Consider the following 922,746-nt stretch of genomic DNA (forward strand, 5'->3'; position numbering starts at 1 on the left):
GCAATCAAGGTGAGTAATCGCCGGGCTACCTGAGGAAAAATGACCGAGAGATTGAGGGCTGCTGAATACAGATTATTTGTGTTGGTCGTCCACTGTGCCAGTGTGAGAACAATGATCGCGATCGCCCCCATACCGAGTATGAAGAACATACGCATGAGATCGTCGATGCCCATGAGGCGAGAGAGGATGATCGTGATCAGGATGATGAACGAGTTTCCCACGAAGAAACCGAAAAATCCGGCGATCATGGCCTGCCGCGGAGTCTTAGCCCACCGGGCAATGTCGGGGGAGATGATGACTCCAAAGATGAAGATGCCTATCACGAGTGACACGGCTCCTCCGAAGGTGAATTCCGCAAGAGTTGGTTTGCCCAGCTCGCTCCCGCCGAAGCGCATGAATGCCAGGAACACTGCGATCAGGAGTGTTCCAATGAGTAGCGGAACTGCCCATTTGCTCAATCTCTCGAGCGCGCGATAGCCCCAGAAGGCCGTAAGCGTCATCATCGTACCTCCCGCGATGATAAGAATCGGCAACGGGACGTTCCATCCGAACAACTCTTCTACCGCTGTTTGTGCGTTGTTGGCGAAAAATCCCGCCTGTACACCGAACCAACCGACTGACGAGATAGCCATTGCGCTGGCGATGACGATCCCTCCCATCCGACCGAAAATTGATCGGGCGATCATCGCGCTCGTGAAACCTGTCGAGGCACCCACATAGGTGCACGCCATCGCAAGAAGTCCGAGCAGGATAGAACCGATAATGGTTGCTCCCAGGGCCGCTTCGAGAGATAAGCCAGCGCCGAGTTGGGCACCGAGGATCGTCCCCGAGATGTCGATGCCGACCGCGATCCAGATTCCTGCAATGGGCACCCACCCTTTCCGTTCTTCAGGGGGGACCGTGGTTCGTTCGTAGTCTGATCGAGTCCCGTTCTTGAAGACGCGAGAGGTGACTGTTGAGGTCTTGTTGTTGACATCAGTTGTCATCGTGATACCTTTCCGTGGGCCCGGAATTAACGCTCAGCGCTGAGGTCACGAAGCTCCAGGTGGAGTTCAACCGTTCGTCGTACAGATCCGGAGGGTAATGTTTTAGCTGCAGGAACAGCCCGTCCATGAGGCAGAGGAAGTGGGACGCAAAGGTGTCGGGATTCAGATCCACGAAGCTCCCGCGGTTTCGCCCTTCTACGTACGTGTCGCGAATATTCGTGAGAAGATCGGACTCTTCAGCACGAAACGGTGTTCTGAGTTTTGGATCCCATACCGGTCCTCCATCCGCCACCGCTCTGAGATGAAAATCGATGAGCTCGGGTCGATCGGTGTAGAAGGTTGGCACTCCGACGAGGAGCTGAAATAGCCTTTCCATCGGGGTGAGTTGCGCAGTTCTCTGGAGGAGGTCGACAAAGAATCGCCGATGTTCGGCTACCGCCGCGGTGTACACCTCAGCAAACAGTTCTTCTTTACTTGCAAAATGCGTGTAGATAGAGGGGGCCTTGATTCCCACCTCGGAGGCGATTTCCCTGAGGGAAGCTCCCGATAAACCTGCGTTCGCGAAGTGTCTGGTTGCGATCAGGAGTATGCGATCTCTAGTCATCGTCTTTGCCTAACTAACGTTCGTTAGGTAGAGCGTAGATGTTAGCTTTTCATCTGTCAAGAGATCGGAGAGAGAAAGATTCGCTTTTGTGCAGCGCCTCGAATTCAGAAAACTAAGAACGATGGTTCATAATTCACGACAGGCTCAAGCTGTAAAGCGGGTATTGAAAATCGGAAAAAAAGAAGTCAGAAGCTGAGCCTGGGAGCGTGCGGCGGGCCGCTCGGTATCGCGCCGGAGAGGTCTGCTTGGTCGCTCGTCTTGGTTCGCCCCAGCTGGATGCGACATTTATCTCGGTAACGTTGGCTTTGTGATGTTGGGGACGCAAACCTTCACGTAGCGGTTAAAGTTATGGGCAAGGTATTCTGTGTAGAAGCTGACTATTCTCATGATTGGAGCAAGCATGACCTACCCGGAAACAAACACTCCTCAAATAGACTCTCCTCGGAGGGACGTCACAAATGGCTTTGGTATCACGGGAATGGTGCTCGGTATCATTGCGCTAGTATTCTCGCCTCTACCCGTTATTAACCTCCTCGCGCTGATTCTTGCAATTCTTGGTCTTATTTTTGGCATTATCGGGCTTGCCGTGAAGGGACGTAGCAAGGGCACCGCTCTTGCGGGAACGATCATATCCACTATCGCAACCATTGTTAGTGTGACTTTGTTTATCGTTTACGCTTCCTTTTTTAATGCCGTGATACACGCGTCCGGCCTTATCAAAGAGGAGGCGGAGCGAATCGTTGCGCGCCATACCCCGGTATCCGTTGAGTATCAGATGACGGGCAGCGGCGCGGCAGACGTCTCGTTTTCATCGTATATTGATGGCGCTTGGGAGATGTATCACGAGCAGCCGCAACTGCCGTGGAGCACGGAGACCGACGGTAGGGTTGCTCATTTTGACGTGTTGAAGTTGAACGGGACCAATCGAGCGGACTCCACCGGTGAGATCAATTGCAAGATACTTATTGACGGCAAAGTTATTGCCGAAGAGACCAACAGCGGTTCTCTGGCTCGAGTAACCTGTCGGGTAACGGGCCGGCAAATTATCGCACAGGTCGACTAGGAGACGGGTTCTTCTCACCACAGGAGGGACGAGTCGGTTCGTGGGGTGCGAGTGTCGTCTCTCCTGCTGGTATGCGTGACCCTAAGCCCTAGCTTGCGGGAGCCGACGCAGACACCTGCGCGGCGGGGGCATGCGAGGGTGCGGGAGTTGTTGAGGACTCCGTAGAGTGGGCACCCGGACCCTGCCCCAGGGCGGCCGCCTCCATCAGCGTTTTGTTCTGCACCCGATCTATCCAGGCCAAAGCTAACGCCGAAACGATGAAGGTCAGGTGAATAATCACCTGCCACATAACGCCCTGGCTGGTGAAGAGAGCGTCGGCCTTTTCTGCCTGTGCGCCCTTACCCCCTATGGGGCCAACCTCAATGAAGGTTTTGAGAAGATGAATCGACGAGATGCTGATGATCGAGATTGACAGTTTGATCTTGAGCAGGTTCGCGTTGACATGTGAAAGCCAATCGGGCTCGTCAGGGTGCCCCTCAACACGAACCTTAGAGACAAAGATCTCGTACCCGCCAATGATCACCATGATGAGCAGGTTGGCAATCATCACAACGTCGATGAGGCCCAGCACCGTCAACATGATGGCAGCTTCGGTGATACCTTCTCCGCCCGCAAACACGCTCTCAATGAGATGCCACAGCTCGATCATAAAGACAACAACATAGACGGCCTGGGCAACAATAAGCCCGAGGTACAGCGGTGCCTGGAGCCAGCGGCTGGTGAAGATAATGTATCCGAGGGCTCTAGAGGTAGCGCCCACCGGTTTTTGGTGTCGGCCTGTTACTGGGGTGGTGGGGTGGCGTTGCAAAAGCTTCCTTCACGTTCTGGTGGTTAGACTTTAGTATTTTAGCGTCTGATTTTAATGATTTTGCTGAGAATTTTGGCTCGTTCCAGATGGCTGCGTATATTTAGTTGCGTGGCTACTCTTGACGACCTCCCGCTCCGCCCCGATCTTGTGGGGAAAAAACCCTACGGTGCCCCGCAGGATGCGGCATCTATTAATCTCAATGTGAACGAGAATCCGCATCCAATTCCCGAGGAGGTTGCGGCTGATATTGTGTCTTCTCTTGCGACAGAGGTGACTCGTGCCAACCGCTATCCCGACCGCGATTTTGGTGAATTGCGAGAATCGCTTGCCCGCTACCTGGGGCACGGCCTTACCGTTGATAACCTCTGGGCCGCAAACGGGTCCAACGAGATCTTGCAACAGGTGCTTCAGGCGTTTGGCGGCCCGGGTCGCAGCCTGCTGAGCTTTGTGCCTACCTATTCGATGTACCCGCTGCTTGCAAGCGGCACGGGAACCGAGTGGATCCCCGTCCCCCGCGGCACGGACTTTTCTCTCTCTGCCGAAGACGCTGTGGCCGCCGTGCGCGCACACACCCCGGACATCACAATTATCTGTACCCCCAACAACCCCACCGGCACCCCGATGCCGCTTGATACTATTCGAGCGCTCTACGATGTGACCAATGGGATTGTGGTGGTGGACGAGGCCTACGCTGAGTTTGGTTCGGAGGCCTACGAGTCAGCCCTCACACTACTGCCGGGCCGAGACCGTCTCCTCGTGTCGCGCACCATGAGTAAGGCATTTGCTTTTGCCGGTGTGCGTATCGGTTACCTAGCGGGAAACCCTGCGGCGATTGACGCTATGCACCTGGTCCGCTTGCCGTATCACCTCTCCGCACTCACCCAGGCGGCGGGTATCGCCGCGTTGCGGCACAGCACCACCATGCTCGCCGCGGTAGGCGCGATGCGCGATGAAAGAGTTCGTATCGCTCGTGCGCTGAGCGATATGGGATACACCGTGCACCCCAGTGAGGGCAACTTCGTGCTGTTTGGGGGAGTGAGTAACCCGCAGGCGACATTTGAGGCTTTGCGGGGGCAGGGCATCCTGATTCGTGATGTGGGAATCCCCGGACACCTCCGGGTAAGCGTGGGGACCCACAGCGAGACCTCCCTGTTCCTCGAGAAAATCGCGCAGCTACCTCGCTAAGGCCCGTGCGGTTATCCCGCTCACCACTCAGCGATAGGATGGAACGCATGACAGAGGAACTTGCGACGCGCGCCCCGAGAACCGCTAGTATTCACAGGAGCACCAGCGAATCGAGTATCGAGCTTGAGCTTAATCTAGACGGAACAGGTGAATCTCATATCAGCACCACGGTCCCGTTCTTTGACCACATGCTCAACGCCTTTGCAAAGCATTCCCTCACCGATCTCACGGTGAGAGCTACCGGGGACACCCACATCGATATTCACCACACGGTTGAGGATACCGGGATAGCGCTGGGTCAGGCGATCCTTGAGGCGCTCGGACGCAAGTCTGGCATTGCCCGGTATGGCGATGCGCTGGTTCCGCTGGACGAGGCGCTGGCCCAGGCTGTCATCGATATTTCTGGGCGCCCCTATCTGGTGCACAGCGGCGAGCCGCAGGGGTTTGAGTTTCACCTGATCGGTGGTCACTTTACCGGCTCTATGGTGCGCCATTTTTTTGAGGCGATTACCCTGAACGCGAGGCTTACCGCACACATTCGGCTGCTTGAGGGCCGCGACCCGCACCACATTGCGGAGGCGGAGTTTAAAGCCTTTGCACGGGCGTTTCGGCAGGCTAAAGCGTTTGATGCCGCGGTATCCGGGATTCCCTCGACTAAGGGCGCGCTGTGAGTTCGCCACGCGTTGTTGTTTTTGATTACGGCTCGGGAAACGTACACTCGGTGGTTCGTGCCCTGGAAAAGGCCGGTGCGGACGCCGTGCTCACCTCCGACCGCAAACAGGCAATGGAGGCTCACGGCCTGGTTGTTCCCGGGGTCGGTGCGTTTCAAGCCGTCATGAATCAGCTTAACGCGGTTCGCGGTACCGAATTGATCGATAGGCGTCTTGCCGGGGGCCGAGCGGTCTTTGGTATCTGCGTCGGTCTACAGGTGATGTTCGAGAGGGGAATTGAGCGGGGAGTTACTACGGAGGGTCTGGGGGAGTGGCCGGGACAGGTCACCCAGCTAGACGCACCGATTCTTCCGCACATCGGGTGGAGCCACGTAGAGGCTCCCGATAACTCGGTACTCTTCCGGGGGCTTGACCAGGAACGTTTTTATTTTGTCCACTCAAACGGTGCGCAGGAGTGGAGCCTCGATCCCCACCCGGCGATCCCGAGGCCCGCGGTTACCTGGGCGGAATACGGTTCCCGCTTTATCGCGGCAGTAGAAAACGGTCCACTGATGGCGACACAGTTTCATCCCGAAAAATCTGGGGATGCGGGTATTCGCCTGCTTTCGCACTGGCTTGGCACTCTCGGGTAAACCTGGCTAGAATTTCCCTTTGGGTGCGGACGCAATAATGCGGGCACCCCACGAATAAGTAGGACAGCATGAGCGAATTTAATAAGCGCCCTCGACTGGAACTTCTCCCGGCCGTGGATGTGGCGGGGGGTAAGGCGGTTCGCCTCACCCAGGGCGAGGCGGGAACTGAAACAAACTACGGTTCTCCCGTCGACGCGGCCTATGACTGGGTGGAGCAGGGAGCCGAGTGGATCCACCTGGTTGACCTGGACGCCGCTTTTGGGCGCGGGAATAACGCCTCGGTGATCCGCAAGGTGATCAAGCAGAGTCGGGGAGTGAAGATTGAGCTATCCGGTGGCATCCGTGATGATGCGAGCCTTGAGGCAGCCCTTTCACTGGATCCCAAACGGGTTAACCTCGGAACCGCCGCTCTCGAAAACCCCGAGTGGACTCGAAGCGTGATCGCGCAGTATGGCGAACTCATCGCGGTGGGTCTTGATGTGCGCGGTAATACCCTGGCGGCGCGTGGCTGGACTCGGGAGGGTGGCGACCTCTGGGAGGTGCTTGATCGTCTCGAAGACGCCGGATGCACACGCTATGTTGTCACTGACGTCACCAAAGACGGCACGCTTCAGGGGCCAAACCTCGATCTATTACGCAAGATTCTTCAGCGCACCCACCGTCCGGTTGTGGCGTCTGGCGGCGTATCAAGCCTGGACGACCTGGCCGCCCTGCGTGAGCTGGTTCCGTATGGGCTTGAGGGCGCCATCGTGGGGAAAGCCCTCTACGCGGGGGCGTTCACTCTGCCGGAGGCGCTCGACGTCGCGGGCGACTAGTTGAGAGAGAAATATGGCCGCAAAAAATCTGGGTTCCACACATCAGGCGGGTGCCCCCTCGCTCAGCCTTGGTGAGCAACCGCACGCGGATTCAGCGGGGCAGCCCTGGGCGGGACGCTCATTTGAGAGCAACGATTTTGCGGGTGACGATGGCAAGATGCCCGAGCAGCTGCGTGCCGCGCTGAGCGCCTTCCACAACAAACAGTCCGATATCACCGGTGTTATTGACGCTTTTCGTGAGTCGAGACTCCTGATACCCCTCATCGCGGAGGCGGGTGAGGTGGGTGTTACCCCGGCGGGGAAGGTTGTCGATAAGACGCAGGAGCTATCGATCGTGACGGTGGCGGCTCCGGACGGACGTAAGGCCCTCCCCGTGTTTTCATCTGTCGAGGCGATGGGACGCTGGAGCTCGGACGCCAGGCCCGTTCCCGCCGACGGCGTTCGGGTAGCCTTGGCCGCAGCGGGAGATGAAACGAGCCTGGTGGTGCTCGACCCCGGATCGGACACCCAGTTTGTGCTCCGTCGGCCGGCCGTGTGGGCTATCGCCCAATCGCTGCCCTGGCAGCCCGCCTGGAGTGACCCAGAGATCAACGCCGTGTTTGAGCGCTCAATAGCAGAGGTACCCGAGGTGGTTTCGGTGGAGCTTGCCGATGGTGACCCCTCGGCCACGCTTGTGGCTCCGGAAACACTTGTGACACTGCGGCTTGTCCCCGGCCTTGACCGTGAGCGTGTGGATGCCCTGTTGCTCTCTCTGCAGCGCCTCTGGGGGCAGAGCGAGGTGATCGCAGAGAGGGTAGACTCACTCGCCCTCAAGCTTGCGTCACAATAATTTTGGATTTTTACCTCTATAACGGAATTCTTTGGCGCGAGTGAGCGTTATTCCGTGAGGAGAGTGTTTATCCCACGCACACCAACCCTCGCAGAGCGGCCTGTAGGGATGACATGAGCGTAACTCAGTGACATATAAGTCGTTTTTATGAATCGCAGCCGGAGAATTAAAAGATCATGACAGAAAATACCTCACACACACCACTCCGAGCCTCGGTCGATACCGTCACGAAGGCCGGGGCATCACACGAGGGATGGGTTATCGGTCGTGGCCGAGCGGTAACAGCCCCCACTGGAAACCTAGCCCTTATCGAGACTCGTTGGCACACCTCCGACGGGCCAAACGCGGCCGAGGAACAGGTGGGGCAGCCGAGCAATATCACCGTTACCGATATTCAACGGACAAACCCGGACACGGGCGCTATCGAAACCGGTGTGCGGCTGTGGGACGCGACCTCCGAGGCAATTCAGAACTTCGATCACATCGACACGTTTCCCTTCAACCCCGAGTGGGTTGTGGAAGCCCAGTTTACGCCGGTGGATGCGGAGCGAGTCATCCCGTTTGAGCACATCCGCGACAACGGGGGGACCCGTGACCTGGTGGTCCCCGGAGATATCTCCCTCACCCTCGAGGGTGAGGAGTACACCCTCAGCGCGTTTGACGATAACGGCACCCTGCTCCTCGTATTTGCCGACCCCACCAACGGGGCGGCAGACTCCAGTATCGCAACCTACTCCCCGGGGCGTTTTCTGCGCATTCCCACCCAGCTTGCCCGGGGAGAAGCGGGAGTGGTTGTGCTCGACTTTAATCGGGCCTTTGTGCCCCCCTGCGGTTTCTCGCCGCACTACAACTGCCCGCTTCCGCCCGCCCAGAATCGTCTAAAAACAGCGGTTCTTGCCGGTGAGAAAAAAGTAGTGAATAAGTGACCGTCAGCGTCGATAAATAACCATCAACACGAGGAGCCCCCCACATTGAAGAAAAAACCCCTGCTTTTTGCTGCCCTGGGTCTGGCCACCGCCCTGATACTGAGCGGCTGCGCCGGTAGCGGCAACGGCGCTACAGCCGACGGTTCTCCCGATCCTAACGCGGTGATCGAGATCGGCTCGCTCTATGAGCCGGGTAATCTTGATAACACCGGTGGTGGTGGTCAGGGCGTAACGGAGGCGTTCTCGGGCAACGTATACGAGGGATTGTCGCGGATCAACGATGACGGAAGCCAATCTCTGCTGTTGGCTGAGTCGATCGACCGCTCAGAAGACGGCCTCACCTACACCGCCACGCTGCGCGAGGGGGTCATCTTCCACTCGGGAAAACAACTTACCGCAGCCGATGTCAAGTCGAGCGTGGAGCGGGTTATAGCCGAGGAATCAAAAGCCGCTCGCAAAAATAGTTTTCGGGTGATCTCGAGCATTGAAACCCCGGATGAGAGCACGGTCGTGTTTAATCTGAGCGCCCCCTCCATCTCCTTCCCCTATCTCCTCAGCTACGTGTGGGTCGTCAATAGCGAGGCTACAGACATCTCGGCCACCGAAGACGGAACCGGCCCGTACACTCTAGGCGAGTGGCGACGCGGAAACTCGCTCAGTCTTGAGCGTTTTGACCAATACTGGGGTGAGAAAGCCCAGAACCAAGAGGTGGTCTTTAACTACTTCACCGACGCAACGGCCCTCAGTAACGCACTGCTTACCGGAGCGGTTGATGTGGTCACGAGTATCCAAAGTCCCGACTCGCTGGCACAGTTCGAGGGTAACTCCGACTACACCGTTAGCGAGGGAACCTCCACTACCAAAGAACTGCTTGCCTTCAATAATAGGGTGGCACCCTTTGATAATACGCTTGTGCGCAAGGCACTATACTCGGCGATCGATCGTGAAAAACTTCTTGATTCGATCTGGGGCGGACACGGAACCCTCATCGGTTCTATGGTTCCCCCGAGCGACCCCTGGTACAAAGACCTGGTCGATGTGAACCCCTACGACGTTGATCTGGCTAAGCAGCAGCTTGCGGAGGCCGGTTACGCAGACGGTTTTGAATTTACCCTCGACACCCCAAACTACGACCCTCATCCCGTTGTTGCGGAGTTTGTGAAGAGCGAGCTGGCCAAGGTCGGTGTGATCGTGAATATCAACGTGATTACGGCGGACGAGTGGTACTCCAAGGTGTTTACCGAGAGAGACTTTGAGGCCACACTCCAGGAGCACGTGAACGACCGTGATGTGGTGTGGTACGGAAATCCTGACTTCTACTGGGGCTACAATAACCCCGAGGTGACCCAGCTGGTCACCGAGGCGGAGCAGGCAGCAAGCACCGATGAGCAGACCGAAAAACTCATCCGGGTTAACGAGATCACTGCCGAGGATGCGGCCAGCCTCTGGCTCTACCTGTACCCACAGATTGTGGTGGCAGCCAACAACGTCTCCGGTTACCCGGTGAACGGTCTTAACTCACAGTTCTTCGTCTACGACATCGTGAAGAACTAGACAGGGTTTAAGATTCATAGATGACCACCTATCTGCTTAGGCGACTGCTCTTTTTGCTGCTGTCCCTCATCGCGGCGATGGTGGTCATCTTTGTGCTGCTTCGACTACTTCCGGGTGACCCGGCAAACGCGCTGCTGTCGGTGGACGCAACCCCGGAGCAGATCGCGGCCGCGCGGGCCGAGATGGGTTCTGATCGTCCGCTGTTTGAACAGTTTGTGAGCTGGGTCGGACAGATTGTGACACTCGATCTGGGCAACTCCTTTGTTAGCGGTCAACCCGTGCTTCCCGAGGTACTGAGTCGGTTGCAGGTGACGCTGCCGCTCACCTTCATCTCCTTTGTCATAGCCACCATACTGTCGCTGGTCATCGGCTTTATTGCGGGATATCGCGCGGATCGCTGGTACGGTACGGTGCTCTCCGGCTTTGCCCAATTGGGGGTGGCCGTGCCCGTTTTTTGGGTGGGCATCCTTCTGGTGTGGGCGTTTGCGCTGGGTCTGCAGCTGCTTCCCTCCGGAGGCTTTCCGCGAACGGAGTGGGCAGATCCGGGCCGGGCTCTCACCTCCCTTATCCTTCCCGTGGCGACAATCGTGATTGTCATGACCGCCTCGCTCTCGCGCTACGTGCGCTCGGCAACCGTGGACGTGGTGGGGAGCGACTACCTGCGCACATCGCGGGCGCTTGGTTCCAGTTTTGGGCAGGCGATGCTGATGCACGGGGTGCGAAACGGCTCGGTTCCGGTGATTGCTATTCTGGGGATCGAGCTTGCCACCACGTTTCTTGGTGCCGTGGTGGTGGAGAGCGTTTTTACGTTGCCTGGCATCGGGAGCATGCTTCTACAGGCGATCGCCCAGCACGACTATCCGAGCATCCAGGCTGTTCTCTTGTTTAGCACGATCTTTGTGTTGCTGGTGGGTTTTATCGCGGATATTGCCCAGCGGCTGGTTGATCCGCGACTGCGCACAAGCATTTCGGGAAATAGGTGATCGTGAAATCTTCTCCCACCCTTATCATCGGTTCAATCCTCGCGGGAATTATTTTGATGTTGGCGATCGTTTCGCTCTTTTGGTTACCCTATAGTCCCGCCGACACGAGCGGGGGTCGCCTTGAACCACCGAGCGCCGAGCACTGGTTAGGAACCGACAGGCTGGGGCGCGACCTAGCCACCCAGCTCATGATTGGTGCGCGCATTGCCTTTCAGGTGGGGATCGGCGCGGTGGTGATCAGCGCAATTCTGGGCATCACGATTGGGCTCTGCGCTGCTTTTGCCTCCTCCTGGTTGGATGACGGTATCTCGTCGATTCTAGACATCGTTATTGCCTTTCCCACCCTGTTACTCGCCATGCTGATCGTGGCGGTACAGGGGGCCTCCACATGGTCGGTGATTCTTGCCCTAGGCATCGCGCTCTCGGCGATCGTGGCCCGCCTCACGCGGGTGGTGGCTCGGGGCATTCTCTCTCGGCAATACATTGTGGCCGCACGAATCTCCGGTACGGGCCGCTGGGGAACCATTTGGCGACACGTGATGCCCAATACCTGGCCCACCATCTCCGTTGCCCTGGCGCTTCAATTTGGTATTGCCGTGCTGGCGGAGTCGAGCCTGTCCTACCTGGGCTTGGGCGCGCCGCCACCAAACGCGTCGTGGGGACGCCTGCTACAGGAGGCGCAGGGAACCGTGCTGACCGCGCCGGTGGGGGCCATCGCCCCCGGAGTGGCACTTGTGATGCTGGTGATCGGCGTAAACTTTGTTGCCGACGGGCTCCGAGACGTTGTTGACCCCACTCGCAGGAGGTCACGATGACATCTATTCTTCGCATTGCCGATCTCAGCATCACAACCTCCACCGGTGCCCGTGTGCTCGACGGCGTAGACTTGGAGATCTCGCGGGGTGAGCGAGTGGGTCTCATCGGCGAATCGGGTTCGGGAAAGTCCCTCACCGCGCTGGCCTCCGTGGGACTCCTACCCCGGTCTATGAGCGTAACGGGCAGTATCCTGCTTGATTCCACCCAGGTGGTGGGAGCCTCGGAACGGCAGCTGATTCCACTGCGGGGAAGTGTTGCCTCGCTCGTTTTCCAGGAGCCCCTCACCGCTCTCGACCCCCTGATGCGTCTCGGTAACCAGCTCAAAGTACCGCTTCGACGGCATCAAAAAATCTCGGGTGTGCGCCTGGAGGATGCCGTTACCGCGGCGCTGCGCGAGGTGCAGATTGAGGATACCGAAAGAATCTCTCGCTCGTATCCGCACGAGGTTTCTGGTGGTCAGCGGCAACGGGTGGCGATTGCGCTGGCTCTTGCGTGCCTCCCGCAGCTTCTGATTGCCGACGAACCCACAACCGCCCTCGACGTCACCGTCCAGGCCGATGTGCTCGACCTGCTCGACACCCTAGTGAAGGAGCGCGGGATGGCCCTGCTCTTTATCAGTCACGATCTGGCGGTGGTGTCGCGGATCACGCGGCGGGCCGTGGTGCTCCAGCGGGGAAGTCTGGTAGAGGACGGCCCGATCTCTCGGATACTCTCCGACCCACAGCACCCTTATACACAAGACTTGGTGACAAGTGCGCGGGAGCTCGACTCCGTTCTCGACGGATTGGCAACGAGTGAACGCTCCGGCGCGGTGGGGGAGGAGACGCCTTGAGCGCACAATCGACACGGGATGACACGCACCCGCTGCTTGAGCTAGAGGGCGTGAGTTTCTCGTACCCCTCGGCATCCCGGGTGGTATTAGAAGACATATCGCTCGTTGCCAGCCGCGGTGTCAACGTGGGTGTTGTGGGCGAATCCGGTGCCGGAAAATCCACCCTCCTCTCGCTTCTTCTCGGGCTTCAAAAACCCACGCGGGGGCGGGTGTTGTTTCGCGGCGGGGATATTCCCGTGGGCGCGCAGCGGACTATGCGTGATTTTCGCCGCAGCGTACAGATGGTGTTCCAGGACCCCTACTCGTCCCTTGATCCCCGGCAGAGGGTGCGCGACATTATCGCTGAGCCCTTGCGCTCGCTGCGATTGGGGGACGTGTCGTCGCGCGTAAACGCGGTTGCGGAAGCCTTGGTTGCGGTGGGGCTCTCGCCGGACGCCGCTGCGCGCTACCCCCACGAGTTTTCGGGAGGTCAGCGCCAGCGTATCGCCATAGCCCGGGCAATCGCCCCCCAACCCGAGTTGCTGCTTGCCGACGAGCCGGTGAGCGCTCTCGATATGACAACCCGCGTGTCTATTCTGGAACTCCTGGGGAGCGTGGGAAGGGAGAGGAATATGTCCGTCATCATGGTGTCACACGACCTCTCTGCGGTTGCGACGCTATGCCAGCAGACGGTTGTGCTCCAAAACGGGCGGGTGGTGGAGCAGGGGAACACCGGCGATATCCTGGGTGCCCCCGCGGACCCTTACACGGCCCGGCTTGTGGCCTCGGTGCCGCGGCTGCCCGGGATTCGCGGCTAAAACACTGCCTGAAATATTGCTCCAGTGCGGGTCAGCCTGTGGCGGTGATTCGACCGCAGTGACGTGCTGCGCGGGCGCGTGTTCCACAACGGGTGGTGCACCAGTGTTGAAGTAGGCTTGGAGCGCCCTGGTGCAAGGGGGCTGTAGCGCCGTTGACCGGGTGACATCCCATAAGATTGCTTGTACGCTGTGGTTGTGGTGAGCGAAACAACGCTGTATAGACAAACTTTGACCACCTCTTTGGTTCGTAAGTTATCGAGTTCTATTCGGGGGCGTTTGATTCAGAGGGTAGGTGTCCGATGTCTTGGTGGATGATTGCAGGGCTGGTAGCTGTTGGGCTGGTAGCTTTGGATCGTTTGTTGCTCTGGTGTGAGTCTCGTGGGTGGGTTTTTTACCGTAAACGTAAGCCCACAGGAGGCGGTTCTGCAATCTAGGCATCGCAGTCGAGCTATTTCAACCTGCGCAACACAGTGTGGTGCAGGAGCTAGAAGAGCAGTCGCAACGTGTGGAAGAAGCAGAAGATGGAGCCCCGTTTGATCGGGAAAGAGCGCTTTTGCCCCCTGATCTGGCTAATCCACGTGTGAGCTGCGGGTTGGGCAGCTGTGGGAGTCCTTAGTTAACCGGCCCCGTCCACTTTTCGCCGGGCCCCTTGCCGATGGGGTCGGGAATGACCGAGGCCTCGCGGAAAGCCAGCTGCAGCGAGCGCAGTCCGTCGCGTAGGCTCCGGGCGTGCATATCGCTGATCTCGGGTGCACCCGCGGTGATGAGTCCGGCGAGGGCGTTGATGAGTTTGCGGGCCTCATCGAGGTCGATCTGGTTCTCGGGGTCGTCGGCGAGCCCACACTTTACGGCGGCGGCGCTCATGAGGTGAACCGAGGTTGTCGTGATGACCTCCACCGCGGGGACGTCGGCGATATCGCGGCCCGCGGATTCTGCCTCGCGCGCAGCCTTTTCGGAAAATCGTGCCTGATGCGCGGCCTCGTGTGCGGCGTTGCTACTGTCGGGACTTAGCGAGGGTGTGTCGCTCATGGAGGCTCTTCTTTCCGTGTCTTTTTGCACACTGCTGTGCGACTGTTATTTGCTCGGGGTTTCTGATATCATTTTTGAGGCTCTGGAACTTATATGTTTCAGTACGAAAGTGGATTATCTCCCACCCGCGCTTGACCGCTAATACAAGGTTACCGGGTAGATTACACTCCGCTTAACCGTTTCCGTCAGGTAATGGTGAGGTAGTTTAGGGTGTTATTAAAAGGTGCCGTACCCTCGGGTGCTGTTCCCAGGAAAGATGCTCCGATTTCGTAGCTTGCCCGATCCGATCGGTTGAGAGGCTATAGAAATTTTAGTTAGGAGCAACGCATCAGCGATCCCCGTACAAATGAACGTATCCGCGTCCCAGAAGTTCGACTGGTGGGAGCCAGCGGTGAACAGGTTGGCGTCGTGGCGATTGAGGTTGCCCTTCGCCTAGCTGCCGAAGCAGACCTCGATTTGGTAGAGGTTGCACCCAACTCAAAGCCTCCCGTTGCCAAGATCATGGATTATGGCAAGTTCAAGTACGAGGCCGCGCAAAAGGCAAAAGAGGCCCGTCGCAATCAGGCCAACACCGTCCTTAAAGAGGTGCGCTTCCGTCTCAAGATTGATACGCACGATTACGAAACTAAGCGTAAGCGTGCCGAGGGCTTCCTCAAACAGGGCGACAAGGTCAAGGCAATGATTCTGTTTCGCGGGCGTGAGCAATCGCGTCCCGAGCAGGGTGTGCGTCTTCTTCAGACCTTCTCTGAAGACGTTGCCGAGTTTGGAAGTGTAGAATCAAGCCCGACCATTGATGGGCGCAACATGGTTATGGTTATTGCCCCGCTCAAAAATAAGGCCGAGGCAAAGGCCGAGGCCAACGCAAACCGCTCAAATAAGCGTGCGCAGAGTAACCGTGCCGAATCAACCGAGGCCACATCCGAGGCTGATTCAGGCAAGAGCGCGGACGCGTCCGCAGAATAAGACTTTTGTCACCCGGTGACAAAACCAATAAGGAGAAATAATGCCTAAGATGAAGACCCACTCGGGCGCTAAAAAGCGTTTCAAGGTGACGGGTTCCGGCAAGCTGAAGAAGCAGCAGGCCGGTATGCGCCACAACCTTGAGGGCAAGTCCAGCCGTCGTACGCGCCGCCTTAACCAGGATCAGATTGTGTCCAAGGCTGATACTAAGGGTGTAAACAGGCTCCTCGGTCGCGGCTAGAACCCAGCGACACAGCCAAATTTTTAACGTAAAGGAAAACCAGAAATGGCAAGAGTAAAAAGAGCCGTCAACGCTCATAAGAAGCGTCGCGTTATTCTTGAGCGCGCAAAGGGCTACCGGGGACAGCGTTCACGCCTGTACCGCAAGGCAAAGGAGCAAACGCTTCACTCGTTTGTGTACCAGTACCGTGACCGTCGTCAGCGCAAGGGCGACTTCCGTCGCCTGTGGATTCAGCGCATCAACGCCGCATCTCGTGCAAACGGCCTCACCTATAACCGTCTCATCCAGGGTCTGGGTCTTGCCGGTATTGAGGTAGACCGCCGTATGCTTGCCGATCTGGCGGTGCATGAGCCCAAAACCTTTGCCGCTCTGGTAGAGGCTGCACGTGCGGCTCTCCCCGCCGACACCTCTGCACCAAAGGTTTCTGCTGAGAGCTAGAGCTCTCAAAGGTGCGTAAACCCCCTGTTTGCCGTGGCGGACAGGGGGTTTACGCATTGTCGGGAGAGTCCGCCCCATAGCGTCTTATCTTCGTCCGGGTCCGTATAGTTGACAATCGAATCGCTGAGGCGAGCAAAGCGTTAGGCAGTGAGCTGTTGTGCTGCCCGAAGTCCGCTGATCCAGGCGCCGTGCACGGTCGACGGATAGTCTTGGTCAGTTGCTTCCCCCGCCAGATATACTCGCTCGCCAATAGGGCGTGTGAGTGCGACCCGATCCTCCCGGGTTGCGCCCACCGGTGCAAAAGAGTAGGAGCCCAGGGCGAAGGGGTCGGTTGACCACTGAGTCGTTATTGTTGCGGTAGGGTTCGGAACTGAGTTTCCGTGGATGTCGCGGAGTACTTCAACCGCTGCCGCTTCCACATCAACCGGGTCGGCTCGTTCGAGCTCGCGCGCATATGTGCCGCCGTTAAACGCCATGAGTACGTCTGAGTGTGCGTGCTTAGGCGTAAGCCATCCGGACCAGTGAGCAGCCTGTGGATCAACGTACCCAAACCAGTCATGAGTGCTGTCCCAGAAGGGTTTATCAAAGAGCAGGAAAGTTTTACTGAGACAGCCTACGCCTAAGCGTTCTATGGCCGCTCGAGTATCTGGCTCAGGTTCTGGTGAGAACCTTATCTTTTCGGCCTGAAGAATCGCGAGCGGTACCGTTACTACGGCATAGTCGGCAGTAATGACGCCCGCGCTCGTGGTCAAACTGACCCCGGAGCTGTTCTGTTCTACAGCCGACACGGTCACGTTGAACTGAATGTCCAGTTTTTGTGCAATGGGAGCAAAGACTGCACTGTACCCCTCGGGGAGGAGCACGTCACGGCCTCCAAAATCGTCTGCCCCCTCTTCATCGACGAAGAATTTCGCTGATGTGATATCGGCATCAGAGGCGGTATCTATTTCGACGATACCGGCAAGGACAAACCTGGCGTATGCCCGATCGGATACAGAACCGTCATCGAATAGTGAGTGGGTTCTCAAAACATCGAGAATGGAAGTGTCTTCTGACTCGTAGCTGAGTGTTGCAAGGCTTTGTGTAATGGCAGAGTTCCAGTACTCGAGATCGAGAGTGGGGGCGGGCAACACGCTTGAGCGATGAACCTCAACATCGTCCTGGTCCGTTTCTATTAGTCGTGCTCCCGAAGCTCGGGCCAGGTCTGTGATTGGATTCCCCCGGGGATCATGGATCCAGGAGGCACCAAGATCGATTGTGCGCCCGTTCCACGTGGTGGTGTGTACTCGACCACCGCTTCGGAAGCTTCCCTCAAGAACGGTGACTTCTTTTCCTGAGGCCTGCAGGGCTGTCGCTGCAGACAGGCCGGCGACCCCTGCTCCCACAACTACCACACGATTTCCATCTCGGGTTTGTTGAGTTGAATCGGCGCATGCAGAAACTGCGTCAAGCGAAAAGGCGGCAACTGCACCGCCTAGCAGGGTGCGACGAGAGAAAAGAGGAAGGTTAGGCATAAGATCCTTCTGTGGATGTGTAAGTCACGATTCAAGTATTAAAGAGGTGTTCTTCGCCGATCATGGAACATCAATGTAACATTTATTCCTGAATCTGTGAGGCAGATCTAGCGTTGGACTTGGATATCGGCTTTTCTGTCGACCGCATCCGACCGTCATATGGAGGGTTTTGGTGTTCTAGCGGGGATCGGGTTGCGGTGTGTCTGTGGTGGGTTGGGGGTGTGCTTTGTGGCGTTGGGGAAGAAAATAGAGGAAGAGAACTGTGCCTATGATTAGGGCGCTGGTGATGAGGCCGAGGGGGGTTTGGAGTAGTCCCGTGAGGCTGCCGAGGTAGGGAATGACGAATATTGTTTTCCATACCTCGGTGACGGTGTAGGGGCGAGGGTCGTTTGTGTCGTTTGCATCTCCGCGGAGGATGAGGGTTGTTTCGCCGGCGGCTGTGTTGGCCTCCACGACGCGGTGGGTCACGAGGCCATCGTGATCGAGCCGCTGGGTGGTAACAACGTCTCCTATCTGTATTTCACTTGCCGCGGTTTTTTGCGCGAGGATCAGGGATCCGGTGGGGATTGCCGGCTCCATTGAACCGGTTGCCACGATTGCCGGCCTGATGTGGAAGATAAGGGCGACGAGAAAGAAGAGGAGACAGAGGGCGCCGATGATTGCCAAGAGGGTGAGAAGGACGGACCGGATAAGGCTGAGCGTGCGCATAGGGTAAACGGGTTTCTTTGTGACAGTGTGGTGTTTGGTGAGATGCGGTGGTTTAGGGTGTGGTGGACGTTCCTGTGAACTGTAGGGCGAGGGCGGTAAGGCCTCCGTTGAAGGATGGGGTCACGGAGCTGCTGAGGTGAATCATGACGGTGATGGTGGTGGTGCTTTGTGGGGGGAGGGGTGTGGTGAGGGGGGTTCCGTTGGGTAGGGCGGGGAATCCGAGGGGGGTGAGGGTGCCTAGGTTTCCTGATGCGTTTTGTATGGTTGCCCCCTCTTGCGGGTTGGAGGTGGAGTTGCCGACGATGAGTTCGTTGGTGAGGGAGTTGACGATGGTGATGCGGACGAAGGGCGTGATGTTGGGAGCGTTTCCGACGGCTCCTGTTCCTATGGGGATGACGGAGACCTGCGTTGCAGAGGGGAGAGTTTCTGTGTTGTTGAAGACTGTGGTTTGGAACGTGATGGTGCGTCCGGGGACGAGGGCGTTTTTGCCGGGGATGGGTAGGGTGAGGCTTTCTTCGGGATTGGCGTGGGCGATGGTGTTGTCTGGGAGAACCGTGGCGATGCTAAACGGGGGAGCACCGATTCCGGTTTGGCCTCCGAGCCGGAGTGCTGCGTTATCAATGCGGGTAGCTCCTGTGGTTCCGATTCCGAGGATGAGGAGGAGTCCCGCAGACATCCACAGCCACCTGGCTGCGGGGGGTGTGGAGCGTTTATGCTTCAGGGCGGTGTGAGACTTCCGCGAATTTTCTGGACGGGGTGAGCGATGCCGCCCCGGGTGCGAGTGGTTTTTCATGAGTCAACTCCGGGCAGCCTTAATAGTGTGATGGGTTGGGAGGGTGCGAGGGGTGTTGTGCTGACTCCCCAATTATTGCGAACGGAGGAGTGTGTGTTGGTGTTGGATCCGCTTGTTGACCCGCCCCAGAGGCGCATGTGACCGTCTGTTGTGAGGGCCATTCCCGTGTAGCCAAAGCCGCCGATGTCTGTAACGGTTGCGCCCAGGGCAACAATTTGTGTCGGTGTCTGGAGATTAGTGCGGGACATGGCTCCCGTCCAGGGGTCGGGGCCGCCCGCAAAGCTGTAGCGTCCGTAAATATAGAGCGAGTTATTTGTTCCGAGGAGCAGGACATATTCCTGGGTGGCGGCGAACTTTTGGATGCGAACATTACCGGGGAGTGCGAGAGGTGTGGGGGTATTGTTGGCAACGGGTGTGTTGCTAGCACGGCCCGTTCCCTGCTGAGACCCATTTCCCCAGGTGATGACTTGTCCGGTGTTGAGAAACATCTGATTACCAAAGGAGTGGCCGGTGAGGGTCTGGATCGTGCAGGTGTCCTGGGGGGAGCCAGCGACAGTTCCCGGGTTATTGCAGCCTGATTGTGCATACGTTGAGAGGGTATTGGAGCGCTGAGGAGAAAACACAATGCCGACAACGTTATCGCCAGAAGGAGAACCCGCAAAAGAGTAGCCATCGTTTGCTCTGCCCCACCACACAACGTTATTGTTTCCCATGACCGCCCACCCGTTCCAGGTGCCTGATCCAATGGAGTGTGCGCCCTGGAGGATGCGTTGGGGGGTGGGACTTGAGGCGGTTGGTGTTCCCTGGCCGGTGATGCCATGATCTTGTGCCCAGCCCCAGGTGTAGACGGCCCCGTTTTGGGTGAGGGCTATAAAGACTCCTGCGGTGGAAATGAGATCGACCACGGTGCCGTCACCGGTGGGTATGTTTACTCTTCCGGGGGTGAAGAAGGTTGCTCCGGTTCCGGGGCGCCCCATGACGTTGTTGACCTGGTTGCCGCCCCAGGTGTAGACAATTCCGTCGTGTGAGAGGGCTGCTATGCCGGTCATGTCGAAGTTGGAGGGGAAGAAATTGTCGTGGCTCACTCCGGCAACTTTGATAATTCTGCGCTGTCCACCCGGGCCGGTATAGCCGTCATTGGGAAGAATAACTCGGGAGGGGGGTGCGGTGCCGGGCACGCTAGCCACGCCTGTGCCGGAGAGTCCGTTCTCGCGGAATCCCCATACCCAGAGGGTTCCGTCCGTCTGGATCGACATCCCCGTGTTGGCGATGTAGGTGTTGGTCGCTTTAAATCCTGATCCTGCCGTGCGAAGAGCGTTTGGGCTGGTGCTGGGTGTGATAGCTGTGGCTCTGTCGGTGTAAGCGGCAGAACTGTGGGGAGTGTAGGTTATGCCGAGAGGGACAGTAACGATGAGAGCGGCGAGGAGAGCGAAGCGGAGGAGAGGCTTACGGCGAGTCATGGTTTTTGCCCTTTCTCTTTTGCATAAGCGACGTGATAGTGAGGTAGGTTCCGACTCCTAGTGTGAGGAACAGCAACCAGAAGAGGAATGGTGTGTTTGCGTGTCCGGTGAACGCGAGCCCGTCGTCGGGTTGTGTACCGGGTATGAGCGGTGGCTTTTGAGGGGTGTGTGCTGTGGCGGTGAGGGTGAATGTTAGTGTTTGGGATGCTCCTTGAAATTGGTTTCCCGTGGTGTTCGGAAGAGAGACTGTTGAATCGATAACGATTGTTTCTTGAGGATGTAGAGAACCGAGCGAGAGGGTGCGGTTGTGCAGCTCACACAGTGTGGTGTTGGCCGTGTGTTGCCCGTTCACCGTGACGGTGAGTTGGAGTAGCTGATCGATGGAGTCTTTTTGTTCACATGCGGGAAGGCGGGGCTCTTGGTCGTGGGTGAGGACGAGGGAAATTTCTGCGGGGGTGTTGCCGGGGTTGGTGGCGTTGAGGGCCCAAGACGAGGAGTGTCCGGGGAATGGCATGGGAACGGTTACTGATTCCGGGGTGAGGTGTAGTAGTGGATTCTCCACAGCGATTGCGGGGATTGGTGCCGCGCTGAGCCCGGTTGCGAGAAGGATGCCCCACAGGAGCAGAGTGGGCTTGGGGCGGTAAATAGTGTGCCGGTTCATGAGGTGGACCCGTTGAAATTGATTCCGAGCGCGAGAGTTCGGTTGAAAAAGTATGGGTTTCCAAGGGCCCCCGGCATGTTGATTGATACGGTAACGGTTTGGGGAATGTTCTGTCTCCAATTGTTGAGGATCACCGGTTGGGCATTGATTTGTGCTGCGGTGAGTGCGGTTCTTACCGGTGTGCCGTTGACCGAGACGGTGAAGAGGGCGACATTATAGGGGTCTGCGCCCGTGGGGTATCCGGGGTCTGGCGGCCGGACTCCTGTGTAGGCGTTAAACAGTTGTAGTGTGACCGGTCCCGAGGCCTCGGTGAGCGTGACGACGGAGAGGTCAAAAGTGGCGGTTCGAGGGGAGCCGATAGTGTTGATCAGTCCTACGTTAGAGGTGTCCACTACGTAAGCAGGGTTGTCCCCCTGGGTAACATTCCCGTCGCGGTCGATCAGTGCGATGTCGTATCGGCCTCCGATAGCACCTGCGGTACCAACGCCAAAGGTTGAGGTGTCGGTGAAGGCGGCCAGCGTGGTTGAGATGGTGGCCGGGAGGAGCCCCGCGATAGCGAGTATACCTGCGCAGATCTTTGCGTGGCGTTGAACGCGTGGGGGGCGTCGGGTATGGCGTGGCGTGTGGTCTTTGTGAGGCGGGTTGGCGCGCGGAATGTGATTTTTGTGTGATGAACGTTTGTGGTATCTATGAGCGGATTGCCTGTTCATGTATTTGTCCCGATGAATTGGAATTCCAGCCCGGTTTTTTTGTCTATCCATTCTTCGTCGTGTTGGGGGGTGAGTCGAATCTGGACATCGAGTATCGCGTACTCCTCCGAGATGAGTGTTTCTGGAAGGGAGATATGTGCCAGCTGGGTTGCGGGGATATCCTGTGCGATAGTGGTCTGTCCCTGTTTGACTGTGACAGCTAGCTGGTTGAAGAGGTATTCTCCATCAGCGGGGTTTCTACCGGGGATTGGAGTGGGGCGAAGTGAGAGTGTGATGCTTGTTGCGGTGAGTGGACTTTCGTTGCGCACTGCCATTCTGAGCTTGAGCGGATGGTCAGGCGTTATGGAATTCTCCGCGAGTTCAACGGTGTAGGAGCGGCCGGTGTGTCTGTTCCAGTCTTCTATTGTTGGTGTCCAATTGAGTTGTGCGTTTCCGATGGCAGCGATTCTCAAGGTGTTTTGCTCTCCCTGAAGCAGAACGCTGCTGCTTTGCCACTGGGTAATCATTGCGGAGGTGAGGAGGGCTGCGAGGCAGAGGAAGATTCCACTGCTAAGTATGAAACGTATTGGTGCTTTCACAACCCTCCTCCTCTCATCTTTGGTTGGCATGCGCTATGGGGTTAGGTAATTGAGGTGGCGTTGAAGTTTGCCTGCAGGAAGGCTCTGAGCCCGTTAAGCGAGTTGTCGGTGTGAGTAGACCCCGAGTCTGCTTGGGTGAGTAGGGTGATGGTGACCCTAACGGATGACTCCTCACCCGCGCCGAGGCGGTTCAGGGTGAGAGGGGTTCGAAAATTACTAAAGCTCTGTACCCCGGAGTCAATTGGGGAACCATTAAGACTTGTTGCTGGCTGGGTTACCTGAAACCGGAGACTTGCAAGATAGTTTGCGGAAGTGACGTCTGTTGGCGTGTCTGCGAGCTGAATAAGTCCCAGGGTGACAGCGGAATTAATGTTGGTTGAGTCGTTTCGGATGGGAATATCGACAGAGATCGAAGGACCGCCCGGAAAAATACTGTTTGCACCGGCGATAGCGATGGGTGCACCCCCGGGGGTGTTGGCTTCCTGCCAGGTATCAGGAATTATTGCGCCCGTCACGGGATCTGTTCCAACGACTTGAAAGTTGAACCCGTCGGTGCCTATGCCGCTAGCGCCAAGGTTGAGATTTGCAAAGTCTGTAAACACGGCACTGGTTACGAGGATTGCCACTCCCACGAGACTTCCCAAGGCGATAACTGCTCTTTTGCGTCCTTTTCGGTGTTGTGTGGTGGGAACTGGTGGTGGAGTATCGAGGAGCTGGAGGGGGGCGGTGGGAGTTGATGTGCTGTGAGCTGAGTACATGTTGTCTCTCTACAATCTGTGTTGTTTTACGGGGTTTCCAGGAAGGTCTTTGTGAAATTTGATCCAAGTGTAATTTATTGCTACGGCGTGCTCAATCAGTGATTTTTCAATATTTTTTAAATCAGCCTAAAAATTAAAATCTGATAGAAATTTGTCTCGGTGTATTAATCTTCATAAGTTATCTGAAGTAAACGCAGAAGGGGTTATTGGTTTCAGTCGCATAGGTTTTATATAAGCAAAACTAATGTTTATTAAAGTGAGGGTTATATATTCTTCTGATATCTCACAGAGTCTTGCGGTTATTGCCTTGCATTTAATATTTTTAAGATCATTAGTGATCGGCATAATTTTTAAAGTGTTGACGGACTTTATGTCGACTTTTTCCTTTGATTGAGGGGCCTTTCACCCCGGGCGGGTTTTTAACGCGCTGTGGGCTGTGGGCTGTGTTTGTGACATCGACTGTTGGTGCGGCTGCTGGTAGCTGTCGTGAGTGAGGGGGTTTCCGACGGTGTCTCTGTCTGGCATTAAACAGAGACAAGCTCCTATCGAGGGCCTTTCACGTAGTCCTGTGTGTGTTTGCCTTTACCGAGAAGTGATCTGATATTTGGGTGGGTTTTTATCGTGGGAGATAATTTTTTCTGTGGGGGAGTCGTCTCTTGGAATGTTTTTCAATTGACCAAACTTCACCCTAATTGTGTGGAGAATAATGCGAGCAAAGAGGAAATCTTTCCATCTCTGGGGAGAGAACGGAGTGGGGTTGTCAGCGGCAAGGCCTGCCGCGGCGAGACGGATGAGGATGCGCTGAAGTCGAATCGCAACCCCTGGCGACTGTGGAGGTAGTTATTCCACCTGCGGGCGCTTCAAGCACTACCGCGCGGTTAGCCTTTGAGGAAGGCCTGCTCATCTAGACTGAGAACATGCTTGAAAATCCCCGTTCGCCGCGTGTTCGTTCCATTGCTAGACTCGCCAAAAAAACTGTGCGCCAGGAAGCGGGCTATTTTCTTCTTGAAGGCCCGCAGGCCGTTCGTGAGGCGCTCACCTATAAACCCGAGTTGCTAAGCGACCTCTTTGGTACCCCCACCGCCGTGGAGCGCCATCAAGACATCACAAACCTCGCGGCAGAGGCGGGGCACGAGATCGAGTTTGTCACCGAAGAGGTGCTTGCATCCATGGCCGATACCGTTACGCCGCAGGGATTTATTGCGATCTGTCGCCAGTTTCCCACCGCGCTCAAAGACATCTTTTCCGAAGATCTTAAACTCATTGTGATCCTTCAGGAGGTCCGTGACCCGGGTAACGCCGGAACTATTATTCGTGCGGCAGACTCCGCGGGTGCCGACGCCGTGATCCTCACCGGGCGCAGCGTAGATCTCTACAACCCCAAGGTAGTGCGCTCGACCACGGGGTCACTGTTTCATCTTCCCGTTGCGGTCGATGCTTCGCTTGAGGACGTGCGTGACCGGGCCGCGGCGGTAGGGCTCACGGTGCTTGCTGCGGACACCGGCGGGGAAAGCCTGTTAGAGGCTCGCCGGGACGGAACCCTGGCACGGCCCACCGCTTGGCTCTTTGGGAACGAGGCTCGCGGGCTCAGCGACGAGGAGCTTGCCCTGGCTGATCGTGTGTTTACGGTGCCAATCTATGGGAGTGCGGAGTCTATGAATCTGGCCACCGCGGCATCGGTCTGTCTCTACGAGAGCGCGTTTGCGCAGCGTGGTTCTTGAGGGCATGGCCTGATTCCTCTCTTGCGGCCCCTCCAAGCCTTGCCGTTAGCTGAGTGTTGCGATGAGGAAGAGGTGCAAGAGGCTGGCTTCGTGGCGACGTGAGAACTCAACAATCAGATTGGACTCACTGTGAAGCCTCTATATAACTTCGCCCCCCGGAGAAGATAGGTAATCACCGGTACGGGTTGAGTAGTGCGGCATAGCCACAGGGGTGAATTATTGCTAAGTGTGGGTGAAATACGCAGAATATCTATTGCTATCAAATTAGTATTCTGAATGTAGAAAATTGTAGATAAAGTCGTGCAGTAACCATTTCATTGAAGTTTTAGTTTCTTACACATGTCTACTGCAATGGGGGAACTAAGCACAAATTGGTGATGTTCGTCTTGTTGTGTTTCAAAAGCTCTGATTATAAGGAAGTTGCCCACATGCAGAAACTGTCAAAGACATCTACTATCGCTGGGCTTGTGTTGGCCGGCGCGATGGTGCTATCCGGCTTCTTTTCTCCCGCGCGCGCCGAGCAGAATGGAGGGTTGCAGAGTATCCTGTCCCACGGTTCTCTTCCCCTCACGGACGCCGGGAAATTTTCTGATCAATTGTACTTACCAGAGGCTAACGGTCCCATTCCGGTCTTTGTTCAACTTAAAGGTCAGGGAGCGCTCAGTGTTCTAAAATCAACCAAATCACGGAACGCCGCCGAGCGGCGTGTGCACCAGGTTGAGGAGGCGGTCGAGAATCTTGCACAAGAAGCCGCGGTGCTAGATCCGGATTCCGCTATTCTCTACCCCTCCCACTATACGGTTCCTGGAATTGCCCTTAACCTCAGCGCTGAGTCTGTAAAAAAGCTGGCGGAACGCGACGATGTTGTGAGAATAACGGCGATACCCACCCTGGAAATACCTCAGCCTACGGTGGAGCAGGCCCCGTTTAACGCGCACTCAAGCATCCTGACTCGGGCGGTAGATGCCTGGAAATACTCGGGCAAAGCGGGTCAGGGGGTTAATATCGCGGTGATTGACTCGGGTGTTGACTACACACACGCTGCTTTTGGTGGCCCCGGCACCCCCGAAGCCTACCGGGAGGCAAATTCAACAATGGATGCCCCAGACCCCGCACTCTTTGACGGCAGTAAATACTTAGGCGGCTATGATTTTGCGGGACCAACCTATAACGCTGATCAGTCCTCGCCAAACTTCAATCCGGTGCCGGATCCGAATGCAAATCCGCTTGATGGGGTTGGAGGGGGTCACGGAACTCACGTCTCTGGAATCGCTGCTGGGTTTGGAGTGGATAGTGCACACAATACCTTCCGTGGAGACTACACAGCGCTTGACGCCGATAGTCTCCTGCAAGACTTTCACATAGCCCCGGGAGCCGCGCCCCTGGCTGGGCTATACGCGCTTAAGGTTTTTGGTGACCTAGGCGGCACCACGAACCTTGTTGGTGCGGCCATTGAGTGGGTGGGTAAAGAGATTGCACGGGGAACTAAAATTGATGTGGTCAACCTTTCGCTCGGTAGAGATTTTGGCGCTGTTGATAATCCGGAAAACGCTATGCTTGAAGCGCTCATGGATCACGGTGTTCTACCGGTTATGGCCGCCGGGAACGCGGGTGACATGACGGATATTGCGGGTTCACCGGGTAATACAGGGCGGAGCTTGGCGGTTGCCCTTTCGGCGAGTGGAGGTGAACTGCAGGATGCGATAGCGGTCACTGAGCCTGCCGACGCTGCGGCGGCCGGGCCGTACGGGGGAAAGTTCTCTCGAAATTTTACTGAAGATTTTAACCTCACAGCCCCTGTAACTCCCCTCATTGACAACTCGAACTATGAGGGCTGCTCACCCTATTCAGCCTCGGATGCGGTGGCCGTTTCCAAAAAAATTGTCTGGCTGGAATGGGATGAGAGTAGCATCACCTGTGGTGCTGATGTGCGGTTTGACAACGCTGCAGCGGCCGGAGCCGTGGGGGTTATCCTCACCTCAACACTGGATAACTTTGATGACAGGATTACCGGTAATGAGCTTATCCCCGGTGCACAGATTACCCACTCTGCCACGGTCGCTCTTCGGGGGGCGCTCGAAGCGGGTACACTGGTGATTCGCCTGGACGTGGCTGGTGCAAACACCTTACAGAGTCTGGACCCCTCAAAAGTTGACGTGTTGGTCCCGTACTCATCAAGAGGCGAACACGGTTCTCATAATGGCATCGTAAAACCGGATATTTCAGCCCCCGGATTTGCTGTCGTCTCGGCGGCTCACGCCACCGGATTTGATCGTCTGGTGATGAGTGGCACCTCTATGGCATCTCCCTGGGTGGCCGGTGTAGCCGCACTCACACGTGAAACACATCCCGGCTGGTCTGCAGACCGAATTAAAGCACAGCTGATCAATACCGCAACGACTGATATTACAACGCGTGGCAAGGAGCCGATCCCCTACGCGCCGACCAGGGCTGGCACCGGTAGGGTAGACGTTCTGAACGCCGTAAAGAACTCGGTTACGGTCGCCTCCGATAACAGCGGAGGTTTGGTCACAGCTTCGTTCGGGGTTGTGGAGGTTGGTGCTGATGCCGTGACCAAGACCCGCACGCTCACGATCACCAACTCCGGATCCACACCCGCGCACTATCGGGCTCAGTACCTGGCAAGAACACAGATGCCGGGTGTGTCATATAGCGTCTCGCCAAGTTCCATGAGTATTCCGGAAGGGGAGTCTGCCAAGATTACCGTCACCCTCTCCATTCCAGACCCGACGGCGCTGCGACGAACTCTTGACCCCACTATGGAGGCCGTGCAGGAGGGTATATTCCGAAACTATGTCGCAGACGCTTCCGGGGTGCTGGAACTTCAACCAACCGCTAACGAACACAATAGCCTCAGGGTTGCGGTTTTCTCCGCGCCCAAGCCGGTCAGTGATATGAAGGCAACCGGGTTGTTGTTCCCCGAAAGAGGTTCAGCAACGGGCACATTGTCTCTGGAGGGCCGTGGAATTGACCAGGGCACAGGTTCGGAAGCTTTTGCGTCAACTCTGGTACCGCTACAGCTTGGTGTCACTAACGATAAGCTCATCTTTGATCCTCATAATCCGAGTTTTAAGACATTGAGTTCGCTGAATGTCCGGGCGATTGGTGCGGCTTCAACGGCTCCTCAGCTTTCCGACCCTTCTCAGGGAACGGTAGCCTTTGGGGTAGTTGTTGAGGGGGAGTGGGGGTCGCTCAAACCGCATAGCACCCCGGTGGTGTCGATTGATATCAACCAGGACGGTACAGAAGACTATTACTCCTTTGTGCGACCGTATAGTTCATTCGGCACCTGGGTGGATACTCCCGTCGCATACACGGTTGAATCGTCCACCCAGAAGATCGTTGATATTCAACCGATCAACCTGATGCAGGGCAACGTATACACCAACCTCAACGACACAAACGTTTTGGTCATGCCAGTCTCCCTGAGAGCCCTCGGGTTCACCGTCGAGTCGCGGGAGACAGAGATCAGCTACCACGTCTACACCAACTCCCTTTACGCTCCTCGGTCTCCGGAGAATCCAGAAAGTTTCGTGGTGGATAGCACAGAAACGGTGAGTTTTGACGTGTTCAATCCAGAAATCTGGTTTGGCACTTTTGGTGAGCAGAGCGTTCTCTACAAAGATGAGAGCGGTACTATTCCCGTGCACAGGAGGCTTGACGCACTGGGTTCTGATCACTCCATAACTCACCACTCTCTAGAGGGAGGCGCTCCGGAGTCGGTAGATCCCCCGGAGGTACTGCTTTTGCACCTCGGTAATGGAGCGGGTGCTCGCTCCGCAATCATCCAACCGGTAGTGAGCCCGGGGGAAGGAGCAACACCGGACAACACTCTTCCCAGCGATAATGGTCACGGGGAAGATGGCCCGCTCGGGGATCGGGGCGTGCCTTCGGGTAATACGGTTGCGCTCAACACAAGTTCGGATGGCAAGGCCACTCAAAGCGGTTTACTGGCAACGACTGGTGCCTCTCACTCGCTGTTACCACTGGGCGTTGGGGGGCTCCTCATTGCACTGGGCCATACCGCGCTGGCCCTGAGACAAAGGGGATGGGCAGTCGAAGGGATGTAACCGTGGGTCATATGTGGTGGAGGCTTTGTGTCAAGACCGGCACGACTTGTACTAGACCTCTACTAGGGCTAGGCGGGGAAGAGCGCGTCTCCCACATACCCGCCCTTGGCGCATCCCGGGGGTATCGCAAAGACCGCCGAGCCCACGTGGGTTATCCACTCATTGAGCAGGTCTAGTTCGTCGAGCCTGCGCTGAATCGGGGCAAATTGGGTGAGGGGGTTGGCCTGATACGAGGCGAAGAGCAGGCCGGCGTTGCTATCGTGTCCCGCGGCGGGTGGTTCGTCATAGTTGTAGCTGCGCCGATAGATGCGCTCTGCCGGATTATCGGAGCGGGCGCGGCGCAGGTGCGAGATGTCGGAGATGACGGGGAAGCCGAGGGGGTCTTTTGCCGTGAAGTCGGGTTCGTCGTGTTCGTGAACTCCGGTGAGTGGGGCGCCGTTGTCGAGCCTGCGGCCCACGGCAGCCTCGCGGCCGCTACGGTCGAGCCGGTCCCACTTGTCGAGGTCCATGGAGATTCGGCGCAGGACCAGGGAAGTCCCTCCCACCAGCCAGGCGGGCTTTCCCGAGGACCACACCACCCGTTCGAAGTCTTCCGTTCCGGGGCGGGGGTTTGAAGTTCCATCCAGTTGGCCAAAGAGGTTACGCATGGTGGTACCCGGTTTTTGGGAGCCGCGTGCGCGGAGGAATCCGTTTTGGGTCCAGCGGAGGGTGGCAAAGGCGCGGGTGTCCTTCACGACCATGCGGGCGGCGTGGGCAACTGTTATCGGGTCGTCCGCCCCGATGTGGAGCAGGAGGTCGCCGTGGCTGAGGGCATCCTCTAGTCGATCTTGCGAGTACTGCGGTAGGGGTGCCAGCCACTCGGGGAGTGCCCCCGGATCGACCCGGCGAACGAGTTCCGGGCCAAATCCGAAGGTGATGGTGAGGCGGGCCGCTATGTGGGCAAGTTCCGGCTCGGAGTCGGCGAGGGCGGCCATGCCGGAGGTGAGCTTGATGGCGTCGTCGGTGAGTATTCGAAGCATTCTCTTGATGGCGCCGCGATCGGTTTCGGGTCGCAGGTCAAACGCGAGGTAGCTGGCGTGTGCCTGGGGCTCCGTAGCGATTCCCGCCTGGTGGACGCCGTAAAAAGGTTCGATGCTGTTATTGTCAATTGCTTGCGAGGCCGGGGTCGCGTTTGGTGAGCTGCTGGGTGGCCGCGACGAGTTCTGCACGGCCAGATCAACTCCGGCGGCGGTGAGGGCACCAACCCCGGCGGCACCTCCGAGAAGAAGGTGCCGCCTACTGAGGCCGCGACTATCACCGGCCTGAGAAGGGTGAGGGCTTTCCACGTTTAGTGACCGGTTCCGTGTGTATTGTTATCGGTGCCGTCGCTATCCGTGTTACCGGTGTTGCCCTCCGGGGCATACTCTTCGTTTGCCCCTGCATAATCCTTGATCGGTAGGGTGAGGGTGACAACCGAGCCGTTGCTCAGTGTGAGCGCGAGCTCGGCAGTTGCACCCGGGATAAGAGCTTCGTTCAGATCCATGAGCATGATGTGATCGGCACCGGGAACAAGAGAGTGTGTTTTACCGGCGGAAACGATAAAACCTCCGTCTTTTTCCTGCATCACCATTGTTCCGTTTTCATCGGGAACGACCTCGTGCATTTCAACGCTCCCTGCGACGGGACTCGTGGCGGAGGAAATGGTGATGTCCTGATCGGAGGAGTTCTCAAACACTCCAAAAAGTCCCGTCATTTCACCGTCGGTTGCCTTAATCCAACCGTCTTTAAAGGTGAGGGAACTCTCGCCGACCTTCTGCGATGCCGCGCCCGGGGTGACGGACGGCTTTTCTGTCGGGGCACACCCCGCAAACGCAAATATGGCTGCAGTCCCCAGCGTGAGGGCTGCCGTGGTTGAGATTTTTTTCGAACGAAATAGGGGAAGTTTAAACATGGGTGGGTATCTTTCTGACGTTTCGGGACGTCGAGGTTGGCCGTATCGGTCGGGACAAAATAGTAGGGTGAGCGCCTGGGGATTGAGGGGGGGTTAGTTATCACGCGCTGGAGGGTCGGTCGGCTTCTGCGAGGGGGCTTCGTCGTGTGCGGAAGTATCTGTTCCGTCCGGGGAGGAAGGCGCGCTAGCGCGGAAGCGGCGGCTAACTCGCAGCACAAGAGCCATGAGGCCCACGGCGATGGCCGCACCAAGGAGCGCGATGAACAGGGTTCGAAGTACACTGGGCAGCGATTTCTGAATATCTTCATCAAGTGAGGTGTTTTGCATCGCATCCGATGTTTTTTCGGTCTCCGGTGCTGTCTCGGATCCTACGGGTGGTACCGCGCTGGGGGTCGTATCGCCCCTCTCAGGTGTGCCGGTGCCCACGGTATAAACGAAGCTCCCGCTGATGGGGTGGCCATCGCTGGATACCACGCGCCAGGCGACCGTGTAGGTGTCATCCGCCGCGCCCGGTAACAGCTTTTGTGTGAGCAGGCGAGCATCGTGGGAGGGTTCACCGTCAATCCAGTCTTTGCCTGCACTATCCGTCACCCGAATCAAAGAGCCGATGTTGAGTATGGTGTCGGAGAACGTGAGGGAGACGTTTTCCGGGGCAGCGTCAATCTGTGCGCTATCGGAAGGCTGGGAACTAATCAGTCGATCGTGCGCGTGCGCAGGGGTAGCAACCGCGAGGGGAGCCGTCACTAATCCCAGTGCGGCACACAGCACTCCGCCCCAGCGTGTGGCGGTGTGGAGGGGCTTGCGTCCTCGCGAGGAGGCTCGTGAATTGTTCACAGAACAGCTCGTTTCTCTTAGTCTGTGCTTTTGACGACTGATTCAGCGCCACCCTGCGGTTGAGGGTGTCAGGAGACGCAGAAACGCTCAAGACCTATACGGTGTTCAGGGGGCCTGCACCGCTGTTAACGTTGAGACAGTCTGCGCTGCCGCGTGATTGTGCTCTTGTGCGAGGGTAAGCGGCGGGCCACGATATCGCAGAGTTGTGAACCACCGTCGTGCGGTGGCGAAGAGGTTGTGTTGGCCGAGGGAAATTCCCGCTCGGCGGGGAAGAATTATCAACCGGGGAACACTGGGCGAGGGGAATCGTGTGAGTAGGCGGGTGAGCCGGATAAGCTGTTCGACCGCGTATTCTCCTCGACGTAGGAGGAGGATTGTCGCGGTGGCGGCGCCCGCGTGGGCAACCCACATCCAGGTTCCGTGGGCATCCGTGGTGGTGTTGACTGTACCATCAGCGAGTGCGATCGAGACGGGGCTGAGCGAGTGGTCGTGAGGCCCCCGCGTCTGCTCGCCCGCCCGTGATGGCTCGGTGACGTAGGAGAAGAACAGGTGGAAGAGAGCCTGGCTGGTGCACACCGCAACCGTGGTTCGCCAGAGTGAGAGGGTGGTGCCCGCGCAGAGGATACACAGGGTTATTGCAATGATGAGAGACCCCGCAAGCCCGAGCGGTGAGGGGGCGTTGCCGCCCGCGACTAGGTGGGAGACCGCAGCCACGAGGGTGATAAAGACGGCGCCCACCAGACCGCGGCCTGTGCGCCGCTGTCTACTCATTCGTGTCACCCTCACCATACGATACTAATTATAAATTGAAAATGTTGCGATTCTCACTAATCGCGTGGCGGGGTTTAGGATTCCCTTTATAGTGCACAATCGTTTAGTAAACGTGCATGAGATGAGCATTAAATGCGGATGGAAACTCCGGTAACATAGGGTCTTGTGTCAGAGACCAATCCCATCACCGAAGAAGCCGTGGAGGCCGCCGCCGAAGAAGCGCTCGCAAGCCTGGCCACAGCTACAAACCTCGCGGAGTTCAAAGCCCTCCGTGCCGCTCACACCGGCGAAGGCTCGGCACTCTCCCGACTCAACGCGCAATTACGGAACGTGCCGTCCGATCAGAAGGCCGCGAGCGGCAAGCTCGTGGGGCAGGCGCGGGGGCGTGTGAACCAGGCCTTTGCCGCGCGCGAGGAATCGTTGCGGGTGGAGGAAGAGGTTCGTAAGCTCGCAGCCGAGAGTGTAGATGTTACCGCGGCTCCCGCGCACTGGCGCGCGGGAGCCCGCCACCCCCTTTCCACAATGCAGGATGCTATCTCCGACATCTTTGTCGGCATGGGCTGGGAGGTTGCCGACGGGCCGGAGCTCGAGAACGAGTGGTTTAACTTTGATGCGCTGAATTTCGCTCCGGATCATCCCGCGCGTGCGATGCAGGACACCTTCTTTGTGGAGCCGGTGGAGAGTCACCTTCTCCTGCGTACCCACACCTCGCCCGTGCAGCTTCGGGCGCTCCTCGCCCGCGAATTGCCCGTGTATGTTGTGGCTCCCGGACGGGTTTTCCGCACCGATGAGCTGGACGCTACACACACACCCGTGTTTAGTCAGGTGGAGGGTATAGCCATCGATCGTGGTCTCACGATGGCCCATCTGCGAGGAACCCTGGAGCACCTCGCACGTCAGCTCTTTGGCGACGAAGCAAAGATCAGGCTTCGACCCAACTTCTTCCCCTTCACCGAGCCCAGCGCCGAGATGGACGTGTGGCAACCGGGAGCTAAGGGTGGGGCCCGCTGGGTGGAGTGGGGCGGCTGCGGCATGGTAAACCCCAACGTTTTACGGGCGGCCGGTATCGACCCGGAGGAGTACCAGGGGTTTGCCTTTGGCATGGGAATTGAACGTACTCTCCAGTTCCGCAACGCCCTCAACGACATGCGAGACATGGTTGAGGGAGACATTCGGTTTAACACACAATTTGGAACGGTGGTCTAATCATATGCGCATCCCTCTCAGCTGGTTAGCCGAGTACGTAGACCTTCCCGCGGAAACCACACCGGAGCAGCTACACGCCGCCCTGGTGAGCGTAGGCTTTGAAGAAGAGGGCATTCACCGCTCCGAGGTACAGGGTCCCGTTGTTGTGGGTCAGGTGCTTGAGCGTGTGCCCGAGGAACAGACCAATGGCAAAACCATCAATTGGTGTCAGGTGCGGGTCGCCCCCGAGGGAGAGCGGGCTGCCGACGGTGGTGAGGACGTTCGTGGGATAGTGTGTGGTGCCCACAACTTTGAGGTGGGTGACAAAGTGGTTGTGACACTGCCCGGGGCTGTGCTTCCCGGAGGCTTTGCGATAGCCGCCCGTAAAACTTACGGCCACGTATCCGACGGCATGATCGCATCCGTTCGTGAATTGGGCATTGGTGAGGATCATGATGGCATTCTTGTGCTGTCTCGCATCGGCCTTGACCCCGAGCCGGGCGCCGACGCAAAACCGCTCCTGGGGCTGGATGACAGTGCCGTTGAGGTGAACGTGACTCCCGACCGGGGATACGCGTTCTCGATTCGGGGCATCGCCCGCGAGTACTCGCACGCCACCGGGGCTTCCTTCCGTGATCCGGTGTTTGCGATCACCCCCGGTGAAGTGTCAGGCTTTTCCGTGACGGTGAAGGACGAAGCACCCATTCACGGCAACATCGGCTCTTCCATCTTTACCACGCGGGTGGTTCGTGGAGTGGACCCCACCCGCCCCACGCCGCAGTGGATGGCCTCGCGGCTCGGCCTGGCGGGTATCCGTCCGATCTCGCTTGTTGTTGACATCACCAACTACGTGATGCTCGAATTGGGCAACCCCGTTCACGGCTACGACCTCGACAGGCTCACGGGTGGAATCACGGTGCGCCGCGCGCTCCCCAAAGAAACGCTGGTGACCCTCGACGAGAATACGCGCAAGCTTGACCCCGAAGACTTGGTGATAGCCGACGAATCCGGTGCTATCGGCCTGGCCGGTGTGATGGGAGGAGCCTCAACAGAGATCACCGACGCCACTAGCAACGTGCTGGTGGAGGCGGCTATCTTTGATCCCGTCTCGGTTGCGCGCACCCAGCGCCGCCATCGCCTTCCGAGCGAGGCGGCCAAGCGTTTTGAGCGCGGTGTAGACCCTCTGGTGCCGCGTGCCGCGTCACAGCGGGTGGTTGATCTGTTGGTTGAGCTGGCCGGGGGGACGGCTGACACTCTGGGATCGATGCTAGAAAACAGTGTCTCTCCTGAGCCGATCTTCCTGGCTGACGGGTTTGTGACGGGTCTGATCGGTGCCGAATTTACCGATCACGAGATTCACAGCACGCTGGAGCTCATCGGATCTACCGTGTCACCCTCCCCGGGTGGGCTCACCGTGACACCTCCCACCTGGCGTCCCGACCTCACCTTTCCCGCCGCGCTGGCCGAAGAGGTCGCGCGCATTATCGGATACGACAGGATTCCTTCGATTCTTCCCGTGGCACCGCCCGGACGCGGATTTACCCGGGAACAAAAGCTACGCCGCGCGGTTGCAGACGCCCTGGCAAACGCCGGAACCGTCGAAATACAGAGCTATCCCTTCACCTCCCCCGAGGCTAATAATCTTTATGGCTCGCCCGCGGGCGATGGGGTAGCGTCGGTGAAGCTGGCCAACCCGCTCGATAGCGAGGCCGGGGTGATGCGGCGCTCGCTGCTTCCCGGTCTGCTGCAGGCCGTTCAGCGTAACCACTCCCGGGGCCTCACAGGTGTGTCCCTCTTTGAACTGGGAACCGTGTTCCTGCCCGAGAGGGAAGAGAACTACGGTGTGACGGAGATTCCCCGGGTGGGTGAGCATCCGTCTCGCGAGGTTCTTGAGGCTATCCACGCGAGTGTTCCTCCGCAGCCCCGATTTATCTCGGCCCTCGCAACGGGGCCTGCGGTTTTCAAGCAGCCGGATCTTGAGCAGCGTCTTTTCGACTGGACTGATTCCCTAGATATCGTCCGCCAGATCGAGATGGCTTTGGCCGTGAATATTGAAGTGCGTCAGGGGAGTCACCAGGCTTTCCATCCGGGCCGCACGGCAGAACTTGTGGTGGAGCTTGACTCGTCGAAGATCGTTGCGGGGTATGCGGGTGAGCTGCTGCCGTCGATCGGCGGGGATATGAAGCTTCCTCACCGTCTAGCCGCGGTTGAGCTGAACCTTGACCTGCTGATTGCCGCTGCCCGCACTCGAGTGGACTACACCCCCCTCTCGTCATACCCTGCGGCGGTGCAGGATCTCACGCTGGTTGTGGCGGCGGAGACCCCCGCTGCGGATGTTCTGGTCGCGGTTGCCTCGGGAGCAGGAGAGCTTCTTGAGGATGCCCGTCTGGTGGACGACTATCGCGGAAGCGGTCTGGAGGAGTCACAAAAGGCCCTCACCTTTGCTCTTCGTTTCCGCGCGCCGGACCGCACCCTGACCGCGGCGGAGGCCAACGAAGCAAAATTGGCGGGCGTTGCGCTTGCCGTCACGCGCTACGGGGCTATTCTGCGCGAGTAGTCTCGGGCGCTCTTAAGCGGGTAGATTAGTTCTGTGACTTTTTCTGTAGCTGTAGCAGGGGCGAGCGGTTATGCGGGAGGCGAGGTGCTGCGGCTCCTGGCCGCGCACCCCGACTACGAGATAAAAACGGTGACGGCGCACTCAAACGCCGGTCAGTTGCTGGGTGATGTGCAATCGCACCTGCGTTCGCTTGCGCACCTGCGCCTCGTGGAGACCACGAGTGAGAACCTGACCGGACACGACGTCGTTTTTTTTGCGCTTCCTCACGGGGCCTCGGGCGAAATATCTTCGCAATTGGGTTCGGATACGCTGGCGATCGACTGCGGGGCAGACCATAGGCTAGAGCGGGAGTCTGATTGGGTGGCCTTTTATGGGGGTGAGTATTACGGGTCGTGGACCTACGGTGTTCCCGAGCTTCCCGTGACGGCGGGACGTCAGCGCGACAGGCTGGTGGGCACAAAGCGTATTGCCGCTCCCGGATGTAACGCCTCGACCGTTGCCCTCTCTCTGGCACCGGGCATTGCCGCGGGTGTGATTGAGTCCTCCGATATTGTGACGGTTCTTGCGGTAGGTCCCTCCGGCGCTGGAAAGAACCCGCGGGTTAACCTGTTGGCAAGCGAAATCTTGGGTTCCGCAAACCCCTACGCGGTGGGGGGAACCCACCGACATATTCCCGAGATTAAACAGGCGCTTCGCACGGCGGGGGCAACCGATGATCTGAGCGTTTCTTTCACCCCGGTGCTTGTCCCCATGTCGCGCGGTATATTGGCTACCTCCACCGCCCGCATCAGGCCGGGCGTGAGTGCCGAAGAGGTACGTTCTGTATGGGAGGCGGCCTACGAGGGAGAGCCTTTTGTGCAGGTTTTTCCCGAGGGGCGGTTTCCTCGCACGGCTGATACCCTCGGCGCCAATACCTGCCTGATGGGTGTGGCCGTAGATGAGGCTGCCGGGCGCGTTGTTATTGTTGCCGCTCTAGATAACCTGGTGAAGGGAACGGCCGGTGCTGCCGTTCAATCCGCTAATATTGCCCTAGGCTTGCCGGAGACTTCCGGCCTTAACACAGATGGAGTAGCTCCGTGAGCGTAATTGTTCCGGCCGGTTTTAGTGCGGCGGGTATTTCTGCGGGTCTGAAATCAACGGGGAAACCAGACCTCGCACTCGTTCACAACCTGGGACCACGCCAGGCTGCGGCCGCTGTTTTTACCAGCAATAGGGCGCAGGCACACCCCATTATTTGGAGCAGGCAGGTTATGCAAGACGGACGGGCGGCGGCGGTTATCCTCAACTCGGGTGGTGCCAACTGCTTTACCGGCCCCTTTGGATTTCGCACCACACATCTCACTGCAGAGACTGTGGCCGATCAACTGGGTGTTTCTGCAAGCGATGTTCTGGTCTGCTCAACCGGCCTCATTGGTACGGGAGGACAGGAGTTTCGCGACAGCATTGTCGGCGCGATCCCCACTCTGGTGGAGTCGTTGAGCCCTGAGAACACCACCGCGCCCGCCGCGATTCTTACCACTGACACCGTCGAAAAGACCGCTGTATTTCGCGGGGAGGGCTGGTCGATTGGGGCCATGGCAAAGGGAGCCGGAATGCTCGCGCCCGGCTTGGCCACCATGCTTGTGGTGATTACTACTGATGCCGACCTCACCGCGGTGGAGCTTAACCACTGCCTACACGCGGCCACCTCGGTGACCTTTGATCGTCTTGATTCCGACGGGTGTATGTCCACCAACGACCAGGTTACCCTCATGGCCTCGGGCGCGTCCGAGATTATTCCGCCGCTTGCGGAGTTCATGGTGGCCCTCACCGAGGTGTGTGATGATCTGGCACAACAATTGCAGGCGGATGCCGAGGGTTCCAGCCACAACATCAACATTGAGGTCGTGGGTGCGGCCACGGAGAACGACGCCCTGGTTGTGGGTCGGAGTATCGCCCGCAATAACCTTTTTAAAGCCGCGATTTTTGGCAACGACCCCAATTGGGGTCGTGTGCTGGCTGCCGTCGGCACTACCGATGCTGAGTGTGACCCCTATGACATTGACGTGTCCATGAATGGTGTGCGTGTGTGTCACCAGGGCAGACCGGATCGTCCGCGGGAGGAGGTTGATCTTACTCAGCGCGACGTGCATCTGCTGGTTGATCTACGCGTGGGGGAGCACACCGCCACCATCCGCACAAATGATCTTACCCACGAGTACGTTCACGAGAACAGCGCGTATTCTAGCTAATGCCCACAACATCAAGCACACTGAGCTACTCCGAGGCGGCCACAAAAGCGGGTGTTCTGATTGAGTCCCTGCCCTGGCTCAAAAAGTTTCGAGACCAGATCATCGTTATTAAGTTTGGCGGCAACGCGATGGTGAGTGAGGAACTCACCCGCACTTTTGCCCAGGACATTGTGTATCTGCGCTACGCGGGCCTCAAACCGGTTGTGGTTCATGGCGGTGGACCGCAGATATCGAGCATGCTCGATCGGCTCAATATTACAAGCGAGTTTCGGGGTGGCTACCGGGTGACCACGCCCGAGGCCATGGATGTGGTGCGCATGGTTCTCACCGGTAAGATTAACCCCGAACTTGTCGCCCGGATTAACGAGCATGGACCGCTTGCCACGGGAATTTCGGGTGAGGACGCGGGGCTTTTTCAGGGGCGAAAGCGCAGGCTCACGATTGACGGTGCCGAGGTGGATCTGGGTCGGGTGGGTGACGTGGTCACTGTGAATCCGTCGACGGTGCACGCGCAGCTTGAGGCCGGCCTCATCCCCGTAATCTCGTCCATCGCCCCCGACCGCGATAATCCCGGTCACGCGCTTAACATTAACGCGGATGCCGCAGCCGCTGCCCTGGCTGTCTCGCTGGGTGCGGCCAAGCTGGTGATCCTCACCGATGTTGCGGGACTCTACAGTGACTGGCCCGATAAAACCTCATTGGTGTCGGTGATTGAAACGCCCGAACTGCGACAGTTGATGCCCTCGCTCGAGTCGGGTATGGTGCCCAAGATGAACGCGTGCCTGGATGCGGTTGAGGGCGGTGTGGAAAAAGCCGCCATTATTGACGGGCGGGTTCCCCACTCTATCCTTCTTGAGATATTCACGCAGCGCGGTATTGGCACCGAAGTAATTAGGGGAAAAGATGACTGATCAGCGGTGGAAAGCGGAGTACAAGCGCAGCTTGGTACCCACCTTTAACCCCTCCGAGGTACTGAGCTATGGTAGTGGCAGCCATGTGTATTCCGAGTCGGGTAAGAGCTATCTAGATTTCCTGGGCGGAATTGCGGTGAACTCGCTGGGGCATAATCACCCCGACCTGGTGGCGGCTGTGTCTACGCAGGCCGCCCAGATGATTCACGTGTCCAACCTTTTTGCGTCGCGTCCCCAGATTGAACTGGCTGAGACGATCATCCGACACGCGGGCGTGGGCGAGAGCGCACGTGTGTTTTTTGCCAATAGCGGCACGGAGGCCAACGAAGCCGCTTTTAAACTGGCGCGCCTGCACGGTGGTACCGCCCGTCCTCGCATCCTCTCTCTGGAGAACAGTTTTCACGGTCGTAGCATGGGGGCGCTTGCGCTTACTGGCAAACCCGCCCTGCACGCGCCATTTGAACCGATGCCGGCCGGGGTTGTGCATATCCCCGCCACGCTGGAGGCCCTTGAGCTGGCTCTGGGAGGAGCCGATGCCTCGGAGGTGGCGGCAATTATTGTTGAACCCATCCAGGGAGAAGACGGGGTGCACCCGCTTCCCCACGGGTATCTGCAACGGGCACGAGAGCTCACCACTCGGGCTGGTGCCCTCTTGATTATTGACGAGATTCAAACCGGTGTTGCCCGCACCGGATCGTGGTTTGCCTTTCAGCACGAGGGGATTATTCCCGACGCGTTTACCCTGGCCAAGGGGTTGGGCGGCGGGGTTCCTGTCGGGGCACTCGTGACGGTGGGGCAGGCATCCACACTGTTTACTCCGGGCAGCCACGGCACCACGTTTGGGGGTAACCCGCTGGCAACAGCCGCGGCTAAAACCGTATTGGATGTGATTGAGCGGGACGATCTGGTGGCCGCGGCCCGCGTGCGCGGGGCGGAGATCACCGACCACATTCTGACTTTGAACTCTCCCTTTATCGAGGGGGTACGGGGTTCTGGACTGTTGCTGGGTATTGCCCTGACACGGCCCGTGGCTCAGCAATTGGTGGCGGCCGCGCTTGAGTGTGGGCTCATTATTAACGCGCCTAATCCCTCTACCCTTCGTCTGGCACCTCCGCTCACGGTGACTCCCGACGACACTGCCGAGTTTCGCGTGAAGTTGGGGCGGGCCCTCACCCTGCTGGAGGATAGCTGATTGAGTCTCGCGCACATACTGTAACCCATTATGTGTTGGTTCAACCGTCCCGCTAAGGTTGCTTTATGACCCGCCATTTTCTGAGAGACGATGATCTAACCCCCGCTGAGCAAAATGAGGTTCTTGAGCTCGCGCTCAGGCTTAAAACGAATCCCTATTCGTTGCGTCCGCTTGAGGGGCCGCAGACCGCAGCCGTTATCTTTGACAAAACCTCCACCCGCACGCGCGTGAGTTTTGCTGTGGGCATCGCGGATCTGGGTGGGAGTCCCCTCATTATTGACTCCCAAACGAGCCAGCTCGGCGGAAAAGAGTCGATCGAAGACACCGCCAAGGTGCTCTCGCGCATGGTGTCCGCCATTATCTGGCGAACCTACTCGCAGGAGGGCCTGCAAGAGATGGCCCAGCACTCAACCGTTCCCGTCATCAACGCGCTGTCAGATGATTTTCACCCCTGTCAGGTACTGGCCGATTTGCTCACCGTTCGTGAGCATCGGGGAGACCTAGCCGGTCTCACCCTCACGTACCTCGGAGATGCCGCAAACAACATGGCGCACTCCTACCTTCTGGGCTGTGCCACGGCGGGAATGAACGTGCGTATCGCGGGTCCCGAGGGGTATCTTCCCCGCCCGGAGTACGTGGCGGATGCCTCTGCCCTCGCGAGCACGCGCGGCAGCGAGGTGTGGATTGGGAGCGATCCGATCGAGGCGGTGACGGGTAGTGACGTGGTTGTCACCGACACCTGGATATCAATGGGTCAGGAGGCAGAGAAAGAGGAGCGCCTGCAGCTTTTTGGCGACTATCGGGTGACCGAAAAGCTCTTTTCGCACGCGCAGGACAACGCGATTTTTCTGCACTGTCTGCCCGCGTACCGTGACTACGAGGTGTCTGCCGAGATTATTGACGGCCCACGTAGCGTGGTGTGGGACGAGGCAGAAAACCGGGTGCACGCGCAAAAAGCACTCCTGGCCTGGCTTCTAACCCAGCGTTAGTCATAGCGATACCAACAAAATTGCCATGAGACAGAATCCGGATGTTTCGCAGACCCCCCGCACGGCTCCGGGCCGTTATGTAAGGTATTTCCGCAATAAGAACCGCATTGTGGGTCTTGATATGGCCCGGGGGCTTGCCGTTTTGGGGATGCTGGCCGCCCATCTGCTGATTTTTGAGGACTTTAACTGGGGAGATCCCGGCACCTGGGGTGACGTGGTAAATGGCCGTTCCTCCGTGCTCTTTGCGGTATTGGCCGGTATCTCGGTGGCGATCATCTCGGGGCGTACCCGGGCGGTATCCGGGGTACCACTGCTCCAGGCGCGGCTACGGATCTTCACCCGGGCGGTTGTGATTATTGCTATCGGTGGAATACTTGAGACTCTGGGAACCCCTATCGCAATCATTCTGCCGGTTTACGGAATGCTTTTTATCGCGTCGCTTCCGTTTTTGCGATGGCGGCCCTCCTCGGTTTTTGGGATGGCTGCCTCTCTCGCGCTGATCGGTCCCCTGGCAACAAATATCCTTATCTCTCTCTATTTGGAGGATGCCTATTCCTGGTCGTTTTTTGCGGATCTTGTCGTGCTAGGCGAGTATCCGGGACTCATCTGGATTGTGTTTGTGCTTCTGGGGCTTGGCGTGGGGCGGTTAGATCTGGGTGACCTTCGGGTCCAGCGAAGACTCCTGATTGTGGGGGTGTCGCTTGCTGTGGGAGGTTACGGAACCGGTGCGATATTGTGGGGTGTGATACAGGATCCTATGTTCTCTATCGAGCCCCACAGCGGATCAACCTTTGAGGTGGTGGGGGCATCGGGATTTGCCCTGGCGATTATCGGATTGTGTCTGCTTGTGCCCGCCCGGGCACGACCCGTTCTCTATCCGCTAGCGGCCACGGGAGCGATGGCGCTCACCTCCTACACCCTGCAGATCGTGGTCATGAGCGCCGTGGGTTATACGCGAACAGGCGAGTCAGCGACGCTATTTTTTGTGGTTTTGGCCGGGGTAACCCTGATGCTCTGCTCTCTGTGGATACAGGTGCTGGGGAGGGGGCCGCTTGAGTGGATGCTCACTTCGGTATCAAATCGTGCCGCCCGAGCCAAAGACAGTACACTGGAACAAGCCCCAGCCGGGCATACATTTTCATCATCCTCATAAGATAGTTCGGGTACCTCAGCAATGTCACAGAACAATTCTCCCCGCTCCGAAGCCGCGGCAGATACAACCGACACAAACCGTGCGGGTGAGGCGGGTGCTCTATGGGGTGGACGTTTTGCGAGCGGGCCGTCTCCTGAACTGCAGCGGCTCAGCAAATCCACCCATTTTGACTGGACCCTGGCGCACTACGATATCGACGGCTCCAAGGCTCACGCGGTTGCGCTCGCGGCGGCGGGATACCTGAGCGAGCGGGAGCTTGTGGATATGCATCGAGCGCTTGAGGTTTTGCGCTCCGATGTGAGCAGCGGAGTTTTTGTGGCGGACGACGACGACGAAGACGTGCACTCCGCGCTTGAGAGGGGCTTAGTTGAGCGTGCTGGCGCTCAGCTGGGCGGAAAGCTCCGTGCCGGTCGCAGCCGTAACGATCAGATCGCTACGCTCGTGCGGCTCTACATGCTGGATCACGAGGTGATAATTCGCGGTCTGCTGGTGCAACTCATCGATGTTCTTGTTGCTCAGGCCGAAGCTTATCCGGATGCGGCTATGCCCGGACGTACCCATCTGCAGCACGCTCAGCCCGTTTTGTTGGGCCACCAGCTTGCGGCTCACGCCTGGCCTCTTGTGCGCAACCTGGAGCGCCTGCACGACTGGAGATTGCGCGGTTCGCGCTCCCCGTACGGTGCGGGTGCTCTTGCCGGAAGCTCGTTGGGTCTCGATCCCGCGCTCGTGGCGAGCGAGTTGGGGCTAGCGGCCCCGTGCGACAATTCGATCGATGCAACCGCCTCGCGCGACACCACCGCGGAGTTCATGTTTATCTTGACTCAGATTGGCGTTGACCTTTCACGTCTTTCCGAGGAGATCATTCTGTGGGCAACCCGTGAGTTTGATTTTGTTCGTCTACACGATAGTTTTTCCACGGGGTCGTCGATTATGCCCCAAAAGAAGAACCCCGATATTGCGGAGCTTGCGCGGGGCAAATCGGGGCGTCTCGTCGGAAACCTCACGGGCCTGCTTGCCACGCTGAAAGCTATGCCTCTTGCCTATAACCGGGATCTTCAAGAGGATAAGGAACCGCTTTTTGACTCGGTGGATCAGCTCGAGGTTCTGCTCCCCGCGTTTAACGGGATGATGGCAACGCTCGAGTTTAATAGGGACCGCCTGGCTGAGTTGGCACCCCAGGGATTTTCCCTGGCAACCGATGTGGCGGAGTGGTTGGTGAAACAGGGTGTGGTTTTTCGTGATGCGCACGAGATCTCGGGAGAGCTGGTTCGATTCTGTGAGGAGCGCGGCCTCGAGCTTCACGAACCCACCGATGAGCAGCTGGCCGACGTGTCGCCGCATCTGAACGCATCCGTTCGTGAGGTCCTCACGGTGGAGGGGTCTATAAATAGCCGCATCGGTGTGGGGGGAACCGCCGCCGTGCGTGTACGCGAGCAGCTTGCTCACCTGAAACAGATTGCGGATCACTACCGTTAGCATACGATTCCCAAGACTCGCTCTCTCAGCGGTGCTGGGAGACCTTTGAGGGTGTGAAGCCTGCTTTATCGGGTGATCTTGTTCCTACGAGTGTCGGGGAATTATCGTTTGGGAGTGGTATCAGCGAGCCTCGATACATAACGGATACCCCATCCGGCAACTACAAAAATTGCGCCGAGGATTAACCAACCGACAGTTCCCAGTTCAAGTGCGGTGATGGTAACTACAGCGGGTGCGAACATCGCGCCTAGGGAGAACCCCATGTTAAACATTCCCTGGTAGGCACCCACTCTGTGGTGGTCAGCGAGTTCAAAACTGAGTCCCCAGGTGCCAGAGGTCGAAAATATTTCGGCAAAGGTGTGGAAGGTTACTGCGCCCACAAGAAGCACGATAGCCCAAACTGGTGAGATTTTCGAGGAAAATGCGTAGAGCAGGCAGGCCAGGAGCATTATTATCCCCGCCCAACTTGATATTCGCCCAGCATAGCGAACATCGTGTGTGCCTCGTGAAGCGGGAATTTGAAATGCTATAACAAGTAATGTGCTCAGAATGAGCGCTACAGAAACCATTATGTGTGGTGCGTCTGTGTGAGTCACGATCCACTGGGGGACTCCCACCTCGGCCAGACCGAACTGCATACCAAAAATCCCGGAGAAAATACTTAACCCTATATAGCGTGGGTTTCTAAAGGGAGAGATTCCTTCTTTGTGGGTGGGTCCTATTGGGTGCATATTATTCTCTGGTTGAGTTCGAGAGGGTGCGTCAACACGTGAGGGTAGACGTTTAAGCTGTAGGGCGCTCGCCATAAAGGTGGCCCCGGCTGTAACTAAAAGAGCATGGTAAGCGGTAGCGCTGTTGATAATGAGTGGGATAGTAGCAAAGCCGCCGCCCAACGCAATGCCAACATTTCCTATTGTGCGCAGGACGGCTCGCGTAGAGACACGATCCTCACCGGTGAAAGCTCGGGCGATAATGGCCGCACGTACGGATTCGGCTGAGCTGTGCATGGCCAAAACAGTAATTGACACAGCGAGGGCAGTGATAAAGTCATTGACAAAAACGTATGCAATGAGACCTAAGCCTTCGATTCCAATGAAAAATGTCACTAATAGTCGGGCGCTTAATCGATCCGCCAAGTACCCTGCTAAAAGAGATGTGATTACTCCGCCCCCCTCGGCGAGGAGGAGTATAAGCGCCACCTGGATAGGGCTCAGCTCGACAAACCGGGTGAGGTAGAGGACGTTCAGCGTGATAAATATGCCGCGCCCAACTGTACTCACGGTCGCTGCAAGCATGAGGGTGCGCAGTACCGGACTGGAGAGATTTTTCTTTATTTTCTCTGTGAAACTGGAAGGTGATTCTCTATCGAACTCGGTCATGTACGATGAACCCTTGCTTCGCCATCGGATGATAATGATACTCATAATTGAGCTTTTGATTTATACTATTGCAAACGATGATGACGTGAGTAAAAATTTTCTTGGACACCCTGCCTCGACCGGGTGGGCTGCCTGCTTCGTGAGTCCTAAGTGACGGCCCTTATGTGGTGAGGATAGTGTGAACTTTTCTAAAGGAGATGGCGTAGGTAGCGTTCCGGGGCATCGAGAAATCGCCTCCAACTCTGGATAAACTCTAAATCGCTGTAGTCTTTGCGTTGAATGCCCGATTCGCCGAGCTCAAAGATTTCTGCCTCGGGGAGGGAAGCAAGGACGGGGGAGTGCGTTGATATGATCACCTGGGAGTCGTGTTCGAGTAGTTGCACGATCTGAGCGAGGAGTGTGAGGCAACCATTGAAGGAGAGGGCCGATTCTGCTTCGTCGAATATCCAGAGTCCTCGAATGCTTGCCCTCGTGGTGAAAAACTCAATGAAGGATTCGCCGTGACTTTGGAAATTATGTCTTCCCCCATCAACCACATCCGCTATGTAGGTAAAGTGGCTGTGCATAGTCTCCGCCCGCAAGAACACACCTTTCTTTGACGCACCTCCATCACGGACCAGCTGGAGATTGCTTGCCAGGTTTGATTCGGTTCGTTCGGTGTGGTGCATTGCGTTATGGGTTCCGCCCTCAACATTCAGACCGAAGGCCTCCGCGATCGCCTCAACGATTGTGGATTTACCCGACCCGTTTTCTCCTACGAGCACTGTGAGGGGGGAGAGGTCTAGCCCCTCGCTCAGAATCTGGCGCACGGCGGGAATCGTGGCGGGCCATTTGTCTTTTGCTGCTGGGGCAAGCGCGTGCTCCTCGACTCTCCTGACGGGCAAAGGTGTGTGTTTGATCATGCTCGTTAGCATAGGTGACGCCGATGACAATCGTTGGACTCATCGTCCACTCGGATCAACGGCTAAACATCGAAGCGTGATTTCAGGAGATAGTGTCGTTTGGAAGTGTTACCACCCGGCTAAGCGTTGCTACGATAGGCAGGTGTCGAATATAAATGATGGGGTTATGACCCCCGCCCCTCAAGGCAACGATCCCAGTTTCGAATCTCTCTGGGATGAGCTTGTGTGGCGCGGACTCGTGCACGTTTCTACCGATGCCGAGGCCTTGCGCAAGCTCTTAGACGGGGATCCCGTCACTTACTATTGCGGTTTTGACCCCACGGCGCCGAGCCTTCACCTGGGCAATCTGGTGCAGCTCCTTTTTATGCGACGTCTTCAATTGGCCGGACACAAGCCTCTCGGATTGGTTGGTGGTTCAACCGGTTTGATCGGGGACCCTCGTCCTACCGCTGAGCGCACGCTTAATGCCAAAGAGACCGTCGAGGAATGGGTGGGGTACCTGCGAGCGCAAATTCAGCGCTTCTTGAGTGCCGAGGGCGCCAATGGGGTGCGAATGGTGAACAACTTGGAATGGACCGCACCGCTCAGTGCCATCGATTTTCTGCGTGAAATCGGTAAACACTATCGAGTGGGAAGCATGCTCAAAAAGGAGGCGGTGAGCGCTCGCCTTAACTCGGAGGAGGGCATTAGCTACACGGAGTTTAGCTATCAGATTCTTCAGGGTTTTGACTACCTTCAGCTTTACCGTACCTACGGCTGTGTCCTGCAAACCGGTGGGAGCGACCAGTGGGGCAACCTGACGAGCGGTACAGATTTGATTCGTCGGGTTGAGGGGGTAGGGGTGCACGCCATTGGAACTCCCCTCATCACCAACTCCGACGGAACCAAGTTTGGTAAGAGCGAGGGCAATGCCGTGTGGCTTGATTCGGCTCTAGTCTCACCCTACGCGTTCTATCAATTTTGGATCAACACCGATGATGCCGACGTTGTGACACGACTGAGGGTGTTTACCTTTCTGAGCCGTGCGGAGATCGAGCGTCTTGCTGTAGTGGTGGAGAGCGAGCCCTTTAAGCGGGAAGGGCAAAAGCGTCTTGCGTTTGAGGTTACCGCTCTTGTTCACGGTGTCGCGGCAACGCAGGCTGCGATAAACGCTTCCGCGGCGCTATTTGGTCAGGGCGATCTGGCATCACTTGATGAACATACTCTGGCTGCTGCTCTGGCTGAACTGCCGCAGGTGACGGCGGCACCTGGCACCCCAGTGGCCCAGCTCTTGGTTGATGCCGGACTCACCAAGAGTTTGGGTGAGTCTCGACGGGCGATTGATCAGGGTGGGGTGTACATTAACAACGCTGTGGTGAGCGTATCGGATGCGTCGCTGGAGACTGGTTCTCTTATCGGGGGCAAACATGCCGTGTTGCGTCGAGGCAAAAAGACCCTGGCCGCAATAACTTTGGGATAGACACCGCACGTTCGCGATTCCGGTGCCGCGCCGCCCTACAGGTCTGACGTGGCACCGCATGTCTCTAGTAACTACAACACCTGCTAGTGGGGTCGTTGCCGAAAAATCTTTATGCTTTTTTTATCCTTGCTCTGCTTATATTAGAGAGAAAGAGGTGGAAAATGCGTGTCTTGATTATTAAGGATGCGGTCTATCGAGCAAAAGCTGTGAGGGCTGGACTTCGCCTGGAAGTAATGCCGGTTGACGGTGCCGCAGTTGGGGCGGAGTATGCAGTTGTTACTGACCGAGACTAAAAATTTCGGGGGTGGCCTGTGAAGCTAAGCGAGAAAAAGCCTCACTATCGCCTTACCGTGCGTGCTCGTCTTGCTCTCACCTATTCCATCCTGCTGAGCGGCGCAGGAATTGTGATGTTCTCCATTATTTATGTGTTTGTGGGGGTGATTCCCAAATACAACTTCACTCCTTTGACCCAGACGATTGAAACCTCTCCTCAGGGGTATCCGGAGGCGGACTCGATCGGTGCGACTATAGAGGCGCAACCGAGCCTTATCAGCCTTGATTCACAGAACGATGTTCTCACCCTGCTGCTCATTGTTTCGATTATCGCGCTTATAGTGCTCGGCATCGCGGGTGCCTGGGTGGGATGGGTTGTTGCAGGGCGGATGCTGCGACCTCTGCAATACGTAAGCGCTGCAGCACAGCGAGCATCTGCAGGAGAACTGAATCACAGGATCGGATTATCGGGACCACGCGACGAAATATCGGATTTAGCGCATTCCTTTGACTCTATGATGACTGTGCTCGAGAGGTCGATTGCGACCTATCGTAGATTTTCCGCAAATGCTTCTCATGAACTTAGGACTCCACTGGCTACGTCTCGCACGATGATTGATGTGGCTCTTCTTACAGCCTCACCCGAAGAGCGCCCTCTCCTGGAGCGGTTACGGGAGATGAATGAGCGCAGTATTAAAACCGTAGAGGAGCTTCTTGACCTGGCAGAGATTGATTCCGCTGTGCAGAGAATGCAACCCGTTGACTTCTCTGATTTGGTTCGAGATGTTATGAATGAGGCGCAAGACGAAATTGCGTCTCATGGTCTTGACGCGGTATTGACCGTGGGGGACGAATCCCCTCTTATCATCCAGGGTAACCCCGTTCTTCTTCGTCAGCTGATTAACAATCTGGTGCAAAACAGTATTCATCACAATGTGCAGGGCGGTTATATTCGGGTGGAACTAACGCGTGATTCAATCGGTAGTGTTCTTCTCTCGGTGTCAAACAGTGGACAACGAATTACAGAAGAGCAGGCGAGGTATCTCTGTGATCCTTTTTATCGCGTCTCAGGCCGCACGAACAGTGACGGACACGCAAACCGGGGGCTTGGATTATCGCTTGTGTTGGCGATCACTGAGAGACACGGTGGGAACTTGAATATTGAGCCGTCTCCAACTGGGGGGCTCAGGGTGGGGGTGAAATTTGCTTCCTGAGAGAGTTGCGGGCGGTGAGGGGGTGATTTTCGTGGCGGGCTGACACAACTTATATTGCTTTTGAACGTTCAGGGAGGGTTGAGGCGTCACCTAGAGCAATGATTATGCGACAGGTGTTAGCTAATCTTTGAGGGAGTTACCCGGGGGGTTCAGCCAAGATCTAGTCTTGAGAGGGAAGCCCGTCACCTCTGCATTGTATTTACGACACTTCTTGTTTTGTTCCGGTTTTCTGCTTATATCCTTTAACCTGACCCGTTGAACTTGTTCTTCCGTCGGTTAAATCGCGTAAGAGTTTTCCTCTCACGCTGAAGAGGACGAGGTGAAATCTTATGTTTCTTGAGTGTGCGTGTGTTTGATCGTTAGGGGGTCAAACACACGCAACCGGGTGAAACAAGACTTATCTGGTCGCAAGAAGTGTTGTGCAAGGGAAACTCTTGCCATCGGGCAATTTCTTGCTTTTCCGATGAGAATAATGCCGAAATTTGATGAACCTTTATCGAATTATGCAGGTTACCTGTCTAATTATGCAGGTTACTTGTTTTTGTAAGAAGTCTGTAGGGTAGTGGTAACCCCGGTTGTGAGCCTTAACCCAGGTGAAAGGTCAAAATGAGACTTGATTCTTAGTAGGGAGCCGCGTATTCTTATCTACTAGGGTTGAGTCTTGGGTACTTGGCCTCGTCGCTACTATATTAGTTACGGCAGTACAATTGGGGAACTTTTTTGGGGGATCGTTATTAAGCCCTAACTTTGTTATGGGTTGCGCGTATGCTTCTTAAAAATGGGCTTTTAATGTCCTGCCTGAATATTAAAACATTTGGGAGAAAAATATTATGAATAGGCTTTCGAAAGGTCTTCTTGTCGGTGGTCTCGGAGCAGCGCTCCTGATTGGAGGGGGCGGAACGCTTGCACTCTGGAACGTAGCCGCGCAGAGCCAGGCCGGACAGCTTGCCCTGGGTAACCTTAACCTTACGGTTCCCGAGAATGGCCGCGCATGGCACGTTCTGGTGGCCGGTGAGTGGGAAGAGGTTGAAGATATCTCTACTCTGCGTCTGGTTCCAGGAGATTCGGTGCGTCTGACTCAGCCTCTGGCTGTCACCCTTACGGGTGACCGCATGAAGGCTGACCTGTCTATCGATGTGGCTAGTGCCTTTACCGAGGGTGTGACGGATGGCGGTACCGCTGAGGACTTCCTGGACATCTCGACGGCATTCCTCCCCGGCGGTGGTGCAACACTTCCGGTTGCTGACCCAGAGAACCCCAACGTTTGGCGCTTTGGCAGTGCCATTAACGGTGGAACCGCAACTTTCACACAGCAGGTTACCTTCACCTTCAACCCTGAAAACGCTAAAGATCGTGTTGGTGTCCTGTCTACCGTAGACCTTTCCAAGACAGACTTCGTTCTGGAGCAGGTCTTCGAAAACTCAGCCTCCTAATTAGGGGTTGTTATAAGTAATGTTGCTGGGTGTCTCACCCGGTGTGGCACCCAGCAACACAGCCGTTTGAGGAAAGGAATGTGGAAATGTCTGAACACGTATCGACTCACAACATCCTCAAAAAATGGTGGTTTTGGGTGTCAATCCTCACGATTTCTGCAGTAGCTGCTTTTCTTGCAGTCCCGAGTGGCGGAACCTTCGCTCTGTGGAGGGCCTCAGAAGTTGGCGCTAGCGACACCCTTACCCTAGGTAACCTCGCTTTTCAGCTTCGCGATAAAGATGGACAAAATCCGTCGCCGAGTGATCCCGCAGAAAATGCTCCTCCAAGCTACAGCTTCACTGATCTCACCGATTCAGCGAGCGATTTGATTCCAGGGAACACCGCTATTGGGGTGTTGCGTGCACACAACACCGGAACTACACCGCTCACGCTGAGTATTTTTGGCATTCGCTTTGAAGAAGAAATGACAGATACGCAGAGTGAGCTTCTTAACAAGCTAGTAATAGCCACGTGGCGGTCCGCGAGCGCGTCATGTGTCATCGGACCGTCAGAAACTTTTACGCCTTTTTCGGAAGTAGACGCCGAGAATCCGCTTGCTCTTGTTCCAGCAACCAGTGCGCTTGCACCGCAGGGTAGTACCTATGTGTGCGTTGCCGTAAGACTACTGGACGATGCTCCAAACTCTGTTCAGGCTCAGACAGTTCCTTTTGTCTTTGACATCCGAGCCGATCAGCATCGCTAACCAGCATATTTATATTACGTTCACATCATGATGAAAGTATCCGTCGGGGGGAGGCATATCGCACATGAGCATAAATACAACACACACTCGTGAACTACGCGTTCTTCCCGCTCGGCACTCTCACCAAGGTAGCTCCGATGAAAGATCACTAGAAGATGTGCAGACTCGTGAACTCTACATTCTTCCTCTCCCTACCCGACGTGAAACTAGACTGAGCGGTGGTTATAAAACCACAGCCGGGAAAACTGCGTCGACAAAAAAGGCTCGCACAAAAGGGCGGATAGCCTACGACGTGGTCATGACGACTATCTTCTCTGCTTTTGTTGCCGCTCTTGTCGTTGCGGTTGCCTCTCTTGTTGTGGTCCCGCGTTTTCTTGGGGCGACCTCTCTTACGGTTTTGACAGGTTCAATGGAGCCCACACTACCGCCGGGAACGATCGTGGTTATACAACCTCGTGCGGTAGAGGATATTCGTGTGGGTGATGTTGTGACCTATCAGTTAGAGTCTGGACGTCCCGAGGTTGTTACACACCGAGTCGTGGGAATCCGGGAAAATGCTTCTGGTGAAATAGCGTTCACCATGCGTGGCGATAACAATACGCTTAACGACCCCCGCCCTGTTATTGAGGAGCAGGTGCGGGGAGTCCTTATCTATGCGATTCCCTACTTGGGTCTCGTTGTCAACTTTTTAGACTCAAGTACGTCAGAGATTGGTGCAACGAGTGCTACTCTCCCCGATATGAACATCCGATTGATGTTACCAATACTTATTGGTGGAATTTTCATCTTTTGGGGCTTTGGGTATGTCATAACTCACTTCGTTGGACGTAAGAGTGCTCAGGAAGGAAACCACGAATGAAGCGGTTCAAACTTACCTTTGCTACGTTTGGGGCTGTGATTCTGCTTGCCCTTGGTGGTGCCGCCGTGGCCGCTCTGGGTCTTCAGCCTCCCGTGGTGCCCGCTGTGCCCCCTAAAATTCTGGTCAGTAATGACGGTGTGAACTGGGATACGCAGCTGAGTCGTCCTATTTTTAGCTCGGATTATCTTCTTGTGCCCGGAGAGAACTTCACAGAGTCGTTCTGGATTCAAAACGCATCGCAGCAGGACGCGGTGTTTTCGATTCAGGTGGGAAATATGCAGCTAGGCTCCGGATCGCAGGATGCCTTCTCCCTGTCGATTACGCCCTCTACTGAATCCAGCGTGCACACAATTGCCCTGGCAAGCTGTGCGGTAGCGCTCCGCGACGTTCCCCTTAAACAGGGAGAGAGCGTTGAACTCGTGAGCACGGTGAACGTTTCTCCTCATACATCGTTGGAAGCGCGTGGAGAGGGTGGTGCTGTTTTCGATATTCTTACGGCCCTGCACGGAGCGCCTCTCAATATTGAAGATGGTGTCTGCTTAGAACCGAGTGACGAAGACAACATTATTGTTGATCCACCCCAGCCTCCGGGTGATGACGACGTTACCCTACCTGAAGGGGGTAACAACGACAATGAACAGGGTAACGATGGCCACGAGCAGGGTCAGGATGCCAACGGGCAAAATGTCCGTGACCGGGACGGAAGCTTAGCTTTGACCGGTGTGTTTACCGGACTCTGGATTCTTCTCGCGGCGGCCCTTACCGCCAGCGGTCTATTCCTTGCGGCTCGTAAACGCAGGCAGGAGCAACAGACCGAGGACGACGCACCTCTCCTCTAAGCAAGGCAACTGGCCGGTCCAGTGCATAGGGACAAACACAGACGTTTGCTGTGTTTTCGTGGGGGAGAGCTTACTCCGCGAGTTTCTCGGGCGAGGAAGAAACATCCTCGCCATACTCGTCGAGCACCTCGCTGCCCTCGGTAACCGTTGTTGAGTCTCTCCACTTGTCGTGAGTGTGAAGATCAACATCTGTTTCGAGCGGTTCCTGCTCCGAGTGAAAACCCTCACCCTCCGGGTCGTAGGTACCGTCCTCCGGTTCGTAACCGTCATCCACTTGGCCAAAGCCATCAATGATCTCAAAACCGTCACGACGCTCTGAATCGAACCCCTGCTGCGAGTCATCCATGAGTTCCTCGTCGAGGTTGTCTTGAAGCTCCTCCGTGCGCTCATACTCTAGTGCCGACTCGATATCAAAATCATAGTCTCGCGCTGAGTCATCCATTCTGCTCATCGTCCGCATCTCCTTCCGCTTTGAGGCGGTGTTTAGATATTTCCAATGTAGACCTGTTTGTTCCTTCAGAACAGACCCGAGAAGAGATTGGAGGGACATATCGCTCCTAAGGATTATGGAGACTAAGCGTCTGGGACGAAGCGATACCCCATGCCTGGTTCGGTGAGGAGGTGTCGCGGGCGGGACGGCTCGGCTTCTATCTTTTTGCGGAGTTGAGCTATATAGAGTCGTAAGTAACCGTTATCGCCGGGATGAGTGGGACCCCAAACCTCGGTCAGTAGCGCCTCTTTTGTTACGAGCTTTCCAGGGTGCCGCAGCAACTGATGAAATATGAGCCATTCGGTGGGGGTTAAGCGCACGGGTTCCGAAGTATCGGAGGTTTTTCGGGTGACCTGTTTAGCGGTAAGGTCAACGGTGATGTCGCCAAACGTGATGACGGGATCATCAGGGGTGTTCGTTTGCCTTCTAGTGAGGGCACGGATGCGCGCCAGGAGCTCATCCATGGAAAACGGCTTGGTCACGTAGTCGTCAGCCCCCGCGTCGAGCGCCTCGACCTTATCGGCGGCTCCCGTGCGACCGGAAACAACAAGGATGGGAACCTGCGACCAGCCTCGAAGGCCCGCGATAACGTCTAGCCCGTCCAGGTGAGGCATGCCCAGGTCAAGCATCACCAGGTCGGGATGCTGCTCAATTGCCTGGTTGAGCGCCTCGGCACCGTCTGCCGCGGTAACGATGTTGTATCCCCGTGCCCGCAGGGTGACGCGGAGCGCCCGCAGAATTTGAGGATCATCGTCGGCGATCAGAATCTTCACGAAGTCTCCCTGTGGTGTTTTAGCGGTGTGGTGGGTGAAGGAGCAGACTGAGCGTCGTCTGTGGCAGCGCGAAGGCGAACCACCATGGTGAGGCCTCCGCCCGGAGTATCATGGGCTTCCAGGGTTCCCCCCATGCCCTCAACAAACCCCTTGGAAAGGGCAAGACCCAGGCCGAGGCCCGTCATGTTATCCGTATCTCCCAGCCGCTGGAACGGAACAAACATATCTTCCCGACGATTTTCGGGCACCCCGGGACCGCTGTCGGCTACCCTAATCTCTACATGTCCCGCAAAGTAACTCGCGGTGACCAGGACGCGCCGCTTGGGTGGCGAGTAGCGCAGGGCATTGGAGAGTAGGTTGACCACAACCCGCTGGAGAAGCCCCGGATCGGCGTATACCCTTGCAAGATTTGAGGGGAGATTAAGCTCCACCTGGGAGGGTCCCGTCTGGAGTTCGTCGAGTGCTGGAAGTATCACATCATCGATTTCTAGGGGGATGAGCGAAACAGCAAGCACACCAGCCTGGACCCGGCTGACATCAAGGAGGTTGGTGACCAGCTCCGAGAGAGAATCGAGGCTTTCCTCCGCCGTGGCGAGGAGCTCTTCCCGATCACCGTCTGACCACACAATGTCCTGCGACCGCAGGCCGCTGATTGCTGCCGTGGCGGCGGCGAGCGGGCGCCTCAGATCGTGGCTTACTGCCGCAAGGAGGGCGCTTCTCATCTGATCATTTCTTGTGAGTGGACCGACCGACTCGGCAGTTTTGGCGAGTGTGCTGTGCTCAAGAGCCGCGTCGATTTGAGCTATGATCACAGTGAGAAGGCGACGTTCCGAGGCCTTAAGATCGGGGCCGTGGAGCTCAAGTAGTGCGCCATCCGTAGCGGTTGCGTCCGAGGTTACCGGGATGACACTGCACTCGGTAGATTCTTCAAAATCACCGTCTTCATACCGGGTGATCCCGTCAACAATGAGTCGTACTCCGTTGAGTGAGAAAGCCTCACGAACGCGAGCGGTGAGAGCCTGAAGCGCATCCTGTCCGCGCAGCACGTTGCCCGCAACGCTCGCAATGAGTTCGGATTCCGCGGCGGCTCGTCGAGCAATTCGTGTCCGGCGCGCGGCCTGATCCACGAGGTAGCTCACGACTATCGCGTTCACAATATAGAGAAAGAGAGCGAGGGCGTGGAGGGGCTGGGCTACCGTGATGGTGTTAATCGGCTCAAGAATGAAAAAGTCTAGCGTAATCCCCGAGACGAGCGCGGCAAAAAGCGCCGCCCAAATTCCCCCAACTAGGGCTACCACCATCACAAGAAGTTGGTAGGTGAGCACATCACTCGTGATCGAATCTTCCGTGCGGAAAGTGACCAATAGCCAGGTAATCAGGGGCCAAGCCACTGCGGTAAGGGCAAAACCCGCTAGGCGTCTACGCCAGGTGAGAGAGCCTCGGCGCTGCGGCAGGACGGATCTGGTTCCTGCCGCGGAGTGGTTCACGATGTGCACGTCGATATCGCCGGAATTTTTGGTCACGGCATCACCGATGCCCGGACCACTCAGAGCGGAGAGGAATCGTCCCCTGCGGCTCAACCCAATGACGAGCTGAGTCGCGTTGGTCGCGCGGGCAAACTCCACGAGAGCCTGGGGAATGTCATCGCCAACAACCTGGTGATAACTGCCCCCAAGCTTGCTGACGAGCGACCGCTGTGAGGCGAGTGCACCCGGGGTGCTAGAGCTGAGTCCGTCCTGGTTAGTGACGTGCACCGCGAGGAGTTCACCCCCGGCCGAACGAGCCGCAATACGTGCTCCCCTTCGCAGCAGCGTTTCTCCCTCGGGACCTCCCGTGAGAGCCACAACGACCCGCTCGCGTGCCTCCCATTTGTTTTCTATTCCGTGTTCCGCCCGGTACGCCTTGAGTGCGCTATCAACCTCATCGGCTAACCACAACAGGGCCAGCTCTCTCAGCGCTGTGAGGTTACCCAAACGGAAAAAGTTCGAGAGGGCAGCGTCGATGCGGGACGCCGGATAGATGTGACCCTCCGACAGTCGATCACGGAGGGTCAGCGGTGAAAGGTCAATCACCTCAACCTGGTCGGCTGCGCGCAGGAAGGAATCGGGAACGGTTTCTCTCTGGGGAACCCCCGTGATCTGCTCTACCACATCGTTGAGTGATTCAATGTGTTGAATATTAACGGTTGAGAGCACGTTGATTCCTGCCGCGAGCAGTTCCTCAACGTCCTGCCAGCGTTTTTCGTTGCGGGAATCCGGCGCATTATTATGAGCAAGCTCATCAACCAGGGCAAACTCGGGGTGCCTCGTGAGCACCGCATCCAGGTCCATCTCCGTGAGCGTGACGCCCCTGTGCTCGGACACTCTGCGGGGAAGGACCTCAAGCCCCTCAACCATCAGCTGGGTTGCTCTGCGTCCATGGGTTTCCACCAGGGCCACTACAACATCCCTGCCCTCGTCGCGCAGGCGGCGTCCCTCCTCAAGCATCGTGTAGGTTTTGCCCACGCCGGGAGCCGCGCCGAGTAAAACGTGAAGCGTCCCACGGGTCATTGGTTAGTCATCCGTATCGTCAGGGGAGAGGTTGTGAAGGGCAATGTTTAATTCTAAGACGTTGACGGTGGACTCACCAAGGAATCCCAAGTCGCGCGGCTGGATAAAGGATTCCACCAGGGCACGAACATCACTGGCTGCTAGTCCGCGAGCTTCCGAAACTCGGTTCACCTGAAGAAGAGCGTAGTCCGGGCTGATATGCGGATCCAGGCCGGATGCCGAAGCGGTTAGAGCATCGGCCGGTATCTTTTCGGGGGATACCCCGTTCTCCCGTGCGAGCGTGGTGCGGAGACGCTCTATGGAGTCCACAAGCTCGGAGTTATTTGACCCCAGGTTGGACCCTCCAGAGCTTGCCGCATTGTGGTCAACCACGGATGGACGAGGCTGAAACCACTCGGGGCTGGGGTTCCCCAGAGAATCGGTAAAAGCCTGTCCGAGGAGTGAGGAACCCACAACTCTAGTGTTGTTGTGGACGAGCGACCCGTTTGCCTGCGCGGGGAAGAGAAGCTGGGAGGCCGCCGTCATGACGAGGGGATAACCAATACCGAGTATCACCGTGAAGATGAGCAGCACACGAAGGGCTACTGTGTACTGTTTGAAGTTGCTGCGAGACGCACTCATAATCCTGAACTTTCTTTGGTGTGTGATCTTGCTAATTTTCGGCTAAAAACCGGGAATCAACGAGACCAGAAGATCAATAAGCTTGATACCGATGAAGGGAGTGACAACTCCGCCGAGTCCATAAATAAGAAGATTACGGCTCAGAATCTTTTGAGCGCTCGCCGGGCGATAGGTCACCCCTCGCAGTGCAAGGGGAATCAACACGATAATGACAACCGCGTTAAAAATCACCGCCGAGATAAGGGCGGATGCGGGAGAGTGTAGTTGCATGACGTTGAGTACGGCAAGACCGGGGAAAACCGCCACAAACATGGTGGGGATAATCGCAAAGTACTTGGCAATATCGTTTGCAATGGAGAACGTGGTGAGTGCCCCTCGTGTGATGAGCAATTGCTTCCCGATTCTGACGATATCGATCAATTTGGTGGGGTCTGAGTCGAGATCAACCATATTACCGGCCTCTTTTGCTGCAGAGGTTCCCGTGTTCATGGCCACACCAACATCGGCCTGGGCCAGTGCTGGGGCGTCGTTGGTTCCGTCGCCCGTCATTGCCACCAGGTTTCCACCTTCCTGCTCGCGGCGGATGAGTGCCAGTTTATCCTCGGGTGTGGCCTCTGCTAAGACCTCGTCGACACCTGCCTCCTTACCTATTGCGGCGGCGGTGAGGGGGTTATCACCCGTGACCATCACCGTGCGAATTCCCATCGCGCGAAGTTCGTCGAAGCGCTCTCGCATCCCTTCTTTAACAATGTCTTTCAGGTAGACAACACCGAGAAGCCGCACCTCCCGGCCCGGCTGAGCCGAAGCGATAACGAGCGGGGTGCCCCCTCGCTGTGAAATTTTCTCTACTGTGCTGTTCAGGTCGAGAGACACGGTTTCGGAAATCGCGGTTGTGCTGGTCGCCCACGCTAGCACGGTCGAACCAGCGCCCTTGCGGATGAAACCGCCATCGGCCAGATCAAGTCCGCTCATGCGGGTCTGGGCGCTGAAGGGCACGATCTCGGCCTTCAGCTCTGCGGGCTCCTCGAACCCGAAAGAGCGGGCGAGCTGCAGGATGGACTTACCCTCGGGGGTGGAGTCCCCCAGAGAGGAGAGCGCTGCGGTGTGCACAAGCTCGGTATGATCCACACCGTTGAGAGGGATAAACTCTGCCGCCTGGCGGTTTCCGTAGGTGATGGTTCCCGTCTTATCGAGCAGAAGGGTCGTGACGTCTCCGGCAGCTTCAACCGCGCGGCCGGAGAGGGCCAGCACATTGTGCTGCACGAGGCGATCCATCCCGGCGATACCAATTGCCGAAAGGAGTGCTCCGATGGTTGTGGGGATGAGGCAGACAAGAAGAGCTATAAGTACGGGAACGCTTGCCGCGGCACCCAGAAACTCGGCCACGGGGTTGAGGGTGAGTACAACGAGGAGGAAGACTATCGACAGGCTGGAGAGCAGTATGTTGAGAGCGATCTCGTTGGGGGTTTTTTGCCGGGAGGCTCCCTCCACCAAGCCGATCATTCGGTCGACAAACGTCTCACCCGGCTTGCTCGTGATGCGTACGACAACACGGTCAGAGAGCACCCGGGTGCCTCCGGTGACGGCGCTTCGATCCCCACCGGACTCACGGACCACGGGGGCAGACTCCCCGGTGATTGCGGATTCGTCAATGGAGGCGATACCCCACACGATGTCGCCGTCTCCAGGGATAAGCTCACCGGCGGAAACCACTACCGCGTCCCCCGGAACTAGGAGTGAAGAGGACACCTGCTCGGTTGCCGCTTTCTCTGCTTCCGGGTTCTTGACCGCGTCGTAGGAGGTGATCCGAGTGGCGAGAGTGCTGCTACGGGTGTGGCGCAGACTATTGGCCTGAGCTTTTCCTCGCCCCTCGGCCACAGACTCGGCCAGGTTGGCGAATATAACGGTGAGCCATAACCAGGCGGCAATCAATCCGGTAAAAGAGAAAGGTACGGTGGAACCACCCGAGACCTGTTGTCCACCGATGAATGGTTCCGTCAGGGCTATCACCGTGGTGAGGGCAGCACCGATCTCCACTATAAGCATCACGGGATTGTGCCAGAGAACCCTAGGGTCTAGCTTGCGGAGTGCACCGGGGAGTGCCTCACTTAGCTGTTTCCAGGTGAATGAGCGTGTTGTTGTAAGGGACATTATTGGAGACCTTCCGCGAGGGGTCCGAGCGCCAGAATTGGAAAGTAGGTGAGCGCTGTGATGATAAGAGTGACCCCGATGAGCATTCCCGTGAAGAGGGGGGTGTTCGTGGGTAGCGTTCCGACCGTTCGAGGAATCCGGGGCTGTGCGGCCAGTGAGCCGGCGAGCGCGAGGACAAGCACGATGGGAATAAATCGGGCCAGGATCATGGTGACTCCAAGGGAAACGTTAAACCAGGGTGTATCGGTTACTAATCCGGCAAGAGCAGATCCATTGTTGTTTGCAGCCGAGGTGAAGGCATAAAGAACCTCCGACATCCCCCGGGATCCGGGGTTCAGAATTGATTCCTCTACGACACTGTCGTGAACGGCGGGGATCGCAAAGCTCAGTGCGGTTCCGAGGAGTATGAGGGTGGGGGTAACCAGGATGTAGAGGCTTGCGAGTTTCATCTGGATGGGGCCGATCTTTTTACCCAGGATTTCCGGAGTACGACCGACCAGAAGCCCCGCAATAAATACGGTGATCACCGCAAGAATGAGCATTCCGTATAGGCCAGAACCGACACCGCCCGGTGCGACCTCCCCCAGCATCATGTTGAGCTTGGAGATGAGTATGCCAAAGGCAGTATTGGAGGCGTGCATAGAGTTGACCGCTCCGGTTGAGGTGAGGGTGCTGGTTCCACCAAAGAGGGTGGAACCAGCGATTCCAAAGCGCTGTTCTTTGCCCTCGAGTGCCGCTCCCGCGAGCTCAGGAGCGGTGCCGGATCCCGAGGCCTCGGCCCAGGTGAGTAGACCGATAGAAACTATAAAGATAATGCCCATTGCCGCAAGGATTGCGTATCCTTGCTTATTGTTGCCCACCAGTCGTCCGAGTGTGCGCGGAAGGCTAAAGGGTATGGCAAGCATGAGGATGACCTGTAGCAGGTTGGTCCACGCAGTGGGATTTTCGAAAGGATGGGAGGAGTTTGCCGCGAAAAATCCGCCACCGTTTGTGCCCAGTAGCTTGATCGCCTCTTGTGATGCGACAGGACCGCCCGGGATCGATTGGGTGGCACCGGTGAGGGTTGTGACCTCTGTAAACCCGTTGAGATTCTGGATGACTCCGCCCGCCACGAGCGCAAGGGTTGCGAGGATCGTGAGCGGGAGCAGAAGACGCAGCGTGATCCGAGTGAGGTCAACCCAAAAGTTACCGACGGTTCCGTTTGAGACGCGGGAAAATCCCCGCACCAGGGCGATAGCAACCGCAATACCTACTCCGGCGGATAAGAAGTTTTGAACGGCAAGCCCCAGGAGCTGTACCGCGTACCCCATCGTGGTTTCGGGCGAGTAGGACTGCCAATTTGTATTGGTGATAAAGGAGGCGGCCGTGTTAAACGCGAGATCCGGTTCTACCGGGGGGAGACCCAGTGAAAGGGGAAGAATTGCCTGCGCGCGCTGTAGCAGGTAGAGCAGGAGCAGGCTCAATAATGAAAAAGCCAGGACTCCCCGCAGATAGGCTCTCCAGGTTTGCTCTTGTCGGGGATCTACCCCCACAAGCCGGTACAGGCCTCGCTCTACAGCAAGGTCTTTTCTGGATTCAACCGTGTGGGCTATATAGTCACCAAGGGGACGGTAAATGACTGCCAAGATAAGGAGGGCCGTTGCGCCCTGGAGAAGAGCAAAGTAGACATTCATTTGAATCGCTCCGGGTTGATGAGGGCATAGCCGAGGAAACCGATCGCTGCGATTGCAAGAACAATTGAGACGGCGCTAAAAATAATCATGACCTGTCGTTCCGCTCGCCGGTTGGGTGAGTAAAGGCGGGAGCCGCCTGTGCGGGGGCGATTATTACTCTGTTGATTCCGGCAGCCGCTTTGTTAATAAGGACAAAGAGGACACACGTACCAAGCAGAAATACGATATCAAGCACAAAAGTTCCATTCGGTTTATGTCGCACACGAGTGCACAGTTTTTACGTGGGTATAGAACGATTAGACACCCGAATGGAGAGGGTGAGGTCAGTCCTAACGGTTTCCTAACGTTCGGGTGTATATCCCTAACGCAATCCGAACGCTGCGATCTTTAGTCGTCGGAATTCTCCGTGTTGCAGAGAGCGAGAGTTGAGTGGAAACGGGAACATTAGTTATCGAAAAATATCTTCCATATAGATAGTTAATGAGACTATGCTACAGATAAGTAAGTAGTTTCCGAAGGTCGGTTTCACAACTGCTGGTGCGAAAGGAAGTTATTATCATGTGGTCAAACATCTGGGATTTTGTATGGGTTTTCTTCTTGGCATTTGTGCTTATCGCCTATCTCTTTGTTCTCTTCTCGATAGTTAGTGATATCTTTAGCGATCACAAACTCAACGGATGGTGGAAGGCTGTGTGGTGCATCTTCCTCATCTTCGTACCGTTCCTCACCGCCCTGGTATATCTGGTTGCGCGCGGACGCGGCATGGCCATGCGGCAGCAGAGTCGACTGGAACAAGCTCAGCGTGAGGGCGACGACTATATTCGCACGGTCGCGGGGAGTAGCCCATCCGATGAGATTTCCAAAGCTCGGGCGCTGCTTGATGCGGGAACCATCTCGCAGCAGGAATATGAGCAACTCAAGGCGCGAGCACTCGCGCACTAGATATCACTACCGGGGTTTCGTCTCATACATTCAGGGGGTGGCGCCTGCGCAAACACGTCACCTTCCGCGTGTATGAACGATTAATCCGGGGCCGCACGCGCGTAAAAACTTTTTCTAGAACCTATGTTACTTTTTAGGTCCCCTCCAGTCTTTAACTTCGTAACAACATTATCTGATTCAGTTTTATGGAGTTCCCCCAATTACACCATGGCTGATCGTTGTTGCGCGCGGTGTTGAATGGCTGTGATGCGCCATTCAACACCGCTTTATCCCGTTTCTTGAGGGTGTGTCTGTTAGTACATTGAATTTTTCAGTGTGTGCATAAGGTGCAGTGATAGTGTTTCTTCTAGGCCACCACAACACGACCGGAGACTTCCGATGGGAATTTTTGATTCAGCTCGCAATCTTTTTGCCCGCGATGAGGTGTCAACCGACTCGCCTGCCGGGGATTACTCGGATGCCTCGAGCCCTCTTGATCCCGCGGGAGACGCTACCCGTGAGGTACGGGCATTTGCCGAGGAAATGGATGCATCGGTGCAATCGTTTCGGGCGGACATGCAGAAGCTTATTGATTCAAATATCTCGGAAGCGGCATCGAAGGTGCGTACCTTCCTGAGCCCGGGGGAGGCTCCATCGATTGTATTTGTTGAGGGGGGTGAGCCTGTCGACGAGCGCGGCCCTGCCGAGGAGACCCAGTCTCTTGAGGAGCACGGCCCTGCCGAGGGAGAAGGCCCTGTCGACGAACATACGGGCGATGATCGTGCCCAGGAGAACACACCGTTGGGGGACCACGAATCTGTTGAGGGTCGCGAGCAGGGGGAAAGTCATGGGGATATAGACCTGAATGCACTGCTTGTCCCTGAGCTGGTTGAGCAAGCACACGACCCCAAGGGCCATCTAGATACAAAGGTAATCGAAACGGTTCCGGAAAGTGTGAGCTCTTTTGACGCTGCGCTGGTGGCACACTCCACGCCGGAACCCGAGACTCAGCCCCCGGGGTTAGAGATCAGCACAAAGGTGTCGGAGAAGGTTTCAAAGAAGACAAAGAAGCCTAAAAAGACTAGTACGCGCAAATCGCAGGACAATAGCCCCCAGGAAACTGCCGCGCAGTCAGACCGTGATAACGTACGATCAGTTTTTGGTGACCTCTTCGACCAGTAAGATATTGCAAAGTCCGATCCTGCACCAACCTTGAGGTGTGTGAGGTGCTGATCATCGGTCACGGTATCCCATGAGAGCTCTGGGGTGTTTTCGCTCCCTCTGCTCTCGACGCGTAAAAATCAGCGATTTAAAACAAAATTATTTTAATAATCCGCAATAATCTCCTGTATTATTTTAGCTTAGGCTCTCCTAAGTCTCGGTGAATGATTGGCCTCCGGTGCAGGTGGGCATTCCCGCTGCCCAGAAAGGTTTAATCTTGAAGTCTCCACGCACCATTACGGCCTTAGCTGCCATTTCTATTGTGACCGTGCTCGCGGGCTGCTCGTTGTCCAACGCTGCTGAACCTTCGGTGGGGGCTTTTGCCATGATTGATCACGTCTACGGCACTACCGTCATCTCGGAGAAGCCCGAGCGGGTAGCGACCGTAGCCTGGGCAAATCACGAAGTGCCCCTTGCGCTAGGGATCGTTCCCGTTGGTATGGCCAAGATGACCTATGGTGACGATGACGGTGACGGGCTGTTTCCCTGGGTAAAAGAGAAGCTCGATGAGCTTGGTGCGGACACTCCCGTGTTGTTTGACGAGACGGACGGTATCGACTTCGAGGCGGTTGCGGATACCCAACCTGACGTAATCCTTGCGTCTTATTCCGGTATAACGGAGGAAGATTACACGACACTCTCAAAGATTGCTCCGGTTGTTGCGTTCCCAAAAATTCCCTACGGTACAAGCGTTGACGAGATGATCGAGATGAACGCCACGGCACTCGGGCTGAAAAACGAGGGTGATCAACTCATCAGAAACCTTCATGAGCGGAGCAGACAGGCTCTTGCCGCAAACCCCGCTCTCGAGGGGAAGAGGGTGCTCTTTGCCCTCATCGATCCGAGTGATCTTTCCACGATGCCTGTGTACACACTGCCCGATACTCGTCCGGGGTTTCTGCGCGATCTGGGACTGCCGCAGCCCAGGATTGTCGAGGAACTTTCTGAGAATAACACCAGCTTTTTTGCCGAGGTGAGTTCCGAAGAAGCCGTCCGTTTTGACGACGTTGACATCATCGTCACGTATGGGAATCCGGATGGAGGCCTGCTCAACCAGCTACAGGCAGATCCGCTACTGTCAAAAATCCCCGCGATTGCTTCCGGTCAGATAGTGATCCTGCCCGACTCCACCCCCATTGCTACTGTCGCGAACCCCTCACCGCTGTCAATAATGTGGGGCGTTGACGAGTATCTGAGCCTTATCGCCAATGTGGCAGGAGCACGGTAAACTCACGGTGTCCACGGTTGTGGAGGAGCTATCGAATGCCACACGGATGCGTCGTATGGCTATTCGGCACACACTCACGATAGCGGGGCTATTGCTGGTGCTGGTGCTCTTCTGTGTCGTGTCTCTTATGCTCGGAGTGAACTCGGTGAGTCTCGATGACGTTTTCTCTGCTCTGGGCGGACGTGCTAATACGATCGAGGAGGCATCCGTGGTGCGGAGAATCCCGCGTACGTTACTTGCGGTACTTGTCGGGGCGGCTCTCGCCCTTTCCGGCACCGGTATGCAGGCGATAACCCGTAACCCGCTTGCCGATCCCGGTATTCTTGGGGTCACGAGTGGGGCTGCGCTCGCCGTCATTATTGGCATCGCATTTTTTGGGTTAGCAAACCCCCTCAGCTATATGGGGGTGGCAACCATTGGGGCTGCGCTTGCAGCACTCTTTGTGTACTCTATTGGTTCGCTGGGCCGTGACGGCCCCACTCCGCTCAAGCTGGTGCTTGCAGGAGCGGCAGCCTCCGCCGCTCTTGTGTCGCTCACAAGCGCTATTGTGTTGCCGCGGAGTAACCTCGCGCAGCGCTTTGAGTTTTGGCGCGTTGGTGGTGTGGGGGGCGCGACCTGGGAGAGCATTGTTGCAGTGATACCCGCGCTGAGTCTCGGAGCACTGATCCTTTTTGCCATGGCGCGCGGTATGAACTCGCTCGCTCTCGGTGATGAGCTCGCCGTGGGCCTCGGCGAGCGTGTGAACCGCACACGGATCATCATCGCCGCGGGTTCGGTGATCCTCGCCGCAGCCGCGACCGCTGTTGCCGGTCCCATAGGGTTTGTAGGGTTGGTGATTCCGCACCTGTGTCGCCTGTTGATCGGCCCGGATCACCGCTGGCTACTCCCGGTTGCCGCCACCACCGGAGCCGCGCTTCTTGTCGCGTCCGACACCATCGGTCGCCTCATCGCTCGGCCCCAGGAGATTGAGGTGGGTATTATTACCGCGATCATCGGGACCCCCTTCTTCATCTGGATCGTACGCCGCCAGAGGGTGCGTGAACTGTGAGTGTCTCCTCCCACGACGTTGTCACACAGATTAGAGCCGGAAGACGGCGGCGGCAGATCCGAACCCGATTGACGATGGTCACGTTGCTGATACTTGTGCTTGCGATATTTGCGCTATCACTCATGGTCGGACGCACGTTTTATAGCCTGGACGAGGTGATCGCCGTTATGCTCGGCGATACCGTGCCGGGAGCCTCCTTTACCGTGGGAGAATTGCGTCTGCCACGGGCTGTGACCGGCCTGTTAGCGGGGTTTGCATTTGGCGCCGCGGGTGCAATCTTTCAGGGAATGCTGCGTAACCCGCTTGCCTCCCCCGACATCATCGGGATCAGCGCGGGGGCCGGGGCCTTTGCCGTTATCGGCATTATCGCACTTTCGCTCAGTGAGACGGCGGTGTCATTTCTTGCGCTCGGGGGTGCGCTCTTCACCGCCGCTGCGATCTACCTGCTCTCAAATCGTAAAGGTTTTACCAGCATACGGTTCATCCTCATCGGTATCGGTGTGGGTGCCATGATGCAGAGTGTCATCTCCTACCTGTTATCCCGTGCCGCCAGCTGGGAGATCCAATCCTCCCTGCAGTGGCTTACCGGAAGTCTTAACGGCGCCACCTGGCAGAAAGTTGCACCGCTCGCATTTGCCTGTGTGGTGTGTGTTCCTCTGCTCGTGCTTGGTACGCGTGCTCTTGATCTGCTACGGATTGGCGATGATGCGGCCACCGCACTGGGTGTGCCGGTTCGGGTGACGCGGGTTGCCCTCATCCTCGCAGCCGTGGTGCTGCTCGCGTTTGCCACCGCGGCGGCCGGACCGATTGCGTTTGTTGCCTTTATGTCGGGTCCTATCGCGGCACGGCTTGTCACTCCCGGTGCGGCTCTGACGGTGCCCGCAGGGGTTGTCGGGGCGCTACTTGTTCTTGTCTCAGACCTGGCCGGACAGTATCTCTTTGGTGAGCGATACCCCGTTGGCGTGATCACGGGTGTGCTCGGGGCACCGTACCTGATTCTTCTCCTCATTCGCAGAAACCGCACCGGAAGTTCTCTATGACCACGTCACATCAGCTCGAAACCACCGCACTCACCCTCTCATACGGTGACCAGACGATCGTGCAAGACATTAACCTCTCCATTGCCCCCGGTAAAATCACCTCAATTATTGGCGCAAATGGCTGCGGTAAATCCACCCTGCTGCGGGGGCTTGCTCGGTTGCTGAAACCGGTCGGGGGACAGGTGGTACTCGATGGCATTGCGCTGCAGCAACACCCGTCAAAAGAACTCGCCCGGGTGATCGGGCTGTTACCGCAGAGTCCGATCACTCCCGAGGGCATAGTGGTTACCGATCTGGTCGGACGAGGTCGTCACCCGCACCAGGGAGCGATGGGCAGGTGGAGTGCTCGTGACTACGAAGCGGTTGCGGAGGCTCTCGAAGCGACAAGCACAAGCGACCTGGCTGATCGCTCGGTTGATGAACTATCCGGTGGACAGCGACAGCGCGTGTGGATCGCCATGGCGCTCGCACAGGAAACCGATATCTTATTGCTGGACGAGCCCACGACCCACCTCGACCTGGCCCACCAGATTGAAGTGCTCGACCTGGTCACCGACCTCAACCGTAACCGGGGCACCACCGTTGTCATGGTGCTGCATGACCTGGGTCTCGCGGCTCGCTACTCCGATACCCTCATCGCCCTTCGGCGGGGCGGGGTGTGTGCTGCTGGCTCTCCCACCGAGATAATCACCTCCGAACTTGTACGCGAGGTTTTTGGTCTTGAGTGTGAGGTAATCCGTGATCCCATCTCGGGAGCGCCATTGATTTTACCGAAAGGAAAGTATCATGTCCGCTGAAAATTCTTCCTGCAACGCCGCCCCAACACAGGGCACGGGCGAGGCTCGGGGGGACTCGCCCTTTACCGTCGTGAGGGCTCATGTCGAATCGGTTGAGACGCTCTCGCCCAATTTTGTGCGGATCGTCTTTATCGGTTCAGACCTTGTCGGTGTAGGCAATCCCGGTCACACTTACGATCAGCGCGTTAAACTTATCCTGCCGTCCACAAACGGGGTGCTGCCAGATATCACGGGCACGGGTCTGGGCTGGTATCAGGCCTGGCTTGATACCCCTGAACATCTTCGTGGTGTGATGCGCACCTATACGATCCGCGAGGTGCGTGTGGCTCCCGATGGCCAGACCCGAGTGGTCATCGATTTTGTCCTGCACTCGGATTCCGGTGACACCGGGCCGGCTTCGCGGTGGGCAGATGCGGCATCACCGGGCGATAGTATCCTGATCGCCGCCCCCCGTCGCGGGCGACTTGACGGAGGTGGTATCGAATATACGCCGGGAGACGCGCGGACGGTTCTGCTGGCTGGCGATGAAACCGCCGTTCCAGCTATCGCAAGCATTCTTGAAGACGTCTCTTCCAATGCGCGCGGTATCGCGTTTATTGAGGTTCCTGTTTCCGAGGATCAGCTTCCGCTTGTCGCGCCTCAGGGTTTTGAAGTGCGGTGGTTGCCGCGCGGTGAGCAGCCGCACGGGTCGCAGCTTATCTCCGCAGTGCTTGAGTATCTTGGCTCCTCTGTGGAGCGCACGCGGATCGAGGATATTAAAACGGAAGACCCCCTGTGGGAAACCCCAACGTTTTCGGGGCTGGGCGAAGCAGTGTGCCCTGGGGGAGAGTCGAGCGGAGAGCGCTTCTTTTGGATTGCCGGCGAGAGTGCTGTAGTGACCACTCTGCGCCGACATCTCGTGCGCGAGTATGGAATTGACCGTTCGCGGGTGGCCTTTATGGGCTATTGGAGACGTGGTGTGGCAATGCGCGGCTAGCGCGCGGGTCATGACACCTAGCCAGTGTGTTCCTGGTTGGGGTCAACGTTGGTTTTGGGATGTTCTTCTGGCGTGGGCTAGTGACCCTGAATGGGAACCTGTTCTGTGTCGGGGAGGGGACTCGCGTCTCGTCCACGCAGGTCGGGGCTCCACCGGCTCCCGATCGCTGCCGCACCACAGGCGATGAGTCCAAAGATGGTTGCAACGGCAAAGGCTCCGCTAGAGCCGACGGCGTCGATGAGGAAACCTGCGATTGCGGAACCGGTGGCGGCACCGATGAGCTGTCCTGTGCCCACCCATCCGTAAGCCTCGGCCGTTTCGCTGAATTTAACTGTTGACGACACCATGGCAAAGAGTACGGCCAGCGCGGGGGCAATTCCTATTCCCGCGATGAAGAGCATGATTGACAGCCACCACACGTTAAGCCATACGACCGTTAACGCGAGGCCTGCGGCAACGATAAGAAGGCGTCGAGTGAGCGACCAGGGGCTGATGGGAGTGTGTCCAAGGGCAAGTCCTCCCACCAGGGAACCCACCGCAAAGATGGCGAGGACAACCCCTCCCAGGAGGTCACCTTCGCCAAAATGAGACACGATACCCGCCTCCACCGCGGCCGCGGAAGAAATGAGAAGGAAACCCACCACTGTTGCCACCACGACACTGGGGCGCGAAAGAACCGCCCCCATTTTGCGACGGCTGCGGGGGATACGTACCTGCCCGACCTCGGGTGAGCTAATAAACCAGGTTCCTCCGAGGAGCATGATCACCATGGCGGTCAGGATTCCCGCCTGGGTTGAATACTGTCCGGCGACAAAAACCGTGACGACGGGGCCCAAAACCCAGATAATCTCTTGAGCAGATGCATCCAGGCTGAAAAGCGGTGTGAGCTGTTTTGAGTTAACCATCTTGGGGTAGATGGTTCGTACCGCGGGTTGTACCGGAGGTGTGGATAAGCCTCCCAGAAACGCAAGGGCCATGTAGAAGGGGAGGGGCAGTATAAACAGGGCAACGCTTGACACGCTGGTGAAGCACACGATCATCGTGAGCGCTATCACGCGTCGCATGCCCCACAGCCCCATCCACCTGCTGGTGAGAGGCCCCGCGATAGCCTGCCCGATACTTGCCGAGGCCAAAACCAAACCGGCGGAACCGTAGGAGCCTTCAACATGTTCGATGTGCATGAGGAAGGCGATTGACAGCATGCCAAATGGAAACCGGGCGGTTAGCTGTGCCGCAATTATGCGCGCAACACCGGGGGTTTTTAGGAGATCTTTGTAACCACTCACAGGAATCTAATCGTACTCCCATTTTGGGGAGGAAGATACCCGGGGGTTTGCAGCATCCTTGTTTTGACGGCGGGTGTGAGGAGGAGGTGACGATATGAGGAAGGTAACGGTTTAGAAAATTTTATTTACATTTTACTTGATTAGGCTCCTAGATACTAAGGTTTGCAATTTGTTCTGTTACTCTGTTACTGCGCAATGGCGCCGCAGCTAGCTTTTATGAAATTAACGGCTGATTTTTGCGGCTTTAATGTGAGTATGATGTGTGCCGAGGAGGGCAGCTCGTGGGTGTAAGAAGCGATCTGAAATCAAAAGTTATTGGCCTGCATGGCAACTCCCGTAAAAATAGTTATAGAAGACAGTGGCTGATTAAGCTTGTCTTTGGGGGACTGATAGCGAGTGTTTTGGTTGTCGGAGGCGTGCCCGGTGCCGGGGCTGAGCCCGGTGCCGGAACTGAGACTCGTGCGCAGACGGTGCCTGTGGATCAGGTGGCGGCTTGGGGCTGGAATTTCAATGGGCAAACGAGAGTTCCAGTAGAGCTGACGGGTAAAAACATTAAAGCTGTGGATGCGGGGGTTAACCACTCTATGGCTCTCACTGAGGAGGGAAAAATCTTTGCCTGGGGATCAGAGTCGTATGGAAAATTGCAGATTCCTGAGGTGTTACAAAGTAAAAGAGTGACGGCGATATCTGCCGGCTTTGACTTCTCGCTAGCTCTTACTTCGGAGGGAGAGGTTACTGGTTGGGGATTTAATACTTCCGGCCAAGCTGCGCCATTGCCGGAACTAAAGGGCAAGAAAGTTACTGCGATATCTGCCGGCCGCAGGCACTCGTTGGCTCTTACTTCGGAGGGAAAGGTTCTAGGTTGGGGGCACAATGATAAGGGCCAGGCACAGTCTCCTCCCCAGCTCGCGGGCAAAGTGGTTACTAAGATTGCTGCCGGGAATGAACAGTCGCTAGCTCTCACTTCAGAAGGAGAAATTGTATCTTGGGGGCAGTGGGACGGTAGGCCTTCGTGGAGCCCCCCACCCGTGTTAAACGGCAAAAAGATAACTTCGATTGCTGCGGGGGATTTTCATCTTTTGGCTCTCACTTCGGAGGGTACTGTCTACGCTTGGGGAGATAATACCTATCAGCAATTGAATGTTCCCGCCGCTCTAGAGGGTAAAGTGAGTCAGATAGTTGCGGGAGATGAGTTCTCTTTAGCGCTTACTCACGATGGAGCTGTCGTTGGTTGGGGTGTTAACGCTGACGGGCAAGCGCAGCTTCCTGCCGCTCTAGCGGGTAAAAAAATTGTGAGACTGAGCGCTGGGTCTTCCCTTTCATTGGCTGTGGTAGAACGTACGGGTCTCGCCAATGTAGTGGTATCTCCCGGGTATGTGCTGGCGGACGGGATATCAACTCAGACCGCTCGAGTCACCCTGCTTGAGCAGGGCACAAACAATCCATTACCGGGTGTATCGGTCGATTTTAATACTCCCTCAGAGGTAAACGCGTCGGCTCCCACCGCTGTGACTGATGATCAGGGTGTTGCGGAAATAACGCTGAAGTCTTCTACTCCTGGTGAGTACCCGGTGACGGCCAGCATCAGGGGCATACCTGTGTCTGCCGGATCCGGGGGTAATGATGTGGCTCGGTTTGGGTCGGTCCCGGTGTTGGATGCGGCATCATTCGGAGTGGGTTCGGGTTTTTCGGGTGAGTTTGCGATTCCGATTTCGGGTGTGCCCGAACCGGATTTGTCGGTGACCTCGGATGGTGGCGTGCTTCCTACGGGGTTAAGTCTTGATTCGAGGACCGGTGTGGTTAGCGCTGCGTTGTTTGTGCCAGGTGAGTATCCGTTTGAGATTACCGCGACAAATGTGTTTGGAAAGGTATCTCGTACCTATATGGTCACGGTGGACCCGGTGGGTGAGATCCCTCCCGGAACGAACCCCGGATTGAGCGTGTCATCTGGTTATGTGTTGGCCGATGGCAGGGGCGAACACACGGCGACGGTCACGGTGGTGACTCAGGATACGAATATTCCGGTTGCCGGGGTTCGGGTTGATTTTGCGGCGGCTGCGGGTGCTGTGGTGTCTGACGACCAGGCGGTGACGGATAGTAGTGGTAACGCGAGCGTCATGATTGCCTCTTCCACGACCGGTGATTATCCGGTAACGGCTCGTATTGGTGATGCGGTGCTTCCCGTAGTGTCCGGGGGTAACGGCACCGCTCATTTTGGGTCGGCCCCGATATTGGATGCGGCGTCGTTTGAAGTGGGTTCGGGTTTTTCGGGTGAGTTTGCGATTCCGGTTTCGGGTGTGCCCGGACCGGATTTGTCAGTGACATCGAATGGTGGGGCGTTTCCGGGGGCTCTTCCTGCGGGTTTGAGTTTTGATGAGGGAACTGGTGTGGTCAGTGGCACGTTGTTTGTGCCGGGCGAGTACCCGTTTGAGATTACTGCCACCAATGTGTTGGGGAGTGTGTCTCGTACGTATACGGTCACGGTGAATCAGGTGAATGAGATTCCTCCCGGAACCAGTCCTGGGTTGAATGTGTCTGCCGGGCATGTGTTGGCCGATGGTATGAGCGAGCACACGGCGACGGTGACGGTGGTGACTCAGGATACGAATATTCCGGTTGCCGGGGTTCGGGTTGATTTTGCGGCGGCTGCGGGTGCTGTGGTGTCTGACGACCAGGCGGTGACGGATAGTAGTGGTAACGCGAGCGTGACCGTTATGTCCTCTCGCGTGGGTGATTACCCGGTGGCAGCCACCATTGGTAACACGCCGGTGCCCGTTGTTCCCGAGGGGAACGCTGTGGCTCGGTTTGGGGTGTTGCCTGTATTGGACGCAATGTCGTTTGAGGTAGGTTCGGGTTTCTTGGGCGCGTTTACGATTCCGGCGTCGGGTATGCCTGCTTATGCCTTGAGCGTGACGTCGAATGGTGGTGTGCTTCCTGAGGGTTTGCAGTTCGATCCGGGCAATGGTGTGATCAGTGGCACGTTGTTTGTGCCGGGCGAGTACCCGTTTGAGATTACTGCCACCAATGTGTTGGGGAGTGTGTCTCGTACGTATACGGTCACGGTGAATCAGGTGAATGAGATTCCTCCCGGAACCAGCCCTGGGTTAGATGTGTCTTCTGATTATGTGCTAGCCGACGGCAAGGGTGAAAATACGGCGACGGTGACGGTGGTGACTCAGGACACGAAGACTCCGGTTGCCGGGGTGCTGGTTGAGTTCGCGACCTCTGAGGGTGCCACTGTGTCAGACGATCGGGTAGTGACGGATAACAACGGTAACGCGAGCGTCATGATTACCTCCACGAACGTGGGTGATTACCCGGTGACAGCCACCATTGGTAATACGCCGGTACCCGTTGTACCGGAGGGTAATGGTGTGGCTCGGTTCGGGTTAGCACCGGTATTAGACGAGGTATCTTTTGAAGTGGGTTCGGGTTTTTCGGGTGAGTTTGCGATTCCGGTTTCGGGTGTGCCCGGACCGGATTTGTCAGTGACATCGAATGGTGGGGCGTTTCCGGGGGCTCTTCCTGCGGGTTTGAGTTTTGATGAGGGAACTGGTGTGGTCAGTGGCACGTTGTTTGTGCCGGGCGAGTACCCGTTTGAGATTACTGCCACCAATGTGTTGGGGAGTGTGTCTCGTACGTATACGGTCACGGTGAATCAGGTGAATGAGATTCCTCCCGGAACCAGCCCTGGGTTGAATGTGTCTGCCGGGCATGTGTTGGCCGATGGTATGAGCGAGCACACGGCCACGGTCACGGTAATAAATCCGGATACTCAGGTTCCGGTTGCCGGGGTGCGGGTAGGGTTTACCGTTCCTGAGGATGCGGTGGTGTCGGAGGAACGGGTTGTGACTGATGACAAGGGTCAGGCGAGGGTCTCAGTGACGTCGTCTGTGGTGGATGATTACCCGGTGACAGCCAGCATCGGTGATGCGGTGATCTCGGTGGCTCCTGAGAATAATGGTGTGGCTCGGTTTGGGTCCGAGCCGGGACTAAACGAGTTATCGTTTGAAGCGGAGCCGGGTTCCTCGGTGACGTGGAAGGTTCCGGTGACGGGTATTCCTGCTCCGATGGTGTCGGTGACGGATAACGAGGGCGAGAATGTGGGGGTTCTTCCTCCGGGTTTGAGTTTCGATGCGGCAACCGGGGTGATCAGTGGAACGCTTACCGCAGCGGAAGATTCTGCAGCGGGTGCGAAGAATGTTAATGGTTCTGGGGTTCCTGCAGGAGTAGCGCAGGCGCGGGATGGGGTATCTGTCCCGCAGCTACGGGATATGGTGCCTGTGTTGCCTCTGGCTAAGGTCCAGGCGTATCCGTTTGAGTTGACGGCGGATAATCAATTCGGAAAGATTTCTCGTGATTACGTGCTGAAAGTGATTCAGAAAGACTCCGGTCTTCCTATAGTGACGTTGACTCCGGTGCAGCCTCAGAAATCCGCTGTCTTGGGAGCGGGTTCGGGAGTGACCGCGAAGCAATTGAGTAAGACCGGTGGTGAGACGGGGTTGTTCTGGACGGGAGCACTATTGTTGTTAGCATCTGGAGCGGTGCTGTGTGTCCGGCGCAGGCAAGAGCAATAAAAACCAGATCTGTGACGGGGTCGGGCCGTGTGTGTGGGAGAGCAAGCTGAGCTCTCTCTCACACGGAGTAGATCGGGGTAATCTACTTGCTCACCTACGGCGTGCTGTAAGTCGTGATTGCCTTGGTGAGGCGCTGTGCCGAGACGGTTCCTAAGGTAGCCGGGGCGTTTGTATCACTGTCTTCAGTGACCGGTGCGGGTAGGCCGTGATTACGTGAGGAGGAAAATGTTTATTTACATTTGGGTTATTTAGTGATCCTAATGCTAAGGTTTAGTATATATCCCGCTGCCTTATTGCTCGGCAATGGCGTCGTGGTTCCCCCTGTGATATGATCGCTGATTTTTGCGGCTCAAGTGTGAAGTTGATGTGTACCAAGGAAGGTCTCTCATGGATGTTGGAACCAATATGAACTCAGAAGCTGTTGGTTTGCAAGGCAACGTCCGCAAAAAGATCCACAGAAGACAATGGCTGGGCAAGCTTGTTCTGGGAGGCCTGTTTGCGAGCGTTTTGATTGCCGGAGCCGGGTCTGGTGCCGAAGCTGAGCCTAGCGCTGAAGCTGAGGCCCGTGCACAGGCGATACCCGGGGATCGGGTGGTGGTGGCTTGGGGCTGGAGTTTGAACGGGCAGACGCAGGTTCCAGCAGGACTGACGGGTAAAAATATCAAAGCTTTGGACGGAGGGGCATGGCACTCTCTCGCCCTCACTGAGGAGGGAAAAGTCTTTGCCTGGGGCGCAAACTCGATGGGGCAAGCGGTGGTTCCCGCAGAGTTAAGAAACAAAAAAGTGACAGCTATAGCTGCCGGTTATGCATTCTCGCTGGCTCTCACCTCGGAGGGGCGTGTTATTGCTTGGGGAGATAATTCTCACAACCAAAGCATACCTCCGCCTGCGCTCACGGGTAAAACAGTTACCGCGATAGCTGCCGGCTACGATCATGCGCTGGCTCTTACTTCGGAGGGAGAGCTGATAGGCTGGGGATCAAGAAACGATGGCCAAGGGCAGTCTCCTCCCCAGCTCACGGGCAAGGTAGTTACCGCGATAGCTGCCGGGGGCGACCAGTCGTCAGCCCTCACCTCAGAGGGAGAAAGTGTATCCTGGGGGCGGACAAACACCGGTTTACCCGTGGGGAGCCCCCCACCCGAGATGACTGGTAAAAAGGTAGTTGCACTTGATAGTGGGCGTTCTCATTTCTTGGCCCTCACCTCAGAAGGAACTGTCTACACCTGGGGCAGTAACGACCATCAAAAATTGGATGTTCCCGCAGGGTTAGAGGGTAAAGTCAGTAAAGTAGTCGCGGGAGATAATTTTTCTTTGGCGCTTACCCACGACGGAATCGTCGTTGCCTGGGGCGAAGATCAATTTGGTCAAACGCAGATTCCGGCAGATCTAACGGGTAAAAAAGCTGTGACGCTGGGCGCTGGATCTCACCATTCATTGGTAGCAGCAGAGCGCAAGGGCATCAGTGAGATAGCGGTATCTTCCGGATACGTGTTGGCGAATGGAGTCTCAACTCAGACCGCTCGAGTTACCCTGCTTGAGCAGGATACAAACGCTCCGTTACCGGGTATATCGGTTGATTTTAGCGTTCCCTCGAACGTGAGTGCATCGGCTTCTAGCGCCGTTACTAATGCTCAGGGTGTTGCGGAAATAACGCTGAAATCTTCTGTCATTGGTGAATATCCGATTAGAGCCAGCATTAATGGTATACCGGTGCCTGCTGCATCCGAGGGTAATGATGTGGCTCGGTTTGGGACGGCCCCGGTCTTAGACGAGTTAGTGGTTGAGATGGGTTCGGGTTTCCCAGGGGAGTTTACGATTCCGGTATCGGGTACGCCGGGGCCGGATCTGTCGGTGACGTCGAATGGTGGTGCGCTTCCCGGGACTCTTCCTGTGGGACTGAGTCTTAATGCGGGGACGGGTCTGGTCAGTGGTACGTTGTTTGTGCCGGGTGAGTATCCGTTTGAGGTGACGGCGAAGAACGCTTTGGGGAGTATGTCTCGTGCCTATACGGTCACGGTGTCCCCGGTGAGTGCGGTTCCTCCGGGGACTGCTCCGGGGTTGAGTGTCTCGTCGGGTTATGTGTTGGCCGATGGTGTGAGTGAGCAGACGGCGACGGTGACGGTGGCGACTCAGGATACGAACACTCCGGTTGCGGGGGTGCAGGTTGACTTCGCGGCTGCCACGGGCGCTGTGCTGTCTGACGACCAGGCGGTGACGGATAGCAGCGGTAAGGCGAGCGTGACGGTGACCTCCTCAAGCGTGGGTGATTATCCGGTGACGGCGACGATTGGTGATACGCCGGTGCCGGTTGTTCCTGAGGGGAATGGTGTGGCTCGGTTTGGGTTGTTACCGGTTTTGGGCGCGGTGTCGTTTGAGGCGGGTTCGGGCTTCCCCGGGGCGTTTACGCTTCCGGCGTCGGGTTCGCCTGCGTATGTTTTGAGTGTGACCTCGAACGGTGGCGTGCTTCCTGCGGGGTTGAGCTTTGATGCGGAAACCGGTGTGGTGAGTGGGACGTTGTTTGTGCCGGGGGAGTACTCGTTCGAGATTACGTCGACAAACGCGTTAGGAAGTGTGTCTCGTATCTATACGGTGACGGTGAATGAGGTGGATGAAGTTCCTCCGGGCACCAACCCTGGTTTGAGCGTGTCGCCTGGTTATGTATTGGGCGATGGAAAGGGTGAGCACACGGCCACGGTGACAGTGGAGAATCCGAATACGCTCGTTCCGGTTGCCGGAGTACTGGTTGACTTTGTGGCTGCCGAGGGTGCTGTGGTGTCAGATGATCAGGTAGCGACGGATAGCAATGGTAGTGCGAGTGTGACGGTGACGTCCTCTGTGGCGGGTGATTACCCGGTAACGGCCACCATTGGTGATACTGCGTTGCCTGCTGTTCCAGGGGGTAACACTGTGGCTCAGTTCGGCTCGAAGCCGGTCTTGGACGAGGTGGCTTTTGAGGTGGATTCAGGTTTCTTAGGAGAGTTCACGATTCCGGTGTCGGGTACGCCGGGGCCGGATCTGTCGGTGACGTCTAACGGTGGGGTGCTTCCTGCGGGGTTGAGCTTTGATGCGGAAACCGGTGTGGTGAGTGGAACGTTGTTTGTGCCGGGTGAGTACGTGTTTGAGATGACCGCGACAAACGTGTTGGGAAGTGTATCTCGCACCTACACGGTAACGGTAAACCCGATAGACAAAATTCCTCCCGGAACAAGCCCGGTGTTGGAGGTGTCTTCCGGGCACGTGTTGGCCGATGGTGTGAGTGAGCACGCGGCCACGGTCACGGTGATAAACTCGGATACTCTTGTCCCGGTTGCGGGGGTGCGGGTAGGGTTTACCGCTCCCGAGGACGCGGTCGTGTCCGAGAATCATGCTGTGACCGATGACAAGGGTCAGGCGAGGGTGTCGATGACCTCGTCTGTGGTGGGTAATTATCAGGTGACGGCCAGTATTGGTAGTACGGTGATTCCGGCGGCCCCGGAGAATAATGACCTGGCCCGCTTTGGGTCAAAGCCGGGGCTGAACGAGGTGTCGTTTGAGACGGAGCCGGGTTCGTCGGTGGCGTGGGAGGTTCCGGTGACGGGTGTTCCTGCTCCGGTGGTGTCGGTGACGGATGATGAGGGTGAGGGTGTAGGAGATCTTCCTCTGGGTTTGAGTTTTGATGCGGTAACCGGGGTGATTAGCGGAACGCTTACCGATGTGGAAGAGCCTTCAAGCGGGGTAAAAGAGTCCTCAGCCGGAGCGAAGAATGCTTCTGGAACTCCTGCTGGGGTAGTGCAGACACGAGATGCGGTGTCTGTTCCACAGGCACGGGACACGGTATCTGTACTCGCTCTTGCCAAGGTGCGAGAGTATCCGTTCGAGTTGACGGCGGATAATCAGTTGGGAAAGATTTCTCGTGATTATGTGCTGAAGGTTATTCAGAAAGACTCCGGTCCTGTCGTGACATTGACTCCGGCGCAGCCTCTCAAGACCCCCGCTCCGGGAACTGGTTCGGAAGATACCGCGAAGCGGCTGAGTAAGACCGGGGGTGAGACGGGGCTGTTCTGGGCGGGAGCGCTGTTGTTGTTAGTGTCCGGAGCTGCACTGTTTTTCCGGCGTAGGCAAGAGCAATAAAACCAAATCTGTTAAGGGGTCAGGCGGTGCGAGGGAGGGTGAAACGCGCTCTCCCTCGCACGAGCAGATCGGGGTAATCTATTTGCTCACCTACGGGGTGTTGTAAGCGGCGATTGCTTTGGTGATGCGCTGTGCCGAGACGGTTCCTGCGGTCTTGAGGTGCTGTGCAAAGAGGTTGACGCGGAATTCCTCGAGCATCCAGCGAATCTCATTGAGTTGCTCAGGCGCATCGGGCGCAGAAGGAAGCTGTCCGCCGATCTGTCGATACTTGTCTGTGAGCGTTTGGACTTCGGTCATCCACACGCGGTCCCTGCCGGGGTTTTCTACCAGCTTGCCTATCCGGAAGGTAACGGCCTGGGAGTAAACAGTGAGGCGTGGGAGCTGTGCTGTTCCGGTGCGCGAGATGAAACCGTCGTAGACCAGCTGGGCGAGCTGTTCTCGAGCGTCGGTGAGAGCCGGAAGCAGATGGATGCTGGTGTTTTTTTCGATGGCCCGGTGGGCGTCGCGGACCGCTCCCAGCACGGCGGTTGCGGTTGCAACGGTGGTGTAGGCGGAGTCGATGAGCTGTGCAGAGAAAATAGTGCGGATGCGTTCAAACTCTGCCTGCGACCAGACCAGTCCGTCTGTGGTGTTCTGGGTAATGGCGGCGTCCGCAACGGCAAGGCACACATCCTCCATCACCGCGTTGATGCTGCGGTAGGGGCTCGACGCGAGTAAGAGTTTCTCGTTTTGGCTGAGATGATTTTGCAGGTAAGAGACGGGGGAGGGTGCGCTCAAGACGAGCAGGCGTCGCAGGCCCTGCCTGCTGCTGCGGTGCTGTTCCTCGGAGGTGGTGACCAAGCGAATATCCACTGTACCCGCTGATTCCACCAGGGCGGGATACGCGCGAACCACACCGCCGCCGTGCCGCGACTCGACAACCCGTTCGAGGTCACCAAAGTCCCACGCGGTGATGGCGCGGCGCTCGATAGCGTGGGTGGGAGCGGAACCCGTGGTGACCTTTGTGACGCTCTCGCGCGAGGAACGGGCGTGTGAGGTTTGCAGCTTACGCAGATTTTTGCCCCGGGCAATCGTTTTGCCCCTGTGGTCAACCACGTGAAAAGACGGTCGCAGGTGTTCCGGAATGCGTTCAAGATCAAAGTCTGCGCGGGTAACGGGAAGCCCCACCACCCGCTGAATCTCGACCGCCAATTGCTCGGTGAGGGAACCGTTGGTGCTATTATCGGCGGAGTCTCCCATTCGCTCGAGGAGCTTCTGGGCCCAATCGGCGGCGGGAACAACCCCCCGACGGATGTTTTTTGGTAGAGATTTAATGAGGGCGGTGACCAGGTCGAGGCGAAGCCCCGGGACGAGCCTTTCAAAGTCGGAACCCTCCACCTGGGGAAGCAACGGGAGCGGCACCGTGATCGTCACCCCGTCATCCGTGGCCCCCGGTTCAAAGCGATAGCTGATCGAGAGCCGTTGATCTCCCTGGTGCCACTCGCGCGGAAACTCCTTTTCGTCCACCCCGGAATCCTGATCTTGTTGGATCAGATCGTGGCGCTGCATGGTGAGCAGATCGGGGGTGTCGCGCCGAGTTTTCTTCCACCACCCCTCAAAGCTGCGGGTGGACACAACATCTTCGGGGATCCGTGAATCGTAAAACTCAAAGACGGCCTCGTCACCCTGAAGGATGTCGCGGCGGCGAGAGCGCTCCTCCAACTGTTCTAGTTCCTCGCGGAGGTGCCGATTGTCTCGGTCAAATTGCTGGGGAGAATTCCACTCCCCGTCAACCAGTGCGTGCCGGATAAACAGTTCGCGGGCGTGGGCCTGATCAAAGCGTGCGTACTGCACCCTGCGCCTCTCCACTATGGGAACACCAAAGAGGGTGACTCTCTCGTAGGCTACCGCCGCGCCCTGCTTCTTTTCCCAGTGCGGCTCGCCGATGCTGCGCTTGAGCAGGGGGCCGGCAAACTCCTCGGCCCAGGCCGGGTTAATCGCGGCGTTGCTGCGGGCAAAAAGGCGGGAGGTCTCCACAAACTCAACCGCCATGAGGGCGGGCGGCGGTTTCTTGGCGAGCGCGGAACCGGGAAAGATTACAAACTTGGTGTTGCGCGAACCAATGTACTCCATCTGCGGTCTGCGGGGAGCTTTCTGTCGCCCGCCGCCTGCGGGGCTGCCGGAGCGCGTGTCCTGTACTCCAAGGTGCGAGAGCAGCCCCGTGAGTATAGAGCGGTGAATGCCGTCGGCATCCGTACTTGGGGCACCAACGCTGAGCTTCAGCGGTTTGGCCATTTGGCGGAGCTGGCGGTAAAGGTCGCTCCACTCCCGTACCCGCAGATAGTTGAGATACTCCGCTCGGCACAGGCGTCGAAACGCGCTCGATGAGAGTTCTTCTCGCTTCTCCTCCAGGTAGTTCCACAGGTTAAGCAGAGTGATAAAGTCGCTCGTCTTGTCGATGAAGCGGGCGTGGGCGGCATCCGCAAGCTCACGCTTTTCGGTGGGACGTTCGCGAACATCCTGGATGGTGAGCCCCGCAACGATCGCAAGAACCTCTCGGGACACCCCCTGTTTCCTCGATTCGATCACCATTCGGGCGAAGCGCGGTTCGATGGGGAGGCGGGCCAGGCTGCGGCCCACCGCCGTGAGGGTGAGGTTGCCCGTAGCCCTCCCGGGATCCGAGGGCTTGTGATTCGTGCCCTTGTGATTCGTGGCGTTGTGATCGGGAGTCTTGTGGTCCGAGGTTTTGTGACCTGTGCCCGCGTGGATTGCACCCAGCTCGCTGAGTAGGTCGATCCCGTCTTTAATGCCGCGTGAATCCGGTGGCGTGAGAAACGGAAAGTCGGACACGTTCCCCAGCCCCAGAGAGATCATCTGCAGGATCACGGAGGCGAGGCCGGTTCGGAGGATCTCCGGTTCGGTAAACTCCGGTCGCCCCAGAAAATCTTCCTCGGAGTAGAGACGGATGGCAATTCCGGGGCTGGTGCGACCGCTGCGCCCCGATCGCTGATTGGCGGATGCCTGAGAGACCGCCTCAATCGGCAACCGCTGCACCTTGGAGCGGGCACTGTATCGTGAGATGCGCGCGGTTCCCGCATCAATCACGTAGCGAATCCCCGGAACGGTGAGGCTGGTCTCGGCCACGTTTGTGGCCAGCACGATGCGCCTCTGTGCACCCGATCCGCGGGGCCTTTCGAAAACTCGGTGCTGCTCGGCGGCGGAGAGCCGACCGTAGAGCGGGAGAACCTCGGTGTTTGCAGAGAGCCGCCCCGCGCGGATGTGACCCTCAATAGCGTCGGAGGCGTCTCTGATCTCGCTTTCCCCGCTGAGAAACACCAGGACGTCTCCGGGGGACTCACGCGAGAGCTCGCTCAGGGCCTCACCAATTGAGTCAAAGAGATCTGGCTCCGCGGCAGCCGTTTTTGCGGGAGATAGTGATTGCTTTCGATGCGGTGTGGAACCCGCCGCCTCGGGTTCTAGAGCCTCGTCAACGAGGGGGCGATAGCGAATCTCCACGGGGTAGGTTCGCCCCGAAACCTCGATAACGGGGGCGTCGTTAAAGTGTCGGGAAAAGCTCTGGGGATCAATTGTCGCCGAGGTGATGATCACGCGGAGGTCGGGGCGTCTCGGCAGCAGGGTCTTCATGTATCCCAGGAGAAAATCGATATTGAGGCTGCGCTCGTGGGCCTCATCAATAATGATGGTGTCGTATCGGCTCAGGTCGCGGTCGCTATGAATCTCGTTGAGCAGGATTCCGTCGGTCATCACCTTGATCTGAGTGTGGGCGCTGGAGCGGTCAGTGAAGCGCACCTGGTATCCCACGCGATTGCCGAGCGTGTCGCCCAGTTCCTCCGCTATGCGTTCGGCAATGGTTCGCGCGGCGATCCGCCGGGGCTGGGTGTGCGCTATGCTCGTGCGGCCGAGGCTCAGCGCGATTTTGGGAAGTTGGGTGGTTTTTCCGGAACCGGTTTCCCCCGCAACGATCACAACCTGGTTCGCGCGGATCGTGTCGGCAATCTCCTCCCGGAGCATGCTCACGGGAAGCTCCGGCGGGAAAGTGATCGTTGTATCGGTGGAATTGGCGGGGCTCATGACTCAGCCATTATCCCACGGAAGGGGTTGCTGCGAGAGGTGGTTGCGTCCTCGGGAGGGGATGCAACCGTGGGATCGGCGCGTGCAACTCACGAGAAGATGCGGTTAGGAGCCCCGCGTGATGATGTTTTCTATCGCTCGTTCTGCCAGGGCCGTGACGGTGAGTGACGGATTGACCGTTCCGGTGCTGCCGGGAATCACGGCGGCATCAACCACATAAAGGCCGTTATGCCCGTGCACTCGACCGTAGGTATCGGTTGCAAGGCCAAGAACGGCCCCACCCAGCGGATGCGCGGTAAAGGTTGAGTTCACATCGGCGGCAAACGGAGGAAATCCCACGTTCACCCCGTTGGCTTGGGTGATGTGATTGTGAACCGCGCGCAGTGCATCGTTTGAATCGGTGACTCCGTCGCTGGGCCAGTCCAGTACAATGCTGCTGGTGGAGTGGTCGTATCTGAACGAGGCCCGGGTGGGGTTGAGGGTCATCGCAAGAGACCCGAGAAGGCCAATGTTCACGGGAAGGCCCGGAATGTACCAGTTTTCGAGGCTGAGGGGCATCCCGGACTCGTCAAGGATACGCGAGGCGGAGGGGGAGGCCTGGGTGAGGCCCGGCGAGAGTGAGAAGGTTCGCATCAGAGCGGCATCTCCATTGTTTCCCCAGCCCTCTCCCACGTGCTGATTCAGCCGGGGCAGCGTGCCCAGGCTACGTGCTCTCACAAGAAGTTCCGAGGTGCCGATGGAACCCGCGCCAAGGAAGAGCCTGTTGCAGGTGAGAGTGCGGGAGCGGGTGAGGGTGCCATCGGGTTCAACGATGTCCACCTGAACCCAAAACTTTCCGTCTGTCTGTTGCGCGATCGCCCGCACCACGTGGCGAGGATGGATGGTGACTCGCGAGGTGGCCTCGGCCTGGGCCAGGTAGTTTTGAAGTGAGGTCGTACTTTGTGCCGTTTGAGTTACCGTAGTTGCTCTCTCCGATAGTGGCTGATGCTCGCGAGCGGAGGGCGAGCTCCTGGCGAACGGTATTCCACTTAAAGATGGAGTCGAGCGGTTGGGGGTGTAGCCGGCCTGCGCGGCCTGAGCATCCCAGACGCGCGAGTGCCCAAATGGCGCGGTACTGTAGATGTCCGGCGGCACGGGGGAAGCGTCGAGCATTTTTCGCGCGAGGGGATAGTATTTTTGGTCCATCTCGTCGTAGTTCACACGCCCGGTAAAAACCGAGTCGAAGAAGCGACGTTCGGGCTGGATCAGCACCCCGGTAAAGACGATTGAGCCTCCTCCCACGGCAGCTCCGCGCCACACCTGCATCTGCTGGTACTGGGTGACGTCAAGAACCCCACCAAACCTGTCGAAGTACACGGGAATTCCATTAAGCCCGGTAAATGAGTTTCTAAACCACTGCGCGCGGCCATCGGGGAAGGTATCGTTGGAGAAAATTTTGCGCCAGGGATCTCGCGGCCAACGTGATCCACGCTCCAGCATGGTGACCCGTGAGCCGGATTCGGCCAGTCGAAGGGCGGTCACGCTGGCCCCAAAGCCGCTACCGATCACCAGGTTGTGGCTGTGCTCAGGCGCGGGGGAGGGGTATTGTAAATTTCCGGGACCTGAGATCGGTACCACGCGTTTTTGATCCAGCCTATGGTGGTGGGATTGACACCCGTGAGGGGTTTTGCACCCGCCGCGGTTGCCGGTTGTGTGAGACCTACTCCTGCCGCGAAGGCATCCGCTGCCGAGTAAGAAATGAGTGATCGACGTGAAATGCCCATGATGGTTCCTTTGTGATCTGGGGGAGGCAGATCCATCGGAATGAGCTCCGAGGGGCGATGCAAAGATGATTTTTCTCTGGTAATCGTTGACTATCAGTTATATAAATAAAAATTTATATAATCTATCTTTTTGTATTTAAGGTTGAATTATATTCATTCAATTCACTTATCAATTATTTTTTAGTGCTGTGTTGCGCTTTGATATTCCTTGCACACAATGGTGATAGCGTCCCGTAGAGCAGAAAACATAGCGGCACCTGAATTGATGAGTCTTTGAGTCCCCACTCCGTGGAACCTGGCTACACCTTCGGCATGTTCTTGGTCACGCAGTGGATCCCACCACCACCGCTGGCGATCTCGTCGATGTTCACCAGTTCGATCACCCGGCCGGGGTACAGGTCCTCCAGCAGTTCGCGGCAGTATCCATCGGCTGCGTCATCACCGAAGTGTGGAGCAACCACCGCACCGTTGATCGGCAGGTAGTTGATATAGCCCAGCGCCAGATCGTCGTTGTTGCGAGTATGTACGTTGTCGCGTCCGTCCAGCGGCGGTGGCAGCGTGTGCACCTGCAGGCGACGACCATCGGCATCGGTGGCCTTGCGCAGGATCCGCAGGTGCTCGCGGGTTAGATCGTAGTCGTAGGACTCCGGGTCGTTATCCAAATTGGCGATCACCACACCCGGACGCACGAAGCGTGCATAGAAATCCACGTGTGCATCGGTGATGTCCTTACTGACTATGCCGGGCAGCCAGATCACCCTGCGTAGGCCAAGGTTGTGCTTCAGTTCTGCCTCGATGTCCGCGCGTGACCGGCTCGGATTGCGGTTGTCGTTTACCCAGCAGCTTTCGGTAAGGATAGCTGTACCGTGGCCATCGACTTCGATACCGCCCCCTTCCCCAACTAGATTGCTCTCCAGAAGCGTTGCGCCGGTTACCTGTGCCAGCCATGGTGCCACCGCGCCGTCGTTGCGTGCACCCTGCTTGCCTCCCCATCCCTTAAAATTGAAATCAACCAAGCCTAACCTGTCTTTGCCGTCAGTGACGAAGCATCCGCCGTAATCACGCACCCAGATATCATCCAACGGTACCTCTAGGAACTCGGTGTTGTCGCTGCCGCAGTGGTTCTGTGCCTGCTTCCGCTGCGCCGGGCGGCACAGTACGCTGACCGGCTGGTGGTGGGCGATTGTGCGGGCCAGCCGGGCCACGGCCCTGTTCACCGCGTCTGCCTGTGTTCCCCACACGCGGGATTGCGCGGCGAAGGCCAGGAAAACTCGTTCCTGCGGGCCGTGCTCGTCAGGCATCCGCCAGGTAGCCGCTCCGGGCCCCGTCGAAGTCACGCGGTCCGGTAACTTGGCCAGGATCGGTGAGGTCAAACCACCAAGGCCGGTGACATAAGCCAACCGGGTGAGAAAATGACGACGACTATTCACGACGGACTCCATGGGTGGGGTGGGACCTAATACTACCTTGGCCACCTGTATTCCGTGGGAGCAGGCGTCCGTGCAATTGGAGACGGTGCGGCAGCGCCACACGTCCTCTTCTGTCATTGCGGATATCGAGGCACACGGGATGCATGTGACAGCTGACCTGAAAGTACCGCCTTGATTCCTCAAGGCCCAGGTGGGTTTGCCAGCCCACGGGTGCCATTCTCAGGGTGGAGGAGATACCGCCACGATCTCGAAAGAATCGAGACAAAACTAGGTCTCGCCCCAGTTCTCTTTCGCGCGTAGGCTAGGAACCATGGCTGAAAAAATCACTCCCTCGGTTCCTCATGTTGAGCTCAACAATAAAACTCGTATCCCTCAGCTCGGCTTTGGTGTTTTTCTTGTGGACCCGCCTGAGGCGCAGCGCGTGGTCACCGATGCCCTCGAGCTGGGGTATCGTCACATCGATACCGCCGCGATTTACAAAAACGAGGAGGGTGTGGGGCGCGCGATTGCCGCATCTGCACTACCTCGAGAAGACCTCTTCATTACCACCAAGCTGTGGAACACAGACCAGGGTAAAGACACGACTTTGCCCGCCTTTGAAGCTAGTCTAGACAGGCTCGGTCTCGACTACGTCGATCTTTATCTCGTGCATTGGCCCGCGCCGCAGCGCGACACCTACGTTGAGTCGTATCGGGTTCTTGAGGGCATCCTCGACTCGGGCCGTGCCCGGGCCATCGGCGTTTCGAATTTCCTCATTCCCCACTTGGAACGACTTCTCGCCGAAACCGGTGTGGTTCCGGCGGTGAATCAAATTGAACTTCACCCCTATTATCAGCGTCGTGATTTGGTTGAGTTTGGCCGTTCCCGAGGCATCCACACCGAGGCCTGGGGTCCGCTCTCGCAGGGAAAATCCGCTCTTCTCGAAGACCCTATGATAACGGCTATTGCCGCGAAGCACGGCAAGACCCCGGCTCAGGTTGTGCTGCGCTGGCACATCCAACGGGGTATTATCGTGTTCCCCAAAACAACAAGCAGAGCGCGCGCTGCTGAAAACTTCGATCTTTTTGACTTTGAACTCACCCCGGATGAGCAGGCGGCAATCACGAACCTTGAGAGGGATCTGCGTCTGGGAGCCGACCCGCTCGAGGTCAACTAACCGTCCGGGGTGGCTCTCCCCGCCCTGTTGTCAATTTGTGCGCACTGAGGTGCATCCGAACTCGCTGTTTTATTTCATTGTCACACTATTCGTAAAAACTCTATTAATGGCCGGATTTGGTTTACGTGTTTTGTAGTGGCAACATTATTGGGTGAACTCTCAGTCAACAGTTGAGGTGAGTAATCTCACCAAAAGATACGATAAGCGAAGCGTTTTAGACGGGGTAGGTTTTGAGATCCGTCCCGCCGAAATATTTGGGTTACTCGGGCCAAACGGTGCCGGAAAAAGCACAACGATTGAGATCCTCGAGGGGTATCGGTCGCGTGACGGAGGCTCTGTGCGGGTGCTTGATGCAGACCCCCAAACAGCGGGACTCGAGTGGCGGTCACGCATCGGAATTGTGGGGCAGAGCAGCCCGGATTTTGGGGTATTCACGGTTGCCGAACAGGTGAGATATTTTTCTCGCTTCTACCCCAATGCCCGACCCGTAGACGAGGTTCTGCGGCTGGTGGGCCTTGAAGATCGCGCCAGCGTGCGGATCAATAAGCTTTCCGGTGGGCAGCGACGTCGAGTGGACGTGGCGATTGGTATTGTGGGTCGCCCCCACCTGCTCTTTCTTGATGAGCCGACCACCGGGTTTGATCCCGAGGCGCGGCATCAGTTCTGGCAGCTTATCCGTCAGCTACGCGACGAGGGGACCACAATACTCCTGACCACCCACTATCTGGACGAGGCGGCCGAACTGTGTGACCACCTGGCTGTTCTTACCCGGGGGACCATAGTGCACTCGGGAACCGTGGACACCCTCGGTGGTGAGCACTCACGGATTCCCCTTGTTCGCTGGAAGGATGCGTCCGGAAATAGTCACGAGCAACGCACCACCGAGCCAACCCGGCTTGTTCACGAGTTAGCTAAGCAGCAGGTTGTGGGTGGCATGTCGGCAGCGGAGGCGATGGGTGAGATTCCGTTTCTTGAGATCGTACGTCCGAGCCTGGAGGATGTGTACCTTTCGCTTATCGGTACAGAGGCATCTACTGAGAAAGACACGGTCCCCACTACAGAAAAGAGAACGTCATGAGTACACAGGAACGAGCGTTTTCTGCCACGGGGGTGGGTCGTACCGTCTCGCTGGGAATAAGCCAAGTGGGATACGAACTGCGTCGCTACTCTCGATCAACCGGCCAGGTTTTCTTCACTTTCTTTTTCCCCTCCCTCATGTTTCTTCTTTTGGCGACGGCCTTTAGCGGCATGGGTGAGGTCGGTGTGCAGCCCGATGGTACGGGCGGGATAAGCCAGGCGGCCTATTTCTTGCCTGGAATGTTGGCCTCAGGAATTCTTCTGAGCGGTGTTCAGGGTCTGGGGATCGATATTGCTGTTGAGCGTTCCGCGGGAACTCTCAAACAATTGGGCGGCACCCCGCTCTCGCCCACGAGCTACATGATTGGTAAGGTCGGTCTTGTCCTTGTGAGTGGAATTGTGCAGGCCGCGCTCCTCCTGGGAATCGCTTTCTTTGTTTATCGGGTTGAGCTTCCCACGGAGCCGTCCCAGTGGCTCACGTTCGCCTGGATCTTCGTTCTGGGTATTTTGACAAGCACGATATTGGGAGTGGCTATTTCGGCCCTTCCTCGGGGGAGCCAGGATGCCAGTGCAATAATCGTCCCCATCGTTCTAGTTCAGCAGTTTATTTCCGGCGTGTATATTCCCTTTTATGTGCTGCCAGAGTGGTTGCAGAACGTTGCTTCTGTATTTCCTCTGAAGTGGATTGCACAGGGCATGCGCAGCGTGTTTTTTCCCGAGCACTTTGCTTCTATGGAGCAGAACGGGGAGTGGGGTCTGGGCTGGATAGCACTTGCACTGCTGCTCTGGGCCGTGATTGGCTTTGTGTTTACGCGTCTCACATTCCGTTGGGTGCGTGCGCGCTGAGCGCAGTGCTACCCCAGTAATGAAGCCCACGGGGCGGTAGCCCGCGTGCGAAACGCGTAGCGGTGACTGGGAACAGGCTTAACCCGCGTGGGTCACAAGCGGTGCTCCGGGGTCGCTGACCCACTCGTCGAGCGAGCCATCGTAGAGTGAAACCCTGCTGTGACCAATGAGAGTGAGGGCGAGGGCATCTGCGGCGGCCGCTATTCCTCCCCCGCAGTAGGTGACAACGTGATCCGCGAGGGTTGCCTCTCCAAGACGGTCGGCGAGGCTTTCCCTGTCGAGAAAAGTGTTGGTGGACTTGTCGAGTAGGCGGACGACGGGGACGCTCACGCTACCCGGTATGTGGCCGGGGCGCAAACGTGGGGCCACCTCACCGGTGAACTCGCGGGGCGGTAGCCCACACACGAGGGTGGCATGCTCTGTCCCGTTCACGACCCTCTCCACAAACTCTTTATCTACCCAGAGTTCGGGACGCTCCGTGGCCGTAAACTGCGCGGTGCGGGGCTCAACATGACCGAACTCAAGCGGGAAGTCCGCAGCAATCCACGCTTTTAATCCCCCGTCAAGAACGGCTACTCGGTCATAACCGAAGGCTCGAAACAGCCACCACACCCGTGCCGCAAAATGGCCCAGGCTACTGTCATAAACGATAACGCTCGTGGTGTTGGTGATACCGAGCGCCCCCACTGCTGCAGCGAACCTTTGAGCGCTGGGCCTGCTAAAAGCGTACCCTGTGGTGGGGTCGGAAAGCTCCGTAATGACATCGGCAAAAATAGCGCCGGGGAGGTGACCGCCGACTAGATATTCTTCATCCCCGCTCACATAGAGCGGTTTTCCTCCCGGTCCGTCTACGGGGAAGGCAGAGGCATCGAGAATAACGATATCGTCGGCACCCAGGTGATCGTATAGCCACTGGACTGAAACGAGGGGGCTGTCGGGTATCTCTGGAAGTGTCGTACTCATATGACCATGCTCTCAGGAGAACACGGTTAACCCCAACCCCTGTGCAAAATGAGGTCATAATTGTAAGTCCTAGATTAGTGAGTAATTTGTGTAACGACGAAGCCTATAAATAGGTAAATAATAAGTAAATTTTATAATTCTCTATGTTTATGTGCTTTATCTGCATATCCTTATACCTATGCATTCTTTTGTTTCTGCCCTTATGGTGGCGGGAGTAATGGTTGTTACTGTGGCCCTTCAGCCGGTGAGTGTTGTGAACGCTCGTGTGGAAGATTCATTCCACCTGGCTCAATCTTTTCCGGTCGAGATTGATCAAGCGGAGGGACAGCCTCGCGCCATTCTCTCTGAGAGGATAGACACCCCTATGTCTATCCCGGAGATGGAAGTTTCCGTCCACGATACGGCTGAGGTTGTGGATAAGTCTCGCCCCGGCCCGAGCGAAGGATTGGAGACCTCCGTTTCTGATCCGGTTGAAGAGACTGGGGGATTTGCCCCGGCTCCTGTTGAAAACTCCGGGGGCGGCGAGGAGCACCCTCAATCTCTTTCTCCGTAGAATCCTCAAGGGAACATCCGTGACACTGAAAAAACGGATGATCCGGAGGCCCCTGCTTCTCCGAAACAGGATGTGAAGGATATCGTGGGTACTTTACCGTCTGTGGACAACCCGAACGACACCGACAACCCGAACGACACGAACAACCCGAACGACACCGACAACCCGAACGACACGAACAAGCTGAACGATACCAACAACCCGAATAACACGAAGAACGGCTCTGATGGCTCGGGGGAGACCCGGCGTAACGACCCAACCGTCGGCTATGCACCGGCGGAGATAGGTGAGAATAAAGCCGTGCTCAGGGCAGTGATTAATCCGCGTAATAATGATGTATCGGTCGCTTTTGTTTACGGTTTTACCTCACTGTATAGCGTGCGATCCATGGAGAAAAATATCTCAAAAGATGAGAGCGAAGTAATGATCTCGGCTGAGATAGCCGGCCTTACCTGCTCCACCGCATACCACTATGCTGTTGTTCTCACCGGAGAATTTGGGCGGGTACAGAGCGGAGATTACGCTATCACCACGGGTATGTGTCGGAACAACCCGCATCCCGGGGATGATGTCGCGGGGTCCCTGCTCCCCATCACGAGTGGGTTTTCTCGTCAAGTCTCTTCCCCCGAAACCGGGGGAAATCTGGCCCAAACGGGTTTTGCCTCCGATCAGGGTCTGATTGCGGGCACCATGTTATTACTGGGCGGTGGGGCGGCTCTGGGTTATCGAAGTCGAACCTGGCGCCGCGTGCGTGGATCTTCAGACCGTGCTCGTATTCCCGCAAAGAACAAGTAGGACACGCCTCCTCTGCGGGTAGTGAGTATCTGGCTAGAGCACGCCGTAGTGGGTTCAGAGAGCAGGGATCCCTAACGAAGCGTTTTGCGGGAGGTAATCTGCCCGGTATCAAAACCGAGTAGATGGAGTCCCCCGTGAAAGCGTGCGTGCTCAATTTTGATACAGCGATCCATAACTACTGTGAGCCCTTTTTCTTCACCGTAGTATGCGGCTTCCTCGTTCCAGATGCCAAGCTGAACCCAGATGGTGGGGCTACCGGCGGCTACAACACTATCGATCACCGAGGGAATATCGCTTGCTCGGCGGAATACCACCACGATGTCCACCACCTCGGGGAGGGAAGCCAGATCCGGGTAGGCCTTTTCGCCGAGGATCTGATCGGCATTGGGATTGACAAAATATACTCGATAGTCGCTTGACTGCTGCAGGTAGGTTCCCACGAAGTAGCTGGAGCGGGCGGGGTTGGGGGAGGCTCCTACAATCGCGATTGATTTAGCCTGTCGGAGGAATCCCAACCTTTCTTTTGCGGTTGGGCCGAGCCAGGTCCGCTGCGAACTGAGTAGTTTAGCGAGGGGGGAGTCAGCCGGTAGGTCGCAACTCAGACCGTTGGCAAGCTGGGTGGTGGCGAGCTGTGAGGATGACGTCGCGTTCATAGAGACTCCTGTGTTGTGGGCTTCGTACCGGTTTTAACCGCTGCTGTGAGTGCTTGGTCAAGGTCGTAGATGATGTCTTCTGCGTCTTCGAGGCCAACGCTCAGCCGAACGGTGCCCGCTCCGATACCGGTGTCGGCGAGCTGCTGGTCGGTGAGCTGTGCGTGTGTTGTTGACGCGGGATGAATGATGAGGGTTTTGACATCACCAACGTTGGCCAGGTGGCTGGCCAGGTTGACGTTTTCGATGAGCGCGCGCCCCGCTTCGCGCCCCCCACGCACGGTAAAACTAAACACCGAGCCCGGTCCTCGAGGGAAATACTTCTGCGCGCGATCATGGTGTGGGTGGTGGGGGAGACCAGCCCACGAGACCGTCTCAACACGGCTATCGGCGTCTAACCATTCCGCGACTCGTCCCGCGTTATCAACGTGTGCCTGCATTCTGTAGGGCAGAGTTTCTACACCCTGGGCGAGCAGGAACGCGGAGTGTGGGGCCAGGGTGGGGCCGATATCGCGCAGTTGTTCGGCTCTGAGCCGGGTAAGAAAAGCGTATTCTCCGAAATTGCCGGACCACTTGAGCCCCCCGTACGCGGGGACGGTCTCGTCGAAGAGGGGGAACTTCTCGCTGTGCCAATTGAACCGACCCGACTCCACCACAACACCGCCGAGGGTTGTCCCGTGACCGCCGAGAAACTTAGTGGCGGAGTGGATCACTATGTCGGCACCCCACTCGATAGGGCGGTTGAGGTAGGGAGTGGCGAGTGTGGCATCAATGATGAGCGGGATACCCGCGGCGTGGGCTACCGCAGCGAGTCCCTCGATATCGGCAATTTGGCCGGAGGGGTTGGAGACGGACTCGGCAAAGATGAGCTTGGTATTCTCAGCGATTGCCGCGGCGTAGTCGGCAGGATCTGATGACTGCACAAAAGTTGTGTCTACACCAAAACGGCGAAGCGTGATGTCGAGCTGCGTGATAGAACCGCCATAGAGGTTGGAAGAAGCAACGATATGGTCCCCCTGACCCGTAAGCGAAGCAAAGGTAATGTACTGCGCGCTGAGTCCGCTCGCCGTAGCAACAGCACCGATGCCCCCCTCTAGGCTGGCCACACGTTCTTCGAAACTCGCAACAGTGGGATTCGACAAACGCGAATAAATGTTTCCGTATTTTTGAAGAGCAAAGCGTGCCGCAGCGTCCGCCGTGTCGTCAAAGACAAAGGAACTGGTCTGGTAAATGGGAAGGGCCCGAGCGCCCGTGATGGGGTCTGGGATATTACCCGCATGAATTGCGCGGGTGTGGAATCCGTATTCGCGATCTGCCATGTCACTCAGACTAGCGGCACCGGCGAATTTTGTGGGCCCTATCGTAACAATGTGAAACCGGCATTCCTGCGCGGGGGCAGGTTCTGGTTATGGGGCGCCTGCGGTGTGCTAGGTCGCGGAAATTTCGTTATAGCCCTCGGCGCGTTCCTGCCCGGTAAGCGTGTGGATCGCAGCCATGATGCGGTCGGTGGCCTCCCGGCGGTCTTTACCCGAGGCTGACGAGGACAGGCCAGAAAAATCGACAGGGGGTCCAAAGCTCACGGTGATAGGGCTTTTCTTCCCCGGTGTCCCGTCGGGGCGGAGTAGCCGCCCCCGATCCGAGCCGATCAGGCCTACCGGTATTACGGTCGCTCCCGTCTCTAGAGCAAGCCACGCGACTCCGGTGCGCCCTCGATAGAGTCGTCCATCACGTGAACGGGTTCCCTCGGGATAGATTGCAAAAGTGCCACCGGAACGCAAGATATCACGCCCAACGTTGAGGGACGTTTGCGCGGCACCACCCGCGCCGCGTTTAACCGGGACGGCGCCGATGGTGTTAAAAAACCAGCGCTGGATACGTCCGAAGACCCTAGCCCGTTCAAAGTAGTGGGACTTCGCGAGAAACTGTACCCGGCGGGGGACAGCGAGTGGGATAATAATGCTGTCGCGTGCGGCCAGATGATTGCTGGCAAAGAGCACGGCTCCCCGGGTAGGAACATTGTGTTTACCCACCACACGAATCCTATAAGCAAATCGTCCGAGGGGGGTGAGAACAGCCCGTCCCGCAAAGTAAACGAGCCCGGGCTTGGAGGATCCGGGGGGAACCTCGGATAGTTTTGCCGGGCGCTTCGATTCCAAACGAGTCATTCGCACACCCTACCTCCTTGGGTATTCCTTGAACGGAATGATGCGGGATGTGCCATCACCCGGGAGGTGAATTTTGTGGGCTTTGGAGTGGGGTGGAGAGTATTAACAGATAACCACGGGAAGATTAAACACTGTGGAGTGTGACGGCCCCTTGATAGGATGTTCGTGCACAACGCTTTGTTGACAGACTAAATAAGAATAGACAGTCTATCCCGTACGAATATCGAAATGAGACACGTTGAAGCTCCGAGTCGTTCCCGTCTTTATGGCAGCATTTGCCCTCACCCTTACCGGTTGTACCATTGCTGACGCTAACTTCACACAGCAGGCAAAAGAAGCAGGGTGTGAGATCCCGGCCTCGGGGAGTCAAAGCGACTCCATAAAAGTAACCGGGGAGTTCGGCGAACAACCCACCGTTGAGTTCAGTACTCCACTCAAGGTAGACGGTGTTCAGCGCACCATCTTGATCGAGGGTGATGGAGACATCATAGTCGAGGGTGACACCGTGAAATCACGACTGACCCTCGTTAATGGAGTAGATGGCGAGCAGATCGCCTCGGAGGAGCTAGACCTCCCCGTCGACAGTTCAGTCCTGCCCACGCCGGGATGGCTTGCAATCGCCGATTGCATGCCCGTTGGCAGCCGTGCTGTCACCACCATGAGCGGTGCTGATCTTTATGGTGAAACGGGTAACGAGACTCTGGGGATAACGGCCGAGGACAGTGTAGTGATCGTTGTAGATGCGCAGCGCACGGTCTTTAACTGCACGGGTGAGCTGCCCGATAACTTCCTGGATCGTGCCGAGGGAGAGAGTGCCTCGCTGCCCGATGGGTTCCCAACCCTTACACTGGCGGATAACGGCGATCCCACGCTGACCTTTCCCGAGGGTTTTGTGCCCGTCAACGAGCTGAGAATTGCAAACAGCATTAACGGCGAGGGCGAAGAGGTTCAGGAGGGCGACTGCGTTGTTGTGCACTACAAGGGTATGAACCAGGAGACCGGTGAAATCTTTGATGAGAGCTGGGCTCGCGGAAATCCCGCACAGTTCACCACCGACGGCGTTATCCCCGGATTCCGTGATGCGCTTGTGGGTCAGAACGTTGGCTCGCAGGTTGTTGCCCTCATTAACCCCGACAACGGCTACGGACCAGCCGTGGAGGGCGATGCAAAAACCGGAAACATTGCTTTTGTCGTTGATATCTTGGCGACAAATCGCTAAAGAATAATAAAGGCTCACGCCCGTTCCTGCACTGTGGTGAGGGGACGGGCTTTGTCTATTGGCGGGTCGACAGCGGTAAGAATCGTATGCTGTCATGATTAACCTATGCGTCGAGTGATAATTTTAGGTTCAACGGGTTCTATCGGTCGTCAAGCTCTTGAGGTTATCCGGGCAAACCCGCATGAGTTTCAGGTTGTGGGCCTCTCCGCGGGTACAGATCTTGCGGGCCTGCGAGCGCAGGCCGATGCTTTTTCGGTGGAAAATACCGCCCTTGGAGCGATGGAATCCGAGCATCTGGTGCGGGACACAGAGGCGGATGTCATCCTGAATGGAATCACCGGCTCCATCGGGCTGGGTCCCACGCTGGCCGCGCTTAAGGCCGGTGCAACGCTCGCTCTAGCAAATAAAGAGTCCTTGATAGTCGGGGGAGACCTTGTTGTCCGGTTGGCCCGTCCCGGACAGATTGTTCCTGTGGATTCGGAACACTCCGCAATAGCCCAGGCGCTTCGAGCGGGCGAGCAACACGAGGTGAGTAGGCTTATCCTGACCGCCTCGGGAGGGCCGTTTCGTGGTCGTTCTCGCGATTCTCTGCGTAACGTAACACCGGCGGAGGCCCTGGCTCATCCCACATGGGACATGGGAAAAATGGTAACCACAAACTCCTCAACCCTGGTGAATAAAGGGCTGGAGGTGATTGAAGCCCATCTGCTTTTTGGGGTTTCATACGATCGGATTGAGGCCGTTGTGCACCCGCAATCTATCGTGCACTCCATGGTGGAGTTTAGCGATGGTTCCACCCTGGCCCAGGCCTCACCCCCCGATATGAGACTTCCCATTTCGCTGGGGCTTAACTGGCCGCGCAGAGTAGCGGGTGCCGTCGCTCCGATTGATTGGGGCCGAGCCCACGAGTGGACCTTTGAACCCCTTGACCGGGTTGCGTTTCCGGCGGTTGAGTTGGCTAAACAGGTTGGCAGGGCTGGGGGAACCTATCCCGCAGTCTATAACGCTGCAAACGAACAGGCGGTTGAGGCCTTCCACAGGGGTAACATCGGCTACCTTGACATCGTGGATACGATAGCTCGCGTGGTTGATGCGCACGACTTTTCGGGAGAAGAGTTGACTCCGGAACTGCTGGCAGACGCGGAGCGCTGGGCACGGGTGCGAGCTGATCAGCTTATCGAGCGTGCGGGTTAGAGACGCGTCAGCGTCTCAGGCACCCAGCCGGAAGAACTGATTAAAAACTTCGGTGTCGTGCGCGAACTAACCGCGCACGACACCGTTATTATTTGCTACGGTACGGTAGCTACGAGATGCCCGCTGTGGCGGTCAACTCCTAGTAGTCATCCGTGCCGGGACGGGGCTCAACCTCAAGGATCTCGAGGAGTGCCGGATCGGTCAGAGGTGATTCACCCACAACCGGTCCGAAGTACTTTTCCATGAGTACTTCGGCATCAGCGACTCCCTGGCGGTCGCTCATCCACTCGATGAAGTCCATCGGGTCGGAGTTGGGGTACTCGCTGAGCGGCTTGAGTCCTTCGGGGGTGGGAACGTCGGTACGTGTGGGCCACGTAATAAACGTTGACTGGTATTCCTTACTGGTGATGAAGGCCAGGTAGAGCTTTGCCGCGGCGGGGTGCTTTGCCTGCTCAAAAATTGCTGTGCGCTGCACCCACGAGATAAAGGGATCTTCCTCGGGGATGATGGCAATGGAGCGCTCCTGCGGCCCGATCGCGTATCCCGTGAGGGTTGCCAGATATCCTTGCTGACCAACCAGAGGCCCGTTGGCCGCTGTTCCACGAATAAACGTGGGGTTTTGGTCGGCAAGCTGCTGCAGGTACTCCTCACCGTATTTTTCCACGATCTTCATGTACACGTACAAAACCGCGTCATCGTCGTGGGGGTAGGGAAGAATTAGCTTCTGATCCTTATACTCGGGTCCCAAGAAATCGAGGTAGCTTGTGGGAGCGGCTGTCAGGCCTTCCTTCGCGTACTGGGGGAAGAATGAGTTCACCCGGAGGCTCACAAAGGCACCATCGGGGTCAGCGTATCCCGGGAACTGTTTTGAGGCTCCCAGGGGCTTGAACTCGAGTAGTTCACCCTGCTCTTTCCACTTGTCAAAGTCGTGAGAGGTCTGGAGCTGTGCCACATCGGGAATGAGCGTGTTTGATGCGAGCTGCTCGTCAATCTTGACGTCGTGGAACTTTGACAGGTCTACCCTGAGATCAAGGTTGATCTCAGGGAATCTCTCGGTGAATAGGCGCCTCACGGTGTCCTGCTGGTCGGGGCTGTCGCCGCCCGCCCAGACGATAAGGTCTCCACCCTCGGCTACCGCGTCTTTGTAGAGCTGTTCCATTTCGGCGGTTTCTTCGGCTAGCGGGGTGCTACCAGGGGTAACTGGTCCCATGACCGGTCCGGAGGAAGTTGCTTCTGGTGTGCTCTCTGAGGATGACCCTGCACTGCATGCCGCGAGTCCCAGGCCCAGCAGGGCGAGTCCGGCTACGGCGGGTAATACTCGTTTTGTTACTTTCTTCATTGTTTAACTTCTTTCCCTAAAAAGACAAATAAATTATGAAACGTGTACTAACTGCACACTCGTGACACCTCCTTGTTGCCGAGACCCACCCTTCGATGGGGGCTCGCAATTCTGCAACAGCCTCGGACGCAGATTATTCCCGGGGCTGCATAAAACTTGTTCCAGGTTCAAAATGCGCAATTAAAGATCTTCTTATAGGGGCGGAATTCTGCCACCAACCATCAAATGTAACAATGTGGTTACAGGTCAAGGGGTGTTATTGTGTCCTGTGCTTGCGCGTCGTGAAATACAATGCATAGGCCAACCGGCTTGTTGGGCTGTTTTTCTTTTTGTCGACGCGCACCGCGATGCGTCGGGATTTTGTACCTCTTTGTATTGCGGTTGTTGATTGTGTTATCGGCACATTTTTTCCCGGCGCCCTGTGAGCACGAGCCTCTAGCGCATCCTTGTTGTGCACAGACTGGGGAAGATGCTCGAGCTACGAGCACAATTGGAAAGCTCTGGAGTTGTCCTGAATTATCAGTGCTGAGGGGGAAAGTAGTTGTACGATGAGCGGGTGGAAGTATTGCTTTATATTTTGGGTGTTGTGGTATTGGTTTTGGGGCTTGCCCTCTCAATCGGGCTACACGAACTGGGGCACTTGATACCCGCCAAACTTTTTAAAGTCAAGGTTACGCAGTACATGATTGGTTTTGGTCGTACCCTGTGGAAGAAACGTAAGGGTGAAACCGAGTACGGCATCAAAATGCTTCCCCTGGGGGGCTACATTTCGATGATTGGGATGTATCCACCGGCGCACAGCGGCGAAGAAGCTCGTGAATCCACCACAGGCTTTCTGAACTCGGTGGCCACCGAGGGCTCACGGGTGGTCAAGAATCGTCCGGGGGAGAGCGGTCACGACGATGCTGTGCACGCCCTGCGTGACGCGCTAGACGCAGACCCTCAGCTTGCAGAGACCCTGCGCCCCGAGGCCCTTCATGTTGATCCCGACCCGGCCAAAACAGATGCGGCAGATATCGTGGTTGAGGGGAAGGACTCCTCTCAGCGCGCCAACTACTTTGTGTCGATGGTGAACGAGGCCAGGGAGGTCAGTTCGGAAAGTATTGGAGATGAAAGCCACAACCGGGCCTTCTACAAGCTTCCGGTATGGAAACGCATCGTTATCATGCTTGGCGGACCCTTCATGAACCTGCTTCTGGCCGTGGTGTTCTACACAATCTTTCTGGTGGGTTTTGGGTTGCCCCAGTCAACCACAACTATCGGCTCGGTGAGCGAATGTCTGGTGCCCGCCACTAGCTCGGTGACCTCGTGTGCTCCGGGCGATGCTGAGGCCCCCGGGGCACAGGCTGGGCTACGTCCCGGTGACCGGATTGTGAGCATCAACGGTGAGCGGATAACCGAGTGGCAGCAGATTCAAGACACCGTTTCGGTGTCGCCCTCACGAGCCCTCAGCGTTGTTGTCGAGCGTGAGGGGTCGGAGGTTGATTTGAGTATTACCCCGGCGCTCAACGCGCGTGCGGTTCTGGATGCGGCCGGGCAGCCCGAGATGGACGCTGCGGGAAACCCCGTTACCGCTGAGGTGGGCATGATAGGCGTGTCACCCACAAGCGAACTGGTCAGGCAACCCGTCACGAGTGTGCTCCCCCAGGTGGGAAACAACATTGAATTGATGGCCCAGAGCATCATTAACCTTCCGTCGCGCATGGTCAACGTGTGGAATGCGGCATTTGGCACCGAGGAGCGCGACCCCACCGGCCCCGTGGGTGTTGTGGGAGTGGGACGTATGGCGGGTGAGATCGCAAGTCTCGATACCATTCCGGTTGCGGTAAAGATTCAGGGGATGGTGGGATTGCTTGCCTCGCTGAACGTTGCACTCTTTGTGTTCAACCTGATTCCGCTGATGCCGCTTGACGGTGGACACGTGGCGGGTGCCCTATACGAGAAAGTGCGTCGCACGATAGCCAAAATTTTTGGACGCCCCGATCCGGGACCGGTTGACACCGCCAAGATGGTCCCCGTTACCTTTGCCGTTGTGATTGTTTTGGGCGCCATGACTCTGCTGCTGTTTTACGCGGACATTGTGAGGCCCATATCGTTACTCGGTTAGTATTCGGTTTGCGGAGGTAGACTGTTCCAGTGGCTGCTGTAAATCTTGGTCTTCCTAAAGTTCCCCAAACCCTTTCCCCTCGCCGAGCGTCCAGGCAGATTAGCGTTGGTAGTGTCTTGGTGGGGGGTGACGCCCCCGTGAGCGTGCAGTCGATGACCACCACGCCCACAACCGATATTAACGCGACCCTGCAACAGATTGCTGAACTCACCGCGACGGGATGCGACATTGTTCGGGTTGCGGTTCCCAGTCGTGATGACGCGGAAATACTGCCCATTATCGCAAAGAAGAGTCAGATTCCGGTGATCGCGGATATCCACTTTCAGCCTAATTATGTATACGCTGCGATCGACGCGGGGTGTGCCGCGGTGCGGGTGAATCCCGGAAATATTCGCAAGTTTGATGATCAGGTGGGTGAGATTGCGCGGCGAGCAAAGGCTGCCGGTGTGAGCATCCGGATCGGGGTTAACGCGGGTTCTCTTGACCCTCGTCTGCTTCAAAAACACGGCAAGGCGACGCCCGAGGCTCTGGTGGAGAGCGCGGTGTGGGAGGCGAGTCTTTTTGAAGAGCACGACTTCCACGATTTTAAAATCTCGGTCAAGCACAACGACCCCATAGTTATGGTTAAGGCATATCGTCTTCTGGCAGAGCGTGGGGACTGGCCGCTGCACCTCGGGGTAACCGAGGCCGGCCCCGCCTTTCAGGGCACCATTAAATCTGCAACGGCTTTTGGTATCCTCCTGAGTGAGGGTATCGGCGACACGATTAGGGTGTCGCTCTCCGCGCCGCCCGCCGAGGAGGTGAAGGTGGGGTTGCAGATTTTGCAGTCCCTCAATCTGCGTGAGCGCAAGCTCGAGATTGTGTCCTGCCCCAGCTGTGGTCGGGCCCAGGTCGACGTATATAAGCTGGCTGACGAGGTGACGAGTGGTCTCGAGGGCATGAGCGTTCCTCTGCGTGTTGCGGTCATGGGGTGTGTGGTAAACGGCCCCGGAGAAGCTCGGGAGGCAGACCTTGGTGTTGCGTCGGGTAACGGCAAGGGGCAGATATTCGTGAAGGGTGAGGTTATCAAGACGGTACCCGAATCCGAGATCGTTGCAACTCTTATTGAGGAGGCGAATCGTATCGCCGCCGAGATGCCCGGGGATAACTCCAGCACAGGTTCTCCCGTTGTTACGGCCTGGGCAAACTAGGCCGCTAGCGCCCTTTCTGCTTCGGCCGTTGCCTAGGAGCTTGCCTCTGCGCTTCCCTCACGGCACTGTGATGAGTGCAGGCCATGCGCTTACTATCGTGTGACCGCTCCGTAGAGAGTGGTCACCATAAACACCAGCCCCGTACCCATCGCTGCAGCTAAGCAACCGAATACTAACAGTCGACGTCTGGGGTAATGCGAGAGGGAGAGAACCTGTCGAGGTGGGGAGGGGGGGTCATCCGTCCCTGGGTATCTTCCTGAACGTGAACGGGTGAGTGGCGTGTTGTGTTGTTGTCGGTGAATCCAGGAGCGTAATTCGCCGTAGCAGGACGGGTTGGCTAGTAGCGTGGGCCAGAGCTCGTGGTGATTTTTGGCAAGTTCACGAAGGGCGCTCTGCGGCGTTGCAGGGTCGGCTGCCAGTGTGTAGTGTCGGTTTTTTTCCGAGGACATCGCGGTGGTCTTCCTGAGCGATTCGAGAGCGCTGCCGCCAATCCGGAGTAGGGTATGCGGCTCAACGCAGAGAGCGGGGGTATGCAGTTATCTCAAACTTTGCGCGTGGCGCGGGTAAGTTCGTGTGGTCGTCAATTGTAACCGTTTGGTCAGTTCGTTGCAACGACTGGATTTAAATATCACACGACTGCGAGCTGTCTTGGTCGCGGTGCGGGTTGGAGGGGCGATCGCGAGCGCACGGGTTATCCGTGTTTCTCCGCTGCGGGCTATCGCGCGGTGCAGCTAACAATAAAAACAAGTTCTTCGACGATAAGGTAGTGGGGTGATCACTGACTACAGCCTCGACAGCAGCGGCGCCGTTTTGGGAGTTGGCGGTGTTGACGACGAGAGCACCGTTATCGGTGGACTTCGGGAGTCGGGTCGTATGTTGGGTTCTGCTCATGATGATTTCCCGGTAGACACGACTATCAACACACCTCGTGGCGGAGGAACCCGCGGGTCTGCGATTGAGGCTTTCCCTCCGCGCCTCGCAACCCCGCCCGTCGCGAGCGTGTTGTTTCCCGACGGAAACAGGTTGTGGCTTAACCGACCACTTGTACTGGGTCGCTGTCCTCAATCCTCGGGTGTCGTGGGAGGGACACTCTCGCAACTAATCCGAGTGCCTTCACCGCGTGGTGTGGTGTCTTCCACCCACGCCCAGATTCGGCAGGAGGGCGAAGTGGTCATTGTTACGGATCTTTATTCGACAAACGGCACCGTCGTAATATTTCCGCGGAAGGTTCCTCGTAGGTTGCGCCCGGGCGAGACCGTGGCCGTTGCCGAGGAAACTGTCATAGATCTGGGCGACGGTATGGAGTGTCGCATTCTTATACAAAACGGCGAGGAAAAATCATGAATGGTGTCGACGACCCTTACGGCAGTGCAGAGGTTGCGGTTGGGAATACCGGGGTAACCCTCACCCTGAGTTGGGCTGCTAAAACCGACGTTGGCCTGAAGAGACCGCAAAACGAAGACAGCCTTGTGGCGCATCCGCCCATATTTGCGGTTGCTGACGGAATGGGTGGACACGCCTCGGGTGACGTTGCAAGCGCCGCCGTTGTGGCTGCTCTGGGGCGCATTACACAGGTGCCCGTGGGGCCCGAGAGGATACGGGCAGAGCTGGAAAATGCTACGCGGGTAATAGAGGCTCAAGCAGAACTTACGGGGGCGGCAGGTGGCTCTACCTGCGTGGGGGTGGCAATCACGGAGAGAGACGGTCAGCCGTATTGGTTAGTTTTTAATATTGGAGACTCCCGCGTTTATGTCGCTTCGCCCGCAGGGCTGCGGCAGCTCTCGGTGGACCATTCCGTGGTGCAGAGCCTCCTCGATGCCGGTGAGATTAGCCTGGAAGAGGCACACACTCACCCCAAGAGGAATGTGATTACGAGGGCAATCGGGTTTGAAGCCTCACCCGTCCCTGATTTCTGGTTGATTCCCGCGATCCCGGGCGAGAGTATTCTGTGTTGTTCTGACGGCCTCACCAAGGAACTCAGCAACGAAGAGATCGCGCTGCGTTTCTCATCGGGGATGCAGCCTGATGTTCTGGTTGATCGCTTGGTCGTGGACGCCCTGGCTTTAGGCGGCAGTGACAACATCAGCGTCATCGTCGTTCGAGTCGATGCGGTACACCCCGCGTCTGAGGAACATCTTCCACCTGGGAGCGGCACATCCAAGGGTGTGGAGTCTGAAGATTGGGAGAGCACACTGCCTCGCTAGAGCGTTATCGTTATTCAGACTTCCCAACGTTTGAGGGTGTGGAATGCCTCTCTCGTGGTAGTTTGATACCGCGCGGTGTCATAAACTGAGTTGTGGATAATCGAATCGAAAATAGTATTAAAGATACGGTAAGTAGATCTGGTCGACAGTAAACATCCAGCGGCTCTGGGTTATGCTGTCTCCGGGGAGGCGAGCTATAAGGGTTCGCATTGAAAGGAATATCATGGCGGCACCATGCAGCTACTGTGGTCGCGAACTTGCGCCAAGCAGTATGTTTTGTGGGAATTGCGGACAGATCGTGCGCAAATCAAACATGTCATCCCCCGTGTCATCTTCAATGGAATCACCGGTGGCAGAGTCGGACCCGGCATCACGAACTGCAATTCCGCGCCCCCCGGCACCTCCGCGCGCGCCGGCTCCCCAGCGTTCGCCGGAGCCTTCGCGCTCGCAACCCACTGCCTCGGGCAGCGAGTTGCCGGTCGCAAAGCCTCCCGTATCGCTGGATACGGTGTCTTTTCCGCCGGAGGCACGTGCCCTTTTCAGGGCGGCGACTCCCGCGGCTCCGCAGCCCCCGGCTCCTCCCGCTCCAAGCGTTACCGAAGCGCAGCCTGCGGATGTCTCCACTGCGGAAAATTATTCTTCCGTGTTCGATACGCCCGTCGAACCGCTTATTTCCGAGGTTCCGCTGGAGGAAGACGCGGACGAGACCATCATTGTGAATAATCGCCAGGGGAATCCGACGGTTTCCTTCGTTCTTCAGCTCAGCACCGGGCAGGAGTTTGTTGTGAACGGCCCGTCACTGCTGGGAAGAAACCCCAAGCCACAGCCCGGGCAGATTGTCGAACACACCTGCGTTGTGCTCGATCCTGCCAGGTCCGTTTCTAAGACACACCTGGAGTTAGGAGTGGAGGGTGACCGGCTGTGGATTCGTGACCTGCACTCGGGGAACGGAACCCGTGTGAGAGAGGGCGGAGCTAAAGAAACCGAGATCAAACCGGACACCAGGGTTTTTGTGGGGCTCCGCACCCGGGTTGAAATCGGAAACGAATTTTTTATCGTTCTTGCGGGTTAGGGGGATTGATCCCCTGTGAATAGACACCCGTCAGGAAATCAATGCACACCCCGCCTCGCGTGAGGCAGAGCAGGAGCAGTAGGTTTTGAACGCACCCCAGCAGGCTAGCCCCCCGCAGTTATCGGGCTACCAGCACGTTCGGGTCTTGGGTAAAGGCGGGTTTGCGTACGTTTTTCTCTACGAACAAGATTTTCCCCGAGCCGAGGTGGCAATTAAGGTTCTGAATACCAAGCTTGCCGAAGCAAAAATGCGGGCCATGTTCCTCTCCGAAGCCAACCTGATGTCTCAGCTCAAGAGCCACCCGTCAGTGCTCACGGTGCACGCCGCAAGCATCGCACCCGACGGGCGCCCCTACCTGGTCATGGAGTACTGCCCCGCGTCACTGGGGAGCCGCTACAAACAGCAGCCCCTCACGGTGTCAGAGGTATTGCAGACGGGTATTCGAATCGGAGGAGCCTTAGAGACCGCACACCGCATCGGGTTCCTACACCGAGATATTAAGCCCTCAAATATTCTGGTTACCCAATATGGGCATCCCGTGCTGGCCGATTTTGGAATTGCCGCCACCATTGCAGCGGCCACCAACGATGGGGCTGAGGGCATGTCGGTGCCGTGGTCGGCACCGGAAGTTCTTAGGGGAACAACCGCGGGGACCGTAACAAGCGAGGTCTACGCGCTGGCCGCAACGCTCTTTACCCTTCTTCTGGGGCGCTCTCCCTACGAACTTCCCGATGATAGCAAGTACAAGAACCGGCGTGAGCGGGTTCGAGCGCGAATCGTGGGGCGGGATCGGGTCCAACCGCTGGGTCGCCGTGATGTTCCTCCCGATCTTGAAGCGCTATTGGTGACGGCCATGAGTAAGAACCCAACCCAGCGCCCCCAGAGCATGATTAGCTTTGTGTATAAGCTGCAGGAGATAGAGGCGCAGCTGGGATTTCCCCCGACCCCTATCGAGGTGGCGGATGACGTGCGGGTGCAGCAACGACGGCACGTCCTGACCGAGGATTTGTCTGACGATGTTCTTCCCACGCGGGTGGCGCTACGGGGTGAGCAACAACGATACCGTCACCACGGAGACCCCGGGGCCGCAGCGGCAAACGCCGATGTGAGCCTGACGGTTATCGACTCCGCCAGGATCCGGGCACCGCACGAAGCGAGCCTGCAACGCACCCGCAAAAGGCGCATGCTGCTCGGAGGATTGATCGGTGGTGGGGCTGTTCTCCTGACGGTTCTGGGTATTATTACCCTGGCGCTGGGTAGCAACTCGGATATCCCCGTTGTGAGCGGTATCACAACGGAGACCCATAACGGGGTTGTCGTTTTTAACTGGGATGCTCCCGGAGATGAGTCAGATCTTCGCTACCTGGTGCGTACCACAGGCGGTGACACCAGCAATCAGAGTGGCACTCAGTATCGAGCTACCGCTCAATCCGATGGGGAGCCGGTGTGTATTACGGTTACGGTGATTCGTGACGGTACTCCGGGCGTAACCAGCCCTGAGACCTGCGCTTCCGCGGAGGTGGGGCGGTGATTGTTTTCTGGATAAAGAAGCATCTCGGAGCTGTGATCAGCGGCCTGGCGGCAGTGCTAGTCCTTGTCCTGGTGGTTACCATCGCCATTGCCTCAAGCGGGTACACAACGCAGCGGGTTGATCTTGGTGATGCCAGCACCTGGGTCGTGAACGACGGTGAGCAGGCGGTTGGAAGGCTCAACACGCAGATATCCGCTCTCGATACGGCACAGCGCAGTGAGCGCCAGAACCTCACCGTGGTTCAGGGGGATGAGCTTGTGCTTCTCCACGCGGTCTCGCAGAGGGAGCTCAGTATCGTAGACGAGTCACTCGCATCTGTGGAGGAGGGTATTCAACTACCCTCCGATGCCTCCGAGGTTCTTCTGGCGGGGGATACCACCGTGATTCACTCGGCGCCGAGCGGACGGGTGTGGTTTGTGCCCAATCGCGCGCTCTCCAATTTTAACGCTGAGAGCGATGCCGATCTTGTTCTCGGCAGCAACTCTGCGGTGGCTGTCGATAGTACCGGACGCTTTGTGGGCTTCTCGGCCAGCAGTGAGATGCTGGAGCGCGACGTGCGTGGGGGCGGAAATGCCTCGCAGAGCACCCAGCTGAGTCTCGGTGGCGAGGAAGACTCTTACGCCGCGGCGGTGGTGTCCGGTCGCCCGGTTGTTCTGAACCTCAGCACGGGAAGCCTCAGCATTGACGGGCGTGCAGGCATTCAGGTCGATATCGCCGAGAATCCCGTGCTGATGAGCTCAAGCACCGCCTCCTCTGAGGTCTATATCTCTGATTCTCGAGGACTGTTGCGGGTGGGGCTCAACGGGGGTGGGGAAGAAAGAGTCTTCACTACCCCGGGTAATGTTGCGCAGCCGTCAGCCGCCCCCGCCGTTGTAGGAGAGTGTGTTCTTGCCGCCTGGCCCACGGGAGTGGCCTGGCGCTCCTGCGGGGGCAGCGAAGGAGAATCCCTGAATCTGGCGGATATGGACGCGGACGCCCGCCTCACTGTCGCTGTGCGGGCCAGCTACGCGGTGCTCAACGATGAGGTGAGTGGTCGTTCCTGGATGATCCAGGACTCGGGTCAGCTCGTGGACAACTGGGACAAGATTCTTGAGGAACTCGAGGAGGATCAGAAGCAACAGGAAAACGACCCCAGCATCCCTCCCGAAATTGATCCGGTGCAGCAACCGCCCGTTGCAAACGACGATGTTTTTGGGGCTCGCCCGGGTCGCGCAACCCCCCTGCCCGTCCTGTTGAACGACTACGACCCCAATGGCGATGTGATAGTAATCACTGAGACCGCGAACTTCCCCGAAAATATGGGCAGCATATCCATTATTGAAAACGGACAGAAGCTTCAGGTAACACTGGCCTCGGATGCGGCGGGAACGTTTGAGTTTCAATACACCATAACCGATGGCCACGGCGGACAGGATTCCGCAACCGTCACGGTTGAGGTTCGCGGGCCGCAGGAGAAAAATGCCCCTGTTCAGGCTCGGCCCACCGGTGATATTGTGGCTGCGGGAGGTCAGTTTGAGCGTGACGTTCTTGCGGATTGGTACCATCCCGATGGCGACCCCCTCTTCCTCGCGGACGCTGTGGCGGCAGATCCGGATGTGGTGACCTACTCAGCGCAGGGCACCGTCTACTATAAAGACTCCGGCTCGGGGGGCTCACAGAAGACGGTGGGCCTTGCGGTTTCTGACGGCACTCTCACAACACACGGAAACCTCAGCGTTGAGGTGGTCGCTGGTGCAGTGCCGATAGTGGCGGAGACCGTTGCCGCGGTGGGTAACGTGGGGCAGGAGGCAATTGCATACCCCCTGGAGTCGGTGCGCGGGGGTAACGGCGAGGTTCGGCTGACGGGGATTCCCGAAGACAACCTCGCGCGCGCGCAGCTCCGGGTCAACACCGACACGGGTGAGGTGGGGCTGACCGCGGATCAGCCGGGCTCCTACAACCTGGAGTATCGGGTGAGTGACGGGACGAGCAGTGCCGCCGGGAAATTGCGCTTTGAGATCACAGGTCCTCCCAATAACGACCTGCCCCCGGTGACGGTTCCCAGCTCGGTCTTTCTCTACCTGAACCAGACGGAGACGGTTGATGTCCTGGCCTCTAACTATGATCCCGCGGGAGGCGTACTACTCCTTTCTGAGGCCCATAACCCTCTTGAGAATCAGGGTCTTATCGTTGAGATCCTGAACCACGGGGTGCTCAGGGTTTCCCTGACGGAGCCCCTCGAGAACGGAAGTGTAGAGTTTAGCTACAGCGTCACAAACGGGCACCTTTCCTCTCGCGGCACGGTAACCGTTCTTCAGGTGGATCCTCCGGCAAAGGAGAAACCGCCCGTCGCAACCCCAGACCAGGCTAGAGTTCGGGTGGGGGAGGTCGTCGATATACCGGTTCTTGAGAACGACCTGCACCCGGATAACCTGCCTCTCACGCTAAGTCCCGATCTGGCGAGCAGCCTCCCGGAGAGCGAGGGACTACTCTTTGCCTCGGGGAGTATTTTGCGCTACCTTGCGCCGGATACACCCGGCGAATACACCGCATCCTATGTTGTTGAGAGTCCCGGTGGGGAGATCGCTTCGGCACCCGTCAATATCTCCGTGCGAGAAGCTGACGCGGAGAATAACAGCGCTCCCACACCCAGGACCGTGACCTCGAGAGTGGTCCAGGGCGGCACCGTGCGTATACCAATTCCCCTCACGGGTATTGACGCGGATGGCGACACCGTTGTTCTGAGCGGGGTAGAGTCGGCCCCGCGGCAGGGAATCGTGACTAGTACCGGAAAAGACTACATCGAGTATGAGGCGGGAGCGCGAAGCCTCGGAACCGATACTTTTTATTACTCGGTGACCGATAGCCTCGGTGCGGTAGGTACCGGGCAGATCCGGGTGGGAATTATGGAGACCTCGGGAGTGGCAGCCAACCCGATTGCACGAACCGACGTTGTTGCCGCCAGGCCAGACTCCACCCTCATCGTCAAACCGCTGGAGAACGATTCCGACCCCGACGGCGGGCAGCTTCGCATTGTTGCGGTGGAGGAAAAACAAGAGCTTCCCGCTGCCTTTGATGATGAGACCGTCACCCTGACAACACCCTCACAGGAGGGGGTCTATAGTGTTTTATATACCGTGCAGAATGAGTCGGGTGGGCAGAGTTCGGCGTGGATTCAGGTTGCGGTTCAGCGAGACGCCCCGCCGGCTCGACCGGTTGTTGACGACACCGTTCTCACTCTCACCGATATTACTGACGGCGGCGAAAAGATCTCGGTCGACGTGTGGGAAAACGTCTTTTACGCGGAGGGAACGGAGCGGGATCTTGACCTTTCGCTCGTGCCGGGTTGGGAGAGCGGCGCTGAGGTCAAAAATACGCGGAACCTTGAGGTTACCGTTGCCGAGCACAATCAGATCATCCCGTTTCGGATCAGCGTCGCGGACAGCCCCGAGATCGCAAGTCACGGATTTATCTGGGTTCCTGGAACCGCGATGGCGGTTCCAGAACGGCGCACAAACGCCCCCGAACTTACCGTTGCCAGCGGTGAGAGGCTCAGCATTAACATTAACGAACAGATTATCGCGGCCGAGAACAAGAGGGTAAGAATCACGGACCCCTCCACGGTGAAGGCTACCAACGGTAACGGGGCAAACCTGGCGCAGAATGAAACCAGCATCGACTTTGTTTCGGCACCGGACTATTGGGGGCCCGCGTCTGTCACTCTTGAGGTAACAGACGCTCCCGCGGGCTCTAACGAGGGTAAACGGGCAACCATTGTTCTTCCCATCACGGTGACGCCCACAAGCAATCAACCTCCCACGATTCGGGGTGCGGCCTTTACCCTTGAGCCTGCGCTTGAGCGCACGGTCGATCTGAGTAATCTGACCAGCTACCCCCACCCCGAGGACGAGGACCGCTTGGTCTGGTCCCAGCCGCAGCCGGTGAGTAACGGTGCCACCGCATCAATTCGCGGGGATCAGCTCACCGTTCGGGTCAACAACGACACCCCCGTGGGGACAATTATTAGCGTACCCATTGGTGTTCGAGACGATACCAGCGAGGTCGCTACCGCGAACGTGCAGGTTACGGTGGTGAGCTCTACCAAGCCCAAGATCCAAGCGTTGCCCGATACAGTTGAGCTTACCCGCGGAAGCAGCCGCACGGTGGATGTGCTCGCAAACGACGTGGGTCCGGAAGAGCTGAGACCCTTTACCGTGGTGGGGGTTGAGGTTGTTGGTACTGCTCGGGGGGTTACCGCAACCCCCAGTGCCGATCGCCGCACGATCACGATCAGTGCAACCGCGGATGCAGACATCACCACCAATCTGCAATTGAACTATCGGGTGCAAGACTCTACGGGACAGCCCGATCGGGTTGTAACCGGAACCGTTACGGCGATTGTTATCGATGCGCCGGATGCTCCCGGTGCTCCGAACCTCACGAGCTCCTCCTCGTTTCAAAACGACGGGCGGCTGCGTTTTAGCTTTACCGCCCCCAATTCCAACGGCAAACCCATCGAGAACTATATTTTGCGCAGCACCGACGGGAGTGTTGAGGTCAACTGCGGTCGTGATAGTTCAAGCTGTGTGGTCACAGACGGCCAGGCCCGGGCCGGGGTCAGCTATCAATTCACGGCAATCGCGGTAAATTCGGTCGGTCGGTCGGAGCCGAGCGCGCCGGGCACTTCCGTGATGATCGACTATGTTCCGGAGGCCCCCACCGGAATCAGCGCGACGGTTCCCGAGGCCAATAGCGAGTTTGCGCCGACCAATCAGGGGCTACTCAACGTTCAGTGGTCCCCGGGCGCGGCCAACAGGGGCAACCCGGCCTCCTCGTTTCGGGTAACGGTTCTTGACCGGACGGGCGGAACCGTGTGGGAGCGCGTGGTTCCCGCCTCGGGGTCGGGTGCGCACGGTGTCACCACGGATCGACTCCCCTACGGTCAGTACTCGATCAGAGTGGAGTCGCGTAACAACATCGACAGTGCAAAATACGGTGCGGTATCGTGGCGGTCCAGTACCCAGTCGGGATTTGAGACCAGACAGGCCCCCTCGGCGCCTGAAATCGTAACCTCCGTGTCCACCGACACAGTAACCGCAAACTGGAGTGTGGCGGCACCGGGTGGCTCAGCCATCCGCTCCGCCGTGGCCTGGTCGCCGGTTGACGGTGCTCCCGCCACACCGAGCTGTGCCGCCGCCAGAAACGGCGGCACGCAGACGCGAAGCGATCAGCGGGTCACAGCCAACGGCGTCTACACGGTGAGCGTTGTGGTGTGGAACGGGTGGGCCTGCAGCACCCACAGCGCGAGCGTGCAATACGTGAGCGTTCCCGGGAAGGCGGGGGTTCCCGGGGTAAACATTGTGCGCGAGGGAGACCAGGGCATCCCCCAGATCTCGCTACCCAGCGTCCCGGGTGCCCAGAGTTTTGTATACCAGGTCAACAACAACCCCTACCAGCTTGTGCCGCCCGACGGGCGAATCACCGGCTACGACCCGCACCGAGCAAACACCGTGCGGGTGCAGGCCTGTGGAGCTGCGGGCGGGGGTTATTGCGGACCGCCCAGCGATGCGTCGGCATCCTTTGCCCCCTATAATCTTGCGATCCGCTGGGAAAGTAACCCTGCCTTATGTCGGGTTGGGAGCGGCACCGTCACACCCGCGTTGCACGCGGCCGGAACTAATCTCCAATATGGGTACGCAACCTCGATCGGCGGACCCTGGGTCGGCGATTGGGTCTGGGGTACTCCCGTGCCCTCAAATGCCGCGCAGATTCTTGCGCGGGCAACCTTCACCTTTGGCGGTGCAACGGTAGAGACCCTTACCCCCTTGAGAACAGAGGCGTGCGCGCCCGTTACCCGGATAATGTTGCGTCCCGGCGCAGCGATTATCAGCCAATAGCCACCCATCACCCACTCACAAGGAGCACCCCGTTGTCCATGACACCCGAACAGGCCACCCGGTTTGCGGAGATCTTTAACCGAGTCACGCAGAACGTTGAGTCGGCTCTGCTGGGAAAAACACGCGTCATCCAGCTTGCGCTCACCGCGTTACTGAGTGAGGGTCACCTGCTGCTAGAAGATTTTCCGGGAACGGGAAAAACCTCGCTCGCCCGGGCCATTGCGCAGAGCGTTCGTGGGGTCAGTAGCCGCATCCAGTTCACCCCCGACCTTCTTCCCGGAGACGTCACGGGCATGAGTATCTATGACCAGCGGCAGGGCGAATTTGTGTTTCATCAGGGTCCCGTTTTTGCCAATATCGTTCTTGCCGATGAGATAAACCGGGCCAGCCCCAAAACCCAATCCGCTCTGCTCGAGGTCATGGAAGAGAGCCGCGTGACGGTTGACGGACGTACCCACACGGTGGGTCGTCCCTTCATGGTTATTGCAACCCAAAACCCCGTTGAGCAGGCGGGAACGTATCGGTTACCGGAAGCTCAGCTGGATCGTTTTATCATGAAGACAACCCTCGGGTACCCGGACCACCGTGCAACGCTCGCGATTCTTGAGGGTGCGGGCACCCGGTCGCACGATAGCGTTATACCCAGCGTGATCACCAGTGAAAACGTTGTGGAGCTTGCGGCACTTGCACAGACGGTGCACGTTGAACCCACCGTGCTCGACTACATTGCCCGACTGGTTGAGGCAACACGTTCCGCCCCGGAGGTTCGCCTGGGGGTGAGCGTTAGAGGGGCCCTCGCCCTGGTTCGCACCTCAAAAACGTGGGCTGCTGTGCACGGGCGTTCCTACGTGCTCCCGGACGATGTTAAGGCGCTCGCGGGTGTGGTACTCACCCACCGCCTGGTTTTGGATCCCGAGGCCGAATTTGACGGGGTTACCCCCGATAGCGTTATCGCCCAGTTACTGATGGACGTGAAACCACCCGTTGAACGTGGAACCGACGCGTGAGCGTGCGTCGGTCGGCGCACCGCAGTGATTATCAAAAACCCACCAAGGCGGACGCATCATCACTCTCCCGGCATTCTTCTCTCCGGGAGAATACCCTGGCGACCCGCGCACACGACGATGGTGCCCTAACAGCGCGGGCAGACACCGGACTGGGTCTCAGCACCGCTCGCGCCCGGGCTCGCGAGGCGGGTGTGGTTGGACAACTGCTTTTTACTCTGGGACGCCTGCGAATGGTGGCCTCGCTCGCGATCACGCGCGGGGTGTCCTGGCTCAGAGCAACCGTTACGGGGGTGGGGTGGGCGCTGCTTGCCATCGTCCCGCTCGGGCTGATAAGCGGCTATGCCTGGGGATGGGTGGAGGTGCTGTTTCTCGGATACGCCGCCGCCGCGCTGTGGTTGATAGCTCTACTCTTTCTGCTTGCCCGCGGTGTTTATCGGGTGGAGCTGGTCATGACGAGCGAGCGTGTGGTTGTGGGTGAGGTGGCCTCGGGCACCGCGACCATTACCAATCCCACCGGACGTCGTCTTTTTCCCGAGATGCTGGAGATTCCCGTGGGGGAGAGGCTTGCCGAATTTAACCTGCCCAGCCTGGCCTCGGGGGCAAATTTTCGTGGCGAATTCAGCATTCCTACGCTGCAACGCGGAGTGATTACGGTGGGTCCCGCTCGGTCGGTGCGCACGGATCCGCTCCTGCTTCTGCGACGTGAACTCGTGTGGACCGGTGGTTTGACACTCTTTGTGCACCCGGTCACGGTTGCGATTCCCAGCACAAGCACGGGCCTGGTCCGTGACCTGGAGGGAAATCCCACTCGGGACCTCACCACCAGCGACATCTCCTTTCATGCCCTGCGCGAGTACGTTCCCGGTGATGATCGCCGTCATATCCATTGGAAGAGCACAGCTCGCACGGGAGCGCTTATGGTGCGTCAATACGAACAGACTCGGCGCAGTCAACTGCTGATTCAGCTGAGTACGGCAAGCTCCGACTACCACACCGAGGAGGAGTTTGAACTCGCTGTCAGTGTGGTGGGGTCGCTGGGAATTCGGGCCATCCGTGATGCGAGAGACCTCGCAGTAACGGTTGGTGATGAGCTCTCGGAGTACGCACCCCGCCCCGCCCCCAGTGTGACTCGCTTGAGGGTCACGAGTCCTTCGCGACTACTGGATGATCTCTCCGGGGTGTCCCACAGCGAGCGCTCGATTCCGCTCATTCCTCTGAGCACGGTCTCGGCGTCTGCCGTCACCGCGATTTCCGTGGCGTTTATGGTGTGCGGGTCGATACCGACCGCGGCACAGATCCGTGCGGCCTCCCTCGCCTTTCCTGTCGACACCGAGGTGGTTGTGGTGGTGTGTAACCCGGGTATTGTGCCGAGTGTGCGCCGGGTAAGCGGTCTCACGGTGCTCACCGTCGGGTATCTGGACGACCTAGCCCGGTCGCTGGGAAAGTTAGCCGCATCATGAGGCGCACTACTCGTAGGCCTCTGACCCGAGACGTTCTTGGTAACGGTGCTTTTTTTGCGCTCACCATGGCGGTGGCCATTGGTTCTCTGTGGCCGATCTACCAGCACCCGCGGATGCTGGTTACGCTCGGGCTGGCACTTATCGCCGGGTCGATCGTGGCGATAATAGGCGCGCTTGCCCGGGTAAGAGCCTGGCTGATAGTTGTCATTACGCTTCTGCTCTACGTTCTCCTGGGGGCCGGAGTGGCGGTTCCTCACTATTCCATCTGGGGTTTCATACCGAGCCTCCGGGGCGCTCACGAGCTGCTCCTGGCTACCGTGCTGGGGTGGAAACGTTTGCTCACGATTGACGCACCGGTTGGTCAATACGAGGCTCTCCTCGTACCACCGTTTGTGCTTGTGCTGTTGGGAACCGTCATTGGGCTTAGCGTAATGCTACGCTCGTCCCTGCTACAGGCAGCGGGTATCATCGCGCCGATCACGGTTTTTCTTTTTGGCATCGTCTACGGTGTGGCTCATGTGCGCTCCCCGATACCCGGACTCCTCCCCGAGCAATGGCTCATGATTCAGGGATTTTGTGGGCTTGCGCTGGCTGTTGTGTGGATGCTGTGGCGGGCGAGACGACGGCGTTCACGTATCACCGCTCTGGCCTCCTCTCGGGACGGAGCCCCCACCGTTTCTGCTCAGGGCGTGTGGCCGCGCATTCGACCCGCTCTCGCAGCTGTCATTGTGTTGGTGATTGGTGGCGGTGTTGCGGCCGGGGCGGTGAGCGTGACTGCCCCGTCGTCGCCCCGCGATGTTCTCCGAGATAGCGTTCAGAGGCCCTTTGATCCGCGCGATTATGCCAGTCCCCTCTCCGGGTTTCGTGATTATCTGAGCGACGAAAAAATCTCCGAGACCATGTTTACCGTTGACGGATTCCCGGCGGGAGAGCGCATTCGCATCGCCACCCTTGACACGTACGACGGCGTTCTCTATCGCGTGGGATCCCCGGACAGCCCCAGTAAAACGAGTGACTTTACCCGGGTGCCGTTTCGGATTGACCAGAGCGCTCGCGGTGGAGAATCGACGGAGGTCGCCGTGGGTATCGAGGCCTACACGGGGGTGTGGGTGCCAACCACCGGTTGGCTTGAGTCAATTAGTTTTGCAGGCACCAGAGCCTCACAATTGAGTAATTCGTTTTTTTATAATGCCGCGGGAGGAACCGCCGCCGTCACCACGGGTTTGCGCGGGGGCGATAGCTACACGCTTCGAGCGGTGCTCACTGAACAGCCTTCGGTGGCTGAGCTTGCTGGTCTTACCCCGGGAACAGACTCGGTGCCGGACACCGTAGAGATGCCCCCCGTTATTGGTTCTACACTGAGGCAGTGGGCCGGTGACACCGTGCGGGGTGATACCGTACCGCCGGGTGAAAAGCTTGTATCTGCGATTGAGAAGCTCGGTGAGGGGTACATTAGCCACGGTGCTGAGGGGGAACCGTATAGTCGTTCGGGTCACGGGCTTGATCGGATTATCCAGTTTTTGGAATCCCCGATACTGCTCGGCGATGCCGAGCAGTATGCCGTGACATTGTCGCTGCTTGCTCAGGAGATGGGATACCCCGCCCGGGTGATCTTTGGTTTTGTTCCGGAGGAAGGAAGCCGGACCGTTAGGGGGGAGAATGTTTCTGCCTGGACCGAAATTAACACTCGTGAGCGAGGATGGGTCACGGTTGATCCTACTCCCGAGTGGCGTGAGGTGCCCGAGGAGTCCCCTCAGGAGCCCGAGAGGGTGTCCAACCCGTTGAGCGTTCCCCCGCCACCACCTCCCGAAACCGATGACACCGTGGTGCCGTATCGTCCTGAGGGGGAAGATCGGGAGCAGGACGGCGGTATGCCTACGTGGTTGGTAGTGTTCCTTGCGGTGCTTCTGATACTCGGTTGGGTTCTTCTCGTGTTGCTGGTGATCGCTTTGCCCTTTGCTCTCATTCTGTGGGCCAAACGTCGCCGCAGGCTTGCCCGTGAGCGGGCTTCCGATCCCCTGGCACGGATGACCGGGGCTTGGCGCGAGGCAGTTGACATTGCCGTGGATCACGGTGAACCGCGCCCCGGCTCCCTCACCCGTCTCGAGTATGCAAATGCCCTGGGTAATAATCGTGTTCGCGAGCTTGCACGAGCGGTCGATCGGGCGGTGTTTAACGCCTCCGTGGTTGACCCAGAGGCGGTGGAGGACTCGTGGTCTGCGGTGCGTTTGTTGCGTCACAACTGGGATAATAAGCTGACACGCAGGCAGCGCCTTGCCTCGCTTTTTTCGCTCCGCTCTTTTGGGCTGGGACGGCGGGTGCAACATCCCAAGACGGGGGATGCGTCGAAGACGGTGATGGGGGCGGGCGAAGCTGAGCCTGATTCCGACACTCTCACCTCCACAGGGTGAGCTGCCTCGGCGGTTCGATCGCGGCATAAGACCCGGAAGTATCGTGTCTATGCGGTGATATTTCCGGGTGATTTCTGATGCGGGGGTAAAGCGATACTATAGACGGGTGTCTACCCGCCTAACAAACTATTTCCTCAAGACTCTCCGCGAAGATCCCTCAGAAGCCGAGGTGATTGGCCACCGGCTCCTGGTGCGCGCAGGTTATATTCGCAGGCAGGCCCCCGGTGTTTTTGCGTGGTTGCCGCTGGGGCTGCGGGTAAAGGAACGTATTGAGCGTATAGTTCGAGAAGAGATGGGCGCCGCGGGTGCCCACGAGGTGCACTTTCCCGGGTTGCTCCCGCGTGAACCCTATGAGGTTACCGGTCGCTGGAGCGAATACGGCGACAATCTTTTTCGTCTGCAAGACCGCAAGGGCGCGGATATGCTGCTCGCTCCCACACACGAGGAGGTATTTACCCTCCTGGTAAAAGACCTTTATTCGTCATATAAAGATCTGCCGCTGTCAATCTTCCAGATTCAGGATAAGTACCGGGACGAGGCGCGGCCGCGTGCGGGTCTGCTGCGTGGCCGCGAGTTCACGATGAAGGATGCTTACTCTTTTGACTATACGGACGAGGGCCTCGAGAAGAGCTACCAGGCGCAACGAGACGCCTACGAGCGGATCTTCAAGCGCCTGGGTCTTGAATACGTGATTGTTCGGGCGGACGCCGGGGCCATGGGCGGTTCCAAGAGTGAGGAGTTCTTGCACCCCACCCCCGTGGGCGAGGACACCTTTGTGCGCTCCGCTGGAGGGTATGCGGCCAATGTTGAGGCCTACACCACGATCCCGCCCGCCGCGATTTCCTACGTGAACGCGGCCCCGGCCCGAGTGCTTGCCACCCCAGATACCCCCACCATTCAGACTCTGGTGGACCGGGCGAATACAGACCATCCTCGCGAGGACGGTCGACCCTGGACGGCCACTGACACCCTGAAGAACGTGGTTTTTGCCCTCATTTACCCCGACGGTAGGCGAGAACTGGTGGTGATTGGTGTTCCCGGTGATCGTGAGGTAGAGGAGAAGCGGCTTGAGGTCGCTTTCCCCTCGGCCGAGGTTGTTCCCGCCACAGAAGAAGATTTTGCCGCTCACCCCGCCCTGGTTCGCGGGTACATCGGACCGTGGTCCGAGGAGGGGGCGGTGTTGGGTGAAGAATCGGTAACGGGTATCCGCTATCTTCTTGACCCGAGAGTCTCTGAGGGAAGTTCCTGGGTGACGGGGGCAAACCGCGAGGGTGCTCACGTGTTTGGCTTGATTGCCGGTCGCGACTTTGTGTCCGATGGCGTGGCGCAGGTGGCAGAGGTGCGCGACGGGGATCCCGCCCCCGACGGTTCCGGCCCGGTGGAGCTTGCTCGCGGCATGGAGATTGGCCATGTCTTCCAGCTCGGGAGCAAGTACGCCGAGGCCCTTGACCTTCGGGTGCTTGACGAGAACGGCAAGCTGGTCACGGTGACTATGGGGTCCTATGGCATCGGGATTACCCGTATCCTGGCCATTATTGCCGAACTACACAACGACGAGCGGGGGTTGATCTGGCCCCGGGCCGTGGCTCCCTTTGATGTGCACGTTGTTGCCGCGGGTAAGGATCCGGCGATTTTTGAAGTTGCCGAGAGTGTTGTTGCGGGCATTGAGGGTTCCGGTTATGAGGTTCTTTTTGATGATCGACCAAAGCTTTCACCCGGGGTGAAATTCGCCGACGCAGAACTGATAGGTATCCCCTTAATCGTTGTTGTGGGGCGTGATGCGAGCGAGGGCTTTGTGGAGCTGTGGGATCGTCAAACAAATGAGCGTTCGAGGGTGGCCATTGCGGATCTTCCTTCCGCACTCAAGGCGGTCTAGTCTCGATTTTTAACCGGAAGATCACCACCTCACCTGTCCGTGTAGCTGTGTTCCGGCTGTTAGTGGTGTTGGAGCGGTAAAACTTCAGGTACCGTAGTTGAAGTAGCGCGCGTTTTTTTACGAGCGCTCGTAGCAGACATGACACATATGAATACAGAGGAGGCCAAACGTGGAAATCGATCTCACCGTTTTGCGCATGATGGAACGAGAGAAAGACATCCCTTTCACAGAATTGGTCCAGATCATTGAGCAGGCCATCCACACGGCCTACATTAAACACACGGCCGAAATCGATGCTGTTCCAGGGGAGACCCCGACGGTTCGTGTTGTACTCGATCAGAAGACGGGCCACCTGGCTGTCTTGGTGGAGGAACGCGACGAAGAGGGCAACGTTATCGGTGAGGTTGAGGAATCAACTGAGGAGTTTAGTCGTATCGCCGCTTTTGCCGCCAAGCAGGTGATCAATCAGCGCCTTCGTGATCTTGCGGACGATGCCGTTCTTGGAGAGTTCCGAAATAAAGAGGGCGATATTGTCGCCGGTGTGATTCAGCAGGGCCCCAATCCGCGTATGGTGCACATCGACCTGGGTACGGTAGAGGCTATTCTCCCGCCCGAGGAGCAGGTTGTGGGTGAGGAGTACTCTCACGGCGCGCGTATCCGGGTGTATGTTACTGCCGTGACCAAGGGAATTAAGGGTCCGCAGGTCACTGTCTCCCGAACCCATCCGGGGCTGGTACGCAAGCTATTTGCGCTTGAGGTTCCCGAAATTTCAAGCGGGGTGGTCGAGATTGTATCGCTTGCCCGAGAGGCCGGACATCGCACAAAGATTGCGGTACGAGCTAACGACCCCGGTATCAATGCAAAGGGGGCGTGTATCGGTGAGCTGGGGCAGCGGGTTCGTTCCGTCACGGCCGAGCTTAACGGTGAGAAGATCGATATTGTCGACTACTCAACCGACCTGCCCACCTTTGTCTCTAACGCCCTCTCGCCGGCTAAAGTGACAAGCTCTTTTATTCTTGATGCTGCCGCTAAGCAGGTGCGAGCCCTGGTTCCTGATTTTCAGCTCTCGCTCGCCATCGGCAAGGAAGGGCAGAACGCCCGTCTAGCCGCAAAACTTACGGGTGCCAAAATTGATATCCAACCGGATTCGATTTTAGAGGGGTAGATTGACACGCTTGACGCGTCACCTGAAGAAGCGCTCACGAGTGAGATTTTTGTGAGCGCTTTCGACGCGCATCAAGGTCCGATGAGTCGTGTGTCAAAAAGTCGGTGGGTTGTGATTTGGAGTGCGCGGGTGGGGCACGGATTGAGTCGCCTGCACAGGATCGAGACGGGCGGTACGCGCACGCGTGGGCTGCAGGAATTTTAAGATTAGGATCATACACGGGGTAGGAGAGTGATACGATGGTTCCGGTAAGAACGTGCATTGGGTGTCGTGCTCGATCCGAAACAAACGTCCTCCTAAGAATTGTCTCCGTTGATAACACTCTTGTTGTTGACGAGGACGCTGTTTTACAGGGACGCGGTGCGTGGATCCACCCCACAAATGCGTGTTTTTCAATGGCGGTGCGGCGTAAGGCTTTTGGTCGTGCGCTCCGTCAGTCGGGAACCCTCGACACACAACCACTAGAGAACAGGCTGAACGGCTAATGGAAAACTAATGAGCGGCTCGAAATGAGAACCGTCCGTTTATAATGGTCTGCGCCTGCCTGGGCGTGAGACCCCAGACAGGAGAAAAGTGGCAAACCCACGCGTACACGAAGTCGCCGCCGAGATGGGCGTCGATAGCAAGGTGGCACTTGCAAAACTTAAAGAGATGGGTGAGTTCGTTAAAGGACCATCCTCAAGCGTCGCACCGCCGGTAGCTCGCCGATTGAAGGCTGCCCTAGAGGCAGACGGTGCGGGCAAGAAACCCGAAGAGTCCGCAAAACCCGAGACATCGAATGCCGCACAAAAGCCTGCGGCAGCTAAGCCGGGTGCCGCTAAGCCTGCGGCCGCCAAGCCCGGTGCTAAAAAACCCGGTGCCACTCCCGGGCCGATGCCCGTCCCGCCCGGATCAGCTACTGAGAAAAGTACAGCCGAGCAGGTTGTTGATGAGGCTGCTCCCGAACCGACGCAGGCTAGGGTAGAAGCTCCCGCGGAGTCGGCATCAAGCTCCCAGGCGCCCGCAAAGGTTGAAGAAGCTCCCGGAACCGGATCAAGTGCTCCGCGCCCCGCGAAGCCGGGTGCTCCGCGCCCGGGTAATAACCCGTTTGCATCGAGCCAGGGCATGGGTACCCCCCGCCCCGGTGCTCCGCGCCCGGGTAATAATCCGTTTGCATCGAGCCAGGGCATGGGGGCGGCTCGTAAGCCCAACCCCGGCAACATTCCGCGTCCCGTTGCGCGTCCTCAGTCAACCGGCACGCCGGGTGGCGGTCGCCCGGGTCAGGGTCGTCCTGGCGGTTCGGGTCGTCCCGGTGGCGGCGGTCGTCCTGGCGGTCCGGGTCGTCCCGGTGGTTCAAACAACCGTCCCGGTGGCTTTACCGCCGCGCGTCCCGGCGTGGGAACGGGGGCTGGAGAGGGCGCTCCGGGTCGTACTCCGGGAGCAGGCTTCGCCGGTCGTCCCGGTGGCGGTGGTCGTGGTCGTGGTCCGGGCGGTGGAACCGCCGGTGCTTTTGGTCGCGGCGGCGGCCGGGCCAAGTCACGTAAGTCGAAGAGAACAAAGCGGCAAGAGTTTGAGCTGCGTGAGGCACCATCGCTCGGCGGTGTGAGTGTACCTCGTGGTGATGGCTCAACGGTTATTCGCCTTCGTCGCGGTGCTTCTATCGCAGACTTTGCCGACAAGATTGATACGAGTCCCGGCAACCTCATAACGGTGCTTTTCCACCTGGGTGAGATGGCCACCGCAACCGAGTCACTCGACGAGGCCACGTTTGAAATTCTGGGTGAGGAACTGGGCTTTAAAATCCAGATGGTCTCTCCCGAGGACGAGGATCGAGAGCTGCTTGAGGGCTTTGATATCGACCTGGATGCCGAGCGCGAAGAGGAGGGCGACGATGTTCTCGTTCCCCGTCCTCCGGTCGTCACCGTTATGGGACACGTTGACCACGGTAAAACCCGTCTTCTGGACGCTATCCGTAACGCGGATGTGGGTGAGGGCGAGGCCGGTGGCATCACCCAGCACATTGGGGCTTATCAGGTAAAAGCCCTTCACGAGGGTGCCGAGCGAGCCATCACTTTTATCGATACCCCCGGTCACGAAGCATTTACCGCTATGCGTGCCCGCGGTGCCCAGGTCACAGACATCGCGATTCTTGTCGTGGCTGCTGATGACGGCATCATGCCTCAAACGGTTGAGGCTCTGAACCACGCGCAGGCGGCTAATGTGCCGATTGTGGTGGCGGTAAACAAGATCGACAAGCCCGAGGCCAACCCGGCCAAGGTTCGTCAGCAGCTCACGGAGTACAATCTGGTTGCAGAGGAATATGGTGGGGACGTTATCTTTGTTGACGTTTCAGCTCGCGAGGGCACTGGTATCACCACCCTGCTTGATGCTGTCCTTCTGACGGCAGATGCGGGCCTTGACCTGCGTGCCAATCCCGACAAAGATGCGCGCGGCGTGGCTATCGAAGCCAATCTCGACAAGGGCCGCGGTGCTGTTGCAACCGTACTCATTCAGTCGGGAACCCTGCGCGTGGGTGATGCCATTGTTGCGGGAACCGCTTTTGGCCGCGTTCGTGCCATGCTCAATGAGCACGGAGAAACGCTGCGTGAGGCTGGACCGTCCCGTCCCGTTCAGGTGCAGGGACTCTCAACGGTTCCTCGTGCCGGTGACACCTTCCTGGTTACGGAAGAAGATCGCACCGCCCGTCAGATTGCCGAAAAGCGTGAGGCGGCGGAGCGTAACGCTCTGTTGGCCAAGGCTCGCAAGCGGATCAGTCTTGAAGACTTCACCCGTGCGCTTGAGGACGGCAAAGTTGAATCTCTTAACCTCATCCTCAAGGGTGACGTCTCGGGTGCCGTTGAGGCCCTCGAAGAGGCACTGCTTAAGATCGAGGTTGACGATTCCGTGCAGTTGCGCATCATCCACCGTGGAGTGGGAGCCATCACAGAGTCCGACGTTAACCTGGCCACGATTGACAGCGCGATCATCCTTGGATTCAACGTTCGCCCCGATAGTAAGGCCCGCGAGCGCGCGGCCCGCGAGGGTGTCGACGTGCGTTTCTACTCGGTGATCTACAATGCGCTTGAAGACATTGAGAACTCTCTTAAGGGACTCCTCAAGCCGGAGTACGAAGAGGTTCAGTCGGGTGTTGCGGAGATCCGCGAGGTGTTCCGCTCCTCCAAGTTTGGAAACATCGCCGGTGTCCTGGTGCGTTCGGGAACAATCACCCGAAACGCCAAGGCCCGTGTCATCCGTGAGGGTGTTGTGGTGGGAGACAACCTGGCCATCGAGTCGCTGCGTCGCTTTAAAGACGATGTCACCGAGGTGCGTACCGACTTTGAGGCCGGTATTGGTCTTGGAAAGTTCAACGACATCCAAATTGGTGACGAGATTGAGACGATAGAGCTCAAAGAAAAGCCTCGCGTATAGCCGGGCTTATACAGCTGCAGCGGTGTGGGATGTCACGGTTTTGGTGACATCCCACACACCACTGCTCGAGAATGTTGGTGTGCCCCACGGTTTTGTTGTCGATCGGCGCACGTGATGGAAGGATGAGAGACATGGCGGAGAACCCCAGGGCCAGAAAGCTGGCCGAACGTATTCAACAGATTATTGCCAAGCGTCTCGAAAAAGGTTTGCGTGACCCCCGCATGGGATTTGTCACGATTACCGATGTTCGGGTGACGGGCGATCTGCAGCACGCCAGCGTTTTTTACACGGTCTACGGTACCGATGAGGAGCGGGCGGGGAGTGCCGCGGCGTTGAAGGCGGCCACCGGTATGTTGCGCACCGAGGTGGGGCGCAACCTCACCACACGTCTTACTCCTCAGCTTGAGTTCATTTTGGACGGTATCCCCGAGAACGCGAACCATATTAACGAGCTTTTGCGCACGGCCTCCGAGCGTGACCGTGAGGCAGCGCAACTCGCAGCGCAGGCAGAATACGCGGGGGAAGCGGACCCGTATGTTAAGCCGCGTGAGGAGCCGGTAGAACCTGGCGACCAGGATCCGGGCGAACGGTAGTTTCGTGTTTCGATGATTGGGGCTGGCGTGAGTACTCCGCACCGTGAGCGGCGGTGTAAAACTTGTATAGTGCCAAAACCCAATTTGCTGACTTAACCCCGGTTTGAACACACGTTCAGTGTGGATTTTAGTCGGTAGTGCTAAAACACAATCGTCTGGCCGGATGATTTTAGCGTGGGAAGCTTCTGCCTATGATGGGTGTGTCATCATCCGAGACCCCCAGGAGAGAACATGAAAGCAAGAATATTTGCCATTCTAGGTATAGCAGCCCTATTGTCAACGGGTGCGGTATCCGCTAACGCGTTAGAATCGGGTACCTCCGTTCCCCCCGCAGAATCCGAAGTCAAGCAAACCTCGACACAGCTTATTGCCGTGGGTCGTGGTGATCTTGGAGAAGTAACGGTTGTGGTGCCCTATCGTTCTGCGGTGGTGGGAGACGATCTGTTCCGGGGTAAGACAATTACCCTCACCGCGCCCGATGGTTCTGTTTTTGAGGCTGTTTATACAGAATCCCGACACAATATTGGTGAGTTTAAGATTTTTGGAGAGCTGCCAGAGCGTGGGGTAACCTACTCGCTGAGCACCGATGGTTGGCTCGCAACGGGTTCTCCGTCTGCGATTGTGGGTGGACAGCCTCTCCCCGGTGACTGGGTATTCACCATTCGCTGGCCCCTGTAGGGTGGCACGTATCTGAGATATAACTACCTGTCCCCACCCCGGGAACTGTTCCGCAAAAGTTGGACCAGCTCGCCACGGGGTGGGGACTCATGTATTGACCGGTAGTCGCAGCGCTGTACCGATGAGGCCCCGCGAGTGTGGCGATGAGGTTATGCACGGTCGCAGGCCGGCTCTGTGAGGAGAATCGTGCGTGGCACAAGACGGTAAGCTTGAGGGGTGAGCATAGAGATAGAGATTGGACGCGCAAAGCGTGCCCGCCAGGTCTACGGTTTTGATGATGTGGCGATTGTGCCCAACCGACGCACTCGTGATCCCGAGGTTGTATCAACCGCGTGGAGGATCGACGCGTTTCACTTTGACACCCCCTTTATCGCAGCCCCGATGGACTCCGTGGTGTCTCCACAAACCGCAATTGCCATCGGTCAGCTGGGTGGCCTGGGCGTCTTGAACCTTGAGGGCCTGTGGACTCGATACGAGAATCCCGAGTCTGTGCTTGAGGAGATCCGTGAGCTTCCCGCAGATGCCGCCACCGTGCGAATGCGCGAGATTTACTCGCAGCCTATTAATCCCGAACTCATAACGGCGCGTCTAGCTCAGATTCGCGAGGCCGAGGTTCCCGTTGCGGGCGCTCTTTCGCCGCATCGAACCCAGGAACTATACGAGACGGTGGTCAACGCTGGGGTAGATCTTTTTGTTATCCGAGGAAACACCGTTTCCGCCGAGCACGTTTCTAACGACACAAAGCCTCCGCTTAATCTCAAAAAATTCATCTATGAGCTCGACGTTCCCGTGATCGTCGGTGGGGCTGCGACCTACACCTCTGCGCTACACCTGATGCGCACCGGTGCGGCGGGCGTGCTGGTTGGATTTGGCGGTGGTGCAAGCTCTACGACCCGCGCTACCCTTGGTATTCACGCTCCGATGGCCACCGCTATTGCCGATGTTGCCGGTGCTCGTCGCGACTATATGGATGAGTCTGATGGCCGCTACGTGCACGTTATTGCCGACGGTGGGCTGGGTAGTTCGGGTGACATCGTGAAAGCAATTGCCTGTGGGGCGGACGCGGTAATGCTGGGAACCGTCCTTGCCCGAGCAGAAGAGGCGCCCGGGGGAGGCTGGCACTGGGGGCAGGAGGCTTACCACGACGACCTTCCCCGAGGAAATCGGGTTCATGTGGGTACGGTAGCCCCCCTGGCGGAGTTGCTTGACGGCCCCGCAAATGTGGCGGACGGCTCGGCCAATCTGCACGGTGCCCTGCGTCGTTCGATGGCTACCACCGGTTATAGCGACCTCAAGGAGTTTCAGCGGGTTAACCTGGTGGTTCGCCCGCGTTCGTCACCATAACTTTTACCGTCACGAGTACCGCTGTCGGCTTGGTAGAATTATACGAGCTATTAATGTGCCACTAGGGAGTTAACCATGGCTGATGTGCAACGGGTAAAGCTCCCGGGTGTAGGAATCCTCCACACATTTATTACGGGTGACGGCGGAAAAGTGGGTGTGATCACTCACCGATCGGGTCATAGCGACCTGATCACCTTTTCCGATGAGGATGACGACGCAGACGCCACCAAGGTGTCTCTCCGTTTAAACGAGGACGAGGCACACACCCTGGCCGAATTGCTCGGTGGCACTCGAATCACCGAGTCTCTCTCCGTGCTGGAGCAGATGCCGGGTTTAAGTATTGACTGGTTTACCGTGGACTATGAGGATCACATCGCGGGCAAGCCCCTGGGGAACCCCGCGGAACACGGAACGGTGGGACTCACTGTGGTGGCCGTTGTGCGTGGTGACTCGGCCAATCCCGCGCCGAGTCCCGAGTTTAAGGTTTTCCCGGGAGATACTCTGGTCGTGGCGGGTAGCCCGGAGAAGGTTGCAAAGGCTTTTCACTTTTTCCGCACCGGTGAGCTAGCCGCTAAATCGACGACGGGGTCTGCCGGTGTTCCGCCAGGCTGAGCTACACGTAGGCCCCGACCTTATCAGCGTGGGGCTGATTTTTATCCTGGCGTATATTCTGGGGCAGCTCGGTAAGCGTATTGGTCTGCCAAGCATTCCCATCTACATGATTGTGGGACTTCTTGCGAGCCCGTTTTTTGTGTGGTTTCCGCTCGACTTTGCCTCTGAGAACATCCAACTTCTTGCGGTGATGGGCCTGGTGCTACTGCTGTTTAGCCTGGGGCTTGAGTTCGATCAGGACGAATTCTTTGGCAACGCGGGAAAACTTCTTATCTCCGGCGGCTCCTACATCCTCATTAACATGGGTGTGGGGTTGGCCTTTGGTTTTATGGTGGGGTGGGGAACCCGGGAAGCACTCATTATCGCGGGTATGACGGCAACCTCTTCAAGCGCTATCGTGACCAAGATGCTCATTGAGACCAATCGCCTGGCAAACCGAGAGACCCCCATGATTTTGGGGGTCACGGTTGTGGAAGATATTTTCCTGGCAATTTATTTGGCAATTGTTGGCGTGGTGCTGAGCGGTGAAACCGATGTGTGGGCCGTTCTGGGCAAGCTCGGTATCGCCTTTGCCTTTCTTGTGCTTATGTTTGCCATCGCCCGTTTTGCGGGTAAACACGTATCGAGGCTGTTTCGGACTAAAGACGACGAGCTTTTTACGGTGTTCTTCATCGGTCTAGCCTTTGCCTTCGGCGGGATCGGCGAGATACTTGGGGTCACGGACGCGATCGGAGCGTTTCTGATCGGTCTGGTGGTTGGTGCCACCAAGTACCACGTTAAAGTTGAGCAAATTACAATACCTCTCCGAGATATCTTTGGTGCGTTTTTCTTTGTAAACTTTGGTCTTACTCTCAACCCGACCACGTTTGGAGCGGTTCTTGTTCCGGTTCTTGTTGCGGTGCTGATGACCCTCATTCTGAACCTCATCGCCGGGCAGTTTGTGGCGTGGCTTAATAAGCTTGGGGTGCGCGAGGGTTTTAACACCACCGTTATTCTGCAGAATCGCGGTGAGTTTGCGCTTATCCTGGCCACGCTCTCCCTGGGGGCCGGCTTAGACCCGCGGATTCAACCGTTTGCGGGTATGTATGTGCTTATTATGGCGGTGCTGGGGCCGATTATGGTGGTGTATTCGGAACAGATTTTCCGGGTGATCTTCCCCTGGGAACGGCGGCGCCGAAACAAAAAAAGGGCCAGAGAGCGCCTCCTCGCTGCCGAAATCGAGCTGGTTGATGCGGCGGGAAGCTCCGATGTTTCTGCGGTGAAAAAAGCCGTAGAGAGCGTGATCTCGGCGAATGCTCGTGATGAGAGCGAAAAAGTTTATGGGCACGAGAGCAATACAACAGAGTTAGCGGGGGAAGGCTTTAGCAGTGGCGGGCAGGGAGCCTCCCCGCTGGATGGTCTGAGGCCTGCCCCGTCTCCTACTGGGGGCTCTTCTCGTGCGAAGACCGGCGGTGATGGCGATAGTGATAACTTCCGCCCGCGCAGAGAGCGAGAACCTGATTACTAATATGCACGATACCAAAGACAAGCCGTCCGCCCAGCACTCCACAGCAAGTGTGTCAGGATCTGGGGCGCAGCCCACTTTGCGGCAGGTGATGCTTCGTCCCCGTTGGATCGGAGCCCTCATCCTGGCGATTGCGGTCGCGGGTGGTTTTGCCTGGTTGGGTAATTGGCAATTAGAGGCAGCGCTCGTGAACCAGGAAGTGAGCCAAGAAAGCGCCGAGCGGGTGCTTCCATTGAACGAGATCACCGAGCCGGGTACCGCCGTGAGCGATGCTGCCGCCGGTCGGGTGGCAACCGTCACCGGCTACTTTGTTTCGGGAGATTTTGGTACGGTGGGGAATCGTGTGAACTCCGGAGAGATCGGTTATTGGGTGGTGGGTCACTTTGTGACGGAGGGGCCGAAGCCGAGCAGCCTCTCGGTAGCGCTCGGCTGGACCTCCACGAGTGCGGAGGCCGAGGCTGTGGTCACGCGACTGCACACCGCGGGGGAATCGGTGCACACCCTGGAGGGGCGCTACAGCGTTCCCGAAGGGGGAACCGTTCCCGCTGCGGACGAGAACCCCTTTGACGTTCTTTCAATGCTACCCGCGCAGCAGGCCAACCTGTGGAATGCCGTTGATGGCCCCGTTTATCAAGGGTTCCTGGTCTCGCACGAGAGCGTTCTTGGGCTTGATCCTATAGATTCGTTCCCCCCGCTGCCCCCGCAGTCTGTCAACTGGCTCAATCTTTTTTATGCTGCGGAGTGGATTGTTTTTGCCGGGTTTGCAATCTACTTCTGGTATCGACTCACGCGTGATGCTCTAGAGAAGGAGATAGACCTTCTTGGGCAGCAATCCACCCCGCCCCGCAGTGCGCGCGCTGCGGATGAGCGGGTAGACTAAATATTATGGCTCTTGAACCGCGTCCGGCTGATTATCCGCGCATCCGCAAGGCACTTTCGTTTTATAAGATCACGTCCGTCATCACCGGTGTGATGCTTCTTCTACTGTGCTTTGAGATGGTGTTAAAATACGTTTTCCACTACGAGATATTTGTGGGGGGGCCCAACGGGCTGCTGACGCTCGAACAGGTTCTTGTTGACCCCGAAGGGGGGCTCACCTCCAGCATGACAAGCGGGTATAACCTTTCCATGGGGATTTTGATTGCTCATGGTTGGTTCTACGTGGTGTACCTCTTTAGCGATTTCCGTCTCTGGAGCCTCATGCGCTGGCCCTTTATGCGTTTTCTTGTGATCGCACTGGGCGGGGTGGTGCCGTTCCTATCCTTCTTCATGGAGGTTCGTATCGCGCGCGAGGTAGACGCATTCCTTGCCGAGTCGCCACGCGAAAAAATCGACGTTTTACCCCTGTCAGAGACTCAAACGGAGGCTTCCTATTAATACTCAGCTGTTGGCGGTCAGTTCACGTCCGGTTCTTGTTGTTGATTTTGGTGCGCAATACGCTCAGCTTATCGCGCGTCGTGTGCGTGAGGCACACGTTTACTCAGAGATTGTGCCCCACACCGTGACTGCCGCCGAGGTAGCGGCAAAAAACCCGCTGGGCATTATTCTGAGTGGGGGACCCGCAAGTGTTTATGCGGAGAAAGCACCGCGTCTAGACAGCGAAATATTCAGCTTGGGCATCCCCGTTTTAGGTATCTGCTACGGCTTTCAGGTCATGGCGCAGGCATTGGGCGGAGTTGTTGCGCAGACGGGTGAGCGTGAATACGGGGCAACCGATGTTGCTATTGGCGAGGGCGGGGTGCTTCTCCACGGTCAGCCGACCGAGCAGACCGTATGGATGAGTCACGGGGACTCGGTTGTTACGGAGCCCGAAGGATTCACCGTCCTGGCTCGCACGACAACCACCCCCGTGGCAGCTTTTGCCCACGACGAGAAGCGTTTTTACGGGGTTCAGTGGCACCCCGAGGTGAAACACTCAGAGTTTGGGCAGAGTGTTTTAGAAAATTTCCTCCACCGCGCGGCGGGTATCGCTGCCGAGTGGAACTCCGGGAACGTGATCGCCGATCAGGTGGCCGCTATCCGTTCCCAGGTGGGCTCACGCAGGGTCATCTGTGGCCTTTCGGGTGGGGTTGACTCTGCCGTTGCTGCGGCTCTTGTGCACCGGGCGGTGGGAGATCAGCTCGTGTGTGTGTTTGTAGATCACGGCCTGTTGCGTCAGGACGAACGGCGTCAGGTTGAGGAAGACTATGTGAAGGCTACGGGTGTTCGCCTGGTTACGGTTGACGCCGGGGAACAATTTTTAGGTGCTCTGGCCGGGGTAACCGACCCCGAGCAGAAGCGCAAAATTATTGGGCGTGAGTTTATTCGTACTTTTGAACGGGCTCAGGCTGATCTGGTCGCGGAGGCCGCTGCAGGGGGAGACCCCATTGGTTTTTTGGTGCAGGGAACCCTGTACCCGGATGTGGTGGAGTCCGGTGGCGGAAGCGGTACTGCCAATATCAAGAGCCATCACAATGTGGGTGGACTCCCGGAGGATCTGAGTTTTGAGTTGGTGGAGCCGTTGCGGACCCTGTTCAAAGATGAGGTGCGTGCGATTGGTCGTGAGCTAGGACTTCCCGAGGCTATTGTGGGACGTCAACCTTTCCCCGGCCCGGGCCTCGGTATCCGTATTGTTGGTGAGGTGACCGCCGAGAGGCTTGAGCTGCTGCGGGCCGCTGATGCCATAGCGCGGGAGGAGCTTACCGTGGCGGGCCTTGACGATGAGATCTGGCAGTGCCCGGTTGTATTGCTCGCGGATGTTCGTTCGGTGGGGGTTCAGGGTGACGGACGCACGTATGGGCATCCCATCGTGTTGCGTCCCGTCTCCTCTGAGGACGCCATGACAGCCGATTGGACAAGACTGCCATACGAGGTGCTTGCGCGTATCTCAAACCGCATTACCAACCAGGTTCCCGGTGTGAATCGGGTGGTACTTGACGTGACCTCCAAGCCTCCGGGCACCATCGAGTGGGAGTAGGCACCGGCAGGGCTCGCACGTGGTAACCGTAACGCTCCAGAAGAAGTAAATAAGGCCGTCACAACCGTGTGTTTGCGTTCCTGCGGCTCTGTGCCGTGGTCTAGGTGAGCGCCATGAGGGTAATACCGACGTTAAACGCTATGAGGGCTGCCGTGAGAACGGTGAAGATAGAACCGAGAATTATTCCCCAGCGAGCGAGTTCCCAGCCTCGTTCTAAGTTCGTGCGGATTTGACGCTTGGCGATGACCCCAAAAACAATGCCGAGCCACCCCAAGCAGCAGATAATCGCAAGGACGGCCATGATGTTCATAGGGGCGTCCGGATCAACACGTGGTTTACCGTGTAGATCATAAGAGTCGGTGTCAGCAACAAAGGGCGCCGTCTGCGGGGCCTGGACGAGCGCCGCGAAGCTGGGCGTGGTGGTGGGATTTTCGTCAACGTGATGTGGGTCGGTCACCGATGCTTCCGCGGGTGGAAGGTACTGCTGGTTATTAGCTGACGCGGGGGTGCTGCGTAGGGCGTGAGCGGCAGAGAGCGTCTGTGCGGGGGCCGTTACTTCGTTTGGCTCCCGCACAGGAGCAACATCAAATATGGTGGCCTCACGCGGCGTTTCGCTACCCGACGCGTGGTGCTCCGGCGGAACACCGTATTGGTTGAGCCACTCAATAAGGCCGGGGTAGGCATTGGGGTGTCGCGTGATCTCCACCGTGAGGTAGGGGTGATCGTAGGCTATATCGGCTAGCTGTTCGGCCGTTGTCGAGGGGTCATTGACCTGACGGCGCGCGCTATCTTCATCGGTGGCCAATGTGACTCCTTTTGCTTAGTACCTCAAGACCCCACCTCAGCAGGCCAGAGCCTGCGCGTGGTTAGTCTCCCCGGAAGATAGCGATAAGACGCAGAACCTCGAGATAGAGCCAGATGATAGTGACCATGAGGCCAAATCCGGCCGTCCATCCGTACACACGGGGTGCCTTGGCCTCAACGCCGTTCTTAATGTACTCGAAGTCCATTACCAAGCAGTAAGCGGCCATCAACACCACCGCGATACCGATGAGGATGCCCCAGATTCCTTCGCGCATACCAAAGCCGGGGAGGACTCCAAACGCGATGAGGCCGAAGTTGAGGAGGGAGAAGAGCAGGTAACCGCCCATAGCGATCATGACGATTTTGGTCATGCGGGGTGAGGTGCGAACTTTGCCGCTGCGGAACAGCAGGAGCGTGATAGCAACAACGGAGAACGTTCCCACAACTGCCTGCGTGACGATTCCGTCCCACATGGCCTCAAACATCCCGGAGATTCCTCCCACGAAGACTCCCTGGAGGGCGGCGTAGAGAAAGTACAGGGGGACGGAGGGAGCCTTTTTAAACGTTGCGATAAGACCCACCACTAGGCCGGCGATTGCCGCACCAATGACGATGGGGAGCGAAGCAAACCACCAGCCGACAACAGCAAAAGCTACCACCACGGCAAAGAGTCCCGCGGTTTTCGCGATCGTGTCTTCGTAGGTCATGGGATCAGCAGAACCACCCACGCCCGGTTCAAACTTCTGCGTTGAGGGCTGATCGATACCGGCGCGATTGGGAGTTGCTGAGGGCTGAGAGTAGATCTTGTTGAGTTCCTCGGCAGAGAGGGTTTGGGCGTTACCGTTAAATACGGGATTGCGCGAGAGGGCGGGATTATTGCTTTGCATATTTTCACTTTCAGTTTTCTACCAAAGTCTCCTCCTATCGTAGCGGGAAGACACCGTGAAATTGCTGCGTCTTTGACAAGGCCGGGTTAATTGTGGAGGAGGACCGGCTGTGGGGCGGTTGAGATGTTATTGTTGCTCGCATGGCGATAGCGAGACACCCCCTCATCATTGGCCACCGGGGAGCTTCGGGATATCGCCCCGAACACACCGCTGAGGCCTATTCCCTTGCGATTGATCTGGGAGCAGACGTTGTCGAACCCGATCTAGTGGTAACGGCGGATGGGGTTTTGGTGGTGCGGCACGAAAACGAGATTTCAGATACGACCGATGTTGCGACGCATCTCGAGTTTGCGGATCGCCGGCGCACAAAAATAATTGATGGGAAAAAACGTACGGGATGGTTTACCGAAGATTTTAGCTGGAGTGAGCTGAGTACCCTGCGCGCAGTCGAGAGGCTTCCACGGGAACGAAAGTTGAGCGCCAGTTTTGACGGCCAGTTCCGGCTCTTACGTTTCTGTGATCTTTTGCAACTTTTGGGTGAGTGGAAGCAGAGGGGGCGCAGGGTTGGGCTGGCCGTCGAGATAAAGCATCCCACATATTTTGAGTCGATAGGGATATCCCTCGATGCTCTTGTCGCCGCAGAATTGGCGGCAGCGGGGTGGACTGATCGCTCAGAAGAACTCATTATCGAGTGCTTCGAACGACGTGTGCTCACCCAATTGCAGGTTCGGGGGGTGCGTGCGCAGTATGTGTACCTGGTGCACAGGGCGGGGAGCCCCGCGGATGAGACGGCGCAGAACGGGAAGACAAGACTCACCTTTACCTCATTTATCAAAGACGAGGGACTTGCTGAGCTTGCATCGGGTACGTCGCTCCACGCCCCGGTTCACGGAGTGAGCCTTATGAAGGACCTGCTTTTTGCGAAGGGTGCCGGCGGTAGTCTTGCCCATAGCGATGTTGTCCGCAGGACACACGACGCAGGGTTAGCCGTCTATACCTGGACTCTACGGCCTGAAAACCTCTTCTTGAACAAGAACTTTCGACGCGGAAGCGTCCTTTCGGAGTGGGGAAATTGGCGTGGTGAGTTTGAGTTCATCGTGAGCTCCGGGGTGGAGGGGGTTTTCTGCGACCACCCCGACTTGGTGAGGCAAATCCTCTCGGGAGACTCACCCGGTGACGGTGGTTCGTCGTAAACTTGTTTCACGATGACTCTTCCTCCTCTGTTTCATAATTCTCCGGATTCGCCCTCGGATCCGTCTGATGATCTTCTCAAGGGGCTTAACTCGGCGCAGGCGCGCGCCGTAGCCTATCGGGGGCCGGCCTTGCTTATCGTTGCGGGGGCGGGCTCAGGCAAGACCCGGGTGCTCACTCACCGCATCGCGAGCCTTATTCAATCGCGTGAGGCCTGGCCCAGCCAGATTTTAGCCATCACCTTCACCAACAAGGCCGCGGCCGAGATGCGCGAGCGGGTTGAGGATCTTCTGGGTGAGGCTGCCGGGGGCATGTGGATTTCAACCTTCCACTCGGCGTGTGTTCGCATTCTGCGTCGCGAGGCAGAACGCTTTGGATACCTCACGGGCTTTACCATTTACGATTCGGCAGACTCCCGGGCCCTGCTGAAAAGAATCATTAAGAGTCTCGACCTTGACCACCTGGGTCTCACCCCGGCCGGGGCTGCCGCGCGTATTTCCCAATTGAAAAATGAGCTTGTCGACGCAGACGCCTATGCGCGCACGGCCAATCTGTCCGATCCGCGGGAGCAGGCGCTCCTCGAGGTATTTCGGCGGTATACCGCCGAGCTTACCCGGGCAAACGCTTTCGACTTTGATGACCTTATCGCCCAGGTTGTCTATCTTTTCCGTTCCTTCCCCGAGATAGCTGCGCTGTACCAGCGTAGATTCCGCTATATTCTTGTAGACGAATACCAAGACACTAATCATGCACAATACTCGCTGATTCGAGAACTCACACGTCCGGTCGAGCCCGAGGTTGTCGCCGCCGCTGCGTTTGAGTATGCACCGCGCGACATCGCCGAGGACGGTTCTATTCCGGGCGCGAGTCTCACCGTTGTGGGAGATTCCGATCAATCGATTTACGCGTTTCGGGGTGCGGACATTCGCAACATCACCGAGTTTGAGCGCGACTTTGCCGGGGCCGAGGTGATCCTTCTTGAACAAAACTACCGCTCCACACAAAATATCCTCACCGCTGCTAACTCCGTGATTGCAAATAATTTTGATCGTAAAGAGAAAAATCTCTTTACAAACGAGGGAGACGGCGAAAAAATTGTTGGTTTTACGGGATATTCGGGCCATGACGAGGCCCGTTTTATCGCGGACGAGATCGAGGATCTCAGGCGCGATGGTCTCGGGTATAAAGACATGGCAGTGTTTTACCGTACAAACGCCCAGACGCGCGCTCTCGAAGAGATTTTTATCCGCGAGGCCATACCGTACCGTGTCCTGGGAGGCACAAAGTTTTATGAGCGGGCAGAGATAAAAGACGCCATCGCCTACCTCATCACACTGGCCAACCCGTTTGATGAGTATGCCCTCAGACGAATATTAAACACCCCCAAGCGGGGAATCGGCCCCATGACAGAAGCGCAATTGGCGGCCTTTGCAGAGGAGCAAAACATCTCTTTTCGCGACGCAATGCGCCGCGCGGGAGAGCTTGGTTTCGGCCCTAAGGTGCGGGGGGAAATCCTCAAACTTTCGGGAATCCTTGACCACGCCACTCACATGGCCCTGGAGGGAGCGGAACAGCTTGCAGACACCCTTGACGACGAGGGGCGCACCACACCCGAATCGCTCGGGGTCAAGACCACCCCGCTGAGCGATATCCTGGGCTACCTCATGGCTGAGACGGGATACCTTGACCTGCTGCGCAACAGCAAAGATCCGCAGGATGAAGCCCGCGCAGAAAACATAGACGAGCTTCTTGCCGTCACCAAGGAGTTTAGTCGCAATAATCCGGCGGGGACCCTCGTGGACTTTCTCACCGAGGTCTCTCTTGTCGCCGCTGCAGACGACCTAGACGACAGCAGCGGGACGGTATCACTCATGACCCTGCACACGGCAAAGGGACTGGAGTATCGGGCCGTGTTCATCACCGGGGTAGAAGAGGGCCTTTTACCTCACCAAATGTCAGCGGAAGAAGCCGGAGGACCCGCCGAGGAACGCCGCCTGTTCTACGTGGGGATTACTCGGGCCCGCGAAAAACTTTATCTTTCGCTGGCCATGACTCGGGCACAACACGGCGAGATTACGGCCGCAATGCCCAGTCGCTTTCTTCAAGAGATTCCCGCGGAGCTTATTAACTGGAAGCAGTCTCCCGGTGCCGTCACGGGCCGTGACGGCACGCAGTCGCGGGCGCTTAACGCGCCGCGAGGCGCTGCCGGATCCCGCCGCTACGGTGCATCATCGCACAGGAGGTCAAACGGCCAATCACACTCTACCGTGGAGTTCAGCTCGGGTGGCTCTTCCGCCGCTGTGTCCGAGCCCGCCTCGGGTAATATGAGTAGCAGTTTACAGCGCTGGCGGGAGGCAAAAAGAGCCAAAGCTCAAGCCGCCCGCGGCGGGGAGACTGCGGCTTTTCCCAACACCATTATGGGAAATCTTCAAGACAACAGCGACCTCGTTCTTGACACGGGTGATCGCATTCGACACAGCGATTATGGTGAGGGGCGTGTGGAAGACATCACGGGTGTGGGAACAAAACGAATAGCCCACGTGCTGTTTGACGAGGTGGGACCCAAAAAGCTTCTGATCCAAATCGCACCCATCACCAAAATTCCTGAGGTTGAATAGCAAAAAGGTTCAAAACCGTCGGTTTTAGTACCAGCCTTTTGCCTGAGAGTGTGCCCACGCTGCACAGGGCAGTTTATAACGACTGGCGATATAGGAGAGTCCCCAGAGGATCTGGGTTTGTGAGTTGGTGCGCCAATCAGCCGCGACGGTACCCATCTTGTCTCCCGGTAGAGACTGAGGAATACCATAGGCGCCACTTGATCTATTCATCGCGTCATAGCGCCAATTCGACTCTTTGTTCCAGAGAGGAACAAGACAGGAGGTAAATTGGTCGTCTCCCCAGCCACGCGCACGGACCTGTGTTGCTGCATAGGCTTTGGCTCCCGCCGGGCTATTATCAACTCCGGTGGGGGGCGGTGGCGGGTTAACCGGGGGAACTGCCGGTTGATTGCCTCCGCCTGAGCCGCCGTTACTCGGAGGCCTGCCGCCGTTTATAGGAGGTTGCGGCCTAGTCGCGGCGGCATTTCTTTCTGCCTGACGTTGTTGCTCACGGAACGCGGCCTGCTGAGCCTGCTCCTGGCGATAATCTTTTTCAACCTGTTCGGAGGTGCCCTGGAGCGTTGCAAGTTTGCTATAGAGCTCGTCTTGTTGCTGTTGCACGTTTGTTACAGCGGCGTTGGCCGCCGCACTGGCCTGCTCCGCCCGCTGCGCAGTCTCGGCAGCCGCGCGGCTGAGCTCTGCCTGTTGTCGGGAGGCGGCCTGCGCCTGCTCAGTGAGCGAGGATACCGTGTTGGCCGCGCTGGTTGCCTCAGCCGCGAGAATGGCGTTGCGAGAGGAGACCTGCTCAAGGCTGGCGAGGCGATGAAGAAAACGCTCGGGATCTGATGCGGTGAATAGTTCTGCTGTGAGTGCCTGACCCACCCGATTGGTATACAGGTCTGAGATCACAGCACCGGTGTTTCGCGTCGCTGCCTGAGCCTCCACCTTTGCCGTATCTAACTGCGCGGCGAGAGTCTGGGAGCGCTTTTCGCTCTCTGCAAGATCGCTTTGAGCGGTGACTGCCGCAAGCGAGGCGCTGACCGCTTCGTTGCCGAGCTGTCCCGCTGTGTTTTGTAGTGTGGTCAGATCTTTTTCGAGCGAAGATACCAGGCTCTGCGTCTTTGTAACGTTGCCCCGGGCCGCCAAGACATCGTCCCAACTCGGAGAGGTATTGGCTAATGCGGGGGTGGGGAGCCAGGCGGAGAAGACCAGCGGAACGGTCAGAGCGCTCGCGGTCGCACGGATGAGCGCCGTCCGTGACTGTTTGTTTTTACGGCTCACCATAGTTATCGAGCGTAACATTTTTAGGACGGCGAAGCACAGGGAAGCAGTAAACTATTGTGCATTTTCACACCGGAACAAGCGTCCTGCGTGAAGCAAGAAAACGAGAGATGTGGAAGAGGCTCTAGGGGAAAGATTACGAGATGTACAAGGAGAGACGAGTGGCGATCTCACTAGCGAAGAGACCAAGATGCCTTCCACGGGTGGATAAGGTTGCAACCGTGACGGTCAGTAAAACTTCAGGAAATTAAGCGGGACGCGAATAAGTATCGGTGGCTAAACACTGTATTGTTATTAGGCGCGGTGCGTGAGCTTTTTGTTCGAAAGCTCATATATTCCCGCATCCCACACTCACTAGTAGTGCGTTGACGCACCACAACTTTAACGTCAGCGCGAGATCATGGATTGGATAAGCGTGGATCTTTACGAGTACCAGGCACGAGACCTATTTGAAAGTTATGGGGTGCCGGTTCTTCCCGGCATCATCGCTGACACCCCCGAGGATGCCCGTGCGGCCGCTGAAAAACTCGGTGGGGTTGTTGTTGTAAAGGCTCAGGTCAAGGTGGGCGGACGAGGAAAGGCTGGCGGTGTTAAGGTCGCCCAGAATCCCGACGAGGCATACAGTGCGGCGCAAGATATCCTTGGTCTCGATATTAAAGGGCATACTGTTCAGCGTGTGATGGTGGCGGCCGGTGCGCGTATTGCTCAGGAATTCTACTTCTCGGTCCTCCTAGATCGAGCTAATCGTTCATACCTTTCGCTCACGAGCTTCGAGGGAGGTATGGAGATCGAGCAATTAGCGGTGGAGCGCCCCGAGGCTCTCGCCCGCATCGAGATCAATCCCAACAGAGGAATCGACTCGGCAAAGGCTCATGAGATCGCGATTGCGGCTCAATTTCCCGCCGAGTTGGTAGAAAAAGTGGCGTCCGTTATTGCGCAGCTCTACGAGGTGTATACGGGGGAAGACGCTACGCTCGTGGAGGTGAACCCGTTGGTTCTCACCGAAGAGGGTCACATCGTTGCTCTTGACGGTAAAGTGTCACTCGATGAAAACGCGGCTTTCCGGCACCCCAGCCACGAGACCCTTGAAGACAAGGGGGCATCCGATCCGTTGGAGGCCCGTGCAAAAGAGCTAGATCTTAACTATGTCAAGCTTGACGGTGAGGTGGGGATCATCGGAAACGGTGCGGGCCTTGTGATGTCAACGCTCGATGTTGTTGCGTATGCGGGCGAGCAGCACGGTGGAGTAAAACCGGCAAACTTTCTCGATATCGGTGGGGGCGCATCCGCCAAGGTCATGACCGACGGACTGGATGTTATTTTGAGTGACCCCCAGGTGAAAAGCGTTTTTGTAAATGTTTTTGGTGGTATCACGGCGTGTGACGCGGTGGCCAACGGTATTGTGCAGGCCCTGACAGTGCTGGGGAGCAGCGCCACCAAGCCCCTGGTTGTGCGCCTTGATGGCAACAAAGTGGAAGAGGGGCGTGCGATTCTTGCGGCGGCAAATCATCCCCTTATTACCCTGGCCACCTCAATGGACGATGGTGCCGATAAAGCGGCCGCTCTGGCCTCTCGCTAAAGCCTCACAACCCAAGGAATTGTAAAGTTATGTCTATTTTTCTTAATAAAAACTCACGCGTTATTGTTCAGGGCATCACCGGTGGTGAGGGAACTAAGCACACGGCACTGATGCTCAAAGCGGGAACCACTATCGTGGGCGGTGTAAACGCTCGTAAGGCGGGAACTACCGTTGTGCACGACGGCGGCGTTGAGCTTCCCGTATTTGGTTCGGTTGCCGAGGCCATCACAAAGACCGGTGCGGATGTTTCGATTGCGTTTGTTCCCCCGGCGTTCACCAAGGACGCTGTCATTGAGGCTATCGACGCCGAGATTCCGCTCCTGGTGATTATTACCGAGGGGGTTCCCGTGCAGGACTCAGCGGAATTTTGGGCTTATGCGCAAGAAAAGGGAAATAAAACCCGCATTATCGGGCCAAACTGCCCCGGAATCATCACTCCCGGTGAGTCTTTGGTGGGTATCACCCCCAATAACATCACGGGCAAGGGGCCGATCGGGCTTGTGTCCAAATCGGGAACCCTTACCTATCAGATGATGTTTGAACTGCGCGACCTTGGCTTTTCAACCGCTATCGGAATCGGCGGTGACCCCATTATCGGTACCACCCATATTGACGCGCTTGCAGCGTTCGAGGCCGATCCCGAGACCAAGGCTATTGTGATGATCGGTGAAATTGGTGGTGACGCCGAGGAGCGTGCGGCTGAGTTTATCAAGGCCAACGTGACCAAGCCCGTTGTGGGTTATGTTGCGGGATTCACCGCACCGGAGGGTAAAACCATGGGGCATGCCGGGGCCATCGTGTCAGGCTCGGCGGGAACCGCTCAGGCCAAGAAAGAGGCGCTTGAGGCTGCCGGTGTTCGAGTGGGTAAGACCCCCAGTGAAACGGCTCGTCTGCTTCGTGAAACCTACGCTGCGCTCTAAGGTTGCACCAAGAGACGGTTTTTACTGCGGTGCGTGGGGTGGTCGGTACTGCCCGATGGTGGGTCGCTCTGGGTTCGGGGTGTTGGTGAAACTTCACCCCGAACTGTCTGAGGGGCTCGGGCGTGTCCTCGAGTGGGAGAGACCTGTCTTTGAGGTAGTGTCATAGACACATGAAACGCGTTATCATGGCACTCGTTGTTGCCATCGAAGCTGTGGGTGTTCTCGCAGCCGGGCTCGGTGTGTCTTTTATTCCCCTTATCCTGCTCTGGATGACCGAGTATCAGCTTGGTTTTCCCTTCAGTAATGTTATTGGTTTTGCTGCCGCAACCTGGCTTTTGGCTCACCGGGTTCCTCTGACGGTTGAACTCAGCGATGTGGCGGTGCAGTCGTTGGGTACGGGAAGCGAACCTCTCAGCTTTGTGATTTCGTTGGCACCGCTTGGGATTACATTGATTACGGTGTGGGCCGGTGTTACCCTCGGTCGGAGGGCTTCCGCTTCGATACAACCTCTGGCCGGCATTGTGGGGGGTGTTATCGGTTTTGCACTGGGTGCCTGGCTAATTGGGGCGGTGCTGATCGGCGACGTGGTGGGTGTCACGGGTCACTACGTGTTGGCGCCGACGACCATCTATCTGATTAGCATTCTTACCGGTTTTTTCTACTGGAGTGTGCGTAACAACACCCCGCTCTACACGCGTTTTTTGGGATGGTACGAGGAAAGCGTGACCCGCGCGGTGGGGGCACACGTTCGCTCCGTCCTCAGCGGTATTCGGCTCGGTCTTACCGCGGGAGTTGGTGTGGTGGGAGTTGCAGCGGCTATTTTTGCCTGTGTGATCGTTGTTAAATACGCGTCTATTATGGCGCTTGGGCAGTCGTTACAGCCGGGGTGGGCCGGTGCTCTTACCCTCACCGTGGCGGAGGCGGCTCTGCTTCCCAACGCCGTTATTTGGACAGCTGCGTGGCTTCTCGGACCCGGCTTTGCCCTGGGAATTGGGAGTTCGGTGAGTCCCGTCGCAACGAATGTGGGTCCGTTGCCCGCTTTTCCACTTTTTGGTGCTATACCCGAGGGCACGCATAGCTGGGGGCTGCTCGGTGTTCTTGTTCCCGTGGTGATCGCGTTTGTTTTAAGTTACAGGGTTTTTGCCAACCTCCGTGATTACTGGGGTGGGCAGGTTCCGCTCTTGACCCCGGTTTTGAGCGCCTGTGGTGCCGCCGGAGGAGGGGCCCTTATCTTGGGTGGTCTCGCCGCGGTTTCCGGTGGTGCGATTGGCCCGCAGCGTCTCCAAGAGGTGGGACCTATGGGGTGGGAGGTAGCCCTCTGGGCCGCAATCTACATCGGAGCTGCCTCGCTGCTGGGATACCTGGTATCGGGAATTTCTGCGCGTGCTCTGCGATGGGGGCCGTTCCAAAACGACGATAGGATGTGAGGGTGCTTACTCTCCTCGTGCTGATTTCGGGCAGCGGTTCTAATCTGCGTGCCCTGCTGGAGGCCTCGGACGGGCCGGAGTGTCCGTTTCGCATTATCGCGGTGGGGGCGGATAATAATGCGACCGGGCTGGAACATGCGCACGAGTTTGAGGTTCCCACGTTTGTCGTGGAACCTCAGAAATTTGCTTCACGGGAAGAGTGGGGAAAGGGGCTTCTCAGCCTGGTACGGGAGTGGAAGCCGGATCTGGTGGTGAGCGCCGGGTTTATGCGTATCATTCCAGCCGGTGTTGTTACCGAGCTCACGCCCAACCTGATTAACACGCACCCCGCGCTGCTTCCGCTTTATCCCGGGGCGCACGCGGTGCGGGACGCGCTTGCGGCGGGAGCTACCGAGACCGGGGCGACCGTGCACATTATTGACGAGGGAGTAGACACCGGGCCTGTTATCCGGCAGTGTGTTGTCGCGGTTGAGCCGGGCGACACGGAGTTCATCCTGCACGAACGTATTAAAGTTGCCGAGCGCGGCATGCTTATTGATGTTGTCCACGACATCGCCACTAAAAAGATTGTATTAGAGGAGTTTGTTTACTAATGGTTAATGTTGTTCATGATGCCAATAGTTATCAGCATCAGGATCGGGTCGCTGTCAAGCGCGCCCTCATCTCGGTGAGTGACAAAACCGGTCTACTAGAGCTCGCACAGGCTCTGGTCAACACCGGTGTCGAGATCGTCTCAACAGGTTCAACCGCCGCCACTATGCGGGATGCCGGTTACCCCGTTACTGAGGTGAGCACCGTTACGGGGTTTCCCGAATCACTCGACGGCCGGGTAAAAACGTTGCATCCCGGTGTGCACGCGGGACTCCTGGCGGATTTGCGGTTGCAGGAGCACCGCGATCAGCTGCTTGATCTGGGTATCGAAGCATTTGAATTGGCCGTTGTGAATCTGTATCCATTTCGTGAGACGGTAGCATCGGGTGCCGATGCCGCTACGGTGATCGAGAACATTGATATTGGCGGTCCCGCGCTTGTGCGAGCCTCCGCAAAAAATCACGCAAACATCGCAATTGCGGTATCGCCCGCCCGCTACCCCGAAATTATTTCGGCTCTTGCCTCGGGGGGAACCACCCTCGCGCAGCGAGTGGCTCTTGCTACCGAGGCGTTTGCTCACACAGCCGCCTACGACAGGGCTGTTGCCGGGTGGTTTGCCGCTCAGGAGGGTAACTCCGCGCTTCCCTCGGAACTTTCCATTGAGGCTTTGAGGGTCTCGGAGCTGCGCTACGGTGAGAACTCACATCAGGCGGCCGCGCTCTACAAGTCTCCCGGCGGAAACGGCATCGCTCAGGCCAGGCTTCTGCACGGTAAGGAGATGTCCTACAACAACTACGTTGACGCCGATGCAGCCCTCCGCGCAGCATACGACTTTTCTGAACCGGCGGTCGCGATTATTAAGCACGCAAACCCCTGCGGTATTGCAATCGCTAGCGAATCCACCAGCGACCCCATTGCCGACGCGCATCTGAGGGCCCACGAGTGTGATCCCGTGTCTGCCTTTGGCGGGGTTATTGCCGCTAATCGCCCTGTTACGTTGGGCATGGCCAACGCCGTCAAGGATATTTTTACCGAGGTGCTGGTTGCGCCTTCCTTTCACGAAGATGCCCTTGCGGTTCTCACCACCAAGAAAAATTTGAGACTATTACAGCTGCCCGATGATTATAATCGGGAGACGCACGAGTTGCGCCAGGTATCCGGTGGTTTTCTGATGCAGAGTACCGACGTGGTGTCGTCACGCGCCACGGTTCCTTGGACTCTGGTTGCGGGCGAAGAGGCGGATGCCACGACCCTGGCCGACCTAGAGTTTGCCTGGATCGCGTGCCGCGCCGTGAAATCAAACGGGATTCTACTGGCGCATAACGGTGCCGCGGTGGGTGTGGGCATGGGGCAGGTGAACCGCGTAGACTCCTGCCGTTTGGCGGCAGAGCGTGCGGGGGAGCGTGCTCTCGGTGCGGTTGCTGCCTCCGACGCTTTTTTCCCTTTTGCCGATGGACTACAGGTTCTGCTTGACGCCGGTGTGAGCGCGGTTGTGCAGCCCGGAGGTTCGATTCGTGATCAGGATGTGATTGATGCGGCCCACACCGCCGGGATCACGATGTACTTTACGGGTGAGCGCCACTTTTTCCACTAGGTTTTGTGGGGCAGCTTGCTCTGCCCGGTCGAAGAATCCCCGTCTCGGGTTGCCGTATCAGCGCATGGCCGCCAGCTTCATGTTTACCCGATACCCGGCTCCCCGAGACGAGGCTACAAGCGGCGTTCCCTCTTTCAGATAGTGGGCGTGTGCGGCGTGGGCATGGGAATCCGGCGGGTGCCCATCCGCTCGCACCACACGCCACCAGGGGACGCTCGCTCCGTGATGAGCCATAATCTTGCCCACCTGCCGCGCCGCGCGAGACCCGAGCGTAGCTGCAACGGCACCGTAACTCATGACTCTTCCGGTGGGAATCTGAGCGACCAGATCAAGCACCGCGGCCGTAAAGTTGCGTGTGGAAGACTCGGGGTTATTAGTCGAGCGGGAGAGCGCCAATAACCTCTCCGTAGGTGGTTTCGCCAACGGGCACAAAACCTACCCGAAGGAAAAAATCTTCTGGGCTTTCGTCGCCACGTTCCCAAAAGACGTGGAGGGTGGAAAACCCTCGGCGCCGAGCTTCTTCTCCGAGTGCGCTCACAAGAAACTTTCCGACGCCCCTTCCCTGGGTGTCGGCGTCAACGTTAATGCGCCAGAGGCAGCAGCGGAATTCGGGTTGTGTGGCATCCGGGTCAAAGTTGCCGTGGATAAACCCGACAACCTGATCGCTTTCCATAGCCACCCGCTGCCAGGCGTGTGAGGGGTCGCTCACGGCCGCTGCCGCGGAGTACGACACCGGCACGATGTACTGTTCTTGGCCGGGTTTGAGCGTGAGTGTGTTTACAGCAACTATTGTTGCGGCCGATAGCTCTTCAATTCTCAGCTCAGTCATACTCAATAGGCTAGCCCAAAAATGCCCTGGACGCCCAAACATTTGTTTGGTGACAGCGGTTTTGATCCCGCTCGCGTGAGGATTTGTTGACGGCAGAACCGGGGGTCTGCCCCGTCCGCTAGACTAAAAACGGCTTTTGTGCCGAGACGATACTCGCGTCACCCTCATCACTGTGTGCCCGGGCGTATAAACACGGGCGGTATACACACCGATTTGACGCGACCAAACTACGGGAGTTCCATGTCAAAGATCAAGGTTGAAGGCACCGTCGTTGAGCTCGACGGTGACGAGATGACGCGTATCATCTGGCAATTCATCAAAGACTCACTTATCCACCCCTATCTCGATATTAATCTTGAGTACTACGATCTGAGTATTCAGAAGCGTGACGAAACGGACGACCAGATCACTATTGATGCGGCGCACGCCATCCAGCGGCACGGCGTTGGTGTGAAGTGTGCAACTATCACGCCGGATGAGGCGCGCGTGGAGGAATTTGGCCTCAAGAAAATGTGGAAGTCACCCAACGGAACCATCCGTAATATTCTGGGCGGTGTGATCTTCCGCGAGCCGATTATTATCTCCAATATTCCGCGTTTGGTGCCCGGGTGGAATAAGCCCATTATTGTTGGACGTCATGCGTTTGGTGACCAGTACCGGGCCACCGATTTCCGCTTTGCTGGACCCGGAAAACTGACCGTTGAGTTTGCTCCCGAAGACGGTTCAGAGCCCCTCAAGTTTGAGGTTTTCCAGGCCCCATCTGACGGCATTGCCCAGGTGCAATATAATCTCGACTCATCGATTCGGGATTTTGCTCGTGCCTCGCTTAACTACGGTCTGAGCCGTAATTACCCGGTGTATCTTTCCACAAAGAACACCATTTTGAAGGCCTACGATGGTCGTTTTAAAGACATCTTCCAGGAGATTTACGACACCGAGTTTAAGGAGCGTTTTGACGCGGCTGGACTCACCTACGAGCATCGCCTCATTGACGATATGGTTGCTTCGGCCATGAAGTGGGAGGGCGGTTACGTGTGGGCCTGCAAAAACTACGACGGCGATGTTCAATCCGATACGGTAGCGCAGGGATTCGGTTCGCTGGGACTTATGACCTCGGTGTTGGCTACGCCCGACGGAAAGGTTGTTGAGGCGGAGGCTGCGCACGGAACCGTTACCCGTCACTATCGTCAGCATCAGCAGGGTAAGCCCACCTCAACCAATCCGATTGCCTCTATCTACGCGTGGACGCGGGGCCTTATTCATCGTGGAAAGCTCGACGATAACAGCGAGCTGATTGAGTTTGCTGAGACCCTTGAGGACGTGGTGGTGAAGACCGTTGAGAGCGGCAAGATGACCAAGGATCTAGCCCTTCTAGTTGGACCGGAACAGCCCTATCAGACCACGGAGGAGTTCCTTGAGACTCTTTCGGAAAACCTGAGAGCGCGTCTGGCCTAAAAATTTGTGTGACGCTTGATGGGGTGCCCCGTGTGGGGTATCCCATGCGGCTATTATCGCCGTGGCGCAGGTTGTTGACGGTATCTCGGATGTGCTTGAGATACCGATCATAAACAGCCTGCGCCTTTGTTTTTGGCAAAACCGGGGGATTAATTTGCATTTATTTAGTTCGTAAGGTTTACTAACAAACATGTATCAGGGATTTGAGCGTGGACGCTCCGCTATCGCAACCGGGACTCGACGCGTGGGCCGCGCGCTACGGCCCGAGGGCAAAGTGCTGCCGGAACACGCCCGCAGCCATAACCGCTCTCTTGTCCTGCAACAGCTCTATCACACTTCTGGTTTGAGCCGAGCCGATATCGCCCGGATGACCGGCCTCACACGTGTGACCGTATCCGATCTGGTCTCTGAGATGATCGTCGAGGGCATCGTGATGGAAAATGGCCAGCGGGAAGATGCCCGTCCGGGTAAGCCGGCTACTCTTCTCGATATCAATCCCGATGCGTTTCATATCGTTGCCGTCGACCTGTCCGAAAAGACTAGGTTTCGCGGGGTTCTTGTCAACCTGCGCGGGGACATTATTGTGCGCTCCGAAACGCCACAATCGAGGGTTGAGGGAGATGCCGCGGTTGAGTGCCTGATGAGTCTCATAGACGAGCTGCAGCAGAGCACCACCAGCAAAATCCTGGGTATTGGGGTGGGCTCACCCGGTGTAGTAGACACCGCGGGTGTGGTGCGTAACGCTCCCAATCTGCGCTGGAAAAATCTTCCGCTGCAGAGCATCTTGAACAATCGTTTTAGGGTGCCGGTTACGGTGGCAAACGATGCCAACGCCGCAGTGCTGGCGGAACACAGCTTTAGCGACTCCGCACAGGACCTTATCCTTATTCAGGTGGGTGCGGGTGTGGGGGCCGGACTCATTGTTGACGGAAGCCCCATTATTGGTGCGGGTGAGGCGGCTGGTGAGATCGGGCACGTTGTGGTGGGTACGGACGGTGGACCCGAGTGTGCCTGCGGTAAAAACGGTTGCCTTGAGGCGTGGCTGTCGGTTCCTAACCTGCGGGCACAGCTGGGGCAGAAACCCACTGAAAAAGAAAAAGAGCGTGTGCTGGGTAACGCCGGTCAGCGCTTGGGCATTGCCCTCGCTCCGGTGATTGCCACGCTTAACGTTTCCGAGGTTGTTCTGAGCGGCCCCCGAGAACTCCTGGGTGGCCCGCTGAAAGAGTCCGCGAGCGAGACACTGCGCCAACGAATGATGCCGGAGATTCACGGTGATCTCCGGTTGAGTATGACCACCCTCGGTCAGGATATAGTCCTGCGCGGGGCAGCCGTTCTTGTCCTACTCGGACAACTCGGGATTTCTTGAGCTTCATGCAATCCCAGCGGCGAGACGAGTAAAACGCTCATCTCGACAGATACAAATAACATCCAAAAAATGAGGAATGTGACAATGAAGAAAAAGCTAGGAGCACTCGCAATGGTTGCGGCATCGGCCTTAGTGCTGGCCGGCTGCTCCACCGACGGTGGAAATGACGGGGCCGCGGGATCTGCGAGCAACGACATCACCCTGTGGGTCATGGGTGGTGACACCCCCGACGAGCTGCGCGACTATCTCAAAACCGAATACAACCGGGTAAACGGGGGAACCCTCACAATTGAGGAGCAGGATTGGACTGATGCCGTTGCCAAGCTCACAACGGCACTCCCAGATAGGGCAAACACCCCCGACGTTGTCGAATTAGGAAACACCTGGTCTCCCACCTTTAGCTCGGCTGGGGCCTTCAGCGACCTGAGCGATATATACGAGGAGCTGGGCGGTGACAGCCTCCTTCAATCGTTTGTGGAGGTTGGCGAGGTAGACGGCAAGCAGTATGCGCTGCCCTATTACTTTGGCTCACGTTATAACTTCTATCGCAAGGACATCTGGGAGGCCGCAGGTAAGACGGTTCCCACCACACTGGCAGAGTTTAACGAGACTGTTGCCTCGCTTCGTACCGATAGCATGTCGGGCTTCTACATTGGGGGAAGCGACTGGCGCAACGCAATCTCCTGGGTCTTTGCTAACGGCGGGGAGCTCGCCAAAAAAGAGGGCGACACCTGGGTTTCCACCCTCTCCGACCCCAAGACTATCGAGGGTCTGACACAGTTCCAGACACTGTTCACCGACGCGTCAAACGCGCCCGCAACCGAGGACGACAGCACCCCCTGGATCAACATTAATGATAATGCCGCAACGGGGCAGCCCGAGGCCGCAACAATCATTGCGCCCGGGTGGGCGAGTAACTCGATTGGAAATCCCGCAACAATAACCGACCCGGAGACCGGCGTAGAAACCGAAGGGTACGAGTGGGATGACGAGACGTTTGGAATCTTTGTTCTTCCCGGAGTTGATGGTGGGGCGGCTCCCGTTTTTGCCGGTGGCTCAAACATCGCAATATCGGCCGCGAGCGGTAAGCAGGAGGCCTCTCGGGCTCTCTTGAAGATCATCTTCAGCCCCGAGTACCAACGGATGCTCGGTGAGAACGGCCTGGGACCGGCAAACCTGGACTACTCGGACTCTCTTGGTGACGACCAGTTCTCTCTGGCGCTCATTAAGTCTGCAGAGAACTCCAAGCTCACCCCGGCAGCGCCCGGCTGGGCCGCGGTTGAGGGTGCTCAGCTGCCCGTTGAGTTCTTTGGCAAGGTAGCGGCCGGAGGGGACATCCCCGCCCTGGCCAAGGAGTATGACGAGAAGATCTCGGCACTCTTGAACTAAATAAACCGGGGCGGCCGATGGAACCGGTCGCCCCGTTCACCCGCGTGCATACGAGAAAGAAATCCGATGACGAGTGTAACGGCACCACCCAGTGCGCCCAAAAGCACACCCGGGGTACCCCCCAAAAAAAGAGTGAAAAAGGTCCCGCTTGCCCTGATTATTCCGGCGGTTGCCATCCTGCTTATCGGCATGGGGTATCCGCTGATCTGGCAATTGATTACCTCGACTCAGCAATTTGGTATTAGGCAGCAATTTGGCGCCCCCGCAGATTTTATCTGGTTCGAGAATTACATTGCGCTGGCCACCGATCCGCTCACCTGGACCATTGTGGTGCGCTCAATCGTCTTCTGTATCATCACCTCGGCAATCACAATTGCCGCGGGAGGCCTTCTTGCGATCCTGATGAAAGCGGCGGGAAAGGTTGGCCGCCTGGTATTACAGGTGAGCCTGCTGCTCGCCTGGTCAATGCCGATTGTTGCCGCGATGACGGTGTGGATCTGGCTCTTTGATCGCCGTCGCGGGGTTGTCAACTATCTGCTCGACATGATCCCCGGCGTCAATATGAACCGCTTCGACTGGCTGGAAAACCCCCTCACTTTTTTTCTGGTCGCGTGCATAATCGTGGTGTGGATGTCCGTTCCCTTTGTGGCCTTCTCGCTCTACGCGGGTCTCACCCAGGTGTCCGAGGAGGTGCTGGAAGCCTCCCAATTGGACGGTGCCACGGGTAAACAGCGGCTGCGCTTTATTATCCTGCCCATGATTCGCCCGGTTCTGATGATCGTGCTGTTGCTGCAGCTCATTTGGAATCTGCGCGTCTTTGCCCAGATCAAAGTCCTACAAGATACCGGCTCAAGCTCAAGCGATTTTGACCTGCTGGGGACCTACATTTACAAATTGGGAACCGGCGTTCAAAACTTTGGAATGGCCGCGGCGGTATCAATCTTTGTGCTCGCCCTAACCATTGCGATCAGCTGGTTCTACGTGCGCAGCCTGCTCAAGGAGGATGAGAACTAATGTCAACCGCTCAAATAAATCATGCAACCACCGCGAGTACTGGTCGCCACAACACGGTTGCTCCCCGGATTGGGAGCAAGAGCCGGGGCCCGAGCCGGGCTCGCCGCAGGGTGTGGAGTGTTGTTGCCATCGCTATTGCCCTGGTGTGGGTGTTCCCGGTTTACTGGATGCTCAACTCCTCACTGCTACCCAACCGAACCCTGCAATCCTTCGTTCCAACCTTTTTCCCCGTGGGAGGGTCGTTCCGAAACTTTGAGGCGGCAATAGCCGACGGCAGCTTCTTCAGCGCGCTGGGTATGAGCGTGAGTATTACCCTGATCGTGGTTTTTTTCTGCCTGCTTTTTGCCTTTTTGGCAGCCATCGCAATCAGCCGGTACCGGTTTAAAGGTCGGAAAAGCTTTGTGCTTGCAGTCCTTTTGGTGCAGATGCTCCCCGCGGAGGGACTCTTTATCGCCCAGTATCAAATGATGTCCTCGCTGGGATTACTCAACTCTATAGTGGGTGTGAGCATCATTTACACGGCCGCCGTGGTTCCCTTTACGATCTGGATGCTTCGCGGTTTTGTTGCGGGAATTCCGGCCGAGTTAGAGGAGGCCGCAATGGTCGACGGGCTCAGCCGCCCTCAGGCGTTTATGCGCATCACCTTTCCCCTTCTCGCTCCCGGACTGGTGGCCTCTGGCGTCTTTGCGTTCCTGCAGGCGTGGAACGAATTCACGGTTGCGCTGGTGCTTTTGCAGAGCGAGTCCTCACACACCCTTCCGCTGTGGCTGCGTGGATTTGTGCAGGCGGGGGCCACGCGCGAGACTGATTGGGGCCAGGTGATGGCAGCATCGACCCTTGTGGCGATACCCGTGATCATCTTCTTCCTCATCGTCCAGGGTCGTATGACCAGTGGACTGGTGGGTGGAGCGGTAAAAGGATAGACAACCCGTTCGAGTTACGGAAGGAATTCAGAACATGTCGAATATTCAGGATAGTGCCGAGGACGGTACCCTACAGCGTAGAATTGCGGGCACCATGCTGCCTGGTTTTGAAGGGGTGGAGCTTCCCGCCTGGGTGGAGAGGCGCTTGAGGGAGGGAATGGGGGGAGTGTGTCTTTTTGCCACCAACATTGGCACCCCCGATCAGCTTCGCTCCCTCACTGCCGCAATCCGTCGGGCAAACCCCAACGCGGTGATTGCGATCGATGAGGAGGGCGGAGACGTTACCCGGTTGCACCACAGCACCGGCTCGCCGTTTCCGGGCAATGCCGTCCTGGGACGGATCAATGATCTTCAGCTCACGCACGATATTGCGTATCGTGTGGGCCAAGAATTGCGGGTTGCCGGCTGCACCGTGACGTTTGCACCGGACGTTGATATCAATTCGAACCCGGATAACCCCGTCATCGGGACGCGTAGTTTTGGTGTGGCCACCGATCTGGTTTCTGCCCACTCGCACGCGTGGGTTCGCGGTGTGCAGCGGGCCGGTATCGCGGCGAGTGCCAAACACTTTCCAGGTCACGGAGACACCGCGCAGGACTCTCACCTGGCGCTTCCGGTGATCGACCGCTCGCTTGCGCAATTGCATGAGCGCGAGCTTAAGCCGTTTCGTGCTGCGATTGAGGCCGGAACCCAGACTATTATGACCTCGCACATCCTGCTGCCCCAGATTGACAGGGATACCCCCGCCACATTTTCCTCGCGTATTCTCCAGGGAATTTTGCGGGAAGAACTGGGCTTTGAAGGTGTTATTGTCACGGATGCTCTTGATATGGCAGGGGCCAGTGCCACCACCGGAATTCCCGAGGCGGCGGTTCGTGCGCTTGTTGCCGGGTGCGACCTTCTTTGCATCGGTACCGCCAATAGCGACGAGCAGATGGGGGAAATCTTAGATCACGTGACCGAGGCGTTGCGCGCGGGAAGGCTCGACGCGACGAGGCTTGCAGAGGCCACACGTCGCCTTGAGGCACTCTCTCGTTGGGGAGACTCTGTGCTTTCGGAACAGGACCCCGAGCCTGTCACGGTGGATACCGCCGCAATTATTAATTCTTTTGAGGTGCGTGATGATGTAACTCTTCCGCGGATACTGGATGGCGGGCAGCGCGTCCACGTTGTGGTGTGTGAGGGCGTCCCCAATATTGCGGTGGGGCCGCTTCCCTGGGGGCCTCAGGCAGAACTTGAAGCGCTTCGAGCGACGGGTTCTCACCCCTGGCCCCACCTCACACTCTACACGGTATGGGCGCGTGAAGAGCTTCCTTCGTTTGCGGAGATTGGGCGTGAAGACACCGTCATCGTGGTGGGACAGAACAACCACCGACACGAGACCAACCGTGCCGTTATCGAGGGGCTACGAGCTACCCGGCAGAACACCCTGGTTGTGGAAATGGGGTGGCCCTCAGCCGACCGCTCCTACGCGGATGTGGCAACTTTTGGTGCTTCCCGCCTAGTGGGACGGGCGCTTGTAGAGATGCTGAGAGGGGACAATCTGCCGTGAGAGTGGGTATAGACATCGGCGGCACCAAAACCGAGGCCGTCTTGCTCGACGCTGACGGACAGGTTGTGCACACCGTAAAGGTTCCGACCGGTCACGGACGTGAACAGGTTCTCAGCACCGCTGTGGGGGTTGCACGTGAGCTTGCCGCCCGATTTGAGGGGGACGTGACCGATTTTGCCTCAATCGGAGTGGGTATCCCCGGTCTGGTCAATCCCTCGGCTGGACGCATCGAGCACGCGGTTAACCTGGGCCTAGTCGAGTGGGAAATGGGCGGGGAACTGGGAGAAAAACTCGGTGTTCCGGTGACGCTCGAGAACGATGTGAACGCCGCCGCGCTGGGGGTTCATCGTGTGCTTGAGCAGGAACACAGGAGGTCTCCGGCGGACTCCTCAAGCCTGGCCTATCTTAATCTGGGCACGGGGCTTGCTGCTGGAATCGTTGTCGACGGTCACCTATGGCGCGGGGCAACGGGTGTTGCCGGGGAGATCGGACACATCCCCATTGACCCGTCCGGTGTGGTGTGCAGTTGCGGACAGCGGGGCTGCTTGGAAACGATTAGTTCGGGTTCCAGTATTATCCGCCAGTGGTCGTCGGGTGGTGGCCGGGCATTAGACGAGAACCCATCGGTAGATGGTTCGCCCGTGCGCACAATGATGGAGGCCGCACACGCCGGGGACCCCTTAGCCGAGGATATCCGCGATCGGCTTTTTGAGGGGGTTGCAACCGCCGTGCGCCTCCTGACACTGTCTGTCGACGCGCATCGCGTAGTCTTGGGTGGGGGCGTCACCAATATTGGGGATCCCCTCCTTCACGGGGTTCGGAGGGTGCTTCGCCAGCGGGCAGAGAGTTCTCCGTTCTTGGGGTCGCTCGCGCTCGATTCGCGTGTGCACCTCGTTCCCGATTCATCCCCCATTGCCGCGATTGGTGCGGCCCTGATAGGAGAGCCGCAGTATGGCTGAAGTAATCATTGTGAAGAGTCTGGATGAGGCTGGAGAGCTTGCTGCCCAGCACATTACGAGTCTGATTCAGAAGAAACCGGATGCCGTGTTGGGGCTGGCAACCGGATCAACACCCCTTCCCGTGTACAAAGCCCTCCACCGCCGTGTGCAGCAGCACGGCGTTGACCTCAGCCGCGTGCGCGGTTTTGCGTTGGATGAGTACGTGGGAATCTCTCCCGACCACCCGCAGAGCTATCGCACCGTGATCACCAACGAGGTGGTGACTCCTCTGGGGCTGAATCCCGATCTGGTGCAGACACCCCGGGGAGAACTCGCGGGGATTCGTAACGCCGGTGAGCGCTACGACGCCGATATTCGGGCGGCCGGCGGAATCGATGTCCAAATTTTAGGAGTGGGAACAAGCGGACACATCGGATTTAACGAGCCTGGTTCATCGCTGGGTTCACGCACACGGGTGACTACTCTCACCGAGCAAACACGGATTGATAACGCGAGATTTTTTGATTCAATCGACGATGTTCCCACACACAGTATCACCCAGGGCGTCGGCACGATCCTTGAGGCCCGTCATCTGATCCTTTTGGCCTTTGGAGAACGCAAAGCGGAGGTTCTGGCGCGGTGCGTGGAGGGCCCTGTCTCGTCGTCAATCCCGGGCTCGGCGATTCAGCTTCACCCTCACGTAACGGTGCTTGTTGACGAGGCCGCCGCCTCACAGCTGGTGCATGCGGACTACTATCGTCGCGCTTTCAGCAACGTGCCGGAGTGGTTGGCCGAGAGTTAGGGTCGAGGGGAAACGTATCTAGCTCCCCACGATGTGCCTGTCGGTGACGCGCAGGCGCTCACCGAAGATTCCGCCTATTGCACCAATGAGCGCAATGCTCACGAGGATAAGTGCGGGACCCCACGCCTGGTTATGATTGGCCGCGAGTATGGCGGTTGCAAGCAGGGGGAGAAACCCGCTAATGGCCCCGGCAATGTTGTAGCTGAGCGCAACTCCCGAGTAGCGTAACTGAGGGGGAAACATTTCGGTGAGCAGCGCGCCGGTCACGGCATAGGCTACCGTAACAGTCACGATGCCGAGGCACGCGGCAATAACAATCATGAGGGGGTCGGCGGTGTCAATCAGCCAGAAGAAGGGAAACGCCACCACACCGACAAACAGGGCACCCCACACCATCACTTTCCCGGGGCCGAGTCTCTCGGAGAGGCGTCCCGCGAGCAGTGTAACGACGATCTGAAACAGTGCGGCGACCAGGGTGGCGTTTACCATGACATCCCGGTTAATATCGAGCGTATTGGTGCCGTAGCTGATGAAAAAGATGGTGACCATATAAAAACCGCCAACACCGAGAAGCGCCGCCATGGTGGCCACTACTAGGCGGCCTGGGGCGTGACGAAACACCCCCCGGACGGGTGTTCGCGTTGTTCCTTTGTGGGCGAGGAGATCCTTATAGATGGGAGACTCTTCTATCTTGATGCGGATCCACAGGGCGATGACTAACAGGGGAAACGCGAGCAGGAAGGGAACGCGCCACCCCCACGCGTCGAAGGCTTCCGAAGGAAGGAGCAGCACCAGGGCGAATGCCCCGGAGGACATCAGCGTTGCAATTGGTGAACTCACCTGCACGAGGGCGGCATAGCGGCCCCGTGTTTTCATGGGTGCGTGTTCAATGGCCATGGTGACCGCGCCGCTCCATTCGCCGCCAACCGCAAGACCCTGTACCAGGCGCAATACGGTGAGAAGGATGGGGGCGGTGAGTCCGATGGTGCCAAATTCGGGTAGTAGGCCGATGAGGCCGGTGGCAATGCCAATCATTACTATGGTGGCAAGCAGGGCAGGTCTGCGACCGTAGCGGTCACCGATATAGCCAAAGATAATAGCCCCGAGAGGGCGAGCAGCAAAGCCCACGCCAAAGGTGGCAAAGGCCGCAAGTAGGCCCGCGGTGGGATCAAGATCGGTGAAGAAGAGTCGGTTAAAAACGATGGCGGCGGCTAGGCCAAAGAGATAGTAGTCGTACCACTCAAGCGCGGTTCCCACGAGCGCAGCCCGTGCAATTTTGCCCGCGTCGGCACCGCTTATGGTCGAGTCGTTCGAGTCGTCGCTCATGCGAATTTACCCGGAATGCAATGTTTATTGCACAAACTTCTGTGGAGTATTGTATGCACGGGTGCGAGTTTACTCTCTCGGCGATCTTCGCACCACCGTGCCCGGGCTCCCGGGTTCTCATTGAACGGATAATTCACTGATCTTTTTCCCCTGAGGTGGTTGCCCTACGGCGCATAAGCTTATAAGAGGGCTTTAGAAATTCCCGGGTGCTTACTCGCTCTACGTGCCCCTCTTACGCCGATGGAGCTTGCAGCCCTAGAGGGGTGTTATTAAGTCACGGGATAAGTACCACGTGTCCGCAGCTTTAGCATCAGAGATCGAAAGACTCATCACAAAACTCACATAAGACACAGAGGCGCGAAGCCGGTCGACTCACAAGAACGGCTCTATGCGACTGTATACTAGACAGCTACATAGGGCTAGAAACGAATTAGGGAGCGCCGATAATGCGACGGCTGAACGGTGAGACATGTGGCCGGTTGAGTTTGCGTCTCGACGCCCTCTATTGCATGCTGCTTGGCCTGGTGCTCATCGGGTTCTCAAAACAGGTTGCGGAGGGCGTGCTGCTGGCACCGTTTTTGGTCGTGAGTATCGGGATCGTCGTGGTCGTGTGGGCAGGCGGTATCGTGTGGATGCTTGCCCGGCTTCCGTTACGGGTTGTGCTTCGGTTGGTGATGATTGCCAATCTTTTCGCTGCCGGTGCTGTGGCATTCGTCTCGACCGTCGCTGCAACCGTGCTTGTTGTGGCTGCGGTGGCGGCGGTATCTGTGGATATTGCGATCTTCGCCGTGAGTCAGGCGGTTGCGCTGTGGGCGCTCCCCGCACAGGGGCGAAGGTTCTTGGGGCTGTAGCGGGGGAGAGCGAACAAGAGCAACATTCGATGGTCTGTTCACAGGGGCCCACTGGCAGCGGCGCTTGTAGCCCGAGAGCGGCAAGACCGTCTCCGGTGGAAATAGCGGCCGGGATGGTGGTAGTTCAGAGCATCGCCTTTGCCTCTTCTGATAAGAGTTAAGATGGACAGCCCCGAAAAGTATCCCTCGTAGCCCGTGCTACTCCTCTCCCGCGAGCAGGTCGGCAAGCAGCTTTTGCGTGAGCGCCGCATCGACGGGCACCGGGGTCTCGTTTACTCGGTTCAGGGGAACAACCAGGCGTCCGCTGGACACCATCCACAGGGCATCCGCTCGCGCGAGATCTGCCGTGCGCAGGCGTGCGTACTCCGTATCAAGACCGTGCTTTGCGGCGTGGGAAAAAACCGCCTGCTGCGTGGTTCCGGGAAGGATGCCGATTGAGGTTACGGGGGTAATCAGGGTGTTTCCCTCCCGTACGATGAGGGAGGAGGCCGGTCCCTCCAGAACATAGTCATCCGAGCTGATAAAGATGACCTCCTCGGCCCCGCGGCGAGCGGCCTCCCGCAGTACGGCCTTGTTAACCGCGTAGGAGAGGGTTTTTGCGCCCTGCAAAAGCCAGGGTGAGGTTTCGGCAACATCGCTACGGTATCCCCGGTCGAGGGTTATCGCGCGAAGTCCCACGGTTCGCTCCCGTGAGTAGTCGCCGTTATCGCTTGCGATCACCCAGGTGGTGAGGCCGCTTGCACTCTCAAGACCCCGGGTGACAACAATCTTCACCAGGATCTCGGGGAGGGGCGGGAGGGCCTCGACGGCCATGGTGATGGCGGTCTCGACAGCTTGATCGTCAAGCTCGGGCAGGTCAAGCATGCGCGCCGACCGGTTAAGGCGCTCGATATGGGGTGCGAGCTGTAGAGGCCAGCGAGCAAAAACCCCTATTGACTCAAAGATGCCGTCGCCGCGGGTGATTCCCAGGTCAAAAACGCTAATCTGTGGTTCGTCTGCACTCACCTGTCGAAAGAGCGGAGGCTCTCCGCCCCGCTCTGCACGGTCGATAAAGATGAGTACGGGATCGGTGCCTGTCATGAACCCTCGTTTCGCTGGCTGTCTTGCGGATGTGGATGAATACTAGCTCAGTGCCCGGCGGCCCGCAATGAGGCCCACCACGGCGGCAACAACTCCGATGCAGAGGGGGATGATAATGGGGGCTCCAATGTGGATGAGGCCGACTACGGCCGCGGCAATCAGCAACAGCTCTACCAGCCCCTGCGCAAAAACATCAACCGCTAGGATCGGTCGGGGTGAGAGAAAACACGCCCACATGAGCACCGCGATGAGGATGCTGCCAATACCCGCTGCGACGCCGGGCCAGGGGAGGGGCCAGGCCAAGAAGCCCCAGGCAGCAATGCTGACAAAGAGGGCAAGATGCACGATGGCGCGAACAATAGTAACGGCATCGATAGTTGAGGTGGCGTTTTGAGTCACCCATACAGTCTAGTGCTCAGGCACAGCGCTGCAGGGCCTGAGGAACCGCGCCTACCGGAAGATAATGGTGCGATCCCCATCGAGCAGGATGCGGTTTTCTGCGAACCATTTTACCGCGCGGCGCAGCGTTCGGCTCTCCTCGTCCTGACCGATGGCAACAAGTTCCGCCGGGTTTGCCGAGTGATCAACCCGCATCACATCCTGCTCAATGATGGGTCCCTCGTCAAGATCGGAGGTGACAAAGTGCGCCGTTGCTCCAATGAGTTTGACCCCCCGCTGATGCGCCTGTTTGTAAGGGTTTGCCCCCTTAAAACCGGGTAGAAAAGAGTGGTGGATATTGATCGCCCTCCCGCTCAGCTCCTCGCACAGCTCGGGACTCAGTATCTGCATGTAGCGGGCAAGCACAACCAGCTCAATGCTGTGCTCCTCGATGAGGCTCCGCACCCGATCCTCGAACATGGCCTTGGTTTCCGCGCTGTTGACCGGTTGCCACGAGAACGGGACGCCGTAGAAGTCTGCCGTGCGCTCGAGGGTGGGGTGATTGGCCAGAATGAGGGGAATCTCGATGGGGAGCTGTCCGCTACGCTGGCGAAACAGCAGGTCATTAACGCAGTGCTGGGCGGTGGATGCCAGGATCAGCGTGCGGGTGTGACGACCCACGGAGTCAAGCTTCCACGTCATTCCGTAGTGCTCGGTGATGGGGAGGAGCGTGGCCTCGAACTCTTCGCGGGTTGCCGGCGATTGAACCTGCAAGCGCATGAAGAAACGCCCGGTATCTTCGCTTGAAAACTGCTGGCTCTCCGTGATGTTCCCGCCGGACTGCACGACGGCCCCCGAGATGGAGTGTACGATTCCTGGCTGATCCAGGCAGCTCAGCGCGAGCACCCAGTGGTGGGAAGAATCACTCGTGAGGGGGGAGGTGGTCTGATTGTGCTGCGAAAGTGTCACCCTTGATAGGGTAGGCGACTTCGTAGCTTCACGCCACTCGCCGAAGAGTCAAGGGTCTTGCAAAATATGATTCTGCGCATAAGATAGTTCTTGGCCTGCGGTTATCGTGGGTCCTGGGTGCGCACATGAGCGCATAGACGATCCCCAGTGTATTTACCGGATGGGTTGTACCGATACGCAGCGTATCGACGAGCAACAGGTCTATGGCAGCACCGTGAGGGGTACGCCACGCATTACGGCGATCACCAGCGTGTGATTCGCCGGGAGCCTATTGAATGAACACTATGTCCGGTGATACCTCTGTGAGGTCACGTTTTCCCCTGGTGGGTCTGCTGATCCTCGCATCCGCCACCTTTCTTTCGGTAACCATCGAGATGATTCCCACGGGACTCATGCCCGAGATGAGCCGTGATCTGGGGGTCACGGAGGCCCAGATTGGGTTACTCCTCACCGTTTTTGCTTTTACCGTTGTTATCACGGTTATCCCCCTCACGATACTCACCCGGAGTTGGGGGCGCCGCACAATAATTATTGTGGCGCTCTCGGGACTTGCCCTCAGCACCCTGCTTTCGGCCTGGGCTCCCAGCTATGAACTTCTCGTGGTGGCTCGCTTTGTGGGTGGTCTTGTGCACGGGCTATTTTGGAGTGTGGTGAGTGCCTACGCCGGGTACCTGGTTCCGCGTGCTGACGTGGGTCGAGCAGTTTCCCTCATCGTCTCCGGTGGAACCCTGGCGTTTGTTCTTGGTGTGCCCATGGGAACCGCCCTGGGGCAGTGGCTCGGCTGGCGAGCAGCCTTTACGGTGATCGCGCTGGCCGCGGGTGCGGGAGCCGTGCTGGTGCGGTTTTTTGTTCCCGCCGTGAAGCGTTCTGCTCCTCCCACCGCTCGGCAGAGGCGCCAACAAGAAGCCCTGTTGCGCACGGGGGAGACACCCATCGTTCGCCCCTCCGTCTGGCGTGACGAAACCACCCTGGCAACCTTATTCATCTGCGGTGCGACGGCGCTTGTGATGATCGGACACTACTCTTACTACTCCTATATCGTGCCGTATCTCCTGGATGTTACCGGCATCAGCAGCGAGCTTCTTCCCGTGATGCTTTTTGTCTTCGGTATCGCCGGTGCCGTGGGGCTTGTTCTCCTGGGAACGATCTTTAGCTCCCGAGTGTCACTCGCCCTTCGATGGGCTCTTCTGGGTGCTTTCGTGGGGGTGGCCCTGATGGCCACGTTCTCCAACGTGCAGGGGCTTGCCATTGCCGCGTTTGTGCTGTGGGGGGTGGCGTTTGGAATGTTGCCGCCGAGTCTCCAAACCACCATGATCCGCACCTCATCTGAGCAGATTCGTGATACGGCCAGCGCGGCCTATACCCTCTCGTTCAACACCGGAATCGGTGGGGGTGCGCTTGTTGGCGCGCTCTTCCTCGGATCCCTGGGGTTGCAGGCGTTGCCCTGGGTAAACGCGGTGGTGCTCGCGATAGTTTTGGTTGCAACCCTGGTGGGTGTTCGCGTTTTTTCCCGGCGGCAGGCGGTGCTCTCCGCCTTACCTCCACGTCAGTAGCTGGTTTCTCGGCACCGGCAGGGAAGGGGCAGCGTTCGCAGCGGGTTGAGCTTGGACCCCTGTACCTTCGGCGAGTGGGTGTGGGCAAGCGATGGGCTTTACAAGGTCGACAAAACCTGCGTGGCGTTTCTGCGCTACAGCCTGATATGCTTGGCAGGTCGTAACTGGCGTACAGATGGTCACCATCGGGAAGCGACATTTATAGATCGGCCGCTCGCCTGGGCCGCATAAGTCTATGAATTCCACAATTATGGAGTGTCAAGTGAGACACGCTTGTGCCGCTGTGCGCGAGAAGTCATGAAGGAGACCGTATGTCAGAGAAATTACCCTCCACGTTCACGAGCCCGCTATCCGAGGTGGACCCCGACATTGCGCGGGTATTAAACCAGGAGCTTAATCGTCAGCGCGACTACCTCGAGATGATTGCGAGCGAGAACTTTGTTCCCCGTGCAGTTCTTGAGGCGCAGGGGTCTGTTCTCACCAATAAATACGCGGAAGGATACCCCGGTCGCCGCTATTACGGCGGGTGTGAGTATGTTGATGTTGCGGAGTCGCTGGCGATTCAGCGCGCGAAAGATCTCTTTGGTGCAGAACACGCTAACGTTCAGCCGCACGCGGGAGCTCAGGCCAACGCCGCCGCGCTCTACGCTCTGGCTTCGGTCGGCGATACCATCCTGGGACAGGAGCTTGCGCACGGCGGGCACCTCACCCACGGTATGAAGCTTAACTTCTCCGGGCGCAACTACAGCGCCACCTCGTACGGCGTAGACCCTGATACTTATCGTGTTGACATGGATATTGTGCGAGAGAAGGCGCTGGAACACCGGCCCACCGTTCTGATTGCCGGGTGGTCGGCATATCCGCGCCAATTAGATTTTGCGGCCTTCCGCTCAATCGCCGACGAGGTGGGTGCCAAGCTGTGGGTTGATATGGCTCATTTCGCGGGTCTGGTTGCGGCCGGTCTGCACCCGTCACCCGTTCCGCATGCGGATGTTGTAACCTCCACAGTTCATAAGACGCTTGCCGGTCCCCGTTCGGGAGTTATCCTGAGCCGGGCCGAATACCAGAAGAAAATCGATTCGGCGGTGTTTCCGGGGCAGCAGGGTGGGCCCCTTATGCACGTTGTTGCGGCCAAGGCAACCGCGTTTAAGCTGGCTGGGGAAGCAGAATTCCGCGATCGCCAGGAGCGCACCATTCGTGGTGCCCAGATTATTGCCGAGCGTCTTATCGCTCCCGATGCCGTAGCAAACGGTATCTCGGTTCTTACCGGCGGCACCGATGTTCACCTGGTGCTGGTAGATTTGCGTAACTCCCAGATTGACGGTAAGCAGGCCGAAGATCTACTGCACCGGGTGGGTATTACCGTGAACCGCAATTCGGTGCCGTTTGACCCCCGGCCCCCCATGGTTACCTCCGGGCTGCGCATTGGAACCCCTGCGCTTGCCACGCGCGGTTTCGGGGATAATGAATTTGCAGAGGTCGCCGAGATCATTGCAGCCGTTCTTAAACCAGGAGCCGATGTTGAGAGCTTGCGCGCACGCACCGCAAAGCTCACCAAAGATTTCCCGCTCTATCCCGGGCACGAAGAGTGGTAGCGGCGATCCTTGATGGCACGGCAACCGCCGCGGCGATCAAGGAAGAGCTGCGCGTTCGTGTTGCAGGCCTTCGTGATCAAGGGATCGTTCCGGGCCTCGGAACCGTTTTGGTGGGTTCCGACCCGGGATCTCAATGGTACGTTGCCGGTAAACACCGCGATTGTGCTGAGGTGGGTATTGCGTCGATTCGCCATGATCTTCCCGAAGACATTAGCGAGGCGGAGCTTGATGCCGTGCTAGATGATCTCAATAACGATCCGTCCTGCACAGGCTACATTGTGCAATTGCCTCTTCCGCCGCATCTCGACACTGATCGGGTGCTTCAGCGCATTGACCCGGCAAAAGACGCCGATGGGCTACACCCCACAAACCTGGGTCGCCTGGTTCTGAACGTCAACAGTCCTCTCGATACCCCACTTCCGTGTACTCCGCGAGGGGTGATTGAGCTGGTTGAGCGTCACGGCATTAGCTGGCAGGGTAAAAACGTTGTGATCGTTGGCCGCGGTATTACGGTGGGACGTTCAATCGGCCCACTATTGACGCGCCGAGAGTACAACGCAACTGTCACCCTGACCCACACCGGAACTCTTAACCTGGATGATCACCTCCGTCGCGCCGACATCATCATTGCGGCAGCCGGAGTCCCGGGAATTATCAGTGCTTTGGCGGTCAAACCGGGTGCTGTGGTTCTCGATGTGGGGGTGAGCCGGATCACCGATCAACATACGGGTAAGAGCCGAATCGCGGGAGATGTGGCTGCCGAGGTATCGGAGGTTGCGGGGTGGATCTCACCGAACCCCGGAGGCGTTGGCCCCATGACCCGTGCGCTGCTCCTCAAAAACGTTGTCGACAGCGCGGAGCGGGCTGCGGCGCAGCGTTGAGTACCCGCAGAGGGGAAGGCCCCGGTTAGGACACCGGGTGCCCGCCCACCCACACGCGTTGCACCTCAAGGTTCTCGCTGAGCAGTAACAGATCCGCAGCATAGCCCGGCTCTAACAGGCCAAATTTTTCACCGTACCCCACCGCTTTTGCCGGGGTGTGAGTGAGCGCGGTGACCGCGTCGTGCAGCGGGACTCCGGCCAGGTGTACCGCTACCCGGAGGGCGGCGTCCAGGGTGATGGTGGAACCCGCTATTGAGCCTCCATCATCGAGCCTGGCCACTCCGTCGGTCACCGTGACGGACAGGTCACCGAGTTCGTAGTGGCCGTCTCCCACTCCGGCAGCAGCCATCGCATCTGTAATGAGAGCAACGCGTCCCGGGGCCTGACTAAAGAGCATGGAGATTATCTCGGGACGCACGTGGATATTATCTGCGATAACCTCGAGAGTTACTCCGGGGGTATTAAGCGCGGCTACAACGGGTCCGGGCGCTCGGTGGTGGATGCCCTGCATTCCGTTAAACGCGTGCGTCAGAATGCTCGCACCGGCGGCAAATGCCTCGATCGTCTGTTCGTAGCTGGCATTGCTGTGCCCGATCGCCACCGCCACTCCACTGTTTACCAGGTGCCGCACGGAATCGAGCCCATTGCGAAGCTCGGGTGCGAGGGTAACCTGGCGGATGTGTCCGCGACCGGCGGCGAGCAGCGCATCGAGCTCGTCGGGGGTTGCCGCGTGGAGGAGATTCTCCTCGTGCGCCCCCTTGTGCGTGGGGTTCAGGAATGGGCCTTCCAGGTGGATGCCCAGCACGCGGGGGTCATCCTCTGTTTTTTGGGCGGCCGCGGCGGTTCGCGCTACTAGCTGATCAAGGGAAGCGGTGACCAGCGAGATAATGCTCCGTGTGGTTCCATGGGAACGGTGTAGGTTGAGTATGGTGTCAAACCCCGCGGGGCCCTCGTCGAAGCTTTGCCCAGCACCTCCGTGCACGTGGATGTCAATAAAACCGGGGGTGAGATAGGCTCCCTGAGCATCAATAATTTCTGTGTGTGAGCCGATGTTCTCTAATGAACGCCAGGAATCACCCACACCAGTTGATTCCACCCGGCCGTTTCTGCTCAGAACCCAGGCGTTGCTCATGGTGTGGGTTGGGGCGATTTTGTGGGCGGAGTGGATGAGAGTCTGGGGGTGTGGCGCGGGCATGCATCTAGCCTATTGTTTGAGCGATGGATCCGGATGAAGACCCTGCGGTGTAATAACTTTCAGGCCCGACTCACTGAGCTCTTCTCGCTGCTCCTGTGTGATCTCGGAATCGGTGATGATTCCCGTGAAGAGGTCCTGTTCTCCCACGCTGGCAAAAGCGCGCTTTCCGATTTTTTGTGAGTCGGCAACAACGTAGGAGCGTGTTGCACGCTCCGCCATGAGGGCGTTTACCGCGGCCTCGCCCTCGTCGTGGACCATCGCTCCGAAGCGGGGGTCAACCGCGTTTACACCGATAAATGCCATATCCATGGTGATCTGTGAGAGAACGTTTGTGGCGAGCGGCCCAAAAAGCTCGTAGGAGTGATTATGTACCACACCTCCGGTTACCACAACTCGCAATTGCGGGTGAAGAACGAGCTGCGCGGCAATGTTGATCGCGTTGGTAATGACGGTGAGGCTTGGCTCCGTGGAGGGCGTCATGAGGTCGGCTCGGGCGGAGAGGGCTTCCACTATCGCGGTTGTTGTGGTGCCGCCGGACAGGCCGATGACGTCACCGCGAGAGACGAGGGCACTGGCGGCGGCTCCGATATCTTTTTTCTGAGCTGATTGAACCGCGTTACGGTAGCGAATGGGAAGATCATACGCCACAGACTGTTTGATGGCACCCCCGCGGGAACGCAGCAGCAGGTGCTGCTTGGCCAGTTCGTCTAGGTCTCGCCGGGCCGTGGCGGCAGAGATTCCCAGTTGCGCTATGAGCTCCTCAATGCTGATGCGCCCCGCGTCATCCACGAGGTTCAGAATCGCTTTGAGTCGTTCGTCACGGTTCACAAAAATCCTATCGCTTGATTATTGATGATCAGTCGGCGGTGGTCCTGAGCGCAAATAATGCGTTGAGACGTGCGGCCTCCACCGAGAGGGCCACACGGGCCGGTCGAATGTATTTGCGCGAATCTACCATATCCGGATTATCTTCTAGTGTCTCACGGAGCGATGCTGTAAAAATCTTATTGAGCTGGGTTGATACGTTTATCTTGGTCATACCGCTGCGGATAGCCGTTACAATATCGCCATCGGGCACCCCGGAGGAGCCGTGGAGTACCAGTGGGACGCTGAGGGCGCGTGCGAGATCCCGGATGAGCTTGTGATCCACGGTTGCCGTGCGCTGTGTCATGGCGTGTGATGAACCCACCGCAACCGCAAGGGAGTCAACACCCGTTTCCTCGACAAACTTGGCGGCCTCGACAGGGTCTGTCCGCACACCGGGAGCATGGGCACCGTCTTTACCGCCAATCTCCCCAAGTTCGGCCTCCACGTGAACACCACGGGTGTGGGCGTACTCAACAACTTCGGCGGTCTTTGCGACGTTTTCTGCGTAGGGCAGTGCGGAGGCGTCAAACATGACTGAGCTAAACCCCAGGTGGATGGCCTGTCGAACCGTCTCGAAATTGTCGGCGTGGTCGAGGTGCACGGCGATGGGGGCCGTGGAGTTTCGTGCAATGGACAGCGTGGGAAGCGCAATGGTTTCGAGTTCCCCGTGATAGGCCGCACAGTTTTGTGAGATCTGCATGATAAGCGGGCCGCTGGATCGGGCAGCGCGGTCTAGAGCCTCGGCTGTTTCCAGGTGTATGACGTTAAAGGCGCCAATTCCCCGGTTGTGTGACCGAGCGTCTTCAATGAGTGATGCGCTGTTGACAAGGGGCATTCGTTGTCTCGTTTCTTGGTGGTTTTGTGTCTTGATGCTTGTTTTTTGGTATTCAGGAGGTGAAAGGGCCTGTGACTGCAAAGGTGCTGATGCTCACTCGTTCTGCCAGGGAGGTATGACGGGGAGAGAGTTCACCGGCCAGGGGCATGAGAACGGCCGAGGCAGACCAGGCAGTGGCGGTGCGCAGGGTATTTTCCCAAATTATCGGAGAGGAGGGGAACATCCGATGCGTCGCGGACAGGTGCCGTGCGAGGGCCGCGACGGCGGCGTCACCGGCGCCCGTCGGGTTGCCGGTGATTTGCTCGTTTATACGGGAATGCCACGCGGTAGCGTTGCCTGCAGTCAGGCAGATCATCCCCGCGCTGCCGAGTGAGACCACGGCGGCTTGGGCGCCCGCGGCAATGAGGGAAAGTGCTCCTTCTACGGGGTCTGTGAGTCCCGTAGCCTCAGTGAGTTCGTCACGATTGGGCTTGAGCACCGTTGCTCCGAGCGTTGCGGCGGTGAGAAGGGCCGGACCGGAAACATCAACGATGCTGGGTATTCCGAGCCGTTTTGTCGCGGAGAGGAGGGTTGCGAGAAGAGAGTCCGGTGTTCCTGGGGGGAGGCTCCCCGAAATGACCAAACAGCTGGCATCGTGCGTGAGGTGGTGCAGAGTGGTCTTCATCACGGTCTGCCACTCCTGTTCGGTGTAGCCTGCCCCACGCTCGTTCAGGAGGGTGGTGTCCTGAGCGGTGCGCTCGACGATGGCGATAGATCTGCGTGTGGCACTAGAAACCTCAACGGTCACGTGGGGTAGCGCACTCTTGGTGAGGTCATCGGCGTACTCTTGGCCCGTGAGCCCGCCCAGCGGCACAATCGCTAGGGTTTCCAGGTTTTGCGTGTTGAGCACGCGTGAGACGTTTACCCCTTTGCCGCCCGCGCGAGTGCGCGCGGTATCCGTGCGAATGCTTGTGCCGGAGGCGAATTGTTCAATTGAGTAGGTGAGATCGAGGGCGGGGTTGGGGGTAAGAGTGAGGATCATTCGGGGCCTCCCGCGCGAACTGTGCTCAAGGATCGACCGAGTAGGGCGGAACCGATGAGGCCGGCATTACCACCAAGGCTGGCACTCGCGATCCGCGGGTTCCTCTGCACCGCGAGGAGTGCACTCAACCGGGCGCGGATCGGATCAATCAGGGCCTCACCGGCTTCGGATAGTCCACCGCCAAGAATAACAACCTCGGGGGCGGTGATACTGGCGCACTGGCTGATCGCCTCGGCGAGGGCATCAACCGCTTCGTTCCACACGTCGCGGGCTACGGCGTCTCCACTCTCCATGAGACGCAACACCTCACGGGAGTCCGTGGTCGGGTTGCCGCTTCTCTCGTGATACTGTCTGGCGATTCCTCTGGCGGAAGCAATATCTTCCAGGAGGGGAATCGGGGCGTTCGGGGGAGTCTGGCCGAGGCGTGTGGCGGTGGTATTCGTGTAACTGGATACCCTTCCCTGGCCGATTTCTCCTGCATATCCTCCCGACACGACGGGTCTTCCATCAGCCACGATAGCGCCGGCGATTCCCGTGCCTATGATCATGATCACGGCATTGCGTGCCCCGCGGTGGGGACCCAGCGTAAGTTCGGCGAGTCCCGCGCTGCGTACATCGTGTCCGAGGGCAACAGGGAGTCCGAGCCTCTCGCTGAGGATGTCGCGGATCGGAACATCACGCCACCCCAGGTTGCGTGAGTAAACACAGGTACCGTTCTCCTCGTCAACGATTCCGGGCACGCTGATACCTGCGCTCGCGGGAACGACGGCGGGGTGCTCCTGTCGTAGTTCCGACAAAACCTGTGCAATAAGTGCGGCAACGGTATGCGCCTTATGGTCTCCGCCGCGTGCGGTGGGCACTCTACGCAGACCGATGAGCCGACCCAGCGTATCCATGAGCGAGATTTTGATATCGGTTCCGCCCACATCACAGGCAAGCACCGCGTGTTGGTGCTTACCAAGTGTTTCCGGGTGGGGCATATACATCGCGGAATTAGCTTTCCAGGATAACCGAGCGTGAGAGGTTGCGCGGTTGGTCCGGGTTGAGTCCGTGTGCGAGTGCGCGAGCCAGGGCGACACGATGAACCCGTACTAGTTCCGCGAGAGGGTCACGGGTCGTGCGCTCTAGGTGGGCACCCGTCTTCAGAACATCAGTTTCCAAACCCTCGGGGGCACTGTTGAGAAGCCAGGTGACACGTCCCGGTGCGGCGATAGCAATGGGGCCGTGACGGTACTCCATGGTTTGGTATGATTCGGTCCAGGTCTGTGATGACTCGCGCATTTTGAGGGCGGCCTCGTGGGCGAGGCCCAGAGCCCAACCGTGTCCGAGGAATGAGTACTGCTCCGCCTCCACGAGGGTGCTGTTGAGATCGTCGTCGAGTACCGCCTCAGCCTCGTAAATCGCCGGGGTCACATCTTCACCGAGGCTGACGCGCAGGAGGGTAAGGGCGGTTGTCGCAAAACGGGTTTGCACCACCGATTTCTCATCGGCAAAGGGAAGTTCAATAACGTCGTCGACAAGCTGAGAAAAAGAGGTTGTGGGGTCTCCCACGAGGCCCAGGGTTCGGGATGCCTTATGGGGCTTACCCAGCAACTCTAGAACCTCGCTTGTTGTTCCCGAGCGGGTCAGGAGTATGAGGACGTCGTACTCTCGGGTTAGCGGGTACTCCGTTGCGGTAAAAGCGTCTGTCACTCCGTGGCCCGCGGCCTCGCGGAGTGAAGCGTATGCCTGCGCCATGAACCAGGAGGTGCCGCAGCCGACCATGGCTACGCGCTGCCCGCGTTGGGGAAACGTTGTGATGCTTGGGGCGAGCTGGGCTGCCAGGCGCCACATTTCGGGCTGAGATGAAAGCTCTGCTGCCATATGAGTGCCCGGCGCAGCGGCATCGGGAATTGACGTCATGGTGGGTGGCCTCTCCTTACGAGTGGGTAATGTTTTTAAAGTGATCTTTTGTGATGAATAAATGATTGATTTAGATTGATAATAGCTTTTTTGCGTCATGATTTCTACGTCATTTTTGATTGGGTGCGGGCACGAGAAAAGCTAAGAGGAACTTAAATCTTCATGAAACCAGTTTTTAAAATGCTTTTAAGGGCTTATTTACTGCGATGTAACCAAAATGTGTCTTGACGTACGAGGGATAGTCGGTCATCATGTTTCAAGCACGTATGTGATTGAATGTGATTTTTGTTTAGGTATAACGTCACAATAAATCATTTGAATGTTCGTACACAGAAGAGACGCCGCTGCTCTCAGTGATGTTTCCTCAAAAAGAAGTCAAGGAAGTCTTGTGAAGAAAACAGTTCGCACGAGCACACTTGCGTGTGCAGTGATATCTACTCTGGCGCTGTCGGCGTGTGGTTTTGGCGGGGGAACATCGGGTGATTCGGGGGGAGCCAACACCATTAACCTGCTTGTTCCTACCTACTCCGACGGCACTAAGGGCCTGTGGGAAGACGTTATCTCTGGTTTTGAGGTAGAAAACCCCGACATCAACGTGTCTCTTGAGGTGCAGTCCTGGGACAATATCAACGATGTTATTAAAACCAAGGTTCAGGCAAACGCGGCTCCAGACATCCTCAATATCGATGCGTTTGCCGGTTTTGCGGCAGATGACCTGCTTTATCCTGCATCCGACGTTGTATCGCCTACGGTGCTAGACGATTTTCAACCTTCTCTTGCCCAGAACGCCTCCATCGACGGTGTGCAGTACGGGTTGCCGCTGATCGCCTCGGCACGCGCCATGTTCTATAACAAACAGCTTATGGAGCAGGCAGGGGTCACGGATATTCCGCAGACCTGGACCGAGCTGCTGAGTGCCTCCCAAAAGGTGCAGGCTCTCGGGAACGGCACCTACGGTTACGGAATGCCCCTGGGAAGCGAAGAAGCGCAGGCCGAAACCGGAATCTGGTTTTACGGTGGGGGAGGAGGGTATGGTGACGCCGCCCAGCTCACCATTGATGATCCCCTCAACGTAGCTGCCGCTGAAGAAATGAAGACGTTTATCGAGGGAAACGCTACCCAGCCCGACGCCGGCTCGAGCAATCGCACCCCCCTCATGAATGTTTTCATCCAGGGAAAAATTGGTTTTATCGTGGGACTGCCCCCCACCGTCGGACAGATCGACGAGAAAAATCCGGAGCTAGACTACGGCATAGCTCCTCTTGCCACAAAAGACGGGGTATCCATGACGCTCGGTGTTGCCGATCATCTGATGGCGTTCAAAAACGATGGACAAAAACAAGAGGCGATTAAGAAGTTCCTCGACTACTACTACAGCGCAGACGTCTACGTGCCGTGGGTGGAGGCGGAGGGTTTTCTTCCCACCACGCTCAGCGGATCGGACGCCCTTGCGGGGAATGAAACGCTCAAACCCTTCCTTGAGGTGCTGCCTGATGCTCAGTTTTACCCTTCCACCAATTCCGATTGGAGCACCGCTCAGGGGGCTATTCAGAGCCTGATGGGGCAGGTTGCCCAGGGCAAAGCCCCGGCGGAGGTACTGTCTCAGATTCAATCGCAAGTTGGCGGCAGGTAGAGACAATAACTAATGTCTAGTTCGGCGACGCATAAAGTCTCTCCCCGCTCCAAAGCCACTAGGCCCCCCAGAAGGCAGAAGCCCTTGGGGGAGGCGGTGCGGGCGCTACCCTGGGTGGGCCCCGCACTGCTTCTCATCATCGGGGTGGTGTTTTTCCCGGCGGGATATATGATCTTTGTCTCCACCCGCGAGGTGAGTCAATATGGGGTGGATCGGGGAGCCGCTGGTTTTGCGAACTATGCCGAGCTCTTTGCGCTTCCCCAGTTACCCGGTGTGCTTTTGCGAACGGCAATCTGGGTGATCGCAGTGGTGGGGCTTACCGTCTTGATCTCTCTGGCGCTTGCGCAGTTTTTAAACAAGCAATTTCCCGGTCGACGCATTGTGCGCATGTTTGTGATCGTCCCCTGGGCAGCGAGCGTGGTGATGACAACCACGGTCTTCTACTACGGGCTGGATCCCTTTTACGGAATCATTAACAAGATGATGGTGGATATCGGGCTTCTCGATTCCAGCTACGGATTCACAAAAAATGTGGTTTCGGCCTTTACCGTTGCCATTCTGATCGCTGTGTTTGTTTCTCTGCCCTTTACCACCTACACGATTCTTGCCGGCTTACAGACCGTTTCGGCGGAGGTTATTGAGGCAGCCCGGATGGACGGGGCGCGTCCCTGGAAAATCTACACATCGATCGTCCTACCGCAGTTGCGCGGCGCGCTTGCCGTTGCCGTGTTGATAAACATCATTAATGTTTTTAACTCACTGCCCATTCTCAAGATTATGACCGGGTCAATTCCCGGATATGATGCCGACACCATTATGACCCTGATCTTTAAGCTATTGCAGGTGAATCAACGTCTTGATTTGGCTAGCGCACTCAGCGTGGTGGCTTTTGGGACCGTGATTTTTATCGTTGCCCTTTACGTATGGATCGTAAAACCCATGAAGGAGACCGACGAGTGAAAGAGGCCACGACCGATACCGTGGATGCCGGGGTCGCGAAAAAAGGTAATGAAGCGAGTCGTCCTATCGCTCAGAATTTAGCAACGCTGGGTCGGGCAAAACCGTCCCCTGCTCCCGCCCGTCGCCGCCGACACTATGGTGATGACAGGGCCTCCGCGACGCGGGTGAGCATGCGAATGCTGGTGGGGTTTGTTGTCATCCTCGTATTTGTTGCTCCCTACGTGATTATGGTGCTTGGATCGCTTAAGAGTCGATCCGAGATTCTGAGTGTTCCCCCTTCTTTTCTGCCGGAAGAGTGGCGTTTTGATAACTACATCACCATGTGGTCCACCCCGGAGACACCCCTGGTGCAGAACCTTATCTCCACGATTGTCATCTCGGTGTGTGCGACACTGCTTGTTCTTCTGGTTGCGTTGCCCGCAGCCTACTACACGGCTCGTTTTAGGTTTCCGGGGCGACTTGTGTTTTTGTTTCTGGTGATTACAACTCAGATGTTACAGCCCGCGGTTCTTGCTACCGGACTGTTCCGGCAGTTTAATACGGTGGGACTAAACGATACGTGGTTGGCTATGATCCTGGTGAACGCCGCTTTTAACCTGTCTTTTGCTACCTGGATTATGCACAGTTTTTTTGCCGGTGTTCCCCGGGGTATTGAGGAGGCTGCTCAGCTTGATGGAGCGGGTAAAATGCGGGTGCTTTTTCAGGTGAACCTCCCGCTTGTTTGGCCCGGGATTGTCACCGCAATAATCTTTACCTTCGTGGCCAGCTGGAACGAGTTTGCAGCGAGCTTGGTTATTCTATCGACCGCTGGAAATCAGCCTCTCTCGGTGGCTCTTACCAAGTTTGTGGGTCAGTATGATTCGGCTTGGCAGTATGTTTTTGGTGCTTCTGTTGTTGCGATCGTTCCGGTAGTGATTCTCTTTATACTCATCGAAAAGCGTCTGGTGGGTGGTCTTGCCGCGGGTGCGGTTAAATAGAAAATGGCCCCCGCGGTCAGTGCCGCGGAGGCCTCTGTCAAGACAAAAATCCGGGGGGAATTTTCGTTTTGACAGAAATTAGAGGGTGTCATTTGCGGGCACGTACGCCCCTCGCACGTGCCACACAATCACAAGATGTTTAGTCGTAAGACCTAGAGTTTTATATGCAAATCCCCAAATACCCTATGTGAACTGGCTTCCCCTGTTAGCTTTTTTCACTTCATCTGTGCTGACTCAATAAACTTTACTTTCCATTTGGTCGATTTTGTAAGATACCAAGTGGTTTGGGTGTTTTAAGTGATGAATTAAGTGTATTTCACTCTTGCTTAAGGGTGAAATTAGGAGTTTCTTAGGTGTTTCTAAATTAATACCTATACGGGTGGGGTGTAAAAGCCAACGCGAAGGAGGATTGTTCTCCTGAGGGGTGCCGTCTAGGTTGCCGGAGAGCGATAGGGGTTGGGTGCGGACTGGGGGTCCGTCTCACCCGGGTAATTCGCGGTGAAATGGATAAGCTCCCTATCCAAGCCCTCTTTCCTCACTCGGACATCGAAATAAATTACCGTGTAAAAGATGGACGACAAGACGAGGAGAAGCACGGTAACCGCTGCTGTAAAGATGGCTGTGCAACTGTTTGTCAGGATGAAACCTAAACCTGCGAAATGGAGTAGCGATCCACCAAAGGCAAAAGAAAAGGATAGGGGTATTAAAAGAACGACTGCCGCTGTAGAAATTATGAGGACAAAGAGCAGTACCGCCCCAAGAATCCGCCAAAAATGGCCGTGTGTGAGTTTCCACGAGCGGGAGAGCGCCTCACCCAACCCCAGATTTTCGATCACAATCGCTGGCGTAACGAAGATGAGCTTGATTCCCAACCAGACTATGGTGAGGACGGCCAGAGGGAGCAGCACCGCCCACAAAAGGACGGCACCCCCGATAGCAAGAACTGTCTCGTGACCGGACGTCCTGGTCGACAGCACTAACAGGGCCAAGGGAGACAGCGCTATGAGTACCACGGCGGTGCCCACTGCGCTCATAAGTATCGTCCACAGGATGAGCGTCCAGAAACGTGGGCGGAGAAGTTGCCATATGCGGGCGAGTGTGGGCTTTCTGCCGAGGGCACCCTGAGTAACCCCGATTGATACCGCCCCGTGTATGAGGTTGGTGATGATCGCGACGAGGAAAAAATGTACAAAGCCCATAATAATAGCCACCAGGGCTACCCCGGTGAGGTGAAAACTCGCCTGTGATCGGGGTAGAAATGACTCGGTTATGGTGCGGGTAGAGTCGCACGACGTGAGGAGCACGGCAAAGCTTAGTAGCGCATAGAGGCCGGCCCCGACTCCAAAGATAGACCAGAGAACGCTGCGGAAAGCGGTAAACGGTAGCGTGAGAAAATCACCCAGGCTTAGCGGGCGGAGTGGAACCGAACCGGGCTGGAATGTGTTCTGGCGATTATTCCAGTGCCATTATTATCCATCTGCTTATCATTGCATATTTTATTTTCAATGTGTAGCGGTTACACCACGCTCAGCCAGGCACGACATAATAGAGAGTATGAATCCCCGTATTCTTGTAGTCGATGATGATACTGCCCTGTCTGAAATGCTAGGGATCGTTTTGCAGCGCGAGGACTACACAACCGTTTTTTGTGCGGATGGGACGAAAGCTCTTGAGGTATTTCGTGAGGAACGTCCCGATTTGGTGCTGCTTGATGTGATGCTTCCCGGGCTCAGCGGAATCGAAATTTGTCGGCTTCTCCGATTGGAGTCCGGTGTCCCCATCATCATGCTCACGGCAAAAACAGACACAACAGACGTGGTGCTCGGGCTCGATGCGGGTGCCGATGACTACGTGGTTAAGCCCTTTAACCCGGCCGAGCTGGTAGCGCGCATACGTACCCGGCTGCGACCCGCCGTGGTTGAGGCGGCAGAGGAGGTGCGGGTGGGTGACCTGGTGCTTGACGTGGTTGGCCATGAGGTTCGTCGGGGAAATGAGCTTATCAACCTGACGCCCCTGGAGTTTAATCTGCTGCTCACACTCGCTTCAAAACCGCAGCAGGTGTTTAGTCGGGAAACTCTTCTTGAACGAGTGTGGGGATATCAATATAAAGCGGATACGCGTCTTGTCAATGTGCATGTGCAACGCTTGCGGGCAAAGGTTGAAAAAGATCCTGAACAGCCCACCATTGTGACAACTGTGCGTGGAATTGGGTACCGGGCTGGTGCCATCATCGATTGAACCACCTCCCTCACCCACTGAGCGTGAGGCGGGGCAACCAACCGAAGCGATGCAGATACCACCGGGTTCGCGTTCTCGCAGACGTTTCTTGCGTAGTCTGGTACGCATCTACTCCCTTCTGAAAAGACGGTGGCTATCCTCCCTTAAACTGAGGACCATGACGGCTACCGGCCTGCTTACTGGTGTGGCTATTGTAGCGGGGGGAACCTATTTGCTCTTGAGCGTGGGGGGAGACCTCTTTAATACCCGGAAGCAGCAGATTCTAGCCGATTCTCTACGGGCCACGATATCCGCTCAGCGTATGCTTGATGCCTCCGACTCCTCGGAGGGTGGAGTTTCGCTGACAAACCTCACCAGAACTATGCGTAACGACGTGCGGGAAACTTCCGCGAGTCAAATGATCGCCCTGATACGCGTCCCGGGGCAGAATTTTTCGTTCGATGCCCCGCAGAACCAGGGCAGTGAAGGTTTCCCCATTAGCACTATCAGCGATGAAATGATTCATCGGGTGAATTCGGGAGAGGAATCGCAGTACTGGCAATCTGTCACTCTAAGGAACTCTCATGACGATTCCGAGTCTGCCGGCATTGTTGTGGGCTCCCGGATCACGTTTCCCGGCTCGGGAGGGGAGTACGGACTCTATATTGGCTACAGCCTGAGCGACGCTGAGCGAACGCTGAGCTATGTGCAGAGAACGCTCGTGGTCACAGGGCTTTTTTTGATGCTCCTCCTGGGTCTTCTGGTCTGGACAATCCTTCGCCTGGTGTTCCGTCCCATCGGTGTTGCCGCCGACACCAGTAGGCGTTTAGCGGCGGGTGAGAACGATGTGCGTATGCCTACCCAGGGAGACGAGTCTTTTGATGTGCTCTCACAGTCGTTTAACGATATGGCTGATAGCCTGCAGAATCGGATTAGCGAGCTGGCAAAGCTCTCCACCATGCAGCAGCGTTTTGTCTCCGACGTGTCACACGAGCTACGTACCCCTTTGACTACGATCCGTCTTGCCGGTGATGTGCTGTACTCGCAGCGAGAGAATCTTGATGCGGTGGGGGCACGAACCACGGAACTTTTGCGTACACAGATTGACCGCTTTGAAAAGCTTCTTGCCGATCTTCTTGAGATATCCCGCTACGATGCGGGATCGGTCACGCTCGAAACGGAGCCGACCAACCTGGTCAATCTGGTGGAGGACGCAGTGGAAGGTCTCAGGAGCTTGGCTGAGGCGGCGAACGTTCAGGTGTATGTGGTTGCTCGCGGTGGGTATCTTGATGCGGAGCTTGATCCTCGTCGGGTGACGCGTATCGTCAATAATCTTCTGGGTAATGCTATTGAACACGGCGAGGAACAGCCCGTTATCGTGACCGTTGATTCCAACCAGACGGCGGTTGCCGTCACGGTGCGTGACTTTGGAGCGGGCATGACCGAGGAGGACTCTCGGAGGGTGTTTGATCGATTCTGGAGGGCCGATCCATCACGAAAGCGAACCCTGGGAGGAACCGGCCTGGGGCTGGCAATTTCGCTTGAGGATGCGCTGTCGCAGGGAGGAAAGCTCGACGTATGGTCGGCTCCAGGCCGGGGAACCTGCTTTCGGCTGACGCTTCCACGCAGCCAAGCGGTTCCCATCGGCTTTTCGCCGCTTTCGCTTGATCCAGGACCGGACAACTCCTCTCTCGATACCAACGTAAACGTTATCGAAAAGGGCACGCAGGAGAGGGGAAAACCGTGAGCGGTAAGGTGGGCGTTGTGAGAATCGTATTGCTGCTCATGGCTATGGCGATCACCGTTACCGGGTGTCAATCGGGTATCCCTCGAAGCGGTGCGGTCTACGTAGGGGAACGGGAAAATATTACCGCGGAGCAACCCGTGATTTTTAATCCTGACGGACCCGCGCAGGGTGCCTCACCCGAAGAAATTGTGCGAGGATTTGTGCGGGCGGCAACCAGTTCAACCGGAGACTACGCGGTTGCCCGTGAATTCCTCACGACCAGTTTTTCTCCACAGTGGAATCCGTATGCGGGAGTTATTATCGATTCCGGTGAGCGTGGTTGGAGGGGGGAGAACAACCAGATCACAATGATGCTCACCCCGGTGTCGACGGTGAACTCACACGGTACAATGCGTTTTTCCCCCTCCGAACAAACCGTGGAGCAGGTTTTTACTCTGCTGCGGGAGGCGGGTGAGTGGCGTGTGAGTAGTGCGCCGGAGGGGATCGTGCTGGACGAGAGAACGTTCTCCGAGGTTTTTAACGAGCACTCATTGTATTTCATTGACCCCCTGACCGAGGTTCTTGTTCCGGATCAGCGTTGGTTTCTTCGGGGTGCTACGATTGCCACTCGAATTGTGACCGAACTCCTCAGTGGTCCCAGTGATCTTCTGGCCAACAACGTTACAACAACGGCCTTTCCTAGCGGAACCGTTCTGACCTCTTCCGTGCCAATCAGCGGGAATAATGCGCGAGTAGATCTGAGCAGAGAGGCGCTAGGCGCTGATGACCGTCAGCTTCAGTTGATGCTTGCACAGATAGAGAGCAGCCTGCAGGATGTCGCCGGTATCACCCGGGCTGAGATTATGGTGGGTCAGGTGGGTCTGCTCTCGGGTCCGACCGATCCGGCTCTGGTCACGCGTTACCCGCGGGTTCATAACAACCCTTTTATCCTTAAGTCCGGTGCTTTGGTCCTGGTAAATTCGGAACAGACTGATCTTCATAACCGCTTTGGCACTGCTGTTGCACAGATGGAACCTGAGGCGCTAGTGGTGCCCTCCGGGAAAGAATTTGTAGTTGTAAAAAATGCCGGTGGTATTAGCCTCGTCACAGAGCAGGGTACGACGCCCGTGGATACCCGCCCGGGGCTCATTAACCCGGTTGTTGACCCGCACGGTTTTGTCTGGAGCGTTCCTCGAGATTCGCCGCTCAGCCTGGCCATCGCTCCAACCCGGGGCGTAGCCACCGGTGCGATGCAAGCGACCTGGACTGACGCCTCTTCCATTGAATTGATGAGCATTTCGTTGGACGGAACTCGGCTTGTCACGGTCTACAGTCGCGGTGGTAGCTATGTGGTCGCGGCCGTAGGTGTTGTCCGAAATCAGGAAGGCGCTCCAACAGCGCTCACCGAACCCATAGAGATTCAGAGGTTAACGGAAACGCCGATCGATCTGGACTGGGTGGACGAAAACAGTGTTGCTGTGGCCTCGGGGGATCAGGTCTCTGGATATTCGTTGGGTATTGTCAGTATGGGGGGAAATGATCAGCAACCCGTTGCGCCGCAGAGTATCGCCTCTCTCGCGGGGGCAAACAGTATTTCCCAATTGCGTATTCTCGGCAGAAACGGTGAACTTCTGGAGTATCGGAACCCCGGCTGGCAAGCGGTGACGAGCGGAGTAACCCTTCTGGCCAAGCAGGCGTATCTCTTCTTCAATATCGATACGCCGCCATCCACAGGGGGATAGTTCCTCTGGTGCTCGGGGTGATGGGTGCCCACACTTGATATATGGCCAGCTCTCCTTCCCCACCACCTCGCTTCCTCCTGTCATCCCAGCGGGTGTGGAACACCTTGAGGGAGAGCCTGCGTGATGCGGTGGGGTTAGTGTTGCCTACCTGGTGTGTTGTGTGCGGCACCGAAAATCGCTCCGTGTGTGGGGCCTGTCGAGAGACAATCGTTTACCGCGAGAACCGCAGAAGTATCCCTGTTGTTGATAGGGCCGGAGCTGTTCGAGAGCTCTGGGTGTGCAGTGCCGTCGCCTATGAGGGGAATGTGCGGCGCATCTTGCTCGCGGTGAAAGAGGGCAGGAGTGACGCCTCGGGGGCTCTGGCGCCTCTTTTACGCCGTGTCCTGGGCGATGAGCTTGCCCGTCTGTATCGATCGGGTGCGAGCGCCGGCCGGGTTATTCGAGTCGTTCCGATGCCCTCCACCGCACGAAGCGAACGGTTACGTGGTTTTCGTCCGGTGGAGCTTCTTGTTAGGTCTGGGTCTCTTTGCGTTTTTGGTTTTTTGGAAGGAGCCTGGAGACAGGATGCGAGCCGGAGGGTGCGTCTCAAAAGATGGTTGCGGGTGCGTAGGAGAAGAAGAAAAAATCAGGTGGGGCTTTCGCGTACTGAGCGTCAGCGTAATGTTGACGAAACGCTTGTCGCCTCTTATCAATGCGCAACAAATTTTATTGTCATCGTTGACGATGTCATCACAACAGGGTCAAGCCTCCGGGAATCCTATAGGGCACTCTCAGAAAAGGGCGGAATTGTGCTGGGCGCAGTCACTCTTGCCCATACCCCGCGGCATCCTGTGTAAACGAGGTGGAAAATACCAGGCTCGGGGGTGTAGCGTTATTAGAAGGCGAGAAGTAATCGCTCACCCGAGGGCGATGAATCGCACAACAGGGAGGTTATTATGGAAGTCAACATCCGTGGTCGAAACGTTGAGATCACCGATCGTTTTGAAGAATATGCCCTCGCTAAGACCGATAAAGTTACCACTCTCGATGAGCGGGCGCAGGTACTAGAGATTAAGGTCTCACGTCGGAGCGAGCACAGTCCCAGTAATGGAGACCGTGTGGAACTCACCCTTATCGGACCGGGGCCGGTTATCCGTGCTGAATCAGATGGAAACGATAAGTTCTCCGCGTTTGATGCCGCTCTGAGTCGGCTCATTGAGCGAGTACGCCGGGCAAAAGACCGCAAGAAAGACAGGCGGGGTCGTGGACGAACCTCTCTCGGCGAGGCGGCCAATGGCGATTTCAGTATCGTGAGTCTTGTCCCGGCCGACGGCGAGATTCTTGAACAGGTAGCTGCGGGAGAAAATGGCAACGGCGGTGTCGCATCTACGGAGGTTCTAGAAGAGGACTACAATCCCGTGGTTATTCGAGCCAAAGAGTTTGACGCTACCTATCTCACCCCGGAAGAGGCGGTCGATCAGATGGAACTGGTCGGTCATGACTTTTACCTGTTTATCGAGGCCGAGACAAAGCGTCCCAGCGTTGTCTACCGCCGTAAAGGATGGGATTACGGAGTGATCGGTTTGAACCAGCAGATTGATCGCGCGGTGGTTGCTGGTTAGCGTAGGAGAACGGGTCTATCTTAACTGCGGGGCAGTCCGGTTGGCTGCCCCGCAGTTTTGTGGAAGGCGTGTTCGGTTCATAATTACAGGATGTGGAGTCCGGAGCGATTTCGCTCATAAAGAAAAATTAGGGGTTCCCATGCAAATTAGTTGTGAAACAGTTCGTCAGAGAGCATCATCCCGCTACGATTAGTAGAGTGGACAATTGTTGATTCAGACATGAGAGTTCACGGCAAAAGTGATTTTGCACGTTGCTGACGCGACGATGCAAGCGGTTGCTTTTGCATACGACAAGATGGAGAAAATCGGTGGCTTCAGTACTCGAAAAGGTTTTGCGCGTTGGAGAAGGACGCACTCTTAAACGTCTGCACAATCAGGCTAAGGCTATTAATGCCCTAGAAGAGAGTTTCAGTGATCTCAGCGATGAGGAGTTGAAGAACGAGACAGCGGATTTTAAACGCCGCTTTGAGGCAGGGGAGACCCTCGACGATCTCCTGCCCGAAGCGTTTGCGGCGGTGCGCGAGGCCTCAAAAAGAACCCTGGGACTGCGACACTTTGATGTTCAGTTGATGGGCGGTGCCGCGCTCCACTTGGGGAACATCGCAGAGATGAAGACGGGTGAGGGTAAGACCCTGGTTGCAACGCTCCCCGCGTACCTCAACGCGATCTCCGGTAAGGGCGTCCACGTGGTCACCGTGAATGACTTCTTGGCCTCCTATCAGAGTGATCTTATGGGCCGGGTTTTTCGTGCCCTGGGGATGACCACCGGTTGTATCGTTTCGGGACAGACCCCTGCGGTGCGGCGGGAACAGTATGAGGCCGACATCACGTACGGAACTAATAATGAGTTTGGCTTTGACTACCTGCGCGACAACATGGCGGGCAGCGTCGCAGAAATGGTGCAGAGAGGTCATAATTTTGCAATCATCGACGAGGTTGACTCCATCCTGATTGACGAGGCTCGTACCCCGCTGATTATCTCTGGGCCCTCATCGGGAGACGCCAACCGCTGGTTTACCGAGTTTGCTGCTATTGCCGCTCGCCTTGTCCCGGAGGAGGACTACGAGGTAGACGAGAAAAAGCGTACGGTGGGTATTCTTGAGTCTGGCATTGAGAAGGTCGAAGACTATCTGGGAATTAACAATCTTTACGAGTCGGCAAACACGCCCCTTATCTCTTTTTTGAATAACTCGATTAAGGCTCGTGCTCTATTCACCAAGGACAAAGACTACGTTGTTTTGAACGGTGAGGTTATGATCGTTGACGAGCATACCGGTCGTATCCTGGCCGGGCGTCGGTATAACGAGGGTATCCACCAGGCAATTGAGGCCAAAGAGCGGGTTCAGGTGAAGGCCGAGAACCAGATGCTTGCAACCGTGACCCTGCAGAACTACTTCAGGCTCTACGACAAGCTGGGGGGTATGACTGGTACTGCCGAGACAGAGGCCGCTGAGTTCATGAGCACCTACAAGCTGGGTGTGGTGCCTATTCCCACAAATAAGCCAATGGTTCGTATTGATCAGCCCGACCTGATTTATAAGAACGAAGAGGCTAAGTTTGCTCAGGTTGTCGAAGATATCGCTAAGCGCCATGAAAAGGGCCAGCCGGTTCTGGTGGGAACCACCAGCGTGGAGAAGAGCGAGTATCTGTCACGTCTTCTGGCTAAGCGCGGTGTTCGACACGAGGTTCTCAACGCTAAAAACCACGCTCGTGAAGCCGCTATTATTGCTCAGGCTGGTCGTTTTGGTGCGGTAACGGTTGCTACCAATATGGCGGGACGTGGAACCGATATTATGCTCGGAGGAAACGCCGAGTTCCTTGCGGTCAGCGAAATGACCGCAAGGGGTCTCAGCACACACGAGACTCCCGATGAATACGAGGCCGCCTGGGACGAGGTTTTTGATTCGGTGAAGGCCGCGGTGAAGACCGAGGCTGAAAAGGTTATCGAGGTTGGTGGACTCTACGTGCTGGGCACCGAGAGACACGAGTCCCGCCGTATTGATAATCAGCTCCGAGGGCGAAGCGGACGTCAGGGAGACCCCGGTGAGAGTCGCTTCTATCTTTCTCTCACAGACGACCTTATGCGCCTGTTTAACTCGGGCGCGGCAACCGCTTTGATGTCGCGGGGCAATGTTCCCGATGATCTTGCGATTGAGTCCAAGGTTGTCACAAAGGCTATTCAAAGCGCGCAGTCTCAGGTTGAATCACGTAACGCCGAGATACGCAAAAATGTTCTCAAATACGACGATGTGCTGAGTCGCCAGCGTGAAGCGATCTATGGAGACCGTCGCCATATTCTTGAGGGCGACGATATCGAGGATCGGGTGCAGGGCTTCTTGGACGACGTTGTCGCGGCTGTTCTTGATACTCATGCCGGCGACGGAACCGGTGACGATTGGGACTTTGACGCTCTCTGGACCGAGCTCAAGCAGCTCTATCCCGTATCAATCAGCATTGACGAGGTGATCGAAGAAGCGGGAAGTAAGGGTAAGATAAACCGCGACTTTGTGCAGCGGGAGATTCTCTCGGACGTTCACGTGGCATACGAAAATCGTGAACGTACACTGGGTTCTGAAGCAATGCGTGAACTTGAACGTCGGGTGGTTCTTGCCGTGGTTGACCGTCGTTGGCGCGATCATCTTTACGAGATGGAATATCTTAAAGAGGGTATCGGCTTGCGCGCTATGGCTCAGCGTGACCCTCTGGTTGAGTATCAACGCGAGGGCTACGCCATGTTCCAAAACAGCATGGGACAGATTAAAGAGGAATCTATGGGGCTCCTCTTTAACCTTGAGGTTCAGGTGAAGGCTCAGGATAATGCTGAACACTCGGTTGCTATTGAGGGCAAGGGTCTTGAGACCGATACTCCCAATCTACAAAAGCTGAGCTACACAGCACCGAGCGATGACGGTAGCGTTGAGGTGCGCAACGATCGTGGACAGCTTCAAAAGGCTGCCACCGAGAAGGCCCGTAAAAGAGCCACGGAGGGGGCTCAGACCGCTCCTCCTCAGGAGGAAGCAGCCCCTACGCGTCGTGGGGCTTTCGGTCAGCAGGAGTCGGCGGAGCCTTCAGCTCCCCTCAACCGCGCCGAGCGTCGGGCAAAAGGTAAAAAGTAATAGAGCCTACGAGCCAGCTATGACAAAGTCCCACCACCTTATACTCGGGTGGTGGGACTCTTGTCTGTCATATTTTCTTGGCCCGGAGATCTCCCGATTATCGTAGCCTGCGCGGTGGTTTTATTGCCGAAGAGTAACGACTGTAGGGATAACCCCCTAAATAACTTGGGTAGTTACCCTTATAGGCGCGTAACATGGCATGAAGATACTCTTAAAAAGATCGTTGATAAAAACGTTTGATGAACCTTAGTGAAAAGGAAATCCCGTGACAGATTCTGGTTCGCACGGCGCAATTAGCGCTGTTAACGTGCGCAAAACATACGGAAAAAAAGAGAATGCGTTTCACGCGCTTCGTGGAGTGAGTCTGAGTATCAACAAAGGCGAGCGTGTTGCTATCGTGGGTAAATCCGGCTCCGGCAAGAGTACACTTATGCATGTTCTGGCCCTGCTGGATACGCCCGACGAGGGGAAGATTTTCTTTGACGCTCATGATGTGACTACCTTGCGTACCTCACAGATTAATAAGATGCGCAATAAGCACTACGGTTTTGTGTTTCAACAGTTTTTTCTTAACGGGCGTCAGAGCGTGCTCGATAACGTTATGCTCCCGCTTGTTATTGGTGGGGTGCGACCTGCGGAGCGTAAGCAGCGGGCGCTGGAAGCGCTGGAGGCGGTTGGCCTGAGCGACAAGGTGAGGAACCGTGCTAACGACCTATCGGGAGGACAGAAACAGCGCGTTGTGATTGCTCGCGCGATTGTTAATGAGCCCAGTATTATCTTCGCCGATGAGCCGACGGGGAATCTCGATAGCCAAACCGGTAAACAGGTGGAAAAGATGCTTTTTGATATGAATAGAGACAAGGGAATCACTCTTGTAGTGGTCACCCACGATCACGAATTTGCCGCACAGTTTGACCGCCAGATCAATCTGGTTGACGGTCAAATCGTCTCGCAGGGTGGAGCCGCAGCATGAGATTCTCAGACACGCTTAAAATGGCCTCCAGCGGTATGTGGAGGAACAAATCACGAACCATCCTGACGATCGTTGCTATTTTTGTCGCGGCATTTACCATTACTGCCACCACAGCGATTGGCGCCGGTGTGTCAGCGTATATTGATAAGCAGATTAGCGGGTTTGGTGCCACCAATGCGATTGTCGTGACGGCTCAGGCCGATACGTCAGGTGACGGGCCAGCAAAGTACGATCCCAATGCCCAGGAAATGTTTGGGCGTAGTCTTGTCACACTGACCGAGGACGATATCACCAAGATATCGCAGGTGAAAGACGTCACTTCAGTGACGCCTGTGCAAACGGGTTCCCCTTCCTTTATCCAGAGCAGCGGCGAGAAATTCTCCCTGAGAACTCAACCTCTTCTTAAAGGGCAGAACGTTGATACCGTTGCCGGTGTGGAGCCTCAAAGCGGGGCCTCGCCCGAAATTATTATTTCGGTTCCCTATGTGAAGGCGCTTGGATTTGCTAGTGATCAGGATGCCGTAGGCAAGACTGTTACGCTGGGCGTGAGTAATCCTCTGACGGAGATTGAGACCTTTACCGCAACAGTGAGCGGCGTGATGAACGACTCGCTTCTGAGCGGAGGGCAACTGTTTGTTAACGATACCTTTCAGAAGAGAGTGACCGAGATCGTCCAGCAGGATCTTCCTGCCTCCGCAATCAACCGTTTCCCAACAGCTATCGCGTATGCCAGCAGCAGCGATCCTGAGGTTCTCACCCAGGTAAAGAAGGGTCTTGAGGATATCGGCTTTTCTGCGCAGACCCTTGAGGATCAGATTGGAGTTGTCAAACAGATATTTGATGCTATTACCATCGTTCTCACGATATTTGGCGTTATTGCCCTATTAGCGGCAAGCCTTGGTGTTGTGAATACCCTGTACATGTCGGTGCAGGATCGAACTAAGGAAATTGGATTGATGAAGGCGAGCGGGCTTTCTTCGGGCAAGGTCTTTGCGCTCTTCAGCTTCGAAGCGATGCTTCTCGGGTTGTGGGGCAGCATCCTGGGAATTGTTGCGGCCTGGGGTGCGGGTCAGGGTGTAAACAGCCTAGCCTCCAGGACCTTCCTTAAGGATCTCCCGGGATTTGACCTGATGCTCTATCCGGTGGAGAGCATGCTCATCATCGTTGGGGTGATCCTGCTGATCACCTTCCTCGCGGGAACGCTACCCGCACGACGTGCCTCGCGCCTTGACCCCATCAACGCGCTGCGCTACGAATAAAGAGTAATAACAAGGGGTCTGTGTCTTGCGAGTCATGGTTACGCGAGACACAGGCCCCTCATTTCGTTTCCTCTGGGAGCCGTCTTATTGGAGCAATCGCTCAGATAAGCCTAATCTTCAACGATGTTGAGGAGCACGTGGCCGCTCGACACGGTTGTTCCCACGACTGCCGAGAGATTGGTAATAACCCCGTCACGGTGGGCGGTGAGTGGCTGTTCCATCTTCATCGCCTCGAGAACCACCACAAGATCTCCCGCAACAACCCGGTCGCCGTTAGCAACCGCGGTTTTCACGATGGTTGCCTGCATGGGTGCTTTCACCGAGTTGCCCGTTGCGGTTGTGACCGAGCCGCCCGTCTTGCGGCGGGGTGCAGGCCCCCGGGTGAGGCCCTGATCGGCGTTGGGTAGCAGTGATGTGGGAAGGGTAACCTCCACACGGCGACCTGCAACCTCAACCACAACGTTTTGACGTGAGGGGGCAGCCGCTACACGGCCGGTTTCTCCCGACCACGGCTCGATATCGTTGTGGAATTCGTTTTCGATCCACAGAGTGTACACTCCGAAGTTGCCGTCTGCCGCGACAAAGGCGGGCTCACGGACGATTTTGCGGTGGAACGGCAACACGGTGGGGAGCCCGGCCACCTCAAACTCGTCGAGCGCGCGACGTGCGCGCTCAAGCGCCTGCTCACGAGTGGCCCCGGTCACAATTATTTTTGCAAGAAGCGAATCAAAAGCTCCCGTGACAACGTCTCCCTCGGTAACCCCGCTATCAAGGCGAACCCCCGGGCCGCCCCCGGTTTTAAACTGGGTAACGGGTCCGGGCGCGGGCAAAAAGCCGAGGCCGGGATCTTCGCCGTTGATACGAAACTCAAACGAGTGTCCTATTGCGACGGGGTCTTCGTAGTCGAGCACCCCGCCCTCAGCAATACGGAACTGTTCGCGCACCAGATCAATACCCGTAATCTCCTCGGACACGGGGTGCTCGACCTGAAGACGGGTGTTGACCTCAAGGAATGACACGGTTCCGTCCAGGGCTACAAGGAATTCGCATGTTCCCGCTCCCACATAACCAACCTCCGCGAGGATCGCCTTCGAAGCCTCGTAGAGTTTGGCGTTTTGCTCGTTGCTGAGGAAGGGGGCGGGTGCCTCTTCGACAAGTTTTTGGTGCCGACGCTGAAGGGAACAGTCACGGGTGGAAACCACTACAACGTTGCCGTGGCTATCTGCCAGGCACTGTGTTTCGACGTGGCGGGGTTTCTCTAAGTACTTTTCAACAAAACATTCACCGCGACCAAATGCGGCAACGGCTTCACGGGTGGCGGATTCAAACTGGTTTTCAACCTCGTCGCGTGTATACGCAACCTTCAGGCCCCGGCCGCCACCGCCAAACGCGGCTTTAATCGCAACGGGAAGTCCGTGCTGATCAACAAAGTCTAAAACCTCTGCAGCCCCAGAAACGGGATTGAGTGTTCCCGCTGCGAGTGGTGCGCCGACTTTTTCAGCGATGTGCCGGGCAGAAACTTTGTCTCCCAGTTTTTCGATTGCTTCGGGGCTCGGCCCGATCCAGGTGAGCCCGGCCTTCTGTACTGCGCGAGCGAACTCTGCGTTTTCGGCAAGGAACCCGTAGCCGGGGTGGACAGCATCGGCACCCGAGCGGCGCGCTACGGCTAGGATCTTCTCAATCACCAGGTAGGTCTCGGCGCTGGTGCTTCCTCCCAGGGCGTATGCTTCGTCAGCAAGCTGCGCGTGCATGGAATCACGATCCTGATCGGCGTAGATAGCAACAGAGGCTATTCCGCTGTCGGCGGCGGCACGGATGATACGAACGGCAATCTCGCCACGATTGGCGACTAGAACCTTAGAAATACGCGGCATAATTACTAAGCTTATTGCCTGCGACGCGTCCTTATTTGGATATCATCCACAATAAATAGAGGATTATGACTACAAAATCTACAAAGTCGCGGTTTTTTGGGGTGTATGAAAGCTTTTGTGCAGGGCGCTTATCCGATAATTACACTCGGTTCCACAGGTCTGGCCAAGTGTAACCCAGCTCACGTACCATTCCACGAAGCGCGGGTAAGGATAGCCCCACTACAGTGCTGGGTTCACCCACAATTTTTGTGATAAAAGCTGCACCCAGGCTATCGATGGTAAAAGCCCCCGCAACGTTGAGGGGCTCTCCCGTAGCAATGTATGCATCTATTTCGGAATCGGTAATGTCTGAACCGAAGGTGACCTCGGTGCTCGTGACAAACCCCGTTTCACCCCGAACACGACTCCCGGAGTAGTCGATCAACCAGTGCCCAGAGTAGAGAGTACCTGTTTTTCCGCGCTGCTCACGCCAGCGCTTTCTAGCGTTTTCTGCGGTGTGGGGCTTGCCATAGATAACCCCGTCGAGAACAAACGAGGAATCACCTCCCAGCACCAACCCTTCAATATCTTCCTCGTGAGCGTCTAGGTCATGCGGTGAGGGGAGAACCGCCTCGGCCTTAGCCCGCGCCAGAAGCTGAACGTAGTCCGTGGGGTTGAGAGCATAACCGAGGGAGGCTTCTGCCTTGGCAATAACGGCGTCCTCGTCCACGTGAGGGGGAAGAAGAACCGGTTCGATGCCGGAGGATCGCAGGAGGGCAAGGCGGGCTGGAGAGGTGGAGGCAAGGTAAAACTTCACCTCACCTACTCTATTCGCTTGCTGCCTTCAGCGTCAGCCCGGGTGGAGTGTGGCATGCTCTTTAGGTGAGTGAAAATACTAGACCTCGGAACACGGCGGATCTCAGCGTGGGTGAGGAGATTGAGCTTGACATTACCGGGGTTGCCCACGGTGGGATATTTATTGCGCGCCATGGGGGGCGCGTGGTCTTTGTCACCGACGCTATCCCCGGGGAGCGGGTGCGGGTGCGGGTGACGGAGGCGCGCAAAAAAAGTTTTGTCAGGGCATCCGTTATTGAGGTTCTGAGCGGGTCGCCGCACCGCCGCGATCACGTGTGGGGTTCCGCCAGTATTGCGCTCGACCCTGCGCATCGTGCGGGTGGGGCGGAGTTTGGTCACATCGCCCTTGATGAGCAGCGCCACCTTTTGGGAACGGTGGTGAGCGATTCCCTCAAACGTTTTGCGGGGATTGAGCGGAGCGCCGTGATCGAGGCGGCTCCCGGTGATGACGAGCATAACGGGCTTGGATGGCGTACCCGCATGCGAGTGCACTCCGATGGTCGGGGAAGTGTGGGGCCGTATGTGTCTCGTACGCATACTGTCGTTTCTGTTCCCGACTATCCCTTGGCGCGTCCGGGCGCTGAGAGGGTTGCGCTCGAGTTGGGGTCTTCTATAGGGGACGCACGCTCATTTGATGTGGCAGCCCCCAGCCTTTCCGCGCCGTATTCCATTGGAGTAGAAGGGACAAAACGAAGCTCACGCGGGAGCGGGGCGCGGATTCGGGAGAGCGTGGGGTCACGCGAGTTCGAGGTTTCGCGATCGGGATTTTGGCAGGTGCATCGTGAGGCTCCGCGAGTTCTCACTGCTGCCGTGCAAGACGCAATCAGCCCGGCTCTTTTTGATCCCGCAGCGGATAACTTGGACCTTTACGGGGGCGTGGGGCTTCTTGCCGCTGCCGTTCTCGACGGCTTTGAGGGGGTGCGCATCACCACCGTCGAGTCAGACTCGATCGCCACGGAGTGCGCGGTAAGCAACCTGCGCGATGCTCCCGGGGCAACCGCTATTACGGCCCGTGTTGACCGTTTTTTAGCCGAGAGAGCGCGCGCGGCCACCCGAGTCGACCACTCCCGTCTCCGTGCCGCCACGGTTGTACTCGACCCACCGCGCGCCGGTGCCGGAGCCGGTGTGAGTGAGTCCCTGCTGCGGATGCAACCCGCGCAGATAGTTTATGTGGCCTGTGACCCCGTGGCCTTTGCGCGTGATGCTAAGACCTTTGTCGAGGGCGGATACACGCTTACGGGGATACGGGGTTTTGATCTTTTTCCACACACGCATCACGTGGAGGTGGTGGCCTCGCTGGTTCGTAACGACCTACTCGGTTTCGCGAATGTCCCCAAAGACGGCCGCGGCTGAGCGGGCGGTGTGGGTCACCGTCGTCATATCGTCACCGGTAACCGTCACATGACCCACTTTGCGGCCACGACGAGGAAGCTTACCGTAGCTGTGTATTTTTGCGTTGGGATACCGGGTAAAGGCCTCAGGGTAGAGATCTTCCATAGTGCCCTCCGCGGGACCACCCAGCACATTAACCATCACGGTGTGTGGGCTGCGAAGCTCTGTGGAGCCGAGCGGTAAATCGGCGACCGCGCGCAGATGCTGCTCGAACTGACTTGTCACGGAGCCCTCAATTGTCCAGTGCCCACTATTGTGGGGTCGCATCGCCAACTCATTCACGAGAATACGATTATCGGTGGTTTCAAAAAGCTCAACAGCGAGCACCCCGGTAACCCCGAGAGCGTCTGCGATGCGTCGGGCAATGTCGGCTGCCACCCGGGCAACCTCGCCCTCGGAGCCGGGTGCGGGAGCCAAAACCTCCGCACACACACCGTCTTTTTGTATTGTCTCCACAACAGCCCAGGTTGCACTTTCTCCGCTGGGTCGTCGGGCGATGAGCTGTGCGAGTTCGCGGCGGAAATCGACGAGTTCTTCCACAAGAAGCTCACCACCCCTGCCGTCCTCGGCAAGCGTGGTAAACCAGTCTGCGGCCTCGGAAGCATCGGAGATCACCCGGACGCCTTTGCCGTCATAGCCACCCCGGGCGGTCTTCAGAACACCGCGACCACCGTGGCTCTCAAGGAAGCGGGCCAGAGCTTTCTGATCACTCACCCGCGCCCAGGAGGGTACTGGCAGTCCCAGCTCGGTGAGTTTTTCACGCATGAGGATTTTGTCCTGTGCGTAGAGAAGGGCGTCCGGCCCGGGATGCACGTGATATCCCCGGTGGACTAGTTCGCGAAGGATTGGTTGTGGAACGTGTTCGTGATCAAACGTGACCACATCAACCGTTGCAGCAAAAGAGGCGACGGTCTCGAGGTTACGGTAGTCACCCACCCGAGTGGCCGCGAGTGACGCCGACATGCCGGGTTCTTCCGCGAGCACATGGATGCCCAGGCCGGTATTGATTGCCGGGGGGATCATCATTCGAGCCAGCTGCCCGCCGCCGATTACACCGATAGTTTGTGGCATGGTGACCCCTCAGGTGGTTTGATGGTGAATAAGTTATCTTTTCTATTCTCTCGCAAAACCCGAGAGCGTAAAAAATCAGTTATTTACGGTGGATGATACGTGGTTGTCAGACGGATAGGCCGTGGGGAGGGTAGTTTCTGCGGCGTAAGAACGTTCGATGAGTTCGTGCAGCATCGACACGACCAACTCTGCCTGTGGAACATCGTTAAGCTTCAGGACGGAATCTGAACCAACCGCGAGGTGGATCGTTCCCGACCGATACAGTCGCTGAATAGCGTTTGACCGCAATTGCACCTCGCGGATCCGACCGAGTGAGACCTCCGAGCGTGACCGTACGATAACCCCGTGACGAATAATGATGCGCTTGGTGGTGATGGTAAACGTTGTACCGAGCCACGCGAGGTAGGGAAGAAGGCACAGCAGCAGGATGACCAGGGCCGCTCCTCCGAGCACGCTCAACTGTTGCCACTGCTCGCGAAACCACGAACCGTAAAAACCGGCCAGAGGGGCAACCACAAGGAGTACTATCGCGGGAAGAAAGAGGCGGCGTCCGTGGCGGCGCAGTCGGGCCAGCACAATTTCGGGTCGTACGTGGGCAGCCGTCGCCGGTTTAAGCGCCGCTTCAAGATTAGCGGCGCGGTATTCGGCTGACCCTGTGTCAGCGTTCGGTACGGATGCCATGCCTCTATTTTTACAGCATTCAACCGTGCGTGGGGTGCCCGACACCACGGGTATCTGTCTAAATAGGGAAAACTCCTGGCTTAAGAGAGAAAACCCCGCCGACAAGGTATTCCGTGGGATAACCTTGTCGGCGGGATCTGTGCTACTTCGTCAGCGTGACGAATGTAGGGTAGCGCGCTATGCGCTTACCTGGGCGGTGATGCGAGCACCCAGGTTCCGGTCGACCTCGGTCCAGTACCAGAGGAAGCGTTTCTTAACTTCATCGCGGGTGAGGCTGTTGTACTGACCGACGAGGGTCTCCGTGAGACGTTCCCGCTGTGCATCGTCAAAGACCTCGCGCACCAGTGTTCCCGCCTGCCCAAAGTCGTCGTCATCGGAGCGGAGGGTATATGCGGATCGCACAAGATCTCCATCACTTTCCCAGCCCACACCCTCGGCAGCCTTGTGCGGGTCCGCGGCGGGGCCGTTGGCTGAGTTGGGCGCGTAGACCGGAGTTTCTCCACCGGTGTAGAAATGACGCATCGAGCCGTTTTTGGAGTACGAGTTAACCTCGCTGGTGGGACGGTTCACCGGCAACTCGTTGTAGTTGGTGCCGATGCGGTAGCGGTGTGCGTCCGCGTATGAGAATATGCGGGCGAGTAGCATCTTATCGGGGCTCGCCTCAATACCGGGCACGAGGTGTGACGGGGCAAAGGCGGCCTGCTCGATCTCGCCGTGGTAGTTTTTGGGATTGCGATTGAGCTCGTACTCACCAACCGGAATCAACGGGTAGTCTGAGTGGGGCCAGATCTTTGTGAGGTCGAACGGGTTAAAACGGTAGGTCTTTGCCTCTTCGTAGGGCATAATCTGCACCGAGACACGCCAAGAGGGGAAGTTTCCGGCCTCGATATTGTCGTAGAGGTCTCGCAGATAGAAGTCGGTGTCCTCTCCCACAAGCTGTTGTGCTTCGGCATTACCAATGTTCTTCACGCCCTGATTGGAGTGGAAGTGGTACTTGACCCAGAAGCGCTCGCCGGCCGCGTTGATCCACTGGTAGGTGTGTGAACCGTATCCGTTCATCTCGCGCCAACTCGTGGGCAGACCCCGGTCTCCCATGAGATAGGTTACCTGATGGGCCGATTCGGGTGAAAGGGTCCAGAAGTCCCACTGCATATCCGCGTCACGCAGATTGGTGTGGGGTAGGCGCTTCTGCGAGCGAATGAAGTCGGGGAATTTGATGCCGTCACGAATGAAGAAGATCGGGGTATTGTTTCCCACGATGTCGTAGACGCCCTCCTCCGTGTAAAATTTCAGGGCAAAGCCGCGAACGTCGCGCCAGGTGTCGGGGGATCCTAGTTCTCCGGCAACCGAGGAGAAACGCTGGAGCAATTCCGTCTTGGTGCCCTTTTGAAAGAGGCTTGCGCGGGTGTATGCACTCAGATCCTCAGTGACGGTCAGGGTTCCGAATGCGCCGCCCCCCTTTGCGTGGACAACACGCTCGGGTACGCGCTCGCGGTTAAACTGGGCCAGCTTCTCAACTAGGTAGTGGTCGTGCAGTACCACGGGGCCGTTGGGGCCGACCGTGCGTGAGAACTCGTCGGAGGCGACGGCCGCACCCGTGTTGGTGGTGGTGTGTTTAGTCATTGTCTTTCCTTTCGCAGGTAGCGCACAGACCTCGGAACGTAAGGTCTGTTTCGATAATTGTCATGCCGTGAGAACTTGAAGGGACGAGGCACGGTGCGTGCCCCACAACACAGTCGATGTCCTCCACCCGGCCGCAGCTCACGCACTGGACATGGTGGTGGTTATCTTTTGTACGGGTTTCGTATTGGGCGCTACTGGAATCGGCTAGGTCTACTCTCCTCACGATTCCCGCGGTCGTGAGATCCTTGGTAATCCCGTGAATTGCCTGAAGCGAAACCGTACTGAGTGTGTGGAGAACACCGCGATAAATGGTCTCGACGTTTGAGTGCGGGTTGTGATCAATAAACGTAAGGACGGCTATTCGTTGACTTGTTGCGCGCAGGCCCACCCGGCGCAATTCGTTTGCCCAATCGGCATTTCGAGGATGAGTAACTGTGGTTTCAGCACTGAGCATGGGGCAATGCTATCAGGTTATTTTTAGTAATTCATAATAACTAGTGATTGTCTACAGCGCGTAAATGCACAACATCACCCGCGGAGACGATCAGAGGAGAGGACTCCCCACTTACCTCAACCACAAGACGTCCAGTGTTGTCAATGTCCCGTGCAAGCCCCACTGGTTTCCTGCCGTCGGGCAGGTGAACTATTACGTGTTGCCCCAGGGTTGCGGAGTCTTGGCGGAGTGTGACGAGAGTTTGTTGCGGCGGACTGTCTGTGTCTTCCCGTTCGCTCAGGAGGGCATCGGTGCGGGCAAAAAGCTCGGTGAGGTAGTGTGCGAGTATCGTGTCAATATCAACCGAGCGCGCGCCCTGCAGTCGCAGAGAGGTCGCTGTGGCCGTGGGTAACTCTTCGGCGGACATCGTGAGATTAATCCCTGTCCCGATGATGATTGTGTCGTTTGGTCCGACTTCGCACAGGATCCCCGCGACCTTCAATCCGTCTATCTGTACATCGTTTGGCCACTTGACGGAGACCTGTGACCGAGGAACGAGAGGGCGTAGCGTTGCGGCTAACGCGCTTCCGGTGACGAGGGGAACCAGGCTGCGCAGTGAGGGGGCGATCCGGCATCTGAGTGCAGAGACCGCAAGGCTTGTGTGGGGTGGTGTAACCCACGACCTGTCTAAGCGCCCTCGCCCCGATACCTGATTATCCGTAGCCACAACGCTCTTGTCGGGGATGACGTCGATTTTGTTGAGGTGCGAAAGATGGGCGTTGGTTGATCCGACGCGTTCGAGCCAGAGGAGTTGTGGGGTGACTATTCTGCTGAGAGGAAGCTCCATAGTGAGATTGTATCGACGTCGTTTAAAACGTGTTCCCCCTCAGAAATCTTTGAAAGTCTGGCTTGTGTCTGCGCGGGGTACGAGGGTTGCTGAGGTAAAAAAAAGGGGTTTCGTAGAAATAGTGAAGAAGATTCGGATTCTTTTGTAGAGGTTCTAATACCCCCTCGAGGCTGTCTTCCCGGGTAAAGTTGCAAGCGTGACCGCCAAAGAATCTTCAGCCGAACCCGATTTGTCCACCACCGCTGGTAAAATTGCAGATCATAGACTGCGATACAACGAGGCTGTGCACGAGAGAAACGCTAGAGCCGAGGCACGACAGCACCCCAAAGGTAAGATGACCGCTCGTGAGCGGATCGAAGAGCTGCTCGACCCCGGTTCTTTTGTCGAGTTTGATAAGTATGTGCGTCATCGCACCCACTCTTTTGGTATGGAGGACAATCGTCCCTTCGGTGATTCGGTGATTACCGGGGCGGGAACCATTCAGGGACGTCAAATCGCCGTCTATTCCCAGGATTTCACTATTTTTGGTGGGTCACTCGGCGAGGTTGCCGGGGAAAAGATCGTCAAAATTATGAACTTTGCGCTGAAAACTGGTGTGCCCATTGTGGGTATTCTTGATTCCGGCGGGGCTCGCATTCAGGAGGGAGTTGTTGCCCTGGGTAAGTACGGCGAGATTTTTCGTCTGAACACCATGTGTAGCGGAGTGATTCCGCAGATTTCGATCATCATGGGTCCAGCCGCCGGTGGGGCGGTCTACTCTCCAGCTCTCACTGACTTTGTGATCATGGTTGATAAAACCAGCCACATGTTTGTGACGGGTCCTGATGTGATTAAGACCGTCACGGGTGAGGAAGTAAGCTTTGAGGAGCTGGGTGGGGCTCTTACCCATAATAAGACATCTGGGGTCTCTCACTATCTGGCATCCGATGAGGGCGACGCGCTGGACTACGCTCGCACGCTGGTCAGCTATCTGCCCGATAACAATATGGCTGAGCTTCCCGTCTACGACAGTAATACGGCTTTTGAGATCACAGATGCTGATCGTCGTCTTAATACCGTTATCCCGGACAGCCCCAACCAACCCTACGATATGACAGCCATCATAGAGTCGATCGTGGATGGGGGAGACTTCCTTGAGGTGCAGCCCCTCTTTGCGCCGAACATACTGATTGGTTTTGGTCGGATGGAGGGTCGTACCGTGGGTATAGTGGCAAACCAACCCAGTGTCATGGCGGGCACCCTGAACATTGAGGCCGGTGAAAAGGCCTCGCGCTTTGTGCGCTTCTGTGACGCTTTTTCTATTCCGATTCTTACGCTTGTGGATGTTCCGGGATACCTTCCCGGAACCGATCAGGAGTGGGCCGGTGTGATTCGTCGCGGCGCAAAGCTCCTGTATGCATACGCGGAGGCAACCGTGCCCATGGTCACCATTATCACCCGCAAGGCGTACGGTGGTGCATACATCGTGATGGGCTCGAAACAGCTGGGGGCGGATGTGAACATTGCCTGGCCTACGGCTGAAATTGCCGTAATGGGCGGTGCCGGGGCGGTGAATATTCTGTACCGGGCGGAACTCAAAAAAGCTGCGGAAAATGGCGAAGACGTGGAAGAGTTGCGCACCCGCTTAGCCAATGAGTACACCTACGGTGTTGCCAGTCCGTTCTTGGCGGCCGAGCGGGGAGAGCTTGATAACGTGTTGGAGCCCGCCGGTACCCGTCTTGCGGTCCTCAAAGCGTTGCGGGGTCTGCGTGGTAAGAGGGCAGAACAGCCCACCAAAAAACACGGAAACATTCCTCTCTAGGGGGCGTTGTGAGAGACTACGATTCTTTGCCCGATATTGACGCGCACTTTGTGACGCGGAATGTTACCGATGAGGAGAGGGCCGCCGTTATTGCGGTGCTTTCGGTACTGAAGGTTCAAGAAGCTCAGAAAGTGCACTCGGTGATAAGTGCGGCTCGAGAACCCTGGAAGAGGAGCCAGCGGGTTCCAGAGGGAATTCCGGAGCATCGCGAGTAGAAGATTTTTCGGTGTTCTCGGCGCTCCGTGACAGCGCTCACCCAGGCTCACAAACTATTATCAAAGAATGGCCAAGAATTCTATGCGTGAGCCCCGAGTCGGGGTCGTTATGGGCTCCGACTCTGACTGGCCGGTGATGAGTGATGCGGTCCAGGTTCTGGTTGAGTTTGGTATTTCTCACGAGGTAGAGGTTGTCAGCGCGCACCGAACCCCCGAGAAGATGATTGCCTATGGCCAGGCTGCGGCCGGTCGTGGACTTCGAGCTATTATTGCCGGGGCGGGCGGCGCGGCTCATCTGCCCGGTATGCTCGCGTCGGTTACGACCCTTCCCGTTATCGGAGTTCCCGTTCCTCTGGCTCGGCTTGATGGCCTTGACTCGCTTCTCTCAATCGTGCAGATGCCCGGGGGGATTCCCGTTGCAACGGTGTCAATTGGCGGTGCAAAAAACGCGGGGCTGCTGGCCGCTCGCATACTGGGTGCGACCGATGATTCCCTCTCCCGCAAGCTTTCTACCTACGCAGCCGAGCTAGAGTCCCTGGTGGAAGCCAAGAACGAGGCATTGAAAAATAGTCTATGAATCTAGATAACCCGATTCGTTACCCCGATAAGACCTCCGTGGAGGTTATGACAAAGCGAAGCTGGTGGCTTGTTTTGTGGGGATTTCTTATACCCGGTTCCGCACAGGTCCTTGCGGGTAACCGTAAGCTTGGGCGTTTTGGTCTTGTAACCACGATCGTCATGTGGCTGCTTGTTGCGGCGGGCCTCATCACGTTTTTTGTTTCTCAGCAAACCCTCATCAGCCTGTTTACAATGTCGTGGTCTCTGCTGATTCTTCAAGTTGTGCTGGTTTTTTACGGTGTAGTTTGGTTTGTTTTAGCTCTCAACACCCTCACCCTGGTCAAATTTGTTAAGGTTCGTCCTCGGTCGCGTTTTCTTGTAGCCGGAGTTGCGGTTGTTGCTCTTTTTCTCTCCACGGGAGTGAGCGCGTATGCAGCCTATGTCACCAATGCCTCCTGGACACTCATCGGCAATGTTTTTGCCGGCGGTGTACGCGAGGAACCGATTGACGGACGCTACAATATCCTTCTCATGGGTGTTGACTCTGGTGACGATCGTGACGGTATCCGGCCCGACAGCATGACGGTTGTGAGCATCGACGCGGAAACCGGTGAGGCCATTATGGTAGGCATTCCGCGCGATTTTCAAAGTACGCCCGTCAGCGAAGAGTCACCTTTGAAGGACCTTTATGCCGCCGGTGTCTGTAATACAGATCCCGCAGTGTGTAAGGCAAACGGTATGTTCAACTACGTGAGTACCTACTATCCGGAGTTCTACCCCGATGCGGAGAAAAATGGTAGTAGTGTGGGCATCGAGGCCACAAAGGATGTTGTTCAGGGTATCACCGGAATCGATATACAGTACTACGTACTTGTCGATATGAAGGGCTTTGAGCAGATGATCGACGCCCTTGGGGGGGTAACGATTAACGTTCCTGAGCGGGTAGCGCTTGTTGGTTCAGAGCATAAGGGTCAGGTTAACGATTGGATTGAAGCGGGAGAGCAGACCCTGAGCGGCAATCACGCCCTCTGGTACGCGCGCTCGCGTTATCAGGCAAGCGATTGGGAGCGAATGGAGCGTCAGCGGCGACTTCAGATGGCGATTGTTGCACAGTTTACGCCGATGAACGTCTTGACTCGGTTTAAAGAAATTGCCAGCGCCGGATCGCAACTTATTCAAACCGATATTCCGGAGTCGATGCTTGCATACTTTGTCGATTTGGCGACAAAGACGAAAGAGCTTCCCATTGAAACCATTGAACTTACGCCGCCAACCGTTGATCCGGATAATCCCGACTACGACTACATCTACAGTCTTATAGCGGAGGCACTAAAACCAGGAGTTCCGGAGACGTCTCAGTAGTAGGGCGCGGGGTTTGCGGTGTTTTTAGAGTTCTGCGTGGAGTTGCCAGATCCGTTCGCCGGTCTCACGCCAGGTGAACGCTTTGGCTCGATCTGTTCCGAGTGTGGACAGTCTGTCACGAACGGTGGAGTCTCCCACCACTCGGGCGATCTCGGTGGCGTAGGCATCAACGTAATCGTCTGAGTTGAGAGTCGCGTCAACAGCCACCCCTGCACCGTCTGCAAGCTCGGTGTGGAGCGCGGAGGAGGAGTGAATAACGGGGGTACCCAAGCTAAATGCGGTGAGTATTTGTGAGTCGTATCGGTCACTCGTGCCGGGGGAGACGTAGGCTTTGGCTCCGGAAAAGGCCGTGCGCACCTGTTCTCCCGGGGAAGACTGTAGCAGGCGTACCCGGGTCTGATCAACGGTGTGCTGCTCAAGCAACGCGGTAAACTTGGTTGTGTCTATAGCGGAGTCGCTCACCACCACCAGGCTGAGCTCGGCCAGCTCGGGACGGGTGAGCGCCCGAACAATTGTGGAGAGGTCACTTGCTGAACCGAGATTTCCGTACGCCACAATGTAGTCCACGGGAAGATCCGGCGTGATCGGATTTTTGTCGGAGGTTGAGGCGTTAACAACTCGTGTGGGAGCACTCTCCCCGATTACGCGGACCCTGTCGCCGAAATTTGCGTACTGGGAGAGGTTCTCCGCAACGGTATGGGAGGGGACAACCACGGCATCAGCGTGCTTAAGCGCACGCTTTATCATTCCTTTAAACCAGAGAGAAAGTCCGGGAGAACAGCTGTCCGGGTGCGTCCACGGTGTGGTATCGCTAATGCTGACGGTGGTTTGTACCCCGTCGTTAACCCCGTCGTGGCGACGTAGAGGGGCAAGCATGCTGGGTGCGTGAACCAGCCCCTCGTGTGCACCTCCTGTTATTCCTACTGACCAGGAACGTGCCGTAGCCGCTCGATCACGTGGAAGTAGGATAACGGATGCCTGGGGGCAGAAGGACTCGTAGAAGGAGATCTCAGCGTTAAGGCCCTTCGGGAGGATAAGCTCAACCTGGCAATTTTTCGGGGTGGTAGCCACCAGGCTACGCGACACATCGTGAATGTGATCGCTGAGGTCTATGGATGCGGACGGCCACAGACCCTCGGCAACTATTGTGAGTGTTGTCATTGTTCTTTGGATGGGGTGAGGGTGAACGTGTCGGCTTCGAAGGCCGCGTGCAGCGCTTCCCGCCATGGACGCATCGGTGGTAGGCCAGCCGCTACCCAGGCGTCATGCCCAAGCACCGAGTAGCTTGGTCTGGGAGCCGGTCGAACAAACGAGGCGCTATCTGTGGGATGGACCCGTGCCGGATCTAGCCCCGCCTCCGAGAGTACGGCTTGCGCGAATCCTCGCCAGCTTGTCTTACCGGAGTTGGTGCCGTGATAAATCCCGGGGGCGGCATCCGAATCGATCAGTAGGGCGATCTGAGAAGCCAGGTCACGGGTCCAGGTAGGCTGACCAAACTGGTCGTCAACAACGGTAAACGTGTCGAGTTTTGCCGCGAGGTTGAGCATCGTCTGGGCAAAATTAGCACCGTTTTGGCCATATAGCCACGCGGTGCGAACGATATAGGATCCGTCAGGGTGCTCGGTAAGGACGCCTTTTTCTCCAGCGGCTTTTGTGCGACCGTATGCGGAGATTGGTGCGTGAGGAGTGTTTTCGGCATAGGGTGTGGTTGCCGAACCATCAAATACATAGTCGGTTGATATCTGCACCAGCTTAGCCCCCGAAAGCCGTGTTGCCCGTGCAAGATTTGTAGGCCCGGTTCCGTTGATCAATAATGCCGCGTCTTCATCCGTCTCGGCGTTGTCAACTGCGGTATAGGCGGCCGCATTGATCACAGCGTCATAGTCGTTGACAGCAGACCGTACCGCAGCCTCGTTGGTGATATCAAGATCACCACGTCCAAACGCAGTAACGTCGTGTTCTATGAGAACGCGCTGCAGGTCTTCTCCCAGCATGCCGTGGGCACCCGTAATGAGGATTCGTGCCATGGGCTTAGTCCAGGGCAGCGCGGGCCTTGAGCGGCTCCCACCAGGCCCGGTTATCGCGGTACCACTGCACCACATCGGCAAGGCCCTTTTCAAAAGGAACAAGCGGCTCGTAGCCGAGTTCAGCCTGAATCTTGCTGATGTCTACCGAGTAGCGTAGGTCGTGGCCGAGGCGGTCTGCAACGCGGTCTACGTAGCTCCAATCCTTTTCCGTTGCATCAAGCAGGAGTTGCGTGAGCTGCTTATTGGTGAGTTCTGTTCCTCCGCCAATGTTGTAAATCTCGCCCGCACGGCCACGGGTAACCACCATGGCGATACCCCGGGTGTGGTCATCAACGTGTAGCCAATCACGAATATTATTGCCCTCGCCGTAGAGGGGAACGTGCTTATCATCAATGAGGTTGGTCACAAAGAGGGGGATAACTTTTTCGGGAAAGTGGAAGGGGCCGTAGTTGTTGGAACAGCGAGTGATCGATAGATTGAGCCCGTGGGTACGGTAGTAGCTCCGGGCGAGCAAATCGCTTCCCGCCTTTGACGCGGAGTACGGTGAATTGGGTTCAAGTGGCCAATCTTCCGACCATGATCCCTCGGCGATTGATCCGTACACCTCGTCGGTGGAGACGTGCACAAAACGTTTCACCCCGTTGCGGAGCGAGGCGTCGAGTAACTGCTGGGTGCCCAGCACATTTGTTTCAACAAAAATAGTGCTGTCCCGAACGGAGCGGTCAACGTGGCTCTCTGCGGCGAAGTGGACAACCGTGTCAATTTCGGGAAGGAGCTGGTCGAGCAGGGCACCGTCGCGAATATCACCCTTGACAAACCTGTATCGGGGAGAGGAAGCTACCGAGGTGAGATTTTCAAGGTTTCCGGAATAGGTGAGGGCGTCAAGCACGACAACGTTCGAACCCTCAAGACCGGGATAGGCATCTTCGAGAGTGCGTCGCACAAAGTTGGATCCGATAAACCCAGCTCCACCAGTTACGAGTATCTTCATTGCGTCCTTCTTGTTCCGTAGGCTAAAGTACAAAGCTCATTCTAGCGACACACGGGTCAAAGATAACTGTAAACGCGCTTGTGTCCGTAGGAATTCTTGAAAGTGTGGGACTAACCGGTTTTTCTTTTGGTGAGGTTTCCGCGAACCCAGAGGCCCACCTTGAGGGCCGCTCTCAGAGGCCAAAGGAGGGGACCCGAATATTTTTTTGAGAGAAAACGTGCGGCGCTTTGGTGGTGTACTCGGAGCATGTATGAGCTGTCCCCCTGGGTAGAGTGGGCGCCCGTATGTGTGGCGGTGGCTGCGGGCTCGTATATATTTTTATAGCCTGCCAACCCTGTTCTGTACCCGAGGTCAACATCTTCAAAATACATGAAATAACCTTCATCAAAGCCGTCAAGTTCATCGAATATAGACTTGCGGATAAGTACGCACGCACCGGAAAGCCAGCCTGTTTCGCGTGCCGAATCTTCTTCGGATTCGTTATGATACTTGCTGCTCCACGGGTTTTTTTCCCAGATATTGGCAAAAAGGGCGTGGCCAATCCCTACCCGAAGCGAGGGAATAACTCGGGCCGAAGGGTAAACGCTCCCGTCGGGTTCAAGTATTTGAGGCCCTACGCAGGCGATCTGAGGGTCGCTTAAGGCGCGACGAAGCATGGTTTTTACGGCGTCAAGAGAGATTACGAGATCCGGGTTGCAGGCTAAGATCCAGCGTGCCGTTGTGCCGTATGCGGCGACGGCACGATTAATAGCTGCACCGTATCCGGGGTTTTCGGGGAGGGGCAGGTAAGCGCAGTCGAAGGTTGCGGCTAGGCTTTCTACCGAATCGGAGTTGGGCTTGTTGTCAGCTACAGCGACCCGAAGCCCCGGTAGGCTATCCTCACGAAGTGCGCTGAGGAATGGTTTGAGTACATCCCCCGAGCCATAACTCACGGTTACGACCAGAATGTCGCTCAGGTCTACCGGTTCAGGAAAATTTTTCTGAGACATTACGTTTCCATCTTAGGGGGCTTTGAACTCTACATACTAACCCCGTGATTTTTCCGTAACCCGACCGTGTGACTTGTGAAGAGACGGGTGTGGCCTACTATTGAATGGTGGATATTCGTGAACTTAACATACCTCACTCGTACGAGATCATCCCAAAACAGTTTCCTGATGATCGGGGAGTCTTCCTCGAATGGTATCGCAGCGACAAGCTCGCAGAGGCTGTAGGGCACCCGCTTCACCTCGCTCAGGCTAACGTCTCTGTCTCAAAAAGAGGAACAGTGCGCGGAATTCATTTCGCGGACATCGCACCGAGCCAGGCAAAATATGTTACGGCGGTGCACGGAGCTGTTCTTGATTTTGTTATTGATATTAGGGTTGGCTCACCCACCTTTGGTCAGTGGGACTCGGTCTTGCTTGACGACACGGATCGTCGTGCAATCTATATAGCTGAGGGACTGGGTCATGCGTTCGTTGCACTCACAGAAAATGCAACCGTGAGCTATTTAGTTTCTGCACCGTTTAACGCTGAGCGCGAGCATGGAATTAACCCCCTTGATAGTGAGGTTGGATTGGCGTTTCCGAAGGAAGCGGGAGAGCTGCTGCTCTCACCAAAAGACACCGAGGCGCCCAGCCTTGCAGACCTGGCGAGTGCGGGTCTTCTGCCCACTTGGGAGCAGGCTATAGCTTTTTACTCTGAACTTAACGCTGAAGGAGGCGTGCGATGAAGGGCATTATTCTTGCGGGTGGCTCAGGAACCCGACTGTGGCCGATTACAAAGGGTATCTCGAAGCAATTGATGCCTATTTACGACAAACCGATGATCTATTACCCCCTATCAACCTTGATGATGGCTGATATTAATGAAGTACTGATCATCACGACACCGGAGTATAACGATCAGTTCAGGGCTCTTTTAGGTGACGGATCACATCTTGGCCTCACCATTGAATACGCGGTACAGCCTTCACCTGACGGTTTAGCGCAGGCGTTTATCATCGGTGAGGAGTTCATTGGTGATGATAGTGTTGCCCTGGTTTTGGGAGATAATATCTTTCATGGAACCGGGCTCGGGTCTAATCTGCGTAGACACGGTGAGATTGAGGGTGCCCTTATCTTTGCCTATCACGTGAGTAATCCTACCGCCTACGGCGTGGTTGAGTTCGATGAGAATTTGAAGGCGCGGTCTATCGAGGAAAAACCCGCCGTTCCCAAGAGCAGTTATGCTGTTCCTGGCCTCTACTTTTACGACAACTCGGTGGTAGAGATTGCCAAAACTATTGAGCCCAGTGCTCGCGGAGAACTAGAGATCTCGACAGTTAATGAGCGTTATCTTGAACGGGGCGCTCTGCAAGTGCATGTTCTTGACCGGGGAACCGCCTGGCTTGATACCGGCACATTTGAATCAATGATGCAGGCCTCCGAGTACGTTCGTGTTATTGAGGATCGCCAGGGGTTTAAAGTCGGTTGCATTGAAGAGATTGCCTGGCGGGCCGGCTGGATCTCCGATGCTCAACTAAGCGCGCTGGCCTCACCCCTTAAAAAAAGTGGTTATGGACGATACCTGGCCCAGTTGTTAGAGGGGGGCAGCTAGGCGAGTAAGACGGCAGAATCGACCCTGATCAGGTCTGCGGGGGCACACCTCCTGCGGCTTCAGATCTCTCCACTGAATTATCCGGCGATCCGTCTCCCGAAAAATTCCTGTAAAACGGAGATATTTTTTCAGATTAGGAGCAACCATCTGTTAGCAGGACAGCCCGATTGAATTGGGAGGGAGGGCAAAAGCCGTTGTAATTCCTAAGGTTTCTACAGTTTGCAATATTGCTGCTTTCGGGTTATTCAAGGCATAGATCAGGATATTTGGGATAACATCATGATGTAAGAACCATTGAAATTGGTTAAGTAGGATTAGACCGTTCAGACTAATATTACGGAAGCTTCACTGAGCTTCTATCTGTAATACCGTGGTTGAAAACGTGCCTGACAGGGATGTTTGGAGTGTGCGTGAGTATCTCTTGGCACAGACTAAGAAGTTCCCCCGCGAATGATGTCACACGTGACGTGAAAGGAAGATGTGTCTGTGGTGAAACAGGGCAAGAAGGGGGTGGTTGAGCGTTATCGTCAGCTAGTAGAGCCACAAGAGAACGGATTGCCACAGAGACGGGTTATTGCTTATCCTCTTCTGTTTCTCGCCGCTCTCTTTCTGGTTTTTGTTGGCTTAGGTGTGACTGGCAGTTCCACCGGAATGCTTAACCAATTTTTTTCGAACTCTTCCGATGATCGGTTGATCCTGGGTGAACCACAGGCTATTCGAAGCGACGAATGGTCTGTGCAGACCTCCTGGACCATTTCGCAGGTTGAGCAGGGCCTCCCGTCTGTTAACCAGATTTTTCCCGGGGGAATGGATGCGACGGTGCAGCATGACTTACCCTCAGCGGACTGGTCGGTTGCTTTCAGACCTCACCTTTTGGGGTTTCTGTTTCTTCCCTTAGATAACGCAATGGCCTTCAAATGGTGGCTTCCTGGTTTTGGCATGATCGCTGCCGCTTATCTTTTCTTTATTGGTATTATGCCACGGCGCCCCTTAGCGTCTTCTGCGCTAGCTACGGGCTTATTTTTTGCGCCATTTGTGCAGTGGTGGTATCTTTCCGTCACAACGTGGGCCATAGCCTGGGCGTTCTTAGTAATGGCCGCTGTGCTCTGGGCGGTAAAGGGCGCCTCTGTGGGGGCACGAGTGACCTTAGCGATTTTGGCAGGTTATATAACGGTAACCCTGGGGACGGGAATTTATGTCCCATTTATCTTAGCCGGTGTTTTTCCTGCGCTTGCATTCAGTGTGGGCTATACGCTTGACAAATCGAGTAACAGGTTCCAGCCGTTCATCCGGAAGAGGTTCCATTCCCTCCTACCGCTGCTGATCTCAGGAGTGGCAGGAGTGGGCGTGCTCGGGATTTGGTTGCTCACTCGGTGGTCAACAATTCAGGGGTTCATGAACACTGTTTACCCTGGCGAACGGCTTACTCCTACCGGTGCTATGGAAATAAGCCAATGGATGGCTCTTTTGGCTGCCCCGTTTAATTATGGTCTGCAGGAAGAACAAAATGGCTCACTTGGTGCAAACGCAGCGGAAGCATCGACCCTTTTTATCAACGGGTTATTTCTTCTGATTCCGCTTATCTGGATTGCTGTGCGTCGGTTTCGTTGTTCGCGAGAGATTGATGCCGTTACCCTGTCAATGTCAATTCTGATGATTGTTTGTCTCTTGTTTCTTGCTGTGCCGGGGTGGGACCCGATTGCGCACTTGCTTTTCTTGGATAGATTCACCCCCGAGCGGATGTACCTGCTTTTTGGGATAGTAAGCATTATGCTCATGGCTATTTTAGCGATGAGAGTTGAAGAACTCCGTCAGGAAAAAGCAAGAAAACTGAAACTTATTTTTCCTGCTCTCTGTGCTACGTTGGTCGCGGGATTGTCTCTCTCCACAGTTGCTCTGTGGCTTCGTTTGCATAAATCGATAATTATCAGCCCAAAACTTTTCGGTTTTGACTCCTTCGTCACGCTTGCGGTTTTATGTGTGTTATTTCTCGCTGTCGTCTGGCTGAGTAGTGTGGGTCGTATAACCTGGGGTGCTACTATTTTCTTGGTCATGTCTTTTATCACAACTCTGGGTGTTAACCCCCTCTACCGTGGTGTTTATAGCTTGACCGATACTCCATTGCTTCAGACGATGCGGGAAGTGCAGGGTGATTCCGATGGTCGCTGGGTAGGGGTGGATGCGAGCACACCGATAAACGTCGCGCTCGTTCAATCTGGCTTGCCCGGATACAACGGATTTCAAAGTGCGCCCGCACCAGAAATGTGGGATCAGATTGATCCAGAAAAGCAGTACGAGTATGCCTGGAATAGACTAGCCAATGTGTCGTGGGTTGTGGGGGAAGGTGAGCCCTCCGTGACAAACCCTCACGCGGATCAGATCCGGGTAACCTTTGACTCCTGTTCAAGTTTTGCGCAAGAGAATGTCTCCTTTGTGCTTAGCGAATCAGAGTTGGAGCAGAGCTGTGTGCGACTGGTAGACACTGTTCAGGCAGGTCCCTCAACTTTTCGTATTTATCGAACGGTTGAACAGCCGCAGTAAGCTACTCAGGTTTGGGTCTGATGCTCCTAAATATGTATCAGATCCAAGTTATCTTCTTCCTCTAGATGTTACTTGTTCAGGTGTCAGAGTTCGAAAACTGTGGAATTAGGATTCTTTGGTGGTCTGTTTCTGCGCGGACTCCGCCAAGAAATCGTCATAATTCCTGATGTAATCATCGTTATCGTAGGGGAGAGACGCGAGTACGAGAAGGGTGGCGTTTGGGCTGTATTTATACTGCGTTCCCCAGGTCATCGCGGGCATATACAGTCCGAGATCAGGGGAGTCCAGAACATACTCTTCCCGTTTTTTTCCATCGTCTACGATCGCGTGAACAGAGCCGGAGAGACACACGAGAAATTGCTCGCATTTGCGGTGTGCATGAGCACCTCGCACCTCTTCGGAGGGAACATCGTGAACTGCGAAAAAGCGTTGGGGTTGAAACGGAATATGCTTACCCACTTCGCCCGCTACGAGCGATCCTCTCAGATCAATTGCGCGGGTGAGTTTTCCGAATCGAACGTCATCAGCTTTGCTGGGGTCGAGAAGATTTGTGCTAGAGGTTGGGGCTTCCTCGGCGTCTCGATCAGAAACGATCGAGGGCGTATTGACATAGCCTTTAATGCGGGCCGGGTTACCCACCACAATTGCGCCCGGCGGAACATCCCGGGTGACGACACTACCCGCACCAACCATGGCACCTGCTCCAATGGTTATGCCGGGAAGAATGGTGGCGTTAGCGCCAATAGAGGCACCTTTTCGCACGATTGTGGTGAGAAAACTATCTGGGTACTGCTTGCTTCGAGGGTGCTTATCGTTTGTGAAAGTTGCATTTGGGCCGATAAAAACATCGTCTTCGAGGGTGAGGCCGTCCCAGAGCTGCACGCCCACTTTTACCGTTACTCGGTCGCCGACTCGCACATCATTCTCGACGAAAACTCCGTCACAGATATTGCAATCTTTGCCTATCTGGGCCCCGGGTAAAATGTGTGCAAAAGCCCACACTCTTGTCCCGCTCCCTATCGCTGAAGATTCTACGAGCGCCTGGGGATGAAAAAAAGCTGTCATGACTCTCTTCTTTCGGGTAGTAGCAGCTGTTCTTTCGGCTCACGGAATAAAAACTTCCCACCGATGAACGTAAGTGGTGTTGTGAATAGGAGAACGGTCAGGCTGGTCATTGCGAGTTCTATGAACCCTTGAGGCTCGATGATCCTGATGATGAGCTGTCCAATTCCAAAGATAAAAAGATACCAAACAGCAAACAACGTCATCTGGCGGAGTTGTGCTTTGGCCCTAAAGACAATGCGAGAAGACCCAAAGGTGACCCAGGCTAATCCGATGATGAAGGCAATCGTATACGCTGCCCACGGGGCGATTATGATTCCTAAGCCAATAAATATTGCATAGGTAACAAGGGTGTTTGACCCTCCGACTATTATAAAGCGGATGATTTGTTTCACCATTTCGCTGTTTTTCTTAGACAGACTCATCGTTGAAAACCTCTGTGCTCATGAGAATAGAAGAGGGTCGATTTTTTGTATTCTCGTAGGTTCTCCATACATAGGTGCCGAGAATCCCTATTGCAAAGAGAATGCTTCCGGCAGAAAATAGCAGTACGAGCATAAGTGCGGTGTATCCCGGAACTGGAACGCTACCGAGAAGCCAGGACACGAAGACCGCAAAAGCAGCAACTATAGAGAGAATCGAACCGGTGAGTCCGAGTCCTAGAATCGCGGTAATAGGCATACTCGTGAAAGAGAAAACACTGTCAAGAAGGTAACTGATCTTTTTTCGCATCGACCACGCACTTTTTCCGTGCGTTCGTTCTTGCCGAGTGTAGGGGATCTCGATGCGGCGATACCCCAGCCAAAAAAGGAGACCAATCAGGCTAGAGTTTGACTCATTGAGCGCCCCGAGTTTATCGGCCACCGCACGCGTGGTAGCAAAAATGTCCACGCCACCGGGTGGCATATGGGGTTGCACAAATTTTCGATAGGTGCTCCAATAAAATTTTGATAGAGTGCGCGAGATGAGAGGGTCTTCTCTGCCCTCTCTTATGCCAACTGCCACATCCCACTCACCAGTTTTTAGTTGAGCAAAAAAGTCTTCGATCAATTCGCTGGGTTCTTGTAGATCGGCAGCCATTGCGGCGATGTACTGACCTCGGGCACTTTTGAATCCGGTTTTAATCGCGGGAAACGAACCAAAATTTCTGGAGTGAGCTAAGAGCTGCGAATTGAAAGTTGACTTGGGTAACAGATTTCGTAGTGTGTTGAGCGATCCGTCAGGCGAGCCGTCAACGACGAATACTGCCTCGAGCGGAGCATCTAGACGACTCTGCATCTGCTCAATTCTCTCGATCACATCAGGAAGACTCTCTTCGTTTTTATAAACGGGGATCACAATTGAATAAGTGATCGCGGATTCACTTTTCTGTGGGGATGAGGCTGGCATAGGGGCTAGATCGCCCGTAACGCTTCAGCAACACGATCGGTCTCGTGCTCCTCAAGCTCGGCAAAAAGGGGAATTGAGATAATATGCTCTGCGGCATACTCAGAGGCGGGGAGGCTATATGAGCCTTCTGGGGCGGTCGGCTGCTGATGGTCGCATATGGGATAGTGAATATCGGTTTTGATACCGTGGTCGTTAAAGATTTTTATCGCCGATTCTCTATCGTCAACAACAAGTACGGCCAGATGCCCGACAAATTCGCCTTCAACGCTGTTGAGAAGGCGTGCGGTAGTGGAGGAACTGAGGGCTCGTTCATAGAGTGCATGGATCTCACGCCGTCTGGCGTTCCATCCGTCTAATCGTCGGAGCTTGATCCGCAGTATTGCCGCCTGTAGCTCGTCGCAGCGGGAGTTCATCCCGCCCTGAACTGTTGTTCTGTATTTGGTGCTCCATCCGTATTGGCGCAGGCTTCTCACCCTGGTATCCAGCTCGGTGCGATTGGTGAAAATTGCACCGGCATCCCCGATGGCTCCCAAATTTTTTGTGGGATAGAAGCTGGTCGTGGAGATATCGGCGATGGAACCGAGTCGGTTCTTCCCAGAAAATCCACCAAAGGCCTGGGCGCAATCTTCGACAACGGAAATGCCCTGCGCATGAGCCCACTCGGTAATCTGAGTTATGTTTGCGCTTGCCCCATAAAGATGAGTTACAACGATGACAGAGGGTTTACGTCCGTACGTGGCATATGCGCTCTCTATTCCAGCCCTCACAGTTTCCGCGGTGAGTAGGTGGGTAGAAGGGTCAACATCTGCGTAGACGGGGATTGCTCCTACTAATCGGCAAGCCGTAGTAGTGTAGCCACCAGCATTTGCGCAGGTGAGAACGAGATCGTCACTTGTTGTGCCCAGAGCGAGTAGAGCAAGAACTAGGGCATCGGTTCCATTTGCGACCAGGGCAGCAGATTCGACGCCGATAAAAGAGGCCAACTCCTGCTCGAAGGCTTTGTGCTCAGGGCCCATCACATACCAACCGCTTGCGATAACCCGTGCTGCTGCCTCGGTTATTTCGTAGCGAAGATCGGTGTCCATCCGGGCCAGATCGTTAAACGGAACGGGCGCTTTTTCAACCCTCATAGTTCAGTCTCTTTCTGGCGTCTTTTTATAAACATCACTACAGCAACAGCACCCAATAATACCATCAAGCCAGAACCGAAGAGAATCCAACCCGCCGTTCTTCCCGGGGGGAGATAGCTGAGCGAAAGATCGAAATCTCCGGAGGGAAGTGCGATCTGAATTATGCCGTATGGGCTGAGCTGAGGGTCGAGAATTTCGCATCGCCCGTCGGCGAAGCAGGCTTGAGCCGACCAGCCGGGGAAGAAGGACTCGTTGAGGACGACAGTTCTGGGGCTGCTGAGGGAAAGCTGATAGGTGTACTCTCCAGGAGCGTATGAAATGGGTGTGGAATCGACTCCGCAGTCATTTTCGAGGACACAGGCGAGGAGGCTTTCTGCTGAGGTTGATCCATCGTCTGCAACGGCTAGAACTGTGCCTGGGAGCGCAAGAAAGGCGGCAAGCTCCTCCCGGATCTCGCTCTTGAGCAGAGCGTGTTCCAGAGTGTTATGGCTGTTTGAACGCTTAAGATTGATATAGCCCGCTATTGAGTACTCTGCGCTAAAGAAAGCGGCGTTTCCGCGATTGTCATAGAGATCATGGTCGCCAAAATTCGGTGGTAGGGGGGTGCGTGCTGGTCGCTGTGTGCGGTCACTCATGTTTTCAGCGCGCTGGCTAATCAGGTTATCGACTGTTTCTCCGTAGGCGGCAATCTCGGTGGGCACACGGTCTGATTTCCACGGTCCGGGTGTGCTGTATGCCCATAAGATGCCGGATGTTCCGGTAAGAAAGATCATCGCAAAAGAGAAGAGCGTGGTGACTGACTTCTGACCTGTGGTACCAAATTTCTTGTGATCAAGGGTGTGATTGAACGTGATGAACGCGGTTACGATGGCCAGTACCAGGCAGAGAAGAAGGAGCGCTGGTATGGTGTCGAGTTTCGAGTAGGGGCCGCGAATAGCGAGAATTCCAAAACCGGCGACCACTAACCAGGACGCAGCCAATGATATCAATATTCCCCGGCTCAATCGCGGCTGTTGCTTAGAGCTAGTAAGGGTTTTGAGTCCAGAAGAGGCTAGGAGAATAGCGGCTAATACGAGAAAGAGCTTGAAGTCGCTCATTGTGAACCGGCTCAGGCTTAGGCCGGGAAGGTTTCTCGTTGCTTCAAACCAGGGTAAGAAGGGCATTCCAAGAAGGAATGCGGGGACGCCGATGGCGAGTCCTAACTTGCAGAGGGGATCTGTCCAGCGAGCGAAGGCGGTGAGTGCCAAAACCGTTACTGGAACGAAGAAAGATCGCATGGTGACATCATTGGGAATGTCGTTCTGTACCCCGTAGCCGAAGAGCACCGTTCCAAGCACCGAGGGGCTAAAGACGGAGCTTTCACCGAAGGCGGAGCTTCCGTCATCGTTGAGTAGCGCGTAGGGAAGCAGTCTCGGCATGGAAAGCAGTAATGCGGCAAACCCCGACACGGCCAACGGTAGGATGAAGGATTTGATTTTTGGTCGATAGATGAGGCAGATAACGACTGTCCACGGAATGAGGGCATAAACAGCGGCAACGGTGGTTCCCGGATATATTCCAGTCAGGGCCTGCCAAAGGATAAGGCTTGATAAGGGAATCGACCACCATCTTTTCCATTTCCACAGGGGGGTAAACACGAGTAAGACCCAGGGCAGCCAAGCGTATGCTCTCGCGATATCAATATGGGAGGCGTTACTGAAGAAACCGACCCCGAAGAATAGGGCAACCGAGGCGAATAAAGATACAAAAAATCCAGACCGTAGTGCGCGCAGAAGAAAATACATACCGTATGCGCCAAACGCCACGTGTAGGGCAGCGAGAATAGCCGCCATGTGCATGCTGTATGGGCCGAATGCGGTGATTAACCCGGTGGGAAGGTACCAGGCGCTATTTTGCAGCCCTCCGGCAGACGGGTATCCGGCCCAGAGATAGGGCACCCACTCGGTTCGCTCAAAGAACCCTCCGTCTGTCCACCACACAAAAGCGTCGCCAGCATATGCCCCGAGGAAATCGTAGGGTGGAATAGCGTGCCCCGTATAGAAGGGGAGAAAAACGCTCAGCTGGAGAATAAGGATCAGCGCACTCAGGGTTATTCCCCGTCGGAGAGCCGTTGAAGAGAGAAAACTTTTAGCGTTAAGTAGTAGTGTTGCTGCTTGCGGGCTGATGACTGTGTTGCTCACGTGGCCTGTCTTATTTCTTGAACTTGGCACCATCATGCCTGAGGACTAGGGTGCTCGGTGTGTATTTGAGATCCGATGACCAAGGATATCCTACCGGATAGAGCTCGCTATAGAATCTCCTCTGTGAGTGAATGCTATGTTCAGCGGGGGTCTTTGCACGTGCAAACGCTTGGCAGGGCAACTGCATGGTTGGGTACCAGCACGTTTGAGCTGATGGTACGGGCTTGTGAGTCGCAACATAAGCTTCTGATCACGGTACTGTTACGGTTTGGCAGCCGAGGTTCGTGTCGTTGCCTGGCCCGATGTTTTTGGCGTAGGTGCAGATGGTGTTGGGGCCTTTTGTTGCGGGGATGGAGATGCTGTAGCCGTGGTTGTTTCCTGCTTCTGGGTAGAGGGCTCCGGTCGCGGGGAGGTATTCGTTTGCGACTGCGGCGTACCAGGTGGTGTTGTTGACGAGGAAGTGGATGTTGAGGGGGGCGGTTGGGGAATCGGGGTCGAAGGCCCAACCGTAGGTGTAGATCCGGTTGGGTGGGGTTGTTGTCGACACAATCTGACCAATCGGTGAGGTATCGGGTACTTCTACGGTTTGGCAGCCGAGGTTGGTATCGTTGCCAACGCCGATATTTTTGGCGTATACGCAAACCCGGTGCTGTCCCGGGGAAGCGGCGGCGGTAATATCGAATCCACGATTTGATCCGGAGCCGGGAAGAGAAGCCTCGGAGTCGGGGTTTGGCTTATTTGCAACCGTTGAGGCCCATGTCGTGCCAATAAGAATATGTATGTTTGTGTTCTGGGAAAAGTTGTCTGGGGAAACAGCCCAGCCCGTGAAGCGGATTGCCCCTGGCTGCGGGGTAACAGCACTGAGTTTTCCAACGGGTGAGGAATCGGGTACTTCTACGGTTTGGCAGCCGAGGTTGGTGTCGTTGCCTGGCCCGATGTTTTTGGCGTAGGTGCAGATGGTGTTGGGGCCTTTTGTTGCGGGGATGGAGATGCTGTAGCCGTGGTTGTTTCCTGCTTCTGGGTAGAGGGCTCCGGTCGCGGGGAGGTATTCGTTTGCGACTGCGGCGTACCAGGTGGTGTTGTTGACGAGGAAGTGGATGTTGAGGGGGGCGGTTGGGGAATCGGGGTCGAAGGCCCAACCGTAGGTGTAGATCCGGTTGGGTGGGGTTGTTGTCGACACAATCTGACCAATCGGTGAGGTATCGGGTACTTCTACGGTTTGGCAGCCGAGGTTGGTGTCGTTGCCTGGCCCGATGTTTTTGGCGTAGGTGCAGATGGTGTTGGGGCCTTTTGTTGCGGGGATGGAGATGCTGTAGCCGTGGTTGTTTCCTGCTTCTGGGTAGAGGGCTCCGGTCGCGGGGAGGTATTCGTTTGCGACTGCGGCGTACCAGGTGGTGTTGTTGACGAGGAAGTGGATGTTGAGGGGGGCGGTTGGGGAATCGGGGTCGAAGGCCCAACCGTAGGTGTAGATCCGGTTGGGTGGGGTTGTTGTCGACACAATCTGACCAATCGGGTCGTTCACCGCTCCTTGCGTGCTGCCAAACCAATCGTTGTAGAGTCGCCAAAAATTACGGTTTCCATAGGCTGAACAGCTATCGCCCGCACCATAGAGGTTATTGAGAGCGGCGGCGTTTGGCTGGTATGGAGTGTAGTAGTAGAGCGCTGCCGTAGCTTTGTTTTTGATGGTTACGGGTTTTGACCCACAGGCTGCATTCGGATTGTAGAGCACGTTACTTGCTCGTCCCACCGGGTACCAGGTGAACGTGTTTGTCGTACCGGGAGGATTACCATAGCGTTTGAACTGCCACGCTGCCATGTAAAGCTGGTTGTACAATCCACCCACGGTGGGGTCGCACCAGCCTGGTTTTGCCGGATTGTCTGGGCAGGCATAGCCCATCGCCCGGTCTAGACGCGCGTCCGTAGGGTTTCTATGGGTGACGAGCGACTGCTCTTTTTCGAGAGTCACCAGAAGAACTTTTGCACTTATGCCGCAACTGCTCTGAACCTTGTAGATAATTTCTGAGGTGAGCTCGTTAGGTGCTCCGCGATAAGCGTTGCACATAGGGTTAGCATCCCGTGTAGTGGTGTTGGTGCGTTTGACGTTCAGGCAGTTTCCGTTCAGGCAGCTTCCGACTTTTGCATCTAGAAAATTCTGAATCTGAGCCTGACTCATCGCCTGTGAGTTGTAGAAAAGTGTGTCGGAAATAATGTTTCCCGGGTCAAACTGGCTGCCGCTCAACGCTGAGGCCGGCTGTGTTGGGGTAACACCCGTGATCAACCCGGTTGTAAAAAGTGCCCCAAAAAGTAGAAGAGAAATCGACTTTTTGCGATTTTTTGATGTGAGAAAATTCATGGTATTTCTATGCTCTCGGGGTCGGAGGTGATGTCAAGGTTTTTCGAAGTGTAAGAAACGGTTACCACCCAGGTGCCGCTGGTCAGTGGCGGGGAATCAAGAGTAAGTGCTTCGCAGATCGTTGTTGTCGCGTCTGTAATAGCAGGAGATTGGGTTCTCTCTGTGCGTCTGTCCGTGCGCGCGGTGAGCGTGCAAACACCAGGGTCTTCGGAGGGAGAGGTAAGGAAAGCAGCCACACTGAGTTTTTTCGCTTCTTTATCCCACTCCCAGTTAGGAATGAACACGGAAGGGACATCTGCTTGGTTATTGCTGGGAAGCTGGTTCTCGGGTATTCCCTGCCCGTCTTGCGAGTATGTCTCTTCCGTCGGGACCAGGGCTGTTTCGGTTTCTGCCGCTGCGGTAGAGCCTGGCGTTGTGCGGGAGGAAGGCTTACCTGGCGTGCCACAACCGACCAGGGCGGAGCAGAGCACAGACACAGTGACGTATATAAGGCTTCGCCGAAGCGAGAAATTCTTTTGAGTTGGGTTGAAAATGATTTGCACCGATTAGGCCTCTGAGGATTGTGATGAGCAGGGGTATTGGGTCAAAGATGTCGGTTCCCTATTGAAAATTGTAGCGCTTTTGCGCGGATGATCCTGAGAATAAAGTTATAAGAATAGGAATGTTGCCCCTACAAACCAGTTGGAACGGTTCTGTATCGTAACTACCACCGAACGAGGCTCTTAAGAGTGGGCACCGACGCTGCAATGCCATAGGGCGCAAGCGGGCTTTCGGGCTAACACGCGTAAGCGTGTTTTAGGGCTGATGTGTTACTTGGGTTAGGGTTAAGGTTGAGTAGTCAAGTCTAGCTGCGGCTGATCGCATATACTTTTGAGGAGTAATTCATCGCTACGAGGAGACCGAGTGTGAGCCCCGCACAAACTTTAGTTGTTCAGTCCGTCTTGTTTCACAACGATCCTGACGACATCATTAAAGCGGCTGAGGCGCTGAGCGGGTCGATAGGACATGCAACCCAGAGCGAGCTCATTTCAACCTGGACCTATCTGGTAGGAGACTGTTCGCCAAAGCCGGCTCTCACCGACGACCACCTCTCGCGCATCGAAGACCTGGTGGCTAGAAGCGGGGGAGTATTTCGATACGAAGCATTTGGCGAGAATCTAGGATCAGCTGCTGGACAGAATAGGCTTGCCGACCTAGCAGAGTCTGATCTTATTCTTATTCTTAACCCCGATGCGATCGTTGCTCCGGATACCGTGACCAATTTGAATCGTTCGTTGGTCGACGGCGTAGGACTTGTGGAAGCGAGGCAGCTTCCACAGGAACATCCTAAGGACTACGAGAAATATCTCGGTGATACCAGTTGGGCCTCGACCGCGTGTGCCCTCACGATACGCGAGGCTTTTGAAAAAGTTGGAGGCTTTGACGCGAGTTCTTTTTTCCTGTACTGCGATGATGTGGACTATTCCTGGCAGCTCAAGCTTCGTGGGTATCGTGTGGTCTATGAACCCTCGGCGCGAGTGTTTCATGATAAACGCTTGACTCTCTCCGGCGATTGGCCCGTATCAACCGCGGAAATATATTATTCGGCAGAAGCAGCCCTCATACTGGCTTATAAGTACTCTCGAAACGACATTGTAGAGAACTTATTGCATGCTTTTGAGGAAGATACAAACGAACACGTTCAAAAAGCTCGACGCGTCTTTCTTCGACGTCGAGAAGAAGGACAATTGCCTGAACCCTGCGACACAGACCATCGGGTTGCCCGGTTTGTTGCCGGGAACTACGCGGTACACCGATTTTGAGAGATAGCTAGAGAATGAAAAATGATATGTCGCCGGATAGAACCGTTCAAGCATCCCTTGTTACCCTGTTCGACTCTTACCAAGAAACTGGCAGAGTAAGTTCTGGCCTGGCTGAAAAGTTGGATGCTCTTCGACGCTATTTGGTAAATCCCCATCTAGAGTTTCAGCCTTTTCTTTCGGTCATCATGAGAACACAGGGCAAACGTCTAGAACCCCTGAAAGATGCGCTACTGTGTCTCTATTCTCAGACGGATAGTGACTTTGAGGTGATCATTGTTGATCATGGATCCTCCGCTTTTGCCGCACGACAGGTTGCCGAGATCATAGGGTCTTATCCCCAATCGTTTCGCGATAAAATACGCGTTATTCGTGTTGAGGGGGGAACGAGAGGAACACCGTTAAACGTGGGAGTGCAGGCTGCGCACGGACGATTCGTGGCGGTTTATGACGATGACGACCTGATATTTGCGCATTGGGTGGAGTCGTTTCACTCAGCAGAGCGAGCTGGTGTTACTCGTCTAATGCGAGCAAACGTTGCGGTGCAGCAGGCCGTTCCTGAACTCTGGCCGCAGGATCAATCAGGCTTTCGCACGCTGTCCTGGCCTAAGGCCGATTATGCAAAGAGCTTCAATCAGGTGGATCATCTGATTATGAATCACTCTCCTTTCATGAGTTGGGCCTTTCCACGCTCGCTCTTTACCGAGTGGGGTCTTGTTTTTGACGAGACACTGAGCGTGTGTGAAGATTGGGACATGATTCTTCGAGGCTCTACCTTAATGGGGGTCGACGATGTATTACACCTCACCGCGATCTATCGCAAGTGGGAGGGAGCATCTTCTTCCTATACCGAACATGATCGAGCCTCCTGGCTCGCTTCGGAGGCTCGTGTCATCGAAAAATTGAATGAGAACCCCTGGGTTGCCTCTCCCGGTGTGGTCGAGGACATTCGGAAATATATAGCCGCGGAATCAGCGCTGCATCCTGTTATCAATACGATGCAAGTTACTATCAACACAATGCGAGACGAATATTCTGATGTGGTAAGCAGCCGTAGCTGGAAGATTACTCAACCGCTGCGTTGGCTATATCCAAAGCTCGCGGGTATTAAACGCCGTATTCGGCGTTTGCTGAGGCAACGTTAGCATGGGGTCGAGGGTCAAGTATGGCTTTCTCGGAGGAGGAAAACAGGCAGACGAGATCGAGGATTATCTTGATCCCGCTCATGCTAGTTTTCGTGCAGTAAGCCGCGAATATCTCGATCCGCGCAACCTCTCTCTCATAGATATTACTACGCGGCAGGAAGAACACTTGAGCACGCCTGTGATTGCTGCGGTGGGTGCTCCAGGATTAAAAAGGAAACTTGTTAACTTTTGGGCCGGGAAAACTTTTCTAACCTATGTTGCCGGATTTAGTAGTGTGAGTCCCTCGGCGACCATTGGTGATGGTTGTGTTATTGCTCCGGGAGCAATCATTACGAATCGAGTGACTCTGGGGCGACACGTGATGATTAACGTGAGTTCATCGATTAGCCACGATACGGTCATCGATGACTATTGCACGGTTTCTCCTGGAGCGCGTATTGCGGGCTCTTGTCGCTTGGCTGCCGGTGTCTTTGTCGGGGTAGGGGCAAATGTAGCACATGAGGTTTCAATTACCGAGGGCGCGATTATCGGTGCCGGAGCAACTGTTCTGAGCGATGTGACTGTGCGAGGGCTCTATGTTGGCACCCCTGCACGCAGGGTAAGAGAGAGCGAGGAGTGGTTGTATGAGCTATGAGGTTCCCTTTATTCGACCGGTTTTTCCTTTCCCCACCGATCTCTCTGTCGATTTTGAGGAGATTATTGAGTCAAATTGGTTTACTAACTTTGGTCCACGTGAGATAAGGTTTCGTGAGAAAATAGCCGATTATCTGGGACAAAACCTGCACGCTGTGACCTTCAACAACGCAACCTCAGGTATAATCGCTGCACTTTCGGCGGTTTTTGGTCCTGGCGATGGTACTAAAGGAATCATTATCCCATCCTTTACTTTTGCGGCGGGGGCCCTGTCCATTCAGCTTCTGGGGTACAAGCCCTTATTCATCGATATTGACGCAGATACGCTTCAGCCCTCCGTTGAATCCGCAATTCATATCGCTAGAGAAGGAAAGTGTGAGGTTGCGGGGGTTTTGCTGTGTAATACTTTTGGAATTGGAAATCCAGATATCTCAGATTGGGAAAATCTCTGCGAGCAAAAATCATGGCCTATGGTTGTTGACTCTGCCGCGGGGTTTGGCTCACGACATTCTGATGGAACCCTTCTCGGCGCAACCGGAAGATGCGAAGTCTTTTCGTTTCACGCGACAAAGCCTTTTGCCATCGGTGAGGGAGGGGCGGTTGTTACCTCAGATCCCATACTTGCCGAGAGTATGAGAAGTTTTTCAAACTTTGGTTTTGCCGATGGTCTCGGCTCAAACCAGGTGGGAATCAACGGTAAGCTACAGGAACTCAACGCGGCTCTGGGGCTCCGTCAATTTCCCAAGTTTGAGAAAGCGCTGAGCTCACGTCGCCTGGCCCTGAACCGATACCGTGAAGAAATTTCAGCGGATTTTTTTAGCTTTCCTCGAGGCATTGAACAATCTTCCGTGTGCTTTGCGAGCGTTATCACGGTAGATCATAAGACCCGAGAACGCGCTCGAGAGAGACTAATCGAAGAGGGAGTTGAGGCTCGGACCTATTATTCACCTGTTGTCGATAGACAACCGATTTTTGCCCCCTATCAAGATTTATCCGCACCCCTCCCCGTTACCGAAGATATAGCAGGACGAGTTCTTTCTCTGCCGATTCATGAAAACATGAAATCAGAAGATCTTGATCGTGTAATAAAAACGTTGAATGGCTTGTAAGTATTATGAATGAAAAAAGTATGAAAAATTCTGTGCCAACAGAAAAAACTAGCTTTGAGGAACACGTAAATAACGAACTTTTTATGCTTCGATCTGAGCTCGCTGTAATAAAAGGTGTTGGCCAGCGCTCGGCAGAACTCAACGCTGAAAAGCTTCAGAACATATACAACGAGTTAGAAAATATTAGGGTTGAATCGCAGAGAAAAGCTCGGCTGCAGGAGGCTGCGCAAGCGGGTATTCTCGCAATTGCCCAACATCATGAATGGCACCTAGACAATATTCGGTCGGTAAGAGATGATACTGACGCCAATAGAGAGAAGCTTGCAGCAATGAGGCTGTCTCCTGAATATGAAAGTGTATTTGAAGACAGAGAGCCGTTAATCACTGTTCGGATTGCTTCCTACACAAAAACTGAAGAGTTGATCGATGTTGCTATCGCCTCTGTTCAGCGGCAGACCTATGAGAATCTTGAGATTGTTATTGTGAATGATGGTCCGAACGAAAAAACGGCTCAGGCAATTAAAAAACTCGGCAATAAACGTATAAGGTATTTTGAGCTAGAACAGCGTAGCGCATATCCAGAGAATCCCCATAATCGCTGGATGGTTGCTGGTTCTCCCGGAATGAATCGGGCGGTTGAACTGGCTCAGGGAGACTGGATTGCGCCCCTAGATGATGATGATGCTTTTACCCCTGATCATCTTGAAAAATTGCTGGAACTAGCGCACACGGAGCGCGCTGAACTTGCATATGGTGCCCTTATTCAAAAAAATGTTATCAACGGGGAAGAAAATCGTATTTGGAGCTTTCCTCCCTCCATAAGTCAGTTTAGCTTCCAAGGGGCCATGTACCTGAAGCTCATGGACTTCTTTCGCTATGATGAGCAGAGTTGGATTGTCCAGGAACCCGGTGACTGGAATCTGATTCGCCGAATGTCTCTTGCGGGGGTAAAGATGGCGGCCATCAAAGATATTGTCGCTGTTATGTATGCCACTCCTTACACCCATAAGGAATCGAGTTGATCCGTGCCTCTCTCTATATCCATGTAAAAAATGCTGGACACTTTTTGCGATGGGAACTTCCGGAGTTTGCGCGCTATTTTGACCTAGTCGATGCTCCACGTTCAGATGCGCTTCTTTTGAGCTTTGGTCCTGATGCTCTTGATGAGGCAGCTCGACTTCCTGCGCTGCGCCGATTTGCCGTGCTTTTCCCTGGATTCTCCTATAATCCAGTGAGAAATATTGAGCTTCGAGAGCATCAGATCTCGATTATTGAAGAGTTTTTCGATGAGGTTTTTATTAACCCGGGACCTCTCGAAATTGCCTATTCAGGTTTGCAAAAAGTATCTCTCTACCCTTTTTCGATCGATTTAGAATTGATTAATTTCACCGGTCCTCGTCAACGTTTAGATTCGCTTCTTCATGTCTCCCACGATAACCCTCAGAAAGATTGGCAGCGTAGTGAGTCTGTCATGAAGAAAACAGGGTTAAAATATGAGGTTTTTCCTCCACGTAACCCTCAGGACTATGAGGAACTGGAGCGCTCGGAGATGTTATCGCGCGTTTCGGGACGCAGGTGGCGACGAAATAAACCTTTTTCACAGGGTGACGCTCCAAGCCACGCGGGCTATTTGAGTCATACACTGACCATGAAGAAATACGCTGAGTATGATGGTTTCGTACATATCGCAACTGATGTTCAGCATCCTGAGTTTATTGATGGAAAATATACAGCCTCTCTCATGGAAGCTGGTGCAACCGGTTCGCTTATATTCTGGCACGATACCTGGCAGCTTGGTAATGGACTTGAAACGGTATTTGCTCTCCCCTCCAATACGACCGAGGCTGCCCGTGAAATTCTTGAGATTAGAAAATCTATAAATGTTGTCGAAAGAAGTCTGGCGACACGTGAGGAAATGCTTGATGTCTTTAACCCTCAATCCTCGGTTCGAATTCGAGCGAACCAAATGATGGATCATCTTTCCTGAGGGGCGTGAGGTGAACGTGGGAATCGACCACGCACGATAGTTCCTATCGTCCAGGAATAACTCCGTGGTCGAGGAGTTCAGTCTCGCAGCTCAGGGTTCCCGAACTGCGACTATCTGCCTCGCGAACGAAAGAGGTCGCACGCTCCACGAAGCGTATCGGATGACCAGCACCATCAAGAAGACCGATCCGAACAAAATATTGTCCCGGACCAAAGTTTGGTTTCTTGAGAATAAAGGTGATTCGTCGATCTTTATTGAGATCTTTGAGTTCTTTACCAAGCCGTTGGCTGGAAGTTGCAAAAACCAGGTAACCGGAACTGTCGGTGATCTCTATTGATGCGATCCAGCTTGTGGCACCGTTCGGATGTGAGAAGTCGATGGTGATATCCAAATCGTCTTCTGCGCCGAGCGAGTCATCCGCCTCACGATAGAGCGGTCTTGCGGTTGCCCCAAGGACAAGCCCTCCTGAGGCCTCAGCGGCGGCCTCTTCGGGGCTTAGCCTGCTTACTCGCTGCTGTTCCAGCAACCTTCGGAACTCTTCCACCGCATGGTCAGGGTTGCCGTCGAACACGACTGAGCCGCGATCAAGCAGTATCGCTCGATCGCACATGCTCTGTACCGTACCAAGCGCGTGGGTGACGAGTACGATGGTGCGGCCTTCTTCTTGGAAAGAGCGGATCTTATCGAGGCACTTGTTCTGGAAGGCCTCGTCACCTACGGCAAGAACTTCGTCGATCAGCAACACGTCAGGATCGGTGTGTATGGCAACCGCAAAGGCAAGTCGGACGTACATTCCCGACGAGTAGAATTTAACCTGGGTGTCAATAAAATCTCCTATTTCGGAGAAGGCGTGTATATCAGCAAATCGGGCATCAACCTCTTCGCCGGTGAGGCCAAGGATTGAAGCATTGAGATAGACGTTCTCCCTGCCGGTGAGGTCGGGATGGAACCCTGCGCCGAGTTCGAGCAGAGCGGCTAATCGTCCCCTGTGCTGTACTGTTCCGCTCGTGGTGCTCAGGATTCCTCCAATCAGCTTCAGGAGGGTGCTTTTACCCGAGCCGTTGTGGCCGATGAGACCGACTGTGCTTCCAGCGTTGACCTCGAACGAAACGTTTTTGAGTGCCCAGAATTCTTTTTTGTGTTTTCGTCCGTTACGTCCGAGTGTGACGATGCGTTCTTTTAAAGAGTTATCCTGGCGCAGCATAAAATGTTTTGATACGTCGTGAACAGCAATAACCGTGGGCGTAGCCTGGGTTTTCATGGCGTGCCTTACTTCTGATTGTTATGTCGATAGGGGTGGGAATATTATAGGTAAAGGGCTAGAGTAATTGGGCAAAATTACCCTGGAGACGACGGAAAACCGCGTGGGTGCCGAAGAGGGCAATCAGGCTTAGTCCGAGTGCAACCCAGAGTGAGAGAAATAGGTTGTCTGGCCCGGGCTGGTCTGCTCCAGCAGTCCACATTGCCTTCTGAAAACCAAGCACAGCGAGTGTAATGGGGTTGTTTGTGTAGATGCTCATGAGGATGCCATTACCCAATTGCTGGTGAACAAGTTCCCAGGAGTACACGATTGGCGAGGCCCACATAAGAACCATCATTGCGACCTCTACCAGGTATTGAACATCGCGGAGGTACACATTGACTGCCGAAAGCAGAAGACTGAGTGCAAGCGCAAAAACCACAATCAACAGGACTGAAGGCACTAGATAGATCAGGTTAGCGCTCCAGGGGAAGGAGCCGAGGATAATGGTTGCGAGAATCAGAATACCGAATTGAATTGCTGAGTTGAACAGGGCAGAACCTAGTGAAGCCAGAGGAAAAATTTCTCTGGGGAGGTAAATTTTCTTGATCAAGCCGGTGTTCTCAACGATTGAGGAGGTTCCACCACTGACAATCTCGCTGAATAGCCCGTATATAGTGAGTCCCGCAAAAATAAAGATGGCAAACTCAGGAATATTACGGGCAGCTCCGAGGAACGTTCCCAGCACATAGTAATAGATAACCAATTGCGTGAGAGGCTTGATCAGGGTCCAGATAAAGCCGAGCGCGCTGTCTTTGTAACGCGCCTTTAGATCCCGCTTGATGAGGCGATCAAGCAGGTCTCGGTGGGCGAAAATATCACGAAGCGAGGCAATAAGGGATGCCCCCGAACGTGAAGCTGATACGCCACCGACAGTCACGAGCGGTTGCTTTTCGAGTGCCGCATAGCGTTCTTGGTTAGGCATAAGCTCCTATGTGTTTCATTTCTTTCAGAGGGATATAACCCCGTCTAAGTATAGAGGTATAAGATCGGTCCCCTCTGGACGGGCTAGGCGGGCATTACATGTGGTTGTTCATCAATCCATGTTGCAAGCATGTTAATGCCCTGTGCCAGTGTGTATTGTGGTTGCCAGCCGAGGACGGTTTGTGCGTTGTTCACGTTGGTCCATGCGTGGCGAACATCTCCCTCTCGGAACTTTCCTGTTACGTGTGGGGGAGGCGCCGCATAGTGCTGGGCGATTAATTCGGCTGCGCTTCGAATCGTTTGAAACTCGCCTGAACCGATATCAAGGGGAATTGGTGAGTTTGTAGTAACGGTTGCGGCAGCTATCAGGGCGGAGGCTACATCATCAATAAAAACAAAGTCTCGTCTGACTTCGCCATCTTCATAGAGTGGGATCGACCGGTTTCCCATCGCTATTCTACAGAATAGCGACATAATGCCGGTATAGGGGTTGATCAGGGATTGCCCCGGGCCGTAAACGTTTTGCAAACGCAGTATCATGGCCTCTACGCCCAAAGAGTTACACCAGGCGGTCAGAATATTTTCTTGGGCAAGTTTGGTAGCCCCGTAGACGCTGACCGGAGCGGGAAAAACGATCGGAGCGCTCATCGGGGTGGGCTCAGCATTTGGGAAATCCCATTCGCCCTGTTGTAGGGATGAGTGGGTTCGCTGGCGCGGGTAGAAAATACTGCTATCTTTTTTATTCTTCCACGCGCCCTCTCCGTAGACTGCCCGGCTGCTGGAAAGAACGATCCTAGTGGGCAATGGTTGCCCCCTCTGTTCTTTTGCGCGCTTGAGAGCATCGAGCATCTGTGTTGTGCCACCAACGTTGACATCACCGTGCCGACTCGACTCTTCAAGGGATTGCCCCGTCCCGGTCTCTGCGGCAAGGTGGATAATAACGTCTGGAGCTATCCCGGTCAGAAGCGTATCCCAGGCTTGAGGATCGGTAACGTCTGCCACCCTTAGCTCAACAGCGGCGTTGAGAGCAACCGGTCGCTGTTCGGTTTCGTGTATTTGGGGGTGTAGATTATCGATTGCGATCACTCGATCAAATAGTCGCACAAGCTCGTCGGAAATGGCGCAACCGATAAAACCTGCGCCGCCGGTGATAAGAACGGTTTGGGAACTGCTAATTTTGGCTTCTGGTTGGAGTGGCACGGAACACCTTTCATTCATGACTATCGTACCTGCTGAGGATCGTGCGGTTTGGTGACCCGATGGAAACCGAGTGGATTGAAACGGGGCGTGCTGAGTTTTGTCTGTTGTGGCGCGTAACATTCTAGCGAAAATTTCACAGAGGTTGTCCGTCCGGCTTCTGTATGTCGTGGTGAGTTGAGGCCAATACTTCAGAGCAAGTTCTGTTCCATAATGTTGGACGAGAGTGAGGAGAGTAATTACGATGTCTGCCCGGTCCCCGAATTTTTATTTGGACGTGCAACATCTCGCAGTCATGAATAATTCCAGCTTTTCCTGAAAGACTTACTTCCCTGTCATCCACCTAAGTATTTCGATATTGATTATTTATCTCACTAACAACCGATTGAAGCTGTGCCTCACTGATCTGGCTGAAGGTCTATACCCTTGGGAAATGTCGTTGTAGCCTGCCGTTGTGATGCTCATTTGTGTCTCGCTGCCACGAAGAAGTACGAACTCGCAAAGCGCGACTGTTGCTCGACCTCCGTATGAACAGCCTCACCAACACTTTTGGGCCTGAGAGTGATATTGTTTTCACCATCCCAAACATGCTGCGATTAGTGATCTCTCGGGGTCTTTCATGGATGAATACCCGGTTCTGAATATGCGAAGAATGCACCGTGTACCTCATGGGTTTCCGGGGCATTTCTGTCCTCGAAGCGATGCTCATCTCAGTGCACGGTGTCTTTGCTTGGGCCTATAAAAGAAGCTGTACATTGTTTCCGCACACATCCACAACTCTGAATCGTCAGGGAAATCCAACCGTATCTGACCTGCGATCATCCCCGGAATTCGTTTTCGTTTCAGTTCCCACATCATATGAGTCACGGCGCTACCCGTGGCGAGTCTGCGTGGCTGGTGTGAATGCACCGCTCGGGGACGTATCTTCGTGTCAACACGCCCCGCCCGAATAATGTGTGGGGGTGCGAGCATCGCCGCTATGTAAGGGGCCCCGGTAACACGGTGTAGGACGCGTTCTCGTGAGAGGGAGACCGGGAGTTTCTATGTATCTTGCGCATAACCCTCGACGAGCTTTGTCCTAGGTGCCGTGAGATGCGATGGAGCGACCAGTTCTTGTCGAGGCTTTTTGTTTTCTATTCGTTCGTCTAGATCGATATGCTAGTCAATGTGTGTTCATAGGAAGCGCAGTCCTTACAATTATTAGTTTAGAGATTGCCGATTAAGTTATTGTACGTTCGGCTAGAGTCCGGGCCGGGGACGTAAGACGCGACCAAAGCCAGCCCAGCTACTCCCGTGGGAGCAGGGGTATCGAGTAGTCTGAAACAGTGTCGCGGGTGTCAGCACCGTTTTGCAACATATTTTCGAGGAGAACAAGTGAGTCAATCGGCTTCGGCCCAGTGCCAACTTGGATGTACGCTGATTACGGGTGGAGCAGGCTTCATTGGCGCAGCCTTCCCATCTCTACTGCGAAATACGACGGAAGTAATTGCATTCGACAACCTACACCCTCAAATCCACGCGACGGGAAACCTGCTAGAGGCGCTGGATAGCCGTGCAACTCTTGTCGTCGGAGACGTTAGATCGGCATCTGACTGGAACCGACTTCTCAGCAATTTTACTCCCAAGATAGGTGTTCACCTCGCTGCAGAAACTGGTATCGGGCAGTCGCTCACCGAATCTACACGATACGCAACCGTCAATGTGGTGGGCGCTACCCAGATGCTCGACGGGTTCCGTTGTAGTGATGTGATGCCCGGTGGGATCGTACCGACAAGCAGCCGAGCTATTTATAGTGAAGGCGCATGGCAGGATACAGAAGTAACTAGCAGCTATCCCGGACAGCGCTCCTTCAACCTGGAAGCCGCAATCTTTCAACGACAAAACCTCTACGGCCCAGGTCGCTCCCTGATCAGTTCTTATATCGGGATCATGTCGGTCTTTTGTCGGATGGCGATGGCGGGAAAGACGGTCTCTCTCTATGAAGACGGCATTGTTCGTCGCGATTTTATGTTAATCGATGATGTCACCCGGGCTGTAGTTGCCGCAGCTTATGTGTCCGCAGTTCCCGATCTTCCTCTTAATATCGGTTTGGGAACCGTCCATACAGTCCCGGATGCTGCTCAGCTGATCAGCCCAGACTACAGCGCCCCTTCTCCTTACGTAACCGAAGATTACCGTCTTGGCGATGTCAGACATCTTTGGGTAGACAACGAACGTGCCAAGGTAAAGCTCGATTGGACGCCCCAACACGACCCTGCATACGGGATACACCGCTTTGCCAATTGGACCAACGAACAGCCTGATGTCCAGCCCGCATAGCCGAACCAGAACACAGGCCGGTAAACAAGCGAGTACCGCAGTTTTCGGTAAGCAACTTGACCCGAGAACCAACAGCCTCAACCTCATTCGTTTGGTGTTAGCTTCGACGGTGCTTTTCGCGCACACCTACTTCATTCTCGGAATAGACGTCGAAAAAATGCCGATATGGGGTGGCAAGCATCTCGGAGTATGGGCAGTAGCCGGTTTTTTCGCGGTGAGTGGCTATCTCATCACAGCAAGCCGCCAACGAACCCGCTTTGCAAACTTTCTTCTGCTTCGTATCGGACGTATCTTTCCAGCTTTTGTAATGGTGTTACTCGTAACTGCGGTACTGTTTGGGCCTATTGCCCACCTGGTCACTCGTGGCACACTTTTGGGATATCTGCGCACGCCGCCAAGTCCACTCAGTTACCTGTTTCAAAACATGTTTCTCGAAGTTCGTCAGTACGACATTGGTGATAGCCTCGCAACCGTTCCATACCCAGACGTTTGGAACGGCTCACTCTGGACGCTCTATTACGAGTTTCTCTGCTATCTCGTTGTGGGAGTGTTCCTCATCTGGCGCCGAGCTCGTAGCTCAGTTTGGCCCTTGATTGCGGCCTTCATTATCTCTGTGCTCATTTACATCAAGATTGATTTCGTATTGTCATTTCTTGATGGCAACACGTCATTTCGTCTGCTCGCGATGCTTCTTCCCTACTTTCTCGGCGGTGCCATCGTTCGAGTGCTGATGCCCTATATTGGTTTGCACTGGATATCTGGCGTCATTTCACTTGCTGGAGTGGTAATTTCAATCGGATACGGCCCAGCGTGGGCTGCTCAGCTCACCGCTCCCCTGCTTGCGTACGGAATTTTGTGGCTGTCTACAGTGATTCCACAACCCGAATGGATCGCCCGCAATGACATCTCGTATGGCGTATACGTGTACGCGTTCCCGATTCAGCAGCTTCTTGTTGTGTTTGGTTTGACGTTTCTTGATCTCTGGTCGTTTTCGCTCATCGCACTTGCAATCACAGCCGTGTTTGCCACCGCAAGCTGGTACCTGGTCGAACGTCCTGCCCTGAGGCGAACACGTACGGCAACCGGCAGAAATGCGGATCGTGCATCAGAACGAGAAATTGCAGAGTCGAAAACGAGAGAAATTAGAATCAATACAGAGATGACCTGAGTTCGAACGCAGCGGGCTTGCGACCGATCAGGTTCATTGCGAATACACTGACTCAATACGCATCGAAATTTTGCATGTGTTAGGTGGCATTTATCTGGCTTGTCCGTTGAAGACAGGCCTGAAAGGATAGCAACTAACCAGGCAAGGGACTCCAGAGGAAAAGATTTGCCTTCCCTGTTATTTTATCTTGCTAGGATTCATAGGTAGCTTCGTCACTTGTAAGGAAGAGGTAGTCCATGCCTAAATGGCATAAAGATGTCGTATCGGTAGTGCTCATAAATTATAAAGGTGTGGATGACACTATTGAAGCGATTAGTAACCTCCAAAATATTGATTGGCCCGAAGAACTTCTCGAAATTATCGTTGTCGAAAATGCCTCAGGAGATGGAAGCGAAGAGAGGCTTCGTTCTGAGGTCTCTGGCATTAAACTGGTCGTTACAGAAGAAAATCTGGGTTTTGCGGGTGGATGTAACTTGGGTGTTAAGCAGAGCACCGGAGAGTTTGTTGCCTTTCTTAATAATGATGCGAGACCTGACTCCGGTTGGATACGTGAGGCTATCGCGGTGTTTAAGCGTTCTTCAAAGATCGGAGCTGTGGCTAGTAAAGTCTTGGACTGGGAGGGCGAAAAAGTAGATTTTATTAGTGCAGGCCTCACCTGGTATGGCATGGGCTATAAACCTCTCACAGGTGATCCTGCCCCCAGAGTGCCGGATAAGACTGCTAACGTGCTCTTTGGGACGGGCGCCGCTATGTTTGTGCGTCGAGAAGTATACGATGAGCTGGGTGGATTCGACGAGCGTTACTTCATGTTCTTTGAGGATGTCGATCTCGGCTGGCGTCTTAACCTGGCCGGGTATCGCTTTGTTTATGAACCGTCATCTCTTGCCTATCATAAACATCACGCCTCGATGAACAAACATGGCTCTTTTAAAGAGACCTATCTTCTTGAAAGAAATGCTCTGTTTACTCTCTATAAAAATATTGGTGAGGAAGTACTGCATGAGCAGCTTGGAGCTGCTTTCGCCCTGGCGGCACGCAGAGCCGTCGCTCGCGGCGAGCTAGATTCGACATCGTTCGACCTGCGAAAGGGTGGCAATGATGACGCCGTCGAAGAGGTCTCAAGGACAACACTCGCAACCCTGTACGGCATTGATCAATTTGTCGAGGAGCTTCCCAGCATTCAAAAGTCCCGACAAGAAATACAGGCCAATAGGGTTGTTGATGACAGGGTGATCTGGAAGCTTTTTGGTGAGACCGATGTGCAAGCATTCCCTGGAAAACACTTCTCGAAGGGTTACAACAACATTGTTAGCGCTTTTGATGTTTTAGATGGTCCCACTACGCAAAATGTTTTGGTTATCGCCGGGGATCCCATCGGCGCAAAGATGGCCGGTCCCGCGATTAGGGCTTGGAATATAGCGGAAGCTCTTTCTGTGTCTAATGAGGTCACCCTGGTTTCTCTTGCGGGTGTCAGAGATGTTGAAGCGGATTTTAAAGTCGTTCATGTTGAACCTGGTGATGAAAGGTCAATGAAGGCTTTAGAAAAAGAAGCAGATGTTATCGTTTTTCAAGGGCTGGCAATGGCGCTTTTCAAGTGTATCCGCGAGACGGATAAAATCTTGGTCTGCGATATCTATGATCCAATGCACCTGGAGCATTTAGAACAGGGCAGAGAGCACGGCAACGCAGAGTGGACGCGCCAGGTTGCATCTGCTACTGATGTGTTAAATGAGCAGCTCGAACGAGGGGATTTCTTCCTCTGTGCTTCAGAACGTCAGCGACATTTTTATCTGGGACAGATGGCCGCACTGGGGCGAATAAATCCCGATAACTACAAAGATGATCCTGACCTTAAGCGCCTCATTAGTGTTGTTCCCTTTGGCCTTGACCGTGAGCCCCCGGTTCACCGCCGAGACGTACTTAAAGGAGTTCTACCGGGTATCGCTAAGGACGATAAGCTATTGCTGTGGAGCGGAGGGCTTTACAATTGGTTTGATCCGGAAACCCTGATTCGTGCGGTTGCTGATTTGAGTTCGCGCAAAGAAAATGTACGTCTTTTCTTCCAGGGGACAAAGCACCCACATCCCGGAGTACCTGAGATGTCAATTGTTGAGGAATCAAGGTCTCTCGCTACCCAACTGGGAGTCCTTGATAAGAACATCTTCTTCAATAGTTCATGGGTCGAGTATGCTGAGCGACAGAACTACCTGATGGAGGCAGACGCCGGAGTAAGCACCCATTTTGCCCATGTTGAAACCACTTTCTCTTTTCGCACTCGAATTCTTGATTATTTGTGGGCGGAACTCCCTATGGTTGTTACTGAGGGAGATCATTTTGCCGAGTTAGTCAGTTCTTATGAGCTTGGTGTTGTCGTGCGATCTGAATCGGTTTCCGAACTCTCTGAAGCCCTTGAAAAGGTTCTTTTTGATGATGAGTTCATAGCCAAGGCTCGTTCAAACGTCCGTAAGGTTCGCGAGAAGTATTTCTGGGGAAACGTTCTGGAGCCCCTCGTCGCATTTGTAGACGATGCAAAACCTGCTGAAGATCGCATCTCGAACGGTCACGCGGTAATGAGTGCTACAAAGGGCGGGAATCGTCACACTCGTAGACGCAAACGAGGCCTATGGCGAGATTTAGAACTTGTTGTCTTTTACCTTAAGAATGGTGGGCCTCGGGTTCTAGCGTCCAAGGTCAAAGCAAGGTTGAGTAATCGGACAGCTATCAAGGTTAAAACGAAGACGATCAAAAAGTAGCTAGACCCGTCTTCGGGGTGTCGCCACCGCCTGGGAATGTAGAGCTTGAGGATACTCACGTGCTGTGGCCGTTAAACGTCTCGTTGGCATACTAGGTGACCGGGAACGGCACAGTCCAGTCTTCTGTTTTAGCTGCTGAGGTCTTGGTGAAAAGCCTCGAGATGTTGCTTGCTCACGTTGTGAATCGTGAAGTTTTCTTCGATTAGCTTCTGGGAGGCACGAGAAAGTGCGAGGTGTGCTTCGTCCGATAATCGCAGAACCTCTATAACGGTGTCGGCTAGTTTCTTCGGGTCTGCTTTAACCTGTGATCCGTTTACAAACGGTGTGATGAAGAGGTGTTTACGGTCTTCGAGAATAACCTCAACAAAATTATGGGTATGGACACACGCAACAACGGGAACACCTGCAGCAAGAGCCTCCAAACTGGCGGTGCCAAACCCCTGGCCTTCCAGCTCGTGAATTTCCATCTTTGAGGCTGCCAGGTAATCGGGAATTTCGCTTTTGGGTTGAGCTCCCAGCGTGAGGACAGCGTGCGTTACGCCAAGTGCCTCTGCCTTGTGGAGAAATTTCTTATCATGGAGGCCGCCAACAATAACCACCTTGAGGTCAGGGTAGTGCTGCAGGATTTGGGGAAGAGCCTCCATCAGCGCAACTCTGCTACGCTGCGGGATCACATGGCCGATAGAAAGTATGATTGGAACATCGGGGGATAGCCCCATGCGTTCAAACCCCTTTTGTGCGTTTCCTCCGCGTAAAGCGTTGGGGTCAATGCCAACGGGAATATAGCTTTTAGCTCTGTGGGCTCCAGAATAACGTTTATCGATGTACTTGTCCATGAGTTCATCCATGACAACAAGCCTTGGTTTATGTAACCTCATCAGGGGTTTGACAAGAATAGCGTCTGCAACCTTAAAGATTGTGTTGTTAATGGCTTTGGGGCTGTAGAGGCGCGTGTGAATACTCAGTACGGTGGGAACACTGTGCTTTCGTGCCCACCATCCAGAGATCCAGGTGAGATCAAAAAATTGTCCGTGCTGATGAATAATGTCTGGCTTGAAACTGTCAAGAACCGAGAAAACTCGCTTTTTCACCCGAGGCGAAATAGTAAAAGCGATATCAAAGTTTGCTGAGAGTGGGTTCTTCGGGAGACGCCAAGAAGGAATTCGTATGATCGTGAGGCCGTCACGTTCTTCTTTGGCCGGAGTGTTTTTGTAGCCCGCGGTGAGAACTAGGACTTCATTGCCCTCTCGCGCATACTCGATGGCGAGACTCTCAGATAGGTGGGAACTGCCACCGGGGCGTGGCGGGAAGAAGTTGTTTACAACAACAATTCGCATACATGTACTTTCTGGCTTTTGTAAATTCCACTGAGATAGGGGCTATTGTAACGGGAAGTTCCTGGCTTGCTACACGCCGTGACGGCAGCCACACTACAGGAGCGGGGAGTAATGGGGGAATAGAACGCGCGTGGAGTCGTAAATTACAGTCTACCGACGATATTCTTAGCGATCTCCAGGGAGCTTGTAGCGGCGGGAGAGGGGGCGTTAAGGACGTGTAATTGATTTGCCATGCGCTGGATAATAAAGTCGTCTGCGAGGGAACCGTCACGCAGCAGCGCCTGTGCTCGGATACCGGAGGCGGAAGGAAGAAGATCTGCCGACGTGATGTCCGGAACAAGACGAGCAAGACTCCTGGCGAAGACCCGACGCGAAAGAGAACGGATGATTTCTCCTGCTCCATTAGTAATGTTTTTGGAGGCAAGACGGAGAAAGCCCGGGTACGTCATTGACTCAAAGGAGTCTTTGACGCTGATATCTTTCCACGTGTACCCTTCGCGGGCAAGTGCAAGCACTGCGTTTGGTCCCGCGTGAACAGAGCCATTGATCATTTTTGTCAGGTGGACGCCAAGAAAGGGTAGCTCCGGGTCTGGAACCGGATAGATGAGACCTCGAACGAGGTGACGACGTTCCGGGGTTAACTCGTAGTATTCGCCTCGAAAGGGCACGATGCGTGCCTCCGGTGTGAGTCCTGCCATCCGAGCAATGCGATCACTCTGGAGGCCCGCGCAGTTAATGAGGAAATCTGCTGTGACTTCACCCTGTGAATGGACAACGTGTGTTTTGTCGTTTTGTTGGCGGATTCCCGTAACCTCGGCGTTTGTCATGAGATCTGCGCCCTGTTTTTGTGCCAGCTGTGCCAGGGCGTTGGAAACATCGGTGTAGTTAATAATTCCGGTTGATTCAACACGGAGCGCCTGAACCGCCGATACTTCAGGCTCGTATTCGCGGGCCTCGGAGGCGGAGATCATGCGTGAGTGGGTACCGTTGGCCGCGGCCCTTTGCGCAAGTACCTCAAGGCGAGGAATCTCCTCCTCCGTAACCGCTACGATGAGTTTTCCGCACACATCGTGTTGTATTCCGTTTTCTTCGGCAAACCTGACCATGGAACTATTTCCCACCGTGCACATCACTGCTTTGAGGGAACCTGGGGCATAGTAGGGTCCAGCGTGGATCACTCCGGAATTATGCCCTGTTTGGTGTGTAGCCCACGTAGGCTCTTTTTCGAGAAGCGTAACGCTGTAGCCGCTGCGAGAGGCTAATTCGGCAACAGCTAAGCCGATAATTCCACCGCCGATGATAATTATGCTGGGAGAAGAATCCATGTTCGAGTGAGATACCTTAGTTTTTCATAGAAAATATGTCTGCAGAATGGGAGCAGTTGGGCCTTGCTTGGTGGTGCTGAGGGTAGGATGATAAACATAAAATATGGACTAAACACCCAGACCAAAGATAGCACGAGGTAATTTTGAACAGCACAATCGCACTCGGACAACCAACCGTAGGTGACGAAGAGCTTCAGGCAATTGCAAAAGTTTTTGAATCGGGATGGCTCTCAGGTGCGGGACCCACCTGTCAAGAGTTCGAGAGTAGATTTGCGCAGATAACTGGTGTATCGAATGTTCTTGCAACAAGTAATTGCGGTGCTTCTCTGTTCTTGGGATTGAAAGTGTTGGGTGTGAAACCCGGCGACGAGGTTATCGTTGGTGACTACACCTTTCCGGCTACCGGCCATTCCGTTGTCTGGACCGGCGCCACCCCGGTCTTCGTGGACATTCGTCCCGATATCTGGAGCATTGATCCCGCTCAGGTTGAGGCTGCTATCACTCCGCGTACCGTGGGCATCCTTGCGGTTGATGTGTTTGGGCAGCCAGCGGACTACGATGAACTTCGTAAAATAGCTGATAAGCACGGCCTCTGGCTCATGGAAGACGGCGCTTGCAGCGCCGGCGCAACCTACAAGGGGCGGCCTGCCGGAAGCCTCGCCGACATTGCCACCTTTAGCTTTCACGGGCGTAAGGGCATTACCGCTGGTGAGGGCGGAGCCTTAACCACTGATAACGCTGAGTTGACTGAGCACGCTCGTAAACTTCACACTTACGGAATCGCACCTACCGTTACTCGTGAGGGAAGCACAGACCTGCCCCAGCCCAGCTTTGACGAGGCTGGATATAACTACCGTCTCTCCGACGTAGCCGCCGCCATGATGCTCGCTCAGCTTGATCGTCTTCCCACGCTGCTGAATAACCGTCGTGCGGTGGCTGCTTACTATCACGAGCGGCTTAAATCGATTGATCGTGTGAGTGCTCCCGTCGCCCTCGACGATAGGGAACACCCGTGGCAGTCCTACGTGGTGACCCTCGACCCCGATGTCGACCGCGGGCAACTAGCTACCTACCTTAAAACGCACGGTATTCAGTGCAATTTTGGAACCTATGCGTCACACCTCCAGCCGGTTTACACTTTTGATCGGAGCCTTCCTGTTTCGGCCGACCTATTTAAGCGTCACCTGGCCATTCCCATGCACGCCAACCTCACAGAGATAGAGACTGAGCGTGTTATGGACGTACTGGCAGTTGCTTTGAAATAGTGCCAGTGCTGCGATTTATAACCACAATTTGTACATCAAAAGATAAAAAGAGGACTACAGAATAATTATGGCCAAGAAAAAAGTACTGGTTATTGGCGGTGCAGGCTTTATCGGGTTGCACGTTGTCGAGCAACTTCTTGACAAGGGATATGATATCCGCATCTTCGATAATATGGTTCGTGGAGATCGTGATCGCGCAAATCAATTAGTCGCTGACCGCGGCATTGAGGTTGTTGATCAGGATATCCGTTACGGTGCGGCAATCTATGATGCAATGAAAGGCTGCGATAAGGTGGTTCACCTCGCTGCCGACTCCATCAACAAGAGCCAGGCAGACCCCTACTCATCCTTTGCCATCAACGTTGACGGATCGCACAACGTTTTTGCCGCAGCTGCTGATCTCGGGGTTGAGCGAATCGTCTATGCTTCGAGCGCATCGGTTTACGGTGACCCCAAGAAGCTGCCCATGCACGAAGATGATGAGCTCGACCCCATTACTCCCTACTGCATCGGAAAGCGTACGGGCGAGGACATGCTCAAGTACTATCAGCGCCGCAGCGGGCTTTCCTGGATTGCATTACGCTTCTTCAACGTGTACGGTGAGGGGCAAAAGACCACCGCTTACTACACCTCGGTTATTAACCATTTTGTTAACCGTCTTAAAAATGGTGAGGCGCCCATTATCGATGGTGAGGGCAAGCAATCCATGGACTTTATCCATGTGAAGGACATCGCTCGTGCCGTGGTGCTCGCACTCGAGTCAGAAAAAGCGAACGTTGCCATTAACGTAGGTACAGGTATAGACACCACGGTGGCCGAGCTTGCCCGCATTCTTATCGATGCTGTTGGCGTTGACGTTGAGCCTCAGTTCAACCCGCGCGATGTGATCGTGTCACGTCGCGCCGCTGATACCACACGTGCTAAAGAAATTATCGGTTTTGAACCCACTATTGCCGTGGGGGAAGGTATGACTGCACTGATTCAGAACTCCTAGGCTTGACCGGCTGGTTTTTTCAACGTTCAAAGGCGGCTGGTACCGTGTATCTGCCGCCTTGGGTGTTTGCGACAAGTGGAGCATCTCAACAATCTATTGAAGGAATGAAGAATGAGCTTTCCAGCTAACCCCTACAATGAGCTTGCTTGGATTATCGGAGAACCGGTCATTGGTGAGGGAACGTGGATCGGCGCCTTTACTCTCATTGACGCCTCGGGGGGGCTTACCATTGGGAAAGGATGCGATATCGCTTCTGGCGTGCATATTTATACGCACAGTAGCGCAAAACGCTGTGTCTCAGGGCGCAAGTACAATGCTGTGGACCGAGCTTCGGTGACGGTTGGTGACAGGGTCTTTATCGGGGCAAACGCGGTTATCTCGATGGGCGTCACAATAGGTGATGAGGCAATTATTGCGGCCGGTGCCGTTGTTACCCGCGATGTAGCTGCGCGGACCGTTGTGTCGGGGGTGCCAGCTCGAAAAACCGGAATTGTTGATCTCTCAGATCCGATTGTCCCACAGATCGTTACTGTTCCTCTTACCTAGCCGAGCCCTATCTTTTTGCGGGTATTTTGAGCATTCGCTGCGGTGGTTGTTGGTTCAGCATACTCATTAGTTGTGGCGGGCAGACGTTTTTTAAGAATTACCACCGTAAGAACTGCAATACCCGCTGCTGCTAGGTCGGCAAGTGTAAACATGACACGTGAGACCAGGGTGATCGCTGTGGCTTGACTAGCAGTGATAATGAGAGCCATGCTCCCAACCAGGACAACCTCGCGTATTCCCACACCGGACGGGAGTATAAAAGCAAAAAGACTTATCGTGAATCCTAGGCTGATAGCCCCGGTGAGAAGGATAAAAGACATGAAAGTCGGGGAATCTAACGAATTCACGAGGATCCAGAGGTGACCACCGTAGGCTAAGTAACTAAATAGCGCCCAGCCCAGGGCTGAAGAGACCGTCTTAAACGACACGATATGGTCGAGTGGTGGTCGACGGAAAATTTTGAGAACTAGGCTAGCTAACCAGGTCATCACCCTGGGATGCAGGCAGGTGAGCCCCACGGGAAGAAGAGCAAATAGCCATAGTAGTTCGCGCTGATATTGGATAACAGCTGGTAAAGCTAACGCGCCCAGTAGGAGTGAGGCGACAACACCTATACCCGCAGCATAGAGGCTCGTGATGAGTATCCTGGGCCGTGAAATTCCGTATTGACGTCCGAGTTCCATCTGCATCAGGTATGACCAAACCGAGCCGGGGACGTATTTCCCGAGCTGACCGACGAGCATAATCTGTGCACCGCGCGGTACGGATACGGGGGCTCCCAAACCGTTAAGTACGCTTACCCAACTCATGGTTCCAGCGAATAGGCCGCTCAGGAGAAAAAAGAAAGATACCAGGAGGGATGGCCAGGAAATAAGCTTGAGCGCCTTGGAAACCTCAGACCACTGGCTCACGAGGTAGTAGAGAGCAAACCCAATAACAGCCGCGAGGAGGAGATAGCGAAGCACTAAAAATATTTTGGGTGCAGCGGCCTTAAATTTGCTGATCATAAAGTATTTTCACTTAGTGCTGTTCGGGCGTTGTCGTGTAACCTGTTCAACAACTTGGTGGGCAGGGAGAAGGGTTTTGCGTTCCCGTGAGGCTTCTTCGCTGTCATTGAGCACCCGCAGGAATTGATTGAACTGTGCGGTGAGGGGTTCTTCACTGCTAACAAGTTCGGGAATCTCTATAATAGTTTGTTGCCTATAGCCGAGTCCCTTATCAACATCGGTACCCGATACATGGCGATAAACGGTAATTCCGCGACGAAGAAGATCTACCTCGATTAAACGCTCCTGCTCATATATGGAGAGTTCGCGTGTTTTTTTCTGCCCTATGCGGCTTGCAGAAATACGTGCAAGGCCACCATGCTCAAACCCCAAGAGAGTTTCTGCGACATCTTCCGCATTCTGTAGCGAATCTGGATGATAGAAGCCAAGACGTGAGTCAATCAGGCTGGGCTCATCCTGCATGATCTGAATAGAGAGGTCCACATCGTGCACTAGCAAATCCCAGGCAACACCTGTTCTGATGCGAGGAGTGTATGGTGAGTGCCGAGTCGCAACAATGTGTAGGGGTTCGTGAAGGAGCGCTTGGGCTGTCATGACGGCAGGGTTATAGCGCTCAAGTAGTCCGCACATGAGGGGGAGATCACGGGTATCAGCAAGGGTGATAATTTCTTGCGTGTTAGCCAGACTATCGGCGATGGGCTTCTCGATGAGCAGGGCAGTATCTTGCTCGAGAACCTGTTTGGCGAGTTCGTAGTGAGCCTCTGTCGCGGCAGCGATGACCACAGCGTCGATGTTCTTGAGGCCTGGGAGTTCGGGAAGCCAGGTGGTGTTGTAGCTTTCCGCGACATGGTGCCCGACTGATTCGCGTGGGTCAATAATGTAGGTTAGCTCAGCACTGTTTGACTGGCTGATAACACGGGCGTGAAGACGCCCCATATTTCCGGCTCCGATGAGTGCGATGCGTGGGTTCGCGGTCACGAGGTAGCCCCCAGCACAGTGCGAACGGTAGTGACGATCTCGGCAATGTTCTCATCGGTAAGGTGCGCGTGAACGGGAAGCGATACCGCTTGGAGGGCGACGCTGGTGGCAACGGGGACAGCGGAAGCGCGTACAAGAGGGTGTGAGCGGTAAGAATCGTAGTCAAAGACCACTTTGGGATAGTAGACTCCACATCCGACCCCGTATTCTCTGAGCGCTACGACAAACTCGTCGCGTGTGATCGTTGTTTCGTCAGTGATTAGGACTGTGAATTGGTGCCAGACGTGTTCACGATCGGGTAGCTGGGCGGGAAGTTTAATCCCGGGTACACCGCGCAGGCCAGAGATGAGTTTTGCTGCGTTCTCCTGGCGAGTTTTGATCGTCTGACTATAACGGTCAAGTTGTGGCAGGGCAAGCGCTGCTTGAAGGTCGGTGAGGCGATAGTTGTTACCAACCGATTCGTATTCATATCGTGCCCGCATGCCCTGGTTACGGAGTACACGGAGGCTGTCTGCGATCTTGTCATCGTTTGTGGTAATCATGCCCCCCTCTCCGGTGGTGATATTTTTAGTCGCGTAAAACGAGAACGTACCAATGCCAAAACTCCCGGCTGCTTTACCATGATAGCGGGCCGCGTGTGACTGAGCGGTGTCTTCGAGTAGCACTAAGTTGTGCTTGTTTGCTATCTCTACCAAAGGATTCATGTCGGCTGTTTGTCCGTAGAGATGGACGGGAGCAATAACCCTGGTGCGTTCAGTTATGAGGGCCTCTACCTTGGTGGGGTCTATGTTGAAGTCGTTGTCGCGAATATCAGCAAAAACCGCGGTTGCTCCAGCCTCGATGATGGCGTTGAGCGTAGCCACAAAGGTGAAGGGTGAGGTAATAACCTCGTCACCGGGCTGAAGGTTTAGTACCTGAAGAGCTGCGATTAAGGCGGTGGTGCCGTTATTAACGGCGATCGCATGTTTTGTGCCGCACAGCTCTGCAAAGCGCTGTTCAAACTCAGCTACGACCGGACCCTGGGCGATGAGGCCGGAACGAATAACCTCCAGAACACGCTGCTCCTCTTCGATGCCGAACTGTACTGTAGTTATAGGAATCATGAAATCCTCTGATAAATCATTTTTACAGAGCACGCTCTAGAAAACGTGGCTCTTATAAACTTTACTGCGTGCCGGTGTTTTCTCAGAATCCAGGTTTCTCATAACCTATTTAAGGAAATAGCAATGAATTCAATCCACCCGACTGCCATAATACAGGGCGATATTACTATCGGAACAGGTAATGTTATCGGACCTTTTGCTGTTGTGACGGGACCTTTGGTGCTTGGAAACGACAACTGGATTGGGGCTGGCACGTTTATTGGTTCACCCCCTGAGGTGCGATCATGGCAACACCCGACAGAAACGCAGGATGCATCCAGCGGTAACGGGATTATTATCGGTAGTGGCAATGTGATACGGGAGGGAGTCCAAATCCATCAGGGATGGCGCGGAACTACCCGGGTGGGTAATGACTGTTTTATCATGAACCAATCTTATATCGCGCATGATTGCAATGTGGGCGACTCGGTTACGATGGCCTCGTCGGTTCTTCTTGCCGGTCACGTGGTTCTTGGCGAGGCATCGAATCTTGGACTCGGGGTGAAAGTGCATCAGCATCGCTATATAGGGCAGACGGCGATGGTAGGAATGGGCGCAGTTGTCACTAATGATGTTCTTCCCTGTGTAATCGCTTATGGAGTGCCCGCTAAGATGCGGGATGTGAATTCCGTTGGTATGGAACGGCGAGGCTACAGTGGAGTTGAGATCGCGCACGTGCGTCACGCAATTGCGGAGGCGGCTGATCAGGAGGAGATCATTCGTGCGTTCTCCACTCACATGTTGAAGCCGGGCTTGCTCTCCAGCGCGATCTCGCATTGGGAAGAGCGCAATGGCTCCTAAGCTGGCACGAACGTGCGAATCCTTCTGGTTCTTTATGACAAAGTGTACGCGCAACAATAGTAGTTGGCTGTGCGTGAGCGAAGACGGCTTTGGGACAGCTGCTTCGGTAAAGTTACTGATGAACTGCTAGGAGAACTGCACGGTATATGTCTTACAACCTTACGCCCGCTGAAGTGGAAACTAAATACACTGTTTCGGTCGCGCTTGCGACTTACAATGGTGCACGCTTTCTCTCACAGCAGGTTTTAAGCATTCTGGCGCAGAGCCACCCGGTTGATGAGATTGTTGTCTCCGACGATAATTCCACAGACGCAACCGTTTCTATCGTTGAGCTTCTTGTGGCGGAACACAACGCGGTCAATGCGCGGCCCCCCATTAGCCTGGTGGTTTTGCATAATAAACCCGGACTCGGGGTGACTCACAACTTCGAGCGCGCTGTGAGTGGGTGCTCGGGAGATATTCTTTTTTTGAGTGATCAGGATGATGTATGGCACCCAGACAAAGTGAAAAAAATGCTGGCTGTCTTTGGCTCCCACCCCAGCGCTCAACTGGTTTTCACTAACGCGCGCACGGTTGATGGCGTGGGTACTCCACTTGGCTATTCCCTTTTTGAGGCAATTGAATTGCAGCAGTCTGAACTGTACGGGGTTCGTGAGGGGAAGAGTTTTGAGGTACTGCTTCGACGTAACATCGTGACGGGTGCGACCGTGGCGTTTCGCCGAAAACTTCTTGACGATGCGCTGCCTTTTCCCCGGGGGTGGGTGCACGATGAGTGGCTGGCAATTATTGCGTCTGTGACTTCCTCGATCGAGGTGATGACCGAGGAGCTTATAGATTATCGTCAGCACGGAGCAAACGAGATTGGTGCGCTCAAGCAAGGGGTGGGGGAAAAGCTGAAAAAGCTTTTTTATCCGCGGCGTGAGCGTAATCAAAGTCTCTATGATCGAGCAATGGCTCTTCCTCCGCGGTTGCAGGCGATGAAGGGTATTCCCCCCAGCTTTTGCGCTGCAGCAGAGGATAAATTGACGCACGAGGATTTTCGGCGCGGATTACCCGGTGGCCGTCTTTTTCGGATAGGACCGGTTTTTCGTGAGCTTCAATCTGGACGCTACGATCGTTATGGCTACGGGCGTAAAGATGCGGTGAGAGATATTCTGCAACCTGATCGCTAGGGACGTGATCTTCAATCTGTGCTTGTTGGGGAGGGACTGCATCCGCGCCTCAGCCGGCCGAGGGGCAGGTGCTGCCGGTGCCTATTACAAGGGGGTATCTACTCGCTCTTCGCGCATAGCGTTGGCGTGCTCGTCGCGGTGGAGCCTGCTGCTGTTCACGTGCGCGCGTGCAAGGCTCTCTGCGCCCGCAACGTCGTTTTGGGCAACCGCGTCAAAGAGAGCTTGGTGTTCCTCGCTCACACTCAGAAGATCATCGTGTTGACCGTATAGCCACCGCATACGGCTACGAATTGACTCGGCGATTTTACTGAGTAGTTCGTTTCCCGCGATTTCGGTGGCAGCCTCGTGAAAATCGGCGGCTGCCCGACGTGACATGACGGTGTTAGAGGCCCTTGCTCCCGCTTTTTCTGTCTCGAGGATGGATCTTAACCGTTCCCGGCCATTGTCGTCACAGCGCTGTGCGGCCAGCCGAAACACCAACACTTCTAGGGCGGAACGTACCTCGTCAAGGTCAGCCACATCTTGGGGTGTGAACTCTCGCACCACCGCCCAGGTGCGAGGCCGGAGGGTTACCAGCCCCTCTGTCTCGAGGATCTTGAGCGCGTCACGGACGGGTACCCGGCTGACACCAAACTCGTCGGCAAGATCACGCTCGACAAGCTTGCTCCCGGGAAGGCGTAGGCCGTCGAGGATGTCGTTGCGTAACCACTCTGCCACGCGGGAGGACTCGGGTGTGTGTTCTTCTGTGACTGTCACTGCCTCATTCTCTCACACGGTCATTATGAGATTTTGTGGGGGTGTCTATGGGGGTGGGGGAAGAAGATTATGGGGTAGGGGAGCGAGGAGGCGTTTCAGAATAGTGATCACTACGAGTCCGAAACGCTTCCTCGCTTCGCGTTCATTGCAAAACTAAGACTTTTTGTTGTCTACAAAAACGATACCCTCCTTGAGGGTGCCCACAATTTCGGTTCCGATTTTGCGAGCCAGGAGATCATCGAGACGGTCAAGGGGGCCGATGAGGGTGCGTCCTCCGGCACGAGCTACTCGGATTGCTGCGTCCACCTTGGGTTTCATTGAACCTTCGGCAAAGGAGAGCTGCGAGATCGCGTCTGCCGATGCGGTGAGGATATCGCGCTGCTCGGGGGTTCCCCAGTTCTCGCTGACGTAGTCACCGTCGGTGAGCATGATGAGGGTGTCTGCCCCAACCTCCGCGGCGAGCGCGGCGCTGGCCAGATCCTTATCAACAACCGCCTGCATACCGATGTGGCGCCCGTTTGCCCCGGCACGTACCGGAACGCCGCCGCCGCCAACGCACACAACCAAGCTGCCGCCCTCGAGTAGCCGACGGATGAGCGGTGCCTGAACTATTGACTGGGGGTCCGGTGAGGGTACAACGCGGCGAAAGGCGTTGCCGTCCTTTGCGATGGTCCAGCGGTAGGCGGCAGCTGCTTCTGCAGCATCGTCTGCCGTGTACTGGGGGCCGATTAGCTTGGTGGGGTGATCAAACGCGGGGTCGTCCTCATCTACCAGGGTGGTGGTAATGACACCCGCAACTTCGCGTTCTCCTAGGAGGGCGTTGGAGAGTTCCTGCTGTACAACGTAGCCAATCATGCCCTGTGTCTCTGCCCCGAGAATATCGAGGGGATAGGCCGCGACATCCTGGTAGGCCAGATTTTGTAGTGCGAGAAGACCCACCTGGGGGCCGTTGCCGTGTGTGATCACCATCTCGCTCTGGCTGGCCAGGCTTGCCAGAGCCTCACAGGCTGAGCGCACGTTGGCGCGAAGGTGCTCGGCAGTCATGGGTTCTCCCCGTCGGGCAAGGGCGTTGCCCCCTAGTGCCACTACAACTCGCATGGATATCCTCCTTGTGGATTGTTGGAAGGCGCGTGGTCTCAAAGTATTGAGCCTGCGTTTGTGGTGCAGGTTCCTCCACGCGCTCCAAAATGGTAAATCACGTTAGTCAAAATGGTATACCATGTTTAGTGAGGGATGGTATACCGCCTGAGTGGCGGGGATTCTCCGAGAGAAAAAGGAAGTGGCTGCTGTGGGAGCATGCACCCTGATTGACGCGGTTTCAATTGATGCCGTAACAGCGATCAGGCTTTCCCATTTTGTGCAGAACCTCCCTCGGGAAAAGCGACTCGGAGCGGTGCACTCGGTTTACGAGCGTGTTGTAAATCTACTCGACCCGCAGGGCAACCTTCTTGCTCTCGCCTCTGCGGTACTTGATGATGCACCTCGAACTATCCGTATAGCCACCGCGGACTGGAATAAATTTTCGCCCGATGTGGGGGAACCCGTTGTCTTTGAGGCTGATGCTCTGGGCGTTGGGATCGAACGTTCGACCAGAATTGTGATGATACAGAAGGCTCAGCGGTGGGAACCCCGGACCGTAAGCCTCGGGAAGACCTCTCCTGAAACGCTCGACGCCATTGTGACGGTTATCGACTTAGTTCTTAAGGTTCCCGCGGAACGTTCCCGTTTTGAAGAGGCCAGTGCTGCTCTCCTCTCCCAGGGAATAAAAAAACTTGAGGCGGCAATTATGGGGGGAGCAGGGGAGGATCAGACCACCTCTGCGGTACGGCAGCTCTTGGGCCTGGGTGCAGGGCTCACCCCGGCGGGGGACGACGTTCTGACGGGACTTGTGCTCGTAGCTGCCCAACCTGGCACCGACCTGGCGTTTGCAAAACCGGTTATTGCGCGGGCGCTACGGGATGCGGCGGATCGAACCACAGCGCTCAGCGCTGCCACCCTGGAGGAGGCCGTGCTCGGGCGTTCGCGTCAACGTCTGCACGACCTGCTTAATCTATTCGCTCTGGCTGATAGATCACTGTCTGGCGACCCGGGTGCGGAGCCTGACTCTGAGGCGTATCGTGCCCGCCTTGAGGCGGCGCTGATTCGCGTACGGGACATCGGACACAGCTCCGGATTCGACCTGCTCGCCGGTATCCGTCTCGGGCTACGCCTCGAGGTGCAACTGCGTCAGCGTAGCAGTACTAGCGTGTCAGCCGCACACGATTTTAGGGGTCATAAAACCCCGGATGAATCGCAATCCGGTTCATAAATTCGAGGGAAAAGAAAGGAAATTGATGAATCAGATACGACCGATCGATGAGAAATATCTTGCAGCAGCGGCAGCCGGTGATTCCGCGGGAGTGCGCAGCGCGCTCGACGCAGGGGCAAATAAAAATGTGATCAATCGGGAGGAGTCAAGCGCCATACTGCTTGCCGCCCGTGGTGGCCATCACGATACCGTTCGGGTCCTGATTGATGCCGGTGTTGATATTAACGCCCAGGACCAAACCAGCTCAAACCCCTTTCTTTACGGGTGCATCAACAACGACTTTGAACTCGTAAAGATAATGGTCGAGGCCGGAGCTGACCTGAAGCGACTCACTCGCTTTGGCGGCAATGGTCTCACCCCCGCTGCCGAAAAGGGACACATTGACATTGTGCGTTACCTCTTGGAAAACACGGATATCAACGTCAATCTCACCAACACCCTGGGGTGGACCGCGCTGATCGAGGCGATCATCCTCGGCGATGGCGGGCCGGTGCGTCAGCAGACCATTGAGCTACTCCTCCAGCACGGAGCCAAACCAGAGATGACCGACGAGTGGGGCGTTTCCCCCCTTGAACTTGCCCGCAAGCGAGGATTCGACGAGATCGTGACCATCATCGAAAATCACCTATAAACCTCAGTTTTTAGCTGTTTCCCGAAAGGATACCAATGACCAGGCACATTGACATCAGAAAAAACACCTACCTCGACTCAGTCTCGCTCATGTCCATGAGCACAAAGGCTAATGCGATTGAGGGGGTAACCCAGGCCTTCCTCGCGATGGCAACACCAATGAACAAGGAGGTGCTCACCAACCTCGACATTGTTGACCCGGCGATCGAGGCGGCTAAACCCAGCGACCTCATGATTATTGTTGACGTGGCCGACGACGCCTTGGAAAACGCGATTGACGAGGTAGAGGATATCCTCGCGCGTAAAAACAGTGGCGGCTCGGACACAACAGAGATTCGCTACCGCACCCTCGACTCCGCTCTTGAGGAGGTGCCCGAGGCAAACTTGGTGCTCATCTCGGTAAACGGAGCCTTTGCCGCCCGAGAGGCGCGCAAGGCGCTTCACGCGGATAAACATGTGATGATCTTCTCGGACAACGTCTCGCTCGAAGACGAAATCGAGCTCAAGCAGCTCGCACACGATAAGGGCCTGCTCATGATGGGACCCGACTGTGGCACCGCGATCATCAACGGCACCGGAATCGCCTTTGCCAACGCAGTACGTCGCGGGTCAATCGGTGTTGTGGGGGCTTCGGGAACCGGCAGCCAGGAGGTCTCGGTGCGGGTGCACGACTTCGGCGGCGGAATCTCCCAGCTCATCGGGACCGGTGGCCGGGATCTCTCGGCCGAGGTTGGCGGGATTATGATGATTGACGGTATCAAGGCGCTTGACGCCGATCCCGATACCTCGGTTATCGTGATCGTTTCCAAGCCCCCGGCCGAGGAAGTAGCGGATCGTGTGCTTGCGGTTGCGGGTGCGGCCTCGAAGCCGGTTATCGTGGCTTTTCTTGGATCGAGTCGCACCGAGTCGGGATACGACAACGTCAAGCTTGTCTCGGGTACAAAGCCCGCGGCGCTCGCCGCGGTTCTTGCAACGGGAGTTGAGGAGTCCACCCTTGACCTGCATCCGCTGAACCTGCCGCTTATCGAGGAGGTTCGTGCCAAGCTTGCTCCCGGGCAAAAATATGTGCGTGGTCTCTTCTGCGGTGGAACGCTGTGTGACGAGTCGATGTTTGCCGCACTAGACAAGTTTGATGATGTCTATTCAAACATTCAGAAAGATCCCTCCCGTGTTTTGAGCTCCACCGACCCGTCGAAGGCTCACACCTTCCTCGACATGGGTGATGATGACTTCACTAATGGACGTCCCCACCCGATGATCGATCCCTCGTTGCGTATGCAGCGTCTGGTGCAGGAAGCAGATGATCCCGAAGTTGGCGTTATCGCCATGGACTTTATCGTTGGATTTGGTTCACACGAAGATCCTGTGGGCGTAACCCTCCCGGCCATTCGCGAGGCAAAGGCAAAGGCCGAGGCCCGCGGACAGCACCTAGAAATCCTCGGGTATGTGCTCGGCACCGATCTCGACACTCCCGCCGTGGGGGCGCAGATTGCGGCGCTTGAGTCCGCCGGTGTAACAATCGCGTCCTCCTCCACAAACCTTGGCCTCCTGGCCCGTGAATTTGTTATGAAAGGTGACAACTAATGAGCATCAACGACCTATTTGCCGCGAGCCTGAAGCCGGTAAACCTCGGACTTGATATGTTTGCTGACGACCTGGCCGAGCAAAACGCGGCCCCCGTCCGCATGGATTGGACCCCGCCCGGCGGGGGCGATCCCGAGGTAATCGCGGCCCTGAGCAAGCTTGAGGTCCCCCGCATTTCCGAAAAGATTGATGCCGCTAACCGGGTGGCGCTCGATCGGGTTCTTTCCGCGCAGCCCTTCCTCGAGGGCTTTGGGCAGGCAATCGACACCGTACCCGGTATGACCAAAAAGACGATCCTGCACGCGGGCCCGCCAATCTCCTGGGAGCGAATGAGCGGACCGATGAAGGGTGCTGTGACGGGTGCGCTTGTCTTTGAGGGTCTGGCTTCAAATCTCGATGAGGCTGCAGAGCTCGCGGGTAGCGGAGAGATTACCTTCTCTCCCTGTCATGAGCACCAATCGGTGGGTTCGATGGCCGGTGTCACCAGCGCCAGCATGTGGGTGCACAAGGTAACCAACCGCACCCATGGAAACACCGCCTACACCAATCTCTCCGAGCAGCTCTCGAAGATCCTGCGATTCGGAGCAAACGATCAATCCGTGATTGATCGCCTGAACTGGATGCGCGATGTGCTCGGACCGGTGCTCTCCTCCGCCATGGAACTCAACTCAGACGGATTTGATCTGCGCCTGATGCTCTCGCAGGCACTTCACATGGGAGACGAGGCGCACAACCGCAACGTTGCCGGTACAACGGTGCTGATTCAGGCCCTCGCCCCCTACATTCTGGAAACCGACTTCTCGACAAAAGAGAAGCGTGAGGTCTTCGATTTTGTAGCCTCCTCGGATTACTTCTCTGGACCCACCTGGATGGTTACGGCAAAGGCCGCCATGGATGCGGCAATCGGGGTGAAGGACTCCACCGTAGTGACGGCCATGTGCCGCAACGGAGTCGACTTTGGGATTCGAGTGTCGGGCACCGGAGACCAGTGGTTTACGGGACCTGCGCAGCAGGTTATCGGACCCATGTTTGCCGGTTATACGGAGGAGGACTCTGGGCTCGACATGGGCGATTCGGCCATCACGGAAACCTACGGTATTGGCGGATTTGCCATGGCTGCGGCGCCCGCAATCGTTGCCCTGGTGGGCGGCACCGTGCAGGAGGCCATGGGCTACTCCCGCATGATGAACGCCATCACTACGGGTAACAACCCTAACGTGACGATACCCGCGCTGGACTTTATGGGGGTACCCAGCGGGATCGATGTGCGCAAGGTTATGGAGACAGGCATATTGCCGATAATTAACACCGCCATTGCGCACAAAGAGCCCGGTATCGGAATGATTGGGGCGGGCATTGTTCACCCACCTGTGGAGGCCTTCCAATCGGCTCTCCTCACTCTTGCCGAGGTTATTGGAGATAACTAAGGTAACCCGGGAACGAGCGGGGCTTCGGCCCCGCTCCGCCGAACCCCTTAAAGTTCGGTATCACCTATGTATAGAAAGAAAGGGATAATGATGTCTACCCCCGACCCCCAAAAGGGTGGGCTTGTTGATACGGGAGCTGAAACGCGGGAGCTTTATGCTTCGCGGGGCTACGTCGATGATGTTCTGCCGGTCAGGCCTAAAGATCGTTCCTGGTCGATTACCCAGTACATTACCGTGTGGATGGGACCCATTCACAACATTCTGTCCTACTTTACCGTTGTCGGTTTCTTTGCCCTGGGGCTTTCCGCCCTCCAGGTGGTTGGGGCAATTCTTACCGCCGCCGTGATCGTGTCCATTGGATACATTCTTAACGGTCAGGCCGCGGCAAAGTACGGTGTTCCGTTTGCGATGCAGCTGCGTGACTCATTCGGGTCAAAGGGTGCTGTCATTCCCACCGTCATCCGTGGAATTATCGCCGGATTTGTGTTCTTTGGTATCACCACCGTGTCCAGCGCTCAGGCACTGGACGTTGTACTGGAGCAGATCTTCCCCGGATTTATCAACCTTGGTAACGGAGCGACGATCCTGGGTCTAGCCGTCCCCACCGCAATCACCTACCTCATCATGTGGGTTATCACGGTGGCGCTGTTTTTGAGCGGCCAGAAATTCCTCGCTAAGTTCAGCACCTGGGTGAACCCGGTGGTTTTTGTTCTCATCGTTATCGCGATGATCCTTGCGGTGACCAATGCCGGTGGTATGGGAGAGGTGCTTTCGTTCCGTCCGCTTGATGTTGACGTTACACCCCTTATTTTTATTACCTGTGTTTCTATGCTGGTATCAAACTGGGCGGGCCCGATTGTGAACACGGGCGACTACTCGCGCAACGCAAAATCTATGCGTGCACCGGCGGTGGGATTCCCCGTGGGCGTGATTGGCTCGTACATCCTGTTTGCGTTGGTTACCATAGCGTTTATGGCTTCTCTCCAGGCGGCGACCGGCGGTAATTTTGACATTAACCGTCCAACAATTTTTGTGGAGGCCATCAACTCGATCGGTAATCCGTTTGTTGTTGTTTTGCTTATTCTTGCGATGAACGTGGGTGCTGTTGCCTTTGTGGTCTTTGGCAATATGCTGCCCGCGGGCCTTCAGCTCACCGCTCAACTGCCGAAGCTGTTCTCGGTACGTACCGGCGCAATCCTCGCGGCCGTTATCGGAACGTTTATTCTGCCGTGGAAGTTTGTGGAGGCTACCGAAGCGCTATTCCTCTTCTATTCCTTCATCGGGTCGATGTTCGGTCCGATTGCTGGAATTATGCTGGCCTCCTACTTTATCGAGCGTCGTCGTACTCTTGATCTTGACCGGATATACGAGGATCCCAAGTCTGCTAGTCCCTATCCCGCCTACAACTGGCGTGCGATCGGGGTGCTGGCTGCGAGCTTTATCATCACCATGTCGGGCACGATTTTCACAAATGTTCCCTTCCTGGTTGAGGTCAAGAACCTGGCCTTTTTCTCCGGCCTGTTTATCGGTTTTGTGGGGTATTCGCTCACGATACTTATAGCCCGTCGTAAAAGCTAAACACTCTCTCACAGTTCCCTAGGGCGTTCCAGGTGAGCGCCAGAAAAGAGAAAATCATGAACACCACACCAACCCCCGAGGCCGTTGATAACTATTTCACCCGTGCCGCTGAGGTAACAGTCGAGGGTATGCGTGCGGGTACCGGTGGCCCTTTTGGAGCCACCCTTGTGCGTAACGGAGAGATCGTGGTCAGCGTGGGAAACACTGTCCTGCGTGATACTGATCCCTCCGGCCACGCTGAGCTGGTAGCCGTGCGCGAGGCGTGTGCAAAGTTGGGTACCCTTGACCTCTCAGACTGCGTTATGTACGCAACCTGTGAGCCGTGCCCGATGTGCGTGGCAGTTATGCTGTGGGCGGGCATCAGCACCTGTTACTTTGCCTCAACACGGGATGATGCCGCCGAGCACGGATTCTCCGACATGCACCTGCGCAACTTCTTTAACGGTAGTGATCGAACCCCCATGGATCTTGTTCACCTGAGCGAGGGCCGTGAGGAGAGCGCTCAGATCTGGAGCGAATTCCGCGCTCTGAATAGCTAAATAGTCCGAGTGATTCACCGCCTGCGGGATTAACGTCTGTGGGCGGTGTAGCGGTAACGCACGGTATCGTACTTTCGAGTGACCCCGCAGGAAACGGTCACCAGCGAGAGCCTGCGGGGTGACCTATGGGGTGCTGTCGGGTAGCGGGCGCAACCGCGTTCTCCACGACATATTCTGTGAAGCCAACGCGACCCCGATCACCACGAGTAACCATCCGGATCCCGTGAGTAGATTGCTCTCTGCAAGGCCTGTGATGGCAAGGGTCGTGATGATGAGTATGGGCCACAGATAGACGTCTGAACGCTTGGTTGTCGCGGTGAGAAACGAGCGGATAAAAGCCAATAACAGCGCGGCAATAAAAAGTATAAGACCCACCATTCCCACCTGCAAATACAGGTCAAAGAATGTTCCGAGGGCGGATTGGTGCTTAGTGCCGATATCAAAATTGATCGCAAAATAGGGCTGTGCGCCGCTCGGCCAGATCCCTACCCAGCCCCACCCCTCAAGCGGGCTCTGACGTGCGCTCGTGAGTACGGATTGCCAGAGCGTGAGCCGAACTTTAAGCTCGCTTGTGGCGTGTAAGCGGGCAACAATCTCGTTTCTGAGCAGCCAGGAAAAAATAGTAAATACCGCCACGAGCGCAAAGAACCCAATCTGCCAGCGTGTGCGTTCGGAAGCATTTCTCCGTCTAATGAGCAGGACCGCCCCAAAAACCAGGGCTACACAGAGTATAACTCCTGCCTGAATTACGGAGCGTGAGAAGAGTAAGAGTGAACCTGCGAGGATAAAGGAATAGATTGCCAAAGAGCGTTGGATGGCCCGTGTTTTAAGCTCTATTACGGTGGTGACAAGCGATATAACCGCCACAAAGGCTAGGGCATTCCTCGAGCCAAAAATACCTTGAATTGGGCCGCCATAGGCGAGGTTTCCCTCGACGCGCAGCAGTGAGAACGGGATATCGAGCAGAATTCCGGAGAGCAGTTCGACTCCCAGCGAGGCGGTCAGGAGGACCCTGAGGGTGTTCCCCAGTGCGCGAATAATTTGAATATGGTCGCGGTAAGACGCGATATACAGTCCCAGGAGCGCAACCCCCACCTGGTAAAGGAGTGAACTCCAGGTAGCGGAGGGTCTGCTTGACCACATGAGTGTGATGCAGCACCAGAGAATAAAAATCGTCAGTGTGAGGGGTAATTTTTCGCCCCAGGAAAGTTCTCCACGACGGAAAATAGCCGACAGGACGGCCAATATTACAAGCGTCAAGATCATGGCCGTGTATGCCGGTCCACCCATGATTCTCTGTATGAAGTGTGCTGCAAAGAGAACGCCAAAAATGGCGGTTGTGAGTACGGCGGCGAACTCCGCGCTCGAGAGGAAGCGTCGGGCAAACTCAAAGAGTTGCTGTAGCAGAGTCTGCATTGCGCTATCTTAGCGGAACATCCCGCCATGCGGGGATTGGTTCGTCGCCTGAGGTCGAGGGGACTTCGTAGTCTGTTTTTGTTTTTATGGCGAGAATGGTGAGCAATAACCAGCCGCTTTCGCTGAGTATTCGACTTTCGCTAAGCGATTGCACAATCAGGGCCGTGACGACGAGTAGGGGGAGCAGCGTAGAGGCGGCGTAGGGCAGTACCTCCCCCGGATAGCGCTGGGGGCGATCAATCGCGCGAAACCAGGAGCGCCACAGGGTGAGGCTTACCAGAAGGGCAAACGTGATGAGTCCAACAACCCCCAGCTGAAGCCACACGTCAAGCCACGCGTTGTGGGCGTGGGGGACAGGGAGGCCGTTGCGCGTGTACAGGTTGGTGTACGGTTCTACCCAGGTGGGCCAGTAGCTTACCCAGCCCCATCCAAATGCGGGTCGCTGTTCGGCCACCCGGACAACGGCGTCCCAGATATCGATTCTGCCCGTGAGGTCGCTGCTTTTACCGAGAATTGAGAGTGCCGGGCCCCGAATTAGGAATGCTATGGGGACCACAAGAGCCACCATGAGTCCAGCTGTGAGGTAGAGGGGCACACGAGATTCCGCCCGCACGGTGCGTGCCCAGAGCGCGAATCCCAGGGCAATGATCACCACAACAAGCGCGATGATTACGGTTGCCGGGCGAGTGAGCGCCAGGACAAGTAGCGAAACGAGCAGCCAAAATATCCCGGGTGTCAATCGGATGCTTCGCCCCGCGAGTTGGATTCCAAACACGATCAATCCGAGAAGGGCAACAAACCCGAGCATAACGCTGCTGCCCAGGAGACCCTGTATGGGGCCTCCCTCAAAAATGAGGTCGCGGCTCCACCACAGCAGCGGTGATACTTTTCCCTCCGGACGCTCGATCCATAGGGGAAGGACCCGGTCTCCAATAAACACTGATACGAAAATTTCAAAAAGAAGTGATAGCCCCAGTATGTATCGGATCGCAGTTCCCAGGGAGCGAATGAGCTCTGGCCAGGTGAGTACAAACGCCATACACAGGGCAACCGCGGTGGTGACTATCTGTGCGGACGCACCAAGCAATGACTCGAAAGGGTAGGCTGACCAGGCAATTGAGGCCACACACAGTGCTAGGAAAAGCCAGAGGGACTTTGGTATCCGATACCAGCGAAACTGGGGTGGTTTTACGGCGATAAAGGCCCAGATATTGAGAGCGGTGAGGACTACGGTTATGGTTATGAACCCGGGCCATCCCACGATGTTACGCACCGCATTTGCCCCGAGGGCGTGAATGAAGGTTACGATGGCAAGGGCGCTTATAGCCAATCTGGTTTTTGCATCGCTCATTCTAACGAGTGTAATGGGCCTGAGCGGTGCGAGGGGCAGCTTGGGAAGATAGTTGGTAGTCTCGCTCTTGGAGGACACAGGTGTTTGTTAAAATAGTGAATAGCCCGCGTGAATATGCGTGGGGGTCGATAACCGCGATTCCTGAGCTGATGGGGTTGGAGCCGACGGGCAAGCCGCAGGCGGAATTATGGTTGGGAACGCATCCCGGTTCACCGAGTGCGGTGGTGCATGAGGACGGTTCGGAAGAGCCCCTTGCGCGTTGGCTTGTCGAATCGGGAAACGCTGAGGAGCTTCCTTTTCTCTTCAAGATCCTGGCGGCCGCCCACCCACTATCACTCCAGGTTCACCCCTCACGGAAACAAGCTCGGCTGGGATTCACCCGCGAGACTCAGCTCGGTATTCCTCTCACCGCACCAAATCGTAACTATAAGGATCAAGAACACAAACCAGAGATTATTATTGCGCTGAGCGATACATTTGATGCGCTGTGCGGGTTCCGCTCGATTGCTCGCGTGAGGGACGATCTACTGAGAGTGATCCAGAGTGCGGCTTCCCCAGACCTGGCTCTCCTTGAAAAGGCCCTGCTGCTGCTTCGTGATGCCCCCGAAGCCTCGCCCGAGGAACGTGAACGTGTTGCTCAAGAAGCGCGGCAAGAATTTATTGTCTGGTTGTTTTCTCATTCCGCAGAGGCTGAGGACTTTATGCGTGCCCTTGAGGCTGCGTTACGCGGTGGTGAAAGCTCTCTGGTGGAAGAGTATCCGAACTTCAAAACCTTCCTGCACCTTCGGGAAGAGTATCCCGAGGATCCGGGGGCTGCTGTCTCTTTGCTACTCAACCGGGTCACCCTGACGGCGGGCGAGTCTCTGTACCTGCCCGCAGGGAATATGCACGCCTACCTACACGGACTTGGCGTTGAGGTGATGGCTTCCTCGGATAATGTGCTGCGTGGAGGACTCACTACAAAGCATGTGGATACCGAGGAACTGGTCAACATCTTGGACTTTTCTACGCTTGATACTCCTCGCTTGACAGGTGAGGGCGAGCACCCCGGAGTGATGAGATGGGTTCCCGATGTCTCCGATTTTCAGGTGTGGGGCATAGAAACGCTGAAAGATCGTCCGGCACGGGTGCAGCTTCCAGGCAGCAGTGCTGTCGGCTTTGTAACTCGAGGAGAGATAACGATCAATTATTCCGGTGGCAGTGTATCTCTGCAGCGGGGCGAATCGTTTGCTGGAATCCAGTCTCTTTCCGGGGCAGAAGAGATTGAATTTGAGGGAGACGGTCAGGCTTTTGTGGCCACAACGGGAGTTGTCTCGGGTGCTGAGTGATATAAAGCGGCATCAAAATTAAAAATATTCAACTGTTTTTCGCTCTGCGTGAGATGAGTTGAATCGTAACGATTATGTGTCGCCATCCTTGTATTTCCAGGGTTTATTAACCGATAGACATTTTTATGCCGTGTCGTAAAACTTCAATTCGACATTGAGGGTTTACTATTCTCGGCTTGACTTGATCGAATTACACCGATGTAATTGTGAAAGCGAGTTTTTGTGCCAGCCAAGCAGAAAGGGAAAATGTCGTGTCGGTTCCTGAATATCGTTCCGGAGTCCCGAGTGACTGGTTTATTGATCCCGTCCAGCTCGGAGTGCCGGGTGTTCGCAACCCAAATGAAGATAACGAACTAGCGTGGCAGGCAGACGCACTGTGCGCTCAAACTGATCCCGAGGCCTTTTTCCCCGAAAAGGGCGGATCCACCCGCGACGCAAAGAAAATCTGTGGTTCGTGTGAGGTTCGCTCGCAGTGCCTTGAATACGCTCTTGAAAACGATGAACGTTTTGGCATTTGGGGAGGTCTCTCCGAACGTGAGCGCCGCAAGCTTCGTAAGCGTGCCGTTTAACTTTTCGTTCTGATGCGAGCTTCGTTATGTTCGCCCGTGGGTTCTTGGCGTTCTTTAAGGCTCGTCATGAAATATCTGAGGAAATCTCCTTCTCCCTCGGAGTGCCGCGCGACTTTATCAATTATTGGCCCGTAGGCTATTCGTAATGCAAAGCCGAGTTACTGCCCTAGTTGTGGCCACAAATGGTGCCGCGAGACTTGAACGAACCCTAGAGGGTCTTACCCAGCAAACTCGTAAGCCCGACCGAATCATCCTTGTTGATAACGGATCAACCGATACCACCTCGGCTATCTTCGCTGATTTTCCTGCGGATAGGATCATCTCCACGGGAGAGGTTCTTCCGTTCGGGGCAGCCCTGAAAGCCGCTATGCAGTGGATGACCGATGAGGTCTCCAGTGGTGAATGGCTCTGGCTTCTTACTCACGATAGTTTTCCCGAGCCGGAAGCTCTTGAAGTCATTCTCTCTACGGTGCAGCGGGCTCCGTCTGTTGCTATTGCTGGACCCAAAATTACGTCGTGGGACAGACCTGACCACATCAGGGAAATCGGCCAGACTCTCACTCGTTTTGGCGCGCGTTGGCAGCTCAGCACGGAAGAACTAGATCAGGAGCAGAGGGACACTCAGCAAGACTCCCTGGCGGTGGGTCCCGTGGGTATGCTAGTGCAACGCCAACTGTGGGATCACCTTGGTGGCTTTGATCCAGCGCTTACCACTCATGATGATGGCCTTGATCTCTGCGTTCGTGCCCGTCTTGCGGGTTATCGGGTTGTTGTTGCTCCTGAGTCTCGAGTGCGATTCGCTGGGGACGGCGTCGCCGGGCCCCTCGTGAGTCGCAAGATGGCGATTGCTCGCCAAAACTATCGGGGTGCGCGTACTGCACAGCTACACCGTCGATTAGCGTACGCACCGGCATGGGCTGTTCCCTTTCACTGGTTATCCCTGTTGCCGCTGGCGATTGTTCGAATACTGTGGTACTTGTTGCGTGAGCTTCCCGGGCGTCTTCCCGGCGAGATCGCCGCGGCATTTACGGTTTTATTCTCCGGTCATAAGGTAGGAAACGCACGGCGCTCTCTCCGGTCAACAAGGACCGTGGGGTGGGACGCTATCAGGCCGCTGAGGGTCGATCAGAAAACCGTACGAACGCAGCAAATGATTGACCGTGAGGCGATTCTTGCCCGTCAGGGCCGGATTAAGCATGAAGCTCACTTTATTAGTACGGGTGGGCTCTCTCTGCTTACCGTGAGTGTTGTTTTCTCGTTTGTTCTGTTCTATTCGTTTTTTAGTACAACCGCCCTTTCAGGAGCCGGGCTACTTCCCCTTAGCAATAACCTAGGTGATCTCTGGGCCAGCACACAGTACGGATTGCAGGGCGGCGGCGCCGCGGTTGTTGGGCCCGCACATCCCTTTAACTTTGTTCTTGCGATTTTAGGGACACTCACCTTCTGGCAGCCCAGCTTCTCAATTGTTCTGCTGTATTTTGCGGCCATTCCTCTCTCTGCTCTCTCCGCGTGGTTCTGGGCCGCGCGGGTCACTGAACGTCCCCTGGCCCGGGGGTTTGTGGGGGCCGCGTGGATGCTGAGTCCGACCCTTCTTGCGTCTCTTGACCAGGGACGTATTGCGGCGGTTATCGTGCACATACTTCTCCCGTGCCTGGTGATGGCTCTCATGGGGGCGAGGAAGTCCTGGTCGGCTGCAGCAACAAGCTCACTTCTTCTCGGTATTATTCTTGCCTGCGCGCCCTCCCTCTTCCCCGCAGCAGCGGTGCTTTTTGTGGTGGGCCTCGCGTTTAGTGGTCGAGGCTTTGCCCGTGTGATAACGGTTGCGATTGCGCCGGTTGCACTGTACTTTCCGCTCGCTATTGCCGCCCTCTCACAGGGTAAGCCGCTCACAGCCTTTATCGACCCCGGCGTGCAGCTGCCGTTTGATCCGGCGACTCCCACGCAACTTCTTCTGGGATTCCCTACAGCGGGGCTTGCCGGTTGGAACACTGCCTTTGACACACTCGGTATCGGCCACTGGCCCTACACAATCATTGTTGCCGTTTTGGTGGCTCCTCTGGGGCTTCTGGCTCTTTTTGGTGTCGTCTTCTCGCGAGGGCAGCGGGCGGTAACCGGTCTATTGCTTGCGGGGGTGGGACTTGCTAGCGCTTTGCTTGTCAACCACTTTATTCTGAGCTCAGTGGGGGCAGAACCAGTGGGAACCTGGGCAGGACCCAGCTTGAGCCTGTACTGGTTTGGGCTCTTATCGCTTGCGGTTGCCACGCTCACCGTTCTTCCGAAGCTATCTGAGACGGTGACTGCACTATCTGGCCTCATGCTTTTTCTTGCGGTTGTTCCTGTTATCATCTCGATCTTTCTGGGGCACGGTGCCCTGCGTAGTGCTGACTACACTGTTCCAGCCGTAGTACGAGCTGCTGCCCAGAGTGGTCAGGACGTGGGAACCCTGGTGCTGACTCCACAGCCAGACGGAGGAGTACTCGGGGAGATTGTTCGTGGAACCGGTGCCACGCTGGACCAGAGGTCCACCCTGTCGTTTATGAGCGGTTCGCTGAACAGCGGCGAGCAAGACAAGATCGAAGTTTTGGGAGCTTTGCTCTCGGAGGGTTCTGGTAGCCAGCTCGAGAGACTGGGTGAACTGGGAATAAATTTTGTTGTCCTGAGTGACGTCTCGGAGGGCAAACCCATTGCGAGTACCCCGACAATTTCAGCAACGACATCACGAATTCAAAATGCCCTGGATAATAACTCCGACGTGTCCTCCGTGGGACCAACTGAGTTTGGGGATCTGTGGAAAGTGAGTGACGATGTTGCTGACTTTACCCCTCCGACTATGTCGCGTGTGCAAGAGACGTATGGACACTCTATTTGGCTTATTCAGATGATTGTTATCGCGGGACTCTTCCTACTGGCACTTCCCACCGGCGCGGTGGTTGAAAAACCGCCGAAAAAGAAAAAACGTAAGTCTTATGCGGGAACATCTTCTCAAAAGGTAGCTCCACCTCCTGTATCTGACAGCACAGTTGGCGGGGAAGCCTCGGCGGAAAAATCTGAAAAACCCTCTGAAGAGCTGGAAAAAGTTTCTGAGAGCGAATTGGCAGTGTCAACGCGTAAGTCTCGAAGAGCAACACGCCAAAAACAGTCAAGTAATGAGGAGAGTTCCGCCAAGGTCCGGCGGAAAAAACGAGAAGGAAAAGACTCCGAAATATCTGCGACAGTATCCGAGAATTTGGCTGCTGTCCCCGTTATTGATGCGTCTGTTGCGCCGGGGGCGTCTTCCGGGGTTGTCTCGGGCTCTGACACTGCTTTGGACGCTTCTGTGGAGACCCCGAGCGCTCCCGCTGTTTCCGAGGGAATCCCGAACTTTGCTTCGGATGGCTCTGACGCCGCCCCAAACTTGGAGGCACCCGATGCAATCTCCACTGTCGGGCCGGTACGTGATGATCGTGACTCAGCTGAAAAGCGTGACTACGAACAGGCCGCACATGACGAGTCAGACCTCGAAGACACCATCATCGAACCCAGAAAAATAGGGGAGGAGCCCACCGATGTCTAAACAAAAGAAGGCCCTGACCCTATCCGGAAAAATCGTAACGGGTGTTGTTGCGGGAGGACTCACCCTCGGTGCTATATATGCGCTGGGTATTGTCAACCTCCCCACGGTGGTGAGAGACCCTGCCTCCGCGACGATTGACACGACTGCCGCCTCACAGTCCGAGATTGCTTGTGTGGGCTCTGTGGTGGAGATTGGTTTTGATCCGGCAAACCCGCTCAGTATTCAAGACATAGGCGAAGCGCAGATAGTACAGTTTTCATCTGACTCTGCACCGCTTGATAGCTTTCTGATCGATAGAGTGGGGGTGAGCGAGCCGAACCCCGCAGCGCAACCCACGGCGGCCTCTCTGTCAGCGCAAGAACGGAGCACTTCGGCGATAGTTCAGAGTCAGACGGTGGAGAGCGAAACCGTACGCGGTTATACCGCATCCGCCTGCGCGCCCTCTCTGGCGGAGAGTTGGCTTGTTGCCGGGTCTACTGTGCTGGGCTCATCATCGCTTGTTTTGCTCACCAACCCCGGAGATGTCACCGCTAACGTGACCCTAACCGTTTACTCGGAGCAGGGACTTGTTGACGCCCCAGGTTCTAGCAACCTGGTTGTTGAGCCCAAGACACAGCGTGTGATTTCGCTCAACGGATTGGCTCCCAATATAAACGCCTCCGTTATACACGTTCAGTCACGCGGCGGAAAGATTGCAGCGGCTCTGCAACAAACGCTTTCTCAGGGTATTGATGCCACCGGGCTAGAGACATCTACAGCGGTTGCTGCCCCCTCGCAGAACCCACTAATCCCGGGTATTCGGGTCGTGGCGGCGGGCACCGACCACGCGCACGACGATCACGATGATAGCGCGAGGGTTCTTCGTCTCTTCTCACCGGTGAACAAAAACTCCACCGTGAAGGCTATCGCCTACGGGGCAGACGGATATTCGCAGGATCTTGGGACCTTCGAGGTGACGCCGTTGATGGTAAATGAATATGTACTCCCGGAACTTCCGGAGGGCGTCTATACAGTTGGGCTTGAAACAGAGGACCCTATGTTGGGGAGCGTTCGTTTGACCTCTGAGGGCGCCAACGGAGTTTATGATATTGCCGCTTTTCAGGCTGCCCAGGCCTTTGAAGGCCCCATGGCGGTTGCAGTTCCTTCGGGACCCAATCCGATTCTCAGTCTCTACAACCCGAAAGCCTCAAACGCAACCGTGAACCTCACTCGGGGAGATTCTCCGCAGACAATAACGGTTCCCGGGGGCGGGGCTGTGCAGGTATCGTTGGAAGAAGGTGCCGGATATGGTCTTGACGCTTCAGCACCCATCGTCGCCGGGGTCTCCCTGGCGAATAGCGGTGCTATCAGCGGCTACTTGGTGGAGCCTCCAGCTACCGATGCGGAACCGCTCACAGTGTATACCCGTTAGGGGAGAGACGCTTTAGTAATACCTATCGCCATTGGGCGGTAGGAGTTCCCAGGGTTCTTTGCCCAGGTACTCTGCTATCGCGCTGTACACCGCGTACTCGATGAACATTCGCCGTTGGAGAGCATCTTCCATGTGCAGGTCACCGGAGCGTTGTAGCGGCACTCGAAAGAACGTGATGCGTTTTGATGCTCTGGTGACGCGCCACAGCTGTGGTTTTTCCGAGTCTTTCTCAATACTGTCGGTCGGAACTGAGACAAAATCAAACTGTACGGAGTTGAGTTGTTCCGGCCACAGAGATCTCAGATATTCCACGGTTCCACCCGCGATGCGATCGAAGAGGGCGATCCTATTGTTGAGAATGGGAAGCTCGGGTCCGAGTACGGGCGAGCGCAGGTCTCGACCGTGGCGGGAGGAGAACGTTTCCCGTTGGGTAACACGGGAGGTTTCACGTCGAGAATCGCTCATGGCTCAACTTTACCCCCATCCGGGGTACCCTTGATGGGTGCATGCAAGACTGTGTTCCAAGACAACGTGTCAGCGTCCAGCTGTGTATTCCCTCACCTACGACTATCAGGGATGTTCAATAGCGATTGGTCCGTTGAGCTTAGAAGCTGACCCCAATAGCTACGATCTCTGCCAGACGCACGGGGAACACCTCACCCCTCCCAGCGGTTGGAAGCTCTATCGTCACGATCTTTTGCGCGGCGTAAATGCAGGGAACGGCATGCCGAGTACAACGGGTAGTGACTCCGCAGATAGTCATCGGGTACGTCAGTGAGTAGCATCGGTAGGGTTGGTGGTGGGCGGGGGCGGATAAGCTCCTCTGATGAAGACCTTCAGCGTAAACTCAACGCGCAAGCCCCTGTCATTACACATCTCTTTTCGCGGATTTCTCGGCTCTTTAATAACTATCGTCCACAATTGATTTTCATCGTTGTGCTTGTGTTGAGCGGGGCAGCGCTGAGTGTCATCCCCCCGCTTCTCATTGAATCACTTTTTGATGACGCGCTCTTCCCAGAGTCCGGGGTAAACATTCCTCTTCTGACGAACCTGGTTCTTTTAATGGTGGGACTCTACCTGGCCTCGGCGGCGTTGGGCGTATGGCAGACCTACCTCACGGCAACAGTGGGAAACAGCGTTATGGGTGAGTTGCGGGTGCGCATGTTTGAACACTTGCAGCGCATGGAACTTAATTTTTTTACGCGGACAAAAACGGGGACCATCCAGTCGCGGCTGCAAAACGATGTAGGGGGAGTAGCAAACGTTCTCACCAACGCGGTTTCCAACGTCTTGGGGAACACGGTAACGGTCATTGCGGCTGCCGTGGCTATGCTCCTGCTGAGCTGGCAAATGACCATTATCGCTTTTGTTCTCATGCCCGTCCTGGTGATGATTCAACGTAGAATCGGTCGGGTGCGGGCAAAGATTGCCTCTGCCACGGTGGAGTCACTTGCCGACATGACGGCCATCACCCAGGAGACGCTGAGCGTTTCGGGGGTTCTGCTTTCAAAGAGTTTTGACCGGCAGTCGTTCGAAACGGATCGGTACCGCGCCGCGAATCGGGCACAGATTCGCTTGCAGGTACGGCAGGCGATGAGCGGTCAGTGGTTTTTTGCAACCGTAAACATCATCCTGTCGAGTATTCCCGCCGTTATTTATCTGGTTGCGGGAGTGATGATTGGGAGCGGTTACGTTGAGCTCACCGCGGGAACTATCGTGGCCTTTACTGCCGCCCAGTCGCGGCTCATGTTTCCTCTATTGGGTCTGATGCGTGTGGCTCTTGACATGCAAACCTCCTCGGGCCTTTTTGCGCGGATCTTTGAGTATCTTGATATGACACCGGCCATTGTTGATCGCGAGGGTGCTCGGGTTCTCTCAGAGCGCTTGGGGGCGATTGAATTCACAAACGTGGCGTTTCGCTATCCCGTTGACGGGGAGGATAAGAGTCGTGGGGGCGAAAAGGGTGGCGGGAGCGAGAAAAGCGTCGGGTTTGAGATTGAGGCCTCCACGTCTGAAAACACCCTCGACGGGGTTTCTCTTCGAATAGAGGAGGGACAGTTTGTCGCCTTTGTGGGACCGTCTGGTTCGGGGAAAACAACGTTGAGCTATCTGGTGCCACGGTTTTATGATGCCACCTCGGGTTCCGTGCGTATCGGTGGGGAAGATGTGCGTGACCTTCAATTGAGTTCCCTTGTTTCTCGTATCGGAATTGTCAGTCAAGAAACCTATCTTTTTCACGATACCATTGCTCAAAATTTCCGTTACGCAAAACCGGAGGCCACCAACGAGGAGATCATCGCTGCCGCGCGGATGGCCAATATACACGAAACGATTGTGTCGTTTCCAGACGGTTATAACACGGTTGTGGGGGAGCGCGGGTATCGATTATCCGGAGGCGAGAAGCAGCGTGTGGCAATCGCTCGAGTTCTGCTCAAAGACCCGGACATCCTTATTCTGGATGAGGCAACCAGCGCTTTAGACTCTAACTCCGAACGAATCGTGCAGCAGGCACTAGACACCGTATCACGGGGACGCACCACACTGTCGATTGCGCATCGATTATCAACCGTGAGTGCGGCGGATCGTATCTTTGTGATGGAGAAGGGCCGTATCGTTGAGCAGGGAACTCACACGGAGTTACTGGGTGCGGGCGGGCTGTACACAGAACTCTACGAGGGACAGCGCCTAGACGGCTCGGGTGGGGTGCCCGGGGAGGTCGTTCCATGACGGCTTGGGTTTGTCCCCATATAACCCTGGGTATGGCTTAGGCTGTGCGAATGCGGCTTGGCTTCGTGCGGTAAAGGCTAGGTGCCCGATCAAACAGGCTCATGAGTGATCGGGTGCTTAGTATGTGGGTCCGGGGGTCGAACCCGCAACCGCGGTATGCAAAGGGTCTAGTGCACAAGCCTTCAGGAGGAACCAAGCAATAGTGAGTCACCAAACGTGGTTTCGTTGAGAAAATGTTAACGACATTGAAAAGCAATTCATGCTAAGGTTTTTCTGTTTAATTATTTTTCTGTATGGTGGAAAAGTGGTTTATACATGAAACCTCGCCGTGGTATGGTAGCTTGAATCGCAGCTTGTATTGTTGTGGCCGGGGCACTGTGTGTTGCGTCACCCGCATATGCTGCTGACGTGGATATTCCCGACGACAACCTGAGAGCGTGTATCAATACGCTGCTCGGTCAAGCTCCCCAGGATCCTATTACAGAGGCTCAAGCACAAGAAATAAGAATCCTTGTATGTCCTTTCCAGGGAATTATCAGCATTGAAGGACTCGAGTCCTTCATAAACCTCTTTAGCCTGAACCTGTACGACAACCAGATTAGTGATGTTTCCCCGTTGTCCACACTGGTCAACCTCACCCAGCTAGCCCTGGACAAAAACCAGATTAGTGACGTGTCTCCGTTGTCCACACTGGTCAACCTGACCCAGCTGGGCCTGTACGACAACCAGATTAGTGATGTTTCCTCGCTGTCCACACTGGTCAACCTCAACTACCTGTACCTGAACAAGAACCAGATTAGTGACGTTTCCTCACTGTCCACGCTCGTCAACCTCAACTACCTGGATCTGAAAAAGAACCAGGTTAGTGACGTGTCTCCGCTGTCTACACTCGTCAAAGTCTTCAACCTGTACCTGGACGAGAACCAGGTTAGTGATGTGTCTCCGTTGTCCGCACTCGTCAGACTTAGCTACCTACACCTGGACGAGAATCAGATTAGTGACGTGTCTCCGCTGTCCACACTGGTCAACCTCAACCACCTGTACCTGAAAAAGAATCAGATTAGTGACGTGTCTCCGCTGTCTACACTCGTTAACCTCAATTACCTGTACCTGGACGAGAACCAGGTTAGTGACGTGTCTCCGTTGTCCACACTGGTCCACCTCAACTACCTGTACCTGAAAAAGAATCAGATTAGTGACGTGTCCTCGTTGTCCACACTGATATCTATCATTGAGGCTGAGGGTCAAAGTATTGTTTTGCCCCCAATCGTGCAGGGTGATACTCAGGATAGTCCAGTGATTGGGTTTAGCGGTGAGTCTGATGTGCTGCCAGTGGTCTCAAAGACCGGTTCCGCAGAGGTTGCTTCTAATGGGTTGTCTTGGACGTATACAGCAGTCGGTTCTAATACCCTGACTTGGGATTGGCAGAACGGTGGCGGGTCAATTTTTTCCGGGACGATCACTCAGGAATCAATCTCGCTCCCCACTCCTCCAGTTCCCCAGCCAAATAACCCGCCGGTACCATCTGTAGTGAACCCGACACAACCCACGGTGAGCGGCCACAAGCACGGTGGTATGCTTGCGAGCACAGGTACTTGTGAACTGTCACTGCTGAGCTTTTTCAGTGGTGTGCTCACTCTGGCTGGTGCGGCACTCTATGGACGTGATCTGAGAATGCGTCGTCGAGTCTAAACTGTCATAAACACTACCTGTGCTTTGCCCTTATCTCTGGTGGTGCGAGCGCCGCGGCCATGCCGTAATCCACCGTCGTATGTTGTCAGCTTTTATCCACGTTTTTCCCTATATTGTTTAGCTGAGTACGCGCGTAATGATCACGCCGCTTACAGATGTGATTATTGCCATGCCTGCTACAGGAATCCAGGCTATGCGGTATAGCCGAAGCACCGTCGGCAAGAGTTTCTCGCGTTTTTGCAGGCTAACTTTGCCTATCCCGAGTAGAAACTGCATCTGATACTAGACAACTACCTGACCTACAAGACTCCCGAGCTTTACTAGTGGCTTCGGAAGCATCTTCGTATCCACGCCCCTTATCCACGCCCCTTGTACCCGAACATCGGGGTTCTGGTTGAATCTCGTTGAGGGTCTGGTTCGGAATCATCGATAAGTAGGCCATCCATCGGGGGATCTTAACCGGAGTGAAAGATCTCAACGCGAAGATACGACAGTTCATCGTTGGTTGGAATGACCCCAAGCACCCTGTCGTTTGGACTAAGGATCCAGAGGAAATCCTTGCGAGGTCGACCCCAAACAAACTTCAGCAATGCGACACTAGGGCGCTCATCCCAGACGATTACGGATCTTCACTACATTGAGCGCGAGCGGATTGTACGCGATTCTGGTTCCGTCCTGAGATCATTACCCCTGCTCTCTTCGGGATGGAAAACCAATTTCAAGTCGATGGATAAACGACGGATTGGGGAAAATAGATCATTTCGTAAAAATGAAAATCCCCCGATTTCTCGGGGGATTTCGGTGGGCCCGGCGGGGGTCGAACCCGCGACCCGCGGATTAAAAGTCCGATGCTCTGCCAACTGAGCTACAGGCCCGACTCATCTAACTTACCCTGTTTAGGGCCCAGATGCTTAATCGAGAGGCTGGTATTTTCAAATTTTTTACTCGGTGCGTGTGAACTATGCTGAATAATCGCGGAGCGGTAACTTTAACAGCTAGACTTCAGGCGAGTTTGATCTAATCTATATCCTGTGTTTGTGGACAATCTGGCATTTTTGGATCGTATGATCCAGGGAGATGTGAGGAAGGCGGGTGGCGTGGGGGAAAAGTTTGCACGGCCAATCTTACGACCCGGGCACGAGTTTGAGTGGTACGAGGGAGCAGAGGACCCCGCAGAGTATTACAGCGTCGCACGAAGCACCGCCTGGGCTCTGCTGGAAAGAGTACGAACAAGCTCTGCCCGCGAGACGATTGCTCAGGACATTGTTGAGCGTATGCTTGTTGCGGACACTCACGGAGGGCTGGGCGATATTGCCCAGCTATGGTCCCGGGCGAGCGCCCGCTCGCTCCCCGGCGCGCTGTGGCGACTCTATCTTGTCCGCGCTGTCGTGCGTAACGATCCGGAGGGAACGAGCTACACCTACCAACTGGGAGTCGACGCTTTGAGCACCATCGATCCCGTTGTGGCGGGTGCGGTCACCCCCACCGGCCCGACGGAAATCTCTGAGCTGTGCGATCGGATCCTGCGGGGTGTGTTTGATGGTGATCTGGCGATTGCCTGCGAGCGGGCAGCCGCCTTTGCCAGTGTTATGCGTACCGGGTATGTTGTGCTTGCACAGGGTGCGGAAGGGAGCGATCCAGAGCGTGCGCAGGGTCTCACTACCCGAGCCGCTCGCTACGCTCAATTTGCGGATGACTTCCGTGCGGTTGCAAAGCTTTGGCGCAGCAATTCGCTTGACTAGGTTGTGCGGATTCTCGGCGCCTAGTAGCTCTCATGAGATTTTTGTGAGTGGCACAGCTTTTTCTGTGGTGAGTGGGTTGGCTTGTGAGATACAATAATGAGGCCGGATCACAGTAACCCCGGGCTCCAATATTCGCCGCTTCGAGCGGCCTCTCGCCGAGAGGCGTTCTGTGGTTCGGCTTTTACAATCTTCCGGCTCTGCCGGGCGAAAGCAGATGCTTGTTCGTGAGCGTAGCGAATCAGGTAAAGCCGTGGTGGTTCTAACCAAATCGGCCGGACACGTAGTCTTCGGTGGCCTGATCGGAGGGCGTTGAAAAGATTGTGGTTGTGTCGTCGTACTCAATGAGTTTGCCGGGTTTTCCGGTGCCCGCGATGTTAAAGAAGGCGGTCTTATCCGACACCCGCGACGCCTGTTGCATGTTGTGGGTCACGATGACAATGGTGTAGTCCTTTTTGAGATTTTCAATGAGGTCTTCAATCGCGAGTGTCGAGATCGGGTCGAGGGCGGAGCAGGGCTCATCCATGAGGAGTACATCGGGTGACACCGCAATAGCGCGGGCGATGCACAGGCGCTGCTGCTGCCCTCCCGAGAGGCCCGAACCTGGTTTGTCGAGGCGATCCTTGACCTCCTTCCAGAGATTGGCTCCACTCAGAGATTTTTCAACCAGATCATCCGCGTCATTCTTTGTGATCTTACGGTTGTTGAGTTTTACCCCGGCCAGCACGTTGTCACGGATCGACATAGTGGGGAAGGGGTTGGGGCGTTGAAAGACCATACCCACCTGGCGGCGCACTAACACGGGGTCAACGCCGTAACCGTAGAGGTTATTTCCGTCGATCAGCACCTCTCCCTCGACGCGAGCACCGGGGATCACCTCGTGCATGCGGTTGAGTGTGCGAAGCAGTGTTGATTTCCCGCATCCGCTGGGCCCGATAAACGCCGTGACGCTTCGGGCGCTGATGGTGAGCGAAACATCTTCAACGGCAAGAAAAGAGGAGTAGAACGCGTTGAGATGATTGATTTCGATTCTTTTTGACACGGGGTTCCTTATGAGCGTGGGGTGGTTTGGGAGAGCACGGATTATCGGGGAAGTTTAGGTGAGAATATTTTAGCGATGACGCGGGCACCGAGATTGAGCACCAGCACGATGAGAATGAGGGTGAGGGCACCCGTCCAGGCCCGGTCAAGATAGGCTGAGACGTCGGTTCCCGGATTTGCATACGAGTTATACACGTACACCGGTAGCGTCATCACGGGTCCGCTAAACATGTTGTAGTTCATGCTGGCGGTAAACCCGGCGATGATGAGCAAGGGGGCGGTCTCTCCGATCACCCGCGAGATAGAGATCATCACTCCCGTGGTGATACCCGCCAGCGAGGTGGGAATCACCACCTTGGAGATGGTGAGCCACTTGGGAACACCGAGGGCATAGCTGGCCTCCCGTAGCTCGTTGGGAACCAGCTTCAGCATTTCCTCGGATGACCGGACGACCACCGGAATCATGAGTACCGACAGGGCCACCGCCCCTCCAAAACCCATGCGAACCCCGGGACCGAAGAAGATCGCAAAGAGGGCAAAGGCAAAGAGTCCGGCAACGATTGAGGGGATACCCGTCATCACGTCAACAAAAAATGTGATTGCCCTGGCCAGCCAGCCGCGCCCGTACTCGACCAGATAAACCGCAGTAAAGAGCCCGATGGGAACCGAGATGAGGGTCGCAAGACCGGTGATCTCCAGGGTTCCCACGACGGCGTGGATGGCCCCTCCACCCTCTCCCGTGACGTTGCGCATTGAGGAGCTAAAAAACTCGGGATCAAAGCGACCTATTCCGCCCGCCACCACGGTAAACAGTAGCGACACTAGGGGGATCAGGGCCAGAATAAAGGCGCTGACAATTAGGGTGGTCATGAGACGGTCGAGTGCCCGACGGCGGCCCTCCGCAAGCCAAGCAAAGATTGTAATGGATGCGGTGTAGAGCACCGCCCCGACAAAAACGACACCGAAATAATTAATCTCGAGCGGGGAGGCCTGCTTTCCGCTGTCAACAACGCTGGCAAAGTGTAGCAGCAGGAAGAGAAGCGCTGAGGTGACTAGGCTGCCGATGAGGAGTGTGGTGGGGGCCCCCCGGGGGAGTCGTCCCGCGGTGAGGGGATTGGGCTTTGTGAGGGGGGTGGTCCTACCGCGATTGAGGCCGCGATTGGAATTGCGATTGGGGTTGAGTGTGACGGTCGGCATGCTAGTTGGCTCCCGAAAACGCCTTGCGGCGATTGACAATGACGCGGGCAATGGAGTTCACCAGGAGGGTGATGGCAAAGAGCATGAGGCCGGTGGCGATGAGGGCGTTCACGTTGATACCAAAAGCCTCGGGGAAGTTTAGTGCGATATTGGCCGCAATGGTTGTGGGGTTTGTGGAGGTCAAAAGGGCAAAATCGATGACAACAGCGGGGGAGAGAACCATCGCCACCGCCATCGTTTCGCCGAGGGCTCGGCCTAGTCCCAGCATTGATGCGGAAACTATTCCCGTGCGACCAAAGGGAAGAACCGCCGTTTTGATCATCTCCCACCGGGTCGCTCCGAGTGCCAGTGCGGCCTCTTCGTGGAGCACGGGCGTTTGCAAGAAGACCTCGCGGCACAGTGCGGTAATAATGGGGAGGATCATCACCGCGAGGACAATCGCCACTGTCAAGATGGTGCGTCCGGTTCCCGAGACCGGGCCGGTAAACAGGGGAAACCATCCCATATTCTCGGTGAGCCAGGCATAGAGCGGCTGCACGGCGGGGGCAAGCACTTTGATGCCCCAGAGACCAAAGACCACCGAGGGAACGGCCGCGAGCAGATCGATGAGGTACCCCAATCCGGCGGCTAATTTACGGGGGGCGTAGTGTGAGATAAAGAGTGCAATGCCGATTGCGACGGGAACGGCGAAGAGGAGGGCAAGAGCAGATACCCACACGGTTCCAAAAGCGAGTGGGGCAACATACGCCCAAAAGCTATCGGGTGCTCCCCGCAGCTCTCGGGGGTCGGCGGTGAGCGCGGGGATGCTCTGGGCAACGAGGAAGACCGCAACGGCGGCGAGCGTTACCAGGATGAGAATCCCGGCGAAACGGGAAGTTCCTGAGTAGAGCAGGTCGCCCAATCGACGTTTGGCGCGCATCTGAGAGGGATGCCCCGAAGTGGTTTCTGCGCCCGCTGTGATGCTGTCGGGAGGCTCGGAACCGGCGTTGTGCGCGGTGGTCTTGCTCATACTGCTGATATCTCTCTTTTCTCCGAGGCTTTTCCGATCTGACTTTTTTGCCAGATCAATCGATTGGTGGCGCAGCACTGAGCCTGCTGGTGCCCCCGCCGTGTGTGGGAGGGGGCAGCAACAGGCTCGAGTGGAGACGCGATAAATCTAGGATATGGAGGCAACGACGGATCGAATCTTTTCACTGAGCGAGCCTGAGAGGGGAGCCGATCCGGCCTTCTGTGCCGCTTCTTTCTGACCCTCCTCGCTCACTACAAACTCGAGGTAGTCCCTCACAATTTCTCCGTGAGACGAGTTGGTGTACTCTTGGCACGCAATGATGTAGCTAACCAGAACGAGGGGATAGGTTCCCGGCTCGGTGCTGGTTCGATCAAGCTCGATTGCAAGATCGTTATCACCGCGACCGTTGATGAGGGGTGAGGCATCAACAACCGCCGCCGCAGCCTCTGGTGAGTAGGCCACAAACTCGTCACCAACCTGGAGTTTAGCAACGCTGAGGTTGCGCGCTGCCGCGGCTGATGCATCGGCGTACCCAATAGTGTTTACCCCGTTGGCCACAGCATCCGCTACGCCGGAAGTGCCCTTTGCGGCCTCCCCACCGGGGTAGGGAAAGGAATCGCTTGGTTTTTCACTCCAGATTTCGGGAACGTTTTGAAAGAGATAGTCGCTGAAGTTCTTGGTGGTGCCCGAGTCATCCGACCTATTGACTCGCGTGATATTGGCGCTCGGCAGTGTCGCGTTAGGGTTCAAAGCTACGATGGCGGGATCGTTCCACATCGTGATATCACCCTTGAAGATCATGGCCAGGGTGGCGGCGTTGAGGTTGAGATTATCAACTCCTTCAACGTTGTAGATCACCGCAATAGGAGAGATGTAGACGGGAAGGTTGAGGGGGAGAGTGTCGGGCTTGCACGAACCGAATGTGCCGGCAAGCTCCTCGTCGCTTAGAGCTGAGTCGGAGCCGGCATAGGCTGCACCTCCGGCGGCAAAGGCTTTGCGCCCCGCTCCCGAGCCGTCCGGCGAATAGTTGATGGTCACACTGGGATGCGCCGTTTGGAACGAGGCGATCCAGGCCTCCTGGGCGCTGCCTTGCGAAGATGCGCCGATGCCTGCGATAGTTCCGCTGAGCGAAGAGGACGAATCGCTGCTGTCACCCCCCTCGTTGGTAGCGCATGCGGTGAGGGAGAGGGCTGTGGTGACTGCGATTGCAAGGCTTACGCCTGCGGTGGAAAATCTCACGTACGGTATCCGTTCTTCTACGTCCGAGGGTATGTCATGTTGATAAACCTGGGCGGTTCACTCTGAACATTAAGCGCCGTCGGTGACTAGTTTTCCTCGCCAAGGTAAACGCAAGGTTAACGATAGGGGGACGCTTGATAACGGGGGTTGGGATGCGGGAGTTGAAGGGCTCTCGGATCGACACCCAGCAAACGCTTGTTTTCATGAGTCATTCGACTGTCCCTGGTTTTTGCTTCTTTCGCCGCATGTAGGGCGCCGATCCGTGGTATTTGTAATAAGTGGTCAACAAGACGAGCGGCTGATCCTCGTTGGTGTGCGCTCAGGTAAAAGATCTATTGATCTGATACATACCTACACGCGAGGGAATACTCATCACTGAGTGGTCCAAAGTTTCCGCGGGTTACCGGATCAAGCACCGACTCGGCCCATTCATCCATGCCAACAAAAGACTCTATGTATTTTGGGATGGTGAGCGAGTAGTAGAGCTGTTTCATTGCCTCGTCTAGACGTTTCTGGTCCTTTTGGTCGCTAGCGTCGAGGACTTCTTTCTTCCAGGCGCAGGACCAGTCGTGAAGAACCATCATTTCTTGGATGCCCTCCTCGTACGAGGCATTGGGGTCAGCTTTAAGGTCTTCGCGAACCCTTGCCGCGCTTTGCAGGGTAGCTCCCGGGGGTAGCGGAAGGTAACTGTATTTATCCAGTGCTTCTTGCACCGCTGCGGGGAGGCCTGCAGCGGAGAAAGAGTGAGTGCCTGCAGGCTCGTCGTTTGACCCTTCTGATTCAGCCCTTAACCTTTCTGGTTCAGCCTTGAGCTTTTCTGCTTCAACGCTTAATCCTTCTGATCCGGCGATTGAGGTGGGAGGGTTAATGAGTGATATTCCGAGCACCGTTGCACCTGCCAGAGCAATCCCCGTTGCCCCCACAATTGCCGTTCTGATCCATATGATCCGGCGCGATAGTCTATCTCTTCTTTGAGCCACAATGTTCCCTAATCTTGTGAAGGTTAATCAGATCGTGCTGAAGTAAATCATATCCTAGGCGGCCCCTGAAGGCTCAGCGTGTTACGGGGTGGCCAGAGCTCTCTTCGAGTGGGGCTGTTTAGATGGAAAAAAGAAGGTTTTTGGCTGGATATTAAGGTGGCCATTCCGCTCGGAGGCTGGGGATGTGGTGCTACCAACGCTTCTGTTCCTCGCACGCTAGCGAAGCAGCCGCGGATAGGTCTCGATCGAGAGGATGCCCGCGCTCGGGTTGTTGCGCGAGAAGTGAAAGATCGAGAACCCGGATACCGGCAGTGCGGTTGACTCGGCAACGTAGCTCCCCGGCAGGGACCCGGTGGCCAGCACCAGCTCACGTGCAACCTCGGGAAGCACCGGCCCGTGGCTGCACACAACCACGTTCTTTTTCTTGCACACGATGGTTCCAATGAGCGGACGCAGATCAAACTCGCCCGTCTCCCAGGCCTCCTGGCTGAGATCCTCGCTGTAGACAACCTTACGGTCAAGATAGGTGGACAGGGGTTCAACCGTTTGCCTGCAGCGAAGCGCCGTGCTGGAGCGTATCTTGTGTCGGCCAAACGCGGCGATGGTGGGAACAATCTCCTGGGCCTGAGCCTCACCCAACTCACTCAGTGGGCGTTCGGAATCAATGGGAAATTCCGTTCCCTGGAGTTCCGCTCTCGCGTGGCGAAGCAGGATAACCGAAAAAGTGTCGTGCGCCTTCCTCGTGAAAAGCTTGGCGAAGACATCAAAGATCTCTTTGTCCTGCCGATAGCTCAGCTCGGAACGCACCTCCTCGAGGGGCGTCCAGATGAGGGCGTCAACCTCTTTATTGGGGGTGAAAGTCGACCGCTGCACGGCCTTTTCCGTGACCTCTGCAGCCCAGTAATAAACGTGTTTTTCGTGTTTCTTAGAGAGCGGATAGCTGATAACACCCAGGTTGATTCCGAGCGAGACGCTGATGCCGGTTTCCTCCTTAACCTCCCGAACGGCGGTCTGGGGGAGGGTTTCGCCCGGGTCGACCTTGCCCTTGGGGAACGAGATGTCTCGGTGCTGGGTGCGGTGAATGAGTAACACCATAATGTCGTCACCAACCCGTCGCCAGCATACCGCTCCGGCAGCGTAAATATCTGTGGTCATCGGTTTCCCGTTCTGCGACGAGAGTGAGCCAGAGCCATTTGGACGTCCTGGAGGTCGCCGAGGGGAGCGCCCTTGCTATCAACGTGATTGCGGGTCCAGGTGCCGTCGGTTTCAAGCGCCCACGAGGCAATCGTGTCGCTGAAAGCGAGGGCAAACATCTCCTGAACCTGTGTGATGTGTTCGGGAGCCACCAGCTTCACCAGGGCCTCAATGCGGCGGTCGAGGTTGCGGTGCATCATGTCGGCGCTGCCAATTAGAACATCCTCATCGCCGCCGTTGTGGAACGCAAAAATTCTGGAGTGCTCCAGGTAGCGGCCCAGGATGGAGCGTACCCGGATGTTCTCGCTATATCCCGGCTGACCCGCCCGGATGCCGCAGGTGCCGCGCACCCACACATCGACAGGGACCCCGTCGTTGCTCGCCCGGTAGAGAGCATCAATAATGGTCTCGTCAACAATCGAGTTGATCTTAATCTTGATGCCGCTGGGGTGCCCCGCCCGCGCCGCCGCGGCCTCCGCCTCGATCCTGCCGAGCAGGCCGTTGCGCATGTGCAGGGGCGCAACGAGGAGCCGCTTGTACTTCTTCTCGATGGCGTAACCCGAGAGCACGTTAAAGAGCTTAGTGAGGTCTTTGCCCACGGTTTCGGAGGCGGTGAGTAACCCCAGGTCTTCGTAGATGCGGCTGGTTTTGGGGTTGTAGTTTCCCGTTCCGATGTGGCTGTAGTGCCGGAGCACACCCTTTTCTTCGCGGATAACGTGCACCAGCTTGCAGTGCGTTTTGAGACCCACTATTCCATACACAACGTGCACACCCGCTTTTTCTAGCTTGCGGGCCCAGGAAATATTGGCCTCTTCATCGAACCGCGCTTTGATCTCGACCATTGCGAGCACCTGCTTGCCCGACTCCGCCGCTTTAATCAGCGCGGCAACGATGGGACTGTCACCCGACGTGCGGTAGAGTGTCTGTTTGATTGCAAGAACATCCGGGTCATCCGCGGCCTGCTCGAGAAACTCCTGAACGCTCGTAGTGAAGGACTCGTATGGGTGGTGTACCAGAATATCCCGGCGAGAGATCACCTTAAAAATGTCGGGACGCTCGTTGTTGGAGGACGGCTTCAGCCACACGTTGGTGGTGGGAATGTGCTTGGGGAAGTGAAGCTCGGGCCGATCAATTTTTTGCACCTCAAACAGCGCTCGCAGGTCGAGGGGCGAGGGGAGAACATAAACTTCCTGCTCGGTGATATCAAACTCGCGCACCAGCAGGTTGAGGGTTTCCTCATCCATGTCTCCGCTGACCTCCAGCCGGATAGGCGGGCCAAACCGGCGGCGCAGTAGCTCTTTTTCAAGCGCCTGGATGAGGTTCTCGGTTTCATCCTCCTCGATCGCAACGTCTTCGTTTCGGGTGACCCGAAAAATGTGGTGATTCAGTACCTTCATCCCAGGGAAGAGGCGATCGAGGTGGTTGGCAATCAGGTCTTCGAGCGCGATATATCGTACGTAGTCGAGGGTTTCGCGCTTATCCACCCGGACGAGACGGGGCATCATCTGGGGAACTTTGAGTCGAGCAAACTCCTCTTTGCCCGTCTTGGTGTTTTGTATCCGAATCGAGAGGTTAAGCGAGAGCCCCGAGATATAGGGAAACGGGTGTGCGGGGTCTACCGCGAGGGGCATCAGGATGGGATAGATGTGCTGGGAATAGTACTGATAGAGGATGTCTTTGTCCGCCTGGTCGAGGGAATCCCAGGTGACCACGTGAACACCTGCTTGTGCGAGGGCAGGACCAACAAGCTCTTGGTATGCGTTAGCGTGTCTCTCCTGTAGCTCGTGTGCCTTCTTTGAGATGTCTGCAAGCACATCGTGCGGGGCACGTCCCACATTGGTGGGGACGGCGAGGCCCGTGAGAATCCTACGCTTGAGACCGGCTACCCGTACCATAAAGAACTCGTCAAGATTGCTAGCAAATATCGCCAGGTAGTTGGCGCGTTCAAGTACCGGCAGGTTGGGATCCTCCGCAAGCTCAAGCACCCTCTGGTTGAAGGCAAGCCAGCTGAGTTCGCGATCGGTGTAGCGGTTGGAGGGAAGCTCCGTGCGGATGGGGGTGTTGTCCGAACTTACGGCCGGGCCCGGGGCAGACGTCTCATTCATCTTTCTATCCTTGCACTATCCTCTGGGTTCTTGCGGTTTTGGGGACGGAACGGGCGCGGCCTCACGCCGATAGTGCACGCTGGTGTTTGCGGTCTCAAAGCCCGAGGAACGGTAGAGGGAAAGCGCGGGAGTGTTGTCTCCCTCGACATACAGCGTTACCCGTGTTACCCCCTGATCTCGCAGCCGTTGAATCCCGGCGTCGAGCAGGCGGCGACCCAGGCCGCGCCCCGCCGCATCGGGGGAGACCCCGATGGCGTAGATCTCGCCAGACGGACGGGTCTCGTCTCCACCCGGCGTGACCTTAAGCCAGTTGTAGCCCAGCATGGTTCCGTTTTGGTCTATTGCGAGGATAAAGTCGCCGGGACTAAACCACGGCTCACTTTCGCGTACAAGAAGATCTGCCACGGTTATCTGGCCCTGTTCCGGGTGGTCGGCAAATACCACCGCGTTGAGCTCTATCCAGGCGCGCTCGTCCTGTCCCGACTTAAATGCTCTGAGGGTGATGTCCTGATGATCTCCGATACCGCTGTGAACGGTTGTGTTGGCGGGGGGCTCAGAGAGTTCGGGTACGGGAGCCGAGAGCTGGAGAAGCGTGCGAATTGGTTTAAAATTATGTGTCTGCGCAAGTCGCTGAGCGGCAGGTGTGTGGCCGTGCGCCCAGGCGAGAACCTCACCCTGCGCATCGCGGAGAACCTCGTGAAGTAGGAGCGTGCCGAGTCCCATCCCCCGGTCGGTGGGGGCGATAGAGAGCTCAAGCGCCGTGCTCAGTAGGGGAGTTTCACTCGATGGGGCGCGGTCCCGTATTGACGTGCTGTACAGAGCGATTCCGCGTACCGCTGTGGGGGACTCCGCGTCATCCGTCGGTATCGCAATAACTGTTGCGGCACCCTTTTTCCAATCGACCAAGCCCTGATCAGAGAACGGGGGAATACCGTCTGACCCCGTAACCCGACTCACAAAATCATTGACGAGTTTTTGATGCTCCTCAAGATTTGCTGTCAGGGGAAGTGTCCGTGCTGCCTTCTTCGTCATTGTCGTCCTCCGCCAGATTAAATCGGTAGCCCACATTCCTTACGGTACCGATGAGTTGTTCTCGATCGCCCAGCTTGGCACGAAGCCGTCGTACATGCACGTCGACCGTTCTTGTTCCGCCAAAATAGTCATACCCCCACACCTCGCTGAGTAACTGCTCCCGTGTAAAAACGCGGTCGGGATTGGTGGTGAAGAAGCGTAGGAGTTCAAATTCTTTGTAGGTGAGATCGAGCGGTTTGCCTCGCACCTTTGCCGAGTAGTTGGCTTCGTCGACGGAGACGCCCGAGGCTTGAATGCGATGGGGTTCGCTCTGCACTGTGCTGCGCCCGAGTGCGAGCCGGATTCGTGCATCTATCTCTGCCGGGCCGGCCGTGTCGAGAATGATGTCACTCACGGGCCAGTCCACGCCGATCACGGTGAACCCTCCCTCCGTCACGATGAGGATTGCTGGAGTCTGCACGCCTGACGCGCCGAGCATCTTGCACAGGGTTTTTGCGCCGGCCAGGTCATTCCTCGCATCAATAAGAATCAGACCGTGGGAGGGGGCCTCACGCAGACGACCCGTGCTGGGTGGGGCGTATCGTACGTGGTGGTTGAGCAATCCCAGAGCGGGAAGGGGGTTGTCACCACCGGGGTTGGTGAGGACAAGAACCTGAGCCATTCACCCTCCCAAAACTAATTTCTTGCGTAATCCTACTCTTAAAACCTGGTCAATGCCCTGCGCCGGGCATCCTAACGTGTCACAATTAGGCCATGACAGATGCTCCTGTACCCTCCCCGGTCAACCCTGAACACGACAAACCAGGTAGCACAAACTACTGGCACTGGTCGCGCCTCGTTATAGTTTGGGGTGCAACCACCGTCGCGTCGGCACTCGTGAGTCTTTTGGCGAGTCCCGCTCTGCAGGTTGAGTGGTTCATCGTGGTCTTGAGTGGGGCAACGCTTCTGAGCTTTGGGCTGCAATTGGGCACGGCGCAGCGACAGGGTTTTATCGATCGGATAGCACTGAGCGTTGTCGGCTCCCTGTTCATCATCGCTTTCTTTTCTGTGCCCATTATTCTTGTGGCATAGAGCCGGAATCGTGCCCTAGACTGGAAACTATGGACCCGCTATTTGCACTTGAGTTATTTTTCCTTGGCCTTTTAGGTCTGGCTTCGCTTGCCATCACGTGGGTTGCCGGGATGGTGGTTTATAAGCTTTTTAAAGGGCAGCGCTAGGTCACTGCGTCACCCTCATGATAAACATTCGTACCGATATTCCTGCCGAGCTCGGCCCGTTGTCGTGGCTGATTGGGGTGTGGGAAGGAACTGGCGTTATTGAGTACTCGGTTGACGGCAAGCGTATTTCGCAAGAGTTTGGTCAGCGCGTCAGTTTTAGCCATGACGGCCTCCCGTACCTCAACTACAACTCGTATTCGTGGTTGATCGGCCCGAATCTGGCCGAGGAACCCGAGGGCGATAGGCAGGATGATGTTGCTCAGGCAGCCACCGCTCCCGACAAAGATGTGGCGTTAAATAGCGGCGCGGACACACAGACTCCGATGGTTGGGGTCGACGAGGTCTTTTCGCAGGGTGAACGCCCCCTCGTGAGCGAGATGGGATACTGGCGGTTAAGTCGGCCCCGGACCGAACACGATCCGGGGCCGGGTATGCTTCCAGGGAGCGGCGACACAGTTTATGGCACCGCCGAATCGGTGGAGGCCCTGCGTATCCCTCTTGCCGAGGGAGAGGGTTTTCCCCTTGAGGTTCTTCTGGTTCATCCCACGGGTGTGGGCGAACTGTACTTGGGAAGAATAGCGGGACCCCGTATCGACCTGGCCACAGACTACGTGATGCGCGCTGAGGGCGCTAAAGAGTACACTGCCGCCTCCCGCATGTATGGCCTAGTGGATAATCACCTGCTATGGGCCTGGGACATGGCTGCGCTCGGTCAGCCTCTCAGGAGTCACGCCTCTGCCCGCCTGGCAAAGCGTGATTGAACTCCTCTTTGGGTGGCGCAGGGCAAATTATGATTTTTATGGAATGCTCCGAGAGTGCAGAGTGTTGTTGTAAGAGTATCCAATAAAGATTGAGGTTGTTGTTGTGTCTGTTGAATCACAGAGTTCGCAGAGCGGTCACGCTACTGCCATGCGCAGCCCTTTTTTTACCCTCCCCAGGGCCATCGCCGACGGCGAAGCTGCCATCGATCAGTCTGGTAACCTCCCAGCTGCAGTACAAACCCCCGCACACTACGGCTCACCAAATCGCGAGCAGCGCGAGTTGGTAGCTGGGCGCGCGCTGGTCGACCTGGGCGATCGCGGGGTGGTAACCGTGACCGGTGAGGACCGACTGGCCTGGTTGCACAATATGACAACTCAGAGTTTGCTGGGGATAAAACCCGGAGACTCGGCTGAAACAATGATTCTGGGTCCTACGGGGCGCATTGAGCATGTGATCCACCTTTACGATGATGGAGACACCTCCTGGTTGATTGTGGAGGGTGATCAGACGGTGCCCATGGTGGAATTTTTGAACAGCATGCGTTTTATGATGCGGGTTGAGGTGGCCGATGTCACTCCAAAATTTACGGTGGTTGCGGCCCTCTATGCCTTTGACGTGAACGAAAAGAACTCGGGCGGCGCTGCCGTGGACTATCTTCTGTCTCGCGCCGAAACGACAAATGCCAGGCCTGTGGTGTGGCGTGACGCCTGGAACGCTCCTCCCACAGGGGGGTGGCAATACGCGCGTTTCCCGGAGGGTGAAGATCCACACCCCTCGATTCACTGGCGATACGTAGAGGCCGTGGTTCCTCGCGGGGGCATCACCGATGTGGTGGCGGATCTTACCGAGGCTGGTCTGAGCGCTGCCGGTTGGCACGCTCTGGAGGCTCTGCGGGTGGAGGCCTGGCGTCCGCGGCAGGGACACGAGACGGATGAGCGAGCAATACCGCATGAGTACGATTGGATGAGAACAGCTGTTCACCTGAGCAAGGGATGCTATCGAGGTCAAGAAACGGTTGCCAAGGTTCACAACCTGGGGCATCCTCCTCGTCGATTGGTGATGCTGCACCTCGACGGCACCGAATCAATCCTTCCCCGGCGCCGCGACCCTGTTTACCTGGTTTCTGATGACGGTCGTAAACAGGTGGGGGTCATTACCACCGCCGCACGCCACTACGAACTGGGTGGTATCGCCTTAGCCCTGCTCAAACGTTCTGCACCGATTGATACTGATCTCCTGGTTATCGCGGGCGACGCCGAGAGCCCTTCCGAGATTGCAGCCGCCCAGAACGTTATTGTGCCCCCAGATGCGGGATCCGTTGCCGATGTTCCGCGTTTGCCGCGTCTGAATAATCGCGCGGTGGATAAGTAACCCATGAGCTCAGGAAGAGATTCTGCGCGGGAGATAGATTTCGCACAGCGTGATAATCAGCGTGTGGTTCGTGTGAGGCAGGCTTTTCGATCACGAAGGCGCTTTGACCTGCGACGTGCGTCGGTGCGCGTGAGCGAGTCAAGCTTACCTATCTTGCAAATTACCGCTGCCTCCATCGTGTCCTATCTGATCGCGGTTTGGGTGTTCGGTCATCCGTATCCCGTTGTCGCCCTCATCGTGACCATCTCCACCCTGGGTCTTCAAAGAGATGCCAGGCCCCGGATGGTGTTGGAAACTGCGCTGGGCATGGTGATGGGAATAGCCCTCTCCGAGATATCGCTATTGCTTTTTGGGGTGGGGCTGTGGCAGCTTACCCTGGTTCTCATCGTGGTGCTTCTGGCGGGGAGGTTCTTTTCTGCCTCTCAGGGGTTTGCCGTTGTCGCTGCGATTCAGGCGGCGCTTGTACAGGTGCTGCCCGCGCCCGATGGCGGCCCGTTTACTCGGAGCCTTGACGGCCTGGTAGCGGGAGTTGTTGCGCTTCTCTTTACCGCGCTGATCCCGCGTGACGCACGCCGCGCTCCCAAGCGGGCTGCCCAGCGTTTGTTTGCGGAGTGGAACACCGCTCTGTCCTCCCTTTCCGCGGCACTGAACCTGGGGGATCCCTCTCAAGCGGAACGTGCGTTGAATCGGCTTCGAGGAACGCAGCGGATCATCGACCAGTGGGCCGAAGCGCTTGATTCTGCACAATCCTTGGCAAAGATTTCACCGTTTGCTCGGCGGCATGCGGCAGAAATTGTCGATCTGGTCACCATGCACAACTATATGGATCTGGCCACGCGAAATCTGAGGGTTGTGACTAGGCGCAGTGTGTCTAGTCTTGAAGACGGTGTTGCACGTCCGGAGCTTGCGCAGCTGGTCGTGTCTCTCTCTGCCGGTGTCTCTCTGCTGGGGCAGAGCATTGAGGATCGCACCCTCAGGCGTGCGGCCTGCGAGAACCTGGGGCTTTTGGCACCGCGGCTGGATCCGAAGGGGGCAGAGGCGGACGATTCCCTGAGAGACTGGGCGATTGTTCTCTCGCTACGGCCGCTTCTGGCCGATCTGTTTCGTGCTGCGGGTCTTAGTCCTGTGGACACACGAAAATTCTTATCCCATCTGGAATAATTTCTGATCTGAACGAGGTTTTAATAATCACTGCGGTATCCGTTAGCCGTAGAATAGCTACAGGTTTTTCGCACTTTAACGAGGACTAATAACGGGGAGGAGGGAGTGCTAGATGTCTTTTTCGATGTTTCTCAGCAGAATTGGGCTGAGGTTGACTCCTGCCCGTCTCAAGCCGCTCAGCAGCGTGGAATCGCTTGCGCGGTATCTTGGCAATCCCCGTGAGGCAGCCGCGGTTCCCGAGAAGCTCGCGAAATTGTGTTTCGTGGAGCACCGCGAGGTGAGAGGATTTCCCGTGGTAACCCTCACCCCGCGTAAAAATGCAAACGGAACACACGTGATCTACACTCACGGCGGTGCCTATGTGATGCCCATTGCCGATTATCACTGGGGTCTTATCACCGACCTGGTTCTACAGACACGAGCCACCATAACGGTTCCCCTCTACGGTCTTGCGCCGGATCACAGTGTACGAGAAGCTTACGAGATGCTTGATGAGGTATACGCTACGGTGTGCCGGGTTGCGCTGGGTGGTCTGGTAATTCTTGCGGGAGACTCTGCTGGGGGAGGCTTGGCGATCGGACAGGCCATCCGCTATCGAGACTCGGGTGTTCCCACTCCCAACGGAGTTATCGTCTTTAGTCCATGGCTTGATATTGAGATGAAAAACCCCTCCATCGACGAACTCACAAGATTCGACCACCTCCTGAGCGCCCCCGCACTGTCTGCGGCGGGAACGCTGTGGGCCGGTGGCCTCTCGACCAGAGACCCGCTGCTGAGTCCTCTCTTCGACTCGCTTGAAAGCCTGCCTCCCGTTTTCGTGTATCAGGGCGGGCGTGACATCCTCTTGGCGGACACTTTTGATTTCACCCGGAAAATGGCCGCGATTGGTGGAGACGTTGAGCTTCGAATCTACCCAACGGGATTTCATAATTTTTTTGCTGCGAGCACAACTCCAGAATCGAAGAAAGCGGTGCGACACGCCGCCCGCACCATAGTGCGGCTTTCGCGTCGTCAGGACACCGTTTCTATGCCTGTTGTACAAGCAGAGCAGGCCGTTTAAGGTTGAGAAATGATGCCGTGGGTGAGCTCTGATGCGGTCGGTGGACAACACTATCCTTACTTGTAGCCATGCATTTTGTCATTATTGTTTGTGCTCCCTGAGTGCACACGCGTTTTTACGTCTGTTCAAGTAAACTTAAAGACATGACTGAACCACTCACCCTTGTTTTACTTCGTCACGGTACGAGTGACTGGAACCAAAAAAATCTTTTTACCGGCTGGGTAGACGTAAAGCTCACCGAGCGGGGGCGTGAAGAGGCGGCGCGTGCTGGTTCCCTGCTTGCAGCCTCCGGGATACTTCCCGATGTTCTCTATACGTCGCTGCTGAGCCGGGCTATTCAAACCGCAAACATTGCATTGGACTCGGCCGATCGTCTCTGGATTCCCGTCAAGCGCTCCTGGCGACTGAACGAGCGTCACTATGGTGCCCTACAGGGTAAAGACAAAGCTCAAACACTGGCAGAGTATGGTGAGGAACAGTTCATGATTTGGCGCCGGTCTTTTGATACTCCACCCCCACCCCTTGACGATAATAGTGAGTGGTCCCAGGTGGGAGACGAACGCTATGCCGATTTAGGAAATGATGTTCCCCGCACGGAGTGTCTCAAAGACGTGATTGACCGGATGCTGCCCTATTGGGAGTCCGATATTAAGAGTGATCTTTCTGCTGGTAAGACCGTTTTGGTTACCGCCCACGGAAATTCGTTGCGGGCGCTTGTGAAGCACCTGGATGGTATTTCCGACGAGGATATCGCGGGCTTGAACATTCCCACGGGTGTTCCGCTGGTTTATAAGCTTAACCAAGACTTTGAGCCTCTTGGCCCGGGGGAATACCTTGACCCCGAGGCCGCCGCAGCCGGTGCCGCCGCAGTTGCTGCTCAGGGCAAGTAGTTTTGGTGTGTGCCCCTCTTTTGTATCGGGAGGGGCACGCCTTCACAATGAAACTAAACTTAGCTGTATTCGCCCGTTGCCAGGTACTGCACCTTCTTTGCTACTGAAACAGCGTGGTCTGCAAACCGTTCGTGGTAGCGACTGGCCAGGGTGGCGTCAACCACGTTGGTGACTTCGCCTTTAAAAGTATCGCTGAGTACCTTTTCAAAAACTTTGGCGTGCAACTCATCAACACGATCATCCGTGTTGCGAATGCTGTCGATGAGGTGGATGTCTTCGGTTTTAAGTAGTTCTGTCACCTGTGCCGCCATCTGCACATCAAGGTCACCCATTTCCCGAAAGGTTTTACCGAGACCCTTGGGGATAACACTCTCCGGGAACCTATAACGGGCGAGCTGTGCAATATGCTCGGCTAGTTCGCCCATGCGTGAGAGTGACGAGCTGATGCGCAATGCGCTGACAATGATTCTTAGATCTTTAGCGACGGGCTGTTGCCGGGCAAGGATTGTGATGGCTAGTTCGTCGAGGTCCGTGGTGAGGGCATCGATTTGCTGCTCATCCTCAATAACGGCCTCTGCCAGCGAGACTTCTGAGGTTTGAAAGGCTTGAGTTCCGCGTTGAATTGCAAGTTCTACAAGCTCGGAGATTTCAACAAGCCGGGTTTGAACCTCGCGTAATTCTTGCTGGAAAACTTCACGCATCGCGCTGGTGCCTTTCTGATGTTGTGGGTAAAAAAGTACATGACCCTTTGCCATTATTCGCTTATAAGGTTAACGGCTGGTTCCAACTTTCCCAATAGTGGATGAATTTCTCACCCTTGTAACCATAAATGCTGGGCAGAGATCAGATTGAGTCACTACGCTTGTAAACATGGAATCCGTTTTGCTGGTTCTACTATCTCTTGCTCTGGGACTGGTAGCGGGTGTTAGCGTTACCATCGTCGGAGTGATGGCAGCCCGGCGAGGAAGACAGACTCGTGACGCACATCATCCCACAGTTCCCACGGAGGTCGCCGATGTTGTTGAGGCGATTGACTCCTTTGCTGTCATACTGGATTCCTCTCTGAACATTATCTATACCAATAGTGTTGCTCAGGATAGCGAGCTTATTGGTGAAGAATTGCTGCGAAACGGTGCTTTGCAACGTGTGGCGGCCTCTGTTTTAGACTCCGGTGAAACCGTGAGGGTTGAGCTGAGGGACGAATTTGCCTCTGCGGATCGTCCGGGGCGAGAGGATGGGGTTTACCCACCCGGAAACTCGCCCGAGATTTCAGGTCACAATCTCTGGTTGCAGGGAACCCCTCTCGGGCCACGGTTTGTATTCATCGTGGTCGAGGACAGGGGAGAAGCCTGGAGACTTGAGTCGGTGCGTCGAGATTTTATTGCCAACGTGAGTCATGAGCTGAAGACGCCCGTCAGCGCGGTGGCGCTTTTGGTTGAGGCTATACAGGAGGCAGCCGACGACCCTGAGGCGGTGATCCGATTTGCCAAGAGGCTGGGAGCGGAGAGTGACCGGCTTGTCAACCTGGTATCAAACATCATCCAGTTGTCTGCTGCGCAGCAGCTTGTGCCATCAGCCCTGAGCGGTTTTGTTGAGGTTCGGGAGCTTCTTAAATCGGCAGTGGAGGAGCATCAGAACGTTATCGAACAGCGCAATATTACCCTGGTAACGGCGGCATCAAAGAATATCTTTGTCGCGGGAGATGAGAAAGCGCTTGTGACAGCGCTCTCTAACCTCGTGGGAAATGCGATCAAATATTCCGATGATGGCTCCCGGGTCGGGGTGGGGGTTACAGTGGTTGACTCCATGGTAGAGATTGCGATTACCGATCAGGGAGTAGGGATACCTGCGGAAGATGCTGATCGAATATTTGAGCGCTTCTATCGAGTTGATCCCGCCCGTTCCCGACAGACGGGCGGTACCGGTTTGGGGCTCAGTATTGTCAAGAACACGGTTCAAGGACACGGCGGATTGGTCAGGGTGTGGTCGCGCCCCGGTGCAGGCTCAACCTTCACGATTGTTCTTCCGCTCCGGGATCCCCTGGGTAGCACTGAGGAGGATGCCACCGCGGTGAAGAGGGAGGAGGCTCAGGGCACTGTCGGATTGCAAGCTGGTTCTGTCTGGGAACTTCCGAGGCCTCAGAAGAGTGCTCCGCAAAAGAAAAAGAAGAAGGCCGGAACTAAGCAGGAAGATAAAGCGGCAAAGAAAGCCGCAAAGTCTTCCAAGAAAAAGAAGGCACAAGCAAAACACGCGACTCACATCGCCAATCCTAAGAAATAAGCTGAGACAAATACGCTATCGGAGAGAAAACTATGACCCGTATCCTGCTGGTTGAAGATGAAGATTCTATTTCAGAACCCCTCGGTTATCTCTTGCGTAAGGAGGGGTACGAGGTGGATATTGTGCAGGACGGCCCCTCCGCGCTCGCGGCGTTTCCCACTATGAATCCTGATCTGGTTCTCCTGGATCTGATGCTGCCCGGTATCTCGGGTACCGAAGTGTGCCGTAGGCTCCGAACGTTTTCCAGGGTGCCGATTATTATGTTGACTGCCAAAGACGCCGAGGTTGATATTGTTGTTGGGCTAGAACTGGGCGCGGACGATTACGTCACAAAACCCTACTCTTCGCGCGAACTACTGGCACGAATCCGGGCTGCGCTGCGGCGCTTTTCAGACCTACAGGAGGACGATAGCGACGCTGTCCTAGCGGTGCAAGACATCGTCTTGGATACCAATCGTCATACCATTACGGTACGGGGGCAGGAGATAGCGACTCCCCTGCGGGAGTTTGAACTTCTCGAGGTTTTGATGCGTAACGCCGGGCGGGTGCTCACGAGGAGCCAACTCATAGACAGGGTGTGGGGAAGCGACTATTACGGTGATACAAAAACGCTTGATGTGCATATCAAGCGAATCCGATCACGAATTGAGGAAGAACCGTCTCGGCCTCGTCTGCTCCAGACTGTGCGTGGTGTGGGCTATCGCTTCGAGAAGTAGGAGGCAGGGTAGAGCGTATGCCCTAGTTTGTTGGGGCGGGGTTTGTCTCGGGTGCCTCCGTGGGGGTTCCGCCGAGGTTCTCGTCTGGAACAAACCCCTCGGGCAGGACAAACGGCTTATAATCTTGTAGCTCGCCGTCGAGGACCGGCACATTGAGCTGGGTTCCCGACTCGTCTCCGGTTTGGAAGTAGGTGAGGGCGATCGAACCGAGCGCAAGGTCAACACCCTCAAATACGATCTTCTCCTCGTCGGGGCCGCCGAGGCGGGTGAGTCCCGGGGCTAACGTGGTGGAGCGGTTGAATTTTTCACCCTCGAACTCCAGCTGTACGTTGAGCTTCTCATCCCTATCTGAGGTGTTGACGACACTGAATATGAGATTGAAAACACCTTCGTCTTCTCCCGCGATGAATATTGCGTTGCGAATCGCGAGCGAGCCGGTGTTTCCGCTGACCCCGTCGCTCGCGTCGTACCTGTAGGTGGTTGCCTGCGGGCTGATGAAGTTGCAGCCGCTTACGCCAATGGCAACAGCGGCAGCTAGGACAATAGGTGAAACGATGCGAGTCTTCACGTGGACCCTCCGTTGAATAAGTATGAGTTGTGCGCTAATTGTATCCGCCCAAAGGCAGCGTAATAACGATAGATAACTCTAGTGTAACCACGGATGTACTGGGAAACAGGTTAGGTAAACCTAAATGTTATCAGAGGAGTGTGGTATCCTAGATAGCTGAGCGAGGGAGTTATATTCTATGCAATTTGAGGTTGGCGAGACGGTCGTTTACCCCCACCACGGCGCCGCGAAGATCGTTGAGGTAAAAAATCGCACCATTGATGGTGTCGAAAAGGTATTCCTCAAGCTTGAGGTCAGCCAGGGTGATTTAGAGATCACCGTTCCGGTAGAGAATGTTGAGATGGTTGGTGTTCGTGACGTCATTGACAAAGACGGTCTTAACGAGGTCTTTGAGGTTCTCCGCACTCCTTTTACGGAGGAACCCACCAACTGGTCACGCCGCTATAAGGCCAACCTAGAGAAACTTGCCTCCGGTGACGTGATCAAGGTGTCCGAGGTCGTTCGGGATCTGTGGCGTCGTGATCAAGATCGTGGCCTCTCCGCGGGAGAGAAGCGTATGCTTGCGAAGGCTCGTCAGATTCTGATTTCAGAGCTTGCTCTTGCTGAGAAAACCGATGAAGAGGCGGCTTCGCTTGTGCTTGATGAGGTACTGGCGTCTTAGGCATCGCAGCTATCCGCGATTCTATGAGTGCCTGTAGCTTCAGTGAAACGACCTTCTGCCCGTGATGCTTCACTTCCTCGAGTCGCCGTTATTCTGGTGGCAGCAGGAAGCGGCACTCGTTTAGGGCTTGGAATCCCCAAGGCATTTGTGCCGCTTGCGGGGCGAACCATTCTCGAGTGGAGCCTCAGCGCCGTTGCGCAATCAGCCCGTGTGGCGCAGATTATTGTAGTAACGCCCGACGGTGAGCAGAGCTTTTCCGTTGAAGAAGCCCTGCGTAGTATCACGAGGGTGCGTCCTCAGACACCACCGGTATCCGTGGCGGTTGTTGCGGGAGGTGTAAACCGAACCGAGTCGGTGCGGGCTGGGTTGGCGTCTTTGATCCCAGAGATTGATACCGTTATGGTTCACGATGCGGCCCGGGCGGCAACACCCCCTGAGGTTTTTGATCGTGTTGTGAGTGCAATCTCTTCCGGCGCGGTCGGGGCGGTCCCCGTTCTCCCCGTGGTGGACACCCTCAACTCAGTGGGCAAAGAAGGCGTGTTGGGGGACATCGTTGACCGCTCTACAGTGGTTCATATACAGACCCCTCAGGGTTTTGCGCGGACGCAGCTTGTTGCGGCGTATAACGCTGTGGAGGGCCGGGAATTTAGCGATGATGCCTCGGTAATGCGTGCTGCGGGACATGAGATACGGAGCGTTACCGGTGATCAGAAATCTTTGAAAATTACCACACCACCAGACCTGGAAAGGGTGGCGTCATGGTTAGAAAAATCGATGGGAGGATCCCTGATGCGGGTGGGAACAGGAACCGATGTTCACCGTTTTGATCCCGGTGAAGAGCTATGGTTAGCGGGTCTCTACTGGCCGGAGGAATCTGGCCTAGCGGGGCACAGCGACGGCGATGTGGTTGCCCATGCGATAGTCGATGCCCTTCTCTCGGCCGCAGGGCTCGGGGATATCGGGGGTCTTTTCGGGACCGAAGAGGAGAAATTTCAGGGAGCACACGGCGAGGTTTTCCTCAAGGAGACAGCGCGCTTGCTTACACAAGAGGGGTTTATCATCCGTAATGTGGCGGTTCAACTCATCGGTGTCCGACCTAAGGTTAGCCCGCGTCGGCTCGAGGCTGAACGGGTTTTGAGCGAGAGCATTGGTGCTCCGGTGTCGCTTTCTGCAACCACCACCGACGGCCTGGGATTTACCGGACGCGGTGAGGGGCTGTGCGCGATCGCTACGGCTCTTATTGCGGTCGTGGACGGGTAGCATTTCGCTGGGCAACGTATTTGAGGGGATTCTGCAGGGTTCTATCTGCGTTTCTTGTAACACGGGCAGAACACACAAGTAGGCTTATAGAGTGACCCAGCGACTCTACGATTCAAAAACCCAACAGCTTGTTGACTTCTCACCCCGTGAGGTGGGCAAGGTAGGAATGTACGTCTGTGGCCCAACCGTGCAATCAGCCCCGCATATCGGACATCTCCGAAGTGCGCTTGTGTACGATCAGATGCGCCGCTGGTTCAGCTATCGGGGTCTAGACGTGACGCTGGTGCGTAACGTGACGGATATCGAAGATAAGATTCTGGATAACGCGGCGGTGGCCAAGTTAAAAGGGTCGTGCGAGGAATGGTGGGCGCTGGCCTATCGAATTGAGCGCCAGTTTAACTCGGCGTATGACGCCCTGGGTATTCAACCACCCACCTATGAGCCGCGGGCGACCGCAAACATTCAGCAGATGATTGATCTCATCATACGGATCATCGAGCGAGGCCATGCGTATCCTGCCGACGATGGTAGTGCCAACGTGTATTTTGATACTGGGTCCTGGGAACCTTATGGGGAGTTGACCCATCAGGACATCAACAAGATGGAACCTGCGGCAGACTCGGATCCGCGTGGAAAACGTAATCCGCATGATTTTGCATTGTGGAAGGCGCACAAGGCCCAGGAGCCGGAGTCCGCGGCGTGGGAATCCCCGTGGGGCAGGGGGCGCCCAGGGTGGCATATTGAGTGCTCAGCGATGTCAACCCGCTATCTCGGCTCGGCCTTTGATATTCACGGGGGAGGGTTAGACCTGCGTTTTCCGCACCACGAAAACGAGCTTGCACAATCGCGTGCTGCGGGTGACCATTTTGCTACCCATTGGATTCACAACGGTTTGGTGAACGTGAACGGACAGAAGATGTCTAAATCACTGGGTAACTCAGTCTTTGCTGATGATCTGCTGTTGCAGGCGCGCCCCCTAGCCATTCGATATTTTCTAGGATCTGCTCATTATCGTTCGAGCCTTGACTACACCCCGGAATCTTTGGCAGAGGCCGAGGCAGCGCTTAACCGCATTGAGGCTTTCCTCCGTCGCTGGCAACAGGAGGTGGGTGGTCTATCTGAGGAACAGCTTGACAGGGCTCGGGCGCCGGAGGCTTTTGGCGCGGCTATGCTTGATGACTTTGCGCTCCCACAGGCGCTTGCTGTGTTGCATGAGACCGTTCGAGCGGGCAATACTGCCCTTGACACCGGTAAGAAAGACAAGGCAACCGGCTTCTTCACGGGTGTGTGGGCTATTGTTAACGTTCTCGGTATTAATCCGCTCTCGGAGCACTGGTCTAGTGCGGATGATTCATCCGCGATAGCTGCGCTAGAAACACTGGTTGAACACCTTCTGGTTGAGCGTCAGCGGGCGCGAGAAAACCGTGACTATGAGACAAGTGATCGTATAAGAGACACGCTTAAGCGTGCCGGAATCACGCTCAAAGACACATCTATTGACAAAAATGCAAACGGTTCACACTGGAGTCTTAATGGTTAAGAAACCCCGCGCGGGTGCAGTCCGTAAAAAAAGTAGGGGAGCTACTGTTGGCTCCGGCGGTCAGGGACGTCAGGCGCTGGAGGGGCGAAAGCCAACTCCCAAAGCGGAGGATCGCCCCTATCACCCCGCTGGTAAGGCTAAACTGGCACGCGAACGCTATCTGGCCGCGGGTGGTAGCAAGAAAACGCAGAGAAAAACGGTTGATTCTGCAACCTCACGCGGTAACAAGCGTCGAAAAGAGGATGACGGCGAGCTTGTCACGGGTCGTAACGCAGTGCTTGAGGCGCTTCGCACGCGGCTGCCCGCCACAGCCCTCTACATCGCAATGAGGATCGAAACGGATGATCGTGTTCGTGAGATCACCAAGATTGCTGTTCGCCGTGGTATCCCCGTGCTCGAGGTTATGCGGCCCGAGCTAGATCGTATGTGCAGCGTCGATACGGTGCATCAGGGTGTGGTGCTCAAGGTGCCTCCGTATCAGTATGCTCATCCCCTTGAGATGGTGGATAAGGTTCTCAGCTCGAAGAGAACACCGCTTTTTATCGCAATTGACGGTGTAACCGACCCGCGCAACCTGGGTGCGATCATTCGATCCACCGCGGCTTTTGGTGGGCAGGGCGTTATTGTTCCGCAGCGGCGTTCTGTGGGTGTGACCGCCTCCGCGTGGAAAACTTCGGCCGGTGCGGCAGCGCGTATTCCTGTTTCTATGGCATCAAACCTCACGCAGACGCTTAAGGCTTATAAAGAGCGTGGGATTTTTGTTGTGGGGCTAGACGGCGAGGGTGAGGTATCGCTTCCAGGTTTCGAACTGGCAACCGGCCCTCTTGTGGTTGTTATCGGGAGCGAGGGAAAAGGGCTGTCGCGCCTAGTGAGCGAGACCTGTGATGTGATTCTTTCTATCCCTATTTCATCCGTAACAGAGTCGCTCAATGCCGGGGTAGCCGCCAGTGTAGCGCTGTACGAGATTGCACGGCAGCGCGGGGAAATCCCGGCTTCTTAGAAAGCGAGGAAGCTGAGCCTGCGATTCTCCTTTGCGCGGTATCTGGACTGAGATATGCGTGTGTTCTCGGTGCCGCAGCCGTATACAACCGTTGCGGCACCAAGACATGTCCGAATTAGAGGACGGCTAGGACGGTTGCTCGCCACCTCGTTTCTATCAGTTCTAACCGAATCGCAACCGACCGTGTTCTTGCTCGGGAGTGTATGAGCACGACTGCCTCTATAACGCCCTGTGCGGGACTGGAGTAGTGGATCTTTCCACACGCTAGCGGGATTCTGGAGGGGATTGTCCCCAAGGCCTGATATTTTTGCATACTGAGAATCTGGCGGCGTCGAATTACTGTGATCACCGAGGCTGATGCCCACCGCGCAATGGTTTCAATGTCTCGGGAACCAGCAATAATTTCTACGCTTCCCAGGGCAAGGTTGCGAAGAATCGGAGTGGGGTCGGGGAGAGCGGCTTCAACGGGTCGAACAATCATCGCCTTTGAGCCTGTTCTCTTGTGTATAGGTGACCGAGGAATACTCGTGGGTGCCGGCGGAGGCGTTGACGATATCTCGGGTGGGTTCTGCTGGGTGGGGGCGGAGATTGAGCAGAGCTGGTTGGTGCTCTGTGCCGGGGATATTGAACGCTGATCCTGCACGATCTGTGTGGCGGGTATCATTGGGGCCTTCTTTCGGGGGGTAACAACATAACACTCGATCGGTCACCGTGTGTGGCCGTGTAGGCAGGAAGCTCCTGCCGAGAGTCCTTGTAACTTACGCGATCTGATTAATCTCTGTACAGTACAAAAAAGCCCTGTGGACAAATGCTCTGTCCTCGGAATGCCTTGCTGTCTCGGTCGAACGAGACCGTTAGGCTGATGGTGTGTCTACACTCAGCGATCTCATTAGCCAACACGGTTCAAGTCAAGAGGGAGATATTGAGTGGCTTCACTCCCTCGTGAGGGACGGGCAGCTTTTAGCTGATCTGGCCTTTGCCGATGTTGTGTTTTGGGCACCCACAAACAACAAGAGTTTTATCGCGGTTGCCCATGCTCGACCCTCAAGCGCGGCCACGCTTTTCTATCGTGATGTTGTGACCTCGATGGTTCGGGCTGAGTGGCAGGAACAGGTTGGTGAAGCCTACTTAACAGGAAAGATTATTGAGTCTGCCTCGCCCGCCTGGTTTGAAGAGATGCCGATGAAGGTGCGCGCTATCCCGGTGACCCGCAGTTTCCGCGGGAACTCGGAAGGTCCGGCATCTCCCATCGCGGTGATCACCGCACACACAAACCTGAGCGATACTCGCACCCCTTCCAGACTCGAAGCGGCTTTTACTCGCAGTGCAAACGATATTTTCCAGATGATTGCGGTTGGTGATTTTCCCGATTGGGGAGCCCCTACCGGGCCACGGCGGGGAGCGCCACGCGCATCGGACGGTCTTCTGCGGCTTGATGTCGACGGCGTTGTGACGTTTGCGAGTCCTAACTCTCTCTCGGCTTTTAACCGAATGGGTTTTGTTGATGAGCTTGAGGGTGAGTCTCTCGCCGAGATTACCACCGCCCTGGTATCGGGATCACACACGGTCGACGAATCGTTGCCCGTTGTTGTGACGGGGAGAGCCCCCTGGCGCACCGATGTTGAATCCGGGGGTGTGACCCTCTCGATCCGAGCCATTCCGGTGAAGGCTGATGGTGTGCGGACGGGGGCGCTTGTTCTCACACGTGACGTGTCAGAGTTGCGCCATCAGGAACAAGAGTTGATAACAAAAGATGCCACGATCAGGGAGATTCATCACCGTGTGAAGAATAATCTTCAAACGGTTGCGTCTCTCTTGCGTATTCAAGCACGCCGAGCCCGCTCCGATGAGGCCCAGGAGGCTCTGGGGCAGGCCATGCGACGGGTTGCTGCGATTGCTGTAGTCCATGACACCCTTGCTATTGGAATATCACAGAACGTAGATTTTGACGAGGTATTTGATAGAGTCCTGATGCTTGTGGCAGAGGTTGCGAGCACACACAACACCACCGCGCATCCCAAAAAAGAAGGTGAATTTGGGGTTTTGCCGAGTGAATATGCAACACCGCTTGCCCTAGCGTTGACCGAGCTTGTGACCAATGCGGTTGAGCATGGCCTTGCGGGGCAGGAAGGAAGCGTTACCATTCGCGCGCTTCGCAATGAGGACAAACTGTGTGTTGCGGTCATTGATACCGGCCTGGGGCTCCCGGAAGGCCACGTGGGAACCGGCCTGGGCACGCAGATTGTGCGAACCCTGATTCAGGGCGAGTTGGGTGGAACAATTGATTGGCACACCAGTGTTGGTTCCGGTACGGAGGTTACCATTGAGATTCCGTTGCGCTGGTTAAAAGCCGCTGAGGAGACCGGCCGCGTCGACGCCTGATAAGAATAAATGGCGGATGCTCACACAGTAAAAGTTGTTCGGGAGGAATCGTGAAGGTTGTTTTTGCGCCGGACTCTTTCAAAGGGAGCATCAATGCGCTTCGAGCCGCACAGGAGCTTGCTCGGGGATGGTCTTGTGTTCGGGAACAGGATGAGCTTGTTCTTGCTCCGATGGCAGACGGTGGTGAAGGCACCCTTGAAGCCGTTCGGTCTGCGCATGAGGACTCCCAATTTATGCCGATTGTGGTGCACGGGCCGGACGGGCAGGCGGTGGATACCTCGTGGCTTCTTGTTCGCTCAGAAGCTGGGGACACGGGTGTCGTCGAACTTTCAAGAACCTCAGGTCTCACCCTGTTGAGTACTCCTCTGCCGCGGGATGCTCATACGATAGGGTGTGGCGAGGCGATAGGGGCGGCCCTCGACGGTGGAGTCTCACGGATTGTTGTTGCCCTGGGCGGTAGCTCGTCCTCGGACGGAGGCGTGGGCATCCTGAGCGCCCTGGGGGCGCGGTTCTTAGACGCTGGAGGCCAGGAGATTATGCCGGGTAATCGGGGAGTTGCAGCGATTGTTGCCGTAGACCTATCCGCTCTGCACCCGCTACCTCGAGAGGGGGTAACCGTGCTCACCGACGTGACAAACCCTCTTCTCGGCCCGCTGGGCACGGTCGCGGTTTTTGGGCCCCAAAAGGGTGCCCAAACGGAGGAGCTTCGGGCGATGGAGGAATCTCTTATTCATTTTGCACGTGTTACGGGTGGAGATGCTCAGCAACCCGGGAGTGGAGCCGCGGGCGGAGCCGGGTACGGCCTTGCCCTCTGGGGTGCACAGCTTGTCTCTGGCGCCGCTTTTATTGCGGAGGCGATTGGGCTTGCCTCGACACTTGCGGATGCCGATTGGGTGATCACCGGCGAAGGAAAATTCGATAACCAATCATCGGATGGAAAAGTGGCCACACACGTGCAGGGAATCGCCGACCGACTCGGTGTCTCCACCGCTCTTGTAGCGGGTCTCATCGATGCGGAATCGAGGGATTTTAACCATGCTGTATCGCTCACCCAGCTTGCAGGATCAAGTGCCTTGGCAATGGAAGCACCCGAGTACTGGCTCCAAAAAGCGGGGCAGCAGTTGGCAAAATTTGCTGATCAATAAGTCTTACGAGCGAGGATCAGCAGTGTCTGGTGGGGTTTGATCAGCTGGTGGTGGGGTCTGCTCGCCGGGGAGGTTATCCGCGGATGACGGCGTATCCTCGTGGGGCGAGTTCGTCGATGAGTTATCTTTGCGGCGCCGGAGACGCCCCGCTACAACCAACAAAGCCCCTACGAGCAGTACGGCAACCGCGATAATGATAAAAAGGGCAATGCTCTGTCCTGTCTGTGGAAGGGTGTTGCCGGCGGCATAATCAGGCCGGAGCGTGAACAGAGAAACGTTGTCGGCGTAAAGAAACATGCTCACACTGTAACAGTGAGAGCTGACATCGAGCGAGAAAACGGTGACTCATGTGGACAAACCGCGTGTAGATACAACACTTTTTGATGTTATCCGCGTAGGGTGGCGGTGTGTGGAGTGTAGAGAGACGGCGTAGGCCGGATGTAAACAGGCCGGAGAGTCTAACCCGTGAGGGAGACTCTGGAGGGCTCGCTTCTGCCGGGTTGCACGAACCTCATGGTAATGCCTCACACAGCTCCGAGAACCTAGGCGCTTCTACGATCTCTTCTCATGCGACAGCTGTCGATCCTCAGCCTGTTGAGTCTCCCATGCCGGGACAGGAGGGCGAGCCACACCTGCTTGCCGTTGACCATTTTGCTGAAGAACACAGAAAGTGGCGGGAGGAGCTAGCTCGAGTGGGTGGACAATCGCCGCTGCTCCACTTTGAGGATTCTCCGCGTACACGCCTTGAGCTTTCTACCACCCATCCCGGGGGTCTTCCACAGTTTATTACCGGGCAAAAGATTCTTCTCTCAAGCCTGATTCGTGACGATCTGGCACTGCGAAACGCGCGCCTTGCTGCGGGTGAGATCACCGACAAAGCTCTCGAAATGCGCAGTGTGCGGGGACTCGAAACCACTCACCTGGGCATTGGCCTTACCAAATGGCGGTTTGAGGGAGAAGACTTTACCGCGCCCGTTTTGATGCGGCCCCTGGCAATGCGTCGCTACGGTCGTGATTTCGAATTGAAACTTAAGTCTTCTCCATTTTTTAACCCTGCACTGGCGCGCATTCTTCAACATCAATTTGGAATGCACATTGATGTGGATAGCTTTGTTGCGCTGTCTCTGGAATCTGGCGTTTTTAAGCCCCAGCCAGTTATTGATCGTCTCCGGGCGATGACCTCACACATTGCAGACTTTGTGGTTCAGCCTCGACTGATTGTTTCCTCCTTTAAAGAGGTTTCGCACGGTATGCTTGCCGATGCCCGTAACCTTGACCACCCCGTTCTTAACGCTGTGGCCGGTAGTGAGTATGCGCGTCGTCAGATCGCGGAGTCGTTTGAGCCGGTACCCGTGGTCTCTCCCAACGACAGAAGCCCCGAGACCGATCGCTTACTTCTTGACACCGACAGCGAGCAAGATGAGGTAATCAGCCAGATTGAGGCGGGGCACTCCATAGTGGTGCAAACCTTGCCGGGTACCGGGGGAACCCAAACCGTAGTGAACGCGGCGGGGGCTTTGATCGCTCGTAATCGCCGGGTTCTCATCGTGTCCTCACGCCGAGCAACGCTTGACGGAATCAGCCATCGCCTCTCACGAACGGGGCTGAGGGGCCTGGCCATGAGTCCTCGCACCCTTCGTCGTAATCTTGTGGAATCTATTAATCGCAACGAGAGCGTGGAGTCCCCGCAGATGGGAGATATCGATGACGCTCTCGCCCGCCTGCGGCGGGTAATTCTGGATTATCAGGGAGCGCTCGAGAGGGTTGAGCCGAGCTTGGGCGTATCGCCGATTCAGGCGGTTCGTGAACTCACGCGACTCGCAATGAGCGATGACCCACCATCCACAACGGCACGCCTTGACAGTGTTGCGTTGGAATCGCTGTCAACCGGAAGAGATGATATAGCGAGGGACCTTGTTGAGGCCGCAACTCTTGGTCAGTTCCAGTACGGACCGGACGATTCTCCCTGGTACGGGGTAACATTTACCGCCACGGAAGATGCCAAGCGGGCTCACCGTACGGCCCAGGTGCTGCATGAAAATGAGCTTCCGCGGCTCATGAGCCTGGCGCGCACGCTGATCGAGCAGACATCGATGCGGCCGTTCCAGACCCTCGCCGAGTTGGGAACATATTTGCGATTGCTTATGGGGATTCGCGAGACGCTTGATCGTTTCACCCCCGAAGTTTATGATCGTTCGCTGTCAGAGCTTATTGCCGCCCATGCCACACGCGGGGGAGCCGACGAGATGTTACCCGCTAATCGCCGTCGCCTGCGTCGCCTGGCTCGTGAATACGTGCGGCCAGGGGTGAACATCACCGATATGCTGGAGCGCCTGCGTCATATCCAGCAGCAGCGAGTGCTCTGGCAGAGGTACACCTCGATTGCTGGCACTCGCCCCGAAGTTCCCGTCGGTATTTCTGATGTTTTGGTGAGCTACCAATCGGTCTACGAAAACTGTGCCCATCTTGACGAGGTCTTGGGCAATGTGGGAACCGATAGGGCGCTGAAAGATCAGAGTATCGAAGACCTATCCAGAAGCATTAGCGGCCTGGCGGATGAGTCTGAGGTTCTTCAGAACATTCAGGAGCGTACAACTCTCCTTGAACGGTTAAACCGGGCACACATGGCACCGCTACTGGAGGATCTATCGGCACGCCACGTCCCTGTTGACAAGGTTGCAACCGAGCTGGAGCAGGCTTGGTGGCAGTCGGCGTTGGAACGGATGCTGCAGACAGATAAGGCTTTGCTGAGCGCAAATACCACGGTGCTGGACAGGCTAGAGGCTGATTTTAAGCTGGTTGATGATGCTCACGCCTCCGCTAATGGACAGATAATGTCGGCGCAACGTGCCGCGGCGTGGAAGATCGCCCTGATTGATTATCCACAGGAGGCGCACTCGCTACGGGCCTTGCTTAAGGCTGATCGTGCCACGCCGGAGCACCTCATTCGCTCGGCTCCACACCTCATGGATCTGCTTGGTCCCATTTGGCTGATGAGCCCCTACGAGGTGTCGACGCTTCCCGAGGAATTGAAATTTGATGCGGTTCTTCTGGTGGATGCGGGCGCTAACACATTTGTGGAAACGGTGGGAGCTATTCGCCGTGCTCGGCAAGTTGTGGCGTTTGGTGACCCCATAACCCAGACTCCCTCGGCCTTTAAGATTGCGGTGACCTCCCCCGGAGAGGGAGGCGAGCCCGCTGTGGATCAGGCGGTTGATGAACTGCACGCGCAGTCCGCGCTCTCCGTGTTGTCGGAGCTTTTGCCCGGTTACAAACTTACCCGCAGCTATCGTGCCGGAGGCGAAGATCTGAGTGAGCTTGTCAACTCTCGATTCTATGGCGGGCAAATTATATCTTTGCCCTGGGCGGGAAGTTTTCTGGGTCACAACAGCCTTACCTATGATTTTGTTCGGGGTGGGCACGGTCTTCCCGACGCGGTAACGGGTGCGGTTGAGAGCACAGACGCGGAAGTCGAGCGGGTGGTGGCCCTGGTGTTGGAGCATGCCACTCAATATCCGCGGGAATCCCTCATGGTCGTTACCGCGAGTGCGCGCCATGCTGTCCGGGTTCACCAGGCGGTTCTCAGCGCTTTTTCGGGGCGCTCGGAGCTGGCTGATTTTCTGCTGGGGGATCGCTCAGAACCTTTTGCTGTTATGACCCTTGAACAGGCGAGCGCCCAGAGCCGTGATCGAGTTATTTTCTCGGTGGGCTATGGGCGTACACCGCACGGGCGAGTGCTGTCCAACTTTGGTTCGCTTACCCGTCCGGGTGGGGAACGGTTGCTCGCGGTTGCGATGACGCGTGCTCGTCGGGCATTAACAATCGTGTCGTGCTTCCACCCTGACGACCTTGATCAGAGTCGCCGACTGTACGGGGTTGCTGCGTTGGCTGAGGTTTTGGCAGCGGCTTCGCCCTCAGAAGACTCTCCGTCCTTGCCCGGAGAGAAAGATCCCATGCTGGTAGATCTGGCCGATCGTTTGCGCGCGCTCGGACTCACCGTGGTTCTTGACTATCGTGCAAATCTTCCGTTGGTGGCCTCCTACGGTGGTAAAGCCATCGCCGTTGAGATTGATTTCCCCCTGGTGAACTCTAGCCTGCGAGAGGCGCTTCGATTGCGGCCCGCTGTTTTGCGTCGACTGGGTTGGCACTACCTTCGGGTGCATAGCTTTGACCTGTTTAGCGATCCTGATTCCGTGGCGCTTCGGATTGCAAATGTTGTCGGGTATCACTCATCGTCATCGCCCGCGGCAAAACCTGCGGTGGAGGCAGCCTCACGGAGTGCTGGATAGGTGCGGATGAACGCTCAGAGCGGGAAAAGCGGCTCTGAGCGGGTTCGCAGGCCTTCACGTAGGGTAAACCGCCCGGCTCCCGAGGGAACCGATCTTACCCCTCAGAAAGGTGCGCCCGTGGTGCGGGCCAGTGAGGATAACGATCAGTCGTGGGGCGATCGTGACGAGGGTAACGATGGTGAGCTGAGGCTTAACAAACCACCCCACTGGGGGTAGCTCGGCATTTTAGAACTCCCGTCCGTCCCTGGCTGCCGCACACTAGGCGCTTGGTGATGAAGAACCTGATGTGGACTGTGCGGTTCCCGAGGAGTTGGAAGAAGAACCGCTGCCCCCTGAGGAGCCCGATGGTGTTGATTCAGACGCCTGTTTCTTGCCTTCGCCCGTTTTCGGCTGTGATGGCGTGCTGCCTCCGGTGCGAGAGTCTGTGCGGTAAAATCCCGACCCGTTGAAGGTCACGCCGATGGAGTTAAAAACTTTGCGAAGCTTGCCGCCGCACTGGGGACATACCGTGAGGGAGGCATCGGAAAACTCTTGGTAGATATCAAAGCTGTGTCCACATTCGGTGCAGCGATAAGAGTAGGTTGGCATGGGTGAAGTGATCCTTATTGTGTGCTTAAAATAAAACGTTGATGTGGAGGGGACTATCCCTGGGGGAGTTGAACGGTTTTAGTAGGAGTTACCACACCGCTGACAGGCTGGTCGTGTAAATCTTGTGGGACGCTGTCTAGAAACTCGCTGTCGAAGATAACAGCGTAGACGGGAGGGCGCTGGCCCATTGAGCCCAGTGTCTTATCAAAATAGCCTCGTCCCCACCCCACTCGCATTCCCTGGTCGTCCACCGCACAGGCGGGAATCAGCATAAGATCAACGTCGTTGACCGCGAGTGGACTCAACACCTCACCAACGGCCTCTGGGACGCCGAAGAGTCCCTCGGTTTCTGTGGAGCCGTCGCCCACCACCCAGTCGAGCAGTCCGTCTTCCCTGGAGATGGGAAAAAGAGAGCGAATATTGTGTTCGTGTGCCCAGGTGAGAAAGGGGCGGGTGTTTGGTTCGAAATTGCTGGGTAGGTAGCAGGAGATAGAGCGGGCTCCGAGTTTTTCTACCAGGGCGATGAGCTGGGCAGTGAGACCCTCTGTTGCCTCGTCGATGATTGTGGAGGGAGCGCTGCGTCGGCGCTCACGAATCTCCGCGCGTAGTGCCTTTTTCTGTCTATCCACGTCTTGGCTCATAGTCACTAGCTTATTAGCTCGGTAGCTATACCGGTGAACGTTGTCGCAGCAGGTCGGCAACTGTGAGAACTTGTGGACAGGATGGAGTTGGGTATTGTGGAGTCATGACATACCATGTGCGAAAAGCGGTTATTCCCGCGGCAGGACTGGGAACTCGCTTTCTTCCAGCAACAAAAGCTATGCCCAAAGAGATGCTTCCTGTTGTTGATAAACCGGCAATTCAATATGTTGTTGAGGAGGCGGTGGACGCTGACCTCAGAGATATTCTCATTATTACGGGTCGTAACAAAAACAATTTAGCCAATCACTTTGACAGCGTTCCCGAGCTTGAAGCAACACTGGTTGATAAGGGCGACGAGGGACGATTGGAGCGCGTTACAAAGTCTACCGATCTCGCCGAGGTTCACTTTGTCCGCCAGGGAGAACCGAAGGGGCTGGGGCATGCGGTTGCACGGGCACAGATGCACGTGGGTGACGAGCCGTTTGCAGTTCTTCTCGGTGACGACCTCATTGACCCCAGGGACCCGTTGCTCACTAAAATGATCGATGAACTAAACAACCGCAAGGCTTCTATTGTTGCGTTGATGGAGGTTGATCCCTCGCAGATACACCTTTACGGAGCAGCGGCCACCGTGGCAACTGATGATCCGGATGTGGTTCGTGTGACCGGGTTGGTAGAAAAACCGTCAGCGCAGGAGGCGCCCTCTAACCTGGCGATTATTGGTCGCTATCTTTTACGCCCCGAAATTTTTGATGTTCTCAAGCAGACCCTTCCCGGTAAGGGCGGAGAAATTCAGCTCACGGATGCCCTGCAATCCCTCGCCACCGACGAGAGCATTGCGGGTGGTGTCTACGGTGTGATCTTTCGCGGGCGACGTTACGATACGGGTGACCGAGCTGACTGGATTAAGGCGAGTATTCGTCTAGCGATTGAGCGCGAAGATATTGGTCCAGAGCTTGTGACGTGGTTAAAATCGTTCGTTGGCAGTCTTCCGTAAATAGCGAGGTATTATGGTTGAACTTGCTCCGACTCTAAACTTTAGAGATGTTACGGTGCGCCCCATACGTCTTCGGGATGCTCGAGAGGTTGAGCGGTTACTGCTTGAAAATCGTGGCTGGCTAGAGCGCTGGGAGGCGAGCTTGCCCGCGATTCCCGGGCCCCTGGTGACGCAGTTTAGCGTGCGCCAGGCTATTCGTAATCTACTTGCCAATGCGCGTCAGGGGCTCGGAATGCCCTATCTGGTTGAGTACCGAGGTCGGGTTGTCGGACAGCTCAGCGTTTCCGGTATCACGGGCGGGTCGCTCAATTCTGCCTCACTTGGTTACTGGATCGTTGAGGAGGTCGCAGGGCACGGAATCATTCCCACCGCGGTTGCACTCGTAACCGACTATTTCTTCCTTACCCGGGGGCTACACCGGATGGAAATCTGTATTCGCCCAGAAAACGGTCCATCGCTGCGAGTAGTACAAAAACTTGCGTTTCGCTACGAGGGTCGGAGGTATCGCTACATTCACATCGACGGTGATTGGCGAGACCACGAGTGCTTTGCTCTGGTTGCCGAAGAGGTCCCCGATGGGGTGCTGGCTCGCTGGCAGCACACGGTGAATACCCCCGCTGATTAAAATGATGAGATCCTCAGTAAACACGCCCACTAACGATACACCCGTAATGTAAAACGTCTCATACCCTGGAGGTATGACAGGAGACGTACTTGGTGGCGGTGTAATCGTTGGTATCGCTGCGCTGCTCTGGGCTGTCTATTTCTTGCCCCTGTGGATGCGTCGGCGGCAATTTGCCGCTACCGAACAAAACGCACTTCGAATACAGCGCACCCTTCGAGTGCTTGCAGAGTCAACGGAGGCTCCCCGCGAGATACACCTGGAGATAAATGCGAGGGAGGCCGCGGCTCAGGAACGCATTCTGCGTAGCGAGTTGGCGAAACAGGAGGCGGAACGCAAAAAACAAGTTTCTCAGGCGGAGGCCGAGGCCATCAGGGCCAGGCGTCAGGCCGAGGCTGCGGCCGCTGAGGCGGAGCGTATCGCAAAAATAAAGTCCTCACGGCTAGCTCGTGAGGCACAGTTGGAGGCAAAGAAGATGGCGGAGACGGAGGCCCGTGCGCGTAGCAGCCGGGATGCTCGGGGAGGCGTGGCGGAGAGAGAGGCACTGATCAAAGCTCGCAGGGCACGTGCTAGGCGAGTACGAGCATCAATCGCTTTTATCCTCTTGGCCGGGCTGATCACGGTGGTGATCGGCGCGGTGTCCATTGCGTTTGGTGGAACCGCTACCGTGCTTACCGTTGGCGGCGTCACGGTGGCTATGGGTCTTGTGGGTTTGAAAGTTGCTGCTCCCCGTCCGCAGCGGCTCACTCAAGCGCTTCCCTCCACTATCGTGCACGAGTTTGAGATGGGGGAGGAGGCTCCCGTTGCTGCAGCGGAAGAGCCGGTGGAGAAGGGCAACGATCGCCTGTGGGTGCCGCGTGAGCTACCCAAGCCCCTGTATCTGACCCGTGAAACGACCGCTCAAGAAGAGGTTCGGGTCCAGGCTCCGCAGCGTAATGCGACGGTAGTGCCTGACGACCTACGTCGTGCGGCAGAGCGTGCCGCACGGATCCCTCACATCTCCGCGCGCACCCCTGTTTCGAGGACGGATACGGCAGTATTTGATGTTGAGGCCTCTGATACGACATCTTCTACCGCGGGTTCGCGTCAGCAAAGTACCCAGCGTTCCGTAACCGGAAAGCTGTCGGATCCCGCACGATTGCGTTCAATGGGGGTTGTCGACACGGTTGATGAGCCCGGTCTTGCCAACCTTGACGATGTGCTGCGTCGTCGACGCAACGTTGGCTAGTTCTCGATCAACACAGAATAAGACGGAGCGGTTGAGGAACCGCTCGCAGGCGGGTATGTCGGCGGAGCCCGGGTTGCGGATGAAAGACGCGGCTCGAAAGACACACGGAAATCGGACCGTACGCATTGCGGCGCGAGTGGGTCTCATCGCAAATGGTGCCGTACACATACTGATCGGTGTTATTGCGTTTACTATCGCTCAGGGCGGCAGCGGTGACGCTGATCAGGCCGGTGCGCTCGGTGCTATCTCGCGCTCTCCGGGCGGTGCTCTTCTTCTTTGGGGCGCGGGGTTTGCGCTGGGAGGGCTTGCGGTGTGGCAATTGACGGGTGCTGTGTGGGTGAGCGCTTCGGGGATTTCAAAGCTTTGGTTGGGGCGGCTGAAGGAGATCGCAAAAGCGATGGGGTTTGCAGCCATGAGTTGGACAACGCTTTTCTTTACCCTGGGGGTACACTCAGATGCGGAACGCCGTTCGCAAGAGTTTAGCAAAATGATGTTGGGCACATTCGGCGGAGTAATCGTTTTGTTTCTCGTGGGTGCAATCATCATAGCTGTGGGGTTGGGGATAGCTTATCGGGGAGTGTCCCAGGGGTTTCGGGTTGAGATTAATTTTCCCGGCGGTATTCGCAATATAATTATCCGGGTGTGTGGTGTGGCCGGACACGTGACCAAGGGTATTGCTTTTGTCATTGTGGGTGGGCTTTTTATCGCCGCAGCAATCTTTGCAGACCCGGATCAGGCGGGTGGTTTGGACGGTGCTCTCAAATATGTTGCATCGTTGCCGTTTGGGTATTTTCTTCTGACGGCTGTTGCCTTTGGATTTGTGATGTACGGGTTTTATCTTTTTTCTCGTGCTCGATATTTACGAAACGAGCCTTAACACCCGCAAGGTGTCTCGTTACGTGGTAGTGTCTTCTTGCTGGGGCCTGTGGCGCAGTTGGTAGCGCGCCTCGTTCGCATCGAGGAGGTCAGGGGTTCAATTCCCCTCAGGTCCACCGTTGTGATGAGTCGGGACATATGTCTCACATGAGTCGCGACATATGTCACAGTCAACGGGAGTTCGGCCATCGGCCGGGCTCCCGTTGCTGATTTCGCCAGTAGCTGCGTGTGGGGTCGATGGTGTTTGTGGCGATGACGTCGCTGGTTTCGAGGTGTACGACGGTGACGGTGTGTTCGTCGATGAGGATGATGACTCGTTTTCGTGCGTGGGCGATGCCGATTCCGAGGTGGTGCATTTTTCCGGCTCGGCGTAGTGAGATCTTTCCGGCTGGGTCGACATGGTCGTATCTGATGCGGTAGTTCCCGTCACCTGGTGATTGGTGGGCGGGCAGTGCTTTTGGGTGTGCTCGGTAGGTCTGTCCTGGTGTGCGGCGGCCGAGGGCGCGGTGTGGGCGTTGTTCGTTGTATTCGTGTTGGAAGCGGTTGAGCTGGGTTTGTAACTCGTGCAGTGTTGCCGCGGGTGGTTGTGTGGCGAGCCAGCGTTTTTGTGTTTGGTGGAACCGTTCGATTTTGCCTTGAGTTTGCGGGTGGCCTGGGCGACCGTTCTTTTGGGTGATTCCTAGGAGGGGGAGGATGTGCTCGAAGGCGTTGCGTCCGCCGACGAAACGTGCGGTGTAGACGACGCCGTTATCAGTCAGTGTTGATGCCGGCGCCCCGTGCTCATCAACAAGCGTAAGGAATGTTGTGACGACGAGATCGCCTGTGACGCGCGAATATGCGCGGTTATCGAGGAGGTAGCGGGAATGATCATCGAGCCAGTTGAGGATCTCGATATCGGTGCCATCGGCGAGTGTCCAGTGGGTGAAATCTGATTGCCAGGTTTCGTTGGGGAAGTCGGCTTCGAATCGGATGTAGGAGTTTTTGGGGCGTTTGCGGGGTTCTGGGGTGATGAGGTTTGCGGTGTGGAGGATACGGCGGATGGTGGAGGTGGAGGGCGGGGTGTGGCCTTCGTGTTCCAGATGCCAGGCGATGGTGACTGGGCCGGCGTCGTGTCCGGCTGCGGTGAGTTGCTGGCGGAGGGTGATGATGCGTTCTTTGAGGTGTGGTGGAGTTTTTGTTGGGGGTTGGATTTTGGGCGTCGTGATTGGGGTTCGATGGCGTTGAGGCCTTCGGTGCGGGCTCGTTTGAGGAGTCGGTGGAGTTGGCGGCGGGATATTCCGTATTGGTCTGCGGCAGCGGTGACGGTGAGTTGTTGGGCGAGGATTTTGAGGATGGCGACGCGATGTTTGGACACGTCTTTCACTGTGACGTATGTCGCGACTCAGGTGTGCCGTGTCTTGTGTGACGTATGTCGTGAACTCAGACACCCTCAGGTCCACCGTTTGTGATGAGTCGGGACATGTGTCACGGTTGGTGGGGGTCTGGCCAGCGGCCTGGTTGTCGTTGCTGATTTCGCCAGTAGCTGCGTGTGGGGTGATGGTTTTTGTGGCGATGATTTCGCTGGTTTCGAGGTGTATGACGGTGACGGTGTGTTCGTCGATGAGGATGATGAATCGTTTTCGTGCGTGGGTGATGCCGATTCCGAGGTGGTGTATTTTCCCGGCTCGGCGCAGTGAGATTTTCCCGGCTGGGTCAACGTGATCGTATCTGATGCGGTAGTTTCCGTCACCTGTTGATGGGTGTCTGGGGAGCGTTTTGGGACGTGCCCGGTAGGCCTGCCCTGGTGTGCGGCGGTCGAGAGCGCGGTGTGGGCGTTGTTCGTTGTATTCGTGTTGGACGCGGTTGAACTGGGACTGTAATTTGTGCAAGGTTGCAGCGGGTAGTTGTGTGGCGAGCCAGCGTTTTTGGGTTTGATGGAACCGTTCGATTTTGCCTTGAGTCTGTGGGTGGCCAGGGCGACCGTTCTTTTGGGTGATTCCTAGGAGTGGGAGGATGTGTTCGAAGGCATTGCGTCCGCCGACGAATCGTGCGGTGTGGACGACACCGTTGTCGGTGAGTTTTGATGCCGGGGCCCCGTGCTCATCAACAAGGGTAAGGAATGTTGCGACGACGAGATCGCCTGTGACGCGCGAATATGCGCGGTTATCGAGGAGGTAGCGGGAGTGGTCATCGAGCCAGTTGAGGATTTCGGTGTCGGTGCCGTTGGCGAGGGGCCAGTGGGTGAAGTCGGATTGCCATGTTTCGTTGGGGAAGTCGGCTTCGAGTCGGATGTGGGAGTTTTTGGGGCGTTTTCGGGGTTGTGGGGTGATGAGGTGTGCGTGGTGGAGGATGCGGCGGATGGTTGAGGGGGATGGTTGAGGGGGGTGGTGGGGTGTGGCCTTCGTGTTCCAGGTGCCAGGCGATGGTGATGGGGCCTGCGTCGTGTCCGGCTGCGGTGAGTTGTGTGCGGAGTGTGACGATGCGTTCTTGGATGTGGGGTGGGGTTTGTTGGGGGTGTGTTTTCGAGCGTCGTGATTGGGGTGCGTTGGCGTTGATGCCTTCGGTGCGGGCGCGTTGGAGGAGTCGGTGGAGTTGGCGGCGGGATATTCCGTATTCGTCTGCGGCAGCGCTGACGGTGAGTTATTGGGCAAGGATTTTGAGGATGATGACACGATGTTTAGACACGTGTTTGACTGTGACGTATGTCGCGACTCAGGTGTGCCGTGGTGGGTGTGACGTATGTCGTGAACTCAGACAGTTGTGGAAGACAATACACAAAACTATCCAGAAAAAGCTTTAATTCTCTCTGATCCTTTCATAAATGATCAATAAAAACGGAATTAGATAAGTGTTTTGTTGCTTTGTTAAAAAATATTTAAATAATTATGGATTGCATCACAAGTTTAATATATAGTTTGATTTATAAGAATCATTATGCCTTAACTAATAAGATTGGAAAGGTTATGAAAGTATTGTCTTGCTTAGCAATATTGGGTACGGCACGTACCGCGATGGCAGCAGGAATAGGGAAATACTATTAATCTGTCATAGATTCATTTTTCGACGTAGATGACTCAGGTTCCAAAAAATCTACAACTGCGTTGAGATACGAATTCGTGTGAATTGATGAGCCTATTGCTCTGACGCACACGATCATTATTGTCCGCTATCCGATCGTGGTGAACCCATCAATCGTGTTGCTGCGCAATCAAACATGAGAGCTTCCGTCCTTGGAGGGCGAGTGCAAAACGTAGTTTTTTATGGGATGACCAGCTCTCCAAACACACGCTCTTGAGCTCTAACGTCTTTTCGTAGAAGCATCATCGAAGTGGGCAGTTTACTTCGTACGCATAATTCAACGAGGCCGAGCACTCGAGTCACAGATCATCTTTTGACTGAAAAAGGGGAAGGTCTAGCCAGCTGACTGTGTCATCTGTGCATGACAACAGGGTCCTAGGTCTCGCTTACTCTATCGCGGTATCGACTAGCAGTAAGATTTCGCACCCGTTATTAGAAGGAGTCAATGAACATGGATATAATAACTATCGGACAGGTCAGTATCGGAGCCTTAGTGGTGATCGTCGCAGCCGTCCTCCTTCGCGTGGTCGGCCGCAAGTAGGCCGTCGGTGAACTCTCGATCCTTGGAGGTAACACCCAGGTTCGTTCCGCTGCCCACCGTCCGTTATGCTCCGGCACGTTTCGTGACCGCCTCGGTTATCATGCTGGGTCTCGCGGCTGCCGTGTTCGGGTGGAAAATCCTCCACCAGGCACTATTCTCGGTTCAGATCGTTTACATCGTGTTAGTGATCTGGATTTCGATTCAGGTCTGCCTTGGTCTCCTTGATCGACCACGCGGTCATCACGGTAGCCGGAAGAACGTCGCAGCCGATTTTCTTGAGCTCAATGTTGTCGCGTTGGTTCCTGTCTATAATGAGGATCCGGATGCTGTCCAAGACTGTCTGCGTGGGTTTCTTCGTCAGACCCGACTGCCGAATGCCATCGTTGTGACCAATGACGGATCCTCGCCAGATATCGACTATAACGCTGTGCGAGCATGGTTCGAAGCCGCGAGCCAGGAGGCTGGCGTACGCGGAACCTGGCTGGAGCAAGCTAACGGCGGTAAGCGGAGCGCACAGATAGCCGGTGCCAGGATCGAACCTGATGCCGATATCTACATCACGGTCGATAGCGACAGTATCCTCGATTCTCGTGCCGTGAGTGAGGCTCTCCTGGCTTTCCAAGACCCCAAGGTTATGTCGGTGGCCGCGGTTATCCTGAGTACCAACTATCGCAGTTCGCTACTGGCCAGGGTGATGGATCTCTACACGGTTGGTCTTCAGCTCTTCGAGCGCTCTGCCTTCTCCCGGCTAAATTCCGTCTTGGTTAATTCTGGTGGATGTGCGTTTTATCGTGCCGAGATTATCTGGGACAATGTGGAAATCTATCTGGGTGAGACGCTGTTTGGCAAGCCGGTACACTTCTCAGACGATAGCCTGCTCACTCTTTTTGCTCTTGAGCGGGGGAAGGCCGTCCAGCAACTCAGCTGTTTTGCATTTACCCTCATGCCTGCCAAGTTCAGTCATCACCGGCGTCAGCAGTTACGTTGGATGCGCGGCTCCTTTATTCGCTCGGGATGGAGAATGCGCTTCCTTCCTATGAACCAGTGGGCTTATTGGTTGCATCTTGCCAAGTGGATTATGTATGCGACCATGACTACGGCATTATTCCTGCTGATCTTCACCGGAGGACTTCCGGCCGGCACCCTTGCGAGCGGCGCGGTCGCAGGAATAATTCTCTACACGGTGACCGTTGTGCGTTATCTATCGGTGATGCGTAGCGATCAGTCGACGGGGCAACGGGTCCTCACCTTTGCTACCGCGCCGCTCGCGGCGGTGTGGAGTTTAACATTTTTGCGTGTCCTCCGCTGGTATGCCATGATCACGGTTGGAAATCTTGGCTGGGGTACGCGCTCTCATATCGAAATACACGCTGGGGAAGGCAGGGAAGCATAATGAGAATTTCTGTGATTGGATGCGGTTACCTTGGAGCTGTGCACGCAGCGGCGATGGCATCGTTCGGCCACGAGGTGGTCGGTATCGACACCGACGAGAGGAAGATCTCGGCGCTCGCTAGTGGTAAGGCCCCGTTTTTTGAGCCCGGGTTGCCTGAACTGCTTGAGCAAGGTGTAGGGGCGGGGCGGCTACGATTCAGTACCGACCTTAGCGACGTGAAGGAAGCACAAGTCCACTTCATCACGGTCGGTACCCCACAGGCACCGGGCAGCCAAGCCGCCGACCTGCGCTACGTCGACGCAGTGTTTGAGGGTCTGCTCGATGTTGTAAAGCCCGGCGACCTGGTCGTCGGAAAGTCCACTGTTCCGGTGGGGACGGCCGAACGCTGGGCGAGGAGGTATGCAGAAGTGACACAGGACGTACTGGTCGCTTGGAACCCTGAGTTTTTGCGCGAAGGATACGCTGTGCGAGACACGATTGTCCCAGACCGATTGGTATATGGTGTGCCGTCGGGCATGGACGGGGAGCAGACTGCAGATATTCTCAATGAGGTCTACCGTCCTGTGATCGATGGGGGAACGCCGGTGATCATCACTGACTATGCGACCGCCGAGTTGGTGAAGGTTTCTGCGAACGCGTTCCTCGCAACCAAGATTTCCTTTATCAATGTGATGGCCGAGGTCGCGGAGGCGGCGGGTGCTGATGTCACGCAGCTGGCAGACGCAATTGGGTACGATGCCCGTATCGGACGTCGTTTCCTTAACGCCGGGGTCGGTTTTGGTGGAGGCTGCCTGCCGAAGGACATTCGGGCTCTCCAAGCACGGGCGTCAGAGCTGGGAGTTAACGCTGCGGTCAGTTTTCTTTCCGAGGTAGATCGTGTCAACCTTCGTCAGCGCGATCGGGTCGTTGGGCTTGCAACCGAAGTACTCGACGGTGAGTTGCGAGGGAAACGGATTGCCGTCCTTGGTCTGGCGTTCAAACCGCACTCCGACGACGTTCGAGATTCCCCTGCCCTTGATGTAGCTCGGCGTCTCATGGAGGGTGGTGCCGAGGTGGTGGCAACTGATCCTCAGGCCATCGAAAACGCGCGCCTGCAGCTTCCTTATCTCGGTTATGAGGTTGATCTCAACGAAGCGCTTGCGGGCGCAGATCTTGCCGTGTTGCTGACAGAGTGGCCCGAGTACACAAGGATTGACCCGGTCGCTGCAAGACAGACGATAGCGGTGCCGAAGATTATTGACGCACGCAATGCGCTTGACCCGGCGCCCTGGACTGCGGCAGGGTGGACTTATCGGGCGCCCGGACACTTAAATATGCGAGTAGTAACTCCGGTTTTATCGCCCTTGGCAGGCTAGATCTGTCTCATTCTGACTACTGCATTTTTGCTCGGCGATGGCGGACCAGCACCACAGTTGCCGCAGCGAGTAGGCTTCCGGCTGCGAGCAGCCCGAGCAACGATCCGTTTGAGCCGGTAGTTGCCAAGGAACGGTCTTTGTCGGTGGCAATCTGCGGTACATCGATAATGTACTCAAGGTCAACGTATTGGTTAAGGTCGTCTGACACACGGATGGTGAAACGCTCCTCGCCCGTAAATCCTGGGGTGACCGCGTACTCTACGCTGTCTTCTGCCCAGCGCGTTATTTTTCCAGAAGTAGGCAGAGAAACGATGGAATCTGGAGTTAACGGTCTCACATTTGTTCCCGTTACCTCGGCGAGCGGAGCCAGAACGACGCTTGTTTGTTTGGGGCCGAGTTCGATCCGTTTACCACTGCCAGTTGGCGCAGCCTGAATCGTCACCGTGTGTACGACTAGGACTTCTAGTCCGGGTACATCCTCGTTGAGGGGTGCTGTTGAGGCGGCGGCAGACGGGGTGCTTCGTAACAGTACGGTGAACTCGTAGGTTCCTGCATTTGCGCTGCCAGCGTTGAAGGTGACGTCAAACGTTGTCGGATCGATAGTGGCCGATCCGACAACGGGGGGTGTCGTCACGTGTGCTTCTACGACTATTCCACTCACCACTTCGGGCACAAAAGTGTGGGACCCGTGTTCCGGGACCACCGCTGCCATCGTGGTGGTTTCCAGTATCAGCGGCACCACAAAAAGTGCAACCGAGTTTCCGTTCTCGTCGAGGGATAGTGGGGAATTGGAGTGGAGTATCGTGATACCTTTTTCGCCGGCGCTGCTTGACTGTACGGTCGCCGTGTAGCTTCCAGTCACACTCGTTTCTGTGAAATTCGTAATGTGGCCTGAGCCGAGGCTGTCGGACGCCAAAGCCCGCAGGTCGGCTGCGCGTCCGGGGACACCGTTGCCAAAGGAGTCAGCCAGTTTCACCGTCACAATGTGTTTACCCGAGTCAGTGAGTTGGGGTCCCACAGAGACCGTGTAGGAGGTGTCAGCGCTGGGGATTGATACTTCCCCCGCTATGAACAGCGCACTACTGTTGCCGTCAGCGGTAAGCTCCTCTCTGCCGAAGGCAGCCGTGATCGCCTTCGGGCCGATCCTGGTTGAAGTCACCGTTGCGGTGTAGGTGCCTGAGTTTGTGGTCTCTGTGAAATTACTGATGTTTCCCGCTCCGAGTGCGCCACTCGCTGCTGCTGCTGTCAGGTTGGCGGCCTGTCCAGAGAAAGGGGAATCGAACTGATCTCGGAGTGTTACTGTGACCGTGTGCGAGCCGCTACCAACGGTTTCCTCGCCCGAAGACACGCTGAAACTGGCGTTTTTGAGGCTCGCCTGCTGCACCGTTACGGTGAACACCGCTGTGGCGCGCTGCCCAAGGTTGTCGGTGTGAGTCACCTCGAAGGTAAATACGCCACTGGTGCTTTCCGCCGTGTAGGTGATGCCCGATTCATCAACCGTCACCGTTCCCACTGATGGTTCCGCGGTTACTACTGACGACACGATACTCCCTGCTGTCTCAACACCGAGGGCGAAGAGTGTGGAACCACTCACCGGAATCGTGACGGCACCACCTGTTACCGCGGGTATAGCCTGTACCGTTAACAGCGCCGCATCGGTAATGACCTGCCCCAGCTCGTTCGAGAAGACCGCACGATACTGCGTGTTGTTAACCAGATCGGCGGAGAGAATTGTCAACGTTGGCGTTGTTGCATCCACAACGTCCGTCCACTCGACACCACCGTCGGTGCTGGCCTGCCACTGTACTGTGGGAGTTTCATCTCCTGATGCGGCAGCGTTCAACACTGCGGTACCCGTGGCACCCACGGTGAGATTTTGGGGGTGCGCCGTTACCGTGGGGGCGGTACCGTATTGAAAAGTCCCGACCCCAATTCGTCCTCGAGAAGCTGTTTCCCACTCTACCTGGACAACCCCTGACCGGTGGGGCGGGGAGAGTACTGAAGCGATACCATCTTCTATCTGGGCGCCCGGTACGTAATTTTCACCAAACCACACTCCCCGCAGCCCGTCGATCCCGGTCGGATGCGCAGCAACGGGTTCTACCGCATTCTCGGTCGTCTCGTTCCCTAACTGGCCATAAAGCCCCTGACCCCAGGAGAAGAGCTTGCCCGATTCGGTTATCACCCGTCCACCCTGCCCCGCCATAACCCGGAGAGGTTTCTCTTTCTTCAGTGCTCCGGTCATGATAACCGCTGTAGGGGTCAGCGCAGGCTGAAGCGTTCCATTACCTAAGCGACCATCCGTACCGCTTCCCCAGGTAAAGAGTTTTTGCGACTCGGTAATCACCGCGGTAACGCTAAAGCCGACGCTCAGCTGGGTTACGTGTTCTCCCGCCAGTTCTCCCGTGAGATCCACCGCTACCGGTACGCTGCTGTTCGCAGTGGTCCCGTTCCCTAGCTGGCCCAAAGTACCTGCCCCCCAGGTAACGAGCTTGCCCGATTCGGTGAGCACAGCAACAGATCCTTGGTACGTGTCGATCTGGATGACTTGCTCACCCGCAAGCGCTCCCGTCATACTCACTGGAACCGGGGTCGAAGCGTTAGAAAATGCTCCGTTTCCCAATTCCCCGGAAGTTCCGGAGCCCCAGGAGAATAGTTTGCCTGACTCCGTGAGCACCAATGCGTTACCAGTACCCATTGCGATCTGCGTAACCTGCTCACCCGCGAGTGCCCCCGTCATCGTGACCGGAACCGGGGTCGTCTGACGTGTTGGCGATGTTCTTCCGTTTCCGTTTGAGCCGGTGGTGCTATCCCCCCAGGCAAAAAGTTTGCCTGATTCCGTAAGAGCCAGTGTGTTGGACTGTCCCATTGACACTTGGGTCACTCGTTCGCCCGCGAGTGCCCCCGACATGTCCACCGCAACCGGAGACCTCCGAAGAGTGGTTGATCCGTCTCCTAAACGCCCATCGCTGTTCAGTCCCCAGCCAAAGAGCTTGCCCGACTCAGTGATCACCATACTCTGATCCCGCCGCGTGCTCAGCTGCGTGACCCGCTCGTTAGCCAGTGCGCCCGACATATCCACCGGAGTCAGGTTGTGTCGTGAAGTGGACGTGCCGTCACCTAATTGCCCGTTGGCATTACGCCCCCAGGACCATAGTTGACCCGACTCCGTTAGGGCCACTGTGTGAAATACCCCGGGAGTGATCTGTACCACTCGATCAATTGCATCGTCCACCGGAATATCAACCAGCGTATTTCCGGCAGTCGGGCCGGAGCCGAGCAGGGTATCGGCCGTTGGGTCGGGAGAGGTCGTTACTGTCGCCCCCGGCTCAGCTGTGTTCGTTGCCAGCGCTGGAGTGGCCATCCCGGCAAACACGAGGCCGATCAGCGTAAAGGCTGCTGTTGACTGAGTAAGTGCTCTACGGAAATGATGCATCTGGCTCTCTTATTACCCTCCCCTGGGGTGTGTCACTACGGTACCCAATACACCGTAAAGGCTTAAATGCCCACACTAATTGAAACCCTAATATCGATAATTATATTCCAGATTCTCGATAAATTACAATTTTCTCATTAAGTTTCATCGCCCTTACAACTTTGCAAAAACCAAGATGTTCTGTGACGTGAGGAAGGGGTGTGTCCCCTCTGTTGTGGGCGGGTGACGAGGCGAGTGGAGTGTGTACGTGCCACACTAGAGCGGGGAGGGAATCTCGTCATAAGGATTTCACTAGGATAGCGATTACGGGAAAAATAAATAGTAGGAGAAATAAATGACGTATGTTGCCGATGACGCTCGATACGACCGAATGACTTACAACCGCACGGGAAGAAGCGGGCTACATCTACCCGAACTCTCGCTTGGCCACTGGCATAACTTTGGCAATGATCGCCCTATCGGTACTCAACGTGCAATCATTAGGCGTGCGTTCGACCTGGGAGTAACGCACTTTGATCTTGCTAATAACTACGGGCCACCGGAGGGTTCCGCGGAGAGTAATGTGGGGCAAATACTGCGTGAAGATCTGTCACGCTATCGCGATGAGTTAATAATCTCGAGCAAGGCGGGCTACCACATGTGGCCCGGACCCTATGGGGACTTTGGGTCACGCAAGTATGTACTGTCGTCACTCGACCAGAGCCTGTCTCGTTTGGGTCTTGATTATGTTGATATCTTTTATCACCACCGTCCAGACCCTGAGACCCCCATTGAGGAGACCGCGGGTGCTCTTGCGCACGCGGTGAACAGCGGCAAGGCGCTCTATGTTGGTGTGTCTAACTATGACCCCGAGCAGACCGAGGCGATGGTACAAGCTTTGGCTGTTCACAATATAAAACTTCTGATTCATCAACCTCGCTATTCTATGTTTGACCGCCATATCGAAGGGGGACTCTTTCCTGTTCTTGAGCGGGAGGGAATCGGCGCAATCGTATTCTCTCCTCTGGCTCAGGGGCTTCTTACCGACCGTTATCTGAGCGGGGAAGTTCCGGCAGGGTCGCGTGCCGCCACAAGCCATTTCCTTTCGCCCTCACACATTAACGAGGAATATCTGAAGCGCGCTCGAGCCCTGAACGAAATTGCCCGGCAGCGAGGGCAGACACTGGCTCAGTTGGCGCTGAGCTGGATTCTGCGACAGCCGCAGGTCACCTCGGTGCTTGTCGGTGCGTCAAGTGTTGCGCAGCTAGAGCAGAACGTGGGTGCGCTTGACGCGCCGCGTCTCACCGCCGAGGAGCTGGAGGGCATTGAGCCTTTTGCGGTGCACGGGACAGGACTCTAGACCGCGGGCAACAAGTCTTCCTCGGCGGTGAACGGCGGGATTATTTCCTGCGAGCAATCGATGCAATACCTGCCGCTATAAAGAGCACTCCTGCCAAAACAAACCCGGCAACGGCAAGAACAGTGGGATGAGCGATGGCCGGGTTGATGGTGCGCACGATCACCACGCAAGAAAAGCCGATGAGAATGATGCCCCAGGCTATGGTTCCAAAGCGGGCCGGGAGCCGGGGGCCGGGGGCCTCCTGTTGCCTTGTATTCTCTGGAGGCTCTGTCGCTGCGGGGTTCTGTTGTCCTGCAGTTGTGGCATGTTCTGCTGTCTGTTCTTTAGGCGCCATGGGAAGTTCTGTTTCCTGTTGCCCCAAGGAGGTAGGAGTCTCCGGGGTGCTGTTCTCTGCGTTTTCGCTTGTACCGCTCATGATCTTTCTCCACCAGTGCTAGTACGGTTTCTCGTGTCAAGGCTGATGCTGCTGCTACCGAAGAGGGTCCACACTCTGACGGTGGTGGTGTTTTTTGGCATTGAGGTTTTCTGGGGGACAACTTGACCGTCTTTGAGGGAAATCCGATTGTTTACCAGGATTCCTTCCGTCTCCTCAATCTTGCCCCTGGCGTCAACTATTGACACCTCACCGATGGCAAAGTTGCTCTCAATAACAAATGAGGAGTGTGAGGGCACGATCAGAGTTGTATCGCCAAACGGTAGCCAGATATCCACAACGCCCCCCTTCTCCGAAGAATTATTACGGAGATCTCTCAGGTCCACACGGGGACTTCCCGCGATCATCGCAAATCCCTGGGGCTCAGAGGGGGTGGTGGATGAAACGGACCAGGAAGGCGAGCCCACAAGTGAATATTGGGTGTGGCCCGGGGGCAAGAAAGCCGCGACCAGTGTTGCAACAGTGAGAACAAAGGCCCAGAAGCCGAGGCCGTCGACCATCTTCCCGCGAATTCCAGCCACTATAACACCGAGGCCCACCACCGCTAGAGCGCTAGCAATTCCGATGGTGATATTGGCGTGGGCCGCGGCGTGGTTGAGTATCGAGTTGATGGTTGCCACGACGGCTCCGATGATAATTGCAGCGCCGAGAACAACCGCAATAAACCCTGCCCCCAGATGACCCTGTTTCCGCCAGCTTGGTTGATCGTCCATGTCATGTGGCTTGTGTGTCCAATCCCACTCGGAGCCGTGATCGTGCCAACTCTCGTCTTTTCCTGAGTAGTACTGCTCATGGGTCTGCTCTCGCATGCGTAATTTTTCCTCTTGTTCACGGAGACGGTCATCCAGTGCGCGCTGTTCTTTGCTCTGCGGGATTGCCGGGTTGCTGGTGAAGTGTGCGTTCTGGAGAGGCCCCAGGGTCGGGGTAAAGCTTGTGTCCTGCGGGGTTGCTGAGTGAGGAGCAAAGCTGGTTGTTCCCTGGTCGGGAGACCTGTGCGTTGTGCTGTCCTCCGACACGGTGTGCACCTTCTGTGCAGGATTTTTTTGTTGTGTTTTCTGAGCGAGAAACACAATAAGCCAGATTACGCCTCCCAAAACAATAAAAGACCAAATAGATTGGAAGCTGATGGTGAGCCAATTGGGCATTCCCCACCAGGAGGGGGGACCCTGCCACCACAGCCCCTGAAACCAGGGAAGAACGGATAAAAGAGCGATTGCTCCGGCAGCCCACACGGCGGGAGAGACCACGCCTCGCGCTGCCTGTTCCAGGTGTATAAGGCCGCGAGAATCGGGAAGGATGAGCCAGGCAATCGCGTACAGAAGAAGTGCCGGGCCGCCAAAAATTGCCACTACGAGAAAGACGCCTCTCACGATGAAAGGATCTATTCCGAGACGATAAGCGACTCCACTGCAGACCCCAGCGAGCCAGGAACTATCACTGCGAGTGAGGTCGAGACTGCGAACCCACGAAAAAAACGCTGAGCCCGGCGGCGGGTTTTTTGAGTCCGACGGCGGGGCACTCGGAGGAGGGGTGTACTGTGTCATGGTTCCAGCCTGCCGCATTATCACGAATCCGGCTATGGGGTAACACCCTGAGGCGACCCTGATTATCTTTTTGGCACGAGCGAATACTCCCGGAACATGCTTTGATAGCTGTGTGGAACATTCCAACACTATGACCCGACCACGCCTTCGGCTTGTGGCCGGAGTATGTGCGGGGGTTGCCCAAAACACCGGGATGCCGGTGGCTTTAGTGCGCACTCTTTTTGTTGTGCTGTCGGTAGCTGGAGGGGCGGGTATCGGTCTCTACGCTTGGTTATGGGCGACCACACCCACAGTCGAAGCCGAGTCCCTGACACTGAGCACGGGTCAGACCGCACAGGTGTCATCCACCCCGGATACGCGTCCGTGGAGGGAGTACCCCATCACCGAAATTTTCCTGGGAATTGCACTGCTGGTGGTAGGAATTGCCCTGTATGCACAGGCCGTGGGCTTTGAAACTCCTCTTGCGGTGGTTATCCCGGTTGTTGTGGTGAGTGCTGGCGCGGGTCTTGCCTGGCGCCAGCTTGATTCTTTGCGGCGAGGAAAAACCGCAAACGGCTCCAGCCTGATTGTGCGCACACTCGGATCCCTGGTTCTAATTACCCTGGGTATCCTACTCTTTTTTGTGACGAGCAGCGCGCCCAACGTGTGGACGGTAACTTTTGCGGTGCTGACGGTTCTCCTAGGCATTGTGGTTGTGGTTGCGCCCTGGCTGATTCGTCTGAACCGTGACCTGGTGGATGAGCGTGCCGCCCGCGCTCGCGATTTTGAACGAGCAGAGATCGCGGCGCACCTACACGACTCTGTTTTGCAATCGCTGGCCCTCATCCAACAGAAGACCGACGTTCACAGCGAGGCATCGCGCATAGCCCGTGCCCAGGAACAGGAGCTTCGTGATTGGCTCTTTGGTGAGGAAAAAACGGTTGAAGCCGATATTGCCGATCAGATCCGGCGCATCGCCATTGCCATAGAGGCTGATTTTGCGGTCCGTTTTGATGTGGTGGTGGTCGGCGAAAGCCCGAGGCACGGATATGAGGCCTTTGTCGCCGCCGCACGTGAATCCATGCTTAACGCGGCACGGCACGCGGGAGGTGCCGTCTCGGTGTTCCTGGAGACGGGAACCGAAGCACTCGAAATGAGTGTTATAGACAGGGGAGGCGGGTTTTCAGTGGCTGATGTTCCCGAGAATAGGCATGGGGTTCGAGAATCAATCGTGGGCAGGATGGAGCGGGCCGGGGGAACCGCGAGGATTAAACCCGGACCCGGTGGCGTGGGAACAGAGATCCGCTTGACTCAGCCTCACCGGGAGATAGACTCGGCCCACCCCCACTAAAGCGATATCGAGAGAAGAGGAAAGAGCGCCGATGACTGAGAACGCTAAGAACTCGGAGGATGATATTCCCACCGATAGTGATGTGAACCCTGCCCCGCAACAGAAGGAGGAAGAACCCATAACCGTTGTCATCGTCGATGACCACTCGATCTTCCGTAGCGGTCTGCGGGCTGAGCTAGATGCAGGTCTCAGGGTTGTGGCAGAGTCTGCCTCGGTTGATGATGCCGTGTCCGTAATTACCCAATTTCAACCTCGAGTTGTCTTGCTTGACGTTCACCTTCCCGGGGGAAAAGGTGGGGGTGGTGCCGAAGTACTCACACGCTCGGCTCCTTCGTGCCCAGACACCCTATTTTTGGCTCTCAGCGTATCGGATGCCGCTGAGGACGTTGTGCGGGTTATCCGGGCGGGCGCTCGCGGGTATATTACTAAAAGTATCTCGGGTCGAGAGGTGTCACAGGCGGTGCGTAGGGTTTCCGAGGGCGATGCGGTGTTCTCTCCGCGTCTTGCAGGTTTTGTGCTTGATGCCTTTGGTGCGGTATCGGGGGAGACCGCGCAGACCTACGATGAGCTAGATCGATTGTCTGCCCGGGAACAGGAGGTCATGCGACTCATCGCTCGTGGATACAGCTATAAGGAGGCCGCGTCCGAGCTATTTATTTCGGTCAAGACGGTTGAAACGCACGTTTCCGCTGTGCTGCGAAAGCTGCAGTTTTCATCCCGTCACGAACTTACCGCGTGGGCCCTGGAGCGTAAGCTGTTGTGAAGGCTTGCTTTGGAAACTACTCGTGTGTTTCTTCGTAGGCTTTATCTTTGTCGCGCAGGGCAACCGAACCAATGGCAATGGCTAGAGTGCACCCCCAGATGATCCAGGTAAGGATTAAACGCCAGTCACGGGGGCTATTCTGGGTCTTTTTCACGGTGCTCACCAGGCTTAAGAGTGAACCCACAACTCCACCGTTTATCAGATATTTTGAAACCGACATCTTGTCCTCCGTTTGATCAGCGATTTCAACGTTACCCTGTGAGAGTGGATGTTCCAACTGCGAGTCTCATCGTGACCTCGTGGGTGGTCGGTATGCGTCATACCGTTTGATTAGCGGTTTGGGCGGATGCCTGCTAAACGTTTCATGCCCCGTTGAAGACGGGTACCAAAAAGGGTAGATCGCGTGTGTTGCTGTGCGAACTCACGGGTTTCTATGAGCATTTTTAACCGTTCTTCGGGTGTTTTTGCCTTGCGCGTATTAACCTCAGCAACAACGTTTCCCGACCATCCCGAGGCTGCCAATGCCGCAAGAACCTGGGCTACCGGTTGATTGCCCTTGCCGGGAAGGAGATGCTCATCGAAGACTTTTCCCTCGTCAAGTGAGCCCGATCCGTCGCACAGGTGAATGTGTTTGAGTCGCCTTCCCAGGGTTGTCATAAGCTCAAATGCATCCTGGCCGGAGAGAGCCGCGTGTGAGAAGTCGAGGGTCGTTGCGTCGCAGTCAAACTGGGTGATGTCCCAGCTGGGTGAATAGGCCTTGACGCTTTTCCCTTTCACCCTCCATGGAAACATATTTTCTACCGCGATACGCACCTCGTACCTCTGGCTGATTTCTTCTACGATCTCTAGAAAGTTTTTGGCATAGTCCGCTTGCCATCGAAAGGGCGGATGAACAACCACGGTGTCTGTCTGAAGTCCGCGTGCGAGTTCAGCCGTTTTTTCAAGCTTCACCCGAGGATCCGTTCCCCAGACAAAGTGTGTGAGTAAAAGAACGGGCGCGTGTACCGAGAGAATCGGGAGTTCATAGCGATCAGAAAGCTCGCTGAGTGACGTGACGTTTTGGGTACGCACATCGCGCGTCACCATGACTTCAACACCGTCAAAACCGGCTTCGCGCGCCAGGCGAAAACCGTTCGGGAGGTCAAGTGGATACACGCTTGACGTGCTCAGTCCTAAACGAATCATCAGCATCCACACTAGTACCTCAAGCTGGACGTTGGGAGGGCATTTCTGTCGACGCAAAAAGCTTAGGGAAAGGTAAATATATGCGTTTGTGTAGTGTGCCTGGTAAAGTGTAAGTTCACAAAGGGAGGAACCCGTGAGCTTAAACCATCAGAATTCTCTGGAAATGGTTGCAACGCACGACTTCATATGTATCTCGAATCGACTACCCGTCGATAGGGTTATCGACGCTGACGGAAAACCAGGCTGGGCAACCTCTCCCGGTGGACTCATTACCGCGATGGATGCCGTTATGCGAGAGAAGGGCGGTGCGTGGATTGGGTGGCCCGGAGTTGCCGATGAGGAGTTTGAGCCCTTTTCCAAGGAACTTATTGATATCTATCCGGTGATGCTCACGGCAAAGGATGTTGAACAGTTCTACGAGGGATTCGCCAACGACACAGTGTGGCCTCTCTATCACGACGTTATTGTCCCTCCGGCATATCATCGCGATTGGTGGGTAACATATCAGCGTGTAAACCAGCGCTTTGCGAATGAGGCAGCGCGATTGGCTTCGCCTCACGCGATGGTGTGGGTGCACGACTACCAATTGCAATTGGTTCCGCGAATGCTGCGTGAGCTTAGGCCGGATCTGACCATTGGTTTTTTTAACCATATTCCCTTTCCTGCATATGAACTTTTTTCACAATTGCCCTGGCGTCGACAGATCATTAACGGTGTGCTCGGCGCCGATATCATCGGGTTTCAACGCCCAGCAGACGGTGGAAATTTTCGACGGGCCGTTCGTCGGCTCCTGGGTTATAAGACCAAGAATGAGCTTGTGTGGGAGCCGCAGTCAGATGGCGCATATCGCACCATCGTCGCGCGAAGTTTCCCCATCTCCATTGACGTCGCCGGTTTTGAGGCGATGGCAAAGTCGCCAGCTATTCAGGAGCGGGCGCGGGAGCTTCGGCATCAGCTCGGGCAAGATAAGGTGATCATGTTGGGGGTGGATCGTCTTGACTACACCAAGGGCATCCGTCATCGGATCAAAGCCTATAGTGAGCTTTTGGCTGACGGACGATTGAGCGTTGAAAACACCACCCTGGTGCAGGTTGCGAGTCCCAGCCGAGAACGGGTCGAAACTTACCGCCAACTACGCGATGAGATTGAACTTACGGTGGGGCGTGTGAATGGCGACTACGGGAGCATCGCTGATACCGCCGTGCACTATCTGCATCAGGGGTATCCTCGGGAAGAGATGGTCGCCCTCTACCTAGCTGCAGACGTGATGCTTGTAACCGCGCTCCGCGACGGTATGAACCTGGTTGCAAAGGAGTATGTGGCAACACGTTTTGATCGTCGCGGTACGCTGGTGCTCAGCGAGTTTGCTGGAGCATCCGATGAGCTGAAGCAGGCTCTTTTGGTGAACCCGCACGATATTGAGGGTCTAAAAGATCGTATTGTAGAAGCCGCTACCATGGGTGCCGCTGAGCAGGAAAGACGCATGCGTTCGCTGCGACGTCGGGTGGCAGATCACGATGTTGCACGGTGGTCGCAGTCGTTTCTGGACGCGATGGAGCGATCCCGTCTCCTCCGTGAAGCGGAAGAAAGGCGCGATGCCTCCGAGAGCGCTAGCACGGAATATGCCGTATCCGGGTCCGAACTTATCGGGGCTCTGGGAGACTTTTCACGACAAGAATCCGTGCTGGTAGCTCTTGATTTTGATGGAACCCTTTCTCCCGAGGTCGATCGGCCGGAGGATGCACGAGCCTTACCAGAGGTACAGAACTCCCTCGAACGGTTAGCCGCTATGAAGGGAGTGTCTCTTGCGCTTCTTTCGGGACGCTCTCTTGCCTCGCTGCGACACGTTTCCCGCGTGCCAGACTCTGTATACCTGGTGGGTTCTCACGGAGCTGAGGTCCACGACCCGGATACGGGGGAGGGCATGGGTATCAGCGAAGAGGAACAGCAATTGGTTTCACGTCTGGGGGCCGTGCTGAACGAAGCCGTTGAGGGCATCCCGGGAGTGTGGGTTGAATCTAAACCTGTTGGTCACGCGGTCCACACCCGGTTGGCCTCTGCTGATGATGCTCTGCGAGCCACAGCCGCGGCAGATTCCGCGGCAGATTCTCTGGGAGTCCTGCTGAAGGTTCGTGAGGGTAAGAACATCAGAGAGTTTGCGATTCGTGATGTGACAAAGGCCGAGGGAATCCGTTTACTCAAGAAGCGCGTGGGCGCGTTAGCGGTGCTTTTTGCGGGTGACGACGTTACCGATGAGGATGCCTTCCTGGCCTTATCGGACGGCGACGTGTCTATTAAGGTAGGCCAGGGGCCAACCGCTGCCACTCACCGGGTGTCCTCACCCGAGGCGATGGCAGAGGTGCTTCACAAGCTGGCGATACTCCTGGAGTCCAGATGAGAAACTACCGTCACCACCGACTCGGCTCGTAGTCTTTCAGGAAAACACCATAAAGGTCTTCTCCAGATTCACCTCGCACAATGGGATCGTATACCCGTGCGGCACCGTCTACCAGATCGAGCGGGGCGTGAAAACCCTCCTCCGCCAGACGAAGTTTAGTGGGGTGTGGCCTCTCGTCGGTGATCCATCCGGTATCGACGCTCGTCATGAGTATGCGGTCGGTGGTGAACATTTCTTTAGCACTGGTACGAGTGAGCATATTGAGCGCTGCTTTGGCCATATTGGTATGAGGGTGACCGGGGCCTTTGTAACCGCGATTAAACACGCCCTCCATCGCGGAGACGTTGACCACGTACGTTCTTTCAGCCTCTGCTGCGGCCATTGCGGCGCGAAGCTTGCTGATGAGGATAAAGGGTGCGGTTGAGTTGCATAATTGCACCTCGAGCAGTTCCAAGGGGTCGACCTGCTCAACGCTGGCAACCCAGCTGTTGCTGTCGACAGTGTCCGGGATGAGGCCGCCCGCATCGATTGCAGAACCGTCCCTGTGACGCTCTATTGAGGATGCACCGGGCACGAGCGCTTGCCCGGTGAGTTCTGCCGCGGTGCGCGATCCCGTGCCGCTCGCCACGGTGGAGAGAAGCGGATGGTCGAGCACAGACGTCTCCAGGGCGCGGGGGTGTGCAGTAGTGGCGTGGCCGAGGGTGAGTATCTCTACCGTTTGATTGTCGGGGAGGGGAAGAGCTTCCGCTTCCATCAGGGCGGAGTATGCGCCGGGGGAACGACGTACTGTTTGTGCCGCATTGTTGATGAGAATATCGAGGGGTCCCTGTGTCGCTACCGATTCCGCCAGTGCAATGACCTGTGCCGGGTCACGCAGGTCTATACCGACCACCCGCAGGCGGTGGAGCCAATCGGCGGAGTCGGGCATCGCGGTGAAGCGACGCACCGCATCTTTGGGAAAGCGTGTGGTGATGGTTGTGTGTGCGCCGTCTCGAAGAAGCCGCAGGGCAATATACATGCCGATTTTTGCCCGTCCGCCCGTGAGTAGCGCACGTTTTCCCGTGAGGTTGGTGCGGGCGTCTCGTTTCTTGTGGCTCATTGCCGCGCATTTTGGGCAGAGCTGATGGTAAAAAGCGTCCACAAGCGTGTATCGCTGCTTGCAGATGTAACAGGGACGAGCAACAATCAACTCACCCGCAACGGGTTGGTCGGTGCTACTTTGTAGGTCGGCCCCGCGTGTTTCATCATCGATCCTGTTGGGTGCTCCCGTGGCCGTTGTGGCGATCACAGAGTTATCGGCCTCTTGGACGCGCTTGCGTTTAAGCGCTCGACGAGAGATTTTAACCGATTTAAACATCTTTGCGGTGGCCTGGCGCACGGTGTTAAAGTCGGGGTCGCTCTCGTCGAGCTCGCTGAGCGTTGCAAGTACCCTGAGCGTAGTCTCAAGGTCTTCGGGGCTAATAGTTGAAGAGATCTCCGAGGGCATTACTCCATGATATCTCCCGGAGCGGTGTCGCCCTGGGCGTTAGCCTTTAGTGCATCGGGGCGGCAACGCGGCTCGGTGTAATAACCGGGAATGTGGGCGGATGCACCTGGCCAATCTCCTCCAGAACACGGATCACCTGACAGCTGTATCCAAACTCGTTGTCGTACCACACGTAGAGCACCAGATTTTTACCCGTGCTGATGGTGGCCAGACCGTCAACAATTCCGGCCTTACGAGAGCCCACAAAGTCAGTAGAGACCACCTCGTTGGAGTCGATATAGTCGATTTGTTTGTGCAGAGGTGAGGTGAGGGAGATCATGCGGAGATAGTTATTGATCTCTTCTTTGTCGGTCGGGTTGTCGAGCGTGAGATTGAGGATGGCCATCGACACATTGGGTGTGGGCACACGGATGGCGTTACCCGTGAGCTTGCCAGAGAGCTCGGGCAGGGCTTTAGCCACGGCTGACGCCGCGCCGGTCTCTGTGAGAACCATGTTGATTGCGGCGGAGCGGCCTCGTCGGTCACCCTTGTGGAAGTTATCGATGAGGTTCTGGTCGTTGGTAAAGGAGTGCACCGTTTCTACGTGCCCGTGTGCGATGCCGTACCGATCGTTGATGACTTTGAGTACCGGGGTGATGGCATTTGTGGTGCAGGACGCCGCCGTGATGATGCTGTCATCGTCGTGAATGGTGTCGTGATTGATACCGTGAACGATATTTTTGAGAGAGCCCTTACCCGGTGCGGTGAGAACCACGCGTGTGGCGCCGGGGGACTCAAGATGCCGGGACAGCCCCTCCTCGTCGCGCCAGCGACCCGTATTGTCTACAACGATTGCGTTGTTGATGCCGTACTGTACGTAGTCAACGCTGGTGGGATCATCTGAGTAAATCACCTGGATGTATATGCCATTGGCGCGGATAACGCTGTTTTTGTGGTCAACGGAAATGGTTCCGTCAAAGGGGCCGTGAACTGAGTCGCGGCGGAGTAGGTTTGCGCGTTTTTCCAGATCGTTAGAGGAGCTTTTTCGGACCACTATGGCTCGTAGTCGAAGGCCGTAGTCACCCCCGGAGTGTCCGATGAGAATGCGAGCGAGCAACCTGCCGATACGGCCAAAGCCATAAAGAACCACATCTGTGGTCTCGCGTCGTGATGGCTTATCCTGGCCCAGGACACTGCTCAGAGTCTCACCCAGATAGGACTCCAAGCTGAGGGAGTCTGTTGCTGTGCTTTCTTTGCTGGTGTAGTCGGAAAGGATCCCGGCCAGGTCGATGGAGGATGGCCCCGGTTCGAGCGCGCTGATTGCCAGTAGGAGTGGAAAGGTGTCGTGAACCGAAAGCTCCACGCTGTCTACACGACGCGCAAAACGATGGGCTTTGAGGATATCCGTAGCGGATTGATTAATGAGGCTTCTTCCGTGAATTGATGTGACCACCCCGTGTTCGCGATACAGACGACCGATAACCGGGATCATCGCTTCTGCAAGTTCTTGTTTTTCGAGCCAGTCGTTGAGGTGGGCATCGGATGCGTGTTTCACGTACTCTTTCCTTCTTCCTTGACGGTTCTCTCCGATTCTTTGTGGGAAATCGAAAGAGAAGATGTGATCCTACTTAAATAAGAAACGGGAACATGCACAAAAGATTATTAATCATTTGTGCAGTTCCCGTGCTATCTAGTTTAGCTGAGTGGACGACACCCATGCATCGTCGCAAGGGTGGAATACACGTAGCTACCCACTCACTAAGCTAAACGTGAGTTAAGGTTTGTTATCTGTTTACGGAGGGTCTCAAACTCTCGGGCGGTCATGTTAAGCTTTTCTGCGATCTCTACGGGTATTCCCTCGGTTTCCTTGCGCATAGCCCGTCCACGATCGGTAAGAGTGATGGATAGGGTACGCTCGTCCTCGGGAAGACGTGTGCGTGTCAGCAGCCCCTGCTGTTCCAAGCGCTTAATGAGCGGTGAGAGTGTTCCGGCCTCCTGCGAGAGTTCTTTGCTCAGATTGCTGAGCGAGAGAGACGCCCGCTTTTTTGTTGCCTCTGTTTTCTTCGACTTCTTTCCCTTTGCGGGCTTGCTGTCCGCATCTTTTTCTGCGGCTGCTGCCTCGGCAGCCTCAACCTCCAGCTCGTGCTCCCACAATTTTGCCAGCGCAAAGAACTGAGGGGGGGTTAATCCTACAGGGGCCAGAGCCTCGCTGTATTGATTTGCAATCTTTCGTGCTACGACGGTTAGGGTAAAACCAAGCTGGTTGTCGAGGGCTAGCTGGTCGTCATCTGTGTTGCTCACGGTCATCTCCAAAATTGTGCGAATTAAGTAGGACGATATTCTCGTCGCCCCTGAGAAAAGATGATAATACATATTTGTGTGTAAAACCTCTAAGGAGCACAAGTTTCTTAAAATGCTAGTGTAGGGTGAACATCAACGCTGTCTGTCAATACCGCACCCCAGGAGTGTCATGTCTGCAAATATTGAATCCAAAAAAATTGGAAGTGCAAAGCATGAGGGTTACGCCCACGGTGTCTCTCTGCTGTTGACAATACTAGCAGCGATCAGCAGTCTTGTTCTGGTTTTTGGCGGTTTTTGGGTGATGGGTCATGCTTTTGCTCAAGAGGGTTATGAGTTCATATGGTTCCTGGGGGGAATCCTGTCGGCTTCCCTTGGTCTCTGGGTTGCGTTTGGGATAACCCCGCGTTTAGAGCGTTAGGACGCACTTTAAACTCACCCCAATAAGAGCGGGTGAACTTTTAACACAACCCCACTATTTCGACACGAATAGCATTGGGTGTCTCCGCGTCTATCTGCTCAGCGATACACTCATACCATGTCTGAAATCGATATAAAGCCACGCAGCCGTGAAGTAACTGATGGTATTGAGAAAGCAGCCTCTCGAGGAATGCTTCGTGCGGTTGGTATGGGGGATGAAGACTGGGATAAGCCCCAGATTGGTGTTGCCAGTTCCTGGAACGAAATCACGCCCTGTAACCTGAGTCTTGACCGGCTTGCCCAAGGGTGCAAAGAGGGAGTGCATGCGGGCGGTGGGTACCCCCTGCAATTTGGTACGATTTCGGTCTCTGACGGTATCTCTATGGGGCATGAGGGAATGCACTTCTCTCTGGTCTCACGCGAGGTGATCGCTGACTCCGTAGAGACGGTCATGATGGCGGAGCGGCTTGACGGCTCGGTGCTTCTGGCGGGATGTGATAAGTCGCTGCCCGGGATGCTCATGGCGGCCGCCCGGCTGGACCTGGCATCGGTTTTTCTTTATGCGGGGTCGATTGCCCCCGGATGGGTCAAGCTGAGCGACGGAACTGAGAAAGACGTGACCATCATCGACGCGTTTGAGGCGGTTGGTGCCTGCAAGGCGGGCACTATGAGCGAGGAAGACCTCAAGCGTATTGAGTGTGCGATTGCTCCGGGTGAGGGCGCCTGCGGTGGTATGTATACGGCCAACACCATGGCGAGTGTTGCGGAGGCGATCGGTATGAGCCTTCCCGGCTCGGCCGCGCCTCCTAGCGCGGATCGTCGCCGCGATTACTTTGCTCACCGCTCTGGTGAAGCCGTTGTGAACCTTATTAAAAAAGGTATTACCGCCCGCGACATCATGACTAAAAAGGCCTTTGAAAACGCCATAGCTGTTGTCATGGCGTTTGGCGGCTCAACAAACGCTGTGCTTCACCTGTTAGCGATTGCTCGGGAAGCGGAGGTCGATCTCACTCTGGATGACTTTAATCGTATCGGTGACCGGGTTCCCCACATTGGTGATCTCAAACCCTTTGGAAAATACGTGATGAATGACGTAGACCGCCACGGCGGCGTCCCCGTCGTGATGAAGGCCCTGCTTGATGCGGGACTTATCCACGGAGATTGCCTCACGGTAACGGGTAAAACGGTTGCCGAGAACCTGGCTGATATTAATCCCGATCCTGTTGATGGGGAGGTGATTCGCACGCTTGATAATCCCATTCACGCAACGGGCGGACTCACGATTCTGCACGGAACCTTTGCTCCGGAGGGCGCCGTTGTTAAAACCGCTGGTTTTGATCTTGAGGTTTTTGAGGGCCCCGCACGCGTGTTTGAGCGCGAACGTGAGGCCATGGACGCCCTGACCGAGGGGAAGATTGGTGCTGGAGACGTTGTGGTCATTCGCTACGAGGGTCCCAAGGGTGGGCCTGGTATGCGAGAGATGCTTGCGATTACCGGTGCCATTAAGGGTGCGGGATTGGGTAAAGATGTACTACTCTTGACAGATGGCCGGTTCTCAGGTGGCACAACCGGACTGTGTATTGGCCATATTGCACCGGAAGCGGTGGACGGAGGTCCTATCGCTTTTGTTCGCGACGGTGACCTCATTCGGGTTGATATCGCCGCTCGCACGCTCGATCTACGGGTTGACCCTCAGGAGCTTGCAGCCCGCGCAGAAGGGTGGTCACCTCTTCCGCCACGCTATACCCGTGGCGTTCTGGCTAAGTACTCGAAGCTTGTACGCTCGGCTTCGGAGGGCGCCATTACAGGCTAGTGTGCGCCCCCTCTGCAGTTGTCGTGTGCCTTGGGGACTCATAGGCTTTTCTCGAAGACGTGCGATGGCAGCAATAAAAACCATAATTGTGAATCTCACATCACCCACAGAACCAAGTCGAAAGAAAAATTACGAATGACTACGGAATCACATCCAGCCATACCTACTCCGGGTGGTCGTGTGAATCGAAGCCACGCCGCCCCGCTTCCCGCCGGTGAACGCATCACCGGTGCGGAAGCCGTGGTGCGTAGCCTCGAGAACCTTGGCGTTAAAGATGTCTTCGGACTCCCCGGCGGTGCCATTCTTCCCGTGTACGATCCCCTGATGGACAGCCGGAAACTGCGCCATATCCTGGTTCGTCACGAGCAGGGTGCGGGTCATGCGGCTGAGGGTTACGCCTCCTCAAGCGGGAAAGTCGGAGTGTGCATAGCAACCTCGGGGCCGGGAGCGACAAATCTGGTAACCGCGATTGCGGATGCATACATGGACTCTGTGCCGCTTTTGGCGATCACCGGGCAGGTATTTTCGACCCTCATGGGAACAGATGCTTTCCAGGAGGCCGATATCGTCGGAATCACCATGCCCATTACCAAACACTCCATTCTTGTGACGCGCGCGGAAGATATTCAGCACGCGATAGCCGCTGCTTATCACATCGCTTCTACGGGTCGTCCCGGACCCGTTTTGGTGGACATTACTAAGGATGCTCAGCAGGAGGAGTTTGAATTTGTGTGGGCTCCCTCAGTTGATCTTCCCGGTTACAAGCCCGTAACCAAGGCCAATAGCAAGCAGATTCAGGCGGCCTCTCAGCTTATTGTGGAGGCTAAGAAACCCGTTCTCTACGTTGGAGGGGGCATTGTTCGTGCCGGTGCCGCGGAGGAACTCCTCGCTCTGGGGGAGGTGACGGGGGCTCCCGTAGTCACCACTCTCATGGCGCGGGGTGCTTTCCCAGACTCTCACCCGAGCCATCTGGGAATGCCGGGTATGCACGGAACTGTTCCCGCGGTGCTTGCACTACAGGAAGCAGACCTTCTGGTAGTTCTTGGTGCGCGGTTCGACGACCGTGTGACGGGTAAGGCGGCGCTCTTTGCGCCCCACGCCAAGGTGGTGCATGTCGATATTGATCCGGCAGAAATTTCGAAGATTCGTACGGCCGATGTTCCGATTGTGGGCGATGCTCGTGAGGTTTTGTCCGATCTGACCAACAGCGTTGATGCTCGGGCGAGGGAGTACAAGCCCGACTACTCGGAGTGGTGGGACTACCTCAACGGACTTCGGGAAAAGTTTCCCCTGGGATATGCCGAGCCCACCGATAACCTTCTTGCTCCGCAATATGTGATTAAGCGCATTGGAGAGCTCACCGGGCCCGAGGGCGTGTACGCGTCGGGCGTGGGGCAGCACCAGATGTGGGCCGCGCAGTTTATCAAGTATGAGAGACCCAATTCATGGCTTAACTCGGGCGGTGCGGGAACGATGGGATATTCGGTTCCTGCGGCAATGGGGGCTAAGGTTGCTCAGCCTGATCGGCAGGTGTGGTCGATCGACGGCGACGGATGTTTCCAGATGACCAATCAGGAGTTGGCCACCTGCGTGCTGAACAATATCCCGATCAAGGTTGCGATTATCAATAACTCGTCGCTCGGCATGGTGCGTCAATGGCAAACGCTGTTTTACGATGGGCGCCACTCGCACACCGACCTTAACACCGGGCACGGAACTATCCGAATACCCGATTTTGTGAAGATGGCGGAGGCATACGGCTGCTTAGGGATACGTGTAGAAACCGTTGAGGAGGTCGATCCTGCGATTAAGTTGGCTCTTGAAACCAATGATCGTCCGGTGGTGATCGACTTTGTCGTGAGCGCCGACGCAATGGTGTGGCCGATGGTTCCCCAGGGGGTCAGCAATAGTTATGTGCAGTATGCGCGCGATCACAGCCCGGTATGGGATGAGGAGGAATAAAAATGACCACGCACGTACTCAGCCTCCTTGTTGAGGATAAGCCGGGTCTTTTGACCCGTGTTGCGGGCCTTTTCGCCCGCCGAGGTTTTAATATTGAGTCGCTTGCCGTGGGGCACAGCGAGATCGAGGGGTTGTCGCGCATCACAGTTGTTGTTGATGTGGAGAGCCAGCCGCTAGAGCAGGTCACGAAACAGTTGAACAAGCTGATAAACGTGATTAAGATCGTGGAGCTTGAGCCCGGCCAATCCGTTCAGCGTGAGCACATGCTCATTAAAGTGCGGGTTGACAACAACACGAGGTCGCACGTTATTGAAGCGGTAAATCTTTTTAGGGCTCGTATCATTGACGTTGTAACTGATGCGCTCATCATTGAGATCACCGGTGATACCGGTAAAACTCAGGCGTTTTTGAAAGTTGTCGAGCCTTACGGTGTTAAAGAGATCGCCCAATCCGGGCTACTAGCCATGGGTCGCGGTTCAAAATCGATTACCGAGCGCGTTTTTAAATCTTAGAATCTTCACTTCACCGACCAGACCACAATTTATTAATCACAAACAAGGAGAAACACTCGTGACAGAAATCTACTATGACGATAACGCAGATCTCTCTCTCATCCAGGGAAAAAAGGTGGCAATCGTAGGTTATGGCTCCCAGGGCCATGCCCATGCGCTTAACCTGCGCGATTCCGGTGTTGAGGTTGTTGTCGGCTTGAAAGATGGCTCAAAGTCGATCACGAAGGCGCAGGAGGCCGGGTTTACCGTCAAAAACGTCGCTGAGGCGGCAGCGTGGGCCGACGTTATTGTTATCCTTGCTCCCGATCAATTTCAGCGTACGATCTACGCAGAATCGATTAAAGCTCAGCTCAGCACTGGCAAAGCGCTTGTTTTTGGTCACGGCTTTAATATCCGCTACGGCTACATCGAGGCGCCCGAGGGCGTTGACGTATTTATGGTGGCCCCGAAGGGCCCCGGACACACCGTTCGTCGTGAATTTGAGGCTGGCCGTGGTGTTCCCGTGATTGTTGCTGTGGAGAAGGACGCAACGGGTCAGGCCTGGGATCTTGCCTGGAGCTATGCCAAGGCAATCGGAGGCCTTCGCGCCGGCGGAATCAAGACCACCTTTACGGAAGAGACCGAGACCGATCTCTTTGGCGAGCAGGCTGTTCTCTGCGGAGGTGTATCGCAGCTTGTACAGTACGGTTTTGAAACTCTGACCGAGGCTGGTTATCAGCCGCAGATCGCTTACTTCGAGGTGCTGCACGAGCTTAAGCTCATCGTTGACCTCATGTGGGAGGGCGGAATCGCCAAGCAGCGCTGGAGTGTGTCAGATACAGCCGAGTATGGTGACTATGTCTCGGGTCCCCGCGTTATCGACCCGTCGGTGAAGGAGAATATGAAGGCTGTTCTAGCGGACATTCAAAACGGTGCCTTTGCCAAGCGCTTTATCGACGACCAGGATGCCGGCGCTCCAGAATTTATGGAGCTCCGTGCCCGTGCCGAAGCGCACCCGATCGAGGCCACCGGTCGGGAATTGCGCGCACTCTTTGCGTGGAGTCAGCAGGATGCCGACTACACCGACGGAAGTGCCGCTCGGTAATTTTATTGTGCAAACACTGAATGAATTCTGATTGACGACTGAATCATTTAGATTGCTTTGTGAGGGGCTTAGGGTCGCATTCTTCCGCAGGATAATGCGACCCTGGGTCCCTCGCTGCGTTGAGGGGTTCGAGCGTTTTTATATACAGGGTTCGCAAACGTTCAATAGTCTCATGAGAATGGGTTAGGTTGGGTATATGAGTCCGACCTCGTCAGCATCCGCAATTCATGTGAGAGCCCCGGGAAAACTCAATCTGTACTTTCGGGTGGGGTCCGTCATGAGTGACGGGTACCACGAGGTTGCCTCGGCCTACCAGGCAGTATCGCTCTACGAGGATGTGTGGGCAAGCCACGCGGAGGATTTTGTCGTGAGCTTTGGTGGAACGATTGACACCAGTGAGCTCAGTACCGGTTCGGATAATTTGGCGCTTCGGGCGGCTAAGATGCTCGCTCAACATAGCGGATACCGTGGTGGTGTGCACCTGCGCATCGAAAAAAATGTTCCTATCGCCGGGGGTATGGGTGGGGGGTCGGCAGACGCGGCCGCAACGCTTGTGGCCTGCGATGCACTATGGAACACCGGTTTACACCGAGATGAGCTACACGAGCTTGCCGCCCGCCTCGGGGCTGACGTTCCCTTTGCTCTGATGGGGGGAACTGCTGTGGGAACCGGCAAGGGAGATGAACTGAGTCCCGCGTTGGCTCAGGGTTGCTTCTTTTGGGTGTTGGTGACCGCTAAGAACGGATTGAGTACCCCATCCGTTTATAGAGAATTAGACCAGCACCGAATGCGGCACACCGCTGAGATTATTCCACCCCCCAAACAACCCGTGGTGGACTCGCAGGTGCTTCAGGCGCTGCGAGCGGGAGATCCCCACATACTTGCCGAGTGTATTCACAACGACCTCCAGGTGGCGGCCCTGAACCTGGCTCCGGAACTTGCGGGTCTTCTGGAGCAGGGGGAGGAGAGTGGAGCCCTAGCCAGCATCGTGTCGGGTTCGGGACCCACCGTGGCTTTTCTAGCCGAAGATGCCGAGTCCTCTATTGCGCTGCAGGTTGCCCTGAGCTTGAACGGGCACTACGCCGTGCGCGCCACGGGTCCGGTGCAGGGTGCGCGAGTTATTTCTATGACCTAGGGGTTTTCGACGCACTTATATGGTCGGTGTGTGGGTGGTTGTAAGGCGAAAATATCTAGCTTAGAGATGTGTATGTGATATTTTATGTTTCTTAACGTGTGTTGCGGTGACATAAAATTACTGGATGGGTGACAGGAATCGTTCAGGCTCGCTCGGTACGGTAGCATCATGAAATCCTTATTTCGTACACTTAGCTTCTCGCTCGGTGCGGTCTCGATGATCGTGCTGACCGCGTGTGCCGCTGAGTCCCCCCTAACCCCCCAAAAGATCACCCAGGCCCCTCCGGAGCCGCCGGTTCTTACGGCAGATGACCCGGTAGAGGAAATTGTAGAGGAGCCTCGATACCTTCTGGGGACCCTGTCCTTCTCCGACTCTCTTGCGATCATGGATCCCTCGATCAGAGAGGGGAGTGCGATTGTTGAATCGATTGTGGTGGGGGAGGCTCCCTGGGGTGTTGTAACCCACGTTGAACGTTCTTCTCGTGAGGAGGGCCAGAACACCTCCGAGACCGCTTCGAACGTGTTCGCCTACGTAGCCACGGCTGAGGGTCTGGCAGTTGTTGACCTGCAACAGAAAACTCGCACCGCCCTCGTCGCCTACCAAAACCAACCACGTTCTATCGACTATGGCGAATACCGTCAGGGTGGTTTGGGGCTTGCCGTTTCGCCCTCGGGAGATCGTGTTTACGTTGCGGTCAATAAGGGTGGAAGCACCTCCGCCCTTGAGGTTTTTGACACCGCTAGCGAGAGTTTTGTGGGGAGCGTCGACGTGGGGCTTCGTCCCTTTGATGTTCTTATCGCTCCGGACGGGTCGCAGGTTTATACGATTGATCACGATACTTTTACAGTGACTGTAGTGGATGCGGCTTCCCTGGCCACGCGGGCCATCGAGGTCGCGCCCTTTGGTACCGTCGGAGGCCTCGGTTCCTGGGAGAAACCGCACTATGGAGTGGTTGATGCCGACGGAAAAATCATGCTTCCCTACCAGGGTCAGGCATTAGCCATCCTCGATCCGGTCACTGGAAAATTCACGACAGAGCGGATGACCTCGAATACTCATCAGCACGGAGTCGCGCTCACCCCCGATCAGGCGTTGATGCTGGTTGTGGGGACCGGGGAGTTTGGGTCAGCCACGGCGGGTCCCTCCCTGACAGTACGATCGATGGCCGATGGCAGTGAGAGGGTTGTGCCCCTCACAAAACTGCACGAGACAGTGACCGCGTGGACCAACCCCGTTACCGGGACGCGCACGGCGGTGTTGGGCGGTGGCTATACCCGGGCGGGGTCGTGGGACGGTGCCACTGTTGTTGAGCTGGATAGCCTGGAGACCTACGAGATATCTGTCCCCGGGCGACCTCAGGTTGTGATCCCTCTTCCCGTAGAGGCTACTCCTCGCTAGGGTCGATGCCGAGAGCAGGGCACACCACTGCGGTGGATTCTCCTGACATAATTGAAGAAATGGGAATGGTTCGTCGCTGAGGAAGGTTAAGACTGACTATGACGGACGCGATTAAAGTTGATATCTGGTCCGATATCGCCTGTCCTTGGTGCTACATCGGCAAGCGGCGTTTTGAAGATGCAGTCAAAAGTTTTGGCGCCTCTCAAAACAGTGTCCCGGTAGAGATTGAGTATCACAGCTTCGAGCTAGCTCCGGATACGCCGGTAGACTTTCGCGGTTCTGAGATCGACTTTCTCTCTGGTCACAAGGGAGTGCCCAGATCCCAGGCCGAACAAATGCTGAGGCAGGTTACGGGTGTCGCTGCAAGCGTTGGACTCAACTATAATTTTGATGTTCTGCAGCACACCAAGACGCTCAAGGCGCACGAACTCCTGCACTTTGCCAAGAGTAGGGGAAAGCAGCACGAGGTAAAAGAACGGCTGTTGAAGGCTTACTTTGAAGAGGGCCGTCATGTTGGGCGTGTTGAGGAACTGGTTGCTTTGGCCTCAGAGGTTGGGCTTGATCCCGAGGAAGTGTTCGCCGTGCTCACCTCCTCACGCTTTGCCGTCGATGTCCAAAACGATATCGCGCAGGCCCAAGCGTATGGGATTAGCGGCGTTCCCTTTTTTGTTTTTAATGAGGCCTACGGAGTCTCGGGGGCCCAAGAGTCTGCCGTCTTTGCAAACGTTCTGGAGCAGATTGCTTTGAAAACAGCGGGTGAACCCGATTAGGAGCAGACTATGAGTACTCAGAGTAACGAATCGGTGAAGAACTCCGTCACGAATAAAACCCCTCTGCTTCTTTCTGTCCCCAACATTGATGGTCTGGTGGAGGGGGAGGGCATCTGCAGCGGTGACTCCTGCGCTTTTTAAGCGTCTGTTGAGTTTTAAATCATGTAAGAATCTAGATTTCTTTCCGTCTTTTTAACATGGGCGCAGTGAGCGTATTTGTTACTCGTCTGTGTTGGCAAATCCAGGGAAGAAAACGGAACATGACATACCTTTCAGATCAGATGCGTACCCAACTTGAGTCACCGCGGGAACTCTTTCACTCGCGGGCAAAACTGACAGTGCTCACCGTCTTTATGGGTGTGGTGGCTATTGTTCCGCTCTATGTTGTGAGCGCTGTCCTTCCGACCACACAGATCCGTGAAGAGATGCCGCTGGTCGACGCTATCTTATACTCTGTTTCTGCAATTACTGTGCTTTTATTTTTTATCCGGATCGTTCCTAAATGGGCCTCCAACGGTAGGCCGGTGATTACCGTGTCGCTTGGGGGACTTAACGTTTCGGGCAAGCCGGTTATGCGGTGGGATGACATCGTGATGAACGAGTGGCGAACCCATCGGGTCATGTGGATTAAGACGGGTGCCAAGCTGATTATTCACACCCACGATCGTAAAGTTGTTTGCGAGGTTATCACCCTGAACTGTAGCGCAGACGAGTATCTGCGGCTGTGCCAACTGTACGAGCGTGCCGCTGGCGGAACCCAAGCGATGAACTCAGAACGGCACCGCAGTGTTTGGACCTAGCTCAGAAGCGGGCGGCGGTGAGGTGAGGGTGAGGAAAAACTTCCCGGTGCCTGCATTTCTGTGCGTTGTTGTCGGGTGGACGGTTGCGGTACTTTTACTGATCATCGTGTTGGGCGCCCTGCTGTACGACATGCAATTCGATTTCTTTGATCTTACCTATCTGTACGTTGTCATCGTGCTTGCCGCGGCTTGGGGTAGTTACTACGTGCCTACTGTTGTTGCGTTTTTCGCTGACCCACGGTTATTGACAATTGATCGGATGTTTTTCATTTATGGATCACAAACGATCGCGTTTGAGGACGTGGTGGGGGTGGTTCACGACAGCGGTAAGAAGATAACCCGTATTCTGGTATCGGGGAAGCGTCCGATACGGTTACGGTGGCGAATATGGCGAGACAGGGTTCTATGGGCGGATTTGATTGAGGATCGCACCCTGGAAATACTTATTCTGTCAGCGCGCCGCAAAATTCATGCCGGGCAGCGGGCTCAATTTGGACAAAAGCTGGCGCTAGATTCTCGTAACCTGTATCTGGGTAGGCGCGGTGTCCCGGTGTCCAATATCACGGACATCTATTTTATGAACAAGCATGAAGCTGCCTACGCTTCTCGGTCGCTTGTTATTAATTCCGTATCGAGGAGACTCACGATTAACGAGCACAAAGTGGTGAACGCGCACGTGCTTGTTCATCTGTTTGAGCGCTTTCAAGCGGGGAGCTAGAGTTAGGAGATCGCGCTGCTAGACGATTTCTATTGCTCACAGCCCGGCAGACCCTTGCTATAGCACCCTTATCGGCGCGATCACTCGAAGACGTTTTCTCAGCGCGCAATATTGGCGGGACTCTAGCGGACGAGACCGTTATCGTAGGCGTGCGCAATAATTTGTGCGCGAGAGGTCAGTTTGAGCTTGCTCAGAACATTGCCCACATGAGTCTTGACCGTTGTCTCGCTGATAAAAGCGGTTGTGGCGATGGCGCCGTTCGTGAGTCCCTTGGCCACAAGAAGGTATATTTCTTTTTCCCGGGGGGAGAGCGCCGAGATGGCGTCCTCGGCAAAATTAGGTGTGGAAGCTCGTTCTTCGGGACGTTGTGAGTGCAGGCGAAGGATCTCCTCAACATCGGTCGGGGCAATAACGGCTTGTCCCTCATAAACGGTTCGAATAGCGGAGAGCACAAAATCGGGAGTTGCGCTCTTGAGGAGAAAACCGCTGGCTCCCGCGCGAACGGCGTGAGCCACTGCACCGTCGCGTTGAAAGGTCGTGAGTACGATAATTTGGGGTAGTGGCTCACCGCTCTGCGAAGCCTCGGCGAGAATCTTTGCGGTGGCATCAATTCCGTTGAGAATAGGCATTCTGACGTCCATGAGTATGACATCTGGGCGGGACTCCTTCGCGAGAACGACCGCATCTGAACCATTGTGTGCCATGCCAACAACTTCCAGATCCTCCTGAGAGTCAACAAGGAGTTTCATTCCTGCGCAGAACAGCTGCTGGTCGTCAACGATGGCTACACGGATCTTCTGAGCTATTGGGTTATGAAGATCTTGCGTTTGTGCGGCTGTCATCTTGCTGCTTCCTGTCTACGGTGTTTCTGGAGGATGGGTGTGTGAGTGCGGAGTCCTCTGCGCTAGTGGGTATAAAAGCCGTTACCATGAAGGTTTCTGGCGGTCCACTATCAATGCCGGCAGAGAGCCAGCCACCGGCAAGATGCGCCCTCTCGGTCATGCCCAGGATACCCCTTCCCTGAGACAGGGGAGCGTCCGATAGAGGCTTGGGCTGCCCATCCGGGTGGATACGCGAAACAATCGAGATAAAGAGTCCTGTTCCCTGCCAATCGAGTACCACGCGCACGGGAACTGTTACGTCAGAGTACTTGAGAGCATTGGTGAGGCTTTCCTGGACGATTCTGTATGCGGCAAGCTGCCTGGAGTCCGACATCTCGACGCTGGTGCCAAAGGTTTGGAGATCCAGCGTGAGCCCAGCTCCCGATAGCCTGCGATAAAGTTCGTCCAGACGTGCCAGAGTTGGGGCATCATCCTCGCCGATATCGGTGGTGAGCCAATCGATCAGTGTGCGTACCTCGGTGAGCGAGGCTCGTGCGGAAGAGGCGATATTCTTGAGAGAGTCCTGCATAACGTGGGTCTGATGGCGACCGGCGTAGCGGGCCCCGTCGGCCTGAGCAATAATGACGGCTAGTGAGTGGGCCATGATGTCGTGGACGTCGTGTGCAATACGGCTTCTTTCTGACGCAACCGCGATCTCCGTCTCTGCCAAGCGTAGCTCGTGTACCGACTCGCGAAGTTGCGCTTTATTGATGGCCAGACGGATACCCAGGCGCGCCGCAACGCTGAGGGCCCACACGGCTCCCGCGATCGCAAAGACAGAGATGCCAAATGTCAGGGTGTACCGCCACCCCATGAAGCCGTCCCAGCCCTGCTCAACGCTGAAGTCCCAGGTCCAGGTGGGCCAGGCATACCAGGGTGTGAGAAGAGCGGTAATGAGTATGGAGCCCACACACGCAAAGGCTAAAGAGAGCCATCGTATCCACTGTTTACCGGAAAAGGCCAATCGCGTCACAATGAGGAGGATGCCGAGATAGGCCGGCCAGGTTTCAGCCGTCGGTAGCTGAACCACAGCGAGGATTTGGGCGGTGAGTACCCCGAGAATAATGAGAACTGAGCCGAGCGGGGAAATAAAACAGATTGCGATGGACAGACCAATCGCGGTTATCCACGGATTGCCGTAGCTAACGTTTGTGAACCAGATGAGCAGAAAGAGAGCTCCCAGGGCGGGCATAAACCAGGTGATCAGAATCTGTTTATGTGCGCGGCTGAGACGCCCCTCTTCCTGCGAGAGCAGGGGTGTGTACAGGTTCGTGACCAAGCTCATGAGTAACTACGGTAAGGCTTGAAGCTGTGTAAAAGCACGATACTGCCGGAAATTGTGAGCCGTTTGCGCGGAAGGTCACGGTCGGCGGCGAATCAGCACAACCACATCATCAAGAGTTGCTGGTGTGCCATCGGGGGCCACAGTCCGGCGAGAACGTGTCTCGGAGAGAATGGTCTCCCACGCATCCGGGTCGAGTGCAAGCTGCGCGACCTCCTCTGATGGGCTGAGAAAATGGTGCTCGTGATGTGTATCCGCCCGGGGCGGGAAAGCCGCGTGTGAGGTAATGAGCAGGTGTCCGCCCGGTGCGATCTGCTCGGCGGCCTGCCGGAGGATGTCCTCGCGGGGTAAATCAACGGGGGAATGGAGGAAGCTTGCCGACACGAGATCGTAGGTGTCTGCTGGAAGTGTGCTCAGGTCGGCGGAGAGGAAGCGAGCGTGGGGTGGGGTGAGGCCTTTTGCCTCAGCCGCGGCCGCGGCGCGCTGGATGGCGGTGGGCGAGATGTCAATGCCGGTAGCCTCCCAGCCGTGCTGCGCGAGCCAGATGACGTCCGCTCCCTCCCCGCAGCCCAGATCCAGTGCGCGCCCGGGATTGAGGGTGCTGGCGATATCGGCGAGTACCGTGTTGACCCTGCCGGACCAGACACGGGCAGAGCCCGTGTATCGTTCCTCCCAGAAATCGGCGGGCGCGATCTCTTGTTGGGTTGTTGAATCGTGGACAGCGGTATCGAAGTCCCAGGCGGTGAGGGCTGTGTTGACGGCTCCGCCCGTCAACGCGCCGTTACCAATCGACACGGATACGTTTGCGGCGGGGCTGACGACGTTGCCGATCGCCCAGATTCGATTGTCGCTTGTTCTCCCTGTGGGATCAATGGTGAGAAATGCGCCAAACGGTGTTTCGCTGCGAGCAAGTTCCAGCGCTTCGAGAAAGTCATCGTGTGGCGTGGGGGCGCTCACGGTGAAGAGCGTATCAATCGCTACCTCGCGGCCGTCTTCGAGGCGCACAGCGGCGATATTCGTCCCCTCGCCAAGGATTTCCACGACCGGCGCAGGCTCGAGTGTGATACCGCGTGCGCGCAGACGCTGTCGGGTTTCAGGGGTGATCTCTCCGAGACCCGCACTGAAAAGGGTGACCCGGTCGCTCCACTGCCGGACGAGTTCGACTTGATGTGGACCGAGGGGTGAGGTGGTGAGGACCCCGAGGCGTCGATCGCGTACCTCCCATCCGTGGCAGTATGGGCAGTGCAACACACTGGTGCCCCACCGTTCGACAAGACCGGGAATGTCGGGGAGGCTGTCGCTTACTCCGGTTGCGACAACCAGTGCGCGCGCTACCCACACGTCGCTGTCGGTGATGACCCGCAGGCCGCCTCGTTTGCGTTCAACCTGTGTGATGGTCCCGCTTACGAACTCGACGCCGTAGCCCGCAGCTTCAGCCCTGCCTCGTTTAAGGAGTTCGTCCGGTGGTACTCCCTCCTGTCCCAGTACGCCGTGCATGTGTGTGGCAAAACGATTGCGCGGATTGCCCGCATCAACAACCAGCACGCGCCGACGTGAGCGGCCGAGCATGAGCGCGGCTGACAGCCCCGCTGGCCCGCCACCCGCAATGATCACATCCCACAAGTTCTCTGTCATATGTCCAGCATGTGCGGCATAATAAGATATTGCAAATAGATTTGCAGAAATAGCAAGGAGCCGAGAATGAATAACGAACTGGGACAGCTTGGTGCAAGGCTGCGTGCGATTCGCCAATCGCGCGGGCTGACGCTTGCGGAGCTCGCCGCGAGCGCGGAGATGTCAGCGAGTACGCTGTCGCGGCTGGAGTCTGGCAAGCGGCAGGCGAGTCTGGAGCTATTGCTGCCGCTGACACGACGGCTCGGGATTCGGCTTGATGACCTGGTTCCCGCCGAGACGGTGGATCCGCGGGTGCGGCGCCCCGTTATCCGTCGAGATGGGCTAGTCATAGTGCCTCTTGCGCCGGAATACTCGCCTCTTCGTACCTATAAGATTACCTATCCTGCGGGTGGTTTGCTGCCGGAACTGCGGGTGCATGATGGGTATGAGTGGCTCTACGTGCTGCAGGGGCGGCTCCGTCTGTGGCTTGGCGAGCAGGACCTGACGCTAGTCCGCGGGGAGGCTGCCGAGTTTGACACCCGTACCCCGCACGCTATGTCTGCTGCGGGTGGGCGGTCGGCGCAAGTGATCAGCATTTTTAACGAGGCTGGTGCTCGCATGCACACTCATACCACCCAGTGAATGGTGTGAGTATTCCTGCGGTGGAGTTGTGACATGGTGTTTTCGGTTGCAGTTGTAATCGGTTTCCGGGCGGTTGCGCGTGCCTCATCACTCCAATCGAATATTAAGATTAAGGCTTGCCTTGTTTATATACGGCGATCGCAGTATTAGAACATCGTTTTATGCGGTGTGCGTAACCGTTATTACCCACTACGAAAACAAGCCTTCGAAGGAAAACCAACGATCGCCTCTACCCACGAGAACACACCCCGAACGACGGTGCCGCGCTCGCAGGTCCCGCTTCTTCTCGGAGCAGTATTTCTTATTTACCTCGGCCAGATGACGCTCAACTCGATCGTTGCACCCCTATCGCGGGAGAGGCTCGCTGGCTAGCAGATCGGTGTCCTGCTGCTCACGGGACTCGTGTTGATTGTGTTCCGGTTACGCCGCGAATCTCGCCATGAGCTCATCGAGATACCCGTTCGGGTGAGTCCGTTTGAGAGCCGTGTGTGGCCGTTTTTGCTCGCCGGGTTCCTCCTTCTCGTTGTCGATGCCGGACCCGTACCTATTGTTGATCGTAATCTTGTTGATCGGCCTCGGTCTGGGAATCGCGATGCCCGGTTACACCGCCGGGCCCACCCTTCTTGCTAATCGCGAGGAACAGGGAGGCCTTGCCGAGTGGCTCCCACCGCTGGAACTGTTCTCTACGGGCTGTGGGCTGCGCTTCCCACCATTGTGGGTGCTGCGATCATTGCTGTTGTTACCCTTTTGTTCTTCTTCATGTGCGTTTCCGGCGTCTGCCCGATCACCTGGGGTAGCGCTGACGAGTGATCACTGGTGGGTAGCCGTTGGAGGGTGGGTGGTTAGGCGGCGACCCACAGAACGTTGGCGGTAACGGGGGGATACTCGTTGCGGCGTTTCTCAACCTGGTCACTACCTTTTCCAGATGGAGGCGATTGTCCAGGAGGGAAAAGAATCGATTAACTCGGTTGCAGATACCGCATCGGACAACCCGATACGGTAGGTGGGAATATGAGGTTATTCAAGCGATTCAGTGAGCTCAAACCAGCGCTCCTCGAGCGCAGCCTTTTCGCCTTCTGCCGTGCGTAGTGTGTTATTGATTGTGGTTAGTCCCTCGTAGTCGCTCTGATCGTGAGCGGCCATATGCTCATGAAGCTCGGTAATCTGTGCGGAAAGCCGCTCAATTTTCCTCTCGGTAGCATTGATCTCTTTTTGGGTGGTGCGCTCCTGCGCCCCTGAAGCTCGGCGGCGCTTCGCAGGAGGTGCGTCGCGTACCTTTGCGGTTGAGGAGTCGGCAGAGGCTGTTTGGGCCCCCTGCTCACGGAGCCGCACATACTCCTCAACCCCACCCGGCAAATGCCGTAGTCGACCGTTGATAATTGCGTATTGTTGGTCCGTCACCCGCTCTACCAGGTAGCGGTCGTGGGAGACCACGATCAGTGTGCCCGGCCACGAGTCGAGCAGGTCTTCCATCGCGGCAAGCATATCGGTGTCAACATCGTTTGACGGCTCGTCGAGGATGAGGACGTTGGGCTCTGCGAGTAACACAAGTAGGAGTTGTAGCCTGCGTTTTTGTCCACCCGAGAGTTCGCCAACCCGAGCCGAGAGGTGTTCCCGGGAAAAACCGAGCCGTTCGAGTAATTGCGCGGGGGTCAGCTCCTTGCCGTCTGTGACGTAGCTTGTTTTTGTGCGGGCCAGTACCTCTCGAACCCGGTCACCCGCGATCTCCTCAATTTCTGAAAACTGCTGATCCAGAATCGCTAGCTGCACGGTTTTTCCGTGTTTTACCCGTCCCGATGTGGGGGAGATCGTGCCCGCTATGAGCCCGAGCAGTGTTGACTTGCCCGCGCCGTTTGCACCCATAATGGCGGTGCGTTCCCCCGGAGCGATACGCCATTCGATATCACGCAGCACCTCGTGTGAGCCAAAGGTGACCCCGGCATCCAAAAGATCAACAACCTCTTTGCCGAGGCGGGCAGTGGCCATGCGGGAGAGCTCAATCTGATTACGCGGTGCCGGGACATCGGCGATGAGCTGGTTTGCGGCCTCAATACGAAACTTGGGTTTGGCGGTGCGCGCCGGTGCGCCGCGGCGTAACCAGGCCAATTCTTTGCGCATGAGGTTTTGCCGTTTTGTTTCTATTGCCGCGGCCTGCCGATCCCGCTCCACACGCTGCAGAATGTATGCCGCATAACCGCCCTCAAAGGAATCGACGGTGCGGTCGTGAACCTCCCATGTTGCGTTTGCCACCTCGTCGAGGAACCATCGATCGTGCGTTACCATCAGTAGGGCACCGGTGTTTTTGGGCCAGCGCGAGCCAAGATGTTTTGCCAGCCAGGCGATACCCTCCACATCAAGGTGGTTGGTGGGTTCGTCAAGCGCGAGCACATCCCACTCATCCACCAGCAGGGCGGCGAGCGCGACCCTGCGCCGTTGGCCACCACTCAGGGTGCTGATCGTGGTGCTCCAATCGAGATCCGTCACCAGACCCGAGATAACATCGCGTACCCGGGAATCTCCCGCCCACTCGTACTCCGGGCGATCACCAACGATTGTTGCACCCACGGTTGCCGCGTCGTCAAGAGTGTCAGATTGCTCAAGAACACCTATACGGATGCCTCCGCGTCTTGTGACCTGGCCGGAATTTGGTTCTATGCGGCCCGCGAGCATGCCCAGCAGCGATGATTTTCCATCGCCGTTCCGTCCGACTATGCCTACCCGGTCGCCCTCGTTCAGCCCGATGCTAACAGAGTCAAAAATAACCCGGGTGGGAAACTCAAGGTGAAGATTCTCTGCGCCAAGTAAGTGTGCCACCCAATGAGTTTACAGGTCGGTTGCGTCGAAACTATTGCGTAGCTTACGGAGCAGGGTGCCCAGCCGTGCCTGTTCCGTAGAGCTGAGTCCCGCGAGAAGCGACTCTTCCGCATCAACCAGGCGGGTTATTGCCGCATCTACACGAGTGAGTCCTGCCGTAGTCATTTTGACGAGTACACCGCGCCCGTCGTTGGGGTCGGTGAGGCGGGTGACCAAATCTCGCTCAGCCATGCGGTCAATGCGATTTGTCATGGTTCCACTCGACACCATGGTTGCCGAAACCAGGCGTTTGGGGCTCAGCGCAAAGGGTGGTCCCTCTCTGCGCAGCGCGGCCAACACATCAAACTCCCACGACTCAAGGTCGGAGCGGCTAAATGCGGTTTGGCGAATCCTGTTGAAGTGCTTAGCGATTCTTGTCACTCGCGAGAGCACGTGCAGGGGCGAAAAATCGAGATCGGGCCGTGCCTCGGTCCACGCATCTACAATTCTGTCAACCTCGTCGTCGCCCGTCATCTCGCGGTTCCTGTAGCTTTTGTCATAAACCCATTATGCGTTGTGTTCATCTCGAGGCAATATTTCTGGCAGACTTATACGTGTGCGTTTTTCATAACGCACATTCCGCCTTAGTGTAACGGCAGCACGGCACCCTTTGGAGGTGTTCGGTCCAGGTTCGAATCCTGGAGGCGGAGCGCACACAATGTTGATTGAAACGAATGCGCGGAGGACATGTGGTGTCAAACAGCCAGCTTGCGGTAGTGATTTTGGCTGCGGGGCAGGGTACGAGAATGCGCTCGTCCCTTCCGAAGGTGCTCCACCCGCTCGCGGGAATGCCCCTCATCGGGCACGTTCTTGACACCGCGGCCCAGCTTAATCCCGCGCACATCATTGCGGTGGTGCGGCACGATCGTGAACGGGTTGCTGCCGCCATTCTTGAGCACCTTCCCTCAGCAATGATCGTTGATCAGGATGAGGTTCCCGGAACTGGCAGGGCCGTTGAACTTGCGGTTTTGGCGTTGCCCGCGGAGTTTATGGGTCATGTTCTTGTGCTGAGTGGGGACGTCCCCCTTCTTGACGAGTCTGCCGCCCGAGAGCTTCTTGCCGCCCACACCCGCGAGGGGAATGCGCTCACCCTATTGAGCACGATTGTTTCCGACCCTTCAGGGTTGGGGCGCATTCTTCGCTCTGAAACGGGGGGCTTTGTGGGTATTGTTGAGCAGAAAGATGCCACGCCGGAACAGCTTGCCATTAACGAGACAAATGCGGGCGTGTATGTTTTTGAGCGAGACGCTCTTGCCCGCGCGCTCACCCGGATTAGTACTAATAACGCCCAGCAGGAAAAGTACCTCACCGACGCCGCCAGCGAGATTCTTGCCGAGGGCGGCCGCATCGATGCCGTGGCGATTGCTGATCACTGGCTTGTTGCAGGGGTTAACGATCGAGCGCAGCTTTCGGCCGCTGCCAGCGAGTTGAATTCCCGAATCATCCGTTCGTGGCAGATGGCCGGGGTTACCATACAAGACCCGGCAACAACGTGGATTGATAAAAACGCGCAGCTGGCTGAAGACGTCACGCTTTTGCCGGGAAGCCAGATTCTTGGGGCAACCGTGGTGGAGTCGGGTGCCATTATCGGCCCCGATACAACCCTCATATCGTGTGAGGTGGGCGCGGATGCGCGCGTGCGCAGAACAGATGCCGAGCTTTCCGTTATCGGTGCGGGAGCCGTTGTGGGTCCGTTTTCATACCTGCGTCCCGGCACGATCCTGGGAACCAACGGCAAAATCGGTGCTTATGTTGAGACAAAGAATGCCCAGATCGGTGAGGGTAGTAAGGTTCCGCACCTGAGCTATGTTGGTGACGCCACCATCGGTGAAAATACCAATATCGGAGCGGGAACAATAGTCGCTAACTATGACGGTGTTAAAAAGCACCACACCACGGTTGGTTCACACGTGCGTGTGGGGTCAAAGAACGTTCTGGTGGCACCGGTTACAATTGCAGATGGTTCCTATACCGGGGCGGGAACAGTGGTGCGCAAAGACGTACCATCGGGGTCTCTTGCGGTGAATGTTGCGCCGCAGCGAAACCTCGAGGGTTGGGTGGCCCAGAACCGGCCGAACACTGAAACGGCACGGGCGGCCGAGAAAAATGGAGATTAGTGAGATATGTCGGGTATTCAGGTTAGCGGCCAGAAACGATTGGTTTTAGTTTCTGGACGGGCTCACCCTCAGCTAGCCGCTGAGATCGCACAGGAGCTTGGTTCCGAGCTTGTTCCCACGGACGCCCGTACCTTTGCAAACGGTGAGTTGTACGCACGTTTTGACGAGAGCGTACGTGGCTGTGACGCCTTTGTCATTCAATCGCACACCACGCCCATCAACGAGTGGTTGATGGAACAGCTCATTATGGTGGACGCCCTCAAACGAGCCTCAGCCAAACGGATTACGGTTGTGGCGCCGTTTTATCCGTACTCACGCCAAGATAAAAAAGGTCGAGGACGTGAACCCATTTCCGCTCGTCTGGTGGCCGATCTTTTTAAGGTTGCTGGAGCCGATCGAATCATGTCGGTTGACCTTCACGCCGCCCAGATTCAAGGCTTTTTTGACGGCCCGGTTGATCATCTATTTGCGATGCCCGTTCTGCTGGAACATTTTCGTGAGAAGCTTGAGCCCACCACGCTTACCGTTGTTTCGCCGGATATGGGCCGGGCGCGGGTAGCCGATATCTGGAGTGATCGCTTGGGGGCACCGCTGGCGATTATCCATAAGCGGCGTGACCCGTTGGTGCCCAATCAGGTGAGCATCCACGACATCGTGGGTGACGTGAGGGGACGCTGGTGTTTGCTGGTCGATGACATGATTGACACCGGGCGCACAATCGCCAAGGCGGCCGAGGCTTTGAAGAACAACGGCGCTCGGGGCGTGACGATTGCCGCAACTCACGCAATCTTCTCCGACCCGGCTGTTGAGGTATTGAGCTCGGACTTTATTGATTCGGTGGTGGTCACGGATACCCTGCCAATACCTGATGAAAAACGTTTTGAAAAACTGACCGTGTTGCCAATTGCTCCGCTTATCGCGCGAGCCATCCACGAGGTTTTTGAAGACGGCTCGGTGACCTCAATGTTTGACGGTGCCGCATAGTCCGGTGTCAAACGAGAGGGGGCGTGCACATCATCACGATGTGCACGCCCCCTCTCGTTTGAGATTTTTTCTAGCTGAGTTCAACCTCGGTGCGGTTGCCGCTCCACAGGGTGTGGAATACTCCGGGGGCGTCTACCCGGCCGTAGGTGTGGGCTCCAAAGAAGTCACGCTGTCCCTGGATTAGAGCCGCGGGCAGGCGATCTGCGCGCAGCCCGTCGTAGTAGGCGAGCGAGGAGGAGAAGCCGGGGGAGGGGATACCCGCCTGTGCGGCTCCTGCAACCACGCGTCGCCAGGACTCCTGGGCGCGTGCGACGGCCTCTGTGAAGTAAGGCGCGGTGATGAGAGCGACCAAGCCGGGGTTCTCGCGGTAGGCCTCGGTGATGTGGTTGAGGAACTGGGCGCGAATGATGCAGCCGCCGCGCCAGATCATGGCGATATCACCCTTCCTGATGTCCCAGCCGTACTTTTCTGCCCCGGCTACGATCAGATCAAACCCTTGAGAGTAGGCAACGATTTTGGAGGCGTAGAGGGCGAGTCGAACGTCTTCAATAAAGGCTGCTTTATCCTCGATGTTCCAGGAATGCGCGGGTCCGGGCAGACCCACCGCGCGGGCTGCTGCTCGCTGCTCGGGGTGTGAAGAGAGACCGCGTGCAAAGACCGCTTCGGCAATACCAGACACGGGGATTCCCAGGTCGAGGGCTGCCTCTACGGTCCAGGTTCCGGTGCCTTTCTGCCCCGCGGCGTCCATCACGATATCAACAAAGGGCTTATCCGTTTTTGCGTCGACCTGCTTCAGTACCTCCGCCGTGATCTCGATGAGGTAGCTCTCGAGCTCACCGCGGTTCCACTCGGCAAAGACCTCACTGATCTCTGCGGGGGTAAGGCCGCCCGCGTTACGGAGAAGATCGTAGGCTTCGGCAATGAGCTGCATATCGGCGTACTCGATGCCGTTGTGAACCATCTTCACAAAGTGGCCGGCCCCGTCGGTTCCCACGTGGGTCACACAGGGCACGCCGTCAACAACGGCGGCTATCGACGAGAGGATGGGTCCGAGGGTTTTATATGACTCTACAGTGCCTCCGGGCATGATGCTGGGGCCGGTGAGCGCTCCCTCCTCGCCGCCTGAGATTCCTGCTCCTACAAAATGTATACCGCGAGCACTCACGGCTTTTTCGCGCCGGATGGTGTCGGTGAAGAGGGCGTTTCCTCCGTCAACGATAATGTCGCCCGGTTCGAAGAGTGAGGCTAGCTGGTCGATGACGGCGTCTGTTCCCGCGCCCGCCTGAACCATGATGATGGCGGTACGGGGCTTGCTGAGCGAGGCCACGAAGTCTTTGATTGTTTCACTCGCGACAAAGCCAGCTTCGGGGTGTTCCGTGGTGAGCGTTCGGGTGCGTTCGGGTGAGCGGTTATAGACCGCTACGGTATTGCCCTCGCGGCTGGCCAGGTTGCGGGCCAGGTTGCTGCCCATCACGGCGAGCCCTACAACGCCAATATTTGCTACTGCATGTGGCGAGTGGGTGGATGATTGGGTTGTGTCGGTTGACATTTTTTCTCCTTTAGATAATGGTTATGACAATTGTGTGGTTGGGATGCGCTCCATCATTTCATCGAGGGTGCGGCGCATCAGGCGTTGCATGGCGGCGGCAGATTCCTCGCCGTCGCCACTGGCTATGGCTTCGGCCACATCGAGGTGCTGTTGAAGTGCATCCTGGTGTGGCCGTGCGGACATGAGACCGTGGGTGGTGCGGCCCGTGAGGACCTCCTCGATGACCGCGTGTAGGTGTGAAAACATTTCGTTTTTGCTGAGGTTGAGGATAAAGCGATGGAATTCAATGTCGCGTTCGAGAAAGAGAGCGGTGTTGGCGGATTTACCGGCCGCCCACATTTCACCGGCGATGGACCGGATGGTGTCGGCGGATTCTGGTGTGATGTTTTCTGCAGCGAGCCTTGCGGCTTCGGGCTCTACAGCGGCGCGGAGCTGGGTGAGGGAGCGTAATTGATTGGCGCGATCGCTGCTCGCTAGGCGCCAACGAATGATCCGAGGCTCGTAAACATTCCAGTTGGTGCGGTGTTGTGGGGTGATGCCCACGCGCCGTTTTGATTCAACCAGGTTCATGGTCTGTAGGGCACGCAGACAATCACGCACCACGGAGCGCGAGACGCCGTATTGACGTTCGAGGGAATCGATGGTGAGAGTGTCTTCTGGAGTGAGATGACCGCTGATGATTGCTGACCCGAGTGAATCAAGTATCTTCTCATGAAGCTGACCCGTGTGGGTCGCTGTGGTTGAATGAGAGTGAGAAGAAGCCATGTAATAATCATACCTTTTAGATTTTATTATGCAATAAGTCATATCTTTATGGGCTGTTTATCCTGAGGGAAGCTGGAAAGGTGGGTATAGTGTCACGATCGATTGTGGTGATGGGGGTTTCGGGGAGTGGCAAGAGTGTTGTTGGTTTCCAGCTTGCGCGTCGGTTGAGAGCGGAGTTTGTTGATGCCGATGACCTGCATCCCCTTGCCAATAAGGAAAAAATGGCCGCTGGTATTCCCCTGGCTGATGCTGATCGCTGGCCCTGGCTTGATCAAGTAGCGAAGGTACTGGCGGATGCGGACGAAAAGCCCGTGGTTGTTGCCTGTTCCGCGCTCAGGCGTGTGTATCGTGATCGCTTGCGCGCGGGTGCGCCCGACATTATTTTTGTGCACCTGGATGGCACGCGTGAACTGATAGTGCAGCGCCTGGAGGGGCGTCATCACGAGTTTATGAACCCGTCGCTGATTGATTCTCAGATTGCAACGCTGGAGCCGCTTGAAGAGGATGAGGCGGGAGGTATTGTCTCGATTGGTCAGACGGTCATGGATGTTGCCGCTGACGCTTTTCTTGTGGTTGCCGCATCCGATCCTTCCGTTCGTGGCTAATCGCTGATCGATTGTTTTATTGTCTCGCTCCCGAAGGTATTGCCACCTCGGCCACTAACAGAGAACTGCCGCACCCCAAACCTATATAAGGGTCCGGGGTGCGGCAGTGCGAATAAGATGCTCTTAGCGACCGATCTCCTTGAGCCAGGTCTCAACGGTGCGCGGGGCAAGACCGATGAGGGTCTGTGCACTTCGCTCCTCGCTGATGACGGCTCCGGGGAGGGTGTCGAGGAAGTTGTACAGTGCGGTGACGCCCGCGGCGGCACCCTCGCCCAGGATGGGGATGAGTGCCTCGCCAAAGCCCTCGGGAGAGAATGCCGAGTACTCGATGGCGCGACCGTAGTGGTTGGAGAAGCCCGCAGCAAGCTCGGGTCCGGTGAGTCCAGGGAGGTGGCCTACGCCCACGATGCCCGTTACGTCGCTGCGCTCGAAGAGGGCAACAACGGCGTCAGCTACGTCGAGGTGTGATGACCAAGAGACCGGGAAATCACTGCGCAGAGGGTAGCGGAGGAGGCTGTCCTGAAGAACCGGCGGTAGCAGCAGGTTTTCAAAGAAGAGTTGCGGGGCAACAACCGCGTAGGAGAGGCCCGCGTTCTTTACTCCGCTGATAAGGTCGGAGTGGGGCGACTGATCCGGGTTGGAGCCGCTGGTCGAGATGATCACGCGGGCAGGCTTGGCCTGAGCGAGCGCGGCAACGATGTTTTTTGCGTAGGTGAGGCGTTCCTCGTCGCCGCCGAGTGGCAGGTGGATAAAGACGCCCTCGGCGCCGTTGTACACTGAGGCGAGTTGCTCAACCGAAGCGTAGTCTACCGAAGCAAACGAGGTGCCCTCGGGGACGCTCTTTGAGTTGCGTGCGACGGCTGTAACGGATTTGCCGGCCTTGAGAAGGGCGGCGATAACGGGGGCTCCTTGGGCGCCAGTTGCGCCGTGAATTATGTAAGTCATACTCCTATTAGTACAGCATATGCACCGGTTACTTCAACTGCACTAATGCTACACTTGCAGAGTGGCTACATATTTACCCGAGTGCGGTATCGCACGTTTCCTTGAACTCCTAAACGGTCCGTGGGCAACCCTCATCGTCCGTGAACTGCTGTCTGACGCTCCCCTTCGCTTTACAGAGCTGCGCAAAGCGCTCCCCGGCATCAGTCCGCACACCCTCACCAGTCGGCTCAGAAACTTTGAGCACTACGGCATAGTGACAAGAACCGTCTACCCAGAAATACCTCCCCGGGTTGAATATGAACTCACCGAGCGGGGGAAGGCCCTTCAGCCGGTTCTTGATGCCATGGCGGAGTGGTCCTTGACTATCTGCGATGTGGTAGAAGAGTCGGAACAGGATAGTGCAAAAGAAATCAATAAAATCGCTTAGGCGGCCTGCGGATTGCGGTAATAAGGCGGTTAGTGATGATACCGGGCAGATTTTACCTAGTGTGGATGGGCGTTGAGCGGGCACGAGAGAAAGGGGGGAGTGCGTCATCGTTCATCGCCCCTAGGGTGAGTAGCTTTTAGTTAAGATTGTTACTGGTGCTTACCTGGCGGTACCAGGAAAAGCTGGTCTTGGGAATCCTTTTTTGTGTTGCAAAGTCAACAAATATAAGACCGAATCGGTGACCGAACCCCGCGGTCCACTCAAGGTTGTCCATGAGTGACCAGGCAAAATACCCTTTTACCTGCGCCCCCTCGCGGATAGCCTCGTGAACGGCGACAAGGTGTTCTCGTATGAAGATGACCCGCTCGATATCGTTAATCTTTCCGTTGGGGTTGACATAGTCGGGGAGGGGGAGGCCGTTCTCCGTTACAAATAGGTTTATCTCTCCGTATTCACGGGTGATCTGGAGGAGGGAATCGGTAAGTCCGCTCGCATCGGGCGTCCAACCCGCCATTGTTCGTGTTTCTGACTTGGGCCGGACCTCTGTTGCGCCAATATCTTGCAGGTGGCGGAGGCGTAACCACTCGCCGGGAGGATCCACCTGCCTCACGAGATCGGTGTTGTTAATGCGCGAGAGGGAGGCGATGTGCCTCTTGAAGTAGTAGTTGATGCCGATAAAATCAACCGGTGTCCCGATTGTCGCCAGGTCTCCCGGCAGAATAACCTCATTCAGAGCTTCATAGCGGGAGGGATGATGAGCGTACTCGTTCGGGTAGGTGCCGCGCAGTACCGGACTTAAGACGGAACCGTTTGCGTGCGTGTGAACGGTATGGGCCGCGGCAATATCGTCGGGATGCTCGGTGGCGGGCTCTGTGGGGGCATATCCCGTGACGAGTCCTACACTCGCAGTTTTTGTATTCTTACGCACGGCGGCAACTCCGTGACCGTGCGCGAGGAGCATGTGGTGTAGGGCCTGTGCTCCCATGCGAGCGCTGCGGTGCCCGGGAGGAAACGTGCCCTCGCAGTAGCCCATCCATGACTCGTAATAGAGTTCGTTAACCGTCATCCAGAAGGGAACAGAGTCGCCAAACTCCCGGGTGAGGAGGTCTGCATAGTCGGCAAACCGCAGGGCAGTTTCTCGGGAGGACCAGCCGCCCGCAGCGCTAAATCGCTCGGGTAGGTCCATGTGATACATGGTGAGGGCCGGGGTGATGTTGCGTGTGTGTAGACCGTCTACGAGTCTTCGGTAGAAGTCGAGGCCCGTCTGATTGATTCGGTTGTTATCGGGGATTACTCGGGACCAGCTGACAGAAAATCGGTACGAACTTACACCAAGATCCGCCAGTAGGTCAAGATCCTGGTCGAGCCTGTGATAGTGGTCTGCGGCAATATCTCCGGTGTCTCCTCGATATCCCCGTGCCGCCAGGTAGGAGTCCCAGATGGAGGGGCTACGGCCGTCGGAGTGTGCGGCACCCTCAATCTGGTAGGCGGCGGTTGCCGCGCCCCATACAAACCCTTCTGGAAATGACAGTGTGCTCATGATGATTTCCTCTTAACGAAGCGGGGTTGAAGCCTGTGGCTGCGCGGGACGCTGTTTGCTCCCTGGATAAGGTCAATGAGGGTGCGAACGGAGGCCGCGCCGATCTCACCGAGGGGTTGCGCGAGTGTTGTGAGCGAGGGGTCTGTTGCTGTCGCAGCTACGTCATCGTCAAACCCCACCACTGACACGTCCCCGGGAACATCGAGGCCACCCTGGCGCAGGGAGCGTAGCGCGGAGAAGGAGATATAGTCGGCAAGGGCAAACACGCCGTCAAACCCTAGTCCCGTTTCGATTGCCCTGTTGATGGCGTGTGAGGTCTCTTGGGTGGGTGGGTAAGTTTCGTCGCTATACAGCACCATCGAGTTGAGACCGGCCGCTGCAAGGGTGTCACGGTATCCCGCGAGTCGCTCCTCAATAACCATTCCCTTCATACCGTGTGTTGGGGCGAGGGCGATAATCTTGGTGCGTCCTTGAGCGATGAGATGCTCTACAGCGGTTTTAGCGCCCGCATAGTTATCGTTGAGCCACACGTGAAATCCGGGATGTTCACGGGTGTCGTCGATCACGACCACCGGCTTCTTTGCTGCGCGTGTGCTCTCCTGCCAGCTATCATTCTCGGGTGTGACAATGACAAACCCGTCGACGGGAAGATCGTATACTCGCTCGAAGAGGTGTGTGAGCGGGCTGCTCGACGGAGGATTGTTTTTGCTGCTTGGTTCCACGGGGTTGAGGATCAGTGTGTAGCCCAGCTTGGCTGCCTCTGCGCTTGCTCCCTTAAGCAGGGGTTCCCACCACCCGATGATGCCGAGGGGTACAACAAAGCTGAGCGCTCGATTGTGTCCTGTTCGAAGAGCTCGTGCTACTGAGCTGACCGAATATCCCAGTTTCGTGGCTGTCTCCTGAACCGTGCGTTTTGTAGCTGGACTCACGTCGGGGTGGTTCCTGAGTGCCCTGCTCACGGTTGGTATCGATAACCCTGAGATTCGGGCGATGTCTGCCATAGTGGGCCGAGTACTACCCGTCTTGTTATTGAGCAACTATGCTCCTTTGCAATCGTTATCGCAATCGTTATCAGAATATCGTCAACAGTAGCTTTAGGTGTTGTCTTTGTCAACCGGAGAGTTCTAATTGGAGCCCATGCGTGTGGTTCCGGTTGGCGTGTTGCCGCGGGGAGGGGTCGATGCGGTAAAAAACTGCTTGACAATATCTTGCTATTAGGGGTAATGTGAGGCACATCGATATCTAGTAAGTAACATACTAAATAATCAGACAGCTGTGATGTAGCTCGATACAGAATGTGGGACTGAGCGTGAGCGATAGCGATAGCAACGATGTGACACACCGCAAGACCGGTGGGCGCTCTGTGCTTGAGCGGGCGCTATCGTCACAGAGCCGAAGCTTAACAGCTAACGACCACAGGGTTCTTAACGCGCTTATCAACAACGGGCCAATGGATCGTCCCGCGCTCGCGGCAGACGTGGGTATTTCTCGCCCGGCCATGCTTGACCTGGTTAAGCGATTAGTGTCAGAGGGGCTGATCCGCTCGGTCGGAGAATCCGAAACTGTCAGGCCTGGACCCAACTCTGTTCTTTACGCCGTCCGCCACGATTTGGCGATAACCGCGGGCATTGAGCTGCACCCTAGCTCCGCAGAGGCTCTTATCGCCTACTTTGACGGCACTGTTATTGGCCAGGCCTCAATTCGTGATGAGGGTTATAAAGAACCCGTTGAGCTTATTCGGCGGGTTCTTGAACTAGCCCTTGTTGATACACAACGTAGTATCGCGGACCTTTCGAGTGTTGTTATTGCGACCCCCGGCGTGGTGAGTCCCCATGGTGACATGAGCTTTGTGTGGGGGCAACCCGCGTGGAAAGAAGGACAGCTCGAGCGAATCGAGACGGCTCTTGGAGTGCCCATTCGTCTCGAAAACGATCTTAACCTGGCTGCCGTTGCGGAACATCGGCTCGGCGTAGCCCAGCAGATAGTGAACTTTGCCGTTATCAACTGTGGGGAGGGCATGGGGGCTTCCCTGATGCTCGGTTCAGAGCTTGTACGGGGTCTCAACGGAGCAGCGGGCGAGATCGGATATTTGCCCTCAATGGTAAGCCCTTTTACTGCCGCAGAAATTCCGCACGATAGCAAGACGGTTTCTCCGGACAAGGCCGCAGGATGCCCGCAAAATAGTAGCTACTCCGAGGATTTCCAAAGCTTCGCGGGAATATCAACGCTCACTATGCTGCTCCATGAGATGGGAGTTCCCCACGCCGACCCAGTGGAGTTTTTGGCCACCGAACAGAATTCGCCCGTGTATGAAAAGTTTGCGCAGGAGGTCGCTCGACGGATAGCCGTTGGTATCACCGCTGTGTGTGCAGTGGTTGATCCCGGGTTCATCGTTCTTACGGGTGTTATTGCGAGGGCCGGAGGCGACTCGTTGCTTCGCCTGCTGAGGTCTCACATGGCCAAGAACCTGCCGTTTCCCCCAGAGATTGTGCTGAGTGAGCTGCGAGAGCGTGCTGTCGTAAACGGTGCGCTTATTACTGCCCTAGACACGGTTCGTGCAGAGATTTTTGGTGTTGACCAAAAGTCTCCGCTACAAAAGCGTCGATCGTACCACCTCGGTGCGTGATTTTCCCCCTAAAAAGACGAGTTACGGCTCGCACAGCAAAGGAGCGGTGTATGTATACCAAACGTTTATTAGCCCTGGTTGGGATTCCGGCACTTGTCGTGAGTCTCAGCGGGTGTGGTATCGGCGGAGGCGGCGCAGACGACCAGAGCCGGGCGGGTAACTGTAACATCTCCGAGGAGGTCTCGTCATCGGAACCCCTTACCGGAGAGCCCACCGGGGAGATCACCTTCCAAACAACCTCGCTTAGGCAAGACTTTAGTGAATATTTTGAGGGCGTCATCGACGCTTTTGAAGCAGAATATCCCGGAACCACGGTGAACTGGCAGGATGACCCGGGAGACTCCTCCTTCACTCAGCGGCTGGTTTCAGACGCTCAGGCTTGTAAGCTTCCCGACGTTGTGAACCTCAACCAGGTCACTGCCTACGCTCTGCGCAAGGCAAACTTCCTCATGAACCTTGATCAGAAGGCTCCGGGATCGGGTGACAAGTTTGTTCAGAGCATTTGGGACTCTCTCCTCATGCCGGAGGACACCGATCACTACGTAATGCCCTGGTACTGGGGTCTGCTCTCGATTCAGACCTTCAACACCGATCTCATGCAAAAGGCAGGGCTTGACCCCAGCAACCCTCCGAGCACGATCATGGAACTCATCGCCGCGGCAAAAACCGTCGGTGAAAACTCCGGTGGAGAATTCTATGCGTTCCCCGCAAACCCGCACGATCGCCTTCCCAACGACTGGCAGCAGATGGACGCTCAAATCACCAACGAGGCTCAAACAGAGTTCACCTTTGCCTCGGATCCGAAGGTGCTTGCCTGGCTAGAGGGTCTGATCGACCTCTACGAATCAGGAGCGCTCCCCAAGGACACAATCTCCACAACCGAAGATGTTTCCACGCTTTACCAGGAGGGACGTATCGTCTGGGGCTCAAACAACGTGTCGGCTCTGCGCTACGTGCAGGAGGGGAACCCCCAGGTATACGAGACCTCCGATATTGCGCCGCTGCTTGATGCGCGAGGCACCTCCCTGCAAACAGGACAGCTCATCGGTGTTTCTTCAACCACTAAAAACCCGGTGGCGGCCGCAGCGTTTGCAAATTTCCTCCTGAGCGTCGAAAATCAGAGCGCCTTCATCTCCGACCCGCGTCTGCAGAACTTCCCCTCAACAACCGAGTCGTTTCAGATTCCCAAGCTCACCAACATCACGGGTACGGACGCTCTCGCCCGGGCAAACCGTCTGGCTGTTGAGCTTGCGCAGGAGGCGGAAAACTCCTTTCTTTACGCGTGGAGCGACGGTGTTCACACCACCGTTACCTCCGAGCTTCAGCGGGCCATGACCGGTGAGAAATCTGCCCAGCAGGCGCTTGACGATGCCCAGGCTGCTGCCAACGATATCCTCAAGCGGGCGGCACAGTAGACATGGCTTCTCAAGTACGAGGGCTGCACAGCGGTGCAGCCCTCTACCGAAAATGGTGGGTGCCCTATGTCTGGCTAGCCCCGGCGTTGGTGATGATCACAACGTTTGGAATATTTCCGTTTTTCAACACGCTTCTGCTCTCCTTCACCAACGCAAAACCGCTTGGTGGCGGCGGGAACTTCGTGGGATTTGAAAACTACTCGCGGCTGCTGAGCGACGCCTCGTTTTGGCAGGCAACACGAAACAGCGTAACGTATGCGGTAATCGCCGTTCCTCTTCTCGTCTTGCTGCCGCTCATACTCGCCTCAATTGTGCACAAGAAAATTCCCTTCATCGGATTTTTCCGGTCGGCGTTTTACACACCCGTTCTTGCATCGGTTGTTGCGGTCGGTCTTGTGTGGCAAAATCTGCTCAGCGAGCAGGGTCCGGTGAACACGGTTCTTAAAAATTTGAACGTCATATCCGAGGCGATCCCCTTTCTATCGAACAACACACTCATCCTCCTGAGCGCCATAGCGCTCACAGTGTGGAAGGGGCTCGGATGGTACATGATCTTTTACCTCGCCGCACTGGGTGGGGTCCCACAAACTCTGTACGAGGCGGCTCAGCTAGACGGGGCGGGACCGATCCGTCGATTTGTTTCGGTCACTATCCCGGGGGTGCGCCTGACCATGTTGCTGATTGGAATCATGTCGGGTATCGGCTCGTTGAGGGTATTTACCGAGATTTATATGCTCGGTGGAGCCACCGGCGGTCCGGGTGGTGGGGCACGCACGCTTCCGTTCTACATTAGGGATACCGCTCTGGACCCGATCACCGGAAACGCTGGTTACGGTGCCGCGGTGTCAATCGCTCTCTTTATCCTGACCGGCGCTCTAGCCTACGCAGCGCAACGCTTTGGAGGTGAGAAGGAATCATGAGGATACGCAATCGATACGGACGCCCGCGCGAGCTTATCGTGCGCTACGCGCTTCTCCTCGTGATTCTTAGCATCACGGTGGGACCCCTACTGTGGCAATTTTCATCGTCGCTCAAGGGAACCGGTGAGGCTATCTTTGGCTCGCAGGCCACCTTTCTTCCCACGAGCCCCACTATTGACGCCTACATCAAGGTTTTTCAATCCTTGCCCATCGGTATGTACATGCTTAACTCGCTCATCGTGTGCGTGCTGAGCATAACGTCGCAGGTTATTTTTCCCACCATGGCGGGCTACATGATGTCTCGAAAGGGCTGGCACGGACGTAAGTTTGTGTTTGCGATCCTCGTGATCTCAATGATGTTTTCGTTTGAGTCAATTATGGTTTCGCTGTTCATGATGACAAACTCTTTTGGGATCGTGGACACCCTGATCGGTGTGTGGCTCCCCAGCGCTATTTCCGCTGTGAACATCTTCATCATGAGGGCGGCATTTAGCGCGGTTCCCGATGAGGTTGAGGATGCGGCGGTGCTTGATGGGGCAAACGAGTGGCAACGGTTCTTTCGGGTGTATTTCCCGGCGGGGCTCGGAGCCCTCCTTGTTGTGGTGATCAACTCGTTTGTTTCGGCCTGGGATGACTTCCTGTGGCCCTTCATCGTGCTGCGCAGCGAGTCTAATTTCACTCTCACGCTGGGGCTGTCTCGGCTTGCGGAGTCATCACTCGGATTTGACGTTCGAATTGTGATGGCGGGTTCGATTATCGCAATTATTCCCGTTTTGATCGTGTTTATTATCTTGCAGCGCTGGTTCTATAAGGGCGTTGCACAAGGAGCAATCAAATGACAATTATTCATCCAACCCCACAGCAGCTAGAGTGGCAAAATCGCGGCATAGGTGTGTTTGTGCACTTTGGGTTGAACACCTATTTTGGTAAGGAGTGGAGTAACGGAACCCTGCCCGCTTCTGCGTTCAATCCGGTCGATTTTGATGCTGCTGAGTGGGTTCGGTCGATCCTTTCTTGGGGAGCAAACTACGTGGTGGTCACGGCAAAACACCACGATGGTTTTTGTCTGTGGCAAACCGACACCACTGACTACTCCGTGGCCAACTCGCCCTGGAAAGACGGACGGGGAGACATTATTGCGGAGGTTGCGGAGGAGTGTCACAAGCAGGGTCTCGGCCTCGGCCTCTATCTTTCTCCCTGGGACCGCAATACCCCGCTCTACTCGGACAACAAAGCCTACGATGATTTTTACATCGCTCAGCTCACCGAACTGTGTACCCGGTATGGTCCCCTCATGGAACTCTGGTTTGACGGGGCCGGTTCGGAGGGTCACGAGTACAACTGGCCCCGAATAATGAGCGTCATTGATGAGCATCAGCCTCACGCGATGGTCTTTAACATGGGCAAGCCAACTATTCGCTGGGCGGGTAACGAGAACGGTTTGGCCGAGGACCCGGTTGAGTACGTGGTTAACCACACCAAGATGAGCAACTACACCGTGGTGCTTTCTGAGTTCGCAGAAAACCTTTACTTGCCGCCGGAGTGTAATGTGTCGATTCGACGAGGCTGGTTTTGGCACCCCGACGACGCTCCTAAGACACTTGAGCATCTCTTGGGTGTGTACTATCGCTCCGTAGGACTCGGTTGTAATCTGCTCATTAACCTACCACCGATGCAAAACGGGCAGTTTGACCCGGCTGACACACAGCGTATGGATGAGTGGAGGGCCGAGCTAGATAGACGTTTTGCGCATCCACTGGTGGCCACAGTAACCGTTCAAGAGTCTCTGCCCGGTGATGCCCCCGGAACCACTCGGTGGGTCGCGCGGTTTCCCGAAGAGGTGCTGATAGACCATCTGCGGCTTGCCGAGTCCCTTGAACAGGGGCAGCGCATCGCTGAGCATCGCGTATACGCCAACAGTGCGTTGCTCTGTGCTGGGGGAAGCGTGGGGGTGAGTCGTCTGCAGGTCTTTGAAAGACAGAAGCTTCGTGAGCTCTCCATAGTTACGGCGGGGGAGAGTCCCCAGCTTGTCTCCGTGGAGGGCTTCTTGACGGGACACTCGGAACTTCCGAGCATCCCGGAGGACTACCAAGCTCCGACGGACTATCCAGTCGATTGAGGATGAGGTAGCTAAAATCTTCCGGAGCGCCTCTCTGGCACACTGTAGTGTGCATAGAAGTTAGGAGAGACTCGCCCCGGAAGATGCTGGCAGGTGTTCGGCGGGTTGTTGGCGGTACGCTGTCTCTCCAATCCTGCGAGGATGAGAGCATGAACGAATCACGTATCGTCCAGCTCCGCCAGGAGCGCGGCTGGACACAGGAAAAATTGGCCACCGAGAGTGGAGTTGGGGTTCGCACTGTGCAGCGGCTCGAATCGGGAAACGACGCGAGCCTTGAGACACCGTCGCTGATCGCCAAAGCGTTCAAGGTCACGGTCCGCGAGCTTTTTGTGACCATCGACAACACCTCTTTTAACGAGAGAGTCGAGTCGCTGGAGGCCCGCGCCAAAGTCCAACAGGTCGTACGGGATCGGACAAACGCGGCCTGGCGGTGGCTGTTTATCGGTGTGGGAATCGCGGTCAGCTTCGTGAGTTTTTCTCTCAGCGGCGCGTGGGGAGCGACCCTCTTTCTGATGTACTGGGCGGGCGGAACTCTGATCTTTCTCGCATTGCACCAACTCATTATTGAGCCACACCTCAACGAAAAATTTTCCTCTGTCCCAGAGTAAGAGAGCATTGCACGCTCCGGCGGGAGGTAGAGTCCTAGCCCGGGCGTGAGCCTGAGACAGTATCGATCATTCACTCGCGCTTGACCATTTGCTCCACCTGAGTTGACCGTTTTTTGGTGGTCTTGCCTATTTTGGCTCGGGGAATGGCTTGTTTACGCGAGAGTAGCAGCACGGTCGGGGCACTAAGGGGGGTGTCTGTACCCTGGTTTCATGGGTGAATACGTACGCCGTGTGAAAACCGGGTCAGGTGCGACCGCGGTGCAGATCGTGTCGAAAACGCGCGGGGTGCGCAGCATTATTGAACATATCGGTTCCGCGCACACTGATCTGGAACTCGAGTTCATGGTCCAGACCGCGAAAACTCGCATCAGGGAACGCGCTCAGGCTACCGGTCAGACAGAACTCCAGATCGATACCCCAGCCGATCCTGCCGGGCCGCGTATCACGATGCAGCACTCTTACTCGCGTGTGCTCTACGACACTCTCGTCAGCGTTTACGACCGGCTTGGTTTCACTGATGCTGTGAACGATCGGGTATTTCGTGACCTCGTGATCGCGCGTATCATCGAGCCCTCTTCCAAACTCGATACGATCCGTATCCTTGATAATCTCGGACTCAAAGCGCCCTCGTATAGTGGCATTCACCGGTCATTGAACCAGGCCGCGAAGGGCAACTATCGTGATAAGTTCTCTGCTGCCTGCGTCGCGTTCCGGGGGACTGAGCACCTCACGTTGGTGCTCTACGACGTCACCACACTGTTCTTCTACGTCGAGCAAGAGGATGAGTATCGCAAGCCTGGTCTCTCCAAAGAACGCAGGCTCGAACCCCAGATCGTGCTGGGGCTTCTCGTTGACGAACACGGGTTCCCGCTGCAGTTACATTCGTTCGAGGGGAACACAGCTGAAACGCTCACTCTCGTGCCCGTGCTCGACAGGTTTCGGGCGCAGCATCCCGAGGTGACGGTGAGTGTTGTGTGTGACGCAGGTATGCTCTCCGCAGCGAATCTTCTCGCGTTAGAGACGGCTGGTTACTCGTTCATTGTGGGGTCCCGGATCGCGAAGACTCCACCTGAGGTTACCGAGTATCAACACGATGGTTCTGAACTCTGTGACGGGCAGGTATTTGAGTGTCGACAGTGGTTTGGTCAAGGTGAAAGGCGGCGTGAACGGCGGGTGGTGTATCAGTACCGTGAGAAACGTGCCCGTCCGGATCTGCGTAATATCGAGAAACAACTCGAGAAAGCGAAAAAGGTCGTTGCCGGGACCACGCCTGTGAAAAAGAGTCGGTTCGTGAAGATCAGTGGCGCAGCCAAGAGCATTGATCAGGTTTTGGTGGAATCGGCTAGGCAGCGGGCGGGGATCAAGGGGTATGTCACGAATCTACCTGTCTTAACGGTGAGCGCGCTGAGGGTGATTGATGCATACCATCAGCTCTTCAATGTTGAGGCGTCATTTCGGATGGCGAAGACTGACCTCAAAGCCAGGCCGATCTATCACCGGCATCGGGAGAAGATCGAGGCGCATCTCACGGTTGTGTTCTGCGCGATCGCGGTCTCACGGCATATTCAAGAAGCAACCGGGGTATCGGTGAAGAAGTTCGTGCAGCAACTTGCCCGGGTACAAGACGGGGTGATCAGGATCGAGGGTGTGGAGCATATTGTTCCAGCCGCGATACCGGCAGAAGTACGTGAGCTATTGACCCGGCTCGGTGACTCGGGCGCGGGGCACTAAACCGGTCAACTCAGGTACTAGCCCGGGCGTGAGCCTGAGACAGTATCGATCATTCACTCGCGCTTGACCATTTGCTCCATCGTCAGTGCGTGCTACGCAAGCGCACGATAAAGAATCCGTGAGGGAGCGGATAACCAATTCAACGAGCGGGCCACTTCATGACGAGTTTCGAGGTGACCCGCTCGAAGTCTTTTGAGCGGTGAGGTCGCGATTATTTCTTGCTGGCAGGATTGCTGTAGCGCAGGGTCACAATTTGGAACGGACGAAGCCGCAGTACCTGTGTGTTGCTGTTATCCGTATCCCCATTACCCACGATAGTTCCACCGCCGGTGTCTTGAACGAGTGCGTCTGCCGGGAGAGGGCGTTCGAGGAGATCCGTTTCGACAACGCCGTTTGTCACAAAGTGGCTTGTGATTGTGGTCTCGACCGAAGCACCAGATGCCTCATAGAGTCGAACGACGAGGTCGCCAGATTGATCGTCCGCAAGCTTTATTGCCTCGACGATTACTCGGTCATCAGAAACAGTGACGAGTGGGTCAACGGGAGAGCTACCCTCAATCACACGCTGCGGGAGGTTGAGTTCATAGCCCGCCTGCGCCGCACCGATGACATCGACTCCCGGAACGATCGAGAACGAGAGTGTGTGGGTGCCCTGGTCGGTGTGTGGGTCAGGGAACTGGGGAGCTCTCATCAGGGAGAGGCGTACCGTTGTGGTTGTACGTCCCGTTGCGTCGGAACTGCGTGCGATGTCGTGACCGTAGGTGGAGTCATTGGCAATGGCAACCCCGTAACCGGGTTCCGCTACCTGTACCCAGCGGTGGGCGCAGATCTCAAACTTTGCGGCGTCCCACGAGGTGTTGGAGTGCGTTGGGCGGAAAACGTGTCCGTATTGAACCTCTGAAGCACTGCGGTCGGCGTGAACGTTGAGGGGGAACTCAGCCTTGAGCAGTTTTTCTGTCTCGTGCCAATCGACTGTGGTGCGTATATCAACCCGGGAGGAATCGTAGCGCAGGGTGATCACCTGCTCGACCGTCGAAGACCCGAATGAGCGACGTACACGTATCTCATCCGGGGAAATCTTTTCGAGGGAGTCAACCGACACAAGCTCTGTGACCGTGTTTCGGTAGAAATGCTCAATATCCCAGGCATCCCACATATTGGGAAAATCCTGGTGTAGATGTAGTACGTTTGCCGGACGATCGCTAGCAAGAACTTCCCTATTGTGACGGTGATCGCGGATTCGTGTGATTAAGCCTCGCCCGTCGATTTCCACGGAGAGTTGTGGGTTTTCTAAGAGAAATCCATCTCCGTGGGGTCGGACCGTGTCCTGCGCGGGAGAGGTATTGTCACGGAGAACTGCGCCGAGCGCTGGAACTCCGGCACGTTGGTGGGGCGCCGCATTGAATACTATAGTCTGGCCACCGGAGGGAGGGCCCGCCAGAGTTTGCTGGGCTTCTGTGATGAGGTTGAGGAGTTCAGCGGCAATTTTTTCGTAGGATTCTGCGGCTTCGCGGTGCACCCACGCTATGGAGGTCCCGGGCAAGATATCGTGAAACTGCAGCAGCAATACTTCTTTCCAGATCCGATCCAGGGTCTCGTAGGGGTAGGGAAAACCCCGTTGAATCGCTGCGGTGGAGCACCACAGCTCGGTTTCTCGAAGAAGGTGCTCGCTGCGGCGATTACCCTGCTTATTTTTTAGCTGGGAGGTGTAAACCCCGCGGTGATACTCAAGGTAGAGTTCTCCGCTCCAGGTGGGGGCAGCAGGATTTTCGTTTTCTGCCGCACTAAAGAAATCGTTGGGGGACTCTATGACTACCCGAGGAGATCCCTCAAGGTTGGCGGTGCGTTTAGCTCGTGCAAGCATCTCTCTGGTGGGGCCACCTCCGCCATCGCCCCATCCAAAGGGTGCGAGCGATCTGGTGCCGAGCCCTTTGTCACGATAATTACGGGTGGCGTGTGCGAGCTGTTCGCCGCTGAGTTCTGCGTTGTATGTGTCGATGGGAGGAAAGTGAGTGAAGATGCGGGTACCGTCGATACCTTCCCACCAGAAGGTGTGGTGGGGAAACTTATTGGTTTGGCTCCAAGAGATTTTCTGGGTGAGGAACCATCGCGACCCGCTGAGCTTAATAAGCTGGGGAAGTGCCGCAGAGTAGCCAAAGGAGTCGGGTAGCCAGACGGTTTCTGTCTCGATGCCGAATGTTTCTCTCAGGTAGTTCTTTCCGTAGGTAAATTGCCGTGCGAGGGCCTCGCTCCCCGGCATGTTTGTGTCTGACTCGACCCACATACCGCCCACCGGAATGAAGCGTCCTTCCTCAGCGTGCTTGCGAACGCGAGCAAACACATCCGGTCGATGGTTTTCCAGCCAAGCCAATTGCTGCGACTGCGACATGGCAAAGCGGAATTCTGGGTATTGGTCAAGCAGATTAACCACGTTGGAGGTGGTGCGGCCTACCTTACGCACCGTCTCGCGGATTGGCCATAACCAGGCGGAGTCGATGTGGGCATGACCAATCGCGCTTATCGTATGGGCGCTCTCGGAAGCTTTGCGGCCTAGAACCTCTATCAGTTCGGCGCGGGCTGCGGGAGCTGAATTATTGACATCCTGCAGGTCGATCCTGTCGAGGCTCCGTTCAATCGCGCGAAGGATCTCGTATTTTCGAGGATCGCCTTCAGAGAGTTCGGCGCTGAGCTGCCCTAGAACCTCAAGGTCGTTTCTGAGTTCCCACAGTTCCTGATCATAAAGGTTAATATCGGCGCGTTCGATCCGATAGAGGGGTTGAGTTCCCGCCGTAAATTTTTCACCGAGCGGGGTGGCAATCATCAGACCGTCGAGTCTTTGTAGCAGGGGGTTTGCCGCGGCTTCAACATACACCTCAAAGGCTCCACCGGGTGCGGTCTCAGCGTTGACGGGGATCCACTGGTTGCGCGGATTAAGCCCCTTTACTACGTTTCCACCCGGAAGATAAACAAGCCCTTCCGCGTGAAACCCTGGAGTATGGTCGCTAAAGCCCGGATTAAAAATTACCTCAAGCGGTTTGTCCCGATGCTCCGGGGGAATCGTGCCGGTGAGTCTGAACCAGGTTGTGCCCCATGCTGGTCCCCATGCGTCTCCCACTGCTATGGGCTGGTAGTTTTGACGAAGAGCGATGTCCGGCTCTACAGGTTCTCCCTGGCCACCCTCAACATGCCAGGCTGTGAGAGTGAGATCTGTGATCGGTCGGTGAATATCAGCCACGAGACGCTCGCGTAGCGCGCGGAAAAGGCGATCTTTAATAAAACGAGAATCATCGTGCATGATGGGATGCTCCTAGGTGACTGCGAGTCAGAATATGTGGTGGTTCAGGGGAGGACTGTTGTCTCGGTGCTGCTGCGCTGTACCTCACTCGGGAGAACAAGCGTCTTGATTCCGCGCGTCTCAAGGATATCTGAGTCGTGAGACTGTGATGTGAGCACCACCGCGGGGCGTTCGCCCTCCATTGCGAGTGTCATCCACGCGTTGAAGAATTCTCCGCCGGGAGCACACACGGAGCGATTGGGTGCGGTCGCCTCGTCTCCGACATCAAGAACCAGCGCTGTCGAGCGGGGAGCGGGACGAGTATACGAGTCGCGTGCGGTTGCTGCCGCCCGGGCAAACGCCTGACCCTGGGGTTTGATCGAGCGCGCGTTATCGAGCAACCCTAGAGAGTATTCCAGCGAGGGGAAGTCCGCGAGCGCGGTGCTCACATCGTGCGAACACCACCAGGTGACGCCCCAGAGATTATCGCAGTCGAGGGCGTGATTAATTGCCTCTTCGGTAAAACGTGCTGCCTGATCAGACTCAATGAAGGGGGCTGGTGCTCCTACTTCTTGTAACCAGACGGGGCGAGCGGGGTCGACCGCCCATCCCCGGGAAAGCTCTATAAGGTATTCGGCCAGTCGGGCGGACTGTTCGCTTGTGCCACCGTATTTTTGGGCGGTCCCGTTAAACACCCATGAGTGTACCGTTGTCATCGACCCGACCCGTGCCGCCAGGGCAGGGGTAAAAGAGTGGTTATTATCGAACCAGGCTGCGTCATACTCTGAGTGCTGGTGCTCTCGTCCCGGTGCACCAGTTTCGCACGCGGTCAGCACGGTGCGCAGCCAGTGCTCGGCCTCATCAATGCTCAGTGCGCTTACGTCGGGATGTGCGCTGGAGGCAAACTGGCTGAACTCATTGCCGAGGCTCATACCTAAGAAGTTGGGACGGTCGTCAAGAGCTCCTGCGAGTTTGGTCAGGTATTCCGCCTGTCCCGAAAGAACCCGATCATCGGTAAAAAGATTGGCTTTGTGCCAGGTAGACACCCACGACGGGAGAAAATCAAAGCTGGAGAGATGTCCCTGAAGGCCGTCAACACTTACGTCAAGATTTCGTTCGGCGGCGGCATCCACAACAGAGCGGATGTCTGTGAGGGCTTGAGGACGGATGAGAGTGCGGTTGGGTTGCACAAGCGGCCACAGGGCAAAAATACGAATGTGGTCGGCACCGACCTCGACGATGCTGTCGAGATCCTTTTTGACATCATCAATATTGAAGTCAAGCCAGTGATGAAACCAACCAACGCTGGGGGTGTAGTTAACGCCAAATCGAGGGGCGGGAAAGGAATCAGTCTGGGTGTTGTGTGACTGCGGGGCCATCTGAAGAAACTCCTCGTGAAGCGTCGATGATTCGTATGTGTTTGTGTGGGGGGAATGAAATCGTGAGACACATCATGATCAGCTTTAACTTAAGCGATTTAGTTGATATGTTGGACAATACATTAGGCGGTTTCGTTCCGTCTGTCAAACACGTCTCACGCGGGTTATGATCCTCGTAAACCAAACCGTTATTTTTGTGACATGCTCTCCGTGCGTACCGAAGGATTTTCATGACCGAGCGATTTGTTCTTGACCCCGAAACTATGCGTGTGTGGGAGGTAGCTGCGCGTCGTATTACTCACGCGACGGGTGATAAGAGCCTGGGGGAGCGCTTTATCGCTGCGATGACCGACACGCTACTCAAGACCATGACACTACGCAGCGATGGCACGGTTTTTGTTATTACCGGTGATATTCCCGCTATGTGGTTGCGTGATTCTTCGGCGCAGCTGCGTCCTTTCCTGCCCTTTATCCGTCAGAGCGCGCAGCTGCGCACGATGGTGAAAGGGGTTATTCGTCAGCAATTTGACAGCATGCTTCGTGACCCCTATGCAAACGCCTTTAACGATGGGCCAACGGGTGCTGCTTACGACGAGGACGACCTCTCAGGCAATCCCTGGATTTGGGAGCGCAAATATGAGATTGACTCTCTTGCTCTTCCCGTGCAGTTGTTGCACAGTGTGTGGCGCATCACCGGAGAAAATGACCTCTTTAGCGGAGCAGTTTATCGGGCATTTGAGTTGATTATTGAAACATGGCGGCGTGAACAAAACCATAGTCAAAGCTCGGATTATAGGTTTTACCGGGCAAAAGCTCCCGCGCTAGATACCCTCTCGCACGGTGGCCAGGGATCACCTGTAGCGGTGACGGGTATGACCTGGAGCGGTTTTCGTCCGAGCGATGATTCCTGCACGTACGGTTATAACATCCCAGCCCAGCTGGCAGCCGTTCGCGCCCTCGGGGAAATCTCACACATGCTCAGAGAGGTTTTTCGTGACGCTGAGACGGCTGATCGTGCGGACAAACTGCGTGAGGAAATCTGGGAGGGAGTTCGTAATCACGGCATTCTTACTCGGGAGGGTGGGGGGTTGCCCGTATTTGCCTATGAGGTAGACGGCTTGGGGAACGCGTTATTCATGGACGACGCTAACATGCCCAGCCTGCTCTCTCTTCCACTGCTCTCAAACGTTTCTTATCGGGATGAAACATACCTTGCGACTCGAGAGTTTGTTTTGAGCGCAGAAAATCCTTTTTATTTTACCGGTCGGTATGCCTCGGGCGTGGGAAGTCCGCACACGCCCGAGGGGTATATTTGGCATATTGCACTTGCCGTGGAAGCCCTGACAACACCGGATAGAAAACGAATGCGCGAGCTCATTGCGGTGATGTGCAAGACCGACGGTGGAACCGGCGTTATGCACGAGGGCTTTGACCCTGACGATCCCACCGCGTTTACTCGTCCTTGGTTTTCCTGGGCTAATTCGATGTTTTGTGAGGTTCTTCTCGCCTATTCGGGGCATCCCCATGTAGGGTTGGGTCGATAAGAAATAGCACGGTATGTATAGTTTAGAGTTGTTATTTTTTGCTCGTATAGAATTGGGCGAAAAATGAGCAGTTTTTGTCGTGATTTTGCATCCAGGCTGAATGGGCTGTGTGGTTAGAAAACAGCAGCGACAACTAGATCGGTGATGTTCGAAGTTATTGCAAGGAGTTGAAAGCTATCGTAGAGACACGCCCCACTATCGTAGATATCGCCCGACGCGCGGGAGTTTCCCCGGGAGCCGTGTCCTTTGCACTTAACGGTAAGCCTGGAGTGAGCGAGCAGACTCGTGCACGCATCATCGAAATCGCCCAAGAACTTCGATGGGAACCAAACAGGGCCGCACTATCTCTAGGCGGGGCTCCGGTTGGCTCAATGGGGCTTGTGATTGCCCGGCCGGCACGGATTGTTGGTGCGGAATCTTTTTTTGCGCAGCTTATCGCGGGGCTTCAATCGGCGCTTTCTCAGCACGGGACAACTTTGCAATTGCTTATTGTGGAAAGCATTGAGGCTGAGGCTGAGATATATCGTGCGTGGTGGCAGCAACAACGTGTTGACGGAGTGTTTGTCATTGATGTCCAGGCAGATGATCCGCGCATCACCGTTCTTGAGGCCCTGGGGCTACCCGCGGTCATCGCGGGAGAGCCTCTAAAACCCGGAAACATTCCCACCGTCTCTGCCGATGACGAGGAGGCCATGTTGACGCTGGTGGATTATCTATGTGAATTGGGCCACAGAAGAATAGCTCACGTGTCCGGGTTCCAGCAGTTTTTGCATACCCAGCGTCGGATGAAGGCACTGCAAGACTCTGTACAGCGCAGGGGGTTGCTCTGGGCCCAGTCATTTTCCACGGACTTTTCCGATTCTCAGGGGGCGCTGATTACTCGGCAACTCATGACACAGGAGACCCCTCGCCCCACCGCTATTATTTACGATAGTGATGTGATGGCTGTCGCCGGGCTTGGTGTTGCTGGAGAAATGGGTGTTGTTGTTCCGGGTGAACTGTCTATCGTTTCCTTTGAGGATTCGGCCCTCAATCGACTCACTCACCCGGCGATGACAGCGTTGAGTCGGGACTCCTTTGAGCTGGGAGAACTTTTGGCAAACACCCTTGTGAGCGTGGTTGAGGGTACGCTACAAAACCCGCGTGTACCTGCAACAATGCCGGTTTTATCAGTGCGAGGCAGTAGTGGTGCTGCCCCCAAATAACCTGGAAGGTTTGCACTAGGAAAAGCCGCGAGAGACGACATGTTTAGGGAAGAAGAGGACCGAGTGCAAGCATGAGGCAGAGCGCGAGAACTATCACGAGAGAGAACCGGAACATCTTACGAGCCCAGGAGTTATCATCCGTTGCGCGAATCCCCAGTATCCCGAGCCAGATCCAGTATGCGCCGAGCAACCCCATGACGATTGTGTATACAACCCCAACGTACCCAAAGACAGGAAGAAGCAGGGTTGATACGACAAACGCAATGGTGTAAATCAGTATCTGGTTTTTTGTGTTTTTGATTCCGCGAACGACAGAGATGACGGGAACACCCGCGCGAGCATACTCATCGTGACGATAGATTGCGATTGAATAAAACTCAGGCATTTGCCAGAGAAAGATCATGAGGAATACGAGGATTGCTCCCGCGTCGATACTTCCGGTTACCGCAACATAGCCGGCCAGTATTGGTGCGGCACCCGATATGCTTCCCACGAGGGTGCCGTGGATTGAGAGACGTTTGGAGAGCATCCCGTAGAGCACAACATAGACCACATACCCGCCCACTCCAACAGTGACCACCAGCCAATTAGTCCAAGCCATCAGTATGCTGAGGCCCGATAGCCCAAGAATGATGCAAAAGAGTGCGGCGTTACGTGCGCTTATAGCCCCGCTGACGGTAACGCGTTTTTTCGTGCGTTCCATAACACTGTCGATATCGCGGTCAAGTATGTTGTTGAGCACGCAGGCTGAGGCAATAACCAGGGTCGTTCCTATAGAGAGCGCAAGAAAGAGGAGAGGGTTAAAATGCCCAGCGCTTGCCAGGAGGAAGCCCGCAGCCGCGGTCAGCACGTTTCCGTAGAGAACTCCGGGTTTAGTAAGTGAGTAGTAGCGTGTCGCTTTATCGCGAAAGGTGGACCCGGTGGCGCGGGAAGCGAGTGCGCCGTCTGTTCCGTCTTTGTCGGTGGTGATAGGCGCTCCGTGTGAGGGCATACGAAAAGAACTCCGTCCAGGGTGAGAAAGCAGCTTCCAGGATATCGTTTATAGAGGCATCGGGGTGACCTGACGACCTTGTGCTGTGGCAAATACCTGTGAGAAGAGGCTCCTCAAGGTGGTTGTGTCTCCCGTTGCCTCGTCGAGGGGGAGTCCATCTAGGGGGCGTCTGAGGTGAGGGTGTAGGCAGCCTGCGGATTACCCGCGCTGGTGAAAGAGAGTGAGTAGCCCCAGCGTTCCATTTGAGGGAGAAGCAGAGGTGACCATAGGTGGTTCTAGACAGGTATTTCAGCCACTTCTATCACGTAGTTGCGAGTGTTTTTATAGCCAAATATGTTTGAGCCTCCCGAGTTGATCTCGTATTCCCCTGTTTCCGTTGGTACGCCGGAGAGCATTCCCGTCTGCGGGTTCAATTCCATCCAATCCGTTAGGATTTCGGTGATTGATAACGATGCTTCAGGCGAGCTTTGGGTGGTAACGACCTGGATATACGATGTATTCGTAACTACCTACGGCAAGTGTGTCACGTGTGATTTCAGCTGATGTGGTAAATGTGAATGTGCGGGACAGTCCGAGCGTATCGTCAGTACTCAGAATTGGTAGGGTTTCCGTCGGCGGTGGGCAGCATGATTGTGCCCTGGTCTCCAAAACGTGTGCGCACCTGCGTTTGCTATTACAATCGAGAGCACACTGTTTTGGTCAGGTGGGAGACTCCCCGGATATGCTTGAACGATTCGTTCGTTCGTGTTGTCCGCAACGTATACGACGGTGCTTCCTCCTGCGTCCTCCCCCCCGTGGTTATGACTGATGGCGAGAACGCTGGAAAATTTCGGTTTGACAGAGCAGCCGGGGTGAGACGTGCGTTTGTCTTGGCATCAATAATGATGAAGGGCTGTGATTGAGTATTGCCCATATATAACGAGGCCGCTCGACTCGGTGGTGACATCTTGGGTAATCGCTACACTGCTGTTGACAGCGACGTTAGAAAATGTTGAGACAACTCGTCTCGCAGCGAGGTCAATAATCTTGACCCTGTTGCTGCTTGCCTTATCAATCATGAGCACACGCCGTCGTGCCCGATCGGGAGCGTAAAGGATGTCGTCCCCTGGTCCCGGTGTGGGGTCGGGTTCATAGGTTGCTGCTGAATAGTGACGGCCGGTTACTCCGGTCGGTGCAATATCGAGTGTGAGGTCGGTTACTGTTGCCGAAGGTCGTTGAACAGATAGAATTCCTGCGTTTTCCGATGCCGTAACAAATGAGACGCTCTTGGCCGAGTGTGGATCGTGGGTCAAATTTTTACTGTCGCTGGGTCTCTGTTTGTTGAGGGGGCTGCAAAGTGGGCGGATGTTGTGGTCGCGATATCGATACTGTGTATATTGCTTGAGGAATGGAGTACAAATAGATAGCCTGATGCAGCTGTTGCGTCGGGTTCTCCGACCATAACAGTGTGCCCTTCCGTGGAGGGTAGTATCTTCACCATAAGGGTTTCTTTGGCGGTTGCCTCGTCAAATCCGATGATCTTTTGCTCCTGAGTGTTCTGTTGCTCCAGGAACGTAGACTACGTTTTCGATGGGAATTGTTTGAGGGAATGGTGGTAACCTAGGTTCCTGCGGTGACATTCAGAGAACTGATCTGGTAGGCACCAAACACGTCTCAGTCGACGTAGAGGTGCCCGGAATATGTGTAGATCCTAGTGATAGCGCTAGGGAAGATAAGCTCATAAAATTCCGATCCAAGAGTTTTGGGTCGTTGGAGCGTTGAGTTGCTGACCGCTCAGAAGCTTGGTCTGCTAGCTGAAGGTTCTTGAGCTTTGTTCGCTCGGATCGCGGCTCTGTGTTATTGCTTGGGCAAGTGTTAGTGTCGATGCAGGCAGAGCTGGGAGTAAAGCCCTGGCGGTTCCAATTCTCACCATTACTTTGCATAGTGAGAGATGCGTCTTAGTCTTTTTCGTGACGTTTGTATTAAAAATAGCAAATCTACATGCCTCTTTATTTTCTATTTCCTGAGCTGTCTTGTGATAGAGGGCATCCTTGAGTAATATCCCGCCTTGAAAGCCGCTGCTTTGCGGCGAAGTATGAGTGACTCTGTCGGGCGCGCGCAGAGGATGCTTTCCACAGGCAATTGGATTCAAGAATCCAACGGATTGCGATATCAGAAAATTTTTGGAAAAAATATATGAAATATGGGTCGAATCATATATCAAGAGTGCGTATGATTTTTAAGATTATAGGGGCTTCAGAATACTTTGTGTTGGTAAATGAAGAATCTAGGATGGCGCAGAGTAGATTGAATGAGCATAAAGATTTTTAGTGCATTTGTGTCTTGAAATAATAAAGCTCCCGGGCGTCATGAATAAAGTTTCATTTAGCATATATAACATATTGTTTAACATGCTTTCGTGTCATTGACGCTTGTTGAGATAACCTCTTATGATTATCGAGAGAACTAATGAAAGGCTATTCTGGGCTCTGCCAGAAGCTAGGGTATTCGTGAAACCCGGATAAGGAGCAGATGTGGATCCTGTGCCTGGTTTCGCATACAACGCTCGACGGGCTATCTCCTTGAGCTTCGTATCAATAATCGGCATTTCTCAAGCTCCCATTCCGCCCCTCCAAATCGAAAACCACACAGTAAGTTCTGCTCATATTTCGACACTTCCTTTGGTTGTCTTGGGCCCGCAGGGTTATCAGGAAGGTAAAAACTGCGAAATTTTCTCCTCGGGAATCGTTCTAAGCGCGCCTTATAAGGCGGGCCCTCAGGGGCTCTATGCTCCACGTTCCCAAAGCTTTTGCCCCCCGGTTAGTGCCGGGACAGGAAGCGTGGGGCGAAATCCATCCAATCTTGGAGCTCAGGGTCCCCAGGGTCCCCAAGGGCTTTCAGCACCACAAGGTGCGCTTGGTTCGCAGGGCGATCAGGGTTCAATTGGTGCGCAGGGTGTTCAGGGTCTGATTGGTGCGCAGGGTTCAATTGGTGCGCAGGGTGCTCAGGGTGCGCAGGGTGCTCAGGGTGCGCAGGGTGTTCAGGGTTCGACCGGTGCTCAGGGTTCGACCGGTGCTCAGGGTTCGACTGGTGCTCAGGGTGTTCAGGGTCTGACTGGTGCTCAGGGTTTCCAGGGTGATCAAGGTTTCCAGGGTTCGACTGGTGCGCAAGGTTCGACTGGTGCGCAGGGCGCTCAGGGTGATCAAGGTTTCCAGGGTTCGACTGGTGCGCAGGGTTCGGCTGGTGCGCAAGGTTCGACTGGTGCTCAGGGTGTTCAAGGTGCGACTGGTGCTCAGGGTTTCCAGGGTGATCAAGGTTTCCAGGGTTCGACTGGTGCGCAAGGTTCGACCGGTGCGCAGGGCGCTCAGGGTGATCAAGGTTTCCAGGGATCAACCGGTGCGCAAGGTTCGACTGGTGCGCAAGGTTCGACTGGTGCTCAGGGTTTCCAGGGTGATCAAGGTTTCCAGGGTTCGACCGGTGCTCAGGGTTCGACTGGTGCTCAGGGTTCGACTGGTGCGCAAGGTTCGACTGGTGCGCAAGGTTCGACCGGTGCTCAGGGTTCGACTGGTGCTCAGGGTTCGACTGGTGCTCAGGGATCAACCGGTGCGCAAGGTTCGACTGGTGCTCAGGGTTTCCAGGGTGCTCAGGGTTTCCAGGGTTCGACCGGTGCTCAGGGTTCGACTGGTGCTCAGGGATCAACCGGTGCGCAAGGTTCGACTGGTGCTCAGGGTGTTCAGGGTCTGACTGGTGCTCAGGGTTTCCAGGGTGATCAAGGTTTCCAAGGTTCAACTGGTGCTCAGGGATCAACCGGTGCGCAAGGTTCGACTGGTGCTCAGGGTGTTCAGGGTCTGACTGGTGCTCAGGGTTTCCAGGGTGATCAAGGTTTCCAAGGTTCAACTGGTGCTCAGGGATCAACCGGTGCGCAAGGTTCGACTGGTGCTCAGGGTGTTCAGGGTCTGACTGGTCCTCAGGGTTTCCAGGGTGATCAAGGTTTCCAAGGTTCGACCGGTGCTCAGGGTTCGACTGGTGCTCAGGGATCAACCGGTGCGCAAGGTTCGACTGGTGCGCAGGGTGTTCAGGGTCTGACTGGTGCTCAGGGTTTCCAGGGTGCTCAGGGTTTCCAGGGTTCGACCGGTGCTCAGGGTTCGACTGGTGCTCAGGGATCAACCGGTGCGCAAGGTTCGACTGGTGCTCAGGGTTCGACTGGTGCTCAGGGTGCGCAGGGTGTTCAAGGTCTGACTGGTGCTCAGGGTTTCCAGGGTGATCAAGGTTTCCAGGGTGATCAAGGTTTCCAAGGTTCAACTGGTGCTCAGGGATCAACCGGTGCGCAAGGTTCGACTGGTGCTCAGGGTGTTCAGGGTCTGACTGGTGCTCAGGGTTTCCAGGGTGATCAAGGTTTCCAAGGTTCGACCGGTGCTCAGGGTTCGACTGGTGCTCAGGGTTCGACTGGTGCTCAGGGTTCGACTGGTGCTCAGGGTTCGACCGGTGCGCAAGGTTCGACCGGTGCGCAAGGTTCGACCGGTGCGCAAGGTGTTCAAGGTCTGACTGGTGCTCAGGGTTTCCAGGGTGATCAAGGTTTCCAAGGTTCGACTGGTGCTCAGGGTTCGACTGGTGCTCAGGGTTCGACTGGTGCTCAGGGTTCGACTGGTGCTCAGGGTGCGCAGGGTGTTCAGGGTCTGACTGGTGCTCAGGGTTTCCAGGGTGATCAAGGTTTCCAGGGTTCGACTGGTGCGCAGGGCTCGACTGGTGCTCAGGGTTCGACTGGTGCTCAGGGTTCGACTGGTGCTCAGGGTGCGCAGGGTGTTCAGGGTCTGACTGGTGCTCAGGGTTTCCAGGGTGATCAAGGTTTCCAGGGTGATCAAGGTTTCCAGGGTGATCAAGGTTTCCAAGGTTCAACTGGTGCTCAGGGATCAACCGGTGCGCAAGGTTCGACTGGTGCTCAGGGTGTTCAGGGTCTGACTGGTGCTCAGGGTTTCCAGGGTGATCAAGGTTTCCAGGGTTCGACTGGTGCTCAGGGTTCGACTGGTGCGCAGGGTTCGACTGGTGCTCAGGGTTCGACTGGTGCTCAGGGTTCGACTGGTGCTCAGGGTTCGACTGGTGCTCAGGGTGCGCAGGGTGTTCAAGGTCTGACTGGTGCTCAGGGTTTCCAGGGTGATCAAGGTTTCCAGGGTTCAACTGGTGCTCAGGGTTCGACTGGTGCTCAGGGTTCGACTGGTGCTCAGGGTTCGACTGGTGCTCAGGGTTCGACTGGTGCTCAGGGTTCGACTGGTGCTCAGGGTTCGACTGGTGCTCAGGGTGCGCAGGGTGTTCAGGGTGCGACTGGTGCTCAGGGTTTCCAGGGTGATCAAGGTTTCCAGGGTTCGACTGGTGCGCAGGGCTCGACTGGTGCTCAGGGTTCGACTGGTGCTCAGGGCTCGACCGGTGCGCAAGGTTCGACCGGTGCGCAAGGTTCGACCGGTGCGCAAGGTGTTCAAGGTCTGACTGGTGCTCAGGGTTTCCAGGGTGATCAAGGTTTCCAAGGTTCGACTGGTGCTCAGGGCTCGACTGGTGCTCAGGGTTCGACTGGTGCTCAGGGTTCGACTGGTGCTCAGGGTGCGCAGGGTGTTCAGGGTCTGACTGGTGCTCAGGGTTTCCAGGGTGATCAAGGTTTCCAAGGTTCAACTGGTGCTCAGGGATCAACCGGTGCGCAAGGTTCGACTGGTGCTCAGGGTGTTCAGGGTCTGACTGGTGCTCAGGGTTTCCAGGGTGATCAAGGTTTCCAAGGTTCGACCGGTGCTCAGGGTTCGACTGGTGCTCAGGGTTCGACTGGTGCTCAGGGTTCGACTGGTGCTCAGGGTTCGACTGGTGCTCAGGGTGCGCAGGGTGTTCAAGGTCTGACTGGTGCTCAGGGTTTCCAGGGTGATCAAGGTTTCCAGGGTTCAACTGGTGCTCAGGGTTCGACTGGTGCTCAGGGTTCGACTGGTGCTCAGGGTTCGACTGGTGCTCAGGGTTCGACTGGTGCTCAGGGTTCGACTGGTGCTCAGGGTGCGCAGGGTGTTCAGGGTGCGCAGGGTGTTCAGGGTGCGACTGGTGCTCAGGGTTTCCAGGGTGATCAAGGTTTCCAGGGTTCGACTGGTGCGCAGGGCTCGACTGGTGCTCAGGGTTCGACTGGTGCTCAGGGCTCGACCGGTGCGCAAGGTTCGACCGGTGCGCAAGGTTCGACCGGTGCGCAAGGTGTTCAAGGTCTGACTGGTGCTCAGGGTTTCCAGGGTGATCAAGGTTTCCAAGGTTCGACTGGTGCTCAGGGTTCGACTGGTGCTCAGGGTGTTCAGGGTCTGACTGGTGCTCAGGGTTTCCAGGGTGATCAAGGTTTCCAAGGTTCGACCGGTGCTCAGGGTTCGACTGGTGCTCAGGGTTCGACTGGTGCTCAGGGTTCGACTGGTGCTCAGGGTGCGCAGGGTGTTCAAGGTCTGACTGGTGCTCAGGGTTTCCAGGGTGATCAAGGTTTCCAGGGTTCAACTGGTGCTCAGGGTTCGACTGGTGCTCAGGGTTCGACTGGTGCTCAGGGTTCGACTGGTGCTCAGGGTGCGCAGGGTGTTCAGGGTGCGACTGGTGCTCAGGGTTTCCAGGGTGATCAAGGTTTCCAGGGTTCGACTGGTGCTCAGGGTTCGACTGGTGCTCAGGGTTCGACTGGTGCTCAGGGCTCGACCGGTGCGCAAGGTTCGACCGGTGCGCAAGGTTCGACCGGTGCGCAAGGTTCGACCGGTGCGCAAGGTGTTCAAGGTCTGACTGGTGCTCAGGGTTTCCAGGGTGATCAAGGTTTCCAAGGTTCGACTGGTGCTCAGGGTTCGACTGGTGCTCAGGGTGTTCAGGGTCTGACTGGTGCTCAGGGTTTCCAGGGTGATCAAGGTTTCCAAGGTTCGACCGGTGCTCAGGGTTCGACTGGTGCTCAGGGTTCGACTGGTGCTCAGGGTTCGACTGGTGCTCAGGGTTCGACTGGTGCTCAGGGTGCGCAGGGTGTTCAAGGTCTGACTGGTGCTCAGGGTTTCCAGGGTGATCAAGGTTTCCAGGGTTCAACTGGTGCTCAGGGTTCGACTGGTGCTCAGGGTTCGACTGGTGCTCAGGGTTCGACTGGTGCTCAGGGTTCGACTGGTGCTCAGGGTTCGACTGGTGCTCAGGGTTCGACTGGTGCTCAGGGTTCGACTGGTGCTCAGGGTTCGACTGGTGCTCAGGGTGCGCAGGGTGTTCAAGGTCTGACTGGTGCTCAGGGTTTCCAGGGTGATCAAGGTTTCCAGGGTTCAACTGGTGCTCAGGGTTCGACTGGTGCTCAGGGTTCGACTGGTGCTCAGGGTTCGACTGGTGCTCAGGGTTCGACTGGTGCTCAGGGTTCGACTGGTGCTCAGGGTTCGACTGGTGCTCAGGGTTCGACTGGTGCTCAGGGTGCGCAGGGTGATCAAGGTTTCCAAGGTTCGACTGGTGCGCAGGGTTCGACTGGTGCTCAGGGTTCGACTGGTGCTCAGGGTGCGCAGGGTGTTCAAGGTCTGACTGGTGCTCAGGGTTTCCAGGGTGCTCAAGGTTTCCAGGGTGATCAAGGTTTCCAAGGTTCAACTGGTGCTCAGGGATCAACTGGTGCGCAAGGTTCGACTGGTGCTCAGGGTGCGCAGGGTGTTCAGGGTTCGACTGGTGCTCAGGGTGCGACTGGTGCTCAGGGTTTCCAGGGTGATCAAGGTTTCCAGGGTTCGACTGGTGCTCAGGGTTCGACTGGTGCTCAGGGTTCGACTGGTGCTCAGGGCGCTCAGGGTGTTCAGGGTTCGACTGGTGCGCAGGGCGCTCAGGGTGATCAAGGTTTCCAGGGTTCGACTGGTGCGCAGGGCTCGACTGGTGCGCAAGGTGCGACTGGTGCTCAGGGCTCGACCGGTGCGCAAGGTTCGACTGGTGCTCAGGGTTTCCAGGGTGATCAAGGGTTCCAGGGTTCGACCGGTGCTCAGGGTTCGACTGGTGCTCAGGGATCAACCGGTGCGCAGGGTTCGACTGGTGCTCAGGGTTCGACTGGTGCTCAGGGTGCTCAGGGTGTTCAGGGTGCGACTGGTGCTCAGGGTTTCCAGGGTGATCAAGGTTTCCAGGGTTCGACTGGTGCTCAGGGCTCGACTGGTGCTCAGGGTTCGACTGGTGCTCAGGGTGCTCAGGGTGTTCAGGGTCTGACTGGTGCTCAGGGTTTCCAGGGTGATCAAGGTTTCCAGGGTTCGACTGGTGCGCAAGGTTCGACTGGTGCGCAGGGTTCGACTGGTGCTCAGGGTTCGACTGGTGCTCAGGGTTCGACTGGTGCTCAGGGTGCGCAGGGTGTTCAAGGTCTGACTGGTGCTCAGGGTTTCCAGGGTGATCAAGGTTTCCAAGGTTCGACTGGTGCGCAAGGTTCGACTGGTGCTCAGGGTTCGACTGGTGCTCAGGGTTCGACTGGTGCTCAGGGTGCGCAGGGTGTTCAAGGTCTGACTGGTGCTCAGGGTTTCCAGGGTGATCAAGGTTTCCAAGGTTCAACTGGTGCTCAGGGATCAACCGGTGCGCAAGGTTCGACTGGTGCGCAAGGTTCGACTGGTGCTCAGGGTTCGACCGGTGCGCAGGGTTCGACCGGTGCTCAGGGTGCTCAGGGTGTTCAGGGTCTGACTGGTGCTCAGGGTTTCCAGGGTGATCAAGGTTTCCAGGGTTCGACTGGTGCGCAGGGCGCTCAGGGTGTTCAAGGTCTGACTGGTGCTCAGGGTTTCCAGGGTGATCAAGGTTTCCAAGGTTCGACTGGTGCTCAGGGTTCGACTGGTGCTCAGGGTTCGACTGGTGCTCAGGGTTCGACTGGTGCTCAGGGTTCGACTGGTGCGCAGGGTTCGACTGGTGCGCAAGGTTCGACTGGTGCTCAGGGTTCGACCGGTGCTCAGGGTTTCCAGGGTGATCAAGGTTTCCAGGGTTCGACTGGTGCTCAGGGTTCGACTGGTGCTCAGGGTTCGACTGGTGCTCAGGGTGCTCAGGGTGTTCAGGGTGTTCAGGGTCTGACTGGTGCTCAGGGTTTCCAGGGTGCTCAGGGTTTCCAGGGTGATCAAGGTTTCCAGGGTTCGACTGGTGCTCAGGGATCAACTGGTGCGCAAGGTTCGACTGGTGCGCAAGGTTCGACTGGTGCGCAGGGTTCGACTGGTGCGCAAGGTTCGACTGGTGCGCAGGGTTCGACTGGTGCGCAAGGTTCGACTGGTGCTCAGGGTTCGACCGGTGCTCAGGGTGCTCAGGGCGCTCAGGGTCTGACTGGTGCTCAGGGTTTCCAGGGTGATCAAGGTTTCCAAGGTTCAACTGGTGCGCAGGGTTTCCAGGGTGATCAAGGTTTCCAGGGTTCGACTGGTGCGCAGGGTTCGACTGGTGCGCAGGGTTCGACTGGTGCTCAGGGTTCGACTGGTGCGCAAGGTTCGACCGGTGCGCAAGGTTCGACCGGTGCTCAGGGTGCGCAGGGTGTTCAGGGTCTGACTGGTGCTCAGGGTCTGACTGGTGCTCAGGGTCTGACTGGTGCTCAGGGTTTCCAGGGTGATCAAGGTTTCCAGGGTTCGACTGGTGCTCAGGGCGCTCAGGGTGTTCAAGGTCTGACTGGTGCTCAGGGTTCGACTGGTGCGCAAGGTTCGACTGGTGCTCAGGGTGCTCAGGGTGCTCAGGGTGTTCAAGGTGCGACTGGTGCTCAGGGTTTCCAGGGCGATCAAGGTTTCCAGGGTTCGACTGGTGCGCAGGGCGCTCAGGGTGATCAAGGTTTCCAGGGTTCGACTGGTGCGCAAGGTGCGACTGGTGCGCAGGGTTCGACCGGTGCGCAAGGTTCGACCGGTGCGCAGGGTTCGACCGGTGCGCAAGGTGTTCAAGGTCTGACTGGTGCTCAGGGTTTCCAGGGTGCTCAGGGTTTCCAGGGTGCTCAGGGTGCTCAAGGTTTCCAGGGTGTGACTGGTGCTCAGGGTGCGACTGGTGCTCAGGGCTCGACTGGTGCTCAGGGCTCGACTGGTGCTCAGGGTGCGCAGGGTAATCAAGGTTTTCAGGGTGTGACCGGTGCTCAGGGTGCGACTGGTGCGCAAGGTTCCCAGGGTAATCAAGGTTTCCAGGGTGCTCAGGGTTTCCAGGGTGCTCAAGGTTCAACTGGTGCTCAGGGTGCTCAAGGTTTCCAGGGTGTGACTGGTGCGCAAGGTTCGACTGGTGCGCAAGGTTCGACTGGTGCGCAAGGTTCGACTGGTGCGCAAGGTTCGACTGGTGCGCAAGGTTCGACTGGTGCGCAAGGTTCGACTGGTGCTCAAGGTTCGACTGGTGCTCAAGGTTCGACTGGTGCTCAAGGTTCGACTGGTGCGCAAGGTTCGACTGGTGCGCAAGGTTCGACTGGTGCTCAGGGTTCGACTGGTGCTCAGGGTGTTCAGGGTCTGACTGGTGCTCAGGGTTTCCAGGGTAATCAAGGTTCAACTGGTGCTCAGGGTGCTCAAGGTTTCCAGGGTGTGACCGGTGCTCAGGGCTCGACTGGTGCTCAGGGTGCGCAGGGTAATCAAGGTTTTCAGGGTGTGACCGGTGCTCAGGGCTCGACTGGTGCTCAGGGTTTTCAGGGTAATCAAGGTTTCCAGGGTAATCAAGGTTCAACTGGTGCTCAGGGTTCGACCGGTGCTCAGGGTTCGACCGGTGCTCAGGGTTCGACCGGTGCGCAGGGTTCGACTGGTGCGCAGGGTTCGACTGGTGCGCAGGGTTCGACTGGTGCGCAGGGTTCGACTGGTGCGCAGGGTTCGACCGGTGTTCAGGGTGCGACTGGTGCTCAAGGTTCCCAGGGTGCTCAAGGTTCCCAGGGTGCTCAAGGTTTCCAGGGTTCGACTGGTGCTCAGGGTGCGCAGGGTGTTCAGGGTTCGACTGGTGCGCAGGGTTCGACTGGTGCTCAAGGTTCCCAGGGTAATCAAGGTTTCCAGGGTGCTCAGGGTTTCCAGGGTGCTCAAGGTTCAACTGGTGCTCAGGGTGCTCAAGGTTTCCAGGGTGTGACTGGTGCTCAGGGCTCGACTGGTGCTCAGGGCTCGACTGGTGCTCAGGGCTCGACTGGTGCTCAGGGTGCGCAGGGTAATCAAGGTTTTCAGGGTGTGACCGGTGCTCAGGGTGCGACTGGTGCGCAAGGTTCCCAGGGTAATCAAGGTTTCCAGGGTGCTCAGGGTTTCCAGGGTGCTCAAGGTTCAACTGGTGCTCAGGGTTCAACTGGTGCTCAGGGTTCAACTGGTGCTCAGGGTTCGACTGGTGCTCAGGGTTCGACTGGTGCGCAGGGTTCGACTGGTGCTCAGGGTTCGACTGGTGCGCAGGGTTCGACTGGTGCGCAGGGTTCGACTGGTGCTCAAGGTTCCCAGGGTAATCAAGGTTTCCAGGGTGCTCAGGGTTTCCAGGGTAATCAAGGTTCAACTGGTGCTCAGGGTGCTCAAGGTTTCCAGGGTGTGACTGGTGCTCAGGGCTCGACTGGTGCTCAGGGTGCGCAGGGTAATCAAGGTTTTCAGGGTGTGACCGGTGCGCAGGGTTCGACCGGTGCTCAGGGTGCGACTGGTGCTCAGGGTTCGACTGGTGCTCAAGGTTCCCAGGGTAATCAAGGTTTCCAGGGTGCTCAAGGTTCGACTGGTGCTCAAGGTTTCCAGGGCGCTACTGGTTCCCAGGGCGCGCAAGGCTTCCAGGGTTTTCAAGGTACGCAGGGCACTCAAGCCGCTAGCGGTGCTCAAGGTGCTCAAGGTGCTCAAGGTGCTCAGGGTTTCCAAGGCTTCCAAGGTTCGCAGGGAAATCAGGGCTTTCAGGGTTTTCAAGGCGCGCAAGGTACCCAAGGTAACCAGGGTGCTCAGGGTGCTCAGGGTTCCCAGGGAGGGATCGCAAAATTTTATCTTTCGACAGTAATCAATAATCCGCCGGATGGATCAACCGTCACGTTGAATACTGCGGAAGCAAACAACATCACAGCCTACGTGTCAAATGCTGCTGGTGTAATTACGTTGCAGCCTGGTACCTATGAGTTGAATGGTTCTCTTGGTGGGATTACTGATACGGCAGGTGGGAACGGTAAAGCGTACGGTGCCTTTTTTAACGTGACGGCTGGAACTTATATCGGACATGGAGGAACGAGCACTTCGGGAGCAGCAGCAGCCACTACTACCGGCGTACCAAATAATACAGCAAATGCTGTTATAACGGTTGCCGTAGCAACCCAGGTTGCGCTACGTGTAAACGTCACCACGGGAAATGTGCTGACGATATCCAACACGAGTGAATTCTCAACCGCCTCTTTAGGGCGCGCCTGGGTTACAGTAACAAAATTTTAAATACTATTGAAGAACCTGAATAGCTTATACAGTTTGAATTGTTGTCTAAAGTTATATTGGAAGGAATAAAATTGAATTTCAAAAAGAAAAATGCGACGAAGCTTAACGCCGTTCTTGCGACAATATTGCCGCTTGCCCTTGGAGTTGGGCTCGCTGCTTGCACCAGTACTGACTCACCAACTTCTGAAGCGACAACTGCTGCTTCGGGTTCCGAGAATAGCGCGGTTCAAGATCTTCTAAACCTCGGTATTAGCGAAGCTAGCGAAAATAAAGTTACTGAAGCTCAAAATACCTTTAATAATGTTCTTGCGTTGGAACCGGGGAATTACTTTGCGTTATACAATTTGGGTGTAATAGCCCAAAACGCTGGTAATAATGACGAAGCTATTTCGTATTACGATCAGGCCCTTTCATCGAATGCTAGTTATACGCCTGCCATGTATAACAAAGCGATAATTATTGAAGCTACTGATCAAAAACAGGCGATTTCTTTATATGAGGAGATTGTGGGTATTGATGATCAAGCTGCCACCGCGTACTACCGTCTCTCGGTGCTTTATGAGGACCAAGGTGACACGCAGAAAGCTGATGCGGCTCGGGCGAAAGCGGTCGAGCTAGATCCCACTCTTACATCTGAGTAAGCCTTGAGACTCAGCGATTTTGTGATCTTATGAACAGGAAAACTGCGCCGCTTTTTTCGGTATTTACTCCCTCTCACGATGCTCGTTTTCTTGATGAGTGTCTTGAGAGTCTTCAAGCTCAGACCAATACAAGGTGGGAGTGGATAGTACTCCTTAATAATGGGGCTCGTTGGCGTCCTGAAAACCCTGACCCACGGATACAAATTTATATTGATGATGAGATAAGCGGTATTGGGGCTCTCAAGGCATTGGCTTGTTCGCATGCAAAAGGTAAATATTTGGTTGAGCTTGACCACGACGATCTGCTCACACCCGATGCTCTGGAGTGCATAGAGAAAGCTTTTAAAAAGACTCCTAAGGCGTCCCTTGTATATAGCTATACTGCGCACATTACATCGAGCGGTGGCAGAGATGACAGCCGTTTTTCTGCCGCCGCCGGATGGGTCTACGAAGAGACAAAGATAGGTGATCGAGAGCTGATCTATGCTATCTCCATGGAGCCGACTCCGCATAATGTCTCATATATTTGGTTTGCGCCAAATCACGTGAGGGCTTTTCCGAGACGAGTCTACGAAAAAGTTGGAGGGTACGATGTTACTCGCGGGGTTCTAGACGATCAAGACCTTATGTGTCGGTTGTACCTTGAGGGAGAATTTCACCGAATAGAAAAGTGTCTTTATCTGCAACGGTTTCATCAGGGTAACACTCAGCATGACTCAGAAACTAATGCTTTTATACAGAAAGAGACAGTAGCTCTCTATGATCAGCGCTTCGAGAGGAATGCTCTTGCCTGGTCTAAGCGGAATGGACTTCTTAGTTTAGATCTTGGTGCTGCCCATAACCGTCCAGACGGCTATATGGGGGTGGATCAATATCCGGGCGAGAAGGTCGATATTGTGGCAACACTGCCAGGGCCCTTAGACCTTCCGGATAATTCGGTTGGTGTTATTCGGGCGGTTGATTTTCTCGAGCATGTTGTTGACAAGATTGCTCTTATCAATGAGATTTATCGACTGTTAGCTCCCGGAGGGATTCTTATTTCACAAACACCAAGCACGGATGGGCGGGGTGCTTTCCAAGACCCTACGCATGTGGCTTATTACAATGAGCATTCGTTTTGGTACTACACCGATGCAAACTATAGGAGATTCGTTCCGGAAATTGAAGCGAAATTTCAAGTTTCACGTTTGCAAACAGTTTTCCCCACGGAGTGGCACGCGGCCCATAATATTTCGTATGTTACTGCGAACCTTATCGCGTTAAAACCTGGGGTTCCTCGTAACGGTGGTCCTCTCAACATCTAAATAGATTTTCCGGAAATCTATTACCTGAAGAACGAGGTGGGGCTCTGCTGCGCTGATGGAAGATATTAACTTGTAAAGAGTGTACACTGGCTTTTATACTTCGGCGAGGGATGCGCGTAATAAGCGTGTCCGTTATCGACGCGGTGGATGAGGCGTAAGTCTTTCCTCACGCTGCGACCGGCGCGAGTTGAATCAAATAGACCCGAGCCTCAGGGCTCACGACTGAGGGGTTACGCCCCACGGAGGAAAAATGAGCAATAATACCGACCACACTCTTGGTGCAGAATACCGCACCAGCTTTGGTAAGGGTGCGGCCCGCAAGATTCGTGCGGCAGGAAAAATACCCGCTGTGATTTATGGGCACGGAACTGACCCCCAGCACGTAACCCTTCCGGGGCACGAGATTAGTCTGATCATCCGTAAGGCTAACGCCGTTATCAATCTTGATATCGAGGGAACCCAGCAGCTAACTCTCGTGAAAGATGTTCAGCGGGACCCCGTTCGTCAGATTATCGAACACCTTGATCTTCTTGTTGTGAAAAAGGGCGAGCTTATTGAGGCTGAAGTCCCCGTGCACGTTGAGGGCGACTCCTTCCCCGGAACGCTTGCAATGCTTGAGTTCAACACGCTTCGTCTTCTCGTAGAGGCAACTAACATCCCCGAGAGCGTTGTGGTAAACATCGAAGGTCTTGTTGAGGGCGATCAAGTTCTGGCTGGAGGGGTTGAACTACCCAAGGGTGCAAAGCTTGCCGATGAGGAAGACCTCCTCGTTGTTAATATCGTGATGCCACGAGCCAGCGTCGCTGACTCTGAGGAGGGTGAGGAAGAGGGAGCAGAAGCGGACGCTTCGTAGCCCCGCCGCATTCCATATAGTTCTGACTGTCGAACCCGCTGGAGGTAATCGTGAAAATTCGAGAACTTTTCCAGCGGGTTCGAGCCGTTAAACCGGTAAATGATCACCCCAGTAGTGTGCCCAAAATACCCGGTAGTGAGAGAGACAAAAACGTGGCTGAAACCTGGCTGATAGTGGGACTTGGTAATCCCGGAGCTCAGTATGAAAGAACCCGTCACAACGTGGGGCAGATGGTAGTGGCGGAACTTGCCTCACGGTACTCAAGTCGATTCTCGAAACACCGCGCCCACGCAATGGTTGCAGAGGCGCGGATCGCTCCTGGAGGTCCCAAAACAATATTGGCCATTCCTAATAGCTTTATGAATGTTTCGGGCGGCCCCGTGGCCGGATTGCTTAAATACTATTCGATTGATGTGGACAAATTGATTGTGGTGCACGATGAACTCGATATCGATTTTGACAGTATCAAGATTAAGCGTGGTGGAGGGCACGGAGGACACAATGGGTTGCGTGACATTGCCAAAGCTGTGGACAGCCCAGACTTTACTCGGGTGCGTGTTGGAATCGGGCGCCCACCGGGTCGGCAAGATCCTGCTGACTACGTGCTCCGGGAGTTTAGCTCGACTGAACGTCAATCACTCGCGCTTGTTCTCGCAGAGGCTGCGGATGCGGTGGAAGCCGTTGTGTCGGTGGGGTTACTCGAAGCTCAACAGCGATTTCACGCTCCGAAATCTTAGACCCTAGAAGGTTTACACTGAGCTGGATAACCTGGGTGCAGGTGTGGGTGAGTCGTAAGTAAGAAGAGGTTCGTGCTCCGTTCCCGAAGTGCAACACCCTGAGAGCCGGGGTAGTATTATGCGGTGACTCTTCGCGGAATTATTGATTCTCTCCTGCCTTCTGAAAGCTTTTCTCGAGCGCTTACCTACACGTCGGAAGACGCTGATTTTTCCCTCATTGAGGCTATTCGTCCACCCCTGTTGGCCGGTCTTCTTCAGCGCAGGGCATCGGTAAAACCTGCATCCGCTCTTTTTATCGTGACAGCTACCAGCCGTGAGTCCGAGAGTCTACGTGCATCACTTGCTTCTCTCTTGCCAGAAGCCACCATTCTCGAGTTCCCAGCCTGGGAAACACTCCCACATGAACGTCTGAGCCCCAGCACAGAAACCGTGGGTAAACGGCTCGCTGCGCTCCGTGTCATGAGCGAGTGGACACCGGAATTAGGAACCCACCTCATTGTTGTGGGGGCGGTGCGCGCTGCTCTTCAACCACTAGCCGATAACCTACTGTCTGTCGAACCGCTTAATTTTGTTGTGGGCGAACGTGGCTACGATCTCTCCGAAACCAGTAAAAAACTGGTATCCCTGGCCTACGCCCGGGTTGACCTGGTGACGCGGCGCGGTGAATTTTCCGTGCGCGGAGGACAGCTTGATGTTTTCTCTCCCACTGCAGAGCATCCGTTACGCATTGAATTTTTTGGTGATGAGGTGGAGGAAATTCGTGCGTTTTCAGTTACCGATCAGCGAAGTTTACCTCTCAAAATGACCGAGGCAATTCTTGCTCCTAGCCGTGAGCTGCTCCTGGATGAAGGTGTCCAACAGCGGGCACGGGAGTTGCGGAGCGAGTTTCCTAACCTGACAACAATGCTCGATAAGGTAGCTGAGGGTATTCCGGCCGAGGGCATGGAAAGCCTCACGCCCGTACTTGTGAACAAGCTCGTTCCCGTCACAGACTATTTACCGCGGGAGGCAGCGATAGCGGTTGTTTCGCCCGAGCGTGTGCGGACACGCGCGGCGAGTCTCTCTGAAACCAACAGAGAATTTCTTGCTGCTGCGTGGAGCGCTGCTACCTCCGGGGCAGAGGCTCCCATAGACCTGTCCGGGGGAGACTTCCTCACGCTTGAATCACTGAAGGACTCTCGGGCTGGCCGCCCCTGGTGGACCCTCAGTACGTTTCAACACGACCTGGAGGATCCAGCAGAGGCACAGGAAAACACTGAAAATTATGTGCGCATTACTGCGGACGCAATACCTAGTTTTCGAGGCAGCATGGACGGCGCGGTGAACTATGTGGGCGACCTGGTTCGTGACGGGTGGCGTGTACTTGTGACTGCAGCGGGACAGGGAACCGCGGCACGAGCTCATGACGTCCTCTTAGAAAATGAGATTCCTGCTCGATTGGTGCCGGATCTGAGTGGCTCCCCGGAACCGCTCGCGGCTACGCTTACTGCGGGTTCAATCGAACACGGGTTTGTGAGCAACGAAGCCAGATTTGCGGTTATCACCGAGGCAGAGTTCTTTGGTCGTAGCGTGTCCTATCAGGCTGGGCAGGTTAAGAAGCTGGCCAGCCGCAGCAAAAACGTTGTTGATCCTTTGCAGCTACGAGCGGGAGACTATGTGGTACACGAAACCCATGGCATCGGGCGTTTTATCGAGTTAACACAGCGTGAGATTACAACGGGTTCTGGGCGAAACGTAACTAAAACTCTGCGTGAGTATCTTGCGCTTGAGTATGCTCCCTCAAAGCGCGGCTATCCCGCGGACAAACTTTTTGTACCAACGGATCAGCTTGATCAGCTCTCGCGTTACGTCGGGGGAGAAGCGCCCGCACTGAGTAAAATGGGGGGTTCCGATTGGTCAGCGGCTAAGGGTCGTGCGCGTAAGGCCGTGCGTGACATTGCGGTTGAACTCGTGAAGCTATATTCGGCTCGGATGTCGAGTAAAGGTTTTGCTTTTTCGGCAGATACCCCGTGGCAGCGCGAATTGGAAGAGGCCTTTCCTTTTGTAGAAACTCCTGACCAGCTGACCACTATTAACGCTGTCAAGCGCGATATGGAGTCTCCCATACCCATGGACCGTCTGGTGTCGGGAGACGTGGGTTTTGGTAAAACGGAGATTGCTGTTCGCGCGGCCTTTAAAGCGGTGCAGGATTCGAAACAGGTTGTTATGCTCGTGCCCACAACACTGCTTGTCAAACAGCACTTTGAGACTTTTCAGGATCGCTTTGCAGGATTCCCCGTGCGTTTGCGGGCGCTGAGTCGGTTTCAAACTGATAAGGAAGCGCGAGAGGTCGTGCAGGGTCTTGCAGACGGCTCTGTCGATGTGGTGATTGGTACTCATCGTCTGCTCTCCGAGGGGATCATCTATAAGGATCTGGGCTTGGTGATTATTGATGAGGAGCAGCGCTTTGGGGTTGAGCATAAAGACATGCTCAAAAAATTGAAAACTAATGTAGATATCCTGGCGATGAGCGCAACCCCGATCCCACGCACCCTGGAAATGGCTGTTACCGGTATCCGTGAGATGTCTACCTTAGCCACGCCCCCGGAAGATCGACACCCGATTCTCACGCTTGTGGGTCCTCAATCGGATAAACAGATCGCGGCAGCTATTCGACGTGAACTGTTGCGGGAGGGACAGATTTTCTTTGTACACAACAGGGTGTCAAGCATCACGCGCACGGCAGCTCACCTTTCCGAGCTTGTGCCGGAGGCCCGTATAGCGGTGGCGCACGGTAAGCTCTCTGAAGCAACGCTGGAGCGGGTAGTTGTGGACTTTTGGGAGCGGAAGTTTGACGTTCTCGTGTCAACCACAATCGTTGAGACCGGGCTGGACATCGCTAACGCCAATACCATCATCATCGATCGCGCAGATAAGTATGGTCTGAGTCAGCTGCACCAGCTTCGTGGTCGAGTAGGTCGGGGTCGTGAGCGAGCCTACGGCTACTTTATGTATGATGCTGATAGGCCGCTGAGCGAAACGGCTCACGAACGGCTTGAGACTATAGCCACCAATAATGAGTTGGGTTCTGGAATGCAGGTGGCGCTTAAGGATCTTGAGATTCGTGGTGCCGGAAATCTGCTGGGTGGTGAGCAATCGGGACATATTGCGGGGGTCGGATTTGACCTCTATTTACGGATGATTGGGGAGGCGGTTAACACCTTCCGCGGTGAGGACGTGGCCACACTGACTGAGCTTACTCTGGAGTTACCGGTGGCAGCTCACATTCCTGAGGACTATGTGGATAGTGAACGCCTGAGACTGGAAGCCTATCAAAAGTTTTCTGCCGCGAGCTCCGCGAGTGCAGATGAAGACCAGTTGGGTCTTGTTGTTGAAGAGCTTGTTGATCGTTACGGTGCGTTGCCGGACGAGGTAGAGACACTTCTGCTGGTTTCGCAGCTTCGGCACCGTGCAGCCAAGCTCGGATTGAGCAAGGTGGTTGTGCTCGGACCCAACATCAAGATTGAGCGGGTAGAACTCCCCGACTCCCGCCAGCTTCGAATGCAGCGACTCTACCCTGGATCACGCTACACAGCCGCGACCGGGGTGATACAGGTGCCCCTTCCCGTTACCCACGGTGTTACTCTGACCGGTGTCGAACTGGTTGAGTGGGTGAGCAAATTGCTTGAGGTTATTATCCCAGACGCATCCGGCTAGGAATCAAACCCGAGTCCGAGCTTGTCCAGCGTTCGGAGGATAAAATTGCGCTTACCCTGGTTGTGATCGGCCTGATCCATTGACCACCGTGTTGCCTGCACTCCGGCGTAGGCAAAGGGTTCAGGCGGAAAGGGGAGTGGAACCTCACGAACCATCCGTAGGGCGGTTCGCTCGGTATGTAGTCCCTCGATCCGATCGAGCAGGACGTTGGCGGCAAAGCGTGTCGCCCCCACACCGAGTCCGGTGAATCCTGATGCGTATCCAATTTTTCCCTCGCGGGCCTGTCCATAGAAGGCACAGAACTGTGTGGAGCTGTCAATTGCCCCTCCCCAGCGATGAGTGAAGGTGACCCCTTCTAACTGCGGAAAAGTTGTGAAAAAGTGGCTGGCGAGCCGCTCGAAACTTTGCGGGCGATCATCATATTTAGAGTCGACTCGTCCACCATAGTTATAGATGGCATCGTAGCCGCCAAAGAGGATGCGATTGTCTCGGCTGAGACGATAATAGTGAAATTGATTGGCCATATCCGAGATGCCCTGGCGGTTTTTCCACCCAATGGAGTCCATCTGTTGTGAGGTGAGGGGTTCTGTCATCAGAGCGTAGTCATAGACAGGAACCGTGTGGAAACGATAGCGCTTGAGCAGTGACGGAAATGCATTTGTTGCGAGCACAACTCGTGACGCGGAGACGGGGCCCGCCGCTGTGCGCAGGTGTACCCGTCCGTTATCGAGTTCGGTGGGAGGTTCTATACCGGTTATCGGGGAACGTTCAAAGATCTTCACTCCGAGCTCTGTTGCCACTCGTGCAAGCTCCATAACGAGTTTTGCCGGGTGAAGCATGGCAACAGAGTCTTTGTCCCAAACACCTGCCAGGTATGTAGGGGAACTCACTTCTTGCTGTACTTCTTCACCGGAAAGATACCCCTCACCGCGTAGCTCTTTTTCCTGGTAAGGTTCGGTCGCGACGGTGAGCGCTCCCGTGCGTTCGAATTCACAATCGATGCTGTAGCGCTCAATCGCTGCCTCAATCTCGTTGAGATTTTGCCGACCAAGAGAATCGAGAGCTTCATACTCTTCAGGCCACCGGGCCCGACCATTTTCCTCGCCGTGAGTCAGGCTGGCATCACAAAAACCACCGTTTCGGCCGGAGGCCGCCCATCCCACATTTTGCCCTTCGAGAAGGATAACGCTGCGATTCGGGTTGCGTTCTTTAGCGAGGATTGCGGTCCACAAACCTAGATATCCGCCACCAACAATTGCAAGATCAAAGGTGGAGGGCCCTCGGTATCTTGGATATTTTGTTACTTGCGCAACATCATCAAGCCAGAAGGGGCGATTAACGCTGGGAGCGAGTGCTTCAAGAATTGTTGATTTTTGAGGCGCGTAACGCTCAAATACGGTTTGAGACATGGCCTATCATCCTTCTGTAGTTATTGGACACTCTCAATATTGATGCCTGGTCATCTTGAGAGCAATCAATACAGTAACTTTAGCAAGTAAAGCTTTAGATTTTATCTACATTGTAAGGAAATCATGATGCTGAGGGTGTCGGTACAGTGCGGTGGTGGCGTACTCGAATTCTTATCAGGATAACAGCCATCACAATCGAGATCGCAGAGCCCGCAAGAACCGCGAGCACGCCCTGATCAGCAACCTCACGGTCAATGCCAAAGGCAAGCTCATTCATGAGGAGAGAAACGGTAAATCCAATACCGCCGAGGGCTCCCGTGACAACTATGTCGCCAAAGCTCAAAACCGAGGGGTGGGTGGTACGTACGAACCTATCTGCGAGTAGTGTGGCTCCGACAATACCGATCAGCTTGCCGAGGGGGAGCGCAAACAGAATTGCCCAGAAGGGTGCCTCAAGCGGGGTCTCGGCTAGCACGGGAAGTGTTACGAGTGCTGCGGAGAAAGCAAAGAGCGGTAGAACGACAACATTGCTGAGAGGCTCGAGTACGTACTGTGCCTGAGTAGCCGGTTTTCCACTCATAGCAAATCCCAACATCACACCCGCGATAGTTGCGTGGATACCCGATTGGTATATCACGTACCAGGTGGCAAACCCCACAAGAATCATGGCTATGATCAGTGTGTACTCCTCAACACGATATCGCTTACTTCCCGGGTATTCGCCATTTTTGAGCCTGGCAAAGCGCTTGCTTAAAAAGCCGAAGAACACGCTCAGTATGACTCCGATGACAATGAGCCCAATTGAGGGATCCACAGTGAAGAATACGGCGATAAAGATAATGCCGGCTAGATCGTCAAGTACGGCCAGTGCGAGAAGGAACACACGAACCGTCGAGGGTAGTCCACGCCCCACAATCGCAAGAACGCCCAGGGCAAACGCAATATCGGTTGCCGTGGGGATGGGCCAACTGCTCTGGTAACCAGAGTCCCATGTGAAAATGATGTAGATTATCGCGGGAACAAGAACACCGCCCAGCGCCGCAATCGCGGGTTTAATAGCTTTGCCGTAGGAGTTAAGCTCGCCCTCACGAAACTCGTGTTTCAACTCAATAGCAACAATAAAGAAAAAGATCACAAGCACGGCATCGCTGACCCAGTGACCCACAGACATGCTAATTCCGAGAAAAGGGATACCAACCTTAGTGCCTTGAATATCGTGTGCGACGGAGGTGAGGGGACTGTTGGCAATTGCTAGCCCGAGGATGGCCGCTGTTAAAAGTAACATGGCGGACGTTCGGCTAGAGCGGAGCAGTCTCATAGGGGGCCTTTCTAGGGTCGAAAAATTTTTTATCGACCAGACTTCCCGATTCACCAATGACTAACTATAGTCGAATTTATTCATTGGTGGGGTCAGCATCAGGTTTGGGATGGGGGTTAGCCTCATGCTTGGAAGTGGGGCTAGCATCAGGTTTGGAAAGTGAGGCGGCATGGATGAGGTTAATGATGTGCAATCTGTGGAGGCGCTTGTCCAGACGATACATCGCCTAAGAATAGAGTGTCCGTGGCACGAGCAGCAGACAGCTACCACCCTTGTGTCCTACCTGATAGAAGAGTGTTACGAATTGATAGAGGCAATTGAGTCGGGCAACGCCGATGCCATTCACGAAGAACTTGGTGATCTTCTCTATCAGGTTGTTTTACACAGCGAAATCCTGGGTGAGAACACGGTGCAGCAGGCAGGGCAACAGCAGACCGTGATTTATGATGTGGTTGATCAGCTTGAGAAAAAGCTTCGCTATCGACACCCGCATGTTTTTGGTGACGCGGGTCCCACCACCGTGGGAGAGCTCAATGCCGGGTGGGAGCAGATGAAACAGAGACGATCAAAAGGAGCACCGTCCCGCATGATTCTTGAGGGCGTCCCGTTATCTATGCCCGCGCTTGCCCTGGCCGACAAGATACTTGAACGGGCGGAGCGCAACCAGCGAGAAATCAATGTGCAGCAGGGTGAGAGGCATACGCTGGAAGAAAACTTTGGTGATGCTCTACTTGAAATTGTGATTGAAGCGAGGCATCACGGAATAAGAGCGGAGGATGCGCTGCGCTCATCCCTGCGGAGGCTTGTGCAGGAGCTAGCGCGGCCGCCTGCGGGCGGTCTATAGAGCCCGCCTGTACAGACGTGGACACAAAAATTGTATAGTGCTATACACAGTGGGTATATTTAATCGTCATGGCGACACCCGTAAACCCACCCCGTGGGATGAGAGATTTTCTGCCCTCCGAAAAATCTCGCCGAGAGCACGTACTCAACACTATCCGCGGTGTTTATGCGATGCACGGCTTTGATGAGATTGAGACTCCCGTTGTCGAGAGCTCTGCTCGATTACACTCGGGGCTCGGCGGGGACAACGAAAAGCTGTCTTTTGGCATCCTCAAGCGTGGGCTCACCCCCGAGGATATCCGTACGGCAGCCGAGAACGGAAGCCCGGAATCATTGAGCGATCTGGGATTGCGTTTCGACCTCACTGTGCCCCTCGCCCGCTACTATGCCACTCATCGCGGTGAATTACCCGATGTGTTCCGCGCGATTCAGATTGCCCCCGTTTGGCGGGCTGAACGACCGCAGAAGGGACGCTATCGCCAATTTGTGCAGGCAGACATCGATATTATTGGTGAGTCGAGCCAACTGGCAGAGATCGAACTCATTACGGCCACATCGGCGGCGCTCGCCGAACTTGGCCTGCGTGAGTGCGTGATCCGGATCAATGATCGCCGTATCCTTTTTGGAATCCTGTCCTATTGTGGGTTCCCCGTTGAGACTCAGGAGGCGGCCCTGATCTCAATTGACAAGCTCGATAAAATCGGTACGGATGGTGTGATCGCCGAGCTGTCGGAGTCTGCCCCGGAAGCTTCGGCTGTGCTCGAAAAGATTCTTCAGGAGATTGAACCTCACGTTGTGAACGGAGGGGTGCCTCTCACCGAAGCGGGTATCCGCTCTCTTGTACCTGATACCGTCGACCCTGAGGCTGTGGCTCAGCTTGTGAGGTTAGGGGCAGCTCTCGCTTCAATCCCCGAGGGTATCGAGTTGCGCTTTGACCCAACACTGGTTCGGGGCATGGGGTACTATACCGGAACTATTTTTGAGGTCTCTCACCCGGGTTCGGGAAGCTCCGTGGGGGGCGGTGGTCGTTACGACGGTATGATCGGACGCTTTCTCGGGAAGGACGTTCCTGCCGCCGGTTTCTCGATTGGGTTTGAGCGCATAGTGGATCTGGTTGAGACTTCGGGTGATGGTGCGTCAGATGCGACGGTTCTTATTTCTGAGAAAGATGTAGACCCAGCTGTCCTCGTGTCGATTAAGACGGAACTGGTCGCTCAAGGCATCCGTACGAGAGTTGAAAGGCGTGCCAAGAACCTCAACGCTCAGCTAGAGCGTCTTGCGCAGGCAGGGTTTGGGCAGTTTGCGTTTGTCTCAACGGAAACCAAGAAGGCGGAGGAACTGCGGATCAAGCCCCTGCTGTAGGGCGCGCGTCTCAGGTTGCGGTGCATCACGGACGCTCAGCGTAGACTATAACGGAAAGCAAGCTTTCGGGAGCATTCGTTCTCATAACCACATACCTAAGAGGAGAAACCAGTGGCTTTTATCGATGCTGTTATCGCTCGTGAGATTCTTGACTCCCGTGGAAACCCCACGGTTGAGGTCGAAATTGGTCTTACAGATGGGACGGTTAGCCGCGCGGCAGTCCCCTCCGGTGCATCCACAGGTGCTTTTGAGGCGTATGAGCTTCGTGACGGTGATAAGAATCGTTACCAGGGTAAGGGGGTACGTCAGGCTGTTGCTGCCGTCTTTGATGAGCTCGCCCCTGCGGTCGAAGATTTCTCGGCGGACGATCAGCGCCTGGTAGATGCCGCGCTCATTGCGGCTGATGGAACCGAGAACAAAAAGCACAGCGGTGCAAACGCTATCCTTGGCGTGAGCCTGGCCGTTGCAAAGGCGGCAGCCGAGTCCGCGGGACTGCCCCTTTACCGATACCTGGGTGGGCCAAACGCGCACACACTGCCCGTGCCCCTCATGAACATTATTAACGGTGGATCGCACGCCGACACAGGTGTGGATATTCAGGAGTTTATGGCCGTACCGCTGGGAGCATCCTCCTTCTCTGAGTCCCTGCAGTGGGGTGTTGAGACCTACCACTCGCTCAAGAGTCTGCTCAAGAGCAAGGGCCTGGCGACCGGTTTAGGAGACGAGGGAGGCTTTGCGCCCGATCTCCCTAACAACCGTGAGGCCCTTGACCTTATCCTTGAGGCCGTGAGGCAGGCTGGCTTTACCCCCGGTAAAGACATCGCCCTCGCGCTTGATGTTGCCTCTAGTGAGTTTTTTGAGAAGGGGGCTTACCAGTTTGAGGGTAAGGCTCGTTCTGCTGAGGAAATGGCTGCCTATTACGCCGATCTTGTTGCTAATTACCCGCTGGTCTCTATCGAGGATCCGCTTGACGAAGATGATTGGTCGGGCTGGGTGCACCTCACCTCCGAACTGGGTAACAAGGTTCAGTTGGTTGGTGACGACCTCTTTGTGACCAACCCCGTTCGACTCGAGCGGGGCATCCGCGAGCGCGCGGCTAACTCTCTGCTTGTTAAGGTCAACCAGATCGGTACCCTGACCGAGACGCTTGATGCGGTCTCTATGGCCCAGCGCGCCGGATATACCGCCATTATTTCGCACCGCTCGGGCGAAACCGAGGACACCACTATTGCCGACCTGGCTGTGGCCACCGATTGCGGACAGATTAAGACGGGTGCTCCCGCTCGCAGCGAGCGGGTTGCAAAGTATAACCAACTTCTGCGCATCGAGGAGGAGCTCGGCGGGGCAGCTCAGTTTGCGGGCCGTGCGGCGTTCCCTCGATTCCAGGGCTAGTAACCACTTTTGTGTGAGGGGGCGGGGTATCGTACCGATGTCTCGCCCTCCTGTCGCCAGCGGAGGATTCAAGAATGAATAACACCCCTAAAACCAGACGCAGGGCCGCATCTTCTCGGGAGGAATCGGCAGAACTCGGATCCTGGGTAAAAGGCCTACGATTCTCCGGTTTTTCAATCATTATGATTGGGCTTCTCGTTCTCGGCGCATTCATTATCAGTCCGAGCCTGTCGATCTATCTTAACCAGCGTCAAGAAATTGCTGCACTCGAAATCAGCGTGCAGCAAAAGCAAGAGGCGCTTGATAACGCCAACGCCGAAAAAGAACGCTGGCAGGATCCCGCCTACGTGCGGGCGGAGGCGCGCAACCGCCTCTTTTACATGATGCCCGGAGAAAATCAACTGGTTATTATCGATGACGTAGAGATTCCTGCTGCTCAGGCGGCTCCCGCATCGGCGAATCTGCAACAGACCGAGACCAATTGGGCTAGGGCTTTGGGCTACTCAATTATTAGCGCGGGGATTACGCAGGGTGATGCCGCTAGCCTGGCTCCAGAGGGATCAAAACCGACCGAGGGTGGAATCGTTGATGACCAAACTCCCACCGAGACACCCGCAGATGAAACAGGGGAATAATGCCTCGACCACCGTTTGAACCCCCTACGCAGGCCGACATTAACACGGTTACGGAACAGCTTGGCCGCCCCGCCCGTAACGTGGTGGGCATTTCTGCCCGCACTCAAGACGGTGAACCCTCTGTGGTTTCCACGGCCCCGCGATTGGATGATGGAACCCCGTTTCCCACCTTTTATTATCTGTGTCACCCCGATGCTGTTGCGGCTGTCTCGAGCCTTGAGGCTAACGGATTTATGGCCGAAATGAACGATCTCCTGCGTGAAGACGACGAGATTCGAGCCCAGTATCAGCGCGCACACGAGAGCTACATCGCCGACCGTGAGAGTATCGCGGTTGTTGAGGAAATCGCGGGAATCAGCGCTGGAGGGATGCCTGATCGAGTCAAATGCCTACACGCTCTGGTGGGGCACTCGCTTGCCGTGGGGCCGGGAACTAACCCCATTGGAGACATCGCGTTACAGCAATCCGGCTGGTCTGGTAATAAATAGCTTCAGCATTCGGTAAACTAATCTGTGGTATTGGTGCGGTTGACACTGTAACTATTGTTTTCCCATGGGCGAAAGCGCCCCCCACAATCCTTAAAATCAGTGCTAATCAAGGAAGTGCTTTTGTGTCAAAGATCCTAATTGTTGGTGGAGGTTATGCAGGTTTCTACACCGCGTGGAAGCTTGAGAAGTGGCTTCGTGCCGGTGAAGCTGAGGTGACGGTTGTTGACCCGCTTCCCTACATGGCCTATCTGCCCTTCTTGCCCGAAGTGGCCGCCGGTTCAATCGAACCTCGTCACTCCGTTGTTGCTCGCCGCCGTCACCTCAAGACCACCAAGAGCATTGCGGGCAAGGTAACCGCGATATCACACGCTGATAAAAAGGTAACCATCACTCCGAGCGCGGGTGAGCCCTACGAGTTTGAGTACGATCACATTGTCATTGCCACCGGTTCGGTGTCGCGCACATTCCCCATCCCCGGGGTTGCGGATAACGCCATCGGCATGAAAACCATTGAGGAGGCGGTCGCTGTGCGTGACCGGCTTGTCAGTAACTTCGAAAAAGCTGCGGGCCTTCCAGCGGGACCAGAGCGTGAGCGCCTGCTCACGGTGACCATCGTTGGCGGGGGATTTGCCGGTATAGAGACGTTGGGAGAGCTACGCTCATTTGCTAATCTCCTGCTGGGACGTTACCCCGAGATCTCCTTTGAGGAGACCAAGTTTCACCTGGTCGAGGCGATGGGACGAATCATGCCCGAGGTGTCGCTTGAAACCAGCCAGTGGGTTATCAAGACCCTTACGGATCGGGGATCAACGATTCACCTGGATACACAGCTCTCCTCGGCGGTGGACGGCAAGATTGAATTGTCAACGGGCGAATCTTTTGAATCTAACCTTATTGTGTGGACAGCCGGGGTGATGCCCCGACCCTTCCTGAGAGGCACGGATCTTCCCATTGGAGAGCGTGGACACGTTCGGGGACGTCCTGACCTGCGTGTGGAGGGTGACAATGGCATCCTTCAGGGTGCTTGGACCGCTGGCGATACCGCAGCGATCCCCGACATCTCAGCAACACCCGGCCCCGGAGGATTCTGCGTCCCCAACGCACAGCACGCAGTTCGGCAGGCCAAGCTCCTTGCCCGTAACATCGTTGCTGATCTGCGTGGCGAGGGACTTCTCGATTACAACCACAAAAACATGGGTGCCGTGGCCGGTCTTGGAATGAATGTTGGTGTGTTCCAATCGGGCAAGTTTGCGATGAAGGGATACTTCGCGTGGCTTGCACACCGTTTTTATCACGGCCTTGCGATTCCCGCATGGGAACGTAAGTGGCGCGTTTTTGGGGGTTGGGTAGGCCACTTCTTCCTGCGCCATGACATCGTGAGTATTGAGGCGGTGCAGCAGCCACGTGCGATCTTTGAGGAGTTTGCCTCGCGGCCCAAGCCTCCCGCGGAGACAAAGCCTTAGCAGATTTTGGTCTGTCTTTCCCCGCTCCCGGGCGCTACAGCGCACGGGAGCGGGGAAAGACGGACCTCAGCCCTGCGAGAACCGGATGATTATTCGGCGCTGGCCCTCAGCGCATCACCGTCAAGGCGAAAAGTGGACCAGCCCGTCATCGGGCGCGCGCCCATCGAACGGTAGAAATCTATCGAGGGTGTGTTCCAGTCAAGTACCGACCACTCGAGGCGCTGATAGCCATTTGCTACACACAGCGAGGCGAGTGACTTGAGTAGCTGTTTTCCGTAGCCAGAACCCCGGTACTCAGGAAGCACAAAAAGATCTTCGAGGTAGATTCCGTGGGTCCCGGTCCAGGTGGAGTAGTTTCGAAACCACAGCGCGATTCCCACAATCTCGTTATCTCTGTCAACGACATGGGCGTAAACGGAGGGGGTGTCCTCAAAGAGAGCTCGGGTAATAAGATCCTCGGTGTTTTTTACCGCATCGGGCTCACGCTCGTAGATCGCGAGTTCACGGATACACCGAAGAATGCCTGCCGCATCGTGTGGCTCGGCATTACGCATCACCGCGCCGTCGGAAAGGGAGAGGGGAGAGAGTCTCTGCATTAATCCAGTGTAGCGAAAATGAAGCTGCGGATTTTGTTAGGTCTGTGCCGCATGGCGACTTAGAAATTGGAAGACCTCGGTGTCGTCTACTCCCGGAAATGAGCCCTGGGGAAGAGGAGAAAGGACGTGTGCGTGCATGCGCGCACTCGGCCAGGAGCTATCGGCCCAGCGATTGGCGAGATCTTGTGAGGGGCGGCGACAACAGGAAGGATCGGGGCATCGTGAAACCGTGCGGTTGGTCGTGTCACGTCCGCGAAACCACTTGGCCTGATCAAAGGGAACACCAAAGCTGATGGAGAAAGACTCTGTCTCTGTGGTTCCCGTCTGGACGGTACACCAGTAGGTGCCGGCCGGAGTATCGGTGTATTGATAGAACTCGCTTGTGCGATTGGTCTGTTCAAAAGCCGTGCGTGCGCCCCAGCGACGGCACAGTATCTGTCCTTCGATGGTTCCCGTGGGGTCTGCGGGTAGGGGAAGACCGTCGTTTTCATAACCTTTTTGGAGGGATCCGTCACCGTTCGATCGTAAAAAGTGCACCTCCAGATCCAGATGGTGTGTTCCCAGATTGGTAAAGCGCTGGGCCGCCGATTCGTGTGTTACCCCAAAGGCATCACGGAAATCTTCGATTGCCAGATTACGTTCCTTCTTTGCGGTGCTCAGAAACTCCACCGCTCGCTTTTGGGGGATAAGACAGGCTGCGGCAAAATAGTTTATTTCTAAACGCTGCTGTAAGAACTCGGTGTAGCTTGAGGGGCGGTCATGACCCAAAACGGCGTGGGCCATTGCTTGGAGGGCGAGTGAACGCAGACCGTGGCCGCCGGGTATGGAAGCTGGAGGGAGATAAATACGTCCGTTTTTGAGGTCTGTGATGCTGCGGGTAGAGTGGGGTAGATCATCTACATAGATGAGGGTAAATCCTAGTTGCTCGGCCATGATGGCCACCGTGCGGTGGGTGAGGGCTCCGGTGGTATGGTTGGCCTTGCGTAACAACTCCTCAGCGAGTTCTTCGATTTCGGGGATGTAATTATTGCGCTCACGCATTCGGAGGCGGCTCTCGGTATTGGCTCGTCGTGCCTCTTCCGGGGTAGCAATGGCTGCGCGGTCTCTGCGTTCAATTTCGCGGTGGAGGCCCACGAGTGATTCGAGAGCGTCATCGGGAATCGATTTTGTTCCGCGGATGAGGGGGAGCCCCAAGCTTGCGTATACCTGGCTGTGCTGGGCCTGATCCAGCTCTATCTCGAGAGCGGATCGTTTGTCTGGCGGTGCCGTGCTGAGTAGGTCCGCGAGGTCAATGTCTAAAATTTGTGCAATTTTCTGCAGCAGCGAGAGCTTTGGTTCGCGATGGCCATTTTCGATGAGGGAGAGCTGGCTGGGGGCCATGTTGATCTGCGTGCCTAATTGCTCAAGCGTGAGACTTGCTTTCATACGGAAAAACCGGAGGCGTTTCCCCAAGGTCAGAAGTTCCACTCGGGGGGCTTGCGATGATGAGAGGGTCATAGATTTTACTATATGTTAAAAAATGAGGTTTTTGATATCCAATTTGATGCTTATGATCTCGTTTTATGACGAATCATAGGGGTATGGCAAAAATTATTGCTAACACTGTATCGTGTTATTCGTTATCGATACGTCAGCAGGCAGGACTTTTAGGAGTGTCAGTATGACCGTCATTGACTCGCTACCGACTAGAACTGATCAGCAAATGAATCCGGCACATATCCACCCGGAAAAGCTTACGGATGCTGGTGCTTCTCCCACCACAACAAACCCAGATGTCCTTACCTGGGTGGAAGAGGTTGCGGCACTCACCCAGCCGGATTACATTCACTGGTGCAGCGGGACGCAGGACGAGTGGTCCCTGCTTGCGGAGGAGCTTGTGGCCACGGGAACGCTCATCCCACTCAACAAGAATTTACGTCCCGGAAGCTTTCTGGCCCGTTCTCATCCGAATGATGTTGCACGGGTAGAAGATCGCACCTTCATCTCCACCGAACGCGAAACGGATGCGGGGCCAACAAACAACTGGGTAGCTCCGGACGAGATGCGTCAAACGCTTAAGCCGCTTTTTAGCGGTTCAATGCGTGGGCGTACCATGTATGTTGTTCCCTTTTCGATGGGTCCCGTGGGGGGTGACATCTCACAGCTGGGTATTCAACTGACCGACTCACCATACGCTGTGCTCAACATGCGGATTATGACTCGCATGGGGCAATTGGCGATGGATCACATCACACCGGGAATCGAGTGGGTAAAAACCGTACACAGCGTTGGTGCACCCCTTCTTAACGATGCGGACGATGTTGAATGGCCCTGCAACGATACAAAGTACATTTGCCATTTTCCTGAGACCCTCGAGGTATGGTCGTTCGGTTCCGGCTACGGTGGGAACGCGCTCCTCTCAAAGAAGTGCTTTGCCCTTCGTATCGCAACCGTCATGGCACGCAAGGATGGCTGGCTTGCAGAACACATGCTGCTGCTCAAGTTGACAAGCCCGGCGGGTAAAGTTTTTCACATAGCGGCAGCCTTCCCCTCCGCATGTGGCAAAACTAATCTGGCCATGCTTAAACCAACGTTGCCGGGGTGGAACGTTGAGACCATCGGGGATGATATTGCGTGGCTTCGCCCGGGAACCGACGGACAACTGCGGGCGATCAACCCTGAGGCCGGCTTTTTTGGTGTTGCACCCGGCACAGGATATGACACCAACCCCGTCGCGATGAATAGCATCTGGGGTAACACGATATTCACGAACGTAGCTCTGACCGACGACGGGGATGTGTGGTGGGAGGGAATGACAAAGACCCCACCGGCTCACGCGATTGACTGGCAGGGGAACGATTGGACTCCTGACTCCGGTCGGTTAGCGGCACATCCCAACTCGCGATTTACCGTGCCGATTAAACAGTGCCCCACACTGGCGGAGGAGTGGAACGAGAGCGATGGTGTTCCCATCGACGCAATTCTATTTGGCGGGAGACGCGCCACCAATGTTCCGCTTGTAACGGAGTCTCTTGATTGGAAACACGGTGTGTTTATGGGTGCGACGGTATCGAGTGAAAAAACCGCAGCACAGGAGGGAACCGTAGGCGAGCTTCGTCGGGATCCCTTTGGAATGCTCCCTTTTTGCGGCTACAACATGGCTGATTACTGGTCACATTGGCTGTCTATGGGAGAACTTCTCGGTGATAAAGCCCCACGAATTTTCCAGGTTAACTGGTTTCGCAAGGGTGATGACGGACGCTTCCTCTGGCCGGGATTTGGCGAGAATACGAGGGTTTTGGAGTGGGTTGTACGACGTGTTTCCGGCGAGGTGGAAGGACGTGCAGTTTCTGTAGGAACCGTTCCTGCCCCGGGAGAACTGAATCTTGAGGGAATGACTATTCCCGAGAGGGATCTTGAGGAACTTTTTACTGTAGACCCCGAGCTCTGGTTAGCGGAGTGTGATCTTACTGAAGCTTATTTTGCGCAGTTTGGCGATAGAATTCCTACGGCTTTGCGGGAACAATTGGCTGATCTACACGAACGATTGGAGCGCTCTGCTCATGAGTAGATTTTGAACGGGTTCTTCCCGTACCCGTTCAGAAAGATAAACGCCGGGTGTGTCTTTGTTCCTGTGGGCGCACCCGGCGTTTTGTTTTATGGTCGTGTTCCTGCTCCGGTAAGTGCCTCCATCGTACTTACGGTGAGGAAAGCGGCACCCGTTTGGTTGGGATGCATGACACCGTCGGCGAGAGATAAGCCCTTCATGGTGATGCCACTAATGAATGAGTTTTTGTTAGAGGCGCAGGGAGTGTTCCCTCCCGAATCGCGAAATGTGTCAACAAATTGTGCGCCGTGCTTTGCGGCGATGCTTTTCTGCATATCATTCATCTCGATTTGAACCCCGTGAAGATATTCCGTATCGATGGTGGTGAAGGGGTAGGAATCTGGAAAGGTCTTGGGGGGAATAATCGTGAGTGCGGGGGTGAAACAACCTTTTGCATCCTGCGGGACGTGGATGGCTCCGGGGAAAAGAGCGGGGTATCCAACCACAAGAATCTTTGCGTTTTTTGCCGTCGCTGAAATCGTGGCGAGCAAGTTGTCAAAGGCAGGTTTAACGGTTTTTTCTAGTGTTTCCCTGAGCTGATCAATCCCGCCGTCGGGGGCATATTTTGCTTTGCAGTTATTGCCTTTACCGAGGATAAGGCTGCCCTGAGGTCCCCATGCGGCACACTGGGAAAGTACGGAGTAAAAGCCCATGTCATTGCCGCCTATTGTAACGGTGACCAGGTCGGTTTCGGGGGTGAGACTATTGAGCTGTGTCGGAGCAATTGCTCCGACAGTTGTCTTTTGGGGGACACTAACGATGTTTGCAATGGTTGCACCAGAACAGGTTGCATCATCAAGTTGATACCCAAGTGCTTGTGCAATGCGGTGCGGATAGTTATCGTGTGATTGCGAGCAACCAGCGGCGGGCAGGGGAGTATAGTTGCCAAGGCCAAACCCTGAGGCGTAGGAATCTCCCAGGGCAACGTAGCGTGTCGGTTTATTCTCTTGGGGGGAAGCGAGAGCTGAGGGTGCGTAGAGTGTTGATAAAACCAGTAGAGGAATTGTTGTGAGTGCGGGAATTGCCCAGCGGGCAGTGTGCTTTTTCATCAATCATCCTTATATTTTGAGGAAATAAATTATGCGAGGGGATGAGTGTGGATCAGCTTATAAGTAGGTCAATATAAAGATCAATGAGAGTTGTTTATACTTGCTTAAAATCAAGGTCGATTAAAAATTTTGTCACACATCTAAATATTTTTCGGTAGAACCTATTGCTCTGGGGCTGAATCAGATTAACCGCGGGCAATGACAGAAGAAACACCGGGAACCGGGCGCGGTGAGACATAAGAATACAACGTGCCGCCCGGAATTGTATTCTTGAGAATATTAATTGTGTGGCTGCAAAACTGTATGTACGTTACGCCGAATTGCAGCCACAACGCAAGTTATCTATATTGGCGAGTAGCTTCGCGAATCTGCTCAGCGAAGCGGTAAATATCGGCAGGAGTATCAACGGGATACCTCGTCTCAACCTTGTTTTCATCGAGAAGCCCAAGGTATTTTTGTGCGGCGTTGAAATGCAGCCTGGCGATTGGTTTGCGGTTGTTATCGTCAAGGAGGATGCCAAAATACGATTGGGTGTCGCGATGAACGATCCGCTCCGGGGAAACTTCGCTGCACGCTATAGCACGAACAACTTGGAAGCCCTCTAGTTCTTGGTCAGTTGTTACGATGAGGTTTTCCTTATCTGTTTCCCTGGCCAATTCGGACGGTTCTGTGTTCTCAGGTACCCCATCATCCATTGCAGCCTTGAGTCGATCGTTGATTCTGTCATTCAAAAATTGCTTTGAAGCCTTAGCGACAAGATCAACAAAGTACTCTCGCATCTTTGCAGTCAAAACCCCAGAATAAAAGCGGGCCGCGAGGAATTTCACCCAGTCTTCGTCCGCTGTCGTAAAAAGCCCAGCAAGAACCCGTCTTAGCTCTCCAATATATTTCAGATCCTCTGCTGCGCTGATTACAGATTCAAGGTCGAAAACATCTTTACGAAGCTTGTGTAACTCGGGAACTAGAGTTGCGTCAATATCTGATAGCGTGAGCGTGAGGAAGGGCTTTTCATCCATTCGGTTTGGTGCGTCAAGATCCGTAAAAAAATGATATTCATCACCATTTGTCAGAACTCTAATTCGGGCGTTTGCTGCAGCAAAGTAACGAAAAAGTTGGGAAGCATGTTTGACGTGCAGGGGCTCACCAATTTTTTTGCACTCGATTAGCACTTGCGCTGTTCCATCACGAATGATTGCGTAGTCAATTTTCTCACCTTTTTTGGTTCCAACGTCTGCCGTAAACTCGGGTACAACCTCAGAAGGATTAAAGACGTCATACCCTAGGACATGTGAGATGAAAGGCATTACGAAAGCATTCTTTGTTGCTTCTTCAGTCTCTATTGAGTCACGTTGATTGCTGATCTTCGTCGATAGGCTCGCTAAGCGTTCGGTGATTTCCGTGTACATTGCCTCTACTCATTGATAAAAGACTATTGCTCCTGATGTTAGTGATAATCAGGGGATTTCGGTAATCCACAGTGTATAGTTGAAGCTTTTTGTAAAATTGATGTACCCCCAGTCGGACTCGAACCGACACTGAAATGATTTTAAGTCATTTGCCTCTGCCATTGGGCTATGGGGGCTGGTGCCCTATACATACTAGCGAAAACATGTAGCTGTATTCTGCATTAAAGCACTGTCACGGGGTAAATATTGGACTTTTTATCGCGGGGGTAGAACGGTCCTGAAGGTTGGGCGGAATTCCTGTATCGGTCATTCTTGTTGCGCATCGACGGAGGGACCGTGTCTTAGACGCTGATGAGGCCCTTCGCAGTGAGTTCGGCAAGCGCCCTCCACGCGGTGAGCGGGATTCCAGAGGTCTCGTGTAGTCGAGCGGCGGCTTCTTCTACCGTGGGTACGGTTTTTCTGAGGAAGGGAACAAAACCCCACCCGGGTTCGGGGCGGAACGCAGCGACCGGCTTACCCTGTCGCGTGGCGCTACTCTCCATGATTGTGAGGATGTCATCGTATCGGGGACCCGCGTTGATCGCAGGAAAGCGCTTAGCATAGTCCCAGCGAACCCAGGCATATCGGAAAGCGCGACTGATAGTGACCTCATTGGCGCTTAAACCCTCAATCCCGACGTCTAGGCAACCGAGGGCAAGGCCCTCGCCAATGATGGTTTGTTGGCGGTTTTTGGTAAGCTGAATCTTCCGAGCCATTGTTCTCCTGACTACTTCGAAAATCAAGCCTATCGTGTGATGCCCGTCTCTTTGTTCATCCGGAAAGACTCGTTATTTCTTCAAATATCGGTTTTTGACTAGGCTCGACCCTACCCCCACTTAAATGAGAAGGAAGAGTGTTTATGGTTCTCATGAGACTTCTTGCCCATCAGCTGCGCCCCCACTGGTTATTGCTGGTGTGGGTTGTAGTTTTTCAACTTGCGCAGGCTCTCCTCTCCCTCTATCTCCCCACCCTTAATGCAAACATCATCGATCAGGGAGTGGCTAGGGGAGACACCGGCTACATCATGTCCACAGGTGGTTTTATGCTCGTGCTGACCCTGTTGCAGGTTATCTGCTCAATTACCGCGGTGTATTTTGGTGCAAAAACAGCCATGCGTGTGGGTAGGGACCTCAGAACCGCTATTTTTCATCGGGTGGGAGAGTTTTCCGAGCGGGAAGTTTCGCAGTTTGGTGCGCCCTCACTCATCACAAGAAACACCAACGATGTGCAACAGGTGCAAATGTTTGTTCTGATGACCTGTACCCTGCTGATCTCCGCACCGATCCTTGCCGTTGGTGGAATTGCTATGGCTATGCGGCAGGATCTTGAACTCTCCTGGTTAATTGCGGTGAGCGTCCCCGTTCTCCTCCTGGCAGTGAGCGCAATCATTGTGAAGATGGTTCCGCTTTTTCAATTGATGCAGGAGCGGATCGACAACGTCAACCGGGTGCTGCGCGAACAGCTTGTTGGTATTCGTGTTGTGCGCGCTTTTGTTCGCGAACCTCTTGAAACTCGCCGATTTGAGGTGGCCAACGAGGAAGTTACGGATGCTGGGCTACGGGCCGGTCGTCTTTTTGCTCTCATGTTTCCAGTAGTCATGCTTGTTCTAAACGTGTCAAGTGTGGCCGTGATCTGGTTTGGTGCTTTTCGCATTGAGGATCGCTCGATGGAGATTGGAACCCTCACAGCTTTTCTCACCTACCTCATGCAGATTCTCATGTCCGTCATGATGGCGACCTTTATGGCGGTGCTTGCCCCGCGTGCCGCCGTGTGTGCTAAACGGATCAGTGAGATCCTGCATACGGAATCATCGGTGACTCCTCCTGAAGACCCTGTGGAACCCTCTCAGCATAACGGAAGTATCACCCTAAAAGAGGTTGACTTTTCCTACCCCGGTGCAGAGCAGGCCGTCTTGAGTAATATTAGTTTTACCGCGACCCCGGGACAGACAACCGCAATTATTGGGAGCACAGGCTCGGGAAAAACCACTCTGATTAATCTGCTCCCGCGCCTTTTTGACGTGACCGGTGGGTCGGTTGTTATCGATGGGGTAGATATTCGCCGAATGAACCCTGAAAGTCTCTGGACCCGCATTGGCCTGGTCCCGCAAAAACCCTATCTTTTTTCGGGAACGGTGGCGAGTAATCTTCGCTATGGGCGGCCTGAGGCAAGTGATGAGGAACTGTGGGCGGCGCTTAAAACGGCCCAGGCGGAAGACTTCGTGCGAGCGATGCCGCACGGGCTAGAGTCGCTTATTGCACAGGGCGGCACAAACGTTTCTGGTGGACAGCGACAGCGTCTCGCAATTGCACGGGCTCTCGTAAAAAAGAGCGAGATATACGTTTTTGACGACTCATTCTCGGCTCTTGACCTTGCTACAGATGCTCGCCTACGGGCAGCGCTCGCTCGGGATATTGGGCATGCGACTCTTGTCATCGTGGCGCAGCGCGTGTCAACCATCGTCGGGGCCGACCAGATCCTGGTTCTTGAAGATGGAGAGATTGTGGGTCGAGGAACCCACGACGAGTTACTAGCAAACAATAAAACCTACGCTGAGATCGTTTCGTCGCAGCTTGTTGCAGAGGAGGCGCTGTGAGCAGCACGGAGAAAATGAGTGACGACAAAGTTCCTGCGCGTCCCTCGGGGCCGGTTGGACGTGGACCTATGGGACCCATGGGAGGTGGGGGGCCCGCGCAAAAGGCGTTGAATTTCGGGGCAAGCTCAAGACGTTTTGTGCGGCGACTTCGTCCCGAGCAGTGGAGAATGTATGTCGTCGGTTTTCTTGCGGTGGTGAGCGTTTTCTTCTCTGTGCTCGGCCCAAAACTCTTGGGTGATGGGGTAAATATCGTCTTTTCTGGCGCTATTTCTTTGTCGCTTCCCAAAGGGGCTACTCAGGCTCAAGTTGTTCAGGAAATGCGAACCAGGGGTGATAACCAACAGGCTGACATGCTCAGCAGTATGGAGCTTACCCCGGGACACGGGATTGACTTTGGAGCCCTGGGGCGAATATTGGTGGTGGTGTTAGCGCTATATATACTCTCATCGGTATTTAGCTGGATGCAAGCGTACATTCTTAACGGGATTGTGCAGAGAACCGTTTACCGCCTGCGTGAGGATGTCGAGCACAAGATTAACTCTCTACCCTTGCGCTACTTCGATAAAATGCAGCGGGGAGAGCTTTTGAGTCGGGTCACAAACGACATTGATAACATCTCCCAAACGCTTCAGCAGACCCTGAGCCAGGTGCTCACGTCGCTGCTGACGGTAGTGGGGGTAACCGTGATGATGTTTGTCGTGTCACCCCTGTTGGCTCTGATCGCGCTCATCACTATTCCGCTGACGCTCATCATTACCGTGTTGATTGCAAAGCGGTCACAGAAACATTTTGTGGCTCAGTGGAAATATACCGGTGAGCTTAACGGCCAGGTTGAGGAAGCCTTTAGCGGACACTCCCTCGTGAAGGTTTTTGGTCGTCACCGTGAGGTGGAGGAAGTCTTCCGAGCGAAAAATGAAGAGATGTATCGCGCTAGCTTCAGCGCGCAATTTATATCTGGAATGATCATGCCCTCGATGATGTTTGTCGGAAACCTCATGTACGTGGTTATTGCGGTTGTGGGTGGTCTCCGTGTGGCGTCGGGCACGATGCAATTGGGTGACGTCACCGCTTTTATCCAGTACTCCCGACAGTTCACGCAGCCCCTTACACAATTGGGGTCGATGGCCAACCTCTTGCAATCGGGAGTGGCCTCGGCCGAGCGCGTGTTTGAACTGCTTGACGCAGAAGAACAGTCGAGTGACGCAGATCCGGCAGAGAGTCCTAACAAAGACAAAGGTCGTCTGGTCTTTGAAAACGTAAGCTTTAGTTACTCCGAGGATAAGCCGCTCATCACCGACCTTTCTCTCGTAGCAGAACCCGGCCAGACCGTGGCGATTGTTGGACCAACCGGGGCGGGTAAGACCACCCTGGTTAACCTCATCATGCGTTTTTACGAGTTAAACTCCGGTCGTATTACACTGGATGGAACCGATATCGCCCGCATGACTCGCAGCGATCTACGCGGTCGTACCGGAATGGTTCTCCAGGACACCTGGCTCTTTAGCGGGACGATTCGTGAGAACATCGCCTACGGTCGTCCCGACGCCACCGAGGAAGAGATACTACACGCGGCAAAGGCTACCTACGTGGATCGTTTTGTTCGTTCGCTTCCCGATGGCTACGATACTGTGCTGAGTGACGAGGGATCAAACGTGAGCGCTGGAGAAAAACAGCTCCTCACCATAGCTCGGGCGTTTCTCTCTCACCCCAGCGTGCTCATCCTTGATGAGGCCACAAGCTCTGTGGATACTCGAACTGAGCTGCTGGTTCAAAAAGCCATGAGTGCCCTCCGAGCGGATCGAACTAGTTTCGTGATTGCACACCGCCTCTCAACAATCAGAGACGCCGACCTTATTTTGGTGATGGAGTCTGGAAGTATCGTGGAGCAGGGCAGCCACAGCGAACTTCTAGAAAAACGCGGGGCGTATCACGCGCTCTATAATTCCCAATTTGCGGGGGCGGTTACCGAAGAAAGTGACGGGAGAGAATAGCGAACGGGGGAGGGTTGGCCCCCAGCATATTGTCGCTCTCTACCGCCCCTCCTATCGGCACGGCCACGCTAGACAACGGGACGAATTTCGCCGACAATTGCATGCCCCCCGGTGATACTGAGATTTAACCGGGGTGCTACACGCTCAACCTCCGTGCGGGGAAGGGCACCTGCCTGAACTAGGAGCTCAAGCGCGGTTATGCTTGCCGCTCTCAGGCTACCGTCAAGTATCGTGAGTGCAACCGTTGTGCCGTTGGGCGCCCCCATAATCATGACTCCCTCAGCACCGAACTTTGCAAAGACTTTTAATTCGTCAATGACAACGCTATTGGGCTGTCCCGGGCCGGCAATGACCCAGCCGTTTGCAAGAATGTTTTTGTGTAGCTCTGCGGCGGTGCGATGGAGGGGAAACGGTGAACTCGACCGGGCCGTTACGAGCCTACGGGTGGCACGCGCAAGGCCGATTAGGCTGAGCGCGTAGACCGGGGCACCACAACCGTCAACCCCGGACACCGTTATTTTCTCGCCCGAAAAACGCTGCACCGTATCGCGGATATGAGCCTGAAGGGGGTGATCCTCATTCAGGTAGCTTTCGGTAGGCCAGTCGTTAACAACACAGGCAAGAAGCATTGCCGCGTGTTTGCCCGAGCACGCCATAAACATAGGGCTGGGATCAAGTCCTTCACGAAGCACCTGACCGCGCGCATCGCTGTCTAGAGGGATATCCGCCGGACACTGCAGAGCGGATGCATCGAGATTAGCGAGGTTAAGAATCTGCTGAACGAGCGCAAGGTGGCGTGCGGTTCCCGTATGACTGGAAGCGGCGATGGCGGAAAGCTCGGGGAGAAGAGAAACGTTGCTGGTGAGTACGGCAAGCGCCTGCAGAGGTTTGAGTGCGGAACGCGGAAAGATGAGGTCTCGTGGGTTGCCTAGCTCACGAATGATCTCACCCTCACTATTGAGGACAATGGCGGAACCCATATGGCGTGACTCAACAAACCCGCTGCGGGTCACAACGGCAAGCTGGGCCGCGTCACTCGGGCTAAAGATCTCGGTGCTCATTCAAACGAGTTTACCGTGAAAGGAAGCTTTTTACTCTGATAAACCCGCTTGCTGAAAACCCGTGCGAAGTGAGCGTGTGTTGTAGGGTGAGGGAATGCGCAGCGAACATCGTTACGAGGTAACCGTTGAGTGGCAGGGTAATAACGGGACGGGAACAAGCGGATATCGCGACTACAGCCGTAAGCACACCATTTATGCGAGCGGCAAACACCCTGTTGAGGGTTCTGCCGATAGCTATTTTTGGGGGGATTCCGATCGTTGGAATCCCGAAGAGATGCTTCTTGCTTCACTCTCCCAGTGCCACATGCTGTCATATCTGTATGTTGCTGCGCGAGATGGGATAGTGGTGACGTCATATCGTGACAGGGTGAGCGGTACCATCAGACTGGATGGGGGCGGTGGGGGAGAATTTACCTCGGCCACTCTCAGCCCCGTGGTAACGATCGCTGAAGAAGAGATGGCTTTGTCGGCGCGGACAGCGCATCAAATCGCGGGTAAGCTCTGTTTTATCGCCAGATCGGTGAACTTTCCAATTGCCTACGAGCCGGTCATTCATTATCAGGACTCTTCGGGAGAGGCTCGCGTGTAACATCAGTCTCTCAGGCCTTAGGATAGAGACTATGTCCAACGGTTCACCGTTTTTTATCACCACACCCATTTTTTACGTGAACGATGTTCCACACATTGGCCACGCCTATACCGAGGTTGCCGCTGACGTGCTGGCACGCTGGCATCGCCAAGCAGGAGACGATACTTGGCTCCTCACGGGCACCGACGAGCACGGACAAAAGATTCTGCGCACCGCAACAGCCAACGGTGTTACACCACGGGAGTGGGCAGACAAGCTGGTCGAGGAAGCCTGGCTCCCAATGCTCAAAACGCTTGATATCCGCAACGACGATTTCATTCGCACCACGGATGACCGCCACGGAAAAAACGTAAAGAAGTTCCTTCAGCATCTATACGACGGCGGGCACATATACGCGGGAGAGTTTGAAGCGCTGTACTGCGTGGGGTGCGAGGAATTTAAACCCGATAGTGAAATTGTGATGGGAACGGGTGAATACGAGGGCGTGAAGGTGTGCGCCATTCACTCCAAGCCGCTTGAGCTTTTGCAGGAAAAAAACTACTTTTTCCGAATGAGCGATTTTCAGGATCGACTGCTTGCCCTCTACGAGGAACGTCCAGACTTTATCCAACCGGCGAGCGCACGCAATGAGGTTATTGCGTTTGTTCAGCAGGGGCTTAAAGATCTCTCGATCTCGCGCTCAAGTTTTGACTGGGGAATTACAATTCCCTGGGACAGCACCCACGTAACCTACGTGTGGTTTGACGCGCTTCTCAACTACATCACTGCAGTGGGATACGGCGAGAACGAAGAGGAGTTCAGCAGACGCTGGCCCGCGCGCCATATCGTGGGTAAAGACATTCTGCGTTTTCACGCTGTAATTTGGCCCGCTATGCTCATGGCGGCAGGGATTGAGGTACCCAAGAGCGTGTTTGCTCACGGCTGGCTACTGGTCGGCGGTGAGAAGATGTCCAAGTCAAAGCTCACCGGAATCGCGCCGAACGAGATCACCGATACTTTTGGCTCGGACGCCTTCCGTTACTACTTCTCACGCGCGATAAGTTTTGGACAAGACGGTTCGTTTAGCTGGGAAGATCTGAACGCTCGCTATCATGCGGAGCTTGCGAACGGTTTTGGTAACCTGGCGAGTAGGGTGCTTGCCATGAACGCTCGTTACTACAGTGGGAGCATTCCCTCTCCGGGAACGATAACAGATGCGGACCGTGAGATTCAGAGTATCGCTGAGAGAGCGGCAATCGAAGCAAACAAAGCAATCGAAGCTTTCCAAATCCATGAGGCGCTTGCTCACGTTTGGACTGTGGTGGACGCTCTGAACGGCTACATTACAGATCAGGAGCCGTGGGCGCTCGCGAAGGACGAGAGTGCGCGTGAGCGTTTGGGAACAGTTCTCTATACCGCAACCGAGGGTCTGCGGGTTCTTGCCGTTTTGCTCTCTCCCGTTATCCCTCGCGCTACCGAGAAGCTGTGGGCTGCGCTGAACGCGGAGTCGGCTTTGGGCGCTCTGGTCGAGCAGAATATTCGAAACGCGGGGATCTGGGGACAGCTTCCGCCGGGTAATCCTGTGGAAGCGTTGGAAGTCCTCTTCCCTCGGGTAGAGTCCTCTTCCTAGAGCAGTGGGTCTATCACAATGAATGCAGATAAGCCCGTTCGAGTACGAGAAAAAACTGAGGGGCGTGACCTCAGCTATCCTCCCGTTCCAGAGAAGCTGACCGTTCCTCTCTACGACAACCACACCCATCTGGAGATTGAGGACGGGGAATCGGGTATGGATCCGAACGAGCAGCTCGACCGTGCTGAGCGTGTTGGGGTCCGCGGTATTGTACAGGTGGGTACGGATCTCGATACGAGTCGTTGGTCGGCCCGACTGGCCGCCTGCGATCGGCGGGTGTTGGCTGCTGTTGCGCTGCACCCGAACGAGGCTCCACGATTAGCAGAGCGGGGTGTTCTCGAGGAGCACATCGCCGGTGTTGCTGAGCTTGCAACGCAACCGAGGGTTCGTGCCGTGGGGGAGACGGGGCTGGATTTCTTTCGCACCGGTGAGGCGGGGCGAGAGAGTCAGTTGTACTCGTTTGAACAGCACATCGAGATTGCCAAGCAGCACGATTTAGCGTTGCAGATCCATGACCGTGATGCGCACGAACAGGTGGTCGAGACGCTTCTACGTGTGGGGGCGCCGGAACGCACCGTGTTTCACTGCTACTCGGGTGATGAACAGCTGGCCGCGATCTGCGCGGATAACGGATGGTATATGTCGTTTGCCGGAACCATAACCTTTAAGAACGCGGTTAATCTACGATCTTCGCTTCGTGTTGCTCCGCGGTCACTGATTATGGTGGAAACGGATGCCCCGTTTCTCACCCCCATGCCCTATCGGGGGCGCCCCAACTCTGCGTACCTTCTTCCACTCACCGTTCGTTACATGGCCGATGTTCTGGACGCGGATCTAGAGGTGTTATGCAGTCAAATTGCTTATAACACGGAACAGGTCTATGGGGATTGGGCGAGTGATGAGTGAGCGTGAGGCACACGTTACCCTTCTTGGACCAACAGAAATACGCGATCTTGCGGAACTGTTGGGGATAGTACCCACAAAAAAGCTGGGGCAAAACTTTGTTATTGATCCCAATACGGTGCGTCGAATCGTACGCACTGCCGGGGTGAGGACAGGGGAGAGCGTTGTTGAGATTGGCCCGGGGCTAGGATCCCTCACGCTCGGATTGCTCGAGGTCGGAGCTTCGGTGGTTGCGGTCGAGATTGACGGGCGACTCGCGGCGCAGTTACCAAAGACAGTCCAGCGCCTGGCTCCAGACTCTTCTCTCACGGTTATTCATCGTGATGCGATGCACGTTATCGAACTACCAAGCGCTCCGATGCGACTTGTTGCCAACCTGCCCTATAACGTATCTGTTCCGGTATTGCTGCACTTCATGGAGCACTTTCCGACGATTGTTGCGGGTGTTGTGATGGTACAGGCCGAAGTGGGGAACCGGATAGCCGCCATACCCGGCTCCAAAGTTTACGGTGCCCCGAGCGTGAAAGCTGAATGGTATGGTTCCTGGCGCACTCACGGACAGGTGAGTCGACAAATTTTTTGGCCCGTTCCTAACGTTGATTCGGTGTTGGTGGGTTTCGAGCGGCGTGAGAGACCGCTGGGTGACGAGGCTGAGCGCTTGGCTACCTTTACCCTGATAGATGCGGGGTTCCAGCAGCGGCGTAAGATGCTGCGACAGTCTCTGCAATCGGTGCTGGGTGATACCGCTACGGCGTCGGAGATCATTGAGGCCGCCGGGGTTCGCCCGGAAAGCCGTAGTGAACAGCTGACGGTGCATGATTTTCTTGCCATAGCGCGTATAGCCGATAGACACACAAAGATACACTAGGAAATATGGTGCAGAACACAGAGGGTACAGAGCCATCGGACGCTTCGGAAGCGGAAAATTCTGGCACAAAAAGCCGGGACCGTGAAGACTCCCACAGTGAGAATGCATCGCGGGGTTCGGGCGGCTGGAGAGTTGCCTCACCCGAGTCTTCTCGGTTGGGCGCGAGTTCAGACAGATCCATTCCATCCGTGTCGTCTAATGCGGCGGCTTCGGTTGCCGCCGCAATTGACTCGGTCAAATCTAATATGCACGAGGGTGGTGAGGGCTGGCAGGATGACTCTGCACCCGCCCTTGATGAGTTTGTGAAAAAAGAGAAAATAGGGTCTCGAACGAGCGACGCTGCGCTGGTTGTCTTGGGTATTCTCGCGGGTGTGTATATTCTCTATACTGTCGGTTGGGTGAGTATCGCCCGAGACTATGCCCTTTACTACTCGCTAGTGGTTACCTCCAGCGGGGCTGTGGGCGACGTTATGTACCAGATTTTAATTTGGCTCACAGCGGCAACACCGGCTATTTGGGGTGCCGCGGTTATTGTGCTGACAAAAGGGTCGTCCGTGTGGAAGCGGATTACCTGGCTTGCGCTGGGGGCCATATTCCTTATTCCGCTGCCCTCCCTCTTTCAGCAGGTGATTTACTAGTGTCTTCGAATTCTCAAGAAGTGAATGTGATCCGTGATGGTCGATATTCCCAGGTGACCAATGTGTCTGGACGGGCTGTGTCGCGGCGCAGTATATTGTGGACCTGGATCGTCTCGATATTATTTTTCTTCTTTTATGCCTTTGCTGTTTTTGCCGCCCTGGGAAATTTGATCGGCGTAACTCAGATTGCAAACGTGCTCGGGGCGAACATTTCTTTTGTGGGATGGATAGTTCTTATCATCGGCATTGTCTTTCCTCCCATTATCTTTGGGCTTGGCGTATGGCTGGGACGTAAACGCAGTGTTCTTTCGCGTGCGCTCGTCTTGCTCGCCGGTCTTGGTCTTGTAGCAATCGTGATGATTAATACGCTGCAGAGCATTCGACTTGGTACCTTCTTTATTTAGTAGACTCGAAACCACCTGCCCACCACCTGATCGTAGGAAATTTTATTTCCCTCATCCCCGCACCGAAAGATTTCCCCGTGACAAAACCGGTCGTGCTCATAGCCGAAGAACTTTCCCCCGCAACTATTGATTCCTTAGGGTCGGATTTTCACATTGTGAATGTTGATGGCACCGACCGTGCGGCGCTTCTCTCTGAAGTGGCCTCTGCTGATGCCATTCTGGTTCGGTCTGCTACTCAGGTTGACGCGGAGGTGTTGGCGGCAGCCCCGAACCTTAAGGTTATTGCCCGAGCGGGCGTTGGCCTTGACAACGTTGATATTAAAACCGCAACTGCCGGTGGGGTAATGGTTGTCAATGCCCCCACCTCAAACATCATTAGTGCCGCTGAGCTCACCGTGGGTCACATTCTCAGTCTTGCACGCCACATTCCCCAGGCACACGAGGCGCTATCCAGGGGAGACTGGAAGCGCTCCGCCTATACGGGCACGGAGCTTTATGAAAAAACGATCGGAATTATTGGGCTGGGACGTATCGGTGCCCTGGTTGCGGAACGACTTAAGGGTTTTGGTGTGCACCTTGTGGCATACGATCCATATGTAACCAGCGCCCGTGCACAGCACCTGGGGGTACAGCTGGTCACCCTCGACGAATTGCTTCAGCAGGCTGACTTCCTTACCATCCACATGCCTAAGACCCCCGAAACCACCGGAATGATTGGTGCTGAACAACTGGCGCAAATGAAGAGCACCGCCTATGTTGTTAATGTGGCCCGTGGCGGTCTGATTGACGAGGATGCTCTGTATTACGCGCTACAACAAAAAACTATTGCCGGGGCTGGGCTTGACGTCTATGTGCAGGAACCGCCGCGTGACTTGCCGCTTATCGGGCTCCCCAACGTGGTTGTTACACCTCATCTGGGGGCCTCGACCGACGAAGCGCAGGAAAAAGCTGGGGTGTCGGTTGCTAAATCAGTGCGTCTTGCCCTGGAAGGTGAGCTTGTTCCCGACGCGGTTAACGTTGCCGGTGGGGTTATCGATCCCTACGTCCGCCCGGGGCTTCCCTTGACAGAAAAACTGGGCCAGGTTTTCTCGGCGCTTGCGCACAGTCCGCTCACAAGCGTAGACATTGAGGTGCACGGGGAACTCTCTCACCACGACATAAAGGTACTACGTTTAGCCGCGCTTAAAGGAATCTTTACCAACGTTGTGAGCGAGCCACTTTCTTATGTAAACGCGCCCCTTATTGCCGAGCAGCGGGGTATAGAGGTTCGGCTTCTGAGCGATGAGGTTTCGGACGCTTATCGCAACGTTATAACCCTGCGTGGTGCCCTGAGCGATGGATCACAGATTTCGGTTTCTGGAACCCTCAGTGGACCCAAACAGATCGAAAAGCTTGTTGAGATTAACGGTTACGATGTGGAGCTTCCTTTTGCTGAGCACATGATTGTCTTTACGTACAGGGACCGCCCGGGAATCGTTGCTGCGTACGGACGTCTTTTGGGTGATGCGGGAATCAACATAGCGGGACTTCAGATTGCGCGTGACTCGGAGGCGGGTCGCGCCCTGAGCGTCCTCAGTATTGACTCACCGGCTCCGGATGAACTCCTTACGCAGGTGCGTGACGAGATTTTGGCTGACACTCTGCGCCAGATCGACATCATTAGTTAGGGTGTGCCATGAGGTGACACATCGCTGTAGCGTGCGGAAGGGTGGATGACGCCGTCTACCGAGTCTTCTCGAAGAGGAGAAGGGGCAGCAAGCGCGCTGTTACGAGGAAACGAGCGCCTGACGGGCGGTAAAAAGGCTTATCGCTCTGCTAGGCTAAAGGTGCTGCCTTTTGTGGGTAGTGTATAAAATATTGAGTGAAAAAACGAGTGCGCAGACAATGCGCTGGTCTTCGGTGGTGGGTCACTATGTCCTCGAGCGAGAGCACATAGTGGTTTTCTACTGTTGATCAGCAGCGATTAAAGCTGAACGTTGAGTGCGTGCTCCTCACCTAATTTAAAACAAGGAGAAAAACTCTTGGAAGGTCCAGAGATTAAATTTGCTGAAACCGTTCTTGATAACGGAAAATTCGGCACCCGTACCATTCGTTTTGAAGCCGGTCGTCTCGCGCAGCAGGCTCAGGGAGCGGTAGCCGCTTACCTAGACGAAGAGACCATGCTGCTCTCCGCAACAAGCGTGAGCAAACGCCCCAAAGAAAACTTCGATTTCTTCCCGCTGACGGTTGATGTCGAGGAGCGTTCGTACGCCGCCGGAAAGATCCCCGGATCCTTTTTCCGTCGTGAAGGACGCCCCTCAACAGAGGCTATCCTGGTGTGTCGTCTGATTGACCGGCCCCTGCGTCCTTCGTTTGTGGATGGCCTCCGCAATGAGGTTCAGATTGTCGTCACTGTTTTGAGTATTGCTCCGGGCGAGTTCTATGACGCCCTGGCCATTAACGCGGCTTCGGCCTCTACCCAGATCTCGGGTCTGCCGTTCTCGGGACCGATTGCCGGTGTTCGATTGGCGCTTATCGGAGATCAGTGGGTGGCCTTCCCTCGGGCAGCACAGCTTGAGGAAGCAGTGTTCGATCTCATGGTTGCCGGACGTGTTGTTGTTGCGCCCGATGGTAGCGAGGACGTTGCCATCATGATGGTGGAAGCAGAAGCAACAGAAAATAGCTGGAACCTTATCCAGGGAGGTGCACAAAAACCCAATGAGGCAATCGTTGCTCAGGGACTTGAGGCGGCAAAGCCCTTCCTCAAGCAGCTTGTCAAAGCTCAGGAACAGCTTGCCACTCAAGCAGCCAAAGAGGTCGCAGACTACCCGGTTTTTCCGGCATATTCAGATGAGACCTATGGGGCTGTGGCCGCGCTGGCCGAGGCCGAACTGGTTAATATCTATCAGATTGCAGACAAGGTAGAACGTCAAAGTGCTGACGACGCGCTGAAAGAGCGCGTCGTTACGGCAATCGGTGTCAAGATAGAAAATGGCGAGCTTCCTGAAGACGCCGCCGAACAGCTTTCTGCCGCCTACAAATCTGTAACAAAAAACGTTGTTCGTGGGCGTATCCTTGCCGAAGGCGTACGTATTGATGGTAGAGGCCTACGCGACATTCGTGCCCTGGATGCCGAGGTTCAGGTGATTCCACGTGTGCACGGTTCGGCTATCTTCCAGCGTGGCGAGACCCAAATTCTTGGTGTTACCACGCTCAACATGCTCAAGATGGAGCAGCAGATCGATTCGCTCTCGCCCGTGAAGGCCAAGCGTTACCTGCACCACTACAACTTTCCGCCCTATTCAACGGGTGAAACCGGTCGTGTGGGTAGCCCTAAGCGTCGCGAAATTGGACACGGATTCCTTGCGGAGCGCGCACTTGCACCCGTGCTTCCATCGCGCGAAGAGTTTCCCTACGCTATCCGTCAGGTTTCTGAAGCGCTGAGCTCCAATGGTTCCACCTCGATGGGATCTGTGTGCGCATCCACACTCTCATTGCTGAACGCCGGTGTGCCCCTCCGCGCACCCGTTGCCGGCATCGCCATGGGATTGGTGAGTGATGAGATAGACGGTGAGACCCGTTACGCTGCCCTCACAGATATCCTGGGTGCGGAAGACGCGCTCGGTGATATGGACTTTAAAGTGGCGGGAACAAGCGAATTTATCACCGCTATCCAGCTGGATACCAAGCTTGACGGCATTCCGGCTTCGGTTTTGGCGGGAGCTCTCACCCAGGCAAAAGAGGCTCGGACCACCATCCTTAACGTTCTTACCCAGGCGATCGATACTCCCGACGAGATGGCCCCCACGGCCCCCCGGGTGATTACGGTGAATATTCCCGTCGATAAGATCGGTGAGCTCATTGGGCCCAAGGGTAAGACAATTAACTCGATCCAGGATGAAACCGGAGCCGACATCTCGATTGATGACGATGGAACCGTATACATCGGTGCCGTTGATGGCCCCTCGGCTGAGGCTGCACGGATTCAGGTGAATGCTATTGCTAACCCGCAGAATCCTGAAATCGGGGAACAGTACCTGGGAACAGTTGTAAAGAACGCCGCGTTTGGTGCGTTTATTTCCCTACTGCCGGGCAAAGACGGCCTGTTGCACATCTCTGAGGTGCGCAAGCTTGCCGGAGGAAAACGGGTAGAGAACGTTGACGATGTGCTCTCGATCGGACAAAAGGTGCTTGTTGAGATCACCAAGATTGATGATCGTGGCAAGCTGTCGCTTTCCCCGGTTCTTGAGGAGGATGCGTCTGAGGCATCCACCGACAACAGCGGGGAAGCCTCAGAATAAAGTGCCTTCTGGGCGATAAGGCCTGATACAAGGTGGATCCCTACCGTAAAGGTAGGGGTCCACCTTTGCTTTACGAACAGATCCTAATCCGCAAGGGTGTCGAGGATTGGCCGCAAAACATCCAGGGTGCTGAGAGGGTTGATTATTGCAAAGCGCAGGATAGGCTTGCCCCGGTGCGAGCTAGGAGTGACAAAGCCTACCCCGCTTGTCAGAAGCTTCTGAGACCAATGGTTATACTGCTCCGCGCTCCACCCCACTCGGGTGAAGGCCACAACCGAGAGGGTAGGTTCCGCAACCAGTTCAAGGTGGGGCGTCTCACGGATCACCCGGGAAACGGCTTGTGCTGTCTCCGCGGTTGCGGCTATTGCCTCTCGATATTTTTTTGTGCCGTGTGTTGCGAGGGAAAACCACAGGGGCAAACCGCGGGCGCGCCGGGTGAGCTGAATAGAGTAGTCACTGGGATTCCAAAGCGCGTCGTTCTCGAGTGTGTCTAGGTATTCAGCATGCTGACTGTGGGCCCGATAGGCGATGCTTGGATCACGATACACCAGCGCACACGCATCAAACGGTGTGAAGAGCCACTTGTGCGGGTCAACGATAAAAGAATCTGCTCTTTCCGCACCTCGGAAGAGTGGCTTGAGCTCGGGAACAAGGATGCCTGCTAACCCGTATGCCCCGTCAATGTGGAACCAGAGGTCGCGCTCCTCGGCTAGGGCACCGATGCCTTCAAGATCATCAATAAGGCCGAGGTTTGTGGTGCCCGCTGTTGCGACAACGGCAAAAACGTTTGCCCCGCCGTCCGGCTGAGCGTTAAGCGCTGATTCGAGAGACTTGCGGGTGAGCTGGCCGTCGTTTGCGACGGGGACGGGGAGCAGATCAACGTCCATGACCGTTGCCGCGGTGCGCAGTGAGGAGTGGGCTTCACTGCTGCAGGCAATCATCCAGCGGGAAGGAAGGGAACGCCCCGAAGCCGTGCGCTTAGCCTGGGCACTATGGCGTGCCGCAACTAGCGCGGAGAGGTTGCCAATGGTCCCTCCCTGAGCAAAGACGCCACCCGCCCCCGGGGGGAGACCCACCTCGCTTGCGAGCCAACGCAGCACTTCGTTTTCTGCGTATACCGCCCCCGCTCCCTCCATCCAGGAGCCACCGTAGATACTGCTGGCAGAAACGACCAGATCGAACATTGTGGCGGCTTCAGTGGCGGCATTGGGGATAAAAGAGAGGAATCCGGGGTGATCGCTGGAGATGCATGATGGTGCAAGGGTGTTTTCGAATATCCTCAAAGCTTTATCGCCGCCGAGTCCATCCGGGGTGATGGTTTGTGGGATCCGCGTGGCCAGTTCTTCCGGTGAGAGGGGCGCATCAAGCGGCTGGTTGTGTGCCATGCGATCACGAGAATAGCTCAAAACACGCTCGAGCAGTGCTCGACTTTCTGGACTCTGCCGGTGCATCGAGGTTGCGGACGTGTCGGGGAGGCCTTCATCACCGTTTTGAGTCATAAATATAAGCTTTACACACCAGACTTCGCCCTGTACAGATCGACGAATGGTTGTCTGAGCCATTTCACTAAATTTTATTTATCGAACCGGTAAATTGATAACTCTTTGGTATAGATGGGCAAAAGGGGCCCCGGTCTGGCGTATCCTTCGAGCAGGGCAATAACTAGAATTTCTAGGAGAAATTATGAAGCGGTTTGCGCAGGACTCAGAGCCGACCGTAGTGCGCCGCATGAACAACCTGTTCTCAGAGTTGGTGCGGAAAAAATCTTCCGGAGATCAGCTCGACTCGGATAGTGAGCCTCTCGAGACGCCCGCACTGCAATTGCAGCAGAACCGTCCTGATGAGCTTCACCGTGCACCGGCCTCGCGAGAGACAACTCACACGGAACCCATCACAACCGCCCGTGCAGGAATCCGTCGCCCAATCGGACAGAGCGATCTTCGGGTCTATCCGGTTGCCCTGGGAACAAGTGTGTTCGGTTGGACGGTAGATCGTCAAATGAGCATGGGTATTCTTGACCGCTTTTTTCTGCTCGGTGGGAATTTTATTGATACCGCAGATAACTACGCTGCCGGTCAGAGCGAGATGATGATTGGCAACTGGCTTCGTACCCGCGGCACTCGCGATCGTGTGGTGTTGGCGACCAAGGTGGGGCAGAGTGTAGACAATCCCGGCCTGAAGCGTCAAGGTATCCTGCGAGCCGTGGAGGCTTCGCTGGAACGTTTGCAAACCGACCATATTGATCTGCTCTACTTTCACTTTGATGACCCTTTTGTTCCGCTGGAAGATAGCCTGGCTGCGGCGCACGAGCTGATTGAGAGCGGTAAGGTACGTTATTTGGGCGCCTCTAACTATTCGGGACCGCGCCTGATGGAGGCTCGCATCCTCGCGGCAAACGGTCTCCCGCGGTTTGAGGCTATCCAGGAGCACTACAACCTATTGCACCGCAAAAAATTTGAAACGGATGCTGCCCTGGCGGCGGGCAGCCAGCAGCTCGGTGTTATACCTCACTTTCCCCTGGCTCACGGTTTTCTTGGCGGTGAGTATCGCACTCGGTCTGACGGTGTGGGTAATGCGCGTCGTATGCGCGCGGGACAGCACATTAACCGCCACGGATTCCGGGTTTTGTCTGTCGCGGAGAAAATTGCCGCGCGGCACGGGGTCGGACCGGCAAGCATTGCGCTTTCCTGGCTTCTGGCAAAGCCCAATATCGTGGCACCCGTTGTGAGCGCGGATACCCTGGCTCATGTGGACGCCATGATTGCAAGCGCGGACCTGGGGCTCACATCTGACGAAAAGAATGATTTGGATCGGGTGTCGGCGAATGAAGTCAAGCTGCACTAGGCTTGATTCAATGACCGGAGCTGTTGAATTTCCATTAGACCTGCCCGAAATGAGCGTTTCGTTTGATGGCGAGACCGAGATTCGTCGCACTATTTTACCAAGCGGGGTTCGTGTTCTTACCGAGCACATGCCCGGCTCTCGGAGCGCAACGCTGGGTTACTGGGTAGCGGTTGGTTCGCGTGATGAGCAGTTTACCAACCATGGAGCTGCTGGCAGCCTGGGGTCAACCCATTTTCTTGAGCATCTGCTTTTTAAGGGTACGTATCAGCGGAGTGCCCTGGATATCGCTGTGAGTTTTGATGCGGTGGGTGGTGAGCATAACGCAATGACCGCCAAGGAATACACCTGTTACTATGCCAAGGTTCGGGACGAGGATCTTTCTATGGCAACAACAGTTATTGCAGACATGTTGACAGGTTCAATTATTGATGAGGCTGAGTTTGATACGGAACGTGAAGTTATTCTCGAAGAGCTTGCCATGTCCGATGACGATCCTGCAAACGTCGCGGCGGAGCGTCTCTACAGCGCTGTGCTGGGAGATCACCCCCTAGGACGACCAATCGGGGGAGACCGTGAGACCATCGCGGGTGCGACTCGGGAGGGGGTTTGGCAGCACTATCGCGAGCATTATGCGTCGTCAACACTGGTGGTTTCGGCTGCGGGTGCGGTCAATCATGATGCTCTTGTGAGGGAGGTTGTGGCCTCTCTCGATACGGCCGCCCACAAGCGTCCGGAGTGGTCGATAACTGCGGAGTCTGCTCCGCATGCCCGCCGCCCTTCTCTGACGACCCCCATTGTTCGAGGCGAAGAGCTGACCGAGATTGAGCGTCCGGGCGGACAGATTAACGTCATGATGGGTGTTCCCGGGTTGATCTCCAGCGATCCTCGTAGATTTGCGCTTAGCGTTCTTAACACCGTTCTGGGCGGGGGGATGTCGAGCCGCCTCTTTCAAGAGATTCGTGAGAAGCGAGGCTTGGCATACTCAACCTACTCGTTTTCTTCGGCCTACTCCGACACGGGACTTTTTGGTCTCTACGCGGGATGTACGCCCGACAAAGCTGGGCAAGTTACAGAGCTGCTTTACGATGAGTTTCTGCGTGTAGCCCATGACGGTATCACTTCCTCTGAGCTATCACGGGCCCTTGGACAACTATCAGGATCCTCGGCTCTTGCTTTGGAAGACTCGGACGTTCGTATGGGACGTCTGGCCCGAACGGATATCGGAACGGGAACTTTTTACGACCTTGACGAAACTCTTCGCCAGCTCGCTGCGGTTACTCCGGACGATGTCACTGAGCTTGCTCAGGAACTGGTATCACGCCCACTATCCACGGTTGTTGTGGGAGATCTGGGATCGGCACAGGCCGGACAAAAAATTCAGAAGGCTCTGGAGGAACGGCGATGACCCACACTCTATACCTGGTGCGTCACGGGGAACAAGTGGACGCTGAGCATGGAATACCCGACGGTTCGCTGTCTGCCCGGGGTGAACTGCAGGCGGAGGCGATCGCCCGACGCCTGCGGGGCATAACATTTGATAAGGCCTGGCACTCGCCGCTCAAGCGTGCGGAAGAGACCGCCCGCGTTATGACAGATATGCTGCCGCCGCTTAAATCCGAGCCCTCAAGCCTGTTGCTTGACTGTGTTCCAACGGGATGGGTCGAGGGCACTCCTGAGGTCTACCACTCGTATTTTAACTCGTACACCGAGGATGAGACAGTTGCGGGTCGTGCCCAGATGGGGGACGCTACAGCTGAGTTTCTAAGTCATAAAACGGAACATCGTGAGCTCATTGTGACCCATAACTTTGTGATCGGCTGGTTTGTGCGAGAGGTGCTTGACGCCCCTGAGTGGCGCTGGCTTGGACTCAACCAATACAACTGTGGTCTCACTATTATTCAACAGCGCCCCGGTCGGCCCTGGTCGCTTCTTGTATACAACGATATTTCGCACCTCCCCGCCAGTCTGCGGACCGGACTCCCCGACAATGCGGTTGATTAGAAGGGCAGGTAACCTAGGGATATGATTACACGCGTTGCTATTGCCGGTGCTTCCGGACGGATGGGGCAGTTGGCCCAAGCCATCGTGGCAGAACTTCCAGAGTTTGAGGTGTGTGCCAAGCTTGGGTCACAGAGTGCCCTGAGCGATATGCGTGATGCCGATCTGATTATTGATGTGACCTCGCCCGCAGCCTCCCCCGAAATTGTGGAGTATGCCGTGCGTAACGGGATCAAAGTTTTGGTGGGCACAAGCGGTTGGTCCAGCGAGAAGATCGCTACCCTGCGCACGTTACTGTCCGAGCATAAGGACGCCGGAATTATCCTCATCCCTAATTTTTCGATCGGTTCTGTGCTTGGCTCTGCCCTTTCGACCATCGCTGGGCAGTTCTTTGACTCCATTGAGATTATTGAGGCGCATCACGCGGCCAAAATTGACTCTCCCTCGGGAACCGCAGTGCGCACGGCAGAGATGATTACGGCAGCGCGAAAAACACAGGGACCCGTCAGAGCGCCCCATGTGGATCAGGCCGCCCGCGGTGAACAGGTCGCGAGCATCCCCGTGCACAGCCTGCGGCTATCCGGTGTGCTGGCAAAACAAGAAGTGATCTTTGGCGGCGTGGGGGAAGTCCTCACCATTACCCACGACACCCTCTCACCCAGTGCCTACGAATCGGGTATGAGGGTTTCGATTCAGGCCGCACGAGATGCGCGAGGGCTCACGGTGGGGTTAGACAGCGTGTTGAACCTTGATGTTTTAACGGGCATGTCCGGTGCTCGTGGCGGTCACGAGTCCTCCGAGACCGAGCGATGACGGCTATGAACCGTACGCTCGGTGGGGTGATTCTGATGACCGCCCTGCTTGGCCTGTATACGCTTCTTTTGGGGCAGAAAGCTGTGCTCCTTCTTCTCTCGGGGATTCCTGTGGGGGTGGCTCTCGGGGTTGCCCTCCTCTTCATGCCGCTCATCATGGTGTGGGCGATCTGGCGGGAGCTCTCCTTTGGTGTGCAGTCGAACCGTCTCTACCGTGAGCTCACGGAACGTGAGGAGCGCGAAACCACCCACCCGGACGAGACCGGGGATGAACGGGTGGGTCTTCCCCGGCAAACGTTGCCCACCCTGCCCAGCGGACGTGTTGATCGTGCCGCCGCAAAAAAGGCTTTTCCGCTGTATCAGGAAGCGGCTGAGTGCAACCCACAAGACTGGTCGGTCTGGTTCCGTCTAGGACTGATCTACGATGCGTGTGGTGATAGGCGGCGGGCCCGACAGACTATTCGCCGAGCCATCGAGTTGCGATCACGCTTTCCTATCACACCCTTTTTGGAGGTAGAGAGGGGGTACACCCCTTAGACCCTCCGATTGTTTGATAAAAGAGGCGAAACCCTCGACATCACCGGCGCTTAAAAAGTTCTGTGAGCAGCGGTGCAAGCTTGGGATCCTGGAAGGTGTAGCCCGAATCGAGGAGGCGCTGGGGCCGCACACGCTGATCGGAGAGAAGTAACTCGCGGGCAGCATCACCCAGCAGTGCAACGAGCGCAAATCGCGGCGCGGGAAGCCAATAGGGGCGCTTTACCGCGTGAGCCACGGCCCGCATGAGTTCTGAGGCTTGAGTTTGTTCCGTACCCACCAGATCAACCGGTCCAGAAAGTTCCGAAGTCACGAGGTGCAGTTGGGCGGCAACATGGTCTCGCAGGCTGATCCAGGGCCAGTACTGTGCACCCGAACCCAGCGGTCCGGCACCACCCAGCAGAGCAATACGTCTGAGTAGGGGGAGAACGCCACCCGTGCGAGACAGCACAACACCCGTGCGTAGGGTGATCACTCGAACGTGGGAGGGGGCAGCGTATGCCGCGGCTTCCCAGTCAACGCACACGTCGGCTAAGAAGCCGGTTCCGTGAGCGGAGGAATCGGTGAGTTCTTCGTGCGGTCGATTCCCATAGTAGCCAACCGCCGAGGCGCTGAGAAAGACCCGGGGAGGGGCATCCGAGCGACGCAGGGCCTGCACCAGGGTGTTGGTGGAATCGATTCTGGAGTAATAGATTTTCTTTTTATAGTTCGCACCCCAGGGGAGTTTACTCAGGGATGCTCCCGAGAGATTGACCAGGACATCCGCATCGTGAAGGGCGCGATCATCGATGAGGCCTGATGATGGGTCCCAGTGATACTCGTGCGGGTGCGCGGGATCGCGTCGCACCAGGTGGCGCACGTGATACCCCTCGGCGGTAGCCCGTTGAGTGAGTTCGTTGCCGATGAGCCCCGAGGCTCCGGCGATAAGAATTGTTTTGGGTTTTACGCCGTCGTTTTGGGCAGCGTCGTTGTGAGCATCAACCATATGCTAAGAATACGCGCTAATGTGTAGGGTTCCCAAGAGGCTGGTGCGGTCGTTTGGAGAATAATTCAGGGGAAGAAAATGTGCCGTGTGAGATTTCGTAACCGATTGTTTGTTTGCTGCTGATTATCTGAGGAGCGATTCCGACACAGGGTCGGATCTAAAAATCAGGAGCAAAAAATTAAATGAATCTATTTTCAGCTCGACGCACTCCCCGTGTGCGTCATGTTCTGGTTGGGAGTATCGTGTTGGCGGTTCTCGTAGGAAGTTGGGGTAGCGGAGCCGCATTTGCCGATACACACGAAAACGGTGGCGCGCGTCGAAACGACGGTGATAATACAGCGTTTGTGCGCTCCGCAATCAAAGATGGCCCGGCTAAAAACGTGATCCTGCTGATTGGCGACGGAATGGGCGATAGTGAAATCACCATCGCCAGGAACTACGCCTATGGGGCGGCTGGAAAACTTCCCGGGATTGATGCTCTTCCCCTCACCGGTCAGTACACCACCTACTCCCTGCACAAAGATGGACCGCTTCGGGGAAAGCCTGATTACGTTCCCGACTCTGCGGCTACGGGAAGTGCCTGGGCAACCGGTACAAAAACCTATGACGGGGCAATCTCCGTTGACATTAACGGTGTGCCGCAGCAGACCCTAATCGAGCTGGCGCGAGCAAACGGACTGCGTACCGGAAATGTGACAACCGCCGAGGTTCAGGACGCCACCCCTGCCGTACAGGTGGCACACGTCGGCTCGAGAAAATGTTTTGGCCCGGATAGCCGGAGCTGTGGCTCCGACGCACTTGAGCAGGGCGGATTGGGCTCGATCAGCGAACAGACTCTCGATACCCGACCCGATCTCACGCTCGGGGGTGGAGCGGCTTCTTTTGCGCAGCGGGCTAAAGCGGGGCCGTGGAAAGATCAGACACTCTTTGAGCAGGCAGAGGACCGCGGCTACCAGGTCGCGCGAGATGCGTCTGGTCTCTCACAGATCACCGAGGCAAACCAGGAAAAACCGCTGCTGGGAATCTTTACCGACGGGAATTTTCCGACACGCTTTGCCCCGACTACGGCAACCGTGGGAGGTGCCGATCACAGTGTGAGCTGCGAGCCTAACAGGGAACGTCTCTCCCCGGATCTTTCCCTGGCCAGCCTGACCAACAAGGCACTATCACTTTTGGATGTACAGGACGGCTCGGGTAAAGGATTCTTCCTGCAGGTGGAGGGTGCCAGCATCGACAAGCGAGATCACCAGGCAGACGCCTGCGGTCAGATCGGTGAGACCATCGACCTTGACGAAGCGGTGCGGGCGGCACTCGACTTTGCTGAGAAAGACGGTAACACAATGGTTATTGTGACGGCCGACCACGCTCACACCAGCCAGATTGTCGACAGCACTCCGCCCAAGAGTCTGAGTACCGCCGTGACCACCCTTGAGGGTTCGGTCATGAAGATCTCCTACGGTACCGCCGGGTCCGGGGAGTCACAGCAGCACACCGGTACACAGCTACGGGTTGCGGGTTATGGGCCGGGTGCGGCGAACGTCGTGGGGCTTATCGATCAGACGGATAATTTCTTTACGATTTCCTCTGCCCTTCAGCTATCGCGTAATACCGCCGACCTGAGTGCGGATGGAGAAGCGGAACTGACTAAAGAAACTTTTGCACCCGGAGAAAAAATAGACCTGACATTCCGCGGTCTGCGCGGTGACCGGCAGATCACGGGAGTGATCGCTTCGAATAGTGAGGTTCCCATCCCCAAAACAGATGTGCTGCGGGGTGCTGCCACGCTTTCGCTTGAGGCTCCCGAAGATCTGGGCGAGCACACCATAACCGTGACGGGTAGTCAGAGCGGGAAAGCGATCACCGCGCGTTTTGTTGTTACTGCGGATGGGGCATCATCACCTGGGGTAGCAGCGTCTCCCTCTTCTCCTAGTAACTCTACTGGGGTTGGTGATTTTGTTTGGAAATTTGGTGTGTCCCTGGCCACAACCGGCAGCGCGGCGCTTCCCCTCGTCCTCGCGCTAACCCTTGCCATCCTGGCTCTTGGTGGAGGTGTGATCCTGCGCGCTCGGTGGCGTTCGTAATCACCCAGGCATCCTGTGATGGGTGCGATGTTGTCGATAAGCTGGGAACATGACTGACACTGCACTCATCACGGGAGCAACCGCGGGTATCGGTGCCGAGTTTGCGCGGCAATTGGCTAGACGAGGCTGGAATCTGGTGCTTGTTGCTCGGAACGCTGAACGCTTGGAACACATCGCGGATGACCTGCAACAGAGGTTTCAGATTAACGTTGAGGTTATCACTGCGGATCTCACCCAGCAGGAACAGCTCAAAACGGTTGAGAATCGTTTGCGTGACCGAGCCCGCCCGATTGAGCTTCTGGTGAACAACGCGGGCTTTGGGTTGAAAAAACCCTTTGAACAAAACGATCTGGAAGAAGAACAGAGTCACCTAGATATTCTGCTCCGGGTGCCCATGCGACTCACCCACGCGGTACTCCCGGGGATGCTTGAGCGAGGTAAGGGCCGAATTATTAGTGTGGCCTCGGTAGCCGGTTTTATTCCGAGTGGAACGTACGGTGCTTCTAAAGCGTGGGTTATTAGCTTTAGCAGGTGGGCAAACATCTTTTATCGAGCACGAGGGGTAAAGATAACCGCGCTGTGCCCCGGGTTTGTTCGCACGGAGTTCCATGACCGAATGCGGGTGAGTACGGAACAAATTCCTGAGTGGATGTGGCTGAGTCCCGAGCAGGTCGTGTGGGAAGGTCTGAGAGACAACTATCGAGGCAGGGCAGTTTCGGTTCCCTCCGCACGCTACAAGATTGCCGTGGCTCTCACCCGTGTTTTGCCCGCGAGGGTTGCCGTGCAACGGACACGCAAGGACTCCTGAGTGCAGGGTTGCAGCGGACACGCCAGGACTCCTGGGCACAGGGTTCACCGAACGCATAGCAGAGAATATGGGTAAGATTATTGTTTTGACCGTTACATGGAACGCAACAGGTAGTGTGCGAGCGTAAAAGGTTTTACCCACGGCGTGCGATTTGGCACGCGGGTACGGCACTTCCGATAGCATTGTTGCGAGCGATCCTTCCCCCGAAAGCGATACCCTAGAGAGCATGGCACACGTAGAAAACCCATTCGGACAGGTGATGGTGGCTCTGATCACCCCGTTCACTAACGATGGTGAAGTTGATTGGCCCGCTGTGGAGCGGCACGTTGATGCGGTAACCAGTGCGGGCGCCGACGGTATTGTAGTCACCGGCACAACCGGTGAGACCTCAACCCTCACCGATGCTGAAAAGCTGAGGCTTGTTGAGGTGGCAAAGAGTGTTGCCGGTAATCGTGCCAAGGTTATAACGGGTGGGGGCTCCAACGAGACCGCCCATGCGATTGAGCTTTACAAAGCCAGCGAGAAAGCTGGGGCTGACGGGATCATGATTGTCACCCCGTACTACAACAAGCCTACGCAGGCCGGAATCCTGACGCACTTCCGTATGATTTCGGACTCCACAGACCTCCCCGTTATCCTTTACGATATTCCCGGACGCACGGGTGTACCCATCGCCTACGAGACTATCCTCCGCCTGGCAAAGCATCCCAACGTGGTTGCGATTAAAGATGCCAAGGGAGATTTTAGTCAGGCTAGTCGTGTCCTGAACCAGACTGATCTGCTTTATTTCTCTGGTGATGATGCTAATGTTCTTCCGCACCTCGCTATCGGCGCGAGCGGACTTATCGGGGTTACCGCAAATATTGCTGCAGCGCCGTATCGTCAGATAGTAGATGCGGTTAACGTTGGAGACCTGGCTTCAGCAACCGCTGTACACAAAAAGCTGGAGCCTCTGGTTCGAGCGATTATGACCCATGTGCCAGGAACGATTGCGGCCAAATACGTTCTTCACGGACTTGGTCGCATCAACAGCCCGCGTGTGCGGCTTCCACTCGTTGGTCCCGAGGAGTGGGAGGCATCACAGATTGAAGATGATCTCGCTCTTGTGGGGGACCTGCCGGGTCTTGACCTTAGTAATTTCCGCCCGGATCGCAACGCGGCCGCAGGTGGAGCCCTACCAAAGATTGCGGGAACAACCCGCTAGAAACAGGAGGACGTGTGCATAGCAACGTCTCAGAACCAGCACCACACTACGCTCCCGCGCCCCTTCGCGACGGCACCCTGCGGATTATCCCCGTTGGTGGCCTCGGCGAGGTGGGTAGGAACATGACCGTTTTTGAAATAAACGGCAAATTACTCATCGTCGACTGTGGTGTTTTATTTCCCGAGGCAAACCAGCCTGGAGTTGACCTAATCCTGCCAGATTTTTCGATTATCCGTGACCGACTGGATGACGTGGTTGCTGTTGTGCTCACACACGGGCACGAAGATCACATTGGGGCTGTTCCCTACCTGCTGCGACTGCGCGAGGATATCCCTCTCATCGGCTCTCAGCTCACGCTTGCTCTGGTGGAGGCTAAGCTCAAGGAGCACCGCATCACACCGTATACGCTCACCGTACGAGAGGGCGATGTTGAGCAGGTTGGGCCGTTTGAGTTGGAGTTTGTCGCGGTTAACCACTCGATTCCTGATGCCCTAGCCGTTGCCATAAAAACAGAGGCGGGGTCGGTTCTTGCCACCGGCGATTTTAAGATGGATCAGCTCCCGCTTGATGGGCGGCTCACCGATCTGCGGGCTTTTGCGCGTCTGGGAGAAGAGGGTATTGACCTCTTTATGGTCGATTCGACCAACGCTGAGGTGCCCGGATTTACACCGCTTGAACGCGATATCGGTCCCGTGCTTGATGAGGTGATCGCTAAGGCGCCGGGCAAAGTTGTTGTGGCGAGCTTCTCCAGTCATATTCATCGGGTGCAGCAGGTGCTTGATGCTGCGCATAATCACGGTCGTCGGGTGGTGCTGTTGGGACGCTCAATGGTTCGTAATATGAATATTGCTGCGGAACTTGGCTATCTTCGGGTGGAACCGGGAATACTGCTTGATCACCGCAAGACTGAGGGCACTCCCGACGACAAGATTGTCTATATGGGAACCGGTTCGCAGGGAGAACCCATGGCGGTTCTCAGCCGTATGGCTAACCGGGAACACAAGGTTGAGATTGGTGAGGGTGATACCGTCATTCTTGCGTCGAGCCTTATTCCCGGTAACGAAAATGCTGTATACCGAATTATCGACCGTCTTATTAAAAACGGTGCAAATGTGGTACACAAGGGTAACGCGAAGGTTCACGTTTCTGGGCATGCTGCTGCGGGCGAATTGCTCTACTGCTATAACATTTTGAAGCCGCGCAATGTGCTTCCAATCCACGGTGAGTTTCGACACCTGGATGCAAACGCGAAACTTGCGATTCAGACCGGGATTCCAGAGGAAAACGTATTGCTCGCCGAGGACGGCACCGTCATTGACCTGAAAGACGGTGACGCTACCATTGTTGGACAGTACGACCTGGGGTTTGTATATGTAGATGGCTCGAGTGTCGGACAGATCACTGAGGCTGACCTGAAGGATCGTCGTGTGTTGGGTGAGGAGGGTTTCATTTCGGTTATTGTGGTGGTGGAGTTTGCCACGGGACGCGTTGTTGTGGGGCCAGAAATCCATGCAAAGGGCGTGGCTGAGGGAGATAGCGTCTTTGAAGATGTAAAACCCAAGATTGTTGCAGCCCTGTCTGAGGCCGCGCAAAACGGCGTGCGTGATCAGCATGCGCTACAGCAGGTTGTGCGTCGCACGATCGGTCGCTGGGTGGCCCAGAAACTGCGTCGTCGGGCGATGATAGTTCCGGTTGTTATCGAGGCGTAGATGTCAAGGCGCTGTAGAGCGTCAGCGTTTGCGCTAGGAATTCTTAGGTGATAAAGGAAAAACGTGTCGCATTTTTTGCAAACCCCCGCGTGGGGTGAGTTCCAAAAGGCTTTGGGGCGAACGGTTGTAGAAGATTCGGGTGAGGGATGGCGCTATTTAGCAATCCTTGAGAAGGGACGCATTAACTCGCGTCTCTATACCCCCTACGGTCCGGTAGTGAATTCTCTCGATTACCTACCTGCCGCTCTTAGCTCGCTTGTGAGCGCTGCAAAAAAGCTTGGGGCTGTTTTTGTGCGGGTTGAGCCCCTGGTGATTACCCCCGGTGACACAGAATTATCCAGCGTGGTAAACGCTTTTGAGAGTGCGGGCCTGCGTCGAACCAATTATGTGCAGCCTGAGCAGACCTGGCGTGTTGATCTGACACAGTCCGAGGAACAGGTTCTTAGCGGACTCTCAAAAACCGGTCGTAACCTGTACCGTAACTACAGCAAAAAAGGCCTGTCGATTCGATCAAGCGATAGCCCCGAGGACGTTGAGGACTTTCTTCAACTGGTGAAGGGAGTGGCGGAGCAGGCTGATATTCGCCAGCATCCGGATAGTTATTTCCGTCGCCAGGTTGAAATACTTCTGCCTCGGGGCAATGCCCGTCTGTATTTTGTTGATTTTGAGGGTAGCCCTATTGCGGCTTCGCTTGTATATGATGACGATAACCGTCGATACTACGCGCACGCGGGAGCGAGCTATGAGCACCGCCGTTTGCATCCCGGCAACGTTTTAGTTACTCAGATGATGCTGGATGCTCGTGAGAGCGGGAAAGCTGAGTTTGACTTCTATGGTGTGTCTCCCGCCGATCAGCCGGATCACGCCTGGGCTGGATTTAGCAAATTTAAGCGATCCTTCGGAGGATATGACTACCACTTTACGGGTACGTGGGAGTTGCCTGTAAAGGTTGGGGGATACACGCTGTATCGTCTCCTGCGTCGCATTATGGACTAGTGGGGGCTTGAGCGTTTTCTTGTTCCTCGGGGACCCCTAGGGCGGATAAGAAGCGCGTGTGGAATCCTGCGATGTCAACGTTCTGCACTATTCGGATAACGCCGGGAGCTTTCGGGTTGGTCGGGGTCGGAAGGAACATGCGCTGATCACTCACAATTTGACCCCGTGAGATTGATCCGCGGAGTTCAACCTTGGCCTGCACCAGGCGGTATTCCGCGAGCTGCGGCTCCAACGCTAGGGCCAGAGCAAGAGGGTCATGTAATACGCAGGTTCTGTACCCAAAAGACTTTTCGTACGACTCGAGGTAGAAATCCATGATGTTCGCTGCAAATTGAGCTCGAGGATCGGTGCTTTTTTCAATCTGTCTGACCGCTTGGGCGGTGAGCGCGGTTTGTAGGGTTATTTCCAGTCCCACGAATAATACGTCCCAGGCAGCATCGATAACCACCTGAGCGGCCTCAGGGTCGTGCCAAATGTTTGCCTCTGCCACCGCTGAGGCGTTACCTGGCACACCCACGGCCCCTCCCATGATGACAACGTTTTTGATGAGCGCTGGTAGCTGGGGTTCGAGGAGCAGAGCGATTGCTATGTTGGTGAGTGGCCCTACCGCAACTAGGCTAAGTTTTCCCGGATTTTCACGTGCAAGACGGACGATAACTGCGGCGGCCTGATCCCCCGAGAGCGCACGTGCAGAGGGTGTGATTTTGGCGTCTCCAAGGCCGTCCTCACCGTGGACCGCTTCGGCTGTGCGTAGTGGTTGCGCGAGGGGTCGGGCAGCTCCAGAGAAGACGGGGACCTCTTGTTTGCCAAGGAAGTCTAATACGGTGACGGTGTTCCGGCTGCCGACCTCAACGGGCACGTTCCCGTGGGTAACCGTGCACGCCACGAAGTTTGCGCCGTGATGTGCCCCATACATCAGAGCGAGGGCATCATCAATACCGGTATCACAGTCGAAGATAAGGGGAAGTTTCATCTTTGTCACTCTTTCGTCGTTGATTTATGTATTTTTAATAGTTAATTTATATCTTGTTTATCACTAATAATAATTAGCTAATCATGGTTTATTTTCTTGAAGGGGAGGGGCTCGACCCGATTGTGGGGTGAGGGTCACGACGGTCGCATTTTTTGTGATTGCGCGTTGCCACGCAGAAGCGATCGTATTCTCAAACCAGAAAAGACGAGGGCAACTATCGTAATAATGTAGGGCATCATGAGGGCTATGTTTGAGTTTATTCCTGCGATTCCCAGGAGATCGGATAGTGCATCGGCCGCCCCAAATATTGTCGCCGCAACCATCGTTCGTACGGGTCTTGCAAGGCCGAATGTGAGAGCCGCAACAGCGATAAATCCTCGCCCGGCGGTCATATCGGCGGAAAACGCTCCGATGGTTGCCATCGCTAGTTGGGATCCGGCCAAGCCACAGAACACACCGGAAAGAAGCACACTCATAAACTTGACTCGCAATACGCGGACGCCTGCGGCCTGCGCGGCGGCTTGGTCCTCACCAGCAGCGCGGAGGTGGACCCCAAAACGGGTTCTGTACAGCAGGAAAGAACAGAGCGGTACCGCCGCGAAGGCTAACCAGACCAGGACGGTTTGATCGTTGAGGGTGGGGCCGAGCACAGGGATTTCAGCGAGTGGACCCAACGATATCTTGGGCAGTGTTATGGTCTTATCGGGTGGTGTTACCCCGGCATTACCGTAGAGGGTCACCAGAAGAAACACGGTGAGTCCGACGGCCAAGAGGTTAACCCCTATGCCCACCACAATCTCGTCGGCGTGAAAGTGCAGCACTATTATGGCAAAAATTAAGGCGAGAAGGGCGGCTGCAAGCACGCCCGCCACGAGCCCGATGAATGAGTTGCCCGTTGTGATCCCGACGCTAATCGAGGCAAAAGCACCCAGAAGCATCATCCCCTCAAGGCCGATATTGAGCACGTTTGCTTGCTGGGTAAGCGCTCCGCCCAGTGCCGCGAGGAGGATCGGCGTGACCTTTGCAAGGATAACCGCGAGGGTTGCCGCTGTGAAAAGCTGTGCGAGTAGGTCGTTCATGAGTTTGCCTCCAGCGATGTTGAGGTTAAACCGTGCCGTTTATGCAGGCGGAAGAGTCGGACGAGTCGTTCTCGAGTGTGCTTGTTGATGATGACGGTTGCTGTGATGAGCAGGATAATGAGACCCTGCAAAATGTTTACCAGGGGGTATGGAACCTCGGTATTGATCTGCATTCCGTTCGAACCGGACATCATGGTGGCGTAAAAGGCCGCCGCGAAGATTCCTGCCCAGGGATTGAGCCTGGCGAGAAGGGCAACGGTGATACCGAGGAATCCATATCCCGGTGAGAATATCTGTAGGAATTGTCCGCCGTTGGGGCCGAGGACAAAGAGGGAGCCGGCGATACCGGCGAGGCCCCCGGAGAGCGCCATCACCTGAACACTGAGAATCCTGGTTGATACCCCTGTGTAGGGAGCAAAATTATTGAGTTCACCAACCTGACGAACCCGTAGGCCCCATACGCTGCGGGTAAGAAGAAGTGCGGTAAGACACACCACGATAAGCGCGAGGAGGAGATCCGCTCCGATGCCGAAATCCTCATTAAAGAGGGGAAGCATAGCCTGGGGTGCAATGGGTGGGGAGGCGGCCATGGTGAGCTCTGGGTCTTTAAGCGGCCCCGTAACCAGGTAGGCGGTGAGTAGGACCCCTATTGAACTCATCATTAGAGTTGTGACGATAATGTCCACGCGCCATAGCGCAAAAAGGGTTCCGGGGATGCTTCCCCAGAGTGCGCCTCCGAGGAACCCCGCACCGATGACGACGGCGGTGAGAAGGGGCCCGGGGAGATCGGAGAGGATGTGGCCGACGAGTGCCGCCGAGAGTGCACCCAGATACAGTTGCCCCTCTCCACCCAGGTTAAAGAATCCCGCGCGAAATGAAAGTGTTACCGCCGTGGCCATGATTACCAGGGGGATGAACTGTGCGATGAGTGCTGCGATGCCGAACGAAGAACGGAAGCTTGAAAAGAACAGCTCATCGTACGCCCGAATGGGATTTTCGCCGATTGTGATGATAATTGCCGCGCCGATGAGAAGGGAAACCGCAACGGCTATGACGGGCTGCACGGATCCTTTTGCGAGGGAGCGCAGGAACCTCAGCATTCTCTGCCGCACAGGCTCTTTGCTCGTGTCCTGGGGGGAGGCTCCCGTCTGGTGCTCCGTGAAAAGAGGATATTCGGGGGTGTCCTCCTGTTTTTGCTCTGTGAGCAGGGGAGAGGTGGAATCTTGAAGGTGGTGTTCTTGTGATTGTTTTTCCTGTGCGGCAGCGTTTGGAAGAGCTGGAGGGACCTGTCCCGTCATGGCTAGGCCGATGGCCTCCTCCGTCATGGTGTGTCGAGTGAACTCCGCAATGATGCGTCCGCGGAACATCACAACGATGCGATCCGAGAGCGACATCACCTCGTTCAGGTCAGCAGAGACGAGTAACACGGCACTTCCTTCGTCGCGTGCCGCTATCAGAGAACTGTGCACAAACTCCATGGCTCCAACGTCCACCCCGCGGGTGGGCTGTGATGCGATGAGGAGGGAAGGGCGGGTGATGAGTTCTCTTGCGATAATCACCTTCTGCATGTTTCCGCCCGAAAGGTTTTTGATTGGTGTCGCGGGGTGCGCTCCCCGAATATCGAAGAGGGAAATCAGTTTTGCCGCGAATTTTTTGCTCCTTGCCGTGCTGATCCATCCCGCGCGAACCCTGGGAGGGGTTGCGTGCGTTGCTAGGACGTTATCTGCCACCGAGAGAGACGGCCCTGTCCCTACGCCCAGCCGATCTTCGGGAATATAGGCGAGGCCTTGTTTTCGACGTTGCGCCACCGATTCATGTGTAATATCGTGGCCGTGAAGTGTGAGCGTTCCAGAGTCTGTCCGGGTAAGACCAGCGATGATCGAGGTGAGTTCTGCTTGGCCGTTCCCCTCGACCCCTGCAATACCAAGGATCTCTCCCGAACGCAGAGTGAGGTTGAGCCGGTTAAGTACGGTAACTCCGCGCTCATTCACATGGGTCAGATCTTTCACCGTGAGGGTTTCCTGCGTCGCTTTCCCCGGGGCAAAGGAGCTACGCAGGAGGACCTCGCGTCCTACCATTAGTCGAGCGATGTCTGACTGTGTCATACCCGTCGACTCGTGTGTACCCATGTTCTGCCCATCACGAATAACTGTAAGAACCTGAGCAACGGCAAGTACCTCGTCTAGTTTGTGGGAGATAAACACAATTGCGCAACCAGCCGCGGCAAGTTTGCGAATAACGGCGAAGAGGTCTTCCGCTTCGCTGGGTGTGAGCACGGCGGTGGGTTCATCCAGGATGAGAATCTTTGTGTCATAGCTGAGTGCCTTGATAATTTCGACGCGCTGACGTAAGCCAATCGAGAGGTCTCTCACGAGCGCCTGGGGGTTGATCTCCAAGCCAAATTCACCCGCGAGCCTGTTCACTTTTTCTGCCATGAGTTTGGTGTCGAGAGTTCCCCATGATGTTCGCGGTTCGCGCCCCAGGAAAACGTTGGCCGCAACTGAGAGGGAGGGAACCAGTTTAAAATGTTGGTGAACCATACCGATTCCGAGTCGTGCGGCGTCCCGAGGACCTGCTATGGTCACTCGGATCCCGTTCACGAGGATTTCGCCCGAGTCGGGGATCTCGGTGCCGGCAATCATCGACATCAATGTAGTTTTCCCGGCCCCGTTTTCCCCAACGATGGCGTGTACCTGGCCGGGGAGCATGGCAAAGGAAATATTATTATTTGCGACTTTATCTCCAAAAGCTTTGGTGATGTTTCTTAGTTCGAGTAGCGCGCTCGGCACGACTGACCTCCCTACGGTTGAAAGCTAATGAGTTATGTGGGACGGTTTACAACGTGCTGGAAACTGTGATCTCTCCGGAGATGACTCTGTCTGCAAACTCGGCTATACGCTTCTGAATCTCGGCTGAGACAATGTCGCCGTTATCTTCGAAGATGAGCCCAACACCCCCGTTTGCCAGCCCGTATTCGGTGGTTTTGCCATAGGCCAGGCTTCCCTTTTGTGATTCTGCAACGGCGGTGCGTAGCGATTCTCCGATGTTTTTGACCATCGAAGCAAGGATTGCTCCCTGGTGGAATGAATTTTGGTTTGCGTCAACACCTATTGCGTAGCGCCCGCTGTCGTTTGCGGCCTTGAGTACACCCAACCCGCTGCCTCCAGCTACTTGAAAGATGACGTCTGCATTCTGGTTGAACATGGCTTGTGCCTGGTCATAACCCTTGTTGGAATCTGCATAGTCTCCGACAAACGAGTCGAGGACACGGATTGAGGGATCTACGGCGTGAACACCCTCGGTAAAGCCAACCAAAAAATCGCGGATGATCGGAACGTCTACGGCCCCCACCATACCCACCGTTTTGCTGCCCGAGGCACGTGGAAAGGATTCCGGATCTGAGGTGACAAGTGCGGCAAGAACTCCCGCAAGGAACGCGCCCTCGTTCTGCTTGTATGTAATTGAGGCGACATTGGGTTCTTTTACGACGTCGTCGTAGGTGATGTATTTTTGTTCGGGATGTTTTCGCGCGGTCTGGGTGAGAATGTCCGTCATAAACGACGTTCCGGTGATCACGATGTCGAATTGTCCTGTTGACACGGACTCAATATTGGATTTCCACTGGGCCGGATCTTCCTTCTTGCCCTCAATATTTTTGATCGTGTTGCCATCTTGTTCGATAAGTTTCATGCCGCGTGCAGCATCATCAAAAAAGCCCTGGTCTCCAAGGGGCCCGCTGAACACGTTCACAACGCTATAGCTATCTGTGTTCGTACCGGACCGTGGTGACTCTTGTTGAGCGCCACATCCGGTGAGGATGAGTCCCAGGATTGCGATGGATGCCGTGGTGGTGAATAAACGGGCTTTCATTTTGTGCTCCTTTGCAGGTTGCAGACGCTATCGATAGAGAGCATCTCTAGTGTGAGTGTGGTTGCGGCTATGGGTTGACGAGGTTGCGGACGGATTGTTGATTCGGCATGGCGGTTGTTGCGCCAAACGACTGCACGGAGAGGGCGCTTGCGGCAATAGCCCACTGGACGGCGTTCTCTAGGGAATTGCCGTTTGCTAGCGAGTCGGCAAGAGCTCCAACAAAGGTGTCTCCCGCCCCCGTGGTGTCGGTAACAGATACCGATGGTGGTAACCAGGAGGACGCCTCCTGACCGTTCCAGAGGTAAGCTCCGCGTTCTCCTAGTGTCACCACCAGCCTGAGGTGGGGTGGTAATTGTGTGCGGGCACGGGAGGTAAAGGCATCAACCTGCTGTGGGGCGGGGTGTTGAAAGACGCTGAGATACTCGGTTTCGTTGACAACGAGTACATCGGTGAGTGCAAGTAATTCTGGGGGAACCGGCCCGGCAGGGGCGGGATTGAGGATAAAGGTTCCGCGGCACAGTCTAGCTGCCTCGAGCGTTGCAACCAGGGGAACTTCGTATTGACAGACAACCACCACCGCCTGCCGAATGATATCGGAGGAGCCGTGTATGTCGTTCTCTGAGAGGGTGGCGTTTGCCCCGGGAATGATGACGATATGGTTTTCGGCGTTACGGTCTACCGTGATGAAGGCTAATCCCGTGGGTTGTTCGGAGTACCGGAGGGCTCGTGTGCTGACGCCTTCTTGAGTGAGAAGTCTTCGCGCGGTCTCTCCGTGCTCGTCATCACCGATTCGAGCGATGAGGGCGACGCTCTGACCAAGGCGTGCGGCAGCAATGGCCTGGTTACTTCCTTTGCCACCAGAAAACCGAGCAAAGCCAGTGGTGGGTATGGTTTCTCCTGCGCTGGGTAAGTGCTGTACCCGAGCAACAAGATCCGTATTGATGCTTCCCACCACCACGACCCGCGGTGCGGAATTGGGGTGGTGGGAGCGGGAATTTGTGTCCTGCATGATGAGCGGCATCGCTACTCCATTGGGTAGGGGGATAACTTCAGCGGGTGTGTTTTTGATGGACGAGAAAACGTTTTCTGGTACTTAGAGTAGGGTCTTAAATTCATGTTGTCAATACACATTATGTGTATAAGCTGTAATAAGAAATGGGTTCTACGCTGAGCGTGGTGAATAAATACGCGTGAACCGCATACTTTTGACGGAGGGTGCCAAAATGACGAAGAGGATTACGGTGGTACAGGTTGCGGAAGCGGCTAATGTTTCCCCGGCAACAGCCTCCCGTGCACTGGCGGGAAACTCAAGCGTGGACCCAGCGCTCGCAAAGCGAGTGCTGGAGGCGCGCGATCAACTGGGGTACCGGGCGAATTTCCTCGCCAGGGCATTGCGTACCAGTCGCACGGATACCGTGGGAGTCATCGTGCCCTCGGTGTCGAACCCTTATTTTCTCAGCGTCATTGAATCCCTTGAACTAGCCTTTGATGAGGTGGGGCGTTCTATTATCCTGTGTGACTCTCAGGGCAGCATCGAGAACGAGACCCGTCGAATTCACACCCTCCGCCAGCACATGGTTGACGGTTTGGTGATCATTCCGATGCGTAATCGACCCCACTCGGATGCGCTTGAGAACATTGCACGGACAATGCCTGTAGTGCTTTTCGACCGTTTTGTGCCCATCGGAGGCGTCGATTTTGTCGGCTCTGATGATGACTATGGCGTTCGGGAGAGTGTAAATCATCTGCTTCAAAGCGGGTGTACTTCGTTTGCTTATATTGGTTCTCAACCCGATTCGAGCACCGCCGAAGCTCGGCTTGTGGCCTTTCGAGCAGCTATGTTAGAGAGCGGTGAGGGAGTGCGTTTTTGTGAGTTTCTGGGAGGATTTAGCGCAGATTTTGGCCGTGAGGCTGCGCAGCGTCTGGTTCGTGATGGGTATGTTCCCGACGCAATACTCTGTGCTGCTGACGTGATTGCTATTGCGGTTCTTGACGTCTTACGGGGTTCTCACATCGCGGTTCCCGACGATGTAAAATTAGTGGGGTATGACGGTTTGTGGTTGTCCTCGATCTTTTCTCCCCGACTCTCCACAGTGGAGCACCCGCTCGATCAGATGGCGCATGCAACGGTGGGCTTGCTGCGGAGCAGGCAGGAGAATCCGCTCTTGGAAAACCGCACGAGGATCTTTCAACCGCGCTTGATTATTCGCGAGTCGAGTCGAGGTTCCGAGTGATGCGTTTTAGCGTGGAAAACCGCTGAAAATCCACACGCCGACCACATAAACGGGTTGTGTCTGAGGGGGCCTGTATTCTGTGACGCATGGCCACAAAACAACCGGCTGCTAGGCGCTCCTCGTCTTCTAGGGGGGCCTCAGCAAAAACAACCGCGACGAAAAAGAATTCGCGGACGCCCTCAGCGACCGCAAAGACAACCGTTCTTGCAGCCGAGGAAACTCCCGGCGTGCTCGCGCGCGCGTGGATGTCCACAGCACACGGTATTGGTGGGCTATGCAGGGCTTTTCGGGTTGAAAAGATGTCTCCTGAGGAGCGTCGAGACGGAATCCCTCTGCTCCTGATCGTATTGGCCATCGCGGGAGCCATAACCGAGTGGTTCCTCATGGGAAACCCGATTGCTGCCCAGATTGATGCGTGGACATTTGGTGGTCTTTTTGGCCGTGTAGCATTTGGGTTGCCCGTTATCATGGTGGTCTTTGCCCTGTGGCTCTTCAATAACCCCAGCAGCGTTCACGATAATCGTCGTATCGCGATTGGCGTTATTCTTCTGTTGCTCACGATCTCCGGTCTGTGTCATATCTTTGGGGGGCAGCCCGCTCCGAGCGACGGTATGCTCAGCCTGGCCGCTGCCGGGGGGCTTTTGGGTTGGATGATTGCGGCTCCACTCACTACCGTAATCACGGTTTATGGCGCGAGTGCGGTGATCATTATGTTGCTCGTGCTTTCGCTCTTCATCATCACAAAGACCCCTCCTAATCGACTTGGACAGAGGGCAGTGCAGGCCTACGCTTATCTTTTTGGAGCGGAAGGCAAACCTCCTGGTGAGGGGCAGGAAGACGCGCCAGTTTCTGCAAAGCTCACGCGTGCCGAGCGTCGAGCGAAGAAAGCCGAGGTGCAAGGGCAAGAGAGTGACCTCTCGGACCTTCTTGACACCGAAGACTCCGCTCATGCAGCTGGTGACCTGCCCTGGTGGCGGCGTAATTCTAGTCAGCGAGAAGAAGACCCCGCCTACGGTCAGCCGTCTGACGCAGAGGGGGTGACCGCGGTTCTTGGTACGGGGGGGAGCGGTGTACGGGGCTTTGACTCGGCACTTGAACCCGATCCAACCCTTGATAGTGAGGGCGTAACAGCCGCGTATAACGGTCTCTATCCCACGGGAATACTGGATGACCTCAAAAAAGCAGAAGACGCAGTGAACACACCGGGTGTCAGAGGATCTGCCTCGGGCCTGGCCGATGACGCCGAGTTTAACCTGGATGAGGGTCAGATCGAGGGCGGAGTTACCGATGAGCCCGCGCCGCGCCCACTTGTTCCCGTGGCCCCACTTATAGAGGATTCTTCGCCTGAAACTCAAAGAGAATACGTTCTTCCCGCACCTTCCTCTCTCGAGCAGGGCACTCCTTCCACGGGGCACTCACAGGCAAACGATGACATTGTTCAGGCGATAACCTCGGTTTTGGCTCAGTTTAAAGTTGATGCCACGGTGACCGGTTTCTCCCGAGGACCAACCGTTACACGCTACGAGATTGAACTTGGCCCCGGGGTCAAGGTTGAGCGGGTGACCGCTCTGAGTAAGAATCTCTCCTACGCTGTTGCGAGCAACGAGGTTCGCATTCTGTCTCCGATTCCCGGTAAAAGCGCCATTGGTGTAGAAATTCCCAATACCGATCGGGAAACCGTCTCGCTGGGTGATGTCCTGCGATCCTCTGTGGCTGCGCGAAGCACCCACCCCCTTGCAATTGGTGTGGGTAAAGACGTTGAGGGTGGGTACGTGGTGGCTAACCTGGCTAAAATGCCGCACCTTTTGGTTGCGGGTTCCACCGGTTCCGGTAAATCAAGCTTCATTAACTCCATGGTCACCAGCCTGCTCATGCGCTCCACACCCACAGACGTGCGCATGGTCCTTGTGGATCCTAAGCGTGTGGAGCTCACCGCTTACCAGGGAGTTCCACACCTGATCACCCCCATCATCACCAACCCCAAAAAAGCTGCGGAGGCTTTGCAATGGGTGGTCAAAGAAATGGATATGCGTTACGACGATCTCCAGAGCTTTGGTTTTCGGCACATCGATGACTTTAACGCCTCCGTTAAAAACGGCGAACTGGTATTACCAGAGGGTAGCCAGCGAAAGCTGAAACCCTATCCCTACCTGTTGGTGGTCGTTGACGAGCTAGCCGACCTGATGATGGTGGCACCGCGCGATGTAGAGGACTCAATCGTTCGCATTACGCAGCTCGCCCGGGCCGCCGGAATTCATCTTGTTCTGGCCACGCAGAGACCCAGCGTAGACGTTGTGACGGGCCTTATTAAGGCTAACGTTCCCAGCAGATTGGCCTTTGCCGTTGCAAGCGCCACCGACTCCCGCGTGATCCTTGATCAGCCCGGGGCCGATAAGCTTATCGGTCAGGGGGACGGGCTTTTTCTCCCGATGGGTGAGTCGAAGGCCGTGCGGGTTCAGGGTGCGTGGGTGAGCGAAGAAGAGATCGAGCGTGTGGTTAAACACGTGAAGGCCCAGGCAATGCCCGAGTATCGTCAGGACGTCGCAACCGCCGCCGCGAAAAAAGAGATTGATTCGGATATCGGTGATGACCTCGAGGTTCTGTTGGCTGCCGCAGAGCTTGTTATCTCTACCCAGTTTGGTTCGACGTCTATGCTGCAGCGCAAATTACGCGTGGGCTTTGCTAAGGCGGGACGACTCATGGATCTTCTTGAATCTCGCGAGATTGTGGGTCCCTCAGAGGGTTCAAAAGCTCGTGATGTCCTTGTCACTCAAGATGATCTGTCTCGCGTCTTGGCTCGCCTCCGTGGCGAAGAACCCGAGTCACCCGTATCAGAACCGGTCTCAACCTCAGCCGAGTCAGTGACCCGGGACGAACTGCCGGATGCGCTGCCACCGGAAGCAGCACCGAGCTCGCTCTCGAATTCACAACCGCAGGTGGCTATGGGATTCTCTGCGGATACGGGGGTTCCGGTAGACGCACAGCAAACCGACGTTATACAGATGCAGCCTGACGAAATGATGCGGAGCCTGGAGGGCGGCGCTCCGGCGGTGGACTACCACGATAACGACTCCAGCGATGGTTCGGATGAGGACGCCTGGGGACTTACCGGACGCCAATAAAGCCTTTCGGTTCTTGTGGCTGTGCCGATAATTTAGTCACGCTCGGACAATTTAGGCAATAGACTCACAGTGTGTCAGCAGAGGTCCAAAGTTCAGGTTCCCACCCCTCCAACTGGAACGCGCCAAACACTATTACCGTTGCGCGAATCCTTCTTACCCCACTCTGTGTGTGGCTGGTTCTTGCGGGCGGCGGCAGTCCAGACGCCTCTCGCTGGTGGGGTGCCGCGCTCTTTATCATCGCGATCTCTACCGATTGGGTAGATGGTTTTCTTGCCCGCCGCAACAATCAGGTAACGGACCTAGGGAAACTATTAGACCCAATAGCGGATAAGCTGCTGACGGGCGCGGCCCTCGTGTGTTTATCGATACTCGCGGAGTTGCCGTGGTGGGTTACGGTGATCATTCTTATCCGAGAGTGGGGGATTACGGTTGATCGCCTCATCAGGGCAGGAGGCCATGTGGTTATTGCGGCCGCCTGGCTGGGAAAGATCAAGACGTTTATGCAGGCAATTGCGATTTCTCTTGCCTTGCTCCCGCTTGCTTCCGTATGGGGTTCCTGGGTGGAACCCATTAACACCGTAACGATGAGTCTTGCCTGTGCGCTGACGATTCTGAGCGGTCTTGACTATGTGCGCACCGCTCTCGGTTCAACAAAACCGGCGCGCGGCTGAAACACGGCTGCTCGCTTATGCGAGCAATGCCCTCATCAAAGGATCGTGGCGAATGAATAATTGGAACTCAGGCGATTTCTTGTACGAGTCCTACAGTAATACGACCTCTCTACTGGCAGAGGAGATTTTAAAGGCTGCTGCTCGGAAGGACGCACGTGTTGCAACAGCCGAGTCGCTCACCGGGGGAATGCTGGCCGCCTCCCTAGTGAGTGTGGCGGGAGCCTCCACCTTTTTTAACGGGGGAGTTGTAGCCTATAACACCGAACTTAAACACTCGTTGCTTGGGGTAGAGTCCGGGCTGCTGAGTGATCACGGTCCTGTCCACCCTGATGTTGCAGAATCAATGGCACGTGGTGCTTATGAACGCTGCTCGGTGCGGGAACAAACCGCAATTATCGGGATCGCAACCACAGGGGTAGCCGGGCCTGATCCAGACGACATAAGCAACCAGCCGGTGGGAGTTGTGTTTATTGGGATTGCTAGTGAATCTGGTACCCGAAATGTGCGCTTGTTGTTATCCGGTACTCGAGAAGAAATTAGGCGTCAGGTGGTTGTGGCTGCGTTGGAGGAGCTTCTCCGGGAACTTTCGTGAATAATGGGTGTTATGAGCGAGAATTATGGGCATCTACCCGTTAAAGTTACTTGGGAATAGGAATCACATATTGAAGGTTATACTGTGTTGACACTTTCACCTTTTCCACAGTGAGATTGGTTAGAGTGGTTAGATAAATAACGTGAGGATGATTCTCATAGCGCAAACTATAGGTTTTAGGGAGGGTGAACGTGGTTCTCGTACGTCAGGAAATTGGTGACGTTCTCCGTGATTTTCGCCTTCAAAAAGGTCGGACTCTGCGGCAGGTCGCGGGGGAAGCCAGCGTTGCGCTTGGCTATCTCAGCGAAGTGGAGCGTGGACAGAAAGAAGCTTCGAGCGAAATTCTCGCCGCAGTAGCGGACGCACTCGGAACGCCACTCTCAATTATTATGCGTGAGGTTAGTGGTCGTCTGGCCATTATGGAGGGTATCGACCGGGTTACCGGTGACAGCGTTCCAGACACGGTTCCTGCTGATTTTGTGGCGGGTTTTGACTCGGATCTTATCCGACGTTGAACATGTTCTTCTCGGGAGCTAGAGATTTTGGTAGTGTCCCGTGCGGCTGAGTGAGTTTCGTCTGGCGGTGGCCGAAGAATTTGGTGATTCTTATGGTCAGACTCTTGTTCGGGATCTTGCCGTGACGGAATTGGGCAGTCGGACCGTAGGGGAGGCCGTTGAGTCGGGTGTTCCCCTTGAACGGGTGTGGCGGGCCCTCTGTAAAGAGATGGGGGTTCCGCCTGAGCGCTGGCACGGTCGGGGGCGTCCTGTGGCTCGTCAATAGAATTCGATTGTGCTCACTCTAGTGGGTGAGGTGTGTGGGCTGGTATCCAAAGGTTTCCTTGAGGGAATCCTGGATGCCAGCCCACTCGCTTTTTATGGTCTTTGAACGACACGCAAAAATCCTATTCGAATATTTGTTCGATCGTGATAGTCTCCTCAACAGGCAAAGGTTGTTCCACTGTTTTTAGTTTTTCCGTTTTCTCGTCGTCAATGTCGGGGGTCGGGTTTACGTTTAAATCAGCGGGCGAACCAGCGCCGATGCCCTGCCGTTAGTTTGAAGAAAGTGTCCAGCTTATCTCCGAGCCCGGCAGCCTGCGGGCAGCTACACCAAGCGATATTGCGTCGCACGATATATAAGGAGAACACCATGGCATCCGTCACAGATCGCGAAAAAGCTCTCGAGAGCGCGCTCGCCCAAATTGATCGTCAATTTGGCAAGGGTTCTGTCATGCGATTAGGCAGTGATGAACGAGCACCCGTTGAGGTGGTTCCCACCGGTTCAATAGCGCTAGATGTTGCGCTCGGTGTTGGTGGTTTGCCTCGCGGCCGAATTGTCGAGATTTATGGTCCTGAATCATCGGGAAAAACTACGCTTACGCTTCACGCGATTGCAAATGCCCAGCGTGCAGGGGGTATAGCCGCGTTCATCGATGCGGAGCACGCCCTCGACCCCGAATACGCAAAGAAGTTAGGCGTTGACATTGATTCCCTGCTCGTATCACAGCCGGACACCGGAGAACAGGCGCTAGAAATCGCAGACATGCTTGTACGCTCGGGGTCTATTGATCTCATCGTAGTTGACTCGGTTGCAGCACTCGTTCCAAGGGCTGAAATCGAGGGTGATATGGGCGATTCGCACGTTGGTCTTCAAGCTCGGCTTATGTCTCAGGCTCTCCGTAAGTTGACGGGTGGGCTCAACCAAACCAAAACGACCATGATTTTTATTAACCAGCTGCGTGAGAAGATCGGGGTGTTTTTTGGCAGTCCCGAAACCACTGCTGGTGGTAAAGCGCTCAAGTTCTACGCTTCTGTGCGTCTGGATATTCGCCGTATCGAAACCCTTAAGGAGGGAACCGAAGCGGTTGGTAACCGTACCCGCGTAAAAATTGTGAAAAACAAGATGGCTCCGCCCTTTAAGCAGGCCGAATTTGACATTCTCTACGGTATTGGTATTTCCCGTGAGGGAAGCCTGATCGACTTTGGTGTTGAACACGAGATCGTTAAGAAGAGTGGTTCCTGGTATACCTACGATGGTGATCAGCTGGGGCAGGGTAAGGAAAATGCGCGTCGCTTTTTGATAGAGAACCCCGCTGTGGCCAATGAGATTGAAACTAAAATTAAGACAAAACTTGGCATCGGAGAACCCTCTGTCGAGGGTGATTCCGGTGAAGAAGCGCCGATCTCACTTGAGAAGAAAATCGCTTCTAAGCGTGGGGCTTAGAAATACCCATCGTTTGTGTCCGGCTCACCGTTTCTGTGCGGGTAAATCCTGAAGTAGCGGGGGCCGGGCGGTTACTATAAGGAATATTTAAGAGGATATGGCAGTTCGTTTTGAACCAATAAACAACTCTGTTGCCGCTGTTTCTGCTCTCTCTGGGCGATCCCGGAGGGCAGAGGCAGCACCCAGAACTCGAGTGGCTCCTGAGGTATCACTGGAGAGTTCATCCGAGCTTCCCGCTCAGAAGCGCGGTGGTGCAAAAGCCCTCGCGAGATCAAGAATACAGATCGTTACCCCGGGCTTTTTAGCGCAGGGTGTCGAGACCAGAGAGTCTCTTTCCGCTCGGATTAAAGATTGTGCTCTGATGAAACTTGCTAAGAAAGCGCTGTCTGAGAGGGAAGTCCGTAATGTCATGATTGAGGCAGGGGCCGATGAGAGTCTTGCAGACGACCTCCTCGACGAATTTCGACGCAGAGGGTACGTTAACGATGTCGCTCTTGCTGCGAACCTTGTTGAGACTCTCATGCGTCGAAAAAAACAGGGTCCCGCCGTTATTCGTCGTGAACTATCACGTCGCGGCATTGAACAGGACGCGATAAACGTGGCTCTTAACGAGGTTGATGAGCAAGATGAGCTACAGCTTGTTGTAAGCGCCGCTGCTGATCGGGCTCGACGCATGGGGAGCATCGATCGTATGGTAGCCGAGAGGAGGCTCAGCGGTTACCTGCAGCGCCGAGGATATAGCTCAGACCACATTAGAATTGCGGTCGGTCAGGTCTTGGGTAACACCCGCGGCAAAAGTCACCCCGTGAGTTTTGAATAAAATACGGGATCAAGAGGGTTATCGTTCCGTGCACCGCAGCGTACGCTCTTCGCAACAGCAGTCGTATAAACTCCCCATAAAGGTAGCGTAAAATGAAGCCCATGACCCTGGTAGAAACTCCCACGCTAATAACACCGTCCTCCGCGGCTATTGGACGCGATGGGCAGCACCGTACCTATGTTGTTCGCACCTATGGATGTCAAATGAACGTACACGACTCGGAGCGATTGAGTGGATCGATGGAGGCGGCCGGATACATCCCCTCCACGAGCGAAACCGCAGACGTTGTTGTTATTAACACGTGCGCGGTTCGTGAAAATGCTGATAATAAGCTCTACGGCAACCTGGGTTATCTCGCCAGCGTAAAGCGCAAAAACGAAGGAATGCAGATTGCGGTTGGGGGGTGTCTGGCACAGAAAGACCAGGGCACCATCCTCAAAAAGGCCCCCTGGGTCGATGTGGTCTTTGGGACGCATAACATGGGGTCGCTGCCTGCTCTTTTGGAGCGGGCCCGACACAACGACAAAGCCCAAGTAGAAATACTTGAGTCTCTCGAGACCTTTCCCTCCACCCTGCCCACTAAGCGTGACTCAAGCTACAGTGCGTGGGTCTCAATTTCCGTTGGCTGCAACAACACCTGCACTTTTTGTATAGTTCCCTCTCTGCGCGGAAAAGAAAAAGATCGACGTCCCGGAGAGATCCTGAACGAAGTCCAATCCCTGGTCAATGAGGGAGTCACCGAAATAACGCTGCTTGGTCAGAACGTCAATACTTACGGGGTAGAATTTGGCAACCGAGGTGCCTTTGCGGAGCTTCTACGTGCATGCGGCAGTATCGAGGGGCTTGAGCGGGTGCGCTTCACGAGTCCTCATCCAGCGGCATTTACCGACGACGTTATTGAGGCGATGGCCGAAACCCCCAACGTTATGCCGCAGCTTCATATGCCGTTGCAATCGGGCTCCGACGACATTCTCAAGTCGATGCGGCGTTCATATCGGTCAAAGAAGTTTTTAGGAATCCTTGAGCGGGTGCGTGAGCGTATCCCCGAGGCAGCCATAAGCACAGACATCATTGTGGGCTTCCCCGGTGAGACTGAAGAGGATTTTCTTGACACAATGCGGGTTGTGGAAGAATCGCGATTTGCGAGCGCTTTTACGTTCCAATACTCCATCCGGCCCGGAACCCCAGCGGCGACCATGCCCGATCAGGTGCCCAAAGCGGTTGTTCAGGAGCGCTACGAGAGGCTCATCGCGCTGCAAGACAGAATCTCCCACGAAGAAAATCAGAAACAAGTTGGACGAACCCTTCAGGTTCTGGTGTCGAACAGCGAGGGACGCAAAGATTCGGCAACAAACCGTATGACGGGGCGTGCCGAAGACTCACGGCTTGTCCACTTCGAGGTTCCAACGGGAAGCGAAATCCCCCGTCCGGGAGATGTCGTGAGTGTCACCGTCACACAGGCAGCTCCGTTCCACCTGGTGGCGGAAGCCATAGAGGGAAAACCTCTTGTCGTACGTCGCACGCGATCGGGTGATGCCTGGGATAGGAGCCAGGCCGAGTCGTGCGGCGTCCCCGCCCCCGTGAATCTTGGAAATCCAAGCGGTAAGGCCACCGTGAATCTGGGACTGCCCGTGATTCGTTCCGCAACGACTCCTCTCTACGATGCGAACGACAACCTCCGCCTCTGATCGAGATCAAAAAATCGATACGCTACACGTTATAGTCGGGCCCACAGGAACCGGTAAAAGCGCCCTGTCGCTTGATCTTGCGGAGCGGATACATGCCACTGGTCGCGCAGCAGAAATTATCAACGCTGACGCTATGCAACTCTATCGGGGAATGGACATCGGCACTGCCAAGCTCACCTCCGCGGAACGACGTGGGATTACCCATCACCAGATGGATACCCTGGGGGTTACTGAGGAGTCCACCGTGGCTGCCTATCAGGAATCTACTCGTAAGATACTGAGTAATCTGGTGCAGCGTGAGATTGTGCCTATCCTGGTTGGTGGTTCCGGTCTCTACGTTTCATCGGTTATCTTTAACTTTGATTTCCCCGCCCGGGACCAGGCTGTTCGGGCGCGGCTTGAACGGGAGTGTGAAAAGCAGGGACCCGAAGAGCTTTTTCGACGACTGGCTGACCGCGACCCGGTTGCTGCTGCCAACATAGGTTCACAAAATATTCGCCGTGTTATTAGGGCCCTTGAGGTTATAGAGATAACGGGTGCCCCCTTCAGCGCGGCGCTTCCTCAGGAACCGGTACCGTGGATGCCTCTCAACATCGTGGGGCTTCATGAGGATCGTGCCGTGCTCACCTCGCGCCTAGACAAGCGGGTGCTGGACATGTGGGATCAAGGCCTTTTGGAAGAGGTTGAGGGGCTTATCCCGGAGGGTATTGAACACGGAATAACAGCCAGCCGAGCAATTGGGTACGCGCAGGCCCTCGCCCAGCTACGTGGAGATGCAACAAGAGATGAGGCAATAGCCCTCACCCAGAGTCTGACCCGCAGGTACTCCCGTCGGCAGGTGAGCTGGTTTAAACGGTATCAGGACCTCAATTGGATTCACGCCTCCGATCCTCAGCGTCTAGAACGTGTCTTAGCGCACCCCCCCGATAGACTAAAGAGATGACCAGCATCAACTTTGTTAAAGGGCACGGAACGGGCAACGACTTTGTGCTGTTTGCCGACCCAGACGGAACCACCGAGCTTACCCCGCAGGAAATCGTGTGGCTCTGTGACCGTAACTTTGGTGTTGGTGCTGATGGTCTTATCCGTGTTGTGCGTTCGGAAAACATTATTGATGGGGCACAATCACTCGCCGAAGACGAAGCTGCGGAGTGGTTCATGGACTACTGGAATTCTGACGGTTCGCCCTCTGAGATGTGCGGCAACGGCGTGCGTGTCTTTGCCCATTTTCTACTTACCGAAGGCCTCGCTCATAACGAACCGGGGGAGACCCTAGTTGTGGGTACAAGAGCTGGAGTGAAGGATGTCCAACGCAATAGAAACGGATATCAGGTTGATATGGGGCGCTGGAAGCTCGACGGGGGAGAACCTCTGGTTCGGGCGCGCGACCTGGATGTGGCCAGGCCGGGCCTCGGAATCAACGTGGGCAATCCCCACGTGGTGGTGGCACTATCAAGTGTAGAAGAGCTTGAGAGGCTTGATCTCAGCTCCGCTCCGCAGCTCACGCCGGAGGTCCCCCACGGTGCAAACGTGGAGTTTGTGGTTCCGGGGGATCCTCCCGTTGCTGACGGTGTGGGTCAGGTGAGGATGCGTGTTCATGAGCGTGGCAGCGGGGAAACCCTCTCGTGTGGCACGGGAGCTGTTGCCGCTGCGCTTGCTGTCCGCCACTGGGCAGGAAAAAATGCCCCCCACCACTGGAGGGTGGATGTTCCCGGGGGGCGCGTCGCAGTACGGATGTTTCCCACCGAAGAGGGTGAACACGTTGCTCTCTCGGGTCCGGCGGAGCTGGTGTTCCGCGGAACGGTCACCCTTCCGTAGCGGGACTTTCCGTGTCCAGGATAAAGGGCGCAAGTTCCGCGGCAAATTCGGGTGAGGCCAGCGCGTGAACCCGGGTTCCTCCCTCGTCGTAGCTTGTTTCCAAAACACGGTGTGAGTCGTGCAGGGTAGTGATCAGGTCACCTCGGTCGAAGGGAATCAACGCGGTGAGTTCAACGGCAGGGTCGGGGAGCATGCTGTCGATCGTCTCGAGAAGAGTGTTTATGCCCTCGCCCGTGCGAGCCGATACAAATAGTGACTCTGGTTCGAGCCCGCGTAAAACGGTTATGTCATCCGTGTGAACCAGATCGCTCTTGTTAAACACAATAAGTTCCGGTACGTTTCTGGCCCCGGCCTCGCCTAAAACATTCCGAACCGTTGCAATCTGGCTGGCGGGGTCGGGATGCGACGCATCCACCACGTGCAGGATAAGGTCTGCGTCGCGCGCTTCCTCGAAGGTGGACTGGAAAGCCTCGACCAATTGATGCGGAAGATTACGTACAAAACCCACCGTGTCCGTGAGCGTGTACTCGCGTCCGTCCGCGGTGTGAGAACGTCGGACGGTGGGGTCGAGGGTTGCAAAGAGCGCGTTTTCCACCAGCAGGCCAGCACTTGTGATGTGATTGAGTAGGCTCGATTTTCCCGCGTTGGTGTAGCCCACAATGGTAACGGAGGGTACCGAGTTGCGGCGGCGATTCGCGCGTTTTGCTTCGCGGGCTGGTTTCATTGCCGCGATCTGCTTGCGCAGCTTAGCCATCCGAGAGTGGATGCGTCGCCGATCTAGCTCAATTTTTGTCTCTCCGGGACCACGTGAGCCCATACCCGCCCCGGCTCCGCCAACCTGGCCACCCGCTTGGCGAGACATCGACTCACCCCAGCCGCGCAGTCGGGGTAACAGATACTCAAGCTGGGCGAGTTCAACCTGCGCTTTACCCTCTCGGCTTTTTGCGTGTTGGCTAAAGATGTCGAGGATTACCGTGGTGCGGTCGATAACCTTCACACCCACCACATCCTCAAGTGCTCGTCGCTGGCTGGGCGAGAGCTCGGTATCCGCGATGACGGTGTCTGCTCCCATCGCTTTGACCAGGTCTCGAAGCTCGTACGTTTTACCCTTGCCCAGGTAGGTTGCCGGGTCCGGGTAGGGGCGACGCTGGAGCAGTCCGTCAAGAACCATAGCCCCCGCTGTTTCGGCGAGTGCGGCAAGCTCGTGCATCGAGTTTTCTGCGTCGCTCAGGGACCCCTGGGAGTAAACGCCAATGAGTATGACGTTTTCGAGACGTAGCTGTCGATACTCGACCTCGGTGACATCTTCAAGCTCGGTGGAGAGTCCCGCAACCCGCCTCAGTGCGCTTCTTTCTTCGCGCTCAAGCTGGTCACCGTCGGAAGCTTCGCTGGCGTCCCTACCGTGTGTGTGGTCGAGCGCCTGCGCGGAGCCGTCGCGAAAGAGGCTAAAGCCGGAAGAGGTTGCTCGAGCCGCGTTGAGAACGCGGGTGACCCGTTCGGAGTCTTCACGCTCTTCCCCGTGACTGTCTGTGTCGAGTGGCAGTGGTTCGTGCGCCCCCTCTGATTGTGAGGTTTTGTGCTTGGCTTGGGCATCGGGCTCTGTTTGTGAGGCACCCTGTGTGCCAGCTTCTTTGTTGGAGGGGACGGAGTGGTCGTTTTTATCAAATGTGCCGTGGCTTTTAATCATTAATACTAAGGATACCCTTTGCGATGTGTCTGAAGGAAGTCTGTAATACTGAAACGTATGGCTGATGATCATTATTTCAGCACCAATCCGGATAGCGATTTTGTGCCCAGGAAGATATCGGTGCGTCTATCCGGGGACACATATGATGTAACAACGGCGGGTGGTGTTTTTAGTCCCGACCACATAGATCGGGGTACCGAGGCTCTTCTGTCCTACGCTCCCGAGGCGCCGAAAACGGGCAATCTCCTCGACCTGGGCTGCGGTTGGGGTCCCATCAGTCTTACTCTTGCGCTGGAGTCACCCGAGAGCACTGTGTGGGCGGTGGACGTGAATGATCGTGCGCTGGAGCTGGTCAGGATGAATGCACAGGCCCTGGGGCTGACAAATATTCGGGCGGTAAAGCCCGAGGAGGTTCCCCCCGATGTTGCCTTTGACACGATCTGGTCAAACCCACCCATTCGCGTGGGTAAAAATGTTCTGCACGACATCTTGTTGACCTGGCTCCCCCGGTTGAAAGAACGTTCGGATGCCTACCTGGTGGTTCAACGTAACCTTGGATCCGACTCCCTCCACCGGTGGTTAGGTACCACCCTCCCCGATGACTTTGCCGTCTCTCGAAATGCTACAAGCAAGGGGTTTAGAATTCTTCGCGTTCGACGCTGGTCGTAGGGCATCTTTGTCACACTCCGTCACACGGCGTTTGTGGTTTGGAAAACTGGGTTGTGGGGCTGCTAGTCTCCTACTTATTACCCGAACTTTTTGTGGCGCGGGAAAAGAATACCCGTGGCCGGGACCTGCAGACCAGCAGGATTGCGGCAAGACCAAAATCTGGAGGCAGCGTGATACTTCGTACAGAACCCGTGGGTTCGCTGCCTCGCCCCGCACGGCTCCAAAGCGCCCTCATCGATTTTGATAGTGGTCTCATAGAGGAGGCGGAGCTTCGCGCCGAACAGGACCGTGCCGTTTCTGACTCCCTGGAACGCTTTGCAGAAACGGGTTCGCCGATTATCACCGACGGCGAGCAACGAGCGCCCAGCTTTGCAACCTATCCCTTTGCCGAAACGCTGGGCGGAGCCGGGTTGAGCGAAAATCTCGCGCTTGACGGGCAATACTTTGCGATTTTTGAGGACGGCCACCACCGCCAGCTTCCCCGTCTCACTCGGGGACCCTTCCGCTACACGGGGTATGCTTCCCAAAACGTTGAAGAGGCCCGTTTGCTGACCTCGTTGCCCCTCAAGCAGGCCGTCATTGCCCCCTCCATGCTTTCTCTTCTCTACCCGCTTGACGGCCAGCTTGACGGTTATTCTCGAAAAGAATTTTTTGACGACCTGGTCAATGAGTGTGAAAAAGATATCCGCCTGTGCTTTATCGCGGGTGCGGAGAGGGTGTCGCTTGATTTCACAGAGGGGCGCTTAGCCCTGCGGGGTGATCCCCGTAACCCCTGGACCGGCCGTGCACTTTTGCACGAATTTATTGAGTTGAACAACCGGGTTTTTGATCGTTTTTCAGCGCAGGAGCGAGTGAATATCGGGCTGCACACCTGCCCCGGAAGCGACCTGGACTCCGCTCACAGCGCGGATGTCGACTATGCTCAGCTGCTGCCCGAGCTCTTTCAATTGAACGCGGGATATTTTTTGGTTCAGCTCGCGAGTGAGCTGGATCGTGAGCGTGTTTATCAGCTCATTGGAAAAACTCTGAGGCCTGAGGCGGACGGTATTGAGCAGCAGGTTCTTATCGGTGTCACCGATCCCAAAAATTCTCGTGTGGAGACTCCCGAAGAGGTGCGGGATCAGCTTGTTTCTGCGGCCCGCTTTATCCCGGCGGAGAGGCTCGGATCGACGGATGACTGCGGCTTCTCGCCCTTTAGCATCGATGATAAACCTCGTCATGCCTCACCGGATGCGGCTCGTAACGTCGCGTTTTCTAAGATAACGTCGCGCGTGCGAGGAACCCACTTGGCCGAAGAAGTACTGGGAGGGTCATGACACGCCCCACCGTGCCCTTCTCCTTTGAGGTTTTTCCCGCTCGAAGCAGTGCGGCGGCCCTGTCTCTTGGTCACACCGTTCAGCACCTGGCTGCTGCGGGACCAGCCTTCATCTCCGTGACATACGGTGCCAACGGTTCCAGCCGGGAATCGTCTCTTGAGCTACTCAAGTATATTCGACAGCACACGGATGCTCGCCCCTTGGCTCACCTCACTTCGATCGGCTCCACCCGCGCTCAGATTGAGCGGCTCGTGCGGGACTTCTGGGCGGCCGGGGTGTACGATTTTCTTGCACTCAGGGGAGATCCGCCTCGTGGTGTCGCCGAAGAAGACGTTGATCTGGGGGAGCTGCACAGTACCGTGCAGCTGGTGCAGCTTATCCGCTCGATAATCGAGGAACAGTCAGCGATCACCGGAGATATCCCTCACCCCGGCGGACAGGTGTGCATCGCGGCCTTCCCCACCGGGCACCCGAGAGCGGTGAACCCACGGGACGACATTGACGCCCTGCTTGAAAAGCAACGGGTTGGTGCCGAGTTTGGTATCACACAGCTTTTTTTCCACGCCGACGATTATCTTACCCACGTGGAGAAGGCGCGGGAAGCGGGCGTGACCATTCCCATCCTGCCGGGCCTCATGCCGGTATCCACCTCGGCACAATTGCTTAAGGTTGCCGAGCTTGCGGGGCAAGAAGCCCCGAGCGACCTCCTGGCGAAGCTTACCGAGGCTGGCGGATACGCACCCGAGTGTGGCATTGACCACACGACCCAGCTTGCCACGGATCTCATTGCGGCGGGAGCACCCGGCGTTCATCTCTACACCTTTAACCGACACCAATCCTCGCTTGCCGTTCTTCGTGAACTAGGGCTACTCACCACCCACCCATTTGAAAAGGAACTCGTATGACAACCTCCGCTCCCTTTCCCACCGGAACTATCCTGGGCTACCCCCGAATCGGTCGCCGCCGCGAGCTGAAACGCGCTATCGAGGCATTCTGGAAAGGCACCATCGATGCGGCCGAGCTTGAGAGCATCAGCGCGGATCTTCGTGCCGTTACCCGTGATCGCCTGGTTGCGCGGGGACTTGATCCGCTCGGCTCCGCCGTCCCAGAATCTTTTAGCTACTATGATCAGGTGCTTGACGCTGCTGTGACGGTGGGTGCTACACCGGCTCGCTTCTCCTATCTGGAGGATGCTGACGGGGCCATTGATCTATCCGGTTACTTTACTATTGCGCGTGGTGAGGGAGATCACCTTCCCGTCGAAATGACAAAGTGGTTTGACACGAACTATCACTACTCGGTTCCGGAGATTGGGCCCGAGACAAATTTTCACCTGGCCTCCGATCGCATTGTTCGCCATTTCGAAGAGGGTAAGGCTCAGGGATACGTGACCCGGCCGGTCATTGTTGGCCCTGTCACGCTTCTGCTCTTGAGTAAAGCGAGCGAGGGCGCCCCCGAAGGATTCCGCCCTATTTCTCGCCTGAGTGATCTACTGCCCGTGTACCAGCAGCTGCTGGTACGCCTCAGGGGTGCCGGCGTGGAGTGGGTACAGCTTGACGAGCCGGCACTGGTGAGTGAGAGTATCGACGAGGAGCGTGCCGCCGTGCTTGCGGCAGCCGAAGAGGCGTACCGTGTGCTGGGTAACGCGTCACACCGTCCCCAAATCTTTGTGGCAGCACCCTACGCGGCCCTTGATGATGCACTGCCCGTCTTGGCTAGCAGTGCGGTGGAGGCAATCGGTCTTGACCTGGTGCGGGGTTCTGTGCCCGAGTCCGTGCCCGGGCTGGAGGAAAAAACGCTTGTGGGCGGGGTGGTTGATGGTCGCAATGTGTGGCGGGGAGACCTGGAGGTTGCGTACGATAAGCTGGAGGCGCTTAGGGCCCTTAGCCCCAATGTCGCCGTGGCAACGTCGACCTCCCTCCAGCATGTTCCGCACGATGTAGAGGACGAGCCCAATCTCAGTAAACGCCTGAAGAGCTGGTTGGCCTTTGCCGATCAGAAGGTTGATCAGGTGGCTATCCTGGCTCGCGGCCTTGAGAGGGGTCGGGCATCCATTAGCGAGGAACTTAGCGCGTCCCGGAAAGCCCTGAACGACAGGCTTGCGGCGCCGGGGGTAAAAAACGAGGCGGTGCGTGCCCGTACCGGAGTTCTTGCGGATGCTGATTTCTCGAGGGTGGCATACGAGACCCGTCTTGAAGCGCAGAACAGGGCTTTTGCTCTCCCTGATCTTCCCACAACCACGATCGGTTCCTTTCCTCAGACCGGTGATATCCGCCGGGCTCGTGCGTCGTTCGTTCGCGGAGATATTACCCGCGAGCAATATAATGATTTCCTGCGCGATGAGATTCGTAGTGTGGTGAAGCTTCAGGAGGAGATCGGACTCGACGTTTTGGTTCATGGCGAGCCTGAGCGCAACGATATGGTGCAGTATTTTGCGGAAAACTTTGATGGTTTTGACGTGACTGTCAACGGGTGGGTCCAATCGTATGGAACGCGCGCCACTCGCCCGTCGATTCTCTGGGGTGATGTTTCCCGCCCGGCTCCGTTTACGGTTGAGTGGAGTGCCTTCACCCAATCGCTCACCGAGAAGCCGGTTAAAGGAATGCTCACCGGGCCGGTGACGATTCTGGCCTGGTCATTTGTGAGGGACGACATTCCCCTGTCGGAAACAGCACACCAGGTTGCCCTCGCGCTGCGTGATGAAATCAGCGATTTGGAGAACGCGGGGATAGGGATTATCCAGGTGGATGAACCTGCCCTGCGTGAATTGCTCCCGCTTAAGCTTGCGGATCAGCCCGACTATCTTCAGTGGTCGGTCGGAGCGTTCCGTCTGGCCACGGCGGGGGCAGCGGAGGCAACCCAGATCCATACCCACCTGTGCTACTCGGAATTTGGGGTGGTTATCGATGCAATTCGTTCCCTGGATGCTGATGTGACTAGCATTGAGGCGGCACGATCCAAAATGGAGGTTGTCCACGATATTCGTGCCAGCGGCTTTGATCACGGTATTGGACCGGGCGTTTACGATATTCACTCGCCGCGGGTGCCCAGCGTGAAAGAGGTGAGTGAACTCATCACCACCGCGCTGAGTGCCATTCCCGCACGTCAGGTGTGGATCAATCCTGACTGTGGGTTGAAGACCCGTGGATATGAGGAAACGCTTGAAAGCCTGAAGAACATTCTGGAGGCAACACGGGCTGCCCGAGTCTAGTGTTGGGTTATTACTGACCGTGCCCGCGAGATTGTCTCTAGTTTTGTGAGGGATCTCGCGGGTATTTCCCGTGGTTGCGAGGATTGTTTTGATGCTTCTGTAGCAGTGGCGATTTTAGACCGCGCGGAGAACTGCTACAACCTTGCCCAATACAGTGGCCTGGTCACCAAGAATGGGTTCAAACGCACTGTTTCGAGGTAGTAGCCAGGTGTGTCCGTCACGCTGCCGGAAGACTTTAACGGTGGCTTCATCGTCGAGCATTGCCGCAACGATATCGCCGTTTTCTGCCGTATTTTGCTGGCGAACAACCACAAAATCTCCGTCACAGATAGCGGCATCGATCATGGAGTCTCCCACCACCGTCAGCATAAAAAGCTCACCCTTGCCCACAAGCTGGCGGGGGAGCGGAACGATCTCCTCCACCATCTGATCGGCTGTGATGGGAATGCCCGCCGCGATGCGACCGACCAGAGGAACCATGGCGGCATCGCCAATGGGGTTTGAAGCTCCGCCGGGGGAGACATCAATTGTGGGGCTTGAGGGGGTTGCTGATGCTTCTTTTGGTGTCACGGGGGATTGTGTTGGTATATCGATGAGTATCTCGATCGCACGGGGGCGGTTGGGGTCTCTGCGCAGATAACCGCTGAGCTCGAGTTGATTAAGCTGGTGGGTGACACTCGAGAGGGACTTGAGCCCCACCGCATCGCCGATTTCACGCATGCTGGGGGGATAGCCCTGGCGACCTACCGCCTGTTGAATGACTTCTAATATAGCGAGTTGTTTTGGGCTGAGGTTTTTTCTGCGGCGGGTGCCGGGGCGAGATGCTCCCTTTTTGTTGTCTTCACTCATGGGTTCCTCGTTTTCTCGGTCGTCGCTCGGGGCGGGGGTCTCGTATCTCTACGCAGGTCTTGAGACGTGGGTCCCGGTGTCGGTGGTCTCTGGTTGAGTGTTCGGTGATGAACGTGAGCAGTTTATTCACTTTCCAGAGTATCTGTTTTCGAGATCCGTAACAAACACATGTTCGAATGTTTTGGTTTTATTTTTAGAGATATTCCGAAAATCAGCTTGATTATTTGAATAATCGAAGATATATTCGAAACATAGATTCGCATCTGGCCTTCCCGGCCGAGGGTCAGATGCGAAATCTTATAGAGAGAGGAACAGCATGAGTTCACTTACTAATTCTTCACAGGGTCCACTGTACGCAAATAGTCCGCAGGTGGGCAGCTCCGGCGTTCAATCCCCAAAGTCTTCTCTGGCTCAACATCACGCATCTGTTAAGACCCGCCTTCGCCTTACCCGACGCGGGCGTTTTGTTATCACCGCTTTCATCGCCCTGCTGCTTCTTGTTATTGGATTATGGGGATTCTTTTTTGCCTCCTCAACGGCAAATGCCGTTTCTGATCACAGCGACACCGCCTTCGACTATGTCACGATCCAGAGCGGTGAGACCCTGTGGGGCTTGGCAGAATCGCTCGACCCCTCAAGCGACCCGCGTGACGTTATTCACGAGATTATGTCGCTCAATAGGCTGGGTTCAGCTCAACTCGAACCCGGTCAACAGCTTGCTATTCCTGCTGCATACACGTTGAATTACTGAGTGTTTTAGAAGCAACTTTCCATCTTGTTGATCGTCAAAGTAGACGGGTAGCCTGGTACCTGTGGCTCATCAAGCTCTTATTCTGGCAATTCGTGATCAGCTTCAAGCTCAGGCAGACCCTGTTCGTGCTGAAGGTGCCCAACGGTATATGAAATCTGTTCAGCCATACTATGGCGTACGGGTTCCCGTGGTTCGGAAAATTGTTTCTGAGGCGTGGAAGAGATATCCGTGTGACTCTCCTGAAGAACTGTACGATACTGCCCAGGCTCTGTGGAGAAGCGCAGCCTATCGAGAAGAGCGCTACGCGGCTATTGATCTTACCGGATTGCGAATGGCGCGTGGGCGTCTTGAGTTTCTTCCTCTTTTTGTCGAGATGATCGTGACCGGTGCCTGGTGGGATCTGGTCGATGCCCTTGCCCGTAACAACGCGCGATTACTCGATGCACACCCACAGCAGATGATTCCCACGGTTCGAGCGTGGTCTACTGATTCTGATATGTGGCTGCGTCGATCCAGTGTTCTTTCTCAACTAGGCCGTAAGAAAGATACTGATCGGGAGCTTCTTTCCGAGGTAATTCTTGCGAATACTGGGGACAAGGAGTTCTTTATCCGTAAGGCTATCGGTTGGGCTCTCAGAGAATATGCCAAGACCGATCCCGAGTGGGTGCAGCAGTTTGTGAAGCATCATCAAGACTCGCTGAGCCCCCTCTCTACACGCGAGTCTCTTAAAAACATGTGATGCTGTGTGGCGAATGATAACTACAGCGGCTGAATAAGTTCGGGACCCGTCCCACGCAGTGGAGCCACCTCGTAGTGTGTTGTGTGCTGGGCGGCGGCTTGTGCAGAAGCAACTATTCTATCCACCAGGGAGACATCTCCTCGAACGTGTGGGTTCAACCAGGTGTCCCACGCGTGAGAGGGAAGAATGACGGGGGAGCGTTCATGGATGTGGGCGAGATTTTTGGGTGCCTGCATCGTAAGGATAGTCGCCGATAGCACCCAGCGTGCAGAATCGTGTCGATCTTGAGTGGGGTCCGCCCACCAGGAATAAAGTCCCGCAAATGCCATGGTTTCCCCGTCCGCTGAGCGTATATAGAAGGGGCGCTTTGATAAATCAGGTTCGGTGAGCCACTCATAGTAACCATCTGCCGGTATCAGGCAGCGTTTGTTGACCACGGAATCGCGAAAGCTGCGTTTTGTTGTGATGGTTTCTGAGCGTGCATTAAACGTCGGATAGGGGAGTTTCTTGTCGGCGGCAAACGACGGAATGAGCGACCAGCGGGCAGCCTCTAATCGTCGCGTGGTAGAGGTTGATATAGCGTTGGGGGAGCCCTGAATGCCAGAGAGTTGAGTCGCGGTGTCGACAAGGATGGGGATTGTGTCTGTCGGACGAATATTGTAGTTCGGTAGAGATATCTCCCTCGCAACAATGGCTGGACTCCACAGGGTGACCAGATCTTCAACCGTTTGGGCTACAGTAAATCTTCCGCACACACTTACGAATAATAGACCCCGAAGGGTCAAAAACCCACCCCGCCCGTCATGTCAGTAGTTCATGCTTTCATATCTTCAACGTGCCCACTCCCGCTGATCCCTTCAAAGTTAGGTATGTGTCGAAAAATGAGTGAATTGGTAACGATATTGTGTCCGCGGTGGTGCATTGAAGATCACGCAGGCGAGCCTCCCGAATCTGTGATTCATATGAGTCACACTCAGCAGGTTCCGCTTATTTCTGTGGCAAGAGTGAGTGCAAGCCACAGGCAAGCAGAGAGCACGGGAGCAGACGAGCTACGGGCTGTTGAGTGCGAGATTACGCTTTATCGCCTGGCAAGCTCTTCTGACGAGTGGGTGTATCTCGGTTGGGGATCTCCCGAGGAACCCGGAACGGGTATGGAGATAAGCCGAGAGAGCGCCGAGCGGCTTGTCCAAAAACTAACCGCTTTTATCAAGAAGGTTGGTGAATAGTTGATAGTAGGTGACTGGTGCTCCTAGAAGGTTCTCAACGATTCTGCCAATTCTGCAATAATTGAGGTCACAAGAGCAGTCTTTACTCTGCCGGGCATTGTTTGAATTTGTGCTTCTCTCTGCATCAAAATTGAGTTTTCTACCGGGATGAGTACAAGCCCTTCGCTGACCTGGGACGTCACGGCCAAGCGGGTTGCGAGTGTGATGCCAGCTCCGCTACGGGCGAAGGTAAGAACCGGTCCCAGCTGACCGGCCTCAAACACGATATTGGGAGTGAGCTTTTCGCTGAGAACAGCTACGTCAAATAGCTCACGCTGGGTCAGGCCGTGGTCGGCGAGAGCGAGACGATGCTCACAGAGTTCTCGAAGGGTGATGCTCTTATGCGACGCAAGGACATGATCGGGCGAGACCACCGCATAGGGTGGGGCCGGGACGGAGAGCTCCACAATAACATCGCGCTGTGGCCCTAGGGCAAAAACGACCGCCACATCCGCTCCTCCGTTAATAACCTGACGGGTTGCTTCTGCGGAGGGAAGAGCCTCCAGCTTAAACACAACCTCGTTGTATTCTGCGCTCATCCTGGCGATTGCTTCGGTTACCCGGGTTCCAGCCAGCCCCTCCGCACTTGCCACCCTGATAACACGTGTTTTACGAAGCTCAAGGTTTCTTAATTCTTCAACAACAGCGTCCCCCTCGGACTCGCTGCGTCGGGCGTGCATGAGTAGAAGTCGGCCAGCGCGGGTGAGCGACATACCGCGTGGGTGGCGTGCAAAGAGCGGAACTCCCACGGCACTTTCGAGCTTAGACACCTGTCGGCTGATTGCTGAAGGTGAAACGTGTAGCTTTTGTGCGGCATCCGTGACAGAACCGCTTTTGGCGACCTCGGTGAAGTAGATTAGCGCGGTTGGCAACATTTTCATTGGTGACCCCTAGCTTTGCGTTTTAATCAAGTCAGCTTGATAAAACGATACTGGATTCTGGGGTTGGAGATCTTTAAAATCGTGGCAAGCCATATGAATACGAGGAAATAAATTAGTGAACGTTAGATCTAAAATTCTCAGTGCATCCGAGGGAGAGATAGGTTCCGGGCGCTTTCTGTCCGCTCTGCAACGAGCGGTCTCGTATCAAACGGTGAGTGGTAGTGATGGGGACCGTATTCAGTTGAAGTCATACCTCGACGATTTTCTGAGCCCGATGCTCCGAGAGTTGGGGTGTGCTGTAGAGCGCTTTGATTCGTGGAACGGTGGCAAAAATTCCTTTCTGATCGGCAGCCGAATCGAAAATCCAGATGTGCCCACGGTTCTGTGCTATGGTCACGCCGATGTGACTCCCGGGCAGGAGGGCGAGTGGCACAATGATCGTGACCCCTGGCGGGTAACCGTTGAGGGAATCCGCTGGTATGGTCGAGGCACGGCGGATAACAAGGGCCAGCACCTCATTAATCTGACGGCACTCCACCTGGTTCTTGCTGAAAAAAGCTCTCTGGGGTTTAACCTGAAGTTTCTTTTTGAAGCGGGCGAGGAGATCGGCTCCCCTCTTCTGGCAGAGTTTGTTACCCAGCATCAGACAGAGCTTGCAGCGGACGTGTTTATCGCCTCAGACGGTCCCCGTGTTGATGCTGAAACCCCGACGATCTTTTTGGGTTCTCGGGGAAGCGTAGAGCTTGAGCTCACCGCTCACCTTCGTCCCGATTCATATCACTCTGGAAACTGGGGCGGTCTGATTCGTAACCCGGCCACAACCCTGGCTGCAGCCATCGGCACGCTTGTTGACGGGAACGGAAACATCAGGATCGAGACTTTATTACCCGACACGATTCCGGGTTCCGTGAGTCGACGTCTCGAAAAAATACGGATTCCCGAGCATCCACACGAGGGTGAATCCTACGACGGGTGGGGCGCGCAGTACCTGACGGCCGCCGAGCGGCTGTACGCGTGGAATACCCTAGAAATTCTGGCAATGAGTTCGGGGAATATAAGCGATCCCACAAACTCAATACCGGGATCAGCCTCGGCCCTCCTACAATTGCGTTTTGTATCGGGAACCGATGTTTTAGACCTGGAAAGCAGAGTTCAAGAACATCTGGATGCACGTGGTTTTGGCATGGTTCGTGTCCGTGTTTCTCCCGCATTTCCCGCAAGCCGAACCGATCCAGACAACCCCTGGGTGGACTGGGTGGCCCGATCAATTTTCCAAACGACCGGCGTGGAACCCAGCGTCTTACCCAACTTTGGCGGGGCGCTACCCAATCACGTTTTTGAAGGCATCCTGGGCCTACCAACTCTCTGGGTGCCGCACTCCTACCCGGAGTGTCTCCAGCACGCACCAAACGAGCACCTCCTAGAACCCCTGGTGCGACAGGGGCTTGCTATCGCCTGTGGTATTTTTTACGACCTCGGGAACGGTGGTCATCCGGCCAGGCGTGACCATCCGGCCAAACCGGAGAAGCATCGTCGTTCACCTGAAATACACCTCACACAGGCCCATTGAAACCATCCGACCCAACTCATCCCCGGATAACCATATTCAAAGGAGAATAACCATGAAATTACGCCGGCTTTTAAAGCTGATTGGCATTGCTGCCATCATGGCCCTAATCGCTGGGTGCACCACTGCGTCCCAGCAGGTCATGAACGACACGGGAGGATCCACCAGCGAAGATTCGATCCGGCCCTTTATCTTCGACCCCGAAACGGTGCCCTATGACGAGACCCTGGCTGCTCTGGTTCCACAGGAAATTCGTGACAGGGGAACCCTGATTATCGGGTCGGACACATCATACGCCCCGGCAGAGTTCCTGGGCGGGCCAGACGGACAAACCCCGATGGGGTTTGACGTCGACTTTGCCCACTCGCTCGGATCGATGCTCGGGCTAGATATTTCTTACGAGACTGCCGGGCTTGCAACCATTCTTCCCGCGCTGGGAACTAAATACGACCTGGGTATCTCCGCCTTTGCCATCACCCAGGAACGTCTTGGCGCGGTCAATATGGTTCGCTATTTCACCGCTGGTTCTATCTGGGCGGTGCAAAAAGACAACCCAAATGATTTTGACCCGCAAAACCTGTGTGGATCAACGCTGGGAGTGCAGACGGGATCGGTTCAGGAAACCTACATTCTCACCCAGAACGACGAGTGTGTTGTCGCGGGTAACTCCGCTATAGATATTGTCTCGCTCAAGAACCAAACCGAGGTGACAACCCGTCTTGTTGCCGGTGGGGTTGACGCGATTGCCTCGGGAGCAGCGACCATTACCTACGCGCTCTTGCAGACGGGCGGACAGCTTGAGCTGATAGGAGAGCTTTTTAACCCGGCTGAGGTGGGGATTGCCGTGGCAAAAGACAACGTCGAACTGGCAGAGCTCGTGGCCAGCGCGATGAATAAACTCATTGAAGACGGCTTTTATGGGGAAGTCTTGCAATCGTGGGATTTGGAAATCCTCGCTGTTGATGAGGCCGTTGTGAACCCGGCGCCCACACGGTGAGCGCTATGAAGCGGATGCGCGGACGCCAGACCCCTGATCATGACGGCCCAGAGCTCATCAACGCCGTCCCCGTGAAGCACCCGGGTCGTTGGGTGGGGGTTGCGCTTCTCCTGCTCCTTGTGGCCATGGTGGTGCACAGCCTCATCACCAATCCAAACTTCCACTGGGACGTTGTGGGAACCTACTTCTTTGACGTTCTGGTGATCCAGGGCATTGGATGGACCCTCCTTCTCACGGCGGTTGCGATGGTGATCGCCATCACCCTCGCGATCTTCTTGGCTTTTATGCGTCAATCGGATAACCCGATCTTTCGATATGTCTCGTGGTTCTGGGTGTGGTTTTTCCGCGGAACCCCCATATACACTCAGCTGGTTTTCTGGGGTCTTGTTGCGGTTCTCTACCCCAAGATAACCCTGGGTATCCCTTTTGGGCCCGAGCTTTTTCAATTCGACACCAAAGATCTCATTACCGCCGCGATAGCCGCGATGCTGGGATTGGGCCTGAACGAATCCGCTTACCTGGCAGAGATATTCCGGGCCGGTTTAAAATCTGTGGATCGAGGCCAAAGTGAGGCCGCCTCGGCCCTGGGCATGCGCAAGACCAAGATTATGTGGCGCATTGTCCTGCCGCAGGCGATGCGGGTCATTATTCCTCCCACGGGCAATGAAACCATCGGTATGCTCAAGATGACCTCGCTGGTGCTGGCCGTTCCCTTTACGCTAGACCTCACGTTTGTGACCAATAGCATCGCAAACCGAATTTATCTTCCAATTCCCCTGCTGATCGTTGCGGCCCTGTGGTACCTCATCATTACCAGCGTGTTGATGGTAGGGCAGCACTACGTTGAACGCTACTACGGTCGCGGGGTCGATAACCTGGTTCCCGCGCCTGTCACAACAACGCTTCCCGTGGTCGGGGCAGACTCAGAGGAGCAGAACGAATCCGGGGAACAGAAGAACGCACAGAAAGGCATTGTCTCGTGAGCACCCTGCAGACAGAACAACTGGTTCGTATTAAGGGCGTGCACAAGTATTTTGGTGAGCATCACGTTCTGCGCGGAATCGACCTCACGGTGAATCGTGGTGAGGCCTCCGTGATCATTGGCCCGTCGGGTTCGGGCAAATCGACGATACTGCGCTGCGTGAATCTTCTGGAGACCATCAGTGCCGGACGCATCTGGGTGGGCGATGACCTCATCGGGTATCGCGAACGTGCGGGGCGTCTATACGACCTCACCTCCAAACAAATCGCCGCGCAGCGGAGAGAAATCGGTATGGTTTTTCAACGGTTTAACCTCTTCCCTCACAAAACGGCGCTTCACAACATCATGGAGGCACCCATTCACGTTAAGAAACAACCCGAAAAGCAGGTGCGCGAACGCGCCATGGAGCTACTCGGTCGCGTGGGGCTCGCCGATAAGGCAGATCACTATCCCTCGCAGCTTTCCGGTGGCCAGCAGCAGCGTGTTGCCATAGCCCGCGCCCTCGCGATGGAACCCGAACTCATGCTGTTTGACGAACCAACGTCGGCACTCGACCCGGAGTTGGTCGAGGACGTGCTCAACGTGATGAAGGACCTGGCCCAGTCGGGCATGACGATGATCGTGGTGACCCACGAGATCGGTTTTGCGAGGGAGGTGGGCGACACCCTCACCTTTATGGATGCCGGTGTTGTGATCGAGAGCGGCGACCCTCGCGAGATGATTGCCAACCCGCAGCACGCCAGAACCAAAGCGTTCCTCTCGAAGGTGCTCTGAGCGGGTGTGGGGGTGTTTTGGTTGACATGCCGGTGAGAGAGGTTTGGCCAATTTGCTTCCGTCTTAGGATTGGGATAGAGTAAGTTCTTGTGCCGCGGGGTGGAGCAGTTCGGTAGCTCGCCGGGCTCATAACCCGGAGGTCGTAGGTTCAAATCCTGCCCCCGCAACCAAGAAGCCGCGGAATCTTTCGAGATTCCGCGGCTTTTCTCTTTGCTAGAGCGCGGCCCTGTCACGAAAGCTGAGCGAGCATGATGGGCGCTCCCGTCGTTCTCATCACTGTGCGCCTGTTGCTTTGCCGCTGTGTAGAGCTTGAGATTATAAGGTCTGTGCGTATCGGCGCCGTGACAAAGATCGAAGACTTCAACCACCAACCACCACTCAATCACAACAACTTCCCAACGACAGGAAAGAGCGGCGGAAACAGCTCCGCAGCGGAGGGATTTCGCGCAGAGGCATCACGCTCAGAATACGCACCGCGCAACTTCTCAAAGATACGCTGCCCCTCCACACGAAGCGCCTCGGTATCAACCCCCGGAAGCTTCCCGTCGCGCATTACCACGCTCCCATGTACCATACTGAAGTGGGCATCACGCCCGGTTCCCGCGAGAATCAGGGTGCGCACGGGGTCGTCAACTGCACCGGCACGAAGATCTGCGAGCGAGAACGCCACGAGGTCTGCGGTTGCCCCCACCGCAATCCTGCCCAGGTCCGGCCGTTTGAGCGCTCGCGCGCCACCGAGGGTGGCCGCCTCAATATACTCCGCCAGTGCCCCTCGCCCCAGGTCACCGTGCTGAAGCTTGGAAACCTGAACACCGGCGTCGATACCGCGAATGAGATCGGGTGGAAAGGAATCGGTCCCCAGCCCCACGTTGACCCCCTCCGCCACATATTGGGACAGCTTTTCAAGTTGGAACGCGTAGCGCGCGCTCGTGAGGGGGCAGTGGGCAATTGAGACCCCGGCATCCGCGAGTCGTTTCAGGTCGCCGCGATCCTCTCCGTGGACCTCGGGGTGAACATCAAGAAACACTCCGTGGGCGAGGATGGTGCGCTCATTGAGGAGACCCGCTTGCGCGAGCAGGTCAAGCGGGGCGGTGTTGCGGGTCTCGCAAAGAACCTGCCGCTCAGAGGCTATGCTCTGGGTCGCGTGCACCCGCACGAGCACGTTGCGGCGGGCGGACTCCTCCGCCGTGCGCGTGAGGATATCGTCGCTCACGGTCTCTATCCGACAAGGGACGAGGACGCCGGTTATCAGCGGGTCGTCTAGAGCCTGAACCGTCTCAAGAAATCGCAGGGCTCCGGTAAAACCGGCCTCGCCTTGGCGTTCATCCCAGAATATTTCGGGGATGCCGTCCGTATTGGTGACGTGCACCCCGGAGCGATAGGAGGGGCCGAGAAAAACGCGCAGGCCTAGTTTGCTGGCGGTGAGGGCGGTGTCGAGCAGATCGTCGTGTGTTTCGGCCCAGGCACTGTGCACCTCGCTTGCGATGGGCATGGCGCTCGTGATGCCGTGGAGGATAAGCTGCACCAGCGCGTAGCGGCGCATCGTGCTGCGCTCCTCCGGTGTGAGAACCTCCCGCGGGTTTCCCCGTGCGTACTCCGCCGACCAGCTCAACCGCGCCTCGTGATGGGGACTCCACCACGAGTCCAGGAGAAGGTGATCGATGTCGGCCAGACCCTCCAGATCGATGAGGCCGGGCAGGAGAACGCTCTCGCCCAGGTCGATCACCTCCGCGGCCTCCCGGAGAAGCTGCTCACCGCGCGCGCCGGAGGCAACACCGGTGATGCAGGAGCCGTGAACGGTCACAGTGGCATCGCGTAACTGCACTGTGTGTGTGCCGTCAAAAGCCACGACGTGAGCGGCTCGCAGGGCGTAGTTCATGACGAGAGCCGCTCTCGACGCACCGGTTTCCAACCCGGGCCGGGAACGGCGGCACGCAACGCCCTGGTGTAGGGGTGGGTGGGGTGAGCCAGAAGCTGGGCGGTATCACCCCGATCAACCACCGTACCCCGCTCCATCACGATCATCCTCTCGGAGATCTGGTTCACCACCGAGAGGTCGTGCGAGATAAAGAGGTAGCTGATGCTGCGCTGCGCACGAATATCGGCAAGGAGATTGAGGATCTGAGCCTGGATCGAGACGTCAAGCGCGGCAACCGCCTCATCCAGCACAATGACGTCGGGGTTAACGGCAAGCGCTCGCGCAATGGCTGCGCGCTGCCGCTGCCCGCCTGAGAGCTCCCGGGGATAGCGGTCAAAGAACTGCTCGGTGAGACCTACGGCGTCAAGGATTTTCTGCGCCTGAGCCCGGGAGGGTTTTTTAGTGTTTGCCGCGCCGCGGTGCAGCGCCAGGTTCGACAGGATCACGTCGCCTATCTTCTGTTTGGGGTTCAGCGATGAGTAAGGGTCCTGAAACACGTACTGCACATCGCGGGCACGGGCGCGGCGATCCGCGAGCTTCCGCCCGGCGGTGCTGCGGTCCTGCCCCTTGATCGTCACGGTGCCCGAGGTGATGGTTTCCAGCCCCACAATCATGCGGGCCACGGTTGTCTTGCCCGATCCTGATTCGCCAACAATAGCAACGCACTCGTTGGGAAAGAGGTCAAACGAGACGTCATCAACCGCGGGAACGCTGCCTGCGCGTTTGCCGTGTGGGGAGGGAAAGACCTTGCGAAGGTTTGAGACCCGGATGATGGGTTCGGGAGGTGCCGAGGCATTCACGGGGTGCTCCTTGTCTTAAGTTCGCTGTGAACCTGCTGGTTGTAGCTCATGACGGGTAACCGTTCAAATCGTTTCTCGATGCTGGGTCGGGCCGCTAATAATTCCATGGTGTAGGGGTGGGTGGGGTGCTCGTAAACGTGCTCTCCCTGCTCGACGATCTCGCCCGCATACATCACTGCGAGACGGTCGCAGCAGGCCTGCGCGAGCTCAAGGTCGTGGGTGATGAACAGCAGGGAGAGCCCGCGGGCACGTCGGTGCTCGTCGAGAATCGCCATGACATCGGATTGGGCGGTAACGTCAAGGGCGGTTGTTGGTTCGTCCGCGAGGATCAGCTGTGGTTCGGCCAGGAGCACACTCGCGATCATCACACGCTGGAGCAGCCCTCCTGAGAGTTCGTGGGGGTACTGCCGCAGGCGCCGTTCGGGATCCCGCACCCCGACTTCGTCGAGTATCTGCACCGCGCGTTTTGCCACCGCGTCGCGGGATTCGCCGCGGTTTCGCACGAGCGCCTCGGTGAGGAAGTCTCCAATTGTGTGCACCGGGTTAACGTGGGCGCGGGGATCCTGGAAGATCATCCCCACATCGTTGGCGCGATAGAGACGTAAGCGCTCCCTGCTCATGCCCATCACGGACTCTCCGTCATAGTGAATGGTTCCCCGCACCTGGAAGTCAGAGGTCAGCATCCGTATGATGGCGCGCGTGGTGAGAGATTTTCCGGATCCCGACTCACCAACCAGGCCGAGGGCCTCACCACGATTGAGGCTGAGCGTGACCCCGTTCAACAGCTTGAGTGTGTGGTCACGCGTGTGGAGGCTGGCGTGCAGATCCTGAATTTCGAGGAGGGGGCTGTTCATCGGGGACTCCTTGCCTGTGATGAGAGGCGATCGCCGAGCATCGTGATGCTCCACACGATGAGGATAATACCGAGACCCGCCACGATTGCCTCGGTGGGTTGGCCGCGCAGCGCCGAGTCAAACCCGCTTTTCACCATGATTCCCAGGTCTGAGGTGGGCGGTTGCACCCCGAGTCCGAGGAAGGAAACGGCGGCCAGATCAATCACCGCAAAACCGAGCGACGATACGGCCTGGGCCACGATCAGCGTCTGGAGATTGGGGAGCACCTGCTTGAGGTTGATGCCGACCCCGGACTGTCCCTGGAGCCAGGCGGCCTGAACGTAGGGCATATTGCGCTCTCGAAGGGCGGCCCCGCGCACCACCCGGGCAACGTAGGGAATATAACCTATGGCCAAGCCTATGACCACGGTTGTGAGGTTGGGGCCAAAGATGGCAACCGCGATGAGTCCAAAAACGATTCCGGGAACCGAGAAGAGCACGTCGAGCAGCCACGAAATGACGGTGTCTATTACACCGCCGTTCCAGGAGGCCAGGAGCGCAAGCAGTGTTCCACAGACGGTTGCGATGAGAATCACACACGTTGGCCCGAGCAGGGTGATGCGAGTTCCCCAAATCAGCCGGGACAGAATATCTCTCCCGAGGGCGTCGGCTCCTAGAAGGTGCGAGCTACTGGGACCCGTGAGGGAGGCAAAAAGATCGGGGTAGTCCGGGTCGTAGGGGGCAATCCACGGTGCAAAAACTGCGGCCAAAACAAAAATGGTGAGGATCACCAGGGCCGCTATTCCGGGCCCGCCGAGCTTGCGCGTGAGCAGTGTGAGGCGGCGCGGGGTGCGGGGTATGACCCGCGCTATTGCCAGCTGTGTTGTGCGTGGTGCGGTCATTGTCTGCTCCCCAGTGAGATTCTCGGGTCGATGAGGGTGTAGAGAAAATCGACGATTGCGTTGATCACCACAAACGCCACAACAAGCACCAGGATAACCGCCTGCACGATGGCAAAGTCGCGCTGCAGGATGGCTCGCACTAGCAGCGAACCGAGGCCGTCCAGCGCAAACACGTTTTCGATCACAACCGCCCCCGCTACGAGGGTTGCGATGGTGAGTCCCATCACGGTTGTGATGGGGATGAGCGAGTTGCGCAGAACGTGCCGTCTGATAATAATGGGGGAGCGTAGGCCACGGGCCACCGCAGTTTGCACGTGCTCCCGTTCTTTTTCTTCGAGTACCGATGCCCTGGTGATCCGGGCGAGATACGCCGCGCTTGCTACGGAGAGCGCAATCGCCGGGAGGGTCAGGTGCACGAGGGTGTTAAACCCGCCGCTACCGCTGCCGTTGGTGGGGAACCACCCCAACCCAACGGCAAACATGCTGATGAGGGCAACGCCGATCACAAAGGTGGGGGTGGCAAGCCCGAGGGTTGCAACCGTGGTGACCACTTGATCAATCCATCCTCCGCGGAGCGAAGCGAGCAGACCAAAACCGATACCGACGATGGCGATGATTACGGTTGCCATGGAGATCAGGGCCAGGGTGGTGCCCGCCCTTCCCTCAATGAGGTCGGAAACGCTTTGACGATAAACGATGGAGTTACCGAGGTCGCCTCGCAGCACATCACCCACCCAGGCAATATAGCGTAGAAAAAACGGGTCGTCGAGGTGGTACTGGGCGGTTACCTGGGCAATTTGTTCGGGCGTGCCCCCTCGGGGTCCGAGGACAAAACTCAGGGGGCTTCCCGGCGCCAGATACATGAGGCCAAACACCACAAAGGAGGTGACCAGGAGTACAAGCACTAGACTTCCCGCGCGGCGGAGAATAAAAGTTGGAATAGACACGGCTACTGCTGCCCGCCGATGGTTGCGGCCCACGGGTATGAAAGGTAAGCGATAGAGGCGGCAGCGCCCGATATCCTCTTGTTTTGCACAAGAATATTGGGCATGTAATTGAGTGGTGTCCAGGGGAGATCGCGGGTGACTAGCTCCTGTGCTTGGATAGTAGGCTCGGCGCGTGCGACGGGATCAAGCGTCTGTCTCGCCTCCTCAATAAACTCTCCCGCCTGGTTATAGTTGGTAAAGTTGTAGGCTCCGCCCGGAGTGAAGATCGCGTAGATATCGAGCGGATCCGGCACGTTGCCGTAGTAGGTTGTTAAGAATCCGTCGAGGCCCTCGCGGGCTTTCGGGTCAACGTAAATATTTCCGTACTGTTCCACCGGTATAACGCGGATCTCAATCTTTAATCCGATCGCCTGACCCGCCGCCTGGATGAGGTTCACCGTTTGCTCGTGAACAGCGGATGATCCCTGCACCGCAATCACAATCGGTTCAGAAATATCACCGGCCTGTGCCAGCAGCTCGCGGGCGCGATCAAGATCCGGGTCTGTATTGTAGGAGTCAAGCGCCTCCTGGAACAGCTCAGCTTCCGGGCCCGAACCAAAATAGTCGGGTCCCGTCAGGGTTGGCGCTGGCAGTGCCGCACCCTGAAAGACAACATCGGCAATGGCCTGACGGTCAAGCGCTGCCAGCAGGGCCGCGCGAACCTCAGGCTGTGCAAACGTGCCGGTTTCCTGCAGCGCTCGCAGTGTCCAGAAAACGTAGGACTTGCCGTAGGTGGTTGTGGTGTTATCGCTGTTCAACTGGCTGAGGCCGGCCGGGGGAAGGTAGAAATACTGTCCGTCTATGTCGCCGGAGCGAAGCGCATTGATGGCGGTTGTTTCATCGGCGATAAAGCTAAAACTGATTTGTTCCACGAGGGGAATGAGGTCGGTATCCCAGTAGTGTGGGTTTTTGCTCAGGGTAATCGCCTTCCCCGGCTCCCAGCTCGTGAGGGAAAACGGCCCGGTGCACTGGAGACCACCGCGTGGAGTACCAAAGGCTTCTCCAGCGGCAACGGCTGCGGATTGTGAAACAATTGCTCCCGCGGCCGTTGACATTGCCTGGGCGAAGAGGACATCGGGCTGGGTGAGCTTGATCGTCACCTCACGGTCCGCTGTTTTTTCGACCGAGGCGACGTTGAGGAAGTAGTCGGTCCAGTAGGTTGTTGAGCCCGGTCCGAGCTGGCGCTCGAGCGAGTAAACCACATCGTCCGCGGTGAGGGCAGAACCATCCCAGAAGGTTACGCCGTCACGAATCGTATAGATGTAGGTTTGTGGGTCGGGATTTGCAACGCTCTCCGCCAGCGCATTCTCTTCGGTGAGCTCCGGGGTGAGTCGGGTGAGCCCCTCGCACAGGTTGGCGTCAACCGTGTTTTCTGCGTAGTTAAAAGTGTGCATGGGATCTAGCGAGAGCGGTTCGTAGGGAAGGTTCCATGTCACCCGATCAACCGTGCCGGCACCGGACTCGGTGGTGGTTGCTAGTTTCGAGAAGTCGATGTCCAGGGTGCTTTGCCCTGCGCCACCGGAATTGGAGTCGGCGCAGGAGGTGAGAATCAGAGAAGCAGTGATAAAAGTACCGACTATAAGGAGGCGTGGTTTCAGCATAGGAAACTCCTTTGTTTCAGTGAGGGGGCGAATAGCGGTGGGGGAGTTCAGCTATCAGGGAGGCTTATGCTGTGTGTGTACACCTCGTTTCCATGACGGATGACGCGACTTGGCGCGGGGCGATCAACCACGAGTTCGGCGACGGAATTTGCCGCGAACTCAAGCCGTGTGTCGTTGCGTGTGTGTGGCCACGCGATAAGGTCGGGGACACCCATCATCTGCGCTCCCGAGATTGAGGAGAGGTGAAAGGCTCGCTCAAGGTCGGAGTCGGTAATTGCGCCGGTACGGTAGGCGAGAAGGTGTGCACGATCCACCATACTTCCGGTGCCAAACGGACTCCAGGAATCGCGAACCCCGTCGGAGCCGACGGCGAGCTGAACCCCGTGTTTCTCAAAGAGGTCAAGATTTGGAACGGGGTCTGGGCCGAGGGCGCAGGTTGTAATCCAGATTCCTGCGTCAGCAACACTGTCGAGGGTCCGACCCAAGCTGGGGAGGGAGCCATCGCAGAGTGCAAACGCGTGACCTATGGTAACGCGCCCTTCCCTACCACCGGCAAGAGTGCGGGTGGCGATATTGCGAATCTGTTCGAGCCCGATTTCTCCGCCGTCGTGAAGATGGATGTCGAGGTCGCGCCCGGCGCGATCGGCCAGTCTGAAGATGGCGTCTAGGTGTCCGTTAACGTCGCCCTCGAGTCCGTGGGGGTCGATCCCTCCGACGAGGTCGGCACCCGCGCTCAAGGAGGCCTCCATAATGTCGAGTGTGCCGGGGTTGGTCAGCAGGCCAAACTGAGGGAACGCCACGATCTGAACCGTGAGGTGGGGGGTGAGACGCTCGGCAGCGGCTCGGACACCCTCGATATGGCTGAGGCCGAGTTCGCTTGATACGTCAACGTGAGCGCGCATTGCGAGTGTGCCGTTTGCGAGTGCGTGAGAGAGCAGAGAAAACGTGCGCTCCTCCACGGTGAGAGGTAGGTCGAGCTGGGTTTCACGATCATTTTGGATGAAATCCGCGACGCTGTGCGCGGATTTTCGAGGAATCCACGGGCTGCCCCACCCCGTTTTATTGGGGTGAATGTGGGCATCGACGAGTCCGGGGGTTGCTAGGTGAGACCCCTTGATGATGGCGTCATTGTGCATCCTGATCCTCCTCCTAACGGGTATCGCCGTGGTGGCACATACGTTTTCATAAAAGATCAGTCATCTGATATATGATAACCATATCTTTCAAACAGAAAGCAAGAGTGTGAAACCAATTCAGCGTCCTACCTCGCTGGTTGATACCGTGGTCAACCAGATGCAGCGGGAAATAACCCGGGGAGCCTGGGAGATCGGCAGTAAGATTCCCTCCGAGAGTGAACTAACAGAAATGCTTGGGGTGAGCCGCTCCTCAATTCGTGAAGGTGTCCGCTCTCTTGTTCAGCTAGGTCTTCTTGAGACACGGCAAGGCGACGGTACTTATGTCATTGCTGATGATGCAACGCGGGTTGCGCTGAGTCGTGCTATCGATCATGCGGATATTCGGGAGGTTATCCGAGTGCGCCGCGCGCTCGACGTTTTAGCCGCGCACGAGGCTGCCGCCTCCCGCACCGAGTCTGATATCGTACGGCTTAAAAAACACCTGGTGGATCGTGCGGACGCTATAGCGCGGGGTGATATTGATGGGTTTGCTCGGCACGACGTTGCGTTTCATCTTGAGGTGGTGCGGGCCTCTGGTAATAGGCTTCTCGTCGGCCTCTATGCAAGCTTTGAACGATCACTGCACCTTTCAGTTGCAGATACTTTAGAGGTGTCTCGAAGGGTCGATCCTGATAATCACGGGTTTCATGAAGCCCTGTGTGACGCAATAGCGGAGGGGCAACCGGATAGCGCTGGCAAAGCCGCTTTGGGGGTTCTGGAGCGCCAGGAGCAAACTCTTAACGGGTAACGCTGACGATTGCGAAACCAAATAGTTTTACGCTTCACTGGCCTCTGAAGTGTTTCTGCTCGCGGTGGAACCTCATACTAAATCTCTTTTGAAATAAAAGCTGCTGTAGAGCGAGCCTGACTATTCCCTGTCTATGTTGTTTTTCTTGGTGTGGTTCATAGTGCTGTGTTTGATCGTGCCATTACCCCTATCGTTTTGATCCTCTTCTTCCTCCCGGCCCGGGGTTCCCCGCAATCTGGGGGCATACGCTTTGCCGCCGTCGGGCCGCTTGTTCTTGGTTTTGTTGTGCAGGTCGGTTTGTCTTAGAGCATAAACATCTCAATTCTGTTGGTTGCGGCCCGAAAGTAGCTTGAGTTTGGGTGTACCATCGCTCGTTTTTCTTTTACATAGAGTCTTGGGCACTATGGCTGCTAGCAAGAGACCTGTGAAGGTGACCCAAATAAAACGATGTGGTCTAGAGATTAGCCGTGAGGAGGCAGATTGTGGCGGTGATTTTACCCGGTTGTGGATATCTTCACGCTACAGCGTTTAAACAGTCGCGAAATCACTGGTGCAGGCGGTAAAAGCTGAAGTCGTATAACCAATCGTGAGCCGCTTGAGCTGCTTATCTACAGCGGCAAGAGTGCCTGCTGCTCCGCGCCATCGTATCGGTCATGATCGGTGTGTGTCTGTGACACCACAGCAGCTTTTTGCAAGAAGAGCAGCCACATCTAGTGGGTGAGTAGCCCGCGCGGGGTGCTACCCCGGTGGGGAGCAAAGTACACGGACACTGCACTGAGTAAGGAATCGGCTAGTAAAGGAAGAAAAATGACCAGGGCACGTGAGAATATCAATAGAAATCATCTCCGGCGGCAACTAAAATTAGGAAAGCCCCCATCCGAAAAACTTGCCTCTCTGCGAGCCGTATTTATTTCTTTTCTCTCCCTGGTCTTTCTGGCGGCTGGGAGCATTACGCTCTCATCACCTGCTCAAGCGGCTACGATCTTGGGGCCAGGGTTTGGGTTTGATGGTGGCCGTAGCATTTTTGGAGGCTACATTGCCCCGGATGGAAGCATTGCTTATTGCCTGGAGTGGGGTAAACCCGGACCGACCAATCCCGCTTGGGCAACCACTAACCAGGGTCCTGCATCTTCCTTTAACGGTTGGGGAGAGCTTGAGATCTCTCGAATTAACTATGTTGTAACCACCTGGGGGCAAACAGCAGATCCGGTGCAAGCGGCCGCGGTTGCTGTAACCATCTGGTCGAGGCATGCGCAGTCTCAGGGGGCTCAGGTATCAGATTTTTCGGATAGCCACCCGTATGTTTTTCAAGCCTTATCCGATCCCAATATACGCGCCAGGGTTTTTGAGTTGCGTGACATGATGACCCGGGCGGCAGATAACTATACGCCCGTGCCGATGCAGCCACACGGATTATTGAGCGTTGAACCCCACGATGCGGGGCATGATCGTGGATGGGTGAGTGTCAAAGACCTTGCCCCTGGCACGCGCGGGACGCTTGTTCTCGACGGGGCTGTTTTTGATGCCACCGGAAGCCCCTCGATAACCGGGGCCGAGAGCGGCTCACGATACTCGATTACCTATATGCCAACAGACGAGCAGCTCTCAACGGTGTCCACGACACTGACCGGAACCTTCACCATGCCCGGTAGGCCGGGAGATCACATTAATCTGTGGGTCACGCCGCCGAGGGGCCAAACCATAGGAACCCCGAGTTCTGCTCTTGAAGATTATCGTTTTTCACTGACCGTAACCGGTGAGCCTCGTGATCTGCGCTTTTCCCCGGTTGTGCAGACGCAGGTTCCCACGGTCATCGTTGAGAGAGGTGAACGTTTCACCGATACTCTTTATCCGTCTTTAGCCCCGGGGAGTCTTCCCTGGAGACGGCTCAGTAGTGGCAATTATCTTCCCATAACTCTGTGGTGTCAGGCATATGGGCCGCTACTTTCTCCGCCCACGCAGTCTTCGCTGCCCGATCCCGATGCTCCTGTGTTCGGTAAGAAGATTCTTATGAGTACGGAAGAATCTCCCGCAGAGCCCTGGAAGATTCCCGTGGACGTTAGTTTCGATGGGGTGGCTGAGCAAACCGGTTACTACACCTATGTTTGTGGTGTTGATGCCCATCAGCAACAGGATGCCCGCAGTGTTCAGGCGTTACCCACCGATTACTTTTATCAGCACGATTACGGACTCGTCGAAGAAACCCAGGTCACTCCAATGCGCGTGCGGTTTGATACACAACTTGACGCTGCGATGGTGGCTCCGGGAACCCAGGTCTCCGATGCTATTATCCCGAGAACAGAAAGCGGGGGATGGCTCGAAAGCGGGGACGGGATAATTCCCGTTACGCTGGAGGGAACCGCGTATTGGAGTGAGTCGCAACCCGAACGCTCGCAAACGGCACCGGACGGCACAGAGGTGGTGGGTACCTACTCAATGACACTTCTGGGTCTCCAAGAGGTTTTGAGCTCTCCTCTCACCACCCCCTATCGTGTCGGGTGGGTTACGGTTCAGTGGTGTATCCCCTCAGAGCTACAGCTGGAAAGCTATCAAGATTTAATAGAGGATTGGTGCGATGATTACGGGGTTCCGGCGGAGACAGTGAAGCTTGAGTGGCCACAAGTAGTGACGCAAGCCACCACGGAGGCGCTTGTTTCTCAGGAGATATCAGACGTTGCCACCGTCAGCGGGATAATGCCCACCAATCCAGACCTTCTGCTTAACCTGAGCTTTGAAGCTTTTCTACAGGAAGGAAACGGCGTAAAAACCTCGGGGCACCCTCCTCGATGTGAACCTGATAACAGGGTCTTTCGTACGGAGCAAGAACCCCTCGCGGTGGGGTCTACGGGCGACTATGTGAGTGCTCCTTACAGAACACAGAAAGCAGGGACATATTTTTGGGTTGAGACTCTCACCTGGCTCGACAAGCGTACTCAGGAGACCGGAGTTATCAGTGTGGGAGAGTGTGGTACACCCTCTGAAGCCACCATTGTCAGCAGCCCACCCGTACTAGCAACAACGGGAGAAGACGCTCTTTCGTTTTTAGTGACTGGCGGGATGATGATTGTCACGGGGATTGGTTTTGTCGTCTTTATGAGGCGAAAAAGCTTGCGCAAGAGCCGCTAAGGATAAATTTAAGAATATATATTTTAGTGTTTGAAATATGCGGAAGCAGGAGCATATAGTTAAAGCCAAGAAATGATTGGCAACACGTCGACCATCATACTCAGTTCAGGAGGAGGGCATCATGTCTGGTACCGCGGAGGAATACGCACGCTCGGTCAGATCAGGGATCAATGCCATTTGGTGGCTCTACCTGATTCGCGGGATCTGTGCGATTATCTTTGGAATCATCGCACTGAGTTCTCCGGGTGTGGTGGCCGGCGTGCTTGCCGTGATTATCGGCATCTACCTGATTATAGACGGGGTGTTTATCGCGGTGGGAACAATTGTGCGGCGGCAGAATATCCCCGGCTGGGGATGGGGCTTTACCCGCGGAATTGTGACGACTCTTGCCGGAGTCTTCATCGTGATTTTACCGACGTGGAGCGCGGCTATTGTTGGGTCGGTCATAGTCTGGACAATGATTATCCTCGCTCTTCTTGCCGGAGTGTACGGCGCTATTCGCGCCTTTCGTTCCCGCCGGTATAACTCTGTGTGGGGTTGGGGAATGGTCTCGAGCGTACTCACCCTGGTGCTCGGTATTATCTTCGCCATCCTGGTGGTCTCTAATCCCAGTTTCGCGGTTAAGGCACTTGTCTGGGTCGCAGGCTTTTGGGCCTTGATTGTGGGGTTGGTGCTCACTTTTATGGCTGTGCGAGTGCGTCGTGAGCTTCGTGAACTCGGCGAAACTTTCACAAATGCGGTGTGACCTTCTCCCCGTCGACGTGATTACCACCGTGCCCGTAGCGGCTGTGCAGTTTAGCCCGGGCCCAGAGCTTGCTGATAATTTGACAAAAATTATCTCCCTCACTGAACGTGCCGCCGAAGAAGGGGCAAAGCTGGTTCTCTTTCCTGAATACTCCCTGCACTTCACCCCAAGAATGAGCCGAGAAACAGTGACTCGGGCAGAAAGCGTTGCTGGCCCTTCGGTAACGGCCCTGCGCAATACGGCACACAGGCTCGATATCTATATGGTGTTTGGGTTTATCGAAAGTATTCCGGGGGAGAGCAATCGCGGCTATAACACGGTGCTTGCGATCAACCCCCGTGGAGAGATCGTCGCGAGCTACCGCAAAGTACACCTTTATGATGCCTTTGGACAGCGTGAAAGCGAGTGGATACTTCCCGGGGACATCGCTGAACCTCCCGTTTTCTGGATAGAGGATCTGGGGGTAGGGCTGCAAACCTGTTACGACCTGCGCTTTCCTGAGAGCACTCGTTGGCTTGTTGATGGAGGAGCAGAGCTTGTCCTCGTCCCTGCCGAGTGGGTTGCGGGAGACTTTAAAACCCACCACTGGAAAACGCTGCTTGCCGCGCGCGCCATTGAAAACACCGTCTATATTGCAGCAGCCAACCACACCCCGCCAATCGCAGTGGGCAACACGTCGATCATCGATCCCCGAGGACAAACACTGGCAACAATTGAGTATAGTGAGGGAGCGATTCGAGCCGAAATATCCCGAGAAACCCTCAACAGTGTTCGTAAGATAAACCCTGCGCTGGCGCTGAGAAGGTTTAGTGTGCAATCTGCGGAGTTTGATAAATAGCATCCCATAAGAGAATAAACAGACCGTACCCAGCGCGTTCACATAGAATACATAGCCATACGAAGCATCCTGTCATTGTGCGGAAGGAGCAATCAATGAATACACCAGAGAATCCCACGAACCCAGGATCGCAAAACCCAGAATCACCTCAACCTCACGGAGACCAGCCTGTTTCCGCAGAAACAGCGGCACCAGGTCCCGTTCCAGCATCAGGTGAGGTCCCCGCTGCGCCGACCACGGCACAGTCAGCACCCCCCGCAAGCCAACAGGCAGCATCATCGGGGAACGCAACGCAGCAACCCGCCTCGCAGCAACCCGCCCCCACTAATCAACAGCCTTATGGAAATCAGACTCACCCGTCCCCACAGTCCGCTCCGCAGCAAACCGGTCACTACGCTCCTGGCGCTCACGCTCCGGGGACTCACGCTCCCGGAGTCCAGGCTTCTGGAACCTACGCGGGTGTACAGCCTCCTCAACCTAATCAGGCCCCCCCGTTCGGTACCCCACAAGCGGGGCAGTTCCCACAGGGGGCGGCATTTGGAGCTGGCGCTGCGACGACATCTCCGAGCGCTCCCAGAAAGACAAGCCGATCATTCCTGGTGGTAGGAGGAATCGCGCTTGCCGCTCTGATTGGTGGAGTTTCCGGTGCGGGAATCACCGCCGCTATAAGTGCCCAAAACGACACCGTTATACGTGGTGAGAACGGACCCCAGACGATAACCGTAAACAATACCGACGAGGTCTCGGTTGTTACAGGAATTGCCGCTGAGGTTATGCCGAGTGTGGTCACTATTTCGGTTGCAAACGGCAGCAACGCGGGCAGCGGCTCCGGCGTGGCGATTGATGATGATGGGCACATACTCACCAACAACCACGTGATAACCCTTGATGGAGAAAGCGCAGAAGGAATGACCATACGCGTTCATACGAGCGACGGTCGAATCCTTCCCGCGACGGTTGTGGGAACAGACCCCATGGCCGACCTTGCGGTCATCAAGGTAGAAGATGCAAACCTTCCCGCAGTTGAGTTTGCCAACTCTGAAAAACTTAACGTGGGCGATCTGACGGTTGCCATTGGAGCGCCACTTGGCCTCCCCGGAACCGTCACGAGCGGTGTGGTCAGCGCACTAAACCGCGGTATCACGGTGGGAACCACCACTACTCCCACCGATCCGGAGAACCAAGAACCGAACCCCTCAGATCCCCGCAGCCCGTGGAACTTTGATCTTCCCGGACAAGTCCCGCGTTCCTCCGGTACCGTGAGTTACGTTGCGCTTCCCGTTATTCAAACGGACGCCTCCATCAACCCCGGCAACTCGGGCGGCCCGCTGCTCAACAGTGAAGGAAAGCTCATTGGTATTAACGTTGCCATTGCAAGTACTGCAGCCGCTGAAGACAGTACCGCAGGAAGCGTCGGCCTCGGCTTTGCAATCCCGTCGAACCTGGCTCAGCGAGTTGCCGACAGCATTATTTCGGGCGAACCAACATCGCACGGACTGCTGGGCGCAACCGTAACGGATTCTAGCCGGGATGCCAACGCAACGGTGGCGGGTGCTACCCTGAGAGACGTGAGTGAAGGCGGAGCGGCAGCGGCTGCTGGGCTTCGCTCCGGCGACACGATCGTAAAGTTCAACGGTATTCCCATTACCAATAGCACCGATCTCACCGCGCAGGTTCGCTATCTTCCCGGTGGCAGCAGGGCCGAGGTCGAGTACGTTCGTGATGGTAATACCCATACGACCGAGGTCACCTTGGGAACGCTCGACCAATAGCTGCTCGCCTCATTTAGCCCCTCAGGCATACGTTTTCTAGGGGGCGCGAAAAACTCCCAGCGCTTTGGGCGTGATATTAACCCCAGAGCCTGTGAAAACCCGCTTCCGCAGTGTGAAAGCTCGGAAGCGGGTTTTTCGGCGGGTGTCCGGTAGCTGCGCACCGCGCTCCTTGATGACTCGCTCCAAGGAAATAGTTATTAGCTATACGGTATTGTCAAACGCACGGGATGCTCTTCGGGCGCTAGATCAACAACGAATGTGAGGAATGAGTGGCACGGTTTACCTTCAATCAAGGAAACCTGCGCAAGCTTGCTTCCCTTCCCCTCTTCGCCCTCACCGCACCCGTGCGCTGGCTCACACCCCGATCAATGGATCGCTGGGTCATTGGCTGTGGTTCCGGTATCGGCGAGGGTGCTCTGGAAATTTATCGGGAGATTGAGCAGCGCTTCCCGGAGCACTCACTTGTCTGGCTGACACACGGGGCGGAACATCGACGTGAAGCTCGCAACCTGGGCATTCGAACCTTATCGCGCAATAGTTTTCGCGGGTGGTGGTACACCGTGCGGGCGGGAACGTGTGTGGTTACTCACGGTTTTGGCGACGTGAACCGCTACGGGGTGATGGGATCTTACCTCGTTCAGCTCTGGCACGGTATCCCGCTTAAAAAACTTCACCTTGATTCTCCTGTGACTACACAACTCCGCTTACCCTGGCCGTTTCAGCGAATCATCACGGGGCTCTACGGAAGAAGCACACGCTCGATCTCTCTTTTGACCACCGCATCACCATTAGCGGCAACACGCATGCGATCAGCTTTTAGGCTTGCACCTGAGCAGGTGACGATCACGGGTGACCCCCGCAACGATGTTCTTTTTTATGCAGATGCGGCAACACGGCGTAACCGAGCGCGTAAAACAATCGAAAAAGTTTTGGGGCTTACCCTAGGTCAGGAATCGTTAGTTTTATACGCTCCAACCTGGCGTGATGGAGATCCCGATCCGGTCTCGCCCTCGGATAGAGAATGGGATCAGCTTGCACTCCTCGCAGAAAAACACAATCTGCGTATTCTTGTGCGCTCTCATCCGCTTGGAGAAGGGGACTACAGACGCGGTACGCAGCGGAGCTCTCGTGTGCACCTTCTGGGGGCAGAAGTGCTGAGTCACATTACTCCGGTGCTACCCGCGTATGACACCGTCATCACAGACTATTCTTCAATCGCCTGCGATTTCTCCCTCACCGGGGGAGCGATCCTCTGGTTTGCCCCAGATCTCGTGTCCTATGAGCGCTCGCGTGGCTTCTACGAGCCCTATCGGCTTACCAGCGAGGGCAGCTACTCTCGCGACTGGAACGGTCTCTGCGAACAGCTAGACACGCTGTATTCACATGCGAATGCGTGGGAAGCAGCGTGCGCGCGTTCCAAACGCCTAGCGTATCGATACTTTTCTTTTGAGGATGCTCTGAGCGCTAGGCGGGTGCTCGACGAGGTGCTCACCCGGCGAGCCGCCTCCGTACTGCCAAACCTGACGGCGACCCCGCTTCCCCCGTCGAAGCCCGTCACAAAACCTCAGGCGAGAGATAACAACAGGGTTGCTGCTGATGAGCGCAGTGCCTTTGTCTCACCTGTCGAAACTCAGGTTTTATCAATCACCCCCTCCTCCAGGGACGAGCCTCCCGCCATTATTGTTCGTGGCACATCAGCCACGGGTTTGGTGCCACGCTCTCTTGTCCTCACCGGACAACAGGCGGATTTACCGGGTTCGATTACTGCCCTGGAACCGTTTGACGGTGACCGGATTACGTGGCAAGCCCGGATTGAGCTGCTTACTTCCTCACCCACAACGATATCTGCACAGGTCATCCGCGACAAAAATTCCCCCTCTAAAATGTTGCCACCACCCAGTGGAGAGTACGGGTTGTTAGCCCTCGGGGATGAGTCAGGCCCTTCCCCCGTTGATACAACGCTCACCTGGGTTGGGATTGATGCCAAGCCCGATACGTTGGTGAGTGTGGGGGAGTGGTGCTCGGTAACCTGTACGCCAGCGCCCAACGCCGCGGTGGTTATCAGTATTGGTCCACCGGTGTTTCCAGATGAACTCCTGGAGACGGTTCAGACCCAGCGTGAGGCTCGCTATCGATCTCGTCCGATAAGCGTCGAAGACGCGGTGTTCTTCGAGAGCTTCTACGGGAGGGTGGCAACCTGTAACCCTGCGGCTATTGATCGTGAGCTTGCGCAGCGAGCTCCCCACATCACGCGATACTGGAGTGTTCGTGACCTTTCCGTCGCGATACCGGAGGGAGCCATCGCCCTGGTGGAAGGGAGCGAGGAGTGGTGGAGAGTGCGTGCCTCTGCTCGTTTGCTGGTGGTGAACGACTGGTTGCGTAAGAGGTGGAAGCCTCGCCCCCACCAGACCGTGATGCAAACCTGGCACGGTACCATGCTCAAGCGTCTTGCTTTGGACCGCTCGCATGTAGGTCCCAGACAGGCCGTAGCTATTATCAGAGAGAGCCGTCGCTGGGATATATTACTCTCGCAGAATGAACACAGCACCCGTGTCTTTCGTCGATCGTATCGTTTTCGCGGTGCGATCTGGCAGATTGGTTACCCCCGTAACGACAGCCTGGTGACACGCGATGGTGAAGAAGCCAGGCACTCGTTGGGCATCCCGCTAAAGAGTCGGGTTGTTCTCTATGCCCCCACCTGGCGAGACGGTTCCGCCGAGCTGGTAGACACCATCGGTTTAGCCGAGATGAGTCGTGAACTGGGGGAGGAGTGGACGATCCTGGTTCGTGGGCATAGCCGAACTCACGAGTACGGTCGATACGAGGGAGATCGCAGAATCATTGATGTGTCACGCTATCCGGGACTTGATGACCTCATTCTCGCGAGCGATATTGTTGTGACCGACTATTCTTCGGTGATGTTTGATGCGTCTGTGGCGCGCAAGCCCCTGGTCTTTTACGTTCCCGATCTTGCCCACTATAAGAGCGACGAACGTGGTTTTACCTTTGACTTTGAGTCACGCGCTCCGGGACCTCTCACACGTACTCGGGAAGAACTTCTTGCGGCAATTCGTTCTCCAGAACAGTGGTACCCAGAATATGCCAAGCGTTATGAATCGTGGCGGCGTGAGTTTAATCCGTACGACGATGGTCACGCCGCCGAGCGCGTGGTTACACGACTGCTCGATGACGGGTATCTACCCTACCCGCCTACGCTATCCAAGTCGGGATCTGTCGGTTGAGTGTTGCCCGCCGCGTATCAAGCCGATCAGAAAGCCCGCCCCCCAGCTCAGGTGCATGGTCGCAAAAACCACCAGCGTGTAGAGGCGGTCGCGGGGGGTGAGCGGGCCCGATATCTTGAGCGACACCAGAAGCAGGGCGCACACATAGAGCAGGGGTCCCAGGTAGAGTGCACTGGCGAGGAGCGAGGGGATGCCCGAGACGATTCCCGTGGCCTGTAGTAGAGCCAGTACCACACACGCAAACCAGGTGAGTACGAGCGCCGGGGGAACAAAGAAGCGCCAGGGATTACGTCCGCCGTATCGTCGAACGAGTTCTGCCCGCCAGGTTCCGGTGGCAATAAACTGTTTGGTCAGGTGCTGCCACGTATCACGCGGCCAATAGGTCACTCGAAGGTCAGGGTCAAACCAGACGGTATAGCCAAGATTACGAATGCGAAGATTGAGCTCCCAATCTTCACCTCGGCGAATACTCTCATCGTAGAGTCCCGCCTCAAAAAGTACATCACGACGGAAAATGCCGAGGTAGGCAGATTCAGCGGGTCCTGCTTCTCTGCTCCCGTGGTAGGCCCCACCTCCCAGCCCAAACGGACTGTTGTAGGCGCGAGCTATGGCCTGCTGAAACGGTGTTCTTCCCTGTGCGTGCATGATTCCGCCCACATTGGCTACGTCTCGTGTGAGAAGTGAGTGCACGCCGTCGTGTGTGTAGTTTTTGCTGAGTTCCGAGTGGGCATCTACTCGAATAATGATGGGGTATTGACTGCGATTAATCGCAAGGTTGAGGCCAACAGGAATGTCGACACCGGGATTATCGACAAGGATGACTCGGGGGTCGTTGGCGGCAATAGACGAAACGATTTTGTTGGTGTTGTCGGTGGAAGGGCCAAGAGCAAGGATAACTTCCTTGGGGCCAGAATATTCCTGCAGGAGGATAGCGGAGACAGAGGCCGCAATATATTTTTCCTCGTTAAGAACAGGCACGATATAACTCACTCCCGGCAGGGTGGTGGGTAGTGAGGAATCCCGAGGTGGTGTCTGGCTATTGTGCACTACTCGATTTTGCCATGAACAGCTGAGATTATGTTTCCGCATCACGATTCGCTACCAAAGTGATACTTGGAAAGGCTACTTCTCCACGGTCTCGGTACCCTGGTAAAGATGAACATAGTGAATGATCTGAGGCGAACGATTGAGCTTGTCCAGCGCGTGATAAAACGTCGTCGGGATCGCAGGGAGACACTTGAGCTTTTAAGAGATCGGGGTGCGCCGCCGCCTCAGCATTTTAAGATTGTCGTCTATTTTGCTGACGATCGGGTCAACCTATATCAGATGAGGCAGTGGTATAGGCCGTTAGCTGTGCTGGCAGAGCAGTGGCCGGTGATGATTATTGCACGCAGCGCGGGTGGGGCGCGCATGATTATCGAAGAAACAAGCTTGACCGTTGCGTTTGCGCCACAGGTGTCCGATCTTGAGCAGATTGTGAAAGACCAGGACATTCGTATCGTTCTCTACGTTAATCAAAACACCCGAAACTTCCAGATGATGCGTTACGGGCGTATGTGGCATGTTTTTATCAATCACGGTGAGAGCGATAAAATGTATATGACCACTAATCAATTTAAGGCTTATGATTACAGTCTTATAGCGGGTAGTGCTGCGCGTGCTCGGCTGGAACGCGTCCTGTGGAATTACGATTTCGATACGCGCGCAATCCCCATTGGACGCCCTCAAATAGACCACTACGACGGCGAAGTTCCGTATCCGAGTGATGGTCGGGTGAGCGTTCTCTACGCCCCCACCTGGGAGGGGGACCGGCCAGCCGCGACATACGGATCAATTGTGAGCCACGGAGTAGAGTTGGCTACGCAGATCCTCGAGAGCGATAGACATCGACTGATCTACCGTCCTCACCCCAGAAGCGGTGTTGTGAGTGTCGAGTATCGAGAGGCGCACGCCAAAATTGTTAGCCTCATTGAGGAGGCAAACCGGATACGGCCAGATAGCCATCATGTTTACGACCAGAGCGCACAGATCGGCTGGCAGCTTTCCCGCACCGATGTCGTTATTACTGATATTTCCGCGATGATCTATGACAGGCTTGCGGTGGGCAAACCAATTTTCGTAACCCGCCCGGTTTCTGCGGAGGCTGTGGTTGACTCTGAAGGATACCTTTCACAGTGTGAGTGGTTAGAAGCCTCGGAGGCGCCCCAGGTGATCTATCGTGTCGACAAGCTACTTAACGATCTTGACGCTCAGGAGAGGCTGCTCTGGTGGTCCGAGCGATATTTTGGCGACATTACACCTGGTGCTTCTACACGGCGTTTTCACGCGGCGATCGAAAGAATACTTGATGATTGGCAGAGCTGGAACGATCGATCCTAAAGCGCGTTATCTGCGTTATACAGAGCGATGATATCTGTTATTGCTCCATCCGCTACGAGGGTGCCCTTGTCCAGGTAGAGGCCCCTTGTGCAAAATTTGGTGAGATCACGTTCATTGTGCGAGACCAGGAAGAGCGTCTTACCCTCGTCCAGCATTTCTCGAATCCTGACCTGACACTTATCGCGAAATGCTTTGTCACCAACCGCTAGCACCTCATCAACGAGCAAGATGGGTTCATCAAGCTGCGACACAACTGAAAACGCGATGCGCACCTTCATGCCGCTCGAAAGATGTTTATACGGTGTGTCGATGACCTCCTGAGTTGACCGTTTTTTGGTGGTCTTGCCTATTTTGGCTCGGGGAATGGCTTGTTTACGCGAGAGTAGCAGCACGGTCGGGGCACTAAGGGGGGTGTCTGTACCCTGGTTTCATGGGTGAATACGTACGCCGTGTGAAAACCGGGTCAGGTGCGACCGCGGTGCAGATCGTGTCGAAAACGCGCGGGGTGCGCAGCATTATTGAACATATCGGTTCCGCGCACACTGATCTGGAACTCGAGTTCATGGTCCAGACCGCGAAAACTCGCATCAGGGAACGCGCTCAGGCTACCGGTCAGACAGAACTCCAGATCGATACCCCAGCCGATCCTGCCGGGCCGCGTATCACGATGCAGCACTCTTACTCGCGTGTGCTCTACGACACTCTCGTCAGCGTTTACGACCGGCTTGGTTTCACTGATGCTGTGAACGATCGGGTATTTCGTGACCTCGTGATCGCGCGTATCATCGAGCCCTCTTCCAAACTCGATACGATCCGTATCCTTGATAATCTCGGACTCAAAGCGCCCTCGTATAGTGGCATTCACCGGTCATTGAACCAGGCCGCGAAGGGCAACTATCGTGATAAGTTCTCTGCTGCCTGCGTCGCGTTCCGGGGGACTGAGCACCTCACGTTGGTGCTCTACGACGTCACCACACTGTTCTTCTACGTCGAGCAAGAGGATGAGTATCGCAAGCCTGGTCTCTCCAAAGAACGCAGGCTCGAACCCCAGATCGTGCTGGGGCTTCTCGTTGACGAACACGGGTTCCCGCTGCAGTTACATTCGTTCGAGGGGAACACAGCTGAAACGCTCACTCTCGTGCCCGTGCTCGACAGGTTTCGGGCGCAGCATCCCGAGGTGACGGTGAGTGTTGTGTGTGACGCAGGTATGCTCTCCGCAGCGAATCTTCTCGCGTTAGAGACGGCTGGTTACTCGTTCATTGTGGGGTCCCGGATCGCGAAGACTCCACCTGAGGTTACCGAGTATCAACACGATGGTTCTGAACTCTGTGACGGGCAGGTATTTGAGTGTCGACAGTGGTTTGGTCAAGGTGAAAGGCGGCGTGAACGGCGGGTGGTGTATCAGTACCGTGAGAAACGTGCCCGTCTGGATCTGCGTAATATCGAGAAACAACTCGAGAAAGCGAAAAAGGTCGTTGCCGGGACCACGCCTGTGAAAAAGAGTCGGTTCGTGAAGATCAGTGGCGCAGCCAAGAGCATTGATCAGGTTTTGGTGGAATCGGCTAGGCAGCGGGCGGGGATCAAGGGGTATGTCACGAATCTACCTGTCTTAACGGTGAGCGCGCTGAGGGTGATTGATGCATACCATCAGCTCTTCAATGTTGAGGCGTCATTTCGGATGGCGAAGACTGACCTCAAAGCCAGGCCGATCTATCACCGGCATCGGGAGAAGATCGAGGCGCATCTCACGGTTGTGTTCTGCGCGATCGCGGTCTCACGGCATATTCAAGAAGCAACCGGGGTATCGGTGAAGAAGTTCGTGCAGCAACTTGCCCGGGTACAAGACGGGGTGATCAGGATCGAGGGTGTGGAGCATATTGTTCCAGCCGCGATACCGGCAGAAGTACGTGAGCTATTGACCCGGCTCGGTGACTCGGGCGCGGGGCACTAAACCGGTCAACTCAGGTTCTACACGGCGTTTTCACGCGGCGATCGAAAGAATACTTGATGATTGGCAGAGCTGGAACGATCGATCCTAAAGCGCGTTATCTGCGTTATACAGAGCGATGATATCTGTTATTGCTCCATCCGCTACGAGGGTGCCCTTGTCCAGGTAGAGGCCCCTTGTGCAAAATTTGGTGAGATCACGTTCATTGTGCGAGACCAGGAAGAGCGTCTTACCCTCGTCCAGCATTTCTCGAATCCTGACCTGACACTTATCGCGAAATGCTTTGTCACCAACCGCTAGCACCTCATCAACGAGCAAGATGGGTTCATCAAGCTGCGACACAACTGAAAACGCGATGCGCACCTTCATGCCGCTCGAAAGATGTTTATACGGTGTGTCGATGACCTCGCTAAGCTCTGCAAAGTCAATGATTTTATCAAAGAGCTTGTCGACCTCACGGTGTGTAAGTCCGTGCAGACCCGCCGTGAGATAAACGTTGTCACGTACTGTGAGATCACCCACAAAGCCGCCGGTAATCTCAATGAGGGGGGCGACTCCCGCGTGCACTCTTACAGAGCCCTCGTCGGGGAGAAGCACCCCCGCCACAAGTTTAAGCAGGGTAGATTTACCGTTTCCATTGCGTCCAACAACACCAATTGCCTCGCCCTGATTTACCGTAAAGCTGACGTCTCGGAGCGCCCAGAACTCATCGGGTCGGGACCGCCGGGTGGCCCCGGCAAAGAGGTCTTTAAAGTTGCGACGGCGCCGACGGTTCCGCTTGAAATGAATCCCGAGGTTTTCTGCAACTATCAGCGGCGCTGCCTGCGGTTTCCCCCTATGCTGATCACCCATCTAGAGCTCCTTCAAAGCAGTACCAATGGTGCGGCGGAAAACAAGAATCCCCAACACGAGAAGGATAGTCGTTATGAGGACTGATCCTCCCACAAGAAACCAGTCGAGCTGTTTGGGGAAGAACCCTGCGCGATAGAGCGAAAAGATGCCGCTGAGGGGGTTCAGCGCCGCCCAACTGTGTAGCGACTCCGGCAGGTTCTGGGTGCTGTAGATGATGGGGGAAGCGTAAAACATGAAGCGAAGTATGAGCTTTGTGGCGCGCTCAAGATCGCGGAAAAAGAGCACGAGGGGTGCCAGTAGTAGCCCAAGTGCAACGCACAATGCGGCCTGGAGGACAATCGCGAGTGGAAAGAGTAGCAGATTGAGGTTGACGTGAGCCCCGCTGAAGATTGCAAAGAGCGCCAGAATGGGGAGGCTGAGAAGGAACTCAATTCCCTTTGAGGCAACGATTCGGTTGACCCAGATAGAGCGGGGGAGAGAAATAGAACGAACCAGCTTGGCATCTCGGAGGAATGCGCGGGTGGAATCGGAAACCGCTCCATTAAACCAGACCCAGGGGAGCAGAGCGACGAGAAGAAACACTATATAAGGTTCCTCTCCCACCCCTCGCTGGAAAACCTGGGTAAAGATGAACCAGTAGATGAAAGACATGACCAGGGGGTCAAGAATCGACCAAAGGTAGCCGAGCGCGGAGGTTACGTATCGTACCTTGAGGTCGCGTTTGGTGAGCAGGATAAGGGGTCGCCAATAGCGTAATCGGTGGGCTAATAAGTGACCAACCGCGGCGTTTTCAGTGTCTGCGGTTTTGCTCAATGGGTTCCTCATAGTGGGGATACCCCACAGGTGTTACAGAAAAACTAGACGAAGAGATTTGCTCTTTCTAGGTCTTCCGCAAAATCGACCTCCACAGCATAGAGATCTGAGATATCCATCGGTTCTAATAGTACGCGATCGTGTTCTATTGCTAACTCTAGACCACGTTCGAAGTAATCGTCATTATGTACACGCGCAAGATGCTGCATGAAAGCTGCTTTATCGCGGGAGGAAATGTAATTGATACCCACGGCCTCGCCAAGCGCGCCCTGACGGATAGTTTTGGAAAGTTCTTTAATGAAGCCCTCGGCGGTGACGGTGTATTTCACCTCTTCATCAGATACCGAGGAGGTATTAACCGTGACCATTGACTGATCTCTGACAATAATTGAGGCTGCGCGCTGGAGCACGATCGGGTCAAAGACGACGTCACCGTTCATCCAGAGCACACCGCCCTTGTTTGAGGCCCGCAGTGCGCGCAGGAGGCTTTTGGAGGTGTTGGTCTGGTCGTATTGCTCGTTGTAAACGTAGTTCAGCTGGGGGAAGCGTTCCACAATGTGTTCGGATTTGTAACCCACGACCGCGGTAACGGGAATTCCTGGGCCGAAGCCCTCGTTGATGTTATCGAGTTGCTGTTGCATGATCGAGCGTCCGTCGCTCAGTTCCGTGAGCGGTTTGGGAAGAGTGCGTCCCAGACGGCTTCCCATGCCAGCAGCGAGTATGACAATCTGAAGACTCACGTTTTTCTCCCACTCGAAGTTTTAGGTGTCCCGCCTGCCCTGGAGTATATTTTGGTGACAGAAGGGTAACGGATGCGATAATAGTGCCTCCGTGCTCGTAAAAGACTACATAACGTCGTGCTGAATAGTCAGCTTAAAGTGACCACTGTGGCCAATTTGTGATAAATGGAGGGTTCTTGTTAAACCTCTGTGATATCCTCGCAAAGGATCGCTCGATTTGGTAAATTTGCTGAGTGGTTGCTGTGTTTTCGTCAGACTCTATCCGATGATATTTTCCTCGGAATAACAGAGCATTTGGCGACAGTGCCCGTTTGACGGACGCAATTTGATGTAGTAGAACAGTTATTCAGAAAAACAACCAAATCACAGATATAGAAGAGGCCTAAAGGTATTGGAAGACGCACGGGAGCGAGAAGAAGCCGACTCTCCCACACACAATGGTGATAACGTGGTGCCCTCTCAGCGTTCTCGCTACCGTGGACGTCGTCCACAACGTCGAGCCGCCTCATCGAGAATCTCTGACCCGGCCTTGCCCCCAGAGGGCCCCTCGGGGGAAGAACCTGATTTTATCGAACAGCTTGTGTCAGCTCGGGAGGTTAACGACTCCTTGTCAATTGCATCGATTGCAAGCGAGAATCCGCCCGAAGAAAATACTCCAAGAGTTTCAGAAGCCAGCGCCCCGGAGAACGCTGCCTCAATAGGCGGCACAACAGCTTCCGAAACCGGCAAACACGCCGCATCAATACCCGTAGAGGAAACCCGAGAGGGGGCTGTTACAGGTGCCGCTGAGCTATCGGCGCAGGCGCGCAATGATTCTCGGGTAGAGAGCTCTCAAGGGATGGAGCGTATCCGTCAAAGGGTTACACGGGTAGAGTCGAGTCCCGTCATGCTAAAAGCACGTGGCCTGTCCAAAAGATACGGTGCTGTATTTGCTGCGAACGGAATTGATCTTGACGTAAAAGAAGGATCCTTCTACGGCTTTGTCGGTCCAAACGGTGCGGGTAAAACCACAACGCTCTCAATGATCACAGGACTCTTAAAGCCCACTTCAGGAACAGTATCGATTCTCGAACACGATATGTGGAAAGACTCCCTAGAGGCTAAGCGCCTTGTTGGCGTTCTTCCTGACCGGCTGCGCCTTTTTGACAAGCTCACTGGGGCCCAGCTTCTGTACTATGCGGGAATACTTCATGGGCTTGACCCAGATAGGGTGAGCGAGCGGGCAGCAGAGTTATCGGCCGCACTGGGCCTGGAGAACGCACTGGGCCGTCAAGTGTCTGACTATTCAGCCGGTATGCAGAAAAAGATTGCCCTGGCCTCCGCGATGATTCATACCCCTCGCATTCTTGTTCTTGACGAACCGTTTGAGTCCATCGACCCTGTTTCTGCCGCAACTGTTACCGAAATGCTTGAGATCTTCGTGGAGGGTGGAGGGAGTGTGCTCCTTTCTAGTCACAGCATTGATCTCATTCAGCGGGTATGCGACCATGTGGCAATTATCGTCGAGGGAAACATCGTTGCCTCGGGAACTGTTGATGCGGTGCGCGATGGGATAAGCCTGGAGGACAGATTCACCAGGCTTACCGGTTCCGACGAAACCACAGAAGGGTTGGAATGGTTACGCGGATTCTCCGGTTAAGACTCAGCGTCCTAGCCAATTCATTTCACCGTAAGCATAAGGGATTTGGTCGTCTTGCCGCGTGGACTCTTATTGGGGCTATCCTCGCTGGCACGATTCTATGGCTGGGGTTGAATCGTAACCAGGAAATCCTTCATGATTTCCCCCAACTGCTCACAGTAGTGGGGTCTCTGGTTCTGGGGCTCTCCCTGATTGTCCCTCTATTTATGCGGGGTGCCGCCCTCGATCCGCGACAGTTTTCTCAGTATCCCGTTTCGAGAGGTTCTGTAGCCCGAGGGTTGGGACTTGCCAGCTTCCTGAGCGTTCCCACCGCATTGCTCCTCCTGGGACACATCGGTTATTTAATGATCTGGCGCGGAGAACCCGCGGTTTTTGTGGTTATTGTGTTGGGCAGTATTCTGACGTTGTGCGCGGCGGTTCTCTCGGCCCGACTCATGCGTACTCTCTCAACCTTTGTTTTTTACTCTGCGCGTGCTCGGGACTTTCTGAACATTATCGCCGCCGTATTGTTACTTGGTCTTTTGCCCGTTATCTTTGTGATTTTTACCATCGATTGGTCTCGGGCAGGGCAGCCCATACTTGATAGCATTGCGCAGAATCTGGGCTGGACGCCTCTGGGAGCTGCTTTTAGCGCCCCCTTTGAGCTGGTTCAACACAACACCGATGTTGCCTACAGTAAGTTGATTATCACAGCGGGGTACGTTGTAATCCTGGCTGTGCTCTGGCGGCTCCTCGTCCAGGTCATGATGACCAGGATCACGCGGCCCGCCCGACCTGGAATTGTCCGAGTGGGAATGGGATGGTTTGAACGGGTTAGTCCAACTCCCGCGGGGGTTATTGGGGCGCGCAGCATGACCTATTGGATGCGTGACCCCCGGTATCGGGTACCGCTAGCGATTCTTCCACTAGTGCCGTTTGCTATTATGGTTCCTCTCGCTGTGGCAACTATGCCTTGGAACTACGTTGTTCTTGTTCCCCTGCCGATACTGTGCCTTCTGTTGTCATTCTCCGTACACAACGATGTCGCCATGGACAGCACCGCGCTGTGGCTACACGTTTCAAGCGCAACACGCGGTATCGATGATAGACGTGGACGTTTATTGCCCGTGTTGCTTTTCGGAACGCCGCTGGTTGGGCTGGGAAGCATAATCACGCTGCTTTTCTCTGGCGATTGGCGAATACTCCCCGCAATTATCGGTGTTAACATCGGAATTCTTCTTGTGGGAACCGGAGTATCCAGTGTCATTTCCGTTTTGTTTCCCTACGCTGCCACCCGCCCGGGCGATAGCCCGTTTGTGCAGCCGCAATCGGTCGGCTCGCGCGCAGTGCTTGCCCAGCTCCTAAGCCTGCTGCTCACGATTATCTTTATTTTCCCCTCCGTTGCTCTGATGGTGATTGGGCTTCTGGTAAACCCTGTTTATCATTTCTGGTCTCTGGGTGCGGCGCTGGCCATCGGGGGAACCGTTTTTGCGGCGGGCCTGATCGGCGGCGCTCGTATCTTTGACAACCGATCTACGGAACTGCTTGCCTTTACAGAGACAGCAGACTAGTAGGGGAGAGGGAAGGCTTTTACAACTCAGGGTGCGGGCTGGTGCACGGTGTAAACTTGTTCCCATGAGTCAACTAGGAAATGAGCCTCTTACGGGTGGTGGCACTGATGTGCTGGATCGTGAGCTCGAAGAACTTCTGAACCAACACAGCAACGACGACGGTGACCATGAGCGTTTTTCACACTACGTAAAGAAGAACAAGATTATGGAATCTGCGCTTTCGGGTAAACCGGTGCGTGCCCTCTGCGGTAAAAAATGGGTTCCGGGGAGAGATCCCGAAAAGTTTCCGGTGTGCCCGGACTGCAAAAAAATCTACGAAAAGATGAAACCGGGAGAGTAGCTTCGCGAGGCGGGAGACTTCATCGTTGAAAATTCTCCCGCCCGGGTTAACACACGGGTGGCCTGCGTGATGCTCTAGAGACCGGGTGCCGTCATCTTGGTGACGTCGAGGGCTGTATCTAGCTGTTCCTCTGTAACCTCACCACGCTCCACGTAGCCGAGAGCCACAACAGCCTCTCGAACCGTGATTTTCTGAGCCACCGAGTACTTGGCGATTTTTGCGGCGGCTTCGTATCCAATAATTCGGTTGAGGGGTGTAACTATCGATGGTGAAGACTCGGCCAGGGCGCGGGCGTGCTCCAGATTGGCCTGAAGACCGTCGATTGTCTTGTCTGCGAGAACACGGCAGGAGCTTGCCAGCAATCGGATCGACTCGAGCAGTGCAGTGCCCATGACGGGTATGGCTACGTTGAGTTCAAACAGCCCCGACGCACCGCTCCAGGCGATGGTGGCGTCGTTTCCGATGACGCGGGCGGCAACCATCAGTACTGCCTCGGGAACAACGGGGTTAACCTTTCCCGGCATGATGGAGGAACCCGGCTGAAGATCGGGGATATGGAGCTCCCCGAGCCCGGTGTTGGGGCCAGAACCCATCCAGCGCAGATCATTGTTAATCTTTGTAAGACTCACCGCAATAACACGGAGCGCTCCGGAGGCCTCAACCAGGGCATCACGATTGGCCTGGGCCTCAAAGTGGTTACGGGTCTCGGTGATGGGTAGTCCGCTATCGTCGGCAAGCTTGGTGATAACCCTTTGCGGGAAGCCCGTGGGGGTGTTGATACCGGTTCCCACCGCCGTACCACCCAGAGGAACCTCTGCGACGCGGGATAGCGTGGAGGTGACCCGCTCAATCCCCAGGCGAATCTGTGCCGCATATCCACCAAATTCCTGCCCCAGTGTGACCGGGGTAGCGTCCATGAGGTGGGTGCGGCCGGTCTTGACCGCGTCTTTCCAGAGTTGAGCCTTTCTCTCCAGGGAGAGGGCTAAATACTCGAGCGCCGGGATGAGGTTGTTGATGAGGGCTCCGGTCACGGCAACGTGTACCGAGGTGGGGAAGACATCGTTGGAGGACTGTGAGGCATTCACATGGTCGTTGGGGTGAACGGGAGAGCCGAGGGAGTCGGTTGCCAATCGGGAGAGCACCTCGTTCATGTTCATGTTTGAGGAGGTTCCGGAGCCCGTTTGGTAAACATCGATGGGAAACTCGGCGTCCAGGCTGCCGGTGATGACCCGGTCCGCGGCCTCTGCGATGGCCTGCGCAATGTTGCTGTCAATGACACCGAGCTCGGCGTTTGCCAGGGCTGCGGCTTTTTTGATGCGGGCGAGAGCCGCGATCTGTGCGGGCTCCAGCGTTGAACCTGAGATGGGAAAGTTCTCGATGGCGCGCTGCGTTTGAGCGCCGTAGAGCGCGTCTTTGGGAACCCGTACTTCGCCCATTGTGTCGTGCTCAATGCGATACTCGTTGTTGCTAACCACTTTCGTGACATCCTTATCTTTTGTAGGGGCTGTAATGGAGATTTGAACTCTGGGGAGGGGACTCCCGATTGTTTTTAGGTGTCGGTGTTGATCGGGCCGATGGCCACGCTTGCATCAGCCCGTCCCTCAACCAGACGATAGTTAGCACCGACGATCCCCAAGCGGCCCTCAGCAACGGCCTCGCTGATGAGCTCGGACTCTCGCAGCAGTTCGGCGACGCACCCTCTGAGGTGGAAACGACCAACATCAAACGTATCAATTTTTTGGGGGTCGACGTAGGGAGTTGAGGGGTTATCGCGCAGCCACACTGCCTGAACGGCGGGAACAATGGGTCGAATTTGACCCGCAATCTTCGGTGGAAGGAGTGAAGGGTTTTTTTGTTGGGAGCTGACCGCCGCGGCAACAGCGCCGCACTCGTCGTGCGCCAACACAACGATGAGTGAGATTTTAAGCATTTCCACCGCGTATTCCAGCGATCCAACAACGCTATCCGACACGATGTGCCCGGCGTTACGAACCACAAAGAGATCGCCCAAACCCTTGTCAAAGATGATTTCTGCGGCCAAGCGCGAGTCCGAGCAGCCGAGAAGAGCTGTGCTGGGGCTCTGGCTATAGTGCGTGCGTGCGCGGTGCTCAACGTCCTGATGAGGGTGCTCGGGAACTCCCGCAACAAAGCGGTTGTTGCCCCTTTTCATTTCCTGCCAGGCCTCGGCGGGAGAGAGTCGTAGGGGAAAGTTACCGTCCGATGATGTTGCCACGCTAGCTCCCCTCTTCAGTTTTTTGCTCCGATGGTTCAGAGAGAATATGCTGGGCGATGCTCTCCGCCAGGATGCGGGTCTCTTCCGGGGAAGCGGTACCAAAAATGACGTAGTCACTCTTCCCGTCCGAGGCAGTGAGAGCGTAGATGACGTTGCCGCCGTCTGCCGCACTATCCCGATGATCGTACACCGTCCACAAGACCCCACCGATGGTTTCTGTTCCCGTGGCGTTTTTCTTGTCTAGCTGATCCGCAACCCACTCGGGGGTGGCATCAAGCCCCTGGCTCAGCGCCACAAATTCATGTTCGGGGGTAACCCACCCTACATACCATGACGTGACATTGTGAGCTGAGGAATGGCGTAGCTCAGCCGCATTTGACAGCCAACCCGTGGGAAGAGAGGGAGTAGCGAGGGTTTGTGTCACGCTGGGCTGCGCCTCCCTTGCTACCTCAACAAAGTCGATGTTCCGTTCGGTGGTGTAATTGCCGCGGGGAACCGCCAGGACGATGATCACCACCACCCCCAGCGTGGCTAGGAGTGAAAGGACCAGGTTATTGATTGTTTTGCGCTCGCGGTAGAGTCGCGAGTTTTCCGCCTTGCGGGCCGCCGTCTCCTCAGGGGTTTCCGGGCGCCCCAGTTCGGCCACTACGCGCGGGGGACGCTCGCTCATTCGTCGCCGGAGGGGGCATTGGTGGGCACAGTTCGGGCGGCCTCAAGGCGCTCTTTGGCACCGATAAGCCACTCCTCGCAACGAGCAGCAAGTGCCTCGCCCCGCTCCCAGAGGGAGAGGGACTCTTCGAGCGTGGCGGTGCCCTGTTCAAGCTGATTAACAACCGTGATTAATTGGTCACGGGCTTCCTCGTAGCTGAGTTCTGAAACGTCTGTGACGGAGGTCATGCCCACCAGTCTATCTAATTTAGGGTGTTTCAAACGCGGGATCACCGTTTGAGGTTGCGGCAATCTGTCCGCCGGGGAGGGTGAGCGTGAGCGTGGTTCCCGGGGGAGCCTCTTGCGGCTTACGAATGATGCTACCCTCGGCGGCCTGAACGATTGAGTATCCTCGATTGAGCGTGGCCCGTGGCGAGAGGGCTTTGAGCCGGGATCGCAGCTCGGTAGCTTCACCCTCGGCGCGTTCGATCGTGCGGCGGGCAAGTTCTGAACCGCGGGCCACGTAGCGTGTGACCTCCTCCGCTCGTGTGGTGACAATCCATTCGCTCTCGGCCAGTACGGGACGTGAGCGAACCTGCTCGATACGCGATACCTCGTGAGAGATCAGCATGGTCATGCGGGTCTGTAGCTGAGCGCGAGCCTGAGAGACGCGCGCAAGCTCCTCCGCAACATCGGGGACAACACGCTTTGCCGCGTCTGTGGGGGTGGAAGCCCGCAGGTCGGCTACCTCATCAAGCAGTGGGCGATCGGCCTCATGACCGATAGCGCTCACAATGGGGGTTGCCGCCGCCGCCGCCGCACGCACCACCCGCTCATCACTGAAGCCCAGGAGGTTTTGGAAATCGCCTCCACCACGCGCGATGATGATGACGTCAACCTGTGGGTCGCTATCTAGTTTTTCGATTGCCGCGGTTACTTCTGACGGCACTCGATCACCCTGAACAGCCGAGTGAACCACCCGAAACTGTACCCCCGGCCAGCGCAATTGAGCGTTGCGTAGAACGTCTTTTTCGGCGTCGGAGTCTTTCCCCGTAATGAGGCCTATGCGCTGCGGAAGAAACGGCAGCGGTTTTTTGCGCGAGAGGTCAAAAAGGCCCTCGTCGGTAAGCTTGGCACGTAGTCGCTCCAGGCGCTCAAGCAGATCGCCGAGGCCCACCTGTTTCATACTAAAAACCTGCATAGTGAGGGTGCCGCCCTTGACCCAAAAATTGGGTTTAACGAGCAACACAACGTGATCACCCTGTGCAAAATTTTCTTGGGGGAGCTTGGAACGAACAGAGGACCAGATTGTAAAGCTGACGGTTGCGTCCTGTTCGAGGTCCTTGACTTTGCCGTATACGTTTCCCGCCGACACGCTCCACTGGGTGACCTCACCCTCGATCCATATTGTGCCGAGGCGATCGATATACTCTCGAATCTTTGTGGACATGACCGCTACTGGCCACGGACTCTCTGCGGACGGTACCGATTCGGTCATTTAATACACGCTCCCATTCCTTGCTCAGAGGACTCGCCTAGACTGGATGCTATGACCATAGCTCAGCCCGACCAACGCACGATTGGCGCACCCGTTGTTAGTTTAGCGATGCCTCGTGTTCGAGGGCCTCGTAATCGTCTGAAAAATAATCCGGTTACCGGTGAGAAAAAGGTATTGCTGGCTGCCCCACGAGGGTATTGCGCGGGTGTGGATCGTGCGGTTGTGGCGGTGGAAAAGGCGCTGGAACGTTACGGCGCCCCCGTGTATGTGCGTAAACAGATTGTGCATAACATCCACGTGGTGAATACCCTGGAGCGAATGGGCGCGATTTTTGTGGAAGAAGTGGACGAGGTTCCGGAAGGGTCTCACGTGGTGTTTTCTGCCCACGGTGTCTCCCCGGCCGTTGTGCAGGGTGCGGCAGATCGGGGGCTACAGGCCATTGATGCCACCTGTCCACTCGTCACCAAGGTGCACCGCGAGGCCGTTCGCTTTGCAAAGCAGGACATGGAGATCCTGCTCATTGGTCATGATGGCCACGAAGAGGTAGAGGGAACGGCGGGTGAAGCTCCCGAGCACGTGACAATTGTAAACTCTCCCGATGCGGTTGACGATCTGGTGGTTAAAGACCCAGAGAAGCTGGTTTGGCTCTCGCAAACCACGCTGAGCGTTGACGAGACTATGGAGACGGTGCGTCGCCTGCGTGCCAAGTTCCCCAAGCTGCAGGATCCTCCGAGTGACGATATCTGTTACGCAACCCAGAACCGTCAGGTTGCGATTAAAAAGGTTGCCGCGAATGCTGACCTGGTCATTGTGGTTGGTTCCGCAAACTCTTCAAACTCAGTGAGGCTTGTTGAGGTGGCGCTGGAGTACGGCGCTCAGGCTGCCTACCGGGTGGACTACGCGCACGAGGTGAAGCAGGAGTGGCTCGACGGGGTCAACACGGTAGGGGTAACCTCCGGGGCTTCGGTTCCCGAGGTGCTTGTCCAGGAACTGCTTGATGACCTTGCAGATGCGGGATATTCGAGCGTGCAGGCCGTGGTGACGGCGGAAGAAGACCTCGTATTCTCACTGCCTAAGGAGCTCCGTAAGGATGCGGCGGGTAACCGCGATGAGCGTGCCCTGGGCGGACGCAATCGTGCGTAAATAAAGAACACGCTGCCGCAGTTGGTCAGCGCCTAATTGTGCAAAAGGAGCTTGAGCCTAGCAGCCGTATCCGGACGTTTTCGCCTGTCAGAGAAGCGAAGCAATCAGGCCGATTGACCCGATAGACAGCGCCACCAGACCAACGATCACAAGCACGGCAACCCCTTTGGCGTTGGCAAGCCATCCGAGAAAGCCGGAGCGCCCCCGTTCCAGTGTGTCTTCGTCCTCCGCGAAGGGGTCAAATCGCTCGCCGTCCTGGTCATTCTGGTTATCTATCATGCTGAAAAGTGATTCATAAGGGTCGGGTCCGCCGCTAGTGCAAGGAAAAGCGTGACAAGAAACAGGATGATCGACAGAATACCGCCGAGGAGTGGAACGTAAAATGCTCGGCGCTTGCGTACCAGCAGAACAACACTAATCGCCACGGTGATGATCCACAGGACGACCTGGCTGACCCTACCGAACATCACTATGCCCGCAAACTCTGCCGGTTCGGTGAAGTCGCCCAGAGAATACTGCTCGTACATCATCTGAAACGCCTGGGGCATCCCGCTCAGGAGTGCTACAGCAAAGGCTGCTCCCGCAAAAGAAAACATGAGCAAGATGGTGGTTACCACAAGATCAACGGAGTTGCGTTCTCTCGGCGGAGTGCCAAATTGCTGCTGTCGCGCGTTGACGTGTGCCGAGCCGGATAACGGCGCATGCTCGGGAGTACGCGCCGTTGAGGCATCATCCGGGATGGGTGGAGCACCGCCGGAGGAGACTCCACCTCCCTGCTCCGCACCCTCTGGGGTCCAAGACCAACCGGGAGGGGCGTACTCCCCATACTGTGGTTTTGGTCGGTTCTCGGGAGGGGAACCCGATCCGGGTTTATCGGAGGCGTTGTGAGTTGCCATTGTGTGTTTTATCCGATTGTTTTTCCAGCGGAGCCCAGCTGCTGAGTTGCCTCAACAACGCGGGCGGCCATGGCGGTTTCCGCGTTTTTCCCCCAGGCGCGGGGGTCGTACTTCTTTTTGTTACCGACCTCGCCGTCAACCTTAAGGACGCTGTCGTAGTTGCTGAACATCCAGTCGGCGATGCTGCGAGTAAAGGCGTATTGGGTGTCGGTGTCGATGTTCATCTTGATGACACCGTTTGCAACGGCCTCGGCGATCTCCGCCTCGGTTGAACCGGAGCCTCCGTGGAAGACCAGGTCAAGCGGCTTGGGGCCGTGTCCATACTTGGCAGCGAGCCCCTCCTGGATTTCTTTGAGTAGCTCGGGACGCAGCTTGACGTTGCCGGGCTTATATACGCCGTGCACGTTGCCAAATGTAAGTGCAGCCATGTAGCGTCCCTGCTCGCCAAGACCCAGAGCCTCAACCGTTGCAATCGCATCGTCAAGTGTTGTGTAGAGGCTGTCGTTGATGTCGTGGCTCACGCCGTCTTCTTCGCCACCCACAACGCCGATCTCAACCTCGAGGATGGCATTGATAGCCTTCATGCGGGGGAGTAGCTCTCGGGCGATCGTGAGGTTTTCGGTGAGGGGAACGGCTGAGCCATCCCACATGTGCGACTGAAAGATCGGCTCTCCGCCGGCTCGAACCCGAGCTTCGCTCGCCTCGATCAGGGGAAGCAGGAAGCCGTCCATGGCGTCCTTGGGGCAGTGGTCTGTGTGCAGGGCAATGGTCACGGGGTAGGCTTTGGCAACCTCGTGGGCGTATGCGGCAAAGGCGAGAGCCCCGCCCGCGCGGTTCTTGACGGTGTGACCCGCCCAGTAGTCAGCACCACCTGTTGTCACCTGAATAATCCCGTCGGAGCCAGCCTCGGCAAACCCCTGCAGGGCAGCACTGAGGGTTTGCGAGCTTGATACGTTAACCGCGGGGAAGGCAAACCCTTGTGTTTTGGCGGTATTGAGCATCTGCGCGTATTGGTCGGGGGTTGCGATGGGCATGCCGGGTCTCCTTGTATCAAGAGGGAATGGCGGGTATAAATTACCCGCAGATATCACCAGTCTACTGAAGCCGGTGGGGGAAGGAAAACACGGCCTCTTTTTGTCGGAGGGACGGTATGGGGTACAGGACATTCTCAGGTTTAGGTTGCCCGAGAGGGGACGTAGACTTAAGGATGGTGATTCACACCGTGTGTCGTTTGTGAGCGACTGAGCCCAAAAGGAGTTTTACACCGTGGCAAAAAATGTTGATGGTTCTACCAACCTGCGTCCCGATCGAAACCTGGCGATGGAGTTGGTGCGTGCCACCGAAGCCGCTGCTATTCGCGCGATGCCCTTTATCGGACGCGGCGATAAGAACGCTGCAGATGGTGCCGCGGTTGATGCAATGCGTCAATTTCTGAGCACCGTGAACTTTTCGGGAACCGTTGTGATTGGTGAGGGAGAAAAAGACGACGCCCCCTGGCTATATAACGGGGAGAACGTGGGAAACGGGACGGGACCCGAGTGTGATGTTGCTGTCGATCCTATCGATGGAACGAGTCTCACCGCGGCCGGTCGGCAGAACGCCCTTTCCGTCATCGCGGTTTCCGACCGGGGAAGTATGTATGACCCCTCCGCGGTCTTCTATATGGACAAACTTGTGTGCGGGCCTGACGGTGTGGGGATTGTTGACATTCGTCAGCCCATTGGCGAAAACATTCGTGCGCTTGCTAAGGCAAAGGGTGTGGGTGCCGAGGATATTCGAGTTGCGGTGCTTGACCGCCCACGTCACGAAGGCTTGATTGAGGAGATTCGTGCAGCAGGCGCCGGGACTCGCCTTATGCTCGACGGTGATGTTGCCGGGGGCCTTAACGCTGCCCGATATGAGTCCCGTATTGACCTGTGCGTGGGGGTGGGAGGAACGCCCGAGGGCATTATCACGGCCTGCGCGGTTAAAGCCCTCGGTGGCCTGATCCAGGGAAAGTTGTATCCGCGTGACGACGAGGAGCGCCAAAAAGCCATCGATGCCGGACATGATCTGGACGCTATTCTTGAGGCCAACGATCTGGTGCGCAGCGATAACGCATATTTTGTTGCCACGGGTATAACTCAGGGGGAGTTTGTAGACGGGGTGCAGCGTAAGGGGCCAATTATCCGCACGGATAGCGTGGTATTGCGCTCGAAATCGGGAACCCTTCGTAAGGTTCGAGCTGATTATCAAGCATCACGCTGGCTTTAGGGGCGGCGGCCAAGGGGGTAGTACCGCCTGCAGGGTGCGGGAGGTGTAACCCCTTTGGCCCAATCTTGAGGTTCGAAACTTTTTTACTCCGCAAACTCGGCAGCGGTGAGCGGTTTTGGTGAGGTTTCAACGGCCTGCTGTCGGGTGATGGATTTGTCATCGAGAGCCTCGAGCTTGCGGGCGGTAACCAGCACGCGGGATTCGAGAGAAGCCGCAAACTGGTTATAGCTGCTGACAGTGCTTTCAATCGCTCGGCGAAGCTTGTCCGAGTGCTCCGAGAGTGTGCCGATGCGTTGATAGAGTTCTTTGCCCAGTTCAAAGAGCTTTTTAGCATCGTCGGTGAGGGTATCTTGCTGCCAGGTGTGGGCTACGGTTTTGAGTACTGCCCACAGGTTGACGGGGGAGGCTAGCGCTATTTTTTTGTTGAAGGAGTAGTCGAGCAGCGTGGGGTCTGCTTCGAGCGCAGAGGAGAGGAGCGATTCGCTAGGTACAAAAGCAATGACAAACTCGGGACTCACCTCAAGACCTGCCCAGTAGGTGCGGTCGGAAAGGGCGTTAATGTGTTTCCGGAGAGCCTTGACGTGCTGCGCGATGAGAGCCGTGCGACGTGCGGCTTCTTCGCCCGTTGCGGTAAAGGGAATCTGGCTTGCCTCGATGTAGGAGCTAAAAGGAACTTTGGCATCAACTGCGATTGATTTTCCTCCGGGAAGATGTACTGTCATATCCGGTCTGCCCGCCCCGGCGTCTGATGTGAGGGAACTTTGCAGATCAAAATCAACCCGGTGGGTGAGTCCCGCAGCTTCCACCACGTTACGGAGCTGAGCTTCGCCCCACACCCCGCGAGTACTGTTATTGCGCAGCGCGCTGGCAAGTGACTCGGTTACCGCTCTGAGTTGCTGATCAGAGAGTTGAGCGTGCTGTAGTTGCTGCTCAAGCGCGCTGTATTGGCCTGCGCGTTCTCGCTCGAGTGTGCTTACCTTATCGTTCATCATGCGGAGGGTCTCACGCACCGGTTCAAGCTTTTGGAGGATGCGGCTCTCGTCTGCCCTCGCGTGACGCTCACGTTCGGTTGTCTGCTCCTGTTGATCGAGCAGGTGGGTAACCTGGGTACGCAGCTCAGAGGCGCGTGCCTCTGCGGCGGCAGCCTGTGCGCTCAGTGCGGCCACCTGCTCGTGAAGCATAGCTTCAACCGACGAGTGTGCTGCTGCTTGAGCGCCGCGTCTGCGAACAACGGTGAGTACTATATAGGTGAGAACCCCGCCACAGATAAGCCCGAGTAGAAACGAAAGAACGATATCCATGTTGGTAAGTGTGCCAGGAACAGCTGACAACCAGGTGGTGCAACGCTGTCTTCTGTAGTTCGAGTACGGATCTACCCCAGAGGAATGACTCCGATCAAAAGACCCACCCCGAGCATCACGAGCGATATCACTACCGCCCGCCATAACACCTTTCGGTGGTGATCGCCCAGATTAACGTTTGCCAGCGAAACGAGCAGGAGTATAGCTGGCACGAGCGGGCTCTGCAGGTGAACGGGTTGACCGATGATTGAGGCGCGTGCCATCTCAACAGGGGCGATACCAAATGAGGATGCGCTCTCTGCCAGCACGGGAAGCATTCCAAAATAAAAAGCGTCATTACTCATAAAGAAAGTCATGGGGATACTAAGGATTCCCGTGATGACGGCGAGGAAGGGACCAAACGTATCAGGTATTGCTGTGACCAGCCAACTTGACATGGCCGCCACCATTCCCGTTCCGTTGAGCACGCCAATGAGTACACCTGCGGCCAGTACCATTGACACCACACCAACCACGCTCGGAGCGTGGGCTACGATTGCCCGTGATTGCTGTTTTAACCCGGGGAAATTCACCACCAGAGCGATAGCCGAGCCCACCATGAATACGTAGGGCAGGGGGACCAAATCGGTAATGAGCATCCCCATAACCGCCAAGGTAAGCACAAGATTAAACCAGATGAGTCCCGGTCGTAATGTCTCGCGAGAGGGATCTAGCATGGTGTCTGTCATGACACTTTTGTCCTCGTTTATGAGCACGGACTGAGTGCTTAATTCCTCCGGGTTGGAATGCGCAAGCCGTTGAGTGTCTCCCCTGGTGAAAGGGGGAAGCCCCGCGAAACGAGAAAGCACTTCTTCCTGGGTAACCTGATCGCTGTTGAAAGGGGCTAGGGAGCCCAGACGTTTGCGCTCGCTCAATCCCAGAAACCACGCAAATATAAACATCACGACCAAGCCTGCGACCAGCGAGGGGATCATAGGAACAAAGACATCTGTTGGGGAGACGTTAAGGGCAGCAGCGGCCCGCACGGTAGGGCCACCCCACGGAATAATATTGAGCGTTCCGTTGGCAAGACCGGCCACACAGGTGAGAACAACGGGACTCATCCCCAAGCGTATGTAGAGGGGAAGCATGGCTGCGGTTGTGACGATAAAGGTAGTCGAACCGTCTCCGTCTAAAGAAACGGCTGCCGCCAAGATTGCAGTGCCCAGTACGACTCGAGCTGGGTCGTGGCCCAGCGTTTTTACGATAAACCGCACGAGGGGATCAAAGAGCCCCACATCGATCATGAGGCCAAAGTAGATAATGGCAAACATGAGAAGGGCTGCGGTGGGAGCAAGCCTTCCAATGGCCTCAAGCACCATCTCGCCCAGACCCATTCCCGCTCCAACAAAAAGCCCGAACACTGTGGGCACCAGGATGAGGGCAACCATCGGAGTGAGTTTTTTTGTCATGATCAAAACCATGAAGGTGATGATCATCGTAAACCCCATTATTACGAGCACTGTGGACCCCTACGTCGCCTTGGTCTTAACTATTTCAACCAACACTAGGTACCCTCTTCAATAAGCGTGAGGGTTATGAAGATAAGGATCGCCCTTTGCTCATACTATTAGTTTTGCTCTTTTTGCGCAGGCGCGGGAATCACTCTCTGACACGGCAGGATCGATAGGATAATACTCGGTTGGCGTATCGACAAAGGCGGTGATGTGCAAGTGGGTTCTTTTTCTTCCGTGACGGCCCCTCGACGGTTTCGTTTTGCCACACACGTGCTGATATTGCAGCTAACGGTTGTTCTTGCCATTGTTGTGGTGAGCTCCACGATTTTTGCCCTGTCTAAAGTACAGAGCTTGCAAGAAGACGCAAAGACTACAGCACTTGCTGTGGCGCAGAGTTTTGCCGAGGATGACAATGTCAGGGAGTGGGCTACGCTTTTTTCTGATACTCCTGGTGACCCTTCCAAGGAAGAACTGGCAAGTAGTTCTCTTGCCTCATTAGCGCAGGCCTTACGGAAGCGTACCGGTGCTCTCTTTGTGGTTGTCACCGATGATCAAGGATTGAGGCTTGCTCACCCTAACCCTGACGCTCTTGGGCTTCCGGTGAGTACCAGCCCTGAGGCGGCCCTGGCCGGTTATGAAACGACGTCGTGGGGAACGGGTACGCTCGGTGAATCGGTTAGGGCTAAGGTGCCCGTCTATGCGCTCGAGGGGGACCGGGTTGTGGGCGAGGTGAGTGTTGGGTTTTCTAGCGAAAAGGTTTTTGACAGTGTCTTTGGTGAGGCGATACCTGTTATCTTAACAGCGGCCCTGGCGCTTGCGCTCGGGATTGTGTCATCGATCCTCATCACTCGGCGGCTGCGACGACTCACTCTCGATTTGCAGCCGGAGGAGTTAGTTACTCTGGTTCACAACCAGGAGGCGGTGCTGAGCGGGGTGGACGAGGGCGTGATCGGGTTGGCTCCCTATGGGCGTGTGACGGTCTGTAACGATTTTGCTCGTCAGGTTTTTGCCCTGGACGGTGCCGTGGGCTCCCACATCGACGAGATGCGGCTGCCCGCGCAGCTTATGCGGGTGCTACACGAAACACCCGTTACCGAGCGGGTAGAATCGATGACCCTGGTGCTGGAACAGCGCATTGTTTTTGTTGATATCCGCCCGGTGTTTTGGGAGGAGACGGGACGAGGTGGACAATCATCGCGAGGCACGGGTTTCAGGGGTTCTTCTTCTGCGCGCTCGTCGACGCGGGAGAGCCTCAGCGACGCAGAAGGAAGAACGTGTTTGGGGCGGGTTATTGTGATACGGGACCGAACCGATGTGGAGGCCCTGAGTAGGCGTCTTGATGCTATTGCTGCTATGACATCCGCGCTGAGGGCTCAGCGACACGAGTTTGCCAATCGCCTTCACACGATTTCGGGTCTCCTCGCCATTGACCGACCCCAGGAGGCAAAGCTTTATCTTTCACGCATCCTGGAACACGGGCCTCTCCGATACCCCGTCACGAACCTGGAGCTTCTTTCCGAACCCTATCTGCAGGCTTTTCTTGGGGCAAAGGGGATTGAAGCTCAAGAGAAGGGCGTATCGCTCATGCTTGGACCCGAGACCCATATCTCTGGAGAGCTTATTGACGCTGAAGATGCCACCGCTGTGCTCGGCAATTTGATTGATAATGCCGTGGTCGCAGCTGTTGCGGGCATTAGTCCTGACGCCTGGATTGAAATTGAGGTCATGGACGTGGGGGAAGATCTACACCTTTCAGTTTTAGATTCTGGAGACGGACCGATCTGCGGGGAGGAAGCTATGCCCGGTGAGGGAATTGAATTGGTAATGGACACCCAGAGCGCAGAAATTTCTGTGCTGGCACAGGATACCGTTCACGGTCTGGGTCTCGGACTTCCGTTATCTCGTGATATTGCGCGCAGACGAGGGGGCGACGTCTGGTTTGTGCCGAGAGAGCGTGCTCGTAATCGTGGAACACTCTTTTGCGCGGTACTGCCGGGCATCATTGCTCCTCGGGCAGACCGCCCTCACCAATCTGAAGACGTGTCTTTTGCAGCTGAATCGAGTTTAACGTGAGTTCACAGAAATTAGGAGTGCTTATTGTCGACGATGATTTTTATGTGGCACATCTCCACCGACAATATGTGGAGTCTGTACGCGGGTTTGTGATTACCAAAACGGTTGGTTCTCTTGCAGCCGCACGAGAAGCTATAGTCGCGCAAAAGCCAGATTTAGTGCTGCTTGATGTGTACCTTCCCGACGGCAATGGCTTGGATTTTGCGCGGGAGATCGAGACGGATGTGTTTATACTGAGTGCTGCATCGGAGCAGAGTAGTGTAAAACGTGCGATGCGCTACGGGGCTCTTTGCTACCTGGTGAAGCCCTTTACCGCAGAATCACTGCGTGAGCGTCTCACAGGGTATATCCGGTATCGCAATATCTTGAGTTCCGCGGAATCGCTTACCCAAGAAACAATTGCTCGCGCACAGCGGGTATTTCACGCGGTGACCGCCGGTGGTGACGCCACACAGTCGGCCACGGAGCTTTCGATCCGAGAGGTTATCAATACCTCCCTCGAAGAACTCTCCGCTGTCGATGTGGCCTCCGCAGTCGGGGTATCACGAGCAACGGCTCAGCGCTATTTGACAGCCCTGGCAACAAGCGGACACATCCGAATGCGCCTGCGTTATGGTTCTGCCGGTCGCCCCGAGCATCGATACAGTTCTCTGTCCTCCTGACCTTGCCGTGGCCAGGAGGACAGACAGCTGTTTTCTCTTGTGTTAGTGATGGAAAGTTGGTTTGGTCGTCCTGGTGGGTAGGGGGCCGCTGAGCTGGTCGAGGAAGGCCACCTCTTCGTTGATCACGTTCAGGAGGGAGACCGCGAGGTCCATGCTCATCCCGTTTCTAACCACTATGCGTTGGACCGTTATGTTGTTGAGGTTATCGGGCATGGGGTAGGCAGGGACGAGCCACCCACGGGATCGAAGCCGGTCGGAAAGGTCATAGAGGCTCCAGTTCTTGGTATGCCCTTCTCGGAGACGCCAGGCAAAAACAGGGATATCAGAGCCATCGCTCCAGAGCTGAAACGCGGGGTTTTGGGAAATTCCTTTTGAGAGGAAAAGTGCAACATCCTGTGATGCCTGCTGGATAGCCCGATATCCCTCCCTGCCGAGCCGTAGAAAGAGGTAGAACTGGAGAAGTACCTGGGCTCCCGGACGGGAAAAGTTGAGGGCAAAAGTGGGCATGTCTCCACCCAGGTAGCTCACTCTAAAAACGAGGTCTTCCGGCAGGAGCTCTTCGTCGCGCCACACGACCCACCCCAGCCCCGGATAGACGAGACCGTATTTATGGGCTGAGGTGTTGATGGAGTGTACTCGGGGGATGCGGAAGTCCCACAGAAGGTCGGGCTGGAGAAAAGGTGCGATCATACCGCCGGATGCGGCGTCCACGTGAATGGGGATATCAAGGCCGGTATCCTGCTGGATTTTATCCAGTGCTTGGGCAATCTGAAGCACCGGCTCGTATTCTCCGGTATAGGTGACGCCAAGGATCGCTACGACTCCGATGGTGTTCTCGTCTACGTACTCTGCCAGGTTGTACCCGTCAAAGATGCGGTGTTCTTCGGAGAGTGGAACATAGCGGGGTTCAACGTCCCAGTAGTTACAGAATTTTTCCCAGCAGACCTGAACAGAAGAACTCATGATGAGGTTGGGTTTTTCTGTCGATTTACCAGCCTGACGGCGGGCCTGTTGCCAGCGGCGTTTGAGCGCCAGGCCTCCGAGCATGCAGGCTTCGGAGGAACCTATAGTGGAGGTACCAAGTGCTTTTTCGGGGTTGGGTGCGTTCCACAGGTCTGCAATGATGCGCCAGCCATAGTGCTCAATTGCTGCGGTTTGTGGGTATTCATCCTTGTCAATCATGTTCTTGTCAAAGGATTCCGCGTAGAGTTTTTCTGCTTGAGGATCCATCCACGTTCCCACGAAAGTGGCTAGGTTGAGTCGGGCGTTGCCATCGAGCATTGTTTCGTCATGCACGATTTGATAGGCGGTTTCCGGCAGCATCCCCTCCTCGCCGAGGGAGAATTTAGATGCCAGGGAGCTTTCTCCGGGACGTGAAAAGAGCGGATTAACAGAAACATAATCTTGATGACTGATCTTGTGTGTGTTCGACATTGGTGTCGCTCCTCAAGCTAATCTGTACGGAGAACGCCAGAGGGGCCCGACATCCTCATATTCAGCATGGCTTCAGTACACCAGGGTGTCAAGCTCTAGTGCAAGAATATTTAGTCGATGTGAGTTTGGGTCTACAACCGGTAAAATTCGGTTATTTTTTTCCCAGGAGACCTCGTCCGATAAATATGCCCAGCATGAGGACTCCGACGACCTCAAGGGCCAGCGCGATTCCCACGGCGGAGGGGGCACCGGGTGAAATGAGGACAAGCGCTATTCCTACAATGATCAGAACGGAACCGGCGATGGGAAGAATATAGGGCCTCATGCTCTCTATGCTAGCCGTTGATTTCGTCTCTCCCGCGGAGAGGCCCCGCTCTCAGCGTGGAAGACTCAGCGAGTGAACTTTCTCTTGAGCTACCGTGAAGCCCCTGTGAGTGCCCTGCAACGGTCATTTTACATAAGGTTAATGGAGCAGAATAGTTCAGGCGTTTGTCACTAAAGAAAAACGTTCGATCCCCCGAGGCAATGTGTGAGGAGCACCCGTGAAAATTCTCCGACAGGGAGTGCACCGTGAGATTTCTACGGAAAAGGAAGGTCGTTCGCCGCAGCATGCGCGTTCTACCGGGCGACGTAAGCGCGTCATCCTCTGGGTAGTAAGTACCGTGACGGTTGTGCTGTTTGCCTTTGCCGGATCGGCTGCCTGGGCGTATTTTCAGGTGATGGGGAATATCAAGGAAAACGTGGTGGCTCGTCCGGGAAAGACGGAGGAACCAGTCAAAATTCCTACCTGGGACGGGGCCGTTAACCTTCTTGTGATGGGTACGGATTCACGTCTTGGGCAAATAACCGGTGACTATGGAGACACTGGCGAGAGCGCTCGTGCCGATGTGATGATGGTGTTGCATATTTCTGCAGATCATAAGAACGCTACACTGGTGAGTGTTCCTCGCGATACCATGGCCGCAACCCCGCAGTGTACAAACACGGAGGGACAGGTGGTTCCCGCCAAGAGTGTGACGCAGCTTAACGGGGTTCTTGATGACGGACCCTACTGCATGATGGCCGCGGTTTCTCAGCTCACAGGGTTGCAACTAGACCATTTTATTGTGGTTGATTTTGACGGTGTTGTGAACATTACGCAGGCTATCGGAGGTGTTGACGTGTGTGTGACGGAGCCCGTGAACGATCCGTATTCCGGCTTGAACATCAGTGCGGGTGAACACAACCTGGCCGGCGCTGAGGCTCTGGCCTTTCTGCGGACCAGACACGGCTTTGGTGATGGAAGTGATCTTACGCGTATCAGCGCTCAACAGGTATTCCTTTCTGCGCTTGCCCGGAAAATAAAGAGTTCTGATGTTCTTACCAACCCGGTAGCGCTGTACGGATTGGTGAACTCTGTTTCTCAAAGTTTTAGTGTGGATGAGGCGCTGGGAAATTCGCAGAGCCTAGTGGGGCTCGCCTCCACCCTGGCAACAACGGATCTTGGGTCAATGGTGATGATTCAGCTTCCTGTGGAGGAGTATCCGGCTGACCAGAATCGAGTCCAACCGGTGAAAACCTTGGTCACGCAGCTGTTTGATGCGTTAAAGTCGGATGTTCCCGTGGTGCTTGCCGATGGTGCACCCACTCAGGATGCCGCTGTCCCGGGAGAGGCTCCCTCACCCCCTACGTCGGCTGAGACTCCCTCGCCTACGGAGTCTGCCACTCCCACACCCTCCACCGAGTTGCCGTCATCGGTGAAGGGACAGGTTGCCTCAAAGGTGACCTGCGCTCGCTAACCTTTCAGGGGGGGGCTGCTCCACCCAGACATAAACCCCTCAGGCACCGTCAGACAGTGTCGCCTGGTCTTTTGCTTCTGAACGGGGTGATGTCTTTGCGTCTTGCGCGGGGAAGATTACCTTTTGCACGATAATAATGGTCGAGGCGGCAAAGGGTATCGCAACGAGGGCACCGAGTACTCCGCCAATCGCACCTCCCGCAACGGCCGCGATAACAACCAGTGAGCCAGGGACAGCAACTGCTCGATTCATAATCCGTGGGCTGAGTATGTATGCCTCAATCTGCATGTAGATGATGTAGTAGATAGCCGCGGTAAGCGCTGTGAGCGGTGAGGCAAAGAGACAGATCAGGCTGATGACAACAGCTCCCGAGATTGTTCCTACCAGGGGAATAAGGGAAGCGATGAAAGCCATGAATGCAAGAAGAACGGGTAGAGGTGCCCCGATGATGCTCAGGAAGATAAAGCTGAGTACACCGTTGACGAGGGCCAGACTTACCTGTCCCACGACATAGCGCCCCACGGCCTGAGTGATCTCCTCGCTCACCTGAATGAATTGGGGGCGCTTTTTTGCCGGTACAAAACGGTATGAAACCTTCTTGATTGAGCGCAGGGAGGCAAGGAAATAGAGGGTGAGAATCATCACGATAATAGAACCGGTAAGGCCGCCTGCCACTCCGGCCCCTACCTCGAGAATTCCGCCGCCGACATTGAGCAGATTATTAGGGTTGCTCACAAAATCTTTGACGCTTTGAATTGCCGCGTCGACGTCAAGGAGCGTGCCAAATTGATTCTGGAAATCTTGGAGCCACTGACTATTACTGACATTGTTGATTATTGTGGGAAAGTCCGCAAAGAGTTTGGTGGTCTGCTGAACAATGATGGGAATTACGGCGAGCATGAGACCCGCAAAGGCGAGTAGCACCGCGATTACCACCGTGCCAATGGCTAGCCCGCGCGGCATTTTTTGTTCGAGCCAGGACACAAGGGGGTCGAGTCCGAGTGAAAGGAAGAGAGCGATCCCGATGTAAACCAGAACGGTTCCCAGCTGAGAGACGATACTGCCGATGAGTATCGCCACCAGAACACCGAGACCCCCAACCAGGCCAATACGGAACGCATTGATGTGTAGTGTGGGGGGAGCGGCAGCGCTGTTTGGTGTGCCAAAGTTGGAGGCGTTTGTGTGGGCGGGAGTGGGGGAGGTATTTTTTGGTGATGTACGCTTTTTCATAGTCCTCATTCTGTGTGTGCCCTATTAGGTTCTGAAACGTTGGTGGTGCGGTGTTGGATAACGTGAAGGTCGCTTTGACGTAGGTCTTTGGTGTTAGTTGAATCCTGCTACTACGTTGGCAAAGGGAATGAGCAGCCAGGGCAACAAAACGATGATGAGCACTATAGCTCCGATAATGGCTCCCGCCGCAGAGGCCCCCGCGCCGCCGAGCGTTTTATCCTGCTGCAACTGCTTGCGAGAGACGAGTCCAAGGACAACCCCCGTGCTCGAGAGGAGGATGGGGACAAGCGCGATGTCGCCGATGAAAAAAGCGCTGAAGGCACCCAGAAGCGCTGCGGTAGCAGCAGTAATTGCGGTTCCAGAATAGCGGGTTGGTGAACCTGCGGTTTTGTTGGTGCGTTGTGACTGACGGTGCTGTGGCTGGTCGGGTAGATTGCTCATTGGTTTCCTTCGTCTTTTACTACCGATCTGGTGTTGGGCTGCTCCACGGGACGTGAGCTTCGGAACTTCGACCGCGTAGTTTTTCGAGTTCCCGGCGCTCACGTTTGGTGGGGCGCCCCGCACCGCGATCACGAATCGGTACGGACGGTCTCTCCTCCAGCGCAAGGGGTGGTGGAGTGAGATCTTCAAAGCAGGTCGCTGCTTCCGACGGGCTCGTGCGTTTGGTGATGATTTTTTGTACCACGAGGATACGATCAAAGCCACGAATTCGAACTTTTACCGTATCCCCGACCCTGACAGTTTGGGCGGCTTTAACTCGGTTCTCGTTTACTCGAACGTGACCGGCTCGGCACGCTGTTGTGGCCTGTGAACGAGTCTTGGTGGCTCGCACAGCCCATATCCAACTGTCGACACGAGCCGAGGTGGGTGAGGTCATGGCTCGATTCTATCGTCCCGTGTGGGGACAACCTCTCCGAATTCTATTGCTCGCGAAAACGTTAGTGTGAGAGCATTAACGCTGAGCCAAGGATATGGGAGCCAGAAGCGTATGATCACCTTTGACGGGGTTACCAAAAAATTTGGATCCGGCCCCGCAGCCGTCGATAATTTTACTCTCGAGATTCCCTCACGAGCGACCACGGTTATTGTGGGGTCGTCCGGCAGCGGTAAAACCACCATCTTGCGGATGATCAATAGACTTATCGAACCCACAAGCGGTGTCATCCGTATCGATGGCGATGATATTGCGGCTCTGAATCCCGTATCTTTGAGACGGAGCATCGGCTATGTTATGCAAAATTTGGGGCTGCTTCCGCACCGGACGGTGGTGGACAATATTGCCACAGTTCTGTTGCTCACCGGCTCAAAGAGGGGCGAGGCGCGTTCGGCGGCCCGTGACCTGATGAACACCGTGGGTCTTGATCCTTCATTCGCGGACCGTTATCCCGCCCAGCTATCCGGCGGTCAGCAGCAGCGTGTTGGTGTGGCCCGCGGTTTGGCAGCCAACCCTAATATTCTTCTTATGGATGAACCCTTTGGTGCTGTGGATCCTCTTGTCCGCTCCGAGCTACAACAGGAGCTTCTCCGTATCCAGAGGGACCTGGCCAAGACCATCGTGTTCATCACTCACGATATCGAAGAGGCTCTGCTCCTCGGTGACTACGTCGTGATTTTGAAAAAAGGTGGTCACATCGCGCAGCGTGGAACCCCCGCCGAAATCATGGCTCGTCCCGTTGACGATTTTGTTGCAAGTTTTGTGGGGGTAGATCGGGGAAAACGATCACTTAGCGTGCGTCGGATGGGTGACAAACAGATCGTTGTTGACGGTAATAATCGAGTGGTTGGAACGCTGGGGGAGGTGGTCTCCGGTGAACTGGGTAGTGCAGAACGGTGAGCAGATCTGGCGGCTCACGCTTGATCATCTGGCGCTGAGTGTCCCGCCCATTATCGCGGGGCTTATTATCGCTCTTCCCCTCGGCTGGATTGCTCACCGCTATCGTCTTTCACGCAGCGTGCTCATGGTTGTGAGCGGCTTGCTCTACACCATTCCGTCGCTGCCTCTTTTTATTATGCTCCCGACACTTCTGGGGACGCGGATTCTTGATCCCCTCAACGTTGTTGTTGCGTTGACTATGTACGCTGTGGCCCTGCTATTGCGAACTGTTGCTGAAGCGTTTGACTCCGTCTCCGACGACGTGAGACAGTCTTCTGTGGCCCTGGGGTATTCCCCCGTGCAGCGGGTATTACGGGTGGAGCTTCCCCTAGCAATTCCCGTTATTATTGCTGGGCTTCGGGTGGTATCCGCGAGTACAGTAAGTCTGGTCACGGTGGGGTCAGTGATCGGAGTTTCGAGCCTCGGGTATTTTTTTATGAACGGGTTTCAACGAAGCTTCCCCACCGAGGTTCTGGTGGGTATTGTGGGGACCCTGTTGATTGCCGCGGTTCTTGATACGGCGATTGTTATCGTGGGACGTTTTCTTGTTCCGTGGAGCAGGGCGGTGACGGTGTAGATGGAGTACGTCTGGCAGGCTCTCGCTTGGATACCTGAGCATCTCTACGGTAGCGACGGGGTGATAGAGCGTGTTTATCAACATCTGCTCTATACCCTGCTGAGCGTTGTGATTGCCGCTGTCATTGCTATTCCCCTGGGGATTTACATTGGTCATACGGGACGCATGCGTTTTGTTGCCACCAGTGTGACGGGGGCAATGCGGGCGTTACCCACCCTGGGGTTGGTTGCTCTCTTTGGCCTCTATCTTGGTGCCGGGCTTGCCGCGCCCATTGCGGCGGTCTCCCTTCTGGCGATTCCTCCGCTCCTTGCGGGAGCATATGCGGGGGTCGAGTCAATCGAGAAACAAACCATTACCGCAGCCAGAGCGCAGGGGATGACTGCGTGGCAGATTGTCAGGGGGGTCGAGATACCGTTAGCTCTACCCCTGCTCTGGGGAGGACTAAGGTCTGCTGTGCTTCAGGTGATCGCCACCGTCACGGTTGCTGCGTATCTCCCCCTTGGGGGCCTTGGTCGCTTTATCTTTGACGGATTGCCCGTGCGGAACTACCCAGAAATGCTTGCGGGGTCGATACTGGTTATTGTGCTTGCTCTTGTCTGTGATGGAATTCTTGTCGTGGCATACGCGTTGTTTCAGCCACAGGGGGTAGCGGTGGCACTCGCAAATGATTCGCGTAAGCGGCGGCGAAATGATCGTAAAGTAGCCGTGGGCTGAAGGGCATCCAAATCTAGGAGAGGGAAAAAATTGAGAATACGAGCGCTGTTGAACGGTCGTCGCCCACACATCGGGTTGGCGTCTATCGCGGCTATAGCCCTAGTACTCACGGCCTGCTCTTCGGGAGACCCCTTTGCCTCGAACTCTCCAGGGGTAGCAGAAAACGAAACAATCACGGTTGGTTCTGCCGGGTTTGCCGAGTCCGAGATCATTGCGGAGATTTATGCTCAGGCCTTACAAGCGAAGGGCATAGAGGTAAAAAAGAACCTGAGTATTGGGCAGCGTGACGTGTACCTTGCGGCTCTCGCAGACGGTTCGATCGATCTTATCCCCGAGTACTCGGGCAATCTCCTGCAATTTTATGATGCCGAAAGCACCGCCTCTTCAAGCGAAGAAGTTTACGCTGCTCTCGGTCAGGCCATTCCCGATGACCTTCTTGTGCTGCAGCAGGCCCGGGCAGAGGACAAAGACTCCTATAATGTGACGACCGAGTTTGCAGCCGAGCACGACCTGAAAAGCCTCAGCGACCTTGCTGGGCTGGGGATCCCCCTTGTGGTGGGAGGAAATCCAGAGCTTCGGGAGAGGCCCTACGGTCCCGGTGGTCTCACCGAAGTTTACGGGGTTGCAAGCGACTTACTAAGCTTTCAGGCATACAACGATAGCGGAGGTCCGCTCACGGTGCGGGCTCTCATCGACGGCACGGTACAGCTAGCGGATATCTTTAGCACGGCTCCTGCCATCGCCGAGAATAAATTTGTCACGCTTGACGACCCAGAAAACATGATTCTCCCGCAGAACGTTCTCCCATTGATAAACAAGGGCAAGGCTGGCACAGATGTGGTGAAAGTTCTTAACGAGGTTTCAGCGCAGCTCACCACGGAGGATCTCATTGAGCTTAACTCACGTAATCAGGGCGAGGAGAAGGCCTCCCCGGCTGTCCTGGCTCGGGACTGGCTCGTAAAAAACAACCTTGATTAGAGAATTAGACAAAATTGAGAGCGACAAAAAGAGCCTCTCTTGGGAGGTGTTTTTCCCAAGAGAGGCTCGATAGTTTTATTGCTTACTCACTGATGTGAGCGAAGAGGAACCAGCGGTCTTTATCGAGTCCCTGGGCGATGGCAATCGCAACGTCCTGGCTGACCAGATCAATATCATCCAGCTCAGTGACCGCGGTATTAACCGTGGCAATTGCCGTATCGAGCTGCGCGATCATCTCGCGGATGACAACATCGGCAGGCTGGAAACCCGCACTCAAATCTGCGGTTTTAGTTTTCTCGGCCACCGTGCGGATGCGTCCGTCGAGAGGTAGACCCAGCGCAATGATGCGTTCGGCTGCGAGGTCAGCAAATTCTTGGGCGTGCGATACGATGCTGTCGAGTAACTCGTGCACCGCGATAAAAGCTGTGCCCCGGATGTGCCAGTGTGCCTGCTTGGCGTTAACCGCGAGGGCGGTGAGCTCAACGACCACAGGACTCAAGAACTGAGAAGTCCCCGAGGCTGCATCGGAGTTCGTGACCGCTTGGACTGTGGTGGGTGTTGCTTGTGTCATGCGAGTAGTCCTTTCGTAGCTGCTATCTACTACAACGCTACTCTTCCTGAAATAATTCGCAAGGAAGTTAAGGCTCATCTTATTGAAGCGTATGCTTACCTAATGTCTGGTTCGGGAGCCACAGTCTACCTGTGTGCTGGGCTGTATCGTGATTCCAGCATCGACTCTAATTGCTCCAGAGACTTTCCTTTTGTCTCGGGTAGAAAGAGGCACACAAAGATGATTGCGATCAGTCCTATCCCACAAAAGATAAAAAATGTCCCCGAAATACCGAGCCTGTCCACCAGGAGCGGAAAGAAAAAACCCACAAGAAAATTGGTGAGCCACAGAACTAGCCCGGCGAATCCAAACGCAAACCCGCGTATAGAGCCCGGAAAGATCTCGGAGAGCATAAGCCAGGTTACGGGTGAGATAGCACCCTGTTGGAAAAGCAGAAAAAGTATCGTGAGACACAGGATTGTGTAGGGCAGCGCCTCTGTTCCTGCAAAGAGCCGAGAAAAAAGACCAACCAGGAGGAGGGTCGTTGTTGTTCCACAGAGCCCGATAAGTAACAGCGGTCGACGACCAATCCTCCCCAGAAGCCAGATACCCACAAGCGTGGCAAGTACCGAGATAATGCCGTTGGCAATCTGTCCGGTAAGAGCGGCCTGCGTGGAAAACCCGGATTCCTGCAGGATCACCACACCGTAGTACATGATCGAGTTGACCCCGGTCAGCTGTTGCACCATTGCGATTCCCAGGCCGATAAAAAACACTCGGCGAATCCAAGTGGAGCGCAGAGCTGCGAGCGGTGTTGCCGTTGTCTCTCGGTTCAGTCGTGTGTAGTGCGCTATCAGCTCAAACTCGTGCTGAACCTCGCTCTCGCTGCTTCGTACGCGACGAAGGGTCTCCAGAGCCTCCCGGAATCTCCCATGCATCACAAGCCAGCGTGGACTTTCTGGAAGGGCGAGCATCCCCAGCCAGAGCGCGACGGCCGGGATAGATGCCACCATTAGCATGTATCTCCAGAGGTGATCCGCCTCGGGAAAGACATAAGCAAAGACAGCGTTTACGGTAAACGCGAGGAGTTGCCCCGAAACAATCATGAGTTCGTTTTGGGTGACAAGACGTCCACGACGCTGAGCGGGAGACACCTCGGCAAGATACAGCGGTACCGTTATGGATGCCCCGCCCACCGCAAGTCCGAGTACCAGGCGCGCAAGGATTAGGAGTTCAACGCTGGGAGCGAGGGCGCAGCTAACGGCCCCCATAAAGAAGAGGATGGCTAACCAGAGGATTAACCTGCGCCGCCCTCTCTTATCGGCGATTCGACCCCCGACCAGGGAGCCGAGAGCAGCACCAAGCAGCAGCGAACTCGTGACTAAGCCCTCGGTGAGTGGGGTGAGCCCCAGGTTGGGTTTCATGAAGGGAAGGGCACCCGAAATAACCCCGGTGTCGTACCCAAAGAGAAGACCGCCCAGAGAGGATATCGTTGTGATAATACGCAAAAAACGCGGGTCAGAAGCGCGACCATCCGACTTTTTGATAGTGAGTGGTGAGCCTTCCGTCATCGCGAGCCTTGAGGTGCGATAGGTCCTTGAACAGACCGCACAGAGGCACAAGAGACAGCGCGTTCAGAGGGTGCTGCGATCATGGGTTTTGACACACGCTACCGACTCACCAGCGTGGTTTCAAACGAGTAGTAATCGGTGCGATAACAATGTTGCCCATGTTCTATGGCCAGACCATCACTGTTATACGCGGTGCGCTCGGTGGTGAGTACGGGGCCGCCACTGTCAATTTTGAGGAGGGCCGACTCGCCCTCCATGGCACGACGGGCACCGATGCGTTGCTTGGCAACACGTAAGGAGGTTCCTCGAGCACGCAGAATGAGATACAGGCCGGTCTCTGTGAGCTCCTCCTCCGAGATGTCGAGGAACTGCTCCGGCAGGTGATTTTCGAGGATAGCGATGGGCTCGCCGTCCGTCATCCTCAAGCGTCGGAGGTGAAGCACCGGTGCGCCCTCGGGAATTACCAGCCGATGCGCGACCTCGGCTGTAGCAGGAGTCTCCCTGTGCAAGAGAACACGCGTTGTGGGTTTTTGATATCCCTCCCGAAGATCCTCGTAGAGGCTCGTGAACTCGACTCCGCGAGTTATCCCGCCGTGAACAACCTGTGTTCCCACGCCGCGGCGGCGTACGAGCAGGCCTTTTTCTACAAGCTCCTGGATAGCACGCCTAATTGTGGGGCGGCTCAAGCCCAAGCGCTCGCCGAGCGAAATCTCGTTTTCGAGGCGTGACCCGGCGGGAATCGTGCCGTCATGGATGGCCTGCTCTAGCCTGGATGCTACCTGGTAGTAGAGGGGGATTGGGCCGTTTCGATCGAGATCATCGAATAGTGACCCGAGCGAGACACCACGGTTACTCTGTTCCAAGTCGGTCTCCCTACCGTGTAAACGATTTTATTACTGGGCACAATTCTCTCAACTATCCTCAATGTTCTGACAATAGGCCCGAGGTGTGTCGGTTTGCCGAGATGCCCTTAATCTATACCGAGGTGATTCCCGGTAACCGAGGCGACCGAACACTCTTTACGGCAGGGGCTGCGGCTGAGCCCGTTTGTGTCGCGGTGCTCTGACCGCCGCTTTTGAGAAGCGTTTTAATCGCCACCCCGGTAGTGGCTGACAGCGCAATCACGTTGTCTGCTCCGTGTCTACGGTGGGCATCAACCACAATCGAGGCACACGCCTCGGCGTCGGCGAGTGCCTCGTGATGTTGAAAGTCTGTCACTCCGGCGGCCTGGGCAACCGCCGGCAACCGGTAGGAGGCAAGCGAGTAGGTTTTGCGCGCCAGCTGAACACTGCACAAATAATTGAGCCGGGGAACCGTTATTGCGGTGGCCTCGCAGGAGGCCCTTATGACGCCCATGTCAAAACTGGCATTGTGGGCAATAAGAACGTCGTTTTCGGTAAACTCAATGAGCCGAGAAAACTGTTCCTCCCAGCCCTCTGCGCCCTCTACATCCCGCGGTGTCATACCGTGGATACGGGTGTTCCAATCGAGAAAAGTGCCGTATTTTTCCGGAGGGCGAATCAGCCAGGACGCTCGATCGACGATTATCGAGTTGCGTACCTTGACAAGACCCACCGAGCAGGCAGAAGCACCGTGGCTATTAGCGGTCTCAAAATCAATGGCGGTGAAATCAACGGGCACACCCTATACTCGCACAGTTTTCTTGAGCTACCCGTGAGGAGGCCTTTGCCTCTCCGATGTCTCTCAATGAACTAAGCTTGATTCTCGTGGCTCTTACAATCGGAATCGTCGGCTTGCCCAACGTGGGAAAGTCAACCCTCTTTAACGCTCTCACCCGCAACGACGTCTTGGCGGCAAACTACCCGTTTGCAACCATCGAACCCAACGTGGGGGTAGTAAATCTACCCGATAAGCGCTTGGGGGTGCTCGCCGAGATATTCGGTAGCGAGCGCATCCTCCCCGCCCCCGTCTCCTTTGTTGATATCGCCGGAATTGTACGTGGCGCGAGTGAGGGGGAGGGGCTTGGTAATAAGTTTCTTGCCAACATCCGCGAGGCCGACGCAATCGCCCAGGTGGTGCGCGGGTTTAGTGACCCCGATGTGGTGCACGTTGATGGCGACATCAACCCCGCGAGCGACATGGAAACGATCAACACCGAGCTGATCCTTGCCGACCTTCAGACCCTGGAGAAGGCAATTCCCCGCTACGAAAAAGAGGTGCGGAACAAAAAGCTCGATCCGTCAGTCTTGGCCTCGGCCCAGGACGCTCAGAAAGTCTTGAACGAGGGTACCCCTCTCTCCTCTTCGAAAGTGGATCTGGAACCCATTAGAGAGCTGGGGCTTCTCACCGCAAAACCCTTTATGTACGTTTTTAACGTGGATGAGGCCGTGCTGGGTGACGAGGCCCGCCTGGCGGAGCTTGCCGAACTGGTTGCCCCAGCACAGGCTATCTTTCTCGATGCCAAATTGGAGAGCGAACTTATCGAGCTTGACGAAGAGGATGCGGCGGAATTGCTGGCCTCCACCGGGCAGAACGAGAGCGGACTCGACCAATTGGCACGCATCGGGTTTGACACGCTCGGTCTCCAAACCTACCTCACCGCAGGGCCCAAGGAGGCCCGCGCGTGGACAATCCCCAAGGGTGCCAAAGCCCCTCAGGCGGCGGGGGTGATCCACAGCGACTTTGAGAAGGGCTTTATTAAGGCCGAGGTAATCTCGTTTGACGACCTTGTGGCCACCGGTTCCGTGGCGGAGGCACGTTCACAGGGCAAGGCTCGGATGGAGGGCAAGGACTACGTCATGGTGGATGGCGACGTGGTGGAGTTCCGGTTTAACGTGTAGCTGATTCCTCTAGGTTTCGCTCAGACAAAGCATGATTTTTGATCTTTTCAGGCGTTGTGGCGTACCCATTCGGCGAGTTCGTCCCCCTGTCTCTAAAGCCACTCGTTGTCCTGAGCTCTGTTTCCAGCGCCGTGTGCTGGGCATCTCCATAGACACATCCCTCGTCCAGGGAGTGTCTCTGAGTGGTTTCCACCACCGCACTTGCTCTAAAGCGTTCTGCGCCATGAGCCATAACTCGAAGCGAGCGAGTTGATGGTTGAGCACAACCCCAAAACGCAGCTTGTGCTTCCTCAAGAGAGCGCTAATCCCTGTCTTCAAGCGCATCGCGAACCTCACGAGAGGGTGGTAGGTTTCCGTTATATCCGCTGCATCTATTCGCAGTGGTTCACGATTGTGCCGACTTTTCGAGGGGTTTTATCGAGTCCCTGATGTTATTTGGAACCTCGATAGATATATAATTTATCTCACAAAGGATCAAGGCGGGAGAGATCTATGCGGGAAATTACTGTTGGGTATGTGGTTGGAAGTCTATCGAGGGAGTCTATCAATAGAAAATACCTCAACACCCTGATTCAACGCGCGGACACGGACACCAAGTTCACCGAGATTCTCATAGCTGACCTACCCGTTTTTAACCGAGATATGGAGTCTCATCTTCCCCAGTCCGTTGTGGACATGAAAGCCCAGATCGCCGAGGTGGATGCCCTGCTTTTTGTTACCCCGGAACACAATCGCAGTATTCCGGCTGCACTAAAAAATGCTATCGATTTTGGTAGCAGACCTCCCGGCAGCAACGTTTGGAATGGAAAGCCTGCGGGGATTATTGGGGTTACCCGGGGTGCGATTGGCACGGCGGTTGCCCAATCTCACCTGCGCTCTATACTGCCAGTCCTGGGGGTGAGGCTGCTGGGGCATCCGGAAATGTACGTGAGAATTGGTGAGGAAGCCTATGACTCGGAAGGACATCTGAATGAGTCGCATGCAAAAAGAGCCGATAGGTTCCTCGAGAACTTTAGTGCGTTTGTGCGTCGTGAGATTCGCTGACTCACATTCGCTCGGTGAATTTTCGCTCTGGTGGGCACGGGCAGTTTTTATGAAATTGTTGTGGTTCAGGGTAAGTTTTCCCGCTAATTTTCCAGACAACACTCAGTAGACTAAGGCACAAGTTACAGCCGACTTTAAAGAGGTTAGAAAGGACCGCATTATCGTTATGTCGTCGCGACGCGAAGTGGCTCTGCCCTGGATCATTATCAGCGTTATTGCAGTTCTATCAATTGTTATGGCTCTGGTCTTTATTAACATTATTCGTCCCGATATATTTGGGTCCGGCCAAAAAGAACCTCAGCCTAAGCCCTCTCCCACAGCCACCCAGAAGGATGACATACCTGCGATTCCCTTGCCTCGCCCCACAACCGCAGCACCCGCGCCGCCCGCCGTTGACCCCGGACCAACTGCCACCATTCCCATTACTCAGTGGGGGATCCGTGTAGACATGCCACGTTCCCTGGCCCAACCCCAGTACACAATCTCGGGTAACACCGTGAATTTTCCCACGACCATGGCAACGGGGCTGCCTTCGGCGTGCGGAAACAGCCCTGAGGGGTGGGGGCTTTCCCGGTCGCAAACTCAGGATGCCCTACACACCCACAAAGTGGGTGACTTCTACTACGCTATTGAGTCTCCGGTTGCGTCCTGTCCGGCCAATACCGAACTGTACAATCAGATCATAGGCCTTTACGGTACGGTGCTGAACTCCATAAAGAGCTAGGGGGCAACAATCTCCCAGTTAGCAATGGGGCCGGGAACAACAGAAAAAACTGCGGCCTCCATAGGAACGGTCTCCGTATCGTGTACCGCTCGGAGATTCTTTGCTCGTTCCGGGCTGCGAACGTCTAGCTTGGTGAGGAGCCACTCAAACTCGTACCAGAGTTGACCCTGCGTAACCGGAATGCGTAACTCGGGATCCGGGGGGTTGAGTATGAGGGACCCGTTGAACGAGTAGCCGCGCGCGGTTGCCTCCTTGGAGAGCAGATGCAGGTAGGTTGCAATTGCGCGTTCGGGGTCTTTTGCCTCACGAAACCGCTCTAGCTGAGGGTGCCGGGTGTAACCCTTGGTCTGTCCCATTAAAACTTTTTGAGCTAAGAGGGTTTCGCGCCAGCACGCGATAAGACCAATCCTGTCGAGATACGAGGGGTCAAGGCTCCAGATTCGCATCTATCCAGGATAACGGTATGGATCTGAGGATGGGGCAGAATCCTGATCTTCGATTACCCTATAAGAATGATGAACCGTCAAGAAAAGCTGGTGCTCTCGCTAGCCGTCCTCGCGTCTTTTGTGGCTTTTCTCGATGGCTCCGTGGTGAACGTGGCTCTACCCGCCATTAGCGAGGAGATCGGGGGAGGGCTAGTCCTACAGCAGTGGGTGGTGGACTCTTACCTGATTACCTTGGGAGCGCTCATCCTGGTTGCGGGTTCGATCAGTGACGTTTTTGGCCGTAAACGTGTGATGTTTTATGGGCTGATTGGGTTTGCGCTCACCTCGATCGGTATCGGGTTCTCTCCCACGCCCGAGATGATTGTGATTATGAGGGGGCTACAGGGAATCGCCGGTGCGATGCTTGTACCCAGTTCGCTCGCCCTCATCACCTCAACGTTTCGCGATGAGGCTCAGGGCCGTGCCATTGGCATCTGGACCGCACTCACCAGCATTGCCATGCTGATTGGCCCCCTGGTGGGAGGTCTTTTTGTAGACGGCGGATCTTGGAGGGGAATCTTCTTTATTAACGTTCTTCCCGTCACAATCGCCCTCTTGGTGCTTGCCCGCATTCGGCATAAGGACGTTCGTATTCCCAATGTTCGGGTGGATTACTTGGGCGCGATCCTGTGTGTGGTTGGTCTTGGAGGCCTTGTCTTTGCGCTCATTGAGAGCCCCCGCCTGGGCCTGTATGATCCTCTGATCATGATGACCGGATTCGTGGGAATTGTCGCGTCCATAGGCTTTATCTGGCGGCAGAGGGTAGCGCGAGATCCCCTGATGCCCCTGTCCCTTTTTAAGACTCGTAACTTCCGTTGGGGCAATGTGGCTACCGTGCTGATCTACGGCGCGCTGAGCCTGAACGGACTGGTCATTGTTGTTTATTTGCAGGAGGTGGCTGGCCTATCCGCCACCCAATCCGGGTTGACCATGATACCCCTTACAATCCTGATGATTGCTTTGAGTCCTCGGGTGGGAAAGCTTGCCGGTCGTTTTGGGCCCCGGATATTCATGACGGTAGGACCGATTCTCTCCGGTATTGGAATGCTGTTTATGCTCACGATTCAGCCCCAGTTTAACTATTTCACCCAGTTACTTCCCGGTGTTCTCTTCTTTGGGGTGGGTCTCTCGGTGACGGTCTCCCCACTCACCTCAGCGATCCTCGGCTCGATTGATCCCGCACGGTCTGGTATCGCCTCGGCGGTCAACAATGCTATTTCACGCATCGCGGGTCTGCTCACGATAGCCCTCGTTGGGGTTATTGTTGGCGGTGACATCACTCTCGAGGGGCTACAGCGAAGTCTGATCTTTTGCGCGGTGCTACTGTTTGCGGGAGGAACAATTTCGTGGCTGGGGATTCGTAAGCCTGCCGTGTATGCTTGAGCCTATAACTTGATATCGGGCCGCAACACGATGCGGGAGAGCCGCGTAGCGCGGCACCGAAGGAGCAAGCCTCCCCGCCAATCTCTCAGGTAGTCGTACCGTATCGCTATTGGCCGCTCTGAAAAGTAGACAGCTTTTGTTGTCTCGCCCACGGTGAAAGCAGGCTACCGCCTGTGAAACTCTCAGGCCCATGACAGAGGGGGAGTTCTTAGTCGGTGGTGGCACAGTTGTTACCGCCAAACCAAACCGTATAACCTGTGTTGTATACCGTAAGGGAGAACTCTCATGTCCGAACGTCTGAGTCCGCTTCACCCCATCCATGAGCAAGCCGAGGCTACCTTTACTGATTTTGCCGGTTGGCAGATGCCGGTGCGCTATACGAGCGATCTTGCCGAGCACCACGCTGTGCGCGAAGCCGCCGGAATCTTTGATATATCCCACATGGCAGAGATCACCGTGTCGGGTGCGGATGCAGCCGCGTTTCTTGACTATGCGCTGGCCGGTAAACTCTCCGCAACAAAGGTTGGTCAGGCTAAATATTCCCTGCTATTAAGTGAGCGGGGTACGGTTATCGACGATCTCATTGTGTACAGACTTTCCGAAGATAACTACTTTGTGGTTGCCAACGCGGGTAACCGGCACGCCGCTGTTGAGGCGTTAGTAACGAGGGCCGCTCAGTTTTCTTTCGTCGAGGTGTCCGACCGAAGCGATGAATACGTTCTTGTTGCGGTTCAAGGCCCGCGTGCGCTCACCATCCTCCAAGAAACCAGCGGACTTGCACCCGAAGAGTCGCTCGACTCTCTCCGCTATTACTGGTCTACCGGGGCAACCTTTAACGGGCGCGACGTTCTTATCGGGCGCACGGGATACACGGGTGAAGACGGGTTTGAGATCTACGCTCATACGGACGACGCGGCTGCGCTGTGGAATGCGGTGATGGCAGCCGGTGCACAGCACGGGCTGGTTCCCGCCGGACTCGCCTGCCGGGATACCCTGCGTCTTGAAGCGGGGATGCCTCTCTACGGGCACGAGCTCTCGCTTAATGTTTTCCCCGTGCAGGCCGGCCTCGGGCGTGTGGTTGCGCTGTCCAAAGAAGGAGACTTTGTCGGGCGCGAGGGCACGGAAGCCGGCCCCGCCGACAACGCGAGGGTTCTGGTTGGTCTGGTGTCAGACGGGAAGCGGGCCGCCCGGGCAGATTACCCCGTCTTTACTCACGCTGAATCCGCACGGGCCATCGGCGTTATTACGAGTGGTGCTCTTTCGCCGACCCTCGGTTACCCCATTGCTATGGCCTATGTTGATCCGCAGTTTACTCAGCCGGGTACCGAGCTTTCTGTCGATATCCGGGGAAAACGACTGGGTTTTACTGTTTCCACCCTCCCCTTTTATACAAGAGAGAAGAAATAAACCGTGACTGTTCCAGAGAATTTTTCATACACCTCCGAGCATGAGTGGCTGCTGGTTGAGGGTGATACCGTCACAATCGGCATTACGCAGTATGCCGCTGACCAACTGGGAGATATCGTGTTTATCGAGCTTCCAGACGTTGGGTCGGAGGTGGCCGCAGCGAGCATTGTGGGTGAGATCGAGTCGACAAAGTCTGTTGGTGAACTCATCGCCCCGGCCAGTGGTACTGTGCTTGAGGTAAACCAGGCGGTGACGGACTCCCCGGAACTATTGAACAGCGACCCCTACGGTGCAGGCTGGCTTATCAAGGTTCGGGTAGAGTCAGCCCCACAAAACCTGCTGGATGCGGCATCCTATAGCGAACTTATCGAAGGATAGGGAAGACCGGTCTATGCTGAGTCAACGATTTATTGAACGTCATATCGGTACAAATGTGGACGATCAGCGCACCATGCTTGACGCGCTGGGCTATGCCTCTATTACTGATCTGCTTGATGCGGCTGTGCCGTCAGCCATTCGGGTGAAAAAGCCTCGCTCAAGCGAGGAGACACCCCCTTCCCTGCGGGAGAGTGCCCTGCCGCTGCCCGCAACTGAGACGGAAGCAATCGCGGAGCTGCGGGAGCTTGCCGCGCGCAACACGGTGCGTCGTTCGATGATCGGATTGGGTTACTACAACACGATTACCCCGGCGGTTATTAAGCGCAACGTGTTAGAGAACCCCAGCTGGTACACCGCCTACACTCCTTACCAGCCCGAAATCTCACAGGGTCGCCTTGAGGCCCTCATCAACTTTCAAACGATGATTGCCGATCTCACAGGCCTAGACACCGCCAACGCTTCGATGCTGGACGAGTCCACCGCCGTGGTGGAGGGCATGCTCCTGGCACGTCGAGCCTCGAAGCTTAAAGTGTCAACCTTTATCGTGGATGCTGAAACGTTACCACAGACAAAAGTGCTGTTAAACGCGCGGGCTGAACCGCTGGGCATCATGGTTCTGGAACGTGACCTGGCTCGTATCGCGCGGGAGAAAGCGTGGGATGAGCTACCGGAAGCGTTTGGTATTTTTATTCAGTACCCCTCGGCCCATGGACAACTGTGGAACCCCGCATCCGTCATTAAGAAGGTGCGTGAGGCCGGCGGAATCGCTATTGTTGCGGCCGATCTTCTTGCTCTCGCTCTTGTTGCCCCTCCGGGTGAGTTGGGGGCAGATGTCGCCGTTGGTACCAGTCAGCGTTTTGGTGTTCCGTTGGGCTTTGGGGGGCCGCATGCCGGCTACCTAGCCGTGCGTTCCGGTCTGGAACGCCAGATGCCCGGGCGCCTGGTGGGGGTGAGTCAAGACGCCGATGGAAATCCCGGGTATCGTCTCAGTCTCCAGGCCCGTGAGCAGCACATTCGCCGAGAGAAAGCCACCTCGAACATTTGTACCGCCCAGGTTCTTTTGGCCATTATGGCCTCCATGTACGCGGTGTATCACGGTCCCAACGGCATCCGCGATATCGCTCGTTCGGTGCACAGTAGCGCGGTTAAACTGGCTGATACGCTCCGCGCCGGTGGTGTAGAGATTGAGCACGCTTTCTTCTTTGACACCCTTGCCCTGCGGGTTGCAGACTCCGAAGCCGTGGTGAGGGCAGCGCTGTCTCGTAATATCAATCTGTACGCGGCTGATGCGACGCGCGTGCTGGTTTCGGTAGACGAGACCACGACCGAAGCAGATATCAGATCCGTAGCGCTTGCCTGTGGCGTAGCGGTCTCGGAGCCTGTGGACGATCTTCGTGAGGACAACCTCTCTGTCACGCTTGACGATTTCGCGATACCAGACGACCTTCGACGCGCGTCAGATTATCTGGGCCACGAGGTTTTCAACAGTTATCACTCCGAGACCTCCATGATGCGCTATCTCAAGCGCCTAGCGGATAAAGACTACGCTCTTGACCGCGGCATGATTCCCCTGGGTTCCTGCACTATGAAGCTTAACGCGGCCACAGAGATGGAGTCCGTGAGCTGGCCAGAGTTTGCCGGTTTGCACCCCTTCGCGCCCGAAGACGATGTGGCGGGAACACTTGAACTTATTATGCAATTGGAGCGGTGGCTCGCCGATGTCACAGGGTACGACACCGTCTCGCTTCAACCCAACGCGGGAAGCCAGGGTGAGTTAGCAGGACTTTTGGCTATCCGCGGGTATCATCGTTCGCGGGGTGAGCAGAACCGTACGGTCTGTCTGATTCCCTCGAGCGCACACGGTACCAATGCAGCGTCGGCTGTGCTCGCGGGAATGTCAGTTGTGGTTGTTGCGTGTGATGAGAAGGGGAACATTGATCTTGGCGATCTGCAGGCCAAAATCGATGCCAATGCCGACCGCCTTGCTGCACTCATGATTACCTACCCCTCCACACACGGTGTTTACGAGGGTGAGGTAGCGGCTATCATCCGGGCTGCTCACGATGCGGGTGCTCAGGTTTACGTCGATGGTGCAAACTTGAATGCCCTGCTGGGGTACGCACGCTTTGGAGATTTTGGTGGGGACGTGTCGCATCTTAATCTGCATAAAACCTTTTCTATCCCACACGGCGGTGGAGGACCGGGAATCGGTCCTGTGGCTGCCAAGGCTCATCTGGCGCCATTCTTGCCGGGGCACCCAATGGCGCAGCGCACCACGCACGCCATGTATAACAAGGCTGGTGGCTGGGAAGTTGTCGAGCACGGCGGACCTCCGGTGGCGGCGGCGCCCTACGGCAGTGCAAGTATCCTACCTATATCGTGGGCCTACGTGCGTATGATGGGTGAGTCTGGGCTGGTGGGCGCGACGGGAGCTGCTGTGCTCGCCGCAAACTACATCGCAACTAGGTTGCGTGAGTATTATCCCGTGCTTTACACGGGAGATAGTGGCCTGGTGGCGCACGAGTGTATTTTGGACCTGCGTCCCCTCAAGGAGGCCACCGGCATCACCGTTGAGGATGTCGCAAAGCGTCTGATCGACTACGGCTTTCACGCCCCTACTATGTCGTTTCCCGTTGCGAGTACTCTGATGGTGGAGCCAACAGAGTCGGAGAATCTCGCAGAGTTAGACCGCTTTATCGATGCCATGATCGCTATTAGGCGAGAGGCCGAGGCCGTGGGCCGAGGTGATTTTCCACCCGACGATAACCCCCTGCGTGGTGCTCCTCACACCGCACATGCTCTGATCTCAGGGGCATGGGAGCACTCTTACACGCGTGAGCAGGCCGCCTATCCGGTCGCCGGGATTGTAAGGAATAAGTATTGGCCCCCCGTGCGACGTATTGATCAAGCCTACGGAGATCGTAATCTGGTGTGCTCCTGCCCGTCACCTGAGGCATTTATCTAAAGACGAGTCTCTCCTGGCTGTTTTACAAGACGATGCACTGAGGCGACACGATTGAGTTTCCTTTCCGTTTTATAATTTTTCTGAATTTTACGGGATGAAATTTAAATATTGCGAATTATTTGCGATAAGAGCTACTTTTTGTGCGCAGAAAGCTCAAAAGTATCGTAATATTGATCAAGCTCAGGCTAATCGTTCTTCGAGTGTGCTGCTGCACGGTGTAAGGATATGGATCCGGTGTCAATTTAGTTTCTGAACTAAGACGACGTAATGAGGCGTCTAGCTCTGAGCTAATCGAACAGGTTGCAACTTCTGTTCAAATAAGGTGAAAGGCGAAATTTATGCGTTATGTGGTTGGATACACCGCGGATGAACGGGGCCGTAACGCGATTGATCTCGCTGTTGCTTTTGCCAGGGGACAGGACGCAACGCTCACTCTGGTGCTGGTTCTTCCCCCGGCAGAACCGTTTCAAGCGGTTTATCCTCCGGAGAGTGATTACAGCACCATTTTGATAGAGCAGGCTGAGGCCTGGTTGACCGAGGCCGTGGCAATGGTACCGGCGGGAATAACGGTTACCGCAGAAATTCGTTTCTCTCACTCGCTCGCAGAGGGGCTGATGGCCGCTGCCTCTGATCTGCACGCGGCCCTCATTATCATTGGGACGGGGAAGGGTGGCCTGTTTAACCGTTCAACGGTGGGCAAGGTCGCGCAGAGCCTTCTTCACGCCTCGATGGTTCCCGTGGCTATCGCACCTCAGGGGTACACGGCGTCCCGCGAAATTTCTCGAATTACCTTTGCTGTGGGAAACCGCGGCGGAGGGCAGGCGATTCGTGACGTGGGCATTACCTCCGCGAATCAGAGAGGAATACCACTTCGTGTCATATCTCTTCTTGCGCTGGATACCGATGACCCGGTTGTGCGTGAGCGTGCCTGGGCTCAGGCAAACGAAGCGCGCGAGAGCGCCCTGGAGCGTCTTCCCGCCGGATCAACGGTAACCGCGGAGATTGCTCAGGGCGAAACGATTGAGGAGGCCGTGACAAAAATCGAATGGAACAACGAGGAAGTCGTTATTGTGGGGTCTAGCCGACTTGCCGAGAGGAACAAGCTGTTCTTGGGAAGCACCGCCAACAAAATGATGCGCTCACTGCCTGTTCCCATGGTCGTGGTGCCCCGCGACTACGTTGTATCCGATGACCCTGGGCTGTCTGTCGCAGACGACACGGCGGAAAACACCAGGGACCCTAAAGAGAGTGGTAACTAACAGTGGCTAACGCGGTTAACATCAAAGTTGTTGAAGGTAGTGGCATTTCAAAGAAGGGTCTCCCCAAGGGAGCCGTTGGAGTATTGGGTGCCCTCGTTATCGGTCTCTCATGCTGTGCCCCGGCATACACTCTGACAGCCGCGGTTGGCCCCGCCGCCAGCGAGGTGGGTGTGCAGACCCCGGCAATCTTTTTGATGGGTTTTATTCCCATGTTTCTGGTTGCGCTCGGGTATCGTGCGCTTAACGATGCGATGCCCGACTCCGGTACCTCCTTCACCTGGGCAACCCGCGCCTTCGGACCCTGGATCGGATGGATGGGCGGGTGGGGCCTCATCGCGGCAACCGTGCTGGTGCTCTCTAACCTGGCGGGTATCGCCGTGGAATTTTTGTTTTTGGCACTGTCGCTACTGTTTGAAAACCCGGAGATAGCTGCGCTCAGCGACAACGTGTTGATAAACATCACCGTGTGTATTACCTTTATGGCCGTTGCCACCTGGATATCGTATCGCGGTATGGCCTCAACAAAGGTCTTTCAGTACCTCACGGTCTCGTTTCAGATGGCCATCCTGCTGTGGTTTATCATTGCGCTTTTTGTGGGTGCGGCCGACCACAAAGATTCGCTTCCGGTTGATATCTCGTGGTTTAACCCCCTTGAGGTGAGTAGCTTTGGGGCGTTCTCCGCGGGTATCGCGGTGTCCATCTTTGTGTACTGGGGATGGGACACCGTTCTCACCATGAACGAAGAAACCAAGGAGTCCCGGGGACGCTTCTCAACGGCAAGTAAAGCCGCAACAATTCTGATTCTTCTTCTGGTGGTGCTTTATGTCACCACGGCAACGGCTGCGGTCTCCTTTGCGGGGGTGGGCGACGGTCCGACCGGACTCGGTAACACAGCCATAGCGGAAAACGTCTTTGCGGCCCTGGCCAATCCGGTTATGGGTGGAGGCGCCATTTTCCTCGCCATTGCCGTTCTTCTCAGCTCGGTTGCGTCGATTCAATCCACCGCAATCTCGCCGGCCAGAACGCTTCTTGCCATGTCGCACTATAAGGCGCTTCCGCCCATGCTCTCACGCATTCACCCGCGCTTTAAATCTCCCCACTACGCGCTCATCACCTCGTCTGTCGTAGCCTCTGCGTTCTACGTGATCATGCGTCTTCTTAGTGAAGATGTTTTGTGGGACACGATAACCTCGTTGGGAATTATGGTGTGCTTTTACTACGGGGTAACTGCCCTCGCCAGCGTAGCCTATTTCCGTAAGACCGCTTTTGCCACCTGGAAAGACGCAATGGCCAAGGTCATCTTGCCGGGCATTGGAGGGGTCCTGCTCTTTGTGACCTTTATTCAAACCACGATTGACAGTATGGATCCCAACTTTGGTTCGGGCTCAGAGATTGGTGGTGTGGGCCTGGTGTTTATCCTGGGCGCGTCGGTCATTCTCACCGGCGTGGTGTATATGGTTGTGCAGTCTCTGCGTCGCCCGGAGTTCTTTCGCGGCACCATCCTCAAACGTGGCTATGATCTCCCTGAGGCGGAGAAGGAAAACGCACATGCTCACGAGCCGGAATATCTGAAAGATTAGCGGACCTGTGAGGACTACCAGCCAGCCGTGAGCACCCGGTCGAGGGTATCCACAAAAAATTGAGCGCTCGTCCGGGTAAAGCACAGCGGGGGCTTAACCTTGAGCACGTTACCGCGGTCACCGGTGGGCTGAACGATCACACCCAGATCCCGCATCCGGTTGCAAATGAGGGGGGTTTCCTGCGTCGCAGGCTCAAGGGTTGTCCCGTCACGAATAAGCTCAACTCCCAGGTAGAGCCCACTGCCGTGAATCTTGCCAATCATGGGGTGGCGGTTGGCCAGCTTATGAAGCTCCTCAAGGAGATAAGCGCCAACTACCCGTGCGTTTTCCTGAAGGGATTCGTTCTCTATCACGTCAAGCACAGCCAAACCTATGCGAGAACTCAGGGTACTTCCACCCGATGAGGAGAAGAAGGTGCCCTGGTTCGAGAGGGCATCGGCAATCTCTCGCCGGGTGATAACCGCGCCTAGAGGGTGCCCGTTCCCCATCGCCTTAGCAACCGTGACAATGTCGGGAACAACCCCGTGCTCTTCAAAGCCCCAGAAATATGTGCCGAGTCGACCGTAACCTACCTGAACCTCGTCCGAGATGACAACGCCCCCGCAACCGCGAATCGCGTCGTAGACGGTTGCCAAGTACCCCGGAGGCTGGGGGATGCCTCCGGCGTTACCGTTTCTCGGTTCCGCAATGTAGGTGCCGACGGGTGTGCCCCGCGAGGCAAGCATCTGGATAGTCCTCACCGCGTCTGCCGCATAGCGCTCCCCAGCGCCCTCGCCGCGGTAGATTCCCCGGTAGCTATTCGGTGCATCGAGCACGTGCACCCAGTCTGGACGAGTCTCTCCGGCTCGGGGGTTGTCCGAAGTTGACGTGGAAACCGCGTCAGAGGCGAGTGACCAGCCGTGATACGACTCGTGTACACACAGGACGTGTTCTCGAGAGGTATAGGCCTTTGAGAGGCGAAGCGCCAGGTCAACGGCCTCTGAACCGCTATTAACAAGTAGCACGGTATCAAAAGAATCCGGCATTTTATCCAGTAGTTTGCGGCTGAGCTGTGTCACGGCCGCGTAGTGGAATCGAGAGTTTGTATTGAGTCTGCGCCACTGGTCGGCGGCGACTTCGGCGACTACCGGATGTCCGTGTCCGAGTATTGTTACGTTGTTTACCATGTCAAGGTAGTGGCGACCCGCAGTGTCGATGAGGTGTTCCTTCCACCCCCGCTCAATCTGTGGAGGAGCGGCGTAGTAGTGGCTCTGGAGTGGCGAATACGCACTGGCCCGCTGTGCGAGTTCTTCCACCGGGTCTGTGGGTTGTACACGTTTTTCTGCGGGGAAAAGATCCTCCCCAACCAGGGTGGCGGGATCCTGATACACGGCCGACCACCCGGCAAACTCAGACATTTTGACAAAACGGGCGAGTGCGGATGGTTCCGCCGTGGTGTGGCGATCCCCGTCTTGTGATTGCGTGAGCAACCACACCGTGAGGGATCGTGTGCTTACGCCGAGGGGCATGCCTCTCTCGATTGGTGCTCCCACCTTTAACCCGCGAAGGGGGCGGATGCCGGAGAGCGCTACCGTATGCTCCCCGTCGTCTATACTGAGCGACCCCTCACCAACAAAGCTCACGGTGCCGTTAAAGGGTGACTCGACGGGGGCGGGATCTCGTAGATAAATCTCCATAGCAGTGGAGACACTGTGGGGTTCGTTTTCACTCAGGGGAGTAGCCCGGGTGAGGCGTGCCTCACCGTAGCGGGTGATCACCGCCTGCGACAGAGCGAGGTGTGCATTGATAATGCGCTTTTCCTCGTCCTCGGCGTTTAACCAGGAACCCGTGAGATATTCTGCGCTGCTGTAGGAAAGGTCGATTATGGCGGGCTTGCTGCCCTCAAGCGTTGGCAGGATACTGTGCGGTGCTGTGCCCTCGGAGGCGAATGCTCCGTCGCTGGAACCGAGGGGGAACCCCAGCGCCCGGCGCAGCGCAGCCTCGGCCACATCCCAGTCGTATTGCGCTGGAGTGTGAAATATTGTCCATTCCCGTTCCAGTGCCTCACGCGCATACTCGTTGTGTGGGTCAATCGCAACCTGCTGCTCACCGCTGACCACAAGAACCGCACCGCGCAGCACGATGAGCGGCCAGAGCGCGCTGATCTCCGCCTCTGAAAGCGGAGCCCGGCTGTGGAATTCCTCGATGAGAGGCATGATTGCCAGGGGGTTTGTGGGTTCGTGATGAAAGACCGCGGTGCAGGCAACAGCAAGTTCTGCCACGCGCCAACCGTAAGAGGCATCACCAAAATCGATGATTCCCGTGATGCGAGGCTGTCCTGAGGGCGAGAGCGCGGATACGACATTATCGTCGGTGAGATCCCCGTGCACAGCCTGAACGGGTAAAAACGGAGTTACCTTGGAGAGGAGTCGCTGCGCACGGAGCAGTGCGTCTTCGACTAGGGTCCTCTTATCTCGGTCGACAACACAGGGCAGTAGCGAGGATACGACCTCTTCGGCGTGACGTAGATCCCACTGCAGCGCCCGATCGAGCCCCGGATGCTGTAACGTGGCAAGCTGCTTGCTCACCGTTCCCACGAGGGAACCAAAATCACGTATCACATCGGGTGCCAGGTAGTCACTGTCGATCAGGGGAGAACCCTCGACAAAGCTGAGGAGCCTGAGTGAGTGAGGGGTGCCCTCGAGGGAGACCGCGGAAATATCTTTTCCCTCGAGCGAGGGGATTGGGCGAGGGGTGTTGATTCCACCGTCACCAAGATGCAGCATCACCGCGTTTTGTGACTCAATCTCATCGCGAGAGAAAGCAGAGTTGCTGATTTTGATCAGGTATTTCTCTCCGTCTTTTGCGGTGAGCAGAAAGTTACGGTCCTGCTGGCTGCCCAGCTCCCGCACGGTTCCCTCTATCCCAAAAAGGCTCCGTGCAAAATCATGAACCTGAGGTTCAGTAACTCGGGGACGGGGAAGCCCACCGTGGGTAGTGTTGGGGGCCGGGGTCTCTGGTGTCATTGTGCTCTCATCGTGCGATACTGGTTCTAGGAAAGTACTCTCCTCAATGATGATACCGATCGAGTCTTGTGCTCGACTAAGACTTGTGTAGGTAGATCCCCGGTATACAGGAATATCACACGCCAAAAAGGTCTGGGAACAGCGATATCGCCCACGCATACCCTACAAAACTCACAATATCGAGTATCCAATGCGCGACAATGAGCGGCCGGGTGCGCCCGTAACGCTGGTAACACACCCCAAACACAATACCCATGGCGACGTTGCCCACAAACCCCCCAAATCCCTGATATAGGTGATAGCTCCCCCGGAGAATGGCGCTTGTCAGGATGATGCTCCAGGGTCGCCAGGTTAGGTCGCGGAGCCGGGCAAAAAGATACCCCACCACGATAATTTCTTCGAGGAGAGCAGCCTTCAGAGCGGCCAAGACTAGCACGGGAATTGTCCACCAGAAAGTATCTAGGGGAGCGGGAATAACCGTCACGTTCAGATTGAGCGATCGGGCCCCCAGGTACAGGGCAATTCCCGGTACACCGATAACGGCGGCGAGAAGCAGGCCTCCCCAGGCATCCGACCAGCGAGGTCTGCCCGCCAGGCCCAATCGCGCGCAGTGCGGTTTGTTTTCCTGCCAGAGAAGGAAGATCACAAGCGCGACGGGGGCCAGCCCAATAAAAATTCCCGTTACCTGGTAGAAGAGGTCGAAGAGGGGGCTGTCGGAGAGCGACTGGTTGAGGGAGGCTGTCTGCTCGGAGAGGGACTCCTCCCGGGTGAGCCGATGAGCTATTGAGAGGATTGCGTAGATTGCGGATGCCCCGAGGGAGAGCATCAGCACTATGAGTATCTCCCAGCGAATGCGGGCGGGTGAAAGAGGCGCGTACCCCACCCCGGGTGATTCTCGGGCGTCGAATGTAACAGGCATGTAAATAACCTATGTCCTTGAGCGGGATTTATCCCGCATGGCGCGGTGCGTATTTTGTCCCATAAACGCAATAAATATGCGCTAATCTGGGGGTGAGGGAAGCCTCGGAGTGAATACAATTACGTAACTGTTGCGAGAGGATGCATTATGTACCCTCTTCCGAAGCTTAGTATCGTGGGTACCAACAGTTATGTGAGGGTGGCAAAAACTGCCAGTGCGCCTCGCAACACACAGGAGGAAATTGTGAAAATTTCACGCTTTAGTCTGGGGGCTGGTGCTCTCGCGGCGGCCGGATTGCTGGTGCTTTCCGGTTGTGCCACCGGCGGGGGAACCGGTTCCAACGGCTCGATAATTTCGGTTAATGGAACAGAGCCGCAGAACCCCTTGATCCCCACCTCTACCAATGAGGTCGGTGGCGGGCGAATCATCGACGTGCTTTTTGCCGGTCTTGTTTACTACGATGCCGAAGGCACCCCGCACAACGAGGTAGCCGAGTCGATTGAGAGCGACGACGCCACCACGTACACCATCAAGATTAACGATAATTGGACCTTCACGAACGGGGAGTCCGTTACTGCCCAGTCTTTTGTTGACGCCTGGAACTTTGGTGCGCTGTCCACCAATACACAGCTGAACGCTTCCTGGTTCTCTGATATCGCGGGATACGATGCCGTGAGTGCAACCGTTAACGCTCCTGACGGCGCGCTTGACGATGAGGGTGAGCCGGTACAGGTACCCGCTCCCACGGCCGAGACCCTCTCAGGTCTCAAAGTGGTGAGCGACACCGAGTTTACGGTTGAGCTCAGCGGACCACACAGTGACTTCCCGCTGCGGCTGGGATATTCAGCATTCTTCCCGCTGCCCCAGGCTGCGTATAAAGACATGGAAGCCTTTGGTCAGAACCCCATCGGCAATGGTCCCTACAAGATGAGCGGCGAGGGCGCATGGAATCACAACGTGGGAGCTTCTGTTGTTGTAAACGAAGACTATGAGGGTGGGCGTAAGCCTGTAAACGATGGTATTGACTTCACATTCTACGAGTCGCTTGATGCCGCGTACCAAGACCTTCAGGCAGACAACCTCGATGTGCTCGACACGATTCCCGCCAGTGCCCTTGAGGTCTTCCAGGATGACCTCAACGGCCGTTCGGTCAATAAAGCGTCCGCACTTTTCCAGGCTTTTGCTATTCCCCAGACCGTAGCGCACTTTGCGGGTGAGGAGGGGCAATTGCGCCGTGCGGCTCTCTCCCACGCCATCAACCGTGATCAGATCACCAGCGTGCTCTTTGCGGAGACCCGCACCCCCGCCGAAGATTACTCCTCACCCGTTGTGAGCGGCTGGTCGGACAGCATTCCGGGCAACGAGGTACTTGAGTACAATGTGGACTTGGCCAAGCAGCTGTGGGCACAGGCCGACGCGATCGCCCCGTGGAGCGGCACTTTCGAAATTGCCTACAACGCGGATGGTGGTCACCAGGTTTGGGTTGATGCCGTCGCAAACAACTTCAAGAACAACCTGGGTATTGAGGCTCAGGGTAGGCCTTACGCTCAGTTCAGCGAGCTCCGCAAGGATATCGTGAATCGCAGCATCAGCACCGCTTTCCGTAACGGATGGCAGGCAGACTACCCCGCGATCTCAAACTTCCTGGAGCCGGTCTTCCTTCCCGGAGGATCAGGTAACGACACGGACTACAATAACCCCGAGTTCAACGCGGCCATCGCCGCGGCCGCGGCTGAGCCCGATATTAAAAAGTCCACAGAAATGTACAACGCGGCGCAGACCATCCTTTTCCAGGATCTGCCCTCGATCCCCCTCTGGTACCAGAATGCAACCGGAGGCTGGTCAACAGCGGTGGAGAACGTTGAGTTCGGCTGGAACTCGGTGCCTCTTTACCACGAGATCACCAAGGGATAATTCTGATATAACTACATGAGCGACTACACTCGTTTGAGTAGTGGACAGCTGCGGAGCACGCGCTCTATGCGTGCTCCGCAGCTTGCCCGTGTGGAGAGGTTTGAGATTGTGAGAAAAATGTACGTTATTGAGGCGATGACACGCTGATGGCCTGGTACATCGGAAAACGCTTTTTGCAGATGATCCCCGTCTTCTTTGGGGCAACATTTCTGATCTACTTTATGGTTTTTGCCCTTCCCGGCGATCCAATTTTGGCGATGTTTGGGGATAAGACCCCGAGTCCCGCAGTGCTCGCACAGCTCCGGGCTGACTACAACCTGGATCAGCCCTTTATTATGCAGTACCTTCTGTATCTGCAGGGTCTGCTCACACTAGACTTTGGAACCACCTTCACCGGAAGACCGGTGGGTGACCTGCTCCTTGAGGCCTTCCCTATCACACTGCGACTCACCATCCTTGCGGTCACGTTTGAGGCCATAGCTGGTATCACAATTGGTCTGGTAGCGGGGCTCCGTAAGGGAAAACTCTTTGACGCGAGTGCGCTTGTGGTCAGCCTGTTGCTGATCTCTGTGCCCACGTTTGTTATTGGTTTTGTCCTGCAATTTGTGGTGGGTGTTCAGCTGGGGTGGGTCAGACCCACCGTAAGCGGTCGTGCAGAGTGGCACGAGCTTATTCTTCCGGCGCTGGTTCTTGCCTCTGTATCGTTTGCGTATCTGGTGCGGCTCACCCGCGCGAGCGTAATCGAGAACTCGAGCGCGGATTTTGTGCGCACGGCCACCGCAAAGGGCCTGAGCCGCCCCCGGGTCGTGAACGTTCACATTCTGCGTAACTCACTGGTGCCGGTTGTCACCTTCCTGGGCCTCGATATTGGGGTACTTATGGTGGGTGCAATTGTCACGGAGGGTATTTTTAACATCAACGGTGTTGGTGGAACCGTTTATCGGGCAATTACAAGACAGGAGGGAACCACCGTGGTCTCTTTTGTGGTGATCATGGTCATTATTTTTATGCTGGTCAACCTGCTGATCGACCTCATTTATGCCCTGCTAGATCCGAGGATTCGATATGCAAAATAATAAGACGGCAGATAATACACACTTTGTTGCCCCTTTTAGTGAAGATACAACCGTTGTGGTTGATCGGATTAGCGTGCAGGAGAAGGCTCGTAGTACCTGGTCTGACGCGTGGCGTCAGGTGCGTAAGCGCCCCATGTTCTGGATTTCGGCGCTATTGATTATCGCGGTTATTGTGGTGGCGCTATTTCCCTTCTGGTTTACAAACGTGGCACCCAACCACGGTTGTGATCTGAGCAATAGCAACGCCGGACCGCGGGCCGGACACATCTTTGGCTTTAATATGCAGGGCTGTGACGTGTACTCGCGTGTTATCTACGGCGCCCAATCGTCACTCACTGTCGGTCTGGTGGCAACCGCACTGGTCACGATTTTTGGAGGCCTGATGGGTGCCCTGGCCGGCTTCTACGGCGGTTTTTTTGACGCGATCCTCTCGCGCCTGGGAGATATCTTCTTTGCGATCCCCACCGTGCTCGGTGCCATTGTTGTGATGCAGATGTTTGCTGGTGCGCGCACCCCGCTGACCGTTGCCCTGGTTCTTGCCATGTTTGCCTGGCCGCAGATTGCTCGTATTATGCGCGGTTCCGTGCTCTCCACCAAGGGATCAGACTTTGTTATGGCCTCCACCGCGCTCGGGGTGTCGCGTTTTCGAATTTTGATTCGGCACGTTATCCCCAACGCGATTGCCCCCGTCATTGTGGTGGCAACCATTTCGCTTGGAACGTTTATCGTTGCCGAGGCTACCCTCTCCTTCCTGGGTATTGGGTTACCTCCGGACGTCATGAGCTGGGGTAATGATATTGCTGCGGCGCAGCAATCGATCCGTACAGCCCCTATGACACTGTTCTACCCGGCCGCTGCACTATCGCTGACGGTGCTGAGCTTTTTGATGCTCGGCGATGTGGTGCGCGATGCTCTTGACCCTAAAGCGAGGAAACGCTAATGGCCCAGACGTCACAGACAAACGGTGCAGAACCGCTTCTGCAGCTCCGTAACGTGGAGATCGATTTTTCTACTCAAGATGGACCGGTAAAGGCGGTTAAGGGAATCGACCTGACCGTAAACTACGGTGAGACCGTGGCTATTGTGGGGGAGTCCGGATCAGGAAAATCCACCACGGCCATGTCAATCATTGATCTCCTACCGGGAACCGGAAAGGTCACCGGGGGAGAGATCCTATTTGAAGGTAAAAACATTGTGGGGGCCTCGGCTCGTACGATGCAGGGGATTCGTGGTCGACACATCGGGCTCGTTCCGCAGGACCCTATGTCAAACCTCAACCCCGTGTGGAGCATCGGGTTTCAGGTGGAGGAGGCCCTCAAAGCCAACGGTTTTGAGGGCGATAAGGCTGCGCGCAAGGCCCGGGTGATCGAGGTTCTCGAAAATGCCGGACTTGCGGATGCCAAGTCGCGACTCCGTCAGTATCCACATCAGTTCTCAGGTGGTATGCGCCAGCGCGCCCTGATTGGAATCGGCCTGGCCGCAAACCCCAAGCTTTTGATTGCAGACGAGCCCACCTCCGCCCTGGACGTGACCGTGCAAAAGCGTATTCTTGACCACCTGGGAACCCTCACCGGCGATGCGGGAACCGCCGTGCTCTTTATTACCCACGATCTGGGTCTCGCCGCGGAGCGCGCCGAAAAACTTGTTGTGATGTACCAGGGGCAGGTGGTTGAGTCCGGGCCGTCAGTGGAGATTCTCACCAACCCCCGGCACCCCTACACGCAGCGTCTGGTTGCCGCGGCCCCGTCGCTGGCCTCCAGGCGGATTACTCGAGACATACCGCTTGAACAGGATGCGGGCGGAGCGGGTAGCCTGCGTGAGGTAGCGGTTCAGGTGCACGAGGTACAGGAGGCCGCCGCCAGTTCGAAGCCAGACTTCATTAGCGTTAAAAACCTTAATAAGGTTTATAAGATTCGCCAGGGTGGATTTAAAACCCAAGAACTGCAGGCTGTGAAGGATGTTTCCTTTGATATTGCGCGCGGTACCACGACTGCTATCGTGGGTGAGTCCGGTTCGGGTAAGTCAACGGTGGCCAAGATGGTGCTTCAGCTCGAGGAGAAGACCTCGGGAAATATTACGTTTGATGGCAGGCTTCTCGAAAAGTTGAGCCGCTCCGATCTGCTTCAGTTTCGGCGACGGGTACAGCCGGTGTTTCAGGATCCCTACGGTACTCTTGACCCCATGTATACGGTGGGTAACACCATTGCCGAACCGCTTAAAACGCATAAAATTGGCGATAAATCGTCTCAGCTGAGCCGGGTCCGGGAGCTTCTTGACCAGGTTGCTCTGCCCTCCGCGATGATTAATCGATACCCCAACGAACTCTCCGGCGGCCAGAGGCAGCGTATTGCAATTGCCCGGGCACTGGCGCTTCAGCCAGAAGTACTTGTGCTGGATGAGGCGGTTTCAGCCCTGGACGTTCTGGTGCAGGGGCAGATTCTGAATCTGCTCGCCGACCTGCAGCACGAGTTAGACCTCACCTATCTCTTTATCACCCACGACCTAGCGGTGGTGCGCCTCATCGCAGACAACGTGTGTGTGATGAAGCAGGGTGAAATTGTTGAGGCGGAAAACACCGATGTTGTGTTTGATAACCCGCGTGAGGAGTACACTCGTGATCTTCTTGCCGCTATTCCCGGAGCCAATATTCAGCTTGGTGTTTAGCGTTTGTGCCGGGGACGGTGCCGAGCGTCGTGCGGTGGCACCGTCTCTCTCGGTGCGACGCTGAGGCGTGATGACTCGCCGCTGAACCGTTAATTCGCGGGTGTGGATAGGGGGCTGGTGTCGCACGCCGTGGTATGTAACACCAGCCCCCTATGCGTATGCTGTGGAATTCCACCGAATCCTGTGTGTGATGGTGGCGAAAAATGGTGTTTAACCGCGTAGAATAGCTAGGTTGGCAATCGCCAGCGCACCCACTTCGCACCTCCTGAGGATACTTTTATGGCTTTGGCCACCCGCGATGACCTTCGAAACGTTGCGATCGTCGCCCACGTAGACCACGGTAAGACAACTCTTGTTGACGCCATGTTGAAACAGACAAACTCGTTTGACGCTCACGTTCAGACCGATGAGCGAGTCATGGACTCGAATGACCTTGAGCGGGAAAAGGGAATTACGATTCTCGCAAAGAACACCGCGATCCTCTATGAAGGAGAGCACGCGACACAGGGTCCAGTGACCATCAACGTTGTTGATACACCGGGACACGCCGATTTTGGTGGAGAGGTGGAGCGTGCGCTCAGCATGGTAGACGGCGTTGTTCTGCTGGTTGACTCCAGCGAGGGGCCGCTTCCTCAGACCCGGTTTGTGCTGCGTAAGGCGCTTGAGTCAAGCCTTCCTGTTATCCTTCTGGTGAATAAGACCGATCGTCCCGATGCGCGCATCGATGCGGTGGTCTCCGAGAGCCAAGACCTTCTTATCGGTCTGGCTTCCGACCTTTCGGAAGAATACCCCGATCTTGACCTCGATGCCGTTCTTGATGTTCCCGTGGTGTACGCGTCGGGTAGGGCCGGTGCTGCCAGCCGCAACAAGCCAGCAGACGGTTCTCTTCCCGACAACGACAACCTCGAGCCGCTTTTTGAGGCCGTCATGAGGCACGTTCCTGCGCCACAGTATGATGATGAACATCCTCTGCAAGCGCATGTGACCAACCTGGACTCCTCGCCCTTCCTGGGACGCATCGCGCTTCTGCGTGTGCACCACGGCACGATTAATAAGGGTCAAACCGTCGCGTGGGTTCGCCATGACGGCTCTGTGCAAAACGTACGGATTACTGAGTTGCTGCTCACCCGGGCGCTCACCCGTTACCCCGCAGAAAGTGCAGGACCCGGTGATATTGTTGCGGTTGCGGGCATCGAAGACATCACTATCGGTGAGACCATTGCGGACGCCGATGATGTGCGCCCACTGCCCATGATTCATATTGATGATCCCGCTATCTCCATGACCATCGGTACCAACACCTCACCTCTCGTGGGTAAGGTTAAGGGGCATAAGCTCACCGCTCGAATGGTGAAGGATCGCCTTGATCGGGAACTGATCGGTAATATCTCTTTGAAAGTTGTTGATATTGGACGGCCAGACGCCTGGGAGGTTCAGGGTCGTGGTGAATTGGCGCTGGCAATTTTGGTAGAGAATATGCGTCGTGAGGGTTTTGAACTCACGGTGGGTAAACCTCAGGTGGTCACCAAACGCATTGATGGTAAAATGCACGAACCCTTTGAGCACCTCACTATTGACGCACCTGAGGAGTACCTGGGTGCGATCACTCAGCTCCTTGCCGCGCGCAAGGGACGCATGGACAACATGGTCAATCACGGCACCGGTTGGATCCGTATGGAGTTTATTGTGCCCGCACGCGGTCTTATTGGGTTCCGGACGGAATTTATGACTACCACCCGTGGTACGGGTATTGCTAACGCCATCTCGCACGGTTATGAGCCCTGGGCTGGTGCTATCACAACCCGGGTCAACGGGTCAATTGTTGCCGACCGTTCCGGGGTAGCCACTCCTTTTGCCATGATTAACCTTCAAGAGCGGATGTCGTTTTTTGTCCAACCCACCGAAGAGGTTTATGAGGGTATGGTCATTGGTGAGAACTCACGTTCAGAAGACATGGACGTGAACGTTACCAAAGAGAAGAAGCTCACGAACATGCGGGCCGCCTCCTCTGATAGCTTCGAGTCTATGACCCCTCCTCGCGAACTCTCGCTTGAAGAAAGCCTCGAGTTCGCTCGCGAAGACGAGTGTGTTGAGGTCACTCCCACCGCGATTCGTATTCGTAAGGTTGAACTCAACGCGGCCGCCCGACAGCGCAACACAGCCCGCCTTAAAAAACAGAACGAGTAAAAACCTCAGGGAACTATTTCACGCACGGGCGATGAGCTTTACCACTCTTTTGGGGGATGGTGCATCACGCGCTATCTCTCAAAGAGTTGCTCTCCTATGTAGTGCGAACCAGAGGGAACCCCTCGCGGAATAGCAAAGAGAGCCGAGCCAATGTGCCGAATATACTCGTTGAGGGTGTCTTCGGTGAGGTTCTTCTGCACTGTAATGAACTGTCGTGGGCTCCGCTGAAAGCTAATAAAGAAGAGGCCCGCGTTAAGCTGTCCGAGTTCGTTGCTGCCGTCGACATAGTTGTATCCTCGGCGCATGATCCGTATGTTTTGATTAGCCTGGGGATGGGCAAGACGTACGTGGGCGTCCAGGGGGATTGCGGGGCCTCCTTCTGAGGTAACCGCTGTAAAGTTTGGTTCGGTAAATTCTTCTCCACCGGAGAGCGGGGCCCCCTCGCTTTTGTTGCGTCCGATAATGGTTTCTTGCTCCTGAAGCTTGACCCGGTCCCAACTTTCGATGAGCATCTGAATCTTGCGGACAATCAGATAGGTGCCTCCGTTCATCCAGGATTGATCGGCGCCAGGCCCCTCGTAGACGTGCTCCACCAGCGCATCCGTTTCTTGCGACACAATGTTGGCGGTACCGTCTTTGAAACCAAAAAGATTACGGGGAGTTTGTTGAGTTCGAGAGGTGGAGGAGGTGCGCCCGAACCCTAATTGTGACCAGCGAATCTGGGCCCGTCCAAAGGCAATGCGGCTCAGATTGCGAATGGCGTGAACCGCGACCTGGGGATCATCCGCGCAGGCTTGTATGCACAGATCGCCGCCACTGATTTTAGGGTCGAGGATATCAAACGCAAAGAGTGGGAGATCGGTAAGTTCGCTTGGTTTGCGGTGCGCGATACCAAAACGATCTGTGCCCGAAGCCTGCGTAAATAGGGTGGGGCCAAAACCAAATGTGATGGTGAGGTTGCTGGCTGGGAGTCCCAGAGCCTCGCCGGTATCGTCGGGGGGAAGCAGCGGAGGCCCAGCTACGGCACCCGTCTCGCTCACATCGAGCCCTCGGGTGAGTCGAGAGGCGGCGTAGGTCCAATCCTGAAGCAGTTCTATGAGGTCATTGCGTGTGGCTGTTGTAGTCATATCAAAGCTTGCAAAGTGCATTCGGTCTTGCATCGCCGTGGTAACCCCAGCCTGCTTCTCGCCAAAAAACGGGTATTGTCCGGCGCCTGGTGATGCCTGTTGCGACCCGGTGGTTATCGCAGCAATGGATGCTCCGCCGCCTACAAAACCCGCGGCTGCACTGGCGCCCATGAGTCCTAGGAGCCCTCGTCGGGACAGGCCGCGGCGGGAGGGGAACGGGTCGAGTGTATTCTCGTTGGGTTCTTCTTGCTGAGGTTGCTGCGGAGTTGTGTTCATATGAGGGTAAAACTATCTTTAGAGGGGCGGAGCTTTCTGTGTTTGTTATCTTGGTAGTACGAAGGTTATTGGGGAACGCCAAGAACGGTGTGTGTCAGTTTGGCGAGCGGCTCGCTGAGCGCGTTGAGTTGCGCCCCAAGCTCGTTGCGTTGCTGCTGCGTGACCGTGTCGTAGGAGACAAAGCCGGAGTCGTAATTTCCATATGTGTTGAGGAGAAATTTCATCGCGTCAAACTGCTTTTCTAGCGTGGATACGAGCTGGGAGCCCTCGTCTCCCCGGCTTGCGGCGATGTCTCGTACGTTACCAAAGGCTACTTCTGCGCCCTCAACGTTGGCATAGAAATCGTACAGATCAGTGTGCGAAAATTCGTCTTCCTCGCCGGGAAGCTTGCCATCGGGTGCAGCAACCTCATCAAGTAGGCCGATAGCTCCATTGGTAATGTCCCCGAGTGTAAGCTCAAAGTCGGCAGAGTTCACCGCCTCGTGGAGAGCACCGACGTCTGTTACCAGCTGTCCGGCGATCTGAGTGCGTCCCTCAGTGTCCAGGGCTGTGATATCTTCGGTTGGATAGTTCTTTTGAGCTTCGCTCAGCCACAGATCCATCTCGATTCTGTGGAACCCGGTGAACTCGATTCCTTCGGCTTCCGCTCCTGGCTTACGATAGTCGATTTTAGGATCGAGGTCACCAAACTGTTCGGCGGTCGGCTCAATACGCTCGTAGTTGATTCTGGTGAGGGGAAAGAGGGCCCGAGCGGTGTCGTCGTCGCCGCTGGTGTAGGCATCGGTGAGCTTTTGAACGTTGGGTACGAGCTCGGAGACTTGCTGTTTAACGTAGGAGGTGTAGTTGGCAACCGCCAGTTCTGCAGCCTCCTGATCGTCTTCGGAAAGCGTGATGCCCTCACCCGTGACCTTGAATTGTGCTCGACCAATTCCCTCCCCGATCATGCCGGGTTTGCACATGGTGTAGTAGGTTCCGGGCTGTGCAACCACGGTGAGATCCCTGCTTACACCGGCCGCAATATTTTCTACCTCCCCCACAATTCGAAGTTCGTCGTCCGCAAGAATGTAAAACTCCGTTACTCTATCACCCGAGTTCTTAACGGTAAACGTGATGGGGCCACTGCTGGAACTCGCCTGATCAACGGTGCAGGCATCGTTGGTGCTGTCGACCGCGATCTGGGTTGCCGATGAGTTTCCCCCGGGATTGTTGGGAACACAGCCCACAACTACCCCGATCAGGCCGATTGTGGCTAGTGCGCTCCAGAGTGCTCTCTGCTTCATGATTCTCCTCGGGTCGGGTTGACCGTGTTGTTTGCTGCGGTGGGGGCTGCAGTTGTAGTGGTGGTCTTCGAGATGGGGTTGTCTGTAACTGGCACGGACAAGGCCGTGGGATTAGCGTCTGTGGCATCGGCTAGTGTTGTGCGGTTGTGGACTTTGTAACTATTAGAGACACGACGATTACGCACAATTTTTGTCAGAAAGATACTGAAGGTGGGAATGATGTAAAGTGCCCAGACCCAGACTTCGAGCTTGGTCATCTCGGGCGCAAATCCTACGGTTCCTTTAAGAACGGTGCCAAGAATGCCGTCGGGTGCAATGATATGGGGAATACGGAAAGCCCATCCGGCCTCGCCGTATAGATGGGCGAGCCATGCTGGCGAATCGATCGGGGCCGCTTCAAACGGTCCGGGTAATACTCTGGCTTCCTGGAGATCGTGGACGCCGTAGGCCAGAACCCCGGCTGCAACCACAACCAAGAGCGCTCCGGTCCAGGTGAAAAAGGTCGAGAGGTTAATGCGAATCATTCCCCTGAAGATAAGCCATCCGAGCGCTACTGCGGCGGCTAAACCGAGCACGGCCCCTGTCAGGGCAAGGGGTGCGTCTCCCGAAGACTTTACCGCTGCCCACAGGAAGAGCGCAGTTTCGATGCCCTCACGCGCAACCGAGATGAACCCTACAAAAACGAGTCCCCAGCCTGCTCCGAGAAGAGCCTTGCTGAGGGAGGATTCTAGTTCGTTTTTCACGTTGTGGGCTGTTCGGAGCATCCAGAAAACCATCCAGGTGACAAAACCAACCGCGAGGATAGAGAGTGAGCCGCCGATAATCTCCTGGGCTTCAAAAGATAATCCGTAGGTGCCAAAAGTGAGAATAGCACCAATCGCAAGGGACAACGCTATCGCGAGGAACACCCCTATCCAGATTCGTTGCACCACGTCGTGTCGATTAATCCGGTGAGCATATGCAATGAGAATCCCCACGATGAGGGCTGCTTCGAGCCCCTCGCGGAGGCCAACCAGGAAAGTGCTGAGCACGGTGTCCCTTCTTGTTGTTTGTCGCGGAAAGTGTGGCATGCTTTGCTCGATGGAGGCGGGGAGAAGGGTGGCGGTCGTGTGCCCGGTGTATTGGAACGCCACGGTGTTTCAGCTGTAACATTTGGTTAGCCTGCCCTTAGGTGAGACTAATGGGTTTCATGCCATACTGTCCAGAGGTAATTTGAGAAAACATGAGTCTTAAAGGCGTATGATCGATGGGGTGAGCACAACTTATCTTTACCCGCCAGTAGATCAGCACACGGCTCAAACACCCTCGCCATTACCGCTGTGGGCGCGGGTGCTCTATATCGTTCTTACGGTCATTTTTGGGTTTTTCTACGGATCGCTGGGTTCTGTTCAGCACCAGGTGAATATTACTCTGGGCGAAATCGATCTGCCTCTTGGTCTCTGCGTGGCCCTACTCGGTTATATTGCAATTGTGAGCCTTTTTCGGTTGCTGTATCCGGGCATTGGTCGGGTATTGCAGTTTTGTGCGGGAGCTCTTCTAGCACTGGCGCTGTATAGCACACAGAGCGCGGGGGGAACCGTGCTTATCCCCAACAATACGTACGGCTGGATCTGGCTTGTGGGGACGGTGCTGATCAGTGCGATTGCGTTACTGTGGCCGCGTTCACACCGAGTAGAGTCAATCCCTACCGCCACCGGGTCGGTGATAGAGCAACGCTAGTCCCACCGAAGGGGTAAACTAGTAAGCACCGAATACCCGCCGAGAATTACGGAGAATCTGTGACCTACGTCATCGCCCTACCCTGCGTCGATGTCAAGGACCGCGCCTGTATAGATGAGTGTCCCGTTGACTGCATTTACGAGGGAGAACGCTCGCTTTATATTCATCCCGATGAGTGTGTCGACTGCGGTGCCTGCGAGCCAGTTTGCCCCGTTGAGGCTATCTATTACGAGGACGATCTTCCCGAGGAGTGGGCTGACTACTACCGGGCAAATGTAGAGTTCTTTGATGATATTGGTTCCCCCGGCGGCGCGGCAAAAGTGGGGCCCTACCCCAAAGATCACCCTCTTATCAGCGCACTTCCTGCCGGTGTAAACGACGGGGCTTAGGAAATGCTGGGACCCCTGCCCGATTACCCTTGGGATGCGATGGCTCCCTATGCCGAGGAGGCGCGGGCACACCCGGACGGGATCGTGGATCTTTCTATCGGGTCGCCGATAGATCCCACGCCGCGTAGTATTCGGGATGCGCTGGCCGCGGCCACTGACGCCCACGCGTATCCAACAACGGTGGGAACCCCGCGTTTACGTTCTGCGATATCATCGTGGTTTGAACGGCGCCGTGGCGTTGCGGGTCTTGCCCCCGGTGAGGTGCTGCCTACAATAGGTTCTAAGGAGCTTGTGGCGTGGCTACCATTTATGCTGGGCCTGGGGGAGAGCGATGCTGTGGTGCATCCGCGCGCTGCCTATCCCACGTACGCGATGGGGGCAGCGATAGCGGGGGCACAATCCGTCCCGAGCGATGACCCTGAAGAATGGCCGTCCAACACCAAATTGGTGTGGTTAAACTCCCCGGGGAACCCCGATGGACGGGTGTTGAGCATCCCTCAACTACGCCTGGCCGTTATGAGGGCCCGTGAGCTAGGCGCAGTTATCGCTGGCGATGAGTGTTATGCAGAACTTGGCTGGGATGCGCCTTGGGTAGACGCCCCCACCCCCTGCATCTTGGATTCTCGGGTTGTCGGGCAGGACCGTTCCGGTGTCCTATCTGTTTATTCTCTCAGTAAGCAGTCAAACCTGGCCGGATATAGGGCAGCTTTTATCGCGGGTGATTCCTTAATTATTTCCCGGCTGACCACGGTTAGGAAGCATGTGGGCATGATTCTCCCCGCACCTGTCCAGGAAGCCATGGTTGTCGCTCTGGAGGATGACTTGCACGTGCGAGAGCAAAAGGAACGCTATCGTGCGCGGCGTGATATTCTCAAGCCAGCTTTGGAGGCTGCGGGGTTTACGATCGATGCAAGTCAGGCGGGGCTGTACCTGTGGGCAACCGAGGGGCGGGATGCGTGGGAAACCATCGCCAGGCTCGCTCGGCACGGCATCCTTGCGGGTCCGGGAACATTTTACGGAGATTTTTTTCCTCGGCACGTACGTTTCTCGTTGACCTCCCCAGACCGCGGAATTGCCGCTGCCGCCCAGCGTTTGGCTCAATTTAGTTCGACGTAGAGAGTTTTTCGATCCATTTCGATTCAGCACACACGGCGCTAACACGCTAGTCTGGATCGGAGGGGAACCGACGTGAGTTCCTCCAGCGCTGTAACGCACACCACAAGAACTGACGGTTAACAACTGGAGGAGATGACGTGACTGACTCAGGTACAGGAACCGGCCACGCACAGCAGAAAGCGACCCTTTCTTTTCCTGGAGGGTCAGCGGAGTTTCCGTTGCTCGCTTCAGTATCGGGAGCCTCATCAATTGATATTTCAACGCTCACTAAACAGACGGGTTTGACCGCGCTTGATTACGGCTTTGTCAACACTGCGGCGACAAAGTCGTCAATCACCTATATTGACGGCGATAAGGGAATTCTTCGTTATCGTGGATATCCCATAGATGAGCTTGCGCAGAGTTCCACCTATTTAGAAGTGGCCTGGCTCCTGATTTACGGAGAGCTTCCCACCGCAGGGGAGCTAGAAAAGTTTGACGATAAGATTCGTCATCACACCCTGCTGCACGAGGATCTGAAACGCTTTTTTTCCGCACTGCCGCATACCGCGCACCCCATGTCTGTTCTTTCGAGTGCGCTTTCCGCTCTATCTACCTACTATGAGGGATCGCTGAACCCTCACGATCCCGAGCAGGTAGAAATAAACACCATCAGGCTCTTGGCTAAGCTACCCGTGATTGCCGCGTATGCTCATAAGAAGTCGATTGGGCAGGCTTTTCTTTACCCTGACAACTCGCTCGGTTTTGTCGACAATTTTTTAAAGCTTAACTTTGGCAACATGGCCGAGACGTATGATATGGATCCGATTCTCACCCGTGCTCTCGACCAATTGCTTATTTTGCACGCTGACCACGAACAGAATGCTTCAACCTCCACCGTTCGACTGGTGGGTTCCACCGGGGCAAATATGTTTGCTTCGGTCTCTGCGGGTATCAACGCCCTCTCCGGACCTCTGCACGGTGGTGCTAACGAGGCTGTTCTGAGTATGCTCGGACAGATTCGCGACTCGGGCGAGGGTGTCAAGAAGTTTGTTGAGCGTGTTAAAAACAAAGATGCTGGGGTGCGCCTCATGGGCTTTGGCCACCGCGTATATAAAAACTACGATCCTCGGGCCAAGATTGTGAAGGAAAGCGCCGATGCGGTGTTGGATGCCCTTGGGGTGACCGATCCTCTTCTTGACCTGGCAAAAGAACTGGAACAGATCGCGCTGAGCGATGACTACTTCATCGAGCGTCGACTCTACCCCAACGTTGATTTTTACACGGGTGTTATATACAAAGCTATGGGGTTCCCTACCCGTATGTTTACCGTGCTCTTTGCCATTGGGCGGTTGCCCGGTTGGATTGCGCAGTGGCGTGAGCTGAATGATGACCGTCAGACCAAGATTGGCCGTCCGCAGCAACTGTATCTAGGCAGTCCGGAGAGACATTTCAAAACGAGGGAAAGCTAAGACTTACAAGCGGCAGCTACCCCTCGTTAGCCGGCAGTCGGAGATTGACGCATGAGGTTCTCCGAGGGGTGCATAACCCCTGCGGCACAGTCGATAAGGCGTTCAAGTACAGTTCCGCGTCGGCACACGTCAGAGTCATTAAAGCTGAGGGTCTTCCAACTGCCCACTCGTTGATAGCTTGTTGGCGAGAGAAAGTGATGCGCCTCCAGGTGCGGGGGCAGGGTAAATCGCAGTGCGATGCGTGCGGATGGGTAGGTGAGGGGATAGAGTATGCTGCGCGGCACGGTGTTGCCTACCAGGGTTATCGGTGGCCCGGGCGGAAGGTCTTTGTGGGTGAGTTGGATTGTGAGCAGAGAGTCTCCCGCTGACTGGGCCGACTCGTTTAACAGGGGAAGAGCAGCGCGCGCTATTTTGGCGCCACGTGCACCGTGTCCCTTCTCTACTGCACTCTGCAGCTTAGCCCTGGTGCTTACCGGATAGCTTCCGCCGATGAGGCGGTCACCCCAGGCTACGGCGTATTCCAGGGTGTCTGCGGGATATATGACGCCTCCGGGAAGTCTCAATGACACCCCGAGGTTGTTACGAGCGGATCTTTGAGTCGACTCTGCCCAGCCAATCATGTCAAACCAGGTGCGCTCGGGCGTTGTGACAGGAAGAGACCTGAGGGAGGTTTTCTCTGAGTCGGGTAGCTGTCTGCTGTGACCGATGTAGGACCCGTTGGTACGCATCCTGTGGGGGCTATTAACCGTAACGTGCGGAGGGTGCGTGGGATCAAACTCTTCGGGAAGAATCATTCCCCACGTTCGGGCTGCAGTGTGGTGGCTGAACGCCCCGCCGGGTGGGAGGGGGAACGGAAGTAAAAATGCGTCTAGATCTGATACCGCTGACAGGTTGTGGGAGTTCATGAACCCAAGAATCGCAAACTTTATAGAATCGGTTCGGAAACTATCCACAGGTTTACACGGGTGTAATAAACCCTATGTTCTGTCACAGATTGCAGGTGTTTTTTCGGGGGCGCTACTGTCTGCGTCGCGGTGCTGTTACGTATGCAAAGCCTGATTCAGTACGACTCTCTCACCGCGACGGGAAACCACCTCGACCGCCCCGCTGAGGGAGTTTCGACGAAACAAAAGGTTATCGATACTCGAAAGTTCGACGGCTTTAACCGTCTTGGGGTTTTCCGTGTGATTAAACCCGTCGAGGAGCGTCACTTTGGTGCCTGCCGTAACATAGAGGCCTGCCTCTACCACACAGTTGTTACCGAGGGAGATGCCGATTCCCGAGTTAGCCCCGAGCAGCGACTCCTCTCCGATGCTGATGCGTTGAGTACCCCCGCCAGAGAGGGTTCCCATAATGGAGGCTCCTCCACCGATATCGGAGCCTGCGCCCACAACAACACCCTGCGAGATCCGGCCCTCAACCATTGATTGCCCGAGCGTCCCCGCGTTGAAGTTAACAAAGCCCTCGTGCATAACGGTTGTACCCGCAGCCAGATGAGCCCCGAGCCGAACCCGTGAGGCATCAGCGATGCGAACCCCCCGCGGAGTGACATAGTCGAGCAGGCGGGGAAACTTGTCTACTCCGGTTGCAATAATTCCCGCTCTCTTGAGGCTCGGTCGTAGGCGATCAAATGTCTCAGCGTGCACCGGGCCTGCCGTGGTCCACACAACGGTGGGGAGATGCGCAAAAATGCCGTCGAGATTAATGCTGTTGGGTGTGACAAGTAGGTGCGAGAGTAGGTGCAGCCGGAGATAGGCATCCGGGGTGCTTGCAGGTGCTTCGTCAAGATCAATACTCACTGTAACTATGTCTGTAGCGACGTCTCGGCGAGGATCTGGGGTTGCTAACTCCTCAATGTGGGATGGGGCGATCCAGCGATCACGGTGAGGGGGAATTGCTCCGAGCTGTGGCTCGGGGTACCAGGTATCGAGTATTTCACCGTTGGATGTGATCGTTGCGAGCCCATACCCCCAGGCCCGTTGCGTATGAGGAGTCATTGTTTAAGATTACCGTGACCCACCCGTGATCGGGGCCTCGCATCGGAGAGTTGTGGCTAAACTTAAACGATGAATTCATCATCGCGGCTAGATCTGGGTCAGACTTCCATAGAAATAACCCGGCAGCTATGCGATATCGAATCAGTTTCCGGAAATGAAAAGATGATTGCCGATGCTATGGAACAGGCCGTCTCGGGATATCCGCACCTAGAGGTTGTCCGTGACGGTGACTGCGTGGTTGCTCGAACCAGCGTGGGACATGCGCAGCGGGTTATCATAGCGGGCCATCTGGACACCGTGCCGGTAAATAATAACCTTCCCACCCGACAGGAAACTATCGACGGCGTTGACTATCTTTGGGGGCGAGGAACCGTCGATATGAAGGCCGCTGTTGCCGTGCAGTTAAAGCTCGCTGTAGAGCTCACCGACCCTCGGATGGACATCACCTGGATCTGGTACGACCATGAAGAGGTTAGTTCAGACCTGAACGGGCTGGGCCGCCTCGCTCGTAACAGACCTGATCTCTTTCAGGGAGATTTTGCGATCCTGGGTGAACCTAGCAATGCGACCCTGGAGGGAGGGTGCAACGGAACACTTCGTGTCGAATTGCGCACTCAGGGTAAAAGAGCCCACTCCGCAAGAAGCTGGGTCGGAGATAACGCTATTCACCGATCGGCATCGATTTTGTCCACCCTGGCTGAATACACGCCTCGCCAGGTTGCGGTAGACGGACTCGTCTATCGCGAGGGTCTAAACGCCGTGCGCGTGCACGGGGGAGTAGCCGGTAACGTGATCCCCGACGAGTGTGTGGTCGAGGTGAACTATCGTTTTGCTCCAAACCGCACCGGCGCCGAGGCGGTCGAGCACGTTCGGGAGATTTTTCCGGGGGCCGAGTTGACCGTGACCGATCTAGCGGAGGGTGCACGCCCGGGGCTTGAGGCTCCGCTGGCTCGGGCTTTTGCCGATGCTGTGGGCACCGAGCCGCAGCCCAAATACGGTTGGACCGACGTGGCCCGTTTTAGCGCGTTGGGTATACCCGCGGTGAACTACGGTCCGGGAGACCCCCTTAAAGCTCACGCTGATGACGAGAGAGTTGCTCTGTACCAAATTACAGAGAGTGAGGACGTGCTGCGCAGTTGGCTCCTGGCGGCAGACTAATCCGGGTAATGATTACGCACCGATACGGTTCTGCTCGTCGGCGGTTAGCGGGCCTCTACTCCCGCGTGCCCTGGTGGGCAAAAATTTTGGTTATCTTTGCTCTATCTCGAATCGTCTCGACCACGATGTTGCTGATTTTTGCAGCCCAGCAGCCTGCCGTTCCCGGATGGATATCGCAGCATCCCGGTCTTGTTGAGTACTCTGCTCTGTGGGACGGGCAGTGGTATTGGCGAATAGCCCTGTACGGCTACCCTGCCGAACTTCCGCTTGATAGCGGGGGAAATATCACCGAGAATGCCTGGGCATTTATGCCGGTCTTCCCCGTTCTTGTGCGGGCAATCTCGCTGGTGACGTTTTTGCCCTGGCCCGCTGTAGCGTCGCTCGTATCGCTCATATTTGGTTGTGCTACGGTGTTGCTGTTCTATCGTTTGATGCTGCGTTACATTAGTGAGTCCCAGTCTCTGTTTGCTGTGGCCCTGTACTGTTTTGCGCCGGTCTCTGTCCTGATTCAGGTGGCCTACGCGGAATCGATGGTTGCGTTTCTCCTGACGCTTGCGCTATGGCTGCTGGTACGCCGAGATTACGCGTGGATGTTTCCTGTGGTGGGCGTGATGTCTCTTACCCGCCCGGTTGGTCTTGCTTTTGCGCTGCTGCTTGGGCTCTGGTGGTTACTGCGTGTTCTACGACGAGCGCGGGACCCATTTCCCCCGCGAGAAGCTATTGTGACCGCTCTCCTCGGTTTGTTTACGGCGGGTATGGGCTTTCTCTGGCCCGCGGTCGCGTGGGTGGTGACGGGCTCGATAACTGCCTATACCGACACGGAGTTGGCCTGGCGTCGCCCCTATGTCGGAGATCAACATCTTGTACCGTTTACCCCGTGGTTTCAGGGTGCGAATTGGTGGGTCGGATCGTCCTGGGGCAGTATCTTGCTGGTGCTTGTTCTCCTTGCTGTTGTCGCCTGTTTCTGGCTTCCCCAGGTGCGTAGGCTCGGTATTGAGCTTCGGCTGTGGTGTATTAGTTACGGAGTTTATCTTCTGGCCGTTTTCTTCCCGCAATCGAGCACCTTTCGTATGCTCATGCCTCTCTTTCCTCTTTTGGGAGCAATTGCCCAGCCGTCTTCGAAGATATACAGAACGGTTCTTATTGGAATATCTATCTACGGTCAATGGGTTTGGAATAACTTTATGTGGGCAATTAGCCTCCACGATTGGACCCCACCCTAGGGGATAATAACCCCGGAAACGAAAGGTGAAAGTAAGTATTATGGGCGGTGTGTTGATGGTAGTATTCCAAAATCTCGAGGGGTTAATTAGAGAGTCCCCGCCCACAACCGATACAGTATTAGAGGAAGTAGAACCTAGAAAGGGGAGCGTCAATGGCTGCAATGAAGCCGAGAACTGGAGACGGGCCGATGGAGGCTGTCAAAGAGGGACGTGTAATCATCGTGCGTGTTCCCTTGGAAGGCGGAGGCCGATTGGTTGTTTCTATCAACGACGCCGAAGCAAAAGAGTTGCACGAGGCCCTCACCGGAGTGGTAAAGAACTAACGTACTCTTCGCGTGAGCGAGGGTGTGCAAAATATCGTGGTTGTGGCCCCGCTCATGTGTAGAGGGTTCATGATCTGACCGAGTAACCGTAGACCAACTTAATGAGCAATCAGCACCCACCCACTGAAAACCACCCGAGATACAGCACCCATCCGGTTTCCTATATGCGGCGGGGAACCCGCCTTCAGGGCCGCCGCCAGACAGTGTGGGACACTCACGCGGACTCCTACGTTATTGATGTTCCTCGGGAGTTTACCGATACCTCGGTGCGGTCGGACTATGTGTTTGACCCCGTAGAGCACTTTGGGCGCGAGGCCGAACTGGTTGTTGAAATTGGTTCCGGGCTTGGCGAAGCGGTGGTTCATCTGGCTGCGCAGGCGCCCGAGAAGAATTTTTTAGCCGTTGAAGTCTATAAACCGGGCCTCGCCTCCACCCTGGGGAAGATAGCAGGGAAGAAATTGAGTAACGTTCGGGTGGTGGAGGCGGATGCCGTTCACGCGCTGGAGCGGATGCTGCCCGCCGCATCTGTGACAGAGCTGTACCTTTTCTTTCCAGACCCTTGGCACAAGAAACGCCATCATAAGCGTCGGCTCGTGCGGGATAGCTTTGTGCCGATTGCGGCCCGAGTACTCAAGCCGGGTGGCGTATGGCGCCTCGCTACAGACTGGTCCGACTATGCTGAGCAAATGCGTGATGTGTTGGATCGGGCACCCCAGTTTGAAAATCCCTATGCTGAACGTGCCAGTGAATCTTCCCGGGAAGAGGGCCTCGGAGGGGGATGGGCTCCTCGATACGAGGGACGGGTTCACACCAGTTTTGAGAATAAAGCCCATCGAGCGGGTCGACGCGTCTTTGATCTTGAGTATGTGCGTCGTTAGTTCATATCGTTTTGTCGAGCTTTTTGTGATGCGGGCCCCTAAAACAGCCCGCAAAGGTCACAAACGCGTAATCTGAAGTAGGCCGTCACCCACGGGTAGCAGGGCTGAGACCACCTCATCCGTGGCCTCAAGCTCGTGCAGCAGCGCACGATAGTCAACAGAGACGCTATCTCGTATGGCCGGGTCAGCCACGCGGCCACCGTGAAGAATACGTGGAACGAGCACTGTTCCACCGGGGCGCACCAGCCTGAGGCCGTGCTCAACGTATTCGAGTAGAAGATCAGGGTTTGCGTCGATGACAACGAGGTCATAGCTGTTCTCGTTCATGCGTGGCAGAATATCTTCGGCCTTGCCATTGATGAAACGTAGCCGTGAGGGAGCTATACCCGCCTGTGTAAAAAGCGAGCGGGCGTGTCGATGGTACTCAGACTCGCTGTCAATGGTGGTCAGTGAGACATCATCGAGGCGTGATAGCAGCCAGAGACCACTTACCCCAAGACCGGTACCGATCTCTGCGATTGTGGATGCGCGAGTCATAGCAACAACGCTGGAGAGAGCTGAACCCACGGCGGGGGAAACGGGGGAGACTCCCAGCTCGATTGATAGTTTGCGCGCTTTTTCTATCACCGGTGATTCGAGGGGAAGGTCTTCGGCATACTTCCAATTATTTTCAATCTGGGACACGTTCTTCTCCGCGATAGGTTAGGTCACACTACTCCACAAGAGTACCCGCACAGAAACCCCCAGCGGGTAGCGGCACGCTGGGAGTGACCCCAACAAATGTGTCAATACTCCTGGGCAGTGCCCCGGGCGAATATAAAACGTATTACTGTAGTTGTGTGGGACTCACGTTTGAAAAGCTTATGGTGATCGGCTTACTCGCCGTTTTTTTGCTGGGTCCTGAGCGCCTACCCGAATACGCGGCTAAGCTCGCTCGGCTGATTAAACAGCTTCGTGTTATGGCCGATGGAGCCAAAGACCGTATGCGTGAGGAGATGGGGCCCGAATTTGACGAGGTTGACTGGAAAAAATTAGACCCTCGACAATACGACCCGCGCCGAATTATCCGGGACGCGTTACTTGAAGAGCAGCCGTCCCCCACCGCTCTTTCTCCCAACCGAGGTGTTGAGCTTCCAGCGGCCGGTGCGGGGGCGACGAGCAGAAGCTGGCCCTCTCCTATAGTGGATCAGAGCGCTCCGCTGAACTTCGACTCAGAGGCGACCTAGGAAGCCCTTTTGTACCCTGCGCGGGTGTGGCACGCAAGATTCTGTGCTCTCCGTGCCCCTGTGGGCGTGAGCGGTATTGCCTGATGCAGGACTTACCAGCCTGAAGGGCGCGCTCCGCCGCCTTCCCCGGTCGAAAACGGCAGTTTACGTCTTGTGAGATGACGTTTTCGAGACAGTATTGCTTCCGTTACCCGGTGTATGGCTTGAGAAGATGCGTCGTGGGGGGCGCTGAGTACCACGGGAATCCCACTATCGCCCCCCTCCCGTAGGGGGACGCTCAGGGGAACGCTCGCGAGTAGGGAAACCTCGTGGGGCTCTCCCGAAGAATCCTTTCCCTCGGAGAGACGGCGGGCCACCTCTGCGCCGCCACCCTCACCGAAGATATTAAGCACCTCGCCTGAGGGGGTAACAATTCCCGACATATTTTCAATAACACCGATTACTTTTTGCCCGGTTTGTCGAGCCACTATTCCGCTGCGTTCCGCAACATCGGCCGCTGCCGATTGTGGAGTTGTAACCACTAAGACCTCGGCTTGCGGGAGCAACTGGCCAATTGAAATGGCAACATCACCCGTGCCAGGGGGGAGATCAAGAAGAAGCACATCGAGGTCACCAAAATAAACGTCGGTGAGGAACTGTTGGATGGTACGGTGCAGCATCGGTCCACGCCAGGAAACCGTTCGCGAAGAGGCATCTCCTCCCTCCAAGAACATGCCGATAGAGATGACCTTTACGCCGTGGCCAATCGGGGGCAGGATCATGTCACCCACGCGCGTGGGCTTTTGTGCATGGCCCTGGTTATCGACCAGTCCAAGTATTCCGGGAATAGAGAACCCAAAGACATCCGCATCAATAATGCCCACAGAGAGGCCATTCTGTGCCAGATCAACCGCAAGGTTAGCGGTCAACGTGGATTTGCCTACACCACCTTTTCCGCTGGTTACCGCAAAGATACGGGTGAGGCTGTCACGCCCAAATTGCTGATTCCGTGCTCCTTTTCCCGCACGCAGGCGCTCAATCAGTGCGCCACGCTCCTCGCTTGTCATCACGGTGACGGTGATAGACGCCTCTGCAACACTGGGCACTCCGAGGACTGCCTCTGTTACATCGCGTTCGATCGCTCGTGCGGCGGGGCATCCCACAATCGTGAGCTTGATCGTCACGGAGGCGTTACCGTTTTCTACTGTCACATCGCCGACCATGTTCAACTCGGTGATGGGTTTACGAATTTCCGGATCGATAACGGTTGCGAGCGCCCTCCGGATGTTGTGAGCGACGGTTTCGGAAGCTGATATTTCTGACAATGCGTAAGCCTTAGAGGTCGCGCGGTGAGTGGGGATGGCGGGACGTTTCGAGGTCCTCGTGAGGGGGATCAAGCTCCTCAAGAAGGGTGCGCAGCTCGGCCCGGATAAAGTCTTTGCTGGCTAGGTCTTGGATGGCCAGCCGCAGCGCAACTACCTCACGCGCCAGATACTCGGTGTCGGCAAGATTACGTTCGGCTCGCTGACGATCCTGCTCCATCTGAACACGATCTCGATCGTCTTGACGGTTTTGCGCCAGAAGAATCATGGGAGCAGCGTAGGACGCCTGGAGCGAGAGGATGAGCGTGAGTGCGGTGAATCCCAGCGCGGCGGAGTCAAAACGCAGGCTGGTGGGAGTGTAAGTGTTCCAGATAAGCCAGCCGATGCAGAATAGTGTGAGCCCCAAGAGGAACCAGGGTGTACCCATCGCGCGGGCGATGCCCTCTGTCCAGCGGCCAAACGATTCGTTTCGTACCACGGTGAGCTGCGGTGAGCCGCGCCTGCGGCCCGCGCGGACGGGAGAATCAAAGTTATACTGTGAGCGTAGACGCGCCATCAGCGACCTCCCTTCAGATCACTCACAACAGACTCTTGCCTATCTAACCTGTCAGCGGTCTCGTAGCTGCGCCAGTCATCGGGTAAGAGATGGTCGAGCACGTCGTCTACGGTAACCACTCCCATGAGACGGTCATCAGAGTCAATGACAGGAACTGACACTAAATTATACGTGGCCAAGATGCGTGAGACCTCCGTGGCCGGAGTGTCCACACGTACCTCAAGTCCCTCGTCAACCAGATTGCCGAGCCGTTCGTGCGGTGGATAGCGGAGCATACGTTGAAAATGGACGATGCCAAGAAGCTTCCCGGTGGGGGTTTCGTACGGGGGAAGCGTCACACAGACCGCAGCAGCCATGGCGGGAGCGAGTTCGTGTTTGCTTATGAGGGCCAGGCCTTCCGCCACGGTTGCTTCCGCTGAAACTACGATTGGGTCGGGGCTCATTAAGCCTCCCGCGGTGTCGTGGTCGTAGGTGAGAAGCATGCGAACGTCGTCGGCCTCGTCGGGCTCCATAAGGGTGAGTAGGTGTTCGCCCTCTGCCTCGGGAAGCTGTGCGATCAAATCGGCGGCGTCATCCGCCTGCATGTTGTCTAGAACGTCCGCGGCTCGTTTATCGTTGAGCGAGGCGAGGATGACTATCTGGTCGCTCTCGGTCATCTCCTCGAGAACATCTGCGAGCCTATCGTCAGGAAGTTCAGCAACCACACTGAGCATCCTTTCCCTTGGAAGGTCGAGGAGGGTTCCCGCCAGGTCAGCCGGTTTGAGATCTGAATAGGTTGCGATGAGGTGCTCGGCGGATTGAGTCCCTCCCGGGAGGGTACGTTCCCGCACCTCGTTCCACGAGGCAATGCTCGTGTTTCCTCTGCTGAAAGGGGAGCCTCCGTTTCTGCGTTGGCGCACAAAAAGACTGCTGACCTCCCAGATTCCCGTTCGATTTTTTTCGATGGCTACGTCCTCAATGGTGGCCTCGCCACCTCCATTCACGAAGTCAACCGTACGCCCGATCATTTCCGAAATAATTCGTACCTCACCACCACGCTGTTCAAAACGGCGCACGTTAATGAGGCCGGTGGTAATGACCTGTCCTGCTCCGATAGAGGTGATCCTCCCGATGGAGACAAAAACGCGTTTTCGTCCGGGGATTTCAATGACCATTCCCACAACCCGTGGTGCCCCCGAGTTTCTATAAACAACAATCACGTCTCTCGCTCGCCCGACGCGATCGCCAACAGGATCAAAAACGCCACACCCCGATAGGCGCCCAACAAAAACTCTGCTTGTGCTCACACCACTAACTTACCCGGCAACTGAGCGTAGCGGGCTGCGAGCATAGATCGAGACACATAATAATAGATGGGTGACCTATGACCCGGTCCGTGCCACAATGGAGAGTATGAGCACACAATCGCCTATGTCAGCACGCGGACTCAACCAATTTCCCACCCTGCCAAAGGGAGAGGTCGTATCTTCGTACGACACCTACCATGAGGCGCAGCTGGCCGTTGATCATCTTGCCCGTGCCGATTTTCCGGTTAATCAGGTTTCTATCCTCGGCACCGATATTAAGAGCGTGGAGCGTGTGACGGGCAAGCTCAGCTACGGGAAGGTTGCCCTCATGGGGGCGCTATCCGGTGCGTATCTGGGCCTCTTCTTTGGACTCATCCTTTTTCTCTTTCAGCCAGAGAACGCTGGAATTTTAGCGATCTTTGCCGCGGCCGTTATTATCGGCGCCGGCTTTGGAATGCTCTTTGGTGTACTCTCCTACGCGATGAATCGCAACCGCAGAGACTTCTCCTCTGTGATGCAGCTCATCGCGTCGCGTTATGACGTGGTGGTTGACCCCGAGTACGTTAATCGAGCACGCAATATTTTAAATTCAAGCGATCAAAAATAGCCATTTTCTCTTAATGAAGAACGTCCTTGAGCTAGTAAGAATTTTTTCTTCTGTGTGACGTCTTCAAGAGCATGAGGTATTAAAACAGCAGGCGGGGCAGTTCTCGGTTACTGCCCCGCCTGCTCTCGCTCAAAGCGGCTAGCCGATGCGCGCGATCCAGGCCTCAACATCATCGACCGTGCGGGGAATTCCTGCGGAGAGGTTCTCTGCCCCCTCTGCGGTTACCAGGATGTCGTCTTCAATGCGAACCCCGATTCCCCGGAACTCTTCTGGGACGGTGAGGTCATCGGGCTGGAAATATAGGCCTGGCTCGATAGTGAACACCATTCCTTCTTCGAGGACACCGTCCATGTAGAGATCGCGCCGTGCCTGAGCACAATCATGAACATCGATACCCAGGTGATGGCTTGTGCCGTGAACCATGTAGCGGCGATGGTATTGAGAACCCTCTCTTAGCGTCTCCTCAAGGCTGACCGGGAGGAATCCCCACTCTGATGTGTGGCGTGCGATGACCTCCATCGCCCGAGCATGGATTTCGCGGAAGCGAATGCCCGGTCGCACAATTTTAAAAGCCTCATCCGCTGCCTCAAGAACGGCCTCATAGACGGCTTTTTGGGTGGGTGTAAATTTTCCGTTAACGGGCAGGGTTCTGGTGATATCTGCGGTGTAGAGGCTATCGAGTTCGACCCCGGCGTCAATCAGGATAAGATCACCGTCGGTGACTGTCCCATCGTTGCGGGTCCAGTGCAGGATGCACGCGTGTGAACCGCTGGCAGCGATAGTGTCGTATCCGACTGTATTGCCGTCGAGGCGTGCACGGGTGTTAAACGCGCTTTCTATCAGGCGTTCTCCGCGATCTACACCAATGATGTTTTTAAACTGGGCGATAATGTCGTTAAAACCGCGGCCGGTTGCGTCGACCGCATCTCGCATCTGTTGAATTTCGTAGCTGTCTTTTACTAAACGGAGTTCAGAGAGGTCCCGGCTGAGGGTTTCATCGGACAGCGTTACATCATCTGCGTCCGCACTGAACTCGGAGAGTGCTCGGGTTGTGATGCCGAGATCCGCAGCAACCTGTTTGAGGGAGGGCCGTGGCCCGATCCAAAATTCGCCAATCTCGGGGTTTGCGTAAAACTCCTCGGATTCGCGTCCCGCACGTTCCCGAAAGTAAAGAGTTGCCGTGTGAGCGTCACCCTCGGGGTCAAGAACAAGGATGGAACCGGGTTCGCTGTCTGCAGCCCAGCCCGTCAGATGGCTAAACGCCGAGTGCGCACGGAACCCATAGAAAGTGTCGTTCGAGCGCTGTTTCATCTCACCCGCACGTACGACAATACGTTTGCCCGGATACCGCCTTGATAGCGCTGTTCGACGGGCCGCCGCAAAGGGCGCCTGTGCTCGCTCGGAGGGGAGCTGGTCAGGGTGCTCCGCCCAGCCACTCATGATGTAGCGAGTGAACTCATCCGAGGTCGGTGTGGTGGAGCGGTTGCTGTTGTTAATGGCGACCGCATCCTCGTCTGTGGCTCCCGACGGGTGTAAGCTGCCGGTCGTCTGGGGGGATGCTGTTTTGGTCGCGTCGTTGGTCGCGGGAGTGGAGGAAGTCATAGTTTCCATTCTGCCATTTTTGGTGGGCGTGTGCTGCGGGATACAGATGCGATGTAGTCACTGCCTGGTGGAATAAAGTAAAGAATGAGTACCGTACTGTGTCGCACGGGTTATGGGGGGTATTAACGACGCGAGAGTTGTGCTACTACCGGCCGGTGGCGGCTCCCCGCGCGATCGTGCGTCTGGTCGATCTTGAATCCGTCAGCTTTCCACTCGGTTGTGTAGACAACCCGATCGATTGGGGTACCCAGTAGCGTCGGAAATGCTGTGGGCCAGGTGCCGAAGAAGGCCTGCCCTGTGGAGAGCGCAGCGTCAGTGCAGGTGTTTTTTATGCCGAAGTGGTCAACCGTTGCGTTAAAGTCACCCGCGAGAATTGTGTTTGGTCTCTGGCACACCGTGTCGATCCACGACAGGTCCGCACGCCATGTTTCCATTTTTTCGACCAGGGGTGAGTGCGTGTGTACCGCCACGAGTGTGGGCAGTGCGGGGTCGCCGAGCGGAGTGGCCACAAGAGAGGGCAGCGTGGAAGTATTGCCGAGGGTGTTGGTCATTTGGTAGCGGCCCAACTCCTCTGAAATGAGGAGGCTTGTTGAGCGTGCCGCTGCCGCCCCCGTGCTGATGTGGTGCACTGCCATGTGCGGCCCACCGAGCTGAACCACCGTGTTGGCTATCTGTTGGGCTGTATCCGCGGTTGTTTCAGGAAGTGAGAGCACCTGAAGTGAATTATCAACGGAGAAGCGGGCAACCACCTCTGAACTCACCGCATCGCCACCGATGTTCCAGGTGCCCAGGGTGAGCGAGGAGGGTGTTTTTGTCCCAAAACTATTGCCCCCGAAGCTCCGGGTAACCAGGATTGCGGTATTTGCAATCGCAAAGAGAATAAGTATGACAATGAGTCCCGCCAGAAACCCTCGAAGTGGTCGAATAATCACGGAGAGAATGGTGGCCAACACTATGACTGCAATAGCTGCGGCAATGGCCGCCCCGCGGAGGGCTATCACCTGCGCAAATCCTATGGTCTGCTCAAGGCCTGCTAGCTGTGGCCAGGTAAGGAGCACTCCCAGAACAAGGAAAGCTAGCAATAGAATTGCGGAAATGAATCGACCCATAATATTTTTATTCTAATGGTCTAGGCTGATAAATAACTCAACGCTAGTATCACGGCAAGTGTGAGTTTCTTGTGTAATGCAGTTTTTCAGTCGCAGCACGTGCAGAGTGGGTGGGTGTCTACCCGTGTGTGGCTAATCGCGTGAGTGTCGTAAGAGATTGAGGCCTGCTGATTGAGAAGCTCGGATCTCCCTTGTGCAACCCACGATTCAACACTCTTGACCAGCAGGGAAGCGGCCAATGAGGTTAGTGCGGCGGTGTGGGTTGGTGCTTTTCTCTCGAGCAATTGGGTTGCTATTGTTGGCCATTCGGGCTCGTTATCGCGCCTGTTCAGGTCAACGCAGAACAGGCAAGCGGTCTTGCCCGGGACAACGAGGGGGCCCACCCGAACGCTGCTATCCGAGAAGACCACCGGAACATGCGGAGTGTCGTGGTGAACCCACTGCTGATAAAGACGGGGCCGCACCGCAAAGTGCGCGCAGATGAGCATGAGCGGGAGCGACACAGCGGTGGTACTGCTTTGGAGTGGTGTTTCTAATGTGCGAGTGAAAGGGTGCTCGCGTGGAGTGGAGTGTGCGGAAGAAGCAAGGGAGACCTGTGCCCCCGCAGCGGTAAAAACAGCACGCATAATCTGATTATCAACGGATTCGGGATGAATGATGACGTTTACATTGCGAAAATTCTCTCGGTAGGAGGAGCCTCCGTGTGAGGATGTTTTCGTGTCACCACTGTGTCCAGCCGGCGGGATAAGTACGCTGGAGAGCTCCTTGAGGATCTGGTCGACCCGTGCTTGTGACAGACCCTGTGTGCGTGCCAGACGATGGAGATCTGATATGCGAGTGCCGTGTGCGAGCAGGCGAACAAGCTGCTCCTCTGCGCCATCGATATCGGTGATGACGGCGCGAGGGGAATCTATGCCGCATTGAAACGTAGAGGGCGACCTCCACACGAGCGGCCACCGAGAATCAATCTGTAGATACATGACGATATAGTGCCATGAACAGACGGAGGCTCTATTTTGTTTTCCACAGGGAATCGTGACTGATTCTGGGGCGACTGGTTTTCGCTATTTTTCTTCCTCGGGGCCGTCATCGCGAGAGATAATCCCACCGTGGTCGTCCTCTACGGGACGAGTGGTGTCTGTATCACTGAGAAGGTCGGCAAGCGCCTGTTCAAACTCATCTTTATCTGCGCTGTCGGCGTTTCCATCGATGAGTCCCAGACGCATAAGGAGTAGATCGGGGTTGTCAATCTCCTCAGAGGTGGGAAGAATATCGGGGTGGTCCCAGAGGTCATCGCGGACGGATGCCCCACCTAACTCGGTCACCCGCGCCCACATGGCGGCTGCTTCGCGAAGGCGTCGCGGGCGTAGCTCAAGGCCCACAAGCGTTGAGAAGGCGGATTCTGCCGGACCTCCGGTAGCGCGTCGGCGTCGAACGGTCTCGGCTATGGCAGCTGCGCGAGGAAGTCGGGAGGTGGCCGCGGCCGTGACAACGTCTACCCATCCCTCGATGAGGGCGAGCATGCTCTCTAGGCGAACGTGGGCGGCAAGTTGAGCTTCGGTTTTTTCCGGGATGAAAGCACCAGTTGTGAGTGCCTGACGGAGTTCCTCGGAGTTGCTCGGGTCGAAGTCAGAGGCAAATTCCTCAAGGCTATTCATATCTATGTGAATGCCGCGAGCGTAGTCGGTGATGGCACTGATGAGGTGCAGTCGGAGCCACTTTGCGTGCCTGAAGAGGCGCGCGTGTGCTAGCTCACGAACCGCCAGGTAGAGGCGTACCTGATCGATAGAGACATCAAGGCCATCGGCAAAATCGGCAATGTTTTGGGGGAGTAGTGTGGCGATATCGTGCTCAATGAGCGGCACCCCAATGTCGCCGCCAGACACCACTTCCTGTGAGAGTTGACCCACCACCTGACCCAGCTGGGTAGCAAAGAGGGCCCCGCCTATGTTTCGGATGAGTTTGCTGGCTCCACCGAGTGCCGCCTGTATTTCTTCGGGGGCGTTTTCCTGCATGGCGTCTGTGAGGGCGTTGGCGATGCTGAGGGCGACGGGCTCTGCGAGTGCGCTCCAGGTTGGCATGGTGCGGGTAATCCACTCGGTACGGGTGAGTAGGCGCGGGGCTTCCGCCAATTCGGTGATGTCTGTTGCTTCGCTGAGCCACAGGGCCGCGACCTGAAGCTCCTGGTCGAGAGAGGTCCTTTCCTCGGCAGTAATTTCGCGTGTTGTGGGGAGCGCAATGGACTTCGCATTGTTGAGCGAGAGAGACCAATCGATGCTGTCGTCTGCAGCGTTCATGGCGTTTTGCAGGTTAGAGAAGAGAGCGGCAAGAGCCGCCGGGTCATTGGGGATACCCGCAGCGCTGGCAAACTGTGCCGGGTCGATAGCCATCCCCTCGGGAAATCCTTCGACGGGTTTCCCCGAGAGAAGGTCGCGTAGGAGTTTCTGAAATTCGTCTTCTGGCGATAGGTTGTCGTCATCGGTTGGATTATTATCAGCCATGGTGTCCTCGCTCGTGTGGTGCGTGTAAGCTGTTGCCCTGTCCGCATGCTGAGTACGTCAAGGGTTTAGCGTTAGTATCTACGCTAGTCCGAGCAAGCTCTATTGGCGCTGAAAAAGCTTCTCTTGGAGCCAGATAGTGTTGTGCTAGCGGCGAACACGTTTTTGACCTCACGGAAGGATACCGGTGTCTCACGAAAGCTATTTTCCCCCAGAGACAGGCGCTACACCGAAGGGCGGGGGCTCAAAACCAACGGCGACGGTTCGTAAAAGACGCCGCATCTCACTGTTTTTGACGATCTGTGCGGGAGCAGCGATCGCCGTGCTTGCCCTGCTGCCTTCTCCATACGTTATTGAGCAGCCGGGGCCCGTTCACAACACCCTGGGGGTTACGGAGGTTGACGGTAAGAGCGTGCCGGTCATCTCCGTCACAGGGGCAGAAACCTATAAGGTAACGGGTCAGCTTAATCTTCTGACCGTTTCACTCGTGGGAAATCCCGAGGCGACTCCCAACTGGGTCTCCGTTGCACTGACCTGGTTTGACCCCGCCAAGCGGGTGATGCCACTTGAGGCTTTTTTCCCCGACACGGTGACTACCGAGCAGCGCTCCGAAGAAAATCGTGTGTTGATGGCCAACTCGCAGCAGACAGCAATTGCGGCTGCGCTGAACGAGCAGCAGATTCCCTTTATCACCAGGCTGACAGTGGGCTCGGTCTCGTCCGAGGGGCCCTCTGAGGGTGTTCTTGAGGTCGGGGACACAATTACTGCGGTAAACGGTGAGAGCGTTTCCACCATCACACGGTTACGTGAGCTCCTCGCGCAAAACGGAACCGAAGTCCCGGCCACTATCAGCATTGTTCGTGACGGAGTTCCGCAAGACGCGCTTGTAACCCCTACCACGTTGGAAACAGACACTGGAGAGAAGACTGTTGTTGCGGGTATAGGAGTGGTCGATGAATACGATTTTCCGGTTGACATTGAGATGCACCTTGAAAATGTGGGTGGGCCAAGCGCCGGCATGATGTTTGCGCTGGGCATTATTGCCAAAATGACCCCACAAAACCTCCCGGCGGGGAAAAACATTTCGGGAACCGGAACTATAACGAGCGACGGAACGGTGGGAAGCATTGGCGGGGCCAGGCAAAAGCTTTTTGCGGCGAACGAGGCCGGATCCACGATTTTTCTCCTTCCCCGGCAGAATTGCGCCGATTTGGGCGATGGCTTACCGGAGGGTACTGAAATCTTTGCTGTGGAGACGCTCTCCGACTCGATGAACGTTTTAAATACTCTGAACAGGGGTGAAGACACGGGGTCTCTGCCTCGGTGTCCAGCTAACGTCGAGTAGAAACGGATAGACTTGAGTTCCACCCAACAACTAGTGTAAAGGCCTTAGCTTGACTATTCCCGCAGATAGCCGACCAGAGACCCCTCGGAAGCGACGCTCTCCCCTGATAATTACCGCCATAATTGTGGGCGTTCTTCTGGTGGGATTTTTAGCCCTATCTGGCATTTTTGCCGATATTCTATGGTTTCAACAACTTGGGTTCTTTCACGTCATGGCCACCCAGTGGATAGCCTCGATTGCACTGTTTATTATCGGTTTTTTTGCCATGGCAATCCCGGTGTATATTGCAATTGAATTGAGCTATCGTAAGCGTCCCGTTTACGCCAAACTGAACGCTCAGCTAGACCGTTATCAAGAGGTTATCGAGCCGCTTCGTAAGCTTGCTTCTTTTGGTATTCCCATTGTCTTCGGAATTTTTGCGGGACTTTCAGCAGCCACCCGCTGGGAGAGCGCACTGGTGTGGATCAACCGCACTCCCGCGGGTGTCACCGATCCCCAATTTGGCCTTGACGTGTCCTTCTACATGTTTGAGCTACCTTTTTACCGCGGGGTTGTGGGGTTCGTTTCTGCGGTGCTTCTGATTAGCCTGATCGTCTCGATTGCGACCTCGTATCTCTACGGTGGTATCTCCATTACCGGCAAAGACTTCCGCGTTTCCAAGAGTGCTCGTATTCAGATTGCTGTTCTTGCGGCGCTCTATCTGATCGTTCAGGGAGTCAGCTTCTGGCTCGATCAGTATGTCACCATGACTACGGAAAGCAACCTGTTTACGGGTGCGGGGTATACCGAGGTGCACGCCACCATCCCTAGCCGGGCGATTATGGCGGGTATCGCGGTGTTGGTTGCCGTGCTCTTTATTATTACGGCGATTAACGGGCGTTGGCGTCTTCCCATTGTGGGTACGGCGCTGCTGGTCGTGAGTAGCCTCGTGATCGGTAACCTGTACCCCTGGGTTGTTCAGAGGTTCCAGGTGCAACCGAGTGAAAAAGCTCTTGAGACCGAGTATCTACAGCGCAATATCGATGGCACCCGGGATGCCTACGGGCTCTCCGATGTGGTTGTGGAGCCCTATGATGCCGTGACAACTGCTGAGCCGGGCGCTCTGCGCAACGACGCGGTTACCACTGCTAACATTCGAATTCTTGACCCGAGTATCGTGTCTCCCACTGTGGCGCAGCTAGAGCAGATCCGACCCTACTACAAGTTCAGCCCAACCCTGAGCGTTGACCGCTACATGATTGACGGTGCCGTGCAGGATGCTGTTGTGGGTGTTCGCGAGGTAAACGTCGAAAACCAGGAGGGTTGGGTTAACCAGACCCTGGTCTACACCCACGGATATGGCCTGGTTGCCGCCTACGGAAATCAGCGTTCAGCGGATGGGCTCCCCGTTTTTATGGAGTCGGGCATTCCCACCAGCGGTGTTCTTGGTGACTTTGAGCCGAGGGTGTATTTTGGCGAGTTTTCCCCGGAGTATTCCATTGTTGGTGGCACCGACCGTGATATTGAGTTGGATTTTCCCTCGGGTACCGACGGTGAGAACCAAACACGCACCACCTTCGCGGGTGACGGTGGACCGAAGCTCGACAACCTTTTTAAGCGCCTTGTCTACGCGTTAAAGTTCCAATCAGAAAAGATTCTTCTTTCTAGTGATGTGACGAGCGGATCGCAGATTCTTTACGATCGTGCCCCCCTCACGAGGGTGCAGAAGGCTGCACCGTTTCTTACCCTTGATACCGCGCCCTACGCCTCTGTTGTTGATGGTCAATTAGTGTGGATAGTTGATGGATACACAACCTCCGAGAGCTACCCCTACTCTAAGGTTCAGAGGCTGAGCGACCTCATTACCGACAGTGATACCGCGCAGCGGAGCCTGGCGTTTGACGACATCAACTACATCCGTAACTCGGTGAAGGCAACGGTAAATGCATATGACGGTAAGGTCACACTCTACGCCTGGGATGAGTCCGACCCTATCCTGGCAACGTGGATGAAGGTTTTCCCCGATACGTTTAAGCCGGTCTCAGAAATGAGCGGAGATCTGCTGAGTCACGTCAGGTACCCGTCCGATCTCTTTAAAGTTCAGCGGGCTATTTTGGGTGAATATCACGTGACGGATGCGGGTGCTTTTTACTCGCAGGAGGACGCCTGGCGCACGCCTAACGACCCGGTATCACGAGGTACCGAAGATGTGTTGCAGCCGCCCTATTACCTGACACTCTCGCCGGGACAAGATGCCGCGCCCACGTACTCGATTTACTCCACCTATATTCCTAAAGCAACGGGTGAGCGCACACGGAACGTGCTCACCGGTTATTTGACGGCTGATGCAAACGCTGGAAGTACCGCGGGAAAGATAGCAGACGGGTACGGAACCCTCAAGCTGCTCACCCTGCCCAAGGGAGATACGATTCCCGGACCGGGACAGGTTCAGAATAACTTCACCACCGATAACCAGGTATCGAGTGTTCTTAACATTCTCACCAACGGTGGCCAGACAGACGTGATCAGTGGAAACCTGCTCACACTGCCTGTGGGTGGCGGGTTGCTCTATGTACAACCCGTCTACGTCAAGTCAAAGGCTGAGACGAGCTACCCCGTGCTGCAGAAGATTCTGGTGGCCTTCGGTGACAAGATCGCCTTTGAAGACACGCTTGATCTTGCTCTTGACCAGCTCTTTGGTGGAGACTCAGGCGCTGTAGCTGGTGATATTGGGGTCCCCGGGGCCACAACGCCGCCCGCAGACGGTGCTACGGGTACCGACGGTGGCTCCCAGCCCCCGGCGACCTCAGCCGATAGCGATCTACAAGCGGTTCTGCAGGATATGAAGCAGGCCCTTGAGGCTCGTGATGCCGCTCGGGTTGAGGGCAATTGGACAGCCTACGGCGAAGCGGATGCTCGTCTTCAGGCAGCTTTGAACCGCGCTCTCGAGCTCGGTCAATAGCTCAACCATCACACAATACGGAAGGACGGCCCACGAGCGTGGGTCGTCCTTCCGTATTGTGTACTGTTTCTTCGTGAGGAACTAGCTGATAACATCGTTTGTGCGAGAGGGAGTATCCCAGATCGCCGTATCCGTCAATACGTTCCACACTAAGTATGTGGTTCCGGGTTCGGCGCAGCGTCTACCGTGCGCTGGGGAGAGACATTCGTGATCTTCACGTACCCAAGCTCATTTAACCTCTGAAAAGGAACCCTGTGTCAACTACTCTCCCTCTGTGGTTTGAGATTACCTCGATGGTGGTTCTCACCGTCATTCTTCTGCTCGACCTTGCGATAGTAACCAAGCGCCCCCATATTCCCTCAATGAAAGAGTCCAGCCTATGGGTGGGGTTTTATGTTTTCTTGGCGCTTCTTTTTGCCGGGGCAATGTTTTGGATTGGAGACGCTCAGCACGGGGCAGAGTTCCTCGCGGGATGGCTCACAGAATACAGTCTCAGCATCGATAATCTATTTGTCTTTGTGCTCATTATGACAAGGTTTGCGGTACCCAAGAAACACCAGCAGCAGGTGCTCATGGTGGGAATCATCCTTGCTCTGATACTGCGTGGAATTTTTATTCTTGTTGGCGTGCAGATCATCGAAAATTTCAGTGCTATTTTTTATGTTTTTGGTGTCTTTCTGGTCTATACCGCGTGGAAACAAATTCTTCCCGAGAAAAAGGGAGAGAGTCACAAAGAGGGTTTTGCCACCCGCGTGCTTCGCCGTCGCGTTAATATCACTGATGATTATGACGGCACTAAGTTCCGTACGACCATCGACGGAACTCGGTATTGGACCCCGATGCTTTTGGTGTTTATCGCCATCGGAACAACTGATCTCCTCTTTGCTATTGACTCTATTCCCGCGATCTTTGGAATTACGCAGAGTGGGTTTATCGTGTTTACCGCTAACATTTTTGCGCTCATGGGACTGCGGCAACTCTACTTCTTGCTCGGTGGACTCCTGGATAAGCTGGAATACCTTAAATACGGTATAGCGGTGATTCTGGCCTTTATCGGTGTCAAGCTTGTATTTCACGCTATGCATGTTAATGAGCTGCCCTTTATTAACGGCGGGCAAGCGGTGGAGTGGGCGCCAGAGATAAACACCTGGGTGTCGCTTGGTGTGATTGTGGTTGCAATGACCCTGGCGACCATTGCCAGCCTGATAAAAGCGCGCCGTAGGGGAGGGTCGGGTAGCAACTCTTCTGATTCTGGAATGCGGCTGGGGCATCCCTAGGCGGGCCTTTTGGCGATCTCGGAATCTTGTTGTGACGAATTAGTTGATCGATCCGGGCATTTATTGCCGTGAGAGCTGTAGGAAATCCGTCAGACGCGGATTGATATACGTGTCCCGAATTTTAGTTTTTCCGTTGACGAAACAGCGCGACAGGACTGCTCTGTGCGATTGGTTTGATGCTCCTTCGATATGATTAATGAAATATGATTATGTTTTGAAAATAACCAAAATATTACGCTTTTAAATTATAAAGTTCATAAAACTAACGCAAATCGCAATGATTCTTTTTATTAAATGTTGGAAACAGTTTTATTTCGGCTAGGTAACAAAGTGAAGTGGGGTGAGGTGCAGGGCGCCCGGTTGCCGCTAGTTTAGGTGGAATGAAAGATTCACGCGATGTTGCGCAACTTGGTGCTTTTGAGACGACCAGTAACCCTATCGTGGCTGCGATTGGTAAACCTCTGGTCGTCGTAGAGGGCGTCGAGAAATTCTACGGAGAGTTTCAAGCCTTAAAAGATATTAACCTCACGGTCAATAAGGGTGAGGTTGTAGTGGTTATTGGCCCTTCGGGATCCGGAAAGTCTACCCTGTGCCGTACCATCAACCGGTTGGAGACGGTGAGCGCGGGAGAGATCCTTATCGACGGCAAGAAATTGCCCGAGGAGGGAAAAGGCCTTGCTCACCTGCGTGCCGATGTGGGTATGGTGTTTCAGTCTTTCAATCTTTTTGCGCACAAGACCATCCTGGAGAACGTAACTCTGGGACCAATCAAGGTTCGCAAACAGAAGAAAGAAGACGCAGAGAAAGCCGCCCACATCCTGCTCGAGCGTGTGGGGGTTGTTGCCCAGGCAAATAAGCTTCCGGCTCAGCTATCCGGTGGCCAACAGCAGCGTGTGGCAATTGCACGTGCGCTGGCAATGAAACCCAAGGTCATGCTTTTTGACGAGCCGACCTCGGCCCTTGATCCCGAGATGATCAATGAGGTGCTCGATGTCATGGTGGAGTTGGCCGCGGAGGGCATGACAATGATCGTTGTCACACACGAGATGGGGTTTGCCCGTCGCGCAGCGGATCGCGTGGTCTTTATGGCCGATGGAGAAATCATTGAGGAGGCCGGTCCCGAGGAGTTTTTTACGAACCCCACGAGCGACCGCGCGAAGGATTTCCTCTCGAAGCTGCTCACCAACTAGGTGAGGCTATATCCACAATCGCTGTCTCACGGGCAGCACGATGAAAGGAAGATGTATGTTCAAAAAAGCATTGATGGTGGGAACGGGGCTGGCAGCCGCACTGACGTTGGCCGCCTGTAGCAACGGAACCCCCAGCTCCTCGAGTACTTCTGAGGCAGATTTTGCGGTAGTGTCCGACGTTGCGCTTGAGGGTAGCCCCACTTTTGAGGCCATGACAAAACGTGACGGTGTGATTATTGGTGTCAAAGAAGACCAACCCAACCTGGGATATCTCGACGCGGCGACAGGCGAACGTAGCGGGTTTGACGTGGAGATTGCTACATGGCTTGCCGCCTCGCTCGGCTTTAGCGCCGATCAGATAGAGTTTAAGGCTATCCCGAGCGTGAGCAGGGAGTCTGCCATCGTGAACGGTGATATAGATTATTATGTCGGAACGTACTCGATCACGGATGCCCGTAAACAGCAGGTTGATTTTGCTGGCCCCTACTTTGTCACGGGACAGGGGCTTCTTGTTGCTGCAGATAACACAACGATCAAGAGCGAGAGTGACCTGGCGGGTCAGCGTGTATGCTCGGCCACCGGCTCCACGCCGATTCAGAATATCAAGACTAATTTCCCCGACACCAAGACGGTCGAGTTTGACACCTATTCGCAGTGTGTCGAGGCTCTGAACGACGGACAGGTAGACGCGATCACAACCGACGAGGCCATCCTGATCGGTTACGCGGCGCAGGATCCTGAAAACCTTAAAGTTGTCGGCTCTCCCTTTACCGTGGAGGAATACGGTATCGGCCTGAAGAAGGGCGATGATGTACTGCGTGCGTATATCAATGAGACTTTGACCGAAGGGGGCGACACCTGGACGGCAATCTATAACAACACTCTGGGTGAGTCCGGAACCAAGGTTGAACAGCCTCAAGTAAACGCTTATTAGGTGGTGGGGCTGTGACACCTCAGGGTGTCACAGCCCCTCTTTCAACGTTTTTACATCCGTGACGGAAGGCGCCCCGGTGGATACGCTCTTTAATAACCTCGATGTGTTCACCGAGGGCTTCAAGAACACGCTGATTCTCTTTTTCTGCTCTGCAGTGATTGCCCTTGTCCTGGGCAGTATTGTGGGTGCTTTTCGAGTGTCCCCCGTGAGCTCAATGCGTGCGGTAGGAACGTTTTATGTGAACACGATTCGTAACACGCCCCTCACGCTTCTCATGTTTTTCTTTGCTTTTGGTTATCCAAAACTTCAGTTGCCCGAGATTAGCTATATGAATCTTGCGATTATTGCTCTGAGTATTTATACGGCTACCTATGTGGCGGAGACGCTGCGCTCGGGCATTAACACGGTTCCTGTGGGACAGGCAGAGGCAGCCAGAGCAATCGGTCTACCCTTCGGGAAAACCATGACTCTGGTCATTGTGCCGCAGGCTTTTCGTGCGGTTATTCCCCCTATGATGAGTGTTTTTATTGCGCTTTTGAAGAACACCACGGTGGCGGCCGGTTTTTCCGTAATGGAGGCCGGAGCCATCAAGAACTATCTATCGGAACGAGGCGAACCCGCCATTGTGGGTCTGTTATGGGTTGCCCTGATCTTTATCTTGCTTGTGAGCTTACTATCGCTGTGGCAGCGAAAACTGGAAAGTAAATGGAAGGTGGCGCGATGAGCAGCGTACTCTTTGACGCTCCGGGTCCCCGTGCCCTGCGGGTAAATCGGCTTCTGAACTGGTTGGTCCTAGCGCTGGTGGCGGTAGCGCTGGGCTTTGTTCTGTGGCAGTTTTATGAAACCGGGCAGTTTGATGCAAAAAAGTGGAGTATTTTTACCTATCCGCTCGTGCAGCAGGGACTGCTTGATGCCACCATTGCTACGCTACAGTCATTTGTTGTGGGTGCCGCCCTAAGCCTTATCCTGGGCTTTTTGCTGGCAATTGGACGTCTCTCTCGTCACGTGTGGGTTCGGGTGCCCTGCACCTGGGTGGTTGAGCTTTTTCGCGCCACCCCCCTGTTGATTCTGATGATGATCCTGTACTACGGCCTGCCGCCTCTGGGGTTCACATTCATCACTCCCTTTATCGCGGTCGTGATCGGTCTTACCCTCTATAACGGTGCGGTTCTTGCCGAGGTTTTCCGTGCCGGGGTGGAGTCGCTTCCCCGGGGGCAGAGTGAAGCCGGATACGCGATTGGAATGCGCAAGTCGCAGGTGATGTCAATTATCCTGATGCCCCAGGCGGTTCGGGCCATGTTGCCCGTGATCATTGCGCAATTGGTGGTTATCCTCAAGGATTCCGCTCTGGGCTTTTTAGTGACCTATCAGGAGCTTCTTTACGAGGCCAAGCGGTTGGGAACCCAGGTACAATTTGGATCTCCGATTATTCCTGCGGCGATTGTGGTGGGCGTGATCTACGTGGGCCTGTGTCTTATTCTGTCGGGTGTTGCAAAATGGGTGGAGAGGAGTTCACGGCGCAGTTCAAGGATCGGGCCCGGTCGCCCGGTCGCCGCGGCTGAACTCTAGCTGTAGGTTAACCTACCGAGGACAAACGAGTGATATCCTGTGGTAATGCAGTTCTCACGGCTTCTTCTCCTTAGTGGCCGCGACGGGTCCTAAATATTTTACGGACCGTACCCGTCGCGGAGTCTTGTCGTGGCCCGACTAGATTTCACGCCACTACTGTTGAGGAGCGGTGTGAACTACCCCGAGAAGAATACACAATGACTGAAAACAAAACCCATAAACCGCGTACTCTGGCTGAAAAGCTGTGGGACGACCACGTTGTTGTCCGTGGAGAAAATGGTACACCCGATCTCATTTATATCGACCTTCACCTGATCCACGAGGTGACAAGTCCGCAGGCTTTTGACGGATTGCGGGTTGCTGGTCGGCCGCTTCGTCGCGTAGATCTTACGATTGCCACGGAGGATCATAACACCCCCACCCTCAACATCACCAAGCAGATTGAGGATCCAACCAGTCGTATTCAGATCGAAACGCTCCGCAAAAATTGCGCTGAGTTTGGGGTGCGCCTCCACTCGCTTGGTGATGCCGAACAGGGTATTGTCCACGTAGTGGGCCCCCAATTGGGTCTCACCATGCCCGGCATGACCGTTGTGTGTGGTGACTCCCATACCTCAACTCACGGTGCCTTTGGTGCGATGGCCTTTGGTATTGGAACCAGCGAGGTGGAACACGTGATGGCCACCCAAACGTTGCCCCTCAAACCTTTTAAGACTATGGCTGTTAATGTTGAGGGGGAATTGCGCCCCGGCGTGACGGCCAAGGACATCATCCTTGCGGTTATTGCACAGATTGGCACCGGCGGGGGACAGGGTTACGTGTTGGAATATCGCGGTTCCGCGATTCGTTCCCTCTCTATGGAGGGACGCATGACCATTTGTAACATGTCAATTGAGGCGGGTGCTCGCGCCGGCATGGTTGCTCCCGATCAGACCACGTTTGATTATGTTCAGGGTCGCACTCACGCCCCTCAGGGTCGTGAGTGGGAAGAAGCACTGGCCTATTGGAAAACCCTCCCCACCGATGAGGGCGCAGAGTTTGACGCCGAAATATTTCTTGATGCGAGCGCGCTGGAGCCTTTTGTAACCTGGGGGACCAACCCCGGTCAGGGTGTGCCGCTGAGCGATTCGGTGCCCGATCCGGCTGAACTCAGCGATCCCAATGAGCGTAGTAATGCTGAGCGGGCGCTGGAGTACATGGATTTAACCGCGGGAACCCCGATGAAAGATATTCGGGTGGACACCGTCTTTCTCGGATCGTGCACCAATAGTCGAGTTGAGGATTTGAGTGCCGCCGCCGATATTATCCGTGGTAAAAAGAAGGCCGATAACGTGCGAATGATGGTCGTTCCAGGTTCGGCCAGGGTGCGCCTAGAGGCGGAGGCTATGGGGCTAGATCGGGTCTTTACCGATTTTGGTGCAGAGTGGCGATTTGCAGGATGCTCAATGTGCTTGGGGATGAACCCCGACCAGCTCGAGCCGGGGGAACGTTGCGCCTCCACCAGTAACAGGAACTTTGAGGGTCGCCAGGGAAAGGGCGGGAGAACTCACCTGGTATCGCCCCTGGTCGCAGCGGCGACCGCTATCCGCGGTACCCTATCGAGTCCTTGGGATCTTATTCGAGACGCAGAAATGGGCGTCACGCACGACGCTCCGGCGGCCTCCGAGGGAAAGGTCAGCGCATAATGGAAAAGTTCACCACCTTCACGGGTATTGCGGCTCCGCTCAAGCGCTCCAACGTTGACACCGATCAGATTATCCCGGCCGCCTACCTCAAACGGGTAACAAAGACGGGTTTTGACGATGCCCTATTCGCACGGTGGCGGCAGGAACCCGATTTTGTTTTAAACCAGGAGGCCTTTAAGAACGCTTCTGTTCTTGTTACGGGACCCGATTTCGGTACGGGGTCCTCTCGAGAACATGCCGTATGGGCTCTACGTGACTACGGGTTTCGGGCCGTCTTGAGCTCACGTTTTGGTGATATTTTCCGCGGTAACTCGGGGAAACAGGGTCTGCTTGCTGCCCAGGTAGAAGAAGAAAATATTGAGAAGCTGTGGGCGGCTATTGAGGCCCACCCCGGTGAGCAGATAACCATTAACCTGCTGGATCGGGTGGCTACAATGACTCAGCTGGTGGTGCCGTTTAGTATTGATGACTACACTAGATGGCGTTTATTAGAAGGACTTGACGATATAGCCCTTACCCTCCGTAATGAGCAAAAAATTACACAATTTGAAGCGCGCCGTCAGACCTGGCGGCCCCGAACACTCCCGGTGAAGTAAATTTTGACGAATATAAACACGATAGATAAAGATCTCGCATCAGATGCGTACAAGGCAGGAGCGAGAGTGGGACTTACCTCTGATCAAATCATCATTAACGGAGGCCTTCCTCTGCGAGGTCGTATCGAGGTTCGCGGTGCTAAAAACTTAGCCACCAAAGCGATGGTGGCGGCGCTGCTTGGTCAAACGCCAAGCCTCCTGCGTAACGTTCCCAATATCAGCGACGTTCGGGTGGTTGCGGGCTTGCTCTCCCTGCACGGCGTGCAGATCACGAAGGGTGATACTCCCGGGGACTATGTACTGGACCCCAGCAACGTTGAGTCGGCACACATGGCTGATATTGATGCCCATGCGGGAAGCTCACGTATTCCCATCCTCTTTTGTGGGCCGCTGCTTCACCGCCTGGGTGAGGCTTTTATCCCTGATCTTGGTGGTTGCCGTATCGGTGATCGTCCGATTGATTTTCACCTGGATGCACTGCGTAAGTTTGGTGCGGTCGTTGAGAAACTGCCGAGCGGAATCCGTATGACCGCCCCCGATGGACTGCGCGGAGCCAACATAGAGCTTCCCTACCCCAGTGTCGGAGCAACGGAGCAGGTTTTGCTCACGTCTGTTCTGGCCGAGGGTACCACAGAGCTGAAGAACGCGGCTATTGAACCCGAGATCATGGATCTCATCGCTATCCTGCAGAAGATGGGTGCCATTATTAACGTGGAACCCAATCGAGTGATCTTTATTGAGGGTGTTAAAGAGCTTGTAGGGTACAAACACTCCGCTATTTTTGATCGTAACGAGGCCGCCTCGTGGGCTGCTGCCGCTTTGGCAACCGAGGGCGACATCTTTGTGGGCGGGGCCCGCCAGGAGGAGATGATGACCTTCCTCAACATCTTCCGTAAGGTGGGAGGGGCTTTTGAGATCGAGGATGATGGAATCCGTTTTTATCACCCCGGAGGCACGCTCAAGCCCGTAGTGATTGAGACAGACGTTCATCCCGGGTTTATGACGGATTGGCAGCAGCCTCTTGTGGTTGCTCTCACAAAAGCCGAGGGAACCTCGATTATTCACGAGACCGTTTATGAGAATCGCTTTGGGTTTACCGATGCCCTCAACAAAATGGGTGCCGATATCACGGTCTATAAAGAGGGACTTGAGGGCTATCAGCGCCGGGTTGCGCGTCGAGACTTTGAGCAGGCAGCGGTTATTACCGGACCCACAAAGCTCCGCGGAGCAGACGTTGAGGTTCCTGATCTGCGCGGTGGTTTTAGCCACCTCATTGCTGCGCTCACCGCCGAGGGACAATCCACTGTGAGTAACGTTGGAATTATCTCACGCGGATACGAGGATTTCATTGGTAAGCTTCGTGCTCTTGGCGCGCATTTTATTTTTGAAGGATAGAGCGTTATCTCCTACGGGGTTCGCGGTCAGACACGTTTGCGGTATGTATCCGGTGAGCCGTGCTGCCTTGTCGAGATATGCCGGGTCGTATGCACCGTGGTGGTAGCAGATAAGGAATAATTAAAAGCGTGGCTAAAACTCAGGGCGCACCCCACGGTGCATTACACAGCACCCCCTCAAGTAGGAGCCGGGAGAAATCACGGCCCTCAATGTTTTGGGTGCTTGCAACGCTGATACTTCCCCTGTGGTCTCTTATGGTGGGGTATCGCTATGTAAACCGTGAAAAGCTCCCGCAAGAGGGTGCATTTATTCTCTCTCCGAACCACTATAGTGAGATCGATCCGATTGCCATGGGCGCCGCGGTGTGGCATCTGGGTAGGGCTCCTCGTTTTATGGCAAAGGCCAGTCTTTTTAAAGTTCCCGTGCTGGGTTGGTTCTTACGTAGATCGGGTCAGATTCCCGTGGAACGTTCCAATCGTGGGGGCACGGCCGCGCCGATCCGTGCTGCTGAGGAACTTGTTGAAAAAGGCCGTGGCGTTATTATTTACCCAGAGGGGTCGCTCACGAGAGATCCCGACCTGTGGCCAATGCGGGGCAAGACGGGGGCAGTGCGCCTGGCCCTGCAGCACGGTATTCCGCTGATCCCCTGCGCTCACTGGGGGACCCAAGAACTCATGCCCCGCTATGGCAAGAAAATCCGCCCTTTTCCTCGTAAGCGAATCACTGTGATTATTGGTGATCCGGTCGACCTCTCAGACTTTGAGGGGAAACCGCTCGATCAGAAGGCTTTTGCCGACGCAACCGACAGGCTGATGTCGGCGATTTCCGAATTGCTTGGCCAGATTCGATACGAAAAGCCACCCGCTGAGCGCTGGGATCCTAGCCAAAATAACCAGACAGAGACGGGTAAGTTTTGAAAGTCGAAGCTCCAGGAGTATCACGAAATACCCGTCGTCGTAGGGTTGCGGTTGTGGGTGCGGGGAGCTGGGGAACCAGTTTCGCAAAAATTCTTGGTGATGCCGGCTGTGACGTTGTGATGTGGGCGCGTAGGCCTGAAGTGGCGCAGGAAATCTCGATTGCCAAACGAAACAGTTCTTATTTACCCGGCATTAACCTGCCTCTCTCGGTTAATGCTACGAGCAGCCTGGCGGAGTCTGTGGAAGAGGCCAACCTGGTCTTTTTGGCGGTGCCGAGTCAGAAGCTTCGCGAAAACCTCAGGCTGCTTGAGCCCGCTCTGGCCGGAGATGCGGCGCTTGTGAGTCTTGTTAAGGGGGTTGAGAAGGGAACCAATCTGCGTATGAGCCAGGTGATTGAGGAGACCCTGGACATTGACCCCGATCGGATTGCCGTTGTGTCCGGTCCGAACCTGGCCCTTGAGCTTGCCCAGGAGCAACCCACCGCCGCGGTCGCCTCGTCGCGCAGCCTGCCACTTGCCCAGGCTGTGGCAATGGCGTCGGCCGCCCCCTACTTTAAAACGTTTGTTAATGTGGACGTGGTCGGAACCGAATTTGGTGGTGTTCTCAAAAACCTGATCGCCCTGGCGATTGGAATTGTTGACGGTGTGGGGCACGGTGAAAACACCAAGGCCTCCATTATCACCCGCGGTCTGGTAGAAATGACGGATTTTGCCGTTGCTTTTGGCGCCGAACCCACGACGCTTCAGGGGCTTGCGGGACTCGGGGATCTTATTGCCACGTGTCAATCGCCGCTCTCTCGAAACAACACCGCCGGGCGTCTTCTGGGACAGGGGTTTTCGCTGGACGATGTTGTGAAGCAGATGAGTCAAACCGCGGAGGGAATATCGTCCGTTGCTCCCATCCTTGCCCTCGCCCACAGCAGGGGGGTTGAAATGCCTATTGTGGAGCAGGTTTCACGGGTGATTAACGGAACTCTTTCCCCGGATCGCTTGGCCCCGCACCTCACCACCAAAGACGGCATACCCACCCCGGAAAGCCCTGAAGCCATTGCCCCCTCCCATACCGGTCGTTGGAAAAAACTGGTTCGATCTTTGAAAGGCAATCGATGACTGCGCAGAAAACACGAGTGGCCCTGCTTTTTGGCGGGAGATCGAGTGAACACCAGATTAGCTGTGCCACCGCTAGCGGGGTGCTATCGGCTATCGACCGTGAACGTTTTGAAGTTATCCCCGTGGGAATAACCGAGAGTGGGGCTTTTATTCTTGCGAACGATGACGCGGCTCAATTTGCCCTGAACCCGGATGACATGCCCCGGGTGTTGGACAACGGAACCCGCGTTCACTGGCCAGAAAACAGCGATGATCGTGAGCTCCGGGTAACAGATACTGAGGGAGAGACCCACTCGCTCGGAGACATAGATACCGTCTTTCCGCTTTTGCACGGCCCCTACGGGGAAGACGGAACGATCCAGGGAATGCTGGAACTTTTTTCGATTCCCTTCGTGGGATCGGGGGTTCTTGCCTCAGCTATGAGTATGGATAAGCACTTTGCCAAGCTCATCTTCCAGAGCGCGGGTCTGACCGTGACACCGTGGCGTACCGTCACACGAAGTGAGGTTCAACAGGATAAGAAAGCTGTTGTTCGCGCCATCGACGATCTGGGATTACCGGTGTTTGTGAAGCCCTCGCGGGCGGGTTCGAGTGTGGGTGTGAGCAAGGTGAGCTCGCTTGACCAGCTGGATGCCGCGCTTGAGGAGGCTTTTAAATCAGACTCCCGCGTGCTCATCGAATCCACCGTGGTGGGTCGTGAAATTGAACTTGCCGTTCTTGAGGGTCGCAAGCAAAGCCCCACCCGCGTATCGGTCGCGGGGGAGATTGTGGTAACCGGGCGTGACTTCTACGATTTCGAAGCAAAATACCTGAGTGTCCCCGGTGTGGATCTGGTCTGTCCCGCGAAGCTGACAGAGAGCGAGCTTGCCGCGCTACAGGAGCACGCCGCCCGTGCGTTTGACGCTCTGGGGTGCGAGGGACTGTCACGTGTTGACTTTTTTCTCACGCCGGACGGGCCCGTTATTAACGAGATTAACACCATGCCGGGTTTTACCCCGATCTCGATGTTTCCCACCTGCTGGCAGCTGTCCGGGGTGAGCTACCCCGAATTAATCACGGAGCTTATCGAGCTTTCACTTCAGAAAAGCTAGGAAATACTGAGCACCTCGATGAGGCGGATTAGGTAACCGTCAGGGTCCTGTACGAGGTATTCACTCTGTCCCTCCACCGCGTCTGCCGTTTGGTACCAGCTTTCAGAAATTTCGCGGAAAGCTGGTATCCCGAGTGAGTGTAGCCGTTTCTGTGCCGCGTGGACACTGGGAACCTCAATCTGTAGGTTTATTCCTCGACCCCTGGGTAGCTCGGCGGGGGCGGTGACCCAACTGGTAGCGTGATCCTCTTCGAGCATGAGCTGCGCTCCATCGAGATCAAGGTAGGCAAAGGGCGGATCGTCACGGGTAAACTTCACCGAGAAACCAACGCCGTCGGTATAAAAACGGAGGCTGGATGTGAGGTTGCGTACGGATAATTCGGGGACGAGGGGGTTCCACTTCATGTACTTATCCTAGGATGCCCGGCTCTCAGGCTGATGCTCTCGGACCGGCTGTGAGGTCCGCTTAGTTCCCTTTCGGGAAGCCTCGCTAGCTTCTTCCTAGGAGTCCTTATTCGCTCTCTCCGGGGAGGTTATTGAGATCGCGGGCCGAGGTGCAGGATCGTTCCTGCGGGAGTTTTTTGGCGCTCATCTCTAGGTCTACAAGAACGTTGCTGGGTACGATGGGGATGGTCCCTGCTGTATCAACAAAACCCTCGGTATCGATAACCACCTCAAGTCCCGGGGAGCGACCGTATGCCTCAAAGCGGTAGAGGGGAGCGCGCGAGTCATCCGTGATCCAGTCCACCCCGTTAATGGTTGTGCAGGGGAGTTCTGTGGGGCCGCTCGGTGTGATCCCGCAGTAGAGCAGAACGTTGGCGGGATTACCCCAGGCCGAGGTGGATTGCGCGTTGGTGCTGCGTTTGGGCATGTCGGCGAGTGTCTTGGGCAACTGCACCATGAGGTCTGCGCACGCGGGATCGTTTGCGTTTGCCGCGGGCTGTAGAGCGACATCACCCGCACACCCTGCGAGCAGGAGTGTCGCGACAGCAACCAAAGAAATGCCTGTGAGGGAACGCGTTCCTGGGCCGCGTCGAATGGGGTTTTGCACCACTTCAGGCTACCGTGTGTTTATGTCCCGAGTCACAGAGAACGCTGAACGTCTAATATCAGACCTCTCGGAGGGTGAGCTTTTAGCGCGCATCCTTCCCCATTTTGGGCGGGCGGAAACCCAGGTGGTGGGTCCTGGTGACGACGCGGCTGTGCTTTCCCCTCGGGGAGAGATCGTTGCGACCAGTGACCTGATGGTAGAGGGTCCCGATTTTCGCCGGGTGTGGCATTCGGGTTTTGAGCTGGGATGGAAGGCAGCCGCCACCAACCTCTCTGACGTTGCAGCGATGGGGGCTCGGCCGTCGGCGCTGACAGTTTCGCTGGCGATGCCCGCGAACCTTGCGGTGAGCTATGTGACCGAGATCGCGCGGGGTCTTGATGCCGCCTGCGCAACACTTGCCCCGGGTTGCGCGGTGGTGGGGGGAGACCTTTCTCGCTCGACCGTTCTCACGCTTGCGGTCACCGCGCTGGGCGACCTGGAGGGCCGCGCACCGGTTCTTCGCTCCGGAGCGCGGGTGGGCGACGTGGTGGCGGTGGCCGGTACGCTGGGTGAGGCGGCCGCCGGGTTGCGGCTTCTCTTTGAACGCTGTGTGGATGCCTTGGGGAACGCCACGGCTGACGGCCTTGCCGACCTATGGATGGCTTCCCCCGAACTTCTTGCGGCTCAGCTATCGCCAAGCCCCCCGGTTCCGTTGGGTGTTGTGGCGAGCGTGGCGGGGGCCTCCGCGATGATGGATATCTCCGATTCGCTCAGCCTAGACGCGTCCCGGATTGCGGCGGCAAGCGGGGTTGCTCTGAACCTTTATGCGGGTAAGCTGGGTGCCTACCCCGAAGACGCTCTCACCGGTGGTGAAGACCATGCTCTGCTTGCCACCTTTGCGAAGCGGGAGGTTCCTCCCGGTTTTCGGGTGATCGGTGAGGTGCTTCCTCCCCTCCGAGGTGTTGCGGTTTACCTGGACGGGGTTCCGTTTGCGCCGAGGGGATGGGATCCCATCATGCATCCGTGAGGATGTGGAGTCAACGGGATGATCGACACGATATGTTAGATTTTTCCGACCACACGCTCGTAAAATTATCCGTTCTAGAGTCTCTGAAAAAGGATTCAGTGCCCCGGAGGCGGGTCGGTAGGCTGCGAGGCGTATTGCAGGGCGGCCCAGAGTTCTGCCCGAGCGTTAAACGAACTCAGGTCTCGTGAGAGTAGGTGCTCAATCAACTCGATCCGATGCTTGAGGGTATGCCGGTGTATCGACAGATCGGCCGCGGTCACCGCCCACTGGCCGTTGTGGAAGAGCCAGCGCTGGGCGGTCTGTTCGAGTTGGCCACCGGTGTGGCGATCGTTTTCTCGGAGGGGTTCGAGTAGAGCATCGGCTACGAGTCTTGCAGGTCCCCTATCTATCAGCGACCACACTCCCTGATCCGCAAGCTCGCAAAATGTGATGTGTTCGGCTTCCGTCCCGTCGAGGGCGTGTGTGAGGCTTTGGCGGGCCTGGCTAATAAGGGTTCCCAGATCGCTCAGATCACCGGGGTGTGATGATCCGAGGCTGACAGATTTTTCTAGAAGGTAGCGCACCGCGGTAGTAAATCCTGCGGTACTGCACAGGATGATGAGGTTCTCGTCAAGGTCGGCATAAAATATGCTCCCAGCTGTGTGAGAGGCGATGCTATTGAGGCCGTCTAGGATAATCCGTTCTGTGGCGATGGGGAGGTCGCAGGCAATAATCGTCAGGGGCGTCTCGGGGAGTCCTCCCCAGAGCAGGTCCGAGATGTGGGAGGCGGTTTCGAGGTTACCGTCGAGCAGTGACCGTAGCGTTCCCGTGCGCAAGTGCCGACCCGCGAGCCCGAGTGCGTGACGCTGCTCCAGGGAGAGGCTGGCGAGCGCCACAACGCTTGTGATTACGGTGAGCGCCGCAGCATCGGGGGCGCTATCACCGCCGACCGCAAGAACACCTCGTAGCTGCCCGGTTGAGCCGAGGGTCTGCAGAGAGACTCGTCCGGTGTGTCGAGTGTTGCTTGCGCTTGATCGGTTTCCTGCGGCCAGGAGCTTGCTGACCTCCCCCGTGACATCATCGGCTAGGGCTGCTGTTAACGCAGAGTCGGGGAAAATGTGCATCGGGTTGCCTGCGATATCGTAGAGCGCAACCCAATTGCCCAGCTGCCGTGAGAGTTCGTGAAGCGATGCCGCGAGTCCGTCGTTCTGCAGGGCGGCCATGGCCACCGCCCGTTGTGCGCCAAGCGACCAGGAATCGCGAGCGTGTTTATCGGTATTGATCAGGTCTGCCGCGCGTTTAACTATTGCAATAAAAGGGGTTTTGTAGGGAACTTCAAAGAGGGGGAATCCGCGTTCGCTGCATGCTGCAACGAGGTGTGGTGGGACTTCTCCGCTGCTCACGTCGGTACCAAATCCGAGACCTCTCACCCCCCGGGCCACAAGCGCCGCAACGTATCTGCGGTATTCATCGGGGGAGTTGCCCGTGAACTGGGCTCCCGTGGTGAGCAGCACCGTTCCAGAGGTGAGGAAGGGGGTCGGGTCTTTGAGATCGGAGTTGTGGACCCACTCGATGGTGGCGTCTAGTCCGCTAACGGTACCTCGGGAGGGCATTTGCGGAGGGGCGTCAGAGGGGGCGTGCAGGGGATCGATCAGTACGCGCAGGTTGAGGGCCGTCTGTGCGAGGAGTGTGCGCAGGGTAATACTCATTGCCATAGTGTATAAAGAAAGCGGATCGAATATACATAATGGCAGTTTTTGAGTGGCGTTATGCACCTATATTTATTACAGAAACCTCATCATCCGCTGGCTTTAAAGGAGAAACCCACCATCATGAACGCGCCACTCGGAGGACCCACCCTCGCTCAGGAACGCAAGCTGGTTACCTCGATTCCCGGACCTCGTTCACAGGAGTGGTCCGCCCGTAAGTCTCACGCCGTATCCGACGGGGTGAGCGTGGGGCTCCCTGTGTATACGGTCGCCGCCGGCGGTGGCGTCATTGTTGACGCAGACGGTAACTCACTGATTGATCTTGGCTCGGGAATCGCAGTCACCGGCGTGGGCAACAGTGCCCCTCGTGTTGTCCAGGCCGTTCAGGATGCCGTAGCGCAGTTTACCCATACCTGCTTTATGGTAACCCCCTATGACTCCTATGTGAGAGTCGCCGAAAAACTCAACGAGCTGACCCCGGGTGAGCACCCAAAGCGTTCCGCCCTGTTCAACTCGGGGGCGGAAGCGGTTGAAAACGCAATCAAAATTGCGCGGCAATACACCAAAAAAACGGCTGTTGTTGCGTTCGACCATGCCTACCACGGACGTACCAACCTCACCATGGGTCTCACCGCAAAGAACATGCCCTACAAGAGTGGTTTTGGCCCCTTTGCCTCAGATATTTACCGCGCTCAGGTCTCCTACCCCTTCCGCGACGGCGCACTCTCGGGAGCCGAAGCCGCTAAAATCGCGATCGATCAGATCGAAAAACAGGTTGGTGCCGAAAACCTTGCCGCTATCATTATCGAGCCAATCCTCGGGGAGGGCGGTTTCATTGTCCCCGCAGACGGTTTCCTGAACGCCCTCGTCGACTGGGCGCGTGACAACAACGTGGTTTTTATCGCGGATGAGGTGCAAACCGGCTTTGCTCGCACGGGGAAAATGTTTGCCTCGGAACACTACGGTATCGTCCCTGACCTCATCACCACGGCAAAGGGAATCGCCGGTGGCCTTCCCCTTTCGGCCGTTACCGGACGCCAGGAGATTATGGATGCCACACACCCCAGCGGACTCGGTGGAACTTACGGCGGAAATCCCATCGCGTGTGCGGCTGCCCTGGCCACAATCGAAACCTATATCGAAGAGAAACTTGATGACCGTGCGGTTGAGATTGAGCACACTATCAGGGAGCACTTTGTTCGGTTGCAAGATACGGACGCTCGTATTGGTGATATCCGCGGACGCGGTGCCATGATGGCCGTCGAGTTTGTTAAAGAAGACGGCATCACACCCGACCCCGGGCTCACCGCGGCTATCGCTCGGCATTCACACCAGAACGGGGTTGTTGTGCTTACCTGTGGAACCTACGGAAACGTCATCCGTTTCCTCCCTCCGCTCTCCATCAGCAACGCGCTCCTTATGGAGGGCCTCGATGTGGTTGCCGAAGCTCTCAGCGTTAGCTAGCGTGGGAGTGTGAGACACTCCCTCCACAATTCCTCGAACAAAGAAGTCCTCACAGAGAGAAGAGAAACCGTGAACGGTAACACCCTCACAGAACGTCAAAACGACCTCATGAACCGGGTTCCCAGCGGACTGTACATCAACGGTCGGTGGGTAAACGCAGAGGCTGACAAAACCCTCACCGTGAGCAATCCGGCCACGGGAGAGGCGTTAAAAACCATTGCAAACGCGAGTCCCGCCGATGGCATCCGAGCGCTTGATGCCGCGGTCGCCGCGCAGGAGGCCTGGGCGGCCACAGCTCCCCGCACGCGGGCTGAGATTCTGCGCAGGGCGTGGGAACTTCTTCAGGAACGCCGTGACGACTTTGCTCTCCTGATGACGCTCGAAATGGGAAAACCCCTGACCGAGGCCAACGGTGAGGTCACCTACGGAGGCGAATTTCTCCGCTGGTTCAGCGAGGAGGCAGTTCGCATTAACGGTCGCTACGGCGTCAACCCGGAGGGAACCGGACAGATAGTCGTGTCGCAGCGCCCCGTCGGGCCCTGTTTTTTTATCACCCCCTGGAACTTCCCGCTCGCCATGGCCACTCGTAAGATTGCACCCGCGCTTGCGGCCGGATGCACGGTTGTGGTGAAGCCTGCGGAACTCACCCCCCTCACCACCCTCCTGTTTGCCCAACTGCTTGAGGATGCCGGTGTTCCGGCGGGTGTGGTGAACGTTCTCACAACCTCAACCTCCTCCGCGCTGTCTGGCCCCATTATTGCCGACCCTCGCCTGCGCAAGCTGAGCTTTACCGGCTCCACCCAGGTGGGCCGCAAGCTCATCGAGCAATCGGCTCAGGGCGTTTTGCGTACCTCGATGGAACTGGGCGGAAACGCGCCGTTCCTGGTCTTTGAGGATGCCGATATTGATGCCGCCGTGGACGGCGCAATGCTTGCTAAGTTCCGTAATATTGGACAGGCTTGCACCGCGGCAAACCGTTTTATCGTGCACGAGAGCATTGCCCAGGAGTTTGCCGCAAAACTTACTGAGCGGGTGAATGCGCTGCGGGTTGGGCCGGGTGTTGACGAGGGAGTGAACATTGGGCCCCTGGTCAATGCAGATGCGGTTGACAGCACCGAGTCCCTGGTTCGGGATGCCGTGGATAAGGGGGCAACCCTGGTCTCGGGTGGGTCGCGTATCGAGGGTGCGGGGCACTTTTTTGAGCCAACGGTGCTTATCAATCTTGCTCAAGACACCCGTCTTCTGAGCGAGGAGATTTTTGGGCCGGTTGTGGGCATCATCACCTTCACCAGCGAGGAGGAGGCGGTACGCCTCGCCAATAACACCGAATACGGCCTGATTAGCTACGTGTTTACGCGCGATCTCGCGCGGGGTCATCGCATGATCGAGCAGCTTGATGCCGGAATGATGGGACTCAACGCCGGTCTGGTTTCGAACGCTGCGGCACCCTTTGGTGGGGTTAAGCAATCGGGACTAGGCCGTGAGGGTGGGGCTGAGGGCATTCACGAATATCTCTCAACCAAATACACGCTTATTCCCAACCTTCCCGCCTAGGTTTATCGATTGTTCTCCTGTCGGGTTCTCGGGCGACTCCGAGTAGTTTTCTCGGGCACGACCCTTGTTGGTCGCTCACGCCTGTTCGGGTAGGGTTTCGTGTGGAAATCAGCGGCCCTCGGTGTCATTCTGCAGCCGGGGGCCGCGACTCTGAGAGTTCTATCCACCACAGCGTGGTTTCTCCGTAATCCCTGCGACGAAATTGGGTGAGAGTTGACGGCCATGCGGGCTCGGGAGAACGGGAACTCCGTTCAATGAGGGCGATCCCGTGAGGGCTGAGGAGATCGGCTATCCGGTCAAGATCACGCTGAAGAAGCTCTTCGCTCAGCTCGTAGGGTGGATCAACAAAGATCACGTCGGCAGCCACGGTGGCGGACTCCAGATAGGATGAAACGCCGCGTGCCACCACATTGATCCGGGGTGGGGGGTCTCCCGCACGTTCTCGAGGGTAGGCAGCTATGACGGAGCGAGCGTTCGTGCGGGCCACCGCTGCGGCCGCCGGGTTTTTTTCTACCAGGGTTGCACGTGAGGCCCCCCTGCTGATTGCCTCGAGTCCGAGTGCTCCGGAACCCGCGTAGAGATCAATAACGTGGGAGCCCGGGAGAACATTCCACGAGTCAAGCGCCGAAAAAATGGCCTCTCGCACACGGTCGCTGGTGGGTCGGGTGCCGGATTTGGGTACGTTTAGCCTGAGCGATCCCGCGTAGCCGGAGATGATTCTTGTCACCCTCTCGAGGGTACATCCTCTGTGGCGTGTGGGGCACAATCTCACAACGTTTTGAAATGTTTTTCTGTCGGCTGAGCACGTTACAGTTGATGTGTGACCTACTCAACCCTTGATACGTCCCTGAGTAAAGTGCTGGGGGGACGCACAGCAACGGCCTTCGAAAAGGCTTTTGGCTACACCAGCGTGGGAGATCTGCTGGGTCACTATCCCCGTCGTTACGCGAGTAAGGGCGAACTCACAAATCTGGCTCATTTGCCGCGTGGAGAAACGGTCACCATCGTTGCGGAGGTGCGTGATGTGCGGGAGCGCCCCATGCGTAACAAGCGTGGGGGTATCCTCGAGGTCAAGATTACAGACGGCACGGGCATCCTCACCCTCACCTTTTTTAACCAGTCGTGGCGCTCACAGGAGCTACGTGTTGGCGCGCGCGGAATATTCTCGGGCAAGGTTGGCGAGTATCGTGGGGTCAGCCAGCTTGCACATCCTCTATACGAACTTTTTGACGAGGGCGTGGGTAACGAGACCGCGGCCAAAGAGTCGTCAGATGAGGGCTCTAGTCTTAGGATAGAGCGCTTTAAAGATGCCCCCATCCCCATTTATCCGGCCACGGGAACAATCGCTAGTTGGCAGATTGAGCGTTCCATCGAGGTGATTTTTGACAGCCTGCCTCAAGATCTCTCGCTCATCCCCGATCCAGTGCCCGAGAGTGTTCGGCGTGCAGAAAAACTTGTTGGCTATGGCCAAGCGCTGAAACAGATTCACCGGCCTGAAAACGATGGTGAATGGCAGCCCGCCGCACACGCTCTACGCTTTCAGGAGGCCTTTCTCCTGCAGCTGGCGCTGCTTGAGCGCAGAGCGCTTTTGGCGGAGCAGCCTGCCGAGCCTCGACCGATACGGGTTGGGGGAGTGCTAGAGGGCTTCGACCGAGATCTGAGCTTTACCCTCACCTCCGACCAGCGGGTGGTGGGGGAGCGCATTTCTGCCGAACTCGCGGGAACTCGCCCCATGAACCGTCTGGTTCAGGGTGAGGTGGGTTCGGGTAAAACCTTGGTGGCGCTCCGGGCAATGTTGCAGGTTGCCGATAGTGGTGGTCAGGCCGCGCTCCTCGCTCCCACCGAGGTTCTCGCCGCCCAGCACTTTCGCTCCATTGTTCACACGCTGGGTCCAGATCTGGCGGCAAAACTTATCCCGGTCTTGGTCACGGGTCAGCTCTCTGCGGCGGAGCGTAAGCGGGCCATGCTCCAGGTGGCTTCCGGCAACTCCCGGCTCATTGTAGGAACTCATGCCCTGATGGCCGAGAGTGTGCAATTTTTTGACCTGGGACTCGTTGTGGTCGATGAGCAGCATCGTTTTGGTGTTGAGCAGCGCGAGGCTCTCAGGGCAAAGGCTCGCACATCCCCGCACACTGTTGTGCTCACCGCAACCCCGATCCCGCGCACGGTAGCCATGACCGTGTTTGGTGATCTTGACATCAGTACCATCCGGGAGCTGCCCGCGGGCCGGGCCGGCATTACAAGTCATGTTGTTCCCCTGGTGGAGCACCCCGGTTGGATTAATCGCACCTGGCAGAGGGTTGCAGAGGAGCTTAAGCAGGGCAGACAGGCGTTTGTAGTCTGCCCCGCAATTGCTCCGGCCAAGGGCTCCTCGTCGGGAAGCGAAACGCTTGAGCCCGATTCCGAGATACTGCTTGATGACGATGAACAACCAGAGAAGAAGACTCGATTGGCCACGGTTGAAGAGACTCTGGTGATGCTTCGTCAGCACCCACAGCTTTCTGGAGCCCGTGTTGAGGGTCTGCACGGGGCAATGTCCTCGGAAGAAAAAGACGCCGTGATGCAGGCCTTTGCTGAGGGAGAGATCGGAGTGTTGGTGGCAACCACCGTCATTGAGGTGGGGGTTAACGTTCCGAATGCCTCCACCATGGTGGTGCTCAACGCCGACCGCTTTGGCGTTTCACAGCTACATCAGCTTCGCGGACGTGTGGGACGAGGCCAGGTTCCGGGGCTCGCACTGTTTGTGACGGAGGCGATGGAGGGTACCCTGGCGCGTGAAAGGGTCGAGGCGGTTGCCTCAACCCTCGACGGTTTTAAGCTGGCCCAGGTTGATCTTGAACTACGTAAGGAAGGTGATGTTCTGGGTACCAACCAGGCCGGAGGTAAGTCATCCCTTCGGCTGCTGCGCGTGGTACGAGATGGTGCATTGATTGAACGAGCCCGTGAGCTTGCAGAAACCGTTCTGGCAGAGGACCAGGGGCTTCACAAGAATCAACTTTTACGGCGTGCCCTGGATCGTCGCCTGGACGAGACCGCCCGAGAGTTTCTCGGAAAATCTTAGCCGCGTCAGCCGGGGCTCTGTCTGCGCATCGCGGCGGGTAATACTGATGAGGGCCATCCTGTGGGTGGGTAGCCCGGGTTCCCGAAGTATTTTTCTTCGTGCTGTGCTTGCCCAGGGTGTGTTTGTCCGAAGCTCAAGTCCTTGGAATGCGCGGTTTAAAGCGGGCTTATCGCGGGATGATTGCGTGAGTATGGAACGGGTTTGTAAGGTATTGCTTGCGTCTTTTTGGGTTATCGGCGTAAACTGGATGCCGGCTGTGCTGATCTGCACGGCCTAGTGAAGATCATAGGTTCAGGAGGCTAGGATGACAACGATAGGGTCGCCTCGCTCCGCAACCGCGTTCACTGCCCCACACCCGTATCGGCGCATCGGTATACAAAATCCGAATAGCGCACTGGTCGATTAGGTTAAGCGGAGCCCTCGACTAAAACCATCGGATGCGGTGTGGGACGCATAGCTTTCCACACATTCGTTTGTGCATTGCGCAGAAGAGGTCATGGAACTCGCTCTCCCCACCAGCACAGATCTGTTCCCTACTACTGGGGTACTGGTCAGGCATGCTAACTATTATTAAAAGAATAAGAATACTAACTTAGAAATTGGATCAGAATATTTATGTCCGCCGCTGAATCTTCTCGGAGCACCCAGGCACCAGCTGCAGGGTCTCGACCGGGTACTTTACGCACCCTGCTCAGAATTTTTCCCTACGCCAAATCCGCTCTTCCCCGCATCATCCTTGGAATGGTTGCCGCGCTACTGGCAAGCCTGGTAGCCTTGAGCGTCCCCCAGGTGCTGCGCTGGTTAGTTGACGGACCACTGGCGGCAAAAGACCCCGGGCAGGTCTGGCCTGCGGCTCTGCTGGTTGTGGGTTTGGGGGCTGCCGAGGCCCTCTTGATTGCGCTTCGCCGCTGGTTTGTACTCACCCCGGGTACGCACATCGAGGCGCGTATGCGCAACGAATTTTATGAGCAGCTTCAGGACCTTCCCATCTCTTTTCATGATCGCTGGCCCAGCGGTCAATTGCTCTCACGAGCGGTCAGTGATCTTAACCTGATTCGGCGCTGGATTTCTTTTGGGCTTGTGCTGCTCGTTGTGAACCTGGTGACGATTATTGCTGGGCTTATCATCCTGGCCACCTGGAGTTGGATGCTCGGCCTTATCTTTTTGGTGTGCTCAATCCCCGTGTGGATATACGGTTACCTCTTTGAAAAGAAATACTCGGTGATTACCCGGTTAAGCCAGGATCAGGCCGGTGATCTAGCAACCTCCGTTGAAGAGTCTGTGCACGGCATCCGGGTGCTTAAAGCGTTTGGCCGTGGTAAACACGCGCTGAGAAAATTTGAATCACAGGCGGAGGAACTACGCGGCACCGAGATTTCCAAGGCAAAAGCGGTAGCCGGACTCTGGTTCTGGTTGATGCTTGTACCGGACATCGCTTTTGGCGCCTGCTTAGTTGTTGGCGTCTGGCTTGCCTCATTGGGGCAGCTCTCTGTGGGCGAGGTTGTGGCGTTTTTTGCCACCGCTACCGTGCTGCGTTTCCCCATTGAGTCAATTGGTTTTCTTCTCTCAAATACTTTTGACACTCGCACGGCGGCCGATCGTTTTTTTGAGGTGATGGATACCGCCAACACCATCACAGATCCCGACGAACCCAAAAAGATTAACCACCCCGCGGGAGAACTTGTTTTTGACGAGGTGCACTTCCGCTACCAGGACTCGCCGGAACGTTTCCCCGATCTGCTCAACGGTATCGATTTGGTTGTAAAACCGGGGGAGACAATGGCCCTGGTTGGTCTGACCGGAAGCGGTAAATCAACCCTGACCGCCCTCACCACAAGGCTTTACGATGTCACGGGTGGCAGCATCCGACTCGACGGTGTTGATGTGCGCGATCTGAGTCTTTACGATCTGCGCAAGCACATCGCAATGGCGTTTGAGGATGCCACGCTATTCTCGGCATCCGTACGCGAAAACGTGCTGCTCGGGCGTGACGATCTTGACCCGCATTCCGATGAGGCCGAGCGGATTCTGACGGAGGCGCTTGAGGTAGCCCAGGCTAAGTTCGTTCACGAACTCCCCGAGGGTGTTGACACAACGGTGGGTGAGGAAGGACTCAGCCTCTCGGGAGGGCAGCGACAGCGTCTCGCTCTGGCCCGGGCGGTAGCGGCAAACCCCCTGGTGCTGGTGCTTGACGACCCCCTCTCCGCGCTGGACGTGGATACCGAGGCGCTGGTAGAGGCCGCGCTGCGCCGGGTCCTTGCAACCACCACCGCTTTTGTGGTGGCACATCGACCGTCAACGGTGATGCTGGCCGACAGGGTGGCGTTACTCGAGAACGGTCGGATCACCGCGGTGGGTTCTCACCAGGAGTTAATTGCGACCAATGAACACTATCGTTTTGTTATTTCCAGTATGGAAGATGAAGAAAAAGAGGAGATTCTTATGGAGGTGAACCTGTGACTACCGCATCAGTACGGGGTGTAGACGGCGAGGAAAGGCACGACTTTACTCGCGTTGAGAGCAAACACATGAGAAAGCGTTCGTTGCGCCTACTCGGTTCCCTTCTGCGTCCGCACCGGGGGCGGATCATACTCGCGGCCATTGTGGTTGTGGTCAGCACTGCCGCTCAGGTATCGGGCCCGGCGATCATCGCGTTTGGAATAGACAGTGGACTGCCCGCCCTGCTTCTCGGGGACTGGTTTCCTCTCGCTGCCGCAGGCATCCTCTATCTGGTGATCGGGGCGATAGGTGCTGCGCTGATTGCCTGGTTCACGATCTTGAGCGCCCGGATCAGTCAGGCAATCCTGATTGATTTACGGAAGCGGGTTTTCCTGCACACCCAGAAGCTTTCACTCGAGTTTCACGAATCATACACATCGGGCCGTATTATCTCTCGTCAGACGAGTGACCTCGACTCAATTCGGGAGCTGCTTGACTCGGGAATTAGCCAGCTTATACAGGGCTTTCTCTACATGATTTTTGTGGCGATTGCACTCTTCTCTCTGGATTGGGTAAGCGGAGTGACTTTGCTCTGCGCCCTGATCCCGCTGTTCTTCCTGACGCGCTGGTTTCAGAAGCGCTCACAGAGGCTATTTCGTATTTCGCGAGTGGCTTCCGCTCAGGTAATTGTGCAGTTTGTAGAGACAATGACGGGAATCCGCGCGGTCAAGGCGTTTCGTAAGAAAAAACGAAATGAAAAAGAATTTGGCCGTTTGGTCGAGGCCTACCGCGGTGTAAACGCGAGGGTTATTCAACTCTTTGGTGTGTTTGATCCGGGCCTTATCATGATCGGTAACGTAACCGTGGGCATTGTACTGCTCATAAACGGGTTCCGTGTGGTTGAGGGACAGCTTGCCATTGGTGTGCTGCTTGCGGCCATCCTCTATACCCGCACGTTTTTTGACCCGATGGAGGAGATGGCAATGTTTTATAACTCCTACCAATCGGCAACCGCAGCCCTCGAAAAGATCTCGGGTGTGCTGGAGGAGGAACCCACCGTTCCTGACCCTGCCAAGCCGGTAGACCTCTGGGAGTCGGAGGGGCACATACAGTTTGACGAGGTCACGTTTGCCTATCAGGATGACCGCGTTATTCTGCCAAACTTCAGTCTCGATATTCCGGTGGGGCAGACAATAGCGCTGGTGGGCACCACGGGAGCGGGCAAGTCCACGCTGGCCAAATTGATCTCGCGCTTCTACGATCCGAGCGCGGGATCGGTGAAGCTTGATGGCGTGGACCTGCGCCAATTGCATCCAAAAGATTTGCGCCGCGCAATAGTGATGGTCACCCAGGAGGCCTACCTCTTTAGCGGTTCGGTCGCCGATAACATTGCGCTCGGTAAGCCGGATGCTACGCGCGAGGAAATAGTAGCCGCCGCCGAGGCGGTTGGCGCCGACGCGTTTATTCGGGGGTTACCAAACGGCTATGATACGGATGTAAATAAGCGAGGTGGTCGAGTATCAGCGGGGCAGCGCCAGCTTATTTCTTTTGCACGAGCGTTCCTGGCAAATCCATCAGTGCTTATTCTCGATGAGGCAACCAGCTCGCTTGATATTCCCAGTGAACGGTTGGTGCAGAACGCTCTACAAACACTGCTCGCGGATCGCACAGCCGTAATTATCGCGCACCGTCTCTCCACCGTTGCCATCGCGGATCGTGTGTTGGTGATGGAGCAGGGACGGATTGTCGAAGACGGTTCACCCGCGGCCTTGATCTCCGGCGAAGGACGCTTCGCGCAATTGCACGCGGCCTGGAGAAACTCGCTAGTTTAGCGCTTTGGTGCGTCCTCTTCCCGGCATGCCGCGGAAGGGGCGCACCAACTTACTTTGATATTTGTAGGTAAGCGCTTCGTAAATCATGAGAATTTCTTCAAAACCGGTGGTTGTACTCGTCATCCACTGATCGATCAGGATACCCTGGAGAGCATGAGTAGGATCGCTGTCGTTCCGGGATCGTTTGATCCGGTCACCCGTGGACACCTAGACGTTATTGAACGAGCCGCACACATCTTTGACGAGGTGCATGTGTTGGTGGTGCACAACCCCGATAAAGAGGCGCTTTTACCCATCTCGCAGCGCGTGTCGCTGTTGGAGGCTGCCATTCGTGATGCCGGTATGCCGGCAAACATTATTGTTGCCTCCTGGAGTGTAGGTCTCCTGGTCGACTACTGTACCGATGTGGGCGCATCCGTCTTAGTAAAAGGTATCCGCTCCCAGGTTGATGTGGCCTATGAGACGCCCATGGCCATTATGAATCGAAGCCTGGCCGGTGTAGAGACCGTGTTTCTCCTGCCTGACCCCGCGCACGCGCACGTGTCCAGTTCGCTGGTGCGACAGGTCGCCGAACTTGGCGGTGATGTGAGCCCTTACGTACCCGAGGCTGTTGCGAAGTTTTTGCGGAGCTAACGGTGTGGTGTTGTGGCGGGTAATGCTGCTATGACCAGCGCAAAATCCTTGTTCTCAGCCCACAATAAGCAACACGTGCAGGACTATCCCGAAGAATGAGGTTAATTCTCATGAAAATTCAGGTAAGGTATCAGGGTGTCAACCAGTGTTTATCGCGAGAATGTTCGTGACCTCGTCCACCATCCGGGTGAGATGCGGGAGCGTCATCAGCATATTGTCGTACCTGAGGAGTTGGGTGCGGGGTTGGTTACCGTAAAGGCGGGTGAGCCTCTTGATCTTGGTCTCCGACTGGAGTCTGTTCACGAGGGAATCTTAGCTACCGCGACGGTCGCTACCACGGCCCGGGGGGAGTGCGGACGCTGCCTTAGCGATCTTGCTCTGGAGGTTCAAGTCGAATTTACGGAACTTTTCGCGTATTCTTTAGATGAGGCATACGAGTATGAGGTTCAAGACGACCACGTGGATCTTGAACCGCCACTGCGGGATGCGGTAGTTTTATCGCTCCCGTTTCAGCCCGTGTGCCAGCCGGAGTGTTTCGGGCTCGACCCGGTAACGGGTGAAAAGCTCACCGAAGCTGAAGCCGGCAAAGCCCCGCAGGAAACCGATCCGCGCTGGGCTGCGCTTAAAAAACTGGCGGCTTCCCAAAACGAGGGCACAGACATCGAGTCTGTGCCGTAAGTACGAGAGAAAAGAGAGAGTAATGGCTGTTCCCAAGAGGAAAAAGTCTCGCGCAAACACCCACGCGCGTCGTTCACAGTGGAAGGCAGAGGTGCCCAAGCTGGTCAAGACCATAGAGAACGGTAAGACCGTCTATAGTCTGCCTCACCGCGCAAAGGTAGTCGAGGACTCAGCGGGTACACCGCTCTTCCTCGAGTACAAGGGACGCAAGGTAGCCGACGTCTAGTCGGTCGTAAGACCCGTGGCAGATAATCAAGAACACACTAGCGTTAGTTCCTCTGCCGTACCCGAAGAGCCGTTCATGGATTCACACAGTGAAGACATGCACGGCTTTTTGGCGCGTCTGGGGGTCGAATTGCCTGATACCCTCATCACTCAGGCACTCACTCACCGTTCGTTTTCATATGAAAACGGTGGTGAGCCGCACAATGAACGCCTGGAATTTTTGGGTGATTCAATTCTCGGACAGGCCGTGACGGTGAAGCTTTTTCAGGATAATCCTGATCTTAACGAGGGAATTTTGGCAAAGCGTCGCTCAAGCCTGGTCAGCAGTGCGGCCCTCGCGGAAGTGGCTCGGCATTTTAAGCTGGGCCAACACTTACGCCTGGGTCGAGGTGAGGAACTCACGGGAGGTCGAGAAAAAGACTCGATTCTCGCGGACACGGTAGAGGCCATTATCGGTGCGGTTTTTGTGGGTTGTGGTCCTGTGGTAGCCAATAACTTTGTGCTGCACCTGATCAAGCCGCTTTTGGCCGATCCCGATCGGTTCGGAGCAGCCATGGACCCCAAAACCAGTCTGCAAGAAATAGCCGCTGAGCGTGGCTTTTCGGCGCCGCAGTATACGGTTACGGGCGAGGGCCCGGATCACAACCGGATCTTTACCGCTGTTGTTTCGGTGGGTGGGAAAGACCGGGGAACGGGAACGGGAACCAGCAAGAAGCAGGCCGAGGTGGCCGCTGCACTGGCCGCCTGGACACTTTTCTCCCGGGACAAAAACGAGAGTGCCTGAACTTCCCGAGGTTGAGGTTGTCCGTCTGGGCCTTGAACCCGCGGTAACAAACGCTACCGCTCAGGCGGTGGAGGTTTTTGAGTCGCGCTCCTTGAGACGTCACGATTCGAATACCGGTTCTTTTGAGCATTTGCTGACGGGAAAAAAGTTCCGTGCGGCTGTGCGTCGGGGAAAGTTTATGTGGTTGCCGCTGGACGGTGAGCGGGCTTTGGTGATTCACCTCGGAATGAGTGGGCAGGTCTTGCTTCGCACTTCGGGTCAGCCGGTGGAAAAACTGCTACGGGTTCGTACTCAGCTTGAGCATCCGATACACGGCGAGCTCAATATGGACTTTGTTGATCAGAGAATATTCGGCTCGATGGCGATCGACCGAATGCAGCCCACTCCGGATGGACTTCCCGGTGGTGCTGGGTCTGCAGAGCCCATGATTCCCCAGCAGGTGTCCCATATTGCGCGGGACCCCATAGATCCCGCCTTCGACGACGAGTATTTTGTGTTTCGGTTGCGTCAGCGTCGCACGGGAATTAAACGTGCCCTACTTGACCAACAATTGGTGAGCGGCATCGGTAATATTTACGCGGATGAGGCACTGTGGGCCTCCCGAACCCACGGTGAACACCCCACCGAGGAGGTGTCTGTACGGCGGGCCCGAGCAATTCTTGCCGCCGTACGCGTGGTGCTCGCAAAAGCCCTGGCGGAGGGCGGAACAAGCTTCGATACCCAATACGTTAACGTCAACGGTCAGGCCGGATATTTTGCACACAGCCTGAACGCCTACGGGCGCACCGGTAAGCCCTGTTCCCGCTGCGATACCCCGATCCAGCGCATTGTAATTGGTGGGCGGTCGTCTCATTTCTGTCCGCGCTGCCAGCGGCGGCGATGACGCCGCGCGGCCTAGCCTGAGTCACTGGGATGCCTGAACCCCAAGGATTCTGTGGAGCTCGGTTTCGAGCTGCCCGTGATTAAAATCTGGCAGGGCGAGGTTTGTTGCGGTGCGTCCCGCGAGGGAACGATATAGCGTAGTGGTCGCGCGGAGGGCCCGAATAGAATCCTCCGCACTGAAACCGGCCCAGCATTGTTCGAGCGCCTGCTGCACCTCGGCATCCATCCACTGACGCATTCGTGCTCCGCGGTGGTGAGTATTAAACCCCGACCCGTAGCGCGCGTGATGGTCCCACTCGATCATTCTCAGCAGCTCTTTTTTGAGATCCGCGTCCCGGATCTTAGCTGACCAGGGCTCGTGGCGTACGATTGCCCGGGCCTGCATGAGTGCCGCCGCCCAGGCCCAGTTGATCGACTCGTTAAAGTCCTGAGCCGACGGTGGGAGCGCTGTTTGTTTGTGTAGGGAAAGAGAAGAGGCTATGTTGTCTTTGTCAAGCAGTACCCGGAACGCTTGGGATCGGGGGCGGGCGCGAAGCTGTTCGGGGGGAAGTAGTGTGAAGTCGATTTTTCCGCCTCGATAGTACACCAGGCGGGTGGGGTTGTTTTCGCCGTCTGTAAGTCGTTCAATCACAAGAACCTCTCCGAGGGCTCGCCACCAGGTTTCGTCGGTCAGTAGCGCGGGAACATCCGTGCTGAACACCTCAATGTCTCGGTCCGAAAGCGGGTGTGCCGTATGGGAGGCGGCCGATCCGGTCAGAACGAGTGCCCGTATGTCATCGCGAGTTGACGCCCAGTGAACCAGGGTGTTAATGACTTGGGTATAGTCCACTTCTTTATCTTGCCACGACTTGCGGGGCAAACCTCAACGCAAGATCACAAAAATGCCGGATAGCGAGTGTAATCCGCGCTAACTCCTGTAGCCTGGAACCCTGTAGACACGGTTTATAACACGCAGAGAGGGTAACGAGGGTGCATCTAAAGAGCCTCACGCTCAAGGGATTCAAATCGTTTGCCCAACCAACCTCCTTTATCTTTGAGCCCGGTGTTACCGCCGTGGTGGGCCCCAACGGCTCCGGCAAAAGCAACGTGGTAGACGCGCTCGCCTGGGTGATGGGGGAGCAGGGGGCTAAAACTCTGCGGGGCGGCAAGATGGAAGACGTCATCTTTGCCGGAACTAGCACCCGCGGGCCGCTCGGGCGTGCCGAGGTGCAACTCATCATCGATAACTCCGATGGCGCTCTTCCGATTGAGTACACAGAGGTTGCCATCAGCCGTACGCTTTTTCGCAACGGTGCAAGCGAGTACGCCATTAACGGTGAGACCTGCCGCCTTCTTGACGTGCAGGAACTCCTCTCAGATTCTGGTTTGGGGCGAGAAATGCACGTTATTGTGGGTCAGGGACAGCTTGATGCGGTGTTGCGGGCCACACCCGAGGAGAGACGCGGTTTCATTGAGGAGGCTGCGGGTATTCTGAAGCATCGACGCCGGAAAGAAAAAACGGTTCGTAAACTCGATGCTATGGAGACAAACCTCACCCGGCTGGGCGATTTGGCGGGCGAGATTAGGCGTCAGCTGAAGCCGCTTGGGCGTCAGGCCGAGGTCGCTCGTGAGGCTCAAACAATAGCGGCCGAGGTTCGCGATTCCAAGGCTCGTTTGCTTGCGGATGACGTGGTAACCCTGCGCCGTGAGCTTGAGGAGTTTAACCGAGGTGAGGCCTCACGGCACAGTGAGAGAATCGTCCTTCAGGAACAGCTAGAGCAAAAACAATTACGCATTGCCCGTATTGAGCAACAGCAGGTGGGGGATTCCGTTGATCGGGCGAGACAGACCACGTATGCTCTGGAGGCGATAGAGGAGAGGCTTAGGGGTCTCTTCACCCTCGCCCACCAGAGGCTTTCGCTGCTCGGTAGCCAGGCGGACATGCCCGATCTGGCGCCGCGTGTTACTCAAAGCTCGGTGGCGGATGCCGAGCTTGAGCTTGAGGACCTGGCCGATATGGTTCCCGAGGCTGAAGAGCGCTGGCAGGAAGCGCAGCACGGCACGGGTATTGCTCGCGAGGCGCTTGATGCTATTGATGAGCATATTGCTGCGCAGAGTGCACTCATGTCGAGTCACGATCTTGAAATATCCAAGCTCACCGGCCAGCGTGATGCTGCTCAAACCCGGTTGAGTACCGTGCGCGATGAGGTGCTGCGGCAGCAAAAAGCGTTTGAGGAGGCGCAGCAGCGTCACGCGGTAGCGATGCAGGAGCACGCTATCTTCGCGGAGCAGAGCGAACACGGCCTTGAGCACGATCAGGATCTTGACGATGCGTATCATCGCGCGCAAAAAACGGTGAGTGCGGCCGAGGCAGAGATTGAGCGGTTACGTGACCTCCTTCACGGTCACGAGCGTGAGCGTGAAGCGCTTGCCTCCAGGGTGAGCGCGTTATCGCTGGCCCTTGATCGAAAAGATGCCGGAGCAGCCCTGCTCACTCGAGAGCACCCCGGGCTTCAGGGTCGGGTTGCGGAACACGTCAGGGTGCAGCCGGGGTACGAGACCGCGATTGGCGCTGCTCTGGGTACGCTGGGCGAGGCGATTCTTGCCCGTGATCACGACTCTGCTTATGACGCTGTTGCCCACGCAGAGGCTCACGATCTTGGCCGGGTTGATCTTGTGATCGAGAGCGCCCCACACACCCTGATTGATGCTTCAGACATTACGGGTGTGGTATCTGCGGCGTCCGTGGTGAGCGCCCCCGGCGGTGTGCTCGGCATACTTTCACACACCCTCATTGCGGAGGATCTCGGCAGCGCCCGAGAGGCTGCCGCCACTATCGTGCGTCGTGCCGATCTTGCGCTGGTCACGATTGTGACGCTCAGCGGAGATGTTCTCACCCAGCAGGCTGTGCGTGGGGGGTCAGGAAACTCTCCCAGCCGGGTTGAACTTGTGGCCGATAGGGACTCCGCCGCGGAGCGTTTGGTCGAGGTGGAAAAAACCATTACGACCGCGCGCTACGAGCTTACAGAACAGCGGGAAACCGTGAAAATATCGAAAGAACAGGCGGCTCAGGCGCTGTCTGCTCTCCGTGAAAATGATGCGGCGCAGGCCGCGGTGAGCGAAAAGCTCAATCGGTTCCGGATTCAGGCTGAGGCGAGTGCTGCCGAAGCGGAACGTCTTGAGCTGGGCCTGAGCGTGGCGGCAACTGCGGTAGAGGAGGCCGAGCAGAGCCTAGCCTCGGCGATGCAGGCCCTGGATGAGGCAGCTTCGAGGCCGCGCCCGATTCTCGATGTGAGCGAGCGTGACGCGCTGCAAGCGGAACTTGAGGAGGCACGGTCTGCCGAGGTGGATGCTCGTCTGGGCTTTGAAACCGCGCGTGAGCGCATCCGCGCCGCTCAGGAACGAGTAGACGGTTTACGCACACAATACGAAAGGGAGCGCGAGCAGGCCGAGGAGGCGGCGCGTCTGGCCGTCATCCGGGCGCGTCAGATGGCTATTGCTCACGAGGTGGCCTCGGCTCTTCCCGAGGTGCTCGACTCGGTGGGGCGCTCGGTGGCGGAGGCACGTATTGTGCAGAAGCGAGCGGAGGAGGAACGGGCCGCGCAGAACGCCGAACTCACCGGACTGCGGCGTGAGGAGGCAGAGATCCGTGATCGTCTCCGGGTCTTGACCGACGATGTTCACACTCTTGAGCTTCAGATCTACGAGAAGAAGCTGGGGCTTTCCAGTCTGCTGGAGCGGGCCGGCAGCGAGTTTGGCCTGGTGGAGGAGGTTCTGATAGCCGAGTACGGGCCGGATCAGCTGATTCACGTTGGAGGGAAGCAAGAGCCCGAGGCTGTTTTGGAATCTGAGAGTGAGTCTGGGTCTGAGTCTGAGTCTGGGTCTGAGTCTGAGTCTGGGTCTGAGTCTGCCCCCGGGTCTGAGTCTCGCTCCGGAGTCTCGACGGATACCGAAGGCACTCCTTATGTCCGTGCCGATCAGGAAAAACGCCTGCGTCAGGCCGAGCGTAAACTTTCCGAACTGGGAAGAGTAAACCCGCTTGCCCTGGAAGAGTTTGCCGCTCTTGAGCAGCGCCATAACTTTCTCGCCGAACAGCTGGCCGATCTGAAAAACACCAGGGCTGACCTGCTCACCATTATCGGCGAACTTGACGAGAAGATGGAGGGCATTTTTACCGAGGCATTTGAAGATACCAAAGCCGCTTTTGGTGAGGTGTTTCCGGTTCTCTTCCCGGGAGGAACGGGTGATATCTCTCTCACCGATCCCGACAATATGCTCACAACGGGCATTGAAGTGTCGGTGCGTCCCGTGGGTAAAAAGATTGAGCGTCTCTCCCTGCTCTCGGGTGGGGAACGTTCTCTGGCTGCGGTCGCTCTGCTCATCGCGATTTTTAAAGCTCGCCCTAGTCCCTTCTACATCATGGATGAGGTCGAGGCCGCTCTGGATGACGCCAACCTGGGTCGTCTACTCACCATTTTTCAGGACCTTCGGGAGCACTCTCAGCTCATCGTTATCACCCACCAGAAGCGAACAATGGAGATCGCGGATGCCCTGTACGGTGTGTCCATGCGGCAGGATGGTGTCTCCGCCGTGGTGGGACAAAAGATCGCGCGAGAAGAATCCGTAGTGGAACCCACCGAGTAACCCGGGAGACCCCTTCCCTCGAGCTAAGATTGATCCTATGGCTGAAAAATCATGGTCCCTCGCAGGAGCCCTTCGCGGCATGTTTACTCGCGAAACCATCACCGAAGATACCTGGGATGATCTCGAAGAGGCGCTCATCACGGCAGACTTTGGCCCCGACCTTACCGAACGTATCACCGACGATCTTCGCGCAAAAGTTACCCGATACGGCACAACCGATCCTCAAGACCTCAGGCGTATGCTTCGTGAGACCCTCGAAGAGAAGCTATCCCTGCTAGACCCCACGCTCAACCTTCAGGAGCGTCCCGCCGTGATCCTGGTCGTGGGGGTTAACGGTGTGGGCAAGACCACCACCATCGGTAAGTTTGCGCGTTTTTTGCGTAATTATGACCGCTCGGTTGTTGTGGGGGCCGCGGATACGTTTCGTGCGGCTGCCGTTGAACAACTGGCGACCTGGGCTCAGCGTGCCGATGTTGAGATTGTGCGGCCCCAGCACGAGGGTCAGGATCCGGCCTCCGTCGCGTTTCAAACCGTGGAGCAGGCTAAACAAAACGGCACCGAAATGGTCATTATTGATACCGCCGGTCGCCTGCAGACCAAGGGGGGTCTAATGGACGAGCTGACTAAGATTCGTCGTGTGATCGAGAAGCAGGCTCCTGTTTCCGAGGTGCTGCTGGTGCTTGATGCCACAACGGGTCAGAACGGGCTGGCTCAGGCCGAGGCCTTTATTCAGCATGCCGGGGTAACGGGTCTTGTCCTCACCAAACTTGATGGCTCGGCAAAGGGCGGCTTTATCCTGACGGTGCAGGAGAAGACCGGTATCCCGGTGAAGCTCGTGGGGCAGGGAGAGGGGATCGGTGACCTCACCGGCTTCACCCCCCACGTGTTTGCGCAACAATTGGTGGGATGACGCCTTCCGTGTCGAAAGGTCGTCTAGGCTGGGTGGATGTCGTGCCTTGCTCTCATCTCTGACATCCACGGCAATACTCCTGCCCTTGTAGCAGTGCTGGAGGCGATCACCCGTGACGGCATCGAGCAAATTGTGAACCTGGGGGATATCGCCTCCTGTGGAGTCGACCCACGGGGCACGCTGGACGTGTTGCGTAAACGGCCGGATATTCTGACCGTGCGCGGTAATCACGAACGACAGTTCTTGACCCTCTCACGTGAGTATATGGGCGCATCGGATCGACTCGCGTTTGATCTGCTCACCTACGATGACCGCGAGCGGCCCGCAGGACTACCGGTTACGGTGGAGCCTGCTCCGGGTGTTCTTGCTTTCCACGGCTCACCCGATGATGACCTGTGCTACCTACTTCACACGGTCGACTCGGCGGTACCGGACTCCCTCCGTGAGGCCAATGATCAAGAAGTCTTGGAGAGACTCGGGGCATCAACCGACCGCTTTGAGGTGTTTGTGTGCGGGCACACCCACTGACAACGCACCAGGCGATTACCAAATGGTTCTCTAATCGTGAATCCCGGCAGTGTCGGCTGGCCTGCCTGTGAAGATGATACCCCTCTACCGCACCGCGTACAGGCTGGAGCACCGCAGGCGAGATACACGGTGATCGAGAAGACTGGCGCTAGCGGATGGCTCGTGGATGAACGCCGTATTGATTACGACTATGATGTTGCAGTTGAGTTTGCCATCCGCGACGGGCGAGACGATGTGGCACGCGCGCTTCGTACGGGCCAGGTTATCGAACGGCCTGAGCAAACTCGGAGGGCTGTTCCTGTGCTAGGCGGGCGAGGTGCGAAGGTAGCTCACGCCCGTGGGCTCGCATAGTCTGTGCCCAGAGGCGGCCCGCTCGATAGGAGGAGCGTACGAGGGGTCCCGCAAGCACACCCTTAAAACCGATGGCCTCGGCCTCCGTCTTCATCTCAATGAATTCCTCGGGCTTGACCCAGCGATCAATCGGAAGATGACGTGGGCTCGGGCGTAGGTATTGCGTGAGTGTGATGATGTCTGTGCCCGCATCGTGTAGGTCGTGTAGCGCCTGGCTCACTTCATCTCGCGTTTCTCCCATTCCGAGGATGAGGTTGGATTTGGTGATCATGTTTGCCTCGCGGGCCTGGGTGAGCACCCCGAGGGAGCGTTCGTATTCAAAAGCGGGGCGTATCCGTTTGAAGACCCGGGGTACGGTTTCCACGTTGTGGGCAAAGACCTCGGGTTTTGATTCAAAAATGATGTTCAGAAGTTCGGGTTTACCCGAGAAGTCTGTGGCAAGGAGCTCCACTCCCGTCTCGGGGTTAAGCTCGTGGATTTTGCGTACCGTTTCGGCGTGTAACCAGGCTCCTTCATCGGGAAGGTCGTCGCGTGCCACCCCGGTGACGGTGGAGTATCGCAGGTTCATGGCACGCACCGACTCAGCTACCCGCTGCGGTTCTTCGGCGTCGTAATCGGCCGGTTTCCCCGTGTCGATCTGGCAAAAGTCACAGCGTCTGGTGCATTGGGAACCACCGATGAGAAATGTGGCCTCTCGGTCTTCCCAGCATTCAAAGATATTGGGGCAGCCGGCCTGTTGGCACACCGTATTGAGTTTTTGCGATTTAACCAGATCGGTCAGTTCCCGATATTCGGGACCCATTTTGGCTCGGGTTTTGATCCATTCGGGTTTGCGCTCAATCGGGGTTTGAGAGTTACGAACCTCGAGGCGTAGTAGCTTGCGTCCCCGAGGAGCCTGTGAGGGAGTGGCCTCCGCGGTGGTGGGCGCGCCACATCCGCTACCCGGCTGAGTGGGGTTGACGGGAGGGGTATTGCTCATGGAAGCTCCTTGTTTATCTGCGAAGCGCTGCGTTCTCTGTGTGAAGTGCTGTTGTTTCGCCGATCCCAAATGAGGCGAGAGCCGAGGCGAGATGCGTGGTAACGGAGGGGGCAATATCCGTAGGTGATACTATCCGCTGAGCCTCAAGCGACACGGTGGTGACTCCGGCGTCGGAGATTCCACACGCTGTGATGTGTTCGTAGGGGGTGAGGCTATTGGAGCAGTTAAGCGCAAAGCCGTGCATTGTTACTCCGCGGGAAACGCGTAGGCCGATGGCCGCTATCTTATTGTGACCGGTACTCGAGGCGATCCAGACCCCCGAGCGCCCGTGAACCCGCTTGCCCACGATGCCGTGATCGGAGAGCGCGTTGATAAGAGCTGATTCAAGAAGTCGAACAAATCCCACCACGTTTTTTGCCTCCGGTAAACGCACGATGGGATAACCGATGAGCTGTCCCGGTCCGTGCCAGGTGATGCTGCCACCCCGATCCACGTCGATAACAGGTATGGGGTGTGAGGCGCTGGGGCGGTGTTTTTCTTCGGTGCGGCTTCCCGCCGTGTAAACGTTATTGTGCTCGCAGAGGATCACCGAGTTGGGACAGGTGTTGTCTGCAACAGCCCGATGGGTTACGCGTTGTAGATCTAGCCCCTTGCTGTAATCGAGGTAGGAGGGTGCGTACCCGGGTGTCAAGAATGAGACCATACGAAGTATCCTACTATTAATGGACGCTGGTCACTTAACGCGTTTTTGCTTGATATTTCGATACTTTTTCTGTGAGTGCCCTGTTAGTGTTTGCGGTGCGGCGGTGGATAGTAGACTGGGGGAGTCATGGCTACTTTTGGAAATCTCTCGGATCGGCTTGCCGACACATTTAAAAACCTTCGCACGAAGGGAAAGCTCTCTGCCTCGGATGTCGACGGCACCGTGCGCGAAATTCGCCGCGCGCTACTTGATGCCGACGTTGCCCTCGACGTTGTGAAGGGGTTTACAGGCTCGGTGCGTGAGCGTGCCCTCAGCGATGAGGTTAACAGGGCGTTGAACCCCGCGCAGCAGGTTGTCCAGATCGTCAACGAGGAGCTCATTCAGATTCTGGGTGGCCAGCAGCGCCGTCTGGAATTTGCAAAAAATCCACCCACGGTGATCATGCTTGCGGGCCTTCAGGGAGCAGGTAAAACTACCCTGGCGGGCAAGCTCTCACGGTGGCTCGCGGGAGAGGGTCACAAACCGCTCCTCGTTGCAGCGGACCTGCAGCGACCCAACGCCGTGACCCAGCTGAGCGTTGTCGCTGAGCAGGCCGGCGTAGCCATTTTTGCGCCGGAACCAGGCAACGGCGTTGGTGATCCCGTGAGAGTCGCAAAAGACTCCATTACCTACGCAAACGACAAAATGTACGATGTGGTTATCGTCGACACGGCCGGGCGCCTGGGCGTAGATGCAGAGCTCATGAAGCAGGCCGCAGACATTCGTCGGGCAATAGACCCCGACGAGGTTCTTTTTGTTATTGACGCGATGATTGGGCAAGACGCGGTTAATACGGCAAAGGCCTTTCAGGAGGGCGTCGACTTTACCGGCGTGGTCCTCACAAAGCTCGACGGTGATGCCCGAGGTGGTGCCGCGCTCTCCGTGGCCAGTGTGACCGGACGCCCGATTATCTTTGCCTCCACGGGTGAGGGGCTTGACGACTTTGAGCCGTTCCACCCCGATCGTATGGCAAGCCGGATCCTTGATCTGGGAGACATGCTCACGCTCATCGAGCAGGCGCAGCGATCCTTTGACGAGGAAGAGGCTCGTAAGGTTGCCGAAAAGTTCGCCACCGATACTTTTACTCTCGATGATTTTCTCAAACAGATGCAGCAGTTGCGCAACATGGGAAACATCAAGAAGATGATGGGTATGCTTCCCGGAATGGGACAGATGCGTGAGCAGCTTGATAATTTTGATGAAAAAGAAATCGGGCGCACCGAGGCCATCATCCAGTCGATGACCCCGGCGGAAAGAGCCAACCCCAAGCTTCTGAACGGTTCGCGCAGGCTGCGTATTGCGCGGGGTTCCGGGGCGACCGTGACCGACGTCAATGGTCTGGTAAATCGCTTTGAGCAGGCAGCCAAGATGATGAAAACGGTGGCCAAGGGAGGCATGCCCCAGATCCCGGGCATGGGCCCGGTCCCCGGTGGTGGTTTTGGTGGCGGGAAGCGCAAGAACGCAAAGTCAAAGAAAAAAGGCTCTCGCTCGGGCAACCCTGCAAAGCGTGCTCTTGACGCGCAATCAGCAGCAGCCGAACCTCCTCAGACCTCAGGCTCCGGATTTGGGCTTGGAAAAGCTCCGGGGAAGTCTCAGGGGCCGACCGAGGAGGAGATGGCCGCGCTGCAAAGAATGATGGGCAAATAGTTCTGCGATTCTTTCACGAAATCTGCCGCGTCAATTACCGTATCGGCTAAAAACATGACAGAATAGGTCGTTGAGTCTGAATCGCTCGACCCTCTAATCAGGCGGTTCAGAAATTCCTTTCAGAGCTTTCGCGCCGAGTGTAAACCCACGCAATCGGCCGCGGTTCATCCACACTAAAAGCATTTCAGGAGAAATTGTGGCTGTAAAAATTCGTTTAAAGCGTTTCGGAAAGATCCGTTCGCCCCACTACCGCGTTGTTGTCGCGGACTCACGCACCAAGCGTGACGGTCGTGTGATCGAGGAGATCGGCAAGTACCACCCCACCGAGGACCCGTCGGTGATCGAGATTGACTCGGAGCGGGCACTCTACTGGCTGGGAGTGGGTGCACAGCCCACCGAGCAGGTACTCGCTCTGCTTAAGCTCACGGGCGACTGGGGCAAGTTCAAGGGTGACAAGGATGCCGTCAGCACCGTTCGAGTAAAGGAGCCCAAGGTTCCTTTTGTCGCCGACGAAAAGAAGAAGCCCGTGCTGAAGCCCAAGACCGAGACTCCAGCTCCTAAGGCAGAAGAAACTCCCGCTGAAGAGTCGCCGGCTGAGGATTCCGCTGTGGAAGCAGCTGAAGAGAACAAGGCCTAGTTCGTGCTTGTTCCGGCTCTTGAACACCTCGTGCGGGGGATTGTTGATAACCCCGACGAGGTGCAGATCATTTCTAAGAGCGGCGGGCGCGGCGAGGTTCTTGAGGTGCATGTTCACCCCGAGGACCTCGGCCGCGTTATCGGACGCTCGGGTCGCACCGCGCAATCGCTGCGCACCGTTGTCGAGGCTCTGGCTGATGGTCGCCGTGTCCGTGTCGACGTTGTTGACACTGACAAATAAGACGGCTCGGTATCGTGGAGCGGAGCGGGGCTTGGCCCAGGCTGGTAGCACAAATAGATGAGCAGCGCTCGATTGGTGGTGAGTGAATAGTGGCGACGCGACGCGGCCGACACTCACCATCCGAAAATAACTCTCAGTTGCGGGTTGGTCGGCTCACCAAGGCTCACGGACTGAAGGGTGCGCTCAGGCTCGAACTATACACCGATGATCCCGAGCGCAGATTCTTTCCCGGCGCGGAATTTACTCTTCAGGTTCCGGAAACTTCTCCGTGGCACGGCAAAAAAATTCAGTTGCGAGAGCTTCGCTGGTATAACTCACACCCTGTCGTGTTTTTTGTGGGTGTGGATGACCGAACTGCGGCAGACACCCTAGTAAAGGCAATCCTGTGGATTGAGGAGGACCCCTCAGAGGCTGCGGAGAGTGACAACGCCTGGTATGCCCATCAACTCGCGGGGCTCGAGGTTCGGCGTGATGGGATCAGTATCGGTAGAGTGCTCCGAATTGAGCACATGCCTGCCCAGGACCTTCTGATCGTTGAGACCTCAGCGGGAGAGGTGATGGTGCCATTTGTATCGGCAATTGTGCCCACTGTTGATCTCGACGGTGGATTCATCACTGTTACGCCCCCTCACGGACTTTTTGAGGAAGAGACCACCTAGGCTCCTGTCTCACCCGATAGGCTGCTGCTCACAGAGAAATAGGTAACCATGAAGATAGATATCGTGAGTATCTTTCCATCCTTTTTTGATGTGCTTGATATTTCGCTGCTGGGCAAGGCCATGCAGAACAACGTTATTGATCTCACGGTGCACGATCTGCGGGACTTTACGTATGATCGCCACCGAACTGTTGATGACAGACCGTACGGTGGCGGAGCGGGGATGGTTATGAAACCGGAACCCTGGGGGAGGGCCCTCGATTTAATCCTGGAGGGTGAGCCAGGAAAATCCGCAGAGGCTCGGGTGGATGCACCGGGGGCCGCAGGTTTTCAGGCGAGTGCCGAGGAGAGTCGGGCGGAGGTCGAGGGTATCGCCGAAACCTCGGTGGACGCTACGGTTCATCACAAAGAGAAACTAGATTCACCCCTGGTGATCTTTCCCTCGCCGGCGGGTGAAGTTTTTCGACAGTCTATGGCCAAAGAATTGGCGGCTGAAAACCACGTAATATTTGGCTGTGGCAGGTACGAGGGGATCGATCAGCGGGTTTTTGAATACGCGCAGACTCGGGCGCGTGTCAGGCTTGTAAGCCTCGGGGATTACGTTCTTAACGGGGGGGAGGTGGCCACCATGGCTATGATCGAGGCGATCGGTAGGCTCATCCCCGGGGTTATTGGCAACCCGGAGAGCCTTGCGGAGGAATCGCACGAGGATGGGCTGCTTGAATACCCGAGCTACACTAAACCCTCGGTGTGGCGTGGATACGAAGTTCCCCCCGTGCTACTCGCTGGTAACCACGCGGTGATTGAGAGGTGGCGTCACGAGCAGAGCGTGGAACGGACTCGCCGCGTGCGTCCCGATCTTCTTAAAGAATAAGTGTGGCTATTGGTCTGTGCTCCGATTCCGTGGCATAATGGATCCTTGTGTCACCATTCGGCTCTGCCATGAGGGAACCGAAGAATTGGAGCGGCACGCACCATGATTTTATTAATAACCTATTAGTGTGCACTCGACTTGTGGCGGGTGCAGAGAGCGAAAAAACATGCAAAAGTTGGACTTTATTGATGAGGCATCGCTGAAGTCAGACATCCCTGATTTCCGTGCCGGTGACACTGTCAAGGTTCACGTGAACATCATTGAGGGTAATCGCACGCGTATCCAGGTGTTTCAGGGTGTTGTTATAGCTCGCTCGGGTCACGGTGTACGCGAAACCTGTATCGTTCGCAAGATCAGCTTTCAGGTTGGCGTGGAACGTACTTTCCCCATCCACTCGCCTGTGATCGACAAGATCGAGATTGTGAGCCGCGGTGATGTGCGCCGTGCCAAGCTGTATTATCTCCGTGAGTTGCGTGGAAAAAAGGCAAAAATCCGCGAAAAGCGCGAGGTCTAAATTTTATAAATACTCGGTTGGGCTCCACACAGTCATTAGACTGGTGTGGAGCCTAGGCGGTTAAATGACAACACAGGAACAGAAACTTCGATGAACACAGCATCTTCGCGGCGCCAACGTGGGGTGCTCGTTTTTCTTCGTGATCTCGCGATCATTATTCTAATTGCCCTTACGCTTTCCACCCTGGTAAGGACGTTCTTAGTTCGATCGTTTTATATCCCCTCGTCATCAATGGAAAATACCCTCCAGATTGATGATCGGATTCTTGTCAACCAGCTGGTTCCCAATGTGCAGGACCTTCAGCGTGGTGACATCGTTGTGTTTGAAGATCCGGGCGGCTGGCTCACTCCGCGCGCTGCTTCCACCACTCCGTCTCCTCTTCAATGGTTTCTTGAGCTGGTTGGTCTTTCCGCCACAGATAGCGGTGAACATCTGGTCAAGCGTGTCATTGGGCTTCCTGGAGACACCGTGGAGTGTTGCAGCCCTCTGGGGAAAATCCTGGTGAACGGCGAACCTGTTGATGAACCGTACCTTAAGCTTCCCTCATCGGACAGTCCGGCATCAGCGATTGATTTTAAAGTTACGGTTCCCGAGGGTTCACTCTGGGTCATGGGGGATAATCGTAATGCTTCTGCCGACTCGCGATACAACAGGGATAAGCCTGGTGACGGCTTTGTTCCCATCGAGAACGTCGTTGGCACAGCTTTTATGATCAATTGGCCGCTGAACCACTTCACCATTTTTAACAGTCGTGCAGACCTCTTTCACGATAAGTAGGTAGCTTGTGAGCTCGGTCCCCAGGAAGGCGCTTTCCGCAAAAAACGTTCCTCCCACGCTTGAGCTTGAGCACACCCTCTTGCAGCCCGAGGTTTCTCTTGTGATCGGATGCGATGAGGTGGGGCGCGGCGCTATTGCGGGTCCGGTGGCGGTGGGAATGGCGGCCTGCTCTCGGGCGAGCGGCAGGATTCCCGAGGGACTGCGGGACTCTAAGTTACTCACGGAGAAGCGCCGTGAAGCAGTCTACCCCGCTACGGCTGAGTGGGCGCTGTTTCGGGCTGTGGGGTACGCTTCAGCCCGGGAAGTGGATACTCTTGGTATTTCCGCCTGCCTGGGACTCGCGGGGAAGCGAGCGCTGATCACGATGTATGAGGCGGGAGCCACAGTGGGATCCAGCATCGTGCTTTTAGATGGCTCGCACGATTGGCTTTCCCCGGCGCTCTCTTCTCCACTTCGAGTACATACTCGGGTGGGGGCTGATCGTGATTGCGCGAGTGTTGCGGCGGCCTCGGTTCTCGCAAAGGTTGAGCGTGACCGTCTGATGAAGGCGCTCGATGAGAGGATGCCCGGCTACGGTTGGGGAAGCAACAAAGGGTACGGCTCCGCCCAGCACTACCGTGCTATTAGCGACCATGGAACCACCGAGTACCATCGAGTGAGTTGGCTCAGGGGTACCGGTTCAACCACTGACTAACTTTCACCCTAGGATTACAGTATGAACGAAGATGAGTTTGAAGATTATGAGCGTGAGGTAGAGCTTGCGCTATTTCGTGAATATCGCGATATTGTCACTCAGTTTCGTTATGTGGTCGAGACTGAGAGACGCTTTTACCTGGCCAACAGCGTTGAGCTAAAACGACAGGATGCCGGCAACGATTTTTACTTCGAGCTCACTATGAGTGATGTGTGGGTCTGGGATGTCTATCGCGCCGATCGTTTTGTGAAGTCTGTTCGTGTCTTGACCTTCAAAGATGTTAACGTTGAGGAGCTTTCAGACCACGAGTTTAGTATCCCGCAGGAGTTAGCTCTCGACGAATAAAACCCCCGAGGGCGATTCTCCTCAACACTGCCAATAAAAAGACGATTATCCACTGTTTGACGCTTCGCCTCGCGAACGGAAGGTTGCCCGTGGAATCCTGATAATCAGGAGGCACGTTATGGCATACAAAGATGATTTGGGACGGTGGGGTGAGTCGGTTGCGGCCGAATTTTTGCAAGAAAAAAACTACTCAATCCTCCACCAGAACTGGCGCAACAATATGGGAGAGATCGATATCATCGCGGTTTCCGGGGAAACCACGGTGTTTATCGAGGTCAAGACACGAAGCAGCACTCGATTTGGCCATCCCTTTGAAGCGATTACCACCGAAAAGCTTGCTCGGCTGCGGCGCTTAGGATGGGCGTGGTGTCGGTTACAAGAGACACCACCCGTAAAGATACGAATTGACGCGGTGGCGGTGTTAGGAGTACCCGGTCGTGTCCCCAGAGTTGAGCATCTGCGTGGTGTTTTTTAAATGACAGTTGCGCGTACACACAGTGTTGCCCTGACCGGGCTTGATGGGCACCTGGTAGAGGTGGAGGCAGACGTGTCCCAAAACCTTCCGGGTTTTGTCATCATTGGTCTTCCCGATGCCTCGCTTGCCGAGGCAAAAGAGAGGGTTCGGGTGGCAGCAAACAACAGCGGGTGCCCGCTCACCGATCGTAAGCTTACGGTTAACCTTTCTCCCGCCTCGTTGCCCAAACAGGGTTCAGGGTTCGACCTGGCAATCGCTATGGCAGGTCTTGCAGCCGCGGGAAGCGTGCCTGCCGCGTCCATCCGCGATGTTGTGCATCTGGGTGAACTGCGGCTCGACGGAAGGTTACGCCCGCTTTCAGGTATGCTCCCCGCCGTCGTTGCCGCCCGCAAGGCGGGTGCAAAAACGGTGATGGTTCCAATCGCAAACAGGGGCGAAGCCGAGCTTGTGCCCGACATCCGAGTCATTGCGGTGTCAACCCTGCGCGAGGCGGCAGCATGGCACGGTGGGCAATATCCCCCCGCACCGGCTGAACCTGCAGCACCGTCGGATGCCGCCCCCGTTACTCCTCCGACATCGGCCTCTATGAGAGTTGCCAGTGAGACAGCGGAGCGGCAGATAAAGAATATGAGCGCGCAACTGGAAAACGATGGCGACCTCGGGGACATTGTGGGCAATGAAGAGGCCGTATCTGCTCTTATCGTTGCGGCTGCAGGCGGGCACAACGTTCTTATGGTGGGGCCTCCTGGTGCCGGAAAAACTATGCTTGCGTCGCGGCTCATCGGAATCCTGCCCGACCTGAGCGAAGCAGAATCGCTTGAATCCAGCTGTGTGCATTCGCTTTCGGGGCAGAGCCTGGAACAGGGGCTCATTGTGCGTCCCCCCTTTGAGTCTCCCCACCACAGCATTAGCATTGCGGCACTTGTTGGTGGGGGCAGTGCTGTTATTCGTCCCGGGGCGGCGGCTCGGGCCTCGGGCGGGGTACTTTTTATCGATGAGGTTCCCGAGATGTCAGCCACCGTCTTAGACTCACTGCGGCAGTCTCTTGAATCACGGCAAATTGTTATTCAACGGGCACGGGCTACCGCCGTATTCCCCGCAAAGTTTCAGCTTGTCATGGCCGCCAACCCCTGTCCGTGCGGTAACTACGGGGTTCGCGACGGTGAGTGCGTTTGTACCCCGGCGCTCCGTCGCCGCTATCTGGGGAGAATATCCGGGCCGATTAAAGACAGAATAGACATTCACCTGAACGTGAATAGGATCACCACCGCCCAGTTGCGGGTAGCAGACGGCGCCCAGAGAATAACCAGCGCGCAGGCACGAAAACGGGTTGAACGGGCCAGAGCCTGTTCAGCGAGGCGATTGGCGGACACTCCCTGGAGAACAAACGCTGAAGTGCCAGGCTCCTGGCTGCGTGAAAGGCGGCAGCGTTTATCACTCGAAACAACCGTGAGTGTGGACCGTGCTCTCGAAAGGGGGCTCATCACCATGCGCGGATACGACAGGGTCTTAAGAATTGCCTGGACTCTTTGCGACCTTGACGCCGCTGCTTCCCCCACTAAAAGCCATGTTTCCCAGGCGCTTTACCTCAGGAGAGGGGTGTGAGATGGGCAAAAACATATTTGGGTTACAACGCTCACTTGTGTATCAATCCGTTCGGCAGCTCATTGCGCACGATCCCGTTCTTGGGGTTCCGGGTGAACCCCAAGACACACTGTTAGCAAGCGTAGAAAAGGTTGCGGAGGTTTTTGCGCGGTCCGTATGGAGCCGTCTGGCCGAACCAGGAGATAGGGTCTCCCACATTCTGATCGAGCAACTCGGAGCCGCCGGTGCGTTGAACCTTTTGCTTGAAGAAACAGAGGGCGGTAAAACATTTGGTTGCTTGGACTCCAGGGGTAAAGATAAATTTTCAGGACATGCAACAGCGCTAAAAACGGGGGAGCCAACAAGCGGTACGAGAGAAGAAGAGAGCGAAAAATCTCGAGTGGATGAAATCCGTGAGCTGTCAGTGCTCAGGACCTCAATGGAACGTTGGCGTCCGAGACTGGTGTCCTCGGAGGTGCTTCGTGGCGCCGAGATAGCCCAGCAGATTGGGGCACGAATCTGCACACCGGATTTTGGCTCGTGGCCAGCATCGCTCAACGACCTGAACGAGCATAGGCCCCATGCGCTGTGGATACGGGGGCAAAAACACCGAGGGAATGCACCGGCTCTTAGCGTGGTGGGAGCAAGGGCTTCCACGGGGTACGGGGAGCAGGTGACTGCTGAAATAGCCTCCGGGCTAGCAGCTCACGGCGTCACCGTGGTGTCGGGTGGTGCCTACGGGATTGATGGTATGGCCCATCGCTCAGCCCTGGCCTCACACGGGCATACGGTGGCAATATTAGCCGGGGGAATCGATCGACTCTATCCGAGTGGGCACGGGGATCTATTCACCCGTATTCTGCGTGAAGGAACTATCTTGACCGAAATGCCTCCCGGTTTTTCTCCCACAAAATGGCGCTTTCTGCAGCGTAACAGGCTCATAGCCGCACTGGGAAACGCAACGATCGTTTGTGAGGCCGGGCGGCGTTCAGGGTCCCTCAACACTGCGGGACATGCGGCGGCGTTGGGACGCCCTCTGGGCGCGGTTCCCGGCCCTGTCACATCAACCGCATCTGATGGGTGCCACCTCCTGCTCAGAGAGTACAACGCTATCTGTGTTACCACGGCTGAGCAGGCACGGGAAATCGTCATCCCTCTGAACTCCGACCCTGTTGTACACGATAGTGAAGCTCATGCACAATCGCCAGAATACCTGAGGCTATGGGATGCGCTCAGCACACGTCGGGCACGTAGCGTTGATGAACTCGCTCGACTCTCCGGGCATAGCCCTCCCGAGGTGAGGGCGTTACTTGCGGAACTCCTCTATGAGGGAGCCATCGCTGAAACCTCGGGTGGATGGAAAGCGGTGAAGCCGAGCACAATCAGAACCCCGCGGTTACGGAACCGGTGAGACCCGTCTCCCCGTGGAAGGGTTGGCGATTATGTGACAAGCGCAAACATGTTCCCCGGTGTTTACAATATTGTGGTGCAGAATAAACGTGTGAGCCTTGAACACTCTGCCGATAATTTTGTGGGATACCTTGCGGCTGAGCGAGGGTACTCAAAACAGACAGCTCGTGCCTACCGTTCCGATATTAGTTCGCTTCAGGAATATTTGAATACGCACTCACCTACGAAAAAATGGTTTGAGCTTGACGATCTTCGTGACTGGTTGTGGGACGCACAGAGTCAAGGAATCGCCAGGAGCACGCTTGCTCGTCGCACCGCGTCAATCAAGATGTTTAGCCGTTGGCTCTATAAAAATGGCTACCGTGATACAGACGTCGCCTCTCGGCTCACCGGTCCTAGGGCGGAGCAGCACCTTCCGCGTACGGTATCCCACTCTCAGATCGACACTATCCTGGCGATGCTTGCGGAACAGGCTAAAACGGAGGACCCCGTAGCGGAGCGCGATAGCGCCATCTTGGAGCTTTTATACGGTTCTGCGCTTCGGGTGTCCGAAGCTGTGAGTCTTAATCTTGGTGATGTTGACTTTGAGAGGCTTACCGTGAGGGTTACCGGTAAGGGTGATAAACAGAGGGTTGTGCCTTTTGGTGTTCCCGCGGCTTCTTCTTTGTATACGTATGCGGAGCACGGGCGGGCGCTCCTTCTAAACCAAAAAATCGTACACAAGCCAACAGGAATAACAAGCGCTCGTACCGAGGGGGGCGCATTCTTTTTGAGTCGGAGAGGCCTGCGGATGGGGTCGAGGTCGATATACGCTGTTGTTGCCCGTGTTCTTCAAGAGATTCCCGGTACCGGAGGTAACGGTCCCCACACTCTACGCCACACTGCGGCGACCCATCTTCTTGACGGGGGAGCGGATCTGCGAGCGGTGCAGGAAATGCTGGGGCACTCAAGCCTGGCCACCACCCAGATTTATACGCACGTATCGGCCGAGCGTCTAGCCCGCACTTATCGAGCTGCTCACCCTCGTGCATAGACGACTGCGTGTCCGATTTGATTTCACACTGGAGTCCCGCGCTGCCTATGCTCGCGCGTAGACGCCTGGAGGTCTTGTCCGGCTGGATCACAGAACGGGTCAACGTCTGCCTTGCGTGTGGATAGCTGGGCTGTGTTCTCGGTGCTGGCATTACTGAGGGATGCGACGGCAGCAGAACGGGCTTGCTCATCAGACCAAAGAGGATCATCGGGTTGAGGTATTCCCCGTTGAATCGTGCTCCGATGTGTATACACGTAGAGACGGTATCGTTGCAGTGTGAGTGGGAATCAACGGTGGCTATGACCTGACCGCGGGTGACAGCTTCTCCCGCTAAAACAAGCGATTGAACCGGCTCAAAACTTGAAATATAACCACCGGAGTGCCGAATAGATAACACTGCCCTGTCTACCACCGTCCCAGAAAAATGTACAACTCCGTCATCGGGCGCAGACAGCTGAACTGCGGCCCCGGTCTTAACATCGATCCCGCGGTGTCCGGCGGCGTAGGGAGTCTCCGGAGCGATAAAAGGCCTATGGAGTTGATAGGGGGCCTCAAGAGGGAATGACCAGGACGGGTGCTGCCGTCCGGCTTTCTCGGACTGAACTGCTAAGGGATCTGTGAAAATTGGTGGTCGAATCGCGAGTGTGAGCGTTGTGGAGGGTGCAAAACACAGGAGTATGCAGGGGAGGACAAAGCGATAAACGGTTTTGACCAATAGCAGTGATGATAAGCGTGGGAAGAAGGTCATGCACCATATGATGCCCCGTATGCGAAAAGGTAAGGGGATAAATACCGGAATAATACTGAGAGTTGAATAATCTCTTCCTGTGGAGGAGAGGTTATTGGGACGGAGGGGTGGTAGCATTGTTACAGCATCTTTGAATAAAAGATGACTACGCGTGCCCGCTGATAGGCATTCACAATATTCGGTCTTCCGCCAAACGTTCCTCACAGAACGTTTATGGAGAGCCATTGTGTGTCGGGCACCAGGGATCACTGCGTCGCAGTGATCGGTCAACCGAAACAAGCGCTCCATATTTTGGGGCGCAGAAAAGGAGAACGGCCATGGCCGTTGTAACAACTCGCCAGCTGCTCGACAGCGGCGTACACTTTGGACACCAGACCCGTCGCTGGAATCCCAAGATGAAGCGCTTCATCTTTACGGAGCGCTCAGGAATCTACATCATCGATATTCAGCAGTCGCTGAGCTATATCGACAAAGCGTATGATTTTGTCAAGACCACGGTGGCACACGGGGGAAGTATTCTCTTCGTGGGAACCAAGAAGCAGGCCCAGGAGGCTATCGCTGAGCAGGCTACACGCGTGGGGCAGCCGTATGTGAACCAGCGCTGGCTAGGTGGTCTGCTGACCAACTTCCAAACGGTTTCGCAGCGTCTTTCCCGCATGAAGGAGTTGGAAGAACTTGATTACGAGGGAACCACCAGCGGCTTCACCAAAAAAGAGTTGCTCCTCAAGAAGCGTGAACTCGACAAGCTGCACAAGAGCCTGGGTGGAATTCGCAATATGACCAAGACGCCCTCGGCGATTTGGATTGTTGATACCAAAAAAGAGCATCTTGCAATTGATGAGGCTAAGAAGCTGGGCATTCCGGTCATCGCAATTTTGGACACCAACTGTGACCCCGATGACGTTAACTACCCGATACCGGGCAATGACGATGCTATTAGAAGCGTTGCGCTGCTTACTCGTGTGGTTGCAGATGCCGCAGCCGAGGGCCTGGTTCAGCGTCACCAGAAGTCTGATGCCTCAGATGCCCCCGCTGAGCCTCTGGCCGAGTGGGAGACCGAACTCCTTGCTGCACCCGTGACAGAGACGGAGGAGGCCACCGCTTCTGTCCCTGAGGCACCCGCCGCAGAGGAGCCTGCAACAGAGGCCCCCGCCGCAGAGGGTTCCGCAGCGGATGACACAAAGTAATTTGCACGTTAATAACGAGGAGTTAAAACATGGCTAATGTCAGCCTAGAAGCAGTGAAAACCCTCCGTGAGCGCCTCGGTGCCGGAATGGTAGACAGCAAAAATGCTCTGATTGAGGCAGATGGCGACATTGAAAAAGCGGTCGAAATCTTGCGTCTTAAAGGCATGAAAGGTGTTGCTAAGCGCGAGGGTCGTTCAGCGAGTGAGGGGCTGGTAGCTGCCCAAGAGCACGGTAGTGCAACAACCCTGATAGAGCTCGTCTGTGAGACCGACTTCGTGTCAAAAAACGAGAAGTTTATCGCTTTGGCCAACACCGTTCTTGACTCAATTGTTGCCGCCGGCGCTCGTACCCGGGAGGACGCGCTTGCCGCCCCCCTCGGAGGGAAGACCGTCGCGGACGCGATTCAAGACGAGGCCGCAATTCTGGGAGAAAAAGTTGAGCTGCGCGGTGTTGCTGTTGTAGAGGGCGAGAAGTTTGCCGTTTACCTGCACAAGACCAACAAGGATCTTCCTCCTCAGGTTGGTGTGGTTGTGGGCTACTCCGGAGATGATGCGGAAACCGCCCGTGCTGTTGCGCAGCACATTTCGTTTGCCGACCCCCTCTACGTTTCGCGAGAAGATGTCCCCGCGGCGGATATCGAGCGGGAGAGGCAACTTGTCACCGAGATTGCTCAAAACGAAGGTAAGCCTGAGGCCGCACTGCCCAAGATTATTGAGGGGCGTATCAACGGTTTCTTTAAAACCATCGTTCTTATGGATCAAGACTATGCACGTGATAACAAGCAGAGCGTGAGCCAAGTTCTCGGCGATGCTGGTCTGACCGTGAGCGGTTTTGCCCGCTTTAAGGTTGGCGCTTAGGTTTCATCCTTAGCTAAAAGGAGTTCGGGTACGGCAACGACCCGGACTCCTTTTACTATGCACTCAGGCCTGCAACCGACTTTATCCGCCCATATCGGGTAATCTGTGAGTGGCTTATCTCGAACGTAAAGGAACACAATGCCAGAAACTAAACGTCGTCGCGTATTATTGAAGCTTTCGGGAGAAGCCTTTGGCGGGGGACAGCTCGGTGTCAATCCTGATGTTGTCAGCTCAATCGCAAAAGAGATCGCGCTGGCAACAGAGCAGGTTGAAGTAGCAATTGTTGTGGGTGGTGGCAATTTTTTCCGCGGTGCAGAGCTCTCGCAACGGGGGATGGATCGCGGACGTGCAGACTACATGGGCATGCTCGGAACCGTGATGAATGCTCTTGCTCTTCAAGACTTCATTGAGCAGGCCGGGGTAGGGTGTCGGGTTCAATCCGCGATCACTATGACCCAGGTTGCTGAAACCTATATCCCTCTCCGAGCAATTCGTCACCTGGAAAAGAGCCGCGTGGTTGTTTTTGGTGCTGGCGCGGGCCTGCCGTACTTTTCCACCGATACCGTTGCGGCTCAGCGTGCTCTTGAGATCAAAGCGGATATCGTTTTGGTCGCAAAAAACGGGGTTGATGGCGTCTACACGGCTGATCCCCGCCACGATAGTAACGCCACTAAAATTGATAATATTCATTATCAGGAGGCCCTGCAGAAGGGGCTCAAAGTTGTTGACTCAACAGCTTTTAGTCTGTGTATGGATAATCAGATGCCTATGCGTGTTTTTGGTATGGAACCCGCCGGTAATGTCACCGCGGCGATCCTTGGCGAGGAGATTGGTACCCTGGTACATTCTTCCTAGCCTTACTCCAGTAGACTTAGAATCGTTATTACACAATAAGGAGTTGCCGTGATCGCTGATGTCCTCACACAGTCTTCCCAGAAGATGACCAAGGCTGTAGAAGTGGCTAAAGAAGACTTTTCTACCGTTCGAACGGGGCGAGCAAACCCTGCCCTGTTTCAGAAGATTTTGGTGGATTACTACGGCACTCCTACCCCCCTTGACCAGCTTGCATCGCTCCAAAACCAAGATGCCCGCTCAATCATCATCACACCCTACGATAAGTCCGCCCTTAAGGCCATTGAACAAGCCATTCGTGACACACCAAATCTTGGTGCTAATCCCACAAACGATGGCAACATCGTACGCGTTACGATTCCCGAGCTTACCGAGGAGCGTCGCAAAGAGTTTGTCAAAATCGTTAAAGGAAAAGCGGAAGATGCCCGAGTGGTTATCCGTAACCTGCGCCGTAAAACAAAAGATGAGCTTGAGGCGTTAAAGTCCGAGGTGGGAGATGATGAGGTCGCTCGCGCCGAAAAAGAGCTCGAGTCAACAACAAAGTCGCACATCGACGCTATTGAAGACGCCTCTAAGCGTAAAGAAGCTGAGCTTCTTGAGGTTTAGCAGGCGTGGTTGAAGAACAGCGCCCGAAAAAGCGGGAGAAAAACGGTCAGGAGCGTGGCGATATCCACGCGCAATTTGGTGCCGCTCGCGATGAGATTCGAGCGCAATTTGAGGCAACTAAAGCTCATATTGATGCAACAAGCGCCAAAATAGAGGCAAAGGCCGGTCGTAACCTTTTTTGGGCGGTAGGGAGTGGGCTTCTTTTTGGTGCGGTTTTTCTTTTTAGCCTCTTTGCTCTTCCCGGTCTTTTTGTGATTCTTGTGGGCGCTATTGTTGGTGTTACCGTTCTCGAGTTCACCACAGCAGTGAGGACGGTTGGCCGATACGTTCCACGTTTGGGTGCTGTTCTTGCTTCCCTCGGCGTTGTCGCTAGCACGTATTATCTGGGTGCCGTGGGGTTGCTCGTTTCCCTGCTGTTCAGTGTGGTTGTTGTGACGGTGTGGCGCTCGATTGAACTCTGGATTCTTCCCAGCCATCGGTCAAGCACGATCAAGTTTGGTACAGATCTTGCCGCTGGTGTTCTGGTGCTTGTTTATGTGGCTTTTTTTGCGAGCTTTACCATTCTTTTGCGTCAGGGAACCAGCGGCGAGTGGTGGATATTCACTTTTGTTGCGGTTGTAGTCTCAATAGACACTGGAGCTTATATCGCCGGAATCACGCTAGGAAAGCACAAGATGACTCCGCGAATAAGTCCGAATAAAACCTGGGAGGGGTTTGTTGGCGCGGCCCTTGCTGGGCAATTAGCGGCTATCCTTCTCACCGTTTTTGCGCTGGGCTACCCCTGGTGGGCCGGTTCGATCCTGGGATTTGTGCTCTTGTTGACCGCCACGGGCGGTGACCTGACGGAGTCTCTCATCAAGCGAGATCTCGGAATTAAAGATATGAGTTCTTGGATACCGGGTCACGGTGGATTTCTCGATCGCTTAGACTCCCTTCTTCCCTCGGCAGCCGCAACCTACGGTGTTTATCTGGTGTTTGCACTAACTTAGCCCAGGCAATTCCGCGCGCCGAGTACCCTATATCCCCCGAAACAGTGCAGAATAGTCAGTGTGAGTACAACCTTCCCGCGTTCAAAAAATAAGAAGCAGGCTTATAACGCTGCACAGGTGGATGCTTTTTTGGCGGAAGCTCGCGAAGCATACAACCAGGATGCTGCGGGAAAAGTCTCGGTTACTGCCGCGGACCTGAGAAGAATCTCTTTTAGCCTTCAGCGTGGAGGCTATTCCGCACGTCATGTTGATGCTGCCCTTGATCGTCTCGAAGAGGTCTTTTTTGAGCGAGAAAAGCAATCTATTCTTCGTGACGGGGGGCAGGAGGAATGGGACGCGATGGTGCAGCAAAAGATTGAGGACGTCCGAAGTCGCTTAATCCGGCCCAAAAAATCGCGATTTTCACGGTCGGGACTGTTTGCAAACGGATACAATCGTTCCCAAGTTGATGCTCTCTCGGACAGGGTTGCTGCATATCTTGATGAGGGGGTTCCGCTAACTCTGACAGAGGTGCGAGACGCTACTTTTTTCCCGGAAAAACGGGGCTATCGTGAGGATCAGGTCGATTTCTTTCTGGACTATGTCATTGACATTATTCTGTCCGTTCGCTGAACAACCTAAGATGACACTGGCTTCTTCCGCGCCAATTGGATACTATGGAGCCTATTGTGGCTTTTCTTCGTAAATCTGTAGACGATTCTGGGGCACAGGCCTCTGGTCGTGTGTCCCCTGCCCTCTCCCGTAGAAATAGTTCTTTTGTTAAGTTCTCTTTTTCCGCGGTCGCAGCGATGGGTTTAGTCGTAGTAAACATGATCGGGCCATACTCCGCTTTTTCGGTTCAGTCGCAAGCCTATGATGTCATCCCTCTCTCGAAGAGCGATCGCCTGTATCAGACCTATGCGGTCGGTGACACCCTCGTTGCCGTGAGCGAATCCATTAGCGCCCAATCTTTTGAAGTGGTGAAGCTTCCAGAGCCGGAACCGGAGCCTAAACCTGAACCAGAATTGGGTTCGAAGGAGAAGGGGACTGGTCAAGCTCCACCGCAGGGAACGCCTGATCCCGGTTCTGCCAAGGCAATCGCCCTGAGCTATGTTGGCCCGGGAGCAGAATACGACTGCCTGGTTGCTCTATGGAATAAAGAGTCTGGGTGGAATCACCTCGCGCAGAATAAGAGTTCGGGTGCCTATGGAATTCCTCAGTCGCTTCCTGGAAGCAAGATGGCCTCTGCTGGTGCTGATTGGCAAACAAATCCGGACACCCAGATTCGTTGGGGTCTCGGTTATATTCAGGGGCGTTATGGAAGCCCTTGCGGAGCCTGGGCAAAATCACAGAGCAGTGGCTGGTACTAAGGTATGTCTCTCACCAGATAGACTTACGCTATGTCTCGCCCTCGCCGCTCCTCCCGTCGTTCGTGGCGACACTCTTCTTCTGCAGAAGAAGAGATTGACCTGAGCTATCTCACCCAAGGGTGGCGACGCACAGAAATCCGTGGCGGGTTTGAATGGAATGTTCAGCCGGTGTCCTCTTCTCGGGCGCTGAAAGAGTATCGTTGTCCCCGCTGCGAGAAGACTATCGATATTGGCACTGAGCACGTTGTCGTGTGGCGAGCCGATGGGGTCCTCGGCGATAGTGCCGACCTGGCCGCCAGACGACACTGGCATAATCACTGCTGGAATACGGGGAGATGACCATGGCTGAAGCCGTAGAAATCCGTAGTGGAACGGTTCTTGACGCGCACCGCACGGATATTGACTTGCATACGCGAGACGGGCTCACCCTGGTGGGAGAATTAGCCCTTCCCCGTGAGCGTCAGCCTCAGGCAACCCTGGTTACGCTCCACCCGTTGCCCACGGCTGGTGGTTTCATGGACTCGCACATCTATAAAAAAGCGTCGTTTCGCTTACCGGCGCTGGCTGACATAGCTGTTTTGCGTTTTAATACGCGCGGCACCGTGTCGCCACGGGGAACAAGTGAGGGGGCGTTTGGCGAGGGAGTTACAGAGCAGCACGATGTTGAGGCAGCGATGGCGTTTGTGGAGGATCACGAGCTACCAAAACCCTGGATCATCGGTTGGTCTTTTGGCACCGAGCTTGCCCTCAAATATGCGCAGAATTATCCCATCGAGGGAGCTATCCTGCTGTCGCCCCCGCTTCATAGAACCACCGAGTCCGAAGTCATGGCCTGGGCGCAGGACACTCGACCCATCGTTGCCCTCATACCGGAGTTCGATGACTATCTTAGACCTGAGGAGGCGGCCCAGCGTTTCTCAGTGGCACCAAATATCCGTGTTGTGCCGATTGAGGGCGGGCGTCACCTGTGGGTGGGGGAGACGCAAACCCGTCGGGTGCTTAACGAGATTGTGGGGTTGGTTAACCCGTCAGCTGCACCACTGCCACACACGGTTGACCCCGCGCTTGTTGTGACACCAAACCACAATATGCGCTAGCGCTCCTCTGTTTCTACCGGGGTATCCTGGTGGAGCGGTTCTTTGACCGCCTCTTTATCCGCACGCTCTGTCATATGCTGCGCGTTGGTAAGAACATCTCGCAGGCTCTCAAAGTAGCGGGCTACCGCACCGCGTTCAACCTTGAGCTGTGTCATACGTTCTTCGGCCGCAGCAAGGATTGTGCTGGTACGATCTTCCGCCTCAGAGATCATGCGATGTGCACGTTCTTCCGCATCGGTCACGATATCGTGCGCTGTTTTTTCTGCCTCATCGCGGATGGTGCGTGCCGCTGTTTGTGCTGACAGTGTGAGAGAGTCTAGTTCAGCACGTCGCTCTTCGGTTAGGGTACGGAGCTCGGTGAGGCGTGTGGTTGCCTCGTCCAGGAAGCCCTGGATTTCTGCTGAAGCAGCGTCGTGACGTTCAGCGAGCGCACGCTCCGCCTCGTCTCGTTTTGTTGCAAGTTCTTGAGCGGTCTCGCGTTTTTCTTTTTCAAGATCAGCGTTCATGCGCGCGACCGTCTCGCGGGTCTGGGTCACTTGTGAAGCAAGCTCTTCTTCTTGGCGGTGACGAATATCGGCGAGCTCAGAGAGGGTGTTGGCACGAAGCGTGTCGGTCTCAGCTTTGACCGCCGAACGGAGCGACTCTACCTCGTTAGAGAGAGAGGCACGTGTTTGCTCGCGTTCCGCTGCGAGTGAAATCTCGTGAGCCTCACGTTCTGCTTCGAGCGCACGGTCAAACTCCTCGCGCTCATGGGTAAGCGTGACATCGTGTTTGTTCTTTGAGATCTCGAGCGTGATTCGGTGCTCTTCTTGCTGCCGCCCGATTTCGGCCACACTGGCGTGCTGTCTCTCCGTGATGCTTGTGCGGGCTGCTTCTTCTTCCCGCGCGATTTTTTCAGCATGAAGGCTCTGCTCGTGTGCAAGCCGGGCACGATGCCCCTCTACCTCGTTTGCGAGAGTTTGTTCGTGGGAAGAGCGTTCCCTGGATATCTCGGCCGCTGACTCCTCGCTGAGGCGTGCAAGCTCCGCATTGTTTTCCTGCAACAGGCGCTCAGCCTCGTGCTGGGCACGTTCTGTGCTCATGGTGAGAGCTTGGTTATGTTCTTCACGCTCGGCGGTAAGTTGGGCATCAAACGCCGTGCGTTCGGCGCTCAGTTGTGCTTCAAATGCTACGCGTTCCGCTGCGAGGGCATTTGCCTGACCCGCTTGTTCTCGGGTCAGGAGATCGTCGTGTTCGGTGCGTTCTCTGATGATGAGCGCGTTATGTTCGGCTCGTTCGCGAGCAATTGCTTCGTCGTGTTCGGCTCGTTCGCGGGTAATGAGTGCGTCGTGTTCGGCTCGTTCGCGGGCGATTGCTTCGTTATGTTCTGCCTGTTCGCGGGCAATGAGTGTGTCGTGTTCGGTGCGTTCGCGGGTGATAAGCCCGTCGTGTTCGGTGCGTTCGCGGGCGATGAGTGCATTGTGGTCTGCCCGCTCGCGAGCAATTGCTTCGTCGTGTTCGGTGCGTTCACGAAGAATTGCCGAGTCGTGCTCGCTACGTTCAAGGGTAATTTTTTCGCTGTGTTCCGCGAGTTCGTTGGCGATAAAGGCGGCCTGTGCCTCACGCTCACGCTTAAGCTTGGACTGCACCCGATCGGCTTCGACCTGGAGGCTCTGGGTCTGTTCGAGGCGTGCGGCTTCGAGTTGTGTTTCGTGTGCAGCGCGCTCATCAGCGAGCGTCTGGTGCGCGGCAGACGCCTGGTCTGCCAGAAGGCGAGAGTGCTGATCTCGTTCGAGCGCGAGCTGGGCCTGCTGTTCCGCGGTTTTGAGGTTCAGCTCGGCTTCGTGCTCGCGTGCAGCGGTTGCAAGAGAATCCGCTTGCTCAGATCGAGCAGTGTCAAGCTGGAGCTGCTGAGCGGAGCGTTCCTCTTCGAGCCTAGTCTCGTGTTGCTCCCGTTCTCGACGGATAGTGCTCTCGTGTTCCGAGTATTCGTGTGCTATGCGAGCTTGGTGCTGAGATAGTTCTGTCTCAAGTTGAATGCGCTGGGTTTCGGCACGGGAGTCAAGCTCGTTTTTACGGATTGTTGCCTGCGCTTCTAGCTCGAGCCGGGCGCGTTCGGTTGCTTCGGTCAGTTCGGCACGAGAGCGTTCTGTGCTCTGCTGAAGCTCGGTACGTGCGAGCTGAAGATCACGCGTGTTCTGGTCGCGCTCCGCGGCGGTTAGACGGTCTCGCTCGTCTGCTTCAGCGATGAGGGCGCTGGCTTTTTGCTGGGCCGCAGAGAGCAATTCGGCGGCTTCCCGGTTGGCAGAGGTTCTTTCAGCCTCAGCAAACTGTGACGCGGCGGCCCGAACTTCGGCAGACTCGGCTGCTGCGGCGTGGCGAATTGCTTGTGCTTCACGTGCAGCTTCCGTGAGAAGCTCTTCTTTCTCGGAGTTTGATCGCGCGGTGGATTCTGCAATATCGCGTTTTGCACCAGCGATCAGGGTGGTTGCTTCTTCCCGAGCGTTTGTGACCAGTTGTTCGGCCCGCTGCTCTGCCTGCGAGAGAAGCCTCTGTGTTTCAGCTTCTGTGCTGCGTCGGAGTTTCTCGGCATCAAGGTCTGATTGGGCGATAACCCTGGCGGCATGTTCCTCCGCCCGCTGAAGGCTGTCTTCTAGCTTGGTGCCGAGCCCTGTGTATCCCGTGGATTCAAGCTCCTCTACCTCAATGGTGAGTTCACCTATGTGAGTTTTGAGAGCTTTTTGCTCGGCCAAGATCTCTTGGTTGTGCTGTTTGAGTTTTTCGATCTCGGCGTTTAGCGCGGATACTGCCCGATCAACTTCTTCACGGTCATAACCGCGAAATGACTGGTTAAAAATGCTCTTGTGTTCGGACACAGACCTTCTCCGTGGGACGTGGCGGGTTTAGGTTTCCGCTCAATTCATGATTTATGTGCCAATTCTATAGGTTATGGGGGCGGTTCTCTCAGCGCATAATTGTAAAATAAGTTGTTTTCAGGCTCTGTACACCTGGATGTCCCATACTTAATGGGACAAATATAGAGTAAATTGTATTTGTCAGGACTGTGTCTTTATTAAAAACTCGGATATCTTTGATAGACCCGTTTTACCCCACTCGCTCGGCAAGTCAATACCATTTTCCTGAGTGGGAAACATAAGGAGTTACATTAGGTGCGATATTTTTTCGCCATTACAACCCTCGTGCTGGCTGCTGTTTTCATTGTGCTTGGAATCGGTCAAAGAACATTCTTAGCGGGTCCTGCATCGGTTTCTCTGTCGGTTGAGGCTTCTGAGTCCGTGCGCTTTGGACTTATTCCACAGAATGTTCTCTCAAAGTACGAGGGCGAGCCGGTTGTCACGATAGAGACCACTCAGGGGGAGTCCTGGCTGGGGTATGGTCGGTCTGCGGATGTTGAGGCCTGGTTAACCGCGCTTCCACACGATGTCCTGGTTTCACCCGAGGGTGAAAAGAAGCTCTCGGCCCAACTCACCAAGGCGGATGTCGCGGCCTACGATGAATTGATCGTATCGACAGCGGTTATCACCGAACCTCAGACCCCCGCGGCTCCGCAGGAAGGGCCAGGGTCACCAGCCACCACAAGCCTAGTTGGTGGGGTGAACCCGAAGACGGTTTCACCGGTGGGGAGTGATTTGTGGCTCCAAGAATTTTCAGCGCCCGAAAAGCTAACACAGACCCTTGAAAAAGCTGAAGGAACCTCGGTAATAGTGGCTGCCCCGGAAGAGGGCTCTTCACTGTCAAGCATCTCGCTCACCTGGGATCTAGACCGTTCAACTCCGCTTGCAGGACCCTTCCTCGTGGGGGGAATTCTGTTGGGAGTTATCGGTGCAATTCTGTACCTTTTGGCGATTGACCATGATCGTCGCAAAACTCGTCCTCGCCGTGGAAACAACAAGACACTGGCTGGTTTACGTCGCCAATCGGCTCTTGTGGGGGTCAGTCCCAAGGGCATTGAAAAGGATAGACGGCGTTCCATAGGCCGGGGTCGGCTCAAGATGGTGATGGTGCCAGGCTTTCTTGTACCAGCCCTTCTCCTCACGGGCTGCTCACCAGACTATTGGCCCTCGTGGGACGAGAGCGCTCCGGAGCTCACTTCGCCTACCGAAACTGCGCAACCAACCGCGGAAGCGCAGATTGTTCCTCCCGCGGTGACTCGTCCGCAATTGGCCGAGATTATGGGTCGCATTGGCGCCGTTGCTGAAGAGGCTGATACGGTCATGTCTGCTGAGCTAGCGGCCACACGCTTTGCCGGTCCCGCACTGGTTGAACGAGAGGCTAACTACAAGATCAGGGCGGCCCTTCAAACTGCTGCACCGCCCTCGTCATTGACTGGAACCCTGGAGGATTATGAACTTCCGCAGAGCACCACAACCTGGCCCCGCGCTATTTTCTCGGTGGTGAAAGACGCGGCCCAATCGCAAAAACGCACCCACGGTGTTGTATTGATTCAGCAGACCCCACATGAGAACTATCACGTGAACTACGTTGTGGATATTATCGGAGGAACCGAATTTCCTAAGGCAGCGCCCGCGAATATCGGCACGACCAGGCTTGCCCCTGATTTTAAGGCGCTGGTTCTGCAACCGGGTCAGGTTGCGGCTGCGTACGGCGACGTTCTTAATCAGGGTGAGGCCTCGCCCAGCTATCCGCTCTTCTCGCTTGAGAGTGACGAGCTTGTTGAGAAGCAGGGCGTGCAGTGGAGACAGGCTCAAATAGCAGAGGTCTCCCAAGACAGTCGCCTGGGATCGGCAACGTTCGAAACGGTTCCAGGTTCTGGTGAGGTTGTGGCTTTTTCCATGGCTGAGCAGGGGGCCCTAGTCGCTGTCCCGCTTGATGATAAAGAAACCATTTCGCCGACGGACGCTCGTGCCGAAATTACTCTTGCGGGGGCACCCAGCCCGGCATCCGTTCTTGCGGGAACAGACAAATCTAACACCGGATTTGTGCTCACCCGTGGAATTCAGCTTCTGTTCTATGTTCCCTCGGGAGATTCAGGGCAGAAAATTAAACTACTTGGCTTTACACACAGCCTTATCCAGGCAGGAGTTAAATAAATGTCCGACCCCCGATTGAGCGGCCTCATGGCCGGTGGTGCCGTGGATCTTTCACCGCTGGTTAATAAAAGCACGGCACGCCCACAGCGGACTCCCGGGCAGCCCGGCGGCCTCTCTGCGGGAGCTTCCGGGGAGAACGGGCGGACATTACCGGTACCCTCACTCGTGATGGATGTCACAGATGAGACGTTTGCTCAGGTTGCGCAACTCTCAACGCACGTTCCCGTGATTGTTGAGCTCTATGCCGTGTCGGCGCAGCCCACCGCGCAGCTCGGACCGGTTCTTTCAAAACTCATCCGGGAGCTTGACGGTCGAATGCTGCTCGCTCGTGTCGATATCGAGTCTAATCCGGGCCTTTTGCAGGCGTTTCAGGCGCAGTCGGTGCCGATGGTTGTTGCTTTGCTCGCGGGTAAACCCGTGCCTCTTTTCCAGGGAACGGTATCGGAGCCCGAGATCGTTCAGGTTTTTAATCAGGTTATAGAGATTGCTGCCCAGTCGGGAGTTCAGGGCCGAGTAGAAGCTCAAGAAGAAGATACCGGTGAAGAGCCCGGAACTGCAGAGACTTCCGCTCCCTTGCCTCCGCACCACCAGGAAGCATTTGATGCGATCGAGAGGGGCGACTACGCCGCAGCGATAGAGGAGTATCGCAAGGCGATCGCGAGCAACCCCCGTGATACCGACGCCATTGCGGGTCTCGCGCAGGTGAGCCTACTCAATCGCCTGGCGGGCAAAACACTTGAGCAGATTAGGGCGCGTGCAGCCGCTGAGCCACAGAGTATTGAGGCTCAGCTTGACGTTGCCGATCTTGATGTATCGGGTGGGCATGTTGAAGACGCTTTTCAGCGCCTTCTGACGCTCTTTTCAGAATTAGATCAGGAAGGCAAAGATCAGGTTAGGGAGCGGCTCCTTGAGCTTTTTGACGTTGTGGGAACAAACGATCCGCTTGTGATCACCGCTCGTCGGAACCTGACTAACCTGCTGTATTAAACGCAAACTTCCATGTCTGTCTATCTTGACCACGCAGCCACAACTCCTATGCGTCCAGAGGTCCTTTCCGCGTATGTGGACGCGCTTTCTGTCGTGGGAAACCCGGCATCAATTCATAACCACGGACAGCGGGCAAAGAGGATGCTTGAGGAGGCTCGTGAACGAGTGGCGGCTACTATCGGTTGTGAACCTGTTGAAGTAGTTTTTACCGGTGGCGGAACAGAGGCCATTAACCTCGCGATTAAAGGTCTGTGGTGGGCGCGGCAGCAGGATCATGTTCGCCCTCATTTGCTGGTACCCGGCGGGGAGCACCACGCCACTGTTGATTCGGTGCAGTGGCTAACGCGCTCGGAGGGCGCGATTGCGGAGTGGCTTCCGGTCGACCACCATGGACGCCTAAACCCCGAGATTCTCCGTGAAGCTCTGCAAGGAACTGCGGGTTCGGCAGCCCTGACAACCGCGGTGTGGGGCAATAACGAGGTGGGAACCGTTCAGCCCGTTGCTGAGTTGGCAAAGATTGCCGCAGAGTACGGCGTCCCCTTTCACGTGGACGCTGTTGCTGCTCTGGGATACCTTCCCCTTAACTTTGCCGAATCGGGTGCCAGCGCGATGAGTATCTCCGCGCATAAGATCGGTGGCCCGGTGGGTATTGGCGCACTTGTGCTGGGAAGACGAGCTACCGTTGTGGCCCTGCAACACGGGGGCGGTCAGCAGCGGGGGCGTTCGGGAACACAGGATGTTGCCGGTGCGATTGCTTTTGCCGTTGCTGCCGAGCACGCACACGCAGAACTGGAAACCTTTCCCGCGAGGCTTGCTCACCTGCGTGACGAACTTGTTGAGGCGGTGCAGGCGGCTGTTCCCGAGGCAGTGTTCCGGGGTGCTCCCGCGGGAGAGGGGCGCTTACCCGGTAACGCGCACTTCACCTTTCCCGGCTGTGAGGGGGACTCATTGCTGTTTTTGCTCGATGCTATGGGGGTGTCCGCTTCAACCGGTTCGGCATGCCAGGCGGGGGTTCCTGAAACCTCTCACGTTCTTACCGCAATGGGCATCCCCGAGTCACAGGCGCGAGGCGCCCTGCGTTTTACTCTCGGACACGGCACAACCTCAGAGGACATCGCTGCGTTAGCTGAGGTTCTCCCCGGGGCTTACGAGCGGGCGCGAGCTGCGGGTTTGGCTTAGGAACATCGGTGTGTTGTCGCTGAACAACACTAAAGATCAGCATAACCGGTGAGAGATAGTTAGGATTGTTTAGGTGAAGATTCTTGCAGCGATGAGTGGCGGCGTTGACTCCGCGGTGGCAGCCGCGCGGGCGGTCGAGGCCGGACACGAGGTGGTTGGTGTTCATCTGGCTCTCAGTCGGATGCCCGGAACCCTTCGAACGGGGTCACGGGGCTGCTGCACCATCGAAGACTCGATGGACGCGCAACGAGCCGCCAACATTATCGGTATTCCCTACTATGTGTGGGACTTTAGCGATCGCTTTAAAGCGGATGTGGTTGACGACTTCATTGCGGAGTATTCGGCTGGGCGCACCCCCAACCCCTGCATGCGCTGCAACGAAAAGATTAAGTTTGCCGCTCTCCTCGACAAAGCTATTGCCCTGGGGTTTGACGCGGTGTGCACCGGACACTATGCCTCGTTGACCACGGATGCCCACGGTAATATCGAGCTACACCGTGCCAGCGCGTGGGCAAAAGACCAGTCCTACGTATTGGGGGTTCTGACCGCCGAACAGCTTAAATACTGTTACTTCCCCCTGGGCGATACCCCCTCAAAAGCTCTGGTGCGTGAGGAGGCCGAGCGTCGAGGCTTGGGCGTTGCGAATAAACCGGACAGCCACGATATCTGCTTTATCCCTGACGGTGACACGCGCGGGTGGCTCGCTGATAAGGTGGGTGAAAAAGAGGGTAATATCTTGGACTCCGAAGGCAACGTTGTGGGGGAGCACCGGGGCGCACACTCCTACACCGTGGGGCAGCGTCGAGGGTTGAGTCTGGGTCGGCCCGCGCCCGACGGACGTCCGCGTTTTGTTCTTGAGGTGCGACCCGTGTCTAACACGGTTGTTGTAGGCCCCAAAGAGGCGCTTGACGTCGGTGAGATCGCCGGTGGTCGCCTAAGCTGGGCGGGTCTTCCACAACCGCACCCAGAGCAGTGGTTTGACTGCGAGGTGCAGATTCGGGCTCACGCTGACCCTGTTCCCGCTCGTGCCCGGGTAGCCCCGATCGACCCGAATGCAGAGGTGTATAGGGTGGGAGCCACAGAAGAATTTGTCGTTGTTCCGGAAGAGCCGCTTTCCGGGGTTGCACCGGGACAGACCGCCGTTGTCTACGTGGGTACCCGCGTGATAGGACAGTTTACAATTGATCGCACCGTGAGTGCGACACTACCTCAATCCACTCTGGTTGACGCCGCTTCCGTGTAAAACGGGATTTAAGGAGTATCCGTGACAGTGAAAAACGGCACCGTTACTGAGGACACCCCTCACGAAGAGACCGGTCGGACGGAGTCTCCTCTGAACCGCCCCGGTTTTGCCGAGGCGCGAGTCGAGTGGAACGAGCTGGCCGATCGTATTCGAGGGCTACAATCGGCCTACTATGAGCGAGACGAATCCCTCGTGTCCGATGTGGAGTATGACGGGCTCATGCATCGGCTTGAGGAGGTCGAGCGACTCTTTCCCGAGCTCGCGGCTCATGATAGCCCCACCCGCCGGGTGGGAGGGGGAGTGAGCGAGCTCTTTGCTCCCGTGGTTCACGCCCAGCGCATGTATAGTCTCGACAATGTCTTTTCGATCGATGAGTTTCGATCCTGGGTGGAACGAGTGTCCCGCGATCTAGAGCATGTGCCCACTTTTCTCTGTGAACTAAAGATTGATGGACTGGCGCTTAATCTGCGTTATGAACAGGGCGTTCTGGTGAGCGCGGCAACCCGTGGCGACGGTGTCACGGGGGAGGACGTCACAGCAAACGTTCGTTTTATCCCGGGAATTCCGCAGAGGCTGCGTGGCGGGGGGCATCCGCCGCTCGTGGAGGTTCGTGGAGAAATATTCTTCCCCATCGCCGCCTTTGCCGATCTCAACGCGCGTCGTGAGGCACTGGGTGAGAAGGTTTTTGCCAATCCCCGTAATGCGGCAAGCGGCTCCCTCAGACAGAAAAGCGAAGGAAAATCCGCGGAGCGCCTGGCCCTGATGAGGGAGGGCTTTGAGAAACTGCGCCTCGTGGTGCACGGAATTGGTGCCTGGGAGAACCCCCCGGTCACCTCTCAATCCGATACGTATAAGCTGTTGGCCGACTGGGGGCTGCCCACATCCCCTTACGCTCGGGTGGTCAACAGCGCTGACGCCGCGGTTTCCTTCATCGAAAGTTTTGCCACCAAGCCTGAGAGCGTCATCCACGAAATCGATGGAACCGTTGTGAAGGTCGATGATCTGAAACAGCAGAGCCTGCTCGGTTCGACAAGCCGCGCTCCACGCTGGGCAATCGCCTACAAGTATCCGCCGGAACAGGTCAACACCAAGCTGCTTGACATTCGGGTGGGAATCGGACGCACCGGACGGGCAACCCCCTACGCCGTTGTTGAGCCGGTTTTTGTCTCGGGCTCAACCGTCAGCCAGGCAACCCTTCACAATCAAGAGGTTGTTAAGGCAAAGGGTGTGCTGATCGGCGACACTGTTGTCCTTCGTAAAGCGGGAGACGTTATCCCCGAAATTTTGGGTCCGGTTATTGAACTTCGCAACGGTAGCGAACACGCTTTTGTGATGCCGCTGGAGTGTCCGGAGTGCGGCACACCTCTCCGGGCGATGAAGGAGGGGGATATCGACCTGCGCTGTCCCAACGCTCGTAGCTGCCCTGCCCAGGTTCGTGGGCGGGTTGAGCACATCGGATCCCGCGGCGGCCTCGACATTGAGATGCTTGGCGAAGTTGGAGCTTTGGCCCTGACCCAGCCCCTTTACCCCGAACGAGCTCCGCTCGCGGATGCCTCCGGCATGGTGGGTGAGGCGGGGCTTTTTGACCTCCGTATCCAGGATATTTTCCCGGTTGTTGTGGTCGTACGGGACATGGAAACCGGATTACCTAAGCTTAATGATGATGGCTCTCAGCGTGCGATTACTCCGTTCCGCCGTCGCCGTGATCCCAAAAAAGACGGCGAGCTTGTTGCAGAGAATTCTGTCTTTTCTGGAGACGCAGATTCGGTTCCCTCTGCCAACGCAATTAAGCTGATTGAGAATCTTGAGCTCGCTAAGACAAAGCCGTTCTGGCGGGTGCTGGTTTCTCTGAATATTCGACATGTGGGGCCGGTAGCTGCCCGTGCACTGAGCGAGTGGTTTGGTTCGCTAGATGCGATCCGTGCTGCGAGTCACGAGGAGCTTGCCCAGGTTGAGGGCGTAGGGGACACCATCGCTGAATCGCTCATTGAGTGGTTTAGTGTCGACTGGCACCAGGAAATCGTTCGCAGATGGGCCGATGCGGGGGTTCTTTTTTCCGTTCCAGGGCATCCGGGGCCGGGTGCGCTTCAGGTTGAGGGCGGAGTTCTATCCGGGTTAACCGTTGTTGCCACGGGAACGCTGGAGGGCTTTACTCGTGACGGCGCTAAAGAGGCAATCATTGCTGCGGGTGGTAAGGCCGCGTCGAGCGTGTCAAAGAAAACCGACTACGTCGCGGCGGGACCCGGTGCCGGGTCAAAACTGGCTCGAGCGGAAGAACTGGGTATCCCCGTTCTGAACGCCGCCCAATTTGCCATTTTGGTGTCGGAGGGGCCTTCCGCTCTTGAGGGGTAGGGGCTTCTCCCCGATCCTAAAACTAGGGATATCACGCCGCACTGTGGTGATTATGTTTGTTCATAAAAACAGGGACTTTACACCGCAACGCCATGTTGTGAACAATCACGGGCGAGAGCTTAGTGGTGCAAAGTCCCTGCGTGGTTAGTGCGTGAGGTTTAGCGGTAACCTCTAGGTGGGCAGTCAAAAACCGTTGAGTTAATCATGATTTGACCTCCGCCGCTTTGCTCACAAGCATCATAGATGCTCAGCGAAAAAGAGATGAGCGCTATAACCGCAATTATGGCCACTATCATCGTGAGAACCGACAGAATAATTCCGATGATCGCGGGAACGTTCTTTGCCCCGGCTTTCTTGGACTGAACGAGTCCAACGATGCTGAGAATGAGGCCAATTAGCGAGAAGGGAATGGACAATACGAGTCCGACGATACCGATTGTTCGGCCGGGTACGGGATCCGATGCCTGTGGTGCAGAGAACCCCGGTTGTACAGGCGGAGCGGTGGGTAGCTGCTGACCCGGGTAGGGAGGTGCCTGCGATGGAACACCCTGGGAAGCATCGTAGGGAGGTGCCTGCGGTGGAACACCCTGGGGTATTTGCTGTGCTCCCTGGGCCGCGGCGGGGTCCTGCGGTGCGGCGTTGTACTGTGGGGAAGATGTTTGAGGCGTTACAGGCTGTTGCGGGATTGTTTCTCCCGGTGGGGCACTGTCGGGAGCAACGGGTGTGACAGGTGAGACTGGTGTGTCGGGGGTGACGGGAGATTCCGGTGGTTTTGCGGGGGAATCATCGGGCGCTTTCCCATTATCGGGTAGGGGCGGCTGAGTCATAATGGACCTCTCCTGAGTGAATTATCCTAATATCGCTAGATAATTATTTTCTTACGTTATAAGTACGAGAATACGGTATTTGCAACCTCAAGTGTTCAACGTGGTACATAAAACTACAAATTTATTATTTCGTTTCCGGCTCATTATTACTTCGTTTCGAAGAAAGCTTCCGCACGCGGAACGCCGTAGACTAGTGTTCATCCCTCGAACACAATCAGTGGAGAAGCATGCCTGAAACAGTACCAAGCCAAGAGATCACCACGGAGGTGGTGCGACACCTCGCAAATCTGGCCAAGATTCAACTTGACCAGGGTGAGGTCACCCAGCTCACTGCAGACCTGAGCCAAATTGTAGACAACATTGCAAAGGTGAGTGAGGTTGCCACAGACGATACTCCGGCGACAAGCCATCCGATTGTTCTGTCGAACGTTTCTCGTCCAGATGTTGTGGGCGATAACGTGCTCACTGCTGAACAGGCTCTTTCCGGGGCGCCGGAGAAACATGACAACTTTTTTGTTGTCTCCGCTATTTTGGGAGAGGAACAATAATGTCCCACGATCTTACACGTTTGAGCGCTGCTGAGCTCTCCTCACTGCTTGCATCTGGAGAAGTGAGCTCGGTTGAGATCACAGAGGCTCATCTGGATCGAATCTCGGCTGTTGAGTCGCAGGTTCACGCCTTCCTGCATGTTAATGATCACGCCCTGGTCACCGCTGCAAAGATTGACCAACAGCGTGCTGTCGGTAAGGAATTGAACCCCCTGGCCGGAGTACCCCTCGCGATTAAAGACGTGTTGGTGACCACCGATATGCCCTCCACAAGCGGCTCCAAAATTCTTGAGGGGTGGATGTCACCCTATGATGCAACCGTGGTGACCCGTTCTCGGGCGGCGGGACTCGTGCCCCTGGGCAAGACAAACATGGATGAGTTTGCCATGGGGTCAAGCACCGAGCACTCGGCGTACGGGCCCACCCACAATCCGTGGGATCTAGGGCGCATACCCGGAGGTTCGGGTGGAGGATCGGCCGCTGCCGTCGCTGCTTTTGAAACACCGTTGGCGCTGGGGAGCGACACCGGTGGCTCTATCCGTCAACCGGCACATGTTACCGGCACTGTTGGAGTAAAACCCACCTACGGCGCGGTGAGCCGTTACGGGGCGATTGCTTTGGCTTCTTCGCTCGACCAGGTGGGTCCGTGTTCGCGTAGCGTGCTTGATGCGGGACTACTGCACGACGTTATTGCCGGGCACGACCATCACGACTCCACTTCCCTTCGTGAGCCGTGGACCTCGATGGCCGCGGCTGCCCGCGAGGGGGCGAGCGGTGAGATTCTACGAGGGTTGCGAGTGGGTGTTGTTAAACAGCTACAAAACGAGGGTTTTCAGCCCGGCGTCTCCCAACGTTTTAACGAGTCCCTTGAGTTGATGCGTGCACAGGGTGCCGAAATCATTGAGATTGATGCACCTCACTTCGAGTACGCTGTTGCCGCCTACTACCTGATTCTCCCCGCGGAGGCCTCCAGCAACTTGGCCAAATTTGATTCGGTGCGCTTTGGACTCAGGGTGACCCCTGAGGGTGGTGGAACGGTTGATCAGGTTATGGCGGAGACTCGCGGGGTTGGGTTTGGTCCCGAGGTGAAGCGTCGAATTATCCTGGGAACCTATGCACTCAGCGCGGGCTATTACGACGCCTACTACGGCAGTGCCCAGAAAGTACGCACTCTTATTCAGCGCGACTTTGCTCAGGCGTTTGAGCGGGTTGATGTTATTGCTAGCCCCAGTGCGCCCACTACGGCGTTTAAGTTTGGTGAGAAGATCGATGATCCCATGTCGATGTACCTCAATGATGTCACCACGATCCCGGCAAACCTTGCGGGTACTCCTGGCATGAGCATTCCAAATGGGCTTGCTCCTGAAGACGGACTGCCCGTGGGCATCCAGTTTATGGCTCCCATTCGTGAGGACGCCAGACTGTACAGGGTTGGTGCGGCCCTTGAGGCGCTCCACGAAGACCAGTGGGGAGGTCCGCTCTGGGCCAAGGCACCAGAGCTCACGACCGGAAAGGACAAAAAATAATGGCAAAAGCCAAGCTGATGGACTATGACAAAGCCCTGGAGCTTTTTGAACCGGTTTTGGGTTTTGAGGTACACGTTGAACTCAACACGGCAACCAAGATGTTTTCGGGGGCTCCCAACAATTTTGGTTCCGCACCAAACACCAACCTCACCCCCGTGTGTCTTGGGCTCCCCGGCTCGCTGCCCGTGGTGAATGAGCAGGCGGTTCGCTATTCGATCAGTCTCGGTCTTGCTCTGGGCTGCTCTATTGCCGAGCACTCAAGCTTTGCTCGCAAGAATTATTTCTACCCGGACATGGCAAAGAACTATCAGATCTCGCAGTATGACGAGCCTATTGCCTACGACGGTTCGGTGGAGATTGAGCTTGCCAGCGGTCGGGTAGTGCATGTGCCGATTGAGCGTGCCCACATGGAAGAAGACGCCGGAAAATTGACTCACATGGGTGGTTCAACCGGGCGCATTCAGGGGGCTGAGTACTCTCTCGTTGATTACAACCGTGCGGGGGTTCCCCTTGTTGAGATTGTGACCAGGCCTATCATGGGGGCAGAATACGATGCCCCCGAGATTGGTCGTCAATACGTGTCAATTATCCGCGACTTGGTGGTGTCCTTGGGTATTTCAGATGCCAAAATGGAGCGTGGTAATCTGCGCTGTGACGCGAACATCTCGCTACGGCCTCGGGGACAGCAAAAATTGGGAACCCGAACCGAAACCAAAAACGTGAACTCGCTGCGTTCGGTCGAGCGTGCGGTACGTTACGAAATTCAGCGGCAGGCCCAGATACTGGCCGATGGCGGAAGCATTATCCAAGAAACCCGCCACTGGCATGAGGATACGGGAACAACCTCCGCGGGACGCCCCAAATCTGATGCCGACGATTATCGGTATTTCCCCGAACCTGATCTCTTACCGGTGCAACCCAGCGCGGCTCTCGTTGAGGAATTGCGCGCTGCCCTGCCCGAACACCCCACCCTGCGGTACCGCAGGTTGAAAGGCGAGTGGGGTTTTACAGACCTCGAGTTTCAGGATGTCCAAAACTTAGGACTCCTCACTGAGGTTTCGGACACTGTGTCGGCCGGGGCTTCCCCCCAGGCTGCACGCAAGTGGTGGAGCGGCGAGATTGCTCGGGTTGCCAATGCCCGCGGAGCGGAACCCTCCTCGCTTGTTTCTGCGAATAACGTTGCCGCGCTCGCTCAGCTTGTTGAAGCGGGAACGCTCACCGATAAGCTGGCGCGTCAGGTGCTTGAGGGAGTCATTGAAGGGGAGGGGACGCCCCAGGAAGTTGTTGATGCTCGGGGCTTGGCCGTTGTATCTGACGACGGGTCTCTCATTGCCGCAATCGATGATGCGCTGGCTGCTCAACCGGATGTTCTTGAGAAGATTCGTGATGGTAAGGTTCAGGCTGCCGGTGCGGTTATTGGTGCCGTCATGAAGGCTATGCGCGGCCAGGCTGATGCCGCACGTGTGCGTGAGCTCGTTTTGGAGCGTGCCCAGGCGGAATAGAACCTGAGTTGACCGTTTTTTGGTGGTCTTGCCTATTTTGGCTCGGGGAATGGCTTGTTTACGCGAGAGTAGCAGCACGGTCGGGGCACTAAGGGGGGTGTCTGTACCCTGGTTTCATGGGTGAATACGTACGCCGTGTGAAAACCGGGTCAGGTGCGACCGCGGTGCAGATCGTGTCGAAAACGCGCGGGGTGCGCAGCATTATTGAACATATCGGTTCCGCGCACACTGATCTGGAACTCGAGTTCATGGTCCAGACCGCGAAAACTCGCATCAGGGAACGCGCTCAGGCTACCGGTCAGACAGAACTCCAGATCGATACCCCAGCCGATCCTGCCGGGCCGCGTATCACGATGCAGCACTCTTACTCGCGTGTGCTCTACGACACTCTCGTCAGCGTTTACGACCGGCTTGGTTTCACTGATGCTGTGAACGATCGGGTATTTCGTGACCTCGTGATCGCGCGTATCATCGAGCCCTCTTCCAAACTCGATACGATCCGTATCCTTGATAATCTCGGACTCAAAGCGCCCTCGTATAGTGGCATTCACCGGTCATTGAACCAGGCCGCGAAGGGCAACTATCGTGATAAGTTCTCTGCTGCCTGCGTCGCGTTCCGGGGGACTGAGCACCTCACGTTGGTGCTCTACGACGTCACCACACTGTTCTTCTACGTCGAGCAAGAGGATGAGTATCGCAAGCCTGGTCTCTCCAAAGAACGCAGGCTCGAACCCCAGATCGTGCTGGGGCTTCTCGTTGACGAACACGGGTTCCCGCTGCAGTTACATTCGTTCGAGGGGAACACAGCTGAAACGCTCACTCTCGTGCCCGTGCTCGACAGGTTTCGGGCGCAGCATCCCGAGGTGACGGTGAGTGTTGTGTGTGACGCAGGTATGCTCTCCGCAGCGAATCTTCTCGCGTTAGAGACGGCTGGTTACTCGTTCATTGTGGGGTCCCGGATCGCGAAGACTCCACCTGAGGTTACCGAGTATCAACACGATGGTTCTGAACTCTGTGACGGGCAGGTATTTGAGTGTCGACAGTGGTTTGGTCAAGGTGAAAGGCGGCGTGAACGGCGGGTGGTGTATCAGTACCGTGAGAAACGTGCCCGTCTGGATCTGCGTAATATCGAGAAACAACTCGAGAAAGCGAAAAAGGTCGTTGCCGGGACCACGCCTGTGAAAAAGAGTCGGTTCGTGAAGATCAGTGGCGCAGCCAAGAGCATTGATCAGGTTTTGGTGGAATCGGCTAGGCAGCGGGCGGGGATCAAGGGGTATGTCACGAATCTACCTGTCTTAACGGTGAGCGCGCTGAGGGTGATTGATGCATACCATCAGCTCTTCAATGTTGAGGCGTCATTTCGGATGGCGAAGACTGACCTCAAAGCCAGGCCGATCTATCACCGGCATCGGGAGAAGATCGAGGCGCATCTCACGGTTGTGTTCTGCGCGATCGCGGTCTCACGGCATATTCAAGAAGCAACCGGGGTATCGGTGAAGAAGTTCGTGCAGCAACTTGCCCGGGTACAAGACGGGGTGATCAGGATCGAGGGTGTGGAGCATATTGTTCCAGCCGCGATACCGGCAGAAGTACGTGAGCTATTGACCCGGCTCGGTGACTCGGGCGCGGGGCACTAAACCGGTCAACTCAGGTGAGCTCGTTTTGGAGCGTGCCCAGGCGGAATAGAATAATTGGTTTCAGAAAGCGTCACACTGTGATCCGCGATTGGTGTGAGTGGGGTGACCTTCTCTCGAAACACCAATCGCGGATCACCGTTCTCGCTGTAAGTCACGACACCAATCGCAGATAAGGTCCCCTGTGAAGCCCGCCGGGGGTTATTGTCCGGGCGCAAGAAGGCTTTGTCGGATTTCTTTGCGCAGGATTTTACCGATGAGCGAGCGCGGTAGTTCATCCGCCACCTCTACCCTGCGCGGAACCTTATAGGGGGTGAGGCTTGTGTGGCAGTGATCGCGGATCGCTTGCTCATTAAACGTGTAACCGCTCTGCATCACAACAACGGCCACCACCGTTTCGCCGCCGTCTTCTCGGGGAAGACCCACAACGGCGGCATCTTCCACCCCGTCATAGGTGCGTAGGACGTCTTCCACTTCGGTGGGAGAGACATTAAAACCGCCCGTTACGATGAGTTCTTTCTTGCGATCTACAATCGTCACAAATCCGTCCTCATCAACCGTCACGATGTCTCCCGTGTGTAGCCAGCCGTCGGGGTTGAGCGTTTCGGCGGTGGCCTCCGCATTTTTCCAATAGCCGCTAAACACCTGAGGCCCTTTAAAAAGTAGTTCACCGGGCTCGCCGGGTTTTGCATCCTTCGTAGGATTCTCGATGTCCGCAAGCTTAATGTCGCAATTGTGCAGGGGGATGCCCACGGTGCCGGATTTACGCGCCTCGCTGAGCGGGTTACACAGGGCAACCGGTGAGGCTTCTGTGAGGCCGTAGCCCTCAACCAGCCAGCCGCTTGTAGCTGCTTCCCAGCGGCTCACCGTACTGCTGGGAAGATCCATTGCGCCCGAGATAGCACACAGGATTCCGTCGAGGTTAATGTCTCTTTTGAGTGCTGTCGCGGAGATACGATCATACATTGGTGGCACAGCGGGGAAGAAAGTGGGTACGTGTTTTTTGATTGCCGAGAGAACCAGGTCTACATCGAAGCTTGGAAAGAGCATCAGGCGTGCCCCGATGCTCATCGCAAAGGTGAGACACAGGGTCATCCCATAGGCGTGAAACATGGGGAGTACAGCATAAACACAGGGGTCTCCAACGTGCGCGGAGGAGATCCACGCCTGGCACTGCAGGGCATTTGAGAGCATATTGCGGTGCGTCAACATAGCTCCCTTGGGAGTTCCTGTTGTTCCGCTGGTGTACTGCAGGAGCGCGAGATCGTCGTGCTCGGGGCCGGGGATGTTTGTCGTTATCGGCGAGCTGCCGGTGAGCTGCGACCAGGGAGTGGTACCCGTTGTAGCGGCGCTCAACTGCGAGCGTTTTTCGCGGACCGTGGATAACGGCAGCCGAAGGAGGAAACGTTTGCTTCGTGGCATTGCGTCGATAAGGTTGACCGCGATGACCGTGTGGGGTCGAACGTCTTGGGGGAGTTCCTGGAGGGTTGTACACACTTTCTCCCAGGCGATCACAACTTTGGCGCCGTGGCTTTCAAATTGGGTGCGTAGTTCGCGGGGGGTGTAGAGCGGGTTGTGTTCCACGACTATGGCCCCGAGACGCAGCACCGCGTAGAAAGCAATCACGTGCTGTGGACAATTGGGTAGAACGAGAGCTACACGATCGCCCTTGCGTACCCCAAGGTTGTAGAGCCCTCCAGCGACTCTGTTGATGAGGTCGCCCATTTGACCGTACGTTGTGGTTGCACCAAAAAAGTCGAGGGCTACCCTGGCGGCATTGTGAGCGACGGACTCGGTTATGACATCAACGAGTGAGGTTGTGGGTATCTCAATTTCATCGCGGGCTCCCTCGGGGTAGAAACGTATCCAGGGGCGCTCTGCAAGGTGTGTCATGAATCTTTCCTGTTCTGAGGAAGCGTAGGGAAGGCAGGGGACACCACTTCTGATTTTGTCAGTGGTACATGGTTAGCTTAGAGGATGAGAGAGCGAGCAGAAGAGGCATCGATACTTCACATCGATGTTGATGCGTTTTTTGTGTCTGTTGAGCTACTCGATAAGCCCGAACTGAGGGGCCGTCCCGCTGTTGTTGCACACGAGACCGGGAGGTCAGTTGTCACGAGCGCAACCTACGAGGCTCGGGCGTTGGGGATACACTCCGCGATGCCTCTGGCCAGGGCGCAGCGTCTATGCCCCGGTCTTCTTGTTCTTGCGCCCCACATGGAAAAATACGCGGCCGCCTCTCGGGTAATTATGGATATTTTTCGTGACATTACGCCCCAGGTAGAGCCTCTGAGTATTGATGAGGCCTTTCTCGATGTGTCGGGCGCGCGACGTCTCTTTGGCAGTCCGACAAAGATTGCCCAGATCGTTCGACAGCGAGTTCATCAGGCTACGGGTCTCACCTGTTCTGTTGGCGGAGGGGCAAGCAAATTTGTCGCAAAGGTGGCATCGCAGCGGGCAAAGCCAAACGGTGTTCTTGTGGTCCATCCCACCCGCACGCTTGAATTTCTCCACCCGCTGCCGGTAAAGGCTCTGTGGGGTGTGGGAACGGTTACCAACGAGAATCTGCGCCGCCTGGGCATCCACACGATTGGCGAGCTTGCTCAAATTCCTCTTCACGCGCTGCAGAGCGCTCTGGGTGAGGTGTCGGCACAGCACCTCCATGATCTTGCTCGGGGTCATGATGCGCGAAGTGTGCAGAGCACACGCGAAGAAAAGAGCATTAGTTCTGAGCTCACTTTTGAATACGATGTTGCCGACCCCGAGGTTATTAGACAAAAGCTCCTGCAACTGTCGTTGCGGGTGGCAGCTCGCCTGAGGCACCTGGGGGTTGCCGCTAGAACCGTGGGAATCAAGATTCGCTGGCACGATTTTCGCACCGTCACACGATCACGCACGCTGGTGCAGCCCACCAGCGTGGGGCAGCAAATATACGCTGAAACTGTTGCCGCTTTCGAGGGGCTTAGCGCGCGAGGTCAGCACATACGGCTTGTTGGAGTTCGGGCCGAAAACCTGCTCGGTGCTGAGGCTGCCGAGATTGCACTGTGGGATCCTTACGAACAGTGGCGTGGAGTAGAAGCGGTGATGGATGACACTGCTCGTCGTTTTGGTCGACATACGGTAACCACTGCTTCGCTTCTGCGTGATACGGGCCGTATGGTTGATCCCCGCACGATTGAGGGCCCTGGAACTGGTGCTGAGCACTAACCTGTGCCCGAGCTGTTGTTGAGTAGTTCAAAAGATCCCCGGAGGATCTTGCGGGGACAGAGACGCGCGCTCAGTGATAGCGTAAGGAGTATGGAAAATATCACGGTAGAACTTGCAAAAATTGTTACAAAAACAGGGGTAAAAGCAGCCTATGGCGAGCCCATTGTTCTTGACGACACCACCGTTATCCCAGTGGCCTGTAGCTGGTTTGGTTTTGGTGCCGGCGAGGGTAAAGAAAAGTCACGGGAAGACGCCATTAGTGGTGGTGGCGGTGGCGGTGCGGCGGTTCCCGTTGGTAGTTATGTAAAGCGGGGAGACTCCCTTACCTTTCAGGTAAATCCGGTCACCGCTTTGGTCGCCGCGATACCTCTGGTGTGTGTTGCCGGTCGGGCTCTTACCCGTCTGATTCGCGCGCTAAAAAAATAGGGTGGTGAATTATGCGGCGGCTACAATCCTCGAATTTGTGAGGAGCAGACCCGCGCGAGCATTGACCGTGCTGATTGACGGACCCAGCGGTTCCGGAAAGACACAATTAACAAGCACCGTGCTTGCGGAGTGGCCCCACGAGGAGCCGCCACAACTGCTTCGTGTCGACACTGTGTGCCCCGGATGGGAGGGGTTAAGCCTTGGCTCGGAGTTGATTGTTACCGACCTTCTTCGTCCACGCGCTGCGGGTCTCACCACCCGTATTCTGACTTATAATTGGGTGCTTGGAGTCGCCGGGCCATATCGGGTGTTTCAGCCAGATAGGCCCTTGATTATCGAGGGGTGCGGGGCTCTCACCAGAGATAGCCGTCTTTTCGCGGACTATGCGGTGTGGCTTGAAGCTCCGCTGGCGCAGCGCAAAGAGCGTGCGATTCAGCGTGACGGTGAGATCTTTGCTGAGCATTGGGACTCCTGGGCTGAGCAGGAGAGACAGCTTTATTTTCGAGAGAATTCTCGTGCCCTTGCTGACGAGATATTTGACACGGGGAAATAGGGAAGTGGCGAATAAGTTTTAAACTTTTGATTCTTGTGAGTTGCCCTCAGCGATACTGAGCGTGCAGCAGGGCCTCGGTGAATTCTGCGAGCCAATCATAGACGGCACGTGTGTTTGCTTCCATATCATCAAAAGGCTTTTTGTTCAGGTCTTTTTCTGCTTCAATACCTAGGCGTGCAGCGAGAGCTAATCGCATCGCGGTGAGGGTTTTCACCCAGGTGAGAAGCGAGTCGGCGTCAAGCTGAATCGCAAGCATCCGCTCGTTGTCCATGCCCTTGACGGCGGGTAGGTCATCGTGGGTGAACTGTGAGTCTATGGGATCGGCGGGATCGGTAAAATATTCTTCGTCGAATCGAGCCGTACCCAATTGCACCAGAATACTTTCAGCCTCAAAAACCTTGCGGTCCACAATTCCCTGTTCTGTTACCTGCCGGAACTCGCTTGACTCTTGTTCGTTTTCGTAAGCATCGGGTAGCAGACGGGCAAGCGCCGGGTCCGTCGGCTTAGTCGATGCTCCGCCGATAGAAAGACCCTCGAGGAGAGGATCGGAAGTTTCCCTGCGGGGACTGTACTCGCGGTAGAGACTAAGAAGCTGGGTGACCAGGGTGTCCACTAGGTCGGCCTCATCCTTGTGAATGTGGAGCGTGGTGATTCCCTCACTGTTGATTCGGCTGATCTTCACGCTATGCACCGGCCTGACGTAGTGTAGACCATAGACCGTAATCGTGCATTGCCTCGACGTGCATTTCCATGGCTTCTCGTGTTCCTTCTGCGACAACGGCATGTCCGTTATTGTGTACCCGGAGCATGAGCTCTTCGGCTTGATCCTGGCTAAAGCCAAAGTGGCGTTGAAAGACAAACCTCACGTAGGACATCAGGTTAACCGGGTCGTCCCACACGATAGTTTGCCAGGGAGGTGCCGGCTTTTCGAGCAGGCGAGTAGAGTGTGTTGTTTCTGGCGCGGGACGCTGTTCCGGTGCGTGTGTCATCTTAGGCCCACCCCAGATCATGAAGTTTTTCGTCATCAATCCCAAAATAATGCGCAATCTCGTGCACTAGCGTTACATGAACTTCATAGCGGAGTTGCTCAACATTTTCGCAGATGGCTTGCAGATTGGATTTGAACAGTGTGATTCGATCGGGGGTTTCTCCGTAACCGTAGTCGCCGCGCTCGGTGAGGGCGAGTCCGTCGTAGAGACCGAGAATATCTGTGTTCCCGCCTTCGGGTAGGTCTTCGATAATAAAGATAACGTTGTCGAGGTTGTCCCGCATTTCGCTCGGAAGAGCGTCAAGCTCTTCCTCCACTAAACGCTCGAAATCTTTGTCAGAAATCTCAACCATGTCTTAAGCCTGACACATTTCGAGGCGCGAGGATAGCGTTTTACGCCCTTAAAGTGCTGTGTCAATAATAATGTAGATTACTTACTGGCAACAGATTGATTAGTGACGATTTTATATTCACCTCTGTAACGAATGGTGTTGCTGGCGAAAACAATTGATGAGGTTAGCCCTTCTAGACATGTATTGAGAGGGGCTAACCTCATCTTTCTGTGGGGTGGCTAACGGGGCTTGAACCCGCGACTTCCGGCACCACAAGCCAGCGCTCTACCAACTGAGCTATAGCCACCATGTGTCGTTTCTGTGAAACGACAACCCTACTAGTCTATTACATTTTTGAGGCGAATGTGCCCACTGTATCTGTTTAGAGAGTTTTTGGCGCCGTATTGTTTGGTTCAACGTCCTGAATAAATACGGTAGAGCGATAGTAGGCAAGCTCCTGGATTGATTCTAAAATATCGGCAAGTGCACGGTGTCCGCCGTTTTTATCGGGGGCGCTGTGGTATGCCGAGGGAAACCAGCGGCGCGAAAGTTCTTTGATCGAGGAAACGTCGATGTTCCTATAGTGTAAACGCTGATCAAGGGAGGGCATGTGGGCCGCGATAAACATGCGGTCTGTGCCGATGGTGTTTCCCGCGAGCAGTGGACGCTTACCCTCGGGAACATACTCATTGATGTAGTCGATGGCTCGTTTTTCTGCCTCTATAACCGTTACGCCGCGGGGAATCTCCGTGATGAGGCCGGAGTTAGTGTGCATTGTGGTGACAAAATCCCCCATACTGTCGAGGGCGGCGGTAGTTGGCTTGATGACAACACTGAGGCCCGCATCGAGCGGGGTGAGGTTAAAATCGGTGATGACGATGGCAATTTCAACAAGCTCGTCTATGCGGGGATTGAGGCCTGTCATCTCGCAGTCAATCCATACTAGTTGTTCGGCAGGTGTGCTCATAGGACTAGCCTATTCCCAACTTTTCACAGAGCATATTTGAGCGCTGCTTTTGGTCGTGTCGTCTAAGTTTGTGTATCACATGAGGGTGGGTTTATGGGTCTTTTGGGGAAGACACATCGTTTTTTAGGGTGCACGCGCTACTGCTCGGGTGTGCCCTGCTGATTGTGATGGTCTCGATTGTTGCGGGGGTCTGGGTGTGTGATGTTGCTCTGAGGAGTGCTGAGTCTCTGCGGGGCTTCCGGGGAGTGTTTGTGTGATCTAGTAAACTAAACTATATTGTTCGGCATGGCTAATAATCTTTCTTGCTTCTCCGAACTGCTATTTCTGGGGTGTATTGTGCCTGAGAATCACTTCTTCGTTAGCTATGGAAGAATTTCGAGAGATGGTTAGCCCACGTTGTGCTGCACTACACAGCACCGATACCGCTCGAGCTTCAGCTGTCTGGCGAGAGGGTTCTCGACGGTATAAGAGGTGGGTGGGGGCTTTTCTTCTTATACTGGGCAGCTTTGTGATGAGTGGATGCTCTCCCGCCTCTCTGTCGGAGGCGGAAAACAGCCGAGGCTCCACGGATTCCCGCCCGCTTGTTCTCACCACCTTCACCGTTCTTGCAGACATGGCTCGTAACGTGGCCGGTGAGCATCTCCGTGTTGAGTCCATCACTAAGGTTGGTGCGGAAATCCACGGATATGACCCCACTCCACAGGATCTCACCGTTGCAGCTGACGCCTCTCTCATCCTCGATAACGGATTTGGACTAGAGCTTTGGTTCAGTAAATTTGTAGCGGACCTAGATGTTCCTCATGCGGTTCTTACCGAGGGCATTGAACCTGTTCTTATCGGAGAAGGTGCGGCCGGGGGACAGATAAATCCTCACGCGTGGATGTCTCCCAAAAATGCCGAGATATACATTCAAAACATCGCCCAGGCTTTTATCGCTTTAGATCCGTCACACGCCGATGACTATAGGGTAAACGCGGAAGCTTATCACCAGCAGATTATGGCAGAGGGTGAGAGGCTGGTGCGGGTTACCCGGGCTGTTCCTGAGCAGAGCAGGGCGTTGGTTACCTGCGAAGGAGCGTTTAGCTACCTTGCTGAGGACGCGGGGCTCACAGAAAAATACCTGTGGCCGGTCAACGCTGAGTCGGAACCTACCCCTACGACAGTAGGAGAGGTGATTGATTTTGTGCGGGAAAATAATGTTCCGTCCGTGTTCTGTGAATCAACGGTCTCCGATAAGATGATGCGGCAGGTTGCCCAGGAGAGTAATGCTGCTTACGGGGGAACTTTGTATGTTGACTCCCTGAGCGAACCAGACGGGCCCGTCCCGACCTACCTCGATCTGATCAGCTATAACGTGGATCTTATTACGGCCGGGTTAATCCGGGGGACGGAGAGTTCTTGATGGGATCGGGACATGCGGTCGCTGCGGTTCAGGTGACCAACGCGACCGTGAAATATGGCAGTGTCATAGCTCTCAAAAACGCCGATCTTGAGCTTTTTTCGGGTCGGATAACGGGGCTTGCGGGGGTGAACGGTTCCGGAAAATCAACCCTCATGAAAAGCATCTTGGGGCTTATGGATCTTAACGAGGGAGCTATTACAGTCCAGGGCGGAAGCGTATCGGACGCACGCAGGAAGGCGCAGATCGCCTATGTTGCGCAGAGTGAGGCGATCGATGAGTCCTTTCCCCTCTCTGTTCGTCAGGTGATCGAAATGGGGCGTTACGGCGCTCTTGGACCTCTGCGAATGCTCAAAAAGAGTGACGCGGAACTGTGTGATCGGGCCATGCAGAGAACGGGCATCACCCACCTGGGGGACAGATTGATTGGTGAGCTATCGGGAGGGCAACGAAAACGTGTCTTTCTTGCCCGGGCAATCGCTCAACAGGCCAATATTATGCTTCTGGATGAGCCGTTCTCAGGTGTAGACATCACATCTCAAGAATCGATTATTGCCGTTATTCGATCGCTTGCGGCGGATGGTGTCTCAATCCTGGTCTCCAGCCATGATATTGCCTCTCTTGCGGATATCTGCGACGAGGTTGTGCTTTGGTATCAACGGTCTCTTTTTTCGGGGCCTCCTGAAACCGCTCTGAGCGAGCACAACCTGGCTCTGGCGTTTACCGCTGGTGCTGAAATACAGGTCACAACAGAGACAATGGAAAATTACTTATGAGCTTCCTCGAATTGATTATGGAACCTCTCGGCTATGTTTTTATGCAGAGAGCTTTTGCTATCACCGCGCTTGCAAGCATTGTGTGTGCGGTACTGAGCTGTTGGCTCGTACTCGTGGGCTGGTCCCTCATGGGGGATGCTGTATCCCACGCTGTTCTTCCCGGCGTGGTCATCGCATATACGCTGGGTGCTCCGTTTGCGGTGGGTGCCCTCATCTTTGGTGGAGGAGCGGTCTTGTTGATCGGTATTGTTCGTGGGAAGTCCCAGATCAAAGAGGATGCGGCAATTGGTATTGTCTTTACCTCTCTTTTTGCGCTGGGGCTCGTATTGATATCTATCGTTCCCAGCCAGATTGACCTCACCCATATTCTGTTTGGTAATTTGCTGGGTGCCTCAGCCAATGATCTCTGGCAGGTTCTTGTTGTTGCCGCCGTTGTGCTTGTCACCATTGTTCTTAAGAAACGCGATATTACTCTGTTTACTTTTGATCCCGTTCAGGCTCACACGATTGGACTTTCTCCACGTAGACTCAATGCGCTACTGCTCGGTTTGCTTGCCCTCACCGTGGTAGTTGCCCTGCAAGCCGTGGGTGTGATTCTTGTTGTTGCGATGCTCATCATTCCCGGGGCAACCGCATTCTTACTCACGCGGCGGTTAAATCGGATGCTCTGGGTCTCGCCCATGATTGCCACACTCTGCTCGATTGTAGGCATCTATATCAGCTACTACAGCAATGCCTCATCGGGTGGGATGGTTGTTTTGACCCAGGGGGTGGTGTTCTTTATCGCGTTTGTTGCTGTGCGGGGCCGTGCGCTGTTGTCTTTACGCGCAACACCCGCCTCTGCTGCCGTGGGGAACTCCACCGATCCTCGCGAAGAAACAGCATCAGTCGTGCCCGTCGTCACGGGAAAAAATCTTTAGCTCTACCTGTTGTGGCGAGAAGGTTTTTGAGTCCTACTCATCGGATTCATCCAGGATAGCTTTACGACGCTGCTTTTTGCGGAGCTTGAGAATCCGAAGGAGGCGTCGGATATATCCTTCAACAACCAGTAAGAGCAGTGCAAGAACTCCAATATGTGGAAAAAGTACGCCGATAATTCCAGCCACGATGAGAATAATGGTTGTGATGATACCGGAGGTGAGGCGAAACTCTTTTCCCGTGCCGCTCGCGCTGAGTTCTGGGTTTGACCTCACGATGTATGTTTGCAGGAGTTCTGCAAAAGATGTGAGCGCAACTGTTCCAATGTAGAGACCTATGGCCAGCGGATTCTGCGCGTTCGAGTCTGCAAGCACAGCGGTGGGGAAGGGGAGGAATACGATTGTGAGCAGCCAGAGTAGGTTAGTCAGGATAAGTTTCTGATTGTATCCCACAACGTGCTCGTAAAACGAGTGGTGAAACCTCCAAAACCACCCGACAACCACAAAGCTCAGGATAAAAGCGAAGAAAGAATACCATTTTTCACGGAAAAGAAAGGTGAAATCGGTGGAGGTGGATTCCTTAGCAACGTCAATGAGGGGAAGAACGAGGAGGGTGATAGCGATTGCAACTACGGCATCACTAAACCCGGTTATTCGACCGAGGCCTCGCTCGGTCTGATATTCCTGACTCGGTGGGGGTGGCGCTTCAGAACTCATACTAGTAATTATGCTTCCGAGGCAGGTTAAAGGGTAATTTCGTCTCTACAGACCCCAACACGGTCACGAAGGGTTGACCAAGCCTAGCGCTAGCTCTTTAAGCGTCTAGATTTTGCTATGTAAAAGACGCTTATGGCACCGCAAAGCACCGCTATTCCGGCAAAAACCAAGGATGACTGGAGTGGTTCAAGGCTCTCAATAGCCGCAAATATCCTGCCGCCACGCGTTTGAGACGCGGGGGCATCACTAACCATGACTTCCCAGATAGGTGTGTGCGGCAGAATCGCAAACCCAACGAACAGAACTGCTAATAGAGCGAATACTATTGCCGGTCCCTGAGTCGGGCGACTTTTCATTTTTGACATAAATCCATCCTTATTAGGCTCTTAACTTCACGCAAAAAAATACTTGAAGATTATAATGACCCGGTATTAGGCACTGATGTGTGGGTAATAGATAAAAGTTATAACCCCGCATAAAGACTCATGCCGCTCGGAAAGATAACACCTATTATATAAAGAGGAAATTCTGTACCGAAGAAGTAGAAAACTTGGTGGAGCGTGAGAGGGTAGCTTTTCGACGATGGGGACGGTGCATCGATGCGGTGAGGTGGAGTGTGTCTTTTCATGAGAGCGTGAAGGCGCTGCTCCTTCTCAGTCTGTTTGACAACAGTGCTTTGTATTGCAAGGCTTGATGATATGGCGACTAGCGACCGGACCGCGCAACTTCGTAAGGGAGTGCTTGAGCTCGCGATCCTCGCTGTGCTTGATACGGGAGAGTACTATGCCATTGAGATCATCGGGCAGTTGAGCGAGCAGCCCGCACTCACCGCGACCCCGGGGACGGTCTACCCTCTCCTTGCGCGCCTGGACAAAGCCGGTAAAGTGACGACTCGATGGGTGGAAGCGGGGGGTGGCCCTCCCCGCAAATATTATCGTTTGACGGATGAGGGTCGTGCTGCCCTTGCCGACGGCGCAACTGCATGGAGCGCATTGAGCGGGGCGATGCACTCCATTCTTCGCAGAGAGGGTCGCGTGTCATGAGGCCTTATCTGCGTGAGGTTGGCGTTCGCCTTGAACGACTTAGTCGAACCGATCGCCGCATCGCCCTCGATGCCCTTGACGCTCAGCTTGGTGAGCTTCAAGAAGCCAATATTGATCCGGTAGAGGCGCTCGGTACTCCCGAAGAGTACGCTATGGCGCTACTCGATGCGCTTTCGAGTGACACACCTATCGAAGAGCCGGCTCTACGGGTGCTTGGGCTTCCCCTTGAGACACGGGGTCCTATGAGTGCTGAGGTTCGGTCTCGTGTCTGGAACCCAGAGAGTCCACGCCTTGTGGTGCCACGACTGTTTGGAATCGGCTGGACCTTGAACCTCGGTGCTCTCGCTGTGAAGCTCAGATTGATTCGACCTGATGACGCTACGGGTGAAGTGGTTGAACAGATCCCTGAGTGCGCTGTGCGCACCGCGCAACTTGTGCCACTCCTTATCTCAGGTGTCACTGTTGGCACTCTAGCGCTTGCCTGGAGAAGGTTGCCCAACCAGGTTGCGTCTGGATTTAACTTGTGGGGCGGGCAGAGCCGCACGGGATCGAAACGGTCTTTGATCGGAGTCGCTTTATTGGGTGTTGCGCCAGCGCTGTGGGCCGCACGCAAGCGGATCCCGTCGGAGGATCGGCTCGTGCGCGTCGCAAGTGCAACAACGTTGGCTACGGTTTCAGCCTCGACCGTTGCTGCATCCATCCTCAAGGCGCGTCGGCCGCGTGGTCGATGGGGGCTGTTGGTGCCCGCCTCTCTTCCTCTAGGCGTCGCGTTATCGTTGGGTGTGATCATACTCCCGCTTCGGGCTGGTCTTCGTCGTGTCTGGCATTTAGCCAGGGCGACATCGGGCCGTGCCAGAGATGAATAATGAGGGTTTTTGACTAGATCCTCTCGGAACACTGTGAGACGTCTAGCGCTGATCGCACTATCCCGCAATTTCTTGTTTGACGTAGCAGCCGGGCCGGTATCCTGTGTCCGCTTTCTCGTCAGCGTGACGACCGAGCCGCGTTGGTGACGGCGTAGCGGTGTGAAGGACTTGATTTAACTAGTATGTAATGCAAGGATATAGGTAATGCATATTTACTGTATTATGTCACACTCACGTTCCTCGAGCCGCCCCCCAGAAAGCAGACCCTCATCATCGTGTTTCTCAATGTGATCGGGACGATCCTGTCCCTGATGATCGGACACCATCGTGCGATTCACTTCGCTTCTAAGTTCCCCGTCATCAAGGCGCCTAGCTCGACAAAGCAGCACGGTACACGTCGAGTGCTTGACGGTCTCGACTTCTGTATGAAACCTGGTTCCATGTTCCACCTTCTTGGTTCCAGCGGAGTCGCAATCCGGTGGCCAACCCTCACAGGGCTGACTCTCGTTCTATCGTGCTGCTCTCGATCGCCGCGCTCATCCTCCATCGAAAGGGAAGTCCGATGACCCAGCCGACTGTTAGCGCATCCCGTCTCACCAAGCGCTTCGGAGAACGTGAGGTAATCTCGGCCGTCTCGTTCTCGGTGACCCGAGGACGGGCGTTCGGGCTGCTTGGGCCGAACGGGGCGGGTAAGACCACCATCATCCGACTGCTCAACGGTCTACTGACCCCTGACGGCGGTGCCGTCACCCTCTTCGGGGAACGGGTGAACGCGCGAAACGCGGACGCACTCAGGCAGCGGATCGGCGTGCAGACGGACACAAATCTTTATGACACGCTTTCGGCCCGCGAGAATCTGCGCACGTGGGGTGCGCTCTACGGCATCGAGCAACGCTCTCTTCGTAGTCGTGTGGACGAGATACTGCACACTTTCGGTCTCACTCGTCGCGCAGATTCGCTTGTGGGAGAGTTCAGCAAGGGGATGCGACAGAAGCTCGCGATCGGGCGCGCGATTATTCACAAGCCTGATTTGTTATTCCTGGACGAGCCGACGGCAGGCTTGGATCCCGAAGCGGCCTCCGAGCTCATAGGTTACCTGAGAAAGATGATCCAGACACTGGATACCACTCTGGTTATTTCAACGCATCAGCTTGCGGGACTAGAGGCCCTGTGTGACGACATTGGCATCATCAAGCAGGGTCATCTCCTTGCTGCTGGACCTGTGGATGAGATGCTTCGGCAGGAGTGGCCAGGGAACCGCTACACCCTAAGTGTTAACGGCGACTATGACGTGGCCCACCGTATCGTGACTTCGTTTGCCACCGCAGACAAGACTGCGGGCAGTGAGATTGTGTTCCACACCGATGACGAGCAGACCATCTCTCAGGTTGTTGCAGCGCTCGTGCACGAAGGTGTTGGAGTGCGTGCGGTGATTCCACAGCACCCAACAATCGAAGAGTTTTACTTCACTACGCTTGATAAGGAGGCAAACGTATGACTATCCAGCCCGGTACCTCGCAACCCCTAAAAACTCGTGGCATTATCAGTTGGCAGCGTGTTGTCGCGGTGATGCGTAAAGACTGGCTTGAGATTGTGCGCAACAAGCAGATGCTTGCCTCTCTCATCATTGTGCCGCTCATATTTGCGATTTTGTTGCCCGCTGCGATCATCCTCATCGGAGGCTCCGGTGCCCTTGCATCCACGGTTGCGGGATTGCAGGGGTTCCTTGACAACCTGCCCGCAGGAGTTGCCCCGCCCGATTATACCTCTGAGCAGACGGTTGTGTACGCGGTAATTGTGTATTTTTTTGCACCTTTCTTCCTGATGATCCCCATCACGATTGCGTCGATTACGGCCTCGTCCAGCCTTGTTGGTGAAAAAGAGCGCCGTACCATCGAGGGATTGCTCTATACGCCGCTCTCTAACCGCGAGCTTGTGCTCGCCAAGGTGCTTGGGTCCATGATTCCCGCAGTTGTGCTTACCTGGATCGCGTTTGTGATCTACGCGGTGGTGGTGGGGGTGCTCGGTGCACCGATGATGGGTGGGATCTTCTTTCCGACCTGGACCTGGGCCGTGCTCATTGTGTTTCTCGTGCCGCTTGTTGGGTTTCTCGCGACCAGTCTGATTGTGGCGGTGTCGGGGCGCTCGACAACCATGCAGGGTGCTCAGGGTAGTGCGATGTTTATGGTGTTCCCGGTACTTGTTTTGGTTATCGGTCAGGCCACCGGCCTTATGCTCTTTAACGTGGCTATCGCCCTCATCGTGGCTGTTGTACTCGTTATTGTTGACCTGCTTGCGTTCTTGCTCATCGTTGCGAAGTTTCAGCGGGAGTACATCGTCACAAAGCTCTAGGTTTCAATTGTGATGAAGGCCGGATAGGGGCGACAGCTTGCTCCTCTGTCTGGTTTCTCGGCCCCTGTGCGCCCGGCATTTGCTGCACCAGATCTTGCCCTACGACGATTTTTCGGTCGACATTGAGCTGCACTAACCAGAGTGTAGCTCCGAGGACAGCGTCCGTTGTCTCTCGGACTGCATTGACACACTGACGCAAACGTGTCGGGAGTGCCTGTTCCAATTTTGTGAGAGGCGTGGGCGATACCGGACTCGAACCGATGACCTCTTCCGTGTGAAGGATGATCAGCTAGATTGTCACCGATTGTCATAGATACTCACCGAGTGTCACAACCTTCATTTTGCCCTGTAAAATCAAGGGATTTAGATTGTCATAGATACTCACCGAGTGTCATGGGATGTCAACCGAAAATAAAAGTTTGCCACTGATTTGCCACTTTTTGATACCATCGCGGAGAGTTTGGGATTTGCTTTAAGTTGTACTAACCTTCATAGACATAACACTTTCTACAGATAGGGATTCATCGACGATGTCTAATCACCAGAACTTATACTCACAGCAGGGCTGCATTGACTGCAAAGAATGCGAAAGAGGCGCAGGGTACATAGGGAGGAAAATCACGCTTTGGGCAATTGGTCTCCCAACAGTTGGGGTGGGGCTGATATTCCTGCCCTTCTTCAAGAAGTGCCAGTACTGCACTCACAATTCGTGGTGGAATAAGCATTACGGGCCTGATCTACGTCGCTCGGCTTCACCCGTACAGGCATAGTAGCGGTAGCTAAATAGCCCCCTGGAGATTGGATTTCCAGGGGGTTTTGTCATCCTCCCGCAAGAATGTTGAGTAATCTACACGATTAGTGTTGACTGCTCCACACAATGTGTGTATAGTAATAGACATGGAGATCACGAAGAGCATCGACTCAGACACCACCACCTACACCCTCTGGGTAGACGGCACCGAAGTCTCAGAGCTTATGCTCTGGACAGGCACCCGCGAGGTGGCAAACATCGAAACCGCGACCGCCTACCAGGGCCAGGGTTTTGCTCGCGCTCTCTGGGAGCACGCAAGCGCAGAAGCCGAGTGTTTCCACTCTCTCCCGCACCACCGCACCCACGAGGGTGACGCTTTCGCCCGTGCCGTCGGAGGAGAAACAATCTCCGAGGAAGACGGCTTTCAGGACGTGTGCAGCATCTGCACAGACCAGTAATGACACAAAGGAGCATAAAATGACTACCCACAATTTTGACCTTGACGCATGGCTCGGCGATACCGAAGCCACACCCGAGCAACGCGCAGCGCTCATCGAGGCGCTAGACGGGATCGAGAAGCGCTACCCCCACGCGGATCTAGAGGATTCCCGCACGGATGCTTCTCGCGGGGCGCTAGAAATCATTCTGGATAGCGAAAACCCCGAGCAGACCCTAGAGGATCTCGGGCTAGAGTGGCAGCGCGCGAAACTCAAAGAACGGGAGCGAATGGCTGTACTCACCGGGGCGATCATCGCTGCGTCTGCACACATGACAGAGGTTGATATCGCTCGGGTAGCGCAGGTAAATCGCACCACCGTGCGGGCGGCTCTGCGGAAAGACAAATAAAATGAGCACTTTTAATCTTCTTTCTGAGCCGTGGATTCCTGCTGTCACAGGCACAGGTATTGAGGATATTTCGATACGGCGTGCACTGACAGACAGCGGGGTAAAAAAGATTTTAGGAGACACCCCCGCACAACGCTACGCCCTACACCGACTACTGCTAGCTATCGTGCAGCGCACACTCTCCCCGGAGCAATGGGGGTCTGTGTGGGAGTCCGGCACACTGCCCCAGGCTACCCTCGATGCGTATCTAGACCAGTGGGGACACCGCTTTGACCTCCTCGACGAGGTCGCCCCATTTTTTCAGATTGCAGGTCTCACCTCGGCTGGACGAAAGCCCACGACCGGGGTTGGGGGGATTGTCCCGGGCGGGTTTTTTGCGATACAAAAACCTACCACCAAGATCACATTGGCGGAGGGTGCCCGGTGGATAGTCCACGCCCATGCCGCGACACCCTCCGGGATACGCCCCGGAACCGTGGATGATCCACGGGTTTCAGGCGGGAGGTCGTACCCGACCGCGCCCGGGTGGGCGGCCTTTTCAGGTGGGGTCTTTTTGGAGTCTGACACGCTCGTAAAAACGTTGCTAATGAATGTTGTGGATGATCTTCCCGGGGTTCCTGCATGGGAAGACCCCGTCGCAGGCACGGAATTTGCACCGCGCGAAGACCCGGAGGGGCTGGAGTTGTATACCTGGCAGAGTCGCCGCATTCTCGTGACCGGAGTATCACAGGGCTACATCACCGATGTACTGGTCTCTAATGGGCACCCGCTACAGGCCTCGTGGGGTGGACGTGATCCCATGGTGACGCTCCGCACAGACAGGGACGGGTCACGGCAGATCATCTCACCGCTGTGGGCGCTTATCCCTGACATACTGGGCGAGGGTGGCCCCCGGACGCTGCAGGCACTCCACACCCGTGGTCTTCCGGCACAGACCCCGCTGAGAGTGACGGGTGCACGGGTGGCTCTCGGGACAATGGGGTCGGTGGTGACCGATGAGGTGGACGGGGTTTTTGATGTGGCACTGGGAGATTTACGGTCACCAGGTGAGGGAGCTGGGGCTGTGGCCGTGGCAGCGCACGGGCTGAGAGCAATTTATCTCTCATTCTTGAAAGAGCTGTGGAAGATCACCAGCGACACGGCGACTTCTGCGGAGGGGGTGTATTTCTCCCAGATACTCGACCAGACCGTCACCGACACGCTTAAAACCCGTGATCGTATAGTTTTTGAAAACGGATTTCAGGATATCCTCCGTGAGGCCGATGACGTCGCTGCATCAAAAACCGACGGACACGATTTTGTGCGGAGGCAAAAAATTTACATGGTGTATACAGGTCTTCTCCGTAAGGCCGTAAAGCGTCTGCACTGGGGAGACGATCTTAGTGAGGCCCAGTATCTCCCCGTCGAAAAGCCTGTGGTTGACAAAAGCTAAGAGAGGTGATTTCATACATTTATGGCTGTTTTCCCTGCGTAGCAGGGGTGATCCAAGTTGACATTTTTAAGAGAATGTTTTCCCTGCGTAGCAGGGATGACCCGACTTGACATCTTTAAGAGAAGTTTCCCTGCGTAGCAGGGATGACCCTAATTTCGTACAGCTAGTCATATCGAGCTAACATTCCCCGCGTAGCGGGGCTTAAAGGGGGGTCACACTTTCGAGTGTGGCTCCCCTTCGTTTATGTGGAGGCAAGATTGCTCATGCTACTAGCATTCACTCACACAATAGTGTACACTGGTGTATATATACAGAAACGTACACTTTTGATAGGAGGTCTCTATGGCTACATCACCCCCCACTGCCAGCCAGCAGCTTTTTGCTGAGTTGTCCCTGGCCCTGGTAGAACCGTCCCGCGCGCTACTCGGTATGGATATAGCGAATCTTTTAGAGAATCGTCTTGCGGGCCGCACGGATTCGCTCCCCGACGAGGCTCTAGTAGAGCCAGAAATCGCCAGCGATATTATCTGGGCGATTCACCGTGGACTCCCGCCCCTCGCCTGGTGGAACACCCCGCTCGGGCTAGCCTGCGCACAGGGCGCTTTAGGAGCGCTGGACGAGCGGATTAGCTACCGTGATGCGGCTACTATCCTCGGGGTCAGCACCAGCGCCATACAAGGACTCGTCTATCGCAAAAAAATCGTCCAGCACGGTGACGGGATCGACCTAGCCAGCACACTCAAAAGACTTCTAGACAAAAAATAGTTACACCCTAAAAAATAATAAAGCCCCGGCGAGTGATCAGACTCCCGGGGCACGGACAGATCGAGAAAGGATCTATCATGAGTAAGAATATCACCTATAGCCGCAGCGAAATTGCCTACCAAATCGCGGAAACTCTTGACGAGGTGGGGGCCACTATTGCTGTCGATTCCACCTCCTACGATATAGAAAAAATCGTAGACACTATCACTATCCCCACTAAAACCGGGTGGGAGCTACGTCCCGAATTCGCGGATTCCCTCGACACCCTCGGCGACGATAGCAAGGCCGATGCCTTCTGGAACATTGTGGGACAGTGCGACATCAGCGCAGACCTCGCCGCAGCTGAGGAGGCACGCGACGAGGAATTTCACCAGCTGGTACTCTCTCACGCACAGCGCAGCCACCACCTCGAACTTTTTCCCCTTGTCATTGGGGATGTTACTCTTACGCTCCCCAACAGTTTCAGAAAGGGTGGGTTCACTGTGTGGCCGACCTCGGAGCATTTCTGGGGGCAAATCGATACCCCTCACGAAACCCTCACATTCGACACGAGCCTGGGGTCGTGGGGGGCACTCCGCGCCGCTATCACTCAGGCTCAGGAAGATTTCGAAGCGAGCGTCAAGGAGTCCTTGGAGATCTCGCGGACGCTCAAAAACCACACCTATGCAAAATTGAGAGAGGCAGAAATCGCTCTGGAGGAGGCTCGTCAAGAGCATGCCGAGGCCGTGGCCGCCTGGCAGAAAAACCAGGAACGACACGATGAGCTAGCGGGACGCACGGGCGGTCGCGATAAATAACCCGCAAAACAAAATATAGCCCGGGGAGAATGCTCACAATCTCACCGGGCTATATTATCCCCGCAAATGCAGGGCCAAATTGTTATCCGCATCGCTTTACTACAAGCAAAGTTCCAATAAATACGGATCATCCCCGCCAAGGCGGGGCACTTGTCAGTGTAGCACACGATCACGGTACAGGCACCTACCATATGGGCGGAGCACTTGGGGTATACTTATTTTGTAATCTTACGGTTGCATGGTTTTTGTGTAGTAACTATTAACCAAAAAACGCCCCGCCCTAGTCCGAAGACCAAGGCGGGGCGTTTTGTTTCTACTCTGCCGCATGCCGACCACGCGGCGTGTTTACTCCTGCGAGCACTGGCGCACCGGTACCGAGGATCGCCGCGACCAGAGATAGCCAGAGACCGCCGTGTTCAGCGGTCAGGACACCTATCGCTGTCAGGAGCGGTACGAGAGCCGCTGCGATACCGTATATCCACCGGCGTGCATTGTCTGATTTGATCCACATATTTTCTCCTATTGTTTAGCTGAGTACGCGTGTGATGATCACGCCACCCACGGATGTGATGATGGCCATGCCTGCTACAGGCATCCACGCCATACGGTGTACGAGAGCGGAGAGACGACGGGTTTCCTCTGCCTGATCCGTGAGCGCCTGGCGCAGATGGTCAATATCCTCAGTGTCACGAGCCTGCTCAGTGATGCGGGTTTCGAGTGCTCGGATACGGGCGCTGTGTGCGTCCATACGCTCATCCACCCGGGCTAGAGACTCCACCGCCGCCTCTAAACGATCGAGGCGACGTTCGGTTTGCTGGCCCTGTTTGTAGATGTCTCCGAGCGTGACGACGTGGCCCAGTGGTTTTGAGTCTGGCATTAGTAGCCCTCCTCGGCGGGTGGCACATACTCGGGATCGAGCGTGTACGGATCAAAATTTGCTGGTGCTGGGGACATCACTCTCCCCGCTCAGATCAATTGCTGCTGCCATATCGATTGCCGTCTGGATTTCCTCGTCTGTCCAAATGTCTTTCATGGGATGCTCGCTCATGATTACGCTCCTTTCGCTGATTGTCCGCCGAGAGCCAGAGAGACCCACACATCAAACTCCCGGTCGTTGCCGGTGATGTGTTTCGAGATGAGTCGCTCTGAGATCCAGACCTCCTCACTCGTGGACAGGTGCCGGTAATAACCTGCGCCAATCAGGGCAATTCCTCGGCCTGGTGCCTGAATTCTTATCATGTCTTCGTCTCCTAGTTCTGGTATGACTGGCGCTGGGCCAGTGGTGTGTAAGATTTCATTTGCTCGCGTCACGATCTGCTCTAGACGTGGATAGAGATACGGGCCAGGACACGCGGTTTGTGCTACCTCGCGATGCCCAATAATGCGTGTCCGATCTAGTGGCCCCCACCGGTAGCGGGTAGAGAGGTCAGCAGCGAGGAGTGCTAGTGTCTCGATCTGAGCGTCTGACACCGGCCACTCAGGAGCACCGCCGGTATTAACCGTCTCGATCGTGATCGATGGCGAATCGGCAGCATCCGATCCGCTCGTCCAGGCTCTGCGCTCCTCGGGCACGATGCCAACGAGCTGCCCTGTGGTGAGCAGGCAATAATTTGCGGATGGCGACGGGTGCGGGTGCGTGGATAGCCGCGCGACGTTGCCCTCGTTTGTGCCGCCCGCCGTGTGGTGAACGATCATCCGAGATATCGGTTTTGTACGCGCACTGTGCTTTTGTGATGCAGCGACGCGTGTAGCGAGATGTGAAAAAACCATGTTGTACCTCCTTCTTAAATGCAAAAACCCCGCACAAGGCGAGGTGACTGGGGGGACTCAGGGGCGGACGAAATCCAGAGACAGCCACGTAGGCTGTCCTGGTATGATGCCATAAGGCCCGTTAGTAGCTGTGGTGTAAATCCCGGGTGTGAGCACATCACCCGCTCTCAAGCGAATTTTGCGGGCGAACGAACCGAGTGCAGTGCCGCTTGACGGAGCGGGTTGTGTGGAAGCGACGAAATCGTCGGGCGTGGCGGCAGTCGAATTTAGCTTCACACCGAAAATTATGGGAATTTCTGTCACTACCTTAAAACCACCACTTAAGTCATACAACCCTGACCACGGGGCGACAAGACCAGATCGCCAAGGGGTGCTCCCCATGCCGCGCCCCTGCAAAGACCACGCCGCCGCGGAGCTTAGTATTGTCCACCCTGCCTTGAATTCTGCGCTGCTCAAAATCATCAGAGTGCCGCCGCCAGCCCACGTACCCCCGATACGGAGATATTTCACCTGATCTTCTAGGCAATAGGCTTCCGCCCCATCAGCAGGTGTCCACGCCGCTAGCTCCGTAGCGGTACGCACGATCACCACACCACCCGCAGTCGCAGTGTAGGGAGCGGTCTGCGTAATCACGACACCTGTACCCTGTGTTGAGGTAGCTCCTGCTGACACCTGGGCCACCGCCAGTTCTATCGCGCCGGCGGGAATCGCAGGTTTCACCAGAGATGCCACAGGCGCGACCGCACCCTGCACCACTACAACCTCAGGAGTCTGCGGAGCATCAGAGGACGGGGGGATGGCATAAATCACATCAAGCCGCGCGTTAGAGGTAGGGGCGGTTGTAGTCGCCCTGGATACTGTACCCGCCTGGCGCAGCACCGTAGCACCTGATAGCCGCGCAAAAGCCGCAGTAAATGTCCCCACCGAGTACGTCATAGTGGATGTCCCCACCACTAATGAAGGGGCGCGAGCATGGAGCAGCCCGGGGCGGATCACACCCGCAGCAGATCGCACAATCAGGCCGCCTACCTGTGCGGTCAGTGACGAATCTAGCCCCGTCACATTGCCCTCATCACCCTGGTCACCTTTCTCACCTTTTTCTCCCCGAGGGAGCGTGAGGTTCAGTATCTGCGTGGGATAGGTACCTGTGATTGAGGCGGACGCGGCCCCACCCGAGGGGGTAGAGGTTACCGCACCGACTTTGAGTTGGTTGTCACGTCCGCGCTCACCCTGACCGCCAGGAATACCAAATTCGATAATGTCTGTAATCTGATCGACCATTTTCAAACCTTTCTAGTGAGAGAGGTACAGATACCCGCTGACTACCTGTGTCGTAATATCGTCGAGGGTCACCCGCAGATGCCATACTCCCGTGGAGCGTGAAGCCCACTCAGGGCCAGCTAAAGACGAGGGATCTAGCTCAATCTGTATGAGGGAGTCATTAAAAATTCGGGCGGAAAATTCTTTCCACACCTCACCCGTGAGAGACTCGAATCGAACCGTAGCGGTACCCGCACGAACATCAACGAGAGTTTTTTCCTGTCCGTCATCCCGGTACCAGCGAAACCCAAAACTCTGACTCCTACCCACACCCACAGCGACATCCTGACGGTGCAGTGTAGGCCGCCCCATAACCCCGGACATGATTACTCCCTCATAAAAATAGCCTGAGCAGTGACCTGAGACACATTGTCGCTACTCGCCGGAAAGATCCCTGTGCCGTCTGTCCACATCTGAAAATGCACCTCGATCACCTGAGGAGGATTCGCTATAGACAGCCCGTGTGAGCTAGTGCATACATGGGCATCGCTTGCCACGCTATAGGTCGTTGATGCAAAAGATTCCAGCCCCGCGCTACCCGCTATGACGATACGTGATCTCACGCGGGGAAAAGAAAATTCCTTGGTATTGACCGCTGATCCCGACGCTATCGCCATAATACTCACCCGATTTTTCCCCGCAGGGCGTGTAATCCGCGCCACCGCTACAGTGGCCCAGTCAGCACCCAGCGCGTAGGCTCGGTTCTGCGCGAAATCCGTCACAGCCCACGGCAGCGACAGAAAAAGTTGTTCAAGCTCTTTCATCTGCGCCTGGAGTTTCGCGACGGCCTGAAAAGACCGTGTACCCCCTGCCGCGAGGGCTTCGCGTGTGGCTAGCGCAGCAGCTTCGCGGCCACGGCGTAGATCGTCAAAGGGGTCGGTGGTTGCGGGGTTATATCCCATTTCGTATCCTTGTCTGTACCGTCATCCAGTCAGTAGTGTCTCCACTGACCTCAAGAATTTTCAGTGGTAAGGTTGTGTGCCCTGTGTAGGGGTGTGCGATAGTGACATTGGCCCAATCTCCGGGCCTCACTGTATGCTCAGCGCTCACCCGGATCGGAAAAACCTCCTGTGTGACAGAGCCACGCACAATACCCTCAGCCACATACCCCTGGAGCGTCTCCAACTCGCTGACACTAGAGTGGGTGGTGTCCGCTGACTGCATGACTGGCCACCCCTGACGAGTGAGAGCATCCGACGAGGCCCGAGCGACCAGCACCATGTCATCACTACCACCACCCAGCCCCCAATAGTCTGTAGCCATACTGTCCGCTGACTCGTCTATACCCTCCAGCATTGCGCGACCCCCCGGAGCCGCGACATTCCAATTGTGTACCGTATCGATGAGTTCAGCGTCTCCACGCATCGTGAAAAACAATTTGCCGTCACGACCGATCTGCGGATCAAACCGCAATTCGGGGCCACCAATAACTTCGGTGAGCTGCTTGAGACGGTCACTTATATAGGCAAGGTCAAAACCGTAGTACGTCCGCACGTTTGCGCCGCCGGTGAGACCCGGTAGCGTAATAGGGAGCCGTCCCCATTTGAGGGATTCAGCGACAAGCTGCACCGCAATATCTACCAGAGAACCCGTGAATTCCAGTACCCATTCTGGTGAGGGATTTTCTTCATCTATCATCACCATGCCGTCCACATGGCGACTAGCTAGAGCGTGATTGAGAACAAGACGGTGCTCAAATATTTTCCACATGCCCGCCGCATTAATCGTGAGCTTTTGGCCGGCCAGATTACGTCTAGTCACTGGGCCAGCATGAATAATATGATCCCCCCGCATTACCGCCACGAGTGTGCGGTACGGATAGGTTTTAGCCCTCACATCCCATTGATCAGCTTCACGTGACCAATCAATCGTAATGTCAATACTCCCCGGGTCGTTGAGGGTTTGCTGCCATGAAATATCAGAAGCCGGGATTCTACCAATAAGGTTTCCGGTCATCATTTCAAAAGCCACGGCCTTGACTGGTTCTAGTGCCATGCGGGCCTCACTCTCATCTGCACACGAGCGCCAGAAGTCACCGAGACCGTAACCGGCGTAGTGCCTGGGGGTAATGACAGCACTGCATCATCAATCAACCCGCCAGCCTCAACCCCTCCGCTGTACGCGATTCCGTAGCGCGTATCAATACGAAGATCAGTAGCATTCCCTGCCCACCGAACCCTACGATCACCCTGCGTAAGCGTTAGATTCGTGACTCGCCCGGACACCTCGATAATCGGGTAGGTATCTGCCGTGCCGGGGTTCTGCACCGTGATCACATTTCCTATCGTGGGAAAGACCGCTTCGCGCCCATATTTCATCGGGTCGGGACATGTCAGCACGAGAGAAAACCCTGCCCGCCACGCGTTGATAGGGCGGAGAATTGGCTGTGTCCCCAGGAACCCTGTGACGCTACGCCCCCCGGAGGCATCCTGTACATGTACTGTCAGCTCCTGCGTGATGAGTGCTGCTAGCCGGTCACGTGCTACAGCCTCCGCTACCGCCGATGTTTTGTCGCTGTGGAAACCCCGGATCGTGAGAATACGAGGCCCCACCAGCAAATGAGCGGGCCAGTATCCGCCGTGCATTTGTGGGATCAGTACCGACTCAGCCCGAGGCGGGGCAGGCTCATACCACCCCTCCAAACCGTCTTTTTCCAGCCCCCAAATTCCGGGGCCAGGTGCCCGATTGAGTAGCGGCCCATCCACTAAATCGAGCACCCCGGACGCTGAAGAAATCGTCACTCTCATGTCATCTCCTCAACCGCTCTGCCACCACTGCCGCCACCAAGTGCGGATCGTTCGCGTACACGTTAATTGGCGTGCTACGCTCCTCAACTGCCTCGCTGGCCGGGGCGGTGGCGCTGCCTACTCCCGCAGCTCTCACCGAAACATCTCCCGTAAAAGCCGCTGACACCGAAGCCATTGCAGACTGGGCAAGGGCGGAAGCCGATTTAGCCTTATCTACCAGGAATCCGCCCAGGTCTGACGCTGAGGCCATCGCAACTTTCGCCCGGGCAGTGGCGGATTTAGCCATAGCCACCATGGAGTCACCCAATGCGGGCGCTAAGAAATTCACGCCCTTCACAACACCACGAACGATATCTCCACCCGGCCTGACCATTTTCCGAGCCGGGGATTTGATACCGAAAAAGCTTGTGAAACCTTCGAAAGCTGCACCGGCCAAATTAACCACCGCATCAATGATCGCGCCCACCATTGACCCCAGGCCCTTAATAATTCCGAGTACAATCTGTTTGCCCAGGTCGAGCCAGTCAACCCCCATGAGGCCGTTCCAGATTGCGCTAATAATCTGAGGGATCATTGCAACTATTTGAGGGATCGCCTTGATGAGTCCTGCGATCAGAGACACTACAAGCTGAATGCCCGCCGTGATGATCTGTGGGAGCATCGTCAAAAGCCCCGTAATGAGCTGCAAAATCAGCGTGATAGCAGCCGTGATGAGCATCGGGAGCGCATCAATCAGACCCTCGATCAGAGCGAGGAGCAATTGAATACCCGCCTCAATGATGAGCGGAAGGTTGTCGATAATCGCACCCAAAAGCTCCATCACCAAATCAATCACAGTCGCGACCCATGTTGGCAATGTTTCGAGAATCCCAGAAAGCAGAGCGAGGAGTAATTGTATTCCTGCCTCGATAATCAGAGGAAGACTTGAAATGATCGCGCTCAAAAGTTGCGCCACCAAATCAATTGCAGCTCGTATGAGTGCAGGCACCGCGACAATGATTCCATTCACAAGCGCCATGAGTAGCCGAACGCCCGCCTCAATAACCATCGGCAGACTTGCAACTAGCGCAGTCAGAAGCCCTGCAAGCAGCTGCACTGTGCCCTCTACCAGAAGAGGCAGCGCGGTCACTAATCCTTCTACGAGAGCTGTGACGAGCATTAACGCCCCGTTAATAATCATTGGCAGGTTATCGATAATCGCGGTGATTAGTCCCTGCATGAGGGTGACAGCCCCAGATACGAGGAGGGGGATTGACGCGACGATACCTTCGACAAGAGCGGTCACGATCCCGGTTGCTGCCTCCAAAATCACCGGTACCATCGCCAGAATCGAGGCGATGAGTTGCGGGATCATGGTTACGATCTTCTCTATGACGCCTGGTAGCGCCGCAACCATCTGATCAATCATCCCGGTAAGGCCCGAGACGATACCGCTCGCATCCCCGCCAGAGGACGCGACCACAGCCATGAGTACGCCGATAATTCCCAGAGGCCCAGCGAGCATCCGCAGCGGGCCAAGAAGGCCCGCGAGCACACCGCCAAACATGGGTAGCTTCGAGAGTAGCCCCACGATGCCGCCACCGGACAGGACAACCAGCGCACCACCGAGGGCAACCACGGCGGGGTGAAGACTCGACAAAACATCCTTGACTCCGCTGAACCCTGGGCCAGCTTTTCCTATGCTCGCGCCGAGTTTCTCAAACGTGGGTGCGAGTGCATCCACGCCCTGACGTAGCCAGGTCACCGCAGGAGTCACAATCGAGGTAATAGCGGTCGCTAAACCTGTCAGGATCGGGAGTACTGCTGACCCGATACGCACAGCCAGACCCTGAAAAGTAACGCCCAGGGTACGGACAGACCCGCGAAACGCACCGAACTTTTTCTTGTCCGTTTCATCCAGGACGATACCAAGCTCAGCGGCTTTACCCGTAAGCTCCGCGATTCCCTCAGCACCCCGATTAAGAAATGGGAGCATGGCGGTTCCTGACCGCCCAAACATTTGTACGGCCAGAGCGGTTTTCTCTGGCCCGTCCGCCATATTTTTAAACCGATTCGCCACCTCGGGTAGCAGATCAGACATTTCACGGATGTTACCTTTAGCGTCAGTAATCCTTGTACCGAGCTTCTGAGACATCTCAGCCGCAGCCTCAGATGAGTCCGAGGCTGATTCGAGCTTCCGCGAGAAAATCGTCAACGACGTATTCGCTGCCTCAGTATCCATGCCGGAGAGCTGCATAGCCCCACGCAGCCCCGACACCTGTTCTACCGTGCCGCCGATGATGCGCTGTAGAGCGTTTACCGAGCCGGTCAGGCTGGTAAACGCTTTGACACCGATAGCTGCGACCGCAACCAGGCTCGTGCCAAGTACGGTGGCCCCGGTAGTGATACCTGAGGCTATTGACTGTCCTATACGGACAGCGACAGCACCGACACTAGAGCCAATTTTTTGTAGCCCTGAGAGCATCGAGCTGCCAAGCGCAGCCATGCCGGTGAGTGCGGCACCACCCATACCCGACAGCCCACCCGCAACAGAGGAAACCACCCCGCGCGCAGCAGGGCCAACCACGCCACCCAGTTTCGAGAACATCCCCGAAACCTGCGTGGTGACCGGGGACATCCACGTAGAAACCTTTGATCCGAGCTGCACAAATGGCGTTGCGACTTTCATAGCCGCAGCCGCAGCGTATTGTCCCATCGGTGCAAAAGCCGACCCGACATAGCTGCCGATACCTGCCATCCACCGAGTAGACGATGACCACGCAGCAGCGAGTTTTCCGCCCACTGCTGTAGCCATCGACGTGAAACTTTTGCTCACAGCCGCAGCAGCATTGCGAGCTAACCCACCAAGCTTTGTCAGCCCGGTCACATCCGAGACGGCACGCATCAGACCACCCACAGACCCCGCAAGACCCGTAAAAGCAGACTGAGCAGCATTCGCATCCGACCATCCCGCACGAAGATTCTGAGTCATCGCACGAAACCCGCCACTGGTAGCAGTGGCCGCCGCAGCCGACGCGGTTGTCGCAGCAGTAAGCGCCGTCTGTGCAGCCTGTAGCCGCTGAGACGCAGCAGTCACCGCGTCAGTAGCCGCTTGGTGAGACCGCCTAGCAGAGGCCAGTTTTTCCTCAGCCGCGATTGCCCGGGCAGATCCCTCACCACTTTTAGCCACAGCCTCAACCAGCTGAGCCTCCGCCACGCGAACCTTGCCGGCCTCGTCTTGTTGTTTGAGGCGAGCACGTGACAGGGCAGTACTGGCAGATGTCACCTCGCGCTGCATACCGCGCAGCTCTGCCGCGCCCAGGTTGCCCGCACTCGCAGACAGTGAGGATTTCAGGTCGCGGCCGAGCATCCGCCCAGTACGCGTACCTACCTCGCTAAAGCCGCCTTCAACCGCTTTCGCGCCAGCCGCCCCAGCATCTTTCGCACCTTTTGAGACTGAGGATTTAAAGCCCTTCATCTCAGGGATGATGGCTATATGCGCTGATCCGACCTCAGACGACATGACTCACCCCCTTTGCGGTTATTGAAAAACAATCCCCGCATCAAGCTCAGCGGTAGCTATGGCGATTTCATCCGCAGATGCACCAGCCTCTTTTTTCCCCGGACGTTCAAGCGCCCATGGCATCAACTTTTTAGCGACATCAGGATTTGCAATCTGTGCACTCAGCGAAATAAGTTCACTCGTCGATGCCGGGTATGCCCACCCGGCAAGTTCCGCGCCTAAAGCGGTGCCGGGGTCGGATGCTGCCGCCTCGATAAGAAGCTTGGCTTCGCCCCACGAAAGACCGTCGCCCAGATCAGACAGCCCCACACCGAAAGTTTCGCGAAGCGTGCGAGCCGCCTCCAGACGATGCTCAGTAATGATCTGGGCGACGGCTATTATTCCGGGAGTGAAGCCTGGGAGATTCTCGTAAAAACATCAAAAAATTTGACTGCTAGAGCCATCGCTTCGGCAAGATTCTGCCGCGTAAATTCAGCTGCCGCTTTAGCCCCTCCGATTTTCGTCAGTAGAAGCTTGATCTGATCGACTGGGGAATCTGATGTTTCTGACAGCTCGTTAATAGTGTCAAGCGAAACGTTCAGTGGAAGCTCAATAATGGTGCCGTCAACGAAACGGCCTATAAAGTTTTTCTCTACAATAATGTACTTGATGTCCGGTGCTAATCCGGCGATAGCCTTAGCCTCGGCTTCCTCAGTCCAGCTATCAAAATCGTATACGGGTGGGGTGGTTTTTGTAGCCACGGGTTTCTCCTTTTCGGGGTCGGGTATCGGGTAGTAACGCTGGCCAGAGCGCCCCGATCACACTCTGGCCAGCGGTCTAGAAAAAGGTTTTACGCCACAGTCACTGTCGGGCTATCTCCGCCTGTCAGATCGACCGCTCCCACTGCGAGCACACTCGGCGACGGCAGAGACACCTCGTACGGATCAGTACCTGATGTGGTAATTCCTGTGATACCTGTCACGCCTGACAGACCAGTAAGCGCAGCCGTAATATTTGCGGGAGTCGCATTATGTGCGATTGGGGGAGTAGCCGCGCCACCCAGTATCAGAGAGAAGGAGCCTCCTGTGGGCTTGCCCGCAATGGCCACTGTCCAGGCGGTTTTGGCCGCCTCCGTGCTGGTGGGAGTGCCTAGCCACTGCCAGAACGGCGCGTTGTTAAACATGGCATGTTCCTGCCATGTGAAAGTCACCAGCGCACCCTCAACCGACCCGTGCTCCGATTTATCCGGCTCCACCGCCGTGACTGAAGCCACACCAATCTGCCGCTTTTCCATCCGATTTCGGTACTTAGTCACCACGAAGAGAATGAACTGGTTATCGGGCAGACTCGCGGAAACTTCGAGTACGCCGTTCTCATCAGGTTCTACCCCCTCGATGAGTCGCAGCACGGCAGCGTTTTGTTCAGCAAGGGCGATCTGAGTTTTTCTGGTACCATTACCCGCGAGGGTGTAGCCATTTTGAAAAAATAAAATTGGGTCTTCGTTTTCTCGTGTGGGGGCTGGGCCTCCGTCGACCTTATAAAGTCCCAGCTTTTTATACCCGGCGGGGAGGGTGATTGGACTCATCGCCAGTTGTGATTTCGATATAAAGTTTGCTGGAACCACGGGGGCGAATGCAGCCATGCCCGTGATCGGCACACCAACAGCAGAAAGATCATTTCCAAAAGAATCAGCAGCCATGAAAGTTACTCCTTAAATGTAAATGGGCCTCGACTATGCGAGACCCATATGATTGATTAGTCAGTGGCTCCATGAGCCGCTTACGACGTATTTCGCCGTGAGATATCGCCGCGCCACATCTAGCTTCTCGCCCACTGGATACGGGCCATTGCACCCGTCCCAATCAACCGAGACGATGGGTGAGCCTGGTACGAGCGGCAGCGACTTATCAAATAAAACCGAGGCGAGCCATATGCCAAGCCGGTTAGCTGGGTAGTCGTAAGCCTTGGTGCCCGCCAGCACAGATGCCCCCACCGAGCGCTCAAATGTCACCCAGTCGCGCGGAGGGCCAGAGTCATCACGAATCACAACCAGCGGACGCACCAAGGGTGCCTGTAACCCGTCAGGTTCTTTATTTCCGACCTCTAAATCATGACCGGCTAAAACAGCCTCGGCACGGATGTATTCAGTGAGCCACGCTTCGATATCTGGCGGCTCGACCCTCATTTCTTTGCCGCTCTCAGTGAACGGGCAAGATTACCGGTTTTCGCCTCAATGAGAAGCGTCTTTTCATCTCTGCCCACTACACGTAGCACCCGTCGATATTTTGCCTCGTGATACTCGATAGCGATCTTGTCTTTGTACTCACCCGTGTCTACCGGCGCATTCGCTTTAGCCTCAGCAAGCGAGCTCTCACCAGCTTCTTTTACAAGCTTTTCAACTTTTGGTGACCTAAGTGCCGTATCAAACCACTGCTTGTTTGGTCGAAAATTAACATCTCCACTGCGAGCCATAGCGCACTCCTCAGCCCTTGTCATTCTTAAGCGGCACCTCCCTGAAAGGCCGCCACCCCGTAAAAGGATTTACATCAGCAGAGGGAACAGCCTCGACTATGTAAACTTCACCGTCCGCGACAATCTGATCGCCCTCATGCACATCACTATCTGGTGGACAAAAAAGGCTTTTCATTGTCAAAATTTGGTTTCGTGTAGCACTCTGTGTAGACACAGAGGAGGACGAGGCTACCCATGCACCATGAATCTCCACCTCAACCCAGCTCGTCCCTGCGACGGTTCGGTCAGAGTTGTAGGGGTCTGGTATCCGCTCATGCCGCCGACGAATAACCGTCTGTCCAAACTCAAACACGCTGCCTCCTAAGTGCCGGGTTCCTCAGGCCACACCCGCGACACAATATCTCCCCGAGGAAAACTCCCCACAGGCCCCGTGTCAGACGAATCAGCAGAACACAGCGCTCGTAGAGTCGCGCGGTCATCCGGTGAAAAAACCGACTCCACGCTGACATACTCCACACCCGCAGACCCAACCCGCTGTGTTTTTATGAATCGAGACCCGCGCCCTGTTACCTCCCGAGCAATCGCTGTCAGGATAGCAATCGCCGTGTCACGATCACGCCCCGGTGGGAGGCTATCGAGACAGGGGGCGATGGTGCGTGCGTAGCCCAGCACACGTAGCGCGTCATTACTATCTGCACCCTTGATGTCTTCTGCATCAATCACACCATCACCCCTTGCTATCAGTCGCTTGCTTTGATCAGGCCAATCGAGACCCCATGCTGGATACTGGACTGGGCGAATTCAGCACCATTCACGACAGCACCGCGATACAGGTACCGCTCCTGTCCATCACTCATACGGAGGACTACAGCAGCACCGGTAACGGTGTAGAGGGTCGCTTTTGGTTCTACCTCGGCTGCCGCCGCGACGACCGCGGCCTTTTCAGCCTCCGCCGCCTTAGCCGCCTTCTCCGCAGCTTCCTTGGCAGCCTTCTCTTCTGCCGCCTTCTGCGCGGCTGTCTGGCCCGCCATCAGAGGCCCGTCCCTGTCAGCTTGACACCAGCGAGCGGCTCAAGAACCACCGGAACAGTCACACGGCGACCCCGAACCTTATAGCCCTCCGTGTCATCATCACGAATGATTTTCGACTCGACTCCGACGCCACCAGCAGAGGCGTAACCAGGCCCGCCAATTTTCTCCTCCGCCATGCCGCCGAGCTGATCGCGATCCAGCAGCAGTGGATCTGCCCCCTGGAAATGCGGCGTGGTCGCCCACGTCAGACCGAGGGCATTCACAGGAAGATTTCCAGCAATCGCAGTCTCGCCCTGCTCGCGAGGCAATGCTTTGTCATCAATGAGCATCGCAATAATCTCAGCGTACTGATCAGCGCGAAGCACCGCTGTTTCAAGTTCAAGCCCCGTGCCCATCTCGGCGCGTTCAGCTTGGATAGTGAGGATAGATTTGACGGCTTTCCCCGCACTAGTCCAGGGGCCAGCAGCAAACGAGGTGGTCACCTTCGAGGCGATCACCGCCATGGCAACCCGGTCAACGTGACGCACCACTGTGTTGGACACGCGAAGCAGTGCTTTATTGATGTATCCAATGCCCTGACGGGCGATCTTCTCATCGGAGATAATCGTGTCTAATCCCCACTTGATGGTGCGCGCAGAAGCAATTTCCCCGTCATCGAGCGTCACGAGGGGATATTCACCGAGTGGTGTGATCGCCTCCGGGCTGTCAGAGGCAAAAATCTCTTCTCCGGTCTCGTAGAAAATACCGCCCCCGGTTGCGTCAAGGCGTCCCTGTAAAAGGTAATCTGCAATGAACTGCATTTTTGTCAGGTCAGCGAGGCGTTTAGCAATCGCCTGCTTATTGGTGAGCAGCATGTGTAGCTGCTCCGTGGTGAGCTTCCCCTCGGGGTGCCTCACCGGATACGTGTAACCCATTTTTGTGTCCTCTCTTAGACCAGTACGTCTATAACGTCGTCAGCGGCAGCCGCAGCTTCGAGCGCGATACCGAGCTTGTTGGTGCCGCCCGTGGTGGCCTTACCACCTGCGGCTGCGGTCACCGTGGCACCCGCAGGGATGACACTAGCGACGGTGAGGCGCTGGACACCGCCAGCAAACACAACCACGTCGTCCCCAGCCGCTGCGTCGAACCCAGCAACGCCGACAACTTTCGCGGAATCCACCCCGGCGTGTGCAACGGTACGGTTGCCGGTGACTTCGACCAGATGGCCACCAGTGACAGCGGCGGAAGCCTTATACGTCACCGACTGACCGGGCTTGAATTTGGGCAGATAGTCACTCATCGGGTTACCTCCTCGGTATCAGCCCAGCCAGCCTGGGCAATCAGCGCCTGATCGGCAGAGAGGCCATCGTCAGAGTGTCCAATTTCTGCGACCGGCACGGCCTTATTTTCTGGAAGCGTCGCGAGGAAGGCCACGGTTCCGGCCTCATCATTATCAAGCTGCGCGCGAATCGCATCCTTCGATGCGGCGGCGATACGTCCCTGGCGGAGTGCCGCCGTCACGATACCGTCACGACGTGCGCTTTCCTGCTCCGCCCGTGCTTCTGCGCCTGCACGAGCATTCGCTTGCAGATCAGCCAGTACAGTCTCGTCAATTGCGGTGAAGCCAGCGGGCAATTCCGTTGCCTTGGGCGTTGGTTCGACCTGCTCCGCGAGACTCTCATCTACAGCAGCGAGAAGCTGCTCGTCAGAGATTGCGGCATCGGTCACACCGAGCCGCTCACGAAGCCCAGCCTTGAAAGCGTCAAAATCCATGACGTTCTCCTTTCGGTTGGTTTCACCCGGCTCGGTTGAGCGCGGGAGGTTTGGTGAGAGGGCAGCAACCCAAGCGCGCAGACGACTCTGGGGGCGCGTCTCCACGCTGTCCTCCACATCAAAATCGTCACTCTCGGGGGTGCCGAGCGTTTCGGTTTCACCGGCATCAGGGATAACCGCAATACGATCAGCCAGCCCTAGAGAGACCGCATCAGCCGCATTGAGCCAGGTATCATCGGCCAGCATTTCAGCCCAGTCTTTTTCGCCAGCTTTTGCGGTATATATCTCGACTAGTGACGACTCAATACCGTCAAGCACTGCCGCCGTTTTTCGCAGCTCGACAGCATTTCCGTAGGCATAAACAAGCGGCGAGTGAATCATCATTTGAGTGCCCGGGGACATCACTGTGTCTGCACATCCGGCAGCAATTACCGACGCTGCCGAAGCCGCTAAGCCATCTACAACAGCAGTCACCTTAGCCTTGTGGGCACGCAGCATATTCAGGATCGAGACCCCTTCAAAAACTTCACCGCCAGGCGAGTTAATGCGGAGGATAATCTGAGTCACCGTATCCGGGAGTGCGTCAAGCACCGTCCCCATATCTTTTGTAGAGATGCCCCAGAAACCACCCCAGGAATCAATAGGCCCGTACATACGTATCGTGGCCACTTTCCCATCCCCAGATGGTGCCGGGGTTGTGACAGCATTGAAAAATTCCGTCTTTGACTGTGGTAAATCTTGCTCACCCCAATACCGGTTTTTCCACTCAGTTTTTCTGTTCATGCCGCCTCCTCAGGCTTACTCGAATCCTCAGTATCTGGTGCTGTAGAGTCACGCACCGGTAGCCCATGTACTGTGCGCATATAAGCTTCCAGCGACCCATCAGGGGTGAGTGCCCCGCACTCGATGAGTGCCTTGATTGCCTCTGCCGTCACGGGATGCTCAGACCCAATCGGTTCAAACACCAGACGCGGAGCTGGTACGGACGACCCCCAGTTCAGATCCACCAGGTCTTCCACCACGTGCTGCTGCGTAATCTCCGCAATATGCTGAGCCACTGCGTTGAGCGAGTCCGTGAAGAAATTCGCAAAAGTTGATCCCAGCGCCCATGACCCGGTTTCTGTCCCGAGGTTCAAAAAGTGGGCGAGTACCGCGCGGGCAATCTGCTCATCGTGATACCTAATTGGCTCATCCGTCGCAGGCAACCTGCCCGAAACGCCTTTAAGGTCAAGGGTTGCACCGGGCGGTAGAGACGCACCGGCCGCTTCTCCCGCGCGGAATCCTTTCGCGAGTTTTAGCCCTGCTTCTCGCTCAGAGTTTAGCCATCTGTCGCGTTCTTCTGGGGTTGCTTTGTCCGGTACTGGTGCCCCCGTGTAGACGGGCACACCCAAACCGTTTCGTTCCACCGTGAGCGCCTGGGCGCGTAGCATCCGGTCTTTGAGGAGCCAGTTTTTATACGCTGTGCGTAGCAGGCTTTGTCCAGCCCAATTCGCGCCCTCCCGATCATTGACATAGGCAACAAGTCGATCGACAGGGATTCGAATATCTTTGCCCGTGGGACTGTGTTGTTCAATAGCGATTAGCCCGCCATCGGGTGCCACATCAATTTTTGAGATGCTACGGGGTGGTCTCCAAGCCAGCTTTCGAAGCCGCACGTGACTACCCTCAACGCGGTACACCTGTTCAAAAAAAGAATGCCCAAAAGGCAATTCGAGGAGTGCCATTCTTAGGTGCTCTCCCCAAGAGAATTTATCTTTTGTCCGCAGCGGCGCACTCGGCTTCTCGCCCTTGATCTGTAGTCCCAGATCAGTCGCCACCAGATCGACCACCTCAGGCGCAGCACCCGCCGGATCGATAGACCACTTTGCCCCCCGGATAGGAAGGGTTACAGCGCGAAGCACCGACCCGACTTGTGAGTCTTCCCGGCGCATCTGATCAAACACATCCACCGATTGTGGCCATGCCAAAGCGGGGTTTGTTTCGTGTGCCTCATCAGAGAGAACGCCCCAAGTTTTTAGCGGTGAGAGTTGATAGCCAAGCTCATCGGCCATAGGGAACCCCCTCGTTTCTAAAATGCGGCTGTCGCCAAATTCACATCATCTGGTGTCGCGTCATCCCGCGTGACAAGCTCCGCCGGTGGTGGCGGAGGTGGGGTAGGTTCAGGCTCAGGCGGTTGCAGTACCTCTAGCCCATATAAGGCGGCTGATTCAGAGGCTAGCCCGCTAATATCAATCGGCAATGACCCGTGTCGTGCCCACGCCTGGTTCTCGGCATATTTCGTGACCACACCACCCTGAACAGCAAGATCAATATCAGGCTGATTGATAGTGACTAGCTCACCATCACGTACCCGATCCCTGATACGTCCTGTGGCTAATGCAAATTCTGGGCCGCTCAGCGCGTGGACAATGAGCTTTGCTTCTTGGAGGGGTTTGACGAATTCCATTGCGGGGCATCCGATGCTTTGCAAAACCACCTCGCGGTGAGATGATTCCTCCGCAAGCTCAGCCATATACTCGGGAACCCACATCATCCCCGCTCGCTTCATCCGCACCATCACGAACGGCGTACCGTCCTCAGTGCGTGTCGCGGCACTGATCCATGTCATTGACCGATCAGCAGAGGTATCTACACCCCACACCGTACGAGAGCCCCACGGAATCACCACATCACTTACCGAGACATAGAGGTTACGGAAAAGCTTTACGTCAATAAACGAATCGACATTCACATCAACCCATTGGCATAAGACCTCTGTCCGATACCCCGCATCCGTCATTCCACGGATATCACTCAGAGCAGACTCCACCGTCATAGAGCCATAACCTATCGAGGGGTTCGCCTGCAAAATCGCAGAAACATCATCCTTCTCGCAGTCCTTAGGCGCAGACCATTCAAATAGCCCTAGCGAAACATCGTGCTCATTTGCGTACTCCTCAGCCGACATAATGCCGCCTTCAACGTACTTCTCCCACGCCGTTAGATCCTCTTCTGCCGCTTTACGCTGCTGCCTCAGAACAACCGAAGATGAGTCGCCAGCATTAGAAAACCCAATAAGCTGACCACCCCAAAAAGACTTCGTCGTCTGAGAAACCGCGTTCCACGCCACCCACGTTTTTTGCTCACGCATCTCATCCATTAACACCCGCGCTGCCGGTTTCCCACGAGCATTAGCAGCGGCACGAATCTCATAATGCGAACGGCTCCGAGCAAAAATTGACTCCTTACCGTTCGTGTCCAAAACTTTTGCCGTAGCAGATTGAAGAGAGGGAATCGCCAACGCCCCCTCCTCGTCGGTATCAGGCGTAGGATCACACCACGTTTTCACCATGCTCCACGGCTCACGGGCAATATCGAGGTTCTGAGCAACCCCCACAATTTTGAATTTCAGAGGTGGTACCCTCTCCGGATTCCGATCAGAATCCACATGCAGCCACCAGGCCGCCAGCACAGACGCGAGAGTCGTCTTTCCCTGCTGCCTAGCAACAAGGACGATCACCCGCCTAAACCGATACGACCCATCCGCCAAAAGTTCCAGCGCGTGGATGAGTAACCACTTTTGCCACGGGTAAAGCTCAATACCCAAAATCTCAAGCGCAAAATCAATAACCTCAAACCCCAAAGAGGTTTCCGGCGTCAACTCGCGCAGCGGTTTAGTCCATAACCTCGGCTCCGTGTAACCAAAACGCTTTCCCACGAAACCCCCAAAATCCCCTACGCGCTACGCGCTACGCTTCCTGCGTTTATCTTTAAAAGCGGACAGATCATCTGGCGGTTCTTCTGACTCTTCCGTCTCAGTCTTGGCTTTTGCGTCACCCTTTTGAGAAACCTCTGGCGCAGGTGTAAGCGCCTTGCGAAGATCTTTCAATGCCGACAGATACGCCGTTTGAGTACGCGAACCCGCGCCACCATCGAGCTGATTCGCAAGCTCTATTAGCAACTCCACTAAAGGAGCCTCCTCAGGCCGATGACGCAACCCCGTAGCCCTCAGCATCCGAGTAATCGCACTACGATGTGGGCCAGCCATAACACACCTCCAAGGGTGGTGTAAAAAACCTAAAAAAATCGGGGAGAGAGGCCCACTAGGCGCGGGAGGTGGGCCGTGTGTTGGTGTTTTGTAGATTTTTTGTTGATTTAATTTGTGTTTGTTATGAGGCTAATGATTTGGCCTTGTTTGTGTGGTGTGAAGCGTTGTATGTATGAGTGTGGTGTGGTGGTGATGATGTAGTCGTATGTGCGTCCTCGCATGTCGGTGCTTGCGTTGTGTGCGTTGATGATGGTGCCGTTGTGGAGTGTGATGCGAGATGCTCCGAACGCGTGGCGGTGTTGTTTGATGTTGTCGTTGGGTATGTGGTGGCTGAGTAGGGTGAGGTAGTCGGTTGCGATGGCGTGGGTGGGTGCGATGATGGCTACCCGTTGGGGTGTGCTTTGGGTGAGTATGAGTGTGGCTATCTGCTCTATGGTTAGTGCGGGTTGGTTTACGAGTGTGTTAGTCATGGGCTTCTCCTTGTGTTGTTATTGCCAGGGTGCCGCTGTGGTAATAGTAAGAAGGTGGGGTTCTTGCTTGAGTCCGAGGAGGTTAGTGAGTATGTATGTGGTGTCGTCGATGCCGTACTCTACGGTTCCCGGTTGGTGGTTACGTTGATGTCTGGGCAGAGTGCGGTAGCTGATGATGCGGTCGCTGGATAGTGGAAGATTAGCTCTGCCCTTGAAGCTCGCCGCCATACCCTCGTTGTTAACGATGAGGATTCTTTTCTTTGTTGCTGCGGGGTCGAGGAGCCACTGTAGTGCGAGGTGGGTCTTCCCTTCGTGTCTACCTCCGGTAATGATGTGGTGGGGGCCATCGCGTAACCCTGTGGGTTCCGCATGCTCCTGGTAGGCGTGGTAACGCTTTAACTTGTCCTCGTGTGCGGGTGAGGGGTTGAGGTGTAGCGCTGTGCCTATCATTCTGTCCGTAGTCATGGGGTGGCTTTCTTTCTTTTGCGCTCTGGGTTACCACCAGTCGGGCACAAGGTCACCCAGTCCTAGAGAGGGTGACCTGTTGCCGCGCTTGGAGTTGCAGAGTGTGTGTGAGTGGCGGAAGTTTGTCGGGTCTTCTTGTAGCTCTGGATGCTCTGACACTGTGTGAAAGTGGTCAAGCTCGTGGCTGTCGGGGGTGGTGCCAGGGGCAGCGTCGTAGTCAATGGGTTGGGAGCATAGCCAGCAGTTGGCTTCGGGGTTCCCCTCGGCGTGGAGGCGCTGGCCCTCTTCGTAGAATTCTTTGCGCAGCTTCTTCATGAGCCGGGTTGATTTGTGGTGCTGGCTCATGCGTACCTCGTGTGTTAAATGCGAAAGCCCCCGAGGTGTCAGCTCAGGGGCTTTGAGTTAGGTAGTTACAGCGTTGACAGTGCATAGTCGTGTGGGTGGTGGGGCACTCGGCATCATCCCCCCGGAGAGGTGTCGAGCGCCCCGCACAGTGACCCATTTATAACGTTAGGGGTGTCCAACGGGATTAGGTCAAATCATTTTTTTCTTGGGCGTGTCGCAGTCGGTGTTTGTGTAGGGGATTCGCCAGTGTTTTAGCGCGAAGCCAGGACAGAAGGATGTCTTCTCGTACTTGTGTGGCCCCGTCTTCTCGATAACGTTTTGGCATGCCTTGATCCATCCACCGACGTATTGTCCTGCGGCTACGACCCACCCGAAGGGCTGCTTCCCGCCGTGTCAACCATCTGGTCATATAACTCTCCCAGTGCCTCGTCTATGGGGTAGTCTGTCCCGCATCCCTCGCACTGCACCCCAATATCACCACCAGGTGCGGTAGACGCTGTCACCCGGTAGTTCAGGCAGATGACGCACATGCGTTTCCGTAATCGTCTGGTGCCCTGGTAGCGCCTACCGTAGCGGCGCATTAAATCAACCAGGTCATCGTGGTAGGCGACGACGGCGGGCATGTAGACGATGCTGGGGTGGTGGATAGCGAGCCACTGTGTAATCTCGGCTGCTATCTCTGCCGCTTTCTGTCCGTCCCAGGCCGTCGGGATACCCTGCGCGTCCTGCTGTCGTTCTGCGAGCTTTACCAGAGGCCAGGCAGGGCGGATACCCATAGCATCAGCCCAGTAGACCCCCCAGTTACAGAGTTGCGAGAACAGGCTAGAGGAGTCCTCCATTGCCTGTAGGCGGAACGGTAGCGGGTTCTCTCTTGTGCCGCTCACCGGCTCACTCACTCGACTAGTGATCCCCGGTATGATCTGATCTCTGATCTGTCCGATCAGTGCGGGGAGGTGGTCTAGCTGCCAGAGGATACGACCCCAGCACTTGCGACAGAGGAGACCCTCTGTAGCTGCTCCGCCACAGTGACGAGCACATAAAACACTGTCACTCATCGGCGGCACCTCGTATGCTGTGGAACGCGGTGTGTGTGGGGCAAAGAACTCGTAATACTTGCTCGCTCTCGCCGATGTACCACCCAAGCTGCTGAGCGCAATCATCGATACGAAGTAATTCCTCCGTCCAAATTTCTTCACCCTCGTTGCTCTGCAAAAGCGCACCACACTCAGGGTAGTCACATCCGAGAGTGTAAAGAATTTTTGCGTGTACACTCACTGCTTATCACCTCGCAGCCACTCACGGCGGATGAATCCACCGTCGATGAAATCTTCAGCCTCGAACTTGACCTCTGCCGCAATCAACCCTCGCAGCAGAGGCTCTACGAACGCCTCCTCGTTACCAGAGTCACCGACATCTGACGCAAAAGTTTTCACGATCCGCCAGATCTGATCTGCGGAGAGCTGTATCGTCCCGTCTGCCACTAGAGGGGCAGCAAAAGCGGCGGTGAGAGCCTCGCGAACCATCTCGCGATTACCTTTACCCCACTCGTCGTCAGGGTCATCAGCCCATTCGTCCCAGTGCTCGAATATTTTGCGACCTGCTGCGTTGATCTGTTCCTCGGTGGGCGGGGCGGTGGCGAGCACTGGGAAATTGCGTAGCACGATACCCGCTACGTCAACCATCTCCGCCGGGCCACTTAGCGCATAGGTAACGCTAATCCCACACTGACTAAGCGCGGCGGCTATCACCTTACCAAGAGTCATGCGTTGCGCCCGCTCGATCTGCTCCGGTGTTCGGGTATCAGTCATCAGTTTCTCCGTCCTTGTGCTCTTCACACGTTTGGCAGTCGTTTTCGCACCCGGGATCATACCAATGCGCGCACCTCTCGCACGGGCCACATGGCGCTGACAGATGGCACGAGCATTTGTGGCTGTGGTGCGCCGTAGGCGGGAGCGGCTGGTTGTATATGTTTTTTGGTCGGTGCATGATGCACTCTGGCTTGCGAACTGTTTCATCAGCTGTTGTGACTTCGTGCTCACTCGTCATTGCTTTCCCTTCGTCGAAACCAGGGGCATAGCGCCCCGTAAATGTTTGCGTAATACCCATCGAAATCACATGTTCCGCAAATGTCTCTGCCTTCGTGTGAGCAATCGCGGGAGTGCGGGTGAAAGGTATGGTTATCCACGTACACTGTCCCGTCGTACAAGATGCGAGCTTTCATGATCCTGCCTCCGTGTCTTCTTGCGCCTTACACCCAGAATTGGCATACACCTATATTTCGAGGCTCGACGCGATAGAGCAGCCAGCATACGCAGGAATTTTTCTTGGTCTGGTGTCACCTCGAGAGCAATTTCTGTCCAATCGTCACACCCCAGAAGGCCAATAAGGACGGGCTTTTTAGTGTCGTTCATGATTCCTCCCGGTGTGCGCATGGCTGGGGGAGGAGGGCAGCCACCTTATTCAGAGACCCCTTGATCATGACCATGCGGAGATCGAGGCGACCGGCGGCAATAGAGGCAGACGAAGATCCCAGTACTGCCGCAGCGTCCTGACATCTATCGCAGCGCGTTTTGACCGTATCGGCAAGGTCTTCGACTTGTCGAGCCAGACGGGATACGAGGGCATCTACCCTCAAGATATACTCTTCGAGAGTCATTAGAAATCGTCCTCTACACCCCACCCCTCAGGGGCACTCTTTGGTGGTAGCACATCAGACGCGTACATCAATGATTCCGGGTCATACCTGCCATTCGATAACGCCACGTCCGCATAGGTTTTGTCGTTGTATTCACGTGTTTTTACCGAGAGCAGCCCGCTGAATTTTGCTTTGTCTCCGACATTAAGACCGTGACCCTCACCAAGCCACACAGTGAGACGCTGTGTGTACTCCACTCCGGTACGTGACGTAGACACCTCCTCTACAGCCACTCCTTTAAGCCCTACGAGGCGAACAACCGTCGCCGCACTAGTTTGTACCTGCGCCATTTTTTAGCTCCTTAAATTGGATTCTGGGATATTGAGAGTGGGAGACCACGGACGCGAAATCGCCCGCGCAAACTTGCCCTCCCACTTGAGGGTCACGTCGCCCCGTTCACCGTGACGATTTTTAGCGACAATAAGTTTGATATCGTTCGGGGCTTTCTTCTCTTCGCGGTGCAGGAGAATCACCAAGTCGGCATCCTGCTCAATAGATCCCGACTCACGCAGATCAGCCAATTGTGGCTCACCTGATTTACGTCCCTCCACCGCACGATTAAGCTGCGAGAGAGCGATGACAGGAACCCCAAGATCACCCGACAGGATTTTCAGCGCCCGAGAGAACCCGGACACCTCCTGTTGTCGGGACTCTTCACGTTTGCCAGAGGTCATCAGCTGCATATAATCGACCACGAATCCTTTGAGGTCACCGCGACGAGCGAGAGATCGAGCATAGGATTTCACCTGTGTGATGGTTTCTAGATCATCAGCTACAGCAATGCGCGTTTTTTCGAGCTTTGCACCCAGCGGCGCGAGCATTTGCCAATGTGTCGGCATCATTTCGTTATTCATCAGCGATTGCATCGGAACCCGCGCAGTCTGCGCAATCAAACGCTTTTGCAGATCAGCCTCAGACATTTCGAGACTCACATACCCGACCGTGCCGGTCTCTGCCATCGCTGCCGCAATTTGCAAACTCAAAGCGGTTTTACCGATGCCCGGGCGGGCACCCACAATTGTGAGCGTGCCCTCACGCATCCCGCCGATAATGCGGTTCAGATCTACCCACGGTGTTTCCACAAAGCGCGGTTTTTCCTCTAGCGATTTATACAGGGCAGAAAGAGACTCGCCAATCATGCGAATTTCGCGCTTGGTGGAGCGTGATACGTCATCCACCAGGCCCCGCGCCCGCTCCACTAGCTCCGCCGGGGTACCCTCAGCGTCCCTCACTAGCTCGGCTATGCCTGATGCTGCCTGCGCCAGGCGACGAAGCTCAGCACGGTCACGCACAATATCTGCGTAGTACCCTGCGTTTGCAGCAGACGGGGTTATCTCCACGAGCTGATGGAGATACGCCGCCTCTACCACCCCCGTAGCACCAGTAGCCCGTAGATGATCAAAAACCGCAATCGGATCAGTCGGTGAACCCGCAGTCGCCAAAGCCACAATCGCCGCCGCAATCTGCTCGTGCCGCACCTCATAAAAATCTCCCGGCTGAACAACTTCCATCACCTCCCACACAGCCGATTTTGAGAGCATCATGCCGCCCAGTGCTGATTGCTCGGCCTCACGGTCATACTGGGCCTCACTCACTAATCTCACCCCGAATCTTCACGCCGAAACGCTGCTCAAGAGCTTCTTCAGTCAGCCCCTCAAAAATCGCTTGCTGCCAATCCGTGAGGCTGATCCCAGCAGCCTCCAACCATTTGTCGCGCTCCTCTCGCATCCGCTCAGCAGTCACATCACGCGCGGTAATCTCAGAAAACTCCGACACCAGAACCACCACATCCGCAGGCATAATCGGAAACCGCGACCGCTTGTAATGCTCCACAACCGCCCGCTCCGCCAACGCATAATCAAGATCACCAACCACCAAAGCCCACGCCCTGACCTGAACCTCGGTGTACTCACGCCGGTCAAAACTCTGCGCCAACGCCAATAGCTGCGCGACCTGCGAGACCTTCAAGGCGCTCCTCCTCCCTGAAACGCTCCACCAAACTCAAAGCATTCATACGTGACTGTGACGGCTCCGGCTCATCACCCCACCGATCCTGACTCAGCCACGTCGAAGGATGCGGAATAAATCTTTTCTCACGCGGCAAATTAGGATCAGCCGCATAACGCTTCACACCTGCCATCACCAGATCAAGACCAACCCGCGCCACAGCTTTTTCAAACTGCTTAAGAGCAGCAGCTTTCCCTACCTTTCTCGGATAGGTCGCCCAAAAAACATCAAACGCTGTTAAAGAGTCTTTGGGTTCATTTGGGTTAATGTGGGTTACCCCGTCAATGACGCCACTTTTTATACCGTCATTGTCGCCTAGGGTCGGCGCGAATGACGTGTTGGATTCTCCTACGCGACAATCTGACGGGTAGGACAAAATCAGTAAATATCGATCACTCGTCCGATACCCATCAGGGGTCTTCCTCTTCTCCCGAACCAGCGCCCCTAACTCCTCCAAAATTTGAAGCCGACGCTGTACCGTACGAACCGATAACCCAGTCATACCAGCCAGCCGCTCTTGCCCCGGAAAACACGAATTTCGCTCATCCGCCATATCAGCAAGAGCCAACAAAAGGAGCTTGTCCGATACCTGTAACCCTTCAACTTCCCAAGCCCAATTCAACGCTTTTATACTCACGCCGCATCCCTCCATTCCAAATACTCTTCGCCATAAACCGCGATCATCATCCGCCCCGCTTCCCTCAGCGAAATCGGCACCCGAGTAACACCAATAAGCTGAAACCAACCCGCCGGATAATAAACCGGCACCGAAGCCGCCGTAAAAGAGCCGATATTCCGGCGAACTTTCCACCCGTACCGCAACGCTTTTCGCTGCAAGCCCCCCTCAAAAAGCGCATTACACAGCGCACAAGCCGTAACACCATCCACCTCTAACGGCCGCCTTTTTGTACCGCCCATACCGACCGCTTGACGATGCTGAAAAGTCAACCCGTCAAATGCCAGACATGCTACACACCGGTGACGATCACGCAAGTAAACGTTTTGCCGCACAGTCCTAGTCGGGGCGCTCATCTCCGCCTCCTCCCAATCCTGATAAATTCCTTGTCACCTCTCACGATGACTATCTGCCGCCCGTCCCACTCCCACGGCCAAATCACAAACCACTTCACGAGTCCTCACCCCCTCCAATGCGCTGAAACTCCAAGGTTTCGCTGGGCCACATGACCCCACAACACCCGCACATAACCGACTTTGACGCGCTGAGAAGAACCTTCGTATCGGACAAACACGAGTCGCATACACTCGCGACAATCCGGCACACGCTAGGGCACAAGACGATGTACCACATCGCCATGCCAGTACACCCAGGAGTAAACAGCAAGCACTCAACCTTTGGTTCAAAATCAAGCTCATTAAGAACCTTCTGCTGCTCAGTCATTAGACTCAACACCTCTCTACGCTCGACGCGACCCCGCCAATTGATACGTAACCTCAACCTGCTTACTCTGCGTCTGCACAGCAGACTTTCGTGACTCCACCAAATCCGCACAGCTTTTCGCATACCGGTACGCAATATCCGCAATCTCAGCCGCCTCGCGCTCCTCATGCGTTGCTAGCAATACTGCTGCAGCACGCGCCGCCGCCGTGCCCGTTAACCCCTGACTTGCTAACGCTTCCGCTTTAGCGAGTTCGCGTTTTGCTGTAGTGCGAGTCCAATCAGCCTCATGCAAAATTAGAACGTTTTGCCCCGCGAGATACACCAACTCATCCAGATCTTGAATGATCGAATCCGGGGTTTTGATAGTGCCAGGCTCAGGCGGTTTTTTAGTAGCCTTCTCACGTATCCACGAAGCCCACTGCTCAATCTCCTCAGGGGCTTTTACCGGGCGCTCGGCCATTAGATAATCTCCTCACCCTCGTAAAGAACCTCACCCGTAGCCTCATCAACCACACCCGTACCAGGCTCTCGTACCGGCCACTCCGTGACAGGCTCCACCACAGTCTCCGGCTCCTGAGTAACCTCCGGCGCAGCGGTCTCGACCAGTTTTTGCTTAAGCTCACGCAAAAAAACGTTCAGGGTTTTGCCCGTCTCATCCACTGGATAATCCAACTCGCCCGCCATCTGCGCCCGCTCAAAAATTGGTCGTAGCTCATCCACCGTGGTACACGCCGTACCCTGACCTACCCAATCCTCAGAAAAAGTCTTCGGAGCAGCTTCTACAGCAGCAGGCGGCACATGAGGTTGTGCAGACTTCACCTTGCTCACCTGCTGCATCTCCTCAGTCCCATAAATACCACTCAAATCTTGCGGAAACGCCTTGCGTAACGCGAGCATTTCCGTACATTTTGCGAGCTGATTAGAGGGGTTCGTCAGCCACTGACCAGTCGGTTTAGCCTGCCCGCTACGATCTCTCGGCACATACCCTGCATATGTCGCTACCGCATACAACGGCTCGTCAAACCCGTCACGGCGCACACCAACCCGTGCAGCAGCAGGCGGCGTAGACTCATCAAGCCACACATCCACCCACACCACCCCGTCCGCTGTCCACTGCACCGGAGTCTGACCCCGATACTGATTTGACCGCTCCGCAATCAGCCTGAAACCGTCAATGCTCGCCTGAATACCCCACTTACCACCCCGCTCAATGCAATAAATCTGACGAGCCACCGGATCAAGCTGAGTGCGCCGACACTGAAAAAGAAACGCCTCAACCGTCGCTCGGGGAGCCTCAAACCTCTCCTTCTCCCACCGCCCGTTCTTCTGCACGTTCTTCCAGCCACGCAACCCGATCGACTCCATTAGAGCCAACTCGCTAGGAGTCCACGTCTGCGCGTCCCCACTCGCAGGGAGGAGTTCTATTGCTGTACTACCCATTGCTCTTACCCTTCTGCCTCGTAATCGTCAGACGCGCTTTTGTAGGCGCACCCGGCGACACTGTCGTATACTCTTTGGCTTTCTCAGCCCACTGGTCATGTACCGCAGAGAGCGCAGCATTAGCCGCATCTACCGCCGCCTGGGCCTGCTCCATACGCGCCCACAACTCCGGCTCGTCCTCACGAAGGGCAACCTCATCAACCTCTGTGACATCTGTCGGTACAGACGGCGACCATGTGAATTTGATCCCTTCCATAACCTCAGAAAAATCCTCAGTCACGTGCGAAAACAGCGCCTCCGCCGCTTGGTGAGCAGTCTCTTTTTCACGCTTCGCGGCAGACTCAGCGGCTAAAGCGTCAGCTCTCACCGTTCCCAGTCGCACCAATTCGACCTGCTGCTCCGACGAGAACACCGGAGCCTCTTGCATACCAACCTCAGCCAGTTTCTTATCCAGGCGGCCCAGTGTACGGTCAGCAGCCGCAATCATTTTCTCTAGCTCAACCTCAAGCTGTGGAGTCAAATCAATCCACTCAAATTGGAGATACAAAACCTCCGGCCCGTACTCGCCCCACGCCGACGGATTATCCATCGGGCGCAAATGCCACCGGGAGAAATTATTGTCATGTACCTCCCACGCATACAGCACACGCCGGGCACCCGTGCAATACATCTGCCAGAGCATTTGCCAGAGATAGCCAGCCCGGTCAAACGCAGTAGCACCGGGCGAAACATCATTTTTCGAGGTCTTAATCTCCCCGATAAAGACAGCCTCATCAAAATCAATACCGATCATGTCCGGTGTCGCCGCGTGACGAGAATTTTTCTCTGCATGAATCAAATCCCCGCACAGAGTCAGCCCAAAAGCCTCAAGCTGTGCAGCGATAAAAGGCTCTCTATACGTACCCCACTCGGTGTACTGATTACCCGTAAAGCTCTGCTCGCCCGTGACCTTCTCCCGCACGATTCGCGCCTTCTCAGCCGAAGAACCCGTATGCAAAACTTTCGCCTCAGTCGCCGTAATCACACCCCGACGAGCCTCCAACCACGCAGCCCGATCACTGTCATTACCCAGCACACGAACCTTCAAATCCACCAATGCCTGAGCCTCACACACAGCAGTCATTACTCCTCATCCTCCTCAAAATCAAGCGCGGGTATATCAAGCTCAGTAGGCGGCTCCGGTTCCCGAAGCACCTCACCGCCCCGAACGCCACACGCTTCTTCAAGAAGATCCCGCGCTACCACAGCAGCCTCACCCGTCAGTGGCTCAATATGGCGGAATTTCATCGTCGCCGTGCGCTCCTGCTTCGTGTCATCGTGCTTGAATCCGTGACGCTCAATAACCACCACCGCCACTACCGCCTCCGGTGTGGGATCTTCCAGCCACTCCTCAGTGAGAGTGGCCATCCCGTTCTGTGCCTCGGCAGGAACCTGACCCGAAATACTGATACCCATTTTTCTTACCCTTTCAATACCGGCCACGACGCTTTGTCGTAGGCCGTTTTTTGCTTTTCACTGAGAACCCCATCCAGAGGATGCCCCAACCAACGTGCGCCCATACTGGCCAAAACCAGTGCGTCCGCCACGTTGTCATCCGGGATAGCAACCCCCGGAAATCTCTCCTTCATCGCAGCAACCACCTGAGGCTTTTTCGCCGCACCATTCCCCGTGGCATACATCGCCCGATGAGGAGGAAGAACCGCCCCCACCGCCCCCCGTACCAATAGCTGATCCACCAAAAACCAGTAGAGGCCCACGCGGTCATTATGTGAGCCAAGTTGGCTTTTCGGGGTCGGTGCCTCAAGCACGAACAAATCTGCTTTAGATGGCACCGCATCAAGGATTCGTCTCGCCTGTATACGCAACCGCCGTCGCACCGAAGCGATGTCTTTCCCCATCGCCGCCGACTGGGCGCGAGTGGTTTTCACCGCACGGCGATCAAGATCAATCACCGCAATCCCCGTACATAACAGGGAAGGATCTATCCCCACGACAATCACGCCGACTCTTCTCCTCGATGAGCAACCCACGACCCAAAAACCAAAACCACACCCACCAGCGAAAGCCCATCAAAAACCCCAGAACCACGCGCCACCACAGCACCAGCCACAAAAACAGCCGCCACCATCAACCCCACCGACCACCTCACGATGCCCCCTCCAACGCTTTATCGATGACGCTAAAAAGCCGCTCATACACCTCGTCCACGATGGGGCGATCCTCCTCGATATACGCCATAACCCGCACCCACAGGCCCCGAATCAACTCCTGACGATGCAACGGAGGAGTGCCATACGTTTCCTCATACCCCGCACGAACCGCCCTAGAAAACGGCCCAATCGCCTTCGCGAGACGCGACCCCTCATAGCCTCTAGCCTCCAAATACGCCACCAAATCGAGCGGTTTTAGAGTCGCCCGGTCAAGAACCTGGGTAGCCCTAAAAGTGGCCTCTGTCGGTGTAATCAGCCCCCTATCCAGGGCGTGACGAATCTCCGCCAGACGCTCCAGCGCAAAAGAATTATTCACAATAATCTGCCTTTCAAAACCTGTTTTTGGGTATAGCGTCGCTAACCCCATGCGGAACAAAGGGGTAAGAAATCGCCGCTATTTTGCTGTACTCAGAGACAGCTACGAGTCGTGGTGCTCCTCTAACGGGACATACCACACCTCAGTAACATCCCCCAGACATCTCTTATGGGTGAGCCTCCCGCCCTCCCTGACAATCTGCTCTGCACGAGTCACCTCTTTTAGAGCGCACGAGCGACACCCGACGGCAATTACAGGACAAAAACAGTCCGCTTTTACGATGTGTGTCGCATGATTTTCACAGGGTGGATAATCACACGGTAGCTCCGCCTCAAAATCCAGAGACTCAAGAACCCCTGTATCCTCAACTGTCTGTGTCATTAGAATTCCTTCCCCTAATGCTTAGTCACGGGTAGTGCTACCGCACCTCAAACCACAGCGACAAAAACAGCGCTGCGGCAGCTATCGCACCCACCACGAGCACGACCAACACAGCCTTTTCAGAAACCTTCATGATCACTCCTCTCTTGACTTCTATTCGCGCGCCATTGAACCATCTGCCGTAGATGGCTCCATCTAGGCAGTTCATCTAGTACCCACCGGATCAACTCTGGTAGTACCGTGGCAGCCATAAACCCCACGCCAAACAGTAAAACAATCAGCCAATAATCCAACGCGATCACATCCCTTAATATGCGGCACTACTGCCCCTGTGTAATACCTCGATATCGTCCAATGCAAACAAAAAATGCTCCATTTACGACCGCTAAAGTATGGGATATGACTACAGAAGCACTCGGTGACTACGCATGGGCTGTTTTAGGTGTGGCCTCTACCGTGTCCGCAATCGTTGCCTCGTTCATTACCGTCCTTGTCACGCTTTGGCTACGAAAACGTGATCGGCCTGAACCAGATTGGATATTCACTTCCCTAGAAATACACAAAAATACAGCGTTACAGCAGCACCTTGCGTCACATCACGAGAGAAAAGACCCCGACCTTATGCTCATATTTACCAACGCTGGTGACGGACAAGCCTTTCAACTCTCTCTCGAAGGAATTGGATGTGATACCGAACTCTTTATCCCAGACAACACTGATGTTCGTGGATTCAGATTCTCCATGACTCTTGCACGTGTGCAACCACAGGAAGACTTTAGTGTTTTTATTTGGTTTCATCCACTCCACACGAAAGATCAGATAGGGGTGAAACTTCGGTGGCTACTTCCACCAACGCGCCACGGTCATTACGTCGAAAAATTGATCCTGTTGCATGATCCAGCAGGAAAAGAACATCTGACCCGGCAAGTACCTCACCGGTTTTCTCACCTTCTAAGACTATTTTCCTCATTCCGCGTAAAGACCCGTCATACAAAATAGCCGTCGAGTCATACACCATATCCTGCCGTGAAGCCACAGAGTACCTCAGACTAGACCGGTAAGGTTCCCCGATGTGTGAGTCGTGTCGATCGAGCACTATCACGAAAGCAGCAATGACCGGCATAAGTACACCGAACATTATGACGATGACGATGACGATGACGATGATCCATTCCATAGGTATTACCCTTTCCCTCTTATAAAAGCTGCACTACTGCTGCTGCGCGACGCTGGGAATCGAACCCAGGCAACCCCAAAACCGGCTCGCCGCTATTGCTGTCAATCCAGGGCACTCTCACCCCCTGTCAATCCAGCTACAAGACATACAGCGACCTAGCTGCACTCCTGCTCGCACTCCCCACCAGGCCCGGTACCTGACCAAACTCCTCGCGTACCTCTATACGCTCGAATGGCCGTGTGACGACTCCACCGCATTACTGCATGAGGAAGTGTGCCGCCGTATATAAACCTGGAAGGTTAGCCCTGTGGAATTATCAAAAAGCATGCGCCGTGAAGGCTTGGTGCCTGTGGCCGATCTGCGAGCGCACCACAGGCTGAGGTTTTAGATAGTGCTGTAGCTAGCCCCTAGCGATGCCAGGGGAAGAAAAGGGGGTGGTTTAGCGGGTTATGACCTTACGAAACCGCGCCAGAATCGCCGCCACACAGAGGGACGAGACGAACCAGACGAGACGATAGAAATAGCTGCTGTGGCTGGAACCGGTGGCTCCGCAGCCTGTGATAGTCCTATAGCTGACATTTCTGCTACGGTCTCAGGCTCTAGACGAGACCCAACACTGTCACTCATGATGCCCTCCTCTTCATCGGAGTAACGTTTTGCCTACACGGACACACCACACCATCCAGCCACGCGTCATAACACTCCGGCTTGATAGAGCGATGACCACCCTTGACAGGGGCACCACCCTTCGATGGCTGAGTCGCATGAAGACTACGAGCAGAAATCGCACGATTCACCGTACTCAACGATTTTCCCGACTCACGTACCACATCAGCTACAGTCATACGTGACACAATTCTTGCCTCAGATATAGTTGTCATAGACATAATTTCCGCCTTCTTTCAAGGGGTTGTGTCTGGCCCGGTGTTGCAGCACCGGGCTTTTGAGTTTTGAGAGTGTGTTGAAGGGTCCCCGCCCACACTCCCGGAAGAAGAAACAGGAGCGGGCGGGGTATCTCCTACACTGGTATCAACATCACGAGTCACTACCTCGTGATCATCCAGTGAAGGAGAAGAACAATGGCTCTTGAAGAGACCACCAACGATGCGCTTATCGAGATCCAGAAGAGCCTGCTGGAGATCACAAAGCCTCTTGTAGAGATCAAGGTGCAAACAATGGTGACGCCCAGGGGTGACACTGGACTCGACAGGGATACGCTTGACCTGGCCATCGACAGCATCATTAATCTGACTCGCCAAGTCGGCAAGCTCAGCCTGACGTTTGCGAGACATATATCGGATAACCGCACCCTTGACATCCTCGACAGCGAGATCGACGAATAATCCAAAACTGTCTGATCCCTCTCGAAGCTTCTCCCTGACGGCGCGTTCCTCTTGCAGATGCTTCGCGTAGATATCTTTGGCTTCATCGTCAGAAACGAAACGCTTACCCCCTAACTCGCTCTGGCTATCAGCGAGCTTGCGAGGGCGCTCCTCGAAATTGATCGCAAGCTTTAACTCTGCCTCATACTCATCTACTATTGATCGAAGCGCACTAACATACCGGTCTACACCATGAACTGCAGCAGTACTAATATGCTTAATATCTGCCTCAAGTACATCCCGAGGAACTGCATACGTGCCAGCTAACCGTTTATCAAGACGCGCATTCACGACAGATCACTCCCACCATTGGTCTCAGGAGCTTTCTTGCCTTTGCCGAGGTGCCTCAAGATATATTTAGCAGCAATTTCAGCAAAAGAACTAGCGGAAACCTCCCCGCTCTCATCAGGAAATATGTGAAACCGGGGGACGAACTCTGGGATCTCATCAACGCCAGTTCCCTGCGAGACGAGGTTAGACGACTGGACGAGACCAACAATCTCGACTGAAGCACTACCTATCTCGATGCGCAACACACCGTCTTTGTTGCTCATGCCGTTACTCCCACTAGCTTGAGGTGCGCCTGAGAGCCAAAACGCTTTGCAATTGCGGGCACCGCGAACTGACGTACATATAGGGTCTGTCGCACCTGCCCGTTATGATGACGCGGGGCGTTATGTTGGGGGCGTAGCTGGAACTTGTCCTTATGCTCAGCGTGTGCGCGATACTCGTAAACCGGCTCTAACTGTCCCTTGGCGTTGCTCCACCGCTGACCCAAATCCAGGCGATAGATCCACCCGGCTTGAATTAGCGCCTCGCGTAACTCTTTCTCACCCAGCGCAACCTGAGCCGCCGCAACACGAACCGTAATTACGTCATCGGATTCAGAGACGTACTGGTCGTGGTACTCGACTTTGGGGGCATCTGCGGCAATTTGAGCCGCCTGGGCCTTGATTGTTTTATCGGCCTCCAGTACCGCGAGCGCAAGAAGCTCAGAACCGGTTGGAACAGTAGGCGCAACGCTGTAGGAGCCGGTTTTGCGAATCTGGGGAATCACTTCGTGCGTGATCCAGCGCTTGAATGCCTTTGCTTCAGCTTTACGTGATCCCAGAACGAGGGCGTAAAGTCCATATTCAGAGATGTAGTTCACGGGGCGACCCTCATTTGAAATGAGGGTTACATCTTCAGTCTCAAGTCGAGTTAATGCTTGGGACGGGTTTCCAACCTCAAGCACCCGACATACGTCGGCCGCCATGAACCACGGCTCGTCATTAACCTCTATAACCCGCACCTGGTGTGAGTTGTAATTGAATGGTATTATCTGATTAGACATATTGATTTCCTTCATTGTCTGGCCCCTGTTGTAACCAGGGGCTTTTTCTTTTCTCGGTAATGCGGCAATTCGAAAGCCCTCACGATGCGATCTTTTCAACGCTCTTCTCGAGGTTCGCCGAGTTAATAATGATTTGCGGCTCTATCTCCAAAAATTCCGCTATTTTATCTATCTCCTCAAAAGTGAAGGGCTTGTCTCCCTTTAATCGTGAGTAGACAGCATTCCGACTTACTCCTAGTACGGACACAAGGTCGCTTCCAGAGCGGTCTCGTCTATGCAACTCCGCTTTTACCGCGCCTGGGATACGTGCGCTTAGCGTTCGGGGTTCGTTCTTCATGATCAATATAGTACCTAACTAGGTACACTATTGCAACCCAACTAGGTACACTCTTTTCAAAACGTTCCTAATTGGGTACACTGTACCTATGCGTGAAATTAAGAGAGCCGAAGGAGCGCCGAGCGCTTTCAGCATGAGTGTGATCGCCATGGTGGACGATGCCGTAGGAAGATCCGGCATTCCCGTAAAAAAAATCTTAGAAACTGCCGAAATGAGCAGGAATTACTACTACAAAAGATTGCGCGGAGAGGCTAGCTTCACCACCACAGACGTGGACAAGATAGCCAAAGCCTTAGGTATCGATCCCTTCGATCTACTCTCTGAGGCTTCAGTCCGGCGCAAGTGAATCAAATGTCGAGGCTGCTCTTTGTGTTGAGTACTTTGAGGCAACCCTTCTCGTTGCTTGGATTTTGTTTTTATTTTTCTCATATGGTGTCCTTTAGGGAGCGTTGATCTGATCATGGATATTCAAATAACGAAAACTAGCTGGAGCGATTGGCTCCACGAAGAACTGTCTGCTCGAAACTGGAGACAGGCCGACTTGGTAAGGGAGTCTGAGGGGCACATTAAACGCGACAGGGTTAGTAAATGGCTGGCGGGGAAAGAGCAGCCTAGCTACAGAATGGCTGCTGTTGTAGCTGACGTACTAGAGATTCCTTTCGATGAAGTGTTGCGCGTCGCTGGATACGGACTCATCCCCAGTAACTCATCCGATACTCAGAAATCCGCCGACTGGTGGGAATATGTGAAGAAAGTGGCTCCCAGTGACTCATCTTCAGATATAGCTCGAAAAGTGAACATCGACAGATCAGCAGTGACCCGATGGAGTCAAGGGGCGGGGGTTGCCCCCAAGGTTGCTGTGCAATTTGCTCACAAATATAACCGCCCCGTGGTCGAAGCCCTACTTGCTAGTGGGCTACTCAATGAGAGCGATGTGGCGGACCCGTCAATAGACCTAAAAGGCGCTAGCAACCAAGAGCTAGTGAATGAACTGGCGGATCGATTGGAAAAAACTCAACCTGCGATCAACAAAAGCAAGAGTTCTCCATGAGATCATTCCCCAACAGAGAACCTTGAAGACTAACAAGAATTTATGCAAGAAGACCCGTAAAGAATTAGGCAAGTGGCTCATAAAGCGTTCCTTCGCAAAAGAGTTTCAACAATGAATAAAAACAGAATATTAAAGTCTGATTGGAACTTAAAGATTCCGATTGGAGTTTTGTAGGATGCAAACAAACATAACCGCTCAGATTTGAAACTAAAATACCCACATGGACAAAAAAGAGTTAATGCAAGCCACCGCAGAGGCGCTAAGAATCGCAAATGCCCGCAAACGAAAAACCTATGAAGAAATTGCACTCGACAGCGGGCTATCCCTCTCAACTGTCTCTCGGCTCTTCCGAGGAGCCCGTGTAATCGATGTCGAGCAGATCCACGGAATCGCTTTAGCTTTAGATTTACATCCGGCATACCTCAGTGAGCAAATATTTTCTCTTCTCTTAGAGAGAAATGGCGAAAGTAACGCCCCAGAGCACAGAACATACCCTGGAAGCCAAGTGATCAACGCAACAAAAACAACGAGAAAATCTACGCAAACGATTCAGACCGCAGCCATGCGCGCCGAAGACATGCTAGGTCTCTAAAGTGAGTATTCTTTACACAATTGCACCACTAGCTCTAGGGATCGCGACCATTCTTCGGCTTCGATTATGGAATTCTAGACCTAAAACACGTGCGCTAACAGTTACCCTTGGTTCACTGGCTATTTCAATTACCGCACGTATGCCTTTCCTCGGCGATGATATTATCAACCCTGCCATCCATAAACTTACTGGTCTTGCAAACACAAGTGAGATTATCTCCCACACCTTCGTTATCGTTGGCGCGACCGGGCTTGCAATTATTGGCTCGCGAATGGCCGGGAAAACCTCAGCAAAACCATTCATTATCGCAGGGACAGCAATAGCACTGGTAATGATTCTTGTCTATCTCGCGTCAGACGCTTCAGTGGTTGAAACCCCTGACCTCACCTCTCTTGGTGGGCGCGGAGTTCTCATCTATTGGCTACTCTTCTCTGGCGGTCTCGGGATGGGCGTAATCGGCATCTGGTACGGAGCGCACGAAGCGCTCAAAGACGTTCTTAGTAGACACACCCGTATCGCTTTGCGTTTCCTGATCGTCGGCTCAATATTCGCACTCTTGTACCTGGGGTACAAGCTCATCTATCTCGCGTGGGATCTTGCCTCAATACCAGCCTTGAATGAATCCTACCTAACAATTTCATGGATTCTTGTGGGTGCGAGCCTTGTTGCATACGCCATCTCGGGCGGATTCGAGGGAGTTTTTCGCCTTCGCCAAAAATGGCTAAATCGAACCCATAAAAAGAGATAGGAACCTCTGATGCTCATAGTCGGTATTCTTCTTGCGACAAGCTCCATAATTACGGCTTTACTCGGGAACTTTCTCTTAAGCTTGTCGCTTGTGGCGTTTGCTCTAAGCCTTTTATTCAACTCCAGGGTTTTCTACGCTCGTATTGATCGATTTTTTGGCGGTAAAAACCGTGTCTACCTCGCAGTTCAGCTTTTTTTTCTTTTTGGGATGTTCTTTCTTAAGGCAACCTTTTTCAAACCGGGCCTTCTTGATATCCTTTTCGCACTAGTAGCAATTACTCTGATCCTTGTTTTCTTTAGTGCCTCAGACACGCCACAAACATTTCGGCGCGTAGAACCCTATCGAAAGCAAAGAGCAGTCATTGCCTACACTCAAACACTGAATCTCTATGCAGCCGCAGTAGCCGCCACCACAATAGGCAATTTGCTCACGCCACCCCCTACCCCCGGACAAATCATTCTATCTATTGGACTGCTTCTTGGTATTGTCACAGTCGTAGTCCGCTTCCTTGCTGAGGCTGTCCTGCGTTCTAGACCGCCTATCTTTCGAAAGATAGACAAAGCTCTCATACCCACCACAATGCTTCTGATCGCAGTCGGAGCTTTCCTCGTGGGAATAAGTCACATCTGAAAGGAACCCGGACTATGGCATGGGCTGAGAAGCTTCCCTCCGGTAAATACCGGGGCGGTTACCGCACCCCCGGCGGCAAGCGTAAATTCACTAGCGAGCGGTTTAGCAAAAAAGCCGAGGCGGAACGTGCCGCCGCCGCCCTTGAGGATGCGAGCCGAAAGCCCGGATGGCGAGACCCAAAATTAGGTTTCATTACGTGGGGGGAGTGGTACGCAGAGTGGCAAAAAGCCCGTGTCATAGAAAACAACACCGTCGCCAATGAGCAGAGCATGATCGACACGTGGATTATGCCCCACTGGGAAAACAAACCTCTAGCCGAAATTCGTAGACACGACGTACAGGTATGGGCAAATGTAATACGGGAAACCAATCGAAATTTCAACCCTGACGGCACTCTAAACGAGAAGAACCCCAAATACCCCGCAACGTCCTCTGTGCGTCGCTACCTCAACGTTTTTGTCTCATCGCTGTCAGCGGCTGTACACGCCGAGCTAATCGACTCCAACCCTGCGCTTAATATCAAACTGCCGCCCATGCCACCCGCACGAAAAGTTTTCCTCACGCATTCGCAATATGCAGCTATAGCGGGCCACATTGAGAGTAGCGCCGACCGTGCGGTCACTGACTGGCTCGTCGGCACCGGTGCTAGATGGGGCGAAATGGCCGGGATGCACGAAGCCCTATTCAACCCTGAAACCTCACTAGCCCGGCTGAGCGAGACGTGGGATGGCACAGAGATAAAACCCTACACAAAAGGCGTTAGGGAGCGCGACGTACCCGTTTTGGAGTGGGTACTTGAGTACCACACCCCCAGTAATCTCAAAACGTGCGGAGAGCGTCATCGTACGGGGGAGTGCCCCGGCCCCCTGATGTTCCCTTCGAAAAGTGGCAAGCCTCGTGATGATCGTAATTTCACGCGGGATGTATGGAAGCCAGCAGTGCAAGCGGCAGGCCTTCAAGAGCTGGGGCCAACCCTCAACGACTTGCGCCACACCTACGCCTCCTGGCTCATCCAGGCCGGAGTCCCCATTGAAAGAGTCTCCGAGCTGCTGGGTCATGCCTCGCTGCAAACCACACAAATCTACGCACATTTGAAACCCGTCGAGCTGAGCGACGTACAGGATGCCCTCCCTGTACCCACTGAAATTGTGCCCCCGGTCAGGCTCGCCCCAGTGACCGAATTGCGCCCTCACAGAGCCTCACAATAAAAGTTTGCCACTTATTTGCCACTTATTACAGAACAGCAAATAAAAGTCGTTCTGTGTTTTTCTGGTCTTATCAGGTGTTTTACTGGTGGGCGATACCGGACTCGAACCGATGGCCTCTTCCGTGTGAAGGAAGCGCGCTACCAACTGCGCCAATCGCCCTGAAGTGTAGCGTGTGTCATGCTACGACCACCAGCTTATCGATTCATCGCCGGGTGTGGAAATCGGCCCTATAGTGAGGGTGCGGGTGCCAGGTTACTGTCGAGCACACGGTTCAATTCCTGAGACTCTGCTCCGAGGGCAATGAGTTTCTGTCGCAGCTCATTGTACTTTGATACGTCGCTCTCTAGCGTCGTGCGCTCTGCCTCGAGAGCGTCGGCGCGGGAGAGGAGCCTGTTGCGCTCAGATTGAAACTCTGCCTGTGAAGAGAAGCTGCCGGATTGCGCACGATCGTTAAACGCGGCGATGGTCGCGTTGAGTGTGGTGATCGACTCTTCGTAACTTTGCCGGCGGGACTCGATGGAATCTCCGAGCGAGCGCATTTGCGCTTCGATTTCTTGTGCCTGTGATTGTAAGGAGGTGAACGCGCTGTGGTAGGAGTTAAAGAGATCGAGGATTATCTGTCGATTCGTAAAATAGGTGGCATAGTGTTCTTCGAGTTCCGCCGAGAGTCCCGATACCTCGGTTCCGAGAACTGAGTGGAGCTCATTAACGAATTGAGCCTCGGTGAGCTGATCATACACGGCCATGCGCTCTTTGATCTCGGGTTTTTCCGCACCGATACGTTCGTACTCGCTGAGGAGTATCCGGTTGAGATCTTCTTTCTCCGCGTCTGAGAGCCTAGAGTAAGCGGCATGGAGGAGTTCGTGCGCGGCGGTAACCTCAACTACGCCGTTTAAACGCTCGTCATCAATTTTAAAAAGGTGAATATTCTCACCGGTAAAGCAACCGAGCACGTGACCGCCATCGCCGTGGTTGACGTTGGAACACTGTTCGTTGAACAGCTGGCTTGACTCAAGGGTTGGCGAGGAGGCTAAAAAAACGAACTCTCCACGATCCGTGAGATTGAGGCGATCTTTTACCTCAACAACCTCGCTTGAGGGGGTAAAGGTCCACACGGTAACTTGATCGGTGATGTATTGGCGGTTAATATAACCCAGCAGTGCAATCGCGGCGACGGCGATAACTGCGATAAAAGCAATGATTCGGCCGCGTTTTCTTCGTGAACCCTCAGTCATGGTTCTTTCATTATGTCGGATTGCCCCGTGAAAACGCGCAAAAAGCATGAGTTTCAAGAAATACCCTCGGGGATTTTGTATCGTGGCCGTTCTTCGTATAGAGTTTTCAAGTACCCGAAATACGGGAAACGCGGATGTGGCGCAGCTGGTAGCGCATCACCTTGCCAAGGTGAGGGTCGCGAGTTCGAATCTCGTCATCCGCTCGAGTGAGTTCAGTAAACCAACTGAGCCGCTGGTGGAGTTCCACGATGGTGGCGTGGCCGAGAGGCTAGGCAGCGGCCTGCAAAGCCGTCCACACGGGTTCGAATCCCGTCGCCACCTCCACTCACTCGCAAGATGGGCGATTGGCGCAGTGGTAGCGCGCTTCCCTGACACGGAAGAGGTCGCTGGTTCGAACCCAGTATCGCCCACCCTATAGTTCTTAGTAGAACCCGCGACATTGGTTGTGGGGAGTGTGTTGAAGGGGCTGTCGAGGATTGCGGTGGCTTTTTCGTCTTCGTTGATGTAGATGCGGTGGAAGAACGCTTGGTTTGCGAGGCGTTTGACGTGATTGCTTGAGCGTTTGTACATGTGCTTGCTATTGGTGAGTAGTTTCAGTGCCTCGTGAAGGTTTCGGCGTGTGCTGTGGTGGTTTTCCTGTGCGCTATCGAGGCGGTTGTTGATGTTGATCAGGCCGGTGCGGATGCGGGTCTGGTGGTGCGTGAGGGTTTCGAGGTCGATGGCATCGGCGAAATGGGCGGTGAGGAGTTTCTCGCTTTCTTTTTGTAGTCGCGCGCGGGTGGCCGTCAATTCGGTGAGTTCTTGGTTGCGTGTGGTGAGGTGCTTATCGATGGCGTCGTTGATCTGGGGGTCTGGTGCACGTGTAGGTGACAGCGTTGTCAGGCAGCACCAAAAGAGACGCGGTTTTCTTCATAGGTCTTATTACAGATGACTGAGGCGTGAGGGGTTTCGTGTCACAAAAATACGTGTGATGCGTCCGTTCTCTGCCGTGCCAACTTGAAATGTGGCGGTGACAACATCATCTTTGCGAACTAGCAAAGAGAGCAGACCGTTGAGTTCAGTAAATTCGGGAATTGAATCCTGGTTTTTGTTCGCGATTCCCAGTAGAAATCGTGCAACGTTATTGGCCCCAATGACGGGTCGGCGGGCGGCCGAAACTTGTCCTCCGCTATCCGTAATGAGGACGACTTCTGGTGCGAGCAGGGAGACGAGCGACTGGACATCACCCGACTGTGTGGTGTGTAAAAAACGTTGAACAACGGCGGAGTGTTCCTCGGGGCTAACGGTGAAGTTGGTATGACTAGATTGAATCTGTCTTCGGGCCCGATGAATGATCTGGCGAGTTGTCGGCTGTGATTGCCCGATGGTTTCTGCAATGGTGGCGTAATCAAAATCGAAAACATCGTGCAGTAGAAACACGGCACGATCTCGAGGCGAGAGCTTTTGCAGAACCACCAGGAGTGCTGTCGAAACAGATTCTGCCGCGAGAACCGAATCTTCGGGGTTATAGGCTGACAAACCTGTTGCAGGAAAAACCATCGTGTGGGGTAGGTCGTCGGAAGGTACTGTTGTGTGAGACGGTTGGCAGGGTACCCAGTTCGTGGGTAGCGGGTCGGGAAGCCAGGGCCCAATATAGGTTTCTCGACGGTTGCGGATTGATCGCATGAGATTAAGGGCTTGGTTGGTAGCGATTTTTGCCAGATACGAGCGTGGATTGTTTATAACATCCGGGGCAGATACCCAGGAAAGGTAGGTGTTTTGGGTAACATCTTCCGCATCCGCAACGGTGCCGACAATGTTATAAGCCAGTGAGAATATCAGTGATCTGTGCTCAGTGAAGAGAGCATCTTTATCAACGCGCGGTGAGGCCTGGTGCATAACCACTAACTTTCCTGTGCAGCTAGAGAATCGATGCGTGTCTGTGTGCCGTTACTGTGAGATTTCCCCCGGGGCCAGGAGTACGAGCGAAAACGTTTACCCTCAATCCGTAACTCACGAATGGTGTAGCGACAAATCTGCTCCTTGAACACGGCAGCGAGGCGGCCGGAGAGAAAAGCTTTTCGGGGAGTATCATCCCCTCGTACAAACTGAATCACTGCATCTCTGCGCCCCAGGCTAATGCATTGAAATACATAACCGTGGGTGTGGGCGGTGAGTGGAGCGCCTTGTAGGCTCGCCAGAATATTTTCTGCCGCGTGGCTTCCAAGAGGCATCGCCGTTGCGCACCCCGGTCTGAGGTGGCGATAATTTTCGGTGTGGATGACCGCGGCATCACCTATCCCAAAAATCTGAGGGTGCTCGCGCACCCTCAGGGTGTGATCAACAACAAGACGGTTCTGTGAGTCGATAGGAAGGCCGCTTGTGGCGGCAAGCTTTGGGTACGTAAAGCCAACACAGCGAACGTGGTGCTCCGCCTCTGGGACGATCATGGTATTTTCGTGAATTTCGACCCGCAGTTTACGCAGCCCGTAACGAATTCGTGCGCGTGCCCGGGGTGATACTCCGGGGGCTAGTGCTCCGGTGCTGTGCAGAATTACCCTGAGACGGGGATGGCTCTCGGCCAACTCTGCAGCAGTTTCAATGCCCGTTAGGCCGCCACCGGCAACGAGTACTCGGGTTCCGGCTGGCAAGTTCGGGGCGAGGGAACGGATGCTGCTGGCTGACTCATAGTTCGCCGTGGATTGTTGATCAGGGGTAGGGTCCACCGTTTCACTCCCCACCGCATAGATCAGGGAATCAAAAGGGAGTGTGAGGCCGCTATTGAGGGACACGGTGTTCTCCCTGCCCTCTGTAACGTGAATCATCTCTGCGGTTCCCTGCACGATGCGTACCGCGGGATTCAATAATTTTCCAAACGGGATGGTTACGGACTCTCTGCTTCCCGCGGCGTATTCATGGAGCCGAATCCTTTCGACAAAATTGCTGCGGGTGCTCACAAGCGTTATCGTGAGTCGAGGGTACCGGTGTGGAGCGTCTTGGCTTGAGGCGAGTCGATTTGCCGTCATCACACCGGCATAACCGGCACCAATGATGACAACGTGATGCGAGTGTAAAGATTGTTTTTTCATCATATTCATGAGACACCCGAAGCGCTATTTTTGTGACACACAAATGTGGTTAGTGAGGAGGAGAATATCGGTTACGAAGCGAGAGGGGGGCTCATGCCGAGTGCAGGGGAGTTTCGAGTGCTGCACGCACAAGCGTCAGTGCGTTCTCCGGGGTGATACCTAAGCGCCGAATTTCGTCGGAAAAAGCTGCTGCGGCTCGCTGTGCTTCTTGTTGCACGGGATCTCCATACGGTGAAACAAAGGTGCCGTTGCGTCCTCTGGTCTCAATTATGCCGCGCGCCTCAAGGTCGCGATAGGCGCGGGCAACCGTGTTGGGGGCTACCCCGAGGTCGTCTGCGAGTTTTCGAACGGTGGGGAGTCTGGTCTCAGCGGCCAGGGCGCCTGAGGAAATGAGCGCTATTATCTGCGTGCGAATTTGCTCAAAAGGAGGGGAAGTAGATGCCGAACTGATAGAAATGCGCATCAATGGTTCCTCCTGCTGGTTGCGGCTAATATGCGATCACCGGCACTTCACGATTCTGTGAGCTTCTTTTACCCTAACAGCAAAAATATGATTTCTGACAGGGGGTGCTGAGGGTCAGCTTAATCGTCATAGCGTTCCTGCTTGACGACCTCTCCGGTTGCCGCGTTTATGTAGAGTTCAAAAAGACTGCCAGAATCGGCTTGAACTATGACCTCCCACACGATATTGGAACGGTGAGAGTCTAGATCAAGGTAGACAACACGGCCGGGAATGGTCTGTACCGCAGTTTCGATTGCCTGATGTGCGGTGACGGCAGGCGCGGTGGTCTGCTCTCGTGACAGCCTCAGGGGGGTTTCGCGGAGGATATCACCGCTTTCGCGATCCACGTAGAGCTCAACACCGGTGTTGTCGGTGCGCAAGATCCCAACCTCCCACACTTGACGTCCACGTTCCTGTTCTAAGCCCAGCTCTACAACAGCTCCCGGTGTCGCAGTAAGAGCAACGTCGATGGCGCGTAGCGCATCTAGCGCCCCGGGTGTATCGGCTTCATCCGGAACAATTATGTCGCTGGAGTCCTGTGGTGAGTTGGGCGCCGGTGGTGTGGTATCACGCGTCTGTAGCGGTGTTATTTGGACACAGCCGCTCATGCTTAATGATGTGGTCAGAACTAGTGCGCCAACAAAGTATTTTTTTCTACCTATTGAAGCCATGATTTCTCCATCGGTTAAGTATGTGTCAATAATGTTAACACGTTATCGATAGGGAAAGCGGTTATCCAAAGGAAATTGGCTGTATTTCACCTCGTCGTCTTAGTCGTCCCAAGAGGGCCACAAAGAGTCCCACAAGGAGAAGGCTTCCCCCGACCAGCGTTGGCAGTACGGGAGTGCCAGCACCGGTAGTGCTGAGGCCGCGATAATCGTTGGTGCTCGGTCCAGTTCCAACATCCGCGGGAAGCTCCGCAACGATCTTCAGGACAACGCTCGCCACAGCGTTCGACGTAAGACCGGTAAATACCAAGGTGTGATCGCCGTACTCAGTGTCCACGGGGATGGTGATGGAAGCGCTAAACACTCCGTCACCATTGGCGGTGATTGTCGCGAGGGTTATCGGTGTTGAGTGGAGAACAGCATTTACCTGTTCCCCAGGCGCATAGCCGGTACCGTTAACTATGAGGGTATCGCCGGGGCGCAGGGTGTCGGTTGAGACGGTGAGCTGCGGGTCGGTGATCACCACCGGCGGGGCTTGTACTATAAGGGTCGTATAAGCAGCGGTTGCTGAAATGTCGCCAATAGCATTTATTGGGTAGGCTCCATCAACCGCGTCTGAGGGAACGGTGAGTGCCGTGTTAAAGGCACCGGAGGGGTCGGTTGTGGCCCGCACGCTAATCTCCGGAGTGCTTGACAGCATAACCTCAACGTTTTCTCCCGGGGCGAATCCGATACCACTCACCGTGGTGACGTCACCCGGTGAGACCACACCGGGTGATAGCGAGAGCTCTGGGGCAAAGAGGCTCGCCTCAAGAACAGACGCAATAAGCGTTGTAGCGGTGCTCTTCTCCCCGTCGTTGGCCGTCACCGTAACGGTGTAATCACCCGCGGCCTCGTAGCTGTGGCTTCCGTGAACCCTGCCATCGACGGGGTTCACGGTGTCTGTAGCTGTGCCATCTCCCCAGTGCACGGTGGCGCGATAGTTTCCTCGACCTCCGGCGAGGCTTGCCAGATGCGCCTCAAACGGGATACCTGTGGTCTGTGGCGGTACCGCTTCAGAAGTGGCTACGAGCGGATCGGGTGCGCCCCTTGTGCCGTCTGAGGCAATCGCAAACACGTGAATCCGGCCTTCTCCACGGGCGGTGCCCGGCTGGTTGGGCATGGTGAGGGAGGCAACCGTCTTATCCTGGGGGATATCAAACGGTGCAGTGGCAAAAATAGCAACCATCGTGCCATCAACGTCGCCACCCCCGGCGAGGCGTCCCGGCGAGGTGCCCACCACGATATTACCGTAGAGCGGTGCACGTGCAGCACCGGCCCAGTCACCAAAGCTCAGATCGATGGGGGTGCTGGTGCCGTCGGTAAAGTTGAGTGTACCTGTAGCCTGTTGATTTTTTTGGGTACCGGTTCCGATCACGGAGATTTGGGTCGCTCCCGCACCAAGGTTAAGGTGAATGGTCTGTCCCCGCCCAGTAGCGTTATCCGGGTGACCCTCAGGAATGTCGGGTAGGTCGGCGGTGAGTGCTGTTCCTGGAACGGTGAGGGTTTGTCCCTGAACAAAACCAGAATCGGCAAGAAGTGAGCGGGGGAAGGCGTATCCGCCCTCGTCACAGTTACCACCGGCACCGGGGTCAGCGATGCACACGTTATCAAACGACCCGAGGAGCGTCTCGTCATGATTAATAACAATCGTGGTGAGGGTGCTTGCTTGTTTGAGTCCCTCAGTAGCGGTTACCTGAACGCTATAGGTGCCCGCTTCGGTAAAGGTGTATGGTGAGGCAATCCTCCAGGCTCCTAACGCCGAGCGTGTGAGGGTAGCCGGCTGTGCTCCCGCGCCGTCGAGGAAATCAACAGTGGCGGTGTAATCAGCTGGGTTGTTACTCGTTCCCCCGGCTAAGGTAGCCAGGTTGGCACCCACTTCGACACCGAGCGCTCCGTAGATATCGGAGGTGGCGGTGAGGACGAAGGGACTCTCCCTCGTGGGTGCAGCGGGGTCTGCGAGCAACTCTATTTCTGCGAGGGTTGCCGGAGTGCCCGTGGAGGTTGCTTCCAGGCTCAGCCGATAATGGGTATAAGCCGCCGAGGCTTCAAGCTGAAAAGGTCGTGTTTGAGTGCTCCAGGTAAAGATCTCGTTGCTGCGCTGATCAAGCGGGATCCAGGTAGAACCATCGGCGGAACCGGAAAGCGTCCAGCCTGAGGGGGAGCCCCCCTCCGCCCCGTTTGTCAGAGTGTATGAGGTAACCGTGACCGGCCCACTTGCCGAGGCCCACTCGATTGTGGGTGTCTCGCTGTTGAAGGTCACGCTTGAACGCGAATTGTCATCGCTGAGTGACCGAGCGGGGGTATTGTCGGAAACTGTGGTGGTGCCAAAAGCCGGTGCTGTGGCATCAACCAGGGGAACGCGCTCGGTTGCATCAACGGTCTCATTACCCCAGCTTGAGGGGTCGGGACCCAGGTTGAAGCGGAGGGTGCCACCTTTCGTCAGGGTCTCCTGCGGAATGGTTGCGCTAGACAGTGGATTCCCGTCAAAAGAAACCGATTGAACGTACACGTTCTCGGCACTGTTTTCGGGTGCCTCAATGACCAGGTCACGGCCGTTCTTCAAATGTACGGTTGCTTTGGTGAATAGGGGAGAACCGAGTACATACTCACCGGTGCCCACCGCAGTGGGATAGAAGCCGAGCGCCGAGAACACATACCAGGCGCTGGTTTCTCCGTTGTCCTCATCTCCCGCATAGCCCTGGCCGATATCACTGCCGACAAAAAGGCGTTGGAGAATTTCCCGCACGATTTCTTGGGTTTTTGCCGGTTGTCCCGCAGCGGCATACATATACGGTATGTGGTGTGAGACCTGGTTGCTCATGCCGAGCTGGCCCATTCGCACGTCGCGCGCCTCAATCATCTCGTGGATGACACTGCCATAACCGCCAGGGTGTGTGGCGGTTTCGGGCGTCGCAAAAAATGTGTCGAGCTTGTTAATCAGTCCCTCTTGGCCCCCATAGAGAGCGGATAAGCCCTCAATATCAAAGGGCGCGTGGAAGGCGAAATTCCAGCCGTTGGTTTCGGTAAAAGCACCTCCCCACTCCAGCGGATTAAAGCTGTCTGGGGCCTGTAAGAAGCTGCCGTCGGCGTTGCGTGACTGGAAGAAGTCTGCGGTGGGATCAAAAAGGTTGCCAAACGAGCGTGCCCGCTGCAGGAAATAGAGAGACTGTTCCCGCAGTTCTTCCCTGCGTTCATGGGGTACCTCAGGATCGTCCGCGAGTTTTGCGGCCATCTGACCAATTCCCTCGTCATTGATCAATCCTTCTAAGCCCCAGGACACGCTTTCTCCGGTGGAGGCCGGGGTATATCCGAGGAAGGTGGATTGATCGAGTCCCTTGCGGCCCACCGCGTTGGAGGTGGGTAATACGGTGGCATTTTTGAGCGCCGCATCGTACGTCTCGAGAGCGAGCGGGGTGTCAAGCGCACCGTTCAGATATGCGTCGGCAAAGGCCACATCAGAGCTTGTTCCCGTCATGAGATCGGCGTAGCCGGGGGATGACCAGCGGGCAACCCAGCCGCCGTCCCTGTACTGCTGAATAAAGCCGTCAACCAGATCTTTTTCTAGTTCGGGGTAGAGCAGAGAATACGCGGGCCAGGCCGTGCGATAGGTATCCCAAAAACCATTATTGACGTAGATCTTGCCGTCGACGATCTGGGCATTAGTGGTTGTTTCGGTGGCTGATCCTGTTTGCGGGGCCACAGGGCTTGCGTATTTGTAAACGGGTGACGACACACTACCGGTGTTTTCAAACTGCGAGTTGGGATAGAGGTTCATACGGTAGAGGTTGGAGTACAGGGTGGTGAGCTGCGCGGCGCTTGCGCCCTCGACCTCGATGACACCCAGACGTTTGTTCCAGGCGGCTTGGGCATTTTCCCTGATTGTATCGAAGCTGTGTCCTGCAACCTCAAGATCGAGGTTGTGTGCGGCCTGATCAAGCGAGATAAAAGATGTTGCTAATCGCAACTCTACAATTTTGTCGTCCGAAGTATCAAAGGAGGCGTAGCGGGCCGCCGAGCGATTGCCGGAGGCGGAACCTGCAGTGGAGGGGGTTTGGTCAAACTGACCGGAGATAAACATTCTGCTGCGACCCGCTGAGAGTCCGCTGCCACCGTCGACCCAGCCACTGAGGGTGCCGTCTGCCGTGATAGTGAGGGCGGAAGCTCCAGCCACCTGGTCAACCAGTACGCTGCCGGTGTCTCCGGTAAATTGGAAGCGATATATCCCGCCGTGGTCAGTGGGTGTGACCTCTGTGGCAATACCGTTGGTGAATTTTACGCTGTAGAGATCGGGGCGAGCAATCTCATGCTTATGGTCAAACTCGAGGGCACGATTTGCGAGCGTGCCGCTCGGGCTTTCGGATGAGGAGGGCATGATCGCGAGCTGGTTGCGGTCACCCATCCAGGGGCTGGGTTCGTGTGAGATACCGATTCCCTGTAGGCGCGGTAGGTTGACGGCGTTGTTTGCCGCCGCATACTCATAGAGCCAGGTCTGGCTTGCGGCGTTGGTCATTGGGGTGAAGAAGTTAAAACCGTTTGGTACCGCGGTGGCGGGGATATTGTTACCCCGGGAAAAACTGCCGCTGGAGAGGGTTCCCCTGCGTGTATCCACGTAGTTCACCAGACTTGAACCGTCTACCGTGGGGGCGGGAGCCACGCTGATGTCGTCAAGCCACCCGGAAAAAGCGCTTCCCGCTGACCCGTCGGGGTTATTGTAGCTGAAAAGTACCGCGCGAATGCTGCGACCCGCGAGCGGGGTAAGGTCTATTCGCACAGAGTTCCACTGGCTCGCATAGAGTGCCTTCTGTGTGCCCTGTGAGAGTGCGTTAGCGCCAAACCCGTTGCCGTCGTGGAGGCCTAGCTCGGAAAGTCTTCTGCCGTCATCAAGAACAAAATCGACGGCGGAATAGGTTGCGGCATACTTAAGATCGGGGTCAAAATCGGGAAATATTTTGTAGGAAAGTTCATCGCCGGAAGAGATCGCAACGTTTACCTCAAACAGCTTGTTGGTTGCGGCGGCGGCACCGTCGGCGATATGGCTGCCCGCGTAACGCAGTGAGTGTGTGCCGCTAAAACCCGCGGAGGGCTTCATGTTGTATCCGATTGTGGGACCCGTACCGATCTCGGTGATCATCGGTGTGGGATCATCCGGGGTGGTACTTCCGTCAAGAATGTCCCAGCTTGCCAATTGCAGCATTGTGCCGCTCTGCACGGCGGTGATACTCAACCGGTAGGAGGCGTAAGCAGTCTCGTTGGAAATGGAATAGGTGTTTGTGGTGAATCGATCTCCGAAACTCTCATCGGCACGGGTATCAAGTACCGTCCAGGCTGCACCGTCGTGTGAACCCTCCAAAACAAAATTGCGAGGATCGCGCGGGGGAGAATCATTGGCTGAGGTGAGCCTGTATTCACGCACCACCGCGGGAGTACTGAGATTGTAGGTCACACTGGCGGTGGGAGTATAAGCTAACCACTTGGTGATGGGGTTGTTGTCAGCAAGGTTTGTGGCCGTCTCGTTGGGTGCGTTTTCGGCACTTGCCGTGATACCGTTCACCGTGCTCAACAGGCTTCCGGGAGTAGAGCTGCGACCGGTCACGTTGGTCTGTTGGCCGTGGGGTGTTGATTCCTCCGGAGGTAGGTCAGCAGACTCAAACGAGTTGAGGAAAGATGGCGTGGTAGCCGCGGCCGGAAGGGCAGCGGTCAGACCCGAGGTGATGATTGCTGCGGCTGTAAGAAGAGCGATGCCGGCGATACGAAGACGAAGCGGGTTCAAGCGGGTTGTGCGGGGATGAGAAAGATGGTGGCCTGAGGGTAGCAATAGGGACGGCATTGTCGGGGGGACTCCAGTCATTTGTAGTGCCAGCACCTCTCTTCGGAGGGTGCAATTAGTGCTAGAACTATATCTACTGTATTTGTCTAGCTAATGTCAACACGGACGCTATGTGCTTGTGCCGCTTAGGGAGTCGATGTGACCTTTCTCTGATCAAATTTCCATAGCAGGTGAATAAGAAACATACCGAGAGCCCCGATCCCAAAGGAGATCAGTATCTGTGGCCACACGATTTCGTAGTGCAGTAATTCCCGTGTCCGCGGAACAAGAATCAGGGCGGCGAAGATACACTGCAAACCAAAAATCAAGAGAATTTTCCAGCCTCGCAGCGGTCGTGCTAAGCAAATGAGTATCCAGGCGCTCATCATCATGACAACGATGGCGGTGAGGGTGCTGGCCGCATTTGCGCTCACATCCAAGACATTGACCGAGAGCAGATAGCTACCCAGCATCATCCCCGCGAGTATTATTCCGGCTGGTATTGCAAACTTTAAGACCCTGCCGAGAAACCCACTCTGGTATCGCCGGCTATTGGGTGCCAGGGCGAGGAAGAAAGCGGGGATGCCGATGGTGAGGCTAGAGATCACGCTCATGTGGCGGGGGAGAAAAGGGTAGGGGAGCAGTAAGACGGTTACGGCAAGCGCGAGGAGAATCGAATAAACATTTTTCATGAGGAAGAGGTTCGCGACGCGCTCAATGTTGGCCATAACGCGGCGGCCTTCCGCAAGCACCTTGGGCAAGCGCGAAAATTTGTTGTCTAGGAGGACCAGTTCCGCCACTGCTTTTGTCGCGTGTGCACCGCTGGTCATGGCAATGCCGATATCGGCATCTTTAAGCGCCAGGGTATCGTTTACCCCGTCCCCTGTCATGGCAACCGTGTTCCCCTGCTGTTGCAGAGCCTGAACGATGCGGCGTTTCTGTTCCGGGCTCACCCTGCCAAAAATCTGTTCGGTGGTGACAATTTTTGTGAATGCGTCGTCGTCCTCGGGTAGGTTGCGTGCATCAAAAGCAGTACGGGCACCCATCCCCACCGCCTGAGAAACAGCAAGAACCGTTCTGGGGCTGTCTCCCGAGATGACCTTAAGGGTGACCCCCTGTCGTTCAAAATACTGGAGGGAATCGTGTGCGTCCGGGCGAATTTTTTCGCTCAGGACAATGAGTGCAGACGGAATCAGATCATCGGGCAGCGGTTTTGTCACATCCAGTGTCGAGCTGTTGTGCATGAGGACAAGAACCCGTTTGCCCTGGTCGGCAAAATCATCTGCCCGTTCTTTAAGAGGAGAGTCTGCCTGTGCAAAGAGAACCTCGGGTGCCCCAAGAATCCAGTTGGTGGCACCGTAGGAAATAGAGCTCCACTTGCGAGAGGAGGAGAAAGTAATTTCAGAGGAGGGTTCGCCCAGCGAGAGATCGTCAAAGCCATCACGAAGAGCCTCGTTAGTTGGGGAATCGCCCCGTCTCGCCATAATCGCAAGTACCCTCAGTACTTCTGTTCTTTGAACTGTCCCTGAGGTGATAATCTCGTCAAACTTAATTTTTCCCTCGGTGAGGGTTCCTGTTTTATCGAGTAGAAGCATGTTGACACGGGCCAATCCTTCGACCGCGGGAAGTTGTTGCACCAGGACTTTTTGTCGCACTAGGGCGAGTGTGGCCAGCATAAAAGCCATCGAGGTGAGGAGTACAAGCCCCTCCGGAACCATACCAACAATCGCCGCGATGGAGCGAACGACCGCTTCCTGCCAGGTTTTGTCACCGTTATATATCTGTCCCCAGATGAGTAGTGGGGCGACAATCACTATTGTCCAGGCAACGTAGGTGAGGATTTTATTGATGCCTGCCATAAGCTCGGAGTGGGCTTTTTGAAAACGCTTTGCCTGGGAAGTGATTTGATACGCGTAGGAATCTCTCCCAACCGCGGTTACTCGCATACATCCATTACCTGCGACCACAATTGAGCCGGAAAGAACTTTGCTTGTGGCGTGTTTAAATACGGGATCAGACTCACCCGTGAGTAGTGATTCGTCGATTTCGAGGCCGTGAGAGGAAATGATCTCGCCGTCCGCTGAAATTTGATCTCCGACCCTTATCCGTATCGTGTCGTCGAGCACGATGTCAGAGGTGGAAATTTCAACCTCTTGTGAGTCTCGAATGGCATGGATGGTGGGGGCATTAAGAATGGCGAGGCGATCGAGGGTTATTTTTGCGCGTATTTCTTGGAAGATGCCGATTGCGCTATTGATAACCGCGATGAGGGCAAAGAGCGCATCTATCGGTGCTCCCACAAGTATGACGGTGACAAAAAGGGTTCCGATGAGGGCGTTAAATTTGGTAAATACATTTGCACGAACGATGTCGAGGTAGGAGCGGCTCGTCTTGTCGTCAGTGCGATTAACCTGGCCGAGCGCGACTCGGTTGGCAACCTCAGTTTTTGTCAGCCCGGTAATCTCAGTCACAGTTCCTCAGTATATAAAGTGATCATGCTCTTGCGCTGAAAAGTTCATAGGAGCGGAGTGAGAAACTTTCCTTTTATTTCACCCTATAAATAATGAAAAAATGCCCATAATGCCCTGGTCTCCTGCTTGTGTTTTCTTTAGTGTGGACGGTATCCCGGTTATATGATCTAGGTTTAATAAATAGAGATTTGGATGTGTGGCCATCAATGAAATTATGTAGATTAAGGATTTGGCACATGAAAAAACATATAAGAATAGCAGCAGTCTTTGTTTCTCTTGGTGCTTTATTAACGGGATTAACCGGGGTGACAGCCCTGCCCGCTTCAGCAAATACAAGAGCGACCGTAGTCGAAATGTGGGGATACGGAAACCTGGGAGGAGACCCCCGGGGAATCATGGTCAGTGAAAGGGTGTTGAAGAATGGAAAGTTCATCGATGGGGGAGAATTTGACCCACTGGTTGACAGTCACGGAAATTTCAGTTTTCACGTCCCATTCACGATAAATGATGCTAATCCGCAAGATACATATGAATATGAGATCAGGATTTTCCGAGGGTTCAATCTTTTTAGTATTCCCGGACTGGCGTGTGAGGTTCGTAATCAACAAGGACAGCAGATTGCGCATCAAGAAGTTATAAATGCGTCGCGGGTGAGTTGTGTATTTAAATTGAACGATCTGAAATAGGTCGTGCTGTATGAGTGAGTAAGCATGAGAAACCGCCTGTGGTGGTCAGAGGTTATCTGTTCCACCACAGGCGGTTCATGCTTAGTTGGCAGGGTAATCCTTCGTGTGGGAAGACCCAACCCGACCTGTGTTTCTCGGGATGTATTAGCGCAGGCCGGCCTGTACCTGTCCTACCATGTTGCTAAACGCGGTAAGGCCGTTGAGGACGATGTATGCCTGTTCCGGCTCGATATAGGTAACGTTGCCGTTGCTCCACGCCGTGGTGGCGCGAACCGCATCGTTATCAAGAAGTTCTTGCGAGCGGGGGCCGTTCTCCCGGATCGCGATATCGCGATCAATCACAAACAACCGGTCGGGGTTTGCGTTGAGGATGAATTCGGCTGGAACGGGGCTGTCGTTTGTGGTTCCTTCAACGTCCTCGACAGCGGGTGCAACCCCGAGTAACTCGTGGATCCATCCGTAGCGGGAGGCTGTTCCGTGAGCCGAGATCTCACCGGCGCTTGTGGAAATGATGAGTCCGGTTCCGCTGGTCTGAGCAAGTTCCTGAGACTCGCCAATCTGAGTGTCAAGAGCCTTGAGGCGCTCCGCTGCTTCGTCTTCAAGCTCGAAGATTTCTGCGAGAGTCTCAACGTGCGAGCGGAAGCTATCGAAGTAGTTCTCGAAATCGAGGGAAAGGTCGATGGTGGGGGCTACCTCTGAGAGCTCGGGAAATACCTCTGCGGTGCGGTGGGAGATGATGATCAGGTCGGGATCGATCTCGTTAAGCAATTCGTAGTTGGGTTCAAAAAGGGTACCCACGTCGGGGTAAGAGTCGCTTAGGTATTTGCTGAGATAGTCCGGGATATTGGAGTGGGGCACTCCCGCGATCTCTACGCCGAGCGTGTCGAGCGTGTCGAGGGAAGCCATATCAAAAGTGACAACTTTCTCAGGAGACAACGGAACAACTGTGCTGCCCTGTGCGTGCTCAACGGTGATTTCGGCCACGGCTTCCCCGGTAGGAGTGGGCTCGTTTGAGGTTGCGGGTGAACAGGCAGCAAGTATGAGTGTTGAGGCGGTCATGACCGCAAGTGTGCCGGTTGCGCGTGCGAATTTTGGTCGCATGGGAGGATGCTCCGTTTCTATCGGTTTAGTGATGACCGGGGTGGTTCCACGCGACTGATCGCAAACAAAAATAATCTCGCGGGGTTGAAACCAAATGTATTATTAAAGGTTTTTCAGCCCGCGAGCATATTGTTATTGAAAAGTAGCCGTATCGAGCTCCCCCAAGTCTTAGCTCTTTGCTACATCATGATTTTGCCAAAAGAATTCTTAAAATCTTATGACTGTCAGTTTTTTCTCAGCTAGTGATTGCGCGCTGAGAGACGAGTAGGGCGTTGTGACCATCAAAATTCCGCGTTTTTTAGCGTGACCGTCATGATTATATTTTTATGGTCATTCTGCGCTAACAACAAAGGTAGTCGAGTGACGTCTAGAGTGTTTGATTGAACGTTTATGTTACGGTCATTATGTGACCAGATCTGCTATTGAAACCCTTTTAGTGGTGAAACTGTCATTGAGGATAGTGAGGGTTATGCGATTCACTGCGCTGAGGCGATCGGGAGGAGTAAGGATCAACTCTCTTGATCGGGGTGGCCGTGGTTGACACCGTAGCTCTGGGAACGTTGGTGGTGCTCGCCCTAGTCGACTCGACCACGTTTGGAACTTTTGCGATTCCGATATGGTTACTCACTGTGCCGGGTAAGCTCCGCATTGGGCGTGTTTTGGTGTATCTTGCCACGGTAACACTGGGGTACTTTATTCTGGGGCTCGTTCTGTTGCTCGGAGCAACCGCGTTCTTTGATGCCTACGGCGGACTGTTGGAATCAGAGGGGTTTTTGATTATCCAGCTTTTTGTAGGTGTTGCTTTTCTTGTTGTGAGTCAGCTAATGGGTAGTAAGAGGGCTCGTGAGCGCGCTGTTGCGCGCGCCTCCGCTGGTGAGGGAAAGCTTCTTAGATGGCGTCGTCGTATCATGAGCGACTCAGAAATGGGAGGTAATCCCGCGATTATCCTGATGGGTCTGGCTTTAACTGCCGTGGCAATTGAGGCCGCCTCGATGCTCCCATACCTGTTTGCTATTGGTGTTATCACCGATCTCGAGCTTGCCTGGCCCGTGGCCGGAGCGCTATTGCTGGCGTACTGCGTGGTGATGATTGCTCCGGCACTCATTCTCACGATTATTCGTTCCGTTGCGGTGAATGCGCTAACTCGGCCCCTAGAAAAAATGGATCAGTGGTTCACCAAGAACGGGCGAACCATGACCGCGTGGGCGATTGGAATTGTAGGATTCCTACTTGTGGTGAGGGCGATCTATGATCTCGGATGGTTTTGGTGGTAGGTTGCCTACGGAATAGGTCTTGCACGGTGGGGTTGGGTTTATACGTGCCACGGTCATAATTTGCTTGAGAGCATTTGTCTGGTATACATGCCCACCTACTTGCAGATGGTAACCGGTGCCAACGCTACCGAGGCTGGATTGCTCATGATTTCTACTATGGCGGTGCTTCTTGTGACGTCTGTTCTGATGGGTAGCTGGTGAGTTGCACCGGTCCCTTGCGGTCAGGGGCCTGGGCTGGGCATGAACATGCAAATTCTGATCCTTATTGTGCGAAACTCGTCTCCCGTCACTCAGGTGGGTACCGCGACGGCGCCAAACAACTACTTTCGGTAAATCGGTGCCTCGTTCGGTTCCGCGATCGTGGGTAGCCTATGTTATTGCTAACCTCATCGGGCTGCTGAGTGAGCGTATACCCGAGGAGGGGCAGAGGAGGAACAACCAACTCGTTATACCCCCGTGATCGTTCGGGAACTTCCCGTTCCTAATAGGGGTATTGTCATCGGTTCCTAGTAATAACGCGCTTGCCACTCTGCTTCTCGACATGGTTCCCCTCACGCTTATTGCCGCTATTGTGCTTTGTTTGTGCAGGAAAAGGCCCTGTCTACCGCGATCGAGCGGGGTGCTTCTCTTGAAGCTCAAGGCAACGAGGAGGAAGCGTATGCTTCGTCCGAGCTGAACGAAGAAAAAGTGCTGCGGCCTGCGGACTCGGTGTTCTTGAAGACCTCGAGAGACGCTCTGCCCGGTTGAGCGCCCCCGTTGAGTCCTGGCTGGTAACCGCGTCACAAGTCTTTCCTGACCAGGTCTCTGTGGAATTTATGGTAAGTATTCATGGCAACATTAACCAGATGATATGGGCTTCCCCTAGTGCAAGAAGGCTCAATGGAAATCTCTTGAGCGCCTTGCTAATATTGCATAAAATAGTGTGGTGCAGCCCATCACTGTATTGATCAAGGAGGATGCCGTGTATGACCCGTAGCCCGCTCCGATTGAGGCGTTCTGTGGGGTGTGAGGGTTGTGTTGACAGGGCCCGTCACAGTTCCGGGTGTAGAACGGCTACGTGAAATTATGGCGTCTGGTATGACGGCAAAGATGCTCGGTATTCGTTGGGTAAACACAAGTTCGCTTGTGAATGCGCTAGAGGTTGGTGGTGTGCTCTCTGATCTCTGGGCTGTTCGCTCAGAACAAGCCGGATCGGGTCAAGGTGCCACCTAAATATGTAATAACAGGCCTCGACCTATGGGGCCGTGGGCGCCATAGATTTGTATTGCTCGATTTAGTTGTAAATCGTTTACTGCAAAAATACCGAATCAGAGTTACTGGTTTTTCTCACTTTATGTTAATTCTGGGAGGTTTTTCATAAACGAATGCTTTCGATGGGTTACTCTTTGCTAAGAGAACCTTTGAGGATTTGGATTGTTATGTTACACAAAATATTGGATAGCGTGGAAAGTGCTACGGGCCAGACCTCTTGCCCTGGTGTTTCGAGGTCTGCAAGTCATCAAACTTTGCTATTAAGAGGTCACGCTCTAACAAAGCGATATGCCGTTACGATTTTTCTTGCTCTAGGTGTAAAATATTTTGTTATTATGCTGAGTGCACTGTTACCGACCCCGCGGATGGATACTAAGGCGAACCCTTGTGTCTTCCAATCCGCAGGTTTACCGCATGCGTAATTTTTTCTCCGCTGTTATCGGTAAGACTGTGCGGCAGGTGGCTCGGTTGCGCGGTGGTGGATCTGCGCTGCCTGGTCTTGTGGTCGAACGCCTGGACCCGGGATACCTTGCCAGGGTGCTTGGTCAGCTTCCTCACGGCGTTGTTGTTGTGAGTGGCACCAACGGTAAGACAACAACAACCAAGATGATTGTTGAGATGCTTGAGTCTCGTGGACTGCGTGTGTTTACGAACCGCACCGGATCCAACTTTTCTCGCGGAGTTATTGCCGCAGCACTGCAGGAGTGCAGTATCTCTGGCAAGCTTGACGCGGACGTCGCGGTGCTTGAACTCGATGAAGCCCACGCGATGTATTTTATTGAGCAGGTTAAGCCTCGCTTCACATTATTGCTGAACGTGCTGCGGGACCAGCTGGATCGTTTTGGTGAGATCGATACCACGGCAAAGTTGCTGCAACGGATCGCCGACGCGACGACCGAGGGACTGGTTGTGAATCGCGAGGATCGGCTCGTCGCTGAAATCGGGGAACGAACACGCACTCGTAAGATCTCTCCACCGCGGGTGCGGGAATTCGGCCTCTCGAACGCGCTGCTCTCTACCTTTCCCAGTGACGACGATTTTCATGCGGGTGTCGCGGAAGTCGCAGGTGCAGTAGAGCGACCCGACGCGGACGTGATGCTCATTGAGATGGATGATCGCGAAGCTGTGTTTCGCATTGACGGCCAGGACTTCCGCGCCGAGCTGCAACTTGAAGGACTCTACAATATTTTTAATGCGGCGGCAGCGCTCTCGACGGTGCGAATGGTGTTGCAAGACTCGGGTCTTGCCGCACAAGCTGAGGGTCATCGGGTGGAAACAGAGAATAAGATGTTGGTTTCCTCTCTCGCCGAGGTTCGTCCAGCCTTTGGCCGAGGCGAAAAACTGGTGTTGGACGGACAGCCTCTTAACCTTGTTCTCGTAAAAAACCCTGCAGGTTTCCGGCTTGCCCTCGCATCCTTTGATCCCGATGGTGTCGCTGTGATGATCGCAATCAACGATCAATATGCCGATGGCCGTGACATGTCGTGGTTGTGGGACGTCGATTTTACCTCGCTTGCAACGCGGGGAGTTGCGACCGTGAGCGGTACGCGTGCTTGGGACATGGCGTTGCGGTTGGAACACGACGATGTTCCGGTTGGCAGTGTCCAGGAGAACCTGAGTGAGGCACTACGTGAGTTCTGTGATGCTAGCGTTGATCAGCCTCGTCTCATCTATTGCACATACACCGCCATGCTTGCCCTCCGCAAAGAACTTGCCGAACTGACTGAAGTGGAGAATGTCTGGTGAGTGAAACCTCCCAAGAGCTTTTGATTGTCTCTCTGTACCCGCGTGATATGAATATTTATGGTGATCGCGGTAACGTGCTCGCCCTGACCCGTCGCGCTCGTGCCCATCGCTTTACTCCACGAGTCGTCGAGGTGAATCCCGGAGACGCTTTACCCGAGCACATTGACATTATGATCGGTGGTGGTGGCCAGGACTCCGGCCAAAGCCGGGTTGTCAAGGATTTGGCTCAGCGCGCTGAGACGATTCGGGATCTCGCAGCGGACGGCATCCCGATGCTGATGGTGTGCGGCCTGTACCAACTATTCGGTCACCGTTTCATTACGCACGACGGAGACGAGCTGATGGGCATCGGCGTGCTTGACGTTGAGACTCGCGGGGGAGCAGAGCGTATGATTGGTAACACCGTACTCGACTCCGAAGAATTTGGTGAGATCATCGGCTACGAGAACCACAGCGGTAACACGACACTGGGTCCGGAATCGCGTCCCCTGGGGCGGGTGATCCAGGGTGCGGGCAATAATCCCCATGACGGGGTGGAGGGTGCTCGATCAGCCAGTGTGATCGGTACCTATCTGCACGGATCTTTGCTACCGAAGAATCCCGCTCTTAGCGACTTCTTGATTGGCAAAGCAGCAACACGGCGCTACGGCTCATTTACCCCGGTCGCCGGGGAAGACCCCACAGCGCACCGCGCCCGAGAAAGTGCGAGGCGTCGCCCGCGGTAGTGAGTCGTTCGTGAGCTTCGGGGATGAAGCCTTCTATGGACCCTCGTGAGGTGTTGTTGCTTTCATCATCTGGGCAGGTAGCAGTGGCAAAACGTTTCACAAGTGTGGTCGGAGCATCGTCGTGGCCGTGTGTGAGGCAAACGGATTGACCAGACGCGCATATTATTCTCTTCCTTACGTTTATGCTAGCGTTTTGTTGGATGGTTATGTACTTGGCTCATCAGGGAGGGAATCTCATACATGTCCGCATCCAAACCAGAGCATATTGCCGACGAACTGCTTAAACGGCAAATACAGTACTACTCTGACCGTGCCCCCGTATACAACGATTGGTGGCTGCGAAAAGGTTCTTTTGACCAGGGCGACGAATTGAATAGGGTCTGGTTCGATGACATCAACGCTGTGTCGAGAGTGCTTGAAGACACAGAGCTGGGTCAGGAATGTATCGAGCTTGCACCCGGCACCGGAATGTGGTCTGTCAAGCTTGCGCCCCGCGTAGCCAGATTGACGCTGGTAGACGGTTCGCATGAGATGCTGCGCTATAACCCTGTTGTTGCGGAGCCGAATGTGCGCGTCGAAATTGCAAATCTTTTTGAATGGCAGCCTTCCCGGACCTACGATTCCGTGGTTTTTAGCCTGTGGGTCTCCCACATTCCCGAGGAGAGGCTTGACGGATTTTTTCAATTGGTCTCTAACCTATTGGTTCCCGGCGGTGCGATTTTTTTCATCGAGAATTTGCAGGGTGCCGACAGCGCATCCTGTGTAGAGGGAGGGGAGGGAGAGACAAGCGTGCGTCCGCTGAACGACGGACGCACCGCAACCATCGTGAAAAACTTTTTTAGTGACGAACGCCTGACCGAGTCGGCGGACACCGCTGGCATTGATCTCCAATTGCTCCATACCAAGTATTTTCTCGTGGGGCAGGGAACCAAGCGTTAGCCACGTGCGAGCCTGGTCGGTCCCACGTGTTCAGTATGGGCTTAGATCGGGTTAGCGACGAGGTTGACCGGCTGCCGCTGATCCGAGGAGTTATGCGCGCGGTGGACGGGTCTTTGTTGTCGTTTAAAAACTGGGGGGTGCTCAGCCTGTTTGGGTCTCAGCGAGGGAACGCTCGAGCAGCTCACGAAGCACGTCACGATCTATCCCGGTCAGTCTGGTGAGGTAAAGACATACTTTGCTGGCACGATGTTTACCGAGCTTCTCCATTAGATCGGGCCAGTGTTCTGAGAAGTCATTATTGAGATAGATCGTGTGCTGACGGGGGCCCGGTGCGAAAGCTAGCAGCGGGGCGCGACCCTCGTGTCCGCTCTCGTAACGGTAGGTGTATTCTCCGAAACCGAGGATGCGCTTTGCCCACACGACAGGTTCTTTGCCGCTCACTTCTTTGAAGAGTGTGAGCAATTCCTCGGCCTCGGTACGTCGGGGCCCTGTGGCGCGGTCGAGGACCTCTTCGATGGGAAAATCGGACGGGGACATCGCGGGTTGCTTCGTGGCCAATGGGTGCTCCTCGCAATCGTGATGGGTATTTCAAGTGTATAGCGACAGCACAATCAGCGGGATCGGTTATTTCAGCGAACTCTCTGCTGTCTGCGCTACCCAAAAGGTCAGGCTTTATTCTGGTTGCGGCGGGGGGTCTGCTGAGTGTGATTGCTTCGGTGAGTCGTATGGCTACTCCCCGTGCTGTGCCTCACTGGAGCTGATCACAATGGCGAGTGCACGCGCTCCTGAGCATTTGGGTGTGCAATTGAGGTTAGAACAAAAGCGAGAGAGTCAATAACTTCAGGAATTACTCGGTAGTGCGCCCATACTCCTCGCTTTTCGCGGGCAAGTATTCCGGAATCGGTCATGATCTTCAGGTGGTGGGAGACAGTGGGCTGTTTGATTCCTAGGGGTTTGGGCATATCACAAGCGCAAAGCTCCCCGCCATCGGCCGCCGCGATCATAGACAGTAGTCGCAATCGGGTTGGGTCGGAGATTACCTTGAGGATGCGTCCCAAATCATCAGCTTGGGTCGTGTTCAGTACGCGTTCAGCACCAGGGGCGCAGCACGTTATCTGTTCCACTGTCGAAATTACCATGAGATAACAATGACATACATATTGACAATCGTCAATGTCTGGTGCATGATATGAAGATATCGATAGCCATCAATATAAGGCTGCGTGGAACAGAATGGAGTAAACCAATGACCTCAGTAGTGCTCTTTGATTCGGAGTCGTGCTGCAATACCGCGAACGATGGTGGCGCTGGTGCGCGTGGAGTAGCCGAGTTCGTCGCTGCATCCAAACGGCTGGAAGCACGGGGTGTAACCGCTAGCAGGTTCACGCTCAGTTCGGCTCCGGAGGAGTTCGTGGCCAATACCGAAATTGCACAGTTGCTCGCTGCCAGTGGCGCGTCGGCACTGCCTGCTCTCGTGATTGACGGCGAGATTAAAGCCTCGGGCCGCTACCCAAGCATCGAAGAGCTTGTTGCCTGGACAGGTGTTAGTCTTCCCTCAAGTGAGACAACGCTGTCACTTGTGCAGGACGAGATAGCGTGCTGCTCGATCGAAACCCTTGCTCAGGCTGTTCGGTGAGCGCCCCCCTGGTCGCGCTTCAGGACGCGCCAAAGTTCCTGTTTTTTACCGGTAAAGGCGGCGTGGGAAAAACTTCGCTTGCATGCGCTGCAGCGGTTGCGTTGGCTGACCAGGGCAAACGCGTCCTACTCGCCTCAACAGACCCAGCTTCTAACGTGGGCCAGATGTTTGAACAGGCCGTTGGGGTTAGCGTCACACCTATCACTACCGTACCGAGACTGTCTGCGATAGAGATCGACCCAAACCAGGCCGCAGAAGCTTACCGAGAACGAATCTTGGGTCCCGTCCGTTCGGTTCTTCCCTCGGAAGTAGTAGCCGGAATCGAGGAACAGCTTTCCGGTGGCTGCACAACTGAGATAGCCGCATTTGACGAGTTTACATCGCTGCTTACAAACCCCAGCGTGCTCGCAGACTTTGATCACATTGTCTTTGATACTGCACCAACCGGACACACAATCCGGATGCTACAACTCCCCGCTGCCTGGACAGGATTCATCGAGAACTCTGACGGTGCCGTATCTTCGGTCGGCCCACTCGCTGGGCTTGCAAAGAACCGCCGACGCTACTCAGGAGCAGTGGATGCACTCGCTGACCCAACACAGACACTCCTAGTGTTGGTAACGCGAGCACAGACAAGTGCGCTGGCTGAGGCTGCCCGCACCAGCGACGAACTGCGCGAGTTGGGTATCAATCGGCAACACCTAATAGTGAATGGTGTTTTGCCCGCCCACGAAGCAGAAGGGGATGTAATAGCAGCAGCAGTGGTGGCCCGCGAGTCTGCCGCTATCAGTGCGATGCCCAAAAACTTGGCCGAGATACCACAAGATGATGTAACGCTACGACCAGAAAACGTTATGGGAGCCAATTTGCTCCGCAATCTTCTCCGGGAAGCACTCCCGGTTCCGATGCTCCCGGGTAGATCGGATGTTGAGCAAGTCAATATTGGATCCCTGGAGCCCTTGATTGATGAACTGGCGTCCGCTGGTCATGGCCTAGTCATGACGATGGGTAAGGGCGGGGTGGGGAAAACCACAATCGCGGCTGCAATAGCTGTAGGACTAGCCCAACGTGGGCACCAGGTTCACTTGACAACGTCTGATCCAGCCGCGCATCTCGATGAGACGATAGGTTCACCATCTGATCGAATCACTGTGTCACGCATCGATCCAGAGTCGGAGCGTGAGCGCTACAAATCACACGTCCTAAACACCCGTGGGGTAAATTTAGACACGCAAGGTCTTGCCGTTCTTGCCGAGGATTTAGAATCCCCTTGCACTGAGGAAATCGCAGTCCTCCAGGCGTTCGCTGGAACCGTTATCGAAGCTAGGAATAGTTTTGTCGTGATGGACACCGCGCCTACCGGGCACACCCTCCTGCTCCTCGACGCGGCAGGTGCGTATCACCGGGAAGCGATTCGTCAGCTTGGCACCGACGACAACACCCTGTCTGCCACTCTGGGGATACTTCAAGACCCCATAACCACCAAAGTACTCATCACAACCCTGGCGGAAGCAACTCCCATACTGGAAGCGACTGCTCTCCAAGAGGAACTCCGTCGCGCACATATCGAACCATGGGGGTGGGTAATTAACCAGTCACTAAACGGTCTCGAACTGGAATCAACACTTCTTGGGGCACGGGCCGCCTCCGAAGTGCCACACCTTCGAGTAGTTCTCGACACCCTCGCACGCCGTGTCGCCATCGTTCCGTTACAAGCGAGCGAGCCACGAGGAACAGTAGCGCTGACTGAACTCGCTTCCGCAGCGCTGACCACCGTCAACTAAATGTATTTGGGGTGTGCGTGTTATAGACCTGATCTGTAACACGCACACCCCGCTCTTGTCAGGCTCACCTAACAGGTGTAGAGGAAACGATTCGGTGTCTGGTTGTGTGTGACGAGATTACTGTACTCGATCTCACTGGAGCATTCTCAAAATTCACAAACCACGGTTAGGTGTTTGAGTACGTCTTGGGTGCCCCCGGCTGGATTCGAACCAGCGACCAACAGATTAGAAGGCTGTTGCTCTATCCCCTGAGCTACGGAGGCGACAAGGAATCATTTTAGCGCAATACGGTGCTGCACGTCGAAACGATTCCTCGGACACGGCGCAGAAATGTAATACTTAGCCCGTAACCCCCAGGGTAAAGGGTGCGCGAAGCAGCGATTCGGCGCGGGACGACGGTCCCACGAGAAGTTCAAACTCGCCTGCCTCAACGATACGATTGCCCGAAGCGTCCACGATTGTGCACTCTGAGGCTGGAACCTGCAGGTCGAGCGTTACGCTTTCGCCGGGCATCAGGTCCACCTGTCGGTAGGCCTTAAGCTCCTTCTCAGCCCAGCTCACGGAAGTGACCGTGTCGCTCACATACACCTGAACCGTTTCGCGAACGGGTCTTGTTCCCGTGTTATGGAGCGTAACCTCGGCCCGCACCGTATCCGTAAGGCCCAGCGCATCGCGGGCTATCCGCAGCCCCGAGTATTCCACCGTTGTGTAAGAGAGTCCTTCGCCAAAAGCAAAGGCTGGACTCTGGGTGAGATCCGCGTAGCGGGTTCCGTGCTGGCCACGAATCTGGTTGTAGTAGGTGGGCTGCTGGCCCGAGTGGAGAGCAAAGGAGATGGGGAGTCTGCCGCTGGGTTCGATAAGACCCAGGATGACCTCTGCGAGCGCCCGGCCACCCTCCATCCCGGGGTTGGCGGCCCAGATGAGCGCGGATGCTCCCAGCGCTGATTCGGGAAGAACCAGTGGTTTAGAGGCGAGTAGCACAACTATCATCGGGGTTCCGGTCTCTGCGAGCGCATCCAACAGAGCGACCTGACCGCCGATGAGTTCGAGTGTTGCGGTGGAGCGTCCCTCACCCACCAATTCGATGCGGTCTCCCACCACGGCGACCACGTAGTCCGCTGCCCGCGCTGCGGCTACGGCCTCTGTGATCATCTGCTCGTCCGGTTTGCAGGGTACAACAATCTGTGGTCGGGGCTGGCCGTCGGGAAAGAATTCGCCCTCGGGGTCGGGGGCGAGCGTGAGGATATCCGCCCCCTGAGCGTGCAGTACGTTCCAGTTGCTGGGGGAGAACTTCTGCATCCCGTCGAGCGCCGTGGTTATCATGTCTCGCGGGTGGCCGTTGGGGATCCAACCGGCCTGCCCCGAGGATCCAGCCCAATCGCCGAGTTGGGTCTGGGCGTCGTTTGCGAGCGGACCCACCACGGCGATTGTCTTGGGCTGGCCGGGTGCTGGTGTCTGCGTCGCGTTCTGCTGATGAGCGTTGGGGGTGTGTGCCTGTGACGTGCCTGCGTGAGCATTACGCACGGCTCGACCGGAGCTGTCCGCAACAAATCCGCCGTCAAGGGGGAGTGCTCCATCGTTTTTGAGGAGCACCAGTGAGCGTCTTGCGATCTCCAGGTTAACCTCCCTGTGTCCGGCGTTGCCGATCACTGATTGCCGGGCCGTGTCGGGCCGACGGGGGTCTTCAAAGAGTCCAAGCTCAAACTTGAGCGTGAGGATGCGCGACACTGCGGTGTCGAGGTCGGATTCTTTGAGGAGCCCCTGATCGACGGCATCGAGTGCTCCTCGGAAAAATTTCGGGGTTGTCATGACCAGGTCGTTCCCGGCCAAAACTGCCGCCGCTGCGGCGTGTGCGTAGTCGGGCTGCACCTGCTGTTCCCACACCAGGCGTCCCACGTTGTCCCAATCGGTGACGAGGGTTCCCGTATATCCCCACTCGCCGCGCAGCACGTCGTTGAGTAGCCAGTCGTTGATGGTGATTGGTACCCCGTCGGTGCTCTGGTAGCCGAGCATAAAGGTGCGGCAGCCCTCACGCGCCACGCGTTCGAACGGGGGAAGGAACCAGGAACGTAGCTTGCGCCTGGAGATATCTGCTTCGCTCGCATCCCGGCCGCCCTGCGTTTCGGAGTATCCCGCAAAGTGTTTAGCCGTGGCGAGGATGGCGGTGGGGTCGGTGAGTCCGCTGCCCTGGTATCCACGCACCATTGCGGAGGCGAGCTCACCGATGAGGAAGGGGTCTTCCCCAAAAGTTTCGTTAACCCGACCCCAGCGCAGGTCTCGTGAGATGCAGAGAACGGGCGAGAAAGTCCAGTGAATTCCGGTGGCGGCGGCCTCGATCGCGGTGATCTGGGCCGCCTTTTCGAGGAGCCCGATGTCCCAGGAGGCGGCCATGCCCAACTGGGTGGGGAATATGGTTGCCCCCTCCCAGAAGGAATGGCCGTGAATACAATCCTCACCCACCAAAAGAGGGATCTGAAGCTCGGTTTGGGTAACAAGCTCGTGTGCTCGGATGACCCGTTCGGGGGAGGTATGCAGGATTGAACCCACATGAGTGCGTAGCACATGGTCTTCGAGGTCGTCGCGGGCATCAAGCTGGAGCATCTGCCCCACTTTTTCTTCCAGGCTCATACGACCCAGGAGGTCCGCAACGCGCTCCGTAATGGGGAGAGAGCTATTGCGATAGGGGAGGTCTGTGAGGTTCACGATTTTTTCCTTACGGGTTGGGTGCGTACGGTGGTGACACTGCTTGAAATTTTGATACCTTTTTTACGCATGGCGCGGGCACGTTCACCCGCTGAGCGTAGGTGAGGATTCACATACTCGTCGATGCCAAAGTTAATCAGGGAGAGGGCCATCCCAAGAAGCGCAATGCACAGACCGGCAGGCACGTACCACCACCAGTAATCGGGAAATGCCCCGTTTTGCTGCGCCCAAAAGAGGATGGTTCCCCAGTTGAGATTGGTGATGGGGATGACTCCCACAAAGGCCAGGGTGGTGAGGCCCAACACGGCAGCAATAACCGTTCCCACGAAGCTTGAGGCGATTATTGCGGTGAGGTTGGGAAGCATCTCCACCCCGATGATCCGGTACAGAGGCTCCCCGTTGGCGCGGGCAGCCTGAATAAAGTCCCGGTTGCGCAGTGACATTGTTTGCGCGCGCAACACTCGTCCGCCCCAGGCCCAACCGGTGATCGCCAGTACGCTGGAAATGAGGAGCAGGCTGGGGTTTTGATACTGGGAGGCAACGATGATGATGAGGGGCAAAGCGGGGAGAACAAGAAAAACGTTGGTGAGGGCTGAGAGCGATTCGCTCCGCCAGCCGCGCACGTATCCCGCTGTGACACCGATCACCACCGCTATCAAGGTGGCGATAATTCCTGCGGAGAATCCGACCACAAGAACCCCGCGGGTTCCGTAGATAAGTTGACTGAGAACGTCCTCGCCCATGTGGGTGGTTCCCAACCAGTGTGACCCGGAGGGCGGTTGTCTCAGTGCACTGAAGTCCTTTTCCAACGGTCCGTAGGGTGCAAGCACATCACTGAAGATCGCAACCAGGGAGAAGAAACCGAGAATACACAGCCCGGTGATCGACTTGCCGTTGCGGAACATGGCAAAGGAACGGCCCATCCTTGCGAGGAAGGAGTTTTTACGCTGACCCTGCTCGGGAGGTTCAGACATGATAACGGCCTCGGTTGTGGGGTAGGTCATGGCTCAAGCCTCCATCTGTCGGGTGCGCGGGTCGAGGGCGGCGTAGGCGATATCCGCAATAATGTTTGCAACAAGAACGGCCAGTGTGATCACGAGGAAAAGGCCCTGCATGAGCGGATAGTCTTTTGCGTTTGTGGCGTCGAGTAGCAGTTTTCCTACCCCCGGGTAGGAGAACACGAGTTCCATCACGAGTGTCCCACCCACGATAAAGCCGAGGGAGAGCGCAAAACTCGAAAGCTGTGGAAGTATCGCGTTACGTGCCGCATAGTTCACCAAGACCCGACGCTGCGGGAGGCCCTTGGCTCGCGCCACCGTGACGTAGTCCTCATCCATGACGGTGATCATCATATTGCGCATTCCGAGGATCCAACCGCCGAGTGAGGCAACCACGATGGTGAGTGCGGGGAGGGTACCGTGCTGGATGACCTGGCCGATGAAGTCCCAGGTGAAGGCGGGTTGGCTGCCTTTGTCATAGGCGTGTGAGGCGGGGAACCATCCCAGCGCGGTAGAAAATAGTGCGATTGCAATAAGTCCCATCCAGAAGTAGGGAACGGTGGAGAAAAATGTGGCAAAGGGAATCACGAGGTCTGCCTTGCTGCCGCGGCGCCAACCCACATAGGAACCGATGGTTGTTCCCAGCACAAACGAGATCACGGTGGCAATTCCCACAAGCCCGATGGTCCACGGGAGCGCCGCGGCAATAACCTCGGAGACGGGGGCGAGCCCTTTAGAAAAGGAACGTCCGAGATCGCCGGTGAAGAGCATCCGCCAATAATCGAGGTACTGCTCAACCAAGGATTTATTGGTATCAAGCCCAAAGAGGGTGCGAAGCGACTCCACCGCCTCCGGGCTGATCTTGCCCTGGTTCTTTTGCAGGTATGCCGAGACGGGGTCACCCTTCATGATTCTGGGAAGAAAGAAGTTAATGGTGACGGCTGCCCACGCGGTAAAGAGGTAAAACGCGGTTCGTCGGAGGAAGAATCTCATTCGGGGGCTCCTGGGGATTTCTTGTGGCGGGGAGCCGCAAAGTGCTTATCGGGATCGGGGGAGGCGTTGCGCAGGGAACGGGTGTACGCGTGACGCGGTTTCAGGATAACCTCATCGGAGGGCCCCCTTTCCACAACCTGCCCGTGATTGAGCACCATGATCTCGTCGCTAAAGTGGCGGGCGGTAGCTAGATCATGGGTGATGTACAGCACGCCCAGGCGTGACTCCCGTTGGAGGTCAGCAAGAAGGTTAAGCACCCCGAGGCGAATCGATACGTCAAGCATCGATACCGGCTCATCGGCGATTAGCAGCGCGGGGCGCGAGGCCAGAGCCCGGGCAATCGCTACCCGTTGACGCTGGCCTCCGGAGAGCTCGTGTGGGCGTCGGTCAACAGTTTCGGCGGGGGAGAGGTTTACCCTTTCGAGAAGCCTTGTTACCTCGCTCGATACCTGATCTGACGGAACCACTCGATCCAGGCGAAGAGGTCGCTCAATATGGTGACGGATGGTGTGGTAGGGATTAAGCGACGCAAAGGGGTCCTGAAAAACCATTCGTACCTGCTGCCGATACGCGCGCAGCCCCCTACCGCGCCGCGGAATGGGTGTGTCATCGAGTAGCACCTCTCCGGAGCTTGCGCGTTCAAGCTGGGTGATGATCTTGGCAATGGTTGATTTGCCACTGCCGCTTTGCCCCACCAGGGCCAGGGTTTTTCCCGACTCAAGGGTGAAGCTCACCCGGTCGAGAGCGAGAAAATTACCGTTTCCCCGAACCCGATATCGTTTGGTCACATCCCGAAATTCCAGAGTGGTCATGCGCGGGAGCCTCTCACAAAGTCGCCGCGTTCGCCCTTTAGGCTGGGGAACGAGGCCAGTAGTTTTTGGGTGTATTCGTGTTGTGCGCCGGTGTAGATGTTTCTGGCCGTGTCCAGCTCGACGACCTCCCCCGCGCGCATGATCGCTATGCGGTCCGAGATTTCCAGCAGCATGGGGAGGTCGTGGGTGATAAAGATCACGGAGAATCCAAACTCCTGTCGCAGCTCTGAGATTTGCTGAAGAATCTCACGCTGCACCAGGACGTCGAGTGCCGTGGTGGGTTCGTCCATGATCATCAATTGGGGTTTTAGAGCCAGTGCCATGGCGATCATGACCCGCTGCCGCATTCCCCCCGAGAGTTCGTGGGGGAATGCTCGCAGCCGGTCACGACTTACACCAACGATGTCGAGCAGCTTGCCCGACTCCTCGGTACGCTCTGCCCTGCTCATACCTGGACGGTGAACGAGAAAAACGTCACCGAGCTGCTTGCCGATATTAATAACGGGATTGAGCGCGTTCATCGCCCCCTGAAACACCATGGATGCTTTGTCCCAGCGAAACGCGCGCATCCGTGTCTCACTGAGGGTGTTCAGGTCGATGTCTTCACCCGAGCTATCGTGAAAGATCACCGATCCCGAGGTGATAACCGCCGGGGGTTTAAGAAGTCGTTGAATACCGTACGCGAGTGTCGTTTTTCCAGAGCCGGACTCACCGGCCAGGCCGAGAATCTCGCCGCGTTCCAGAGAGAGGGACACGTTACGAACGGCCTCAACGGGGGGATCAACGTCGTACAGCACGCTGAAATCTGAAACCGTGAGGAGGGTGTCGATGGCCATAACTCTACCGATCTGAGGGAGCCGCAGTAAGCGTAGTGAGGATCAGTACGGCATTGGGTTGGGTGGGATCAGCGGGAGCGTAAGGATTTTCTTCTCCCGGCCAGCCGACGTAGTTTCTGGTGTTGTAGGAACCGATAAAGGGGCGCGTTCCGATAGCCATGGCGGGAACCTGCTCCACAAAGATCTGTTGGATCGTGTTGAGCGCTGCGGTACGGGTTTCTTCCTCGGGTCCGTTTGCGTAAGCAGCCAGGGCCGCGGTTGCCTCTGCACTATTAAAACGGCCGAAGTTGTAGTCGGCGCTCTCGCCCATCGGCTTCAACCAGCGGCCATCCATCGTGTCACTGTAGATGTCGTAGGGGGTTGCCCCGGTGTCTGTCCAGTGCAGAATGGCTTGGAATTCTCCGTTGCTCTTCATCTCCCACCAGGTGTCTGAATCGGGTGTGTTTACGGTGGTTTCTGCGCCCAGTTCCGTTGCCGCATCTGCAATCAGGCTGATTCCGGTGACATAGTCGTTCCAGCCTTGGGGAACGGAAAGCTCGAAGGAGACTGTTTCGCCGCTGGGATCTGTGAGGACGTCCTCTGACCAGGTGTATCCGGCATCCTCGAGTATGCTTCTCGCCTCTTTAACGTTTACGCGGAAGTTTTTTCCCTTGAATTCGGGTGCGATGAAAGGATCACCGGCTGGGGTGGGGAGTCCCGTGATCGAGGAGACCGAGGGGACGCTTCCCTCTCTGGCGATATCCTTGTGTTTGTCGCGGTCGATAACCAGATTCATTGCCTGACGGAAGGCTTGGTCGTTAAAGGGTTTGGACTCCGTATTGACAAACATCGCGTCTATGCCGAGCCCCGAGGCGGCCCAGTAGACGTTGTGCTCTGGATCTTTATCAAGGAATGCGGATTCCACGTTGGGAATAAAAGCCTGTGCCCAATCGGCGTCTCCGTTTGCAAGAGCCGTGGTGAGCGCGGTGTTGTCGTTGTATGAGACGTAGTAGAGGGTGGGCGCCGCGACCTCGCCGCCCCAGTAGTCATCGCGTGCGGTGAGTTCAACGCTCTGGGTATCAAATTGGCTCAGTGTGTAGGGGCCGGTTCCCACAGGATTTTTGTTGGTATAGGTGGCGGGGTCGGCGACGTCTTCCCAAATATGCTTCGGAACAATGTGCTTGTGTAGTGCCTTATCCTGCTTGACAAACATGGAACTGCCAAACGAGATCGTTACCGAGTTATCGTTCTTTACGACGTCTGTAATGTTCAGGGCTGCGGTGTCGAGTTCAGGGTTTTCCTGTAGCAGGGTGAAGGTGAACTCGATATCGTCTGCGGAGAAGGGTGTGCCATCGCTCCAGGTAACACCGTTCCGGGCGACAACTGTGAGGGCGGTGAAGTTCTCCGACCAGGTAATTTCCTCGGCGAGCCAGGGACGAGCCTCGGCGGTGGGATCAAGCAGATTGATCAGGCCGAGCGGCTCTAAAATGGCGTTGATATAGCCGAGTTTGAGGCCGGAGGAATCTCCCACCCAGGGGTTATTCGATTCGGTTGCGATTGCTCCATCCGGCTTTGCGATGGTGATAGTGGCCCCGTCCTGGGGGCTACCGCTTTGTGAGCTATCACCTGCGCAGCCGGTCATGACCAGCGCTGCGGCCAGCCCCAGTGCAACGAGGGCGGACTTCTTCGTCATATTTTCTCCTACCGTGGAGGGGCTTCAGCGCTGAGGCTGCTCTACCCCGCTTGTGACATCAGAAATGAGTTTTAAGACGTGGAGACAGCGGAGGACCTTCCCTGAGGAGTGGCCCCTAACTGCCACCGCTTCTCAATTTTTCTCGATAGTACGATACTTTTCATAGGTTACCAACTTGTAAGTAAGTTTTCAAATGTTGCTAAAGTAGATTGAGTATTATTTATATTTCTGTATTCATGACCCACAAAGAATTGCTGAGATATGGAATTGCTTTGTGATTACGATAGGCAAAGCGCCAATTCCCGCAATGGACATGCGGGATAGGTCAGGGCGGTTTGATGCCTAGTCACGATTTTTATAGAGGAGACCTCATGGTTGTTGGACAGAAAAAACCGCGTTCTCGACCCGAGACGCTGATAAAGCGACAGGAAATACTGAGGGCCTCTGTTGAGATATTTGGCAGTAAAGGTTCCGTAAACGGTACGCTTTCGGATATTGCTGAACACGTGGGCATGACCCACGCGGGCATCCTTCATCACTTTGGTTCCAAGGAACAACTCCTCTTGGAGGCCCTGCGATACCGTGACGAAAGCGACGTTGAAAACCTTGAGGAAAAACAGATACCCCACGGAATAGAATTTTTTCGTCACCTGGTTCACACAGCTTTTTCTAACGCACAGAGAGCGGGAATCGTTCAGGTTTATGCTGTTCTTTCCGCCGAGTCGGTCACGGATAATCACCCCGCTCGGGAATATTTTGAGGAGCGCTACCGCACTCTTCGCGATGAGGCGGTCGAAGCATTTCGTGTGATGTGCACCGAACGGGGAGTGGAGTCGTCCGCGTCAGTCTTACACGCCGCCGCGAGCATCCTCGCGGTTATGGACGGATTGCAAGTGCAGTGGCTTCTTGATCCGGGCAATGTGGACCTTGGTGGGGCGAGCGAGTTTGCGATTGAGGCGATTGTTTCTGCCGCTCTCAACCCGCAACAGCTCATTCTCGCGGAGGAAACCTCCTGATCGCTGTGCCCGCTTTTCCTGCTGACCAACTCCTTCTAGGCCTTTTGTCGGGGTAATAAAAAGCCACCGGATCCAATGTCTGCGGCTCCCCTTAGAGTTGATTTATGACGCAGATAATCTATAACACAGCAACTTCTCTCGACGGATTTCTCGCAGACAACAATAACTCCCTCGCCTGGCTCTTTGCGGTAGATCAGACGGGGGCTCCAAACAACGATGAGTTCATGTCACACATCGGAGTTCTTGTTCAGGGGTCAACCACCTATGAGTGGGTTTTGCAAGAAACACAATTGCTTGAGCGGCCAGATCAATGGCAGAATTTTTACGGGGATCGTCCCAGCTTTGTCTTTACTTCGCGTGAACTTCCTGTTCCCTTGGGTGCAGATGTGCGTTTTCTTCGTGGGCGGGTGGAAGATCACCTGAAGACTATTCGGCAGGCGGCATCGGGCAAAGATATCTGGGTTATGGGTGGCGGAGATCTGGTGGGGCAATTTGCCGATGCTGGTGCCCTGAACCGTATCGAGGTGACTGTTGCGCCGGTCACGCTTGGCTCGGGAGCGCCCCTGCTACCGCGAGCAATCGGTGCCGATCGGCTCACCCTCATCGAGGCGGCGCAGTACGGACAGTTTGCCAACCTGGTCTACGAGGTTGATACGCGCGTGAACAATCTGGGCTAAAAATTCAGCCACAGTAGCGCTCATATCCCTCCCCGTGTGACTAACATATTGAGTGGTGCCGAATGTTGTGCAGGGGGTGCTCTTCGGAGCAAAACCCAAAGATCAGCGAATGCAATTTTGCCCTTAGACTGAGGGTCATGTATCTACAGGAACTCTTCGGACTCAAGGGCCGTACAGCGTTGGTCACCGGCGGTAGCTCGGGCATCGGCAAGGCAATCGCTATCGCGCTTGCCCGAGCGGGGTCGGAGGTTTTTGTAGCGGCTCGAACCTCTACGGTCATTGAGCAGACGGTCACCGAGATCCGATCACACGGAGGATCTGCAACCGGTATCGTGTCCGATCTCTCCACCCGTGTTGGAGCACACGCTCTTGCCGATGCGGTTCAAGATGTCGATGTAGTTGTCAATTCTGCGGGTATTAACCTTCGCCCACCGATGTCTCAACTGGATGAGCCCACCTGGGACGCCACCATGGCGGTTAACCTTGAAGCGCCCTTCATTCTGGGGCAGCGTCTCGCACCCGGTATGGCAGCACGCGGGTACGGTCGCTTTATTCACATTAGTTCCCAGCAGGCGCATCGCCCGTTTGCCTCTAGCGGGGCATATGGGGTTTCCAAAGCCGCTCTAGAAGCCCTTGCCCGTTCTCAAGCCGAGGCGTGGTCAGGGCAGGGAGTAACTGCAAATGTTCTTATCCCAGGCTTCGTGCAAACTCCGCTCAATCGGCGATTAAGCTCAAAACCGGAAACCGTGAAGGCGCTTGCGGAACGCACCCTCATCGGGCGTAACGGGGTCGCGGAAGATTTTGCGGGAGCCGCGGTTTTTCTTGCGAGTTCAGCATCGAGCTATGTAACAGGCCAGTCAGTCGCGGTTGACGGAGGCTTCTCTGTTCACTGAAATATTGCTGAGGTGTGCAGTAGCTGGGTTTAGAGCGTTGTGAATACCTGGTTGAGCAAGACACAGGCTGGTGGGGCGTGCGGGACTTGAACCCGCGACCGACGGTAAAGGAATCACGCCTACTTAGGGATACATAGGCCCGTAATTCCGGCGATTTCAAGCTGTCGTGACTCTATGTAACCCTATGTAGAGAGTTCAATTCGTCGAGTAAACGTCGAGTAAACCCTCCCCTCCAGCGCCGCACAGGTTGGAGCGAGTGAGTTCCGGGAACCGCTCTGGGCTACACTAACTTTCGTAAATACAAAAACTTTCTAGCAGATAGGGAATCACAGGCGATGTCTAATCACCAAAACTTATATTCACAGCAGGGCTGCATCGACTGTAAAGACTGCGAGAAGGGCGCAGGGTACATCGGGAGGAAAGCCACGCTTTGGGCAATTGGTTTTCCGACCGTTGGGGTGGGTCTGATCTTTTTGCCGTTCTTTAAAAAAATGCCAGTACTGCACTCACAATTCGTGGTGTAATAAGCATTACGTGCCTGATTTGCGCCGTTCGGCTTCACCTGTGCAGGTGTAAATAGGTGGGTGTGTAGGGCGGTGGCTCCCTGCATAAAAAGCGCCCCGCCTACCGGAGTAGACGGGGCGGAGTTATCCAACTGGAGTAAGCTTCGTTTTGTCAGCGTAGTTGATAGACCAGGTGGTCTGCTGCACTATCGCCCAAAAGAAAAACAGCGGACACAGAAAAGACAGGTAAAGAGCACACAGATAACGTTAGTGATGCGTAGCGCTTTGCTCTGTTACGTTAATAGGTTCACTTTTTGATTCTCGATATAATGCCTGAAGGTAACGTGGTTTAATTATCCCCATCACCAGATATCTCGAGTAGGGCTCTTCACCTAAGATGCCTAGTCTCTTCCAGATATGAGCGGAGTATGCCACTCCGCTCAGCCCACTTACAACGAGAGCAAGCAGCGGTTGGAAAGCCGTTAGTTGAATCGCTGTGACTAAAAAGTACACAACAACCCCAGTTATTCCGAGAGACGCGAGGAAAGCTCCCAATTGAATCTTAGGAACTGAAGTTCCTGCCAAAAGGACCCCAACACACACTCCACTAACGAGCAAAATTAGAGTCTCCATACTGTGCTCCTGTCTTCAACCTATTGTTCTAAAACCTAGGATAATCGCTTACCTACACTCAGGTGACATCCACCGCATGGCAATAGGGGCGGGAACCGCCGCAATGAACACACAGCCATTTGCATTCTTGGCTAGAGTTGCCTGTGTGAAGTAGTAGCCGAAGCTTACATAGCAGGCCACTTGAATAGGACTTTTCGGAAGAGCGCCACAGAAGAAGCCGGCAGTGGTGAGACTGGCTAGGTCCCGAGTTTCTTTCTTACTGAAACCAGCACCATATGCGGCGTTGTACCACTGCCATGTTGGATCTGCGATAATTGGGTAGGCTGTGTCGCTGGTTGGTTCGACGATTTGAACAAGCTCTGTGCCACGAATCTCGTAGAACGTTGATACCTCTTTCCCATTCGCGTCACGAGCCCAAGCATCTCCCACGCTGAAGGCTTTGAACGCCCCATCTGAGTTAAAACCAACAACCCACATTGAACCATCTTCGGCAAATGTCGGTTGGAATCCCTCTCCGATTCCATAACTAAATTCGTGTGTGGAGGATGGGCTATTGATGATTGTTTGAACGCGCACTGCCCCGTTATGCATGGCTTGAACAGAAGCGTCTACTCGAGCTTAAAAGCGAGATTTTAACAGAAGTTACCTCTTGCCGAGCAGGAAAGGGCCGACAAGAGGTAACTTGTTTAGCTGTGCGGCGTGACCTGAAAAGAGTCGATGCGTCGCGATTCCCGATACATGCTACGCACATATCGGGAATTAACGCACTCCATCCACACCCACTTCCAATAGGTTACTGAAGGATCGATGTTTTCCCGTTTCCACAATAAGCCCGCATACAAAGCAGAGGCGAGTAATACTGTCACCACTAGGGTGAGGGTCTCAAAAAACGAGTTGTATCCCATTTGAACCATGAGCCATATAACAGGCACTAACAAAGCCAGCGTCGAGAAAAACTCTATCCAACGCATTCGAGGCACGCGAGAACTTGCAACGAGAACACCAATGGCTAAGCCCGCTAGACCGATAATAAGCATGTGGCTATCTCCTTGATACCATAAGTTTCTGTAACGCTACTATTTTACTTACATTCTTTTGAAATCCACCGCATCGCAATTGGAGCAGGAACCACCGCAATAAAAACGCATTGGTTTGCTCCTGCTGCAAGTGATGCTTGTAGAGCCCACGGTACGGCAACCGCCGCACATGCTGCGCTCAAGGGCTGAGGCAGGACTCCGCAAAGGCCCGCACCGGGGCCAGCGGCGTTGAGAGCTTTTGTTTCTTTTTTGCTGAAGCCCGCCCCGTAAGCAGCATTATACCACTGCCAAGTTGGGTCTGCTACCAATGGATACACCGCATTTTCATGCGGTTCAACTATTTGGATCAGATTGCTGCCACTAATTTCGTATCGAGTAGGTACGTCTGAGCCGTTAGCGTCTTTTGCCCAAGCCTCATCCACACTGAACGCTTGATACTCGCCATCATCGGAGAATCCAATAATCCACACGGTGCCATCTTCAGCTTTAACGGGCTGGAAGTTCGTGCCAAATTCATAGCTAAACTCATGGGTAGCATCCGGGTTTCTGATCACCGTCTGCACACGAACTTTTCCATCAGTCAACGCTTGTACAGCAGCATCGACGCTCGCGTCCGTTGCCTGATAAACAACGGTACCGTCAGAGGACATGTGTCCATTTTCTAGGTTCAGGTTTTGGGGGAGATTCACTTCAAGTGCTCCCTCTTTCCCCCCCCCCGCTGATTTGAATTGTGCCTGTTGGATCCACGGGAATATTAACCCCTGCTCCTTCATAGAACGAGCGGTTTGTTGATAGTTGTGAGACTTCCCCTTGATCCGGGGCAACCCGGTCAATCAAAAGAGCAACCTCTTCACTGATATTAGAACTTGCTTTTGCAGCCGTTGTGGTTGATGCGATTAACGCAAAGACTGCCACTGCTGTAGTAACTCCCTGAAACAGAACTTTCTTGTTCATGAATTCCTCTATCGCTTTCGATTATTTAAGTCAACTATGACCATGTTTAGGCTAGCAGTAAAAATGTACTGAAAACAAATGAACGGGCCTGCTGTACCGATCTAGCAGGAGGGCATCATTCATAAAAACTTTAAGTTCCTCAGATTCCTTGGGGGTGAAGGGTTCGTTATGAAGAAACCACTCCACCAGAGGTTTCCCCGCTTTTGAAATATGATTATTAGAGTACGAAAATTCCTGCGCATCTTGGGACATGAGCCTGACTCTAATACCCTCTCGGAACAAAGGTAAACTCAAAATCGCCCCGCCTACCGGAGCAGACGGGGCGGGGTGTTACTCTGCCGCATGCCGACCACGCGGCGTATTGACTCCTGCAAGCACTGGCGCACCGGTACCGAGGATCGCCGCGACCAGGAATAGCGAGAGGCCGCCGTGTTCAGCGGTCAGGAGCACTGAGTGGGAGCAGTACACCCCAAGAGATTTTCGTAAAGCTGTGGCAACACTGCTCGATCGCGAGCTAGGCGGCACCGCCGCACGGGATCAGCTTGGACACTCATCACAGACAGTCACCGATGATCACTACATCGAGCGAAATCGAAGCATTGAGGATCATAGTGACATTCTTCGCGTCATGTATATCGGAGAGTGACCGGATTCAATTCGTCGAGTAAACGTCGAGTAGGGCTAAAATGTCATCTTATAAACAAAAAAATATCCCGGAAATCCGGGGCAATTGGTGGGGCGTGCGGGACTTGAACCCGCGACCGACGGATTATGAGTCCGTTGCTCTAACCAGCTGAGCTAACGCCCCCAGCACCACATCAACGATACAGGCAAAAGGCTCAATCGATAAAATCCGAGTGTCGCATGTCGTTCAAAATTCCGAAAATTTCTGCTCGGCAGCACGATCATCAATGTGTGGAAACACCGTTCGCCTCTACCTGTGGGTGATGCTTAGCCAGTTGAATAACACCGACGATCGCCACAGAACCGGCAATAATAAATCCGATAATGGCCCAGAGTGGGGCAAAAGCGGCTTCTCCCAGCACAACAATTCCGATAAAAACGGCCACGAGAGGATCAATAACCGTGAGTCCCGCGATCACCAGATCGGGTGGCCCCGAGGAATAGGCATTTTGCACAAAATACATTCCGCTCACAGCCGCAGCGATGAGGGCGATCAGGCAGAGGAGGGTGAGCAGGTTAAAATCGCTCTGTTGAATACGGCCAATCACAACCTTGGCGAGGGTGGCTACAAATCCATAAACAACACCAGCCCCCACGATATAAAACATGGCCCGCATCCTGTGGCGAAGGAAAATAAAGGCCAGAAGGAAAAGCACCAAGACGAATCCGAGAATGATCAGGATGGTGACCAGATGCCCCTCAGTGACGGGCAGATCACTGGCGGTAAAAGCCGCAATAGTGACAAATACACAGACTCCAATAACACACATAGCGATGGCAACGCGGGTTTTATGGTTAAGTTTGACCCCAGACAGACGAGAGTTCAAGATAGCTGTTATGACAAGCGCAACCACGCCCAGCGGCTGAACAACGATAAGCGGAGAAAGCGTGAGGCTGCTCAACTGCAGCACAACAGCCATGCCCAGGAGAAGAGTTCCGATAACCCACGAGGGCCGCTTTAACAGGCTCCAAATCTGATTACGATTCAGGCCTTTGCGCGCCTTTTGCCCGGAAAGGCGCTCTACCTTGTTAACACCTCGGGACTGGTATTGAGCACCAAACGAGAGGAACACCGCTCCTAACAGCGCTAAAGGAATTCCCAAAAACTGTATTGGTGTGAGTGAAAATGTCTCGACTTCCTTTGCTAACTCAATAACTACCACTCTGTAACGCTACCGTGTTTCTCCTCGGTAAGCTTGTACATTATGGCAGTTCTTCCAATATGCATCTCTGGCGAGCCCGTTCTGCACCGTCCAGCAGAACCCATCACAGAGTTTGACGACAACCTTCGCACGCTTGTAAACAATATGTTTGAGACGATGGATCTGGCACCCGGAGTGGGTCTGGCCGCTCCTCAGGTGGGGGTGGGTAAACGGCTGTTTATCTGGTCCTACGAAGAGCAAGATGAGGGTCCCGTGCGTGGTATCGCGATTAATCCAACACTGTGGATCTCTCCTCCCTCCATCGAAGAGGTGGACGAGGAGACGGAATCCGAGGGCTGCCTTTCGTTTCCCGGGGAGCGCTTTCCTCTGCGCCGCTCTGATCGCATTCGCTTAGAGGCCTACGACCTGGACAACACACCTTTTACCCTCGAGGCTACGGGCTGGTACGCGCGCATATTCCAGCACGAGTATGATCACCTGAGTGGGCTGCTCTATACGGATCGTCTGGGGCACCCGTTCCATCGGGCTGCGGTCAAGGCTGGAAAGAAGAACGGTTGGGGAAGTCCTGGACAAACCTGGTTGCCCGGAGTTGATACTCCGGAGGGTTAGCTACTGATTAGTCGACTTTCGTAGCGTGTTTTTCCGTGTGAAAGAACCTGTTAAAACGCAACATTTTTCGGTCGGCGGCCCCGAGGCGGACGTACGCTCGACACGGCAAAGCCGTGATCCGAGGTTTTCTCCACCGCATCCAGCCAGTTCAGTGCGGCACGGCTCAGGGTTTCCATGGCGTTCGATCGTAAATCATGAGCTAGGTCTGGGGCATAGCTCTCCTGAGCCGCGATATGTGCCTTGACCCAGTGGTCGCGCATCCCGCTGATAAGCCGTGAACTATCCGTCTGTGGAAGTGAACGCACAAGCATAACCTGAAACACCATGCTTTCCCAAGGATCCCCGCGGTTAATGGCGGGGGAGTGTAACCACTCGTGTGCCAGGGCGTTTCCACGGTCTGACAGTTCGTACAGGGGAAGACCATCGTCGGTGTGTGAGCTCTGACGCACGCTACCGGAGGCGAGGAGACGTTCGAGCGTGCTGTAAATCTGCCCCACGTTTGTTGCGGTTTCACGGAGAACACGCGCATCAATTTCGTTGCGTAGCTGGAGTCCATACGCCGGGCCCTGCGTGAGAATTGCGAGGATGCCGTGTTTTATTGACATTGATTTCTTTCGTGTTGGGGGTGTTTTCCGAATCTAGTAGAACACAGAGTTTCTCTCTCAGCCAGATCACAGGGTTGTTTTTTCGGGTTTTTCTGTGCATAATCATGGTGTAACTGAACATTTGATGGCCATTATCCGGTGACTCGACGTTGGGGAAGACGAAACGAGTTGATCGGAGAAAAAATGGTGCTAACAAGTAGCCGCGGAGTACTTTTTGTGCACTCCTGCCCACGTGCGCTTATGCCTCACCTGGAGTGGGCCATGGGGCGCGCTATTGGTCATTCGACTAGATTCACCTGGAGAGAGCAAAATGCCCTACCGGGAACTCAGCGTGCCGAATTCACCTGGAAGGGGCCCGTGGGTACAGCCGCTGTGGTTGCCTCTTCTCTGCTGGGTTGGGAAGACTTACGCTTCGAGATAACCGAAGAGGCTTCACCCGGAATTGACGGTGGACGCTGGATGCACACCCCCCGCCTGGGCATTTTCCACATGCAACTCGACAGCGTAGGAAACGCCGTGATTCCCGAGGATCGTCTTCGCTATGCAATGGAGGTTGCCGGGTCCTCGGCCCACGAATTACAGCAGGAACTCAGGCTCGCCCTGGGACAAGCCTGGGACGATGAGTTGGAGCCGTTCCGCTACGCGGGAGACAGCCCTACCGTGGTTTGGCTCCGTCAGAGCGGTTGACCGCCGAGTTACACAAAAACGACGGTCAACCTTTTGTGTACCGAACGGGTACGCTAGACGTTGCGAAATCCGACAACAGCGTTGTGGCCACCAAATCCAAAAGAGTTACTGATGGCCAGGTGAGCCTGGTCCTTTAGGGGGCGGGGCGTCGTAACAACATCAAGCGGGATGTTGGGGTCCTGCTCCATGAGATTGATGGTTGGCGGTAGTGTGCGCTCTTTGAGGGCAAGGACAGTGAATGCTGCCTCGATTGCACCCGCACCCCCCAAGAGGTGACCGGTAGAGGCTTTTGTTGCGGAGACGGCAATGTTTTGAATGTGATCCCCAAATGTGCGCTGTAGCGCGTTGTACTCGGCGATGTCTCCGACGGGAGTTGAGGTGGCGTGCGCGTTGACGTGCGTAACATCCTCTATCCGAGCGCCGGCCAGCTTAATAGTTTCGAGCATTGCACGGGCTGCAGCGCTTCCCTCGGGGTCGGGGGCCGTAATGTGATGGGCGTCGCTTGTGACAGCTCCGCCAACAACCTCGGCATAAATCCGGGCCCCCCTGGCTAGCGCGTGCTCTTCAGTTTCGAGCACAAGGGCGGCTGCTCCCTCTCCTAGGACAAAACCGTCACGACTGACATCGTAGGGCCGAGAAGCGGTTGCTGGTTCGTCATTGCGAGTTGAGAGAGCCTGCATCGCGGCAAACGATGCGATGGGAAGAGCGTGAATCGCGGCCTCAGAGCCGCCGGTGATAATTACATCGGCGTATCCGGCACGAAGATGCTCAACGGCGTTAATAATTGACTCGCTGCTTGAGGCGCAGGCAGAGACCACGGTGCGGATTCCTGCGCGAGCGCCAAGATCCATTCCGACGGCTGCTGCGGGCCCATTGGGCATGAGCATGGGAACTGTGAGTGGTAGCACCCGGCGGGGTCCTTTTTCGCGCAGGGTATCCCATGCGTCGAGGAGGGTCCACACACCACCGATTCCGGTTGCCCAGTCGACTCCAAAACGTTCCGGAGTAATCTCTGGCGCGCCGGCATCCGCCCAGGCCTCACGCGCGGCGATGAGCGCAAACTGGCTGGAGGGGTCAAGGCGCTTTGATTCAAAACGCGGAAGGACATCAGCCGCAGGAACTTTTGCTTGCGCGGCAAAGGTGACGGGTAGCTCGTTTTCCGTCACCCACTTCTTCTCAATAGTGCTGGTACCAGATTCTCCAGCGAGCAGGGCGTCCCACGATTCTCTCATGGTTCCGCCGAGCGGGGTGGTGGCACCAAGGCCGGTAACAACAATTTTCATGGTCTACAAAACTCCCGTGAGTGTGAAAATTATGCAGCGGGTTGGATTCTGTCTTATGAACCGCACCCAACCCGCTGAAAGGGTCTTACGCCTGGGCGTTGACGATGAAGGTTACTGCGTCTCCAACGGTTTTGAGGTTCTTGACCTCTTCGTCGGGGATTTTGACGTCGAACTTCTCTTCGGCCTGAACCACGATGGTCATCATCGAGATGGAATCAATGTCGAGGTCATCCGTAAACGACTTATCCAGGGCAACAACATCGGTTGCGATTCCGGTTTCATCGTTAACGAGTTCGGCGAGGCCGGCGAGTACTTCTTCGGTGGACAGTGCCATTATTTTCTCCTTGAGTGGGGTTGTGACCGATAAACAGTGTATAGAGCAAAAAGGCTTATGGAAGCCTTATGATCTGCGCGCCGTAAACCAGTCCGGCGCCAAAACCGATTTGCAGGGCAAGGCCGCCCGATAGTTCCGGCTGTTCTTCCAATAGTCGGTGCATTGCGAGGGGAATCGAAGCGGCAGAGGTGTTGCCGGTGGTTTCAATATCGCGCGCGATGGCTACCGTATCGGGAAGCTTGAGTTGTTTGGCAAACTCGTCGATGATCCTCATGTTTGCCTGATGGGGGATAAAAGCGGCCAGATCTTCGGGTCCAACTCCGGCCGCTTCGAGGGCCTGTTTGGCAACCTTTGCCATCTCCCAGACCGCCCAGCGGAAGACAACCTGACCGTCCTGGCGTAGAGTGGGCCAGGGCTCTCCGTTGCGGAAGGCGAGGAGAGTGTGATTCATACCTACTGCGCTCGCCTTTGACCCATCTGAGCCCCACAGCGTTTGGGATATCCCGGCCTGCTCGGAGGGTCCAACAACAACCGCGCCCGCGCCGTCACCCAGGAGAAAAGAAATGCTCCGGTCGGTGGGGTCAACAATGTCGGAGAGTTTTTCTGCTCCGATCACGAGAACATGACGGGCAAGTCCGGTGCGAATAAATGAGTCTGCTTGGGCCACCCCGTAGGTGTAGCCCGCGCAGGCCGCCGAGATGTCGTAGGCGGCAGCCGGGGTTGCCCCCACGCGATCAGCAACAACTGCCGCCATTGACGGTGTCTGTTGCACATTGCTGATCGTGGAAATAAGTACCACATCGATGTCTGCGCCGATGAGTCCGGCCCGAGAGATTGCCTCCTGCGCGGCCTCCGTCGCTAGATCAACGGCTAGCACATCCGCTGTTGCCCGCTTACGTTCGATAATCCCGGTGCGCTGGCGAATCCACTCGTCTGAGGAATCTATGGGACCCACGAGCTCATCGTTAGTGACCGAGAGCGACCCGCGAGCGGCGCCCACGGAGAGGATGCGTGTAAACGGTGTGCCCGCGCTCTGTTGTAGTTGAACCATGTCTGTCCTTATGTCTTGTGGGGTTAGGCTTCGCTCGACGGGCCGCGAGAACTCGAAGCGATGAGTTCAACGGCGGTCTCAAGGTCGTCGGGTGTTTTAACAGCGACGGTGGGAATACCTCGTAGACCGCGCTTGGCAATTCCGGTGAGGGCACCGGCAGGGGTGAGCTCGATGAGGCCGGTGATACCCGCGTTCTGAAAACCAGCCATGCACAGATCCCAGCGAACTGGAGAAGAAACCTGGCTTACAAGAAGGTTGAGGAAGGAGGATCCCTCTGTGACGATGCTGCCGTCGTGATTGGTCCATAGGGTGTGGGTGGGGCTTGCCGGGGTGACGGAATCTGCAATTCTCTGCAGCTCGGCAACCGCAGACTCCATATACGCGGTGTGAAAGGCTCCCGCTACCTGAAGTGGAATAACGCGTGCGCCGCGTGGAGCGGATTCTGCCAGTGAGGCGAGCGCGTCAAGCGAACCTGCAGCAACGATCTGCCCGGCACCGTTCATGTTTGCGGGGGTAAGTCCCGCCTGTGTAATGGCCGCAAGAACGTCTTCTTCAACGCCTCCGACGACCGCTGACATACCAGTTTTTTCCAGGGTTGCAGCGTGGGCCATGAGACGCCCACGTTCCCGAACCAGGGTGAGGGCGTCTGCATCGGTGAGGATGCCCGCTGCCGCTGCCGCTGCAAACTCTCCAACGGAGTGTCCCGCCAGACCAACAGAGGCGGTGTCCGTGAGGTTAGTGAGGGCGGTCCATGCGAGAAGACTCGCGGCCACAATAAGGGGCTGTGCCACGGCCGTATCCCGAATAGTGTCGGCATCACTTGTGGTTCCGTGCGCAACAAGATCAATCTTGGCCAGCTCGGAGAGCTCGTCAAGACGTGTACGGTACTCGGGGACCGCGATCCACGAGTCGAGAAAACCTGGGGTTTGGGAGCCCTGTCCCGGGCACGTTACAACGATCACTGCAATAGTCTCGCAGATGTTACATGCTGATGCTGGATATTATTCACTAATAAAACCAAATACCTTTGTAGGAAACTTACATTCTTGTGTATTGCCTCAACGTCCGCGCTGATTTCCGGAGGCTATCGCCCCCACGATGAGGGCGCTCTGGAGAATGAGCGCTTCACGCGCGCCCGTAGCGTCCCAGCCGATTACCTCGGAGACCCGCTTGAGCCTGTAGCGCACGGTATTCGGGTGTACAAAGAGTTCACGCGCGGTAGCCTCAAGCGAGCGTCCATTATCAAGATAACACTGGAGAGTGGTGAGTAGCTCAGGTGAGGAATGCACCTGCAACGGCTCATAGATGCGTTCAATGAGGGTGCGGCGGGCCATCCCATCGCCGGCCAGGGCACGCTCTGGCAGCAGGTCATCGGCAAACACCGGACGCGGAGCGTCACGCCACGCCCGCGCCACCGCAATACCGGCCAGGGCCGCCCGTGCGCTTTTTGACGCGTCTACCAGGCTATCAACCGGGTGTCCCAGCACAAGCTGCCCGTCGCCAAAAGCAAATTCAAGACGCTGGGCAATCTCCATAAAGCTTAGTTTGGGTTCGGGGGTGCCCGCGATTTCGCCCTCACCGTGAGGGGTCTCCGCACGCCCGATGACAAGAACCAAGCGATTACCCTGAAGCCCAATGAGAACGTCGGCGCCGAGGTGCCGTGCCGTGCGCCGAATTTGGTCAACATCCACAGAGGGCGTACCGGTGCCCACCAGCACACAGGCTTCCCCATGACCGTGCCAGCCCAGAGCCGCAATGCGGCTCTGAAGTTCGTTATCTGATTCGCCGGTGAGGATGGAGTCGACAACCAGAGCCTCAAGTCGGGCATCCCAGAGGCCGCGTGCTTCCGCGGCCCTAGCGTAGACATCGGCCGCGGCAAAGGCGATTTCACGGGAATAGAGCAGTACACTCTCCTTGAGAGCGTCACTATCACCCTTTACCCTCTCCTCCACAACCTCCACAACAACACGGATGAGCTGAAGCGTTTGTTGCAGGCTCACTGAGCGCAGCAACTCCCGGGGAGCCGCCCCAAACACGTCTGAGGCGATCCAGGGGGTATCGTGGGGGTTGTCGTACCAGGAGATAAAAGAGGTGATTCCTGCCTGCGCCACCAAGCCGACCGCAGAGCGGCGGCTCGGTGGCATCTCTTTATACCAGGGGAGGGTCTCCTCCAATTGCTTGAGGATTATCGTGGCAAGCTCACCCGAGATGGTGCGCAACCACGCTAGCTCTTGTTCCTTTGTCCGTGCCACGGTCTACTGGTGCAGCTCTAGCTTTCGCCGCCGGCGTTTCCGGTCGTTCCCGCGTTGACATCGTGCAAGCGGTACTTTTCGATTGCCTGCGCCGGTGCATCGGCGGGCACCTCACCAGCAAGTGCTAGGCGCTGTAGCGCCCGAACTACGATGGAGTGCACATCAATCTTAAAGTAACGACGGGCAGCCGCCCTGGTGTCAGAGAACCCGAAGTCGTCGGCACCTAGCGTGGCGTAGTCGGCGGGAATAAACTGGCGAATTTGATCGGTTACTGAGTGACTAAAGTCACTCACAGCGATGACCGGTCCGGTTGCGCTTCCCAGCTTCTGGGTAATGTACGCGGTTTTTTGTGCGCCACCCGGGTTGAGGAAGTTGTGTTCATCGGCGGCAAGACCGTCACGACGAAGCTCCGACCAGCTGGTGACGCTCCACACATCGGCGGCAACCCCCCAATCCTCGGCGAGAATTTGCTGAGCTTCAAGAGCCCAGGGAACCGCAACTCCGGAGGCAAGAAGCTGGGTCTTTGGCCCGGAGACGGTGGCGTCGCTGAGCTTGTAGATACCCCGCAGCAGGCCTTCCACATCTAGGTTTTCGGGTTCCGCCGGCTGGACGATGGGCTCGTTGTAGACCGTCAGATAGTAGATAACGTTGGGGCTGGGGTGTGTCCCCCCGTACATGCGGGCGAGGCCATCACGCACGATGTGGCCAATCTCGTAACCGTAGGCCGGATCGTACGACACAACCGCCGGGTTTGTTGAGGAGAGAACTAGCGAGTGGCCGTCTGCGTGCTGCAGTCCCTCTCCTGTGAGCGTGGTGCGCCCCGCGGTGGCTCCGATGAGGAACCCTCGCGCCATCTGGTCACCCGCAGCCCAAAAGGCATCACCTGTGCGCTGGAAACCAAACATCGAGTAGAAAATATACACCGGGATTAGCGGCTGGCCCTGGGTGGAGTAGGAGGTACCTACCGCGGTGAAAGCGGCTGCGGCACCCGCCTCATTGATTCCCACGTGCAGCAGGATACCCTGCTCGCTCTCTTTATAGGCGAGGAGTAGTTCACGGTCAACCGAGGTGTAATGCTGACCGTTGGGGTTGTAAATCTTTGAGGTTGGGAAGTACGCGTCCATGCCAAAGGTGCGAGCCTCGTCGGGAATGATAGGCACGATCCGTCCGCCGAATTCTTTGTCCCGCATGAGGTCTTTGAGTAGCCGGACAAAGGCCATAGTGGTGGCGGCTTCTTGCTTTCCCGAGCCCTTCTTGGAGAGGGCGTAGGCGGATTCGGGGGGCATCGTTACCGGTACGTGTGTGGTGCGACGTTCCGGTAGGTATCCGCCCAGTTCTTGACGTCGCTCCCGAATGTATCGAATCGCGGGGTCGTTTGCGCCCGGGTGGTAGTAGGGGGGCAGGTAAGGGTTTTCCTCAAGCACAGCATCCGTAATCGGGATGTGCATAGTGTCGCGGAACTGCTTGATGTCGTCGAGGGTCATCTTCTTCATCTGGTGGGTTGCGTTACGCCCCTCAAAGTGTGGGCCAAGGCCGTAACCCTTGATGGTGTGGGCGAGGATAACCGTTGGCTGTCCCTTGTGCTCGTGAGCGGCTTTAAAAGCTGCGTACACCTTGCGATAGTCGTGGCCACCGCGGCGGAGTCCCCAGATCTGATCGTCGGAGTAGTTCTCAACCATTTTGAGCGTGCGCTCATCGCGGCCAAAGAAGTTCTCACGAATGTAGGCGCCGCTTTCAGCCTTGTAGGTTTGGAAGTCACCATCGGGGGTGGTGTTCATGAGCTTAAGCAGGGCGCCGTCGGTATCACGTCCGAGCAGGTCATCCCACTCGCGACCCCACACAACCTTGATGACGTTCCAGCCGGCACCACGGAAGAACGATTCGAGTTCCTGGATAATTTTTCCGTTGCCGCGCACAGGGCCGTCGAGGCGCTGGAGGTTACAGTTGATCACAAAGTTCAGGTTGTCGAGTTTCTCGTTGGCGGCCACCTGAAGTTGACCACGGCTCTCGACCTCGTCCATTTCGCCGTCACCGAGGAACGCCCAGACCTGCTGGTCAGAAGCATCCTTAATGCCGCGATTGGTGAGGTACTTGTTGAGCTGTGCCTGGTAAATGGCATTGATCGGGCCAAGGCCCATCGACACGGTGGGGAACTGCCAGAAATCTGGCATGAGGCGTGGGTGAGGGTACGAGGGAATGCCCCCGCCAATGTGAGATTTTTCCTGACGGAATCCGTCAAGGTTATCTGCGCTGAGGCGCCCCTCAAGAAAGGCTCGCGAGTAGATGCCGGGAGAGGCGTGACCCTGGATAAAAATCTGGTCCCCGCCGCCGGGGTGGTCCTGACCCCGGAAGAAATGGTTAAATCCGACTTCGTACAGTGACGCGGAAGAAGCGTAGGTGGAGATGTGGCCCCCCACACCGATTCCGGGGCGCTGCGCCCGGTGCACAAGCATTGCCGCGTTCCAGCGAATCCATGAACGATACTTGCGTTCGAGGTCTTCGTCTCCGGGAAACTCGGGCTCACTTGTGGAGGGAATGGTGTTGATGTAGTCGGTAGTGGGAACTTGCGGAACGTTCAGGTGCAAATCCCTGGATCGCTCCAACAGACTCAGCATGATTTCGCGTGCACGCGCGGGGCCGTTGGCCCTCACTAGCTGGTCAAGAGATTCAGTCCACTCGGCGGTTTCTTGAGGGTCCGCGTCATTACTGTTTACCGAATACGGGTCTTGGTTGTGTACAGCCACCCTGAGCTCTTTCTCTTCGCTACTGTCTCTGATGTGCTGATTGCACACCAGAAAGTATGGCGTTTTTGTAGATCGCCACGATGATAGATGCTTCAAGCCTATCGAGTATTCAATGTTTATGGGAACGCTCTTGGCAAGCCTCCAGGAAGATACTAGTATGTTGCTTTCGGCTCCCCGTTTACAACCCGGGTAGAGCCCTGAAAGGACTCATTTACCATGGCTCTCGAAAACGAAACTCTCGCCCCCGACTTTGAATTGGCAAACCAGTTTGGAGAGCGTATCCGGCTGAGCGATTTCCACGGGAAAAGGGCTGTTGCGCTCGTTTTTTTCCCCCTGGCTTTTTCAAATATTTGCCGGGGAGAGTTATCGGAGCTTCAAGAAAACCTTTCGCTTTTTCGCGACGGTCAGGTGGAACTGCTGGGGATTTCAGTGGATTCAAAGCATACGCTTCGCGCCTGGGCAGAGAACCAGGGTTACGAGTTTGATCTTCTGGCGGACTTTTGGCCCCACGGCCAGGTTGCTAAGGAGTACGGGGTGTTTTTGGAGGAAAAAGGATTTGCCAATCGTGCCACTTTCATCATTGATAAGAATGGTGTTATTCAGGCAAGCTTTGTGACGATCCCGGGGGAGGCCCGTGATATTCAGTCCTACCGTGACGCTCTGGCGGTTCTTGTGGACGGGATCCGAACGAACTAAGTTTCGTCAGAATCTTCTCCCTATCCGTCGTTCGAACCCTCTCGTGGTAAAAGTTTTTGTCTAAACGAGCCCGGAAAATCAAGGCGTTTTTTCTCGGTTAGGTTTCTTCTGATTTTCTCTGTACTATAGACAAGTTCGCTTCGTGCGGAAGAGGGCCTTTAGCTCAGCTGGTAGAGCGCCACGTTTACACCGTGGATGTCATCGGTTCGATCCCGGTAGGGCCCACTCGAGAAGGTTGAGACTGCTCGAATAGGTTCCCATCAAACATGTTTGGTGGGAACTGTTTTATCTGAAGAAGATGAGGTCTGGTCTTGCATTCCACAGAAGAAGAACTAGAAAAACAGGCTCGTTCCATCGTTATTGCAAAAATGACGTATAAATATGTTGTGCTTCTGTGGGCTCTGGTGATTGCCGGATTGGTACTCATCTGGTCTTTGACAACACCCGGGGGTTATTTCTGGCCGATGTGGCCCGCTTTCGGTATGGGTATCGCAGCAACTTTTTGGGGCCTTTCTCTCTACGGCAGGGGACCTTTTCACGTTAAGCAGAGTCAGGTTGAGAAAGAAATGGAACGCCTGCGTAGCCAGCAGGGTCGCTAAGAAGGACTTTTTTATACTGATTGAGGGTTGGTCGGGAGTGAGTGGCTAAAGTCCTCTTGGGGGATAGCTCAGGAGTGCGGGCTAGATTCACTGTGCTTGTTGTGTCGGTGCCCCGGCCGGTTTTTATCCGAAGAGGTGCGATTATCGGCTACGTCTATGTAGGCGGCCGCGGGGCGCGTTGAGGATGAGCACGCCTGTGCTCTGTCTGCTACACCGGGAATGGTCTGCTGTTGGATATGGCCTCGTAATTGTTTGCGATAAGAGTTTTTTCGACCTCGGTGAAAACTAATTTTCCTGAGTTTTATTTCGTCTAGATCAGACGGGTTCTTCAGACCAAAATCACCATCCTAAAACGATAAAAGCCCCGGGTCAGCTAGTGACGACCAGAGTGAAATTAATCACAGCACCGCTATCAGCATTGGTCAGCGTCACAGCTGTGCGTCCTGCGGCGAGTGGGGTGATGCCCGGATTTGTGGACAGGGTGCCGGTGTCGGTTGCGGGGACAAATGTAGCGATTGAGGGATCAGCGAAGGATGCCGACCAAGCAAGTGGTGATGCTCCGCCCGTGAGTACGAGGACGTTTGTCAATGGCACATCGACGGTTGTGTCAGACAGCTCTTGAGCGTCTCTCATGATCGGCGGAACCTGTCCGGTCGTCGGTGACGGGGTTGCTGCATTGTCGTCAGCAGTTGATGTGGGAGATGGTGAAGGGTAAGGCGACCCCGTACAACCGCTTAATGCGGCGCTCACGATGCCCACAACAGCAAAGATAGTCAGTGTTCGTGCACGTATTATCATCAACCCAGATTAACAGAAGAAAAGTTACGTGACGATATTTTTTTTATTACCTGCAATCAACCTGTCATTAATGGTGAAAAGATAATGCGACTCCGAGATTGTCGCCGCGATGACGAGTCGAATAACTACGAGCACGGCCGTGTTCTACGGAAGTTTGCCCACAGCGCTGTTGCCCGGAAATGTAAGAAGTTGGCGTCGATCATTTTAAAAGGTAGCCTGGCTAAAATAAGAGTCAAGGATATATAGGCTCTTACTTAGTCATAACCGTCGTGGCGTACCATATCTGCTGTTAGTGAGAAAACGAGGCTTTTCATGAGGTACCAACCCCACCGTCTGATTTCTGCCGATTTTACCCCGTGGCCATCACGCTCTGAACAGGCGGTTGTAGTTGCGGGACCCGAGACCGATCAAGCGGTAAACGCTATCGGATACGCCGTTTTTATGGAGGGTGATATCGCGCCTGCCCTGGGCCTTACTCGAGAGGAGCTGGTCGCAGCGGGATTTGAGGGTAAGGTTGGGCAAACGCTCGTGCTTCCCAGATCAGGTTCTGCCACAGTCATTGCGGTTGGTCTGGGGGAGAGAGATGAGCTTAGTCCCTCGAGCCTGCGTAATGCGGCAGCTGCCTTCAGCCGCGCCGGAAAACAGTACGCCCACATTGCCACCGATCTGGTGGAGGCGGCAACCACGGTGAGCGCCGACGTGGCAAGCACAGTGGTTGTTGAGGGTATTTTACTTGCCCGCTACCGCTACACCGAGCTTAAAACAAAGCCCGAGGTAACGCCGCTCAACCGTCTTGATCTGGTAGGACGATCCGACATTCTTGGGATTGAAAAAGGACGGGTGTTGGCGCGTTCAGCCGCTCTCGCGCGAGACCTCGCCGCCGCGCCTCCCGCCCATCTCACGGCAACAGCTTTTGCGGAGTTTGCTCGGGACATTGCCCCGCAATTTGGGCTTGTAGCAGAGTCTTTTGATAAGACACAGCTGATTGAACTTGGTTGTGGAGGATTGTTGGGGGTCAACGCGGGAAGCCGCGAGGAGCCCCGGATGATTAAGCTCACCTACACGCCCACTGAAGATTCCATGGGGCATCTGGCGCTGGTGGGCAAAGGAATCATGTATGACTCGGGTGGAATCTCGTTAAAGCCGGGCGATGCCATGCACCTGGCCATGAAGATGGATATGTCGGGTGCAGCGGCGATCCTGTCTGCGATGACAACTCTTGCAGAACTGGGGTGCCGTAATACGGTAACCGCCTATCTAATGTGCACGGATAATATGCCCTCCGGCTCTGCAACGGCAATGGGAGATGTCCTAACCATTCGTGGCGGAACAACCGTTGAGGTTAAAAACACCGATGCCGAGGGCCGCCTGGTGATGGCGGATGCGCTGGTTCTTGCGACGGAAGAAAAAGTGGACGCTATTGTTGACATCGCGACGCTCACAGGTGCCGCTCTGGTGTCGCTCGGCCCGCTCACATCCGCGCTTTTTGGTAATGATCAGTACCTAGTGGATCAGGTTCGGAACGCCTCCAACCTCACAGACGAAGGCGTGTGGCAGATGCCTCTCGAGCATCGCTACCGCGATCAGCTTGACTCCGACGTTGCCGACATCAGCAATCTGGGCGGTCCCTATGCTGGAGCCACCACTGCCGCGCTGTTTCTAAACGAGTTTGTGGGCGAAACACCGTGGGCCCACATCGACATGTGCGGCCCTATGCAGTCTGATAAGGATGACTTCTGGCGCTCAAAAGGGCCAACCGGTTACGGTGCCCGGTTACTTGCCGAAATGGCGCTGTCTTTCACCTCAGAGCGCTAATCCGTGGCCTGTGCTACCCGCGTACGAGCTTTATCTTGGCGGAAAGCAAGGGTTATTCTAGCGGGGACGTAGAGCTGTTTGGTGAGCACCTTTACGTCACTCACCAAACAGGCGGCTCTCCGTGCAAAACGGATAGACCTAGCGTGACCGCCTCACCCGGCGTGGGGAGACGACCTATCAGCCCGCTCCGCGGTGCCCTGCGACCGCCGGCTATCTTCTGCTTCTTGAGACAGCGCTATTTCTCGGTTTTTTGTGTTTCTTCCCCGATATTTTTGCGTAGATGTTGTTGCGTTTATAGGTCTTGTATCCGAATCCTGTTTCTCGTTGGGGGCTTCGCGGCCGAGGAAAAATCGGGGCATCCGGGACACTAAGCGTGACCATACGGTTGATGAGCCGGTGGGAACCTCAACCTGAGGTATTTCAACCGTAAAAGTGGTAATCTCTTCGGCGCCGCTGCGGATCGTGCGAAAGATAGCGGTGCCTATGAGGATGCCGAGCGCGATTGACAGCACCAGAGCGAGAGCCGAGAGGAATCCATAGAATCCCGCCTCAGTACCCGTTGCTCCGGTGAGTTCTATAAGGCTGGAGGCTCCCGGAACCAGCAACCAGAATGCCGGTAGAAATGTGATCTGGGAGGGAGCTCCCCGAGGAAACGTCGCAATAAGAAGGACAACGGGGGTCATAACTGCAGCACCAATAAATCCGCTGAGAGTGGGGCCCGCCACGAGCGAACCCAAGAACTGGGCTGTAAAGGTGACGAGTAGCGTAATGAGTACCCACCCAAACGTTGCGGTGGGGGAGGAAAAATGAAGGAATATCCCGATTGAAAAGAGGAGGAGACCAATAACCTGTGCCCACCAGGGAAGCGCGGGGGCCGAGTCGGGAACCGTGTACTTTGAAGCTTCCATTCCCAGAACCGTTCCTGCAGCAAGGATTCCGAAGGCGAGTAGTCCAAGCTGAACCACGCCAGTAACGAGGCGAGCCGCCCCCGAGATCATCTGACCTGACGCAAGCTCGACGGTTGCGGTGGTGAGCGCGCCACCGGGCAGAAAAGTGGCCAGGGGAACAATGAGTAGACGTAGAGGGTCGCCAATATCCAGGTGCTCGGCCAGGATAAATACGACAAAAGCACAGGCAAAAGCGGCAAACGTGGGAAAGGCGAGCTGTAAGGTGGGTGAGCGAATGAGTTTAGCCAACCCCACCCCCAGGCCCAGAAAGAACGCAAGAATAATTCCTTCTGGGGTGGGAACTAAGAGAAACGCCAGGCCGGTCGTGAGAATTGCGTGGCCGAGGGTGCGCGTTACCCAGTCAAATTGAGGTTTCATAGCGCCAATGTGGTTGAGACGCTTGATGCCCTCAATCGGATCGATTGCCCCGCGTTCGGCGCGGTGGATAAGTGTGTAGAGCTCTGCAATCTGATCAAATCGAAATGTAGTCCGGGTTCGAGAACGAATTGCTACCTTTCCCTGAACCACACCGCCGGTCTGAACGAGAATAACGGTTGGCAACACCACAAAGTCTGTATCGGGCGCGTTATAGGCCCGTGAAATAGTGGTGAGGTACTCGTTGATCTCGTCAACAGACTCATTGGCGGCAGTCATTGCCTCGGCCAAGCCCAGGAGAAACTCTCGGAGATTGGGGCGATCCTGAACGGGGGGTGAAGAGACCATAGCCATAAGCTAAGCGAACCACACTCTACGGTCGATCGTCCATTAACGAACCAAACTTGTGGAAAATTATGGAAATTTTATGGGGTCCGGGGTGGGAGGTAGAGGTGTGAAGTTGCTGCAAGAAGCGGCCCCTTAACCGCGAAGAATATCGCGGTTAAGGGGCCGCCGAATTAAAACTTGCGCCCTGATTCACCGGGTGTCGAGAGCGCTGGAGGTGATGCAGGTTAACTCTGCCCGGTGGGCTACCGAGCCGCTATGTTCACGAGCCAGGTCACACCAAACTTATCTGTGAGCATGCCAAACTTGTCACCCCACGGTGCCGTTGCCAGAGGCTGAAGAATAGTGGCTCCCTCGGAGAGCTTTTCGTAATAGGTGGTGAGATCGTGGTCATCTTCGAAAGGACCGCTGAGGGAAATCGAGTAGTTATCTCCCGGATTATACGGCATCGAGCTGGGGGTATCTGCTCCCATAAGAATAAGCCCACTGTGGGTAGTGAGCATAGCGTGCATAATCTTATTGGCTTCGGCGGGATCTTCGCTCGCTTGGAGGTCCCCAAATGTGTTAAGACTCAGGTCACCGCCAAATACGCTCTGATAAAACTCCATTGCCTCGCGAGCATTGTCACGAAAGCCGATATAGGGATTGAGGGAAATAGCCATGATGAAGTCCTTTCATACTTGTGCTTAGGATGCTCATTATTCTCTCTTTATGGAGACAATTCAAGACTTATATTCAAAAAACTATTGAGCAAAGAAGGTTGTGATCCACAGTCCCAGAGCGGCGGCTCCCACACAGAGCAGGAGCATTCCCGCTCCGCTGAGCACCGCAAAACCATAGCGTTTCTGCCTGATGTACTGAACTGTCTCGTAGCTCGCAGTGCTGAAGGTGGTGTAGCCACCAAGAAACCCGCTTCCCAACACAATTCGTAATTCCTCCGACGCTACCTGGGTAAGCACTAAACCCGTGAGTACTCCAAGGGCAAGTGAGCCAGACGTATTAATGAGGGTTGTTGCCCAAGAAAAGGATGTTTTTAGATGGAGACGAATGGCTGTATCGCACAAAAAGCGAAGACCTACGCCGAGACCACCCATCACCCCGGCCAGGAGCAAGAGGACGGGCGTCACAGCTGCGATCCTGTGCTTGGGTCGTCCCCGATTGAGCTACCCCTCGCGGGTTCGTCCCCGATGAGGCGCGTTTCCGGGTGAGCACGATCCAAACTCCGTGAGGACACGGCGATGCCGGTGAGGGTGGCAAGTGCCCCGAGAAAGAGGGTCCCTGCAGCATAACCAATCGCCTGCCAGAGGTGGTTGTTACCGATAAGAAGAACAGTGTCTATTGCTAGGGCACTATAGGTTGTAAACCCGCCGCAAAAACCTACCCCGAGAAGAAGCCGGAGTTTTATGGCTCGGTGAGGAGGCAGGCGAAGCAGTGTGACTCTTTCGTATAGATAACCAAGAATAAAAGCTCCGAGCATATTGATGACCAGGGTTGCGATCAGAACAGTCCAGGTAACCGTTTTCTGAATCGTCGTTGGGTCAAACATGACAAAGAGTTGAGTGATGGCCTCGCGTGCGAGCACGCCCACCGCCCCGCCGCACGCAACCAGCCCCAGAGAGCTGATGCTCACATTTTTCTTGCTGGCCATCTATGCAGACTATAACCCCCAAACGTCTTCCCGCAACGTGCACACACTCGATTAATATCCGTGGTGTGTCCGTGAAGTTTCGCTTTGACCTGCGTTCGTTTTCCGGTATCTACGACTTGTCAAGACACCCTCTATAAACTCAAATGTTGGGCGAGCCAAAACCCTGAAAGTATTGAGCTTTCGATGGTTTTAGAAGGTTTTTTCTGGCAACATTACAGTTATCGAGGGGGAGTAGTTCCCACAACACCGCATTCGTGCGGAGGCGGATATGTCGACATACTGGCCGTCAGGATGATGAGCCCGGCATACCACCCCGATAACGTTCGGGGCGAGCGAGACCTTCGGTCATTAACACTCGTGTGTCGCTTGAGCGATACCGGTCCCGACCGAAGGAAGAACCATGACCAGTACAGCACGAAGGCGGCTTCAGTTTCCCGTTGTTCCGCTGGGAATTGTCACCGCAGTAACGATACCTGCCGTTTTTGTGCGATTTGCCGGAATACACCTTGATCCCCTTCTCGGCGTTCTCATCTTTGGAGCTGCAATCGTGTCCGCCGCGTTTGCTCTTGCCTGGGCAGGACAGGCTGCGGAAATGGACATTTCCGGAGGATTGGCAATCGGCCTCCTGGCTATTATCGCGATTCTCCCAGAGTACGCCGTAGATCTTTATTTTGCTTTTAGCGCAGGCACAGATCCGTCGCAGGCAGCTTACGCCGCAGCAAACATGACCGGATCAAACCGTTTACTTCTCGGGTTTGGTTGGCCCTTTATACTTCTCGTCGCCTATCTTCTTTACCGTGTCACCCGTTCGGCTCGTTCCGCTGCAGTTAGCTCGTCTCAGCATCAGGGTAATAAGCTTCGTGACCCCGACATCTTGAAGAAGCCCTTTGCTATTCGTCTGGCCGCAGATAAACGGGTTGAGATTGGCCTTCTTCTCCTGGCTTCGCTGGTCACACTGATCATTCCCCTAACCGGCGAGATCCACCTGGCACTCGGTGTGTTTCTCCTGCTTATTTTCACCTATTACCTGTATCGAGTGTCGCGGGAGGAGACTGCAGAACCAGAACTTGTGGGGGTGGCTCGCTCCATCGGTGAACTCGCACAAAAACCCCGGAGAATCACGGTGATCCTCATTTTTGTGCTCTCCGCGATTGTCATCCTGTTACTGGCTGAATCATTTGCGGAGAGTCTGGTCGCGGGGGGAAAGACGCTTGGGATTGATGACTTCTTACTTGTGCAGTGGCTCGCCCCCCTAGCCTCCGAGGCCCCCGAATTTGTGATAGCAATTATTTTTGCCTTCCGAGGCAAATCCTCAATGGCCATTGGTATGCTTCTGGCGAGTAAAGTCAACCAGTGGACCGCCCTTGTGGGGTCGCTGCCGATTGCACATCTGCTGGGTGGTGGTGGCCCGGCTCTTCCCCTGGATGGGCGTCAGATTGAGGAATTTGTACTGACGGCAGCACAAACCTTCTTGGGGATCGGTATTCTCTTATCGTTACGCTTTTCTGCGCGCTGGGCCGCCATCTTGTTTGTGTTATTTGCGCTGACCTTTGTGTTTACCGGTCAGGAAGCCCGATACGCGGTTTCGATTGTTTACGCTGCGGTTGCGGTTGTGCTCTACATTACGCAGTGGCGCCAGCTATGGCCCACGCTTAAGGCACCGTTTCTTTTTGAGGATTCTTCCTCCCCGGAAGCAGGTGTGGAAACAAATCGGGCACGACCAGAGCATAGCAACAGAGGACGCTCTCATCCGTTCCCTGATGCGGAACTACTCGGTTCGGGCCACAATGGTAGGACACTGGAGGTTACTCAAGACCCCGTGGCTTACCGACCCCAGCAAGAGACGAGTGATCCCTGAGCGACCACGGTTTCCTACCACGAGTAATCGCGCCTCCTTGGACTCTGTGACGAGGACGGAAACGGGCGGGGCTTGAACAATCTTCTTTTCGAGAACCAAGTCGGGATACTCCTCGCAGATACCGGCGAGTGCTATAGACATAGCCTCCTCGGCAATCTCTCTCTGATTGCTCAGCAACTGTTCGCTCCAGAGATATTCTAGGCCGGGAGTAACGGGCGGCGTCCAAGCATAAACCGCCACCAGCTTTTGTCCGGTGCGATCAGCCTCCGCCGCCGCAAACTGAACCGCTTTTTCACTGGCCTCCGACGTATCGACCCCAACCACGACTCCGGAACGACCGCTATCCTGCTGCACCGGTATGATTGCGACGGGGGCTTGCGATACCGCGGCAACCTTGATTCCTTTGGTGCCAAAGAACATCCCCGGTATTTTGCTTCCCTTGTGAGTTCCGAGAACTACAAGGGAAGCGTTGGCAGACACTCGCTGAAACTCGCGTGCCGGGCTGCCTACGGTGATCTCGGTGAGGATCTTTACCTCGGGTTCAACGCCCTCAGCATAGGCTTTCTCGTCGGCCATCAGTTTTTCGGCAGCCTCCCGGGCTTCGCCGATGAACACCGGGCTGTCGGAGAGAAAAGTATCATCAACGATGTGAAATAACAGCACATCTGATCGTGTTGCCCTGGCCCGCTGCATCCCCCAGCTAATTGCAGAGCGACTCGGCTCTGAACCGTCTATACCAATTACGATGTGTTCTGTCACGGCTCGCACCTTTCGTAGGGCTAGCGATGGAGGAGTATAAGTCCGTATCGCTTCTTAGTATTAATGGTACTCGTCAGAACGTATAGATTTCTATCTTTCGTCCGCTTTTGTTTTACCAAATATTAGCGATGCTGGTTACATAGTACGCTCGACAGTATGAGTACACACACAACCTCGTCTCCCGTAGCACCCAGTCTTAAGCAGGTTCGCCTGGCTCTTAACACCCTGTGGCCAGAGGATAGCGCGGAAGAGTGGGATCGGGTGGGTTTGGTGAGTGGTGATCCCTCGTCAAAGATTGAAAAGATTCTTCTTGCGGTAGATGCTGTACGAGAGACTGTTGACGAAGCTGTGGACACGGGAGTTGATCTTCTTCTCACGCACCACCCGCTTCTTCTTCGCGGGGTCACCTCGGTTGCTGAGGATCGTTATAAAGGGTCGCTCCTAGCCGATCTCATCCGTGCGGGATGCGCCCTGATGACCGCCCACACCAACGCGGATATCCCAAGAGAGGGGGTATCTGATCGTATCGCCCAACTCATAGGCCTGATCGAGACACGAGCGCTTGTTCCGAGCTCACACCCGCGGGCAGAGGAGGGGACGGGAATTGGTCGTGTGGGGAACTTGGAACATCCCACCACACTGGGCCAATTTGCCCAGCACGTGGCACAGGTACTCCCGCCCACGGCGAGTGGTGTACGTGTTTCGGGTGATTACAATCGTCCAATCAACAGGGTGGCACTTTGCGGGGGAGCGGGAGACGGTCTGCTTTCCCATTCCGAGGTGCTCGCCTCCGATGTCTATCTCACCTCCGACCTGCGACATCATCCGGCGTCCGAGTTTCGTGAGCAGGCCCTTTGCTCGGGGGGACCCGCCCTGATCGACGTATCACACTGGGCCGGTGAGTGGCTGTGGCTTGATGGTGCGGCCGAGCGAATTCGCGAGCTACTCCCATCCGTCGAGGTTGTCGTGAGCGAGTTGAGGACAGACGTCTGGGATTTTTCGATCACACAGTAGTACCCCACAGTGGGTGATCTAAAGCCCGATAGTATGGGGGCGGCACCTAAATAATCTTTTTAAATCTGTAAGGAAATTCCCGTGAAAGCGTCGCCAGAGCAGCAGCAAAAACTTTTAGAGGTTCAGAACCAAGACACCCTGCTCGGGCAGCTTGCCTATCGCGAGAAAAACTTACCGGAAAAACAGGCACTAGAAAAACTACAGCCGAGCTTTCTCGAGGCCAAGGAGGCCGCTAACCAGGCCAGGTCTACCGTGGAAGTCACCCAGGCAGAGATTCGTCGTCTCGAGGATGACACTGCGCTTATTAGGGCCCGTCTGGTTCGTAATCAGGAGCGCCTGTCAAGTAGCGCGTCCGCTAAAGAGGCTGTTGCCCTCGAAGACGAGCTCAAAACCCTTACTCGTCGCACCAACGAGCTTGAAGAGGTTACCCTGATCGTGATGGAGCGGCTTGAGGCAGAGGAAGCGCAGTTACTTTCTGCTAACTCTCAGCTCAAGATGCTTCACGAAAAACAGGCTGATATCAAGAAGAAAATTACGGATGCCCTCACAGAGCTGACCGCTGAGCGGGAGCATGTTATCGCTCAGAGAGAGCAGCTAGCGCAAGAAATCGCCCCCGAACTCTTGGCGCTTTACGAAAAGACACGTCAGCGTTACGGCGTGGGAGCGGCTCTGCTCCGTGGCCGGGTATCCGAGGCAAGCAATATGACCCTCACGGAAGCTGACCTCTCAATAATTCGAATGGCCGCCCCTGACGAGATCGTCTTTGATGCGGGTAGCGGCGCAATTCTTGTTCGCACCGCGGAATCCGGTCTCTAAACCTCGACCAAGTGCATACCTGCGACCACATCGTCGCCGAAGCCTCTCCCGATCTCGGGTGCGTAAATTCTGTGACGACGCTATGATGGATCAGGTGAGTGGGTTGGCAAGACGGCCGCGTTGTCCGTGAGGACACCGAGGAACGTCCGGGCTCCACAGGGCAAGACGGTGGGTAACACCCACCCGGGGCAACCCGCGAGAAAGTGCAACAGAGAGTAGACCGCCCGCGGCCTTGGTCACGGGTAAGGGTGAAACGGTGGTGTAAGAGACCACCAGCGTCTGTGGTGACACAGACGGCTGGGTAAACCTCGTCTGGAGCAAGGTCAGACAGAGAGCGATGAGGCTGCCCGCCAAGTTCTCGGGTAGACCGCTAGAGGCGTGCGGCAACGTACGTCGTAGATAGATGGCCGTCCAACCGAAACATATCGGGGGACAGAACCCGGCGTAGTAGCCGACCCACTCACACTAAAGGCCGTCGGCACATGTGTATTACTGCGCGGGCTTTATCGTTGTCTGCCCCAATGCAGTATTGGGACAGAAGATACATTTAGCAGGGGATAGAGGGCACTATGCAGCGAGTGCTGCAGCCCCCATAATTCCAGCGTTATTACGCAGGGCGGCAGGGATAATAGGGGCTTTAAGCTTGAGCAGGGGCAAGAACTTCTCGTGACTCTTTGAGACCCCACCACCCACCAAGAAGAGATCTGGAGAGAACAGAAACTCTAGTTCACTATAAAAAAGCTGCAGGCGTTCAGCCCAGACCGGATACTCCAGCTCCTCTCGTTCTCTCACGGAATTGGCGGCGAATTTTTCGTATGATTCCCCCTGATAGGGAAGATGACCCAGTTCAAAATTAGGTATCAAAACTCCGTTATAGATAAACGCACTGCCAATTCCCGTTCCCAGAGTGGTAACGATGATGGCACCCTGCGTATCCCGTGCTGCCCCATATTTTACCTCGGCAAAGCCCGCGGCGTCCGCATCATTAATAAAACGGATGCGGCGACCGAGAGTCTGCGTAAAGAGCTTTTCGGCTTCAAAATTAATCCACCGCTTGGACACGTTTGCAGCCGAGTGAGTTTTGCCGTTTTTAACGATTGCGGGAAAACAGATACCCAGTGGTTTCCCCTCGGCCTCTTCGGGAAGTTGATTGACAATTTCCAAGACAGTGTGGGCGATTGCCTCAGGTTCTCCGTCCTCGGGAGTGGGAATCTTAAAGCGTTCGCTCACTAACTCTCCCGTGGTGAGGTTGACCAGGGCCCCCTTGATGCCGGTTCCACCGATATCAACTCCAATAGCAAGCTGTGAATCAGTCATGATTTTGTCTTTCTGAATGTCTAGTGTCCAAAATAAGCTTCGGGTGTTGGCCCGAAAAACAGATGAGATCTAAGGAAGCGTGAGGATGTCGGTGCCGCTTTCGGTCACCACAAGTGTGTGTTCAAACTGAGCCGTAATGCTTTTATCTCGGGTGGTGACGGTCCAGTCGTCCGCCCACATGTCCCACTCGTGGGTGCCCAAAGTAAGCATCGGTTCTATTGTAAACACCATTCCCGGCTGGATCACATCGTTAAAGAGAGGTGCAGAGTCGTAGTGGGGAATGATAAGTCCGGTGTGAAACGCAGCCCCCACGCCGTGACCGGTAAAGTCACGCACTACTCCGTAGCCAAAGCGCTTTGCGTAGGACTCTATGGCACGACCGATAATATTCACCTGGCGTCCTGGAGCAACCGCCTTAATACCGCGCATGAGGGCCTCCTGGGTGCGCTCAATAAGGAGATTTACCTCCGAGGAGACCTCACCTACGCGGAAAGTATAGTTAGTATCACCGTGAAACCCGTCACGATACGCGGTGATATCAATATTGACGATGTCACCCTCCTCGAGAACTGTGTTATCGGGGATTCCGTGACAGATGACTTCGTTGATGGAGCTGCACAGCGATTTTGGATATCCGCGATATCCGAGGGTGCTGGGGTAGGCATCGTGTGTGATGACAAACTCGTGGCCAATCGCATCAAGCTCATCGGTTGTCACTCCGGGAACGATGGCTTTACCTACCTCTTGAACGGCCTGTGCGGCGATACGTCCTGCCGCTCGAATCTTTTCGATCTCTTCTGCGGTGTAGGTGTTATTACCGGTGTAGGCGGGGGGTTCGTTGCGGCCCACATAGGGGGGACGGGGGATCGAACGAGGTATCCTGCGCTCCGGTCCGACAATACCGGGAACAAGATGACCATTTATATCTTTGGGCATAGGTTCTAGTCTAGGGTGTGGAGGAAGAATCCAACGAAGAGAGGACAACTATGTCGAAGCAAGAGCTTCTTTTTTGGTATAACAGACGAACCGGTGAGGTTGAGACCGGACCCCAGTCTCTTGCTATTGATCGAATTGGGCCTTTTAAAACTGCTGCGGAAGCTGCTCGTGCTCTGGAAATCATTGAGGAGCGTGCTGCAAAGTGGGCGCGGGAAGATGCCGAAGAAGACTGATATCTTTTCCCTCAGACACAATTTTATTCGCGGTGCCACGCGAGGCACGGAACAGAAACGTCCGAGGCAGTAATCTTAGAAGTATTCTGCTGATGAGGACACACAAGAAGGAAGTGCCACGTGGATAAACAACGAGATTTTGTTTTGCGTACGATTGAGGAACGCGGCATCAAATTTGTTCGGATCTGGTTCACCGATGTGGTGGGTACGCTCAAGTCTGTGGCAATTGCTCCGGCAGAGGTCGAGAATGCCTTTATTGAGGGCATCGGTTTTGACGGTTCGGCGATCGAGGGCCTCACCCGCTCTTTTGAATCCGACCTCTTAGCTTTCCCCGACCCCGCCACCTTCCAGATATTGCCGTGGGGTTCCGACACTGATCCTACCGCGCGAATGTTTTGTGACATCACAACTCCCGATGGTCATCCAGCGGTGGCAGATCCCCGTAACGTGCTCAAGAGAATGCTTGAGAAAGCGGCAGACAAAGGATTCACCTTTTACACCCACCCCGAAATCGAGTTTTATCTTTTTAAATCTGCCAAATACGGTCCCGACGGCCCCGAACCCGTAGATAACGCCGGATACTTTGATAACGTTCCCGGCGGCACCGCTCACGATTTCCGTCGCGAAAGTGTCAGGATGCTCGAAGACCTGGGTATTTCGGTGGAGTTTAGCCATCATGAGGCGGGGCACGGGCAAAACGAAATTGACCTTCGCTATGCGGATGCCCTTGCCACTGCGGACAACATCATGACTTTTCGCACGGTGGTGAAAGAGGTGGCGATCAACCAGGGAGTTTATGCAACGTTTATGCCCAAGCCGATGAGTCAGCAGCCGGGTTCCGGCATGCACACTCACCTCTCGCTCTTTGAGGGTGAGCGTAACGCCTTTCACGAGGCGGGGGCTGAGTATCGTCTTTCAAAAACTGGTCGTCAGTTCATTGCCGGTCTACTGCATCACGCCCCGGAAATCACGGCGGTGACTAACCAGTTTGTGAATTCTTATAAGCGTCTATGGGGTGGTGACGAGGCTCCCAGTTTTGTCTGTTGGGGACATAACAACCACTCAGCCCTTGTGCGGGTTCCCATGTATAAACCGAATAAGAGTCAGAGCGTTCGGGTGGAGTATCGTGGCCTAGACTCCGCCTCAAACCCTTATCTTTCCTTTGCTCTGCTTCTGGCAGCTGGCCTTAAAGGAATCGAGGAGGGGTATGAGCTTCCCCCGGAGGCAGAAAACAACGTGTGGCAGCTCACCGACGCCGAGCGGCGTGCGCTGGGGTATAAGCCGCTTCCGGCCAGCTTGGAGCATGCGATCTCCGCTATGGAAAGTTCTGAACTAGTGGCAGAAACTCTTGGTGAGCAGGTCTTTAACTACTCCATTTTGAATAAGCGGGAGGAGTGGAAAGGTTTTCGCTCGGAGGTCACGCCTTTTGAACTAAAAAATAACCTGGGCATCCTGTAGGTTTTCGCGTGAGTCGCACAACATCCCTCACCACCCTGGCGCGCGCGGGTTTTTCTGATCTTACTGCGGCGCGCGCGGGTCTTGAGGCTCTAGAGGGTTTTCGGTTGTACTCGCGCGAAGAATGGCTCGATTTTTTTGCGTTCAGTGCCAGCCCAGATTCGGCGCTTCATGCGCTCATCTCTCTCCTCAGAGATAAGCGTTCGGAGGCGGCTACGGCGTTGCAGGAGTGCCCACACAGGATCGTGCGGCTCCTGGGAGCCTCGAATGGAATGGGGGAGTTTTTCTACCGCCATCCGGAGGAGCTTGTGTATGTGTGTCGAGCAGATCTCAAGGTTCTGAACCGAGAGCAATACACCGCCTCGCTTCTGCAATCGGTCGGTTCTGTGGCTGGATTCTCCCGAGAGCTGGGACAGAATTCTCCGGAACTAGAGTGGGATGCCCTGCGGATCAGGTACCGTCGTCATCTGGCGATTCTTGCCTGTTACGATCTTGAATCCGCCAACCCCTGTGACGTATTGAGCGAGGTGGCTGGTGCGCTGAGTGACCTGGCGAGTGCCGCGCTGGAGGCCTCTCTCTCGGTTGCTCGCCGGATAGTTTCCAGTTCCGCCTCAGTAGGGCAGAGCTTTTCGAGAGAACAGGTAATGGCAACGCGGTTTGCGATCATCGGCATGGGTAAGGCGGGGGCCCGCGAGCTGAACTACGTGAGCGATGTTGACGTTATTTTTGTCGCCGAACCTGCCGGTGAAGCGGGCCCTCACACCGACAGGCTCCTCGCTATTGCTACGCGACTTGCAACTGAGACCATGCGTGGGATACAGGGTATATCGGGGGAGCCGGCCCTGTGGGAAGTTGACAGCAATCTGCGGCCGGAGGGGAAAGATGGCGCACTCGTCCGAACACTTCGCTCCCACGTGGCCTACTACGAACGCTGGGCCAAGGGATGGGAATTTCAGGCTCTCATCAAGGCTCACCCTCTCGCCGGTGACCGGGAGTTGGGGAACGCATATGTTGACGCCCTGCGGCCGTTAGTGTGGTCAACCGCGGCTCGGAATAATTTTGTGCTGTCGGTTCAGGAGATGCGAGTGAGGGTCGCAGAAAATATCCCTGACGAGGAGCTCGACTACCAGCTCAAACTAGGGCCTGGGGGGCTACGCGATATTGAGTTTACGGTGCAGCTACTTCAGTTGGTTCACGGGCAGTGCGACGAGAGTCTGCGAGTAAGGGCGACCATCCCCGCGATTGAGGCTCTTGCAGGAGGAGGGTACATCGGGCGCGTTGATGCCGAGCAGTTTATCAGTGCCTACAAAAAGCTACGGGTGCTGGAGCATCGTCTGCAACTGTACCGTCTGACGCGCACCGCTTTAATGCCCAGGGATGAGGAAGAACAGCGTCGGTTGGCCCGAGCCTCCGGGCTGGCTACCACCGCTTCCGATTTGGTGCTCCAGTGGGAGCTCATTAAAAAAAGTGTACGCACCCTGCACCTAAAGCTTTTTTATCATCCACTCTTAAGCACAGCTGCTTCGGCAACCACGCTCAGTGTTGAGGGAGTCCTAATCACTGATGAACAAGCTGCTGCCCGCCTGTCGGCGATTGGGTTTCTTGACCCCCTGGGGGCCCTTCGTCACATTGCGGCCCTAAGTTCGGGGGTGTCCCGACGGGCGGCCATCCAGAGAAATCTTCTTCCAATCTTGCTGCAGTGGTTTTCGGAAGGGGCAAACCCCGATTATGGGCTACTCGCCTTTCGAAGGATTAGCGACTCGTTGGGAGCCTCACCGTGGTATCTCAGGTTGCTTCGAGACTCCACCTCTGCAGCAGAGAGGCTAACCTCTCTGCTTTCCGGGTCACGTTTTGTTGCGGGTTTGATGGAGCGTATCCCCGAGTCTGTGGCTTGGCTGGAGGGCGACAAGCTGTTATCCCCGCCCGATTTTGCCGAGTTAACCCATGAAATTCAGGCGATTATCTCACGGCACGAAACGGTGCAGCTCGCGGCGGAAGCTATTCGCCACGTGCGTCGTCGTGAGACGCTTCGTGCGGCAATAGCCTCCTGCGTGGGTGTAGCCTCACAGCGGCAGACCGCCACGGCCCTCTCCGATATAAGCTCGGCACTGCTCGCCGGTATCTTGCAGATGGTACATAGGCGTCCTGACTCGGAAAAGCAATCAATTGAGTTTGCCGTGATCGCAATGGGTAGGTACGGGGGAATAGAGATGGGGTTTGGCTCTGACCTTGACCTGATGTACGTATATCGCGGTGTTGATGGAAATCCCGATGCCGCGGTCGAGCAGAGCCTAGAGGCTCAGCGGATTGTTGCCGAGATTAAACTGCTCACCGATGATCCGCAGCTTCCCTTTGATATCGATCTTGGTTTGCGCCCGGAGGGGAAAAACGGCCCGTCCGTACGCTCTCTTGATTCGTACGCAGCCTATTACAGAAGGTGGTCGCAAGGATGGGAGGCTCAAGCGCTTCTTCGAGCCCGGGCTGTTGCTGGAGACGCCGTCCTGTGTACAGACTTCATAGATCTTGCTGATTCTGTGCGCTATCGAAGCGGGGTGGGTGAACTTGAGATACGTGAGATTCGGCGGGTTAAAGCCCGAGTTGAGGGGGAGAGACTACCCCGGGGTGCCGATCCCCTGAGACATCTCAAGCTGGGGCGCGGGTCGCTGAGTGATGTGGAGTGGTTGGTACAGTTGATCCAGCTTATGCATGCGCACCGGATACCCGAGTTGCGCACCACCTCTACACGTGACTCCTTACACACGGCATCCAAATACGCTCTGATTGCAAGGGATGATGCGCTGCTCCTTGAGGAGGCCTGGTTGCTATCCACCAGGATACGATCTGCCCTGACGCTCTGGCTTAACAAAACGGTGGACGTTCTGCCGAGCGACCGAGACCAATTGGAGGGGGTCGCCAGGCTCGTTGGGCTCCCGGCGGGTTCTGCCAGTGAACTAGAACAGCGGTATCTGAGTGTGACTCGACGTGCTCGGGCAGTTTTTGAGCGCGACTTTTACGGCACAGAAACATAGACGTTAGCCCATTTGTGTCACTAATTCGTCAGCGCCACACCAGGTGTAACTTCAGGAATCGGGAGGAAGACTGCGCTGTGACGGCAATTTTCTGCTAGGGAAGCGAAGCGTATTAACGGTGAACCACGGCGGCTTTCGCGGTTCACCGTTCTGAGATTAAACGCTTAGACCCCGTAATAAAGCTGAAATTCATACGGGTGTGGATGCTGCGACAGGGGCGTAATCTCGTGTTCGCGCTTGTACTCAATCCAGGTGGTGATGAGTTCCGTGCTGAAGACCCCTCCCTCTAGCAGAAAGCCGTGATCGTTTTCAAGCGCGATCAGTGACTCTTCAAGCGAGCCGGGGATCTGAGGAATGTCTTTGGCTTCCTCCGGTGGCAGCTCATAAAGATCTTTATCAATGGGCTCGTGAGGCTCAATACGGTTTTTAATTCCGTCAATGCCCGCCATGAGCTGAGCAGCAAATCCGAGGTAGGGGTTACTCGAACCGTCGGGAACACGGAACTCAATACGTTTTGCCTTGGGGTTGCTCCCCGTGATGGGGATTCGTACGGCAGCCGAGCGGTTTCCTGCCGAATATACCAGGTTAACGGGGGCCTCAAACCCCTTTACCAGGCGGCGGTATGAGTTTGTACTGGGATTTGTGAAGGCAAGGACAGCACCCGCATGCTTAAGCAGACCACCGATATACCAGCGGGCAATATCGCTGAGGCCGCCGTATCCTGACTCATCGTAAAAGAGTGGTTTGCCGTTATTCCACAACGATTGGTGTACGTGCATCCCAGAACCGTTGTCGCCAAAGAGGGGCTTGGGCATAAAAGTAGCGGTTTTACCCCACTGATTGGCGGTGTTCTTGACTACGTATTTAAACTTGAGAATGTCGTCGGCGGAGGCCAACATTGTGTCAAAGCGATAGTTAATCTCTCCTTGGCCGCCCGCGCCCACTTCGTGGTGTGAGCGCTCAAGCTGGAGGCCCACTTCTTCGAGCTTGAGGCAGATATCATCGCGTAGATCCGCATGGTGGTCGGTGGGAGTGACGGGGAAATAACCGCTCTTATAGTGGATCTTGTGGCCAAGATTGCCGCCCTCTTCTTGTCTACCAGAGTTCCACCCTCCCTCGTCTGAGTCAACAGAGTAGAAGCTGTGGTGGGGGTTGATCTTGTAGCGAACATCGTCAAAAATGTAGAACTCGGCCTCGGGAGCAAAATAAGCGGTGTCTGCAATTCCCGTAGAAGTGAGGTATCGCTCAGCCTTTTTGGCTATTTGACGGGGGTCTTTTGAATAGGTCTCCCCGGTGCGCGGATTGTAAATGTCGCAGAGTATGATGAGTGTGCGATTTGTGCGGAACGGATCGATATAGGCTGTGGAGATATCGGGGATAAGCTGCATATCTGATTCATTGATGCTCGCGAATCCGCGGATAGAGGAGCCGTCAAAGAGCTGCCCTACCGAGAAGAAATCCTCATCGACCGTAGAAGAGGGGATATTAAAGTGCTGTTGCACGCCCGGCAGATCGGTAAAGCGAATATCAACGAACTTTACATCGGTGTCTTTGATGAATTTTAAGACTTCGGAAGAATCATTAAACATGTGAGATTAGCTCCAGGTGGGTGTGGGGTCACTGATTTCTATCCAACTAAGGCTACGGGTATTGGGTTTCACCCTGATTAGAGATTTGTTTCGAGCAGGTTAAACGAAACAGCGGGGCGCGGTCACGAGCGGACGTCTGACCTGAGCAGAGGTGTGAGGTCGCGTAGACTGGTGGGGTGCAAGATTCATCTCCTAATCCACAGACTTTTGGGGAAGCGGCCCCGAGTACCTGGCCCGGTGAGCGCCTTGGCCTTGCCGCCTCTGGTCGGGGCTCAATCGCTCGGGTGGGGCGTAGAATTATAGCTCTTCTGGTTGATTGGGGGATTGCTATGCTTCTCTCCTACGCATTTTTTGGCTCGGAGGCCCTAGCAAACCTGATTATTTTTATGGTGATGCAGGTGGTGTTTATTCCCACGATTGGTGGCAGCCTGGGGCATCGACTACTGGGAATGAGGGTGATTGCTCTGAACGGAAAGTGGGTTGGCCCCTGGCGCCCTCTTGTGCGTACGGTGCTTCTCTGTCTGGTTCTTCCTGTACTCGTGTGGGACAGCGATCAACGTGCGTTCCACGATAAAATTCCGGGAACAGCCCTCATCATTGCCTAACATCACCTAGTAAAGTCGTGCCCCACATCTTTTATGAACGGCGCGCATTCGTTTGATAGGTCAATCCTGTACTAGCGGGGGCGCGGCGCCCTCACCTTATTGGGGTCAATCCCCTTGGGTATGCCCACCGGGGTGCTCTGAAGCGAGTTAAGGCGGTTACTGACCGCCACGACCTCTTGGCGAGTGAGCGTGGACTTGGTCTTGCGAATGTCCCGTGCGAGCCTCCAGAGTGGTACAGAGTCTTCGTCTGGTCCAACAATAAGGTGTGTCACCTGAACGGTGGGTAGGCTGCGACGAATCTTGCGCTCCTCATCGCTGAGTAAGCGCTGGACACGGTTGTAGGGTCCCTCCGCAATCAGGACAACACCGCCCTTACCGGTGACCCGGTAAACGGCATCTTTTGTTCTGGGGTTGAGTGCGACAGGGACTTCGTTTCCACGCCAGGAACGGCGGAGGCCGTTTTTGATGACCGCACCAACGGCTCCGGGTTCTCCCTCAATTTGGGCATAGGCGGCCCGCTCTGCACGGCGTCCCAGAACGATAAGAGCGATAAGAAGGCCAAGAAGGATACCCGCAAGAACCCAGAGCACAGCACTGAATATCGTGCCCGGAACAAATAAGATCAGGGCAACGCTCACCAGGATAGGCACAAAAAAGCAGATAAGAAGTACCAGGGTGATGTTGCTGTCATAGCGACGGGTCATCTGGAACACCTGCCACATCTGTTTGATGCGGCTCGGCTTTTTTGTCTTCTTGGTCTTTACGGTGTCGTCTTTGGGTTTAGCCATGTTTTAAGGATACCGTTGATTCGCTTAGCCGCAGGACATCAGTATCCTCCACAGGGAGATGTTTTACACATAATCGTCCTAGTGCGAATCGAACGTGGTGTGGGGCGGCAAAAAAAGACATGATCGGATCATGACTCACAAGAGGGGAAAAATACCGGCAAGAGATCGAGCCAAAGCCTACGATCTGGCATACCACGCGGGTTTTCGACTTGTCGACGGGGTATCAAGCAGCGCACAGAGCCATGTGTGGCGAGCAGTCGACCTGCGCACTAAGCGTGAGATGATTCTAAAAATTGAGCGGGTTCGGAACACTTCTTTCGACGAAACAGTTCCTCCAGCATTCTGGAAGTCAACGTTCCCGGGTGTTCCACGGACATTCGATCGTCACTCCTCACCGCGCTTTGGCACGGCACTCCTGTTAGAGTCCATTGCCGCACGTTCTGTCGCAGAGGTTGTAGAGAGTCGAGAGAATCTGATTCGCAGTTCGCACGCCGGACTCCTTCTCACCGATTTGGTGAGGATGGCTCGTACGTCCCTGCTACAGAACGTCTGTCTCGGTGCTGCACCCCTCGACAATCTAGCGATTTCTTATGCGGGTAACCTCACGCTATTTGGTCAACGAAGCGTTCACCTGAGCGGTTCGGCTCTCGGGAACGATTGTTGCAGGCTCGGTGTAGAGCCACAATTACTTATTGACCTCTTGCGAATGACAATGCCGGAGGGTTTTCGCCGTACAGAGTTGGCCCGTGCAGTGATGCAGGAACTGCGTGACAAAACTGTTGCCCCTGAGCGGCTTCACGATGCCCTACTCATTGTCATCGCGAGCTTTGTCAGTAACGCGCCTCGGACGAGCTTGGCGCATCTCATGCGGGGTTCAAACCTGGATGTTCTCGACGAGCAAGATACCCCGTCACTATCACAAAGACTTTTACGTTTTGTTCACCTCGCGAGGATCGTGACGCGTCGAGCAGCGCCTCAGAATCCCGTCTGTGACGGAAAAGAAAGAAGCAGGCAATACGGCAGATTCAAAAAACCGATTTTTGTTGGTGCGGCACTCGCTCTGGGAGTTCTTACGACAGCGGTTTTTGCGCTTCCAGATTCAGAGGATGCACCTGCAGCCCAGTCAGGAGCGCACGAACGCGGCGAGAGAAAAAAGGCCCCCGTCACAGAAAACTCCCCGTCCCTCCCTAATCCGGGAGTAGACGTCGCTGGTAGTGAGGCGAGTGAAGAGAGTAACAACGCTCAAAGTAGCGATGGTAACAACGCCGAGGCGGCTAACACGGAGATGAGGGCCTCGCATTCAGAGGGCAAAACAAGTGAAGACCCGGTTGAGGGAACACGGTGGATACTGGGGGAGATGAGACAGTGCGCGCTATCGGGCGAACCCCCCGCCGGGCAGTCACGACACGAACATTTTCTTATTTGTGCGGAGGCCTTTCTTCTCGATCCCGTAGCGTCGATAGAAAAGGAGCTTGCTGATTTTGTGCTGGGAAACGAAGCCCTGAGCTCTCCGTCCGAAATAGAACTCGTAGACTTCCTGGGTGGAACTGCGCTCACCACGGCAGTGTGGCGGGGAGCGGACGGTGGCAGCACAACAACGGCCTCGCTCCTTATGGTGAGGAGCGAGGCCGGTTGGCGTTTGCGGGCGTTTTATTAGCTCGCTTTTGCGGGAGTACTTAGATGCCGAGGTCTCCCTCGAAGGCTCCCTCTTCGAGGCGTGCTCGAACCTGTGAGAGGAAGCGAGCAGCGTCAGCACCATCAACTACGCGGTGATCGTAAGAGATAGCAAGGTAGACGGTTGAACGGATAGCAATTGTGTCTTCCCCGTCACTCGTTTTGGCAACCACAGGCTTTTTCACAACCGCTCCCGTACCGAGGATGGCAACCTGCGGTAGGAACACGAGAGGAGTGTCGAAGAGTGCCCCGCGCGAGCCAGTGTTGGTGAGTGTGAAGGTGCCTCCGGCGAGCTCGTCTGGCTTGAGCTGATTGTTACGAGTACGGGTCGCGAGATCGGCGACCTCAGCGGCCAGCTCAGCAATGTTCTTGTCACCCGCATTACGGATAACGGGGGTGAGAAGTCCGCGTTCGGTATCAACAGCAATGCTGAGGTTCTCGTGGTCGGGGTAAACGATTGTGTCATTTTCAACCGTTGCGTTAATAATCGGATAGGTGCGTAGAGCCTCTGTTGCTGCCAGCGCAAAGAAAGGCAGGAAGGAGAGCTTGTTACCCGTTCGAGCGAGGAACTCGTCTTTCTTTGCAAGACGCAACGCCGCAACCTTGGTCACGTCCACCTCAACAACGGTTGTGAGCTGAGCGGTCGTCTGGAGCGAGGCAACAGCACGCTCGGCAATAACCTTGCGGAGTCGTGAGAACTTTTGTGTGGTTCCACGAAGCTCAGAAACAACCACGGGCGCGGATGCGGCGGGGGTCTTGGGACCAGTAATATTCGCTGCGAGAACATCTTCTTTTCGAATGCGTCCACCTACACCGGTTCCCACAACACGATTGAGATCCACCCCCATATCGTTTGCAAGCTTACGAATGATGGGCGTGATATAGCTGGCGGCACCATCATCATTAGTGGGTGCGGGAGCTGCCACCGGCGCCGAGACAATAGGCGCCGACACGATAGGGATAGAGGGCGCGGGCGGGGCGGAGCTTACAGCGGGAGCGGGGGCGGGCTCCGGGGCTGCTACGGGGGCGGGTGCCGCTGCAGCAACCGGTTCTGGAGTCGCTGCCGGGGCGGGCTCCGGGGTTGCTGCGGGGGCGGGTGCCGCTGCAGCACCGCTGCCGTCGCCAATGCGGGCCAGGACAGCACCAACCTCAACGGTCTCGTCTTCCTGCACCAGAATCTCTTCGAGCACACCGGCAATGGGCGAGGGAATCTCCGTATCTACCTTGTCTGTTGACACCTCGAGTAGAGGCTCGTCCACCTCGATAGTGTCGCCCACGTTTTTAAGCCAGCGGGTAACAGTTCCTTCGGTAACGCTTTCTCCCAGGGCTGGGAGGCTAACCGACTCACTCATGATTTTCTCCTTGATATACCCCTGGAACTTACGGTTCTTGGGGCGTTTGTTCTGTTATTAAAAGTTGCTTAAAGGGTGTGAAGCGGTTTTCCGGCGAGATAGAGCATTGCTTCGCCAATGGACTCGTTCTGCGAGGGATGCGCATGAACGAGGGGAGCGATGTCCTCCGGGTGTGCTTCCCAGTTGACGATGAGCTGTGCCTCGCCGATCAACTCACCTACACGGCCACCAATCATGTGCACACCAACAACGGGCCCGTCGTTAACTCGAACGACCTTGACCGTTCCCGAAGCACCAATGATCTCACTCTTTGCGTTGCCCGCCAGGTTGTACTCGTAGGAGCTGATGGACTCGGATCCGTAGCGCTCCTTTGCTTTTGCTTCGGTGAGGCCAACTGATGCAACTTCTGGGTCACAGTAGGTGATCTTGGGTATGTTCACGTCATCAATGACAACGGGCTTTAGTCCCGCAATCTCTTCTGCGACAAAGATTCCCTGCTGGTAGCTGCGGTGAGCGAGTTGTAGTCCGGGGACAATGTCTCCTACCGCGTACACGTCGGGAACGTTTGTCTGGAGACGCTCGTTGGTTGTCACAAAGCCGCGATCCAGGGCAATACCCACCTCTTCAAAGCCCATGCCGCCGGTGTGGGGGCCGCGACCGACCGCCACAAGGAGAACCTCTGCTTCGACTACCTCTCCGTTTTCAAGGGTTATACGGACCCCGTTATCATCCTGTGTCACGGATTGGAAGCGCTGCCCAAGCTTGTAGTTGATGCCCCGCTTGCGGAATGCTCGTTCAAGCTGTTTACTGACGGACTCTTCTTCGTTGGGGACTAGGTGGGGAAGCCCCTCTATGACGGTCACCTCAGCACCAAACGAGCGCCATACGCTGGCAAACTCCACACCAATGACACCGCCACCAAGGACAGCGACGCTTTGTGGAATAAAATTGAGCTCCAGAGCATACTCACTTGTAATCACACGACCACCAATATCAAGGCCGGGGAGGCTGCGTGAGTAGGAGCCGGTTGCAAGAACGACGTTTTTACCGGTGTAGGTATCCTCACCCACCTGAACGGTGGTGGGAGATATGAGGCGTCCTTCGCCAGAAACAACCGTCACCTTACGAGCACTCAGAAGCCCTTGAAGACCCTTGTATTTTTTTGCAACGATTCCCTCGCGGTACGCGGTAACGGCCGCGATATCAATCCCGGACACGGTGGTGTTGACTCCGTATTTTGCGCTGTCACGGGCGACATCTGCCACCTCTGCCGAGTGCAGTAGCGCCTTCGTGGGGACACACCCTCGGTGCAAGCAGGTTCCTCCGACCTTATCTTTTTCGATCACCACCGCAGAGAGTCCAAGTTCGATGGCACGAATAGCGGTTGCGTAACCCGCGCTTCCGCCACCCAATACAACGATGTCAAAGTCATTTTGTGACACGGGGTCTCTTCCTATCGTGATAGAGCGTAAATTTTAGACAGGCGAGTCTGGTGGGCAACCAGGTGAGTAGCCCAAGACACGCCTTTAAGCCTACTACTTAAGCCTGCTTAGTTTCTTATAGCGGTATCAATAGTTGCGTAAAAAATCGATGAGTGTGCGTACCGATACGCCTGTTGCTCCACGATCCGTATACCCAAACGCTGAACCCTCGTTATTAGACGGACCCGCAATATCTATGTGCGCCCACGGTATCGTCTCTTGAGAATCATCCTCGCGCACCGTTGTAAAGTCACGGAGAAAGGCTGCCGCAAGCATCATCGACGCTGCCACGTTGCCTATTTTAGTGTTGGCGATGTCGGCTATATCCGAGGTGAGCATCTCCCTGACCTCGTCAGGAATTGGCATGGGCCACATGGGCTCGCCAGCCCGAATGCTGGCGGCATGAAGCTGGTCTACCAGGGGCGTATCACCCATCAGGCCGGAGGTGCGAGTTCCGAGCGCTACTATCTGAGCGCCGGTGAGTGTGGCGATATCGATGATTGCATCCGGATTTTCTTCGCCGGCTCGTGCAAGGGCATCAGCAAGAACAAGGCGCCCCTCAGCATCGGTGTTTAAAACCTCCACGGTTGTTCCATTGCGTATTGTGATCACATCACCCGGCCTCGTGGCGGTGCTGGAGGGCATATTTTCGGCAAGGGGGAGCCAAGAGGTGATATGAATGGGAAGCTGAAGTTTAGCGGCAGCCCAGATGATAGCGAGCACGGACGCTGCACCCGCCATGTCGCCCTTCATGCCTACCATGGCTGCGGGGGGCTTGAGGGAGAGGCCTCCGGTATCAAATGTGATGCCCTTGCCCACAAGCGCTATATGAGAGGAAGCATTGGTGGGATTGTAATCCAGACGGAGCAGGCGGGGGAGCCTGCTCGATCCCTGTCCCACACCCATGATTCCGCCAAAGCCGTCCCGGAGCAATTCTTTTTCTGTCCACACGGTGTGTTCAATGGGAAGCTCGTCAACGTATTCAAGGGATTTTTCTACCATGGAAGCGGGGAAGAGGTCGTTTGCGGGTGTGTTCACCAGATCTTTAACCATTGCAACAGCCTCTGCAGTAACGGTTGCGCGTGTGACCAAATCGTTAGATGAAAATTTGCTGTGCACGATGACGCGAGAGACGGGCTCCTGTGCCTTCTTGCGTGATACACCGCGGAATTCGTTAAAGGTATATCCGCCCAGGGTCGCGCCCTCAAGGATCGCAGCGAGTTCACTTTCGTCCGAGTGGGGCAGGGCAACCACCACGGTTTTTACTCCCCGAATCTTGCGGATTGCCGATCCCACGGCGTTACGTAGAGCATCGGGGGTGGCAGATTTTCCGATACCGATGAGGATAAGCGTCTGCGGCCCCGTTGCGCTGGGGGTGGGGATTCGTGTGAGCGTATCCGCAGCACCGGATACGCCGAGAGCGGAAAAATCGAGAGCGGTTGTATCGAAGTGGGCGCTGGAATGAGACACTACAGCTCTGTCTTTACCCTGTAAAACGCCGATGATAATGGCATCAGCAGTGATTGTAGAAGTTGAAGAAGAGCTGAGTTCAAGCTGAGGGATAAGGTGCATAACACCAGCCTACGCCTAGACTCGAAGCATGCGAAGTGAAGAACCTCTCTTTGAGCTTATTGATGACGCCTACGAACAGATAGAGTCGGGGCTCCCCTTGGTGATTGCTCTCACCGGGTTTGCGGATGCGGGCTCCGCGGTGTCTCAGTTGGAGAATTATTTTATTAACACGGTTAAACCGGAACCCGTTGTCTTCTTCGACGCCGACGTGTTTTTGGATTACCGATCACGCCGACCGAGCATCCTGTTCGCAGAGGATCGGTTGGTTGACTATCGTGTGCCCGAGCTTAAGCTTTATCACGCACACGATGAACTTGGGCAACCGTTTCTCCTACTTATGGGCTTTGAGCCCGACTACATGTGGGAGCGATTTGTCGCGAGCGTCTTCTACCTTATGGAGGATTTGCAGGTCTCCCAGACGGTCTGGGTGCACTCGATCCCCATGCCCGTTCCACACACCCGGCCGATCGGTGTTACCGTGAGCGGCACGCGTACAGACCTCATCGATTCGCTATCCGTGTGGAAACCGAGCGCTCAGGTTTCCGCCACGATCGGACACCTGATTGAGAATCGCCTGCAGGAGGCGGGAAAACAGGTCGTGGGCTTTGTGTTACTCATTTCGCACTACCTGGCCGATTCGGAGTACCCTGCCGCATTACTTTCTGCGCTGGAATGTATTAGCGAAGCAACGGGGCTTATCTTCCCCACCGATTCAATTCGCGAGCGGGGTCGTGAGTTTATGGCAAAGATCGCGGAGCAGGTCGCTTCAAATCCCGAGACACAAAACATGGTTACCCAGCTGGAAGAGCGTCACGACTCGTATATGCAGGGCACAACGGTTCGTTCCCCTCTGATTAGAACAGACGGAACGTTGCCGAGCGCAGATCAGATTGCAAGCGAATTGGAGCGGTTTCTTGCTGCGCAACAGGACGATGAAGGGTTTAGCGGCCCTGGAAACTTGGGCGATAACGGTGATAAAGACAAGCGTGGTGACAAAGATAAAGGGTGATCGTTGAAACAGCGGTGGAGTCCGGTTGTGAGAAGCCGGGGTTAAATAAAGAATAAAATTTATCCTGGAGGAATAACCGCTGTATAGCGCGTGTTACATGACTATGAGTCCATATTATTGCCCATAATTTCGACACTGCCAAACAGCAGTTGCACGAACCACTATCAAATTCATGCAATAATTAAGAAAATCAGACCCGTTGCAGGTTGTGTTGTCGGATACCACATGGATAATAAGACACACTGGACTTGACATGGGTCTTAGTAGTTTGCAGATAGTAACGAGCGCGGGCACGACGATTACTGCCCTGACATCAGATGAGAGGCGGGTGCGTGGCTACAAAAACCACGACCACAAGTAAGAGCGCACAACCACAGACTGCCGAGAAAGAAGGTACTGCGGTGAAAGCTACAGAAACTGTGCAGAAGGCTGCGGGTACCCCGAAGAAAGCTCCTGTAAAAAAAGTGGCAGCAAAAAAGACAGCTACTACACGAGCAACGACGACGGGGTCGCAAACAACAGAGGCCACGAAGGTTAAGCGTGCTGTGACCGCTAAGGATACCAAGCCTAAAGCCACGAGCCGTCGTAAGGCTTCAGAGGAAGATATTGAAGAAGAAGACTTAGAAAAAGACGATGATATCGACATTGATGTAGTTGTTGTCGACGGGGCAGAGGAAGACCTAGAGGTCGAGGCCGAAGATAGCCCCAAGAAAAAAGCTACCAGTGACGAACCGCTCCCCACGGGCGCAATCGTCATCTCTGACGCTGATGATGCGGACGAGGTTCCCGTATTTGCAACCGCCATTACGGGGGCTACAGCGGATCCGGTCAAAGACTATCTTAAGCAGATTGGTAAGGTTGCTCTTCTTAACGCGGCTGAAGAGGTTGAACTGGCCATGCGTATTGAGGCCGGACTTTTTGCCGAGGACAAACTAGCAGACACAACCGATATGCCCAAGCAGCTCCAACGCGAATTGCGATGGGTTGCGCGTGACGGACAGCGGGCAAAGGCCCACCTCTTGGGCGCAAACCTTCGACTAGTGGTGTCGCTTGCAAAGCGATACACCGGGCGCGGTATGCAGTTTCTTGACCTCATTCAAGAGGGAAACCTGGGTCTGATCCGCGCGGTTGAAAAATTTGACTATACTAAGGGATTCAAATTTTCTACGTACGCCACCTGGTGGATTCGTCAGGCGATTACGCGCGCAATGGCCGACCAGGCTCGAACCATTCGTATCCCCGTGCACATGGTTGAGGTCATCAATAAGCTCGCGCGGGTTCAGCGCCAGATGCTCCAGGATCTCGGACGTGAGCCCACCCCGGAGGAACTCAGCCGCGAACTCGATATGACACCCGAAAAAGTGGTTGAGGTTCAGAAATATGGGCGCGAACCGATTTCGCTCCACACCCCCCTGGGTGAGGATGGCGATAGCGAGTTCGGCGACCTGATCGAGGATACGGAGGCGGTTGTCCCCGCCGACGCGGTTGGCTTTACTATGCTCCAGCGTCAGCTTGAGTCGCTGCTTGATTCGCTCTCTGAGCGTGAAGCGGGCGTCATTCGCATGAGGTTTGGGCTGGGTGACGGTATGCCTAAGACCCTGGATCAGATTGGTGACACGTTTGGTGTAACGCGTGAACGTATCCGCCAAATTGAATCAAAAACTATGGCAAAGCTTCGTCATCCATCACGATCCCAATCGCTGCGTGACTACCTAGAGTAGGTCGACTAAACATTTGAGCCCTGTGCCGAAAACGAATCCTCGATTCGGCACAGGGCCTTTTTTATGAGTGTGCAGCTTATCGCTCGTATAGCTTGTGGCTTTCGTCGTGCCAGGAAGACACAAGGGGAAGGAGTTTTTCTTTGTGCTTATTACCGTGGTGTGCACAGAAGAGCAGTTCGCTACCTCCCAGAGTGGCTCTAACGTAGGCCTGAGATCCGCAACTATCACAACGATCAAGCGCGGTAAGCGGTCGCTCCTCCTCGACCGGAGCGGTTTCGTCTGTGTTTGTTAACGTTGTCATGAGCTCCACCTCCCTTTAAAATTTGGTAGCTTGTGATTACTATCAAAGCATTTTTTTGCTCTCTTTTGGGTTTAAACTAGCGTTTTTCGCTTACCGCGTATCGGGGAATACACTGAGATAGTTGGGTGTCATAGCGAACAAATGTCAGATCTGTGACCTACTCTTATTCACGTAGTATTCACCACACTTGCAAGGAGCGTTTTGGTCTCATCAGACTATTCGGCACGGCACCTATCGGTTCTTGAGGGGCTGGAGGCCGTTCGTAAGCGGCCCGGTATGTATATCGGATCCACCGATTCACGCGGCCTTATGCACTGTCTCTGGGAGATCATCGATAACTCGGTTGATGAGGCCCTGGCCGGATTTGGCGAGACTATCTCGATCGTACTGCACCCTGACGGCAGCGTTGAGGTATCTGATTCTGGCCGCGGGGTTCCGGTAGACATTGAGCCTAAAACCGGATTGAGCGGTGTAGAGCTTGTATTTACGAAGCTTCACGCGGGTGGCAAGTTTGGAGGGGGCTCGTACGGCTCATCTGGCGGTTTGCACGGGGTCGGAGCGTCTGTGGTGAACGCTCTTTCTGCGCGTCTCGATGTTGCGGTAGATCGCGGCGGAAAAACCTGGGAGATGTCTTTTAGACACGGAGAGCCCGGCGTTTTTAGCGATTCAGGCAGGGAACCCGCGCCCGATGCGCCTTTCACCCCGTTTGAAAAAGAAAGCGGTATGAGAGAGACCGGTAGGGTCAAAAAGGGTGTTACCGGAACAAGGGTTCGATACTGGGCAGACCCACAGATTTTTACGGCAGACGCCAGTTTTGATTCGGAACAATTACGTGCCCGTGCTCGACAAACCGCTTTTCTCATCCCCGGTCTTCGCCTGGTCCTTGACGATCGGCGGGGTGCGGAGCACAGCGGGGAAGAATTTTTCTACGAGGGTGGAATCTCAGAGTATGTTGATTTTCTCGCCCCCGATTCGGCAATCACCGACACGTGGCGCCTGAGCGGTACCCACACATTCACCGAGACAGTCCCCGTGATGAACAGTGATGGTCACATGGTGTCAAGCGAGGTTGAGCGTGAATGTACAGTTGATATCGCTCTGCGCTGGGGAACCGGTTACGAAACGGTCCTACGTAGTTATGTAAACATCATTGCTACTCCAAAGGGTGGCACCCATCAGGCCGGTTTTGAACAGGCGCTGGTGAAGTTTTTCCGGCAGCAAATTGAAGCAAACGCCCGTCGCTTAAAAGCGGGTAATGACAAGGTTGAGAAAGACGACATCCTGGCCGGGCTGACCGCAGTGCTCACAGTACGTTTACCTGAACCGCAATTCGAAGGGCAAACCAAAGAAATTTTGGGTACTCCTGCGGTGCGTTCTATCACCAATAAGGTTCTTACCCACGGGCTTAAGCAGCTTTTTGAGTCGACTAAACGTCAAGAGAAAGCACAGTGTTCTCTTGTGCTCGAAAAGGTTGTTTCCGAAATGAAATCACGTATTTCACTACGTGCCCAGCGGGATACACAGCGCCGAAAGACGTCGCTTGAAAGCTCCTCGCTTCCCGCCAAACTTATTGATTGCCGCTCGAAGGATGTTGAGGGTTCCGAGCTGTTTATCGTTGAGGGTGATTCCGCACTGGGAACAGCGCGGCCCGCTCGAGATAGCGAGTTTCAAGCGCTATTACCGATCCGGGGAAAAATCCTTAACGTGCAGAAGGCATCGGTAGCGGATATGCTCTCCAACGCCGAGTGCGGTGCGATCATCAAGGTAATCGGTGCGGGTTCGGGAAGAGATTTTGATCTCTCATCTGCACGCTACGGCAAGGTCATCATCATGAGCGATGCCGATGTGGACGGGGCACACATACGAACGCTGCTCCTCACCCTCTTTTTCCGCTATATGCGCCCCCTGGTTGAGGCAGGACGGGTTTTTGCGGCAGTTCCCCCCCTCCACCGGGTTATTATTCAAAACGCTGGTAAAAAACCGAACGATACCGTTTATACCTATAGCGAAGAGCAGCTGAACACCCTCTTGAGCGACCTTAAAAAGCGCGGTAAAAAATACTTGGAACCAATTCAACGTTACAAGGGTCTGGGCGAGATGGATGCACATCAGCTTGCAGAGACAACGATGGATCGCGAAAAACGTGTGCTACGTCGCGTGGGAATGGCGGATGCACAAGCAGCCTCGCGGGTTTTTGAGCTCTTGATGGGCAATGAGGTGGCTCCTCGCAAGGAGTTCATCGTATCAAGTTCCGACACTCTTTCCCGGGAGCGCATTGACGTGTAAGCGGTGATCATCCCGTAGGCTGTGGGAGTGTATTTAATTGGACTCACCGGTGGTATAGCGGCCGGGAAAAGCACGGTTTCGCGCCGTCTTGCTGAACGGGGAGCGTATCATCTTGATGCCGATGCCATAGCACGGATCGTTGTGGAGCCGGGTTCTAGGACCCTGGATAAGATCGCCTATCTCTTCGGACCTGACGTTATCGCTGAGGATGGAAGCCTAAATAGGGCAGCTTTGGGAGCAATCGTTTTTCAGAACCAGCAGGCCCTATCAGAACTTAACGCAATTATTCATCCGGAGGTTCAAAAGTTTACTCGTGAGCGTATCGCTGAAATCACACGGAGCGATCCACACGCGGTGATCGTCTACGATGTTCCGCTGCTTGTGGAGGCACGAGTGGATCATCCCTGGAACCTTGTGGTGACGGTTGAGGCGCCCTCACAGGTGCGAATCGATCGTTTGATGCAGCTGCGAGGATTTTCACGCGCGCAGGCCGAAGCTCGTGTGGCGCAACAGGCTACGGAAGCCGAGCGTCGTGCGGTCGCCCAGGTGGTGATTGATTCTTCAGGAACGGAGGAGCAGACTATCGCGCAGGCCGACGAGCTCTGGGAGAGAGTCACTTCCGAGGCCTCACAGCGTGATTAATCGCCCCGAGCGTAAGATTTATGAAAGCCATTGTCAGTGGTGGAGCGTACACTAAAAACATGGAACCTACGCGTGTGGTTCGACCTTTTGAGGTCGTGAGTGAATATCAACCGAGTGGTGATCAGCCCAAGGCTATCGCCGAGCTTGCGTCTCGCATTAACGCCGGAGAAACCGACGTTGTCCTTCTGGGGGCCACGGGTACGGGAAAATCGGCGACTACCGCCTGGCTTATCGAAAAAGTACAGCGCCCCACACTTATCCTTGCGCACAATAAAACCCTTGCCGCACAGTTGGCAAATGAGTTTCGCGAGCTTATGCCCAATAACGCGGTTGAGTATTTTGTTTCGTATTACGATTACTATCAGCCCGAGGCGTATGTGCCTCAGACGGATACTTTTATCGAAAAAGACTCCTCGATCAACGCAGAGGTAGAGAGGCTTCGACACTCCACCACCAACGCACTGCTGAGTCGACGAGACGTTGTTGTTGTCTCCACTGTCTCGTGTATTTATGGGCTGGGGAAACCCGAAGAGTACTACGAGGCGATGATGGCCCTGCGTGTGGGGCAGCAGGTAGATCGTGACTGGCTCATCCGTAAATTTGTCTCGATGCAGTATCAGCGTAACGACATTGATTTTTCCCGTGGAAACTTCCGGGTTCGCGGTGACACCATAGAGATTATCCCCATGTACGAAGAGCTAGCGATTCGAATCGAACTTTTTGGTGATGAGGTCGAAGCGCTTTACTTTTTACACCCGCTTACGGGCGATGTTGTGGGCAAACCGGATTCGGTTTCCGTCTTTCCGGGTTCTCACTACGTCGCTAGCGACACCGTTATGAAGCGGGCAATCGGACAGATACGTGAGGAATTAGATGGGCGACTGGTCGAGCTTAAAAAAGAAGAAAAGCTGGTAGAAGAGCAGCGTTTGCGTATGCGCACCACGTTTGATCTTGAGATGATGGAGCAGATCGGCTTTTGCTCCGGTATTGAAAACTATTCCCGTCACATTGATGGGCGCCAACCAGGAGAGGCTCCCCACTGCCTTCTCGACTACTTCCCGGACGATTTCCTTGTGGTTATCGATGAGTCACACGTTACGGTTCCGCAGATTGGTGCTATGTATGAGGGGGATGCCTCGCGTAAACGCACCCTGGTCGAACACGGCTTCCGTCTCCCCAGCGCACTCGATAACCGCCCTCTCCGCTGGGGAGAATTTAATGAGCGAGTGGGGCAGAAGGTCTATCTCTCCGCTACCCCTGGTAAATACGAGTTGGGTGTAGCTGACGGTATTGTGGAGCAGATTATCCGGCCCACCGGCCTGGTGGATCCGCAGATTGTTGTTAAACCATCGCTTGGGCAGATCGACGACCTTCTCGAGCAAATTACTCAACGCACCGACAAAAATGAGCGAGTTTTAGTCACCACCCTCACTAAAAAAATGGCCGAGGAACTCACCGACTTTCTCACGGAGGCGGGTGTTCGCGTACGATATCTTCACTCCGATGTTGATACGCTGCGTCGTGTAGAGCTCCTTAGTGAACTCCGTCAGGGCGTCTACGATGTCCTTGTGGGTATCAACCTGCTACGTGAGGGTTTAGACCTCCCCGAGGTTTCCCTGGTGGCTATTCTGGACGCTGATAAAGAAGGGTTTCTACGCTCCTCAACCTCGCTCATTCAGACTATTGGCCGAGCCGCACGTAACGTTACCGGTGAAGTACACATGTATGCGGATCGAATCACCCCGTCAATGCGGCAGGCGATCGACGAAACTGAGCGTCGCCGAGCGGTGCAGATTGCCTACAACAAAGAGCACGGTATCGACCCCACTCCACTGCGCAAAAAGATCAGTGATATCACCGAGGTTCTTGCCCGTGAGGACGCAGACACAGCTGACCTATTGGGGAGCACCCGTGACAAGAAAACGCCCACGCCTCGCGCAGCCCGAACCGGCATAGCCGCGCAGGGAGCAAACGAGCTCGAAGCGCTCATTGCAGACTTGAACGAGCAGATGCTCACCGCCGCCACCGAACTCAAATTCGAATTGGCCGCGCGCCTTCGAGATGAGGTTGCCGACCTTAAGAAAGAATTAAGAAGTATGATGGCGGCCGGGCACATCTCACACTGACAAATCAGTCCAGGTTTGTTAGCTTTTCAAACGAATGTCCTGTGTTCAACACATCAATCTTACGGAGAGTCACCATCAGTAATCAGTCTGCTTCCAGCGAAAAGACACGTGTCAGCGTCAAAGGCGCACGAGTACACAACCTCAGGGACGTTGATGTCAGCGTCCCTCGAAACTCTCTTGTGGTTTTCACGGGGCTCTCTGGTTCTGGAAAGTCCTCACTTGCTTTTGACACCATTTTTGCCGAAGGCCAGCGACGGTATGTCGAGTCGCTCTCGGCTTATGCCCGTCAATTTTTAGGTCAGGTTGATCGTCCCGACGTAGATTTTATTGAGGGACTCAGCCCCGCTGTATCCATTGATCAAAAATCTACTAATCGTAACCCTCGCTCAACCGTTGGCACCATTACCGAGGTCTACGATTACATGCGTCTGCTGTGGGCTCGCACGGGAGTCCCTCACTGCGCGGAGTGTGGCGAGGTTATTGAGCGCCAAACTGTTCAACAGATCGCGGACAAGCTTATGACGATGGATGAGCGCGTCCGCTTCCAGATTCTTGCTCCCGTGGTAACAGGCAAAAAGGGCGAGTTTGTTGATCTTTTTGCAAACCTTTCGACGAGTGGATTCTCACGGGCACTGGTAGACGGAGAACAAATATCACTCAGCGAACCGCCCAAGCTTAAAAAACAGGTCAAACACAATATTTCCGTTATTGTGGATCGTCTTGTTGCAGGCCCCGAGATACTGGGGCGTCTTACCGACTCACTTGAGACTGCCCTGCGTCTCACCGACGGTCTGGTCACGATTAACTACGTCGACGAAGAGGGCGATGCAGCGTGGCAGAACTTCTCTGAAAAGCTTTCCTGCCCTAACAACCACCCGATTCAACTCACAGAGATTGAGCCGCGTACTTTTTCCTTTAACGCTCCCTTCGGTTCCTGTCCAGAGTGTTCGGGTTTGGGCACTCGTATGTCTGTGGACGTGGATCTCCTCTTGGGAGATCCTGCGCTCAGTATTGCTGAGGGGGTTATTCTTCCCTGGACTACACAGGGCAAGGGGCTTTACCAGTACTACGAAAAACTCCTTATTGCCCTTGCAGAAGAACTTAATTTCTCGCTGAAAACACCGTGGGAAGAGCTTCCAGAAAACGTGCAGCAGGCAGTTCTCCACGGAAACAACTTTTCTGTGAGCGTCAAATGGAAAAATCGTTTTGGTCGGGAAATGTCATACAGCTCCGGTTTTGAGGGGGTTGTGCCCTATATCGAGCGTAAATATCTCGACATTGAAAAATGGGACGAATACCTACGTGAAATCCCCTGTCCTGTGTGCCACGGTAAACGTCTTAAGCCGGAGGTGCTTGCGGTCACCGTGGGGGACAAGAGCATCAGCGATGTGTGTGAGATGAGCCTGTCCGACGCTCAAAAATTTATGAACCAGCTGACGCTTACTGAGCGTCAGGCAGCCATCGCGGCCCAGGTGCTCCGAGAAATTCGTTTGCGACTTGAATTCCTCATCGAGGTGGGTTTGAGCTATCTAGACCTTGCGCGTTCCGCTGGGTCGCTTTCGGGGGGAGAGGCGCAGCGAATCCGATTGGCCACACAGATTGGCTCGGGCCTCACAGGTGTTCTTTACGTTCTCGACGAACCCAGCATTGGCCTTCACCAGCGCGATAATCGCCGTTTGATCGATACCCTGGTTAAACTTCGAGACCTGGGTAACACACTCATTGTTGTTGAGCACGATGAAGACACCATTCGTACGGCGGACTGGATTGTCGACATCGGCCCCGGAGCGGGGGTTGAGGGGGGAGAAATCGTTCACTCCGGGCACTATGACGAGCTACTCTCCAATAAAAACTCACTCACCGGAAAATATCTCTCGGGTGAACTCAGCATTGGTACGCCTCAAAAAAGGCGTCCCCGAGATAAGAATCGTAAACTCACCGTTGTCGGGGCAAACGCCAACAATCTTAAAAACGTTACGGTCGATTTCCCACTGGGTGTTTTTACGGCAGTCACCGGGGTGAGCGGTTCGGGTAAGTCTTCACTGGTAAACGATATCCTGTATCAAGTTTTGGCGGGAAAGCTTAACGGTGCGCGTACCGTCCCCGGTAAGCATAAACGGGTTACCGGCCTTGAACACCTAGACAAGGTTGTACACGTTGATCAGAATCCGATCGGACGCACCCCGCGCTCAAATCCGGCAACCTATACGGGCGTTTTTGATCGAATACGCACGCTTTTCTCGGAGACTCCAGAGGCTAAAGCGCGTGGCTACCTCCCCGGACGATTTAGTTTTAACGTCAAGGGAGGCCGCTGTGAGTCCTGCTCGGGTGACGGTACCCTGAAGATCGAGATGAACTTTCTTCCGGATGTCTACGTGGTCTGTGAGGTCTGTAATGGAAACCGCTACAACCGCGATACACTCGCGGTGCACTACAAGGGTAAAAATATTGCCGAGGTTCTGAATCTGCCTATTTCTGAAGCTGCCGAATTTTTTGAACCGATTAGTGCGATTCACCGCTATCTCAAAACTCTGGTTGACGTGGGTCTGGGGTACGTTCGTCTGGGTCAGAGTGCCACCACCCTCTCCGGAGGAGAGGCGCAGCGCGTAAAGCTTGCTACCGAGCTGCAAAAACGTTCCAACGGCCGAACGATCTACGTGCTTGACGAGCCAACCACCGGTCTACACTTTGAAGACGTGCGTAAGCTCCTCCTCGTTTTAAACGGCCTGGTCGACAAGGGCAACACGGTTCTGGTCATCGAGCATAATCTTGATGTGATCCGCTCAGCCGATTGGATCATAGATATAGGCCCGGAGGGGGGCGCGGGTGGTGGAACGATTGTCGCCACTGGAACACCAGAAAAGGTTGCTACTCACCCGGAAAGCTACACGGGGGAGTTCCTCGCCGAGGTCCTCGATATTAAACGCAAGCCGATTGGGCAGTCCATAGGCAATGACTGATCCCCAGGACTATCGTCCGGCCCGAGGGGAGATACCCACCGGGCCGGGCGTTTACCGTTTCTCGGATGAGCACAACCGTGTTCTTTACGTAGGAAAAGCTAAAAATCTACGCGCGCGTCTCAGTAATTACTTTGCCCCACTCGAATCGCTCCATCAGCGTACCAGGCGTATGGTTGTCAGCGCGAGCAGGGTGGACTGGACCGTTGTGGGCAGTGACTCAGAAGCATTACTGCTAGAGCACACATGGATAAACGAGTACCGACCACCCTATAACGTCGAGTTTCGAGACGATAAAACCTACCCCTACATTGCAATCACCCTCGCCCACGAAGCACCGCGCGCAATAATGACTCGTAATGCTAAAATACGTGGAGCAAAGTATTTTGGTCCGTATCCAAAGGTATGGGCGGTGAAAGAAACTCTGGGTCTGCTGCAGCGAGCCTTTCCTATCCGTACCTGTAAAGAGTCCGACTATAAACGGGCTATGAGCAGCGGAAAACCGTGCTTGGCCAGCCAAATCGGCCGCTGCGCTGGCCCGTGTTCTCAAAAGGTTTCTCGTGAAGAACACCGGGCGATGGTAAAGCAGTTGGTGAGTTTCCTCAGCGGGAATGATCGCAATATGGTGCGTGAGCTCACCAAAAAGATGGGGGATGCCTCTACCGAACAGCATTACGAAGAAGCCGCTAAACTGCGAGATCAGATTCAATCGCTTCAATTAGTTATGGCAAAGAGCGCGGTTGTTCTTGACGAGTCTGTTGACGCAGACGTGTTTGGCCTTGCGAGTGATGAGTTAGCCGCGTCAATTCACCAGTTTATTGTTCGTGGTGGTCGAATTAGGGGAGAGCGCAACTGGATAGTAGATCTGGAGCTTGAAGACTCACCCGCCACCCTGATCGAATCGATCCTGCAGACAGCATACGATCGTGAAAAGCCACCGCGTACAATCCTTGTTGCGATCCTCCCTCCCAATCGAAAGGTGGCAGAAGAGGCGCTGCGGCAGAAATTTGGGGGTGTTGCGGTTGATATTCGAGTGCCCCAGCGGGGGAACAAAGCCTCCCTGATGGAGCGGGCTCGCTCAAACGCCGAGCAGCATCTTGCCCTCTACAAGACTCGTCGCAGTGTTGACCTGGCGACCCGCACCGAAGCTTTAGCAACGCTGCAGGAAGCCCTCGGTATGGCGGAGGCTCCGCTGCGTATGGAGTGTGTTGACGTCTCGCATCTGCAGGGTACCCACGTTGTGGCTTCTCTGGTTGTTTTCGAGGACGGTCTGCCCTTTAAGGGAGGATATCGCCGCTACTCAATTCCCAGCACCACGGATGACACTGATTCGATTTATCAGGTTATCTCGCGCAGAGCGGTTCAGCTTGCGACTGCGGAACAGGAGGACGCCACCCCCGGTGCTTTTCGACACAGGCCTCAGCTAATCGTTGTTGACGGAGGTGAACCACAGGTGGCGGCGGCTGATCGGGCCCTCAGAGAGGCCGGAATAGCCGATATCGCGCTCTGCGGTATAGCCAAGCGCCTTGAAGAGGTATGGCTTCCAGGAGACCCTTTTCCCGTGATCCTCCCGCGTAACAGCGACGCCCTCTTTATGCTGCAACGCCTTCGCGATGAAGCCCACCGCTTTGCAATTACCTATCAACGGTCTCGGCGTAAAAAAGATATTGGCACGCAGTTAAGCGCTATTTCTGGACTCGGGCCGGCGCGTACAAAAGCTTTGCTGCGGCATTTTGGGTCCGTAACGCGCCTACGTCAGGCCAGTGCGGAGGCTATTGCCGAGGTTCCCGGCATTGGAAGCTCCCTGGCAAATACGATTGCAGGGGAGTTCCATAAACCGCAAACCAGCGCAAGTGGAGCTTCTAACGGTAGTCTTGAAGAAGGAAAAGAAAATTCGGCGGAAAATATTAATCTCCGTGGCGAGCATCACGTAATACATGAAAGCGGTGAGCATGTCGAGCCCTAACCCACATCAAGAAGTTCTCATAGTCACCGGTATGTCGGGTGCGGGACGCTCAACGGTTGCTAATGCCCTTGAAGATCTCGGGTGGTATGTGGTAGACAATCTACCTCCTCAAATGCTTCGTCCGCTGGCAGAGTTGGCCGACAAAGCGAGTGATACCTTGCCAAAGATTGCGGCGGTTGTTGACGTTCGCGGGGGAGATCTTTTCCAAGATATCCAACACGTCATTAAAGATCTGCGTATGGGATCACAGGTGCGTGTGGTCTTTCTTGAGGCGACCGATGACGTGCTCGTACGACGCTTTGAGGCGGTGCGCCGTCCCCACCCGCTGCAGGGTGAGGGAACGCTACTTGATGGAATAGCCGAGGAGCGGAATCGGTTACGTGAGCTGCGGGCCTCGAGTGACGTGGTGATCGATACCTCTCGTTTAAATATTCACCAATTAGCAACTGCCACCCACGATATTTTTGCCACAAACGATGACCCTGCGCTTCAGCTTACGGTTATGAGCTTTGGTTTTAAATATGGAATTCCCACCGATGTGGATTTAGTCGCGGACATGAGGTTTCTCCCTAACCCCTATTGGGTGCCTGAGCTGCGCAGCCTAACAGGAGCAAACGAAGAGGTCAAAGAGTTCGTTCTTTCGCGAGAGGGGGCAGCGGAATTTATCGAAAAATACTCTGAGGCGTTAGTGCCTGTTTTTGCTGGCTACCAACGAGAAAATAAACGACACGCTACAGTAGCTGTTGGCTGTACAGGCGGAAAGCACCGATCAGTTGCGGTCGCCCGCGAACTCGCAAACAGGTTTCAGAGCCTGCCCGGTGTTGTTGTTCATGTAAAACATCGCGATTTAGGTAGGGAATAAACATCTGCTTATATTGTGAGATAGCTTTCATTCTTATAAGGAGTAACAAGGTTGGCGCTAACTGCCGAGGTTAAAGACGAGCTTGCTCGTGTTATGGTGAGCCGCACCAGTGTACGAATCGCTGAAGTCTCAACGATCCTGCGTTTTTCGGGCGGGCTACATACTATATCGGGGCGTATTGCTCTGGAGTCGGAGTTAGACACCCCGATTATCGTTCGCCGCGTCCGTCGTGATCTTGCAGAAATTTACGGTGTGCGCAGCCTGGCTAGTGCCCAGGCTCGGGGAACCGCCCGTAAGGGGGCCCCGGGGTACCTCGTTCGAGTGTTAGAGGGTGGGGAAACCCTCGCGCGTCAAACCGGACTTTTAGATGCCCGCCGTCGCCCTATTCGAGGCCTACCTAATCGTCTTACCACGGGAACCTCCGATGAACTGGCTGCGATTTGGCGTGGTGCCTTTATCGCGCAGGGCACACTCACCGATCCCGGTCGTTCCTCGAGCCTTGAGATTAACTGCCCCACCAACGAGAGCGCGATGGCTCTTGTGGGTGCTGCAGGACGCCTAGGCATACCCGCAAAAAGTCGTGAGGTTCGGGGGGTGCACAAGGTTGTTGTGCGCGAGGGCGAGGCGATTGCCCAGATGCTTTCTCTTATGGGAGCAGCAAACACGGTTCGCTCCTGGGAAGCTATGCGTCAGCGGCGAGAAGTCAGAGCAACGGCCAATCGCCTCGTTAACTTTGATGATGCGAATCTGCGGCGTTCGGCGCAGGCAGCGGTTGCTGCCTGCGCTCGGGTTGAGCGAGCGCTAGAGATTCTCGGAGATGCTGTTCCCGCCCATTTACAGTATGCTGGTCAGTTAAGGCTAACCCACAGGGAGGCTAGCCTCGACGAGCTAGGCGCACACGCTGACCCTCCCATGACAAAGGACGCTGTGGCCGGGCGGATCCGTCGATTGCTCGCAATGGCAGATAAAGAGGCTGATCAACGGGGAATCCCCGGGACCGAGGCCAACCTACCTGCTGATTTTGATGATATGTAGGTAGAATTATACTTTCACGTTCGGAATTTCCAAACGCGTAATTTCACATCAAGGAGATGAGCACTTTGGCTACGTATACGCTTGGCGATCTGCCCTATGACTATTCGGCACTTGAGCCACACATCAGCGGAAAAATCATGGAACTTCACCATGATAAGCACCATAATGCCTATGTGGTTGGTGCGAACGCTGCGCTTGATCAGCTTGCAGAGGCTCGCGATTCAAACAACCTGGCAAACGTGAATAAGCTTGAAAAAGATCTAGCTTTTAACCTTGGTGGCCACGTTAATCACACAATCTTTTGGAACAACCTGTCACCAAATGGCGGAGGCCGCCCAACGGGTGAGGCTGCCAGCATGATCGATGATTTTTTTGGTTCCTTTGACAAGTTTGTAGCCCACTTCAACGCCACCGCACTGGGGGTACAGGGTTCCGGGTGGGCCGCGCTCACCTGGGATGTTGTTGGTCAGCGTGCCAACATCAATCAATTCTTTGATCAGCAGGCCAACTTTCCGGCTGGAACCATCCCGCTGCTTCTTCTCGATGTGTGGGAGCACGCTTATTACCTCGATTATCTAAACGTTCGTGCCGATTATGTCAAGGCGTTTTGGAACATTGTGAACTGGAATGACGTAGAAAAGCGCCTTGATGCTGCCCGTAAGCAGACTCCTGGCCTGGTCCTCTAGTAACCACGAGAGACGTCGTGGGGTGTGTGAGTCTCCACCCGGTGACACCCACACCCCACGATTTTCAAAAGATCGCGCATCTTCCATTCAGATGCCAACATAACAGGAGCAAATGTGTCCGCAAAAGTAGCCATTAATGGCTTCGGCCGTATTGGGCGTAACTTTCTTCGTGCAGCCCTCGCACAGGGGAGCGGCCTTGAGATCGTTGCGGTAAACGATCTAACCGATAACGTTGCGCTTGCGCACCTTCTCAAGTACGACTCCATTACGGGCCGCCTTGACGCAGATGTGCATCTTGACGGTGACCAGATTATCGTCAACGGTAAAAGCATCAAAGTTTTTGATCAGAGAGACCCCTCAAATCTTCCTTGGAAAGAGTTGGGTATCGACATCGTTATCGAGTCAACCGGATTCTTTACCAAAGCCGAACTGGCCCGCAAGCACCTTGAAGCCGGTGCAAAGAAGGTAATAATCTCAGCCCCCGCAAGTGGGGACGACGCAACCTTTGTCCTGGGTGTAAATGAGCAGGACTATGATCCGGCTGTGCATAACATCATCTCAAACGCGTCATGTACCACAAACTGTCTTGCACCCATGACTAAGGTCTTCCACGAGGCCTTTGGTATCAACAAGGGCCTCATGACCACGGTTCACGCCTACACCGCGGATCAGAACCTGCAGGATGGACCCCACGGTGATCTGCGTCGTGCCCGTGCAGCAGCCATTAACATCGTTCCTACCAGCACAGGTGCCGCCGAAGCCATTGGCCGCGTCATGCCCGAGCTTGCAGGAAAGCTAGATGGATATGCACTTCGTGTACCGGTTCCCACCGGCTCGGTCACGGACCTAACCGTTGAAACGGAGCGCACCGACCTAACGGTTGAAGAGGTGAACGCCGTGTTCAAGGCGGCAGCAGAGGGGCCCCTCAAGGGTATCCTGAAGTACACCGATGAGCCCTTGGTATCAAGCGATATCGTTACAGATCCGCACTCCTCAATCTACGATTCAGGCCTGACCAGGGTCATCGGAAACCAGGTGAAGCTGGTTTCGTGGTATGACAATGAGTGGGGATACTCCAACCGCTTGGTTGATCTCGCGGAACTTGTTGCAAGCAAGCTTTAACCTTCGAGAGCTTGTGTGCGGGGTGGAATATACAGGGGAAACACCCGGATATTCTGCCCCACCGCTTTTTATCCCCGCGTTTTTACGTCATAAAATTTAACCGAAAGAAACCAGATGCCGATTCGTGCCCGTGAGTCATTGGGCTCACTCGAGGGCAAGCGAGTTATTGTTCGCTGTGACCTCAACGTTCCCCTAGTCGATAACGTCATTACAGACGATGGTCGCATTAGGGCATCACTTCCTACCATACAGTCCTTGGTCAGTGAGGGTGCTCGCGTGATCGTCATCAGTCATCTGGGCCGCCCGGGTGGAAAACCGAATTCAGAATTTTCTCTTGCTCCGGTTGCTGAACGACTTGGCGAATTGCTGGGCAACGCCGTTACTTTTGCAGGTGATACGGTGGGCCCCTCGGCTCACGCGGTGGTGAATTCCCTCACTAACGGCTCTGTTGCAGTGCTAGAAAACCTTCGGTTTAATGCCGCCGAGACATCGCAAGAACAGCCTGTGCGAGCTGCCTTTGCCGCAGAACTTGCTCAATTGGGTGATGCCTTTATCTCTGACGGCTTCGGAGTGGTGCACCGTAAGCAGGCTAGCGTTTATGAGTTGGCACAAGCTTTGCCGAGCGCTGCCGGTGACCTTATCGTGAACGAGCTCGCAGTCCTAGAACGCCTCACGGAGGCTCCGCAGCGCCCCTACACGGTTGTGCTGGGTGGTTCTAAAGTGTCAGACAAGCTTGGCGTTATCGGACACCTCCTTCCCCGCGTGGATACACTGCTCATTGGGGGCGGAATGCTTTTCACTTTTCTTGCGGCTCAGGGACACGACGTTGCGGCAAGCCTGCTTGAAAAGGATCAGTACGATACCGTTCGCGGCTATCTGGAACAGGCCAAAAGGCTCGGGGTTACCATCCTACTTCCCACGGATGTCGTGGTTGCCGACGGATTTGCCGCGGACGCTCGGCACGTGGTAGCTGCCGCCGACTCTATCGCCCAAACCGAGTTTGGCAGTGCAGGAATAGGGCTCGACATCGGCCCCGAGACGTCAGAAACATACGCCTCCGCAATTCGGGCCTCCGATACCGTCTTCTGGAACGGGCCGATGGGCGTCTTCGAGTTTGAAGCCTTTGCAGAGGGTACCAGAGCAGTGGCTGAGGCTCTCACCGAGGTACGTGGTCTCGGAGTTGTCGGTGGGGGAGACTCCGCCGCCGCTGTGCGCCAGCTCGGTTATCGAGATGATCAATTTGGACATATTTCGACTGGTGGAGGTGCCAGTCTTGAGTTTCTCGAGGGCAAAGAGCTCCCGGGATTGGAGGTTTTAGGATGGTAACCCAGCGTACACCCCTTATCGCGGGCAATTGGAAAATGAATCTGGATCATCTCCAGGCGATCGCATTTGTGCAAAAGCTTTCGTGGAGCTTAACCGATGTTGCACACGATTTTGAGCAGGTTGAGGTGGCGGTCTTTCCCCCTTTCACTGATCTTCGCTCCGTTCAAACCCTGATTTCTGGTGACAAACTAGAGTTGCGATTCGGTGCTCAGGATCTTTCTCAGCACGAGTCTGGAGCCTACACGGGGGAGGTATCGGGCGCGTTTCTTTCAAGTCTTGGTTCTCACTATGCGATTGTGGGGCACTCTGAGCGTCGTCAATATCACGGAGAGACCGATGCTGAGATCGGAGCCAAGGCTGCAGCCGCAGTCAAAAATAATATTGTTCCGGTGATCTGTGTGGGAGAAACCGCCGAGGATCTTGCTGAGCACGGACCCAGCGCGGTACCCGCTGGACAATTGCGGGAAATCCTTACGTCCCTGACACCCGAGGCCGAGATTGTTGTTGCCTATGAGCCGGTGTGGGCGATCGGATCGGGCCAGGCAGCAACCCCGGAACAGGCAGAAGAAGTGTGCGGTGTTCTCCGGGAGGTGATCGCCGAGGGTTTGGGTGATGATGCTGCCGCCGCAACACGGATTCTTTATGGTGGCTCCGTAAAGTCGGACAATATTGCTAGCTTTATGCGAGAAACAAATATCGACGGTGCGCTGGTGGGTGGTGCAAGCCTGCAGCTTGAAGAGTTTGTGCGTATCGTCCAGTTCAAAAAACATGTTGGCGTTTAGCGACGATACCCCTGCTCATAACGTATACTAGTGTGAGGTTTAAAGCGTCATTAGTGACGCGCTCTCCAATTGTGAAAGGCACTTTTCGGTGGAAATCCTTCAGGTCATCCTCCAGATCATTCTCGGTATAACGAGTTTGCTACTGACGCTGCTCATTCTTCTACACAAGGGACGTGGCGGTGGTTTGTCCGATATGTTTGGTGGCGGCATGACCTCAAGCCTGGGGTCGTCAGGGGTTGCCGAACGCAACCTCAACCGAATTACGATTATTCTCGGACTCGTGTGGTTCGCGGTTATCGTGGTGCTCGGGTTGATCACCAAGTTCGATGTGGGAGGATTGTAATGGCAACGGGTGGTAGCGCTATTCGCGGTTCACGCGTGGGTTCCGGACCCATGGGAGAGCAGGATCACGGTTTCCAAGCCGAACGTGTTGCGGTTTCCTACTGGGATGCCCTGGGGAATGAAACGGTACGTTACTTCGCTGCGAATGTTCCCGAAGAAGAGATTCCAGAGAGCATCGATTGCCCCTCCTCGGGGCTTCCTGCCGGGCGTGAAAAAGACAACCCCCCTCAGGTTGCAAAGCTAGAGCCCTACAAGACGCACCTTGCCTATGTCAAGGAACGTCGTACAGAGGCGGAGGCAGAGGAGCTCCTTGAGGACGCCCTTCGTCAGCTACGCATCCGCCGAGGAACCCTCAAAGCTTAAACAAAGCGTGGGGGTGGTTTTCTACACCCACGAAAAATAATATGCGTGTGGCCCCCAACTAACCGGTTGGGGGCCACACGCATATAGTGGTTCAGTGTTTCGACAGACTATTCTGAAGCTGACTCCGCGTCCGCATAAATGCGAGTTTGTATACGTCCCTGCACGCCAGCGGCCGGAGTAGTGGCAACTGACGTGTCGGACATAATGCGCTCATAAGCTTCCTGTTTTGCAGCACCCGTGCACAGAAGCCACACACGATCTGCCGAGTTCAGAACCGGATAGCTCAGCGAGAGACGCTCTGGTGGCGGCTTGGGGGAGTTACGCACTGGAATAACGGCGGAGTCCGTGTTGGTGAGGTCATCCCGGTGCGGAAAGAGGGAGGCAATGTGTCCGTCGGGGCCAACCCCGAGAAAGAGCAGGTCAAATCCCTTCGCCTGGGCAGAATCTATTGTGGCGGAGTACTCGGCGGCAGCCTCGTCGAGTGATCGTGTACCGTCATCTACTGGAGCCGGAAAGATGTTTTCCCGAGGAATATTCAGGGGTTGCAAAAAAGCCCTGAGAGCCTGCTCGTCATTTCGCTCATCATGTCCCGAGGGCAGCCAACGCTCATCCCCCCAGTAGAGAAGCACGTTTTCCCAGTCTGCATCTTGCGCAAGCGCGTGCTGCGCTGTTACTCGAAGAAGCTCAATACCGAGGGAGCCACCCGTGAGGATCACCCGTGGTGTCTTGCCCTCGGATTGAAGATTAGCAATTAAACCGATAAAGTCTGCGGCGATTCTCTGCGCGGCGGAGGCAGCGTCCGCACTGATAACAACGTCACGTTTAGTCACAAGAAGCCTTTCGCTAGTTTTAAGCGTCATCGCCCAGGAGCATGGCGACTCCGTGCGTGATAACTCGTCCGTAGAGCTCGTCCGGATCCAGATGACGCAGTTCTTCAGCCAGGCAATCCCTGAGCGAGCGGCGGGTGAGCGCCAGATCGTGGAGAGGCTGATTTGGGATGCTGAGCTGCGCCAGAGCATCGTGTGTGCGTCTGAGCTCCGTAGTACCGGATTCCCTCTGCAATTGAACACGATCAATGCCCCATCCCCCCTGCTTGCGAGGGTGCAGGGTGTGTGTTACTCGAACGTCGAGCTGCTGCGTCAGCCAGGCAGCCAGCAGAGTGGTGGAAGGAGACTCCACGGAGCCACTCACCTCTACGTCCGTTACTTTCTCATACGGTGGCTGGTCGAGAACAGTGGCCAACTGTGCCCGCCACAGGGTAATGCGCGACCAGGCCAGATCCGTGTCTCCCGGAGTGTAGTTGGCGGCAAGTTCGCGAAGAGCCTGTTGCGGGTCGGGGTGGGTTGTCGCATCCGTAATTCGGCGCTGCGCGATACGCCCAAGCGTACTGTGTGCGGCGTGGCCGGGCCAGATGCCCGCCCACCAGACCACAACGGGAGCGTCGGGTAGGAGGAGACCCGTTACCAGGCTTTCCGAGTCACTTGCAGCCGCGCCAAAGGCGCGAAGAATAATTACTTCGCTGGCTCCGGCATCTCCGCCAACACGAATTTGGGCGTCAAGTCTGGCCTCAACGATGTCCCGCGCGCTCTGATCGCTCGAAACCACGACCACTCGCATGGGGTGTTCGCGGGACGCATCATTTGCAGCCTCAACAGCCTCTTCGAGACGCTCCGGTGATGTTGAGATCACGAGGGTGAGCACACGCCCGAGGGCAACCGCTCCACCGTCTTCTCGGATGCGAACAAGCGCTTTTGAAACGTTACTGACGGTGGTAGTGGGTAGATCGACAATCATGGTCGGCGCCACGTCCTTCCATCTCGGGCTAAGAGTTCATCGGCGGATGCCGGGCCCCATGTTCCGGGGCGATATGCTTCGGGGGCACCGTTGTTTTTCCAGTGCTCCTCGATGGGGTCAAGGATTTTCCACGAGAGTTCTACCTCTTCGTGACGGGGGAATAGAGGAGGGTCGCCTAGGAGAACGTCCAGGATAAGCCGCTCATATGCCTCGGGGCTGGCCTCGGTAAACGCGTGGCCGTAACCAAAGTCCATTGTCACATCACGTACCCGCATGGTGGGGCCGGGAACTTTGGAACCAAAACGAATGGTTACACCCTCATCGGGTTGAACCCGAATCACTAGGGCATTATGACCCACGTGGGAACTCTGCGTTGGCGCAAAAAGAGAATCTTCAGGGCGTTTAAAAACAATGGCAATTTCGGTGACGCGCCGTCCCAGGCGCTTTCCCGCGCGCAGGTAGAAGGGGACACCCTTCCAGCGCGGGGTGTCGATGTCTAGTTTCATCGCGGCGTAAGTTTCGGTTGTTGACTGGGGGTTCATACCCTCCTCGTCAAGGAAACCAACAACCTGCTCGCCTCCCTGCCAGCCACCGGTGTACTGTCCACGCGCTGTGGCGCGGGAGAGATCCTCGGGAAGGCGCACCCGCGCCAGAACCTGTTCTTTTGCATGACGCAGATCGGTTGCGTTAAAGCTCTGTGGCTTTTCCATCGCGGTGAGCGCCAGTAGCTGCAGGAGGTGGTTTTGAATAACATCTCGTGCAGCACCAATGCCGTCGTAGTAACCGGCACGTCCGCCCACGCCGATATCCTCGGCCATGGTGATCTGCACGTGATCAACAAACTCTGCGTTCCATATAGGTTCATACATCAGGTTTGCAAAACGCAAAGCCAGGATATTCTGGACGGTCTCTTTGCCCAGATAGTGATCAATACGGAAAATTGCGTCGTTGGGGAACACCGATTCTACAACACTATTGAGCTCACGGGCTGTTGCCAGATCACTGCCAAAAGGCTTCTCGATGACAACCCGGCTCCAACTTCCGTTGGTTGGTTTTGCGAGGCCTGAGTCACGAAGACGCTGAGTGACCTCGGGGAACGAACGGGGTGGGATGGAGAGATAGAAGGCGTGGTTCCCCATGGTGCCACGCTCAGCGTCCAAGGCCTCCAGTGTGATGCGGAGACGCTCAAACGCCTCCGCATCATCAAACTCTCCCCGGACAAAACGGATGCCTTGTCGAAGCTGATTCCACACGTCCTCGTTAAACGGGGTGCGTGCATACTGCCGAACCGCTTCTTCAACAACCCGTTCAAAGTCCTCGTTTTGCCAGTCACGCCTGGCAAAACCCACCAGACCAAATCCTGGCGGAAGCAAACCACGATTAGCTAGATCGTAAACAGCCGGTAGGAGCTTTTTTCGAGCCAGGTCACCCGTCACACCAAAAAAAATGAGTGCGCTGGGGCCGGCTATTCGATTGAGCCTACTGTCGTCTGGGGCTCGTAGTGGATTGTGGGGTGGAGAGGTAGTTGTCACTGTGCCTATGTCCTTCTGGTTACGCTACGGGCTTGAGCGAGTCAATCGCCCGCGCGATGGCGGTAAGACCCTTATCCGGATCAAGAAGAGTCAGAATAAGAACGGGTCTACCGTGCTCCTCAAGCACGGTAGCATCCCCGTCAGCCTGGGCCGTAATGAGTTCACCAAAGGTGAAGGGTCGTCCGACAATCGTCAGGTCTGACGTGTGCTTGGTACGAAGCTGGAGGAACGCACCGGTGGGTGCTCCGCCTTTGTGGTACTGCCCGGTTGAGTGTAGAAAACGGGGACCCCAGCCAAAGGTTGTAGGCCGGTGCGTTTTCTGTGCTAGTAGGTCACGCAGCTCAGCAAAATCCGGGTGAGCCACTCGATCTACGTAGGCCTGAATCGCAACATAACCCTGATCCCCAAGGTCTTGGACCAGTGCGGCGATTGCCTCCTCGAGCGTTTTTACCTTACCGAGCAGAGAGTCTGCACCGCGTACTTCCACCCCTTGATCAACAAATCTGGGCTGTGTTGGTTCGGGACGGCTGTCTAGTAGGCCTCGAGCGGCAACCTTTGCGGACTCCACGTCTGGCTGATCAAAGGGGTTAATGCCGAGGATACGTCCCGCCACTGCGGTCGCAAACTCCCAGAGCACAAACTGTGCACCAAGCTTTCCAGCGGTTTGAACCACTCCAGCAGGGGGAGAGTTGACCTCTTTAACCAGGTGAACCGGTACCAGGTCGGACAGGGAATGCTTTGCCTCATAACCGGAGCGCTCCAGCACTACCGGAAGGACACCCGTTCCCTCTTTACCCGTGGACTCGGCGATAAGCTGTTCGATCCAGTCGCCAAAGCCTAATATGGGTGTGCCATCCGAGATGAGTCCCACCTTGTCGATGAGCGGAGCACCAGCCGCTAGAGCCGCGCCCAAAAGCAGACCGGGGTTTGTGGGGCTGTCCTCAGAGAGAATAGGCATGATGCTCTCCGCGTCCTGAAGCAGTTCCCCGATGTCTGCACCCGCAAGTCCCGAGGGAACCAGTCCAAACGCAGTCAGCGCGGAATAGCGTCCTCCCACCGTGGGGTCGGCTAAGAAGGTTCGATAACCCGCCGCTGCCGCAGACTCGTGAAGTGGGGATTCCGGGTCGGTCACAATAATAATGCGGTTGATGGGATCGATACCCGCATCACGGAAGGCGGTCTCATAGACGCGACGCTGGCTATCCGTCTCAACGGTCCCACCGGATTTCGAGGAGATAATAACCACGGTTGAAGAGAGCCGATCAGACAGCGCGGCCCGAACCTGGTCTGGGTCGGTCGAGTCTAATACGGTGAGATCCACCCCGGCTGTTGCCGTGATGACCTCGGGAGCCAGGCTTGAACCGCCCATTCCACCCAGAACAAAATGGTTAATTCCCTGTCGAAGATATTCATCTCGGAGCTCAGCGATCTGAGAAACAAACGGTGCAGATACCCGGGTGGCCTGCAGCCATCCCAGGCGTTTTTTAGCCTCTGGCTCTGCCTTCGAGCCCCAGAGGGTGTAGTCGGAGTTGACCAGGCGAGAAGCGACCTCGTCTTTTACGAGGGTGTCCAGTGTCTGTTTTACGCGGGCTGCAATGGCCGAGCCGAGGCCTACGCGGGCGTTCATCGGGCAGCCTTCAGCGCAGCGTCAACCGTCTCGAGCAGTTCGTTCCACGAGACAATAAACTTTTCTACGCCCTCACGCTCGAGCAGTTCAACAACGTCGGCATATGAAACACCCACCGCCGCTACCTGATCGAGAACCGATTGTGCCTCGTCGTATGAGGGGGTGATGGTGTCTCCCTCAATTGTGGCGTGGTCAAAGGTAGCTTCAAGCGTCTTTTCTGGCATGGTATTCACAACACCGGATGCCACCAGCCCCGTCACGTAGAGAGTGTCGGGAAGTGAGGGGTCTTTTACCCCGGTGGAGGCCCAGAGAGGGCGTTGCTTGTTTGCTCCTGCCGCAATGAGGCCAATGGCCCGCTCGCTCGAAAAGGCTTCTTCAAACACCTGGTAAGCAAGCTGAGCGTTAGCGATTCCCGCCTTGCCCTTGAGCGCACGTGCCTCATCGGTGCCGATTGCGTCGAGACGCTTGTCGATTTCACTGTCGACTCGCGAGACAAAGAACGAGGCAACGGAGTGAATGGTGCCGAGGTCGATACCGTTTGCACGGGCTTTTTCGAGTCCTGTGAGGTAGGCATTGATCACCGCACGGTAGCGTTCCAGGCTAAAGATGAGAGTGACGTTTACGCTGATTCCACGGGAAATAACCTCGGTAATCGCTTCAAGTCCCTCAATTGTGGCGGGAATCTTAATCATGGCGTTGGGCTGATTCACCCTGTCCCAGAGCTGCTGCGCCTGCTCGATCGTCTTTGCGGCATCGTGGGCGAGGCCCGGTTCTACCTCGATTGACACACGTCCGTCGTATCCGTGTGAGGACTCATAGACCTGCGAGAAAATTTGCGAGGCTGCTGCAACATCATCGGTTGTGATCTCAAAGACGGCTGAAGAGGCGTTTTTTCCCGCAGCGGCCAACTGCGCTACCTGCTCCGAGTAGGCTTCCCCGTTGCTGAGCGCTCCCGCAAAAATAGTGGGGTTGGTGGTAACACCAACAACATTGCGATCCGCTATTAGGCGGGTGAGATCTCCCGAAGCAATTCGATTACGTGATAGATCGTCAAGCCAGATGCTGACGCCGGCGGCGCTGAGCGCCGCGGTGGGTGTTGTATTCATGAACTGTAAATCTCCTTTATTAATGCCAGCCGCTACTTACGCGGACAAGCTTTCCTTGGCCGCGGTAACAACCGCTTCTGTTGTCATACCAAACTTGTGGAACAGCGTCTTGTAGTCGGCCGATGCACCAAAGTGCTCGATCGAAACACTGCGACCTCTGTCCCCAACAACCTCACGCCATCCAAGCGATAGGCCTGCCTCAACAGAAACCCTCGCTGTAATAGTAGAAGGCAAAACCGACTCGCGATATTCCTCATCTTGTTCAGCAAACCACTCCAGGCTGGGAGCGGAGACCACACGGGCGTTAATTCCTTCACCACGCAGCACCTCGCGTGCCTCAACGGCAAGCTGAACTTCGGAACCGGTAGCGATCAAAATAACATCGGGGGTTCCGCCGGGTGCTTCTGCAAGGACGTAGGCACCACGTGCCACGTGTTTTGCCGAAGCAAACACCTCACCGTGTGCAACATCATCTCCGCGCTCAAAAACCGGGAGGTTCTGACGCGTGAGGGCTATGCCACTGGGGCCTCCGCGACGCGCGAGAATCTCACGCCACGCCCACGATACCTCGTTGGCATCTGCCGGACGGACTACCGCAAGATTAGGAATTGCCCGAAGCGTAGAGAGCTGCTCAACTGGCTGATGTGTGGGGCCGTCTTCACCAAGAGCCACGGAGTCGTGGGTCCACACAAAGACCGAGGGAATGTTCATCAATGCGGCAAGACGAACCGCTGGACGCATGTAGTCACTAAAGATGAGGAAGGTTCCGCCAAAGGGCCGTGTGGGGCCGTGCAGGACAATTCCGTTAAGGATCGCCCCCATGGCATGTTCCCTGATACCAAAGTGGAGAACTCGACCGTAGGGGTTACCGTTCCACTCGGAGGTGGACCACTTGCTGGGCACAAAGGATTGTGCACCGGCGATGGTGGTGTTGTTGGACTCGGCAAGGTCGGCCGAGCCACCCCAGAGCTCAGGCATGACCGGCCCCAGCGCGCTCAGGACTTTTCCGCTTGCCGCACGCGTGGAAACCTCTGTTCCGGCCTCAAAGCTGGGTAGTGCTGCCTCGAGTCCTTCGGGGGTTTCACCGGCCAGAAGGCGGTCAAGAAGTTGCTTGCGTTCCGGGTTTTGCGCGGCCCAGGAGTTAAAGCGTTCCGTCCATGCGACGCGTTCCGCCTGTCCTCGTGTGACCGCTCCTCGGGTGCGCTCCAGTACCTCATCGGACACGACAAAAGACTCAGTCGGATCAAAACCAAGGACCTCTTTAAGCTGCTTAAGCTCTTCGGCGCCCAGGGCAGAGCCGTGGATTTTGCCCGTGTTCTGTTTGCTGGGGCTCGGCCATCCGATGATCGTTTTAAGAATGATGAGCGAGGGCTTATCGCTGACTGCCTGAGCGGCCTCAATCGCACTGTTGAGCTCGGCAAGATCCTCAACGTAGTTACCCGTTTTTTTCCAGTCAACGGTCTGAACATGCCAGTTGTAGGACTCGTAGCGTGCGCGAACGTCCTCGGTGAAGGCGATGTTGGTGTCGTCCTCAATTGAAATCTGGTTGCTGTCATAGATCACAACGAGGTTTCCGAGCTCTTGGTGACCGGCCAGTGAGGATGCCTCGCTGGTTACTCCCTCTTGAAGATCTCCGTCACCGGCGATCACATAAATATTGTGATCGAAAGGGCTCTCCCCGGCGGGCGTGTCGGGATCAAAAAGACCGCGCTCATAGCGAGCGGCATAGGCAAATCCAACAGCCGAGGCCAATCCCTGCCCGAGGGGGCCTGTCGTGATTTCAACACCCTTGGTGTGACCGTACTCCGGGTGACCCGGGGTAAGCGAACCCCACGTGCGTAGCGCCTTGAGATCATCAAGCTCAAGCCCATAGCCACCGAGGTAAAGCTGAACGTACTGGGTGAGTGACGAGTGTCCTACCGAAAGGATAAAACGGTCACGTCCGAGCCAGTCTTGATCGTGCGGGTCCCTACGCATGATCTTTTGGAAAAGGAGATACGCGACGGGTGCCAGGCTAATAGCCGTTCCAGGGTGCCCATTTCCCACCTTCTCAACCGCGTCTGCGGCCAGGACACGGGCCGTGTCAACGGCCTTTTGATCAATTGAATCCCACTGTAGATCTACCACTGGTAACTCACCTTTCATAGTTTACTCAGGACTATCAAACCCACGTGAGCTCGAATGTATTCCGCGTCCGTGTTTCATGCTGTCCTTGTCTTCCGCGTGAACGACCCCAAGTTATCGGTGTAGCGCACAAAAGAGGTTCTTTAACACTAGTCCTTATCGATCTGATCCGGGCGTCAAAACCGTCACCAGAAAACATAAAAGTCAGGTGAATAAATAGCTAGCGATAGCGGGGTGGCGTACACTTGATAGCGAGATGAATACGGTAAGCGAAGCAATGAGTGAGCAGTCGGTCGCAGTGAGCACGAGACCTGGTTTTCGCCGCAAAGTGGCAGCGTATTTTTCCCTGACCAAGCCGCGAGTGGTGGAGCTCCTACTCGTTGTCACCGTCCCCACCATGATGCTGGCCGAACGTGGATTTCCTAACCTGTGGCTTGTTGTCGCGACACTGATTGGCGGGGCCGCAAGCGCAGGTTCCGCAGGAGCTTTTAACTGCTATATCGATCGTGATATGGACAGACTCATGAAGCGCACAAAAAATCGCCCCCTCGTTACCGGTGAGATTAGTGATCGGGAAGCCCTCCTCTTTGCGTGGATTTTGGGTATCGCATCGATAGTGTGGCTATTTTTCTTCACTAATGCGCTGGCCGCGTTCTTCTCGCTTGTTGCCATGCTCATCTATGTCGTGTTTTATACGCTGTTCCTTAAGCGTCGTACGGAACAAAACATTGTCTGGGGTGGTATTGCCGGGTGCATGCCGGTGCTTATCGGGTGGGCTGCTGTAACCAATAGCGTGAGCTGGACACCCCTCATTCTTTTTGCCGTTATTTTTTTGTGGACGCCACCGCACTATTGGCCTTTATCAATGAAGTATCGCAACGACTATCAATCCGCGGGGGTTCCGATGTTGTCGGTCGTCCGTGGGCGGGCTACTGTTGGTCTACAGGTAATCCTTTACGCGTGGGCGATGGTCGTCTGTTCCCTGCTCCTTATTCCCGTTGCTCCCATGGGTCCCCTGTATACGGCTGTGGCCCTTATTGCCGGCGGCTACTTTATCTTTGAGACGCACCGCATGTATTCACGCGCTATTCGGGGTAAAGACAGCAAGCCTATGAGAGTTTTTCACAGCTCCATAAGTTATCTCACGGTTTTATTCCTGGCTGTGGGGGTTGACCCTCTGTTGTTCTAAGTGTGAGCAGCACCGCTGTAACAGCGGAGAGGGTCACGCACGCCAGAACCATGTGTATCCCAACCAAAAGCTCGGGTAGTCCCAGGCGGGCCTGTGCAACGCCCACAATAACCTGAACAACGGTGACAGCAAGGAGCCCAACCGTATAGCGAATACTTCTGCGACGTTTTGCAATGATCACAAAGATGAGGAGCAGAACGATAAGTCCCAGCATGATGTAGCCGGGATAGCTGTGAAGGTGTTGCATCACGATGGCGTCTAACCCGTTTCTCATGACCGGGGCATCGTCCGTTTTACCGTCGTGCCCCGCGTGGGGACCCGCTCCCGTAGTGAGGACACCGAGCACCACGGAGACCACAGAGGCGAGAGCCACAAGCCAGGCGAGGCCCGCCACAAGCGGATCAACCAGGAGTCCTCGTCCTCGACCGTGATAGACGTTATAGACAAAGACGGTTGCCAGCACAACGAGAGCCGCAGAGAGGATGAAGTGCAGCCCCACAATATAGGGGTTGAGGCCGGTAAGAACCGTAATGCCACCGATGACTGCCTGGGCCGGTATCCCCATACCCAACGAAAATGTCAGCCAAAAAAGATCGGGGCGTTGCTTACGAAAGCGAATGACGTAGAGAAAGGCTACGATTGCAATGGCGGTGAGCACAAATGTGAGTAGACGATTGCCGAACTCAATCATGCCGTGCCACTCAGACTCGGGGGTCGCAACCCACGAGTCACCGTTACACCTCGGCCAGGTTGCACAGCCCAGTCCCGAAGCGGTGAGTCTCACCGCGCCTCCGGTGGCCACGATACCCACCTGGCTGATGAGCGAAAGCCAGGCGATTACCCTGACTCTTTTATCCACACGATCGGGTAGACGTGTCCAGAACGAAGACGGTTTGCTCGGGCGTACGACGGTTTGATTCGACACAACTCAACTCAATCATCATTGGAATTCTGTTAATCGCGTTGAGATCCTCAACAAACACTTAAGAAACCTGTAGAATCGGTATCATCTTATGTGTCCGCCACAAGTGTGTGGCTTTGGTCATGAAGAAATCGCGACAGTGGTCTTTTCGATCCACACTCTCTAAGAATACTGCACACTCAACCGTGAGGCTGACAACACACACAGTATCAAGGGGGACAATAATAGTGTGTGATCGTAGAGAATGCGTGCTGCGCGGGAATGACAATCACTCCCGGCTCGTTAATACGGGTTAGTAAAGGGAAGAAGGTAGAAAAGGTTATGTCGGAAATTCTGATCGATCGACCCGAGCTTGAGGGCCTGGGTCAGTATGAGTTTGGGTGGCACGACGACGACGAAGCCGGTGCTTCTGCTGAACGCGGCATTAACTCAAACGTCGTTAAAAACATCTCCAACCTCAAAAATGAACCCTCCTGGATGCAGGAGCGACGACTTAAAGCCCTGAAGCTTTTTGAACGCAAACCCATGCCCGCCTGGGGAGCGGATCTTTCCGAGATCGACTTCGACAATATTAAATACTTTGTACGCTCCACCGAAAAACAGGCGCAGAGCTGGGAAGATCTTCCCGAGGAGATTAAAAATACCTACGAGCGACTCGGCATTCCTGAAGCCGAGCGGCAAAGGCTTGTTGCCGGGGTTGCGGCACAGTACGAGTCCGAGGTTGTGTACCACCAGATCCGCGAGGATTTGGAGGAGCAGGGAGTTATCTTCCTCGATACCGATACCGCTCTGCGCGAGCACCCCGAGATTTTTGAGGAGTATTTTGGTACCGTAATTCCCGCGGGCGACAACAAGTTTGCTGCTCTGAACACCGCAGTGTGGTCCGGAGGATCGTTTGTTTATGTACCAAAGGGTGTCAAGGTAGATATTCCGCTCCAGGCCTACTTCCGCATTAATACCGAGAACATGGGCCAGTTTGAGAGAACCCTGATTATCGCGGACGAAGACAGTTACGTTCACTACATTGAGGGTTGTACCGCCCCAATCTATAAGTCGGATTCGCTGCACTCTGCCGTTGTTGAGATCATCGTGAAGAAGAACGCCCGCGTTCGCTACACCACGATCCAGAACTGGTCCACCAATGTTTACAACCTGGTGACCAAGCGTGCAATTGCAGAAGAGGGTGCAACCATGGAGTGGATTGACGGAAACATCGGCTCCAAGGTAACCATGAAATACCCCTCAATCTTCCTCATGGGGGAGCACGCCAAAGGGGAGACTCTGTCGGTGGCCTTCGCGGGTCCCGGTCAGCATCAGGACACCGGAGCCAAGATGATCCACATGGCTCCCCACACGCAATCCTCTATTCTTGCGAAGTCGATTGCTCGTGGCGGAGGACGCTCCGGATACCGTGGAGAAGTCAGAGTGGACGCCAACGCGCACCACTCGGCCAACTCTGTTGTGTGCGATGCCCTACTGGTGGACACCATTTCACGCTCAGATACCTATCCCGCAATCGATATTCGCGTTGACGATGTTGTTCTTGGGCACGAGGCCACGGTGTCTCGAGTGAGCGAGGAACAGCTGTTTTATCTCATGAGCCGCGGAGTCTCTGAAGAAGAGGCGATGGCCATGATCGTTCGAGGGTTTATTGAACCGATTTCACGCGAGCTACCCATGGAGTACGCTCTCGAACTCAACAAACTCATCGAAATGGGCATGGAAGGATCCGTCGGTTAGTCATGACACAAACGACACCCAGTATGGCAGCATCCGCTACAGCCAAAGAGTCAACCGGCAGTGAACAGCACGGAATGAAGGCCCACTCGGATGGTGGATGGACGGTAGTCCCCGTGCAGGTTCGCTCAGAGCGCTACACGTCATTCGAGGTAGCCGACTTTGCTCGAGTCACGGGGCGCGAGGCTACCTGGAAGCTCACTCCCGTTGATCGTATTGATGCTCTTCTGCACTCCGATCTTGAGGGATCGCGCTTTGAATACAGCGCGCAGAGTGTGGAGGGCATCTCGCTCTCGTGGGTTCCGCGTACGGATGCCCGCATCGGCACCGCAGGAAAACCCGAGGAACGTGGTTCGGCTAACGCCTGGACACACTTTACGGAGGCTCTCCTCATCGAGGTGATGGGCGAGCAAGACAAGGTAATCAACGTTACACGTCGCGACCTGGGTAGCATTCCTCGCGCCGCACACATTGTGATTAGCGCGGCCCCCCTGAGCCGGGGCACGGTTATCATTGAAAACTTTGGAAGCGCAGAGCTCAGCGAAAATGTTGAAATCATTGTGGGGGAGCAGGCAGAACTCACGGTTGTCACGAGTCAGGAGTGGGCAGATGACGCACACCACCTGGCCACCCACTTTGCCGCAATCGGTCGCGATGCCAAACTCAAGCACATTGTTGTTTCTCTGGGCGGTGACGTGGTACGGGTTAACCCGTCCGTACATCTCAAAACCGAAGGCGGGGATATCGAGGCGCTGGGGGCATACTTCAGTGATGCCGGCCAACACCTGGAGCAGCACGTCTACATCAATCACAACGCCCCACACACCAAGAGCCGAGTAACCTACAAGGGCGCGCTCCAGGGTGAGGGTGCACGAACCGTATGGATTGGTGACGTTCTCATTCAGCAGAACGCCACGGGAACCGACTCCTACGAACAGAATCGAAACCTGGTTCTGAGTGATGGCACCCGGGCCGACTCTATTCCCAACCTCGAGATCCAAACCGGTGATATCGAGGGTGCCGGTCATGCCTCGGCCACCGGGCGCTTTGATGACGAGCAGCTTTTTTATCTCCAGTCCCGCGGAATCGCGGAAGCTGAGGCACGTCGTCTTGTTGTGCGTGGCTTCTTGCTGGAGGTGGTGCAGCGTATTGGTAACGAAGAACTCGAAGAACGTCTCAACCTTGCAATTGAAGAGTCTCTTAACCGATCTCTCATCATGGCTAGTGAGGCTCGGTAGCTAGGTGTCTGTTACACGCGTATGCTCGGTTGACGAGCTCACCACTAATCAGGCGCGGCGAATTGTTCTTGAGGGCGTCGCTATCGCCCTGGTAAAAGACTCCGCCGGCGAGGTTTACGCCATCGGTGACACCTGCACCCACGGCGACATCAGCCTCTCGGAGGGCTTTGTCGAGGGAGACACTCTTGAGTGCTGGGCTCACGGTTCAGCATTTTCCCTCAAAACGGGTCAGCCAAAAACGCTACCCGCCTACGAACCCGTACCCGTTTATGAAGTCACGATTCAAGACGGCAACATTTTTATTGACCCCACTGTAACGAAAGAGATAACGGAATGAGCTCAGTACTGGAGATTAAGAACCTTCACGTTAGCGTAGAAACCGAGCAGGGGAGCGCGCAGATCCTCCGGGGAGTTGACCTCACCATTAAGCAGGGTGAAATTCACGCCGTGATGGGGCCAAACGGCTCGGGAAAATCAACCCTGGCCTACACCATTGCGGGACACCCGAAGTACACGGTTGACGAGGGGGCGATCACTCTCGATGGCGAAGATGTCCTTGAGATGTCCGTGGATGAGCGTGCCCGTGCCGGACTTTTCTTAGCTATGCAGTACCCGGTTGAGATCCCGGGTGTTACCAACACTAATTTCTTACGCACGGCCAAGACCGCAATCGATGGGGAAGCTCCCGCAATCCGCGGATGGGTAAAAGACGTTCGTGAGGCCATGGACAACCTTAAGATGGATCGTGCATTTGGAGAGCGCAACGTTAACGAGGGCTTTTCGGGGGGCGAGAAAAAGCGCAACGAGATCCTTCAACTGGAGCTGCTCAAGCCCACGTTTGCTGTTCTTGATGAGACCGACTCCGGCCTAGACGTTGATGCGCTCAAGATCGTTTCCGAGGGGGTTAACCGCGCTCACCAAAAGAATAACCTTGGGCTCTTGCTGATCACGCACTACACGCGTATCCTACGTTATATCAAGCCTGATTTTGTTCACGTTTTTGTTGAGGGTAAGGTAGCCGATCAAGGCGGTCCCGAACTCGCAGACCGCCTTGAAGAAGAAGGCTACGATCGCTACCTCACCCCCTCCGTTTAGGATCTAGGAGAGCACATGTCTACAACGGTAACTTCTCTCGCCCCAGACTTTTACGAGCAGGCTATCGAAGCGCTCAAAGACGTCTCGGATCCTGAGCTGGGGGTCAACATTGTTGACCTCGGTCTTGTGTATGACCTGGGCTGGGATGAAGAAAATGAGGCCCTTGTCATTAGCATGACACTCACCTCCGCCGGTTGTCCTCTCACCGATGTGATTGAGAACGATGTTGCGGAGGCCCTTGACGGGTTGGTTCGCGCTTTCCGCATCAATTGGGTGTGGATGCCACCGTGGGGGCAGGAAAGAATCACCGATGACGGACGCGACATGATGCGTGCCCTGGGGTTCTCAATTTAGCTCTATAAACTATGTGTTTGAGCACCAGTCTCACTGAGGCTGGTGCTCAAACATGCTTAAGACTTTACCTGGGCGCTACCGAGCCCAACACCGGAAAGGAAGCACCGCACCACTATGCTTGCCGTGGAAAACGTTGCGATTGACGTTGGAGCCCGTCGACTCATGTCCGAGGTGAGTTTTCGAGTTGCACCCGGTGACAAGATTGGCTTAGTCGGCCGAAACGGTGCGGGAAAGACAACGTTAACAAAGCACCTTGCGGGAGATCTGCAACCCTCGGAGGGCAAGATCACTCGTGGGGGCGAGGTGGGCTACCTTCCGCAGGATCCGCGCTCGGGTGATCCCGAGCAGCTTGCGCGCACTCGCATTCTTGATGCGCGTGGATTGGGGCAATTGCTCTTGGGAATCGAAAAAGCCTCGCTTCAAATGGGCGATTCAAATCTCGCTATCGCTGATCGGGCAATGAAAAAGTACGCTCGACTCACCGATCAATTCACGGCGTTGGGAGGTTACGCTGCTGAGGCCGAGGCCGCATCAATTGCAAGCAACCTGAACCTTCCCGATCGTATTCTGAACCAACCGCTGAGCACCCTCTCCGGTGGTCAGCGTCGCCGCATCGAATTGGCGCGTATTCTTTTTTCTGACGCGGAGACGTTAATTCTCGATGAGCCCACCAACCACCTGGATGCAGATTCCGTGGTGTGGTTACGGGAGTTCCTGAAGAACTACCGCGGAGGGCTCATCGTGATTACTCACGATATTGAGCTGGTGGGTGAAACGGTTAACCGAGTTTTTTACCTGGACGCTAATCGTCAACATATTGATATCTACAATATGAACTGGAAAAACTATCAGAAACAACGCGCGGCTGATGAGGAACGTCGCCGAAAAGAGCGCAGCAACGTCGAAAAAAAGGCCAGCGCACTGCAGTTACAGGCCGCGAAGTTTGGGGCTAAGGCTTCAAAAGCGGCTGCAGCTCATCAGATGGTTGCCCGCGCCGAAAAGATGCTTGCCGGGCTTGATGAGGTCCGAGCCGTAGATAAAGTGGCTAAGCTTCGTTTTCCGGATCCGGCCCCCTGTGGCAAAACTCCGATCATGGCACAGAACCTGTCGAAGAGCTACGGCTCACTCGAGATTTTTGCGGGTGTTGATTTGGCTATCGATCGTGGGTCAAAGGTCGTTGTGTTAGGTCTTAACGGAGCGGGTAAGACCACCCTGCTACGCCTCCTTGCCGGCGTGGACAAGCCCGATACGGGCACAATCGAGGCAGGGCACGGATTGCGCGTGGGGTATTACGCACAGGAACACGAAACCCTTGATGTGACCCGCAGTGTGCTGCAGAACATGATGAGTGCTTCCCCGGATATCACCGAAACACACGCTCGTAAGGTGCTCGGGTCCTTTTTGTTCACCGGTGATGACGGTTACAAGCCCGCTGGGGTTCTTTCAGGCGGTGAAAAAACACGACTGGCCCTGGCTATGCTGGTTGTTTCCGCCGCTAATGTATTGCTGCTTGATGAACCCACAAATAACCTCGACCCTGCCAGCCGCAGCGAAATTCTCGATGCCCTGGCCCACTATAGTGGTGCCGTGGTGCTCGTCTCGCACGACGAAGGGGCGGTGCAGGCGCTTAATCCGGAACGGGTACTCATTATGCCCGACGCGGTTGAGGATCACTGGAACAAAGATTATCTAGAGCTCATCGAGCTTTCCTAGCTTCAACTAACGAAAGTTTGCCTCGTCCAGAATCTTGTCCTCGACGTCCGCGTCGGTCTGCTTTTGCGCGGCTCTTATGCGTCGCTTTTCGGCGCGTTTCTTCTCGTCTGGGCGGTCTGCGTTTATTGATCGAAATTCCTGTCGGGCAGCCCAACCAAGTCCCACAAACCCCATAATGGCAAAAAGATACCACTGCAGTGCGTAAGACAGGTGAGGGCCCTCGTCCCGCTCTGGTTTTGCCGCCTTTTGTGGGGCACTTTCAGGACTTGGGTTTTCTGATATCAACACCCCGTACGCTTCGGTAAACGTGGGGAGTTCCACTCGTTCCGCCAGATCGGGTAGGTGGATGGTAGCAATTTGACCGTCGCCCGCAGACCTATTCGGGAGCGTGGGTTCCCCAGCTTTAAGCCGAGCATCAATACGAACGATTCCCTCCGGGGGTGCGGGGACGTTATCGGGGGAGTCCTGGGCTGAGCCTGTGGGTACCCAGCCCCTATTAACGATAAAAACGTTGCCATCTTCTAGTCGGAGAGGGACCAACACCTCGAAGCCGGGGTTTCCGCTCAGGGGTCGATTACGCACAAGTGTTTGCTGATCGACCAGATAGGTCCCCGTTGCAGTAACGGTGCTCCACTTGTCTTCCTCATCGCTGTAGGAGGTCAGAGTGGGGAGGATGGTTTCAAGGGGAACCGCCGGGGCGTCGTAGTTTGCGTCGATACGCATGATTTCGGCCCGTGCTTCGGCCCGACGAGCAAATTGCCACTGACCCAGCAACACACACACAAGAGCAAAAACAATGGTGAGCGCCAGATATCCCGCCCAGCGACGGGAGAGGAGAAAGCGCCATCCATCAATCATTCGTCATTGCCGTTCATTGTGCTAGGTGTTTGAGACATCACCGAGCGGTACAACCCGTACCGGAAAGGATCGCGCCCGAAGAAAATCTGTGAGAAACTCGGAGTGTTCGTCACACGCAAGCCATACTTTCACACGGTCTTCGGTATGAATTTTGGGATTACGCCATTCAATTCTATCCCGGGCGGTCTGACTGCATCCTGCGCGCGAGCAGGTAAACTGAGGGGGTTCTTCGCTGCCCAGCATGCCAAGAAGATTGGGGCCACTCACTATTATACTTCCTCGTCGTGGGACTTGTGCACAGGACTATCCACCACGATAAGGGTGTTGCTGCCCGGCTCTTTACGAGAATCGGTATGGGTTCCCTGAGAAATCGCTGAGGGCTCGGGGCGTTCGGCTTGGGCGGCGGATGGGTTTCCTACATTGGCGATAATAACCGCAAAATATGGAAGGATAACGGCTCCGATGGCGCAAATAACCATCCACCATCCCTGAACAAACGGGATGGCCAGAAGGCACGCAAAACGTATACCCATCGTGATGACGTAGTTTCGCATACGATGCGTTCGATCGGTCTCTGGGTCTGTCGAAACAGAAGTGGCTGTATATTGGGGCTTCATCATGTATGTGATTAGTTGGAGATAACCAGTTTACGCCCTATGCTTGGGGACTGTCCTCATAAACACGAAAGGATTTTTATGACTACGCCCCGTACTGTTCTTGTCACCGGAGGAAACCGCGGAATCGGTTTTGCGATTGCTCAGGAACTCATTGCTCAGGGGCATCGTGTTGCGGTTACCGCACGCTCGGGAAAGGGCCCGGAGGGCAGCTTAACGGTTGCTGCCGATGTGAGTGACTCGGACTCAATTGATCAAGCCTTTACCGCTGTTGAGCAGCAACTTGGCCCCGTAGAGGTGGTTGTTGCCAACGCGGGAATAACCAAAGACACGCTATTGATGCGCATGTCCGAAGAAGATTTTATCGACGTTGTTGATACCAACCTCACCGGTGCTTTTCGTACGGTTAAGAGAGCCTCTAAGTCCTTTTTGAAACAGCGTTTTGGCCGTGTTGTTTTTATTTCCAGTGTTGTGGGACTCTACGGCGGCGCGGGGCAGGTAAACTATTCTTCCTCGAAGGCGGCGCTGGTGGGTTTTGCTCGCTCCCTCACTCGCGAGCTTGGCGCGCGAGGCGTCACAGCCAACGTTGTTGCTCCCGGGTTCATCGAGACAGATATGACGGCGAGTCTCCCCAGCGAGCAGCAGGATGAATACCGCCGAGCGATTCCCGCCGGTCGCTACGGTCAGGCCTCCGAGGTTGCCAAAGCCGTGAGCTGGTTGGCCAGCGACGATGCGGCCTACATCTCCGGTGCGGTAATTCCTGTTGATGGTGGGCTGGGCATGGGACACTAACTTTGCTTCAATAGGCACTCAACGTGGGGAATAACCCCGGCTAGGTCAAGCGCTTCTATAACAACGTCTGCTTTCTCCTGCACGATGGGTTTTGCATTGTAGGCAACCGCGAGCCCCGCAACAGCCATCATGGCAAGATCATTTGCCCCGTCACCAATCGCTACCGTTCGCGAGAGGGTGACCCGGTGTTTCTGGGCCCACTCCCGAAGTGCCCGCGCCTTTGCCTCCGCATCAATGATCGGGCCGATCAGATTGCCGGTGAGAAGACCGTTCTGAACCTCAAGACGGTTAGCCCGCCACTCGTCAAGAGATAGTTCAACGGCTAGCGGGTCGAGGAGTTCGTGGAATCCCCCCGACACAACAGCAACAACCCCTCCACTGGCATGAATAAAGCTCACGAGTTCCCGCATTCCCCGGCTAATTCGAATGCGCTCATACACTCGGTGAAAAGTGTCCTGTGGCAACCCCCTGAGGGTGGCAACCCGTTCCGTGAGGCTCCGGGTAAAATCAAGTTCGCCACGCATCGCCCGATTCGTAATATCTGCAACCTCCTCGAGGCTACCCGCTTCCTCCGCGAGAAGTTCGATCACCTCGTCTCTAATGGTGGTAGAATCAGCGTCAAGTACAACAAGGAACGGTGCGGTCATAGGTTTTTCTGCTTTCGCCGGGTCATCAATCTGTCTGCGTCTTGTCTTTCAGACTCTTCTGCGACACCGAGTAAAGAGCGCGGTGGAGCCTGGATGTGTCGGTAAGCTTATGCCATGTCTGCTGTTCTTGCTTTCTCTCATGTCTCTTATGTTCGTAACGGTAATCACATCCTTGACGATATTACCTGGGACGTTCAGGCCGATCAGCGCTGGGTGATTCTTGGGCCAAACGGTGCGGGAAAAACTACGCTGCTTCGTCTCGCCACCGGACACGATTTCCCCACGACAGGGAACGTTGACATATTGGAGAGCCGTCTGGGTCGGGTGAACATCTTTGAGCTTCGTACACGTCTAGGATTTTCCTCCTCCGCACAGGCCAAGCGTATCCCGTTTCATGAGACGGTACTTAACGTGGTGCTGACCGCTGCCTATTCTGTGGAGGGCCGATGGAACGAGCGCTACGATGAGCTTGATCTGAGACGCGCCAAGCGTGTCTTGCTCGAGTGGAATCTGGATGAACTAGCGGAGAGATCTTTTGGTACGCTGAGTGACGGAGAGCAGAAGCGTGTCATGATTGCCCGGGCCGTCATGACCGATCCGGAACTCTTATTGCTGGATGAGCCCGCCTCAAGCCTCGACCTGGGGGCCCGTGAGCGGCTATTGCAGCTACTGAGTGGCTATGCAAGCTCCCCGGTGTCGCCCGCAATGGTCATGGTTACCCATCACGTTGAAGAGATTCCTCCGGGCTTTACCCACGCTATGCTCCTTTCCGGTGGCAAAGTTGTGAACCAGGGTCCCCTCGATAGCGTACTGACTGCAGATAACCTGAGCCAGACATTTGATCTGCCTTTTGAGCTTGTCACGACTAATGGTCGTTACACTGCACGTGGGCTATAGCTGTCTGATCGCGCTGATTGCAACGCGAGTTGCGTCAGCAATAAGCGCGTTATTAAACGTAGCGTCCTGAGTGGCGCGGGACGACAGAACGGCAAGCACAATCGGTTGTGAATCCGGTGGCCAGACGATACCGATATCATTTCTTGTGCCGTAATCGCCCCCGCCGGTTTTATCTCCTACTTTCCAGCCCTGTGGAACGCCCGCTCGGATCAGTTCGTCTCCGGTAGTATTTCTCACCAGCCAGTCAACAAAGATTACTTTTTTCTCTTCCGAAAGGGCCGTGCCGAGGGCATATTCTCGTAGAGTTTGTGCCCACGCTCGGGGGGTGGTGGTATCGCGGACCTCGCCCGGTATTGCCGTATTAAGCTCAAGCTCATAGCGTTCCATTTGGGTCGTGTTATCACCCAGGGTACGCAGTGCGCTTTCTAGCCCCTTGGGCCCACCAAGAATGCTACGCAGGAGAAGGTTTATCGCGGCATTGTCGCTGTAGCGCACGGTTGCATCACAGAGTTCGCGAATCGTCATACCTGTTGCAAGGTGCTGTTCGGTAATTGGTGAGTGCTCCACTAGATCTTCTGCTGCGTACCTGATGACCTCTTCGAGCGAGGCAATTTCGCGCTGCCGCACAACCTCGGCCGCTGCAATGGCTTTAAACGTTGAGCAGTAGGCGAATCTCTCGTCGGCTTGAAACTCAATGCTTTTTCTCGACCCCGTATCCACGGCATAAACCCCCAAACGCGCTTCATATTGTTGTTCAAGCTGCCGAAACTTTTTATCTGTTCCAGGTGCCGGTGATTCTTCCTCTGACTGTTGTGTTCCTGAACCACGGGTGTTCCGGCTAGGGGTTGTTGCAGCGCAACCAACAAGTGGAATGCTCAGGGCTAGGGAAAGAGCCGTTCTACGAGTCATATGATTTGTCATTTACGCAGTCTAGGAGAGAAAAACGAGTATAAACCTCAAATTTTCTGTTATTTAGCCGTGCATTAGTTTTTGTATTAGGTGGACAAATCGCGTGTCTTAGCGAGAGAAAACTGACGAAAGGGAAGAGCATCTGCTAAAGTAGATAGCTGGCCCTCGGCCTCAAAAACTTATGTGCCCACCGTGGGTAGCATGACCCATAACCAGCAAAGGATTATCGGATGAAGACAGCAATCCACCCGGAGTACAAGGCGGTAGTGTTCCGCGACCTAGCATCGGGGGCAACGTTTCTTACTCGTTCAACCGTAACCAGCGAGAAAACCATCGACCTTGACGGTGTAACATACCCCGTTATCGACGTTGAAATCTCAAGCGAATCGCACCCGTTTTACACGGGTAAGCAGCGGATCCTTGACTCTGCCGGACGCGTAGAGAAGTTTAACCAGCGCTTTAAAGGGTTTGGTGCGTAAGCACTAAAAACCCCAAAATAGTGGGGGCCGGACGCGATCATACGCATCAGGCCCCCACTTGTGTGCCCGTGCAAACAGGCATAGAGCAACAAGGCTAGAGCCGCTCGGGCCAGGCTCCGTCAGCAACAAATTGTGGGTTGCGCCGTCGCATATATTCTTGGAAGTTTTCTGCCTGCTCCTGCGCCCAAACAACCTGACTGCGGTGAATCTCCTCGAGGTCTTCGGGAATCTTTGACACGTACCTGGCCGCAATCTGCTGCATGACCCGTCCGCTCGCAATGGCGTCTTCTCCCGCGTCGTGTGCACTGCCCAAGACAACCCCGTAGTGCATGCAAGCTGCCTCGAGCGTTCTTTTGCCCTTGCGATAGCGATCCACCGCTTTATCAATAATGAGGGGATCAAGTACGGGAGCGGGGGCCGCGAGGGGTTCTATCCCGTACCTGAGGGCTTCGTAACGAATAACATCAAGGTCGTAGGGCGCGTTATAGATCACGAGGGGGAGTCCGCGTAAAAAAAGCTCACGAATACGATCTAGTATTTGGCCTATGCCCGTTGCGGCGTCCATTCCGCCGGCTACCGCCTGCGCCGTTGTAACACCGTGAACGGAAGTGGCTCTTTCAGGAATCTCGACACCCGGATTAATAAACCAGTCGTGCCGTTCGGTTACAGCCCCCTGTGCATCTAAAACCGCAAGTGTAGCGGTGACGACACGGGCCTCGGAGGTGTTAATTCCCGTGGTTTCGGTGTCAAAGACGGCGAGATTTTGGCACCAGAGAGGCACAGAGTTTTCAGTCATACATCTACTCTAGGGGCAACCTCAGACACAGATCGATTTCATGAGTAAGAGATTACCAGGAGGTTTTATCCTGGAATTGCGTAGACTTACAGCGATGACATCCCACAATACTCCGGCTGAGGGACTAGCCGTTTCCCATAACCTCGCCCCGGATGACACTCTCAGAAAGCTGATCGGCACGCAGCGCACGATTGAGATTCGTAACGCTCGGGGAATGCCCATACATCACACCAGCTATTGGGAATACCCGCCCGCTACCCCTACCAAAAACGGTTCTTCGGTGGCAACCATTGTTCTGATACACGGGTTTCGAGGGGACCATCACGGGCTGCTTTTGATTGCGGCCCGGTTGCCTCAGTATCGTCTCATCGTTCCCGATCTGCCGGGGTTCGGGACATCACCCGCTTTTCTCCGGGGTCAGCACAATATAGAGGCCTACGCTGAGTGGCTCAAGGCTTTTGTCGGCGCGGTGAGCGAAGCAGACCACGCGCTCTATCTGCTGGGGCATTCTTTTGGCTCAATTATCTGCTCGGCGGCCGTTGCCGCCGGTCTCAGGCCGGACAAGCTCTTCCTGGTTAACCCGATTGGAGCACCTGCGCTGAGTGGTCCGCGTGGTGTTCTGACTAGATTGGCGGTATTTTACTATTGGCTCGGGGCTAAACTTCCCCAGAGGTTGGGATATGCGTTTCTCACCAACCGATTAATTACCAGGCTTTCAAGCGTTGCAATGGTAAAAACACGGGATAAACAATTGCGACGCTGGATTCATCATCAACACGATCTCTACTTCAGCGCTTTTGCCAGCAGAGAGGTTGTCCTGGAGTCTTTTCGAGCGTCGGTGAGTCACGACGTGAGCGAGTTTGCACAAGATATTCCTGTGTCAACCGTTCTTATCGCGGCCGACCGAGACGACATCACAGCGATATCCGCGCAAAAAAAAGTGGCGCGACGCTTTGTCCGGGGAAAGCTAGAAATTATTGAGGGTGTGGGGCATCTTGTTCACTATGAAAAACCCGCCGTGGCAGCCCAGATTATCCGGGATTTTATTGAGGCTCCGTAACACGCGCAGTAGCGATAGAGCGCTCTAAGCCCTCAAGAAACTCGGTGATGCCGGACTCTACCCGGAGTGCAGCCCGGGAATCGCCCTTGGTTGTCCCACGATTGACGATGATGATGGGCTTATTTTCGCGCCGGGCCTGTTCCAAAATACGAATTCCCGTGTTAACCGCGAGCGAGGAGCCGAGAACTAAGAGACCGGATGCCTCGCTCACGATGGCCTGCGCCGCAGAGAACTTTTCAACAGGAACAACCTCACCAAAGTAAACAACGTCCGGTTTCAACATCCCGTCACACACAGAACAGGTGGGCACCTGAAAGAAATCAACATTGGTTACGTCGGCATCCCCATCGGGAGCAAGAGAAACAGCCGTGTCCTCGCCAAATCGTGGATTACGTTCGCGGAGCTGAGTCTCAATCTTGGCACGGCTGAAGATCTGGCCGCAGGAGAGACATCGGATTCGATTCATCGATCCGTGCACGTCTACAACTCTCAACGAACCGGCACGGGTGTGCAGATTATCGACGTTTTGCGTAATAACACCGTTAACCACACCTGCCGATTCGAGTCTGGCTAGCGCCCGATGACCCTCGTTCGGAACAATGGTTGTAAAAGTAGACCAGGCCCTGTGGCTACCCGCCCAGAAGCGTTTGCGATAGGCCTCGTCACCCAAAAACTGTGACACCGACATCGGATTTCGCGGAGGCGCACCCTCGCCACGGTAATCAGGTATACCCGAGTCTGTGCTGATGCCTGCACCGGTGAGGACCGCCCAGGGACCCTCAGAGAGGGTGGTCAAGATCGAGGTGTACGCGCTTTTAATCACACTGCATAGTAACGTTTTTCTGAACAGAATATTCCCTACTGCCACCGCGATGCTCGAACTCCTCTAGGGGGATCAGCGGATATTCTAGGGAGATGCGCCCGATTCCCATCGCCGAACTCAATGTTCCCGAGCTAGCCTACTTCTCTCAGCTCACTGACGTAAAACTACGCCGCGTCACGGAGCCCGAGCAGGGGATTTATCTCGCCGAGGGAAATAAAGTGATGGCACGATCGCTTGCGGCAGGTCATCAACCCTTGGCCGTCCTCACGGAGGAAAAATGGCTGGACGATATTAAAACGATGTACTCCTCCTATCCGGATCTACCCGTTTATGTGGGACAGACCCGGGTAATCGAAGAACTTACCGGGTACAACGTGCATCGAGGATCACTCGCGGCGGTGAAACGCCCCACTGAACCACAACCCGAGACGCTACTTCGTGACTCTCGGCGTGTGATTATTCTCGAAGACATTGTTGACCATACGAATGTTGGTGCCATTTTTCGCTCGGTTGCCGGGCTGGGGGCCGATGCCGTTTTTATCACACCGCGCTGTGCGGATCCGCTCTATCGACGGAGCGTTCGGGTGAGCATGGGTACGGTATTACAGATTCCCTGGACTCGTTTTCCGGATTGGGAACAGGGTCAACGGCTGCTCCATGAACAAGGATTTCACATCGCTGCTCTGGCTCTTTCGGAGACGGCGGAGACCCTCGATAGATTTGCTCAACACAACCACGATCGAATCGCTTTTGTCGTTGGCACGGAGGGGGATGGCCTCAGTCATCAGGCCTTAGAGGCGGCCGATACCGTCGTCACGATTCCCATGCGGGCAGAAATCGACTCGCTCAATGTTGCCGCCGCTTCGGCCGTGGCCCTGTGGGAGTTGCGGGTGCGGAAGTAGCCCCGTCACGCACACTTATTCCTGCGGAAAGACCGCCCTGGCTTCCGGGCGCTTGGGGAGTATATGATCTCCCGAAGACTGATGTCGAATACGACGTATAACCCAGGGCACCAGGTATTCGCGTGCCCAAGAAATATCTTCTCTGCGGGCTTCTCGCCAGGAGTGAGCAGGAAGCGGCTCCGGGCGCATGGGGACAAGGTCGTTCTCAACGTTGAGAGCTTCAAGAACAATCCTCGCCACCGCGTGGTGTCCAAGCGGATTGAGGTGCAGGCGGTCGGGGGCCCACATGCGGGCATCTGGAAGCTCATCGCTGGCCCACTGGTCTGCCACGATGCAGTCGTAGCGGTGGGCGATCTTACGCACGTTCTCGTTGTAGATAGCAACTTTGCCGCGAATGGTACGAAATACGGGGGAAAAGCCGACGTCGACCGCGGTAAAAAGAACTATTGTGGGATTATTAGCGCTGAGGCGAGCAATAGCTGATTCAAACTTCGCCGCTACCGCATCGGGATCCGAGCCGGGACGAATCACGTCGTTACCTCCGGCAGAGATGGTGATGAGGTCTGGGCGCAGATCGATAGCGGGATCAATCTGTTCCTCGATAATCTGGTCTACGAGCTTCCCTCGGACGGCCAGGTTAGCATAGACAAAGTTATCTGTTTTTTCGTTAAGAACCTCAGCAACACGGTCAGCCCATCCTCGATTTCCACCGGGGCTGCTTGGCTCAGGGTCTCCGATGCCCTCGGTAAAAGAATCCCCGAGAGCAACGTAACGGGACCACGGGTGTTTTTGCGTCATCTATTTAGCCTCCTAATACATACCAGGGTAGTGGAAGTGTGCATGGGTTTCAGCTATTGAGGGTATCCTTGTAGGTCGTGACTAACGCGCAACCCATAGCAGATGGCCCAGGGCATGCTCCCGGCACACACGCCGCCGAGCACCTTTCACCTGCCTTTCCCGCGCGTGCCCCCTGGGGGACAGCGGCACACCTCAGAGCCTGGCAGGAAGAAGCTCTTAACGCATACTTTCAGAGTGAACCGCGCGACTTTTTGGCCGCCGCAACTCCCGGCGCGGGCAAAACCACTTTCGCCCTACGTCTGGCGGCAGAGCTGCGGGGTAGGGGAACGATTGACCGTATCGTGGTGGTGGCACCCACCGAGCACCTGAAAACTCAGTGGGCAAATGCCGCCTCACGCGCGGGTATCCGGTTAAATCCCCTCTTTAAAAACAGTGACGCACACATTCAACGGCCCTTTGACGGGGTGGCCCTCACCTATGCCCAGGTCATCATGAAACCCGAGCTCCATCAGCGTCTTGTAGCTGAACGAAACACCCTGGTGATACTGGACGAAGTACATCACGGCGGTGATACGCTCAGCTGGGGTGACGGCATCCGCGAGGCTTTTGAGCGAGCTAAAAGACGCCTTTCACTCACGGGAACACCGTTCAGATCAGATACCGCTCCCATTCCGTTTGTTGAATACGCTCCTGACAAGAACGGCATCCGAGTATCTCTCACGGACTATAACTACGGGTATGGCCGCGCGCTCAAAGACGGTATTGTTCGTCCCGTAATTTTTATGGTGTATGCCGGACTCATGCGGTGGCAGACCAGCACCGGCGATCATATGGAGGCACGCCTCGGCGAGGGAAACACCAAAGACATCACCTCTCAGGCCTGGCGTACGGCCCTCGACCCCGAGGGTGAGTGGATGAACTCGGTCCTGAGCGCAGCTAATAAGCGACTCTCCGAGGTGCGCCTGAGCGTTCCAGACGCCGGGGGATTGGTGATTGCCACCGATCACGCCGCGGCTAGAGCATACGCTGCAATGCTACAAAAAATAGTGGGGGAACCCGTTGCGCTCATCCTGTCCGATGATAAGCAGGCCTCTGAAAACATCGACAAGTTTTCTCAAGGTAGCTCACGCTGGATGGTAGCCGTACGCATGGTGTCGGAGGGGGTAGATGTCCCTCGGCTTTCCGTTGGGGTCTACGCGACCTCATCGGCGACCCCGCTCTTTTTCGCACAGGCAATCGGACGCTTTGTAAGGTCCAGGAGACGCGGAGAAACTGCCTCGGTTTTTATCCCCAACGTTCCCAGCTTGATGGCCCTTGCAGCTGAAATGGAGTTGGAACGAGACCACGCTCTTGATCGGCCACCCTCAGATGATGCTGAAGGCAACCTCTGGAGCGAAGAAGACGCAATGGTGGCCTCAGCGAACCGCGAAGAGAGGGCTTCAGAGGAGCTCACTCGGGAGTTCCAATTCACCGCGATAGAATCTGATGCACACTTTGATCGTGCACTCTTTGACGGCGGAGAGTTTGGCGGCTACGCAGATATTAACAGTGAAGAAGAACTCGATTTTATCGGGCTCCCGGGCATCCTTGAACCTGATCAGGTAAAGGAATTACTTATTCAACGCCAGTCCCGCCAGGCAAAACGTTCGGCTGAGAAGCGAGGCAAAACGGAGCACCTGAGCGAGGTTGCGGAGGCACCGGAGCCCCTCTACCGTACGCTCAAGGAGCAGCGAAAATTGCTCAGCAGTCTGGTGGGAATGTACGCAAAGATTTCGGGAGAACCGCACGCAATGATTCACGCGGAACTTCGTCGGCTCTGCGGGGGCCCGCCGGTGCCCCAGGCCAGTGTTACCCAGATCCAATCGCGAATCGCCCTACTGCGGAAAAGACTTAATCACAGTCACTAGTTTTTCCTCACTCTGTGTTGTTTCTAGGTCTTCTTTCATAAACAGGTGGTTTGAGTCGGCTACTCTTTGCTGAAAGAGCTTCTAACCATTTGGATAACTATGCTGAATAAAACATCGGGGGTCGAGTCGAATACGACGGAGCCTGCCTCTCACCACAACGATCGGATCAACCGCGCTGACCGATTAAGAAAACGAAAGTTTTGGAGAAGGCGTGCTACCGCGCTTCTTCTCGTCTTAGGTGTGGGTTACATTATTTTTGCACTCAGCGCACCGCTGCCGGCTCTGCGCATAGAGGGCGCTATAAGCGCAAGCTTCGTGAAGGCCTCTCCGGCCACTCCCGCGTGGCCGGAACCTACGACCGGAGCTTCGGCGGCGCTCGGAGTACTGAATAAAGACCAAATCCTGACAAGCTCCACGGACGATATGCCGCGTCCCATGGCGAGCATTACCAAGGTTGTTACGACGCTGGTGGTTCTTGAAGCTCAGCCTATTACGGGCGACGAGGCGGGGCCAGCCATCGCCTTTAGCGACAAAGATTCTTCCATTCGGGATCGAATCGCGGGCGAGAACGGAAGTACCCTCCCCGTCTTTCCGGGACGTTCCTTAAGCGAGAGAGAACTGCTCACCGGAGTATTGGTGGCCTCCGCAAATAACTACGCGGAGCAAATTGCTGTTTGGGCTTACGGGTCTGTTGAGGACTACTTAACGGCGGCACAAGAATGGCTTGTCAAAAATGGTCTCACCTCCATACAGGTTGTTGATCCGACGGGCCTTGATCCCCAAAACGTGGCTTCGCCCGGTGATCTGATCCGTTTGGCTAAGATCGCTCTGGAGAATCCTGTGGTGAGCGAGCTTGTATCCTTAGAGACCGCTAGCATTCCGCTGGTTGGGACGATTGAAGCAACAAACACCCTTCTCGGACGAGACGGGTTTCGAGGGGTCAAAACCGGCACTCTAGACGAGTCCGGCTATTGCTTACTCTTTGCGCGGGATCTCTCTATTGACGGCGAATCCGTAACGGTTGTTGGGGTTGTGATGGGGGCAGAGAGCAGGGGCATTCGGGATGATCTTGCTCTACAGTTGGGCTTGAGTCTCGACGATAATCTGGTACGCGAAGAGGTTATAGGTGAGCGGAACAAGGTTGCCGCCCTCACCTCCGCGTGGGATGAGACTGTTGACGTCGTCACAGAAGCTTCTGTGTCAACCATCTTGTGGAATGGCGAGGGCGTTACCACGTCTTACGATCTGACCGGCCCTCATCGCACGGTTACCAGGGGCGAGGAGGTGGGGGTAGCCACCACAGCCCCCAGCACGGCGCCTGTGAGACTGATTACCACCGATGAGATAACGGCTCCGGGCTTTGGTTGGCGCCTGAGTCATCCTTTTGATCTGCTCTCAGGGTTGTGGAACAGAGGATAATACATGCTATAAATGCATGTATTAAATATGCATTAATATCTTTATATCAAGTTTCAATATGTAAGATTCTTATTTAATCCTGTTAATTAGCCTAGAGTTTCCATCGTTGTTTATAGGGGTCGTTATAGTGATTTTAAATATCCCCCCGAAAGTGAGATAAGCAATGAAAAAAACAATCACTGTTCTCTCTGCTGCAGCGCTCGTAACCACGGGCTCTGTGGCTTTCACCGGAGTTGCGCACGCAACACCCGGTGTGGCGACTGTTCAGGCAGCGCAGCAAGCAATAAACGTTATCCCTGACCCGGGCCTTCAACAGGCTCTCAACAAAGCGATAGACCCCAATCGTTCCGCGTCCCAGCCGGTTACCGAGGATGAGTTATTTAATCTCGAAAACCCCGTTGACGCGTCTAACAGCGGGATACGCAGCCTTGAAGGGCTTGGAAAGGCCTACTTTATCCCCGAGCTGAACCTCTCGGGAAACAACCTTGAGACTCTTCCCGCCGGGGAGATCAGGACACTGCGTTCACTGAAGACATTGACCCTGAGCTCGAACGCTTTGACCACGCTTCCGGAAGAGCTTGCCCGCCTTCGAAACCTCGAGAGCCTTGATCTCAGCAATAACAAAATCGCTGAGCTACCCTCGTACATTGGGTCAATCGCAAAACTCACGCACCTTAGCGTAAGCAATAATAATTTAACCACCCTGCCAAAAGAACTTGCCGAGGCAAAACAACTCAATAGCCTTGATGCGAGCAGCAACAAGATTAACACCCTCGCCGAACCCGTTGCCGCCCCCAGCCTCGCCCGACTTAACCTGGCAAACAACGACCTTTCGCAGGTGAGTCGCGGAATGTTTCCAAATAAAATTGGCTGGGTTGACATAAGCAATAATAAACTATTCAATGTCAGCGCAATTGATGTGGGACGTACTGGAAGGTTTATTGGGGGAGGCCAGGTTGTTACCGCCGAGCCAATCGAAATTCCTGCCGGAGCAACAAGCCATATTCAGTCCTTCTTGCCGACCAGGATTTTTCTTAACGATATCTACGACGATTCGGGATACGGAATCAACAGCATAACTATCGACAGCACCTCCGATCACACGTATGCACGTGGCCAAGGCTGGCAGAACCGTTATCACCATATTGAATGGCGCAACATCGCCCCCGGCGCTACAGAACTGACCTATACCTTCAGGGGAGACCTGTCGCGAAGCTTTGGCGGAACCGTTATCCAACCCATTATTCGCACCCCGTAGCAAACAAGACGATTAACAAAAATGGTCCTTCAGCCAAATCTGGCTGAAGGACCATTTTTCACGTGCGCGAAGGGGGACTTGAACCCCCACGCCCTTGCGGGCACTAGCACCTCAAGCTAGCGCGTCTACCTATTCCGCCACCCGCGCGTGAAATCAGTTTGAACAACTGACCGTAGAAAACTCTAGCACGAAATCGCACACCATTTTTACTGTTTGGGTCACTTCGTAACAAATCTGCTGTAAATTCAAGAAAATATTCCTATAGAACTCTTTTCGACCCCGCCCCCGGTAGCCTAGAGAGTATGTCTGATCACTCCCTTTCGCCCACCGCTCGTATTGCCCAAGAGCTTATCCAAATTGATACGACAAATTACGGGGGTGGAAAATCTCGAGGAGAAGCACAGGCTGCCGAGTATGTTGCAGACAAGCTTGAGGTCTTAGGGCTTAAACCGCAGCTCATAAATTCTGAGCCGGGTAGAACCAGTGTTGTTGCCCGAGTAGAGGGGAAAAACCCACGGAAGGGGGCCCTGGTAGTACACGGACACCTTGACGTCGTTCCCGCCGATCCAGAAAACTGGACTGTTGATCCGTTTGCCGGAGAAGTCAAAGAGGGAATGCTCTGGGGACGCGGAGCGGTAGACATGAAAAACATGGATGCCATGATCATTACGAGTGTGGAGCAGATTCTCTCTCACGGACAGCCAGAACGAGATCTCATACTCGCCTTTTTTGCCGATGAAGAAAATGGTGGAATCTACGGATCCCACTATCTGGTGGACAATCACCCGGAACTCTTTGCCGGAGCTACGGAAGCCGTGAGCGAGGTTGGCGGTTACTCGATCGCGGTTGGGGGTAAACGAGCCTACCTATTGCAAACCGGTGAAAAAGCACTGTTGTGGATTAAGCTCACCGCGAGAGGAGTGGCTGCTCACGGCTCACGCGTCGTACGCGAAAACGCGTTAACCCGGTTGGCCGAGGCCCTGGTAAACCTGGGACGCCACGAGTGGCCAATTCACCTCACTGACACAACAGCCACACTGGTTTCTGAGCTTGCCCGATTGCTGGGGGTTGATCCTCAGACGGTAAGCCCCGATGACATCGTTCTTGCAACCGGTAACGCTTCAGGGTTTATCCATGCTTCTCTGCGCACAACTGCCAACCCCACCGTTCTCGAGGCCGGCTACAAGCACAACGTTATCCCCGATACGGCAGAGGCCCTGATCGATGTTCGAGCTTTTGCGGGGGATGAGCAAAGGGTACTGGAGCAGATACAGGCCATCGTTGGTGATGATATAGAAATCTCAATCATTCACCGGGATGTAGGACTTGAGACCCCCTACGAGGGTCCCTTTATCGACAAGATCGTGGACACCATCAAAGTTCATGACCCCAATGCCCACGTCCTGCCTTACCTTCTTGCCGCTGGAACCGACAATAAAGCTCTGAGTAAGCTCGGGATTACCGGATACGGTTTTGTCCCGCTACGACTCCCCAGCGACTTAGACTTTCCGGGGATGTTTCACGGTGTAGACGAGCGGGTTCCCCTCGATTCGCTCGATTTTGGCCATCGGGTTCTCACAGATTTACTCTCCACCTACTAACCTTGTGAGCTGGGTTATTTATTAACCACGAGAGAGGGAACACATGAGTTTTATCGAGGCAATCATCCTTGGGCTGGTTCAGGGACTCACCGAGTTTTTGCCGATTTCGTCGAGCGCTCACCTTCGTATTGTGGGGGAGTTTTTGCCTTCGGCCGCAGACCCGGGGGCAACGTTCACGGCGATTACCCAATTGGGTACCGAAGCTGCAGTGGTGGTGTTCTTTTGGAAAGATATCGTCAGGATTATCGGGCAGTGGTGTAAATCTCTTGTCGGGAAAGTTTCACAAAACAATCCGGATGTTCGTATGGGGTGGTTGATCATCGTTGGCAGTATTCCCATAGTTGTCCTGGGGGTTCTTTTCCAGGATCAGATTGACACCACTTTTAGATCTTTATGGATTATAGCAGCCACCCTTATCATCTTTGGAATCATCCTAGGGGTCGCCGACTACGTGGGAAAGAAACGGCTTACCTTAGAAAATCTGACCGTTAAGCACGGAATCTTCTACGGCCTCGCTCAATCGCTCGCCCTCATTCCGGGAGTCTCCAGGTCTGGGGGGACTATCACCGCGGGTCTCCTCATGGGGTACGATCGTTCCTCAGCAGCGCGCTACTCATTTCTCCTCGCGATCCCGGCCGTGTTTGGAAGCGGCTTTTACAAACTTTTTAAGCAGGACGATATCCCCAGCCCATTTGGACCCGGAGAAACCCTCGTGGCAACGGCTGTAGCTTTTATCGTTGGGCTTCTTGTCATCGCGTTTCTCATGAGCTACATCTCAAAGCGCAGTTTTATGCCCTTTGTTGTGTATAGAATCCTTCTAGGCGGGGCACTCATTGTATTGTTATCAACCGGCCTTATTAGCGCATAGGAGTTCCAGTGAAGTCTTGGTCAGTTCCGAGCGTCCCCGTCTTGCCGGGGACAGGAACGGTTCCTTCCATTTTTGATACGCGGAGTGGAAGGCTTGTAAAAGCCCAACCCGAGGGGAACACAGCGACCCTCTACGTGTGCGGCATTACCCCCTATGACGCAACCCATATCGGGCACGCGGCGACCTATCTGGTTTACGACCTGCTTCTACGTGTGTGGCAGGATGCCGGGCTGGATATCCTCTATGCGCAGAATGTGACGGATGTGGATGATCCTCTTCTTGAGCGCGCATCCGCAACCGGTGTTGACTGGCGTGATCTGGCTCAGGAGCAAACCGATCTTTTTCGGAGCGATATGCAGGTCCTCTCCATCATCCCGCCACAACACTACGTTGCTGTGACAGACTCGATTGACCACATTGCCGCGGGAGTCGACCAACTACTCAAAGACGGCTTTGCCTATCGCGTTCCGGTGTCTGGCACCGAGGGAGATGTTTACTTCGATAACGAGGCCGCTGCACGCCTCACCGAGTGGTCTGTTGGTAGCACCACGCCATACGACCCGCAGACGCTTGAAGAACTCAACCGAGAGCGTGGCGGAGACCCCGATCGACCCGGCAAAAAATCTCCACTTGACCCCCTGTTGTGGCTTGCAGAGCGGGAGGGTGAGCCGTCGTGGGAGAGTCCCGTGGGGAGGGGACGCCCCGGATGGCACGTTGAATGTTCGGTGATTGCGGTTGAGGCGCTCGGCAGCGAGATCACCGTACAGGGTGGGGGAGTTGACCTCGTGTTCCCGCACCATGACTTTAGCGCAGGACACGCTTTGGCCTTGAATAACCGTTCCCTCGCAAAAATATTCAATCACGCCGCGCTGGTCTCCTATCGGGGTGAAAAAATGAGCAAGTCCAAGGGAAATCTGGAGTTTATTTCACGGTTAACCACCGAGGGAATTGAACCCGCGGCTATTAGGCTCACGCTGCTGGCGCAGCACTACCGTACGCAGTGGGAATGGAAAGAAGAGCTACTCCACAGGGCGCAAAAACGACTTGCCCTGTGGCGTTCAGCGTTCACCCTGTCACCACAAAACACGGCAGCTTCCGCGTTACCCTCCTCCGGAGAGGGCAACCTCATAAAGGCTCACGACCTACTCTCCGATATGAGATCTGCTCTTTCGCAGGACCTGGACGCACCCACCGCACTCCAGGCCGTGGATACCGCAGCCGTGATGGGGGTGGATGATCCCGCCCTGGTTCTTGATGCGGTTGACTCCCTTCTTGGGATCAAACTTCACAGGTAGCAACGGTAGACTCGAAACCCGTGAGCATACTGACACCTGCCGCTGTCCTGTGGGATATGGACGGCACCATTATCGACACCGAACCTCTCTGGAATATTGCAGAAGATCAATTGGCGAGCGAATATAACGTCATCATAACCGATGGCGATCGTCAGCAGATGACGGGTATGGGGCTGTGGGATGCCGCAGAGATCATGCGGACTCGTGGCATTTTGCTCAGCGAGGACCAGATCGTCGCCACGCTGACGCAGCGTGTGGCGTCGCTTCTCACCCTCGAGAATATGCCCTGGCGTCCCGGCGCTATCGAGTTGCTCGCTCAGCTACACGACGCAAAGATTCCGGTTGCTCTGGTCACTATGTCAACCCGGGCGTTGACCGATCTTATCCTCGAACACCTTCCGGTGACCCCTTTTACTGTGACGGTCTGTGGTGACGAGGTGCCCGCGGCCAAGCCTGCACCCGACTCATATCTTTACGCGGCTCAGCTCCTTGATGTGAATATCCACGAGTGCGTGGCGTTTGAAGACTCACTTAACGGGTTGCGCGCAGCCTGGAGTGCGGGGACGGTAACCATTGGGATTCCCCACGTCATTGATCTCTCAACGGGCGACTTTCATGAACTATGGTCCACGCTCGAAGGAAAAACAACAGACCACATTGCTCGGAGCTTTTCCTCGGCCCGTGCTTCAACTCCTTTTGAGAGGGTGCAACGTGAGCAACGGTAATACCGTCGACAACACACCACGGCCTTTTAGCGGCCCTTTTCAGCCCGATGACCACGTACAGCTCACCGGCCCAAAGAATAAAATGCACACCATTACGCTCAGGATCGATGGTGAGTTTCACAGTCACCGTGGTGTCCTCCGGCACAACGATATTCTCGGTCAGCCCGATGGTTCGGTTATCACCAATACGGCGGGGGAGCAGTATCTGGCGCTGCGTCCTCTCCTGAGCGACTTTGCGATGTCTATGCCGCGGGGTGCCGCCATTATCTACCCCAAAGACTCTGCCCAGATCATCACCCAGGCGGATATTTTTCCCGGAGCGACCGTTGTTGAGGCAGGGGTCGGTTCCGGCGCTCTGAGCCTGTGGCTCTTGCGGGCTATTGGACCCACCGGAAGGCTTGCGTCCTATGAGCGACGGGACGAGTTTGCCACCATCGCTCGCGGCAATGTTGAGGGTTTTCTCGGGTACACACCAGAGAATTGGTCTCTCACTGTTGGCGATCTTCAAGAATCGCTGCAAGAGCGCTTTGACGACCATACGGTGGATCGTGTGGTGCTCGACATGCTGGCTCCCTGGGAGTGCGTTGAGGAGGGTTCTCGCGTGCTGAAGCCCGGTGGGGTTATCCTCTGTTACGTCGCAACCGCCACCCAGCTCTCCCGCGTGGCAGAGGCAATCCGTTCCTCGGGGGAGTTCACTAATCCCGCCTCCTCAGAAACCATGGTGCGAGGATGGCACGTGGAAGGACTTGCGGTGAGACCCGATCACCGGATGATCGCTCACACTGGATTTTTAATCACCGCTCGCCGCCTTGCCCCGGGAACCGTGTTACCCGAGCTAAAACGCCGTCCTTCAAAACAGGACTATTCGGCCGAGGATGTGGAGGCATGGACCCCCGGAGCACTGGGCCTTCACGACAAGAGCGACAAGAGTCTTCGCAAAAAGATTAGGCAGGCAGAAAGCCGAGCCTCTCACTCTCGTTCACGACGCAGCGTAGATAATCACAAACCGGCTTCTGAAGTCGGATAGACTTTTGGCCGGGTAGTTTCCCAGAATTTGACATGATGAATCGAGTTTTTGTGCGATCCGTAACCGTTCTTGCCGTAGCAGCCGTTGTTGCCTCCCTTACCGCATGCGCCGCTGGCGACCGCACCACGGTTCCAGGGTGTACACCACCGTTTTCAGCAGGTTCTGTGTCAGAAAGTATTAGCGTGAGTGACGGTTTTGGCAAGAATCCGGACGTGCAATTCCCCACGCCGATCAAGGGAACCGAGACCGAGCGTTCCGTAATATCGCTGGGTACGGGTCCCACCGCTCAGACCGGTGACGTGGTTCAGATCGACTATGCCCTGTACAACGGACTAACGGGCGAAGAACTTGAGTCTACTTTTGGGGAAGGCCAAATCACCCCCATTGTCATCCCAGAGACAAACGATGATAATGCCTACGGAGCTTTCCGCTGCGCCCCCGCAGGAACTCGTCTTGTACTCACCATGCTCCCCGAGGGGCTTCTTGGTAAACAGCAGGGAGAGCAATTTGCCGAGGCTATCGGGAAAAACAGCCAGATCATCATGATTGCCGATGTGAAGGACGTCATTCCTGGCCGTTCCGAGGGAATTTCACAGCAGCTTCCCAATTCCTTCCCCACAGTAGTGGCCGCTCCCAACGGTCGCCCGGGACTCATTTTTCCCAGTGGTGACGCACCAGAAGAGCAGCAGACCGAGGTGAACATCAAGGGCAGCGGTAGGGTAGTGACCGCTGAAGACACTGTTCTTGTGAAAGCCACCGTCGTGAATTGGGCCACACGCGCAGTTACCTACTCCACGTGGGAGACAAACGCCATCGAGCCAATTCCACCGGCAGAAGGGGAGGATCCGATTCGTGACGCGATTAATGGTCAGACAGAGGGCAGCCAGATTGTTATGGTTGCCCCCAGCAGCGACACCAGCGTCTTTGTGATCGATATTCTTCGAGCCGTTCGCTAGGAGTTAGAGTAGGCTATATGGCCCTCCCTCAATCTCGTAGCGTTCCCACGGAGAATAGGCTTTTTAGCGTGGTTTTGGCTCTTGTTGCAAGCCGCAACGGACTGACTAAGCAGCAGATTCTCTCGTCGGTTTATGGGTACGCTGAACGCTTTGTTCCGGGCGCTAATAATGCGAGCCTGGAGCGTCAATTCGAGCGTGATAAAGACAGCATCCGTGAGCTTGGAATTCCTCTCGAAACAATCGATGCGCCAGAGGAACCCGGAAATAATCAGCTCACCCGCTACCAGATTCGTAAAGAGGGATACCAAGTACCGCCCGGACTCAGCTTTGACGCCCATGAGCGTGCGCTCTTAGCCCTGGCCTCAACCGTCTGGCGGGAGGGTTCTCTCTCGGCAGAGTCGCGCCGCTCCCTCATGAAGCTTTCATCACTCGGGGTAGACTCCGATGACTCCCTGCTGGGGTATTCGCCCCGAGTACACACGCGAGACGCATCCTTTGGCGCGCTCCTGCGAGCCGTTGAAACCCAACAGCAGGTCACCTTTGACTATGCTAGGCCGGGCGAAAAAGCTTATGCCCGCACGGTTGTTCCGCTTGCACTGGTGAGCTTTAGCTCCCGGTGGCATCTTTTCTCGTTTGACATAAGGCTACACTCACCTCGAACCTTTCTCCTGTCTCGTATCGTTTCTACCGTCAGGGTGAGCAATCTACTCACCTCTTTCATCCCCGATAACACCGTGGACTACGCGACAGAGGCCCTCACACAATTACGCGAGTTGGCACGTAAAAACGTCGCACGGGTTCGAGTCCAGGTCAACACCGATGCCTCCGCCCGTCTCCAGGCGCGAGCGGTACCGGATACCGATGCCCAAGTCCCCGCACTGGACACAAACGGCTACCACACGATAATCATCGGTTCCGTCGATAACACCCTTCTAGCTGACGAACTTGCCGGTTACGGGCCAGATGTTATCGTGGACTCTCCCTCACACCTGCGCGTCGCGGTTCGTGACCAGTTGCAGCGAGCGGTGGCCATCTATGGCTAAGGCATCTTCCTCTCTCCCTTTTTTAGCTCCGGATAAGCTGGCTTTTTTGCTCACGCTCGTGCCCTATTTGATTGACCGAGGAGTGGCAAGCGTAACAGAAATCGCTAAAGATTTTGGGGTTACACCCCAGTACGTTCGAGGGATCGCGCGTTTTTTAGGAACCGCGGGTATTCCCGGAGAAACTTCCACCTACCAGGATCCCGATCTTTTTGATATCGATTGGGATGCGCTTGAGCAGCACGATGAGGTGGTACTTCGTCAATACGTGGGCATCGACGATGTTCCACGCTTTTCCGGCACAGAAGCAGCTGCGCTCCTGGCCGGACTGCAGTATCTCAGCGCCCTTCCAAATGTGAGTTCTCACGGGAATATCGAGCTTCTGATGAGAAAGCTCCGCTCCGGCGCGGTTCATCAACGCAATACGGTTGCAATTGACTCTCCCGCTTCCGACACCTCCCTCTCGCTTGTACAGCAGGCCCTGGCTGGCCAGGTCCAAATGAATTTTGCCTATCGCACGGCATCGGGTGACACCGTGCGGCGAACGGTTGATCCCCTTGAGCTGGTGTCCTCAGATGACAGATGGTATGTGCGAGGCTGGTGCCATTTGCGCGAAGCCGTGCGCCTTTTTCGCATCGACCGCATGTCAGGTCTTGAGATAACGTCTGTCCCCGTTGACCAACATCCATTGAGCGAGGATGGATACCACGCGTTCTTTGACCCCCGGGAGGATCACGAGGTGGTAACGCTGGCGGCCACGGACACCGGTCTCAGCCTGATCCAGGATTACCAGCCTGAGATTGTTGGACCGGAGGAGAAAGCGGGAGAGCGAACCGGTCGCACACTCGTTACCCTTCGAGTCACCGGCTACGCCGGTATCTGCCACCTCGCACTCACACACATTGATCAGGTTGAGGTCATCGCGCCGCCTCTCGCCCGTGAGAGCATTGCCCGGTGGGCTCGCGAGGCTCTCGGCAATTACTCTGACTAGCGCAAAATCTATGGGGTAGAATGAGGCAGAGACCGACCATCTGAGGAATGGAAAAAACATGCTTGGAAACGCTTTTTCAGGATGGCACGCCATCATCATTCTTGTTGTTATAGTGCTCCTTTTCGGGGCGTCAAAGCTTCCTGCGCTGGCCCGTAGTGTGGGGCAATCGATGAAGATTTTTCGTGGCGAGATGAAAGCCGATGCTGGTGCCCAATCAGCCCCTGACGGATCTGGTACCGAGAACAACACCACGCAGAATTCTCAGGCCACCACCAGTAGTGTGTCAACCGGTAATTCCACCACATCATCACAGCAATAGCGATAACTTATAAGTGGCACGCACTCTAAAATCCCCTCCCACCTCTGATGCCCGAATGTCTTTAAGGGAGCATCTTCTTGAGCTCCGTAAAAGACTATTTCGTGCTGCGCTCGGTGTCGTTGCGGGAACCATTATTGGCTGGGTGCTGTCCGGCTTTGTTCTTAACGCGCTTCGTGGGCCGGTTCAACAGATCGCTCTCACCCAGGGACGACAGGCAGAGCTTAACTATACCGATATAACGGGCGCTTTTGACCTTAAACTACAGATAGCGTTCACCGTGGGCATTGTGCTGTCGAGTCCGGTGTGGCTCTATCAAATCTGGCGCTTTTTTGCCCCGGCACTTTCGGGTCAAGAAAAGAAGTACACCACAATCTTTCTGAGTGCGGCAATCCCGCTCTTTTTAGCCGGATGTTACGCGGGGTGGTTTGTCTTTCCCAACATTGTTAACCTCATGACCGGTTTTGCTCCGGCAGAAGATACGGCGTTTATCAACGCGCGCCAGTATTACGACTTTGCCTTGCGCCTGGTGGTGGTCGTGGGAATAGGTTTTATGGTCCCCGTGATTTTGGTGTTGTTGAACTTTGTCGGTGTTCTCTCTGCGCGGAGCATCCTTAAATCTTGGCGAATCGCTATACTCGTGATCACTCTTTTCACCGCCATTGCTACCCCCGCCGCCGACGTCATCAGCATGTTTATGCTTGCAATCCCCATGGTTTTTCTCTATTTTCTTGCGGCAGGCATCGCCTACCTGCGCGATAGGCGCTTTGTGAAAAAACAAGCCAAACTCTTAGACGAGCGGGAAGCGGAGTTGCCCGCGTGAGCGATAGATACCCAGCTCAATATCCAGAAAAAAATAACGAAGCTACTCCCGCAGAACGCTATGCCTCCTACAAAAAAGGTGTGAAACATCCGCTCACTCAGGCGTTTCGTGAGCGTTCAGAATTTGGACTGGATCCCTTTCAAGTTGCCGCCTGCGAAAGCCTAGAGGAGGGCAATAGTGTTTTGGTAGCTGCTCCAACCGGGGCGGGCAAAACGGTTGTTGCGGAGTTTGCTATTTATTTAGCAATGTCGGGGGAAACCTCCAAGGTTTTTTACACGGCACCGATTAAGGCTCTGAGTAATCAAAAGTACAATGAGCTTGTCGCTGAGTACGGAGCACACAGTGTGGGTCTCCTCACGGGTGACACCAACGTTAATTCCGAGGCCCGCATAGTTGTGATGACCACGGAGGTGTTACGTAACATGCTCTATGCTGGCTCCAGTCTTCTCACGAACCTCTCCTGTGTTGTTATGGATGAGGTTCACTACCTGGCCGACCGCTTTAGGGGTGCGGTGTGGGAGGAAGTGATCATCCATCTTCCGGAGAGTGTCACCATGGTGTCGCTCAGCGCAACCGTGTCAAACGCTGAGGAATTCGGAGACTGGCTTCAGACCGTGCGTGGAAACACCGACGTTATCGTGTCTGAGCATCGACCGGTTCCCCTTTATCATCACGTTGCAACACGTTTTGGCATCAGCGATCTCTTTGACCCTGCCAGCGGTCCGGCGACAGGCGACCGTGCCCGGGTAAATCCCGAGCTGATGCGGTTGTCTACGGCTCAGGCGCGGCAGCGTTTCCCCGAAAACGGTCGAGGTGGTCGACGTGGTCGGCGGCAGCGTGGTTACGATCAAGGCCCACAGGAAAACCAGCGTCGCCAACTCGCAAGAACCTCGAATACTCCTCGTCGCAGTGAGATCGTTGCGGAGCTCCTGGAGGCCCAGCTCCTCCCCGCTATTTTCTTTATATTTAGCCGTAAAGGGTGCGATCAAGCGGTGCGGCAGGTACTCAGAGACGGCATTCGTCTCACAACGGTGCCCGAGCGTAACCACATCCGTGACCTCGTAGAAGAGAGAACACAAGACATCCCCGATACTGACCTAGCCGTTTTGGGCTATTGGGAATGGCTCAGCGGTCTGGAACGCGGCGTGGCAGCGCACCACGCCGGTATGCTTCCGGCTTTTAAAGAAATTGTTGAAGAGCTCTTTAAAAAACGCCTGGTCAAGCTTGTTTTTGCCACAGAAACACTAGCGCTCGGTATCAATATGCCGGCCCGGAGCGTTGTGCTTGAAAAACTTGAGAAGTTCAACGGGGAATCGCGTGTTCCCATCACACCGGGCGAATATACTCAGCTCACCGGTCGAGCGGGTCGCCGTGGAATTGATATCGATGGACACTCCGTTCTTGTATGGAGTGATCATTTTGACCCACAAGCAGCTGCCGCTCTGGCGTCACGTCGAAGCTATCCCATGAATTCTAGTTTTCGTCCAACCTATAACATGGCGGTCAATCTCATTGATAGCTACGGTCGGGAACGTGCCCGTAAGATTCTTGAAACCTCTTTTGCTCAGTTTCAAGCGGATCGGGCCGTTGTCTCGCTGGCACACACGGTGCAGGGCTACGAGAGTTCCCTGAGGGGATACGAGAAATCAATGGCCTGTGAGCGCGGCGACTTCTGGGAGTACGCCGCGCTTCGCAGTGAGCTGGGGGAGTGGGAACGCAAAAAAGTGCGGGGGAGTTCGGCCCCCACAGCGACCCAAAACACCAGGGCCTCCGAAATTACACGATTAAAATCAGCACTCAAGCACCACCCCTGCCACTCCTGTCCAGATCGAGAGAAACACGCACGCTGGGCCGAGCGCTGGCACACACTGGACAAAAAACGCCGCGAGGTCTTGAAACAAATTGAATCCCGTACCGGGGCGGTTGCCGTGGTCTTTGACCGGGTCACAAACGTTCTGCTTGATCTCAAGTACCTCCGTCGTGAGAATGGTACCCTCCTCCTGGACGAGTGGGGGGGAACCCTAAAATATATTTATGGCGAACGGGATCTCCTCATAGCAGAGTGTCTCAGACAAAATCTCTGGGAGACTGTGGATGCGCCCTCCCTTGCCGCGCTTGCAACCTCGCTGGTCTATGAACCGAGGCGAGACGAGAGTCTCGGCGAAGAAAGCCTACCCCGCGGGCCTTTCCGAGAGGCGTTACGGCGCACAAAAGATACATGGGCTTATCTGGACGATATTGAACGGGCACACAAGCTTACCGGAACCGAACCCCCCGCTCTTGGCCTGTGCAGTGCGATGTTTGCCTGGGCACAGGGTGAAAACCTGAGCTTTGTCCTACGCGAGGCTGATATGGCGGCGGGTGATTTCGTGCGGTGGGCAAAACAAACGGTAGACGTTCTCGATCAGATATCGCAGGTTGCTCCCGAGAGCGTCTCTCACGTTGCTCGTGATGCAATTTCTGCCGTGCACACCGGGATTGTTGCTTATTCGTCCGTCGCTGAGGAGCAGGATGACACTGTCGGCTAACACAGATAGGCTTCCCAACGGGAGCCCACTCATCACACGACGTTTTTTTCTGGCTATCCTCTTTGCGCTTTTGGGCGGCCTGCTCCTCAACGTTGCATCTCCCGCTCTCTCCCTTTGGCCTGCGGTTTTTCCAGCCATTGCGCTCATCCTCATATCGCTCTGGGGGAGGAGCTTTTGGGCGGGTACACTTCTGGGAGCTGTGGGCGGGGCGAGCTTTTGGTTCACCCATATATCGTGGCTTACCCTCTATTTAGGCCCAATTCCCTGGTCTGCTCTCGCCGGGGTGATGACACTGTGGTTTGCTCTTTTTGGCGGCGCAATCGCTTTCACCACTCGGATATTGGGAACAGTTCTTCACGATAAACCTCGCACCAGGTTCATAGTGTTGAGTATCGCAGTTGCTGGATTATGGATTGCTCGAGAACAAATTTCCGGAGCCTGGCCCTACGGGGGTTTTGCCTGGGGGCGGGTGGCCCTCACTCAGGCCGATTCTCCACTCGGTTCTCTGGCTTCATGGTTAGGTTTTGCGGGATTAGGGTTTGTGATGGTGTGGGCGGTTTCCCTCACCCTCGCGGTGTGGAACACCTACTCCGACAAAATACTACGACGTGAACCCCTGGTCACGGGGACACGCATCGCCCTCATCGCACCCGCGCTCGGAGTGGTCCTACTCATGGCCGTTCCTTCGTTTAGCCTCAAGGTTCAGGGAACCGCACGAATTGCTGGGGTGCAGGGAAACTCTGATTCAGCAATTTTTGCCGATCGAAAACCGGGCGACTCGCTCAACGCTCACTTTCAGGCGACACTACCCATTATTGACGAGGATGTAGATCTCCTGGTATGGCCTGAAAATGCCTCCGATCTGGATCCAAACCGTGTTCCTGAGGCCGCCAAGATCTTAGACGCGTTGAGCCAGCACATGGGCGTACCGATTGTTGTGGGAACGATCACCGCCGAAGATGATCGCTACTTTAACTCCGCGCTCGTGTGGGAAACGGGCAAGGGAGTTACCGCGCAATACGATAAAAAACATCCCGTCCCTTTTGCCGAGTACATGCCTAACCGCGATTTTTTCCACGCGCTGGTTCCCGACCTGGTTGATTTGGTCCAGCTTGAATATACACCGGGTGAACGATCACCGGTTATGCCCGTTGCAGGATTCAGTGCTGGAGTGGCTATTTGCTTTGACATTGTTGATGACGCACTCGCGCGGCAGATGGTTCAAGAGGGTGCCGAGTTTATACTGGCCCCCACAAACAATGCGGATTTTGGGGATACGGACCAGAGCGTTCAACAACTCGCGATAGCCCAGCTACGGGCTATCGAAACTGGTCGAGCAGTGGTCAACGTTTCTACCGTGGGGACAAGCGCCATTATCCTTCCCAATGGAACCATGAAGGAACGGCTCATACCCTTCACCGCGGACACGATGATATACGATGTACCACGGGTTACCGGTTCAACCCCCGCGATGCTCTGGGGCGAGCATCTTGCACTAGCCGTGAGCATTTTAGGTTATTTCGGCTTTGCCGCCGCCATCTATTTTCCGCTAGCAGGCTTCTTCAAGCGCCGCTCTCCTCAGAAAGGTTAGGAATCCATAGTGGGATCGCCTGTGCCCCGACGAGACCGCAGATAAGATAGACGCTCGTTGAGTAGCTGCTCCAACTCTTCACGGCTGCGACGTTCTAACAGCATGTCCCAGTGGCTTCTCGCTACCTTTTCCTCTTCGGGACTTTCTGACTCTACCGGCATCCCGCTATCGTCAAGAAGAATTCCTGTGTGGCCAGTCTTTGGGTCGCTCCATACCGCTGGTACCTCCGCGTCGCTCGCAAAAACAACGTCAAAGACGCTGCCATCGGCGGCCTGATATCGAACGTTTTTCCGTTCCGAATAGTGAACTCCTACCTCGCTTTGTAAGCTGGTAGATCCAATTCGCGCACCGCGCAATGTACGTTCAGCCATTATTCCAACCCCTCCTCATTCGATACCCGGTACAACACTCGGGGAGTGATTATTACTCCCGTGACGAGAAAACGCTCAGTATATACACGGAGTGTTGTCTCGTCACCCACGGGGACTTGTGCTGCTTGAGGGTATTTGGTGTTGTTATTCAGTTGTCTGGGAGTACCTTGTGGGCGATATCCGGCCTGTCTGTAACGATACCGTCTACTCCCATTGCCATGAGTCTAGTCATAGTGGAGGAGTCGTTGACATGCCAAACGTGAATTTTTATTCCAAAAGCGTGTAATTTACGAATAAATTTGGGGGTCAAAATCCTTACGCCAAACCTTTCGGGTATTTGTACAGCTGAAATCTCGCGCGACATACGCTTGATAATCAGATCGCAGTTAAGCGCGGCCGCTAGCATAAGAATCAAAACTTCACTCGGTGCTGCTCCCTGCGCGATACTGCGGGGGTCTATCCCGGGAGAAAATCTACGCAGAGCGGACACGGTTGTCCGTCGCCGTGCGCGTGAGAAAGAGGTGAGAAGCACTCTGTCCCAGGCCTTTGCATCGGCAATTGATCGAGCCGTATTAACAGCAGCCTTCGCGTCCTTGACATCTATGTTAAACCTCAGGAGAGGAAACTGCAGAAGCGCCTGTTTCAAGCTAGGGACGCTGTGTCCCGGCATCAATTCTCGCGTTCGAAGATCCGACCACAGGAGAGAATTTATTGCGACCAGATGCTTGTGCCGCTCGTCTCCGTTACGGCACAGTATGTGTTCGTTGTGGATAAGAACCGAAACACTATCGCGCGTCCCCCTCACATCGGTCTCAATAATTATGGGTCCGGTTTGCGCGGCAGCTTGGATAGAGGCCAGCGTGTTCTCGGGAACACCGTTTGCAAACCCCCGATGTGCAAATATCCGGGGAAGAGGGTCCGCAAAGAAACCTGGCTCATCCGAATCGTGCATAGGCGCTGTCATAGATCTGCTCTACCTTTCCCATGCGATCGCCACCGCACGGCTAGGAGGATGCGGGGGAGCCAAATGGGGGAGAAGTGGTTGTTGGGGGAGTCTGCGCTTCTCCGCCCCCAAATGCTGAAGAGACACTTCTGAGGGCGTCGGTAAGTTCGCTGGGGATGACCCACATGGTGTTTGCATCCCCTTCCGCAATCTTCGGAAGAGTAAGCAGGTATTGATACGCAAGCAGGGGACCGTCGGGGTTTCCATCGTGAATCGCTTTAAAAACCGTGGTAATAGCCTGGCCTTCACCCTGTGCACGCAAGACTGCCGCCTGAGCGTCTCCCTCTGCGCGCAGGATTTCAGCCTGTCGCAGACCCTCAGCCTCAAGAATGGCAGACTGTTTGGTACCCTCGGCAGTCAGGATTAGTGCACGACGATCACGCTCGGCACGCATCTGCTTCTCCATTGAGTCCTGAATAGAGGTGGGTGGGTCGATAGCTTTGAGCTCTACGCGGCCAACGCGGATTCCCCACTTTCCGGTTGCTTCGTCAAGCACAATACGAAGCTGGCCGTTGATCTCATCTCGACTCGTCAGAGCCTCTTCTAGGTTGAGACCACCCACAACGTTACGGAGAGTAGTTGTTGTAAGCTGCTCGACCGCCCCCAGATAGTTAGCAATCTCATATGTGGCCGCTCGAGCATCCGTCACCTGAAAATACACCACCGTATCAATAGAGACAACCAGGTTATCTTCGGTGATCACGGGTTGAGGCGGGAAAGATACCACCTGTTCGCGCATATCGATCAGGGGACGGAGCCGATCTATAAAGGGAACCAAAAGGTTTAGTCCGGGTGTCAGGGTTTTGTGATATTTTCCTAAACGCTCCACTATCCCCGCGTTTGCCTGAGGAATGATACGGATAGAACGCACTAGCACGGTTATCACAAAGATCACCAGAATAGCGAGAAGGATGATCCCAACTATTGATCCGTCGATTTGAAAATTATTGTTCATGATGCTCCTTCGGTATGAACTATTACCCGCGCCCCGCTGACGGCGGCCACAACAATCTCCTGGCCTCTTTCGATTATCTCAAGAGGAGTTTGTTCAGGATCAAAACGCGCGGTCCAGGTTTCACCGTTTGTGAGTTTGACCGTTCCTACTCCGTCGCGTGGAATTGTTGTCTCGACAACTCCGCCAAGGCCGATCAATGCGTCAACATTGCTTTTTGTCGGGTCGGAATCTCGCTTTAACCAGTGGAGTAGCGATGGGCGCAAAAATAAGATGAGTAGCAGGGAGAGAACCGCAACAATGATTACCTGTAGCCAAAAGGGTATGGCTAAAAGGCTCAGAAGCACTCCGCCCAGACTGGCAACACCCAGCATGAGGGCGGTAAATTCGAGCGTGAACATCTCGATTACCAGAAAAATAAGGACCAGCGAGAGCCACAGCACCCACGCATTATTAATGAGAAAATCAATCATAGGTAGCGACTCCTTCAGTGGCCCTTGTAGTCAAAACTACCATGACGCGCTTATGAAGCACGTAAAGTTATTCAGGTCTGTGAGACAGTTGTTATACCGACTCGCAAGAATCCATTTTTTACAACATCAAGGAGTTCCCCATTGTCTAACCCGCTTGAACCCAAAGCACTCATCGGCAAACGCGCACTTGTCACGGGCTCATCCCGTGGCATTGGCGCGGACACCGTGAGGTATTTTTCTGAAGCGGGCGCAGACGTGGTAATTAACTACCGCAATAAAGCAGCCCGGGCGGAAAAGCTTGCGGCCGATCTACGCAGCAATGGAGGCAAAGTTCTTGCCCTCCAGGCGGATCTCACCGATCCTCAATCGGTCACCACACTGCTCGAAGCAGTAAAAGAAGATCTTGGTGGTCTCGATGTTCTGGTGCTGAATGCCTCCGGTGGCATGGAGGGCGGCATGGTTGAAGACTATGCGATGCTCCTTAACCGGGACTCACAGGTGAATATGCTCACCGCAACACTTCCGCTCCTGAGTGAGGGGGCCCGTGTTGTGTTCGTAACGAGCCACCAGGCTCACTTTATTAAGACGACCCCGACAATGCCCGAGTACGAGGCCGTTGCGCTCAGTAAACGAGCGGGCGAGGATGCGCTACGCGATCTCATCCCCATGCTCGCAGAAAAAAACATTGAGTTTGTAGTGGTGTCCGGAGACATGATCGAGGGCACAATTACCGCAACGCTACTTGAGCGTACAAACCCTGGCGCGATTAGTCAGCGCCGTGACTCCGCCGGGCGTCTTTACAACGTAGGAGAGTTTGCCGCGGAGGTGGCCCTCGCTACAGTTGAGGCCGTACCCGCGAACCACACACGCTACGTGGGAGAGATCGATTCTTTTACCGAGAGTTAACTACGCAAAAAGCTTATTGTGCGCTGTAGGAGGCATTATAGGGCGGCACAGCGTAGTTTTTCTCTAGCGCGTGAAAGGTCACCTGCGCTTACGGGGCGTATTTTCCCCACTGTGAACTTCGGGGCGCTACGGCAGTCAGAATACAACAGTACAACACCCAAACACATGCAATAACCGATAATGTATATTATGTCAGATTGCAGATTCGTCCGATCCGCCACTCCGTAGACTCCCGTTGCGTTTTATGCATCCACTACCCCGCCAGTGCGGCACATTGTGCCGCACTGGCGTTCGGTGGATCGCAAACAAACTCAATAAGTTCCCACAACCGCGCTTCTTGCGTTATTTCTCTTGCCCCGAGTTAGCCTGTCAAATTAAATCCACAAAACGCACTAAGCTTCGCCTCAGCGATTTGCCAGGATATCTAGAACCTTTTACCCGACGCCACCAAGTTATATTAATGTGCATATAATATATGCACAAAGCTATGTAATTTCTATTCAATGACTATCGGGAAGAGATTTCTTGGGTTGCCTCAGCCCACTCCTCAAGCTTACGAAGCGCCGCTCCCGAGTCGATTGCTTCCTCAGCGATAAGCAGATGAGAGCGCAAGCGGTCAAGGAGAGGAATTTCAATAGTTGAGGGAGAACGATGAAGGTCATAGGCAACCATCCCCGCCGCCGCGTTGAGAAGGACGATATCGCGTATCGGTCCGGAGGACCCCGCGAGCGTTTCGCGCGCAATACGCGCGTTATAGACCGCATCCTTACCGAGAAGGTCCTCCATGGAGGCACGTTTAATCCCTAAGTCCCGTGGATTGAGGTCGTGCTCGGTGACCGCGCCGCGGGCCACCTCCCATATGTGGGAGTGTCCAGCGGTGGAGAGCTCGTCAAGCCCCTCGTCCCCCCTGAACACAAGAGCATTAGCCCCGCGCGTCTGAAAAACACCGACGATAAGAGGCACTCGATCAAGCTGAGCTACCCCAACCGCGGAAGATTCAGGGCGAACCGGGTTACAGAGTGGCCCTAAAAAGTTAAAAACGGTGGGAACACCAATCTCCTGCCGGGTGACTCCCGCATGACGAAAGCCCGGGTGAACTCGTCCCGCAAAGATAAAGGCGATGTTTGTTTTCTGAAAGACCTCAATAAGATGCCCTGAATCCAGCGCAAGGTTAACCCCTAACTCGTGCAACACATCGGACGAGCCAGATCGCGAGCTTGCAGCCTTATTCCCGTGCTTAACAACGGGAATGCCCGAAGCTGCAGCAATAATGGAAGACATGGTCGATATATTGACCGTTCCGAAGCGGTCCCCTCCCGTACCCACAATGTCTAGTGAGTTTGAGGAGATGTCAATCGGGTGGGCATGGTCGAGAATAGCATCACGAAACCCAACGATCTCATCAACAGTCTCTCCCTTTATTCGGAGCGCCACGAGAAAAGCCGCAAGCTGCGCCGGAGTAGCCTGTCCCGTGACAATCTGGGACATGGCCCACTCAGACTCCCCCACGCTCAGATTTTTTCCCTCCATAAGGGAAGCGATAAGGTCAGTCCAGCTTAAAGAGAAAGTCATGTCTTGATCATATAAGCCATCGTGTCTCTTCTGTAAAGACCGGAAATACAAGCCTAAAACAGGTTAGGGCAGCATAACCTAAGGCAGACACACGCGAAAATACTACCCGAAGTGGCAAAAAACTAGCTGAGAATCAGCCATAATAGACAGTGTGACAGCGACAACATTCAATTCCCAGGCGGTTAAGCCTGCCCTTAACCGTCCCAATACCGTTGCGGTTGGGACCATTGTGTGGCTTGGCAGTGAAGTTATGTTCTTTGCGGGACTCTTTGCGATCTACTTCACTCTCCGCTCAATGTCCCCGGAGATGTGGGCAGAACAGACGGCCAAGCACAATTTCACCTTCGCCTTCATCAACACCCTAATCCTGGTCTCTTCCTCGGTCACATGCCAGTTTGGTGTGTACGCAGCGGAACGCCTCCGGCCACGCGCTATCGGATGGAAACCCACAGAATGGGGAATGGTTGAGTGGTTCTTTCTCACCTATGCCCTGGGTGCCACCTTCGTGTCCGGACAGGTCTGGGAATATGCCACGCTCGTTTCAGAAGGTGTGACCATCTCGTCGGACGCCTACGGCTCCGCTTTTTATATGACCACCGGATTCCACGGTATTCACGTGGCGGCCGGACTTATTGCTTTTCTGCTCGTCATCGGTCGAGCTTTCGCCGTAAAAAATTTCGGTCACAAAGAAGCAACAAGCGCAATCGTTGTTTCTTACTATTGGCACTTTGTTGACGTTGTCTGGATTGGTCTATTCATCGTCATCTACATGATCAAATAACAGCAGGAGCGACGACACAGAATGATTCGGAATAGCAAGAAAAAACACAGCACGAAGAAAACCGGTCGCCGTCATCCGCTCGCGACGGTTGCTCTTGTTGCCATCGGTCTTCTCTTTACCGGAGCTGCGTATGCCGGGTTCAGTGGCACTGCGGCTGTTGCTGATATAGATCTACAGTCACAAACCACAATTGATGAGGGACAAAAGCTATTTGCGGCTAACTGTGCCACCTGCCACGGCATGGAAGGCCAAGGAAGCGCAGAAGGACCGAGCCTCATCGGAACCGGTGCAGCTTCCACACATTTCCAGGTGGGAACGGGACGCATGCCCCTCGCATTCCAGGGGCCGCAGGGAATGATTAAACCAGCTCAGTTCACCGAAGAGCAAACTCTCAAGCTGGCAGCGTTTGTTGCATCGCTTGGCCCCGGACCCGCGATCCCCGAAGCTCGATACCTTGATGGCAAAGGCAACGTTGCTACCGGCGGTGAACTGTTCCGAATCAACTGCGCCATGTGTCACAACGTTGCCGGCGCGGGTGGTGCCCTCACCGAGGGCAAGTTTGCTCCACCGCTTCATGGAGTTGAAGCCGTACACATTTACGAAGCCATGATAACTGGCCCGCAAAACATGCCCGTCTTCAATGATATGAACATCACTCCCGAAGAAAAGCGCGATGTTATTAGCTACTTGCAGTACATGGAAAATACCGTCTCTGTTGGTGGCTTTAAACTGGGATCTCTTGGCCCTGTCGCTGAAGGATTATTCATCTGGGTCTTTGGTCTCGGAGCGGTCATCGCTTTGACCGTGTGGGTTACCGCAAGATCCAACTAGCATCTAGAAACATATGTACGTTTGATCATTACAACTTTTAGGTTCAAGGAGAAACATGGCACAGGACGTGCAGAACAGCGATAGTAACGCTGTTGTCGCCGCCTCCGCTGCAGATCACGCAGAGACAGAATCTGCCGGTACAGCGGTAATCCCGGCTGACGCGATTCCCAATCCGGGTTTTCCCCCGCATCGGAAGCGTGTCACCGACACGGACCCAAAAAAAGAGAAGCGTGCTGTTCGCACCGTTTACACTCTCTTCTGGCTCTCGATTATCGGTAGCATCGGAGCTATTGCATCTTATATGGCTTTCCCCATTGAAAGCGGCGACCGTGAAATGCTACGCCTGAACACCCTGTTTATGGGCCTAGGCATGACGCTATCCCTCTTTGGAATCGGCCTCGCAGCCATACACTGGGGTAAATCCCTTATGGTCGACAGCGAGGGCATTGACGAACGCCACCCCGTTCGTGGGGATGATGAGACGCGTACCGAGGCCGCTCACATCTTCCAGCAGGCAAATGCTGAATCAGGGTTTGGACGCCGTTCTCTCATCCGCAACAGCCTTATTGGGGCCCTTGTCGCCTTTCCCCTGCCTGGAATAGTCATACTCAGAAGCTTGGCACCTCAGGATCAAGATCCCGTTGCCCTTCTTAAAGAGACAATGTGGGACAACGGGGTGCGGCTCACCATCGACCCCTCCGGGCGCCCCATCAAAGCTTCTGAAGTCACTATTGGCTCAGTATTTCACGTTATCCCCGACGGACTGAACGACCTCGAGCATAAATTAGATGAAAAAGCCAAATCAATTGTGCTCCTGATGCGCCTCAACCCGGATCAGCTCATCGAGGACGAAAACCGTAAGGGATGGTCCTACGACGGTATTGTTGCCTACTCCAAAGTGTGCACACACGTGGGTTGTCCCGTCGCTCTCTACGAACAACACACCCACCACCTACTTTGTCCCTGCCACCAATCACAATTTGATGTTACCCGTCACTGTGAAGTGATCTTTGGGCCGGCTAAGCGTCCGCTTCCACAACTTCCCATCACGGTTGACGATGAGGGATATCTCATCGCTCAGAGTGACTTCACCGAACCCGTTGGTCCGAGCTTCTGGGAGCGAGTATCCTAATGAGTACAGTTACTGCACCGCCTAAGTCCCCCAACTCCGAAACACAAAGTGGCGTTCGTTTCACAAACAAAGCCGCCAACTACCTCGATGATCGCACCAAAGTTTCTGCCGCGGTCAAAGAGTTTGGACGTAAGATATTTCCCGACCACTGGTCGTTTTTGCTGGGTGAGGTTGCCCTCTACAGCTTTGTTGTAATCCTCCTCTCGGGAACCTTCCTCACTCTTTTCTTCCAGGCTTCAATGGCAGAGGTTCACTACAACGGCTCCTACATTCCTCTCAAGGGAATGGAAATGTCTGCCGCGATGGCCTCAACCCTCGATATCTCCTTTGATATTCGGGGGGGCCTACTGATGCGCCAGATCCACCACTGGGCCGCGCTTCTCTTTGTGGCCGCCATTGGCCTCCACATGCTCCGAATCTTCTTCACCGGTGCTTTCCGCAAGCCACGTGAGCTCAACTGGGTGATTGGTTTTGTCCTCTTTGTGCTCGCAATGGCAGAAGGATTTACCGGTTACTCACTCCCGGATGATCTGCTCTCGGGTAATGGTCTCAGAATTATCGACGGAATTATCAAGGGCATCCCCGTTGTAGGAACCTGGATCTCTTTCCTTCTCTTTGGTGGCGAGTTCCCCGGCGTAGACATCGTAGGACGTCTCTACGCCCTACACATTATGCTCCTACCCGCTCTCGTCATAGCGTTTATCGCGCTTCACCTGGTGTTTGTGGTTGTTCACAAGCACACGCAGTTCCCGGGCGCTGGGCGCACCAACAACAATGTTGTTGGATTCCCGGTTCTTCCCGTTTACGCGGCAAAAGCCGGAGGGTTCTTCTTTGTGGTGTTCGGGGTGATCGTGCTTATCGCCTCGCTCTTCAGCATTAACCCGGTCTGGAACTATGGACCTTACGACCCCTCCCCCGTGTCCGCTGGTACCCAACCCGACTGGTATATCGGATTTGCTGATGGAGCTCTGCGTCTAGTGCCGCCCCACTGGGAAACAGAGTGGTTTGGCTTCACTTGGTCTTGGAACATCCTGGTCCCGATCACCATAATTGGTATCTTCCTGATGCTGGTTCTGTTCTACCCCTTCATTGAGGGATGGGTCACGGGCGACAAGCGCGAACATCACCTACTCGATCGGCCACGTAACGCCCCCACACGTACCGCTATTGGTGCGGCCGGCGTAACCTTCTATGCCGTAATGTGGGCTGCAGCCAGCTCCGACCTTGTGGCAACTCATTTCCAGATGGCGATGGAAGCGGTTATTCACATCCTGCAAGTTGCGCTCATTCTTGGCCCTATCATTGCCTACCTCATCACTAAGCGCATCTGCCTGGGACTGCAAAAGAAAGATCGTTTAATTGCTTTGCACGGATACGAGTCCGGCCGTATTGTCCGTATGCAGGGCGGTGAATACATTGAGGTTCACAAGCCTGTGTCAGATTATGAACGTTGGAAACTCGTGAGTTACAACGATTATGAACCCCTTGTACTCCGCCCCAACAAACACGGCAGGATTACACTGGGCAACCGTCTCCGTACCGTCTTCTCTCGCTGGTTCTTCCAGGATCGGGTATCACCGGTGACACAAAACGAGATCGAGTCTGAGGACCACGGTCACGACGATCAACGCTACTAACAAATGATCCCCGTGGGGGGTGCGTTTTCCCGGCAAGATTCGGGAGAAACGCACCCCCCCCTTTCTTTAACCACTGATATCTATCCGTGTTGTGGCTATGTGGCATACGGGATGGGTAAATCTCTCCCACTCCCCCACCCCACGTTCTATCTCAAAAGACTTGCTAATTTTTATCAGCATGAGGCTTGGTCGGGGTAAGCGATCGCAGGCAAACAAATCCACGCTAGCTGACCTTTTCAGATGCCAGGTACGACTCTATGAGGCTCCCTGACGCTAGATGCCCACCAACATGATGATGGAATGTCTGCTCTGCTCTGATGAGGTTTTTACTTAGATCGCCACTCAAGAAACATCTAGTCTGGAACGTAAGCGATTGCAACTACATGTAGAGCTCTTCGTTTCGACACAGAGTCACATTCGGAATCAGGCAAAGGGAGAATTGCTGTTCCTGGTTGGCGCTATCATGGGGAAAGAAAAGCTGGCGTTAGTAGCTCCGCTGAGCGGAATTATCCGAGAGGCAGAACCTTACGGAAGTATTCGCCAACCACTTTGTATCCGAGTCGGTGATAAAACTCCCCGGTTCGAGCTGTCGCCATGCTGAGTTGACGCACTCCACGCGCAATACAGTATGACTCGTTGGCGTCTACCAGGGCTGATCCAAGGCCTCGAGTACGGGCTTTTTCATCCACAACGATTTCCTGCAGGAAAGCGGTAAGTCCAGACGCATGTAATAAACGTGATACTGACATCAGAGAGTAGCCAACGATTTTTTTATCGTCGTCCTCTACCACATACAACACGTTTGTTTCCTGGTCTCGATGACGTAAAACGTTTTCAAAAGCTATTTGAAATTCATCAATATTAATCGCTACACGACCGGTTTGAAACTGACGCGCAAGTTGAAAAACAGCTGCTGAGTCTTCGGAGACACCACGACGTATAGTAGCCATATTAGCGTGCAAAATGCCCACGGTAGTATTCGTAAACCCACCCGATGACAGCAACCAGTATGATCGGAACGGCAAAGAAAGACACCCAGAAGGAATTTCCAATTGCGAACCCGAGAAGGAAAAGCCCAAGGCTAAAGGCCAAGATCATTGGCCACCAACTCCAGGGGCTAAACTCGCCTACTTCGGGGTCGCCGTCATCGATATCAGCATCAAGACGGTCTTCAGGGAGTTCACCACCCTGAGCCTTGTGGACCTTCACAATGTAAAAGGCCACGAAGGACATCAGAATTCCAGAGAGGTAGATAGCAATCGTGCCAGCCCACTCTACCGAACCATCGACCAGGATGTTCCACACGGTGTAGACCGTTCCCATAATGAGGAAGAAAATCGCAAGAAGCCAATAAATGGCGATACTAGATTTCATGGTTCTTTAGTGCGCCTTTCCTGAAACAAGCTCAGTATCACTGGGCTCAACCTGACGAACACCGCTGATCTCCGGGTGGTTAAGATCGAACGCGGGAGACTCGCTACGAATGCGAGGAATCGAGGTGAAGTTGTGGCGGGGCGGCGGGCAGGAGGTGGCCCACTCAAGCGAGCGTCCATAGCCCCACGGGTCGTTGACGGTGACCTTTGGTGCCCGGCGGTGTGTGATGTATACGTTGAGCAGGAAGGGAATGATCGAGATTCCTAGGAGCACCGAGCCAACGGTGGAGAGTTGGTTCATCCAGGTAAATCCGTCTTCTGGCAGATACGTTGCGTAGCGACGGGGCATACCCATGACACCAAGCCAGTGCTGAATCAGGAAGGTCATGTGGAAACCAATAAAGAGAATCCAGAACTGAATCTTTCCGAGACGTTCGTTGAGCATCTTCCCGGTCCACTTGGGCCACCAGAAGAAGAACCCTGCAAACATTGCAAACACAACTGTTCCGAAGATTACGTAGTGGAAGTGCGCAACAACAAAGTAGGTATCCGAAATATGGAAATCGAGCGGCGGAGAAGCCAAGATGACACCGGTGAGTCCACCAAAAATAAACGAAATAATAAACCCGAGTGACCACAGGATGGGGTTCTCAAAGGTAATCGACCCACGCCACATCGTGCCGATCCAGTTGAAGATCTTTACTCCTGTGGGCACGGCAATAAGCATTGTCATGAGGGCAAAGAACGGCAGCAGCACGGAACCGGTAACGTACATGTGGTGGGCCCAGACCGTGATGGAGAGGGCTGCAATCGCAATTGTTGCGTAGATCAGTGTCTTATAGCCAAATATTGGTTTACGACTAAACACGGGGAATATCTCTGAAACGATACCAAAGAATGGAAGCGCAATAATATACACTTCGGGGTGCCCAAAGAACCAGAAGAGGTGTTGCCACAGAATAACTCCACCCGACGACGGGTCATAAATATGGGCGTTAAGAATACGATCAGCAGCAAGACCAAACATCGCTGCGGCAAGAACAGGGAATGCCATAAGAACCAGCAATGAGGTCACCAGAGTGTTCCAGGTAAACACCGACATACGCCACATTGTCATTCCAGGGGCACGCATCGTGATGATGGTGGTGATAAAGTTCACGGCGCCAAGAATTGTGCCGAATCCGCTCAACCCCAGGCCAAGAACCCAGAGGTTCCCTCCAACCCCTGGCGAGAATGTTGTGTTTGATAACGGAGCATAGGCAAACCAGCCGAAGGAAGCAGCGCCCTGCGGGGTGAAGAACCCACCAATAGCGATAAGCGACCCAAAACTGAACAGCCAGAAGGCAAATGCGTTCAGACGGGGGAAGGCCACATCCGGCGCCCCGATCTGAAGTGGCATGATGACGTTTGCAAACCCGGCAAAAAGCGGGGTTGCAAACATGAGAAGCATAATAGTGCCGTGCATAGTGAAGAGCTGATTGTACTGCTCTTTTGTCGCAACAATCTCAAGACCGGGTTCGAAAAGCTGAGCCCTAATGACGAGGGCCATAAGACCCCCGACCAAGAAGAAGATAAAGGAGGTTATCAGGTACATGTACCCGATCACCTTGTGGTCGGTGGAGGTTAGCCACGAAACGAGAATATTACCCTTTTTCATGTTTATCCCTCGTTTTCTTCATTAGTGGGCCGAGTGCCGCCAAGGAGTCCGGGAGCAACATCGTCAAGTTGATATCCGACGTTACCGGCCTCTCGCAGGCTTTCAAGATAGGCATCGTACTCGTCTTGCTCAACCACCTTAACGCGGAACAGCATCATGGAGTGGTACTCACCACACAGCTCAGCACACTTACCCTCGAAAGTTCCAGTTTTTTGAGGGGTGAAGTTCATGTAATTGGTCTGCCCCGGGAACATATCTTTCTTGTATAAGAAGTCGATAACCCAGAAGGAGTGAATAATGTCGATTGAATCAAGCTCAAGTTCAACCGTCTTTCCCTTGGGCAGGTAGAGAACGGGGAAGCTACTCTGATCTACCGCACCCTGAACATCAGAGGTGGGGTCTGGCTGCACCTGAATACCCTGGTAGTAGACGTCTGCGTCTACGTAGTTGAAGTCCCACGCCCAACGTTTAGCCACAACCTGAACTGTGACATCGGGGTTTTCAACACGAGCCTCTATCTTCTGCTGCTCCTGCGCGGTAAACGCAAAAAACCCCAAAACCAGAATCAGGGGGACCACAGTAAAGAAGGTCTCGATAGGCATGTTGTACCGCAGCTGCGCGGGGACGCCCGTCTGTCCTTTGCGTCGGCGATAAACGATAACCGCCCAGATGATGAGACCCCAGGTGATAATTCCCACCCCGAGCAGAACAATCCAGGAGTTGACCCACAGGCTAATGATGCCGTTCGTATGGTTTGTTGTGTCAAACCCATCACCGGGCATAAAACCTTGAAGCTGTTGTTGGGTGCAACCGACTAGCACCGTTGTTAGCATCACCGCGAGCGGGGCTAACACCCATTTCTTACGACGATTAGATCGCACCGCAAACCTTCCAGATCGGTAGACATGGCATTAACTGGTTTATAACCAGCCGGTTACTAGCCTACCCTGTGATACACCTGAGTGGTGACACAAACGGGCCTGAAAAGTGAAAATGTTTAGCTAAAGCTGTCTCCGCAGGCGCAGCTTCCTGCGGCATTCGGGTTGTCGATAGTGAATCCCTGCTTTTCAATCGTGTCTTCAAAATCGATAGTTGCTCCCGCAAGATAGGGAACACTCATCTTGTCAACGATGACCTCAACACCATCAAAATCTACAACGGCATCGTTATCGAGGTAGCGCTCATCAAAATAGAGCTGATAGATAAGACCCGAGCATCCGCCGGGCTGGACAGCCACACGCAGACGCAGATCGTCGCGGCCTTCCTGTTCGAGGAGACTGCGTACCTTGGAGACAGCCGCATCAGTTACCCCAACGCTGTGCTCTGCTTGTTCAATAGTGTTGGTCTCAGACATGGTGTCTCCTTCAAATGTGCATTTTTGGATGTGAAAAAAGCCTGTATCGCTTGTGAGGTGCGATCACGCGCGTTCATCCTCTTAAAAAGAATTCTAACCCGTAGAACGAAAAAGTGGATGAGAATCTTCCCCCGGTTTGACTGTTACTCTTAGTGTGAAAGAAAAGCTGTTCACACCTGAGGATTTATTACAGTGGCACGAAACAAAGTTACGCCCGGCGATGCAGAGGTTGAGACAAACTCCGAGGGAGACACCCTACCCGCGGGTAAAGGACGACCCACCCCGTCACGGAAGGATCAGCAGGCCGCGCGGGCTCGCCCGCTAGTATCCAACGATCGTAAAGAGGCAAAGCGTGTCTCAAATGCGCGCATGACCGAAGAACGAGAACGAGTTCGTGCCGGAATGGCAGCGGGAGACGAGCGTTTTCTCCCCGCCCGAGATAAAGGGCCGCAGCGCCGCTGGCTACGAGACTATGTTGATGCCCGCACGAGCATCGGCGAGTTCATGATTCCCATGATGGGAATAGTGCTCCTGATGACCTTTGTGCCGAACCCCACAATTCAGCTCTATTCGGTTCTGGTCATCTGGGGCTTCCTTCTTCTCGCACTCCTCGACGTCATCTTTGTAGGCTTTCGGGTAAAGAAAAAACTTGCCACCAAATTTGGAGAGGACAAGGTTCAACCCGGATTTCGCTGGTACACGGCTATGCGCATTCTTCAGCTAAGGGTTCTTCGACTCCCCAAGCCGCAGGTAAAACGGGGCAAGTTCCCCGAATAGGTTTACTGGGGCGGACGTAGCGCGGAGAGCAGAGCTCCAAGTTATCGTTTCAGAATTAAAGATTCTGCGACCACCGGCTCAATCGCGGAGACTTATCTGTGAGCGTTGAGCCGATCAAGCCCCCGGTTAATCTGTCGAACCCAGAATGGGCCTCGATAGAGAAAAGCGGTATACCCCTGAACCAGGGTGGCACCCGCTCGAAGCCGCACCGCAACGTCCTCTGCAGTCTCGACCCCGCCCACAGAAATCACGCACAGCTCGGGGGGAACAATACTGCGAATCAGGCGAAGCACCTCAAGAGATCGTGCTCTCAGCGGCGCACCAGATAATCCGCCCGCACCGGCAGCCTCAACAACCCGTGGCGAAGTCTTGAGATTCTCGCGCGAAATAGTGGTGTTCGTGGCGATAATCCCATCGAGCCTCAGCTCATTGACAAGCTCTGCGATCTCGCTGACACCCTCATCGCTCAGGTCGGGAGCAATCTTAACAAGCAGCGGGGTCTGCCCACTCGCTTTTTTCACCTCGGCAAGGAGCGGGCGAAGCAGCGACAATTCTTGAAGTCCACGAAGTCCGGGCGTGTTGGGTGAACTCACGTTCACAACAAGATAATCGACGACGGGAGCCAGGAGCGAAGCACTATAAACGTAGTCCTGGGTTGCATCGGCAACATCCACTACCCGACTCTTGCCAATGTTAGCCCCGATAATGGGGCGTTTAAAACGTGCCCGCTCACGAGCGAGCCGTGGCTTAGCATCGGCAGATCCTTGATTGTTGAATCCCATTCGATTGATAACCGCCCTGTCGTCAATAAGACGAAAAAGACGGGGCTTATCATTACCCGGCTGAGCTTGGGCGGTCAGGGTTCCCACCTCGACATGGCCAAAACCGAGGCTCCAGAGGCCGTCAATGGCCGTCCCGTCTTTATCAAAGCCAGCTGCAATACCGAAGGGGGTGGGAAATACCAGCCCAAGAGTTTTTACTGTTTGGTCGCTCCGAGGCCTGGTCATCCGATGAACAAGAGCGCCAACTCCGAGCAGCGAGAGCAGACGAATAACACAAAGCGCCAGGTGATGGGCACGTTCGGGATCCATCTTGCTCAGAACAGTGCGAAAGATAAAGCCGTACATAAAAACCTATTCTGTGGGAGGACGTGAGTCGATATCGTTGGAGGCTTCATCAACCAGGACACGACGCCTGCGTTCAGCTCGAAGATCGGAGATGGCTGACTCAAAGTCGCCGAGAGACTCAAAAGCTTGATACACGCTGGCAAACCTCAGGAAAGCCACCTCATCAAGATCGCGAAGCGGAGGAAGGATCGACAGGCCGATATCATTGGCCTCAATCTGAGATGCCCCGGTCGAGCGGATGCTCTCTTCGACCTTCTGGGCTAAAAGGGCAAGATCTGTATCTGTTACAGGCCTTCCCTGACATGCCTTCCGCACACCCGCAACAACTTTTTCTCGACTAAACGGCTCCACCACTCCACTACGTTTAATAACGGAGAGGCTGGCTGTCTCTGTTGTACTGAAGCGTCGTTCGCATTTGGGGCACAGGCGCCTCCGTCGAATCGTGGTGCCATCGTCTGTGGTGCGCGAGTCGATTACACGAGAGTCGGGGTTGCGGCAAAACGGGCAGTACATGTGACTTCCTTTAGCTTTCCAGACGGATTGTGGCTGCTGTACCGTGCGCGGGGAGGTGTTCTGCCTCTGCAAGGACAACAAGCTGATCGTGAACCTCCGCCAGGGCCTCAGCGGTGTATGACACAACCTGTTGTGCCCGAAGAAAAGTATAGGCGCCCAGCCCGGAACGATACCGTGCATTCCCCCCGGTGGGCAAAACATGGTTTGAGCCGGCAATATAGTCACCAAGACTGACCGGGGTGAAATCTCCCATAAAGATGGCACCGGCATTACGAACCCCCGCAAGGACGTAGTTATTATCGCGAGTGTGCAACTCTAGGTGTTCTGGGCCGTACGCGTTACTGACGGTGACTGCATCCTCGATTGAATCCACCAGGATGATTCCCGATTGCACACCGGAGAGCGCAGCCTCCACCCGGTCTGCGTTGGCAACGCTCGGTAAGGACGCGAGGACGGCTTCACGAACAGAATCAGCAAGGGCGGGCGACGGGGTAATAAGAATCGCCGCAGCTGCTTCATCGTGCTCGGCCTGGCTAATCAGGTCGGCAGCGATAAAGCGAGGGTTTGCCGAATCGTCAGCAAGAATAAGAATCTCGGTTGTTCCGGCCTCCGCGTCTATGCCCACAACACCGTTAACAAGTCGTTTAGCGGCTGCAACATAGATGTTTCCGGGGCCGGTCACGACGTCTACCGGTTCTAACCCAATATCTTCAACACCGTATGCAAAGGCACCGATGGCTCCGGCTCCCCCGATCGCATAGACCTCGGTCACGCCGAGCAGAGCAGCAGCGGCGAGAATGGTGGGATGTACCCTGCCGCCGTGCTCTTTTTGGGCGGGTGATGCCAGCGCAATGCGGCTCACACCGGCGGCCTGAGCCGCAAGCACATTCATCACAACGCTGGAGGGATAGACCGCTTTGCCCCCGGGAACGTAAAGACCCACTCGTGAAACGGGTACCCAGCGCTGGGTGATGGTGGCCCCGGCGGGTGAGAGATCTGTCACACGATCAGCAGGAACCTGGGCGACGGACCCTCTTTTTACTCGTGCAATCGCCTCTTTCAGAGAGTCGTGCACCCGCGCATCAAGGCCCCCCAGCGCAGAGTCAATATCGTCGGTGGTCATCACGAGCCGGTCTGGTCGCACACCGTCAAACCGCTCGGCCTGCTCTATCAGGGCAGCGCTCCCCCGCGACTGAACGTCACGCACCAGCGGCGTGACGGTGGTAAGCGCGGCGCTGACATCAGTGTGGGCGCGCGGAACCAGTGATAATAACTGGGAAAGTGGGGGTAGGCCACCCCTAAAATCTAAAGTTTGAATCATATCCCCTCTAGTCTAGGCGAGTACGCCAGCCCCTCCGACCCTGTATCCACAAGGTTGTCCTCATCGCCATTATTTATCACAAGAAAACCATCGATGATGAGCTCCCGAAGTCGAGGGTGCAGCTCCCCGCCAAGCACTTCAGCATCCACCTCAAGCAGTTGTGCCAGGGCCGCAACAATTGGCCCAATACGCAGTTCCCCATCACACGCCCCCACGCAGGCGGCCAGGGCGGTGTCGACGCTAAGTGTTCGGCCAAACCTCCCGCCCTGAACCAGCTGTATCACCGCAGGGTGCTCCTCGCCCGGAATGTAGTGCCGATGTTCCGTAACGTCTGGCGAAGTAACCAGGGTGAGAGCCTCAAACTCACTCTTACTCAGAGCGGCAACAGCAGAAACCGCATCCAGCGCTTCCTCGACAGCAACTCCGAGTCCCAAAGGGTTGTCTCCGAGCTGCCCGCGGAGCGCCTCTAGTCGCAGCCAGGGGTCAACTTGTTGCTCCCCAATGATGAGGTAGCCAAAGCCTACGCCGATAACGCGTCTCTCATCAAAATCCTCCAACCAGGCCCTGTATAGGCGGTCAAAGTCTGGGGAGCGAGGAAGGTGTCCACCATCTCTGATCCAGGTTTCAGCGTAGTGATCACACGTTTGTCGTTCCCGCTCGATCACCCAGCCGACACGTTCGGTGGGGGCTAGCCACTCCCTCACGGGGGCGAGAAGCGGCTCGTCAGCTCGATACTCCCAGTTTCCCAAAAGTTGCGCCACCCCATGCGGGGTAAGGAATAGGTCAATCTTTTCTACTACGCTGCGGATAAGGGCGTCGCCAACCATTCCCCCGTCACGATACTCATATGCGGGGACGTGAGTGTTCCGAGGCGTGATGACAAACGGTGGGTTGCTCACAATCCGCTCAAAGCGCTCCCCCGCAACCGGCTGAAAAAGGCTGCCCAGACGAAACTCAATCGATTCCCCGTGGCTCCGGTTTTCACTGCCAGAAGGGTCAATTTCGACAGATGTGTGTACCCCGCTGGCCAAGTCAGCCTCGGCCGGGCGAGATACCCCAATGGTTTCGGGTTTCAGATCGATAACTCGCTCGGATAACAGATTGAGCTCCACGTTAAAAGCCGCGAATCTCAGGGCACGGGGTGAAATATCCGTCGCAACAACGCGCTTCACATAGCGACTAGCGATCATGGCAAGAACCCCGCATCCGGTTCCAAGATCGAGGAGAGAGTCTGCGGGAGAAGAGATCATCAGGCCGGCCAGCGTGCGGGTCGCCCCACCAACCCCCAGCACAAAATTATCTGGCAGGGGGCCGCGTCGGCTCAGCTCTCCCTGGTCGGAGGCGATTATCCAATCGATCTCTCCGCGAGTATCAATCCAGTGGAAAGGCACAAGATCAACCAGAGCGCGAGCCTCATCGGTGTCGCGGGTGATGAGTCCCAGGGCCTCCGCGCCCGCACTTTTCAGAGTGGGTAAAGCGTTATCAATCTCCGCGACACGAACATTATTTCCCAGCGTGAAAAGCTCGATCAGCACGTCAATGGCCTCGCGCTTTTGGGATTTACGCCTGAGAGTAAGAGCTCTCTCGGAAGGAACCCGTTGGGAACGCTGAAGTGCCTCCGCAGCTGTTCCGAGCGTATCTGCAATCGCAGACGTGTTGTACCGTGAATTTTTGAGGTCTGTGCGTAACGCTCCAATCAACTCTTTATCGAGGGAGAGTGGAGGAGCCTGTAATTGCGAATTCACCATCTTATTCTCTCGCACTCGATGATCGTATTAATGAAGCGCCCACACGGATCACTGAGAACTGGGTTGCTGGGGTACGACGGGCATTTCTTGAGTCTCGGTGCGCTCTCTCGGGTCCTTTGTGAACATCCACACGGCAGCAGCAAGCACAAGTAGCATTCCCGTCACCAGGAACGCCACGCCAAAACCCTGATTATCCGCAAGGCTTCCAATCGCAATCGGACCGATCACCGCACCCAAGTCAGCAGCCATCTGAAATGTTGCCAATACCTGCCCGCCGCGGGCTTTTTGACCAATAATGTCTGCAACAACCGCCTGTTGTGAGGGAGCGGTAAATCCACTACCCACCCCCGCAAACGCGCTCAGCAGCAGGGCAAGAATTAGGTTGTCCACAAAGCCCAAAAATAGTGTTGACACCCCAGCCAAGAGCAAACCGGTAATTATGAAGGGGCGTCGCCCGTGCCGATCCGACCAGCGCCCCGCAGGCAGAATGATTATGGCGTTGCCGAGCGCATACATGGTGATGGCAAGGGCAGCCGCCTGGGGGCTTCCGGGAAACACCAACCACATAAAGGCCGGTACCAAAGAAACTCGAACCCCAAAGGAAACCCAACCGTTAGAAAAGTTCGCCATGACAGCTGCCCGGTAGGCGGGTTGCCGCCAGGCGTACGAAGGAGACACGGTGGGCCGGGCGTCTGATCCTTTTTCGCCGAGATGAGCTTTACTGAGCGACACGGCCACCACCACACAGGCGATGGTGAGGGCTGCCGCATAGATGATGAATGGAGCGCGCAGCCCAAAACCCGCCACAGCCGCCCCCAGGATCGGCCCGGCCACACCCCCGACCAAAAAACTTCCCGAGTAGAGGCTAGAAATCCGGGCTCGCATAGTGGGAGGACTGATGCGAATGAGCAGACCCATGGCTGACACCGTAAACATAGTAGACCCGATGCCCGCCACGGCACGAAGAGAAAGAAGCTGCCAGTAGCTCACGGCAAAGGCGCACGCTCCCGTCGAGACCGCAACGATAAGAAGGCCGGAAATATAAATAGATTTTTCGCCAAATTTTTGCACCAGATACCCCGCGGCTGGCGCAAATAAGAGTCGGGTAGCGGCAAATACACTAATGATGGCGGAAACTTCTGTGAGCCCAACATCAAATTCCAGAGCGTACAGGGGCAAAACGGGCGCAACAATGCCGTAGCCCAGAGCAATCACAAAGGACGCGCTGACAAGAACCCACACTTCTCGGGGCAAAGACTGTTTATACACAACACACTTTCAAAGGGGAATAGATCAACTCTATGGCACCACTCACCTAACCGCTATTCGTCATACGCAACGGTTGATCTGTCATCGGAATAAACTGGCTATAACAGCCGTTTCTATGCGCCACAACACGCAAAAAGACCGGAATCCCCTCCAACCATTAGGCTGATCGAAGGAGAAACTATGCACGCTGCTGACTCAGCCCTACCCCAGAACATACCTGACGATATGATCAAGATTCCGGGCGGAACATTTTTGATGGGCTCCAACAGGTTCTACCCCGAGGAGCGCCCTGTGCACCAGGCCACCGTCTCCACCTTTCTCCTCGATAAAACAGCCGTAACTAACGAGCTCTTTGCCCGGTTCGTACAGGAAACCGGTTATGTCACAACGGCTGAACAGAGACTCAACCCCGATCACTTTAACGGCGCTCCGCTCACCACCCTCGAGCCTGGATCGCTCGTATTTACCCCAACTTCCGGCCCCGTCAATCTGAACGATTGGCGGCAGTGGTGGCGTTGGGTTCACGGGGCAGATTGGAAACATCCCTTTGGTCCGAAGAGTTCAATCGAAGGCAAAGAGCAGCACCCTGTGGTTCAGGTGAGCTTTGCTGACGCCCGCGCCTACGCGCAGTGGGCGGGCAAAAGACTTCCCACGGAAACTGAGTGGGAGTTTGCGGCGCGCGGAGGCCTCGAGGGACAAACGTACGCATGGGGAGACACTCCTCAAAGCCCCGAGTATCTGTTGGCCAATACCTGGCAGGGAAAATTTCCCTACCAGAATAGGAGCGCCAACGGCTGGGTGGGCAGTTCGCCGGTGTCTTCTTTTCGCAGTAATGGATACGGTCTTTTTGACATGATTGGCAACGTGTGGGAATGGACAAGCACGCCGTGGAGTTCCTCACATCGCACTGGCGACGAGACCCCGACGCAGTGCAGCTGTTCCCCCCGCATGGCCCGAACGCCTCGTCCCCGTGTAATCAAGGGCGGCTCGCACTTGTGCTCCCCCGAATACTGCTTTCGGTATCGTCCCTCCGCGCGCTCTGAGCAAACGGAAGACTCAGCCACCACTCATATTGGATTTCGCTGCGCCCGCTCGCTCGCTTTTTAAACTCTTGGCCCAGCAAACACGCCGAGCCGATACAGCAAAGAGCCGCTAGAGCACAGGCTCTGGCTGGCTCGGGTGAGGAGTATCCCCCAGCTCCGCCTGCAGATCCCACAACTGTCTTTTCAATTCCTCACGAACCTGTCGATACTGCGGATTGAGATAGACGTTGTTAACCTCATCGGGATCAAGCGCACGGTCGTATAGTTCCCATTCGGGAGCGTATGAAAGCCCCGATGTTCCTGCAATTCCAAGACCGTCCGCGTAAAAATAAATGAGCTTGTAACGCTCCGTGCGAATCCCGTAGTGCGCAAAAGCGTGATGGCTCTGGTCATCGTTTTCGTAGTAGCGATAGTACACGCCGTCCCGGGTAGGGGCATCTGGAGAGTGCGTGAGCTGGGGCCAAAAGCTTATTCCCTGCATGCGCGGGTGAGCAGGTACACCGGCGCATTCCAAAATGGTCTGGGCAAAATCCACGTTGGTTACCATCTGATCGACAGGAGGTCCGGGGCTAATCTGAGCGGGGTAACTCACCACCAGGGGCATCCTGATTGACTCCTCGTACATAAATCGTTTATCAAACCACCCGTGTTCGCCGAGAAAAAACCCCTGGTCAGATGTGTAAATTGTGAGGGTATTCTCGAACTCTCCGCGTTCCCGCAGCCAGTCCATCACTCGTCCGACGTTATCGTCCACGGAGGCAACACAGGCAAGATAGTCCTCCATATACCTTTGATATTTCCAAAGCGCTCTACCCTCGTAGTCGAGATCTTCCGGCGGGAGCTCCTTGAGATCTTCGATAGTGAGGGAATCCGCGATCCTCATTGTGGCGTGACGTGCCGCACTCGTTCGGGTGCTGTAGTCATCGTCAAAGGTTGTGGGAACCGGAATAGGGTCGCTATACATTCCCTGGTGCTTCTCGTCGGGTTCCCAGGAACGATGAGGGGCTTTGTGGTGAATAAGAACGCACCACGGCTCATCGGCCTCAAGCGATTCAACCCACTCAAAAGCCTTATCCGTGATGATGTCGGTGGCGTATCCGGGAACGATCTGCTCACCATCTTCCGTAATGAATAGCGGATCAAAATACTCACCCTGGCTTCTGAGAACAGCCCAGTAATCAAAGTTTTGGGGGTTATAGTTCGCACCCTCCCCCATATGCCATTTGCCCAGTATCGCCGTTTTATAACCGGCCTCTTTGAGCTGAGAGATAAACGTGGGTTGACTCGCATCAATGGGAGTGGAGAGCGTGGTAACACCGTTGACGTGGCTATAGGTTCCCGTAAGAATCGACGCCCTGCTCGGAGAGCAGAGCGAATTGGTACAGTAGCAGTGAGAGAAGATGCGCCCCTGTGATGCTAGCTCATCAATTCGAGGAGTGTGATTCACCACCGATCCGTAGGCGCTGATTGCGTGTGCCGCATGATCATCGGTCAGCATAAGGACGATATTCGGACGTTTTGGACGTGCTAAATCGGTCATGGGGGGGATCCTCTTCTGAATACGGTGCTTCGTCGAATCTGCTCAAAGCCTACTACTCTTATGTTCCGTAGACGAATTATATGAGCACGCTCCAAACGAACCAATTAATTCTCGCCTCATGGTCGAGGTTCAGCCCGGGTAACATTTGTTTCTACCCAGTCGCGGAGGTCTTTTAACGGCCTAGAGGCACCGTGCCCTAGGGCAGTGAGTTCATACTCAACACGGGCCGGGACCTCAGCGTAGACGGTACGGGTAAGCAGGTTACGTCCCTCGAGCCGTTTGAGGGTTTGCGACAAAACTTTCGGGCTTACACCCTGCAGGCGCACTTTAAGCTGACCAAAACGCTGAGGTCCACTTTCAAGCGCCCCAATCACCAGGGTGCTCCATTTATTTGCGAGCACATCAAGCAGGTCACGACACGGGCACATTGCCGCGTACACGTTACCGCGAGCATCCTTACTTATATTGTCCAACATTCACCTATAGTACCCTTTAGAAACTAAACACCCTTGACAGTAACTAGAGACTGTCCGAAATCATAAAGACATGACTATAACTGAAGCTATTGGATACAACACTAACTTACCCGTTACAGACCCACGGAGCCTTCTCTCCGCACACACTACGGTTCCTGAACTCGGTCGGCACGACCTTCTCGTGGAAACGCAGGCCGTCTCGGTTAACCCCGTTGACGTTAAACTTCGCGCCGGCACACCCACCAAAAACTTACGAGTCCTTGGGTTTGACGCAGCAGGAACAGTGATTCAAACGGGAAAATCGGTCACGCTATTTGCACCCGGCGATGAGATCTTCTACGCGGGAAGCATCAATCGTCCCGGTACAAATCAACGTTTACACGTTGTCGACGAAAGAATAGCGGGCCGCAAGCCCCGCAGGCTCTCTTTCGCCGATGCAGCTTCACTTCCCCTGACCGCGATCACCGCCTGGGAGTCTCTGTTTAACAGGCTATCCCTCAACGAAAAAAGCTCTGGAACACTGCTGGTCGTGGGTGCATCCGGCGGAGTCGGGTCAATTTTACTGCAGCTCGTAGAGACGCTCCTCCCCGAGGTAAAAGTCATTGCTACAGCCTCAAACCAAGAGAAAGAAACGTGGGCCCACAAGCACGGCGCAGAATACGCCGTTAACCATCGAGCAAATTTTGTTGAGCAAGTACTCACAATTTCACCGGATGGTGTTGATTGGATTTTTACCGCGCACTCCGAGGGAGAAATAGAAAAATACGCGGAAATAATAAAACCTTTTGGCCAGATTGTAGCTATTGATGACGGTCCGCGTGATGTCTCACCCCTAAAGGCAAAAAGCATTAGCTGGCACTGGGAGCTGATGTTCACCCGTTCCCTCTATCAGACACCCGATATGATCGAGCAGCATCACCTCCTTAACACTGTTGCTGACCTTGTTGATAGCAACAAGCTGCACCCCACCACTTCCCGAACATTGACCCCCATTAACCTAGCTAATCTACGAGAGGCACACAGACTGGTCGAAACCGGTCGTACTGTTGGCAAGGTCGTCTTACACACCTGGGAGTGAGGACGGTAATCGTGTCATCGAGGATTACCTTCGATGCCCAATTTTTGATTACATAATCAATAAAATTATTTATCAAAGGTTTACAATGAGAAGTGACAAGATTTCGAGGCCTCCCGCGTAAAGTAGATCATCAACTCATTAGATGGACGATCGCGACACCGGCACTATCACAGAGGAGCGATTATGAAAGCTGTTCAATACCGCACAATTGGGTCTCGACCAGAGGTCGTTGATATACCCGTGCCCTCACCCGGGCCGGGACAGGTTCTGCTCAAAATGACAGCCGCCGGAGTGTGCCACTCCGATGAGTTTGTTATGTCGCTTCCCACTTTTGAAGGCCTTCCCCTCACTCTCGGACACGAAGCCGCAGGCACGGTTGAAAGCACAGGAGAAGGAGTCTATTCAGTTCAGCCGGGAGAAGCTGTTGTGGTTTACGGACCTCGAGGTTGTGGCAGGTGCCACACCTGCTCTCTCGGCAGGGAGAACTACTGTCCTTACGCACGTGAGCTAGGCATTCACCCACCCGGTCTCGGCGCCCCGGGGGCGATGTCCGAATATTTTCTGGTGGAAAACGAGCGCCTCCTCGTTCCCCTCGGCGATCTTGATCCGATTGCTAACGTTGCCCTGACCGACGCCGGCCTCACCCCGTACCATGCAATCAAATCCCTGATGCCCTCTCTCATCCCCGGAAGCACAGCAGTTGTAATCGGCACCGGCGGACTTGGACACCTAGCAATTCAAATTCTTCGGGCGCTTACCCCCGCCACGGTTATAGCTCTCGATGTGAATGAGGAAAAGCTCTCTTTTGCAGCCCACACCGGTGCACATCACGCTCTCCTCTCGAATGCCGATGCCTCGCGAATCATCAGAGACCTCACCGAGGGTAAAGGCGCAGAAGTAATCCTCGACTTTGTTGGCGCCACCCCAACGCTCAAGATCGCTGCCGAGAGCGTGGCTCAGGAGGGCGATATCAGCATTGTTGGTATCGGTGGCGCTGCACTTCCCACAGGGTTTGGGTTTGTGCCCTACGGGACCCGAGTGCACACGCCCTATTGGGGAACACGGTCCGAGCTATTTGAGGTCCTCAATCTCGCCCGTTCCGGGCAGCTGAAGGTTGAGGTTGAAACCTTTAGCCTCGATGAAGCTCCGCTCGCCTATGAGAGGCTCCGCGCCGGAACGCTGCGGGGAAGAGCGGTGATTGTGCCCGGAGCAACAACGTAAATCTCTTATTTTTACCGCGGAGAGGTTGTCTGCCCCCGCACGCACGGCCTCATTGCCTCTCCCCCGCGATAGGAGCTTGTGATATGTCGCCCACCCTCGCCGACCTTGACTCGGGAACACTCGCCGAAAGCTATGCAAACGGTATCCTCACACCAACTGAGGTGTGTGAGGATGTGATTACACGGATCGAACTTCGTGATCCCGAATTGAACGCGCTGTATCTTTTCAACGCTGCCCAGGTGCGTTTTGATGCTGCCGCTGCCACTAAACGCTGGGTGGAGGGAACCCCCCTCAGCACCTTTGACGGTGTGCCCGTAACGGTTAAGGAAAACATTGCACGAGCTGGTCAACCGATGCCCGATGGAACCGCAATCCCGCATCCGCCTATTGCACAGCACAACGCTCCCATCACCGATCGTTTGATCGAAGCCGGAGCAATTATTGTGGGAACCACAACAATGCCAGACTGGGGCATGCTCTCCTCAGGGGTTTCCAGCTTGCACGGTATCACACGCAATGCACTCAATCCTGCACTCACCTCGGGCGGCTCAAGCGCCGGTGCGGGCACCGCAGCAGCGGCTGGCTACGGACCGTTCCACGTGGGAAGCGATATTGGAGGGTCTATTCGCCTACCGGGCAGCTGGCAAAACCTCATCGCCCTCAAACCCAGCGAAGGCTTGATCCCCCTGGATGTTCCCTACGATGGGCGTGTAGCCGGACCGCTCACTCGCACCGCCGCAGACTCAATCCGACTGATGTCGATTATCGCGCGCCCTGACAAACGCGACTACCTCGCACGGCCCTATGAGAAGATGACGTGGTCAACTGCACCGCTCATACCAAACGGCATGCGGATTGCGCTGCAGCTCGACGCGGGGTCGGGGCTACCTGTGGAAGCGGAAACGCTCGCTGCAGTTCAACGGGCCGCCACACTATTTGCCGATGCGGGGGCTCTGGTTGAGCCGCTTAACCCATTCATTGACCTCGAGGTACTCAGCGGCCTCGTAGACTTCTGGCGAAGCCTGTTCTACGCGGACTACGAAATACTCAGCAAAACCGAGCGCGCCTGTGTGCTGCCCTTCATCGCCGATTGGTGTTGCGCCGGGGCTGATTTCAGCGCCGCGCAGACGGTTCGGAACCGCAATCGCATCGACGAAATGGCTCGGCTCACCCGAGCGGCGACCTCAGGCTACGACCTGATTCTTTCACCCGTCACGCCTGTCACAGCGTTTGCCGCGGAGGATCCCATGCCCATCAACGACCCACTTGAAACAATGGGACATATCTCATTCACGGTCCCCTACAACATGTCGGGGCAGCCTGCACTCTCGGTGGGAGCCGGGGTGCAGGCCGATGGTCGCACCATCGGCCTGCAGATCGCCTCATCCATTGGCACGGACCCGATGCTGCTTCGTGTTGCAGCCTGGTTCGAGAGTATTCGCGACAGATAGAGGCCTTTTATCCCCTATAATTTCTCGAGTCCTGTTGTGACGAACAGGGCATTGCTCGTGATAATCAGGGCATTGCGCCGCTTTTAGCTCAGCGTTGTACAAGCGCCACCCCGATACTTCTTCGACGCAAAACTCCGACTACCGGTGCCGCCTGCCCCGATATTCAAAAACCGCTACTGTTCACGGTCAATTTTAGATATTCGAAAAAAAGAGTGCTGCGGGGTAACCTGAGGGGATGGCACTGAAATTTGGTTCGATTGGTATTGTCACTCGCGATATGGCTGCTTCGCTCGCGTTTTATCGTACCCTCGGCATGGACATCCCGGCTAGGGCTGACAACGCATCTCACGTTGAAGTAACGCTGAAGGGCGGCGTTGTAATAGTTTGGGACAGCGTAAAGATCATCACAGGATTTGATCCGAACTATACGTTTCCGACCGGAGGACATCACATCTCGCTGGCCTTTGACCAGGGCACTCCGGAGGGCGTCGATCAAGCTCACGCCAAACTCGTCGCCGCAGGATATCCCGCACATATTGATCCCTGGGATGCGTTTTGGGGTCAACGCTATACGGTGTTCCTCGACCCGGACGGCAACTCGATTGATCTTTACGCTTCGCTTACAACCGACCCCACCGACGCGGCTTGAGTAAATAGCCGATCCCCGGAATTTGCCGCATTAGTGGCGGGAGTTTCTTCATTGTTGGGCCGGCGAGTTAAAGACGAGCCTAAGCGCGGGCCAGAGTCAAAAGGTATATCGCTGAGGTATTCGCCTTGCTGAGGTAGTAGATCAGCGCGACAGGGGCTGCCTGTAGTTTTGTCCTCTAGCGGTACCTGGTAGTCGACACGGTCGCTACCGGCGCTCTACTGAGTCCCCTTGTCGACGCGGAACTGCTCGGCAAGAAGATCGGACCCACGGACTTCTTCCAAAAACTGCCCGGATCGCCCCCTCATTCGAACGCCCATATCAGAGGCTTACTGAGTTCTCAATCCGCCCCGTCGGCGCAATCGCCAACCCCATAAAAGCAAGATCGCTCCCACCGCACCCAAAAATAAGCCCGCTGCGTACAATTGGGACTGGCTATCTCCGGTGCGAGGCAACGACTTGCCGTTATCTCCATAGCGAATAACCTCTGCCGTGTAGGTGACAGTACTGGTCTGTTGCAAATTGTCCGTATACGTTACGGTAAATGCGTCACTTCCGACGGTAGTACCGGCTCGGTAAGAGATGAGGTTATCCACCCCCACCTCGGCAATACCCAGGGATGTAGGCACGCTGATCACCGTTGAGTCAGTCTCAGACAGTGCTGCGTTGTTCAGAATCCGAGGGTCAAAGCTAAGAGACTCATCAACCGTAACCCGCCCCAGATCAGAGGGGGCACGGGCAACCGGTGGGCGCTGAACTGTTGCCGACAAATGCCCCGTTGCCCGGGTGCCATAGGTGTCCTGAAGCGTGTAGTCCGCTACAACCGTGAGGGTTATTTCGTTGGCCTCCCACTCGTGTGTGGGAGTCACCAAAATCCTATCGTTGGCAAGAGTAATATCAGCTTCGCCCGATTGGTTCGATACCGAGACCAGGGAAAGCCCTGTATCGGAGGGCTCCTCAAACACCGGAATCTCGGTGGTCGCATCGGGAATCGTTACATCAATATCGTCAGCAATCGGCTCCGGGGCGACCGTGAGCGCGGCTTGGTTGCTTGTTACAGATCCAAGAGGATTCTCAAAAACCGCACGGTAACGGTTGCCACTAGCTGCTCGTTCCGCCGTAAAGGTGAGGGTTTCAGAGGTTTCACCGGCTAAATCCGACCAGCTTTCCCCGGCGTCACGTGACTCTTGCCACTGCATGTCGGGGGTAGTGTCTCCGGTTGCTGTAGCGGTAAAAGAGACCGGCCTCCCCTCGCCTGTTGACCGCCCTGAAGGTTGGGTGGTGATGGTCGGGGCGGCACCAAAGGTGTAGCCATCAGTGTGGGTGAGCACGTGAGTGGGGTAGCCCGCATTTCCTCCAAGGGTCACGTTCACGTTAACAATTTCGGGGGAATGCGCGGGAGACAAAACCGAGAGCAACTCCGGGGTTATTCGGGTCACGCTACTCCCGGGAACCCCACCGAACAAAACAGCAGCGTCCGGCATAGTAAGCAGAATCGGAGTAGCTGCGACAGGGACGGAGGGGCTCCCCAACCCGCCAAAGTCATTATTTCCCCAGGCATAGGCTTCCCCCGTGTCGGTGACAACAACGGCATGAATGTATGTCACGGAAATCGTCTGAACAACCTGCCTGCCGAGTGTGCTGCCCATATCAACGGCAACGGGAATCGTCGACGACGTTGATCCCCCGTTACCCAGCTGGTGTTGTGCGTTCGAGCCCCAGGCGTGCAACGTACCGTCCTCGGCAAGGGCGAGTACGGTCTCCTCTCCCATGGATATCTTGCTAATGGGGGCGTCCCCAAACGACCCGGTGGGGCTTACCGCAACGGGAACGCTGCTGTCATCAACCGTGCCATTACCCAATTGCCCAGATACGTTAAGACCCCAGGTATACACCTTTCCGTCTTCGGTAAGTGCGGAGGAGTTGAGCATCGATCCACTAATTTGCACCACCGTTTTTCCGGAGAGCACACCACTGGTGTCAACTGCGATGGGAAGACCCGCCGTGTAAACACCTGTTACCCCCAGCTGCCCCGCCGTATTGGTACCCCAGGTATACACTCGGCCGTCACTCGTTAGAGCCATCGAGTGATAGTCCCCGCCGGAAACCGCCACAACGGTCTTGTCCAGAAGTTCGTTGCCCCCCACCGGCACGGGCACTCGCGAGCTAGAAAGAAACGGATTTCCCAGTTGACCAAAGTCGTTGCCACCCCAGGAATATATCCCGCCATCACTGGTAACCGCGAGGGAATGAAATGCACTCGCGTGAATCGCAACGACCATTTTACCGGCAAACGCTCCACCCATATCAACGGCAACGGGCTGCGCAGAAAAAGTATCGACCGAGCCCGAGCCCAGCTGGCCATAACCGTTATATCCCCAGCTGTACACGGTGCCATCGTCAGCCAGCACAAGCGTATGGTTTCCACTCGACGCTATTCGGGTGATCTTTTTACCGGAGAGAACCCCCGACATATCCACGGGAATAGGGACTGACGACTGCCGGGTTCCGGCGGTATCCCCCAGCCCGTAGTTGGTTCTTCCCCACGCGTATAGTTGACCGTTGCTCAGTAATCCCACCGAGCCTGATCTATGAGTGACAATCTGTGTGAAGCCGCTCCCCGGGGCGTTCACCTCAACACGCGTACCGCCCGTAGTTGGACCTTGTGCAGGCGTCACGCCGACGGCAGAAACGGCACCACCTATTGCCGACCACAGCACCATGAGTGAGGCAAGTAGACTCGATAACCACGGTACCGCATATCGCGCTCGAAAACCTTGAGAGCCGGAAAGCCCTAACGTCACAAGTGCACGCAAATTACTCAGAATGACAACCAGCCCCCTAGGTTGACATAACAACCTATATTAGAATACACCCTCACTCCACTTTTTGGCATACACTTTGCTGTCAATAAAAGTGTTTGGATGATGACAACTCAGCAACACATGCTCGCACACAGGATCATTAACCCTACTCAGTTCGCCCTCTCAGCAAAAGACACGAGAGCATGACAACACCGACTCCACTCAGTAGCACCGAAGTAGGTAATAGCAAGACGGGTCAAAACGGTTAGCCGATAGCGGCGTCCTTGTTTATTTGTTCCTCATCCGTCACCATCGCATATCCAACCCCCGTAACCGTTTTGATCGCCCACGGTTTATCAAGCTTGCGTCGCAGGGTGCTAATGGTGACCTTTACCGAGTTGGTGAATGGATTCGCGTTTTCATCCCAGGCTTTTTCCAGCAGTGATTCCGCGCTTACAACACCACCTCTAGCCCGTAGTAGCACCTCAAGAACCGAAAACTCTTTGCGGGTCAGCCGGATATATTTACCTCCTCGATACACCTCCCTGCGGAATGGGTCAAGAGTGATGTTGCTCACAGAAAGGACCGGGGGCAAAACCGTGAACTGTCTTCTAGTCAAAGCTCGAAGCCGCGCTACCAACTCCGGGAATTCAAAAGGTTTTGCGAGGTAGTCATCGGCACCCAGCTCTAGACCCTCAACCCTGTCGTTCAGGAGTCCAGCAGCGGTAAGCATCAGAATTGCAGGACGCTCCTCGCGGCGAGCCAACTCCCTGCAGACCTCATCACCGTGTAGTCCAGGGATATCTCGGTCTAGGAGCACCACATCATAACTGTTCACATCGACAAGGAAGAGTGCCTCTTCTCCGTTATCCGTCGTGTCTACTGATATCGCTTCCAGGCGCAACCCGGTACTGATCGCCTCAGCCAGGTAGGCCTCGTCCTCAACAATCAACACTCGCATAGCTTCGCTCCTTTCCTTCTATGGAAGCAGACGAAGGGTAAAGAAAGCATAAAGATTTTTCTTTACCCCCACGCTACGTAAGTCCTGGTGTGCTTGTACCTAAACCAAACCAGGTTTTAATAAACGCTTCTTTATTGAAAGGCGAAAACATGCCCATCTTTGCAAAAACAGCAACACGTCTTGGAGTTGCCCTTTCCACCGTTGTCCTGGCAATCAGTGTAACGGCCTGCACCGCTCAAACCAATAGCGACGACGCACTCAACACAGGAACATCCGACGCAGATTATGACGCGTGGTATGCCCGCTACAGTCAGTGCATGAAGGAACAGGGAATAGATATTGACGGGGGAAACAGTGCCTCCGGCGACAGCTCAAGCATAGGAGCCGACCTCAGCACGAAGCTTGACGATGGCTCTCCCAGCGCCAGTGAAATGGAGGCCGCAAACAGAAAATGCATCAACCTGGTGGGTAACGCTCCGGTACAGGAAGGTTTTGTACACTCCACCCCAGAAGAAACGCAAGAGGAAGCCCTGAAGCAGGCCCGTTGCCTCAGAGAGAAGGGACATGACGTGCCAGATCCGGTTTTCGACGGCGGCATGACGAGATTCACAATGGAAGACTCGATACCCGAAGCTGATATACAGGCGTGCTCACAGTAACTTCTTCTCCGAAAGATAAAAATGCGAAAAAATCATGTACGCCTGTGGGCATTTAGCGCTGTTGCTGTGCTTTTTGCCGGGGCAATCACTGCTGGCATTGTACTCAGCGGAATCACTGCACCTCCCGCAAGCGAAACACAACACAAAGACCAAAATACGGTTCCCGTTAGCCGGGGAAACCTCGTTGAACAAACTCGAACAAGGGGGTCACTTACATACGCGAACATTCGACAAATAGGTTTTACCGGAGGAGGAATCATCACCGAGGTTCCCACCGTGGGAGAGAACGTTGGAATGGGAGGGTCTCTCTTCCGAGTAAACAATGCTCCAGTTTTTCTCTTCCACGGGGAGCTTCCTGCGTGGCGTGAATTTGCTGAGGGAATGAGTGACGGACCCGATATTGCGCAGCTTAAAACCAACCTGACGAACCTGGGATTTTATAACGGCAGGATTGACCAGAGGTTCGATGAGCGGCTCAGAGCGTCCATCGCCCGGTGGCAGAAATCCGTCGGTATAGAACAAAATTCGGTGCTTGACTTGGGAAGGATTGTTTTTCTTCCCTCAGATGTCCGAATCAACTCTGTAAAGGCCTCCGTGGGAGATCAAGCCGGCTCTGACGTTCTTACCGTTTCGAGCCTATCCAGGCAGGTGGAGGCCTATTTTGATACAGCTCTGCGTGATCTTGCTCAAGAGGGAGCCGCCGTCACTGTGCAATTACCCAATGGCTCTCAGATTGGCGGGACAATAACGAGGGTAGACCCACCAACTGAACAGGAGAACTCAGCCGGAGAAAAAACAGTACGAATTCCCGTTTATATTAAGCTTGACGATAACGGAGCAGCCGAGGGAATCGGAAATGTCTCCGTAACTATTCTTGCAACCCAGATCAAACGAGAAGATGTCCTCCTCCTCCCGGTGTCCGCTCTTCTTGCTCAGCCCGGCGGTGGATTTGCCGTTGAAAAGGCTACGGGCTCTCAGCCACAGACCGTTGTAACAGTACCGGTCGAACTGGGGCTCTTTGCAGACGGCCAGGTTGAACTCACCGGCGGAGAGATCGCCGAGGGCGATACGGTTGTGGTGCCAGAATGAACACGCTCATAGAGCTGAAAGACGTTTCTCGCGTCTACGGCTCTCCTCCCACGACGGCCCTCGACAAGGTCAGTCTCCTGATTAACGAGGGGGAACTAACCGCCGTTGTCGGCCCGAGCGGATCGGGAAAGTCCACACTTCTCAACATCATAGGAACCCTGGATCGACCGTCTACCGGGACTGCCCGAATCGCGGGACAAGATGTTTCTCAATTAACCGACTCCAAACTATCCGCGCTTCGAGCACACACAATTGGTTTCGTTTTTCAACAATTCCACCTTTCTGAAGGCGTCAATGCCCTCAACAACGTGGCAATGGGCTTGTTATACACGGGCGTCCCCGCCCGGGAACGCCGTGCTCGGGCCGAAGTCGCCCTGCAGCGGGTGGGGTTAGAAGCTCGAATGCTGCATCGCCCCAACCAACTTTCGGGAGGAGAGCGTCAACGTGTGGCTATTGCACGGGCACTCGTAGGAGAGCCTCCTCTTCTTCTCGCAGATGAACCAACCGGAAATCTCGATACCGTTTCCGGCACGGGAGTCATGAACCTACTCACCGAGCTGAACCTCTCCGGCACAACAATCGTTGTCATCACACACGACACGGAGCTCGCAAAAAATATGCCAAGACAAATAGTGATGCGAGACGGGCAACAGATAGCCGATAGACGCAGGGAGCCTCAGAAATGACAGATAGCTACAGATCGCACCTCCGTAGTAAAGACCTGCTTGCTCTCGGCTTTCACGGCTCGCGGGCGCATCCGGTACGCGCTATTCTGTCTGCCCTCGGCATTGCAATCGGTATTGCCGCAATGGTGGCAGTTATCGGAATATCGACATCGAGCCAGGCTCTTGTCAAGGAAAAGCTAGCCGCATTAGGAACTAATATGCTTACGGTAACGGCCGGTGAAACGATATTTCGTCAGGATGCTACCCTACCCCTGGAGTCTGTCGAGCGGGTAAAGCGCCTGCCCCAGATAAAAGAGGTCAGCTCTACCGCTCTTCTCGACAATATTAATGTTTATCGCAACGCCCACATTGATCGAGGAATTACCGGTGGCCTCAGAGTTATGGCTGCAGAGGGAAACCTGCTTAAGACCGTTGAGGCGAAACTTGCTGCAGGTCGCTGGCTCAATCCTGCCACGGAACAGTTTCCAGCGGTGGTATTAGGAAGTACCGCTGCTGAACGCCTGGGAATTACACGAGCGGGAACCCTCATTCATATTGGGGAGTATAACTTTGTTGTGGTGGGCATTCTTCAGAATTCTCCCCTTACCCCTGATCTAGATACCGCAGCTCTGATTGGGGAAGCTATTGCAACCCAGCTCTTTAACTATGATGGCTCACCTACAACCCTGTACCAGCGCACCCAACCGGATGCAGTACAAAGAGCGCGCTCCCTGCTCCCGGCAACGGTTAACCCCGAAGCCCCAGGAGAGGTCAGAGTGAGCCGACCGTCGGACGCGTTAGCGGCACAAAACGCTGTCGATCAGGCATTCACCGGATTGCTTGTGGGGGTGGGGTCTATCGCACTGCTCGTCGGAGGAATCGGGGTTGCCAACACCATGATCATTTCGGTTCTCGAACGCCGCCGAGAAATCGGACTTCGCCGCTCGCTCGGTGCCACACGAGGTCATATTCGAGCCCAGTTCCTCTGTGAGGCCGTGTTGCTTTCGTCATACGGAGGAGTCGCGGGCGCCCTGCTCGGCTGGGTAATTACCGCTTTTGCGGCGGGAGCAAACGGATGGCCAACGGTTGTTCCCCCACTGGTACTAGCGGCGAGTGTCATTGTCACAACGCTGGTGGGCGCTATAGCCGGAGTGCTCCCCGCCATCCGGGCGGCACGAACCTCTCCCACGGCAGCACTCAGTTCCTAACGCATACCCGGTGGTGTGCGCGACCCGTCTCGCGCACACCACACCGTATAACGCGCCGTCGACGAGGCTCTCTTCTGTTTCTGAGCGCAACGATTAGGTTGTCACTGCCCAAGGTTACCTCGCTCTGTTTCCAGAAGATTAACGTGTTCTGGTTTTTTCTCTTTTTTATGCAGCAAAATTACAGGAAATTTTGGCAAAATTTGTCTTTGGGGAAACAGCAAAGTCTGTGTCAGAGTCTTTCTGTTGATTATGCATCAAAGCGGGGGGTTCATATTTTTAGCAGGCAGAAAATCATACGGCAGCGAACATTTCAACTGACAGCCATAGTTTTGTCTATAGTGTCCATACTGGGAACCAGCCTGATGACACAGGCCGCTCACGCACAAAGCATCTCAGCAGCAAATCTTACCCAGGGATCGGTCTCCCCCTCCCTCGGCCCCATAAACGGAACAGCAAACGTTGAGGTTGTTGTTCCGCTCGATGTACAACAGGTAGATGGTTCCCGCTCCGCCACGTATATACTCGCGGGTGGGCGGGTATACGCCGCGGGAGACAACTCCAGACAGCAACTCGGCCTTCCCGCTGGCACCTCCTTTGGCGCGTCCAGATCCGAGCGTCCCTGGCTTGATGAGGTTCCTATCCCCCTACCTAACGAGGTATCAATTGCGCAGCTTGCCGGAGGAGGCTTCGCTTCTTCACACGTTCTTGATACAAACGGCAGGGTCTGGTCTTGGGGCTATGACGACAACCGTGGCGTATTTGGGACGGGAAGGACAAACGAATATCGACTACCGTCAGAGACACCGGTTCCTCCAGGCGTCACCTTTAATCAGATCCGAAGCGGAACTTACTCCACCCTTGGTCTCACCCCCGAGGGTGAACTTTGGGGTTGGGGCTCCAACATTAATGGTGTGCTTCAGAGCAGCGCCACAGCGGGAAACTCCGCGCCCAAAAAACTCGCGCTCCCCGAGGGGGTGGAGGTTGCAGATTTTATTGTGGGCAACTACTACGTTCTTATACTCAGCACCGAGGGTGAACTGTGGGGCTGGGGAGAACGCGGAAGCCAGGTGCTCGGTGGCAATGACTACACCGTTTCGGGCAATACCGTGCAGATACCACTACCGGAAGGCGTTTCTTTTACGCAGATCGAACCGGTCTGGGGTGCAGCCCTGGGTCTCACTAACGAGGGCAAAATTTATGCTTGGGGCACACCCTTTAACTACACAAACAACCCCATTCTCGGCCGTGGCGTAGAAAACGTACCCACACCCACCCTGCTCCCCCTCCCCGCAGAATTACAGGACATTGTGTTTGCCTCACTCCACGCGGGTACTTCCGCAACCAACGCCGGTGCACTCACCGCCAACGGCACTCTCTACATCTGGGGCTCTAACACCAACGGTGAGTTAGGAATCGGAACGTCAAATAGCACCGGAGATGAAATCCCTCGTTTGGTGCCCGGAACGTTTGCCACCTACTCAAAGGCTAGAAACAGCCTAGCAATCAACGAACACGGCCAAGCTATGACCTGGGGCAGCAACTCCAACGGATCTCTCGGTCTCGGCAACATGAACACGCCCATTACTTCACCCCAGACCGCTTTTAACTTCGAGGTCTCCGCAATTTCTTTTGGCGAAAAGTCATCTGTCGGGGAATTGCGTCCGCACCCGGAAAATCCTAACAGCTTCATCGTCTCTGCCCCTCCACATCCGGTCGGCACGGTGGACCTTACAGTGGACACGGTTATCCCCCAGCTCGATAAGCAAGGCCCCTCGTTTACCATTTCCGAAAGATATCGTTATTACGATCCGGCCATACCTATTTTTAGTAACAACGAGACACACTACGAAGTCACGAACGACCCCGGGGTGATCGCAGATGGAGATTCTGCACAGATCATAACCGCACAGCTCACCGACGAAGCCTACGACAAAGTTTCTGGGATGTCAGACAGCCTCACAGCATCCACCACACGTGATCTGGGCGGGGGTTCAGTCTCAGACTTCAGCGAGACCGAATTGGGAGTGTACACCGCACAGATCACCTCTTTCATCGCGGGAGAGGCACCCATTATCGTCTCGTATACGTCACCAGACGGCAAAACGGTTAACCTCAATGTTGGGGTGGATGCCGCGGGTCATCCTCTGAACTCAACCGCCACTTTCCAACCGGCCCCAACCATTCCCAACAAACCAGAGACTCCCGAGGAGCCGGTGCATCCTAACCTTCCCGACGAGCCCAACACTCCGAGTCTTCCCCAAGATCCCGGCAATCCGGGGAACGACTGGTCTCGCGTAAACGGGCCTGAAGGCGCTTTTCCTCACCAATCTGCTCATCATGAGGAGAAGCTTACTCAAACCGGGGTGAATACGATCCCTGCAGTATTGCTAGCGGGTCTGACAATCTTCACCGGGGGCATCCTCCTGTTTCGTCGTCTGAGCCACCAGCGTATGCGCCACCCCGAATAGGGCGTGCACTACGTTATACCCACGGTTACGGCGACCTCTAACATCGTGCGTTCACCGCGCGCGACGCAGCGCGGCACCAAGCCGTTTGTCCCGCTCTTTTTCTTGGACGCTGAGTGGAAGTCTAACCGTGCCCTAAAGAGCGACTTTCAGATTGCGCAAGCTCGCAAAACCGGACGCCGCGTCGGTGCAATCCTCTACACGGTAAAGAATTAATGCGGGTAAGAACAAATCTGCTGACAATAACTCCTCGCGCTGACCTCTATAATCTTGCATAATTACCACAGCGGGCAGTTCTTTCTCCAGTTGCTAACCGCGTACGACCACTGACACCTTGGAATCAACCAGCGAGATAACGGCAATCTCTGAGTGATGGCATCAAAGGTCCCACCGTGGCTCTCACGGTAAACCGTAGGGTGTGAGATCGAATCGCTCGATGAGCATACCCGGCCAGAAGGTCCAGTGCATCACCGGGAACCGGCGGCCTACGCACGCACGATCGGCGCAACCAGGTCACCGAAACGCGCAATCGAATCGTTTACAAGCTCGCGCGGCGCACCACCAAGGTCAGTGAAACCGAGGAGGCGCTCTACCCCCAGTTCCTGTTTCAAATCAAGGATCTTCTCAGCAACCTGCTCTGGGCCCCCGACCATCAGCGCACCCCACCGAGCCGCAAGCTGCTGCATGGAGGCCATATCCATACGCGCATTCAAGCTGTTGGCAAGATAGCTGCGGTAGTAAGGGAAAAAGTCCTTGAGAGCAGCCTCAGGACTCTCACCCACATAGAAATGACTGCTGATAGCAACACGGAGTGTCTCCTCCGCATGGCCCGCCCGCTCCCCGGCATCACGGTATACGTCGATCACACGCTTTGCCCGGTCGATAGTTCCTCCGAGAAGCCCCAGAGCCATGGGAAGACCCAGCAGACCTGCCCGCTCGGCACTGGAAGCGCTACCCGAAAGACCAACCCAAACGGGGAAGCCTTGCTCGTCACGAGGGGTGATCACCGCGTTGCGAAGAGCAGTGCGGAAACGACCGTCCCAGTTGAGCACGGGCTCCTCGCGGAGGCGAAGTAGCAGGTCAAGCTTTTCGGCGAAGATCTCATCGTACTGCGAGACATCCTCCCCGAAGATCGCAAAAGGCTCGGCAAAAGCACTGCGACCCGCGATGACCTCAGCCCGCCCTTTACTCACAAGATTCAGTGTCGCAAAATCCTCATACACACGAACAGGGTCAAGAACGCTGAGAACCGTCGACGCCGTGGTCAAAGCGATGCGTGACGTGGCCCCGGCGACCGCGGCTAGAACCACAGCTGGCGACGAAACAGCAAATCCAGCCCCGTGATGTTCACCGACGCCAAAAACATCAAGTCCGTGTTTCTCAGCCAAAAGACCGTACCCGACGATGTCATCGGTTCTTGCTGCGTCCGACGGTCTGGTGTCCGGGCTGACATCAGCAAGTGAGAAAATACCGAGTTCCATGGTTCCTCCTGTTGGGATGGGCAGAGCGCAACTTCAAATCTTGGTGCGTTGATACTCAACACAAAAGATCATGATGCTATTCCAGGGCTTGTGGGCAGCCCTTTCGAAAGCAGACTTTTGGACACTCTCGCAATTCACGGGATTGCTCTTCACCCTTTAGATACGCCACAGTACGCCGCTCACGGGTTCAGCGAGTGTGCATCGCACAGCGAACTGAAGCGTCCTGGGTTTAGTAGCGATGTTATAAGGGAATAGGAATACCACGGTACTGTCACACCCCGATCACGGATCGAGCTACAGGTTTCTGGTCTACACTGAATGAGCGCGTAAGCTCCGCGCGGTACCCTCGACCAGAACCGTGGGCGATAGCTAGGGTCATACCCTCGCGGAGACCGTGAACGGGCTTTACAAAACCGAGTTCATCCGGAGGAAAAGACCCTGGAAAACGATTATCGGGCACATGACAATCACGCAGTTTTTAGTTGCATTATTCACCCCAGGATTGATGTTATCTCGAGAATTGAGTTTACTCGGGCACTCTTCCGTGGGATGCCTGCCACTACCCTCAGGGAGCTTTTGCCATAATGGCAACTGTGCAGAGTGAGCGACCACCCTGCGATAAAAGATGCGATCTACCAACTCACAACAATCTTATAATTTTGGTCTACAAGATCATTTACGCATTGACGAGCCGCTCACACAACCGACTGTGAGAGGCCGAATTCCGGATTGGCCATCCCGGTAACATATCGCCGGGATAGCCAACCCGGAGGTTCCTATGTTCACTGATACATATTCAGGTCAGAAACCTCAGCAGTTGAAAGCCACCCTAGGCGGCTTTCCAATATCCGTTCGCTGCGGCGACGGTCTGAAAATTGATGGCGATAACCTGTGACACCGCAACAAGACTGTCGGGATCGTCCGCATAAATGGGTCGAAGGCGTGTGAGTACCTCAGTGTCAGGTTGAGTAAGTTTCACCCCCGTCCGGGAAAGCTTGATTGCAAGCGCGTAGCCCTCCTCAGGGGTGTCGGTGAAAAGCGTCGGAAGCCAGGATTTGGACATGATCATCCTCTCTAGATTGTGTGCAGCCGAGTTGTGCACACACGATCATACACCTCTCATCCGAGATAAAGTGAGAGGCATAAATGCCCCCGTCGCTCCTCGCACCGCACGGCTTGATGACCAACTCTGCTTCGCGCTCACGACCGCACCTCAGGCTGTTTCAGGCACCGACCACATAGGGCTCGGCGGAAAAGCGCAGGTGACTACACGGTTCCGCTCGTGCGCAGACCACGGTCGATGAAATCGATCATCCAAGCAAAACTGTCATCACTATCGGCTTGAAGTCGGAAACCACCCGCAACCTCAATCGTCGCAAACCCATACATAAAGCTGCGCAGCAGTCGCAGGGCATGGATCTGGTCGGCAGGGTCTATTCGATAACCGTAGAGAATAGCCCCGAAAGAATTCAGCAGCCTGTCGATGGCCGCACTGAGCGGATCGTTCGGGCCGGTGGGGCCTCGCTCATTAAGCGCGGCGTAACGCCCGGGATGAGCCCTGATATAGAGGCGTAGCGCGTTCGCGGCTGCAGCCAGCGCATCGCGACCAGCCAGTCCTTGTATCGCGTCACGGAGGGCATCGCCGAGTTCATGTGCGGCAAGCACAGCAATGCGGTGGGTCAGATCGGCTAGACCGTTAACATGCTTGTACAGCGACGGCGTTTTCACCCCGATTCGCTCAGCGACGAGGTTCATACCCAGCTGGGGAAATCCGATCTCATCTGCAAGAGCGGCAGCCGCCGCGGTGACGGCAGAGGCGTCAAGACCAAGCCTAGGCACGGTTATCATGCTTTTCCGAAACAAAGGCGCTCCTCAGGAAGGGCAGCACCAGTTCGAGCACCTTTGCAGGGGTTTCCACATGCGGATAGTGACCCGCATCATCAATGACGGCCAGCGTGCCGAGTCCGGCGGGGAGGTCATCAATAATTTTCTTGCCCTCTTTGTGAGGTTCAGCCCAATCGGGGTCTGCACTGCCCTCAATAATCAGGACCGGGCAGCGCACGTTTTGCAATTGATCCCCGGCATCCACCGGAGAGGTTTTGGCCATTGCCTGCAACACAGCCATACTTTCCGGGTCGCGCAACATCGTTTCAATACGTGCCCGTTCCTGTTCCCAATCGGTCGGCTTGTTGGGGATCGCAAGGTCAAGGTAGTTCAACCAACTTGTAAGGTTTCCCCTCATCATGACCTGTGCCAATCGAATCATTCCGGTTCGATGCCGACGGCTGCGTAACAGTCCGATCATGCTTGGGGATTGTTTTCGGGTGAAAGGTGCCAATTCGATAATTCCGGCGATAAGGTCGGGAGCCATTGCCGCAGAGATTGTTGCCGCCCCACCACTGATGGACTGCCCCACGATCACTGCCGGAGCGCCCAGATGCTGCACTACTGCAACAAGATCTCCCGCAATATCAGTGCGTTCGTAGCGTTCCCACCCCGTGCTGGAATCACCGTGCCCACGAATGTCAACGTTTGCAACCCGGTATCCCGCTGCAACAAGTTCGGGCATCAGGAAACGATAGGAGTGCCGGCTATCCCCCATTCCGTGAGCGAGCACGACAAGCGGCCCCTCCCCGTCAACCTCATAGGCGATCTTTCCACCACCGATGTCTATCTGTTCGAACACGTTTACCTCCAAAAGCTAATCTAATTACTTATAAGCTACTATGATTAGCTAAAACTGTCAATACTGCTCTATCGACCAACAAAACCAAGTCACGCCGAGTGTGATCAATACAATGCAGATGCAGTCTCGGTGCCATCCGATGTGACAGTAGGATGGCGCAGGAACGATTATCGTCACTCCTAATACTTGAAAACCGGGAAGTGAGGTCGTGATCGCGTATCGCCCAAAAGAACGCATCCGTAAGCTCTACGGGTGCACTGATTGAGACGTCGCGCGTGGTATGTTGACCAAGGTTGTGAAACGCTGTCGGAAGTCATCGATAATTAGGGCATTTTTCAAAGTAAGCCCAGGAACCGTACGCTTTAAGATTCTTACCGAAGGTCTCTCCCTGAGCGATACTCACGGACATGACCGATAAGTTTCACAGAGACTGCTCACCAAAAAATTACTCAACCAGCACCATATGTGAAGCCCAGCATCCACCCACAGAAACGCGCCTCAGTTTTCATCAGTGGCCACATGAAACCACAAGGAGATAGTTCACGGGCACTACCCGATGGTGAAACCTCAAATAGGCATCTATTTCAACCTTACGCAACAGATGAAGTGATCGTGAATGCGTTGTTCGGAATTGGTTTCCGCCTCTGCATCCAGCGCGCTCTGTTGCCCCTAGTACTAGCAGGTGTCTGCCCTGGAATTTCTCCGCACCCAATGGTGGCGGTCAATAACCCCTTGACCCTAAGCGTCCAAACGGCATTATCTAACCCGAGATGCTTCATGGCGGGTCGTCACTTTGATGATGCCCGCTGGTTTATTTGGACGCTCGTGGCTCCTTTGCTTCGCACAAATACACAGTGCTATCCCTCTAGAACAGGAAACACACATCCGTGATCCAACTGCTCGGATCAGGGTTCTGAGCTGGGCTCACTAGGTAAATATTAAACATTGGCCCGGTTGTTATGTTGTTATCTGCGATAGCCGCTCATCCTGATCCATAACGTCAGTAAACACCCTTCCACAATGTCAGATTCAAGTTGCCAAGCATGACTTTCCCGAAATAACTCACTGATCAAACTCAAACTTCCGATCTACTGCTCTTAACAGCAGCCCCCGCAGGATCGGCGCTGTCGCGTGGCGTTAGGGGTCGTAGACGCTCAGGGATCGGCCCTCACCCGTTTATCGACAGCAGCTGCGTCATCACCGATGATCACTCGCCACTCTCCACGCTCAACTGCCTGAAGGATCATACTCGCAGCAGACTCGCTCGACACTGGCTCGTATCCAGCAAAAACCGCGTCAAGTGCGCGCCCCCAGCTGCGCGGCGGGGCAGGCATCCCGGTGCGCACATGGCCCGCCAACACCAAGACAGCGGATAGGTGCGGGGCGTTCCGCTGAAAATCGACCACGAGCGACTCGGTAAACCCTCGCACCGCGAACTTAGCAGAGGAGTAGGCCGAATGCGGAGTGCGAGACCCAAGGCCAGCCCAGAGAGCATTCACCGAGGCCGTGCTGACCACGGCACCTTGGTCTGCGGCAAGCAACATCGGCAAGAACTCTCGCGTGCAGTTGTAGGTGCCGACCACGACACCGCAAATGTACGTTCCCATTCCCCCGGTGGCGAGGCCACAAACGACATCCCGCCGATAGCGCCAGCATTGTTGAACAGGAAGTGGACCTGATCTGTGCCGTGTTCCCTCGCAACGTCGTGTTGGAACTCGCTCACAGCGAGACGATCAGATACATCACACACATGCGCGGTGACCCGCACAGTCGCATCCAGACTCCGCGCCCTGCGAACCGAAGATTGCAGTCTCTCCGCGTTCAGATCGCAGGCGGCAACATGCACCCCTCGACGCACAAGCGCGAACATCAAATCACGCCCGATACCCGATGCCGCGCCCGTGATCACCGCTATACGATCACGGAAACTATCAAACGGGGGCACCCCACCAACGATACCATTCGAGGTTTTTATGGACCACCAACTGTGACACATGCCCCGACTCATCACATTGGTGGATCTGAGGGGACTCGAACCCCTGACCCCCTGCATGCCATGCAGGTGCGCTACCAGCTGCGCCACAGACCCAGGAAGTCAGACAAATGCTCGCCTGACAACTTCTCAATTCTACAACACAAAAACCTTCAGAGTAAAATCAAGAACAACACGAGATTGTCTAAGCCGAAGATGCCTCGGTAAAGCCCTGCACATCAATTACCGGGCAATCCTTCCAGAGACGCTCTAGATCATAGTATGCACGTTCCTCCTGGTGAAAAACGTGAACAATAATATCGCCGAAGTCAAGAAGTATCCAGCGTCCAGCGGTACGCCCTTCGCGGCGTAAGCGCTTAACACCGGCAGCAAGGAGACGGTCCTCAATCTCATCCGCAATCGCCTGAACTTGACGCTCCGAGCTGCCGCTCACCAGGAAAAAGATGTCTGCAAGCGCAAAAATGCTAGACACGTCAAGAGCAACAAAGTTCTCTCCCTGTTTTTCGTTTGCCGCTAAAAACGCAACCGAAAGCGTGTCGAGCGATGCTTGAGTAGCACTCATTAATGTCCTGTCTTTGCTAATTGATGTTAAAAAGCCCCGTGGTGGTGCCATAAATAATGAGTCCTACTATTCCAAGAACAAGAGCGCCTGCAGTAAGGGCGAGGATCAGGGGAAGCTTGCCAGCTGACTTTGTTGCTGGCGTGACGAGGGCGTTGTTTGCAGCTTGCGCACTAATGGCCTGGGAGGCCGAAACCGGTCGGGTGTCGTCGGGAGCGGCGGAATCCTGCGCTTCTATATCACCAATAACACTGTCTAGGTTATCGATGGTGTCATGAAGACGGGCATGACCACCCGTTTCCCCCAAGGACTTTGGCAGCTCAATTGAACCCGTAATGTAAATCTCACCGGTTTCATTCAGCGCGCCTTTGAGCTCCGAGCCCTCGGGCATCAGGGGCAAAATGAGAGCACTATTCGACGTTGTTATCCCCTCGGAGGCAACGGCGCGATTAATAATGTCGTCGAAGTCGCCCGTCTCCTCGTCTACGGATTCAGAAGCTGCTTGGGCCTTAGCAGCGTTAAGAGGTAGTTGCTCAACCGTTACGGTTGACGGGTCAGCCTGAATCAGGGGTTCATCGGGCTCCGGGGCAATAGTGGGGAACTCAAAAGCAGAAGTAACAGGAGGAGACGCTTCAGCCTCCACCGTGTCCTTCGCTTTATCATCCGCATCCGCGGCCGCAGCAACACGAGCGTCTTCGGCTTTACGAGCTTCCTCAGCTTTACGAGCCTCCTCAGCTTTACGAGCCTCCTCAGCTTTACGAGCCTCCTCAGCCTTATGAGCGTCCTCAGCCTTATGAGCGTCCTCAGCCTTATCTTCCTCTTCGGACTCCGCCTGTATGGCGTCATCAGCATCACGGATACCCACCGTAATGATCTCGTCAAACGGCGAAGAGGGGTCCGCAACCAGCGGAGCCGCCGCTTGGGCATCGGTCTGCTCTGGCTGGGGAGGCGTGGTCAACTCGTCAACCGCGGGGCTGTCAACCGCAGTACTGGCAGATGACGCTTCCTTGGTCTGATTCCCCGCGGAAGCAGACTGCTGTTCAGCAAGCCACAATTGACGCAGTTCTCGGCGGCTCAGAGGGGTTCCATCGGGTGAAACCAGTGGAACGCTAGCGGTCTCGGGTGGTACCTGTTCAGCTTCTGGAACGGTCAGAGGAGTTGCCTCCTGGCGCGAGGAATCACTTTGTGTGGGGGGAGTTTGCTTTCCTCGTGACCTCTCCCTCAACTGACGTCGAGTAAGGGGCTGTTCTTCTTGTTGTTCACTCATTATTCTGTAACTCCGTATAAATGATGCTTAGAGATGTATTGCACCACACCGTCGGGCACCAAATACCACACAGGTAGCCCCTGTCTCGCTCTGCTTCTACAGTCTGTAGAGGAAATAGCCAGGGCGGGCACCTCTAATAAGCTTACGCCTCGCTCCGGCAATCCAGAAATAGAAAGATCGTGTCCTGGCCGAGAAACCGCCACAAAATGAGCAAGATCCCACAGCTGATCGACATCTTTCCAACTCAGGATCTGAGTAATAGCGTCAGCACCACTGATAAAGAAAAGGTCTGCATCGGGCCGGGCACAACGGATGTCTCGTAGAGTATCCACCGTGTAGGTGGGTCCGATTCGGTCGATATCCACCCGGCTCACCGTGAATCGTGGATTTGCAGCGGTGGCAATAACAGTCATGAGATAACGATGTTCCGCGCTGGTAACGTTATCTTTTTGCCAGGGTTGCCCCGTTGGCACAAAAATAACCTCTTCAAGGTTAAAGTACTGAGCCACCTCGCTCGCTGCAACAAGGTGTCCGTGATGGATTGGGTCAAAGGTGCCACCCATGATTCCAATGCGGGCACGCTTCTCCCGATTTTTACTCATAAGAAAGCTAGTGTGTACCCTCATGCTCGCGTTTATATGCCTCTGCCTTGTCCTGGTGACGGTTTGCTACGTCACGGTAGGTCCAGGTAACAATGCCTGCGGCGGCAAAGGCAACAAGAGCAATACCACCAAACATCCAGGTGGGCATACCCAGATCCGCAACCTCGTGCGCGACCTCAGCAACTTGCGTCAGCGACATAAAAGTCATAAATTTCACTCACATTCATTGATCTTGTCTAATTTAAACCACTAACCAGCATAACCAAACTACACCCTAATCTGGCCATTTCCACGAACAATCCACTTTGTTGTTGTCAATTCGGGGAGTCCCATCGGTCCGCGAGCATGAAGCTTCTGGGTAGAAATACCCACCTCAGCCCCAAACCCAAATTCTCCGCCATCCGTAAAACGCGTGGAAGCGTTCACCATAACAACGGCCGAATCGACCTCAGTGAGGAAACGATCAGCCCGATGGATATCCTCGGTGATAATGGCTTCGGTATGGTGCGTGGAGTACTTTTCAATGTGCGTCAGCGCACGGGTCATAGAGTCGACCACGCGGATGCTCACGATAAGGTCTATGTACTCGGTGGCCCAGTCTTCCTCGTCAGCTGGTACGACGCCCGGGACCAGGGCAGCCGTTTGAGCACACCCCCGAACCTCAACACCCTCGGCTTGGAGGGCCGCAATCATCGGAGGCAACACCCGTTCAGCCGCCCCCTCGTGAACTAAAATCGTTTCCACCGCGTTACACACACTGGGCCTTTGAACCTTAGCGTTCATCGCAATGGCGACAGACATATCCGTCCGAGCGGATGCGTCAATATAGAGGTGTACCACTCCGGCTCCCGTCTCCAACACGGGGACCCGAGACTCATCCACAACCGTGCGGATAAGCTGTGCACTCCCCCGCGGAATCAAAACATCTACCAGACCGCGTGACTTCATAAGCCGCGCAGCTCCGGAACGACCAAACTCATCAATGGTGTGAACCGCGTCACGAGGAAGACCGGCAGCACGTAAAGCCTGTTGGATAATATCCACTAGAACAACATTAGAATTTTCAGCGGCTGTTCCCCCGCGAAGAATCACGCAGTTGCCACTTTTGATGGCCAGAGCAGCGATATCGACCGTTACGTTGGGCCGAGCCTCATAGATAGCACCGATAACCCCAAAGGGCACCCGGGACTGCACCAATCGTATACCGTTAGGCAGGGTCCGTCCCCTCACAATAGACCCTACGGGATCTTCAAGCCCCACAATGTGCCGCACGGCCGCGGCCAGCGCCTCAATTCTCTCTCGGGTGAGTGTTAACCGATCGAGAAGTCCGGTTGATATCTGCTGTTCCTGTCCCCGTAGCAGATCAAGCGCATTTGCGGCAATAATATCGTCAACCCGGGAAAGCAGTCCCTGAGCAATCGTCTCAAGTGCAGCATCTTTGATTGCGGAGTGGGCGGTGGTGAGGGTGTGACTCGCGTTCTTAACCAGCTGCAGCTTCTCATCAAACGCGCGTTCTTGTTCAGTCGAAAGAGCCATATCCCCTAGTGTAGCCAGAGTTTACGCACTAACAAGAGGTTCAAACCAGGTACCAACGTTTTTACCGGTGAGCGCCTGAGACACCTGAGCGGTGGAGGTGAGAAGAACCGCGGTTCCACAGTCTGCGGCGTAGCGCGCGGCAGCAACCTTGGTAAGGGCACCCCCCGTCCCCAACCCCGTTCCAACGCTACCCACGGTGATCCCCTCAAGTCCGTCCCCATAGGGCACCACGCCAACGGGCCTGGCTCCCGCCTCTGTGGGCGGGCGGGTGTAGAGAGCGTCAACATCGGAGAGAAGAACCAGGCACTCGGCAGATACCAGTTCGGCCACCAGCGAGGCTAGCCGATCATTATCCCCAAAGCGGATCTCGTCTGTGGCCACGGTATCGTTCTCGTTAACGATGGGAAGAACGTGCAAGCCCATCAACCGCTCCATCGCTCGCTGGGCGTTCTGGCGCGATCTATCATTTTCCAGGTCCCCCGCAGTGAGAAGAACCTGCCCGGCCGTTATTCCATAACGGCTCAGGGCATCCTGATACCGAACGATGAGGGCGTTTTGCCCCACGGCTGCGGCAGCCTGCTGTGTGGCCAGATCGGTGGGACGCTCCCCAAGACTCAGCAGGGGAATCCCGGTGGCGATTGCACCACTCGACACCAGAATTACCTCGGTTCCTCGCCGATGGGCTGAAGCAAGAGCGTCTGCCAACAGACTAATCTGCGAGGTGTTCTCTCCGCTAATGGATGATGACCCCACTTTAACCACAATACGGCGAGCAGCGGGGATATCTGCACGACTACTCAGCCGAACCGCCACTGTCCTCATCCTTCCATAGCCCTGCTTCACGCTCACGCTCCAACTCGGCACGAGCAGCGGCCTTTGCATCCATACGATCAAGATAACTTTCACGACGAGCCTTGTGTGTGGGCCGCTGATTATCATCAAGGCGGGAGTCCGCACCGCGGGGAGAGGTGATGAGTTCCGCGGTGGAGGTGAGTGCAGGGTCCCAATCAAAGATAACTCCCTCCCCCGGTCCAATCACAACGGTTGAGCCCGCAACGGCCCCGGCTTTAAACAGCGCGTCCTCAACGCCTACCTTGTTTAGCCGATCAGCAAGATAACCCACTGCTTCGTCGTTAGCAAAATCTGTTTGTTCAACCCAGCGTTCAACTTTCTTACCCAACACACGATAAAACGTCCCGTAGGAGCCACCCTCGACTCGAACAGTAAAGGGAGTCTTATCAACCGGTGCCGGACGAAGGACGATACGCGTAGCCACCGGTTCCTCCGCTTCTCGGAGACGATCTTTTTCAACAATCTCGGCCAGAGCGTAAGTGAGTTCTTTCAGCCCGTCACGTGCAACAGCAGAAATAGTAAACACCCGATATCCGCGAGCCTCAAGCTCTGGTGTGACGAACTCAGCAAGTTCCCGCGCTTCGGGAACATCTACTTTATTCAGCGCAATAAGCTGGGGGCGCTCATCAAGAGGAACTTGCCCTTCCCCAACAGGATACGACCGCAGCTCGGCCAAAATGACCTCAAGGTCACTAATAGGGTCTCTTCCGGGCTCAAGCGTTGCGCAATCGAGAACGTGCAGCAGAGCGGTGCAGCGCTCAACGTGACGCAGAAAATCTAGGCCGAGTCCCTTACCCTCGCTCGCGCCCTCAATCAGTCCGGGAACATCAGCAACGGTAAAACGAGTACTACCCGCCTGCACCACACCAAGATTGGGCTGAAGGGTAGTGAAGGGGTAATCGGCAATTTTGGGACGTGCAGCAGAGATCGCCGCGATAAGGCTTGATTTTCCAGCAGACGGAAAGCCCACCAGGGCAATATCCGCCATCGTTTTGAGCTCTAGGTAGATGTCTAACTGATCTCCGTGGGTTCCGTTCAGTGCAAACCCGGGAGCTTTACGCTTTTGGGTCGCTAATGCGGCATTGCCCAGGCCACCGAGTCCACCCTCGGCCACAACAAATCGCATCCCCGGCTCAGAAAGATCAATGAGCTCATTTTCTGCCGCATCGGTCACAACCGTGCCAACGGGAACGGCAAGTTCTAAGTCGACACCGTTAGCACCGTGGCGATTATCACCCATACCAAACCCACCGTTCTCGGCAGATTGATGCGGATAGCGGTGATACTGCAAGAGCGTTGTAACCTGGGGATCAGACACCAGAATGATGCTTGCACCATGCCCGCCGTTACCCCCGTCGGGCCCTGCAAGCGGTTTAAATTTTTCACGGCGGACAGAGACGCAACCATTGCCACCGTCTCCCGCGTTCAGATGCAAAACAACGCGATCGACAAACGTAGCCATGTTTACCCCTTTTTCTCAACCTTCACAAAAGTCCCACAAACGGGAAAGGCGAGCCGAAGCTCGCCCACCCTCACATCGAAATTAGCTTATTCAGCCGCAACGACAATATTAACAACCTTACGACCGCCCTTGTTGCCAAATTGCACCAGGCCAGCCTCGAGAGCAAAGAGGGTGTCGTCCCCGCCGCGTCCAACGTTCACACCGGGGTGAAAACGGGTACCACGCTGGCGAACAAGAATTTCACCGGCTCCTACAGCCTGACCGGCAAAACGCTTGACTCCAAGACGCTGAGCGTTTGAGTCACGACCGTTGCGAGTGGAACTCGCTCCTTTTTTATGTGCCATGAGTTATTTCTCCTCCAACTAGTTGGGTAGGTAGACCTTGCGGGCTACTTAATGCCCGTAATCTTGATGCGGGTAAGTTCCTGACGGTGACCCTGACGCTTTTTATATCCCGTCTTGTTCTTGTATTTCTGGATAGAAATCTTGGGTCCACGAAGATCCTCAAGAATCTCAGCTACAACCTTTACCTTTGCAAGCGCTGCCGCATCAGTTGTGAGCTTATCACCGTCCACAAGGAGAACCGCGGGAAGTTGAACCTTGCCTTTTTCGTCGCCCTTAACCCGGTTAACGGTGAGGACAGTTCCAACCTCAACACGTTCCTGTCGACCACCGGCGCGCACTACTGCATAAACCACTTATATACCTTTTCCTGTGACGCTCCCTGCTGGAGAGCCACTGCTTACTTGAGTGCGATTCACTCAAAATTTATAAAGAACATCTTCTCGCTCGAGGTGGGTTAAAACCACGGGACAAGATCACTCGTTGGAGAGCGCAAAAACGCTACACCAACGATCAATTTTATCCGTTTGACCTAGCTTGGTCAAATTTATCCCACCGCTGCTGCAAAAACTCGAACCCTACTGCTCGTCGCTCTCTGAATCTGCGCTCCTTTGCTCGGAGTCGGCACCACCCTTGATCGGAGAGGTTGTCACTCGCCTGCTTCGAGAACGGCTGCGTCCGGGAGCGGGAGGCTCCGGTAGCGCATCAAGAACAGAGCCTAAGATCTGCTCTGCATCACTCACGCTCACACGAGCCGGACGTTCGGTCTTGGAGACAATAGGAATTCCCAGGACGGGCACCTCAATCGGTTCTTGCGACCCGTGTTCTTCATCCTCTGTGGAACTGCCGGTGATGATCGGAAGGTTCAATCCTCCCGAGCCCGCAGAGGCGCTGGCCCGACGGGGTTTACGAGCAGGAGGAGCCGATGATTTTTGTGCGGCCTGAGACGGTTCTGGGCGTTGCGCTCGGATAAGAGACAGATCTAATCCCAGCGAAGACTCAAGTGCCTCGGTTGTAGAAATATCGGACACGTCTACATTCAGGTTACGCTTACGACCCCGCGGCAGTTCTAGTTTTTCGGCGACAAAGCTTTCTTCGGTCTCGTCATAATCAGGGTCGGTAGAGTCGTCGTCCTTGGCACCGCTGATAGTACTGGCGGCAATCTGCGCGAGGGCGTTCTTTGCGTCATCCGTAATCGCGTGGGCCTGGGCGGAGGGAGCCTGAACCGCAGGGGCCGAGTGTGATGAGGACCCCTTACCATTACGACGACGAGACTCGTTCTGGGAAGAACGATGTTTTTCTATCGGCTCACCGTGCACCACAACACCGCGGCCAGCACACGCCTCGCAGGATTCGCTGTACGACTCCAGGAGTCCAAGACCGAGCTTTTTACGCGTCATCTGCACAAGTCCGAGAGAGGTGACTTCAGCAACCTGATGCTTAGTACGGTCACGACTCAAACACTCAACCAGTCGTCGAAGAACCAACTCGCGATTAGATTCAAGCACCATGTCAATAAAGTCAATGACAATGATTCCACCTATATCGCGCAGACGAAGCTGACGCACAATTTCTTCTGCGGCTTCAAGGTTGTTCTTGGTGACGGTTTCTTCAAGGTTTCCACCCGACCCCACGAATTTTCCGGTGTTCACATCGATAACGGTCATCGCTTCGGTGCGATCGATGATGAGAGAGCCACCCGAGGGCAGCCACACCTTGCGATCGAGCGCCTTTGAGATCTGTTCGCTAATGCGATACTCGTTGAAAAGATCACGATCGCCCTCGTAGGCTTCGACCCGGTCTACCAGGTCAGGGGCAACCTGTTTCAGATAGCTGGTAATGGTTTTTTGTGCGTCCTCGCCGGAGATCACCATCTTTGTAAAGTCTTCGTTAAAGACATCACGAACGATCTTGATAAGCATGTCGGGTTCACTGTGCAACAGCTGGGGGGCCTGACTCTTTCCAGCCTGCGCACTACTGATAGCTGCCCACTGCTCGGTAAGCCTAGTGACGTCAAGGGTGAGCTGCTCCTCGCTGGCTCCCTCAGCAGCGGTACGAACAATCACACCGGCGTTATCGGGCAAAACTTCTTTAAGAATCTTTTTGAGACGCGCCCGCTCGGTATCCGGTAGTTTGCGTGAGATACCGTTCATGGATCCGTTGGGGACGTAGACCAGATAACGACCCGGCAATGAAATCTGGCTGGTCAGACGGGCACCCTTGTGACCGATTGGGTCTTTAGTAACCTGCACCAATACCTGATCGCCAGCCTTAAGCGCATTTTCAATTTTGCGAGGCTGACTTCCCGTCTCGATTCCGTCCCAATCGACTTCACCCGAGTAAAGAACCGCGTTGCGTCCGCGTCCAATGTCGACAAACGCAGCCTCCATGCTTGGCAAAACGTTCTGTACACGGCCGAGATAAACGTTTCCAATGAGTGATCCCTCTTGCGAACGTGCAACGTAGTGCTCGGCCAGCACCCCGTCTTCTAAAACACCGATCTGAGTGCGATTGTTTTTAGAACGGACAACCATCACCCGATCCACCGATTCGCGGCGGGCAAGAAACTCAGATTCTGTAATCACACTACGACGACGGCCAACCTCACGGCCATCACGTCTGCGTTGTTTTTTTGCCTCGAGCCGGGTTGACCCTTTAACCTTCTGCGGCTCAGTAATCAAGGCAACTTTTTCACGGGGCTTTCGGACCTTAATAACGGTGTTCTGTGGATCATCTGCGGAGGGACTCGCGTCTTCGTCGGCCCGGCGACGGGTGCGACGGCGCACAGTAGACTCTTCTCTCTCGGAGTCAGAGCCGGAGCGATGCTCATCACCCCGACGACGACGAGAACGAAGTTCAACCGGAGGAACGTCGGGGGCTAAGAAGGTAAGCACCCGCGTAGCGAGAAATCGTTCTGCGGGGGTGAGTTCCACGGGTGCGGGGGGCGTTGAAGCCGCAACGATCTGCGTCTCCGGCGTTTTTGATTCCGACGCGGCAGATCCTGCGCTGAGAGAACCCTGAGATTCAGAACCTTGTACGGAGGTGTCCCCCTCTATCTGGCTTGATTCTGGACTCTCAGTTTTTTCGGAGGTTGTATTCACTAGCAATCCAAGCGAAATGTCATCCCCCGAGCCGCTAAAAACTGAATCAATGGCCGGGGTACCGCCTGCCGTATTATTGAGATGCTTATTATCTATATCTTTTTCCACCATTTTTACGGTGCACTCCTCCGCCAAACCCCAATATATTCGGGGCTTCAGCCACTTAACGTGGGATGCTAATTCAGCACGCCACTAACTCTTGTGTAGCACGATCAGATAATTTTCTGCATCGCGCCCAGACCCTCATGGTCTATATGAAATGGACAGATTTTCCTGTCGCAAAGCTTTTAAACAACGCCTAAGCCGCTTAGTAGCTATAAGCCATTACATCCATTATGCCACGAAATGAGATATCAAGCTCGCGTTTTCGAGAGGGATACACGGTATAGAATTATTTATATGATCAGAACCCGGCGTTCCCTTGGCTTTGCGCTGCTCACAATAGTTGCCGGAGTCGTTGGATGGTTTGCGTCTTTTGAACTCCTAAACGAGCGCATAAAGACCCTTATTGACCCCACCTATACCCCAATGTGTGACTTCAGCGTCCTCGTGTCCTGCGGGCCAAATATGGCTTCGGCTCAGGGATCCACATTTGGGTTTCCAAACCCAATTCTCGGGGTCACCATGTTTGTCGCCCCCCTTGTCGTTGGAGTTTCGATCCTTGCGGGAGCACAGTTTGCTCACTGGTTCTGGAGATTGTATCTCCTTGGGGTCACTTTTGCCATCAGCTTTGTTATCTGGCTCATCAGCACCAGCGTTTACGTTCTGGGAACGCTCTGCCCCTGGTGCATGGTGGTGTGGGTCGTGACCATTCCCCTCTTCTGGTACACCCTGCTCTACACGGCCAAAGAGGGCCACCTCTGGCTACCTGAAGGCGCGCGTAAGAAAGCAGAAACACTCTACTCATGGAGTTGGGTTCTTGTACTGGCCAGCTACCTGACAGTTGCAGTAATCGCGCAGGTCACCCTTGACTGGGTTACAGAACTGATCCGCGCTTTCTAAGCCAGGACACGCTTCGGGCTGGTGCGGCTTCCTGCGGCAACGCACCAGCCCTTTTTAGTTTTATTCGTAGAGACTAGGAAAACCACAGGGTAAGTTCTCGAGCAGCGCTCTCGGGAGAGTCGGAACCGTGAACCAGGTTCTGCTGAACCCTGGCTCCCCAATCACGCCCCAGGTCGCCACGGATTGTTCCCGGTGCCGCTGTTGTTGGGTCAGTGGTGCCAGCAAGGACACGAAACCCTTCGATGACACGGTTTCCAGCCACACGAAGAGCCACCGTTGGACCGCTTTCCATAAATTCGATCAGGGGCTCGAAAAAAGGTTTTCCTTCGTGCTCAGCGTAGTGCTGACTAAGCAGCTCACGGTCAGCCTGAACCATACGAATGTCTACAAGCGAGTACCCTTTTGCCTCAATTCGGCGCAAGATTTCGCCCGTGAGGTTGCGGGCCACCCCGTCGGGCTTGACCAGTACGAGCGTTTCTTCAACCAGCATCCATTCTCTCCTTTAGTTGTTTGTGTATCTTCATGAGCGATGTGTCAAAATAGTGCCCCTAGATGAGGCGGTTTCTTTCATCAAGCTTATTTCCCATATAGATGCAATAGATCCACAGAGCGGCAAACATTCCGCCCACGATAAACATCACCGGGACAAGGAACCCAGAAAGCAGGAGAGCAACCTGCACAAACCAACCGAGCCAGTACCCCACCGGATAACGCAAAAGAGCGATGGCCGCTATCGCGATCAGGCACAGCACTCCTCCCCCGTACAGGCCAAGCTCTCGAGGCTCTACCGCGGAGAGACCAAAAACTGTGAGTCCTCCGAGAAAAATAATGAGCAACTGAAACCCCAGGGCAATCGATGCCAAGCTTCGTTTAACCGAGCGCGCTGCGGGTGAGGAAGGTGCCGTCTCCCCTTGGGTCTCAGAGTTACCTCCTGAAGGATATTCCGGTTGTGTCATAGTAACGACCATCCACCCTCACGTGCGAAGGTCATAACCTCACCGATCAGCACAATAGAACCCGCAACAATAACACCACGAGACTCGCCCTGCTCGGCCCACCCCCTGGCCTGTTCAATCGCGTCTCCGAGATTATCTTCAGGGATGATCTCCGCCTCGGGAAGAGCTAGGCGCACGATCTGCGCAAGATCGTCGGTCGCACGCGAACGGTTCGACGACGATTGAGTAACAAAGATCGTATTGCTGATCTTGCTCAGCTCAGCAATAACGCCAACCGAATCTTTGTCGTTCAGAGAGCCAAAAACAAGAGCCACCTCGTCAAAGGCAAAAAAAGATTTTACGGCAGAAACCAAGGCACGGGCTCCGTGAGGATTATGCGCCGCATCAATATAGACGGGAGGGGTTGCACCCACAAGCTGCAATCTGCCGGGTATGGTCACCTGACCATAGCCCTCCTCAAGCACTTCTTCAGCTAAAACACGTTTTCCGGTAAAGGCCTCAACGGCCGCCAGCGCAACAGCGGCGTTCTGAGCCTGGTGCTCTCCGTACAGGGGCAACATTACGCTGTCGTACCTGGTACCGGAAGAGCCACGGAGGGTAACAACCTGCCCTCCCACCCCCATAACAGAGTGATCGATCGCAAACTCCACACCCTCACGAAGAAGCGGAATTTGAAGAGCGTGAGCCTGCGCCTCAAGGACAGCCTCCACCTCCGGATGCTGTTTTGCCGTGACAGCGTCTCCCCCGGCACGCATAATTCCCGATTTTGTGGTGGCGATTTCAGCGACAGTATTTCCCAGACGCTCGGTATGATCCAGGTCGATGGGGGTAAAAACGCTAACAGCGGGGTCGGCAATATTGGTGGAGTCCCACTCGCCCCCCATTCCCACCTCAACCACCGCTACCTCAACGGGCGCATCTGCAAACGAGGCGTACGCCAAGACGGTCATCGCCTCAAAAAAGGTGAGGGCAGGCTCTCCCTCCGCAACAAGCTCTTCATCAACCAGAGCAAGATAGGGCGCGATGTCGTCCCAGACGAACGCAAGTGCCTCATCTGAGATTGGTTGCCCATCGATAACAATACGCTCGTTAAACCTCTCAAGGTGAGGGCTTGTGAACAGCCCCGTCCGTAATCCAAGCGATCGCAAGAGCGACTCGGTGATACGGCTAGTGCTCGTCTTGCCGTTGGTCCCCGCGATAAGGATAACCGGATAACTGTTTTGAGGATCCCCCAGGAGCTCGACCACCCGACGCACCGGACCCAACCGAGGCTGTGGCTGAGCCTCACCCAAGCGGTCGATGAGTTCAGCATAGACACGCTCTCCCGCGTTTTCCTGTTGCGACTGTGACACGTTACCCCTCACTTTTCGAGAGTTCAATGACGAGTGGTGAGCCCTGACCCACGGTTATTTCCGAGCGGAGAGCCCCGAAGGGTCCCCCGCCTTCCCGGATAATACCGGAATACACATCCAGCGTAATTGCCAGGGTTTCGGTGCTGACTAAATCACGAAATTGCGACACCGCAGCGGCACCCTCCTCATCAAGCCCGAGGGTGAGACTAATCCTGTCGCTCACGTCAAGACCGGCTTCCTTCCGGGCGTCTTGAACCGCACGCACAACGTCACGGGCAAGACCCTCCGCCTCAAGCTCCGGCGTGATAACCGTGTTGAGCATCACAAAGCCGTCGTCAGCGAGCAGCGCGATGGCTTTTCCTCCCTGTTCCGAAGACTCACCGATACTCAGGGTGAGGTCATACTCATTTGCCTCAAGAGCAAGACCTCCCGCCATCACGGTGCCATCCTCACCCACAGACCAATCGCCAGACTTTGCCGCCCTGATGGCCGCCTGTACCTCCTTACCCAGCCGAGGTCCGGCCGCACGGGCATTGACCGTAAGCTGGTGACGAATTCCGTAGACCTCGGTGCTGCCCTCTTCTCTCTCCACCAGTGTGACGTTCTTCACGTTAAGCTCCTCGGTAATGAGAGGAACAAACGGGCTCAGAGTATCTGCGTCGCTCACAACAACAGTGAGCTCCGCAAGCGGCAACCGCACGCGCAATCCGTTGCCCTTGCGCAGCGACAGCGCGGTCGAAGTAACGGCACGAACTTGATCCATGGTGCGAACCAACTCCGATTCTTCGGGAAACTCGTTGGGGTCCGGCCAATCCGTCAGGTGCACGCTTCTGCCCCCCGTGAGACCCTGCCAAATCTGTTCCCCGATCAGGGGAATAAAGGGAGCTGCCACCCGTGTGAGGGTTTCAAGCACCGTGTAGAGAGTATCAAACGCCTGGGCATTTTCCGGGTTTTCGGTAGCTCCGACCCAAAACCGATCCCGGGAGCGGCGCACGTACCAATTGGTAAGCACTTCCACAAAGTCTCGAAGCCGCGATGTGGCCACCGTACTGTCAAACGCGTCCAGGTCTTTTGTCACGTCAATGATGAGCTGGCGCAACTTGGCCAGAACATAACGGTCAAGGACGTCTGAGGAGTCCGTTCGCCGCACAGCCTCGTACCCGTCGGCATTGGCGTAGAGGCTAAAAAAGTACCAGCTATTCCACAGCGGAAGGATAAACTGACGCACACCGTCACGGATGGCCTCTTCCGTGACGATCAAATTGCCTCCGCGCAAAACCGAGCTGGACATGAGAAACCAGCGCATAGCATCCGAACCATCACGATCAAAAACCTCGTTGACGTCGGGATAGTTACGCAGCGACTTCGACATTTTCTGTCCGTCAGAACCCAGCACTATACCGTGACTAATAACGTTTTTAAAGGCTGGACGACCAAAAAGCGCGGTCGAGAGAATGTGCAGCATATAAAACCAGCCCCGGGTCTGCCCGATGTACTCCACGATAAAGTCGGCTGGAGAATGGGTTTCAAACCACTCGGCATTTTCAAAGGGGTAGTGATTTTGGGCAAAGGGCATCGAACCTGAATCAAACCACACGTCTAACACGTCTTCAATGCGGCGCATAGTGGACGCTCCGGTGGGGTCATCGGGGTTTGGCCTGGTGAGCTCGTCAATGTGGGGGCGGTGCAGATCCGTGGGTCGCACCCCAAAGTCACGTTCAATCTCATCGAGAGAACCATACACATCAACTCGCGGATAGTCGGGGTTATCGCTCTTCCACACCGGAATGGGAGAACCCCAGTAGCGGTTACGGCTAATTGACCAGTCCCGGGCACCGGAAAGCCACTTGCCGAACTGGCCGTCCTTGACGTTTTCGGGCACCCAGTTAATCTGCTGGTTCAGTTCTTCGAGGTCGTCACGAAAATCAGTGACCCGCACAAACCAGCTTGATACCGCCTTGTAGATCAGCGGTTCGCGACAGCGCCAGCAGTGCGGATAGGGGTGTTCGTAACTAGCCTGGCGGAACAGACGTCCATCCGCTCGCAATTCCTGCGTCAGCGGCTTATTGGCATCAAAAACCTGCAAACCCTCCACTAGGGGCACCGTATTGAGGAACTTACCACCATCGTCGACCGAGATAATCACGGGAATTCCGTGAGCCTCACAGATTTTTTGGTCATCTTCACCGTATGCGGGTGCCTGGTGAACGATGCCCGTTCCGTCGGAGGCCGTAACATAGTCTGCCACCAGAAAACGCCACGCGTTATGGGTGCCATAGGTCTCGGTGTCGGCGTAGAAGTCCCAGAGGCGCTCATACTCGATGCCCGCCAACTCGCTCCCCCTGAGGGTGCGGGTTGCCGCCGCGGTGGCCGCCTCTGGGTCTTCATACCCCAGTTCGCGGGAGTAATTTGCAACCAGATCGTAGGCAATAAGATACTCTTTTTCTGCCGCGGCATCGGGAACAACCGCGTAGGAAATATCCGGTCCCACCGCAAGAGCCAGGTTGGTGGGTAACGTCCACGGTGTTGTTGTCCAGGATAGAGCGTTCACCCCCGCAAGGCCGAGTTCCTCGGCTCGTTCCCCGCGAAGTGGGAAGGTAACGGTGACAGTTTGATCCTGCCGCATCTGGTAGACATCATCGTCCATGCGAAGCTCATGGTTACTCAGCGGAGTTTCATCACGCCAGCAATACGGCAGCACACGATAGCCCTCATACGCCAACCCTTTGTCATGGAGCTGTTTAAAGGCCCAGATCACCGACTCCATATAGGAGACATCGAGGGTTTTGTAGTCGTTCTCAAAGTCAACCCAGCGAGCCTGTCGGGTGACATATTTCTCCCACTCCTGGGTGTACTCAAGAACTGAAGCCCGGGCAGCGCCGTTAAACTCGGCGATTCCCATATCTTCGATCTGGCTCTTCTCGGTCATCCCAAGCTGCTTCATGGCTTCTAGCTCGGCGGGAAGTCCGTGGGTGTCCCAGCCGAAACGACGGTGAACGAGCTTACCGCGCATGGTCTGATAGCGAGGAAAGAGATCTTTAGCGTACCCGGTGAGGAGATGCCCGTAGTGAGGTAATCCGTTTGCGAAGGGGGGCCCATCGTAAAACACCCACTCGGATGCACCTTCCCTGCGCCGGACCGACTCACGAAAAGTATCGTCTTCTTTCCAGAAGGCAAGAATATTCTGCTCAATAGCGGGAAAGCTCGGTGATGGCTTTACCTCGGGGGCACCCTCAGAGTTTTTGCGTGCGTTGCTTTCGTCTGCTCCGGGCTTGGGATATGGCATGATTCTCCTCGTGTGTCTCACACGAGGACGATAACCCGTTTCACCGGCCATCGCGGTACCACCTCGCTTGCCACAATAGTGTGGCCACTTTATTCATTGGCGATAACGGGCCAGCCCCGTTTGGTTCTACTGAGCTTCCACCCCGGTAACGATGTGTTTTCCTGAGGGATACCGTTCTTCCAAAAACTCCCCGGTGATAGCCGGTTCACAGTCGGTATGAATAAGTCTAACCATTTTGTTGACTCTTTGCTGTGCAACCGTGCCGTTTTGCGGGATAACACGGCTTTTATCTGCGGTAAAAACCTGTTTTGCTGCGCATAATCTTCCGCATCATGGACTATCAGATAGAGCGCTATTGAATGTCTGAATCGTCAAAACGCAACCGAAGCAGCGAACCCTGGTTTCCACGCTGCTCCGTGCCCTTTTTCCGGGGACGGCGATTTTTGATTGCCGCCCGCACCAGCTCAGCACGCAGGGCGGTGGCGACCGCTTCACCCCGCCGATAATCAAAGCGTATAATCAAGCGCATTGAACCGTTTTCTGCCGGGGTGGGTCCCAAATAATCAACACCGGGTATCTCGTGAACCTGTTCAAGCGCCAGCGCAACGGCATCCTGGGGGCCGGTAACAGTGGCAATCCGCACAGCGGGAGGGAATCGCAGCGCTCGACGATCAACAAGCTCCTGCGAAGCGTAACTCGGCTGCTGCCACCGGGTGAGGGTTTCTCCTAGCTGCCCAGAAACACCCACGAGAACACACGGCGCTCCGGGTCGGGCAAGCGCAATCGCATTTGACCAGACTCGGAGCGCGTCTTCTCCCGCACGAAGACTCTCACGACCCAGCATGCTCTCACCGTCCAAAAGAACAACTCCGGCATAGCCCTCCGCTGCGGTAGGCTCAGCACCCCGGGTGGCCACAACTATCGCCGGACGGGAGTCAACCGACTGCCGAGGGGTCTCCCCGTCTGAGACAAGCACCCGCACGCCGGGAAAGGCCTTCTCGAGCTCTTCAGCGGTACGAACCGAGCCTCTGCTCACCAAACGAAACATCACCGATGAGCAGTTACTACAGCGCCAATCGCTGGCCAGTGTTGCGCACCAGCCGCAACGCGGAGTTTCACCCGCCCGCCGTACCCCAAGCGGGCCCGCACAGTGACCGCAGCGGGCGACTGTATCACACTCTGCACAGGCCAGAACTGGGGCATATCCGGGACGCGCCACCTGAATCAAAACAGGACCGTGCACAGATGCCTCTTTTGCACTCTTCCAAGCAACGGTGGGTATTCTAGCCCGTGACGCAAAACCGTCAGCATCGAGTGTGTGGCTACTGAGAATAACGCGCGGTTGCGGATGGCGCAGCGGTAGAAACTCTCCCAGCCAGCCGATCTCCACGAGCCGCTGCGCCTCGGTGCTACGGGTGTGAGCGGCTAGCACAAGCGCGGTACCCGATTGCTCCGCCCTGATCAGGGCAGCGTTGCGCGAGTGAACGTAGGGGCTCCGCGGCTCCTCGTGTAGAGAGTCGCCGTCGTCCCAGAGCATAATTGCCCCCAGCGCATAGGCGGGTGCGTAAACAGCCGAACGATTACCCACGATGATTGCGGGCCGTTCCTCCAGGAGCCGCAGAAAAGAACGATAGCGCTGCGGGTTGGTCTGCCGGGTATCCACACGCACAACGTCGTCCACCGGTGCCGGGACCATGGTCGCAAGGGCAGAGAGCACCTGATCGATATCACGATAGTCGGGGACCGCAATAATCGCGCTTTTACCCCTCTCCAGAAGGAGCAGAGCTGCCTGGGCAAGCGTTGCGGCCCAGTGCCCCACCCACTCACCACTGCTCAATCTGGTGGGTTCGGGAACGGCGGAGAGCGCGGCGCGAAGCGGAGCCTCCGCTAATCGACTGAGTGCGGGGTCGTAGCGATTGATAAACTCCAACACACGGGGCTGTGCGGGTTCCAAAGATTCGAGAGATTCAAGGGCGACTTGGAGTTCGGCGGTCCTCGAGTTACCCGCTAACTCTTGAGTCACACGAGAGTCAGCTTCTTCCTGGTCAAACTCAGCCTGTTCTCCGTCAGGACCAGCTCCGCCCCCGTCGGATTCGGCGATTTCCCCGTCGGACTCAAGCCCTTCCTGCGCTTTGAGGGCAAAAAACTCTTTTTCTACCCGCACCTGCCGCGGCGGAATCGCCAAGCGCAGAATATCCCCCGCACTTCCCGCGGAACGATCAGCAAGGGTCCGGGCAAGTTGCCAAATCTCAGGGGTGAGAACCGCAACATCACTCACAATCTCGGAGAGCTGACTCAACTCACCCGAGAACTCTGCCGTGGGTACAATCTCAACAATATAGCCGGTGGCGTTACGTACCGCCGAACGAAACGGTACCCTCACGCGCTGCCCAGGGCGCGCCCGTTCAACCAGAGTGGGTGGGATCTCATAGTCAAAAAGATGATCCAATTGCGGAAGGGTAGAGTCAAGCAGCACCCTCGCTACGGGCCCGGTGCTCACAGAAACCTACCCGGCGAGTCCGGCCGCGCTACGTAGTTCGTCTACCCGATTGGTGCGCTCCCAAGTGAAATCGGGCAGTTCCCGACCAAAGTGTCCGTAGGAGGCGGTCTGCGCGTAAATGGGTCGCAATAGCTCAAGATCACGAATGATTGCTAGCGGGCGCAGATCAAATACGTCTAGGATTGAGCGCTGGATCACGCTATCAGTCACGTGCCCCGTACCAAAACTCTCTACGTACAGACCTACCGGATGCGCTTTACCGATAGCGTAGGCTACCTGAATCTCAAGCCGGTCGGCCAATCCGGCCGCAACCGCGTTTTTCGCAGCCCAACGAAGTGCATACGCGGCGGAACGATCCACCTTTGAGGGATCTTTCCCACTAAATGCACCACCGCCGTGGCGGCTCGCACCACCGTAGGTATCGATAATGATTTTGCGGCCGGTGAGTCCGGCATCTCCCTGTGGTCCCCCGATGATAAAGGGCCCCGCCGGATTAATGAGGGTGCGGAGATTATCGGAACGCAGGTCTACCCTCTCAAGGACGGGGCGAATAACGCTCGATTCAATTTCGGCAGAGAGCGTGAGGGAATCGACCTCTTCGGAGTGCTGCGTGGAGAGGACAATCGACTCAACAGAAACCGGGCGGTTTCCCGTGTACCCAACGGTAACCTGGGTCTTGCCATCTGGTCTCAGATAGGGAAGCTGGCCGCTCTTGCGCACCTCTGTGAGCTTTTCAGCCATGCGGTGAGCAAGCCAGCTCGCTATTGGATGCAGTTCTGGGGTTTCGTTTGTGGCGTATCCAAACATAATGCCCTGGTCTCCAGCCCCCTGTTTGCTCAGCTCATCGGTGTCGCCACCGAGACGTGCCTCAAGCGAGGTGTTCACCCCGCCCGCGATATCGGGAGACTGGGCACCGATCGACACGGAAATGCCACACGAGTTACCGTCAAACCCAAACTGCGAGGAAGTGTACCCGATATCGTTGATGACCCTGCGAACAATATGCGGAATCTCCACATAACCGGTTGTTGTGACCTCACCCGCAACGTGGACAAGACCGGTAGTGACCATTGTCTCTACGGCCACGCGCGCATACGGATCTAGCTCAAGCATGGAATCGAGAATGCTATCGGAGATTTGATCACAGATTTTATCTGGATGCCCCTCGGTAACGGACTCCGATGTGAAGAGACGCAATTCACTCATAAAATTCTCCTTGCCTTTCTCGAACGGTACCGCATAAAGGCCGACACCGGGCCCATTTTTAATGATGCCCGGTGCCACCGACAACGCGAGAACACACCGGAAACTACTTCAGAACAAGCCCGCGAAACTTGCTCCGGGTGTACCCGTATCCCTTATACGACTACGGGAAATACTTTAGTTTTACGCTGGCGAGTTCAGGTGAAGCTTATTTTCACCGATCTCGTGAAGAGCGATCGAGAGAGGCTTGTCTTCAACGGTTGAGTCTACCAACGGCCCAACGTTATCGAGCAGGCTGCCATCGTGCAGGTCTGCGTAATAGTCGTTAATCTGACGGGCGCGCTTGGATGCAAAGATCACGAGCGCATATTTTGACTCAACCTTCGAGAGAAGATCATCGATGGGTGGGTCAATAATTCCTTGTGTTTTTGACATAGTTTTTAGTACTCCTCTGCTGTACTCATCAATTCTACGACCCTTTCGGCCGCGTGTGGCACCGTGTCGTTCACAACGACCTCGTCAAACTCGTTCTGAGCGGCAAGTTCGACCCGAGCTGTGGCCAGGCGACGCTCCTGTTCCTCTGAGGTTTCTGTCCCCCTCCCGACGAGCCTCCTGACCAACTCCTCCCACGAGGGCGGTGTGAGAAAGATCAAACGAGCACTCGGCATGGCTTTCCGCACTTGTCTTGCACCCTGAAGGTCAATCTCTAGCAGAACGCTCCGACCCTGACGCGAAAGCTTTTCAATTGGCTTGCGTGGCGTTCCATAACGATACGTGTTGTGCACCGTGGCGTACTCCAGTAACTCGTTGTTCTGTACCATACGGTCAAACTCAGCATCATCAACAAAATAGTAGTGCTTTCCCTCAACCTCACCGGAACGAGGAGGCCGCGTTGTTGCCGATATAGAGAGCTCAATATGCGGATAATTTTCGCGGATATAAGCGGCAATCGTCCCTTTACCCACGGCGGTGGGACCGGCCAGAACCGTGAGACAGGGAGTCACCTTGCGCTGCGTTCGATCACTCAGAAACGCGTAAAGACGTCGACGCTGGTGCACACCCAGCCCACCCAGGCGCTTCTTGTCAGAAATGTTAAGCTTTTCCAGGGCACGAGGCATCTTTGCCGTACCGATTGCCGGAAGACACAAAAGAAAATCCGTGATTCTCAGGGAGTAGGCTGCCGAGTTCGCCTGCATGGACGCATCAAGCACGGCTTCCGGTGTAATTTCGCCCGATCGGAGAGCCTGTTTAATCCGAGCCCGAGCCCTCCGGGCAGCAATCGCAGCCTTATTAGCCGCGATCCTGTCGACCTCTGGCATTGTCTGTGTCTTCATGGGGTACCCACCACTTCCCTGCGAACCTGATCGGAGCGCTGTCTAACGGCATCAACAATACCCTCTAAACCTGAGCTAAGCACGCTCCTCGACTCACTTATGAGGGTGGAGGGAAGCAGATTGCCAAAAATTGCACGGGCCTCCGTCAGTTGCGCCCCCTGATGTCCAAATCCCGGAGCAAGTACCGGCAATGAAGGCTCTCGCGTTCGGAAAATATCGATACCGTAATCGCTAAGCCTGAGGGTCGCACCCAGCACCACACCAACGGAGCCAGCCGCCCCCGTCGAGTGGGAAGCATTCCACCCATCAACCTTCTCCAGGAGGTGCGCGGACACACTCACGCGTTGCTCGTCCTCCTCACCAATAACACGGGCGGTCTGGATTACTCGGGCCTCAGGATTGGAGGTTGCCGCGAGGATAAAAAGACCCTTGCCGTTATTAACAACGTGATTGAGCGGCCCAGCAAGCGAGTCAAACCCCTGGAAGGCGGATAGCGTCATAGCATCGGCCTCGAGCGGGCTTCCGGGAGTCAGCCAGGCATCCGCGTACGCGTCCACACTCGTGCCAACGTCTCCGCGTTTCACGTCGGCAATAACGATAACATCGCGCTGTCGCGCCTCGACAAAGAGCTCTTCAACCACGGAATAGCCAGCGGCGCCAAAGCGTTCGTAAAAGGCCACCTGTGGTTTTATCGCGGCGACCTGATCAGTGGCCGCATCAAGTACACGCAGGCTAAACTCTCGCGCACCAGCCGCGGTATGAGGAAGGCCCCACTGGGAGAGCAGGTAGGCGTGGGGATCGATTCCCACGCAGAGAGGGCCGTACTGAGCAATTTTTCTTTCTAGCCGAGAACCAAATGTGCCTGTGCCGGTCACTGAGCTATCACCGCCTCACGCATCGCCGCATACTCTTGCAGAGAGGTCACTTCAAACCCGTCCTTAGCCGCGCTAAATGAGGCGACCGCCGCCGTAAGCTCTGCAATTGTGGTGAACAGTGGCTTATCAGCGGCAACAGCCGCCGCGCGAATCTCATACCCATCGGAGCGAGCGCTGCGACCGCTGGGGGTGTTCACCACCATATCGACCTCACCGTTATTAATCAGGTCAACAATGCTGGGCTGGTCTCCCGCCTGCGAAAACTTCTTAACAGTACGACTCTGAATGCCGTTACGCGCAAGTACCACCGCCGTTCCCTGGGTTGCAAGCAACTCAAAACCAAGCTCCTGAAGGCGCAGGGCGGGCAAAACGACCGAGCGTTTGTCCCGATCCGCAACCGACACAAAAACCCTGCCGGAAAGAGGCAAACCTCCGTGAGCGGCCGTTTGGCTCTTCGCAAAGGCACGGGGGAAATCACGATCGATGCCCATGACCTCTCCCGTGGAGCGCATCTCTGGTCCCAGCAGCGAGTCAACGATAAGACCCTCGTGTGTACGGAAACGTTTAAAAGGCAGCACGGCCTCTTTAACCGATACCGGCGCATCAAGCGGCGCACGTGAGCCATCACGCTCCGGCAGTATCCCCTCCGCGATAAGCGTGCTAATGCTCTCCCCCACCATGATTCGCGAGGCAGCTTTTGCCAGGGGAATACCCAGCGCCTTCGAGACAAACGGTACCGTACGGCTTGCCCGTGGATTAGCCTCCAGCACGTAGAGGATGCCCTGTCCAATCGCAAACTGCACGTTCAGCAGTCCACGGACCCCGATGCCCTGCGCAATGGCAAGAGTGGCCTCACGAACCTTATTAATCTGGTCGTATCCGAGGGTGACAGGAGGAAGCGTGCAGCTTGAGTCTCCCGAGTGAACTCCCGCCTCTTCGATGTGCTCCATCACACCACCAACGTAGAGTTGCTTGCCGTCAAAGAGCGCATCCACATCAATCTCTATGGCGTCATCGAGAAAGTGATCCACCAGTAGGGGGCTGCTCGGACTAATGATTCCCTGATCCTTGATCCGCTCAAAGTAGTCTTCAAGCGAGACCGGATCATAAATAATCTCCATTCCGCGGCCACCCAAAACGTAAGAGGGACGGACAAGCACGGGATATCCGATCTCCTGGGCAACCCGCTGCGCACCCGGGAAATCATACGCTATGCCGTTGCGTGGAGCGAGCAGCCCCGAGTCCTCAAGAATGTTTGAGAAGAGCCCACGCTCCTCGGCCAGATCTATCGCCTCGGGAGTGGTTCCCAGAATGGGAATCCCCGCAGCCTTTAATCCCTTGGCCAACCCTAGCGCAGTCTGTCCGCCCAGTTGAACGACCACCCCTACCAATTCGCCACTCGCGCTCTCGGCGTGAATAATCTCTAGGACGTCTTCCAGAGTGAGAGGCTCAAAGTAGAGGCGGTCTGACGTATCGTAGTCTGTGGATACGGTCTCGGGGTTGCAATTGATCATGATGGTTTCAAAGCCGGCAGCGGAGAGAGCGAATGAAGCGTGAACACACGAGTAGTCAAACTCCACCCCCTGACCAATTCGGTTAGGGCCGGATCCCAGAATCACCACCTTACGCCCCGAGCTTGCCTCAACCTCCGTCTCTTGTTCATAGCTGGAGTAGTGGTAGGGGGTGAGCGCGGGGAACTCACCCGCACAGGTATCAACCGTTTTATAGACGGGGCGCAGTCCGAAGTTATGACGGATAGCACGAACATCACTCTCGTGAACGCTTCCCCCCATACCCAAATTCCTGAGCTCCGCAATTTGAACATCCGAGAAGCCGTGCTCTTTGGCGTGTTTAAGGACCTCACGGGTAAGCTCCGGTGCCCGAGCGATGAGGTCTGCCACCTCATTGATAAGGATAATCTGGTCGATAAACCAGGGATCAATTTTGGTTGCCTCAAACACCTGTTCCAGGGTTGCCCCTTTGCGCAGGGCCTGCTGCACCAGAACTAAACGACCGTCGGTGGGGACTGTAATCAGTTCAAGCAACTCGGCGACACCACGGTTTTCCTCACCCCAGTGGAATGACGACCCCTTCTTCTCGAGCGAACGCAACGCTTTTTGCAACGCGGTCGAGTAGTTACGGCCAATCGCCATCACCTCTCCCACCGACTTCATAGTGGTGGTGAGGGTGGCGTCCGCCGCGGGAAACTTCTCAAACGCAAAACGGGGAACCTTCACAACAACGTAGTCGAGGGTCGGCTCAAAGCTGGCCGGCGTGACCCGGGTGATATCGTTCGGGATCTCGTCCAGCCGGTAACCGATTGCGAGCTTTGCCGCGATCTTAGCGATCGGGAAGCCGGTGGCCTTCGAGGCGAGGGCGGATGACCTGGACACCCTCGGGTTCATCTCAATAACGATGATGCGTCCGTCAGCGGGATCCACGGCAAACTGCACGTTGCACCCACCGGTATCGACCCCGACGGAGCGAATAATATCGATGCCAATATCGCGCATCTTTTGAAACTCGCGATCGGTCAGGGTGAGCGCCGGAGCCACGGTGATCGAGTCTCCCGTGTGAACCCCAACGGGATCAACGTTTTCAATCGAGCACACCACAACAGTGTTATCCGCTTTATCGCGCATCAGCTCAAGTTCGTACTCTTTCCAACCGAGGATAGATTCCTCGAGAAGAACCTCCGTGGTGGGACTGTAGTGCAGCCCATCACCGGCAACCCTGGTGAGTTCCTCCGGGGTATACACAAACCCCGATCCCAGGCCACCCATGGTGAAGGAGGGCCGCACAACCAGGGGATATCCCAGGTCCTCGGCGTATTCCAGGCATTCCTCGACGGTGTGAGCGATGTATGATTTTGCTACCCCAGCACCGGCCGCGATCACTAATTCTTTAAAGAGCTGCCGGTCCTCACCCCGTTTTATGGCATCAACGTTAGCCCCGATAAGTTCCACATCGTACTTATCAAGAATGCCCTTCTCATGCAGTTCCATGGCCGCGTTGAGTGCGGTCTGGCCGCCGAGGGTGGGCAGTATGGCATCAGGTTTTTCCTTGGCGATGATGCTCTCAATCACCTCGGAGGTGATGGGCTCAATATAGGTGGCGTCGGCAAAGTCTGGATCGGTCATAATCGTTGCCGGATTAGAGTTCACCAGGACGACCCGGACCCCCTCCTCACGAAGGACACGGCAGGCCTGGGTGCCAGAGTAGTCAAATTCGCAGGCCTGACCGATCACGATGGGACCGGAGCCAATCACAAGAACGGAGTTAATATCGGTACGTTTAGGCATTACTGGTTCTCTCCGTTAGTGACAGAAGGGGTTTTATCGTTCTTGAGGTTCTGGGCGGATGAAGCGTCCACACCGCCACGTACAAGCTCACGGAAACGGTCAAATAGGTGCAGCGCATCGTGGGGGCCGGCGGCAGCTTCTGGGTGATACTGGACCGAAAAAGCGGGAAGATCAAGGCACCTCAGACCCTCAACCACGTTGTCATTCAGGCTGTAGTGGGTAACCTCCACGCGTCCGAGACCCGACGGCGAATCCACCACTCCCTCGATGGGCGCGTCCACCGCAAATCCGTGGTTTTGTGCGGTGATTTCAACACGACCCTGCACCTTGTCCCAAACGGGCTGGTTAATACCGCGATGCCCGAACGGTAGTTTATAGGTTCCAAAGCCCAATGCCCGCCCCAGAAGCTGGTTGCCAAAACAGATTCCGAAGTACGGCATACCCTCCCGAAGGAGTGTGCGCAGGAGTTCGACATGTTCCTCAGAGGCTGCGGGATCGCCCGGACCATTGGAGTAAAAAAGCGCGTCCGCGCGAAGCGCGCGAATATCGTCGACGGTGCTTGAGGCGGGAATCACGTGTACCTCAAATCCGTGCTCTGCGAGGTAAAGAAGTGTTGAGCGTTTCACCCCAAGATCAAGCACAGCCATCTTTCCGATACGCTCACCGACGGCTTCCAGGGAGTAGGGTTCCGTGGTTGATACAAGCGTGGACAGGTTAAGCCCGCTCATCTCCTGCCCGGTTCTCACCGCGGCAAGCTGCTCTTCTTCGCTCAGTTTGGCATCGGCTCCCGAAAAAATTCCGGCACGCATAGCGCCTGCCGAACGGATGTGGCGGGTCACGGCTCGCGTATCGATGCCGCTGATCCCCACAATATTGTGTGCCACAAGATCTGCGTCCAGGCTGCGTTTCGCACGAAAATTTGACACACGGCGCGCGGGATCCCGTACCACAAAGCCGTTAGCCCACATTTGACGAGACTCCATGTCCTCGTCGTTAACCCCCGTATTCCCGATGTGAGGGGCGGTCATCATGACAATTTGTCCCGCGTATGAAGGGTCAGTGAGGGTTTCCTGATAACCCGTCATTCCGGTGGAGAACACAACCTCTCCTAGAGTTCGCCCGACGGCACCGTAGGCGTCTCCCACAAATCGTCGGCCATCTTCGAGTACAAGAACAGCGAGGGGTGGTGCTGTGATGCCGTGTGGGATGGAAGTCACCTAGGTCTCCTTAATCGTGGTGGTGGATGGTTGCTGCGGGTATGCAAGCTCGGAAACCAGGCTCATAAAACGCAACTTTTCTTCCGGATGGGTGATTCTAAAGTAGCTGTCGACGGGAGAGGAATCGCCCGAGGTAGTGCGGAGGTTCCACTGCACCACAATAAGCCCGTCGCGCTCAACCGCCTTATCGATGGTGGTCTGTGCCGTGTCGGCCCCCCGAATATCTTGCTTTTCTATCGCGGTGCTCCGCTCCCCCGCAATATCGAGCATAATCCCGGTGGTGGTCACCTCTACCACACCGTGGCCGCGAAAGGTGAGACCGGGCAGGGCAATACGCTCAAGCGGTTGATCCGCGGGTGTTGTCGACACGTAAAGAACATCAAACTGTCCCAGGGACTCCCCCAAAACAGTCAGCTCGGATAGCGGTTGGAGAAGGTGCGAAGATCTTTTTTTACGCGCCGACCAGGCCCACCACATGAGCGCAAATAACGCACCTAAAAGGGCGATGATGATCAGGGTAGGAATAAGATTTTCCACTAGATATCTGCTTTCACTGGGCTCTGCTGAGCGTGCCGCGCCACCGTCTCGGGGTCAACAACTCGACTCTCCTCGTAGGTGAGGTACCCGTTGTGAACGGTGTAGCGCACGGATCCGCTCAGCGTCATGTCCAAGAATGGGCTGTTGTGGCTTTTTCCAGCCAAGTCGGAAATTGTGAAAACCGAGGAAACCGCCGGATCGTGGAGAACGATGTCCGCAACGGCACCTTCCCTCAGCACCCCTGAGCCCTCAAGCCGACCGATTCTGGCCGGGGCGGCTGAGAGCACTCGCGCCACATCACTCCAGGTAATGAGCTCAGTGTCCACGAGCGCGGTCTGCACCACTGACAGGGCGGATTCCAAACCGACCATGCCAAAGGCTGCGGAGTCCCACTCGCCGTCTTTTGTCTCGCTCGGGTGCGGAGCGTGATCGGTTGCAATGATGTCGATGGTGCCGTCGGCAACTCCGGCGCGGAGCGCCAGGACATCCTCATCACGTCGCAGCGGAGGGTTCACCTTGTATCTGGCGTCGTAGCTGCGCACCAGATCTTCGGTTAACAAAAGGTGATGGGGAGTTGCCTCCGCAGTGACACTAATTCCACGCGCTTTTGCCCAGCGAACAACCTCAACCGACCCGGCCGTGGAAAGGTGACAGATGTGCAGGCGGGCACCAATGTGTTCAGCGAGCAGCACATCGCGAGCGATGATAGATTCTTCCGCCACCGCCGGCCACCCTTTCAGCCCCAATTCGCTTGATAACGCCCCCTCGTTCATCTGGGCGCCCTGGGTGAGTCGGGGATCCTGGGCATGCTGGGCGATAACACCGTCAAAAGTGCTCACATATTCCAGGGCCCTACGCATCAAAAGTGAATCGTGCACACACTTGCCGTCATCGGAAAAAACACGAACCCGGGCACGTGAGTTAGCCATCGCGCCAATCTCGCTCAGGTGCTTACCCTCAAGGCCGCGTGTTACCGCCCCGATCGGACGAACCCTGGCGTAACCCGCCTCCATACCGAGTGAGTAAACCTGCTCGACAACCCCGGCCGTGTCCGACACGGGAAGTGTGTTGGCCATGGCAAAAACCGTGGTGAATCCGCCGGCCGCAGCGGCCTGCGTTCCCGTGAGCACGGTCTCGCTCTGCTCAAAACCGGGCTCACGCAGGTGCGTGTGTAAATCGACCAGTCCGGGAAGCGCCAGAAGGCCCGCAGCATCAATCACACGATCAGCAGATGCTGAGACGTTTCCCCCCAAAGAGGTAATCACCCCGTCAACAACAAGAATGTCCCCGGCTTCACCGCCGGGCAGTGTTGCTCCCCTCATCAGGATTGATTCACTCACGCTATACGCCCTCTCGTTCACCGGTCATCAACAGGTATAAAGCAGCCATACGAATTGACACACCGTTTGCCACCTGCTCACGCACGGTCGATCGTGCAGAGTCCGCGGCTGCCGAAGAAATCTCCAACCCTCGGTTCATGGGACCGGGGTGCATCACAATGCTATCCTCCCGGAGCCGGGCAAAACGAGTATCATCAAGCCCCCACCAGCGAGAGTATTCTCTTTCATTGGGGAAAAAAGCCGCGTTCATACGCTCTGCCTGAATCCGAAGAAGCATGACAACGTCCGGACGCACCCGCGCCAGGGTGTCATCCAGGTTATAGCTGATCTCTGCGGGCCAGGCAGCGGCACCGAAAGGAATTAGGGTTGCGGGAGCAACAAAGGTAACGTGAGCACCCAGCGTCTGTAGCAGCCACAGGTTCGACCTAGCCACGCGAGAGTGGGTGATATCCCCCACAATAACCACGGAGACCCCGTCCAGGTCGGCTCCCCGGCTCGCACCGCCGTGAATACGGCGACGCATAGTAAAGGCATCAAGCAGAGCCTGTGTGGGGTGCTCATGGGTGCCATCACCCGCGTTGAGGATACCGGCATCGATCCATCCCGTTCGCGCCAGCCGATGCGGGGCCCCAGACGCGGGGTGGCGAATGATAACTCCATCAGCCCCAATCGCGGCCAGAGTTTGCGCTGTGTCTTTTAGGCTCTCACCCTTGGAAACACTTGATCCCTTTGCCGAGAAATTAATCACGTCGGCGCTCAGGCGCTTTGCCGCGGCCTCAAAAGAAATTCGGGTTCGGGTGGAGTCTTCAAAAAACAAATTAACGACCGCTTTGCCCCGCAGAGTGGGAAGCTTTTTGACCTCGCGAAGCTGTGTATCTGCCATATCCTCGGCAATGTCAAGGAGGCGAACGGCTTCTTCCCGCTCAAGATCTTTGGTACTGAGCAGATGTTTCATGAGTCAATAACCACTTCGTCGGTACCGTCGATCTCCTGAAGACGAACGTTAATCCGTTCCGAGGTGGCGCTCGGAATATTTTTTCCAATAAAGTCTGCTCGGATAGGCAATTCTCGATGCCCTCGATCAATGAGCGCCGCAAGCCGCACAGCTCGTGGGCGACCAAAATCTGCAAGCGCATCAAGAGCGGCCCTGATGGTACGCCCCGAATAGAGAACGTCGTCAACCAGCACCACGGTTTTCCCCTCGACCCCCTCAGCGGGAATCTCGGTAGGGAAAGAAACCCTGGTGGGGTGGTGAGCAAGGTCGTCCCGATACATGGTGGTATCCAACTGCCCCACGATGCTTCGATTGAGGGGCTCAATGCTCTGGATGATGCGGCCGATTCGCTGCCCGAGGAAAGCCCCGCGGGTAGGAATCCCCAGGATAATGAGGTTGTCTACTCCCCTATTCGACTCAAGGATTTCGTGCGATATCCGAGTAAGGGCTCTACTAATATCAGCCTGCTGAAGCACAATGCGAGTGTTCATGCCGACTCCTTCCTCGCCTCACGGGACGACTTTAAAGGTGTCATGTGTCTTGTGTTCTAGCCTAACACGATTACACGATCACACCGACTGGGCAACCTTACCCAACACACCGTTAATAAATCCGCCGGAATCCTCCGTCGATAAACTCTTTGCGAGTTCAACGGCTTCTGAAATTGCAACCCCCACCGGCACCTCATCGTTAAAAAGAACCTCCCACACACCAATGCGTAAAACCGCACGATCAATGTAGGGCATCCGCTGCAGGGTCCACCCTTGGGCGTAGGTCTCGATAGTCTCGTCGATTTCAGCAAGATTATCGTTCACCCCGTCAACGATATCGCGGGCGTAAAGCCAAGAAGCCTGCCGATCAGGTTGACTTACCGCTCGCTCTGCCTCCGCCTGAAGAGATGCTGCGATAGATATCTCGCGTAGATCGGCCTGGTAAAGAACATCCAGAGCGCGCTTACGCGCTTTACTCCTGGCACTCATAGTGTGATGATACTCCCGCGTTATTCTTTGACGCGACCGAGGTAGTCACCGGTACGAGTGTCTACTTTAACTCGCGTGCCCTGATCCAGGAAGAGGGGAACCTGAATCTCATAGCCGGTATCAACCTTGGCCGGCTTGGTGCCACCGGTGGAACGATCCCCCTGAAGTCCGGGCTCAGTGTACACGATGGTCATCTCAACGGAAGGAGGAAGATCAACATAGAGGGGT

At 55.6% G+C, this 922,746-nt stretch carries 839 protein-coding genes, 15 tRNA genes, 1 other RNA gene, 3 pseudogenes and 2 riboswitches (2 of these 860 only partly in view); of the genes and pseudogenes, 498 read left to right on the plus strand and 360 right to left on the minus strand.

Annotated elements, in window-relative coordinates; genetic code table 11:
* Together FrondiHNR_RS03000 and FrondiHNR_RS03005 are read right to left on the minus strand one after the other, a co-directional pair.
* On the minus strand, window positions 1-986 hold the 5' portion of the coding sequence (locus FrondiHNR_RS03000) for a cytosine permease (protein ID WP_279353764.1). 358 nt of this gene lie to the left of the window's left edge; only the first 986 of its 1,344 coding nucleotides appear in the window; its start codon is at window positions 984-986; its stop codon lies off the left edge, out of view.
* Window positions 976-1,590: a TetR/AcrR family transcriptional regulator gene (locus FrondiHNR_RS03005; RefSeq protein WP_279353765.1), complete on the minus strand. Its 615-nt coding sequence runs from the start codon at window positions 1,588-1,590 to the stop codon at window positions 976-978. The genes FrondiHNR_RS03000 and FrondiHNR_RS03005 overlap by 11 nt, the downstream gene beginning before the upstream one ends.
* A 400-nt stretch (window positions 1,591-1,990) precedes the next feature.
* On the opposite strand from FrondiHNR_RS03005, the gene FrondiHNR_RS03010 reads away from it, so the two are divergent.
* Window positions 1,991-2,653, plus strand: coding sequence for an MmpS family transport accessory protein (locus FrondiHNR_RS03010; RefSeq protein WP_279353766.1), 663 nt, complete (start codon window positions 1,991-1,993; stop codon window positions 2,651-2,653).
* A gap of 88 nt (window positions 2,654-2,741) precedes the next feature.
* Here the strand turns inward: FrondiHNR_RS03010 and FrondiHNR_RS03015 are convergent, their stop codons facing one another.
* On the minus strand, window positions 2,742-3,461 hold the full coding sequence (locus FrondiHNR_RS03015) for a TIGR00645 family protein (protein ID WP_279353767.1): 720 nt from the start codon (window positions 3,459-3,461) through the stop codon (window positions 2,742-2,744).
* Between the two features lie 108 nt (window positions 3,462-3,569).
* On the opposite strand from FrondiHNR_RS03015, the gene FrondiHNR_RS03020 reads away from it, so the two are divergent.
* The 11 genes from FrondiHNR_RS03020 to FrondiHNR_RS03070 all read left to right on the plus strand — a co-directional run bounded on the left by FrondiHNR_RS03020 (window position 3,570) and on the right by FrondiHNR_RS03070 (window position 13,501).
* Window positions 3,570-4,646, plus strand: a complete 1,077-nt coding sequence (locus FrondiHNR_RS03020) for a histidinol-phosphate transaminase (RefSeq protein WP_279353768.1) — start codon at window positions 3,570-3,572, stop codon at window positions 4,644-4,646.
* Window positions 4,647-4,693: 47 nt separating this feature from the next.
* Entirely contained in the window at window positions 4,694-5,317 is a 624-nt protein-coding gene (gene hisB, locus FrondiHNR_RS03025) for an imidazoleglycerol-phosphate dehydratase HisB (protein WP_279353769.1), read from the plus strand.
* Window positions 5,314-5,949, plus strand: coding sequence for an imidazole glycerol phosphate synthase subunit HisH (gene hisH, locus FrondiHNR_RS03030; protein ID WP_279353770.1), 636 nt, complete (start codon window positions 5,314-5,316; stop codon window positions 5,947-5,949). The genes hisB and hisH overlap by 4 nt, the downstream gene beginning before the upstream one ends.
* 68 nt (window positions 5,950-6,017) lie before the next feature.
* Window positions 6,018-6,764: a bifunctional 1-(5-phosphoribosyl)-5-((5-phosphoribosylamino)methylideneamino)imidazole-4-carboxamide isomerase/phosphoribosylanthranilate isomerase PriA gene (gene priA, locus FrondiHNR_RS03035; protein ID WP_279353771.1), complete on the plus strand. Its 747-nt coding sequence runs from the start codon at window positions 6,018-6,020 to the stop codon at window positions 6,762-6,764.
* Between the two features lie 13 nt (window positions 6,765-6,777).
* The gene (locus FrondiHNR_RS03040; RefSeq protein WP_279353772.1) at window positions 6,778-7,593 is read left to right on the plus strand and encodes an SseB family protein; all 816 of its coding nucleotides are present in this window, start codon (window positions 6,778-6,780) and stop codon (window positions 7,591-7,593) included.
* Window positions 7,594-7,769: 176 nt separating this feature from the next.
* Window positions 7,770-8,519, plus strand: coding sequence for a DUF1684 domain-containing protein (locus FrondiHNR_RS03045; RefSeq protein WP_279353773.1), 750 nt, complete (start codon window positions 7,770-7,772; stop codon window positions 8,517-8,519).
* A gap of 45 nt (window positions 8,520-8,564) precedes the next feature.
* Complete coding sequence (locus FrondiHNR_RS03050; RefSeq protein WP_279353774.1) at window positions 8,565-10,073, plus strand: ABC transporter substrate-binding protein; 1,509 nt, start codon at window positions 8,565-8,567, stop codon at window positions 10,071-10,073.
* A 20-nt stretch (window positions 10,074-10,093) separates the two neighbouring features.
* Window positions 10,094-11,056, plus strand: a complete 963-nt coding sequence (locus FrondiHNR_RS03055; protein ID WP_279353775.1) for an ABC transporter permease — start codon at window positions 10,094-10,096, stop codon at window positions 11,054-11,056.
* Window positions 11,057-11,058: 2 nt separating this feature from the next.
* On the plus strand, window positions 11,059-11,871 hold the full coding sequence (locus tag FrondiHNR_RS03060; RefSeq protein WP_279353776.1) for an ABC transporter permease: 813 nt from the start codon (window positions 11,059-11,061) through the stop codon (window positions 11,869-11,871).
* The gene (locus FrondiHNR_RS03065; protein ID WP_279353777.1) at window positions 11,868-12,704 is read left to right on the plus strand and encodes an ABC transporter ATP-binding protein; all 837 of its coding nucleotides are present in this window, start codon (window positions 11,868-11,870) and stop codon (window positions 12,702-12,704) included. Before FrondiHNR_RS03060 ends, FrondiHNR_RS03065 begins: the two co-directional genes overlap by 4 nt.
* Window positions 12,701-13,501 carry an ABC transporter ATP-binding protein gene (locus FrondiHNR_RS03070; protein WP_279353778.1) on the plus strand — a complete coding sequence of 267 codons (801 nt, stop codon included), beginning with the start codon at window positions 12,701-12,703 and terminating at the stop codon, window positions 13,499-13,501. The genes FrondiHNR_RS03065 and FrondiHNR_RS03070 overlap by 4 nt, the downstream gene beginning before the upstream one ends.
* Before the next feature lie 612 nt (window positions 13,502-14,113).
* Here FrondiHNR_RS03070 and FrondiHNR_RS03075 read toward each other — a convergent pair.
* Window positions 14,114-14,530 (minus strand): DUF1844 domain-containing protein, encoded by a 417-nt coding sequence (locus FrondiHNR_RS03075; protein WP_279353779.1) that lies wholly within the window; start codon window positions 14,528-14,530, stop codon window positions 14,114-14,116.
* A 327-nt stretch (window positions 14,531-14,857) separates the two neighbouring features.
* Between FrondiHNR_RS03075 and infC the strand changes: the two genes are divergently transcribed.
* Genes infC through rplT form a run of 3 tightly spaced genes read left to right on the plus strand, consistent with a single transcriptional unit; the run spans window position 14,858 to window position 16,169 of the window.
* Entirely contained in the window at window positions 14,858-15,493 is a 636-nt protein-coding gene (infC, locus tag FrondiHNR_RS03080) for a translation initiation factor IF-3 (RefSeq protein WP_279354456.1), read from the plus strand.
* A gap of 40 nt (window positions 15,494-15,533) precedes the next feature.
* Window positions 15,534-15,731: a 50S ribosomal protein L35 gene (rpmI, locus tag FrondiHNR_RS03085; RefSeq protein WP_279353780.1), complete on the plus strand. Its 198-nt coding sequence runs from the start codon at window positions 15,534-15,536 to the stop codon at window positions 15,729-15,731.
* 45 nt (window positions 15,732-15,776) lie between these two features.
* Entirely contained in the window at window positions 15,777-16,169 is a 393-nt protein-coding gene (gene rplT / locus FrondiHNR_RS03090; RefSeq protein ID WP_279353781.1) for a 50S ribosomal protein L20, read from the plus strand.
* 140 nt (window positions 16,170-16,309) lie between these two features.
* Here rplT and FrondiHNR_RS03095 read toward each other — a convergent pair whose 3' ends face one another.
* The 8 genes from FrondiHNR_RS03095 to FrondiHNR_RS03130 form a co-directional block, all read right to left on the minus strand.
* Window positions 16,310-17,683 (minus strand): NAD(P)/FAD-dependent oxidoreductase, encoded by a 1,374-nt coding sequence (locus FrondiHNR_RS03095; protein ID WP_279353782.1) that lies wholly within the window; start codon window positions 17,681-17,683, stop codon window positions 16,310-16,312.
* 177 nt (window positions 17,684-17,860) lie between these two features.
* Window positions 17,861-18,391, minus strand: a complete 531-nt coding sequence (locus FrondiHNR_RS03100; RefSeq protein WP_279353783.1) for a signal peptidase I — start codon at window positions 18,389-18,391, stop codon at window positions 17,861-17,863.
* A 52-nt stretch (window positions 18,392-18,443) separates the two neighbouring features.
* Complete coding sequence (locus tag FrondiHNR_RS03105) at window positions 18,444-19,184, minus strand: hypothetical protein (RefSeq protein ID WP_279353785.1); 741 nt, start codon at window positions 19,182-19,184, stop codon at window positions 18,444-18,446.
* Entirely contained in the window at window positions 19,181-20,644 is a 1,464-nt protein-coding gene (locus tag FrondiHNR_RS03110) for a hypothetical protein (protein ID WP_279353787.1), read from the minus strand. Before FrondiHNR_RS03110 ends, FrondiHNR_RS03105 begins: the two co-directional genes overlap by 4 nt.
* Complete coding sequence (locus tag FrondiHNR_RS03115) at window positions 20,631-21,305, minus strand: hypothetical protein (protein ID WP_279353789.1); 675 nt, start codon at window positions 21,303-21,305, stop codon at window positions 20,631-20,633. The genes FrondiHNR_RS03110 and FrondiHNR_RS03115 overlap by 14 nt, the downstream gene beginning before the upstream one ends.
* Complete coding sequence (locus FrondiHNR_RS03120) at window positions 21,302-22,015, minus strand: hypothetical protein (protein WP_279353790.1); 714 nt, start codon at window positions 22,013-22,015, stop codon at window positions 21,302-21,304. The genes FrondiHNR_RS03115 and FrondiHNR_RS03120 overlap by 4 nt, the downstream gene beginning before the upstream one ends.
* On the minus strand, window positions 22,012-22,593 hold the full coding sequence (locus FrondiHNR_RS03125) for a hypothetical protein (RefSeq protein WP_279353791.1): 582 nt from the start codon (window positions 22,591-22,593) through the stop codon (window positions 22,012-22,014). Before FrondiHNR_RS03125 ends, FrondiHNR_RS03120 begins: the two co-directional genes overlap by 4 nt.
* A gap of 41 nt (window positions 22,594-22,634) precedes the next feature.
* Window positions 22,635-23,351: a hypothetical protein gene (locus tag FrondiHNR_RS03130; RefSeq protein ID WP_279353792.1), complete on the minus strand. Its 717-nt coding sequence runs from the start codon at window positions 23,349-23,351 to the stop codon at window positions 22,635-22,637.
* A 917-nt stretch (window positions 23,352-24,268) separates the two neighbouring features.
* On the opposite strand from FrondiHNR_RS03130, the gene FrondiHNR_RS03135 reads away from it, so the two are divergent.
* Together FrondiHNR_RS03135 and FrondiHNR_RS03140 are read left to right on the plus strand one after the other, a co-directional pair.
* The gene (locus FrondiHNR_RS03135) at window positions 24,269-25,072 is read left to right on the plus strand and encodes an RNA methyltransferase (protein ID WP_279353793.1); all 804 of its coding nucleotides are present in this window, start codon (window positions 24,269-24,271) and stop codon (window positions 25,070-25,072) included.
* Between the two features lie 428 nt (window positions 25,073-25,500).
* A complete protein-coding gene (locus FrondiHNR_RS03140) occupies window positions 25,501-29,163 on the plus strand; it encodes a S8 family serine peptidase (protein WP_279353794.1) in 3,663 nt (1,220 codons plus the stop codon).
* A gap of 68 nt (window positions 29,164-29,231) precedes the next feature.
* Here FrondiHNR_RS03140 and FrondiHNR_RS03145 read toward each other — a convergent pair whose 3' ends face one another.
* The 4 genes from FrondiHNR_RS03145 to FrondiHNR_RS03160 form a co-directional block, all read right to left on the minus strand.
* The gene (locus FrondiHNR_RS03145; RefSeq protein WP_279353795.1) at window positions 29,232-30,488 is read right to left on the minus strand and encodes a Dyp-type peroxidase; all 1,257 of its coding nucleotides are present in this window, start codon (window positions 30,486-30,488) and stop codon (window positions 29,232-29,234) included.
* Window positions 30,489-30,490: 2 nt separating this feature from the next.
* Window positions 30,491-31,093: a copper chaperone PCu(A)C gene (locus FrondiHNR_RS03150; protein ID WP_279353796.1), complete on the minus strand. Its 603-nt coding sequence runs from the start codon at window positions 31,091-31,093 to the stop codon at window positions 30,491-30,493.
* A gap of 93 nt (window positions 31,094-31,186) precedes the next feature.
* The gene (locus FrondiHNR_RS03155) at window positions 31,187-31,927 is read right to left on the minus strand and encodes a copper resistance CopC family protein (RefSeq protein ID WP_279353797.1); all 741 of its coding nucleotides are present in this window, start codon (window positions 31,925-31,927) and stop codon (window positions 31,187-31,189) included.
* A 105-nt stretch (window positions 31,928-32,032) separates the two neighbouring features.
* On the minus strand, window positions 32,033-32,698 hold the full coding sequence (locus tag FrondiHNR_RS03160; RefSeq protein WP_279353798.1) for a hypothetical protein: 666 nt from the start codon (window positions 32,696-32,698) through the stop codon (window positions 32,033-32,035).
* A 165-nt stretch (window positions 32,699-32,863) separates the two neighbouring features.
* Here FrondiHNR_RS03160 and pheS point away from each other — a divergent pair, with 165 nt between their 5' ends.
* The 9 genes from pheS to argH all read left to right on the plus strand — a co-directional run bounded on the left by pheS (window position 32,864) and on the right by argH (window position 44,392).
* Window positions 32,864-33,904 carry a phenylalanine--tRNA ligase subunit alpha gene (gene pheS, locus FrondiHNR_RS03165; RefSeq protein WP_279353799.1) on the plus strand — a complete coding sequence of 347 codons (1,041 nt, stop codon included), beginning with the start codon at window positions 32,864-32,866 and terminating at the stop codon, window positions 33,902-33,904.
* Between the two features lie 4 nt (window positions 33,905-33,908).
* The gene (gene pheT / locus FrondiHNR_RS03170) at window positions 33,909-36,440 is read left to right on the plus strand and encodes a phenylalanine--tRNA ligase subunit beta (RefSeq protein ID WP_279353800.1); all 2,532 of its coding nucleotides are present in this window, start codon (window positions 33,909-33,911) and stop codon (window positions 36,438-36,440) included.
* A gap of 33 nt (window positions 36,441-36,473) precedes the next feature.
* Window positions 36,474-37,520, plus strand: a complete 1,047-nt coding sequence (gene argC / locus FrondiHNR_RS03175) for an N-acetyl-gamma-glutamyl-phosphate reductase (RefSeq protein ID WP_279353801.1) — start codon at window positions 36,474-36,476, stop codon at window positions 37,518-37,520.
* Complete coding sequence (gene argJ, locus FrondiHNR_RS03180; protein WP_279353802.1) at window positions 37,517-38,671, plus strand: bifunctional glutamate N-acetyltransferase/amino-acid acetyltransferase ArgJ; 1,155 nt, start codon at window positions 37,517-37,519, stop codon at window positions 38,669-38,671. Before argC ends, argJ begins: the two co-directional genes overlap by 4 nt.
* Entirely contained in the window at window positions 38,671-39,582 is a 912-nt protein-coding gene (gene argB / locus FrondiHNR_RS03185; protein WP_279353803.1) for an acetylglutamate kinase, read from the plus strand. The genes argJ and argB overlap by 1 nt, the downstream gene beginning before the upstream one ends.
* Entirely contained in the window at window positions 39,575-40,774 is a 1,200-nt protein-coding gene (locus tag FrondiHNR_RS03190) for an acetylornithine transaminase (protein ID WP_279353804.1), read from the plus strand. The genes argB and FrondiHNR_RS03190 overlap by 8 nt, the downstream gene beginning before the upstream one ends.
* Window positions 40,775-40,839: 65 nt before the next feature.
* The gene (gene argF / locus FrondiHNR_RS03195; protein WP_279353805.1) at window positions 40,840-41,763 is read left to right on the plus strand and encodes an ornithine carbamoyltransferase; all 924 of its coding nucleotides are present in this window, start codon (window positions 40,840-40,842) and stop codon (window positions 41,761-41,763) included.
* Window positions 41,764-41,788: 25 nt separating this feature from the next.
* Window positions 41,789-42,916, plus strand: coding sequence for a DUF418 domain-containing protein (locus FrondiHNR_RS03200; protein ID WP_279353806.1), 1,128 nt, complete (start codon window positions 41,789-41,791; stop codon window positions 42,914-42,916).
* Between the two features lie 21 nt (window positions 42,917-42,937).
* Window positions 42,938-44,392, plus strand: coding sequence for an argininosuccinate lyase (gene argH / locus FrondiHNR_RS03205; protein ID WP_279353807.1), 1,455 nt, complete (start codon window positions 42,938-42,940; stop codon window positions 44,390-44,392).
* A 101-nt stretch (window positions 44,393-44,493) separates the two neighbouring features.
* On the opposite strand, the gene FrondiHNR_RS03210 is transcribed toward argH, so the two are convergent.
* The gene (locus FrondiHNR_RS03210) at window positions 44,494-45,816 is read right to left on the minus strand and encodes an MFS transporter (RefSeq protein ID WP_279353808.1); all 1,323 of its coding nucleotides are present in this window, start codon (window positions 45,814-45,816) and stop codon (window positions 44,494-44,496) included.
* 143 nt (window positions 45,817-45,959) lie between these two features.
* Window positions 45,960-46,673, minus strand: a complete 714-nt coding sequence (locus tag FrondiHNR_RS03215; protein WP_279353809.1) for an AAA family ATPase — start codon at window positions 46,671-46,673, stop codon at window positions 45,960-45,962.
* Between the two features lie 166 nt (window positions 46,674-46,839).
* Here FrondiHNR_RS03215 and tyrS point away from each other — a divergent pair, with 166 nt between their 5' ends.
* From tyrS to FrondiHNR_RS03250, 7 genes are all read left to right on the plus strand, one after another.
* The gene (tyrS, locus tag FrondiHNR_RS03220) at window positions 46,840-48,132 is read left to right on the plus strand and encodes a tyrosine--tRNA ligase (protein ID WP_279353810.1); all 1,293 of its coding nucleotides are present in this window, start codon (window positions 46,840-46,842) and stop codon (window positions 48,130-48,132) included.
* Between the two features lie 161 nt (window positions 48,133-48,293).
* A complete protein-coding gene (locus tag FrondiHNR_RS03225; protein WP_279353811.1) occupies window positions 48,294-48,425 on the plus strand; it encodes a hypothetical protein in 132 nt (43 codons plus the stop codon).
* Window positions 48,426-48,443: 18 nt separating this feature from the next.
* Complete coding sequence (locus FrondiHNR_RS03230) at window positions 48,444-49,619, plus strand: HAMP domain-containing sensor histidine kinase (protein WP_279353812.1); 1,176 nt, start codon at window positions 48,444-48,446, stop codon at window positions 49,617-49,619.
* A gap of 830 nt (window positions 49,620-50,449) precedes the next feature.
* Window positions 50,450-51,052, plus strand: a complete 603-nt coding sequence (locus tag FrondiHNR_RS03235) for an alternate-type signal peptide domain-containing protein (RefSeq protein ID WP_279353813.1) — start codon at window positions 50,450-50,452, stop codon at window positions 51,050-51,052.
* 86 nt (window positions 51,053-51,138) lie between these two features.
* A complete protein-coding gene (locus tag FrondiHNR_RS03240) occupies window positions 51,139-51,795 on the plus strand; it encodes a hypothetical protein (RefSeq protein WP_279353814.1) in 657 nt (218 codons plus the stop codon).
* Window positions 51,796-51,859: 64 nt separating this feature from the next.
* A complete protein-coding gene (locus tag FrondiHNR_RS03245; RefSeq protein ID WP_279353816.1) occupies window positions 51,860-52,654 on the plus strand; it encodes a signal peptidase I in 795 nt (264 codons plus the stop codon).
* Window positions 52,651-53,493: a hypothetical protein gene (locus FrondiHNR_RS03250; protein WP_279353817.1), complete on the plus strand. Its 843-nt coding sequence runs from the start codon at window positions 52,651-52,653 to the stop codon at window positions 53,491-53,493. Before FrondiHNR_RS03245 ends, FrondiHNR_RS03250 begins: the two co-directional genes overlap by 4 nt.
* A 70-nt stretch (window positions 53,494-53,563) precedes the next feature.
* Here the strand turns inward: FrondiHNR_RS03250 and FrondiHNR_RS03255 are convergent, their stop codons facing one another.
* The 7 genes from FrondiHNR_RS03255 to FrondiHNR_RS03285 form a co-directional block, all read right to left on the minus strand.
* Window positions 53,564-53,944, minus strand: coding sequence for a hypothetical protein (locus FrondiHNR_RS03255; protein ID WP_279353818.1), 381 nt, complete (start codon window positions 53,942-53,944; stop codon window positions 53,564-53,566).
* Window positions 53,945-54,066: 122 nt separating this feature from the next.
* Complete coding sequence (locus FrondiHNR_RS03260) at window positions 54,067-54,756, minus strand: response regulator transcription factor (RefSeq protein ID WP_279353819.1); 690 nt, start codon at window positions 54,754-54,756, stop codon at window positions 54,067-54,069.
* On the minus strand, window positions 54,753-57,305 hold the full coding sequence (locus FrondiHNR_RS03265; protein ID WP_279353820.1) for an ATP-binding protein: 2,553 nt from the start codon (window positions 57,303-57,305) through the stop codon (window positions 54,753-54,755). Before FrondiHNR_RS03265 ends, FrondiHNR_RS03260 begins: the two co-directional genes overlap by 4 nt.
* 3 nt (window positions 57,306-57,308) lie before the next feature.
* Complete coding sequence (gene kdpC / locus FrondiHNR_RS03270; protein ID WP_279353821.1) at window positions 57,309-57,926, minus strand: potassium-transporting ATPase subunit KdpC; 618 nt, start codon at window positions 57,924-57,926, stop codon at window positions 57,309-57,311.
* A gap of 42 nt (window positions 57,927-57,968) precedes the next feature.
* Complete coding sequence (gene kdpB, locus FrondiHNR_RS03275; RefSeq protein ID WP_279353822.1) at window positions 57,969-60,077, minus strand: potassium-transporting ATPase subunit KdpB; 2,109 nt, start codon at window positions 60,075-60,077, stop codon at window positions 57,969-57,971.
* Entirely contained in the window at window positions 60,077-61,750 is a 1,674-nt protein-coding gene (kdpA, locus tag FrondiHNR_RS03280) for a potassium-transporting ATPase subunit KdpA (protein ID WP_279353823.1), read from the minus strand. The genes kdpB and kdpA overlap by 1 nt, the downstream gene beginning before the upstream one ends.
* Window positions 61,747-61,839 (minus strand): potassium-transporting ATPase subunit F, encoded by a 93-nt coding sequence (locus tag FrondiHNR_RS03285; RefSeq protein ID WP_279353824.1) that lies wholly within the window; start codon window positions 61,837-61,839, stop codon window positions 61,747-61,749. Before FrondiHNR_RS03285 ends, kdpA begins: the two co-directional genes overlap by 4 nt.
* A 469-nt stretch (window positions 61,840-62,308) precedes the next feature.
* Here FrondiHNR_RS03285 and FrondiHNR_RS03290 point away from each other — a divergent pair, with 469 nt between their 5' ends.
* The 7 genes from FrondiHNR_RS03290 (at window position 62,309) to FrondiHNR_RS03320 (ending at window position 68,981) form a co-directional block, all read left to right on the plus strand.
* Window positions 62,309-62,692, plus strand: a complete 384-nt coding sequence (locus FrondiHNR_RS03290) for an SHOCT domain-containing protein (protein ID WP_279353825.1) — start codon at window positions 62,309-62,311, stop codon at window positions 62,690-62,692.
* Window positions 62,693-63,070: 378 nt separating this feature from the next.
* On the plus strand, window positions 63,071-63,853 hold the full coding sequence (locus FrondiHNR_RS03295) for a hypothetical protein (protein WP_279353826.1): 783 nt from the start codon (window positions 63,071-63,073) through the stop codon (window positions 63,851-63,853).
* 199 nt (window positions 63,854-64,052) lie between these two features.
* Window positions 64,053-65,120, plus strand: a complete 1,068-nt coding sequence (locus FrondiHNR_RS03300) for an iron-siderophore ABC transporter substrate-binding protein (protein WP_347567121.1) — start codon at window positions 64,053-64,055, stop codon at window positions 65,118-65,120.
* Complete coding sequence (locus FrondiHNR_RS03305; protein WP_279353827.1) at window positions 65,101-66,168, plus strand: iron ABC transporter permease; 1,068 nt, start codon at window positions 65,101-65,103, stop codon at window positions 66,166-66,168. The genes FrondiHNR_RS03300 and FrondiHNR_RS03305 overlap by 20 nt, the downstream gene beginning before the upstream one ends.
* Window positions 66,165-67,208, plus strand: a complete 1,044-nt coding sequence (locus tag FrondiHNR_RS03310) for an iron chelate uptake ABC transporter family permease subunit (RefSeq protein ID WP_279353829.1) — start codon at window positions 66,165-66,167, stop codon at window positions 67,206-67,208. The genes FrondiHNR_RS03305 and FrondiHNR_RS03310 overlap by 4 nt, the downstream gene beginning before the upstream one ends.
* Window positions 67,205-68,005: an ABC transporter ATP-binding protein gene (locus FrondiHNR_RS03315; RefSeq protein ID WP_279353830.1), complete on the plus strand. Its 801-nt coding sequence runs from the start codon at window positions 67,205-67,207 to the stop codon at window positions 68,003-68,005. The genes FrondiHNR_RS03310 and FrondiHNR_RS03315 overlap by 4 nt, the downstream gene beginning before the upstream one ends.
* Window positions 67,995-68,981: a siderophore-interacting protein gene (locus FrondiHNR_RS03320; RefSeq protein WP_279353831.1), complete on the plus strand. Its 987-nt coding sequence runs from the start codon at window positions 67,995-67,997 to the stop codon at window positions 68,979-68,981. The genes FrondiHNR_RS03315 and FrondiHNR_RS03320 overlap by 11 nt, the downstream gene beginning before the upstream one ends.
* Window positions 68,982-69,058: 77 nt before the next feature.
* Here FrondiHNR_RS03320 and FrondiHNR_RS03325 read toward each other — a convergent pair whose 3' ends face one another.
* Window positions 69,059-70,267 carry an MFS transporter gene (locus FrondiHNR_RS03325; protein ID WP_279353832.1) on the minus strand — a complete coding sequence of 403 codons (1,209 nt, stop codon included), beginning with the start codon at window positions 70,265-70,267 and terminating at the stop codon, window positions 69,059-69,061.
* Window positions 70,268-70,548: 281 nt separating this feature from the next.
* On the opposite strand from FrondiHNR_RS03325, the gene FrondiHNR_RS03330 reads away from it, so the two are divergent.
* Window positions 70,549-74,844 carry an Ig-like domain-containing protein gene (locus FrondiHNR_RS03330; RefSeq protein WP_279353833.1) on the plus strand — a complete coding sequence of 1,432 codons (4,296 nt, stop codon included), beginning with the start codon at window positions 70,549-70,551 and terminating at the stop codon, window positions 74,842-74,844.
* A gap of 387 nt (window positions 74,845-75,231) precedes the next feature.
* Window positions 75,232-78,954 carry an Ig-like domain-containing protein gene (locus tag FrondiHNR_RS03335; protein WP_279353834.1) on the plus strand — a complete coding sequence of 1,241 codons (3,723 nt, stop codon included), beginning with the start codon at window positions 75,232-75,234 and terminating at the stop codon, window positions 78,952-78,954.
* 90 nt (window positions 78,955-79,044) lie between these two features.
* On the opposite strand, the gene hrpA is transcribed toward FrondiHNR_RS03335, so the two are convergent.
* From hrpA to FrondiHNR_RS03355, 4 genes are all read right to left on the minus strand, one after another.
* A complete protein-coding gene (gene hrpA / locus FrondiHNR_RS03340; protein ID WP_279353835.1) occupies window positions 79,045-83,025 on the minus strand; it encodes an ATP-dependent RNA helicase HrpA in 3,981 nt (1,326 codons plus the stop codon).
* Window positions 83,026-83,130: 105 nt separating this feature from the next.
* Window positions 83,131-84,642 (minus strand): GMC oxidoreductase, encoded by a 1,512-nt coding sequence (locus tag FrondiHNR_RS03345; protein WP_279353836.1) that lies wholly within the window; start codon window positions 84,640-84,642, stop codon window positions 83,131-83,133.
* Complete coding sequence (locus FrondiHNR_RS03350; protein ID WP_279353838.1) at window positions 84,570-84,788, minus strand: hypothetical protein; 219 nt, start codon at window positions 84,786-84,788, stop codon at window positions 84,570-84,572. The genes FrondiHNR_RS03345 and FrondiHNR_RS03350 overlap by 73 nt, the downstream gene beginning before the upstream one ends.
* Before the next feature lie 299 nt (window positions 84,789-85,087).
* The gene (locus FrondiHNR_RS03355) at window positions 85,088-86,218 is read right to left on the minus strand and encodes an agmatine deiminase family protein (RefSeq protein WP_279353839.1); all 1,131 of its coding nucleotides are present in this window, start codon (window positions 86,216-86,218) and stop codon (window positions 85,088-85,090) included.
* Between the two features lie 310 nt (window positions 86,219-86,528).
* Between FrondiHNR_RS03355 and FrondiHNR_RS03360 the strand changes: the two genes are divergently transcribed.
* The 3 genes from FrondiHNR_RS03360 to FrondiHNR_RS03370 all read left to right on the plus strand — a co-directional run bounded on the left by FrondiHNR_RS03360 (window position 86,529) and on the right by FrondiHNR_RS03370 (window position 89,297).
* Window positions 86,529-87,374 (plus strand): aldo/keto reductase, encoded by an 846-nt coding sequence (locus FrondiHNR_RS03360; RefSeq protein WP_279353840.1) that lies wholly within the window; start codon window positions 86,529-86,531, stop codon window positions 87,372-87,374.
* A gap of 151 nt (window positions 87,375-87,525) precedes the next feature.
* Window positions 87,526-88,452 (plus strand): ABC transporter ATP-binding protein, encoded by a 927-nt coding sequence (locus FrondiHNR_RS03365; protein WP_279353841.1) that lies wholly within the window; start codon window positions 87,526-87,528, stop codon window positions 88,450-88,452.
* Complete coding sequence (locus FrondiHNR_RS03370) at window positions 88,449-89,297, plus strand: ABC transporter permease (RefSeq protein WP_279353842.1); 849 nt, start codon at window positions 88,449-88,451, stop codon at window positions 89,295-89,297. The genes FrondiHNR_RS03365 and FrondiHNR_RS03370 overlap by 4 nt, the downstream gene beginning before the upstream one ends.
* Before the next feature lie 78 nt (window positions 89,298-89,375).
* Here FrondiHNR_RS03370 and FrondiHNR_RS03375 read toward each other — a convergent pair whose 3' ends face one another.
* On the minus strand, window positions 89,376-90,260 hold the full coding sequence (locus FrondiHNR_RS03375) for a sulfurtransferase (protein WP_279353843.1): 885 nt from the start codon (window positions 90,258-90,260) through the stop codon (window positions 89,376-89,378).
* Window positions 90,261-90,438: 178 nt separating this feature from the next.
* Between FrondiHNR_RS03375 and FrondiHNR_RS03380 the strand changes: the two genes are divergently transcribed.
* Window positions 90,439-90,813 (plus strand): hypothetical protein, encoded by a 375-nt coding sequence (locus tag FrondiHNR_RS03380; protein WP_279353844.1) that lies wholly within the window; start codon window positions 90,439-90,441, stop codon window positions 90,811-90,813.
* Between the two features lie 84 nt (window positions 90,814-90,897).
* Complete coding sequence (locus FrondiHNR_RS03385; RefSeq protein WP_279353845.1) at window positions 90,898-91,608, plus strand: hypothetical protein; 711 nt, start codon at window positions 90,898-90,900, stop codon at window positions 91,606-91,608.
* Between the two features lie 71 nt (window positions 91,609-91,679).
* Here the strand turns inward: FrondiHNR_RS03385 and FrondiHNR_RS03390 are convergent, their stop codons facing one another.
* The 3 genes from FrondiHNR_RS03390 to FrondiHNR_RS03400 all read right to left on the minus strand — a co-directional run bounded on the left by FrondiHNR_RS03390 (window position 91,680) and on the right by FrondiHNR_RS03400 (window position 94,423).
* Window positions 91,680-92,261, minus strand: coding sequence for a CoA-binding protein (locus tag FrondiHNR_RS03390; RefSeq protein ID WP_279353846.1), 582 nt, complete (start codon window positions 92,259-92,261; stop codon window positions 91,680-91,682).
* Window positions 92,258-93,577 carry an O-acetylhomoserine aminocarboxypropyltransferase/cysteine synthase family protein gene (locus FrondiHNR_RS03395; RefSeq protein WP_279353847.1) on the minus strand — a complete coding sequence of 440 codons (1,320 nt, stop codon included), beginning with the start codon at window positions 93,575-93,577 and terminating at the stop codon, window positions 92,258-92,260. Before FrondiHNR_RS03395 ends, FrondiHNR_RS03390 begins: the two co-directional genes overlap by 4 nt.
* A gap of 108 nt (window positions 93,578-93,685) precedes the next feature.
* Window positions 93,686-94,423, minus strand: a complete 738-nt coding sequence (locus FrondiHNR_RS03400) for a lysophospholipid acyltransferase family protein (RefSeq protein ID WP_279353848.1) — start codon at window positions 94,421-94,423, stop codon at window positions 93,686-93,688.
* A 238-nt stretch (window positions 94,424-94,661) separates the two neighbouring features.
* Between FrondiHNR_RS03400 and FrondiHNR_RS03405 the strand changes: the two genes are divergently transcribed.
* Together FrondiHNR_RS03405 and FrondiHNR_RS03410 are read left to right on the plus strand one after the other, a co-directional pair.
* The gene (locus tag FrondiHNR_RS03405) at window positions 94,662-95,642 is read left to right on the plus strand and encodes an FKBP-type peptidyl-prolyl cis-trans isomerase (RefSeq protein WP_279353849.1); all 981 of its coding nucleotides are present in this window, start codon (window positions 94,662-94,664) and stop codon (window positions 95,640-95,642) included.
* 105 nt (window positions 95,643-95,747) lie between these two features.
* The gene (locus tag FrondiHNR_RS03410; protein ID WP_279353850.1) at window positions 95,748-96,836 is read left to right on the plus strand and encodes a 1-deoxy-D-xylulose-5-phosphate reductoisomerase; all 1,089 of its coding nucleotides are present in this window, start codon (window positions 95,748-95,750) and stop codon (window positions 96,834-96,836) included.
* Window positions 96,837-96,975: 139 nt separating this feature from the next.
* Here the strand turns inward: FrondiHNR_RS03410 and FrondiHNR_RS03415 are convergent, their stop codons facing one another.
* Window positions 96,976-98,175 (minus strand): ABC transporter substrate-binding protein, encoded by a 1,200-nt coding sequence (locus FrondiHNR_RS03415; RefSeq protein WP_279353851.1) that lies wholly within the window; start codon window positions 98,173-98,175, stop codon window positions 96,976-96,978.
* A 556-nt stretch (window positions 98,176-98,731) separates the two neighbouring features.
* On the opposite strand from FrondiHNR_RS03415, the gene FrondiHNR_RS03420 reads away from it, so the two are divergent.
* The 4 genes from FrondiHNR_RS03420 (at window position 98,732) to FrondiHNR_RS03435 (ending at window position 103,676) form a co-directional block, all read left to right on the plus strand.
* Window positions 98,732-100,282, plus strand: coding sequence for a site-2 protease family protein (locus FrondiHNR_RS03420; protein WP_279353852.1), 1,551 nt, complete (start codon window positions 98,732-98,734; stop codon window positions 100,280-100,282).
* Window positions 100,283-100,311: 29 nt separating this feature from the next.
* Window positions 100,312-101,472 carry a flavodoxin-dependent (E)-4-hydroxy-3-methylbut-2-enyl-diphosphate synthase gene (gene ispG / locus FrondiHNR_RS03425; protein WP_279353853.1) on the plus strand — a complete coding sequence of 387 codons (1,161 nt, stop codon included), beginning with the start codon at window positions 100,312-100,314 and terminating at the stop codon, window positions 101,470-101,472.
* Between the two features lie 771 nt (window positions 101,473-102,243).
* Entirely contained in the window at window positions 102,244-102,816 is a 573-nt protein-coding gene (locus FrondiHNR_RS03430; protein ID WP_279353854.1) for an FHA domain-containing protein, read from the plus strand.
* A complete protein-coding gene (locus FrondiHNR_RS03435; RefSeq protein WP_279353855.1) occupies window positions 102,813-103,676 on the plus strand; it encodes a protein phosphatase 2C domain-containing protein in 864 nt (287 codons plus the stop codon). Before FrondiHNR_RS03430 ends, FrondiHNR_RS03435 begins: the two co-directional genes overlap by 4 nt.
* A gap of 240 nt (window positions 103,677-103,916) precedes the next feature.
* Here FrondiHNR_RS03435 and FrondiHNR_RS03440 read toward each other — a convergent pair whose 3' ends face one another.
* Complete coding sequence (locus FrondiHNR_RS03440) at window positions 103,917-104,300, minus strand: hypothetical protein (RefSeq protein WP_279353856.1); 384 nt, start codon at window positions 104,298-104,300, stop codon at window positions 103,917-103,919.
* A gap of 19 nt (window positions 104,301-104,319) precedes the next feature.
* Here FrondiHNR_RS03440 and FrondiHNR_RS03445 point away from each other — a divergent pair, with 19 nt between their 5' ends.
* From FrondiHNR_RS03445 to guaA, 18 genes are all read left to right on the plus strand, one after another.
* Window positions 104,320-104,748: an FHA domain-containing protein gene (locus FrondiHNR_RS03445; protein ID WP_279353857.1), complete on the plus strand. Its 429-nt coding sequence runs from the start codon at window positions 104,320-104,322 to the stop codon at window positions 104,746-104,748.
* Between the two features lie 85 nt (window positions 104,749-104,833).
* Entirely contained in the window at window positions 104,834-106,279 is a 1,446-nt protein-coding gene (locus tag FrondiHNR_RS03450) for a serine/threonine-protein kinase (RefSeq protein ID WP_279353858.1), read from the plus strand.
* Window positions 106,276-112,155, plus strand: coding sequence for an Ig-like domain-containing protein (locus FrondiHNR_RS03455; protein ID WP_279353859.1), 5,880 nt, complete (start codon window positions 106,276-106,278; stop codon window positions 112,153-112,155). The genes FrondiHNR_RS03450 and FrondiHNR_RS03455 overlap by 4 nt, the downstream gene beginning before the upstream one ends.
* 32 nt (window positions 112,156-112,187) lie before the next feature.
* Window positions 112,188-113,162, plus strand: coding sequence for a MoxR family ATPase (locus FrondiHNR_RS03460; RefSeq protein WP_279353860.1), 975 nt, complete (start codon window positions 112,188-112,190; stop codon window positions 113,160-113,162).
* Complete coding sequence (locus FrondiHNR_RS03465; RefSeq protein ID WP_279353861.1) at window positions 113,159-114,622, plus strand: DUF58 domain-containing protein; 1,464 nt, start codon at window positions 113,159-113,161, stop codon at window positions 114,620-114,622. Before FrondiHNR_RS03460 ends, FrondiHNR_RS03465 begins: the two co-directional genes overlap by 4 nt.
* Window positions 114,619-117,033, plus strand: a complete 2,415-nt coding sequence (locus tag FrondiHNR_RS03470) for a transglutaminase domain-containing protein (RefSeq protein ID WP_279353862.1) — start codon at window positions 114,619-114,621, stop codon at window positions 117,031-117,033. Before FrondiHNR_RS03465 ends, FrondiHNR_RS03470 begins: the two co-directional genes overlap by 4 nt.
* A 106-nt stretch (window positions 117,034-117,139) precedes the next feature.
* Window positions 117,140-118,909 carry a proline--tRNA ligase gene (locus tag FrondiHNR_RS03475; RefSeq protein WP_279353863.1) on the plus strand — a complete coding sequence of 590 codons (1,770 nt, stop codon included), beginning with the start codon at window positions 117,140-117,142 and terminating at the stop codon, window positions 118,907-118,909.
* Window positions 118,910-119,078: 169 nt separating this feature from the next.
* Window positions 119,079-120,074, plus strand: coding sequence for a transcription termination factor NusA (gene nusA, locus FrondiHNR_RS03480; protein WP_279353864.1), 996 nt, complete (start codon window positions 119,079-119,081; stop codon window positions 120,072-120,074).
* Between the two features lie 239 nt (window positions 120,075-120,313).
* Window positions 120,314-120,559: a YlxR family protein gene (locus tag FrondiHNR_RS03485; RefSeq protein ID WP_279353865.1), complete on the plus strand. Its 246-nt coding sequence runs from the start codon at window positions 120,314-120,316 to the stop codon at window positions 120,557-120,559.
* An 88-nt stretch (window positions 120,560-120,647) separates the two neighbouring features.
* Complete coding sequence (gene infB / locus FrondiHNR_RS03490; RefSeq protein WP_279353866.1) at window positions 120,648-123,482, plus strand: translation initiation factor IF-2; 2,835 nt, start codon at window positions 120,648-120,650, stop codon at window positions 123,480-123,482.
* A 131-nt stretch (window positions 123,483-123,613) separates the two neighbouring features.
* The gene (rbfA, locus tag FrondiHNR_RS03495; protein ID WP_279353867.1) at window positions 123,614-124,075 is read left to right on the plus strand and encodes a 30S ribosome-binding factor RbfA; all 462 of its coding nucleotides are present in this window, start codon (window positions 123,614-123,616) and stop codon (window positions 124,073-124,075) included.
* Window positions 124,076-124,306: 231 nt separating this feature from the next.
* A complete protein-coding gene (locus tag FrondiHNR_RS03500) occupies window positions 124,307-124,753 on the plus strand; it encodes a hypothetical protein (protein ID WP_279353868.1) in 447 nt (148 codons plus the stop codon).
* Between the two features lie 222 nt (window positions 124,754-124,975).
* Entirely contained in the window at window positions 124,976-126,097 is a 1,122-nt protein-coding gene (locus FrondiHNR_RS03505) for a GuaB3 family IMP dehydrogenase-related protein (RefSeq protein WP_279354458.1), read from the plus strand.
* A 75-nt stretch (window positions 126,098-126,172) separates the two neighbouring features.
* Complete coding sequence (locus tag FrondiHNR_RS03510; RefSeq protein WP_279353869.1) at window positions 126,173-126,709, plus strand: TrkA C-terminal domain-containing protein; 537 nt, start codon at window positions 126,173-126,175, stop codon at window positions 126,707-126,709.
* Entirely contained in the window at window positions 126,693-128,216 is a 1,524-nt protein-coding gene (locus FrondiHNR_RS03515) for a cation:proton antiporter (RefSeq protein WP_279353870.1), read from the plus strand. Before FrondiHNR_RS03510 ends, FrondiHNR_RS03515 begins: the two co-directional genes overlap by 17 nt.
* Window position 128,217: 1 nt before the next feature.
* Entirely contained in the window at window positions 128,218-129,093 is an 876-nt protein-coding gene (locus FrondiHNR_RS03520) for an SURF1 family cytochrome oxidase biogenesis protein (RefSeq protein ID WP_279353871.1), read from the plus strand.
* A 5-nt stretch (window positions 129,094-129,098) separates the two neighbouring features.
* Entirely contained in the window at window positions 129,099-129,590 is a 492-nt protein-coding gene (locus FrondiHNR_RS03525; protein WP_279353872.1) for a DUF3817 domain-containing protein, read from the plus strand.
* Between the two features lie 10 nt (window positions 129,591-129,600).
* A complete protein-coding gene (gene guaA, locus FrondiHNR_RS03530; RefSeq protein WP_279353873.1) occupies window positions 129,601-131,169 on the plus strand; it encodes a glutamine-hydrolyzing GMP synthase in 1,569 nt (522 codons plus the stop codon).
* A gap of 100 nt (window positions 131,170-131,269) precedes the next feature.
* Here the strand turns inward: guaA and FrondiHNR_RS03535 are convergent, their stop codons facing one another.
* Both FrondiHNR_RS03535 and FrondiHNR_RS03540 read right to left on the minus strand, forming a co-directional pair.
* Window positions 131,270-131,974 carry a DUF4190 domain-containing protein gene (locus tag FrondiHNR_RS03535; protein ID WP_279353874.1) on the minus strand — a complete coding sequence of 235 codons (705 nt, stop codon included), beginning with the start codon at window positions 131,972-131,974 and terminating at the stop codon, window positions 131,270-131,272.
* Between the two features lie 61 nt (window positions 131,975-132,035).
* Window positions 132,036-132,860: a Bax inhibitor-1/YccA family protein gene (locus FrondiHNR_RS03540; RefSeq protein ID WP_279353875.1), complete on the minus strand. Its 825-nt coding sequence runs from the start codon at window positions 132,858-132,860 to the stop codon at window positions 132,036-132,038.
* Window positions 132,861-133,000: 140 nt separating this feature from the next.
* Between FrondiHNR_RS03540 and FrondiHNR_RS03545 the strand changes: the two genes are divergently transcribed.
* Window positions 133,001-134,053: a glycerophosphodiester phosphodiesterase family protein gene (locus FrondiHNR_RS03545; protein ID WP_279353876.1), complete on the plus strand. Its 1,053-nt coding sequence runs from the start codon at window positions 133,001-133,003 to the stop codon at window positions 134,051-134,053.
* A 12-nt stretch (window positions 134,054-134,065) separates the two neighbouring features.
* The gene (locus tag FrondiHNR_RS03550; RefSeq protein ID WP_279353877.1) at window positions 134,066-136,669 is read left to right on the plus strand and encodes a UvrD-helicase domain-containing protein; all 2,604 of its coding nucleotides are present in this window, start codon (window positions 134,066-134,068) and stop codon (window positions 136,667-136,669) included.
* Between the two features lie 24 nt (window positions 136,670-136,693).
* On the opposite strand, the gene FrondiHNR_RS03555 is transcribed toward FrondiHNR_RS03550, so the two are convergent.
* On the minus strand, window positions 136,694-137,932 hold the full coding sequence (locus tag FrondiHNR_RS03555) for a hypothetical protein (RefSeq protein WP_279353878.1): 1,239 nt from the start codon (window positions 137,930-137,932) through the stop codon (window positions 136,694-136,696).
* A 412-nt stretch (window positions 137,933-138,344) separates the two neighbouring features.
* Between FrondiHNR_RS03555 and sucC the strand changes: the two genes are divergently transcribed.
* The 5 genes from sucC to purH all read left to right on the plus strand — a co-directional run bounded on the left by sucC (window position 138,345) and on the right by purH (window position 144,040).
* A complete protein-coding gene (gene sucC / locus FrondiHNR_RS03560) occupies window positions 138,345-139,508 on the plus strand; it encodes an ADP-forming succinate--CoA ligase subunit beta (RefSeq protein ID WP_279354459.1) in 1,164 nt (387 codons plus the stop codon).
* Window positions 139,509-139,537: 29 nt separating this feature from the next.
* Entirely contained in the window at window positions 139,538-140,428 is an 891-nt protein-coding gene (gene sucD / locus FrondiHNR_RS03565) for a succinate--CoA ligase subunit alpha (protein ID WP_279353879.1), read from the plus strand.
* 170 nt (window positions 140,429-140,598) lie between these two features.
* Window positions 140,599-141,855 carry a DUF6350 family protein gene (locus FrondiHNR_RS03570; RefSeq protein ID WP_279353880.1) on the plus strand — a complete coding sequence of 419 codons (1,257 nt, stop codon included), beginning with the start codon at window positions 140,599-140,601 and terminating at the stop codon, window positions 141,853-141,855.
* Window positions 141,856-141,857: 2 nt separating this feature from the next.
* Window positions 141,858-142,448 carry a phosphoribosylglycinamide formyltransferase gene (gene purN, locus FrondiHNR_RS03575; RefSeq protein ID WP_279353881.1) on the plus strand — a complete coding sequence of 197 codons (591 nt, stop codon included), beginning with the start codon at window positions 141,858-141,860 and terminating at the stop codon, window positions 142,446-142,448.
* Window positions 142,448-144,040 (plus strand): bifunctional phosphoribosylaminoimidazolecarboxamide formyltransferase/IMP cyclohydrolase, encoded by a 1,593-nt coding sequence (gene purH / locus FrondiHNR_RS03580; protein WP_279353882.1) that lies wholly within the window; start codon window positions 142,448-142,450, stop codon window positions 144,038-144,040. The genes purN and purH overlap by 1 nt, the downstream gene beginning before the upstream one ends.
* Before the next feature lie 57 nt (window positions 144,041-144,097).
* Here purH and FrondiHNR_RS03585 read toward each other — a convergent pair whose 3' ends face one another.
* Together FrondiHNR_RS03585 and FrondiHNR_RS03590 are read right to left on the minus strand one after the other, a co-directional pair.
* A complete protein-coding gene (locus FrondiHNR_RS03585; RefSeq protein WP_279353883.1) occupies window positions 144,098-144,436 on the minus strand; it encodes an MGMT family protein in 339 nt (112 codons plus the stop codon).
* A complete protein-coding gene (locus FrondiHNR_RS03590) occupies window positions 144,414-144,869 on the minus strand; it encodes a GNAT family N-acetyltransferase (RefSeq protein WP_279353884.1) in 456 nt (151 codons plus the stop codon). The genes FrondiHNR_RS03585 and FrondiHNR_RS03590 overlap by 23 nt, the downstream gene beginning before the upstream one ends.
* Window positions 144,870-145,109: 240 nt before the next feature.
* Here FrondiHNR_RS03590 and FrondiHNR_RS03595 point away from each other — a divergent pair, with 240 nt between their 5' ends.
* The 8 genes from FrondiHNR_RS03595 to nagB all read left to right on the plus strand — a co-directional run bounded on the left by FrondiHNR_RS03595 (window position 145,110) and on the right by nagB (window position 154,308).
* Window positions 145,110-146,324, plus strand: a complete 1,215-nt coding sequence (locus tag FrondiHNR_RS03595; protein WP_279353885.1) for an NADP-dependent isocitrate dehydrogenase — start codon at window positions 145,110-145,112, stop codon at window positions 146,322-146,324.
* A 190-nt stretch (window positions 146,325-146,514) separates the two neighbouring features.
* Window positions 146,515-147,690, plus strand: coding sequence for an ROK family transcriptional regulator (locus FrondiHNR_RS03600; RefSeq protein WP_279353886.1), 1,176 nt, complete (start codon window positions 146,515-146,517; stop codon window positions 147,688-147,690).
* A gap of 84 nt (window positions 147,691-147,774) precedes the next feature.
* Window positions 147,775-149,079 (plus strand): extracellular solute-binding protein, encoded by a 1,305-nt coding sequence (locus FrondiHNR_RS03605; protein WP_279353887.1) that lies wholly within the window; start codon window positions 147,775-147,777, stop codon window positions 149,077-149,079.
* A 132-nt stretch (window positions 149,080-149,211) separates the two neighbouring features.
* On the plus strand, window positions 149,212-150,093 hold the full coding sequence (locus FrondiHNR_RS03610; RefSeq protein ID WP_279353888.1) for a sugar ABC transporter permease: 882 nt from the start codon (window positions 149,212-149,214) through the stop codon (window positions 150,091-150,093).
* Complete coding sequence (locus FrondiHNR_RS03615; protein WP_279353889.1) at window positions 150,093-151,016, plus strand: carbohydrate ABC transporter permease; 924 nt, start codon at window positions 150,093-150,095, stop codon at window positions 151,014-151,016. Before FrondiHNR_RS03610 ends, FrondiHNR_RS03615 begins: the two co-directional genes overlap by 1 nt.
* Before the next feature lie 34 nt (window positions 151,017-151,050).
* Entirely contained in the window at window positions 151,051-152,568 is a 1,518-nt protein-coding gene (nagZ, locus tag FrondiHNR_RS03620; protein WP_279353890.1) for a beta-N-acetylhexosaminidase, read from the plus strand.
* On the plus strand, window positions 152,565-153,527 hold the full coding sequence (locus tag FrondiHNR_RS03625; RefSeq protein ID WP_279353891.1) for an ROK family protein: 963 nt from the start codon (window positions 152,565-152,567) through the stop codon (window positions 153,525-153,527). The genes nagZ and FrondiHNR_RS03625 overlap by 4 nt, the downstream gene beginning before the upstream one ends.
* Window positions 153,520-154,308: a glucosamine-6-phosphate deaminase gene (nagB, locus tag FrondiHNR_RS03630; RefSeq protein WP_279353892.1), complete on the plus strand. Its 789-nt coding sequence runs from the start codon at window positions 153,520-153,522 to the stop codon at window positions 154,306-154,308. The genes FrondiHNR_RS03625 and nagB overlap by 8 nt, the downstream gene beginning before the upstream one ends.
* 18 nt (window positions 154,309-154,326) lie before the next feature.
* Here nagB and FrondiHNR_RS03635 read toward each other — a convergent pair whose 3' ends face one another.
* Window positions 154,327-155,634 (minus strand): MFS transporter, encoded by a 1,308-nt coding sequence (locus FrondiHNR_RS03635; RefSeq protein ID WP_279353893.1) that lies wholly within the window; start codon window positions 155,632-155,634, stop codon window positions 154,327-154,329.
* A gap of 446 nt (window positions 155,635-156,080) precedes the next feature.
* Between FrondiHNR_RS03635 and FrondiHNR_RS03640 the strand changes: the two genes are divergently transcribed.
* Complete coding sequence (locus FrondiHNR_RS03640; RefSeq protein ID WP_279353894.1) at window positions 156,081-156,485, plus strand: hypothetical protein; 405 nt, start codon at window positions 156,081-156,083, stop codon at window positions 156,483-156,485.
* 198 nt (window positions 156,486-156,683) lie between these two features.
* Here FrondiHNR_RS03640 and FrondiHNR_RS03645 read toward each other — a convergent pair whose 3' ends face one another.
* Genes FrondiHNR_RS03645 through purU form a run of 3 tightly spaced genes read right to left on the minus strand, consistent with a single transcriptional unit; the run spans window position 156,684 to window position 158,912 of the window.
* Window positions 156,684-157,565 carry an aminotransferase class IV gene (locus FrondiHNR_RS03645; protein ID WP_279353895.1) on the minus strand — a complete coding sequence of 294 codons (882 nt, stop codon included), beginning with the start codon at window positions 157,563-157,565 and terminating at the stop codon, window positions 156,684-156,686.
* 42 nt (window positions 157,566-157,607) lie between these two features.
* Window positions 157,608-157,964, minus strand: a complete 357-nt coding sequence (locus tag FrondiHNR_RS03650) for a YrdB family protein (RefSeq protein WP_279353896.1) — start codon at window positions 157,962-157,964, stop codon at window positions 157,608-157,610.
* A 51-nt stretch (window positions 157,965-158,015) separates the two neighbouring features.
* Entirely contained in the window at window positions 158,016-158,912 is an 897-nt protein-coding gene (gene purU, locus FrondiHNR_RS03655) for a formyltetrahydrofolate deformylase (RefSeq protein WP_347567122.1), read from the minus strand.
* Between the two features lie 275 nt (window positions 158,913-159,187).
* Here purU and FrondiHNR_RS03660 point away from each other — a divergent pair, with 275 nt between their 5' ends.
* The 3 genes from FrondiHNR_RS03660 to FrondiHNR_RS03670 all read left to right on the plus strand — a co-directional run bounded on the left by FrondiHNR_RS03660 (window position 159,188) and on the right by FrondiHNR_RS03670 (window position 162,941).
* Window positions 159,188-160,465, plus strand: coding sequence for an MFS transporter (locus tag FrondiHNR_RS03660; protein WP_279353897.1), 1,278 nt, complete (start codon window positions 159,188-159,190; stop codon window positions 160,463-160,465).
* Between the two features lie 150 nt (window positions 160,466-160,615).
* Window positions 160,616-160,696, plus strand: a riboswitch (ZMP/ZTP riboswitch).
* A gap of 80 nt (window positions 160,697-160,776) precedes the next feature.
* Entirely contained in the window at window positions 160,777-162,060 is a 1,284-nt protein-coding gene (glyA, locus tag FrondiHNR_RS03665) for a serine hydroxymethyltransferase (RefSeq protein WP_279353898.1), read from the plus strand.
* Window positions 162,054-162,941 carry a bifunctional methylenetetrahydrofolate dehydrogenase/methenyltetrahydrofolate cyclohydrolase gene (locus FrondiHNR_RS03670; RefSeq protein ID WP_279353899.1) on the plus strand — a complete coding sequence of 296 codons (888 nt, stop codon included), beginning with the start codon at window positions 162,054-162,056 and terminating at the stop codon, window positions 162,939-162,941. The genes glyA and FrondiHNR_RS03670 overlap by 7 nt, the downstream gene beginning before the upstream one ends.
* 25 nt (window positions 162,942-162,966) lie before the next feature.
* On the opposite strand, the gene nagA is transcribed toward FrondiHNR_RS03670, so the two are convergent.
* Genes nagA through FrondiHNR_RS03700 form a run of 6 tightly spaced genes read right to left on the minus strand, consistent with a single transcriptional unit; the run spans window position 162,967 to window position 168,761 of the window.
* Window positions 162,967-164,136: an N-acetylglucosamine-6-phosphate deacetylase gene (gene nagA, locus FrondiHNR_RS03675; RefSeq protein WP_279353900.1), complete on the minus strand. Its 1,170-nt coding sequence runs from the start codon at window positions 164,134-164,136 to the stop codon at window positions 162,967-162,969.
* A gap of 9 nt (window positions 164,137-164,145) precedes the next feature.
* A complete protein-coding gene (locus FrondiHNR_RS03680) occupies window positions 164,146-164,964 on the minus strand; it encodes a DeoR/GlpR family DNA-binding transcription regulator (protein ID WP_279353901.1) in 819 nt (272 codons plus the stop codon).
* A 28-nt stretch (window positions 164,965-164,992) separates the two neighbouring features.
* The gene (locus tag FrondiHNR_RS03685) at window positions 164,993-165,838 is read right to left on the minus strand and encodes a class II fructose-bisphosphate aldolase (RefSeq protein WP_279353902.1); all 846 of its coding nucleotides are present in this window, start codon (window positions 165,836-165,838) and stop codon (window positions 164,993-164,995) included.
* A gap of 52 nt (window positions 165,839-165,890) precedes the next feature.
* Window positions 165,891-166,859, minus strand: coding sequence for a hexose kinase (locus tag FrondiHNR_RS03690; protein ID WP_279353903.1), 969 nt, complete (start codon window positions 166,857-166,859; stop codon window positions 165,891-165,893).
* Window positions 166,856-167,845 carry an ROK family protein gene (locus tag FrondiHNR_RS03695; RefSeq protein ID WP_279353904.1) on the minus strand — a complete coding sequence of 330 codons (990 nt, stop codon included), beginning with the start codon at window positions 167,843-167,845 and terminating at the stop codon, window positions 166,856-166,858. Before FrondiHNR_RS03695 ends, FrondiHNR_RS03690 begins: the two co-directional genes overlap by 4 nt.
* A 7-nt stretch (window positions 167,846-167,852) precedes the next feature.
* A complete protein-coding gene (locus FrondiHNR_RS03700) occupies window positions 167,853-168,761 on the minus strand; it encodes a sugar isomerase (protein ID WP_279353905.1) in 909 nt (302 codons plus the stop codon).
* 388 nt (window positions 168,762-169,149) lie between these two features.
* Here FrondiHNR_RS03700 and FrondiHNR_RS03705 point away from each other — a divergent pair, with 388 nt between their 5' ends.
* From FrondiHNR_RS03705 to FrondiHNR_RS03715, 3 genes are read left to right on the plus strand one after another with little or no spacing between them, the layout of a single operon-like run.
* A complete protein-coding gene (locus FrondiHNR_RS03705) occupies window positions 169,150-170,394 on the plus strand; it encodes an extracellular solute-binding protein (protein ID WP_279353906.1) in 1,245 nt (414 codons plus the stop codon).
* Between the two features lie 12 nt (window positions 170,395-170,406).
* A complete protein-coding gene (locus FrondiHNR_RS03710; protein WP_279353907.1) occupies window positions 170,407-171,354 on the plus strand; it encodes a sugar ABC transporter permease in 948 nt (315 codons plus the stop codon).
* Window positions 171,351-172,331 carry a carbohydrate ABC transporter permease gene (locus FrondiHNR_RS03715; protein WP_279353908.1) on the plus strand — a complete coding sequence of 327 codons (981 nt, stop codon included), beginning with the start codon at window positions 171,351-171,353 and terminating at the stop codon, window positions 172,329-172,331. The genes FrondiHNR_RS03710 and FrondiHNR_RS03715 overlap by 4 nt, the downstream gene beginning before the upstream one ends.
* A gap of 431 nt (window positions 172,332-172,762) precedes the next feature.
* Here the strand turns inward: FrondiHNR_RS03715 and FrondiHNR_RS03720 are convergent, their stop codons facing one another.
* Window positions 172,763-173,635 carry a glycerophosphoryl diester phosphodiesterase membrane domain-containing protein gene (locus FrondiHNR_RS03720; RefSeq protein ID WP_279353909.1) on the minus strand — a complete coding sequence of 291 codons (873 nt, stop codon included), beginning with the start codon at window positions 173,633-173,635 and terminating at the stop codon, window positions 172,763-172,765.
* Between the two features lie 250 nt (window positions 173,636-173,885).
* Here FrondiHNR_RS03720 and mtrA point away from each other — a divergent pair, with 250 nt between their 5' ends.
* The 8 genes from mtrA (at window position 173,886) to FrondiHNR_RS03760 (ending at window position 184,965) form a co-directional block, all read left to right on the plus strand.
* A complete protein-coding gene (gene mtrA / locus FrondiHNR_RS03725; protein WP_279353910.1) occupies window positions 173,886-174,569 on the plus strand; it encodes an MtrAB system response regulator MtrA in 684 nt (227 codons plus the stop codon).
* A gap of 49 nt (window positions 174,570-174,618) precedes the next feature.
* On the plus strand, window positions 174,619-176,295 hold the full coding sequence (gene mtrB / locus FrondiHNR_RS03730) for an MtrAB system histidine kinase MtrB (protein ID WP_279354461.1): 1,677 nt from the start codon (window positions 174,619-174,621) through the stop codon (window positions 176,293-176,295).
* Window positions 176,292-178,016: an LpqB family beta-propeller domain-containing protein gene (locus tag FrondiHNR_RS03735; protein WP_279353911.1), complete on the plus strand. Its 1,725-nt coding sequence runs from the start codon at window positions 176,292-176,294 to the stop codon at window positions 178,014-178,016. Before mtrB ends, FrondiHNR_RS03735 begins: the two co-directional genes overlap by 4 nt.
* Before the next feature lie 41 nt (window positions 178,017-178,057).
* Window positions 178,058-178,852: a phosphoribosyltransferase family protein gene (locus FrondiHNR_RS03740; RefSeq protein WP_279353912.1), complete on the plus strand. Its 795-nt coding sequence runs from the start codon at window positions 178,058-178,060 to the stop codon at window positions 178,850-178,852.
* A 99-nt stretch (window positions 178,853-178,951) separates the two neighbouring features.
* Window positions 178,952-179,617: a ribosome-associated translation inhibitor RaiA gene (raiA, locus tag FrondiHNR_RS03745; RefSeq protein ID WP_279353913.1), complete on the plus strand. Its 666-nt coding sequence runs from the start codon at window positions 178,952-178,954 to the stop codon at window positions 179,615-179,617.
* Window positions 179,618-179,925: 308 nt separating this feature from the next.
* Window positions 179,926-182,733, plus strand: a complete 2,808-nt coding sequence (gene secA / locus FrondiHNR_RS03750) for a preprotein translocase subunit SecA (RefSeq protein ID WP_279353914.1) — start codon at window positions 179,926-179,928, stop codon at window positions 182,731-182,733.
* A gap of 265 nt (window positions 182,734-182,998) precedes the next feature.
* Window positions 182,999-183,706, plus strand: a complete 708-nt coding sequence (locus FrondiHNR_RS03755) for an ABC transporter ATP-binding protein (protein WP_279353915.1) — start codon at window positions 182,999-183,001, stop codon at window positions 183,704-183,706.
* On the plus strand, window positions 183,703-184,965 hold the full coding sequence (locus FrondiHNR_RS03760; protein WP_279353916.1) for an ABC transporter permease: 1,263 nt from the start codon (window positions 183,703-183,705) through the stop codon (window positions 184,963-184,965). The genes FrondiHNR_RS03755 and FrondiHNR_RS03760 overlap by 4 nt, the downstream gene beginning before the upstream one ends.
* Before the next feature lie 110 nt (window positions 184,966-185,075).
* Here the strand turns inward: FrondiHNR_RS03760 and FrondiHNR_RS03765 are convergent, their stop codons facing one another.
* Both FrondiHNR_RS03765 and FrondiHNR_RS03770 read right to left on the minus strand, forming a co-directional pair.
* Entirely contained in the window at window positions 185,076-186,839 is a 1,764-nt protein-coding gene (locus tag FrondiHNR_RS03765; protein ID WP_279353917.1) for a biotin carboxylase N-terminal domain-containing protein, read from the minus strand.
* 139 nt (window positions 186,840-186,978) lie between these two features.
* A complete protein-coding gene (locus tag FrondiHNR_RS03770) occupies window positions 186,979-187,635 on the minus strand; it encodes a nucleoside triphosphate pyrophosphatase (protein ID WP_279353918.1) in 657 nt (218 codons plus the stop codon).
* A 65-nt stretch (window positions 187,636-187,700) separates the two neighbouring features.
* Here FrondiHNR_RS03770 and FrondiHNR_RS03775 point away from each other — a divergent pair, with 65 nt between their 5' ends.
* Complete coding sequence (locus tag FrondiHNR_RS03775) at window positions 187,701-189,026, plus strand: TRAM domain-containing protein (protein WP_279353919.1); 1,326 nt, start codon at window positions 187,701-187,703, stop codon at window positions 189,024-189,026.
* Here the strand turns inward: FrondiHNR_RS03775 and FrondiHNR_RS03780 are convergent.
* The 5 genes from FrondiHNR_RS03780 to FrondiHNR_RS03800 all read right to left on the minus strand — a co-directional run bounded on the left by FrondiHNR_RS03780 (window position 188,985) and on the right by FrondiHNR_RS03800 (window position 193,720).
* Window positions 188,985-190,136, minus strand: a complete 1,152-nt coding sequence (locus tag FrondiHNR_RS03780; protein ID WP_279353920.1) for a 5-(carboxyamino)imidazole ribonucleotide synthase — start codon at window positions 190,134-190,136, stop codon at window positions 188,985-188,987. The genes FrondiHNR_RS03775 and FrondiHNR_RS03780 overlap by 42 nt on opposite strands.
* Window positions 190,137-190,211: 75 nt before the next feature.
* The gene (locus FrondiHNR_RS03785) at window positions 190,212-190,817 is read right to left on the minus strand and encodes a PH domain-containing protein (RefSeq protein WP_279353921.1); all 606 of its coding nucleotides are present in this window, start codon (window positions 190,815-190,817) and stop codon (window positions 190,212-190,214) included.
* A gap of 177 nt (window positions 190,818-190,994) precedes the next feature.
* On the minus strand, window positions 190,995-192,440 hold the full coding sequence (locus tag FrondiHNR_RS03790) for a catalase (protein WP_279353922.1): 1,446 nt from the start codon (window positions 192,438-192,440) through the stop codon (window positions 190,995-190,997).
* Window positions 192,433-192,894, minus strand: coding sequence for a Fur family transcriptional regulator (locus FrondiHNR_RS03795; protein ID WP_279353923.1), 462 nt, complete (start codon window positions 192,892-192,894; stop codon window positions 192,433-192,435). The genes FrondiHNR_RS03790 and FrondiHNR_RS03795 overlap by 8 nt, the downstream gene beginning before the upstream one ends.
* 40 nt (window positions 192,895-192,934) lie before the next feature.
* Entirely contained in the window at window positions 192,935-193,720 is a 786-nt protein-coding gene (locus tag FrondiHNR_RS03800; RefSeq protein WP_279353924.1) for a biotin--[acetyl-CoA-carboxylase] ligase, read from the minus strand.
* A 196-nt stretch (window positions 193,721-193,916) separates the two neighbouring features.
* On the opposite strand from FrondiHNR_RS03800, the gene FrondiHNR_RS03805 reads away from it, so the two are divergent.
* From FrondiHNR_RS03805 to FrondiHNR_RS03820, 4 genes are all read left to right on the plus strand, one after another.
* Window positions 193,917-195,521, plus strand: a complete 1,605-nt coding sequence (locus FrondiHNR_RS03805; protein ID WP_279353925.1) for an acyl-CoA carboxylase subunit beta — start codon at window positions 193,917-193,919, stop codon at window positions 195,519-195,521.
* Between the two features lie 8 nt (window positions 195,522-195,529).
* Complete coding sequence (locus tag FrondiHNR_RS03810) at window positions 195,530-195,736, plus strand: hypothetical protein (RefSeq protein ID WP_279353926.1); 207 nt, start codon at window positions 195,530-195,532, stop codon at window positions 195,734-195,736.
* Window positions 195,737-195,818: 82 nt separating this feature from the next.
* On the plus strand, window positions 195,819-196,313 hold the full coding sequence (gene purE / locus FrondiHNR_RS03815; RefSeq protein WP_279353927.1) for a 5-(carboxyamino)imidazole ribonucleotide mutase: 495 nt from the start codon (window positions 195,819-195,821) through the stop codon (window positions 196,311-196,313).
* Window positions 196,310-197,656 (plus strand): LCP family protein, encoded by a 1,347-nt coding sequence (locus FrondiHNR_RS03820; protein ID WP_279353928.1) that lies wholly within the window; start codon window positions 196,310-196,312, stop codon window positions 197,654-197,656. Before purE ends, FrondiHNR_RS03820 begins: the two co-directional genes overlap by 4 nt.
* A 24-nt stretch (window positions 197,657-197,680) precedes the next feature.
* Here FrondiHNR_RS03820 and FrondiHNR_RS03825 read toward each other — a convergent pair whose 3' ends face one another.
* From FrondiHNR_RS03825 to FrondiHNR_RS03840, 4 genes are all read right to left on the minus strand, one after another.
* The gene (locus FrondiHNR_RS03825) at window positions 197,681-198,817 is read right to left on the minus strand and encodes a hypothetical protein (RefSeq protein ID WP_279353929.1); all 1,137 of its coding nucleotides are present in this window, start codon (window positions 198,815-198,817) and stop codon (window positions 197,681-197,683) included.
* Entirely contained in the window at window positions 198,814-199,683 is an 870-nt protein-coding gene (gene rfbD, locus FrondiHNR_RS03830) for a dTDP-4-dehydrorhamnose reductase (RefSeq protein WP_279353930.1), read from the minus strand. Before rfbD ends, FrondiHNR_RS03825 begins: the two co-directional genes overlap by 4 nt.
* Window positions 199,684-199,687: 4 nt before the next feature.
* Window positions 199,688-200,674, minus strand: a complete 987-nt coding sequence (gene rfbB / locus FrondiHNR_RS03835) for a dTDP-glucose 4,6-dehydratase (RefSeq protein ID WP_279353931.1) — start codon at window positions 200,672-200,674, stop codon at window positions 199,688-199,690.
* A gap of 110 nt (window positions 200,675-200,784) precedes the next feature.
* Window positions 200,785-201,663: a glycosyltransferase family 2 protein gene (locus tag FrondiHNR_RS03840; RefSeq protein ID WP_279353932.1), complete on the minus strand. Its 879-nt coding sequence runs from the start codon at window positions 201,661-201,663 to the stop codon at window positions 200,785-200,787.
* A 107-nt stretch (window positions 201,664-201,770) separates the two neighbouring features.
* Between FrondiHNR_RS03840 and rfbC the strand changes: the two genes are divergently transcribed.
* From rfbC to FrondiHNR_RS03855, 3 genes are all read left to right on the plus strand, one after another.
* Window positions 201,771-202,388: a dTDP-4-dehydrorhamnose 3,5-epimerase gene (gene rfbC / locus FrondiHNR_RS03845; protein WP_279354462.1), complete on the plus strand. Its 618-nt coding sequence runs from the start codon at window positions 201,771-201,773 to the stop codon at window positions 202,386-202,388.
* The gene (gene rfbA / locus FrondiHNR_RS03850; protein WP_279353933.1) at window positions 202,385-203,254 is read left to right on the plus strand and encodes a glucose-1-phosphate thymidylyltransferase RfbA; all 870 of its coding nucleotides are present in this window, start codon (window positions 202,385-202,387) and stop codon (window positions 203,252-203,254) included. Before rfbC ends, rfbA begins: the two co-directional genes overlap by 4 nt.
* A 480-nt stretch (window positions 203,255-203,734) precedes the next feature.
* Window positions 203,735-205,795 (plus strand): hypothetical protein, encoded by a 2,061-nt coding sequence (locus tag FrondiHNR_RS03855; protein ID WP_279353934.1) that lies wholly within the window; start codon window positions 203,735-203,737, stop codon window positions 205,793-205,795.
* A 105-nt stretch (window positions 205,796-205,900) separates the two neighbouring features.
* Here FrondiHNR_RS03855 and FrondiHNR_RS03860 read toward each other — a convergent pair whose 3' ends face one another.
* From FrondiHNR_RS03860 to FrondiHNR_RS03890, 7 genes are all read right to left on the minus strand, one after another.
* Complete coding sequence (locus tag FrondiHNR_RS03860; RefSeq protein WP_279353935.1) at window positions 205,901-206,860, minus strand: WxcM-like domain-containing protein; 960 nt, start codon at window positions 206,858-206,860, stop codon at window positions 205,901-205,903.
* Window positions 206,857-207,282 (minus strand): GtrA family protein, encoded by a 426-nt coding sequence (locus FrondiHNR_RS03865; protein ID WP_279353936.1) that lies wholly within the window; start codon window positions 207,280-207,282, stop codon window positions 206,857-206,859. The genes FrondiHNR_RS03860 and FrondiHNR_RS03865 overlap by 4 nt, the downstream gene beginning before the upstream one ends.
* On the minus strand, window positions 207,269-208,246 hold the full coding sequence (locus FrondiHNR_RS03870; protein WP_279353937.1) for a glycosyltransferase family 2 protein: 978 nt from the start codon (window positions 208,244-208,246) through the stop codon (window positions 207,269-207,271). The genes FrondiHNR_RS03865 and FrondiHNR_RS03870 overlap by 14 nt, the downstream gene beginning before the upstream one ends.
* 5 nt (window positions 208,247-208,251) lie before the next feature.
* Window positions 208,252-209,376 (minus strand): DegT/DnrJ/EryC1/StrS family aminotransferase, encoded by a 1,125-nt coding sequence (locus tag FrondiHNR_RS03875; RefSeq protein WP_279353938.1) that lies wholly within the window; start codon window positions 209,374-209,376, stop codon window positions 208,252-208,254.
* Complete coding sequence (locus FrondiHNR_RS03880) at window positions 209,373-211,556, minus strand: hypothetical protein (RefSeq protein WP_279353939.1); 2,184 nt, start codon at window positions 211,554-211,556, stop codon at window positions 209,373-209,375. Before FrondiHNR_RS03880 ends, FrondiHNR_RS03875 begins: the two co-directional genes overlap by 4 nt.
* A 250-nt stretch (window positions 211,557-211,806) precedes the next feature.
* Complete coding sequence (locus tag FrondiHNR_RS03885) at window positions 211,807-213,909, minus strand: hypothetical protein (RefSeq protein ID WP_279353940.1); 2,103 nt, start codon at window positions 213,907-213,909, stop codon at window positions 211,807-211,809.
* Window positions 213,906-214,451, minus strand: coding sequence for a hypothetical protein (locus FrondiHNR_RS03890; protein ID WP_279353941.1), 546 nt, complete (start codon window positions 214,449-214,451; stop codon window positions 213,906-213,908). The genes FrondiHNR_RS03885 and FrondiHNR_RS03890 overlap by 4 nt, the downstream gene beginning before the upstream one ends.
* Window positions 214,452-214,814: 363 nt before the next feature.
* Here FrondiHNR_RS03890 and FrondiHNR_RS03895 point away from each other — a divergent pair, with 363 nt between their 5' ends.
* Genes FrondiHNR_RS03895 through FrondiHNR_RS03920 form a run of 6 tightly spaced genes read left to right on the plus strand, consistent with a single transcriptional unit; the run spans window position 214,815 to window position 220,582 of the window.
* Window positions 214,815-215,711 (plus strand): glycosyltransferase family 2 protein, encoded by an 897-nt coding sequence (locus FrondiHNR_RS03895; protein WP_279353942.1) that lies wholly within the window; start codon window positions 214,815-214,817, stop codon window positions 215,709-215,711.
* Window positions 215,712-215,737: 26 nt separating this feature from the next.
* Window positions 215,738-216,853 (plus strand): glycosyltransferase family 2 protein, encoded by a 1,116-nt coding sequence (locus FrondiHNR_RS03900; protein ID WP_279353943.1) that lies wholly within the window; start codon window positions 215,738-215,740, stop codon window positions 216,851-216,853.
* Window position 216,854: 1 nt separating this feature from the next.
* Complete coding sequence (locus FrondiHNR_RS03905) at window positions 216,855-217,487, plus strand: acetyltransferase (protein WP_279353944.1); 633 nt, start codon at window positions 216,855-216,857, stop codon at window positions 217,485-217,487.
* Entirely contained in the window at window positions 217,477-218,595 is a 1,119-nt protein-coding gene (locus FrondiHNR_RS03910; protein ID WP_279353945.1) for a DegT/DnrJ/EryC1/StrS family aminotransferase, read from the plus strand. Before FrondiHNR_RS03905 ends, FrondiHNR_RS03910 begins: the two co-directional genes overlap by 11 nt.
* A 5-nt stretch (window positions 218,596-218,600) precedes the next feature.
* Window positions 218,601-219,617 carry a glycosyltransferase family 2 protein gene (locus tag FrondiHNR_RS03915; protein WP_279353946.1) on the plus strand — a complete coding sequence of 339 codons (1,017 nt, stop codon included), beginning with the start codon at window positions 218,601-218,603 and terminating at the stop codon, window positions 219,615-219,617.
* On the plus strand, window positions 219,614-220,582 hold the full coding sequence (locus tag FrondiHNR_RS03920) for a hypothetical protein (RefSeq protein WP_279353947.1): 969 nt from the start codon (window positions 219,614-219,616) through the stop codon (window positions 220,580-220,582). The genes FrondiHNR_RS03915 and FrondiHNR_RS03920 overlap by 4 nt, the downstream gene beginning before the upstream one ends.
* A gap of 43 nt (window positions 220,583-220,625) precedes the next feature.
* Here FrondiHNR_RS03920 and FrondiHNR_RS03925 read toward each other — a convergent pair whose 3' ends face one another.
* The 3 genes from FrondiHNR_RS03925 to FrondiHNR_RS03935 form a co-directional block, all read right to left on the minus strand.
* Complete coding sequence (locus FrondiHNR_RS03925) at window positions 220,626-221,843, minus strand: ABC transporter ATP-binding protein (RefSeq protein ID WP_279353948.1); 1,218 nt, start codon at window positions 221,841-221,843, stop codon at window positions 220,626-220,628.
* Between the two features lie 58 nt (window positions 221,844-221,901).
* On the minus strand, window positions 221,902-222,807 hold the full coding sequence (locus FrondiHNR_RS03930) for an ABC transporter permease (RefSeq protein WP_279353949.1): 906 nt from the start codon (window positions 222,805-222,807) through the stop codon (window positions 221,902-221,904).
* A gap of 83 nt (window positions 222,808-222,890) precedes the next feature.
* Window positions 222,891-224,006 (minus strand): NAD-dependent epimerase/dehydratase family protein, encoded by a 1,116-nt coding sequence (locus FrondiHNR_RS03935; protein ID WP_279353950.1) that lies wholly within the window; start codon window positions 224,004-224,006, stop codon window positions 222,891-222,893.
* Between the two features lie 1,371 nt (window positions 224,007-225,377).
* On the opposite strand from FrondiHNR_RS03935, the gene FrondiHNR_RS03940 reads away from it, so the two are divergent.
* The 3 genes from FrondiHNR_RS03940 (at window position 225,378) to FrondiHNR_RS03950 (ending at window position 230,243) form a co-directional block, all read left to right on the plus strand.
* On the plus strand, window positions 225,378-226,322 hold the full coding sequence (locus FrondiHNR_RS03940) for an NAD-dependent epimerase/dehydratase family protein (RefSeq protein ID WP_279353951.1): 945 nt from the start codon (window positions 225,378-225,380) through the stop codon (window positions 226,320-226,322).
* Window positions 226,306-227,490, plus strand: a complete 1,185-nt coding sequence (locus FrondiHNR_RS03945; RefSeq protein WP_279353952.1) for an acyltransferase — start codon at window positions 226,306-226,308, stop codon at window positions 227,488-227,490. The genes FrondiHNR_RS03940 and FrondiHNR_RS03945 overlap by 17 nt, the downstream gene beginning before the upstream one ends.
* Before the next feature lie 236 nt (window positions 227,491-227,726).
* Window positions 227,727-230,243 carry a glycosyltransferase gene (locus tag FrondiHNR_RS03950; protein ID WP_279353953.1) on the plus strand — a complete coding sequence of 839 codons (2,517 nt, stop codon included), beginning with the start codon at window positions 227,727-227,729 and terminating at the stop codon, window positions 230,241-230,243.
* A 128-nt stretch (window positions 230,244-230,371) separates the two neighbouring features.
* Here FrondiHNR_RS03950 and FrondiHNR_RS03955 read toward each other — a convergent pair whose 3' ends face one another.
* Together FrondiHNR_RS03955 and lhgO are read right to left on the minus strand one after the other, a co-directional pair.
* Complete coding sequence (locus FrondiHNR_RS03955; protein WP_279353954.1) at window positions 230,372-231,580, minus strand: glycosyltransferase family 4 protein; 1,209 nt, start codon at window positions 231,578-231,580, stop codon at window positions 230,372-230,374.
* 143 nt (window positions 231,581-231,723) lie between these two features.
* Window positions 231,724-232,905 carry an L-2-hydroxyglutarate oxidase gene (lhgO, locus tag FrondiHNR_RS03960; protein ID WP_279353955.1) on the minus strand — a complete coding sequence of 394 codons (1,182 nt, stop codon included), beginning with the start codon at window positions 232,903-232,905 and terminating at the stop codon, window positions 231,724-231,726.
* 143 nt (window positions 232,906-233,048) lie between these two features.
* On the opposite strand from lhgO, the gene FrondiHNR_RS03965 reads away from it, so the two are divergent.
* The 3 genes from FrondiHNR_RS03965 to FrondiHNR_RS03975 all read left to right on the plus strand — a co-directional run bounded on the left by FrondiHNR_RS03965 (window position 233,049) and on the right by FrondiHNR_RS03975 (window position 235,710).
* Window positions 233,049-234,170: a DegT/DnrJ/EryC1/StrS family aminotransferase gene (locus FrondiHNR_RS03965; protein ID WP_279353956.1), complete on the plus strand. Its 1,122-nt coding sequence runs from the start codon at window positions 233,049-233,051 to the stop codon at window positions 234,168-234,170.
* Window positions 234,171-234,237: 67 nt separating this feature from the next.
* Window positions 234,238-235,164 carry an NAD-dependent epimerase/dehydratase family protein gene (locus FrondiHNR_RS03970; RefSeq protein ID WP_279353957.1) on the plus strand — a complete coding sequence of 309 codons (927 nt, stop codon included), beginning with the start codon at window positions 234,238-234,240 and terminating at the stop codon, window positions 235,162-235,164.
* 111 nt (window positions 235,165-235,275) lie between these two features.
* Entirely contained in the window at window positions 235,276-235,710 is a 435-nt protein-coding gene (locus FrondiHNR_RS03975; RefSeq protein WP_279353958.1) for an acyltransferase, read from the plus strand.
* Here the strand turns inward: FrondiHNR_RS03975 and FrondiHNR_RS03980 are convergent.
* From FrondiHNR_RS03980 to FrondiHNR_RS03990, 3 genes are read right to left on the minus strand one after another with little or no spacing between them, the layout of a single operon-like run.
* Window positions 235,707-236,717, minus strand: a complete 1,011-nt coding sequence (locus tag FrondiHNR_RS03980; RefSeq protein WP_279353959.1) for a lysylphosphatidylglycerol synthase domain-containing protein — start codon at window positions 236,715-236,717, stop codon at window positions 235,707-235,709. The genes FrondiHNR_RS03975 and FrondiHNR_RS03980 overlap by 4 nt on opposite strands.
* Before the next feature lie 9 nt (window positions 236,718-236,726).
* Window positions 236,727-237,695, minus strand: a complete 969-nt coding sequence (locus tag FrondiHNR_RS03985) for a Gfo/Idh/MocA family oxidoreductase (protein WP_279353960.1) — start codon at window positions 237,693-237,695, stop codon at window positions 236,727-236,729.
* Window positions 237,692-238,798 carry a DegT/DnrJ/EryC1/StrS family aminotransferase gene (locus FrondiHNR_RS03990; protein ID WP_279353961.1) on the minus strand — a complete coding sequence of 369 codons (1,107 nt, stop codon included), beginning with the start codon at window positions 238,796-238,798 and terminating at the stop codon, window positions 237,692-237,694. The genes FrondiHNR_RS03985 and FrondiHNR_RS03990 overlap by 4 nt, the downstream gene beginning before the upstream one ends.
* A 123-nt stretch (window positions 238,799-238,921) precedes the next feature.
* Between FrondiHNR_RS03990 and FrondiHNR_RS03995 the strand changes: the two genes are divergently transcribed.
* Window positions 238,922-239,638 (plus strand): acyl-ACP--UDP-N- acetylglucosamine O-acyltransferase, encoded by a 717-nt coding sequence (locus tag FrondiHNR_RS03995; protein ID WP_279353962.1) that lies wholly within the window; start codon window positions 238,922-238,924, stop codon window positions 239,636-239,638.
* Window positions 239,639-239,784: 146 nt separating this feature from the next.
* Window positions 239,785-240,810, plus strand: a complete 1,026-nt coding sequence (locus tag FrondiHNR_RS04000) for a glycosyltransferase family 2 protein (RefSeq protein ID WP_279353963.1) — start codon at window positions 239,785-239,787, stop codon at window positions 240,808-240,810.
* An 84-nt stretch (window positions 240,811-240,894) separates the two neighbouring features.
* On the opposite strand, the gene FrondiHNR_RS04005 is transcribed toward FrondiHNR_RS04000, so the two are convergent.
* Together FrondiHNR_RS04005 and FrondiHNR_RS04010 are read right to left on the minus strand one after the other, a co-directional pair.
* Window positions 240,895-241,566 carry a GntR family transcriptional regulator gene (locus FrondiHNR_RS04005; protein WP_279353964.1) on the minus strand — a complete coding sequence of 224 codons (672 nt, stop codon included), beginning with the start codon at window positions 241,564-241,566 and terminating at the stop codon, window positions 240,895-240,897.
* Window positions 241,567-241,719: 153 nt separating this feature from the next.
* Window positions 241,720-242,664 carry a carbamate kinase gene (locus FrondiHNR_RS04010; RefSeq protein WP_279353965.1) on the minus strand — a complete coding sequence of 315 codons (945 nt, stop codon included), beginning with the start codon at window positions 242,662-242,664 and terminating at the stop codon, window positions 241,720-241,722.
* Between the two features lie 181 nt (window positions 242,665-242,845).
* On the opposite strand from FrondiHNR_RS04010, the gene FrondiHNR_RS04015 reads away from it, so the two are divergent.
* From FrondiHNR_RS04015 to FrondiHNR_RS04040, 6 genes are all read left to right on the plus strand, one after another.
* Window positions 242,846-243,874, plus strand: a complete 1,029-nt coding sequence (locus FrondiHNR_RS04015) for a DUF2877 domain-containing protein (protein WP_279353966.1) — start codon at window positions 242,846-242,848, stop codon at window positions 243,872-243,874.
* A 25-nt stretch (window positions 243,875-243,899) separates the two neighbouring features.
* Window positions 243,900-244,505 (plus strand): ankyrin repeat domain-containing protein, encoded by a 606-nt coding sequence (locus tag FrondiHNR_RS04020; RefSeq protein ID WP_279353967.1) that lies wholly within the window; start codon window positions 243,900-243,902, stop codon window positions 244,503-244,505.
* 35 nt (window positions 244,506-244,540) lie between these two features.
* Window positions 244,541-246,088 carry an acyl-CoA synthetase FdrA gene (gene fdrA, locus FrondiHNR_RS04025; protein WP_279353968.1) on the plus strand — a complete coding sequence of 516 codons (1,548 nt, stop codon included), beginning with the start codon at window positions 244,541-244,543 and terminating at the stop codon, window positions 246,086-246,088.
* Window positions 246,088-247,515, plus strand: a complete 1,428-nt coding sequence (locus FrondiHNR_RS04030) for a DUF1116 domain-containing protein (protein ID WP_279353969.1) — start codon at window positions 246,088-246,090, stop codon at window positions 247,513-247,515. Before fdrA ends, FrondiHNR_RS04030 begins: the two co-directional genes overlap by 1 nt.
* Window positions 247,516-247,602: 87 nt before the next feature.
* Window positions 247,603-249,093, plus strand: a complete 1,491-nt coding sequence (locus FrondiHNR_RS04035; RefSeq protein WP_279353970.1) for a cytosine permease — start codon at window positions 247,603-247,605, stop codon at window positions 249,091-249,093.
* Between the two features lie 56 nt (window positions 249,094-249,149).
* Window positions 249,150-249,632 carry a nucleoside deaminase gene (locus tag FrondiHNR_RS04040; protein ID WP_279353971.1) on the plus strand — a complete coding sequence of 161 codons (483 nt, stop codon included), beginning with the start codon at window positions 249,150-249,152 and terminating at the stop codon, window positions 249,630-249,632.
* A 123-nt stretch (window positions 249,633-249,755) separates the two neighbouring features.
* On the opposite strand, the gene FrondiHNR_RS04045 is transcribed toward FrondiHNR_RS04040, so the two are convergent.
* Window positions 249,756-251,048 (minus strand): hypothetical protein, encoded by a 1,293-nt coding sequence (locus tag FrondiHNR_RS04045; RefSeq protein WP_279353972.1) that lies wholly within the window; start codon window positions 251,046-251,048, stop codon window positions 249,756-249,758.
* Between the two features lie 4 nt (window positions 251,049-251,052).
* The gene (locus tag FrondiHNR_RS04050; protein WP_279353973.1) at window positions 251,053-252,477 is read right to left on the minus strand and encodes an O-antigen ligase family protein; all 1,425 of its coding nucleotides are present in this window, start codon (window positions 252,475-252,477) and stop codon (window positions 251,053-251,055) included.
* A gap of 17 nt (window positions 252,478-252,494) precedes the next feature.
* Here FrondiHNR_RS04050 and manA point away from each other — a divergent pair, with 17 nt between their 5' ends.
* From manA to FrondiHNR_RS04070, 4 genes are all read left to right on the plus strand, one after another.
* Window positions 252,495-253,727 (plus strand): mannose-6-phosphate isomerase, class I, encoded by a 1,233-nt coding sequence (gene manA / locus FrondiHNR_RS04055; RefSeq protein ID WP_279353974.1) that lies wholly within the window; start codon window positions 252,495-252,497, stop codon window positions 253,725-253,727.
* 251 nt (window positions 253,728-253,978) lie between these two features.
* A complete protein-coding gene (locus tag FrondiHNR_RS04060) occupies window positions 253,979-254,296 on the plus strand; it encodes a WhiB family transcriptional regulator (protein ID WP_279353975.1) in 318 nt (105 codons plus the stop codon).
* A gap of 145 nt (window positions 254,297-254,441) precedes the next feature.
* Window positions 254,442-257,849 (plus strand): glycosyltransferase, encoded by a 3,408-nt coding sequence (locus tag FrondiHNR_RS04065; RefSeq protein ID WP_279353976.1) that lies wholly within the window; start codon window positions 254,442-254,444, stop codon window positions 257,847-257,849.
* On the plus strand, window positions 257,842-259,260 hold the full coding sequence (locus FrondiHNR_RS04070; RefSeq protein ID WP_279353977.1) for a DUF5719 family protein: 1,419 nt from the start codon (window positions 257,842-257,844) through the stop codon (window positions 259,258-259,260). The genes FrondiHNR_RS04065 and FrondiHNR_RS04070 overlap by 8 nt, the downstream gene beginning before the upstream one ends.
* A gap of 12 nt (window positions 259,261-259,272) precedes the next feature.
* Here FrondiHNR_RS04070 and FrondiHNR_RS04075 read toward each other — a convergent pair whose 3' ends face one another.
* Window positions 259,273-259,725 carry a metallopeptidase family protein gene (locus FrondiHNR_RS04075; protein WP_279353978.1) on the minus strand — a complete coding sequence of 151 codons (453 nt, stop codon included), beginning with the start codon at window positions 259,723-259,725 and terminating at the stop codon, window positions 259,273-259,275.
* Between the two features lie 37 nt (window positions 259,726-259,762).
* On the opposite strand from FrondiHNR_RS04075, the gene FrondiHNR_RS04080 reads away from it, so the two are divergent.
* The 3 genes from FrondiHNR_RS04080 to FrondiHNR_RS04090 all read left to right on the plus strand — a co-directional run bounded on the left by FrondiHNR_RS04080 (window position 259,763) and on the right by FrondiHNR_RS04090 (window position 263,679).
* The gene (locus tag FrondiHNR_RS04080) at window positions 259,763-260,038 is read left to right on the plus strand and encodes a DUF3499 family protein (RefSeq protein WP_279353979.1); all 276 of its coding nucleotides are present in this window, start codon (window positions 259,763-259,765) and stop codon (window positions 260,036-260,038) included.
* Window positions 260,035-261,987: an ABC transporter ATP-binding protein gene (locus tag FrondiHNR_RS04085; protein WP_279353980.1), complete on the plus strand. Its 1,953-nt coding sequence runs from the start codon at window positions 260,035-260,037 to the stop codon at window positions 261,985-261,987. Before FrondiHNR_RS04080 ends, FrondiHNR_RS04085 begins: the two co-directional genes overlap by 4 nt.
* Before the next feature lie 363 nt (window positions 261,988-262,350).
* Window positions 262,351-263,679 (plus strand): leucine-rich repeat domain-containing protein, encoded by a 1,329-nt coding sequence (locus FrondiHNR_RS04090; protein WP_279353981.1) that lies wholly within the window; start codon window positions 262,351-262,353, stop codon window positions 263,677-263,679.
* A gap of 802 nt (window positions 263,680-264,481) precedes the next feature.
* On the opposite strand, the gene FrondiHNR_RS04095 is transcribed toward FrondiHNR_RS04090, so the two are convergent.
* Window positions 264,482-264,554, minus strand: a tRNA-Lys gene (locus tag FrondiHNR_RS04095).
* 222 nt (window positions 264,555-264,776) lie between these two features.
* Between FrondiHNR_RS04095 and FrondiHNR_RS04100 the strand changes: the two genes are divergently transcribed.
* The gene (locus tag FrondiHNR_RS04100; RefSeq protein ID WP_279353982.1) at window positions 264,777-265,421 is read left to right on the plus strand and encodes a DNA-directed RNA polymerase subunit beta; all 645 of its coding nucleotides are present in this window, start codon (window positions 264,777-264,779) and stop codon (window positions 265,419-265,421) included.
* 259 nt (window positions 265,422-265,680) lie between these two features.
* Here the strand turns inward: FrondiHNR_RS04100 and pstB are convergent, their stop codons facing one another.
* The 9 genes from pstB to FrondiHNR_RS04145 all read right to left on the minus strand — a co-directional run bounded on the left by pstB (window position 265,681) and on the right by FrondiHNR_RS04145 (window position 275,876).
* Window positions 265,681-266,460, minus strand: a complete 780-nt coding sequence (gene pstB, locus FrondiHNR_RS04105) for a phosphate ABC transporter ATP-binding protein PstB (RefSeq protein WP_279353983.1) — start codon at window positions 266,458-266,460, stop codon at window positions 265,681-265,683.
* Between the two features lie 41 nt (window positions 266,461-266,501).
* Entirely contained in the window at window positions 266,502-267,656 is a 1,155-nt protein-coding gene (gene pstA / locus FrondiHNR_RS04110; protein WP_279353984.1) for a phosphate ABC transporter permease PstA, read from the minus strand.
* Between the two features lies 1 nt (window position 267,657).
* Complete coding sequence (gene pstC / locus FrondiHNR_RS04115; RefSeq protein ID WP_279354463.1) at window positions 267,658-268,575, minus strand: phosphate ABC transporter permease subunit PstC; 918 nt, start codon at window positions 268,573-268,575, stop codon at window positions 267,658-267,660.
* A 237-nt stretch (window positions 268,576-268,812) separates the two neighbouring features.
* Window positions 268,813-269,904: a phosphate ABC transporter substrate-binding protein PstS gene (gene pstS, locus FrondiHNR_RS04120; protein WP_279353985.1), complete on the minus strand. Its 1,092-nt coding sequence runs from the start codon at window positions 269,902-269,904 to the stop codon at window positions 268,813-268,815.
* Between the two features lie 332 nt (window positions 269,905-270,236).
* Window positions 270,237-270,884 (minus strand): hypothetical protein, encoded by a 648-nt coding sequence (locus tag FrondiHNR_RS04125; protein ID WP_279353986.1) that lies wholly within the window; start codon window positions 270,882-270,884, stop codon window positions 270,237-270,239.
* Window positions 270,885-271,100: 216 nt separating this feature from the next.
* Window positions 271,101-272,039 (minus strand): NUDIX hydrolase, encoded by a 939-nt coding sequence (locus FrondiHNR_RS04130; RefSeq protein WP_279353987.1) that lies wholly within the window; start codon window positions 272,037-272,039, stop codon window positions 271,101-271,103.
* Entirely contained in the window at window positions 272,036-274,183 is a 2,148-nt protein-coding gene (locus FrondiHNR_RS04135) for an RNA degradosome polyphosphate kinase (RefSeq protein WP_279353988.1), read from the minus strand. Before FrondiHNR_RS04135 ends, FrondiHNR_RS04130 begins: the two co-directional genes overlap by 4 nt.
* A gap of 15 nt (window positions 274,184-274,198) precedes the next feature.
* The gene (gene mshD / locus FrondiHNR_RS04140; RefSeq protein ID WP_279353989.1) at window positions 274,199-275,215 is read right to left on the minus strand and encodes a mycothiol synthase; all 1,017 of its coding nucleotides are present in this window, start codon (window positions 275,213-275,215) and stop codon (window positions 274,199-274,201) included.
* Window positions 275,169-275,876 (minus strand): response regulator transcription factor, encoded by a 708-nt coding sequence (locus FrondiHNR_RS04145; protein ID WP_279353990.1) that lies wholly within the window; start codon window positions 275,874-275,876, stop codon window positions 275,169-275,171. Before FrondiHNR_RS04145 ends, mshD begins: the two co-directional genes overlap by 47 nt.
* A gap of 92 nt (window positions 275,877-275,968) precedes the next feature.
* Between FrondiHNR_RS04145 and FrondiHNR_RS04150 the strand changes: the two genes are divergently transcribed.
* The 6 genes from FrondiHNR_RS04150 (at window position 275,969) to FrondiHNR_RS04175 (ending at window position 281,676) form a co-directional block, all read left to right on the plus strand.
* Entirely contained in the window at window positions 275,969-276,286 is a 318-nt protein-coding gene (locus FrondiHNR_RS04150; RefSeq protein WP_279353991.1) for a hypothetical protein, read from the plus strand.
* Between the two features lie 163 nt (window positions 276,287-276,449).
* Window positions 276,450-277,193, plus strand: coding sequence for an FABP family protein (locus tag FrondiHNR_RS04155; protein ID WP_279353992.1), 744 nt, complete (start codon window positions 276,450-276,452; stop codon window positions 277,191-277,193).
* A gap of 103 nt (window positions 277,194-277,296) precedes the next feature.
* Window positions 277,297-278,565: a folate-binding protein gene (locus FrondiHNR_RS04160; RefSeq protein ID WP_279353993.1), complete on the plus strand. Its 1,269-nt coding sequence runs from the start codon at window positions 277,297-277,299 to the stop codon at window positions 278,563-278,565.
* A gap of 3 nt (window positions 278,566-278,568) precedes the next feature.
* Complete coding sequence (locus tag FrondiHNR_RS04165; RefSeq protein WP_279353994.1) at window positions 278,569-279,726, plus strand: FUSC family protein; 1,158 nt, start codon at window positions 278,569-278,571, stop codon at window positions 279,724-279,726.
* Between the two features lie 112 nt (window positions 279,727-279,838).
* Entirely contained in the window at window positions 279,839-280,786 is a 948-nt protein-coding gene (locus FrondiHNR_RS04170; protein ID WP_279353995.1) for an alpha/beta hydrolase fold domain-containing protein, read from the plus strand.
* Between the two features lie 143 nt (window positions 280,787-280,929).
* Complete coding sequence (locus FrondiHNR_RS04175) at window positions 280,930-281,676, plus strand: phosphoglyceromutase (protein ID WP_279353996.1); 747 nt, start codon at window positions 280,930-280,932, stop codon at window positions 281,674-281,676.
* Between the two features lie 59 nt (window positions 281,677-281,735).
* Here the strand turns inward: FrondiHNR_RS04175 and phoU are convergent, their stop codons facing one another.
* Complete coding sequence (gene phoU, locus FrondiHNR_RS04180) at window positions 281,736-282,377, minus strand: phosphate signaling complex protein PhoU (RefSeq protein ID WP_279353997.1); 642 nt, start codon at window positions 282,375-282,377, stop codon at window positions 281,736-281,738.
* A gap of 169 nt (window positions 282,378-282,546) precedes the next feature.
* Between phoU and FrondiHNR_RS04185 the strand changes: the two genes are divergently transcribed.
* Together FrondiHNR_RS04185 and FrondiHNR_RS04190 are read left to right on the plus strand one after the other, a co-directional pair.
* Window positions 282,547-283,956, plus strand: a complete 1,410-nt coding sequence (locus FrondiHNR_RS04185; protein WP_279353998.1) for an ATP-binding protein — start codon at window positions 282,547-282,549, stop codon at window positions 283,954-283,956.
* 32 nt (window positions 283,957-283,988) lie between these two features.
* Window positions 283,989-284,672, plus strand: coding sequence for a response regulator transcription factor (locus FrondiHNR_RS04190; RefSeq protein WP_279353999.1), 684 nt, complete (start codon window positions 283,989-283,991; stop codon window positions 284,670-284,672).
* A gap of 22 nt (window positions 284,673-284,694) precedes the next feature.
* Here the strand turns inward: FrondiHNR_RS04190 and FrondiHNR_RS04195 are convergent, their stop codons facing one another.
* Complete coding sequence (locus FrondiHNR_RS04195) at window positions 284,695-285,240, minus strand: hypothetical protein (protein WP_279354000.1); 546 nt, start codon at window positions 285,238-285,240, stop codon at window positions 284,695-284,697.
* A 178-nt stretch (window positions 285,241-285,418) separates the two neighbouring features.
* Between FrondiHNR_RS04195 and FrondiHNR_RS04200 the strand changes: the two genes are divergently transcribed.
* From FrondiHNR_RS04200 to rlmB, 4 genes are all read left to right on the plus strand, one after another.
* On the plus strand, window positions 285,419-285,901 hold the full coding sequence (locus FrondiHNR_RS04200) for a CarD family transcriptional regulator (RefSeq protein WP_279354001.1): 483 nt from the start codon (window positions 285,419-285,421) through the stop codon (window positions 285,899-285,901).
* A 42-nt stretch (window positions 285,902-285,943) separates the two neighbouring features.
* Window positions 285,944-287,161, plus strand: a complete 1,218-nt coding sequence (gene ispD, locus FrondiHNR_RS04205) for a 2-C-methyl-D-erythritol 4-phosphate cytidylyltransferase (RefSeq protein WP_279354002.1) — start codon at window positions 285,944-285,946, stop codon at window positions 287,159-287,161.
* A gap of 91 nt (window positions 287,162-287,252) precedes the next feature.
* The gene (gene cysS, locus FrondiHNR_RS04210) at window positions 287,253-288,701 is read left to right on the plus strand and encodes a cysteine--tRNA ligase (protein ID WP_279354003.1); all 1,449 of its coding nucleotides are present in this window, start codon (window positions 287,253-287,255) and stop codon (window positions 288,699-288,701) included.
* Window positions 288,694-289,701 (plus strand): 23S rRNA (guanosine(2251)-2'-O)-methyltransferase RlmB, encoded by a 1,008-nt coding sequence (rlmB, locus tag FrondiHNR_RS04215; RefSeq protein ID WP_279354004.1) that lies wholly within the window; start codon window positions 288,694-288,696, stop codon window positions 289,699-289,701. Before cysS ends, rlmB begins: the two co-directional genes overlap by 8 nt.
* Window positions 289,702-289,816: 115 nt before the next feature.
* Here rlmB and FrondiHNR_RS04220 read toward each other — a convergent pair whose 3' ends face one another.
* On the minus strand, window positions 289,817-290,365 hold the full coding sequence (locus tag FrondiHNR_RS04220) for an Rv3235 family protein (protein WP_279354005.1): 549 nt from the start codon (window positions 290,363-290,365) through the stop codon (window positions 289,817-289,819).
* Window positions 290,366-290,568: 203 nt separating this feature from the next.
* Here FrondiHNR_RS04220 and FrondiHNR_RS04225 point away from each other — a divergent pair, with 203 nt between their 5' ends.
* Window positions 290,569-292,083 carry a PAS domain-containing sensor histidine kinase gene (locus FrondiHNR_RS04225; protein WP_279354006.1) on the plus strand — a complete coding sequence of 505 codons (1,515 nt, stop codon included), beginning with the start codon at window positions 290,569-290,571 and terminating at the stop codon, window positions 292,081-292,083.
* Window positions 292,084-292,133: 50 nt separating this feature from the next.
* Window positions 292,134-293,228 carry a glycerate kinase gene (locus FrondiHNR_RS04230; protein ID WP_347567125.1) on the plus strand — a complete coding sequence of 365 codons (1,095 nt, stop codon included), beginning with the start codon at window positions 292,134-292,136 and terminating at the stop codon, window positions 293,226-293,228.
* Window positions 293,229-293,231: 3 nt separating this feature from the next.
* Here FrondiHNR_RS04230 and FrondiHNR_RS04235 read toward each other — a convergent pair whose 3' ends face one another.
* Window positions 293,232-293,525, minus strand: a complete 294-nt coding sequence (locus FrondiHNR_RS04235) for an LPXTG cell wall anchor domain-containing protein (RefSeq protein ID WP_279354007.1) — start codon at window positions 293,523-293,525, stop codon at window positions 293,232-293,234.
* A 110-nt stretch (window positions 293,526-293,635) separates the two neighbouring features.
* Between FrondiHNR_RS04235 and FrondiHNR_RS04240 the strand changes: the two genes are divergently transcribed.
* Window positions 293,636-297,517, plus strand: a complete 3,882-nt coding sequence (locus FrondiHNR_RS04240) for an AAA family ATPase (RefSeq protein ID WP_347567126.1) — start codon at window positions 293,636-293,638, stop codon at window positions 297,515-297,517.
* 6 nt (window positions 297,518-297,523) lie between these two features.
* Entirely contained in the window at window positions 297,524-297,733 is a 210-nt protein-coding gene (locus tag FrondiHNR_RS04245; protein ID WP_279354008.1) for a hypothetical protein, read from the plus strand.
* Window positions 297,734-297,775: 42 nt separating this feature from the next.
* Here the strand turns inward: FrondiHNR_RS04245 and FrondiHNR_RS04250 are convergent, their stop codons facing one another.
* Window positions 297,776-298,105 (minus strand): FmdB family zinc ribbon protein, encoded by a 330-nt coding sequence (locus FrondiHNR_RS04250; protein WP_279354009.1) that lies wholly within the window; start codon window positions 298,103-298,105, stop codon window positions 297,776-297,778.
* Between the two features lie 53 nt (window positions 298,106-298,158).
* Window positions 298,159-298,746 carry a 5-formyltetrahydrofolate cyclo-ligase gene (locus FrondiHNR_RS04255; RefSeq protein WP_279354010.1) on the minus strand — a complete coding sequence of 196 codons (588 nt, stop codon included), beginning with the start codon at window positions 298,744-298,746 and terminating at the stop codon, window positions 298,159-298,161.
* A gap of 104 nt (window positions 298,747-298,850) precedes the next feature.
* Between FrondiHNR_RS04255 and galU the strand changes: the two genes are divergently transcribed.
* The 5 genes from galU to FrondiHNR_RS04280 all read left to right on the plus strand — a co-directional run bounded on the left by galU (window position 298,851) and on the right by FrondiHNR_RS04280 (window position 302,586).
* The gene (galU, locus tag FrondiHNR_RS04260; RefSeq protein ID WP_279354011.1) at window positions 298,851-299,744 is read left to right on the plus strand and encodes a UTP--glucose-1-phosphate uridylyltransferase GalU; all 894 of its coding nucleotides are present in this window, start codon (window positions 298,851-298,853) and stop codon (window positions 299,742-299,744) included.
* 13 nt (window positions 299,745-299,757) lie between these two features.
* Window positions 299,758-300,369: a GNAT family protein gene (locus FrondiHNR_RS04265; protein WP_279354012.1), complete on the plus strand. Its 612-nt coding sequence runs from the start codon at window positions 299,758-299,760 to the stop codon at window positions 300,367-300,369.
* A gap of 73 nt (window positions 300,370-300,442) precedes the next feature.
* Window positions 300,443-301,594, plus strand: a complete 1,152-nt coding sequence (locus FrondiHNR_RS04270) for a hypothetical protein (RefSeq protein ID WP_279354013.1) — start codon at window positions 300,443-300,445, stop codon at window positions 301,592-301,594.
* 31 nt (window positions 301,595-301,625) lie between these two features.
* Window positions 301,626-302,471 carry a DUF1206 domain-containing protein gene (locus FrondiHNR_RS04275; protein WP_279354014.1) on the plus strand — a complete coding sequence of 282 codons (846 nt, stop codon included), beginning with the start codon at window positions 301,626-301,628 and terminating at the stop codon, window positions 302,469-302,471.
* Window positions 302,472-302,513: 42 nt separating this feature from the next.
* Window positions 302,514-302,586: transfer RNA gene (locus FrondiHNR_RS04280), tRNA-Ala, on the plus strand.
* Window positions 302,587-302,640: 54 nt separating this feature from the next.
* Here FrondiHNR_RS04280 and FrondiHNR_RS04285 read toward each other — a convergent pair.
* Together FrondiHNR_RS04285 and FrondiHNR_RS04290 are read right to left on the minus strand one after the other, a co-directional pair.
* Window positions 302,641-303,824, minus strand: a pseudogene (locus FrondiHNR_RS04285) (IS481 family transposase).
* A 110-nt stretch (window positions 303,825-303,934) separates the two neighbouring features.
* Window positions 303,935-305,134: pseudogene (locus tag FrondiHNR_RS04290) on the minus strand (IS481 family transposase).
* 941 nt (window positions 305,135-306,075) lie between these two features.
* Between FrondiHNR_RS04290 and FrondiHNR_RS04295 the strand changes: the two are divergent.
* Together FrondiHNR_RS04295 and FrondiHNR_RS04300 are read left to right on the plus strand one after the other, a co-directional pair.
* Window positions 306,076-307,461: a glycosyltransferase gene (locus FrondiHNR_RS04295; RefSeq protein ID WP_279354015.1), complete on the plus strand. Its 1,386-nt coding sequence runs from the start codon at window positions 306,076-306,078 to the stop codon at window positions 307,459-307,461.
* Window positions 307,461-308,816 (plus strand): UDP-glucose/GDP-mannose dehydrogenase family protein, encoded by a 1,356-nt coding sequence (locus FrondiHNR_RS04300; protein ID WP_279354016.1) that lies wholly within the window; start codon window positions 307,461-307,463, stop codon window positions 308,814-308,816. The genes FrondiHNR_RS04295 and FrondiHNR_RS04300 overlap by 1 nt, the downstream gene beginning before the upstream one ends.
* A 16-nt stretch (window positions 308,817-308,832) precedes the next feature.
* Here the strand turns inward: FrondiHNR_RS04300 and FrondiHNR_RS04305 are convergent, their stop codons facing one another.
* Window positions 308,833-312,252, minus strand: coding sequence for a hypothetical protein (locus tag FrondiHNR_RS04305; protein WP_279354017.1), 3,420 nt, complete (start codon window positions 312,250-312,252; stop codon window positions 308,833-308,835).
* A 334-nt stretch (window positions 312,253-312,586) separates the two neighbouring features.
* On the opposite strand from FrondiHNR_RS04305, the gene FrondiHNR_RS04310 reads away from it, so the two are divergent.
* Entirely contained in the window at window positions 312,587-313,591 is a 1,005-nt protein-coding gene (locus FrondiHNR_RS04310; protein WP_279354018.1) for an aldo/keto reductase, read from the plus strand.
* A gap of 40 nt (window positions 313,592-313,631) precedes the next feature.
* Here FrondiHNR_RS04310 and FrondiHNR_RS04315 read toward each other — a convergent pair whose 3' ends face one another.
* On the minus strand, window positions 313,632-314,006 hold the full coding sequence (locus FrondiHNR_RS04315) for a hypothetical protein (RefSeq protein ID WP_279354019.1): 375 nt from the start codon (window positions 314,004-314,006) through the stop codon (window positions 313,632-313,634).
* Window positions 314,003-315,568: a PspC domain-containing protein gene (locus FrondiHNR_RS04320; protein WP_279354020.1), complete on the minus strand. Its 1,566-nt coding sequence runs from the start codon at window positions 315,566-315,568 to the stop codon at window positions 314,003-314,005. Before FrondiHNR_RS04320 ends, FrondiHNR_RS04315 begins: the two co-directional genes overlap by 4 nt.
* Window positions 315,569-315,698: 130 nt before the next feature.
* Between FrondiHNR_RS04320 and FrondiHNR_RS04325 the strand changes: the two genes are divergently transcribed.
* Window positions 315,699-316,898, plus strand: coding sequence for an ATP-binding protein (locus FrondiHNR_RS04325; protein WP_279354021.1), 1,200 nt, complete (start codon window positions 315,699-315,701; stop codon window positions 316,896-316,898).
* 31 nt (window positions 316,899-316,929) lie between these two features.
* Window positions 316,930-317,661, plus strand: a complete 732-nt coding sequence (locus FrondiHNR_RS04330; protein WP_279354022.1) for a response regulator transcription factor — start codon at window positions 316,930-316,932, stop codon at window positions 317,659-317,661.
* 16 nt (window positions 317,662-317,677) lie between these two features.
* Here FrondiHNR_RS04330 and FrondiHNR_RS04335 read toward each other — a convergent pair whose 3' ends face one another.
* Complete coding sequence (locus FrondiHNR_RS04335; RefSeq protein WP_279354023.1) at window positions 317,678-317,881, minus strand: hypothetical protein; 204 nt, start codon at window positions 317,879-317,881, stop codon at window positions 317,678-317,680.
* A 110-nt stretch (window positions 317,882-317,991) separates the two neighbouring features.
* Entirely contained in the window at window positions 317,992-318,846 is an 855-nt protein-coding gene (locus FrondiHNR_RS04340; RefSeq protein ID WP_279354024.1) for a sugar phosphate isomerase/epimerase, read from the minus strand.
* Between the two features lie 133 nt (window positions 318,847-318,979).
* On the opposite strand from FrondiHNR_RS04340, the gene FrondiHNR_RS04345 reads away from it, so the two are divergent.
* Window positions 318,980-321,244, plus strand: coding sequence for a bifunctional alpha,alpha-trehalose-phosphate synthase (UDP-forming)/trehalose-phosphatase (locus FrondiHNR_RS04345; protein WP_347567127.1), 2,265 nt, complete (start codon window positions 318,980-318,982; stop codon window positions 321,242-321,244).
* A gap of 10 nt (window positions 321,245-321,254) precedes the next feature.
* On the opposite strand, the gene FrondiHNR_RS04350 is transcribed toward FrondiHNR_RS04345, so the two are convergent.
* From FrondiHNR_RS04350 to FrondiHNR_RS04360, 3 genes are all read right to left on the minus strand, one after another.
* Window positions 321,255-322,730, minus strand: coding sequence for an SDR family NAD(P)-dependent oxidoreductase (locus tag FrondiHNR_RS04350; RefSeq protein WP_279354025.1), 1,476 nt, complete (start codon window positions 322,728-322,730; stop codon window positions 321,255-321,257).
* Window positions 322,731-322,776: 46 nt separating this feature from the next.
* Window positions 322,777-324,264 (minus strand): glyceraldehyde-3-phosphate dehydrogenase, encoded by a 1,488-nt coding sequence (locus tag FrondiHNR_RS04355; RefSeq protein ID WP_279354026.1) that lies wholly within the window; start codon window positions 324,262-324,264, stop codon window positions 322,777-322,779.
* A 203-nt stretch (window positions 324,265-324,467) separates the two neighbouring features.
* Window positions 324,468-325,010, minus strand: coding sequence for a MarR family transcriptional regulator (locus tag FrondiHNR_RS04360; RefSeq protein WP_279354027.1), 543 nt, complete (start codon window positions 325,008-325,010; stop codon window positions 324,468-324,470).
* Between the two features lie 169 nt (window positions 325,011-325,179).
* On the opposite strand from FrondiHNR_RS04360, the gene FrondiHNR_RS04365 reads away from it, so the two are divergent.
* The 11 genes from FrondiHNR_RS04365 (at window position 325,180) to FrondiHNR_RS04415 (ending at window position 335,619) form a co-directional block, all read left to right on the plus strand.
* Window positions 325,180-325,428, plus strand: coding sequence for a hypothetical protein (locus tag FrondiHNR_RS04365; RefSeq protein ID WP_279354028.1), 249 nt, complete (start codon window positions 325,180-325,182; stop codon window positions 325,426-325,428).
* A 117-nt stretch (window positions 325,429-325,545) separates the two neighbouring features.
* On the plus strand, window positions 325,546-327,240 hold the full coding sequence (gene ilvD, locus FrondiHNR_RS04370) for a dihydroxy-acid dehydratase (RefSeq protein WP_279354029.1): 1,695 nt from the start codon (window positions 325,546-325,548) through the stop codon (window positions 327,238-327,240).
* Window positions 327,241-327,375: 135 nt separating this feature from the next.
* Window positions 327,376-329,202: an acetolactate synthase large subunit gene (locus FrondiHNR_RS04375; protein ID WP_279354030.1), complete on the plus strand. Its 1,827-nt coding sequence runs from the start codon at window positions 327,376-327,378 to the stop codon at window positions 329,200-329,202.
* A gap of 2 nt (window positions 329,203-329,204) precedes the next feature.
* The gene (gene ilvN, locus FrondiHNR_RS04380) at window positions 329,205-329,714 is read left to right on the plus strand and encodes an acetolactate synthase small subunit (protein WP_279354031.1); all 510 of its coding nucleotides are present in this window, start codon (window positions 329,205-329,207) and stop codon (window positions 329,712-329,714) included.
* A gap of 58 nt (window positions 329,715-329,772) precedes the next feature.
* Window positions 329,773-330,798 carry a ketol-acid reductoisomerase gene (gene ilvC, locus FrondiHNR_RS04385; protein ID WP_279354032.1) on the plus strand — a complete coding sequence of 342 codons (1,026 nt, stop codon included), beginning with the start codon at window positions 329,773-329,775 and terminating at the stop codon, window positions 330,796-330,798.
* 196 nt (window positions 330,799-330,994) lie between these two features.
* On the plus strand, window positions 330,995-331,933 hold the full coding sequence (locus FrondiHNR_RS04390; RefSeq protein ID WP_279354033.1) for a 4-(cytidine 5'-diphospho)-2-C-methyl-D-erythritol kinase: 939 nt from the start codon (window positions 330,995-330,997) through the stop codon (window positions 331,931-331,933).
* A 168-nt stretch (window positions 331,934-332,101) separates the two neighbouring features.
* Complete coding sequence (locus FrondiHNR_RS04395) at window positions 332,102-333,331, plus strand: hypothetical protein (protein ID WP_279354034.1); 1,230 nt, start codon at window positions 332,102-332,104, stop codon at window positions 333,329-333,331.
* Window positions 333,332-333,429: 98 nt separating this feature from the next.
* A complete protein-coding gene (locus FrondiHNR_RS04400) occupies window positions 333,430-334,101 on the plus strand; it encodes a DsbA family oxidoreductase (RefSeq protein WP_279354035.1) in 672 nt (223 codons plus the stop codon).
* 9 nt (window positions 334,102-334,110) lie between these two features.
* The gene (locus tag FrondiHNR_RS04405) at window positions 334,111-334,242 is read left to right on the plus strand and encodes a hypothetical protein (RefSeq protein ID WP_279354036.1); all 132 of its coding nucleotides are present in this window, start codon (window positions 334,111-334,113) and stop codon (window positions 334,240-334,242) included.
* A gap of 119 nt (window positions 334,243-334,361) precedes the next feature.
* Window positions 334,362-334,901, plus strand: a complete 540-nt coding sequence (locus FrondiHNR_RS04410; protein WP_279354037.1) for a hypothetical protein — start codon at window positions 334,362-334,364, stop codon at window positions 334,899-334,901.
* A 46-nt stretch (window positions 334,902-334,947) separates the two neighbouring features.
* Window positions 334,948-335,619, plus strand: coding sequence for a hypothetical protein (locus FrondiHNR_RS04415; RefSeq protein WP_279354038.1), 672 nt, complete (start codon window positions 334,948-334,950; stop codon window positions 335,617-335,619).
* A 122-nt stretch (window positions 335,620-335,741) separates the two neighbouring features.
* On the opposite strand, the gene FrondiHNR_RS04420 is transcribed toward FrondiHNR_RS04415, so the two are convergent.
* The 3 genes from FrondiHNR_RS04420 to FrondiHNR_RS04430 all read right to left on the minus strand — a co-directional run bounded on the left by FrondiHNR_RS04420 (window position 335,742) and on the right by FrondiHNR_RS04430 (window position 339,417).
* Entirely contained in the window at window positions 335,742-336,461 is a 720-nt protein-coding gene (locus tag FrondiHNR_RS04420; RefSeq protein ID WP_279354039.1) for a response regulator transcription factor, read from the minus strand.
* Window positions 336,430-337,785: a histidine kinase gene (locus FrondiHNR_RS04425; protein ID WP_279354040.1), complete on the minus strand. Its 1,356-nt coding sequence runs from the start codon at window positions 337,783-337,785 to the stop codon at window positions 336,430-336,432. Before FrondiHNR_RS04425 ends, FrondiHNR_RS04420 begins: the two co-directional genes overlap by 32 nt.
* A 75-nt stretch (window positions 337,786-337,860) precedes the next feature.
* Window positions 337,861-339,417 (minus strand): FAD-dependent oxidoreductase, encoded by a 1,557-nt coding sequence (locus tag FrondiHNR_RS04430; protein ID WP_279354041.1) that lies wholly within the window; start codon window positions 339,415-339,417, stop codon window positions 337,861-337,863.
* Between the two features lie 66 nt (window positions 339,418-339,483).
* On the opposite strand from FrondiHNR_RS04430, the gene FrondiHNR_RS04435 reads away from it, so the two are divergent.
* From FrondiHNR_RS04435 to FrondiHNR_RS04445, 3 genes are all read left to right on the plus strand, one after another.
* A complete protein-coding gene (locus FrondiHNR_RS04435) occupies window positions 339,484-340,038 on the plus strand; it encodes an XRE family transcriptional regulator (RefSeq protein ID WP_279354042.1) in 555 nt (184 codons plus the stop codon).
* A gap of 402 nt (window positions 340,039-340,440) precedes the next feature.
* Entirely contained in the window at window positions 340,441-340,668 is a 228-nt protein-coding gene (locus tag FrondiHNR_RS04440) for a hypothetical protein (RefSeq protein ID WP_279354043.1), read from the plus strand.
* A 27-nt stretch (window positions 340,669-340,695) separates the two neighbouring features.
* Window positions 340,696-340,848, plus strand: coding sequence for a hypothetical protein (locus tag FrondiHNR_RS04445; protein ID WP_279354045.1), 153 nt, complete (start codon window positions 340,696-340,698; stop codon window positions 340,846-340,848).
* Between the two features lie 207 nt (window positions 340,849-341,055).
* Here FrondiHNR_RS04445 and FrondiHNR_RS04450 read toward each other — a convergent pair whose 3' ends face one another.
* Window positions 341,056-342,852 carry an ABC-F family ATP-binding cassette domain-containing protein gene (locus FrondiHNR_RS04450; RefSeq protein WP_279354046.1) on the minus strand — a complete coding sequence of 599 codons (1,797 nt, stop codon included), beginning with the start codon at window positions 342,850-342,852 and terminating at the stop codon, window positions 341,056-341,058.
* Window positions 342,853-342,861: 9 nt separating this feature from the next.
* The gene (locus tag FrondiHNR_RS04455) at window positions 342,862-343,365 is read right to left on the minus strand and encodes a MarR family transcriptional regulator (protein ID WP_279354047.1); all 504 of its coding nucleotides are present in this window, start codon (window positions 343,363-343,365) and stop codon (window positions 342,862-342,864) included.
* A 104-nt stretch (window positions 343,366-343,469) separates the two neighbouring features.
* On the opposite strand from FrondiHNR_RS04455, the gene FrondiHNR_RS04460 reads away from it, so the two are divergent.
* The 3 genes from FrondiHNR_RS04460 (at window position 343,470) to FrondiHNR_RS04470 (ending at window position 345,992) form a co-directional block, all read left to right on the plus strand.
* A tRNA-Gln gene (locus FrondiHNR_RS04460) sits at window positions 343,470-343,541 on the plus strand.
* A 42-nt stretch (window positions 343,542-343,583) separates the two neighbouring features.
* A complete protein-coding gene (gene glmU, locus FrondiHNR_RS04465) occupies window positions 343,584-345,008 on the plus strand; it encodes a bifunctional UDP-N-acetylglucosamine diphosphorylase/glucosamine-1-phosphate N-acetyltransferase GlmU (RefSeq protein WP_279354467.1) in 1,425 nt (474 codons plus the stop codon).
* A gap of 6 nt (window positions 345,009-345,014) precedes the next feature.
* The gene (locus tag FrondiHNR_RS04470) at window positions 345,015-345,992 is read left to right on the plus strand and encodes a ribose-phosphate diphosphokinase (protein WP_279354048.1); all 978 of its coding nucleotides are present in this window, start codon (window positions 345,015-345,017) and stop codon (window positions 345,990-345,992) included.
* A 70-nt stretch (window positions 345,993-346,062) separates the two neighbouring features.
* Here FrondiHNR_RS04470 and gndA read toward each other — a convergent pair whose 3' ends face one another.
* Both gndA and FrondiHNR_RS04480 read right to left on the minus strand, forming a co-directional pair.
* Window positions 346,063-347,541 (minus strand): NADP-dependent phosphogluconate dehydrogenase, encoded by a 1,479-nt coding sequence (gene gndA / locus FrondiHNR_RS04475; protein WP_279354049.1) that lies wholly within the window; start codon window positions 347,539-347,541, stop codon window positions 346,063-346,065.
* 21 nt (window positions 347,542-347,562) lie between these two features.
* Entirely contained in the window at window positions 347,563-348,306 is a 744-nt protein-coding gene (locus FrondiHNR_RS04480; RefSeq protein WP_279354050.1) for an FCD domain-containing protein, read from the minus strand.
* Window positions 348,307-348,395: 89 nt separating this feature from the next.
* On the opposite strand from FrondiHNR_RS04480, the gene FrondiHNR_RS04485 reads away from it, so the two are divergent.
* Window positions 348,396-348,911 (plus strand): gluconokinase, encoded by a 516-nt coding sequence (locus FrondiHNR_RS04485; RefSeq protein ID WP_279354051.1) that lies wholly within the window; start codon window positions 348,396-348,398, stop codon window positions 348,909-348,911.
* 123 nt (window positions 348,912-349,034) lie between these two features.
* Here the strand turns inward: FrondiHNR_RS04485 and FrondiHNR_RS04490 are convergent, their stop codons facing one another.
* Entirely contained in the window at window positions 349,035-349,856 is an 822-nt protein-coding gene (locus FrondiHNR_RS04490; protein ID WP_279354052.1) for an NmrA family NAD(P)-binding protein, read from the minus strand.
* Between the two features lie 61 nt (window positions 349,857-349,917).
* Between FrondiHNR_RS04490 and FrondiHNR_RS04495 the strand changes: the two genes are divergently transcribed.
* A complete protein-coding gene (locus FrondiHNR_RS04495; RefSeq protein WP_279354053.1) occupies window positions 349,918-350,283 on the plus strand; it encodes a helix-turn-helix domain-containing protein in 366 nt (121 codons plus the stop codon).
* A 136-nt stretch (window positions 350,284-350,419) separates the two neighbouring features.
* On the opposite strand, the gene FrondiHNR_RS04500 is transcribed toward FrondiHNR_RS04495, so the two are convergent.
* The gene (locus tag FrondiHNR_RS04500; RefSeq protein ID WP_279354054.1) at window positions 350,420-351,823 is read right to left on the minus strand and encodes a family 1 glycosylhydrolase; all 1,404 of its coding nucleotides are present in this window, start codon (window positions 351,821-351,823) and stop codon (window positions 350,420-350,422) included.
* Window positions 351,820-352,860, minus strand: coding sequence for a LacI family DNA-binding transcriptional regulator (locus FrondiHNR_RS04505; RefSeq protein ID WP_279354055.1), 1,041 nt, complete (start codon window positions 352,858-352,860; stop codon window positions 351,820-351,822). Before FrondiHNR_RS04505 ends, FrondiHNR_RS04500 begins: the two co-directional genes overlap by 4 nt.
* A gap of 272 nt (window positions 352,861-353,132) precedes the next feature.
* Between FrondiHNR_RS04505 and FrondiHNR_RS04510 the strand changes: the two genes are divergently transcribed.
* The 7 genes from FrondiHNR_RS04510 (at window position 353,133) to FrondiHNR_RS04540 (ending at window position 361,242) form a co-directional block, all read left to right on the plus strand.
* Window positions 353,133-354,449: an ROK family transcriptional regulator gene (locus FrondiHNR_RS04510; protein WP_279354056.1), complete on the plus strand. Its 1,317-nt coding sequence runs from the start codon at window positions 353,133-353,135 to the stop codon at window positions 354,447-354,449.
* 50 nt (window positions 354,450-354,499) lie between these two features.
* The gene (locus FrondiHNR_RS04515; protein ID WP_279354057.1) at window positions 354,500-355,864 is read left to right on the plus strand and encodes an extracellular solute-binding protein; all 1,365 of its coding nucleotides are present in this window, start codon (window positions 354,500-354,502) and stop codon (window positions 355,862-355,864) included.
* A 2-nt stretch (window positions 355,865-355,866) separates the two neighbouring features.
* Window positions 355,867-356,784, plus strand: a complete 918-nt coding sequence (locus FrondiHNR_RS04520; protein WP_279354058.1) for a sugar ABC transporter permease — start codon at window positions 355,867-355,869, stop codon at window positions 356,782-356,784.
* A complete protein-coding gene (locus tag FrondiHNR_RS04525) occupies window positions 356,781-357,623 on the plus strand; it encodes a carbohydrate ABC transporter permease (RefSeq protein WP_279354059.1) in 843 nt (280 codons plus the stop codon). Before FrondiHNR_RS04520 ends, FrondiHNR_RS04525 begins: the two co-directional genes overlap by 4 nt.
* On the plus strand, window positions 357,620-358,903 hold the full coding sequence (locus FrondiHNR_RS04530) for an alpha-L-fucosidase (RefSeq protein WP_279354060.1): 1,284 nt from the start codon (window positions 357,620-357,622) through the stop codon (window positions 358,901-358,903). Before FrondiHNR_RS04525 ends, FrondiHNR_RS04530 begins: the two co-directional genes overlap by 4 nt.
* Window positions 358,904-359,052: 149 nt before the next feature.
* On the plus strand, window positions 359,053-359,511 hold the full coding sequence (locus FrondiHNR_RS04535) for a helix-turn-helix transcriptional regulator (RefSeq protein ID WP_279354061.1): 459 nt from the start codon (window positions 359,053-359,055) through the stop codon (window positions 359,509-359,511).
* A gap of 210 nt (window positions 359,512-359,721) precedes the next feature.
* Window positions 359,722-361,242 carry an IS1634 family transposase gene (locus FrondiHNR_RS04540; protein ID WP_279354062.1) on the plus strand — a complete coding sequence of 507 codons (1,521 nt, stop codon included), beginning with the start codon at window positions 359,722-359,724 and terminating at the stop codon, window positions 361,240-361,242.
* 211 nt (window positions 361,243-361,453) lie between these two features.
* On the opposite strand, the gene FrondiHNR_RS04545 is transcribed toward FrondiHNR_RS04540, so the two are convergent.
* Together FrondiHNR_RS04545 and FrondiHNR_RS04550 are read right to left on the minus strand one after the other, a co-directional pair.
* Window positions 361,454-364,537, minus strand: coding sequence for a glycoside hydrolase family 38 C-terminal domain-containing protein (locus tag FrondiHNR_RS04545; RefSeq protein WP_279354063.1), 3,084 nt, complete (start codon window positions 364,535-364,537; stop codon window positions 361,454-361,456).
* 44 nt (window positions 364,538-364,581) lie between these two features.
* A complete protein-coding gene (locus FrondiHNR_RS04550; RefSeq protein WP_279354064.1) occupies window positions 364,582-365,895 on the minus strand; it encodes a glycosyl hydrolase in 1,314 nt (437 codons plus the stop codon).
* Window positions 365,896-366,125: 230 nt separating this feature from the next.
* Between FrondiHNR_RS04550 and FrondiHNR_RS04555 the strand changes: the two genes are divergently transcribed.
* Together FrondiHNR_RS04555 and FrondiHNR_RS04560 are read left to right on the plus strand one after the other, a co-directional pair.
* Window positions 366,126-367,439, plus strand: coding sequence for a glycoside hydrolase family 125 protein (locus FrondiHNR_RS04555; RefSeq protein WP_279354065.1), 1,314 nt, complete (start codon window positions 366,126-366,128; stop codon window positions 367,437-367,439).
* 167 nt (window positions 367,440-367,606) lie between these two features.
* Window positions 367,607-368,644: a LacI family DNA-binding transcriptional regulator gene (locus FrondiHNR_RS04560; protein ID WP_279354066.1), complete on the plus strand. Its 1,038-nt coding sequence runs from the start codon at window positions 367,607-367,609 to the stop codon at window positions 368,642-368,644.
* 43 nt (window positions 368,645-368,687) lie between these two features.
* Here the strand turns inward: FrondiHNR_RS04560 and cyoE are convergent, their stop codons facing one another.
* The gene (cyoE, locus tag FrondiHNR_RS04565; protein ID WP_279354067.1) at window positions 368,688-369,635 is read right to left on the minus strand and encodes a heme o synthase; all 948 of its coding nucleotides are present in this window, start codon (window positions 369,633-369,635) and stop codon (window positions 368,688-368,690) included.
* An 875-nt stretch (window positions 369,636-370,510) separates the two neighbouring features.
* On the minus strand, window positions 370,511-370,927 hold the full coding sequence (locus FrondiHNR_RS04570) for a hypothetical protein (protein WP_279354068.1): 417 nt from the start codon (window positions 370,925-370,927) through the stop codon (window positions 370,511-370,513).
* 1,474 nt (window positions 370,928-372,401) lie between these two features.
* Here FrondiHNR_RS04570 and FrondiHNR_RS04575 point away from each other — a divergent pair.
* The 38 genes from FrondiHNR_RS04575 (at window position 372,402) to mfd (ending at window position 389,147) form a co-directional block, all read left to right on the plus strand.
* Window positions 372,402-372,584, plus strand: coding sequence for a hypothetical protein (locus FrondiHNR_RS04575; protein WP_279354069.1), 183 nt, complete (start codon window positions 372,402-372,404; stop codon window positions 372,582-372,584).
* A gap of 3 nt (window positions 372,585-372,587) precedes the next feature.
* Window positions 372,588-372,728, plus strand: coding sequence for a hypothetical protein (locus tag FrondiHNR_RS04580; RefSeq protein ID WP_279354070.1), 141 nt, complete (start codon window positions 372,588-372,590; stop codon window positions 372,726-372,728).
* Window positions 372,729-372,731: 3 nt separating this feature from the next.
* Window positions 372,732-373,358, plus strand: a complete 627-nt coding sequence (locus FrondiHNR_RS04585; RefSeq protein WP_279354071.1) for a hypothetical protein — start codon at window positions 372,732-372,734, stop codon at window positions 373,356-373,358.
* A gap of 345 nt (window positions 373,359-373,703) precedes the next feature.
* Window positions 373,704-373,853: a hypothetical protein gene (locus FrondiHNR_RS04590; RefSeq protein WP_279354072.1), complete on the plus strand. Its 150-nt coding sequence runs from the start codon at window positions 373,704-373,706 to the stop codon at window positions 373,851-373,853.
* A gap of 3 nt (window positions 373,854-373,856) precedes the next feature.
* A complete protein-coding gene (locus FrondiHNR_RS04595) occupies window positions 373,857-373,979 on the plus strand; it encodes a hypothetical protein (protein WP_279354073.1) in 123 nt (40 codons plus the stop codon).
* A gap of 3 nt (window positions 373,980-373,982) precedes the next feature.
* Entirely contained in the window at window positions 373,983-374,159 is a 177-nt protein-coding gene (locus FrondiHNR_RS04600; protein ID WP_279354074.1) for a hypothetical protein, read from the plus strand.
* A 3-nt stretch (window positions 374,160-374,162) separates the two neighbouring features.
* A complete protein-coding gene (locus tag FrondiHNR_RS04605; RefSeq protein WP_279354075.1) occupies window positions 374,163-374,294 on the plus strand; it encodes a hypothetical protein in 132 nt (43 codons plus the stop codon).
* A 3-nt stretch (window positions 374,295-374,297) separates the two neighbouring features.
* Complete coding sequence (locus FrondiHNR_RS04610) at window positions 374,298-374,429, plus strand: hypothetical protein (RefSeq protein ID WP_279354076.1); 132 nt, start codon at window positions 374,298-374,300, stop codon at window positions 374,427-374,429.
* Between the two features lie 3 nt (window positions 374,430-374,432).
* A complete protein-coding gene (locus FrondiHNR_RS04615) occupies window positions 374,433-374,573 on the plus strand; it encodes a hypothetical protein (protein ID WP_279354077.1) in 141 nt (46 codons plus the stop codon).
* Window positions 374,574-374,576: 3 nt separating this feature from the next.
* Window positions 374,577-374,744, plus strand: a complete 168-nt coding sequence (locus tag FrondiHNR_RS04620; RefSeq protein ID WP_279354078.1) for a hypothetical protein — start codon at window positions 374,577-374,579, stop codon at window positions 374,742-374,744.
* Window positions 374,745-374,747: 3 nt separating this feature from the next.
* A complete protein-coding gene (locus FrondiHNR_RS04625) occupies window positions 374,748-375,095 on the plus strand; it encodes a hypothetical protein (RefSeq protein ID WP_279354079.1) in 348 nt (115 codons plus the stop codon).
* 3 nt (window positions 375,096-375,098) lie between these two features.
* Window positions 375,099-375,230, plus strand: a complete 132-nt coding sequence (locus tag FrondiHNR_RS04630) for a hypothetical protein (protein ID WP_279354080.1) — start codon at window positions 375,099-375,101, stop codon at window positions 375,228-375,230.
* Between the two features lie 111 nt (window positions 375,231-375,341).
* On the plus strand, window positions 375,342-375,491 hold the full coding sequence (locus FrondiHNR_RS04635) for a hypothetical protein (protein WP_279354081.1): 150 nt from the start codon (window positions 375,342-375,344) through the stop codon (window positions 375,489-375,491).
* A 3-nt stretch (window positions 375,492-375,494) separates the two neighbouring features.
* The gene (locus FrondiHNR_RS04640; protein ID WP_279354082.1) at window positions 375,495-375,842 is read left to right on the plus strand and encodes a hypothetical protein; all 348 of its coding nucleotides are present in this window, start codon (window positions 375,495-375,497) and stop codon (window positions 375,840-375,842) included.
* Window positions 375,843-375,935: 93 nt separating this feature from the next.
* Window positions 375,936-376,067, plus strand: coding sequence for a hypothetical protein (locus FrondiHNR_RS04645; RefSeq protein ID WP_279354083.1), 132 nt, complete (start codon window positions 375,936-375,938; stop codon window positions 376,065-376,067).
* A 3-nt stretch (window positions 376,068-376,070) separates the two neighbouring features.
* Window positions 376,071-376,382 (plus strand): hypothetical protein, encoded by a 312-nt coding sequence (locus tag FrondiHNR_RS04650; RefSeq protein ID WP_279354084.1) that lies wholly within the window; start codon window positions 376,071-376,073, stop codon window positions 376,380-376,382.
* Window positions 376,383-376,475: 93 nt separating this feature from the next.
* On the plus strand, window positions 376,476-376,625 hold the full coding sequence (locus tag FrondiHNR_RS04655) for a hypothetical protein (RefSeq protein WP_279354081.1): 150 nt from the start codon (window positions 376,476-376,478) through the stop codon (window positions 376,623-376,625).
* Window positions 376,626-376,628: 3 nt separating this feature from the next.
* Window positions 376,629-376,850 carry a hypothetical protein gene (locus FrondiHNR_RS04660; RefSeq protein WP_279354085.1) on the plus strand — a complete coding sequence of 74 codons (222 nt, stop codon included), beginning with the start codon at window positions 376,629-376,631 and terminating at the stop codon, window positions 376,848-376,850.
* Between the two features lie 3 nt (window positions 376,851-376,853).
* On the plus strand, window positions 376,854-377,138 hold the full coding sequence (locus FrondiHNR_RS04665; RefSeq protein ID WP_279354086.1) for a hypothetical protein: 285 nt from the start codon (window positions 376,854-376,856) through the stop codon (window positions 377,136-377,138).
* A 3-nt stretch (window positions 377,139-377,141) separates the two neighbouring features.
* A complete protein-coding gene (locus tag FrondiHNR_RS04670) occupies window positions 377,142-377,795 on the plus strand; it encodes a hypothetical protein (RefSeq protein WP_279354087.1) in 654 nt (217 codons plus the stop codon).
* A gap of 3 nt (window positions 377,796-377,798) precedes the next feature.
* Window positions 377,799-377,948, plus strand: coding sequence for a hypothetical protein (locus tag FrondiHNR_RS04675; RefSeq protein WP_279354088.1), 150 nt, complete (start codon window positions 377,799-377,801; stop codon window positions 377,946-377,948).
* Between the two features lie 3 nt (window positions 377,949-377,951).
* A complete protein-coding gene (locus FrondiHNR_RS04680; protein WP_279354089.1) occupies window positions 377,952-378,083 on the plus strand; it encodes a hypothetical protein in 132 nt (43 codons plus the stop codon).
* 3 nt (window positions 378,084-378,086) lie between these two features.
* On the plus strand, window positions 378,087-378,254 hold the full coding sequence (locus FrondiHNR_RS04685) for a hypothetical protein (RefSeq protein WP_279354090.1): 168 nt from the start codon (window positions 378,087-378,089) through the stop codon (window positions 378,252-378,254).
* 84 nt (window positions 378,255-378,338) lie between these two features.
* Complete coding sequence (locus FrondiHNR_RS04690) at window positions 378,339-378,632, plus strand: hypothetical protein (RefSeq protein ID WP_279354091.1); 294 nt, start codon at window positions 378,339-378,341, stop codon at window positions 378,630-378,632.
* 3 nt (window positions 378,633-378,635) lie between these two features.
* On the plus strand, window positions 378,636-378,875 hold the full coding sequence (locus tag FrondiHNR_RS04695) for a hypothetical protein (RefSeq protein ID WP_279354092.1): 240 nt from the start codon (window positions 378,636-378,638) through the stop codon (window positions 378,873-378,875).
* Window positions 378,876-378,878: 3 nt separating this feature from the next.
* Window positions 378,879-379,091 (plus strand): hypothetical protein, encoded by a 213-nt coding sequence (locus FrondiHNR_RS04700; RefSeq protein ID WP_279354093.1) that lies wholly within the window; start codon window positions 378,879-378,881, stop codon window positions 379,089-379,091.
* Window positions 379,092-379,211: 120 nt separating this feature from the next.
* Entirely contained in the window at window positions 379,212-379,478 is a 267-nt protein-coding gene (locus FrondiHNR_RS04705) for a hypothetical protein (protein ID WP_279354094.1), read from the plus strand.
* A gap of 174 nt (window positions 379,479-379,652) precedes the next feature.
* The gene (locus FrondiHNR_RS04710; RefSeq protein ID WP_279354095.1) at window positions 379,653-379,775 is read left to right on the plus strand and encodes a hypothetical protein; all 123 of its coding nucleotides are present in this window, start codon (window positions 379,653-379,655) and stop codon (window positions 379,773-379,775) included.
* 3 nt (window positions 379,776-379,778) lie between these two features.
* Entirely contained in the window at window positions 379,779-380,018 is a 240-nt protein-coding gene (locus FrondiHNR_RS04715; RefSeq protein WP_279354096.1) for a hypothetical protein, read from the plus strand.
* 138 nt (window positions 380,019-380,156) lie between these two features.
* Window positions 380,157-380,612, plus strand: coding sequence for a hypothetical protein (locus FrondiHNR_RS04720; protein ID WP_279354097.1), 456 nt, complete (start codon window positions 380,157-380,159; stop codon window positions 380,610-380,612).
* A gap of 102 nt (window positions 380,613-380,714) precedes the next feature.
* Entirely contained in the window at window positions 380,715-381,053 is a 339-nt protein-coding gene (locus FrondiHNR_RS04725) for a hypothetical protein (protein WP_279354098.1), read from the plus strand.
* 66 nt (window positions 381,054-381,119) lie between these two features.
* Window positions 381,120-381,494 (plus strand): hypothetical protein, encoded by a 375-nt coding sequence (locus FrondiHNR_RS04730; RefSeq protein WP_279354099.1) that lies wholly within the window; start codon window positions 381,120-381,122, stop codon window positions 381,492-381,494.
* A gap of 32 nt (window positions 381,495-381,526) precedes the next feature.
* A complete protein-coding gene (locus tag FrondiHNR_RS04735) occupies window positions 381,527-381,916 on the plus strand; it encodes a hypothetical protein (protein ID WP_279354100.1) in 390 nt (129 codons plus the stop codon).
* A gap of 71 nt (window positions 381,917-381,987) precedes the next feature.
* The gene (locus tag FrondiHNR_RS04740) at window positions 381,988-382,557 is read left to right on the plus strand and encodes a tetratricopeptide repeat protein (protein WP_279354101.1); all 570 of its coding nucleotides are present in this window, start codon (window positions 381,988-381,990) and stop codon (window positions 382,555-382,557) included.
* Between the two features lie 29 nt (window positions 382,558-382,586).
* Window positions 382,587-383,861 (plus strand): glycosyltransferase, encoded by a 1,275-nt coding sequence (locus tag FrondiHNR_RS04745; RefSeq protein WP_279354102.1) that lies wholly within the window; start codon window positions 382,587-382,589, stop codon window positions 383,859-383,861.
* A 250-nt stretch (window positions 383,862-384,111) separates the two neighbouring features.
* The gene (locus tag FrondiHNR_RS04750) at window positions 384,112-384,714 is read left to right on the plus strand and encodes a 50S ribosomal protein L25/general stress protein Ctc (protein ID WP_279354103.1); all 603 of its coding nucleotides are present in this window, start codon (window positions 384,112-384,114) and stop codon (window positions 384,712-384,714) included.
* 152 nt (window positions 384,715-384,866) lie between these two features.
* Window positions 384,867-385,451 carry an aminoacyl-tRNA hydrolase gene (gene pth / locus FrondiHNR_RS04755; protein ID WP_279354468.1) on the plus strand — a complete coding sequence of 195 codons (585 nt, stop codon included), beginning with the start codon at window positions 384,867-384,869 and terminating at the stop codon, window positions 385,449-385,451.
* A gap of 123 nt (window positions 385,452-385,574) precedes the next feature.
* Window positions 385,575-389,147: a transcription-repair coupling factor gene (mfd, locus tag FrondiHNR_RS04760; protein ID WP_279354104.1), complete on the plus strand. Its 3,573-nt coding sequence runs from the start codon at window positions 385,575-385,577 to the stop codon at window positions 389,145-389,147.
* On the opposite strand, the gene FrondiHNR_RS04765 is transcribed toward mfd, so the two are convergent.
* Window positions 389,144-390,556 carry an FAD-dependent oxidoreductase gene (locus tag FrondiHNR_RS04765; protein WP_279354105.1) on the minus strand — a complete coding sequence of 471 codons (1,413 nt, stop codon included), beginning with the start codon at window positions 390,554-390,556 and terminating at the stop codon, window positions 389,144-389,146. The two genes, mfd and FrondiHNR_RS04765, sit on opposite strands and share 4 nt — an antisense overlap.
* Before the next feature lie 121 nt (window positions 390,557-390,677).
* Entirely contained in the window at window positions 390,678-391,874 is a 1,197-nt protein-coding gene (locus FrondiHNR_RS04770; protein ID WP_279354106.1) for a Na+/H+ antiporter NhaA, read from the minus strand.
* 169 nt (window positions 391,875-392,043) lie between these two features.
* On the opposite strand from FrondiHNR_RS04770, the gene FrondiHNR_RS04775 reads away from it, so the two are divergent.
* From FrondiHNR_RS04775 to FrondiHNR_RS04800, 6 genes are all read left to right on the plus strand, one after another.
* Entirely contained in the window at window positions 392,044-392,718 is a 675-nt protein-coding gene (locus FrondiHNR_RS04775) for a MazG nucleotide pyrophosphohydrolase domain-containing protein (RefSeq protein ID WP_279354107.1), read from the plus strand.
* Window positions 392,719-392,786: 68 nt separating this feature from the next.
* The gene (gene hisS, locus FrondiHNR_RS04780; protein WP_279354108.1) at window positions 392,787-394,079 is read left to right on the plus strand and encodes a histidine--tRNA ligase; all 1,293 of its coding nucleotides are present in this window, start codon (window positions 392,787-392,789) and stop codon (window positions 394,077-394,079) included.
* A gap of 111 nt (window positions 394,080-394,190) precedes the next feature.
* A complete protein-coding gene (gene eno, locus FrondiHNR_RS04785) occupies window positions 394,191-395,471 on the plus strand; it encodes a phosphopyruvate hydratase (RefSeq protein ID WP_279354109.1) in 1,281 nt (426 codons plus the stop codon).
* Between the two features lie 74 nt (window positions 395,472-395,545).
* Window positions 395,546-396,106, plus strand: a complete 561-nt coding sequence (locus FrondiHNR_RS04790) for a septum formation initiator family protein (RefSeq protein ID WP_279354110.1) — start codon at window positions 395,546-395,548, stop codon at window positions 396,104-396,106.
* A complete protein-coding gene (locus tag FrondiHNR_RS04795; RefSeq protein WP_279354111.1) occupies window positions 396,106-396,594 on the plus strand; it encodes a DUF501 domain-containing protein in 489 nt (162 codons plus the stop codon). Before FrondiHNR_RS04790 ends, FrondiHNR_RS04795 begins: the two co-directional genes overlap by 1 nt.
* A 122-nt stretch (window positions 396,595-396,716) precedes the next feature.
* Window positions 396,717-398,057 (plus strand): FAD-dependent oxidoreductase, encoded by a 1,341-nt coding sequence (locus tag FrondiHNR_RS04800; RefSeq protein ID WP_279354112.1) that lies wholly within the window; start codon window positions 396,717-396,719, stop codon window positions 398,055-398,057.
* An 89-nt stretch (window positions 398,058-398,146) separates the two neighbouring features.
* Here FrondiHNR_RS04800 and FrondiHNR_RS04805 read toward each other — a convergent pair whose 3' ends face one another.
* Window positions 398,147-398,653: a GNAT family N-acetyltransferase gene (locus FrondiHNR_RS04805; protein ID WP_279354113.1), complete on the minus strand. Its 507-nt coding sequence runs from the start codon at window positions 398,651-398,653 to the stop codon at window positions 398,147-398,149.
* 36 nt (window positions 398,654-398,689) lie between these two features.
* Entirely contained in the window at window positions 398,690-400,150 is a 1,461-nt protein-coding gene (locus FrondiHNR_RS04810) for an XRE family transcriptional regulator (protein WP_279354114.1), read from the minus strand.
* Between the two features lie 163 nt (window positions 400,151-400,313).
* On the opposite strand from FrondiHNR_RS04810, the gene FrondiHNR_RS04815 reads away from it, so the two are divergent.
* Complete coding sequence (locus FrondiHNR_RS04815; RefSeq protein WP_279354115.1) at window positions 400,314-402,203, plus strand: phosphoenolpyruvate carboxykinase (GTP); 1,890 nt, start codon at window positions 400,314-400,316, stop codon at window positions 402,201-402,203.
* 86 nt (window positions 402,204-402,289) lie between these two features.
* On the opposite strand, the gene FrondiHNR_RS04820 is transcribed toward FrondiHNR_RS04815, so the two are convergent.
* From FrondiHNR_RS04820 to FrondiHNR_RS04835, 4 genes are all read right to left on the minus strand, one after another.
* Window positions 402,290-403,288 (minus strand): SGNH/GDSL hydrolase family protein, encoded by a 999-nt coding sequence (locus FrondiHNR_RS04820; RefSeq protein ID WP_279354116.1) that lies wholly within the window; start codon window positions 403,286-403,288, stop codon window positions 402,290-402,292.
* Between the two features lie 338 nt (window positions 403,289-403,626).
* Window positions 403,627-404,694 (minus strand): type I restriction endonuclease, encoded by a 1,068-nt coding sequence (locus FrondiHNR_RS04825; RefSeq protein ID WP_279354117.1) that lies wholly within the window; start codon window positions 404,692-404,694, stop codon window positions 403,627-403,629.
* Between the two features lie 103 nt (window positions 404,695-404,797).
* Window positions 404,798-404,870 (minus strand) — tRNA-Leu (locus FrondiHNR_RS04830).
* 165 nt (window positions 404,871-405,035) lie between these two features.
* Window positions 405,036-405,449 (minus strand): hypothetical protein, encoded by a 414-nt coding sequence (locus FrondiHNR_RS04835; protein WP_279354118.1) that lies wholly within the window; start codon window positions 405,447-405,449, stop codon window positions 405,036-405,038.
* A 143-nt stretch (window positions 405,450-405,592) separates the two neighbouring features.
* Between FrondiHNR_RS04835 and FrondiHNR_RS04840 the strand changes: the two genes are divergently transcribed.
* Entirely contained in the window at window positions 405,593-407,329 is a 1,737-nt protein-coding gene (locus FrondiHNR_RS04840) for an ABC transporter ATP-binding protein (protein WP_279354119.1), read from the plus strand.
* Window positions 407,330-407,343: 14 nt separating this feature from the next.
* On the plus strand, window positions 407,344-409,320 hold the full coding sequence (locus FrondiHNR_RS04845; RefSeq protein WP_279354469.1) for an ABC transporter ATP-binding protein: 1,977 nt from the start codon (window positions 407,344-407,346) through the stop codon (window positions 409,318-409,320).
* A 68-nt stretch (window positions 409,321-409,388) separates the two neighbouring features.
* Here the strand turns inward: FrondiHNR_RS04845 and FrondiHNR_RS04850 are convergent, their stop codons facing one another.
* A complete protein-coding gene (locus tag FrondiHNR_RS04850; protein ID WP_279354120.1) occupies window positions 409,389-410,381 on the minus strand; it encodes an asparaginase in 993 nt (330 codons plus the stop codon).
* Between the two features lie 94 nt (window positions 410,382-410,475).
* On the opposite strand from FrondiHNR_RS04850, the gene FrondiHNR_RS04855 reads away from it, so the two are divergent.
* The 8 genes from FrondiHNR_RS04855 to FrondiHNR_RS04890 all read left to right on the plus strand — a co-directional run bounded on the left by FrondiHNR_RS04855 (window position 410,476) and on the right by FrondiHNR_RS04890 (window position 419,672).
* Window positions 410,476-410,970, plus strand: a complete 495-nt coding sequence (locus FrondiHNR_RS04855; RefSeq protein WP_279354121.1) for an OsmC family protein — start codon at window positions 410,476-410,478, stop codon at window positions 410,968-410,970.
* Window positions 410,971-411,001: 31 nt separating this feature from the next.
* Window positions 411,002-412,579 carry a methionine--tRNA ligase gene (metG, locus tag FrondiHNR_RS04860; RefSeq protein ID WP_279354122.1) on the plus strand — a complete coding sequence of 526 codons (1,578 nt, stop codon included), beginning with the start codon at window positions 411,002-411,004 and terminating at the stop codon, window positions 412,577-412,579.
* Between the two features lie 18 nt (window positions 412,580-412,597).
* Window positions 412,598-413,485: a TatD family hydrolase gene (locus FrondiHNR_RS04865; RefSeq protein WP_279354123.1), complete on the plus strand. Its 888-nt coding sequence runs from the start codon at window positions 412,598-412,600 to the stop codon at window positions 413,483-413,485.
* A complete protein-coding gene (gene rsmA / locus FrondiHNR_RS04870; RefSeq protein ID WP_279354124.1) occupies window positions 413,460-414,350 on the plus strand; it encodes a 16S rRNA (adenine(1518)-N(6)/adenine(1519)-N(6))-dimethyltransferase RsmA in 891 nt (296 codons plus the stop codon). The genes FrondiHNR_RS04865 and rsmA overlap by 26 nt, the downstream gene beginning before the upstream one ends.
* A gap of 5 nt (window positions 414,351-414,355) precedes the next feature.
* Entirely contained in the window at window positions 414,356-414,988 is a 633-nt protein-coding gene (locus FrondiHNR_RS04875; RefSeq protein ID WP_279354125.1) for a hypothetical protein, read from the plus strand.
* Entirely contained in the window at window positions 414,988-415,392 is a 405-nt protein-coding gene (locus FrondiHNR_RS04880; RefSeq protein ID WP_279354126.1) for a hypothetical protein, read from the plus strand. The genes FrondiHNR_RS04875 and FrondiHNR_RS04880 overlap by 1 nt, the downstream gene beginning before the upstream one ends.
* Before the next feature lie 77 nt (window positions 415,393-415,469).
* Window positions 415,470-417,059 carry a phosphoglycerate dehydrogenase gene (gene serA / locus FrondiHNR_RS04885; protein ID WP_279354127.1) on the plus strand — a complete coding sequence of 530 codons (1,590 nt, stop codon included), beginning with the start codon at window positions 415,470-415,472 and terminating at the stop codon, window positions 417,057-417,059.
* A gap of 354 nt (window positions 417,060-417,413) precedes the next feature.
* A complete protein-coding gene (locus tag FrondiHNR_RS04890; protein WP_279354128.1) occupies window positions 417,414-419,672 on the plus strand; it encodes a polyribonucleotide nucleotidyltransferase in 2,259 nt (752 codons plus the stop codon).
* Window positions 419,673-419,755: 83 nt separating this feature from the next.
* Here the strand turns inward: FrondiHNR_RS04890 and FrondiHNR_RS04895 are convergent, their stop codons facing one another.
* Window positions 419,756-421,171 carry a pyridoxal-dependent decarboxylase gene (locus FrondiHNR_RS04895; protein WP_279354129.1) on the minus strand — a complete coding sequence of 472 codons (1,416 nt, stop codon included), beginning with the start codon at window positions 421,169-421,171 and terminating at the stop codon, window positions 419,756-419,758.
* A gap of 184 nt (window positions 421,172-421,355) precedes the next feature.
* Here FrondiHNR_RS04895 and FrondiHNR_RS04900 point away from each other — a divergent pair, with 184 nt between their 5' ends.
* The 5 genes from FrondiHNR_RS04900 to FrondiHNR_RS04920 are packed head-to-tail and all read left to right on the plus strand — an operon-like array spanning window position 421,356 to window position 425,863.
* Window positions 421,356-422,516, plus strand: a complete 1,161-nt coding sequence (locus FrondiHNR_RS04900; protein ID WP_279354130.1) for an aldo/keto reductase — start codon at window positions 421,356-421,358, stop codon at window positions 422,514-422,516.
* A gap of 10 nt (window positions 422,517-422,526) precedes the next feature.
* The gene (locus tag FrondiHNR_RS04905) at window positions 422,527-423,921 is read left to right on the plus strand and encodes a pitrilysin family protein (protein WP_279354131.1); all 1,395 of its coding nucleotides are present in this window, start codon (window positions 422,527-422,529) and stop codon (window positions 423,919-423,921) included.
* Window positions 423,918-424,517 carry a histidine phosphatase family protein gene (locus tag FrondiHNR_RS04910; RefSeq protein WP_279354132.1) on the plus strand — a complete coding sequence of 200 codons (600 nt, stop codon included), beginning with the start codon at window positions 423,918-423,920 and terminating at the stop codon, window positions 424,515-424,517. Before FrondiHNR_RS04905 ends, FrondiHNR_RS04910 begins: the two co-directional genes overlap by 4 nt.
* Window positions 424,518-424,538: 21 nt before the next feature.
* Window positions 424,539-425,327, plus strand: coding sequence for a 4-hydroxy-tetrahydrodipicolinate reductase (dapB, locus tag FrondiHNR_RS04915; protein ID WP_279354133.1), 789 nt, complete (start codon window positions 424,539-424,541; stop codon window positions 425,325-425,327).
* 5 nt (window positions 425,328-425,332) lie between these two features.
* On the plus strand, window positions 425,333-425,863 hold the full coding sequence (locus FrondiHNR_RS04920; protein WP_279354134.1) for a tetratricopeptide repeat protein: 531 nt from the start codon (window positions 425,333-425,335) through the stop codon (window positions 425,861-425,863).
* Window positions 425,864-425,903: 40 nt separating this feature from the next.
* Here FrondiHNR_RS04920 and FrondiHNR_RS04925 read toward each other — a convergent pair whose 3' ends face one another.
* Window positions 425,904-426,845: a TIGR01777 family oxidoreductase gene (locus tag FrondiHNR_RS04925; RefSeq protein WP_279354135.1), complete on the minus strand. Its 942-nt coding sequence runs from the start codon at window positions 426,843-426,845 to the stop codon at window positions 425,904-425,906.
* Window positions 426,846-427,027: 182 nt separating this feature from the next.
* On the opposite strand from FrondiHNR_RS04925, the gene phoA reads away from it, so the two are divergent.
* From phoA to FrondiHNR_RS04950, 5 genes are all read left to right on the plus strand, one after another.
* Window positions 427,028-428,926, plus strand: coding sequence for an alkaline phosphatase (phoA, locus tag FrondiHNR_RS04930; RefSeq protein WP_279354136.1), 1,899 nt, complete (start codon window positions 427,028-427,030; stop codon window positions 428,924-428,926).
* 49 nt (window positions 428,927-428,975) lie between these two features.
* On the plus strand, window positions 428,976-429,734 hold the full coding sequence (locus tag FrondiHNR_RS04935; protein WP_279354137.1) for an SDR family oxidoreductase: 759 nt from the start codon (window positions 428,976-428,978) through the stop codon (window positions 429,732-429,734).
* Between the two features lie 226 nt (window positions 429,735-429,960).
* Window positions 429,961-430,938, plus strand: a complete 978-nt coding sequence (gene dapA / locus FrondiHNR_RS04940) for a 4-hydroxy-tetrahydrodipicolinate synthase (RefSeq protein WP_279354138.1) — start codon at window positions 429,961-429,963, stop codon at window positions 430,936-430,938.
* An 83-nt stretch (window positions 430,939-431,021) separates the two neighbouring features.
* Window positions 431,022-432,647 carry a ribonuclease J gene (locus FrondiHNR_RS04945; protein ID WP_279354470.1) on the plus strand — a complete coding sequence of 542 codons (1,626 nt, stop codon included), beginning with the start codon at window positions 431,022-431,024 and terminating at the stop codon, window positions 432,645-432,647.
* A gap of 63 nt (window positions 432,648-432,710) precedes the next feature.
* Window positions 432,711-433,643 carry a peptidoglycan bridge formation glycyltransferase FemA/FemB family protein gene (locus tag FrondiHNR_RS04950; protein WP_279354139.1) on the plus strand — a complete coding sequence of 311 codons (933 nt, stop codon included), beginning with the start codon at window positions 432,711-432,713 and terminating at the stop codon, window positions 433,641-433,643.
* Here the strand turns inward: FrondiHNR_RS04950 and FrondiHNR_RS04955 are convergent.
* From FrondiHNR_RS04955 to FrondiHNR_RS04975, 5 genes are all read right to left on the minus strand, one after another.
* Complete coding sequence (locus FrondiHNR_RS04955; RefSeq protein ID WP_279354140.1) at window positions 433,633-434,616, minus strand: nucleoside hydrolase; 984 nt, start codon at window positions 434,614-434,616, stop codon at window positions 433,633-433,635. The two genes, FrondiHNR_RS04950 and FrondiHNR_RS04955, sit on opposite strands and share 11 nt — an antisense overlap.
* Window positions 434,617-434,750: 134 nt before the next feature.
* The gene (locus FrondiHNR_RS04960; RefSeq protein ID WP_279354141.1) at window positions 434,751-435,695 is read right to left on the minus strand and encodes an ABC transporter permease; all 945 of its coding nucleotides are present in this window, start codon (window positions 435,693-435,695) and stop codon (window positions 434,751-434,753) included.
* Entirely contained in the window at window positions 435,692-438,484 is a 2,793-nt protein-coding gene (locus FrondiHNR_RS04965; protein WP_279354142.1) for an ATP-binding cassette domain-containing protein, read from the minus strand. The genes FrondiHNR_RS04960 and FrondiHNR_RS04965 overlap by 4 nt, the downstream gene beginning before the upstream one ends.
* Window positions 438,485-438,530: 46 nt before the next feature.
* Entirely contained in the window at window positions 438,531-439,565 is a 1,035-nt protein-coding gene (locus tag FrondiHNR_RS04970) for a BMP family ABC transporter substrate-binding protein (protein ID WP_279354143.1), read from the minus strand.
* Window positions 439,566-439,632: 67 nt separating this feature from the next.
* Window positions 439,633-440,586: a ribokinase gene (locus FrondiHNR_RS04975; RefSeq protein WP_279354144.1), complete on the minus strand. Its 954-nt coding sequence runs from the start codon at window positions 440,584-440,586 to the stop codon at window positions 439,633-439,635.
* Window positions 440,587-440,788: 202 nt separating this feature from the next.
* On the opposite strand from FrondiHNR_RS04975, the gene FrondiHNR_RS04980 reads away from it, so the two are divergent.
* The 11 genes from FrondiHNR_RS04980 (at window position 440,789) to dapF (ending at window position 452,730) form a co-directional block, all read left to right on the plus strand.
* Window positions 440,789-441,799: a LacI family DNA-binding transcriptional regulator gene (locus FrondiHNR_RS04980; RefSeq protein ID WP_279354145.1), complete on the plus strand. Its 1,011-nt coding sequence runs from the start codon at window positions 440,789-440,791 to the stop codon at window positions 441,797-441,799.
* A 245-nt stretch (window positions 441,800-442,044) separates the two neighbouring features.
* Window positions 442,045-444,921, plus strand: coding sequence for a DNA translocase FtsK (locus tag FrondiHNR_RS04985; RefSeq protein ID WP_279354471.1), 2,877 nt, complete (start codon window positions 442,045-442,047; stop codon window positions 444,919-444,921).
* A gap of 71 nt (window positions 444,922-444,992) precedes the next feature.
* On the plus strand, window positions 444,993-445,592 hold the full coding sequence (pgsA, locus tag FrondiHNR_RS04990; protein WP_279354146.1) for a CDP-diacylglycerol--glycerol-3-phosphate 3-phosphatidyltransferase: 600 nt from the start codon (window positions 444,993-444,995) through the stop codon (window positions 445,590-445,592).
* A 52-nt stretch (window positions 445,593-445,644) separates the two neighbouring features.
* Complete coding sequence (locus FrondiHNR_RS04995) at window positions 445,645-446,184, plus strand: CinA family protein (protein WP_279354147.1); 540 nt, start codon at window positions 445,645-445,647, stop codon at window positions 446,182-446,184.
* Window positions 446,185-446,375: 191 nt separating this feature from the next.
* Window positions 446,376-446,699 carry a helix-turn-helix transcriptional regulator gene (locus FrondiHNR_RS05000; protein WP_279354148.1) on the plus strand — a complete coding sequence of 108 codons (324 nt, stop codon included), beginning with the start codon at window positions 446,376-446,378 and terminating at the stop codon, window positions 446,697-446,699.
* A 40-nt stretch (window positions 446,700-446,739) separates the two neighbouring features.
* Entirely contained in the window at window positions 446,740-446,964 is a 225-nt protein-coding gene (locus FrondiHNR_RS05005; RefSeq protein WP_279354149.1) for a DUF3046 domain-containing protein, read from the plus strand.
* A gap of 366 nt (window positions 446,965-447,330) precedes the next feature.
* Window positions 447,331-448,404: a recombinase RecA gene (recA, locus tag FrondiHNR_RS05010; RefSeq protein WP_279354150.1), complete on the plus strand. Its 1,074-nt coding sequence runs from the start codon at window positions 447,331-447,333 to the stop codon at window positions 448,402-448,404.
* Window positions 448,405-448,501: 97 nt separating this feature from the next.
* A complete protein-coding gene (locus FrondiHNR_RS05015; RefSeq protein ID WP_279354151.1) occupies window positions 448,502-449,224 on the plus strand; it encodes a regulatory protein RecX in 723 nt (240 codons plus the stop codon).
* A 101-nt stretch (window positions 449,225-449,325) separates the two neighbouring features.
* A complete protein-coding gene (gene miaB, locus FrondiHNR_RS05020; RefSeq protein WP_279354152.1) occupies window positions 449,326-450,912 on the plus strand; it encodes a tRNA (N6-isopentenyl adenosine(37)-C2)-methylthiotransferase MiaB in 1,587 nt (528 codons plus the stop codon).
* Entirely contained in the window at window positions 450,887-451,855 is a 969-nt protein-coding gene (gene miaA / locus FrondiHNR_RS05025) for a tRNA (adenosine(37)-N6)-dimethylallyltransferase MiaA (protein ID WP_279354153.1), read from the plus strand. Before miaB ends, miaA begins: the two co-directional genes overlap by 26 nt.
* Entirely contained in the window at window positions 451,852-452,730 is an 879-nt protein-coding gene (gene dapF / locus FrondiHNR_RS05030; RefSeq protein WP_279354154.1) for a diaminopimelate epimerase, read from the plus strand. The genes miaA and dapF overlap by 4 nt, the downstream gene beginning before the upstream one ends.
* Here the strand turns inward: dapF and hflX are convergent.
* Window positions 452,717-454,417: a GTPase HflX gene (gene hflX / locus FrondiHNR_RS05035; protein WP_279354155.1), complete on the minus strand. Its 1,701-nt coding sequence runs from the start codon at window positions 454,415-454,417 to the stop codon at window positions 452,717-452,719. The genes dapF and hflX overlap by 14 nt on opposite strands.
* 57 nt (window positions 454,418-454,474) lie before the next feature.
* On the opposite strand from hflX, the gene FrondiHNR_RS05040 reads away from it, so the two are divergent.
* Genes FrondiHNR_RS05040 through metE form a run of 4 tightly spaced genes read left to right on the plus strand, consistent with a single transcriptional unit; the run spans window position 454,475 to window position 459,613 of the window.
* Window positions 454,475-455,086, plus strand: coding sequence for a methyltransferase (locus FrondiHNR_RS05040; RefSeq protein ID WP_279354156.1), 612 nt, complete (start codon window positions 454,475-454,477; stop codon window positions 455,084-455,086).
* A gap of 38 nt (window positions 455,087-455,124) precedes the next feature.
* The gene (locus FrondiHNR_RS05045; protein WP_279354157.1) at window positions 455,125-456,402 is read left to right on the plus strand and encodes a hypothetical protein; all 1,278 of its coding nucleotides are present in this window, start codon (window positions 455,125-455,127) and stop codon (window positions 456,400-456,402) included.
* Window positions 456,399-457,307 (plus strand): methylenetetrahydrofolate reductase, encoded by a 909-nt coding sequence (locus tag FrondiHNR_RS05050; RefSeq protein ID WP_279354158.1) that lies wholly within the window; start codon window positions 456,399-456,401, stop codon window positions 457,305-457,307. Before FrondiHNR_RS05045 ends, FrondiHNR_RS05050 begins: the two co-directional genes overlap by 4 nt.
* Window positions 457,304-459,613 carry a 5-methyltetrahydropteroyltriglutamate--homocysteine S-methyltransferase gene (metE, locus tag FrondiHNR_RS05055; RefSeq protein ID WP_279354159.1) on the plus strand — a complete coding sequence of 770 codons (2,310 nt, stop codon included), beginning with the start codon at window positions 457,304-457,306 and terminating at the stop codon, window positions 459,611-459,613. Before FrondiHNR_RS05050 ends, metE begins: the two co-directional genes overlap by 4 nt.
* 114 nt (window positions 459,614-459,727) lie before the next feature.
* On the opposite strand, the gene lexA is transcribed toward metE, so the two are convergent.
* A complete protein-coding gene (gene lexA, locus FrondiHNR_RS05060; protein ID WP_279354160.1) occupies window positions 459,728-460,462 on the minus strand; it encodes a transcriptional repressor LexA in 735 nt (244 codons plus the stop codon).
* Between the two features lie 316 nt (window positions 460,463-460,778).
* Between lexA and FrondiHNR_RS05065 the strand changes: the two genes are divergently transcribed.
* Both FrondiHNR_RS05065 and FrondiHNR_RS05070 read left to right on the plus strand, forming a co-directional pair.
* Entirely contained in the window at window positions 460,779-461,213 is a 435-nt protein-coding gene (locus tag FrondiHNR_RS05065) for a LysM peptidoglycan-binding domain-containing protein (protein ID WP_279354161.1), read from the plus strand.
* Window positions 461,214-461,274: 61 nt separating this feature from the next.
* Window positions 461,275-461,952, plus strand: coding sequence for a DNA alkylation repair protein (locus tag FrondiHNR_RS05070; protein ID WP_279354162.1), 678 nt, complete (start codon window positions 461,275-461,277; stop codon window positions 461,950-461,952).
* A 20-nt stretch (window positions 461,953-461,972) separates the two neighbouring features.
* On the opposite strand, the gene FrondiHNR_RS05075 is transcribed toward FrondiHNR_RS05070, so the two are convergent.
* The gene (locus tag FrondiHNR_RS05075; RefSeq protein ID WP_279354163.1) at window positions 461,973-462,707 is read right to left on the minus strand and encodes an SOS response-associated peptidase; all 735 of its coding nucleotides are present in this window, start codon (window positions 462,705-462,707) and stop codon (window positions 461,973-461,975) included.
* Window positions 462,708-462,914: 207 nt separating this feature from the next.
* Between FrondiHNR_RS05075 and FrondiHNR_RS05080 the strand changes: the two genes are divergently transcribed.
* Window positions 462,915-463,178 carry a hypothetical protein gene (locus tag FrondiHNR_RS05080; protein ID WP_279354164.1) on the plus strand — a complete coding sequence of 88 codons (264 nt, stop codon included), beginning with the start codon at window positions 462,915-462,917 and terminating at the stop codon, window positions 463,176-463,178.
* 23 nt (window positions 463,179-463,201) lie between these two features.
* Here FrondiHNR_RS05080 and FrondiHNR_RS05085 read toward each other — a convergent pair whose 3' ends face one another.
* Entirely contained in the window at window positions 463,202-464,098 is an 897-nt protein-coding gene (locus FrondiHNR_RS05085) for a LysR family transcriptional regulator (protein ID WP_279354165.1), read from the minus strand.
* A gap of 115 nt (window positions 464,099-464,213) precedes the next feature.
* On the opposite strand from FrondiHNR_RS05085, the gene FrondiHNR_RS05090 reads away from it, so the two are divergent.
* From FrondiHNR_RS05090 to FrondiHNR_RS05110, 5 genes are all read left to right on the plus strand, one after another.
* Window positions 464,214-465,668, plus strand: a complete 1,455-nt coding sequence (locus tag FrondiHNR_RS05090) for a M20 family metallopeptidase (RefSeq protein ID WP_279354166.1) — start codon at window positions 464,214-464,216, stop codon at window positions 465,666-465,668.
* Between the two features lie 52 nt (window positions 465,669-465,720).
* A complete protein-coding gene (locus tag FrondiHNR_RS05095) occupies window positions 465,721-466,662 on the plus strand; it encodes an ABC transporter substrate-binding protein (protein WP_279354167.1) in 942 nt (313 codons plus the stop codon).
* Window positions 466,663-466,667: 5 nt separating this feature from the next.
* Window positions 466,668-467,645 carry an amino acid ABC transporter permease gene (locus FrondiHNR_RS05100; protein WP_279354168.1) on the plus strand — a complete coding sequence of 326 codons (978 nt, stop codon included), beginning with the start codon at window positions 466,668-466,670 and terminating at the stop codon, window positions 467,643-467,645.
* Window positions 467,642-468,418 (plus strand): amino acid ABC transporter ATP-binding protein, encoded by a 777-nt coding sequence (locus FrondiHNR_RS05105; RefSeq protein ID WP_279354169.1) that lies wholly within the window; start codon window positions 467,642-467,644, stop codon window positions 468,416-468,418. Before FrondiHNR_RS05100 ends, FrondiHNR_RS05105 begins: the two co-directional genes overlap by 4 nt.
* A 93-nt stretch (window positions 468,419-468,511) precedes the next feature.
* Window positions 468,512-468,588: transfer RNA gene (locus FrondiHNR_RS05110), tRNA-Met, on the plus strand.
* A 212-nt stretch (window positions 468,589-468,800) separates the two neighbouring features.
* Here FrondiHNR_RS05110 and FrondiHNR_RS05115 read toward each other — a convergent pair.
* Genes FrondiHNR_RS05115 through FrondiHNR_RS05145 form a run of 7 tightly spaced genes read right to left on the minus strand, consistent with a single transcriptional unit; the run spans window position 468,801 to window position 476,594 of the window.
* Window positions 468,801-470,297: a chlorohydrolase family protein gene (locus FrondiHNR_RS05115; RefSeq protein WP_279354170.1), complete on the minus strand. Its 1,497-nt coding sequence runs from the start codon at window positions 470,295-470,297 to the stop codon at window positions 468,801-468,803.
* The gene (locus FrondiHNR_RS05120) at window positions 470,294-471,136 is read right to left on the minus strand and encodes an ATP-binding cassette domain-containing protein (protein WP_279354171.1); all 843 of its coding nucleotides are present in this window, start codon (window positions 471,134-471,136) and stop codon (window positions 470,294-470,296) included. Before FrondiHNR_RS05120 ends, FrondiHNR_RS05115 begins: the two co-directional genes overlap by 4 nt.
* Window positions 471,133-471,990 carry an ABC transporter ATP-binding protein gene (locus FrondiHNR_RS05125; RefSeq protein WP_279354172.1) on the minus strand — a complete coding sequence of 286 codons (858 nt, stop codon included), beginning with the start codon at window positions 471,988-471,990 and terminating at the stop codon, window positions 471,133-471,135. Before FrondiHNR_RS05125 ends, FrondiHNR_RS05120 begins: the two co-directional genes overlap by 4 nt.
* Window positions 471,987-472,871, minus strand: a complete 885-nt coding sequence (locus tag FrondiHNR_RS05130) for an ABC transporter permease (RefSeq protein WP_279354173.1) — start codon at window positions 472,869-472,871, stop codon at window positions 471,987-471,989. The genes FrondiHNR_RS05125 and FrondiHNR_RS05130 overlap by 4 nt, the downstream gene beginning before the upstream one ends.
* Window positions 472,868-473,818 (minus strand): ABC transporter permease, encoded by a 951-nt coding sequence (locus tag FrondiHNR_RS05135; protein ID WP_279354174.1) that lies wholly within the window; start codon window positions 473,816-473,818, stop codon window positions 472,868-472,870. Before FrondiHNR_RS05135 ends, FrondiHNR_RS05130 begins: the two co-directional genes overlap by 4 nt.
* A 2-nt stretch (window positions 473,819-473,820) precedes the next feature.
* Window positions 473,821-475,458, minus strand: coding sequence for an ABC transporter substrate-binding protein (locus FrondiHNR_RS05140; protein WP_279354175.1), 1,638 nt, complete (start codon window positions 475,456-475,458; stop codon window positions 473,821-473,823).
* A gap of 47 nt (window positions 475,459-475,505) precedes the next feature.
* Window positions 475,506-476,594, minus strand: a complete 1,089-nt coding sequence (locus FrondiHNR_RS05145; protein WP_279354176.1) for an amidohydrolase family protein — start codon at window positions 476,592-476,594, stop codon at window positions 475,506-475,508.
* A gap of 106 nt (window positions 476,595-476,700) precedes the next feature.
* On the opposite strand from FrondiHNR_RS05145, the gene FrondiHNR_RS05150 reads away from it, so the two are divergent.
* From FrondiHNR_RS05150 to FrondiHNR_RS05180, 7 genes are all read left to right on the plus strand, one after another.
* Entirely contained in the window at window positions 476,701-477,381 is a 681-nt protein-coding gene (locus tag FrondiHNR_RS05150) for a FadR/GntR family transcriptional regulator (protein WP_279354177.1), read from the plus strand.
* A 150-nt stretch (window positions 477,382-477,531) separates the two neighbouring features.
* Window positions 477,532-477,687 (plus strand): hypothetical protein, encoded by a 156-nt coding sequence (locus FrondiHNR_RS05155; protein ID WP_279354178.1) that lies wholly within the window; start codon window positions 477,532-477,534, stop codon window positions 477,685-477,687.
* A gap of 501 nt (window positions 477,688-478,188) precedes the next feature.
* A complete protein-coding gene (locus FrondiHNR_RS05160; RefSeq protein ID WP_279354179.1) occupies window positions 478,189-480,507 on the plus strand; it encodes an LPXTG cell wall anchor domain-containing protein in 2,319 nt (772 codons plus the stop codon).
* 121 nt (window positions 480,508-480,628) lie between these two features.
* Window positions 480,629-481,252 (plus strand): DUF308 domain-containing protein, encoded by a 624-nt coding sequence (locus FrondiHNR_RS05165; RefSeq protein WP_279354180.1) that lies wholly within the window; start codon window positions 480,629-480,631, stop codon window positions 481,250-481,252.
* On the plus strand, window positions 481,218-482,090 hold the full coding sequence (locus FrondiHNR_RS05170; RefSeq protein ID WP_279354181.1) for a carbon-nitrogen hydrolase family protein: 873 nt from the start codon (window positions 481,218-481,220) through the stop codon (window positions 482,088-482,090). The genes FrondiHNR_RS05165 and FrondiHNR_RS05170 overlap by 35 nt, the downstream gene beginning before the upstream one ends.
* A gap of 95 nt (window positions 482,091-482,185) precedes the next feature.
* Window positions 482,186-483,862 (plus strand): trypsin-like peptidase domain-containing protein, encoded by a 1,677-nt coding sequence (locus FrondiHNR_RS05175; protein WP_279354182.1) that lies wholly within the window; start codon window positions 482,186-482,188, stop codon window positions 483,860-483,862.
* Between the two features lie 269 nt (window positions 483,863-484,131).
* On the plus strand, window positions 484,132-487,104 hold the full coding sequence (locus FrondiHNR_RS05180) for a CDP-glycerol glycerophosphotransferase family protein (RefSeq protein WP_279354183.1): 2,973 nt from the start codon (window positions 484,132-484,134) through the stop codon (window positions 487,102-487,104).
* Here FrondiHNR_RS05180 and FrondiHNR_RS05185 read toward each other — a convergent pair.
* Window positions 487,078-488,151: a glycosyltransferase family 2 protein gene (locus FrondiHNR_RS05185; RefSeq protein ID WP_279354184.1), complete on the minus strand. Its 1,074-nt coding sequence runs from the start codon at window positions 488,149-488,151 to the stop codon at window positions 487,078-487,080. The genes FrondiHNR_RS05180 and FrondiHNR_RS05185 overlap by 27 nt on opposite strands.
* A gap of 108 nt (window positions 488,152-488,259) precedes the next feature.
* Here FrondiHNR_RS05185 and FrondiHNR_RS05190 point away from each other — a divergent pair, with 108 nt between their 5' ends.
* Entirely contained in the window at window positions 488,260-489,483 is a 1,224-nt protein-coding gene (locus tag FrondiHNR_RS05190; RefSeq protein ID WP_279354472.1) for a CDP-glycerol glycerophosphotransferase family protein, read from the plus strand.
* Here FrondiHNR_RS05190 and FrondiHNR_RS05195 read toward each other — a convergent pair.
* Window positions 489,480-489,794: pseudogene (locus tag FrondiHNR_RS05195) on the minus strand (ABC transporter ATP-binding protein); the annotation flags it as partial. The gene FrondiHNR_RS05190 and the pseudogene FrondiHNR_RS05195 sit on opposite strands and share 4 nt — an antisense overlap.
* 119 nt (window positions 489,795-489,913) lie before the next feature.
* Here FrondiHNR_RS05195 and FrondiHNR_RS05200 point away from each other — a divergent pair.
* Complete coding sequence (locus FrondiHNR_RS05200) at window positions 489,914-491,434, plus strand: IS1634 family transposase (RefSeq protein WP_279352517.1); 1,521 nt, start codon at window positions 489,914-489,916, stop codon at window positions 491,432-491,434.
* Between the two features lie 84 nt (window positions 491,435-491,518).
* On the opposite strand, the gene FrondiHNR_RS05205 is transcribed toward FrondiHNR_RS05200, so the two are convergent.
* From FrondiHNR_RS05205 to FrondiHNR_RS05215, 3 genes are all read right to left on the minus strand, one after another.
* The gene (locus FrondiHNR_RS05205) at window positions 491,519-492,283 is read right to left on the minus strand and encodes an ABC transporter ATP-binding protein (protein ID WP_279354185.1); all 765 of its coding nucleotides are present in this window, start codon (window positions 492,281-492,283) and stop codon (window positions 491,519-491,521) included.
* Window positions 492,284-493,018 carry an ABC transporter permease gene (locus tag FrondiHNR_RS05210; protein WP_279354473.1) on the minus strand — a complete coding sequence of 245 codons (735 nt, stop codon included), beginning with the start codon at window positions 493,016-493,018 and terminating at the stop codon, window positions 492,284-492,286.
* A 122-nt stretch (window positions 493,019-493,140) separates the two neighbouring features.
* A complete protein-coding gene (locus FrondiHNR_RS05215; protein WP_279354186.1) occupies window positions 493,141-493,836 on the minus strand; it encodes an NTP transferase domain-containing protein in 696 nt (231 codons plus the stop codon).
* A 391-nt stretch (window positions 493,837-494,227) separates the two neighbouring features.
* On the opposite strand from FrondiHNR_RS05215, the gene FrondiHNR_RS05220 reads away from it, so the two are divergent.
* The 3 genes from FrondiHNR_RS05220 to FrondiHNR_RS05230 all read left to right on the plus strand — a co-directional run bounded on the left by FrondiHNR_RS05220 (window position 494,228) and on the right by FrondiHNR_RS05230 (window position 497,365).
* Window positions 494,228-495,475: an ABC transporter ATP-binding protein gene (locus FrondiHNR_RS05220; RefSeq protein WP_279354187.1), complete on the plus strand. Its 1,248-nt coding sequence runs from the start codon at window positions 494,228-494,230 to the stop codon at window positions 495,473-495,475.
* On the plus strand, window positions 495,451-497,025 hold the full coding sequence (locus FrondiHNR_RS05225; protein WP_279354188.1) for a hypothetical protein: 1,575 nt from the start codon (window positions 495,451-495,453) through the stop codon (window positions 497,023-497,025). The genes FrondiHNR_RS05220 and FrondiHNR_RS05225 overlap by 25 nt, the downstream gene beginning before the upstream one ends.
* Before the next feature lie 64 nt (window positions 497,026-497,089).
* Window positions 497,090-497,365 (plus strand): DUF3039 domain-containing protein, encoded by a 276-nt coding sequence (locus FrondiHNR_RS05230; RefSeq protein ID WP_279354189.1) that lies wholly within the window; start codon window positions 497,090-497,092, stop codon window positions 497,363-497,365.
* A 74-nt stretch (window positions 497,366-497,439) separates the two neighbouring features.
* Here FrondiHNR_RS05230 and FrondiHNR_RS05235 read toward each other — a convergent pair whose 3' ends face one another.
* The 5 genes from FrondiHNR_RS05235 to xseA form a co-directional block, all read right to left on the minus strand.
* Window positions 497,440-498,840, minus strand: a complete 1,401-nt coding sequence (locus FrondiHNR_RS05235; protein WP_279354190.1) for a class II fumarate hydratase — start codon at window positions 498,838-498,840, stop codon at window positions 497,440-497,442.
* Between the two features lie 74 nt (window positions 498,841-498,914).
* Window positions 498,915-499,535, minus strand: a complete 621-nt coding sequence (locus FrondiHNR_RS05240) for a carbonic anhydrase (RefSeq protein WP_279354474.1) — start codon at window positions 499,533-499,535, stop codon at window positions 498,915-498,917.
* A 64-nt stretch (window positions 499,536-499,599) separates the two neighbouring features.
* Window positions 499,600-500,268: a DUF4245 domain-containing protein gene (locus FrondiHNR_RS05245; RefSeq protein ID WP_279354191.1), complete on the minus strand. Its 669-nt coding sequence runs from the start codon at window positions 500,266-500,268 to the stop codon at window positions 499,600-499,602.
* Entirely contained in the window at window positions 500,265-500,495 is a 231-nt protein-coding gene (locus tag FrondiHNR_RS05250) for an exodeoxyribonuclease VII small subunit (protein ID WP_279354192.1), read from the minus strand. Before FrondiHNR_RS05250 ends, FrondiHNR_RS05245 begins: the two co-directional genes overlap by 4 nt.
* 19 nt (window positions 500,496-500,514) lie before the next feature.
* The gene (xseA, locus tag FrondiHNR_RS05255) at window positions 500,515-501,744 is read right to left on the minus strand and encodes an exodeoxyribonuclease VII large subunit (RefSeq protein ID WP_279354193.1); all 1,230 of its coding nucleotides are present in this window, start codon (window positions 501,742-501,744) and stop codon (window positions 500,515-500,517) included.
* A gap of 108 nt (window positions 501,745-501,852) precedes the next feature.
* On the opposite strand from xseA, the gene FrondiHNR_RS05260 reads away from it, so the two are divergent.
* Window positions 501,853-502,887: a 4-hydroxy-3-methylbut-2-enyl diphosphate reductase gene (locus FrondiHNR_RS05260; RefSeq protein ID WP_279354475.1), complete on the plus strand. Its 1,035-nt coding sequence runs from the start codon at window positions 501,853-501,855 to the stop codon at window positions 502,885-502,887.
* Between the two features lie 87 nt (window positions 502,888-502,974).
* On the opposite strand, the gene FrondiHNR_RS05265 is transcribed toward FrondiHNR_RS05260, so the two are convergent.
* The 3 genes from FrondiHNR_RS05265 to fbaA are packed head-to-tail and all read right to left on the minus strand — an operon-like array spanning window position 502,975 to window position 504,817.
* On the minus strand, window positions 502,975-503,166 hold the full coding sequence (locus FrondiHNR_RS05265) for a hypothetical protein (protein WP_279354194.1): 192 nt from the start codon (window positions 503,164-503,166) through the stop codon (window positions 502,975-502,977).
* Window positions 503,163-503,783 (minus strand): DUF6264 family protein, encoded by a 621-nt coding sequence (locus FrondiHNR_RS05270; protein WP_279354195.1) that lies wholly within the window; start codon window positions 503,781-503,783, stop codon window positions 503,163-503,165. The genes FrondiHNR_RS05265 and FrondiHNR_RS05270 overlap by 4 nt, the downstream gene beginning before the upstream one ends.
* 8 nt (window positions 503,784-503,791) lie before the next feature.
* On the minus strand, window positions 503,792-504,817 hold the full coding sequence (gene fbaA, locus FrondiHNR_RS05275) for a class II fructose-bisphosphate aldolase (protein WP_279354196.1): 1,026 nt from the start codon (window positions 504,815-504,817) through the stop codon (window positions 503,792-503,794).
* A gap of 286 nt (window positions 504,818-505,103) precedes the next feature.
* On the opposite strand from fbaA, the gene glpX reads away from it, so the two are divergent.
* On the plus strand, window positions 505,104-506,036 hold the full coding sequence (gene glpX / locus FrondiHNR_RS05280; RefSeq protein WP_279354476.1) for a class II fructose-bisphosphatase: 933 nt from the start codon (window positions 505,104-505,106) through the stop codon (window positions 506,034-506,036).
* A gap of 83 nt (window positions 506,037-506,119) precedes the next feature.
* Here the strand turns inward: glpX and FrondiHNR_RS05285 are convergent, their stop codons facing one another.
* A complete protein-coding gene (locus tag FrondiHNR_RS05285; RefSeq protein WP_279354197.1) occupies window positions 506,120-507,337 on the minus strand; it encodes a DNA recombination protein RmuC in 1,218 nt (405 codons plus the stop codon).
* Window positions 507,338-507,408: 71 nt separating this feature from the next.
* Window positions 507,409-508,827 (minus strand): CitMHS family transporter, encoded by a 1,419-nt coding sequence (locus FrondiHNR_RS05290; protein ID WP_279354477.1) that lies wholly within the window; start codon window positions 508,825-508,827, stop codon window positions 507,409-507,411.
* A 222-nt stretch (window positions 508,828-509,049) separates the two neighbouring features.
* On the opposite strand from FrondiHNR_RS05290, the gene FrondiHNR_RS05295 reads away from it, so the two are divergent.
* Entirely contained in the window at window positions 509,050-510,906 is a 1,857-nt protein-coding gene (locus FrondiHNR_RS05295) for an ATP-binding protein (RefSeq protein ID WP_279354198.1), read from the plus strand.
* Window positions 510,903-511,568: a response regulator gene (locus FrondiHNR_RS05300; RefSeq protein WP_279354199.1), complete on the plus strand. Its 666-nt coding sequence runs from the start codon at window positions 510,903-510,905 to the stop codon at window positions 511,566-511,568. Before FrondiHNR_RS05295 ends, FrondiHNR_RS05300 begins: the two co-directional genes overlap by 4 nt.
* 42 nt (window positions 511,569-511,610) lie before the next feature.
* Here FrondiHNR_RS05300 and FrondiHNR_RS05305 read toward each other — a convergent pair whose 3' ends face one another.
* Window positions 511,611-513,002 carry a glutamate decarboxylase gene (locus tag FrondiHNR_RS05305; RefSeq protein ID WP_279354200.1) on the minus strand — a complete coding sequence of 464 codons (1,392 nt, stop codon included), beginning with the start codon at window positions 513,000-513,002 and terminating at the stop codon, window positions 511,611-511,613.
* Between the two features lie 151 nt (window positions 513,003-513,153).
* Window positions 513,154-513,327, minus strand: a complete 174-nt coding sequence (locus FrondiHNR_RS05310; RefSeq protein ID WP_279354201.1) for a hypothetical protein — start codon at window positions 513,325-513,327, stop codon at window positions 513,154-513,156.
* 217 nt (window positions 513,328-513,544) lie between these two features.
* Here FrondiHNR_RS05310 and FrondiHNR_RS05315 point away from each other — a divergent pair, with 217 nt between their 5' ends.
* The gene (locus FrondiHNR_RS05315) at window positions 513,545-514,780 is read left to right on the plus strand and encodes an LCP family protein (RefSeq protein ID WP_279354202.1); all 1,236 of its coding nucleotides are present in this window, start codon (window positions 513,545-513,547) and stop codon (window positions 514,778-514,780) included.
* Window positions 514,781-514,819: 39 nt separating this feature from the next.
* Here the strand turns inward: FrondiHNR_RS05315 and FrondiHNR_RS05320 are convergent, their stop codons facing one another.
* The 3 genes from FrondiHNR_RS05320 to FrondiHNR_RS05330 form a co-directional block, all read right to left on the minus strand.
* The gene (locus FrondiHNR_RS05320) at window positions 514,820-516,010 is read right to left on the minus strand and encodes an AI-2E family transporter (protein ID WP_279354203.1); all 1,191 of its coding nucleotides are present in this window, start codon (window positions 516,008-516,010) and stop codon (window positions 514,820-514,822) included.
* A 93-nt stretch (window positions 516,011-516,103) separates the two neighbouring features.
* Window positions 516,104-516,451 (minus strand): hypothetical protein, encoded by a 348-nt coding sequence (locus FrondiHNR_RS05325; protein ID WP_279354204.1) that lies wholly within the window; start codon window positions 516,449-516,451, stop codon window positions 516,104-516,106.
* 19 nt (window positions 516,452-516,470) lie between these two features.
* Window positions 516,471-516,887, minus strand: coding sequence for a S4 domain-containing protein (locus FrondiHNR_RS05330; RefSeq protein WP_279354205.1), 417 nt, complete (start codon window positions 516,885-516,887; stop codon window positions 516,471-516,473).
* Window positions 516,888-516,998: 111 nt separating this feature from the next.
* Here FrondiHNR_RS05330 and FrondiHNR_RS05335 point away from each other — a divergent pair, with 111 nt between their 5' ends.
* Genes FrondiHNR_RS05335 through FrondiHNR_RS05350 form a run of 4 tightly spaced genes read left to right on the plus strand, consistent with a single transcriptional unit; the run spans window position 516,999 to window position 520,152 of the window.
* On the plus strand, window positions 516,999-517,844 hold the full coding sequence (locus FrondiHNR_RS05335; protein WP_279354206.1) for an ATP-binding cassette domain-containing protein: 846 nt from the start codon (window positions 516,999-517,001) through the stop codon (window positions 517,842-517,844).
* Window positions 517,819-518,460: an ABC transporter permease gene (locus FrondiHNR_RS05340; RefSeq protein WP_279354207.1), complete on the plus strand. Its 642-nt coding sequence runs from the start codon at window positions 517,819-517,821 to the stop codon at window positions 518,458-518,460. The genes FrondiHNR_RS05335 and FrondiHNR_RS05340 overlap by 26 nt, the downstream gene beginning before the upstream one ends.
* The gene (locus FrondiHNR_RS05345; protein WP_279354208.1) at window positions 518,461-519,174 is read left to right on the plus strand and encodes an ABC transporter permease; all 714 of its coding nucleotides are present in this window, start codon (window positions 518,461-518,463) and stop codon (window positions 519,172-519,174) included. It begins immediately after the preceding gene.
* Between the two features lie 30 nt (window positions 519,175-519,204).
* Window positions 519,205-520,152, plus strand: a complete 948-nt coding sequence (locus FrondiHNR_RS05350) for a glycine betaine ABC transporter substrate-binding protein (RefSeq protein WP_279354209.1) — start codon at window positions 519,205-519,207, stop codon at window positions 520,150-520,152.
* A gap of 82 nt (window positions 520,153-520,234) precedes the next feature.
* Here the strand turns inward: FrondiHNR_RS05350 and FrondiHNR_RS05355 are convergent, their stop codons facing one another.
* From FrondiHNR_RS05355 to FrondiHNR_RS05370, 4 genes are all read right to left on the minus strand, one after another.
* Window positions 520,235-520,723: a DNA starvation/stationary phase protection protein gene (locus tag FrondiHNR_RS05355; protein ID WP_279354210.1), complete on the minus strand. Its 489-nt coding sequence runs from the start codon at window positions 520,721-520,723 to the stop codon at window positions 520,235-520,237.
* Between the two features lie 125 nt (window positions 520,724-520,848).
* Complete coding sequence (locus FrondiHNR_RS05360) at window positions 520,849-522,273, minus strand: sugar porter family MFS transporter (RefSeq protein WP_279354211.1); 1,425 nt, start codon at window positions 522,271-522,273, stop codon at window positions 520,849-520,851.
* 98 nt (window positions 522,274-522,371) lie between these two features.
* Window positions 522,372-523,136 (minus strand): GntR family transcriptional regulator, encoded by a 765-nt coding sequence (locus FrondiHNR_RS05365; RefSeq protein WP_279354212.1) that lies wholly within the window; start codon window positions 523,134-523,136, stop codon window positions 522,372-522,374.
* A 112-nt stretch (window positions 523,137-523,248) separates the two neighbouring features.
* Window positions 523,249-523,914 (minus strand): 3'-5' exonuclease, encoded by a 666-nt coding sequence (locus tag FrondiHNR_RS05370; protein WP_279354213.1) that lies wholly within the window; start codon window positions 523,912-523,914, stop codon window positions 523,249-523,251.
* An 86-nt stretch (window positions 523,915-524,000) separates the two neighbouring features.
* Here FrondiHNR_RS05370 and ychF point away from each other — a divergent pair, with 86 nt between their 5' ends.
* From ychF to FrondiHNR_RS05385, 3 genes are all read left to right on the plus strand, one after another.
* A complete protein-coding gene (ychF, locus tag FrondiHNR_RS05375) occupies window positions 524,001-525,074 on the plus strand; it encodes a redox-regulated ATPase YchF (RefSeq protein WP_279354214.1) in 1,074 nt (357 codons plus the stop codon).
* Between the two features lie 492 nt (window positions 525,075-525,566).
* Complete coding sequence (locus FrondiHNR_RS05380) at window positions 525,567-526,118, plus strand: NADPH-dependent FMN reductase (RefSeq protein ID WP_279354215.1); 552 nt, start codon at window positions 525,567-525,569, stop codon at window positions 526,116-526,118.
* Between the two features lie 166 nt (window positions 526,119-526,284).
* On the plus strand, window positions 526,285-526,842 hold the full coding sequence (locus FrondiHNR_RS05385; RefSeq protein WP_279354216.1) for a hypothetical protein: 558 nt from the start codon (window positions 526,285-526,287) through the stop codon (window positions 526,840-526,842).
* Here the strand turns inward: FrondiHNR_RS05385 and FrondiHNR_RS05390 are convergent.
* Window positions 526,839-527,288, minus strand: a complete 450-nt coding sequence (locus FrondiHNR_RS05390) for a pyrimidine dimer DNA glycosylase/endonuclease V (RefSeq protein ID WP_279354217.1) — start codon at window positions 527,286-527,288, stop codon at window positions 526,839-526,841. The genes FrondiHNR_RS05385 and FrondiHNR_RS05390 overlap by 4 nt on opposite strands.
* Before the next feature lie 69 nt (window positions 527,289-527,357).
* Between FrondiHNR_RS05390 and FrondiHNR_RS05395 the strand changes: the two genes are divergently transcribed.
* The 6 genes from FrondiHNR_RS05395 (at window position 527,358) to FrondiHNR_RS05420 (ending at window position 536,299) form a co-directional block, all read left to right on the plus strand.
* Window positions 527,358-528,710 carry an MFS transporter gene (locus FrondiHNR_RS05395; RefSeq protein ID WP_279354218.1) on the plus strand — a complete coding sequence of 451 codons (1,353 nt, stop codon included), beginning with the start codon at window positions 527,358-527,360 and terminating at the stop codon, window positions 528,708-528,710.
* A gap of 23 nt (window positions 528,711-528,733) precedes the next feature.
* Window positions 528,734-528,821: riboswitch (glycine riboswitch) on the plus strand.
* A 174-nt stretch (window positions 528,822-528,995) separates the two neighbouring features.
* Window positions 528,996-530,117 carry a glycine cleavage system aminomethyltransferase GcvT gene (gene gcvT / locus FrondiHNR_RS05400; RefSeq protein WP_279354219.1) on the plus strand — a complete coding sequence of 374 codons (1,122 nt, stop codon included), beginning with the start codon at window positions 528,996-528,998 and terminating at the stop codon, window positions 530,115-530,117.
* 3 nt (window positions 530,118-530,120) lie between these two features.
* Window positions 530,121-530,495 carry a glycine cleavage system protein GcvH gene (gene gcvH / locus FrondiHNR_RS05405; RefSeq protein ID WP_279354220.1) on the plus strand — a complete coding sequence of 125 codons (375 nt, stop codon included), beginning with the start codon at window positions 530,121-530,123 and terminating at the stop codon, window positions 530,493-530,495.
* Window positions 530,496-530,508: 13 nt separating this feature from the next.
* Window positions 530,509-533,460, plus strand: a complete 2,952-nt coding sequence (gene gcvP, locus FrondiHNR_RS05410; protein WP_279354221.1) for an aminomethyl-transferring glycine dehydrogenase — start codon at window positions 530,509-530,511, stop codon at window positions 533,458-533,460.
* A gap of 338 nt (window positions 533,461-533,798) precedes the next feature.
* Complete coding sequence (locus FrondiHNR_RS05415) at window positions 533,799-534,719, plus strand: universal stress protein (protein WP_279354222.1); 921 nt, start codon at window positions 533,799-533,801, stop codon at window positions 534,717-534,719.
* A 2-nt stretch (window positions 534,720-534,721) separates the two neighbouring features.
* The gene (locus FrondiHNR_RS05420; RefSeq protein WP_279354223.1) at window positions 534,722-536,299 is read left to right on the plus strand and encodes an APC family permease; all 1,578 of its coding nucleotides are present in this window, start codon (window positions 534,722-534,724) and stop codon (window positions 536,297-536,299) included.
* Window positions 536,300-536,313: 14 nt separating this feature from the next.
* On the opposite strand, the gene FrondiHNR_RS05425 is transcribed toward FrondiHNR_RS05420, so the two are convergent.
* Together FrondiHNR_RS05425 and FrondiHNR_RS05430 are read right to left on the minus strand one after the other, a co-directional pair.
* A complete protein-coding gene (locus tag FrondiHNR_RS05425; RefSeq protein ID WP_279354224.1) occupies window positions 536,314-539,304 on the minus strand; it encodes an aminotransferase in 2,991 nt (996 codons plus the stop codon).
* Window positions 539,305-539,419: 115 nt separating this feature from the next.
* Window positions 539,420-540,223, minus strand: coding sequence for a CPBP family intramembrane glutamic endopeptidase (locus FrondiHNR_RS05430; RefSeq protein ID WP_279354225.1), 804 nt, complete (start codon window positions 540,221-540,223; stop codon window positions 539,420-539,422).
* 243 nt (window positions 540,224-540,466) lie between these two features.
* Here FrondiHNR_RS05430 and FrondiHNR_RS05435 point away from each other — a divergent pair, with 243 nt between their 5' ends.
* The 6 genes from FrondiHNR_RS05435 (at window position 540,467) to typA (ending at window position 548,064) form a co-directional block, all read left to right on the plus strand.
* A complete protein-coding gene (locus FrondiHNR_RS05435) occupies window positions 540,467-542,137 on the plus strand; it encodes an ABC transporter substrate-binding protein (RefSeq protein WP_279354226.1) in 1,671 nt (556 codons plus the stop codon).
* 15 nt (window positions 542,138-542,152) lie between these two features.
* Window positions 542,153-542,284 carry a hypothetical protein gene (locus tag FrondiHNR_RS05440; RefSeq protein WP_279354227.1) on the plus strand — a complete coding sequence of 44 codons (132 nt, stop codon included), beginning with the start codon at window positions 542,153-542,155 and terminating at the stop codon, window positions 542,282-542,284.
* Window positions 542,284-543,213 (plus strand): ABC transporter permease, encoded by a 930-nt coding sequence (locus FrondiHNR_RS05445; protein WP_279354228.1) that lies wholly within the window; start codon window positions 542,284-542,286, stop codon window positions 543,211-543,213. The genes FrondiHNR_RS05440 and FrondiHNR_RS05445 overlap by 1 nt, the downstream gene beginning before the upstream one ends.
* The gene (locus FrondiHNR_RS05450) at window positions 543,203-544,153 is read left to right on the plus strand and encodes an ABC transporter permease (protein ID WP_279354229.1); all 951 of its coding nucleotides are present in this window, start codon (window positions 543,203-543,205) and stop codon (window positions 544,151-544,153) included. Before FrondiHNR_RS05445 ends, FrondiHNR_RS05450 begins: the two co-directional genes overlap by 11 nt.
* Window positions 544,153-545,877 carry an ABC transporter ATP-binding protein gene (locus FrondiHNR_RS05455; protein WP_279354230.1) on the plus strand — a complete coding sequence of 575 codons (1,725 nt, stop codon included), beginning with the start codon at window positions 544,153-544,155 and terminating at the stop codon, window positions 545,875-545,877. Before FrondiHNR_RS05450 ends, FrondiHNR_RS05455 begins: the two co-directional genes overlap by 1 nt.
* A gap of 279 nt (window positions 545,878-546,156) precedes the next feature.
* Entirely contained in the window at window positions 546,157-548,064 is a 1,908-nt protein-coding gene (gene typA, locus FrondiHNR_RS05460) for a translational GTPase TypA (RefSeq protein WP_279354231.1), read from the plus strand.
* A 71-nt stretch (window positions 548,065-548,135) separates the two neighbouring features.
* Here the strand turns inward: typA and efeB are convergent, their stop codons facing one another.
* The 3 genes from efeB to efeU all read right to left on the minus strand — a co-directional run bounded on the left by efeB (window position 548,136) and on the right by efeU (window position 551,778).
* On the minus strand, window positions 548,136-549,467 hold the full coding sequence (efeB, locus tag FrondiHNR_RS05465; RefSeq protein ID WP_279354232.1) for an iron uptake transporter deferrochelatase/peroxidase subunit: 1,332 nt from the start codon (window positions 549,465-549,467) through the stop codon (window positions 548,136-548,138).
* Window positions 549,468-549,532: 65 nt separating this feature from the next.
* Window positions 549,533-550,747 carry an iron uptake system protein EfeO gene (gene efeO / locus FrondiHNR_RS05470; protein WP_279354233.1) on the minus strand — a complete coding sequence of 405 codons (1,215 nt, stop codon included), beginning with the start codon at window positions 550,745-550,747 and terminating at the stop codon, window positions 549,533-549,535.
* The gene (efeU, locus tag FrondiHNR_RS05475; RefSeq protein WP_279354234.1) at window positions 550,744-551,778 is read right to left on the minus strand and encodes an iron uptake transporter permease EfeU; all 1,035 of its coding nucleotides are present in this window, start codon (window positions 551,776-551,778) and stop codon (window positions 550,744-550,746) included. The genes efeO and efeU overlap by 4 nt, the downstream gene beginning before the upstream one ends.
* Window positions 551,779-551,998: 220 nt before the next feature.
* Between efeU and FrondiHNR_RS05480 the strand changes: the two genes are divergently transcribed.
* The 4 genes from FrondiHNR_RS05480 (at window position 551,999) to FrondiHNR_RS05495 (ending at window position 555,422) form a co-directional block, all read left to right on the plus strand.
* On the plus strand, window positions 551,999-552,466 hold the full coding sequence (locus FrondiHNR_RS05480; RefSeq protein ID WP_279354235.1) for a hypothetical protein: 468 nt from the start codon (window positions 551,999-552,001) through the stop codon (window positions 552,464-552,466).
* A 59-nt stretch (window positions 552,467-552,525) separates the two neighbouring features.
* On the plus strand, window positions 552,526-552,855 hold the full coding sequence (gene fdxA, locus FrondiHNR_RS05485; RefSeq protein ID WP_279354236.1) for a ferredoxin: 330 nt from the start codon (window positions 552,526-552,528) through the stop codon (window positions 552,853-552,855).
* 3 nt (window positions 552,856-552,858) lie between these two features.
* The gene (gene dapC, locus FrondiHNR_RS05490) at window positions 552,859-553,971 is read left to right on the plus strand and encodes a succinyldiaminopimelate transaminase (RefSeq protein ID WP_279354237.1); all 1,113 of its coding nucleotides are present in this window, start codon (window positions 552,859-552,861) and stop codon (window positions 553,969-553,971) included.
* Between the two features lie 137 nt (window positions 553,972-554,108).
* Window positions 554,109-555,422 (plus strand): citrate synthase, encoded by a 1,314-nt coding sequence (locus tag FrondiHNR_RS05495; protein WP_279354238.1) that lies wholly within the window; start codon window positions 554,109-554,111, stop codon window positions 555,420-555,422.
* A gap of 26 nt (window positions 555,423-555,448) precedes the next feature.
* Here the strand turns inward: FrondiHNR_RS05495 and FrondiHNR_RS05500 are convergent, their stop codons facing one another.
* Together FrondiHNR_RS05500 and dapD are read right to left on the minus strand one after the other, a co-directional pair.
* On the minus strand, window positions 555,449-556,327 hold the full coding sequence (locus FrondiHNR_RS05500; protein WP_279354239.1) for a hypothetical protein: 879 nt from the start codon (window positions 556,325-556,327) through the stop codon (window positions 555,449-555,451).
* 135 nt (window positions 556,328-556,462) lie between these two features.
* Complete coding sequence (gene dapD, locus FrondiHNR_RS05505) at window positions 556,463-557,419, minus strand: 2,3,4,5-tetrahydropyridine-2,6-dicarboxylate N-succinyltransferase (RefSeq protein ID WP_279354240.1); 957 nt, start codon at window positions 557,417-557,419, stop codon at window positions 556,463-556,465.
* A 69-nt stretch (window positions 557,420-557,488) separates the two neighbouring features.
* Here dapD and dapE point away from each other — a divergent pair, with 69 nt between their 5' ends.
* From dapE to trmB, 4 genes are all read left to right on the plus strand, one after another.
* Complete coding sequence (gene dapE / locus FrondiHNR_RS05510; RefSeq protein WP_279354241.1) at window positions 557,489-558,577, plus strand: succinyl-diaminopimelate desuccinylase; 1,089 nt, start codon at window positions 557,489-557,491, stop codon at window positions 558,575-558,577.
* Window positions 558,578-558,585: 8 nt separating this feature from the next.
* Window positions 558,586-559,800 carry a mannosyltransferase family protein gene (locus tag FrondiHNR_RS05515; protein ID WP_279354242.1) on the plus strand — a complete coding sequence of 405 codons (1,215 nt, stop codon included), beginning with the start codon at window positions 558,586-558,588 and terminating at the stop codon, window positions 559,798-559,800.
* A gap of 152 nt (window positions 559,801-559,952) precedes the next feature.
* The gene (locus tag FrondiHNR_RS05520) at window positions 559,953-560,123 is read left to right on the plus strand and encodes a DUF3117 domain-containing protein (RefSeq protein WP_279354243.1); all 171 of its coding nucleotides are present in this window, start codon (window positions 559,953-559,955) and stop codon (window positions 560,121-560,123) included.
* 101 nt (window positions 560,124-560,224) lie between these two features.
* Window positions 560,225-561,001, plus strand: a complete 777-nt coding sequence (trmB, locus tag FrondiHNR_RS05525) for a tRNA (guanosine(46)-N7)-methyltransferase TrmB (protein WP_279354244.1) — start codon at window positions 560,225-560,227, stop codon at window positions 560,999-561,001.
* A 57-nt stretch (window positions 561,002-561,058) separates the two neighbouring features.
* Here trmB and FrondiHNR_RS05530 read toward each other — a convergent pair whose 3' ends face one another.
* Window positions 561,059-561,685, minus strand: coding sequence for an O-methyltransferase (locus FrondiHNR_RS05530; protein ID WP_279354245.1), 627 nt, complete (start codon window positions 561,683-561,685; stop codon window positions 561,059-561,061).
* Window positions 561,686-561,864: 179 nt separating this feature from the next.
* Between FrondiHNR_RS05530 and FrondiHNR_RS05535 the strand changes: the two genes are divergently transcribed.
* Window positions 561,865-562,227, plus strand: a complete 363-nt coding sequence (locus tag FrondiHNR_RS05535) for a Sec-independent protein translocase TatB (RefSeq protein ID WP_279354478.1) — start codon at window positions 561,865-561,867, stop codon at window positions 562,225-562,227.
* Window positions 562,228-562,319: 92 nt separating this feature from the next.
* Here FrondiHNR_RS05535 and FrondiHNR_RS05540 read toward each other — a convergent pair whose 3' ends face one another.
* The 3 genes from FrondiHNR_RS05540 to FrondiHNR_RS05550 are packed head-to-tail and all read right to left on the minus strand — an operon-like array spanning window position 562,320 to window position 565,370.
* Window positions 562,320-563,531: an Mrp/NBP35 family ATP-binding protein gene (locus FrondiHNR_RS05540; protein WP_279354246.1), complete on the minus strand. Its 1,212-nt coding sequence runs from the start codon at window positions 563,529-563,531 to the stop codon at window positions 562,320-562,322.
* Between the two features lie 10 nt (window positions 563,532-563,541).
* The gene (locus tag FrondiHNR_RS05545; protein WP_279354247.1) at window positions 563,542-564,084 is read right to left on the minus strand and encodes a DUF1003 domain-containing protein; all 543 of its coding nucleotides are present in this window, start codon (window positions 564,082-564,084) and stop codon (window positions 563,542-563,544) included.
* Window positions 564,084-565,370 carry a CBS domain-containing protein gene (locus FrondiHNR_RS05550; protein ID WP_279354248.1) on the minus strand — a complete coding sequence of 429 codons (1,287 nt, stop codon included), beginning with the start codon at window positions 565,368-565,370 and terminating at the stop codon, window positions 564,084-564,086. The genes FrondiHNR_RS05545 and FrondiHNR_RS05550 overlap by 1 nt, the downstream gene beginning before the upstream one ends.
* 124 nt (window positions 565,371-565,494) lie before the next feature.
* On the opposite strand from FrondiHNR_RS05550, the gene FrondiHNR_RS05555 reads away from it, so the two are divergent.
* A complete protein-coding gene (locus FrondiHNR_RS05555) occupies window positions 565,495-565,977 on the plus strand; it encodes a general stress protein (RefSeq protein ID WP_279354249.1) in 483 nt (160 codons plus the stop codon).
* Between the two features lie 138 nt (window positions 565,978-566,115).
* On the opposite strand, the gene FrondiHNR_RS05560 is transcribed toward FrondiHNR_RS05555, so the two are convergent.
* From FrondiHNR_RS05560 to FrondiHNR_RS05575, 4 genes are all read right to left on the minus strand, one after another.
* On the minus strand, window positions 566,116-567,588 hold the full coding sequence (locus FrondiHNR_RS05560; RefSeq protein ID WP_279354250.1) for an aminopeptidase P family protein: 1,473 nt from the start codon (window positions 567,586-567,588) through the stop codon (window positions 566,116-566,118).
* Between the two features lie 113 nt (window positions 567,589-567,701).
* Complete coding sequence (locus FrondiHNR_RS05565; protein ID WP_279354251.1) at window positions 567,702-568,688, minus strand: endonuclease/exonuclease/phosphatase family protein; 987 nt, start codon at window positions 568,686-568,688, stop codon at window positions 567,702-567,704.
* 86 nt (window positions 568,689-568,774) lie between these two features.
* Entirely contained in the window at window positions 568,775-569,668 is an 894-nt protein-coding gene (locus FrondiHNR_RS05570) for a TOMM precursor leader peptide-binding protein (protein WP_279354252.1), read from the minus strand.
* 84 nt (window positions 569,669-569,752) lie between these two features.
* Window positions 569,753-571,189: a zinc-dependent metalloprotease gene (locus tag FrondiHNR_RS05575; protein WP_279354253.1), complete on the minus strand. Its 1,437-nt coding sequence runs from the start codon at window positions 571,187-571,189 to the stop codon at window positions 569,753-569,755.
* 184 nt (window positions 571,190-571,373) lie between these two features.
* Between FrondiHNR_RS05575 and FrondiHNR_RS05580 the strand changes: the two genes are divergently transcribed.
* The 13 genes from FrondiHNR_RS05580 to FrondiHNR_RS05640 all read left to right on the plus strand — a co-directional run bounded on the left by FrondiHNR_RS05580 (window position 571,374) and on the right by FrondiHNR_RS05640 (window position 587,235).
* Window positions 571,374-572,531 carry a S16 family serine protease gene (locus FrondiHNR_RS05580; RefSeq protein WP_279354254.1) on the plus strand — a complete coding sequence of 386 codons (1,158 nt, stop codon included), beginning with the start codon at window positions 571,374-571,376 and terminating at the stop codon, window positions 572,529-572,531.
* 49 nt (window positions 572,532-572,580) lie between these two features.
* Window positions 572,581-575,472 carry a UPF0182 family protein gene (locus tag FrondiHNR_RS05585; protein ID WP_279354255.1) on the plus strand — a complete coding sequence of 964 codons (2,892 nt, stop codon included), beginning with the start codon at window positions 572,581-572,583 and terminating at the stop codon, window positions 575,470-575,472.
* A 254-nt stretch (window positions 575,473-575,726) separates the two neighbouring features.
* Complete coding sequence (locus FrondiHNR_RS05590) at window positions 575,727-576,749, plus strand: TerC family protein (RefSeq protein WP_279354256.1); 1,023 nt, start codon at window positions 575,727-575,729, stop codon at window positions 576,747-576,749.
* Between the two features lie 461 nt (window positions 576,750-577,210).
* Entirely contained in the window at window positions 577,211-577,939 is a 729-nt protein-coding gene (locus FrondiHNR_RS05595; protein WP_279354479.1) for an amino acid ABC transporter ATP-binding protein, read from the plus strand.
* 55 nt (window positions 577,940-577,994) lie between these two features.
* A complete protein-coding gene (locus FrondiHNR_RS05600) occupies window positions 577,995-578,873 on the plus strand; it encodes a glutamate ABC transporter substrate-binding protein (RefSeq protein ID WP_279354257.1) in 879 nt (292 codons plus the stop codon).
* A gap of 76 nt (window positions 578,874-578,949) precedes the next feature.
* Window positions 578,950-579,597, plus strand: coding sequence for an amino acid ABC transporter permease (locus FrondiHNR_RS05605; protein WP_279354258.1), 648 nt, complete (start codon window positions 578,950-578,952; stop codon window positions 579,595-579,597).
* A complete protein-coding gene (locus FrondiHNR_RS05610) occupies window positions 579,594-580,442 on the plus strand; it encodes an amino acid ABC transporter permease (RefSeq protein WP_279354259.1) in 849 nt (282 codons plus the stop codon). Before FrondiHNR_RS05605 ends, FrondiHNR_RS05610 begins: the two co-directional genes overlap by 4 nt.
* Window positions 580,443-580,639: 197 nt before the next feature.
* Window positions 580,640-582,127, plus strand: a complete 1,488-nt coding sequence (gene leuC / locus FrondiHNR_RS05615) for a 3-isopropylmalate dehydratase large subunit (protein WP_279354260.1) — start codon at window positions 580,640-580,642, stop codon at window positions 582,125-582,127.
* Window positions 582,127-582,723 carry a 3-isopropylmalate dehydratase small subunit gene (leuD, locus tag FrondiHNR_RS05620; RefSeq protein WP_279354261.1) on the plus strand — a complete coding sequence of 199 codons (597 nt, stop codon included), beginning with the start codon at window positions 582,127-582,129 and terminating at the stop codon, window positions 582,721-582,723. Before leuC ends, leuD begins: the two co-directional genes overlap by 1 nt.
* Before the next feature lie 66 nt (window positions 582,724-582,789).
* A complete protein-coding gene (gene murA, locus FrondiHNR_RS05625; protein WP_279354262.1) occupies window positions 582,790-584,118 on the plus strand; it encodes a UDP-N-acetylglucosamine 1-carboxyvinyltransferase in 1,329 nt (442 codons plus the stop codon).
* Window positions 584,119-584,327: 209 nt separating this feature from the next.
* The gene (locus tag FrondiHNR_RS05630; RefSeq protein ID WP_279354480.1) at window positions 584,328-585,035 is read left to right on the plus strand and encodes a lysophospholipid acyltransferase family protein; all 708 of its coding nucleotides are present in this window, start codon (window positions 584,328-584,330) and stop codon (window positions 585,033-585,035) included.
* A complete protein-coding gene (locus FrondiHNR_RS05635; protein ID WP_279354263.1) occupies window positions 585,032-586,144 on the plus strand; it encodes an NAD(P)H-dependent glycerol-3-phosphate dehydrogenase in 1,113 nt (370 codons plus the stop codon). Before FrondiHNR_RS05630 ends, FrondiHNR_RS05635 begins: the two co-directional genes overlap by 4 nt.
* Entirely contained in the window at window positions 586,141-587,235 is a 1,095-nt protein-coding gene (locus FrondiHNR_RS05640) for a D-alanine--D-alanine ligase family protein (protein ID WP_279354264.1), read from the plus strand. The genes FrondiHNR_RS05635 and FrondiHNR_RS05640 overlap by 4 nt, the downstream gene beginning before the upstream one ends.
* On the opposite strand, the gene FrondiHNR_RS05645 is transcribed toward FrondiHNR_RS05640, so the two are convergent.
* A complete protein-coding gene (locus tag FrondiHNR_RS05645) occupies window positions 587,232-587,639 on the minus strand; it encodes a VOC family protein (RefSeq protein ID WP_279354265.1) in 408 nt (135 codons plus the stop codon). The two genes, FrondiHNR_RS05640 and FrondiHNR_RS05645, sit on opposite strands and share 4 nt — an antisense overlap.
* A 106-nt stretch (window positions 587,640-587,745) precedes the next feature.
* Window positions 587,746-588,288: a DUF3515 family protein gene (locus FrondiHNR_RS05650; RefSeq protein ID WP_279354266.1), complete on the minus strand. Its 543-nt coding sequence runs from the start codon at window positions 588,286-588,288 to the stop codon at window positions 587,746-587,748.
* 19 nt (window positions 588,289-588,307) lie between these two features.
* On the opposite strand from FrondiHNR_RS05650, the gene thiL reads away from it, so the two are divergent.
* Window positions 588,308-589,291: a thiamine-phosphate kinase gene (gene thiL / locus FrondiHNR_RS05655; protein ID WP_279354267.1), complete on the plus strand. Its 984-nt coding sequence runs from the start codon at window positions 588,308-588,310 to the stop codon at window positions 589,289-589,291.
* A gap of 95 nt (window positions 589,292-589,386) precedes the next feature.
* Here thiL and FrondiHNR_RS05660 read toward each other — a convergent pair whose 3' ends face one another.
* Complete coding sequence (locus tag FrondiHNR_RS05660; RefSeq protein ID WP_279354268.1) at window positions 589,387-590,979, minus strand: PucR family transcriptional regulator ligand-binding domain-containing protein; 1,593 nt, start codon at window positions 590,977-590,979, stop codon at window positions 589,387-589,389.
* A 123-nt stretch (window positions 590,980-591,102) separates the two neighbouring features.
* Between FrondiHNR_RS05660 and gabT the strand changes: the two genes are divergently transcribed.
* Together gabT and FrondiHNR_RS05670 are read left to right on the plus strand one after the other, a co-directional pair.
* Window positions 591,103-592,443 carry a 4-aminobutyrate--2-oxoglutarate transaminase gene (gene gabT, locus FrondiHNR_RS05665; RefSeq protein WP_279354269.1) on the plus strand — a complete coding sequence of 447 codons (1,341 nt, stop codon included), beginning with the start codon at window positions 591,103-591,105 and terminating at the stop codon, window positions 592,441-592,443.
* 108 nt (window positions 592,444-592,551) lie between these two features.
* Window positions 592,552-593,997 (plus strand): NAD-dependent succinate-semialdehyde dehydrogenase, encoded by a 1,446-nt coding sequence (locus FrondiHNR_RS05670; RefSeq protein WP_279354481.1) that lies wholly within the window; start codon window positions 592,552-592,554, stop codon window positions 593,995-593,997.
* Between the two features lie 124 nt (window positions 593,998-594,121).
* Here FrondiHNR_RS05670 and FrondiHNR_RS05675 read toward each other — a convergent pair whose 3' ends face one another.
* The gene (locus tag FrondiHNR_RS05675; RefSeq protein WP_279354270.1) at window positions 594,122-594,724 is read right to left on the minus strand and encodes an RsmD family RNA methyltransferase; all 603 of its coding nucleotides are present in this window, start codon (window positions 594,722-594,724) and stop codon (window positions 594,122-594,124) included.
* A gap of 93 nt (window positions 594,725-594,817) precedes the next feature.
* On the opposite strand from FrondiHNR_RS05675, the gene FrondiHNR_RS05680 reads away from it, so the two are divergent.
* The 8 genes from FrondiHNR_RS05680 (at window position 594,818) to mutM (ending at window position 604,532) form a co-directional block, all read left to right on the plus strand.
* Window positions 594,818-597,058: an ATP-dependent DNA helicase RecG gene (locus tag FrondiHNR_RS05680; RefSeq protein WP_279354271.1), complete on the plus strand. Its 2,241-nt coding sequence runs from the start codon at window positions 594,818-594,820 to the stop codon at window positions 597,056-597,058.
* 615 nt (window positions 597,059-597,673) lie between these two features.
* Complete coding sequence (locus tag FrondiHNR_RS05685) at window positions 597,674-599,518, plus strand: ABC transporter ATP-binding protein (RefSeq protein ID WP_279354272.1); 1,845 nt, start codon at window positions 597,674-597,676, stop codon at window positions 599,516-599,518.
* Window positions 599,515-601,329 carry an ABC transporter ATP-binding protein gene (locus tag FrondiHNR_RS05690; RefSeq protein ID WP_279354273.1) on the plus strand — a complete coding sequence of 605 codons (1,815 nt, stop codon included), beginning with the start codon at window positions 599,515-599,517 and terminating at the stop codon, window positions 601,327-601,329. Before FrondiHNR_RS05685 ends, FrondiHNR_RS05690 begins: the two co-directional genes overlap by 4 nt.
* Before the next feature lie 153 nt (window positions 601,330-601,482).
* Complete coding sequence (gene coaD / locus FrondiHNR_RS05695) at window positions 601,483-601,962, plus strand: pantetheine-phosphate adenylyltransferase (RefSeq protein ID WP_279354274.1); 480 nt, start codon at window positions 601,483-601,485, stop codon at window positions 601,960-601,962.
* A 192-nt stretch (window positions 601,963-602,154) separates the two neighbouring features.
* Window positions 602,155-602,640, plus strand: a complete 486-nt coding sequence (locus tag FrondiHNR_RS05700; RefSeq protein WP_279354482.1) for a DUF177 domain-containing protein — start codon at window positions 602,155-602,157, stop codon at window positions 602,638-602,640.
* A gap of 22 nt (window positions 602,641-602,662) precedes the next feature.
* Window positions 602,663-602,866, plus strand: coding sequence for a 50S ribosomal protein L32 (gene rpmF / locus FrondiHNR_RS05705; protein WP_279354275.1), 204 nt, complete (start codon window positions 602,663-602,665; stop codon window positions 602,864-602,866).
* A 96-nt stretch (window positions 602,867-602,962) separates the two neighbouring features.
* Entirely contained in the window at window positions 602,963-603,649 is a 687-nt protein-coding gene (gene rnc, locus FrondiHNR_RS05710; protein WP_279354483.1) for a ribonuclease III, read from the plus strand.
* Window positions 603,642-604,532 (plus strand): bifunctional DNA-formamidopyrimidine glycosylase/DNA-(apurinic or apyrimidinic site) lyase, encoded by an 891-nt coding sequence (mutM, locus tag FrondiHNR_RS05715; protein WP_279354276.1) that lies wholly within the window; start codon window positions 603,642-603,644, stop codon window positions 604,530-604,532. Before rnc ends, mutM begins: the two co-directional genes overlap by 8 nt.
* A 21-nt stretch (window positions 604,533-604,553) precedes the next feature.
* Here mutM and FrondiHNR_RS05720 read toward each other — a convergent pair whose 3' ends face one another.
* Window positions 604,554-605,360, minus strand: a complete 807-nt coding sequence (locus FrondiHNR_RS05720; RefSeq protein WP_279354277.1) for an aminoglycoside 6-adenylyltransferase — start codon at window positions 605,358-605,360, stop codon at window positions 604,554-604,556.
* A 140-nt stretch (window positions 605,361-605,500) separates the two neighbouring features.
* Here FrondiHNR_RS05720 and smc point away from each other — a divergent pair, with 140 nt between their 5' ends.
* The 3 genes from smc to FrondiHNR_RS05735 are packed head-to-tail and all read left to right on the plus strand — an operon-like array spanning window position 605,501 to window position 610,592.
* The gene (smc, locus tag FrondiHNR_RS05725) at window positions 605,501-609,154 is read left to right on the plus strand and encodes a chromosome segregation protein SMC (protein ID WP_279354278.1); all 3,654 of its coding nucleotides are present in this window, start codon (window positions 605,501-605,503) and stop codon (window positions 609,152-609,154) included.
* A gap of 37 nt (window positions 609,155-609,191) precedes the next feature.
* Window positions 609,192-610,064, plus strand: a complete 873-nt coding sequence (gene ftsY / locus FrondiHNR_RS05730) for a signal recognition particle-docking protein FtsY (RefSeq protein WP_279354279.1) — start codon at window positions 609,192-609,194, stop codon at window positions 610,062-610,064.
* 36 nt (window positions 610,065-610,100) lie between these two features.
* A complete protein-coding gene (locus FrondiHNR_RS05735; protein WP_279354280.1) occupies window positions 610,101-610,592 on the plus strand; it encodes a metallophosphoesterase family protein in 492 nt (163 codons plus the stop codon).
* A gap of 262 nt (window positions 610,593-610,854) precedes the next feature.
* Here FrondiHNR_RS05735 and lipA read toward each other — a convergent pair whose 3' ends face one another.
* Together lipA and lipB are read right to left on the minus strand one after the other, a co-directional pair.
* On the minus strand, window positions 610,855-611,922 hold the full coding sequence (lipA, locus tag FrondiHNR_RS05740) for a lipoyl synthase (RefSeq protein WP_279354281.1): 1,068 nt from the start codon (window positions 611,920-611,922) through the stop codon (window positions 610,855-610,857).
* Between the two features lie 13 nt (window positions 611,923-611,935).
* Complete coding sequence (lipB, locus tag FrondiHNR_RS05745) at window positions 611,936-612,625, minus strand: lipoyl(octanoyl) transferase LipB (protein ID WP_279354282.1); 690 nt, start codon at window positions 612,623-612,625, stop codon at window positions 611,936-611,938.
* 126 nt (window positions 612,626-612,751) lie between these two features.
* Between lipB and ffh the strand changes: the two genes are divergently transcribed.
* The 22 genes from ffh (at window position 612,752) to FrondiHNR_RS05855 (ending at window position 631,237) form a co-directional block, all read left to right on the plus strand.
* Entirely contained in the window at window positions 612,752-614,311 is a 1,560-nt protein-coding gene (ffh, locus tag FrondiHNR_RS05750; RefSeq protein ID WP_279354283.1) for a signal recognition particle protein, read from the plus strand.
* A 196-nt stretch (window positions 614,312-614,507) separates the two neighbouring features.
* A complete protein-coding gene (gene rpsP / locus FrondiHNR_RS05755; RefSeq protein ID WP_279354284.1) occupies window positions 614,508-614,948 on the plus strand; it encodes a 30S ribosomal protein S16 in 441 nt (146 codons plus the stop codon).
* A gap of 3 nt (window positions 614,949-614,951) precedes the next feature.
* Window positions 614,952-615,188: an RNA-binding protein gene (locus FrondiHNR_RS05760; protein WP_279354285.1), complete on the plus strand. Its 237-nt coding sequence runs from the start codon at window positions 614,952-614,954 to the stop codon at window positions 615,186-615,188.
* Window positions 615,189-615,277: 89 nt separating this feature from the next.
* Window positions 615,278-615,847 (plus strand): ribosome maturation factor RimM, encoded by a 570-nt coding sequence (gene rimM, locus FrondiHNR_RS05765; protein ID WP_279354286.1) that lies wholly within the window; start codon window positions 615,278-615,280, stop codon window positions 615,845-615,847.
* 48 nt (window positions 615,848-615,895) lie between these two features.
* Window positions 615,896-616,720, plus strand: coding sequence for a tRNA (guanosine(37)-N1)-methyltransferase TrmD (gene trmD / locus FrondiHNR_RS05770; RefSeq protein WP_279354287.1), 825 nt, complete (start codon window positions 615,896-615,898; stop codon window positions 616,718-616,720).
* A gap of 166 nt (window positions 616,721-616,886) precedes the next feature.
* The gene (rplS, locus tag FrondiHNR_RS05775) at window positions 616,887-617,234 is read left to right on the plus strand and encodes a 50S ribosomal protein L19 (RefSeq protein WP_279354288.1); all 348 of its coding nucleotides are present in this window, start codon (window positions 616,887-616,889) and stop codon (window positions 617,232-617,234) included.
* A 90-nt stretch (window positions 617,235-617,324) separates the two neighbouring features.
* Window positions 617,325-618,011, plus strand: a complete 687-nt coding sequence (lepB, locus tag FrondiHNR_RS05780; RefSeq protein WP_279354289.1) for a signal peptidase I — start codon at window positions 617,325-617,327, stop codon at window positions 618,009-618,011.
* Between the two features lie 7 nt (window positions 618,012-618,018).
* The gene (locus FrondiHNR_RS05785; protein WP_279354290.1) at window positions 618,019-618,705 is read left to right on the plus strand and encodes a ribonuclease HII; all 687 of its coding nucleotides are present in this window, start codon (window positions 618,019-618,021) and stop codon (window positions 618,703-618,705) included.
* Window positions 618,706-618,726: 21 nt separating this feature from the next.
* The gene (locus tag FrondiHNR_RS05790; protein WP_279354291.1) at window positions 618,727-619,050 is read left to right on the plus strand and encodes a DUF2469 domain-containing protein; all 324 of its coding nucleotides are present in this window, start codon (window positions 618,727-618,729) and stop codon (window positions 619,048-619,050) included.
* A 118-nt stretch (window positions 619,051-619,168) separates the two neighbouring features.
* Window positions 619,169-619,525: a YraN family protein gene (locus FrondiHNR_RS05795; RefSeq protein WP_279354292.1), complete on the plus strand. Its 357-nt coding sequence runs from the start codon at window positions 619,169-619,171 to the stop codon at window positions 619,523-619,525.
* On the plus strand, window positions 619,526-621,130 hold the full coding sequence (locus FrondiHNR_RS05800; RefSeq protein ID WP_279354293.1) for an ATP-binding protein: 1,605 nt from the start codon (window positions 619,526-619,528) through the stop codon (window positions 621,128-621,130).
* Window position 621,131: 1 nt separating this feature from the next.
* Window positions 621,132-622,520 carry a DNA-processing protein DprA gene (gene dprA / locus FrondiHNR_RS05805; protein ID WP_279354294.1) on the plus strand — a complete coding sequence of 463 codons (1,389 nt, stop codon included), beginning with the start codon at window positions 621,132-621,134 and terminating at the stop codon, window positions 622,518-622,520.
* 33 nt (window positions 622,521-622,553) lie between these two features.
* The gene (locus FrondiHNR_RS05810; protein WP_279354295.1) at window positions 622,554-623,552 is read left to right on the plus strand and encodes a tyrosine-type recombinase/integrase; all 999 of its coding nucleotides are present in this window, start codon (window positions 622,554-622,556) and stop codon (window positions 623,550-623,552) included.
* A gap of 1,065 nt (window positions 623,553-624,617) precedes the next feature.
* Entirely contained in the window at window positions 624,618-625,487 is an 870-nt protein-coding gene (rpsB, locus tag FrondiHNR_RS05815) for a 30S ribosomal protein S2 (protein ID WP_279354296.1), read from the plus strand.
* Window positions 625,488-625,516: 29 nt separating this feature from the next.
* Entirely contained in the window at window positions 625,517-626,344 is an 828-nt protein-coding gene (gene tsf, locus FrondiHNR_RS05820) for a translation elongation factor Ts (RefSeq protein WP_279354297.1), read from the plus strand.
* A gap of 138 nt (window positions 626,345-626,482) precedes the next feature.
* Window positions 626,483-627,199: a UMP kinase gene (gene pyrH, locus FrondiHNR_RS05825; protein ID WP_279354298.1), complete on the plus strand. Its 717-nt coding sequence runs from the start codon at window positions 626,483-626,485 to the stop codon at window positions 627,197-627,199.
* 48 nt (window positions 627,200-627,247) lie between these two features.
* Complete coding sequence (frr, locus tag FrondiHNR_RS05830) at window positions 627,248-627,802, plus strand: ribosome recycling factor (protein ID WP_279354299.1); 555 nt, start codon at window positions 627,248-627,250, stop codon at window positions 627,800-627,802.
* A 5-nt stretch (window positions 627,803-627,807) separates the two neighbouring features.
* On the plus strand, window positions 627,808-628,791 hold the full coding sequence (locus tag FrondiHNR_RS05835) for a phosphatidate cytidylyltransferase (protein ID WP_279354300.1): 984 nt from the start codon (window positions 627,808-627,810) through the stop codon (window positions 628,789-628,791).
* Window positions 628,792-628,851: 60 nt separating this feature from the next.
* On the plus strand, window positions 628,852-629,403 hold the full coding sequence (locus tag FrondiHNR_RS05840; protein WP_279354301.1) for a DivIVA domain-containing protein: 552 nt from the start codon (window positions 628,852-628,854) through the stop codon (window positions 629,401-629,403).
* Between the two features lie 56 nt (window positions 629,404-629,459).
* On the plus strand, window positions 629,460-630,140 hold the full coding sequence (locus tag FrondiHNR_RS05845; protein WP_279354302.1) for a transglycosylase SLT domain-containing protein: 681 nt from the start codon (window positions 629,460-629,462) through the stop codon (window positions 630,138-630,140).
* A gap of 30 nt (window positions 630,141-630,170) precedes the next feature.
* Window positions 630,171-630,479, plus strand: coding sequence for a hypothetical protein (locus tag FrondiHNR_RS05850; RefSeq protein ID WP_279354303.1), 309 nt, complete (start codon window positions 630,171-630,173; stop codon window positions 630,477-630,479).
* A 2-nt stretch (window positions 630,480-630,481) separates the two neighbouring features.
* Window positions 630,482-631,237, plus strand: a complete 756-nt coding sequence (locus tag FrondiHNR_RS05855) for an alpha/beta fold hydrolase (protein WP_279354304.1) — start codon at window positions 630,482-630,484, stop codon at window positions 631,235-631,237.
* On the opposite strand, the gene FrondiHNR_RS05860 is transcribed toward FrondiHNR_RS05855, so the two are convergent.
* Entirely contained in the window at window positions 631,234-634,092 is a 2,859-nt protein-coding gene (locus tag FrondiHNR_RS05860) for a hypothetical protein (protein WP_279354305.1), read from the minus strand. The two genes, FrondiHNR_RS05855 and FrondiHNR_RS05860, sit on opposite strands and share 4 nt — an antisense overlap.
* A 294-nt stretch (window positions 634,093-634,386) precedes the next feature.
* Between FrondiHNR_RS05860 and FrondiHNR_RS05865 the strand changes: the two genes are divergently transcribed.
* From FrondiHNR_RS05865 to ligA, 5 genes are all read left to right on the plus strand, one after another.
* Complete coding sequence (locus FrondiHNR_RS05865; RefSeq protein ID WP_279354306.1) at window positions 634,387-636,288, plus strand: hypothetical protein; 1,902 nt, start codon at window positions 634,387-634,389, stop codon at window positions 636,286-636,288.
* A complete protein-coding gene (locus FrondiHNR_RS05870) occupies window positions 636,289-637,275 on the plus strand; it encodes a tetratricopeptide repeat protein (protein ID WP_279354307.1) in 987 nt (328 codons plus the stop codon).
* A 12-nt stretch (window positions 637,276-637,287) separates the two neighbouring features.
* The gene (locus FrondiHNR_RS05875) at window positions 637,288-638,454 is read left to right on the plus strand and encodes a cysteine desulfurase family protein (RefSeq protein WP_279354308.1); all 1,167 of its coding nucleotides are present in this window, start codon (window positions 637,288-637,290) and stop codon (window positions 638,452-638,454) included.
* A gap of 73 nt (window positions 638,455-638,527) precedes the next feature.
* A complete protein-coding gene (gene mnmA / locus FrondiHNR_RS05880) occupies window positions 638,528-639,697 on the plus strand; it encodes a tRNA 2-thiouridine(34) synthase MnmA (RefSeq protein ID WP_279354309.1) in 1,170 nt (389 codons plus the stop codon).
* Window positions 639,698-639,787: 90 nt separating this feature from the next.
* Window positions 639,788-642,049 carry an NAD-dependent DNA ligase LigA gene (gene ligA / locus FrondiHNR_RS05885; protein WP_279354484.1) on the plus strand — a complete coding sequence of 754 codons (2,262 nt, stop codon included), beginning with the start codon at window positions 639,788-639,790 and terminating at the stop codon, window positions 642,047-642,049.
* 158 nt (window positions 642,050-642,207) lie between these two features.
* Here the strand turns inward: ligA and FrondiHNR_RS05890 are convergent, their stop codons facing one another.
* The gene (locus FrondiHNR_RS05890) at window positions 642,208-642,876 is read right to left on the minus strand and encodes a DUF4190 domain-containing protein (protein ID WP_279354310.1); all 669 of its coding nucleotides are present in this window, start codon (window positions 642,874-642,876) and stop codon (window positions 642,208-642,210) included.
* A gap of 227 nt (window positions 642,877-643,103) precedes the next feature.
* Between FrondiHNR_RS05890 and gatC the strand changes: the two genes are divergently transcribed.
* The 4 genes from gatC to FrondiHNR_RS05910 all read left to right on the plus strand — a co-directional run bounded on the left by gatC (window position 643,104) and on the right by FrondiHNR_RS05910 (window position 648,089).
* Window positions 643,104-643,424 (plus strand): Asp-tRNA(Asn)/Glu-tRNA(Gln) amidotransferase subunit GatC, encoded by a 321-nt coding sequence (gatC, locus tag FrondiHNR_RS05895; protein ID WP_279354311.1) that lies wholly within the window; start codon window positions 643,104-643,106, stop codon window positions 643,422-643,424.
* On the plus strand, window positions 643,424-644,950 hold the full coding sequence (gene gatA / locus FrondiHNR_RS05900) for an Asp-tRNA(Asn)/Glu-tRNA(Gln) amidotransferase subunit GatA (protein ID WP_279354312.1): 1,527 nt from the start codon (window positions 643,424-643,426) through the stop codon (window positions 644,948-644,950). Before gatC ends, gatA begins: the two co-directional genes overlap by 1 nt.
* A complete protein-coding gene (gene gatB, locus FrondiHNR_RS05905) occupies window positions 644,950-646,452 on the plus strand; it encodes an Asp-tRNA(Asn)/Glu-tRNA(Gln) amidotransferase subunit GatB (protein WP_279354313.1) in 1,503 nt (500 codons plus the stop codon). The genes gatA and gatB overlap by 1 nt, the downstream gene beginning before the upstream one ends.
* Window positions 646,453-646,568: 116 nt before the next feature.
* Entirely contained in the window at window positions 646,569-648,089 is a 1,521-nt protein-coding gene (locus FrondiHNR_RS05910; protein ID WP_279352517.1) for an IS1634 family transposase, read from the plus strand.
* A 198-nt stretch (window positions 648,090-648,287) separates the two neighbouring features.
* On the opposite strand, the gene FrondiHNR_RS05915 is transcribed toward FrondiHNR_RS05910, so the two are convergent.
* On the minus strand, window positions 648,288-649,979 hold the full coding sequence (locus FrondiHNR_RS05915; protein WP_279354314.1) for a long-chain-fatty-acid--CoA ligase: 1,692 nt from the start codon (window positions 649,977-649,979) through the stop codon (window positions 648,288-648,290).
* 84 nt (window positions 649,980-650,063) lie between these two features.
* Here FrondiHNR_RS05915 and dinB point away from each other — a divergent pair, with 84 nt between their 5' ends.
* The 3 genes from dinB to FrondiHNR_RS05930 all read left to right on the plus strand — a co-directional run bounded on the left by dinB (window position 650,064) and on the right by FrondiHNR_RS05930 (window position 652,272).
* On the plus strand, window positions 650,064-651,293 hold the full coding sequence (gene dinB, locus FrondiHNR_RS05920; RefSeq protein ID WP_279354315.1) for a DNA polymerase IV: 1,230 nt from the start codon (window positions 650,064-650,066) through the stop codon (window positions 651,291-651,293).
* Window positions 651,294-651,383: 90 nt separating this feature from the next.
* Entirely contained in the window at window positions 651,384-651,719 is a 336-nt protein-coding gene (locus tag FrondiHNR_RS05925; protein ID WP_279354316.1) for a spore germination protein GerW family protein, read from the plus strand.
* 1 nt (window position 651,720) lies between these two features.
* On the plus strand, window positions 651,721-652,272 hold the full coding sequence (locus FrondiHNR_RS05930) for an ATP-binding protein (RefSeq protein WP_279354317.1): 552 nt from the start codon (window positions 651,721-651,723) through the stop codon (window positions 652,270-652,272).
* A gap of 46 nt (window positions 652,273-652,318) precedes the next feature.
* Here the strand turns inward: FrondiHNR_RS05930 and FrondiHNR_RS05935 are convergent, their stop codons facing one another.
* The 5 genes from FrondiHNR_RS05935 to orn form a co-directional block, all read right to left on the minus strand.
* Window positions 652,319-652,954 carry a DUF2017 family protein gene (locus FrondiHNR_RS05935; protein ID WP_279354318.1) on the minus strand — a complete coding sequence of 212 codons (636 nt, stop codon included), beginning with the start codon at window positions 652,952-652,954 and terminating at the stop codon, window positions 652,319-652,321.
* Window position 652,955: 1 nt separating this feature from the next.
* Window positions 652,956-653,261, minus strand: a complete 306-nt coding sequence (gene clpS / locus FrondiHNR_RS05940; protein ID WP_279354319.1) for an ATP-dependent Clp protease adapter ClpS — start codon at window positions 653,259-653,261, stop codon at window positions 652,956-652,958.
* 1 nt (window position 653,262) lies between these two features.
* A complete protein-coding gene (locus FrondiHNR_RS05945) occupies window positions 653,263-653,613 on the minus strand; it encodes a metallopeptidase family protein (protein WP_279354320.1) in 351 nt (116 codons plus the stop codon).
* A gap of 210 nt (window positions 653,614-653,823) precedes the next feature.
* A tRNA-His gene (locus FrondiHNR_RS05950) sits at window positions 653,824-653,899 on the minus strand.
* A gap of 75 nt (window positions 653,900-653,974) precedes the next feature.
* Complete coding sequence (orn, locus tag FrondiHNR_RS05955; protein WP_279354321.1) at window positions 653,975-654,559, minus strand: oligoribonuclease; 585 nt, start codon at window positions 654,557-654,559, stop codon at window positions 653,975-653,977.
* Window positions 654,560-654,941: 382 nt separating this feature from the next.
* Between orn and FrondiHNR_RS05960 the strand changes: the two genes are divergently transcribed.
* From FrondiHNR_RS05960 to FrondiHNR_RS05970, 3 genes are read left to right on the plus strand one after another with little or no spacing between them, the layout of a single operon-like run.
* Window positions 654,942-655,961: a metal ABC transporter substrate-binding protein gene (locus FrondiHNR_RS05960; RefSeq protein ID WP_279354322.1), complete on the plus strand. Its 1,020-nt coding sequence runs from the start codon at window positions 654,942-654,944 to the stop codon at window positions 655,959-655,961.
* Window positions 655,961-656,734: a metal ABC transporter ATP-binding protein gene (locus tag FrondiHNR_RS05965; protein WP_279354323.1), complete on the plus strand. Its 774-nt coding sequence runs from the start codon at window positions 655,961-655,963 to the stop codon at window positions 656,732-656,734. The genes FrondiHNR_RS05960 and FrondiHNR_RS05965 overlap by 1 nt, the downstream gene beginning before the upstream one ends.
* Window positions 656,731-657,654, plus strand: coding sequence for a metal ABC transporter permease (locus FrondiHNR_RS05970; protein WP_279354324.1), 924 nt, complete (start codon window positions 656,731-656,733; stop codon window positions 657,652-657,654). Before FrondiHNR_RS05965 ends, FrondiHNR_RS05970 begins: the two co-directional genes overlap by 4 nt.
* Window positions 657,655-657,687: 33 nt before the next feature.
* On the opposite strand, the gene FrondiHNR_RS05975 is transcribed toward FrondiHNR_RS05970, so the two are convergent.
* Window positions 657,688-658,368 (minus strand): TMEM175 family protein, encoded by a 681-nt coding sequence (locus tag FrondiHNR_RS05975; RefSeq protein WP_279354325.1) that lies wholly within the window; start codon window positions 658,366-658,368, stop codon window positions 657,688-657,690.
* A 698-nt stretch (window positions 658,369-659,066) separates the two neighbouring features.
* On the opposite strand from FrondiHNR_RS05975, the gene FrondiHNR_RS05980 reads away from it, so the two are divergent.
* The 9 genes from FrondiHNR_RS05980 to FrondiHNR_RS06020 all read left to right on the plus strand — a co-directional run bounded on the left by FrondiHNR_RS05980 (window position 659,067) and on the right by FrondiHNR_RS06020 (window position 667,220).
* Entirely contained in the window at window positions 659,067-659,411 is a 345-nt protein-coding gene (locus tag FrondiHNR_RS05980) for a PadR family transcriptional regulator (RefSeq protein ID WP_279354326.1), read from the plus strand.
* Window positions 659,408-660,277: a DUF5808 domain-containing protein gene (locus tag FrondiHNR_RS05985; protein WP_279354327.1), complete on the plus strand. Its 870-nt coding sequence runs from the start codon at window positions 659,408-659,410 to the stop codon at window positions 660,275-660,277. Before FrondiHNR_RS05980 ends, FrondiHNR_RS05985 begins: the two co-directional genes overlap by 4 nt.
* Window positions 660,278-660,839: 562 nt before the next feature.
* Window positions 660,840-661,775 (plus strand): ABC transporter ATP-binding protein, encoded by a 936-nt coding sequence (locus FrondiHNR_RS05990; RefSeq protein ID WP_279354328.1) that lies wholly within the window; start codon window positions 660,840-660,842, stop codon window positions 661,773-661,775.
* On the plus strand, window positions 661,772-662,629 hold the full coding sequence (locus FrondiHNR_RS05995; RefSeq protein WP_279354329.1) for an ABC transporter permease subunit: 858 nt from the start codon (window positions 661,772-661,774) through the stop codon (window positions 662,627-662,629). Before FrondiHNR_RS05990 ends, FrondiHNR_RS05995 begins: the two co-directional genes overlap by 4 nt.
* A gap of 897 nt (window positions 662,630-663,526) precedes the next feature.
* Window positions 663,527-663,838, plus strand: a complete 312-nt coding sequence (locus FrondiHNR_RS06000; protein ID WP_279354330.1) for a hypothetical protein — start codon at window positions 663,527-663,529, stop codon at window positions 663,836-663,838.
* A gap of 19 nt (window positions 663,839-663,857) precedes the next feature.
* The gene (locus FrondiHNR_RS06005; RefSeq protein ID WP_279354331.1) at window positions 663,858-664,226 is read left to right on the plus strand and encodes a hypothetical protein; all 369 of its coding nucleotides are present in this window, start codon (window positions 663,858-663,860) and stop codon (window positions 664,224-664,226) included.
* 1 nt (window position 664,227) lies between these two features.
* Complete coding sequence (casA, locus tag FrondiHNR_RS06010; protein WP_279354332.1) at window positions 664,228-665,658, plus strand: type I-E CRISPR-associated protein Cse1/CasA; 1,431 nt, start codon at window positions 664,228-664,230, stop codon at window positions 665,656-665,658.
* Window positions 665,659-666,000: 342 nt separating this feature from the next.
* Window positions 666,001-666,423 (plus strand): hypothetical protein, encoded by a 423-nt coding sequence (locus tag FrondiHNR_RS06015; RefSeq protein WP_279354333.1) that lies wholly within the window; start codon window positions 666,001-666,003, stop codon window positions 666,421-666,423.
* Window positions 666,424-666,500: 77 nt separating this feature from the next.
* Entirely contained in the window at window positions 666,501-667,220 is a 720-nt protein-coding gene (locus tag FrondiHNR_RS06020; RefSeq protein WP_279354334.1) for a hypothetical protein, read from the plus strand.
* A 313-nt stretch (window positions 667,221-667,533) separates the two neighbouring features.
* Here FrondiHNR_RS06020 and FrondiHNR_RS06025 read toward each other — a convergent pair whose 3' ends face one another.
* The 39 genes from FrondiHNR_RS06025 to FrondiHNR_RS06215 all read right to left on the minus strand — a co-directional run bounded on the left by FrondiHNR_RS06025 (window position 667,534) and on the right by FrondiHNR_RS06215 (window position 697,167).
* Window positions 667,534-667,731: a hypothetical protein gene (locus FrondiHNR_RS06025; RefSeq protein ID WP_279354335.1), complete on the minus strand. Its 198-nt coding sequence runs from the start codon at window positions 667,729-667,731 to the stop codon at window positions 667,534-667,536.
* Between the two features lie 15 nt (window positions 667,732-667,746).
* Window positions 667,747-668,097, minus strand: a complete 351-nt coding sequence (locus tag FrondiHNR_RS06030) for a hypothetical protein (RefSeq protein WP_279354336.1) — start codon at window positions 668,095-668,097, stop codon at window positions 667,747-667,749.
* Window positions 668,098-668,270: 173 nt separating this feature from the next.
* Window positions 668,271-668,990 carry a peptidoglycan recognition family protein gene (locus FrondiHNR_RS06035; RefSeq protein ID WP_279354337.1) on the minus strand — a complete coding sequence of 240 codons (720 nt, stop codon included), beginning with the start codon at window positions 668,988-668,990 and terminating at the stop codon, window positions 668,271-668,273.
* A 57-nt stretch (window positions 668,991-669,047) separates the two neighbouring features.
* On the minus strand, window positions 669,048-670,271 hold the full coding sequence (locus FrondiHNR_RS06040) for a hypothetical protein (protein ID WP_279354338.1): 1,224 nt from the start codon (window positions 670,269-670,271) through the stop codon (window positions 669,048-669,050).
* 12 nt (window positions 670,272-670,283) lie between these two features.
* The gene (locus FrondiHNR_RS06045; protein ID WP_279354339.1) at window positions 670,284-670,634 is read right to left on the minus strand and encodes a hypothetical protein; all 351 of its coding nucleotides are present in this window, start codon (window positions 670,632-670,634) and stop codon (window positions 670,284-670,286) included.
* A 2-nt stretch (window positions 670,635-670,636) separates the two neighbouring features.
* A complete protein-coding gene (locus FrondiHNR_RS06050) occupies window positions 670,637-671,212 on the minus strand; it encodes a hypothetical protein (protein ID WP_279354340.1) in 576 nt (191 codons plus the stop codon).
* Entirely contained in the window at window positions 671,202-672,305 is a 1,104-nt protein-coding gene (locus FrondiHNR_RS06055; RefSeq protein ID WP_279354341.1) for a hypothetical protein, read from the minus strand. The genes FrondiHNR_RS06050 and FrondiHNR_RS06055 overlap by 11 nt, the downstream gene beginning before the upstream one ends.
* Window positions 672,296-673,051, minus strand: a complete 756-nt coding sequence (locus FrondiHNR_RS06060; protein ID WP_279354342.1) for a hypothetical protein — start codon at window positions 673,049-673,051, stop codon at window positions 672,296-672,298. Before FrondiHNR_RS06060 ends, FrondiHNR_RS06055 begins: the two co-directional genes overlap by 10 nt.
* 7 nt (window positions 673,052-673,058) lie before the next feature.
* Window positions 673,059-676,559 carry a phage tail tape measure protein gene (locus FrondiHNR_RS06065; protein ID WP_279354343.1) on the minus strand — a complete coding sequence of 1,167 codons (3,501 nt, stop codon included), beginning with the start codon at window positions 676,557-676,559 and terminating at the stop codon, window positions 673,059-673,061.
* A gap of 18 nt (window positions 676,560-676,577) precedes the next feature.
* Entirely contained in the window at window positions 676,578-676,868 is a 291-nt protein-coding gene (locus FrondiHNR_RS06070) for a hypothetical protein (RefSeq protein ID WP_279354344.1), read from the minus strand.
* Between the two features lie 68 nt (window positions 676,869-676,936).
* Window positions 676,937-677,299 carry a hypothetical protein gene (locus FrondiHNR_RS06075; RefSeq protein WP_279354345.1) on the minus strand — a complete coding sequence of 121 codons (363 nt, stop codon included), beginning with the start codon at window positions 677,297-677,299 and terminating at the stop codon, window positions 676,937-676,939.
* 89 nt (window positions 677,300-677,388) lie between these two features.
* Complete coding sequence (locus FrondiHNR_RS06080; RefSeq protein WP_279354346.1) at window positions 677,389-678,237, minus strand: hypothetical protein; 849 nt, start codon at window positions 678,235-678,237, stop codon at window positions 677,389-677,391.
* Between the two features lie 60 nt (window positions 678,238-678,297).
* A complete protein-coding gene (locus FrondiHNR_RS06085; protein WP_279354347.1) occupies window positions 678,298-678,723 on the minus strand; it encodes a hypothetical protein in 426 nt (141 codons plus the stop codon).
* A complete protein-coding gene (locus FrondiHNR_RS06090) occupies window positions 678,720-679,010 on the minus strand; it encodes an HK97 gp10 family phage protein (protein WP_279354348.1) in 291 nt (96 codons plus the stop codon). The genes FrondiHNR_RS06085 and FrondiHNR_RS06090 overlap by 4 nt, the downstream gene beginning before the upstream one ends.
* 360 nt (window positions 679,011-679,370) lie before the next feature.
* On the minus strand, window positions 679,371-679,733 hold the full coding sequence (locus tag FrondiHNR_RS06095) for a hypothetical protein (RefSeq protein WP_279354349.1): 363 nt from the start codon (window positions 679,731-679,733) through the stop codon (window positions 679,371-679,373).
* 17 nt (window positions 679,734-679,750) lie between these two features.
* On the minus strand, window positions 679,751-680,041 hold the full coding sequence (locus FrondiHNR_RS06100; protein WP_279354350.1) for a hypothetical protein: 291 nt from the start codon (window positions 680,039-680,041) through the stop codon (window positions 679,751-679,753).
* Window positions 680,041-680,955 (minus strand): hypothetical protein, encoded by a 915-nt coding sequence (locus tag FrondiHNR_RS06105; protein ID WP_279354351.1) that lies wholly within the window; start codon window positions 680,953-680,955, stop codon window positions 680,041-680,043. The genes FrondiHNR_RS06100 and FrondiHNR_RS06105 overlap by 1 nt, the downstream gene beginning before the upstream one ends.
* 14 nt (window positions 680,956-680,969) lie before the next feature.
* Window positions 680,970-681,320 carry a capsid cement protein gene (locus FrondiHNR_RS06110; protein WP_279354352.1) on the minus strand — a complete coding sequence of 117 codons (351 nt, stop codon included), beginning with the start codon at window positions 681,318-681,320 and terminating at the stop codon, window positions 680,970-680,972.
* Entirely contained in the window at window positions 681,317-682,462 is a 1,146-nt protein-coding gene (locus FrondiHNR_RS06115) for a head maturation protease, ClpP-related (protein ID WP_279354353.1), read from the minus strand. Before FrondiHNR_RS06115 ends, FrondiHNR_RS06110 begins: the two co-directional genes overlap by 4 nt.
* A 110-nt stretch (window positions 682,463-682,572) precedes the next feature.
* Complete coding sequence (locus FrondiHNR_RS06120; RefSeq protein WP_279354354.1) at window positions 682,573-683,844, minus strand: DUF935 family protein; 1,272 nt, start codon at window positions 683,842-683,844, stop codon at window positions 682,573-682,575.
* A gap of 17 nt (window positions 683,845-683,861) precedes the next feature.
* Window positions 683,862-685,490, minus strand: a complete 1,629-nt coding sequence (locus FrondiHNR_RS06125; protein ID WP_279354355.1) for a hypothetical protein — start codon at window positions 685,488-685,490, stop codon at window positions 683,862-683,864.
* A gap of 24 nt (window positions 685,491-685,514) precedes the next feature.
* A complete protein-coding gene (locus tag FrondiHNR_RS06130; protein WP_279354356.1) occupies window positions 685,515-685,820 on the minus strand; it encodes a hypothetical protein in 306 nt (101 codons plus the stop codon).
* A 107-nt stretch (window positions 685,821-685,927) separates the two neighbouring features.
* Window positions 685,928-686,290 (minus strand): hypothetical protein, encoded by a 363-nt coding sequence (locus FrondiHNR_RS06135; protein WP_279354357.1) that lies wholly within the window; start codon window positions 686,288-686,290, stop codon window positions 685,928-685,930.
* Window positions 686,291-686,308: 18 nt separating this feature from the next.
* Window positions 686,309-686,755: a hypothetical protein gene (locus FrondiHNR_RS06140; RefSeq protein WP_279354358.1), complete on the minus strand. Its 447-nt coding sequence runs from the start codon at window positions 686,753-686,755 to the stop codon at window positions 686,309-686,311.
* A gap of 30 nt (window positions 686,756-686,785) precedes the next feature.
* A complete protein-coding gene (locus FrondiHNR_RS06145; protein ID WP_279354359.1) occupies window positions 686,786-687,100 on the minus strand; it encodes a hypothetical protein in 315 nt (104 codons plus the stop codon).
* A 359-nt stretch (window positions 687,101-687,459) separates the two neighbouring features.
* A complete protein-coding gene (locus FrondiHNR_RS06150; RefSeq protein ID WP_279354360.1) occupies window positions 687,460-688,155 on the minus strand; it encodes a hypothetical protein in 696 nt (231 codons plus the stop codon).
* Window positions 688,156-688,371: 216 nt separating this feature from the next.
* The gene (locus FrondiHNR_RS06155) at window positions 688,372-688,908 is read right to left on the minus strand and encodes a hypothetical protein (RefSeq protein WP_279354361.1); all 537 of its coding nucleotides are present in this window, start codon (window positions 688,906-688,908) and stop codon (window positions 688,372-688,374) included.
* A gap of 599 nt (window positions 688,909-689,507) precedes the next feature.
* Complete coding sequence (locus FrondiHNR_RS06160) at window positions 689,508-689,756, minus strand: hypothetical protein (protein WP_279354362.1); 249 nt, start codon at window positions 689,754-689,756, stop codon at window positions 689,508-689,510.
* A complete protein-coding gene (locus tag FrondiHNR_RS06165) occupies window positions 689,756-690,085 on the minus strand; it encodes a hypothetical protein (protein ID WP_279354363.1) in 330 nt (109 codons plus the stop codon). Before FrondiHNR_RS06165 ends, FrondiHNR_RS06160 begins: the two co-directional genes overlap by 1 nt.
* 3 nt (window positions 690,086-690,088) lie before the next feature.
* Window positions 690,089-691,399, minus strand: a complete 1,311-nt coding sequence (locus FrondiHNR_RS06170) for a replicative DNA helicase (RefSeq protein WP_279354364.1) — start codon at window positions 691,397-691,399, stop codon at window positions 690,089-690,091.
* On the minus strand, window positions 691,383-691,763 hold the full coding sequence (locus tag FrondiHNR_RS06175) for a hypothetical protein (RefSeq protein ID WP_279354365.1): 381 nt from the start codon (window positions 691,761-691,763) through the stop codon (window positions 691,383-691,385). The genes FrondiHNR_RS06170 and FrondiHNR_RS06175 overlap by 17 nt, the downstream gene beginning before the upstream one ends.
* Window positions 691,714-692,613, minus strand: coding sequence for a helix-turn-helix domain-containing protein (locus FrondiHNR_RS06180; RefSeq protein WP_279354366.1), 900 nt, complete (start codon window positions 692,611-692,613; stop codon window positions 691,714-691,716). The genes FrondiHNR_RS06175 and FrondiHNR_RS06180 overlap by 50 nt, the downstream gene beginning before the upstream one ends.
* Before the next feature lie 604 nt (window positions 692,614-693,217).
* Complete coding sequence (locus tag FrondiHNR_RS06185) at window positions 693,218-693,661, minus strand: hypothetical protein (RefSeq protein WP_279354367.1); 444 nt, start codon at window positions 693,659-693,661, stop codon at window positions 693,218-693,220.
* Window positions 693,661-694,641: a RecT family recombinase gene (locus FrondiHNR_RS06190; protein WP_279354368.1), complete on the minus strand. Its 981-nt coding sequence runs from the start codon at window positions 694,639-694,641 to the stop codon at window positions 693,661-693,663. The genes FrondiHNR_RS06185 and FrondiHNR_RS06190 overlap by 1 nt, the downstream gene beginning before the upstream one ends.
* Window positions 694,634-695,764 carry a YqaJ viral recombinase family protein gene (locus tag FrondiHNR_RS06195; RefSeq protein WP_279354369.1) on the minus strand — a complete coding sequence of 377 codons (1,131 nt, stop codon included), beginning with the start codon at window positions 695,762-695,764 and terminating at the stop codon, window positions 694,634-694,636. Before FrondiHNR_RS06195 ends, FrondiHNR_RS06190 begins: the two co-directional genes overlap by 8 nt.
* Window positions 695,764-696,096, minus strand: a complete 333-nt coding sequence (locus FrondiHNR_RS06200) for a hypothetical protein (RefSeq protein WP_279354370.1) — start codon at window positions 696,094-696,096, stop codon at window positions 695,764-695,766. Before FrondiHNR_RS06200 ends, FrondiHNR_RS06195 begins: the two co-directional genes overlap by 1 nt.
* Before the next feature lie 5 nt (window positions 696,097-696,101).
* On the minus strand, window positions 696,102-696,593 hold the full coding sequence (locus FrondiHNR_RS06205) for a hypothetical protein (protein WP_279354371.1): 492 nt from the start codon (window positions 696,591-696,593) through the stop codon (window positions 696,102-696,104).
* A gap of 44 nt (window positions 696,594-696,637) precedes the next feature.
* Entirely contained in the window at window positions 696,638-696,790 is a 153-nt protein-coding gene (locus FrondiHNR_RS06210) for a hypothetical protein (protein WP_279354372.1), read from the minus strand.
* Entirely contained in the window at window positions 696,787-697,167 is a 381-nt protein-coding gene (locus tag FrondiHNR_RS06215; RefSeq protein WP_279354373.1) for a hypothetical protein, read from the minus strand. The genes FrondiHNR_RS06210 and FrondiHNR_RS06215 overlap by 4 nt, the downstream gene beginning before the upstream one ends.
* Window positions 697,168-697,947: 780 nt before the next feature.
* Here FrondiHNR_RS06215 and FrondiHNR_RS06220 point away from each other — a divergent pair.
* The gene (locus FrondiHNR_RS06220; RefSeq protein WP_279354374.1) at window positions 697,948-698,547 is read left to right on the plus strand and encodes a hypothetical protein; all 600 of its coding nucleotides are present in this window, start codon (window positions 697,948-697,950) and stop codon (window positions 698,545-698,547) included.
* A gap of 1,257 nt (window positions 698,548-699,804) precedes the next feature.
* Window positions 699,805-700,068, plus strand: a complete 264-nt coding sequence (locus FrondiHNR_RS06225; RefSeq protein WP_279354375.1) for a hypothetical protein — start codon at window positions 699,805-699,807, stop codon at window positions 700,066-700,068.
* A gap of 326 nt (window positions 700,069-700,394) precedes the next feature.
* Here FrondiHNR_RS06225 and FrondiHNR_RS06230 read toward each other — a convergent pair whose 3' ends face one another.
* Both FrondiHNR_RS06230 and FrondiHNR_RS06235 read right to left on the minus strand, forming a co-directional pair.
* Window positions 700,395-700,661: a hypothetical protein gene (locus FrondiHNR_RS06230; RefSeq protein ID WP_279354376.1), complete on the minus strand. Its 267-nt coding sequence runs from the start codon at window positions 700,659-700,661 to the stop codon at window positions 700,395-700,397.
* Window positions 700,658-701,440: a BRO family protein gene (locus FrondiHNR_RS06235; RefSeq protein WP_279354377.1), complete on the minus strand. Its 783-nt coding sequence runs from the start codon at window positions 701,438-701,440 to the stop codon at window positions 700,658-700,660. The genes FrondiHNR_RS06230 and FrondiHNR_RS06235 overlap by 4 nt, the downstream gene beginning before the upstream one ends.
* Window positions 701,441-701,865: 425 nt before the next feature.
* On the opposite strand from FrondiHNR_RS06235, the gene FrondiHNR_RS06240 reads away from it, so the two are divergent.
* The 6 genes from FrondiHNR_RS06240 (at window position 701,866) to FrondiHNR_RS06265 (ending at window position 706,006) form a co-directional block, all read left to right on the plus strand.
* Entirely contained in the window at window positions 701,866-702,123 is a 258-nt protein-coding gene (locus tag FrondiHNR_RS06240) for a helix-turn-helix transcriptional regulator (RefSeq protein ID WP_279354378.1), read from the plus strand.
* Window positions 702,124-702,180: 57 nt separating this feature from the next.
* Window positions 702,181-702,828 carry a helix-turn-helix transcriptional regulator gene (locus tag FrondiHNR_RS06245; RefSeq protein WP_279354379.1) on the plus strand — a complete coding sequence of 216 codons (648 nt, stop codon included), beginning with the start codon at window positions 702,181-702,183 and terminating at the stop codon, window positions 702,826-702,828.
* 220 nt (window positions 702,829-703,048) lie between these two features.
* Entirely contained in the window at window positions 703,049-703,420 is a 372-nt protein-coding gene (locus FrondiHNR_RS06250; protein ID WP_279354380.1) for a helix-turn-helix transcriptional regulator, read from the plus strand.
* A gap of 1 nt (window position 703,421) precedes the next feature.
* Window positions 703,422-704,168, plus strand: coding sequence for a hypothetical protein (locus FrondiHNR_RS06255; protein ID WP_279354381.1), 747 nt, complete (start codon window positions 703,422-703,424; stop codon window positions 704,166-704,168).
* Window positions 704,169-704,177: 9 nt separating this feature from the next.
* Entirely contained in the window at window positions 704,178-704,798 is a 621-nt protein-coding gene (locus FrondiHNR_RS06260; protein ID WP_279354382.1) for a hypothetical protein, read from the plus strand.
* 14 nt (window positions 704,799-704,812) lie between these two features.
* Window positions 704,813-706,006, plus strand: a complete 1,194-nt coding sequence (locus FrondiHNR_RS06265) for a tyrosine-type recombinase/integrase (RefSeq protein ID WP_279354383.1) — start codon at window positions 704,813-704,815, stop codon at window positions 706,004-706,006.
* Window positions 706,007-706,089: 83 nt separating this feature from the next.
* Here FrondiHNR_RS06265 and FrondiHNR_RS06270 read toward each other — a convergent pair.
* Both FrondiHNR_RS06270 and FrondiHNR_RS06275 read right to left on the minus strand, forming a co-directional pair.
* A tRNA-Val gene (locus FrondiHNR_RS06270) sits at window positions 706,090-706,165 on the minus strand.
* Between the two features lie 68 nt (window positions 706,166-706,233).
* Window positions 706,234-707,241 carry a hypothetical protein gene (locus tag FrondiHNR_RS06275; RefSeq protein WP_279354384.1) on the minus strand — a complete coding sequence of 336 codons (1,008 nt, stop codon included), beginning with the start codon at window positions 707,239-707,241 and terminating at the stop codon, window positions 706,234-706,236.
* Between the two features lie 130 nt (window positions 707,242-707,371).
* Between FrondiHNR_RS06275 and FrondiHNR_RS06280 the strand changes: the two genes are divergently transcribed.
* The 4 genes from FrondiHNR_RS06280 (at window position 707,372) to FrondiHNR_RS06295 (ending at window position 708,009) form a co-directional block, all read left to right on the plus strand.
* Window positions 707,372-707,444, plus strand: a tRNA-Gly gene (locus tag FrondiHNR_RS06280).
* Between the two features lie 47 nt (window positions 707,445-707,491).
* Window positions 707,492-707,565: transfer RNA gene (locus FrondiHNR_RS06285), tRNA-Cys, on the plus strand.
* A gap of 14 nt (window positions 707,566-707,579) precedes the next feature.
* Window positions 707,580-707,651: transfer RNA gene (locus tag FrondiHNR_RS06290), tRNA-Val, on the plus strand.
* 214 nt (window positions 707,652-707,865) lie between these two features.
* Window positions 707,866-708,009 carry a hypothetical protein gene (locus tag FrondiHNR_RS06295; RefSeq protein WP_279354386.1) on the plus strand — a complete coding sequence of 48 codons (144 nt, stop codon included), beginning with the start codon at window positions 707,866-707,868 and terminating at the stop codon, window positions 708,007-708,009.
* Window positions 708,010-708,162: 153 nt separating this feature from the next.
* Here the strand turns inward: FrondiHNR_RS06295 and sigJ are convergent, their stop codons facing one another.
* The 6 genes from sigJ to FrondiHNR_RS06325 form a co-directional block, all read right to left on the minus strand.
* Window positions 708,163-709,119 carry an RNA polymerase sigma factor SigJ gene (sigJ, locus tag FrondiHNR_RS06300; RefSeq protein WP_279354387.1) on the minus strand — a complete coding sequence of 319 codons (957 nt, stop codon included), beginning with the start codon at window positions 709,117-709,119 and terminating at the stop codon, window positions 708,163-708,165.
* Between the two features lie 5 nt (window positions 709,120-709,124).
* Window positions 709,125-710,309 carry an FAD-dependent oxidoreductase gene (locus FrondiHNR_RS06305; protein ID WP_279354388.1) on the minus strand — a complete coding sequence of 395 codons (1,185 nt, stop codon included), beginning with the start codon at window positions 710,307-710,309 and terminating at the stop codon, window positions 709,125-709,127.
* A gap of 91 nt (window positions 710,310-710,400) precedes the next feature.
* Complete coding sequence (locus tag FrondiHNR_RS06310) at window positions 710,401-710,772, minus strand: GntR family transcriptional regulator (RefSeq protein WP_279354389.1); 372 nt, start codon at window positions 710,770-710,772, stop codon at window positions 710,401-710,403.
* A gap of 119 nt (window positions 710,773-710,891) precedes the next feature.
* On the minus strand, window positions 710,892-711,482 hold the full coding sequence (locus FrondiHNR_RS06315) for a PepSY domain-containing protein (RefSeq protein ID WP_279354390.1): 591 nt from the start codon (window positions 711,480-711,482) through the stop codon (window positions 710,892-710,894).
* Window positions 711,483-711,543: 61 nt separating this feature from the next.
* On the minus strand, window positions 711,544-717,369 hold the full coding sequence (locus tag FrondiHNR_RS06320) for a GH92 family glycosyl hydrolase (RefSeq protein ID WP_279354391.1): 5,826 nt from the start codon (window positions 717,367-717,369) through the stop codon (window positions 711,544-711,546).
* 104 nt (window positions 717,370-717,473) lie between these two features.
* The gene (locus tag FrondiHNR_RS06325; protein WP_279354392.1) at window positions 717,474-719,798 is read right to left on the minus strand and encodes an HAD-IC family P-type ATPase; all 2,325 of its coding nucleotides are present in this window, start codon (window positions 719,796-719,798) and stop codon (window positions 717,474-717,476) included.
* A gap of 236 nt (window positions 719,799-720,034) precedes the next feature.
* On the opposite strand from FrondiHNR_RS06325, the gene FrondiHNR_RS06330 reads away from it, so the two are divergent.
* The gene (locus FrondiHNR_RS06330; RefSeq protein WP_279354393.1) at window positions 720,035-720,484 is read left to right on the plus strand and encodes a hypothetical protein; all 450 of its coding nucleotides are present in this window, start codon (window positions 720,035-720,037) and stop codon (window positions 720,482-720,484) included.
* 144 nt (window positions 720,485-720,628) lie between these two features.
* Here FrondiHNR_RS06330 and FrondiHNR_RS06335 read toward each other — a convergent pair whose 3' ends face one another.
* Window positions 720,629-721,585: a siderophore ABC transporter substrate-binding protein gene (locus tag FrondiHNR_RS06335; protein ID WP_279354394.1), complete on the minus strand. Its 957-nt coding sequence runs from the start codon at window positions 721,583-721,585 to the stop codon at window positions 720,629-720,631.
* A gap of 527 nt (window positions 721,586-722,112) precedes the next feature.
* Here FrondiHNR_RS06335 and FrondiHNR_RS06340 point away from each other — a divergent pair.
* The 5 genes from FrondiHNR_RS06340 to FrondiHNR_RS06360 all read left to right on the plus strand — a co-directional run bounded on the left by FrondiHNR_RS06340 (window position 722,113) and on the right by FrondiHNR_RS06360 (window position 727,520).
* The gene (locus tag FrondiHNR_RS06340; protein ID WP_279354485.1) at window positions 722,113-722,859 is read left to right on the plus strand and encodes a GAP family protein; all 747 of its coding nucleotides are present in this window, start codon (window positions 722,113-722,115) and stop codon (window positions 722,857-722,859) included.
* Between the two features lie 1,014 nt (window positions 722,860-723,873).
* Window positions 723,874-724,071 carry a hypothetical protein gene (locus FrondiHNR_RS06345; protein ID WP_279354395.1) on the plus strand — a complete coding sequence of 66 codons (198 nt, stop codon included), beginning with the start codon at window positions 723,874-723,876 and terminating at the stop codon, window positions 724,069-724,071.
* A gap of 453 nt (window positions 724,072-724,524) precedes the next feature.
* Window positions 724,525-725,856: a Mur ligase family protein gene (locus FrondiHNR_RS06350; protein WP_279354486.1), complete on the plus strand. Its 1,332-nt coding sequence runs from the start codon at window positions 724,525-724,527 to the stop codon at window positions 725,854-725,856.
* A complete protein-coding gene (locus FrondiHNR_RS06355) occupies window positions 725,853-726,581 on the plus strand; it encodes a glutamine amidotransferase (RefSeq protein ID WP_279354396.1) in 729 nt (242 codons plus the stop codon). The genes FrondiHNR_RS06350 and FrondiHNR_RS06355 overlap by 4 nt, the downstream gene beginning before the upstream one ends.
* A gap of 240 nt (window positions 726,582-726,821) precedes the next feature.
* On the plus strand, window positions 726,822-727,520 hold the full coding sequence (locus FrondiHNR_RS06360) for a class I SAM-dependent methyltransferase (RefSeq protein ID WP_279354397.1): 699 nt from the start codon (window positions 726,822-726,824) through the stop codon (window positions 727,518-727,520).
* 141 nt (window positions 727,521-727,661) lie between these two features.
* On the opposite strand, the gene FrondiHNR_RS06365 is transcribed toward FrondiHNR_RS06360, so the two are convergent.
* Together FrondiHNR_RS06365 and FrondiHNR_RS06370 are read right to left on the minus strand one after the other, a co-directional pair.
* The gene (locus tag FrondiHNR_RS06365; RefSeq protein ID WP_279354398.1) at window positions 727,662-728,078 is read right to left on the minus strand and encodes a DUF1801 domain-containing protein; all 417 of its coding nucleotides are present in this window, start codon (window positions 728,076-728,078) and stop codon (window positions 727,662-727,664) included.
* Between the two features lie 203 nt (window positions 728,079-728,281).
* Window positions 728,282-728,659, minus strand: a complete 378-nt coding sequence (locus FrondiHNR_RS06370) for a metalloregulator ArsR/SmtB family transcription factor (protein ID WP_279354399.1) — start codon at window positions 728,657-728,659, stop codon at window positions 728,282-728,284.
* Between the two features lie 107 nt (window positions 728,660-728,766).
* On the opposite strand from FrondiHNR_RS06370, the gene FrondiHNR_RS06375 reads away from it, so the two are divergent.
* Together FrondiHNR_RS06375 and arsA are read left to right on the plus strand one after the other, a co-directional pair.
* Entirely contained in the window at window positions 728,767-729,156 is a 390-nt protein-coding gene (locus tag FrondiHNR_RS06375; RefSeq protein WP_279354400.1) for an arsenic metallochaperone ArsD family protein, read from the plus strand.
* Window positions 729,153-730,940 (plus strand): arsenical pump-driving ATPase, encoded by a 1,788-nt coding sequence (arsA, locus tag FrondiHNR_RS06380; protein ID WP_279354401.1) that lies wholly within the window; start codon window positions 729,153-729,155, stop codon window positions 730,938-730,940. Before FrondiHNR_RS06375 ends, arsA begins: the two co-directional genes overlap by 4 nt.
* Window positions 730,941-731,130: 190 nt before the next feature.
* On the opposite strand, the gene FrondiHNR_RS06385 is transcribed toward arsA, so the two are convergent.
* From FrondiHNR_RS06385 to FrondiHNR_RS06415, 7 genes are all read right to left on the minus strand, one after another.
* Window positions 731,131-731,203: transfer RNA gene (locus FrondiHNR_RS06385), tRNA-Arg, on the minus strand.
* 76 nt (window positions 731,204-731,279) lie between these two features.
* Window positions 731,280-733,643: a glycoside hydrolase family 3 N-terminal domain-containing protein gene (locus FrondiHNR_RS06390; RefSeq protein ID WP_279354402.1), complete on the minus strand. Its 2,364-nt coding sequence runs from the start codon at window positions 733,641-733,643 to the stop codon at window positions 731,280-731,282.
* On the minus strand, window positions 733,640-734,617 hold the full coding sequence (locus FrondiHNR_RS06395; protein WP_279354487.1) for an ABC transporter permease: 978 nt from the start codon (window positions 734,615-734,617) through the stop codon (window positions 733,640-733,642). The genes FrondiHNR_RS06390 and FrondiHNR_RS06395 overlap by 4 nt, the downstream gene beginning before the upstream one ends.
* A gap of 33 nt (window positions 734,618-734,650) precedes the next feature.
* Window positions 734,651-735,634 (minus strand): ABC transporter permease, encoded by a 984-nt coding sequence (locus FrondiHNR_RS06400; RefSeq protein WP_279354403.1) that lies wholly within the window; start codon window positions 735,632-735,634, stop codon window positions 734,651-734,653.
* The gene (locus FrondiHNR_RS06405) at window positions 735,631-736,446 is read right to left on the minus strand and encodes an ATP-binding cassette domain-containing protein (RefSeq protein ID WP_279354404.1); all 816 of its coding nucleotides are present in this window, start codon (window positions 736,444-736,446) and stop codon (window positions 735,631-735,633) included. Before FrondiHNR_RS06405 ends, FrondiHNR_RS06400 begins: the two co-directional genes overlap by 4 nt.
* On the minus strand, window positions 736,443-737,282 hold the full coding sequence (locus FrondiHNR_RS06410) for an ABC transporter ATP-binding protein (protein ID WP_279354405.1): 840 nt from the start codon (window positions 737,280-737,282) through the stop codon (window positions 736,443-736,445). The genes FrondiHNR_RS06405 and FrondiHNR_RS06410 overlap by 4 nt, the downstream gene beginning before the upstream one ends.
* A gap of 4 nt (window positions 737,283-737,286) precedes the next feature.
* Entirely contained in the window at window positions 737,287-738,954 is a 1,668-nt protein-coding gene (locus FrondiHNR_RS06415) for an ABC transporter substrate-binding protein (protein ID WP_279354406.1), read from the minus strand.
* Window positions 738,955-739,325: 371 nt separating this feature from the next.
* On the opposite strand from FrondiHNR_RS06415, the gene FrondiHNR_RS06420 reads away from it, so the two are divergent.
* The 3 genes from FrondiHNR_RS06420 (at window position 739,326) to FrondiHNR_RS06430 (ending at window position 741,540) form a co-directional block, all read left to right on the plus strand.
* Window positions 739,326-739,970: a TetR/AcrR family transcriptional regulator gene (locus tag FrondiHNR_RS06420; protein WP_279354407.1), complete on the plus strand. Its 645-nt coding sequence runs from the start codon at window positions 739,326-739,328 to the stop codon at window positions 739,968-739,970.
* Between the two features lie 104 nt (window positions 739,971-740,074).
* Window positions 740,075-740,647, plus strand: coding sequence for a dihydrofolate reductase family protein (locus tag FrondiHNR_RS06425; protein ID WP_279354408.1), 573 nt, complete (start codon window positions 740,075-740,077; stop codon window positions 740,645-740,647).
* Window positions 740,648-740,784: 137 nt separating this feature from the next.
* Entirely contained in the window at window positions 740,785-741,540 is a 756-nt protein-coding gene (locus tag FrondiHNR_RS06430; protein WP_279354409.1) for an SDR family oxidoreductase, read from the plus strand.
* Window positions 741,541-742,724: 1,184 nt separating this feature from the next.
* Here the strand turns inward: FrondiHNR_RS06430 and FrondiHNR_RS06435 are convergent.
* The 4 genes from FrondiHNR_RS06435 to FrondiHNR_RS06450 all read right to left on the minus strand — a co-directional run bounded on the left by FrondiHNR_RS06435 (window position 742,725) and on the right by FrondiHNR_RS06450 (window position 744,667).
* A complete protein-coding gene (locus FrondiHNR_RS06435) occupies window positions 742,725-743,267 on the minus strand; it encodes a hypothetical protein (protein WP_279354410.1) in 543 nt (180 codons plus the stop codon).
* A 95-nt stretch (window positions 743,268-743,362) separates the two neighbouring features.
* A complete protein-coding gene (locus FrondiHNR_RS06440) occupies window positions 743,363-743,713 on the minus strand; it encodes a hypothetical protein (RefSeq protein ID WP_279354411.1) in 351 nt (116 codons plus the stop codon).
* Window positions 743,714-743,757: 44 nt separating this feature from the next.
* Window positions 743,758-744,402 carry a hypothetical protein gene (locus FrondiHNR_RS06445; protein WP_279354412.1) on the minus strand — a complete coding sequence of 215 codons (645 nt, stop codon included), beginning with the start codon at window positions 744,400-744,402 and terminating at the stop codon, window positions 743,758-743,760.
* Window position 744,403: 1 nt separating this feature from the next.
* The gene (locus FrondiHNR_RS06450) at window positions 744,404-744,667 is read right to left on the minus strand and encodes a hypothetical protein (protein ID WP_279354413.1); all 264 of its coding nucleotides are present in this window, start codon (window positions 744,665-744,667) and stop codon (window positions 744,404-744,406) included.
* 490 nt (window positions 744,668-745,157) lie between these two features.
* Between FrondiHNR_RS06450 and FrondiHNR_RS06455 the strand changes: the two genes are divergently transcribed.
* The gene (locus FrondiHNR_RS06455) at window positions 745,158-745,313 is read left to right on the plus strand and encodes a hypothetical protein (protein WP_279354414.1); all 156 of its coding nucleotides are present in this window, start codon (window positions 745,158-745,160) and stop codon (window positions 745,311-745,313) included.
* Window positions 745,314-745,398: 85 nt separating this feature from the next.
* Here the strand turns inward: FrondiHNR_RS06455 and FrondiHNR_RS06460 are convergent.
* Both FrondiHNR_RS06460 and FrondiHNR_RS06465 read right to left on the minus strand, forming a co-directional pair.
* A tRNA-Ile gene (locus FrondiHNR_RS06460) sits at window positions 745,399-745,475 on the minus strand.
* Between the two features lie 100 nt (window positions 745,476-745,575).
* Window positions 745,576-746,514: a DMT family transporter gene (locus FrondiHNR_RS06465; RefSeq protein WP_347567132.1), complete on the minus strand. Its 939-nt coding sequence runs from the start codon at window positions 746,512-746,514 to the stop codon at window positions 745,576-745,578.
* A gap of 42 nt (window positions 746,515-746,556) precedes the next feature.
* Here FrondiHNR_RS06465 and def point away from each other — a divergent pair, with 42 nt between their 5' ends.
* On the plus strand, window positions 746,557-747,123 hold the full coding sequence (gene def, locus FrondiHNR_RS06470) for a peptide deformylase (RefSeq protein ID WP_279354415.1): 567 nt from the start codon (window positions 746,557-746,559) through the stop codon (window positions 747,121-747,123).
* A gap of 50 nt (window positions 747,124-747,173) precedes the next feature.
* Here the strand turns inward: def and FrondiHNR_RS06475 are convergent, their stop codons facing one another.
* Window positions 747,174-747,728: a PadR family transcriptional regulator gene (locus tag FrondiHNR_RS06475; RefSeq protein ID WP_279354416.1), complete on the minus strand. Its 555-nt coding sequence runs from the start codon at window positions 747,726-747,728 to the stop codon at window positions 747,174-747,176.
* A gap of 183 nt (window positions 747,729-747,911) precedes the next feature.
* Between FrondiHNR_RS06475 and FrondiHNR_RS06480 the strand changes: the two genes are divergently transcribed.
* Window positions 747,912-748,415 (plus strand): DUF3145 domain-containing protein, encoded by a 504-nt coding sequence (locus FrondiHNR_RS06480; protein ID WP_279354417.1) that lies wholly within the window; start codon window positions 747,912-747,914, stop codon window positions 748,413-748,415.
* 53 nt (window positions 748,416-748,468) lie between these two features.
* On the opposite strand, the gene FrondiHNR_RS06485 is transcribed toward FrondiHNR_RS06480, so the two are convergent.
* From FrondiHNR_RS06485 to aceE, 6 genes are all read right to left on the minus strand, one after another.
* On the minus strand, window positions 748,469-749,698 hold the full coding sequence (locus FrondiHNR_RS06485; protein WP_279354418.1) for a beta-ketoacyl-[acyl-carrier-protein] synthase family protein: 1,230 nt from the start codon (window positions 749,696-749,698) through the stop codon (window positions 748,469-748,471).
* A gap of 85 nt (window positions 749,699-749,783) precedes the next feature.
* A complete protein-coding gene (locus FrondiHNR_RS06490; protein ID WP_279354419.1) occupies window positions 749,784-750,032 on the minus strand; it encodes an acyl carrier protein in 249 nt (82 codons plus the stop codon).
* A gap of 55 nt (window positions 750,033-750,087) precedes the next feature.
* Window positions 750,088-751,083: a beta-ketoacyl-ACP synthase III gene (locus tag FrondiHNR_RS06495; RefSeq protein ID WP_279354420.1), complete on the minus strand. Its 996-nt coding sequence runs from the start codon at window positions 751,081-751,083 to the stop codon at window positions 750,088-750,090.
* Window positions 751,084-751,106: 23 nt separating this feature from the next.
* Window positions 751,107-752,045, minus strand: coding sequence for an ACP S-malonyltransferase (locus tag FrondiHNR_RS06500; RefSeq protein WP_279354421.1), 939 nt, complete (start codon window positions 752,043-752,045; stop codon window positions 751,107-751,109).
* Window positions 752,046-752,141: 96 nt separating this feature from the next.
* Complete coding sequence (locus FrondiHNR_RS06505; RefSeq protein ID WP_279354422.1) at window positions 752,142-753,335, minus strand: PucR family transcriptional regulator; 1,194 nt, start codon at window positions 753,333-753,335, stop codon at window positions 752,142-752,144.
* A 17-nt stretch (window positions 753,336-753,352) separates the two neighbouring features.
* Window positions 753,353-756,079, minus strand: a complete 2,727-nt coding sequence (gene aceE / locus FrondiHNR_RS06510) for a pyruvate dehydrogenase (acetyl-transferring), homodimeric type (protein ID WP_279354423.1) — start codon at window positions 756,077-756,079, stop codon at window positions 753,353-753,355.
* A 216-nt stretch (window positions 756,080-756,295) separates the two neighbouring features.
* On the opposite strand from aceE, the gene FrondiHNR_RS06515 reads away from it, so the two are divergent.
* From FrondiHNR_RS06515 to FrondiHNR_RS06525, 3 genes are all read left to right on the plus strand, one after another.
* Entirely contained in the window at window positions 756,296-756,775 is a 480-nt protein-coding gene (locus FrondiHNR_RS06515; protein ID WP_279354424.1) for a peroxiredoxin, read from the plus strand.
* Between the two features lie 152 nt (window positions 756,776-756,927).
* Window positions 756,928-757,000 (plus strand) — tRNA-Val (locus FrondiHNR_RS06520).
* Window positions 757,001-757,086: 86 nt separating this feature from the next.
* On the plus strand, window positions 757,087-757,374 hold the full coding sequence (locus FrondiHNR_RS06525) for a 2TM domain-containing protein (RefSeq protein ID WP_279354425.1): 288 nt from the start codon (window positions 757,087-757,089) through the stop codon (window positions 757,372-757,374).
* Between the two features lie 369 nt (window positions 757,375-757,743).
* On the opposite strand, the gene FrondiHNR_RS06530 is transcribed toward FrondiHNR_RS06525, so the two are convergent.
* Window positions 757,744-758,007 (minus strand): hypothetical protein, encoded by a 264-nt coding sequence (locus FrondiHNR_RS06530; RefSeq protein ID WP_279354426.1) that lies wholly within the window; start codon window positions 758,005-758,007, stop codon window positions 757,744-757,746.
* A gap of 477 nt (window positions 758,008-758,484) precedes the next feature.
* Here FrondiHNR_RS06530 and FrondiHNR_RS06535 point away from each other — a divergent pair, with 477 nt between their 5' ends.
* Window positions 758,485-759,987 (plus strand): leucyl aminopeptidase, encoded by a 1,503-nt coding sequence (locus FrondiHNR_RS06535; RefSeq protein WP_279354427.1) that lies wholly within the window; start codon window positions 758,485-758,487, stop codon window positions 759,985-759,987.
* Between the two features lie 152 nt (window positions 759,988-760,139).
* Here FrondiHNR_RS06535 and FrondiHNR_RS06540 read toward each other — a convergent pair whose 3' ends face one another.
* The 4 genes from FrondiHNR_RS06540 to FrondiHNR_RS06555 form a co-directional block, all read right to left on the minus strand.
* A complete protein-coding gene (locus FrondiHNR_RS06540; protein ID WP_279354428.1) occupies window positions 760,140-761,657 on the minus strand; it encodes a threonine/serine exporter family protein in 1,518 nt (505 codons plus the stop codon).
* Window positions 761,658-761,899: 242 nt separating this feature from the next.
* Window positions 761,900-762,316, minus strand: a complete 417-nt coding sequence (locus tag FrondiHNR_RS06545; RefSeq protein ID WP_279354429.1) for a VOC family protein — start codon at window positions 762,314-762,316, stop codon at window positions 761,900-761,902.
* An 81-nt stretch (window positions 762,317-762,397) separates the two neighbouring features.
* On the minus strand, window positions 762,398-762,781 hold the full coding sequence (locus FrondiHNR_RS06550; protein ID WP_279354430.1) for a CrcB family protein: 384 nt from the start codon (window positions 762,779-762,781) through the stop codon (window positions 762,398-762,400).
* Window positions 762,778-763,302 carry a CrcB family protein gene (locus FrondiHNR_RS06555; RefSeq protein ID WP_279354431.1) on the minus strand — a complete coding sequence of 175 codons (525 nt, stop codon included), beginning with the start codon at window positions 763,300-763,302 and terminating at the stop codon, window positions 762,778-762,780. The genes FrondiHNR_RS06550 and FrondiHNR_RS06555 overlap by 4 nt, the downstream gene beginning before the upstream one ends.
* A gap of 400 nt (window positions 763,303-763,702) precedes the next feature.
* On the opposite strand from FrondiHNR_RS06555, the gene FrondiHNR_RS06560 reads away from it, so the two are divergent.
* Window positions 763,703-765,160: a sodium:proton exchanger gene (locus FrondiHNR_RS06560; RefSeq protein ID WP_279354432.1), complete on the plus strand. Its 1,458-nt coding sequence runs from the start codon at window positions 763,703-763,705 to the stop codon at window positions 765,158-765,160.
* Here the strand turns inward: FrondiHNR_RS06560 and FrondiHNR_RS06565 are convergent.
* Window positions 765,071-765,919, minus strand: a complete 849-nt coding sequence (locus FrondiHNR_RS06565) for a universal stress protein (RefSeq protein WP_279354433.1) — start codon at window positions 765,917-765,919, stop codon at window positions 765,071-765,073. The genes FrondiHNR_RS06560 and FrondiHNR_RS06565 overlap by 90 nt on opposite strands.
* Window positions 765,920-766,075: 156 nt before the next feature.
* Here FrondiHNR_RS06565 and FrondiHNR_RS06570 point away from each other — a divergent pair, with 156 nt between their 5' ends.
* From FrondiHNR_RS06570 to rnpB, 3 genes are all read left to right on the plus strand, one after another.
* A complete protein-coding gene (locus tag FrondiHNR_RS06570) occupies window positions 766,076-766,933 on the plus strand; it encodes a Nif3-like dinuclear metal center hexameric protein (protein ID WP_279354434.1) in 858 nt (285 codons plus the stop codon).
* Between the two features lie 81 nt (window positions 766,934-767,014).
* A complete protein-coding gene (locus FrondiHNR_RS06575) occupies window positions 767,015-767,749 on the plus strand; it encodes a hypothetical protein (protein WP_279354435.1) in 735 nt (244 codons plus the stop codon).
* A 99-nt stretch (window positions 767,750-767,848) separates the two neighbouring features.
* An RNA gene (gene rnpB, locus FrondiHNR_RS06580) (RNase P RNA component class A) lies at window positions 767,849-768,212 on the plus strand.
* A 104-nt stretch (window positions 768,213-768,316) separates the two neighbouring features.
* Here the strand turns inward: rnpB and ppgK are convergent.
* Both ppgK and map read right to left on the minus strand, forming a co-directional pair.
* Window positions 768,317-769,066, minus strand: a complete 750-nt coding sequence (gene ppgK, locus FrondiHNR_RS06585; protein WP_279354436.1) for a polyphosphate--glucose phosphotransferase — start codon at window positions 769,064-769,066, stop codon at window positions 768,317-768,319.
* Window positions 769,067-769,135: 69 nt separating this feature from the next.
* Entirely contained in the window at window positions 769,136-770,002 is an 867-nt protein-coding gene (gene map / locus FrondiHNR_RS06590; RefSeq protein ID WP_279351992.1) for a type I methionyl aminopeptidase, read from the minus strand.
* A gap of 50 nt (window positions 770,003-770,052) precedes the next feature.
* Here map and FrondiHNR_RS06595 point away from each other — a divergent pair, with 50 nt between their 5' ends.
* The 3 genes from FrondiHNR_RS06595 (at window position 770,053) to FrondiHNR_RS06605 (ending at window position 774,719) form a co-directional block, all read left to right on the plus strand.
* Window positions 770,053-770,235 (plus strand): SPOR domain-containing protein, encoded by a 183-nt coding sequence (locus FrondiHNR_RS06595; RefSeq protein ID WP_279351994.1) that lies wholly within the window; start codon window positions 770,053-770,055, stop codon window positions 770,233-770,235.
* Between the two features lie 120 nt (window positions 770,236-770,355).
* Window positions 770,356-771,693 (plus strand): glutamine synthetase family protein, encoded by a 1,338-nt coding sequence (locus FrondiHNR_RS06600; protein WP_279351995.1) that lies wholly within the window; start codon window positions 770,356-770,358, stop codon window positions 771,691-771,693.
* A gap of 8 nt (window positions 771,694-771,701) precedes the next feature.
* Window positions 771,702-774,719 carry a bifunctional [glutamine synthetase] adenylyltransferase/[glutamine synthetase]-adenylyl-L-tyrosine phosphorylase gene (locus FrondiHNR_RS06605; RefSeq protein WP_279351996.1) on the plus strand — a complete coding sequence of 1,006 codons (3,018 nt, stop codon included), beginning with the start codon at window positions 771,702-771,704 and terminating at the stop codon, window positions 774,717-774,719.
* A gap of 164 nt (window positions 774,720-774,883) precedes the next feature.
* Here FrondiHNR_RS06605 and glnA read toward each other — a convergent pair whose 3' ends face one another.
* Complete coding sequence (gene glnA, locus FrondiHNR_RS06610) at window positions 774,884-776,308, minus strand: type I glutamate--ammonia ligase (RefSeq protein WP_279351997.1); 1,425 nt, start codon at window positions 776,306-776,308, stop codon at window positions 774,884-774,886.
* Between the two features lie 176 nt (window positions 776,309-776,484).
* Between glnA and FrondiHNR_RS06615 the strand changes: the two genes are divergently transcribed.
* Entirely contained in the window at window positions 776,485-776,913 is a 429-nt protein-coding gene (locus tag FrondiHNR_RS06615; protein ID WP_279351998.1) for an RDD family protein, read from the plus strand.
* Window positions 776,914-776,984: 71 nt separating this feature from the next.
* On the opposite strand, the gene FrondiHNR_RS06620 is transcribed toward FrondiHNR_RS06615, so the two are convergent.
* On the minus strand, window positions 776,985-777,701 hold the full coding sequence (locus FrondiHNR_RS06620; protein WP_279351999.1) for a DUF4191 domain-containing protein: 717 nt from the start codon (window positions 777,699-777,701) through the stop codon (window positions 776,985-776,987).
* A gap of 130 nt (window positions 777,702-777,831) precedes the next feature.
* On the opposite strand from FrondiHNR_RS06620, the gene FrondiHNR_RS06625 reads away from it, so the two are divergent.
* A complete protein-coding gene (locus FrondiHNR_RS06625; protein WP_279352000.1) occupies window positions 777,832-779,358 on the plus strand; it encodes a hypothetical protein in 1,527 nt (508 codons plus the stop codon).
* A 19-nt stretch (window positions 779,359-779,377) separates the two neighbouring features.
* On the opposite strand, the gene sucB is transcribed toward FrondiHNR_RS06625, so the two are convergent.
* The 3 genes from sucB to FrondiHNR_RS06640 all read right to left on the minus strand — a co-directional run bounded on the left by sucB (window position 779,378) and on the right by FrondiHNR_RS06640 (window position 783,780).
* On the minus strand, window positions 779,378-780,727 hold the full coding sequence (gene sucB, locus FrondiHNR_RS06630; protein ID WP_279352001.1) for a 2-oxoglutarate dehydrogenase, E2 component, dihydrolipoamide succinyltransferase: 1,350 nt from the start codon (window positions 780,725-780,727) through the stop codon (window positions 779,378-779,380).
* A gap of 68 nt (window positions 780,728-780,795) precedes the next feature.
* Complete coding sequence (gene lpdA / locus FrondiHNR_RS06635; protein WP_279352002.1) at window positions 780,796-782,169, minus strand: dihydrolipoyl dehydrogenase; 1,374 nt, start codon at window positions 782,167-782,169, stop codon at window positions 780,796-780,798.
* A 126-nt stretch (window positions 782,170-782,295) separates the two neighbouring features.
* A complete protein-coding gene (locus tag FrondiHNR_RS06640) occupies window positions 782,296-783,780 on the minus strand; it encodes a leucyl aminopeptidase (RefSeq protein WP_279352003.1) in 1,485 nt (494 codons plus the stop codon).
* A gap of 28 nt (window positions 783,781-783,808) precedes the next feature.
* Between FrondiHNR_RS06640 and FrondiHNR_RS06645 the strand changes: the two genes are divergently transcribed.
* A complete protein-coding gene (locus tag FrondiHNR_RS06645; protein WP_279352004.1) occupies window positions 783,809-784,789 on the plus strand; it encodes a PAC2 family protein in 981 nt (326 codons plus the stop codon).
* Between the two features lie 332 nt (window positions 784,790-785,121).
* Window positions 785,122-786,510: an RNA polymerase sigma factor gene (locus tag FrondiHNR_RS06650; protein WP_279352005.1), complete on the plus strand. Its 1,389-nt coding sequence runs from the start codon at window positions 785,122-785,124 to the stop codon at window positions 786,508-786,510.
* 76 nt (window positions 786,511-786,586) lie between these two features.
* On the opposite strand, the gene FrondiHNR_RS06655 is transcribed toward FrondiHNR_RS06650, so the two are convergent.
* Entirely contained in the window at window positions 786,587-786,811 is a 225-nt protein-coding gene (locus FrondiHNR_RS06655; protein WP_279352006.1) for a hypothetical protein, read from the minus strand.
* 201 nt (window positions 786,812-787,012) lie between these two features.
* On the opposite strand from FrondiHNR_RS06655, the gene FrondiHNR_RS06660 reads away from it, so the two are divergent.
* The 13 genes from FrondiHNR_RS06660 (at window position 787,013) to FrondiHNR_RS06720 (ending at window position 803,306) form a co-directional block, all read left to right on the plus strand.
* Window positions 787,013-789,097, plus strand: coding sequence for a DNA topoisomerase IV subunit B (locus FrondiHNR_RS06660; protein ID WP_279352007.1), 2,085 nt, complete (start codon window positions 787,013-787,015; stop codon window positions 789,095-789,097).
* Between the two features lie 27 nt (window positions 789,098-789,124).
* Window positions 789,125-789,739: a dephospho-CoA kinase gene (coaE, locus tag FrondiHNR_RS06665; protein WP_279352008.1), complete on the plus strand. Its 615-nt coding sequence runs from the start codon at window positions 789,125-789,127 to the stop codon at window positions 789,737-789,739.
* A gap of 59 nt (window positions 789,740-789,798) precedes the next feature.
* Window positions 789,799-791,865 carry an excinuclease ABC subunit UvrB gene (gene uvrB / locus FrondiHNR_RS06670; RefSeq protein ID WP_279352009.1) on the plus strand — a complete coding sequence of 689 codons (2,067 nt, stop codon included), beginning with the start codon at window positions 789,799-789,801 and terminating at the stop codon, window positions 791,863-791,865.
* 56 nt (window positions 791,866-791,921) lie between these two features.
* Window positions 791,922-794,825: an excinuclease ABC subunit UvrA gene (uvrA, locus tag FrondiHNR_RS06675; protein ID WP_279354489.1), complete on the plus strand. Its 2,904-nt coding sequence runs from the start codon at window positions 791,922-791,924 to the stop codon at window positions 794,823-794,825.
* The gene (uvrC, locus tag FrondiHNR_RS06680; protein WP_279352010.1) at window positions 794,818-796,788 is read left to right on the plus strand and encodes an excinuclease ABC subunit UvrC; all 1,971 of its coding nucleotides are present in this window, start codon (window positions 794,818-794,820) and stop codon (window positions 796,786-796,788) included. Before uvrA ends, uvrC begins: the two co-directional genes overlap by 8 nt.
* Window positions 796,775-797,650 (plus strand): RNase adapter RapZ, encoded by an 876-nt coding sequence (gene rapZ, locus FrondiHNR_RS06685; protein ID WP_279352011.1) that lies wholly within the window; start codon window positions 796,775-796,777, stop codon window positions 797,648-797,650. The genes uvrC and rapZ overlap by 14 nt, the downstream gene beginning before the upstream one ends.
* 51 nt (window positions 797,651-797,701) lie before the next feature.
* Window positions 797,702-798,685 (plus strand): DNA-binding protein WhiA, encoded by a 984-nt coding sequence (whiA, locus tag FrondiHNR_RS06690; RefSeq protein WP_279352012.1) that lies wholly within the window; start codon window positions 797,702-797,704, stop codon window positions 798,683-798,685.
* Between the two features lie 65 nt (window positions 798,686-798,750).
* Window positions 798,751-799,371: a superoxide dismutase gene (locus FrondiHNR_RS06695; protein WP_279354490.1), complete on the plus strand. Its 621-nt coding sequence runs from the start codon at window positions 798,751-798,753 to the stop codon at window positions 799,369-799,371.
* 114 nt (window positions 799,372-799,485) lie between these two features.
* Window positions 799,486-800,493, plus strand: coding sequence for a type I glyceraldehyde-3-phosphate dehydrogenase (gene gap, locus FrondiHNR_RS06700; protein ID WP_279352013.1), 1,008 nt, complete (start codon window positions 799,486-799,488; stop codon window positions 800,491-800,493).
* A gap of 114 nt (window positions 800,494-800,607) precedes the next feature.
* Window positions 800,608-801,819: a phosphoglycerate kinase gene (locus FrondiHNR_RS06705; protein WP_279352015.1), complete on the plus strand. Its 1,212-nt coding sequence runs from the start codon at window positions 800,608-800,610 to the stop codon at window positions 801,817-801,819.
* Window positions 801,813-802,601 (plus strand): triose-phosphate isomerase, encoded by a 789-nt coding sequence (tpiA, locus tag FrondiHNR_RS06710; protein ID WP_279352016.1) that lies wholly within the window; start codon window positions 801,813-801,815, stop codon window positions 802,599-802,601. Before FrondiHNR_RS06705 ends, tpiA begins: the two co-directional genes overlap by 7 nt.
* Window positions 802,602-802,689: 88 nt before the next feature.
* The gene (gene secG, locus FrondiHNR_RS06715; RefSeq protein WP_279352017.1) at window positions 802,690-802,944 is read left to right on the plus strand and encodes a preprotein translocase subunit SecG; all 255 of its coding nucleotides are present in this window, start codon (window positions 802,690-802,692) and stop codon (window positions 802,942-802,944) included.
* The gene (locus FrondiHNR_RS06720) at window positions 802,944-803,306 is read left to right on the plus strand and encodes an RNA polymerase-binding protein RbpA (RefSeq protein ID WP_279352018.1); all 363 of its coding nucleotides are present in this window, start codon (window positions 802,944-802,946) and stop codon (window positions 803,304-803,306) included. The genes secG and FrondiHNR_RS06720 overlap by 1 nt, the downstream gene beginning before the upstream one ends.
* A gap of 107 nt (window positions 803,307-803,413) precedes the next feature.
* Here FrondiHNR_RS06720 and pgl read toward each other — a convergent pair whose 3' ends face one another.
* The 6 genes from pgl to tkt are packed head-to-tail and all read right to left on the minus strand — an operon-like array spanning window position 803,414 to window position 811,492.
* Window positions 803,414-804,136, minus strand: coding sequence for a 6-phosphogluconolactonase (pgl, locus tag FrondiHNR_RS06725; protein ID WP_279352019.1), 723 nt, complete (start codon window positions 804,134-804,136; stop codon window positions 803,414-803,416).
* Between the two features lie 19 nt (window positions 804,137-804,155).
* Window positions 804,156-805,100 (minus strand): glucose-6-phosphate dehydrogenase assembly protein OpcA, encoded by a 945-nt coding sequence (locus FrondiHNR_RS06730; RefSeq protein ID WP_279352020.1) that lies wholly within the window; start codon window positions 805,098-805,100, stop codon window positions 804,156-804,158.
* Entirely contained in the window at window positions 805,097-806,632 is a 1,536-nt protein-coding gene (gene zwf, locus FrondiHNR_RS06735; RefSeq protein ID WP_279352021.1) for a glucose-6-phosphate dehydrogenase, read from the minus strand. Before zwf ends, FrondiHNR_RS06730 begins: the two co-directional genes overlap by 4 nt.
* Before the next feature lie 19 nt (window positions 806,633-806,651).
* Entirely contained in the window at window positions 806,652-808,259 is a 1,608-nt protein-coding gene (locus FrondiHNR_RS06740) for a glucose-6-phosphate isomerase (RefSeq protein ID WP_279352023.1), read from the minus strand.
* A complete protein-coding gene (gene tal, locus FrondiHNR_RS06745) occupies window positions 808,256-809,365 on the minus strand; it encodes a transaldolase (protein WP_279352024.1) in 1,110 nt (369 codons plus the stop codon). Before tal ends, FrondiHNR_RS06740 begins: the two co-directional genes overlap by 4 nt.
* Before the next feature lie 36 nt (window positions 809,366-809,401).
* The gene (tkt, locus tag FrondiHNR_RS06750) at window positions 809,402-811,492 is read right to left on the minus strand and encodes a transketolase (RefSeq protein ID WP_279352025.1); all 2,091 of its coding nucleotides are present in this window, start codon (window positions 811,490-811,492) and stop codon (window positions 809,402-809,404) included.
* Window positions 811,493-811,766: 274 nt separating this feature from the next.
* On the opposite strand from tkt, the gene FrondiHNR_RS06755 reads away from it, so the two are divergent.
* Window positions 811,767-812,678 (plus strand): heme o synthase, encoded by a 912-nt coding sequence (locus FrondiHNR_RS06755; RefSeq protein ID WP_279352026.1) that lies wholly within the window; start codon window positions 811,767-811,769, stop codon window positions 812,676-812,678.
* Here FrondiHNR_RS06755 and FrondiHNR_RS06760 read toward each other — a convergent pair.
* Window positions 812,632-813,603 carry a COX15/CtaA family protein gene (locus tag FrondiHNR_RS06760; protein WP_279352027.1) on the minus strand — a complete coding sequence of 324 codons (972 nt, stop codon included), beginning with the start codon at window positions 813,601-813,603 and terminating at the stop codon, window positions 812,632-812,634. The genes FrondiHNR_RS06755 and FrondiHNR_RS06760 overlap by 47 nt on opposite strands.
* 318 nt (window positions 813,604-813,921) lie before the next feature.
* On the opposite strand from FrondiHNR_RS06760, the gene sufB reads away from it, so the two are divergent.
* The 6 genes from sufB to FrondiHNR_RS06790 all read left to right on the plus strand — a co-directional run bounded on the left by sufB (window position 813,922) and on the right by FrondiHNR_RS06790 (window position 819,737).
* Complete coding sequence (sufB, locus tag FrondiHNR_RS06765) at window positions 813,922-815,340, plus strand: Fe-S cluster assembly protein SufB (protein ID WP_279352028.1); 1,419 nt, start codon at window positions 813,922-813,924, stop codon at window positions 815,338-815,340.
* Window positions 815,341-815,414: 74 nt separating this feature from the next.
* Window positions 815,415-816,575, plus strand: a complete 1,161-nt coding sequence (gene sufD, locus FrondiHNR_RS06770) for a Fe-S cluster assembly protein SufD (protein WP_279354491.1) — start codon at window positions 815,415-815,417, stop codon at window positions 816,573-816,575.
* 4 nt (window positions 816,576-816,579) lie between these two features.
* A complete protein-coding gene (locus FrondiHNR_RS06775) occupies window positions 816,580-816,912 on the plus strand; it encodes a non-heme iron oxygenase ferredoxin subunit (protein WP_279352029.1) in 333 nt (110 codons plus the stop codon).
* Window positions 816,909-817,670, plus strand: a complete 762-nt coding sequence (gene sufC / locus FrondiHNR_RS06780) for a Fe-S cluster assembly ATPase SufC (RefSeq protein ID WP_279352030.1) — start codon at window positions 816,909-816,911, stop codon at window positions 817,668-817,670. Before FrondiHNR_RS06775 ends, sufC begins: the two co-directional genes overlap by 4 nt.
* A gap of 15 nt (window positions 817,671-817,685) precedes the next feature.
* Window positions 817,686-818,024: a metal-sulfur cluster assembly factor gene (locus tag FrondiHNR_RS06785; RefSeq protein WP_279352031.1), complete on the plus strand. Its 339-nt coding sequence runs from the start codon at window positions 817,686-817,688 to the stop codon at window positions 818,022-818,024.
* Between the two features lie 114 nt (window positions 818,025-818,138).
* Window positions 818,139-819,737: an ABC-F family ATP-binding cassette domain-containing protein gene (locus tag FrondiHNR_RS06790; RefSeq protein WP_279352032.1), complete on the plus strand. Its 1,599-nt coding sequence runs from the start codon at window positions 818,139-818,141 to the stop codon at window positions 819,735-819,737.
* Window positions 819,738-819,743: 6 nt separating this feature from the next.
* Here FrondiHNR_RS06790 and FrondiHNR_RS06795 read toward each other — a convergent pair whose 3' ends face one another.
* The 3 genes from FrondiHNR_RS06795 to FrondiHNR_RS06805 are packed head-to-tail and all read right to left on the minus strand — an operon-like array spanning window position 819,744 to window position 821,215.
* The gene (locus FrondiHNR_RS06795; protein WP_347567089.1) at window positions 819,744-820,595 is read right to left on the minus strand and encodes an SURF1 family protein; all 852 of its coding nucleotides are present in this window, start codon (window positions 820,593-820,595) and stop codon (window positions 819,744-819,746) included.
* Window positions 820,596-820,616: 21 nt separating this feature from the next.
* On the minus strand, window positions 820,617-820,838 hold the full coding sequence (locus FrondiHNR_RS06800; protein WP_279354493.1) for a hypothetical protein: 222 nt from the start codon (window positions 820,836-820,838) through the stop codon (window positions 820,617-820,619).
* 26 nt (window positions 820,839-820,864) lie between these two features.
* Window positions 820,865-821,215 (minus strand): DUF3099 domain-containing protein, encoded by a 351-nt coding sequence (locus FrondiHNR_RS06805; RefSeq protein WP_347567090.1) that lies wholly within the window; start codon window positions 821,213-821,215, stop codon window positions 820,865-820,867.
* A 75-nt stretch (window positions 821,216-821,290) separates the two neighbouring features.
* On the opposite strand from FrondiHNR_RS06805, the gene fabG reads away from it, so the two are divergent.
* Entirely contained in the window at window positions 821,291-822,001 is a 711-nt protein-coding gene (gene fabG / locus FrondiHNR_RS06810) for a 3-oxoacyl-ACP reductase FabG (RefSeq protein ID WP_279352033.1), read from the plus strand.
* Here fabG and serB read toward each other — a convergent pair.
* A complete protein-coding gene (gene serB, locus FrondiHNR_RS06815) occupies window positions 821,998-822,648 on the minus strand; it encodes a phosphoserine phosphatase SerB (protein ID WP_279352034.1) in 651 nt (216 codons plus the stop codon). The genes fabG and serB overlap by 4 nt on opposite strands.
* Before the next feature lie 114 nt (window positions 822,649-822,762).
* Between serB and FrondiHNR_RS06820 the strand changes: the two genes are divergently transcribed.
* A complete protein-coding gene (locus FrondiHNR_RS06820) occupies window positions 822,763-823,545 on the plus strand; it encodes an ABC transporter ATP-binding protein (RefSeq protein ID WP_279352035.1) in 783 nt (260 codons plus the stop codon).
* On the opposite strand, the gene bla is transcribed toward FrondiHNR_RS06820, so the two are convergent.
* Window positions 823,540-824,466, minus strand: coding sequence for a class A beta-lactamase (gene bla / locus FrondiHNR_RS06825; protein WP_279352036.1), 927 nt, complete (start codon window positions 824,464-824,466; stop codon window positions 823,540-823,542). The genes FrondiHNR_RS06820 and bla overlap by 6 nt on opposite strands.
* 218 nt (window positions 824,467-824,684) lie before the next feature.
* Here bla and FrondiHNR_RS06830 point away from each other — a divergent pair, with 218 nt between their 5' ends.
* A complete protein-coding gene (locus FrondiHNR_RS06830; protein ID WP_279352037.1) occupies window positions 824,685-824,933 on the plus strand; it encodes a type B 50S ribosomal protein L31 in 249 nt (82 codons plus the stop codon).
* Between the two features lie 94 nt (window positions 824,934-825,027).
* Here FrondiHNR_RS06830 and FrondiHNR_RS06835 read toward each other — a convergent pair whose 3' ends face one another.
* The gene (locus FrondiHNR_RS06835; RefSeq protein WP_279352038.1) at window positions 825,028-825,729 is read right to left on the minus strand and encodes an exonuclease domain-containing protein; all 702 of its coding nucleotides are present in this window, start codon (window positions 825,727-825,729) and stop codon (window positions 825,028-825,030) included.
* Between the two features lie 94 nt (window positions 825,730-825,823).
* Between FrondiHNR_RS06835 and FrondiHNR_RS06840 the strand changes: the two genes are divergently transcribed.
* Window positions 825,824-826,789: an alpha/beta hydrolase gene (locus tag FrondiHNR_RS06840; RefSeq protein WP_279352039.1), complete on the plus strand. Its 966-nt coding sequence runs from the start codon at window positions 825,824-825,826 to the stop codon at window positions 826,787-826,789.
* On the opposite strand, the gene FrondiHNR_RS06845 is transcribed toward FrondiHNR_RS06840, so the two are convergent.
* A complete protein-coding gene (locus FrondiHNR_RS06845) occupies window positions 826,773-827,612 on the minus strand; it encodes a Sir2 family NAD-dependent protein deacetylase (RefSeq protein WP_279352040.1) in 840 nt (279 codons plus the stop codon). The two genes, FrondiHNR_RS06840 and FrondiHNR_RS06845, sit on opposite strands and share 17 nt — an antisense overlap.
* A 92-nt stretch (window positions 827,613-827,704) precedes the next feature.
* On the opposite strand from FrondiHNR_RS06845, the gene FrondiHNR_RS06850 reads away from it, so the two are divergent.
* Entirely contained in the window at window positions 827,705-828,514 is an 810-nt protein-coding gene (locus FrondiHNR_RS06850; protein WP_279352041.1) for an RNA methyltransferase, read from the plus strand.
* 15 nt (window positions 828,515-828,529) lie between these two features.
* On the opposite strand, the gene FrondiHNR_RS06855 is transcribed toward FrondiHNR_RS06850, so the two are convergent.
* Entirely contained in the window at window positions 828,530-829,312 is a 783-nt protein-coding gene (locus tag FrondiHNR_RS06855; protein WP_279352042.1) for an SGNH/GDSL hydrolase family protein, read from the minus strand.
* Between the two features lie 77 nt (window positions 829,313-829,389).
* Between FrondiHNR_RS06855 and FrondiHNR_RS06860 the strand changes: the two genes are divergently transcribed.
* The 3 genes from FrondiHNR_RS06860 (at window position 829,390) to FrondiHNR_RS06870 (ending at window position 833,896) form a co-directional block, all read left to right on the plus strand.
* The gene (locus FrondiHNR_RS06860; RefSeq protein ID WP_279352043.1) at window positions 829,390-831,219 is read left to right on the plus strand and encodes a DEAD/DEAH box helicase; all 1,830 of its coding nucleotides are present in this window, start codon (window positions 829,390-829,392) and stop codon (window positions 831,217-831,219) included.
* A gap of 99 nt (window positions 831,220-831,318) precedes the next feature.
* The gene (locus tag FrondiHNR_RS06865; RefSeq protein ID WP_279352044.1) at window positions 831,319-832,638 is read left to right on the plus strand and encodes a hypothetical protein; all 1,320 of its coding nucleotides are present in this window, start codon (window positions 831,319-831,321) and stop codon (window positions 832,636-832,638) included.
* 163 nt (window positions 832,639-832,801) lie between these two features.
* On the plus strand, window positions 832,802-833,896 hold the full coding sequence (locus FrondiHNR_RS06870) for a leucine-rich repeat domain-containing protein (protein WP_279352045.1): 1,095 nt from the start codon (window positions 832,802-832,804) through the stop codon (window positions 833,894-833,896).
* Between the two features lie 63 nt (window positions 833,897-833,959).
* Here FrondiHNR_RS06870 and FrondiHNR_RS06875 read toward each other — a convergent pair.
* A tRNA-Leu gene (locus tag FrondiHNR_RS06875) sits at window positions 833,960-834,043 on the minus strand.
* A 155-nt stretch (window positions 834,044-834,198) separates the two neighbouring features.
* Here FrondiHNR_RS06875 and FrondiHNR_RS06880 point away from each other — a divergent pair.
* From FrondiHNR_RS06880 to lnt, 12 genes are read left to right on the plus strand one after another with little or no spacing between them, the layout of a single operon-like run.
* Entirely contained in the window at window positions 834,199-835,497 is a 1,299-nt protein-coding gene (locus FrondiHNR_RS06880; RefSeq protein ID WP_279352046.1) for a M20/M25/M40 family metallo-hydrolase, read from the plus strand.
* 43 nt (window positions 835,498-835,540) lie between these two features.
* Window positions 835,541-836,365, plus strand: coding sequence for an undecaprenyl-diphosphate phosphatase (locus tag FrondiHNR_RS06885; RefSeq protein WP_279352047.1), 825 nt, complete (start codon window positions 835,541-835,543; stop codon window positions 836,363-836,365).
* Window positions 836,366-836,373: 8 nt separating this feature from the next.
* Window positions 836,374-837,660, plus strand: a complete 1,287-nt coding sequence (gene mshC / locus FrondiHNR_RS06890; protein ID WP_279352048.1) for a cysteine--1-D-myo-inosityl 2-amino-2-deoxy-alpha-D-glucopyranoside ligase — start codon at window positions 836,374-836,376, stop codon at window positions 837,658-837,660.
* 20 nt (window positions 837,661-837,680) lie between these two features.
* Window positions 837,681-838,385 carry an HAD family phosphatase gene (locus tag FrondiHNR_RS06895; RefSeq protein WP_279352049.1) on the plus strand — a complete coding sequence of 235 codons (705 nt, stop codon included), beginning with the start codon at window positions 837,681-837,683 and terminating at the stop codon, window positions 838,383-838,385.
* Window positions 838,372-839,412: a tRNA (adenine-N1)-methyltransferase gene (locus tag FrondiHNR_RS06900; protein WP_279352050.1), complete on the plus strand. Its 1,041-nt coding sequence runs from the start codon at window positions 838,372-838,374 to the stop codon at window positions 839,410-839,412. The genes FrondiHNR_RS06895 and FrondiHNR_RS06900 overlap by 14 nt, the downstream gene beginning before the upstream one ends.
* Window positions 839,413-839,444: 32 nt before the next feature.
* Window positions 839,445-840,368, plus strand: a complete 924-nt coding sequence (locus FrondiHNR_RS06905; protein WP_279352051.1) for a hypothetical protein — start codon at window positions 839,445-839,447, stop codon at window positions 840,366-840,368.
* Window positions 840,369-840,385: 17 nt separating this feature from the next.
* On the plus strand, window positions 840,386-841,411 hold the full coding sequence (locus tag FrondiHNR_RS06910) for a WYL domain-containing protein (protein ID WP_279352052.1): 1,026 nt from the start codon (window positions 840,386-840,388) through the stop codon (window positions 841,409-841,411).
* Window positions 841,404-842,399: a WYL domain-containing protein gene (locus FrondiHNR_RS06915; RefSeq protein ID WP_279352053.1), complete on the plus strand. Its 996-nt coding sequence runs from the start codon at window positions 841,404-841,406 to the stop codon at window positions 842,397-842,399. The genes FrondiHNR_RS06910 and FrondiHNR_RS06915 overlap by 8 nt, the downstream gene beginning before the upstream one ends.
* A gap of 58 nt (window positions 842,400-842,457) precedes the next feature.
* Window positions 842,458-842,718 carry a twin-arginine translocase TatA/TatE family subunit gene (gene tatA / locus FrondiHNR_RS06920; RefSeq protein WP_279352054.1) on the plus strand — a complete coding sequence of 87 codons (261 nt, stop codon included), beginning with the start codon at window positions 842,458-842,460 and terminating at the stop codon, window positions 842,716-842,718.
* A gap of 55 nt (window positions 842,719-842,773) precedes the next feature.
* The gene (gene tatC / locus FrondiHNR_RS06925; RefSeq protein WP_279352055.1) at window positions 842,774-843,538 is read left to right on the plus strand and encodes a twin-arginine translocase subunit TatC; all 765 of its coding nucleotides are present in this window, start codon (window positions 842,774-842,776) and stop codon (window positions 843,536-843,538) included.
* Entirely contained in the window at window positions 843,535-846,066 is a 2,532-nt protein-coding gene (locus FrondiHNR_RS06930; protein ID WP_279352056.1) for a DEAD/DEAH box helicase, read from the plus strand. The genes tatC and FrondiHNR_RS06930 overlap by 4 nt, the downstream gene beginning before the upstream one ends.
* On the plus strand, window positions 846,050-847,657 hold the full coding sequence (gene lnt, locus FrondiHNR_RS06935; RefSeq protein ID WP_279352057.1) for an apolipoprotein N-acyltransferase: 1,608 nt from the start codon (window positions 846,050-846,052) through the stop codon (window positions 847,655-847,657). The genes FrondiHNR_RS06930 and lnt overlap by 17 nt, the downstream gene beginning before the upstream one ends.
* On the opposite strand, the gene FrondiHNR_RS06940 is transcribed toward lnt, so the two are convergent.
* From FrondiHNR_RS06940 to FrondiHNR_RS06955, 4 genes are all read right to left on the minus strand, one after another.
* The gene (locus tag FrondiHNR_RS06940; protein WP_279352058.1) at window positions 847,654-848,028 is read right to left on the minus strand and encodes an RNA polymerase-binding protein RbpA; all 375 of its coding nucleotides are present in this window, start codon (window positions 848,026-848,028) and stop codon (window positions 847,654-847,656) included. The two genes, lnt and FrondiHNR_RS06940, sit on opposite strands and share 4 nt — an antisense overlap.
* Before the next feature lie 148 nt (window positions 848,029-848,176).
* The gene (locus FrondiHNR_RS06945; protein ID WP_279352059.1) at window positions 848,177-848,992 is read right to left on the minus strand and encodes a glycerophosphodiester phosphodiesterase family protein; all 816 of its coding nucleotides are present in this window, start codon (window positions 848,990-848,992) and stop codon (window positions 848,177-848,179) included.
* A gap of 40 nt (window positions 848,993-849,032) precedes the next feature.
* Complete coding sequence (locus FrondiHNR_RS06950) at window positions 849,033-849,986, minus strand: SPFH domain-containing protein (RefSeq protein ID WP_279352060.1); 954 nt, start codon at window positions 849,984-849,986, stop codon at window positions 849,033-849,035.
* Window positions 849,983-850,456 carry an NfeD family protein gene (locus FrondiHNR_RS06955; protein ID WP_279352061.1) on the minus strand — a complete coding sequence of 158 codons (474 nt, stop codon included), beginning with the start codon at window positions 850,454-850,456 and terminating at the stop codon, window positions 849,983-849,985. The genes FrondiHNR_RS06950 and FrondiHNR_RS06955 overlap by 4 nt, the downstream gene beginning before the upstream one ends.
* 141 nt (window positions 850,457-850,597) lie before the next feature.
* Here FrondiHNR_RS06955 and FrondiHNR_RS06960 point away from each other — a divergent pair, with 141 nt between their 5' ends.
* Complete coding sequence (locus tag FrondiHNR_RS06960; protein WP_279352062.1) at window positions 850,598-851,362, plus strand: SDR family oxidoreductase; 765 nt, start codon at window positions 850,598-850,600, stop codon at window positions 851,360-851,362.
* 507 nt (window positions 851,363-851,869) lie between these two features.
* On the opposite strand, the gene trpD is transcribed toward FrondiHNR_RS06960, so the two are convergent.
* Window positions 851,870-852,934, minus strand: a complete 1,065-nt coding sequence (gene trpD / locus FrondiHNR_RS06965) for an anthranilate phosphoribosyltransferase (protein ID WP_279352063.1) — start codon at window positions 852,932-852,934, stop codon at window positions 851,870-851,872.
* 142 nt (window positions 852,935-853,076) lie between these two features.
* On the opposite strand from trpD, the gene FrondiHNR_RS06970 reads away from it, so the two are divergent.
* Genes FrondiHNR_RS06970 through FrondiHNR_RS06985 form a run of 4 tightly spaced genes read left to right on the plus strand, consistent with a single transcriptional unit; the run spans window position 853,077 to window position 857,315 of the window.
* Window positions 853,077-853,715: a heme-copper oxidase subunit III gene (locus FrondiHNR_RS06970; RefSeq protein WP_279354495.1), complete on the plus strand. Its 639-nt coding sequence runs from the start codon at window positions 853,077-853,079 to the stop codon at window positions 853,713-853,715.
* A gap of 21 nt (window positions 853,716-853,736) precedes the next feature.
* A complete protein-coding gene (locus tag FrondiHNR_RS06975) occupies window positions 853,737-854,546 on the plus strand; it encodes a c-type cytochrome (RefSeq protein WP_279352064.1) in 810 nt (269 codons plus the stop codon).
* 55 nt (window positions 854,547-854,601) lie between these two features.
* Window positions 854,602-855,678: a Rieske 2Fe-2S domain-containing protein gene (locus FrondiHNR_RS06980; RefSeq protein ID WP_279352065.1), complete on the plus strand. Its 1,077-nt coding sequence runs from the start codon at window positions 854,602-854,604 to the stop codon at window positions 855,676-855,678.
* Window positions 855,678-857,315, plus strand: a complete 1,638-nt coding sequence (locus FrondiHNR_RS06985) for a ubiquinol-cytochrome c reductase cytochrome b subunit (protein ID WP_279352066.1) — start codon at window positions 855,678-855,680, stop codon at window positions 857,313-857,315. Before FrondiHNR_RS06980 ends, FrondiHNR_RS06985 begins: the two co-directional genes overlap by 1 nt.
* 506 nt (window positions 857,316-857,821) lie before the next feature.
* Here FrondiHNR_RS06985 and FrondiHNR_RS06990 read toward each other — a convergent pair.
* The 5 genes from FrondiHNR_RS06990 to erpA all read right to left on the minus strand — a co-directional run bounded on the left by FrondiHNR_RS06990 (window position 857,822) and on the right by erpA (window position 861,699).
* Window positions 857,822-858,265 carry a GNAT family N-acetyltransferase gene (locus FrondiHNR_RS06990; RefSeq protein ID WP_279352067.1) on the minus strand — a complete coding sequence of 148 codons (444 nt, stop codon included), beginning with the start codon at window positions 858,263-858,265 and terminating at the stop codon, window positions 857,822-857,824.
* 1 nt (window position 858,266) lies between these two features.
* The gene (locus FrondiHNR_RS06995) at window positions 858,267-858,689 is read right to left on the minus strand and encodes a cytochrome c oxidase subunit 4 (RefSeq protein ID WP_279352068.1); all 423 of its coding nucleotides are present in this window, start codon (window positions 858,687-858,689) and stop codon (window positions 858,267-858,269) included.
* 6 nt (window positions 858,690-858,695) lie between these two features.
* Complete coding sequence (ctaD, locus tag FrondiHNR_RS07000) at window positions 858,696-860,345, minus strand: cytochrome c oxidase subunit I (protein WP_279352069.1); 1,650 nt, start codon at window positions 860,343-860,345, stop codon at window positions 858,696-858,698.
* 2 nt (window positions 860,346-860,347) lie between these two features.
* Window positions 860,348-861,226 (minus strand): cytochrome c oxidase subunit II, encoded by an 879-nt coding sequence (gene coxB, locus FrondiHNR_RS07005; protein ID WP_279352070.1) that lies wholly within the window; start codon window positions 861,224-861,226, stop codon window positions 860,348-860,350.
* Window positions 861,227-861,342: 116 nt separating this feature from the next.
* Window positions 861,343-861,699: an iron-sulfur cluster insertion protein ErpA gene (gene erpA / locus FrondiHNR_RS07010; protein WP_279352071.1), complete on the minus strand. Its 357-nt coding sequence runs from the start codon at window positions 861,697-861,699 to the stop codon at window positions 861,343-861,345.
* A gap of 192 nt (window positions 861,700-861,891) precedes the next feature.
* Between erpA and FrondiHNR_RS07015 the strand changes: the two genes are divergently transcribed.
* Window positions 861,892-862,476, plus strand: a complete 585-nt coding sequence (locus FrondiHNR_RS07015) for a DUF3043 domain-containing protein (RefSeq protein WP_279352072.1) — start codon at window positions 861,892-861,894, stop codon at window positions 862,474-862,476.
* A gap of 92 nt (window positions 862,477-862,568) precedes the next feature.
* Here FrondiHNR_RS07015 and FrondiHNR_RS07020 read toward each other — a convergent pair whose 3' ends face one another.
* The 5 genes from FrondiHNR_RS07020 to FrondiHNR_RS07040 are packed head-to-tail and all read right to left on the minus strand — an operon-like array spanning window position 862,569 to window position 868,454.
* Complete coding sequence (locus tag FrondiHNR_RS07020) at window positions 862,569-863,603, minus strand: quinone-dependent dihydroorotate dehydrogenase (protein ID WP_279352074.1); 1,035 nt, start codon at window positions 863,601-863,603, stop codon at window positions 862,569-862,571.
* Between the two features lie 6 nt (window positions 863,604-863,609).
* Window positions 863,610-864,116, minus strand: a complete 507-nt coding sequence (gene nrdR / locus FrondiHNR_RS07025; protein WP_279352075.1) for a transcriptional regulator NrdR — start codon at window positions 864,114-864,116, stop codon at window positions 863,610-863,612.
* 10 nt (window positions 864,117-864,126) lie between these two features.
* Window positions 864,127-865,437, minus strand: a complete 1,311-nt coding sequence (gene hisD, locus FrondiHNR_RS07030; protein ID WP_279352076.1) for a histidinol dehydrogenase — start codon at window positions 865,435-865,437, stop codon at window positions 864,127-864,129.
* Complete coding sequence (locus tag FrondiHNR_RS07035; protein WP_279352077.1) at window positions 865,434-867,182, minus strand: methyltransferase; 1,749 nt, start codon at window positions 867,180-867,182, stop codon at window positions 865,434-865,436. Before FrondiHNR_RS07035 ends, hisD begins: the two co-directional genes overlap by 4 nt.
* A 51-nt stretch (window positions 867,183-867,233) precedes the next feature.
* The gene (locus FrondiHNR_RS07040; protein ID WP_279352078.1) at window positions 867,234-868,454 is read right to left on the minus strand and encodes an MFS transporter; all 1,221 of its coding nucleotides are present in this window, start codon (window positions 868,452-868,454) and stop codon (window positions 867,234-867,236) included.
* A 180-nt stretch (window positions 868,455-868,634) separates the two neighbouring features.
* Between FrondiHNR_RS07040 and FrondiHNR_RS07045 the strand changes: the two genes are divergently transcribed.
* Window positions 868,635-869,561 (plus strand): formylglycine-generating enzyme family protein, encoded by a 927-nt coding sequence (locus FrondiHNR_RS07045; protein WP_279352079.1) that lies wholly within the window; start codon window positions 868,635-868,637, stop codon window positions 869,559-869,561.
* A 45-nt stretch (window positions 869,562-869,606) separates the two neighbouring features.
* On the opposite strand, the gene FrondiHNR_RS07050 is transcribed toward FrondiHNR_RS07045, so the two are convergent.
* Complete coding sequence (locus tag FrondiHNR_RS07050) at window positions 869,607-871,037, minus strand: sulfatase (protein WP_279352080.1); 1,431 nt, start codon at window positions 871,035-871,037, stop codon at window positions 869,607-869,609.
* Between the two features lie 116 nt (window positions 871,038-871,153).
* Window positions 871,154-871,513, minus strand: coding sequence for a helix-turn-helix domain-containing protein (locus FrondiHNR_RS07055; protein ID WP_279352082.1), 360 nt, complete (start codon window positions 871,511-871,513; stop codon window positions 871,154-871,156).
* A gap of 70 nt (window positions 871,514-871,583) precedes the next feature.
* On the opposite strand from FrondiHNR_RS07055, the gene FrondiHNR_RS07060 reads away from it, so the two are divergent.
* The 4 genes from FrondiHNR_RS07060 to FrondiHNR_RS07075 all read left to right on the plus strand — a co-directional run bounded on the left by FrondiHNR_RS07060 (window position 871,584) and on the right by FrondiHNR_RS07075 (window position 875,912).
* Window positions 871,584-872,591 carry a zinc-binding alcohol dehydrogenase family protein gene (locus FrondiHNR_RS07060; protein WP_279352083.1) on the plus strand — a complete coding sequence of 336 codons (1,008 nt, stop codon included), beginning with the start codon at window positions 871,584-871,586 and terminating at the stop codon, window positions 872,589-872,591.
* 183 nt (window positions 872,592-872,774) lie between these two features.
* Window positions 872,775-873,812: an NAD(P)-dependent alcohol dehydrogenase gene (locus tag FrondiHNR_RS07065; protein ID WP_279352085.1), complete on the plus strand. Its 1,038-nt coding sequence runs from the start codon at window positions 872,775-872,777 to the stop codon at window positions 873,810-873,812.
* A gap of 83 nt (window positions 873,813-873,895) precedes the next feature.
* A complete protein-coding gene (locus FrondiHNR_RS07070) occupies window positions 873,896-875,263 on the plus strand; it encodes an amidase (protein WP_279352086.1) in 1,368 nt (455 codons plus the stop codon).
* Between the two features lie 235 nt (window positions 875,264-875,498).
* A complete protein-coding gene (locus FrondiHNR_RS07075; protein WP_279352087.1) occupies window positions 875,499-875,912 on the plus strand; it encodes a VOC family protein in 414 nt (137 codons plus the stop codon).
* A 326-nt stretch (window positions 875,913-876,238) separates the two neighbouring features.
* On the opposite strand, the gene FrondiHNR_RS07080 is transcribed toward FrondiHNR_RS07075, so the two are convergent.
* Entirely contained in the window at window positions 876,239-878,632 is a 2,394-nt protein-coding gene (locus FrondiHNR_RS07080; RefSeq protein ID WP_279352088.1) for a hypothetical protein, read from the minus strand.
* 346 nt (window positions 878,633-878,978) lie between these two features.
* Window positions 878,979-879,674: a response regulator transcription factor gene (locus FrondiHNR_RS07085; RefSeq protein ID WP_279352089.1), complete on the minus strand. Its 696-nt coding sequence runs from the start codon at window positions 879,672-879,674 to the stop codon at window positions 878,979-878,981.
* 149 nt (window positions 879,675-879,823) lie between these two features.
* Here FrondiHNR_RS07085 and FrondiHNR_RS07090 point away from each other — a divergent pair, with 149 nt between their 5' ends.
* From FrondiHNR_RS07090 to FrondiHNR_RS07115, 6 genes are all read left to right on the plus strand, one after another.
* Window positions 879,824-880,333 carry a hypothetical protein gene (locus tag FrondiHNR_RS07090; protein WP_279352090.1) on the plus strand — a complete coding sequence of 170 codons (510 nt, stop codon included), beginning with the start codon at window positions 879,824-879,826 and terminating at the stop codon, window positions 880,331-880,333.
* A gap of 21 nt (window positions 880,334-880,354) precedes the next feature.
* Complete coding sequence (locus FrondiHNR_RS07095) at window positions 880,355-881,422, plus strand: peptidoglycan-binding protein (protein WP_279352091.1); 1,068 nt, start codon at window positions 880,355-880,357, stop codon at window positions 881,420-881,422.
* The gene (locus FrondiHNR_RS07100; RefSeq protein WP_279352092.1) at window positions 881,419-882,108 is read left to right on the plus strand and encodes an ABC transporter ATP-binding protein; all 690 of its coding nucleotides are present in this window, start codon (window positions 881,419-881,421) and stop codon (window positions 882,106-882,108) included. Before FrondiHNR_RS07095 ends, FrondiHNR_RS07100 begins: the two co-directional genes overlap by 4 nt.
* Window positions 882,105-883,295, plus strand: a complete 1,191-nt coding sequence (locus FrondiHNR_RS07105; RefSeq protein WP_279352093.1) for an ABC transporter permease — start codon at window positions 882,105-882,107, stop codon at window positions 883,293-883,295. Before FrondiHNR_RS07100 ends, FrondiHNR_RS07105 begins: the two co-directional genes overlap by 4 nt.
* Before the next feature lie 362 nt (window positions 883,296-883,657).
* Window positions 883,658-885,763: a hypothetical protein gene (locus tag FrondiHNR_RS07110; RefSeq protein ID WP_279352094.1), complete on the plus strand. Its 2,106-nt coding sequence runs from the start codon at window positions 883,658-883,660 to the stop codon at window positions 885,761-885,763.
* 3 nt (window positions 885,764-885,766) lie between these two features.
* Window positions 885,767-885,976: a hypothetical protein gene (locus FrondiHNR_RS07115; RefSeq protein WP_279352095.1), complete on the plus strand. Its 210-nt coding sequence runs from the start codon at window positions 885,767-885,769 to the stop codon at window positions 885,974-885,976.
* A 269-nt stretch (window positions 885,977-886,245) separates the two neighbouring features.
* Here FrondiHNR_RS07115 and FrondiHNR_RS07120 read toward each other — a convergent pair whose 3' ends face one another.
* The 16 genes from FrondiHNR_RS07120 to FrondiHNR_RS07195 all read right to left on the minus strand — a co-directional run bounded on the left by FrondiHNR_RS07120 (window position 886,246) and on the right by FrondiHNR_RS07195 (window position 901,751).
* The gene (locus tag FrondiHNR_RS07120; protein ID WP_279352096.1) at window positions 886,246-887,241 is read right to left on the minus strand and encodes an LLM class flavin-dependent oxidoreductase; all 996 of its coding nucleotides are present in this window, start codon (window positions 887,239-887,241) and stop codon (window positions 886,246-886,248) included.
* Window positions 887,242-888,070: 829 nt separating this feature from the next.
* Complete coding sequence (locus tag FrondiHNR_RS07125; protein WP_279352097.1) at window positions 888,071-888,304, minus strand: hexameric tyrosine-coordinated heme protein; 234 nt, start codon at window positions 888,302-888,304, stop codon at window positions 888,071-888,073.
* Window positions 888,305-888,507: 203 nt separating this feature from the next.
* Window positions 888,508-889,089: a TetR-like C-terminal domain-containing protein gene (locus tag FrondiHNR_RS07130; protein WP_279352098.1), complete on the minus strand. Its 582-nt coding sequence runs from the start codon at window positions 889,087-889,089 to the stop codon at window positions 888,508-888,510.
* Entirely contained in the window at window positions 889,073-889,927 is an 855-nt protein-coding gene (locus FrondiHNR_RS07135) for an alpha/beta hydrolase (protein ID WP_279352099.1), read from the minus strand. Before FrondiHNR_RS07135 ends, FrondiHNR_RS07130 begins: the two co-directional genes overlap by 17 nt.
* Window positions 889,928-891,081: 1,154 nt before the next feature.
* Window positions 891,082-891,534, minus strand: coding sequence for an SDR family oxidoreductase (locus FrondiHNR_RS07140; protein WP_279352100.1), 453 nt, complete (start codon window positions 891,532-891,534; stop codon window positions 891,082-891,084).
* Window positions 891,535-891,940: 406 nt separating this feature from the next.
* Window positions 891,941-892,016: transfer RNA gene (locus FrondiHNR_RS07145), tRNA-Ala, on the minus strand.
* Between the two features lie 88 nt (window positions 892,017-892,104).
* A complete protein-coding gene (rsfS, locus tag FrondiHNR_RS07150; RefSeq protein ID WP_279352101.1) occupies window positions 892,105-892,482 on the minus strand; it encodes a ribosome silencing factor in 378 nt (125 codons plus the stop codon).
* Between the two features lie 16 nt (window positions 892,483-892,498).
* Complete coding sequence (locus FrondiHNR_RS07155) at window positions 892,499-893,746, minus strand: hypothetical protein (RefSeq protein WP_279352102.1); 1,248 nt, start codon at window positions 893,744-893,746, stop codon at window positions 892,499-892,501.
* Window positions 893,746-894,348, minus strand: a complete 603-nt coding sequence (nadD, locus tag FrondiHNR_RS07160; protein ID WP_279354496.1) for a nicotinate-nucleotide adenylyltransferase — start codon at window positions 894,346-894,348, stop codon at window positions 893,746-893,748. The genes FrondiHNR_RS07155 and nadD overlap by 1 nt, the downstream gene beginning before the upstream one ends.
* A 7-nt stretch (window positions 894,349-894,355) precedes the next feature.
* Complete coding sequence (locus FrondiHNR_RS07165) at window positions 894,356-894,547, minus strand: hypothetical protein (RefSeq protein WP_279352103.1); 192 nt, start codon at window positions 894,545-894,547, stop codon at window positions 894,356-894,358.
* 68 nt (window positions 894,548-894,615) lie between these two features.
* Window positions 894,616-895,884, minus strand: coding sequence for a glutamate-5-semialdehyde dehydrogenase (locus FrondiHNR_RS07170; protein WP_279352104.1), 1,269 nt, complete (start codon window positions 895,882-895,884; stop codon window positions 894,616-894,618).
* A gap of 21 nt (window positions 895,885-895,905) precedes the next feature.
* Window positions 895,906-896,697 carry a glutamate 5-kinase gene (gene proB, locus FrondiHNR_RS07175; protein WP_279352105.1) on the minus strand — a complete coding sequence of 264 codons (792 nt, stop codon included), beginning with the start codon at window positions 896,695-896,697 and terminating at the stop codon, window positions 895,906-895,908.
* Window positions 896,678-898,198, minus strand: coding sequence for a GTPase ObgE (gene obgE, locus FrondiHNR_RS07180; protein WP_279352106.1), 1,521 nt, complete (start codon window positions 898,196-898,198; stop codon window positions 896,678-896,680). Before obgE ends, proB begins: the two co-directional genes overlap by 20 nt.
* An 86-nt stretch (window positions 898,199-898,284) precedes the next feature.
* A complete protein-coding gene (gene rpmA, locus FrondiHNR_RS07185) occupies window positions 898,285-898,542 on the minus strand; it encodes a 50S ribosomal protein L27 (protein WP_279352107.1) in 258 nt (85 codons plus the stop codon).
* Window positions 898,543-898,586: 44 nt separating this feature from the next.
* Window positions 898,587-898,895: a 50S ribosomal protein L21 gene (rplU, locus tag FrondiHNR_RS07190; protein ID WP_279352108.1), complete on the minus strand. Its 309-nt coding sequence runs from the start codon at window positions 898,893-898,895 to the stop codon at window positions 898,587-898,589.
* A gap of 222 nt (window positions 898,896-899,117) precedes the next feature.
* Entirely contained in the window at window positions 899,118-901,751 is a 2,634-nt protein-coding gene (locus FrondiHNR_RS07195) for an Rne/Rng family ribonuclease (protein ID WP_279352109.1), read from the minus strand.
* Between the two features lie 288 nt (window positions 901,752-902,039).
* Here FrondiHNR_RS07195 and FrondiHNR_RS07200 point away from each other — a divergent pair, with 288 nt between their 5' ends.
* Complete coding sequence (locus FrondiHNR_RS07200) at window positions 902,040-902,642, plus strand: vitamin K epoxide reductase family protein (protein WP_279352110.1); 603 nt, start codon at window positions 902,040-902,042, stop codon at window positions 902,640-902,642.
* A gap of 73 nt (window positions 902,643-902,715) precedes the next feature.
* On the opposite strand, the gene ndk is transcribed toward FrondiHNR_RS07200, so the two are convergent.
* From ndk to efp, 17 genes are all read right to left on the minus strand, one after another.
* The gene (gene ndk / locus FrondiHNR_RS07205) at window positions 902,716-903,132 is read right to left on the minus strand and encodes a nucleoside-diphosphate kinase (protein ID WP_279352111.1); all 417 of its coding nucleotides are present in this window, start codon (window positions 903,130-903,132) and stop codon (window positions 902,716-902,718) included.
* Between the two features lie 58 nt (window positions 903,133-903,190).
* Window positions 903,191-903,598 (minus strand): DUF4233 domain-containing protein, encoded by a 408-nt coding sequence (locus FrondiHNR_RS07210; RefSeq protein WP_279352112.1) that lies wholly within the window; start codon window positions 903,596-903,598, stop codon window positions 903,191-903,193.
* On the minus strand, window positions 903,595-904,950 hold the full coding sequence (locus tag FrondiHNR_RS07215; protein WP_279352113.1) for a folylpolyglutamate synthase/dihydrofolate synthase family protein: 1,356 nt from the start codon (window positions 904,948-904,950) through the stop codon (window positions 903,595-903,597). The genes FrondiHNR_RS07210 and FrondiHNR_RS07215 overlap by 4 nt, the downstream gene beginning before the upstream one ends.
* Window position 904,951: 1 nt before the next feature.
* Window positions 904,952-908,236 carry an isoleucine--tRNA ligase gene (gene ileS, locus FrondiHNR_RS07220; RefSeq protein ID WP_279352114.1) on the minus strand — a complete coding sequence of 1,095 codons (3,285 nt, stop codon included), beginning with the start codon at window positions 908,234-908,236 and terminating at the stop codon, window positions 904,952-904,954.
* 352 nt (window positions 908,237-908,588) lie between these two features.
* A complete protein-coding gene (locus FrondiHNR_RS07225) occupies window positions 908,589-910,736 on the minus strand; it encodes a primosomal protein N' (protein WP_279352115.1) in 2,148 nt (715 codons plus the stop codon).
* A gap of 6 nt (window positions 910,737-910,742) precedes the next feature.
* A complete protein-coding gene (metK, locus tag FrondiHNR_RS07230) occupies window positions 910,743-911,942 on the minus strand; it encodes a methionine adenosyltransferase (protein ID WP_279352116.1) in 1,200 nt (399 codons plus the stop codon).
* A gap of 180 nt (window positions 911,943-912,122) precedes the next feature.
* Complete coding sequence (gene rpoZ, locus FrondiHNR_RS07235) at window positions 912,123-912,374, minus strand: DNA-directed RNA polymerase subunit omega (protein ID WP_279352117.1); 252 nt, start codon at window positions 912,372-912,374, stop codon at window positions 912,123-912,125.
* Window positions 912,375-912,379: 5 nt separating this feature from the next.
* Window positions 912,380-913,273 carry a guanylate kinase gene (gene gmk, locus FrondiHNR_RS07240; RefSeq protein ID WP_279352118.1) on the minus strand — a complete coding sequence of 298 codons (894 nt, stop codon included), beginning with the start codon at window positions 913,271-913,273 and terminating at the stop codon, window positions 912,380-912,382.
* A complete protein-coding gene (pyrF, locus tag FrondiHNR_RS07245) occupies window positions 913,270-914,148 on the minus strand; it encodes an orotidine-5'-phosphate decarboxylase (RefSeq protein ID WP_279352119.1) in 879 nt (292 codons plus the stop codon). The genes gmk and pyrF overlap by 4 nt, the downstream gene beginning before the upstream one ends.
* Window positions 914,145-917,450 carry a carbamoyl-phosphate synthase large subunit gene (gene carB, locus FrondiHNR_RS07250; protein ID WP_279352120.1) on the minus strand — a complete coding sequence of 1,102 codons (3,306 nt, stop codon included), beginning with the start codon at window positions 917,448-917,450 and terminating at the stop codon, window positions 914,145-914,147. The genes pyrF and carB overlap by 4 nt, the downstream gene beginning before the upstream one ends.
* The gene (gene carA / locus FrondiHNR_RS07255; RefSeq protein WP_279352121.1) at window positions 917,450-918,667 is read right to left on the minus strand and encodes a glutamine-hydrolyzing carbamoyl-phosphate synthase small subunit; all 1,218 of its coding nucleotides are present in this window, start codon (window positions 918,665-918,667) and stop codon (window positions 917,450-917,452) included. Before carA ends, carB begins: the two co-directional genes overlap by 1 nt.
* Window positions 918,668-919,204, minus strand: a complete 537-nt coding sequence (locus tag FrondiHNR_RS07260) for a hypothetical protein (RefSeq protein ID WP_279352122.1) — start codon at window positions 919,202-919,204, stop codon at window positions 918,668-918,670. It lies immediately after the preceding gene.
* Window positions 919,204-920,544, minus strand: coding sequence for a dihydroorotase (locus FrondiHNR_RS07265; protein ID WP_279352123.1), 1,341 nt, complete (start codon window positions 920,542-920,544; stop codon window positions 919,204-919,206). The genes FrondiHNR_RS07260 and FrondiHNR_RS07265 overlap by 1 nt, the downstream gene beginning before the upstream one ends.
* 1 nt (window position 920,545) lies before the next feature.
* Complete coding sequence (locus FrondiHNR_RS07270; RefSeq protein ID WP_279352124.1) at window positions 920,546-921,499, minus strand: aspartate carbamoyltransferase catalytic subunit; 954 nt, start codon at window positions 921,497-921,499, stop codon at window positions 920,546-920,548.
* The gene (pyrR, locus tag FrondiHNR_RS07275) at window positions 921,496-922,029 is read right to left on the minus strand and encodes a bifunctional pyr operon transcriptional regulator/uracil phosphoribosyltransferase PyrR (protein WP_279352125.1); all 534 of its coding nucleotides are present in this window, start codon (window positions 922,027-922,029) and stop codon (window positions 921,496-921,498) included. The genes FrondiHNR_RS07270 and pyrR overlap by 4 nt, the downstream gene beginning before the upstream one ends.
* Before the next feature lie 78 nt (window positions 922,030-922,107).
* On the minus strand, window positions 922,108-922,518 hold the full coding sequence (gene nusB / locus FrondiHNR_RS07280; RefSeq protein WP_279352126.1) for a transcription antitermination factor NusB: 411 nt from the start codon (window positions 922,516-922,518) through the stop codon (window positions 922,108-922,110).
* 20 nt (window positions 922,519-922,538) lie between these two features.
* A protein-coding gene (gene efp / locus FrondiHNR_RS07285; RefSeq protein ID WP_279352127.1) for an elongation factor P crosses the window boundary here: on the minus strand, window positions 922,539-922,746 show its final stretch. 356 nt of this gene lie beyond the right edge of the window; 208 of the gene's 564 nt are visible here — the last part of the coding sequence; the start codon falls outside the window, past its right edge — the gene reads right to left on this strand; the stop codon is at window positions 922,539-922,541.

This window comes from Lysinibacter sp. HNR, from assembly GCF_029760935.1.
Classification (GTDB): Bacteria; Actinomycetota; Actinomycetes; order Actinomycetales; family Microbacteriaceae; genus HNR.

Bases quoted from the DNA above. Each gene is read 5' to 3' on its own strand.
- FrondiHNR_RS03100 (WP_279353783.1), bottom strand. From the start codon at position 18,391: ATGCGCACGCTCAGCCTTATCCGGTCCGTCCTTCTCACCCTCTTGGCA.
- FrondiHNR_RS06570 (WP_279354434.1), top strand. From the start codon at position 766,076: ATGAGTACACACACAACCTCGTCTCCCGTAGCACCCAGTCTTAAGCAG.
- FrondiHNR_RS06495 (WP_279354420.1), bottom strand. From the start codon at position 751,083: ATGGTTCAACTACAACAGAGCGCGGGCACACCGTTTACACGCATCCTC.
- carB (WP_279352120.1), bottom strand. From the start codon at position 917,450: ATGCCTAAACGTACCGATATTAACTCCGTTCTTGTGATTGGCTCCGGT.
- FrondiHNR_RS03255 (WP_279353818.1), bottom strand. From the start codon at position 53,944: ATGAGCAGAATGGATGACTCAGCGCGAGACTATGATTTTGATATCGAG.
- FrondiHNR_RS06880 (WP_279352046.1), top strand. From the start codon at position 834,199: ATGTCTGATCACTCCCTTTCGCCCACCGCTCGTATTGCCCAAGAGCTT.
- raiA (WP_279353913.1), top strand. From the start codon at position 178,952: ATGGAAGTCAACATCCGTGGTCGAAACGTTGAGATCACCGATCGTTTT.
- FrondiHNR_RS04955 (WP_279354140.1), bottom strand. From the start codon at position 434,616: ATGAAACTTCCCCTTATCTTCGACTGTGATACCGGTATTGATGATGCC.
- FrondiHNR_RS03795 (WP_279353923.1), bottom strand. From the start codon at position 192,894: ATGCTCAGTGCTGAAACCACAGTTACTCATCCTCGAAATGCCGATTGG.
- FrondiHNR_RS03235 (WP_279353813.1), top strand. From the start codon at position 50,450: ATGAATAGGCTTTCGAAAGGTCTTCTTGTCGGTGGTCTCGGAGCAGCG.
- FrondiHNR_RS07055 (WP_279352082.1), bottom strand. From the start codon at position 871,513: ATGTTGGACAATATAAGTAAGGATGCTCGCGGTAACGTGTACGCGGCA.
- FrondiHNR_RS05445 (WP_279354228.1), top strand. From the start codon at position 542,284: ATGGCCTGGTACATCGGAAAACGCTTTTTGCAGATGATCCCCGTCTTC.
- sufC (WP_279352030.1), top strand. From the start codon at position 816,909: ATGAGCTCAGTACTGGAGATTAAGAACCTTCACGTTAGCGTAGAAACC.
- thiL (WP_279354267.1), top strand. From the start codon at position 588,308: ATGTCCCGAGTCACAGAGAACGCTGAACGTCTAATATCAGACCTCTCG.
- FrondiHNR_RS04980 (WP_279354145.1), top strand. From the start codon at position 440,789: ATGACGAAGAGGATTACGGTGGTACAGGTTGCGGAAGCGGCTAATGTT.
- FrondiHNR_RS03120 (WP_279353790.1), bottom strand. From the start codon at position 22,015: ATGAACAGGCAATCCGCTCATAGATACCACAAACGTTCATCACACAAA.
- metG (WP_279354122.1), top strand. From the start codon at position 411,002: ATGTCCAACGGTTCACCGTTTTTTATCACCACACCCATTTTTTACGTG.
- FrondiHNR_RS06800 (WP_279354493.1), bottom strand. From the start codon at position 820,838: ATGCTGGGCAGCGAAGAACCCCCTCAGTTTACCTGCTCGCGCGCAGGA.
- argB (WP_279353803.1), top strand. From the start codon at position 38,671: ATGCCCACAACATCAAGCACACTGAGCTACTCCGAGGCGGCCACAAAA.
- FrondiHNR_RS06475 (WP_279354416.1), bottom strand. From the start codon at position 747,728: ATGTCAATAAAACACGGCATCCTCGCAATTCTCACGCAGGGCCCGGCG.
- pheT (WP_279353800.1), top strand. From the start codon at position 33,909: ATGCGCATCCCTCTCAGCTGGTTAGCCGAGTACGTAGACCTTCCCGCG.
- FrondiHNR_RS05260 (WP_279354475.1), top strand. From the start codon at position 501,853: ATGCCTCGTGTTCGAGGGCCTCGTAATCGTCTGAAAAATAATCCGGTT.
- ndk (WP_279352111.1), bottom strand. From the start codon at position 903,132: ATGCTGGTTGAAGAAACGCTCGTACTGGTCAAGCCCGACGGGGTGGCC.
- FrondiHNR_RS04190 (WP_279353999.1), top strand. From the start codon at position 283,989: ATGACCCGTATCCTGCTGGTTGAAGATGAAGATTCTATTTCAGAACCC.
- FrondiHNR_RS03375 (WP_279353843.1), bottom strand. From the start codon at position 90,260: ATGAGTACGACACTTCCAGAGATACCCGACAGCCCCCTCGTTTCAGTC.
- nagA (WP_279353900.1), bottom strand. From the start codon at position 164,136: ATGCCCGCGCCACACCCCCAGACTCTCATCCACTCCGCCCACAAAATC.
- FrondiHNR_RS06515 (WP_279354424.1), top strand. From the start codon at position 756,296: ATGGCTCTCGAAAACGAAACTCTCGCCCCCGACTTTGAATTGGCAAAC.
- FrondiHNR_RS03930 (WP_279353949.1), bottom strand. From the start codon at position 222,807: ATGCCTAACCAAGAACGCTATGCGGCACTCGAAAAGCAACCGCTCGTG.
- sucB (WP_279352001.1), bottom strand. From the start codon at position 780,727: ATGAGTGAGTCGGTTAGCCTCCCAGCCCTGGGAGAAAGCGTTACCGAA.
- FrondiHNR_RS07140 (WP_279352100.1), bottom strand. From the start codon at position 891,534: ATGGGAACGTACATTTGCGGTGTCGTGGTCGGCACCTACAACTGCACG.
- FrondiHNR_RS05850 (WP_279354303.1), top strand. From the start codon at position 630,171: ATGTCTCGCCCTCGCCGCTCCTCCCGTCGTTCGTGGCGACACTCTTCT.
- orn (WP_279354321.1), bottom strand. From the start codon at position 654,559: ATGAGCACACCTGCCGAACAACTAGTATGGATTGACTGCGAGATGACA.
- FrondiHNR_RS05995 (WP_279354329.1), top strand. From the start codon at position 661,772: ATGACTATCCAGCCCGGTACCTCGCAACCCCTAAAAACTCGTGGCATT.
- FrondiHNR_RS05095 (WP_279354167.1), top strand. From the start codon at position 465,721: ATGAAATTACGCCGGCTTTTAAAGCTGATTGGCATTGCTGCCATCATG.
- FrondiHNR_RS06240 (WP_279354378.1), top strand. From the start codon at position 701,866: ATGCGTGAAATTAAGAGAGCCGAAGGAGCGCCGAGCGCTTTCAGCATG.
- FrondiHNR_RS04790 (WP_279354110.1), top strand. From the start codon at position 395,546: ATGAATAACACCCCTAAAACCAGACGCAGGGCCGCATCTTCTCGGGAG.
- FrondiHNR_RS04975 (WP_279354144.1), bottom strand. From the start codon at position 440,586: ATGCCGCTCATCATGCAGGACACAAATTCCCGCTCCCACCACCCCAAT.
- FrondiHNR_RS04075 (WP_279353978.1), bottom strand. From the start codon at position 259,725: ATGAGCGATTCTCGACGTGAAACCTCCCGTGTTACCCAACGGGAAACG.
- fabG (WP_279352033.1), top strand. From the start codon at position 821,291: ATGACTACGCCCCGTACTGTTCTTGTCACCGGAGGAAACCGCGGAATC.
- FrondiHNR_RS04970 (WP_279354143.1), bottom strand. From the start codon at position 439,565: ATGAAAGCCCGTTTATTCACCACCACGGCATCCATCGCAATCCTGGGA.
- FrondiHNR_RS06990 (WP_279352067.1), bottom strand. From the start codon at position 858,265: ATGGCTACTATACGTCGTGGTGTCTCCGAAGACTCAGCAGCTGTTTTT.
- FrondiHNR_RS07170 (WP_279352104.1), bottom strand. From the start codon at position 895,884: ATGGCTCTTTCGACTGAACAAGAACGCGCGTTTGATGAGAAGCTGCAG.
- FrondiHNR_RS03995 (WP_279353962.1), top strand. From the start codon at position 238,922: ATGAATTCAATCCACCCGACTGCCATAATACAGGGCGATATTACTATC.
- FrondiHNR_RS07120 (WP_279352096.1), bottom strand. From the start codon at position 887,241: ATGGAACTCGGTATTTTCTCACTTGCTGATGTCAGCCCGGACACCAGA.
- obgE (WP_279352106.1), bottom strand. From the start codon at position 898,198: ATGGCTACGTTTGTCGATCGCGTTGTTTTGCATCTGAACGCGGGAGAC.
- FrondiHNR_RS06335 (WP_279354394.1), bottom strand. From the start codon at position 721,585: ATGCGACCAAAATTCGCACGCGCAACCGGCACACTTGCGGTCATGACC.
- FrondiHNR_RS06055 (WP_279354341.1), bottom strand. From the start codon at position 672,305: ATGGCACTAGAACCAGTCAAGGCCGTGGCTTTTGAAATGATGACCGGA.
- FrondiHNR_RS07105 (WP_279352093.1), top strand. From the start codon at position 882,105: ATGACAGATAGCTACAGATCGCACCTCCGTAGTAAAGACCTGCTTGCT.
- FrondiHNR_RS03415 (WP_279353851.1), bottom strand. From the start codon at position 98,175: ATGAAGAAAGTAACAAAACGAGTATTACCCGCCGTAGCCGGACTCGCC.
- FrondiHNR_RS04405 (WP_279354036.1), top strand. From the start codon at position 334,111: ATGAGTACTCAGAGTAACGAATCGGTGAAGAACTCCGTCACGAATAAA.
- FrondiHNR_RS07130 (WP_279352098.1), bottom strand. From the start codon at position 889,089: ATGATAACCGTGCCTAGGCTTGGTCTTGACGCCTCTGCCGTCACCGCG.
- FrondiHNR_RS03320 (WP_279353831.1), top strand. From the start codon at position 67,995: ATGTCCGCTGAAAATTCTTCCTGCAACGCCGCCCCAACACAGGGCACG.
- FrondiHNR_RS06865 (WP_279352044.1), top strand. From the start codon at position 831,319: ATGCTGAATAAAACATCGGGGGTCGAGTCGAATACGACGGAGCCTGCC.
- FrondiHNR_RS05380 (WP_279354215.1), top strand. From the start codon at position 525,567: ATGCGGGAAATTACTGTTGGGTATGTGGTTGGAAGTCTATCGAGGGAG.
- FrondiHNR_RS06915 (WP_279352053.1), top strand. From the start codon at position 841,404: ATGGCTAAGGCATCTTCCTCTCTCCCTTTTTTAGCTCCGGATAAGCTG.
- FrondiHNR_RS04855 (WP_279354121.1), top strand. From the start codon at position 410,476: ATGCGCAGCGAACATCGTTACGAGGTAACCGTTGAGTGGCAGGGTAAT.
- FrondiHNR_RS04865 (WP_279354123.1), top strand. From the start codon at position 412,598: ATGAATGCAGATAAGCCCGTTCGAGTACGAGAAAAAACTGAGGGGCGT.
- FrondiHNR_RS04810 (WP_279354114.1), bottom strand. From the start codon at position 400,150: ATGACCCTCTCATCATCGCAAGCCCCCCGAGTGGAACTTCTGACCTTG.
- lipB (WP_279354282.1), bottom strand. From the start codon at position 612,625: ATGGTCTCATTCTTGACACCCGGGTACGCACCCTCCTACCTCGATTAC.
- FrondiHNR_RS07045 (WP_279352079.1), top strand. From the start codon at position 868,635: ATGCACGCTGCTGACTCAGCCCTACCCCAGAACATACCTGACGATATG.
- FrondiHNR_RS06885 (WP_279352047.1), top strand. From the start codon at position 835,541: ATGAGTTTTATCGAGGCAATCATCCTTGGGCTGGTTCAGGGACTCACC.
- FrondiHNR_RS03215 (WP_279353809.1), bottom strand. From the start codon at position 46,673: ATGATCAAACACACACCTTTGCCCGTCAGGAGAGTCGAGGAGCACGCG.
- glpX (WP_279354476.1), top strand. From the start codon at position 505,104: ATGGAGTTGGTGCGTGCCACCGAAGCCGCTGCTATTCGCGCGATGCCC.
- phoA (WP_279354136.1), top strand. From the start codon at position 427,028: ATGAATCTATTTTCAGCTCGACGCACTCCCCGTGTGCGTCATGTTCTG.
- FrondiHNR_RS04310 (WP_279354018.1), top strand. From the start codon at position 312,587: ATGACGTATGTTGCCGATGACGCTCGATACGACCGAATGACTTACAAC.
- FrondiHNR_RS04130 (WP_279353987.1), bottom strand. From the start codon at position 272,039: ATGACCACAGATATTTACGCTGCCGGAGCGGTATGCTGGCGACGGGTT.
- dapE (WP_279354241.1), top strand. From the start codon at position 557,489: ATGAATTCATCATCGCGGCTAGATCTGGGTCAGACTTCCATAGAAATA.
- FrondiHNR_RS03740 (WP_279353912.1), top strand. From the start codon at position 178,058: ATGGCCAGCTCTCCTTCCCCACCACCTCGCTTCCTCCTGTCATCCCAG.
- FrondiHNR_RS06030 (WP_279354336.1), bottom strand. From the start codon at position 668,097: ATGCCAGACTCAAAACCACTGGGCCACGTCGTCACGCTCGGAGACATC.
- FrondiHNR_RS06785 (WP_279352031.1), top strand. From the start codon at position 817,686: ATGTCTACAACGGTAACTTCTCTCGCCCCAGACTTTTACGAGCAGGCT.
- FrondiHNR_RS06945 (WP_279352059.1), bottom strand. From the start codon at position 848,992: ATGACAGCGCCTATGCACGATTCGGATGAGCCAGGTTTCTTTGCGGAC.
- FrondiHNR_RS03765 (WP_279353917.1), bottom strand. From the start codon at position 186,839: ATGCCGCGTATTTCTAAGGTTCTAGTCGCCAATCGTGGCGAGATTGCC.
- coaD (WP_279354274.1), top strand. From the start codon at position 601,483: ATGAGTAGGATCGCTGTCGTTCCGGGATCGTTTGATCCGGTCACCCGT.
- glnA (WP_279351997.1), bottom strand. From the start codon at position 776,308: ATGTTTAATGATTCTTCCGAAGTCTTAAAATTCATCAAAGACACCGAT.
- FrondiHNR_RS04435 (WP_279354042.1), top strand. From the start codon at position 339,484: ATGAATAACGAACTGGGACAGCTTGGTGCAAGGCTGCGTGCGATTCGC.
- map (WP_279351992.1), bottom strand. From the start codon at position 770,002: ATGCCCAAAGATATAAATGGTCATCTTGTTCCCGGTATTGTCGGACCG.
- hisD (WP_279352076.1), bottom strand. From the start codon at position 865,437: ATGATTCAAACTTTAGATTTTAGGGGTGGCCTACCCCCACTTTCCCAG.
- FrondiHNR_RS03150 (WP_279353796.1), bottom strand. From the start codon at position 31,093: ATGTTTAAACTTCCCCTATTTCGTTCGAAAAAAATCTCAACCACGGCA.
- FrondiHNR_RS06020 (WP_279354334.1), top strand. From the start codon at position 666,501: ATGAGTAAGAATATCACCTATAGCCGCAGCGAAATTGCCTACCAAATC.
- FrondiHNR_RS05015 (WP_279354151.1), top strand. From the start codon at position 448,502: ATGGCAGTTCGTTTTGAACCAATAAACAACTCTGTTGCCGCTGTTTCT.
- FrondiHNR_RS03045 (WP_279353773.1), top strand. From the start codon at position 7,770: ATGACAGAAAATACCTCACACACACCACTCCGAGCCTCGGTCGATACC.
- rapZ (WP_279352011.1), top strand. From the start codon at position 796,775: ATGTCGAGCCCTAACCCACATCAAGAAGTTCTCATAGTCACCGGTATG.
- FrondiHNR_RS06855 (WP_279352042.1), bottom strand. From the start codon at position 829,312: ATGACGCAAAAACACCCGTGGTCCCGTTACGTTGCTCTCGGGGATTCT.
- pyrR (WP_279352125.1), bottom strand. From the start codon at position 922,029: ATGAACACTCGCATTGTGCTTCAGCAGGCTGATATTAGTAGAGCCCTT.
- nrdR (WP_279352075.1), bottom strand. From the start codon at position 864,116: ATGTACTGCCCGTTTTGCCGCAACCCCGACTCTCGTGTAATCGACTCG.
- FrondiHNR_RS04935 (WP_279354137.1), top strand. From the start codon at position 428,976: ATGACTGACACTGCACTCATCACGGGAGCAACCGCGGGTATCGGTGCC.
- FrondiHNR_RS05870 (WP_279354307.1), top strand. From the start codon at position 636,289: ATGTCCGACCCCCGATTGAGCGGCCTCATGGCCGGTGGTGCCGTGGAT.
- ctaD (WP_279352069.1), bottom strand. From the start codon at position 860,345: ATGAAAAAGGGTAATATTCTCGTTTCGTGGCTAACCTCCACCGACCAC.
- FrondiHNR_RS04835 (WP_279354118.1), bottom strand. From the start codon at position 405,449: ATGGCTCGGAAGATTCAGCTTACCAAAAACCGCCAACAAACCATCATT.
- hrpA (WP_279353835.1), bottom strand. From the start codon at position 83,025: ATGAGCCCCGCCAATTCCACCGATACAACGATCACTTTCCCGCCGGAG.
- FrondiHNR_RS04820 (WP_279354116.1), bottom strand. From the start codon at position 403,288: ATGAAAAAGCACACTGCCCGCTGGGCAATTCCCGCACTCACAACAATT.
- FrondiHNR_RS05040 (WP_279354156.1), top strand. From the start codon at position 454,475: ATGGCTGATGATCATTATTTCAGCACCAATCCGGATAGCGATTTTGTG.
- FrondiHNR_RS06755 (WP_279352026.1), top strand. From the start codon at position 811,767: ATGAGTGAGCAGTCGGTCGCAGTGAGCACGAGACCTGGTTTTCGCCGC.
- FrondiHNR_RS04520 (WP_279354058.1), top strand. From the start codon at position 355,867: ATGGCTTCTCAAGTACGAGGGCTGCACAGCGGTGCAGCCCTCTACCGA.
- FrondiHNR_RS04470 (WP_279354048.1), top strand. From the start codon at position 345,015: ATGTCGGGTATTCAGGTTAGCGGCCAGAAACGATTGGTTTTAGTTTCT.
- FrondiHNR_RS04825 (WP_279354117.1), bottom strand. From the start codon at position 404,694: ATGTACACGGAAATCACCGAACGCTTAGCGAGCCTATCGACGAAGATC.
- FrondiHNR_RS05855 (WP_279354304.1), top strand. From the start codon at position 630,482: ATGGCTGAAGCCGTAGAAATCCGTAGTGGAACGGTTCTTGACGCGCAC.
- FrondiHNR_RS06940 (WP_279352058.1), bottom strand. From the start codon at position 848,028: ATGGCTGAACGTACATTGCGCGGTGCGCGAATTGGATCTACCAGCTTA.
- FrondiHNR_RS03695 (WP_279353904.1), bottom strand. From the start codon at position 167,845: ATGTATATGCCCCACCCGGAAACACTTGGTAAGCACCAACACGCGGTG.
- dapA (WP_279354138.1), top strand. From the start codon at position 429,961: ATGGCACACGTAGAAAACCCATTCGGACAGGTGATGGTGGCTCTGATC.
- FrondiHNR_RS05415 (WP_279354222.1), top strand. From the start codon at position 533,799: ATGCGTTATGTGGTTGGATACACCGCGGATGAACGGGGCCGTAACGCG.
- FrondiHNR_RS03315 (WP_279353830.1), top strand. From the start codon at position 67,205: ATGACCACGTCACATCAGCTCGAAACCACCGCACTCACCCTCTCATAC.
- FrondiHNR_RS06950 (WP_279352060.1), bottom strand. From the start codon at position 849,986: ATGAACAATAATTTTCAAATCGACGGATCAATAGTTGGGATCATCCTT.
- FrondiHNR_RS05875 (WP_279354308.1), top strand. From the start codon at position 637,288: ATGTCTGTCTATCTTGACCACGCAGCCACAACTCCTATGCGTCCAGAG.
- FrondiHNR_RS07075 (WP_279352087.1), top strand. From the start codon at position 875,499: ATGGCACTGAAATTTGGTTCGATTGGTATTGTCACTCGCGATATGGCT.
- FrondiHNR_RS03595 (WP_279353885.1), top strand. From the start codon at position 145,110: ATGTCAAAGATCAAGGTTGAAGGCACCGTCGTTGAGCTCGACGGTGAC.
- lexA (WP_279354160.1), bottom strand. From the start codon at position 460,462: ATGAGTGAAGACAACAAAAAGGGAGCATCTCGCCCCGGCACCCGCCGC.
- FrondiHNR_RS06625 (WP_279352000.1), top strand. From the start codon at position 777,832: ATGACTCACAAGAGGGGAAAAATACCGGCAAGAGATCGAGCCAAAGCC.
- FrondiHNR_RS06135 (WP_279354357.1), bottom strand. From the start codon at position 686,290: ATGACTAACACACTCGTAAACCAACCCGCACTAACCATAGAGCAGATA.
- FrondiHNR_RS06330 (WP_279354393.1), top strand. From the start codon at position 720,035: ATGAAAAAACATATAAGAATAGCAGCAGTCTTTGTTTCTCTTGGTGCT.
- FrondiHNR_RS05975 (WP_279354325.1), bottom strand. From the start codon at position 658,368: ATGAGTTCTGAAGCGCCACCCCCACCGAGTCAGGAATATCAGACCGAG.
- FrondiHNR_RS04040 (WP_279353971.1), top strand. From the start codon at position 249,150: ATGAACACCACACCAACCCCCGAGGCCGTTGATAACTATTTCACCCGT.
- FrondiHNR_RS03510 (WP_279353869.1), top strand. From the start codon at position 126,173: ATGGCTGATGTGCAACGGGTAAAGCTCCCGGGTGTAGGAATCCTCCAC.
- FrondiHNR_RS03410 (WP_279353850.1), top strand. From the start codon at position 95,748: ATGCGTCGAGTGATAATTTTAGGTTCAACGGGTTCTATCGGTCGTCAA.
- FrondiHNR_RS06200 (WP_279354370.1), bottom strand. From the start codon at position 696,096: ATGGGTATCAGTATTTCGGGTCAGGTTCCTGCCGAGGCACAGAACGGG.
- FrondiHNR_RS03500 (WP_279353868.1), top strand. From the start codon at position 124,307: ATGAAAGCAAGAATATTTGCCATTCTAGGTATAGCAGCCCTATTGTCA.
- FrondiHNR_RS07070 (WP_279352086.1), top strand. From the start codon at position 873,896: ATGTCGCCCACCCTCGCCGACCTTGACTCGGGAACACTCGCCGAAAGC.
- FrondiHNR_RS03115 (WP_279353789.1), bottom strand. From the start codon at position 21,305: ATGAACCGGCACACTATTTACCGCCCCAAGCCCACTCTGCTCCTGTGG.
- gatB (WP_279354313.1), top strand. From the start codon at position 644,950: ATGGCAAAAGCCAAGCTGATGGACTATGACAAAGCCCTGGAGCTTTTT.
- recA (WP_279354150.1), top strand. From the start codon at position 447,331: ATGGCATCCGTCACAGATCGCGAAAAAGCTCTCGAGAGCGCGCTCGCC.
- FrondiHNR_RS05660 (WP_279354268.1), bottom strand. From the start codon at position 590,979: ATGAGTATTACCCTGCGCACACTCCTCGCACAGACGGCCCTCAACCTG.
- priA (WP_279353771.1), top strand. From the start codon at position 6,018: ATGAGCGAATTTAATAAGCGCCCTCGACTGGAACTTCTCCCGGCCGTG.
- FrondiHNR_RS04235 (WP_279354007.1), bottom strand. From the start codon at position 293,525: ATGTTTCTTTACGCCGACAACGTTTCTCTGTTCACGCTCCGGCCTGAT.
- FrondiHNR_RS05960 (WP_279354322.1), top strand. From the start codon at position 654,942: ATGGTTAGCCCACGTTGTGCTGCACTACACAGCACCGATACCGCTCGA.
- FrondiHNR_RS06595 (WP_279351994.1), top strand. From the start codon at position 770,053: ATGTCGAAGCAAGAGCTTCTTTTTTGGTATAACAGACGAACCGGTGAG.
- FrondiHNR_RS03635 (WP_279353893.1), bottom strand. From the start codon at position 155,634: ATGAGCGACGACTCGAACGACTCGACCATAAGCGGTGCCGACGCGGGC.
- FrondiHNR_RS03160 (WP_279353798.1), bottom strand. From the start codon at position 32,698: ATGAGTAGACAGCGGCGCACAGGCCGCGGTCTGGTGGGCGCCGTCTTT.
- FrondiHNR_RS03110 (WP_279353787.1), bottom strand. From the start codon at position 20,644: ATGACTCGCCGTAAGCCTCTCCTCCGCTTCGCTCTCCTCGCCGCTCTC.
- tyrS (WP_279353810.1), top strand. From the start codon at position 46,840: ATGACCCCCGCCCCTCAAGGCAACGATCCCAGTTTCGAATCTCTCTGG.
- FrondiHNR_RS03105 (WP_279353785.1), bottom strand. From the start codon at position 19,184: ATGAAAAACCACTCGCACCCGGGGCGGCATCGCTCACCCCGTCCAGAA.
- FrondiHNR_RS03820 (WP_279353928.1), top strand. From the start codon at position 196,310: ATGAATCTAGATAACCCGATTCGTTACCCCGATAAGACCTCCGTGGAG.
- hisB (WP_279353769.1), top strand. From the start codon at position 4,694: ATGACAGAGGAACTTGCGACGCGCGCCCCGAGAACCGCTAGTATTCAC.
- FrondiHNR_RS04515 (WP_279354057.1), top strand. From the start codon at position 354,500: ATGTATACCAAACGTTTATTAGCCCTGGTTGGGATTCCGGCACTTGTC.
- efeO (WP_279354233.1), bottom strand. From the start codon at position 550,747: ATGAAGCAGAGAGCACTCTGGAGCGCACTAGCCACAATCGGCCTGATC.
- FrondiHNR_RS05945 (WP_279354320.1), bottom strand. From the start codon at position 653,613: ATGGTTGAGATTTCTGACAAAGATTTCGAGCGTTTAGTGGAGGAAGAG.
- rfbA (WP_279353933.1), top strand. From the start codon at position 202,385: ATGAAGGGCATTATTCTTGCGGGTGGCTCAGGAACCCGACTGTGGCCG.
- FrondiHNR_RS06100 (WP_279354350.1), bottom strand. From the start codon at position 680,041: ATGGCGGGCCAGACAGCCGCGCAGAAGGCGGCAGAAGAGAAGGCTGCC.
- FrondiHNR_RS06490 (WP_279354419.1), bottom strand. From the start codon at position 750,032: ATGGCACTGTCCACCGAAGAAGTACTCGCCGGCCTCGCCGAACTCGTT.
- fbaA (WP_279354196.1), bottom strand. From the start codon at position 504,817: ATGCCCATCGCAACCCCCGACCAATACGCGCAGATGCTCAATACCGCC.
- FrondiHNR_RS06535 (WP_279354427.1), top strand. From the start codon at position 758,485: ATGAGGTACCAACCCCACCGTCTGATTTCTGCCGATTTTACCCCGTGG.
- FrondiHNR_RS04390 (WP_279354033.1), top strand. From the start codon at position 330,995: ATGAGTCCGACCTCGTCAGCATCCGCAATTCATGTGAGAGCCCCGGGA.
- casA (WP_279354332.1), top strand. From the start codon at position 664,228: ATGAGCACTTTTAATCTTCTTTCTGAGCCGTGGATTCCTGCTGTCACA.
- FrondiHNR_RS03900 (WP_279353943.1), top strand. From the start codon at position 215,738: ATGTCGCCGGATAGAACCGTTCAAGCATCCCTTGTTACCCTGTTCGAC.
- FrondiHNR_RS04995 (WP_279354147.1), top strand. From the start codon at position 445,645: ATGAATAATTGGAACTCAGGCGATTTCTTGTACGAGTCCTACAGTAAT.
- FrondiHNR_RS03640 (WP_279353894.1), top strand. From the start codon at position 156,081: ATGCGACGGCTGAACGGTGAGACATGTGGCCGGTTGAGTTTGCGTCTC.
- FrondiHNR_RS06980 (WP_279352065.1), top strand. From the start codon at position 854,602: ATGGCACAGGACGTGCAGAACAGCGATAGTAACGCTGTTGTCGCCGCC.
- FrondiHNR_RS06790 (WP_279352032.1), top strand. From the start codon at position 818,139: ATGCTTGCCGTGGAAAACGTTGCGATTGACGTTGGAGCCCGTCGACTC.
- purE (WP_279353927.1), top strand. From the start codon at position 195,819: ATGCGTGAGCCCCGAGTCGGGGTCGTTATGGGCTCCGACTCTGACTGG.
- FrondiHNR_RS05570 (WP_279354252.1), bottom strand. From the start codon at position 569,668: ATGTATCTACAGATTGATTCTCGGTGGCCGCTCGTGTGGAGGTCGCCC.
- FrondiHNR_RS05685 (WP_279354272.1), top strand. From the start codon at position 597,674: ATGTCCGCCGCTGAATCTTCTCGGAGCACCCAGGCACCAGCTGCAGGG.
- FrondiHNR_RS05700 (WP_279354482.1), top strand. From the start codon at position 602,155: ATGCGGGAGCGTCATCAGCATATTGTCGTACCTGAGGAGTTGGGTGCG.
- FrondiHNR_RS06000 (WP_279354330.1), top strand. From the start codon at position 663,527: ATGGAGATCACGAAGAGCATCGACTCAGACACCACCACCTACACCCTC.
- FrondiHNR_RS06730 (WP_279352020.1), bottom strand. From the start codon at position 805,100: ATGATTGTCGATCTACCCACTACCACCGTCAGTAACGTTTCAAAAGCG.
- FrondiHNR_RS03265 (WP_279353820.1), bottom strand. From the start codon at position 57,305: ATGACCCGTGGGACGCTTCACGTTTTACTCGGCGCGGCTCCCGGCGTG.
- rpmF (WP_279354275.1), top strand. From the start codon at position 602,663: ATGGCTGTTCCCAAGAGGAAAAAGTCTCGCGCAAACACCCACGCGCGT.
- trmB (WP_279354244.1), top strand. From the start codon at position 560,225: ATGAGCAATCAGCACCCACCCACTGAAAACCACCCGAGATACAGCACC.
- FrondiHNR_RS03550 (WP_279353877.1), top strand. From the start codon at position 134,066: ATGACTCTTCCTCCTCTGTTTCATAATTCTCCGGATTCGCCCTCGGAT.
- tpiA (WP_279352016.1), top strand. From the start codon at position 801,813: ATGGTAACCCAGCGTACACCCCTTATCGCGGGCAATTGGAAAATGAAT.
- FrondiHNR_RS04150 (WP_279353991.1), top strand. From the start codon at position 275,969: ATGACAGATGCTCCTGTACCCTCCCCGGTCAACCCTGAACACGACAAA.
- FrondiHNR_RS05200 (WP_279352517.1), top strand. From the start codon at position 489,914: ATGGGTGAATACGTACGCCGTGTGAAAACCGGGTCAGGTGCGACCGCG.
- FrondiHNR_RS05600 (WP_279354257.1), top strand. From the start codon at position 577,995: ATGTTCAAAAAAGCATTGATGGTGGGAACGGGGCTGGCAGCCGCACTG.
- FrondiHNR_RS05790 (WP_279354291.1), top strand. From the start codon at position 618,727: ATGAACGAAGATGAGTTTGAAGATTATGAGCGTGAGGTAGAGCTTGCG.
- FrondiHNR_RS07090 (WP_279352090.1), top strand. From the start codon at position 879,824: ATGCCCATCTTTGCAAAAACAGCAACACGTCTTGGAGTTGCCCTTTCC.
- efeB (WP_279354232.1), bottom strand. From the start codon at position 549,467: ATGAACACAACTCCGCAGCAACCTCAGCAAGAAGAACCCAACGAGAAT.
- FrondiHNR_RS07165 (WP_279352103.1), bottom strand. From the start codon at position 894,547: ATGTCGCTGACGCAAGTTGCTGAGGTCGCGCACGAGGTTGCGGATCTG.
- FrondiHNR_RS04365 (WP_279354028.1), top strand. From the start codon at position 325,180: ATGTCTGCAAATATTGAATCCAAAAAAATTGGAAGTGCAAAGCATGAG.
- FrondiHNR_RS04175 (WP_279353996.1), top strand. From the start codon at position 280,930: ATGACTGAACCACTCACCCTTGTTTTACTTCGTCACGGTACGAGTGAC.
- FrondiHNR_RS05640 (WP_279354264.1), top strand. From the start codon at position 586,141: ATGACTGCGCAGAAAACACGAGTGGCCCTGCTTTTTGGCGGGAGATCG.
- FrondiHNR_RS04350 (WP_279354025.1), bottom strand. From the start codon at position 322,730: ATGCCCTCGGAGATCTCTTCAACTATTAGCCCCGAAGACCTTGAGACT.
- FrondiHNR_RS06110 (WP_279354352.1), bottom strand. From the start codon at position 681,320: ATGAGTGACTATCTGCCCAAATTCAAGCCCGGTCAGTCGGTGACGTAT.
- FrondiHNR_RS05080 (WP_279354164.1), top strand. From the start codon at position 462,915: ATGAGTCACACTCAGCAGGTTCCGCTTATTTCTGTGGCAAGAGTGAGT.
- clpS (WP_279354319.1), bottom strand. From the start codon at position 653,261: ATGACACACGCACCGGAACAGCGTCCCGCGCCAGAAACAACACACTCT.
- hisS (WP_279354108.1), top strand. From the start codon at position 392,787: ATGGCGACACCCGTAAACCCACCCCGTGGGATGAGAGATTTTCTGCCC.
- gatC (WP_279354311.1), top strand. From the start codon at position 643,104: ATGCCTGAAACAGTACCAAGCCAAGAGATCACCACGGAGGTGGTGCGA.
- dinB (WP_279354315.1), top strand. From the start codon at position 650,064: ATGAGAGAGCGAGCAGAAGAGGCATCGATACTTCACATCGATGTTGAT.
- FrondiHNR_RS05395 (WP_279354218.1), top strand. From the start codon at position 527,358: ATGAACCGTCAAGAAAAGCTGGTGCTCTCGCTAGCCGTCCTCGCGTCT.
- FrondiHNR_RS06145 (WP_279354359.1), bottom strand. From the start codon at position 687,100: ATGAGCCAGCACCACAAATCAACCCGGCTCATGAAGAAGCTGCGCAAA.
- FrondiHNR_RS05545 (WP_279354247.1), bottom strand. From the start codon at position 564,084: ATGGCGCGTCTACGCTCACAGTATAACTTTGATTCTCCCGTCCGCGCG.
- FrondiHNR_RS04135 (WP_279353988.1), bottom strand. From the start codon at position 274,183: ATGAATGAGACGTCTGCCCCGGGCCCGGCCGTAAGTTCGGACAACACC.
- FrondiHNR_RS04035 (WP_279353970.1), top strand. From the start codon at position 247,603: ATGATGTCTACCCCCGACCCCCAAAAGGGTGGGCTTGTTGATACGGGA.
- FrondiHNR_RS05325 (WP_279354204.1), bottom strand. From the start codon at position 516,451: ATGAGCAATCTACCCGACCAGCCACAGCACCGTCAGTCACAACGCACC.
- FrondiHNR_RS03785 (WP_279353921.1), bottom strand. From the start codon at position 190,817: ATGGCATCCGTACCGAACGCTGACACAGGGTCAGCCGAATACCGCGCC.
- FrondiHNR_RS06150 (WP_279354360.1), bottom strand. From the start codon at position 688,155: ATGAGTGACAGTGTTTTATGTGCTCGTCACTGTGGCGGAGCAGCTACA.
- ppgK (WP_279354436.1), bottom strand. From the start codon at position 769,066: ATGACTGATTCACAGCTTGCTATTGGAGTTGATATCGGTGGAACCGGC.
- kdpC (WP_279353821.1), bottom strand. From the start codon at position 57,926: ATGAGTGCGTCTCGCAGCAACTTCAAACAGTACACAGTAGCCCTTCGT.
- FrondiHNR_RS05050 (WP_279354158.1), top strand. From the start codon at position 456,399: ATGACACGCCCCACCGTGCCCTTCTCCTTTGAGGTTTTTCCCGCTCGA.
- FrondiHNR_RS06165 (WP_279354363.1), bottom strand. From the start codon at position 690,085: ATGGCGCAGGTACAAACTAGTGCGGCGACGGTTGTTCGCCTCGTAGGG.
- FrondiHNR_RS05565 (WP_279354251.1), bottom strand. From the start codon at position 568,688: ATGGGTCGATTCATTTCCGCAATTCTATTGCTAGCTTTCCTTGTTCTG.
- gndA (WP_279354049.1), bottom strand. From the start codon at position 347,541: ATGTCAACCGACACAACCCAATCATCCACCCACTCGCCACATGCAGTA.
- FrondiHNR_RS04765 (WP_279354105.1), bottom strand. From the start codon at position 390,556: ATGTCTCAAACCGTATTTGAGCGTTACGCGCCTCAAAAATCAACAATT.
- FrondiHNR_RS06870 (WP_279352045.1), top strand. From the start codon at position 832,802: ATGAAAAAAACAATCACTGTTCTCTCTGCTGCAGCGCTCGTAACCACG.
- FrondiHNR_RS03790 (WP_279353922.1), bottom strand. From the start codon at position 192,440: ATGACTAAACACACCACCACCAACACGGGTGCGGCCGTCGCCTCCGAC.
- FrondiHNR_RS05085 (WP_279354165.1), bottom strand. From the start codon at position 464,098: ATGAAAATGTTGCCAACCGCGCTAATCTACTTCACCGAGGTCGCCAAA.
- FrondiHNR_RS05915 (WP_279354314.1), bottom strand. From the start codon at position 649,979: ATGACACACCTTGCAGAGCGCCCCTGGATACGTTTCTACCCCGAGGGA.
- FrondiHNR_RS07065 (WP_279352085.1), top strand. From the start codon at position 872,775: ATGAAAGCTGTTCAATACCGCACAATTGGGTCTCGACCAGAGGTCGTT.
- FrondiHNR_RS04255 (WP_279354010.1), bottom strand. From the start codon at position 298,746: ATGAGCCAAGACGTGGATAGACAGAAAAAGGCACTACGCGCGGAGATT.
- FrondiHNR_RS07110 (WP_279352094.1), top strand. From the start codon at position 883,658: ATGACACAGGCCGCTCACGCACAAAGCATCTCAGCAGCAAATCTTACC.
- FrondiHNR_RS04400 (WP_279354035.1), top strand. From the start codon at position 333,430: ATGACGGACGCGATTAAAGTTGATATCTGGTCCGATATCGCCTGTCCT.
- FrondiHNR_RS04480 (WP_279354050.1), bottom strand. From the start codon at position 348,306: ATGGCTTCTTCTCACTCTCATTCAACCACAGCGACCCACACGGGTCAG.
- FrondiHNR_RS06720 (WP_279352018.1), top strand. From the start codon at position 802,944: ATGGCAACGGGTGGTAGCGCTATTCGCGGTTCACGCGTGGGTTCCGGA.
- FrondiHNR_RS06840 (WP_279352039.1), top strand. From the start codon at position 825,824: ATGACATCCCACAATACTCCGGCTGAGGGACTAGCCGTTTCCCATAAC.
- FrondiHNR_RS05225 (WP_279354188.1), top strand. From the start codon at position 495,451: ATGGTTACGCGGATTCTCCGGTTAAGACTCAGCGTCCTAGCCAATTCA.
- FrondiHNR_RS04340 (WP_279354024.1), bottom strand. From the start codon at position 318,846: ATGATTCGTTTAGGACTGAGCACGTCAAGCGTGTATCCACTTGACCTC.
- FrondiHNR_RS04200 (WP_279354001.1), top strand. From the start codon at position 285,419: ATGCAATTTGAGGTTGGCGAGACGGTCGTTTACCCCCACCACGGCGCC.
- FrondiHNR_RS05925 (WP_279354316.1), top strand. From the start codon at position 651,384: ATGGAAAATATCACGGTAGAACTTGCAAAAATTGTTACAAAAACAGGG.
- FrondiHNR_RS03305 (WP_279353827.1), top strand. From the start codon at position 65,101: ATGTGGCAGGAGCACGGTAAACTCACGGTGTCCACGGTTGTGGAGGAG.
- gatA (WP_279354312.1), top strand. From the start codon at position 643,424: ATGTCCCACGATCTTACACGTTTGAGCGCTGCTGAGCTCTCCTCACTG.
- FrondiHNR_RS06080 (WP_279354346.1), bottom strand. From the start codon at position 678,237: ATGGCTGCTGATTCTTTTGGAAATGATCTTTCTGCTGTTGGTGTGCCG.
- FrondiHNR_RS06905 (WP_279352051.1), top strand. From the start codon at position 839,445: ATGATGAATCGAGTTTTTGTGCGATCCGTAACCGTTCTTGCCGTAGCA.
- FrondiHNR_RS06275 (WP_279354384.1), bottom strand. From the start codon at position 707,241: ATGACTGAGGGTTCACGAAGAAAACGCGGCCGAATCATTGCTTTTATC.
- rpsB (WP_279354296.1), top strand. From the start codon at position 624,618: ATGGCCGTTGTAACAACTCGCCAGCTGCTCGACAGCGGCGTACACTTT.
- FrondiHNR_RS06225 (WP_279354375.1), top strand. From the start codon at position 699,805: ATGGCTCTTGAAGAGACCACCAACGATGCGCTTATCGAGATCCAGAAG.
- FrondiHNR_RS04425 (WP_279354040.1), bottom strand. From the start codon at position 337,785: ATGAGCTTGGTCACGAACCTGTACACACCCCTGCTCTCGCAGGAAGAG.
- sigJ (WP_279354387.1), bottom strand. From the start codon at position 709,119: ATGCACCAGGCCTCACCGCGCGTTGATAAAGATGCTCTCTTCACTGAG.
- FrondiHNR_RS03545 (WP_279353876.1), top strand. From the start codon at position 133,001: ATGGCGATAGCGAGACACCCCCTCATCATTGGCCACCGGGGAGCTTCG.
- FrondiHNR_RS05970 (WP_279354324.1), top strand. From the start codon at position 656,731: ATGAGCTTCCTCGAATTGATTATGGAACCTCTCGGCTATGTTTTTATG.
- FrondiHNR_RS04545 (WP_279354063.1), bottom strand. From the start codon at position 364,537: ATGCACGATGATTCTCGTTTTATTAAAGATCGCCTTTTCCGCGCGCTA.
- FrondiHNR_RS06350 (WP_279354486.1), top strand. From the start codon at position 724,525: ATGCGTAATTTTTTCTCCGCTGTTATCGGTAAGACTGTGCGGCAGGTG.
- FrondiHNR_RS05360 (WP_279354211.1), bottom strand. From the start codon at position 522,273: ATGACGGAAGGCTCACCACTCACTATCAAAAAGTCGGATGGTCGCGCT.
- FrondiHNR_RS03780 (WP_279353920.1), bottom strand. From the start codon at position 190,136: ATGCCACAAACTATCGGTGTAATCGGCGGCGGGCAGCTGGCTCGAATG.
- rsfS (WP_279352101.1), bottom strand. From the start codon at position 892,482: ATGAGTGCTACTCAAGCATCGCTCGACACGCTTTCGGTTGCGTTTTTA.
- FrondiHNR_RS05190 (WP_279354472.1), top strand. From the start codon at position 488,260: ATGAACATAGTGAATGATCTGAGGCGAACGATTGAGCTTGTCCAGCGC.
- dprA (WP_279354294.1), top strand. From the start codon at position 621,132: ATGGGCAAAAACATATTTGGGTTACAACGCTCACTTGTGTATCAATCC.
- FrondiHNR_RS05160 (WP_279354179.1), top strand. From the start codon at position 478,189: ATGACCAGGGCACGTGAGAATATCAATAGAAATCATCTCCGGCGGCAA.
- dapB (WP_279354133.1), top strand. From the start codon at position 424,539: ATGATTACACGCGTTGCTATTGCCGGTGCTTCCGGACGGATGGGGCAG.
- FrondiHNR_RS05735 (WP_279354280.1), top strand. From the start codon at position 610,101: ATGTCGTGCCTTGCTCTCATCTCTGACATCCACGGCAATACTCCTGCC.
- FrondiHNR_RS03590 (WP_279353884.1), bottom strand. From the start codon at position 144,869: ATGACTGAGCTGAGAATTGAAGAGCTATCGGCCGCAACAATAGTTGCT.
- FrondiHNR_RS05440 (WP_279354227.1), top strand. From the start codon at position 542,153: ATGAGCGACTACACTCGTTTGAGTAGTGGACAGCTGCGGAGCACGCGC.
- argF (WP_279353805.1), top strand. From the start codon at position 40,840: ATGACCCGCCATTTTCTGAGAGACGATGATCTAACCCCCGCTGAGCAA.
- FrondiHNR_RS04000 (WP_279353963.1), top strand. From the start codon at position 239,785: ATGTCTTACAACCTTACGCCCGCTGAAGTGGAAACTAAATACACTGTT.
- FrondiHNR_RS06640 (WP_279352003.1), bottom strand. From the start codon at position 783,780: ATGCACCTTATCCCTCAGCTTGAACTCAGCTCTTCTTCAACTTCTACA.
- FrondiHNR_RS03400 (WP_279353848.1), bottom strand. From the start codon at position 94,423: ATGACTCGTTTGGAATCGAAGCGCCCGGCAAAACTATCCGAGGTTCCC.
- serB (WP_279352034.1), bottom strand. From the start codon at position 822,648: ATGACCGCACCGTTCCTTGTTGTACTTGACGCTGATTCTACCACCATT.
- FrondiHNR_RS03370 (WP_279353842.1), top strand. From the start codon at position 88,449: ATGAGTACACAGGAACGAGCGTTTTCTGCCACGGGGGTGGGTCGTACC.
- FrondiHNR_RS04910 (WP_279354132.1), top strand. From the start codon at position 423,918: ATGACCCACACTCTATACCTGGTGCGTCACGGGGAACAAGTGGACGCT.
- FrondiHNR_RS04375 (WP_279354030.1), top strand. From the start codon at position 327,376: ATGACTACGGAATCACATCCAGCCATACCTACTCCGGGTGGTCGTGTG.
- FrondiHNR_RS06555 (WP_279354431.1), bottom strand. From the start codon at position 763,302: ATGGCCAGCAAGAAAAATGTGAGCATCAGCTCTCTGGGGCTGGTTGCG.
- FrondiHNR_RS07050 (WP_279352080.1), bottom strand. From the start codon at position 871,037: ATGACCGATTTAGCACGTCCAAAACGTCCGAATATCGTCCTTATGCTG.
- FrondiHNR_RS03130 (WP_279353792.1), bottom strand. From the start codon at position 23,351: ATGTACTCAGCTCACAGCACATCAACTCCCACCGCCCCCCTCCAGCTC.
- FrondiHNR_RS04430 (WP_279354041.1), bottom strand. From the start codon at position 339,417: ATGACAGAGAACTTGTGGGATGTGATCATTGCGGGTGGCGGGCCAGCG.
- FrondiHNR_RS04770 (WP_279354106.1), bottom strand. From the start codon at position 391,874: ATGAGACTGCTCCGCTCTAGCCGAACGTCCGCCATGTTACTTTTAACA.
- FrondiHNR_RS05795 (WP_279354292.1), top strand. From the start codon at position 619,169: ATGGCATACAAAGATGATTTGGGACGGTGGGGTGAGTCGGTTGCGGCC.
- FrondiHNR_RS05610 (WP_279354259.1), top strand. From the start codon at position 579,594: ATGAGCAGCGTACTCTTTGACGCTCCGGGTCCCCGTGCCCTGCGGGTA.
- FrondiHNR_RS05265 (WP_279354194.1), bottom strand. From the start codon at position 503,166: ATGATAGATAACCAGAATGACCAGGACGGCGAGCGATTTGACCCCTTC.
- FrondiHNR_RS03860 (WP_279353935.1), bottom strand. From the start codon at position 206,860: ATGACAGCTTTTTTTCATCCCCAGGCGCTCGTAGAATCTTCAGCGATA.
- tatC (WP_279352055.1), top strand. From the start codon at position 842,774: ATGTCTTTAAGGGAGCATCTTCTTGAGCTCCGTAAAAGACTATTTCGT.
- FrondiHNR_RS06050 (WP_279354340.1), bottom strand. From the start codon at position 671,212: ATGGGATATAACCCCGCAACCACCGACCCCTTTGACGATCTACGCCGT.
- kdpA (WP_279353823.1), bottom strand. From the start codon at position 61,750: ATGAATGTCTACTTTGCTCTTCTCCAGGGCGCAACGGCCCTCCTTATC.
- FrondiHNR_RS05560 (WP_279354250.1), bottom strand. From the start codon at position 567,588: ATGGAAACTATGACTTCCTCCACTCCCGCGACCAACGACGCGACCAAA.
- FrondiHNR_RS05425 (WP_279354224.1), bottom strand. From the start codon at position 539,304: ATGACACCAGAGACCCCGGCCCCCAACACTACCCACGGTGGGCTTCCC.
- gabT (WP_279354269.1), top strand. From the start codon at position 591,103: ATGAACGCGCCACTCGGAGGACCCACCCTCGCTCAGGAACGCAAGCTG.
- FrondiHNR_RS07200 (WP_279352110.1), top strand. From the start codon at position 902,040: ATGATCAGAACCCGGCGTTCCCTTGGCTTTGCGCTGCTCACAATAGTT.
- FrondiHNR_RS06415 (WP_279354406.1), bottom strand. From the start codon at position 738,954: ATGACGAAGAAGTCCGCCCTCGTTGCACTGGGGCTGGCCGCAGCGCTG.
- FrondiHNR_RS03645 (WP_279353895.1), bottom strand. From the start codon at position 157,565: ATGACAGGCACCGATCCCGTACTCATCTTTATCGACCGTGCAGAGCGG.
- purH (WP_279353882.1), top strand. From the start codon at position 142,448: ATGGTTAATGTTGTTCATGATGCCAATAGTTATCAGCATCAGGATCGG.
- FrondiHNR_RS06320 (WP_279354391.1), bottom strand. From the start codon at position 717,369: ATGACTGGAGTCCCCCCGACAATGCCGTCCCTATTGCTACCCTCAGGC.
- FrondiHNR_RS07210 (WP_279352112.1), bottom strand. From the start codon at position 903,598: ATGACACAACCGGAATATCCTTCAGGAGGTAACTCTGAGACCCAAGGG.
- FrondiHNR_RS03905 (WP_279353944.1), top strand. From the start codon at position 216,855: ATGGGGTCGAGGGTCAAGTATGGCTTTCTCGGAGGAGGAAAACAGGCA.
- FrondiHNR_RS05455 (WP_279354230.1), top strand. From the start codon at position 544,153: ATGGCCCAGACGTCACAGACAAACGGTGCAGAACCGCTTCTGCAGCTC.
- FrondiHNR_RS04905 (WP_279354131.1), top strand. From the start codon at position 422,527: ATGACCGGAGCTGTTGAATTTCCATTAGACCTGCCCGAAATGAGCGTT.
- FrondiHNR_RS06835 (WP_279352038.1), bottom strand. From the start codon at position 825,729: ATGACTGAAAACTCTGTGCCTCTCTGGTGCCAAAATCTCGCCGTCTTT.
- FrondiHNR_RS03570 (WP_279353880.1), top strand. From the start codon at position 140,599: ATGAAACGCGTTATCATGGCACTCGTTGTTGCCATCGAAGCTGTGGGT.
- FrondiHNR_RS05890 (WP_279354310.1), bottom strand. From the start codon at position 642,876: ATGACTCAGCCGCCCCTACCCGATAATGGGAAAGCGCCCGATGATTCC.
- FrondiHNR_RS03990 (WP_279353961.1), bottom strand. From the start codon at position 238,798: ATGATTCCTATAACTACAGTACAGTTCGGCATCGAAGAGGAGCAGCGT.
- FrondiHNR_RS03605 (WP_279353887.1), top strand. From the start codon at position 147,775: ATGAAGAAAAAGCTAGGAGCACTCGCAATGGTTGCGGCATCGGCCTTA.
- tal (WP_279352024.1), bottom strand. From the start codon at position 809,365: ATGAATACAACACCCACCGCGGCGCTCAGCGCCGCCGGCGTCAGCATC.
- FrondiHNR_RS06975 (WP_279352064.1), top strand. From the start codon at position 853,737: ATGATTCGGAATAGCAAGAAAAAACACAGCACGAAGAAAACCGGTCGC.
- FrondiHNR_RS05330 (WP_279354205.1), bottom strand. From the start codon at position 516,887: ATGACCTCACCCACCTCGGCTCGTGTCGACAGTTGGATATGGGCTGTG.
- rbfA (WP_279353867.1), top strand. From the start codon at position 123,614: ATGGCGGAGAACCCCAGGGCCAGAAAGCTGGCCGAACGTATTCAACAG.
- FrondiHNR_RS04030 (WP_279353969.1), top strand. From the start codon at position 246,088: ATGAGCATCAACGACCTATTTGCCGCGAGCCTGAAGCCGGTAAACCTC.
- FrondiHNR_RS05535 (WP_279354478.1), top strand. From the start codon at position 561,865: ATGGTGATCGGCTTACTCGCCGTTTTTTTGCTGGGTCCTGAGCGCCTA.
- FrondiHNR_RS03200 (WP_279353806.1), top strand. From the start codon at position 41,789: ATGAGACAGAATCCGGATGTTTCGCAGACCCCCCGCACGGCTCCGGGC.
- FrondiHNR_RS07020 (WP_279352074.1), bottom strand. From the start codon at position 863,603: ATGTACGGCTTTATCTTTCGCACTGTTCTGAGCAAGATGGATCCCGAA.
- nadD (WP_279354496.1), bottom strand. From the start codon at position 894,348: ATGAGTAAAAATCGGGAGAAGCGTGCCCGCATTGGAATCATGGGTGGC.
- FrondiHNR_RS04335 (WP_279354023.1), bottom strand. From the start codon at position 317,881: ATGTCGGTTTCAAAATATCTGATAAACGGTGGAGTTGTGGGTTCACTC.
- FrondiHNR_RS05520 (WP_279354243.1), top strand. From the start codon at position 559,953: ATGGCTGCAATGAAGCCGAGAACTGGAGACGGGCCGATGGAGGCTGTC.
- FrondiHNR_RS05175 (WP_279354182.1), top strand. From the start codon at position 482,186: ATGAATACACCAGAGAATCCCACGAACCCAGGATCGCAAAACCCAGAA.
- rfbD (WP_279353930.1), bottom strand. From the start codon at position 199,683: ATGGCACGAATCCTCATTACGGGTGCCCACGGCATGCTGGGAGAAGAC.
- FrondiHNR_RS06430 (WP_279354409.1), top strand. From the start codon at position 740,785: ATGTATCTACAGGAACTCTTCGGACTCAAGGGCCGTACAGCGTTGGTC.
- FrondiHNR_RS04410 (WP_279354037.1), top strand. From the start codon at position 334,362: ATGACATACCTTTCAGATCAGATGCGTACCCAACTTGAGTCACCGCGG.
- FrondiHNR_RS03245 (WP_279353816.1), top strand. From the start codon at position 51,860: ATGAGCATAAATACAACACACACTCGTGAACTACGCGTTCTTCCCGCT.
- FrondiHNR_RS05965 (WP_279354323.1), top strand. From the start codon at position 655,961: ATGGGATCGGGACATGCGGTCGCTGCGGTTCAGGTGACCAACGCGACC.
- FrondiHNR_RS04045 (WP_279353972.1), bottom strand. From the start codon at position 251,048: ATGCAGACTCTGCTACAGCAACTCTTTGAGTTTGCCCGACGCTTCCTC.
- FrondiHNR_RS06305 (WP_279354388.1), bottom strand. From the start codon at position 710,309: ATGAAAAAACAATCTTTACACTCGCATCACGTTGTCATCATTGGTGCC.
- FrondiHNR_RS03685 (WP_279353902.1), bottom strand. From the start codon at position 165,838: ATGCCCCTTGTCAACAGCGCATCACTCATTGAAGACGCTCGGTCACAC.
- FrondiHNR_RS06160 (WP_279354362.1), bottom strand. From the start codon at position 689,756: ATGACTCTCGAAGAGTATATCTTGAGGGTAGATGCCCTCGTATCCCGT.
- FrondiHNR_RS05670 (WP_279354481.1), top strand. From the start codon at position 592,552: ATGAACCGGGTTCCCAGCGGACTGTACATCAACGGTCGGTGGGTAAAC.
- gmk (WP_279352118.1), bottom strand. From the start codon at position 913,273: ATGAAGACACAGACAATGCCAGAGGTCGACAGGATCGCGGCTAATAAG.
- FrondiHNR_RS04145 (WP_279353990.1), bottom strand. From the start codon at position 275,876: ATGGCTCAGGTTCTTGTCCTCACCAACCCCGGTGGTGACAACCCCCTT.
- pstA (WP_279353984.1), bottom strand. From the start codon at position 267,656: ATGCCGACCGTCACACTCAACCCCAATCGCAATTCCAATCGCGGCCTC.
- FrondiHNR_RS05990 (WP_279354328.1), top strand. From the start codon at position 660,840: ATGACCCAGCCGACTGTTAGCGCATCCCGTCTCACCAAGCGCTTCGGA.
- FrondiHNR_RS03350 (WP_279353838.1), bottom strand. From the start codon at position 84,788: ATGGGCATTTCACGTCGATCACTCATTTCTTACTCGGCAGCGGATGCC.
- FrondiHNR_RS06375 (WP_279354400.1), top strand. From the start codon at position 728,767: ATGACCTCAGTAGTGCTCTTTGATTCGGAGTCGTGCTGCAATACCGCG.
- FrondiHNR_RS05320 (WP_279354203.1), bottom strand. From the start codon at position 516,010: ATGAAAAAGCGTACATCACCAAAAAATACCTCCCCCACTCCCGCCCAC.
- fdrA (WP_279353968.1), top strand. From the start codon at position 244,541: ATGACCAGGCACATTGACATCAGAAAAAACACCTACCTCGACTCAGTC.
- FrondiHNR_RS06830 (WP_279352037.1), top strand. From the start codon at position 824,685: ATGAAGACAGCAATCCACCCGGAGTACAAGGCGGTAGTGTTCCGCGAC.
- FrondiHNR_RS04745 (WP_279354102.1), top strand. From the start codon at position 382,587: ATGAACAGGAAAACTGCGCCGCTTTTTTCGGTATTTACTCCCTCTCAC.
- rnc (WP_279354483.1), top strand. From the start codon at position 602,963: ATGCACGGCTTTTTGGCGCGTCTGGGGGTCGAATTGCCTGATACCCTC.
- sufD (WP_279354491.1), top strand. From the start codon at position 815,415: ATGAAGGCCCACTCGGATGGTGGATGGACGGTAGTCCCCGTGCAGGTT.
- FrondiHNR_RS03210 (WP_279353808.1), bottom strand. From the start codon at position 45,816: ATGAGTATCATTATCATCCGATGGCGAAGCAAGGGTTCATCGTACATG.
- FrondiHNR_RS04985 (WP_279354471.1), top strand. From the start codon at position 442,045: ATGTCCACAGCACACGGTATTGGTGGGCTATGCAGGGCTTTTCGGGTT.
- ffh (WP_279354283.1), top strand. From the start codon at position 612,752: ATGGCTACTTTTGGAAATCTCTCGGATCGGCTTGCCGACACATTTAAA.
- FrondiHNR_RS03285 (WP_279353824.1), bottom strand. From the start codon at position 61,839: ATGATTATTTTTAGCGCCGTCTCAATTGTTCTTGCAATCGCAGCGATC.
- FrondiHNR_RS04455 (WP_279354047.1), bottom strand. From the start codon at position 343,365: ATGACGGGCGACGACGAGGTTGACAGAATTGTAGATGCGTGGACCGAG.
- FrondiHNR_RS04535 (WP_279354061.1), top strand. From the start codon at position 359,053: ATGAACGAATCACGTATCGTCCAGCTCCGCCAGGAGCGCGGCTGGACA.
- FrondiHNR_RS05240 (WP_279354474.1), bottom strand. From the start codon at position 499,535: ATGAAAAGGGGCAACAACCGCTTTGTTGCGGGAGTTCCCGAGCACCCT.
- FrondiHNR_RS04575 (WP_279354069.1), top strand. From the start codon at position 372,402: ATGCTCCACGTTCCCAAAGCTTTTGCCCCCCGGTTAGTGCCGGGACAG.
- FrondiHNR_RS06045 (WP_279354339.1), bottom strand. From the start codon at position 670,634: ATGTCCGGGGTTATGGGGCGGCCTACACTGCACCGTCAGGATGTCGCT.
- FrondiHNR_RS04805 (WP_279354113.1), bottom strand. From the start codon at position 398,653: ATGCAGAGACTCTCTCCCCTCTCCCTTTCCGACGGCGCGGTGATGCGT.
- FrondiHNR_RS03010 (WP_279353766.1), top strand. From the start codon at position 1,991: ATGACCTACCCGGAAACAAACACTCCTCAAATAGACTCTCCTCGGAGG.
- FrondiHNR_RS05230 (WP_279354189.1), top strand. From the start codon at position 497,090: ATGAGTCAACTAGGAAATGAGCCTCTTACGGGTGGTGGCACTGATGTG.
- FrondiHNR_RS03240 (WP_279353814.1), top strand. From the start codon at position 51,139: ATGTCTGAACACGTATCGACTCACAACATCCTCAAAAAATGGTGGTTT.
- FrondiHNR_RS06220 (WP_279354374.1), top strand. From the start codon at position 697,948: ATGACTACAGAAGCACTCGGTGACTACGCATGGGCTGTTTTAGGTGTG.
- FrondiHNR_RS05130 (WP_279354173.1), bottom strand. From the start codon at position 472,871: ATGACCGCACCACGCACAACACAGCTGGCAATAGCGCGGGTCATACCC.
- ileS (WP_279352114.1), bottom strand. From the start codon at position 908,236: ATGCCATATCCCAAGCCCGGAGCAGACGAAAGCAACGCACGCAAAAAC.
- FrondiHNR_RS05985 (WP_279354327.1), top strand. From the start codon at position 659,408: ATGAGGCCTTATCTGCGTGAGGTTGGCGTTCGCCTTGAACGACTTAGT.
- def (WP_279354415.1), top strand. From the start codon at position 746,557: ATGGCAGTTCTTCCAATATGCATCTCTGGCGAGCCCGTTCTGCACCGT.
- FrondiHNR_RS05345 (WP_279354208.1), top strand. From the start codon at position 518,461: ATGGAGTACGTCTGGCAGGCTCTCGCTTGGATACCTGAGCATCTCTAC.
- FrondiHNR_RS03040 (WP_279353772.1), top strand. From the start codon at position 6,778: ATGGCCGCAAAAAATCTGGGTTCCACACATCAGGCGGGTGCCCCCTCG.
- FrondiHNR_RS05125 (WP_279354172.1), bottom strand. From the start codon at position 471,990: ATGAACAGCCCCCTCCTCGAAATTCAGGATCTGCACGCCAGCCTCCAC.
- FrondiHNR_RS04530 (WP_279354060.1), top strand. From the start codon at position 357,620: ATGACAATTATTCATCCAACCCCACAGCAGCTAGAGTGGCAAAATCGC.
- FrondiHNR_RS05270 (WP_279354195.1), bottom strand. From the start codon at position 503,783: ATGGCAACTCACAACGCCTCCGATAAACCCGGATCGGGTTCCCCTCCC.
- FrondiHNR_RS07060 (WP_279352083.1), top strand. From the start codon at position 871,584: ATGACTATAACTGAAGCTATTGGATACAACACTAACTTACCCGTTACA.
- FrondiHNR_RS03095 (WP_279353782.1), bottom strand. From the start codon at position 17,683: ATGCCTAACCTTCCTCTTTTCTCTCGTCGCACCCTGCTAGGCGGTGCA.
- FrondiHNR_RS03870 (WP_279353937.1), bottom strand. From the start codon at position 208,246: ATGCCAGCCTCATCCCCACAGAAAAGTGAATCCGCGATCACTTATTCA.
- FrondiHNR_RS06850 (WP_279352041.1), top strand. From the start codon at position 827,705: ATGCGCCCGATTCCCATCGCCGAACTCAATGTTCCCGAGCTAGCCTAC.
- rpoZ (WP_279352117.1), bottom strand. From the start codon at position 912,374: ATGTCAAAAACACAAGGAATTATTGACCCACCCATCGATGATCTTCTC.
- FrondiHNR_RS03065 (WP_279353777.1), top strand. From the start codon at position 11,868: ATGACATCTATTCTTCGCATTGCCGATCTCAGCATCACAACCTCCACC.
- FrondiHNR_RS03520 (WP_279353871.1), top strand. From the start codon at position 128,218: ATGCACGATACCAAAGACAAGCCGTCCGCCCAGCACTCCACAGCAAGT.
- FrondiHNR_RS03690 (WP_279353903.1), bottom strand. From the start codon at position 166,859: ATGATCCTCACTCTTACCCCCAACCCCGCCCTCGATCTCACCTACTCA.
- FrondiHNR_RS06480 (WP_279354417.1), top strand. From the start codon at position 747,912: ATGGTGCTAACAAGTAGCCGCGGAGTACTTTTTGTGCACTCCTGCCCA.
- nusB (WP_279352126.1), bottom strand. From the start codon at position 922,518: ATGAGTGCCAGGAGTAAAGCGCGTAAGCGCGCTCTGGATGTTCTTTAC.
- galU (WP_279354011.1), top strand. From the start codon at position 298,851: ATGACATACCATGTGCGAAAAGCGGTTATTCCCGCGGCAGGACTGGGA.
- FrondiHNR_RS06025 (WP_279354335.1), bottom strand. From the start codon at position 667,731: ATGTGGATCAAATCAGACAATGCACGCCGGTGGATATACGGTATCGCA.
- FrondiHNR_RS03925 (WP_279353948.1), bottom strand. From the start codon at position 221,843: ATGAAAACCCAGGCTACGCCCACGGTTATTGCTGTTCACGACGTATCA.
- FrondiHNR_RS04305 (WP_279354017.1), bottom strand. From the start codon at position 312,252: ATGCATCATTTCCGTAGAGCACTTACTCAGTCAACAGCAGCCTTTACG.
- FrondiHNR_RS05980 (WP_279354326.1), top strand. From the start codon at position 659,067: ATGGCGACTAGCGACCGGACCGCGCAACTTCGTAAGGGAGTGCTTGAG.
- FrondiHNR_RS03555 (WP_279353878.1), bottom strand. From the start codon at position 137,932: ATGGTGAGCCGTAAAAACAAACAGTCACGGACGGCGCTCATCCGTGCG.
- FrondiHNR_RS03760 (WP_279353916.1), top strand. From the start codon at position 183,703: ATGAGATTCTCAGACACGCTTAAAATGGCCTCCAGCGGTATGTGGAGG.
- FrondiHNR_RS05355 (WP_279354210.1), bottom strand. From the start codon at position 520,723: ATGACACAAGCAACACCCACCACAGTCCAAGCGGTCACGAACTCCGAT.
- rpmA (WP_279352107.1), bottom strand. From the start codon at position 898,542: ATGGCACATAAAAAAGGAGCGAGTTCCACTCGCAACGGTCGTGACTCA.
- FrondiHNR_RS06065 (WP_279354343.1), bottom strand. From the start codon at position 676,559: ATGTCGTCTGAGGTCGGATCAGCGCATATAGCCATCATCCCTGAGATG.
- glyA (WP_279353898.1), top strand. From the start codon at position 160,777: ATGTCAGAGAAATTACCCTCCACGTTCACGAGCCCGCTATCCGAGGTG.
- bla (WP_279352036.1), bottom strand. From the start codon at position 824,466: ATGACAAATCATATGACTCGTAGAACGGCTCTTTCCCTAGCCCTGAGC.
- FrondiHNR_RS04220 (WP_279354005.1), bottom strand. From the start codon at position 290,365: ATGATACCCGCCACACAGATCGTGCAGGATCAGCGTTCAATATCCCCG.
- xseA (WP_279354193.1), bottom strand. From the start codon at position 501,744: ATGACCGAATCGGTACCGTCCGCAGAGAGTCCGTGGCCAGTAGCGGTC.
- FrondiHNR_RS03470 (WP_279353862.1), top strand. From the start codon at position 114,619: ATGAGGCGCACTACTCGTAGGCCTCTGACCCGAGACGTTCTTGGTAAC.
- FrondiHNR_RS06005 (WP_279354331.1), top strand. From the start codon at position 663,858: ATGACTACCCACAATTTTGACCTTGACGCATGGCTCGGCGATACCGAA.
- FrondiHNR_RS04420 (WP_279354039.1), bottom strand. From the start codon at position 336,461: ATGACAGCCGCACAAACGCAAGATCTTCATAACCCAATAGCTCAGAAG.
- uvrB (WP_279352009.1), top strand. From the start codon at position 789,799: ATGGAACCTACGCGTGTGGTTCGACCTTTTGAGGTCGTGAGTGAATAT.
- FrondiHNR_RS05140 (WP_279354175.1), bottom strand. From the start codon at position 475,458: ATGCTGAAACCACGCCTCCTTATAGTCGGTACTTTTATCACTGCTTCT.
- FrondiHNR_RS06190 (WP_279354368.1), bottom strand. From the start codon at position 694,641: ATGGGTAGTACAGCAATAGAACTCCTCCCTGCGAGTGGGGACGCGCAG.
- FrondiHNR_RS04155 (WP_279353992.1), top strand. From the start codon at position 276,450: ATGATAAACATTCGTACCGATATTCCTGCCGAGCTCGGCCCGTTGTCG.
- FrondiHNR_RS07100 (WP_279352092.1), top strand. From the start codon at position 881,419: ATGAACACGCTCATAGAGCTGAAAGACGTTTCTCGCGTCTACGGCTCT.
- FrondiHNR_RS04315 (WP_279354019.1), bottom strand. From the start codon at position 314,006: ATGAGCGGTACAAGCGAAAACGCAGAGAACAGCACCCCGGAGACTCCT.
- FrondiHNR_RS04540 (WP_279354062.1), top strand. From the start codon at position 359,722: ATGGGTGAATACGTACGCCGTGTGAAAACCGGGTCAGGTGCGACCGCG.
- FrondiHNR_RS06250 (WP_279354380.1), top strand. From the start codon at position 703,049: ATGGACAAAAAAGAGTTAATGCAAGCCACCGCAGAGGCGCTAAGAATC.
- FrondiHNR_RS04795 (WP_279354111.1), top strand. From the start codon at position 396,106: ATGCCTCGACCACCGTTTGAACCCCCTACGCAGGCCGACATTAACACG.
- ilvD (WP_279354029.1), top strand. From the start codon at position 325,546: ATGTCTGAAATCGATATAAAGCCACGCAGCCGTGAAGTAACTGATGGT.
- FrondiHNR_RS04525 (WP_279354059.1), top strand. From the start codon at position 356,781: ATGAGGATACGCAATCGATACGGACGCCCGCGCGAGCTTATCGTGCGC.
- metK (WP_279352116.1), bottom strand. From the start codon at position 911,942: ATGAGTGAATTGCGTCTCTTCACATCGGAGTCCGTTACCGAGGGGCAT.
- rsmA (WP_279354124.1), top strand. From the start codon at position 413,460: ATGGGGATTGGGCGAGTGATGAGTGAGCGTGAGGCACACGTTACCCTT.
- miaA (WP_279354153.1), top strand. From the start codon at position 450,887: ATGCGAACGACAACCTCCGCCTCTGATCGAGATCAAAAAATCGATACG.
- FrondiHNR_RS03885 (WP_279353940.1), bottom strand. From the start codon at position 213,909: ATGAATTTTCTCACATCAAAAAATCGCAAAAAGTCGATTTCTCTTCTA.
- FrondiHNR_RS05385 (WP_279354216.1), top strand. From the start codon at position 526,285: ATGTCGTCGCGACGCGAAGTGGCTCTGCCCTGGATCATTATCAGCGTT.
- FrondiHNR_RS04020 (WP_279353967.1), top strand. From the start codon at position 243,900: ATGAATCAGATACGACCGATCGATGAGAAATATCTTGCAGCAGCGGCA.
- FrondiHNR_RS06260 (WP_279354382.1), top strand. From the start codon at position 704,178: ATGCTCATAGTCGGTATTCTTCTTGCGACAAGCTCCATAATTACGGCT.
- typA (WP_279354231.1), top strand. From the start codon at position 546,157: ATGGCTTTGGCCACCCGCGATGACCTTCGAAACGTTGCGATCGTCGCC.
- dapD (WP_279354240.1), bottom strand. From the start codon at position 557,419: ATGACTCCTCATACGCAACGGGCCTGGGGGTATGGGCTCGCAACGATC.
- FrondiHNR_RS06230 (WP_279354376.1), bottom strand. From the start codon at position 700,661: ATGAGCAACAAAGACGGTGTGTTGCGCATCGAGATAGGTAGTGCTTCA.
- FrondiHNR_RS05205 (WP_279354185.1), bottom strand. From the start codon at position 492,283: ATGGGTGATCAGCATAGGGGGAAACCGCAGGCAGCGCCGCTGATAGTT.
- FrondiHNR_RS04775 (WP_279354107.1), top strand. From the start codon at position 392,044: ATGGATGAGGTTAATGATGTGCAATCTGTGGAGGCGCTTGTCCAGACG.
- FrondiHNR_RS03435 (WP_279353855.1), top strand. From the start codon at position 102,813: ATGAATGGTGTCGACGACCCTTACGGCAGTGCAGAGGTTGCGGTTGGG.
- FrondiHNR_RS03005 (WP_279353765.1), bottom strand. From the start codon at position 1,590: ATGACTAGAGATCGCATACTCCTGATCGCAACCAGACACTTCGCGAAC.
- FrondiHNR_RS05630 (WP_279354480.1), top strand. From the start codon at position 584,328: ATGTTTTGGGTGCTTGCAACGCTGATACTTCCCCTGTGGTCTCTTATG.
- FrondiHNR_RS05100 (WP_279354168.1), top strand. From the start codon at position 466,668: ATGAAGCGGATGCGCGGACGCCAGACCCCTGATCATGACGGCCCAGAG.
- FrondiHNR_RS03485 (WP_279353865.1), top strand. From the start codon at position 120,314: ATGGTTCCGGTAAGAACGTGCATTGGGTGTCGTGCTCGATCCGAAACA.
- FrondiHNR_RS07080 (WP_279352088.1), bottom strand. From the start codon at position 878,632: ATGGTGCTGTGGTCGGCAATAGGTGGTGCCGTTTCTGCCGTCGGCGTG.
- FrondiHNR_RS06435 (WP_279354410.1), bottom strand. From the start codon at position 743,267: ATGCATAACGGGGCAGTGCGCGTTCAAACAATCATCAATAGCCCATCC.
- FrondiHNR_RS03970 (WP_279353957.1), top strand. From the start codon at position 234,238: ATGGCCAAGAAAAAAGTACTGGTTATTGGCGGTGCAGGCTTTATCGGG.
- FrondiHNR_RS04170 (WP_279353995.1), top strand. From the start codon at position 279,839: ATGTCTTTTTCGATGTTTCTCAGCAGAATTGGGCTGAGGTTGACTCCT.
- lnt (WP_279352057.1), top strand. From the start codon at position 846,050: ATGACACTGTCGGCTAACACAGATAGGCTTCCCAACGGGAGCCCACTC.
- FrondiHNR_RS07155 (WP_279352102.1), bottom strand. From the start codon at position 893,746: ATGAGTGAACAACAAGAAGAACAGCCCCTTACTCGACGTCAGTTGAGG.
- ftsY (WP_279354279.1), top strand. From the start codon at position 609,192: ATGGCTGAAAAATCATGGTCCCTCGCAGGAGCCCTTCGCGGCATGTTT.
- nagB (WP_279353892.1), top strand. From the start codon at position 153,520: ATGGCTGAAGTAATCATTGTGAAGAGTCTGGATGAGGCTGGAGAGCTT.
- metE (WP_279354159.1), top strand. From the start codon at position 457,304: ATGACAACCTCCGCTCCCTTTCCCACCGGAACTATCCTGGGCTACCCC.
- pyrH (WP_279354298.1), top strand. From the start codon at position 626,483: ATGCCAGAAACTAAACGTCGTCGCGTATTATTGAAGCTTTCGGGAGAA.
- FrondiHNR_RS05430 (WP_279354225.1), bottom strand. From the start codon at position 540,223: ATGCCTGTTACATTCGACGCCCGAGAATCACCCGGGGTGGGGTACGCG.
- FrondiHNR_RS06560 (WP_279354432.1), top strand. From the start codon at position 763,703: ATGACCAGTACAGCACGAAGGCGGCTTCAGTTTCCCGTTGTTCCGCTG.
- FrondiHNR_RS06035 (WP_279354337.1), bottom strand. From the start codon at position 668,990: ATGGTTTTTTCACATCTCGCTACACGCGTCGCTGCATCACAAAAGCAC.
- FrondiHNR_RS07125 (WP_279352097.1), bottom strand. From the start codon at position 888,304: ATGTCCAAATCCTGGCTTCCGACGCTTTTCACCGACACCCCTGAGGAG.
- rplS (WP_279354288.1), top strand. From the start codon at position 616,887: ATGCAAAAGTTGGACTTTATTGATGAGGCATCGCTGAAGTCAGACATC.
- FrondiHNR_RS05800 (WP_279354293.1), top strand. From the start codon at position 619,526: ATGACAGTTGCGCGTACACACAGTGTTGCCCTGACCGGGCTTGATGGG.
- FrondiHNR_RS04070 (WP_279353977.1), top strand. From the start codon at position 257,842: ATGTCTAAACAAAAGAAGGCCCTGACCCTATCCGGAAAAATCGTAACG.
- FrondiHNR_RS06805 (WP_347567090.1), bottom strand. From the start codon at position 821,215: ATGATGAAGCCCCAATATACAGCCACTTCTGTTTCGACAGACCCAGAG.
- FrondiHNR_RS04845 (WP_279354469.1), top strand. From the start codon at position 407,344: ATGAGTGACGACAAAGTTCCTGCGCGTCCCTCGGGGCCGGTTGGACGT.
- FrondiHNR_RS04900 (WP_279354130.1), top strand. From the start codon at position 421,356: ATGAAGCGGTTTGCGCAGGACTCAGAGCCGACCGTAGTGCGCCGCATG.
- FrondiHNR_RS04165 (WP_279353994.1), top strand. From the start codon at position 278,569: ATGAGCTCAGGAAGAGATTCTGCGCGGGAGATAGATTTCGCACAGCGT.
- FrondiHNR_RS03915 (WP_279353946.1), top strand. From the start codon at position 218,601: ATGAATGAAAAAAGTATGAAAAATTCTGTGCCAACAGAAAAAACTAGC.
- pstC (WP_279354463.1), bottom strand. From the start codon at position 268,575: ATGCGCGCCAAACGTCGATTGGGCGACCTGCTCTACTCAGGAACTTCC.
- trpD (WP_279352063.1), bottom strand. From the start codon at position 852,934: ATGACTTTCTCTTTAAGCTGGACTGACCTTATCGCTTCCCTTATGGAG.
- FrondiHNR_RS06105 (WP_279354351.1), bottom strand. From the start codon at position 680,955: ATGGGTTACACGTATCCGGTGAGGCACCCCGAGGGGAAGCTCACCACG.
- FrondiHNR_RS06140 (WP_279354358.1), bottom strand. From the start codon at position 686,755: ATGACTACGGACAGAATGATAGGCACAGCGCTACACCTCAACCCCTCA.
- FrondiHNR_RS06265 (WP_279354383.1), top strand. From the start codon at position 704,813: ATGGCATGGGCTGAGAAGCTTCCCTCCGGTAAATACCGGGGCGGTTAC.
- FrondiHNR_RS06130 (WP_279354356.1), bottom strand. From the start codon at position 685,820: ATGGCTGGCCCACATCGTAGTGCGATTACTCGGATGCTGAGGGCTACG.
- FrondiHNR_RS06705 (WP_279352015.1), top strand. From the start codon at position 800,608: ATGCCGATTCGTGCCCGTGAGTCATTGGGCTCACTCGAGGGCAAGCGA.
- FrondiHNR_RS03710 (WP_279353907.1), top strand. From the start codon at position 170,407: ATGTCTAGTTCGGCGACGCATAAAGTCTCTCCCCGCTCCAAAGCCACT.
- kdpB (WP_279353822.1), bottom strand. From the start codon at position 60,077: ATGTCCCTTACAACAACACGCTCATTCACCTGGAAACAGCTAAGTGAG.
- sufB (WP_279352028.1), top strand. From the start codon at position 813,922: ATGTCGGAAATTCTGATCGATCGACCCGAGCTTGAGGGCCTGGGTCAG.
- FrondiHNR_RS03800 (WP_279353924.1), bottom strand. From the start codon at position 193,720: ATGGAGCTTCCTCTCAGCAGAATAGTCACCCCACAACTCCTCTGGCTC.
- FrondiHNR_RS04320 (WP_279354020.1), bottom strand. From the start codon at position 315,568: ATGACACAGTACACCCCTCCTCCGAGTGCCCCGCCGTCGGACTCAAAA.
- FrondiHNR_RS06410 (WP_279354405.1), bottom strand. From the start codon at position 737,282: ATGGCCATCGACACCCTCCTCACGGTTTCAGATTTCAGCGTGCTGTAC.
- FrondiHNR_RS06545 (WP_279354429.1), bottom strand. From the start codon at position 762,316: ATGGCTATTTCCCTCAATCCCTATATCGGCTTTCGTGACAATGCTCGC.
- FrondiHNR_RS05145 (WP_279354176.1), bottom strand. From the start codon at position 476,594: ATGCACAATGACGCCATCATCAAGGGGTCTCACCTAGCAACCCCCGGA.
- FrondiHNR_RS06195 (WP_279354369.1), bottom strand. From the start codon at position 695,764: ATGACTGCTGTGTGTGAGGCTCAGGCATTGGTGGATTTGAAGGTTCGT.
- FrondiHNR_RS03540 (WP_279353875.1), bottom strand. From the start codon at position 132,860: ATGCAAAGCAATAATCCCGCCCTCTCGCGCAATCCCGTATTTAACGGT.
- FrondiHNR_RS05390 (WP_279354217.1), bottom strand. From the start codon at position 527,288: ATGCGAATCTGGAGCCTTGACCCCTCGTATCTCGACAGGATTGGTCTT.
- FrondiHNR_RS05645 (WP_279354265.1), bottom strand. From the start codon at position 587,639: ATGAAGTGGAACCCCCTCGTCCCCGAATTATCCGTACGCAACCTCACA.
- cyoE (WP_279354067.1), bottom strand. From the start codon at position 369,635: ATGCCCTCACACGGAGCGCCTATCACCACCGACAAAGACGGAACAGAC.
- FrondiHNR_RS06420 (WP_279354407.1), top strand. From the start codon at position 739,326: ATGGTTGTTGGACAGAAAAAACCGCGTTCTCGACCCGAGACGCTGATA.
- FrondiHNR_RS06740 (WP_279352023.1), bottom strand. From the start codon at position 808,259: ATGAACGCCCGCGTAGGCCTCGGCTCGGCCATTGCAGCCCGCGTAAAA.
- gcvT (WP_279354219.1), top strand. From the start codon at position 528,996: ATGTCCGAACGTCTGAGTCCGCTTCACCCCATCCATGAGCAAGCCGAG.
- FrondiHNR_RS06185 (WP_279354367.1), bottom strand. From the start codon at position 693,661: ATGGCCGAGCGCCCGGTAAAAGCCCCTGAGGAGATTGAGCAGTGGGCT.
- FrondiHNR_RS05065 (WP_279354161.1), top strand. From the start codon at position 460,779: ATGAGTTCACTTACTAATTCTTCACAGGGTCCACTGTACGCAAATAGT.
- FrondiHNR_RS04265 (WP_279354012.1), top strand. From the start codon at position 299,758: ATGGTTGAACTTGCTCCGACTCTAAACTTTAGAGATGTTACGGTGCGC.
- FrondiHNR_RS06400 (WP_279354403.1), bottom strand. From the start codon at position 735,634: ATGAGATTCTTCCTCCGACGAACCGCGTTTTACCTCTTTACCGCGTGG.
- FrondiHNR_RS06405 (WP_279354404.1), bottom strand. From the start codon at position 736,446: ATGACCACTCTGGAATTTCGGGATGTGACCAAACGATATCGGGTTCGG.
- nagZ (WP_279353890.1), top strand. From the start codon at position 151,051: ATGTCGAATATTCAGGATAGTGCCGAGGACGGTACCCTACAGCGTAGA.
- tatA (WP_279352054.1), top strand. From the start codon at position 842,458: ATGCTTGGAAACGCTTTTTCAGGATGGCACGCCATCATCATTCTTGTT.
- FrondiHNR_RS05335 (WP_279354206.1), top strand. From the start codon at position 516,999: ATGATCACCTTTGACGGGGTTACCAAAAAATTTGGATCCGGCCCCGCA.
- FrondiHNR_RS06155 (WP_279354361.1), bottom strand. From the start codon at position 688,908: ATGACTGATACCCGAACACCGGAGCAGATCGAGCGGGCGCAACGCATG.
- FrondiHNR_RS05575 (WP_279354253.1), bottom strand. From the start codon at position 571,189: ATGGCTGATAATAATCCAACCGATGACGACAACCTATCGCCAGAAGAC.
- FrondiHNR_RS06015 (WP_279354333.1), top strand. From the start codon at position 666,001: ATGGCTACATCACCCCCCACTGCCAGCCAGCAGCTTTTTGCTGAGTTG.
- mshD (WP_279353989.1), bottom strand. From the start codon at position 275,215: ATGACGAAGAAGGCAGCACGGACACTTCCCCTGACAGCAAATCTTGAG.
- FrondiHNR_RS03055 (WP_279353775.1), top strand. From the start codon at position 10,094: ATGACCACCTATCTGCTTAGGCGACTGCTCTTTTTGCTGCTGTCCCTC.
- FrondiHNR_RS04300 (WP_279354016.1), top strand. From the start codon at position 307,461: ATGAGAATTTCTGTGATTGGATGCGGTTACCTTGGAGCTGTGCACGCA.
- FrondiHNR_RS03865 (WP_279353936.1), bottom strand. From the start codon at position 207,282: ATGAGTCTGTCTAAGAAAAACAGCGAAATGGTGAAACAAATCATCCGC.
- FrondiHNR_RS04490 (WP_279354052.1), bottom strand. From the start codon at position 349,856: ATGACTTACATAATTCACGGCGCAACTGGCGCCCAAGGAGCCCCCGTT.
- FrondiHNR_RS03600 (WP_279353886.1), top strand. From the start codon at position 146,515: ATGTATCAGGGATTTGAGCGTGGACGCTCCGCTATCGCAACCGGGACT.
- FrondiHNR_RS03975 (WP_279353958.1), top strand. From the start codon at position 235,276: ATGAGCTTTCCAGCTAACCCCTACAATGAGCTTGCTTGGATTATCGGA.
- miaB (WP_279354152.1), top strand. From the start codon at position 449,326: ATGACCCTGGTAGAAACTCCCACGCTAATAACACCGTCCTCCGCGGCT.
- FrondiHNR_RS05290 (WP_279354477.1), bottom strand. From the start codon at position 508,827: ATGGGGTTTACGATGATCATCACCTTCATGGTTTTGATCATGACAAAA.
- FrondiHNR_RS06090 (WP_279354348.1), bottom strand. From the start codon at position 679,010: ATGGCTCGCAGTGGAGATGTTAATTTTCGACCAAACAAGCAGTGGTTT.
- FrondiHNR_RS06530 (WP_279354426.1), bottom strand. From the start codon at position 758,007: ATGAGAGACGCTCAAGAGCTGTCTGACACAACCGTCGATGTGCCATTG.
- gcvP (WP_279354221.1), top strand. From the start codon at position 530,509: ATGCTGAGTCAACGATTTATTGAACGTCATATCGGTACAAATGTGGAC.
- FrondiHNR_RS04555 (WP_279354065.1), top strand. From the start codon at position 366,126: ATGACCGAGCGATTTGTTCTTGACCCCGAAACTATGCGTGTGTGGGAG.
- FrondiHNR_RS04960 (WP_279354141.1), bottom strand. From the start codon at position 435,695: ATGAACGACCTACTCGCACAGCTTTTCACAGCGGCAACCCTCGCGGTT.
- FrondiHNR_RS05305 (WP_279354200.1), bottom strand. From the start codon at position 513,002: ATGTCGAACACACACAAGATCAGTCATCAAGATTATGTTTCTGTTAAT.
- sucD (WP_279353879.1), top strand. From the start codon at position 139,538: ATGTCTATTTTTCTTAATAAAAACTCACGCGTTATTGTTCAGGGCATC.
- FrondiHNR_RS06310 (WP_279354389.1), bottom strand. From the start codon at position 710,772: ATGCGCATTTCTATCAGTTCGGCATCTACTTCCCCTCCTTTTGAGCAA.
- leuD (WP_279354261.1), top strand. From the start codon at position 582,127: ATGGAAAAGTTCACCACCTTCACGGGTATTGCGGCTCCGCTCAAGCGC.
- FrondiHNR_RS06910 (WP_279352052.1), top strand. From the start codon at position 840,386: ATGGCCCTCCCTCAATCTCGTAGCGTTCCCACGGAGAATAGGCTTTTT.
- mtrA (WP_279353910.1), top strand. From the start codon at position 173,886: ATGAATCCCCGTATTCTTGTAGTCGATGATGATACTGCCCTGTCTGAA.
- FrondiHNR_RS06795 (WP_347567089.1), bottom strand. From the start codon at position 820,595: ATGATTGATGGATGGCGCTTTCTCCTCTCCCGTCGCTGGGCGGGATAT.
- ilvN (WP_279354031.1), top strand. From the start codon at position 329,205: ATGACCACGCACGTACTCAGCCTCCTTGTTGAGGATAAGCCGGGTCTT.
- FrondiHNR_RS07270 (WP_279352124.1), bottom strand. From the start codon at position 921,499: ATGAAACATCTGCTCAGTACCAAAGATCTTGAGCGGGAAGAAGCCGTT.
- FrondiHNR_RS06985 (WP_279352066.1), top strand. From the start codon at position 855,678: ATGAGTACAGTTACTGCACCGCCTAAGTCCCCCAACTCCGAAACACAA.
- lipA (WP_279354281.1), bottom strand. From the start codon at position 611,922: ATGAGCAATACCCCTCCCGTCAACCCCACTCAGCCGGGTAGCGGATGT.
- hflX (WP_279354155.1), bottom strand. From the start codon at position 454,417: ATGATTAAAAGCCACGGCACATTTGATAAAAACGACCACTCCGTCCCC.
- FrondiHNR_RS05500 (WP_279354239.1), bottom strand. From the start codon at position 556,327: ATGAACTCCCACAACCTGTCAGCGGTATCAGATCTAGACGCATTTTTA.
- FrondiHNR_RS04325 (WP_279354021.1), top strand. From the start codon at position 315,699: ATGACCCGACCACGCCTTCGGCTTGTGGCCGGAGTATGTGCGGGGGTT.
- FrondiHNR_RS06120 (WP_279354354.1), bottom strand. From the start codon at position 683,844: ATGGCCGATGAGCTTGGCTATCAACTCTCACCGCTAAAAACTTGGGGC.
- FrondiHNR_RS03945 (WP_279353952.1), top strand. From the start codon at position 226,306: ATGTCCAGCCCGCATAGCCGAACCAGAACACAGGCCGGTAAACAAGCG.
- FrondiHNR_RS06360 (WP_279354397.1), top strand. From the start codon at position 726,822: ATGTCCGCATCCAAACCAGAGCATATTGCCGACGAACTGCTTAAACGG.
- FrondiHNR_RS03950 (WP_279353953.1), top strand. From the start codon at position 227,727: ATGCCTAAATGGCATAAAGATGTCGTATCGGTAGTGCTCATAAATTAT.
- FrondiHNR_RS04920 (WP_279354134.1), top strand. From the start codon at position 425,333: ATGAACCGTACGCTCGGTGGGGTGATTCTGATGACCGCCCTGCTTGGC.
- FrondiHNR_RS06395 (WP_279354487.1), bottom strand. From the start codon at position 734,617: ATGTCTGAACCTCCCGAGCAGGGTCAGCGTAAAAACTCCTTCCTCGCA.
- FrondiHNR_RS06620 (WP_279351999.1), bottom strand. From the start codon at position 777,701: ATGGCTAAACCCAAAGACGACACCGTAAAGACCAAGAAGACAAAAAAG.
- FrondiHNR_RS06085 (WP_279354347.1), bottom strand. From the start codon at position 678,723: ATGAGGGTCGAGCCGCCAGATATCGAAGCGTGGCTCACTGAATACATC.
- FrondiHNR_RS06040 (WP_279354338.1), bottom strand. From the start codon at position 670,271: ATGGTCGATCAGATTACAGACATTATCGAATTTGGTATTCCTGGCGGT.
- FrondiHNR_RS04895 (WP_279354129.1), bottom strand. From the start codon at position 421,171: ATGACTCAAAACGGTGATGAAGGCCTCCCCGACACGTCCGCAACCTCG.
- mtrB (WP_279354461.1), top strand. From the start codon at position 174,619: ATGCAGATACCACCGGGTTCGCGTTCTCGCAGACGTTTCTTGCGTAGT.
- phoU (WP_279353997.1), bottom strand. From the start codon at position 282,377: ATGCGTGAAGTTTTCCAGCAAGAATTACGCGAGGTTCAAACCCGGCTT.
- FrondiHNR_RS07085 (WP_279352089.1), bottom strand. From the start codon at position 879,674: ATGCGAGTGTTGATTGTTGAGGACGAGGCCTACCTGGCTGAGGCGATC.
- FrondiHNR_RS04550 (WP_279354064.1), bottom strand. From the start codon at position 365,895: ATGGCCCCGCAGTCACACAACACCCAGACTGATTCCTTTCCCGCCCCT.
- rpmI (WP_279353780.1), top strand. From the start codon at position 15,534: ATGCCTAAGATGAAGACCCACTCGGGCGCTAAAAAGCGTTTCAAGGTG.
- FrondiHNR_RS05285 (WP_279354197.1), bottom strand. From the start codon at position 507,337: ATGGATATCGTTCTTTCGTTTCTACTCGGGCTTATCTGTGGCGGGGTT.
- FrondiHNR_RS05245 (WP_279354191.1), bottom strand. From the start codon at position 500,268: ATGAGCGAGCGTCCCCCGCGCGTAGTGGCCGAACTGGGGCGCCCGGAA.
- FrondiHNR_RS06370 (WP_279354399.1), bottom strand. From the start codon at position 728,659: ATGGTAATTTCGACAGTGGAACAGATAACGTGCTGCGCCCCTGGTGCT.
- FrondiHNR_RS06955 (WP_279352061.1), bottom strand. From the start codon at position 850,456: ATGATTGATTTTCTCATTAATAATGCGTGGGTGCTGTGGCTCTCGCTG.
- FrondiHNR_RS03295 (WP_279353826.1), top strand. From the start codon at position 63,071: ATGGGAATTTTTGATTCAGCTCGCAATCTTTTTGCCCGCGATGAGGTG.
- FrondiHNR_RS04010 (WP_279353965.1), bottom strand. From the start codon at position 242,664: ATGCGAGTTGTAGTGGCACTAGGGGGCAACGCCCTTGCCCGACGGGGA.
- FrondiHNR_RS03910 (WP_279353945.1), top strand. From the start codon at position 217,477: ATGAGCTATGAGGTTCCCTTTATTCGACCGGTTTTTCCTTTCCCCACC.
- FrondiHNR_RS03875 (WP_279353938.1), bottom strand. From the start codon at position 209,376: ATGAGGGTTGAAAAAGCGCCCGTTCCGTTTAACGATCTGGCCCGGATG.
- FrondiHNR_RS03395 (WP_279353847.1), bottom strand. From the start codon at position 93,577: ATGGCAGATCGCGAATACGGATTCCACACCCGCGCAATTCATGCGGGT.
- uvrC (WP_279352010.1), top strand. From the start codon at position 794,818: ATGACTGATCCCCAGGACTATCGTCCGGCCCGAGGGGAGATACCCACC.
- FrondiHNR_RS04840 (WP_279354119.1), top strand. From the start codon at position 405,593: ATGGTTCTCATGAGACTTCTTGCCCATCAGCTGCGCCCCCACTGGTTA.
- dapC (WP_279354237.1), top strand. From the start codon at position 552,859: ATGCTGGGACCCCTGCCCGATTACCCTTGGGATGCGATGGCTCCCTAT.
- FrondiHNR_RS04065 (WP_279353976.1), top strand. From the start codon at position 254,442: ATGCAAAGCCGAGTTACTGCCCTAGTTGTGGCCACAAATGGTGCCGCG.
- FrondiHNR_RS03290 (WP_279353825.1), top strand. From the start codon at position 62,309: ATGTGGTCAAACATCTGGGATTTTGTATGGGTTTTCTTCTTGGCATTT.
- FrondiHNR_RS04330 (WP_279354022.1), top strand. From the start codon at position 316,930: ATGACTGAGAACGCTAAGAACTCGGAGGATGATATTCCCACCGATAGT.
- FrondiHNR_RS03700 (WP_279353905.1), bottom strand. From the start codon at position 168,761: ATGACGTCAATTCCCGATGCCGCTGCGCCGGGCACTCATATGGCAGCA.
- FrondiHNR_RS05555 (WP_279354249.1), top strand. From the start codon at position 565,495: ATGTCAGCACGCGGACTCAACCAATTTCCCACCCTGCCAAAGGGAGAG.
- FrondiHNR_RS03955 (WP_279353954.1), bottom strand. From the start codon at position 231,580: ATGCGAATTGTTGTTGTAAACAACTTCTTCCCGCCACGCCCCGGTGGC.
- rfbB (WP_279353931.1), bottom strand. From the start codon at position 200,674: ATGAAGATACTCGTAACTGGTGGAGCTGGGTTTATCGGATCCAACTTT.
- FrondiHNR_RS07195 (WP_279352109.1), bottom strand. From the start codon at position 901,751: ATGGTGGAAAAAGATATAGATAATAAGCATCTCAATAATACGGCAGGC.
- FrondiHNR_RS05910 (WP_279352517.1), top strand. From the start codon at position 646,569: ATGGGTGAATACGTACGCCGTGTGAAAACCGGGTCAGGTGCGACCGCG.
- FrondiHNR_RS05250 (WP_279354192.1), bottom strand. From the start codon at position 500,495: ATGACCTCCGTCACAGACGTTTCAGAACTCAGCTACGAGGAAGCCCGT.
- dapF (WP_279354154.1), top strand. From the start codon at position 451,852: ATGACCAGCATCAACTTTGTTAAAGGGCACGGAACGGGCAACGACTTT.
- FrondiHNR_RS03075 (WP_279353779.1), bottom strand. From the start codon at position 14,530: ATGAGCGACACACCCTCGCTAAGTCCCGACAGTAGCAACGCCGCACAC.
- FrondiHNR_RS03250 (WP_279353817.1), top strand. From the start codon at position 52,651: ATGAAGCGGTTCAAACTTACCTTTGCTACGTTTGGGGCTGTGATTCTG.
- FrondiHNR_RS05515 (WP_279354242.1), top strand. From the start codon at position 558,586: ATGATTACGCACCGATACGGTTCTGCTCGTCGGCGGTTAGCGGGCCTC.
- rplT (WP_279353781.1), top strand. From the start codon at position 15,777: ATGGCAAGAGTAAAAAGAGCCGTCAACGCTCATAAGAAGCGTCGCGTT.
- FrondiHNR_RS04270 (WP_279354013.1), top strand. From the start codon at position 300,443: ATGACAGGAGACGTACTTGGTGGCGGTGTAATCGTTGGTATCGCTGCG.
- FrondiHNR_RS04750 (WP_279354103.1), top strand. From the start codon at position 384,112: ATGAGCAATAATACCGACCACACTCTTGGTGCAGAATACCGCACCAGC.
- FrondiHNR_RS06235 (WP_279354377.1), bottom strand. From the start codon at position 701,440: ATGTCTAATCAGATAATACCATTCAATTACAACTCACACCAGGTGCGG.
- FrondiHNR_RS04500 (WP_279354054.1), bottom strand. From the start codon at position 351,823: ATGAGCACACTGTCATTTCCAGAAGGGTTTGTATGGGGCGCGGCAACC.
- FrondiHNR_RS03660 (WP_279353897.1), top strand. From the start codon at position 159,188: ATGAACACTATGTCCGGTGATACCTCTGTGAGGTCACGTTTTCCCCTG.
- FrondiHNR_RS06440 (WP_279354411.1), bottom strand. From the start codon at position 743,713: ATGCTTATTATCGGTCTAGCGGGCTTAGCCATTGGTGTTCTCGTTGCA.
- FrondiHNR_RS06820 (WP_279352035.1), top strand. From the start codon at position 822,763: ATGTCTGCTGTTCTTGCTTTCTCTCATGTCTCTTATGTTCGTAACGGT.
- lepB (WP_279354289.1), top strand. From the start codon at position 617,325: ATGAACACAGCATCTTCGCGGCGCCAACGTGGGGTGCTCGTTTTTCTT.
- FrondiHNR_RS04815 (WP_279354115.1), top strand. From the start codon at position 400,314: ATGACCGTCATTGACTCGCTACCGACTAGAACTGATCAGCAAATGAAT.
- FrondiHNR_RS03335 (WP_279353834.1), top strand. From the start codon at position 75,232: ATGGATGTTGGAACCAATATGAACTCAGAAGCTGTTGGTTTGCAAGGC.
- trmD (WP_279354287.1), top strand. From the start codon at position 615,896: ATGAAGATAGATATCGTGAGTATCTTTCCATCCTTTTTTGATGTGCTT.
- FrondiHNR_RS06995 (WP_279352068.1), bottom strand. From the start codon at position 858,689: ATGAAATCTAGTATCGCCATTTATTGGCTTCTTGCGATTTTCTTCCTC.
- FrondiHNR_RS05115 (WP_279354170.1), bottom strand. From the start codon at position 470,297: ATGAACTACGCCCTGCGAGCCGCTCACGTCGTGGCTTTTGACGGCACA.
- FrondiHNR_RS04250 (WP_279354009.1), bottom strand. From the start codon at position 298,105: ATGCCAACCTACTCTTATCGCTGCACCGAATGTGGACACAGCTTTGAT.
- FrondiHNR_RS03380 (WP_279353844.1), top strand. From the start codon at position 90,439: ATGCATTCTTTTGTTTCTGCCCTTATGGTGGCGGGAGTAATGGTTGTT.
- FrondiHNR_RS03615 (WP_279353889.1), top strand. From the start codon at position 150,093: ATGTCAACCGCTCAAATAAATCATGCAACCACCGCGAGTACTGGTCGC.
- lhgO (WP_279353955.1), bottom strand. From the start codon at position 232,905: ATGGATTCTTCTCCCAGCATAATTATCATCGGCGGTGGAATTATCGGC.
- FrondiHNR_RS03140 (WP_279353794.1), top strand. From the start codon at position 25,501: ATGCAGAAACTGTCAAAGACATCTACTATCGCTGGGCTTGTGTTGGCC.
- FrondiHNR_RS03390 (WP_279353846.1), bottom strand. From the start codon at position 92,261: ATGAACGCGACGTCATCCTCACAGCTCGCCACCACCCAGCTTGCCAAC.
- FrondiHNR_RS03825 (WP_279353929.1), bottom strand. From the start codon at position 198,817: ATGACAACACTCACAATAGTTGCCGAGGGTCTGTGGCCGTCCGCATCC.
- FrondiHNR_RS05165 (WP_279354180.1), top strand. From the start codon at position 480,629: ATGTCTGGTACCGCGGAGGAATACGCACGCTCGGTCAGATCAGGGATC.
- tsf (WP_279354297.1), top strand. From the start codon at position 625,517: ATGGCTAATGTCAGCCTAGAAGCAGTGAAAACCCTCCGTGAGCGCCTC.
- FrondiHNR_RS04395 (WP_279354034.1), top strand. From the start codon at position 332,102: ATGAAATCCTTATTTCGTACACTTAGCTTCTCGCTCGGTGCGGTCTCG.
- FrondiHNR_RS04185 (WP_279353998.1), top strand. From the start codon at position 282,547: ATGGAATCCGTTTTGCTGGTTCTACTATCTCTTGCTCTGGGACTGGTA.
- FrondiHNR_RS06645 (WP_279352004.1), top strand. From the start codon at position 783,809: ATGCGAAGTGAAGAACCTCTCTTTGAGCTTATTGATGACGCCTACGAA.
- argH (WP_279353807.1), top strand. From the start codon at position 42,938: ATGTCACAGAACAATTCTCCCCGCTCCGAAGCCGCGGCAGATACAACC.
- FrondiHNR_RS03190 (WP_279353804.1), top strand. From the start codon at position 39,575: ATGACTGATCAGCGGTGGAAAGCGGAGTACAAGCGCAGCTTGGTACCC.
- FrondiHNR_RS04875 (WP_279354125.1), top strand. From the start codon at position 414,356: ATGGTGCAGAACACAGAGGGTACAGAGCCATCGGACGCTTCGGAAGCG.
- leuC (WP_279354260.1), top strand. From the start codon at position 580,640: ATGACTGAAAACAAAACCCATAAACCGCGTACTCTGGCTGAAAAGCTG.
- FrondiHNR_RS06540 (WP_279354428.1), bottom strand. From the start codon at position 761,657: ATGGTCTCTTCACCCCCCGTTCAGGATCGCCCCAATCTCCGAGAGTTT.
- FrondiHNR_RS04245 (WP_279354008.1), top strand. From the start codon at position 297,524: ATGAACGCTCAGAGCGGGAAAAGCGGCTCTGAGCGGGTTCGCAGGCCT.
- FrondiHNR_RS03525 (WP_279353872.1), top strand. From the start codon at position 129,099: ATGGCTCTTGAACCGCGTCCGGCTGATTATCCGCGCATCCGCAAGGCA.
- erpA (WP_279352071.1), bottom strand. From the start codon at position 861,699: ATGTCTGAGACCAACACTATTGAACAAGCAGAGCACAGCGTTGGGGTA.
- FrondiHNR_RS06450 (WP_279354413.1), bottom strand. From the start codon at position 744,667: ATGAACAAGAAAGTTCTGTTTCAGGGAGTTACTACAGCAGTGGCAGTC.
- FrondiHNR_RS03360 (WP_279353840.1), top strand. From the start codon at position 86,529: ATGGCTGAAAAAATCACTCCCTCGGTTCCTCATGTTGAGCTCAACAAT.
- FrondiHNR_RS06425 (WP_279354408.1), top strand. From the start codon at position 740,075: ATGACGCAGATAATCTATAACACAGCAACTTCTCTCGACGGATTTCTC.
- FrondiHNR_RS05450 (WP_279354229.1), top strand. From the start codon at position 543,203: ATGCAAAATAATAAGACGGCAGATAATACACACTTTGTTGCCCCTTTT.
- FrondiHNR_RS06315 (WP_279354390.1), bottom strand. From the start codon at position 711,482: ATGGCTTCAATAGGTAGAAAAAAATACTTTGTTGGCGCACTAGTTCTG.
- FrondiHNR_RS06655 (WP_279352006.1), bottom strand. From the start codon at position 786,811: ATGACAACGTTAACAAACACAGACGAAACCGCTCCGGTCGAGGAGGAG.
- FrondiHNR_RS03980 (WP_279353959.1), bottom strand. From the start codon at position 236,717: ATGATCAGCAAATTTAAGGCCGCTGCACCCAAAATATTTTTAGTGCTT.
- FrondiHNR_RS06485 (WP_279354418.1), bottom strand. From the start codon at position 749,698: ATGAAAATTGTTGTTACCGGCCTTGGTGCCACCACCCCGCTCGGCGGA.
- rlmB (WP_279354004.1), top strand. From the start codon at position 288,694: ATGGTTAAGAAACCCCGCGCGGGTGCAGTCCGTAAAAAAAGTAGGGGA.
- FrondiHNR_RS04925 (WP_279354135.1), bottom strand. From the start codon at position 426,845: ATGGTTGATGCTCACAACGACGCTGCCCAAAACGACGGCGTAAAACCC.
- FrondiHNR_RS03840 (WP_279353932.1), bottom strand. From the start codon at position 201,663: ATGTCTCAGAAAAATTTTCCTGAACCGGTAGACCTGAGCGACATTCTG.
- FrondiHNR_RS03135 (WP_279353793.1), top strand. From the start codon at position 24,269: ATGCTTGAAAATCCCCGTTCGCCGCGTGTTCGTTCCATTGCTAGACTC.
- FrondiHNR_RS03225 (WP_279353811.1), top strand. From the start codon at position 48,294: ATGCGTGTCTTGATTATTAAGGATGCGGTCTATCGAGCAAAAGCTGTG.
- FrondiHNR_RS04850 (WP_279354120.1), bottom strand. From the start codon at position 410,381: ATGAGCACCGAGATCTTTAGCCCGAGTGACGCGGCCCAGCTTGCCGTT.
- FrondiHNR_RS05310 (WP_279354201.1), bottom strand. From the start codon at position 513,327: ATGAGGCCCTATATTCTTCCCATCGCCGGTTCCGTTCTGATCATTGTA.
- FrondiHNR_RS07095 (WP_279352091.1), top strand. From the start codon at position 880,355: ATGCGAAAAAATCATGTACGCCTGTGGGCATTTAGCGCTGTTGCTGTG.